General features: G+C 45.8%; 633 protein-coding genes, 33 tRNA genes, 3 rRNA genes, 2 other RNA genes, 3 pseudogenes and 1 riboswitch (1 of these 675 running past the window's edge). Of the genes and pseudogenes, 376 read left to right on the forward strand and 298 right to left on the reverse strand.

The genetic code is table 11. From position 1 onward, the window contains the following. The 4 genes from glgX to J8N69_RS13695 all read right to left on the reverse strand — a co-directional run. Positions 1 to 1645, reverse strand: the 5' portion of a protein-coding gene (gene glgX / locus J8N69_RS13680; RefSeq protein ID WP_168823245.1) for a glycogen debranching protein GlgX. Its footprint begins 395 nt before the window's first position; the window shows 1645 of its 2040 coding nt (coding positions 1–1645); it begins with the start codon at positions 1643 to 1645; its stop codon lies beyond the left edge, outside the window. Between the two features lie 52 nt (positions 1646 to 1697). Then, the gene (glgB, locus tag J8N69_RS13685) at positions 1698 to 3893 is read right to left on the reverse strand and encodes a 1,4-alpha-glucan branching protein GlgB (RefSeq protein ID WP_168823247.1); all 2196 of its coding nucleotides are present in this window, start codon (positions 3891 to 3893) and stop codon (positions 1698 to 1700) included. Between the two features lie 24 nt (positions 3894 to 3917). Beyond that, a complete protein-coding gene (locus tag J8N69_RS13690) occupies positions 3918 to 7076 on the reverse strand; it encodes a glycoside hydrolase family 15 protein (protein ID WP_168823249.1) in 3159 nt (1052 codons plus the stop codon). A 226-nt stretch (positions 7077 to 7302) separates the two neighbouring features. Continuing rightward, positions 7303 to 8919 carry a methyl-accepting chemotaxis protein gene (locus J8N69_RS13695; protein ID WP_168823251.1) on the reverse strand — a complete coding sequence of 539 codons (1617 nt, stop codon included), beginning with the start codon at positions 8917 to 8919 and terminating at the stop codon, positions 7303 to 7305. A 233-nt stretch (positions 8920 to 9152) separates the two neighbouring features. Between J8N69_RS13695 and J8N69_RS13700 the strand changes: the two genes are divergently transcribed. Continuing rightward, positions 9153 to 9512, forward strand: coding sequence for a YqaA family protein (locus J8N69_RS13700; RefSeq protein WP_227803899.1), 360 nt, complete (start codon positions 9153 to 9155; stop codon positions 9510 to 9512). A gap of 32 nt (positions 9513 to 9544) precedes the next feature. Continuing rightward, a complete protein-coding gene (locus tag J8N69_RS13705) occupies positions 9545 to 10246 on the forward strand; it encodes an SPOR domain-containing protein (protein WP_168823255.1) in 702 nt (233 codons plus the stop codon). 114 nt (positions 10247 to 10360) lie between these two features. Here the strand turns inward: J8N69_RS13705 and J8N69_RS13710 are convergent, their stop codons facing one another. Then, on the reverse strand, positions 10361 to 11713 hold the full coding sequence (locus J8N69_RS13710; protein WP_168823257.1) for a DUF945 family protein: 1353 nt from the start codon (positions 11711 to 11713) through the stop codon (positions 10361 to 10363). Between the two features lie 164 nt (positions 11714 to 11877). On the opposite strand from J8N69_RS13710, the gene J8N69_RS13715 reads away from it, so the two are divergent. Then, positions 11878 to 12558 carry a hypothetical protein gene (locus J8N69_RS13715; protein ID WP_168823259.1) on the forward strand — a complete coding sequence of 227 codons (681 nt, stop codon included), beginning with the start codon at positions 11878 to 11880 and terminating at the stop codon, positions 12556 to 12558. Between the two features lie 20 nt (positions 12559 to 12578). On the opposite strand, the gene J8N69_RS13720 is transcribed toward J8N69_RS13715, so the two are convergent. The 6 genes from J8N69_RS13720 to argC form a co-directional block, all read right to left on the reverse strand. Beyond that, the gene (locus tag J8N69_RS13720) at positions 12579 to 13376 is read right to left on the reverse strand and encodes a transglutaminase domain-containing protein (RefSeq protein WP_168823261.1); all 798 of its coding nucleotides are present in this window, start codon (positions 13374 to 13376) and stop codon (positions 12579 to 12581) included. A 177-nt stretch (positions 13377 to 13553) separates the two neighbouring features. Next, complete coding sequence (locus J8N69_RS13725) at positions 13554 to 15158, reverse strand: NAD(P)/FAD-dependent oxidoreductase (RefSeq protein WP_168823263.1); 1605 nt, start codon at positions 15156 to 15158, stop codon at positions 13554 to 13556. Positions 15159 to 15315: 157 nt separating this feature from the next. Next, positions 15316 to 16770, reverse strand: coding sequence for an SLC13 family permease (locus tag J8N69_RS13730; RefSeq protein ID WP_227803900.1), 1455 nt, complete (start codon positions 16768 to 16770; stop codon positions 15316 to 15318). Between the two features lie 201 nt (positions 16771 to 16971). Continuing rightward, a complete protein-coding gene (locus tag J8N69_RS13735) occupies positions 16972 to 17598 on the reverse strand; it encodes a DUF4276 family protein (RefSeq protein WP_211084881.1) in 627 nt (208 codons plus the stop codon). Beyond that, positions 17595 to 18758 (reverse strand): AAA family ATPase, encoded by a 1164-nt coding sequence (locus J8N69_RS13740; RefSeq protein ID WP_168823265.1) that lies wholly within the window; start codon positions 18756 to 18758, stop codon positions 17595 to 17597. The genes J8N69_RS13735 and J8N69_RS13740 overlap by 4 nt, the downstream gene beginning before the upstream one ends. Positions 18759 to 18808: 50 nt before the next feature. Beyond that, on the reverse strand, positions 18809 to 19747 hold the full coding sequence (gene argC / locus J8N69_RS13745; protein ID WP_168823267.1) for an N-acetyl-gamma-glutamyl-phosphate reductase: 939 nt from the start codon (positions 19745 to 19747) through the stop codon (positions 18809 to 18811). A gap of 283 nt (positions 19748 to 20030) precedes the next feature. Here argC and J8N69_RS13750 point away from each other — a divergent pair, with 283 nt between their 5' ends. Then, entirely contained in the window at positions 20031 to 20399 is a 369-nt protein-coding gene (locus J8N69_RS13750; protein ID WP_168823269.1) for a Fis family transcriptional regulator, read from the forward strand. Between the two features lie 39 nt (positions 20400 to 20438). On the opposite strand, the gene hemG is transcribed toward J8N69_RS13750, so the two are convergent. The 3 genes from hemG to aguA form a co-directional block, all read right to left on the reverse strand. Further along, complete coding sequence (gene hemG / locus J8N69_RS13755; RefSeq protein WP_168823271.1) at positions 20439 to 20984, reverse strand: menaquinone-dependent protoporphyrinogen IX dehydrogenase; 546 nt, start codon at positions 20982 to 20984, stop codon at positions 20439 to 20441. A 223-nt stretch (positions 20985 to 21207) separates the two neighbouring features. Further along, positions 21208 to 22185, reverse strand: a complete 978-nt coding sequence (gene rsgA / locus J8N69_RS13760; RefSeq protein ID WP_168823273.1) for a GTPase RsgA — start codon at positions 22183 to 22185, stop codon at positions 21208 to 21210. A 287-nt stretch (positions 22186 to 22472) separates the two neighbouring features. Then, entirely contained in the window at positions 22473 to 23570 is a 1098-nt protein-coding gene (gene aguA, locus J8N69_RS13765; RefSeq protein ID WP_168823275.1) for an agmatine deiminase, read from the reverse strand. A 462-nt stretch (positions 23571 to 24032) separates the two neighbouring features. Between aguA and J8N69_RS13770 the strand changes: the two genes are divergently transcribed. Then, entirely contained in the window at positions 24033 to 24338 is a 306-nt protein-coding gene (locus tag J8N69_RS13770; protein WP_168823277.1) for a hypothetical protein, read from the forward strand. A gap of 141 nt (positions 24339 to 24479) precedes the next feature. Here the strand turns inward: J8N69_RS13770 and J8N69_RS13775 are convergent, their stop codons facing one another. Further along, a complete protein-coding gene (locus J8N69_RS13775) occupies positions 24480 to 25829 on the reverse strand; it encodes a sigma-54 interaction domain-containing protein (protein ID WP_168823279.1) in 1350 nt (449 codons plus the stop codon). Positions 25830 to 25983: 154 nt separating this feature from the next. On the opposite strand from J8N69_RS13775, the gene J8N69_RS13780 reads away from it, so the two are divergent. After that, positions 25984 to 26454, forward strand: coding sequence for a hypothetical protein (locus J8N69_RS13780; protein WP_168823281.1), 471 nt, complete (start codon positions 25984 to 25986; stop codon positions 26452 to 26454). Positions 26455 to 26526: 72 nt separating this feature from the next. Here the strand turns inward: J8N69_RS13780 and J8N69_RS13785 are convergent, their stop codons facing one another. Then, positions 26527 to 27186: a hypothetical protein gene (locus tag J8N69_RS13785; RefSeq protein ID WP_168823282.1), complete on the reverse strand. Its 660-nt coding sequence runs from the start codon at positions 27184 to 27186 to the stop codon at positions 26527 to 26529. Between the two features lie 275 nt (positions 27187 to 27461). Continuing rightward, positions 27462 to 28238: a phosphoribosylformimino-5-aminoimidazole carboxamide ribotide isomerase gene (gene hisA / locus J8N69_RS13790; RefSeq protein ID WP_168823285.1), complete on the reverse strand. Its 777-nt coding sequence runs from the start codon at positions 28236 to 28238 to the stop codon at positions 27462 to 27464. A 188-nt stretch (positions 28239 to 28426) separates the two neighbouring features. Between hisA and arfB the strand changes: the two genes are divergently transcribed. The 6 genes from arfB to J8N69_RS13820 all read left to right on the forward strand — a co-directional run bounded on the left by arfB (position 28427) and on the right by J8N69_RS13820 (position 35341). Continuing rightward, positions 28427 to 28843, forward strand: coding sequence for an alternative ribosome rescue aminoacyl-tRNA hydrolase ArfB (gene arfB / locus J8N69_RS13795; protein ID WP_168823287.1), 417 nt, complete (start codon positions 28427 to 28429; stop codon positions 28841 to 28843). Positions 28844 to 29070: 227 nt separating this feature from the next. Further along, positions 29071 to 30645, forward strand: coding sequence for a cytochrome ubiquinol oxidase subunit I (locus J8N69_RS13800; protein ID WP_168823289.1), 1575 nt, complete (start codon positions 29071 to 29073; stop codon positions 30643 to 30645). 1 nt (position 30646) lies between these two features. Further along, a complete protein-coding gene (cydB, locus tag J8N69_RS13805) occupies positions 30647 to 31783 on the forward strand; it encodes a cytochrome d ubiquinol oxidase subunit II (RefSeq protein ID WP_168823291.1) in 1137 nt (378 codons plus the stop codon). A gap of 51 nt (positions 31784 to 31834) precedes the next feature. Continuing rightward, positions 31835 to 31945 (forward strand): cytochrome bd-I oxidase subunit CydX, encoded by a 111-nt coding sequence (cydX, locus tag J8N69_RS13810; protein WP_168823293.1) that lies wholly within the window; start codon positions 31835 to 31837, stop codon positions 31943 to 31945. 5 nt (positions 31946 to 31950) lie between these two features. Then, positions 31951 to 33714, forward strand: a complete 1764-nt coding sequence (gene cydD / locus J8N69_RS13815) for a thiol reductant ABC exporter subunit CydD (protein WP_168823295.1) — start codon at positions 31951 to 31953, stop codon at positions 33712 to 33714. After that, positions 33686 to 35341 carry an amino acid ABC transporter ATP-binding/permease protein gene (locus J8N69_RS13820; protein WP_168823297.1) on the forward strand — a complete coding sequence of 552 codons (1656 nt, stop codon included), beginning with the start codon at positions 33686 to 33688 and terminating at the stop codon, positions 35339 to 35341. Before cydD ends, J8N69_RS13820 begins: the two co-directional genes overlap by 29 nt. 62 nt (positions 35342 to 35403) lie before the next feature. On the opposite strand, the gene J8N69_RS13825 is transcribed toward J8N69_RS13820, so the two are convergent. Continuing rightward, complete coding sequence (locus J8N69_RS13825) at positions 35404 to 35841, reverse strand: DUF3010 family protein (RefSeq protein ID WP_168823299.1); 438 nt, start codon at positions 35839 to 35841, stop codon at positions 35404 to 35406. Positions 35842 to 36176: 335 nt separating this feature from the next. Between J8N69_RS13825 and J8N69_RS13830 the strand changes: the two genes are divergently transcribed. The 13 genes from J8N69_RS13830 to rlmM all read left to right on the forward strand — a co-directional run bounded on the left by J8N69_RS13830 (position 36177) and on the right by rlmM (position 49558). After that, positions 36177 to 37415: a pyridoxal-phosphate-dependent aminotransferase family protein gene (locus tag J8N69_RS13830; RefSeq protein ID WP_168823301.1), complete on the forward strand. Its 1239-nt coding sequence runs from the start codon at positions 36177 to 36179 to the stop codon at positions 37413 to 37415. A gap of 323 nt (positions 37416 to 37738) precedes the next feature. Next, a complete protein-coding gene (locus tag J8N69_RS13835) occupies positions 37739 to 38731 on the forward strand; it encodes a Bug family tripartite tricarboxylate transporter substrate binding protein (RefSeq protein WP_168823498.1) in 993 nt (330 codons plus the stop codon). Between the two features lie 100 nt (positions 38732 to 38831). Next, on the forward strand, positions 38832 to 39272 hold the full coding sequence (locus J8N69_RS13840; RefSeq protein ID WP_168823304.1) for a tripartite tricarboxylate transporter TctB family protein: 441 nt from the start codon (positions 38832 to 38834) through the stop codon (positions 39270 to 39272). Between the two features lies 1 nt (position 39273). Next, complete coding sequence (locus J8N69_RS13845) at positions 39274 to 40794, forward strand: tripartite tricarboxylate transporter permease (protein WP_168823306.1); 1521 nt, start codon at positions 39274 to 39276, stop codon at positions 40792 to 40794. A gap of 193 nt (positions 40795 to 40987) precedes the next feature. Continuing rightward, complete coding sequence (locus J8N69_RS13850; protein ID WP_168823308.1) at positions 40988 to 41668, forward strand: response regulator transcription factor; 681 nt, start codon at positions 40988 to 40990, stop codon at positions 41666 to 41668. After that, a complete protein-coding gene (locus J8N69_RS13855) occupies positions 41634 to 43106 on the forward strand; it encodes a sensor histidine kinase (RefSeq protein WP_168823310.1) in 1473 nt (490 codons plus the stop codon). The genes J8N69_RS13850 and J8N69_RS13855 overlap by 35 nt, the downstream gene beginning before the upstream one ends. After that, complete coding sequence (locus J8N69_RS13860; RefSeq protein ID WP_168823312.1) at positions 43103 to 44167, forward strand: ABC transporter substrate-binding protein; 1065 nt, start codon at positions 43103 to 43105, stop codon at positions 44165 to 44167. The genes J8N69_RS13855 and J8N69_RS13860 overlap by 4 nt, the downstream gene beginning before the upstream one ends. Positions 44168 to 44385: 218 nt before the next feature. Then, positions 44386 to 45009 carry a methylamine utilization protein gene (locus J8N69_RS13865; protein WP_168823314.1) on the forward strand — a complete coding sequence of 208 codons (624 nt, stop codon included), beginning with the start codon at positions 44386 to 44388 and terminating at the stop codon, positions 45007 to 45009. A 36-nt stretch (positions 45010 to 45045) separates the two neighbouring features. Further along, positions 45046 to 45930 (forward strand): DUF3034 family protein, encoded by an 885-nt coding sequence (locus J8N69_RS13870; protein ID WP_168823316.1) that lies wholly within the window; start codon positions 45046 to 45048, stop codon positions 45928 to 45930. After that, entirely contained in the window at positions 45924 to 46355 is a 432-nt protein-coding gene (locus J8N69_RS13875; protein WP_168823318.1) for a group I truncated hemoglobin, read from the forward strand. The genes J8N69_RS13870 and J8N69_RS13875 overlap by 7 nt, the downstream gene beginning before the upstream one ends. Before the next feature lie 229 nt (positions 46356 to 46584). Next, entirely contained in the window at positions 46585 to 47682 is a 1098-nt protein-coding gene (locus J8N69_RS13880; protein ID WP_168823320.1) for a GGDEF domain-containing protein, read from the forward strand. 33 nt (positions 47683 to 47715) lie between these two features. After that, positions 47716 to 48459: a TIGR01621 family pseudouridine synthase gene (locus J8N69_RS13885; protein ID WP_227803901.1), complete on the forward strand. Its 744-nt coding sequence runs from the start codon at positions 47716 to 47718 to the stop codon at positions 48457 to 48459. 46 nt (positions 48460 to 48505) lie between these two features. Continuing rightward, on the forward strand, positions 48506 to 49558 hold the full coding sequence (rlmM, locus tag J8N69_RS13890) for a 23S rRNA (cytidine(2498)-2'-O)-methyltransferase RlmM (protein ID WP_168823322.1): 1053 nt from the start codon (positions 48506 to 48508) through the stop codon (positions 49556 to 49558). Positions 49559 to 49695: 137 nt separating this feature from the next. Here rlmM and J8N69_RS13895 read toward each other — a convergent pair whose 3' ends face one another. Then, complete coding sequence (locus J8N69_RS13895) at positions 49696 to 51363, reverse strand: L,D-transpeptidase family protein (protein WP_168823324.1); 1668 nt, start codon at positions 51361 to 51363, stop codon at positions 49696 to 49698. Beyond that, entirely contained in the window at positions 51363 to 51647 is a 285-nt protein-coding gene (locus tag J8N69_RS13900; protein WP_168823326.1) for a YkgJ family cysteine cluster protein, read from the reverse strand. The genes J8N69_RS13895 and J8N69_RS13900 overlap by 1 nt, the downstream gene beginning before the upstream one ends. 136 nt (positions 51648 to 51783) lie before the next feature. Between J8N69_RS13900 and J8N69_RS13905 the strand changes: the two genes are divergently transcribed. Further along, positions 51784 to 53022, forward strand: a complete 1239-nt coding sequence (locus J8N69_RS13905) for a GGDEF domain-containing response regulator (RefSeq protein WP_227803902.1) — start codon at positions 51784 to 51786, stop codon at positions 53020 to 53022. A gap of 146 nt (positions 53023 to 53168) precedes the next feature. On the opposite strand, the gene gatB is transcribed toward J8N69_RS13905, so the two are convergent. From gatB to gatC, 3 genes are read right to left on the reverse strand one after another with little or no spacing between them, the layout of a single operon-like run. Beyond that, positions 53169 to 54614, reverse strand: a complete 1446-nt coding sequence (gene gatB, locus J8N69_RS13910) for an Asp-tRNA(Asn)/Glu-tRNA(Gln) amidotransferase subunit GatB (protein WP_168823327.1) — start codon at positions 54612 to 54614, stop codon at positions 53169 to 53171. A gap of 2 nt (positions 54615 to 54616) precedes the next feature. Then, entirely contained in the window at positions 54617 to 56077 is a 1461-nt protein-coding gene (gatA, locus tag J8N69_RS13915; protein WP_168823329.1) for an Asp-tRNA(Asn)/Glu-tRNA(Gln) amidotransferase subunit GatA, read from the reverse strand. Between the two features lie 11 nt (positions 56078 to 56088). After that, positions 56089 to 56376 (reverse strand): Asp-tRNA(Asn)/Glu-tRNA(Gln) amidotransferase subunit GatC, encoded by a 288-nt coding sequence (gene gatC / locus J8N69_RS13920; protein ID WP_168823331.1) that lies wholly within the window; start codon positions 56374 to 56376, stop codon positions 56089 to 56091. Between the two features lie 280 nt (positions 56377 to 56656). Between gatC and J8N69_RS13925 the strand changes: the two genes are divergently transcribed. From J8N69_RS13925 to J8N69_RS13955, 7 genes are all read left to right on the forward strand, one after another. Further along, on the forward strand, positions 56657 to 57700 hold the full coding sequence (locus J8N69_RS13925; protein ID WP_168823333.1) for a rod shape-determining protein: 1044 nt from the start codon (positions 56657 to 56659) through the stop codon (positions 57698 to 57700). A 46-nt stretch (positions 57701 to 57746) separates the two neighbouring features. Beyond that, entirely contained in the window at positions 57747 to 58553 is an 807-nt protein-coding gene (gene mreC, locus J8N69_RS13930; protein ID WP_227803903.1) for a rod shape-determining protein MreC, read from the forward strand. Then, positions 58550 to 59023 carry a rod shape-determining protein MreD gene (gene mreD, locus J8N69_RS13935; RefSeq protein ID WP_168823335.1) on the forward strand — a complete coding sequence of 158 codons (474 nt, stop codon included), beginning with the start codon at positions 58550 to 58552 and terminating at the stop codon, positions 59021 to 59023. Before mreC ends, mreD begins: the two co-directional genes overlap by 4 nt. A gap of 24 nt (positions 59024 to 59047) precedes the next feature. Then, positions 59048 to 59656: a Maf family protein gene (locus tag J8N69_RS13940; RefSeq protein ID WP_168823337.1), complete on the forward strand. Its 609-nt coding sequence runs from the start codon at positions 59048 to 59050 to the stop codon at positions 59654 to 59656. Beyond that, on the forward strand, positions 59649 to 61103 hold the full coding sequence (gene rng / locus J8N69_RS13945; RefSeq protein ID WP_168823338.1) for a ribonuclease G: 1455 nt from the start codon (positions 59649 to 59651) through the stop codon (positions 61101 to 61103). Before J8N69_RS13940 ends, rng begins: the two co-directional genes overlap by 8 nt. A 91-nt stretch (positions 61104 to 61194) precedes the next feature. Continuing rightward, complete coding sequence (locus tag J8N69_RS13950) at positions 61195 to 65019, forward strand: YhdP family protein (protein ID WP_227803904.1); 3825 nt, start codon at positions 61195 to 61197, stop codon at positions 65017 to 65019. Further along, positions 65016 to 65852 carry a carbon-nitrogen hydrolase family protein gene (locus J8N69_RS13955; protein ID WP_227803905.1) on the forward strand — a complete coding sequence of 279 codons (837 nt, stop codon included), beginning with the start codon at positions 65016 to 65018 and terminating at the stop codon, positions 65850 to 65852. Before J8N69_RS13950 ends, J8N69_RS13955 begins: the two co-directional genes overlap by 4 nt. 149 nt (positions 65853 to 66001) lie before the next feature. Here the strand turns inward: J8N69_RS13955 and yjgA are convergent, their stop codons facing one another. The 9 genes from yjgA to J8N69_RS14000 form a co-directional block, all read right to left on the reverse strand. Continuing rightward, positions 66002 to 66538: a ribosome biogenesis factor YjgA gene (gene yjgA / locus J8N69_RS13960; protein ID WP_168823340.1), complete on the reverse strand. Its 537-nt coding sequence runs from the start codon at positions 66536 to 66538 to the stop codon at positions 66002 to 66004. Between the two features lie 6 nt (positions 66539 to 66544). Next, positions 66545 to 67897: a magnesium transporter gene (gene mgtE / locus J8N69_RS13965; RefSeq protein ID WP_168823342.1), complete on the reverse strand. Its 1353-nt coding sequence runs from the start codon at positions 67895 to 67897 to the stop codon at positions 66545 to 66547. Positions 67898 to 67901: 4 nt separating this feature from the next. Further along, on the reverse strand, positions 67902 to 68171 hold the full coding sequence (locus J8N69_RS13970; protein ID WP_168823344.1) for an HPr family phosphocarrier protein: 270 nt from the start codon (positions 68169 to 68171) through the stop codon (positions 67902 to 67904). 9 nt (positions 68172 to 68180) lie between these two features. Further along, positions 68181 to 68630 (reverse strand): PTS IIA-like nitrogen regulatory protein PtsN, encoded by a 450-nt coding sequence (gene ptsN / locus J8N69_RS13975; RefSeq protein ID WP_168823345.1) that lies wholly within the window; start codon positions 68628 to 68630, stop codon positions 68181 to 68183. A gap of 17 nt (positions 68631 to 68647) precedes the next feature. After that, a complete protein-coding gene (locus tag J8N69_RS13980) occupies positions 68648 to 70138 on the reverse strand; it encodes an RNA polymerase factor sigma-54 (protein WP_168823346.1) in 1491 nt (496 codons plus the stop codon). Between the two features lie 75 nt (positions 70139 to 70213). Continuing rightward, the gene (gene lptB / locus J8N69_RS13985; RefSeq protein WP_168823347.1) at positions 70214 to 70939 is read right to left on the reverse strand and encodes an LPS export ABC transporter ATP-binding protein; all 726 of its coding nucleotides are present in this window, start codon (positions 70937 to 70939) and stop codon (positions 70214 to 70216) included. Further along, positions 70940 to 71449 (reverse strand): lipopolysaccharide transport periplasmic protein LptA, encoded by a 510-nt coding sequence (gene lptA, locus J8N69_RS13990; protein WP_168823348.1) that lies wholly within the window; start codon positions 71447 to 71449, stop codon positions 70940 to 70942. After that, positions 71433 to 71972: an LPS export ABC transporter periplasmic protein LptC gene (gene lptC / locus J8N69_RS13995; protein ID WP_229426379.1), complete on the reverse strand. Its 540-nt coding sequence runs from the start codon at positions 71970 to 71972 to the stop codon at positions 71433 to 71435. Before lptC ends, lptA begins: the two co-directional genes overlap by 17 nt. A gap of 38 nt (positions 71973 to 72010) precedes the next feature. Beyond that, a complete protein-coding gene (locus J8N69_RS14000; RefSeq protein ID WP_168823350.1) occupies positions 72011 to 72973 on the reverse strand; it encodes a calcium/sodium antiporter in 963 nt (320 codons plus the stop codon). Positions 72974 to 73113: 140 nt separating this feature from the next. Between J8N69_RS14000 and J8N69_RS14005 the strand changes: the two genes are divergently transcribed. The 9 genes from J8N69_RS14005 (at position 73114) to J8N69_RS14045 (ending at position 80101) form a co-directional block, all read left to right on the forward strand. Continuing rightward, entirely contained in the window at positions 73114 to 73971 is an 858-nt protein-coding gene (locus J8N69_RS14005) for an ABC transporter ATP-binding protein (RefSeq protein ID WP_168823351.1), read from the forward strand. Beyond that, positions 73968 to 74750, forward strand: coding sequence for a lipid asymmetry maintenance ABC transporter permease subunit MlaE (mlaE, locus tag J8N69_RS14010; RefSeq protein WP_168823353.1), 783 nt, complete (start codon positions 73968 to 73970; stop codon positions 74748 to 74750). The genes J8N69_RS14005 and mlaE overlap by 4 nt, the downstream gene beginning before the upstream one ends. Position 74751: 1 nt before the next feature. Further along, on the forward strand, positions 74752 to 75216 hold the full coding sequence (mlaD, locus tag J8N69_RS14015; RefSeq protein ID WP_168823355.1) for an outer membrane lipid asymmetry maintenance protein MlaD: 465 nt from the start codon (positions 74752 to 74754) through the stop codon (positions 75214 to 75216). Between the two features lie 3 nt (positions 75217 to 75219). After that, entirely contained in the window at positions 75220 to 75855 is a 636-nt protein-coding gene (locus J8N69_RS14020) for an MlaC/ttg2D family ABC transporter substrate-binding protein (protein ID WP_168823357.1), read from the forward strand. Between the two features lie 213 nt (positions 75856 to 76068). Beyond that, positions 76069 to 76305, forward strand: a complete 237-nt coding sequence (locus J8N69_RS14025) for a BolA family protein (RefSeq protein WP_168823359.1) — start codon at positions 76069 to 76071, stop codon at positions 76303 to 76305. 25 nt (positions 76306 to 76330) lie between these two features. Continuing rightward, on the forward strand, positions 76331 to 77593 hold the full coding sequence (gene murA, locus J8N69_RS14030; RefSeq protein ID WP_168823361.1) for a UDP-N-acetylglucosamine 1-carboxyvinyltransferase: 1263 nt from the start codon (positions 76331 to 76333) through the stop codon (positions 77591 to 77593). 1 nt (position 77594) lies between these two features. Then, positions 77595 to 78239 carry an ATP phosphoribosyltransferase gene (gene hisG, locus J8N69_RS14035; protein WP_168823364.1) on the forward strand — a complete coding sequence of 215 codons (645 nt, stop codon included), beginning with the start codon at positions 77595 to 77597 and terminating at the stop codon, positions 78237 to 78239. Next, complete coding sequence (hisD, locus tag J8N69_RS14040; RefSeq protein WP_168823366.1) at positions 78240 to 79550, forward strand: histidinol dehydrogenase; 1311 nt, start codon at positions 78240 to 78242, stop codon at positions 79548 to 79550. Continuing rightward, the gene (locus J8N69_RS14045) at positions 79550 to 80101 is read left to right on the forward strand and encodes an SRPBCC family protein (protein WP_168823367.1); all 552 of its coding nucleotides are present in this window, start codon (positions 79550 to 79552) and stop codon (positions 80099 to 80101) included. The genes hisD and J8N69_RS14045 overlap by 1 nt, the downstream gene beginning before the upstream one ends. A gap of 13 nt (positions 80102 to 80114) precedes the next feature. Here J8N69_RS14045 and J8N69_RS14050 read toward each other — a convergent pair whose 3' ends face one another. Continuing rightward, positions 80115 to 81167, reverse strand: a complete 1053-nt coding sequence (locus J8N69_RS14050) for a S1C family serine protease (protein WP_168823369.1) — start codon at positions 81165 to 81167, stop codon at positions 80115 to 80117. A 19-nt stretch (positions 81168 to 81186) separates the two neighbouring features. Between J8N69_RS14050 and J8N69_RS14055 the strand changes: the two genes are divergently transcribed. Then, the gene (locus J8N69_RS14055) at positions 81187 to 81948 is read left to right on the forward strand and encodes a Nif3-like dinuclear metal center hexameric protein (RefSeq protein WP_168823371.1); all 762 of its coding nucleotides are present in this window, start codon (positions 81187 to 81189) and stop codon (positions 81946 to 81948) included. Between the two features lie 95 nt (positions 81949 to 82043). Here the strand turns inward: J8N69_RS14055 and J8N69_RS14060 are convergent, their stop codons facing one another. Further along, positions 82044 to 82499 carry a ZapG family protein gene (locus J8N69_RS14060; RefSeq protein WP_168823373.1) on the reverse strand — a complete coding sequence of 152 codons (456 nt, stop codon included), beginning with the start codon at positions 82497 to 82499 and terminating at the stop codon, positions 82044 to 82046. 128 nt (positions 82500 to 82627) lie between these two features. Here J8N69_RS14060 and zapE point away from each other — a divergent pair, with 128 nt between their 5' ends. From zapE to J8N69_RS14085, 5 genes are all read left to right on the forward strand, one after another. After that, positions 82628 to 83728, forward strand: a complete 1101-nt coding sequence (zapE, locus tag J8N69_RS14065) for a cell division protein ZapE (protein ID WP_168823375.1) — start codon at positions 82628 to 82630, stop codon at positions 83726 to 83728. Between the two features lie 150 nt (positions 83729 to 83878). Then, positions 83879 to 84307 (forward strand): 50S ribosomal protein L13, encoded by a 429-nt coding sequence (gene rplM, locus J8N69_RS14070; protein ID WP_168823377.1) that lies wholly within the window; start codon positions 83879 to 83881, stop codon positions 84305 to 84307. A gap of 14 nt (positions 84308 to 84321) precedes the next feature. Continuing rightward, complete coding sequence (gene rpsI, locus J8N69_RS14075) at positions 84322 to 84714, forward strand: 30S ribosomal protein S9 (protein WP_168823379.1); 393 nt, start codon at positions 84322 to 84324, stop codon at positions 84712 to 84714. 210 nt (positions 84715 to 84924) lie between these two features. After that, positions 84925 to 85557: a glutathione S-transferase N-terminal domain-containing protein gene (locus tag J8N69_RS14080; RefSeq protein WP_168823380.1), complete on the forward strand. Its 633-nt coding sequence runs from the start codon at positions 84925 to 84927 to the stop codon at positions 85555 to 85557. 103 nt (positions 85558 to 85660) lie between these two features. Next, entirely contained in the window at positions 85661 to 86041 is a 381-nt protein-coding gene (locus J8N69_RS14085) for a ClpXP protease specificity-enhancing factor (protein ID WP_168823382.1), read from the forward strand. Between the two features lie 13 nt (positions 86042 to 86054). Here J8N69_RS14085 and J8N69_RS14090 read toward each other — a convergent pair whose 3' ends face one another. Genes J8N69_RS14090 through J8N69_RS14100 form a run of 3 tightly spaced genes read right to left on the reverse strand, consistent with a single transcriptional unit; the run spans position 86055 to position 88742 of the window. Then, positions 86055 to 86648 (reverse strand): SIS domain-containing protein, encoded by a 594-nt coding sequence (locus J8N69_RS14090; RefSeq protein WP_168823384.1) that lies wholly within the window; start codon positions 86646 to 86648, stop codon positions 86055 to 86057. A 5-nt stretch (positions 86649 to 86653) separates the two neighbouring features. After that, the gene (locus tag J8N69_RS14095) at positions 86654 to 87037 is read right to left on the reverse strand and encodes a YraN family protein (protein WP_168823386.1); all 384 of its coding nucleotides are present in this window, start codon (positions 87035 to 87037) and stop codon (positions 86654 to 86656) included. Beyond that, entirely contained in the window at positions 86988 to 88742 is a 1755-nt protein-coding gene (locus J8N69_RS14100) for a penicillin-binding protein activator (protein ID WP_227803907.1), read from the reverse strand. Before J8N69_RS14100 ends, J8N69_RS14095 begins: the two co-directional genes overlap by 50 nt. A gap of 122 nt (positions 88743 to 88864) precedes the next feature. Between J8N69_RS14100 and rsmI the strand changes: the two genes are divergently transcribed. The 6 genes from rsmI to thiH all read left to right on the forward strand — a co-directional run bounded on the left by rsmI (position 88865) and on the right by thiH (position 95840). Further along, positions 88865 to 89725 (forward strand): 16S rRNA (cytidine(1402)-2'-O)-methyltransferase, encoded by an 861-nt coding sequence (gene rsmI / locus J8N69_RS14105; protein WP_168823391.1) that lies wholly within the window; start codon positions 88865 to 88867, stop codon positions 89723 to 89725. 77 nt (positions 89726 to 89802) lie between these two features. Beyond that, a riboswitch (TPP riboswitch) is annotated at positions 89803 to 89907 on the forward strand. A 180-nt stretch (positions 89908 to 90087) separates the two neighbouring features. Next, the gene (gene thiC, locus J8N69_RS14110) at positions 90088 to 92151 is read left to right on the forward strand and encodes a phosphomethylpyrimidine synthase ThiC (protein ID WP_168823393.1); all 2064 of its coding nucleotides are present in this window, start codon (positions 90088 to 90090) and stop codon (positions 92149 to 92151) included. 15 nt (positions 92152 to 92166) lie between these two features. Then, entirely contained in the window at positions 92167 to 93693 is a 1527-nt protein-coding gene (thiE, locus tag J8N69_RS14115; RefSeq protein WP_168823395.1) for a thiamine phosphate synthase, read from the forward strand. Further along, on the forward strand, positions 93690 to 93887 hold the full coding sequence (thiS, locus tag J8N69_RS14120) for a sulfur carrier protein ThiS (protein WP_168823397.1): 198 nt from the start codon (positions 93690 to 93692) through the stop codon (positions 93885 to 93887). The genes thiE and thiS overlap by 4 nt, the downstream gene beginning before the upstream one ends. A gap of 1 nt (position 93888) precedes the next feature. Then, the gene (locus J8N69_RS14125; protein ID WP_168823399.1) at positions 93889 to 94665 is read left to right on the forward strand and encodes a thiazole synthase; all 777 of its coding nucleotides are present in this window, start codon (positions 93889 to 93891) and stop codon (positions 94663 to 94665) included. Further along, positions 94662 to 95840: a 2-iminoacetate synthase ThiH gene (gene thiH, locus J8N69_RS14130; protein ID WP_168823400.1), complete on the forward strand. Its 1179-nt coding sequence runs from the start codon at positions 94662 to 94664 to the stop codon at positions 95838 to 95840. The genes J8N69_RS14125 and thiH overlap by 4 nt, the downstream gene beginning before the upstream one ends. 104 nt (positions 95841 to 95944) lie before the next feature. Here the strand turns inward: thiH and J8N69_RS14135 are convergent, their stop codons facing one another. After that, positions 95945 to 97867 (reverse strand): FAD-binding monooxygenase, encoded by a 1923-nt coding sequence (locus J8N69_RS14135; RefSeq protein ID WP_168823402.1) that lies wholly within the window; start codon positions 97865 to 97867, stop codon positions 95945 to 95947. A gap of 121 nt (positions 97868 to 97988) precedes the next feature. On the opposite strand from J8N69_RS14135, the gene J8N69_RS14140 reads away from it, so the two are divergent. The 7 genes from J8N69_RS14140 (at position 97989) to J8N69_RS14170 (ending at position 105722) form a co-directional block, all read left to right on the forward strand. Continuing rightward, positions 97989 to 98912, forward strand: coding sequence for a LysR family transcriptional regulator (locus J8N69_RS14140; protein ID WP_168823404.1), 924 nt, complete (start codon positions 97989 to 97991; stop codon positions 98910 to 98912). A gap of 156 nt (positions 98913 to 99068) precedes the next feature. Then, positions 99069 to 100121, forward strand: coding sequence for a LacI family DNA-binding transcriptional regulator (locus tag J8N69_RS14145; RefSeq protein ID WP_168823406.1), 1053 nt, complete (start codon positions 99069 to 99071; stop codon positions 100119 to 100121). Positions 100122 to 100236: 115 nt separating this feature from the next. Further along, positions 100237 to 101511, forward strand: a complete 1275-nt coding sequence (locus J8N69_RS14150) for a sugar ABC transporter substrate-binding protein (protein WP_168823407.1) — start codon at positions 100237 to 100239, stop codon at positions 101509 to 101511. 163 nt (positions 101512 to 101674) lie between these two features. Continuing rightward, positions 101675 to 102757, forward strand: a complete 1083-nt coding sequence (locus tag J8N69_RS14155; RefSeq protein WP_168823409.1) for a carbohydrate ABC transporter permease — start codon at positions 101675 to 101677, stop codon at positions 102755 to 102757. Next, entirely contained in the window at positions 102758 to 103636 is an 879-nt protein-coding gene (locus J8N69_RS14160) for a carbohydrate ABC transporter permease (protein WP_168823411.1), read from the forward strand. A 17-nt stretch (positions 103637 to 103653) separates the two neighbouring features. Beyond that, complete coding sequence (locus J8N69_RS14165) at positions 103654 to 104646, forward strand: glycoside hydrolase family protein (protein WP_168823413.1); 993 nt, start codon at positions 103654 to 103656, stop codon at positions 104644 to 104646. After that, complete coding sequence (locus tag J8N69_RS14170) at positions 104646 to 105722, forward strand: ABC transporter ATP-binding protein (RefSeq protein WP_168823415.1); 1077 nt, start codon at positions 104646 to 104648, stop codon at positions 105720 to 105722. The genes J8N69_RS14165 and J8N69_RS14170 overlap by 1 nt, the downstream gene beginning before the upstream one ends. Before the next feature lie 101 nt (positions 105723 to 105823). Here the strand turns inward: J8N69_RS14170 and J8N69_RS14175 are convergent, their stop codons facing one another. From J8N69_RS14175 to J8N69_RS14190, 4 genes are all read right to left on the reverse strand, one after another. Continuing rightward, positions 105824 to 106930 (reverse strand): ABC transporter ATP-binding protein, encoded by a 1107-nt coding sequence (locus tag J8N69_RS14175; protein ID WP_168823417.1) that lies wholly within the window; start codon positions 106928 to 106930, stop codon positions 105824 to 105826. Between the two features lie 32 nt (positions 106931 to 106962). Further along, positions 106963 to 107790, reverse strand: coding sequence for a carbohydrate ABC transporter permease (locus J8N69_RS14180; RefSeq protein WP_168823419.1), 828 nt, complete (start codon positions 107788 to 107790; stop codon positions 106963 to 106965). 11 nt (positions 107791 to 107801) lie between these two features. Beyond that, entirely contained in the window at positions 107802 to 108764 is a 963-nt protein-coding gene (locus J8N69_RS14185; RefSeq protein WP_168823421.1) for a carbohydrate ABC transporter permease, read from the reverse strand. Between the two features lie 70 nt (positions 108765 to 108834). Beyond that, a complete protein-coding gene (locus J8N69_RS14190; RefSeq protein ID WP_168823423.1) occupies positions 108835 to 110130 on the reverse strand; it encodes an ABC transporter substrate-binding protein in 1296 nt (431 codons plus the stop codon). Positions 110131 to 110757: 627 nt separating this feature from the next. Between J8N69_RS14190 and J8N69_RS14195 the strand changes: the two genes are divergently transcribed. Next, positions 110758 to 113124, forward strand: coding sequence for a glycoside hydrolase family 3 N-terminal domain-containing protein (locus J8N69_RS14195; protein WP_168823425.1), 2367 nt, complete (start codon positions 110758 to 110760; stop codon positions 113122 to 113124). An 86-nt stretch (positions 113125 to 113210) separates the two neighbouring features. Here J8N69_RS14195 and J8N69_RS14200 read toward each other — a convergent pair whose 3' ends face one another. After that, positions 113211 to 113783, reverse strand: coding sequence for a helix-turn-helix domain-containing protein (locus tag J8N69_RS14200; RefSeq protein ID WP_168823427.1), 573 nt, complete (start codon positions 113781 to 113783; stop codon positions 113211 to 113213). A gap of 12 nt (positions 113784 to 113795) precedes the next feature. Next, the gene (locus tag J8N69_RS14205; RefSeq protein ID WP_168823429.1) at positions 113796 to 114050 is read right to left on the reverse strand and encodes a hypothetical protein; all 255 of its coding nucleotides are present in this window, start codon (positions 114048 to 114050) and stop codon (positions 113796 to 113798) included. Between the two features lie 302 nt (positions 114051 to 114352). Between J8N69_RS14205 and J8N69_RS14210 the strand changes: the two genes are divergently transcribed. The 7 genes from J8N69_RS14210 to dld all read left to right on the forward strand — a co-directional run bounded on the left by J8N69_RS14210 (position 114353) and on the right by dld (position 123506). Further along, positions 114353 to 115606, forward strand: coding sequence for a sarcosine oxidase subunit beta family protein (locus J8N69_RS14210; protein WP_168823430.1), 1254 nt, complete (start codon positions 114353 to 114355; stop codon positions 115604 to 115606). 33 nt (positions 115607 to 115639) lie between these two features. After that, entirely contained in the window at positions 115640 to 115933 is a 294-nt protein-coding gene (locus J8N69_RS14215) for a sarcosine oxidase subunit delta (RefSeq protein WP_168823432.1), read from the forward strand. A gap of 12 nt (positions 115934 to 115945) precedes the next feature. Beyond that, positions 115946 to 118978 carry a sarcosine oxidase subunit alpha gene (locus J8N69_RS14220; RefSeq protein WP_168823434.1) on the forward strand — a complete coding sequence of 1011 codons (3033 nt, stop codon included), beginning with the start codon at positions 115946 to 115948 and terminating at the stop codon, positions 118976 to 118978. Next, positions 118971 to 119639 (forward strand): sarcosine oxidase subunit gamma, encoded by a 669-nt coding sequence (locus tag J8N69_RS14225; protein WP_168823436.1) that lies wholly within the window; start codon positions 118971 to 118973, stop codon positions 119637 to 119639. The genes J8N69_RS14220 and J8N69_RS14225 overlap by 8 nt, the downstream gene beginning before the upstream one ends. Positions 119640 to 119741: 102 nt before the next feature. Further along, entirely contained in the window at positions 119742 to 120608 is an 867-nt protein-coding gene (gene purU / locus J8N69_RS14230; protein ID WP_168823438.1) for a formyltetrahydrofolate deformylase, read from the forward strand. 177 nt (positions 120609 to 120785) lie between these two features. Beyond that, on the forward strand, positions 120786 to 121634 hold the full coding sequence (locus J8N69_RS14235) for an alpha/beta hydrolase (protein WP_168823510.1): 849 nt from the start codon (positions 120786 to 120788) through the stop codon (positions 121632 to 121634). 132 nt (positions 121635 to 121766) lie between these two features. Then, positions 121767 to 123506, forward strand: a complete 1740-nt coding sequence (dld, locus tag J8N69_RS14240; protein WP_168823512.1) for a D-lactate dehydrogenase — start codon at positions 121767 to 121769, stop codon at positions 123504 to 123506. 68 nt (positions 123507 to 123574) lie between these two features. Here dld and J8N69_RS14245 read toward each other — a convergent pair whose 3' ends face one another. Together J8N69_RS14245 and J8N69_RS14250 are read right to left on the reverse strand one after the other, a co-directional pair. Beyond that, positions 123575 to 123889 (reverse strand): XRE family transcriptional regulator, encoded by a 315-nt coding sequence (locus tag J8N69_RS14245; RefSeq protein ID WP_168823440.1) that lies wholly within the window; start codon positions 123887 to 123889, stop codon positions 123575 to 123577. Between the two features lie 11 nt (positions 123890 to 123900). Then, positions 123901 to 124269, reverse strand: a complete 369-nt coding sequence (locus J8N69_RS14250) for a type II toxin-antitoxin system RelE/ParE family toxin (protein ID WP_168823442.1) — start codon at positions 124267 to 124269, stop codon at positions 123901 to 123903. A 230-nt stretch (positions 124270 to 124499) separates the two neighbouring features. On the opposite strand from J8N69_RS14250, the gene J8N69_RS14255 reads away from it, so the two are divergent. The 4 genes from J8N69_RS14255 to J8N69_RS14270 all read left to right on the forward strand — a co-directional run bounded on the left by J8N69_RS14255 (position 124500) and on the right by J8N69_RS14270 (position 128025). Then, positions 124500 to 125996, forward strand: a complete 1497-nt coding sequence (locus J8N69_RS14255) for a carboxypeptidase M32 (protein ID WP_168823444.1) — start codon at positions 124500 to 124502, stop codon at positions 125994 to 125996. Between the two features lie 655 nt (positions 125997 to 126651). Further along, positions 126652 to 126999, forward strand: a complete 348-nt coding sequence (locus tag J8N69_RS17140) for a DUF3024 domain-containing protein (RefSeq protein ID WP_168823445.1) — start codon at positions 126652 to 126654, stop codon at positions 126997 to 126999. A 137-nt stretch (positions 127000 to 127136) separates the two neighbouring features. Beyond that, positions 127137 to 127751, forward strand: a complete 615-nt coding sequence (locus tag J8N69_RS14265; RefSeq protein ID WP_168823447.1) for an FMN-binding negative transcriptional regulator — start codon at positions 127137 to 127139, stop codon at positions 127749 to 127751. Positions 127752 to 127884: 133 nt separating this feature from the next. Then, positions 127885 to 128025: a hypothetical protein gene (locus tag J8N69_RS14270; protein WP_168823449.1), complete on the forward strand. Its 141-nt coding sequence runs from the start codon at positions 127885 to 127887 to the stop codon at positions 128023 to 128025. Positions 128026 to 128131: 106 nt separating this feature from the next. On the opposite strand, the gene J8N69_RS14275 is transcribed toward J8N69_RS14270, so the two are convergent. After that, positions 128132 to 128986 carry a M48 family metallopeptidase gene (locus J8N69_RS14275; RefSeq protein ID WP_456298955.1) on the reverse strand — a complete coding sequence of 285 codons (855 nt, stop codon included), beginning with the start codon at positions 128984 to 128986 and terminating at the stop codon, positions 128132 to 128134. A gap of 221 nt (positions 128987 to 129207) precedes the next feature. Between J8N69_RS14275 and J8N69_RS14280 the strand changes: the two genes are divergently transcribed. The 8 genes from J8N69_RS14280 to J8N69_RS14315 all read left to right on the forward strand — a co-directional run bounded on the left by J8N69_RS14280 (position 129208) and on the right by J8N69_RS14315 (position 138553). Then, positions 129208 to 130185, forward strand: coding sequence for a dipeptidase (locus tag J8N69_RS14280; protein WP_168823451.1), 978 nt, complete (start codon positions 129208 to 129210; stop codon positions 130183 to 130185). A gap of 2 nt (positions 130186 to 130187) precedes the next feature. After that, positions 130188 to 130733 carry a DUF5943 domain-containing protein gene (locus tag J8N69_RS14285; protein WP_168823453.1) on the forward strand — a complete coding sequence of 182 codons (546 nt, stop codon included), beginning with the start codon at positions 130188 to 130190 and terminating at the stop codon, positions 130731 to 130733. A gap of 99 nt (positions 130734 to 130832) precedes the next feature. Next, a complete protein-coding gene (gene dgcA / locus J8N69_RS14290) occupies positions 130833 to 132899 on the forward strand; it encodes a dimethylglycine demethylation protein DgcA (protein ID WP_168823455.1) in 2067 nt (688 codons plus the stop codon). Positions 132900 to 132917: 18 nt separating this feature from the next. Further along, positions 132918 to 134918, forward strand: coding sequence for a (Fe-S)-binding protein (locus J8N69_RS14295; RefSeq protein WP_211084883.1), 2001 nt, complete (start codon positions 132918 to 132920; stop codon positions 134916 to 134918). After that, positions 134918 to 136213, forward strand: coding sequence for an electron transfer flavoprotein subunit alpha (etfA, locus tag J8N69_RS14300; protein ID WP_168823457.1), 1296 nt, complete (start codon positions 134918 to 134920; stop codon positions 136211 to 136213). The genes J8N69_RS14295 and etfA overlap by 1 nt, the downstream gene beginning before the upstream one ends. Further along, complete coding sequence (etfB, locus tag J8N69_RS14305) at positions 136203 to 136985, forward strand: electron transfer flavoprotein subunit beta (protein WP_168823459.1); 783 nt, start codon at positions 136203 to 136205, stop codon at positions 136983 to 136985. Before etfA ends, etfB begins: the two co-directional genes overlap by 11 nt. A gap of 83 nt (positions 136986 to 137068) precedes the next feature. Beyond that, the gene (locus tag J8N69_RS14310; protein WP_168823461.1) at positions 137069 to 137299 is read left to right on the forward strand and encodes a hypothetical protein; all 231 of its coding nucleotides are present in this window, start codon (positions 137069 to 137071) and stop codon (positions 137297 to 137299) included. Positions 137300 to 137470: 171 nt separating this feature from the next. Then, on the forward strand, positions 137471 to 138553 hold the full coding sequence (locus tag J8N69_RS14315; RefSeq protein ID WP_168823463.1) for an ABC transporter substrate-binding protein: 1083 nt from the start codon (positions 137471 to 137473) through the stop codon (positions 138551 to 138553). Between the two features lie 434 nt (positions 138554 to 138987). On the opposite strand, the gene J8N69_RS14320 is transcribed toward J8N69_RS14315, so the two are convergent. The 7 genes from J8N69_RS14320 to J8N69_RS14350 form a co-directional block, all read right to left on the reverse strand. Beyond that, entirely contained in the window at positions 138988 to 139968 is a 981-nt protein-coding gene (locus tag J8N69_RS14320) for an aldose epimerase family protein (RefSeq protein ID WP_168823465.1), read from the reverse strand. Between the two features lie 59 nt (positions 139969 to 140027). Beyond that, the gene (locus J8N69_RS14325) at positions 140028 to 141335 is read right to left on the reverse strand and encodes an extracellular solute-binding protein (protein WP_168823467.1); all 1308 of its coding nucleotides are present in this window, start codon (positions 141333 to 141335) and stop codon (positions 140028 to 140030) included. 49 nt (positions 141336 to 141384) lie between these two features. Next, positions 141385 to 142230, reverse strand: coding sequence for a carbohydrate ABC transporter permease (locus J8N69_RS14330; RefSeq protein WP_168823469.1), 846 nt, complete (start codon positions 142228 to 142230; stop codon positions 141385 to 141387). Then, a complete protein-coding gene (locus J8N69_RS14335; protein ID WP_168823471.1) occupies positions 142227 to 143108 on the reverse strand; it encodes a carbohydrate ABC transporter permease in 882 nt (293 codons plus the stop codon). Before J8N69_RS14335 ends, J8N69_RS14330 begins: the two co-directional genes overlap by 4 nt. Position 143109: 1 nt before the next feature. Next, positions 143110 to 144210, reverse strand: a complete 1101-nt coding sequence (locus J8N69_RS14340) for an ABC transporter ATP-binding protein (RefSeq protein ID WP_168823473.1) — start codon at positions 144208 to 144210, stop codon at positions 143110 to 143112. A gap of 44 nt (positions 144211 to 144254) precedes the next feature. Then, the gene (arfA, locus tag J8N69_RS14345; protein ID WP_168823475.1) at positions 144255 to 145763 is read right to left on the reverse strand and encodes an arabinosylfuranosidase ArfA; all 1509 of its coding nucleotides are present in this window, start codon (positions 145761 to 145763) and stop codon (positions 144255 to 144257) included. A gap of 289 nt (positions 145764 to 146052) precedes the next feature. Next, the gene (locus J8N69_RS14350) at positions 146053 to 146973 is read right to left on the reverse strand and encodes an ArsR/SmtB family transcription factor (protein ID WP_168823477.1); all 921 of its coding nucleotides are present in this window, start codon (positions 146971 to 146973) and stop codon (positions 146053 to 146055) included. A 304-nt stretch (positions 146974 to 147277) separates the two neighbouring features. On the opposite strand from J8N69_RS14350, the gene xdhA reads away from it, so the two are divergent. The 4 genes from xdhA to J8N69_RS14370 all read left to right on the forward strand — a co-directional run bounded on the left by xdhA (position 147278) and on the right by J8N69_RS14370 (position 153953). Next, positions 147278 to 148759 carry a xanthine dehydrogenase small subunit gene (xdhA, locus tag J8N69_RS14355; protein WP_168823479.1) on the forward strand — a complete coding sequence of 494 codons (1482 nt, stop codon included), beginning with the start codon at positions 147278 to 147280 and terminating at the stop codon, positions 148757 to 148759. Next, the gene (gene xdhB, locus J8N69_RS14360) at positions 148752 to 151097 is read left to right on the forward strand and encodes a xanthine dehydrogenase molybdopterin binding subunit (RefSeq protein ID WP_168823482.1); all 2346 of its coding nucleotides are present in this window, start codon (positions 148752 to 148754) and stop codon (positions 151095 to 151097) included. The genes xdhA and xdhB overlap by 8 nt, the downstream gene beginning before the upstream one ends. After that, the gene (gene xdhC, locus J8N69_RS14365) at positions 151094 to 151972 is read left to right on the forward strand and encodes a xanthine dehydrogenase accessory protein XdhC (protein WP_168823484.1); all 879 of its coding nucleotides are present in this window, start codon (positions 151094 to 151096) and stop codon (positions 151970 to 151972) included. Before xdhB ends, xdhC begins: the two co-directional genes overlap by 4 nt. Positions 151973 to 153134: 1162 nt before the next feature. Next, positions 153135 to 153953 carry an abortive infection family protein gene (locus J8N69_RS14370; protein ID WP_168826180.1) on the forward strand — a complete coding sequence of 273 codons (819 nt, stop codon included), beginning with the start codon at positions 153135 to 153137 and terminating at the stop codon, positions 153951 to 153953. Between the two features lie 157 nt (positions 153954 to 154110). Here the strand turns inward: J8N69_RS14370 and J8N69_RS14375 are convergent, their stop codons facing one another. Continuing rightward, entirely contained in the window at positions 154111 to 154353 is a 243-nt protein-coding gene (locus J8N69_RS14375; RefSeq protein ID WP_168826182.1) for a DUF1127 domain-containing protein, read from the reverse strand. Positions 154354 to 154487: 134 nt separating this feature from the next. Here J8N69_RS14375 and J8N69_RS14380 point away from each other — a divergent pair, with 134 nt between their 5' ends. Beyond that, entirely contained in the window at positions 154488 to 155441 is a 954-nt protein-coding gene (locus tag J8N69_RS14380; RefSeq protein ID WP_168826184.1) for a LysR substrate-binding domain-containing protein, read from the forward strand. A 75-nt stretch (positions 155442 to 155516) separates the two neighbouring features. Beyond that, positions 155517 to 156854 carry a CDP-diacylglycerol--serine O-phosphatidyltransferase gene (gene pssA / locus J8N69_RS14385; protein ID WP_211085105.1) on the forward strand — a complete coding sequence of 446 codons (1338 nt, stop codon included), beginning with the start codon at positions 155517 to 155519 and terminating at the stop codon, positions 156852 to 156854. 93 nt (positions 156855 to 156947) lie between these two features. On the opposite strand, the gene J8N69_RS14390 is transcribed toward pssA, so the two are convergent. Further along, a complete protein-coding gene (locus J8N69_RS14390) occupies positions 156948 to 158225 on the reverse strand; it encodes an aromatic ring-hydroxylating oxygenase subunit alpha (RefSeq protein WP_168826186.1) in 1278 nt (425 codons plus the stop codon). 318 nt (positions 158226 to 158543) lie between these two features. On the opposite strand from J8N69_RS14390, the gene J8N69_RS14395 reads away from it, so the two are divergent. Both J8N69_RS14395 and gbdR read left to right on the forward strand, forming a co-directional pair. Then, positions 158544 to 159671 (forward strand): hybrid-cluster NAD(P)-dependent oxidoreductase, encoded by a 1128-nt coding sequence (locus tag J8N69_RS14395; RefSeq protein ID WP_211085107.1) that lies wholly within the window; start codon positions 158544 to 158546, stop codon positions 159669 to 159671. A 294-nt stretch (positions 159672 to 159965) separates the two neighbouring features. Next, complete coding sequence (gene gbdR / locus J8N69_RS14400; RefSeq protein WP_168826189.1) at positions 159966 to 161072, forward strand: choline metabolism transcriptional regulator GbdR; 1107 nt, start codon at positions 159966 to 159968, stop codon at positions 161070 to 161072. Positions 161073 to 161144: 72 nt separating this feature from the next. Here the strand turns inward: gbdR and J8N69_RS14405 are convergent, their stop codons facing one another. After that, a complete protein-coding gene (locus tag J8N69_RS14405; protein ID WP_168826191.1) occupies positions 161145 to 162578 on the reverse strand; it encodes an ArnT family glycosyltransferase in 1434 nt (477 codons plus the stop codon). Further along, positions 162578 to 163603, reverse strand: a complete 1026-nt coding sequence (locus J8N69_RS14410) for a glycosyltransferase family 2 protein (RefSeq protein WP_168826193.1) — start codon at positions 163601 to 163603, stop codon at positions 162578 to 162580. Before J8N69_RS14410 ends, J8N69_RS14405 begins: the two co-directional genes overlap by 1 nt. A gap of 152 nt (positions 163604 to 163755) precedes the next feature. On the opposite strand from J8N69_RS14410, the gene J8N69_RS14415 reads away from it, so the two are divergent. From J8N69_RS14415 to J8N69_RS14425, 3 genes are all read left to right on the forward strand, one after another. Continuing rightward, positions 163756 to 164436 (forward strand): response regulator transcription factor, encoded by a 681-nt coding sequence (locus tag J8N69_RS14415; RefSeq protein WP_168826195.1) that lies wholly within the window; start codon positions 163756 to 163758, stop codon positions 164434 to 164436. Beyond that, the gene (locus tag J8N69_RS14420) at positions 164433 to 165698 is read left to right on the forward strand and encodes a sensor histidine kinase (protein ID WP_168826197.1); all 1266 of its coding nucleotides are present in this window, start codon (positions 164433 to 164435) and stop codon (positions 165696 to 165698) included. The genes J8N69_RS14415 and J8N69_RS14420 overlap by 4 nt, the downstream gene beginning before the upstream one ends. Positions 165699 to 165852: 154 nt before the next feature. Continuing rightward, entirely contained in the window at positions 165853 to 166857 is a 1005-nt protein-coding gene (locus J8N69_RS14425) for a pirin family protein (protein WP_168826199.1), read from the forward strand. 28 nt (positions 166858 to 166885) lie between these two features. On the opposite strand, the gene J8N69_RS14430 is transcribed toward J8N69_RS14425, so the two are convergent. Next, entirely contained in the window at positions 166886 to 167320 is a 435-nt protein-coding gene (locus J8N69_RS14430) for a GtrA family protein (RefSeq protein WP_168826201.1), read from the reverse strand. 87 nt (positions 167321 to 167407) lie between these two features. On the opposite strand from J8N69_RS14430, the gene J8N69_RS14435 reads away from it, so the two are divergent. From J8N69_RS14435 to J8N69_RS14450, 4 genes are all read left to right on the forward strand, one after another. After that, on the forward strand, positions 167408 to 167923 hold the full coding sequence (locus J8N69_RS14435; RefSeq protein ID WP_168826203.1) for an NADPH-dependent FMN reductase: 516 nt from the start codon (positions 167408 to 167410) through the stop codon (positions 167921 to 167923). Between the two features lie 10 nt (positions 167924 to 167933). Continuing rightward, positions 167934 to 168131, forward strand: a complete 198-nt coding sequence (locus J8N69_RS14440) for a 2-hydroxymuconate tautomerase family protein (protein ID WP_168826205.1) — start codon at positions 167934 to 167936, stop codon at positions 168129 to 168131. A 115-nt stretch (positions 168132 to 168246) separates the two neighbouring features. Continuing rightward, positions 168247 to 169134: an EamA family transporter gene (locus tag J8N69_RS14445; RefSeq protein WP_168826207.1), complete on the forward strand. Its 888-nt coding sequence runs from the start codon at positions 168247 to 168249 to the stop codon at positions 169132 to 169134. A gap of 7 nt (positions 169135 to 169141) precedes the next feature. After that, the gene (locus J8N69_RS14450; RefSeq protein ID WP_168826209.1) at positions 169142 to 169495 is read left to right on the forward strand and encodes a VOC family protein; all 354 of its coding nucleotides are present in this window, start codon (positions 169142 to 169144) and stop codon (positions 169493 to 169495) included. Positions 169496 to 169821: 326 nt separating this feature from the next. On the opposite strand, the gene J8N69_RS14455 is transcribed toward J8N69_RS14450, so the two are convergent. Beyond that, positions 169822 to 170853: an asparaginase gene (locus J8N69_RS14455; RefSeq protein ID WP_168826211.1), complete on the reverse strand. Its 1032-nt coding sequence runs from the start codon at positions 170851 to 170853 to the stop codon at positions 169822 to 169824. Next, positions 170850 to 172253, reverse strand: coding sequence for an aspartate ammonia-lyase (locus tag J8N69_RS14460; RefSeq protein ID WP_168826213.1), 1404 nt, complete (start codon positions 172251 to 172253; stop codon positions 170850 to 170852). The genes J8N69_RS14455 and J8N69_RS14460 overlap by 4 nt, the downstream gene beginning before the upstream one ends. Before the next feature lie 228 nt (positions 172254 to 172481). Between J8N69_RS14460 and J8N69_RS14465 the strand changes: the two genes are divergently transcribed. Continuing rightward, entirely contained in the window at positions 172482 to 173297 is an 816-nt protein-coding gene (locus J8N69_RS14465; RefSeq protein WP_168826215.1) for a helix-turn-helix domain-containing protein, read from the forward strand. A gap of 8 nt (positions 173298 to 173305) precedes the next feature. On the opposite strand, the gene J8N69_RS14470 is transcribed toward J8N69_RS14465, so the two are convergent. Next, the gene (locus J8N69_RS14470) at positions 173306 to 173503 is read right to left on the reverse strand and encodes a DUF2986 domain-containing protein (RefSeq protein WP_168826217.1); all 198 of its coding nucleotides are present in this window, start codon (positions 173501 to 173503) and stop codon (positions 173306 to 173308) included. Positions 173504 to 173611: 108 nt separating this feature from the next. Then, positions 173612 to 173696: transfer RNA gene (locus J8N69_RS14475), tRNA-Leu, on the reverse strand. 157 nt (positions 173697 to 173853) lie between these two features. Here J8N69_RS14475 and queA point away from each other — a divergent pair. From queA to J8N69_RS14505, 6 genes are all read left to right on the forward strand, one after another. Further along, a complete protein-coding gene (queA, locus tag J8N69_RS14480) occupies positions 173854 to 174915 on the forward strand; it encodes a tRNA preQ1(34) S-adenosylmethionine ribosyltransferase-isomerase QueA (RefSeq protein WP_168826219.1) in 1062 nt (353 codons plus the stop codon). Between the two features lie 32 nt (positions 174916 to 174947). Beyond that, positions 174948 to 176066, forward strand: a complete 1119-nt coding sequence (tgt, locus tag J8N69_RS14485; protein WP_211085113.1) for a tRNA guanosine(34) transglycosylase Tgt — start codon at positions 174948 to 174950, stop codon at positions 176064 to 176066. Between the two features lie 70 nt (positions 176067 to 176136). Further along, the gene (yajC, locus tag J8N69_RS14490; protein ID WP_168826223.1) at positions 176137 to 176463 is read left to right on the forward strand and encodes a preprotein translocase subunit YajC; all 327 of its coding nucleotides are present in this window, start codon (positions 176137 to 176139) and stop codon (positions 176461 to 176463) included. Positions 176464 to 176603: 140 nt separating this feature from the next. After that, on the forward strand, positions 176604 to 178454 hold the full coding sequence (gene secD, locus J8N69_RS14495) for a protein translocase subunit SecD (RefSeq protein WP_168826225.1): 1851 nt from the start codon (positions 176604 to 176606) through the stop codon (positions 178452 to 178454). Between the two features lie 9 nt (positions 178455 to 178463). Continuing rightward, complete coding sequence (gene secF / locus J8N69_RS14500) at positions 178464 to 179378, forward strand: protein translocase subunit SecF (protein WP_168826227.1); 915 nt, start codon at positions 178464 to 178466, stop codon at positions 179376 to 179378. A gap of 127 nt (positions 179379 to 179505) precedes the next feature. Continuing rightward, on the forward strand, positions 179506 to 180495 hold the full coding sequence (locus tag J8N69_RS14505) for a serine hydrolase domain-containing protein (RefSeq protein WP_227803908.1): 990 nt from the start codon (positions 179506 to 179508) through the stop codon (positions 180493 to 180495). 72 nt (positions 180496 to 180567) lie between these two features. Here the strand turns inward: J8N69_RS14505 and asd (J8N69_RS14510) are convergent, their stop codons facing one another. Both asd (J8N69_RS14510) and J8N69_RS14515 read right to left on the reverse strand, forming a co-directional pair. Beyond that, positions 180568 to 181428: an archaetidylserine decarboxylase gene (gene asd, locus J8N69_RS14510; RefSeq protein ID WP_168826231.1), complete on the reverse strand. Its 861-nt coding sequence runs from the start codon at positions 181426 to 181428 to the stop codon at positions 180568 to 180570. 25 nt (positions 181429 to 181453) lie between these two features. After that, positions 181454 to 182971: an HDOD domain-containing protein gene (locus tag J8N69_RS14515; protein ID WP_227803909.1), complete on the reverse strand. Its 1518-nt coding sequence runs from the start codon at positions 182969 to 182971 to the stop codon at positions 181454 to 181456. A 173-nt stretch (positions 182972 to 183144) separates the two neighbouring features. Here J8N69_RS14515 and motA point away from each other — a divergent pair, with 173 nt between their 5' ends. Next, the gene (motA, locus tag J8N69_RS14520; RefSeq protein ID WP_168826234.1) at positions 183145 to 183999 is read left to right on the forward strand and encodes a flagellar motor stator protein MotA; all 855 of its coding nucleotides are present in this window, start codon (positions 183145 to 183147) and stop codon (positions 183997 to 183999) included. A gap of 33 nt (positions 184000 to 184032) precedes the next feature. After that, complete coding sequence (locus J8N69_RS14525; RefSeq protein ID WP_168826236.1) at positions 184033 to 184941, forward strand: flagellar motor protein MotB; 909 nt, start codon at positions 184033 to 184035, stop codon at positions 184939 to 184941. Here J8N69_RS14525 and rsgA (J8N69_RS14530) read toward each other — a convergent pair. Beyond that, positions 184938 to 185972, reverse strand: coding sequence for a small ribosomal subunit biogenesis GTPase RsgA (gene rsgA / locus J8N69_RS14530; protein ID WP_168826238.1), 1035 nt, complete (start codon positions 185970 to 185972; stop codon positions 184938 to 184940). The two genes, J8N69_RS14525 and rsgA (J8N69_RS14530), sit on opposite strands and share 4 nt — an antisense overlap. A 74-nt stretch (positions 185973 to 186046) precedes the next feature. Between rsgA (J8N69_RS14530) and orn the strand changes: the two genes are divergently transcribed. Then, positions 186047 to 186604, forward strand: coding sequence for an oligoribonuclease (gene orn, locus J8N69_RS14535; protein ID WP_168826240.1), 558 nt, complete (start codon positions 186047 to 186049; stop codon positions 186602 to 186604). Between the two features lie 65 nt (positions 186605 to 186669). Here the strand turns inward: orn and J8N69_RS14540 are convergent, their stop codons facing one another. Continuing rightward, on the reverse strand, positions 186670 to 187419 hold the full coding sequence (locus tag J8N69_RS14540) for a sulfite exporter TauE/SafE family protein (RefSeq protein ID WP_168826242.1): 750 nt from the start codon (positions 187417 to 187419) through the stop codon (positions 186670 to 186672). A gap of 166 nt (positions 187420 to 187585) precedes the next feature. Between J8N69_RS14540 and tsaE the strand changes: the two genes are divergently transcribed. The 33 genes from tsaE (at position 187586) to mutT (ending at position 224141) form a co-directional block, all read left to right on the forward strand. Then, a complete protein-coding gene (gene tsaE, locus J8N69_RS14545; RefSeq protein WP_168826244.1) occupies positions 187586 to 188056 on the forward strand; it encodes a tRNA (adenosine(37)-N6)-threonylcarbamoyltransferase complex ATPase subunit type 1 TsaE in 471 nt (156 codons plus the stop codon). A gap of 86 nt (positions 188057 to 188142) precedes the next feature. Then, the gene (locus tag J8N69_RS14550; protein ID WP_168826246.1) at positions 188143 to 189471 is read left to right on the forward strand and encodes an N-acetylmuramoyl-L-alanine amidase; all 1329 of its coding nucleotides are present in this window, start codon (positions 188143 to 188145) and stop codon (positions 189469 to 189471) included. 89 nt (positions 189472 to 189560) lie between these two features. Beyond that, positions 189561 to 191486, forward strand: a complete 1926-nt coding sequence (gene mutL / locus J8N69_RS14555; protein ID WP_168826248.1) for a DNA mismatch repair endonuclease MutL — start codon at positions 189561 to 189563, stop codon at positions 191484 to 191486. A 1-nt stretch (position 191487) separates the two neighbouring features. Continuing rightward, positions 191488 to 192420 (forward strand): tRNA (adenosine(37)-N6)-dimethylallyltransferase MiaA, encoded by a 933-nt coding sequence (miaA, locus tag J8N69_RS14560; RefSeq protein ID WP_168826250.1) that lies wholly within the window; start codon positions 191488 to 191490, stop codon positions 192418 to 192420. Positions 192421 to 192509: 89 nt separating this feature from the next. After that, positions 192510 to 192755: an RNA chaperone Hfq gene (hfq, locus tag J8N69_RS14565; protein WP_111607252.1), complete on the forward strand. Its 246-nt coding sequence runs from the start codon at positions 192510 to 192512 to the stop codon at positions 192753 to 192755. A 35-nt stretch (positions 192756 to 192790) separates the two neighbouring features. After that, positions 192791 to 194080: a ribosome rescue GTPase HflX gene (gene hflX / locus J8N69_RS14570; protein ID WP_168826251.1), complete on the forward strand. Its 1290-nt coding sequence runs from the start codon at positions 192791 to 192793 to the stop codon at positions 194078 to 194080. 40 nt (positions 194081 to 194120) lie between these two features. Beyond that, the gene (gene hflK / locus J8N69_RS14575) at positions 194121 to 195365 is read left to right on the forward strand and encodes an FtsH protease activity modulator HflK (protein WP_168826253.1); all 1245 of its coding nucleotides are present in this window, start codon (positions 194121 to 194123) and stop codon (positions 195363 to 195365) included. Continuing rightward, complete coding sequence (hflC, locus tag J8N69_RS14580) at positions 195365 to 196246, forward strand: protease modulator HflC (protein ID WP_168826255.1); 882 nt, start codon at positions 195365 to 195367, stop codon at positions 196244 to 196246. Before hflK ends, hflC begins: the two co-directional genes overlap by 1 nt. Positions 196247 to 196361: 115 nt before the next feature. Beyond that, positions 196362 to 196559 (forward strand): DUF2065 domain-containing protein, encoded by a 198-nt coding sequence (locus tag J8N69_RS14585; RefSeq protein ID WP_168826257.1) that lies wholly within the window; start codon positions 196362 to 196364, stop codon positions 196557 to 196559. Positions 196560 to 196571: 12 nt separating this feature from the next. After that, on the forward strand, positions 196572 to 197750 hold the full coding sequence (locus J8N69_RS14590; protein WP_168826259.1) for an ATP phosphoribosyltransferase regulatory subunit: 1179 nt from the start codon (positions 196572 to 196574) through the stop codon (positions 197748 to 197750). A gap of 38 nt (positions 197751 to 197788) precedes the next feature. Further along, a complete protein-coding gene (locus tag J8N69_RS14595; RefSeq protein WP_168826324.1) occupies positions 197789 to 199087 on the forward strand; it encodes an adenylosuccinate synthase in 1299 nt (432 codons plus the stop codon). Between the two features lie 216 nt (positions 199088 to 199303). Beyond that, a complete protein-coding gene (locus tag J8N69_RS14600) occupies positions 199304 to 200002 on the forward strand; it encodes a response regulator transcription factor (protein WP_168826261.1) in 699 nt (232 codons plus the stop codon). Between the two features lie 6 nt (positions 200003 to 200008). Then, positions 200009 to 201316 carry a HAMP domain-containing sensor histidine kinase gene (locus J8N69_RS14605; RefSeq protein ID WP_168826263.1) on the forward strand — a complete coding sequence of 436 codons (1308 nt, stop codon included), beginning with the start codon at positions 200009 to 200011 and terminating at the stop codon, positions 201314 to 201316. An 85-nt stretch (positions 201317 to 201401) separates the two neighbouring features. Next, positions 201402 to 201750: RNase P RNA component class A (gene rnpB, locus J8N69_RS14610), an RNA gene on the forward strand. A 275-nt stretch (positions 201751 to 202025) separates the two neighbouring features. Beyond that, entirely contained in the window at positions 202026 to 202481 is a 456-nt protein-coding gene (mraZ, locus tag J8N69_RS14615; RefSeq protein ID WP_168826326.1) for a division/cell wall cluster transcriptional repressor MraZ, read from the forward strand. Next, complete coding sequence (rsmH, locus tag J8N69_RS14620; protein WP_168826265.1) at positions 202478 to 203416, forward strand: 16S rRNA (cytosine(1402)-N(4))-methyltransferase RsmH; 939 nt, start codon at positions 202478 to 202480, stop codon at positions 203414 to 203416. Before mraZ ends, rsmH begins: the two co-directional genes overlap by 4 nt. Beyond that, the gene (gene ftsL, locus J8N69_RS14625; RefSeq protein WP_168826268.1) at positions 203409 to 203687 is read left to right on the forward strand and encodes a cell division protein FtsL; all 279 of its coding nucleotides are present in this window, start codon (positions 203409 to 203411) and stop codon (positions 203685 to 203687) included. Before rsmH ends, ftsL begins: the two co-directional genes overlap by 8 nt. Then, positions 203684 to 205447, forward strand: a complete 1764-nt coding sequence (locus J8N69_RS14630) for a peptidoglycan D,D-transpeptidase FtsI family protein (protein WP_168826270.1) — start codon at positions 203684 to 203686, stop codon at positions 205445 to 205447. The genes ftsL and J8N69_RS14630 overlap by 4 nt, the downstream gene beginning before the upstream one ends. Then, positions 205448 to 206914, forward strand: a complete 1467-nt coding sequence (locus J8N69_RS14635; RefSeq protein ID WP_168826272.1) for a UDP-N-acetylmuramoyl-L-alanyl-D-glutamate--2,6-diaminopimelate ligase — start codon at positions 205448 to 205450, stop codon at positions 206912 to 206914. After that, a complete protein-coding gene (locus J8N69_RS14640) occupies positions 206904 to 208250 on the forward strand; it encodes a UDP-N-acetylmuramoyl-tripeptide--D-alanyl-D-alanine ligase (RefSeq protein WP_168826274.1) in 1347 nt (448 codons plus the stop codon). The genes J8N69_RS14635 and J8N69_RS14640 overlap by 11 nt, the downstream gene beginning before the upstream one ends. A gap of 14 nt (positions 208251 to 208264) precedes the next feature. Then, positions 208265 to 209347: a phospho-N-acetylmuramoyl-pentapeptide-transferase gene (gene mraY / locus J8N69_RS14645; protein ID WP_168826276.1), complete on the forward strand. Its 1083-nt coding sequence runs from the start codon at positions 208265 to 208267 to the stop codon at positions 209345 to 209347. 9 nt (positions 209348 to 209356) lie between these two features. Further along, entirely contained in the window at positions 209357 to 210706 is a 1350-nt protein-coding gene (gene murD / locus J8N69_RS14650) for a UDP-N-acetylmuramoyl-L-alanine--D-glutamate ligase (RefSeq protein WP_168826278.1), read from the forward strand. Next, complete coding sequence (gene ftsW / locus J8N69_RS14655; protein WP_168826280.1) at positions 210703 to 211878, forward strand: putative lipid II flippase FtsW; 1176 nt, start codon at positions 210703 to 210705, stop codon at positions 211876 to 211878. The genes murD and ftsW overlap by 4 nt, the downstream gene beginning before the upstream one ends. Next, positions 211875 to 212948 carry an undecaprenyldiphospho-muramoylpentapeptide beta-N-acetylglucosaminyltransferase gene (murG, locus tag J8N69_RS14660; RefSeq protein WP_168826282.1) on the forward strand — a complete coding sequence of 358 codons (1074 nt, stop codon included), beginning with the start codon at positions 211875 to 211877 and terminating at the stop codon, positions 212946 to 212948. The genes ftsW and murG overlap by 4 nt, the downstream gene beginning before the upstream one ends. Further along, a complete protein-coding gene (gene murC / locus J8N69_RS14665) occupies positions 212945 to 214366 on the forward strand; it encodes a UDP-N-acetylmuramate--L-alanine ligase (protein WP_168826284.1) in 1422 nt (473 codons plus the stop codon). Before murG ends, murC begins: the two co-directional genes overlap by 4 nt. A gap of 1 nt (position 214367) precedes the next feature. Then, on the forward strand, positions 214368 to 215321 hold the full coding sequence (locus tag J8N69_RS14670) for a D-alanine--D-alanine ligase (protein WP_168826286.1): 954 nt from the start codon (positions 214368 to 214370) through the stop codon (positions 215319 to 215321). A gap of 3 nt (positions 215322 to 215324) precedes the next feature. Then, positions 215325 to 216005, forward strand: a complete 681-nt coding sequence (locus J8N69_RS14675) for a cell division protein FtsQ/DivIB (protein WP_168826288.1) — start codon at positions 215325 to 215327, stop codon at positions 216003 to 216005. 101 nt (positions 216006 to 216106) lie between these two features. Beyond that, entirely contained in the window at positions 216107 to 217378 is a 1272-nt protein-coding gene (gene ftsA, locus J8N69_RS14680) for a cell division protein FtsA (RefSeq protein ID WP_168826290.1), read from the forward strand. Positions 217379 to 217420: 42 nt separating this feature from the next. After that, positions 217421 to 218650, forward strand: a complete 1230-nt coding sequence (gene ftsZ, locus J8N69_RS14685) for a cell division protein FtsZ (RefSeq protein ID WP_168826292.1) — start codon at positions 217421 to 217423, stop codon at positions 218648 to 218650. A 105-nt stretch (positions 218651 to 218755) separates the two neighbouring features. After that, positions 218756 to 219673: a UDP-3-O-acyl-N-acetylglucosamine deacetylase gene (gene lpxC / locus J8N69_RS14690; RefSeq protein WP_168826293.1), complete on the forward strand. Its 918-nt coding sequence runs from the start codon at positions 218756 to 218758 to the stop codon at positions 219671 to 219673. 143 nt (positions 219674 to 219816) lie between these two features. After that, positions 219817 to 222519 (forward strand): preprotein translocase subunit SecA, encoded by a 2703-nt coding sequence (gene secA, locus J8N69_RS14695; RefSeq protein WP_168826294.1) that lies wholly within the window; start codon positions 219817 to 219819, stop codon positions 222517 to 222519. Positions 222520 to 222534: 15 nt separating this feature from the next. Then, complete coding sequence (gene argJ, locus J8N69_RS14700) at positions 222535 to 223755, forward strand: bifunctional glutamate N-acetyltransferase/amino-acid acetyltransferase ArgJ (protein WP_168826295.1); 1221 nt, start codon at positions 222535 to 222537, stop codon at positions 223753 to 223755. A gap of 11 nt (positions 223756 to 223766) precedes the next feature. Beyond that, on the forward strand, positions 223767 to 224141 hold the full coding sequence (gene mutT / locus J8N69_RS14705) for an 8-oxo-dGTP diphosphatase MutT (protein ID WP_229426381.1): 375 nt from the start codon (positions 223767 to 223769) through the stop codon (positions 224139 to 224141). 84 nt (positions 224142 to 224225) lie between these two features. Here the strand turns inward: mutT and J8N69_RS14710 are convergent, their stop codons facing one another. Beyond that, positions 224226 to 225023, reverse strand: coding sequence for a response regulator (locus tag J8N69_RS14710; protein WP_168826298.1), 798 nt, complete (start codon positions 225021 to 225023; stop codon positions 224226 to 224228). A gap of 132 nt (positions 225024 to 225155) precedes the next feature. Between J8N69_RS14710 and ppiC the strand changes: the two genes are divergently transcribed. The 4 genes from ppiC to J8N69_RS14730 are packed head-to-tail and all read left to right on the forward strand — an operon-like array spanning position 225156 to position 227885. After that, on the forward strand, positions 225156 to 225434 hold the full coding sequence (gene ppiC / locus J8N69_RS14715; protein WP_168826300.1) for a peptidylprolyl isomerase PpiC: 279 nt from the start codon (positions 225156 to 225158) through the stop codon (positions 225432 to 225434). A 25-nt stretch (positions 225435 to 225459) separates the two neighbouring features. Beyond that, positions 225460 to 225891 carry a TIGR01244 family sulfur transferase gene (locus tag J8N69_RS14720; protein WP_168826302.1) on the forward strand — a complete coding sequence of 144 codons (432 nt, stop codon included), beginning with the start codon at positions 225460 to 225462 and terminating at the stop codon, positions 225889 to 225891. Further along, positions 225884 to 226495 carry a helix-turn-helix domain-containing protein gene (locus J8N69_RS14725; protein WP_168826304.1) on the forward strand — a complete coding sequence of 204 codons (612 nt, stop codon included), beginning with the start codon at positions 225884 to 225886 and terminating at the stop codon, positions 226493 to 226495. The genes J8N69_RS14720 and J8N69_RS14725 overlap by 8 nt, the downstream gene beginning before the upstream one ends. Before the next feature lie 43 nt (positions 226496 to 226538). Beyond that, positions 226539 to 227885 (forward strand): class II 3-deoxy-7-phosphoheptulonate synthase, encoded by a 1347-nt coding sequence (locus J8N69_RS14730; protein WP_168826329.1) that lies wholly within the window; start codon positions 226539 to 226541, stop codon positions 227883 to 227885. A 69-nt stretch (positions 227886 to 227954) separates the two neighbouring features. On the opposite strand, the gene J8N69_RS14735 is transcribed toward J8N69_RS14730, so the two are convergent. Next, a complete protein-coding gene (locus J8N69_RS14735) occupies positions 227955 to 228656 on the reverse strand; it encodes a GIY-YIG nuclease family protein (RefSeq protein WP_168826306.1) in 702 nt (233 codons plus the stop codon). A gap of 94 nt (positions 228657 to 228750) precedes the next feature. Next, the gene (locus J8N69_RS14740) at positions 228751 to 229377 is read right to left on the reverse strand and encodes an O-methyltransferase (RefSeq protein ID WP_168826308.1); all 627 of its coding nucleotides are present in this window, start codon (positions 229375 to 229377) and stop codon (positions 228751 to 228753) included. 250 nt (positions 229378 to 229627) lie between these two features. Between J8N69_RS14740 and thrS the strand changes: the two genes are divergently transcribed. From thrS to J8N69_RS14850, 22 genes are all read left to right on the forward strand, one after another. Next, positions 229628 to 231565 (forward strand): threonine--tRNA ligase, encoded by a 1938-nt coding sequence (gene thrS / locus J8N69_RS14745; protein ID WP_168826310.1) that lies wholly within the window; start codon positions 229628 to 229630, stop codon positions 231563 to 231565. Between the two features lie 8 nt (positions 231566 to 231573). Beyond that, positions 231574 to 232107 (forward strand): translation initiation factor IF-3, encoded by a 534-nt coding sequence (gene infC, locus J8N69_RS14750; protein WP_168826312.1) that lies wholly within the window; start codon positions 231574 to 231576, stop codon positions 232105 to 232107. 93 nt (positions 232108 to 232200) lie between these two features. Continuing rightward, positions 232201 to 232395, forward strand: a complete 195-nt coding sequence (rpmI, locus tag J8N69_RS14755; protein ID WP_012070284.1) for a 50S ribosomal protein L35 — start codon at positions 232201 to 232203, stop codon at positions 232393 to 232395. Between the two features lie 47 nt (positions 232396 to 232442). After that, complete coding sequence (gene rplT, locus J8N69_RS14760; RefSeq protein WP_112139413.1) at positions 232443 to 232799, forward strand: 50S ribosomal protein L20; 357 nt, start codon at positions 232443 to 232445, stop codon at positions 232797 to 232799. 129 nt (positions 232800 to 232928) lie between these two features. Beyond that, positions 232929 to 233924, forward strand: a complete 996-nt coding sequence (gene pheS / locus J8N69_RS14765) for a phenylalanine--tRNA ligase subunit alpha (protein WP_168826314.1) — start codon at positions 232929 to 232931, stop codon at positions 233922 to 233924. 22 nt (positions 233925 to 233946) lie between these two features. After that, the gene (pheT, locus tag J8N69_RS14770) at positions 233947 to 236331 is read left to right on the forward strand and encodes a phenylalanine--tRNA ligase subunit beta (RefSeq protein ID WP_168826316.1); all 2385 of its coding nucleotides are present in this window, start codon (positions 233947 to 233949) and stop codon (positions 236329 to 236331) included. Between the two features lie 4 nt (positions 236332 to 236335). Further along, positions 236336 to 236632 (forward strand): integration host factor subunit alpha, encoded by a 297-nt coding sequence (locus J8N69_RS14775; RefSeq protein ID WP_123094463.1) that lies wholly within the window; start codon positions 236336 to 236338, stop codon positions 236630 to 236632. 334 nt (positions 236633 to 236966) lie between these two features. Continuing rightward, a tRNA-Pro gene (locus J8N69_RS14780) sits at positions 236967 to 237043 on the forward strand. 14 nt (positions 237044 to 237057) lie between these two features. Further along, positions 237058 to 237133: transfer RNA gene (locus tag J8N69_RS14785), tRNA-Thr, on the forward strand. Positions 237134 to 237196: 63 nt separating this feature from the next. Continuing rightward, positions 237197 to 237272, forward strand: a tRNA-Thr gene (locus tag J8N69_RS14790). 40 nt (positions 237273 to 237312) lie between these two features. Further along, a tRNA-Thr gene (locus J8N69_RS14795) sits at positions 237313 to 237388 on the forward strand. A gap of 43 nt (positions 237389 to 237431) precedes the next feature. Continuing rightward, positions 237432 to 237507 (forward strand) — tRNA-Thr (locus J8N69_RS14800). A 42-nt stretch (positions 237508 to 237549) separates the two neighbouring features. Next, positions 237550 to 237625, forward strand: a tRNA-Val gene (locus tag J8N69_RS14805). Positions 237626 to 237676: 51 nt separating this feature from the next. Further along, positions 237677 to 237753, forward strand: a tRNA-Asp gene (locus J8N69_RS14810). Between the two features lie 48 nt (positions 237754 to 237801). Further along, positions 237802 to 237877: transfer RNA gene (locus J8N69_RS14815), tRNA-Val, on the forward strand. 50 nt (positions 237878 to 237927) lie between these two features. After that, positions 237928 to 238004, forward strand: a tRNA-Asp gene (locus J8N69_RS14820). Positions 238005 to 238052: 48 nt separating this feature from the next. After that, positions 238053 to 238128: transfer RNA gene (locus J8N69_RS14825), tRNA-Val, on the forward strand. Between the two features lie 51 nt (positions 238129 to 238179). Next, positions 238180 to 238256 (forward strand) — tRNA-Asp (locus tag J8N69_RS14830). A gap of 50 nt (positions 238257 to 238306) precedes the next feature. Next, a tRNA-Asp gene (locus J8N69_RS14835) sits at positions 238307 to 238383 on the forward strand. A gap of 144 nt (positions 238384 to 238527) precedes the next feature. Then, positions 238528 to 238603: transfer RNA gene (locus tag J8N69_RS14840), tRNA-Val, on the forward strand. 32 nt (positions 238604 to 238635) lie between these two features. Continuing rightward, positions 238636 to 238712, forward strand: a tRNA-Asp gene (locus J8N69_RS14845). A 427-nt stretch (positions 238713 to 239139) separates the two neighbouring features. Continuing rightward, positions 239140 to 240468: an OmpP1/FadL family transporter gene (locus tag J8N69_RS14850; RefSeq protein WP_168827661.1), complete on the forward strand. Its 1329-nt coding sequence runs from the start codon at positions 239140 to 239142 to the stop codon at positions 240466 to 240468. A 454-nt stretch (positions 240469 to 240922) separates the two neighbouring features. On the opposite strand, the gene J8N69_RS14855 is transcribed toward J8N69_RS14850, so the two are convergent. The 8 genes from J8N69_RS14855 to J8N69_RS14890 form a co-directional block, all read right to left on the reverse strand. After that, positions 240923 to 241948 (reverse strand): IS110 family RNA-guided transposase, encoded by a 1026-nt coding sequence (locus tag J8N69_RS14855; RefSeq protein ID WP_168827663.1) that lies wholly within the window; start codon positions 241946 to 241948, stop codon positions 240923 to 240925. A 217-nt stretch (positions 241949 to 242165) separates the two neighbouring features. After that, positions 242166 to 243152: an IS110 family RNA-guided transposase gene (locus tag J8N69_RS14860; protein WP_168827684.1), complete on the reverse strand. Its 987-nt coding sequence runs from the start codon at positions 243150 to 243152 to the stop codon at positions 242166 to 242168. A gap of 359 nt (positions 243153 to 243511) precedes the next feature. Next, a complete protein-coding gene (locus tag J8N69_RS14865) occupies positions 243512 to 245731 on the reverse strand; it encodes a phosphodiesterase (RefSeq protein ID WP_227803910.1) in 2220 nt (739 codons plus the stop codon). A 139-nt stretch (positions 245732 to 245870) separates the two neighbouring features. Then, positions 245871 to 246977 carry a DUF1513 domain-containing protein gene (locus J8N69_RS14870; protein ID WP_168827102.1) on the reverse strand — a complete coding sequence of 369 codons (1107 nt, stop codon included), beginning with the start codon at positions 246975 to 246977 and terminating at the stop codon, positions 245871 to 245873. Positions 246978 to 246979: 2 nt separating this feature from the next. Then, on the reverse strand, positions 246980 to 248038 hold the full coding sequence (locus J8N69_RS14875) for an imelysin family protein (RefSeq protein ID WP_168827104.1): 1059 nt from the start codon (positions 248036 to 248038) through the stop codon (positions 246980 to 246982). After that, a complete protein-coding gene (locus tag J8N69_RS14880) occupies positions 248038 to 249417 on the reverse strand; it encodes a di-heme oxidoreductase family protein (RefSeq protein WP_168827105.1) in 1380 nt (459 codons plus the stop codon). Before J8N69_RS14880 ends, J8N69_RS14875 begins: the two co-directional genes overlap by 1 nt. A 135-nt stretch (positions 249418 to 249552) precedes the next feature. After that, positions 249553 to 250845, reverse strand: a complete 1293-nt coding sequence (locus J8N69_RS14885) for an imelysin family protein (protein ID WP_168827107.1) — start codon at positions 250843 to 250845, stop codon at positions 249553 to 249555. Positions 250846 to 251092: 247 nt separating this feature from the next. Then, the gene (locus tag J8N69_RS14890) at positions 251093 to 251677 is read right to left on the reverse strand and encodes a hypothetical protein (protein ID WP_168827109.1); all 585 of its coding nucleotides are present in this window, start codon (positions 251675 to 251677) and stop codon (positions 251093 to 251095) included. 314 nt (positions 251678 to 251991) lie between these two features. On the opposite strand from J8N69_RS14890, the gene J8N69_RS14895 reads away from it, so the two are divergent. The 10 genes from J8N69_RS14895 (at position 251992) to J8N69_RS14940 (ending at position 261820) form a co-directional block, all read left to right on the forward strand. Further along, positions 251992 to 253200, forward strand: a complete 1209-nt coding sequence (locus J8N69_RS14895; protein ID WP_168827111.1) for a BaiN/RdsA family NAD(P)/FAD-dependent oxidoreductase — start codon at positions 251992 to 251994, stop codon at positions 253198 to 253200. A gap of 443 nt (positions 253201 to 253643) precedes the next feature. After that, positions 253644 to 254603 carry a 2-dehydro-3-deoxygalactonokinase gene (locus J8N69_RS14900; protein ID WP_168827112.1) on the forward strand — a complete coding sequence of 320 codons (960 nt, stop codon included), beginning with the start codon at positions 253644 to 253646 and terminating at the stop codon, positions 254601 to 254603. Positions 254604 to 254607: 4 nt separating this feature from the next. Next, the gene (locus tag J8N69_RS14905) at positions 254608 to 255243 is read left to right on the forward strand and encodes a 2-dehydro-3-deoxy-6-phosphogalactonate aldolase (protein WP_168827114.1); all 636 of its coding nucleotides are present in this window, start codon (positions 254608 to 254610) and stop codon (positions 255241 to 255243) included. A gap of 40 nt (positions 255244 to 255283) precedes the next feature. Beyond that, positions 255284 to 256162, forward strand: coding sequence for an SMP-30/gluconolactonase/LRE family protein (locus J8N69_RS14910; RefSeq protein WP_168827116.1), 879 nt, complete (start codon positions 255284 to 255286; stop codon positions 256160 to 256162). A 3-nt stretch (positions 256163 to 256165) separates the two neighbouring features. Next, complete coding sequence (locus J8N69_RS14915) at positions 256166 to 256264, forward strand: beta-galactosidase (protein ID WP_168827118.1); 99 nt, start codon at positions 256166 to 256168, stop codon at positions 256262 to 256264. A gap of 261 nt (positions 256265 to 256525) precedes the next feature. Continuing rightward, positions 256526 to 258073, forward strand: a complete 1548-nt coding sequence (locus J8N69_RS14920) for an ABC transporter substrate-binding protein (RefSeq protein WP_227804041.1) — start codon at positions 256526 to 256528, stop codon at positions 258071 to 258073. Beyond that, a complete protein-coding gene (locus J8N69_RS14925; protein WP_168827120.1) occupies positions 258070 to 259005 on the forward strand; it encodes an ABC transporter permease in 936 nt (311 codons plus the stop codon). Before J8N69_RS14920 ends, J8N69_RS14925 begins: the two co-directional genes overlap by 4 nt. An 8-nt stretch (positions 259006 to 259013) precedes the next feature. Further along, positions 259014 to 259790 (forward strand): ABC transporter permease, encoded by a 777-nt coding sequence (locus J8N69_RS14930; RefSeq protein ID WP_227803911.1) that lies wholly within the window; start codon positions 259014 to 259016, stop codon positions 259788 to 259790. Further along, positions 259787 to 261175, forward strand: a complete 1389-nt coding sequence (locus tag J8N69_RS14935; protein WP_168827124.1) for an ABC transporter ATP-binding protein — start codon at positions 259787 to 259789, stop codon at positions 261173 to 261175. The genes J8N69_RS14930 and J8N69_RS14935 overlap by 4 nt, the downstream gene beginning before the upstream one ends. A 393-nt stretch (positions 261176 to 261568) precedes the next feature. Beyond that, positions 261569 to 261820: a hypothetical protein gene (locus J8N69_RS14940; protein WP_168827126.1), complete on the forward strand. Its 252-nt coding sequence runs from the start codon at positions 261569 to 261571 to the stop codon at positions 261818 to 261820. A gap of 93 nt (positions 261821 to 261913) precedes the next feature. Here the strand turns inward: J8N69_RS14940 and leuA are convergent, their stop codons facing one another. Next, complete coding sequence (gene leuA / locus J8N69_RS14945; protein WP_168827128.1) at positions 261914 to 263602, reverse strand: 2-isopropylmalate synthase; 1689 nt, start codon at positions 263600 to 263602, stop codon at positions 261914 to 261916. Between the two features lie 194 nt (positions 263603 to 263796). Here leuA and J8N69_RS14950 point away from each other — a divergent pair, with 194 nt between their 5' ends. Together J8N69_RS14950 and ribA are read left to right on the forward strand one after the other, a co-directional pair. Then, positions 263797 to 264270, forward strand: a complete 474-nt coding sequence (locus J8N69_RS14950) for an Lrp/AsnC family transcriptional regulator (RefSeq protein WP_168827130.1) — start codon at positions 263797 to 263799, stop codon at positions 264268 to 264270. Between the two features lie 117 nt (positions 264271 to 264387). Next, on the forward strand, positions 264388 to 265002 hold the full coding sequence (gene ribA / locus J8N69_RS14955; RefSeq protein WP_168827132.1) for a GTP cyclohydrolase II: 615 nt from the start codon (positions 264388 to 264390) through the stop codon (positions 265000 to 265002). A 96-nt stretch (positions 265003 to 265098) separates the two neighbouring features. On the opposite strand, the gene J8N69_RS14960 is transcribed toward ribA, so the two are convergent. After that, entirely contained in the window at positions 265099 to 265482 is a 384-nt protein-coding gene (locus tag J8N69_RS14960) for a helix-turn-helix domain-containing protein (RefSeq protein ID WP_168827134.1), read from the reverse strand. 138 nt (positions 265483 to 265620) lie between these two features. On the opposite strand from J8N69_RS14960, the pseudogene J8N69_RS14965 reads away from it, so the two are divergent. Further along, a pseudogene (locus J8N69_RS14965) lies at positions 265621 to 266565 on the forward strand (acyltransferase family protein); the annotation flags it as partial. A gap of 225 nt (positions 266566 to 266790) precedes the next feature. Beyond that, on the forward strand, positions 266791 to 267570 hold the full coding sequence (locus tag J8N69_RS14970; RefSeq protein WP_227804042.1) for an SGNH hydrolase domain-containing protein: 780 nt from the start codon (positions 266791 to 266793) through the stop codon (positions 267568 to 267570). A gap of 92 nt (positions 267571 to 267662) precedes the next feature. On the opposite strand, the gene J8N69_RS14975 is transcribed toward J8N69_RS14970, so the two are convergent. Beyond that, positions 267663 to 268868, reverse strand: a complete 1206-nt coding sequence (locus J8N69_RS14975) for a DEAD/DEAH box helicase (protein ID WP_168827136.1) — start codon at positions 268866 to 268868, stop codon at positions 267663 to 267665. Between the two features lie 230 nt (positions 268869 to 269098). Between J8N69_RS14975 and J8N69_RS14980 the strand changes: the two genes are divergently transcribed. Next, entirely contained in the window at positions 269099 to 269659 is a 561-nt protein-coding gene (locus J8N69_RS14980; RefSeq protein ID WP_168827138.1) for a DUF1415 domain-containing protein, read from the forward strand. Positions 269660 to 269738: 79 nt separating this feature from the next. Then, complete coding sequence (locus tag J8N69_RS14985) at positions 269739 to 270572, forward strand: CvfB family protein (protein ID WP_168827140.1); 834 nt, start codon at positions 269739 to 269741, stop codon at positions 270570 to 270572. Between the two features lie 26 nt (positions 270573 to 270598). Here the strand turns inward: J8N69_RS14985 and J8N69_RS14990 are convergent, their stop codons facing one another. Beyond that, a complete protein-coding gene (locus J8N69_RS14990) occupies positions 270599 to 271546 on the reverse strand; it encodes a ketopantoate reductase family protein (RefSeq protein ID WP_168827142.1) in 948 nt (315 codons plus the stop codon). Positions 271547 to 271629: 83 nt separating this feature from the next. Here J8N69_RS14990 and J8N69_RS14995 point away from each other — a divergent pair, with 83 nt between their 5' ends. Then, positions 271630 to 272115 carry a YajQ family cyclic di-GMP-binding protein gene (locus tag J8N69_RS14995; protein WP_168827144.1) on the forward strand — a complete coding sequence of 162 codons (486 nt, stop codon included), beginning with the start codon at positions 271630 to 271632 and terminating at the stop codon, positions 272113 to 272115. Positions 272116 to 272194: 79 nt separating this feature from the next. Here the strand turns inward: J8N69_RS14995 and J8N69_RS15000 are convergent, their stop codons facing one another. Next, complete coding sequence (locus J8N69_RS15000; RefSeq protein WP_211085183.1) at positions 272195 to 272515, reverse strand: MGMT family protein; 321 nt, start codon at positions 272513 to 272515, stop codon at positions 272195 to 272197. 86 nt (positions 272516 to 272601) lie between these two features. On the opposite strand from J8N69_RS15000, the gene J8N69_RS15005 reads away from it, so the two are divergent. The 15 genes from J8N69_RS15005 to J8N69_RS15075 all read left to right on the forward strand — a co-directional run bounded on the left by J8N69_RS15005 (position 272602) and on the right by J8N69_RS15075 (position 288735). Beyond that, entirely contained in the window at positions 272602 to 273072 is a 471-nt protein-coding gene (locus J8N69_RS15005) for an FxsA family protein (RefSeq protein ID WP_168827146.1), read from the forward strand. A gap of 206 nt (positions 273073 to 273278) precedes the next feature. Then, positions 273279 to 273569: a co-chaperone GroES gene (locus tag J8N69_RS15010; protein WP_024022707.1), complete on the forward strand. Its 291-nt coding sequence runs from the start codon at positions 273279 to 273281 to the stop codon at positions 273567 to 273569. A gap of 58 nt (positions 273570 to 273627) precedes the next feature. Then, positions 273628 to 275271 carry a chaperonin GroEL gene (groL, locus tag J8N69_RS15015; protein ID WP_168827148.1) on the forward strand — a complete coding sequence of 548 codons (1644 nt, stop codon included), beginning with the start codon at positions 273628 to 273630 and terminating at the stop codon, positions 275269 to 275271. A gap of 250 nt (positions 275272 to 275521) precedes the next feature. Beyond that, positions 275522 to 277741 (forward strand): FimV/HubP family polar landmark protein, encoded by a 2220-nt coding sequence (locus tag J8N69_RS15020; RefSeq protein ID WP_168827150.1) that lies wholly within the window; start codon positions 275522 to 275524, stop codon positions 277739 to 277741. Next, the gene (gene truA, locus J8N69_RS15025) at positions 277734 to 278558 is read left to right on the forward strand and encodes a tRNA pseudouridine(38-40) synthase TruA (protein ID WP_168827151.1); all 825 of its coding nucleotides are present in this window, start codon (positions 277734 to 277736) and stop codon (positions 278556 to 278558) included. Before J8N69_RS15020 ends, truA begins: the two co-directional genes overlap by 8 nt. Continuing rightward, the gene (locus J8N69_RS15030; RefSeq protein ID WP_168827153.1) at positions 278542 to 279159 is read left to right on the forward strand and encodes a phosphoribosylanthranilate isomerase; all 618 of its coding nucleotides are present in this window, start codon (positions 278542 to 278544) and stop codon (positions 279157 to 279159) included. Before truA ends, J8N69_RS15030 begins: the two co-directional genes overlap by 17 nt. Continuing rightward, on the forward strand, positions 279152 to 280363 hold the full coding sequence (gene trpB / locus J8N69_RS15035) for a tryptophan synthase subunit beta (protein WP_168827155.1): 1212 nt from the start codon (positions 279152 to 279154) through the stop codon (positions 280361 to 280363). Before J8N69_RS15030 ends, trpB begins: the two co-directional genes overlap by 8 nt. Continuing rightward, positions 280360 to 281166, forward strand: coding sequence for a tryptophan synthase subunit alpha (gene trpA / locus J8N69_RS15040; RefSeq protein ID WP_168827157.1), 807 nt, complete (start codon positions 280360 to 280362; stop codon positions 281164 to 281166). Before trpB ends, trpA begins: the two co-directional genes overlap by 4 nt. A 30-nt stretch (positions 281167 to 281196) precedes the next feature. After that, entirely contained in the window at positions 281197 to 282063 is an 867-nt protein-coding gene (gene accD / locus J8N69_RS15045; protein ID WP_168827159.1) for an acetyl-CoA carboxylase, carboxyltransferase subunit beta, read from the forward strand. A 4-nt stretch (positions 282064 to 282067) separates the two neighbouring features. Next, positions 282068 to 283324: a bifunctional tetrahydrofolate synthase/dihydrofolate synthase gene (gene folC / locus J8N69_RS15050; RefSeq protein ID WP_168827161.1), complete on the forward strand. Its 1257-nt coding sequence runs from the start codon at positions 282068 to 282070 to the stop codon at positions 283322 to 283324. Between the two features lie 3 nt (positions 283325 to 283327). Further along, on the forward strand, positions 283328 to 283927 hold the full coding sequence (locus tag J8N69_RS15055) for an SPOR domain-containing protein (protein WP_227803912.1): 600 nt from the start codon (positions 283328 to 283330) through the stop codon (positions 283925 to 283927). A gap of 75 nt (positions 283928 to 284002) precedes the next feature. After that, positions 284003 to 284536, forward strand: coding sequence for a CvpA family protein (locus tag J8N69_RS15060; protein ID WP_168827163.1), 534 nt, complete (start codon positions 284003 to 284005; stop codon positions 284534 to 284536). 73 nt (positions 284537 to 284609) lie between these two features. Then, the gene (gene purF, locus J8N69_RS15065) at positions 284610 to 286118 is read left to right on the forward strand and encodes an amidophosphoribosyltransferase (protein ID WP_168827164.1); all 1509 of its coding nucleotides are present in this window, start codon (positions 284610 to 284612) and stop codon (positions 286116 to 286118) included. Between the two features lie 130 nt (positions 286119 to 286248). Further along, positions 286249 to 287424, forward strand: coding sequence for an O-succinylhomoserine sulfhydrylase (locus tag J8N69_RS15070; RefSeq protein ID WP_168827165.1), 1176 nt, complete (start codon positions 286249 to 286251; stop codon positions 287422 to 287424). 324 nt (positions 287425 to 287748) lie between these two features. After that, positions 287749 to 288735 (forward strand): IS110 family RNA-guided transposase, encoded by a 987-nt coding sequence (locus J8N69_RS15075; RefSeq protein WP_168827684.1) that lies wholly within the window; start codon positions 287749 to 287751, stop codon positions 288733 to 288735. A 456-nt stretch (positions 288736 to 289191) separates the two neighbouring features. On the opposite strand, the gene J8N69_RS15080 is transcribed toward J8N69_RS15075, so the two are convergent. Together J8N69_RS15080 and J8N69_RS15085 are read right to left on the reverse strand one after the other, a co-directional pair. Next, positions 289192 to 292389 carry an efflux RND transporter permease subunit gene (locus J8N69_RS15080; RefSeq protein ID WP_227803913.1) on the reverse strand — a complete coding sequence of 1066 codons (3198 nt, stop codon included), beginning with the start codon at positions 292387 to 292389 and terminating at the stop codon, positions 289192 to 289194. Positions 292390 to 292404: 15 nt separating this feature from the next. Further along, on the reverse strand, positions 292405 to 293499 hold the full coding sequence (locus J8N69_RS15085) for an efflux RND transporter periplasmic adaptor subunit (RefSeq protein ID WP_168826572.1): 1095 nt from the start codon (positions 293497 to 293499) through the stop codon (positions 292405 to 292407). Between the two features lie 250 nt (positions 293500 to 293749). Between J8N69_RS15085 and J8N69_RS15090 the strand changes: the two genes are divergently transcribed. From J8N69_RS15090 to J8N69_RS15105, 4 genes are read left to right on the forward strand one after another with little or no spacing between them, the layout of a single operon-like run. Further along, positions 293750 to 295681, forward strand: coding sequence for an ATP-binding cassette domain-containing protein (locus tag J8N69_RS15090; protein WP_168826570.1), 1932 nt, complete (start codon positions 293750 to 293752; stop codon positions 295679 to 295681). Between the two features lie 21 nt (positions 295682 to 295702). After that, positions 295703 to 296311 carry a DUF2760 domain-containing protein gene (locus J8N69_RS15095; RefSeq protein ID WP_168826568.1) on the forward strand — a complete coding sequence of 203 codons (609 nt, stop codon included), beginning with the start codon at positions 295703 to 295705 and terminating at the stop codon, positions 296309 to 296311. A 4-nt stretch (positions 296312 to 296315) separates the two neighbouring features. Beyond that, complete coding sequence (locus J8N69_RS15100; protein ID WP_168826567.1) at positions 296316 to 298106, forward strand: Hsp70 family protein; 1791 nt, start codon at positions 296316 to 296318, stop codon at positions 298104 to 298106. Positions 298107 to 298109: 3 nt separating this feature from the next. Next, positions 298110 to 300854, forward strand: a complete 2745-nt coding sequence (locus J8N69_RS15105; protein ID WP_168826566.1) for a hsp70 family protein — start codon at positions 298110 to 298112, stop codon at positions 300852 to 300854. A 7-nt stretch (positions 300855 to 300861) separates the two neighbouring features. On the opposite strand, the gene J8N69_RS15110 is transcribed toward J8N69_RS15105, so the two are convergent. The 9 genes from J8N69_RS15110 to J8N69_RS15150 all read right to left on the reverse strand — a co-directional run bounded on the left by J8N69_RS15110 (position 300862) and on the right by J8N69_RS15150 (position 310433). Continuing rightward, positions 300862 to 302046: a murein transglycosylase domain-containing protein gene (locus tag J8N69_RS15110; RefSeq protein WP_168826565.1), complete on the reverse strand. Its 1185-nt coding sequence runs from the start codon at positions 302044 to 302046 to the stop codon at positions 300862 to 300864. Positions 302047 to 302070: 24 nt separating this feature from the next. Beyond that, complete coding sequence (locus J8N69_RS15115; RefSeq protein WP_168826564.1) at positions 302071 to 304257, reverse strand: OsmC domain/YcaO domain-containing protein; 2187 nt, start codon at positions 304255 to 304257, stop codon at positions 302071 to 302073. Positions 304258 to 304384: 127 nt separating this feature from the next. After that, the gene (locus tag J8N69_RS15120) at positions 304385 to 305218 is read right to left on the reverse strand and encodes an ABC transporter ATP-binding protein (protein ID WP_168826563.1); all 834 of its coding nucleotides are present in this window, start codon (positions 305216 to 305218) and stop codon (positions 304385 to 304387) included. Next, a complete protein-coding gene (locus J8N69_RS15125) occupies positions 305215 to 306282 on the reverse strand; it encodes a FecCD family ABC transporter permease (protein ID WP_227803914.1) in 1068 nt (355 codons plus the stop codon). Before J8N69_RS15125 ends, J8N69_RS15120 begins: the two co-directional genes overlap by 4 nt. Positions 306283 to 306299: 17 nt before the next feature. Beyond that, complete coding sequence (locus tag J8N69_RS15130; protein WP_168826561.1) at positions 306300 to 307319, reverse strand: FecCD family ABC transporter permease; 1020 nt, start codon at positions 307317 to 307319, stop codon at positions 306300 to 306302. A gap of 5 nt (positions 307320 to 307324) precedes the next feature. After that, positions 307325 to 308281 (reverse strand): ABC transporter substrate-binding protein, encoded by a 957-nt coding sequence (locus J8N69_RS15135; RefSeq protein WP_168826559.1) that lies wholly within the window; start codon positions 308279 to 308281, stop codon positions 307325 to 307327. Positions 308282 to 308579: 298 nt separating this feature from the next. Next, positions 308580 to 309449 carry a lipase family protein gene (locus J8N69_RS15140; RefSeq protein WP_168826558.1) on the reverse strand — a complete coding sequence of 290 codons (870 nt, stop codon included), beginning with the start codon at positions 309447 to 309449 and terminating at the stop codon, positions 308580 to 308582. A gap of 110 nt (positions 309450 to 309559) precedes the next feature. After that, on the reverse strand, positions 309560 to 309925 hold the full coding sequence (locus tag J8N69_RS15145; protein WP_168826555.1) for a methionine-R-sulfoxide reductase: 366 nt from the start codon (positions 309923 to 309925) through the stop codon (positions 309560 to 309562). Positions 309926 to 310031: 106 nt separating this feature from the next. Beyond that, positions 310032 to 310433, reverse strand: a complete 402-nt coding sequence (locus J8N69_RS15150; RefSeq protein WP_168826553.1) for a GFA family protein — start codon at positions 310431 to 310433, stop codon at positions 310032 to 310034. Positions 310434 to 310720: 287 nt separating this feature from the next. Here J8N69_RS15150 and J8N69_RS15155 point away from each other — a divergent pair, with 287 nt between their 5' ends. After that, entirely contained in the window at positions 310721 to 311431 is a 711-nt protein-coding gene (locus J8N69_RS15155; protein WP_168826552.1) for a dienelactone hydrolase family protein, read from the forward strand. Between the two features lie 12 nt (positions 311432 to 311443). On the opposite strand, the gene J8N69_RS15160 is transcribed toward J8N69_RS15155, so the two are convergent. The 3 genes from J8N69_RS15160 to J8N69_RS15170 all read right to left on the reverse strand — a co-directional run bounded on the left by J8N69_RS15160 (position 311444) and on the right by J8N69_RS15170 (position 313041). Further along, on the reverse strand, positions 311444 to 312070 hold the full coding sequence (locus J8N69_RS15160; protein ID WP_168826550.1) for an OmpA family protein: 627 nt from the start codon (positions 312068 to 312070) through the stop codon (positions 311444 to 311446). A 123-nt stretch (positions 312071 to 312193) separates the two neighbouring features. Then, positions 312194 to 312616, reverse strand: a complete 423-nt coding sequence (locus J8N69_RS15165) for a VOC family protein (RefSeq protein ID WP_168826548.1) — start codon at positions 312614 to 312616, stop codon at positions 312194 to 312196. A gap of 107 nt (positions 312617 to 312723) precedes the next feature. Further along, complete coding sequence (locus tag J8N69_RS15170) at positions 312724 to 313041, reverse strand: hypothetical protein (protein ID WP_168826546.1); 318 nt, start codon at positions 313039 to 313041, stop codon at positions 312724 to 312726. 86 nt (positions 313042 to 313127) lie between these two features. Here J8N69_RS15170 and J8N69_RS15175 point away from each other — a divergent pair, with 86 nt between their 5' ends. Beyond that, the gene (locus tag J8N69_RS15175) at positions 313128 to 314156 is read left to right on the forward strand and encodes a nucleoid-associated protein (RefSeq protein ID WP_168826544.1); all 1029 of its coding nucleotides are present in this window, start codon (positions 313128 to 313130) and stop codon (positions 314154 to 314156) included. A gap of 32 nt (positions 314157 to 314188) precedes the next feature. Here the strand turns inward: J8N69_RS15175 and J8N69_RS15180 are convergent, their stop codons facing one another. Together J8N69_RS15180 and J8N69_RS15185 are read right to left on the reverse strand one after the other, a co-directional pair. Further along, positions 314189 to 314833: an HAD family hydrolase gene (locus J8N69_RS15180; RefSeq protein ID WP_168826542.1), complete on the reverse strand. Its 645-nt coding sequence runs from the start codon at positions 314831 to 314833 to the stop codon at positions 314189 to 314191. A 181-nt stretch (positions 314834 to 315014) separates the two neighbouring features. Beyond that, positions 315015 to 315206: a hypothetical protein gene (locus tag J8N69_RS15185; RefSeq protein WP_168826540.1), complete on the reverse strand. Its 192-nt coding sequence runs from the start codon at positions 315204 to 315206 to the stop codon at positions 315015 to 315017. 165 nt (positions 315207 to 315371) lie between these two features. Between J8N69_RS15185 and J8N69_RS15190 the strand changes: the two genes are divergently transcribed. After that, positions 315372 to 315854, forward strand: coding sequence for a DUF2947 family protein (locus J8N69_RS15190; protein WP_168826538.1), 483 nt, complete (start codon positions 315372 to 315374; stop codon positions 315852 to 315854). Between the two features lie 58 nt (positions 315855 to 315912). Here J8N69_RS15190 and J8N69_RS15195 read toward each other — a convergent pair whose 3' ends face one another. Beyond that, the gene (locus tag J8N69_RS15195; protein ID WP_168826536.1) at positions 315913 to 316638 is read right to left on the reverse strand and encodes a tRNA-uridine aminocarboxypropyltransferase; all 726 of its coding nucleotides are present in this window, start codon (positions 316636 to 316638) and stop codon (positions 315913 to 315915) included. A 296-nt stretch (positions 316639 to 316934) separates the two neighbouring features. Here J8N69_RS15195 and J8N69_RS15200 point away from each other — a divergent pair, with 296 nt between their 5' ends. Together J8N69_RS15200 and J8N69_RS15205 are read left to right on the forward strand one after the other, a co-directional pair. After that, the gene (locus J8N69_RS15200; protein ID WP_168826534.1) at positions 316935 to 317702 is read left to right on the forward strand and encodes a DUF1499 domain-containing protein; all 768 of its coding nucleotides are present in this window, start codon (positions 316935 to 316937) and stop codon (positions 317700 to 317702) included. Between the two features lie 68 nt (positions 317703 to 317770). After that, positions 317771 to 318358, forward strand: a complete 588-nt coding sequence (locus J8N69_RS15205) for a TetR/AcrR family transcriptional regulator (protein ID WP_168826532.1) — start codon at positions 317771 to 317773, stop codon at positions 318356 to 318358. A gap of 7 nt (positions 318359 to 318365) precedes the next feature. Here J8N69_RS15205 and J8N69_RS15210 read toward each other — a convergent pair whose 3' ends face one another. Next, positions 318366 to 320123 carry a DEAD/DEAH box helicase gene (locus tag J8N69_RS15210; RefSeq protein WP_168826530.1) on the reverse strand — a complete coding sequence of 586 codons (1758 nt, stop codon included), beginning with the start codon at positions 320121 to 320123 and terminating at the stop codon, positions 318366 to 318368. Between the two features lie 117 nt (positions 320124 to 320240). On the opposite strand from J8N69_RS15210, the gene J8N69_RS15215 reads away from it, so the two are divergent. From J8N69_RS15215 to J8N69_RS15260, 10 genes are all read left to right on the forward strand, one after another. Beyond that, positions 320241 to 320933: a 2OG-Fe(II) oxygenase gene (locus J8N69_RS15215; RefSeq protein ID WP_168826528.1), complete on the forward strand. Its 693-nt coding sequence runs from the start codon at positions 320241 to 320243 to the stop codon at positions 320931 to 320933. A 90-nt stretch (positions 320934 to 321023) separates the two neighbouring features. After that, entirely contained in the window at positions 321024 to 322028 is a 1005-nt protein-coding gene (gene trhO / locus J8N69_RS15220) for an oxygen-dependent tRNA uridine(34) hydroxylase TrhO (RefSeq protein ID WP_168826526.1), read from the forward strand. Between the two features lie 177 nt (positions 322029 to 322205). Next, on the forward strand, positions 322206 to 324461 hold the full coding sequence (dnaX, locus tag J8N69_RS15225; protein WP_168826524.1) for a DNA polymerase III subunit gamma/tau: 2256 nt from the start codon (positions 322206 to 322208) through the stop codon (positions 324459 to 324461). Positions 324462 to 324477: 16 nt separating this feature from the next. Then, entirely contained in the window at positions 324478 to 324804 is a 327-nt protein-coding gene (locus J8N69_RS15230; RefSeq protein ID WP_168826522.1) for a YbaB/EbfC family nucleoid-associated protein, read from the forward strand. 9 nt (positions 324805 to 324813) lie between these two features. After that, entirely contained in the window at positions 324814 to 325407 is a 594-nt protein-coding gene (gene recR, locus J8N69_RS15235) for a recombination mediator RecR (RefSeq protein WP_168826520.1), read from the forward strand. A 1-nt stretch (position 325408) separates the two neighbouring features. Further along, positions 325409 to 326551, forward strand: a complete 1143-nt coding sequence (rnd, locus tag J8N69_RS15240) for a ribonuclease D (protein WP_168826518.1) — start codon at positions 325409 to 325411, stop codon at positions 326549 to 326551. A gap of 58 nt (positions 326552 to 326609) precedes the next feature. Further along, positions 326610 to 326906, forward strand: a complete 297-nt coding sequence (locus tag J8N69_RS15245) for a YcgL domain-containing protein (protein WP_168826516.1) — start codon at positions 326610 to 326612, stop codon at positions 326904 to 326906. 17 nt (positions 326907 to 326923) lie between these two features. Then, positions 326924 to 327403 (forward strand): YcgN family cysteine cluster protein, encoded by a 480-nt coding sequence (locus J8N69_RS15250; RefSeq protein WP_168826514.1) that lies wholly within the window; start codon positions 326924 to 326926, stop codon positions 327401 to 327403. 50 nt (positions 327404 to 327453) lie between these two features. After that, entirely contained in the window at positions 327454 to 329328 is a 1875-nt protein-coding gene (locus J8N69_RS15255; RefSeq protein ID WP_168826512.1) for a vWA domain-containing protein, read from the forward strand. Further along, positions 329321 to 330121 carry a class II glutamine amidotransferase gene (locus tag J8N69_RS15260; RefSeq protein ID WP_168826510.1) on the forward strand — a complete coding sequence of 267 codons (801 nt, stop codon included), beginning with the start codon at positions 329321 to 329323 and terminating at the stop codon, positions 330119 to 330121. The genes J8N69_RS15255 and J8N69_RS15260 overlap by 8 nt, the downstream gene beginning before the upstream one ends. A gap of 601 nt (positions 330122 to 330722) precedes the next feature. Here the strand turns inward: J8N69_RS15260 and J8N69_RS15265 are convergent. Both J8N69_RS15265 and J8N69_RS15270 read right to left on the reverse strand, forming a co-directional pair. Next, positions 330723 to 331025, reverse strand: a complete 303-nt coding sequence (locus J8N69_RS15265) for a Txe/YoeB family addiction module toxin (RefSeq protein ID WP_332461492.1) — start codon at positions 331023 to 331025, stop codon at positions 330723 to 330725. Further along, positions 330976 to 331248 (reverse strand): type II toxin-antitoxin system Phd/YefM family antitoxin, encoded by a 273-nt coding sequence (locus J8N69_RS15270; RefSeq protein WP_168826576.1) that lies wholly within the window; start codon positions 331246 to 331248, stop codon positions 330976 to 330978. Before J8N69_RS15270 ends, J8N69_RS15265 begins: the two co-directional genes overlap by 50 nt. A gap of 259 nt (positions 331249 to 331507) precedes the next feature. Between J8N69_RS15270 and J8N69_RS15275 the strand changes: the two genes are divergently transcribed. Next, the gene (locus tag J8N69_RS15275) at positions 331508 to 331924 is read left to right on the forward strand and encodes a UPF0158 family protein (protein ID WP_168826506.1); all 417 of its coding nucleotides are present in this window, start codon (positions 331508 to 331510) and stop codon (positions 331922 to 331924) included. A gap of 134 nt (positions 331925 to 332058) precedes the next feature. Continuing rightward, positions 332059 to 332307, forward strand: coding sequence for a hypothetical protein (locus J8N69_RS15280; protein WP_168826504.1), 249 nt, complete (start codon positions 332059 to 332061; stop codon positions 332305 to 332307). A 179-nt stretch (positions 332308 to 332486) separates the two neighbouring features. Here J8N69_RS15280 and cysK read toward each other — a convergent pair whose 3' ends face one another. Continuing rightward, entirely contained in the window at positions 332487 to 333452 is a 966-nt protein-coding gene (cysK, locus tag J8N69_RS15285) for a cysteine synthase A (RefSeq protein ID WP_168826502.1), read from the reverse strand. Between the two features lie 244 nt (positions 333453 to 333696). On the opposite strand from cysK, the gene hrpA reads away from it, so the two are divergent. The 4 genes from hrpA to J8N69_RS15305 all read left to right on the forward strand — a co-directional run bounded on the left by hrpA (position 333697) and on the right by J8N69_RS15305 (position 341940). After that, entirely contained in the window at positions 333697 to 337572 is a 3876-nt protein-coding gene (hrpA, locus tag J8N69_RS15290) for an ATP-dependent RNA helicase HrpA (protein WP_211085129.1), read from the forward strand. Between the two features lie 63 nt (positions 337573 to 337635). Next, positions 337636 to 338505, forward strand: coding sequence for an MlaA family lipoprotein (locus J8N69_RS15295; protein WP_168826500.1), 870 nt, complete (start codon positions 337636 to 337638; stop codon positions 338503 to 338505). A 47-nt stretch (positions 338506 to 338552) separates the two neighbouring features. Continuing rightward, on the forward strand, positions 338553 to 339623 hold the full coding sequence (locus tag J8N69_RS15300) for a polyamine ABC transporter substrate-binding protein (RefSeq protein WP_168826498.1): 1071 nt from the start codon (positions 338553 to 338555) through the stop codon (positions 339621 to 339623). Further along, entirely contained in the window at positions 339610 to 341940 is a 2331-nt protein-coding gene (locus tag J8N69_RS15305; RefSeq protein ID WP_168826497.1) for a putative bifunctional diguanylate cyclase/phosphodiesterase, read from the forward strand. The genes J8N69_RS15300 and J8N69_RS15305 overlap by 14 nt, the downstream gene beginning before the upstream one ends. A gap of 27 nt (positions 341941 to 341967) precedes the next feature. On the opposite strand, the gene J8N69_RS15310 is transcribed toward J8N69_RS15305, so the two are convergent. The 4 genes from J8N69_RS15310 to dusA all read right to left on the reverse strand — a co-directional run bounded on the left by J8N69_RS15310 (position 341968) and on the right by dusA (position 345897). Beyond that, on the reverse strand, positions 341968 to 343083 hold the full coding sequence (locus J8N69_RS15310) for a PQQ-dependent sugar dehydrogenase (protein WP_168826495.1): 1116 nt from the start codon (positions 343081 to 343083) through the stop codon (positions 341968 to 341970). A 237-nt stretch (positions 343084 to 343320) separates the two neighbouring features. Beyond that, the gene (locus J8N69_RS15315; RefSeq protein ID WP_168826493.1) at positions 343321 to 343842 is read right to left on the reverse strand and encodes a sugar O-acetyltransferase; all 522 of its coding nucleotides are present in this window, start codon (positions 343840 to 343842) and stop codon (positions 343321 to 343323) included. A gap of 73 nt (positions 343843 to 343915) precedes the next feature. After that, positions 343916 to 344866, reverse strand: coding sequence for a transaldolase (tal, locus tag J8N69_RS15320; RefSeq protein ID WP_168826491.1), 951 nt, complete (start codon positions 344864 to 344866; stop codon positions 343916 to 343918). 5 nt (positions 344867 to 344871) lie between these two features. Then, entirely contained in the window at positions 344872 to 345897 is a 1026-nt protein-coding gene (gene dusA, locus J8N69_RS15325) for a tRNA dihydrouridine(20/20a) synthase DusA (protein WP_168826489.1), read from the reverse strand. A gap of 178 nt (positions 345898 to 346075) precedes the next feature. Between dusA and J8N69_RS17070 the strand changes: the two are divergent. Beyond that, positions 346076 to 346129, forward strand: a pseudogene (locus J8N69_RS17070) (hypothetical protein); the annotation flags it as partial. 128 nt (positions 346130 to 346257) lie between these two features. Further along, positions 346258 to 346827: a contractile injection system protein, VgrG/Pvc8 family gene (locus tag J8N69_RS15335; protein WP_227803915.1), complete on the forward strand. Its 570-nt coding sequence runs from the start codon at positions 346258 to 346260 to the stop codon at positions 346825 to 346827. Between the two features lie 266 nt (positions 346828 to 347093). Here the strand turns inward: J8N69_RS15335 and J8N69_RS17145 are convergent, their stop codons facing one another. Both J8N69_RS17145 and J8N69_RS15340 read right to left on the reverse strand, forming a co-directional pair. Continuing rightward, the gene (locus J8N69_RS17145; RefSeq protein ID WP_261599308.1) at positions 347094 to 347222 is read right to left on the reverse strand and encodes a hypothetical protein; all 129 of its coding nucleotides are present in this window, start codon (positions 347220 to 347222) and stop codon (positions 347094 to 347096) included. Beyond that, positions 347203 to 348246, reverse strand: a complete 1044-nt coding sequence (locus tag J8N69_RS15340) for an SIR2 family protein (RefSeq protein WP_168826487.1) — start codon at positions 348244 to 348246, stop codon at positions 347203 to 347205. Before J8N69_RS15340 ends, J8N69_RS17145 begins: the two co-directional genes overlap by 20 nt. Positions 348247 to 348538: 292 nt before the next feature. On the opposite strand from J8N69_RS15340, the gene J8N69_RS17225 reads away from it, so the two are divergent. Continuing rightward, positions 348539 to 348781, forward strand: coding sequence for a competence protein CoiA family protein (locus tag J8N69_RS17225; protein ID WP_456298956.1), 243 nt, complete (start codon positions 348539 to 348541; stop codon positions 348779 to 348781). Here the strand turns inward: J8N69_RS17225 and J8N69_RS15345 are convergent. Next, positions 348729 to 349052 carry a hypothetical protein gene (locus J8N69_RS15345; protein ID WP_168826485.1) on the reverse strand — a complete coding sequence of 108 codons (324 nt, stop codon included), beginning with the start codon at positions 349050 to 349052 and terminating at the stop codon, positions 348729 to 348731. The genes J8N69_RS17225 and J8N69_RS15345 overlap by 53 nt on opposite strands. Before the next feature lie 210 nt (positions 349053 to 349262). Between J8N69_RS15345 and J8N69_RS15350 the strand changes: the two genes are divergently transcribed. Next, positions 349263 to 349985, forward strand: coding sequence for a spermidine synthase (locus J8N69_RS15350; protein WP_168826483.1), 723 nt, complete (start codon positions 349263 to 349265; stop codon positions 349983 to 349985). Here the strand turns inward: J8N69_RS15350 and J8N69_RS15355 are convergent. Together J8N69_RS15355 and J8N69_RS15360 are read right to left on the reverse strand one after the other, a co-directional pair. Beyond that, on the reverse strand, positions 349982 to 350989 hold the full coding sequence (locus tag J8N69_RS15355; RefSeq protein ID WP_168826481.1) for an adenosine deaminase: 1008 nt from the start codon (positions 350987 to 350989) through the stop codon (positions 349982 to 349984). The two genes, J8N69_RS15350 and J8N69_RS15355, sit on opposite strands and share 4 nt — an antisense overlap. Positions 350990 to 351207: 218 nt before the next feature. Beyond that, on the reverse strand, positions 351208 to 352680 hold the full coding sequence (locus tag J8N69_RS15360; protein WP_168826479.1) for a RimK family protein: 1473 nt from the start codon (positions 352678 to 352680) through the stop codon (positions 351208 to 351210). A gap of 302 nt (positions 352681 to 352982) precedes the next feature. Here J8N69_RS15360 and J8N69_RS15365 point away from each other — a divergent pair, with 302 nt between their 5' ends. The 4 genes from J8N69_RS15365 to J8N69_RS15380 all read left to right on the forward strand — a co-directional run bounded on the left by J8N69_RS15365 (position 352983) and on the right by J8N69_RS15380 (position 356887). Beyond that, positions 352983 to 354149, forward strand: a complete 1167-nt coding sequence (locus tag J8N69_RS15365) for a GNAT family N-acetyltransferase/peptidase C39 family protein (RefSeq protein ID WP_168826477.1) — start codon at positions 352983 to 352985, stop codon at positions 354147 to 354149. 174 nt (positions 354150 to 354323) lie between these two features. Then, the gene (locus J8N69_RS15370) at positions 354324 to 355397 is read left to right on the forward strand and encodes a threonine aldolase family protein (RefSeq protein ID WP_168826475.1); all 1074 of its coding nucleotides are present in this window, start codon (positions 354324 to 354326) and stop codon (positions 355395 to 355397) included. Positions 355398 to 355484: 87 nt separating this feature from the next. Further along, positions 355485 to 356423: a slipin family protein gene (locus tag J8N69_RS15375; RefSeq protein WP_168826473.1), complete on the forward strand. Its 939-nt coding sequence runs from the start codon at positions 355485 to 355487 to the stop codon at positions 356421 to 356423. Positions 356424 to 356425: 2 nt separating this feature from the next. After that, positions 356426 to 356887, forward strand: coding sequence for an NfeD family protein (locus J8N69_RS15380; protein ID WP_111606113.1), 462 nt, complete (start codon positions 356426 to 356428; stop codon positions 356885 to 356887). 90 nt (positions 356888 to 356977) lie between these two features. Here J8N69_RS15380 and J8N69_RS15385 read toward each other — a convergent pair whose 3' ends face one another. Beyond that, positions 356978 to 357832, reverse strand: a complete 855-nt coding sequence (locus tag J8N69_RS15385; RefSeq protein ID WP_229426384.1) for a universal stress protein — start codon at positions 357830 to 357832, stop codon at positions 356978 to 356980. A 261-nt stretch (positions 357833 to 358093) separates the two neighbouring features. On the opposite strand from J8N69_RS15385, the gene J8N69_RS17075 reads away from it, so the two are divergent. Continuing rightward, complete coding sequence (locus tag J8N69_RS17075; protein WP_269751530.1) at positions 358094 to 365515, forward strand: retention module-containing protein; 7422 nt, start codon at positions 358094 to 358096, stop codon at positions 365513 to 365515. 124 nt (positions 365516 to 365639) lie between these two features. Here the strand turns inward: J8N69_RS17075 and msrA are convergent, their stop codons facing one another. Beyond that, on the reverse strand, positions 365640 to 366299 hold the full coding sequence (msrA, locus tag J8N69_RS15400; RefSeq protein WP_168827646.1) for a peptide-methionine (S)-S-oxide reductase MsrA: 660 nt from the start codon (positions 366297 to 366299) through the stop codon (positions 365640 to 365642). Between the two features lie 279 nt (positions 366300 to 366578). On the opposite strand from msrA, the gene J8N69_RS15405 reads away from it, so the two are divergent. The 12 genes from J8N69_RS15405 (at position 366579) to J8N69_RS15460 (ending at position 378662) form a co-directional block, all read left to right on the forward strand. After that, positions 366579 to 366655 (forward strand) — tRNA-Met (locus J8N69_RS15405). Between the two features lie 157 nt (positions 366656 to 366812). Beyond that, positions 366813 to 366889 (forward strand) — tRNA-Met (locus J8N69_RS15410). Positions 366890 to 366956: 67 nt separating this feature from the next. Continuing rightward, a tRNA-Met gene (locus tag J8N69_RS15415) sits at positions 366957 to 367033 on the forward strand. A gap of 190 nt (positions 367034 to 367223) precedes the next feature. Further along, a tRNA-Met gene (locus tag J8N69_RS15420) sits at positions 367224 to 367300 on the forward strand. Between the two features lie 645 nt (positions 367301 to 367945). Continuing rightward, positions 367946 to 368827 (forward strand): 2Fe-2S iron-sulfur cluster-binding protein, encoded by an 882-nt coding sequence (locus J8N69_RS15425; protein ID WP_168827520.1) that lies wholly within the window; start codon positions 367946 to 367948, stop codon positions 368825 to 368827. A 59-nt stretch (positions 368828 to 368886) separates the two neighbouring features. Beyond that, positions 368887 to 370185 carry an exonuclease subunit SbcD gene (gene sbcD / locus J8N69_RS15430; RefSeq protein WP_168827518.1) on the forward strand — a complete coding sequence of 433 codons (1299 nt, stop codon included), beginning with the start codon at positions 368887 to 368889 and terminating at the stop codon, positions 370183 to 370185. After that, positions 370182 to 373925, forward strand: a complete 3744-nt coding sequence (locus J8N69_RS15435) for an AAA family ATPase (RefSeq protein ID WP_168827516.1) — start codon at positions 370182 to 370184, stop codon at positions 373923 to 373925. The genes sbcD and J8N69_RS15435 overlap by 4 nt, the downstream gene beginning before the upstream one ends. Positions 373926 to 374241: 316 nt before the next feature. After that, positions 374242 to 374967, forward strand: coding sequence for a septum site-determining protein MinC (gene minC / locus J8N69_RS15440; RefSeq protein WP_168827514.1), 726 nt, complete (start codon positions 374242 to 374244; stop codon positions 374965 to 374967). Between the two features lie 61 nt (positions 374968 to 375028). Beyond that, entirely contained in the window at positions 375029 to 375838 is an 810-nt protein-coding gene (minD, locus tag J8N69_RS15445; protein ID WP_168827512.1) for a septum site-determining protein MinD, read from the forward strand. A gap of 1 nt (position 375839) precedes the next feature. After that, a complete protein-coding gene (gene minE / locus J8N69_RS15450; protein WP_168827510.1) occupies positions 375840 to 376097 on the forward strand; it encodes a cell division topological specificity factor MinE in 258 nt (85 codons plus the stop codon). 160 nt (positions 376098 to 376257) lie between these two features. After that, complete coding sequence (locus J8N69_RS15455) at positions 376258 to 377445, forward strand: cytochrome-c peroxidase (protein ID WP_211085214.1); 1188 nt, start codon at positions 376258 to 376260, stop codon at positions 377443 to 377445. Between the two features lie 164 nt (positions 377446 to 377609). Next, positions 377610 to 378662, forward strand: coding sequence for an aldo/keto reductase (locus J8N69_RS15460; RefSeq protein ID WP_168827508.1), 1053 nt, complete (start codon positions 377610 to 377612; stop codon positions 378660 to 378662). 152 nt (positions 378663 to 378814) lie between these two features. On the opposite strand, the gene fusA is transcribed toward J8N69_RS15460, so the two are convergent. From fusA to J8N69_RS15480, 4 genes are all read right to left on the reverse strand, one after another. Continuing rightward, positions 378815 to 380905, reverse strand: coding sequence for an elongation factor G (gene fusA, locus J8N69_RS15465; protein WP_168827507.1), 2091 nt, complete (start codon positions 380903 to 380905; stop codon positions 378815 to 378817). A 368-nt stretch (positions 380906 to 381273) separates the two neighbouring features. Further along, on the reverse strand, positions 381274 to 381942 hold the full coding sequence (locus J8N69_RS15470) for a TIGR04211 family SH3 domain-containing protein (protein ID WP_168827505.1): 669 nt from the start codon (positions 381940 to 381942) through the stop codon (positions 381274 to 381276). Positions 381943 to 382065: 123 nt separating this feature from the next. After that, positions 382066 to 382542 (reverse strand): DUF934 domain-containing protein, encoded by a 477-nt coding sequence (locus J8N69_RS15475; protein ID WP_168827503.1) that lies wholly within the window; start codon positions 382540 to 382542, stop codon positions 382066 to 382068. After that, on the reverse strand, positions 382526 to 384187 hold the full coding sequence (locus J8N69_RS15480) for a nitrite/sulfite reductase (protein ID WP_168827501.1): 1662 nt from the start codon (positions 384185 to 384187) through the stop codon (positions 382526 to 382528). The genes J8N69_RS15475 and J8N69_RS15480 overlap by 17 nt, the downstream gene beginning before the upstream one ends. A gap of 249 nt (positions 384188 to 384436) precedes the next feature. On the opposite strand from J8N69_RS15480, the gene nfuA reads away from it, so the two are divergent. Further along, positions 384437 to 385018: a Fe-S biogenesis protein NfuA gene (gene nfuA, locus J8N69_RS15485; protein WP_168827499.1), complete on the forward strand. Its 582-nt coding sequence runs from the start codon at positions 384437 to 384439 to the stop codon at positions 385016 to 385018. A 102-nt stretch (positions 385019 to 385120) separates the two neighbouring features. Here nfuA and J8N69_RS15490 read toward each other — a convergent pair whose 3' ends face one another. Further along, entirely contained in the window at positions 385121 to 386197 is a 1077-nt protein-coding gene (locus tag J8N69_RS15490; protein WP_168827497.1) for a 3-deoxy-7-phosphoheptulonate synthase, read from the reverse strand. 96 nt (positions 386198 to 386293) lie between these two features. Continuing rightward, positions 386294 to 387055, reverse strand: coding sequence for a sulfite exporter TauE/SafE family protein (locus tag J8N69_RS15495; RefSeq protein WP_168827495.1), 762 nt, complete (start codon positions 387053 to 387055; stop codon positions 386294 to 386296). A 108-nt stretch (positions 387056 to 387163) separates the two neighbouring features. Between J8N69_RS15495 and cysB the strand changes: the two genes are divergently transcribed. Continuing rightward, a complete protein-coding gene (cysB, locus tag J8N69_RS15500) occupies positions 387164 to 388138 on the forward strand; it encodes an HTH-type transcriptional regulator CysB (RefSeq protein WP_168827493.1) in 975 nt (324 codons plus the stop codon). A gap of 138 nt (positions 388139 to 388276) precedes the next feature. Here cysB and wrbA read toward each other — a convergent pair whose 3' ends face one another. The 4 genes from wrbA to J8N69_RS15520 all read right to left on the reverse strand — a co-directional run bounded on the left by wrbA (position 388277) and on the right by J8N69_RS15520 (position 391968). Further along, positions 388277 to 388879: an NAD(P)H:quinone oxidoreductase gene (gene wrbA, locus J8N69_RS15505; protein ID WP_168827484.1), complete on the reverse strand. Its 603-nt coding sequence runs from the start codon at positions 388877 to 388879 to the stop codon at positions 388277 to 388279. A 13-nt stretch (positions 388880 to 388892) separates the two neighbouring features. After that, a complete protein-coding gene (gene arsC, locus J8N69_RS15510) occupies positions 388893 to 389237 on the reverse strand; it encodes an arsenate reductase (glutaredoxin) (protein WP_168827482.1) in 345 nt (114 codons plus the stop codon). Positions 389238 to 389317: 80 nt separating this feature from the next. Next, a complete protein-coding gene (locus tag J8N69_RS15515) occupies positions 389318 to 391042 on the reverse strand; it encodes a proline--tRNA ligase (RefSeq protein ID WP_168827480.1) in 1725 nt (574 codons plus the stop codon). A 56-nt stretch (positions 391043 to 391098) separates the two neighbouring features. Further along, positions 391099 to 391968, reverse strand: coding sequence for an SMP-30/gluconolactonase/LRE family protein (locus J8N69_RS15520; RefSeq protein ID WP_168827479.1), 870 nt, complete (start codon positions 391966 to 391968; stop codon positions 391099 to 391101). A gap of 85 nt (positions 391969 to 392053) precedes the next feature. Between J8N69_RS15520 and J8N69_RS15525 the strand changes: the two genes are divergently transcribed. The 6 genes from J8N69_RS15525 to rrf all read left to right on the forward strand — a co-directional run bounded on the left by J8N69_RS15525 (position 392054) and on the right by rrf (position 401453). Beyond that, positions 392054 to 392497, forward strand: coding sequence for an HIT domain-containing protein (locus J8N69_RS15525; protein WP_168827477.1), 444 nt, complete (start codon positions 392054 to 392056; stop codon positions 392495 to 392497). 77 nt (positions 392498 to 392574) lie between these two features. Beyond that, a complete protein-coding gene (locus J8N69_RS15530) occupies positions 392575 to 394311 on the forward strand; it encodes a DUF2786 domain-containing protein (RefSeq protein WP_168827475.1) in 1737 nt (578 codons plus the stop codon). 163 nt (positions 394312 to 394474) lie between these two features. Beyond that, positions 394475 to 395992 carry a fumarate hydratase gene (locus tag J8N69_RS15535; protein ID WP_168827473.1) on the forward strand — a complete coding sequence of 506 codons (1518 nt, stop codon included), beginning with the start codon at positions 394475 to 394477 and terminating at the stop codon, positions 395990 to 395992. Positions 395993 to 396351: 359 nt separating this feature from the next. Then, positions 396352 to 397889: ribosomal RNA gene (locus J8N69_RS15540) — 16S ribosomal RNA — on the forward strand. Between the two features lie 344 nt (positions 397890 to 398233). Next, positions 398234 to 401132, forward strand: a 23S ribosomal RNA gene (locus tag J8N69_RS15545). 206 nt (positions 401133 to 401338) lie between these two features. Continuing rightward, positions 401339 to 401453, forward strand: a 5S ribosomal RNA gene (gene rrf, locus J8N69_RS15550). The 16S, 23S and 5S rRNA genes sit together here, the layout of an rRNA operon. Positions 401454 to 402122: 669 nt before the next feature. On the opposite strand, the gene J8N69_RS15555 is transcribed toward rrf, so the two are convergent. The 6 genes from J8N69_RS15555 to xthA form a co-directional block, all read right to left on the reverse strand. Further along, positions 402123 to 402902, reverse strand: coding sequence for a UDP-2,3-diacylglucosamine diphosphatase (locus J8N69_RS15555; RefSeq protein ID WP_168826988.1), 780 nt, complete (start codon positions 402900 to 402902; stop codon positions 402123 to 402125). Further along, a complete protein-coding gene (locus tag J8N69_RS15560) occupies positions 402902 to 403405 on the reverse strand; it encodes a peptidylprolyl isomerase (RefSeq protein ID WP_168826986.1) in 504 nt (167 codons plus the stop codon). Before J8N69_RS15560 ends, J8N69_RS15555 begins: the two co-directional genes overlap by 1 nt. A gap of 40 nt (positions 403406 to 403445) precedes the next feature. Further along, on the reverse strand, positions 403446 to 404096 hold the full coding sequence (gene queE / locus J8N69_RS15565; protein WP_168826984.1) for a 7-carboxy-7-deazaguanine synthase: 651 nt from the start codon (positions 404094 to 404096) through the stop codon (positions 403446 to 403448). A 153-nt stretch (positions 404097 to 404249) separates the two neighbouring features. Beyond that, on the reverse strand, positions 404250 to 404909 hold the full coding sequence (gene queC, locus J8N69_RS15570) for a 7-cyano-7-deazaguanine synthase QueC (protein ID WP_168826982.1): 660 nt from the start codon (positions 404907 to 404909) through the stop codon (positions 404250 to 404252). A 115-nt stretch (positions 404910 to 405024) separates the two neighbouring features. Next, a complete protein-coding gene (locus tag J8N69_RS15575) occupies positions 405025 to 405342 on the reverse strand; it encodes an ArsR/SmtB family transcription factor (RefSeq protein WP_227803916.1) in 318 nt (105 codons plus the stop codon). A 167-nt stretch (positions 405343 to 405509) separates the two neighbouring features. Continuing rightward, positions 405510 to 406325, reverse strand: a complete 816-nt coding sequence (xthA, locus tag J8N69_RS15580; protein ID WP_168826974.1) for an exodeoxyribonuclease III — start codon at positions 406323 to 406325, stop codon at positions 405510 to 405512. A gap of 220 nt (positions 406326 to 406545) precedes the next feature. Between xthA and gorA the strand changes: the two genes are divergently transcribed. The 9 genes from gorA (at position 406546) to J8N69_RS15625 (ending at position 415575) form a co-directional block, all read left to right on the forward strand. Continuing rightward, positions 406546 to 407922 (forward strand): glutathione-disulfide reductase, encoded by a 1377-nt coding sequence (gene gorA, locus J8N69_RS15585; protein ID WP_168826972.1) that lies wholly within the window; start codon positions 406546 to 406548, stop codon positions 407920 to 407922. Positions 407923 to 408097: 175 nt separating this feature from the next. Beyond that, positions 408098 to 409573, forward strand: a complete 1476-nt coding sequence (locus tag J8N69_RS15590; RefSeq protein ID WP_168826970.1) for an aminoacyl-histidine dipeptidase — start codon at positions 408098 to 408100, stop codon at positions 409571 to 409573. 234 nt (positions 409574 to 409807) lie between these two features. Further along, positions 409808 to 410656, forward strand: a complete 849-nt coding sequence (gene ehuB, locus J8N69_RS15595; RefSeq protein ID WP_168826968.1) for an ectoine/hydroxyectoine ABC transporter substrate-binding protein EhuB — start codon at positions 409808 to 409810, stop codon at positions 410654 to 410656. Between the two features lie 17 nt (positions 410657 to 410673). Continuing rightward, positions 410674 to 411336 (forward strand): ectoine/hydroxyectoine ABC transporter permease subunit EhuC, encoded by a 663-nt coding sequence (gene ehuC / locus J8N69_RS15600; protein ID WP_168826966.1) that lies wholly within the window; start codon positions 410674 to 410676, stop codon positions 411334 to 411336. Further along, positions 411333 to 412010, forward strand: coding sequence for an ectoine/hydroxyectoine ABC transporter permease subunit EhuD (gene ehuD / locus J8N69_RS15605; RefSeq protein ID WP_211085167.1), 678 nt, complete (start codon positions 411333 to 411335; stop codon positions 412008 to 412010). Before ehuC ends, ehuD begins: the two co-directional genes overlap by 4 nt. Then, the gene (gene ehuA / locus J8N69_RS15610; RefSeq protein WP_211085165.1) at positions 412007 to 412780 is read left to right on the forward strand and encodes an ectoine/hydroxyectoine ABC transporter ATP-binding protein EhuA; all 774 of its coding nucleotides are present in this window, start codon (positions 412007 to 412009) and stop codon (positions 412778 to 412780) included. Before ehuD ends, ehuA begins: the two co-directional genes overlap by 4 nt. 117 nt (positions 412781 to 412897) lie before the next feature. Next, entirely contained in the window at positions 412898 to 413611 is a 714-nt protein-coding gene (locus tag J8N69_RS15615; RefSeq protein WP_168826964.1) for a ZIP family metal transporter, read from the forward strand. 158 nt (positions 413612 to 413769) lie between these two features. Continuing rightward, complete coding sequence (locus J8N69_RS15620) at positions 413770 to 414942, forward strand: benzoate/H(+) symporter BenE family transporter (protein WP_168826962.1); 1173 nt, start codon at positions 413770 to 413772, stop codon at positions 414940 to 414942. Between the two features lie 12 nt (positions 414943 to 414954). Next, positions 414955 to 415575: a GntR family transcriptional regulator gene (locus J8N69_RS15625; protein ID WP_168826960.1), complete on the forward strand. Its 621-nt coding sequence runs from the start codon at positions 414955 to 414957 to the stop codon at positions 415573 to 415575. Between the two features lie 66 nt (positions 415576 to 415641). Here J8N69_RS15625 and J8N69_RS15630 read toward each other — a convergent pair whose 3' ends face one another. From J8N69_RS15630 to nadC, 13 genes and pseudogenes are all read right to left on the reverse strand, one after another. Continuing rightward, on the reverse strand, positions 415642 to 416337 hold the full coding sequence (locus J8N69_RS15630) for a sensor histidine kinase (protein ID WP_168826958.1): 696 nt from the start codon (positions 416335 to 416337) through the stop codon (positions 415642 to 415644). A gap of 1 nt (position 416338) precedes the next feature. Next, positions 416339 to 417550 (reverse strand): response regulator, encoded by a 1212-nt coding sequence (locus J8N69_RS15635; RefSeq protein ID WP_168826956.1) that lies wholly within the window; start codon positions 417548 to 417550, stop codon positions 416339 to 416341. A 26-nt stretch (positions 417551 to 417576) separates the two neighbouring features. Continuing rightward, the gene (locus tag J8N69_RS15640; protein ID WP_168826954.1) at positions 417577 to 417801 is read right to left on the reverse strand and encodes a DNA gyrase inhibitor YacG; all 225 of its coding nucleotides are present in this window, start codon (positions 417799 to 417801) and stop codon (positions 417577 to 417579) included. 46 nt (positions 417802 to 417847) lie between these two features. After that, entirely contained in the window at positions 417848 to 418456 is a 609-nt protein-coding gene (coaE, locus tag J8N69_RS15645; RefSeq protein ID WP_168826952.1) for a dephospho-CoA kinase, read from the reverse strand. 3 nt (positions 418457 to 418459) lie between these two features. Beyond that, positions 418460 to 418855, reverse strand: coding sequence for a prepilin peptidase (locus tag J8N69_RS17085; RefSeq protein WP_229426386.1), 396 nt, complete (start codon positions 418853 to 418855; stop codon positions 418460 to 418462). A 54-nt stretch (positions 418856 to 418909) separates the two neighbouring features. After that, positions 418910 to 419248: pseudogene (locus J8N69_RS17210) on the reverse strand (prepilin peptidase); the annotation flags it as partial. Further along, on the reverse strand, positions 419245 to 420312 hold the full coding sequence (locus tag J8N69_RS15655; RefSeq protein WP_168826948.1) for a type II secretion system F family protein: 1068 nt from the start codon (positions 420310 to 420312) through the stop codon (positions 419245 to 419247). The gene J8N69_RS15655 and the pseudogene J8N69_RS17210, both read right to left, overlap by 4 nt. Next, positions 420299 to 421249 carry a GspE/PulE family protein gene (locus J8N69_RS15660; protein ID WP_168826946.1) on the reverse strand — a complete coding sequence of 317 codons (951 nt, stop codon included), beginning with the start codon at positions 421247 to 421249 and terminating at the stop codon, positions 420299 to 420301. Before J8N69_RS15660 ends, J8N69_RS15655 begins: the two co-directional genes overlap by 14 nt. Continuing rightward, the gene (locus J8N69_RS15665; RefSeq protein ID WP_168826944.1) at positions 421246 to 421707 is read right to left on the reverse strand and encodes a pilin; all 462 of its coding nucleotides are present in this window, start codon (positions 421705 to 421707) and stop codon (positions 421246 to 421248) included. The genes J8N69_RS15660 and J8N69_RS15665 overlap by 4 nt, the downstream gene beginning before the upstream one ends. Positions 421708 to 421775: 68 nt before the next feature. Then, positions 421776 to 422153 (reverse strand): hypothetical protein, encoded by a 378-nt coding sequence (locus tag J8N69_RS15670; RefSeq protein ID WP_168826942.1) that lies wholly within the window; start codon positions 422151 to 422153, stop codon positions 421776 to 421778. A 93-nt stretch (positions 422154 to 422246) separates the two neighbouring features. Continuing rightward, complete coding sequence (gene pta / locus J8N69_RS15675) at positions 422247 to 424346, reverse strand: phosphate acetyltransferase (RefSeq protein WP_168826940.1); 2100 nt, start codon at positions 424344 to 424346, stop codon at positions 422247 to 422249. Between the two features lie 46 nt (positions 424347 to 424392). Then, positions 424393 to 425583 (reverse strand): acetate/propionate family kinase, encoded by a 1191-nt coding sequence (locus tag J8N69_RS15680; protein ID WP_168826938.1) that lies wholly within the window; start codon positions 425581 to 425583, stop codon positions 424393 to 424395. Further along, positions 425580 to 426434: a carboxylating nicotinate-nucleotide diphosphorylase gene (gene nadC / locus J8N69_RS15685; protein ID WP_168826936.1), complete on the reverse strand. Its 855-nt coding sequence runs from the start codon at positions 426432 to 426434 to the stop codon at positions 425580 to 425582. The genes J8N69_RS15680 and nadC overlap by 4 nt, the downstream gene beginning before the upstream one ends. Positions 426435 to 427353: 919 nt before the next feature. On the opposite strand from nadC, the gene aceE reads away from it, so the two are divergent. Both aceE and aceF read left to right on the forward strand, forming a co-directional pair. After that, positions 427354 to 430020 (forward strand): pyruvate dehydrogenase (acetyl-transferring), homodimeric type, encoded by a 2667-nt coding sequence (gene aceE, locus J8N69_RS15690; RefSeq protein ID WP_168826934.1) that lies wholly within the window; start codon positions 427354 to 427356, stop codon positions 430018 to 430020. A gap of 96 nt (positions 430021 to 430116) precedes the next feature. Beyond that, positions 430117 to 432027: a dihydrolipoyllysine-residue acetyltransferase gene (gene aceF / locus J8N69_RS15695; protein WP_168826932.1), complete on the forward strand. Its 1911-nt coding sequence runs from the start codon at positions 430117 to 430119 to the stop codon at positions 432025 to 432027. A 137-nt stretch (positions 432028 to 432164) separates the two neighbouring features. On the opposite strand, the gene J8N69_RS15700 is transcribed toward aceF, so the two are convergent. Next, positions 432165 to 433817, reverse strand: a complete 1653-nt coding sequence (locus J8N69_RS15700) for a SulP family inorganic anion transporter (RefSeq protein WP_168826930.1) — start codon at positions 433815 to 433817, stop codon at positions 432165 to 432167. Between the two features lie 123 nt (positions 433818 to 433940). Next, entirely contained in the window at positions 433941 to 437087 is a 3147-nt protein-coding gene (gene rne / locus J8N69_RS15705) for a ribonuclease E (protein WP_168826928.1), read from the reverse strand. A 473-nt stretch (positions 437088 to 437560) separates the two neighbouring features. Here rne and rluC point away from each other — a divergent pair, with 473 nt between their 5' ends. After that, on the forward strand, positions 437561 to 438532 hold the full coding sequence (gene rluC, locus J8N69_RS15710; RefSeq protein WP_168826927.1) for a 23S rRNA pseudouridine(955/2504/2580) synthase RluC: 972 nt from the start codon (positions 437561 to 437563) through the stop codon (positions 438530 to 438532). A gap of 198 nt (positions 438533 to 438730) precedes the next feature. Here rluC and gcvP read toward each other — a convergent pair whose 3' ends face one another. The 3 genes from gcvP to glyA all read right to left on the reverse strand — a co-directional run bounded on the left by gcvP (position 438731) and on the right by glyA (position 443390). Beyond that, positions 438731 to 441595, reverse strand: a complete 2865-nt coding sequence (gcvP, locus tag J8N69_RS15715) for an aminomethyl-transferring glycine dehydrogenase (protein ID WP_168826925.1) — start codon at positions 441593 to 441595, stop codon at positions 438731 to 438733. Between the two features lie 77 nt (positions 441596 to 441672). Beyond that, the gene (gene gcvH / locus J8N69_RS15720; RefSeq protein ID WP_168826923.1) at positions 441673 to 442056 is read right to left on the reverse strand and encodes a glycine cleavage system protein GcvH; all 384 of its coding nucleotides are present in this window, start codon (positions 442054 to 442056) and stop codon (positions 441673 to 441675) included. A 56-nt stretch (positions 442057 to 442112) separates the two neighbouring features. Continuing rightward, entirely contained in the window at positions 442113 to 443390 is a 1278-nt protein-coding gene (gene glyA, locus J8N69_RS15725; protein WP_168826921.1) for a serine hydroxymethyltransferase, read from the reverse strand. Between the two features lie 371 nt (positions 443391 to 443761). On the opposite strand from glyA, the gene gcvT reads away from it, so the two are divergent. From gcvT to J8N69_RS15745, 4 genes are all read left to right on the forward strand, one after another. After that, a complete protein-coding gene (gene gcvT / locus J8N69_RS15730; protein ID WP_168826919.1) occupies positions 443762 to 444862 on the forward strand; it encodes a glycine cleavage system aminomethyltransferase GcvT in 1101 nt (366 codons plus the stop codon). Positions 444863 to 445011: 149 nt separating this feature from the next. Beyond that, positions 445012 to 445551 (forward strand): elongation factor P hydroxylase, encoded by a 540-nt coding sequence (locus J8N69_RS15735; protein WP_168826917.1) that lies wholly within the window; start codon positions 445012 to 445014, stop codon positions 445549 to 445551. Further along, positions 445532 to 446665, forward strand: coding sequence for a 4-phosphoerythronate dehydrogenase (locus J8N69_RS15740; protein WP_168826915.1), 1134 nt, complete (start codon positions 445532 to 445534; stop codon positions 446663 to 446665). Before J8N69_RS15735 ends, J8N69_RS15740 begins: the two co-directional genes overlap by 20 nt. Before the next feature lie 22 nt (positions 446666 to 446687). Next, entirely contained in the window at positions 446688 to 447410 is a 723-nt protein-coding gene (locus J8N69_RS15745) for a flagellar brake protein (protein WP_168826913.1), read from the forward strand. Between the two features lie 65 nt (positions 447411 to 447475). Here the strand turns inward: J8N69_RS15745 and htpX are convergent, their stop codons facing one another. The 3 genes from htpX to J8N69_RS15760 form a co-directional block, all read right to left on the reverse strand. Then, complete coding sequence (htpX, locus tag J8N69_RS15750; RefSeq protein WP_168826911.1) at positions 447476 to 448357, reverse strand: protease HtpX; 882 nt, start codon at positions 448355 to 448357, stop codon at positions 447476 to 447478. Between the two features lie 77 nt (positions 448358 to 448434). Further along, on the reverse strand, positions 448435 to 449652 hold the full coding sequence (locus J8N69_RS15755; protein WP_269751531.1) for a pyridoxal phosphate-dependent aminotransferase: 1218 nt from the start codon (positions 449650 to 449652) through the stop codon (positions 448435 to 448437). 168 nt (positions 449653 to 449820) lie between these two features. Further along, positions 449821 to 450390 (reverse strand): YajG family lipoprotein, encoded by a 570-nt coding sequence (locus J8N69_RS15760; RefSeq protein ID WP_168826907.1) that lies wholly within the window; start codon positions 450388 to 450390, stop codon positions 449821 to 449823. A 131-nt stretch (positions 450391 to 450521) separates the two neighbouring features. On the opposite strand from J8N69_RS15760, the gene J8N69_RS15765 reads away from it, so the two are divergent. From J8N69_RS15765 to J8N69_RS15905, 29 genes are all read left to right on the forward strand, one after another. Then, positions 450522 to 450597 (forward strand) — tRNA-Glu (locus J8N69_RS15765). A gap of 62 nt (positions 450598 to 450659) precedes the next feature. Then, positions 450660 to 450734: transfer RNA gene (locus tag J8N69_RS15770), tRNA-Gly, on the forward strand. 58 nt (positions 450735 to 450792) lie between these two features. After that, positions 450793 to 450868, forward strand: a tRNA-Glu gene (locus J8N69_RS15775). A 52-nt stretch (positions 450869 to 450920) separates the two neighbouring features. Next, positions 450921 to 450995 (forward strand) — tRNA-Gly (locus J8N69_RS15780). Between the two features lie 58 nt (positions 450996 to 451053). Continuing rightward, a tRNA-Glu gene (locus J8N69_RS15785) sits at positions 451054 to 451129 on the forward strand. Positions 451130 to 451181: 52 nt separating this feature from the next. Beyond that, positions 451182 to 451256: transfer RNA gene (locus tag J8N69_RS15790), tRNA-Gly, on the forward strand. Between the two features lie 57 nt (positions 451257 to 451313). Then, positions 451314 to 451389 (forward strand) — tRNA-Glu (locus tag J8N69_RS15795). Positions 451390 to 451441: 52 nt separating this feature from the next. Next, positions 451442 to 451516: transfer RNA gene (locus J8N69_RS15800), tRNA-Gly, on the forward strand. 58 nt (positions 451517 to 451574) lie between these two features. Next, a tRNA-Glu gene (locus tag J8N69_RS15805) sits at positions 451575 to 451650 on the forward strand. A gap of 28 nt (positions 451651 to 451678) precedes the next feature. Next, a tRNA-Gly gene (locus tag J8N69_RS15810) sits at positions 451679 to 451753 on the forward strand. 27 nt (positions 451754 to 451780) lie between these two features. Next, positions 451781 to 451856, forward strand: a tRNA-Glu gene (locus tag J8N69_RS15815). A gap of 48 nt (positions 451857 to 451904) precedes the next feature. Next, the gene (gene pabC / locus J8N69_RS15820; RefSeq protein ID WP_168822405.1) at positions 451905 to 452732 is read left to right on the forward strand and encodes an aminodeoxychorismate lyase; all 828 of its coding nucleotides are present in this window, start codon (positions 451905 to 451907) and stop codon (positions 452730 to 452732) included. Continuing rightward, entirely contained in the window at positions 452719 to 453750 is a 1032-nt protein-coding gene (gene mltG / locus J8N69_RS15825; protein WP_168822404.1) for an endolytic transglycosylase MltG, read from the forward strand. The genes pabC and mltG overlap by 14 nt, the downstream gene beginning before the upstream one ends. A 12-nt stretch (positions 453751 to 453762) precedes the next feature. Beyond that, positions 453763 to 454401, forward strand: coding sequence for a dTMP kinase (gene tmk / locus J8N69_RS15830; RefSeq protein WP_168822403.1), 639 nt, complete (start codon positions 453763 to 453765; stop codon positions 454399 to 454401). Continuing rightward, positions 454402 to 455340 carry a DNA polymerase III subunit delta' gene (gene holB / locus J8N69_RS15835; RefSeq protein WP_168822402.1) on the forward strand — a complete coding sequence of 313 codons (939 nt, stop codon included), beginning with the start codon at positions 454402 to 454404 and terminating at the stop codon, positions 455338 to 455340. 7 nt (positions 455341 to 455347) lie between these two features. After that, positions 455348 to 456157, forward strand: a complete 810-nt coding sequence (locus J8N69_RS15840; RefSeq protein WP_168822401.1) for a TatD family hydrolase — start codon at positions 455348 to 455350, stop codon at positions 456155 to 456157. Positions 456158 to 456295: 138 nt separating this feature from the next. Then, on the forward strand, positions 456296 to 458764 hold the full coding sequence (locus tag J8N69_RS15845) for a Lon protease family protein (RefSeq protein ID WP_168822400.1): 2469 nt from the start codon (positions 456296 to 456298) through the stop codon (positions 458762 to 458764). 808 nt (positions 458765 to 459572) lie between these two features. Continuing rightward, positions 459573 to 460004 carry a cytochrome b562 gene (locus J8N69_RS15850; RefSeq protein WP_168822399.1) on the forward strand — a complete coding sequence of 144 codons (432 nt, stop codon included), beginning with the start codon at positions 459573 to 459575 and terminating at the stop codon, positions 460002 to 460004. Positions 460005 to 460065: 61 nt separating this feature from the next. Beyond that, on the forward strand, positions 460066 to 460419 hold the full coding sequence (locus J8N69_RS15855) for a hypothetical protein (RefSeq protein ID WP_168822398.1): 354 nt from the start codon (positions 460066 to 460068) through the stop codon (positions 460417 to 460419). 139 nt (positions 460420 to 460558) lie between these two features. Next, on the forward strand, positions 460559 to 461620 hold the full coding sequence (locus J8N69_RS15860; RefSeq protein ID WP_168822397.1) for an AraC family transcriptional regulator: 1062 nt from the start codon (positions 460559 to 460561) through the stop codon (positions 461618 to 461620). Positions 461621 to 461768: 148 nt separating this feature from the next. Next, positions 461769 to 463538, forward strand: a complete 1770-nt coding sequence (locus J8N69_RS15865; RefSeq protein WP_168822396.1) for an acyl-CoA dehydrogenase — start codon at positions 461769 to 461771, stop codon at positions 463536 to 463538. Between the two features lie 29 nt (positions 463539 to 463567). Next, on the forward strand, positions 463568 to 465217 hold the full coding sequence (locus J8N69_RS15870; protein WP_168822395.1) for an electron transfer flavoprotein-ubiquinone oxidoreductase: 1650 nt from the start codon (positions 463568 to 463570) through the stop codon (positions 465215 to 465217). 141 nt (positions 465218 to 465358) lie between these two features. Continuing rightward, positions 465359 to 465808 carry a YaiI/YqxD family protein gene (locus J8N69_RS15875; protein ID WP_168822394.1) on the forward strand — a complete coding sequence of 150 codons (450 nt, stop codon included), beginning with the start codon at positions 465359 to 465361 and terminating at the stop codon, positions 465806 to 465808. A gap of 76 nt (positions 465809 to 465884) precedes the next feature. Then, a complete protein-coding gene (locus J8N69_RS15880; RefSeq protein ID WP_168822393.1) occupies positions 465885 to 467174 on the forward strand; it encodes an NAD(P)/FAD-dependent oxidoreductase in 1290 nt (429 codons plus the stop codon). Positions 467175 to 467361: 187 nt separating this feature from the next. Continuing rightward, positions 467362 to 467781, forward strand: coding sequence for a MerR family transcriptional regulator (locus tag J8N69_RS15885; RefSeq protein ID WP_168822392.1), 420 nt, complete (start codon positions 467362 to 467364; stop codon positions 467779 to 467781). Between the two features lie 13 nt (positions 467782 to 467794). Continuing rightward, positions 467795 to 470395, forward strand: coding sequence for a heavy metal translocating P-type ATPase (locus J8N69_RS15890; RefSeq protein ID WP_168822391.1), 2601 nt, complete (start codon positions 467795 to 467797; stop codon positions 470393 to 470395). Between the two features lie 246 nt (positions 470396 to 470641). Then, positions 470642 to 471805 (forward strand): MFS transporter, encoded by a 1164-nt coding sequence (locus J8N69_RS15895; protein WP_168822390.1) that lies wholly within the window; start codon positions 470642 to 470644, stop codon positions 471803 to 471805. Positions 471806 to 472146: 341 nt separating this feature from the next. Further along, positions 472147 to 473637 (forward strand): SulP family inorganic anion transporter, encoded by a 1491-nt coding sequence (locus J8N69_RS15900; protein WP_168822389.1) that lies wholly within the window; start codon positions 472147 to 472149, stop codon positions 473635 to 473637. A 10-nt stretch (positions 473638 to 473647) separates the two neighbouring features. Beyond that, positions 473648 to 474499 carry a universal stress protein gene (locus tag J8N69_RS15905; RefSeq protein WP_168822388.1) on the forward strand — a complete coding sequence of 284 codons (852 nt, stop codon included), beginning with the start codon at positions 473648 to 473650 and terminating at the stop codon, positions 474497 to 474499. Positions 474500 to 474608: 109 nt separating this feature from the next. On the opposite strand, the gene J8N69_RS15910 is transcribed toward J8N69_RS15905, so the two are convergent. After that, positions 474609 to 474941: a TraR/DksA family transcriptional regulator gene (locus tag J8N69_RS15910; protein ID WP_168822387.1), complete on the reverse strand. Its 333-nt coding sequence runs from the start codon at positions 474939 to 474941 to the stop codon at positions 474609 to 474611. 95 nt (positions 474942 to 475036) lie between these two features. Between J8N69_RS15910 and J8N69_RS15915 the strand changes: the two genes are divergently transcribed. Beyond that, positions 475037 to 476248, forward strand: coding sequence for an MFS transporter (locus tag J8N69_RS15915; protein ID WP_168822386.1), 1212 nt, complete (start codon positions 475037 to 475039; stop codon positions 476246 to 476248). Between the two features lie 196 nt (positions 476249 to 476444). On the opposite strand, the gene yjjG is transcribed toward J8N69_RS15915, so the two are convergent. The 7 genes from yjjG to J8N69_RS15950 form a co-directional block, all read right to left on the reverse strand. Continuing rightward, entirely contained in the window at positions 476445 to 477125 is a 681-nt protein-coding gene (gene yjjG / locus J8N69_RS15920; protein ID WP_168822385.1) for a pyrimidine 5'-nucleotidase, read from the reverse strand. A 37-nt stretch (positions 477126 to 477162) separates the two neighbouring features. Next, positions 477163 to 477726 carry an inosine/xanthosine triphosphatase gene (yjjX, locus tag J8N69_RS15925; protein ID WP_168822384.1) on the reverse strand — a complete coding sequence of 188 codons (564 nt, stop codon included), beginning with the start codon at positions 477724 to 477726 and terminating at the stop codon, positions 477163 to 477165. 97 nt (positions 477727 to 477823) lie between these two features. Further along, on the reverse strand, positions 477824 to 478921 hold the full coding sequence (gene aroC, locus J8N69_RS15930) for a chorismate synthase (RefSeq protein ID WP_168822383.1): 1098 nt from the start codon (positions 478919 to 478921) through the stop codon (positions 477824 to 477826). A gap of 3 nt (positions 478922 to 478924) precedes the next feature. Continuing rightward, the gene (gene prmB, locus J8N69_RS15935) at positions 478925 to 479839 is read right to left on the reverse strand and encodes a 50S ribosomal protein L3 N(5)-glutamine methyltransferase (protein ID WP_168822382.1); all 915 of its coding nucleotides are present in this window, start codon (positions 479837 to 479839) and stop codon (positions 478925 to 478927) included. Between the two features lie 53 nt (positions 479840 to 479892). Then, positions 479893 to 480693 (reverse strand): hypothetical protein, encoded by an 801-nt coding sequence (locus tag J8N69_RS15940; protein WP_168822381.1) that lies wholly within the window; start codon positions 480691 to 480693, stop codon positions 479893 to 479895. A 265-nt stretch (positions 480694 to 480958) separates the two neighbouring features. Further along, complete coding sequence (gene sppA, locus J8N69_RS15945; RefSeq protein ID WP_168822380.1) at positions 480959 to 482002, reverse strand: signal peptide peptidase SppA; 1044 nt, start codon at positions 482000 to 482002, stop codon at positions 480959 to 480961. A 3-nt stretch (positions 482003 to 482005) separates the two neighbouring features. Further along, positions 482006 to 482650 carry an HAD-IA family hydrolase gene (locus J8N69_RS15950; RefSeq protein WP_168822379.1) on the reverse strand — a complete coding sequence of 215 codons (645 nt, stop codon included), beginning with the start codon at positions 482648 to 482650 and terminating at the stop codon, positions 482006 to 482008. A gap of 67 nt (positions 482651 to 482717) precedes the next feature. Between J8N69_RS15950 and J8N69_RS15955 the strand changes: the two genes are divergently transcribed. The 3 genes from J8N69_RS15955 (at position 482718) to J8N69_RS15965 (ending at position 484271) form a co-directional block, all read left to right on the forward strand. Then, on the forward strand, positions 482718 to 483134 hold the full coding sequence (locus J8N69_RS15955) for a MaoC family dehydratase (RefSeq protein WP_168822378.1): 417 nt from the start codon (positions 482718 to 482720) through the stop codon (positions 483132 to 483134). A 191-nt stretch (positions 483135 to 483325) separates the two neighbouring features. Continuing rightward, positions 483326 to 483634 carry a hypothetical protein gene (locus J8N69_RS15960; protein WP_168822377.1) on the forward strand — a complete coding sequence of 103 codons (309 nt, stop codon included), beginning with the start codon at positions 483326 to 483328 and terminating at the stop codon, positions 483632 to 483634. A 43-nt stretch (positions 483635 to 483677) separates the two neighbouring features. Next, positions 483678 to 484271 carry a CBS domain-containing protein gene (locus J8N69_RS15965; protein WP_168822376.1) on the forward strand — a complete coding sequence of 198 codons (594 nt, stop codon included), beginning with the start codon at positions 483678 to 483680 and terminating at the stop codon, positions 484269 to 484271. Between the two features lie 68 nt (positions 484272 to 484339). Here the strand turns inward: J8N69_RS15965 and tusA are convergent, their stop codons facing one another. Both tusA and J8N69_RS15975 read right to left on the reverse strand, forming a co-directional pair. Next, positions 484340 to 484573 carry a sulfurtransferase TusA gene (tusA, locus tag J8N69_RS15970; protein WP_168822375.1) on the reverse strand — a complete coding sequence of 78 codons (234 nt, stop codon included), beginning with the start codon at positions 484571 to 484573 and terminating at the stop codon, positions 484340 to 484342. Beyond that, positions 484570 to 485172, reverse strand: coding sequence for an alpha/beta family hydrolase (locus tag J8N69_RS15975; RefSeq protein WP_168822374.1), 603 nt, complete (start codon positions 485170 to 485172; stop codon positions 484570 to 484572). The genes tusA and J8N69_RS15975 overlap by 4 nt, the downstream gene beginning before the upstream one ends. Positions 485173 to 485384: 212 nt before the next feature. Between J8N69_RS15975 and hemN the strand changes: the two genes are divergently transcribed. From hemN to J8N69_RS15990, 3 genes are read left to right on the forward strand one after another with little or no spacing between them, the layout of a single operon-like run. Further along, positions 485385 to 486755 (forward strand): oxygen-independent coproporphyrinogen III oxidase, encoded by a 1371-nt coding sequence (gene hemN, locus J8N69_RS15980; protein WP_168822373.1) that lies wholly within the window; start codon positions 485385 to 485387, stop codon positions 486753 to 486755. Positions 486756 to 486776: 21 nt separating this feature from the next. Further along, complete coding sequence (gene fnr / locus J8N69_RS15985) at positions 486777 to 487538, forward strand: fumarate/nitrate reduction transcriptional regulator Fnr (protein ID WP_168822372.1); 762 nt, start codon at positions 486777 to 486779, stop codon at positions 487536 to 487538. A gap of 24 nt (positions 487539 to 487562) precedes the next feature. Next, a complete protein-coding gene (locus tag J8N69_RS15990; RefSeq protein WP_168822371.1) occupies positions 487563 to 488105 on the forward strand; it encodes an adenine phosphoribosyltransferase in 543 nt (180 codons plus the stop codon). Between the two features lie 73 nt (positions 488106 to 488178). Here J8N69_RS15990 and J8N69_RS15995 read toward each other — a convergent pair whose 3' ends face one another. The 4 genes from J8N69_RS15995 to J8N69_RS16010 form a co-directional block, all read right to left on the reverse strand. After that, positions 488179 to 488745 (reverse strand): YfaZ family outer membrane protein, encoded by a 567-nt coding sequence (locus tag J8N69_RS15995; protein WP_168822370.1) that lies wholly within the window; start codon positions 488743 to 488745, stop codon positions 488179 to 488181. A 10-nt stretch (positions 488746 to 488755) separates the two neighbouring features. Next, a complete protein-coding gene (gene ttcA, locus J8N69_RS16000) occupies positions 488756 to 489595 on the reverse strand; it encodes a tRNA 2-thiocytidine(32) synthetase TtcA (RefSeq protein ID WP_168822369.1) in 840 nt (279 codons plus the stop codon). Between the two features lie 129 nt (positions 489596 to 489724). Continuing rightward, the gene (locus J8N69_RS16005) at positions 489725 to 490243 is read right to left on the reverse strand and encodes a SprT family zinc-dependent metalloprotease (protein ID WP_168822368.1); all 519 of its coding nucleotides are present in this window, start codon (positions 490241 to 490243) and stop codon (positions 489725 to 489727) included. Further along, positions 490234 to 492000: a RecQ family ATP-dependent DNA helicase gene (locus J8N69_RS16010; RefSeq protein ID WP_168822367.1), complete on the reverse strand. Its 1767-nt coding sequence runs from the start codon at positions 491998 to 492000 to the stop codon at positions 490234 to 490236. Before J8N69_RS16010 ends, J8N69_RS16005 begins: the two co-directional genes overlap by 10 nt. A 96-nt stretch (positions 492001 to 492096) precedes the next feature. Here J8N69_RS16010 and J8N69_RS16015 point away from each other — a divergent pair, with 96 nt between their 5' ends. Further along, entirely contained in the window at positions 492097 to 492738 is a 642-nt protein-coding gene (locus J8N69_RS16015) for a UPF0149 family protein (protein ID WP_168822366.1), read from the forward strand. A gap of 23 nt (positions 492739 to 492761) precedes the next feature. On the opposite strand, the gene J8N69_RS16020 is transcribed toward J8N69_RS16015, so the two are convergent. From J8N69_RS16020 to J8N69_RS16050, 7 genes are read right to left on the reverse strand one after another with little or no spacing between them, the layout of a single operon-like run. After that, positions 492762 to 493913 carry a fused response regulator/phosphatase gene (locus J8N69_RS16020; RefSeq protein ID WP_168822365.1) on the reverse strand — a complete coding sequence of 384 codons (1152 nt, stop codon included), beginning with the start codon at positions 493911 to 493913 and terminating at the stop codon, positions 492762 to 492764. 11 nt (positions 493914 to 493924) lie between these two features. Then, the gene (locus tag J8N69_RS16025) at positions 493925 to 494227 is read right to left on the reverse strand and encodes an STAS domain-containing protein (protein ID WP_168822364.1); all 303 of its coding nucleotides are present in this window, start codon (positions 494225 to 494227) and stop codon (positions 493925 to 493927) included. Between the two features lie 29 nt (positions 494228 to 494256). Continuing rightward, positions 494257 to 494562 (reverse strand): BolA family protein, encoded by a 306-nt coding sequence (locus J8N69_RS16030; RefSeq protein WP_168822363.1) that lies wholly within the window; start codon positions 494560 to 494562, stop codon positions 494257 to 494259. A gap of 11 nt (positions 494563 to 494573) precedes the next feature. After that, entirely contained in the window at positions 494574 to 497990 is a 3417-nt protein-coding gene (locus J8N69_RS16035) for an SbcC/MukB-like Walker B domain-containing protein (RefSeq protein ID WP_168822362.1), read from the reverse strand. 9 nt (positions 497991 to 497999) lie between these two features. Next, the gene (locus J8N69_RS16040; protein WP_168822361.1) at positions 498000 to 498671 is read right to left on the reverse strand and encodes a DUF4194 domain-containing protein; all 672 of its coding nucleotides are present in this window, start codon (positions 498669 to 498671) and stop codon (positions 498000 to 498002) included. Further along, positions 498665 to 500062, reverse strand: coding sequence for a Wadjet anti-phage system protein JetA family protein (locus J8N69_RS16045; protein ID WP_168822360.1), 1398 nt, complete (start codon positions 500060 to 500062; stop codon positions 498665 to 498667). The genes J8N69_RS16040 and J8N69_RS16045 overlap by 7 nt, the downstream gene beginning before the upstream one ends. 39 nt (positions 500063 to 500101) lie before the next feature. Next, positions 500102 to 500509 (reverse strand): sirohydrochlorin chelatase, encoded by a 408-nt coding sequence (locus J8N69_RS16050; RefSeq protein WP_168822359.1) that lies wholly within the window; start codon positions 500507 to 500509, stop codon positions 500102 to 500104. 167 nt (positions 500510 to 500676) lie between these two features. On the opposite strand from J8N69_RS16050, the gene J8N69_RS16055 reads away from it, so the two are divergent. Further along, positions 500677 to 501567 carry a TIGR01777 family oxidoreductase gene (locus tag J8N69_RS16055; protein ID WP_168822358.1) on the forward strand — a complete coding sequence of 297 codons (891 nt, stop codon included), beginning with the start codon at positions 500677 to 500679 and terminating at the stop codon, positions 501565 to 501567. Positions 501568 to 501579: 12 nt separating this feature from the next. On the opposite strand, the gene J8N69_RS16060 is transcribed toward J8N69_RS16055, so the two are convergent. From J8N69_RS16060 to J8N69_RS16085, 6 genes are all read right to left on the reverse strand, one after another. Next, positions 501580 to 502101: a DNA topoisomerase family protein gene (locus J8N69_RS16060; RefSeq protein WP_168822357.1), complete on the reverse strand. Its 522-nt coding sequence runs from the start codon at positions 502099 to 502101 to the stop codon at positions 501580 to 501582. Positions 502102 to 502118: 17 nt separating this feature from the next. Then, entirely contained in the window at positions 502119 to 502487 is a 369-nt protein-coding gene (locus J8N69_RS16065) for a hypothetical protein (protein WP_211084810.1), read from the reverse strand. Next, entirely contained in the window at positions 502484 to 503224 is a 741-nt protein-coding gene (locus J8N69_RS16070; protein ID WP_168822356.1) for an HAD family hydrolase, read from the reverse strand. Before J8N69_RS16070 ends, J8N69_RS16065 begins: the two co-directional genes overlap by 4 nt. A gap of 1 nt (position 503225) precedes the next feature. Next, positions 503226 to 504218, reverse strand: coding sequence for a ferrochelatase (gene hemH / locus J8N69_RS16075; RefSeq protein ID WP_168822355.1), 993 nt, complete (start codon positions 504216 to 504218; stop codon positions 503226 to 503228). A 120-nt stretch (positions 504219 to 504338) separates the two neighbouring features. Continuing rightward, on the reverse strand, positions 504339 to 505121 hold the full coding sequence (locus J8N69_RS16080; RefSeq protein ID WP_168822354.1) for a sulfite exporter TauE/SafE family protein: 783 nt from the start codon (positions 505119 to 505121) through the stop codon (positions 504339 to 504341). A 132-nt stretch (positions 505122 to 505253) separates the two neighbouring features. Further along, positions 505254 to 506189 carry a chemotaxis protein CheV gene (locus tag J8N69_RS16085; protein ID WP_168822353.1) on the reverse strand — a complete coding sequence of 312 codons (936 nt, stop codon included), beginning with the start codon at positions 506187 to 506189 and terminating at the stop codon, positions 505254 to 505256. Between the two features lie 114 nt (positions 506190 to 506303). On the opposite strand from J8N69_RS16085, the gene J8N69_RS16090 reads away from it, so the two are divergent. Together J8N69_RS16090 and J8N69_RS16095 are read left to right on the forward strand one after the other, a co-directional pair. Further along, positions 506304 to 507488, forward strand: coding sequence for an EAL and HDOD domain-containing protein (locus tag J8N69_RS16090; RefSeq protein WP_168822352.1), 1185 nt, complete (start codon positions 506304 to 506306; stop codon positions 507486 to 507488). Continuing rightward, positions 507485 to 508261: a TatD family hydrolase gene (locus tag J8N69_RS16095; protein ID WP_168822351.1), complete on the forward strand. Its 777-nt coding sequence runs from the start codon at positions 507485 to 507487 to the stop codon at positions 508259 to 508261. Before J8N69_RS16090 ends, J8N69_RS16095 begins: the two co-directional genes overlap by 4 nt. A gap of 30 nt (positions 508262 to 508291) precedes the next feature. On the opposite strand, the gene J8N69_RS16100 is transcribed toward J8N69_RS16095, so the two are convergent. The 3 genes from J8N69_RS16100 to J8N69_RS16110 are packed head-to-tail and all read right to left on the reverse strand — an operon-like array spanning position 508292 to position 513837. After that, positions 508292 to 510658 carry a DNA polymerase II gene (locus tag J8N69_RS16100; protein WP_168822350.1) on the reverse strand — a complete coding sequence of 789 codons (2367 nt, stop codon included), beginning with the start codon at positions 510656 to 510658 and terminating at the stop codon, positions 508292 to 508294. Positions 510659 to 510697: 39 nt separating this feature from the next. After that, on the reverse strand, positions 510698 to 513157 hold the full coding sequence (locus tag J8N69_RS16105; RefSeq protein WP_168822349.1) for an ABC transporter permease: 2460 nt from the start codon (positions 513155 to 513157) through the stop codon (positions 510698 to 510700). Continuing rightward, complete coding sequence (locus J8N69_RS16110) at positions 513154 to 513837, reverse strand: ABC transporter ATP-binding protein (RefSeq protein WP_168822348.1); 684 nt, start codon at positions 513835 to 513837, stop codon at positions 513154 to 513156. Before J8N69_RS16110 ends, J8N69_RS16105 begins: the two co-directional genes overlap by 4 nt. A 25-nt stretch (positions 513838 to 513862) precedes the next feature. On the opposite strand from J8N69_RS16110, the gene J8N69_RS16115 reads away from it, so the two are divergent. Genes J8N69_RS16115 through J8N69_RS16125 form a run of 3 tightly spaced genes read left to right on the forward strand, consistent with a single transcriptional unit; the run spans position 513863 to position 516173 of the window. Beyond that, entirely contained in the window at positions 513863 to 514492 is a 630-nt protein-coding gene (locus J8N69_RS16115) for an arylesterase (RefSeq protein WP_168822347.1), read from the forward strand. Positions 514493 to 514512: 20 nt separating this feature from the next. Further along, entirely contained in the window at positions 514513 to 515451 is a 939-nt protein-coding gene (locus J8N69_RS16120; RefSeq protein WP_168822346.1) for a D-2-hydroxyacid dehydrogenase, read from the forward strand. Beyond that, entirely contained in the window at positions 515448 to 516173 is a 726-nt protein-coding gene (locus J8N69_RS16125) for a pseudouridine synthase (RefSeq protein ID WP_168822345.1), read from the forward strand. Before J8N69_RS16120 ends, J8N69_RS16125 begins: the two co-directional genes overlap by 4 nt. Here the strand turns inward: J8N69_RS16125 and J8N69_RS16130 are convergent. Next, complete coding sequence (locus J8N69_RS16130) at positions 516145 to 516687, reverse strand: GNAT family N-acetyltransferase (protein ID WP_168822344.1); 543 nt, start codon at positions 516685 to 516687, stop codon at positions 516145 to 516147. The two genes, J8N69_RS16125 and J8N69_RS16130, sit on opposite strands and share 29 nt — an antisense overlap. Before the next feature lie 137 nt (positions 516688 to 516824). Here J8N69_RS16130 and yciH point away from each other — a divergent pair, with 137 nt between their 5' ends. The 4 genes from yciH to J8N69_RS16150 all read left to right on the forward strand — a co-directional run bounded on the left by yciH (position 516825) and on the right by J8N69_RS16150 (position 520711). Then, positions 516825 to 517169 (forward strand): stress response translation initiation inhibitor YciH, encoded by a 345-nt coding sequence (gene yciH / locus J8N69_RS16135; RefSeq protein ID WP_168822343.1) that lies wholly within the window; start codon positions 516825 to 516827, stop codon positions 517167 to 517169. A 174-nt stretch (positions 517170 to 517343) separates the two neighbouring features. Further along, the gene (locus J8N69_RS16140) at positions 517344 to 518375 is read left to right on the forward strand and encodes a GGDEF domain-containing protein (protein WP_168822342.1); all 1032 of its coding nucleotides are present in this window, start codon (positions 517344 to 517346) and stop codon (positions 518373 to 518375) included. Positions 518376 to 518401: 26 nt separating this feature from the next. After that, positions 518402 to 518800 (forward strand): acyl-CoA thioesterase, encoded by a 399-nt coding sequence (locus tag J8N69_RS16145; protein ID WP_168822341.1) that lies wholly within the window; start codon positions 518402 to 518404, stop codon positions 518798 to 518800. Positions 518801 to 518812: 12 nt separating this feature from the next. Then, a complete protein-coding gene (locus tag J8N69_RS16150; protein WP_168822340.1) occupies positions 518813 to 520711 on the forward strand; it encodes an alkaline phosphatase D family protein in 1899 nt (632 codons plus the stop codon). 399 nt (positions 520712 to 521110) lie between these two features. On the opposite strand, the gene J8N69_RS16155 is transcribed toward J8N69_RS16150, so the two are convergent. Both J8N69_RS16155 and J8N69_RS16160 read right to left on the reverse strand, forming a co-directional pair. Then, positions 521111 to 521198, reverse strand: a tRNA-Ser gene (locus J8N69_RS16155). 93 nt (positions 521199 to 521291) lie between these two features. Beyond that, entirely contained in the window at positions 521292 to 521861 is a 570-nt protein-coding gene (locus tag J8N69_RS16160) for a nitroreductase family protein (protein WP_332461493.1), read from the reverse strand. Between the two features lie 100 nt (positions 521862 to 521961). Between J8N69_RS16160 and J8N69_RS16165 the strand changes: the two genes are divergently transcribed. Beyond that, positions 521962 to 523467, forward strand: a complete 1506-nt coding sequence (locus J8N69_RS16165; protein ID WP_168822339.1) for a coiled-coil domain-containing protein — start codon at positions 521962 to 521964, stop codon at positions 523465 to 523467. Positions 523468 to 523545: 78 nt separating this feature from the next. Here the strand turns inward: J8N69_RS16165 and nadA are convergent, their stop codons facing one another. The 14 genes from nadA to J8N69_RS16235 all read right to left on the reverse strand — a co-directional run bounded on the left by nadA (position 523546) and on the right by J8N69_RS16235 (position 534374). Then, on the reverse strand, positions 523546 to 524592 hold the full coding sequence (gene nadA, locus J8N69_RS16170) for a quinolinate synthase NadA (protein WP_168822338.1): 1047 nt from the start codon (positions 524590 to 524592) through the stop codon (positions 523546 to 523548). 43 nt (positions 524593 to 524635) lie between these two features. Further along, positions 524636 to 524711 (reverse strand) — tRNA-Lys (locus J8N69_RS16175). 28 nt (positions 524712 to 524739) lie between these two features. Beyond that, positions 524740 to 524815 (reverse strand) — tRNA-Lys (locus J8N69_RS16180). A gap of 41 nt (positions 524816 to 524856) precedes the next feature. Continuing rightward, a complete protein-coding gene (gene ybgF, locus J8N69_RS16185) occupies positions 524857 to 525633 on the reverse strand; it encodes a tol-pal system protein YbgF (protein WP_168822337.1) in 777 nt (258 codons plus the stop codon). Continuing rightward, on the reverse strand, positions 525630 to 526214 hold the full coding sequence (pal, locus tag J8N69_RS16190; protein WP_168822336.1) for a peptidoglycan-associated lipoprotein Pal: 585 nt from the start codon (positions 526212 to 526214) through the stop codon (positions 525630 to 525632). Before pal ends, ybgF begins: the two co-directional genes overlap by 4 nt. Before the next feature lie 19 nt (positions 526215 to 526233). After that, positions 526234 to 527532 carry a Tol-Pal system beta propeller repeat protein TolB gene (gene tolB, locus J8N69_RS16195; protein ID WP_211084808.1) on the reverse strand — a complete coding sequence of 433 codons (1299 nt, stop codon included), beginning with the start codon at positions 527530 to 527532 and terminating at the stop codon, positions 526234 to 526236. Beyond that, positions 527532 to 528473, reverse strand: coding sequence for a cell envelope integrity protein TolA (gene tolA, locus J8N69_RS16200; protein WP_168822335.1), 942 nt, complete (start codon positions 528471 to 528473; stop codon positions 527532 to 527534). Before tolA ends, tolB begins: the two co-directional genes overlap by 1 nt. Next, on the reverse strand, positions 528474 to 528902 hold the full coding sequence (gene tolR, locus J8N69_RS16205) for a protein TolR (RefSeq protein WP_168822334.1): 429 nt from the start codon (positions 528900 to 528902) through the stop codon (positions 528474 to 528476). Beyond that, positions 528902 to 529582, reverse strand: a complete 681-nt coding sequence (tolQ, locus tag J8N69_RS16210; protein ID WP_168822333.1) for a protein TolQ — start codon at positions 529580 to 529582, stop codon at positions 528902 to 528904. The genes tolR and tolQ overlap by 1 nt, the downstream gene beginning before the upstream one ends. A 9-nt stretch (positions 529583 to 529591) precedes the next feature. Beyond that, entirely contained in the window at positions 529592 to 530605 is a 1014-nt protein-coding gene (ruvB, locus tag J8N69_RS16215; RefSeq protein WP_168822332.1) for a Holliday junction branch migration DNA helicase RuvB, read from the reverse strand. Positions 530606 to 530608: 3 nt separating this feature from the next. Further along, on the reverse strand, positions 530609 to 531211 hold the full coding sequence (ruvA, locus tag J8N69_RS16220) for a Holliday junction branch migration protein RuvA (protein WP_168822331.1): 603 nt from the start codon (positions 531209 to 531211) through the stop codon (positions 530609 to 530611). Then, positions 531208 to 531765, reverse strand: coding sequence for a crossover junction endodeoxyribonuclease RuvC (gene ruvC, locus J8N69_RS16225; protein WP_168822330.1), 558 nt, complete (start codon positions 531763 to 531765; stop codon positions 531208 to 531210). Before ruvC ends, ruvA begins: the two co-directional genes overlap by 4 nt. A gap of 159 nt (positions 531766 to 531924) precedes the next feature. Continuing rightward, entirely contained in the window at positions 531925 to 533697 is a 1773-nt protein-coding gene (gene aspS / locus J8N69_RS16230; RefSeq protein WP_168822329.1) for an aspartate--tRNA ligase, read from the reverse strand. 185 nt (positions 533698 to 533882) lie between these two features. After that, positions 533883 to 534374, reverse strand: a complete 492-nt coding sequence (locus J8N69_RS16235; RefSeq protein WP_168822328.1) for a GreA/GreB family elongation factor — start codon at positions 534372 to 534374, stop codon at positions 533883 to 533885. A gap of 176 nt (positions 534375 to 534550) precedes the next feature. Between J8N69_RS16235 and J8N69_RS16240 the strand changes: the two genes are divergently transcribed. Then, positions 534551 to 535744 carry an SIP domain-containing protein gene (locus J8N69_RS16240; RefSeq protein ID WP_168822327.1) on the forward strand — a complete coding sequence of 398 codons (1194 nt, stop codon included), beginning with the start codon at positions 534551 to 534553 and terminating at the stop codon, positions 535742 to 535744. 84 nt (positions 535745 to 535828) lie between these two features. Here the strand turns inward: J8N69_RS16240 and cysN are convergent, their stop codons facing one another. The 3 genes from cysN to J8N69_RS16255 all read right to left on the reverse strand — a co-directional run bounded on the left by cysN (position 535829) and on the right by J8N69_RS16255 (position 539538). Further along, on the reverse strand, positions 535829 to 537442 hold the full coding sequence (gene cysN / locus J8N69_RS16245; RefSeq protein ID WP_168822326.1) for a sulfate adenylyltransferase subunit CysN: 1614 nt from the start codon (positions 537440 to 537442) through the stop codon (positions 535829 to 535831). 18 nt (positions 537443 to 537460) lie between these two features. Beyond that, positions 537461 to 538366, reverse strand: a complete 906-nt coding sequence (gene cysD / locus J8N69_RS16250) for a sulfate adenylyltransferase subunit CysD (protein WP_168822325.1) — start codon at positions 538364 to 538366, stop codon at positions 537461 to 537463. 278 nt (positions 538367 to 538644) lie between these two features. Next, positions 538645 to 539538 carry a coiled-coil domain-containing protein gene (locus J8N69_RS16255; RefSeq protein ID WP_168822324.1) on the reverse strand — a complete coding sequence of 298 codons (894 nt, stop codon included), beginning with the start codon at positions 539536 to 539538 and terminating at the stop codon, positions 538645 to 538647. Positions 539539 to 539696: 158 nt separating this feature from the next. On the opposite strand from J8N69_RS16255, the gene J8N69_RS16260 reads away from it, so the two are divergent. Continuing rightward, a complete protein-coding gene (locus J8N69_RS16260; protein WP_168822323.1) occupies positions 539697 to 540281 on the forward strand; it encodes a Fe-Mn family superoxide dismutase in 585 nt (194 codons plus the stop codon). A 108-nt stretch (positions 540282 to 540389) separates the two neighbouring features. On the opposite strand, the gene J8N69_RS16265 is transcribed toward J8N69_RS16260, so the two are convergent. Next, positions 540390 to 540836 (reverse strand): tellurite resistance TerB family protein, encoded by a 447-nt coding sequence (locus J8N69_RS16265; RefSeq protein WP_168822322.1) that lies wholly within the window; start codon positions 540834 to 540836, stop codon positions 540390 to 540392. Next, positions 540821 to 541306, reverse strand: a complete 486-nt coding sequence (locus tag J8N69_RS16270; protein WP_168822321.1) for a DUF6942 family protein — start codon at positions 541304 to 541306, stop codon at positions 540821 to 540823. The genes J8N69_RS16265 and J8N69_RS16270 overlap by 16 nt, the downstream gene beginning before the upstream one ends. A 231-nt stretch (positions 541307 to 541537) precedes the next feature. Between J8N69_RS16270 and J8N69_RS16275 the strand changes: the two genes are divergently transcribed. The 4 genes from J8N69_RS16275 (at position 541538) to J8N69_RS16290 (ending at position 544790) form a co-directional block, all read left to right on the forward strand. Further along, positions 541538 to 541936, forward strand: coding sequence for a YeeE/YedE family protein (locus J8N69_RS16275; protein ID WP_168822320.1), 399 nt, complete (start codon positions 541538 to 541540; stop codon positions 541934 to 541936). Between the two features lie 11 nt (positions 541937 to 541947). Continuing rightward, positions 541948 to 542367 (forward strand): DUF6691 family protein, encoded by a 420-nt coding sequence (locus J8N69_RS16280; RefSeq protein ID WP_168822319.1) that lies wholly within the window; start codon positions 541948 to 541950, stop codon positions 542365 to 542367. Between the two features lie 265 nt (positions 542368 to 542632). Further along, complete coding sequence (locus J8N69_RS16285) at positions 542633 to 543799, forward strand: type III PLP-dependent enzyme (RefSeq protein WP_168822318.1); 1167 nt, start codon at positions 542633 to 542635, stop codon at positions 543797 to 543799. A 154-nt stretch (positions 543800 to 543953) separates the two neighbouring features. Continuing rightward, positions 543954 to 544790: an MOSC domain-containing protein gene (locus J8N69_RS16290; RefSeq protein ID WP_227803917.1), complete on the forward strand. Its 837-nt coding sequence runs from the start codon at positions 543954 to 543956 to the stop codon at positions 544788 to 544790. A 92-nt stretch (positions 544791 to 544882) separates the two neighbouring features. Here J8N69_RS16290 and J8N69_RS16295 read toward each other — a convergent pair whose 3' ends face one another. Further along, a complete protein-coding gene (locus J8N69_RS16295; RefSeq protein ID WP_168822316.1) occupies positions 544883 to 546469 on the reverse strand; it encodes an ABC-F family ATPase in 1587 nt (528 codons plus the stop codon). Positions 546470 to 546791: 322 nt separating this feature from the next. On the opposite strand from J8N69_RS16295, the gene J8N69_RS16300 reads away from it, so the two are divergent. Continuing rightward, positions 546792 to 547286: a cyclic nucleotide-binding domain-containing protein gene (locus tag J8N69_RS16300; protein ID WP_168822315.1), complete on the forward strand. Its 495-nt coding sequence runs from the start codon at positions 546792 to 546794 to the stop codon at positions 547284 to 547286. An 83-nt stretch (positions 547287 to 547369) separates the two neighbouring features. On the opposite strand, the gene J8N69_RS16305 is transcribed toward J8N69_RS16300, so the two are convergent. The 10 genes from J8N69_RS16305 to J8N69_RS16350 all read right to left on the reverse strand — a co-directional run bounded on the left by J8N69_RS16305 (position 547370) and on the right by J8N69_RS16350 (position 560939). Further along, positions 547370 to 547726 (reverse strand): RidA family protein, encoded by a 357-nt coding sequence (locus J8N69_RS16305; RefSeq protein ID WP_168822314.1) that lies wholly within the window; start codon positions 547724 to 547726, stop codon positions 547370 to 547372. A gap of 63 nt (positions 547727 to 547789) precedes the next feature. Beyond that, a complete protein-coding gene (cobO, locus tag J8N69_RS16310) occupies positions 547790 to 548398 on the reverse strand; it encodes a cob(I)yrinic acid a,c-diamide adenosyltransferase (RefSeq protein WP_168822313.1) in 609 nt (202 codons plus the stop codon). An 87-nt stretch (positions 548399 to 548485) separates the two neighbouring features. Further along, a complete protein-coding gene (metH, locus tag J8N69_RS16315; protein ID WP_168822312.1) occupies positions 548486 to 552220 on the reverse strand; it encodes a methionine synthase in 3735 nt (1244 codons plus the stop codon). 171 nt (positions 552221 to 552391) lie between these two features. Beyond that, the gene (locus J8N69_RS16320) at positions 552392 to 553993 is read right to left on the reverse strand and encodes a coiled-coil domain-containing protein (protein ID WP_168822311.1); all 1602 of its coding nucleotides are present in this window, start codon (positions 553991 to 553993) and stop codon (positions 552392 to 552394) included. A gap of 200 nt (positions 553994 to 554193) precedes the next feature. After that, the gene (gene pepN, locus J8N69_RS16325) at positions 554194 to 556857 is read right to left on the reverse strand and encodes an aminopeptidase N (RefSeq protein WP_168822310.1); all 2664 of its coding nucleotides are present in this window, start codon (positions 556855 to 556857) and stop codon (positions 554194 to 554196) included. A gap of 10 nt (positions 556858 to 556867) precedes the next feature. Further along, a complete protein-coding gene (locus J8N69_RS16330) occupies positions 556868 to 557692 on the reverse strand; it encodes a DUF2797 domain-containing protein (RefSeq protein WP_168822309.1) in 825 nt (274 codons plus the stop codon). Next, positions 557692 to 557973 (reverse strand): YeaC family protein, encoded by a 282-nt coding sequence (locus J8N69_RS16335; protein WP_168822308.1) that lies wholly within the window; start codon positions 557971 to 557973, stop codon positions 557692 to 557694. The genes J8N69_RS16330 and J8N69_RS16335 overlap by 1 nt, the downstream gene beginning before the upstream one ends. A 63-nt stretch (positions 557974 to 558036) precedes the next feature. Beyond that, positions 558037 to 558906 carry a rhomboid family intramembrane serine protease gene (locus tag J8N69_RS16340; protein WP_168822307.1) on the reverse strand — a complete coding sequence of 290 codons (870 nt, stop codon included), beginning with the start codon at positions 558904 to 558906 and terminating at the stop codon, positions 558037 to 558039. Positions 558907 to 558967: 61 nt separating this feature from the next. Continuing rightward, positions 558968 to 559849 carry an NAD(+) kinase gene (locus J8N69_RS16345; RefSeq protein ID WP_168822306.1) on the reverse strand — a complete coding sequence of 294 codons (882 nt, stop codon included), beginning with the start codon at positions 559847 to 559849 and terminating at the stop codon, positions 558968 to 558970. 130 nt (positions 559850 to 559979) lie between these two features. Then, positions 559980 to 560939, reverse strand: coding sequence for a 1-aminocyclopropane-1-carboxylate deaminase/D-cysteine desulfhydrase (locus J8N69_RS16350; RefSeq protein ID WP_168822305.1), 960 nt, complete (start codon positions 560937 to 560939; stop codon positions 559980 to 559982). A 150-nt stretch (positions 560940 to 561089) separates the two neighbouring features. On the opposite strand from J8N69_RS16350, the gene ydiJ reads away from it, so the two are divergent. Both ydiJ and J8N69_RS16360 read left to right on the forward strand, forming a co-directional pair. Beyond that, positions 561090 to 564179, forward strand: coding sequence for a D-2-hydroxyglutarate dehydrogenase YdiJ (ydiJ, locus tag J8N69_RS16355; protein ID WP_168822304.1), 3090 nt, complete (start codon positions 561090 to 561092; stop codon positions 564177 to 564179). Positions 564180 to 564261: 82 nt separating this feature from the next. Continuing rightward, positions 564262 to 565002 carry a spermidine synthase gene (locus tag J8N69_RS16360; protein ID WP_168822303.1) on the forward strand — a complete coding sequence of 247 codons (741 nt, stop codon included), beginning with the start codon at positions 564262 to 564264 and terminating at the stop codon, positions 565000 to 565002. Positions 565003 to 565034: 32 nt separating this feature from the next. Here J8N69_RS16360 and J8N69_RS16365 read toward each other — a convergent pair whose 3' ends face one another. Continuing rightward, the gene (locus J8N69_RS16365; protein WP_227803918.1) at positions 565035 to 565364 is read right to left on the reverse strand and encodes a hypothetical protein; all 330 of its coding nucleotides are present in this window, start codon (positions 565362 to 565364) and stop codon (positions 565035 to 565037) included. Positions 565365 to 565460: 96 nt separating this feature from the next. Next, positions 565461 to 566072, reverse strand: coding sequence for a tRNA-(ms[2]io[6]A)-hydroxylase (gene miaE, locus J8N69_RS16370; RefSeq protein WP_168822301.1), 612 nt, complete (start codon positions 566070 to 566072; stop codon positions 565461 to 565463). A gap of 88 nt (positions 566073 to 566160) precedes the next feature. Here miaE and J8N69_RS16375 point away from each other — a divergent pair, with 88 nt between their 5' ends. Both J8N69_RS16375 and J8N69_RS16380 read left to right on the forward strand, forming a co-directional pair. Further along, positions 566161 to 567915: a formylglycine-generating enzyme family protein gene (locus J8N69_RS16375; RefSeq protein WP_168822300.1), complete on the forward strand. Its 1755-nt coding sequence runs from the start codon at positions 566161 to 566163 to the stop codon at positions 567913 to 567915. 164 nt (positions 567916 to 568079) lie between these two features. Then, positions 568080 to 570881 (forward strand): bifunctional aconitate hydratase 2/2-methylisocitrate dehydratase, encoded by a 2802-nt coding sequence (locus tag J8N69_RS16380; protein WP_168822299.1) that lies wholly within the window; start codon positions 568080 to 568082, stop codon positions 570879 to 570881. A 168-nt stretch (positions 570882 to 571049) separates the two neighbouring features. Here the strand turns inward: J8N69_RS16380 and hpf are convergent, their stop codons facing one another. The 5 genes from hpf to leuC form a co-directional block, all read right to left on the reverse strand. Further along, positions 571050 to 571445: a ribosome hibernation-promoting factor, HPF/YfiA family gene (hpf, locus tag J8N69_RS16385; RefSeq protein WP_168822298.1), complete on the reverse strand. Its 396-nt coding sequence runs from the start codon at positions 571443 to 571445 to the stop codon at positions 571050 to 571052. 687 nt (positions 571446 to 572132) lie between these two features. Continuing rightward, complete coding sequence (gene asd / locus J8N69_RS16390; RefSeq protein ID WP_168822297.1) at positions 572133 to 573251, reverse strand: aspartate-semialdehyde dehydrogenase; 1119 nt, start codon at positions 573249 to 573251, stop codon at positions 572133 to 572135. Positions 573252 to 573329: 78 nt separating this feature from the next. Beyond that, on the reverse strand, positions 573330 to 574409 hold the full coding sequence (leuB, locus tag J8N69_RS16395) for a 3-isopropylmalate dehydrogenase (protein WP_168822296.1): 1080 nt from the start codon (positions 574407 to 574409) through the stop codon (positions 573330 to 573332). 29 nt (positions 574410 to 574438) lie between these two features. Further along, positions 574439 to 575089 carry a 3-isopropylmalate dehydratase small subunit gene (gene leuD, locus J8N69_RS16400; protein WP_168822295.1) on the reverse strand — a complete coding sequence of 217 codons (651 nt, stop codon included), beginning with the start codon at positions 575087 to 575089 and terminating at the stop codon, positions 574439 to 574441. A 34-nt stretch (positions 575090 to 575123) separates the two neighbouring features. After that, a complete protein-coding gene (gene leuC / locus J8N69_RS16405; protein ID WP_168822294.1) occupies positions 575124 to 576551 on the reverse strand; it encodes a 3-isopropylmalate dehydratase large subunit in 1428 nt (475 codons plus the stop codon). Between the two features lie 93 nt (positions 576552 to 576644). Here leuC and J8N69_RS16410 point away from each other — a divergent pair, with 93 nt between their 5' ends. Beyond that, positions 576645 to 577523 (forward strand): LysR family transcriptional regulator, encoded by an 879-nt coding sequence (locus tag J8N69_RS16410; RefSeq protein WP_211084803.1) that lies wholly within the window; start codon positions 576645 to 576647, stop codon positions 577521 to 577523. Positions 577524 to 577531: 8 nt separating this feature from the next. On the opposite strand, the gene J8N69_RS16415 is transcribed toward J8N69_RS16410, so the two are convergent. Beyond that, positions 577532 to 578683: an MFS transporter gene (locus tag J8N69_RS16415; RefSeq protein ID WP_168822293.1), complete on the reverse strand. Its 1152-nt coding sequence runs from the start codon at positions 578681 to 578683 to the stop codon at positions 577532 to 577534. A 191-nt stretch (positions 578684 to 578874) separates the two neighbouring features. Between J8N69_RS16415 and J8N69_RS16420 the strand changes: the two genes are divergently transcribed. Beyond that, positions 578875 to 580497, forward strand: a complete 1623-nt coding sequence (locus J8N69_RS16420; protein WP_168822292.1) for an alpha-glucosidase — start codon at positions 578875 to 578877, stop codon at positions 580495 to 580497. A gap of 97 nt (positions 580498 to 580594) precedes the next feature. Here J8N69_RS16420 and J8N69_RS16425 read toward each other — a convergent pair whose 3' ends face one another. Together J8N69_RS16425 and J8N69_RS16430 are read right to left on the reverse strand one after the other, a co-directional pair. Next, positions 580595 to 581659, reverse strand: a complete 1065-nt coding sequence (locus tag J8N69_RS16425) for an AI-2E family transporter (protein WP_168822291.1) — start codon at positions 581657 to 581659, stop codon at positions 580595 to 580597. A 12-nt stretch (positions 581660 to 581671) separates the two neighbouring features. Further along, entirely contained in the window at positions 581672 to 581917 is a 246-nt protein-coding gene (locus tag J8N69_RS16430) for a sulfurtransferase TusA family protein (protein ID WP_168822290.1), read from the reverse strand. Positions 581918 to 581952: 35 nt separating this feature from the next. On the opposite strand from J8N69_RS16430, the gene J8N69_RS16435 reads away from it, so the two are divergent. After that, a complete protein-coding gene (locus J8N69_RS16435; RefSeq protein WP_168822289.1) occupies positions 581953 to 583368 on the forward strand; it encodes a M48 family metalloprotease in 1416 nt (471 codons plus the stop codon). 54 nt (positions 583369 to 583422) lie between these two features. Here the strand turns inward: J8N69_RS16435 and J8N69_RS16440 are convergent, their stop codons facing one another. Then, entirely contained in the window at positions 583423 to 583701 is a 279-nt protein-coding gene (locus J8N69_RS16440) for a hypothetical protein (protein WP_168822288.1), read from the reverse strand. A gap of 349 nt (positions 583702 to 584050) precedes the next feature. Here J8N69_RS16440 and J8N69_RS16445 point away from each other — a divergent pair, with 349 nt between their 5' ends. Beyond that, a complete protein-coding gene (locus J8N69_RS16445) occupies positions 584051 to 585298 on the forward strand; it encodes a tyrosine-type recombinase/integrase (protein ID WP_168822287.1) in 1248 nt (415 codons plus the stop codon). Positions 585299 to 585351: 53 nt separating this feature from the next. On the opposite strand, the gene J8N69_RS16450 is transcribed toward J8N69_RS16445, so the two are convergent. Genes J8N69_RS16450 through moaC form a run of 3 tightly spaced genes read right to left on the reverse strand, consistent with a single transcriptional unit; the run spans position 585352 to position 586525 of the window. Beyond that, on the reverse strand, positions 585352 to 585795 hold the full coding sequence (locus tag J8N69_RS16450) for a molybdenum cofactor biosynthesis protein MoaE (RefSeq protein WP_168822286.1): 444 nt from the start codon (positions 585793 to 585795) through the stop codon (positions 585352 to 585354). Continuing rightward, positions 585796 to 586050 (reverse strand): MoaD/ThiS family protein, encoded by a 255-nt coding sequence (locus J8N69_RS16455; RefSeq protein WP_168822285.1) that lies wholly within the window; start codon positions 586048 to 586050, stop codon positions 585796 to 585798. Continuing rightward, positions 586043 to 586525 carry a cyclic pyranopterin monophosphate synthase MoaC gene (gene moaC, locus J8N69_RS16460; RefSeq protein ID WP_168822284.1) on the reverse strand — a complete coding sequence of 161 codons (483 nt, stop codon included), beginning with the start codon at positions 586523 to 586525 and terminating at the stop codon, positions 586043 to 586045. The genes J8N69_RS16455 and moaC overlap by 8 nt, the downstream gene beginning before the upstream one ends. Positions 586526 to 586640: 115 nt before the next feature. Between moaC and J8N69_RS16465 the strand changes: the two genes are divergently transcribed. From J8N69_RS16465 to trmJ, 3 genes are read left to right on the forward strand one after another with little or no spacing between them, the layout of a single operon-like run. Continuing rightward, positions 586641 to 589157: an EAL domain-containing protein gene (locus tag J8N69_RS16465; RefSeq protein WP_168822283.1), complete on the forward strand. Its 2517-nt coding sequence runs from the start codon at positions 586641 to 586643 to the stop codon at positions 589155 to 589157. Between the two features lie 54 nt (positions 589158 to 589211). Further along, a complete protein-coding gene (locus J8N69_RS16470) occupies positions 589212 to 590519 on the forward strand; it encodes a J domain-containing protein (protein WP_168822282.1) in 1308 nt (435 codons plus the stop codon). 53 nt (positions 590520 to 590572) lie between these two features. Further along, positions 590573 to 591355 carry a tRNA (cytosine(32)/uridine(32)-2'-O)-methyltransferase TrmJ gene (gene trmJ / locus J8N69_RS16475; protein ID WP_168822281.1) on the forward strand — a complete coding sequence of 261 codons (783 nt, stop codon included), beginning with the start codon at positions 590573 to 590575 and terminating at the stop codon, positions 591353 to 591355. Between the two features lie 85 nt (positions 591356 to 591440). On the opposite strand, the gene efpL is transcribed toward trmJ, so the two are convergent. Beyond that, positions 591441 to 592013 carry an elongation factor P-like protein EfpL gene (gene efpL / locus J8N69_RS16480; protein ID WP_168822280.1) on the reverse strand — a complete coding sequence of 191 codons (573 nt, stop codon included), beginning with the start codon at positions 592011 to 592013 and terminating at the stop codon, positions 591441 to 591443. 160 nt (positions 592014 to 592173) lie between these two features. Continuing rightward, positions 592174 to 593328, reverse strand: a complete 1155-nt coding sequence (locus J8N69_RS16485) for a M14 family metallopeptidase (protein WP_168822279.1) — start codon at positions 593326 to 593328, stop codon at positions 592174 to 592176. 37 nt (positions 593329 to 593365) lie between these two features. On the opposite strand from J8N69_RS16485, the gene J8N69_RS16490 reads away from it, so the two are divergent. After that, on the forward strand, positions 593366 to 593881 hold the full coding sequence (locus tag J8N69_RS16490; protein WP_168822278.1) for a hypothetical protein: 516 nt from the start codon (positions 593366 to 593368) through the stop codon (positions 593879 to 593881). Positions 593882 to 593946: 65 nt separating this feature from the next. On the opposite strand, the gene J8N69_RS16495 is transcribed toward J8N69_RS16490, so the two are convergent. The 3 genes from J8N69_RS16495 to J8N69_RS16505 form a co-directional block, all read right to left on the reverse strand. Then, entirely contained in the window at positions 593947 to 594558 is a 612-nt protein-coding gene (locus J8N69_RS16495) for a MarC family protein (protein ID WP_168822277.1), read from the reverse strand. Between the two features lie 73 nt (positions 594559 to 594631). Then, entirely contained in the window at positions 594632 to 596275 is a 1644-nt protein-coding gene (pgm, locus tag J8N69_RS16500; RefSeq protein ID WP_168822276.1) for a phosphoglucomutase (alpha-D-glucose-1,6-bisphosphate-dependent), read from the reverse strand. A 116-nt stretch (positions 596276 to 596391) separates the two neighbouring features. Next, complete coding sequence (locus tag J8N69_RS16505; protein WP_168822275.1) at positions 596392 to 597516, reverse strand: beta-ketoacyl-ACP synthase III; 1125 nt, start codon at positions 597514 to 597516, stop codon at positions 596392 to 596394. 314 nt (positions 597517 to 597830) lie between these two features. Between J8N69_RS16505 and J8N69_RS16510 the strand changes: the two genes are divergently transcribed. Then, positions 597831 to 598979 carry a patatin-like phospholipase family protein gene (locus tag J8N69_RS16510; protein WP_168822274.1) on the forward strand — a complete coding sequence of 383 codons (1149 nt, stop codon included), beginning with the start codon at positions 597831 to 597833 and terminating at the stop codon, positions 598977 to 598979. Here the strand turns inward: J8N69_RS16510 and murI are convergent. From murI to J8N69_RS16545, 7 genes are read right to left on the reverse strand one after another with little or no spacing between them, the layout of a single operon-like run. Next, the gene (murI, locus tag J8N69_RS16515) at positions 598976 to 599785 is read right to left on the reverse strand and encodes a glutamate racemase (protein ID WP_168822273.1); all 810 of its coding nucleotides are present in this window, start codon (positions 599783 to 599785) and stop codon (positions 598976 to 598978) included. The genes J8N69_RS16510 and murI overlap by 4 nt on opposite strands. After that, positions 599782 to 600876, reverse strand: coding sequence for a UDP-N-acetylmuramate dehydrogenase (murB, locus tag J8N69_RS16520; protein ID WP_168822272.1), 1095 nt, complete (start codon positions 600874 to 600876; stop codon positions 599782 to 599784). Before murB ends, murI begins: the two co-directional genes overlap by 4 nt. A 60-nt stretch (positions 600877 to 600936) precedes the next feature. Continuing rightward, the gene (locus J8N69_RS16525) at positions 600937 to 601134 is read right to left on the reverse strand and encodes a Trm112 family protein (RefSeq protein WP_168822271.1); all 198 of its coding nucleotides are present in this window, start codon (positions 601132 to 601134) and stop codon (positions 600937 to 600939) included. A 1-nt stretch (position 601135) separates the two neighbouring features. After that, positions 601136 to 602164 (reverse strand): tetraacyldisaccharide 4'-kinase, encoded by a 1029-nt coding sequence (gene lpxK / locus J8N69_RS16530; protein ID WP_168822270.1) that lies wholly within the window; start codon positions 602162 to 602164, stop codon positions 601136 to 601138. Then, a complete protein-coding gene (locus tag J8N69_RS16535) occupies positions 602161 to 602583 on the reverse strand; it encodes an ExbD/TolR family protein (protein ID WP_168822269.1) in 423 nt (140 codons plus the stop codon). The genes lpxK and J8N69_RS16535 overlap by 4 nt, the downstream gene beginning before the upstream one ends. Further along, the gene (locus J8N69_RS16540) at positions 602580 to 603206 is read right to left on the reverse strand and encodes a MotA/TolQ/ExbB proton channel family protein (RefSeq protein ID WP_168822268.1); all 627 of its coding nucleotides are present in this window, start codon (positions 603204 to 603206) and stop codon (positions 602580 to 602582) included. The genes J8N69_RS16535 and J8N69_RS16540 overlap by 4 nt, the downstream gene beginning before the upstream one ends. A gap of 13 nt (positions 603207 to 603219) precedes the next feature. Continuing rightward, positions 603220 to 605130, reverse strand: a complete 1911-nt coding sequence (locus tag J8N69_RS16545; RefSeq protein WP_168822267.1) for a ComEC/Rec2 family competence protein — start codon at positions 605128 to 605130, stop codon at positions 603220 to 603222. Positions 605131 to 605174: 44 nt separating this feature from the next. Between J8N69_RS16545 and J8N69_RS16550 the strand changes: the two genes are divergently transcribed. Beyond that, entirely contained in the window at positions 605175 to 605687 is a 513-nt protein-coding gene (locus tag J8N69_RS16550; protein WP_168822266.1) for a DUF2062 domain-containing protein, read from the forward strand. 74 nt (positions 605688 to 605761) lie between these two features. On the opposite strand, the gene J8N69_RS16555 is transcribed toward J8N69_RS16550, so the two are convergent. The 5 genes from J8N69_RS16555 to dapA form a co-directional block, all read right to left on the reverse strand. After that, complete coding sequence (locus tag J8N69_RS16555) at positions 605762 to 606448, reverse strand: ABC transporter ATP-binding protein (RefSeq protein WP_168822265.1); 687 nt, start codon at positions 606446 to 606448, stop codon at positions 605762 to 605764. Next, entirely contained in the window at positions 606441 to 607685 is a 1245-nt protein-coding gene (locus tag J8N69_RS16560) for a lipoprotein-releasing ABC transporter permease subunit (RefSeq protein ID WP_168822264.1), read from the reverse strand. The genes J8N69_RS16555 and J8N69_RS16560 overlap by 8 nt, the downstream gene beginning before the upstream one ends. An 80-nt stretch (positions 607686 to 607765) precedes the next feature. After that, positions 607766 to 608482 (reverse strand): phosphoribosylaminoimidazolesuccinocarboxamide synthase, encoded by a 717-nt coding sequence (gene purC / locus J8N69_RS16565; protein ID WP_168822263.1) that lies wholly within the window; start codon positions 608480 to 608482, stop codon positions 607766 to 607768. Positions 608483 to 608520: 38 nt separating this feature from the next. Beyond that, a complete protein-coding gene (locus J8N69_RS16570) occupies positions 608521 to 609594 on the reverse strand; it encodes a hypothetical protein (RefSeq protein WP_168822262.1) in 1074 nt (357 codons plus the stop codon). Next, positions 609591 to 610472, reverse strand: a complete 882-nt coding sequence (gene dapA / locus J8N69_RS16575) for a 4-hydroxy-tetrahydrodipicolinate synthase (RefSeq protein WP_168822261.1) — start codon at positions 610470 to 610472, stop codon at positions 609591 to 609593. Before dapA ends, J8N69_RS16570 begins: the two co-directional genes overlap by 4 nt. A 175-nt stretch (positions 610473 to 610647) precedes the next feature. Here dapA and bcp point away from each other — a divergent pair, with 175 nt between their 5' ends. Continuing rightward, on the forward strand, positions 610648 to 611097 hold the full coding sequence (bcp, locus tag J8N69_RS16580) for a thioredoxin-dependent thiol peroxidase (protein WP_168822260.1): 450 nt from the start codon (positions 610648 to 610650) through the stop codon (positions 611095 to 611097). A 170-nt stretch (positions 611098 to 611267) separates the two neighbouring features. Here the strand turns inward: bcp and J8N69_RS16585 are convergent, their stop codons facing one another. Further along, a complete protein-coding gene (locus J8N69_RS16585) occupies positions 611268 to 612248 on the reverse strand; it encodes an aldo/keto reductase (protein WP_168822259.1) in 981 nt (326 codons plus the stop codon). 107 nt (positions 612249 to 612355) lie between these two features. Between J8N69_RS16585 and J8N69_RS16590 the strand changes: the two genes are divergently transcribed. Next, the gene (locus J8N69_RS16590) at positions 612356 to 613261 is read left to right on the forward strand and encodes a LysR family transcriptional regulator (RefSeq protein WP_168822258.1); all 906 of its coding nucleotides are present in this window, start codon (positions 612356 to 612358) and stop codon (positions 613259 to 613261) included. Between the two features lie 25 nt (positions 613262 to 613286). Further along, entirely contained in the window at positions 613287 to 614171 is an 885-nt protein-coding gene (locus J8N69_RS16595; RefSeq protein ID WP_168822257.1) for an AEC family transporter, read from the forward strand. Positions 614172 to 614193: 22 nt separating this feature from the next. On the opposite strand, the gene J8N69_RS16600 is transcribed toward J8N69_RS16595, so the two are convergent. Continuing rightward, a complete protein-coding gene (locus J8N69_RS16600; protein WP_168822256.1) occupies positions 614194 to 615087 on the reverse strand; it encodes a choline sulfate utilization transcriptional regulator in 894 nt (297 codons plus the stop codon). A 130-nt stretch (positions 615088 to 615217) separates the two neighbouring features. Here J8N69_RS16600 and betC point away from each other — a divergent pair, with 130 nt between their 5' ends. Next, positions 615218 to 616741, forward strand: coding sequence for a choline-sulfatase (gene betC, locus J8N69_RS16605; RefSeq protein ID WP_168822255.1), 1524 nt, complete (start codon positions 615218 to 615220; stop codon positions 616739 to 616741). A gap of 44 nt (positions 616742 to 616785) precedes the next feature. Beyond that, the gene (choX, locus tag J8N69_RS16610) at positions 616786 to 617730 is read left to right on the forward strand and encodes a choline ABC transporter substrate-binding protein (protein ID WP_168822254.1); all 945 of its coding nucleotides are present in this window, start codon (positions 616786 to 616788) and stop codon (positions 617728 to 617730) included. Positions 617731 to 617791: 61 nt separating this feature from the next. Here the strand turns inward: choX and queF are convergent, their stop codons facing one another. Genes queF through J8N69_RS16625 form a run of 3 tightly spaced genes read right to left on the reverse strand, consistent with a single transcriptional unit; the run spans position 617792 to position 620309 of the window. After that, on the reverse strand, positions 617792 to 618607 hold the full coding sequence (queF, locus tag J8N69_RS16615; RefSeq protein WP_168822253.1) for an NADPH-dependent 7-cyano-7-deazaguanine reductase QueF: 816 nt from the start codon (positions 618605 to 618607) through the stop codon (positions 617792 to 617794). 9 nt (positions 618608 to 618616) lie between these two features. Beyond that, on the reverse strand, positions 618617 to 619390 hold the full coding sequence (locus J8N69_RS16620) for an ABC transporter permease (protein ID WP_168822252.1): 774 nt from the start codon (positions 619388 to 619390) through the stop codon (positions 618617 to 618619). 4 nt (positions 619391 to 619394) lie between these two features. After that, complete coding sequence (locus J8N69_RS16625; RefSeq protein ID WP_168822251.1) at positions 619395 to 620309, reverse strand: ABC transporter ATP-binding protein; 915 nt, start codon at positions 620307 to 620309, stop codon at positions 619395 to 619397. 59 nt (positions 620310 to 620368) lie between these two features. Between J8N69_RS16625 and J8N69_RS16630 the strand changes: the two genes are divergently transcribed. Further along, positions 620369 to 620776 (forward strand): PA2817 family protein, encoded by a 408-nt coding sequence (locus J8N69_RS16630; protein ID WP_168822250.1) that lies wholly within the window; start codon positions 620369 to 620371, stop codon positions 620774 to 620776. Between the two features lie 50 nt (positions 620777 to 620826). On the opposite strand, the gene fabF is transcribed toward J8N69_RS16630, so the two are convergent. The 7 genes from fabF to J8N69_RS16665 all read right to left on the reverse strand — a co-directional run bounded on the left by fabF (position 620827) and on the right by J8N69_RS16665 (position 625959). Continuing rightward, positions 620827 to 622068, reverse strand: coding sequence for a beta-ketoacyl-ACP synthase II (gene fabF / locus J8N69_RS16635; RefSeq protein ID WP_168822249.1), 1242 nt, complete (start codon positions 622066 to 622068; stop codon positions 620827 to 620829). Positions 622069 to 622172: 104 nt separating this feature from the next. Continuing rightward, a complete protein-coding gene (gene acpP, locus J8N69_RS16640) occupies positions 622173 to 622406 on the reverse strand; it encodes an acyl carrier protein (RefSeq protein ID WP_012069834.1) in 234 nt (77 codons plus the stop codon). A gap of 132 nt (positions 622407 to 622538) precedes the next feature. Further along, complete coding sequence (gene fabG, locus J8N69_RS16645) at positions 622539 to 623273, reverse strand: 3-oxoacyl-ACP reductase FabG (protein ID WP_168822248.1); 735 nt, start codon at positions 623271 to 623273, stop codon at positions 622539 to 622541. Between the two features lie 54 nt (positions 623274 to 623327). Continuing rightward, entirely contained in the window at positions 623328 to 624251 is a 924-nt protein-coding gene (gene fabD / locus J8N69_RS16650; protein ID WP_168822247.1) for an ACP S-malonyltransferase, read from the reverse strand. Between the two features lie 12 nt (positions 624252 to 624263). After that, positions 624264 to 625208, reverse strand: a complete 945-nt coding sequence (locus J8N69_RS16655) for a fatty acid synthesis protein (RefSeq protein WP_168822246.1) — start codon at positions 625206 to 625208, stop codon at positions 624264 to 624266. Between the two features lie 11 nt (positions 625209 to 625219). Beyond that, positions 625220 to 625399 carry a 50S ribosomal protein L32 gene (gene rpmF / locus J8N69_RS16660; RefSeq protein ID WP_072839128.1) on the reverse strand — a complete coding sequence of 60 codons (180 nt, stop codon included), beginning with the start codon at positions 625397 to 625399 and terminating at the stop codon, positions 625220 to 625222. A 17-nt stretch (positions 625400 to 625416) separates the two neighbouring features. After that, positions 625417 to 625959, reverse strand: coding sequence for a YceD family protein (locus tag J8N69_RS16665; RefSeq protein ID WP_227803919.1), 543 nt, complete (start codon positions 625957 to 625959; stop codon positions 625417 to 625419). Between the two features lie 127 nt (positions 625960 to 626086). Here J8N69_RS16665 and J8N69_RS16670 point away from each other — a divergent pair, with 127 nt between their 5' ends. Then, positions 626087 to 626716, forward strand: a complete 630-nt coding sequence (locus tag J8N69_RS16670) for a Maf family protein (protein WP_168822245.1) — start codon at positions 626087 to 626089, stop codon at positions 626714 to 626716. Here the strand turns inward: J8N69_RS16670 and J8N69_RS16675 are convergent. The 9 genes from J8N69_RS16675 to dinG all read right to left on the reverse strand — a co-directional run bounded on the left by J8N69_RS16675 (position 626713) and on the right by dinG (position 636395). Further along, a complete protein-coding gene (locus J8N69_RS16675; RefSeq protein ID WP_168822244.1) occupies positions 626713 to 627633 on the reverse strand; it encodes a patatin-like phospholipase family protein in 921 nt (306 codons plus the stop codon). The genes J8N69_RS16670 and J8N69_RS16675 overlap by 4 nt on opposite strands. A 9-nt stretch (positions 627634 to 627642) precedes the next feature. Beyond that, positions 627643 to 628440: a DUF4892 domain-containing protein gene (locus J8N69_RS16680; RefSeq protein ID WP_168822243.1), complete on the reverse strand. Its 798-nt coding sequence runs from the start codon at positions 628438 to 628440 to the stop codon at positions 627643 to 627645. A 42-nt stretch (positions 628441 to 628482) separates the two neighbouring features. Further along, positions 628483 to 629346, reverse strand: coding sequence for an alpha/beta hydrolase (locus tag J8N69_RS16685; RefSeq protein ID WP_168822242.1), 864 nt, complete (start codon positions 629344 to 629346; stop codon positions 628483 to 628485). Between the two features lie 40 nt (positions 629347 to 629386). Beyond that, the gene (sixA, locus tag J8N69_RS16690; RefSeq protein WP_168822241.1) at positions 629387 to 629866 is read right to left on the reverse strand and encodes a phosphohistidine phosphatase SixA; all 480 of its coding nucleotides are present in this window, start codon (positions 629864 to 629866) and stop codon (positions 629387 to 629389) included. Next, on the reverse strand, positions 629853 to 630137 hold the full coding sequence (locus tag J8N69_RS16695; RefSeq protein ID WP_168822240.1) for a DUF4389 domain-containing protein: 285 nt from the start codon (positions 630135 to 630137) through the stop codon (positions 629853 to 629855). Before J8N69_RS16695 ends, sixA begins: the two co-directional genes overlap by 14 nt. Next, on the reverse strand, positions 630130 to 631158 hold the full coding sequence (locus J8N69_RS16700; RefSeq protein ID WP_168822239.1) for an NAD(P)H-dependent glycerol-3-phosphate dehydrogenase: 1029 nt from the start codon (positions 631156 to 631158) through the stop codon (positions 630130 to 630132). Before J8N69_RS16700 ends, J8N69_RS16695 begins: the two co-directional genes overlap by 8 nt. A gap of 51 nt (positions 631159 to 631209) precedes the next feature. Beyond that, the gene (locus J8N69_RS16705; protein ID WP_168822238.1) at positions 631210 to 632631 is read right to left on the reverse strand and encodes a protein adenylyltransferase SelO; all 1422 of its coding nucleotides are present in this window, start codon (positions 632629 to 632631) and stop codon (positions 631210 to 631212) included. A gap of 164 nt (positions 632632 to 632795) precedes the next feature. Continuing rightward, positions 632796 to 634163, reverse strand: a complete 1368-nt coding sequence (locus tag J8N69_RS16710; RefSeq protein WP_168822237.1) for a DEAD/DEAH box helicase — start codon at positions 634161 to 634163, stop codon at positions 632796 to 632798. Positions 634164 to 634274: 111 nt separating this feature from the next. Then, the gene (gene dinG, locus J8N69_RS16715; RefSeq protein ID WP_168822236.1) at positions 634275 to 636395 is read right to left on the reverse strand and encodes an ATP-dependent DNA helicase DinG; all 2121 of its coding nucleotides are present in this window, start codon (positions 636393 to 636395) and stop codon (positions 634275 to 634277) included. A gap of 69 nt (positions 636396 to 636464) precedes the next feature. Between dinG and lexA the strand changes: the two genes are divergently transcribed. Next, positions 636465 to 637088, forward strand: a complete 624-nt coding sequence (lexA, locus tag J8N69_RS16720) for a transcriptional repressor LexA (RefSeq protein ID WP_168822235.1) — start codon at positions 636465 to 636467, stop codon at positions 637086 to 637088. Between the two features lie 129 nt (positions 637089 to 637217). Here lexA and J8N69_RS16725 read toward each other — a convergent pair whose 3' ends face one another. From J8N69_RS16725 to topA, 3 genes are read right to left on the reverse strand one after another with little or no spacing between them, the layout of a single operon-like run. Beyond that, the gene (locus tag J8N69_RS16725) at positions 637218 to 637484 is read right to left on the reverse strand and encodes a hypothetical protein (protein WP_168822234.1); all 267 of its coding nucleotides are present in this window, start codon (positions 637482 to 637484) and stop codon (positions 637218 to 637220) included. Positions 637485 to 637486: 2 nt separating this feature from the next. Then, a complete protein-coding gene (locus tag J8N69_RS16730) occupies positions 637487 to 637957 on the reverse strand; it encodes a DUF6586 family protein (RefSeq protein ID WP_168822233.1) in 471 nt (156 codons plus the stop codon). Next, on the reverse strand, positions 637954 to 640581 hold the full coding sequence (gene topA / locus J8N69_RS16735; protein ID WP_168822232.1) for a type I DNA topoisomerase: 2628 nt from the start codon (positions 640579 to 640581) through the stop codon (positions 637954 to 637956). Before topA ends, J8N69_RS16730 begins: the two co-directional genes overlap by 4 nt. 189 nt (positions 640582 to 640770) lie before the next feature. Here topA and J8N69_RS16740 point away from each other — a divergent pair, with 189 nt between their 5' ends. Continuing rightward, the gene (locus J8N69_RS16740) at positions 640771 to 641529 is read left to right on the forward strand and encodes a DNA topoisomerase I (RefSeq protein WP_168822231.1); all 759 of its coding nucleotides are present in this window, start codon (positions 640771 to 640773) and stop codon (positions 641527 to 641529) included. Positions 641530 to 641536: 7 nt separating this feature from the next. On the opposite strand, the gene J8N69_RS16745 is transcribed toward J8N69_RS16740, so the two are convergent. Further along, positions 641537 to 642028 (reverse strand): hypothetical protein, encoded by a 492-nt coding sequence (locus tag J8N69_RS16745; RefSeq protein ID WP_168822230.1) that lies wholly within the window; start codon positions 642026 to 642028, stop codon positions 641537 to 641539. Between the two features lie 63 nt (positions 642029 to 642091). On the opposite strand from J8N69_RS16745, the gene J8N69_RS16750 reads away from it, so the two are divergent. After that, complete coding sequence (locus J8N69_RS16750) at positions 642092 to 642532, forward strand: universal stress protein (RefSeq protein WP_168822229.1); 441 nt, start codon at positions 642092 to 642094, stop codon at positions 642530 to 642532. Positions 642533 to 642608: 76 nt separating this feature from the next. Here J8N69_RS16750 and cysS read toward each other — a convergent pair whose 3' ends face one another. The 3 genes from cysS to J8N69_RS16765 form a co-directional block, all read right to left on the reverse strand. Next, positions 642609 to 643991 (reverse strand): cysteine--tRNA ligase, encoded by a 1383-nt coding sequence (gene cysS, locus J8N69_RS16755; RefSeq protein ID WP_168822228.1) that lies wholly within the window; start codon positions 643989 to 643991, stop codon positions 642609 to 642611. Positions 643992 to 643995: 4 nt separating this feature from the next. Then, positions 643996 to 645669 carry a glutamine--tRNA ligase/YqeY domain fusion protein gene (locus J8N69_RS16760; protein ID WP_168822227.1) on the reverse strand — a complete coding sequence of 558 codons (1674 nt, stop codon included), beginning with the start codon at positions 645667 to 645669 and terminating at the stop codon, positions 643996 to 643998. A 376-nt stretch (positions 645670 to 646045) separates the two neighbouring features. After that, entirely contained in the window at positions 646046 to 646948 is a 903-nt protein-coding gene (locus J8N69_RS16765) for a LysR family transcriptional regulator (RefSeq protein WP_168822226.1), read from the reverse strand. A 119-nt stretch (positions 646949 to 647067) separates the two neighbouring features. Between J8N69_RS16765 and J8N69_RS16770 the strand changes: the two genes are divergently transcribed. The 4 genes from J8N69_RS16770 (at position 647068) to J8N69_RS16785 (ending at position 653044) form a co-directional block, all read left to right on the forward strand. Next, on the forward strand, positions 647068 to 648129 hold the full coding sequence (locus J8N69_RS16770) for a 4-oxalomesaconate tautomerase (RefSeq protein WP_168822225.1): 1062 nt from the start codon (positions 647068 to 647070) through the stop codon (positions 648127 to 648129). Positions 648130 to 648190: 61 nt separating this feature from the next. Then, the gene (locus J8N69_RS16775) at positions 648191 to 649276 is read left to right on the forward strand and encodes a Bug family tripartite tricarboxylate transporter substrate binding protein (protein ID WP_168822224.1); all 1086 of its coding nucleotides are present in this window, start codon (positions 648191 to 648193) and stop codon (positions 649274 to 649276) included. A gap of 23 nt (positions 649277 to 649299) precedes the next feature. Next, complete coding sequence (locus J8N69_RS16780; protein WP_168822223.1) at positions 649300 to 651264, forward strand: tripartite tricarboxylate transporter permease; 1965 nt, start codon at positions 649300 to 649302, stop codon at positions 651262 to 651264. A 265-nt stretch (positions 651265 to 651529) separates the two neighbouring features. After that, positions 651530 to 653044, forward strand: coding sequence for an alanine/glycine:cation symporter family protein (locus J8N69_RS16785; protein WP_168822222.1), 1515 nt, complete (start codon positions 651530 to 651532; stop codon positions 653042 to 653044). 107 nt (positions 653045 to 653151) lie between these two features. On the opposite strand, the gene J8N69_RS16790 is transcribed toward J8N69_RS16785, so the two are convergent. The 3 genes from J8N69_RS16790 to J8N69_RS16800 form a co-directional block, all read right to left on the reverse strand. Further along, positions 653152 to 653499, reverse strand: a complete 348-nt coding sequence (locus J8N69_RS16790) for a DsrE family protein (protein WP_168822221.1) — start codon at positions 653497 to 653499, stop codon at positions 653152 to 653154. A 139-nt stretch (positions 653500 to 653638) separates the two neighbouring features. Next, positions 653639 to 655774, reverse strand: a complete 2136-nt coding sequence (locus J8N69_RS16795; RefSeq protein ID WP_168822220.1) for a TonB-dependent siderophore receptor — start codon at positions 655772 to 655774, stop codon at positions 653639 to 653641. Between the two features lie 68 nt (positions 655775 to 655842). Continuing rightward, a complete protein-coding gene (locus tag J8N69_RS16800) occupies positions 655843 to 657423 on the reverse strand; it encodes an L-lactate permease (protein ID WP_168822219.1) in 1581 nt (526 codons plus the stop codon). 201 nt (positions 657424 to 657624) lie between these two features. Between J8N69_RS16800 and J8N69_RS16805 the strand changes: the two genes are divergently transcribed. Beyond that, positions 657625 to 658386, forward strand: a complete 762-nt coding sequence (locus J8N69_RS16805) for an EAL domain-containing protein (protein ID WP_168822218.1) — start codon at positions 657625 to 657627, stop codon at positions 658384 to 658386. A gap of 167 nt (positions 658387 to 658553) precedes the next feature. On the opposite strand, the gene gdhA is transcribed toward J8N69_RS16805, so the two are convergent. The 6 genes from gdhA to J8N69_RS16835 form a co-directional block, all read right to left on the reverse strand. Next, positions 658554 to 659906 carry an NADP-specific glutamate dehydrogenase gene (gene gdhA / locus J8N69_RS16810; protein WP_168822217.1) on the reverse strand — a complete coding sequence of 451 codons (1353 nt, stop codon included), beginning with the start codon at positions 659904 to 659906 and terminating at the stop codon, positions 658554 to 658556. A 654-nt stretch (positions 659907 to 660560) separates the two neighbouring features. Beyond that, on the reverse strand, positions 660561 to 661469 hold the full coding sequence (locus J8N69_RS16815; protein WP_168822216.1) for an NAD-dependent epimerase/dehydratase family protein: 909 nt from the start codon (positions 661467 to 661469) through the stop codon (positions 660561 to 660563). Between the two features lie 10 nt (positions 661470 to 661479). Then, the gene (locus tag J8N69_RS16820) at positions 661480 to 662193 is read right to left on the reverse strand and encodes a pseudouridine synthase (protein ID WP_168822215.1); all 714 of its coding nucleotides are present in this window, start codon (positions 662191 to 662193) and stop codon (positions 661480 to 661482) included. Positions 662194 to 662205: 12 nt separating this feature from the next. Beyond that, positions 662206 to 662901: a VC0807 family protein gene (locus J8N69_RS16825; protein WP_168822214.1), complete on the reverse strand. Its 696-nt coding sequence runs from the start codon at positions 662899 to 662901 to the stop codon at positions 662206 to 662208. 196 nt (positions 662902 to 663097) lie between these two features. Further along, entirely contained in the window at positions 663098 to 663991 is an 894-nt protein-coding gene (locus J8N69_RS16830; RefSeq protein WP_168822213.1) for a ZIP family metal transporter, read from the reverse strand. Beyond that, positions 663988 to 664596 carry a superoxide dismutase gene (locus J8N69_RS16835; protein ID WP_168822212.1) on the reverse strand — a complete coding sequence of 203 codons (609 nt, stop codon included), beginning with the start codon at positions 664594 to 664596 and terminating at the stop codon, positions 663988 to 663990. The genes J8N69_RS16830 and J8N69_RS16835 overlap by 4 nt, the downstream gene beginning before the upstream one ends. A gap of 270 nt (positions 664597 to 664866) precedes the next feature. Between J8N69_RS16835 and J8N69_RS16840 the strand changes: the two genes are divergently transcribed. The 3 genes from J8N69_RS16840 (at position 664867) to J8N69_RS16850 (ending at position 667903) form a co-directional block, all read left to right on the forward strand. After that, on the forward strand, positions 664867 to 666417 hold the full coding sequence (locus tag J8N69_RS16840; RefSeq protein ID WP_168822211.1) for a sensor domain-containing diguanylate cyclase: 1551 nt from the start codon (positions 664867 to 664869) through the stop codon (positions 666415 to 666417). A 158-nt stretch (positions 666418 to 666575) separates the two neighbouring features. After that, a complete protein-coding gene (locus J8N69_RS16845; RefSeq protein ID WP_168822210.1) occupies positions 666576 to 667526 on the forward strand; it encodes a M23 family metallopeptidase in 951 nt (316 codons plus the stop codon). Then, positions 667430 to 667903 (forward strand): bactofilin family protein, encoded by a 474-nt coding sequence (locus J8N69_RS16850; RefSeq protein WP_168822209.1) that lies wholly within the window; start codon positions 667430 to 667432, stop codon positions 667901 to 667903. Before J8N69_RS16845 ends, J8N69_RS16850 begins: the two co-directional genes overlap by 97 nt. Positions 667904 to 667921: 18 nt before the next feature. Here J8N69_RS16850 and rho read toward each other — a convergent pair whose 3' ends face one another. Both rho and J8N69_RS16860 read right to left on the reverse strand, forming a co-directional pair. After that, positions 667922 to 668878, reverse strand: coding sequence for a transcription termination factor Rho (gene rho, locus J8N69_RS16855; protein ID WP_168822208.1), 957 nt, complete (start codon positions 668876 to 668878; stop codon positions 667922 to 667924). Between the two features lie 37 nt (positions 668879 to 668915). Continuing rightward, a complete protein-coding gene (locus J8N69_RS16860) occupies positions 668916 to 670427 on the reverse strand; it encodes an FAD-dependent oxidoreductase (protein ID WP_227803920.1) in 1512 nt (503 codons plus the stop codon). Between the two features lie 242 nt (positions 670428 to 670669). On the opposite strand from J8N69_RS16860, the gene J8N69_RS16865 reads away from it, so the two are divergent. Beyond that, entirely contained in the window at positions 670670 to 671866 is a 1197-nt protein-coding gene (locus J8N69_RS16865; protein WP_168822423.1) for a DEAD/DEAH box helicase, read from the forward strand. A 198-nt stretch (positions 671867 to 672064) separates the two neighbouring features. On the opposite strand, the gene J8N69_RS16870 is transcribed toward J8N69_RS16865, so the two are convergent. Together J8N69_RS16870 and J8N69_RS16875 are read right to left on the reverse strand one after the other, a co-directional pair. Further along, positions 672065 to 672316, reverse strand: coding sequence for a DUF2442 domain-containing protein (locus J8N69_RS16870; protein ID WP_168822207.1), 252 nt, complete (start codon positions 672314 to 672316; stop codon positions 672065 to 672067). A gap of 3 nt (positions 672317 to 672319) precedes the next feature. Continuing rightward, positions 672320 to 672577: a DUF4160 domain-containing protein gene (locus J8N69_RS16875; protein WP_168822206.1), complete on the reverse strand. Its 258-nt coding sequence runs from the start codon at positions 672575 to 672577 to the stop codon at positions 672320 to 672322. Between the two features lie 199 nt (positions 672578 to 672776). Between J8N69_RS16875 and xylA the strand changes: the two genes are divergently transcribed. Next, the gene (xylA, locus tag J8N69_RS16880) at positions 672777 to 674096 is read left to right on the forward strand and encodes a xylose isomerase (RefSeq protein WP_168822205.1); all 1320 of its coding nucleotides are present in this window, start codon (positions 672777 to 672779) and stop codon (positions 674094 to 674096) included. A gap of 118 nt (positions 674097 to 674214) precedes the next feature. On the opposite strand, the gene J8N69_RS16885 is transcribed toward xylA, so the two are convergent. The 6 genes from J8N69_RS16885 to xylF all read right to left on the reverse strand — a co-directional run bounded on the left by J8N69_RS16885 (position 674215) and on the right by xylF (position 681604). After that, on the reverse strand, positions 674215 to 674655 hold the full coding sequence (locus tag J8N69_RS16885) for an RbsD/FucU family protein (protein WP_168822204.1): 441 nt from the start codon (positions 674653 to 674655) through the stop codon (positions 674215 to 674217). A 95-nt stretch (positions 674656 to 674750) separates the two neighbouring features. After that, positions 674751 to 675935 (reverse strand): XylR family transcriptional regulator, encoded by a 1185-nt coding sequence (locus tag J8N69_RS16890; RefSeq protein ID WP_168822203.1) that lies wholly within the window; start codon positions 675933 to 675935, stop codon positions 674751 to 674753. A 183-nt stretch (positions 675936 to 676118) separates the two neighbouring features. Further along, positions 676119 to 677567 (reverse strand): xylulokinase, encoded by a 1449-nt coding sequence (xylB, locus tag J8N69_RS16895; RefSeq protein WP_168822202.1) that lies wholly within the window; start codon positions 677565 to 677567, stop codon positions 676119 to 676121. Positions 677568 to 677826: 259 nt separating this feature from the next. Continuing rightward, entirely contained in the window at positions 677827 to 678957 is a 1131-nt protein-coding gene (locus J8N69_RS16900; protein WP_168822201.1) for a sugar ABC transporter permease, read from the reverse strand. Beyond that, a complete protein-coding gene (locus tag J8N69_RS16905; protein ID WP_168822200.1) occupies positions 678950 to 680479 on the reverse strand; it encodes a xylose ABC transporter ATP-binding protein in 1530 nt (509 codons plus the stop codon). Before J8N69_RS16905 ends, J8N69_RS16900 begins: the two co-directional genes overlap by 8 nt. 123 nt (positions 680480 to 680602) lie before the next feature. Next, the gene (gene xylF, locus J8N69_RS16910; protein ID WP_168822199.1) at positions 680603 to 681604 is read right to left on the reverse strand and encodes a D-xylose ABC transporter substrate-binding protein; all 1002 of its coding nucleotides are present in this window, start codon (positions 681602 to 681604) and stop codon (positions 680603 to 680605) included. Between the two features lie 471 nt (positions 681605 to 682075). Between xylF and J8N69_RS16915 the strand changes: the two genes are divergently transcribed. The 7 genes from J8N69_RS16915 (at position 682076) to J8N69_RS16945 (ending at position 690603) form a co-directional block, all read left to right on the forward strand. Further along, positions 682076 to 683131: a sugar phosphate isomerase/epimerase family protein gene (locus tag J8N69_RS16915; RefSeq protein WP_168822198.1), complete on the forward strand. Its 1056-nt coding sequence runs from the start codon at positions 682076 to 682078 to the stop codon at positions 683129 to 683131. An 11-nt stretch (positions 683132 to 683142) separates the two neighbouring features. Further along, the gene (locus J8N69_RS16920) at positions 683143 to 684339 is read left to right on the forward strand and encodes a Gfo/Idh/MocA family protein (RefSeq protein WP_168822197.1); all 1197 of its coding nucleotides are present in this window, start codon (positions 683143 to 683145) and stop codon (positions 684337 to 684339) included. Beyond that, entirely contained in the window at positions 684305 to 685834 is a 1530-nt protein-coding gene (locus J8N69_RS16925) for a sugar ABC transporter ATP-binding protein (protein WP_227803921.1), read from the forward strand. Before J8N69_RS16920 ends, J8N69_RS16925 begins: the two co-directional genes overlap by 35 nt. 105 nt (positions 685835 to 685939) lie before the next feature. Beyond that, entirely contained in the window at positions 685940 to 686914 is a 975-nt protein-coding gene (locus J8N69_RS16930) for an ABC transporter permease (protein WP_168822196.1), read from the forward strand. A 104-nt stretch (positions 686915 to 687018) separates the two neighbouring features. Then, positions 687019 to 687987, forward strand: coding sequence for a substrate-binding domain-containing protein (locus tag J8N69_RS16935; RefSeq protein ID WP_168822195.1), 969 nt, complete (start codon positions 687019 to 687021; stop codon positions 687985 to 687987). A 191-nt stretch (positions 687988 to 688178) separates the two neighbouring features. Beyond that, positions 688179 to 689207, forward strand: coding sequence for a LacI family DNA-binding transcriptional regulator (locus J8N69_RS16940; RefSeq protein ID WP_168822194.1), 1029 nt, complete (start codon positions 688179 to 688181; stop codon positions 689205 to 689207). A 109-nt stretch (positions 689208 to 689316) separates the two neighbouring features. Further along, positions 689317 to 690603: a hypothetical protein gene (locus J8N69_RS16945; RefSeq protein ID WP_168822193.1), complete on the forward strand. Its 1287-nt coding sequence runs from the start codon at positions 689317 to 689319 to the stop codon at positions 690601 to 690603. A 78-nt stretch (positions 690604 to 690681) separates the two neighbouring features. On the opposite strand, the gene J8N69_RS16950 is transcribed toward J8N69_RS16945, so the two are convergent. Continuing rightward, the gene (locus tag J8N69_RS16950) at positions 690682 to 691569 is read right to left on the reverse strand and encodes a helix-turn-helix domain-containing protein (protein ID WP_168822192.1); all 888 of its coding nucleotides are present in this window, start codon (positions 691567 to 691569) and stop codon (positions 690682 to 690684) included. 161 nt (positions 691570 to 691730) lie between these two features. Here J8N69_RS16950 and J8N69_RS16955 point away from each other — a divergent pair, with 161 nt between their 5' ends. From J8N69_RS16955 to J8N69_RS17215, 6 genes are all read left to right on the forward strand, one after another. After that, entirely contained in the window at positions 691731 to 693194 is a 1464-nt protein-coding gene (locus J8N69_RS16955; protein WP_211084802.1) for an aldehyde dehydrogenase family protein, read from the forward strand. A gap of 49 nt (positions 693195 to 693243) precedes the next feature. Next, the gene (locus J8N69_RS16960) at positions 693244 to 694689 is read left to right on the forward strand and encodes an aldehyde dehydrogenase (RefSeq protein WP_168822191.1); all 1446 of its coding nucleotides are present in this window, start codon (positions 693244 to 693246) and stop codon (positions 694687 to 694689) included. A 241-nt stretch (positions 694690 to 694930) separates the two neighbouring features. Next, the gene (locus tag J8N69_RS16965; protein WP_168822190.1) at positions 694931 to 695461 is read left to right on the forward strand and encodes a helix-turn-helix domain-containing protein; all 531 of its coding nucleotides are present in this window, start codon (positions 694931 to 694933) and stop codon (positions 695459 to 695461) included. After that, positions 695458 to 696180 carry an AzlC family ABC transporter permease gene (locus J8N69_RS16970; protein WP_168822189.1) on the forward strand — a complete coding sequence of 241 codons (723 nt, stop codon included), beginning with the start codon at positions 695458 to 695460 and terminating at the stop codon, positions 696178 to 696180. The genes J8N69_RS16965 and J8N69_RS16970 overlap by 4 nt, the downstream gene beginning before the upstream one ends. Position 696181: 1 nt before the next feature. Next, complete coding sequence (locus J8N69_RS16975) at positions 696182 to 696517, forward strand: AzlD domain-containing protein (protein WP_168822188.1); 336 nt, start codon at positions 696182 to 696184, stop codon at positions 696515 to 696517. A 121-nt stretch (positions 696518 to 696638) separates the two neighbouring features. Further along, the gene (locus tag J8N69_RS17215) at positions 696639 to 696746 is read left to right on the forward strand and encodes a helix-turn-helix transcriptional regulator (RefSeq protein ID WP_168822420.1); all 108 of its coding nucleotides are present in this window, start codon (positions 696639 to 696641) and stop codon (positions 696744 to 696746) included. 51 nt (positions 696747 to 696797) lie between these two features. On the opposite strand, the gene J8N69_RS16985 is transcribed toward J8N69_RS17215, so the two are convergent. Next, positions 696798 to 697229 (reverse strand): Lrp/AsnC family transcriptional regulator, encoded by a 432-nt coding sequence (locus J8N69_RS16985; RefSeq protein ID WP_168822187.1) that lies wholly within the window; start codon positions 697227 to 697229, stop codon positions 696798 to 696800. Positions 697230 to 697477: 248 nt separating this feature from the next. Here J8N69_RS16985 and ctlX point away from each other — a divergent pair, with 248 nt between their 5' ends. Continuing rightward, positions 697478 to 698395 (forward strand): citrulline utilization hydrolase CtlX, encoded by a 918-nt coding sequence (ctlX, locus tag J8N69_RS16990; protein WP_168822186.1) that lies wholly within the window; start codon positions 697478 to 697480, stop codon positions 698393 to 698395. Positions 698396 to 698591: 196 nt separating this feature from the next. On the opposite strand, the gene ffs is transcribed toward ctlX, so the two are convergent. Then, an RNA gene (ffs, locus tag J8N69_RS16995) (signal recognition particle sRNA small type) lies at positions 698592 to 698688 on the reverse strand. A gap of 214 nt (positions 698689 to 698902) precedes the next feature. Between ffs and J8N69_RS17000 the strand changes: the two genes are divergently transcribed. The 5 genes from J8N69_RS17000 to J8N69_RS17020 all read left to right on the forward strand — a co-directional run bounded on the left by J8N69_RS17000 (position 698903) and on the right by J8N69_RS17020 (position 703948). Further along, positions 698903 to 699793, forward strand: coding sequence for a 6-carboxytetrahydropterin synthase (locus J8N69_RS17000; RefSeq protein WP_168822185.1), 891 nt, complete (start codon positions 698903 to 698905; stop codon positions 699791 to 699793). After that, the gene (gene hisI / locus J8N69_RS17005) at positions 699790 to 700203 is read left to right on the forward strand and encodes a phosphoribosyl-AMP cyclohydrolase (RefSeq protein ID WP_168822184.1); all 414 of its coding nucleotides are present in this window, start codon (positions 699790 to 699792) and stop codon (positions 700201 to 700203) included. Before J8N69_RS17000 ends, hisI begins: the two co-directional genes overlap by 4 nt. A gap of 316 nt (positions 700204 to 700519) precedes the next feature. After that, positions 700520 to 702187, forward strand: coding sequence for a methyl-accepting chemotaxis protein (locus J8N69_RS17010; RefSeq protein WP_168822183.1), 1668 nt, complete (start codon positions 700520 to 700522; stop codon positions 702185 to 702187). 83 nt (positions 702188 to 702270) lie between these two features. Beyond that, on the forward strand, positions 702271 to 703056 hold the full coding sequence (locus tag J8N69_RS17015) for a class II glutamine amidotransferase (RefSeq protein WP_168822182.1): 786 nt from the start codon (positions 702271 to 702273) through the stop codon (positions 703054 to 703056). A gap of 133 nt (positions 703057 to 703189) precedes the next feature. Then, positions 703190 to 703948, forward strand: a complete 759-nt coding sequence (locus J8N69_RS17020) for an SDR family NAD(P)-dependent oxidoreductase (protein ID WP_168822181.1) — start codon at positions 703190 to 703192, stop codon at positions 703946 to 703948. Between the two features lie 109 nt (positions 703949 to 704057). Here the strand turns inward: J8N69_RS17020 and J8N69_RS17025 are convergent, their stop codons facing one another. Continuing rightward, positions 704058 to 706379, reverse strand: coding sequence for an ATP-dependent helicase (locus J8N69_RS17025; protein WP_211084801.1), 2322 nt, complete (start codon positions 706377 to 706379; stop codon positions 704058 to 704060). A 25-nt stretch (positions 706380 to 706404) separates the two neighbouring features. Continuing rightward, positions 706405 to 707547 (reverse strand): succinylglutamate desuccinylase/aspartoacylase family protein, encoded by a 1143-nt coding sequence (locus J8N69_RS17030; RefSeq protein WP_168822180.1) that lies wholly within the window; start codon positions 707545 to 707547, stop codon positions 706405 to 706407. A gap of 243 nt (positions 707548 to 707790) precedes the next feature. Here J8N69_RS17030 and J8N69_RS17035 point away from each other — a divergent pair, with 243 nt between their 5' ends. After that, positions 707791 to 709002, forward strand: a complete 1212-nt coding sequence (locus tag J8N69_RS17035) for an ABC transporter substrate-binding protein (protein ID WP_168822179.1) — start codon at positions 707791 to 707793, stop codon at positions 709000 to 709002. Positions 709003 to 709022 lie beyond the last annotated feature (20 nt).

Below are 709022 nucleotides of genomic sequence, written 5' to 3' on the forward strand. Positions count from 1 at the left end.
CGGCGCTTCTGTGTTGCCAGTTTTGCCAAGTGATGTCATTGTCTTGGCAATAGGCGTTGTTGTTGCCTTGCTGGGTATGAGAAAGCTCGTCACCGCCCAAAATATGTGGGGTTCCTTGGCTTAATAATAGCGTCGCCAGAAAGCAAAGCTGCTGATTGAGTCGCTGAGCCTGAATCGCCTTGTCGTCGGTTTCTCCTTCTACACCAAAGTTTTGGCTGATATTGTCACCATGACCATCGCGGTTATCTTCCATGTTGGCGAGGTTATGGCGTTGGTGATACGACACCAAATCTTTCATTGTGTAGCCGTCGTGATAAGTAATGTAATTGACGGAGTGTAGGGCGCTTTTCTGGCCTTTGTGAAAGTAATCTCTCGATCCCAGAAGCCGTGTCGCGAATTCAGGCACTAGACCTTTGTCGCCGCGCCAAAAACGCCGCACAGTGTCACGGTATTGGTCATTGCACTCTAGAAAACCTGGCGGAAATTGACCCACCTGATAACCGTTCGGACCTATGTCCCAAGGTTCCATCACTAGGCAGGTTTCGCTTAAAACAGGGTCTTGAAGAATGGCTTGTAACAAGGGCGCTTTAGGGTTGAAGTCGTGATCGGTTCGACCCAGATCGACGCCTAAGTCAAAGCGAAACCCATCGACGCCCATCACCTCTACCCAATAACGCATGCTGTCGCAAATAAGGCGGATGCTGACCGGGTTGTACGTGTCGACACAATTGCCGCAGCCAGTGTAATTTAAATATTGTCCCTCTTGATGCCGATAATATTGTGCATTGTCTAGGCCGCGATAACACACGCTGGAGTGGTCGATTTCACTTTCTGCAGTGTGGTTATACACCACGTCGAGAATGACTTCGAATCCCGCTTCCCTAAGCCCGTCTATCATCTGCTGGAACTCGACAAGCGCATCTTGTTTTGCGTAGGAGGGCTCTGGTGCAAAGAAACTGATCGGGTTGTAACCCCAATAATTGGTCAGCTCTAATTGCTGTAAATGCCGTTCGGTCATAAAGCTAAAGCAAGGCATTAGCTGAATGGTGGTGATATTAAGGCGTTTTAAATGCTCTATGCCGACAGCAGAAATAACGCCAAGATAGGTGCCTTTTAAGTCCTCGTCGATGGGCAAGTTTTGGCTAAAGCCTTTGACATGTAGCTCATATAAAGCACGGCTAGAGGGCGCTACTTTTATTCTGGTTGGGCGGTTAGGGTTGGCTTTCACGCTGCGCACAATGGACTTTGGCACGCAATAGGCCGAGTCGGCTGGGTGAGGTTGACCTTCTTTGGTGATCGCCGCTTGGTCTTCATGCCAGACGAGTTTCGCGCTGAGATCCTTGGCATAGGGATCAATCAGTAACTTGTTTTCGTTATACAACCATTGTTGTTCTGGTTTGCATTCGCCCTTCGCCCGTAAACCGTAATGTTGACCTTCTTTGAGGCCAAGTACTTCCATGTACCAAATGCCTCTGCGTTTATTGATAAAAGGCAGAGGCGCTTGTTCATTTCCGTTCTGATCAAACAAACATAAATACAGCTGGCTGGCGTCTTTAGCGACAACGGCGAAATTTACGCCATTATCGGTCACCGTGGCGCCCAGAGGGAAAGGGGAGCCATTGGCGGTTTGCTGCACTTGATTCATTAATACCTCTAAATATGGTTAGTGTTGCTGTATTTTGTATTGATGTTCGAGTCTAAGGTTCGCCTAACCATTTTAATAACACACCAGCCAGTGGTGGTATTTGTAGCTCGATACTTTGCTCTCTACCATGACTTACAACGGCTTGAGTATTGTATTGCTTGGCCTTGGTATAGCCGCTGCCAGTGTAGCTCGTCTCATCCGTGTCCATAATGACATGATAGCGACCTGCTTTTGGCACACCAATATGGTAGTTAGCATGGGGTGTTGGCGTAAAATTGATCACCGCGACAGTGTGTTCGTCACTGTCTTTGGCTTTACGTGCAAAGGCTAAAATGCTGTTAGCGTTGTCGTCGTAACTAATCCATTCGAAGCCCAGATGGGAATGATCAAAGTGTAAGCTTGACTCGTTTTGATAGAGATGATTTAGGTCTTTTGACAGTGTCTGTTGGGCCTTGTGATAATCGGTTTCCAATAGGTGCCAATCTAAGGAGCGCTCGTGACTCCATTCTTGACCCTGTGCAAATTCATTGCCCATAAAGTTGAGCTTTTTGCCCGGGTGGAAATACATGTAAGCGGAAAACGCCCGCAAATTGGCGAATTTTTGCCACGCATCGCCCGGCATTTTGGTGATCATGGAGCCTTTGCCATGGACCACTTCATCGTGAGAAATCGGCAGTACAAATTGTTCGTCAAAGGCATAAACCATGCTGAAACTGAGTTCGCCCTGATGATGCTGGCGGTAAATAGGGTCTTTTTTTATGTAATCAAGCGAGTCGTTCATCCAGCCCATATTCCATTTAAAACCAAATCCTAAACCGTTCATGTAAGTCGGTTTAGACACACCAGGGAACGCCGTGGACTCTTCTGCCACGGTGAAGCAACGAGGATGATTCAAATACACGGTTTCGTTTAAACGGCGCAAGAAATCAATCGCTTCGTAATTATGATTGCCGCCGTCTTTGTTGGGAATCCATTCGCCGTCTTCACGGGAATAATCCAGATACAGCATCGAGGCCACGGCATCAACACGTAATCCATCAATATGGAATTCTTCTAACCAATAAACTGCGTTACTGATTAAGTAATTCACCACATGCTCTTTGCCAAAATCGTAGATCACGGAATTCCATTCGGGATGCCAGCCTTTTTTAGGATCGGGGTACTCGTATTGCTTGGAGCCATCAAAGTTCGCCAAACCATGGCTGTCGGCTGGGAAATGCGCAGGAACCCAATCCATAATCACGCCAATGTTGGCTTGATGGAGCGCATCGACAAGGGTTTTGAATTCTTCTGGCGTGCCAAATCGTGAGGTTACTGCATATAAACCGACGGGCTGATAGCCCCAAGAGCCATCAAATGGGTATTCGGTAACGGGCAATAATTCAACGTGGGTGTAGCCCATTTCTACTGCATAGGGAACCAGCTGGTCTTTGATTTCCAGATACGTGAGCGGCTGATTATCGGCCTTACGACGCCATGAACCTAGGTGAAGCTCATAAATGCTCATGGGTTGTTCGTAGAGATCTTCGAGCGGGCGCTTAACCCAAGCATCGTCTTGCCACTGGTGCTTGTTATCAAAGCAGGTCACGCTGGCAAATGAGGGGAATTGTTCAATGCGTTGTGCGTAAGGGTCGCTGCGATGGGGCAGAATTTCCCCGGCGTTGGAGCGAATTTCGAATTTATAACGAGCGCCATGGTTGACGTCTGGAACGAACAGGCGCCAGATGCCATCGCCATTACTCGACATGGGATGGGTGCGGCCATCCCATGCATTGAAATCACCCACTACAGAAACAGAACGCGCGGCGGGCGCATACACCGCAAAGCGTGTGCCTTGGATGGAAAGCGAGTCATTTACCTTTGCCTTGGCTCGAATGGCGCCTTGGCTTTTGTATAAGTTAGCTTGGTGATGATCTGGGTCGACAAAAGTGGTATTGGGAAATTGATAAGGATCGACCAATGTGTGGGTGTTGTTGTCTTGGTAAGTAATCTCAAGACGATAATGAAAGCGTGGCTTGTCTTTTGCGAAGTGTGCATAAAACAAACCTTTATGAGGGGTTGGGCTCATATCCGCCAGTACGTCATCTGCATCGATTGCCAGTACTCGCACGGCGCTGGCGCCTGGCTGCCAAACGACTAAAGATAAACCATCTTTAGTGGCGGATTCTTGTAGACCTAGGCAACCAAATGGATCGGAACAGCAGGTGTTCAGAACATCGTTAATGAGGGCGTTTTTTATTAAATCCATTCACTTCTCCAATAAGAGTGAGAGTTAACTCAATGAGTGTTTGTGCTGATGGCTGTGCAACTTGCTGACGGCCCAGCGCAAAGATTGATTTACTTTATTGGGCGTTCTTTGTGCAAACTCATCTAAGGCTATATTCGCCCAGTCGTCTTCTGGATGTTCTGCTTGGTGTTGTTTAGCATGGTCTAATGCGGCTTGAGACACAAGTACTGGCAAATTGATTTCTTGATCAAATTTGCAATTTTTGTGCTGCTGGCAAAATTGTATAAAAGCGTATAAACCTTCAAAAATAAGGCTTTTATACCAACTCGGGTGGATGTCTGAGGTTAAGCTTTCGATCAACAAAGCGAAGGTGTCTTCGCCGGGCGTCATCGAGCTCAGTGCACGTTTGCAGTCCAGTGCGGTATTACTTTGTAAGTCACCAAATACAATGGTGTTTGCATGGCTTAGGCTTTCCCAGAGTTGCAATAGCATGGATTCTGGTAGCTTGGTGATCATACCCTGCTCAGTGCGCCAGTCGAACCAGTCAACATCTTTTATCTTACTGTCTGCGTCTGTGGTGTGGTGATAGCGCATATTGCTAGCAACGTGGGCAAACTCATCGTGTTTTTGCTGTAATACTTGTTTGAACGCTTCGTAAAGTTGGCTTGGGGATACCTTTGACAAGGTATCGAAGATAGGCGCGCTTTCTTCCGGGTCAAATTGGCGAGCACACAACAAGGCTAGGCTGTGAATGCGAATGGTGCGAACCCCAGCAAAGAATTCAGGGTGCACCTTGATGAGCGTGCCTGCAATGGCGATCAGCTCATGGCTGATAACCAAACCAATAGGGGACGATGACACGCTTTTTAGCGTATCTAGAATGACTTCTTGATGCAGCGGCGCATTAATATCGACTTCGGTTTCGGGTGTTTCTCCGATGACCAGTAAACGCTGACGCACTGTAATGTCGGCAATATAGGTGGCAAGGTCGGTGGATGGTTTGAGTAGCAAGGAATACAACTGGCGGGCACAACGCCAATTTTCAGACAATAATGTCTGCAAGTACACACTATTAAGTACCTTATACGCGGTGGTCGCTGGTGTGACGTTAGGCACGGTGTTCATTAAGGCTCGACGTGCGCCTAGTTCCACTAAGTAGGCAATGGCATCGCTTAGGGTGGGTTTTTGATTCAATAAACTGAGCAAGGTTTCTGTATCGGTTTCTTGTATTGATTCGGTGATCGAGTCAGCCATTGAACCCGCTTTCGAATCGGTATGGTTGTGGTGTTTGCTAGACAAGGGCCAAGGCGCATCATGAACCGGCAGTTTGGCGCCAAGTTGCGAGTAATGAGGCGTGGTTATCATAATGGCGCGTCGATTGCCTGATTTGAAGGCATTTTTTGCGGACTGAGGCACCACTCTGAATTCTTCCAGCTCGCGTTTTTGTAATAAGCGAATGAACTCAAATAATTCACCGCTGCCTTCCATTTCCGTAATGGCTTCATCAATAAGCAGAGTAAACACCGCATTGGTTTGATAATACCAATGTTCTGCGATGGTTTTTAATTCATTGCGAATGTGTGCCTGGAATAGCGCTGGATCGATTTTACGATAGTCTTTGCTCTCATTCTGAATCCAGGATAAACATAAGTAGCTTTCGTTATTAATACTAAAGGCTTGAGAGGTTGCCAAACTATTAAGCGCTCGGTTAGGACGCCCCGTTAAGCCCAAGGCGTCAGAAGCCCCGAGGTGCTGGTAGGTTTCGACCAGTTGCTCAGCGCTGATGGCTTTTAATGGGGCAATGTCTTCAAGCGTTTGGCATAAGCAGCCTGCTTGAGAGAGCCGTTGCATCACCTTGTCGTTTTGCGCCAAGATAACCATAGATGTGGTGACTTTATTGGGACGGTGTTGACTACGGTGCAGGCCAAGTGGGTCAAGATCATCGGTTTTAATCAGTTCTTCGTCGAGCATCTTGCCAACCAAATAAAGACTTTGTGCCCATACTAGAGGAAGGTTGTCATTGGGAAGACGCTTTTGGGATCCGGGGTTTTCTTTTTCCGCTAGAATACTTTCCTGAGGGACATAATACAGCTCAGGCAGCAGCATTTGACCGTCTTTTTCGACCATTAGAGACTCTAATTTGTGTCGATAAAAGTTGGCGCTTTCCCAGTCACGGGCAAATAAACGGTCAATATAAAGATAAGTGAAAAACAATGGCCATTCTGATTCTATGTGCTCAAAATTAATTAATTCATCGTATTCATAGTAGATTCGAGTTTGGTCCTCTAACTCGGACTGATGGCCGTCGAGCAAAAAGCGTTTGCAGCCATATTCGCCGCCGAGCTTATTGATGATTTCTTGGCGGGTGCGCCGTGTTAGCTTCTCATCGTTGACGGCAAATGCGGGAAAGCCAATGATGCTTAAAATAGCACTATCGACTTCTTTTGAACGTGACTCTTTGGGCAATAAAGATTGCAAGACTGAGCCGGCTCTAGCCACGGCATCGGCAAACGAATGCACGACCGCCCATTCTGGCCCGTCCTCGCCAAATAGGTTAAGTCCATCCATGGCTTCCATGGCGGCTTTTGCCATGCCAACGGAACTTGCATTGATTTCTGCTCGGCCATTATTGACCTTATTACCGCGTTCCCAAATGCCGTAATCCGGTGTGCGATAAGTACGAGAGATATAATAGATAAGGTTCTGGATGAAATTGAATTCATCGCGGGAAAAGATCAGCTTGCTGCCGGCTTTGGTCATTTGCGCCATCATCAGCAAATAGAAACTGGTGGCGTCTATTTGTAAGTGTCCCCACGCATCGTCAGCGACGGCTTCTAGGCCCGTTTTGGTGTCGTATTTTGCGTGCAGGGCGTCTTTCGGGTCTAGGCTGTGTTTGAAGGCTTCCACTTTGTGGGATTGTCGCATCATGGCAAAAAGTAGGCCACGCATCATTTTTATGCAGGAAAACTCCAGTTCATTGGCGCGCTTATGTGGGTTTGACGCGCGTTTATAGGCTAGGTACAACGCCCACACGGCTTGAATGCTGTACACATTATCGCGTACCCAGGCGTCGGTATAATTGCCATGGTTGTTAATGCTTGTGCTGGCTGGAAAAAGCCCAGTAACGGGGTGTTGACGAGATAAAATAACCGCTTGGATGTGTTGGTAAAGAGAATCTAGCTTATCCTGAGTGTCAGATGCCATGTTTGATCCTTTGTGTTCGGGATGTGTTTTTTACGTTTCACGATGGGCGTGAATTAAGTGTAAAACTACTATACCCAAACATAATGGGACTCACCAAGAAGTTAAAGCGGTTAGGGTTCTTCTTTTCCACTTAATTTTTAAAATCCCATCGCCACGCACAAAATAGGAGCATGCGTTGTGGTTTAGAGACAGGATAAAGCCGTCTTGGGGGCGAAATAAGGTCGTTTTAGGTGCTGAATTGATGTACCCGCTGGCGTAGTTGACTGGCGCAGTCTTGTAAGTTGTTGACTGAGGTTTGGATGTCGGTGGAGTTATGCTTGGTTGCTTCGCAGATGTTGGCAATGCTGGCTAAGGTTTGATGCACGGTTTGAGAGGATTCGTATTGGTGGTCTGCTGCTTGGCTAATAGCGCTGTTTAATTTAGAAATAGACAAAACGCCATTGGCGATTTTAGTAAACGCTTGGCCTGCTTGTGAGGTTTGCTCGGCCCCTTGGTTGGCGGTATTTCTGGCGGATTCCATCACCTCCACCGCGACCAGTGTTTGTTGCGTCAATTGGTCAATTAGCCCTCCAATTTCTGTGGCGGCGAGTTGCGAGCGTTGGGCTAGGTGGCGAACTTCGTCTGCCACCACGGCAAATCCTCGTCCTTGTTCACCCGCGCGAGCGGCTTCAATGGCGGCATTGAGTGCCAGTAGATTGGTTTGGTCGGCGACTTCTGCAATGATGCCTAAGCGTTCATTAATATGACTGACGTCTTTGCGCAATGTTTGGATTTGTTGCGCTGCGCCGCCGACTTCAATAGAAAGCTGCTGAATGTCTTGATTGGCTTTGTTCATCACGCCCAGACCTTGCTTGGAATGCTGGCCAAGCTCTTGGGTGGTGGTATTGGCTTGTTCGGCAATGGTAAGCGTGTCTTCCACCGAGGTCATCACGTCGTGCATGAGTTCAGTGGCCTTGCTGGTATTGGATAATTGTTCGGCGACGCCTTGGGCGGTTTTGTGGGTGGATTGATTGGTCTGGCTCACAATGTTGTCTAGGGTTTCGCTGGAGTGGCTAACATTGCGAACAATGGATTGGAAATCGTTCATCATGTCGTTAAAAGCGCGTGCCATTTCGCCCATTTCATCGCCGCCGGTAAATTCAACCCGTTGTGTTAAATCCCCTGAATGCTGAACCGATGTCATGGTTTGGCATAATGAGGTCACTCGACTGGTGACCAAATGGATAATATAGAGCGCGGTGCCGCCAACGAATAAGGTCAGTACTCCGACGAGAATAACGTACTCTATTAACGCCTGTAGAAAGAAGTCGATAACGGCATCCATTGAGGCGGTGGCGATAATAGTGATAGTCCAAGGCGCGAAATCCGAGGCACTGGCGATCATGCGATGGGTCGTGCCTGTTATGTCTGAGTAGTCAAATTCAAGCGCTTGATAGGGGGCGGTTGTGTGCTTGTTTTTAGCGTCTTTTAACGCCTTTATTAAGGCGGTTGGGGTCCGAGATTCTTGGGACAGGGAAGGGGCGTTGAGCAAGGTGTATTTATTGCTATCGACTATCCACAGGCGTTGTTGATCGCCATAATGGAGTTCAGATAAGCGTTGAATCGCATGCTGTTTGGCTTGCTCACTAGTAAGCTCCCCTGTATTTTGTTGTTGATAGATGGGAGATAAGGTCGCGTTTACTATGTCCAGTATGTCTTGGGTGCGGTCTTTTCTTGCGTCCATATGGCTATTGAATAAGGAGCTTAGCGAGACAAGAATAAGCGCTGCCGTTCCCATCGACATTAAGCCGATGATTGCCCACAATTTATAACGGATTTTTATATCATTAATACGCGCCAGCATGTCGTCTCCATGTCAAAGGCAATGCAACGTTTCAAAGGTGACACCATGTAGATTAAGGCTAAATGTTTTCTCATGGGTTGCCCAGCGCAAAAGCTTGCGCTAGATCATGGTTTTGGTAACTTCATCTTCTCTTGCTGATAAAATATGGGTGGTAGTGTCGTTTGGGGTATGTGGTTGTTTTCTTTACATCGTTTTTGGCCGCGACGGTTCTCCCCTTAGGGTCGGAGGGGGTATTGCTTTATTATGCCAGTGATACGGCAAATTCGTGGTTGCTTTTGTGGGGATTGGCCAGCGTAGGAAATACCTTAGGGGCGTTGACTAATTGGCTACTGGGTGGTTTTTTGTTGCGTTATGAAAGCCATAAATGGTTTCCTGTCAGTGCGGATCATCGTCAAAAAGCGGAGCGTGTGTTTAATCGTTATGGGGTGTGGAGTTTATTACTGACCTGGTTGCCTGTTGTGGGTGATGGTATTGCGTTAGTATCTGGGGTCTTACGAACGTCGATTTGGTACTTTTTGCCCTTGGTGTTCATTGGCAAAGCCGCGCGTTATGCTCTGGTTTTATGGGGGCATTATTGGTTATTTGTGAATTGAAAAATACTATTTTTTGAATGGAGAAGGAAGTAATGGGAATATCCAAAAAACTGATTATTGTGATGGCAGCGTTGTCATTGGGCGCTTGTTCTTCTATGAGCGAAAAAAACACCTTTATGACCTATGACGACTTGCAAGAGAAAGTGCGTATTCATGAAGAGCAGTGGCAAGCCATCCAGCCAAAATTAGACAGAATTGATGCATTAGAGGCGGAAGTCGCTACCTTAAAAGGCGACCAGCCCGTAAGTTCGGCGTCAGAAGCTGAAAGCGCTGAGACGATGGGGATGGATGAAGGGATTGCGGCAGCCGATGTCGCGCCAGTTGTTACTCCTGTCCCGTTATTGATAGAGAGTGATGAGGCGAATCTTACGGCCGCTGAAATGACGACACAGCCAGCAATGACTGGGTCTGCAATGACAGAGTCAGCGCCAGAGAGCGAGCCGGTGGTAAAAGCACCACCGCAAAGCAAATTTGGGGTGCAAGTCGCGTCTTACGGCAATCGTGATGAAGCGATTCGCGGTTGGCAAGTGTTAGAAAAGGCCCATCCAACGTCTTTTCAAGGGTTGCAACCGTTAGTGAATCAAAAAGAAGTGAATGGCCGAACCATGTATCAATTAAAAGTAGGCCCTTTTATTGATAAGTCCTTCAGCTCAGATTTTTGTAAAATGCTCAAGGAAAAGGGCAAAGACTGTTTGTTGACTCAATATAATGGCGAGACGTTCGTTCGTCGTTGAGTACGTCAGCAAGTCAGTCTCAGAGATAAGCAATAGACCGCAATAAAAAAGCGTACTTTGATGGCATTCAAAGTACGCTTTTTGCGTTTTTGGGCGGCGTTTTTAGCCTTGGGTTTACATCAAGGGAAACGTCATGTTGTTAATGCTACCTTGGCCATTTTGTATATTGATGACCGTATTGTAACGGCCATTGTCTAATCTGATCAGCCCTTGTTGAAGCAGGTTGTTGATAATGATTCGAGCTTGCTGTTTTATTTCTGGTGCGTTTCGTGGTGCGCGCATTTGATAAGCGATAAACCGTTCGGCGACGCTTGTTAGTAAGACCTCATCGACTTCAATGTTTGCTGTCACCAGTGTGTGGTACAGCCAAAACTCCGCCATGGCAAGTTCCTCAACTGAGGCGTCGCCAATATCGCCTAAGGTGCTTGTTAGACTTGCTTCAAAGCGCCCTTCAGGAAAAGTGCCACTCAAATCGGTGATGTTAAATTCGGGTTTTGCTGCCAGCAATGTGTCGATATTATCTTGCAAAAACACAAACAAGGATTGGTAGGCCGCATGCGCCGCATTGTGGTTCGTTAATGCCTGATCAGAGAAGGCTTTATACTCAAGAAAGAAGGCATTACTGAGCTTATTTAGTTCGGTCACTAACATAAGATCGTTGGCTTTCATGTCTCCAGATAGAAACTCTTTTAGTAAATACGCTATTTCGATGCGGCCCAATTGTGTTGTTGGGTCTAAATTAGACGACATTTTTATAGCTAAACCAGACAGCATGGTATTGGTGTCGATACTGAGTTTATTGAGGCTTAAATTTGTTGTGCTGTCATAAAAGCCTCCTTTTGTTATGTCCTTTAATCCTGAGTCTATCTTCATTTCTAAGGCAAAGTCTTCTGCGTTAATAGACGTATAATCGCCCATTATCTCCATTTTCTTTAATGCCCCTTGGTAGGTGAAGCTGTCGGATGTTAGCGCGCCTGTGCCAGTGTAACCACTGAATTGAAAGGTATTATCCAGATTGCTTAGCATGGGAACCGTGTCCGCGAGTTTAATATTTCCGCTGATACCACCCAGCACAGAAAGCAAGTACAGTGGCTGGTCTTCATCCCAGTTAAACAGGGTGCGTTGCTGGCTGCCTTCGAGTCGAATATCCGTTTCATAGGCGCCCAATAGACCTTGGCCAGACAGTAGTAGAGGCCCATAATGAGTGTCTATCGTGAGTTCAATTTGCACCTTGTCTTCGGATAGGGAGGCATCTATCTGAGCCATATCCAAAGACAGTATCACCTTGTTCTCAGAGCCGAACCAAGCGAAATCTGTCGAGATGATTTGGGCCGAGTAGCCTGGTGTTTTATCGATAATATCAATCAGTTCAACGACTTTTTCTTGATGCTTTGGGGCAATAAATTTGGGCAGAAGTAAGCAAGCAGAAACAAGTATGAAAGCAAATAGAATAAGCGCTTTTTTCACTGGAATTTCCTTTTCGGGATTTTTTTGTTAAATGAGTGTTTATTGGGTAGATTAAGCCGCGTGAATGGTACAGATTAATAGCGGATAAATAAAGAATGGCACACGGCGTCTAATCGCCATTCTCTTTTTTGCAATTACAATAGGTTATAAAAGGGTATCAGCAGATGATTTTTGAAGAATACGAAAATACCATTAAAGCATTTCACCATGAGGCGTCATTATCGTTAACCGAGACTTTTGACGCTGTGTGTGAGGCTCAAGACAGGTTAATCGCCGGGATGGTTGAGCAGGGTGCGACTGTTGCGGGGTGGAAAATTGTCGATAAAGACGGCGTGATTATTCTTTCTCCCATTTTTGATTTTCAACTGTTTGGCAATGCGGGTGAAACGGTTCCCTCGTCCGCTATTCGTGGCACTGAGCTAGAAGTGTGCTTTCAGTTATTTGTACCCAGTGACCAAGAGGAAGTGAATAAACGGGTCGACGAATGGCTTCCTTTTGCCGCGGTCGAATTGATTCGTCCGGCAATCCACCTGACCAATCACTCAGCGTGTGATTTTTATTTTAACTACGGTGTTTTTGTCTCTCAAAAGCCTGTCGCTGGCGCGTTGATTTTCGAGGGTGGCAAGCAAGGCTATAGATTCTCTGCTGAGTTGGATGCGCTTATGGCGGTGAAAAAAGACATAGTGAAGCAGGGTGTTCTTCAGTGTATTGATCGCGGTTACGCGAATAAAGATTACTTTTTCATCACGGGAACATTAAATGGCTTGGTGCCTGCAATTGAGTCTTTAGGCGAAAACCGCGTCATCAATCAAGGTGAAACCGTCATTCAATTTGACCTAGCGTGAGTGGCTAAAATCTAGACACATCATCGCGTTGGCCCTTGGGTTTCTTGGACTTTAACCTCAAGATTGAGCAGTTCTACGGGTGGGCCAAATTGGGTGTAGATCGCCACATCAGCGGCATCTCGCCCAAAGGCAATCGCCACACGACCGCCTTGTAAATTGGCTTGTGTCGGGTCAAATGTATACCAACGATTGCCCACATAGGCTTCAAACCAAGCGTGTAAATCCATTGGCTCTAAGCCTTCAAGATAACCAACCACCATGCGCGCCGGTATGGCAAGGGCTCGACAACAAGCAATGCCCAAATGCGCCATATCTCGACAAACGCCTCGACCTAATGTGTTTAACTCTGACGCGCTTATGTTCTGTTCGCCTTGTCCCGGTGTGTACTGAATATGTTGACGAATATAATCGACAATGGCACTGCATTGGTCATAGCCAGGCGTTAAACCGGACACAATGGAGGACGCCATGTCGGTAAAATGGTCTGAGTCGCAATAGCGGCTTGGGTGCAAAAAAGGCAGCGTGTCGTCTGGTAATTGTTGAATGTCTACGAAGGGCGCGCCCGGTGCTGAATCCGAGGCATCGGCGGTTTCGATAACAACGGAAATACGAATAGAAAAACGTCCAACGGGAGCCACTAAACGCTGACATAAGTTACCGAACGAATCGGTAAATTCTACGGCTGGCACACTGGGTGACAGCACATACTCTTCCCGTGCGATCCATTGTTGCATGCCGCTACGAGGTCGCAGCATGAGTAAAAAAGGCGACGGTGTTTCAATATTAAACTCAAGAGTACTGGATGCTTCTAGCCACATAAAATCACTCCCGAATTGACGATGGATTAGCTTACGGTGGCTGCTATTAAGTGCAATCAGCCACCAGCAAGAGGTTAGGCTAATTGAGTTTGAAAGTAAAAGGGCCGCTGAGGCAGTGGCCCTATTTGAAGCATTTTTTTGAGGTGTTTATACTGGTGACTAAGGTTAGCTAAGAGGCTATTTCGTATTGATGCTTAACGCCATGGCTTCGGCAATTTTGATGCCGTCGATGGCCGCTGACATGATGCCACCCGCGTAACCTGCACCTTCACCCGCTGGATACAAGCCTTTGGTATTGATGCTTTCGAGGCTTTCTTTATCACGTGTGATGTTGATTGGCGCCGAGGTGCGTGTTTCGACTCCCGTTAATAAGGCGTCGTCGAAGGCAAAGCCTTTGATTTTCTTATTAAAGGCAGGAATGGCCTCGCGGATCGCTTCGATACAAAAATCGGGTAAGGCATCCGCTAGGTTGGTGAGTTTAATGCCGGGTTTGAAAGACGGCTCCACCGTGCCGAGCTTTGCTGGTGTTTCGTTTCTTAAAAACGCCCCAACGGTTTGCGCCGGTGCATCGTAGTTGCTGCCACCCAATTCATAAGCCAAGCTTTCTAATTTGCGTTGAAACTCAATGCCCGCCAGTGGCCCACCGGGATAATCGGTAGGATCGATCCCCACCACAATGGCGCTGTTGGCATTACGCTCGTTACGAGAATATTGGCTCATACCATTGGTGACCACACGATGTTCTTCCGATGTAGCGGCCACCACGGTGCCGCCTGGGCACATGCAGAAGCTGTAAACGGAACGGCCATTTTTACAATGGTGAACCAGCTTATAATCCGCTGCGCCAAGAATCTCGTTGCCCGCGTTCGGGCCAAAGCGCGCTTTATCGATGGCAGATTGCTCGTGCTCAATGCGAAAGCCCACCGAGAAAGGCTTGGCTTCAATATAAACGCCTTTGCCATGCAGCATTTCAAAGGTGTCACGGGCACTGTGACCAATGGCGAAGGCAATGTGTTTGGAATGCAGTTGCTCGCCATCGGCAAGGGTAACGCCGGTGACTTGACCGTCTTCAATATGCAAATCATCGACGCGGCAGCTGAAACGAATCTCGCCGCCTAGCTCAATTATTTGCGCGCGCATTTTTTCGACCATGGCCACCAGTTTGAAAGTACCGATATGCGGCTTGCTGACGTAAAGAATTTCGTCTGGCGCGCCAGCGGCAACAAATTCATTAAGCACTTTTCGACTGTATTGCTTTGGGTCTTTTACTTGGCTGTAAAGTTTACCGTCAGAGAAGGTTCCCGCGCCGCCTTCGCCAAATTGTACGTTGGATTCGGTATTAAGGACTTTCTTACGCCAAAAGCCAAAGGTATCTTTGGTACGTTCGCGCACCTCTTTTCCGCGTTCAAGCACAATGGGCTTATAACCCATTTGTGCCAATACCAAGGCGGCTAATAAACCGCAAGGACCAAAACCAATCACGATAGGACGTTCAGTCAAGGTTACCGGTGCTTGGGCAACGGGGTGGTAGTGTAAGTCCGGTGTGACCTTAATTTGTTGATGATCGGCAAACTGGCTTAATAGCGCGTCGTTACAAGTGGTTTCGACATCTAGGGTGTAGATGAGAACAATATTGGTTTTCTTGCGTGCATCGTAACCGCGACGAAACAGGTTAAAGCGAACAAGTTGCTCAGCGCTAATGTCAAGCAAGGATAAAATCGCATTTTCTAGTGCGCTGGCGTCGTGATCAAGAGGAAGCTGGATATTGGAAAGTCGTATCATAGGAATCAATAGTTAGAATGCTGGGTCAATGGCTAATGGCCGAGATTATACGGTATCTTGGTGACAAAAGCTGTTATCAAATCGAGTCCGATGGACATCTATCTTTATGCCCAAGAGCCGCGATGGATGCCGTCGCTTTCACTGTCTTATCGTCATGTTAAAACATACCGAGCATATACCACCAAAGAAAATTCAGCGGCAGTAACACCACACTGGTGAGCACAAAAGTGGCCAGACAAACCTTGGTGACCGCGCTAATGGACAGATTACCCAGCGCAATGGCCGTGATCAGTGGCGGCGCTTGATAGGGCAATAAAACGTTCGAAAAAGCCAACACTTGCGTCATCAGTACCGCATGGTTGGATAGGCCTGTTATGTTAGCTAAATGCTCCGCCATTGGCGTCATGATGGCAGGAACGCCAGCCAAGTTGGTGACCACCGCCATACAGGTGGAAATAAAGGTCAGCAAACTTAAATTCAGCAAAGGGGCGTTGGCTGAAAACGGAATAGTATCGGTTAAATAATTAACCAATATGTTTCCCAAGCCAGAATAAGCAATGATGGCGCTTAAGCCAATAATGCCTGCTGAAAAGAGCAGAGTGCCGTATTGAATGTCTTTGTCGATGCTGTTTTTTCCGGTTAACCCCAGACTGGGCAATAAACACACTAGAGCCGCAATGAGCCCCACCCAGCCGGCCGAAATATGATGCAGCGAGTCTGTAAACCAAAACGCAAAACACACACACAGCACGATCAGCAAACGCGTTTCAATCTTAGTCATCGCGGATTTTTCAATCGTTGCTTGTATCGCTTGATTCGGCGCTTTGTCTGGGAAAAGCCATAAAATGACAGCAATGGTCATGGCTAATTTCCCCAATCCCAAAACAGGGAAGTGCAACAGCAGATATTCACCATAAGAAAAGGGCGCGTTGTACAGTGCTTCGGTCATACCGGATAACAGCATGTTAGGGGCGTTTGCGGGCAGGATGGAAAAAGCGGGTAAAAAGGTACCAAATGACGCCGCCAATAACATGCCCTTTCGACCATTTGAGTCGTGCTCATAACCAAAGTGATCGGCAAGAGAGACGATAATCGGAATGATGAGCACAATACGACTGACGCCAGAAGGAATTAAAAACGCCAAGCCCATTCCAAACAACGCGATCTTGATAATCGTGCCTTGATAACTGTTGCCTAGAATCAGCATCAGCAAGCGGGTGGCACGAGTATTGATGCCAGTGTGGTTAATCGCGGCACCAAACACCATGCCACTGAACAGTAGCCAAAATGTCGACGACTGGAACCCCGCAAATATCACTTGGGTGGGCGCCAACTGTGTGGCCGTTGCAAACGCAAACAAGCCCAACGCTGGCCAATAAGCCGGCACCAGAGACGTAGCCCAAAAGGCAATACAAATGAACAACAGCCCAGCCACCAAGGATTGGGGGAGCGTTAAAAACTGATAAGACACAGCGCCAATGGCAAAGGTGATTATCAGAATCAAATACAGCGGCCAGTTGGACTTGCTAGTGGTTGGTTTGGCGGTTGGTGCTTGCTGGCTTGTATTTCCGACCACAGACGATGTTTGAGGTGAGTTACTTTGATTCTTCATAAAAATTCCAATAGACAGTCAGATCACAGCATACTTAGTATGATCTTCGTCAGTGATCGCCCTTAACATGTCGTCGTTTATTTTCTTACGACCATATAAATATTCAAAGCTCCATCGTCTGCCAAGTTTAGTCATATTGGGCGTAATGGGGAGCGAAGAAATGGGTCCTTTATTTTGTTTTCTCTGTTCTTAGCTAAAGGGCTAACATTTCATCGCTTTCTTTAATTCTGTAATAAAGCGATCAGCCCAAGGAGAAGCAGCAATGACGAGATTGGGGTTGATTTCTGCCAGTAGTTTAAATGAGTGGTTACCCTTCCCATATTCGCTTTTTTTGCTTTTTAACGTCGATTTTTTGAGCATACTGTATGCCTCCGTTTTAGGCACTGACTCAATGGCTCGATCAACAGCGGGTAAAGATGCCAGGTGAAACCCTTGGCCGAAAAATTTTTCCAAGGTAACCCTATCGGCTAAAAACCAGTTTTCCATGCATTCCACCATAAAGTGGCATTGAACATCGGTCGCACCTGCGGGTTTATCCCATTCATCTCCTTGTCGCTGCTTTAAGTGTTCCCAAGGCGTCCATTTACTTGAATCTTTATCTTTCTGGTGGGCTGCTATTATCGCTGCTTCACTGTCCACCAACAGCATGGCAGGGTTGCCACTCTTAATTTCTGTACAAAAACTGTCGTATGCATCATTACGACTGCCGCAAGCAACAATACGAGGGCGCTTGCTAACACCCGCTGCCGTAACAAACTGGGTGAAGCCTTTACGACATTCGGTATTAAGTTGGTTACTGTTACCTCCACCTTCTACAAATAATTTCACCAGCGAGTCCCTCCAATGTCACCTCTTGTCCAAAGTTGGCCTAAACGGTATTTTTCTAACCAAGGCTTAAGACTCTCTGCATTCAAACGTGTTAAATGACTGCCCGACTCATTTTTTTCAGCAACTAAAACTGATTCGGGTTGATCTGTCATTGCATCAACTAATATGTCTGAGTGTGTGGTGACAATAAGCTGTGTCCGCTCTGAGGCTTCTTTTAGTAGCTCTGCAACGGTAGGAATGACATCTGGATGCAGGCCCAACTCTGGTTCTTCGATACAAATCAATGGCGGTGGATTTGGGTGACAGAGAATGGCCAGCAGACATAAATAACGCAGAGTGCCATCGGAGAGGCGCGTTGCCGGAATTGAGAGTGGCCCTTCATGTAAAAAAACCTGAACGGTTCCACCTTCCATTTGAATGTAATAATCATCTACGCCTTCATATAAAGATTGAAGCGCATTAATAATACGTTTTTTAGCCATGGGGTCACGGCCAATTTGGTTGAGTACCAAGCCAAGGTTTCTGCAATCTGGTTCTAAATAATCATTTCGCATATCCGCTTTTTGCGGCATACGTGGTGGTGTATAGCGGCCAAAGCTCCATTCACGGTAAAGGCGAATTTTTGAGAATACATCGCCCAAATAGCTCACTTCAGGATACTGGTCAGGGTCTTTACGCTGAGCAAGAATAGACGCTGAAATATCAATATCTTCATGCTTTAATGTTCGGTTTTTGCCTTTTACGTTCAGAACACCATGACCATTTTCATATTTATACAAAATATAAGGTTTATGGTGACCACTTCTCGGTTCTTCGCTTTCAATCCTTTCATCAATGATTTCAAACCGTTGCGAAACCTCTGTAAAGCTTAATAGATACCTAAGGGCTGATTGCCCTTTAGGGTGTTCAAACACGGCATTAATAGTGGCTATCGGCGGTGGCGTAATGCCTTTCCATAACCAATCACGGATACCGCCACCATCACGAATCGGTGTCAGTAGGTCTTTAGGCGCAGAGCGAATTAACTCGATAGCTTCAATTAAGTTTGACTTACCAGAACCATTTGCTCCTATCACTATATTAAGTGGCTTGAGTTCAACCATAGTTGACTCATCGCCATAACTTAAAAAGTTCGTTAGTTGTATGGACTTTAGTAACATTAACTTTTCTCCAATAGGAGTTTTCATATGGTGCTAAGACCACGGCTTTATTAGCGTAGATTTACTGCAATGTCTTCGTCAAAACCCAGCATGATGTTGAGGTTTTGTACGGCTGCACCAGAGGCGCCTTTGCCGAGGTTGTCGAGTTTTGCAACCAGTATGCCTGATTTATTGCCCGGTTCGCTGAGAACGGATAACTCTATTTGGTTGGTGTCTTCTAGGCCGTGTGGCGTTAAGAAGGGGGTGGCGTTATCGACGATCACATTAAAACCATTGACGGTGACAAAGGTGTCGTTGGCATACACTTCGGCCAGTTTAGCTTGTAGCTGTTCCATGGTGACATCGCCGTTTAGTTGAATGGGTAAGAAACTCAACATGCCTTGGCGGAAGTTACCTACGCTTGGTACAAAAATAGGGGTCTTGTCTAAGTCTGACCATTTTTTCATTTCGGCTAGGTGTTTGTGGTTGAACGCTAAGCCATAAGCACCAAAGATAGGCGTGTCGTCAGCGCTTTCGAAGCGATCAATGAGCGCGTTGCCGCCACCGCTGTAACCCGAGACCGCATTGATTGAATAGTCATAAGAGGCAGACAATAAGCCCGCTTCAATCAAGGGTTTTAAGAGTAAGATCACCCCCGTTGGGTAACAGCCAGGATTAGAAACAAACTGGGCATTTTTGATTTTATCGCGCTGCGTGACATCGAGTTCAGGCAAGCCATAAACCCAACCTTCGGCGACACGGTGAACCGAGCTGGCGTCCAAAATACGGCAGCCTTCTTGTTTCGCCAATAGAACGCTGTCTTTTGCGGCATCATCTGGTAGACAAAGCACGGTTACGTCCGCTTCTTTCATCAGGCGGCGCTTTTCTTCCACATCGCGCTTTTTAGCTGGATCAATACTAATTATTTCAATGTGTGGGTGATTCACTAGGCGATCTTTTACTTGCAGACCTGTGGTGCCTGTTTCGCCATCAATAAATACTTTTTTCACAGCGGGGTTCCTTAATAGGTGTCTTAAATCAAAGCAAAAGCAGTGTGTCTTGAGACGTTTCCTGCTTTTATCACATGTTTGGGGGCGGTTTTATCGTTAGTAAATAGTGTAATCCATCGGGAAGCGACTGAATAGTTGATAGAAACGCTTAATCTTCAAAATAGTATTTTTATCCAAGTTATGTGCTTGAGTTGGGTACGTATCTTGAGTCTGGTGGTCTGTGTTGGTTGTGACTTCTCAACAGGTTACACTTCCGTCTTGTTTAATTTAGCGATGAATCTATATGAAAAAATCCGATAAAAAAATAGAAAATGCCCTTCGAGAGGCTCTGACTAAGGTGTGTGAAACAGCACTGGCGTCTGTTAATGGGTTTGTTTGGTTAACGCATTTAGTGGATTACAATGCGTTTCCTAATTCACTCAAGATCGTTTGTGTTTTTGACACCGACGAGGCCTTGTCTAACGCTATTGACGCTAAGCAAAATGATTATTTATATGAGCTTATCAAGTGCGAATTAAATGTCGTTAACATCAAGCTTGATAAGCTTCGCCAGTCGGTGAGTTTTGATACTGAAGAAGCCTGCGAGCGTTCCCATGCGGGTAAATGGCATGAACGACTCGCGAGGCGACAAAGCAAAGTGATGCTGCATTAAACAGGGCCGTTTACGATATGTAAGACAAGAGGCTGCCGGTTAATTATCGTTGTCTAACGCCATATCACAGACCGCTTGAGCGAAGCGATTAACGCTCTGCCAGTCGGTAAACTCCACATTAGTGCTTGGGTCGGTGGGGCCTTTGGTCATCCACATGATAAAACGAATCATGTTCCGGTCGATCAAGCCGTATTGCGGATAATTTAATTTTCCAGCAAACACGCCTTGTAAACTGGGTTGCCAATCGAGTTGCGCTAAGAATTTAATAATGTATGGATTAGTATCCGGTTGACATTTTTCAGGCTTGCGAGCAACGAGGTTCACCGTATAAAACGCGCTGGGTTTGTTTTCAAGCAGTGCTTTATGGTGGGTAATAAAGTCGGCGACGACTTTTTGGTGTTTGCCATAGCGAATACTGGCGCCAATGACGACTTTGTCATGATTGGCAAGAGTCTCTGCGGTGGCGTCTTCTACCGCAACAAGGGTGACGTTGTGGCCTTGAGTTTCGATGAAAGCTTGCATTGTTAGGCTGATCTTTTTTGTGTGACCGTCTGTGGTGGAGTAAATCAATAAAGTATTAGACATGGTGATTCAGAAAAGCTGCCTCGGTTGGTTTGACTGGTAAAAATGAATAGCGAGGGGGTGTTATAAACACTCAAGCGCTGGCTGTAAAGAGCACGGTCTTTTATTGAGTGGTTTTTTATTGCATGGTTTTTTATCGAATGACAGTCGGATGAGTGGCAATAAAAAAGCGGCGCATAATGAATGGCCGCTTTCTGTTTTGCAAATCGTTAGATCGCTCTTAATATTACTCGGCAGAGCTGTGTTTGCGCGCGCGTATGTCTGATTGTGCGCTACGATAGAACTTTTCCTGTGGTTTCGATCTGGTTACTTGATCATTATCACTGTCTTCGTTACGCAGTAACATAAAGTCAGCCACACGTTGAGTATCTAAGCGGTTGGCTTTAACCGCGCCTTTAATGGCGCAACCTGGTTCACCTTGGTGGTGGCAATCACTGAAACGGCAGTCTTTTTCCAATGCAATAATGTCGGCAAAGTTAGCAATAGCACTGCTGTCGAACTGTGCAATCTGTCGCTCGCGCATGCTTTTTGTGTCGAGCAAGATAGCACCAGAGGGCATGATTTTTAAGGCGCCAGACTCACCAATGTTTTTAGGGGTTGTGCCTTCTTCAGCGGTTTGCATTAGCGTGTTGATTAAAGCGGACTTACCTGAGCCGACTGCGCCAAGCAAGGCAATGGTTTTGCCTTTTTTAAGGAAGGGCGATAAGCAGCGTAAGCTATTAGCATCCAAGGCGTTCACGGTTTCAACTATCAGCAAGGGATCCAGTTTTTCCACTAGAGCGCGTTTTTCAGCGGCGTCGTCACTTAAGTCTGCTTTTGTGAGTACAACAACGGCGTTGGCTTGGGCGTCATGGGTCATCTCTAAATAGCGTTTGATCAGCGCCAAATTGAAATCTTGATTGAGCGCACAGATTAAAAACACCGTGTCGATATTGGACGCACTGTTTTCAAATATCGAGCTGGGTTCTAAAAGGCGCAAAAAGTGGTGTTCGGTGTCTGTTACCACCCAATCACCTACCGTCATGGTGGGCGTCTCTGAATTGCTTTCTAAAGTAAACAATCCGAACTCACTAGCAAGCTCATATTGACTGCCTTTTTGAGCGCAGATACGAGCAATACGGTTAGACTCTAAATCATCCAATGATAACTGTTGTTGAAAGTAAGCCTGCCAGCCTAACTCCAATAAAGTGAACGTGGAATCCATTAATATTACCCCAAGCGAAATACGCCATCGTAAATAAGAAGCAACATGCTTCAATTGGTACAACCGAACATAAATATATTTTATGTTCTAGCCAGAAAATACACTCACACCAATGTGTTATCACTCATTTATACAAGGTGCTCAGTAACGAGATTAGCACAGTGTGAGTGCTCTACAAACAGAAATATCATGGTCATAAAGACGGCCTATTTTTGATGTTTTTAAAGGCAAATTGCAACACAATATTTGTTACTAAACGATAACGGAATTCAATCATTTGAATGCCTTTAAATGGCATGTTTTTTCGGTACTTGCTGAGTAATGCAATGAATGTTTCCGCCACCGAGTAATATGTTTCTCGCAGGCACACCAATAACCTGATGATTCGGAAACGCGCCTTGTAGAATCTGTTTCGCTTGCTCGTCGGTGTTGTCGTCAAGTAATGGAAACACGATGCCTTCATTACAGATTAAAAAATTGGCGTAAGAGGCGGCAAGGCGTTCGCCCACTTGGCGATTCATATAAGGGCTTTCAGTTAGGTTTTTGGCTTCGTCTGCTGAGACAAAAAGCGGCCCCGGCAGTGGCAGTTTGATGATCTCCAGTGTTCGTCCCTTTGCATCGGTGGTTTGGCTTAATACGCGCAACGCATCTTGGCTAATGGCATATTGCGGGTCGTTTGGGTCGTTGCAATCGGTTAGGGCGACCACACCGGGGCGAATCACGTGCAGGATATTGTCGATATGACCGTTGGTTTCGTCGTTGAATAATCCGTTTTTTAGCCAGATGATTTTTTCGACGTTCAAATAGACTTTTAATAAATCTTCAATGTCTGCCTTGCTTAAATCTGGGTTCCGGCTTGGATGAAGCAAACACTCCTCTGTTGTATACAGGGTGCCTTCGCCATCCACATGAATAGAGCCGCCTTCTAAAATCAAGGGCGCTTCATAAACATAATCGCCTGTGATGGCGGCCATTTTTTCTGCCACGGCATTGTCTTGTTGCCAAGCATCGTATAAGCCGTCTAATTCGCCTCCCCATGCGTTAAACTGCCAGCTATTGGCTCGGCGTTCGCCCTGATCGTTCACCACATAAGTGGCGCCTATGTCGCGCATCCAGCAATCGTCAGAAGGGATTTCAATTAACCGTATGTGATCGGGTAGAGCAGAGCGTGCTTGTTGGTAATGAGCCGCACCAACAATAAAGGTGACTGGCGTGAACTTAGCAATGGCGGACGCCACGGCAACAAACTCTGGTTGAGCGTATTTGCCTTTTTCGCGCCAGTTGTCTTCGCGGGTGGGCCAAGCCATCCAAACTTGCTCTTGCGGCTCGTGTTCTGCTGGCATGCGAAAGCCGTCTAGTATAGGGGAGGTATACAGTGCGCTCATAAGTGATCCTTAATCATGCTTTGTTTCAGGCAAGGGCGTTGTGCCAATTCAATGAGAGATACGCAAATCTAATGAGAGATACGCAAATCTAATGAGAGATGCGCCAATTCTATGGGAGATGCGCAAACATTCAAGCGGATTTTTGTCTATTTCGCGCTGTCTGAACCACATTGTTTGCGTCTTTACCCTTCCTAGACGGAAATTGTTACCGAGGGGATTTGTAAAAACTACGTGTTGGCGATGGGAGGTACAAAGAGATGTTGCTTTGGTTTTTTGGAAAGTTATTAAATATCAATGGTTTAGTGTGTTTTTATAAAGTTGGCACAACCTTCGCAATAGTCTAATGGAAATCAACGATTAAGCGCAGAAAGTATTTGCTTAGCTTGTTGAGTTGATCATTTGGGAGCGGCCGCTAGGGCCAATTTCTCCCGATATTTTAAACACTAAATGGAGGTTACCATTATGAATATTAAACGCACTCTACTCAATACCGCTTTGGTTCTTGTTACGGCCGCGACACTAGCGGCATGTGGTCAAGATGCTGAAGATAATAAAGTAGAAGATGCTATGTCCAATACGGGTGATGCAATAGAGCAAACCATGGATGATGCGGGTGATACTTTAAATAATGCAGGTAACGCGGTAGAAGACGCCATGACCGACACGGGTAACGCCGTTGAAGACACCATGACCGACACAGGTAATGCGGTTGAAGATGCGTGTGAAGACGCGAAAGAAGGTATGAACGCCAAAGACACTGATTGCTAAGCTGAAGAGAAAAAAGGCCGAATAGATCGGCCTTTTTTCTGGCATTTTGCTTTGAGTAACGGATGTTAGGCAACGAAAATGGAATGACGAGCAATAGATAGTAACCCAACAAATCGCAAGCAAATTGACTGAACACAAGTGCTATAAAAAATCCATCTGTTCATATTTTTCGAGCTTGTTGTAAAGGGTTTTGATGCTAATGCCCAGCTGATTCGCCGTATCGGTTTTATTACCATCGTTCTTTTTTAGAGTTTTGAGTATGGCGATTTTTTCTATGTCGTCTAGACGCATTCCTGTCGGTACGCCACGGCTTGCGTCGTTTTTCGTCTGATCATTGACATCATCGGTGATAAGGTGTTCTGGATGAATGACATTGTCAGCAAGAATATAGGCGCGTTCAATGGCGTGTTTGAGTTCCCTCACATTGCCGGGCCAAGAGTAACGGCCAATTTTTTCTAGGCTTGGTGTAGAAAGCTGTTTACGTTGGCCATCTTGAGTATTGCGGTAAGCCAAAAAGTGTTGCGCAAGGCCACAGGTGTCACCGTCGCGGTCTCTGAGTCTTGGCGCCATAATGGGGAATTGTGCCAAACGAAAATACAGGTCTTCACGAAAAATTTCGTCACGAATCGCCTCTTTCAACGCACGATTGGTGGCCGCAATAATTCGTACGTTGGCCATTTTTACGTGTTGAGCGCCAACCGGTTTGTATTCACCGCTTTCGAGTACTCTTAATAGTTTAACTTGTTGCTCGTAGGGCATTTCGGTGACTTCGTCTAAAAATAGCGTGCCACCTTCGGCTTGTTCGAAGACGCCTTGATGATCTTTGTGGGCTCCGGTAAAAGCGCCTTTGACGTGACCAAATAATTCGCTGTCGATGAGTTCTGGGCTTAGGGCGCCGCAGTTGATCGCCACAAACGGACCTTCTGCTCGTTGGCTAAAAACGTGCAAGGTGTTAGCGATCAACTCTTTGCCTGTGCCGCTTTCGCCAATGATAAACGCGTTGGCGTTGGTGGTAGCGACTTTACGAATGGTGCGATAAAGCGAGTGCATGGCCGTAGACGAGCCAACTAACAAGCCAAATTGATCCAGATAGCTGGTTTGTGTGCTGATGCTTTCGTGAGAAGGGTTGAGTTCGCAAAAGACTTCTTCTAATGAAGATTGAATCAGCTTGATATTAAAGGGCGCACGATAGTGAAAACCAGCGCCTTTACGCATCAGGCAATCCAGTATCGGATCCGGTGTTCCTTGGCTAAAAAATAAAAATTCTGTTTTATAAAGGACAGGGCTATTAATCAGGGCTTTTAACGCGCTGTCATGCAAGGAGTTGACTTCAATCAGAGCGACATCACATTGGGCGCTGGTGAGCTGCTCTAGCCAGCTTTCACCCTGATGGCTAAGGTTAAGCTCGTATTGTCGAACGCTTTGTAGTGACAGTAGATTTGAAGCTAATAATGGGTCTTGAACATGCATAAACAGCTTTGGTGAAGACATTATTATTTTCCCTAATTTGATCATGGATTTTATAGCGTCATGGAATCATAGGGTGATAAGTCTGTCCTAGTCTTTTGCGGTAACTTTGCATTAAACACGGTCTTAATTATCCTTATTTGCACAAAGTTCACCCTTTTTTGAAAGGAAGCAGAACATGCTTGATGATTGTTTTTTCGCCAAAGAGCCACACCAAAATACGGACTCGCGTATTTTGTGTGATCTATTATCCATGTGCTTTGATGGTTTTTTTGCCAATGCCGCATTATGCCGTCGTGTTGGTAACACCCTGGATCAGCATGTTTTTAAAAAAGTGTCGTCTTTATATTGTCGCTTGGCTGAACAGTTGTTGCTTAACGTCGGGGCTTTGCCTGAAGACACCGGTACCATGAACCCCGAACCGGGTTATGTTGCCAAAGCGTATTTGTCGGCGCTGAACGCACCAGAAAAACACCTGCCCAATCGGGTGATGTTGGTGAATTGCCAAGTGGTAAAACGATTAGGGAAAATGGCTTGTAGATTAAGGGATCGACGACTTGCCTATACCCTAATAGACGATATAACCTGCCTTCAGGTGCTGTTGGACAAGGTGCGGCACAAAAGAGCGGCGGCTAAGCTTGAAGGATAACGACCTTGAGGAATGCGACGACGGACCTAAAAGCCGTGCTAAGCGTTTGTACCTTTAGGCCGCTGGCGATCTTTATTCTTCGATAATTCGGTAGTCTAGCTTACCAACAACAGTGCCTTGCTTGCTGTGTGTTGGAACCTCAAAGCTTGCGCTGTTTTTTGCTTTATTGGGATTGATCACGCTGATTACTTGGTCATTGATAATAAGCTGGTACTTTTCCGAAAAGGTAATCTGTAAGTCTTCTGATAGCGGGCTTTCAAACAGAAGATTGTCTTTTAAGCGAATGACTCGGCTTTCCCCTCTAATCCATTGGCCAACAAGAGGTTGTGCCTTAAAGGTGCTTTTGTCGCCATTGACTGTCGCTTCTGACAAAAAGATACGAATCAAATCGCCTTTTAAAGGGGATTTCTGTCTATTGTCTACGCGCGCATTTAAGACCGCAATCTCGGTATTTGTTTTGCTGATGTAATGGCGCAGCTGCTGGTTTTGGTTATGGATTTCGGTCTCTGTTAAGGCGTCTGTCGTAGCGACTAGGTTAGGGCGATCTTGTGCGCTTCCTGTACGGCTTTGTATTTCTTCATAATGGCTTTTAGCGCGCTGGATTTGCTCATCTAATTGCGCTTTGGCTTCGATCAAAGTGGTTTTCTTTGTTGAATTAGTGGCGTCGTCCTGATGTGTTTTAGGTGTGATTTCCTCTGTTTGTGGGAAATGTAATTCTTGTGATGTTGGCATCGAGCATGCGCTGAGAAAAAGCGTTGCAAGTAAAAGGCCTGTGCGAAATGTAGGCATTGAATCATCCTAAGATAAGGGCAAAAAATAAGTAGCGCAAGTATGCGTCATGGGAGGAGGGATGTCGAGTCGAAGTGACACCGTCCGCTTATGCTTGAGGCTTTAGTGTGGTGACTTTTGCCCATGATAAAGGGGGTGTTAATGTGATCTAAAATTCCCTTTATCATGGGCTATGAGGCATCTGTTCTATCAGGTAGACGGCAATTAAACGGTAATGATTAAACGGCAATGCGATTATTTTGAGACTGGTTCCATAAAATGCATTCGTCTAATGTCACACCTTTGCCGCCAAAAATATCCAAGGCGCTGCCGATGGTTAAATCGACTTTTCCATTGGATAATTCATGCACGCGCTTTAAGTCTGCTAGGGAGCGCGCGCCTCCAGCGTAAGTCACAGCAACAGGGCAGCCTTGACCGAGAAGCGTGACTAAGTCTTCATCGATGCCCGCTTGCAAACCTTCCACGTCCGCCGCGTGAATAAGAAATTCGTCGCAGTGGTTGGCCAGTTCGATTAAATTTTCTTGATTGACTTGTGTCGAGGTAATGGTTTGCCAGCGATCTGTGGCAATGTACCAGCCGTCTTTTGTACGGCGACAACTCAAATCCAGTACCAATCGATCGGTGCCTGTTTCACGCTTGATCTTATCTAAGCGATCCCATGAAAACTCGCCGTTTTCAAACAAATAAGAGGTGACAATAACATGAGACGCCCCAGCGGCTAGATAGCTTGCTGCATTGCTGTCTTTAACGCCGCCGCCAAATTGTAAACCATTAGGATAAGCGCGAAGGGCGCTTAACGCCTCTTCTTGGTTGCCTTTACCTAACGCAATAACGTGTCCGCCAGTGAGGCCATGTTCACGATACATATTGGCATAATGTTCGGCGTTGTGTTCACTGATAAAATTCTCTGTGGCGCCTTTGTCATTGAGGCTTCCACCTACAATTTGCTTAACCTTGCCTTGGTGCAGATCGATACAAGGACGGAACTGGGTCACAAAAAACTCCTACTATTAGTTTGAATAAAAAAGCATTTGAATAAAAAAGCATTTGAATAAAAAAGCGTTCGAATAAAAAAGCGATTGTAACTGAAAACCTGCCTATAAACGATGTGCCAAAGCATATACTTACTAAGCCTGTTATAATCCCTGTCCATTTAAATAGAGAGACATATAACGCAATTATTATGCTGCAAATTACCCTCGCCGTAGCGATCCCAGACCACGAAATTGAATTAACCGCCATTCGAGCGCAAGGCGCAGGCGGACAGAATGTCAATAAGGTCTCTTCTGCTATTCACCTTAGGTTCAATGTCGCCAGTTCTTCTTTGCCGGAATTTTACAAAGAACGTTTGCTGGCGTTAAGTGACTCTCGCCTGACCAAAGACGGCGATATTGTGATTAAAGCACAGCAGCATCGCACTCAAGAACTGAATCGAGAAGACGCGCTGGCGCGTTTAAAAGCGCTCATACTCGAAGCAGTTCGTGTGCAAAAAGCCCGACGACCCACCAAGCCATCACGTTCCTCGCAGAGAAAGCGCGTCGATCAAAAAAAGCAAAAAGGCCAAATTAAAAGTTTAAGACGCGGTAATTGGGACTCGTAAAAAGACAACGGCTCTTACTTATACTTTTTCTTTCTTTCATTTTTTGCCCTTCACTCTCTTTATCTTGATCTAACGCAATGTTTTAAATCGGAACTGCACTCATAATCCTGACTTATAGTAAGCCCCAAAAGGTTTGGGACTTCGGTGGGCGTTAGATAATAAGAACACGGCAATAAGACGTGTCTGCAATCGCCTTTTTTTCAATCAAATGAATGGGTTGAAGTCATATGATTAACGAAGCTGTAGTGGATTTATCGCGCTTTCAGTTTGCTTTCACGATTATGTATCATTATTTATTTGTCCCTTTAACACTGGGGTTGGCTTTTTTACTGGCGATCATGGAGTCCGTCTATGTGATTACAGGTAAGCAAGTTTACAAAGATATGGTGAAATTCTGGGGCAAATTGTTTGGGATTAACTTTGCCTTAGGGGTGACGACCGGTTTGACGATGGAGTTCCAGTTCGGGACGAACTGGTCTTACTATTCTCACTATGTGGGGGATATTTTCGGGGCACCTTTGGCCATTGAAGGTTTGATGGCTTTCTTCCTTGAATCGACCTTGGTGGGTTTGTTCTTCTTTGGTTGGGATCGCCTGAGTAAAGTGAAGCATTTAATGGTGACTTGGGGCGTGGCGCTAGGCTCTAACCTCTCTGCGCTGTGGATCTTGATTGCCAACGGTTGGATGCAAAACCCAGTAGGGTCTGAGTTCAATTATGAAACCATGCGCATGGAGCTGGTGGATTTTGGCGCGTTGATTTTGAACCCAGTAGCACAAGTGAAATTTGTCCACACCGTGTCTGCAGGTTATGTCACGGGGGCGATTTTCGTTCTGGTTATTTCTAGTTACTACCTGCTTAAAGGTCGTGACCTTGCTTTTGCGCGTCGTTCTTTTGCTATCGCTTCAGCGTTTGGCTTGGCGTCTATTTTAAGTGTGATTGTCTTAGGTGATGAGTCTGGTTATGAATTAGGCGAAGTGCAAAAAGTGAAATTGGCGGCGGTTGAAGCAGAGTGGGAAACTCAGGAAGCGCCTGCAGATTTCACCTTGATTGGCTTTCCGAACCAAGCACTTGAAGAGACGGAGTTCGCGCTGAAAATCCCTGGACTGATGGGCATTATCGCGACACGCTCGTTAGACGAGGAAGTGATGGGGATCAAAGACCTGAAAGAGCATAACCGTCAGCGCATTATCAACGGTATCTATGCGAATCAGCTACTTGCACAACTTCGTGATGGATCGACAGACCCTTTAGTGAAAGAAAACTTTGAGAAAGTCAAAGGCGATCTTGGCTATGGTTTGCTGGTCACAGCCTTCAATGAGGACATCAATAAAGTGACCTCAGAGGAAATTGACATGGCGGTCGATTACTCTATTCCTCAAGTGGCGCCCTTGTTCTTTGCCTTTCGTATCATGGTTGCCTGTGGCTTTATTATGCTGTTTCTGTTTGCGGCGGCTTTCTATCAAAATGCGCGCCGTCGCATTGGTCAGAACCGCTGGTTCTTAAAGCTGATTATGTTAAGCCTACCTTTGCCGTGGATTGCGAATGAAACGGGTTGGTTTGTTGCTGAATATGGCCGCCAGCCATGGGCGATTGGTGAAATCCTCCCGGTTCATGTGGCGGTTTCTAACTTAACAGCGACAGAAATTTGGATAACGATCGCAGGTTTTGCCGTGTTGTATACCGCTTTCTTGATCGCCGAGATGTATTTAATGATTCGTTTTGCTAAGCAGGGGCCTTCCAGTTTGCACACAGGTCGCTATGCACTTGAACAAGAAACGTCTCAGCTAAAGCAGGGGGTGTAAGATGGATTACGAATTATTAAAAGTCATTTGGTGGGTGTTGATCGGTGTTTTGCTGATTGGTTTCTCTGTGACAGATGGTTTCGATATGGGCGTGGGAAGCTTGTTAAAAGTGATTGGCGGCACAGATTCTGAGCGCCGTATCATGATTAACTCGATTGCGCCCCATTGGGATGGCAACCAAGTGTGGTTTATCACCGCAGGCGGTGCGTTATTTGCCGCTTGGCCTGTGGTGTACGCGACGTCTTTCTCTGGTTTCTATTTTGCGATGATGTTGGTATTGGCGGCGTTATTCTTCCGTCCAATCGGTTTCGATTATCGCTCTAAGCTAGAAAATTCGACATGGCGTACGAGTTGGGACTGGGGCATCGTGTTTGGCTCTGCGGTACCGCCGATTATTTTCGGTGTGGCTTTTGGCAACTTGTTGCAAGGGGTGCCGTTTGAGTTTGACCAATATTTACGTGTGACTTATACCGGTTCTTTCTTTGGCTTATTGAACCCCTTTGCGATTCTTTGTGGCTTGGTCAGCTTAATGATGCTGATGACACAAGGCGGCGCTTGGTTGCAGATGAAAACAGACGGCAACTTGCACCGTAAAGCCTGTATAGCCACAACAGTAACAGGCACTTTGGCGGCGGTTTTCTTTATTATCGCAGGCATCTGGTTAGCATACGGCATTGATGGTTATGTGCTTACCAGCGTCATTGACGGTAATAAAGTCATGACACCATTGATGAAAACAGCGGAAGTACAAGCCGGAGCTTGGTTAGCCAACTACGATAAAGTTCCTGCGCTTATGTTAGCGCCGATTATGGGCATTGCGGGCATGTTGGTGGCCGCGTTGGCCGGTGTGATGAAAAAAGGTGCCTTGGCGTTCTTGAGTTCATCGCTTGGTATTACGGGGATTATTGTCACTGCGGGTGGATCGATGTTCCCCTTCTTGATGCCATCTTCAAGCTACCCAAGCATGAGTTTGACCATGTGGGATGCCACATCAAGTGAAAACACCATGATGATTATGTTTGTGGTCGCTTGCATCTTTGTACCGGTTGTTCTGGCTTACACTTTGTGGAGTTACTTGGTGATGTTTGGTCGTGTGACGAAGAAACACATTGAAGAAAACGAACACTCGCTTTATTAGTCATTAATTACCAAAGATGGGGCCATTGAGCCTCATCTTGTAGGAGACGTTATGTGGTATTTTGCTTGGATATTAGGGGTTTTATTGGCCTGCTCATTCGGTATTATTAATGCGGTATGGCTAGAATTTAAGGGCTATGAAGGCGAAGAGGAGCAGAAGTAATCGTGATGGCGGGAGTGAAGGCAGCACAGAAGACTCGTCAGCCTAGTCGAATCAAAACACCAGAAGTGGCCTTTCTAGGCCAATTAGCCCGACAGCAATCGGCAAAGTATCGACTCGCGCAAGGTTTTGCTGTGTTGTTCGCGGTGTCTTTGGTGTTGCAGGCTTGGGCGCTGGCAAAGGTGTTTTCAGACATGGCGCTGTCGCAGTCTTTTTCCTTGTCTTTTTTAGTGATTGCTTTGTCTGCTGTGTTGTTACGGGCGTTGGCGAATTTTGGCCGAGAGCGGATTTGTACCAGCGCAAGTCGTGACATTCGTTACGGCTTGCGCCGCAAACTGGTGTCGCATCTGACCGAGCTTGGGCCCGCGCGTTTAAGAATCGAAGAAGACGCCGCGCTTTCTACGCGGGTTTATGAGCAAGTCGATGCGTTAGACGACTTCTTTAGTCGCTATAAACCGCAAGTGTTTATGGTGATGTTAATCCCTTGCGTGATTTTACTCTCTGTCGTCTCCATTTCTTGGATCGCATTTTTCGTTTTTATGATGACGGCACCGTTAGTGATTGTGTTTATGGTCTTTGTCGGTCACAAAGCCGCACAAGCCAATCGTCGTCAGTTTAGTGTTCTCGCCATGCTGTCGAATCAGTTTATGGATTTGAGTCAGGGATTGGCCGAATTAAAACGCCTCAATCGTACTGATCAAGCCAGAGAGCGCTTGTCTGATAGCGCCAGTGCTTATCAGAAAACCACCATGGGCGTGTTGGTATTGGCGTTTTTATCCACCGCTACTCTTGAGCTTTTTGCGTCATTGTCGATTGCTATGGTGGCGCTGTATTTAGGCTTGGGGTTGTTGGAAATATTGCCCTGGCAAGTTGGCTCTTCCCCTGTGACCTTGACGCAGGCCATGTTTCTTTTGCTGCTGGCTCCTGAGTTTTATCTGCCACTGCGCCAGCTTGGCAATGACTACCACGCCAAGCAAAAAGCCGAAGCCGCGGCGACCGATTTATTAGAAATTCTTGATACGCCCGTGCATGGCGCTTCTTCACCAGAAGAGAGGGGTTCTGCTGCTGAATCGAATAATGCTGCAATGGTTAATCAACTCAGGTCTATCCGCTTTCAGCATCTAAGCTGGCGTGATACTGGCCGTTACCGATTTGCTCCCATTAGTGCAACGATTAAACAAGGTGAGCGAATTTGGTTGAGCGGCGAATCTGGGGTGGGTAAATCCAGTGTATTGCATTTGTTATTGGGCTTTGAAGAGGATTATCAAGGCGAGTTTTGGGTTAATGACAAGCCGTTTGCTGAGGTGGATTTGGCCGATTGGCGTGCCAAGTTAGCTTGGTTGCCGCAGACGCCTGAGTGGGTCAATGGCAGTATTCGTCGCAATCTACTGCTGGGGATTGAGACGCCAACCGAAGCAACCTTGCGGACAGCGTTAATCGAAAGTCAGTGCGATGAATTTATTGATGTTTTGCCGGCAGGGTTGGACACCAAACTCACCGAACTGGGGGCTGGGCTTTCTGGTGGGCAAATGCAGCGTCTTTCTATTGCTAGAGCCTTATTGTCAAAGGCCGATCTTTGGTTGCTAGACGAGCCTTGTTCTGGGTTGGATAAAGACACCGCACAAGCGGTGCTGGCGACGTTAAAGCGTGCCTCAAAAGGCAAAACCCTATTGATCGTCAGTCATGATACTCACCCAATACTTTGGGTCGACAAACATTGGGTTTTAACCAAAGGAGGTCTGCATGAGCAACCGGTCCAAGCTATCGCTTAAACGCCTTTTACTGGCCAGCCCTTGGGGATTTAGTCTTCCGGTGGTGATGGGGGTTGCGGCCAGTTTAGCCGGTGTGGCGTTACTGGGAATTTCGGGGTGGTTCATCTCGGCAACAGGCTTGGCCACCGCCATGGGCGTTGGCATTGTGTTTAACTATTTAACCCCTGGTGCCATTATTCGTTTTATGGCGATTCTTCGTACGGCGGGGCGTTATGGTGAGCAGGTGAGTGCCCACAATCATTTGTTGGGATTGCTGCGTCTCTTACGTCTTTGGGTATGGGATCAGCGTGTTGCCAACGACTCGGCCAATTTGTACGCACAAAGCCGAGGTGATTTATTACAGCGTTTAGTCAGTGACCTTGATCAAATTATTCGTTGGCCCTTGGTGGTCTTTTTACCTTGGGTATACGCGTTATTGGCCTATGTTGCCGTCGCTATTTTGGCGTATGTTATTTCCCCCATATTGCTTTGGCCATTGGTGATTTCCGGCACTTTACAGGTTGTCATCGTGCCGTATGTGTGTGGGCATTTTGCTCGCCATGCGGTGCACGTTGGACAGATTTTAGGGGTTCATCGCCGCAGCCGTTTTGTGAGTTTGTTTTCAGCCTTAATTACCTTGACCATTCGTGGTCATTGGCAAGATTACGCACAACGCCTTGATGAACTGGATGAACGCCAACGCAGAACAGAAATTCGTATTCAACAGGCGGTGAGTCTCGGTCGTTTGCTGTCTTATGGCGTCACTATTGTCCTACTTGCCAGCAGCTTTTATTTGCTCAGTGACTTCAACGAAGACACTAAGCGTTGGGCGTTGATAGACGGCGTGCAAGGCACTTGGGTCGTCGGTTTTGTCTTATCAATATTGGCCGTCAATGAACTGGTGTTGCCACTGGTGCAATCCTTCGTCGCGCAAGGTCAATCTCAGGTTGGCCTACGTCGCTTGAACCAACTGCAGCAAAACGCCCAAGCGCAAGCAGACAGCAAAATAGACCGCATTCATTACATGGCATTCAAGCATTGGCGCGGTTTTTATGCGCCCAGCGGCATGGGTAGTAACGCCATTGATTTTAGTGTGAAGACAGGTGAATCCATCTGGCTTCGTGGTGCCAGCGGCGTTGGGAAATCGACCTTGTTGGCCGCTATGGCGGGCGATTGTTTATCATCGGGTGAGGCGCTGATTAATCATCAATCATGTGATCTATATGGCAATCAGTGTTATCAATCGCAGCTAGGCTACTTGCCACAAACCCCCTATATTTTCCAGCAAAGCATCGCCGCAAACCTGTTACTTGGCGATCCTGCGGCAACCGACGAACAACTCTGGGCTGTCCTTGACGCCGTCGCCTTGGCCGATTGGGCAAAAAGCCTCCCCAGTGGACTGGAAACCTTGCTCAGCGCTCAAGGGCGCAACCTCTCTGGCGGACAACGAAAACGCCTCGCGTTGGCGCGTCTTCTTTTAAGGCAGACGCCGGTTTTACTATTAGACGAACCCTTTGATGGACTCGACAAAGCCACTATCGAAAGGATTTGTTACTCACTAGAAAACCACTACAAGCCCGATATTTTAATGCTCGTTAGTCATGTTGGTAGCCGCCTTGGCGACAACGCAAGAGTCATCGAGCTTTAGACCTTATTGCCTTCCCTTTGCTTTATAGGGAAGGCGTCATCTTGGCAATAGGCTGTTGATGTTTAGGCTTCTGTAATGTGCTCAGAAAGTGCGGCATAAGCAACGGTGAAGGCGCCTTCTTGGAACGCGCGTAAGCCGGTTGCTTTAAATGGAATGGGCATTGGGTTGTGTTGCAGAATGTCTTTGGTTTTGGCGCCACTAAACAAATCGACCTGAACGTTATCAATCAATTGGATCGCGGCTTCGATCTTGAAGCCCACTGAGGCGCCAGCGAATTTGCCTTTGGTGGGGCGTTCACGAATAACGGCTCTTTTGACTTTGTAATCTTCAAAGAGTTTTTTCAGCATAAACTGAAATTTGCGTAGGCTTTCGCTGTCGTTTGGGTTGTTTAAAGTGTGTCGAGTTTGGCGACAATCGGCGATTTGAAACAGTCCGTCTTGTTTGGACAGTAGGCAAAGAATCACTTCGCTGCTTTTTATTTCGATACCACAAGTAATCATAACGGGATCCTGAATAGGGAATTTCGCGCATTATCGCACAGTTCATTGAGATCTTGCAGAGTAAAAAATACTGCTTGCTGAAATGGAAACACGTCAGATCTAAGGCGAAATTGAAGGCTTGTGGTTTATTACACTCTTTTCAGTTTACGACCTCTTATTATTCAAAGGGATATTGTACTATTGCGAGATATTATTTTGCTAAAACGTATTTTTCGATATTTTCTACTGTGAAAGCGTGAAAATACGCTTTTTGCCGTAGAAATGTTTTTTTTCAACTTTGACCGTTTTTTTAATTCTAACCGTTTTTTAATTTTAACTAATAAGGGCTGCATAAAATGACCGCTTCCTCGCCAATGGGTATTCCTCGTCCCCAGGTGAAATCGTTAGATGACATTCTTCCACATGAACCTTTGTTAATGATGGGCGCAGGCCCTGTGCCTATTCCTGAGCGTGTCGCCAAGGCCAATTCGGTGGTGATTAATCACCTTGGCAGTGTGATGGCGCAGGTGATTGGGCAGGTAAAAGCCATGGCGCGTTATGTGTTTCAAACGGAATCTAAATGGGTGCTTGGTGTAGCGGGACCGGCTTCTGCCGCGATGGAGATGGCGGTGGCGAATTTATTGCAACCGGGCGAGCGTGTTTTATGTATCAACAATGGTTTTTTTAGTCATCGTATGGCGGAAATGGCGACGCGAATGGGGGCCGATGTGCATGAGCTGCATGTTGGCGTTCATGAAGCAGCGGACCCAGAGCGCGTTCGCAAGGCCATTGAGGAAACGCGACCAAAAGTGTTAACGCTGGTGCAAGGTGAAACCTCGAATACGGTGTTTAATCACACGCTAGAGGAGATCACCCGAATTGCCAAGTCTTATGGGTGTTTGGTGGTGGTGGATGCCGTTTGTACGCTCAGTACCATGCCGCTGAAAATGGATGCGTGGCAGGTGGATGTGGTGATTACAGGGGGGCAAAAGGGCTTATCATCTATCCCCGGTGTGTCATTGTTGGTGTTTTCTGACGAGGCGTGGGCGGCGGTGAAGAGTCGTACCAAGCCAACGGTTCAGTGGTGCTTTGATGCGCAATTGGCAGAGAATTTTTGGCACAACGATGGCTACCATTATACGGCGCCAGTGTCTGGTATTATGGCTTTGCATGAAGCCTTAAAGTTGGTATGCGATGAGACATTAGAACAGCGTTTTTCTCGTCATTTGCGCTGCTCTAAAGCGTTGCAGGCGGGGGTTGAAGGGATGGGATTAGAGTTGTTTATTCCGCCAGCGTCACGTTTAAACTCTGTGGTTGGTATCAATATTCCAGAAGGGCTGACGGCGCAGAAGATTTGTCGTCATATTTCCGAAATGTATCGAGTGGAAATTGCCGGTTCGTTTGGCCAGCCAATTGTGCGCATTGGCCAAATGGGTGAGCAGTGCCGCGAGCACAACTTGTTCCGTACTTTGCATGCGTTGGGCAGCACGATGCGTGATTTGGGGGTGAAAGTAGACCAACCAAACGGTATGGCGGAAATGGAAAGCTATTTACAGCGTGTGTCGCGTAATGCTGATCAGATTCAGGTGGCTTAATTTGGCGGCTTAAAACAAAGCGCTGCTGTTTCGCGTCAGACTCGGTGCCCTTAATGGCTTTTTAGCGGTTGAGGGCATTTTTTTGACTGGTTGGTTCGCACTTTGTTGTTGGCAATGTGCTTTGTTGTTGGATGTACTTTGTTGTTGGATGTTCTTTAAATTGTCGAAAGTGCGCTTTATTTGCATGATTTTGGTAAAAACTTACTTTCTGACAGGGTGGTGACAGGTTTGACAGGTAATGTCTGTTGATCGAGTTTTCTAGAATCTGCATTTTAGGAGCTTGAATGGCTAACAACAAAAAAAACAACAAGCAGGAGATAACCATGCTTAATACCCTTTCTTTGAAGTCTATTCTTATTTCTGGCGCTATCGCATTGACTGTTGCAGGTCAGGCACATGCCTATGAACCCGCTCGTAGTGCTGAATGTATTGCGCCAGCAAACCCTGGTGGTGGCTGGGATTTTACGTGTCGTAGTGTGGGTAGAGTCTTGGTTGATCAAGGATACTTCAAAGGTAATGTTCAGACGGTAAACATGACGGGCGCTGGCGGCGGTGTGGCTTTTGCTCATACTATCAGCAAACGCGACACAGATAATAATCTGATTGTGGCTGCAAGTACGGCAACCACTACTCGTCTTGCCCAAGGCCAATTCCCAGGTATGAATTCCGAGCAGGTAAAATGGATCGGAACATTGGGTGCGGATTACGGCATCATTGCCGTAGGCAAAGATTCACAATACACCTCACTTAACCAATTGTTGAACGCGCTGAAAAAAGACCCAGGCGCGGTTAAATTTGCAGGCGGTAGTGCTTCTGGTGGCTGGGATCATTTAAAAGTATTGATGACAGCGCAAAAAGCCAATGTCACTAATTTACCGAAAGTTCGTTACCTTGCTTTTAGCGGTGGTTCTGAAGCCTTGGTTCAAGTGGTTGGCGGACACGTTGATGCCTTTACGGGTGATATTTCTGAAGTAAAAGGCTTCATGGATTCCGGTGATTTACGTGTTCTAGCGGTGCTTTCTGAAGAGCGTCTACCGGCTCCATTCGATGCGATTCCAACGGCGATGGAACAGGGCATTGACTCTGTTGCACCAAACTGGCGTGGATTTTATATGCCTGGAAACTCGAGTGCAGAGTCTTATGATTGGTGGGTAAAAACCATGGATGAGCTTTACACAACAAAAGAGTGGGAAGACATTATGGTTAAAAATGGTGTGATGCCGTTCCATAAGTCTGGTGAAGACTTTACTCAGTTTGTTAACAACCAAATTCTAGACATTCAAGTTTTATCTAAAGACATCGGTTTGATTAAATAATTTTGAACCGCTATTTGGAGGGGGTATTTGTTTTGACACCGTGGCCCCTCCTGTTTTTACTGATTCCTCCCCTTTTGATTAATTAACATGGAGCAGAGACATGCGTATTAACGATCGTGTGTTTGGCATGCTGATGCTGATTCTTGCCGTTGCCTACGGCTGGGAAGCGACGCAATTCCCCATTCCTTTTGGTGGACACGAAAGTGTCGGACCTGAAACCTTTCCTATTATGCTATCCATCATTTTAGGCATTAGCTCAATCTATATGATTGTTCGTCCTGATCCAGATGAGAAATGGGCGCCATCTGCTATGTTGATTGAACTTAGTATTGTGGTGCTTGCCATGCTTGCTTTTGCATGGGCGATTGAACCGGTTGGTTTTATGCCTGCTGCGGCGCTTGTGGTGAGTTTTTTAAGTTGGCGTATGGGAGCAAGTATTGCTAAGAGTCTTATCACGGGTGTGACAAGTTCTGTGGTTATCTTCTTCCTTTTCAATAATGTGCTAGAACTAGCACTGCCTCTAGGTCTATTGGAGTTTTAATATGGATACTATGAGCTTATTAATGCAAGGCTTTGCGGTCGCATTAACGCCAGAAAGTATTATGTTTGCGGTGATCGGTGCCATATTAGGTACGCTTATCGGCGCTTTACCCGGTCTTGGCCCCGCTAATGGTGTGGCTATTTTGATCCCGTTGGCATTCAGTTTAGGTTTGTCACCGACGTCTTCTCTTATTTTGTTAACCTCTGTTTATGCGGGTGCCATGTACGGCGGTCGTATTTCGTCTATCTTGTTGAATATTCCGGGTGACGAACCTGCGATGATGACTTGTTTAGATGGTTATCCGATGGCGGTAAAAGGCAAAGCGGCAGAGGCCTTGGCTATTTCTGCGATTGCGTCTTTTATTGGTAGTTTTATTGCGACGATTGGTCTGGTTATTCTCGCGCCCATTTTAGCCAAGTTTGCCTTGAGATTTGGGCCTTCTGAATACTTTGCTTTGTTCGCCTTGGCGTTTGCGACCTTGGGCGGTATCACAGGTAAAAACCAATTTAAGACGTTAATGGCGGCGGCGATTGGTTTGATGATTGCGTCTGTCGGGATTGATATTTCAACGGGCGTACAACGGTTTACGTTTGGCACCTTAGAGCTATTTGAAGGCGTCGATTTTATTATTGCGATTGTGGGCTTGTTTGCCATCAGTGAGTTGTTGTTTTTCTTGGAACGTCACGCGGGTGATGGTCTAAAACAAATCGCGGTTAACAAGTTAAAATTAAGCGCAAAAGACATTATTCAAGTATTACCGGCTTCTTTTCGCGGTGCGGTATTGGGTTTCGTTGCGGGTGTGTTACCCGGTGCAGGGGCGTCCTTAGGCAGCTTTGTTAGTTATACACTAGAGAAGCGTTTTTCTGACAAAGGCGAGTTTGGTAAAGGTGATCCACGCGGTGTCGCGGCGCCAGAAGCAGGCAATAATGGGGCGGCATCGGGCGCCCTTGTGCCTATGCTTACCTTGGGTGTACCTGGAAGTGGCACGACAGCGGTATTGTTGGCGATGTTAGTATCGTTAAATATTTCACCGGGCCCTATGTTATTCCAACAAAACGCGGATCTGGTTTGGGGTGTTATCGCGGCGATGTTTGTGGGTAACTTCGTGTTGCTATTGTTAAACATTCCGATGGTGGGGATTTTCGTTAAGCTATTGAGTATTCCACCTAAGTACTTGATGCCAATCGTTACCTTGATTGCGTCTGTGGGTATTTATTCGGTGAGCCATAGTGCGCTAGATTTGTATTTCATGGTGGGTTTCGGGGTATTGGGTTATATTTTCCGTAAAATCGATATTCCATTAGTGCCGATCATTCTGGGTATGTTGCTTGGGCCTGAAATGGAGAAAAGTCTTCGTCATGCCTTGGTGCTTTCAGATGGTGATTGGACGGTACTGTTTAATAGCGGCTTGAGTATTGGTCTTTGGACTGTGGCGATGTTGGGTTTGATTTTGCCCATGATCATTGGTCCTATGGTTCGTGCTAAAATGGCAAGAGCAAAAATCTCTGAAAAAGACGATTAGATCGACCAAAGATTGGCTGCTATTGTTCCTTGTAAGTGGTTACTATTCAGTGATTGCTGTTTAAGTGGCGACAATATAAGCAATAATTGTATAAATAGTTGATGTGAAATTCGAACAGTTTAGGCTGTTCGAATTTTTTGTTTTTGTCATAAGGGCTCCACAAAAAATAATAACAGTATATGGCTGGCGTTTTATGCGAATTTTAGTAGTAGAAGATACTCAGGTGTTAGGGCAAGCAATCTGTGAACGCTTAACCAGTTTAGGGCATGGCGTAGATTTAATGGGCGATGGCAAAAAAGCCGATGAATTGCTTCGATATCAATCGGTTGATTTGATCTTGCTTGACTTAAATTTGCCCGGTTTATCCGGCTTGCAATTATTGCAAAAACTGCGGCAACGGGATGACGATACGCCGGTGCTCATTTTAACCGCGCGGGATCAGATCGAAGACCGTATTCGGCTTTTAGACGCAGGCGCAGATGATTACCTTACTAAGCCCTTTGATTTTGGTGAGTTAGAAGCGCGTTGCCGGGCGTTATTACGCCGTAAGCAAGGCTATGCGGCCAATGTCACAGAACACGGCAATATTGTGGTAAATAGAGACAGTCGTCAGGTCTTTATTGAAGGTGAACTTACCGCTATTACCAACCGGGAGTTTCGCTTGCTGGAAATTTTCCTTGGGCATTTGGGTCGAGTCTTAAGCAAAGACGAAATCACCGACCATTTATTTAATTTCAATGAAACTCCTGGCCCTAATGCGATTGAACTGTATGTCGGTCGTTTGCGGAAAAAAACCGCCAAGGGAGATTTGGTGATTAGTACGTTAAGGGGGATCGGCTATGTGGCAGAAATCGCCCGACCATCACAGTCTTAGCGAAGAAGAGAATAGAGCGCTAAAAAAGGCCCCTTCGTTACGCTTTCGGTTTATTTTGGCTGGGGTGTTGGTGATTGGCATTATTGCTGGCTTGGCGATCAATTTGATTTTTGATTACAGTCAAAAGCTCGCCGATTTGTCTTATGATCGTTTGTTACGCAGTGCTTTGCTGCAAATGGATGAAAATGTCAGTTTAATCCGTAACGAAGCGAGCATTGATATTCCGTGGTCCGCTTTTGCGACGCTCGCCCAAGCACAGGAAGACCGCGTATTTTATAAGGTTGAAAGTGTCAAACAAGGTTTTATTACGGGCTACCAAGATCTTGGTACGCCGACAGGGCCTTCTGTTTTAGATGAAATTCAATTTTATGATCAAGAATACTCTGGTGAAATGGTGCGTTTTGCTTGGATTGAACGCTATCTGACCGACCCAGAAACCGCCGATACGGTTCGAATTGTACTGGGGCAAACTCGACTTTCACGAGAAGAAATGAGCACGGCAATCACCCAGCGTGCCGTTGAAGTGGTGGTGTTTATTGCTTTGGTGGCCATCGCCTTGATTGCGATTGGCAGTCATCTTGTATTGCGACCTTTGCATAGAATTGAGTGGGCATTAGAAGAGCGGGTGATGGGGGATCTGACGCCGTTGGACATCAACACGCCAAAAGAAACCCATCACCTCAAGGTGGCGATTAACCATTTTATGGCTCGCCTTCAGACCAACTTAGAGCAACTGGAAAATTATACGGCTGATGCCGCGCATCAACTACGCACGCCATTAGCAAGCCTGCGAGCGTTAGCAGAAAATGCTCGTGATAATATTTCTACTGCAGGTACCTCCCCCCACGCGCAATATCAGGCATTGGAAAACATTGTAAAACAATGTGATGCTTTGAGTCAGACGGTTACTTTGTTACTCAATCAAGCGGTTGTTTCTCATCGCTTGCAGACGCATCGTTTAGAGCCCATAAATCTACTGGAACCCATCAGAGCATCTTGTCGCGCCCAAGCGGTGACGGCGTTACATCAAGGCGTGCAGCTGTCACTTGATTGCGGTTTAACCACGGCGTGTATTTTGGGGGATGGTTTTGCGATTCAGCAAATGATGCAAAACCTCATTGAAAACGCCGTGCGTTATAGTGCAGTAGGGGCGAATAATGCCACGGAAGTGATAGTACAAGTGAGAGCGTTTGAGCACTTTTATCGCGTCGAGGTAATTGATTACGGTGGCGGTATTCCTGATGTGGAAAAAGAGCGCGTATTCGAGCGATTTTATCGAGGCCGTTATGATATTGCCGGCAGTGGCGTGGGGCTAGCGATGGTGAAAGACATTGTTGATCACCATGGGGCAAAAATTGAGATCTTAGACACGCATCCCAAAGGCACCACCTTCCAAGTGGATTTTAGAAAATTTAGCGTTGATGGAGACACAGTATGAAGCCATTTTTACTGTTTATGCTGCTGGTATCCAGCTTCGGTGTCAGCAGGTTATGGGCCGCAGAACCAGTGTGGTTTGGTGATGCGCAGGCGCCTCGAGTTCTGGTGATCAATTCGGCGATGGACTTGTCTTCATTAGAGCCAATGCTCAAGGCTTTTGTGGCATTGCACCCAGATATTAGGGTGTCTTATCGAGACGTTAATACGCTGGAATTGTATTATGTGACGATAGAAGAACAAAAAAATCCCATTTCGAGTCTGGTGATTAGCAGCGCTATGGATTTGCACTTAAAGTTAGTCAATGACGGTTACGCGCAAACCTACCATTCAACCTTAACGGATCAATTGCCAGACAACTTTACTTGGCGAAACCAATTGTTTGCTTTTTCGGTCGAGCCCATTGTGATGTTGGTGAATAAGGCGGCTTTTCCTGGTGACTTACCCGATGATCGCCAATCTTTATTGCAAACCATTCGGCAGAATGAAAAAGCCATGACGAAGCGGATTGGAACTTACGATATACGCGAAAGTGGCGTAGGGTATTTATTGGCGAGTCAGGATGCCCGTCAAGCGGATGTGACGTGGGGGCGTTTGCTGGAGGCTTTTGGCAGTCATGATGTGCAAACTTATTGTTGTACGCACGATATTATTGACGACGTTGCTTCGGGAAAACTGGTATTGGGTTATAACTTGCTGGGGTCTTATGCGTCACAAAGAGTGCGCGATGACGATAGGTTAAAAATGATTTTGCCTAAGGATTATACCTTGATGCTGATGCGGGTGGCGCTGATCCCTAAAGGGGCGCCAAATGTCGAGGATGCAGGGATGTTTTTGGATTTTTTACTGTCAGATAATGCGCAAAAAATGATGCAAACTCAGGGCTTGTTGTTTCCAATGCGGCCTGATCCGAATCGGCCCAATGACCCTTATGTGGTGAATGCGCCGGGGCCGACAGGCGTGATTGAGTTGGACCAGCATTTACTGGTTGGTCGAGATTATGCCAAGCAAAAGCGTTTTATTTCGAACTGGGAAATGGCGCTTGAAATCAGCTCGAAAGATTAAGCCAACTGTCGTTTTAAGCGTCGCTATCATGGTTATCGTTTGAGTGTGGTTTGGACATTATTGTGGTGATGGTACGTCCTGTTACAGAAAACAGGATGATCTGCTAAGGTTTTTAATGTATGAAGTACAATGACAATACAGTGCACGGCTGAGCCGGTTCGGTTTTTTATTGATCACTCATTTGCTTTGTTAAAAGGCGTTGACCAAAAGGAAAGACAATGCGTTATTTAATGGCTCTGATGTTACTTTGTTTCGCCTCAAGTAGTTGGGCCGAGATGATATTAACTATTGTAGATCAAGACGATTTGCCTGTTGTCGGTGCGGTTGTTTCTTTGCCTGGCCACGTTGTGAGTACGCCAACTAAGGTAGCGGTAATGGATCAGATTGATGAGTCCTTTGTTCCTCGTGTGCTTGTGGTGCAAAAAGGTCAATTTGTGAGTTTTCCAAACAGTGATGATATTCGGCATCATGTTTACAGTTTTTCAGAACCAAAAAGGTTTGAGATTAAACTGTATAAGGGTTCTGATATGCCGCCGGTGTTATTTGATAAGCCTGGCCTTGTCGCATTGGGTTGTAATATCCACGATGACATGATTGGTTATATTGTGGTGGCGGATAACAGCTTGACGCTAAAAACCGATGCAAATGGTCAAGTGCGTTTGCCTGCAAAACCAGGTGATAGCGCATTATTATGGAGCGAAAGGACACTTGATGGGGTGGGAGCGACGCAGAAAATCAGCCTTACCTATGATCAAACGGTCAAGTTAGACCTTTTGCCACCTATTGAGTCGATGGATCACAGTACACACACCGGGTTTGGTAAGAAAAAGTGGTCACAATAAGAATAATGGACACTCTAGATACAAGGTTGCGATGTGATGAATAATCATCTGATTTTGAAAGCCATCAAACAAATAGGCGCGGTCAGTGCTGTGTTATGGATTGCTCCTGTTATGGCTGGAGAGGGAAAGTTACTGGCTACTGCTGGCTTGTCTCAAATAGAAGGCAGTGGCGGCGGTGGTTTGGTGCCATGGGCGACACTGGCCGGCTACGATAGCCAAGACGAAACCGCCGCGTCGTTTTTCGTCTCAGATGTTAATGTCAGCGATTATCGTCTTACATCGATTGGCGTAGCGACCAGCTTTTATGACCGAGTCGAGCTGAGTTACGCGCAACAGACATTTGTCTTACCTGCGTCTTTGATTACAGGACGTAGTCTAGAGTCAGAAGATATTAAGCAAGATGTCGTCGGCGTAAAAGTTCGCTTATATGGCGATGCTGTTTACTCTACCTATCCTCAAGTCAGTGTCGGTTTACAGCATAAGCAATTAGACAGCGATACGGTTGCTTCCGTTCTGGGAGCCAAAGACGACAGCGGAACGGACTTTTATATTGCTGCGACCAAGGTGCATTTAGGTGCGGTGGCTGGCTATAATTTGGTTTGGAATGCGACCGCTCGTGCGACCAAAGCCAATGAAATGGGCTTGCTCGGTTACGGTGGGCCAGACAACGACAGTTATCAACTGATGCTGGAAGGCAGCGTTGGCTTGCTGCTATCGCCGAACTGGGTGGTGGGCATGGAGTATCGTCAGAAACCAAGTAATCTGTCCAGCGTAGCAGAAGACGATTGGACGGACTTTTTTGTCAGCTATCTGCCTAATAAAAACGTTAGCATGACCGCCGCTTATGTGGATTTAGGGACAATCGCCACGCAGAAAGACCAAAAAGGCATTTATTTATCCATGACGGGGTACTTATGGTAAACCTAGTAAAAGCATCCTTGCTTGCGTTTAGTGTATTCTTAGTGGCTTGTGCCGCGCCAAGCAAAGCGCCACAAAGCTTATATGACGAGATGGGGGGGAAGCCAACCGCCGAAGCCATTACGGATCACTTTATTAATGAAATCAGTTTCAATGAAACGATTTATCGCTATTTTGAAAAAACTAATATCACTCGATTCCGTGAAAAATTCATTGAGCATATTTGTGTGACGACGGGCGGCCCTTGTGCTTATACCGGAGACACTATGCTAAGAGTGCATCAAGGCCAAAACATCAATGAGGCTGACTTTAACCTGACGGTTGATTTATTGGTTAACGCCATGAAAAAAGCCGGTTTGACCTATCCGCAGCAAAACCGAATGCTGAAAATGTTAGCGCCTATGCGTGGCGATATAGTGTATAAATGACACCAAGAGACAGTGAAAACGTCGCGTGACATTCAGTAAAATAGCATTGGATACTAGCGGGCGTTATTTTTCAGTTACTGTGGCTTAGCCGTGTGAATTTATAGGAAAAGCAAGTCATATTCTGTAGAATGCGACCTTTCAGCTCTGAACCATCGAAGCTTATTTTCTGATTATAATAGTGTGATTATAACAGTGCGATTACAACCGCTTGATTATCATTAGGGATGCAGTGTTTTCTTTAACAAAAAAAACCATAGAAAAGCTTCTCAATATTGGCTTTGAAGATGAGTATGACAACGACGTTAACCAGAAGCATGTGGTGAATTTTTCTTACCTGATGTTTTGCGTTAGCGGCTTGTTGCTGCTGATTGTGTTTTTTTCCCGCAATATGCCTTACGTTGTGTTCATTTGCCTTGTTGGTTTATGGGTTGGCGTTATAGGCCTACGCTATAGCTATCGCGGTTATTTTTTACGAGCTCAATTGCTCATGCCGATTGCAAAAATCAGTCAGGTTGCCATTCTAAGTTTATTTTACTTTGGCGCGGAGAGTGGTTTTCATTTGCTGTTTTTAAACGTCATTGCCTATGCTTTTATTGTGTTTCGAGCGGATCAGCGCTTTATCCAATATTGGATTGTGATTGTTTCCATTGTGTTATTTTTGGTGTGTGAGTTTCTGAGTCCCAAAGGGCTTTATTTGACGTCATTTGATCAAAATCTTGTCTTGGTCTGCGTTTTTCTTTTTACGGCTTTTTACTTTGCGGTGGTGATTCGCTTGGTGATGAATCGACTGAAAGCGGTCAATCATCATTTGCGGCAGTTGGCAGAGAGAGATGAGCTCACCGGTCTTTCAAACCGAAGAAAAGTGTTGGCGGATGCGGTTAATATTTTTGCTGACTCTGTGATCAATCAAGAATCGTGTGTTTTTGCTATTGTCGATTTGGACCATTTTAAGAAGATCAATGATACTTTTGGTCATGAAGCGGGTGATTTGGTTTTGACAAAAGTGGCAACCATGATGGCGTCCGTTATTCGTACTGAAGATGAAATCGGACGCTATGGCGGTGAAGAGTTTATTGTGATTATGCCTAACACCAATCTGAAAGAAGCGGAAGCAACGATGGAAAGAATGCGTGAGTCAGTGGAAAATATGCTCATAGAGACAGAGCATGGCATTGTGATTCCCGTTACGGTCAGTATTGGTTTGGCCCCTATAGCGCCCAGTGTTTCCCGGTATGAAGAGATACTCGCTCAGGCTGATAAGGGCTTGTATATCGCCAAACGCAGCGGTCGAAATCGTATTTCGGTGCAGTCGATTTATCAAGATTAAACTATATTTCCGCTCTTAGTGTTGACATATGAGTTGTCCACTTTCTCTGTGGATAAGCTTGTTGGCTACTCCATTTTCTCTTTATTTATTCGTGATGAGGCTCGTTTGCTCAAAGTATTGTTTCGTAGTGATGATTATTGGGTGATTGATAAACCGGCAGGCATGAGTTTTCATGCGGAATCTGAGACGCTAGGGGTGATGCAGTCTTTGGCTGTTGCTTATCCAGATCAGCGGTTTTTTCCTGTGCATCGCTTGGATAAAATGACATCTGGGTTATTAATCGTGGCTTGTCGTTCGGATGTTGCTGCGGTGTTCGGCAAAATGTTTGAACGGCATGAGCTGGAGAAGCGTTATTTAGCTCTTTCGTTAAAGAAGCCTAAGAAAAAACAAGGCACGGTGATAGGGGGGATGGTACCCAGCCGAAGGGGGCAGTGGAAGCTTACTAAAGAAAATGAAAACGTCGCGATTACGCAATTTTTTTCACTTTCATTTCAAACACATAGGTTGTTTTTTGTTCGTCCTCTGACGGGGAAAACACATCAAATTCGTGTGGCATTAAAGAGTGTTGGATCGCCAATTTTGGGAGATCTTAGATACGCAGGAGAGGCGGCTGACAGGGGGTATTTGCACGCTTATACTCTGCAATTTGACTGGTATGGGGAAGTACGGCGTTATGTTTGCCTGCCAAGGTCTGGGGCGTTTTTTTCGGCTGAATTAATGGATTTTGTGACGACTCAACTTGATGAGTCTTTATTGAAGTGGCCTTCTAGAAAGTAATAAGTAGAACTCAACGGGTATTGTCCCTGATTGAGAAGGAATATGAATGAAAAATGTTTTAGTTTACTGTCGTCAAGGCTTTGAAAAAGATTGTGCGGCGGAACTGTCTGAAGTGGCGGCTAGCAAAGGATTTTATGGTTATGCCAAGGTGGTTTCCGATGCGGGTTACATTGTGTATAACTTTGATCAGGCGGATGCGGGTGAGGCGCTGATTCAGCAGTTGGATTTTAATCGGCTTATTTTTGCTCGTCAGATTATTGCGGTAAATGGGGTGATCGAATTAGAACAGGGTGGTCGTGTTGAGTCTTTGCTTGAGGCGGCACGTGAGTTGCCATTAGCCGAAGAAATATGGATTGAAACCGCGGACACGAATGAAGCAAAAGCCTTATCGAATTTGATCAAGAAGCTTGAAAAGCCGTTGCGTGAAGGTTGGAAAAAATCGGGTGTATTGCGCAATAAAGCGGTTGAGGTTCGTCATCATGTCTTTATGTTGGATGGTGAGTCGGCTTACCTTGGGGTGTCCTATGCCAGTTGTCGCAGTGATTTCCCTATGGGGATTCGCCGTTTACGCTTTCCGGCCGCCGGTCCGAGCCGTTCTACTTTAAAATTGGAAGAAGCGTTTTTACAGTTTGTGCCAGAGCGTACTCGTGAGGCCGATTTGACCGAAGGTATGACGGCGGTGGATTTGGGCGCGGCACCGGGTGGCTGGACGTATCAGTTTGTCAAAAAAGGCATTCATGTTATTGCCATTGATAATGGTCCGATGCAAAAGGAATTGATGTCGACGGGCTTGGTGCAACATGAAAAGGCCGATGGTTTTAAATATGAGCCACCTTATACGGTTGATTGGTTGGTGTGCGACATGGTTGAGCGACCAATAAAGGTAGCGGAATTAATGGCCAAGTGGCTGGCAAGCGGTTGGACAAGACGGGCGATTTTTAACTTAAAACTGCCAATGAAAAAACGCTACCAAGAAGTGACTTTGTGTTTACAAACGATTGAGGCGTTATTGAAAAAATCGGGTGTGAGCTATCATTATCAAGTGAAACATCTTTACCATGATCGTGAAGAAGTGACTGTTTGTATTATGGTTCGATAATCACCACAGACCTTCTTTTAAGGTGTGCCGCGCACCGCTTCTATTGTTGGTCCATTCCTATTGCTTTCATCTCCCTCTACATGAGGTAGGGGAGATGAAACCTTCCAATATCTGTTAATTTCAATTTTAAATGACGATTAAATAGACTCTCTAGCATTAAACGCTGAGTAGCCCATGGCTTCTTCCATGAGTGGATCTCGCTGGTAAATATCATCACGGAATTCCAACATGCCATTGGCGTTTGGCACCACGGTGAAATAGACCAAGTAAACCGGAATGTAGGTCGGTAGGGAAATCACGCTATTGCTGGCGGTTTTGAGTGTCTTGTTCATTTCATTAAACTGTTTGTAGCCTTTGGTGATTTCCTTGGCAAACTCGTTGGGGTTTTCGAGGCGAACACAGCCGGAGCTGAACGCTCTGTTGGTTTCTCTAAATAGGTGCTTGGCTGGGGTGTCATGTAAGTAAATTTCATTTTTATTTGGGAACATGAACTTGTATTGGCCGAGTGCGTTGCCTTCATCGGGTTCTTGTTCAAAGCGAAAAGCCAGTTTGTCTTCGCTGATGGCTTTCCAATTGATTTTAGTCGAATCCAGTTCTTTTGCGCCAATGCTCCAGCTTGAGTAGAGTTTGTAGCCATGTTTGACCAGATAATTTGGGTCGGCTTGCAGTTTTGGCAATAGATTTTCTCTGGCAATACGATGAGGAACGCGCCAAGTTGGGTTGGTGACCATATAGGTCATTAAACCTTTGAAGACAGGCGTTTTTCGCTCGGGTTTGCCAATGACGACCTTCATTGAGGTGAGCTCACCGTTTAAATTCATTTCCATCGTGTAGTTGGTGAGATCCACCCAAATGCGGTTCGCTTCGAGTTCGCTTGGTAGCCAGCGCCATCTTTCTAAATTGTAGGCAATTTGTTTTGCGCGGGTTTCGAGTGGAACGTTGAGCATTTCAATGGTTTTTGATCCTGCTGCGCCATCGGCTGAGAGGTGATGGCGTTGTTGAAAACGCATTAGAGCGTCTTTTAGGCGTAGATCAAATTGTTCTTCGTTGACCTTGCGAGTCGAAAATCGTATGTCACCCAATTGAACGAGTCGGGCCCGCAGTTGAGCAACCCGAGGGCCTTCGTCACCAGCAGACAGGGGGACTCCAGCGTTGACAAAAATGTCTTTTTCTTTTCTTGCGAGGTCTTGATAGTACACCAGCCATTTCTGCAGAATCTGATACTGCGGGCTACGAGGCGCGAGCAGTGGAAGAGAATTAACCATGTCGGTGGCTGAGTCTATGTAGAGCAAGTCTCTCCAGTTGTTGTTTGGGGCGTCTAGTTGCCAGTTTGGGTCGATTAATTGAGGCTCGTAACGGCCATTGCTAAGATCATGAGCGTAGCTGGTTAAGGCGATCGTAGTGATGACATCCATCTCGGCTAACTGTTGAGGGGTTGGCTGTTTTAGCGCCAAGTATTCTTTAATAATGTCGGTGTGATAGTGGATTGGGTTAAGGCCGTGAGTGTAGGATTGCTCAAGTATGTCGAGTAGTTTGTAAATTGACATATTGATTTTTTTATCTTTTATCCACATTGGCTCGTAGCCGCGCGCTTGGTAGGCTTCTAGCACCGTGTTGTTGGGCAGGGCTTGACCGGCAACGGGAGTGAAAGCGTTCAGCGTTAAGGCGACTTGCTGTTTCACACTGTTTTCTATTTGTGATTCGCTAGGGGGATCAATAACAAATGCTTGGTTTGATGTGGATGAGCAGGCGCTGAGTAATAGGCTTATGATAAATAAGGGTAAAAATTGTTTCGTGATGATCATTAGGCAGTCCTTGTTATGACGAGGAGGTGTTTGGGGTTAGTGTCGTCTTCCATGTAAGATAAAAGTGCGATGGCTTCTTCTCTATTATGGCCGCAAGTGTATTCTTCTGCACGAAAGTCGGCGCACACTTTCGGTCTTGACGGGTCTTCAAAAAGCGCGCATCGGTAATCACTTAGTAGCTGTATGCATACTTCTCCTGCGGCTTTGCCGTTTGGCATACCCGGAATGGGAGAGCTGATAGAGGGCGCTGTGCAGCATGCGCCACAGCCTGATCGGCATTGCATAGGATGGCCTTGTGATTTTATAAAATAACATTTACAGAGGGTATTTTAGAGTATCGAAATGACGGGTCATAGAGGATAATTAAAAAATGTACTCAAAAAAGTGAGTTATATTACTTTTTCAAATAGGATTATGCCGATGATGGAAGAACGAAAAATATTAGTAGTGGAAGACAGTCCTGTTGTGTTGAAGGTGCTTCATCATTTGTTGTCCCAAAACCCTATTTTTGTTCCTGTACTTTGTGCTTGTTATGAAGACGCCGAAAAAAAGTTAAAAGAGGCTGGTAACACGCATTTTGCCGCTATTGTGGATCTGAATTTGCCTGATGCCGAAAACGGCGAAATCGTCGATCTTATTCTGTCTTATCAGATCCCCTGTGTCGTGTTGACGGGCAATTTTGATGACAGGTTGCGCCTCAGTTTATTGAATAAAGGCGTGTTGGATTACATCACCAAGGACAGTCGTTATTCATTCAATCACGCGATTAAAGTAGTGGAGCGGTTAAGTAAAAATCAGGGGCTGAAAGTTCTCGTTGCTGAAGACTCGGTGGTGAGTCGGCAGTTTATCAAGTTACTGCTTGAGCAGTATTGTTTTACTGTCATCGAGGCTGAAAATGGCCAGGAGGCGCTGGCGAAACTAGAAGCGGACACGGATATTAGAATGCTGATCGCCGATTATAATATGCCGCTGGTGAATGGGTATGATCTAGTGCGTATGCTTAGATACAATGCCCGCTTTCAGGATTTGGTGATTCTTGGTTTGTCTGCGGAAGGTGACAGCGCGTTATCGGCGAAATTTATCAAGGCGGGGGCAAACGACTTTTTGAAAAAGCCTTTCCATCATGAGGAGTTTCATTGTCGTGTTGTGCACAGTCTTGAGGCTCAAGAGATGCTGGAGACAATACGTGATTTGGCCAATATTGATCCGCTTACTAAGTTAAAAAATAGACGTTGTTTGTTTAGTGAGGGTGAGACTTTTTTCCGCCACGCTAAAGGGAACGCTGCCTTGGCGATGTTAGATCTGGATAACTTCAAGCAAATAAATGATACCTATGGCCACATTGTTGGCGATAGTTTATTAGAAGCGTTAGGGCAAGTCATTCGTGATGCGTTTCCCGGGATGTTGGCTTATCGTTTTGGTGGTGAGGAGTTTTGCGTGCTAGCAGAAGTCAGCGGTCCTCATATGCTTGAGGTGGTCAATGACTTTCTCGACGGCCTGCGGCGAAAAGAGTTTACAGAGGCAAAAATCGCACTCACTTGCAGTGTTGGTTTGTGTAGCCAATCCGCTGATTCTCTTGAGGCCAGTATTCGGGAGGCAGATCGAAACTTGTATGAAGCAAAACGTCTGGGCCGGGATCGCGTGGTGGCTGATTTTTAGGTGGCTGGCTTCTAGTCTGTTGTTTAGGCAAAGGAGCCTGCTAAAAAGAGTCTGTAGAAGATAAAAAAACACCGCCTTATTATTAAAATAAGGCGGTGTTTTTTGTTGCTGTTATTAGCGTCATTACGGCTTTCAAAGCGTGATTACTAGCCTTTAAGCATCTTGCTAAGGATTGGGTTAACCAAGCTTGGGTTGGCTTTGCCTTGTGATGCTTTCATCACTTGGCCGACGAAGAAGCCGATCATTTTCTTTTGCTTGTCTTCGTCTGCGGCGCGGTATTGTTCAACCTGAGCCGCATTGGCGTCCAAAATAGTTTGGATCATGGCTTCAATGGCACCGGTATCCGTCACTTGTTTCAGGCCTTTTGCTTTGATGATGTCGTCCGCTGAACCTTCGCCATCCCACATGGCTTGCAACACATCTTTTGCGGTTTTGCCATTAATGGTGCTGTCCTTGATTCGCACCAAGAGTTCGCCAAATGCTTGGGCATTAACGGGCGCGTTTTCAATGTCTTGCTGTTCTTGGTTCAGCAGCTTGCTGAGTTCACCCATGACCCAGTTTGCGGTCAGTTTGGCATCGGCCACGGCGGTATTGGCGGTTTCAAAGTAGTTCGCCATCGCGCGTGAAGACGACAGTACGTTAGCGTCGTATTCGCTGAGCAGGTATTCGCTTTGGAAGCGCGCTGCTTTTTGACTTGGTAGCTCGGGTAAGGTGGCTCTGATGCCATCAACGTACTCTTGTGTTAAGACAATGGGGAGTAGGTCAGGGCAAGGGAAGTAGCGATAGTCGTTGGCGTCTTCTTTGGAACGCATGCTGCGGGTTTCGTTTTTCTCTGGATCGTACAGACGTGTTTCCTGAATGATGCGACCGCCGTCTTCTAAAATGTCCGCTTGGCGCTCGATCTCAGTGTAAATGGCTTTTTCGATAAAACGGAACGAGTTGACGTTTTTGATTTCTGTGCGAGTGCCGTATTCTTTTTGACCTTTTGGGCGCAGGGACAAGTTGATGTCGCAACGCATTGAGCCTTCTGCCATGTTGCCATCGCAAATGCCAAGATAAGTCACAATGGAGTGAATCATTTTAACGTAGGCTACGGCTTCTTTGGCGGAGCGAATATCGGGCTCAGAGACGATTTCTAACAACGGCGTGCTGGAGCGGTTTAAGTCGATCCCCGTCATGCCTTGGAAATCTTCATGTAAAGACTTGCCTGCGTCTTCTTCAAGGTGGGCGCGAGTGATACCAACACGAGACGTTGTGCCGTCTTCTAGCATGACATCTAGGTAGCCTTTGCCCACAATCGGATGATCCATTTGGCTGGTTTGGTAGCCTTTTGGCAGATCTGGATAAAAGTAGTTTTTACGTGCAAAAACCGACGTCATGCCAATGTCAGCGTTGATGGCGTGACCAAACATAACCGCCATGCGCAAGGCTTCTTTGTTAAAAACCGGTAATGCGCCTGGCATACCTAAGTCGACAAGCGTGGTTTGGGTGTTTGGTTCTGCGCCAAAGCCTACGGCGGCGCCAGAAAACAATTTTGATTTGGTAGAGAGCTGAGTATGAATCTCAAGGCCAATAACGACTTCCCAGTTCATGCTTATGCTCCTTTTGCCATAGTGGGGATTTGTAAATGCCAATCCGAGTGTTGTTGATACTGATGCGCAACGTTTAAGAGCTTGGCTTCGGCAAAATAGTTGCCCATGATTTGCAGGCCAACGGGCATGCCATCGACAAAACCGGCAGGTACTGACATGGCAGGAATGCCGGCAAGGTTAACTGACAATGTATAAATATCTTCTAAGTACATGGCAACGGGGTCGCTGGTTTTGCTACCAAGGCCAAAGGCGGTGGTCGGTGCAACCGGGCCCATGATGACATCCACTTCGGCAAGGGCTTTAACAAAGTCCTCTTTAATGAGACGACGAATTTTTTGTGCTTTTAAATAATAGGCGTCGTAGTAGCCTTCTGACAGTGCGTAAGTGCCGACCATGATGCGTTTCTGTACTTCTGTGCCAAAACCTTCGGCGCGTGAGCGCATATACATATCCAGCAAATCTTTTGGGTCGTCACAGCGATGGCCAAAACGCACGCCATCGAAGCGAGACAGGTTTGAAGAAGCTTCAGACGGCGCAATGACATAATAAGACGGAATGCTAAGTTGTAGGTTTGGCAGTGAAATCTCTTTCACGCTAGCGCCTAGTTTTTCGAACTCTTTGACCGCCGCCATAATAACGTCGGCCACTTTTGAATCTAGGCCGTCACCGAAATATTCTTTTGGGAGGCCAATTTTTAAGCCTGTCAGCGGTGCATTGATATTGGCTAAATAGTCATCGACTGGTTGCTCGGCTGAGGTGGAATCTTTGTCGTCAAATCCTGCCATGGCTTGCATTAGGTGTGCGCAATCTTCCGCACTTTTGGCCATTGGGCCGCCTTGGTCAAGGCTGGATGCATAGGCGATCATACCGAAGCGAGAAACGCGACCGTAGGTTGGTTTAAGGCCGGTGATGCCGCAGAAGGAGGCTGGCTGGCGAATCGAGCCGCCAGTGTCGGTGCCTGTTGCGGCAACGACAAGTCCTGCAGACACAGCAGCGGCAGAGCCACCAGAAGATCCGCCTGGCACCTTGTCTAAATTCCATGGGTTTTTTACCGCGCCATAAAAGCTGTTTTCATTAGAAGAGCCCATGGCGAACTCGTCCATATTGGTTTTACCCAGCATGATGGCACCCGCTTGTTGGATGCGCTGGGTGACGGTGGACTCGTAAGGCGGAATGAAGTTATTCAGCATCTTGGAGCCGCATGTCGTTAACGTGCCTTCTGTGCAGAACAGGTCTTTATGAGCAACCGGAATCCCCGTCAGGCTGGAGCCTTTTCCGTTTTGTAATAGCGCATCGGCTGCGGCCGCTTGTTCTAGGGCTCGTTGTTCATTGACGGTGATAAAGCTGTTTAATTGTGGGTCAAGTTTGGCTATGCGCGCTAAAAAATGGCGGGTTAGCTCAACACTAGAAAGGTCTTTGTTGCGCAGTTTTTGCGCTAATGTCGAGATACTTTGTTCGAACATGCTTGTCTCTCTTAATCGATCACTTTTGGTACAAGGAAAAGGCCGGCTTCGGTCAGCGGTGCGTTCGCTAGGAAGGCGTCGCGACGATTTTCCTCGGTGACTATGTCTTCTCTTAATCTTTGTGTCATTTCCAGCGGATTTGAGAGAGGCTCTACGCCATCGGTATTCACAGATTGCATTTGTTCAACAAGCGATAAAATACTAGAAAGTGAGTGTTGATATTGGTCGGCGCCTTCCTCAGTGAGAGCGAGACGAGCCAAGTGTGCAATTTTTTGCACGTCTTGTTTGTCTATGGACATGTTTCACCTGATTTATTTGGTTGTTGATTTTGTTTGACGGTTGATTTTGTTTGTATTCTTGACAGCTATAAATGGCTTTTATTGTATCCCTTAGTGGTGAGGCTATAAAGCTAACAAGGTGAAAAACCACGCTTATTTTCCCGGAATTAATTTTTTTTGGGTAAACAACGTCATACAGGGGAACTTTTTTAACATTTACGCGGAATCAACTTGCCCAATGGGCTGGTGATTGTTACATTTTGACGCTGATTCGTATTGTATTATCAGGATGTTAGAATTCATGTTTAAGAAAGTCCGGGGAATGTTTTCAAGCGATTTATCTATTGACTTAGGGACGGCAAACACCCTCATTTACGTCCGTGACCGCGGAATCGTGCTTGATGAGCCGTCGGTGGTCGCTATCCGTCATAATGGAAATCAAAAAACAGTGGCGTCTGTTGGTAGAGACGCTAAACGCATGTTAGGGCGAACGCCGGGTAATATTACCGCTATTCGTCCAATGAAAGACGGTGTGATTGCTGACTTTCATGTGACCGAAAAAATGCTGCAATACTTTATCTCAAAAGTTCATGAGAACAGCTGGTTGAAGCCAAGCCCGCGCGTTTTGGTCTGTGTTCCTTGCAAATCGACTCAAGTTGAACGACGCGCTATTAAAGAATCGGCACTGGGGGCTGGCGCTCGCGAAGTGTACATCATTGAAGAACCCATGGCGGCCGCAATTGGTGCAGGTCTTCCTGTTGCCGAAGCGTCTGGCTCAATGGTCATTGATATCGGTGGTGGTACTACTGAGATTGCTATCATTTCGTTGAATGGCATAGTGACATCTGAGTCGATTCGAGTGGGCGGTGACCGTTTTGATGAAGCTATTACGACGTATGTTCGTCGTCAATACGGCAGTTTGATTGGTGATGCCACGGCTGAGCGCATTAAAACTGAAATTGGTATGGCTTATCACACCGGCGAAGAGTTGCAAATTGATGTGCGTGGTCGCAACTTGGCGGAGGGGATTCCTCGCTCGTTTACACTGACTAGCACTGAAATTTTAGAAGCATTACAAGAACCGTTAGCGCAAATTGTTCAGGCTATTAAAGGTGTGCTTGAGCAATCACCACCAGAATTAGCCGCGGATATTGGTGAAACGGGCTTGGTGTTAACCGGTGGTGGTGCGTTATTGCGTGAAATCGATCGTTTAATCAGCGAAGAAACGGGCTTGCCAGTGATTATTGCTGACGACCCATTAACCTGTGTTGCTCGTGGCGGCGGCATGGCTTTAGAGTTGATGGACAAACATGCTTCTGAACTATTTACGGCAGATAATGAGTAAGCGTTAGGAGCCTCCTATTAACAACTCGCTTTTCTTTGGTGGCCGAGTGTCTAGTGCGCGTTTTGTTGTGCTGGTCATCTTGTCCATGATGATGATCGTTGCTGATATTCGTTTTGGCGCTTTTTCACAAGTAAGGCCTTATTTGTCGTTATTTGTGACGCCAATACAAGTGGTTGTAAACACCCCTCAGAAAATGCTGAATTGGGCTGGTGAACATCTTGCCAGTCGTGAAGACTTGGTAAAAGAAAATCAATCTCTACAGGCGGAGATTTTAATACTTCGTAGCCGTCAGCAAAGACTCGACTCCTTACACGCCGAAAACGTGCGTTTAAGAGAGTTATTGGATGCTTCCCAGCGCGTAGATGAAAAAATCGTTATGGCTGAGGTGATTGGTTTTGACCAAAATGCTTACAGCCATCGATTGATGATAGATAAAGGGTTTTCATCTGGAGCTTATGTCGGTCAACCTGTTTTAGACGCTACGGGTGTATTGGGTCAAGTTGTCGAGACGGCCGCTTACAGTAGTCGAGTGTTATTGATTGCAGACGCCAGTCATTTTGTGCCTGTACAGCTTGCTAGAACGGGTTTTAGGAGCATTCTTCGCGGCACTGGCGATTTAACTCGGATGGAGTTAGTCAGTGTGCCCCGATCGGTAGATATCAAAAAAGGCGATGTGCTAACGACGTCGGGTTTAGATGAGCGCTTTCCGAGTGGTTACCCCGTCGGGATTGTGCGAAGTGTGAAGTATACCCAAGGCAAGGCTTATGCTGATGTAGCGGTAGTGCCGCTGGCTCAGTTAGGGCGTAGTCGACATGTTATGCTAATTGAAAAGTCTAAGGTGAGGGAAGAGTGAAGCCTATTGTTGTTTTTTCCATTACATTATTGACGGCGTTGATGCTAGAAGCGGTACCTTTTCCTGAGCCATTGGTTTGGTTTCGTCCGGAATGGGCGTTGTTGATTATTTTGTATTGGGTTATTGCGTTACCCTTTCGTGTGGGTGTTGGCTTAGCTTGGTTCTTAGGCTTGATGGTTGATCTATTGCAGGGCGGCATTATAGGTCAGCATTCTTTAACCTATGTCATTATTGCTTATACCTGTGCTGTGTTTTACAAGCGTATACGTATGTATCATCGCTGGCAGCAAGGCTTTTTTGTTTGCTTATTGGTTAGTATTAATCAATTAGTGGATTTTTGGATTGATCATTATCTTGGCTACGCTAAACCGACGTTAATGATTTTTATGCCTGCCATTATTACGGGGCTGTTGTGGCCTTGGTCTTTTATTATTTTACGCAGTGTGCGCCGTATGTACGCGATTCGTTAGGCAACTTTAAATTAGGAAGAGCGTATGCTTGTTTTGGCGTCGGCCTCACCAAGAAGGAAAGAGCTGCTGAGCCTTTTGGTGAAAGAGTTTTTGGTGTTACCTGCTGATATTGATGAAACGCCCTATGAGAATGAGGGTGCCAAGGACTACGTTATTCGAATGGCTGTTGAAAAAGCCAAAGCGGCCACCTTGATTTATCAAGGTCAAGGCCATCAAGATGTCTCTGCTGTGTTTATGGCGTCTGATACCAGTGTCGTGGTTGATGGTCACATTTTAGGCAAGCCTTCCTCTTTAGATGAATCAAAGTCGATGCTTAGACAGTTGTCTGGGCGTTCGCATCAAGTACTTACCTCCCTTTGTGTGTGCAATCAAGCTTACGATCATATAGCGACCCAGTGTGTGATCAGTGAGGTGCATTTCCGATCGCTTTCTGATGTTGAGATTACGCAGTATTGGAAAACCGGCGAACCTCAAGATAAAGCCGGTTCTTATGCGATTCAGGGGGTTGGTTCGGTGTTTGTTGAATCCCTTGTCGGGTCTTATTCGGCCGTTGTCGGTTTGCCTATGTTCGAGAGTGCGCAATTGCTCGCACAGTTTGGAATCCACCCTCTAGAGGAAAAATCTTATGAGTGAAGATGTACTCATTAATGTCACTCCTATGGAGATTAGGGTTGCCCTGGTTGAAAATGGTGTTCTGCAAGAAGTGTATATTGAGCGTTCGAGTCGGAAAGGCATCGTCGGCAATATTTATCAAGGTAAGGTTGTGCGAGTGCTTCCGGGTATGCAGGCTGCTTTTGTGGACATTGGCTTGGAAAGAGCGGCGTTTATTCATGTGTCGGAAGTGGTCGGTCGTGACGCGGTGAATCCGAGTGACCAAATCGGTGATTATTTACGCGAAGGTCAATCATTAGTGGTTCAAGTAACAAAGGATCCGATTAGTACAAAAGGCGCACGTCTGACCACGCACTTATCCATACCTTCCCGATATTTGGTGTACATGCCGGATCAAGCTCATGTTGGCGTTAGTCAACGAATTGAAGATGAAACGGAGCGTGAGCGTCTTAAATTGCTGGTGTCTGAGGCATTAACCGATGCGGATGAAAACAGCGGCTATATTTTGCGCACGGCCGCGGAGCGGGCAGGCGAAGACGAAATATTATCCGATATAAAATTTTTAAAGCGTTTATGGCAATCTGTAAAAGGGCGCATGCAAAACGCCAAAGCGCCTTCTATTATTTATGAAGATCTTCCGTTGCACTTACGCACCATGCGAGATTTGGTGGGATTAACGACAGAAAAAATTCGCATAGACTCGAAAGAAAACTTTGCTAAGTTGCGTGCATTTGCGGAAGATTTCATTCCCGAATTAAGAGAGCGTATTGAGTATTACCCTGGTGAACGCCCCATTTTTGATTTATACAGTGTTGAAGATGAAATTCAGAAGGCGCTAGATCGAAAGGTTCAACTTAAGTCGGGTGGTTACCTGTTGGTCGAGCAGACGGAATCTATGACCACGGTTGATGTAAACACGGGGGCTTTTGTTGGTAGCCGAAACTTAGAAGAAACCATTTATAAAACAAATTTAGAAGCCGCAACCGCAATAGGCCGTCAGCTTAGATTGAGAAATTTAGGTGGGATTATTATTATCGATTTTATCGACATGGAAGACGAGGAACATAAGCGTCAAGTATTAAGAATGCTTGAGAAAATATTAGACATAGACCACGCGAAAACCAAAATCACCGGAGTGTCGGAGTTAGGTTTGGTTGAAATGACTCGAAAAAGAACGCGTGAAAGCCTAGGGCAGACACTCTGTGAGCCTTGTCGTTCTTGTCGCGGTAGTGGTTTGGTGAAGACCCCTGAGACGGTCTGCTATGAAGTGTTCCGAGAAATTTTAAGGGCAGATCGTGCCTATAACTCGCAAACTTATACCGTTTTAGCTGCGAGCTCTGTGGTTGAACGCTTTTTGGATGAGGAAAGCGCTGCGGTTGCAGAGTTGGAGGCTTTTATCGGTAAAGCCATTCACTTCCAAGTGGATTCTGTTTACACGCAAGATCAATACGATGTTGTGCTTCGTTAAACTGTCGGGTTGAACAGATGATGTGCTGGGTTAAACCAGTGATGTGCTTGGTTAAACCAAGGTTGTTCTTTGCTAAACCTACGAAGGTCTGATGATGAGTTGGCTGATTCGAAAACTGCTGTTGGTGTTGTTTTGGGGAAGTGTTGCTTTTGCGGCATTGCTCGCCCTTTTCGCGCTAGGCGTTGGCCAATTACTGCCTTATTTGGATCATTATCGTCCTCAAATTGAAAATAATTTAGAACAAATTACTGGCTATCCCGTTACCCTGGAGCGAATTGATGGTCATTTGGAGGGGATTGATCCAACGGTCTCGATTAGTGGCTTTGATTTGCAGGTTAATGGTTTACCTGCCATATCCATTAGTGAAACGAGAGTGCGCCTTGATACGGTAAAATCCATTCTAAGTTTACGCCCTCAATTTACCTATATTCGCTTTGTGCGTCCCACGCTTGTTGTACAGGAAAAAAATGACCAGTGGCGGCTGAATGGAGAGACTCAGCAGGAAGAGGTTAAAAGTGAAATCGGGGCTGAACGTGTACTGGACTATCTTTCTGCCCAACAAAATTTTTCTGCATTTGATGCGACCATTAAGCTGGATAGTGAACAATATGGTCAGCATGTGGTTCGCGCGCCCCATGTTTTTTTATTCCAGAAGTCGCTTGAGTCTTTGTTAACTTCCACGTTTTATTTAGATAGCGGCAAGTCACCTTTTCAAGTGCAGGCGCGTATCGATGAAACTCGTGCTCTGCTTGGGAATTATCGAATAAAAGCGTCGATTCGAGCTCCTATGACGCCATTGCCTCTCGATCATTTTTTGTCAGCCAAAGATGATGCCTTGTCCTCTGTTGCTGTGGGTGGGGATATCTGGTTGGATATTCTGGTGGGTAAAGAAGTCGAGGTTCGGACTGAGTCTACCCGATTGAACGCTCAATTTACCGATGGGCAGTCGTACGATGTCTCTTCTTCACTCAAGCTTCGCTATTCGCAAGAAAAACCAAGACTACAAGTGGATGTGCGCAATGTGGAAATCAAAGATGGCGCTGGTCGACAGTATCCTAAGACCAATCTGGCGCTGAGTTGGTCGTCAGCCACAGGGCGTTCTAATCTTAGTTTTGATCAAATAGACCTTTCATTGGCGCATCAGGTTGGTGCCTATTTTTTGCCTAAAGAGTCGGATGTTTTTAACCTACTAGACGGTCTTGCTCCCACTGGAATGGCGAAAAATGGCTCGGTGCGTTTATGGAGAGAAGAGCAAGCCCTGTCGTTTCAGTTGCTCAGTAATATTCAATCCGCTTCTGTTAATGGCTATAACGGCATTCCACAGGCAAATAATGTCAATGCGGTATTAAATTTGTCAGATGAAGAGGGCTATATCGATTTTCGTGGCACGGGCAGTACAATAAAATTCGACACTATTTACGACACCGTTTGGGACACTGAGTCTTTGTCTGGTTATGTGGCTTGGCAGCGCCAGCAAGAGGCCTTTTTGGTGAGCGGGCGTGATTTATCGGTTAGGCGTAATGGGGCTGATATTTCTGGTGGTTTTCGCCTTGAGATACGAAATGAGGCGGCGGACTGGCTTTCTTTGGATTTAAATGGTCGCCATATTCCCATTGCGGATCGACTGGCGTATCTTCCGCCCAAAGCGCTAAACAGTAATGTCACCTCTTGGATTGATGACGCTTTTGCAAACACAGGACAGATAGATAATCTAGATGTGTTGGTGCAAAGTGAATTGTCTGAAGGCGCAACACCGCATGTTAGGGTAAAGATGCAAGTTCATGATGCGGACGTTACCTTTGATAAAAATTGGCCGACTGCCAAGCGGGTGAATGGTAACTTTGAGTTGGATGAAACGGGGGTGTCTGTCTTTGTGGCGTCTGCGTCATTGGCAGACTTATCGGTCGCTGATATTACCGTCAGTGTTCCCATTCAGAATGGATCAGCAGAGTGGCTGAATTTGGCCGGAGTGGTCGAGGATGACGCGGCGGCTATTTTGGCGATGCTTCAGTCGACACCGCTTGCTGACAATGTGTTGCAGCCGTTTGCAGAATGGCAATTGGATGGACAAGTAAAAGGTCGTTTTGACGTAGGCGTTCCTTTTTCAGGTGATGAACACGCTGTTGTGTCGTTGGGGTTGATGTTTCAAGACAACGATTTATTAATACCAGAGATTGATCTTGCCTCTTATGTGTCGCATGGGCAGCTAAATTACAGCTCGAGTAAGGGTATTACCAACTCGGAATTTGCTATACAAGCTTTGGGTGGGGAATCTCATCTTGTGCTTTCGTCTGTGGATGCGGCGTCTGGAGAGCTTGCTATCGTCGGCGACTTGAGTGGTGACGTTGGCATGAATGAGCTGGTCGCGTGGCGAAAACTGCCAGCAGCAATGGGTCGTCGTGTATCGGGTAAAACGTCGTATTCTGGCAAATTATTCATTAATCAGTCGCAAAATGGGCAGGTTGATTTGACCATCACGAGTGATCTTGCTGGGGTGACGGTTGATTTGCCTGAGCCGGTTGGTAAAGACGACAAGATGACTCGCTCGCTACGAGTTAAGGTGATGCAGCACGAACAGGATCTTGTGGTTGATGTGGGCTATGCCGATTTCGTTAAATCGCGCTTTTTGCTGCAGTCTGGGGTGTTTGTCGGTGGCGAGGTGATGGTCAACGGCGGGGCTGATAAAGCAATGGGTGAGGCGATACCAAAAGGGTTGGTGGTAACGGGCGACTTTGAGCGCTTCTACTTTGAGGCGTGGCAGCCAATACTGGCGGATTTTTCTGCACAACCGCAGACGCCTGTTGGTGATAATGCTGCGCTGGTGTTACCTAATTGGTTGAGTCGAGTAGACTTTATTGTCGATGAAGTGGTGGTTAACCCAAATAACACTTGGCATAACTTTAAGGTGGCTTACAACGCTTCAGCTCAGAAAATGCTGTTGGTGAATGCTGACGAAGTTAATTTTTCGTTTGCTGATGTAAATGGCGTGCCTAATTTACATTTTGGTTTTTTGAGTTGGAATACGGCTCCGACGGAAGTGTCTGACATCGGCAAAAAGACCGAGCCGCCAGTGTCAGCACGGCAAATTCCTACTATGGTATTGTCTGTTGATCAGCTGTATTTAAATCAGAAGCCCTACGGTGATTGGCAATTAACGCTGTCGCAAGAGGGGGATAGTTTACGCATTGACCCGATTACGTCGCGATTAAGCACGGGGCATTTTAATGGCCATCTTCTTTGGCAAGATAAAGGCGAGCAATCGAGCGTTGCATTGGTGTTGTCTACCAAGGGGGCCGATCTTGCTGAGCTGACGAAAAAGTTTTCGAATGAGGCTTTTGTTACCTCTAAGCGGTTTAACGTAGAGGTTGCGCTTAATTGGCAAGGGCATCCTTTTTACTTTGATCGAGAGTCGGTCACTGGACAGATTAATTTTCTCGCCGAGAATGGCAATTTTAGTCAGGTGGATGAGTTACCAGCGTTTATGAAGATGTTGGGGATTTTTAACATTGGCGCATTAAATAGACGGTTGTTATTAGATTTTTCTGATGTGTATGAGCCAGGGCTTACCTATGATGAATTTAGAGGCGCGCTTTCGTTAGATGGGGGGATTTTAACAACAACGTCTCCCGTTACTATTACTTCCCCTACGGCAGAAATGGTGCTTGCTGGGAAAGCGGATATAGTGAACGAGACATTGGACGAAACGCTAACGGCAACGTTTCCGTTGACTGGGGCGTTGCCACTCGCTGGTTTGTTGTGGGGAACGCCTCAAATCGCAGGCTTATTATTCATTACAGATAAGCTGATAGGTGATCAGCTCTCTAAAGTAACCAGTGTGCAGTATCAAATAAAGGGATCTTTTGATCAGCCCGTTATGACCCCAGTCCGTTATAGGCCATTAGAGAGGAAGAAATGATGCAGACTTTATGTATTGCTGCAGTTCAATTAACCAGCACTGGTAATTGGCAGGATAATCTAAATGAGGTGAAGGAGCTTGTCGCCTCAGCGGTAGCAGAAGGTGCACGTTTGGTTGTGTTACCCGAAAACGTTTTTTTGTTTGATGGTAAAAGAATGCGATCATTCGCTGAGTCGGATGAGCAAGACGTGTTGCTTAATGAGATCGCTGAATTGGCGCGGCAACACTCAATTTATTTAGTGATTGGCTCGCACCCCTCTATTTTGAATGCGACTGGTGATCTTGTTGCGGGCGGTCGAGTTCGGCAAACCTGTTGGGCGGTCGGGCCCGATGGTCTATTTTTTGAGCGTTACGATAAAATCCATCTGTTTGATGTCGACGTCAATGACAAGGCGATGGCTTATCGAGAGTCTGAGGTGATCGAGCCTGGCGATCTGACGCCAAAAGTGATTGATGTAGATGGTTTTAAAGTCGGCTTGAGTATTTGCTACGATGTCCGTTTCCCCGAACTTTATCGAGAATTGAGCCGACGCGGAGCTGACCTTTTATTGGTGCCTGCGGCTTTTACCTATATGACGGGGAAGAAACACTGGGATATTCTTTTGGCTGCACGAGCTATTGAAAATCAATGCTACGTATTAGGTGTGAATCAGTGTGGTTGGCATAATGCCACTAGGCAGACTTATGGGCACAGTGGATTGTATTCTCCTACTGGGGAACGACTGCTGGGGTTGCAGGAAGTGCCGGGTTATTTTGTTTTTAAGATGACTAAGCAAGCGTTGTTGGATTGTCGCCAAAAAATGCCGTGTCTTGCTCATCGCCGATTGTCGTGAGGTGATTTTTCATCTCTCCAGTCTAAGCTGAGTTACCCAGAATTAGGCGGGCGCTAAACGCTGTACCAATAAAGTGAGCTGACTTGATGTTCACTTTATTGGTCGCTTTTATTGAGTGTGATCTTGGTACTTAAAGTGTGTTACAGGCGTTATTCTTTTAAACCAAGGCGTTTTTCTTCGGCTTCGCGTAAGAAGCGAAACAGCTTTTTGCGATTGGTGGTGTTGCCTTCCTGTGAGACTTCTTTTTGCGAGAGTCGAATCAGTTGTCTTAGCAGTTGAATGTCTTCCACTTCTGGGTGGTCGTTCAAATACTGTGATAAGACTTCTTTGCTGTTCTCGCCAATCAGTGCGTCACGTTTAATTTCAAGTTGATGAAAAAGCTTGTTATAGGCAGCTGACGTACTATCAAATAAAGCAACGCGTTGTGCGATGGCTTCATGATCCTCGGTGCGCATTACTTTGCCTATGTATTGTAGGTGTCTTCTCATTGCCTCGTGCTGTTTTATACGTCCTGATTCTACAAATGCTTCGCGTAGTGTGTCGGACATTTCCACCTTTTTAAGCTGGTTTTTGCTCAGCCCTAAGAGTTTTTTACCAAGATCCTGCAAAGCTTCCATTTCGCGCTTGATCTGGGTTTTACTTTTAGGAATGTCGTCATCATTGTCGTATTGATCAAAATCTGTCATGGGAACCTATATTAGAAAAATAGTAGCGAGACCTAGGAAGGAGAGAAACCCAACAACGTCGGTCACGGTAGTCAAAATTACGCTGCCTGCAAGGGCAGGGTCGATGCCAATTTTTTTCAGTAGAATTGGCAGCAGTGTACCAGTGGCTGCTGCGAATAGCAGATTTATTATGGTGGCGCCAGCTATGATATAGGCAATCTTTATGTTGTCAAACCAAAGTGCCGTTAGAGCCGCAATAACACTTGCCCACAATAGCCCGTTGATCAAGCCGACCACCAGTTCTCGGTTGAGTAGCCAGCGTGCATTGGTTGAGCCTATCTGGTTTAACGCGATCCCCCGAATCACCAATGTTAGCACTTGTGATCCGGCTATGCCGCCCATACTGGCCACAATTGGCATGAGTATGGCTAATGCCACCACTTGATCTAGGGTGTTTTGAAATAATCCAATAACATAAGATGCAATAAAGGCTGTGATCAGGTTAATTCCAAGCCATACCGCGCGTCGTCTGGTGGTTTGCATGATAGGAGAAAAGGTGTCTTCATCATCGTCAAGACCCGCCATGCTGAGCATGGAGTGCTCAGCCTCATCACGAATGACATCGACCACATCGTCTATGGTAATGCGTCCCAAGAGCTTTTTTGTGGTGCCATCAATCACAGGAGCGGAGACTAAATCCATGTTTTCAAACAGATGAGCAACATCGCTGGCGGACGTTTCGGCGGTAATGACAGTGAATTCTGTTTCCATGATGTCGCGTATGGTCGCGTTTGTATCAGACACCAGAAGCTTAGTCAGTGGGAGTATGCCCAAAAGGCGATCTGAACGACTGACGACCAGTAAGTTGTCCGTCATGTCTGGTAATGAGGTGTGCCTGCGCAAATATCGAAAAGCAATATCGACGGTGATGTTTGGCCGTATTGTAATCGTGTCGGTATTCATTAAGCCGCCAGCGGAATCTTCCGAGTAGCTTAATAAGGCTTCGACTCTTGCCCTGTCTTGACCTGACATCGAGGCAAGTACTTCTTTTACGACTTTTTCCGGTAAATGCTGGAGTAAATCGGCGAGGTCGTCACTTTCAAAATGTTCGGATACCGCGATAAGTCGCTCAGTATCCATATTTTTTAGGAATTGAATGCCAATATCTTCGCTGAGATATTGCAGTACTTCGCCTTCATTTTTTGCGTCAATCAGTTCCCATAGAAGCTTACGTTCTTTTGGTGGGGACGATTCTAGTAGTCGGGCAACGTCTTGTGCGGGCAGAGCGCCATTTAATAGATAGCGAATCTGCATAGTGGCACCGGACTCAAGGGATTCGGTGACTGTTTGCAGATGTGATAAAATGCTTTGCTCTGACATAGGGTTATTCGTCTTCACCAAAGCGGTTATTGATGAGATCTATAATGGCTTTGATTGCTTCGTTTTCATCATCGCCATTGGTCTTGATGCGAATTTCAGTGCCTTTTCCCGCTGCCAGCATCATCATCGCCATAATGCTTTTACCGTCAACATTACGGCCTTCTTTTTCGATGGTAATGTCACAAGAAAATTGGCTGGTGGTTTCGACCAGCTTGCCGGCTGCGCGGGCGTGTAGGCCCAGTTTATTGATAATGGTGATCGACTCTTCCTGCATACGCTTTTCCTATATTAAGGATTCAAAAATATCGAATAATTCTTGGTTGCTTTGGGCGCTGCGTAGCTTTTCTAATGCTTCCGCTGACTGCGCCAATTCGGCAATTTGCGCTAGGCTGGCAAGATGTTGATCGCATTCATTAGGTGGCACAATTAAAGCAAAAATAAGGTCAACGGCGCGTTTGTCAATTGAGTCAAAGTCAATTGGGCTTTGCAGCGACATCACTACGATGGCGGTATGGTTGGCGGACTCTAGGCGGCAGTGTGGAATGGCGATGCCATTGCCTATGCCGGTGCTGCCCAGTTTTTCTCGACCGAGTAGTGCATCATAAATCTCTTCATTGTTGCAATGCAGTCGATTGGCGGCGGTTTCGGCAATACTTTCTAGAACACGTTTTTTACTAACGATTTCTTGTTTTGCGAGAACAAGATCTGCTTTTAATAATGTTTTCAAGGACATGATAAAATGCTTTCCGTTTAGACCAGTCGTTTTCGTTCATTGGAAGGAGGGATGTTCATCGCCTCACGATATTTGGCGACAGTTCGTCTAGCGACCTGTATGCCTTGATCGGCCAAAATAGCCGCTAATTTATTATCACTTAAAGGTTTTTTTGCTGGCTCTTCAGCCACTAGTTTCTTAATCATAGCCCGTATCGCAGTAGAAGAACACTCTCCTCCAGAGGCGGTATTAACATGACTAGAAAAAAAGTATTTGAGCTCAAAAATGCCTTTTGGCGTATGCATGTATTTTTGTGTCGTCACGCGAGAAATAGTTGACTCGTGCATGCCGACTTCTTCGGCGACATCATGCAACACCATGGGTTTCATGGCTTCTTCGCCTAATTCGAAAAATTCAATTTGTCGATTAACAATACAGCTGGCCACTTTTAATAGGGTTTCATTACGGCTTTGTAAGCTTTTCATGAACCATTTGGCTTCTTGGAGTGATGTTTTTATGTAGCTTGCGTCTTCCGCTGTTGCGACCGTACTGACCATGGCTGAATAGGTTTCATTTATTTTAACCGGAGGCAATGCTTCGTTATTGAGCTCTACTTGCCAGACTCCTTGGTGTTTTTTCACTGAAACGTCAGGAATAACATAGTCGGTGTCATCGACATCAATCAGTGAGCCAGGGCGAGGGTTCAATTGTTGTATTAAGCTGACAACTTCTTTTAGTGCTTCCTCTTTTAGTTTGGTTTTACGGCTAAGTTGAACAAAGTCACGATTGCCTAACAGTGGCAGATAATGATTGATCAGGTTGTGGGTGCTTTTATAGAGCGGGTGGGTTCGAAAAGCTTCTAATTGAACCAGTAAGCAATCGCGCAGGTCGATTGAGCAAACACCCACAGGGTCAAAGCGCTGTAACCTGTGTTGGACGGCAATGACTTCTTCTATATCCAAATCTTCTAGCTCAGTACCCAACGATTCCCAAATGTCATCGGGGGAGATGCTTAAGTAGCCATCGGGCTGAACGCATTCAATGATGGCGTAGGCTATTTCTATGTCTCTGTCTGACATATGGGTGAGATTGAGTTGCCAGATTAAATGATCTTGAATGCTTTCGGCGGGCGCGTTGCGGCTTTCAAAGTCGCTTTCCCCTTCATAGCTATTGTTGTGATCACTGACCGCGGCGGAGCTTTGATAGGTGTCGTCCCAGTTACTGTCAATCGATAGTTCTTCTGGGATGTTTTCTGTCCATTCAGATTCTACCCCGGCTTCTTCGTTGCTGTTTTCGCCAGAAGCGTTGTCGGCCAAAGGGTCGGTGGCACTTTTTGATTCAATGCTGGCAGGGATATCTGTGTGGAGCGGCTCATCGTCATCTAGCTCAAGGAGTGGGTTAGACTCAAGGAACTCGTGAATTTCTTGCTTTAAATCCAACGTAGAAAGTTGCAGCAAACGAATCGCTTGTTGCAACTGAGGGGTCATAGTCAGCTGTTGACCCAGCTTTAACTGTAAAGACTGCTTCATAGAGCAACTCTTTTTATTTGAGTGAATTGGAACGAGTTGTGCATACTACTCCCTTTCTACAGCAATGATAAGGGGTTACAGGCGGAAGTCGTCGCCTAAATAGACCTTTTTTACTTGCTCGTTGTTAATGACCTCGTTGGCGTTGCCAGAGGCTATGATATAACCGTTGCCAACAATATAAGCTTTATCGCATATGTCTAGTGTTTCTCTGACATTGTGATCGGTTATTAAGACGCCGATGCCGCTTTCTTGGAGGTGTTTGATAATGAGTTTTATGTCTCCAACGGAGATGGGATCGACCCCGGCGAAGGGTTCGTCAAGTAAGATGAATTTGGGGTTCATCGCAACGGCACGGGCGATTTCTACACGACGTCTTTCTCCACCCGACAGTGCCATGCCCAGATTGCTACGAATGTGAGTGATGTGAAACTCTTCCAGTAGTTCTTCAAGTCGCTCTTTTTGTTGGCTTTTTTTGAGCTCTTTGCGTGTCTCTAGTATGGCGGTAATATTATCTTCAACCGACATTTTACGAAAAATAGACGCCTCTTGCGGAAGGTAGCCAATGCCTTTTTGAGCTCGAGTGTGCATGGCATCTTTTGTAATGTCGTGACCATCAATAAAAATGCCGCCCGCGTCATTAGCAACCATGCCAACTATCATATAAAAGCATGTTGTTTTTCCGGCGCCATTTGGCCCAAGCAGGCCAACCGCTTGGCCTGATTCAACGGCGATGGACACGTCTTTGACAACGGCTCTCTTTTTGTAGCTCTTCGCGAGGTTTATTGCTTCTAATAACGCCATTTACTGATTTGCCTCAGGTGCTTCTGGTTGTAGTGTCATGAAGACCCTTCCTGAGCCCTGCTTTTCTGCGCTAAAAGTGCCGTCGTTGATCATGTATAGAATGTAGTCGGCAGAAATAGAGTTTTGCATGCGGCTTAAATAACCGTCGCCGATGATTTCAAGCTTCGATTCACTGGTTGAATAGTGAAGGTTATTGCCTTTACTAATAACAATGTTGCCGTTCCAGTCGATTTGTTGACTGAACTTGGCCGGTTCGCCGCTTGCTTCTAGCTGATTAAATCGTCGAGTTTTTGGGTCCGTTGATACTTTCAGGTATTGGGCTTGGATTTCAATGGAGCCTTGTTTAACAAGAACGTTGCCCTGGTAAATGGCTTCCCCAGTGTTTTGATTAAAAGACGCTTCATTTGCCTGAATTTCGAGCGGCTTGTCCATGTCATCAGGAAGTGCATAAGCGTGTTGGCCGACACAAAATGACGTGAGTAACACACTGAAGTTAATAAATTGTTTCATATTTTCCTCGTACAGATCCTGTCATAACGACGTCTTCTGAATTGACATAGGTGGTAATCGTCTCTGCCGTTGTTTCCCCTTGAGTGGAGATTAATTTGGCGTTTCCTTGACTGGTTAATGACTGATTGGCATCTTGATAATGGATGCTGTCCGCCGTGAGTTTTATGTCGTCAGACTGTAGATGTTTTTTAGTCGCGTTAGCATTATCTGTTAATAAAATATCGTTACTGCCATCGCTGATGGCGCCTTTTTCGGCTTGTGCGTTCCAGCTTCCAGAGGGCGAAAAGTGCTCGACTGTCGGATATTCTAACAGTGTTCTGGATTTTGCTGTGTAATGTAGTGTTTGCTCTGCATTCATGGTTTCAACCATTACGCCTTCCGCGTTGAACTCTCTTACCTGAACCTTGGTAATAAAGTAGTCTGGCGAACTGCTTAATGACTCAGTTCCAACAAGGTTTTGCTTTGGTGCTATGCCATACCAAAGCGAAAAAGCCAGAGCGCCTAAGCTGAGCGATATGATCAATAGGCTCCTAACTGGGGCGGATCTGACTAGCTTAAACATTATACCGAACCACTGGTGCTAACGATGAACAAATACACCACATAAGAGGCAATTAGGGGAAGACCTACCCAGCGAGGAATGCTTTTTCTTGTGGTTTTTTGGAAAATAAAAATCGCGGCGGCAAGAGCAACCGTTAGACCCAGAACCCAAGGGAAATCTCTGCTAAATATGCCAGCATCAATAAGGCCAGGCGCGATCAGCGCGGGCAGAGGCAGTACGGTGGCTAAGTTGAAAATATTGGAGCCGATAATGTTACCAATGGCAATATCATGATGGCCTTTTCTGACACTGCTTACGGAGGCGGCGAGCTCTGGTAGGCTGGTCCCAACGGCGACGATGGTGAGTCCGATGACCAGCTCGCTTACGCCAAGGGCGGTGGCTATGCCTATTGCGCCCCACACTAATAGTTTAGAGCTCCCAATTAAGACCACCAATCCAATCAAGGCTATAAAGAGAGATTTGCCGACGGGGGCGCCATCGTCTTCTGGTAGCTCGCCTTCGAGTTCGCTTTTAAGGTCTTTATTGCCTTTTAATAGGATGGTTAGAATGACGACAAAAGCGGCTAATAAAATAATACCATCCCATATGCCAAGGGCTTGGTCATAAAGTAATGCCCCTGTTAGCAGTGTGATGGCCAACACCAGAGGGACTTCTTTTTTAGCCAGGCCGGTAGCGATGGGGATCGAAGAAAATAAAAGGGTGATACCAAAGACCAGTGCAATATTGGCGATGTTCGAACCAAGCACATTACCAACGGCAATTTCTGGGGCGTTATCTAGGGCGGCAATGGCGGACACCACCATTTCTGGCGCAGACGTGCCAAAGGCGACGAGCGTGATGCCTATAACCATGGGATTGACATTGAGTTTTTCTGCAACTAAAGCAGAGTGTTCGATGAATTTGTCAGAACTCATAATCAGTAAAACGAGCCCTGCGATGAGAGCGACAGAAAATAGCAACATGGTATTGAAATTACTCGTAAATGTTAGGAGCTACCATTTAATGAGGTTTGGCGATCAAATTCAAGACTTGATCTAATAAACAAAGTGTATTTGGCTGTGTCGTGATTTTATTTATAGGGGGGCGGTGTTAGTATCGGTCGATGTTTGATAGGGACAAAAAAGGTGTTTCAGTGATAGATGCTTATATAAAGGTCAATAATCTGAGTTTTTTCAGAGGAGACCGTGCTATTTACGAGGATGTTTCACTCACCATACCTAGAGGGAAAGTGACGGCGGTTATGGGGCCTAGTGGTACAGGTAAGACAACCTTGTTACGCCTGATTGCGGCACAGTTAGCGCCAGACACGGGGACGGTTTTCGTGGATGGGCAAGATGTCCATAAACTGTCACGATCTGAGCTGTATAAGGTGCGTAAAAAAATGGGCATGCTTTTTCAGAGCGGTGCTTTATTTAGTGATATGTCCGTTGCTGAGAATATTGCTTTTCCAATGGAAGAGCATACCAAGCTTAATGCCAAAGACATTGCGCGTATTGTCTCTGAAAAATTGCACAGCGTGGGGTTGCGAGGTGCGGCTAAGTTAATGCCGGCCGAGTTGTCCGGCGGTATGGCAAGGCGAGTGGCCTTAGCGCGAGCGGTTGCATTGGATCCTGAGTTGGTTATGTATGACGAGCCTTTTACGGGTCAAGATCCTATTTCCAAAGGCGTATTGGTTAAGTTAATACGCCAGCTCAATGATACGGCTAAAATCACTTCTGTCTTGGTGTCTCATGATGTGGAAGAGTCGCTTTCGATTGCGGACCATGTCTGTATTTTGGCCGGTGGACGTGTCATTGCAGAGGGTTCTGCAGAGGAAATTCGTGCGTCTGACAATCCTGAAGTTAGGCAGTTTTTAAATGGCGAACCAGATGGGCCTGTGCCTTTTCATTATCCCGAGGATGACGCCAATGGATGTGTTGAACTGACCGTGGGCGCGAATAAAAATGGAGCAGTACAATGAAAGCAATCGCTTCTTTAGGTGCGTGGCTGTTTGATTGGTTAGAAGCCGTAGGCCGCGCTGGCATTTTTCTGGTGCAAAGTGTGTGTCGAGTGCCAGTGCGGTTTGGCGAATCGATGAATCTATTGGTTAAGCAGTTGTATTCTGTCGGTGTATTGTCCTTGGTTATTGTGCTGGTGTCAGGTGCCTTTATTGGTATGGTGTTGTCGTTGCAAGGCTACAGCATTCTGGCGAAATTCGGTTCAGAAGAAGCGGTCGGGCAATTGCTCGCGCTGTCTTTATTGCGAGAGCTTTCCCCTGTGGTTACCGCGCTTTTATTTGCGGGCCGAGCGGGCTCTTCGCTGACCGCTGAAATTGGTTTGATGAAAGCAACAGAGCAATTATCTAGTTATGAAATGATGGGGGTCGATCCGCTAAGGCGAGTCATTGCGCCTCGTTTTATTGCCGGAGTGATTTGTTTGCCCTTGCTGAGCTTGATTTTTTCGGCTTCCGGTATCTTAGGTGGGCAATTGGTTTCTGTTGGTTGGCTGGGGGTTTATGATGGGGCGTTTTGGTCGTCTATGCAACAGTCTGTTCAGTTTGATACGGATATTATGAATGGCGTGATTAAGGCGGTATGTTTTTCCGTTGTCGTAACCTGGATAGCTGTATATCAAGGTTATGAATGTGTTCCGACGTCAGAAGGTATTGGGAAAGCGACGACTCGCACTGTGGTGTTGGGTTCATTGGCAATTTTGGCGTTAGATTTTGTATTGACCGCTGCTATGTTTGGAGATTTTTAGGATGAGAAGTAAGCGCACAGAATTATGGGTCGGGTGTTTTATGGTGCTGGGGGTTGCCGCGCTGGTTTATTTGGCAGTACAGGTGAGCGGTCTTGCTTTTTCCAGTAAAAAAGACACGTATCAAGTCGTGGCTAGGTTTGATGATATTGCTGGTTTAACCAGTCGCGCCAAGGTGTCGATTGCAGGCGTTACGGTGGGAAGCGTAGAGTCGATTACCTTTGATAAGGAATTGTACATGGCGTTAGTGACCATGAATATTCATTCAGATGTTGATAATATTCCAACGGATAGTTCTATCGCGGTGCTGACGAGTGGCTTGTTGGGTGAAAAATATTTGGGTCTCTCTATTGGGGCGGATGATGAAGTGTTAACCAATGGCAGCGAAATGTATGATACTCAATCCGCTCTTGTTTTAGAGACCTTAATTAGCCAGTTTTTATTCAATGCGGGCGATTCGGAGAAATAATGCATGTCTAATATTTTAACAAGTATGGTGGTGTTTTGTGCTTTGCTTGGGTCGGGTTTGACTTGGTCTAATGTTGACTCTGATAGCAGAGGCAATGGCGCTAGAGACGCTGTTGTTGATGTTGTGGAGGCTTTTCGCAAGGATATTGTGGCGGATAAAGAGGTGCTGGCGACCAATTCGGCGCTACTCGAAGAGCGGGTTAATAACATACTGGCAGACGTCGTAGACTTTGATGATTTTTCCAAAAAAGTCATGGGCAAATACTATCGAAGAGCATCGCCTGAGCAGCGTATGCGTTTTGCCAGCGTAACAAAAGATACCTTGTTGAAAACCTATGGTGCATCACTATTAGAGCTGGACGCAGATCGCATTAATGTTTTGCCGCTAGGGCCTCAAGGCCGGGGTCGTGAAACGAAAGTGGATGTAGACTTTCAAATGCAAGCCGGTGGCATGTTGAATATTAGCTTCTACATGGAGCAGTCTAAGGCCGAGCGCTGGATGTTGAGTAATGTAGTGATTAATAATATTAATTTCGGCCTCACCTTCCGTAAACAATTTGCGGTCATGATGGAGCAGAATAGAAATGACATAGATGACGCCATTTCTGCTTGGCAGGACTCCTTGGCTAGAAAGTCTTAACTGATTAGACGCATTATTATGCATAACGTTAAAATCCGAATTCATTCATTGAGTTCGGATTTTTGCATTTTTTAAGCTTGATATTGTCAGACTAGATTAAATTATTCAAAACAAGTGGTTTTTTATTCGGACTTAGGCTCAGAGGTGTTAAGTAGTTGGCTTTACTGAGGTAGAATAAGGGTAATTAAACCTATTTTATCTATTGGAGCGACCGTGAACGCAGGTGAAGTAAAAGCACTTTTAGAATCCTCTATCCCAAACTGTGACGTGACGGCAGAGGGTGAAGGTTGTAATTTTCAGGTAGTTGTCGTGACAAGCGAATTTGAAGGTCTGTCGACGGTAAAAAGACAGCAGCTTGTGTACTCGCATCTTCAAGAGGCCATTTCAAATGGCACTATTCATGCGGTAACCATGAAAACCTACACGCCAGACCAAATAAGCAAGCTATAAAAGCGATTAATAAGAGATTAAAAATATGGATAAGCTTTTGATTACCGGTGGTACTCGGCTTAATGGCGTTGTTCGTGCTTCTGGTGCGAAAAACGCTGCGTTGCCTATTTTAGCGGCAACCTTGTTAACCAAAGAATTGATTACGATTAAAAACCTACCTCATTTACACGACATCACGACCATGCTTGAGCTGCTTGGCTCGATGGGGTGTGGCGTGGTGGTTGATGAGAAAATGAGCGTGCAGTTAGATGTGTCGACGTTGAATAACTGTGAAGCACCTTATGATTTAGTGAAAACCATGCGGGCGTCTATCCTAGTGCTTGGGCCGCTCGTCAGTCATTTTGGTCGAGCGGTTGTGTCTCTGCCGGGTGGCTGCGCTATTGGTAGTCGCCCAGTGGATCTGCATTTGCGCGGACTAGAAGCGATGGGAGCAACAATTTCCGTCGAAAGTGGTGACATTGTCGCGAGCGTAGAGGGTCGCCTTAAGGGTGCCCGTATTTTCTTTGATAAAGTGACGGTGACAGGAACAGAAAACCTGTTGATGGCGGCCACTTTAGCGGACGGGCAAACTGTTTTAGAAAACGCCGCGCGTGAACCTGAAGTCGTTGATTTAGCGGAATGCTTGATTTCAATGGGCGCTAAGATCAAGGGTCATGGCACAGATACGATTGTGATTGACGGTGTTGAATCTTTGCATGGTACTACTTATCCCGTTATGCCAGACCGTATTGAAACGGGGACTTTTCTGGTTGCTGCTGCGATTACCGGTGGCAAGGTAAAGGTCATCGACACCAATGTGAAATCGCTTGAGGCCGTGCTTGCTAAGCTAGAAGAAGCCGGAGCAAAAGTAACCTGTGGTGATGATTGGATTGAAGTGGATATGGAAGGGCGTCGTCCAGAAGCGGTCAATATTAGTACCGCTCCTTATCCTGCTTTTCCAACGGATATGCAAGCGCAATTTGTGGCGCTGAATTCGATTGCGAATGGTGTCGGCCGAGTGATCGAAAATATCTTTGAAAATCGTTTTATGCACGTCGATGAGATGCTTCGCATGGGCGCTGATATTGAGGTAGCAGGCAATACGGCGATCGTTCGAGGTTGTGAGCGCCTGAAAGGTGCGCCAGTGATGGCGACGGATTTAAGAGCCTCAGCCAGTTTGGTATTGTCCGCTCTTGTGGCTGAGGGCGATACAAAAATTGATCGCATCTATCATATTGACCGTGGGTACGAGTGTATCGAAGAAAAGTTTGGGTCATTGGGTGCGAAAATTTCACGGGTTTTAAATTAATATGAGTAGAACATTAACGATTGCGCTGTCGAAAGGGCGCATTCTTGGTGAAACCTTGCCGCTTTTAGAAAAAGCGAACATTGTTCCGGTCGAAGATATTAGCAAAAGTCGTAAGTTGATCTTTGATACCAACCATGAGCATATCAAGTTGGTTATTTTGCGTGCCACGGATGTGCCAACCTATGTTGATCATGGGGTGGCGGATTTTGGTGTGGCGGGTAAAGATGTATTGATGGAAGCGTCCACCAAAAATCTATATGAACTGCTGGATCTTAAAATTGCTAAGTGTCGCCTAATGACGGCCGGTGTGGTTGATCAGCCTTTGCCAAAGCGACGCCTAAAAGTGGCCTCTAAGTTTGTTAAAACCGCTAAAGCGTATTTTGCCGAGCAAGGTATTCAGGCGGATGTGATTAAGCTGTATGGCGCGATGGAATTGGCACCCATTATGGGGCTGGCGGATTTGATTGTGGATATCGTTGATACGGGCAATACGCTGAAGGCGAATGGTCTTGAGGCTCGGGAGTTAATCGCGCCAATCAGTACGCGCTTAGTGGTTAATAAAGCCGCTTATAAAACCAAGTACGCTGAAATTGAGCCTATCCTAGCAATGATACGACGTGCAGTTGACGATAACGAGGGTAAATAATTGAACCTTAATATTCGAGAGTTTTCTTCTAGCTCTGATGATTTCCGTGCTGAGCTGGAATCTCTACTGGCATGGGATTCGGTGTCCGATGCCACGGTGCAAAAAACAGTAGCAGATATTGTTGAGCAGGTTCGCCTTAAAGGCGATGATGCGGTGATTGAGTTCACAAATCGCTTTGATCGTCGTCACGTTGTCGCATCGTCTGAGCTTGAAATCTCACGTGAAGCGTTGGCGCGTGCAAAAAGTCGAGTCAGTGCTGAGTTAGTGGCGAGTCTGGAAGCAGCAGCGAAACGTGTTCATGATTACCATGAGCGTCAAAAGCAGCCGTCTTGGCAGTATCAAGAAGATAACGGAACCGTGCTGGGGCAAAAAGTCACCCCTTTAGATCGTGTTGGCGTTTATGTGCCGGGCGGTAAAGCGGCATATCCTTCTTCGGTATTAATGAATGTCATGCCAGCAAAAGTGGCGGGCGTTGGCGAGATCATCATGGTGGTTCCTACACCTGACGGTTTGGTTAACGACATTGTTTTAGCGGCGGCTTATATTGCGGGTGTGGATCGTGTATTCACTATCGGTGGTGCGCAAGCGGTTGCGGCGTTGGCTTATGGCACAGCGACTATTCCAAAGGTCGATAAAATTGTCGGTCCAGGCAATATTTATGTCGCCACCGCCAAAAAAATGGTATTCGGCGTGGTTGGTATCGATATGATTGCTGGGCCATCTGAAATACTGGTTGTTTGCGATGGGAAAACCGATCCAGACTGGATCGCCATGGATTTATTTTCTCAAGCCGAACATGATGAAGACGCTCAATCTATTTTGATCTCTCCTGATTTGGCTTTTCTCAACAAGGTAAAAGTTTCTATGGAGCAGCTAATAGAAACTCAGAGCCGTAAAGATATCATCAAGGCGTCTCTAGAGGGTCGTGGTGCTTTTATTCATGTTAAAGATATGGATGAAGCCATGGATATCGCCAATATTGTGGCGGCTGAGCACCTTGAATTGTCGATTGATGAGCCTGAAAAATGGGTTGAAAAAATTCGTCATGCCGGTGCTATTTTTATGGGACGCCATACGCCAGAAGCGTTGGGTGACTATTGTGCTGGGCCGAACCATGTTTTGCCCACTTCTGGTACCGCAAGATTTTCCTCTCCTTTGGGTGTGTATGATTTTCAAAAGCGTAGCTCGTTGATTTATTGTTCGCCTGAAGGTGCCAGTGAGTTGGCGAAAATTGCCTCTCCCTTGGCGCGTGGTGAATCGCTTGAAGCGCACGCTATGTCGGCTGAATATCGTATTTTAAAGGATGCTTAATGGTGAGTAATTCGTCTCATCCTGCGGCCCTTTATACGTTGCGCAAAGTCACGCGGGTTTTGGCTCTGCTTATCTTGTTGTTGGTAGTGGTGGGTTTTTTCTTGCCGACCACGTATCAAGTTGAGCGTCAAATTGTTATTAACACGCCTCGAAATGTGGTCTTGGAAAAAATGTTTCAAGGGGATTTCTTGTCGCGCTGGCTTTTTGTTCAAAACGGTCAGGTGGATCTTTTTGATGGTCTATTAAAGGCTGGAGATTCGGTGGGTTTGTCCTATGATGATGCGAGCAAGCGCGGCGAGTTGATGCTGGTTAATGTGTCGAGCGACAGGGTTCGTTTCGATGTCCGTCCTAAAGAAGGGGTTAACTTGGTTCAAAACACCATCAGGTTGCAATCGGTTGGGCAAACGACGCATGTGCAGTGGACGATAGCGGGGGATTTGAGCGCGGGTCTGTTAAGTCCTTATTTAGCGGTGTTTGCGAATAGCATTGCGGGTCATAACTTTGAAAAAAGCCTACAACAGCTGAAGACGCTTCTAGAAACTAATCACTAAAATGCTTTAGAGATTAATAACTAAGGCGCTGCATGGTGGGTTGTTTTTCTAAGGTGATATTCGCTTGATAGGATTGCTGTCCGCGAATCCCGAAAACAGATATGTTTGTGCCAGGTTTTTGCGAGGCGATAAGATGACGTATTTGAAACGGATCTTCGCTGGGGCGATTGTTTATTTCTAATATGATGTCACCCACTTCTATGCCTGCTTTTTCGGCCGGGCTTTCTTTGGTTATATCGCTCACCAGTAAGCCATGATTTGATGGCAGTGATAGGTTGTCAGCCAGTGATTGGGTGATTTTTTGTGCTTCCATTCCTAGATAGCCACGAACCACCTCTCCTTGTTTGATGATGTCTGACATAACCTCTAAGGCATCATCGATCGGGGTTGCAAAACCAATGCCTTGGGAGCCGCCAGAGCTTGAATAAATGGCTGAACTAATGCCGATAAGCTCGCCTTTTAAGTTGACCAGTGCGCCGCCTGAATTGCCTGGGTTGATCGCAGCATCAGTTTGTAAAAAATTCTCGTAGGTATTGAGCCCTATGCTATTTCTTCCTTTTGCGCTAATAATACCAGCGGTGACGGTTTGGCCAATGCCAAACGGATTTCCTATTGCCAGTATGCGATCGCCAACGGCAACGTGGCTGCTTTTGCCCACTTTAATGTTAGGAATGTCAGGCAGGGCTATTTTTAGGACGGCGAGATCGGTTGAAGGGTCTGAGCCGACGAGGGTGGCTTCGATTCGTCTTTCATCATTTAGGGCGACGACAATGCTTTGTGCGTTCTGAATTACATGATGATTGGTAAGAATAAAACCATCGGGTGTGACGATGACCCCCGAGCCTAAATTAATGTTGTGTTTTATGGTGCTGTGCCCGTCTAGGTTTTTATGTTGGTTGGTTTGTGTGTAAATATTGACGACTGACGGTGTGGCAATTTGCACCGGGGTTGCGTAGCTAGAGTAGGCAACTTTTTTGCGTTCTTTTATCAGTAGTACGGCTAGCCCTATGCAGATGCCGACAAGAATGGCGATAATGATAGGGGTTGAATTGTATTTTTGCTTCATAAGTTTATAAGGAGTTGTTTTGCTACGCAGTGAATTTGAATTATTACTTAATCAGACGCTAAGCCCGAATCGCTTCAGGGATTATGCGCCCAATGGTTTACAGGTGGAAGGGAAAAAAAATATTCACCGTGTGGTGACGGGGGTAACGGCGAGTCAGGCACTGATAGAGGCGGCTATTGAGTATAAAGCGGATGCGATTTTTGTTCATCATGGCTATTTTTGGAAAAATGAAGACCCACGCATTGTTGGTATGAAATATCGACGTCTTGCGGCTTTAATTAAAAATGATATCAATTTGTATGCTTATCACTTGCCGTTGGATGCACACCCCGTGCTTGGTAATAATGCCGGTTTGGCCGATGCGATTGGTTTGTCAAATCGGCTCGCTTTACAGGCCGGGGTGCCGATGGAAGAGTCTATTGGCATAGTGGGGGAGTTGAGTACATCGGTATCAGCAGATGACTTTGCGGCCATGGTTCAGCGTGCGGTTGGACGAAGTGTGCTGTTTGAATGTGTTGATGATAGGCCTGTTCGCCGTGTGGCGCTTTGTACCGGGGGAGCTCAAGGCTATATTGAACAGGCCGTTGAAGCGGGGGCGGATGTGTTTATCACCGGCGAGGTTTCCGAACAGACCATTCATATTGCCAGAGAGCAGGGGATTCATTTTATCGCGGCAGGTCATCATGCAACGGAGCGCTTTGGGGCCAGATCAATGGCAACATTTTTATCGCAAGAGTGTGGTTTGGAAGCGGTGTTTATCGATATTGACAATCCAGCCTAGCGTGCGTGCTGTTGAGGCGTAAAAAAAATGGGCTTTTAAAAGCCCATTTTTCAGATGATATGTTTTTAGGTGGTGGGTTTTAAAATAATGCTTTTTTAAATAGTGCGTTTAGGTTCTAGGTCGGCGCTTCTGTCGTCGAGGCCGAAAGCGTCACTGAGCATACCTGGCTCTTTGCCATTTTTTAAGGCGTAGTCTCTTGGTGGCTCCATCATGCTGGACGTGTCGACTGTCTCGGCATTATTGATAGAGGCGCTGTTTTCTATTTTTACGTTGCTTAACTGGCTGGCATTATTTGCCAAGCTGTTTCTTAATTCAGCTAAGCGCTTTTCGACGGACGATAGGTGTTCGTTGCTGTCTGTAAAGAAGTTGTCAATAATGACTTGTTTGTTGTCTAGCTCCTGTTGTAATGACTTCATGGTGATGATGTTTGAGTTTGAGCTGGTGTGTTTGCTGCTATTTTTTGCGCTAATGCTTTTGAAAGCAAGTGTGGCAATGCAGCCGACAATAATACCTGTAATAAAAATAATAATGTTGAATTCTTCTAAGTTCATGACCTTCTCCAAAAAACAGATAATCCATTATAGCGAAACCCCCCCTACGATAACAGCTTGATAGGTGTTGTTTAAGATGCAATTTGTTAGAATGAGCACAATTCATTTAATCCAACGAAAGAGCAGCGATGACACCCATTACAAGGTATAAGCAAGATTTAACAAGGGCAGACTTTAATTATGACCCCGCTCAAGAGGAAGCGGTAGAGGCTTTACAAGATTTGTTTGATAGATTGGTGGCAAACCAGTCCGATAAATCTACCGATGGCTTCTTTGGGCGATTATTGAAAAAGAAGGCGCCCGTAGTCGAACAGGGCCTTTATTTCTGGGGTGGTGTGGGCCGAGGCAAAACCTATTTAATGGATACGTTTTTTGACTGTTTGCCGACGGAAAAGAAGATGCGTTTGCATTTTCATCGCTTTATGCAGATGGTGCATCAAGAGCTGCGTAAGCTGAACGATGTGAAAAACCCATTGGAAATTGTGGGTAAGCAAATTTCATCGAAAGCTCAGGTGTTGTGTTTTGATGAATTTTTTGTGACAGACATCACGGATGCGATGATTTTGGCTGGCTTGCTTGAGGTGTTGTTTAAAAATGGCACAACCTTGGTGGCCACCTCGAATATAGAACCTGATGGCTTGTATAAAAATGGCTTGCAGCGCGCGCGCTTTTTGCCCGCTATCGATCTGGTGAAACAGCACACCAGAATCATGAATGTGGATGGTGGCATAGATTATCGATTGCGCACCTTGAAGCAAGCGAAGCTGTATCATTTTCCATTGAGCGAAGCGGCTGATAGCGCATTAAATGATCGTTTTATGAGGTTGATTTCCGATGCCTCTCATATTGTAGAGGGTGGGGCGGTGGAAATAGAAGGTCGTGATATTCCATTGTTGCGCAGTTGCGAAGGGCTTGCTTGGTTTGATATCAAGGCGCTGTGTGATGGCCCAAGAAGCCAAATTGATTATATTGAAATAGCGCGCCTTTACAGCACGGTGATTATTTCCAACTTGCCGCAGATGGATGCCTCGCGTGACGATTTAGCAAGGCGCTTTATTAATCTTGTGGATGAGTTCTATGACCGTCATGTGAAGGTGATTTTTTCGGCAGAAGTGGCGATCCCTGAGATCTACAAAGGCACAAGGTTGACGTTTGAATATGACCGCACCGTGAGCCGATTATTGGAAATGCAATCAGAGGAATATTTGTCTTTAGAGCACCGTCCTTGATGGTGTTTTGACTTTCATATTGTGTTGGGTTGGTATATACTTCGCTCGCCTTTTTAAAGGTAAGTGTACGTTGATCAAATATTACTGTATTTGGCCAACCAATAATAATAGGTATAGCGTGTTAAACACGCGTATTGAAAGGGTTTTTTGATGAAAACTTTTACAGCTAAACCTGCTGAAGTTCGCCGCGACTGGTTCGTGGTTGATGCTGAAGGCAAAACTCTAGGCCGCTTGGCTACTGAAATTGCTCGCCGTCTACGTGGCAAGCATAAAGCGGAATACACTCCTCATGTTGACACTGGTGATTACATCGTTGTTATCAATGCTGAGAAAATTCACGTTACTGGTAACAAAGCTGCTGCGAAACAATACTACCGCCACACTGGTTACCCAGGCGGCTTGCGTTCTATGAATTTCGAGACGTTGATTGATCACGCTCCTCAGCGCGTTATTGAGATCGCCGTAAAAGGTATGTTGCCAAAAGGTCCTTTGGGCCGCGCAATGCACAAGAAAATGAAAGTGTACGCTGGTACTGAGCATCCACATACTGCTCAACAGCCTCAAGCCCTTAACATTTAATACGGAAGATCATTATGTCAGCTACTCAATACTACGGTACAGGTCGTCGTAAAACGTCTACCGCTCGTGTGTTCCTTAAAGCGGGTTCTGGTAACCTAGTTATCAACAAGCGCACGCTTTCTCAGTACTTCGGTCGCGAAACAGCTCAGATGGTTGTTCGTCAGCCTCTTGAACTTGTTGGTGCTACTGAAAAATTTGACGTTTACATCACCGTTAAAGGTGGTGGTATCTCTGGTCAAGCTGGTGCGATCCGTCACGGTATCACACGCGCTTTGATGCAATACGATGAGACTCTACGTCGTACTCTACGTTCTGCAGGATTCGTTACTCGCGACTCTCGTGAAGTTGAACGTAAGAAAGTTGGTCTACGCAAAGCACGTCGTCGTCCTCAGTTCTCTAAGCGTTAATTTTCGCTTTGGAATTATTATTAAAACGCTTGGCGTATTCGCCAAGCGTTTTTTTTGTTTTAAATAAAGTTTATTATTTAATGTGCGATAAAGCGGTTTTTCGAAGAAAAACTATTTTCAAATCGTGTTAGAATCCGTGTAGACAATAATTTGTAGTTTGTCTCCTTTGCACAAAAGGGGATTTTGATGTTTTCAATATAGGGGTTAGACATGGGTGTTATTGCAAAGCGCTCCTCAATGACGTTCTTCTCTGATGGAGAAGATCATTACAGCCATCGAGTTCGTATTGTATTGGCTGAGAAAGCCGTCACAGTGGACATCATAGATGTAGACCCGTTTAACAAGCCAGACGAGCTGGCTGATGTTAATCCGTACAACGAATTGCCCGCTTTAGTCGATCGCGATTTGGTGCTTTACGAGCCAAATGTCATGATGGAATACTTGGATGAGCGTTTTCCTCATCCGCCATTATTGCCTGTGTACCCTGTTGCTCGTGCGGAGAGCCGTTTGTTCATGTATCGCATTCAGCGTGATTGGGCCAAACTGGTTGATTTAATCCTTTCCAGTAAAGACAAAGAAGCGGTTGCTCAAGCGCAGAAAGAACTGCGTGAAGGTCTGCTGAATGTGTCTCCGATTTTCGAAGAAAAGCCTTACTTCATGAGTGATGAATTCACTATTGTAGATTGCTGCTTGGCTCCGATCTTGTGGCGTTTACCTGCATTGGGCGTAGAAATTCCTAAAGAGCAGGCCGGAGCGCTTTATAAGTATATGGATCTTGTTTTTGCTCGTGAGTCTTTCCAAGAGAGTCTTTCTGAAGCAGAGCAAGAAATGCGTTTAGACTAAGGCGAAATCATTTATTAGGATTTTGTTAGAGAACAAAAAGGAGCTTATGGCTCCTTTTTTTATAGCGTATTAATGAAATTGTATTAATTAAATAGGAGATGAGATGTTACCGAAGCGGTCTTACTTATTAAATGCAGCGTATTCTTGGGTGGCAGATAACGATATGACGCCTTATCTTTTAGTGGATGCTGAGCAAAAAGATGTGATGATACCAACCGAGTTTGTTAAGGATGGGCGGATCGTGTTGAATATTGGTATGTCTGCGGTGCGTCATTTGATAATGGATAAAGAAGCAGTTTCTTTTGAGGCGCGTTTTAGCGGTAAACCAATGCAGGTTTACGTGCCAATGCGAGCCGCACTTGCCTTATACGCCAAAGAAAATGGTGATGGGTTTGTGTTTCCAGACGAGGAGTTTTCTGACGAGCCACCAACACCTACAACACCTGAGCCGAAAAAAGGCTTTCAGCTGAAGGTGGTTAAGTAGTTTTTTATCGCTTCTAGTCTTCGTAGCCAAACAGTTGGCGTTCCAGTAAATCAATCAGTGTATGGATGACCGTGAGTTGGCACTCATGCACTCTTGCTGTGCCGAGTAAATTGATTTTTATTTCGGTGTCATCTTGTGATGTTAACGACGAAACATTTTTGGCTTCTGGGCTCGTTAAGGCAACAATGCTCATTTTTCGCTCGTGGGCGGCTTGAATGGCTTGAATGATGGGGGATGTGTTTCCCCTGTTGGCGATGACGAATAAAATATCGCCAGGATTGCCTAAAGCGGTTATTTGCTTTGAAAAAACATCATGGTAGCTGTCATTATGGGTGATCGAGAGTAAGCTCGAGCCGTCTCCGCTTAGATTGATGGCGGGAAGGCCAGGGCGCTCTCGGTCCATTCTGTCTAGCATTAGCGTGCTAAAGTACTGCGACAAGTGTGAGCCTGTGCTGTTGCCGATACAGATAACCTTTCCACCCGATGTAATGCTTGAGAAAATGACTCTAGCAGCATGTTCTATATAAGGCGGTAAGCTTTCTAGTGCTTGTTGCTGCGCTTCAAAGCTTTGTGCGAATTGCGTATAAATTGCTTCTTGAAAGTCCATAGTGATTAAAATACTGCTTTAAGCCAAGTTAAATGTTGGGTGTCGATTTTTGTGTCAAACAATACGGCATCGAAGCGACAAGCGCAGCCAAGTAGATTGTTCTTTTGTAACCATAATGCTGCGCTATTACGTACTTTTTTTAGCTTTGATTTTCCTAGGCTTTCGGCTGCGCTGCCGTGTGCATGGCTGGCGCGAAAGCGAACTTCTACAAATACGTAGGTGTTCTTATCTAAAAAAATAAGGTCAATTTCCCCGAGGCGACAGAAAAAATTCCGCTCGACAAACTTGAGTCCCTGCTTGAGTAAAAAATTCTCTGCGGCGAGTTCTGCTTTTTCGCCGTTATTTTTCGCTGTCTTCCGCTGACTGAAAAAATTGATTATTGGTTGCATGCACTAAACTTCCTTTTCGGTAGGTCATAATTTCAGGTCTTTTATGAAAAATGCCATTTTCATCCATGGTAATAATGCCCGTATTGGCTGAAATCTTGGTGCTGGGGAGTAACGTAAAAAGCGGATGTTTATTTGCTAAGAGATAAGCGTCTGCTCCTAATGCCTGCAAGCGTTGCAAAATATTCGAGCTTTGGATTTTGGTTAATGCATTGTCTATTTTGCTGGTAGGGATAAGTGCCGGCGCTTCGGTAAAGAGTATGCGCTCTATGTCTTCGTCCTTGGTGGATCTATCAGGGGCGCTGTCGTTTAGTGTGCTGCTGGCAAGCATAGGAATTTGGTCGGCAAAATAAAAGTCCAGTAGCGGTCTGATTTGTTTGGCATCGTCTAATTTTCCAATGTAATAGACATAATCGAGATCCTTGCGTGATCGAGCAATGCTGTCTACTTTTTCTCCGCTCCATTGTTCAACCAGTCTTTTTCGGGCGTAGCTTTCGTTGATTAGTAATAGACTTTGAACGGCATTTTGTCTGCCTAATGGCGTGTTGGCGTAAGCTTGATTGGAGGTAATGGTAACGTTTGCTTTTTCTGCTGCCGCACGAAACTCATCGCTTTGTTTTAGCGCCCATGTGTCCTGGATGCTTAATATAGCGGCTTTTGTTGCGCCTTCTTGTTTGGCAAAGGTAATGAGCTCTTGAATATCGTCTTCAGCGGTGAGCGAAAAATGATAAAGGTTTTTGGGGTGTTGATTAATGTCCAGCTGATTCAGCGCGATCACAGGATAGGGTAAATCTAGGCGGCTAATTTGCGCGACATTGTTTTTTTGCAATGGCCCAATAATAACATCAGGCTGCTTCTCATTGGCGGCGGCAAGCGCATCATTAATGTTTGAGTAGTGGCTTACATTGATGATATGAACGCTGGCTTTTGCTTCTTTCTGATTATAATAAGAGGCAAAAAAACCATCGACAATCGCTTGAGACGCTCGGGCGAGCTGGCCTGTCATCGGCAGCATTAGCACGATCCGTTGCGGCGCCATCTCTTTCACAGAGGTCATTACCTGAAAGTCTAAAGGGGGCGATAACGCGGCAGGGTGATCGGGGTTATCGACTCGCCAGCGCTCAAACACGGTGAGCTGTTGTTCCGTTGACAGTGCTTGGTTTCTTAAAATATCACTTACCGCCAGCCAGCCGTTTAGCAACGGCTTTTGTTTAATATAGAGTTCGCTTATTTCTTGCTGGGTTAAATTCTGCACGGCTAACCAAAGTTTGGCCTGATTGTCTTCTCCTTCGCCAAGGGGGAGATTGTAAGTAAGGTCCATACGTAGGTTGACGGCGGCTAACCAGTTGCCAAAGTATTCAAGAATCGTCGCGTGAGTGTCTTGTAGGCGATTTTGATTGTCTGGATGGCGTGCTGCTGGCAGTTGACCAGCTTGGTTTAAATAGCGCAACGCGTTTGTTGCGTTGTCTAAATTAGCGGCCGACAAAGCGGCTAATAAATAAGCGTCTAACTGAATCGAAGACGGTGTGCCTAGAAGCGTATTTTCCACGATATCAAGTGTGTTTTGATAGTCGCCTTGTTCATAGGACGCCTTGGCGGCGGTGTAAGCGTTGGCCTGCTCTGTTGAGACATCAGAGGTTTTGTTAGGACTGTAAATACTAGGCGGTAGGGTGCGCTCTTGTGATGCACCCGTATTGGAAGTTGGCACTCTGTTTTGAGTTAAATTTACAGAACTGCAAGCGCTTAGCAGAAAAGCGCATAGGGTTAATGATATGATGCGGTAATTAAGTAGGCTCATAAGCTTATAAAATGACAAATAAAAGAGGCAACATGGTATCACATAGTTCTGACGATGCGAGAGGGTCACTGTACATAGTTGCGACCCCAATAGGTAATCTAGACGATTTTAGTAAAAGAGCCGAGCAAACTTTACGTGACGTAGACTATATCGCCGCTGAAGACACCCGACACACCCGACGTTTGCTTAATCATTTTGCGATCGAAGCGAAACTGTTTTCGATTCATGACCACAACGAAAAAGACAAAGCCGATTACGTTGCTAGCTTGTTGGATGAAGGCAAAAATGTCGCTCTGGTGTCCGATGCTGGAACACCGCTTATTTCAGATCCTGGTTATCATGTGGTGCATGCCTTGCGTGAAAAAGGCCATAAAGTCGTACCGATTCCTGGCGCTTGTGCCTTAATTTCGGCCTTGTGTGCGTCAGGTTTACCGACGGATCAATTCTTTTTTGCGGGATTTGTACCGGCGAAATCCAAAGGCCGTTGTGACTTATTTGAAGCTTGGAAGCAGCAGGCGGGCACCGTGGTGTTTTATGAATCGACACACCGGGTTTACGATTCGATTGCCGATGTGCAAAAAGTCTATGGTGACGATGCTCAGCTGGTATTGGCTCGCGAAGTCACCAAAACCTTTGAGACTTTTTTATCGGGAACCGCGTCTGAGATTCTTGCCAAATTCGACGCCGATGCAAACCAATTGCGCGGTGAATTTGTGGTAATGCTGAGTTTTACGCAAGAAAGCGGTAACGAAGCAGAGTTGGAAGCAAAACGCATTTTGACCATATTATTGGAAGATTTACCTGTTAAGCAAGCCGCGGCTATGGCGGCCAAATTAACCGGCGAAAAGAAAAACTACCTTTATAAAATGGCACTGGACATGCAAAGCGAATAGATTTTCGTCACTTCTTGCTGGCAAACACCCATAGAAAATGTGGGTGTTTACATTCCGATAAGACTGAGTATACTCAGCGCTACTTGTCGGAGTGCCATTTGGCTGAGATCGCATCATTAAGTGCGGGATCCGCAGAACCTGATCGGGCTAACACCCGCGTAGGAAACAAGAAAGTCTCTATTTTTCTTTTCTGCATCGAATGAACTCCTGATTTTTATGGAATCGATGCGGTCATATTCTCTCAGTATCCTTTCCCAATAAAATTCAGGGTTCACGTTTTGCAATAACGCACATAGTGCGTTTGCCTGCGAAGCAGCACCCCAGACAAGCTATTCTCCATTTTAATAATAAGGGAAGCGCTTATGTCTACTAGCAATGAGTTACACCAAGAACCAATTAGCCAAGCCAAGAAACAGTCTAGCAAACAGTCCCGTGAAGCATCACGCCAAGCGGCGAAATCTTTTATCGAGTCACTACAAGCCAGACCTTTCCCCGTGTCTGAACGTATTTATTTAACCGGCTCAGACGATTCAATTCGCGTTCCTATGCGCAAGATTAACCTGACGGACACACCGATTGGTTCTGATCCAGATAATCTAACCTTTGAGCCAAACGAGGCCATTTACATTTATGATTGCTCTGGCCCTTATGCGGACCCAGAAGAAAATATCGATGTTTATCGCGGCTTAGCGCCCATGCGCCAGTCTTGGATTGAAAAGCGCGACGACACAGAAGTGCTGCCAAGCGTGTCATCTGAATTTGCCCAATCACGCCTAGAAAATTCGTCGCTGGATGAACTGCGTTTTAACGCCTTGCCTAAAGTACGCAAAGCCCGTCAAGGCAAGTGTGTCACGCAAATGCATTACGCGCGCCAAGGCATCATTACGCCAGAGATGGAATACATCGCCCTGCGTGAAAATCAGAATATCGATGCGATCAAGAGCGAACTGTTATTGAAACAGCACCCTGGGCAAAGCTTTGGGGCTAACTTGCAAACACGTATTACGCCAGAGTTTGTCCGTGACGAAGTGGCACGAGGTCGCGCCATTATTCCTAACAACATCAATCACCCTGAATCCGAGCCAATGATCATTGGTCGTAACTTCTTAGTGAAAGTAAACGCCAATATCGGTAACTCGGCAGTGACGTCTTCTATTGAAGAAGAAGTCGAAAAACTGGTGTGGTCGACTCGTTGGGGTGCGGATACGGTAATGGATTTATCGACCGGTAAAAACATTCACGAAACCCGCGAATGGATTTTGCGTAACTCGCCAGTACCAATCGGCACAGTACCGATTTATCAAGCCTTAGAAAAAGTCGATGGTGTGGCGGAAGATCTTAACTGGGAAGTATTTCGCGATACCTTGATCGAGCAAGCGGAACAAGGCGTGGATTATTTCACCATTCACGCGGGTGTCTTGCTGCGCTATGTGCCCATGACGGCGAAACGCCTGACGGGCATTGTGTCTCGCGGTGGTTCCATCATGGCGAAATGGTGTTTGGCGCACCACAAAGAAAGTTTCTTGTACCAACGTTTCCGTGAGATTTGTGAGTTGTGTGCGGAATACGATGTGGCCTTGTCACTGGGGGATGGCTTGCGTCCGGGTTCGATTATGGACGCCAATGACGAAGCGCAAATGTCGGAGCTGCGTACCTTGGGCGAATTGACAAAAGTGGCTTGGGAATACGATGTACAAGTGATGATTGAAGGTCCAGGTCATGTGCCAATGCAACTGATCGAAGAGAACATGACTGAGCAGTTGAAGCATTGTCATGAGGCGCCGTTTTACACCTTGGGGCCATTAACCCAAGACATTGCCCCGGGTTACGATCACATTACTTCTGGTATTGGTGCAGCGCAAATTGGTTGGTACGGTTGTGCCATGTTGTGCTACGTAACGCCCAAAGAACACCTTGGCTTGCCCAATAAAGAAGACGTTAAGCAGGGATTAATTACTTATAAAATCGCGGCCCATGCGGCGGACTTAGCCAAAGGTCATCCTGGGGCGCAAATCCGTGACAATGCTTTGTCTAAAGCGCGCTTTGAATTCCGTTGGGAAGATCAATTTAACCTGTCATTAGACCCTGAAACCGCGCGTGCTTACCACGATGAAACCCTGCCGCAAGCGTCTGGCAAAGTGGCGCATTTCTGTTCCATGTGTGGGCCGAAATTCTGCTCGATGAAAATTACCCAAGAAGTGCGTGACTATGCAAAAGGGCTAGAAAGTGCTAAAGGGTTAGAAGACGCCCAAGCCATAGATATGAGTGCGTTAGAGCCGGACGCAGTTGATGTCAGTGAAGCCGAAACGGGCATGCAAAAAATGTCTGAGCAATTCCGTGAGCTAGGCAGTGATGTCTACTTAACCACAGATAAGTTAACCACAGATAAGTTGACTACAGATAAACCAAAAGAAAAGTCGCTGTAGGCGAAGGGGGGATTTATGTCGATAAAACCTCCTGTGGTCTGGTGCGTGGGTGGGTCGGATTCGTCCGCCCACGCTGGACTCCAAGCGGATTTGCGCACGGGGCAGGATTTACGCTGTCACGTGCAAACCATTGTGACTTGCATCACCGCGCAAAACTCTCAAGAAGTGCGATCTGTGGAGCCGGTTTCGCTGGCTATGTTCAATGCGCAATGGCAAACCTTGCTCGACGACGTACCGCCGGATGCGATTAAGGTGAGCTTGTTGCCCTCCATCGAGATCGTCAAAGCTTGCTCGACTTGGTTGCAGCGGATAAAAGCGGATTTTCCCAATGTGTTGGTGGTGTTTGACCCGGTGATGGCGGCGAGCAGTGAATCAGGTAACCGCTTACAGCAAGATTCAGTCGGGGCTGCTTTATTGGAATGCTTGCTGCCTTATGTGGATGTGATCACACCCAACTTGCTGGAATTTGAGGCGTTGACAGGCTTGTCTGGGCAACAGCCAATTGTTGATGTTCAAGGCCAATTGGCGGCGTATTTGTCTTCATCAAGGTGTGCTTGGTTGCTTAAAGGCGGGCATTCTGACGCCAAGCAAGCAACAGATTGGCTGGTGGATCATGACGCCATCGTGGGTTTCTCCAATGAAAAACTCACCGTGCATAATACTCGTGGCACGGGCTGTACCTTGTCGACGGCGTTGGCGAGTTTTATTGCCCATGGTTATGATCTTTTGGATGCCATGACCATGGCAAAAGCCTACATCACCGGGGCATTAAAAACCGGTGTGCAAATTGGTGTTGGCGCTGGGCCGTTGGGACGCCCAGGTTGGCCGTTGCAAATTGAAAATCTACCGACGATTGTTTCACCAAGCAAGACGCCAATTAACATAAAGGCATCGACGACCTTGCCTTTTGCCTCAATGAATCGAGAGAAAATGGGTTTGTATCCCGTAGTGGATTCCATTGCTTGGCTGGAATTGGTACTCAAGCAAGGGGTGAAAATCGCTCAGCTTAGAATCAAAGACCCTGACGATGTCGATCTAGAAAGTAACATCCAACAAGCGATTACCTTAGGCAAAGAGTACGACGCTCACGTTTTTATCAACGACTATTGGCAACAAGCGATTGCCTTGGGTGCCTATGGCGTGCATCTCGGTCAGGAAGATTTGGATGTGGCAGATTTAGCGCAAATCCAAGCGGCTGGCTTGCGGCTTGGTATCAGTACTCATGGCTACTATGAAATTGCGCGGGCGCAATCTATCCAACCAAGTTACATCGCTTTGGGCCATATCTTCCCCACGCAAACCAAAGACATGCCCTCTCAGCCGCAAGGTTTGACTCGTCTTGCCCATTACGCGGCCTTATTAAAGGACGTGTTTCCGACTGTGGCGATTGGTGGCATTAGTGCGGAGCGCTTGCCCGCCGTTACGCAAACAGGAGTAAACGGTGTGGCGGTGGTGACGGCGATTACCAAAGCGGCTGAACCAGCGTTAGCAACTCGATCCTTGATGATGGCCTTTGAAGAAAGTGTACGAGGTGAGCGATGAAGATTGTGTTAAACGATGCACCTTATGAATTTGTTGGAGAAACGCTTCGAGACTTGCTAGTTCACCTAAATAAGAGCGAGCAAGGCATCGCCATTGCGCTGAATCAGCAAGTGGTGCCGAAGCGTGTGTGGCACAGTACTGAGCTCAATGAGCTGAGTCAGGTGTTTATTTTTGAATCCATTGCGGGGGGCTAACATGTCGTCTTTATTGATTGCCGGACACGAATTTCGTTCTAGATTGTTTACCGGCACGGGGAAATACGCCAGTGCCGACGCCATGATGGATTCTTTAAGCGCCAGCGAAAGCGAGCTGGTGACGTTATCCTTGCGTCGGATGGATTTAAAAAACCAAACCGACAATATTCTTCAGCCCTTGCAGCGACAGGGTATAAAGCTCTTGCCCAATACGTCTGGCGCTCGCACCGCGAAAGAGGCGGTGTTTGCCGCGGAGCTTGCCAGAGAAGCATTGGAGACCAACTGGGTAAAGTTGGAAATTCACCCAGATCCGCGTTACTTGATGCCAGATGGCATGGAAACCTTATTGGCCGCCGAAGAGTTGATTAAAAAAGGCTTTGTGGTGATGCCTTATGTGCATGCCGACCCTGTGCTGTGTAAACGTTTGGAAGAAGTAGGTTGCCAATGCGTGATGCCGCTGGGGTCGCCGATTGGTTCTAATATGGGGTTGGCGAGTCGTCCGTTTTTGGAAATCATCATCGAGCAAAGTCGGGTGCCAGTGATTGTCGATGCGGGCATTGGTGCGCCGTCCGATGCGGCGCTGGCATTAGAAATGGGCGCCGATGCGGTATTGGTCAACACCGCCATGGCGGTTGCTAAGCAACCGGCGCAAATGGGCAAAGCCTTTCGTCTTGCCGTGGAGGCCGGGCGCATGGCCTATGAAGCTGGTTTGGGCGAAAAGCGCGTACAAGCGAATGCCACCAGCCCATTGACGGAATTTCTTGGGGCCTTGTCATGATGGACAATGCCAGTCAAAAAGTTCGTCTGTTAGAGCAAGCACCAGCAGTAGAAGGCCAGTTTAGCCAGTTTGTGGAAAACACCGATTGGCACGCGATGACGCAATCTCATCAAGTGAAAACAGAGCAAGATGTGTTGCGGGCCTTGAGCAAAAACAAACTCGAGGTAGAGGATTTCGCGGCGTTGATTTCACCTGCCGCTGAGCCGTATTTACTGGAAATGGTGGCGAAAAGCGAGCAGCTGACCTTGCAGCGCTTTGGCAATACGGTGAGTTTGTTTGCACCCTTGTACTTATCCAACACCTGCGCGAATGAATGCACTTATTGTGGTTTTTCCATGAGCAATGCCATTAAGCGCCTTACGCTGGATGAACCTCAGGTAGGAAAAGAAGTCGCGGCGATTAAAGGCAAGGGCTTTGATCATATCCTCTTGGTAACGGGGGAAACCAACAAGGTTTCCATGCCGTATTTTGAACGTATGATTCCTCTTATCAAACCGCATTTCAGTCAGCTCTCCATGGAAGTGCAGCCATTAGACACCGACGAATATAAGCAGTTGCAAACTATCGGTCTGGATGGCGTTTTGGTTTACCAAGAAACCTATCGTCGCAAGACTTACCTTGAGCATCATTTGCGTGGTAATAAGTCCAATTTTAATTATCGTCTTGATGCGCCGGATCGTATTGGTCAGGCGGGGATTCATAAAATTGGCTTAGGTGTGTTACTTGGTTTGGAAGACTGGCGCACGGATTCAATCATGATGGCGCATCATTTACGGCACTTGCAAAAGCGTTATTGGCGCAGTCGGTTTAGTGTGGCGTTTCCGCGCATTCGTCCCTGTGAAGGTGGCATAGTCCCCAAGTCGGTGATTTCGGATCGGCAATTGGTTCAGCTTATTGCCGCGTGGCGTTTGTTTGATCGGGATTTAGAGATGAGCTTGTCTACTCGTGAATCAGCAAAATTTCGTCACCACGCGGTGCGTATGGGCTTTACAACCATGAGTGCAGAATCCAAAACTCAACCCGGTGGTTATGCGGATGATGCGCAAGCAGCGCTTGAGCAATTTGAGATCAGTGATGAGCGACCTGTCGCCGACATTATGGCGATGATCCGTGAACAGGGTCGTGAAGTGGTTTGGAAAGATTGGGACCCGGCGCTGTCGTCGGTTAATGAGTAAATCGCTATCTTTGCCGTTATCTTAGTGTTGACCGCGTTTGATGGAAAAAAAGCCCCTGCTGGGGCTTTTTGGTGTTTGTCTTAATGTTGATTTTAGTACTGGTTTTAGTGCTCAAGTGGCTCTATAAGTACTTTTTCAAAGAAGTCAGACACGCCTTGGTAATCACTGAGCGGTAATATTTCGGCGACGTATTGGTCTGGTCGAACAATAATAATGCAGCCGTGGGTTTTGTCTATTCCACGTCGGTCATAAAAGTTCGTCGCGTCTTCTGCTATAGCGCTGTAAACCTTTTCGTAATCTATTAAGCCGTAACGTCCTTTTTTAGGCTGCAGCAATGGGTGCAGCGTGGCCACTTCAACGTCCCGATGTGGCGCTTGAAAGACCGCTTGAACATTAATAATGCTATCGATATCGGCGTTGTTTGGGGTAAAACGCTGAATCGGCGATGCGGGATCCGTTTGCAAAAATTGACATAAGGCTTTTACTTTACAGTGCTCTCCCATAAAAGCCTCGCTGCCTGAAAAGGCGAGTAGGTGCCAGCGCCCGTCGGCTTTCATGGTGTGGCCAAGGTGCAGCGGTTTTGCGTCCGCGTGGCGTGTTACCTTGGCTGAATGAAAGCGCATGCCTATGGTTTGTCCGCTGGCTAAGGGTTGGTGCTGGCCAGATGACGCTAATGTCGATACAGGATAATGAATGGCGGTGCCCGCGGTAAAACGCCCAAATTGAGTAAAGTATCTTTGGAACTCTGCTGGGTCTACGCCATCTGGGTGCTCAGCGGACTTGGGTTTGGCGCTAAACATTTTGGAAAATTCACGATCAAAATCGATAAGCTGCTGTGCTACCAGTTGTCTTTCATAGGAGTAGGTTTGCAGCAATGCCTTGTCCGCTCTGCCGCTGAGTACGTGAGCCAGTTTCCAGCCTAAGTTCCAGGTGTCATTCACGGATGTGTTTAAACCTTGTCCAGCTTTGGGGCTGTGGGTGTGGCAGGCATCACCCGCGAGAAAAACATGAGGGCTTTGGTCGTCATTGGCATCGTCAAACGCGGTGGTAAGGCGTTGGCCGATTTCATAGACACTCCACCAAGCGATTTCTTTGACATCAAATTGGTAAGGTTTCATGATGCGATTAGCGGCGGCAATGAGGTAGTCGGTAGTGATTGACTGTTTGCTGAGTCGTTCATTGTTGCTGAGTTTATCTAGCTCAATGTACAGACGAACCATGTAGCCACCTTCGCGCGGAATGATCAGCATACTGCCTTCATTAGAAGAATGAATCGCTGATTTCAGACGAATATCAGGGAAGTCGGTCACTACCAATACGTCCATTACGCCCCAGGCTTGATTGATTGAGTCGCCGATTAACTCTCGGCCAATCGATTTTCGTACCGTGCTACGCGCGCCGTCACAGCCCACCACGTATTTTGCTTTGACGGTTTCAATCACCCCAAGGTGCTGAGAGTCTAAGCGCTCAAAGGTGAGTGTCACGGGATGTGTGTCATCACTATGGTCGACTTCTAGACTGAGCAATTGGCGTGAATAATGAGGCTCTAACTTGCTCACAGAGTGACGCATAACGTCTAAAAATGCATCATGGACCCGCGCTTGATTAATGATCACATGTGGCATTTCAGACAAGTCATCTTCGACATCTTGTACCTTGCTGCTGCGTGAAATGTGATTAGGGGTGGCGGCATCAGGCTTCCAAAAGGCGGTTTCGTTGACCCAATACGCTTCTTGTTTTATTTGCTCAGAAAAATCATAGGCTTCGAACACTTCCATGGTTCGGCAGGCAATGCCGTCGGCTTGCCCAACCAGTAAACGATCGTCTTTTTGCTCCACAATGCAGGTGGAAATGTTGGCAAATTTCGACAATTGTGCCGCAAGATTAAGGCCTGCTGGGCCGCAGCCAACGATCATCACATCGACTTCAGATGGTAGCGGCTGCTTTTTAGGGGGAGAAATAATACGCTCGACAGGGCGGCTGATTTTTGGGTCGCCTGGGAGAAAACCATCTTGATGAAATTGCATGGGAGTATCCTTTTATTGTTATGGATTTACTGTTTGAATGTAGTTGATAGAAAAGACTGTAAACAATTTAAGATATAAGTAAAAATAGATTTTTATCTCCAGACTAATAAAAAGTGAATACATGAACCCTAATCTATTAAAACAATTGGCCATTGTGGTGAAGCAAGGCTCGTTGACTCGAGCTTGTGAGCAGCTCTATATCACGCAACCGACCTTGACGAGAAGCATTAAGCAGTTAGAGCTAAAGGTGCGAGCGCCGGTCTTAATTCGCACCCGATACGGTGTTGAACCAACGGAGATAGGCGCAAGATTAGCTCAAATTGGCGAGCGCATTTTGGCTGAAACAGAGCAGGGGGAAGAAATCATCCGGCAATTTCATAGCGGATATCGTAATCAATTTGTGATTGGGATTGACCCGCTGTGGGAGTTTGCAACAGTGGAAACGATGAGCGCGTACTTTCGGCAAGAAACACGCTATGTTTTTCACTTTAGAACGGGATCCGCGGCCTCTCAGATTGAATTATTGCAAAAAGGGGAGTTGGATTTTTTATTGGCTCCGGCTCACCTTTCGGTGAAGCAAGGGGCCTTGGAGCGACAGCTTTTGTTTCGTGATCGCTCGGGAATTTTTGTGGGTAAAAAATCCACCTTGCGTGGCACCAAAGGGGTGGTGTCGCCGCTTGTTTTAGAACGCCAGCCATGGATTGTTGCGGGTGCCAATGCGGGCTTTCTCGATCGGCCTTCTGAATTGATCGGCCTCAAAGCGGCCAGCATGGCGTTTACTGGCAGCATTCTTTCTGTGTTACATCTATTGAAAACCTCAGACGTCGCGGTTCGTTTACCGGCTCGTTTAGCCCTAATGACCAATGCGATAGAAATGGATCAGATGATTCATGTAGATGACATACAAGGCCCCAGAAGAGACATCGCCTTGTGGTCAAAAATAGACGCTCTTGAGCGACCAGAGTATGCAAAAATACACCAGCTTATTAGTGAATTCATGCAAACGCTTGACGGGACAGTTCCCACCTTTGGACTGGACTTATAGACACTGTCTTTGAAAATAGACACTGTATTGGCAACACCACCCTTGCCTGCATGACAAAAAATTCCTGACATATGAAACCTATATAGCAAGATTACGCTTGACTTTTTTTAACCAAATATTAATATGACATCGATGTCATTTATAAGTTGAAATGAAATGTCTACGATTTACGATGTTGCTGAAGTTGCTAATGTGTCGCCTAAGACGGTTTCTAGGGTGCTCAATAATGATGCGCCGGTTGGCAAGGCAACACGTTTAAAAGTGCAGGCAGCGATTGATAAGTTAGGCTATGTGCCCAGTACCGCGGCAAGAGCCATGCGTTCTAACAAGTCGGGTTTGATTGGTGTGATAACGGGGGCAATCTCCCATAACGCCGCAGCGGGCCCAACGGGGTTACCTGATTTGTTTATTGTGCAAGGCATTCAAACGGTTATTCAAGCATCGAGCAAAACATTGCTGATTGCGGATACCGGTGATGATAGCCAGCGAGTAGAGCATTTAATTCGTACCTTTCAAGAGCATCGAGTGGAAGGCATTATTTACGTTGCCGATCACCATCAGCAAGTGAGCTTGCCAGCACATAGCACAGATATGGCGATTGTATTAGCGAACTGTTTTGATGGTCAGCAAACCCCCGCCGTCGTACCAGACGATGAGTGGGGGCAATACCATTTGGTCAAGCAGATTCTCTTGGCAGGTCATCGACGCGTTGCTTATTTAGGCCTAGATAAAAGTATGGTGGCCACCGATTTGCGCACAAAAGGTTATTGTAATGCTTTAAAAGAGGCGGGTATCGAGGTTGATGACGCGTTAATTATGTGTGCAGACACGCTTGAACAGGTGGATAACAAAGCGTTACTAGAGCGCGCTGTTGATCATTTATTAGCACTGGACCAGCCGCCTTCCGTGATTTGTTGTGGTAACGATAAAATGGCCTTGAAGCTTTATGGGATATTGCGTTCTCGTGGTATCCGCATTCCAGAAGACTTATCTGTGGCGGGTTATGATAATTATTTGGCGATTACAGAGAGCCTATACCCATCATTAACCACGGTGGATTTGGCGTATCGTGAAATTGGCATGGAAGCGGCAACACTGCTGCTCAAGCAGATTGATGCGAAGCAATATCGATCACAAGCAACGCCCAGTTATGTTGCCAGTCCTGTTGTCTGGCGTCATTCGGTGGTGCCTCATAATAGTAGTGAGTGATTCAGAATTAATAGTTTAAAGATTTGTTTAGTTTAAAAAGGCGCTAGCGTCTTTTTAATTTGACCAGAAATGACATCGATGTCATTTCATCTAAACCCCCTTGGAGACGTTAACGATGAAAACAAAAATAATGAAAAACGTACTGTTGGTTTCGACTATTCCTTTATTGAGTATGGGCGCAATAAATGGCTTGGCGGCAACCGATTTATCGTTGTGGTATCACGGTGCGGGCAATCCAGTAGAAGCCAAAATCATTGATAGCATGGTAGACGATTTTAATAAAAGTCAATCTGAGTGGAAGGTGACTTTGCAAGGCTTTCCACAAGAGTCTTATAACGATTCTGTTATTGCCGCCGCTCTGGCTGGCAATTTGCCCGATATTCTGGATGTGGACGGCCCTGTTATGCCTAATTGGGCTTGGGCCGGTTATTTACAACCTTTAAATATCGACAGCGCTTCGATTGAAGACTTTTTGCCCGGTACAAAAGGCTACTGGGATGGTCAGCTTTATTCATTAGGGCTGTGGGATGCGGGTGTCGCCATGATCTCTCGCAAATCGACCCTAGTGGAAGCCAACATTCGCATTCCAACCTTGGCGCAGCCTTGGACCTTAAACGAGTTTAATGCGGCGCTTGAGACCTTAAAGCAAACAGGCCAATACGATTATCCATTTGACCCCGGTTTGGCGTGGAAAGGGGAATGGTTTCCTTATGCTTTTAGTCCTTTCTTACAAAGTTTTGGTGGTGACATTATTGACCGTGATACCTATCAAACCGCCGAAGGGGTGTTAAATGGCGATGCGGCCATTGCGTTTGGCGAATGGTGGCAAATGCTCTTCCAACAAGGCTACAGCCCAGGCAATTCACAAGATACGGCCGACCGTGAAACGGGGCTAATCGATGGTAAGTATGCGATTCAATGGAACGGCAACTGGATCGCTTTAAATATGTTAAAGGCGTTTGGTGACGATGTGTTGTTTTTGCCCGCGCCTGATTTCGGTCATGGACCAAAAATGGGGGCGTCCAGTTGGCAGTTTGGGGTTTCTTCGAGCACGTCACATCCTCAAGGCGCGGCGGACTTTATTCAGTTTGCCTCACAAGATCGTTATTTGACGGCTTTTTCGGATGCGATTGGTTTAATTCCGCCGACTAAGGCAGCGGCCGACGCCAGTCAGTATTATCAAGAAGGCTCGCCTATGGCCACTTTCTTTGAATTATCGGCACAACAAGCGGTACTTCGCCCTGTGACACCGGGTTATGTGGTGGCCGCTAAAGTGTTTGAGAAAGCCTTAGCCGATATTGCCGATGGCGCCGATGTCATCGACACGCTGGATAACGCTGCGGATGAAATCAATAACGATATTCGCCGTAATCTAGGTTACGGCCATTAAGCCTATAAGCCTCAGTGACTTAAGCCTCAAGTGACTTAAGCCTCAAGTGACTTAAGCCTCAAGTGACTGGTCTCAGGCAAGATGAAATGGCTTCTGGAGAGTGTGGCGAATGAGCGCTCTTCAGAAGCCATGATGGACTAACCGCCCTAAAGGCAATTCAACTATGCAAAAAAATGCTTCAACTCTTACCCAACACAACCGTAGCGGCTGGCTGTTTGCACTGCCGGGCTTTGGTTTGATGATGCTGTTTATTGTCGTGCCCTTTGTGTTCGCTATTGTGTTTTCCATGACAAACCAACGTTTGATTTCGCCTAACCCGACGCAATTTGTCGGTTTAGAAAATTATCAACAATTGTTGAGCGTTAACATACTCGTACTCGAACCCGTGATCACTGCGACAGGTGAACGAAAACAAGATGCTGACGGCAATCTGAGCTATCCACGGATACGCACTTATACTCGAAATAATCCAGATTATGCGCATTTGCAAGGCATGAAAGAGTGGTTTACGTGGCAATGGCAAGATAAAAAAGTCGCTATTTTGGCGAGTGATCCCGTGTTTATGAAAGCCGTGGTGAATACCTTTTTGTTCGTCTTGGTGGTGGCGCCATTGCAAGGGGCATTAGCCTTGGCGCTCGCCTTGTTAATTAATCAGCGGCTAAAAGGCATCAATGTTTATCGGGCCATTTATTTTATGCCGGTGGTGGTGTCCATCGTCGTGGTGTCGATTCTTTGGCGCTTTATTTACGACGGCCAAAATGGCTTGCTCAATAATTTATTGCACACCGTGTCATTGGGTCATCTTGCGCCGGTGGATTGGCTTGGCAACCCAGATACCGCGCTTGGTTCCATCATGGCCATGTCCATTTGGCAGGCGATCGGCTTTCACATGGTGATCTGGTTATCGGGTTTACAAACCATTTCTCCGACCTTGTACGAGGCGGCCAAAATCGAAGGTGCCTCTAGCTGGCAAACCTTCCGTTATGTGACGTGGCCCGGCCTTAAAAATACCGCTGTTTTGGTGTTGATCGTGATCACTATGCAGGCGTTTGCTTTGTTTGCGCAGATTGATGTGATGACCAGTGGCGGGCCGTTGGATAGCACTCAAACCATTGTATTCCAAGCGGTTGAACGAGGTTATGGCAAGCAAGACATTTCCGGGGGATCGGCTATTTCTGTGGTGTTGTTTGTCATGGTATTGAGCATTTCCTTGCTACAGCGTTATTTCACACGGGAGAAAAAATAGATGTCTCATAATACAACAGACCATCATCGACTTCGCTTGGTAGTGCGTTACACCGTGCTGTCATTAATCGCTTTAATCTTTATTTTTCCACTGATTTTTATGCTGGTGTCTTCGCTCAAGCCGGATCACCAGCTCTTGGCGGATACCGCGTCTTTGCGGGCTTTTTTACCGGTTGGCGAGATCAGCTTAGCGAATTATTACGGCGCTTTTGAGCGGGCTCCTATCCTCCTCTTTATGATGAACTCGCTTTTGGTCACGGCGGTGACTGTGGTGCTGAGTTTGTTTTTTTGCTCCCTGGCGGGGTTTTCCTTTGTCTATCTAAATTGGCGCGGAAAAGGCGTGGTGTTTTCTATCATCTTGGCGACCTTGATTGTGCCTTTTGAGACCATTGCTATTCCCATGCTGCTCATGGTGTCTAAATTGCCTTGGATTGGCTTAGACGGCCTGACCTGGGGATGGTTGAATAGTTATCGGGTACAGGTGGTTCCTTTTATCGCCGATGGTTTAACCATTTTCTTGTTTACTCAGTACTTTAAAGATCTTCCGCGGGAGCTGATTGAAGCGGCTCGTGTTGAGGGGAGTAGCTGGTGGCAGGTGTATTGGCGCATTGTCATGCCACTGTCTGGACCGATTATTGCCACCGCCGCGATTCTGAAGTTTCTCGTCATGTACAACCAGTACTTGTGGCCCATTATGGTCACCCAGCAAGAACAATATCGGCCTGTGTTGGTCGGCTTACAGTATTTTTTCCAGCTCAATACCGCATGGGGAGAGGTGATGGCGTACTTAACGCTGATCACTTTGCCAGTGCTAGCTTTCTATTTGGTATTACAGCGAGCTTTTATCGCCTCTATTGCCTCAACCGGCGTCAAGGGTTAATTTTTAGGAGTTATATAATGACAATCGCATTAAAAGATCAGTGGATTTGGGACAGTTGGTATTTTCGTGATGGCGACACATGGCATGGCTATTTTTTAAAAGCCGATAAGGCATTGATTGATCCAGAGCGACGCCATTTAAATGTTAGTCAAGGCCACGCGACGTCAACAGACCTAGTGCATTGGCAACATCAAGGCACCTGTTTTGCCCCTGCGCCATCGCCTGCTTGGGACGATTCGACCACATGGACTGGAAATGTCGTGTGTGATGAATCGGGTTTGTATCATTTATTTTACACTGGCACCTGTTTAGCAGAAGGCAGCCTTTATCAGCGTGTTGGTCATGCTACCAGCACAGATTTACACCACTGGGAACGGGTGGGCGATGGCTTATGTTTGGATTTAGTGGGCGAGAACGCCGCTCACTACGAAGATCAGCATCAAAAGGGCTTTTGGCATGATAGAGCCATGCGCGATCCTTGGGTAATGAAAGACCCCAATGGCGATGGCTGGCTGATGTTTTTTACCGCCAGAGCACCGGGCGTCGATGAAGCCAACGCGGGTGGCGCAATTGGTTTTGCCACCTCAGATAACTTATACGATTGGGCCTTGCAGCCTCCTGTGTTTGTCGGCAGCTTTGGTCAATTAGAAGTGCCACAAGTCTTTGCGATTGGTGAACGTTGGTACTGTTTGTTTTGTACCTCTAGCCAACATTGGAGCGAGGCTTATACCGCCAGTCAAGCAGGCAAGTTAGTCACCGGCAACCATTATCTTGTCGCCGACAGTCCAACGGGCCCTTGGCAAGTTGCGCCCGGCACCTTTCTTGATGGCGACAACCCTTGCCATCGTTATGCGGCAAGAATCCTCGAAACCGAACAAGGCCATTGCATCATTGGTTTTCATGATCAAGACCAACAGGGCTTTGTGGGCGAAATTCTCGACCCTGTGGCGATAGAGGTCGATGCGGCGGGTTTATTAATCGTCAAAGACAATAAAAAGGATAATGACTAATGGCCGATGTGACATTAAAAGCGCTGGTAAAGCGCTACGACAAAACTGACATTATCAAGGGCGTGGACATCGATATCAAAGACGGCGAGTTCACGGTATTTGTTGGGCCATCGGGTTGTGGTAAATCCACCTTGCTGCGCATGATCGCAGGCCTTGAAGACATTACCGATGGCACGCTTTCGATTGATGGCAAGGTCGTTAATCATCTGCAACCCAAAGACCGCAGCATTGCGATGGTTTTTCAATCTTATGCTATTTTCCCTCACATGACGGTGCGGGAAAATATGGCCTTTGGATTGACCATTGCGGGCATTTCAAAGCAAGAAAAAGATCAGCAAGTTAATGATGCTGCGAAGGTTTTACAAATGGAGCACCTTTTAGAGCGCCGTCCGAGTCAGCTTTCGGGAGGGCAGCGTCAGCGTGTTGCCATTGGGCGCGCCATTGTGCGCAACCCGAAGGTGTTTTTATTCGATGAACCCTTGTCTAATTTGGATGCGGCACTGCGTATGGACATGCGCATGGAAATAGCCAAACTGCATAAAAAACTCGGTGCAACCATGATCTACGTGACCCATGATCAGGTAGAAGCCATGACCTTAGCGGACAAAATTGTCGTCTTAAAAGAAGGGGAAGTGCAGCAAATAGGCACGCCAATGGAGCTGTTTCATCACCCTGCAAACCGCTTTGTGGCGGGCTTTCTTGGCTCCCCATCGATGAACTTCATCGACGCTGACGTTCTGGCAATAGAAGATAACACTATGACAGTAGGGTCTGCGGTACTTGATCCTGTGGTATTACCCCGAGTTGAGCAAGTAGTGCGTGTCGGGCAAAAGGTTGAACTGGGCATTCGTCCGCAATACTTGCAACCGCAACAGGGTGATGTAAAAGGCTGCCTGCATGGCAATGTGTCACTGACAGAACGTCTTGGCACTGAAACCGTACTGGATGTCAGCCTAGCCGATGGCAAAAAAGTCATTGCTGCCATCGGTCAGGATCAAGTCTTTCCGCTAGGCGAAGCCATTAGCTTGTCTTTTGAGCCAGAACGGGCGCATGTTTTTGTGAGCAACGAGTCTTAGCGGCTTTTAACGCTTGAACGGGTTTGAGCAAGCTCTCGATCTGAGAGCTTGCTCATTTATTTATCGATCTGCCCTTCATTAATCCGTTATACATTAATCCGTTATTCAGTCACGACTTTCGGTTTGTAGATGGACAGCCCAGATTGGTCGCTGAACAGGTGCAGGCGCGATTCATCAATGTAGAAATGGGTCAATTCACCTTCGTTAACCATGTGGCTAGACGATGCTTCAACCGTAATCTGGTTGTCTCCTAGTCGGCTGGTAAGTTGTATGGTTGATCCCAATAGTTCTAGGTTTTCGACCTTGCCTTTTATGACGAGTGGGTTGGTGAGTAAGTCTGGTGTGATGTGAATGTCGCAAGGGCGAATGCCGAGGGTGGCTTTTGTACCGCTTTGCTGGCCATCAATATCACCGAGTAAATGGAGTTTTTGTCCGGCGATATCGACATGCCAGCCTTCTTCTTTGGTTAATTCCACCGGGATAAAGTTCATCGCTGGGCTGCCAATAAAGCCCGCGACAAACTTATTCGCTGGAGAGTGGTAAATCTCTCTTGGTGTGCCGACTTGCTCTACGTTGCCATCACGTAATATGACGATACGATCAGCCAGTGTCATGGCTTCGACTTGGTCGTGGGTCACGTAGATGGTGGTTTTTTTCATTTTTTTATGCAGCGTTTTGATCTCGGTTCGCATTGAATTACGCAGTTTGGCATCGAGGTTGGAGAGCGGTTCGTCGAATAAAAATACCTCGGGCGTTCGTACCATGGCACGCCCCATGGCGACACGCTGACGCTGCCCACCAGAAAGCGCCTTTGGCTTGCGATCCAGCAAAGGGGTTAGTTGCAGCATATCGGCAACCGGGCGCACTTTTTCCTCTATTTGCTCCTTTTTTAATCCTGCGAGTTTCAACGCAAACGCAATGTTTTGGTAAACCGTCATGTGCGGATAAAGCGCGTAGCTTTGAAACACCATCGCGATATCGCGTTCGATTGGCTCGAGCTCGTTTACTACTTTGTTATTAATGAGAATTTCGCCACCAGAAATGTCTTCTAGGCCAGCGAGCATGCGCAAAGTCGTCGATTTACCGCACCCAGAGGGACCTAAAAACACAATGAACTCACCGTCATTGATGGTTAAATTGAAGTCTTTAACCGTGTGTACATTACCAGGATAGACTTTTTCAATATGTTTAAATTCAACAGACGCCACGGGATTCTTCCTTATTATTCTATTTAGTTGGGTTAGCCTTTTACGGCACCGCCAGTTAAGCCTTCAACAATGTATTTTTGCGCAAACAAGAAAAATACGATGGCCGGGGTGATGGTAACGGTGACATAGGCAAGGATGCGGTTCCATTCGATGCCGTATTCGCCGCGATATTGCATGATGCCCAGCGTCCAGGGGTACTGTTGCTCGGTGTTCAGTACCAGCAAGGGCAGTAAGTAGTTGTTCCAGCTGGCGACCAAGACAAAGACACCGACGGTGGCGAGTATGGGCGTGGAGAGCGGCAGAATGACATGCCAGTAAAACTTGATGTAGCTGCAACCATCAACACGAGCGGCATCAAAGAGCTCAGAAGGCAGCTGCTCAAAAAACGTTCTAAATAACAAAATGCTAAAGCCTAAGCCAAAGGCCACTTGTGGAATGACAACGCCAGACAGACTATCCAGTAAGCCGAGGTCTCGAATCTTCAAGAACAGCGGTAAAATCGCGGCCGCAGCGGGGAACATCATGCCAATCAAGAAGTAGTTGTAGAGGTATTTATAACCCGCAAACTTAATATGCGAGAAAGTAAACGCGGTCATGGTGCCGATGATCAAAGTAAGCAATACCGAGAAAAACGCAATAATCAGTGAGTTCTTCATCAGCTGCCAAATAGAGCCATCGGCAAACACTTGTGCGTAATATTCAAATTCCCACACCTCTGGCAAACCAAATGGGTTGGTGCGTAATTCTCCTAGGCTTTTAAAGCCACCCAGCACAGTGGCAAACATCGGCACTAGCACAAAACCAGCGACCAGCATGAGGAAGATATATTTTCCCCAAGGTATTTTTCGCATTGCAAACATAGGGTGCTCCTTTATTTTTTATCTTTCATCATGGTGCTTTGGTAAGTGAAGGCGAAGATCACACAGCAAATAAACAACACCACACCCACGGCACTACCAAAACCGACATTCATTCTGGTAATACCAAAGGTATAGAGGTAGGAAACCAATGTGTGAGTACTGTTAGAAGGACCACCACCGGTAAGCGGCATGATTAAATCAAAGGTTTGTAGCGCCCCTAAGATACTGAAAAAGATGGATATGGTGATTCCCGATATAATCAGTGGGATTTTTACATACCAAATAGCTTGAAAGCGGCTGGCGCCATCGAGCTTGCTGGCTTCGATCAGGTCTTTAGGCACGCCTTGCAGTGCGGCAATGTAAATCATCATATGAAAGCCAAAATACTTCCAAACAAGCACCACAAGAATGGCCACAAAGGCCCAATTATTATCGGCTAATATGTACCAAGAGTCGGTATTCAAGGCTTCCGTAAAGCTCGACATCACACCGTAATCGCCATCAAACACAAAGCGCCAAATAAGGCCTGCCGCCACTTCTGCCAAGATATAAGGCAAAAAGAAAATTAAGCGGAATAGGCTATTGGTCCAGCTTTTTTTATAAATAGACAGGGCAATGATCAGCGCTAAGGGCAACTGAATAACAATTGAAATGAGAATGATCTTCAGCGTGTTCCATACCGCGGTATCGAAAGCGCTGTGTTTAAACAGACGAGTATAGTTACCAAATTCTACCCATTTCGTCGGTTCACCATAGCCATTCCAGCGGAATAGGCTGTAGTAACCCGCTTCGCCAATCGGCAAAATAACAAAAATAGTAAACAGCAATAGAGCGGGGGGTAAAAATAACACTAACGTCAGTAAACGGTTGCCGTGATTATTTTTTTTAAACCAACGTGAGACGCTTTGGTTTGACGCCGCGCTTTGGTTTGAAGCAACCTTGACGCGCTTCTCAGGGGTGACGTTATTACTCATAGTAAGCCTCGTGAAGAGTAGAACAGCCAACTTGGGTTGGCTGTATTGGTCGATTCAAGCTTATTCAGCGTTACTCAAATTCCCACGCTTCTTGTACTTGTTCGGCCGCTTCTTGAGGGGACAACGCACCGCCGAGAATACCCGCCGACACATCGTTGACAACACTGCCTACATTGGCACCAAAGGCTTGATCATAAAACAATTGATGCCAAGAAGAATTGGCGATGTTTTGCGCAATACGCTTTTTAAAGGGGTTCTCAATGGCCACATCGGCGCCTTTCACCACAGGAATAATCATGTTGATGCTGGCTAAGTGTTTCTGCATCTCGATATTAGAAAAGTACTTTAACCATTGAACGGCTTCGGGGCTTGCTTCAGAGGTGAGAACCCAGCCAGCAATGCCACCCAGCGTATCAGTTGCCTTGCCTTTGCCATCTTTTAGAACCGGGAAGTTCATCCAACCTAGGTTGTCATCACCAACGCCTTTGCCACTGATGGATTGCTGCGCTTGGAATAAATAGTTCCAATCCCCCATGAGCTGCATGGCGGATTTACCATCACCAAAGTTACCCGATGAATCACCAAATGACGCCGCTAAATGACCCGATTGAAACGGTTTTAAATCGACCAAACGTTTTAGCTCTTCACCCGCTTTAATAAAGTCTTCGCCTGCAAATGCCGGTTCTTTTTTATCAATAGCGTCTTGAATACCTTGTTGGCCCGCTTGGCGCATGGTGAGTAACGCCCAATAAAATTGCACTGGCCACTTATCACCGCCCGCGGTGGTGATGGGAGTAATCCCCGCCGCTTGGAGTTTTTTGATGGCGCCTAAGAAGTCATCCCAAGTGACCACTTGATCGGCATCGACGCCCGCTTGTTGGAATAAGCTTTTGTTGTACCAAAAGCCCACTTGGCTCACCATGTAGGGAAGGCCGTATTGCTTTCCTTGGTAATTAAACGCATTAAAGCTGACGTCTGAAAATTTGGATTTAACGTCTTCCATCTCTTTGCTGACATCTTTCAGTAATCCCGCATCCACGCGAGTTTGAAAATTGCCGCCGCCCCAGCTGTAGAAAATATCCGGACGTTGCTCCGATTGAAGAAGCGTCGGTAACTTTTGCTTGAAGGCCTCGTTTTCTAAATATTCCAATTTGATGGTCTGGCCTGGATTGGCTTTTTCGTAGTCATGTGCCACTTGTTCCCAAACAGAGACAACCTTCGGATCGGCTTCAAGATGAAGCATACGAATCGTGGTGTCCGCCCAAGTGAACGACGTGGTTAATGACGCTGCAATGGCCATGGGGTAAACGACTTTTTTCCAGTTTCTTTCAAGCTTATGAAGCGTTTTGGTATTTTGGTAACGCATAAAGAACGTCCTTTTTTATTATTAATGTGATCGTACTTTTACTCTTTTAAAACGAAATATCCCGATGGTTATGTTTAAATAACCATGCTTCTTTAAACTTAATAAATTAAACTATTAAGTCGTTAAGATAGTATTAAGTGATTTGTCCGCGACAATCGCTTAATACTGAATTTTACTGGCTCGATCATTGCCGCATATCCCAATTTGCTCAATTATGAAATTTGATAATCAAGTTCACTTATTTGTTGATTGAGCGGGGTGCTTCATGGAGAGTGGTATTTTATGGTGAGCGTTATTTTTTTAAGGTTATGATTTAAAATAGTATTTTTTGTTTATGACGGTGCTCTAAGCAATTGTGATAAAAGTGGTTAGACGTTTTTGAAGACAAAACGGTGAAAAGGTGATTGGCTTTTTGTGTGTGAAATAACATAGCTGGAATGCAATATTACATAATTTTAATTTCATGCCCCATGTGGGAAAAAAGGTTTCATTCATCTAACGATTGAATGCTTTCTATAGTGCAATATTTAACAAAAAGAAAGCATCAGTGCTGGGTTGGTAAAGAATAGCGATATGATGATTAATATAAATAGATTTCATGTTTGGCTTATTTAAGGTGTTTGTTATATGGCAGTTTATAAAAACTCAAGTTTTACAGTGCCGCAACGGGTAGACGATTTACTGACGCGGATGACGCTGGACGAAAAAATTGCCCAGCTTGGGGCGCAATGGTTGATTTTGGCGCCGAATGGCGATCATCAAGACCGCGATTTTGAGATGGGAGCCCAAGGCGAGCGCAAGCCCATTGAGGCGCGTTTAAAGCATGGTTTGGGGCAAATCAGTCGCCCGCTCGGCACGCAAGTGATTAGCCCAAATGATGGCGTAAAAGCCTTAAACCAACTGCAAAAATACCTTGTCGAAGAAACACGCTTAGGCATTCCCGCCATGTCACACGAAGAATGTTTAGTGGGGTTAATGGCAAAAGATTCGACACTGTTTCCTTCTTCTCTTAACTATGGCCACACTTGGAATCCGTCATTAATTCACCAAGTTGCCCAAGTGATTGGCGAGCAGACTCGTCGTGTTGGGGCGCATCATGGCTTGGCGCCAGTACTGGACGTGTCTCGTGATGTTCGCTGGGGAAGAACGGAAGAAACGCTCGGCGAAGACCCTTATCATGTTGGTGTGTTAGCAACAGAATTTGTCAAAGGCTTACAAGGCGAAAAGCGCGATCTGCTGGCGACGTTAAAGCATTATGTCGGCCATTCTTTTAGTGAAGGTGCGCGCAATCATGCGCCCGTACACCTAGGTTTCAAAGAGTTAAACGACACCTTTATGTTGCCTTTTGAAATGGCGGTAAAACTCGGTAAGGCGGGTTCTTTGATGCCGGCCTATCACGATATTGATAATGAAGCTTGCCATGCTTCGCATCATTTATTAACCGAGGTGCTGCGTAATCAATGGGGCTTTGATGGCTTGATTGTGGCGGATTATGGCGGAGTAGAGTTATTGGCGAGCCATCATGGCATTGCTGCAGATAACGCCCATGCGGCGGCATTGGCGTTCAATGCGGGGCTGGATATAGAGTTGCCCGATGACGCTTGTTCTAGTCACTTAACCTCAGCATTGCAAAGAGGGTTGATTGATGAGCAAAAAATCGATGAAATTGTCACTCGTATCTTAACTGTAAAATTTGAAATGGGCTTGTTTGAAAACCCCTATTGCGATGAATCTCCGATCGACCTTCACAGTGATAAAGCCACCGAGCTTGCCTATCAAGTCGCGTTGCAATCGGTGGTGATGTTAGAAAACAACGCGGGCTTGCCTTTAAAAGCACAACAAAAAATCGCCGTTATCGGTCCGACAGCGGATGATCAATTGGCCTTGCTTGGCGGTTATAGTTTCCCCGTACACCTTATTTTGAGCAGCGTGGATGACAGCAGCAAGGTGTGTCCGACCATTTTAGAAGCGTTGCAAAACGAGTTCGAACAAGTCACTTACAGCAAAGGCTGCGATATTTTAACGCAGCGCCATGCCAATGCGCCGGTGTTTCCTGGCGATGTGGATTTGGCAATGAAGCAAACCATGACGTCGCCAGTGTCTCAAGATATCAGCCAAATCAAATCCGCGATTGAAACGGTCGAACAAGCCGATGTGGCGATTGTGTGTGTCGGTGACCTTGCTGGTTTATTCCAAACAGGAACCGTGGGCGAAGGGTCGGATACCGACAGTTTGGATTTGCCAGGCGTTCAACAGCAGTTAATTGATCAAGCGATTGCGACAGGTAAACCTGTGATTATTTTGGTGACGGGTGGCAGACCATACAACTTAAATGGCGCAGAAGAAAAAGCCGCTGCGGTGTTATTTGGCTGGGCTCCGGGTCAAGAAGGCGCAAGAGCCATTGCAGACATTATTGCTGGCAAGCAATCGCCATCAGGGCGATTAACACTATCGATTCCTAAAAATGCGGGCGCTGTGCCGTATTTTTATAACCATAAACTGAAAAGCGGTGGCACGCCCATTGCCTATCATTTTGGTTCGAAATATAACTTTGGTTATGGCCTGACATATACGGACTTTGCCTATCAAAACATGCAGATCGAAGACAAGCAGGTGTCGATTGAAGACGGCGTGATTCGCGTCTCCGTTGAACTTGAAAACATCGGTAATCGCTCGGGTTGTGAAGTCGTACAGCTTTATGTGAAAGATAAGCTGTGTTCCTTGGTACGGCCGATTCGTGAATTAAAAGGCTTCCAACGGGTCGAGCTGCCTGCCGGTGCGTCAACCAAGGTCGTGTTTGAATTGCCTGTCGATATGCTGAATTTCACCAATTCTGCTCATCAACGAATAGTCGAAGCGGGCGAGTTCGATATTATGATTGGTAAATCCGCCACCGATATTCTGTTCACACAAACGGTCGATGTGGTGGGAGACAATAGAGTGTTGCCGCAATACTGGAACATGCTTTGTCACTCTTACCACAAACCGCGTTAATTGCTCTGTGAAAAACGATGTGAGATGGATTGAAACGTTCATCTCACATCTCGGTTAACTTCCCATATCCCACTCTAATCTGGCCATTATCTCGGTATGGCCATTGGTTCTGCTCCCTTAGTTTTTGATGGTAGGAATAGTTTAGTAATCTGACTGGGCATGATGCCTTGAAGATCATTTATTTCCCGCGCTAAATTGATTTTTCGTGATGCTTCAGCGATTTCAATTAACGAGTCATTGATATGTGAGTGGCTTGTATGCGCTGCACTCCATGCTAAGACGTTCGCCAAATGCCAGATTTGTGTGGAGCCAGAATGGACCGGCGTAGGGAAGGTCATAATGTGCTTATTCACCATTTTTTGTACGGCTTGGCGACTCACTTTTAGAATTCCAGCAATATCAGAGACTCCAACTAGATCTGGGTTAGATTCAATCAATGTCGCATTGGGGATGGCGGATAAAACGTTTTCTATGGCTGATGTCATCGCATTGATCGCGCTATCGGATTGACGAGTAAAATCCAACGCAATTCTCCCTGAAACTCCCACACCAATAAGAGCATCATCGCAACCCGCTTCCATTAGAGCATCAATATAAAGCTGTGGATCGGTATTTCTAGTCGGTAACGCAAAGGTTAATGTGAACTCGTATTCTTTCATGATCTAACTCTCTTAATTGTTTCTCTGAAAAATGCAGTTATCGACAACTCTTCTAATCTGCTTGGCGTGATTGGCACTACTCTTAGGTGTGCTCCAAATACTCATTGAGCAAAATTCACCACATCGACAATCTTGGCTGTTATTCGGGCAGCGGAGTATTCCCCAAGCGTGTGCGCTAGATCCCGATGGCTTAATCGTCCAGCCTTTGCTTTCTGCAAAGTGAATGGCATCTTCAATCTCTTTTTTGGCGTGCTTTTTTCTATTCATTTAGCATCCTTGCTTTTTGAAAGTGTAGTTTGCAATACTATTAGTTGTCAAGTGACAACCTGTGGGGCTAGGTTTGATATTGTAGGATCATGCTACTGACTAATTTTAGTGTACGGTTTTCTTTCTCAATTTTCATCATTCACTGTCCTATTCAAAGCCGCCAGCTCGGCTGTCGTAATTTGTCATTCACTGGACGCTTCCAAGCATTAGGCTGGAAATTATTGTCTTTATTATCAGTCGCAACAGGTGGTTAATGCGCTTTTGTTTATCACGTTTATTTGTCTATGTAAGGAGCTGATCTGATGCAGCATTATTCAGGCTTTGGGTTGTTAAAGCACAGTTTTAGCCATCACGAAAATTGGCAGCGGGTGTGGCGTAATCCGACCCCGAAAAAGAAATACGATGTGATCATCGTCGGCGGCGGTGGTCATGGTTTGGCGACAGCGTATTACTTGGCAAAAGAGTTTGGTGTGACCAATGTCGCGGTGATTGAAAAAGGCTTTTTAGGAGGCGGTAACACGGCGCGAAATACCACCATTGTGCGTTCTAATTACTTGTGGGATGAAGCGGCGCATTTGTACGAGCACGCGATGAAGCTGTGGGAAGGTTTGTCACAGGATTTGAACTACAACGTGATGTTTTCGCAACGTGGCTGTTTGAACCTAGGTCATACCTTGCAAGACATGCGCGATATCCAACGCCGTGTAAACGCCAACCGTTTAAATGGCATTGATGGCGAAGTATTGGATGCACAACAAGTACAAGAAATTGTCCCTGTGTTGGATTGTTCTGATCGGGCGCGTTATCCGGTGCTGGGTGCGTCTTGGCAGCCTCGCGCGGGGGTGGCGCGTCATGATGCGGTGGCGTGGGGCTTTGCCCGTGGCGCCGATTCTCATGGGGTGGATTTGATCCAGCAAACCGAAGTAGAAGATTTAATCATTGAAGACGGCACTGTCGTTGGCGTGCGTACCGCCCGTTATGGCGAAATACGCGCTGACCGCGTGGGTTGTGTGGTGGCGGGTAATTCCAGTGTGTTGGCGAAAATGGCCGGTTTTGAACTGCCGTTAGAATCCCATCCTTTGCAAGCCTTGGTGTCTGAACCGATCAAGCCGATTTTGGATACCGTGGTGATGTCGAACCAAGTCCATGGTTACGCGTCGCAATCGGACAAAGGCGATTTGGTGATTGGAGCCGGTATTGACGGTTACAACGGCTACGGTCAGCGGGGTTCTTATTCCACTATCGAGCATACGATTCAAGCGATTGTTGAAATGTTCCCGGTGTTTAGTCGAGTACGCATGAACCGTCAGTGGGGCGGTATCGTCGATACGTGTCCAGATGCTTGTCCGATTATTAGTGAAACGCCGGTGAAGAATTTGTTTTTCAACTGTGGTTGGGGAACGGGTGGGTTTAAAGCGACACCGGGCTCGGGTCATGTATTTGCGGCGTCGTTGGCGAAGGGCGAAATGCACCCATTAGCGAAACCTTTTTCTATGTTTCGCTTTCATAATGGCGCGCTGGTGGATGAACACGGCGCGGCTGGCGTAGCACATTAAGCGGGCGAAGACCGAATAAAGGAGAGAAGTATCATGTTTCATATTTATTGCCCGTATTGTTGTGAATACCGCGAGGAAGAAGAGTTTCACGCGGCAGGACAGTCGCATATTGCGCGACCGTTAGACCCTGATGCTTGCACCGATAAAGAATGGGGCGAGTTTATGTATTTTCGCGCTAACCCACGGGGTATACACCATGAGCTTTGGGTTCATGCGGCGGGTTGTCGTCAGTATTTTAACATTACGCGTGACACTCAAACTTACGAAATCAAAGAAGTCTACAAGGTTGGCGAACAGCCAACTGTCGTGGCCAACAACGCCAAATAGAGGAGCGATACCATGACACAAGATTTGAGTAAGCAGTCTAATCGTCTCTCAGATGGCGGCCGTATTGATCGTTCGAAACCGCTGACCTTTACCTACAATGGCAAGCAATACAAGGGCTTCGAAGGCGACACCTTGGCGTCTGCTTTGTTGGCCAATGGCGTAGACATTGTTGGCCGTAGTTTTAAATACAGTCGTCCACGGGGCATTGTCGCCGCGGGTGCGGAAGAGCCAAACGCCATCATGCAAATTGGCTCGACTGAGGCGACGCAAATTCCTAACGTGCGTGCCACGCAGCAATCGCTTTACCATGGCTTGGTGGCGACCAGCACCAATGGCTGGCCAAACGTTGATATGGACTTAATGAGCTGGGTGGGCAAAGTCGGTGGGAAAGTCATGCCGCCGGGGTTTTACTACAAAACCTTTATGTACCCAAAATCCATGTGGGAAACCTACGAGTCTTATATTCGTAAAGCCGCTGGTTTGGGGCGCGCACCAAAAGAAAACGACCCCGACATCTACGACAAGATGAACCAACATTGCGACCTATTGATCGTTGGCGCAGGCCCAGCCGGTTTAATGGCGGCATTAACCGCCGCACGGGCTGGTGCGCGGGTGATTATCGCTGACGAGCAAAACGAATTTGGCGGCAGCTTGCTAAGCAGTACCGAAACACTGAATGGCAAGCCAGCAGCCGAATGGATCGCTAGCGTGGTGCAAGAATTAGCAGGCTTTGACGATGTCTTGATGCTGCCAAACTCGCAAGTAAACGGCTATCACGATCATAACTTCTTAACCATTCAACAACATTGTACTGATCAATTTGCGGATCGCGCGCCCAATGGTCAAATCGCTCAGCGTTTGCATCGCGTGCGGGCCAAATGGGTGGTCTTGGCAACGGGCGCCCATGAACGTCCTTTGGTATACGGTAATAACGATCTACCGGGTTGTATGGTCGCCAATGCCGTATCGACTTATATCAATCGTTATGGCGTGGCGCCGGGTAAAAACCTGGTGTTGATGACATCGAACGATAACGCTTATCGTACCGCGCTGGACTGGCACGATGCAGGGCGTAACGTGGTCGCGATTGTCGATTCTCGTAAGCATCCACAAGGTACTTTTGTGGAAGCAGCGCGAGACCGAGGTATTAGCATTCTTGTTGGTTCTGGTGTGATTGAAGCGCACGGCAACAAACGTGTTACTGGCGTTTCCATTGCGCCTTTAAATGAAGCGGGCGATGCGGTGGTGGGCTCTATTGTTAAAATGGCCGCTGACACGGTGGCAACGTCTGGCGGTTGGAGTCCGGTGATTCATTTGTCTTGTCACACTGGCGCTCGTCCTGTTTGGAACGACGACATTCTTGGTTTTACTCCGGGTGCGACCTATCAGAAACAGCTTACCGCGGGCGCAATCAATGGCGCGTTTACCACAGCGAAAGCCTTGTCTGAAGGTGCGAATGCCGCCTCTGATGTCTTGGCGCATTTGGGTTTAGCAAAGCCGGATGTGGCTTTGCCAGAAGCCGACATGATCGAAGAGGGCAAAGCCATGGCTTTGTTCCACATTCCACACACCAAGCCCACGTCAAAAGCGCCTAAGCAGTTTGTCGATTATCAAAACGACGTCACCGCCGCCGGCATTGAGTTGGCGTGTCGTGAAGGTTTTGAATCGATTGAACACGTTAAGCGCTATACCGCAATGGGCTTTGGTACTGATCAAGGTAAGCTGGGCAACATCAATGGTATGGCGATTGCAGCAAAAATGCTCAAGCAAACGATACCGCAAACTGGCACTACCATTTTCCGCCCGAACTATACACCGGTGACGTTTGGTGCGATTGCTGGACGCGATTGTGGCGCCTTGTTTGACCCAGAACGCTACACAGCAATGCACGCTTGGCATGTGGAACGCGGCGCAAAATTTGAAGATGTCGGTCAATGGAAACGCGCTTGGTATTACCCGCAAGGTAACGAGACCATGCAACAAGCCTTGAACCGTGAGTGTTTAGCTACTCGTGAATCAGTCGGGATTTTGGATGCGTCTACTTTGGGCAAAATCGATATACAAGGCAAAGACGCACGAGAGTTCTTGGGTCGCGTCTACAGCAACGCATGGGCGAAATTGGCCGTCGGTAAATGCCGCTACGGCTTAATGTGCGGGGAAGACGGCATGGTGTTCGACGATGGCGTGACTTCTTGTTTAGCAGAAAACCATTTCTTGATGACTACTACGTCAGGCGGCGCGGCGCGCGTATTGTCTTGGCTAGAGATTTATCACCAAACAGAATGGCCTGAGCTGGACGTGTATTTCACCAGTGTTACGGATCATTGGTCCACCATGACGATTTCGGGTCCGAATAGCCGTAAGTTGTTGGAAACACTGACTGACTGTGACGTTTCGAAAGAAAACATGGCCTTTATGGATTGGAAACCTATGACGGTGGCTGGCGTGCCAGCTCGGGTGTTCCGTATTTCTTTCACTGGCGAATTATCGTTCGAGATCAACGTTCAAGCCAATTACGGCATGCACGTTTGGAAGGCTTTATTCGAGCAGGGAAAAGCATTTAATCTAACGCCCTACGGCACGGAAACCATGCACATTTTGCGGGCGGAAAAAGGCTTTATTATCGCTGGCCAAGAGACGGATGGGTCTGTGCATCCGTTTGATTTAGGCATGTCTTGGGCGGTGTCGATGCAGAAACCCTTTAGCTTTATTGGTAAGCGAGGCATGCAACGGGAAGACTGTGTTCGAGCGGATCGTAAACAGCTGGTGGGTTTAAAAACCCTTGATCCAACAGTGGTTTTGCCAGAAGGCGCACAAGGCGTATTGGACCCGAAAGCACCGATTCCCATGCCGATGGTGGGTCATGTAACGTCCAGTTATTGGAGTGCGAATTTGAAGCGCTCTGTGGCCATGGGGTTTGTGAAAGGCGGCTTAGATAAAATGGGCGAAAAAGTCTTTTATCCATTGGCGGATGGTCGTGTTATTGAAGCGGAAATTTGCAGCCCAGTATTTTTAGATCCAAAAGGGGAGCGTCAACATGTCTGATCTCACAGTAGAAACAATGGAAGAAAAGTTGGTCACAAATCAATGCCCAACTGGCGCGATAGTTGGTGAAAGCCCTTTACACCATGCCGATCTTGCCAGTGTTGCCGAGCATGGCCCGCAAGAAGGCGGCGTGTACTTTCATGAACGCAAGCTGATGGGATTATTAACCTTGCGCTGTTTGCCATCGGCAGAGCAACTATCCCTTATTGAGTCTTTATTGGGTGTGGCGTTGCCAATGCAACCGTTGACGTCCGTCACGACGGAGGATTCACCAATAGGTAAGGTGTCTGTGCGCTGGGTAGGGCCTGATGAGTGGCTCATTATTGTCGACGGTGACAACGCGTTTGCATTAGAAAGTCGTTTTCACGAAACGCTGACAGGGCATTTTTCATTAGTCAATGTCAGCGGTGGAAACACCATTTTTGATGTGTCTGGCAGCCATGTGGTGGACATGCTGAAAAAGTCGACGCCAGTGGATTTGTACCCAAGTGAATTTCCCGTCGGCAAAGTCGTGTCGACGGTATTTGCCAAAAGCGGCGCGATGATTTGCCGAGTGGCGGAAGATCAATTTGAGTTAGTGGTGCGACGCAGTTTTGCCGATTATCTCTGGTTATGGATTCAAGACGCCAGTCGAGAATATGGTCTGGTGGTAAGAGCCTAGTTTTTCTCATTCATTTGTATTATTTCACGGCTTTGATTGGTTACTTTTAGTGGCCAATCTTTTTCGTGACGTAAAAAGCTAAAGACAATAAGAGACTATTTTATGAAATCAAACACCGCGCCTTGGATTTTTACCGCGAGCTGCCCAAGCATTATAGGAACGGTCGATGTCGTGACTCGATACATGGCGCAAGCCGGTAACTATATTGATGAAATCCACTCTTTCGATGACCGAGAATCGGGTCGTTTTTTTATTCGCATAGAGTTTTTACCACAGCATGCTGATTTTAGTGGGGAAGTGTTCAAAGCCGAATTTGCAGAACGCGCGGCAGAGTTTGACATGGACTGGTCGCTCACCGCACCAAACCATAAACAGAAAGTGGCCATCATGGTGTCGAAGTACGACCATTGTTTAAATGACCTGCTGTATCGTTTTCGCACCGGTCAGCTAAACATCGATGTCACAGTGATTATTTCTAACCATCCAGATTTAGAAGACCTCGCCAAATGGCACGGTATTCCGTATTACCACTTGCCGATTACCGCTGAGACGAAATTAGAACAAGAAGCGCAAGTGCGAGCGTTAATCGAACAATACGATACCGAATTGGTCGTGTTAGCACGTTACATGCAAGTGCTTTCGCCGGGCATGTGTGAATACCTTGATGGCCGCGCTATTAATATTCATCACTCTTTATTGCCTGGCTTTAAAGGCGCTCGACCTTATCACCAAGCATGGGAAAAAGGCGTGAAAATGGTCGGCGCAACGGCGCACTATGTCAACAACGACCTCGACGAAGGCCCGATTATTTCCCAAGGCATTCAAGTGGTTAACCACGCTCAATACGCGGAAGACCTAATCGCCAAAGGCCAAGACATCGAACGTGTTACCTTGTTCAACGCGGTAAAATGCCACGTGGAAAAACGCGTCTTCTTGAACGGCAAACGCACCGTGGTGTTTGGTGGCTAATCTGCTTATTTAAAAGTGGGTTGGTAAAAGCAAAAAGCCGTTCGGGGGAGCGGCTTTTTGCTTTTTTATCTTGTCAAAACGTATTCTGATAGCTTTGTTTTGATCTATCTATGATCTTGCTGCGTATAACTTCTTGATGGTTTTTTTTCTTAGGCACTCAAGGGGCCGGTTTTGACAATGAAAAAAGTGTGTGTGGCGCTGAGCTCTTTATTGCTGGTTGCCTGTACGAAAGTTGGGTTAGGTGTCGCTAATTTACCCCATACTTTTAGTGATACCAAAACGACCAAAGACATTGCCTATGGCTCTGAATCTTGGCAAAAACTGGACATTTATGTTCCGCCTCACGCTGCTGATGAATCTCTTCCTGTTATTGTCTTTTTCTATGGGGGAAGCTGGAAAGATGGCTCAAAAGATATGTATCCCTTTGTGGGAGAAGCGTTTGCGAAAAAAGGCTACATCACGGTGATTGCCGATTACAGCAAATATCCGCAGGTGAAATTTCCGCGCTTTGTTGAAGATGGTACCAAGGCGGTTGCCTGGACCTATCGACACATTGCAGATTACCAAGGTGACCCTGAGCGATTGTTTGTTGCTGGTCACTCGGCGGGTGCACACATCGGTGCCATGATTACGGCGGACAAACAGTATTTGCAAGCCGAAGGCTTAACGCCTTCTGTTATAAACGCCTTTGCGGGTTTATCGGGCCCGTATGATTTTGTACCTTACGAAGAAGATTATAGGGACATGTTTGGCCCGCCAGAAAATTACCCCAACATGCAGGTAACCACCTTTATCGATGGCAAAGAGCCGCCAATGCTGCTGCTTTGGGGCGCTGACGATACCATTGTGGGTAAAAGCAATATGGATAAACTCATCGCAAAAATTCACGCCGAGCAGGGCAGCGTTGAAAGCAAAATTTACGAAGGGGTTGGTCACGCCGCTATGGTCGCTGGCTTGGTTTGGTTTTTGAAAAGCAAAGCGCCGATTGTTGAGGACGTTGACGATTTCTTTCAGCGTCATCGTTAATTTGCATAAGCATTCCTTATGAAGATGATTGCCAATTCTGTGGTTAGAGTGTTTTTTACGAGGCGTTAAGTTTAGTATACTCGGCTCTTTCCCCCGACACGTTGCGAAGTACCCTTTATGACGGAAACCACTATGACGGAAACCAGTTTCAGCTTAGATTTGGCCGCTGAGTTAAAGGCCATTGTAGGAAATCAATACACCTTAACCGATGAAGATAAGACAAAGCCTTATAGTCAGGGTTTTCGTCTTGGTGGTGGCAAGGCGTATGCTGTTGTGCGTCCTGGCAGTTTGGTTGAAATCTGGAAATGTCTGCAAGCCTGTGTAAAAGCCGATGTGATTGTTATTATGCAAGCGGCCAACACAGGTTTAACCGGTGGTTCAACGCCCAATGGCGCGGATTATGATCGTCCTATCGTGATCATCAGCACCATGCGCATCGACGATATTCAGCTTATTGACCAAGGCAAACAAATCGTCGGCTTTGCGGGCAGCACCTTATTTGGCTTAGAAGACACGCTGAAACCTTACGGACGCGAACCCCATTCGGTTATTGGCTCTTCTTGCATCGGCGCGTCTATTGTGGGCGGTGTTTGTAACAACTCTGGCGGCGCCTTAGTGCAACGTGGCCCGGCTTACACCGAAATGTCGTTGTTTGCTCAAGTGACCCACGATGGCGAACTGCAACTGGTCAACAACTTAGGCATTGAGTTGGGCAGCGATCCAGAAGATATTCTCAACAACTTGCAGAACAAGACTTATCAAGAAAAAGACATTCAGTTCCCCGAAAAACGCGGCTCTGACAACGAATACCATGAGCGTATCCGAGATGTCGACGCCGATACGCCGTCACGTTTCAATAACGATCCACGTCGTTTGTACGAAGCATCCGGTTGTGCGGGTAAGCTGGCGGTATTTGCGGTGCGCATTGATACCTTTCCTATTCCTGAAAAGTACCAAGTTTTCTACATCGGCACCAACGATCCAGCGGTGATGGAACAAATGCGCCGCGATATGTTGTCGACCTTTAAAAACTTGCCAGTGTCGGGCGAATACATGCACAGCAGCAGTTATGACATCAGTAAAAAATACGGCAAAGACAGTTATTTGGTGATCGATAAGCTTGGCACCAAATACATTCCAAAAATGTTTGCCCTCAAACGTACAGTTGACCGTTGGGCTGGCAAAGTTAACTTTATGCCGAATAAGTTTTCCGACCGTATCATGCAATATGCGAGTCAGCTCTTCCCTAACCACTTGCCAAAACGCATGGAAGATTTTCGTGAAAAATACGAGCATCATTGGATAGTGGAAACCAGCAACGACGGTGTCGCGGAAGCGCAAACCTATTTAGACAACTTCTTCAAAAATAACGAAGGGGACTTCTTTGCCTGTACTAAACGCGAAGCCGACCAAGCCATCTTGCATCGTTTCGTCACTGGTGGTGCCTTGACGCGTTATCACATTATGAATGGCAAAGACTTGGGTTCCATCATGACCATTGACGTAGCGTTCCCGCGTAATGAGCGCGATTGGTTTGAAGTACTACCACAAGACATCGAAGATAAAGTCGCCGTTAAAATGTACTACGGACACTTCTTCTGCCACGTCATGCATCAAAACTACATCATGAAAAAAGGCGCCGACGCCAAAGCGGTGAAGAAACAAATTCTTTCCAGCTACGACGCCCGTGGCGCAGAATACCCAGCTGAGCACAACGTCGGCCATGAATACATGGCGAAACCCGCATTGCGCGAGTTCTATCAAAAAACTGACCCAACCAACAGCTTCAACTCCGGCATCGGCGGCACCAGTAAATTGAAAAACTGGCAAGCGCTGAACGACGAACACAAAGGCTGTGGTTGTCATAAATAAGCTTTAGAACAACAGAGAATGCAAAAAGCCGAGACTTTTCTGTTAAAGGTGTCTCGGCTTTTAGGTGCTTATTTAACGGCCGCGAATTGAGAAATTTCTATGTCTTGCCCGTCAGGGAATTTTGCGTGTATTTCTAGCTTGCCTCCCAGAGCTTCAATGTATTGATTTAATGTACTAATAAGTGCATCTGGACGATTTTCAATTTGAGAAATATTTGGCTGTGCAATCTTCATAAATCCTGCTAAATCTGCCTGATTGATACCTCTTTTTTTTCTGACTTCTGCAAGAGTCATTTCAGCAATAATGCCAACAGCTTTAGCTCTAGCCGCTGCTTGAACCTCTGGTTTAATTTTCTTTCGTAATTCGTTTATCGACTTAGCCATAACGAAACCTCCTAGCTTGTCTTGTTTGAATCACTGTTTTTCAAGTAATTCAAGAATTCTTTTTCTGCCAACGGAATATATTTATCATAAAATGTTTTATTTCTTTTCCCATTTTTGCGGCCACCACATAACAAGATGACTTTCCTTTTTGGGTCAAAAGCATAAAAGACACGATAAGGTTTTCCTGCATGCTGAATTCTCAACTCTTTAAGGTTTTTTACCTTGTCTGTTCCTTTTAGTGAATCAGCATATGGCCTAGCTAATAGAGGACCTTTGATTTCTAATACATCAACCATTGAAAGCACGTCTTCTTGCTCTTTGTCCGTCAAGCCAAGAAACCATTGCTCGTACTCGTCAGTTATTAATATCTCCCAAATCATAAGCTATCCTTGCAGTCTTTCTGATTAAAAAATACGCTTTAACGTATATACTGTCAAGAGTATATTTAAATGCACTAACCTCATCATGCCGACTTGTAAATTTAATGATGAGATAGGTTGTTGTTAAGAAAGGGATGATTTTTTGTCTATTCCCATTTATATCAATGTAATAAGATGACTGAAATGGATACCGTTCTGGTTAACCAAAACCGCATAGGATGAAAACTGCAATGTCTCACTACGACAAGTTAACGTCACATTACCAAACACTCAGTCACTTTAACCACGCTCAAGCCATGCTTGGCTGGGATGCGGCGGCGAACATGCCATCTGGCGGTAGCGAAGCGCGCTCAAACGCCATGGCTGAGTTATCGGTTCATATCCACCGTTTATCAACGCAACCCCAGCTAGAAGACTGGTTTGGTAACGCCGAGCAAGAAGCCTTCAATACAGAACAAATAGCCACTGAGCAACAAGCTAGCTTGCGTGAAATGAAACGCCAATGGCAGCAAGCCACCGTGGTGCCAGAAGACTTGGTGCAAGCGCAATCCATCGCGGGTTCCAAATGCGAACATGCGTGGCGTTCACAACGCCAAGAAAACGACTGGACAGGTTTTGAGAAGAACTGGAAAGAAGTGGTTGCTTTATCCCGTGAAGAAGCCAAAATCCGTGGTGCAGCACTTGGTCTTACGCCTTATGATGCCATGCTCGACAAATACGAACCGGGCACTACAACCGCATCGCTTAATACCTTGTTTACCGACGTGAAAACCTGGCTGCCAGAACTGATTGAAACAGTACTGGAAAAGCAAAAATCGGAATCCATCATTTTACCGTCTGGTACCTTCTCCACTGCCACCCAAAAAGCCCTTGGCTTAGAAGTGATGAAACTGCTGAAATTCGACTTTGACCGTGGCCGTTTAGACCAAAGTGTGCACCCATTTTGTGGTGGCGTGCCAACCGACGTGCGCATCACCACTCGCTACGACGAGCAAGACTTTGTACAAGCCCTAATGGGCATCGTTCACGAAACAGGCCACGCGCGCTACGAACAAGGCTTGCCAACAGCCTTTGCCGGATTACCTGTCGGCGAAGCACGCTCAATGGGCATTCATGAATCACAGTCGTTGTTTTTTGAAATGCAGATTGGTCGTAGCAAGGCGTTTATATCACACTTATCACGACTCTCAGCCGACGCCTTTAGCGCACACAACGACCCCGTGTTTGCCCAAGACAACCTCTACAAAATTTACACCCAAGTGGAAAAAGGCTTTATTCGCGTCGACGCCGACGAATTAACCTACCCAGCACACGTGATTATGCGTTATGAAATCGAACGCGACCTCATCAACGGCGTAATAGAACACACCGACGTACCCGCACTGTGGGATGAAAAAATGAAAGCCGCTCTTGGCATCTCCACCAAAGACAACGTCAAAAACGGCTGCATGCAAGACATCCATTGGACAGATGGCGCATTTGGCTACTTTCCAAGCTACACACTCGGCGCCATGTACGCCGCCCAATACAAAGCCACCATGACACAAAACATCGACTTTGACAGCGTGATTCAAAGCGGCGACCTAAGCCCCATCTTCCAATGGCTAAGCGACAACATCTGGTCACAAGCCTCGCTCCACACCACAGATGAACTGGTAAAACGCGCCACCGGTGAAACCCTCAACGCCGCGCACTTTAGAAAACACCTAGAAGGGCGGTACTTGTAGTCGAACTGTTCCCTCCCTTTTCTTCAAGGGGAGGGTTAGGGAGGGGTTCTAAAATCTAAAGGGTCGAACCCCTTTTTGTCCTACAAACCCGTTGCAGGCATAAACACTTCTTCAAAAAGGGTTTTGACCCTGACTTCCTTTCTTCAAGGGGAAGACGGAAGATGGGGTTCTGAGCCTCCAGCCTCTACAAACATAACCCAACCCGTAGGGCACGATAAGCGAAGCGTAATCTGCCACTGACTGTAGGTCGCGGCTTTAGCCCGACAAGAAGTACAAACAGCAAATCAACGAAGACAGTGAAAAGGTAGCTGAATCAGGTTGCCATTGACAATGGCAGTTAGCGTTAGCACACGGTGAGATCAGAGTATAAAAACAGATCAGGTCATAAGGTCTGAGGGAATCGCTTGCCTCGCGGGTCAAATCGCGCTACAAAAGAGCAAATGAAGAATCAATATAGCGGCGATCAAAGACGATCTGAAGCGGCATAGTCCAAACAGGCTTTGATATCTAGCGAGTTATATAACAGGGAAGTCCTACCATGAAAAAAGCAAATCCCCTATATAGACAACGCAGCCGTTCAACAGTGGGTTATAGCCGCAGCTACGCTGCCGTATAACCCTTAATTATTATGTGGGGCCCACAATCGAGTCTGTACATGACTATAAGTGAATTTGAAATAAAGCGCTGCAAGAAAGAACTCGAGAAGTTTCTAGAGGAAAATCGACCCCCGGCTCATGTTCGGGCGCAAGTTGACCTGGGTTATCGCATCACGGGCCAAAGCGTAGAAATATTCGAAGTCAGGCCAGGATTTCGAGACCCTAGCAAAAAGACAGAAATATCAGTGGCTAAAACCACATACATTAAGTCCCAGAAAGTCTGGAAGGTGTACTGGATGCGCCAAGACCTGAAGTGGCATAGCTATCGGCCAGCACCTCAAGTGAGACATCTTGAAGAATTCCTTACACTGGTGAAAGAGGATGCAAACGCATGCTTTTTCGGCTAGAAAAGCCACATAACAATCACATTAAGTTCGCTCACTTCGTTCGCCCGACGCTCGTACCTCGCGCGGCTTATGTGGGGCGTTAGGGCTCAGTGTGAGTGATTTTTCATCTGACCCTAAATTTCTAAATTTAGAGAATCATGTATATACCTAAGAATTTTGAAGTAAAAGATCCATCAGTAATCAGCGAGCTAATCGCTGAAAACGGGTTCGGAACGCTAATTAGTGCTGATCTTACTGCAACACACTTGCCTCTTATTTACGAACCGAATGTTGCAGGGCTTGGTTTTCTATTTGGTCACTTTGCTAAATCAAATTCGCATTGGCAAATTGCTGAAAACCAGAGGGTGCTCGTCATTTTTCAAGGGCCACATGCCTATATTTCACCAAGTTGGTATGTAACTAAACCAGCGGTACCAACTTGGAATTATTCAGCCGTTCATTGTTATGGTTATCTCACTATCCTTGATGACAATGAAAATCAGCAGGCTATGGCTGACCTGATTGTTAAATATGAGCCTGAGCTGTTAGATAATTCTGAAATTATGCCAGCTGATTATCAGTTAAAACTTCGTAACGGTGTTGTCGGTTTTAAAATTGCTATTGACGAGATTCAAGCGAAGGAAAAGTTGGGGCAACATCGTAAACCAGAGGATCAAAAGGGCGTATTTACAGGTTTGCAAAAATCTAAGGATTTAAGCGCTGTCAGTTTGTGCGCTTACATGGAAAAGCGTAATGTTGGTACAGGCCGTTAACACATTTCGTCATTCGGGGCCTGCGGCCCCAGCGACGGACACAACTCAGTCACTGCTAAGAAATGTTATCTTCTATCCACTTCCTGAGCTAAAATACCGACCCTATTCGTACTTTACTACATGAGATTTATAAATGACCGCATTTGATAAAAAAGTGGAAGAGCTGATCGCTAAACATCCTAATCTAACCAAAGATGAAGCCATCAAAATTGTCACTGAGAAAAATAACCGTAAGAAACAGAAGCGAAATGCAAGATCAAATAAAGATAGTTAGGGTCAGATGAAAATAGGGTATTTTATACGCGTTTCCACGCGAGAGCGTGGGAACGAGAGAGCCGCGTGTTGATGTTAAGTCATACGCGGCTTTATATTGTTTTAATCTAGTAGCATTTTGCTTGTTTGTTTTGTGTGGCCAGCGGTTCATAAATGGCGAGGTTTTTGGGTAAATTGGCCTGTAAATCTTTAATACGAGTCGCGTTGGCTGGGTGAGTTGACAGCAGTTCTGGTGTTTTACTGTCTCCGCCTGCGCTCATGTTGCGCCATAGCTGAACACTTTCTCGCGGATCAAAGCCTGCTTTTGCCATGTATTCTAAGCCCAGTAAATCGGCTTCTGACTCATGAGCGCGGCTGAAAGGTAGGATAATACCGACTTGCGCGCCAATGCCTAATGCTTGGAAAATCGCGACTTTCTCTGGTGATTCCTCACCGCCTAGTTGATAACCCAATGCCAGCGCTTGGCTCGTTGCAAGCTGAGTTGATACACGTTCATTGCCGTGTCTGGCGATGACATGGGCCAGCTCATGACCGACGACGGCGGCTAGCTGAGATTGGTTTTCAGCGACTTTTAAAAGGCCCGTATAAACGCCGACTTTATAACCAGGTAAGGCAAAGGCGTTGACTTGTTCATCGTCGAATAACACCACTTCCCAAGCTTGGTTACGGTATTTATCGGGCAGCACTGCGATCAGTGTGTCGGCCACGCATTGTACTTGTTCACGCAGTTTGGTGTCGGATGACGAGGGTATTTCCTTCTTCATTTCTGTAAAAGACTGAACGCCCATTTCATTCATCTGGCTATCAGGCAACACCGCAAACTGCTTACGACCCGTCGGCGAAGCGCTACAACCCACCATTACAACCAACGCTGCAGCCAGCGCCGCCTTATAAGAAACCTTCATCAACACCATGGTAAAACCGCCTTGAAAAACTGCATGAACGCTTGGAATAGCCGCCATTATAGAGAAGGGCTTTCGTTAGAAGCAAATGAAGTTGGCGCTTTGACTGATAACCCCTCGGCGTTTGAATGAAACCCGTATAGATAACCCAAAGGCGGTTAGTCGCTTTTAGTCTACCTAGAGTCGTTTCCAGCCACCTTCCACTGGTAGCGAAAAATTACACTGAGTTCATTGATAGTCACTCCTTTAAAAAGCCCATATTTAATAGGTAAGGAAAAACAATGAACGCAGCAGAGCTACACGACAAGTCCATTATTATTGACGGTTTGATTTGTGCGAAGTGGAATCGCGAGTTATTTGAAGACATGGCGAAGGGCAAGTTGACGGCGGCGAATTGCACTGTGTCGTTTTGGGAAAACTTCGAAGGCACGGTTCGTAATGTGGTTGAGATGAATCAGCTGATCGACGCCAACAGTGATTTATTGACCAAGGTGTACACCACGAAAGACATTCAGCGCGCCAAAGCCGAAGGCAAAACCGGCGTGATGATGGGCTTTCAAAATGCCCATGCGTTTGAAGATCAAATTGGTTATGTGCAGATTTTTAAAGACCTAGGCGTGGGCATTGTGCAGATGTGCTACAACACGCAAAACTTAGTGGGCACGGGCTGTTATGAACGCGACGGTGGTTTGTCGGGTTACGGTCGTGAAATCGTGGCGGAGATGAATCGTGTCGGCATGTTGTGTGATTTGTCTCACGTTGGCCCTAATACCGCGAAAGAAGTCATCATCGAATCGAAAAAGCCAGTGGCGTATTCCCATTGTTTGCCAGCGGGTTTAAAAGAACACCCACGCAACCGCACCGACGAAGAGCTTAAATTCATTGCCGACAACGGCGGTTTTGTTGGTGTCACCATGTTCGCACCTTTCTTAAAAGCTGGTATTAACGCCACCATTGACGATTACGTGGAAGCCATTCAATACATTTACAACATAGTCGGGGAAGACGCGATTGGCATCGGCACCGACTTTACCCAAGGTCACGGTTACGATTTCTTCGAATACCTCACTCATGACAAAGGTTATGCCCGCCGTTTGACGCGCTTTGGCGAGATTATCAATCCGCTGGGTATGCGTACGGTTGGCGATTTCCCGAATTTGACCGAAGCCTTGTTGAAACACGGTTTTAGCGAGCGTCAGGTGGTGAAAATTATGGGTGAGAATTGGGTCTCATTGTTAAAAAATGTTTGGGGAGAATAATCATGACAACACATGCGCCAGAAATGCCCATCCAAGTAGACGGTGAAACCGGTGTTTGGACGACGGATGCGTTGCCAATGCTGTATGTGCCGCGTCACTTTTTTGTCAATAACCACATGGGCATTGAAGACGAAATTGGCGCCGAACGTTACGCCGAGATTTTATACAAAGCGGGTTATAAGTCGGCCTATTTTTGGTGTGAACAAGAGTCCGAATGCCATGGCATTTATGGCGAGGAGATTTGGCACCATTATTTGAAGCGCTTATCACAGCGCGGTTGGGGCTTTTTTATTACCGAAGCGCTCGACATAGAAAAAGGCACGGCAAAAGTACGTTTAGAAAACTCGGCTTTTGTTTATCACTACGAAAAGATCCACGGTAAAAAAGTCAATCGCAAGGTGGATTACATGTTTACCGGCTGGTTTGCTGGGGCGCTGGATCAGATCCTTGAAAGCAAAGGCTTGGCGACTCGTACCAAGGCGATTCAAACACAGAGCGCCGCGGAAGCTGGTTTTGACGTAGGTTATTTTGACGTGACGCCTCTGTAATTCATGTCGTAAAGCATATTAAGTATATGGCCATCGCGGGCAGGTGGTGGCCACTATTATCCGAAAAGTTATCAGTCGTTTTCCATAAGGCAGGATGTTATGTCCCAGTATGATGCGTTGTTCGAGCCATTAAACATTAATAAATTAACCATCCGCAATCGTATTGTCAGTACGGCTCATGCTGAGGTGTATGCCACTGATGGCGGCATGACAACAGATCGTTATGTGAAATATTACGAAGAAAAAGCCAAGGGCGGTTGTGGCTTGTGTATTTGCGGTGGCTCCAGTGTGGTGTCTATCGATAGTCCGCAAAGCTGGTGGAGTTCGGTGAATTTATCGACCGATCGTATTATTCCGCATTTTCAAAATCTGGCCGATGCGGTACATAAGCACGGCGGTAAAATCATGATCCAAATTACGCACATGGGGCGTCGTTCTCGCTGGGATGGTGAAAACTGGCCAAGCCTGATGTCGCCTTCTGGCATTCGTGAGCCGGTTCATCGTGCGACTTGTAAAACCATCGAAGTGGAAGAAATGTGGCGCATTATTGGGGATTTCGCCCAAGCAGCGCGTCGTGCCAAAGAAGGCGGCTTGGATGGCGTGGAATTGTCGGCGGTTCACCAACATATGATCGACCAGTTCTGGTCGCCACGGGTCAACAAACGTACTGATGAATGGGGCGGTACTTTTGAAGGTCGCATGAAGTTTGGTATGGAAGTACTAAAAGCCGTGCGGGCCGAAGTGGGGCCAGATTTTGTGGTGGGCATGCGTATTACCGGCGATGAATTTCATCCGGATGGCTTGGGCCACGAGGAAATGAAAAAGATTGCTCAGTATTATGATGCTACTGACATGGTGGATTATTTTGGCGTCGTGGGTTCTGGCTGCGACACGCATAACACCTTGGCGAACGTGATTCCGAATATGAGCTATCCGCCAGAGCCGTTCCTTTATTTGGCGGCGGGTATTAAAGACGTGGTGAAAGTGCCTGTTATTCATGCGCAAAACATCAAAGACCCAAATCAAGCGAAGCGTATTATCGAAGCCGGTTATGTGGATTTTGTCGGCATGACGCGCGCGCACATTGCCGATCCGCATTTTATCGCCAAGATCAAAATGGATCAGGTGGATCAAATTCGCCAATGCGTTGGCGCGAACTATTGTATCGACCGTCAGTATCAAGGCTTGGATGTTTTATGTATTCAAAACGCGGCAACCTCGCGGGAATACATGGGTTTGCCGCATATTGTTGAAAAAACCACGGGCGTCATTCGCAATGTGGTGGTGGTTGGCGGTGGCCCCGGTGGCTTAGAAGCCGCGCGTGTTGCCGCCGAGCGTGGTCATAAAGTGACCTTAATTGATAAAGCCGAAGAACTTGGCGGGCAATTAGTGTTTGCCGCCAAAGCGCCTCAGCGTGATCAAATTGCTGGCATTACCCGTTGGTTGGTGATGGAGATCGAGCGCTTGGGCGTAGAGGTGCGTTTGGGCACCGCCGCCAGCGAAGAGCTGATTCAGGAATTGAATCCAGATGTGTGCATTTTAGCGACTGGAGGTCGTCCTTTCTTGGAGCAAAATCCAGAGTGGGGCGCGGCAGAAGGCTTGGTGGTGTCTACATGGGATATTCTCAGTGGCAAGGTCGAACCGGGTAAAAACGTCTTGGTTTACGATACGATTTGCGAATTTTCCGGTATGTCAGCGGCGGATTATTTGGCGTCCAAAGGCTCGCTAGTGGAGTTGGTAACTGACGATATCAAACCGGGCGTCGGCATCGGCGGTACGACTTTCCCGACTTATTACCGTTCTTTGTATGAAAAAGAAGTCATCATGACCTCGGACATGTTGCTCGATAAGGTCTATCGCGAAGGTGACAAGTTGGTGGCGGTACTGGAGAACGAGTACACAGCGCAAAAAGAAGAGCGCGTGATAGACCAAGTGGTGATTGAAAATGGTACGCGTCCCAATGAAGAATTGTATTACGCGTTAAAACCCAGCTCGCGCAATAAAGGTCAGATTGATAACGAAGCCTTGTTTGATATTCAGCCTCAGCCTGTTCTTCACGATCAGCAGAGCGAAGGCATGATCTTGTGGCGTTTGGGGGATTGTGTGTCGCAGCGTAATGTTCATGCGGCTATGTATGATGCTTTGCGCCTCTGTAAAGACCTCTAAGCCAATAAGGGGTTTAAGATGATTCTTAATTGGTTACTTCCAACCTTGATTGGTGTTTTGCTGGTGCTTGCGGGCATTGGTGCCGTTCGTCGTATGAATTTGTGGCGCGCGGGGCAGGCTGACAAAGTTGATTTGCTGGCGGGTTTGCTGGCGATGCCGAAACGCTATCTGCACGACCTTCACCATGTGGTTGAGCGGGACAAGTACATGTCTCGCACCCACGTGGCGACGGGCGGCGGTTTTGTATTGGCCATGGTGCTGGTGGTGTGGGTGCACTTGTTTGGCATCGACAGCAAGATTCTGGCTTGGGCGCTATTAGCAGCCTTGGTAATGATGTTTTGTGGTGCTTTATTCGTTTATAAACGCCGTATAAATCCGCCGTCTCGCCTTTCGAAAGGGCCGTGGATGCGCTTGCCAAAAAGCCTGCTGACGTTTTCTGTCACCTTTTTTGTACTGACTTTACCGGCAGCAGGATTACCTATTGTTGGAAAGTTTCCTAGCGGAACGGGTGGTTGGCTGCTTACGCTTGTATTGTCTGTTCTGATATTAATGAGCCTAGGCGAAATGCTGTTTGGTATGACCTGGGGCGGGCCGATGAAACACGCCTTTGCGGGGGCCTTGCATTTGGCTTTTCATCGTCGTCCAGAGCGTTTTGGTGGTGGGCGTTCTACGGGCTTAAAAGCGGCGATATTAGGTGAAACGTCGCACGGTGTGGCGAAGCCAACGGATTTCAAATGGAATCAATTATTAGGCTTTGACGCCTGTGTGCAATGCGGTCGTTGCGAAGCGGTGTGCCCTGCGTTTGCGGCAGGTCAGCCATTGAACCCTAAAAAACTGATTCAAGACATGGTGGTGGGTTTTGCCGGTGGCACAGACGAGAAGTACGCGGGCAGCCCGTATCCTGATGGTTCGGGCGGTGTTCAAGAGGTTGGCAAGGCGAAAGGCGGCCCTAATCAAATTATCACCGAGGGTTTGATTAACCCCGATACGCTTTGGTCTTGTACCACCTGTCGAGCGTGTGTGGAAGAATGCCCGATGATGATCGAGCACGTAGATGCCATTGTCGATATGCGTCGTTTTTTAACCTTAGAAAAAGGCGAAACACCCAATAAGGGCGCGCAAGTCCTCGAAAACATTATTGCCACGGATAACCCTAATGGTTATGCGCCAGCAAGTCGTACTCACTGGGCGGCGGATCAAAATTTGCCGCTGATGAAAGACGTAAAGCAAGCGGATGTGTTGTTTTGGGTGTCTGACGGCGCCTTTGATATGCGCAGTCAGCGAATTTTGCGTGCCTTTGTAAAGCTAATGAAAGCGGCCAATGTGGATGTGGCGATTCTCGGCGATGAAGAGTTAGACAGCGGCGATGTGGCAAGACGTTTAGGCGACGATGCGACTTTCCAGAGCTTGGCAAAGCGTAACTTGGCGACCCTGTCGAAGTATCGTTTTAATAAAATAGTCACCACCGATCCGCATGCCTTTCATTGTTTGAAGAATGAATACGGCGATTTTGGTGGAGATGCCTTGCTTTCTATTTCTGGGGAAAGTGTCGAGGTGTTGCATCATACGACCTTTTTGAATCGCTTGGTAAAAGACGGCCGTTTGCCATTGGATACTTTTAAAGGCGGCAAGGTGACTTATCACGATCCTTGTTATTTGGGACGTTACAACGGCGAATACGAAGCGCCGCGTGAACTATTGGCGAGTTTGGGTATTGACGTAGCGGAAATGGAACGCTCTGGTTATCGCTCGCGTTGTTGTGGCGGTGGCGGTGGCGCGCCAATTACCGACATTCCCGGTGAACGTCGCATTGCCGATATGCGCATGGAAGATGTTATCAGTACGGGGGCGGACATGGTGGCCGTGGGTTGTCAGCAATGTACGGCGATGTTGGAAGGCGTGGTAGAGCCTCGACCTGTGGTGAAAGACATCGCTGAAATCTTAGCGGGTCAGTTAATTGATAGGCCGTTGGTTGATAGTCAGTTGGCTGATAGTCAGTTGATTGGGGAGGTACGCTGATGAGTGATTTATCATCAAACGATCGCTCAGCAGACAACTTGCAGCGACGAGACCCGAGAGCCGAGAGGATTGCCCGCAATCGACTGCACCCTTTGTACGACAGTGTGATTTCTGCAGGGCAAGGCGAAGTGCGTGGGCCGTCGGGTTTGCTGCGTAAGAATCCACATGTCATTGGTTTTATGGGTCCAAATGGCATTAAGCGTATTGATCGCGCCAATTTGTCTTCGACAGGACTCAATAGTAAAAAACGTACTGGCGAAGCGAAAGAAACCTTGCGGCCATTGCATCGTATCGATAAGCCTGATTTTTACATCATGGTGGTGGCCGATATGGTGGGCGGTCGATTAACAGGTCACGATAAAGATATTCTTGGTTTGGCGCATCAGCTTGTCGCCAAGCGTAATGGTGCCGTGGCTCTGGTGTGTTTGGGGGAAAGCAAGGAAACACAGTTTGATCTGGCGGGTGTGGATCGTCTGATTCACCTTGATGGTGAAGAGTACGAAGGCTTTGCACCCGAGGCAAAATTAGCCGCCCTTGAACAGATTGAGGCACAGTATCAGCCAGAACATTGGCTCTTTCCAGACAGTGTAAACGGGGGGGCGGATCTCGCTTCTCGTTTGGCCGCACGACTGGGTGAGCGGCCAGCAGCACAAGCTTGGCAAGTGAATGGTGCGCAAACGGTGTGTCGCGGCGCCTCGGCCAGTGTGGATATGGTGCGTGAAACGCCGCGTATTTTGATGTTACTAGAAGAGTGTGCGGAGGCGATTGAAGATACTCGGCATCAGGTTTTGCCATTAGATTTATCGTCCGCATCGATTCCCCAAACCGATTATCGCTTGATCGATAAAGGGCAGATTGCGGTGGATTCCAACGCGGTGCCTTTGGCGGAAGCCGAATTTATTTTATCGGCGGGCAATGGCATTCATAACTGGGATCAATTCCACGCGGCGGCTGACGCGCTTGGTGCGACGGAAGGGGCGAGTCGTGTCGCGGTGGACGATGGCTTTATGCCGCGTTCGCGTCAAGTGGGCGCATCGGGGACTTGGGTAACGGCGCGGGTGTATTTGGCCGTGGGCATTTCCGGTGCCATTCAACACATGCAAGGGATTGGACAGTGTGACAAGGTGGTGGCGATTAATACTGACGCCGGTTGTGACATGGTGAAGCGCGCTGATTTGGCGGTGATAGCGGACAGTGAAGCAATATTGGCCGAGCTGACTAGACTGGCTCTGCAGCATTCCTTATCTAAAAGCCGTTCATCTAAAGATCAAGAGGAGAAAAGCGATGCAGCCTAATATCAATGTGGTTTCTTTGGTCTCGGTTGGCCGTCATCCTCAATCGGGCCGTTCTCGTCGAGCGGAGCAAGATGGCCGCGCGGTTGAATTAGGCTTGAAACTGACTGGAAAAGCATTAACCGTGGTGCATGCTGGCAACGCACAAGAGCCTGTACTTCGACAATACGCTGGCATGGGCTTGTCGTCGTTGACAGTGTTAGCTCAAGAAGACGGTGGTGATGCTTTACCCGTATTGGCGACTTTTTTGCAAGAAAATCAAATCAGTGTTGTATTAACAGGAGTGCGGGCAGAGAGTGGTGAATCTTCTGGCATGTTACCGTATTTATTGGCGGAGCAGCTTGGTTGGCCCTTGGTGCCTCGGGTGGCCGATATTGTCAGCATTAAAGACGACAGTGCGGAGGTGCTTTTGGCCTTACCTCGTGGCCAGCGCAGGGCGGTTATCGTCAAGCTGCCGTTTATTGCCAGTGTTGATAACGCGGCACAAGAAGCACGTCAAAGCGCATTTGGGCCAGGATCGCGAGCGGAATTTAATATTGTTAATGTGGACAGCGTGATGGATGACGCGGCGAATCAATGGCAAATCAGTGCTGCCAAACCTCGCCCTAAGCGTTTAAAAGTGGTGAAAGCAAAAACGGCTGCAGACCGAATGAAAGCGGCGACAGCAAAACCAGTTGGCGGCGGTGGCAAGGTGATGAAGAACGAAACCACAGCCGAAAAAGCGCAAGCTATTTTTGATCTGTTGCTAGAAGAAAAAGTGATGAAGAAAAAGTGATTCGCTAAATGGCTGTTTAGGTATAAGCTTGTTCGTCCTTTGATTGTTGATTAAACGATGCGTTTGTTTATTAGGTATGAAATATGATGATTGTAGATTTGGTCGATGAAGTCGATTTTAAAGAAAAACTCATCGCACTTGGGGCGCCTGTTACTCAAGAGCAAAGCTTGACCGAAGTACAGGCCGCGGTTTTGTCGTGGTTACAGGCCTATCCAGAACAAACTCCTTTTGTAAAAGACCTTTGCATTGAAATGCAAAAAGACAATACGACAGTATTGCCAGAAATATCAGTGGTGATGGCGGCTTTCGGTTAAAAAAGCTTTTATCGTGTCCAGTTTTTGGGCGGTCGCTCAACACACCAGCATTTATTGCTGTTCCATTGCCCCAGCGTTTAAACGCCTACCTTAAAATCATTTTCAAAAACTATTTCTAAAGTAAAGTGATAACGATTATCATACTCCCAAATTTATTGATGGGGTATCTGTATGGTTAAGTCGTTTGTAGTACTTGTGTTCACCTTTTGTGCCAGTTTAGTGTGGGCTGATCAGGTAACGGTTAAAGATGTGCTTGGACGCGATGTTACGTTTAATGCGCCCGCTCAACGTGTCATTGTTGGATTTTACCCTGAAGATTATATGGCTATCGGCACGGAAGCCGCTTACGACAAGGTGGTTGGTGTGTCTCGATACATTTGGGAAGCGCGTTCTGCGAACTGGGAAATGTACGTTAAGCACCGTCCTTCCTTACAAGATATTCCCGCAATCGGTCGAGTGGACACACAAACGTTTTCGGTTGAAAAAGTCGTTAGCTTGAACCCCGATGTTCTGGTGTTGGCTGACTGGCAATATAAAGGTTTGGGTACGGATATCGAACGGCTTGAAAGCGCCGGTATAAAAGTGATCGTGGTGGATTACAATGCGCAAACCTTAGAGCGCCACATAAAGAGCACAGAGTTAATTGGTGTGATCACGGGGCAAGAAAAACGCGCCGCGGCTATTGCTGCTGACTACAAAAACACCGTTGAAATGGTCAATAAACGCCTTGCGGATGCGAACCTGCCTGCGCCAAAGGTTTATACTGAATTTGGTGCCTCTGGTGTTCAAGAGCTGGGTTTTACCTTCGGTAAAAATATGTGGGGTGCGATTTCTACCATGGCGGGTGGCGATAATATTTCCGCGCCGTTTGTTGAATGGTGGGGGAAGTTAAACCCTGAGCAGGTTATTGCTTCCAATCCAGATGTGATCGTTATTACCGGTTATGAAACCGGTAAAGGCACGGATTCTATGCTGATGGGGCAGGGCGTTGATGACACTGAAGCCCGTAAACGCTTGGAAGGTTATAAAAATCGCCTAGGTTGGTCTACCATTTCTGCAGTGCAAAATAATCGTTTATACGGTGCTTATCATGGCGCTTGTCGAACTATTTTAGACGCGGCAATGATTGAGTTTTACGCAAAAGCCATGTACCCAGAGGTGTTTTCAGATCTAGATCCTGAGCAGGCGTATTTGGACTTTTATAAAAAGTATCTACCCGCCACGCCGGAAGGGATTTTCACCTTAGCGTTGTAAGATTTGTTTTAATCTCTTAGGGTAAATTTCCCGCAGCTTGCTGCGTAAATAGCTAAAATCCAGCTTTGTTATTCCCGCGAAGGAGGTTGTCGTTAAAGGCTGTCAGCGAAGATTGGGTAAGTTTTGTAGGCCTGATGAGGGAGGTACGACCGTAATCAGGCGTGTAACGTTATTTAGCCTGCAAATGGTTGATTTATATTGGTTTTTGTAGGTCGGCCTTTAGGCCGTCAAAAACCCGATAACACCAAACCAAAAACCTTGACGCGCTAAAGCACGACCTACAAAATCGATGGAATTCGTTTAGCGACAGCCTCGAAGGCGGGAATGACGGGGAGTTCGAAAATGATGTATGAACAACGTTTAGCATTGTTCGAATGACACGCTGATACCTCGCCCCTTGGGGCGGGGTTATTCATTTATTGAAACATCAATTCTTAATGAAATACATAACGGGTGATCTGTTGGTAACGGTTGTCTGGTGACAGTAACGTCGGCGGAAAATGGGATTGGTGAACGGCGTCTGGCCAGTGTTGTGCTTCTAGCGCGAGGCCTGCGTAGGCGGATAGCGCGCCTTGGTTGATATTGGATGCTGCACTGAGTTGAATATGGCGACCATCGTACACTTGCAGTCCCGGTTCCGTGGTTTGGTAATCAAGAGAAAGCCCAGTGATGGGGGCTTTGAGTGTTGCCACGGTTTGTAGTGGACGATTGGCAAGAGAAAGACAAAAGTTGGTGTCGAGCCCAGGATAATCGTCGCGGCCAATGGGGCGAAGTTGATTAAAATCAAATGCGCTACCTTCCGTTGGCGTGACTTCACCAGTGGGAATAAGTTCGTCATCGACCGGTAAATAATGGTCGGCTTTGACGCAAAGTTGGTGGTCTAAAATAGAGCCTTCACCGTCAAGGTTAACATAGCTGTGACCGGCAAAATTACAAAGGGTGAGCTTGTCCGTCGTGGCGGTAATTTCCATTTCTAAGCTGCTATCGACCAGTCGATAAAAAACATTGACCACCATGTTGCCAGGATAGCCCATTTCACCGTCAGCGAGCTTGGTTTGCAGCTGCACCATGTCATCGGTTTGTTCGATGACAGACCAGATTTTACTCCCCGTGCCAGCAGGGCCGCCGTGCAAATGATGAGGTTCCGGTAAGGTGTGTGGCAATTGGTACGTTTTGCCATCAATCACCGCATGGCCTTTAGCAGTGCGATTGGCTACCCGCCCGACAACAGCACCGAAGTACTTTGCATCACCAAGATAATCCGCCAGATTCGATGACCCCAACACAAGCGAATGCGCATAGCCTTTTAAATGGACCGATTGAATACTGGCACCCAAGGTTAAAATAGAGACCTTGAGTTGTGGATTGGTCAGCAAAATACGCTGAACGTGGTGCAAATCTGGCGCTAGATTCATGATAAAAACGCTCTCTTATTAAAATAAATGGGGGCCTAAGCCCCCAGAGTATAAACAGATCAAATATTTTCTAACAAGTCGTTAATGCGATATTGCGCTGTTTCGAGAGCCTCGTCTATTGATTTATTGCCGTTGACGGCGGAACCTAGCTCTTCACCAAGAATATCTTGAATGGCGAATTGGCGTAATACTTCACCGGGTAAGGCTTGTCCTGTTTGGGCAATTTCGGCGATATCACTGCGGTGTGGTAAGGATGTGAATGCGTCGCTGGCAATGACTTTTTTAACCGTTGGCAAATGGCCTGTTCTCGCCCATTGGTAGTTGTTGTCGTAGAAAAATTTAAACAGCTTGCCAATGGCGGCCATTTTTTCGTTACTACGATCCCCACGAGGAACAACCCAACCGTGCCCGTCGGCGTAGGTGGCGTTTTTTTGTGGGAAAAATTGTGGTGAAGGGAAAACACGATAGCCATCAGATAAAACGTTATTCGCTTCTTTAGACTGAGCATCGTAAGAGCCGATTAGCCACGTGCCATTGACCGCAATGCCACCATCGCCATTGGCAAAAGCGGATACGGCTGCTGGGTAATCTAAGTCTTTGGCGCTAAATCCTTTACTGGTAATGTCTTTCATTAGGGTAAGCGCGGCTTTGGCGTCTTCACCACTTAAATCAATATGACTGGGGTCATCAAAGAATTTGCTGTCTTGTTGCATCATGAGCGTATAAAAAAAGCGTGCATAGGTTGACGTTTCATTGGCTAATACTTGAATCAAGTAAGGCTTTCCTGTGGCTTCTTGAAACTGTTTGCCTTGTGCAAAAAATTCATCACGGCTAGTTGGTAGCAGAGGTCTGCCGTCAGCTTGCATCAAGCCGGCTTGTTTCATTAGGTTGTTGTTCACATGAAAGAGCATGGTCCAGTTATCGAACGGCAAAGCGTATATTTTGTCTTCTTTGGTAACGCTAGAAATCGCCGCATCGGTGAAGTCCGTTGTCTTGATACCTTGGTCTTTTAATAGCTTATCAAGCGGCACTAACAGGCCACGTGACTGATAATCTGACATGGCTGAGTAATGTATAGAGACGACATCTGGAGCGGATCGAGACGCCAGTTGAGCGTTAAGTTGATCGTATCCTGGCCATTCTACCGTGGTGACTTTGACGTCGATGTCTGGATTATCCGCTTCGAATTTATTCACTAAGGTGGTGATGATGCCGCATTCGCCCACGGCGGCAGATACGTCGGTCATTTTGCCGTATTCTGCATCGCAAGCACCAAAGAAGCGTTGTAGCTCAATGGTAGTTGCATGCGCTAGTGATGAGAGTGTCAGCAGACTGACGGCGGTTGTTCCGAGAAGTAATCTTTTCATTATTTTTTCTCCTAGGTTGTTATTGTTTGCATTTTTTCCGTAGCGAACCTTACTTCACGGCACCTCCTGATACCGCGGTGACTATATGGCGTTGAAAAAAGATATAAACGATCACCACGGGTAACGAGGCAAAGACGGCTTGAGCGCCTAAAAAGCCTAAGCCTTCTGATTGTGCAAAGTTTGTTTGCGACGAGGCTATGCCTATGGTGAGTGTGTACATGTCGGATTTTGTAGCAGAAATTAGCGGCCACCAGTAATCATTCCAAGCTTGTAAGAAGGTAAAAATACCCAAGGTCGCCTGCGCGGGGAGCGTCAGCGGTAACAATACTTTCCAAAAAATACGAAAGGTAGAGGCATTGTCGAGCATGGCCGCTTCGTCGATTTCTTTGGGAATCGCCCGAAAGAACTGTGTCATCAGAAACACCCCAAAGGCTGAGGATAAGTTAGGTAATATCAAGCCGATGTGGGTGTTATGCAGGTCAAACCAGTTAAACATTTGATGACGGGCAATTATGACCGCTTGTTCGGGGACGGCTAAACCAAATAACACTATGATGAACAGGGTTTTACGGAAGGGGAATTCCAGTCTTGCAAAGGCGTAACCTGCTAAAGAAGACAGCAGTAAGACGCCAACAGTCTGCCCAATCGCTACTATCATAGAGTTCATAAACCAACTGAAGACACTGGAGGACTTTAAAATGTTGGCGTAGTTCACCAAGGTATAAGGCATGGAAAACACCGCCTCTGTTCCTCGGAGCAGTTCAGCGTTGTCTTTCAGCGATAAGCCAATAATCCACGCCACGGGCGTCATCATAATGACACCCAGTACAGCCGCAATCCAAAACAGCCGACGATTCGACGTCAGATGTTCAGGCGAATAATTGAGTGCTTTCATGCGTCTACCTCTTCTTTACGAGTGCTGATCCAATACTGCAGCATGGCCGCGCACAGAATAATTAAGAACAGAACTTGTGATGCTGCCGCGCCCATACCAATGTCCCAGCGTAAGAAACCGACTTCATAGATGTACATTACAATCGGACGTGACGACCCAGCAGGGCCACCGTTGGTCATCAATTGTGCCTGACCAAATAACTGGAACTGCATCACGACCTGAATAACCGCAACCAGCATAATAGTGGACTTAATGGACGGCAGAGTGATGCGCGTGAGCACTCGCCAGCGGGAGGCGTTGTCGAGCGCGGCGGCTTCATAAAGATCTTTTGGAATCTGTTGTAAGGCCGCCAAAAAAAGCATCATCGGCAAACCAATGCACCACCACACGGTTGCCACACCAACCGAAAAAAGCGCCCAGCCTTTGGTGGATAGAAAACCGATGGGTTGCCAGCCAAAGAATTCAAAAATCAGCGCAATTAAACCATCACTGGGAATAAAAACGATGCGCCAAATCAGTGTGACTATGGTCACGGACAAGATGGAAGAGGCAAAAAACAAACCTCGTAAAAAAGACGAGCCTTTGGTGGTTTTATTCAGGGCTAACGCTAGAAATAACCCTAGAACAACCAAAGTAGGAACGGATACACCGACAAAAATCACGGTGTTTTTTACCGCTTGTCCAAAAACTGGGTCGCTTAGTACGCGGGCGTAGTTTTTTAAGCCAATGAAACGTTCGCCACCGAATAGGTCAACCTTGTTAAGCGATAACCAAATGCCCCAAGCAAGTGGAAATACTAATAAGGTTACAAAAACGCTCAGATACGGAACGACAAACAGGCCATTCGTCCAACGAGAACGACGATAACTTTCTGCCATTTTACACCTCCATTTGACTGTGATGAGCAAGACCATCAGCGTCAAAAATGTGCGCCGCATGAGACGAAATAGACACACGCACCGTATCGCCTGCTTTTACCTTCGAGCGTCCTGAATCCTCGGCGATCAGCTCTGTACCATCCACTAAGGTGCCGTATAGCAAGGTACGATCACCGAGACGTTCAATGACTTTTATCGTCAAATCCAGGCCGTTTTCTTGTGCCGAAACAACCCTAGTGTCTTCCGCACGAATACCGATTACTGCGTCTTTGGCATTAAATTCTTGAGGAAGTGTAATCGCAGTGACCACCTTACCAGCCCCACTGACTTCTACGGTTACGCCACCCGCTGTGTTTTCAATCTGGTTGATTGGCAGCATAGACATGGGCGGCGAACCCACAAATTCGGCGACAAAACGACTCACAGGATGTTGGTAAATTTCCATTGGCGTGCCGATCTGCTCGATCTTTTGGTTGTGCATGATGACAATGCGATCCGCAAGCGTCATGGCTTCTACTTGGTCGTGAGTGACAAAAACCATGGTTGAGCCAAGGCGCTGGTGGAGTTGCGCTAATTCAAGGCGGGTTCTGCCGCGTAACGCGGCGTCTAAATTAGACAAGGGCTCATCAAAGAGAAAGGCTTTGGGTTCTTTGACAATGGCACGACCAATGGCAACACGCTGACGTTGGCCGCCAGATAGTCGTCCTGGCTTGCGGTCTAATAGATGGTCGATTTCGAGAATTTTCGCCGCATCATTGACGCGACGGTCAATTTCCTCTTGTGCGACTTTCACGTTTTCGAGGCCAAATGCCATATTTTGGCGAGTGGTCATGTGAGGGTAGAGCGCATAGGATTGAAACACCATAGCCACGCCACGCTGGCCTGGCGGTAGGGTATCAATGCGTTGATCACCAATTTCAATGACGCCTTCCGTAATAGATTCCAACCCCGCTATCATGCGCAATAAGGTGGATTTACCGCAGCCGGAAGGGCCAAGGAAAACAACGAATTCACCGTCTTCAATATGTAAATTAATGTCGTCTAATACAGTAACGCTGTCATATCGCTTTGTTATATTTTTTATAGAGATAGATGCAGACATGGTTTCCTCTCTCAGCCAATGTTAAACAGAAGATCTTGGGGGTATTACGCCCCAAGTCGAATCATGCGATAGCTCATTGGAGCAATGCTTGCCGTTAGTCGTTGCTGTTTAACTGCTGCGCCTTGGCCATCCTGTGGGGCAATTTGTTCTGCATCTGGGCCATTTTTTGCGTCAAGTGCATGACCTGCCATGACTTTATCCATAATGATTTTCTGATGTGTAAATCCTTGCAGAGATAGATCCAATTCAATGTTTTCGTCTGGATGACGGTTCACAATAAAGAAAGTGAGCGCGCCGTCTTTATCAGATTCCACCGCAGAAATGTCTAAGTAAGACACGTCCTGAGCAAAATCTGTGCTGTAGCTTTCGCACTGCACGGCGAGGTTTAGTGCGGTGCCGCGGCCATATTGAGATGCATACAAATAGGGATAATAAGTCGATTGACGCCACGCGGGGCCGTCTTTTACCGTCATGATAGGTGCAATCACGTTGACTAATTGTGCTAAACAGCCAATTTTGACCACGTCGCTGTGGCGAATGAAGGTGTTTAGAATACAGCCCACTTGCAGCGTGTCGGCAAAGTCGTAAATGTCTTCTAACAAAGCGGGAGCGTGTGGCCAGCCGTCATTGCCGCCAAGGATTTTTTTGTCTTGCTCGTTGGAGTGATACCAGACGTTCCATTCATCAAAGGAAATATACACATCGTGCGTAGAGCGTTTTTTTGCTTTAGTGGCTTTAATCACCGCCGCAATGGTGTCGATGTAGTTATCCAGTAAGCTGGCTTTGGCTAAATAGTTGGCGGTGTTTTTCTCGTGATTATCGAAATACATGTGCAGTGAAATATAATCGACCGTGTCGTAGGTGTAATCCAATACCGTACTTTCCCATTCTGGATAGGTGGCCATTTTAGGTGAAGAAGAACCACACACAACCAGCTCGATATTCTTGTCGAAAGCGCGCATGGCTTTGGCGGTTTCAAAGGCGACACGGCCATATTCTGCGGCGGTTTTCTGGCCAATTTGCCAAGGACCATCCATTTCATTGCCAAGGCACCAAAGCTTAACATCCCAAGGTTCTTCGCGGCCGTTTTGTTTACGAAGGTCAGACCAGTAAGAGCCTCCAGGATGATTCACGTATTCTAGAAAAGCGCGCGCTTCATCTAACCCCCGTGAGCCAAGATTTACCGCTAACATCATTTCAGTACCCGCTTGTTCTGCCCATTCGGCGAATTCATGAATGCCGATTTCATTGCTTTCTGAGGTGTGCCAAGCAAGGTCGAGACGAGTTGGACGGTCTTCTTTTGGACCAATGCCATCTTCCCAGTTGTAGGCAGATACGAAGTTGCCACCAGGATAACGCGTCACAGGCACATCGATGTCTTTAATCAATTCTATTACATCTTGGCGAAAGCCATGTTTGTCTGCGGTTGAATGGCCAGGTTCGTAGATACCGCTATAAACAGCGCGACCTAAGTGCTCAATGAAAGAGCCATAAAGGCGAGGGTCTATTTTCGCAATGACATAGTCTTTGTGTGCAGTTACGTTAGCGCGCATGCTTACTCCTTTCTTATTTTTGTAGGATATTCAGATTTATTAAGTATCTGGTTTTTTGTTTATTATCTGATTAGTGGATATTAAAAGCATGTTTGACCTAAGGTCAATCAATAAGACGTGTATTTTTTGTGCAATTAAATACCAAAATTGGTATGTCTGAGTGGAGGGTATAACGAAAAAAGAATGAGGTAAGTATTTGAACGGTTACTAAGGTAATGAAATGTATAGATTTTTTGAAGTTTGATTTATTAGGGCAGGCTTATGAATATCTACATCAGAAAATAAGATGTTAAGATTGAAGGCGTAATATAATGTCTTGGTCATAATTACCAAAGTGCTTGCCAAAAATATTAATTCCGCCGGGATGCTCGGCGTCGTCAGGGACGGAAATTCGTACGCGAATAGACCTGTGATCGTCTAATGCAAGGTCTTGTAAAGACACATCGGAAACGCGAATACCATCGACGTATGTACCGTCGTTAGTGACGCGAAAGCTTTTTAAATGGCCATACTGACTGCCAGCAAGCTTCCACCAATCCGGTGTGTACTTTCCTCGGTGATCACCATAATCGCCGGGAGCCGTCCAAATAGCAGCGGTTTTACCATTGATGGAAATATGAATATCAGAGGGCCAGTTATCAGACGTGCCAGGCACTTCTGAGGACAGCTCCATCACCAGTTCTAGCTCTTTCACTGTCTTGCCTGCAATACGAGCGTTGTTGGGGAATTGGTACTCTACATAGCCTCTGGTAAACCATAATAAGCTCGCGCGCATACGATCCGGCGACAAGTAAGTATCAGGGCTGTCTAAATACCCCACAATGCCGGATTCAGAGCACAGGCCGCAAGGCGCCATAACATCAAACTCAGAATACAAGCCAACAGGCATGGCCACTTCGATGACGTTATTTTGATTTTGTTTGGTATTACTGAAAGACAAGACGATTTCTTCGTGTACCGCACGGCAAATTTTTTGGCTGCCTTTGCGACCTTTCTGGCTTTCTGTGGTAATTAAACCGGCACTTTCGAGGGAATTGAGATGACTGGAAGTAGAGGACTGTGGCAGTTCAAGTAGGTCAGCAATGTCATTGACATTCATTGGCCCTTTTTCATGCAGCAAGGACAGAATAGCCAATCGAGCAGGCGCCGCTAGGCTTTTTAAAACATCGGCGCCATCCCCAGGGGTCAGCAATAAGAACTTTTTACTCATCGTCATCTCCAGTTGAAGGAGCCTTTATATCGAGATTTATGATTCTTATCAAGTTATAAATGTTTTTTTGTAAACGGCCTCTTGTTGCCTTGCCAATCGCTAATACTTGTCTCATAGAGTGTTTGGGCGCAAGTCTATAATGTCGGTTTGCTACTTAAAAGAGGTTTTTTTTAAAGTGCTAGGGTGCTTGTTTAGCCTGTAATATTAGTTTTTAATAAAAATATTGTACGATCGGTCAGTTTTTGTGTTTTAACGACTCGTTTCAACTACCATCATAGCAACCATTTTAAATAAGGAGAGCGCTTTGCAATTAATACTAAACGATGAGCTCATCGACGATAACAGGCTCCCTAGCGACTTTACAGCGTTGCGTTACCTAAGAGAAAAGCGCGGATTGATGGGAACAAAAGAAGGCTGTGCGTCTGGCGATTGTGGTGCATGTACGCTGCTTGTTGGTGCACTAGAAGAGGGTGAGTTGCGATACTCGACACTCAATTCGTGCATCACGCCGATTCAATCCTTGGCCGGTAAGCATGTTGTTTCCGTGGAATATTTGTCCAAGGTGGGGGAATTGCACCCCGCCCAGCAAGCCATGGTGGAATCTCATGGTTCTCAGTGTGGCTTTTGCACACCGGGTTTTGTGTTGTCTTTGGCTGGGCTTTATGAGAACAAACAGAGCAACGAGCAGCCCATCGACCGCGAAGCGGTTTGTGATGCGATCTCGGGTAATTTATGTCGTTGCACTGGCTATCGTCCCATCATCGATGCAGGCCTTTCCATGCAGGAGACCCCTTTTATCGAGCTAATGAGTAAGAACGACAGCATCAAAACTCAGCTTGAAAGCTTGCAGCAAGAACCGAGCGACAGCAGTAATTATTTACAACCTAAAGATTTAGAGCAACTTGCTCATGCGCTCAAATCCCATCCAGACGCGGTTTTAATCGCAGGCGGTACGGATTTGATGCTGGAAAATACTCAGCGTTATCGTGATTTTAATACCTTGATCGATGTGTCGAATGTGGTTGAATTGAAGCACTTACAGATTGGTGAAGCGGCTTTAACCATTGGCGCGTCTGTCACCTACAGTGAATTGGAAGATTTCAGCAAGACCCTGTATCCGCAGGTGAATGCTTTGTTAGGCCGAATCGCCTCTCGGCAAATTCGCAACCGTGGCACCATTGGCGGCAACGTGGCGAATGCCTCCCCAATTGCTGATTTACCGCCGTTATTATTGGCGTTTGATGCCGATATTCAATTGCTGAAAAACGACGGCAGCACAAGAACCGTCAACATCGCAGACTTTTACCAAGGCTACAAACAGACTCAATTGGCAGACGATGAGTTGATCGCCTCGTTTGAGTTGTCTCTTGATAAATTGGCGCAATTTCAGCGTTTTTATAAAGTCTCGAAACGCATGGAAGACGATATTTCCAGTGTCATGCTAGCGGTTCGATTTGAAGAGAAAGAGGGCGTATTAACGGATGTACGCTTGGCGTTTGGTGGCATGGCGGCCACGCCGATTCGTGGATTAAAAGCCGAAGCCGCGCTAATGGGCAAACTTATCAATGACGAACAGGCATTAAACCAAGCTATTGAGGCATTGCGCAGTGAATTAACGCCACTAAGTGATATGCGCGCCAGTGCGAACTATCGCTTAGACATGGCCTGTAGTCTGATTCGCAAAGCCTGGCTGGAATTAAATGGCACTCAAGTGGTGACTTTCTCTGGGCATGCGGTTAGCGAGGCTATTTTATCGACTGGCATGGAGGCAAGCACTCATGCGTAAACTTCCACAAGATTTTACACTCGATACAAAAGCCTTTAAGAACGGCCTTTTGCCCGTTCATGAATCGGCGATTAAACACGTAACAGGTCAAGCCGTTTACATTGACGATATGCCGGAATGGCCGAACGAACTGCATGTGGCAACGGGGCTTTCTACCGAAGCGCATGCGGACATTGTCTCTATCAATTTGGATAAAGTTCGTGCCTACCCAGGTGTGGTCGATGTGATTGTACAGGCAGACATTCCGGGAGAAGTGGACGTGTCGCCTGTGCTAAGTGGCGACTTATTATTGGCTGGCGATTTTGTGCACTTTATTGGGCAAGCGATTTTTGCGGTGGCAGCCACCAGTTTGCGCGCAGCGAAACAAGCTGCAGCTTTAGCGGAGATTGTCTATAAACCTCGCGAAGCCACCTTGCATCCTCGTCAATCATTGGAGCGCCAAGAGTTTGTCTTGCCAACGCACACCATCAGTTGTGGCGATGCCAAAAGCGCATTGGAAACCGCGCCGAACAAGCTTAAATCAGACCTGTACGTCAAAGGCCAAGAGCACTTTTATTTGGAAGGGCAGATCAGTGTCGCCGTGCCTAATGAAGATGGTGGTGTGCAAGTATTTGCCTCGTCTCAGCATCCTGCCGAAGTGCAAAAACTGGTGGCGCGCGTACTGGGCTTGCCCGTGGCGCAAGTGTTGGTGGAAGTACGACGCATGGGCGGCGGCTTTGGTGGTAAAGAATCGCAAGCGGCCGTGCTAGGTTGCATGGCGGCGGTGCTTGCGGTGCGTAATCGTTGTCCGGTGAAATATCGCATGCCACGCCAAGATGACATGGTGCAAACGGGCAAACGCCATGACTTCTGGAACAGCTACGAAGTCGGCTTTTCTGATGCAGGGGAAATCCTCGCTGCAGAATACGACATGGTGGGGAAATGTGGTTGTACGGCGGATTTGTCGGATGGCGTGGTGGATCGCGCTATGTTTCACGCCGACAACGCTTACTTCTTACCCAATGCTCGCATTAGCGGTTACCGAGGTAAAACTCACACCGTATCGAACACCGCGTTCCGTGGCTTTGGTGGGCCAAAAGGCGTGATTTTAGCGGAAAACGTCATTGAAGAAATCGCCTGCGCCGTGGGCAAAGATGCTTTAGATATTCGTAAACTGAACTGTTATCAAGGTGAGAAAAACACTACACCCTACGGGCAAAAAATCGAAGACGATGTCTTACTGACCTTGATTGAAGAATTGGAAACAAGCTCGGATTATCGCGCTCGTCGAGAGGCGATTAACGCCTTCAACAAGCAAAATCCTTTCTTGAAAAAAGGCCTAGCGCTGACACCCGTAAAATTCGGTATTTCCTTTACCTCGAAACACTTAAACCAAGGTGGCGCCTTGCTGCACATCTACACCGATGGCAGCGTGCATGTAAGTCACGGCGGAACGGAAATGGGGCAGGGGCTTTATACCAAGGTAGCGCAAATTGTCGCCAAAGCCTTTGGTATCGATTACCAGCGTGTCAATGTCGGCTCGACGCGTACCGATAAAGTGCCCAATGCATCGCCAACGGCTGCGTCTGCAGGAACAGATTTGAATGGTATGGCAGCCTTGGATGCGGCGCTGACGATCAAAGGCCGCTTGCAAGAATTTGCCATGGTGCATTTCGGTATCAGTGCCGATGACTTTGCCATTGCAGACGATCAAGTCAAACTGGGCAGCGAAATCATGGGCTTTCCTGAGTTCATCAAGCTGGCGTACATGAACCGTGTGTCTTTATCGTCTACGGGCTTTTATAAAACACCCAAAATCGGTTACGACCGCAAAGCCGCCAAGGGCCGACCTTTCTTGTACTTTGCCAATGGCGCAGCCGTGGCGGAAGTGATTGTCGATACCTTCACTGGCGAATACAAGGTCACGCAGGTGGATATCTTGCACGACGTGGGCGACTCCATTAACGCGGACATCGACATCGGGCAGATCGAAGGCGCGTTTGTGCAAGGCATGGGCTGGCTCACCTCGGAAGAATTAAGCTGGGATGACAAAGGCCGCATCACCACCAACAGTCCTGCCAATTACAAGATTCCCACCTCGGCGGATATTCCAGAAAAGTTCAACGTAAAATTGTTTGATCGACCCAACAGCGAAGAATCGGTTTATCGTTCAAAAGCCGTGGGCGAACCGCCATTAATGCTGGGGATTTCCGTTTGGTGTGCCTTAAAAGACGCCTGCGCTTCCGTGGCAGATCATAGGTTTTCGCCACCATTGGCCGTGCCAGCGACACCTGAAGCGGTGTTTTACGCCATGCAAGCGGCGCAAAATCATAAAGCAGGTAAGGAAGCCAGCTTATGATGTCTTCCATGAGTTGGGTGCATGCTTTACAAGAAGTGGAAAAAGCAGGCCAAGCGTGGGTGATCGCCACCGTGATTGGCACTCAAGGCTCTGCGCCTCGGGAATCTTCCAGCAAGATGATTATTACCGAGCAACACAGCTTCGACACCATAGGCGGCGGACAGCTGGAATACGCGGTCTGCCAAAAAGCCCGCGCCATGTTGCAAGATGCGGCATCGCCTTCTCATCTGTTGGAAAACTTCCCCCTAGCCGCCAAAACCAACCAATGTTGCGGCGGTACAGTCAGTGTGTTGTTAGAGTATTTCCCCGAACCCGCCAGCAAAATTACCATTTTCGGTATGGGACACGTGGCGACCACCTTGGTGAATGTATTGGGCAATATGCAGACGAAAATCTCATGGATCGACAGCCGTGAAAACCTCGCTCAAGATCATAACCTTAAAGGCTTACCAAGCAACGTCACGCCGTTTCTTTATGAATCTATGTTGGAGCACATTGACCACATGAGTCACAACGAAATCGCCTTGGTGATGACCCACGACCACGCCTTGGACTACCAACTGGTAGAAGCCTTATTGGACCGAAAAGACTGCCGATTCATCGGCTTAATCGGCTCGAAAACCAAAGCCCTGCGCTTCAAAAAACGCCTCGTCAGCGCCTCCTTCAGCCAAGCCGAAATCGACTCAGTCCATTGCCCCGTGGGACTAAACGAAATCACCGGCAAAAAGCCCTTCGACATCGCCATCTCCATCGCCGGACAAATCATCCAAATCACCCAAACCAAAACACCAACAAAAAAACGCAGCGGACTGACTTGGAAAGAAATCAACAACGCCCTCAATGATGAGAAAAAAGTTCAGCGATTTAGTTCTTAGGCTGAAATTACTGCTTCTTTTGTAGGTCGCGGCTTTAGCCCGACAACGTAATTATTCCCTCCCCTTATGTCTTCCAAGGGGAGGGCTAGGGAGGGGTTATTACTTTGGCTCTTCAGGGCTTTGACCCTGACTTCTGCTGAGACGAGAGCAAAGCAAACACCATCACTCGACGTTACTGTTTTAGATTGCCGTTTGACCTCACTTTGGCGTTTGCCTTGCTCCGCATCAACCCTATAAGTTATTGATTTAATATTCTTTTGTAGGTCGTGGCTTTAGCCCGACAACGTAATTATTCCCTCCCCTTATGTCTTCCAAGGGGAGGGCTAGGGAGGGGTTATTACTTTGGCTTTTCAGGGCTTTGACCCTGACCTCCGCTGGAGACACGAGCAAACCAAGCACCACCGCTTGACGTTACTGTTTTAGATTGCCGTTTGACCTCGCTTTGGCGTTTGACTTGCTCCGCATCAACCCTATAAATTATTGATTTAATATTCTTTTGTAGGTCGTGGCTTTAGCCCGACAACGTAATTATTCCCTCCCCTTATGTCTTCCAAGGGGAGGGCTAGGGAGGGGTTATTACTTTGGCTTTTCAGGGCTTTGACCCTGACCTCCGCTGGAGACACGAGCAAACCAAGCACCACCGCTCGACACTGTCGTTTGATCTTGCTCTTGGTGTTGCTTTGCTTCCTGCAGGTCATCACCTCCACTCCTAGGGCACGATAAGCGGAGCGGTTTTTTATATATTGTAAAAGTGCCACGAAAGCGAAGCTTTCTTTTTGTTTATCTTGGCGATGTATCTGAGAATAAAGTGACAGAACGGCTTCTCATCTTGCAGCCATGGGATAATGGAAGTTAGCGTTAGCACACGGTGGTATCAGTGTGTAAAGCGGATCAGGTCATAAGGTCTTAGGTAATCGCTTGCCTCTTTGGTTAAATCGCGCTACAAAAGAGCAAGCAAAGAATCAACATAGCGGCGATCAAAGACCATCTAAAGCGGCATAGCCCAAACAGACGTTGGTATTGAGCGAGTTATATAACAGGGAAGTCCTACCATGAAAAAAGCAAATTCCCTATATAGACAACGCAGCCGTTCAACAGTGGGTTATAGCCGCAGCTACGCTGCCGTATAACCCTTAATTGTTAGGCTCATGGAGGTCTGAGATTGAGCGGTAATATTCCAAATTCAGTAGTAGGCGCTGTTGCTTCGGTAATCGCAGGTCATTACTACAGCCATTCAAAGCTCGAGACACTATTCATGGAAAGTGGCGCTCCCGGTGATGTGCCAGAAGGGAATTGTGAAAGAAAGTGCAGTGAGTGGCTAAAGCGCTGCAATGAAGATCCAGACGTTGATGCCCTTGAGGTCTTGGGAAGAATTATTCAGAACTACATGGATCAGACTCCCCCGGTTTCATTTTTTGATGATTCTCCTTCAAGAATCGAAGACGGCCAAAAGCGGATCAAGGCGGCTCTGGCCCAAAATCAGCTTTCTTACCGCCTTAATGGCTATATTACTCAGTCCGGGTCAACTCCAATTTCCAAAACGTTAGAGGACTATTTAAAATCTGGTAACTTTTCATCTATTGAAAAAGAGTTTGAGAGGGCTGTAGAGCATATTCAAACTGACCCGCACGCATCAGTCACTGCTGCCTGTTCTATTATTGAGTCGGCTCTTAAGTTTTACATAGAGCATTTCAATCTGGTGGCACCAAATAAATTGAACGTCATGCCATTGTGGGCGGTGGTACAGCCGCACCTAAGCTTGAACGCTGATGTCACTTTGGCAGCAGATCAGCACAAAGTTCTGAAAGGTATTTCATCAATCATTGATGGTGTTGGGGCCTTTAGGTCACACATAGGCTCTGCTCATGGTCGCGGCTCCAGCCCACCAAGTATTGTGGTTGCAGAGGCACGGCTTGTTGTTAATGTTGCACATACCTTGGTGGTCTTCATTATGGAGGTGCTGCATGCCAAAAAAGCCTAACAATCGCAGGCACGGCGACGGCTTTTTCGTTGCGGCTGCGCCTCCACTACAAAGCCGCGCGTGCTGCGGGCGTCAGAAGACAACTCTGTATAAAGAAATCACAATCCTGCAACAAGGGCACCCGCACCAAGCGCCCTTGCTCCAATCCTAATCACATTCACTTCCACAGCGGTTTGTTCACTTCGTGATCCACATCCGCAGCGGTGAGGCCGATGTCTTTCAGTTGCGCTTCGTTTAGTTGGCTGAGTCGGTTTCGAGTGCGCCAGTTGTGGGCGATTTTCTTGATAATCGCTTGCCATGGCTTTTCTTTTAGATTCTCTAATGTGGCTTGGCAGCAGTGGCTTATGTCTAGTTGGCTGTTTTTGAGTATGTTCATTTCTTCTGACGCGTGATTTCTCATGATGCTTCTCCCTTACCTCTGTTGAATAGTTTGTTTGTCTGCTTTAGATAAATAATCGGCGATTCATTGCTCTGCGACAAACGAGAAAAAGTGTTTTATAGTTAAGAAAATCTTACTTATAAAAGGGACTGATAATGTCTTCTAGTCGAGCTTTACCGCCGCTTAAATCCTTGCAGGCGTTTCGTTATGCGGCGCAGACCTTGAGTTTTAAGAAGGCGGCGGAGTCGCTTTTTGTCACGCAGGCGGCGGTGAGTCAGCAGATCAAAACTTTGGAGCAGGCGTTGAGTGTTGAGTTGTTTGAACGACACACTCGCCAAGTGGTGCTGACGTCGGAAGGGCAGTATTTATTTGACTACGTTGAGAAGGCGTTTGGTTTATTAGAGGAAGGTGTAAAAGGCATTACGCAAGATCCAAATTCCAATACCTTGGTGATCAGTTCGGTGCCGTCGTTTTCGAGTCGTTGGTTGGTGTCGCGTTTGGGAGGGTTTCAATCTCAGGAGCCGGAGATTAACCTTCGCCTCAGTCCGAGTATTGATTTATCGACCTTTGCCGACAGTGATTTGGATTTGTGTATTCGGCTAGGCCGAGGTGAATATGCTGGGCTGACTTCAAAGTTGTTATTCAGGGAACACTTGGTGTTGGTTTGCCATCCTTCGATGATTAATATGGATGAGCCGATTAAGGCGCAGTTACTCAATATTCCTATTATTACCGATACTGGGCCGGATGTTCGGCACGTATGGCCTGTGTTACAGCGGTTTTTGGATCTTTACGATATGCCGATGAAGTCGCATTTGCATGTGGCGGATTCGACTTCTTTGGTGGAGGCGCTGTTGTCTCGCCAAGGGTTGGCGATGATGCGTTATGGTTTGGTGTATGAGCAGATTGAGAAGGGTCAGCTTATTTGCCCGTTGCCTATTTATATGAAGTCCCAGTATGACTTTTATCTTGTCGCGCCCGCTCCGCATTTTAAATACCAAAAGGTGGTGGCGTTCAAACGCTGGATTGAACAGGAAGTGAAGGCGATTGATTTGTCGTGGCAGGCGTATTTAAAGGCGCAGCCTGAGATGGAAGAGGTGAGAGTTTAGATTATTTTTTAGGAAAAAAGCGGCGAGTTTGTTACAGTCTGTCGTTAGTCAAAAATAAGGTAGCACTTCTGTATTATGCCCATTAGAAATTTATTCGGTTCATTGCCTACTTTTGCAGTTGAACCTGACCAATTCCATGTTCTGCAATCTGCCCTTAGTTTTCGAGAATATTTGTTAGAAGCGATTCGTCATGCGACGTCGAGGATTTATCTTGTTGCGCTTTATCTTGAAAATGATGAAGCGGGTAGGGAGGTTTTAACGGCGGCTTATGAAGCCAAGCAGCGTCGTCCTGAGTTAGATATTGTTATCTGTGTGGATTGGCATCGTGCACAGCGCGGGCTGATTGGTGCGGAAAAAGCAGCCGGTAATGCGGCCATGTATCAGGCGTTTGCGGAACAATATGAACATGCGATTCCCGTTTATGGGGTGCCGGTTCGTAATCGTGAAGTGTTTGGTGTGTTGCATTTAAAAGGCTTTATTATCGACGATACGGTGATTTACAGCGGTGCGAGTTTAAACAACGTGTATCTGCATTTTCAGGATCGTTATCGATTTGATCGCTACCATGTTATTCAGAATCTAGCCTTGGCAGACAGCATGGTGGGGTTTATTCGCAATGAGATGATTTGTCACCCTGGGGTGAATAATCTTGCTCTGGCGGAATTGCCGTCGACGAAAGCGCTAAAGCCGGCGATACGACAGCTTAGGCTTTCGCTGGGTAAGGCGTCTTATGGTGGCGAAAAGCAAGTTGTCAGTGATCAGCAGGTGGCGGTGACGCCTTTGGTGGGGGTGGGGAAACGTTTTAATGCGCTGAACCAAAAAATCACCGAGTTGTTAGCCGATGCGAAGCAAGAGATCGTGCTTTGTACGCCGTATTTTAACCTTCCTAAAGTGGTGTTAAGAGAGGTTAAGCGGGCTATTAAACGCGGTGTGAAGGTGCATGTGATAGTGGGTGATAAAACCGCCAACGATTTTTACATCGCGCCGGATCAGCCTTTTAAAGCCATTGGTGGTTTGCCGTATTTGTACGAAATGAATTTGCGCAAGTTTGCTCGCGCTAATGAAAGCCATATTGAATCGGGCGGTTTGTCGATTCATTTATGGCAGCATGACCATAATAGCTATCACTTAAAAGGGCTTTGGGTTGATCGTCGGGCGATGTTGCTAACGGGTAATAATGTTAACCCAAGGGCATGGGCGTTGGATTTGGAAAACGGTTTGCTGATTGACGACCCAAAGCAGCATTTGTTGACGAAATTCATGGCTGAGTTTGACAATATTCATCAGCATACTCAACGAATTGCCTCTTATAGTCAGCTTGAAAGCATTCATGATTATCCAGATAAGATCCAGCGGTTGTTGAAGAAAGTGATTCGAACGCGAGCAGATCGATTGCTTAAGCGGATTTTGTAGTCGGGTTTTTAGTCGGTGTTAAACCCAAAAAGCGAATCAAACGATTCGCTTTTTGGGTTTCTAGGGGCTGGAAAACTATTCAAATAGTTGGAATTATTTGGCTTTTAGATTTTTTTGCACGGTTGCTGAATACCAATCCAAAAAGTTGATGACGCCGAACTCGTAGGTTTCTGAGTAAGGGCCTGGTTGATAGCCAATGGAGTTGATGCCGAGCTGGTTGCGCTCGCCCAGTACTTTGTCTTGTTCGTTGGTGGCATCCCACACTTTGCGTAGGTTTTCTATGTCGTAATCAACGCCTTCTACGGCGTCTTTGTGGACGAACCATTTGGTGGTGACGATGCTTTCTTGCGCTGAAATAGGCAGCACGCGGAAGACGATGAAGTGGTCGGATTGCATGTGGTTCCATGAGTTTGGCAAGTGCAATATGCGCATTGAGCCCAGTTCGCGGTTTTGAATACGACCTAATGGTTTATTACAGGCGGCTGAGCCGTCTATGGTCATGACCTTGGTGCCTTTTTTGAGCGGCATGCGCACGATGCGGTTGCGCTGTACGTCACCAAAGCTTTTGAGTTTGTGCGGAATGCCTTCTTCGTCCCATTGAGCGGCTTGGGCGTTGTAGTGGTCGTGAAAATCTTGTGGTGCGCGTGGGTCTTCGGTGTCGTCCCACTCTAATAAGGAGTTAAGCAGTTCCGGATGATTGCCCGCGCAGTGGTAGCATTCACGGTTGTTTTCCAGTACCAGTTTCCAGTTGGCGCGTTCGTACATGGTAGATTCGACGGCGAGCTTGGTGTTTTCTACGTCGTAGGGTTCCATGTATTCGTCGAGTGTCGCTAGGAAGTCATCAAACTCGTCGTCGGGTGCGGTTTTGCCTAAGCAAATAAAGATGAAGCCGCCTGCGGTTTTGCAATGGGTCGCTTTTAGGCCATGTTGCTTCATGTCAAAGTCTTTGTTCATTTCTGTGCCAGCAAACAATAAGTTGCCTTTTAGGTCGTACGTCCATTGATGATAAGGGCAAACGAGATTGGCGACCTTGCCTCGGTGTTCGGTGCAAATAATGGAACCACGGTGTCTGCAGGTGTTGTGAAAGGCGCTTACTTTGCCTTCGCCATCACGCACGATTAACACGGGGTTTTGTCCAATTTCGACGGTGAAGTAGTCGCCTTTTTTCGGGATTTCACTGGTCATTCCCACAAACAGCCATTCTTTTTGAAAGACTTCTTCCATGTCGATGCGGAACATGTGTGGGTCGTTGTAAAGCGAGGCGTCGAGTGAATAGTTGCTAGGACGCTTTGCTAGTGTGTCCGTCATGGCCATTTTGGCTTCATCAATAGAAGTATGGCGTACATTTAGTAGGTCGTGTTGTTGATTCATCTTTCTGGGCCTTACATGACAAAAAGAGTGGTGGGCTGTTTGACAGTCTAGTGTATTTACGAGGCTATAATCGCTTAATCAAGCCCGAAAGAAATGACCATTCGCGACATTGGGTGATACCTAAATCGACGCCTAATCTCTTGTGCTGTAAGGGATTGACTGCCCTGAGCAACTAATTGTCGCGGAGAGTTAATTTGCATTGACCGACTGCATCCAAAATGGCGGAAAAGGTGTCACTCGACTTTAGGTACTTTTGCTGCAGGCACTTTGTTTAGGTGCTTTATTTTAGGTGCTCGACTTCAATTAAGAGATTTTAATATGACCAACTCTTCGACAAAAATGGTGAATGCAGATTATTTAGCGCCGGTGAATACTCAGACGTGGGTGAATGGGCGTCACAATGTTCGTTGTGTGAAGGTGATTCATGAAACATGGGACGTGAAAACGTTTTGCTTTATGGCGCAGCAACCGGTCATGTTCTTTTTTAAGCCGGGGCAATTTGTCACCCTAGAGTTGGAGATCGAAGGTAAGCAGGTGATGCGCTCTTACACTATTTCGAGTTCGCCCTCTGTGCCTTATAGCTTTTCGATTACGGTGAAACGTGTGCCCGGTGGCGAAGTCTCAAATTGGTTGCATGACACCATGTCGGTAGGGTCTGAGTTGGCGGTGCATGGCCCTGTTGGTCAGTTCAATTGCATTGATTTTCCGGCTGAAAAGGTGCTGCTGTTGTCAGGTGGTGTTGGTGTGACGCCGGTGATGTCGATGGCGCGTTGGTGGTTTGATACCAATGCGGATGTAGACATTACTTTTATCCATAGCGCACGTTCGCCTCGGGATGTGATTTATTCCCGTGAATTGGATCACATGGCGGCGCGTTTGGACAATTTTGGCTTGTATTTGATCGTTGAGAAGATGGAAAACGGTTTGCCATGGCAAGGTTATCGAGGCTATTTGGATGCGTCTAAGCTTGATATGATTTCACCGGATTTTATGGAACGTGAGATTTATTGTTGCGGCCCTGCGCCTTATATGAAAGCGGTTCGTGCGCTGCTTCAAGAGCGTGGCTTTGATATGTCTCGTTATCATGAAGAGTCATTTGGGGCGACGCCTGCTGGCGTGGTGGAAGATGCCATCGAGCAAGCCGAGGTCGCGCAGGCGGAAGCCGAAGCCGTGAACCATGCTGATTTATTGCGTGTTGAATTTTTGGGGAGTGGCAAAAGCATTCAAGTAATAGCGGGGGAAACCTTGCATAACGCGGCGGCAAGGCTTGACCTGATGATACCCAAAGCCTGTGGTATGGGGATTTGTGGTACCTGTAAAGTGCTGGTAAAAGCAGGGAAAACACAGATGGATCATAATGGTGGGATTACGGATGAGGATGTTGAAGCGGGCTATGTTTTGTCTTGCTGTACGGTTCCTCAGTCTGATGTTGTTGTCGAATATTGATTTTTATTAAATAAGCGTTCAATAAAAGTGCAATACTGGTCTATATTAGTGCATAGAGTTGAATGGTGCATAGCGTTGGATTTTTATGGGGTGATCGCGTTGAGTGTGTGGGGGAATTTGTTTCTGTTATCCCTCACTTATCGTGTGTTACCGTGTGAATAGACAAGGTGAGCAATGATTTTGTATTTCCTTAAAAATAAAAAAGTGCTTATGACGGTTATTTAGTAAGGCCATCGGGATATATGGTCTGGATTTTGCCTAGTAATAAAAAAGCACACGTATGAGGACATTAATATGGCAGATAACTTAACCCCAGCTTTTGATGCAAGAAGCACAACGAGAGTCGGCTTTTTATTGCTCGATCATTTTACGATGATCGCGCTGGCTTCTTCTATCGAGCCATTGCGCATGGCCAATCAGTTGTCCGCAGAGGAACTGTACAGTTGGAGTTTGATCTCTGAAAATGGTCAGTCTGTGACAGCCAGTGATGGCTTGAGTTTAACACCTGATATGTCGATCGAAGGCAGCGCCGAGTTTGATCTGATCATTGTGGCGGGCGGTGTCGATATTACCCGTACTTTCACCGCTAAGCAGGTTTCTTGGTTAACCAAGCAATCGCGCAAAGGGGTTCAACTAGGCGGGATTTGCACAGGCGCTTATGTGTTGGCTTACGCGGGTCTCTTAAACGGTTATCAATGCAGCGTGCATTGGGAGTGTTTAACCGCACTGCAAGAAGCTTTTCCCAAAGTGAACTGCAATAACAAGCTATTCTCCATCGATAAAAACCGCCTCACTTCTTCTGGTGGCAGCGCGCCTATGGACATGTTTTTAAACATGATGACTAGGCAACACGGCCCCAAATTATCCAATGCTATTTCTGATATGTTTATTTGTGATCGTATTCGCAGTGAATCGGATCAGCAGCGTATGCCGATGCGCCAATTTAACAGTGCTGGCGTTTGTACGCCTAAGCTGGTGGATGTTATTGAGCTGATGGAAAACAACTTAGAAGAACCGATTGAACTAGACGAATTAGCGTCTTTTGTGGATGTGTCACGTCGCCAAATTGAACGTATGTTTCACCGTCATTTAGATTGTTCGCCATCGCGTTTTTATTTGCGCTTGCGCCTTGAACGCGCGCGTAAACTATTAAAGCAGTCGAACATGTCGATTGTGGAAATTTCCATGGCCTGTGGTTTTATTTCGACACCACATTTTAGTCGCTGCTATCGCAAGCACATTGGTGTCTCGCCTCGTGACGAACGCAAAATCGCTTGGAAAGGCGAGGTGCCTGAATTGCTTAACGAGTCAAAAGACGACGCTATTATGTACATTGCCCACGCTCAAGATGCGTTAAGCCAATCGTACACTGAACCCAGCTATGGGTCGGTTGCTGTGTAGGTTTTTGGCTTAGTGGTCGTTTTAGAATTGAAAAAGGAGCCGTCCGAAAGGCTCCTTTTTTATGGATAATGCCTAGGGATGATGGCTTTGACAATACAGAAGGCTTTCTTTTTTCGTTGTGTTTCTTTCTTCGCATGACCAGTTTGCATACACAGTCTGGTCTCTATTTGATTGCACGATGAAGAACGCCTTGTGCTGTGATGGCAACCAAGAACCTAGCTCCATTGAGCGTTGTTTGGCTTTGCCAGATGAATAATACTGGGCCGAGAAAGGACGTTTATGCAGGTAGAATAAATCGCTCTGTGTGGCTTCTGGCTGTTGCTTCCAAACGGCGAGAATTTTGTCTTCAGAACGTTTTGCTACCCAATCAAAATGCAAGGCGCTGATGAGTACGACCAGTAGCAATGGCGTTATAAAGCCGACCTTGTAGAACCCATTTGGCAGTGGTTTTTGCTTATGCATATGAACGACTAATAGTGCGGTCGCTGGCAGGGCTGGCATGACGTAACTGGCTAAAATATTGCCTGAAAAACTGAACAGCATCATCGGGGATAACATCCACATCAATAAGAAGCTGCCAAAACCATCGGGGCTTTCTTCTACGTCTTTGGCGTCTTTTAGGGATCGAATCCCTTGCCAAATAAGCACTGGGCTCCAAGGTAGCATGGAAACGAATGCGTACACCCAAATCGTACCGCGTGTTCTTTCGTGTGCGCTGCCATACAGATCGCCTTGCCAGCCGCTGACGATGAAACGTTTAATGTGCTCGCCAATGATGAAGTAGTCTAAAAACCCCGGTGTTTTGTATTCTGCGATAATGTACCAAGGCACGCTGATGAGTAAAAAAAGCAGGGTGCCAGCGCCCCAAGGTAATGTCCGCCATAGTTTTTTCCAACGAGCGTTGGGAAAGAGCCAAACGGTTAAGCTAATGCCAATCAAGACCAGTGCCAATGGGCCTTTTGATAACATGCCCAAGGCTAAGCCCACGAAAAACAAATAACCCCAGACCTTGCCTCTGTTGTTCCATGCTTGCCAGAAGCTGACCATGCTTAGGGCGATCGAAAAAGTCAGAGCGGTATCCGTCATGACCGCACCACTTAAGACGATAAATGAGACGGTCGAGGCCAAGATACTCGCACTAAAAATGCCCATGGCGGTGGATTGAAAATGGTCTTTGGCGAGCTTATAGACTAAACCAATAACCCCTAAGCCAACGATGAGGTGCGGTACACGTGCGGCGAATTCATTAATGCCAAATAGGCTGAAGCCAAGGCTGCTGAGCCAAGTGAAAATGGGTGGCTTTCCCCAAAAGGGCACATTGTAGTCAAACATCGGCGTGATCCAGTTGCCTGTTTCAAACATGATGCGTGCCATTTCTGCGTAGCGAGCTTCGGTGGTGTCCATTAATGGATAAAGAGAGAGCGATATAAAGCGCAATGCTAAGGTGCTGATCAGCAAGGTGAGCCATAATTTGGCAGAAGGTAAGGCTAAAGTTAGTTTTTGCATTATTCAGCGTCCACTGAGTGAAGGGTTGGTTTGCTTAACGCGTTTTCCATGAGCACGTACAAAGGGCGCTGTTTGGATTCAATAAATAATCGACCAACGTACTCGCCGAGGACGCCAATCGACAAAAGTTGAATACCGCCTAAGAATAAGATGATCAGCATGGTCGATGGATAACCCGCCACAGGGTCACCCCAGAAGAGGGTTTTGGTGAAAATGACCAGCGCCATGATAAAGGCAATGGCTGATGTCGTCAGGCCTGCCATGGTCGCCCAGCGTAAGGGTTTGGTGCTGAACGAGGTAATGCCTTCCAAGGCAAGGTGAATCAGTTTCGGGTAGTTCCATTTGGTATCGCCCGCTAAGCGAGGGTCACGGTCAAAGGTGAGTATTTTGCGCGTAAAGCCAGGCCACGCCAGCAAGCCTTTCATAAAGCGCGTTCTTTCTGGCAGGGTATTAATAACGGCGACGACTTTTTGATCCATGAGACGAAAATCACCGACGTTTTCGGTAATCGGATGATCGCTGATTTTTGACATAAAGCGATAGAAGCAATGGGCTGTGGTGCGCTTTATCCAGCTTTCACCATGACGTTCACGGCGCTGCATTTCAACCACTTGGGCGCCATCTTGCCAAGCTTGTACCATTGCGGGAATGTATTCTGGTGGGTCTTGTAAGTCTGCATCCAATAAAATAACGCAGCGACCTTCGGCCACTTTCATGCCTGCGCTCATGGCGGCTTCTTTGCCAAAATTACGGCTGAGGCGCAAGCTGCGAACTTGGTGCACAGGGTGCTTTAATTGACTGACCAACGCCCAGCTGTTGTCTGTGCTGCCGTCATCAACATAGACGATTTCACAATGCTGACGGAGCGTTGCGAGTGCATCACAGACTCTTTGGTGGCAAACCGCCAAGACATCGGCTTCATTTAGGAAGGGAATAATCACCGATACTAGAGGCTGAGCGTTTGCAGTGGGCTCTTTTGCTGCGCGTTTAGTGCTTGCGTATTGTCTATATTGAATGGCTTTCATGGCTTTCTCTTCTCAGGAAAAGGGTTATGAGGCCATCCTAATCACAGTGGTGTCGCAAAAAGATGATTCACTTTTTTTTCATGCTTTTAGGTGACAATGGGTCTTTATTAGCCCACTCTTTTTTACGGCGCTTTTTGATTGTTGAGATGACGATGAAATTACTGTTAGTGGAAGACCATAAAGACATTGCTGGTGTGATATTTGATTACTTTGAAATCAAAAATGACATCTTGGATTATGCGAGTAATGGCTTGCAAGGCTATGAGTTAGCAAAAGCAGAGCATTATGATGCGATCATTTTGGATGTGATGTTGCCAAAAATGGATGGCTTAAGCGTTTGTAAATCCTTGCGGGAAGCGGGTATCGATACGCCAATTTTAATGCTGACGGCGCGTGATACTAAGGACGATATCTTGTCTGGTTTTGCGCATTTCGCTGATGATTACCTAGTCAAACCGTTTGATTTGGAGATTCTTGACTCTCGCCTGCAGGCATTGGTTAGAAGGCGAAAAGGCAGTGTGGCGAATCGGACGCTAACCTATGGTCATTTATCCTTGGATATGAATACACGTGTTTTGCAACGTGAAGGCAGCCGCTATTCTTTAAACCCTTCGCAGTACACGATTTTGAAATGTCTGCTGCAAAAAGCGCCTGATGTGGTATCAAAAGAAGACGTTTGTGATGCCTTGTGGGGAGATGAAGAGCCAGACAGTAAAGTCTTACGCAGCCATATCTATCAATTACGTAGCCTGATAGATCGACCATTTGAGCACGCTTATTTAAGAACCGTGTCTAAAGTCGGTTATCGTCTTGTGGCGGAAGGTGACGAATGAAACCTATTAAAACCGCTAAGCAGTTAACTTTTACGTATTTCTCTATTGTGGCATTTGCGATTATCGTTTTTCATTTTTCGATGTTTACGTCAATGATTGAAAACGTTGAAATTATTTATGCTGAAAATCGCATGTTAAAAGACAAGGGCACCGCGGTGGCGTTATTAAACGGCACGCAGCTCACTCATGTTTCTGTTCCGCCTTTTTCTGAAGTCTATGTGGGGAAAGAAAATTTACCCGCTTGGGTCGTGCTTAATTCAAGTATGACAGACGATAAGCCTTATGAATTAGATGACGAGTCCGACACGCCATTGGAAATATTTTCAATGCGCTCTAAGGTGAGGCTAAATGGTGAGGTAAAAGACCTTTACGTGATTCATTACGATGAAATTTATGAAATATCCGAAGAGCAAATGTTTGAAACGCAAAGTACGCAGCTGGCGTTGTCTTTGTTGTTATTGATTATTAGTTTGTGGGTGGTGATGCGAATTTCGGGCCGTTTAACTCAGCCTCTTGCGCAACTGTCAAAAAGTCTTGGAGAACGACGCTCGAATAACTTGTCCGCTATTACATTGCCGCAAGGCGCTGCCACAAGAGAAATACATCAATTAGTTGAGCGACTTAACGATTATCAAGATCAGATTCGTGACTTGATTGAGCGGGAACGAGCCTTTAATCGTTATGCGAGTCATGAGCTGCGCACGCCTCTTATGGTGATGAAAGGCGCTACCACACTACTGGGTAAATCGGATTCAAAAGTGTTTTTAGAGCGTCAACGAGTGCGTATGGTGCAGGCGTGCCAAGAGATGGAAGATTATATTACCACGCTGTTGTCTCTGACCCGAGAGGAAGATCTCGACGCCATGGCGTGCCGTGTTGTGCCATCGAGTGAATATGAGAGCATTCGTCAAACGCACTTGGGGTATATCATGGGGAAAAAGGTCGTTGTTAATATTATTGAAGACGGTCAAATTATCACCAAATTACCCATTCCAACCTTGCATATCTTAGTGGGAAATCTGTTAAAAAATGCCATGGCTTGCACCGAAGACGGCCATGTGAATATTCTAGTCACAGACAATGAGCTTGCTGTGGTTGACACGGGTTGCGGGTTAAGTGGTCAGCCGGGTGGGGAAAGTTACGGTTTAGGCTTGATGATAGTGCGTGATATTTGTGCCAAGTATCATTGCACCTTTTCACTCGAAGACAATAAGGCGTCAATAGGCTGCACTGCGACAGTGGTTTTCCCAAGCGCCTTTTAATGGCATCAAAGTAGGTGAGGGCTTTGAACGTAAAGTTATTTAATAAATTGATAAGTTGAAACCAATATCAGCATAAAACAATCGACTTTATAGATGTTATCATTTGTCTATTGGTCACACTCTTTCTTGATGCTTTATTTTATGGAGAAACACAATGAGCTCATCTATTTTAAAACGTATACCGCTGCAAATGTTTTGGCCGACCTTTGATCCTTTCTTATTTTGTGCCTTTCATAACGACACCTACCCTAAGGCAAACGCTTCTATGGGGCCGGATGCGCCGTTGAATAATCGTCCTTTGGGGCAAGATTTTGGCGGCATCGATGGCTGGCGTATGTATCACGGTAAAACGGTTCCTGGCTTTCCGGCGCATCCACATCGTGGTTTTGAGACGGTGACGGTTGTGAATAAGGGCTTTGTTGATCATGCCGATTCCATGGGCGCGGCGGGTCGTTATGGGGAAGGGGATACCCAATGGATGACGGCGGGGGAAGGGGTTCAGCATTCCGAAATGTTCCCTTTGTTGAATGAAGATGGTGTTAACCCATTAGAGCTGTTTCAAATTTGGCTGAATTTGCCCAGTAAGAATAAAATGGTGCCACCGCATTTCACCATGCTTTGGAACGAAGACACGCCTGTGGTGAAAGTGCCAGACAGTCAGGGTGTAGAAACGCAAGTGAAAGTGGTGGCGGGGACTTATCAAAAAGTTGATCCTTCGCCTTGCCCACCGAATTCATGGGCGGCCGATAGTAAAAATGACGTGGCTATTTGGTTGATTGATTTACCCGAAAATGGTGAATGGACATTGCCTGCGGCGGCCGCTAATTTGAGCCGTACCTTGTACTTTTTTGAAGGTGACAAGGTCATGTTAGACGAGGCGAGTGGGTCGATTAATGAGGCTTTTGTGCTGAAAAGTGATTCGCCTTTGGTGTTGCGGAATCAAGGTAAAAATGCCCGATTCTTATTATTGCAAGGTCGTCCAATTGGCGAGCATGTTGAACAACATGGGCCGTTTGTGATGAATACTCGCGCTGAGTTACAGCAAGCGTTCCAAGATTATCAGCGTACACAATTTGGTGGTTGGCCTTGGTCGCGCCATGATCAAGTGCATGATAAATCGAAAGGGCGCTTTGCTGAGCATGGTACGGAAGAAGCCTAAGTCAGCGGTGTGGATAAAACCTAATGACTTAACGTTTGGCGGGTGAAAAGACCCAAAAGCGTGAGAACGCATAATTGAGCATCATGCCAATGAATACACCGGGCACCATGGCGAGATAAGGCCATAAAAGCGCCAGTGTCGAATCGGCTATTGTTGGTGGCTGAGACATCAGTATTAGATAGCAGCCCCAATTAGGCACAAAGGCAATAACAGAGCCGCCGAGAAATTGCAGCCATTGCAATGCGGCGGCTTTTTTGTCTTTGTCGTCTTGTTTGCTATCTGTAAAGGTCATGGTGCGGTTCCACCACCAATTGGAGCTGGCGGCGACCCAGAATGCTATGGCGCGCGCCAGTAGATGAGGAAGCCAAATCGAAAGCAGCAACATGCTGATCAAGTCGACCAAAAAGCCAACACCGCCAACGATGCCAAAGCGTACAAAAGTATGTTTAAAAATGGAGTTCATGGTGGCATTCTAAGCAGGGAAACATCAAAAAAAGATGAAACGAATTTCAATCGTCATTTTTCTATTAATGAAATACAAGGATCGAAGATGAAAATACTTGCATTTGGTGCTAGTTCAAGCCGTCAGTCAATTAACAAGGCCTTGGCGGGTTACGCCGCTAATCTGGTTGAAGGTGCACAAGTCACGCTGTTAGACCTTAATGATTTCGACATGCCCTTGTTTAGCGAAGATGTTGAAAAGCACTCAGGTGTTCCTGCTCAAGCACAGGCATTTGTGGATGCCATTGCGCAGTCAGATGCGATTGTTGCCTCGTTTGCAGAGCACAACGGTTCTTATTCTGCGGCGTATAAAAATGTCTTTGATTGGGCGTCTCGTATCGAAAAAGCCGTGTATCAAGATAAGCCTATTGTGCTGCTGTCTACCTCGCCAGGGCCTGGTGGCGCGAGCAGTGTGTTGGCGCAAACCGTCAACAGTATGCCTTTCTTCAAGGGGAATGTAGTGGGAAGCTTGAGCGTGCCGAGTTTCTATGACGTGATGAAAGACGGCCAAATTGTCGACGAATCGGTGAAACAGTCGCTAGCAGCGCTGATTGCAAAATTATAAGGAGACGACTATGCCCTATGTCAATATACGCATTACCGATGAAGGTGTGACCAAAGAGCAAAAACAGGCGCTGATTAAAGGCGCGACAGATTTGCTGGTTGATGTGTTAGGTAAAAATCCAGCCACTACTGTGGTGGTGATTGATGAAGTGAACACCGATAATTGGGGGATTGCCGGCGAGCAAGTAACGGAGTTGAGAAAGAAATAAAAACCGAGTTGAAAGATTCCCTATAGGAATCCAAAAGATAAGTTTTATTCCTTTTACAAATACCTCTCTTAACCGCATGCTAGCGCTTTCTTTAAAACCTAGGGAAGCGTAACGCATGTGGATCTTTATTACCCTGTTTGCCGCAGGGTGTCAGTCGGTTCGAACCGCTTATCAAAATACGTTAGCCCAGCAAACGGGGTTCTTGCATGCCACTATGTCGCGCTCTTTGTATGGTTTGCCGTTGGTCAGTGTGTACCTTGTGGTGTGCTGGCAGGTTTTTGGCTGGGTGTCGGTCGAGAAAACGTGGGTGTTTATTGTGGCGGCGACTATTTGTGCTATCGCGCAGATTATGGCGACCTATTTTATGTTGCGAGTCTTTCAATCTGGCAGTTTTGCGTTAGGAACCTTGCTGGCAAAAACCGAAGCAGTGTTGGCGGCGTTAATTGGCTTACCTTTGTTGCATTATACTTTGACGGTCGGCTCGTGGTTGGGCATTGCGTTTGGTGTGCTGGGGGCCATTGTAATGAGCATTCAATGGAAAAATATTAAACAGGCTCATAAAGATGTTTCTTTGCTCTTGGGCTTGGCAAGCGGTTTGTGTTTTGCGATTACATCGGTTACCGCGTCGATGGCAAGTCATGCGCTGTCTGGTTCTATCATTACCAGCGCGGGTGTCACGCTTTGGTATGTTTTAGCCTTGCAGTCGGTTATTTTGTGTACTATTCAGATTTATAAAAGCAAAGATATATTGGCACCCTTTAGGCAGGAGTTTGCGCTCAGTTGTAAAGTCGGTGTGCTAAGCTCTTTAGGCTCAATCGGTTGGTTTACGGGCTTTGCTTTGGTCAATCCAGCTTTGGTCAAAACGCTAGGACAGATTGAAATTCTTGGCACGCTGTATTATTCAAAAGTGCGCTTCGCGGAAAAAATAACCAAGCAGCAGTGGATCGGTGGCGTGATGATTGTGATCAGCGTTGTGTTAGTGGTGACATCGACGATTAAGTGAGGACAGTATGGAATCCAATAAGATCAATTATGTTGAATTGCCGGCGCGGGATTTGGCCTTAAATAAAGCGTTTTTTAGCCAAGTATTTGGCTGGGGATTTAAAGATTATGGCGCTGAATATAGCGCGTTTGACAATGCCGGATTAGACGGTGGTTTTTTTCAGGCAAACTTTTGTTCAAGGCCGCAAAACGGCGCTGCGCTGATTATTTTATACAGTAATGAACTTGAAGTGGTGTTTGAAAAAGTACAAGCGGCTGGTGGCACAATCGAGCAAGTCATTTTCGATTTCCCCGGTGGTCGTCGTTTTCATTTCCTCGACCCGTGCGGCAATGAATGGGCAGTGTGGAGTGAGCCAGCTTAACTTTCTAGTTAGCCAATAAAAATAGCCGACGTGACTATTACGGTAAACATAACGGTGAATTCACGTCGGCTATTTTTTTACCTTACTCTGTTAGAGGGTGTCGCAAAACATCTTGTAGGTCGCGATTTACCCTTAAAAAAAGTAGGCCGACAAAAAACGCATTACGACAAATCACGTCTTGTCGGGCTAAAGTCACGATCTACAAAACCCTATGTAAATCAAACAATTGTAGGCTAAATGACGTTACACGCCTGATTACGGTCGTACCTCATCAGGCCTACAAAATGTATCCAACCTTCGCTGACTACCTTTAGCGACCCCCTCTGTTATTGAAGCGTAAATTCACCATAATAATTGGTATTCCACTTTTCTAGAATGCCATAATAACTTTCCCCTAAAGCAAGCAGCCAATGGAGTTTGCAGAAGGCGGCTTCAAGGGTCATGTCTCTGCCACTTAAAACATTCATTGACGATAAGATAGAACCCGTCGCATAGGCGCCTTGGGATACGCCACCGTGGAGGCATTGGGTCAAATTAACGATGTTTTTCTTGCGCAACATGGCTTCGGTTAAAAAGGCTAAAAACGCTGGGTTTTGATCCGGCACATTGCCAGCCCCATAGGTTAACAGCACGATGGCTTTGCAGTTATCGTCGTCTAATAAGCTTTGATAGATTGCAACGGGCTGACTAGGGTGTAGGGTAATCACACCCACGGCGCCTTCTTTAAAGCTGATAATGTTGTTTTCAAGTGATGTGTCTGGATTGTCAGCTTCGCTTTGAATCATGCGGTTTGGGTAAAGCTGCATGCCTATGGCAAGCTCCCCTAACAAATCATCATTGGGTGTATGGAAGGCTTTAAACCGGCCACTGCTAATCTTTTGGATGCGATTGCCGCGCATGAGCTTGCCATCAAAAACAAGGCTGACATCCGCAATTCTATGGAAAACCGCCAATGACAACGCCGCTTGCAGATTTGACGTGGCATCACTGCGACTCATGCCTAATGGAATTTGTGAGCCGGTTAGAATGATATTTTTTGCGCACGCACCGAGCATAAAAGACAAAGCGGAAGCGGTATACGCCATGGTGTCTGTGCCATGCAGAATGACAAAGCCATCATAATCTTGCCAATGGGTCGCCAGAATAGACACCAGTTTCGTCCAATGTTTTGGCGTAATATTGGCGCTATCAATCAGCGGCGAAATTTCCAGCACTTCAAAAGAGGGCAATGTTGTGGTGCTCATTCCCAACGCCATTTCTATGCGTTCTTGTAAGCCAGAAGCAGGGGCTAAGCCCTGTTCGGTTTGAACCATGCCGATGGTGCCGCCTGTGTATAAAACGAGTACTTGTGCGCTCATATGACCACCTTGCTAGGAGACAGCATGGATTGTGGGCTTAACAAAATATTGACCTGTTCTTCGGTGAGTAGTTTTTCTTCAATCACCAAAGCCTTCACGGTATTGCCAGTGTGCAGGGCAGTGTTGGCAATGCGAGAGGCGTTGGCGTAACCGATATGTGGAACCAGCGCAGTAATAATGCCGATGCTGTTTTCAACGTGACCCGCGCACACGGCTTCATTGGCGGTGATGCCACGTATGCAGCGCGTTTCCAGCATTTGGCAGGCTTCTTTGAGCATTTTTAACGAATTTAATACGTTATAAATGATCATGGGCTCCATGGCGTTCAACTGCAATTGACCCGCTTCAGCGGCCAATGTTACCGCAAGATCTGAGGCAATGACTTGATAGGCAGTTTGGTTCATCGCTTCTGGAATCACTGGGTTTACCTTGCCCGGCATAATGGAGGAGCCGGGTTGCATCGCTGGTAAATTGATTTCACCTAAACCTGTGCGAGGCCCGCTTGATAGCAAGCGCAAGTCGTTGCTCATCTTGCTCAGCTTAATCGCAAGGCGTTTCAAAATACCGGAGAAAAAGACAAACGCACCCATGTCGGACGTGGCTTCAACTAGGTTGCTGGCAGGTACCAGTGGTTTTGTTGATATAGTCGCTAATTTTTCTACCACCCGTTTGGCGTAACCTTCTGGGGTGTTAATGCCTGTGCCAATTGCGGTACCGCCAAGGTTAACTTCACACAGTAAAGCGCACGCTTCACTGATGCGATCAATGTCTTCGCCAAGGGTAACGGCAAAGGCATCAAACTCTTGGCCCAGTGTCATGGGAACGGCGTCTTGAAGTTGGGTGCGGCCCATTTTTACAATGTGCGCGAATTCACGGGCTTTGGCTTCTAAGGCTTCTTTTAGTGATGCCAGGCTGGGGACAAAGTTATCGGCGGCAAACTGAATGCTCAAACATGCCGCTGTTGGGTAAGCGTCGTTAGTGGATTGCGAGCGGTTTACGTCGTCGTTTGGGTGTAGGTATTTGTACTCGCCTTTTTCATGGCCTAATTTCATTAACGCAATGTTGGCAATGACTTCGTTGGCGTTCATGTTGGTGGAAGTGCCAGCACCGCCTTGAATCACATCGACAATGAATTGATCGTGATATTGACCTTGGATCAAATCTTGGCAGGCATAGACAATGGCATCGGCTTTTTCGGTCGATAATAATGTCATTTCTTGGTTGGTGCGAGCGGCGGCCGCTTTTACCATTGCCAAGGCTTTGATTAATTCAGGAAAGTGTGAAATCGGAACGCCAGTAATGGAAAAGTTCTGAGCCGCACGCAATGTTTGTATACCGTACAATGCGTCAGCGGGAACGTCCATATTGCCAAGTAAATCGTATTCAGAGCGAGTATTCATGATGTTCTTCCTTAGGCCATGGTGAAACGGGCTTACGAGTGGTTGTTATTATTTGACTAAGGATCTTATTAAACGCCAAAAATACGGGAAAAAAGAGTTCGTAAGAAGATGCTTTAATAGACTAGTTGATGCTTTTTAAGCGTCAACTAGCATCATTTTGTGGTGTTTTTCGATGTGAGAATTGATTACACTGGCGTTTGGCTTATGGGTATAAAAAAGAGGCGGGGAATGGGAAAAAACGTTGCGGTTAACTTGCGGTTATTGTGCAGTTACTACAAATCCGTGGCAGAAGTATGCCGCCGATTAAACATCAACCGAGCGCAATTCAATCGTTATCTTAATGGAACGACACTGCCGAGCAGTAGCACGCAACGCCGTATTGGCGAGTTTTTTGGTGTCGAGCCAGAAGAAATGTCGTTGCCGCATGCGCAATTTGTTAAGTTGGTGCAGGCGCGTCCCATTCGTCAGAGCGAGGAAGTGAAAAGCCTGACGCCTGAGCAGCAGCACTTCAATCAGTTGAATCAATCGGGCCAGCAAGGCTTGGCAAAATACGGCGGGTATTACTTTGAGTATTATCTTTCCATGGCGTGCCCTGGGCAGATTTTACGCACCTTGGTACATATCGAATCCCAAGGCGACAAAACCTATTATCAGCGCACGGAGCGGCTGAATCCACGTAACGCAAAAAAGTCTTTTCATGGGGTTTACAATGGCATAGTGCAGCTGTTGTCGGATCGATTGTTTTTGATTGATTATGAACGTCAGACGCACGTAGAAATGACGCAGACCATTCTTTATCCTTCCTTTCAAAACCGTGTTGAACGATTAACGGGCTTGCGCCTTGGTGTCTCGGGAAGCGGTGAAAGAGCGCCTTGCTGTGCGCGGGTGGTGTATGAATATTTAGGTTCGAATATCAATAAGAAACGCGCGGTTGCTCAGTGCGGCTTGTATGATATCGACAGTGAACAGCTAGATGAGGGTATTTGCCAGTCAATCAAAAATGATATGAAAGAAGGTGACTGGCACTTTCGAGCAAGATTTTAAGCGTCTTTTTAAGCGTTTTCTGTTGCGCTTGTTTGAGTCGCTTCTGTCTCAATATCCGTGTTTGGATTGGCCGCTGCTTCCGCTTCCATTTTCGCGCGCTCTGCTTTGGAAATGTATTTAGGCTTGGCTTTTTTAGGGTTCACTTTCAAGTTGGCTTGCTTCATACGCTTGTCGTATATGTCTTTGATTTTTTTGCGGCGATTCATGATTAATCTTGTTCCTAGTCGTCTTGTTGATTGCCCAAGAATGGCATTTAAGGAACATGGCATTCAAAGTACAAAAAAAGCCCTGATCAACGATCAGGGCTTTAATGTTGGTACCAGTAGGCGGACTCGAACCGCCACACCCGAAGGCAACGGATTTTGAATCCGTCGTGTCTACCAATTCCACCACACTGGCCTTGAAAAAGGTGAGGCGTATTCTAGGGTATTTATAGAATAAGTCAACGGATGAAAAGGTTATTTTTTATCTTTTTAATATCTAGTGGCTTAGAAGTACCTTTTTGAGTCGTTTTTCGCTAGAATGCCGGGTCGTTTTTCTAGGTAGTTTTCTTTCCATGCTTGTTTCTGATTATCACTTTGATTTACCTGATTCATTGATTGCCAATTATCCTATGCCTGATAGAACCGCCAGTCGCTTGCTGCATCTTGATGGGCCGAGCGGTGAGGTGATTCATCGTCAATTTCCTGACCTGTTGGACTTGGTTCAATCCGGTGATTTGATGGTGTTTAACAACACTCGCGTGATTCCTGCGCGCGTGTTTGGGCAAAAAGAATCCGGCGGCAAAGTGGAGATATTGGTTGAGCGAGTCATTAATAGCAATGAAGCGCTGGCGCATATTCGGGCCAGTAAATCGCCTAAAGAAAACAGTAAGCTGATTTTGGGGCAAGACAAAGGTGAGCTGATTGAAGCGACTATGATAGGTCGTTCCGGTGCCTTGTTTCACCTAGTGTTTAATGAGTCAGTGTTGGACGTGCTATCCCGTGTTGGGCATATGCCGTTGCCGCCTTATATTGAGCGTCCTGATGAAGACAGTGATCAGGAGCGTTATCAGACGGTTTATAATCAGAAGCCTGGCGCGGTGGCAGCACCGACCGCTGGTTTGCATTTTGATGAAGTCTTGCTGGAAAAACTCAAGGCAAAAGGCGTTGATATCGCTTTTGTCACGCTGCACGTTGGTGCGGGAACCTTTCAACCAATGAAGGTTGAGAATGTTAAAGACCATATTATGCACGCGGAATACGTGGAAGTTGACCCTGATGTGGTTGAGCAGGTTAAAGCAGCCAAGGCGCGTGGCGGTCGAGTGATTGCGGTTGGCACGACCAGTGTGCGCAGTCTTGAATCGGCAAGCCAAAATGGCGAAATCGCGCCGATGCAAGGCGACACCAGTATTTTTATTTATCCCGGTTATGAATTTAAAACCGTGGATGCTTTGGTGACGAATTTTCATTTGCCAGAGTCGACGCTTATTATGTTGATCAGTGCTTTTGCGGGTTACGACCATGTGATGGCGGCGTACAAAAAAGCCGTTGAGCAACAATACCGATTTTTTAGTTATGGTGATGCCATGTTTATTACACGAAATGCGCAGGCTAAAGGCCCGCAAGGTGAGGAATAAGACGTATGTCTGATAAGCGTCCAGAATGTTTTATGGATTTTGAACTTCACACGACGTCAGGAAAGGCGCGTCGTGCGACCTTGACGTTTCCCCGTGGAAAGGTAGAAACGCCGGCGTTTATGCCAGTGGGTACTTACGGTACGGTGAAGGGCATGTTGACCAAAGATATCGAAGAGATTGGTGCCGATATTATTTTGGGAAATACCTTTCATCTTTGGCTGCGTCCGGGAACAGAGGTGGTGAAAGCCCATGGGGATTTGCATGATTTCACCCAGTGGAAGAAACCAATTTTAACGGATTCAGGCGGCTTCCAAGTGTTTTCGCTTGGGGAAATGCGCAAGATTACCGAAGAAGGGGTGAGTTTTCGTTCACCTATTAATGGCTCGAAAGTGTTTTTAAGCCCTGAAATATCGATGCAAGTTCAGCGTGATCTTGGCTCTGATATTGTGATGATCTTCGATGAGTGTACGCCGTATCCAGCGACCCCAGAAGTAGCGGCAAAGTCCATGCGCATGAGTTTGCGTTGGGCGCAGCGTTCAAAGGATGAGCACGGTGATAGCCCATCTGCGTTGTTTGGTATCATCCAAGGCAGTATGTACGAAAACTTGCGTGACGAGTCGTTAGAAGGGTTGGTGGATATCGGTTTTGATGGCTATGCGATTGGCGGGTTGTCAGTGGGTGAGCCGAAAGACGAAATGATGAAGGTGTTAGACCACACTACGCCAAAAATGCCGGAAGATAAGCCGCGTTATTTGATGGGCGTGGGTAAGCCCGAAGATTTGGTCGAAGGCGTTCGTCGTGGCGTTGATATGTTTGATTGTGTCATGCCAACGCGTAATGCTCGTAACGGCCATTTGTTTACATCGGATGGTGTGGTGCGCATTCGTAATGCTCAATATCGTCACGATGTGGGCCCATTGGACAAAGAATGTGATTGTTACACTTGTAAAAACTTTTCGCGGTCTTATTTACATCATTTGGATAAGTGTCAAGAAATGGTCGGGGCGCAATTAAACACCATTCATAACTTGCGATATTACCAAACGCTCATGGCGGGATTGCGTCAGGCGCTCGATGAAGGTAGATTTGACGCCTTTGTTGATGAGTTTTATGCAAAGCGTGGCTTAGAAACGCCAGCTTTGAGTAAATAATAAACAAAATACGCGTTTTTTCATGTAGAGAAGGCGCAACAGTTTCATAAACCATTGGAGAGTTAACACCATGATCGCATTGATCTCACCAGCTTATGCCGAAGGCGGCGCAGCAGCAGATAGCGGTATTTTTAACCTAGTATTGCTTGCTGGCTTCGTTGTCATTTTTTACTTCCTTATGTGGCGCCCACAAGCGAAACGTGCAAAAGAGCATAAAAACTTGATTGCATCGTTGGCGAAAGGCACTGAAGTAGTCACTGGCGGTGGTGTTTTAGGCAAAGTGTCTAAAGTAGATGACAATTATGTGGTACTTGAAGTGTCTGAAGGCATTGAAATGAAATTTCAAAAATCTTCTGTTGCTGCGGTATTACCTAAAGGAACGTTAAAGTCAATTTAACCTTCTTGGAAAAGCGCCTTTTGGTTTTAATTCATGGGCGCTTTTCTTCTTCTTTATCGGTTTATTAATGCGTTGGTTTATTAATGCATTAGTTTATTAATACATCGATCTATTCAATTTTTAGGTGTAAAGGATTTTTCATGCTTAACAAGTACCCCTTGTGGAAGTATTTGCTAATTCTTCTTGTTTTGGCTTTGGGGCTACTTTATGCCTTCCCAAACCTTTATCCGGATGATCCAGCACTACAACTGTCTACCCAAAAAGCCACTGCTATTGTAGATGAGCAGTCATTGCAGAAAGTGAAGAATGCGCTTTCAGAAGCCAATATAGATTTAAAACAAGCAGAGTTAACCTCTGCTGGCGGTACCTTGCGCTTTAATAGTGGTGAGGACCAACTTGCTGCTAAGCCTATTGTGGCGGCAGCTCTGGGTGATGATTATGTGACGGCGCTTAATTTGGTTCCTACGACACCCGAATGGTTGTCTTCTTTGGGGGCTGGGCCGGCGAAGTTGGGTCTTGATTTACGTGGCGGTGTGCACTTTTTGTTAGAAGTCGATACACCGGCGGCCTTGAAGCAAAAGCTTGAGGTGACATCTAGTGAGATGAAGGCGGCATTGCGTAGCGATCGGATACGTTATCGCAGCGTTGATATTGCGGATGGTGTGCTTTCTATTCGTTTTTTGCAGTCGTCTGATTTAGCGCTAGCAGAAACCTTGCTAGAAGACGATTTTTCTGAATATCGCTATGCGACGCGTCAAGAAGAGGGTGACTTCTTTTTAGATGTCAGCTTCACCGAGGCGTCTAAAAAAGAAATTGAAGTCTATGCCTTGCAGCAAAACTTAACCACGTTGCGAAATCGGGTGAATGAGTTGGGTGTGGCGGAGCCTTTGGTTCAGCGTCAAGGCAGTAATCGTATTGTGGTGGAGTTGCCAGGCGTGCAAGACACGGCGGCGGCAAAACGTATTATCGGTGCCACAGCGAACTTAGAATTTCATCTAGAAGCGGGTTTGGACGACAATGGTGCAGACATAGAAACGCTGACTTTTCGTGATGGCAGTGGCCGTACCGCGCGTTTAGAGCGTGACATTATTATTACTGGCGACAGTGTTTCTGATGCGAGTTCTTCTTTTGATGAAAATGGTCGTCCACAAGTAAACATTAGTTTAGACGGCAAGGGCGGCAAGCAGATGAGCAAAGTGACTCGTTCTGCGGTCGGTCGAAACATGGGGGTGGTGTTTATCGAGCATAAGTCTCGTAGTCGCTTTGTTGAAAAAGACGGAAAACTAGAAGAAGTTCGTAGAAGTTACAGCGAAAAAGGCATTATTTCGTTGGCAACCATTCAAACAACACTAGGCAATTCATTTCGTATCACAGGGTTAGACAGTCCGCGTGAATCTTCTGAGTTGGCCTTGTTGCTGCGTGCAGGTGCGTTGGCCGCGCCAATTTACTTTGTTGAAGAACGTACTATTGGGCCTAGTTTAGGGGCGGAAAATATTAAGCTAGGCGTTAGTTCTGCGCAAATTGGCTTGCTGGTTGTGATGTTGTTCATGCTGGTTTACTACAAGGTATTTGGTATTTTTGCCAACGTTTCATTGGCGTTGAATATCATTCTTTTGATGGCGTGTATGTCTATGCTTGGGGCGACTCTGACGTTGCCGGGTATTGCTGGGATTGTGTTGACCATGGGGATGGCGGTGGACGCCAACGTGTTGATTTTCTCAAGGATTAGAGAAGAATTGGCCAGTGGTATGTCAAGTCAGCAGGCCATACATTCTGGCTTCAACCGCGCATTTACGACTATTTTTGATGCCAATATCACGACCTTGTTAGTGGCGGTGATTTTATTTGCCGTAGGCACAGGCCCTGTTAAAGGTTTCGCAGTGACCTTGTCATTGGGGATTCTTACGTCGATGTTTACGGCTATTATTGTTACCCGTGCGCAGGTTAACCTGGTGTATGGCGGTCGTAAAAACAAGAAACTGTATATTTAGGAGAGCGCCATGAAAGTGACAACTATTCCATTTATGGCACTGCGTAAAATCGTAGCTGCTTTTTCGATTGCGCTGATTCTTATTTCGCTCGGTGCCTTGGCGACAAAAGGCTTGCAGTTTGGCCTAGACTTTACAGGCGGTACTTTAATCGAGGTGGCTTATAAAGAAGCGCCAAAGTTAGAGGATGTTCGTGAGTTGCTGGGTGAAAATGGCTACTCTGATGTGGTTGTGCAGAACTTTGGTTCGACAACGGATGTGGTGGTGCGTATGGCAAATGCTTATACGCCAACCTTGGGTGATGAGGTGCTATCAACACTTCAAAATCAAGGCTCAAATGAGATAACGCTCCAGCGCTCGGAGTTTGTGGGCGCTCAGGTGGGTGATGAGTTACGCGAACAGGGTGGTTTGGGCATGTTGCTTGCCTTGGCTATCGTGATGATTTACGTGGCGGTGCGTTTTCAGTTTAAATTCTCTGTGGCGTCGGTAGTGGCTTTGGTTCATGACGTTATTATTACGTTGGGCTTCTTTTCTCTTTTTGAGGTGGAGTTTGATCTGACGGTGCTGGCGGCGCTGTTGGCAGTAGTAGGTTATTCTATTAATGATACGATCGTGGTATTTGATCGTATTCGTGAAAACTTTCGTATCATGCGCGATACCACGCCTTATGATTTGGTGAATGAATCCATTAATCAGACATTGGGCCGTACCTTGATTACGTCGATGACGACCTTGTTTACGCTGATTGTTTTGTTTTTTGCCGGTGGCGAAGCCATTCATAATTTCTCCATGGCCTTGCTAGTGGGGATTATTATCGGGACCTACTCTTCCATCTTCGTGGCAGCCAATTTGTTGCTGGCGATGGATGTGAAGCGAGAGGATTTGATTCCAGCGCCAAAAGAAGAGTTAGAAGACGATTTGCCATAGCGTATTTTGTGCTCGTTGTTTATGAAAAAAGCCTGCAAAATTGCAGGCTTTTTTATGTCATTTTGTGAAGAACTTTTTTATGGTTAGGGGGTTTTATTTGTCAGTGATTGAGGGGGGATTATCTAGGATGCGTTTTTTATTACCGAGTGTGTTGTTTTGCTTAGCTAGTGCTCAGGTTAGTGGGTTTGATTTGAGCGCTATGGATAAAACGGCCCAAGATTTTCCTAATATTGAAACCGTGCAAATGGCGCATAAAGGCGAGGTTATTTGGTCGAAAGCCTATAACAAGGCAAATATTCGTGCCGTTGCCAATATTAAGTCGGCGTCAAAGTCTGTGATGTCTGCCATCGTTGGGATGGCGATTGAGCGTGGCGTTGTGGAAGGTGTGGATCAGCCTATAGCGCCTTTGTTTATTGATCAGCTGCCCAATGATCCTGACCCCCGTTTAAGTCAAATTACCATCGGCCATTTGTTGTCTATGCAGGCAGGGCTAGAGCGGGCATCAGGTCGCAATTATGGCCGTTGGGTAGTCAGTGATAATTGGGTGAAAACCGTGCTTGCTTGGCCATTTGTTGATGCGGTGGGAGGCGATATGCAGTATTCCACGGGCAATACGCATTTGCTGTCCGCTATTATTATGGCGCAAAGTGGTGAGCATACTTATCGTCTGGCGAATAAATGGTTTCAAGGTTCTGGTGTGAAGATTGAAAGTTGGGAAACCGATCCGCAAGGCATTCCCATGGGGGGGAATCAAGTGGGCATGACGCCAGCGTCATTATTGGCCTTTGGGGAACTTTATCGTCGCGGCGGTGTGACTGCGTCGGGTAAGCGCTTGTTATCTGAAAAATGGATTGAGGAAAGCTGGACGCCAAGAACGCAGTCTCGTTTTCATCAAGGGGAATACGGCTATGGCTGGTTTATTCAGTCTTTCGCTGGTGTAAAAGGCTATTATGGTTGGGGGTATGGCGGACAAATGATTTACGTATTACCAGAGCTGGATTTAACGATTGCGATCACCTCTCAAGAACATCTTCCTTCCGGGCGCACGGGCTATCGAGATTTACTGCATGACATGGTGAGTAGGGATGTTGTGCCTGTGATTAAGTCAGCTGGATGATTTGTGTAATAAAAGCCTGCCTTTTTCGAGCAGGCTTTTATTGAGGCTCTGTTGTCCCGTCCTGAAATAGGTTTATTCTTGGGTCACTTTGCCAAAAGGCATGCCCATCTTCGTTGGGCTTTCTGCCTGTAGTGATGCTTCCCAGTTAACGGCGTTCTTGCCAAATAAGACAATGGCGGTTGAACCTAGTTTGAATCGGCCCATTTCTTCGCCTTTGTTAATTTCAATCTTGCTGAGCTCGCTGTAGTCCCAAGTGACGACATTTTTGTTGAACGGCGTGACTTGTCCTGCCCAGACGGTTTCTATGCTGGCGACAATCATGGCGCCTACCAGTATCACGGCCATTGGGCCTGCTTCTGTGTCAAATAAGCAAACGGTGCGTTCATTGCGCGCAAAAACATTGGGGATTTGCTCTGCGGTGACTTTGTTGACAGAAAATAGCTTGCCTGGGATGTGGATCATTTTGGTTAATTTGCCAGTCAGTGGCATGTGCACGCGATGATAATCTTTAGGCGATAAATAAACGGTTGCGAAAGTGCCGCCTAAAAATTGATTGGATAGAGCCGCATCGCCACCCAGTAGGCTGGTCAGGCTGTAATGGTGGCCTTTGGCTTGAAATAATGTGCCGTGTTCAATGTGACCAAGTTGACTGATAGCGCCATCGGCTGGGCAGGCAATACTCTTGTCTTCGTCACAGATGGGGCGTAGTTCAGGGCGAATGGCGCGGGTGAAAAAATCATTAAAATTGCGATAGGACAAGGGGTTGCTGTTTACCGCTTCGGACATGTCGACTTGGTATTTTTTGACAAATTGACCGATAAACGTGTTTTTCACCCAGCTGTTTTCGCATTCTGCTATTCGGCCGATGGCACGGGATAGGGTTTTTTGTGGTGTGATGTGTTGTGCAAAGGCAAAAATTTGATCTTTCGTCACGGTGTTTGTCCTGATGTTGATGAATTTATACTGGCGTGTGGCTGATTAAAGACACGATGTGTTTAAGGTTTTTGTAATCTTGTTCATTAAATTCTGTGCGCGATTCTAGCCAAAATAGGGACATTTCGTTGTCTGCGGTTGGGGTCGACGCCAACATGAGGTGGCTGTTTGTCTCAATAATTTGGCCTGAGGTATGAGGTAATTCTGCTCGTAGTTTGTCTAACTTTGAACCGAATAAGTGTGTTGCCGATTTCGTTGTAGACAGTTTTTTAAATACCTCAGAAGGGGCGTTCCATTGAATGTTTCGGATGGTTTCACTTTGATAGCCGGATTGGAACAGGGGTGTTGTGGTGGCGTTTGAATTTGAATGTTTAAAAATAATGCTGTGTTGCGCATTTGGGATGGCCTGCTTGATGGTCTTTAGTGCAAGGCTGGCTTTTTGTTTTGTGTCTGTGTCCGTTGCCTTTTCTAAGGCTTTTTTTAGGGTTGTGATCGGCGAAATGGCGACTTTTGTGGTCTGATCCATTTTGCTTTCACTGTATAGATTAGGGTCAAGCAGCTGCTGTGCAAGAGGGGCTCTTCCGCCTGTGTTGTATAGTGTGGCGGCTTCGGCGCTGGCTAAGTGGGCAGACTGTATGATTTCGCCTAGGTGCCGATGTATGGCCGTTGAGACAACTCGGTAGAAAAAAGGCAGGTTCTTTGCGTTCCATCCCATTAGATTGGCTTGGTGTGCGACCTTGTTTGCACAGTAAGAAAAAATAAGAGGGTTGTTCGTTAATATGTTGAGTCGTTTGTCTTCGGTAAAGCCCGGTAGCTCATCGGGATGATGCGCTAAATGCGCCAAAGACTGCAGCTCTTTGTGGTTGGGTACGTGTTTGGTCAAAAATGAGTCGATGATTTTATTCGGCGTGTTCCAAGCATGACAAAGGTGGACGGTGAGTTCATCAATTCGACATCCTAAGGTGCTGATTTCTGCTTGGCTGGCTTGTTCCCCCTGTTTTATTTTTTGATTGAGCGTGGTCATGGTGGGGTAAGCGTAGAACCACAATAACCATCTGGCGGCATCACGAAATAGCGTGACCCAAAAAATATCGTCTTCGTGGCTTGAGAGTTTCTTGATGGTCCAGTGCCTCGCGATGGCGGCGGCTTCATAGCTGGTCTGTAGTTCGCTCAAAAAGGCAATGAGGTGCGCTGATTTTTTTTTGCTGATTTCGTAAGGAATGAATTGTGGTAAGAGTTTTTCTAGACCTTTCATGCCAACGATGGCGGCGGCATGGAAGGGGGTTTTTATTTCGTTGTTTTTATTCGGCACAATTCTATTGGCTTCGTTTAATATGGCGAAAGCAAGTAGAGGGTCCGATGCGATGTTGGCTTGTATGCCATCCAGCGTGTCTTCTGTTCGTTTGATTTGAGTTTTTAGCCGCGCCAAATTAACCGCTCTGACGGGGAATCTTTTGTTTTTTAAAAAATGTAGCCACTCGTTTAGGCCAGAAGGTGTTGTGTCGTTCCCAAAAGGTGTTGTGTCGTTCATAGCAGATGACATTTATAGCTCGGTTGGTTGTGAGTGTTTTGGCCTATTAGCGTTTTTGGTTAACAAGTCAGGCGACAAATTAAAGTGACTGTTTGCCTTTCTCTATGTGCTCTTATGTTTTGATCTCGTCAATCATACTGTATATTGAGATCAGAGCATACTTTGTCAGTATTAAGGAAGAAAATATGTTTGCGTTCGCGGGCGTGCTAGTGGTTATTGTGAGTGTGGTGTTTGGTTACTTGGCATCACATGGAAAAATGTTGGCGCTATGGCAGCCGTTTGAAGTGGTGATTATCTGTGGTTCTGCGTTAGGTGCTTTTATGGTTGCGAATCCATTTGTGCTGCAGAAAAAAGTATTTAGCATGTTGCCGCAAGTGTTTTCAGGTAGTCGTCATAATAAGCGCTTTTACACTCAGTTGCTGGGGTTGATGTACTGCCTTTTTCATAAAAGTCGCCAAAATGGCTTTTTGTCGATTGAAGAAGACATTGAATCGCCTTTTACAAGTGAGTTATTTAATCGTTTTCCTGATGTGATTCGAGATCATGAGGTGATCAATTTTTTGACCGATAATTATCGGATTTTTACATTGACCGGTTTGCCTGCTTACGAAATGGAGGCAATTATGGACAATGAAATCGAGCAAATCCAAGAGGAACTTGTCGCTCCAAGCCATGCTTTGAATCGAGTCGCTGAGGCGTTGCCGGGGTTTGGTATCGTGGCGGCGGTATTGGGGATTGTTATTACCATGGGGTCTATCGGTGGCCCTTTGGAAGAGATAGGGACACACGTAGCGGCGGCGTTAGTGGGGACTTTTTTGGGTATCTTCTTTGGTTATGGTTTTGTTGGGCCGGCGGCTTCTCACTTGGAAAGTTTAGGGACTCATGAGCTGAAAGCTTATTTGTGTGTTAAGGCTTGTTTGAATTCCATTGTTTCTGGCTATGCTCCTCCTGTTGCGGTGGAAACGGGGCGCAAATTATTGCCGCCTGATATGCGGCCGAGTTTTATTGAGTTGTCGAATGATCTTAGGCAGTACCGTTGATATTCGATTAATTCGAGTGAAGGAGAGTATGGGATGGCGTTAGGCTCGAATGGGGTGGTGATTCGCCGCGTTAAGAAAGTCAAAAAAGCAGGTGGGCACAGTGGTGCGTGGAAAATTGCGTTGGCTGATTTTGCCTTAGCAATGATGGCGCTTTTTTTGGTTTTGTGGTTGTTGAGTGTGGCCTCTCCAGAAGAGTTGGCAAGCATCGAGGGGTATTTTCAAGATCCGACAGGAAAATCCACCGCAGGTTATAGTGCGAACCCGATTGATTTGGGTGGAAGTCCTGCAAAGAGCACAGAGAAAAAGTTGGACTTGCAGTTGCCTGAAGTTGGCAGTACCGATGTAATGTCTCGCGACACCCGATCAGGCAATGGTTCGGAATCAGCGGACTCTAATAGTCTAAATGATGTGCTGCGTGACGAAATGGAAAGAATGAATATAGTGGTTTCTGAGGTCGCTAATTTGCGCATTGAAATTACGCCATTGGGGGTTCGAATTACATTATTGGATGACCCTAATAAGCCTATGTTTGAGCGTGGCAGTGCTCGAATGATGCCGGATATTGAAAATACCTTACTGAGTATGGCGCCCATTTTTAATAAGGTGACAAACCCCATCGTGATCACAGGGCATACGGATTCTTCGAGTTTTAGCGGTGCGGGGCGTCTTGATAATTGGGACTTATCCGCTATGCGGGCGAACGCGGCGCGTCATATGTTGGCAGAAGGCGGAGTGGAAGATAAGCGTATTGCACAGGTGATTGGTTTGTCAGATACCATTCCCTATAATCGCTCTAATACTGATGCGGCTGAAAATCGGCGCATTAGCATTACGTTATTGACGGACGATGCCTATAAAAAATTGCTGGATCAGAATCGTCGTAATTTTGGTAATCCTGCCCAGCAATCTGATATAAAACTCACGCCTGCGACGCTTTTTTAAAAAGCGTGGTTGTCTCGAATAGATTGTTTAATCCGTAAGAAGCTTTGAAAGCGGTGTTCGGTGATGTCACCTTTTTTCAATGCTTCTAGGATGGCGCATCCGGGCTCTTTTTCATGGGCGCAGTCGCGGAATCGGCAGTAGCCAACATGTGGCCTGAATTCAATAAAGCCATTCAGTAATTCTTCTTCCGAAATATGCCACAGACCAAATTCGCGTATACCGGGAGAGTCGATGAGGTCTCCGCCTTTTGGCATATGGAAAAGTCGCGCGGTGGTGGTGGTGTGTACGCCTTTTTTGCGCTTCTGAGATAGCTCGCCAATGCTAATGTCGATGCCTGGTAATAAGGTGCCGATAAGGGACGATTTCCCGACACCGGATTGGCCAACAAACACACTGGTTTTGTCTTGTAAAAAATCGTAGAGGACTTCCATTCCGGCTTGTTGCTTAATAGATGTTCTGATGATTTTGTAATTCAAATCTTCATAGGTTTTTAGAAGGCTGTCTAAGCCTGCTTGGTTGCTGCTATCAATCAAGTCGCATTTATTCAGCAAAATGACTGGCGGAATGCCAACCGTTTCGGCCGCGACTAAATAGCGATCGATTAAATTAGCGTGGGCGACTGGCTCGGCGGCGATGACAACGACGATGTGGTCTATATTGGCAGCAACGGGTTTTAGTCTGCCGTGCATGTCTGGCCGCGACAGTGAGGTGTGTCGTGGTGTGGTGGCAACGACCACACCGCCTTCATTTTGTTTGGGGCGCCAAACGACTTTGTCTCCAGTAACGAGCTGACCTAGGTTTGCTCGTAAGTTGCAGCGTGTGGAAATACCAATAAAAGGCGCCTGCGTGCCTTCAACTTCAACTTGGGTGCCGAAGTGAGAAATGATAATGCCTTCTGTTTCGGGGCCGAGGTCTGAAGACTGGAGGAGTTCTTCGGCAATATCGCCGCGTTTTTGGGTGCGTTCTACACGCTCTTGTTGAATTCTTTCGATTCGCCAAGTTTGTTGTTTGGTAAGTTTTCGCTTCGACATTGGATTCGTCTGGTCATAAAGTAAGGCGCATAGAGTATAATGCTTGGCAATGATAATAAAGGACTTGGATGGTTATGAGCTTAAATGAAGAAAATTTAGTGTGGATTGATCTTGAAATGACAGGGTTAGACCCAGATCAGGACACCATTATTGAAATTGCGACGGTTGTCACGGACAAGCACTTGAATGTGCTGGCAAAAGGGCCGAACCTTGTTATTCATCAAGAAAAAGCCGTGATGGATGCGATGGATGAGTGGTGTACGCAGCATCATGGTGATTCAGGTTTGACCGCTCGGGTGTTGTCTTCGGACATTAGTATGGCGCAAGCGGAAGACGAAACGATTAAGTTTCTGGCGCAATATGTACCAGCAGGTAAATCGCCTATTTGTGGTAACAGTGTTGGCCAAGATCGTCGTTTTTTATACCGTTACATGCCGAATCTGGAAGTGTTTTTCCATTACCGTTATTTGGATGTTAGTACGGTGAAAGAGTTGGCTAGACGGTGGAAGCCAGAAGCGTTGGAGGGGTTTCATAAAACCGGCGCTCACTTGGCCTTGGATGATATTTTAGAGTCTATTGGCGAATTAAAACATTACCGCCGGACTATGTTTGGTCTGGATGATAAAGAATAAATGATGTTGCGATGATTTTGGGGCAAGCCTTATTAAAACGTTAAGGCTTGTTTTTTTATTTGTTGCTAGTTTAGTGCTGAAATGCCATCCCAGATAAGTTTGACCCCGGTGAGAAAGAGAAAGCTGTACATGGCTTTGAAAAACACTGTGGTGGATATTTTGTAATGTAGCCAAGCACCGAGTTGAACGCCTAAAAAAGCCACGGGTATAAAGCTGAGTGAGAGCAGTATATTTGAGGTGTTAAATTGCCCAAGCATGCCGTATGGAATGAGCTTAACGTAGTTGATTGCAGTGAATATAACGGCTGCGGTTGCGACGTATTGGGTTTTATCAAGATTGGCTCGGAGTAAATATACGCTCATTGGCGGTCCACCCGCATGAGCAATAAAGCTGGTGAAGCCGCCAAGGCCGCACCAAAACTTGCCTGCAATGGCGCTAAGTGGCTCGAGTGGCGTGACTCGATTTTTTCTTGGCCAAGCGTTGAGTGTAAAGCCCACAGCAATAACGCCTACCATTATTTTTAGCCAATCGGTCGAAAACCACGATGCCGTCAATCCGCCAATAATAACGCCTATGATAGCGGCTGGAATGCACTTGATAAGCTGCTCTGTGTTCCACTTCTTCCAGAATTTTTGCACGGTAAAAATGTCCATCATGCATAAAATAGGCAGCATAATAGCGGCCGCTACGGTGGGGGACGTTTGCAGAGAGATAAGTGGTACCGCAATGATACCAAAGGCTCCAGAAAAACCACCTTTAGAGATGCCGGTGATAAAAACGGCAATGGCAATGAGGGAGATAAGTAACCAATCCATAGAAGTCCTTGGTAGGTGTTTGCGGTTGATGAGATACAGTGTTGGCTAATTATGAGTGAATACGGCTTGTTTCAAAAGGCTTCTGTATTAGAATTGTCATTATAAGGCTGGCTGACTCGTTAAGCCGTATTTTGGTGGAAAGGAATGGTGGAAAGGAATAGTGGCAATGCGAATAGAAAAAGAAGTGTACGGTGAAGAGGCGATGGAGCGGTTAGGAGGGTCTATTGCTTTGGTTTTAAAAAACGGTGGAGTGGTCTATTTAGAGGGTGACTTAGGGATGGGTAAAACCACCTTGGTAAGAGGGGTATTACGAGGCTTGGGGTATCAAGGGCCCGTAAAAAGTCCAACCTATACTCTTGTTGAGCCGTATGAATTAAGTGGTTTAGAGGTCAATCATTTTGACCTGTATCGAGTGGCCGATGCCGAAGAGCTTGAGTATATGGGGATTCGCGATTACTTTACAGAAGGCAGCTTGTGTTTGATTGAATGGGCAGATATGGGGCGTGGCGTGCTTCCTGAGGCGGATTGGGTTATTTCTCTCGGTCTGATTCGGCAAGGTCGTCATGTTTCTTTAGAGGCGCAAACAGAAAAAGGCTATGCCGCTTTTCATGCTTTGCAAAAGGTTATTACTTCTTGATGTATAGATGTCTTTACTATAAGTAAGATTGAGATCCATTTAATCAGCGGTTATAGTGTGACAGATATACTAGCTAGCTGTCTGATATGCATACTAAATTTCAAATTTGTGTTTTTGTTTTTATTAATTTAATCCTGTCTATTACATGTTCAAGTGTGGTGGCGGCAGAGGTTCGAGATATTCGCGTTGCTCAACAAGAGGGGGTGACGCGTTTGGTATTTGAGCTGTCTGAAGCCTCAGAGCATCGTATTTTTTCTCTTTCCAATCCAGAACGAATTGTTTTGGATGTTAGTAATGTCGCTTTAACTCCGTCTGTCGTTAATGGTTTGTCTGCGCTATCGTCTGATGTGTTGATGCGAATTCGTTATGCGAAGCGAGATGATGGTGTCCGCTTTGTGCTTGATCTCGCGCAATCGGCTAAGGCCAAAAGTACGGTGTTGGCGGCTAATGCGACTTATGGTCCTCGTATATTGGTTGAACTTGAGTATGGCGCTCGAAAGCCTGCCACCATTGTTAAAAGCTTAGCGAATTTGTCAAAAGAGAAGCGCGATATTGTGATTGCCATTGATCCTGGGCATGGCGGTAAAGACCCAGGAGCATTGGGGCAGTACAAGGTCCGAGAAAAAGATATTGTTTTGTCGATTGGTAAAGAGTTGGCGAGTCGAATCAATGCGGTGGATGGGTTTAAAGCGGTATTGACACGATCGACCGATACTTACCTTCAGCTGCGTGACCGCTCTCGTGTGGCACGTGAGGCGAATGCGGATTTAATGATTTCAGTTCATGCAGACGCTTTTACTCAACCGAGTGCGCGCGGTGCGTCGGTTTGGGCGCTCTCTTTGAGCGGTAAGACTTCTGAGATGGGGCGGTGGTTGGCTCAACAGGAAAATTCGGCTGATCTGGTCGGCGGTATTTCATTGGATGATAAAGATCAGCTGTTGGCGGAAGTGCTGTTGGATATGTCGATGAACTCGACTATTCAGATGAGTTTAAACGTTGGGAATAGCGTGTTGGGTGAAATGAGAGGCGTGGCTGTGTTGCATAAAGATACGGTGCAGCAGGCGGGTTTTGTGGTGTTGAAATCACCTGATATTCCTTCTATTTTGGTTGAAACTGGGTTTGTTTCTAATAAAACCGAGGCGAAGAATTTATCTAGTAGAGCGTACCGGGTCAAGCTGGCAACATCGATTGCTAAGGGTGTGGTTGATTATTTTACCAAGAATGCCCCTGATGGTACCTTGGTGGCTTGGAAGCAAAAAAAGCATTCTGACTATATTTACACGGTAGATAAAGGCGATACTTTGTCGGAGATTGCGCGTCGCAATCAAGTTCCTCTGCCGACCTTGCGTCAAGCTAATAATTTGAATAACGATGTTATTCGGATAGGTCAGAAGCTCGTTATACCAGCTGGGTAAATTTTTTAAGTTCTTAGGTTCTTATTGTTGTTGTTTTTTAGGCCCTTATTGTTAGTAATAAGGGTTGTTTTCATACATAAAGGTCGCTCATGCAAAGAATTAGTCTTTTATCTCCGCGTTTAGCGAACCAAATTGCGGCGGGAGAGGTGGTCGAACGGCCTGCTTCCGTAGTGAAGGAGTTACTCGAAAATAGCCTAGATGCTGGATCGTCGCAGCTTGATATTGATGTCGAGCAGGGCGGCGTAAGACGTATAAAAATACGCGATAATGGCACGGGGATTATGAAAGACGATTTGTCTTTGGCCTTGAGTCGTCATGCGACCAGTAAAATTATTACGTTGGATGATTTGGAGGCGGTTCGTACGCTTGGTTTCCGAGGCGAGGCGTTAGCCAGTATCAGCTCGGTGTCTCGGATGCATCTTACCTCTCAGGCTGAAAATGAAGTGGAAGCTTGGCGTGTTGAGGCGGAGGGAAAAGACATGGCGACGGCGATTCGCCCTGCTTCACATCCACAAGGCACGACGATTGAAGTGCGTGATTTATTCTTCAATACCCCTGCTCGGCGCAAGTTTTTGCGCACAGAGAAAACCGAATTTGCGCATCTAGAAGAAGTGGTGAAAAGGCTGGCGTTAAGTCGTTATGAGACAGGTTTTCGCTTAAGTCATAATGGCAAGCAGGTTTATGATTTGCGTCCTGTCACTGATCAGCTGCATGCTGAGCATAGGTTGGCGACCTTACTGGGTAAAAAATTCATTGAAAACTCGTTGACATTAGATGTTGAAGCGGCGGGGTTGCGTCTGTGGGGGTGGATTGGTTTGCCGACCTTTTCACGGTCTCAGGCAGATCTGCAGTATTTCTTTGTGAATGGTCGCGTGGTGAAAGACAAATTAGTCGCTCATGCGGTGCGTCAGGCTTATCGCGATGTTTTGTATAATGGCCGTCATCCTACCTTTGTTTTGTATCTAGAATTAGACCCTTCAACAGTTGATGTCAATGTTCATCCTACCAAGCATGAAGTGCGCTTTCGTGATGGTCGCTTGGTGCATGATTTCTTGTTTAGCCGAATTCACAAAGCGATTGCGGATGTGCGGCCTGAATCTGATGCGGCGCCTACGGGGATACAGGATTCTGTTAGCAGTGAGCCTGCGCTATATGGTGCGAGCATTACTGAGCAATCCGCTTTACCCTTGTCTAATCGACCCAGCGCTACGTCAATGGATTGGATGCGGTCAGCGTCAAACTCATTGGGTGCTTCCGAGGTGCGAGGGCAGCTTGACGGTATGAGTCGCCTTTCGGGTTATGCTCAAGAATATGTGTCTACCACTGAAACAGTTGACCCTGAAACAGGTGAAGTGCGAGAAGTGTCTTCTCCTAGTAGCTTGGGGCAGGGTGTCAATCCGTTGGTGAGGTCTGAAGGGGATTATCAAGCCGTGCCGCCGTTGGGTTTTGCGGTGGCGCAATTACATGGTGTGTATATTCTTTCTGAGAGTGAGCAAGGGCTGATTTTGGTGGATATGCACGCGGCTCATGAGCGAATTGTTTATGAGCGTATGAAAACGGCTTTTTATCAAAAAAACATTGCCTCTCAGCCCCTGTTGGTGCCGATTAATATTGCTGTGTCACAGAGTGAGGCAGACCTTGTTGAAGAAAATGGGTCGGTGTTTGAGTCGTTTGGCTTTCGTGTAGAAAGAACGGGGTTAGAAAGTGTGATGGTGCGTGAGGTGCCAGTAATATTGATCCGAGGCGATGTAGAGAGCCTGGTGCGTGATGTGATTAGTGATTTGTCCGCGAACGGTGTGTCGGATTTAATGGCGTCTCGGGCGAATGAGCTGATGGCGTCTATGGCGTGCCATGGTGCTGTGCGGGCGAATCGTAAACTGACGATTGCGGAAATGAATAGTCTGCTTCGGGATATGGAAGTAACGGAGCGCAGTGGTCAATGCAATCATGGTCGACCGACTTGGGCGCATTTAACTATGTCTGATTTGGATAAACTCTTTTTGAGGGGGCGTTAATATGGCAAAGCCACATGTTGTTTGTTTGATGGGGCCGACGGCCTCGGGGAAAACCGGGTTGGCCGTCGAATTGGCTCAGCATCATGATTTTGAGATTATTAGCGTCGATTCTGCTTTAGTGTACAAAGGGATGGACATTGGTACGGCAAAGCCCGATGCGGATTTGTTGTCTAAAGCGCCCCATCGACTGATTGATATTATAGACCCGCTTGAGTCTTATTCGGCGGCTGATTTTGTGACAGACGCGGTTGAGCAGGCGCAAGAGATTTTGTCGAAAGGCAAGACGCCGCTTTTGGTGGGGGGCACCATGATGTATTTTAATGCCCTGCAAAAAGGGTTGGCAGAAATGCCCACTGCCAATGCTGAATTGCGCGCTATTATAGAAGGTGAGGCCGCGCTGAAAGGTTGGCCTGCATTGCATGAAGAATTGCAAAAAATTGACCCTGAAGCCGCTTTGCGTATCCATCCTAATGATCCGCAGCGCCTGCAGAGGGCGCTTGAGGTGTTTCGTTTGACGGGGCGGTCTATGACCCAGCTTTGGGCTGAGCAAGAGCCCGTTTCTTTGCCATTTGAGATGATCAATATGGCGGTCATGCCGAAAGAGCGAAGTGTTTTGCATGAGCGTATTGAGCAGCGTTTTTATGAGATGATGGAGCAGGGCTTTTTGGCTGAGGTTGAGGGGCTTTATCGGCGTGGAGATTTGTCTATTGATATGCCTTCAATGCGTTGTGTTGGTTATCGACAGTTGTGGCAGTATTTAGAGGGTGATGATTTGCTAGATGATGCTATCTTTAAGGGGGTGGTGGCGTCTCGTCAGTTGGCTAAAAGGCAGTTAACTTGGCTACGAGGTTGGGAAGATTTAATGATTTTTGATAGTTTGTCAAAAGATCTTGTGCCTGAGGCCTTGAATTACATCGAAAGCAAGATTATATAGGGGAAATCGGTAATAAATTGGTGTAGTATCTACGATATTGTTTTATCAATATTTAATTTAATTTTTTGCGCTTACTTAAGGAGATTCCAATGTCAAAAGGGCAATCATTACAAGACCCTTATCTAAATATTCTACGTAAAGAAAGAGTGCCAGTGTCTATCTTTCTTGTAAATGGAATTAAGCTTCAAGGTCAAATCGAATCATTCGATCAGTTTGTGATTCTATTGAAAAATACCGTTAGTCAAATGGTTTATAAACATGCCATTTCGACGGTAGTGCCTTCTCGTACTATCCGCGTCCCGTCTCCTGATCAGCCGGAAGATGCTGCTGAATAGTTTGTCTTTAATCGGGCAAGCAGAGGAATACCATATTGTTTTTTGAACGTCCAGATAGTGGTGAAATAGCTGTATTGGTCCATATAGATTTTAATGATCAAAAAGAATCTTATGGACCTGAAGAGTTTGTTGAACTTGCTATTTCGGCTGGTGCAGACCCTGTTGCTGTTGTTTCGGGGTCTCGTCAGCGTCCTGATGCTAGGTACTTTATTGGTACTGGTAAGTTAGCCGAAATAAAAGATATTGTGGATCGAGAAGAGGCGCAAGTTGTGCTTTTTGATCATGCTTTGTCCCCTTCCCAAGAGCGCAATCTAGAAAGTGTTTTGCAGTGCCGGGTGCTTGATCGCACCGGGCTCATACTTGATATTTTTGCTCAGCGTGCGCGTACCCATGAGGGTAAGTTGCAGGTAGAGTTAGCGCAATTACAACATATGTCGACCCGTCTTATTCGAGGCTGGACACACCTAGAGCGCCAAAAAGGCGGTATAGGGATGCGTGGCCCCGGTGAAACTCAGCTTGAGACTGACCGTCGATTGCTTAGAGAGCGTATCAAGGCTATTCAAAAAAGGTTGGCAAAAGTAGGTTCTCAGCGTGATCAGAATCGTCGGTCTCGTGATCGATCTTCTGTACCAACCGTTTCTTTGGTTGGTTATACCAACGCGGGTAAGTCAACCTTGTTTAATCGTGCTACTGGTGCCGATGTTTATGCTGCGGATCAGTTGTTTGCGACACTGGATCCGACGTTGAGACGTTTGGATATAGAACAGATTGGCTCTATTGTGTTGGCGGATACTGTTGGCTTTATTCGTCAATTGCCTCATCGATTGATTAAAGCGTTTCAGGCGACCTTAAAAGAGTCTTCGGAAGCGGATTTGTTATTGCATGTGGTGGATGCGGCCGATGTATCTCGTGATGAGAATATGGCTCATGTCGATTCTGTGCTAGAAGAAATTGGTGCGAATGAAGTGCCAATGCTGATTGTGTTTAATAAAATTGATGCCTTGCCAACGGCAGAGCCCCGAATCGATAGAGATGCTAACGGGAACCCTTTTCGAGTTTGGTTGTCTGCTCGTGATGGTCAGGGCATTGATTTACTTAAACAGGCGATAGCTGAGCTATTGGCGGAAGATGTTTTTAGTGAAACGCTTTATTTGCCCAGTAAGTATGGGCGCTTAAGGGCGATGCTGTTTGAGCATGGAGCGGTGAGGTCGGAGCGCTTTGATGAAACCGGTCAATTTGTGCTTGATGTAAAACTGCCAAAAAAAGATTATTTACAGATTCTGGCTCGTGCTGGTATGTCTGAAGATCAGATAGAAATCACCTGAGCTGTACAGTGTTATCATTAAAATAAAGTGGAGATGTAGTATGGCCTGGAATGAACCGGGTAATAACGACAATGACCCATGGAATCCAGATAAAAACCGTAATAATGGTGCTGGGCGTCCGGACGAAGGTCGTGAGAAAGACGCCGATAAAGATCCTTGGGGTCGCAAGCCTGGAGGCAAAGAGCAAGGTCCTCCGGATTTGGATGAGGCTTTTCGTAAATTGATGGATATGTTGGGCGTTAAAAAGTCCCGCAAATCTGGTGGTCCCAATGGTGGTGACTCGGGTATGTCTAACAAATTTGGTGGTGGCATAATTGCCATTATTTTGTTGGCTTTGCTTGCTTTGTGGGCAGCGACCGGGGTTTATCAGGTTGATCAGCAAGAGCGAGGTGTTGTGCTTCGTTTGGGTAAGTATCATTCTACTGTGATGCCTGGGTTGCATTGGAATCCTCCCATGATCGACACCGTTAGCAAGGTGAATGTCACTAAAGTACGTTCTCATGATCATAAAGCGCTGATGCTGACAGTTGATGACGCTATCGTCGAGGTTGGTATTTCTGTGCAGTATTCTGTTCAGGATCCAAAAGACTTTTTGATTAATGTTCGTAGCCCAGAGGACTCTCTGGCGCAAATTACAGAAAGTGCACTTCGCCATGTGGTGGGCAGTTCTGAAATGGATCAGATTTTAACTCAGGGTCGTGAATTGTTGGCGGCTGAAGTTAAGGCACGGATTCAGGATTACAGTACAGCTTATGGTACTGGCGTATTGATTTCGAAAGTCAACGTAGAAAATACTCAGGCTCCTTCTCAGGTGCAAGAGGCGTTTGATGACGTTATTAAAGCGAAAGAGGATGAGTTGCGTGTACGTAATGAAGCCGAATCTTATGCTAATGGTGTTATTCCTGAGGCTCGAGGTCGAGCGCAACGTATTCGTGAGGAAGCTGAAGCTTACCGTTCTGAAATTGTTGCTCGAGCAAGTGGTCAGGCCGATCGTTTTGATCGTTTGTATCGTGAGTATACTAAAGCGCCAGACGTGACACGTCGTCGTTTGTATATTGAAACGATGGAGACGGTTTATAAAGATGTGAATAAAGTGGTTGTTGACACCGAGGGTGGAAATAACATGATGTATTTGCCTTTAGATCAGCTTATGAAACAGCGTGCGGAATCGTCTAGCGCGATTGGTTCTGCTGGTTCGGGAAATATTGGGGCGTTAACTGATCAGGTTCTTGATGAGATACGTAAGCGCCAAAGTGCAACGATCCGTAGAGAGGGCAGAAACTAATGAAAGGCTTTTCTTTTTCCATTTTATTTGTTGTTCTTCTCGGTGTGCTGATTGCTTCTCAAACGCTTTTCGTTGTTAAAGAAACAGAGCGAGCGTTAGTGTTGAAATTTGGTGAAATTGTTCAAGAGGATGTGCAGCCTGGTATTCACTTTAAGCTGCCAATCATGAATGATGTCAAAAAGTTTGATGCGCGAATCTTAACAATGGACTCTCAACCTCAGCGTTACCTAACGTTAGAGAAGAAAGCTGTTATTGTTGATTCTTATGTCAAATGGAAGATTGATTCTGTTGCTAAGTTCTATCAAGCAACGTCTGGTGATGAGTTTGTTGCTAACCGAGTTTTGTCTTCCCGTGTTGATACCGGGTTGCGGAACAAATTTGGTGAGCGAACGATGCACGAAGTGGTTTCTGGTCAGCGAGATCAGTTAATGACGGAGTTGCGTGATGATCTGAACCAGGTCGCTCAGAATGAATTGGGTATTTCCATTGTTGATATTCGTGTTAAACGCATTGATTTGCCGTCTGATGTGAGTGAATCTGTTTATCAACGGATGAGAACAGAGCGTGAACGTGAAGCTCGTGAGCACAGATCGAAAGGTTTGGAGCTGGCAGAGGGGATACGTGCTGATGCCGATCGTCAGAAAGTGGTTCTTGAAGCGGAAGCGCAACGCGATGCTGAGATGATTCGCGGTGATGGTGATGCTAAAGCAGCGGCTATATACTCGAATGTGTATACGCAGGACCCTGAGTTTTACGAGTTTTATCGTAGTCTTCAAGCGTACCGTGAAAGCTTTAATGGCAATAATGATCTGTTTGTCCTTGAGCCAGACAGTGAATTCTTTAAGTATTTGAATAGCTCTGTTCGTGGCGGTACTAAATAGGGTGAATATTCGTCAATAATCGTACGTGAAGCCTATTTGTTAAAATGGGAAACATGATACTATTACACAAACCGGGCCAAGCCCGGTTTTTTAATGGTCAAAATAAAGAGAATCTATGCAGGAATTGTTGCAGTCGCTGCTGGTTGGCGTCAGCCTTTTATTGATCGCCGAGGGTTTTTTGCCGTTTCTGGCTCCAGCTGTTTGGAGAGAGGTGATGGTAAAAGCTATCGCGAGCTCAGATTTGAATTTGCGTATTCTGGGGGCGGTTAGTATGTTTCTTGGATTAATGCTTCTTTTGCTGACACGAAGCTAAGAGGATAATTTAATGACATTAGCAGATCGTTGGTTGCTTCCCGAGGGTGTTGATGAGGCGTTGCCTGAGCAGGCCGCTAAAATTGAACACCTCAGAAGAACTCTGCTTAATCTCCATGAAAGTTGGGGATATCAATTAGTAATACCTCCTCTTTTAGAGTATTTGGATTCCCTCCTTACTGGTGCTGGTTCAGACCTAGAAATTGAAACCTTTAAAGTGATTGACCAATTATCCGGTCGGCTTTTAGGGATACGTGCGGATTTTACTTCTCAAGTTGCTCGTATTGATGCGCATTGCCTTAAAGATGAAGGGGTTCAGCGCCTGAGCTATTGTGGTAGTGTTTTGCGAACCATGCCGGCAGGTTTGGATGGTACTCGTAGCCCGATTCAATTAGGGGCAGAAATTTATGGGCATGGCGGCGTAGAGAGTGATGTTGAGGTTTTATCTTTAATGTTACAAACCTTATCTGTCGCTGGTTTGTCTAATCTTGTTCTTGATTTAGGGCATGTTGATGTGGTGAGTGGCGTTCTCGCGGCTTGCGACCTTAGTGCGGATCAGGAAAACAAATTGGTTGAATTGTATAAAGCCAAAGATTTGCCTGAGCTTGACCGATATGTTGAAGGGCTTGATGGCTTACGTGCCGATCAGCGGCGGTGGCTAGTTGGTTTACCGCGCCTGTGTGGCGGTAAAGAAGTGTTGGGTCATGCGACAGATTTGCTTGGTGGCGTAAATGAGTCTATCCAAGAGGCCATTGTTTTGTTGAAGGCGATCGGTGAGTCGATTAGTCAGCGTTTTCCTGATGTCGGTTTGCATTTTGATCTGAGTGATTTGGTTTCGTATAGCTATCATACCGGCGTTGTTTTTGCTGCTTATGTGCCAGGTCATGGTAATGCGATTGCTCGCGGTGGACGTTATAACAACATTGGGCAAGTGTTTGGTCGGTCTCGTCCAGCTTCAGGTTTTAGTACCGACGTGAAGGCTTTGGTTGCTTTGACTGATGTTGTGGTCAGTAAACCAAAAACAGTGCTGTCGCCAGTGTGTTCAAGTGATGGGCTTTGGCAGAAAGTGAATTCCCTGCGTGCTGAGGGGTATCGAGTGGTAGAGGTTTTGGATGACGTCTGCACTAGTGATGCGGATTTTCAGCTGAAATTTGTTGATGAAGTTTGGCAGTTGTTGCCACTTCAAAACTAGACTTTTCTTTAAGAACTATCTAAATGAGACCTGAAATTATGGGTAAAAATGTTGTTATTCTAGGCACTCAATGGGGTGATGAAGGTAAGGGTAAGGTTGTTGATTTACTTACCGAAGATGTTGCTGCTGTGGTGCGCTTTCAAGGTGGCCATAACGCGGGCCATACCTTGGTTATTGATGGTAAGAAAACGGTTCTACATTTGATTCCTTCTGGTGTTTTGCGTGAAGGCGTTCAGTGCATCATAGGCAATGGTGTTGTTTTGTCCCCTGCGGCTTTGAAAAAGGAAGTGCTTGAGCTTCTTGAGCAAGGCGTGCCAGCAGTTGAGCGTTTGAAGATTAGTGCCGCATGCCCTCTTATCCTGCCTTATCATATTGCCATTGATCAGGCTCGTGAACTTGCTAGAGGCGAGAAGAAGATAGGCACAACCGGTCGTGGTATTGGGCCTGCTTATGAAGACAAGGTGGCGCGTCGTGCTATCCGTGTGGGTGATTTGTTAGACTCTGAGCGCTTTGCGACCAAGCTTAAAGAAGTGCTCGATTACTATAATTTCATTTTGACGAATTACCATAAAGTCGATCCTATTTCGTTTGATGAGGTGTACGCAGAAGGTTTGGAAATGGCCGAATTTTTGCGTCCTATGGTGGCTGACACCATTACCTTGTTGCATGATCTGCGTAAAGCGGGTGCAAACATTATGTTTGAGGGTGCTCAAGGGTCATTGTTGGATGTGGATCATGGTACGTATCCTTACGTCACGTCTTCGAATACGACGGCGGGTGGTGCACCGGCGGGTACGGGCTTTGGTCCTTTGTACTTGGATTATGTGCTAGGTATCACAAAAGCTTATACAACTCGTGTTGGGTCTGGTCCATTCCCGACAGAATTGTTTGATGATGATGGTGAGCGATTAGGTCGTCGAGGTCATGAGTTTGGCGCGACAACTGGCCGTTCGCGTCGTTGTGGTTGGTTTGATGCGGTGGCTTTGCGTCATGCGGTGCAAATTAACTCTGTTTCAGGAATATGTTTGACTAAGCTTGATGTGCTGGATGGCTCTTCAGTGATTAAGGTTTGTGTCTCTTATATGGATGCAGAGGGTAACCCTGTTGCGGGTTCTTTGGTGGACAGTGAGGGTTACGAGCAAGCTAGACCGGTATATGTTGAGTTGCCAGGCTGGACTGAGTCGACAGTCGGGGCGCCAGATTTTGACGCGCTGCCGAAAAATGCTCAAGACTATGTTCGTTTCTTGGAAGAGCAAGTCGGTGTGCCTGTTGATATTATTTCTACTGGCCCAGATCGCAATGAAACAATTGTATTGCGAGACCCGTTCAAGCAGTAAGCAAGTGATTGCTAAATGAGTTGTAAAAGCCGCTTCGAGCGGCTTTTTCGTTTTTTAAGGTCGCTATTAAGGTCGCTAAGTTCATCATATTAGTATTCTTTGTAAATAGAGTGAAAAGAGGGGAAGGCGTTTGTAGGGCGCTGGGGTAATATTTACAATTGAATTTATGGCAATGCCATTATTTGCTAAATAATGGAAAAATGAGAGGAGATATTTATGGTTAAGTTGTTGCTTGCTGATGATGATGCTCGTTTATCGGATCTAATAAAGGAGTATTTTGATGGTGAAGGTTATGAGGTAGCGCACGCTTGGAATGGGCGTGAGGCATTGGAGCTTATGGCGGCAGATATGCCAGATATTATTATTCTTGATGTGATGATGCCTGAGTTAGATGGCTTTGAAACCTTAAAACAGATTCGTAATAAAAGCGCGGTGCCGGTTATTATGTTGACGGCGAAAGGGGATGATATTGATCGTATCCTTGGCTTGGAGATGGGGGCGGATGATTATTTATCTAAACCATTTAATCCGCGAGAGTTGTTGGCGAGAATTAAAGCGATCTTGCGTCGCGCGAGCCAAGAGCGAGAGGATGACCCAACGGCGGACATAGAGCTTTCTGGTGTGTTGCTGCGTCGCAAAGATCGTACTGTCTATTTGGAAGGTGAGTTGGTTGAGCTGACAACGTCTGAATATACCTTGTTAGAGTGCATGCTGATGGCGCCGGGGCAGGTGTTAACCAAGCAAGAGCTTTCTGAAAAGGCTCTGGGTCGTAAACTGACGATGTATGATCGTAGTCTGGATATGCATATCAGTAATTTGCGCAAAAAAATTGGCAACTTAGAGAATGGCGATCCTCGTATTAAAACCGTGCGTGGTGTTGGCTATATTTTTGTTGCGAATGAGCAGGGCGTTTAACGTTATATGAAGAATACTTTTCTGCGTGTGTTTTTGGTGGTTCTGCTGTCCAATATTGTGGTGGTGAGTATTGGCTTAGGGACGGTCCAGCTAATTCAAAAGCGTAACCAAGTGTCCGCAGACCTATTGGGTGATGTTGGTGTGCAGTTGGTTGCAGGTTACGAAAAGTTTGGCATCGTTTCTTTGCAAGAAGAAACTGAAAAAGCAGAAAAGCGTTTATCGGGTACGATTTATTTGTACCAAGAGAATGGTCGGCCCTTGCTCAAGCCCTTACCGCGCAATTTCAGAGAGCAGAATACGCCTAGTGTTACGAGTCGGCCTGCGGCGGATTTTTTGCACAGTCAATTTATTCAAGTGATTGGAGGGAATAATGTTCAGTATTTGCTGATATTTAAACCCAATCCTGAGATGAATTCCCTTGCTCCTGAGGCGGTTGTTGGTTTTTCATTGCTGGGTTTGCTGGTTTCCAGTGGAGTGTTGGCTTATTGGTTGTTGGGGCCTTTGCTTAAGCTGCAGCGTGTGGCGCGTTCTTTTGGTCAGGGCGACATGACGGCGCGGGTGGAAAATAAGCTGGCTCGACGAAGTGATGCGGTTGGTAAGTTGGCTCGTGAGTTTAATGAAATGGCGGTTCGGATAGAAACTTTGCTGTCTTCTAAAGAGCGACTCATGCGAGACGTGTCTCATGAGTTAAGGACGCCCTTGGCAAGGATTGAAGTGGCATTGACTATCGCGGAAGATAAATATGCAATGGAGGCTCAAAAGGGCTACTTGTATCGTATACGCACTGAGTTGCATGAGCTTGATGAATTGATTGGGCAGGTGTTAACCCTGAGTCGATTAGAGGCGGCTTCGCTTATAAAAGAAGAAATGGACCTTCAGGAGTGGTTAAGTGAGATTGTCGCGGATGTGAGTTTTGAGAGTCAGCTTAAGGGTATTTCGGTGACTAAAATTGGTCGTGTTCCGAAAACCATTTTGGGTGATCCTCTTCAGTTGCGCCATGCTATCGAGAATGTACTGCGCAATGCTTGTTTTTATGCGGGATGTGGCGGTGTGATAGAGGTTGAGACGCAAGAAAAAGCCGGCACGGCTTTTATCTATGTGCGAGATAATGGCCCGGGTGTTTCAGGTGATAAGTTAGAGAAAATATTCCATGCTTTTTATCGCTCTTCTGAGGCGAGAGAGGCAAATAGTGGCGGTTTTGGTGTTGGACTTACTATTTCTCAGCGTATCATTCGTGCGCATAAAGGACAGATAACCGCGCGAAACCGTGAGGAAGGTGGTTTGGAGGTTTGTTTTCAGCTGCCTGTCGTTTGATTTTTGTTTTTCAGTGGTTGGCAAAAGTGACGCCTTTTCAAAAAGCGCTTGTTATTGTCTCTATAGGTAAGTAATATGCGCCTCGCAAGTTGGCTAGGCAGTCGCCGCTCAATTTATTGGGGGGAGGAAAGTCCGGGCTTCGCAGGGTAAAGTGCCAGGTAACGCCTGGGGGGCGTGAGCCTACGGAAAGTGCAGCAGAAAATACACCGCCTAAGCAGTTTACTGCCGGTAAGGTTGAAATGGTGCGGTAAGAGCGCACCGCGCGACTGGTAACAGTTCGTGGCTAGGTAAACCCCACTTGAAGCAAGACCAAATAGGAACTCTTTGGCGTGACCCGCGCTGAGTTCGGGTAGGTTGCTAGAGACGTGCAGTGATGTACGTATTAGATGAATGACTGTCCACGACAGAACCCGGCTTATCGGCCAACTTGCTTTTTATCTCCCCTTCTATCGTTTATTTCCTTATCTTAATGGCTGATCTAGAGCGCTGAGCTTTCGCGTCCTGTTCTGTTGATGCTTCTTATTTATCCCTTTGTTTTTATAGGGTGTTTTGTCTTGTTGTTGATATCTTTCGATTAAAAGCCGCATTTTGAATGCGGCTTTTTTTATGTTTATTTTTGTATCTTTTCATCTTTACGCAATATTTTTTTACTATTTTAGATAAAAGGTGTTAAATTGTGGGATAAAGTGTCGATAAGTGGGATATGGCAATGTTTCGTGGGATTCATCAGGTTAGCGTGGATGTAAAGGGGCGTATGTCGCTCCCAGCACGCTTGCGCGATGATCTTGCTCAATACGACGATGATGGCGTAGTGGTGACCATAGACCCTGTTTCTCGATGCTTGCTGCTTTATCCACTGTCTGAATGGGAATTGATTCAGCAAAAATTAGATAAACTGCCGACTTTTCAACCCCAAGCTAGGCGTTTACAGCGTTTGTTGGTTGGCCATGCGACGGATTTGGAAGTGGATAAAGCCGGTCGAATTTTATTACCTGCGCCGCTGCGTGAATTTGCGCGCTTAGATAAGAAGTTAACGATTCTTGGGCAAGGCAAAAAATTAGAAATTTGGAGCCAAGAGGAGTGGGAAGCGCAGCGCGAAGACTATTTGTCCCAAGATGCGCTTGAGGACTTACAAACAGAAACCATGATGGATATTTCTTTATGACCAAAACGATGGCAGAACACATAAGCGTAATGCTCAATGAGTCCGTCGATATGTTAGTAACCGACACTAATGGCTTTTACATTGATGGTACTTTTGGCCGTGGTGGGCATACTCGTTTGGTTTTGGATCGGTTGGAAAAAGGCCGTTTACTAGGATTTGATAAAGACCCCGTTGCAATTGGTTACGGCAAGACGTTAGAGCAAGAAGATTCGAGGTTTTCGATTGTTCAGGACAGTTTTGCCGCCATGGCTGAACACATCAATACCGTATTTGGTGTCGACAGAGTCGATGGCGTGATGATGGATTTGGGCGTGTCATCCCCTCAAATTGATGATGCAGAGCGCGGCTTTAGCTTTATGAATGACGGTCCGCTTGATATGCGGATGAATCCTGATAAAGGCATCAGTGCTGCCCAATGGATTGCGTCTGTTCGTGAAAAAGACATGGCAGATGTCATGTATCAATATGGTGAAGAGCGGTTTTCTCGTCGCATTGCGAAGGCTATTTGTGAATATCGCTCGCATACGCCAATTTTGACCACGCTTCAACTTGCAAAAATCATTACTGAGGCGAACCCCGCTTGGGAAAAAGGTAAAAACCCCGCTACACGAGCATTTCAGGGTATCCGGATTTATATCAATAATGAGCTAGGGGACTTGGAAGTGGGTCTTGACGCTGCTGCGCAAGCTCTCAAAGTAGGTGGTCGCTTAGTGGTTATCAGCTTCCACTCGCTGGAAGATCGAATTGTAAAACGCTTTATGAAATTAAAGGCGAAAGGTCCTGAATTGCCGAGACATTTGCCTATTCAAAACGCCCATCTTGATATCAAGTTTAAAACAGTGGGCAAAGCGATTAAGCCGTCTCAATCCGAAGTAAGTGAGAATGTACGATCACGCAGTGCGGTATTGCGGGTTTTGGAGCGGGTTAGTGATTAAGTCGCGCTTTCTGCCGCTGATATTTTTGGTTGGCATTTTGCTGTTAACCATAGTGTCGGTGGCGGTGGTGATTCAGGTTTATGACTTTAGGAAAAGCTTTTCTTACCTGCAGGCACTAAAGCAGGATGAAGTGGATTATGAGGTGAAGTGGGGGCAGTTGCTGCTTGAGCAAAGTGCACTTACCCAGCCGAGTCGCTTGGAGCAGGCGGCTATTAAAAATTTAAATATGCATGCACCGTCTCAGGATGAATTGATAATAGTGAAACCATGAATATTGAAAATAGTGTTCACATACCAGGAAAATGGCGCTTTAGATTTGTATACGGCATTGCCTTATTGCTGTTCCTTGTTGCGGGCGGACGACTCTTCTATTTGACGGTGGTTGATAAGGCCTTTTTGCAAAATCAAGGCGAGATTCGAGCCGTCAGAACCGAAGTTATTCCAGCGACACGAGGCATGATTCTAGACCGTCGAGGCGAACCTTTGGCGGTTAGTACGCCGACTTGGACCATTATTGCCAACCCTAAAGCATTGTGGAAACTCTCCAGTGATCCTTTGTTGGGTATTGGCCCTGAAGTCGAGATTGCACGCCTTGCTAGCGTGATGGGCGTGGGACGAACTTGGTTGCAAGAGCGCTTCGAAGCCAACAAAAATCGCTCTTTCATGTATTTAAGGCGTCAAATACCACCTCATGAAGCCGATGCTATTATGGCCGCGAATGTGGTTGGTGTGAGTAAAACCAAAGAATATAAACGCTTTTACCCTGCTGGCGAAGTCGCTTCTCATGTGGTTGGTTTTACCAATATAGATGACAAAGGCCAAGAGGGGATTGAGCTTGCTTATGATAAAGCTTTGGTAGGGCAGCCTGGCCGCAGAAGTTATGTGAAAGATCTTTCTGGCAATATTATCCGCGGCATTGGTGTCGAAGAGACTGAGCGTGTGGGTGAAAATATTGAGTTAAGTATTGACCTCAGGTTGCAGTATCTAGCGTATCGAGAGCTAAAAGCGGCGGTTACCGAGCATCGTGCGACATCGGCTTCTGCGGTGATTTTGGATGTGAAAACGGGGGAGATTTTAGCGATGGTGAATCAGCCATCTTACAACCCTAATGATCGCTCTCAACTAGATTATGAACAATTGCGCAATCGTGCGGTGATTGATTTATTTGAACCTGGTTCAACAATGAAGCCCTTTACGATTTCAGCTGCGCTCATGTCAGGGCAGTATTCCACCGAGGCAAGGATTAATACGGCGCCTGGGTATTTGCGCTTTGGGCGTTTTACGATACGTGATGCCGCTAATTACGGTGTGATAGATTTTGAAAAACTGTTGATTAAATCAAGTAACGTTGGTGCTTCTAAGGTTGCGCTATCATTGCCTCAGGATGCAATTTGGAATATGGATTATGAACTGGGGATTGGTTCTCCCGTTGGTATTGGTTTTCCAGGCGAAGCTTCCGGCGTCTTGCCTTCTCATCCTAAATGGCACCCATCAGAAATTGCGACTTTGTCGTACGGGTATGGTTTGTCTGTGTCTACTCTGCAGCTCGCTCAAGCCTATATGGCGTTAGCGAATGGCGGTTACCGAGTTCCTGTTACTATTTTTAAGCAAGATGTTGCCGCAGAAGGGAAGCAAGTTATTCCGCATAAAATTGCAAAAGATGTGGTGAAAATGATGGAAGGTGTGGTGCAGCGTGGTTCGGGTAAAGCGGCACAAATTCCAGGTTATCGGGTAGCGGGAAAAACCGGTACAGTACATAAAGTCGGTGCAAAAGGGTATGAATACGATCAGTACATTGCGTTATTCGCTGGCGTTGCACCAGCATCTAACCCTAGATTGGCGATGGTGGTGATGATCAACGACCCTAAAGGTCGAGAGTATTATGGCGGTGAAGTGGCTGCGCCTGTTTTTTCTCGAGTGATGGAGGGGGCGTTAACCACATTGAATATTTACCCTGATTTACCAGAAGGGCTCAGAGAAGTGCGCTTACAGCCTAAAAAAGCGCCTTATCAAGTGGTGCAAGGTGGTTAAATGAGTCAACTGTCGCACATTCAACTCCTTAATTTAGCGGGATATCCTTCAAAAGATATCCCGCATTCTGCTGTTTATAGCCATCTCGAAACAGACAGTCGAGCGGTGGACGGCGAGAGTGTTTTTTTTGCTTTGCCTGGAGTGGCTTCAAACGGCTGGGATTATTTGGATGATGTGGTTGCATTGGGCTGTAACGTGGCCGTTGTTCCTGCGGGACTGAACTTGCAACATGATGGCATTGAGCTTATTTCGGTGGCTGATCCTGCTAAGCTGTTAGTGGCCTGTTTGCATGGTTTCTTTGGGCATATGCCAGCGCAAATTGTCGCGGTGACTGGCACTAATGGAAAATCTTCTATTTGTTTTTATATTGCTCAGCTGGCAAAGCACATGGGCTTAAACAGTGGTCTGGTCGGGACTTTTGGTGTTGGGCCTTTAGATGATTTAGTGGATGCGAAGCAAACAACGCCAGATCTTTTGTCACTGCATCTTACCTTGATGGATATGGCACAAAAGGGCGTTGATCTAGTGGCTTTTGAGGCGTCTTCTCATGCACTTGACCAAGGTCGTATTGAAGGGGTGCCTTTTCAAACGGCGGTGTTTTCTAACCTTTCCCGAGATCATCTTGATTACCATGGCGATATGAACGCCTATGCGTTGGCAAAACAACGTCTATTTGCTTTTCCTTCTGTGTCGCATTCAATATTTTGTTTGGATGATGATTACGCTGATTTTATGGCGAAAGGGACGGTCGGTTCGAGTTGCCATTACTATAGTGAGCAAAATTCACAAGCCGATTTCTATGTGAAGGATTTGTCTCTGGCGTCTAGTGGATGCCGATTTGTTTTGTGTCATCCCGAAGGTGAGCATTCGGTGTTTTTGCCTTTGTTGGGGCGTTTCAATATACAAAACGCCTTGGCTGCCTTGGCGAGTCTTTGGCACAGTGTGGGCGATAAGAATAAATTAATGGCTGGGTTGCCAGTCTTACATGGTGCACCTGGCCGAATGGATAAGGTTCAATTGTCAAATGCGCCTCTTGTGGTGGTGGATTATGCTCACACGCCCGATGCGTTAGCGGTGGCGTTGCAGGCATTGAAAGCGCATTCGAGTGGTCGGCTGATTTGTGTGTTTGGGTGTGGCGGCGATAGAGATAGGGGTAAACGCCCCTTGATGATGGCGGCGGCACTGCAAAACGCTGATCGTGTTTGGTTGACGTCTGATAATCCTCGTACCGAATCGATCGAGCAAATATTTGCCGATACTCTGGCGCAAACGGGCGATGATGAAGCCTTTCACTTCGAGTCTGATCGTCGAGCCGCTATTCAGCAAGCGATTATGTCCGCTGGCCTCCATGATGTCGTTCTTATTGCGGGCAAAGGGCACGAGTCTTATCAGGATATTCAAGGTGTTAAGCATCATTTTGATGATAAAGAAGAGGCACGGAAGGTGCTAGAAGCTTATGTTAATTAATCTTACTCTTTCCGCTATTGCACAAGCTTGTGATGGCGAGCTTATCGGTCAGGACTGTGTAGTAAGTGCTGTGGTGACCGATACGAGAAAAATCTCCTTAGGCTGTATGTTTGTTGCTTTGAAGGGTGAACGCTTCGATGGGCATGACTATATAGAGCAAGCGATTCAAAACGGGGCCGCCGCGGTTGTTTCTGACCGATCGATTGAGGTCGATCATTATGTCAAGGTGGCTGATACCACATTAGCCTATGGCGCGATTGCTCGTTTGGTCCGAGATGCTTTTAAAGGATCTGTTGTCTGTATTACGGGCAGCAATGGTAAAACAACCGTAAAGGATTGGCTCGCTCAGTCCCTTTTCGAGAAAAATGTGTTAAAAACACGCGCCAATTTGAACAATCAGGTAGGGGTGCCGCAAACCTTGCTTGAATTGGACGTAAATCATGATATTGCGGTGATTGAAGCGGGGACCAGTTTTTCAGGTGAAATCCCGTTGTTGGCAAAGATAGCCTTCCCTGATGTCGTCATATTAACGAATGCCAGCGGCAGTCATTTTGAAGGTTTGGGAAGTCTTGAAGGCATTGCGAAAGAAAAAGGGGCATTGGTTTCTGGGGCTGCACCCAATGCAAACGTGATTCTTAATGCAGACGATACCTTTTTTGATTACTGGTGTGGTCTGGCGGGAAAGCGAACGCTGTGCTCTTTTGGCTTTACCGAACTGGCTGATCTTTATGCTTCGGATCTTGAATTAGGCGCTGAATCCAGTAAGGCGGTATTTCATTATCGAGGCGTGGCGTTACCGGTTTTTATTGCCGGGGCGGGGCGGCACCAAATTGCGAATGGCATGGCGGTGGTTTTGGCCATGTTAGTGATCGGGATTGATTTTAAACAGGCGGTCGATGCATTGGCTACCCCTGTAAAAGTGGCGGGCAGGCTGGAACGGCTTACGACAAAAAGTGGCGCGTTATTAATTAATGATTGTTACAATGCCAGCCCATCTTCGGTGAAGGCCGCGATTGATGTGCTTGTTATGCAACCTGCAGATGAATCTTGGTTGATCTTGGGGGCGTTGGGGGAATTAGGCGCTCAACAAGACGAAATACATCATGACTTAGGCGTCTACGCTAAAGACAAGGGTGTCTCGTGTCTGATTTGTGTTGGTGCTGTTGCGGGCATTGCTGGTATGGCTTTTCGAAATAAAGGCGGCAATGCCATATTGTGTCATACACATGAAGAAGCGGCGGCGATAGTACGTCCGCTAGGAAAAAATCACGCCATTTTAGTCAAGGGGTCTCGCTCGGCTAAAATGGAAAATGTTATAGATGCATTAACTAATTAGGATAATCCTGACCAATGTTACTCCTGCTAACTGCATATTTAAGTAAGTATTATACTTTTTTCACGGTGTTCAATTATTTGTCTCTCCGCGCCATTTTGGGCGTTCTTACCGCATTGGCTATCTCGTTATTGATAGGCAACAAGGTGATCACCTTGTTGCAGCGTTTACAGATCGGTCAAGCGGTTCGTAGTGATGGCCCGCAGACGCATTTAGCAAAAGCAGGCACGCCAACCATGGGTGGTGCGCTGATTATTTTTTCGATTACCGTTAGTACCTTACTATGGGGCGATTTGCGCAACGAGTATGTTTGGCTTGTGCTATTGGTTATGTTGGCGTTTGGTGTCGTCGGTTGGGTCGATGATTACCGAAAAGTGGTTGAGAAAAACTCACGGGGATTACCGAGTCGCTGGAAGTATTTTTGGCAAAGTGTGTTTGGTTTGGCAGCGGCATTTTATTTGTATTACACCGCCAGTACGCCAGCGGAAACGGCGTTGATTGTGCCTTTGTTTAAAGAGGTTGCGATTCCTTTGGGGGTGTTTTTTATCGTGCTGACTTATTTTGTCATTGTCGGTACGAGTAATGCGGTGAATTTGACCGATGGCTTGGACGGTTTGGCTATTTTGCCGACCGTGTTGGTGGGTGGTGCGTTGGGTGTGTTTGCTTATTTAACGGGTAATGTTCGTTTTGCCGATTATTTGCTTATCCCTTACGTACATGGCTCCGGCGAGTTGCTGGTGTTTTGTGCCGCATTGGCTGGGGCGGGGTTGGGCTTTTTATGGTTTAACACTTATCCAGCGCAAATATTCATGGGCGATGTGGGTTCTCTGGCGTTGGGCGCGGCACTCGGCACCATTGCGGTTATTGTTCGCCAAGAATTAGTTTTGTTTATCATGGGCGGCGTTTTTGTGATGGAAACGGTGTCGGTTATTTTACAAGTTGCGTCCTATAAGTTAACCAAGCGCAGAATTTTTAGAATGGCACCGATTCACCATCATTTTGAGTTAAAGGGGTGGGCCGAGCCGAAAGTGATTGTGCGTTTTTGGATTATTACGGTTTGTCTTGTCTTAGTGGGTTTTGCCACCTTAAAAGTACGTTAGGAGTTTTGCATGTCGTTGATCGGGTCAGATCGGGTAAGAGCCGTTGTCGGCTTGGGTGCGACAGGCTTGTCTTGCGTGCGTTTTTTGGCGAGCAAGGGGATTGAGTTTTATGTGGTGGATTCTCGTGAGAACCCACCCGGTTTAGAGCAGGCGAAAGCGTTTTGCTCTGCAGAGCGAATTTTCACGGGCAGTTTGGATGTGCTTGAAACGCTGGGGGTGACGGAGTTATTTGTGAGTCCTGGTATTGCTCTGCGCACTCCTGTGTTAGCTCGTTTAGCGGAGCGTGGTGTCGCCATGCGCGGCGACATTGATTTATTTTGCGATTATGTTGATGCACCTTTTGTTGCCATTACCGGCTCCAATGCGAAAAGCACGGTCACAACCTTAGTGGCTTTGTTGCTTCAGGCTAGCGGGAAAAATGCCAAAGCGGGTGGTAATCTGGGTTTGCCGGCGTTGGATCTTCTTGCTCCTGATACCGATTTTTATGTGCTTGAGGTGTCTAGTTTTCAGCTTGAAACCACTCATGCACTGCAGGCCGACTTGGCTTGTCTGCTTAACGTTTCTGAAGACCATATGGATCGCTACCAAGATTTATATGAGTATCAACGAGTCAAACAAAAAGTCTATCGAGGCTGTAAAGCGGCGGTCTGTAATAAGCAAGATATTTTAACGGCGCCTTTGTTGTCTGAAGGTGTTCCAGTTCGAGCTTTTACCACTAAGAGTCCCGATCTAAAAGAATATGGCATGCTTAAAGAGGGCGATGGCGCTTGGTTGTGTCATGGCGTGAAACGGCTTTATCACACGTCTCAAATAGCCTTAAAAGGCTCGCACAATCACGCCAATGTGTTGGCCGCTTTGGCGATGCTTGAGTTGCTTGGTGTGGAGGTGATGTCTGATGCCGTTGGAGAGGTATTGAAAACTTTTGGTGGTTTGCCTCATCGCTGTGAAACGGTTCGAACGCATCATGGTGTGACTTATATTAATGATTCAAAGGGAACTAATGTGGGTGCCACGTTGGCTGCGCTTCAGGGGCTTGGCTCGGTTGCCAATAAAAACATCCTGCTGATTGCTGGCGGTGAAGGAAAAGGCGCTGATTTTCAAGCGCTTGCTAAGCCCGTTAAGGATTTTGTGCGCCTTGTTTATTTATTTGGTAAGGATGCAGATCGCATTGCTGAGATTTTGCCGTCAGACACGGAAGTAAAGCGTTTTGAAACCTTGGATCAGATCGTGTTGAGCGTTGCTCAGGACAGTAGAGAAGGTGAAACGGTATTGTTTTCGCCGGCTTGTGCCAGTTTAGATATGTATAAAAACTACGAAGTTCGCGGTGAGCATTTTGCTCGCTTGGTTGCTGGATTATGACATGGCTAAAAATATTTGACCGCGTGTCTCTGCGTGAGTTTGCTCAGGTTGACGTGATTTTTCTTGCTGCTGTGGTTTCTATTTTGGCGTTGGGTATGGTGATGGTGTCGAGCGCATCCATTTCTATATCGGAAGGCATTCATGGCCACCCTTATTTTTTTATGAGGCGGCAAGCTTTGTATCTCGCGTTAGGGTTGATCTCTGGTTGGTTTTTGCTGTCTTTGCCAACCAGTCAGTTGCAGCAATGGGGCATCATCATGATGGGGTTGTCATTGATTTTGCTTATTCTTGTGCTGGTGCCCGGTATTGGGAAAAGCGTTAACGGCAGCCGTCGCTGGATCAATTTAGTGGTGTTTAACCTGCAGGCTTCAGAAGTAGCAAAAGTCTGTATGGTGGTGTATGTCTCTGGCTATTTAGTGCGCAGGGCGGATCGGGTCAGAGAGAGCTGGGTGGGTTTCGTTTTGCCACTTTGCTTATGCAGTATCTTTTTGTTGTTTTTGCTTTTCGAACCGGATTTCGGTGCCTCTGTTGTGTTGCTGGGTACTGTGATGGTGTTGCTTTTTTTGGGTGGCGCACCCTTGTATCAGTTTCTATTGCTAATGATTGCTGCGGTTTCTATGTTAGGGGTCGTGGCGATTTCGGAGAGTTATCGATTAAAACGCCTTATGAACTTTATTGACCCTTGGGCAGATCCTTTTAATGAGGGTTATCAGCTTAGTCAGGCTTTAATTGCGTATGGGCGAGGTGAGTGGTTTGGCTTGGGATTGGGAAATAGTGTACAAAAATTATCCTATTTACCTGAGGCGCACACGGATTTTGTGTTTTCTATTTGGGTCGAAGAAACCGGTATGTTCGGTGGTTTGCTGTTGATTTGTCTGTTTGCCTTAATGGTAGGGAGAGCCTTTAAAATAGGCCATAAAGCTATGGCGCTTGCTCGCCCATTCGCGGCTTACATGTGTTTTGGTTTTGCCATCTTAATTTTGGCTCAAGTGATTATCAATATAGGCGTTAATACCGGCTTTTTGCCGACCAAGGGGCTGACGCTGCCCTTGATTAGCTATGGCGGCAGTAGCCTGATTATTACCTTGGCTAGTCTGTTTGTGATTGCCCGTGTTGATATTGAAAATCGTCGTGCTGAAAACCATGTTGGCGTGAAAGAGGGTGGCAAATGAACGAGCCTAAAACGGTTGTTATCATGGCAGGCGGAACGGGTGGGCATATTTATCCTGCCTTGGCTTGTGCCCAGAGCTTTAAGGATAAGGGGCTGGATGTGCAGTGGCTTGGTTCTCGAGGTGGGATGGAGGAAACGCTTGTCCCTAAGCACGACATTGCGTTGCATTCTTTGTCTATTAAAGGAGTGAGAGGTAAAGGCGTGCTTGGCTTGTTGGCGGCACCCTTTAGAATTTTGCACGCGGTTGGTCAGGCGCTTGCTGTGCTGCAAAAAGTGAAGCCCAGTGTTGTTTTAGGCATGGGCGGTTTTGTGGCCGGTCCGGGTGGCGTGGCGGCTCGGTTGTTGGGTATTCCTTTGGTGATACACGAACAAAATGCGATTGCAGGAACGACCAATAAATTGCTTTCCAAATTCGCCAGTATTAGGCTGCAGGCTTTTGATGGCGCCTTGGTTAGTGGGGTGAGTGTTGGCAATCCCATCCGCAGTGATATTCTTCAGCAACGAGTGCGTGAATCAAGAAATAGTGCGGCGCGGCCGTTGCGTTTATTGGTTGTGGGTGGAAGTCTTGGTGCGCAAGCGATCAATAACCTTGTTCCTCAAGTTTTGCTCAACTGGCCTTTTACACAACGTTTGGATGTTTGGCATCAAACGGGCATAAGAAACTTTGATGCGGTGTCCGAGTTATATAAGTCCGCTGGGGTTGACGCTCGGGTTGAGGCTTATCTGGATAATATGGATCAGGCTTATTATTGGGCTGATGTTGTTTTGTGTCGTGCTGGAGCCATGACGGTAAGTGAACTGGCGGTTGCTGGCTTGCCTTCTATTTTAGTGCCTTATCCTCACGCCATTGATGACCATCAAACGGCGAATGCCCGTTATTTAGAAAAATCTGGGGCGGCTTATGTGTTGCCTCAATCGCAGTTAAGTTGCGACAAAATTATTGCTTTGCTTGCTGATTTAATGAAAGACGAAGCGGCATTATTAAAAATGGGAGAGCAGGCCAAATTGGTCGCTCACCCAAATGCGACACAAGACGTTGTCGCACACTGTTTAAGGTTAATGAAATCATGATTGATAATAAAGCTCAGTACGATATTCCGACCATGCGTCGCATCCAAAATATTCATTTTATTGGTATTGGCGGTGTCGGCATGTGCGGTATTGCTGAAGTGTTGCACAACCAAGGTTATCAGGTGTCTGGTTCAGATCTTAAGTCGTCATCGACGACAGAGCGCTTAGAAGAATTGGGTATTAAAATCTATCTTGGGCATTTAGAAGAAAACGTTTATGACGCTCATGTGATTGTGGTGTCTACCGCGATAAACGAACAAAACCCAGAAATTATTTGGGGTAAAGAGAATCGCATTCCGATTGTTCGACGAGCAGAAATGTTGGCGGAGTTGATGCGTTACCGACATGGTATTGCGGTTGCTGGTACTCATGGCAAAACGACAACGACCAGCTTGATGGCGTCTATATTGGCGGCGACAGGTGAAGCGCCAACGTTTGTCATTGGTGGACGTTTAACCAGCGCAGGTGCCAATGCGCAGCTGGGCAGCAGCGCTTATTTGGTTGCTGAGGCGGATGAAAGTGATGCGTCTTTTTTACATCTGCAACCACAGACTGTGATTGTCACCAATATTGATGCGGATCATATGGATACTTATGATGGCGATTTTGAGAAGGTAAAACATACTTTTGTGGAGTTTGTGCACAACTTGCCTTTTTACGGTTTGGCGGTGATGTGTGTTGATGATGAAAACGTTCGAGAAATTTTGCCCTTGTTGAGTCGCCCTATTTTGACTTATGGCATAGATCAAGAAGCGGATTTTTACGCGACAGAGATAGTGCAAACGGGTCGTTATTGTGAGTTTTTAGCGCACCGTCCAGAAGGCGAACCATTGAAAATTCGTTTGCCGATGCCGGGCCGTCATAATGTGCTTAATGCGCTTGCAACTATCGCGGTGGCAACCGATTTAGGGGTTGATGCGACGGCTATTCAAGCGGGTTTAATGGGGTTTGAAGGCGTGGGGCGTCGTTTCCAAGAGCAAAAGCCTTTGGTACTTCCTAATGGCTCGAACGTCATGTTTGTTGATGACTATGGGCATCACCCCAGTGAAGTTCTGGCTACCGTTAAAGCCATTCGTGCTGGTTGGCCTGAGAAGCGATTGGTGATGGTTTATCAGCCACATCGCTATACTCGAACTCGTGACCTTTATGAAGATTTTGTGCGGGTTTTGTCTCAAGTCGATGTGTTGTTGTTGTTGGATGTCTACTCAGCAGGCGAGACACCAATTAATGGCGCAGATAGTCGCTCTTTGTGTGGCAGTATTCGTCAGCGCGGTAATGTGGATCCTATTCATGTTGGTAGTGAGGCGGACTTGCGCTCTATTTTGAGCAATGTTTTACGCGAAGGGGATTTGTTTATTACGCAAGGGGCGGGGGATATTGCTGCCGTGTCTAAAAATTTATCGTTGAGCGGGATTTGATATGACCAATACATTAAAAGAGTCTGTCATCGCGGTGATTTATGGTGGCCGCTCCGCAGAGCGTGAGGTGTCATTACAGAGTGGTCCTTTGGTGGCGCAGGGGCTTCGCTCTAAAGGCTATCAGGTTGTTGAGCTTGATCTTTATGGCCCTGAGGCGAAGTTGGATCCTATTGTTCAGCTGCAATCTATAGCCTTTGATTTTGCTTTTATTGCTCTGCATGGCGGTGAAGGTGAAGACGGCCGAGTTCAGGCTTTGTTGGAGATGTTTAATAAGCCTTACACTGGCAGTTCACCTTTAGCGTGTGGTTTGGCAATGGATAAGGTGCTAACCAAACGCTTTTGGCATGGTATTGGAATTCCAACGCCAGCGTATTTGTCGTTTGTTGGTCAGGCTGATGCCGATATTATTGAAGATAAAATGTTGTACCCGATGATTGTAAAGCCGTCGAGAGAAGGGTCGACGATTGGCATTAATAAGGCGGCTAACCGGGCCGAACTTGATGAAGCGCTTGCACAAGCCCTTGAATATGACTCTGATATTTTGGTTGAAGCGTTTGTTAATGGTCCGGAATTTACGGTGACTATTATCGATGATGTGGCTTTTCCTGCGATTGGTCTAAAGCCAGCGCCAGAGCATAAATTGTATGACTATGAGGCAAAGTATATAGCGGATGATACTCAATATTTGCTGCCGTGCGGCCTGAATGAAGACGATGAAAATGAGCTGCAGATGTTGGCGTTGGATGCGTATCGGTCATTAGGTTGTTCTGGTTGGGGGCGTGTCGATATTATGCGCGATCAAGAAGGTGTTTTTTGGGTGTTAGAGGTGAATACGGCGCCGGGGATGACATCGCACAGTTTGGTGCCTATGGCGGCCAAGTATGTTGGGATTGATTATGCCTCGCTGGTTGAGAATATTGCGCAAAATGCTTGGAAAAAAGTTGGGCGTGATTGATTTATGAGAATAGCGGCGCTAATAGGGGCAATTTTATTGATACTGGTTGCCGCTTTTCAGGGGAATGATTCTCCCGATACTTGGTTTGCTATTGAGAAAATTACAATTAAAGGTGATTTGAAATACGTGACCCAGGATGAGTTGCAGTCTGACTTCTCGTCGCTACTCGGGCGCAGTCTTTTGAGTGTGCCTTTGCCGGAGGCTTTGGAGATTGTTTTGTCATCGGAATGGGTGATAAGTGCAGAGATTCGTAAAGTTTGGCCAAACACTTTGCAGATACTTGTTTCTGAACACACACCTCTCGCATACTGGGGGGATGGGCAATTAATTTCCACCTCGTCAGAGGTGATTGCCCCCAAAAATGTCCCTGATTTGCCGCTTACGCATTTGTATGGTCCTGAAGACTCAAGTGGCGTAGTGCTTGAGCAGTTTGGTTTGATGAGTCAGGTGCTTGCTTCAACCTCTTTACGGGTCGCTTCTTTGACTCTTGAGCCAAGAGGAGCCTGGAGCGTGGTTTTTGCCAATGGAATCATGGTAAAGCTGGGAAGAGAGGATGTCTTAGAGAGGTTGCAGCGGTTTATAGCGGTGTATAAAAGCGATTTATCGGGTAGAATAGATCAAATTGTATCAATAGATGCTCGTTACCCTCATGGGGTGGCGGTGGGTTGGAAACAAAATAAATGATATTGGCCTAATTGTTGCTTTTTTAATCAGCATCTAGTTGTTGCTTTTTAATCAGTAAATGGTAGGTCGTCATAACACGTACGTAATGCCGGGAAGGTGAAATGATAGTCGGTTTGGATGTAGGCACATCGAAAGTTATCTGTTTGGTCGGAGAAGTTCTGGCCGATGGTAGTTTGGAAATTGTCGGTATTGGCTCTCATAGTTCAAAGGGCATGAAGCGTGGTGTCGTTATCAATATTGAGTCTACGGTGCAGTCTATTCAGCGAGCGGTTGAAGAAGCTGAACTGATGGCGGGTTGTAATATACATTCAGTGTATGTGAGCGTTGCTGGTAGTCATATACGCAGTCTAAATTCCCATGGCATTGTTGCTGTAAAAGATGGCGAAGTGCAGAAAGAAGACATAGATCGCGTGATTGATGCGGCACAAGCTGTGCCTATTTCTTCCGATCAGCGAGTGCTGCACATATTGCCTCAGGAATACCATATTGACTCTCAAGAAGGGATAAAAGATCCGCTGGGGATGTCTGGGGTTCGTCTTGAGGCTAATGTGCATTTGATTACTGGCGCTGTGAATGCGGTAATGAACGTCGAGAAGTGTATTAAACGCTGCGGTTTGGGCGTTGATGGCGTTATCTTGTCGCAACTCGCATCAAGTGAATCTTCACTGAGTGAGGATGAAAAAGATTTAGGTGTGTGTTTGATCGATATTGGCGCGGGAACGTCTGATATCGCCGTATGGCTAGATGGCGCACTGCATCATACTGCTGTGGTGCCTGTGGCGGGAGATCAAGTCACCAATGATATTTCAATGGCATTGCGTACGCCGACGCAACACGCAGAAGAAATTAAAGTAAAATATGCCTGTGCTATGTCTTCTATGGCATCGGCTGAGCAAGTTTTACAAGTGCCTAGTGTTGGTGATCGTCAACCGAGATCCATTACTCGTCATGCGTTGACGGAGGTTGTTGAGGCCCGATATGAAGAAATTTACAAATTAATTTTGGATGAATTAAGGCGTAGTGGTTACGCGGAGCGGATCCCTGCAGGCATTGTAATTACTGGGGGGACCTCGCTTATGGAAGGGGCGGCTGAGTTGGCAGAAAAGGTATTTCAGATGCCGGTTCGATTATCTTTTCCAGATAGTACTAAAGGAATGTCTGACATTGTCGATAACCCTATATATTCAACGAGTGTTGGATTATTGGCTTATGGGGGGAAAGAGGCGGAAGTCCCTGAAACCTCAAAACGGATAATGTCTAAGGCGCAAACTAAACGAGAAGCATCGGTTTTAGCAGCTAAAGAAACTGGGTCATCTTTCAGTACAGCGAAGGCGTGGCAGAAATTTAAACACTGGTTTCAAAATTATATTTAGTCGTTGAAATTGATTGTGAATTTATTGAGGAGCAATAAGCCCATGAATGTCTTTGATTTAGCCGAAGATAATTTATCCGATAACGCTGTTATTAAAGTGATTGGCGTTGGTGGCGGTGGCGGTAACGCTGTACGTCATATGCTTGAAAATCGATTGGAGGGTGTTGAGTTTATTTGCGCTAACACTGACTCTAAAGCATTAATAGGGTTCGAGACGGGTATTTCTTTACAGCTCGGTTCCACTATTACGAAAGGGCTGGGTGCGGGAGCAAACCCTGAAGTAGGTCGAGACTCAGCTCTAGAAGACCAAGAAAAAATCACTCAGTTACTAACGGGTGCGGATATGGTCTTTATTACGGCTGGCATGGGCGGCGGCACCGGAACGGGCGCTGCACCTGTGATTGCCAAAGTGGCTCGTGAGTTAGGTATCTTGACGGTAGCGGTAGTGACTAAGCCTTTCCCATTTGAGGGACGACGTCGTGCTAAAGTGGCGGAAGAAGGTGTTAAAGAACTGCGTGAAAATGTCGATTCCTTAATTACGGTACCTAATGAGCGCCTTTTGCCGGTATTGGGCAAAAATATTTCACTGCTGAAGGCGTTTGGTGAAGCAAACAATGTTTTGTTTAACGCGGTTCAGGGTATTACCGATTTGATTATGCGTCCTGGTTTAATCAACGTCGACTTTGCAGATGTAAGAACCGTTATGTCTGAAATGGGTATGGCGATGATGGGAACGGGTTCTGCATCTGGTGATGATAGAGCGAGAGTGGCTGCAGAAGCGGCGATACATAATCCATTATTAGAAGATATTAACCTTAGAGGCGCACGAGGCGTGCTGGTAAACATCACGGCAAACGAAGAAGTGGGTTTGTCCGAATTTACTGAGGTTGGTAGCATTATTGAAGAATACGCATCGGAAGATGCTACTGTCGTGATTGGTTGTGCAATTGATCCCAGTGTTGGTGATGAAATGCGAGTCACGGTGGTTGCGACTGGTTTAGAGGGTCGATCTGCAGCGGAAATGAAGTCTGCTGTTGGTGAGTCTGTTGTTTCTCAATCAGTTGCGGCAAAGGTTGATTTGGCTGAAAGTAGTGAGCCCTTGGCAATAGTCGCCCAACAGCCTGTATCAAAGCCTTCTCCAGAAGTGAAGGTGGAAACGGTAGAAAAAAGCTTGGATGAAAAAGTTGAGACCACTGGGTCGGCTTCAATGTCAGGCGGAGATAAGCTATCGTATTTGGACATTCCTGCATTTTTACGTCGACAAGCGGATTAGTTTAAGCAAAACGACGCAATATAAGAATGTTGGATTGTATAAAAAACGTCTTATTGGTATTATTTTGTAAAGAATAGTAACCAGTCATAAAATTGTAGGAATATAATGGTACGCCAACACACACTAAAAAACATTATTCGAGCGACGGGAGTGGGTTTGCACTCCGGCGAGAAGGTGTATTTAACACTTAAGCCAGCGCCTGTGAATACAGGTATTGTATTTGTTCGTACAGACTTGGATCCAGTTGTAGAGATTCATGGTGATGCGCGAGCGGTTGGCTCAACAAATTTTGCAACGGCTTTATGTCAAGGTGATGTGAAGGTCAGTACCGTAGAGCATTTGTTGTCCGCAATGGCGGGTTTGGGTGTTGATAACGCTTATGTAGAAGTGAGTGCTAGTGAAATTCCGCTTATGGATGGAAGTGCTAGTCCTTTTGTTTTTCTTCTGCAGTCTGCCGGTTTAGAAGCCCAAAACGCGCCTAAAAAATTCATTCGAGTGAAAAAACCGATTCGAGTAGATGAAGATGACAAGTTCGCTTCTCTTGAGCCTCACTCCGGTTTTCGTTTGTCCTTTACCATCGACTTTCAGCATCCCGCTATCGGCGAAGATGTTCAAAGTACATCATTTGATTTCTCAACGACGACCTTTGTTAAAGAGATTAGTCGTGCAAGAACATTTGGTTTTATGAAGGATCTTGAATACTTTAAAAACAATAACCTTGCTCGTGGTGCGAACATGGAAAATGCCATCGTTCTCGATGACTACCGTGTTCTAAACGATGAAGGTTTACGCTACCGTGATGAGTTAGTTCGTCATAAAGTGCTGGATGCCATTGGAGATTTATATCTTCTTGGTCATAGTCTGATTGGTGAGTATAAAGCTTATAAATCTGGGCATGCACTTAATAACAAATTGCTGTTGGCGCTGCTTGAGCATCAGGATGCTTGGGAATATGTTGTTTTCGAAGATGAAGCGCAAACGAATCCAATTTCTTACGTTGAGCCTGTTTTTGCGGGTGCTTAGTAGGTGATCGGTTTCTGATCGAATTGTAAAAAACCAGGCCATGTGCCTGGTTTTTTTGTATTTAGGTCCTTGATATTTCATGTTTTGTCACACATTACCATGATAGACTGTCTTTATTACTAATTGGCTACGATGAGTTCAAGATGTTAGGAACTGTAATTAAAAAAATTGTCGGCACAAAGAATGACCGAGAAGTTAAGCGATATAAAAAAATCGTTACACAGATAAATCAACTTGAAGAATCCTTCCACAAATTATCGGATGATGAGTTGTCTGGGAAGACTTGTGAATTTCGCGAACGTCTTGATAAAGGCGAATCCCTTGACGCTATTTTACCGGAAGCTTTTGCGGTAGTTCGTGAAGGCAGTCGTCGCGTGATGGGTATGCGCCATTTTGATGTTCAGCTCATTGGTGGCATGGTACTAAACGAAGGTAGAATCGCAGAAATGCGTACTGGTGAAGGTAAAACGCTAGTCGCAACGCTGGCTGTATACCTCAATGCACTGTCTTCAAAAGGGGTGCACGTTGTTACGGTGAATGATTATCTCGCCAAACGTGATGCCAACTGGATGCGTCCTCTGTATGAATTTTTAGACATGAGTGTCGGGGTGGTTTTTTCTGGTCAGGATCGTGATGAGAAGAAAGCCGCTTATTTATGCGATATTACGTATGGTACCAATAACGAGTTTGGTTTCGATTACCTTCGCGACAACATGGTTTTTCGCTTAGAAGATCGAGTGCAGCGCGATTTGAATTTCTCCGTTGTAGATGAAGTTGACTCTATTTTAATTGATGAGGCCAGAACACCACTGATTATTTCTGGTGCGGTTGAAGACAGTTCAGAGCAATACCGGAAAATCAACTTATTAGCCCCTTTGTTGACGAAACAAGAGGAGAGCGAAGAGGGTGAGCCATCTGGACATTATATTTTTGATGAGTCGCAACGTAGTATTGAGTTGACGGAAGAAGGTCATTCTTTTGTTGAAAATTGGTTGGTAGAGCAAGGTATGCTAGGCGAAGGTGAAAGCCTTTATGCAGCGGCCAATCTTTCGTTACTGCACCATGTTCATGCCTGTTTAAAAGCGCACGTTATTTTCAAAAAGAACGTCGATTACGTTATTCAAGATGACCAGATCGTTATTGTTGACGAGCATACAGGTCGTACCATGGTTGGGCGTCGTTGGTCTGAAGGCATTCATCAAGCGGTTGAAGCGAAGGAGGGGGTAACGATTCAAGCAGAAAGTCAAACGCTTGCCTCTACAACTTTCCAGAATTATTTTCGTTTGTATGAAAAGCTATCAGGTATGACAGGTACGGCTGATACAGAGGCATTTGAGTTTCAGCAAATTTACGGTCTCTCCGTTATTGTTATTCCTACAAACCGTCAGGTTCAGCGTAAAGACTTCAATGATTTGATTTATATGTCTACTGAAGACAAATTTGAAGCCATTGTGTTGGATATTGAAGAGATCGTTAATCAAGGTCGTCCTGTGTTGGTTGGTACGGCGTCAATTGAGTACTCTGAGCTGCTTTCTGAATATCTGCTTAAAAAGGGTATAAAACACAATGTGTTGAATGCCAAGCAGCATGAGCGCGAAGCTGAAATTGTTGCTGATGCTGGTCGCCCTGGCGCGGTAACGATTGCGACTAATATGGCGGGTCGCGGTACTGATATTGTATTGGGTGGTAACTTGCAGGTTGAGTTGGCTCAGTTAGGTGAGAATGCCAGTCAAGAGAGTATTGACGCATTGAAATCAGACTGGACGACGCGTAACGAATCGGTTTTGGCGGCCGGTGGTTTGCATATTATAGGCACCGAGCGACATGAGTCTCGTCGTATCGATAACCAGTTGCGCGGCCGTGCCGGTCGTCAAGGGGACGTAGGTTCTTCACGCTTCTATTTATCGCTAGAAGATAATCTCATGCGCATTTTTATGTCTGATCGCATCAAAAAAATGATGTTGGCACTTGGCATGGAAAAAGGTGAGGCTATCGAGCACAAAATGGTGTCAAATGCGATTGAAAAAGCTCAACGTAAAGTTGAGGGGCGTAACTTTGATATTCGTAAGCAGTTACTGGAATACGATGATGTCGCAAACGATCAGCGACAAGTTATTTATCAACAGCGCTTTGATATGATGATTTCGGACGATTTGTCTGACGCAATTGTGGCAATGCGAGGAGATGTTGTCAAAGACCTGATCGATGAGTTTATTCCACCTCAAAGTATTTATGATATGTGGGATCTTGCCGGTCTTGAAGAAAAAATTCGTAACGAATTTGGTTTGAGTCTTCCTATTGTTCAGTGGGTGGAAGACGATAAAAAGCTTTATGAAGAGCCGCTGCGTCAGAAAATACTAGACAGCTTCTTGGAAGATTATAAAGCGAAAGAAGAAGTGGCTGGTGCGCAGCCTTTCCGGTCGTTTGAAAAGCAGGTTCTTTTGCAGGTGCTGGATACGCTATGGAAGGAACACCTTCAAACCATGGATATGCTTAGACAAGGGATTCACTTGCGTGGCTATGCACAGAAAAACCCTAAACAGGAATACAAGCGTGAAGCGTTTGAATTGTTTCAAGGCTTGTTGGAACAAATCAAATTTGAAGTTATTCAAATCATTACACGTGTAAAAGTGCAGTCTGCTGAAGAGGCTGAAAAGATAGAAGCTGCTCGTAAAAAGCAGGAAGAGAAAACGACAATGAATATGATTCATGACTCTTTGGATGCTTTATCTGACACTTCTGCAGAGGCTGACAGCTCTCAAGAGTTCCCTAAAGTGGGTCGAAATGAGCCTTGTCCATGTGGTTCAGGTAAAAAATACAAACAATGTCACGGTCGCCTTATTTAATTGGAGAAAGTTTAAATGGCAGTAGGGTTAGATGATTTTCCTCTTATCCCCGAAATAAAGGGGATTCGAATTGGTGTTGCTGAGGCGGGTATAAAAAGACCTAACAAAAAAGATGTGGTGATTTTTGAGTTGTGTGAGGGCGCTTCTGTTGCCGGGGTTTTTACTCAAAATGCTTTTTGTGCTGCCCCTGTTCGAATTTGTCAGCGACATTTAGGGTTAGAAGGCAGTCGTTATCTGCTGATTAATACGGGTAATGCAAATGCTGGTACAGGAAAATCGGGTTTGGCTACAGCACTAAAAACGTGTGACGCCTTGGCGGCTCAGGTTGGTGTGAATGTTGAATCTATCTTGCCCTTTTCAACGGGTGTCATTGGTGAACCTCTGCCTGCTGATAAAATTATCGCGGCGATTCCTGCGGCGCTTGCTAATTTGTCGCCTGATAATTGGCATTCTGCTGGTGTAGGGATTATGACAACCGACACTCTGCCAAAAGGCTCTGTTCGGACGTTTGACTTTGATGGTCGTACTTATACGATCGCAGGGATTTCGAAGGGTGCTGGTATGATTCGCCCGAATATGGCAACCATGCTGGGCTATATCGGCAGCGACATTGCGATGGATGTGAACCTTCTTCAAATTATATTGAAGAGTGTGGTGAATAAAAGTTTTAACCGCATTACAGTGGATAGCGATACTTCGACCAATGATTCTTGTATTGCTGTGGTAACGGGGATGGCTGGAAATACCAAGGTAACTTCTATCGAAGAGCCATTGGCTCAGGCTTTTATAGCGGCGTTTACCGAGGTTATGCAAGAGTTGGCGCATGCGATTGTCCGTGACGGAGAAGGCGCGACTAAGTTTGTGACCGTCGAAGTGGCGGGCGCAGCGAAGCAAAGTGATGCCACTAAAACGGCGTTTGAAATTGCGCATTCTCCCTTGGTTAAGACGGCTTTGTTTGCTTCTGACCCAAATTGGGGGCGTATTTTGGCTGTTGTTGGTCGTGCGGGTGTAGAGAATTTAGACGTTGATTGTGTTCAGTTGCATATTAATGGCTTTGAAATTGCTCGTGACGGTGGTCGTTCTCCAGATTATCGTGAAGAGCATGGCAAGCAAGCAATGGCGCCGGAAGAGATTCACATTATCGTTGATTTGGGAATGGGTGACGCCTCTGATGTTGTTTGGACAACAGACTTTTCTCATGAATATGTGACTATTAACGCTGAGTATCGTACCTAATGTTGGTGAGGGTGGCTGCGGGTATTATTTTACGTGGTGATGCGGTTTTTATTGCACTAAGAAAGTCGGATCAGCATCAAGGTGGTTTGTGGGAGTTTCCTGGTGGTAAGTGTGAGCCTCTCGAGTCTGTCGAGGTTGCTTTGGCCAGGGAATTAAAAGAAGAGTGCGGTATCGCCATAACCGAGTACTCTTTATTTAAAATAATTGCTCACGACTACGGCGATAAGCAGGTTGAGCTGTATTTTTATAGAGTCGTCGGATTTGATGGTGACCCCTTAGGAAAAGAGGGACAGGAAGTTCGCTGGGTTACTGTTGAGGATTTGATGTCGTATGATTTTCCAGCGGCTAACAAGGTAATTGTTGAAGCGCTAATTGCCCAAGCTTAATGGGTTGTTGCTCAAGTCTAGCCGGTTATTGTTTGGTTAGTTTAAAAAAGAGCTTCGCTGAACGCTGAAGCTCTTTTTTTGTTTTTAATTTAGTATTTTGGCAAGCAGTGTTCTTACTACGCTAGGCTCAAAGGGCTTTCCGCAAATGGCGTCAACGCCTTCTTGGGCGATGTTTGATAATTGGCTGTCTTCCGAATTTGAGCTCACCATGAGGATGGGGATATGTGCTAATGCGGGGTCAAGACGAACGGCTTCTGTGAGCTCCCTCCCGTCCATTTCTGGCATATTGTAGTCTGTGACGATTAGGTCAAATTCCATTTCATTAAGCAGTGTAATGGCTTGCTTGCCATTTTCTGCGAATTCTATCTCTCCTATTCCCATGGTATTGAGCGTTTTACTGATGTGTTTGCGGGCCATTAGGCTGTCATCGGTTACTAGGACGCGTAGGGTTTTGGGATCAAACATCTCTAAGTTGATCTCTTCCTCCACAATTAGGTCGAGGGTGGCGTGAATGGCGCGTTTAAGATCTTTTTGACTAAAGGGCTTAGGCAGTATGGCAAGGACACCAGATTGCCTTAGGTGTTCTAAGTGTTCTTTGTTGCGCTCACTGGAAATTAACATAAAACACTGGTTCTCAGTGGACTCATTGTTTCTGATGTTATCAATTAGATCGTTTGCACTGCCGTCAGGAAGGTACATGGAGGAAATGACGAGGTCTGGTGGGAAGGCAGAGATGACGGCGACGGCTTCTTGTATGTTATTGGCGTATTCGATTTGTTTTATACCGGCTTCTTCCAGCGCTTTGGTAATGATCTTCTTTTGGGTGTCTGAGGGTTCCACAAGAAGAAAAGAAAGGTCGCTGATTGCTGCATAAGTACTCATATGATGAAGCCGCCTAATATATTGATGTTGATACCACTTTTGCTAAGACTATTTTATGGTTTGCTGGTTAATTCAATTATACTAAATAGGTTAACATGTTTTATCTAGTGAATTTGATTGATAGGGGGTTTGATGTCAACGGCAAGTGCGTGTCATATTTTGGTGAAAACAAAAGCGGAAGCGGAGTCTTTGAAGGAAAAATTGGATAAGGGCGCTGATTTTTATAAATTGGCTAAGCAGTTTTCTAGCTGCCCATCAGGAAAAAAAGGGGGTGACCTTGGTGAGTTTCATAAAGGTGATATGGTGCCCGCATTTGATAAAGTGGTTTTTGGTGGTCCCTTATTAAAAGTGCAGGGCCCTATTAAAACGCAATTTGGTTTTCATCTTATCAAAGTGTTATACCGTTCTTGAATTGATACCAAAGGGGGGAGTTTCTATGAGTAGTCCTGTTCAGCTTGATGTGTTTTATTTTGTTGCGCCTCAGCTTGTTAAGGCCGATCTTGCTTACCTTAAGGCGCAAGGGTTTGAGAGAATCATTAATAATCGTCCTGAAGCCGAGTCAGAAGATCAGCCTACTGGGGAAAGTCTTCGTATTGAGGCGGAAGCGTTAGGGCTTGAATATGTCAGTAACCCGATTGATCTATCTAAATTGTCTCAAGATGATGTTGATCTGCAAGGAAGGTTTCTAGAATCTGCTAAAAAAACCTTGGCTTTTTGCCGAACGGGTACGCGCTCTTCGGTGTTGTGGGTGTTGTTAGAGCAGGGTAAAGGGGGTGACTATAGTGAGTTGGTAGCGCAAGTTTCGGGGAAAGGTTTTGATCTTTCACGTTGCGCCCCTGCTATGGCACCTTTGGTAAATTATGGTTAGTCGTCCGTCATTAGAAACAGCTACTGCGTCTGAGCCTGATAGCTTTGTTGAGCCTCTGGAGCTTGGTAAGCGAGTAAAAGAGATTCGTCTTGCAAAGGGGTGGACACTTGAAGAGGTGGGGAAAAGGACAGGTATTGCTCGTTCAACCTTATCCAAAATTGAAAACGATCAAGTTTCCCCCAGTTTTGCTATTGTCCAGAAGCTAATAAAAGGCTTAGAAATGGACTTGCCGCAACTCTTTGTTGAGGCGAGCGATTACTCAATTGCGGGCAGGCGAGACATTACTCGCAAAGGTAAAGGTGAGCCTCATCCGACAGCAACCTATGAGCATGAGTTGTTGAATTACTCCATTTCTCGTAAAAAAATGGTGCCTTTTAAAACCACGGTGCGGGCAAGGTCTTTTGCTGAATTTAAAGAGTGGGTTCGCCACGATGGAGAAGAATTTTTGCTGGTCTTAGGCGGTAAAGTTAATTTTTTCTCTGAGCTCTATGAGCCAATTGAATTAAAAGAAGGTGACAGCGTGTATTATGATGCCACTATGGGCCATGCCGTTGTGTCAACTTCCGTCAGAGATGCCGAAATACTCTGGGTAGTTGCCCGTTGATAAACATTAGAAAATGATTTGTAGAAGAAGGTTGTAGAGCGTGATGAAACAGTGGGAATTAACAAGTTGGAGAGAAAAGACGGCATTGCAGCAGCCGGTTTATCCTAATGCTGAGCATCTGGCTCAAGTTGAAAGTACATTGGGGAAAATGCCTCCGCTTGTTTTTGCAGGCGAAGCTCGTCAGTTAAAAAAAGCCTTGGCGCAGGTGGCTAATGGGCAGTCGTTTTTATTACAAGGTGGGGATTGTGCAGAAAGTTTTGCAGAGTTTCATGCCAATAATATTCGCGATACCTTTAAGGTTATGCTGCAGATGGCGGTGGTATTGACCTACGCAGGCAAATGCCCTGTGGTAAAGGTGGGTCGTATGGCGGGGCAATTTGCTAAGCCAAGATCCGCTGGCTCAGAAGTGATTAATGGGGTGGAATTGCCAAGTTATCGTGGCGACATTATTAATGGTATTGATTTTACTGAGCAGGCTAGGATCCCGGATCCTGAGCGTTTGGTGCAGGTGTACAATCAAAGCGCGTCTACAATGAACCTGCTGCGAGCTTTTGCTCAAGGTGGTTTTGCGGATTTACATCAAGTGCATCAATGGAACTTGGATTTTTTAAGTGCTAGCCCGGCCGGAAGTCGCTACCAAGGTGTTGCTGATAAAATTGACGATGCTTTGCAGTTTATGGAGGCGTGCGGTATTGGTCCTGGTTTGGCCCAACTAAAAGAAACCGATTTTTATACTTCTCATGAGGCCTTGTTGTTGCCCTATGAACAAGCTTTAACTCGTAAAGATAGTTTGACGGGTGAATGGTATGACTGTTCAGCGCACATGTTGTGGATTGGGGATCGTACTCGCCAATTAGACGGCGCTCACGTAGAGTTTTTGCGTGGTGTGCAAAACCCGATCGGAGTGAAAGCGGGCCCTACCATGGATCCTGAAGACCTTTTGCGACTGTGTGATGTGTTGAACCCACATAACGAAGCGGGTCGTTTGAATATTATTGTGCGCATGGGGGCGGACAAAGTTGAAGAGGGCATGCCTAAGCTAATCCAAGCCATTCAGCGTGAAGGTAAGCAGGTTGTTTGGAGTAGTGATCCGATGCATGGTAATACCGTCAAAGCGTCTACGGGTTATAAAACTCGTCGGGTTGATGATGTGCTAAGAGAAGTTCAGCAGTTCTTTCAAGTGCATAATGCCGAGGGGAGTTATGCTGGCGGTGTGCATTTTGAAATGACCGGTCAGAATGTTACCGAATGCGTCGGTGGCGCTTTTGAGGTGACCGAGGCGGATTTGGCGGATCGATACCATACACATTGTGATCCGCGTTTAAATGCTGATCAATCATTAGAGTTGGCTTTTATGATTTCCGAGACGCTTAAAAAAGCCAGATCTTAGATATTTTAAGTTAACAAAAAAAGCCCATTTTGATCGAATCAAAATGGGCTTTTTATTGGTCAATAAAACTTAGCTTTTACGACGACGAAAGGTGGACGTGGCAGATTTCGACGTTACGTCTATCTTTGCCATAATTAACGCCATTTCTTCGGCTTCCGCTTGCTGTTGTGACTTGAGCTTTTCTTCACGCTCTTTTTTCGATACCTTTTCCGCTTCGTTTAGCATCTTCTGGATGCTTGCTTTGCTTTTGGTTCGAGTGGGCGCTTTTTTCTTTTCCGGTGTGCCTGTGGCCGCTGGAGTACCTAGTCGGTCTTCACCGATGAGTTCTCCAAAGAAGGATTTGGCTGTAGGGGCTTCTTCAAGTGTTTTTTTTGGAAGCTCTACGGTCTTTTTCGCCACAGTTTTTCTGGTTTTCTTTGGTTGCTCTGTCGTTGATACGCCATTGGCGTCAAACAGTGCTTTTTTGCCAAAGGTTGGATTGGCGGCTTTTTCGGCAGTCTGTGCGATTTTATAGCCGCGTAAACTTTCACCGTTATAGATAGAAATATAGTCTGTTTCTAGTTCGTATAACTCTTGTTTATCGCTGGTTTCAAATAGCTCTTCAACGGTAAACGCGGCAATGCCATTCTCCCTAATGTCATTGTATAGAGGGAAATCAAGGCCTTCATTTGCAGCTTCAACATATTGTTCGAATCGTTGAAATCCACTATTGAATGATGTGCCAATGTAGTGCTTCCCGGAGATGTTATTTGTGATTTTAAAAACGACCAAAATCGTTGCCTCTTACGTAATATCTTTTTAGTAGCACATAAACCCCAATCGCCTAAGGTGACCCAAAGGCGATTGGGGTTTATAAGAAATAGGATTAGTGTTTTACGACGATGTTAAGACCGTCACGAACATTCAAGTGAACATTCTCAACTCGTTCGTCTTGCGCAATTAAGCGGTTAACTTGGTTGACAGCCATGTCGCTGTTTTCTTTCGGGTCTAGAACTCTTCCTTGCCATAAGGAGTTATCGATGATGATAAGACCGCCTGATTTTACAAGTGGGATAACCGCTTCATAATAATTCAGGTAGTTACGCTTATCGGCATCAATAAAGACAAAGTCAAATTCCCCTTCAAGGGATTCGATCGTATCTAAGGCAGGGCCAAAAATCGCTTGGATTTTCTTACCGTGCTCGCTACGATCAAAAAAAGACTGAGCGAATTCAATCGCTTTTGGGTTGGTTTCACAGCAAATAAGCTTACCGTCGCTTGGCATGCCTTCCGCAATTGAAAGGGCCGAGTAGCCAGTAAACATACCGATCTCAAGCGCACGTTTAGGTTGCGCAATTTTTGCCAGCAGCTTCAAGGTGCGGCCAATGGTTTTTCCTGATAACTTATTGGGATAACCCATGTCAGAATAGGTTTTTTCAACCAGTTCAATCAATAGGTCAGGTTCTGCTTGAGTGGTCTCAATGCAGTAGTCGTCAAGATTTGAGAGATCCATAGGGCCTTTTAATAAGCTTGTGACTGGTTAAGTCGGTGTGAAACGGATGCCAATTTTACTCCCCATTCTGAGAATGTCTATGGCTTAAACAGATAAAAAGAGCTTGATTTTTGTGGATGGCCGCTGTGTAGCGCTAAATACCAATATTTAAATTAGATTCGCATGAATAATCGAAAAATGATAATTTATGCGCTGAAATTTACATGTGCTCTTTGGTATGGAGCACCACTGACTCCGATAGGGGAATAAAATGCCTTTAATTACCTTGCCAGACGGCAGCCAACGTTCTTTTTCAAATCCTGTTACTGTCATGCAAGTGGCTGAAGATATAGGTCCTGGCCTTGCGAAAGCCACGGTGGCGGGCCGCATCGATGGTCGACTTGTTGATGCTTGCGAACTGATTTCTGATGACGCTAAATTGAGCATCATTACAGGGAAAGACTCTGAAGGTGTGGAAATCATTCGCCACTCGTTTGCGCATCTTGTTGGTCATGCTGTTAAGCAATTGTATCCAACCGCAGAAATGGCCATCGGGCCGGTTATTGACGAGGGGTTCTATTATGATATTGCTTATGAACGCCCATTTACGCCAGACGATTTGGCGGCCATTGAAAAGCGCATCGGTGAACTGGTTAAAATAGATTACGATGTGGTTAAAAAAATGACGCCAGTAGCGGATGCTCGCCAGCAGTTTGTTGAGCGTGGCGAACGCTATAAAGTTGCCTTGATTGATGATATGGATGAGTCTGTAACAGAGGTGGGGTTATATCATCACGAAGAATACATGGATATGTGTCGTGGCCCTCATGTGCCTAATACTCGTGTGTTGCGTCATTTTAAACTGATGAAACTGGCTGGTGCCTACTGGCGTGGTGATTCAAATAATGAAATGCTGCAGCGTATTTATGGCACGGCGTGGAATGACAAAAAAGAATTGAAAGCGTATTTGACGCGTATTGAAGAAGCGGAAAAACGTGACCACAGAAAACTAGGAAAAAAACTTGACCTTTTTCACCTTCAAGAAGAAGCGCCAGGTATGGTGTTTTGGCACCCTAAAGGATGGCGATTGTATCAAGCGGTTGAGCAGTATATGCGTCAGAAACAGCTTGATAACAACTATCAGGAAGTCAAAACACCACAAATCGTTGATCGTGTGCTGTGGGAAAAGTCTGGGCACTGGGGTAAGTATCATGAGAACATGTTTACGACCCATTCAGAAAACCGAGATTACGCCGTAAAACCAATGAATTGCCCTTGTCATATTCAGGTTTATAATCAAGGCCTGAAGAGCTATCGTGATTTGCCGTTTCGCATGGCGGAATTCGGCTCTTGTCATCGCAACGAGCCTTCTGGTGCTTTGCATGGTATTATGCGCGTGCGTAATTTTGTACAAGACGATGGCCACATATTTGTAACTGAGGGGCAAATTCAGCAAGAAGTGTCTGAGTTTATCGCTTTGTTGCATGAAGTTTATGCAGACTTTGGCTTCGATAATATTATTTATCGTTTATCTACTCGTCCTGAACAGCGTGTGGGATCTGATGAAGTGTGGGATAAGGCTGAAAAGTCTTTGTCTGATGCTTTGGATTCGGCTGGTTTGGATTGGGAAGAGTTGCCGGGAGAAGGGGCCTTTTATGGACCTAAAGTTGAGTTTTCTCTGAAAGACGCCATTGGCCGTGTATGGCAATGTGGTACTATTCAGGTTGATTTCTCGATGCCGACACGTTTGGGTGCACAGTATGTATCGGAAGATGGCTCACGCCAAACTCCTGTTATGCTGCACCGTGCAATAGTTGGCTCGCTTGAACGTTTTATTGGTATATTGATCGAAGAAACAGAAGGTGCTTTTCCGGTCTGGCTTGCGCCTGAGCAAGTTGTTATCATGAACATTACAGATCGCCAAGCAGATTATTGTGCTGATTTGGCAAAAACATTGAATTCAAATGGCTTTAGAGCAAAACTTGACTTGAGAAACGAGAAGATCGGGTTTAAAATCCGCGAGCATACTCTTCAACGAGTGCCGTACATGATCGTCGTTGGTGATAAAGAGGTCGAGCAGCAACAGGTTGCCGTTCGTACCCGCACCGGTGAAGATCTTGGAGTGATGAGTATTTCCGAATTTGAAGGTTTGCTTCAAAAAGAAGTTGCTCGCCGTAGCCGTAAACAAGAAATGGAGATAGTACTATAAAAGGTAATATGAATCGTGGGCGTACCGCTAGTAAGCAGCGTCCTCTAATCAACGAGAACATTCGAGCTACCGAAGTGCGTTTGATCGCTGCTGATGGTGAACAAGTTGGCGTTGTCTCTCTTGAAGAGGCTCTAAAGGCAGCTCAAGAAGCTACTTTAGACTTAGTGCAAATTGCTGATTCAGATCCGATTGTTTGCAAAATCATGGACTACGGCAAGCATATCTTTGAGGCCAAAAAAGCGAAAGCGGCTCAAAAGAAAAATGCGAAGCAGATCCAAGTTAAAGAAATGAAATTCCGTCCAGGGACGGAGGAAGGGGATTATCAGGTAAAACTCCGCAACCTGATACGTTTCCTTGAAGGCGGGGATAAGGCCAAAGTATCGTTACGATACCGCGGTCGTGAAATGGCCCATCAGGAGCTTGGTATGCAGCTTATGAATCGAGTCGCTCAAGACTTAGAGGATTATGGTGTAGTAGAGCAAGCTGCGAAAATGGAAGGTCGTCAATTGACTATGGTGCTAGGCCCCAAAAAGAAGAAGTAATTTTAAATAACGTAGCATTAAGGGCTTCGGCTCTTAATGTCTAAATTATTAAGAAATTACACTAACATTAACGAATGCGAGAGTGGTTTTATCATGTCCAAAATTAAGTCACACAGTGGCGCAGCTAAGCGCTTCAAACGTACCGCGAATGGTTTTAAGCATAAGCAGTCTCATACTAGTCACATTTTGACTAAGAAATCGACTAAGCGTAAGCGTCATCTTCGTTCTATGAACCAGATTGCGCAAAGCGACAAAGCGTTAATTGTACGCATGTTGCCATACATCTAAGTCTCGATTTTTTTAGTTCATTAATTTATTAGTATAAGGTTTATATTATGCCTCGCGTAAAACGTGGTGTTCAGGCTCGTCGCCGTCACAAGAAGATTTTAAAGCAAGCTAAAGGTTACTACGGTGCACGTAGCCGTGTATTTCGTGTAGCAAAACAAGCGGTTATCAAAGCTGGTCAGTATCAGTACCGTGACCGTCGTCAGCGTAAACGTCAATTCCGCGCTTTGTGGATTGCTCGTATTAACGCTGCTGCACGTATCAATGGTCTATCTTACAGCCGTTTCATCGCTGGCTTGAAACAAGCTGCGATTGAAATCGACCGTAAAGTATTGGCTGATTTAGCTGTGTATGAGAAAGAAGTTTTTGCTGCAATCGTTGAAAAAGCGAAAGCAAGCTTGGCTTAATTTCTGACGTAGCCTTAGGGTGGTTCGATCTTGATGGATTCTGTCTTAATAGAACGAATGACTCAATGCAGTCTTTGATAGGGGAAGAGCCAATGGTTCTTCCCCTATTTTATTTTTTGGAGTGTGTAAATGGAAAACCTAAAGCAGATTCTTGCTGATGCGTTAAGCGCAGTGGCTGCGTCTGAGAGTGAGTCCGCACTAGATGATGTACGTGTGCATTATTTGGGGAAGAAGGGCGCTCTAACGGCTTTGTTGAAACAGCTTGGTAATGTTTCTGCAGAGGACCGACCAAAATTTGGCCAGATGGTTAACGAAGCAAAAGACCAAGTGCAGGATAACATAACAGAACGTAAGGCCTACCTTGCTGAAGCGGCGTTAAGTGCCAAATTGGCGACCGAAAGTATTGATATTTCGTTGTCTGGTAAGGGGCAAGACGTGGGTGGATTGCACCCAGTAACGCGTACCATGGAGCGTATTGAGACCTTTTTTCGTGGCATTGGCTTTGATGTGGCTGCAGGGCCAGAAATCGAAGACGATTATCACAACTTTGAAGCCTTGAATATTCCAGCGCATCACCCTGCGCGAGCGATGCAAGATACCTTCTATTTTAACCCAACGACCGTGCTAAGAACCCATACATCTCCTGTTCAAGTGCGCACAATGGAAACGACTCAGCCTCCTATTCGGATTATTTGTCCTGGTCGTGTGTATCGTTGTGACTCGGATCAAACACACACGCCTATGTTCCATCAGGTAGAAGGTTTGCTGATTGACGAAAATATTTCTTTCGCCGATCTGAAGGGTATTTTACAGCAATTTCTGAATGTCTTTTTTGAGGATGATTTGAAGGTGCGTTTTCGCCCCAGTTATTTCCCATTTACCGAGCCTTCTATCGAAGTGGATATCATGCGAACTAACAGCAAAGGTGAAGAGTCTTGGTTGGAAGTGTTAGGTTGCGGCATGGTGCACCCAGAAGTATTGGAAATGTCGGGTATTGATTCAGAAAAATACACAGGTTTTGCCTTTGGTATGGGAGTAGAGCGTTTCGCGATGCTGCGTTACAAAGTAGATGACCTGCGTATGTTTTTTGAAAACGATTTGCGCTTCCTTAAGCAGTTCAAGTAACCCGTCGACCTAGGATGTTTTTATGAAAATTAGTGAGAATTGGCTAAGAGAGTGGGTCAATCCAGACATCAGTAGCGATGATTTGGTGGCTCAGATAACCCTAGCTGGCCTTGAAGTAGATGAGGTCTTGCCTGTTGCCTCTGATTTTTCGGGTGTGGTGGTGGGTGACATTATAAGTGCAGAACCTCATCCAAACGCTGACAAGCTGCAGGTTTGCCAAGTGTCTGATGGTTCTGAGGTTTTTCAAGTGGTCTGTGGTGCGCCCAATGCGCGTCCTGGTATCAAGATTCCTTTTGCTAAAATTGGCGCTGTGTTGGGTGCGGATTTTAAAATCAAGAAGGCGAAACTGCGTCAGGTCGAATCTTTCGGCATGTTGTGCTCTGCGTCTGAATTGGGTTTGAGTGATGATCACGACGGTATTATGGAGTTGCCTGTTGTTGCTAAAGCCGGTGAAGACTTTCGGGCTTTTTTAGGGCTTGATGATCAAATCATTGATGTGGATTTAACGCCTAACCGTAGTGACTGTTTAAGTATTGCTGGCTTGGCGCGTGAAGTTGGCGTTTTAAATAAGACTGACGTGACGCCGGTTAAGGTGACGCCTGCGGATGTTACGATTGATGACGCTTTTCCTGTTCGCGTTGATGCGAAGCAAGCTTGTCCTCGTTATCTTGGGCGAGTGATTCGTGGTGTCAATATAAAAGCGCAATCTCCCTTGTGGATGGTTGAGAAGCTTCGTCGCAGTGGCATTCGTTCTATTGATCCAGTTGTCGATATCACCAACTATGTGATGCTTGAGTTGGGTCAGCCAATGCATGCGTTTGACTTGGCCAACCTATCAGGTTCTGTTGTTGTTCGTATGGCGAATGAGGGTGAAAAAATTGTCTTGTTAGATGGGCAGGAAATTTCACTTCGTGAAGACACTATGGTCATTGCAGACGAAAAAGCACCACTGGCTATTGCGGGTGTGATGGGCGGTGAAGGGTCTGGTGTTAACGCTGAAACTCAAGATATCTTTCTTGAAAGTGCATTTTTTGCGCCGCTTGCATTAGCCGGTAAAGCGCGCTCATATGGCTTGCATACCGACTCGTCTCATCGTTTTGAGCGTGGTGTAGATGCCACGCTACAAGAGCGAGCCATTGAAAGAGCGACCGCGCTGGTTGTAGAAATAGCGGGCGGTCAAGTTGGTCCTATTACGCATGCGGTTAATGAGGCTTCTTTGCCTGAAGCGGCAGTGGTAACTCTGCGCCGTAAAAAGCTCGATCAGTATTTGGCCATGTCTATCGATAAAGACTTGGTGACGGATATTTTAACGCGTCTTGGTTTGCAGATGGTTGAAATCACTGACGAGGCTTGGACGACAAAAGCGCCATCGCATCGGTTTGATATTGCGATAGAAGCAGACTTGATTGAAGAAGTGGCGCGTATCTATGGTTATGACAACCTTCCTTCGTCTATGCCTCAAGCCGCGGTGAATTTCACGCCTTTATCTGAGACAAAAGCCCAGATCCAAGTATTGCGTTCTATCTTGGTCTCACAGGGGTATCAGGAAGCGGTGACTTACAGCTTTATAGATCCTAACTTGAGTAAACAATTTCTATCGAAAATTGAGCCCATTCCATTGGCGAACCCTATTTCAGCCGATATGGGGGTAATGCGTCCAAGTTTGGTGCCGGGATTGGTTAAAGCGTATCTTTATAATCAAAATCGTCAGCAGTCACGTGTGCGTTTGTTTGAAACGGGCCGTCGCTTCATTGGCTCAGTTGATGCGTTGGCAGATTTAGATCAGCAACAGCAAGTGGCTGGCCTTATAGCGGGGACTCGTCATCCTGAAGCTTGGTATCACGGTAGCGAGAAGGTCGATTTTTATGATCTAAAGGCGCACGTTGAAGCCTTGTTTGCTTTGAATGATGGCGGTAAACCAACTTATGAGCGTTCTGAGTGTGAGTTTTTGCATCCTGGGCGCTCAGCAGACCTCTTTTTAGAGGGGCAGTTTGTTGGGTTGATGGGGGAGTTGCATCCGCAACTGTCAAAGGCGTTAGGCGTGAATCAACCTATCTATGTATTTGATATTGCATTGAGTGCGGTGTTGAATGCGACCTTGCCTGAATATGAGGTGGTGTCTCGCTTCCCAGAGGTGCGTCGTGACCTGGCGTTACTGGTTGACCGCTCTGTGCCAGTAAGTGCCTTGGAGAAAGTTATTTCTGCAACGGCTGGTGAGGCGCTTAAAAATGTCTTGGTTTTTGATGTTTATCAGGGCCAAGGCATTGATGACACGAAAAAAAGTGTCGCTTTGGGCTTGACGTGGCAGCATCCTTCACACACTCTTAGTGATGAAGAAGTGAACAACTCTGTCGAGCAAACTGTTGCAGCTTTGTCTGAGCAGTTAGGAGCCGTTGTAAGGGGGTAGATTTATGGGATCGTTGACAAAAGCGGACCTTGCTGAAAACTTAGTTGACTCGATTGGTCTAAGCAAAAAAGACGCAAAAGATCTTGTTGAAGGTTTTTTTGATGTCGTGCGTCATTCGTTGATAGAGAGACAGCAAGTTAAGTTGTCGGGCTTTGGTAATTTTGAAGTGCGCGAAAAGAGTCAGCGCCCTGGTCGAAACCCTAAAACGGGAGAGGAAATCCCTATTACGGCGCGAACGGTTGTTACTTTTCGACCTGGGCAAAAGCTTAAGTCAAAAGTAGAAGACTATATGCAAGAATAGCGTTATTGCTATCTGTTTAAAAAGCCACCTTTTGAGGTGGCTTTTTTATTGCTAAAGGGAAACAGTAGTTCATATACTCCATGGCGTAGGCGAGTGCTCGCTTTGTGAGTGGTGTTGATGGTGGCTGTCTTGCTGTCATTTTTCGTATCGCCGTCAATAACCACCGCATAAAATAGAATACTATTTAGATCAATGTTTAAGTGATGGATCGATGGAATTCTAGCTGTCTGATTAAATTTAAAAAAACTTAATAAAAGTCTTCCCTTTTCAATTCGTTATAGTAATATACGCACCCGCTGACAGCGACAGAGTTTAACTTTTTTGCTGTTGGTTTCGGGGCGTAGCGCAGCCTGGTAGCGCACTAGCATGGGGTGTTAGTGGTCGCAGGTTCAAATCCTGCCGTCCCGACCAAAATTTGAAGATTTGCCGCTATAGCTCAGTTGGTAGAGCATCTGACTTGTAATCAGAGGGTCCCGAGTTCGACTCTTGGTGGCGGCACCAGATTTGGTCAAAGTCTTGATCTTTTAAAGATCAAGATCAAAAAAAGATTTTGCTTTTATAAAGGCCGCTATAGCTCAGTTGGTAGAGCACCTGACTTGTAATCAGGGGGTCCCGAGTTCGACTCTTGGTGGCGGCACCACTTCTTAGGGAGTGAGTGAAGGTAAACTGCGTTATGTAAGGCCGCTATAGCTCAGTTGGTAGAGCACCTGACTTGTAATCAGGGGGTCCCGAGTTCGACTCTTGGTGGCGGCACCATTACTTCCTTTGGGTTGTAATGTAAAATTTGATTTAGCGTTTAGCCGCTATAGCTCAGCTGGTAGAGCACCTGACTTGTAATCAGGGGGTCCCGAGTTCGACTCTTGGTGGCGGCACCACTTACTTAATAAAGTAAGATTGGAGAATGTTAAGCAAGCATTGGGTGTGTAGCTCAGTTGGGAGAGCGTCGCCCTTACAAGGCGAATGTCGGGGGTTCGAACCCCTCCACACCCACCATCTTACCGATGTAAAAGGTACGTCTGCTGGGACGAAAAATACACTTGTGTTGGAGTGGTAGTTCAGTTGGTTAGAATACCTGCCTGTCACGCAGGGGGTCGCGGGTTCGAGTCCCGTCCATTCCGCCATTTACTTTTGATAGAGTAAATAGGTTAAAGAAATACCATCATTGCGATGGGTGTGTAGCTCAGTTGGGAGAGCGTCGCCCTTACAAGGCGAATGTCGGGGGTTCGAACCCCTCCACACCCACCATCTTACCGATGTAAAAGGTGCGTCTGCTGGGACGAAAAATACACCGTGTTGGAGTGGTAGTTCAGTTGGTTAGAATACCTGCCTGTCACGCAGGGGGTCGCGGGTTCGAGTCCCGTCCATTCCGCCATTTACTTTTGATAGAGTAAATAGGTTAAAGAAATACCATCATTGCGATGGGTGTGTAGCTCAGTTGGGAGAGCGTCGCCCTTACAAGGCGAATGTCGGGGGTTCGAACCCCTCCACACCCACCATCTTACCGATGTAAAAGGTACGTCTGCTGGGACGAAAAATACACTTGTGTTGGAGTGGTAGTTCAGTTGGTTAGAATACCTGCCTGTCACGCAGGGGGTCGCGGGTTCGAGTCCCGTCCATTCCGCCATCTTACCGATGTAAAAGGTACGTCTGCTGAGACGAAAAATACACAGTGTTGGAGTGGTAGTTCAGTTGGTTAGAATACCTGCCTGTCACGCAGGGGGTCGCGGGTTCGAGTCCCGTCCATTCCGCCATTTACTTTTGATAGAGTAAATAGGCTAAAGAAATACCCATCATTACGATGGGTGTGTAGCTCAGTTGGAGAACTTAGTTCTTACAAGGTGCTAGATGCCGAGGGTTAGAAAACATCCTCATTGTTAAGATGTGAAAGCGTTATTGGGTGTGTAGCTCAGTTGGGAGAGCGTCGCCCTTACAAGGCGAATGTCGGGGGTTCGAACCCCTCCACACCCACCACTGATAGAAAGTGGTTAAAAATCTATGAAAACGGAGTGGTAGTTCAGTTGGTTAGAATACCTGCCTGTCACGCAGGGGGTCGCGGGTTCGAGTCCCGTCCATTCCGCCATTTACTTACTGATTAAAAGTAAGCATCAAGTAGTAATAGCCTCAATTATATAGATTATTCATTTCTTAATTTTCACCTATCTGCAAAGCGTATTTCGAGTACCTAGTGCTTCGGCATCCTGTTGCTTCATGTCTCCAAACTTTCCATTGATTATCTAGTTATTTATTTTTTAACGCCTCCTTGTTCTCTGCCGTTTTGCCTTTTGCTCATTCTACCTAATCTTCTGCTAGTTTTTATTGCTAGTTGCGCCTCATCGTGCGTGCTTTGCTGACTATTTTTATTTTTTGGTACGCTATTTTGTTAATAGGGTATTGCGCAAGAAATACTTACTGGTAATATCAGATCATGTGCTTCTATACTTGAAGCGTATAAGTGACTTAATGATCAACAATAAAATTTCCAATAAAAATAACAATGGAGCTTATTTATGACTACCTCAAAATTTTTGTTTAGAGCAAGCTTGGTTGCCGCCTCTGTGGCGGCAGCGTCTACTGCCTATTCGGCGGGTTTTGCTTTAAATGATCACAGTGCTACCGCTTCTGGTAAAGCCTTAGGCGGTGTTGCCGCTTCGAATGAGGATATCTCTGCCAGCTTCTGGAACCCCGCACTGTTTGTTAACGCCAAAGAAACCACTGTCTATGTGTCGGGTGCTTACGTCATGCCAAGTATGGACGTGACAGTAAATTCTGCTAAGGATGCTACTCCAACTAGTCCATCTGTACTTGGTGGACCTAAGGATTTAACTGCTGATGGGGCAACGCAAGATTCCGTTGATAATACCTTGGTGCCAGCTTTTTATTTTGCAAAACCGCTTTCTGATAAAACAGTAGCAGGCATTTCTTTGAATGTGCCGTTCGGTTTGTCTGGTGACTATGGGCAAGATTGGGCTGGTCGCTTTCACGCCACAGAAACGGCAATTCAGGATATAGCACTGAGCTTTGCGTTGGCGCATCGCGTCAATAATTGGGCATCGGTCGGTGCGAGTGTGCAAATTCATAAAGCAGAAGTTGTATTGGAGTCGGCTGTTGGTACAACTACAACTTTAGCTGGAGGAGAAGGGATTGGCCGTATAGAGGCAGATGATACCAGTTACGGTTATAGTTTGGGTGTGGCGCTAGAGCCAAGAAAAGGCACTCGTTTGGGTTTGGGTTATCGCAGTGAAGTAGATTTTGATTTTAAAGGTGATGTGAAGTATACAGATGTGTCTGCAGGGTTAGCTGGTGCTGCTAATCTAGTTAATGCCGATGTCAGTGATTCAATTACATTTCCATCAGTAATTACCTTGAGTCTTGAGCAAGATCTAACACCTAAGTTGATGCTAGGTTTGACCGCTATTCGTACCGGCTGGGGAGCTATGGATGGTATCAATATTGATTTTGATAGTGAGCAAGACAATTCAGAACTTACTTTTGGTTTTGAAGATCAGTGGATGTATTCTGCTGGTTTGACGTATGCACATTCTGATAAGTTGACGCTAAGAACAGGCGTGGCCATGGATAATTCGCCAGTAACCGATAAATATCGTTCAGCTCGTACCCCAGATGGCGACCGTAAATGGATTTCTGTTGGCGGAACTTACGACTTTAACGACATGACGTCGGCGACTTTTGCTTTCACACATGTAATGATCGAGGATGTGTCTGTTAATCGTAATTTCACGGCTAGTGGTCAAGAAGACGCTTCTCGTGGCACGTTAGATGCTGATTATAAGTCATCAGCTAATGTCGTTTCAGTTGCGATGAACATGGCATTCTAAATTATTTCTGATTATTAAGCTGTAAAAAAGCCGACGTTCAATCAATTGAACGTCGGCTTTTTTGTGTCTGAAATACTTCTAATGCACCATGCGCAGTTCTTTGGCTTTAGTTGTAGGTCATATATGGACTCCTCTGGGGATGCAACGATAGCATCCCTATTTTTTAATAAAGAATCATGCGTACTCCACTTGTTTATTAACAATACTTATCAACGGTCATAACAAACTTGCGTTAGCTTTCGTATATTCGGTCTTATTATGGAGAGCTACTCCAGACCTTAACGGCTTTATTCGCCGTGTAAACCAAACGCCTTATCGGAATTATGGCTTCAAGAGCCGCTGACCTACTCAGGTTTCATTTGGTTTGCTTGCTAGCTGTTCATTCCGTTCAATCTATATTGCTAACTGCCTAGGTTGGTACTTTCTCTATTTACTGGCTTATTGAACATCATCGTTACTGTGCGACAGGTTGACGATATTCAAGCCCACTTTTCAGCATGGCTGTCGCCATTCTGACCAGTTTGTTGGCGACGGCCACTATGGTTTTATTAAACCCTTTCGTGCTGAGTAGTTGCCTTATCCAACAACTCAAGCCGTCTGTTTTTTCTTTAACATGAATGACCAAAGATCGGGCCCCGTTAATAATGAGCGTACGCAGATACGTATCGCCTCGCTTGGTAATCCCGCCGATGGTGACCTTACCGCCACTGCCACTGTGCGCGGGTACAAGGCCTATGCTGGCACTGGCATCTCGGCCACGTCTGAAGCACTCAGCCGAACCGAACTTAGCATACATCATGCTGGCTCCGAGCCAAGCGACACCGGGCAGTTGAACAAGCCGTTGGCAGGCGTCAATCTGTTTCGCTATCGTTTTAATCTCATCGGTCACTTCTGCCATCAGCATGATCACATGTCTAAGTTGCTCTAACAGTCTAAATATTATCCTGCGTGCAACGACGGTCATTTCATTTTCAGCATCTTCAAGCGTAATAGGCACTTGCTTAAGGAGCTTACTGATTCCTACCGCAAAGTTAACCCCATATTCACGGCCAAAACCGCGAAGGCGATTGGCAATTTGGTTTCGTTCTTTCTTATAGCCTTCGCGGAATTTATGTAATGTAGCAATATCTTGCTGCTCTAATGTACGGATCTGAACGCAGTGTAACTGCTGGCTTCTACTCGCCTCATAAATACTCATGGCATCATTTTTATCATTCTTATTACCCACTCGGTATTTTGCGGCAATATGAGGAGGAATTAGGCCCACTTTATGGCCTGATGCCGTGAAGTGTCTAGCCCAATGATGTGCTGAACCACACGCTTCCATATAGATCGCTGCATCAGGGTACTGGGCAATGATGAGACACATCTTCTTCGCTGTGACTTCTTTATTTAACTTGGCTTTACCAGCTTGGTTGAAGACAGCAACTTGGAAAACTTCTTTCGCTAAATCGATACAAATTGTCGTATTATTATTCATGGTATGGCTCCTTTGGTTTGGTCGCCCCCCAATTTACCGAAATTCAGCTGAATTGGGGAGGAGTCCATACCATTGGATTAGCCGAGGAACGAGGCGTGATCTAACGTTTATGAAGCAATCTGTTACACGCCTGATTACGGTCGTACCTCCCTCATCAGGCCTACAAAACCTATCCAACTGTAGATACCATCTCTCCTAACCAGCCTCAAGTTTTTATTTAACTAACTTGAGGCTGATATTCTGCTTGATTCTTAACAACACCAAAACATATTTGTGACAACTTTCTCATCGCTGCACCTAGCGCCTGCATTTTTGTTTTGCCTTGTGCTAGTAATCTCGTTTTTTGAGCTTTTATATCAGGATTATGTTGTCCTGCCGCGACTGCAGCCATATACAATTTCGCTCTGATATAACCAGGTCCTTCCTTACTCAAGGATGTTTTTCCTGCCCGTTTGCCAGATTCGTTGTGCTTGGGGATCAGGCCTAAATAAGAAGCTAATTGTTTCGCGCTCTTAAACCGCTTACACGCCAGTAAGCAAACCATTATTCGGGATGTTACTTCACCAACACCGTTTATACTTTCAAGTAATTGGCGGTTCTTTTTTAATTGAGGGTGCCTGTCAATATGCTCATCAATTTCATTCTTGAGTTTATCAATTTCAGCCTTTAATACCGCTATCATATCTTTGAGTGATTGAGCGACTCGAGCTGATGCGTCTGAAAACTCTGCTGCTTCATAACGGTTTTCTTCACGCTGCAAATCTTTTTCTAACGCTTCAAGTCTACGCACCATTGCCTTTAACTCTCTTGCTTCTACAGGCTCTGGCTGCCAACTTGAAAGTGAATATTGTTGGTCATGACCATAGCGAGCGAGCATTGTGGCGTCTGATTTATCAGTCTTATGAACTAGCCCTAATGAGTTTGCATATTGTTTTGCTTTTCCTGGATTTACATGTAAAAGAGTAAATCCTTGTTCATATAAAAAATACATTAAAGGTTCGCTATAAATGCCAGTAGGCTCTGTCGTAATAACAATATTCTGAGCTTCTAACCCCGTATTCTTTACTAACCAATTAACTAATTCTTGATAGCCTTGTGTTGTGTTCTTTAATACCTTAGTTTTTAGCTTATTTTTGACCACATCGCGTAGAAAGCTAACATCTAACTTTTCTTTACCTATATCAATGCCAATAAAAGCTTTCATCTCTATCTACTCCCCTTGTACATGCAGCATCACCCTTACTTGGGGTGCTAGGATACCATTCAGTTTAATGGAGGTTAGGAAATCAGGGCTCAATCTACAAAATAGCATCTTTGTGCTCAGGTCGCGCACGAGCTCACCGATTTCCCGATGTGATAAGTGTTAGCTAAACACTCATCAAGAAGAGATACAAGGTCGCGCCTTCAGGCCGACAAAAACCTGATCACACCAAACCAAACCCCTTGACGCGCTAAAGCACGATAAGATCAACGGAATTCGTTTAGCGACAACCTCTTTCGCAAGAATGACGACGCTGGATTTTAGTTATTTACCCAGCACAGCGGGGAATTTACCCTAGGAGATTAATACACCATGCGCAGTTCTTTGGCCTTGGCGTTGTCTTTCGAAGTCCAGTCGGACAAAGGTGAAGGTTTGGCGAAATAGTAGCCTTGTAGCGTATGACAGCCCAGTGCAGCGAGTAAATTTGCTTGCTCTTTGGTTTCGATGCCTTCGGCAATAACGGTCATGCCGAGTGAGTCAGCCAATTGTATAGTGGATTTTACAATGTCTACATGACGCTGGTCACCTGGCAGAGGAGAAACAAAGCGGCGATCGATTTTAAGAATATTGGCAGGAATATCGACCAGTTGCCCCAGCGAAGCCTGTCCAGTACCGAAGTCGTCAATGGCGATGGAATAGCCATATTGTGACAAGCTTCTTAAGCGTTTGTGAATGAGTGGGTGAGTCATGACTGGACTGGTTTCTGTTATTTCCAGTTCTAGCATGCTGCCTAGCCAAGGATTGTCTGCAATCAGCGTCATGAGTAGAGCAAAGAAGGCATCGTTCATCAGCTCTTGTCCTGCCAGATTGAATGCGATGGGAGTACGAATGTGCTCTTCGTGCCATTCACTCAGTGTATCAACCAGCTCCCGAACCAAGTTCTCAGCAAGCAGTGGCAGTAGGCCTAATGTTTCAGCAATTTTAATAAAAGTGGTAGGCGGGACAAATTTGCCCTCATTTTGCCATCGAGCGAGGGCCTCGAACGAGCAAATCTGCCCGTTTGGTTTTACTTGAGGTTGTAGCCAAATACTGATTTGCTTGTTTTTGATCGCTGTGCTGAGTTTAAGCCCCAGTTTGTGCTCTTCTATCAGCTTGTTCTCAAGATGGTGATTGTAATAGGAAAAGCGGTCTGTGTTGGTGGCGTATTCTAATGCCATTTCGCAGTGTTCTAGCAGTTCTTCGGCTGTTTTTCCGTCTGTATGGTAGTAGGCAACGCCTACTTGATAGTCCATATTTAATCGCTTGCCATCAACACTAATTTGGCTGGGTAATACAGAATGAATCAGCGTAGACAGGTTTTTTTGAATCAGATAAGCCTGACTTAAAGGGACAAAGCAAGCAAACTTAACGCCGCGTAACCGACCTACAATGGCTTGGTTCGACAATTTGGCTTGCAGAGTCTTAGCAAAGTTGAGGATGACTTTGTTGGCGTTGTCCTTGCCGTACTGTTTGTTAAGCAGTTTAAACTGGCTAATGCGAATAATAAACATAGCGCCAGTGAGATGATTATCCTGTGCGGTAATTTTCTCGTTTACCTGACGACAAAAATGCCTATGGTTAGGAAGCAAGGTGAGTAGGTCAAAGTGAGCTAGGCGGCTATTAGTTTGCTGACTGGTTTCCAGCTCCTGCTGTATGGCTTTTAGTTGTGTGGTGTTTTGTAGGTGTAAGACGTAATGGCCGTGCTGGGTTAATGATGCGCGACGCACACTGATGTGGACGTTTTCTTGATTCTTTAGCGTGCATTCTGCGGTGTTGGACTGCCAGAAAAGCTTTCCTCCACCTTCTAGGGGCGATAGCCAATCAATCATTCTTGTTTCTGAAAACGGGTATTTTTCGTCCCCAAGAAGATTGCGAGCCAGTTGATTGGCTTTAAGAATGCCACCCCGTTGGTCGCATAATAATGTAGGGGTTCCGGTATGCTCAAAAAACTCTTCGTATAAGGCGTAATTATCATTTAGCTTTTTATAAAGTTGTTGCATGTGCGCTGTGTTGTTTTCCAGCGTCTTGATAATGCGAGATACCGCGAGCGGTAAGCCAATATTGAGGGTAACAAAGGTGAGTAGTTGAAAGTAAAACGATGGGGTGATGTCCATCTGATCGCGGTATAAGTTATCACTTGTTATTAAGTAAAAGGGGTACAAATTAACCAGCATGGCGGCTAGCGACGCTTTAAAATTGAATAATAAGCGAGTAATAAGCGGCAATGAATACAGAGAAATAAGAGCGTATTTTTCGGCATGGAATTCGTTACTCAGCACTAACAGCAAAAAACTGGTGGTGATCAGTGTCAGCAGAAATAAAACCGCTGTTGTCTGTGGGTGTTTATTGCATAAATAAAGCAAGCCTATAAGAAGGCAAAGGTAGGCTGTGTTGATACTTAAAAAAGCCAATCCGCTGGGAGAAAAGAAATAATGGATTTCGGATACGGCAAAAATACACAGTGTGAGCGCGAGTAAAATTCTCAGGGCGCTTTGTTGAAAGGCTTTTTCATCTCCTCTGGCCACAAGATCAGAGTCAGTCAAAAAAAATTTTTTAAGAAAAACAATAAACATTAATTAACTTCATAATGCGAAAAAATAAGCCGTACCTATTTACAGCTCGGGATAACAGTACCTAAAAAGCATTAATTTGACTACGCCCGTTTTTAACTTTACATAAAAATTAGAGATTAATTTGTCTTAAATGGTTATCCCACTGAATACGTGCGTGTTTTTTAACCACCTTTGTGTGGTTTTTAATCGGGTTGCTTTTCAATTGAACGCCGGTTCCGCTGGTTAATAAAAATTCATAGGGGCGATCCGTTGCAACCAAGCCACAAACATCGCGGCAATTTTCGACTCCCAAGAAGGTTTTGGAATGTGCATGCCAATAGGCGACTAGGCCGCCTCTTGGGGTGCTAATGGCAAGCACATCGCCTGTTTTGTCAAAGCAGACACTGCCACAATATTGTTTAAAGCGCACTCTAATGTCTTCCGGTATAGGCAGGTATTCCAATGTTGGCTGATCAACACGGGATAGGGCAACCAGTGGCACTTGATCCCAGATATCTCCCTGATACTGAAAGCCTAAAGCAACGATGCCTTGCGGATTCACGTCAAGGTGGCGAATGCTGAGCTGGTGTAGTGCATTATTATGAGAGACCTGATTAAGCACCTGACCGTCTTTTAGAGAAAGGTAGGTTACGTTAGGTTGCATTGTATCGAGGTTTAAAACGTTTCTGTCTTCGTCTGGGTGGGTCATCATTCCGCCATTGGCAATGACGAGTACCTGTTCATTTAAAAAAACAGACTCGTGGGGACCAATGCCATTACTGCTAAAAGACTGCACAATATTGCCTGTTGGCCAGTCGCGTATAAAAATTTTCCCCGCGCCGGTTGGGTAGTGACTTTCTTGGGTGATAAGGCGTTTGCCGTCTTCAGTAAAAAGGGCGTGGCCATAAAAATGATGGTCTTTGCTTGGCTTAATACGTTTTATTTTTTGATTGCTTGAGACGTCAAAGAAATCCATAAAAAAGCCAGGTCTTCTGCTAACAATACCGACAATGCTTTGGTTGGGATGAACCACCGGCGCGTGGGCGCGGTTAGTCAGTGGCGCCGTCCAAATAATGTCGCCTTGATCGTCAAAAAGAGCAAAAAAGTGAGCTTGTTTGCTAAGCGAATAGGCTGAGGCGTACAGTATTTGGCCTGTTTTCTGTTGGCTAAGCGCGCCCCAAGATGGCGCTGTGATAAGTGCGCCACTTAACGTTAAAAAAGACCGTCTAGATAGCATGGTTAGTCTCCATCTCTGCTGTTAAAGCCAATTTTAAAGCCCAGTTGAGTGACAAGACTAGACAAGGTGGATTGGCTGTTGGAGAGGGATTTTACGAGTGGTTGCGCAAGTATGACGCGTTCGTCTTGAGCGTACGGGCCATGGAAGAAGTCGCTTGGTAGTTGTAGCGCTAATTTAATATTTTGTATTAGCTGTTGCTCTAATTGTTCCGCAAGGTCGGCATTGTTTTGTTTAGCAATATCAAATAAAGACGGCGAACCTGCGTGGTAAATTTCTCGATAGGACTGTAAGTTTCTTTGTATGGCGTTAAGCGACAAATCGCTGCGATAGAATTCGGCAAGCTTGAGACTTTCTTGGCCATTATAACCAATCGGGGTTTCAATTTTGGCGTCTTTCACCGCTGACATATGTTCAATCCATTGTTGTAAAAATTGCTCTAAAGCCACTTTTTCAGGATCAAACCCTACGCCTTCTTCTTCAAATACCCAATCTTGCACTGTGCTTTCTTGCCATTGTTTTAAGACGTTGGCTGCACTTTGAGCATGATGTGTGGTGACTTTTTCAAGTAAATGGCAATGGCTTGCCGATTGCGTTGGGCTAAAATCCGGGTGATAAAGTAGGCTTTCGATGGCGGTTAGGCCTCTGACGGCGATGCTAGCGGAGGCCCAAAACTGAGGGGCATCTAGCAAGGATGGCTCGCCTTGTGCCAGCGCTCTCAATTGACGTTGAGTAACGCCTTTTTTATCCGGCCAGTACTCAAACGCGTAATAACGCATAAAATAGGTAACCGGGCCAAAATTAAGCCACTGTATTTGCTGCCAATCTAATGCATTGGTTTTAAAGGCGTTTTGTGCGGCGACCAATGTTTGTTGTGACGGTGCAGAGCAAAGCGCGGAGCTGCGTTCTTCCAACGATTGCGATGACGCGGAATAGGCTTGATAGCGTTGCGTGACAACCTCTGAGGCAATGCTGTTTAAAGGGGCTTCCCATTGGCCGGCCGAGACGAATAAAGGGCTTGCTGCACTAATGGCGAAGGCTATTAATCTGGGGAAATAGGTCATTAAAGAGACTCCAAAAAGTAGATGAGTTTGTTGCGTTGTTGTTTGTTGAGTTTTTTATAATAGGCTTGGCTCGGTTTGGCTTCGCCACCGTGCCATAGAATGGCTTCTTCGATGGTCCGAGCTCGGCCATCGTGTAAAAAACCTACTCTGCCAGAGACTTTCTCCGATAAGCCAATTCCCCATAATGGGGCGGTACGCCATTCTCTTGGGCTTGCAGACGCACTAGGAAATCCACTGGCGAGCTCTGGCCCCATATCGTGTAACAGCATGTCGGTAAAAGGGTAAAAAGTACGATTGTTTAATACCGTAAAATTTGAATCATTGCCTGTTTGCATTTTGGGCGTATGGCAACGGGCACAGCCGCCTTCATCAAAAAAGCGTTTACCCGCTAAAAAGTGGTTGTGGGTCAAATTACGCATGGCGGGCGGGGATGATAATAAGACAAAAAGGTCGACTAGCCTCGCTTGCTGTTGATCGACTTCCAAATGGTCTAAATGGGCGCTGTTACCATTCGGGCTTGCTAGGCAGTCGCGTTGTAACAGACTGCAATCCCCTGATGGCGCAGGGTTCAAGGGCGTTGATAACCCCAAGTCGGTATTAAATGCCGACTGATTTTGCGCACGAATATTGGCCACGGAGGCTTTGTAGCCAAAACGGCCAATGACTTTTTGTTTGTCTTGGTAAATCCAATTGACTCGACCACTAATGCCATCGTTATTTCTATCATCTGGATCGGCATTGGCCATAATACTTGTATTAGTAATATTGTCTAAAAGACCCATGCCAACCAGAGCGGGTGATACCAACATGGTAAACCCCGTGTCGTCATCAAAGTCTCCGTAATTCAACTTTGTCCAATGCAAATTGGGCTTTCTTAATTTGACCTCGGTGCCATCGGCTAATGTTTCTAGGTGCGTACTGTATGAAAGGCGGTAATCGCCCTCAGGCAAAATGCCCGGCGAACTTTGCCCTTGAAACTGATGCCCATAAATTTTATCGCCAATATTGGGATAAATAAAATGGCTAGCGCGATGTGCGTTTTTATCTTGTTTACCAAGACGAACCATAAAAGACGGCACGGATGCCCCCTTTATATTCGCCTCGGGTGCATGACCTCGGCCATTATTTACGTGACAACTATTGCAAGAACGAGCATTAAACAGTGGCCCTAAGCCATCACTGGCGGTGGTTGAAGAAGGGGATGGCACCCAAAATTTCTGAAAAATACCTTCACCGATATAAAAGTCAAGTTTGTCTTTGGTATCAATGCCTACCAGTGGCGTTGAATAATCATTGGCCATCGCAAGGTGCTGAAAACAAAAAAAGCCAGCAAAGGCGCTAGCGATTATAAAACGATTTTTTTTTACGTTTACTGTCATAAATAGACAAATACCATTCATTTACCATGCGAGACCTTGGCAAAATATTGCTGCAAGGTCTCGCATGGTGGGCTCTTGACTCCCTGTTTTGTCGGTGGCGTCATTCCTCTTGTGAATAGACGATTTATTTGCCGATTAAAAGACCGCGCTTGGATTGTCCAAGCTGTCGGAGCCTTCAAGCGCAATGCCTTGAAGATTCAAAAGGTGAATAATGTCTTCTGTAGTACGGGTTTCATTGACTAATGAATCAACGAAGTTTTGCACCAATTGATTGCCTTTGGTGTTGTTCATGGCAATTAAAACATCAAAGGTTTGGCCTTGTTTTGCCGCGTCGACCATGGCTTGGGCGGCGGCTTCTGTGGCATTCAATTTCTGCTTCATCTGCGTATCTAACTGTGGATTTTGTTTCGCCACGAGATGAGACAAAGACGCGCCTTTTACCCAGCTGCCATCTACCCGTTGATATTCACCTAGGTACGCATTTTTGATGCCTTTAGCATCATAATAATGAGACCAGTGTGTGTTATCAGAGAAACAGTCGTGTTCTTCCTCTGGGTCGTGAAGCATCAAGCCAAGCTTGGTTCTTTCACCCCCTAATTCACCGTACGCCAAACTTCCCATACCGGTAAGAATAGTAGAAAGGCCTTGTTCTGGTGTTTGTTCTAATAAAGCGATACGAGCAGCGCCGCCTTGCTTCCAGTTGTTTGCCATTTCTTCTAGGTCAGAAATCAGTAAATCGGTTGCAGCGACTAGATAATCACCACGACGGTCACAGTTGCCATTGGTGCAATTGTTGAGGTCGAAATCGCTAGCAGGGCGCTCGCCAGCGCCAGGGTTAGTACCGTTTAGGTCTTGCCCCCATAGTAAAAACTCGATGGCGTGGTAGCCACTTGCGACATTGGCTTCAACACCATCGGCTTCTTGCAGTTTTTCAGCGATAAGTTCAGGCGTAATATGGCTGGTGTTGACCGTTTCGCCGCCAATAATCAGTTTTTTTGAGGCTATTACGTTGGCGGTATAAAGCGCGTTTAAATCCGACTCTGAACCATAGCTATCCATGGCAACATAATCGATTAAACCTTCATCCAGTGGCCAAGCGTTTACCTTTCCTTCCCAATCATCAACGATGGCATTACCAAAACGGTATACTTCGCTTTGTTGATACGGAACGCGAGCCGCAATCCAAGCAGTTTTAGCTGCGGCTAGATTGGCTTCGGTTGGTGTTTCGAGAAAAATGGCAATAGCTGAGCGCAGTGTTTGAGCCGTTGCTAATGAATCGCCATAGACTGCTTCGGCAATGTCTGCATAATGCACCACAACTGAATTTTCTGTCACCGCGGTTGTCGTGTTTTTTACGTTGTCAGTACTGCAGGCCGTTAGCATTGCACCAGCAAGACACACTGCGATGGGGGTTAATAATCGTTTCATTTTGGACGCTCCACTATTGTTATGTGGCAACATAGTATTAGAAATGAAAATGATTATCAAAGGTATATTTTACAGGTTATTGACAGTAACGCTAACCACCCTCTAGACAGTAACGCTAGCCGCTCTCTAATTTATGGCCTTGCTGATTGTTGCTGTGCTGATTGTTACACTGATTAACGGCTAGATTCATCATTGCTAGATTAATAACGATTAGGCCAACAGCGATTAGATCACAGCGGTTAGGCTGCTAGTGGCTACATTGGTAATGAAATCTGCTGCTGGCGGTATCTTGAAGACTGTACTCGCAGGCGGTATTTCTTAATAAGCTGCGCCCTTCCCAAGAGACGCTCATACTGATGGGTGATTTGTTTTTATAGCTAGGAATAAAGCGGTAAGCCGCGACAACTTCTATCGAGCTGTTTGCGCCTAACTGAATAGACTGCCCGACCAAACGCTGGCGTGTTTCTGTGTTGTACAGCGTGTAATCTGTCGTGTATTCCTGATCGCCATTTTCATGCGAAAAATTTAACCAAATTTTACGATAGGTTTGTGGTTCGGCTGTTGGGTTGTTGAAGCGTAGTTTTGTATAGATAACTTGAGAGCGAGACAGGCTAGCTTGAGCATTTTGGCTGACTTTTAGATAGGAGGAATCCGTGTCCTGCCATGGCATATTGGTACCAAAGGAAGCATCGACAATTTGAATGTCCTCTTTGGCAAAGAAGGCCTCTGCGTACTGAATGAGATCTTTTGCTGGCGCGTATAAAGCCAAGGCAATCACACCTAGAAATGCAAACTTATGAATATTGTGAGTAGGGCTTATTAGCTTAAACATATCCACATCCTTTAAAGTATCTTTACTGTTTATTTGTACAGTACTGTATAAATAAACAGTCTTTTTGTACAGGCTATTTTTTAAAAAAGTTTGCATTTGGGAAAAAAATTTAAGCACTGATCTGTTTAAGGCTTTTTCGAAGATTTATAAAATAATGTTTGATTTTATCTAGTTGACTGAATTAAAAGGGAATATATGTGATTCCCACAGCCTTCTTAACGGTTTCTGTGGACAAGATTTGCCAAGTTCTTTTTTGCTTTTATTTGATACGAAATCGACCTGATTCGATGGCAATAAACAGATCAGACATTATAATGCAGCCACTAATAGGTGATGAGGTGGTTGTGGATAAAGTGGATGTGATCGTAATTGGCGCTGGTGCTTCTGGTTTGATGTGTGCGGCAACGGCGGCCTATCGAGGGAAAAAAGTGCTGCTATTGGATCATGCCAATAAAGCAGGCAAGAAAATTTTGATGTCTGGCGGCGGTCGTTGCAACTTTACTAACATGGACGCTGCCCCTAAACACTTTCTATCAGATAACCCGTATTTTTGTATTTCTGCGTTAAATCGATTTTCCCCTCAGGACTTTGTTGATCTAGTGGATCGTCACGGTTTGGAGTATGTCGAGAAAACCCCAGGACAGTTATTTTGCGAGCATTCGGCCAAGGATATTTTGGCGATTTTATTGACCGAACTAGACTGGTCTGGCGCAGAACTAAAACTCAATACGAAAGTCCACGATATTGAGTTCCAAGACAAACAGACAGTGCTTAAAACTAGTCAAGGGGAGTTTGCGTGTGAGTCTCTTGTGGTTGCTACGGGGGGCTTGTCGATTCCCACCATGGGAGCCACCGGGTTGGGTTATGACATCGCCAAGCAAGTTGGGCACAGCCTCTTGCCGACTCGTGCGAGCTTGGTGCCGATTACCGTACAGCCTGATCGAAAAGGGCAGCTGGCGGCGCTATCAGGTATAGCGTGTGACGTTAGTGCGACGGCCAATGGCGTCACGTTTCAAGAACCAATGCTGTTTACTCATCGCGGCGTGAGTGGCCCGGCGATTCTGCAAATAACGAACTTTTGGCAGCCTGGCGAGGCGCTAAGCATTAACATTTCCCCGACATTATCATTAAAAGACTTATTCGATATTCGTCAAAATACACCGAAAAAAAGCTACGAAGGCATTTTATCAGCCCTATTGCCAAAACGTTTGGTTGAGCTTATTAAAGTGGATTTTCCTTGGTTAACAGAACGCAGTGCGCAAACATCCAATGAACAGGTTGAATGCCTATTTCAGTATCTAGCGAACTTCGATATCTCGCCTAATGGCACCGAAGGTTACCGCACGGCTGAAGTGACACTGGGTGGTGTCAATACCAACGAAGTGTCATCGAAAACCTTTGAATCACAAAAACAAACCGGCCTGTACTTTATCGGTGAAGTGCTTGATGTCACCGGTTGGCTTGGCGGTTACAACTTCCAGTGGGCTTGGGCAAGCGGATATTGTGCAGGCCTACATGTTTAAGGCCGGTGCGAATAAATCTACATGCTGAGGCAAGAGAATTTATTCGCACCTTCCTTAAGTACTTACGATGCGTTGTTAGTTGTATTCATCCTCTCATCTCATCGGTACGGGGCGATTGACCATTGCTTCACCGGCCTGATTGGCCATATATCAACTACTACAACATTCCGCTTCGTCTAACATATTCATATATGGTGAACTAACAACGGCCGCGACAAATTCATCAGCAGCATTGTAATGATGCGCTGAACTCCGTCCTTATAAAATACCCCAAATTGAGAGTTGAAAAAAATGGAACTTTGTTCCATCATTGTGTCTTCTTTGACGAAACAGGCGTGTTTGATGGCAAATGCTAGTCATTTATTGGGCGAGCGGGAATCCATGAATGCTTTCGTTAGACGCAATCGAAGCATAAAAAATTATTATATGTCGGAGCAAGAATCATGATTGATAACCCCGCGAGCTTTATTGCCGTTGATTGGGGAACCACCAATTTACGTGCTTTTTTGATGAATCAGGAGGGTCAAATTCAAGCGCAGCGTGACAGTGATCAAGGCATGTTAACGCTCGGTTCGGCTGAATTTGAAAGCGTCTTATCGGATTTATTGGGAGATTGGTTAACCCCAGATTTGCCTATTTATATGGCTGGCATGGTAGGCAGTCGAGGCGGGTGGCAAGAAGTGCCTTATTTGCCTTGTCCTATTCACTTAGACGATTTGTCTGAACACCTTTTTTGGATGACCACAAAATTACCAAACAAGGTGGCGATTGTGCCGGGGTTACAAGGTACTGGGGTGGCTGGGCTGCTGGATGTGATGCGTGGTGAAGAAACGCAATTACTCGGTGCGCTTGATTGGTTAGAAGAGCAAGGCCGAGCGGATGAATCGCCAGTATTTTGCTTGCCGGGCACTCATTGCAAATGGGTACAAGTCAAACGTGGCGAAGTGACGCAGTTTTCCACTTCTATTACAGGGGAGTTATTTGCGCGTTTGAATGACGAATCCAGTTTGGTAAAGGGCTTGCCTAAATCGGCTCAGCTTAACGAAGAAGCGTTTAATAAAGGTGTTTTAGCGAGCCAGCAAACGGGTGGTATTTTGCATCATTTATTTAGCGCTCGTAGCCGCTTTGTGTGTGGCGAGTTGGCGGCCGATGAAGTGCGAGACTATTTGTCTGGTGTGGTGATCGGTCATGATGTGAATGATATTTTATCCACATTGACGATACCAACAAGCCCGGTTCTGATTATTGGTAGCCAAGCGTTAAGTGCTCGGTATGCGTTGGCCCTGTCTTCGAGAAACCTTGCCGGTGAATTCTTGGCCGCCAATGAAGCCAGTATTCGTGGTTTAAAACGCTTGGCGAATCGTCAGGCTAGGTCGGAACATCATCCGGCAATAGGAGCGTAATAATATGAAACATTCTTTTGATGCCTTTATGCAGGAATTCCCCATGGTTGCCATTCTTCGCGGCGTCAAGCCAGATGAAGTGGTTGAGCATGCTCAAGTATTGATTGAGACGGGTTTTCGATTGATCGAAGTGCCGCTTAATTCACCGGATGCCTTTACCAGTATACGTACTCTGCAAGACAAATTTGGTGAACAAGTCTTGATTGGCGCGGGCACGGTGTTGACCATGGCGCAATTGACCGAGTTGGTCGCCACTGGCGCAAAATTAATGGTGTGTCCACATACCGACGTAGAGTTGATTAAAGCGGCAAAAGTAGCGGGTTTGTATGCCATGCCAGGCTTCTTTACCGCGAGTGAAGCCTTTGCAGCATTACATGCCGGTGCGGATGCGGTAAAACTGTTTCCTGCGGAGGCCTTGCCAACCATTAATGTAGTCAAAGCCTTGGGCGCGGTGATTCCAGCGGAGACCTGGTTGTGTCCCGTTGGAGGCGTGACGCCAGATAATGTGGCAGATTACTTAAACGTCGGTGCTCGTGGTTTTGGTTTGGGATCGGCCCTGTACAAAAAAGGCCAATCGGTTGAGACAACGAAAGCCAATGCTGAAGCCTTTATGGCGGCTTGGAAGACTTATCAGAAATAGCGTTCTTTAAGCAGACAAGACAAGTGGGAGAATAAAAATAATGAAACAAATCAGCATCCAACGCCATCAGTTGGCGGAAGGGCCTTTTTGGAGTCAATCCGAGCAAGCTTTGTACTGGGTGGATATTCCGGCCTGCCAAGTGTGGCGCTGGCATCAAGCGTCCAATGACTATCAGCATTGGACTTTGCCGAAAAAAGTCTCCGCCGTATTCACCACACAAAGCGATCGTTTATTGGTGGCGTTGGCGGATTCCGTTGCTTATTTAGATAAAACAACCGGTGAGCTAGAACACTTGTGCGATTTGGATAGCGATATTACGGGTAATCGTAGTAACGATGCAAAATGCGATCCTAATGGCGATCTTTGGGTTGGCACAATGGACGATGCAGAAGAGCAAGCATCAGGTCGTTTATGGAAGGTGACGCCAGCAGGTAAAAAAACCTTAATGCTAGAAAATGTAGGCATTGCCAATACCTTGGCGTGGGACGAACCCCGTGGTCGCTTTTATTTTGGCGATTCCATGACGCGCAAAGTGCACGCTTTTCCGTATCCAGAATTTTATGACGTGCGTAACCAAAAGGCATTTTTTGAAGTAAAGCAAGGCATCGGCGCCGATGGCTCTTGTATCGATTCGGAGGGCTGCCTTTGGAATGCTAACTGGGATGGGGCTCGTGTTGTGCGTTACAACCCAGAAGGTGAAGTGTTGCACACCATTGAACTGCCTTTCGCTAAGCCAACCAGCTGCGTGTTTGGTGGGCCTGATGGTAATACATTATTTATCACTTCCGCCAGCGTGGCGACCAGTGAAGATGAATTAACAGCAAACCCTTTGTCTGGGCATGTGATTGCCATCGATTTGAAAGCCGCATTGGGTCTGGACGTCACGGGTGAGCCAAGTCAGCCTTTTGCAGGAGCATAGAATATGAAACTAGGTGTGTATTATTACCCAGAGCATTGGCCAAAAAGTCGTTGGCAAGAAGATGCTCAACATATGCGACGTATTGGTATTTTCATGGATTGAAGGAGCTCTTGGAATACCGGCAAGTATATTCCCAAATCACCAGATGACTTTTTTAATAAAGTCATTTAAGCCAGTTCAAGTGATGTTGAGCTGGCTTTTTTATGCTTTCAATTCTGTGTCTTAGAATGAAAGCATTTTTATAACAATGAGTTAAAAGGTGTGGTGATTAATGAAAGTTATTCTCAAATGATTGCTAGTTTGTTTTAATATGTTATATCATAACGTTTTATTTTTGTTGTGGATAATACGGATATGATGGTGGTGCCTGCTTTGAAACGAATATTCTCATGTGTGTTGGCCGTTGGTGCCTTATTTGGTGTGACGGTGTCGGCTCAGCCTACGCAGTCTAATACGGTGTCGATCAGTGCTGCGTTTGAATTTACCAGTTTAGATCCGTCTAAAAATGGTTTTGTGTATAGTCGCATGCAGGTTTTGGAAACGCTGTTGGATGCAAATGAAAGTGGTTTGTTAATGCCGGCTTTAGCGGATCGCTGGGACGTGAGTGACGACGCAAAAACTTGGTCTTTTCATTTGCGTGATGGGGTGCGATTTCATGATGGGCGTTTGATGGACGCCGATTCGGTGGTGAACAGTCTTGCGATTGCGCAGGTGAAACATGGTGCGTTGCGTAATGCGCCCATTGAAAGTATTCGAGCGTTAGACAAGAGCACGGTAGTGATTCGCTTGTCACGTCCTTACACTCTGTTAGGGGCGGTGTTGGCGAATTATGCCAATGGTATTTTGTCCCCCGACGCCTATGGTAAAGACGGCGAGGTGTTGGCTTTGTCTGCGACTGGGCCGTATCAACTTTATCAATTTGCGCCACCTCATAAACTTGTGGTCGAAAAATTTGAGGGTTATTGGGGCAAAAAAGCCAGTATTCCTTATGCGAGCTATTTGACTGGGCATCGTGCTGAAAGCCGTGTATTACAAGCTCGAAGCGGTCAAGTCGATATTGTGTTTGGTTTAGATCCTGCCAGTTTACCTTCTTTAAAGCGTCTGCCTAATCTAGCGCTGTATTCCAATGCGATTCCTCGCACCATTGTTTTGAAGCTGAACAGCGGCCATCGATTTTTAAACGATGTGCGAGCTCGACAAGCCTTGAGTTTGGCAATCAATAGGCAAGGCATTGCAAAAGGTATTTTGCGCGTTCCAGGTTCAGAAACAGAGCAATTGTTGCCTGCTTCCATGTCGAATTGGCATTTGAACAATGTCACCAATGAAACAGAAGCGACCGCTGGCACGGCAGAATCTTTGTTGGCCTCGTTAGGGTGGAAGAAAAATGCCAAAGGCATATTGGAAAAAGAAGGCGAGGAATTTCATTTAACGATGATGACTTATGCCGATAGACCAGAGCTGACAACCGTGGCGACGGCCATTCAGGCGCAATGGCAAGCCATTGGTGTTAGCACCAAGGTTGAAGTGACAAATTCCAGTGCGATTCCAATGGGTCATCAGGATGGCTCTTTAGAAGTGGCTTTGATCTCACGAAATTACGGTTTTATTGCCGATCCACTGGGTGTGATGTTGTCGGATTTTGGTGTGCATGGCGGTGGCGATTGGGGGGCAATGAATTGGAATAATAAGGCCATAACAGCTGATTTGACGGTGCTAGAGGAAACCTCAAACCCGGTGAAATACAAGGCAACAGCACAGCGTAGTGCGCAGATTATTTTTGCTGAGCGGCCAATGATTCCTGTTTCCTTCTATGTTCAGCAAACGTCGGTGAATAAGCGTGTAAAAGGCTTCCGCTTTGATCCTTTTGAACGCAGTTACTTCCTCAATGAAATGGAGTTTGTCAAACCATGAAGGCCATGCTGTTAAAACGCGCACTGCAATTGGTGACCGTGGTTTGGGGCGTTGGCACCCTGACTTTTATTCTGATGCGCTCTTTGCCAGGAGACATGGCGTATCGCATTGCGGCGAGTCGTTATGGTCAAGACAATGTGAATGCGCAAGCGGCGGCTTTGGTGCGCGAAGAATTGAATTTAGATCAAGGTGCATTCGCGGCCTATTGGCAGTGGTTAGTGGATCTGCTGCAGTTTAAATTAGGCCATTCTTTAGTCAGTGGTTTGCCGGTGGCGGACGCGATCCAGCACATGTTGGGGCACTCTGTATTGTTGGCCTTGGCAGGCTTGCTGGTGTCGGTGTTGATTGCTGTGCCTTTGGGTTTACTCAGTGCGTGGCGGGGCAACCCACTTGATTCGGTGTTGATGGGGTTGTCAAGCCTGATACGGGCCATGCCTGTGTTTGTGTTGGGCGTGTTATTCATCTTGCTGTTTGCGCTGCATTGGAATTGGTTTCCTGTCGCAGGCTTTGGCACCCCCGCGCATTTGGTGTTGCCAGCGTTGACGCTTGCCCTGAGTTTGGCGGCGGTCTCTAATCGAGTGGTAAGAGACTCGGCTAAACAGGTGTTTCGCGCGGCTTTTTATCAGTTTTCTAGGGTCAAAGGTCTGTCTGCTTGGCAGACGTTTAGGCGCCATGGTGCGCGCAATATTGCGGTGCCTGTGGTGGCGTTTTTTGGTATTCAGCTAGTCAGTATGATTGAAGGGATTGTGATGATTGAGTCGTTGTTTTCTTGGCCGGGGATTGGTCATGGTTTGGCTCACGCGATTTTTGCTCGTGATATTCCTGTTATTCAGGGAGCGGCATTGGTGATGGGGGTTTTGTTTGTTGCCTTGAATACCTTGGTGGACATGCTGTGTTTATGGATTGACCCAAGAGGAGTAAGAGAAGCATGAGGCTAACAATGACAACAACACAATGGGCTGGCTTATGTGTGTTAGCGGCTTTATTGGTGTTTGCTTTTTCGGGTATGGCTTTCTCACCTTACAGTTTGTCTGAACAAGATTTAAACGCGGTCTTAGATCCGCCTTCTATGGCGCATTGGCTGGGCACGGATCACTTTGGTCGCAGTGTGTTGACGCGTATGGCGCATGCGGTCGGCTTGTCTTTTGCCTTGGGAATGTTGTGTGTGGTGACGTCTTCTTTGTTGGGAACGGCGTTAGGGGTTTGGGCGGTGTGGGGCGGTAAAAAGGTCGATCATACACTGGGTGTGGTGGTGAATATTTTGCTCGCCTTGCCAGGGTTAGTGGTGGTGCTTTTGTTTGCTGCTATTGTGCCTGGGTCATTTTGGATCTTGTATATTGCGATTTCCCTAGTGCAATGGGTGGAATATTTTCGTGTGGTACGAGCGGTTACGCAAAATGTGATTCAAAGCCCTGCAAGACAATCTTCTCAGATGATGGGGTTTGGGCGTTGGTATCAGTTTAAGCGGCATATTTGGCCGGCTATTTTACCTTCTGTTTTCACCTTGGCCGCTTTCGGTGGCGCGAATGCGATTTTAACCATGGCGTCGCTGGGGTTTGTGTATGTGGGCATTCAGCCGCCTTTGGCGGAGTTAGGGTTAATGACCGTTGAGTTGTTTCCTTTTTACAGTGATGCGCCTTGGTTGCTGGCTCAGCCTCTGGTGATGATCGCCTTGATGGTGTTTGGATTTCATTTATTGGCAGGGAAACGAGTATGAGTGTATTGCTGAAATTAACCGAGGTAGCGGTTTATGTGGGTGACACTTGTTTGCTGGAGCCGATTTCATTAGAGCTAAAACAAGCTCAACCGCTGACCATTTTAGGGCAAACGGGCTCGGGTAAAAGCCTGCTGGCGCAAGCCATTATGGGGTTATTGCCTGAGACGTTAACGCTTCAGGGCAAGATTGAAGTATTTGGTAAGGTGTTGTCGCTTAAAGAGCGTCAGGCCTTGTGGGGGCGTGAATTGGTAATGTTGCCTCAGGAGCCTTGGCATGCGCTGGATCCTCTGATGAAGGGCGTCGATCAGGTCGCTGAAGTCTATCAATATGTACAAGGTCAGTCTCCCCATGACGCCTTGTCTCTTGCTGAGCAAGATTTGCAGCAGGTTGGCTTAGCTGATAGCGCTCAGAAGCGACCCGGTCAGTTATCGGGCGGCATGGCGCAGCGTCTCGCCATTTCGGCCGCGACGGCAGGTGGTGCCCATGTGATTTTGGCGGATGAGCCGACAAAGGGGCTGGATGTTTCTCGCCGCGACGGTATTGTGCGGTTGCTGCAATCTCGGTCAACACTGGGCAGTTTGCTGACCATTACCCATGATGTTGCCATTGCTCGCCAGTTGGGCGGTAAGCTGATGGTGATGAAGAAAGGGCGGTTGATAGAAGAGGGGGAGGCCGATCAAATCTTGGATTTCCCTCAAGACCCTTATACTCAGGAGCTGATTGCAGCCGAGCCAAAGTCTTGGCCGCATGTTGCTCTGTCTGCTGTCGATAAGGCCGCCGAAACCGTGCTAATGACAGAAAACCTAGCTATTGAGCGAGGTGGACGAAGCCTGTTTACAGGTCTGTCTTTTTCAATCAAAAAAGGCGAAGTGGTTGGTGTGGTCGGCGACAGTGGCTGTGGCAAGTCTTCGCTGGGTGACGCCTTGCTGAATCTGTTGCCTGTGTCCGCTGGTAAGGTCATTCGGTTCGACGATACGGCTAAACCACATCAATGGCTAAAGTTGTATCAAGACCCGCCATCGGCTTTTACGCCAAGTGTGTCATTAGGCACCTTACTAAGGGATTTGACGCGCTTGCATAACATAGCCCAAGCGCGGATTGCCCCTTTGATGGCGAGATTGAATTTGCCGGAAGAGATTCTTCAACGTAGCTGTTTGGCGGTTTCTGGTGGGGAATTGCAGCGTTTTGCTATTTTGCGAGCCTTGCTTTTAGACCCTGTGTTCTTGTTTGCGGATGAGCCGACTTCGCGTTTGGACCCTATTACCGCCAAAGACGTGACAAACTTGTTAGTCGAATTGGCGAGAGAAACGGGCTGTGCTGTGCTTTTGGTAAGCCATGACCCAGATCTGGTAAGCAAAACCTGCGATCAAGTCATCACGCTTTAGCTCAGTCACCGTGCACATCCTGCAATGGGTTGATTTATATTGGTTTTTGTCGGCCTTTAGGCCGTCAAAAGCCCGATAACACCAAAACCCTTGACGCGCTAAAGCACGACAAAATCGACGGAATTCGTTTAACGACACCCTGCTTCTAGGCTGTCGTTAAACGTCAGATCACGCCTCGTTCCTCGGCTAATCTGATCTACAACTTAATGTTAATGATGGTTTAATGCTAATGGTGATTAATGGTGATTAATGGTGCAAATAAGTAAAAGCATCGGAGAAATCCGGCTTTGTGTTTAACTTTTGTATCGCCTGTGGTCTAATTTTTTCAGATGCTTCTTTTATTAGAATTTTTTACTAGGACTTCTTAATTAGGACTTTTATTAGGGTAATGTTATGTCACTAAAAAGCTCGTTTTGTGTCACTTTTGTTGGTGCCGCTGCCATTTTGGCTTCCAGTCACACGTTAGCATACGATGATTATTGTACGCCGAAGTTAAATAAATATTTGAGCAATGTGCAAAAAACCGTTGATTCCAAATATGTTTCACAACGACAAAAAGACGTTGCGCAAAAGGTTTTAGATAGAGTGAAGTCCAGCCGAGATGAGACGGGCGATTGTGTGCTTGTCGACAAATTGCTGCCGTAATGACGCGTTATTGAAACCGACAAAAAGAAGGCAAAAAAAACCGAAAACCACCATGATTTTCGGTTTTTTTTCGTCTGCTGGAAGGTAAGGGTATTACGCGACAGCAGCGTCTTTATTTTCCGCAATTTTCTGGTTTACCGTGGCCAATAAAGCCTGAATAGAAGCGGAGACGATGTCGTTGTCAATCGCAACACCGTTGTAACGATCGCCATCTATATTGGCTTGAACATAGGCAATGGCTTGAGAATCGCTACCCACCGTCAAGGCATGTTCTTGATACTGAATGATGTCCACACGCATATTGAAGTGTTTGCCTAGCGCTTCACTGAAAGCGGACAAAGCACCGTTGCCATGGCCCGTTATTTTAGTGTTTGAGCTATGGCTAATCAGTTCCGCGTGAACGGTATCAACATCGTCTTTGGCAAGGTCGTATTTGCCCAATTTATAAGGCGTATTGCCTGTCATAAAGCTTGCTTCGAACAAGTTTTTCATGGATTCAGCATCCACCACGCCACCGTCCTTTTCAGCAAACTGCTGGACGATTGGGCTGAATTCGACTTGTAGCCAACGCGGCAACGCCAAGCCATATTCTTGCTCAAGGGTATAAGCCACACCGCCTTTACCGGATTGACTGTTGACGCGAATGACTTCCTGATAGCTGCGACCCACATCACGAGGGTCAATAGGCAAGTAGGCCACGTCCCAAGGTTTGTCGTCGGTTTGGTTCGCCAAGCACTTTTTAATGGCGTCTTGATGAGAGCCAGAGAAAGCGGTAAACACCAATTCGCCTGCGTATGGGTGACGCGGGTGAACTTGTAGCAAGGTGCAAGCTTGAACCACGCTTATGATGCGGTCCATGTCGCCTAACGCTAACTCTGGATCAATGCCTTGGCTGTAGATGTTCATCGCCATAGTGACGATGTCCATGTTGCCGGTGCGCTCGCCGTTGCCTAGCAAGGTGCCTTCGATACGGTCTGCACCCGCCATAACGCCCAATTCTGCCGCGGCGACACCACAACCTCGGTCGTTGTGAGTGTGCAAACTGACGATCATGCTGTCGCGCTGTTTAACGTGGCGACAGAAGTATTCAATCTGATCTGCGTAACAGTTAGGTGTAGAAACCTCGACCGTTGCAGGCAAATTGATGATGATTTTGTTGTCTGGCGTCGGTTGCCAAATATCGGCAACAGCATCCACGACTTCAACCGCGTAGTCGATTTCTGTGCCGGTAAAGCTTTCTGGAGAATACTGGAAGACCCATTCGGTTTCTGGGTGCTGTTCAGCGTGCTCTTTTACGCATTTTGCGCCGTTCACTGCGATTTGCTTAATGCCTTCTTTGTCCATGCGGAACACTTGCTCGCGCTGAGTGGTCGAGGTTGAGTTGTAAACATGGACAATGGCTTTTTTGGCGCCTTTTAACGATTCATAAGTGCGAGCAATCAATTCTGGGCGAGCTTGTGTCAGTACTTGAATGTAGACATCGTCTGGCACTTGGTTTTCTTCGATCAACCAACGCACAAAGTCGAAGTCCAATTGAGAGGCCGCAGGGAAGCCCACTTCAATTTCTTTAAAACCCACATCAACCAGTAGGGCGAAAAATTGTTTCTTTTGTTCCACCGTCATTGGTTCTACTAAGGCTTGGTTGCCATCGCGCAGATCAACACTAGACCAAATCGGCGCTTTAGTGATGGTGTTGTCAGGCCAAGTGCGGTTTTCAATAGCGACAGGCTTGAATGGCGTATATTTTTTATGATTAAACAGGGAGTGGTCAAAAGAGGTCATGATCTTTCCTTTCTTCGTCTATTAGAGCGGGTAAGCTCTGGTTGTTATCTTATTCACTTGGTTTAGTGACTCTTTATGTGGTTATCATAACGAATTTTATTGAGTAAAAGATTGCGTTTTTTACTGGAAATTGCAAGTGAAATGGCATTATATTGCGCAATGAGTGTTAATATTAGCAATATGAGGCGGTTATAATGGGGTTTGATAAGATTGATTTGAGAATCTTGCGAGAATTACAGCAAGATTCTAGCTTAACCAACCAAGAATTAGCAGATCGCGTTGGGCTTTCGGCATCGCCCTGTTTGCGACGTGTTAAAGCGTTAGAAGAAAGTGGCATAATAGACCGCAGCGTTACCTTGTTGAATCAAAATAAACTGGGGTTAAAACTGACGGCGTTTATCCAAATTAGTATGGATCGCCATACGCCAGACCGCTTTGAAGTGTTTGAGTCTTTGCTGGAGTCGTATCCAGAAGTGAAGTCTTGTAACTTGGTCACAGGGCAATCTGCGGATTACTTATTAGAAGTGGTGGTGGAAGACATGGATAAATATCAGGAGTTTCTGCTTGGGCGGTTGACGCGGATTCCTGGTGTGACGGGGGTTCATTCTAGTTTTTTATTGCGCAGAATTATCAATCGGACGGCTTTGCCTTTGGATCATTTGATTTAGGCTTATTTCCTTATTTAGCGTTGATATTTTAGCTTTTGACCAGATTAATGAGTGTTATACTATTACAAAAGTTTCACTGGGTAGTTAACGTAAAAAATCCCTAATAGAGAAGATGTGATGAGCGATTTGACAATTAAGCGTCGAGTGATGATCCCCGTGAGGGCGGGCGACGTGATGGCCGAATTTATTTCCTTTAATGGCGATGATTCTGGCAAAGAACATATCGGGATATTTTTTGAAGGCAAGCAAAAACAAGCCACTGAATATGTGCCGCTGGTGCGTCTGCATTCCGAGTGTTTGACGGGGGATGTGTTTGGCTCGGGTCGTTGTGACTGTGGTGAGCAGCTGGATGAAGCGATTGACCGCATCAATGAAGAAGGCGGTTACATTCTGTATTTGCGCCAAGAGGGCCGAGGTATTGGCTTGTATGCCAAGTTAGAGGCTTATGCTCTGCAAGATCAGGGCTATGATACCTACCAAGCGAACGAAATGTTACACCTGCCAGACGATGGGCGTGATTTTGGTGTCGCAGCAAAAATGCTACAAGCCCTTGGCGTTACAAAAGTACGTCTGCTAACCAACAACCCAGATAAAGCACAACAACTGGCCGATAACGGAATTGATGTCGCCGAATTGGTGCCCACCAAAGTGCACGTCAATCAGCATAACCGTCAGTATTTAGAAACCAAAGCCAAGCGAAAATTTCATACACTGAAATTTGACCCAATCTAGCGATCGGTTTGCTTGCTCGCCATGCGCAGATGCGTTTAACGAGCACAATAAAAAGGCGCCTAATCAGCGCCTTTGTTGTTTGTGTGATTGGATATTTTAGGGCTTAGCAAGCGCTGCAATAATTTCCCCCACCATTTTTCTTTTCTCTGGTGGAAGTGACATGAATATTTCAATTGACTGTCTTTCCGCCGGTGTCATTTTAATATCCCAGCGTTTGTGCTGTTGCCGTACTGATCCTGATAACTTCTCCCCAAACCTTAGCCAGTGCGGATCAACATCCAGCCATTCGGCAATGATCTGCAAACGGTCTTGTGTTGGAATGGCTTCGCCATTAAGCCAACGTCGTACTGCTTGGACAGATATAGGGTTTCCCCAGTAACGTTGATTGAACTCTCGTTCAAGTACGACTGGTCTAGTCTTGTATCCAGCGTTAAGCATGGACTCTTGTAAACGTTTACTAAAACTATTGGCTTCGCTCATGTAACAAGAAGTTAAATGAAAAAAACAACAAGATTGGAAATTGTGTGGTTAAAAAAAGTAACATGTAGTTACTTTTTTGGTTAAACTTGCGGTTCATTTTTAAGGACCGAATTTAGCATGAAAGCTTTTTCCCCTCTGATGCCCTATCGACAGGATATTAACGGCTTGCGAGCCTGGTCGGTGATAGCGGTTTTGCTTTTCCATTTTAACGTGCTGGGTTTTCATGCTGGCTTTATTGGTGTGGATGTATTTTTTGTCATTTCTGGCTTTTTGATGACCTCGATTGTGGTTAAAGGGTTGGAGAAAGGTGATTTTTCAATTTGGACATTTTACCTTGCCCGTATAAGGCGCATTGTGCCTGCTCTTATGGTGTTGATTTTGGTGCTCTTGGCGTTGGGCTGGTTTTGGTTGCCTACTGTGGATTATCAGACGCTGGGTGCGCAGTCGGCTTATGCATTAAGCTTTTTGTCGAACATTCATTACTAGCGCTCGGCAGGCTACTTTGATGCTGGGGCGCATGAAAAGTGGTTATTGCACACTTGGTCTTTAGGGGTTGAGTTTCAGTTTTATGTGTTATTTCCTCTTTTTGTGATGCTGTTGTGGAAGCTAAAGGCTAATGCGAAAGTGGTTGTTTGGGGATTAGGCGCGGCGTTTTTGGCCTCTTTACTACTGAGTGTCGTGGCGAGTAGCTGGAAACCTGTTGCGGCTTTTTACCTGTTACCGACCCGTGGTTGGGAATTGGCAGCGGGCGGTTTGGTGTTTTTAGTGAGTCGCAATAGCGCTTATTTTTTACGCTTTTCAAAGCTGTTACTTTGGCTTGGTTCTGCATTATTGATTGTTTCTATGTTTTTGATCGACAGTGACTTTTCTTGGCCTTCGGGCTGGGCTTTGTTGCCAGTGCTTGGTGCATCGTGTTTGCTTTTGGCGCAATCAAACTCCGTTCTTTTGCATAACCCTTTAACACAATGGTTGGGCGATCGGTCTTACTCCTTGTACTTGTGGCATTGGCCCTTGGTGGTCGCTTTATATTTTGCAGGGCTACAACAAGAATGGCTCTGGGTGACAGGCGCCTTTTCGCTGAGTTTGCTGGTGGGGCATTTGTCCTATTTATTTGTAGAGACACCAACACGGATTTATTTGTCGTCGTCGAGTTTTATTAAGCAAGTGATTGTTCTGGCGTTGGTTGGATTGGTTATTGGGCTAATGGCTGTTAGTGTCCGATTGTTTAGCTTTGTAAATAGATTGCCAGCAGCGGTGGAAATTATTGCAGGAGAAAGTACGAATAGAAACCCAAGGCAAGATCAATGTATGGGCGTTAGTGATAAAGAGAATCGTCCAGTGGATTGTTTTTTTAATGATTTGGACCTTGCTGTGATCTCTATTGGCGATAGTCATAACAGTGCAACATTTACAGCATTAGGTGTTGCCGCTGAAAAATCAAATTTAAATGCAATGCACTGGGCTAAAGGTTCGTGTCCATTACTTAAAGGAGCAAAATATCAAAATCGTGAGCCGGGATGTCATGAGTTTAATGAAAAGATTTTTGCAAGATTGAATGGTTCATTTGAAAATATACCAGTAGTTTTGACGAGTCGGCTAACTCGAGCGCTTGTTGGTGGTAATGAAGAGGGTGTAAATGCTCAAGGCAGGCCACAAATATATTTTACTAAGGAAGTCAGTAATGGATTTAGTCCTGCTTTTCAGGCCGAGTTCAGAAAATCATTAATCGAAACTAGCTGTTTACTTGTAAAAAAAAGGCCTGTTTACCTAGTTCGTCCCATACCAGAAATAGCTATTAATGTGCCAGCAACTCTTGCAAGAAACATGCTTTTTGGGCGTGGTGACGATGACATTAAAATCACGTTAGCAGACTATCATCAGCGTAATAAATTGGTCTGGGATGCGCAGGATCAAGCGGCTCAGCAGTGCGGTGTGAAAATTCTCGATCCGTTGCCTTATCTGTGCGATGACGAGTATTGCTATGGGTCGCGTGATGGTCGTCCGTTGTATTATGACGATGACCATTTAAGTGAGTACGGTAATAAGTTTTTGGTACCAATGTTTGAACAGGTGTTTAAAGACCAATAGCACAGGGTATTGATTAATAATTGATGTAGAGTGAAAACAATAAAGGCGCCTAATCAGCGCCTTTGTTGTTTGTGTGGTTTACGACGCCAGCGCTATTTTTTGCTTGGCGCGGGTTTTTTCTTTTTCTTCTTGCTGCTGGGTGAGCGTGCTTTGGTTTTGGCTTCCAGTCCTTCGATACGGCCAAATTTAATGTTGGCTTGCATGAAGCGTTGAATTTTTTCGATCATGGGGAGGTCGTTAATATCGATTAACGAGATGCAGTCGCCCGGTGCGCCTTCTCGTGAGGCACGTCCAGCGCGGTGAATGTATGAGTCTGCTTTGCGCGGTAGGCGAAGGTTAATCACGGTGTTAATTTCTGGAAGGTCTATACCACGGGATGCAACGTCTGTTGCGACCAGGACTTGCAAGCGGCCACGTTTCATTTGTTTCATGTGTTCACTGCGGTCGCCTTGTTTCATTTCGCCATGCAAGCCGTCGCACATTAAGCCCATGTTACGAACGCGCTGTACCCAAACATCGACGTGCTCACGGTTGGACACGAAGAGCACGGCTTGTTGAACGCGTTCTTGTGTTAGTAGGTGTTTTAGTACCGCTTCTTTGTGTTCTTCGCTGTCTACTCGGTAAGCGATTTGACGAATTTGGCTGGGTACGGTACGAGATGATTCTCCGAGGCGAATTTGTTGTGTTTCGCTATTCAGTAGGGCGCTGGCAAAACGGCCCATTTTTTCGCCTTCTAAGGTGGCGGAAAACATCAAGGTTTGGTGTTCTTGGGGTAATTCTTTGGCAATGCGGTTAATGGCGCTAACAAAGCCCATGTCTAGCATGCGGTCGGCTTCGTCGATAACAAAGTAAGATACGTCGGTTAAATCTAGCCAGCGTTTATCATCGAGTTCAACCAATCGGCCTGGAGTCGCCACTAGAATGTCGCAGGGCTCGCTAAGTTGCTGTTGCTGCATACCATAAGGCGTGCCACCAATAATAAGGTGTGATTGAATGCGAGTGTGTTGTGTGAGCTGTTCTACCACATTAAAAATCTGGCGTGCTAGTTCTCGGCTTGGGGCCAATATCAAGACTTTAGGCGCGGTTGTGGACTGTTCGTCACGGTCAATAATGTGTTGGATGGCTGGCGCACAAAAGGCGATGGTTTTTCCTGTGCCTGTTGGGGCGGTTGCCAGTAGGTCTGAGCCGTCTAGGGCAATCGGAATCGCTTGTTCTTGGATCTCTGTTGGGGTTTCAAAACCAAGATCGCTAATGGCTTTTTCTATGGTGAAATCCAAATCTAATTCAGCAAATGACATGTAAACTCTCTGTAGCGGGATACGTGGTACGGCCATTTTTGAATGTCATAAAATAACTCTGAATGTCATAACGAATATGGACGTGTAACCACTATAATGGACTGTATTCCTGCTATGATACCTTGTTTTTTGAGCTTTCGAAATCGAAACCTCAAAAGCCGATGGGATAAGTTAGACGCTTGGTGTGCTTTGCTCTAAAATACCAAAAAATATTGATAAGAAGACACCTTATGCTGCTATCAGATGAATTGGTCACCGCTCAAACAATGGCCTGGGTAAACGAGTTTATTGTGGCGCTTAATGTTTGCCCTTTTGCTAAGCGCGAAGTAGAACGAGACAGTGTGCGTTGTGTGGTGCTGAGATCAAAAAAAATTGATGTGGCGCTTGAGGAGTTGATGGCGGAAGTTCAGTGGTTAGATGAACAGCCAGACACGGAGACGACCTTGTTGATTTTTCCAACCTTGTTTAAAGATTTTCATCACTATTTAGACTTTGTAGAAACCGCGGAAAACCTGATGTTTGATCAAGGTTGTGAAGGGGTGTATCAGTTAGCGACGTTTCACCCTGATTATTGTTTTTCAGGCGCCGAAGCGGACGATGTCTCTAATTACACCAACCGTTCGCCTTATCCGATGCTGCATCTTTTACGAGAGGCCAGTGTCGATAAGGCCATCGAGTTTTATGGTGATACCGCTGAGATACCGAATCAAAATATTGAAAAAATGGAAACGCTTGGGAAGTCTAAGTTAGACGCTATGTTTGCTACTTGCATGAAGGCAAAAAACGACTGACTTGAGATTTAAAAATATCTGTATTGCGCTTATGAATGAAGTGCGTATAGTGCGAAAAAAACTGCTTGCCGGAGAACTCATGGCTACACAAATTGGGCGCTTAAATACATTAAGAGTCGTTAAAGAAAAAGATTTCGGTGTGTATTTAGACGCCGATCAATTGGGTGAGATTTTACTGCCTAAGCGTTATGTGCCAAAAGGCGTGACGGTAGGCGATGAGGTAGAAGTCTTTGTTTACTTGGATTCAGACGATAAATTAATTTCTACTACGGAATTTCCTAAGGCTCAAGTTGGGGAGTTTGCGGCGTTAACCTCGATAGCGGTCAATCAGGTTGGGGCGTTTTTTGACTGGGGGTTGCCAAAAGATTTGTTGGTGCCTTTTAGTCAGCAGAAAAACCGTGTGGAGGAAGGCGAAACTCATTTGCTTTTTATCTACTTGGATAATATTACCAATCGTATCGTGGCGACCACTAAAGTAGACGCTTTGCTTAATCGTGAAGAAGCACCTTATCGAGTGGGCGATAAAGTCTCTATTATCATTGGTGACAAAACCAATATTGGTTTTAAATGTGTCATAGATAATCGCTTTTGGGGGGTGTTGTTTTTCGAAGATGCTTTTAGACAGCTTCGTAAAGGTGAAAAGACGATTGGCTTTATTAAGCAGATGCGCGAAGACGGTAAGATCGATTTAAGCTTACAAGAAGTCGGTTACAAGAAAGTGCGCAATATACTAGACGATATTTTAGAGTATTTGGATGCTCATGGTGGCGAGTCGCCATTGACCGACAAAGCCTCGCCAGAAGCCATTTATGCTGTGTTTAAAGTCAGTAAAGCCACCTATAAGAAGGCTTTGGGCGCGCTTTATAAAGAGAAAAAGATTCTGCTCACTAAAGAAAAGATTTCTAAAATTTAGCTTTTATTAGTGGATGGGAAGAGCTGCTAAGGAAGACTTAGCAGCTTTTTTTTGACCTCTTCACGCTGTTCTGCAAAGGCAACACCTTCATAAAGCAAACGCTGTACCGGTAGCTCGATAGGGCTGTTATCAAGCAAAAAACCAGAAATAAAACTGTTTTCCGTTTGGCGTTGTAAGCGTATGTCTTCGTGCATGGAAGACCGGTTTAGTCGCGTCAGTTGAGCAATCGTATTGACTCTGTTTTTTAGATTGTCTGATGTTAGGTGCTGGCTTTCTGGGGCGTAACTGAATTGCGGGTGAGTGAATACGCTGGCTAATTCGCTCAAGGTGGCGTTAATTAAGGGTTTGAATTCTTCGTTTAAAATATCGCCGTTATGGATATTAAAAATGGCGGTGATGGGGTTAATAACCGCGTTTACCGCCAATTTTTCTATCATTCGCTGTCGAATGTTGATCACTGTCATGCTTTCAATAGGAAACACTTTAGCGGGTGTTGAAGGTCGCCATTCGCCGAAGTAACTGTCGCCTAAGCCGGTATGTTTAATGTGGTTTACTTCTACTTTTAATACGCCTTCGCTGGTGGTGCCGGCCCAGAGTGTTTGCGTGTCTAATAAAATGCTCTGGAGCGCTTCTTGGGCGCCTATGCCGTTGCATAAGCAGGCAACGTCTGCCTCAGGTGTGATGTTAGCGGCGACTTGGGCAAAGGCGTTTTTTAGGTCAAAAGATTTTGTACAGATTAAGACCTTGTCATATTGTTCTGTTAATTCTTCTGCCTTGAGGCTGTTGATCTTATGCTTTGATATTGAAACCTGCTGTTGACCGGTTTCATCGGTAAGAGACTCTAAGGTGATTTTTTTGCCGGGGCTTTCAGAGCGGTACACTAGATGGACTTTATGGCCGAGCTTTTCTAGCTTACAAGCCCAAAATAGACCGATAGCGCCAGCGCCGATGATTAACCAAGGCGAATTCTTCATAATAGGTTTCCATTAGGTGTTTTATTTCAATCCCTGTTATTATCGCGCCAAAATACATTATTGGAAATGCTAAGGAGCAGAAAATGCCATCATTTGACGTAGTATCTGAGCTAAATTGGCACGAAGTCAGCAATGCTGTGGACCAAGCTAACAGAGAAATTACCACGCGTTATGACTTTAAGGGCGTAAAAGCACATTACGAAATTAAAGATAAAACCAGTGTAGTGATGGAAGCGGAGGCTGAGCCTCAACTTCGTCAGATGTCTGATATTCTAAACCAAAAATTGGTCGGACGTGGAATTGATTTGAAAAGTTTGGAAAAAGAGGATGTTGTGAAAGGCAATATGCGCGCTTCTCAAGCCGTCAAAATGAAAGAAGGCCTTGAGACAGATGAAGCGAAAAAGATTGTGAAAATGATCAAAGAAAGCAAAATCAAAGTGCAAGCGCAAATCCAAGGGGATCAGCTTCGCGTCACGGGTAAAAAACGTGATGAGTTGCAGCAGGTTATGGCGCTTTTGCGCAGTGCTGATTTGGCGCAACCTGTGCAGTTCACAAACTTTAGAGATTAATCTCTTAGGTAAATACCCCGCAGCTTGCTGCGTAAATAATGACACACTGACATCTCGCCCTTTGGGGCGGGTTGTTTATTTATTTTCTCGTAGATTTCTCATTGACGGTGAGTTTGTTCCCGACAATGACCCAGCCTTCTTGTTTCAGTCGAGCTTTCTGTCTTAGATAGGCATCTGTATTTTCGGCGAAACTGATTCGGCGTTGTGAATTGACTACTCGGTGCCAAGGCAGCTTGGTGTCTTTGGGGAGGTTTTTCATCAGCTGGCCAATTTGTCGAGCATAGCCTGGAAATCCTGCTTGTTTTGCTAATTCGCCATAGGCGATGCATTCTCCTTGCGGAAGCGCATCTAAAATAAGAAATACTTGGGATTTAAAGTGTGTCATTGCTTGATTAGTCAATATTTTGCCTACAGCTTGATTAGTGAATATTTTGCCCATAGATAGTCGTATAAGTTGAATTCCAGTTTAAAACAGAGAAGGTGATCATGAGATTTGCTCTTTTACTATTTATTTTAGTGCCTATTGTTGAAATGACTGTCTTGATACAAGTTGGCAGTAAAATAGGCAGCTTGGCAACCGTCGGTTTGGTCTTCCTGACCGCTATTGTAGGGGTTGCTTTGATCCGTAAGCAAGGCTTAGCAACATCGTTAAAAGCGCAAGAGAAAATGGGTCGCGGTGAGTTGCCCGCTGCCGAAGTGGCTGAAGGGGTGATGCTGATGTTTGCTGGTCTATGTCTACTTATTCCTGGTTTTGTCACCGACGCGATGGGCGCTTTGTTATTGGTTCCGCCACTTAGAAAACTCTTTGCTGCGGGGCTGGTGGTTAAGTTTGTCAGCTCAATGATGGCGCGTGGCTCACAGTGGCGAGGCGGCCCTCGTCGCCCATCGGATCGAGAGGGCGATATTATTGAAGGTGAGTTTGTTGATGATGACAAGGATTTGATAGACAAAAAATGAGATCTTTGCCCAACCACTTTAGTGAAAGCGCGAAAAAGAGTGAAAGAGTGAAAGAAAAGTGAGCGAAAGCGCAAAAAAAAACACTGGCTGGGTTGAAAAACGAATTACTAGCCGTATATAAAAGTCGATAGAGATTCTCGTTTATAAAACGAGAAAAAGTCCTGCCAGGGGCGTCCTGGTATTGTTTTAATTGGAGAAAATGATTGATGAATATTCGTCCTTTGCACGATCGTGTCGTTGTTCGCCGTAAAGAAGAAGAGACAACAACCGCATCTGGTATCGTACTGCCTGGATCTGCTACAGAAAAGCCTACTCAAGGCGAGGTTTTGGCTGTGGGCACTGGTCGTATTCAATCTAATGGCGATGTACAAGCATTGGCTGTTAGCGTTGGTGACACTGTGTTGTTTGGTCAATACTCTGGTCAGACAGTGAAAATCAATGGTGAAGAACTGCTTATCATGAAAGAAGACGAGATCTATGGCGTGGTTGAAGCCTAATCCGTTTTGTAGTTCGTATTCTATTTGTAACATTTAAAACAGTTTAAGGTATAAAAAGATGTCAGCTAAAGAAGTAAAATTTGGAGACAGCGCACGTCAGCAAATGCTTAGAGGTGTGAATGTTCTTGCAGACGCAGTAAAAGTTACTTTGGGGCCAAAAGGCCGTAACGTTGTTATAGAAAAATCATATGGTTCACCGCTTGTGACCAAAGATGGTGTAACCGTTGCCAAAGAAATCGAATTGGAGAACAAATTCGAGAACATGGGCGCGCAAATGGTAAAAGAAGTAGCGTCTCAGGCAAATGATGTGGCTGGTGACGGTACAACAACAGCGACTGTATTGGCGCAAGCGCTGGTAACAGAAGGCTTGAAGTCGGTTGCTGCAGGTCGCAACCCAATGGATCTTAAACGTGGTATCGACAAAGCCGCGGCGGCGGTTGTTAAAGAGCTTGCGTTGCTGTCTACACCTTGTACTGATACTCGTGCCATTGAGCAGGTTGGTACTATTTCTGCCAATTCAGATACGTCTGTCGGTAGAATTATTGCAGAAGCAATGGAGCGTGTTGGTAAAGAAGGTGTGATTACGGTTGAAGAAGGTTCTGGTTTTGATGATGAACTAGCGGTCGTTGAAGGTATGCAGTTCGATCGCGGTTACCTATCGCCTTACTTCATCAACAATCAAGAAACCATGAGTGCAGAACTTGAAAACCCATTTATTCTATTGGTTGACAAGAAAATCACTAACATTCGTGAATTGCTTCCGGTATTGGAAGGTGTTGCTAAAGCATCGCGTCCTTTGTTGATTATTGCAGAAGATGTGGAAGGCGAAGCCTTGGCAACTTTGGTTGTCAACAGTATGCGTGGAATCGTTAAAGTGGCCGCTGCAAAAGCGCCTGGTTTTGGTGATCGCCGTAAAGCGATGCTTGAAGATATTGCCGTTCTTTCTGGTGCAACGGTTATTTCTGAAGAAGTGGGTTTGAGTTTAGAAACGGCGACACTTGAGCAACTTGGTACGGCGAAACGCGTTACCTTGACGAAAGAAAGTACGACGATTGTCGACGGTGCGGGTATTGCCGCTAATATTACCAGCCGTGTTGAGCAAATTCGTGCAGAAATCGCTAACTCTTCTTCTGACTACGATAAAGAGAAGCTTCAAGAGCGTGTGGCTAAATTGGCTGGCGGTGTTGCTGTCATCAAGATTGGTGCCGCGACAGAAGTGGCAATGAAAGAGAAAAAAGCACGTGTAGACGATGCGCTTCACGCGACTCGTGCTGCAGTTGAAGAAGGTGTGGTTGCGGGTGGTGGTGTTGCTCTCGTTCGCGCACTGACTAAAGTGATCGATCTTGTTGGTGATAACGAAGACCAAAACGTCGGTATTGCTTTGGCATTACGTGCGATGGAAGCGCCAATGCGCCAAATCGTTACCAACGCAGGAGACGAAGCGTCTGTTGTTGTTGATAAAGTAAAACAAGGCGAAGGGAACTACGGCTACAACGCAGCGACTGGAGAATACGGCGACATGTTGGAAATGGGTATCCTAGATCCAGCAAAAGTAACGCGTTCTGCACTGCAAGCAGCTGCCTCTGTAGCGGGTCTTATGATCACGACGGAAGCAATGATTGCTGAAGCGCCAAAAGAAGACGCTGGCATGCCTGATATGGGTGGCATGGGCGGAATGGGTGGTATGGGCGGCATGATGTAATCCAACCCTAACCCATTGATATAAAAGAAAACCTCGCTATTTTGCGGGGTTTTTTTTGTACTGTTTATTGGTCAGTAAAAGCGTTCTCAGCAATTCTTGCCGTATCGGGTGGGGCATCTCTCGTTTGGTTTTTCGACTCTCACTGGTGTTAAGTGCAAACCATTGATTCTAAAGCTATTGATAAATGGTCATCGGTGTAAGATACTTGTGCGGATATTTATGTCCATTATTTGTCAATAAAGGGAAGCTTATGCTCAGAAAAACCCTCATCAGTATTGCTGTGTCAAGTGCACTGTATGTGTCCAGCAGTTACGCATTAGAGCTGGGCGAGTTAACCTCTCAATCAAATTTGGATGAACCGTATCGCGGTAGCATTGAGTTGTCCGATGTTGGTTCATTAACCGATAACGATATTTTGATACGCTTGGGCAGTGAGAGTGAGTTTAGGCAGGCCGGTTTTGCCCCGACTCGAGTGCTGTCTCAGTTGAAATTTGACATTGCACGTAATAATGGCAATTTGATTGTCGCGGTGTCATCAGAACAACCGTTGCGGGTGGATGAGCTGCGCTTTGTTTTGGCGGCGCGTTGGCCCAGTGGTCAGGTTGTGCGAGAGTATCAAACGCCGTTAAATCAATCTGCGTTGGTCAATAAGTCTCAAGCCGATGTGGTGCAGACGGCGCCTGTGTCTCGAACCTCCAGCGAAGCGGGTCGCGTTTTTCGTCAAGCGACTGTGGCCGCTGAAAAAATGCCTTCTAATGGGCGGCTGAATGTGTCCAAGGGAAATACGCTTTGGTCGATCGCCGGTCAGAATAACCCCACCAATCAATTGACCATTTATCAGACGATGATGGCCATTCAGGCTCTTAATAAAGACGCTTTCTATTCCGATAACATCAACCTTTTGAAAGAAGGAGCGGTGCTGCGTTTGCCGACGCAGGAGCAAATAGCGCTCTTTAACCAGTCTATAGCAAAAGAAGAATTTCAGCGTCAGCATGATGCTTGGGTCGCGCTAAAAGGTAATGCGGGGCGTTCAGCTGTTTCTCAGGCGCAAATGAACACTCAAGCGAAGGCAAAAGGCGCGGCAGCAAACGCAGAGTCAGGTAGCGATAAGCTTACGCTGGCCTCAGGTCAAAGTATGCTTCCAGAAAATGCCGCAGGCTCGAATACGGGCGACGGTAAGGGGGGCGTAGACGCGTTGCAAAATGAATTATCGGCTACCCAAGAAACATTGGACAAAGAGCAACGGGAAAAGGCCGAGTTGTCCAGTCAGCTAGGTGATTTGAGTGAGCAGTTAGCGACGCTTGAGCAGTTGATTAGTTTGAAAGATAAACAGTTGGCCGATTTGCAACAGCAGTTTGCTAGCGCTCAGCAGGCACTGCAAGAGCAAAAAAATACCGTTGATCAGCTATTAGAAGCCGACCAAATACGTCGGGAAAAAGAGTTGGCCGAAGCGGATTCCTTGGTTAATAAGATTTTTGGTAACCCCATCGTCGTTTCCATTGGGGCGGTTGTTTTGCTGTTACTGGGTTTTTTAATTGGTTTGGTGATGCGCCGAGCTGGAAAAAAACAAGAGGAGCAAGATTCGCTAAAAAAGAATGAGTTCGACCTCTCTTCTGCGGCGGTTGTCGCCCCTGTGGCCGCTGTAGCGGCTGCAGATTATTTGGTTGAAGATGAGGTCGACGAAAAAACAGACGTGGATGAGGAAGACCCTTTCGCCTTTGATTTTGGCGGATCAGATGACGACTTTGACTCTTTTGATGCCGAGATAGCGTCAGCCGATTTGGTGGATCCTGATATCGAAGAAGATATCGATTTTCTGGAAGAGCAAGAAGACGTACTAGAAAGCGCTACAGATGAAAGTGCTGCTGATGAAGATGTGACAGACGATGACTCGATAGAGGACATATTTGCCTCGTTTGGTGAGACCGATGATTTAGCAGAGAGTGCGGATGATTTAGTCAATGATCTAGAAACAGGCGCTGAAGGCGACGATATACCGACGATGGGGCCTGAGTCCATGGCGCCTAACGATTCCGCTGAAAAAGACGTCGAAGACATGACGGTAGAAAGCGAAGAGGAATCCTTTGTTTCTAGTTTGCTCAATGATGTCGAGCAGGATGATGTCGATGAAGCGTCTATTTTTAGTGGAACACCGGATGAGTCTTTGGCCAATGCGATTGAAGAAACATTGGCTGAAGCGCAAGACGAATCAGATGAAATGGATGTCCCCGCCTTTGGTGAAACGGAAGCTGCAGAGGACGAAGAAGTCAGTGATGATGAAGAAGAATTTGACTTCTTTGATGCCAGTGGTGACGAAGTTGCTACCAAGTTGGATTTGGCAAGAGCTTATATGGATATGGGCGATGAAGAAGGTGCACGGGTTATTCTGGACGATGTCATCGATTCAGGAAACGAAAAGCAAATCGCTGAAGCGCAGAATATGATGGAGCGAATGTTCCCAAGTGACTAAAAAAGTAGTACTCGTTGTTGAATATAATGGCTCTGAATATAAGGGCTGGCAGGCACAAAAGTTTGGTATTCCAAGTGTTCAGGAGCGTTTAGAAAAAGCATTATCAGTGATCGCAAACCACCCTGTCAGGGTGGTTTGTGCAGGTCGAACAGATTCCGGGGTGCATGCTAGCGCTCAAGTGGTTCACTTCGAGACAGAGGTTGAGCGTAATGAGCGAGCTTGGACCATCGGTGTTAATACTTACCTTCCAAGCGATATAACCGTGGTGGCTGCGCGTTATGTAGCGGAAGACTTCCATGCGCGTTTTAGTGCCATGAGTCGCCGTTATCGCTACGTGATTTATACCTCTGATTTTTGTCCAGCGATATTGGCTAAAGGGGTAACTTGGACTTATAAAACACTTGATGTAAGCGCGATGAAAGACGCCGCCAAGGTGTTTTTAGGGACTCATGATTTTTCTTCTTTTCGCGCGATTGGTTGCCAAGCCAATACTCCTATACGAACGATTTTACATTTTGATGTACAGCAGCTGGGGCAATATATTGTCTTAGATGTTAGGGCGAATGCCTTTTTACATCATATGATTCGCAATTTTGCTGGGGTGCTGATATCAATTGGCGCGGGTGAAAAGCCCGTAGCGTGGGCAAAACAAACCTTAGAGGCAAAAGATCGTACTAAGGGCGGGATAACCGCGCCGCCGACAGGCTTGTATTTTGTGGACGCCCAATACCCTGATGTGTTTAATGTGCCTAAACGACCTTTAGGTCCTCATTTTTTACCTTATGTAGACGAGCCTCTTTATGCGCTGCCGAGTTAAAATTTGCGGAATAACCAATCTAGACGATGCGTTGATGGCGTGTCGTCATGGTGCTGATGCATTGGGGTTTGTTTTTTACGCAAAAAGCCCAAGGTATATCACACCGGAAAGGGCGAATGCTATCGTGTCTCAGTTACCTCCGTTTGTTACTCCTGTTGCTTTGTTTGTCGACGCGGATGCGTCTCTGGTGGATGCTGTCATCAATGGCAGCGCCCGTTGGTCGATTCAATTTCACGGCAATGAGTCTGAGTCTGAATGCCTTTCTTATCAGCGTCCTTATATGAAGGCGTTGAGAATACAGCAAGGGGATAATGTTGCGGCCTTGGTAGATCAATACCCCAGTGCCAGCGCTATGTTATTAGACGCCTATAAAGCGGGCGTTCCTGGTGGTACGGGTGAGGTGTTTGATTGGTCTGTGATTCCAGCGCTGCTGTCTAAGCCTATCGTATTAGCGGGAGGTTTGACGCCTTACAACGTTCAACAGGCGGTGCAACAAGTTAGGCCTTATGCTGTTGATGTCAGTGGGGGTGTCGAGTTGTCTAAAGGTATTAAAAGCGAGCTTAAGGTTCGAGAATTTATTAGTGGAGCAAAATGTGAATAGCACAGATATCAATCTAGAGTTACCCGATTCTCATGGTCGTTTTGGTCCCTATGGCGGCATATTTGTTTCTGAAACACTCATGTCGGCTTTGGAAGACTTGGCTGAAATGTATGAGCGCTTGTCCAAAGACAGTGAGTTTCAGGCGGCGTTTGATTATGACTTGGCGCACTATGTTGGCCGTCCATCGCCTTTATATTTTGCCGAGCGATTAACCAAAAAAGCCGGTGGTGCGAAGATTTATTTAAAGCGTGAAGACTTAAACCACACCGGTGCTCATAAAATCAACAATACGATTGGCCAGGCTTTGCTTGCCAAGCATATGGGTAAGCCAAATATTATTGCTGAAACCGGAGCGGGCCAACATGGTGTTGCATCGGCAACCGTGGCGGCGCGTTTGGGCCTGAAATGTAAAGTGTTTATGGGGGCGGAAGATATTCGTCGCCAATCACTGAATGTTTACCGCATGAAGTTGCTTGGCGCGGAAGTGGTTTCGGTGGAATCAGGCACTAAAACATTGAAAGATGCCCTTAATGAAGCCATGCGCTATTGGGTAGGGAACGTAGACGATACTTTTTATATTATCGGTACGGCGGCGGGCCCTCATCCTTATCCTAAGTTAGTGCGAGATTTTCAGTCAGTGATTGGTCGTGAGACGAAAGCGCAGTGTTTGGCGCAAGAAGGTCGCTTACCGGATGCCTTGGTGGCTTGTGTGGGTGGCGGATCCAATGCCATTGGCATGTTCCATCCGTTTATTAAAGACGAAGGTGTTGCTATGTATGGCGTCGAAGCGGGCGGTGATGGCATTGAAACGGGTCGTCATGCGGCGCCGTTAAATGCTGGTCGTCCAGGTGTCTTACACGGTAATCGTACTTATGTTATGGCGGACGATGATGGTCAGATTATGGGGACTCACTCTATTTCGGCCGGTTTGGATTACCCAGGGGTTGGCCCGGAGCACGCTTGGCTAAAAGATATTGGTCGCGCTCACTATGTGGCTATTAATGACGATGAAGCGATGGAAGGTTTTCGTGATCTAACGCGCTTGGAAGGCATAATGCCAGCGCTTGAATCCAGTCATGCCGTCGCTTACGGTATGAAATTAGCGGCCACTATGGCAAAAGATAAGATTGTCGTGATCAATCTTTCTGGTCGTGGTGATAAAGATATTCTTACCGTTGCAGAATTAGATGGGATCGAAGTATGAGTCGCATTAAACAATGTTTTAAAAATTTAGAAAAATCTGGTAAAAAGGCGCTCATTCCGTATATTACCGCAGGCGATCCTAGCCCTGATTATACTGTGACCTTGATGAATGCCTTGGTTAAGGCTGGAGCGGATGTTATTGAAATTGGCATGCCTTTTTCAGACCCAATGGCCGATGGCCCTGTCATTCAGTTGGCTTGTGAGCGGAGTTTGGCGGCGGGCACCAGTGTCAAAAAAGTACTGCAAATCATCACAGAATTTAGGCAGGGCGATAAAGAGACCCCCGTTGTTTTAATGGGCTATTTGAACCCCATCGAGTTTTTTGGTTATCAGGCTTTTTCAGATGCGGCAAAAGAAGCGGGTGTCGATGGTATTTTATTAGTCGATCTGACTCCAGAAGAAGCGGTAGATGTAGTAGAATGCTTCCGAGAGAACGAAATCGACCTTATTTATTTGCTGTCACCGACGACGACACCTGATCGCGCGAAGAAAATTTGTGATCTAGCGTCAGGCTATGTGTACTACGTTTCTGTAAAAGGAGTAACGGGGTCGGCGGAGCTGGATGTTGATAGCGTTAAGAAACATGTGGATTCATTACGCGCGATTACTACCTTACCTATTGGTGTTGGTTTTGGTATACGTGATGCAAAAACGGCCGCTGCGGTTAGTCAGTGCGCGGATGGGGTGATTGTTGGTAGTGTGTTGGTAAATGCCATCGCTGCAAATAAAGATCATCAAAAAGAATATATAGCGGACGCTTTGAGCGCTATTTTGTTACCGATGCGTAATGAAATGGACGCTTAGCGTCAGCCAACGAGAAATATGGAGAACAACATGAGTAGCTGGTTAGATAAATTTGTCCCTTCGATTGTGCGCAGTGAATCAAAGCGGAGTGCAGGCTCTGTGCCTGAAGGTCTTTGGAAAAAGTGTCCAAAATGTGAGAATGTTTTATACCGTCCAGAGCTAGAAAAAAACCTCGATGTTTGTCCTAAGTGTCAGCATCATCTTCGTGTTGGTGCGCGTCGTCGTTTGGATATTTTCTTGGATAAAGAAGGTCGTCATGAAATCGGCGCCCATCTTGAGCCTGAAGATAAATTAAAATTCAAAGATTCAAAACGTTATAAAGACCGTTTGGCTGATGCACAAAAAGCCACCGGTGAAAAAGATGCGTTAGTGGCAATGCAAGGCGCTTTGAATGGTTTGCCCGTAGTGGTGGTGGCGTTTGAATTTAGCTTCTTGGGTGGTTCCATGGGGGCTATTGTTGGTGAGCGTTTTATTCAAGCGGTTAATGTGTGTTTGGAAAAACGCATTCCGCTGGTGTGTTTTTCTGCCAGTGGTGGCGCGCGCATGCAAGAAGCGCTTATCTCCCTAATGCAGATGGCGAAAACCAGTGCAGGTTTGGAGCGCATGAAGCAAGAAGGCATTCCTTATATTTCGGTAATGACGGATCCGGTTTTCGGCGGCGTATCGGCTTCTTTGGCCATGCTGGGCGACTTGAATGTGGCTGAGCCAAACGCGTTGATCGGTTTTGCTGGGCCGCGTGTTATTGAGCAAACCGTGCGTGAAAAACTGCCTGAAGGTTTCCAGCGTAGCGAATTTTTGCTGGATAAGGGCGCGTTAGATATGATTATCAAGCGTGATGAAATACGCGCTCGTTTGCACAATATTCTATCTTTGCTTACTGCCAATAAGGTTGCTTAATTAAATGACGCATACGTCATTAGCGAGTTGGCTCTCATACATTGAGAGTCAACACCCCTCTGAAATAGCGCTGGGCTTAGACAGAGGGAATAAAGTATTCGCTAGACTGAATTTGTCTAGACCGAAAAAACAAGTCATCACGGTGGCTGGCACCAATGGCAAGGGTTCTACTTGTGCCATGTTGACCCAGTACCTCTGTTCTCAGCATCATTCTGTTGGTACTTATACCTCTCCGCATTTTCTTGATTTTAATGAGCGTATTGCGGTCAATAACGCGCCTTGTGACGATGGGCTTATCTGTCGTGCCTTTGAAGCGATTGAAGCAGCCCGAGAAGACATTCCGTTAACCTATTTTGAATTCAGCACCTTGGCGGCTTTGTGGGTTTTTGATCAGTCTGAGCTGGATTATTGGGTGCTTGAAGTCGGGTTGGGCGGACGTTTAGATTCGGTTAACATGGTCGATACTGACGTGGCGGTCGTCACCTCTATTGCCTTGGACCATATGGATTGGCTAGGCGATAACATTGATGTGATTGCGCGGGAAAAAACGGGTATAGCCAGACGCGATAAACTGCTGATTAGCGGTGTGGTTAATCCACCCAATGGCATTGCAACCACGGCGGGTGAGATTGGTGCACAGTTGCGTCAAAAAGGCGTTGATTTTAGTTTTCAGCGCGAGAGCGATACTTGGTCATGGTCTGGTAATGGCATTCAATATGAAAACTTACCGATTCCTTCTTTGCCTTTGCAAAATGCCGCAACGGTCGTTGCTGTACTGGTTTACATGGGGCTCGCCCCTACTTCGGCTGACTTAATCACGCTGTTTAGTACGGCCCAGTTAACGGGGCGTTTCCAACAGGTTGCTTCTTCTCCTGAGGTATACATTGATGTGGCTCACAATCCGGAAGCCGCCATTGAGTTGGCTCAGCGCATAGGGTATTTACCCCGTCGTCCTATTGCGGTTTGTGGCATGTTAAAAGACAAGGACATTGCCAGTGTGATGGCGAGTCTTGCGGATCGTTTTTCAGCTTGGTTTTGTTGCGACTTGAAAGGCGCACGAGGGGCTCAAGCGGTTGAGCTCATGAAACATATTTCACAAGCCTCGTCCGATTCTGGTTTGCAAATGCAGGCTTTTCCTTCTGTTCGCGATGCGCTCAATGAGGCGTTATCTAAGGCAAAAGCAGAGCAGCGTGCGGTGATAGTGTTTGGCTCCTTCGTTACTGTTTCCGATTATTTGGCGCTGGGCCAATCAAAAGAGTAATTTATGATAGATAGAACCCTAACCTACCGATTAATTGGTGCTGGCATCATGGTGTTGTCCGCCGCGATTATTTTACCGTTAATTTTGGATGGCGAGCGTCCTGCGGAGCTGGATGTTCAAGTTCACGTCACGTCACCCCCAGCCTTTCCTACGGTGGACATTGCTACTGTACAGCCAGTCGACAGCTTGCCTGTTGAGCCTTACCTGAGTGAAGGGGCATCGGCCGACAATATTCAACTGATTCCTGTTCCATCCTCTGCCACAGAGGTTGAGCGCCTTGATCAAGCGACATCTGACGTAACTGCGCAGGTTGAGAAAGCGGCGCCAGTTGAGAAAGCGGCGGTCGTTGAAAAAACGGCCCCAGTTGTTGTCGCCGATCGTTGGACATTGCAGATTGCGACATTCAAGAGTAAAGACAATGCACATCGTTTGGTCGAGAAACTCAAAGCGGCCAATTACGCGGCTTATAGCGTGACGACTAACTCACTGTATAAGGTGTATGCTGGCCCTGAACTTAAACGAGAAGCCTCAGAAAAAATGCGCGAAGAGATTAAAAAGAAATTTAGCTTAACGGGAATTGTTATAAAATATTCAGTGAATTAACCGGTGGTTTGTGTTCTCAGTATTTGGAAAGTGTTGGTCATCTGTTAAACTGCGCAGCGATTTTTAGAGGTATTCATGGAGCAAGTAAGTTCAATGTCGACTATTGATTGGTTGATCATTGCTGTGGTGATTCTTTCGACTCTGTTGAGTTTGAAAAGAGGCTTTGTGAAAGAGGTTTTATCTTTATTGACTTGGGTCGTTGCCTTTGTCGTGGCGGTAAAGTTCTCTGAGCAAATGCAAGCTCTGTTAGTTGAGCAGGTTCAAAACGACCAAATTCGCTACATCGTGGCGTTTATTTCGTTATTTGTCGCGTCGTTAGTGGTGGGTGCCTTAGTCAGTTTTTTGCTGGGCTCTTTGATTCAAGTAACCGGTTTATCAAGTACTGACAGAGTACTTGGCATGTTATTTGGCTTTGCTCGGGGGAGTCTGATTGTGGTGGCGTTCGTGGCTTTGTTAAGCTTGAGCCCTGCGATAGAAGAAACTGAATTTTGGAAAACGTCCCAGTTGATTCCTCAATTGGGACAGTTGAACGACTGGACGCGTGAGATGTTAGGCAAGAGCTCGGATCTGATGGATTCGACTCTCATTGACCGCGTTCTTGGTAATTAGCTGTCTAATTTGATGGCCAAATAGAAAAACTTTGCGGTGTTTGCCGCAATTCCCCAACACGAGGATCTAGAACATGTGTGGTATCGTTGGTGTCGTAGGCACGTCTGTGGTTAACCAAGCTATTTTTGATGCGTTAACCCTTCTTCAGCATCGTGGGCAAGATGCTGCGGGCATGGTTACTAGCCATAATGGACGATTATGCTTGCGCAAAGACAATGGTCCGGTGAGTGAGGTTTTTCGCACTCGCCATATGAAAAAACTGCACGGCAATATAGGTATTGGCCACGTCCGCTATCCGACGGCGGGCACATCTAGCTCAGCGGAAGCACAACCTTTCTATGTTAACTCTCCCTATGGTATTTCGCTTGCGCACAATGGTAATTTAACCAATACGGCTAAGCTTAAACAGGAAGTGTTTGAGTCGGATTTACGCCATATCAACACGACGTCAGATTCTGAAGTCTTGGTAAACGTATTGGCTCATGAGCTGCATGAAGAAGGCAAGTTGGTACCAACCCCTGAAGATATTTTCAATGCCCTAGAACGCGTTTATAAGCGTATTGAAGGCGGCTACGCGGTGGTCACCTTGATCACCGGGTATGGCATTTTAGCTTTTCGCGACCCTGATGGCATTCGCCCATTGATCTACGGTTCTCGACAAACGGATACGGGTGTTGAGCACATGGTGGCGTCTGAAAGTGTGGCGCTTGATGCGGCTGGCTTTAAGGTTGAGCGTGATATTCAACCTGGTGAGGCAATCTTTTTTGACTTAAACCATAACGTTCACGTGCGCCAGTGCACACCGAAAAAAGTGGCTCGTCCATGTTTGTTTGAATACGTGTATTTTGCGCGTCCAGATACCGTAATCGACAGTATTTCTGTCTACAAAGCTCGTATTAATATGGGTGAGCGTCTGGCGGCTAAAATTCAGCGTGAATGGCAAGATCATGATATTGATGTGGTGATTCCTATTCCCGATACCAGCCGTACCGCCGCCTTGCAAATTGCTCAGGCGTTGAATATTCCGTTCCGTGAGGGATTGGTAAAAAACCGTTACATTGGCCGTACTTTTATCATGCCAGGGCAAGCGGTGCGTAAGAAATCGGTGCGTCAGAAATTGAACCCAGTGCCTTTTGAGTTTAAAGACAAAACGGTGTTACTAGTGGATGATTCCATTGTTCGCGGTACAACGAGTAAAGAAATCATTGAGATGGCAAGAGAAGCGGGCGCGAAGAAGGTATACATTGCGTCTGCGGCGCCTGAAGTGCGTTATCCGAATGTGTATGGTATTGATATGCCGGCGGCACACGAGCTTATTGCGCACAATCGTAGTGTCGATGAGATTTGCGAGTTGATTGGCGCGGATAAATTGATTTTTCAAGATCTACAAGATTTAATTGACGCTTGTATCGATGAAAAACATTCGGATGTTCGAGAGTTTGATACGTCTGTGTTTGATGCAAAATACATTACAGGTAACATTGATGCGGCTTATTTAGCCAATATCGAAGGCGCGCGTAATGATTTAAATAAAGCGGCGCTTGAAGACATGGAAAGCAACGATATGATGCATCCAATGTGATCTCAGTCCGTATGCAGTGACAGATAAAGCTAAGCCAGGTCACGCCTGGCTTAGTTATTTTTTTGGGTAGTTTTTTTGGATAAATGACTTTTTGATAGATGACTTTTAAAGAGTGGCTTGGAGTGAAGTAATGGCTGATTATAAAGACGCAACGAATGCGATTCGTGCTGGTATTCGTCAAACACAAGAGCAAGAAAACAGCGAAGCCATTTTTATGACCTCGAGTTTTGCCTATAGCAGTGCAGAAGAAGCCGCAGGCAAATTTTCTGGTGAAGAAGAGGGTAATGTCTATTCCCGTTTTACCAATCCAACGGTAGCGCTGTTTGAGAAACGTTTAGCGACCCTAGAAAAAGGCGAAGCGGCGATTGCGACCAGTTCTGGTATGGCCGCCTTGATGACCTTGGCTTATAGCTTATTGAGCGCCGGTGATCGTGTTGTTTGCTCACGCAATATCTTTGGTTCGACGGTTAAGTTTTTTAACGCCTACACCACAAAATTTGGTGTGGAAGTGCTGTATGTGGATGCCACCGATTACGCCGCATGGGAAGACGCGATTAACGACAATACGCGTTTTTGTTATTTCGAGACGCCATCCAATCCGCTTTATGAAGTCGTTGATGTTGCAAGAGTGGCGGCCTTGGCGCATGCCAAAGGTGCCTTGTTGTGTGTCGATACGGTCTTGGCCACGCCGGCGTTGCAGAACCCTTTAACGCAAGGGGCTGATATTGTGATGCAGTCTGCTACCAAGTTTATTGACGGGCAAGGTCGCTGTTTAGGCGGCGCGTTAATTGCCAGTCAAGAGATCGTCGATGTGTTTACCGCCTTTATGCGCAGTGCGGGCCCATGCATGAGCCCATTCAACGCTTGGGTGTTGCTAAACGGTCTTGAGACCCTGTCTTTGCGGATGACAGCGCATTCCGCTAATGCGATGAAATTAGCTGAGTATTTAGAAGCGCACCCTAAAGTGCAGGCCGTAAACTACGGCGGCTTGCCAAGTCACAAATATCATGAATTGGCTAAGCAACAGCAAAAAGACTTTGGCGGTTTATTATCGTTTGAGGTGGAGGGTGGTCGTAAAGCGGCTTGGGCAGTCATTAACGCCACGAAATTGATGTCGATTACAGGTAACCTAGGAGATACCAAAACCTTAGTGACGCACCCAGCGACCACGACGCATGGCCGTTTAACCGATGAAGAAAAAGCCAAAGCGGGTATTACCGAAGGCTTGATTCGCGTGTCTGTTGGCTTAGAAGACATCGATGATATTATTGCCGATGTTGAAGCTGCGCTGGCGCAATTATCCTAATCTGTGATTGATATTTTATGACGTTATTTAGCCTGCAATTGATTGATCTATATTGTTTTTTTGTAGGTCGTGGCTTTAGCCCGACAAGGCGTAATTTGTCGTGGTGAGTTTTTTGTCGGCATAAATGCGCGACCTTGTATCTCTTCTTGATGAGTGTTTAGCTAACACTTATCACATCGGGAAATCGGTGAGCTCGTGCGCGACCTGAGCACAAAGATGCTATTTTGTAGATTGAGCCCTGATTTCCTAACCTCCATTAAACTGAATGGTATCCTAGCACCCCAAGTAAGGGTGATGCTGCATGTACAAGGGGAGTAGATAGAGATGAAAGCTTTTATTGGCATTGATATAGGTAAAGAAAAGTTAGATGTTAGCTTTCTACGCGATGTGGTCAAAAATAAGCTAAAAACTAAGGTATTAAAGAACACAACACAAGGCTATCAAGAATTAGTTAATTGGTTAGTAAAGAATACGGGGTTAGAAGCTCAGAATATTGTTATTACGACAGAGCCTACTGGCATTTATAGCGAACCTTTAATGTATTTTTTATATGAACAAGGATTTACTCTTTTACATGTAAATCCAGGAAAAGCAAAACAATATGCAAACTCATTAGGGCTAGTTCATAAGACTGATAAATCAGACGCCACAATGCTCGCTCGCTATGGTCATGACCAACAATATTCACTTTCAAGTTGGCAGCCAGAGCCTGTAGAAGCAAGAGAGTTAAAGGCAATGGTGCGTAGACTTGAAGCGTTAGAAAAAGATTTGCAGCGTGAAGAAAACCGTTATGAAGCAGCAGAGTTTTCAGACGCATCAGCTCGAGTCGCTCAATCACTCAAAGATATGATAGCGGTATTAAAGGCTGAAATTGATAAACTCAAGAATGAAATTGATGAGCATATTGACAGGCACCCTCAATTAAAAAAGAACCGCCAATTACTTGAAAGTATAAACGGTGTTGGTGAAGTAACATCCCGAATAATGGTTTGCTTACTGGCGTGTAAGCGGTTTAAGAGCGCGAAACAATTAGCTTCTTATTTAGGCCTGATCCCCAAGCACAACGAATCTGGCAAACGGGCAGGAAAAACATCCTTGAGTAAGGAAGGACCTGGTTATATCAGAGCGAAATTGTATATGGCTGCAGTCGCGGCAGGACAACATAATCCTGATATAAAAGCTCAAAAAACGAGATTACTAGCACAAGGCAAAACAAAAATGCAGGCGCTAGGTGCAGCGATGAGAAAGTTGTCACAAATATGTTTTGGTGTTGTTAAGAATCAAGCAGAATATCAGCCTCAAGTTAGTTAAATAAAAACTTGAGGCTGGTTAGGAGAGATGGTATCTACATGGTTCTTTGTCGTACTTTAGCTTTGTAGGCCTGATGAGGGGAGGTACGACCGTAATCAGGCGTATGACGTTATTTAGCCTGCAATTGATTGATCTATATTGTTTTTTTTGTAGGTCGTGGCTTTAGCCCGACAAGGCGTAATTTGTCGTGGTGAGTTTTTTGTCGGCATAAATGCGTGACCTACATGGTTTTATGTAGGTCGTACTTTAGTTTTGTAGGCCTGATGAGGGGAGGTACGACCGTAATCAGGCGTATGACTTTATTTAGCCTGCAATTGATTGATCTATATTGTTTTTTTTGTAGGTCGTGGCTTTAGCCCGACAAGGCGTAATTTGTCGTGGTGAGTTTTTTGTCGGCATAAATGCGCGACCTACATGGTTTTATGTAGGTCGTGGCTTTAGCGCGTCAAGGCCGACCTACAGGTGATTGGGTTTGGTGTGATCAGCTTTTTCAGTTTCGTTTTGATGGTGCTCATCTTCATGCTGGAAGGTTGCCGTTTGTAACGCTTCTAGCTGTTGTTTTTCCTTGCGACGCGCGCCCAATACCAATAAACAAGGCGTTAAAATAAGGGTGAGCGGTGTGGCAAAGGTTAAGCCGCCAGCAATTGCTGTGGAAAGCTGTGTCCACCATTGAGCGGAAGGCGCGCCAATGCTGAACGATTGATGCACTAGATCAATGTTTAGCTGAAACACCATAGGCACCAAGCCGAGAATGGTGGTAATAGTAGTCAATATAACGGGTCTTAAACGCTGGACGCCAGTACGAATAGCGGCTTCGCGCACCATTAAGCCTTGTTTTCGTAAGCCATTAAAAGTGTCGATTAAGACGATGTTGTTATTGACGACAATGCCCGCCAACGCAATAACGCCAACCCCACTCATGACCACGCCAAAGGGTTGTCCTTTTGCCATGAGTCCAATCAGTACGCCCATAGTCGAAAAGATCACCGCACTTAAAATCAGCAAGCACTGGAAAAAATTATTGAATTGGGTGACAAGGATGATCGCCATAATAAAGAAAGCAACACCAAACGCCTTGAGCAGGAAGCTCATCGATTTTTGCTGCTCTTCGGTGTTGCCACGAAATTCGTAGCGGACGGATTTGTCTATGCCAGCCGCATCCAGTTTGGTTTTAATCGCCTTGATCACTTCATCGACAACAAGACCATCTTTTACGTCAGCCTCAATGGCGATGGTTTTCTTGCCGTCGGTTCGATTGATCACGCCTTGTTTGGGGGCTGCATAGCGCTGAATAAAATTGCTCGCTGGGATGCTGCCTTGATTGGTGGGAATTTGCAGTTGGTCAAGTTGCTCCAAGCGGCGTTGATTCACGGGATAACGCAAGACGATGTCTATTTTGTCATCCGCCCCTGCTGGCAAAAAGTCGCTCAAGGTAATGCCTGTGGTGACCAGCTTGACCACATTGCCCAGACTATTGACGTCGACGCCGTAACGACTGGCCTCTGCACGATTGATATCAAGGCGCCATTCAATACCGGGCAAGGACCTATCATCGCTGACGGTGACGATTTCTTCTCTTGTTAATAGTTGCTTGCTGATCTCATCGGCGGCGAGATTGAGTGCTTCACTATAATTGGAGCTTAATTGCAGTTGAATATCGGCACCCGATTGTGGGCCGCCTTGCTCTTTTTCAGCACTGACTTCGATGCCGGGAATCTGCTTAGTTCTTTCCCTAATACGATCCAAAATAACACTGGCGGATTCACGTTTATACCAATCGATAAACTCCATGCTGATGGCGCCTATGCTGTCTGGCGCGGCATTGTTACCCGGTGTAGAGTAAGAGGTTGCGACAACGCTTTTTAATTCAGGCGTGCCAAGGATTTGCAGTTCAACTTGTCTGACCAGCGCGTCTTTTTCATCAAGCGATAAATCGCCTCTGGCGCGTATGTCCAAATTGGCCGACTCCGGCTCAATATTAGGAAAGAACTCCACCCCTTTGCCAAAATGGCCATAGCTAACAAAAACGCTGATCAGCAAGGCAATGGTAAACAGCAACACCCACACAGGGTATTCCACTAACCGAGTCAGCATTCTGCCGTAGGCACCCGTTAGCCCGGTCAGCTCTCTTAGGTCCCCCGTTTCGGTCACCCGTAGCGCGTGCATAGTTTTTTCCGTGTAGGCGCCTTTTTTGCCAATAATCGAACCTATGGTTGGTATGATGATTAAGGCCATAACGAGAGAAGAAGCGAGTGTCGCAATGATGGTGATTGGCATAAAACGCATAAATTCACCAACAATATCAGGCCAGAATAACAAGGGCATGAAAACCGCCAAAGTGGTGGCTGTGGAAGCGGTAATCGGCCACGCCATGCGTTTTGCGGCTTCGCTGTAGGCTTGTCTTTTAGAGGCGCCTTCGGCGAGTTTACGATCCGCGTATTCAGTGACCACAATCGCGCCGTCCACCAGCATGCCGACACTGAGAATTAAGGCGAAGAGTACCACCATGTTGATGGTGTAGCCTTGCAAATCAAGAATGAGAATGCCCGCTAAAAACGCCCCCGGAATGGCCAGGCCAACCAGTAGCGCACTGCGGATACCAAGCGCCCAAACGATGACAATCATCACCAGCAAGGTGGCGGCTAAAACATTGTTAAACAGGTCATTAAGGGAGGTTTCTATGTCCGTGGATTTATCGCCCGTTAGATTGTATTCAACGCCGCTGGGCCATTGTTGGCTCTCGCTTTCGACAACCGTTTTGACGGCCGCAATGGTGTTAATAATATTGGCGCCTACACGTTTCGATACTGCCAACGTAATGCTGCGCTTGCCTTCTACACGAGCATAACTGGTGGCGTCTTCAAAGGTTAATTCACCCGTGGCAATGTCGCCCAATAAGACGACTTGATCGCCATCGGCTTTGATGGGCAAGTTCATAATGTCTTCTTTGGTTTTCAGTAAGCCGGGGACTTTTAGTGAGAAGCGACCAGCGCCTGTGTCTAGGTTGCCAGCGGCGACCAAGCGGTTATTGCCAGAGACAAAATTCGCCACATCGGCCAGAGAAAGGTTGTAAGACTCAAGTTGCTCTGGGCGGATAATAATCTGTGCTTGTTGTTCTCTGTCACCACTGATGTTGGCTTCTAAAACGCCGTCAACGGCTTCAATCGCATCTTGCAGATTTTTTGCGGTACGGCTTAAGGTGGCAAAATCTACGTTACCTGATAAATTGACCCGTAGTACAGGGAAAGTAGATAGGTTTATTTCCGTGACTGTCGGTTCGTCGGCGTCGTCTGGCAATTCACTTTTGGCTCTGTCTACCTTGTCTTTGGTGTCGCTGATGGCTTGATCAATGTCCACCCCAGACAAAAACTCCAGCATAATAGAAGCATGACCTTCTGATGCGGTGGATTTAAGTTCTTTAAGTCCTTCTAATCCCTTCAGTTCTTTTTCTAGCGGATGCACCAACAAACTGTCAGCGTCTTCAGGCGAAATGCCTTCCAAGCTAACCGACACATACGCCATGGGAATGGTAATGTCTGGGTCATTTTCTTTGGCGATTTCAATATAAGACACGGTTCCCAGCAGAAGTATGAGAACAAAGAGCATCATGACGGTACGAGAGCGAGCTAAGGCGGCTTCAATCAATGCTTGCATATTCTGGCCTCCTTCTTAGTGTTGATAATGTGCGTCAACTTTATCGCCGACAGACACAAAACCCTGTCCAACGGTAATAATGTTGACATTATTGGGAAGGCCGCGCACCCAGACCTGATCGCGCTCTGATTTGACAATGTCAACGGGCGTCATCACAACCCTGTTGTCTAGGTCGATGGTTTTAATGGCGGTTCTGCCAGCATCATCTAGGGTGAGTAATGCGGCGGAAAACGCATGAGCTTTTTGCTCCTCTAAAATGAAATCGACGGCGGCCGTTAAGCCTGCTGGAATTTTATTGCCGGGATTATCCACTTGCATTTCAACCGTAATGGTGCGGCTAGATTCGTTTGCAGTGGCGCTGATATAAGACACAAAACCCTCTGCTTCATCGCCGGATTCAAGGCGAATATTACCCTGAGTGCCCAGTTTGATCTGTTGGATTTTATTTTGTGGAATGTTCACGCTGACTTTGATGGGGTTGATTGACACCAAGGTACCTAAAGTCGCACCAACGGCTAATACTTGTCCTTCTTGAACCGCTAAGCTGTTTAATATGCCAGAGAAAGGGGCGGTAATGTTGGCGTTTTCTAAATCCACTAATAAAGCGCTTTGTGTCGCTCGCGCCGAGGCAAGATCGGTTTGTGCTTGGGCTAGATTTACTTTGGAGGATAAATTTTGCAGATTGAGTTTTTGGATGCCATCGAGTTCAAGCTGTTTCTGCTTGACCAACAAGTCCGCCTGCTCTATTTGCGCTTGCAAGGTACGAGTGTCTATTTGGGCAATGGTACGGCCTTTTTTAACAAATTGACCTTTTTCTATGGGCAGCTGAGTAATGCGCCCCTGATAACTGTTAATCAGCGCTAAGGTTTCGTCGGCAAGGGTTTTGCCGCTTAATGGCAAATGCATTTCAATGGATTGGGCGATTAGGGTTTTGGCTTGAACAGGATAGGCCAGTGCGCTTTCTGCTGTTGGTGATGAAACCGTGTTTTCTTGCGCTGTTGTCTTTGTTGGACTGACTGTGATGCCATTGCCTCCAACGACCATCCAGCTGATGGCCAAGGCTGCCACCACCACCGCGGTGATTGGCCCGACTTTGCTTTTTAAATTCATTAAAATCTCCCTGAAAAAATGATTATTATTATGTTTTTTGAGAAATATACCGCGACTGTCGAGTCTTGTATATTCCCCAAAATAGCGCTCAAAGCAGTACGACGAAAAAGTATCAATATCGACACTAAAAAAGCGCACCTTTTTAAAGGCTGGTTTTTCTTTTTCTGATTTCAGTTCGGGTATTTGCTGAACCTTCGCTTAGAAGGATGATACTATACCGCCACAATTTTTTTACTTTATATGGGTAGATATGAGTCTATTGTCGTTAGAACAGATCAGTGTTGCTTTTGGGCATAATCCGCTGCTGTCAAAAATCAGTTTTTCAGCCGAAGCTGGAGAGCGTGTTGCTATTATCGGTCGTAATGGTGCAGGTAAATCTACGCTATTAAAAGTCATTTCGGGCGAGCAAGTTGCCGATGAAGGCGTGGTTCGTCTTGAAGGTGGTATGACCATTGGACAGCTACCGCAAGAATTGCCCGATGCGAATGAAAAAACCGTTCGTGAAGTGGTCAGTGAAGGCGCGGGGCAAGCGCATTCTTTAATGACGCGCTACTTCACGTTGCTAGAAGATTTCGAAAATGACCACGCCAATGAATTAAGTGATATTCAAACGGAGTTGGATCGAATTCAAGGTTGGGATTTAGAGCAACGTGTGAATCACATGATTCAGCGTTTGGCTTTACCGGCCGACAAGCTAATGTCTGAATTGTCTGGTGGTTGGCGTCGTCGCGTTATTTTGGCGCAGGCGTTGATCTCTAACCCAGATGTTTTGCTATTAGACGAGCCGACTAACCATTTGGACGTGCCGACCATTGAATGGATGGAGCAACAGCTTCAACAATTCCGTGGTTTGATCTTGTTTATTACCCATGACCGTCGCTTCCTCGAAAAACTCGCCAATCGCATTATTGAGCTGGATCGCGGCAATTTGATTTCTTTTAGCGGCAATATTACCGCTTTTCTTGCCTTTAAAGAAAAAATGCTCGAAGAAGAAGAGCGTGCCAATGCCTTATTCGATAAGCGTTTGGCGGAAGAAGAAGTCTGGATTCGTCAAGGGATTAAAGCGCGCCGTACCCGTAACGAGGGCCGAGTTCGTGCCTTAAAAGCGTTACGTGAAGAACGCTCTGAGCGTATTAATCGTCAAGGCAATGCCAAAATGGCGATTGAGACCAAAGACAAGTCTGGCAAGCTGGTGGCAGAGTTCACCCAAGTGGGGCATTCTTTTGAAGACAAAGTCATTCTTCAACCCATGGATTTTGTGGTCAATCGCGGAGATCGTATCGGTCTGATTGGTCCAAACGGTTGTGGTAAGAGTACCTTCTTGAAAATCCTATTAGGCGACCTTGAACCAACATCAGGCATCGTTCGTCAAGGTACTAAGCTTAATGTGGCGTATTTTGATCAGTTGCGTGAGCAGCTTGACCCAGAACAAACCGTGGCCGAAAACGTTGGCGAAGGCAAAGACGTTATTGAAATCAACGGTCAAAATAAACACGTGATTGGTTATTTGGGTGATTTCCTTTTTCCACCTGAGCGTGCTCGTACACCGGTAAAAGCCTTGTCTGGTGGTGAACGTAACCGTGTCTTGTTGGCGAAATTGTTTACTCGTCCGGCCAACCTGTTAATCATGGATGAGCCAACCAACGATTTGGATGTAGAAACATTAGAGCTGCTCGAAGAGCTACTAATGAACTACGACGGCACCTTGTTATTGGTCAGCCATGACCGTGCTTTCCTTGATAACGTGGTCACCAGTGTGATTGCTTTTGAAGGCGAAGGCCGCGTAAAAGAATACGTGGGTGGTTACCAAGATTGGATTCGTCAAGGTGGCAAATTCCCAACGGAATCTACCTCGCAAACCGACGATGCGCCAAGCAAAAAGGAAAAAGCCAAAGCCGACGCCAAAAAAGCCGAAGAGGCAAAGCAGAAATCTTCTGTGCAAGCTAAGCCGAAAGCCAAGCTAAGTTATAAAATCCAGCGCGAATTTGACGATATGCCAACGACTCTTGCTAAGTTAGAGTCCGAAATCGCTGCTTTGCATGTGACGACAAGCGCGCCAGATTTTTATACCGGTGATGCCGATAAGGTGCAAAAAACCTTGGCAAAGCTAGCGCACAAAGAAGAAGAGCTTGAAACCACCATGGAGCGTTGGTTAGAGCTTGAAACGATGCAAAACGGATAAACTGTGCAAAACGGGTAAAGTATGACAAACAAAATAACACCAGTTTCATTTGTACCGCGCTTGTTTGGCGCGTTTGGGCAGTTTTTTAAATACATGGCGAGCGGCGATTACGCTGCTCGCTGTCAAGCTGCAGCCCAAGGCGAGCAATTCGCTTTTGAAGTGGAACCAAAAATCATTACAGAAGAGGTGGAAGTGATTCGTGAAATCGAAGTCGCTGCGCCTGTTTTGGACACGGTTAACGCTGACGGCGCACATCAATTATTGCAACTGCTGCAACAGGAAGCGCGTTTTATCGACTTTATCCAAGAAAGCATTGATGATTACAGTGATGCGGATGTGGGTGCTGCCTCTCGCCAAATTCACGCGGGTTGCGCGAAAGTATTGCAGCAACATTTTACTATTGATGTGGTGTCTCTCGACGTAGTGAACACCGCAGCGGAAAATAGCCGTGTGGAAGTGCCATCTGGCTACGATGCAAAGCAGATCAAGCTGGAAGGCCGTGTAAAAGGCGATGGTCCATACGCTGGCACGCTTATTCATCCCGGTTGGAAAGTGACCGAAACGCGCTTGCCAAAAGTTACTAATACGGAAAGCCTACATATTTTAGCGCCAGCTGAAGTCGAGGTATAAACCCATGAGTCAATATTTTATTGGTATCGACCTAGGTACCACCCATTCGGCTGTCTATTATTCGCTGTCCAGTCAGGCGAAATCTGAGGCGAAATCTGACGCGGATCAGTTTGGGCGTCTTCAGCAATTGGCGATTCCGCAGTTTATCGCCGCCGGTCAAGTGGATGCTCGTCCTTTGTTGCCTTCGTTTGTCTACTTTCCTCATAAAACCGAATTTTTAGAAAGCGACTTGCTGTTGCCTTGGGGTAAAGCCTCTTCCATTGTAGGCCAGTTGGCGCGTGAATTGGGCGCGAAATCCTCAGGTCGATTGGTGCAAAGTGCCAAGAGCTGGTTGTGTCATGCTCGCGTCAGTGCTGATGAAGCGGTTTTGCCAGTAGACGTACTGGAAGAGGTGGAAAAAGTCTCTCCAGCACAGGTAACGGAAACCTTGTTGGCCTATTTAGTCAATGCGTGGGCCAATCAATTTCCGCAGGCGCCGATTGCTGAACAAACGGTTGTCATCACGGTGCCAGCGTCTTTTGACCCTGCGGCTCGTGCGATTACCGAGCAAGCGGCAGAAAAAGTCGGTCTGCGTGCGCGTTTGATCGAAGAGCCATTAGCGGCGTTCTACGCTTGGTTAAGTGATCAACAAAACTGGACCGACAGTCTAGCCGTTAACGACCATATTTTGGTTGTTGATGTGGGCGGTGGTACGACGGATTTGTCATTAATCCAAGCGGTTGAGCAAGAGGGCGCTCTTGGCCTAGAACGCGTGGCAGTAGGGCGTCATATCTTACTTGGCGGCGACAATATGGATTTGACGTTGACCTATCATTTAGCGGCTCAATTGGCGCAAAACGGTACCAACCTTGAGCCTTGGCAAATTAGCGGTTTAACCCAAGCTTGTCGTGACGCAAAAGAGCGTTTGTTATCGAACGCAGATTTAGAGGAAGTAAGTGTTGTCGTTCCCAGTCGCGGTCGTAGTTTGTTTAACAACAGCATTAAGGCGGCGTTAACGCAAAACGACGTTCAACAGCTTTTGATTGATGGCTTCTTTCCACAAGTGGCGTTAGGTGAGCAAGCTCAGAAAAATGCACGCAGTGGCTTTAGTGCGATTAATTTGGATTACGAAGGTGATCCAGCGATTACGCGTCATATTAGTGAATTTTTGTCTCAGCACAAGGTGACGCCAAGCAAGGTTTTGCTAAACGGTGGCGTGTTTAACGCCAGTGTGATTCGCAGCATACTAGAAGCGCGGCTGGCCGCAATGCTGTCTGAGTCGTTAAGCGGCAGAGAGTTAACCATGTTGACGCCGTCCCATTTAGATCATGCGGTTGCCAAAGGCGCGACGTATTATGCTCAAGTACAAGCGGAAGGCGGCGTCAAAGTTAAAAGTGGTTTGGCCGCCAACTATTACATCGGCGTTGCCAGTCCAATGCCAGCCATTCCTGGCATGGCGCCGCCCGTGGACGCTATTTGTGTTGCGCCATTTGGATTGGAAGAAGGTTCAGAAGAGCAGATGCTGCCGAACGAGTTTTCGCTGCTGGTAGGGGAAAGTGTCACTTTTCGTTTTTTTCAATCCAAAAACAGCGAAGCGCACTCTGTCGGCAAAGTAATTGCGTCTTTTTCGATTGCTCAGCTTAACGAATTGAATCCTTTGTCGGTGCGTTTAGACGCAGGTCATTATCAGGCTGGCGACATGGTGCGAGTGTATTTAACGGCTCGTGTTACCGAATTGGGATTATTGCTATTGCAAGCGCACGATACTCAATCTGAGCTAAGTTGGACCATTGAGTTTCAAGTCAGGGAGTCTTAAAACATGGTGCAAGCCACTTTTCGTTCCGCTTATCGGGTTGGGATCGATTTAGGGACGACCAATTGTGTTGTCTCTTATTTCTCGTTACCAAAGGGCTCATCAAGAGACAGTTCAACCTCGAATGTGCCTACACTGTTACCCATTTCTCAGGTGATGGCTGATGGCTCGGTGCAAGAGTTTACCTATTTGCCGAGTGCGATTTATGTCTTAGCGGCGGATGAAATCGGTAAAATTGATCCGGTTTTGCCTTGGCGTCATCATGACAAAGAGCGCGTGGTTGGCGTGGGGGCTTTGGCTCTGGGTCAACGCCGAGCGGGGCAATTAGTGCAAAGCGCGAAAAGTTGGTTGAGTCATCGTCAAGTAGATCGTCGTGCGGCGATCCTGCCTTGGGCGAGCGAGTTTTCTAAGAAACTCAGCCCGCTTGAGGCGAGTAAGGTCCTTTTATTACACATCAAGCAGAACTGGAATCATCGTTTTCCAGATGCGCCGTTAGAGTCTCAAGCCATTGCGTTGACCTTACCTGCTTCTTTTGATGAGGAAGCGCGAGCGCTAACCTTGGAGGCGGCCAAACTGGCTGGTTTAGAGGATTTATATCTGTTGGAAGAGCCGCAAGCGGCTTGTTACCACTATATTAGTGATGATGAAAAGCTCGCCGCGTTAGCCGATAAAAAAATGCTCTTAGTGGTCGATATTGGCGGCGGCACCAGTGATTTTAGTTTGGTGGCTATTCACCCAGCATCTGCAAAAACGACAAGCCTGTCTCTTAAACGTGTCGCCGTCGGCGAGCACTTATTGTTAGGCGGCGATAACCTGGATCAAGCCTTGGCGTTCCAGTTGGATCCTAAACAAATTTCGGCGTTATCGGCCACACGCTTAGCGGCTTTGGTTCAACAAACCCGTCAAGCCAAAGAAACCTTGTTGGCTGAAAACGCAGCAGAATCCTTGAGCATTACCGTGCTGGGCGGCGGCAGTCGCCTCATTGGCGGCTCGCAAAAGTTTGATGTCTCCAGAGAAACCTTATTAGAGCAAATTCGCAGTGGTTTTTTCCCTCTGGTTAATCGCGATGACAAGGTGCAAAAAAGTGATTACGCCATGCACACCTTGGGTTTGCCTTATGAATCCGACCCTGCTTTTACGCGCCATTTGGCGGCGTTTTTACAGCAACATAAAGCTGTCATTGAAGCGGCAACCGGCACGGCTATGCCAGATGCGGTGTTGTTTAATGGCGGCTTGTTTAACAGTCCTGTTTTAAAAGCGCGTTTATTAGAGCAGCTCAATGCTTGGTCTTCTGAGCCGATTCTTGCTTGCTCTGCAGACGAACCTAATGATGCGGTTGCCAAAGGCGCCGTGATGTATTTAAACGCCTTAGCTGGCGACAGTACGCGCATTGAAAGTGGCGTGGCACACAGCTTGTATTTAAAAGTTGGCGAGGATCAATTTGTCGGCATCTTGCCAAAGGACACCTTAAAAGGCGAAGTCGTTCGCTTAGAGCAAGAATTTTTTGTCACTTTAGGTCAGCAAGTGCAGTTTCCCTTATATCGCTCTGACGACCATATTGATGGTGTGGCGGGTAAAATGCGTGGCGCGGAGGGTTTGCATTACATTTCTACCTTGATGACAGAGTTGGACGGCGCCATCGATTCGCCAGAAACCGCAGTGACCTTGTCGGTGCAAATGACCGAAGTCGGCGTGTTGCAAGTATTGTTAAACGCCCATAATCAGCGGGATCAATGGCGTTTGGATTTCTCTACCCAGCCAAATTCTGAAATGATGGGCGCTGAGAAAAATAAGGATGGCGTAGGTTTACTGCATGCCAATATGGGACAAGCGGAAGAGCATTTAACTCGGTGTTTTTCCAGCGCAGGGCAGAAGCAAAGCCCGGATTTGGTCAAGTCTCTTAAACAAGATTTGGATCAATTATTAGGCAATCGAGACGATTGGAACCTTGCCACATCGCGTCGCTTGGTGGATAAACTGTTAAGTGTAAAATCCGGTCGAAGCAAAAGCGCCCAGCATGAGCGCCAATGGTTGCAACTGATGGGCTATTGTTTGCGTCCGGGCTTTGGCGCCGCCGATGATTTGGCCCGTGTTCAGCAAGTGATTAACGCAACCAAAGCCGGTACTCAGTTCGATACGGCACCGGTTTGGGGGCAATATTGGACCCTGTATCGCCGCATTGCTGGCGGTTTATCAGTGGATCAACAAACGCATTTGTTCAAGCAGTTTAGCCAATACTATTCGCCAACCGGGCAAAGGTCGCGCGATAAGATGAAAGCCCTGACAACCAAGTCCAGTGACGATTTAATTCGTTTAGTCGGGGCGTTGGAAAACGTGTCGAACGAAAATAAAGTTACCACCATTGATTGGTTGTTAAAGCGCCTGCAAAAGACCTCTGAACCAGACACGGCTTGGTGGACAATAGGGCGAATTGCCTCTCGTCATCTCTTGTCGGGTAAACAAGAGCAAAGAATTTCAGAAGACGCATTGTTGCCGATTTTAGAGATGGTTTTAAAAGAAGATTGGAAAAAACGTAAACAGGCAGGCTTAGCCGCGGTGTTGATGAGCCAAGTCAGCGTCGGCGAAGCCGATAAACTTAGCGCCTTGCGCAAAAAAATAGCGAATAAACTCAAAAAAGACAAATGCCCAGCGCAATGGCTTGAGCGTTTAGAAAGCCAGATTGAGATCAACAGCGACGAGCTCAATGCCTTGGTGGGCGAGAGTTTACCGATTGGGTTACGGTTGTCATAATAAAATATTACTCATAGCTCTTTTTCGCCTTGGTGACTTTTTCTAGGTAGTTTCGTGACTCCATTTTGGGGTGGTCGTAGCGGAGTTTTTTATACACATTGCTGGTGGAGGTTTGGTTTATTTTGTTCATCGCTCGTGTTCGATCGCTGTCGAATGTTTTTAATACGTTGCCGGTGCCGCCGTTGTAAGCAGAGATCATGGAGTATTCTTGGCTGAGTTTATCGGTGACTTTGACCAGGTAGCGATTCTGTAAAATATATAAATAAGCACTGCCAATATCGATATTGCGTTCAGGCGAAAAAAGGATTTCTTTGGTCGGTTCGCCTGACTGCTTCTTCACCAAGTTATAGACGTCTCTACCTGCGGTGGCAGGGACAACTTGCATTAAGCCATAAGCGTTCGCTGGGCTGACGGCGTAAGGGTTAAAAGAGCTTTCTGTTTCAATAATGCCGTAAATGAGGGCTGGCGATAAGTTATAGCGCTTCGCGGCGGCGATGACATATTGGCTGTATTTTTCTTGGCGCAGGTGCTCGTGCTGTGCAACAAGGTTGAATTCCACCGCGTAAACGGTTTTGCCATTCGAGCTGGATTTTTTCAGCTGATTGCTGACAAGGTAATTTGAGTAACGCTCGGCTCGCCAGCGATATTGCACGAGTTTTCCATCGTGATCCATGACTTGCGGATACAAGAAAGGCACGCCTTCTGTATCTGGTGCGTCACTGGAGAAAATATCGGTTTTGGTGGGGTCTGCGGTCGTGAGTAGCGTGGTCGCCACGGCCTTTTTCAAGGTGTCCAGCGGCGAGTTGGTGGTTAGGGTTTCGACACGCACTGTGCCTTTTTCAAAGTCGACAATGGTTCTTGCTTGGTAGTCGTTGGTGTATTTGACGTACTTTTTCTTATCGGGCAGTTCGCTGTTGCTTTTGCCCCATTTTTTATTCACTTTTTGGTCAAGTTCTGCATACAGGGCTTGAATGGCTTTAATGTCGGCATTGACTAAGTCTCTGGTGACTTTGGCCTGTTTGGCGATGGCTTTTACATCGTCAATATCGTCGGCTGCTTTTATTTGTTTTGATAGTTGCTTCACCGAATCTGCAGAGTCGAAGGATAACGACAAGGATTCGCAGCCACTTAATGTGAGTAATATAAGGCCAATTGGTACAAAGGCGGATTGGCGAACAATAGTCTTTAACATTAAGTGGCGTTCCAATAGATTCAATCAGTTAGCGGTGTTGGCTTGACGAGCTTGATGAAGTTTTTTGTAGCTTTCAATCAAGCGTAAATGCGGTTCGATGCCTTCAAGCTGCATGCTGGTTTTCGTTAGGCCATAAAAACGCACTTCGCCAGTCACGGAACCAATAACGTTTTCCATCACTTCTTTACCGAACATGCGGCTAAAGTGATGGACAAAGTCGTCTAACGCTAACTCCTCGTCTAGCGTGACTTCTAGCACCGCACTCATGGCTTGGTAGAAGAGACCACGCTTTACGCTGTTGTCGTTAAACTGAAGGTATTCGCCGACGAGTTCTAAGGCTTCTTCGTGTTCACCCAGGGCTAAATAAATCAGGATTTTAAGTTCCATGATGGTCAGCTGACCCCATACGGTATTTTCATCAAACACAATGCCGATTAACGTGGGGATGTCGGTGTAGTTATCCAGTTGGCTGTCTTCAAGGCGGCTGACCAGTTTAGCAAGTTGTTTATCACTCAATGAGTGCAAGTTTAAGATGTCTTCGCGATAATCCAGCGCCTTGTTGGTGTTGTCCCAGACTAGGTCTTCCACTGGATAGACCTCAGAATAATCGGGCACCAAAATACGACAGGCTGACGCGCCTAGGTCGCTAAGTTCGGCCACATACACTTCTTTGCCTAGGTCTTCTAAAATGCCAAATAAGGCGTTGGCCTCTGCTTCGTTGCTGCCAGAAAAATCCCATTCGCAGAAGTCGTAGTCGTGCTTGCTGCTAAAGAAGCGCCAAGAAATTACCCCGGTTGAGTCAATAAAATGCTCAACGGCGTTTTCGGGTTCGGTCACTGCCATGCTGTTAAAGGTCGGTTTTGGTACATCGTTTAGCCCTTCAAAGCTACGGCCTTGCATGAGCTCGGTTAAGCTGCGCTCTAACGCCACTTCAAAACTTGGATGGGCACCAAAAGAAGCAAACACACCGCCGGTTTTTGGGTTCATTAGGGTGACGTTCATCACCGGGAATTGACCGCCGAGCGAGGCGTCTTTTACCACAATGGGAAAGCCTTGCTCTTCCAAGGCGTTAATGCCCGCGAGTATGCTGGGGTATTTTTCCAATACGACCATGGGCACATCGGGTAGGACTATTTCGTCTTCGATGATTTGACGCTTAACGGCACGTTCTAAAATTTCCGACAAGCACTGTACTTGTGCTTCTTGTTGGTTGTTGCCCGCGCTCATGCCGTTGCTTAAAAACAAGTTTTCGATCAGGTTCGACGGGAAGTAGACGGTTTCGCCATCGGATCGACGGGTGTAGGGAATGGCGCAAATACCGCGTTTTTTATTGCCTGAGTTGGTGTCAATCAGGTGTGAGCCGCGCAGCTCGTCGTCTGGGTTATAAATGTCTAGACAGTAATCATCCAAGATGCCTTCTGGCAGGGCGTCGTCTTTGCTGAGTGCAAACCACTTTTCATTAGGGTAATGGACAAATTCGCTGTTGGCGATGTCAGTACCAAAGAATTGGTCGTTATAGAAAAAATTGTTGTTTAAACGCTCGATAAATTCACCAAGGGCAGAACACAGAGCGCTCTCTTTAGAGGCGCCTTTGCCGTTGGTAAAACACATGGGCGAGGCGGCATCACGGATGTGCAGAGACCACACATTCGGCACGATATTACGCCATGACGAGATTTCTATTTTCATACCGAGATCGGCTAGCATGGCCGTCATATTGGCGATGGTTTGCTCAAGCGGTAAGTCTTTGCCAAGAATCACCGTATTCGATGAAGCGTCTGGCTGGCCCATCAGCATGGCATTGGCGTCAGCGTCTAGATTATCAACACTGTCAATTTTAAATTCTGGCCCAGTCTGCACCACTTTTTTAACCGTACAACGATCAATCGAGCGCAAAATGCCTTGGCGGTCTTTGTCGGAAATATCGTCTGGTAATTCTACTTGAATTTGGAAAATCTGGTTGTAGCGATCTTCTGGGTCGACAATATTGTTCTGTGACAAGCGGATGTTGTCGGTCGAGATGTCACGTGCTTTGCAATATACCTTGACGAAATAGGCGGCACACAATGCGGACGAGGCAAGGAAATAATCAAAGGGACTTGGGGCTGAGCCATCACCCTTGTAGCGGATTGGTTGATCGGCGGTGACGGTAAAATCATCAAACTTGGCTTCAAGTCTCAGATTGTCGAGAAAGTTAACTTTGATTTCCATTAAATAGGGTGTCCGTAAAATAGGCGAGTCGTGTAACGCTCATTAGCCAGAAGTTTTGCGCTGGCTAATGAGTTATAGGGGGGAATTATCGGTGATAAGGGGGGGCAGAGTAAAATTAAATAATGGATTAATTTCTAATACGTTTCATATTGATCAGAATAGGGCTGCCTGTCATGGGATCGGGGATAAGATCGCAGTCGACACCGTACAGTTCTCGTACCAATTCTTTTGTCATGACTTCTTTGGGGCTGCCTTGGATAATAATTTCGCCTTTTTTCATCGCAATAATGTGATCTGAGTAACGGCAAGCGCTGGGTAAGTCGTGAACCACCATGGCAAGGGTTTTGCCTTGTCTGGAGAGGTTTTGAATCAACTCAAACACTTCAATTTGGTGGCCTAAATCCAGTGCGGAGGTTGGCTCGTCAAGTAAAAGCAAAGGCGTTTCTTGCGCTATCGACATGGCGATCCAGGCGCGTTGACGCTGACCTCCTGATAAAGTGTCGAGTAGCCGATCTTTTAGCCCTTCTAGGTCTGCCGCGTTTAGGGCGTAGTTAATAGCTTGTTGGTCGTCCATTGCCCATTGTCTTAATAGGCTTTGGTGCGGGTGGCGGCCAAAGCGAATTAATTCTTCGATGGTAATGCCATCAGGCGCTAAGGTGTCTTGTGGTAGCAGCGCCAAGCGTTTGGCGACTTCTTTGGAGGGCAGTGAATGGATGTCTTTACCATCGAGCAATACCACGCCAGAGCTGGGTGAATGTACGCGAGACAAGCCGTTTAATAGTGTCGATTTCCCACAACCGTTTGGCCCAACAATCGCGGTTACCTTGCCCTCGGGTAAGGCAACATCAAGGCCTTCGATAATGCTTATCTTGCCGTGCTTTAAGGTGAGATTGTCGGCACCAAGGCGAGACTGAAAATGGCGCTGAGAAGGGGATTGATGCTGAGAGGCTGTCGCCGTCATAAAGAAGTCCTTGAAGTACGTCGAACCAGTATCCAGATTAAATAGGGGCCGCCAACGACGGCCGTTACTATCCCCACAGGGAGCTCAATAGGAGACAAAATCGTGCGGCCTAAAAGGTCCGCTAGAATCATCACTAAAGCGCCCGTAAGCGCGGAACTTACCAATGGAATACCTCGATAACGCGCAAATACACGGGCTATTTCTGGCCCTACTAGCGCGACTAAGCCAACTGGCCCAGCCACCGCAACAGCAAGCCCGGTTAATGTAATGCAGAGCACCAGCGCGATAATTCGAATGTGTTTTATATTGGCACCCAGTCCGGTGATGACTTGGTCCGAAAAAGGCATTAACGCAAATTGCGTCGAAAATACTACACAAGCGATTAAGCAAATGGCCGTTCCGACGCCAAGGATATTCACCATCAAAGCGTCACGGGCGCTTAAACTGCCGACTGTCCAAGGGTAAGCGCTGTTCGCAACATCAATACTGACTTGGCTCAACAGCAATTGTGTCACCGCCCCCGCTATGGCACCAATGCCGATGCCCGCCACAATAAAGCGATAACCTCGTGTACCACTGCCGCCAGCTAAGCCAAATGCTAACGCGGTCGCTGTGGCGGCACCCGCTAACGCCATAACAGAAGGTGCCAATGAAATGCCTGTGCCAACGATCGAAGAAACCGCAAATGCCATCGCGGCGTTATCTATGCCGATAATGCCCGGTGTGGCAAGGCGATTTCGAGCCATGGTTTGCATTAAACAACCGGCTAAACTAAACGCCGCGCCGGTGAATAAAGCGGCCAATAAACGCGGTAAGCGCAAGTCCTGCACAATAAATTGATGCATTGGATTGCCTTGCCCTAATAGCGCGGCGATGACGTCTTTCGGCCAGATGGGCATGCTTCCTATGCCTAACGTAGTGATACCGGCGAGAAGCAGGGCGAGCAATAGCCAAGCGTTGCGAACGAGTGCTTGTTTTTCTATTAATACTTCCACATACGGCCCAATAGAAAGTATCCGGTAACCGTTTGGCGCGATGTCACTGTTGGCTGAATTGTGGGGCATAAAAAGACGGTGATTTATCATAATGTGGGCATTCTACGAGAGCGGACAATCAGTAAAAGAACAGGCGCCCCGACTATGGCTGTGAGGACACCAAGGGGCATTTCAGCGGGTTGAGCAACGAGGCGAGAGACAATATCCGCGGTAATCACAATGATTGGCCCTAGTGGTAAACAGAGCCATAAAGTACGACGAATATCAGCTCCAACCAAAGCGCGTGCCGCAAAAGGCACGACTAAGCCAATAAAGGCGACAGGGCCTGCAATGGCGGTGGCACCGCCAACTAAAAGCGCAACCGCGAGAATAACCACCGCGCGGATTTTCCTTGGCTTGTGACCGAGGCCTATCGCCACTCGTTCACCAAGCGCCAGTGAGGCAAGTGGCTTGGCCGTGTAGAGAATACACAGGATGGCAATCAGCATGGATGGCAATACAGAGTAAAGGACGTTGCTGTCTCTGCCTGCCACACTGCCGGTGACCCAGAAACGAATTTCATCAGCGGCTCTTTGGTCAAACAGCAAAATTAAAGACGTCATTGCCAGTAACAAACTAGACAATGCAGCCCCCGCTAGCACTAAGCGAATGGGGTCGTTGTGTTGGCCTTGCATGCGCGCCACGCCGAGCACGCATAAGCAGCCAAGCAGCGCGCCAAATTGGGCAATACCAACCGTGAGTGTGGCGGTACTGGCACCAAGCACTAGCGCCATGGCCACGGCGAAGGAGCTGCCCGCGCTGACGCCAAGTAAGCCAGGTTCGGCTAATGGGTTACGGGCCACCGATTGCATTAACGCGCCAGCAATGCCTAACGTTAAGCCCACAAATAAACCCACTAGGGTTCGAGTGGCACGTAAGTGGAACACGGTGAACTGCGCGTCAGCGGAACCATTTCCGAGCAATGTTTGCAAAGAAGCCTGCACTGAAAGGCCACCAGCACCAAACAATAAGCTTAACAAGCAGCAAAGTGCCAGCGCGGCAAGCGCTGACATGAAAACATGGGATAATGGGCGTTGTGCCGGTGCTAAGTGAAACCAATTTATCATCGAGGTTACTGGATCTGGTGATCAATAATGGCTTCAATATCATCTAATATGGCATGGGCAGCAAGAGGTCCGGAGGCACTGGTCCATAGTTGACCGTTGACGGTAAAAACATGGTCTTGTTTGACGACATTCAAACGGGAAAACGACGGTGAGCTTTTCGCCGCCTCAAGCGCATCTTTGCCTTCGGTGTTTAAGGTTGCCAGAAATAACCAGTCGCTGTCGACTTTCGATAAATTTTCTAAGCTTAGAGGGCTACTGTGTGGGCGGCCTGCTTTGATCACGCCGGCGTCATTAACCGCAAAGCCTGTCGCAGTGAGTATGCCGGTTGCGAAGATAGTGGAGGACATAACAATGGGGCCTTGTGGCATCCAGCGCGCTAACGTAGCGGAACGTTCGGTTGCTGGAATTTTTGCCGTTACACGTGTTTTTAAGGCGCTTTCTCGCTCTTTCAACGCTTCTAGAAGGTCGTCCATTTGAGCGCTTTTGTTTAGGGCTTGTGCATAGGTGCGAGCAATAGTGATCCAGGCGTCTGCTGTCATACCTGGGGTGACAGGGACTATAGTCGGCGCGATTTTAGACAAAATATCATACTGTGCCTTAGGCAATGAAGACGACGCCAATATCAGTTCAGGACGATGAGACGCGATGGCCTCTAGATTGCTTTGTCGTGATGTACCGACAATATTGACACCCGCAGCGCGTTGTTGGATATATTCGGCAACAGAATCACCACCGCGAGTCGCGACAGCGCCCAATGGAATAACGTCCAATGCAATGGCACTGTCCAATGCGTCTTCGGATAAAGCCACCACACGTTTCACATCATCATTGACTTGGACGTTGCCATACTGGGTGGCAATCGTTAATTCGCCGGCGAACGCACTCGCTGCAAACACACTTACCGACGAAGTCACACAAATACCGAGCAATGCTTTTTGAAAAGAGGGACGACTAAACAACATAACAAATTCCTTTAAATGGACTATCGACAGCACATACTTCGCGTATTATTTGAAATAAAACATCGCGTTGATTGGGGGGTGCTTACTAGGGGAATAAACTTCGATAATGATAACGCTTCTTATTATTCTTTTTAACGGGTTGTGTGTAATAAAATGCAACAAAAAGTGCAACGTGATGTTTTATGATGTGAGTTGTGAGTTGTGAGTTGTGAGTTGTGAGTTGTGAGTTGTGAGTTGTGAGTTGTGAGTTGTGAGTTGTGAGTTGTGAGTTGTGAGTTGTGAGTTGAGGCTAAAAACGTCAGTCAAATGAAAAACCAAATAGATTGATGTCTGTTTTGTAGTCTACTTCTACTGATGAGCTTTGTAGCGCGTTAATTGTGTTGAGGTAGGTGGTCATTTGATGTGCTATGAGATTTTTTTCGTTAGGGATTGAGGTGGTAAACTTTGTGGCTCTTAGCATGCTTTTTAGGCCATTAGTTCGAGCAAATTCTTTGTTATCCATCAAGATGATTTCTTCGCCCATATGCCAGTAAATATCCAAGTCTCGAATTTGCATTGGGCTGATGGGTGGTACGAGAGGAACAATGTCCTGTGCGGTGACGATTCTGGTTAGCGGTAAGTCAGTAAACTTTTTTGCCCCAGTAACGTTGGTGACTTTAGGCTGACCAAAGGTCACCACCTGGCTAATCTGGTAGCCATCTTGTTGCATGTATAGGGCAAGAATAACGGCAATGGCACCGCCTAGGCTGTGTCCCGTTATTTGAACGGTTTGTTGTTTGCTTAAAAAGGGTTTGATATCGGCATATACCGCTTTGGCGCCAGAGGCAAAGCCTTGATGTAGCTTAATATCAAGTTGAGCATCGGGTTTTAGTTCAAGATCCAAATCTAACATGGCGTTTTCTAAATTGGCGGTGCCGCGAATTGCAATGGTCTGCTGTGAAGGGGTTTGACTTAAAAAATAGCTGACTTGAGAGGCGGGGATAATGGATTGATGTAGCAGTGTTTCGCCTTGTTCCTTTAAGCGTTGTTGGAGTGTGTTGGGCGCTAGGTAAGTGTCGTCTGATAATTTGGCTTGGTGTTTTATTGTGGCAAAATCGGGTGCGGCAAACACGGATGGGAATGAAAGCAAGAACAGGCAGAGTACTAAAATAAGCTTAGAGTTTGGCATGAGTTGGGGGCCGTCAATACAGTTGTGGCTTGAGGTATGGGCAGTTTAAACCCTAGTGCAGGTGCGCCATTGACTGGGCGTGCCTGCCTGTTGGTGCTTTTACAAGAGTGTTATTCTTGGCGGATAAATTTCATCGATATGGCGTTTACACAATGGCGAATATTGTTTTCGGTGAGTCTTTCGCCTTCAAACACATGGCCTAGGTGGCCGTTGCAGTTGGCGCAAACAATTTCGATTCGACGGCCATCGGCGTCGGGCACACGGGTGACTGAATTAGGGATTTCATCGTCGAAGCTTGGCCAGCCACAATGGGAAATGAACTTGTGTTCAGAGGTATAAAGCGGGGCGTCACACTGACGACAAACGTATAAACCGCCTTCCATTGTGTCTGTGTATTCGCCTGTAAAAGGGCGTTCTGTGCCTTTATCAAGGATCACTCTGGCTTCTTCAGGGGTTAGCTTATTATAGGTGTTCATAGGCTTCATTCTCTTACTGACCACTGTCTGGGATATGAGGGCATTATGACATGCCTTACTGGATTATATTAAGACAATAAAATGCATGCATTGTGAGTGTTCTAATTTACGTCACAGGGCGTTCTTCATATTGCGGTATGTCATCACAGATTTCGTGCCATTCTGCTTTTGAGCCAACAAAAATATGTGAAGAAGGTTTGCCTTCTATCTTGGCGTCAAGTGTGCCAATTCTGAGGCGCAATAATTCAGGCATATGCGGGCGTCGGCTGTAGAGAGGTGAGGCGCATCGTTTGCAAAAAACACGAAATACCCCTGGGGAGGATTCGTATTCAGCGAGTAGTTCTTCGCCTTTTAGCAGGGCAAAAGCGGTGCTTGGAATCGCAGCGTTCGCGGCGAAAGCAGAGCCATTGGCCTTACGGCAGTTTTGACAGTGGCATTGCATAATGTCGCCGAGTTCACTGCGTATCTCGTATTGAATGCCGTTGCATAGACAGCTTCCGGATAACATAGTTTTCTCCTTTTGATACCTTTTTAATCAGTAGGCGGGGGAATACCGGTGTTTTATTTGATTTTCTCCGCCGCTTGTCCAAAACACTGTAGTGGTATTTTGTGGTTTCATCAACGATTGAGAGTGGAGAATAATGGCAGAAAATGTGATTTTCAATGCAATAATGCGGTATAAATATAGAAGGTCTAGTCTGTTGTACAAGTGCTTTTTATCAATGTTGCTTGTTTGTTTTTAATCGTACTTGCAGCGCAGGCTATAGGGTGTATGAAAATAGTTAGGAGCAACCAGTGAGTCAAACATTTGAATCAATATTTAAAGATAACATTCAGCGTATGCATTATCAGGTTGATGGATTGAACGCGGATAAGAGCCATCTTCAAGTTGTCATTTGGCCAACTTTTTCGGGCTTGAGCCAATTTGAAAAAGACATTGCGGATTACATTGCGTCATTGGGGTTCTCCGTGACCGCTCTGGATTTGTATGGCGTGGAGCATAATCCGGTCGACATGGATGAGAAGCGTGCCAAAATGGGCGCCTTGCTGGCAGAGGCTGAATCTCTGCATGCACTGCAATATGAGCTCACACAATCTGCCTGCGATGCGATTCAAGGAAAGATGATTATTCACGTTGGGTTTTGTTTAGGGGGACGTTTGGCTTTAGAGGCCGGCTTGCATTTTTCGCAGAGTGTGGGAGTGGCGAGCTTTCATGGATTGATGAGTTTTTTTCGTGCTCAATCGGCAGAAAAAGCCAATACAAAAAGCAAAATCCTAGTTTTAAATGGTCATCAAGACCCTTTGGTTACAGAGTCAGATGCTCAAGATGCAAAGCGTTATTGGGCGAGTTTGGGGATGGATTTTCAGTTTGTTGATTTCGGTAATGCGGTGCATTCTTTCATGCTGCCAAGCGCTGATAATCCAGATCATGGCAGTCAGTATCATCCGTTAGTTGCGCAACGAGCTTATGGATATTTAGCCAACTTTTTAGAAGAGTTTGTCTGAAATGGTGATGGGTTATTGATTAAACGCGGTGTTATTTAAACTTTGGTCAACACTGTAGATAGTCCAGCGCTCATTGGCGAATTGTTGTTTGGCAAAAACTTCTGCCACGACGCGACGATTTTGCTTTCTGCCCGCTTCGGTGTCATTGCTGGCAACAGGGCGTGTTTCACCATAGCCGACTCCTTTTACTCGATCTGAGTGGATTCTAAAGCTATCAATTAAGACGTTGGCAATGGCTGAGGCGCGTTGTTGAGATAAGTCTCGATTTAGCTCAGCGCCACCTTGGCTATCCGTATGCCCTTCAATGACAACGTTGCTGGTGGGGTTGTCTTGCAAAAATTTGGCGAGTGCTTTCAGCTCTGTAAAAAAACGCGGCTTGATATCGGCTTTGCCTGAGTCAAAAAGTACGTTTAACTCAACGGATAACAATTTTGTTGTTTGGTTGGGGCAGCCGTCATTGTCGATGGCGGCGCCTTTTGGGGTGTCAGGACAAAGGTCGCGTGCGTCAATAACACCGTCTCGATCAGCATCTGCCAGACGTGCCTGAATATTTGCTGCATACAAGCTTTCTGCAACCGCAAAATGGCTAAATATGGCCAGCGAAATAGCTAGGCTGCTGAATCTGATGAAAGTCTTCATGACGTTATTAAATCCTCTTTAATGTCCGATAATCCATTTAGCTTAAGAAAAACCGACGCACGCGACTAGGGCTTTTTTGTAGCTTTGTATGAGCAGTTAAAAAAAATTGTAAATTTATGTAACTTACCAGCTGCCAACGTTTTCCATAGAAGCCCAAGGTTCAGCAGCGTCAAGAGAACCATCTTTTTGCAGAAGCTCGATTGAAATACCATTAGGGTCTTTAATGAACGCCATATGGCCATCACGAGGTGGACGCAATATGGTAACGCCTAGGGATTGCAGCTTTTCGCATACTTGATAGATGTTCTCGACTTGAAAAGCGAGGTGGCCGAATTGGTCGCCGCCAGTGTAGGTGCGATCACTCCAGTTGTGAGTTAACTCTACTTCGGGGGCGCCTTGTTCCTCGGCGTAGTAAATGAGCGAGAACTGGCCTTTTTCACTGTCCATACGGCGTGTTTGAATAAGCCCTAGGCCTTCAGTATAAAAAGTATGACTTTCTTCTGGTTTATCTGTTCTTATCATGGCGTGTAAATATCGAATGGACATGACAACTCCTTAATTTGATTAAATTTAGTGGCTATTATTGCAGTATCGATTGGTTAATTCAAAGCGATGAGCAGAAGACTTTTCGTAATGGGAACGGGTGCGCCTTCTTATTCTTCCCAAACCCAGCGTAAAGGGTCGCCAAAGTCATCGTAGATGATTTTTTTCTTAGGGCGTTTTTTGACGGGGCTTGTTGGTGGCGATTTGCTGTGTTTTCGTTGTTGAATCGCCGCAACAACGTGATTTAATGGCGTGCGATCTTGTTTCGGCTCGTTAAAGCCTAGGTGGCTCGTGTTATACTTGCCATCAACTAAACCAGATTCACCCATGTCGACTTGCTGGATCGTTCCGTTTTTCTTGATAAATTGATCTACCAGAGATTCAAGTTCTTTTCGTGTGTCTCTCTTTGTGGTTTTTGGTTTTATCATAGTGTTTTGGTTTGGGAAGATCCTATTAGAAATCGATGGGTTAAAAAATGATCGTAATCATCCATATTAAACGTAAGAGGTAGCTGGTGTCTATTAGCAACTTAATTGTGCATGAGATTCAAAAACAGGAAGGCGAGCGTAAAGCGATATTGATTGCGCGCCCAAATGAGAACCCTGTTGATGGACAGGCGGAAGCGCTGTCCGCTCAGGTAACGAATCTATTTAATCGTTCTGGTATGAATACCGGACGTTTTGTTAACCCTCAAGGAAGTGAGGAGGGCGCGCAATTACCCGCTTTACTGTTTAAGCATTTTAAAAGCGATACTTTTGTGGATTTTGCGGGGTTCAGCAAAGACTGCGCGGCGGAGTACCTAAAGTATTTAGAGCCGGTTGAGGAAGCGGAAGGTGGCTTGTTGTGGTTTAACCATTACGAATTACACGACACGCACTTTTTATACATAGTGATGTTGAAGCGCAAAAAAGGCATTGGCCTTGGTGCAGATCTAAGTTTGTCACAAATTGAACAAATTGAGATGGAAAAGCTGCACATGTCACTGCGTATTAATTTGACAGCGTGGCAAGCGGGTGATGAAGGTCGTTATATTTCGTTCCGTTTTGGTCGCGCGCCTAAATTTGAGAGTGAATATTTCACCCAGTTTATCGGCTGTGATGAGCCTAAAGTAGCGGCCAAAGAAACCCGCAAGCTGGTGGATTTGACCTCGGCGTTTTGTCAGTCAGAGGGAATGCCCTCCAAACAAGCGAATGAATTTAAAAAAGTGGTGTCTGAGCATTGCCAAGCGAAAGCGCAAGATCGAGAGCCATTGGCGATCAAGGACATTGCGTCTCAGGTGGAGTCTCGATTCTCTATTGAACAGGCGAATAAGTTTTTAGAAATCGCCGATTCTGATAGCTTTAAGATGGAAAAAGAAATTTTTGTCGAGAAAGCGGCGCTGAAAAAGTTGACGCGTTTGTCTGGTAGCTCGCGCGCCTTGACGATCAGTTTTGACAGTGAATTGTTGGGCGAATCTGTGGCGTTTGATGCAGACTCTGGCACGCTGACGATTAAAGACTTGCCGAAGAGTCTGCTGAAACAATTACAATCAATGTCGAATTAACACACTAACCTTAATATTAAGGTATGGCTTGCTTATAGACCCAGCAAGCCTTCTAGTTGTTTCATGGTTTTAAAGCATTCCGTTGCACCAGCAGCGGTTTGCATTTTTTCATCAAGTGTTTCGCTAAAGGCGAGCACTCTCATTCCTGCGGCTCTGCCTGCGGTGATGCCTGCCACAGAATCTTCAATTACTAAGCAATCTTCTGGTTCAACATTGAGTGCTTTGGCGGCTTTTAAGTAAAGGTCTGGTGCGGGTTTGCCGTGTTCCACATCTTCAACGCAAAAGCGTGTTGAGAATCGCTCTGTCAGCTGAATTTTATCCAGTTTGAAATTCATTTCTTGGCGTCGAGCATTGGTCGCCATGGCAATGGGGGCGGTGATTTTGCTGAGTAAATCGCGTACACCTGTAATCGGCTCTAGGTCTGCTTCGATAATGCGGTGAAAGCGTTGTCTATAGTCTTCATCAAAGTTGGTGGGGAGTGGTTTGCCGAGCAGTTTTTCAGCGTTGAGCAGGTTTTCTTTATTGGTGAATCCAGTAAATTTTGCGTGTAATGTCTCGTCATCGAGTTCGAGGCCGCATTCGCTTAACATGGTTTTTAAAATGGTATTGGATATGTTTTCTGTGTCGACAATAACGCCATCGCAATCAAAGATTATTGCTTTGTAAGAATAAGTCATAGGTAAAATGTGTTTCGTTGTGAATGAAAATGGATCATAACGAATTTGAAGGGGGTTAAGGAAGGGAGGGAGGTTTTATTATTTTTTCTCCCCTTAAAAAAGACTAACTGTTTACGCTATACTCGCACCCAATGATAATGGGTTTTGTTCTTTCAGCACTGAACAATAATAGAGACCTGTTTTAGTGGCTAGTTTGACCCAGTTGCTGAGGACGAGCGCTGGCTTTTTTGATTGCTTTAGCGGCATTCTTGAAAAAAGTAACAACGGCTTGGATACGACGAGCGCGTCTTTGACGGCGGGCGTGGTCTTCGATGCTAGTGTCTGCGTAGCCCCATTTTGCTAGTAATGCTTCGTATTGTTGTTGAGAGTCCATGGTATTCTCCTGCTTGGTTAATTAAAAATGTTGTTTTATTACAACAATACTAATACTAGAGAAGCTTGACCGATTGAACAAACGATCCTTTTTCACTTATTGGGTGAGTTTTTTTCATCCTTTTAGTATGTTGCGTATTATTTGATTTTTTTAAAGGAAAGCGCCTTGTACCAATCGTTAGAACAGTTTTCAAAGAGTTGGATTTTTAAGCGTCATGACCCAAAAGTTGAGCCGGAAGACTTGCAGCAAATTCGTTTGTTAAGTGAGCCGCGTGCAGGGCAGATTTGGCATGATTATATTAGTGATGAGCAAGTGCATCCAGATCACTTTACAGATCGTGATTGGCTAAAGAAAGCCAGTTCGCAAGCGCCAGACGGTAAGCTTCAATGGGAAAAAGCCTGGGACAGCGAACAGGCGCCGTTGCCAGATGAACTCTTGGCACATTTCTCTGCTTGGGGCGATGACACGACGGTATTTTTTTGCTGCCATAATGAGCTGGTGTTTGAGCTTACTTGGGGGGTGTTTAAGCGCACTTGGAAAGCGTTTTTATTCTTAGACAATGGGCCTATCTTAGTCGGTAAAAAGAAAAAGCAGGCGGCGCAGTTTCATACCAATGGCTGGGCGAATTTGTTGTTTAGAGTCTCTTGATGGGCGAAGTGATTACGCTGTATTGTTTTTGTTAGCTTTTTGTTTTGGTAATTCTCTTTCACAAAGGCTCATTTTCGACTGATTGCGTGGCGCCTCGTTTGCGACTGATTAAACAGCGCTTATTAAAGGTTTGGTAATAGTTAAGTAATCGCTGGCTGTGTTTTTGATGGCCCAGTGTGTCGAGCAACATGGCGGTGACTTCCGCTGTGGCAAATTGCATGGTATGGCCGGAGTGTCTAACCAGAAATGAGCGTTGTGCTTCGCTGTTTATTTCAAAATGAGGAATGTCTTTCAACCACTCGCTTTGGTGAAACATTTTACTGGCTTGCTTCCAGGTGCCATCCAGAATGATAAAGCAGTGTTTTTCATCATGACTGGTGGTTTGTGTCAGGTCTATTCTGATTGGCCTGTTTTGCGCCTGTGCCGTTGTTGTGTTGGGAAAAAGCAAGGTACAGCGCCCTTGACGACTTTTTAGATGATTAAGCAGCGCTAAAGACGGAGTCGTTCTACTCCATAAGTAGGCTTGTGTGTCGTTAGGAAATAAGTCGGCGATGAGTCTTCCACTGTTAGTCGGTTTGTGTATTTCGTCGCGATGAAATAGCAAAATGAACTCGATAGGAGAGTGCAGGCTTTCTCTGAGATGGCAAAAGCAGGCGAATTCTGCCATTAAGCAATGTGGACAGCGAATGACGTTAGCCCCTCTGGCGTTGAATGGCCGCATTGAGTCTGCTCGACATTGCGCTCGCAATGTATCAACAGTGTGTTTTTGTGGGGCGTTTTTCATCGGTGTGGACTTCCTCAGCGGTGGCGCTGTCATGATCATTTTCTTGGGTGGATTATCGTTTTTTTCTTGGCAAAGTCTAGGTGGCCACTGTTTTTTTAGGCTTGTGATAAGAAATAAAATGTCTCTAAACGGTTAAAAATATTCGCTATTATGGCCGTCTTTTGGATTTTCTTGAAAAAACCTTACAGAAAATATGCAAATACAAAGGAATGCGCTAAAACCCCCTTTTTGCTCCTGTTCGTTGTCATCAAGTCAGGATAAGGTGTCAGATATTATTTTTGCGCTATGAGTTGTCTATGAGTCGTTATATCTCTCCGGTACTGTACATTTTATTGATGTTGGTTGGGTGTATGGCGTTTGTTTCTATCGCCGGTGTTCGAGTGGGTGTGTTTGAACCATTGACGCGGTTTTCGATGTTGCGGGACAGTGTTCTTGCGTCATTGGTGCTGTCTTTGTTTGCCGTGCTGTCGTTGGGCATTTGTCGAAAAGAGAGAAATATCGCGAGCCAGCGATTCTTTGTTTTAGTGTTGATTGTGTCTTTGCTCTACAGCGTCATGTGGATTGCATTTTATTTACAGCGTTCAGGTCTGCCTGATATTAATGATGTCACTACGGATATGGAGACACCTCCGACCTTCCTAAATATCAATTTCATTCGAAAAACCAACGAAAACGATCTCAATTACAATCGAGAATGGGCTGCGATTCAGAAAAAATATTATCCCAATGTACAACCTGTTTTTTCCTCTAAGGACAAGGCGGCAGTGTATGCGCTTGTTGAGCGTTTGGTGGAAGAGCGTGATTGGGACGTAGTGGCTAAGTATTCGGATGCCGGTATGATTGAAGCAACAGCACGAACGCCTATTTTGGGCTTTCGTGACGATATCGTTATTCGCCTTACCGAGATCGATGGGGATCAGCGTATTCGGGTCGATATGCGTTCATGCTCCAGAGTGGGGCAAGGGGATTACGGCGTTAATGCGGAGCGTATCGAGTCTTTTATGGGGGATTTGTCTGAATCCTTGTCTCGTCCTGCTGTCCCTCACATCAATTTTTCTCGCTAAATTTCTTCTCGTTTTCGACCATTAGACAGGCTAAACTCTTTCAGTATCTTTCTTGGGAGAATAGTAAGGTGAGCCTTCGTCAACAACAAAAAGCCAACACGCGATCGAAAATCAAAGCCATTGCCAAGCAAGCGTTTTTAACGCAAGGCATTGAAGCAACCAGTACGCGTTATTTAAGCGATCAAGCGGGCATTGCGGTTGGCACCTTGTTTGTTCACTTTCCCGATAAACTTTCTCTTGTTAAAGATATCTTTTTTGATGAAATGGACCTAGCGCTACGGGCGGCGGTTATCGCTCAAAAAGCCAGCGCCTCTCCGATCGATTACTTGTTGCAAATGGCACAAGTGTTGTTTGATTTTTACGATCAATATGCGGAGTTTACGCGCCAAGTGTTGTTTGACAGCTTGGCGAAAGGCGGTTTTCATACCAATCAAATGATGGTGATCTCGGAAGGCATCGTTAAGCGCTTCAAGCAGATTGGGGTGGATGAAAAGACCGCCAATATTTTTGCAGAAAACATGATCGCTAATTATTGGTTTGTGTTATTAAGCGCGGTGCCAAAAGGTGTTCTGGGGCAAGACGCGATTGAGCATTTACAACGGATGAATTTGCCGTTTGAAATGTCTTATCGAAACGCGCTAAAAAAGACAAGCTAATGCGGCGCTAGCCAAGCTCATTGGCTTTTCGATAAGGGCCTTGGTAATCGAATAACCTTTCTGTGACTTGCCAGTGTTGTTTTTGTTTTTTGGCAATGACGAAATCGGGCGTTGGCAGGTAAGGTAAAAAACGCTCCACTTCTTCAAGCGTATCAAATGCAATGGCTTGGCTGCCGTTTGCTATTCTGCGTGCAAACAAGTCGTTAAATACCTGTCGTGATTTTTTATACTGAAAACGAAAGGTTTCTGACAAGGTTAGGCCATCTTCATCGTGATAAGTGATTTTCAAGCTTTTGTCTTTCGTATTTATTTCCGGTGTCATGCCAGAACAGCGCAATACTTTGTTGTCTTTTAAGTTAAGCGCGCTTCTTAATAAATCGTCTGGATCAATCAGTTTCTCTGCACAATGCTGGCATTGGCGTGCGGCGATGTCGTTTTCTTCGTTGCAATGAGGGCAGCGTTTAAAGCGAAAACGGTAGCGGCATTGCTCTTCTGTATTTTCTGTTTCTATCAGGCCATGACAACGGCGCCCAAAGTGCTCAAGGACGTTGCCTTCGGCGTCTTTTCGTCCCCAAAAAATATTGGCAAAATCGCAGACTGGGCAATGTATTTGCACGGCGACGGCGTCTTGAGCGGGGCGCTTTTCACCGATTTCAGGTTGGAAAATATTGTAGCCGTTGTTGGTGTAATCCAAGATGAGACAGTCTTTTTTGCCTGGGCTTAAGCGCAAACCTCGACCGACAATTTGTTGAAATAAACTGATCGATTGCGTAGGGCGTAAAATGGCGATCACATCGACGTGTGGGGCGTCAAAGCCGGTGGTTAATACGGACACATTAACAAGGTATTTAATGTCTTTGGCTTTAAACGCCGCGATTAGGGAATCCCGTTGCCTGAGTTTGGTCTTGCCGGTAACGAGAGCGGTTTTATCCGCCGGTAGGTAGCTGGCGATTTCCTTGGCGTGGTCGATGGTGGCGGCAAAAATCATCACCCCTTGGCGGTCTTCGCTGAGCTGTAATATTTGCTCGGTCACGGCTTGAGTGACTCTTGGGTGTTTGTGTATTAATTCGTTTAAAGCAATGTCATCGGTATTTTGTTCGCCGTCCAAACTTTCCGTTAATAGGCTGAAGTCATAATGGGCGATGGCGGCATCGTAATGGATTGGCGGGGTTAAATAACCGTTTTTCACCATGTGTTGCAGTGGCAGTTCAAAGATACATTTTTTAAAAAAGCCATCTGGACAATCACGAGTGTAACCATGGTAATGGTTTTGGTAAATCCAGCCGCTGCCAAGGCGATAAGGCGTGGCGGTCAAACCAAGGATTTTTACGGTTGGGTTGAGTGCGCGAAAATGCTCAATGGTTTTGTTGTATTGGCCGCTGTCTTCCATGCCAACGCGGTGGCACTCGTCGATGATGATCAAGCTGACAGGCTCGTTAAAATCAGCAAGGTTCGCGCAGATAGATTGAATGCTGGCAAAGGTGGTTTTTTCTGTGCTGTTTTTTTGCTTTAAGCCCGCTGAAAAAATACCCGCAGAAGCCCCCGTTGCCAGAAACTTAGCGTGGTTTTGTTCGACCAATTCTTTGACATGGGCCAAGCAAATAACACGACCTTTTGCCAATCGACTGAGTTCTGCGATGACTAGGCTTTTTCCCGCCCCAGTGGGAAGTACAACGACAGCAGGGGTATTATGGTTGCGAAAGTGTTCCAAACACGCGTTAACGGCTTGAGTTTGATAGTCGCGTAATTGGAATGTTTGGCTCATGGTTGTTTCAATCTATGTGGTGAAATCTTGATGTCTTGTGTACAGGGCTACAGTATCATAGTGGCTTTCGTAATTTTGCCTTTTTACTAGGGGTTTTTATAAGTGACGACGCTATTTATGTCCACTGAAGTCTTGCCAGCTAAAGGCCTTTATGTCGAAAATTCTATGCCTGCTTTTAGTCGAGAAGAGCCTTTTGCTAATTTATTAATGGATTTGCAGACTAAGGGCTGGAGTGTTCAGGATGATTTCTTTTCAGTTGAGTTTACTCAAGCCTTGATGGACGAGGCTGAAAGCATACAAAGCGCCTTTATGTTGCAGGCGGGTGTGGGGCGAAAGCAAGACCATCAAATCGTCTTGGACGCTCGTCGGGATTATATTCAGTGGATCGATCCAGACCAACCCATTCGTAAAGATTTTTTGAAAATGATGGCCGATTTGCGCGTGGCGTTGAATCGTCGACTGTTTCTTGGGTTGTTTGATTATGAAGCGCATTTTGCACGCTATGAAGAGGGCGCGTTTTACGAAAAACACATCGATGCTTTTAAAGGTGAAAGTAATCGTATTTTGTCTACTGTCTTGTATTTAAACGACGATTGGAAAGAGGGAGAGGGCGGCGAGTTGGTTATTTACGATGAGCATGATCCGACGGTCGAAGTGGGGCGTTTTTTTCCGAAAAAAGGCCGATTGGCGGTGTTTCTTAGTGAATGCTTTTATCATGAAGTGATTGTGGCGAAGCGGACGCGGCACAGTATCGCAGGCTGGTTTCGAGTCAATAACACCACTGGAGCAACGCTTGATCCAGATCAATAGTCTCTCTTCATTTTTATGGCTAGAGTCTCTATAATACGCGCCTTGTTTAATTGCTCTGGTTTTACGTTCCAGACCGCATAGGAGAAATGTATGTCTAAAGTGGTTGTTTGTGCCCTTTATAAATTTGTTGCCTTACCTCATTTTGAGTCCCTTCGTGAACCCCTACAAAAAACCTTAGAAGATAACGCTATTCGCGGCACGCTGTTGCTGGCGAGCGAAGGTATTAACGGCACGGTGGCGGGCTCTCGTGACGGCATCGATGCCATGCTGGCTTGGTTAGATCAGCAGCCCGGTTTGGATAAGATTGTCACTAAAGAGTCTTATGACGAAGACATGCCTTTTTACCGCACAAAAGTAAAATTGAAAAAAGAAATTGTCACCATGGGGGTCGAAGGCATTGACCCTAAACGCGTGGTGGGCACTTATGTTAAGCCACAAGACTGGAATGCGCTGATTTCTGACCCTGATGTGGTATTGGTGGATACGCGTAACGATTATGAAGTGCAAATTGGTACCTTTAAAAACGCCGTCAATCCAAAAACAGAAACCTTCCGTGAGTTTCCTGCCTATGTGAAAGAAAACATGGATCCGGCTAAGCACAAAAAAGTCGCCATGTTCTGTACCGGTGGAATTCGTTGCGAAAAATCCACGGCTTACATGTTAGAGCAAGGTTTTGAAGAGGTGTATCACCTTGAAGGCGGCATTTTGAAGTACTTGGAAGACGTGCCGAAAGAAGAAACCTTATGGGAAGGTGAGTGTTTTGTTTTCGACAATCGTGTGTCAGTAAATCACGATTTGCAAAAAGGCGAATACGACCAATGTCACGCCTGTCGTATGCCGATTACGGAAGAAGAAAAACAAAGCGAGCATTATATTCAAGGCGTCAGTTGTGTGCATTGTGTTGACAAATTCACCGATGAGCAGCGTCAGCGTTTTATCGAGCGCGAGCGCCAGGTGCAGCTTGCCCGTTCCCGCGGTGAAGAACACATTGGGGCGCAAGTACTGGACGCGGTAGAAAAACACCGTTTAGAAAAAGCCTTGGAAAAAGAGCGTCAACGCAATGTGCGTGATGCCAAGGTGAGTGAGTCTCTTTAAGAATTTCGCCCGGCTTAGTCGGGCGAATTCTCTTCTAAATCCAAGCTATTGATCTTTATAGTGAAGTTTTTGGGTTATTTGTTTCTATTACCTGTCATCCTCTGTACTAAGAGTGGTTTCGAAATTGTTCGGACTGCCGTACAATAAAAAATCGCTTTTTATTAGCCAGTATCCATCATGAGTTATCAAGTTTTAGCACGTAAATGGCGTCCGCAGACGTTCCTTGAAATGGCCGGGCAGGATCATGTCCTGCAAGCCTTGGTGAATGCGCTACGTCAACAGCGTTTGCATCACGCCTATTTGTTTACCGGAACTCGTGGGGTGGGTAAAACCACCATTGCGCGGATTTTTGCGAAATGCTTAAACTGTGAAACCAATGGCATTTCGCCTGAGCCGTGCGGAACCTGTGATAGTTGCCGAGAAATCGCCGAAGGTCGCTTTGTGGATTTGATCGAAGTGGATGCGGCGTCTCGCACCAAGGTAGAAGATACCCGTGAACTGTTAGAAAACGTGCAATACGCGCCAACCCGAGGGCGCTTTAAAGTCTATCTGATAGATGAAGTGCACATGCTCTCGACGCATTCCTTTAATGCCTTGTTAAAAACCCTTGAAGAGCCGCCAGCACACGTCAAATTTTTGCTGGCCACCACCGATCCGCAAAAGCTTCCGGTGACGGTGTTGTCCCGTTGTTTGCAGTTTAATCTTAAAAATATGTCACCGCAGCGCGTGGTCGATTATTTGCAAACCGTGCTGACCACCGAGCAAGTTAACTATGATCAGCCAGCCCTTTGGCAAATTGGCCAAGCGGCAAATGGCAGTATGCGTGATGCCTTGAGTCTAACCGACCAAGCGATCGCTTTTGGTAATGGGACGATTTCGGAATCTGGTGTCACCGCCATGTTGGGCTTGGTAAATCAGGCGCAAGTATTGGATTTACTAGAAAGTGTGGCGGCTAAAAATGCCGCACAAGTGCTGACTCGAATAGAGCAGCTTGCGGATTATCAGCCAGATTTTACCGCGATTTGCGGTAGCTTATTAGACGTTTTACACCGTGTCGCCATAGAGCAACAAGTGCCCGGTGCATTAATGGATCAGCTTGGGGATTTGGCGCGTATTCAAAACATGGCGGCCAATGTGAGTTCTGAAGAGATACAAATTATGTATCAGAGCTTATTGATTGGTCGTCGTGACTTGCATTTGGCGCATTCTGCCCGGGCCGGTTTTGAAATGCTGATGCTAAGGTTGATTGCCTTTCGCCCTGCGCCGCCAATGGTCGTCAACCATAGCGCGCCGCCAGTGGCGTCGGCTGAGTCGGTTAATCTAACGGCAGAAGCCGATTATCCGCCGCCGATGGCAGAAAAAAAAACATCAATTACTGAGCCAGACGTTGCCGCAATTGAACCCGTAGAGCAGGTGGTTGAAAAAGAGCCTGCGCAACCAATCACAGCGGCAGAGCATCCGCCTTGGGAAGACGCGCCACAGCCTTTAGTCGTTGATAATTTGGCCGTTGAAGAGACGGTTGTCGAAGATACGGCGGTTGAAAATGTGGCGGTTGAGAGCGAAAGCATCCTCCATGAAAGGGGGCAAAACGGTGCTGATAAAGAGATCGAGTCTGTCAGTGCTGACGATTCTGAGCATCTTGATACAGCGGAAATAGACCAGAGTGAGCCGACCGAATCCGCTTCTACGCTGGCCGCTGAAGCTAAGCCAGACAATCAAGCTAAGCCAGACAATGAAAGCCAGTCAGAACATAAGCCTTTTGTTGTTGAGGAAGGCCCATTCGTTGAAGGTCGCTTAGATGAAAGTGACGACGATGAAGACGAAGAAGAAGCGGAAGAGCGCGCCATTGCGGATGTGATCGATCCCTTTAACCCCGCCGCAGACTTAGTCGACGCATTAGGCGCAGAACCCATTGATTCAAGTGGTGCCGAAGAAACGGCAAGCAGTGATGATAAAGCAACCACAGGGCGTTTATCAAAAGTGCCGGATACCATCGCTCAACCCGCATTAGCGATGCCCTTGCCTGAGTTAGATCATTACAATCAGTTGACGATGCAGCTTTGGTGGCTGGTGGCGCCGCGTTTGCCTTTGACAGGATTGGTGCAAAATATTTTAATGAACTCCAGCTTGATAGACGCCAGTGAACAAGGTATTCGTTTAGAAGTGCCTTTAGAATATGGGCACATGTTGAACCAAGTACGTTATGAACAAATACAAGGCGCCTTGAGCGACTTTTTCGCCATGACGGTGCCGTTGATTATCGACACAGTGGAAGACACCAGTGGTGTGACCGCAGAAGAATTTGCCGCCAGCAAGCGAGCTGAAGCCTTGCAGGTGGCCATTGAACATTTGAATTCACATCCAGTTGTGCAAGCTTTATCGGCAACGATGGGTGCACAATTGGTTTACGATACCGTTAAGGTTAAAGCTTAATTTGGAGAGCAAGGTTATGTTTAAAGGTGGTATGGGTAACATGATGCGCCAAGCGCAACAGATGCAAGAAAACATGCAGAAAGCGCAAGAAGAAATCGCCAATATGGAAGTAGAAGGACAAGCGGGCGCGGGTCTGGTTAAAATCATCATGACAGGTCGTCATGATGTGAAACGGGTTTCTATCGATGATTCTTTGTTTGCAGATGACAAAGAAATGCTAGAAGACTTGATTGCCGCGGCCGTTAACGATGCGGTACGCAATATAGAAGTGACGCAAAAAGAGAAAATGGCCTCGGCAACGGCCGGCATGTCTTTGCCACCTGGTTTTAAGATGCCTTTCTAGGAGCGAGCTTTGTTTAGTCCCTTAATAAAAGAGTTGATTGAATCTTTGCGTTGTTTGCCGGGAGTTGGGCCAAGATCGGCGCAAAAGATGGCGTTGTATTTATTGGAACGTGATCATCAAGGGGCGGATAGACTGGCCAATGCATTGCGTGAAGCGCTCGACAAAGTCGGGCGTTGTTCGAGTTGTCGTACTTTGACAGAAGAATCAGAATGCGGCATTTGCAAAGACCCCGAGCGCGATGCAAAGCGTTTGTGTATTGTTGAAACACCGGCGGATGTGGTGGCGATTGAGTCGGCTGGGACTTTTACCGGGCGCTACTTTGTTCTGTTGGGGCATTTGTCACCGATTGATGGCATTGGCCCAGAAGAGTTAGGTTTAGATCGTTTAGAAGCCTTGGTTCAGCATAATGACGTGGAAGAAGCCATTATTGCCACGAACTCGACGGTAGAAGGTGAAGCGACTTGTCATTATATCGCTGAAAAATTAAAAACATTGAACATCAATGTCAGTCGTATTGCCCATGGTGTGCCTATGGGTGGTGAACTGGAGTACGTTGATGGAAACACTCTGGCGTTAGCGCTAGAGGGACGGAAGAAACTCTAGTATGAATGATCAAGATGATGCGCTGAATATTGTGTGGGTAGCGGACAACGAATCGCTGGCGAGTTGGTGTGATTACTGGGCGCAATTGCCGGTGATTGCGGTTGACACTGAATTTATACGTCGCTCTACCTATTTTCCGATTACGGGCTTGCTTCAAGTGAGTGAAGGCGACAAAGCTGTGCTCATTGATCCATTAACGATTGATGAGTGGCAACCGCTTCGTGACTTAATTGTCAATCCATCGGTGATGAAGGTATTCCACGCTTGTTCCGAAGATATGGACGTTTTTGAGCGTTTGTTGGGCGTGTTGCCAACGCCATTTTATGACACGCAAATTGGTGAGGCGTACGCCAGTGCACAATGGTCTTTAAGTTATGTGAAGCTGATTCATGAGTATTTGCAGATTGAAGTGGCAAAAGACGAAACCCGTTCGGACTGGATTCAGCGCCCGTTAACCGATGCGCAGAAACGTTATGCGGCGCTAGACGTGGTGTATTTGGCAAAAGTCTACCCGATGCAAATTGCCCGTTTAGAAGCCAAAAACATGCTCGAATGGGTAATCGAAGACTGCGAGTCATTGAAGTGGCAATATCGGATGAATGCCGATCCAGAACAAAACTGGAATGCGGTCAAAACGGCTTGGCGTTTGTCTCCTGCGGGGTTAACGCTATTGCGCCTGCTGTTTATTTGGCGTGATGAGCAAGCTAAAAAAGAAGACGTTCCAAAAGGGCAGATTTTAAAAGATCGTACCTTATGGTCATTGGGTAAAATTCTACCGACTCACCATAAAGCGATTTCTGAGGCGGAAGAAATAACCGGCCGTCAGCACCGTTTGTATGGGGAAGTGATCTTGCAAAAGGTTGCCTTGGTTAATGAATTGTCAGCGGATGAATATCAGCTGCCTTTGGAGATTCCTTTGCCGTCTAAGGCGGGAGAATTAACCAAAGCGGTTAAGGCCTTTGTTCGAGAGCGCGCCGAAGCCTTGAGTATTGCCCCAGAAGCCATGATGAAGCGAAAACTGCTAGACCCTTTAGTGCGTCATTTATTTGATGGCACTGAGATAGATTGGCAGAACCCAGCGTTAACTGGCTGGCGCCGTGATGAAATAGTTGATCCGGTGTTGGAGACATTTAAAAAGCCCTAATCTAAAAAGCCTTCGTTTAACAGGCTTTAACATGGCGCTACGTCGTCAAGAGAAAACTATGAAACAGCAGCATTTAATCGTACAAGTGTTCCGTTCAGCTAAGCATGATGGTATGTACTTGTATGTGGAAAAAAGTATTGGTCTTAAAAAAGTGCCAGAAGAACTGATGACACGCTTTGGTAAAGGCATTAGTGCCATGACCATGTTATTGACCAACGAGAGCAAGTTAGCCCGCGCGACACCTGAAAAGGTCGCAAGTGAGATTCGGGAAAAAGGCTTTTATTTACAACTGCCGCCAGCAAAGGAAGAGTACTTGTTGGATCTGTATAAAACACCGACACAAGCGGTTTATTAACGACTTGGATTAACAGAATGATTGCTAAGCGTTACGAACCTTTTTGGAAAACCACCGCATTGGAGCAGATGTCGCCTGTTGAGTGGGAGTCTATTTGCGATGGTTGTGGGAAATGTTGCCTGCAAAAGTTGCAAGACGATGAAACGGACGCCATTTATTATACCAACCTTTCTTGTCAGCAGCTTAATATTACCAGTTGTCAGTGCAAGGTATACGAGACTCGCCACGCCAAAGTCGCCAGTTGTATTACCTTAACGCCAGACCAAATTGAAGCGTTTCAATGGTTGCCCGATACCTGCAGTTATCGTGTTTTGCATGAAACCAAAGACTTGCCTGATTGGCACCCTTTGGTGGTTGGAAGCGATAAGGAAATGCTGCGCCAAGGTTTAACGGTTCGACATTATGCCGTCGATGAGCGTAATGTTGACGAAGATGAATGGGAAACCCATATTATTAAGTGGGTGCATGGAATGCCGGAGCCGTATGATTTAACGTAAAACGGGTCGCTAATTTCAACAAAGTAAAGTGGTTCAAGGAGTTCGCAGACGTGAAGTGGTTGAAAGTAAATACTGTGTTGTTAGTGGCTGTTTTGTCCTTTTGGGCATCGTTTAGTCAAGCGGATACTCAATTTCGTGTCATTGTGGATGCCTCTGGCAGTATGCTGATCAGCGATCCTGATAAGCTGACGTCTGAGGCGCTGCGCCTTATTTCAAGCCTAGCGCCGGAAAAGAAAGCCTCTTTAGGGATTTGGTTGTTTGGTGAAAAACCGCGCGTACTCTTACCAGAAGACATCATTAATAAAGCCAATAAAGCCAAGCTCGCCAGTTATGTCGATAGCTATGTCACTCAAGATGTCGGAACCGATTTAGAAGCCATTATTAGGTTGTTATTAGAAACACCCGACTCAGGCGATTTGTCGCCTGAGGTGACGCGTCATTGGATTTTGGTGACGGATGGTATGGTGGATATCAGCCTAGACGACGCAGTGAATAAAGCCTCTCGTGATCGCATCCTGAATGAACTGACTGAAAAGCTCGAAGCGCGAGGCATCCATCTTCATAGTATTTCGATGACAGGCTACACAGACAAGGCCTTATTGGAATCACTCTCTCTAAGAACCAACGCGATTTATACCGAGGTAGCGCTACCAGAAGACCTTTTAGATGCCTTTGAACGCATCTTCACACAGGCCTCACCATCGGATGAATTACCGTTTGATGGCAATCGTTTTTTGGTCGATGACAGCATTGAAGAACTCACTTTGCTCGTATTTCATGAAAACAACAGTACACAGCCGATTATTTTGCAGCCCAATGACATCACATTGCCTTTGGTAAATAAGCAAAATGTCTCTGTATCGGTTTCTGATCATTATACCTTAGTCACAGTGCTGGACCCTGCGGCAGGAGAGTGGCAGGTGAATAATGTGGACATAGCGCGGAGCAGCGTGAGGGTGATGACGGATCTCAGCGCCCAGGCCACGAGCATTGCGCCGGTTATTTTCGAAAACGAAGCCTTTTCCTCTGCCGTCGGCTTGTTTCAAAGCGATAGCATTATTAAAGATGATGCAGTATTGACGTTGGTGGACGTAACGCAAACGTTAAGACGCTTGAGTGGCGAGACAGAAGAAGCGGTTTTTACGCAGGAGATGAGGCGCACCAGCGGTCAATTTGAACAGCAGATAGAAGGGATTATCGAACCGGGCAATTATGAATTAGTCAGCGTGGTTGACGGGCAAACTTTTTCTCGACAACTGAGTCAATATTTTACCGTGCATCCAGCGATTGAATTTTCCGGAAGTCACCCTGGTGACAATCTGGTCTCCTTCGTCGCCAAGCCAGTCAACTTAAAACTGAATGTGTTGCGTTCTAATATCAAGCTGGAATTTTCCTACAACAATGGCACGACGAAAACCGAAGAGATGCCATTAATAGGGCAAGGGCACTGGGAAAAAATCCTACCGGTCTCGCCCAACGAAAGAATGAAAGTCCGAGCGCAACTGATGGCGATGACACAAGCTGGGTTGCGCTTTGATTACTGGACACCTTACTGGCACGTTTATCGAGAAGGCGACAACCCACCTGTGGTTGGTCAAGGGGAGCAAATGTTTGCAGACACCTTGTTGGCGCCAGTAGCATCTTCTAACGATAGTGTGCAAGCAATGTCGGTTGCACCGAGCATTTCAGTTGTCGACGACGCTCAAGACAGCCCGGATGTTTTAGCGGAAGCGAATGGGGCAGACGCGGATGAGTCGAAGGTCGATAAGACTGAGAATGAAGCAGACAAACTGTCAGCACAAGAATGGACTCTCTATGTAATATTAAATGTAGGGGCTATTTTTATTATCGGTGCGGGTGTATTGCTGTATCGCCGCATGAAAAAAAACAAATCAATAGAGAGAGATGATCTAGACGATGTGTGAGTTATTAGGCATGAGCGCCAATGTGCCAACGGATATATGCTTTAGTTTTTCGGGTTTGCGTGCCCGTGGCGGACGCACTGGTCCTCATAAAGACGGCTGGGGCATGGCCATGTACCGTGATGGTGACGTATGGGCGATTCATGACCCAAGGCCAAGCGCCGATTCGGATATGGCCGAAGTCATCAGCAACACCTCATTAAAGTGCGACATCGTGATCAGCCATATTCGACAAGCAAACGTCGGAGCCGTGTGTCTGTTAAATACCCATCCCTTTAGTCGACTACTGTGGGGTAAAACCTGGACCTACGCTCATAATGGACAATTAGACGCGGCGGATTCGTTACCTATTTCCTTTCACCACCCGTTAGGCAGTACCGACTCTGAACGGGCTTTTTGTTGGATCATCGAGCAGCTACAGGCGCGCTTCGGTGAGCATGAGCCAGCACTGAATGAACTGTCTTCCAAACTGGCCGAACTGGCCTTGCAATTAAAATCCATGGGCGTATTCAACATGATGCTCTCTGACGGTGTGCGCTTATACTGTTTTTGCACCACCAAACTACACTGGATTACCCGCCGTGCCCCTTTCAAAAAAGCCACCTTGTCTGATGAAGACGTGATAGTCGACTTCAAAGAAGTCACCACAGACAAAGACGTCGTCACCGTCATCGCCACCCAACCACTCACCCACGACGAAACTTGGCAACAAATGACAGAAGGCGAACTGTGCGTGTTTGAAGGTGGCGAAGTGGTCAGCCAGATTAAAGTGAGCAACTTAACAGCAGCCCTATAATTTATCGGCAAGGCTTCAACGCTGACATCCAAGCAAATAGCGTTAGTCTTCGAAACTTGTCGAACACACCTCACCCGTAGGCCTGCATGAGGGAGTACGACCGTAATCAGGCGTGTGACGTTATTTAGCCTGTAATTGATTGATTTATATTATTTTTTTGTAGGTCGTGGCTTTAGCCCGACAAGGCGTAATTTGTCGTGCTTTAGTTTTGTAGGCCTGATGAGGGGAGGTACGACCGTAATCAGGCGTATGACGTTATTTAGCCTGTAATTGATTGATTTATATTGTTTTTTTGTAGGTCGTGGCTTTAGCCCGACAAGGCGTAATTTGTCGTGCTTTAGTTTTGTAGGCATAAATGCACGACATGATTATCGTTTGACCTCGCTTATGGGGTTTAACGAGTTATGGCTGCTAGAGACATATTTTCACATTCGTAGGGCACGATAAGCGCAGCGACTCTCAATTTTTTTAAAATACCGTAGAAAACGTAGTTTTCATTGTTTTGTCGATAGAGCAATAAATCAGTGAAGGATAAGGCTTGTCGATTGAGTGAGTGAAGTCGACGTAAAAAAGAGGATAGAACAAAGTAAAGATGACGTATTCAGGGCTGATCGTAGTGACCGCCAATAGCGAATATATAAATAGACCTTTCGTCGAACCGATATATTAAACGATCTTTCTGTGATATCCGCTTAGACCATAGGCCAGAGAGGTTGTGCTTTAGTGGTTCAGGTTTCCCCAGACCGGAAGAAGGGTCGTCAGATCGCAGCATTTCCTTAAGTAATTTGCACAAGGCCCTGTGTAATCGTTTGTCCTTTTCGCGCACAGCCTCATACGCCTCCCAGGTGTTGCCTTCAAATACCAGTGATCTCATCCATCTGCTCGTCAGTCGGTTGATAGCCATTGCCACGGGTGTGTGTTTCAAGAGAAGCGGCAATTTGCAGCATGAGGTTCTTGCTTTGCAGAACGTGAAGCGTTTCCTGTTCTTGCTCCCAGTCGTCGGCGCTCATCACCACGAAAGCCTCTCCGGCTCTTCGGGTTACCTTGAGCGGCTCATGTCTGTTAATCACTTGCTCTACAACGCTCTTCAGATTATCTCTGAATTTGTTTACACTGATCGTATCCATAACGGCACCTTGATGTACGGGGTTTCCGTACAAGTATACGTGAAGAGCCATAACAGAGCCAAGTACGGCGACCGCTTTTTCGTTGCGGTTTTGACTTCTCTACAAAGTCGTCCGTGTTGGTGGCGTTAATTATGCTGCCGGTATCGTGTTTACTTGATTGAACTATGGTGAAGTGAAAAATGAATAAATCAGTGCTTTATCAATTTTTTGGGGCCTAAGTTTTGTGGATTATTACTATATTGTGTGCCGAGGTGGAATGATGACAGTAACATTAGATGACATAGAATTGGCGATTGAGTTTGCTTCCTCTGGTTGCGGAGACTGTGAAGCTTATCTTGATACCCAAAGTGGTACTATTTATTACATTGCTGATGCGGTTGAAGAGCCAATACCAGATGATTTGCATGACAGCGATCAGTATTTGCAAATTCCGGAGAAACGCGAATTTGATCTAGGTAGGTCGCTGGCCATTCGTTTTACATCAGAGAAGATTCCAGAACACCTTGATACTGTCTATGAGATGTTTCGTCGGCAAGGCGCGTATTCGCGCTTAAAAGATTTTTTAGACTCGTTAGGGTTATTAGATGCTTGGCATGCCTACGAATCGTTAGCGTTAAGGGAAGCGACAATAGATTGGTGTAAGGCTAACAATATCCAGTTTAGCAGCGGCACGTAGCAAATAAATGGCGACTAGCAATAGGGCCGCCATCACATCTTAATAGCTGTAATTAAGTAAAGTGCCAATCAAACACGTGGCATTTGCCGTCAGTGTGAAATGAAAACGATTATTGAAATAACAGAGTAGAAAAAATGATTAATGATAACGATGTAATTGATACTTTAGACGAGCTTGAGACATTTTTGCGTTTGGTTGAGGCGGGCGGTTTGGGTCTTAACAATGTGTCTGGTGTGGCCTTGGCGACAAATAATGCCAATGGTCGTCCGTTTGTGGCGGTGTTGGATGACAATCAGCAATTGTTGCTAGGTCGTTGGGTGACCGTTGACGTGTTTGAAAATGGCAAAGACATGGTGCGTTACGGTATGAAAAAGTCGCATTAATTACCCCTCCCTAGCCCTCCCCTTGGAAGACATAAGGGGAGGGGACTTAGTTTAGAGCTCCCGCCTTGGAAGAGATAAGGGGACTTAGTTTAGAGCTCCCCTTGGAAGAGACAAGGGGAGGGAAGCTGTTTGCTCTTCCCCTTACTAAGGGGGGCCGGGAGAGGGTTATCAATGGTAATTTACTGAACCAGTTCGTTGTCGGTGAATTCACCTTCGAACAAGACAGTAGACAAGTAGCGTTCGCCAGAGTCTGGCAATATCACGACGATTTTCTTGTCTTTAAACTCTGCAAGCTGGCTCAAACGTTCTGCCGCAACCACGGCGGCACCACACGAAATACCACACAAGATGCCTTCTTCGCGCATTAGGCGTTTCGCCATGGCGATGGCGTCTTCATTGGTGACTTGTTCAACGCGATCCACTATAGAAAGGTCTAGGTTTTTGGGTATAAAGCCCGCGCCAATGCCTTGGATTTTATGTGGCGTTGGAGTGGGTGTTTCGCCATTCAAGGTTTGCGTAATAACCGGCGAGTTGGTTGGCTCAACGGCCACACTGATAATGGCTTTACCTTGAGTGTTTTTAATATAACGGCTTACGCCTGTAATGGTGCCACCAGTGCCGACGCCCGAGACGAGCACATCGATTTCGCCATTGGTGTCTTGCCAAATTTCTGGGCCGGTGGTTTTTTCATGAATTTCTGGGTTTGCTGGGTTGTCGAATTGTTGCAGCAAGACGACGTTCTCGTCTTGGGCAATTTCTTCGGCTTTGGCAATCGCGCCTTTCATGCCTTTTGCGGGTTCCGTTAGCACGATAGTCGCGCCAAGGGCTTTCATCACTTGGCGACGTTCTACACTCATGCTGGATGGCATAGTAATGGTAATCGGATAACCACGAGAAGCGGCCACGAAACACAAGGCAATACCCGTGTTACCGCTGGAGGCTTCGACAATGGATTTGCCCTTGGTCAGAATGCCTTTCTTTTCGGCATCCCACACCATGTTGGCGCCGATGCGGCATTTTACTGAAAAAGCGGGATTACGAGATTCGAGCTTGGCCCAAATATTACCATTGCCGATACGGTTCAAACGTACGAGTGGCGTATTGCCAATGGTAAGAGAGTTATCTTCGAACACTTGATGAGACATACCATTTCCTTTTTGATTGGTCTGATGAAGGTGGCAGCAGCGTATTAGATACATTGCTAATCTTGTTCACTATAACCCTTACCTTGGGATTGATGTTAGAATTTACAACCATATCGATAGAGGTTTTCGTACCACGACTTAGCTTTGTTTAAAGCACAGTGCCAAGACCGCTAATACAAAACGGCGCGTTATTTACTGCCACAATTCTTTCTGCGCCAAGTAAAAGGATACAAGTTTACCTATCATGCCGACAAATGCCGTAATGACGCGCGATCGTCATCTAATTGATCAAAAACAAGCACAGCTTACTAAGCGTCAAAAGGATGGTTTGCCTTTTGATAAGATGCAATCTGAATTGAACGCTTTGATTGAAAAGTCTGAGACCTTGTACCAAGCTCGTTTGTCTCGTCTGCCTAACATTACCTACGATGAGAGCTTGCCGGTTGCCGCTCGTGCTGACGAAATCATCAAGGCGATCCAAGACAACCAAGTCATTATTATCGCCGGTGAAACCGGATCGGGTAAAACCACTCAGTTGCCTAAGATGTGTTTGCAGGCAGGTCGTGGTATTGCGGGTCTGATCGGTCATACGCAACCTAGACGAATTGCCGCTCGCAGTGTGGCGGAACGTATCAGTGATGAGCTACAGGTTAACCTAGGTGAGCAAGTGGGTTTTCAGGTGCGTTTTAGCGACGAGAGCAACGCAGAAACCCTCATCAAACTGATGACCGATGGTATTTTGTTGGCGGAAATCCAACAAGATAAACGCCTTTATAAATACGACACTATTATTATCGATGAAGCCCATGAGCGCAGTCTTAACATTGATTTTCTGCTGGGCTATTTAAAACAAGTCTTGGCCGCGCGCCCTGACCTAAAAGTCATCGTCACCTCGGCGACCATTGATGTAGAACGTTTTTCCGAGCATTTTGAAAACGCGCCTATTATTGAAGTATCAGGTCGGACTTATCCGGTTGAAGTACGTTATCAGCCACTGATGAGCAAGTCTGACTCGGAAGAATTAGATGAAGACCAAAGCATGGAGCAAGGCGTGTTAGACGCGGTTGAGCTGTTGATCGCCGAAGAGCGTCAGTCTGGTTATCGTGGCGCGGGTGACATTCTGGTGTTCCTGCCGGGAGAGCGAGAAATCCGCGAAACCGCCGAAATTCTGCGTCGCGCTGAGCTGCGCAATACCGAAGTCTTGCCCTTGTATGCTCGATTGAGTGCCAGCGAGCAACAACGCATTTTCAAATCCCACTCTGGTCGTCGTATTGTGTTGTCCACCAACGTAGCGGAAACCTCGTTGACTGTGCCAGGGATCCGTTATGTGATTGACCCTGGTTTAGCACGCATTAGTCGCTACAGTGTGCGTTCTAAAGTCCAACAATTGCCGATTGAAAAGATCAGCCAAGCTAGTGCCAACCAAAGGGCAGGGCGATGTGGTCGTGTGGCGGATGGTATTTGTATTCGCTTGTATGACGAAGACGATTTTAATAATCGCGCTGAATTTACCGATCCAGAAATTTTCCGTACCAACTTGGCGTCGGTTATTTTGCAGATGGCGAATCTGAAACTGGGCGCTGTGGAAAAATTTCCTTTCGTGGAAATGCCAGATAAACGCATGATCAACGACGGTTATCGGGCGTTAACCGAGCTGGGTGCTTTGGACAAAGAGCGACTGACGCCGATTGGTCGTCAGCTGGCGAGGTTGCCTATCGATCCGAAATTAGGCCGCATTCTTATTGCCGCCGAGCAGCACAGTGTGCTTAAAGAAGTGGCGATCATTGTTAGCGCCTTGTCGATTCCCGATCCTCGCGAACGCCCACAAGATAAGAAAACCCAGTCCGACCAAGCCCACGCGGTCGATAAAGACGAAGATTCTGATTTTGCCGTGTTTTTGAATTTGTGGGAGCGTTTTGAAGAACAACGCCAAGCCTTATCGCAAAATCAATTACGCCAATATTGCCGTAAGCAATTTTTGAACTTTATGCGCCTGCGTGAATGGCGAGACATTCACCGCCAAATTATGATTGCCTGTAAGCAGCTTGGCTTTAAAGAAGTTCACCATGAAGAGCGCCATTATGAAGCGATTCACCGTGCTTTGTTGGCGGGTATGTTTACGCAAGTGGCCAATAAAATGGAAGACAGCAAAGAAATGCTGGGTTGTCGTTCGCGCAAATTGGCGATCTTCCCCGGCTCCATGTTGTTCAAAAAACCACCGCAATGGATCATGGCGGCAGAATTAGTCGAAACCACTAAATTGTATGCGCGAGTCACGGCTCGCATCGATCCGGCTTGGATAGAAGAATACGCTGCGCCCTTTGTGAAGCGCCAATACTTTGATCCGCATTTTGAGCGCAACCAAGGCCGCATCATGGCCCATGAACAAGTGTCGCTTTATGGCTTGGTTATCGTGGCGAAACGCAGTATTGATTACGGTCATGTGAACCCTGAAGAAGCGCGTGAAATCTTTATTCGCTCTGGGCTGGTGGAAGGCGAGTTGCGTACTAAGCAGGCCTTTTTCCGTAAGAACAAAGCCTTGATGGAGTCGTTAGAAACTCAAGAAGCCAAGTTACGAAAACGCGATATCTTAGTCGACGACGAAACCGTGTTTGCTTTTTACAACACCCGTTTGCCTGAGCATGTGCGCAATCTAAAAAGCTTAGAGCATTTTGTCAAAACCGCGCCTGATGCTCTGCTAATGACGCGTGAGGATTTGATTAATCAAGATGTCAGTGTCGACGATCATGCTTTCCCTGATTCCTTTGGTTTAAATGGCGTGGCCTTGCCGATTGATTATAAGTTTGACCCCGGCCAAGAAGCAGATGGTGCGACGCTTAAAGTGCCAGTTGGTTTATTGCGTCAGTTGAGCTTAGAGGATCTGGGCTGGGCCGTGCCCGGTTTTATCAAGGAGCGTTGCGAAGCCTTGCTGCGCGCTTTGCCCAAAGTATTACGTCGCCGCTTTGTGCCGATTCCGCAGTTTGTTGATCGCGTATACCCAAATTTGTCAAAAGACAAAGGGGATTTGCTGGAACAATTGAGTTTGCAGATTAAGCGCGAAACCTTGATCGATATTCCACTTAATGAATGGAACGCGGACAAACTCGATTCGCATTTGACGTTGAATTTAGAAGTAGTGGATGAGCGCGGCAAAGTACTTGGTGTGGGTAAAAACCTCGCGCAACTGCAAACGCAATTTAGCGACCTTGTAGAAGAAAGTTTTGCCAAGTTTGGTACTAAGCAGCATGAACAAGAAGGCTTAACGGCTTGGCCAGAGCAGGGCATTCCTGAGCGCCAAGAAATCAAACAAGCGGGCATCAAGGTCACGGCGTTTCCTGCGTTAGTCGCGCAAGGCGATCATGTGTCATTGAAGATGTTTGATGATCAAAATACCGCGCTGGAAACCCATCGCAAAGGCGTGATTACTTTGCTCAAGCTAACCTTGAGCAAAGAAGTGCGTTACTTGCAGAAAAATTTGCCGCACTTAAAAGAATCCATGTTGATTTTTTCGCCCTTGGGCCAGAAAGAAGCCTTGTTGGAAGATTTACTGAATGCCGTGCTAGATAAAGTTTTCTTAGATGGTCGGCCTTTGCCCCGCACCAAAGCGGAATTCGAGCATTGTGTGTTGAATCACAAACCACAATTGGTCAGCGTGGCGAACGACATGGCAGGCCAGTTGTATCGTGTGCTGTCCTCTTATCAAGCTGTGGCGAAGAGAATGAAAGGCAGCATTCCATTGCCTTGGACTCGTATTTACGGTGATATTAAAGTCCAACTGGAACAGCTGATCTATCCCGGCTTTATTGGTAACACGCCGTTGTTTTGGCTGGGACAATTGCCGCGTTATTTTAAAGGCATAGAAGTGCGCTTAGAGCGTTTTCAAAACCATTTGAACAAAGAAAACGCAGCAGTGTCTGAATTGGAAGGTCTTTGGCAGACCTATATTAGGCAGAAAAAAGCCCATGACGAAAAAGCCCTGTATGATCCAGAGTTGATCAAATATCGCTGGATGTTAGAAGAATATCGAATTTCATTGTTTGCTCAATCCGTTGGCACCTTAGAGCCAATTTCGGATAAACGTTTGGCCAAACAATGGCAAGAAGTTAAAAAATTGGTTTGATTGATAGATAAGATTTTTTTAGTTAGACGCCGTGCGAAGTCTTACACGTTAAGGATAGTGAAAATGTTTAAAGTAATAGGTACTTTACTTTTTGGCTCTATGTTATTGCTTGTGCAATCTTGTGCTCAGGTGCCAGTAGAAACCAAAGAAGATCCATGGGAAGGTTTTAACCGCTCTATGTTTACCTTTAATGATGCTGTTGATGGCGCTGTATTAAAGCCAGTCGCAGAGGGGTATAAGGCGGTGACGCCGAATCCTGTACAGAGAGGTGTGAGTAATTTTTTCTCTAACCTTGGCGAACTTGGCAACATCAGCAATAATTTGCTGCAAGGCAAATGGGATGAAACCGCGTCGTCGACCTTTCGTTTCCTTATCAACAGTACTGCGGGTTGGTTCGGTATTTTTGACGTGGCCAGTGAACTGGGGTTAAAGCGCTACAAAGAAGATTTTGGTCAAACTTTAGGGTATTGGGGAATCTCCTCTGGCCCTTACCTTGTGTTGCCTTTTTTGGGGCCTTCTACGGTACGCGATACGTCCGGTTTTGTGGTTGAATATTCGTATTTAGAAGACACGGAGATATTGAACCTTAATAGTGATGAAAAATTAGGCGTGCTAGGGTTGGATATTGTCGAAACTCGCGCTCGTTTGCTCAGTGCAGAATCGATGATAATCGGTGATCGATACAGCTTTATTCGAGATGTGTATTTACAGAGTCGCACGCACGATGTACACGGCAGAACCCCGCCTCAGCAAAACCAAGTGCAAGAGGATACCGCGTTGGATGGCAGCTGGGAGGAGGATGATAGCTGGGGAAGCGATAGCGTAAGTGATGACAGCTGGGAAAATGACAGTTGGGAAAACGATAGCTGGGCAGAAGATGAATACGGCGATGAGGCGGTGAACAGTGTGCCATTAGAAAGCCAATCCGAGTGATCTGATATAGCATGACAATAAGATGGTTTTTGTTGCAGAGATAAACAATGAAAAACAAGCTGTTTAGTGTAGAAGAAAGGGTTTTACCTTGTGTGCTTTACATTTTATTACCGCTTATGTCGTGCAATGTTTACAGCTCGGCAACCTTGAATGTTTTGAACTGGGATGATTACCTTTCCGCCGATGTTATTCGTGATTGGGAAGAGAAGACAGGTTCCAAGATTCGCCTTATCACCTACGATGATGAAGATATTAGAGATACATTATTAACGCATACGACAGAGCATCAAATTGATCTGGCGGTTGTGGATGCTCGCTCGGTAAAGAAATTAGCCAGTCTCGGTTATTTAGAACACCTTAACGACTCTTATCGAACTGGCGATGTGGATTCCCATTGGTCAGAGTGGTGTGGCGGTCATGCCATTCCGTATCTTTGGGGGACATTTGGTATTGCCTATCGCGTTGATAAAGTGGCAGGCCCTGTGCTTTCTTGGGCTGATTTCTTTTCTTCCCGATCTGATTTGGTGGGGCATATCGGTATGACCAATGATTATACTTCACTGATTGCCCCCGCTTTATTAACCTTGCAGTTACCCATAGATACAAATAAAGCAGAGCACCTTAAACAGGCATATGAATTATTGAAGGCGCAAACTCGTGATGTATTAACCTATGAATATGCGCCTTCTTATCTACTGACGTCAAAAAATAGCGATGAGCTTTATGCGGCCGCTGTGTATAGCGGCGACCAATATACGATGGACGAGGCGTTAAACAAGTCGGTTTGGCGCTATGTTTTACCGAAGGATGGCTCATTTGTTTGGTTAGATTGTTGGGTTGTTCCTGCTCGTGCTGAAAAGAAATCGTTAGCGCAGTCTTTTTTGACGTTTATAGGTGAGTCTAGGGTCGCTGCGATGAACTCAGAAGAGGTTGGCGTTGCAACGGTTGATAACATAGCCTACCGTTTACAGAGTAAGGCATTTAGAGAAAATGAGTTGATCTACCCCACAGAAATGGATCTAAAAGATCGGTTGTCTTTTGATCTTTTATCCGATTTTGACATTCGACAGCGGATTCGAATACAAGAGGCGATTGAGGTTATTCATGAGTCTAAATAAACGACTGGCTCTTTTGCTGCTTCCCATCATTATCATTGGATATGGGTGCGCGACATTTTTGATTTATTATTATCAGAAGAGCCATATTGTTGAGTTAGAACAGGCGAAATTAGATCAACGCATGTTTCAGTTACAGGCGGTGTTTAAGGAAGAGGCGGCTACCGCAGATCATCTCATGGCGCTTTTTTTAGAAGGGCATTATTTGTCCGACTTTTTACTGCATGCGCCGTCGACTTATCGCGATACGGCGCTTAGTCAGAGTGTGAGTTCGCTGATTTCTCAAACTCGGCTGAATAAGTCGAGTCGTATCGCCTTTTCTTTGTTCAGTGGCAATGGAAGTCCTTTGTTTTACTACGAGCGAAGTGCGGATCCATTTGCAACAATTAGTGATGAACAATATGCCGTGTCTAGGCAAATGTTAGACAGCCATACCATTTCGGACTGGGTGTTTTTTCATCAAGCATTGCCTAGTCAGGTGGTGAGTGCTCGTTTGCTCGATAGAGTGGGGTTGCTCCCTTTCAAGGGGCGAGACATTGATGACAGCATACAGTTATCATTTTCAGTGCAATTAGACGCATTTTCGTCTCATTTATCGGATCTGGCGACCGCTTACAAAACCGCACCGGTGTGGACCGAACGCCATACTAGGCCAGAAGCCATTCTTACGCATACGGTGGCGTTGTCTTCGACTCAATACTTAACGATTACGCCTGATCAGGCGGCTTTGAATGCCTCTATGTTTGGCTTCCTAATAAAGTTGATGTTTATCGCCGCTGTTTTAGCGGTATTCACCTATTGGCTGCTTATTTTTCTTATTTCTCGCTTCATTACCGCTCCTATTAGTCAATTGGATAAAGAGCTCACACAGGTGATGCATTATCAAAAAGAGAATATATCGCCTTCTTTGAGCAATAGTGAAATGGGGCGTTTAAGTAACAAGTTTTATGAATTATTTGAGCAGTTGCAAAATAATTTGAAGAAAACCCATGAAATGGCCATTACGGATACTTTGACTTCGTTACCCAATCGTTTTCGCTTTTATGAATACGCTAAACATGTCTTGTTAACAGCTGAGCAGAGTAAAGAGTATGTGTCTTTAGTCTATATTGACATCGACAATTTCAAATTTGTAAATGACAAGCTGGGTCATGAAGCAGGGGATAATTTGTTGTGTTTTCTTGCTGAAGACTTGCATCGTCTGCTGCTACCCATTCAGCAGCAGTATGGTGGTTGCATGGTATCTCGTTTATCTGGGGATGAGTTTGCCATTGTTTTGACACATCATTTACCGGAAGAGGTCGATCAGCTTGCACAGTCTATTGTTGAGTTGTTTGAGGGGGGCTATGAGTCTGACGACTATTATTTTCCGGTTTCTGCAAGTATGGGCATTGCTTCTTACCCAGTGGACGGCCATTCTCTCAAAGCCTTGATTGCCAATGCGGATATGGCGATGTATCACGCAAAACGGTCAGGTAAGAATCGTTATAAACATTACTCTGCGAGTATTGCTGCGGAGGCTCGCCGTAAGAAAAGCATAGAAGATCAGTTGAAAACGCTGGATTGTGAAAAAGAGTTTTCGCTCGTTTATATGCCCTATACCTGTGCAAATGACCAAGTAAAAGGTTTCGAAGTCTTAATACGTTGGCACTCTTCTGAACTGGGACATGTGCACCCCGAAGAATTTATTCCGATCGCAGAGCAAACGGGAACCTATGCCAAGATAGATCATTGGGTGTTTGAAACGGCGTTTAAAAGCCTTCCTCAAGTGCGGGCTATTTTTGGGGAAGCGTGTCTTTTGTCGATTAATATTTCAGCGGCTGAGTTAGGCCACCATGTTGTATTGGAGCGTTTGATTGAGCTAAAGGCGCTGTATGGCATCGACGATAGCAGTATTGAATTAGAATTAACCGAAACATTTGGCTATGTGCAAACGGATTCTGTATTTGACGTATTGAACGGTTTGCAAGAGGCGGGTTTTAATATTGCCATCGATGACTTTGGCGTAGGCTACACGCCTTTATTACATATGATTGATTATCCTGTTAATAAAGTGAAACTGGATAAAGTGCTAACCGCAAGAGTCACAGACTCTGACTATGCCAAGCTATTACCACCTTTAATTCAGTTATGTCATTTACAGGCTATTGCGGTTACTGCAGAAGGGATAGAAAATGAGCATCAATTAGCTTCTTTAAAAGCGGCTGGCTGTGACTTTTTTCAGGGTTATTGGTTGTCTAAACCGATGCCTTTCGATGAGTTAGCGCGCTGGCATGAGGGCTATCAATCTAGACAAATCAATCTAGACAAGCCGATCTAGACAAACTCAATAATAAACCACGTATTGTTACTCTGTAATAGGGTGGTTTTCCAAGGTGATTTTCAGCAGTTTTCCGGAGTCCGTCCCGATATACAAAATCCCGTTTGAATCCTGAGCAATAGAGCGAAGACGCTCATCGAGATTTTCAAGATAGCGGCTTTCTGTGGTGTCGCCATTGGCTTCAATTTTCACCCGATTTAAGTGTCTTAATGCCAACGCCGTTGAAAGAAAATCCCCATTCCAATTGGAAAACAACATGCCTTTGTAGCGTAATAAACTGCTCGGAGCGATAGAGGGAATAAAGACTTTTATCGGATTATCAATGCCGTCTTTTTTTGTCCCTTCGCCGACACTGATCGGTCCCCAATATTCTTTGCCGTAGGAAACAATTGGCCAGCCGTAATTGGCGCCCGGTCGAATAAGGTTGATCTCATCGCCGCCTCTTGGGCCGTGCTCATTTGACCAAAGTGTGCTTGTGTCAGTGTCGTAAAATAACCCTTGAGGGTTACGGTGTCCGTAGCTCCATATTTCATTGCGAATATTGGCGTGTGTCACGAAAGGGTTATCGCTGGGCACGCTGCCATCTAAATTTAAGCGAATGATACTGCCCGCATGATTCTCAAGGTTTTGAGCGTTCTCACGAACGCCACGGTCACCAATGGAAAAGAATACATGCCCTTTGTCATCAAACGCGATGCGACCGCCATAATGTTTAGTGTCAGACGTTGCTGAATCGGTTACCAATAAATCTTGCCACTGAGTAACGCCGCCGTTGATTAATTTTGCTCTGGCTAATGTGGTTTTTGAGCCTTCATCTGCTGGCTTGGAGTAAGTAAAGTACACCCAATTTTGCTCGTCGAATGTAGGGGATTTGGCGACATCGAGTAAGCCGCCTTGGCCTCGATTGTCAACCTCAGGCAAACCACTTAATACCTGTTGTTTACCTGTGGCTAAATTCACCTTGAAAGCGGTGCCTTTTTTAATCGTGACTATGGCTTCTTGGTCATTTAGCAGAGTGATACCCCATGGCGTACCATCAAATTGAGTCACTTTCTCGACATTGAGTGAATCGTCATCGAGCGTTTTTGAGGCATTGGCATCTAGCGCAAATAGACTGGCTAAAAATAGAATCCACGTTTTCATAAGATGACCTCTTCTCGCTAATTTGTCTGCAGTATATAGAAAGTAGACGCAAGAAGAGGGTTTTGGAAGGCATTTCCTTCACAATTGTCGATTGCTTACCTAGTTGAATGAAGTGTTCAGATCCGCATCAATTAAGGCTTTTATAGGGGACTGGGATCATGGCGCCAATAATTTCAGCTAAAGTGAACATTAGCTAAAATAAACATCAACCAAAGTAAGTATCGACCAAAGTAAGTATCAACCAAAGTAGCGTTCATTTTCTGCAATATGTCGAGTCACCACCGTATTCGCCGCGATAATGGCATGGTCGCCAACCTCAATGCCGGGCAGGATTTTAGCACCGCCGCCAATCCAGACATTATTGCCAATGCTAATCGGGCGGGCAAAGCATTCACCAGAAGCGCGTAACACGGCATCTCTTGGGTGATCGACCGTATAAAGATGCACACCGGGGCCGATTAAAACATCATCGCCGATATGGATTTTGGCGCTGTCTAAGAAAACACAGTTAAAATTGATAAAAACGCGCTCGCCCAAATGAATTTGCGAACCATAGTCACACTGAAAGCCCGGTTCAATCACTACACTGCCAAATTCAGCAAACAACCGTGTCACATGGCGAAGATTGCCCTTGCTTGGATGAGCGTTGAATTTTGCGCAAGCAAGGCGAGCGGCCTCTCGGCGTAGGCGTAAATCTAGATCGATAGCGTTAAAGGCGTCGCCACGGACCATTTTTTCAAATTCGGTTGTTTCAGTCATTATTCTTACTGCTTATGAGAAATAAAAAACGCGACCTAAGCCGCGTTTTTCAGAGAACTTACTAACGTCTATTTTATAGCATAGACGCTAAAGTGACTTCTAGTTTGCGCTGATCGGCAGCAAAGTTACGAATGCCTTCAGACAATTTTTCTGTTGCCATGGCGTCTTCGTTCATCGCCCAACGGAATGCCGCTTCTGTCACAGCAGCAGGAGTCGGTTTCACGTCTGTGGTTGGTATCAATTTACGCTCAAGTTTGCCTTCGTCTTTTTTCAATTCTTCCAGCAGGTTAGGGCTGATTGTCAAACGGTCACAACCCGCAAGTTGCTCGATTTCACCGATGTTACGGAAGCTCGCGCCCATCACAACGGTTTTGTAACCGTGTTGTTTGTAGTAGTTGTAGATTTCCGTTACAGACACTACGCCTGGATCGGTTTCTGCCGTGTATTCTTGTCCAGTGGATTTTTTGTACCAATCAAGGATACGACCTACGAATGGAGAAATCAGGTAAACACCCGCTTCTGCACAGGCTTGTGCTTGTGCGAAAGAGAAAAGCAAGGTCAGGTTGCAGTTGATGCCTTCTTTTTCTAGCTCTTCTGCCGCCTTGATGCCTTCCCAAGTAGACGCGGCTTTAATCAACACGCGGTCACGAGGCACGCCGGCTTCTTCATAAAGTGCGATCAGTTTACGTGCTTTGGCGAGCGTGGCTTCTTTATCAAAAGACAAACGCGCATCCACTTCCGTAGAAATACGGCCTGGAACGTATTTTAGAATTTCTGTACCCACGATAACCGCCAGCTTGTCGCCAGCGTCTAGGATTTGCTGTTCTTTGTCGTTGCTTTGTGTTTTTGCCCAAGCAACGGCTTGATCAAGGAAAGGGGCGTATTCTGGGATTTGTGCGGCTTTTAGCATCAAAGATGGGTTAGTGGTCGCATCTTGCGGTAAAAAATCTTTGATCGCCGTAATATCACCGGTGTCGGCCACAATGGTCGTGAACTCTTTTAACTGAGATAACTTATTGCTCATTGTTTTTATCCTTTGTGTTGATGATGTTTGACCAATTCAATGGCCTCTAATAATACCTTTATCTGTGCGTCGGCTTTATGACCGTTTTCAGAAAGGTAGCGACGGAACTGTTTGCCGCCGGCTTCGCCCTGAAAAATACCCAAAATATGTCGGGTTAGGTGCATTAAGCGTTCGCCTTCTTGCAGCTTGCGTTCAACATAAGGAACGAAAGCTTCTAGTGCTTCGTAGCGATCATGCACCAAGGCCTGACCGCCAAATAATAGTTCGTCGACTTGGCTCAATATCCAAGGATTATGATAAGCCTCGCGGCCAATCATCACGCCATCGACGTGCGCCAAGTGTTCTTGGCATTCTGCTAGTGTTTTTATGCCACCGTTTATAATGATTTCAAGGTCTGGAAAATCCTGCTTCAACTGATGCACATAATGGTATTTCAACGGCGGCACTTCACGATTTTCTTTTGGGCTTAGACCGGCCAAAATCGCATTGCGAGCATGGACAATAAAGGTCGTTACGCCGGTCGTCGCTATATCGCCGACAAAATCTCGTACCACGCTGTAATCTTCTTGGTCATCTAAACCAATGCGGTGTTTGATCGTCACCGGAATAGTGCAGTTATCTTGCATGGCGCGCATGGCCTCTTTCACCTTATCAGGGTGAGCCATCAAACAAGCGCCGATTAAACTGTTTTGCACTCTATCGCTTGGGCAACCAACGTTAAGGTTAACCTCATCAAAGCCTGCTTGCTCCGCCATTTTTGCGCATTTACCCAAGGCAACCGCGTCAGATCCACCTAATTGCAAGGCAATAGGGTGCTCGCAACCATCATATCGTAAGAATCTTTCAGGATGATTGCCCTGCAGCAACGCACCCGTCGTCACCATCTCGGTATAAAGCAGCGTATTCTTGGTCAACGTTCTCGTAAACACGCGGTAATCGGACGTAGTCCAATCCATCATCGGGGCGATGGAAAATCGACGATCAAGCTTAACGCTTGAATTTACTGGGGCAGCCCCATTATCTAATGACATTTTTCAGGTATCGAATAAGTTCAAAAAAGCGCCGCAACATAAAGGAATGACTCCCCGCGACAGATGCACAACATTATGTCATAAAATTACAAGATATCTAAGAGACAAGTGACGCTAGTTTTAAACTAACAATTTTTAGCTGGCTGAAGACAAAGATGAACAAGACAAGACTCGCCCTATGTATCGCATCACCCGCGACGGCTTTGTCTTCTTGGCCATGGGCTTCACCGGCGCAAAAGCCGCCCAGTTCAAAGAAGCCTACATCAACGCGTTTAACCAGTTGGAAAAGCACCAAAATGGAAAAACAGCTCAACGAGCAAAAACAACTTCCCGCGACCACCGACAGCCCCGCCCTTTCAAGTGGAAGACACCACCGGCTTTAAAGAGCGCCGCACACGCACCTTTGAAAACACTACACTGGCCGCCTTGTTTCGGGAGATCGTTACCGCTCACGGATTCAGCCCACGAGTGGCCAAAGAGTTTGAACACAGCCAGATCGACCACCTAGACCAAATAGACGAGACCGACAGCGCCTTTTTAGCCCGACTGGCAAGAGAACGGGACGCCATCGCCAAACCCGTCAACGACCTGTACGTGCTCGCCAAACGTGGCCAAGTAAAAACCATCACAGGGCAAGCCATCCCGCCCGTTGTCGTCGGACTGCCTGCACAAAACGCCCCAAGCAACCAACACCGCTTTACCAACTGCCAAATGGACAACCCAAGCCGCAGCCGCTTCAACGGCGTGAAAGCCAACTGGACAGACAACAACACAGGCCAAGAAGCCACCATAGAAGTAGGCGAAGCCCCGTACAAGAAACTACGCCAAAGCTACGAAAACCCAACCGACGCCACCCAAGCCAGCCAAAGCGAACTCACCAAACTAAAACGCCAAGGCGCCAGCGTCACCCTAGACACACTTGTTCTCTAGGTATGGGCAACCCAAACCTCGTCGCCGAAGGACTCCTCACCCTCAACGACACCTTCCCACCCGAAATGAAAGGCAGCTGGTCCATCGACAAAGTCACCGCACGAGGCGATGGGAAAGCAGGGTACAGGTGTTCGGTTGTGGCGAGTGAAACGGTTTGATTTAAATACGGTGAAAAATGAAAGTGGCCGGGAACGGGGCTTTAAGTGCAGGAAAGGGAAATTATAGGCATTAAAAAAGCCACCATTTGGCAGCTTTAATGAAATCGATTATTTTGCGGAAAGAGGCGTTTTGGGTTTCAATGTGCCTTCTTTTACTGCTTTGGCGTATGCCTCTCCTAAGCGCTTAAGGTTTTTTGCCTTTAATGCAGAAACCTGTTCAATGCGTTTTGATGACATAGTATATCTCCTCGTTGAGATTAATTTCTAACCAGTGGCCGTACTCTAACGTATTACAATATTGTTTAGCAAGCTTATTGTAGAAGCGTACTAGGCGTGAGTGCGCTGCTGATGCAGTATAAAACTCGCCACCATATTGATTCTTATGAATATTTATTAATGAGCATAACGTATGTCCTAAAATATTCAAATTTAGTAAAGATAATGGAGGTCCTACAGGTGCCTTGAATTGGGTTTCTAAACCACCCTCAATGTTCGGTTCATAGTCAAACTTAACTTCAAATGAGGAGTGAGTCAGTTGATGGCCTATATAGGTTTGTATGTCTTCTAAAAGATCCATTTCATTGTAAAAGTTGATGGAAGGTGAAAAATACACAACATAATTAAGGCCATTGATGTTTATGCCATAGGTGTCAACCTTGTATGTTCCGAGGTCTAGTTCTTGAAACACCAGTGGGAGTTTAGATGCCACTTCGATACTTTTTAACGTATCTTCCACGTTTCCGATCACCTGATTACAGAACAGATTACTATTATGCTCAATGTTGTAATTGATTACCTGACCGCCAGCTTGAAGCACATTGGCCTCAAGTATTCCGATAGGGTAGCCGTTATCACTTACGCCAAGAATGACTAGTATGTCGTCTTTGTACCACACCAAATTATCAAGAACACTGGCTTCTGAAAACCGACTGTTCGCCACCGTAACTGGATCATCGACACAGCCATAAATATGAGTGGCTGAACCATTTGCCTTTTCAATGAGTGAATCTACATTGAGAGTGAAATGCTGGAATTCAACATTCACTGCACGGCAGAATTCTTCAAGTTTTTTGCACTCATTATGGGCATTGTTAGGCGTCGCGCTCTCAAAAATATGTTTATGACTCTGGAGTATCTGTAATGCTTTGTCTTCTGAGGCACTAAAAAAGTCTTTAAACTCTTCTGACATCGTTCTTTCTTGATACGTTGGAATTCCAGATCCTGCGGATAGCCCCGCGCCAGACAGTAAGACTAATTTCATGTTGCCTCAGTGGTAAAATACAGATACAGCCTAGTGCCATATCATCCTTGATTAACGTTATTAAGGATTCTAACGTAACAACCCCACTAAGGTCACTTTTAATACACTTATTCGTTCAGAAGGATCGCAACTAGTCCATCGACAAAGTCACCGCACGAGGCGACAGCAAAGCAGGGTATAGGTGTGTTGTGGTGGCAGTGAAGTGGTTTGATGTTTGTAAATAAAAAATTTGCTTAGTGTGGGGGCATGCTGGCATTATTTTTAGAAATAGGATTAGTTGATAGGTAATGTTATGAGGCTGGGTAACTTATTACCATTCGGGCAAGACATTAAAAGTGGCGAGTTTGTTGATGTTGGTAATGTTCCAAATGGCGATAAATGTGGTTGTATCTGCCCTTCATGCAAAACCTTATTGACAGCTAGGCAGGGTGAAAAAAACGAATGGCATTTCTCTCACAAAGTTAGGAAATCCCATAATTCCACTAAGGTTCCTTGTGACTTCTCTTTTTACGTATCAGTAAGAATGCTGATTTAAGGGCGCTTACATCTATTGAACCAATGGCACTGGCCCAAATCATTTGCTTCTGTACGTCGTTGGGTTGCCAGTCATTTGCTTTTAGCTCTTCTATCACACCTAAATTGATGTACAACCGATTAGCGGCATAAGACCGCTCAAGCCAAAGGCGTTGAGCTATCTTATAACACTGAAGACGTTCTTCTTTTGTGAGCTGAGGTGAGCATTGCTTCCAAGTTTCTATTTCATCAATTTGAGAAAGCGTAACAGCGATGCTGGTGACTTTATTCATGGCTCCTCGCTAGTTTGTAATACTGCTTTTAATTCATCTTGAAACTCTTCTAAGCGCTCCACAACGACGTGCTGACTGGCTTCTGGTATCGCTGAGATATCAGCAAGAGAAATGCATACTAGATTGGTGAGAAGCTTATGTCGGTGTTTAAGTCTCGTGTGGGTGCGTTTTTGTCCGTATGATAAAGGCCACATTTTGACGAGTTTTATTATGACTTTTGTATTTGAAGAAATCGATTATCAAGAAACACCGCGTGGTGCGATTAGTCTGCGTAAGCGTTCGGAGCCACGTTTAAATCATAAAGTGCTTTACGAAGTAAAAATGAACGATGAGTTTTTGATGTCGAGCTTATTTGTTGAGGCTGAGGTTGAGTTGTCTAAGCAGGGGCTTGCCAAGTTTTCGGGTCAAGATATAGACGTTGTGGTGGGCGGGTTAGGTTTGGGGTATACGGCTAGAGCAGCGTTGGATTTTGTGAATGTTAAGTCGCTTTGTGTTGTGGATGTGATGGCACCGGTTATTCGCTGGCATGAGCAAGGGTTGGTTCCGTTGGGTGAAGGTTTAACCAATGACCCTAGGTGTCGCTATGTGTTGGGTGATTTTTTCGAATTTGCCACCGCGGCCAATACGAATTTTGATGGTACAGAAGGCAACAGCAAGGTGCATGCGGTATTGCTGGACATTGATCACACTCCAAGTTATTGGCTTAATCCAGAAAATAGCCGCTTTTATACGGCGGAAAGTCTAAACGCGATGAAGGCTAAAATTCATCGCGGAGGGGTGTTTGGTTTATGGTCTGACGAAGCCCCTGACGATGTTTTTGTTAGTGTATTAGAAAGTGTGTTTTCAAAAGTGGAAACGCACATGGTGTATTTTGATAACCCTTATACAGGTAAAAAATCCTCGAACTCTCTGTATATTTCTCATGTAGATTAAGCGAAAAGCGTTTGCAAATGCGTTAGGTGTTGCGCCTTTTTAGATTCTGCCATCCAGCTGCCATTGATGCCATTTTTGGCGAGCTGGAACAGTTCTGCTTTGTTAATGCCTGTGCCATGGATTAAGGCGGCGTAGTTGTCGTTCATGTAGCCGCCAAAATACGCGGGGTCATCGGAATTGACCGTCGCGTTCAGGCCAAGTGTTAGCATGTTTTTAATGGGATGGTCTTGCATATCACTCACGACACAAAGCTTTAAATTAGACAGTGGGCAAACGGTTAAGGTTAAGCCGCGTTGTTTGATTTCGTCGATAAGCTTGCCGTCTTCTAAAGCGCGATTGCCATGGTCAATTCTGTCGACGCCGATTTGCTCAATGGCTTGCCAAACGTAGTCTGGCGGGCCTTCTTCTCCGGCATGAGCCGTTACTTTTAATCCCAGTTTTTTGCAGGCTTCAAAGACGCGCAGAAATTTTTCCGGTGGGTGTCCTGCTTCTGAACTGTCTAGGCCAACACCGTCAATCCAAGCCAAATAAGGTTTGGCCAATTCTAGGGTTTCGAAGGCACTTTCTTCACTTAAATGTCTCAGGAAAGACATGATAAGTTTGGAGGTCATGCCCCACTTTGTTTCGGCGTCTTGCAGGGCGTTATAAATGCCTTGGATTTGTACATCAAAGCGAACCCCGCGCGATAAATGACCTTGCGGGTCAAAGAATATCTCCACATGAACAACATTTTCACTGTGGACTTTTTCTAAATACGCCATGGTGAGGTCATAAAAGTCCACTTCATGAAGCAATACCGACATGCCTTGATAATAAAGGTCTAAAAAATCTTGAAGATTGGTGAATTGATAGGCGGCTTTTAAGGCCTCTACTGTGCTGTATTTCAGCTCAACCTGATTGCGTTGTGCGATGGCAAACATCTGTTCTGGCTCAAAGGTGCCTTCAATGTGTAAGTGAAGTTCTGTTTTGGGCATTTTCTTTGCTAGTTCGATCAGCGTTTCCATAGTTTTACCTGTTGTTGCTTTGCCTTGAATTCTTAAATATAGCGATAAAAGCGAAGATGAAAAAGAATGGCTGGCAGTGGTTAAGAATCGTTGTTTGAAAAAACGGCGAAATATACAGCCAGCAGGGCCGACTGTATAGAATAATTTCGCGCTTCTTTTTTAAAAAAACTAAGGGGCGAGTTGATTAAGTTGAGTCACCTAGATTGAATTGCCTAGGTTTAATTGTCACTGCGTTTCATCTGCATGCGTCGCAAAAATTCCGACATGATGTGCATGTAGAGTTCGTCGCCGAGGTATTTGTCTTCTACGCCGCGGTCGATACTTGGGTTGTCGTTGACTTCAATCACGTAGCCACGGCCGTTAATTTCTTTTACGTCGACACCGTATAAACCATCGCCAATAGGTTTGGTCGCGGCGATGGCCGCTTGTAGAACGCGGCGCGGCACTTCAAAGGTTGGTAAGGTGTCAAAACCACCGCTTTCGCTGGCACTGTCGCTGTGTTGGTAGATTTGCCAATGGTTTTTGACCATGTAATAGCGACACGCAAAAATCGGTTTGTTGTTTAATATACCGATACGCCAGTCGAACTCGGTATAGAGATACTCTTGTACCAATAGCAAAGAGGATTTCTTAAATAGCGTGCCTAAGCTGGCGGTTAAGGCCTCGCGGTTTTCGGCTTTAATTACGCCTTTGGAGAAAGCGCCATCAGGAATTTTTACCACCATTGGATAGCTGATAACCGCTTCTAGTGCGCTTTCAACGTCTTTTTCACCCTTGTGTACAATGCGCGTTTTTGGGCACGGCACTTTATGAGTGTTGAACAAATCCGCCAAATACACCTTGTTGGTACAGCGCATGATGGATTGCGGATCGTCCATGACGACTAAGCCTAGGCCTTCGGCTTTTTTGGCGAAACGGTAGGTGTGGTGGTCGATGTTGGTGGTTTCACGAATAAACAAGCCGTCGTATTCAGGCAGGCGCATGATGTCTTTTGGGCCGATTAAGTCCACTTGAATGCCTAGCTGTTTACCGGCTTGGATAAACTTCTTGATGGCTTGCTCGTCACTGGGTGGCATAACTTCTTCTGGATTGACCAAAATCGCCATGTCGAATTTTGCGGCACGTTGAATGCGGCTTTTGCTCCAGACCTTGTTACTGAATGCTTCTAAGGATTCGGCGAATAATGTTTCTTCTGCGTCGCTTAATTTGCTTTGCGAGGTGGAAAAAAGTGCCGTGACTTGCCATTCTTTGCGGAATTTCAAGGTGACTTCGAGTACGGGGCTGGGGAAGCTTTCAAATAATTTGCGTGCGAATTCCTTCATTTCTGGATGAATTGTTTTGCCGAAGACACAGTGGAATTTCATCTCCATCGGTGCGTCTGGCTTGGCGAGTTTTTTGGCCAACAATGGCAACCACTGAGATATTTCTAGTTCATAAAGGTCTTTTTTGCTTAGGTCGTTGAGCACGCGCACGGACGGCATAACGTGGTGGCCACGGCTTTCCGCCAACAGCGAGCAGTAGTACCCATCGGACAGATATTTGCTGCTTTTACAAAGGTTGATGATGCGAGTTCGGCCTTGGCTTTTAGTGGTGGCCAAGTTTAAGTATTGAGTGAATGTGATAACGCGGTCGCTGGGTAAAAAAGCGGACCAATCTTTGGCCTGATCAACAACAATGTACGTCTGTGACATTGGCTTTATTTTTCCTTATAAAATAGTGTGTTGGCGTAGTTCTAAACGGCCTATAAATAGGTGTTTGGGGTTTTTAATCAGCATGAATTTATGTGGATAGTGCGCTTAATTTTATGTTTTAACAATAGACTAAAATGGGAAAATAAAAAGTTTTTATGATGAAAAAATAGGCTATCTTTTAGATAGGTTTCGCCCTAGAATGCGCGAAAATCTTCATCGTTAAATAGCGTTGGTTTAACCTTTATTAGGGGGATGCAGCGGTTAACGATCCTAGCGACTTTTTGCCCTTCTGAGGCGATGTAATGATCATGAGTTCGGTTCCCCATTCTTTCCCAAATAGCGAGATACGTTTAGCCACTCTAGACGACCTGAAGGCGTTACTTGTTTTGGAAGACAAGGCGTTTACGGGTGACCGTCTGAGTCGTCGTAGCTTTCGTCATGCGATTACGAGCTCTGGTTCGGCGTTGTTTGTGGCGAAACAGCTTGTGGCGAAACAGGAAGAGGGCGAGTTGCTGGGGTATGCCTTGTTGCATCTTCGTCAAGGAACGCGCTTGGCGCGTTTGTATTCGCTTGCGGTGTCGCCTGAAGCGCGCGGGCTGGGCATTGGTCAGTTGCTGATTCAAGCTTGTGAGAAAAAAGCCCTTAAAAAAGGCAAGATGCTGTTGCGTTTGGAAGTCAGTGATGTGAATCACAATGCCATCGCCTTGTACCAAAAAATGGGTTACAAGGAATTTGGTCATTACGATGCCTATTACGAAGACCAAACCGATGCGATTCGTATGCAAAAACGTTTGCGCCATGCGGGTGATGAGCAAACTACTAGGGCAATGCCTTGGTTGGCGCAAGGCACGCCTTTTACGTGTGGGCCAGCGTCGTTGCAAATGGTGCTGTCGGTTTTGCATCCTGAATATCAAGCGACGCCTGATGACGAATTAGAGATTTGGCGTGAAGCGACGACGATTTTTATGACCTCTGGTCATGGTGGTTGTCATCCGATGGGGCTGGCTTTGGCGGCGAAAAAGCGTGGTTTATCAGCCGATGTGTGGTTAAGCGAAGCAGGTCCTTTGTTTGTTGACAGCGTGCGTAACGAGTTGAAGAAAAATGTTATTACTCGTGTGCATGAAAGTTTTGTTAAACAATGCGAAGGGTCGGACGTGCCTTTGCATTATAGTGCGATGCCATTGGCGCAATTGATTGAGGCATTCGATGCGGGTGCCTTGGCGATTATCTTGATCAGTACTTTTCGGATGGACGGTAAAAAGTCTCCCCATTGGGTGGTGATGTCCGGCTACGATGAGCATTGCATTCTCGTGCATGATCCTGATTTGGACGATGATAAGAAATTACCGGACGATCCACCAAGTCCGTTGGATTGTCAGTTTGTGCCAATTGCGCGTGATGAATTCGAGAAAATGTCACGCTTTGGGCAGAGTCGTTTGCAAGCCACCGTGGTGTTGAAAACGCCATAAGTTAAGCTTTCTCCTATTTATTCTCTATCAGCAAGGTTTTGTATCTTCCTCTCCTAGTGAGGAAGGTACGGCTTTGCTTTTTCCCTTTTTGCACAAAAATCCAAGCACATGCTTTTAAAGGCTGTCATGATGATGCTCATTGATCTGAAATAATGTGATTTAAGGAGTGGTTCAATGAAGGTTGCCTTTACCAGTGACAATATTGCCGGTGCGTCAGAGGCTGTTTTTAACGCCATGATGGAAGCAGCGCAAGGCGATGCTATGCCGTATGGAAATGATGACGGGACGGCGCAAGTCACGCAAATGTTGTCACAGCTGTTCGAATGTGATGTGGATGTGTTTTTGGTGTCCACGGGGACGGCGGCAAATGTATTGAGCATCAGTGCGTTAACGCCGCCTTGGGGCAGCGTGTTGTGCCATACAGAAAGCCATTTGTTAAACGACGAATGCACCGCGCCAGAGTTTTATACCAGTGGCGCGCGCTTTGTCGGTATCGGTGGCGCCAACGCTAAGATGGATCCTGTTCAGCTGAAGAAATTGGTCAAGCAAAAAATGGGTGATGTGCACTCTTGCCAGCCATCGGTTATTAGTTTGTCACAAGTCACGGAAGTGGGCAGCGTGTATTCGTTAGCAGAAATGCGAGCCATCACCGATGTGGCGAAAGCGGCTGGCCTGCCGGTTCATATGGACGGGGCGCGGTTTGCTAATGCTTTACTTGCCTTGGGTTGCTCGCCTGCTGAAATGACCTGGAAAGCGGGCGTGGACATTGTCTCTTTTGGTGCGACGAAAAATGGTGTGATGGCGGCCGAAGCCATCGTGGTGTTTAAACAGTCTTTGGAAGAGAAAGGCATTTCCAGCGAGAAAGTGTCGAAAGAGTTGGGCTACCGTCGTAAACGCGGTGGGCATTTGCATTCGAAGATGCGCTTGTTGTCGTCGCAGATGGTGGCGTATTTGACCGATGATTTATGGCGTACCAATGCGACCCATGCCAATGCCATGATGGCATTGTTGCAAGCAGGGTTGAAAACCGTTCCAGGAGTGATAATCAATACACCTGCTCAGGCGAACATGCTGTTTTGTACCTTGCCATTACCCATGATTGATCACTTACAAGCGGAAGGTTTTGGCTTTTACGGTGGGCGTTGGGAGGAAGGCGTGATTCGATTAGTGACCTCTTTTAGAACGCCAAAAGAAGGTGTGGAGGCGTTTATTGAGTCGGCGCGTGGTTTTTCTAATGATGGTTTTTAGATCGGTAACAGCTATATTGTATTCATTAGCGTTTAGACACAGAGATGGGCGCCACTTTTAATTTTTAATAATAAAGGACATAAGACGATGGAAGAGATACTGAGTTACCTATTAAGTGTGCAAACCCTTGTGCTCGTGCTGGCGGTCTTTTTGTTAAAAAGCTCGATTAAGTTTGTGCCGCAGAATCAGGCGTATGTAGTTGAGCGTTTTGGCAAGTATCAATCGACTAAAGAGGCGGGGTTAAACTTCATCCTTCCTTTTATTGATCGTATTTCAGCCGATCGTACTTTAAAAGAGCAGGCTGTAGACGTGCCGGAACAAAGCGCTATCACGAAAGATAATATTTCTTTGCGTGTGGATGGGGTGTTGTATTTCCGTGTTTTAGACCCTTACAAAGCGACTTATGGTGTAGAGAATTATGTTTTTGCCGTGACTCAGTTGGCGCAAACGACCATGCGTTCTGAGTTGGGTAAAATGGAACTCGATAAAACCTTTGAAGAGCGCGATGTACTGAACACCAATATTGTGGCGTCGATCAATGACGCGGCGGGCCCTTGGGGTATCCAAGTGTTGCGTTACGAAATTAAAGACATTGTGCCACCTCAATCTGTGATGGAAGCGATGGAAGCGCAAATGAAAGCAGAGCGTGTTAAGCGTGCGCAGATTTTGGAATCGGAAGGGGATCGTCAGGCGGCGATTAACCGTGCCGAAGGTCAAAAAGCGTCTGTGGTTTTGGCGGCAGAAGCGGATAAAGAAGAGCAAGTGTTACGCGCAGAAGGTGAGGCGAAAGCCATTGTTGCCGTCGCTTCAGCTCAGGCTGAGGCATTGCGTCAAGTTGGTGAAGCGGCCAATACAGAAGCCGGTCAAAAAGCCATACAATTAGATTTGGCAACCAAAGCCATTGAGGCGAAGCACGCCATTGCGAAGGAATCGTCCGTGGTCTTGTTGCCGGATGGCGCGACAGAAGCATCGGCTGTGGTTGCTCAAGCGATGACGATTATTCAGAAAATGTCGAAAGGGAGCTAGTTATGGATATCATTGCCAATAATCTGGCCCAAAGCTTGTTTATTGTTGGTTTGATTCTATTGGTCATTGAAGTGACAGTATTAGGTTTTTCTACCTTTGTCTTCTTCTTTGTGGGCTTAGCGGCCATGGCTACAGGCGCTTTGGTTTATGTTGGGGTATTGCCTAATAGTGTGTTGAGCGCTTCTTTTAGTACGGGCGTGATGACTATCTTGGCCGCCTTAGTATTGTGGAAACCACTGAAACGTATGCAATCTAAAGTAAGTACTAAAAAAACCAAAAGCGAATTTACGGACCATCAGTTCTTTTTAAAAGAATCGGTATCGCCAACGCAGTCGCCTAAATATCACTATTCTGGTGTGGAATGGTCTTTGGTTAGTGAGGAACCCATTGAAGCTGGAACGAAAGTCGAAGTGACTGAGGCCGAAGTGGGTAAATTGCATATCAAAGCGATGGATTTGCAATAAGGGTTTTTGTTTTTCTAAAAAAGCGTCAAGTGAATATCATCTCACTTGGCGCTTTTTTTTGTCATATGGCTTTCGCCCAATAACGATGAATTAACGAAGGATGAGCAAGGGAATATCACTTTCAATAATCATTTTACTGGTATTGCTGCCTACGAAAAACTGCCGTAGTTTCGAGTGGCCGTAAGCCCCCATTGCCATTAACTCTATCTGATGTTCTTCTTTGTATTGGGTCAATGTCGGGTAGATTTTGCCTGGGTTAATAGAAGCGATTACCTCAAAGCCTTCTTCTTCAAGAATTTGCTGTGCTTCATCTAATTTATAGCGTCTTTCTAGTGTCGCTTCTCCTACCATGACCAAATGACAGGGTAATCCAATTAATAGTGGGCTTTGTGCAATACGTGTGATGGCATTATCGGCGGCTTCTCGACCATCGTAAGCAATCATAAAATTACGAGGGGTTTTGAATTTTCCGACGTTAATAAGAATCGGACGATGTGATGTTCGAGCGACTCGTTCTATGTGTGAACCAATGGTGTGGGCATCCATGGTGTGGTTGCTGCCATGACGTCCAACCACAATAAGACGTGTTTCGTCTTCTAAATGCAGTAAATTGTCGACTAGGTCTCCATGACGTTGGAGCAACGCGATTTGCTTGGCACCTGCGCTTTGCGCGAAGTCTTTGGCGTTTTCGAGCACCAGTTTGCCATGTTCAAACGCAAGTTTTGCACGTTTTTCATCAAGTGCAACCAGTTCATCGAGCAGATGCTCTCGGCTACCAAGGCCAATAGAGCCAGATAGATCCTCATCGGTTTTGATGGCTTCTTTTTCTAAAGAATGCAGCAATATCAACGCAGATCCCATTTTTTTGGCTGCCCAAACAGAGGCTGTGGTGACGTGCTCAGATAAAGAGGATCCATCAATACAAGCAATTATGTTTGTCATCATTATGCTCCTTGTTTTTGTTTTAAAGCCTATTTTTGGGGCTTTATAAGCATCATTAAAAAGAATAGTTCATAGACAGTGTTTTTACCGCTTAAAAATAGGATTAAAGCTGGGTCGTCTTGCATGAAATGAATAAAAAATACCCTGACTGTACCAAGGTACAATAGCGGCCTTGTTATTAATCTCCTATCTTGTGGGTAATCATAAAATTATTGCGTCTTTTTTTAAGACTCTTTTAAAGACTTCTTTTCTAGGGAAAATACCATGAGCGACAGTCAAGTTTCATTTGCAACACTAGGTAACGCGATCGGCTTTATTACAAAATTAAGCGGATCGGTTACTGTTCAATCGATTGATGGGCAAGAGCGAGTGGTTAAAATCGGGGATCCGATTTTCTTTGGAGAGACGGTTCTCACCGGAGCTGACGGCAGTGCGACTATTGCGTTTATTGACGGTACTGAGATTGTCATTGGTAGTGATGCTGTGGTTGAAATTACCGATGAAGTTTACAACAGTGGTGATAACGCTGACCTTGTTGCAGACTCTTCTGCCGATGTCGATGCCTTGCAAGAAGCGATTTTAGCGGGTGACGACCCGACGCTTATCCAGGATGCACCAGCGGCAGGTGAAGCGCAAGGCTTCGAACAACAACGTGTTGATGTTGACATTGATCGAAATGACAACAGCGCACTGCCTACTTTTGGTAATGATACTTCTAGTGTACTTCCAAGATACGGCTATGACACAGACAATGGTAGTGGCGGACAAACTGGCCAAAACCAATATTCAGTTCCTTCTAGTTCAGATAGAGCATCCTCTGAGACAACCTCAACAACCGCATCTCCTGTTGCAGCCGTTGCTGGTACTGTGACAATTAATTCAATCACTTCCGACGACATGATTAATGCGACCGAAGCAACCAGTACCATTACCGTGTCTGGTACGGCGGTTGGCGGTGATATTTCCCAAGGTGATCAGGTTGTATTAGTGATTAATGGAACAACTTACACAACGACTGTCGGTGCTACTGGTACTTGGTCGATTGGTGTTGCAGGCTCCGATCTTGCTGCGGATACCGAATTTGATGTAGTGGTAACTTCTAGCAATAGCTCTGGCGACACAGTTGAGAGCATTGGTACTTCGACGCATACCGTAGATCAAAGCGCTTTACTTGTTAATATTGATATCGATCCTATTACCGAAGACAGTACGATTAACGCTGCCGAAAGTAATGCTACGGTGACCATCACAGGTACTGTAACTGGAGATGAATTCAACACTGGTGTTGTCACAGTAGTCATTAACGGCGTTACTTATGAAACCCAGGTAGGTAGTGATGGTGTTTGGTCTGTTGATGTGGCGGGTTCAGATCTAACCGCGGACTCCGACCGTATAGTGGAGGCAAGTGTTGTTGTTTCGAATAACATTGGTCAACAAGGGACAACAGATACCACTGAGAGCTACTTGGTCAAAACAGGCTCAAGAGCCAGTATCAGTGTCAATAGTATCACCTCAGATGACGTTATTAATGCTGAAGAAAGTGAAGGCAACGTTACGGTTTCTGGTCGAGTGGGTTTTGATGCGTCCGCTGGTGATGTTGTTTCAATGACCATCAACGGTACGCTATATACAGCAGTTGTGTTAGCGAATAAAACATGGAGCGTAGATGTTTTAGGTTCCGATCTTGCTCAAGATACGTCTTTTCAAGCCAGTGTGACAGGCCAAGATAGCGCGGGTAACTCTTTTAGCGCAACAACAACGTCAACTCATACGGTCGATACGTCTGCGGATGCGGGCACGGTGACAGTGAATGCGATTACGTCTGATGACGTGATCAACGCGACAGAAGCGGCAGGCACCGTGGCGGTGACAGGTACGGCGACAGGTGGCGACATCGCAGAAGGCGATAGCGTGACCTTGGTGATCAACGGCACGACTTACACAACGACAGTCGGTGCAGACAATACTTGGTCTGTGGACGTAGCAGGTTCTGATCTTGCCGCGGATACGGCGTTCGATGCGGTGGTGACGTCTTCTGATGAAGCGGGCAACACAGTCGAAAGTACAGGTTCTTCAACTCATACGGTCGATACGTCTGCGGATGCGGGCACGGTGACAGTGAATGCGATTACGTCTGATGACGTGATCAACGCGACAGAAGCGGCAGGCACCGTGGCGGTGACAGGTACGGCGACAGGTGGCGACATCGCAGAAGGCGATAGCGTGACCTTGGTGATCAACGGCACGACTTACACAACGACAGTCGGTGCAGACAATACTTGGTCTGTGGACGTAGCAGGTTCTGATCTTGCCGCGGATACGGCGTTCGATGCGGTGGTGACGTCTTCTGATGAAGCGGGCAACACAGTCGAAAGTACAGGTTCTTCAACTCATACGGTCGACCTTGCCGCTAATGCTAATATTGATATTGACAGAATTACTTCTGATAGTGTGATTAATAGCAGTGAATCCGCAGATGGTGTGATGGTGAGTATCACGGGATGGGTCGGCGGGGATGCTAAGCCTGGTGATACGGTTACTATTACTTTGGATGGCGAGGTGATTGGATCCGGTATTGTTTCAAATGAGCAAAATGCCTCAGGTAAGTATACATACTCTGTTGATGTTTTAGGGTCCGACCTTGCTAGTACAACGTTGGCTAATCCATTTGTGACGGCTACCGTGACAGGTACTGATGGGGCTGGTAATCCGTTTTCTGCAAACAGTACAGAGATCTTTAAAGTCGATACATTTGCTGATGTTGATGTGTTTTTAGCTGAAAACAACAATGATGGTGTAGTTAATTTTGATGAGGCTGGTAATTTAACTGTTGGTGGTTGGCTAGAAGTTGGAGGAAATGTCACCTCTATCACCGTTACTGACAGTGAAGGTCAAATGGTTATCCTAACTGGTAATATTGTGGTTTCTGAGGATGGCAGTGGTTGGGCATATTTCGAAACTAATATTGATGTCTCAACACTTGCTGATGGTGAGTTAAGTGTAGTCGTCAATGTAACAGATGTTTATGGTAACGAAGGGGTTTCTAGCCCTCAGTCGATTGTTAAGGATACAGTGGCTGATGCCGGTGCGGTGACCGTGAATGCGATCACTTCTGACGATGTGATCAACGCGGAAGAAAGTGATCAAACCATCACTGTTTCTGGTATGGCCGTTGGTGGTGATATTTCCGTTGGTGATGTGGTCAAGATGACGATCAATGGTAGAGAATACTCCACAACAGTTGCTACTGGTGGTGTTTGGGCTCTTGCTGTTGCAGGCAGTGATTTAGCGGCTGATACCGAGTTTGAGGTTGTTGTGACGTCTTCTGATGCGGCTGGTAATACCGTTGAGAGTAAAACAACGTCTACCCATATCGTCGATACTTCTGCGCCAGATTCACTTGTCATCTCGCTTAACACTGATAGTGGTAGTTCAGCGAATGACAATTTGACTAATGATGGCAGCTACACGATTACTGGTATTGAAAGTGGCGCTACGCTTGAATATTTTGTTGATGGAGAATGGATCACTACAGCACCAACCACATCGGAAGGTGTGAACACAGTTACTGTTCGCCAAGTTGATTCTGCAGGAAATACGTCTGAAAGTAGTACGTTAGAGTTTACTCTTGATACGGTTGCTGAGGTGGCTGGTGAAACAGTGTCTATGAATGAAGATTCTGCTGAGCCGATAGTCATTAATATTCTCGCAAATGATGAAAGTGGTGCCGTATTGGTTCCTGGCAGTGTCTCTTTTGACTCTGAAAAAGGGACAGTCACTGTCAATGAAGATGGCACACTACTCTTTACACCGGCTGCGGATTTCAGCGGTGAGGTTGAGATTGCATATCAAGTTATAGATGAAGCTGGTAATACGGCTTCAGCGGCGGCAACCGTCAACGTCACGCCAGTCACTGATGTACCAACAGTTCAGTTGACGTTGGAGCCGACAACAACAACGACTCTTTATAGCGTAGATTTGTCTAACGTGCTCGATGGAATAGAAGATCCTGTTGGCAATCCAGCCGGTTTCACCGTGACGGCTTATAACAGCGAGAATGATGTCGTTGCTATTTCCATTAAGGATTCTGGTACGCCTACTGGTTTTGGAGTGACAGGTCAGGCTGGGAATGGCGCAGATTCAGAAATTGGTAAGCAAGAGAAGTTAGTCGTCGAGCTTGATAAACCCGCTTCATCCGCAACATTCGAACTTGCTTGGTTGAATAGTCATAATGAGACGGCTGTTTATACTGTTAAGTATAGTGATGGAACATCGGCGACTTTTACCATTGATGGTAATAGTGACGAAGGCGGTTATGATCGAATTGGTGATCCTGTCACTGTGAACGCGCCAGAGGGTAAATCCATATTGGCAATCGAGTTTTCTACACCGACAACTGGGGATCGTGTTGCGACGAGTGATTACTTGCTTCATAGCGTTTCTTACGAGTCGGCTGTAACAAATTACACGGTAGATATCACCGCTGCTCCGACTGATACAGACCATTCTGAAAACATTACGGAGTTAACAGTGACTACGCCAGAAGGAACGTCTTTGTCTGGCGCTGAAAAGCTCGGGACTGAAAATGGAGTAACAACTTGGAAAATCTCGCTAAACAGTGGCGGTTTTACAAATAATGTAGCGATTGATCCTGAGACTGGTGTTGTTACGGTTAAAGGTTTAGTACTGTCAGTGCCTGACGACTTTGATGGTGAGTTGTCAGTAACTGCGACGGCTACAGCCGTAGATCCAGGTGCTGCTGGCGTTTCCGGTAGTGCAACTTGGGAAAATTCTGCTCCTGAACTAGCGTTTGCGGATGGTTCTGATTCTGTGGTCATTTCCGAAGAAGATTTGCTTGATAGCGATTCTGCAGCAGCGAATGGTGCCTCAGTGACTGGGACATTTAGTATAAGTGATGCAGAAGGCCAGAATTTGGCGTTATCACTTGTTGCTCCAGCTGAGGTCATGACATCTGGTGGTGTAACCTTGGTTTGGACAACCGACAGCAGTGGCAATTTGGTCGCCAAAGCGGGTGAAATTGAAATTATTCGTGTGGCGCTTACAGACACAGATGGTCAGCATGGTTATGTGGTTACTTTAAGTGGTCCTGTGGATCATGCTGATGCAACGACGGAGGATACAACGAGTATTAACTTTGGTATCGCGGTAGATGATGGTCTTGTGACAACGACTGAAAATGTGTCGGTGACGATTGAAGATGATTCGCCAGATGCAGTGACAACAATGGCTGAACTAACTATTAGTAATGTTGTTCCCGAAAGTAACTTCGCTGTAGGTGGTATTTCAATCGATTTTGATGATGCTAAATTCACATCAAATAAGGGTGATAAAGGTACTTTAGATGGTGATATGGACGGTGATGATGATGCTGTTTATTGGGGCTATGATAAACACAATAATGGCTCTTATTATTTTACAACGGAATCAAGTTCTTTGGTTGATGTTGAAATAGATTCATCATTTGTTGTAGGGCAGTTTATTCACAGAAATGAATCTATTTCTGGTGATTATGGAGCACTTAAAAATGTCACTATGTCGATTAGTTTTAACATAACGATTGCAGGAGAAATTCAAGCTATTACCCTTGATGTTCCTATGGTTCATAATGAGATGTCGAATAACAATTCATCCAATGATACCGTAACTATTACACAGGTAAGTCAGAAAGTTGAAGTGAACGGTGTGACTTATAAAGTGACATTGGATGGTTTCCGAGTAGGAGATAATGGTGAGATAACTCAGCATATTTCTACTCCAGAAAAAAATACTGGTACTTATTCAATCGTTGCGAGTGTTGAAGTCGATAATGTCAACGATGTTGATTCAAATGTTCTTAATGGTAGTGTTGAATTTGATGCAGGTGCAGATGGTTTGGATCATGTAGTTACACAAAATGTGACTGATCAGAATAATGGCAATACATTTGTGTTGAACAGTGATGGAACTTACACCTTCAGTGCCGGTGAGGATTTTATTGCTTCAATTCCTGCAGGTGAGTCAACAGTTGTTAGTTATGACTATGTTACGGTCGATAAAGATGGTGACTCAACAATCAATACTTTATCTATTACCGTGCAAAGTGCTGATTCTAAAGACGCCGTCACAACCATTTCTGGTTTGAGTGGAAGCTTTTATAATTATGATGATTCTGCTGGTAACTTAGGGACGATTGCATTAGCTGAAAGTGTTATTGCGAACCAAAGCGCGAATGCAAACTTCATTAGTACAGAAGTTAATTATACACGAGATAATGGAGATCTTGGTAAGGGGGATAACTTAGAATCTTGGCTAGGTGATGATGGGACTTCTATAGAATATGTTAATAAGCAAAGTACGGAAGATTCTGTTGTTAAATTAACTGGTTTTGTGTCACTAGCTGTTGGCTCTTATAGTATTAAGGTCACTGCAGATGATGGTTATCAAATCAAGATAAATGGTAATGTTGTTGCCAGTATTGATAGTAATCAAAGTGTTGATACCGATATTTTTACCTTCTCTGTTACAGACTCTGGAAAGCAATCGATTGAGATTGTTTATTGGGATCAAGGTGGTGACTATCAGTTAAGTGTTTTCCTCACTGAATCAAACTCTGATAATTATCAAGTTTTGGGTGGAGATACCTATCCAACATCGTTTACTGCTATAGATGCTAATGTGCCTGATACATCTGAAGACATTACTTCTAATAACTGGTCTTCTGAGGATAAGTTAAATGAAGCTCATACTGATGATTTAAATCAGTACGGTAAAGTTGACGGTAGACAAAATAATTTTGATACAAGTCAATATGATTTATGGAAACCTAATACTATAGAAGGGAATGATGATAACAATACAATTTTCAGTGGTTCTGATAATGATGTTGTTTATGGAAATGGTGGAAATGATCTGATTTATGGAGAGTCTGGCAACGATACCTTATATGGTGGTGATGGAAATGATCACATTTTAGGTGGCTCTCAGGACGATATACTATACGGCGAGGCTGGAGATGATTGGCTTCAAAGTGATTCAGGTTCGAATAAAATGTATGGCGGATCAGGAAATGACAAACTTCAAGGAGGAGGGAACGAAGATGAGCTTTATGGTGAAGAAGGAAACGATTTGCTCTACGGCAACGCTAGCAACGATAAATTGTTTGGCGGGTCGGGTAATGACTACCTAGACGGCGGTGAGAATGACGACCTTCTTGATGGTGGAGATGGTGATGATGTTCTGTATGGACAAGGTGGTGCCGATAATCTTTCAGGTGGAGCAGGTAATGATTACCTAAGTGGTGGTGCTGGTAACGATACTCTTTCTGGTGGCGCTGGTAATGATTACCTAAGTGGTGGAGCTGGACAAGACTCATTGACGGGGGGAGAGGGAGCGGATACGTTTGTAATTGATTTTGCTGATTCTGCTGTAGATAGTTTGACAGACTTCAATGCTGCTACAGATGTGCTTGATATATCTGATTTACTTGATGTTCCTGATGGAACTGATGACGTCTCTACTTATCTGAATGAGCACCTTTCTATTACATCAAGCTCTGTTGGTGTAGTTGAAAATGAGTATTATACGAAGACGGTTGCCACGTTTGGAAATGATTCAGATGTTGCTTCTAGTGGTACAGTAACTGTCATCTATAACGACCAAGAGTACAATATCAATATTGATGGTTAATCTTGCTCTGATATAGCCCACTAAAAAGGCCGAATCGTTATACGATTCGGCCTTTTCGTTTCTATAAAATTCTTGTTTCTAAAGCATATTAAGCACAGCGCGTGATTATTCCGGGCTACTTAAATTATACGCTTAAGCCAATAGGGCAGCTCACGCCTGTGCCTGCGAGGCCACAATACCCATTCGGGTTTTTGTGTAGGTACTGCTGGTGATATTCTTCAGCAAAGTAGTAGGTGTCGAGAGGTTCGATTTCTGTAGTGATCATGCCGTGGCCTGCGCCGAGTAGTTCTTTTTGAAATGCCGCTTTGCTGGCTTCCACAATCGGCATGTCTTTATCGTTGGTGGTGTAGATAACAGAACGGTATTGGCTGCCGATATCATTGCCTTGGCGCATACCTTGGGTAGGGTCATGGTTTTCCCAGAAAACTTTAAGGATGCCTTCTAATGAAATAATAGAGGGGTTAAATACAACCTGTACGACTTCGCTGTGTCCTGTTTGTCCTGAGCAAACTTCTTCATAGGTTGGGTTGGGGGTGTAGCCGCCCGCGTAGCCAACAGAAGTGACGATAACACCGGGCGTATTCCATAACTTACGCTCGGCCCCCCAAAAACATCCCATGCCTAGGATAATCTCAGATTCATTAGGGTTTTTAGTGCGGACAAACGGTTCATTGTTGACAGCGTGTATCCCAGAGATTTTAAGAGGAGCACTTCTACCAGGAAGAGCATCGGCTTTAGCGGGGATTGTTGACTTTTTGAGAATGGTTTCAATATTACTGGGCATTTATATCTCCTAACCGTATGGTCGAAAATGAATGGCTATCTTTTACCCTGTGGTAGCGGAGGATACAAGCTACCAAGAGTTTATATCTAACGTAGAGCCAAGTTATCTAGGAGTAGATAATGAGGGAGAAGTGCTTGATTTCAACTATTCGTAGATAGTTTTCTAACTAGGCTTGACTCTTACATTAATCTACCTATAATACGCACCTCGTTAGCAAGGGTTGAGCGAATTAGCTTAACCAACATGCAGTATGAATGCGTGTTGTTAACGAAGATTAGTCGCGGGATGGAGCAGTCTGGTAGCTCGTCGGGCTCATAACCCGAAGGTCGTAGGTTCGAATCCTGCTCCCGCAACCATTATTAAAAAGGTCGTAAGTTTCTTCTTTTATTAAGAAAAATACTCACGAAACCATTTTAAAATGACAGGTCGTAGGTCCACTTTTAAATCCAGTAAAGTGCTCCCACAATCAACTAATCAAATGAAGTTGTTAGTGATTAAATAAAACAAATTTGTCGCGGGATGGAGCAGTCTGGTAGCTCGTCGGGCTCATAACCCGAAGGTCGTAGGTTCGAATCCTGCTCCCGCAACCATATACATTAATTTTTCACATAATTTCTTCAGCACTAAAAGATAAACTGTATCAAAAGTTTAGCATGGCGCGGGATGGAGCAGTCTGGTAGCTCGTCGGGCTCATAACCCGAAGGTCGTAGGTTCGAATCCTGCTCCCGCAACCATTTTAAAATGACAGGTCGTAGGTTCACTTTTAAATCCAGTAAAGTGCTCCCACAAACAATCTAAAAAAGTTGTAGGTTCACTGTTTAATTAAGAAAAGTGCTCCCACAACGAACTAGAATCAGTCTAGTTTGGTCACAAGATTTTATCTTAATATCATTAGAAGTCTATTTTCTAAATAGTCTTAGTTGTCGCGGGATGGAGCAGTCTGGTAGCTCGTCGGGCTCATAACCCGAAGGTCGTAGGTTCGAATCCTGCTCCCGCAACCAATCTAAAAAAGTCGTAGGTTCACTGTTTAATTAAGAAAAGTGCTCCCGCAACCAATCTAAAAAAGTCGTAGGTTCACTGTTTAATTAAGAAAAGTGCTCCCGCAACTAATCTAAAAAAGTCGTAGGTTCACTGTTTAATTAAGAAAAGTGCTCCCGCAACTAATCTAAAAAAGTCGTAGGTTCACTGTTTAATTAAGAAAAGTGCTCCCGCAACCAATCTAAAAAAGTCGTAGGTTCACTGTTTAATTAAGAAAAGTGCTCCCGCAACTAATCTAAAAAAGTCGTAGGTTCACTGTTTAATTAAGAAAAGTGCTCCCGCAATCATTTCAAGATAATCCATTTCAAAATAATCCATTTCAAAATTCGTAAGCTCACTCTTTAGTTAAGAAAAGCTCTTCGCGATTTTTTGTTCAAAAGCCTTGTGCAAACCAGCTAAACAGTCAGTCACGTCATTTGTTTAAGTCACTTTTTAATTCTGTTACTAAATTTTTTATCGTTCGTCATGATAGGCAAGCATCAATAATTCACTTTATTGCCTTTGTAGAGCCGACGCCTTGGTCGTTTCTCTTTGTAAAGGCGTTTTAAGAAAGAGAAAGGGTGAGGTGTTAGAGTATGTCATAATGGCGAGATTAAAGTTGAGGTTGAATGATGGTTTCACAGGCGCTGACGATAGTATTGGATGACGAGCTTTTCGAGGCGAGTGTGGGTGATAACTTGTTGGCGTTGTTGCTTTCTCAAGGGGCGGATGTTCGTTATGGTTGTCGCGCTGGTGCCTGCGGGGCGTGTCGTCTTTATGATGCAAGCAATGGTGAATCGATTCTTTCCTGTCAAACCACGGTGTCTTCGACGATGTCGTTAACTCGGCAAACATTCGCTGAGTCTTCTACTTTTTCCTTGTTAAGTCGTGTTTCCCTTGATGATGTTTCTATTGAGCTTACTTTGTTGGGGCCGAGTGATGAATTCTTTGGCGATCGCGTTTTTGTTTCCTTACCGTCTAAAGAATTACCTAAGGAATTACCTAAAGAAACATCTGCTGAGCAAGCTCATTTTTACGAGTGTATGGCGTTAAATTCTGCTGGCACGCCTTTGAAGGTGGTGCTACTAAAAGAATATCTTTCAGCTGAAGATTGGCAGCGAGCCTTGGTGCTTTCGTCTAATGATACATTGGCTGTGCAGTTGTCGACAGGCATAAGAAAAGGGCGTTTGTTGTTTGAGATGGATATTGTCGATGCGCCCGTTGTGGTTATTTCATCGCCTGACAATGCGGTGTTTGAATCTTATTGGCGTGAGGCGTTGTTGGATTATACGTCTAGGTTTTTAGGGCATTTTGCCTTGTCTTCGAATCACGAGTTAACGCGCAGTTTGACGGATGATGCGCTTGTTGCTTTTCTTCAAGCGGCGCTGGCGGGTTCTGAGCGTGTGGCTTTGCAACTTATTTATCATGGCCAAAGCGTGTCTGCGAAAGATTGGGCGATCTTGCTGCGTGCTTTAAGGATAAATCCGACTCAATTGCATTTTGTTCGCTAGTTTGACCTTTATTTGGCTTTCATTTTTATGCTTATTTTTATATTTAACGGATTCTATTAATGAAAATTCTACACACCTCGGACTGGCATCTTGGCCAGCATTTTATGGGCAAATCCCGCCGCGATGAGCATAAGGCGTTTATTGATTGGTTGTTGGCGCTGGTAGATAAAGCGTCCATCGATGCGGTGATTATTGCTGGCGATGTGTTCGATACCGGCTCGCCACCAAGTTACGCGCGTGAAATGTATCATCAATTGGTGTTGGATATGAAAGCGCGCCAATGTCAGTTGGTGATTGTGGCGGGCAATCATGATTCGGTCAGTATGCTAAATGAATCCAAGAGCTTGTTAACCTATCTTGATACCCAGGTGTCGAGCCAAGCGAATCTTGAAGACATTGAGTCCCATGTTATTCCACTGAAAAACAAGCAAGGTGATATTGCTGCTTGGGTGTGTGCTGTGCCGTATTTGCGGCCAAAAGATGTGATGCAAAGTATCGCTGGGCAATCGGAACAAGAGAAAAAACTCAGCTTGTTGCAGCGGATTGGCGATTTTTACCAGCAAGTGTATGACGCCGCTGGTGAGAAAAACCAAGCACTGAAAACGCCAGTGCCGATTATTGGCACTGGGCATTTGACTGCCGTGGGTGGGCAAGTGAGCGAGTCGGTTCGTGATTTGTATGTGGGCACCTTAGAAGCCTTACCCACCTCGGTGTTTCCGGCGTTTGATTATCTTGCCCTTGGGCATATTCATCGCGCCCAGCCGATCAATAAAAGCGGTCGATTCCGTTACAGTGGTTCGCCAATTCCATTGAGCTTTGATGAGTTGGGTCGGGATAAAACCGTGGTGATAGTGGATACCGATCTGTTAGGCGAAGACGCTTTTGTGGCGGATTTGTTTGCTGAACCAGCGGATCCTGTGCAATTGGTGACCATTCCTAATTTTCAGCCCATGGCGAGTTTGAAAGGCAATTTAAAAGAGGTCATTAACCAAATTTCAACCTTGCCATTAACAGAGGATAAAACCCTCTGGTTGGAAGTGACGGTGATGGCCGATGACTATTTGAGCGATGTGCATAAGCGTTTGTTAGAGGTGATTGATAACAAGCCAATCGAATTACTAAGAGTGATGCGACGCAGCGCGCAAGAGAAGAAGAGCGAAGGCTTTGAGGCGCGCAAAACCTTGTCAGAATTAACCGTTGGCGATGTGTTTGAGCAAAGTCTTAAAACGAATTTAGAGCTGGAGGAAGACGAGTCGAAGACGCTGACCGATTTGTTCAACGCGTGCTTGGTGGAGTTGGAAGAGCATCAACAAGGCCATTGCCAAGATGACGAGTCGACTCAGGAGGAGCAATCATGAAGATTTGCAAGCTGCGTCTAAAGAATTTGAACTCCCTGAAAGGCGAATGGGAAATAGATTTTACCAAAGCGCCCTTTGACGACGCGGGTGTGTTCGCCATTGTTGGGCCAACGGGGGCGGGCAAATCGACCTTGTTAGACGCGATTTGTTTGGCGCTTTACCATGAAACGCCGCGTCTCAAAGTTTCCCCCAGTCAGAATGATGTGATGACGCGTCATACCGCTGAATGCCTGGCGGAAGTCGAGTTTGAAATTAAGGGCAAAGGCTATCGTGCTTTTTGGGGACAACGACGCGCCCGAGGCCAAAGCGATGGCAAGTTACAACCCATGACCTGTGAGTTGTGTGAACGCGATGGCACCATTATTACCACTAAGATTAACGAAAAAATCGACAAGATAGCCGACATCACGGGGTTAGATTTTTCGCGTTTTACCAAGTCTATGTTGCTTGCCCAAGGCGGTTTTTCGGCCTTTTTGAATGCCTCAGCTAATGATCGCGCAGAACTTCTCGAAGAGCTAACGGGCACAGAAATTTATGGTGATGTGTCGAAATGGGTGTTTGATAAACATAAGCAAGAAAAGCAGGCGATTGCGGCGCTCGAAAGTGTCAATGAGCAGACTCAATTACTAACAGACGACGCTTTTGCTGAATTAAAGCAAACCGAGTTGAGTTTTGCTGCCAATGAAAAATCCAATGCGCAGGCGCTCAAACAGCAGCAAACCTTACTTGAATGGCGACGTACTGAGCAACAGCTGCAAGTGCAAGTGGCTCAATACCAGCAACAAGTAGACGAAGCGAGTCAGGCGCTCGCGGATTTTGCGCCGCAACAGCAAGGATTGGAGCAAGCGCTAAAGGCGCAAGGTCTGCAAGCGGATTATGACAAGCAGCAAGGTTTGAAAGCTCGCTTGGATCAAAATCAGGCGGATATTACGCAATATACCAAGACGCAAGAAACACGGCTCAAGCAAAGTCAGGCGTTGACGGCATCGGTTGAACAGGCGAAAGAGACACTCACCAATGCTCGTGCTGAATTGGAAGCCTTGAATAACAAGATCAACAATGAAATCCAGCCTATTTTGTCGCGCCAAGAGAGTGTCAAAGCCCAGCATCAAGATGTTTCCGCTCGATTAAAACAAGCCGTTGAAAAAGTTGACGATCAGCAGTCACAACTAAACGCCATGACTGAGAAGCGGGCTAGTGTTGATAAAGCATGTGACGAAAGTAAAGCCATTTTGGGCCGCTGGACCGCGCCGGAAAAAATCGAAAATCAATTGGCCAGCTGGCAACATCAAGCGCAAAGCATGGCGATCAATGTGCAAGCCATTGCCGAGCTTGAGCGTCAAATTGTATCGAATACAAAAGAGTATGATGTTGCTCGCGCTTCATACTCAGCAAATCAAGCTAAGTTAGAGCAAGGTCAATTGCGCCTGTCTGAACGACAACAAACCTTGCAGAACACCCTAGATGCCTTTATGGCGTTGTCGTCGCAAAGTGAATACACGGATTGGCAGAAAACTTATCATTACACTGAGCGAGCTCAATATAATGCACAGGCCCTTTGGAAGCAGTATCAACAGTATCAAGCGCTGCAAACTCAATTGGTCGATTTAGACACGAATCTGAATGCGACGACAAGCCACATTCAACAGCAGAAAAGTCAGTTAGAGCAACAAAGGCAGGCTTACAAAGATAAGCTTCGACATCAGAAGTCGGTTGAAAAGCTTGCTGAGGCAGAGCGTCATATCGTCGCGTTAACACAGTTGCGTGATGAGCTGGGCGAACATGATGCTTGCCCTTTGTGTGGTGCATCGGAGCACTCGCTTGCCAATGCCTTGTATCAAGCGGAGTCAGGTAGCCAGGAAGAATTCGTTCGTTTAGGCAAAGAATTGGACGGCCTCAAGGGACAAGGAATACAGCTGGTGGCGGACTTAGAATCCATGCAGCGAGAATTCACCTCTGGGCAAACTCGACGCGAGCAATTAACGGATAGCTTGCACACGACAGAGCGGGAGTTAAAAGAATGGCTGGTGTCATTAACTCACTATGTGGATCGTCAAAATACTCGCTTTGATCTGCTTGATAAGGAGCAGGTGTTGGCTCTGGTTCAGCGTGTTGATCAAGATTGGCAGGCGTTGCAAGAGACCGCGCCTAAGCTTGACGCGCTTCAGCAATCGCGTTTGACCCTAGAGACAGAGTTACTGAGTGTGCATGCTCAGCAGCAAGTCACCCAACAACAAGTGGCGAAGGATGAGTCACAGTGTCAGTTATTGTGGCAAGCTTTAGAAGCGTATCAACAGAGCTTAGTTAGCAGGAAGGGCGAGCAAGAGCAAAGCGCTGGCCAGTTACGTATTGATATGCAGCAAGTGGGTGTTCCTGAAGGCTACTTTGATGTGTCATTGGCAGACGCTTTGGCGCAGTTGCAAGAGGCGATGACGCAATGGCGCGATAGCAAGGCGGGCTACGACGCACTATTGCAGCAAGGGGAGCAGCTGAGTTACGAGTCGAAAAGCTTAGCAAATTCGTTAAAGGAGAGTCATCAATTAGGTGATGATATTCATAGGAAAGCCACAGAGCTTGACGCTGAATTAGCCAGTATTGCTGAGCAGCTGTATGAACGGTTAGGCGATAAAAGTATTGGTGAGCTTCGCCAAGCAGCGCAATCACTGGCTGATCATGCTCAACAGAGGCTAGAAAAAGTAGAAGCTGAACGACAGCAGGTGGCTCAGGCGCTGGCGTCTAGTAAGGCGACATTGGAGGCGCTCGATAAATCTTACCTTGGGCTATCGAAAGAACATGAAGTTGCTTTGTCCGATTGGCAGCAACGTCTGGCTGAAAAGGGTTTTGACAGTGAAGCGGTTTGGTTGCAGGCGACTTTATCCACAGAGGAAATAAGTCAGCGACAAGCCGCGTTGAAGCAACTTGAGGAAGCGGTGTCCCGCTTACAGACGTTACTGAATCAAGCGAATGAATCCTTATTGAAGCACAATCAAAACAAGTCCGAGTTTTTAGCGCTTGGAGATTCGGCGTTTGACGGTTCTGCTTCTGAAAGCGCTTCTCTTGAAGCGCTGGAAGAAAAATACGCTGAGCTTGATGCTGAGCGCCAAGCACTGCACCGTCAATGGGGGGTGGTAACTCAGCAGATTCAAGAAGAGGCACAACGTAGAGAGCGGGTAGCTAAATCGAAGGACGCGTTGGAAGCGCGCCGCGAGGCATTTGTGCATCTTGAGCGGTTGAATCATTTGATTGGTTCTGCCGATGGCGCGAAATTCCGCCGCTTTGCGCAAAGTCTGACGTTGGATCATTTGGTGTATTTGGCGAATCAGCATTTGGGTATCTTGCATCGTCGCTATCAGTTGATGCGCAACGAAGATGCTTTGTCCTTGCTGGTGGTGGATACTTGGCAAGCTGATGCATCACGTGACACGAAAACCTTGTCGGGTGGGGAGTCTTTCTTGGTGAGTTTGGCGTTGGCGCTGGCTTTGTCTGATTTGGTGTCCCATAAAACCAGTATCGATTCGTTGTTCTTAGATGAAGGTTTCGGTACCTTGGACAGTGAAACGCTAGAGTCGGCGTTAGATGCTTTGGATAACCTGCATTCCTCTGGCAAAACCATTGGCATTATTAGTCATATCAGTGCGCTAAAAGAACGAATTCCCGTGCAGATTAAACTGACCAAACAAAGTGGTTTAGGGGTGAGTCGTTTAGCGGCGGAATTTGCCGTTCACCCAGCTGATAATTGAGAGCGTTAGGTGTTTTTCATTGAGCGCTTTTGGTGCAGAAGTTGTCCCCAGATTAATGGGAACAAGTATGTAAGTAAGTTGTAAAATATTAATTAAATCAAACGGTTAATCTTTCGTTCATTATTGGGCATTTTGCGTTATTCTTAGCGCTATAAGAGAGCAGACGCTCGTTAAAATGAGTGTAAAGAGTGTGTTGTCGTGACTTTCTTTAATCGTTCAGCTTGATAGAATAGATTTTTAAATGCTGGTGATGAAAGTTTGGCGCGGCTTTTTAAGATTTAGAGCCATTTATGTTATTTAAAAAAGGACAGTTTGCATGACAGACTCAGGCTTCCGGCTTAAAGGAAGTGTCGTTACAACGGTTTTGCTAGAGATTCAGACGTTTTCATTAGATGATATTGTGTTTCATTTAAAGGAAAAGATTGATCAGGTTCCGCATTTTTTTAATCAAGCGCCGATTATTATTGATATTTCAAAAATGAAGCGTGGTATTACGCTTGACGAATTTGAAGTGCTGATTCAGTCCGTCAGTGCGCTTGGTCTTGGGGTGATTGGTTGGCGTTGTGACCCAGAAGCTTTGCCGGTATGGCGTGCTTCGGTCACGATTCCGCTTTTGCCTGCTAGCAAAGCAAGAGCAATCAATATGTCGCCAGCGGTAAAAGAAGACACAAGTCCAGATGTGGTGGTGAAAACCGTAGTTGAAGAGCGTTTGGTGCCTCAAGCAACTAAGGTGATTACTAAGCCGATTCGGTCCGGGCAGCAAGTTTATGCTGAAGGGGATTTGATTATTTTGAATCAAGTGAGCGCTGGGGCAGAAGTGCTAGCCGATGGCAATATTCATGTTTATGGCGCGTTGCGAGGCCGTGCATTGGCGGGTGTCAAAGGTGATGTTGAGGCGAGAATTTTTTGCAAAAGCATGGAGGCTGAATTGGTTTCTATTGCGGGTAACTTTATGTTGAGTGATGCGCTGCAAAATATCGTTTGGAAAGACAGCGCGCAAGTGTTATTAGTTGACGATAGCTTAGAAATCGTACCGCTTTAAAATTTATTATTCATTTAATTTGTGAGATAAATTCCATGTGAGTTTATCGGGGGATAGGGCATTGGCAAAAATTATAGTAGTCACCTCAGGCAAGGGTGGTGTCGGAAAGACGACATCCAGTGCTGCTATTGGGACGGGTATTGCAATAAAAGGGCACAAAACGGTTATTATCGATTTCGATGTAGGCTTACGTAATCTAGACTTGATTATGGGATGTGAGCGTCGAGTGGTTTATGACTTTGTGAATGTGATCAACAAAGAGGCAACGTTATCCCAAGCGTTGATTAAAGATAAGCGCACAAAAAATTTGTTTATTTTGCCTGCGTCTCAAACTCGAGATAAAGATGCTCTTACTACTGAGGGTGTGAAAGAAGTCCTTGATGAATTGGCTAAGGATTTTGAATACATTATTTGTGACTCCCCAGCTGGCATCGAAAAGGGTGCTCAGATGGCGCTGTATTTTGCCGATGCGGCGATCGTTGTGACCAACCCGGAAGTGTCTTCTGTGCGTGATTCGGATCGTATTTTGGGTATTTTGCAAAGTAAGTCTAAACGAGCGGAAGAGGGTAAAGAGCCAATAGAAGAGTATCTTTTATTGACGCGTTATCATCCTGGGCGTGTTGCATTGGGTGAAATGTTAAGTGTGTCGGATGTTGAAGACATTTTGGCGATTCCGTTACTTGGTGTTATTCCTGAATCGGAAGCGGTATTAAAGGCGTCGAATCAAGGGACGCCAGTTATTTTGGATACTGAATCAGAGGCGGGTCTTGCCTACATGGATGCGGTGGATCGTTTGATGGGCGAAGAGCGTCCGTTGCGCTTCTTAGAGGTCCAGAAAAAAGGTTTCATTAAACGTTTGTTAGGGGGTTAGAGTGGGAATTTTTGACTATTTTAAAAGCAAAAGTACGCCTAGCTCCGCGTCCGTTGCTAAGGATAGGCTGCAGATTATTGTGGCTCATGAGCGTAGTAAGCGCCATCAGCCTGATTATCTGCCACAAATGCAGCAAGAAATTATTGATGTGATTCGTAAATACGTCAATATTGGTAATGAAGATGTGCAGATACAGCTTGAAAATACGGATGATTGTTCGGTATTAGAGCTGAATGTGACTTTGCCTGAGCAGAATTAGTTTTTCGTTATAGCCTGCCACGAGACAGCACCCAATAAGATCTTGATCCTATTGGGTGCTTTTTTATACAAAAATAATTAAGAATGATTGTCATTGTTTTACTGATATTTGGCATCGGTGTATTATCCACAACATTCTTTTTTTATTTGAGCTAAATTTAATGCTGCGTTTTTTTCTTGGGGTGATGGCGGTTGCTGCGTTTCTTTCGGCTTGTAGTGAGCCTAAGCAAGTCGTTGTTCATTCAGCTGAAGCAAACAAACCCTCGGTGGATCTCCCTGTTCCTTTAACAGACCCTAAAGCCTTACTTGGCTCGCAATTATTTTTTGATATGAATTTATCGAAACAGCGCAATCAGTCCTGTGGAACCTGTCATGATATTTCCCAAGCTTTTGTTGATAAGAGAACGGATGCTTTGTCTGGTGCGGTGTCGCTAGGCAGTGATGGCCATTCAATGGGCAGCCGCAATACTCCCACAGCGGGTTATGCGGCCTTTTCTCCGGTCTTTCATCAGATGGCAAACGGTGAATATCGTGGTGGCCAATTTTTAGATGGTCGTGCTTCTGGGTTGGCGCAACAAGCTGAAGGGCCTTTTTTAAACCCGTTAGAAATGGCATTGCCCGATGGTGCGGCTGTGATTGAACGGGTAAAAGAAAACGCACGTTATCTTAATTTATTTAATACGCTTTATGGTCAAGACGCTTTGGATGACGCAGAAAAAGGCTATGCCGCCATTACTGATGCGATTGCTATGTTTGAAAAAACGGCTCTGTTTATGCCGTTTGATTCGAAATATGACCGAGCACTACGAGGCGAAGAAACACTGACGCCGGAAGAAGAGCTTGGCAAAACGTTATTTTTTTCGCAGCAGTTTACTAACTGTAATGCCTGTCATCAGTTGAATACCTCACCGCTTAATCGCCAAGAAACCTTTAGCAATTACGAATATCGCAATATCGGTGTGCCAGCTAACCCTGATTTGATGGCACATAATGGTCATAAAAGGGATGTTGGCTTGTTGGATAATCCGACCATTGATGATCCTCTGCAGGCGGGCAAATTCAAAGTCCCGTCGTTGCGTAATGTGGCGGTGACAGGGCCTTATATGCACAATGGCGTTTTTAAAGATCTTCGTACCGTGGTGCTTTTTTATGATAAGTATAATAACCCTACACGCAGTGTTAATCCTGAAACGGATCAGCCGTGGGCAGAGCCTGAGGTGGCGGAGAATATTGATTGGGTGAATTTGCAAAAAGGCCCAGCTTTACCGGATCAAAGAGTAGATGCCATTGTTGCCTTTTTGAAAACGCTGACGGATAAGCGCTATGAGGCATTGCTTAATGCTCGGTAGCTCTTTTAATCCATAATGAAAAAGCACGACGTGTTGCTAATAGGGTAACTCCTTATTGTTTTCATTGATAAAACTGGCGGTCACGCGCAAATTTTATTAAATTGGTGGTTTGGTTTATTTTTCCGCACCCTGTATGTGCTACTTGAATTTGAAGGATTGAGAGAATGAAATATGTTCCACTTGGCCGAACTGGCCTAGATGTTTCGCGCGTATGCTTGGGCACCATGACTTGGGGGACGCAAAACAACCAAGCGGATGCCGATGCACAAATTGAATATGCTTTAGCGAATGGTGTGAATTTTATAGACACCGCTGAAATGTATTCAATTCCACCTAATGCTGAATCCTATGGTAAAACAGAAACCATTATTGGTGATTGGCTTGCACGCAACCCATCCCGTCGTAAAGAGTTTGTACTTGCGACTAAGATTGCAGGCCCGGGCCTCAAATACGTTCGTAATGGCAGTAATATCTCAGGTAAAACAGTGATTGAAGCGGTCGATGCTTCTCTAGCGCGTTTGCAGACAGAGTATATTGACCTTTACCAACTGCATTGGCCAAATCGTACCACGCCGCATTTTGCCAAGCACTTTCCTGGTGTTATCAGCTTTACTGATGTTGATCGTGATGAGCAGTCCGCTCAAATGTTAGATATTTTGCAAGGTTTAGAGACTTGTATTAAAGCCGGTAAGATTCGTCATTTTGGTTTGTCAGATGATACCACTTGGGGGATTAATGAGTTTATTCGTTTGAGTGATCAGCATGGTTTGCCCCGTGTGGCGTCTATCCAAAATGAATTTAGTTTATTGCACACAAAAGACTGGCCTTATTTGGTTGAAAATTGTGTTCATGACGATGTGGCTTACCTTCCTTGGTCACCGCTGGCGGCTGGGGCGTTAACCGGTAAATATCTTGGTGGTGCTCGCCCTGCAGGAAGTCGTTGGACTTATTCGCAGCGTAACGGCATTTTTCGTGATACTCCTCTGGTTGATAAGGCGGTAACGGCTTATATGGAAGTGGCTAAGCAGCATGGTTTTACCCCAGCGCAGTTGGCATTGGCGTGGTGTGATCAAGTGGATGGTGTGAGTTCAACCATTATTGGCGCGACCTCTCTGGATCAGCTAAAAGAGGATATGGCGGCGTTTGATATGACGCTGTCTGAAGAGGCTTTAAAGGATATTATGGCGGTCTTTAAAGAGTACCCTGTGCCATTTTAATCCATAAGCTGGTGGTATTATTATTTAAAAAAAGCGCTTCGGCGCTTTTTTTGTGCCGCGTTGCTTGGCTAAACAATAGAGCTTTATTTTTGGCAATAAAAAACCCGATGCAAACGCATCGGGTTTTTTTAGAAACAGAACTTAGTTAGAACTTAGTTCTTTTCTCTTTCTTTTTTCTCTTTAACCGCTGCGATAACCGTTTCCGCTACGTTAGAAGGACATGGTAGGTAGTGAGAGAACTCCATAGAGAACTGACCACGACCAGATGTCATTGTACGTAGTGTACTGATGTAACCAAACATTTCAGAAAGAGGAACGTCTGCTTTAATGCGAACGCCAGTTAAACCTTTCTCTTGGTCTTTGATCATGCCGCGACGACGGTTTAAGTCACCGATAACGTCACCAACGTGGTCATCTGGAGTGAACACGTCAACTTTCATGATCGGCTCGATCAATTGTGGACCGGCTTTTGGAATTGACTGACGGAAAGCGCCTTTTGCAGCGATTTCGAAGGCAATTGCAGAAGAGTCAACTGCGTGGAATCCACCATCGAACAATTCAACTTCAACGTCTAGTACTGGGAAGCCAGCTAGAACGCCCTGAGTCATCATAGACTTGAAGCCTTTTTCTACTGCAGGGAAGAATTCTTTTGGTACGTTACCGCCCACAACAGAAGAAGTAAATTTGAAGCCAGAACCCACTTCAGCAGGTTTGATACGGTAATCGATTTTACCGAACTGACCAGAACCACCAGACTGTTTCTTGTGAGTATAGGTATCTTCAATGGCCTTAGTGATGGTTTCACGGTAGGCAACCTGTGGTTGGCCTACGATAAGATCTACACCGTAAGTACGTTTCAAGATATCTACTTTGATGTCTAGGTGAAGCTCACCCATACCACGAAGAATGGTTTCACCAGAATCGATGTCTGTCTCAACGCGGAAAGTTGGATCTTCTGCCACCATTTTACCAATCGCAACACCCATTTTCTCGTTACCACCTTTGTCTTTCGGTGTAACAGAAATAGAGATTACAGGCTCAGGGAAAACCATCGCCTCAAGTGTGCAAGGGTGTTTTGGATCACAAAGAGTATGACCTGTCTGTACGTTTTTCATACCAACAATTGCAATGATGTCGCCCGCTTGTGCCGTGCTGATTTCATTACGATCGTTTGCATGCATTTCAACCATGCGGCCCACACGTTCCGTTTTGCCCGTGAAGCTGTTAAGGATAGTGTCGCCTTTGTTCAATACGCCAGAGTAGATACGTACGAAAGTAAGGGCGCCGAAACGGTCATCCATGATTTTAAATGCAAGGGCTTTAAGAGGCTCTTTAGCGTCTACGATTGCCTTCTCACCCGTTGGATTGCCTTCTTCATCTGTAAGATCTTGAGGGTCTACTTCAGTTGGGCTTGGTAGGTAATCAACAACAGCGTCAAGAAGAAGCTGCATGCCTTTGTTTTTAAAAGCAGAGCCACAGTAAGTTGGGAAGAATGCAAGGTCGCGCGTACCTTTACGGATGCAGCGTTTCAGGTCTTCAATAGAAGGCTCTTCGCCATCCATGTAAGCCATCATGACATCGTCATCTTGCTCTACAGACGTTTCAATTAGTTTTTCGCGGTATTCTTCAACAATTTCTTCCATATCCGCTGGAACATCTTCGATACTGTAGTTTTCTGGCAAGCCAGAATCATCCCAGATGTAAGCTTTGCGAGTTAGTAGGTCTACAACGCCACTAAACTCATCTTCAGTACCAATTGGAAGCACCATGATAAGTGGTGTCGCACCTAGTACTTTTTGTACTTGCTCGGCTACACGGTAGAAGTTAGCACCTAGACGGTCTAATTTGTTGACGAAAATTAAACGTGCAACTTCAGAGTCGTTGGCATAACGCCAGTTAGTTTCTGATTGTGGTTCTACGCCGCCAGAACCACAGAATACGCCAACGCCGCCATCAAGAACTTTTAGTGAACGGTATACTTCTACTGTGAAGTCAACGTGTCCAGGTGTGTCGATAACGTTAAAGCGGTGATCTTTCCAGAAACAACTAACAGCCGCAGACTGGATGGTAATACCACGTTCAGCTTCTTGTTCCATGAAGTCAGTAGTTGATTCACCTTCGTGAGTTTCACCTAGTTTATGGATTCTGCCGGTTAGTTTAAGAATACGTTCTGTGGTGGTGGTTTTGCCCGCGTCAACGTGAGCAAAAATACCGATGTTTCTGTATTTTGATAAGTCAGCCATTACATTACTCTAATAAGTTAGGACGAAATTTGCGCGTTAGTATACAAGACTTTTTACATGGGTAGCCAAGTATTTCGCGCTATTCTATTATATTTTATGTGTTTAAAGGAAGGGGCAAGATAAAAGCATTTCATAAATGTCGTCTGAACCCTTTGATAGCGGCAACAATATTGAATTCGTGATCGATTCGAGAGGGAAAAGAGTTTGTTTTGCAAAAAACGATTAAGAACAATGGGTGATAGAAGGGTGTCTATATTGCGCCGGTGAATAAGAGATCATGGCGACAAGGATAACGGTGCTTATAAATACTAGGCGCTAAGAGAGTACTTATAAGTATCGTTATCCTTGACTCTATAGGTGGTTCTTGATTAAGACCAGGACCCCGCGCTGTTTTTTCTGCGACGCAGCATGGGTAATAATAGCCCTAGCAATAAACCGCCAAAGATTGTGGCAGCACCGAGCATAAACCATTTTTGTTCAGTGCTGTTTTGCAATTTTTCAGACCGTGCAACGGCGGCGTCAGCTTGTTGTTTCAGGCTCGCTAGCTGGTAGCTTACATCGTCATTTTGAGAAACGATGGCTTGTGCTTTTTGAGTCAAGTTGACTGCGTCTTGAAGTTGTTGTTTTAAAGACTCGTTTTCATCTTGTAAGCTAGTGTTTGTACGATTTAATGTCTGGATCTTTTGTTGGCTAACGTTGAGGGTGTTGGCTATTTCATCTCTGCTTTCTATGCTTCGGTTAAGGCGAGTTTGTAAGTTGTCTAGTTGATCTCTTGTCACCATGTCTTCACTGAGGAAATAATCGGCTACCCAGCCTTCGTTCCCGCTAGGCGTTTTGACTTTTGTGTAGCCTTCGCTTTGCTCTAGAACATCTAATGGCGTTCCGCTTTTTAGGCCTCGCTCCACCGCTCTGGTGTTGTTGTCCAGACCTTCTCTGATCGCAACAAACTGGATATCGGACACGTACACTGTCGCTGATTGCACAGTGGTAGAAAGTAGTAATCCAGCAATGAGGCTGGTAAGGCATTTTTTAGACACGTTAAGTTCCTTTAACAATCAATCACTTTATCTGTTTAATACGATAATCATGAGATGAGCATTACGCAATAGAAAAGGCCATCGTAATGGCCTTTTATCGTGATTTTATTGAAAATGTTTTGTCTAGCGGCGCAAGAATAGCGGTCTTGGGTCGGCAACATCGCCTTGGTAGGTGATTGAAAAGGGCTTGTGTAAGAGAAGTGCTTTTTCAAGATCGACTGTGTCACTGAACTGAAAGCTATTAAACCCAACTCGCAAAAGGTAGCCTAATTGGTCAGGGATAAAATGTCCAAGTGCTCTTATCTCACCTTTGTAGCCAAGTCTTTCACGCAATAGGCGAGCATAACTAAAGCCTCTTCCGTCGGTGAATGCCGGAAAATGAACGCCGATAATGTCAAATTGATTAACATCAATGTCTTCTAGAAACTCAATGCCATCCCCTGCTTCTAGCCAAATACCTGCGATATTGCCAATAGTGTCCTTTTCTGACAGCCATTTTTGTGCCGCCACTATGCTATTTGGCGAGACCTCTTGTTCAGCGTCTTGTAACCATTGGTAGGTGTTTTCAATGATTTCACCGTTTTTAATTAGCTTTGGCATAAGCGGCCTCTTTGAATGGGGTGATGCCAACGCGGCGATAGGTGTCGATAAAGCGTTCTTCTTCAGAACGTTTTTCAACGTAAACATTCATTAGCTTTTGAATAACGTTGCTGATTTCTTCTTGAGCAAATGAAGGTCCAAGAATTTTACCAATGCTGGCGTCATGGCCAGAAGCGCCGCCGATTGAGATTTGGTAGAACTCTTCGCCTTTTTTGTCCACACCTAGAATGCCAATATTGCCAACATGGTGATGACCACAGGCGTTCATGCAGCCTGAGATGTTTAAGTCAATGTTGCCAAGGTCGTAAAGATAATCAAGGTCGCTAAAAGTGTCTTGGATTTGTGCCGCAATGGGGATGGATTTTGCGTTTGCCAACGCACAGAAGTCGCCACCTGGGCAGCAAATCATGTCTGTTAGTAAGCCAAGGGTAGGGGTGGCAAAGCCTGCTTCTTTTGCGGCATCCCATAGTTCAACAAGTTGTTCTTGACGAACATCTGCTAACACTAAGTTTTGTTCGTGACTGACGCGCAATTCACCGAAGCTGAACTTATCGGCAAGATCGGCGGCTTTTTGCATTTGTTCTGCTGTCGCATCGCCAGGTGCTTGCCCTGCTTTTTTAAGGGTTAGAGTGACGATACGGTAGCCGGCTTTTTTATGTGTGAAAGTGTTGCGCTCATACCAGCGAGCAAAGCCAGCGCTGTCGGTCAGTTTGCTTGTCAGGCTGCTTGGTTGATCGGTTAGTGTTTCGTAGGCTGGTTCAGAGAAGAAGCTAGCAAGACGGTCGAATTCACTCATAGGAACGGTGCTTTCTTTACCGCGAAGATGTGTCCACTCAGCCTCTACACGATTGCGGAACTCTTCAATGCCAAGTGCTTTAACCAATATTTTAATGCGAGCTTTGTATTTGTTGTCGCGACGTCCTTGTTGGTTATAAACGCGAATGATGGCGTCTAGATACGTCAATAAGTCCGCTCGCGGAATGAATTCGCTGATGGTAACCCCCACCATTGGGGTACGGCCTAGACCACCACCAACGATGACTTTAAAACCGATTTCACCGGCGGCGTTTTTCTTTATGTGCAAGCCAATATCATGCACTTGTGTTGCGGCACGATCTGCGGATTCTGTGGCGTTTACCGCAATCTTGAATTTGCGCGGTAAAAAGGCGAACTCAGGGTGGAAGGTTGACCACTGACGAATCAATTCACAGTAAGGGCGTGGGTCAACGATTTCGTCTGAAATAACACCGGCGTATTGGTCTGTTGTGGTGTTACGAATACAGTTGCCGCTGGTTTGTACTGCGTGCATTTGTACTTCAGCCAGCTCGGCCAGAATGTCTGGCACGTCTTCGATTTTTGGCCAGTTCAATTGTAGGTTCTGACGAGTACTAAAGTGCCCGTAAGATCTATCATAGCGACAGCTAATATCCGCTAGTTTGCGTAATTGAGCGCTCGATAGCATGCCGTATGGAATAGCAATACGCAACATAGGGGCGTAGCGCTGTACATAAAGGCCGTTTTGCAGGCGCAATGGTAGAAACTCTTGCTCGCTCAATTCTTGATTTAAATAGCGGCGTGTTTGGTCGCGGAATTGTGCTACACGCTCTTCAACAAGCTGTTGGTCAATGACGTCGTATTGATACATAGTGAAATGAACCGTGGTTGATAAATGTTAGTTAAGCTATGGTAGCAAATATCCTTTATTCTAAAAATGAATATTTATCTATATCTTTAGGGGTTTTCCTAATAAGGCTTATTCGGAATCTCTTGGTCGAGACAGTGGCTAAACAGAAAAAGGAAAAATACCCTACTTTTTTACTTGGTCTTTGGCTTTGTTCCTGATCTCCTGTAATATAGCTTTCATTGATCGTTAGTAGATTTTGAAAGGGTTATTATGAATATTACAATTACCGATGGTGCCCAAGAATATCTTTCTTCCTTGCTAGAAAAACAAGGGGTAGAAGGGATTGCGGTACGCATTTTTATTCAGCAACCGGGTACGCCTTATGCTGAAACTTGTCTTGCTTATTGCCGTCCAGACGAAGTGAATGAGACAGATGAAATCTTGAATTTGCCAAAACTGAAAGTGTATATTGAAAAAATGTCGGTGAATTTTTTAGACGAAGCCTATGTTGATTACGCGACGGAAAAAATGGGTGGTCAATTAACGATTAAAGCGCCTAATGCCAAAATGCCGAAAGTCACGGCAGACAGCCCAATTGAAGATCAAATTAATTACGTGCTTTATTCTGACATCAACCCAGGTTTGGCGGCTCATGGTGGCGAAGTGAGTTTGCTTGAAGTGATTGATGGCCAAATTGCGGTGTTGAAATTTGGTGGCGGTTGCCAAGGCTGTAGCGCAGTGGATCTAACCCTTAAAGAAGGGGTTGAAAAAACCTTGATTGAGAAGGTTCCAGGGCTTACTGCGGTGAAAGACTCGACCGATCATACGGTGACGGACAACGCGTTTATGTAAGTTGACCTTACATGGGTATCCAATAAAAAGGGAGTGGCTGTATGGCGACTCCCTTTTTTTTGTTTTGATGGATTAATGCGATAAAACGCTAGCTAATCAATCTTATCCGCGTTGACGTTTTGGCAGGACGTCACGTAAGGCATTTGCCATATCGGTGAGTGTTTTTTCTGTTGTTTCCCAGTCAATGCAAGCGTCTGTAATAGAAACGCCATATGCTAAGTCGCTCAGGTTGGCCGGTACTTTTTGGTTGCCCCAGCCGATGTTGCTCTCGATCATCAATCCCATAATGGATAGGTTACCCGCCAGAATTTGTTGCGTTGAGTCTTCTGCAACCGTGACTTGGCGCTCAGGTTTTTTGTTTGAGTTCTCGTGAGAGCAGTCAACCATGATGTTGTGCTTTAAGTTGCCTGCCGTTAAGGCTTGTTCACTTAATGCGATGTTTTGCGCATCATAATTGGGTAGGCCGTTGCCGCCACGTAGAACAAGGTGACCGTAGGCGTTGCCTTTGGTGTTTACGATGCTGACTTCGCCGCTTTCATTGATGCCTAAAAAAGAGTGCGGATGAGAAACCGACTGCATCGCGTTAACGGCAACGGTTAGGCCGCCATCGGTGCCGTTTTTAAAGCCTACAGGGCCTGATAAGCCGGATGCCATTTCACGGTGGGTTTGTGATTCTGTTGTGCGGGCGCCGATAGCTGACCAGCTGATAAGGTCTTGAATATACTGAGGTGAAATAGGGTCTAAGGCCTCGGTGGCAAGAGGGAGGCCGAGTTCGGCTAAATCGATCAGTAGCTTGCGACCAATGCGAATACCTTTGTCTATATCAAAAGTACCATCTAGGTTAGGGTCATTAATTAGACCTTTCCAGCCGACCGTTGTGCGTGGCTTTTCAAAGTAAGCACGCATAATAACGTAGAGCGTGTCGTCCAGTTTTTCAGCAAGGGCTTTTAAGCGTACGGCATAATCTAATGCCGCTTGTGGGTCATGAATGGAGCATGGCCCAATGACGATAGCCAGACGGTGGTCTTTACCGTCCATAATGTTTTTTATAATGTCGCGGGATGTCGCGACATGGCTGCTCACGCTTTCACTGACAGGCAGTGCTTGTTTTAATTGGCTCGGTGTTACCAAGGAGGTAAAAGAGGCAATATTTAAGTCTTCAAGACGTTTGTTACTCATTGCGGGGTTTCCTGCTTTTTTGCTTTTAGTTATAGCGTTTAACAATATCGTGTTTTTCCCTTTGAATGAACCGCTTAGTGATCATTTTTTGTTTTTTTAAAAGAAAAGATATTTTACGCCAAAAGAGAAAAGGGCGGTGGCGAGAACGGGTTGTAAGACATGGTTGGGAACATGGCTGGCAATACGGGTACCGATATAAATGGTCGGGATAGAGCCGATTAAAAGGGCCGCGAGCAATGTGTAGTCAACATTGCCTAAAAAAAGATGCCCTGTGCCTGCGACTAAGGTCAGCGGTACGGCGTGCGCTAAATCAGTCCCTACTATATTTTTAGCCCGCATGACGGGAAATAGTATCATCATGATGGCGGTTCCTAATGCACCCGCGCCCACAGAGGTCAGTGTGACGAGCACGCCTAAGATGAATCCGCAGACAAAGATGATTTTGGTACTTTGATCGACGGATATGTTGACGTTCAGCACATGGGTTAGTTTGGCTCTGAACACTATGACGACGGCAGTGAGCACAAGCATGATGCCTAATGTGCTGGTTAAAACTTCTTGGTAGTGGTCGGGTTTTTCAAATCTTGAGAGTGCCCATACAGTAATAAGTGAAGCGGGAATGCTGCCGGCCGCCATAGCGAAAACGATTTTCCAGTTTACATTGCCGCGTTTAGCGTGCATCACGACGCCTGTACTTTTTGCTAGACCAGCGTACATAAGGTCTGTGCCGATGGCGATGTGCGGCGGGAAGCCAAACATTAATAGCAAGGGCGTCATGAGTGAGCCACCACCGACACCAGTGATGCCGACAGCCAGTCCAACCGCAGCACCCGCAAAAATGTACCAAAGAAAATCCATTAGAAAACCATAGTGAAGTGAATTAAGCTGGCAACATTAGAGGTTTTTTACTATTCTATAAAGTAATATTTTATTATGTTTTTAACTCTTTTTCGAATAAGGCAGACGATGAAGTTACAGCAGCTTAGGTATATATGGGAAGTGGCGCGTCATGACTTGAATGTTTCGGCGACGGCGCAAAGCTTGTACACGTCACAGCCTGGCGTTAGTAAGCAGATTCGTCTTTTGGAAGACGAGTTGGGCGTTGAGGTATTTGCGAGAAGTGGCAAACATTTGACGCACGTGACGCCTGCGGGTGAAAAAATCATTGCTTTGGCGGGTGAAGTGCTGAGTCAGACGCAAAACATCAAACGCGTGGCGAAAGAGTTTAGCGATGAGCGCAAAGGCTCTCTGGACATTGCTACGACTCACACTCAAGCGCGATATGCTTTGCCTAAGGTGATTAATCAGTTTATCGAAGGGTATCCAGACGTTACTTTACACATGCATCAAGGAACGCCAATGCAGATTGCCGAAATGGCGAACGATGGGGTGGTGGATTTTGCCATTGCGACAGAGGCGCTGGAACTGTTTGGTAATTTGGTTATGTTGCCTTGTTATACGTGGAACCGTTCGGTGGTTGTGCCCAAAGATCACCCGCTGGCAAAAGTGAATAAGCTGACGTTGCAGGCGTTGGCTGAATATCCTATCGTTACTTATGTCTTTGGGTTTACGGGCCGATCACAGCTTGATCAGGCATTTCAAGAAGCCGAGCTGAAGCCTAATGTGGTGTTTACCGCGGCAGATTCTGATGTGATCAAAACCTATGTTCGTTTAGGGCTTGGTGTCGGTATCGTTGCCTCAATGGCGCACGATGAGTTGCAAGATGTGGATTTGGTTGCTCTAGATGCATCGCATCTATTTGCAGATAGTTGTACCAAAATAGGGATTCGTAGTAATACCTTTATTCGTGGGTATATGTACAAATTTATTGAGTCTTTCGCGCCTCATCTAACAAAAGATGTTGTGATGGCTGCCATGGAGGCGGGCAATAGACAAGATGTGGAACTGTTGTTTAAAGGTATTGAGCTTCCTAGGCACTGATCGCCATTGCGACCATAATCGCTAGGCATTAGTGATTATTGCTATGTCACAAAAAAGCCGCATCTATTTATAGGTTGCGGCTTTTTATATGATGTTGAAAGTGCGATGTAAAAATGTGATGCGATAAAGACAAAAAACTTATTTTTGTAGTTTTATCGCCATTTCTGCAATGCGTTTGCCTTGTGCTTCGCAGAGTGCTTTTTCGTCATTGGTCAATGTCGTTTCATGGGTGCTGTTTGCTAGGTGGCTGGCGCCATAAGGCGTTCCACCTGCCGTTGTGCTAATCAATTCTTTGTTTTTGTAAGGCAGGCCAAGCCAAATCATACCGTGATGCAGTAAGGGCGTCATCATGCTATGAATGCATTGCTCTTGTCCGCCATGCAGGGTGCTTGCGCTGGTGAAGCCGCAAGCGGGTTTGTCAATCAGTTGTCCGGTTAACCACAGTGTCGAGGTTTGATCAATGAAATGCTTCAGCGGGGCGGCCATGCTGCCAAAATACGATGGTGAGCCGATGGCAAGGCCTGCGCAGTGTGCCAGCTCTTCTAGCGTGCAATACGGTGCGCCATCATCGGGTAGTGCGGGAGACGCCACTTTTGTCGTGTCTGAAACCTCTGGCACTTGGCGCACCTTTGCTTCCATGCCATTGGTCTTGTTGATGCCGCGAGCAATGTATTTTGCCATTTCCGAGACGGAGCCGTGGCGGCTGTAAAACAAGACCAATACGTAGGGTGACGGAGTCATTATGTTTTCCTATTTACTTAAAAAGCGTCAAAACGTCTTCTGGCGGGCGGCCAATTTTTGCTTTGTCATTGTGTATGACAATAGGTCGCTCTATTAGGGCTGGCGTCTTGTGCATGGCTTGCAGGCGTTCTTCGTCTGTAGAGTCTTTGTTTAAGCCAAGTTCTTTGTAAGCCGCTTCTTTGGTGCGCATGAGTTCGAGCGGGGTAATGTCTAATTGAGCGAGCAAGGTTTTGATTTCATCTATGCTGGGTGTGTCTTGCAAGTACAGCCTGATTTCTGGCTGAAGGTTGTTTTCTTCTAAAAGTTGTAGGGTTTGGCGAGATTTTGAGCAGCGGGGGTTGTGGTAAATAGTGGTCATTCTGGCTCCTATTTATGGTGTGCTTGCTTTTAAATAGTGACCAGCTAATTCGCGAGCTGGTCACTTAGGTCTTAATAAGGTTATTTTTTGCTTAAAATAAAATCGATCGCGTCAGCAATAGCGATGTCTTCGTTTTCGCCGGCTTTACGATATTTATATTCTAAAGTGCCTTTCTCTAAACCTTTGTCGCCCACTACTAAACGATGCGGAATACCTAGGAGTTCGCAATCGGCAAATTTAACGCCAGGGCGTTCTTTGCGATCGTCCAAAAGAACATCTAAGCCTTTCGCTTTGAGTTCTACGTATAGGCGATCACATTCGTCGCGTACGGCTGCGGATTTGTCATAGTTCATTGCCACAATGGCAATATCGAACGGCGCGATGCTTTCTGGCCATAAAATGCCTTTTTCATCGAAATTTTGTTCGATAGCCGCTGCAACGATACGAGAAACGCCAATGCCGTAACAGCCCATGTGCATCACTTGCGCTTTGCCGTTTTCATCTAGAACAGTCGCTTTTAGGGCTTCTGCGTATTGTTGACCAAGTTGAAAAATATGACCGACTTCGATACCGCGTTTAATGACGATAGTGCCTTGCCCATCTGGTGAAGGGTCGCCTTCAACAACGTTACGAATATCAGCGATTTCAAATTCAGCGCAATCGCGTTCCCAGTTTAAGCCGGTAAAATGGTAGTCGTCTTTGTTTGCGCCAGCACAGAAATCTGACATGACTGCCGCGGTGCGGTCTGCAATAACGCGAATGCCTTTCTCCACTAAACCTTTCGGTCCGATAGAGCCTGGAGCGCAGCCTGTTTTGGTAATGATGTCTGCTTCGTCTGCGAACTCAAAAGGCGTGACTATTCCAGCGAGCTTTTCTACTTTAATGTCGTTGATGTTGTGGTCGCCACGTAGCACAAGAGCGGCAATCGTTGGTTGACCGTTGTCATCAACGGCTTTTACGAGCATGGTTTTTACTGTGCTGGTGACGTCTAACTTCAAAAATTCAGCGACTTTTTGAATCGTTTTGCAGTCAGGCGTGAATACTTCTGTGATGTCTTGTGTTGGCGCATCGGCTTTTTCTTTTAGGCAAACCGCTTCGGCTAGCTCGATGTTTGCCGCAAAGTCAGATGAATCGCTAAATGCAATGTCATCTTCGCCAGAATCGGCTAACACATGAAATTCGTGTGAGTAGGCGCCACCAATGCTGCCCGTGTCCGCGCGTACTGGGCGATAGTCCAAGCCGATACGGTCAAACACATTGCAGTAAGCTTGATGCATGACGTCATAGGTTTGTTGCAATGACTCTGCGCCAACGTGAAATGAATAGGCGTCTTTCATGCAAAATTCGCGGGAACGCATGACGCCAAAGCGAGGGCGAACTTCATCACGGAATTTAGTTTGAATCTGAAAAAAGTTCATTGGAAGCTGTTTGTAGCTCGTCAATTCGTTACGCGCAAGCTCTGTGATGACTTCTTCATGAGTTGGACCAAGGCAATAATCGCGACCATGGCGATCTTGCAAGCGAAGCAGTTCAGGGCCATATTTCTGCCAGCGTCCAGTTTCTTGCCATAGTTCTGCGGGTTGAACGCCCGGCATCATCACTTCAAGAGAGCCTGCTTTTTCCATTTCGTCGCGGACAATACTTTCGACTTTACGGAAAACTTTTAGGCCCGTTGGTAGCCAAGTGTATAGACCTTTTGATATTTGACGAATCATACCAGCACGAATCATTAGCTGGTGGCTAGTGACAACGGCGTCAGTAGGAGCGTCACGTAGGGTAGAAAATAAATAGTTGCTTGCGCGCATAATAGTGTCTGTGTCTTGAAGGTTAAGTTGTAAAAAAATTGTATTAAACGGTTATTTTAGCCAGCAAAGCGAGGTTCAGTTTGACCTCTTACGTTTGTTTTAAGTGCAAAAATTCCGCCGGCTTGTGGGAATTGCTTCAGTTCTTCTGCTGTTTGCGCGCCACGGCACGTGCTGACGAATAGCGTTTTCATTTCTGGCCCACCAAAAGCGACCATGGTCGGGTAGGTTGCTGGAACGGGATGCTCTTCTAAAATCTTACCTTGAGGGCTGATTTTGACGACGCGCTGACCTTGGTAGAGTGCGGACCAGTAATTGCCTTCACTATCTACTGCGGCACCGTCAGGGCGCCCGTTGCCACGAGGAAACTCAATGAAGACGCGCTTATTGGTCGCCATGCCCGTTTCTAAGTTGTAGTCAAACTGATATACCACATGGTTTGGGGTATCGGAATAATACATGATCTTATTATCGGGCGAAAATGCTAAGCCATTTGAGGTCCAGGCTGCTTGGTCAATAAGTGTTTCTTGGCCTTGGCTGAATTGATGTAGGGCACCATTAAAAGCATCTTTCGGCGAGTACATGGTGCCCGCTAGGAAGCGACCTTTTGCGTCACAGCGGCCGTCGTTAAAACGTGTGGTTTTTTGATCATAGGTCGCAAGCCAATAAGGCTTTAAGTCGGCAGTGAAGCCATCAAACGTGTACACTCCAGAGCGAAATGCTGCAATAAAGCCGCCATGTTCGTCTAGAGAGAAACAGCCGATTTCTTCGTCAAATTCTCGACGGGTTAGGTCGTTTGATTTTGTGTCGTAGGCATATAATATGAAAGAGTCTATGTCGACAAAATAGAGCGTTTGAGTTCGTTCGTCCCAACGAGGACATTCGGCTAATGTTGCTTGTGCATTCACGGCACACTGCATATCAGTCATGCGGGCTCCAAGTCTCTGAGAGTTTTTAAAAATAGGGTGCTATAGTGCTTATGAAAGGCTTTTTTGTAAATAGGGAGAGGTAAAGATGTTTGAGTTAAATCCTGTGTTAGGTCGTGATTCTATTCTTGTTGGGCACTTTTCTTTGTGCCAGCTTCGTCTTATAAATGACGCGCAATTTCCTTGGTTCATACTGGTGCCGCAACGTAATGATGTGGCTGAAATTTATCAATTGGTCGATGAAGATCGACAGCAGTTGATGGCAGAAAGTTGCCTATTGGCGGAAACGCTGCATGACGCTTTTTCCGCTACTAAGCTAAATGTTGCCGCTATTGGAAATCAAGTACCGCAATTGCATGTTCATCATATTGTTCGCTATAAAACAGATTTGTGCTGGCCAAGCCCTGTTTGGGGGAAACTGGCGGCGGTACCTTATACAAAAGAAAACTTGGCTGAAATTTTGCAGAAGATTCAGGCATTATTAAATGATGACTTAACGCTACCGAGCGATGGGGCAGAGCTCTATTACTAGAAAGACGAATTATTAATAGATGTTTTTATCTGCAGTTTGTATTGAGTGAAATTAAGCTAATTTGAGGCGTGTGTTTTATGAGCATAAGCAAAAGGAAAAAAGCCATACAGAAAGTTGTTAAGTTGCTAAATTTGGCGACTTCTAACAATTCTAGTGAGTCTGTTGTGGCTTTGCGTCATGCTGAATCCTTGATTAGGCAGTATCAAGTGGCTCAAAGAGAGCTGCCTATTTTGCAATTGTGCGATCGCTCAATGCTCTATCGTGTTAGTTGGGGGGCGGCGGCTCCTCGATATGTTAAAGAGTCGGTGGTTAAGTCGTCGTCTGAGGGTTCTGTCTACCAGCGCCGTTTTAGTGAAAAAGAGAGCGACCCAAGTCGAGCGTATGAATCCGCTCGCACCATTCTTGATGATATGGATTTTACAGGCTTTCAGGAAGTTGATGTATCACCGGATGGGGCAACTTCAGCAAATAGTGACGCGGGCTTTGTTCGTAACGATAAAGCTGAGGGTGTTGGTGCCACGGGGCTAAATGAAAAGCCCAGTTCTTGTTCTAAATTAAACCGTGCCTATGCTGATGAAGAGGTTGTGGTGTCAAAAAATGTATTGGACGATGCCGATGAGATGTCTGCTGCTCTGTGTGATAAAGGTTCGCCTTTAAGCTATGGGAGGGGAGAACAAATCCAAGCAATGGATAAAGATAAAAGTGGAGCAACCAGTTACACATCCACTGACAATGTTATTAATGCGGCTAAAGCCTTCCGGCCAGAGCGAGCAGGATTTACTGAAACGTTGAGAACACAATATGCGACGAGTGATCCGGCTGTGCCGTTTTCTGAGGATGCCTATTGGTCAAAAGTCTATGAGAAACTTGCAGATTTTGATGAGGCGAAGGTTCAAACAGATATTGAGGCATTAGACGCTCAGCTTTTATTGGCGCAAGAAACATTACAGGCTAAGAAAAGTTGTCGTCATAAGCATGAGCGGGAAGAGGTTCAAGAGCGTGCTGAGCGGGCTCGAATTGAGCAAAGCTTTGAAGAAGCCATCGAAAGGGCGTTTCAGGCGCGGGCGCGATCTTATGAGGCTTGGGAAGCGAGTTGTACTAAAATTCGCATGGCTCGCTTAAGAGAAGAGCAAGAGGCCGTGCAAAAATACGATACGGTAAGCCATGCTTTGGAAAAAAACAAAGAGTCTTATCAGCAGCATTTACAACGTAAAGAGGATTATCGGGCTGCTAAAATTATGCATGACTTGCGCAGGCATCTGGTGTTGGCGGTTTCTGTTGGTGAGGAGTCTGCAGCTTCTTATGAAAAAGTGATCGATATCATGCAGGTTAATGGTCTTTCGCTTAAAGACTTAGAATTTTCTGATATTAAAAACAAGAGTTTGTTTATTCGTTTGCTAGAGCGTGAATCCGCTCTGATTGCGGATGTGCATGAAAGAGAGTTGCACACAGAAGAGATGTTGGATAAATTTTTAATTTCAAGTCTGGCTAAAAAAGAGCCTCGTACATCGGAAAATCCAATTCAGCATATACAGCGTTTATTGATTGCGGCCAGTGAAGGCGGGCAATTTGAAACGCAGAAAAATCTTGAACAAGTTATTTATTTAATGGATTCAAATGATATTGGTGTGCAAGATATTGGTTACGGATTTATAAAAAAATATTCGGTTTTTATTCGCTTGATCAATTGGGAGGCGGAGCGAATTACCTCCTTGCCGGAGCGTGAAAAGTTCACGGCTCAAATTTTAGAAGAATATATTCAGCATTCCGTGCAGAAGCCAAAGTCTGATAGAGAGCAAAAAGTGAATCGCTGAGCCGCTTTAGCGCAGACTGAGAATTTTTCCCCGATATACCCCTCATTCATTTCATTGATGAGGGGTATATTTCTCTAAAACACACCTTAACGCTTTCTTTGCGTGCCTGCATCTTTTACCATTTCGTTTTCGATTTAATCGTAATACTCAGCAGGAGAGAAGCATGAGCATTATTAAAGAAGATGATCTGATTGATAGCGTGGCAGACGCCTTGCAGTTTATCTCTTATTACCACCCTCTGGATTTCGTAAAAGCCGTGCATGAAGCCTACGAACGAGAAGAAAGTAAAGCTGCGAAAGACTCGATGGCGCAGATTCTTATTAATTCTCGTATGTGTGCTGAAGGTAAGCGTCCAATTTGTCAGGACACGGGGATTGTTACTGTCTTTGTTAAGATAGGCATGAATGTACAGTGGGAAAGCACGAGAAGTGTTACGGATATGATTAACGAAGGTGTGCGTCGTGCTTATCTCCATCCAGATAACGTATTGCGTGCTTCTATTCTTGCTGATCCTGCTGGTGCTCGCAAAAACACCAAAGACAACACGCCTGCCGTAATTCATATGGAAGTTGTGCCGGGTGATACGGTTGAGGTTCATGTTGCGGCTAAAGGCGGTGGCTCTGAAAATAAATCCAAATTGGCTATGCTTAATCCTTCCGATGACATCGTTGAATGGGTTAAAAAGACTGTGCCAACCATGGGTGCAGGCTGGTGTCCGCCGGGAATGCTTGGTATCGGTATCGGTGGTACAGCCGAGAAAGCCATGGTGATGGCGAAAGAATCCTTGATGGAGCCAATCGATATTCATGAATTGAAAGCTCGTGGCCCACAAACGCGTGTTGAAGAGCTTCGTTTGGCTATTTTTGATGCAGTGAACAATTTAGGTATTGGTGCTCAAGGTTTGGGTGGCTTAACCACGGTTCTTGATGTGAAAATCATGGATTACCCAACGCATGCCGCTTCGTTACCTGTTGCGATGATTCCCAACTGTGCCGCGACTCGTCATGCGCACTTTGTACTTGATGGTTCCGGTCCTGCAGATTTAGTTCCGCCTTCGTTAGATGATTGGCCTAAAGTTACTTGGGAGGTGGGCGAGAGTGTTCGTCGAGTGGATTTGAATACCATTACGCCAGAGCAGGTAAAAGAGTGGCAACCGGGCGAAACTGTTTTGTTGAATGGTAAAATGTTGACAGGGCGTGATGCTGCTCATAAGAAAATGGTTGAGATGATCGCTAATGGTGAAGAACTCCCTGTGGATCTTAAAGGGCGTTTTATTTACTACGTAGGTCCTGTTGACCCAGTTAGAGATGAAGCGGTGGGGCCTGCTGGCCCAACTACCGCAACTCGAATGGACAAGTTTACAAGAACGATTCTTGATAAAACCGGCTTGCTTGGCATGATTGGTAAATCTGAACGCGGCCCTGTTGCCATTGAAGCTATCAAAGAATTCGGTGCTGTTTATCTTATGGCGGTGGGTGGTGCGGCTTATTTGGTTTCTAAGGCAATCAAAAAAGCGGATGTCGTTGCTTTCCCTGAATTGGGGATGGAGGCTATCTATGAATTTGATGTTGTCGATATGCCTGTAACGGTTGCGGTTGATACAGCCGGTACCTCTGTGCACATTACCGGGCCTGCTGAATGGAAGGCTAGAATTGAAGCGCAAGCGCTTGAGATAAAGTAATCGCCTTTGATTGTTTTACATTGAGTGATTAAAAAATCACTGCATTTTAAAGGTGCAGTGATTTTTTTGCTTAAAAACAGTTGCACACAAAAAAATAGTCTGTATTATACACGACCTCAGCCACACAGCATGTGTGGTAACGCTCTTTAAAATAGATAATCAGATAATTTGTGTGGGCGCTCGCTGGAGGCTTCAGAAGATCATCGCAGACCGGTTTTACCGAGATGTAGTTGATCAAAAAAATTGAAGTCTTACGAGTGTTTATACAGTAATTCGCTTTATGTTGGCTTGTTGTTTTTCGAAGCAGTGAGTCGATTAAGTTATAGTTAGTGTAATAGATTTGAGTAAGCAAGCTTTTTTAACTGAAGAGTTTGATCATGGCTCAGATTGAACGCTGGCGGCAGGCTTAACACATGCAAGTCGAGCGGTAACAGGGGAGCTTGCTCCTGCTGACGAGCGGCGGACGGGTGAGTAACGCGTAGGAATCTGCCTAGTAGAGGGGGACAACATGTGGAAACGCATGCTAATACCGCATACACCCTGAGGGGGAAAGGAGGGGATCACTTGTGACCTTCCGCTATTAGATGAGCCTGCGTAAGATTAGCTAGTTGGTAGGGTAAAGGCCTACCAAGGCGACGATCTTTAACTGGTCTGAGAGGATGGCCAGTCACACTGGGACTGAGACACGGCCCAGACTCCTACGGGAGGCAGCAGTGGGGAATATTGGACAATGGGCGCAAGCCTGATCCAGCCATGCCGCGTGTGTGAAGAAGGCCTTAGGGTTGTAAAGCACTTTCAGGGGTGAGGAAGGGCGTTTGGCTAATATCCAAATGTTTTGACGTTAGCCCCAGAAGAAGCACCGGCTAACTCTGTGCCAGCAGCCGCGGTAATACAGAGGGTGCAAGCGTTAATCGGAATTACTGGGCGTAAAGCGCGCGTAGGTGGTTTGTTAAGTCGGATGTGAAATCCCAGGGCTCAACCTTGGAATGGCACCCGATACTGGCTAGCTAGAGTATGGTAGAGGGGTGTGGAATTTCCTGTGTAGCGGTGAAATGCGTAGATATAGGAAGGAACATCAGTGGCGAAGGCGACACCCTGGACTAATACTGACACTGAGGTGCGAAAGCGTGGGGAGCAAACAGGATTAGATACCCTGGTAGTCCACGCCGTAAACGATGTCTACTAGCCGTTGGGTTGTAATGACTTAGTGGCGCAGCTAACGCAATAAGTAGACCGCCTGGGGAGTACGGCCGCAAGGTTAAAACTCAAATGAATTGACGGGGGCCCGCACAAGCGGTGGAGCATGTGGTTTAATTCGACGCAACGCGAAGAACCTTACCTACTCTTGACATCCACAGAACATTTGAGAGATCAGATGGTGCCTTCGGGAACTGTGAGACAGGTGCTGCATGGCTGTCGTCAGCTCGTGTTGTGAAATGTTGGGTTAAGTCCCGTAACGAGCGCAACCCTTATCCTTATTTGCCAGCACTTCGGGTGGGAACTTTAAGGAGACTGCCGGTGACAAACCGGAGGAAGGTGGGGACGACGTCAAGTCATCATGGCCCTTACGAGTAGGGCTACACACGTGCTACAATGGCGTATACAGAGGGCAGCGAGCTAGCGATAGTGAGCGAATCCCAGAAAGTACGTCGTAGTCCGGATTGGAGTCTGCAACTCGACTCCATGAAGTCGGAATCGCTAGTAATCGTGAATCAGAATGTCACGGTGAATACGTTCCCGGGCCTTGTACACACCGCCCGTCACACCATGGGAGTTGATTGCTCCAGAAGTAGGTAGTCTAACCGCAAGGGGGACGCTTACCACGGAGTGGTCAATGACTGGGGTGAAGTCGTAACAAGGTAGCCCTAGGGGAACCTGGGGCTGGATCACCTCCTTAAACGATAGAAGGCTCTGGTGAGCGTTCACACAAATTATCTGATACCTATCTTAAAAGCATTAGCACAAAGTATTAAGCAAGACGCTAAGCATCTTACATTTAATTGTATTGGATGATTTTTAGTCTCTGACTTAGTGCTTTGCACTAAACTTGCTCTTTAACAATTCGAATTTTGAAATAACGATAAATCAAGTGTTAAACCGGTGGAAGTTCACTTGCTCTTATTCTTTAAGGATAACAGCTTAGTGACTTCTATTATCGTAAATCCAGAGAGGTACAAAAGCTCTTTGGTATGTGATCTGATGTTAGTGAATGCTTCGGCATGAGACTACTTTGGGTTATATGGTCAAGTGACCAAGCGTGCACGGTGGATGCCTTGGCAGTCAGAGGCGATGAAGGACGTGGTAATCTGCGAAAAGGTTCGGGGAGTCGATAAACAGGCTGTGATCCGAACATGTCCGAATGGGGAAACCCACTCTACTTGTAGAGTATCCCACAGTGAATACATAGCTGTGAGGAGGCGAACCCGGGGAACTGAAACATCTAAGTACCCGGAGGAAAAGAAATCAACCGAGATTCCCTAAGTAGCGGCGAGCGAAAGGGGATTAGCCCTTAAGTGATTTTGGTGTTAGTAGAAGGCTCTGGAAAGTGCCGCGATAGAGGGTGATAGCCCCGTATACGAAAACACCTTAATGATGAAAACGAGTAGGACGGGACACGTGTTATCCTGTCTGAATATGGGGGGACCATCCTCCAAGGCTAAATACTCCTGACTGACCGATAGTGAACCAGTACCGTGAGGGAAAGGCGAAAAGAACCCCTGTGAGGGGAGTGAAATAGATCCTGAAACCGTGTACGTACAAGCAGTGGGAGCGGACTTGTTCCGTGACTGCGTACCTTTTGTATAATGGGTCAACGACTTATTTTCAGTAGCAAGGTTAAGCGATTAGTGGAGCCGTAGGGAAACCGAGTCTTAATAGGGCGTTTAGTTGCTGGGAATAGACCCGAAACCGGGCGATCTATCCATGAGCAGGTTGAAGGTTGAGTAACATCAACTGGAGGACCGAACCCACATCCGTTGAAAAGGCTGGGGATGACTTGTGGATAGGAGTGAAAGGCTAATCAAGCTCGGAGATAGCTGGTTCTCCTCGAAAGCTATTTAGGTAGCGCCTCGTATCTCACCATTGGGGGTAGAGCACTGTTTGGGCTAGGGGGTCATCCCGACTTACCAACCCCATGCAAACTCCGAATACCAATGAGTGCAATTACGGGAGACACACGGCGGGTGCTAACGTCCGTCGTGGAAAGGGAAACAACCCAGACCGTCAGCTAAGGTCCCCAAGTGCCAGTTAAGTGGGAAACGATGTGGGAAGGCTTAGACAGCTAGGAGGTTGGCTTAGAAGCAGCCATCCTTTAAAGAAAGCGTAATAGCTCACTAGTCGAGTCGGCCTGCGCGGAAGATATAACGGGGCTCAAACTGGCCACCGAAGCTACGGATGCTTAGTTTACTAGGCATGGTAGAGGAGCGTTCTGTAAGCCGTTGAAGGTCAAGCTGTAAGGCAGGCTGGAGGTATCAGAAGTGCGAATGTTGACATGAGTAACGATAAGGGGAGTGAAAAACTCCCCCGCCGGAAGACCAAGGTTTCCTGTCCCATGTTAATCAGGGCAGGGTGAGTCGGCCCCTAAGGCGAGGCAGAAATGCGTAGTCGATGGAAAACAGGTTAATATTCCTGTACCGATGTATATTGCGATGGAGAGACGGAGAAGGCTAGGCCAGCACAGCGATGGTTGTCTGTGTTTAAGGCGGTAGGCAAGTGACTTAGGCAAATCCGGGTCACTCTTTAAGAGAGGATGTCGAGAACTGATGACGAGCCCTCTTTTGGGCGAAGTGGTTGATGCCATGCTTCCAGGAAAAACTTCTAAGCGTCAGATATACATTGACCGTACCCCAAACCGACACAGGTGGTCAGGTAGAGAATACCAAGGCGCTTGAGAGAACTCGGGTGAAGGAACTAGGCAAAATGGTACCGTAACTTCGGGAGAAGGTACGCCGGCCAGTGTGAAGGGCTTGCCCCGTAAGCACCAGTCGGTCGAAGATACCAGGTGGCTGCGACTGTTTATTAAAAACACAGCACTCTGCAAACACGAAAGTGGACGTATAGGGTGTGACGCCTGCCCGGTGCTTGAAGGTTAATTGATGGGGTTAGCGCAAGCGAAGCTCTTGATCGAAGCCCAAGTAAACGGCGGCCGTAACTATAACGGTCCTAAGGTAGCGAAATTCCTTGTCGGGTAAGTTCCGACCTGCACGAATGGCGTAACGATGGCCACACTGTCTCCACCCGAGACTCAGTGAAATTGAAATCGCAGTGAAGATGCTGTGTATCCGCGGCTAGACGGAAAGACCCCGTGAACCTTTACTATAGCTTCACAGTGAACTTTGAACCTACTTGTGTAGGATAGGTGGGAGGCTTTGAAGCGGTGACGCCAGTTACCGTGGAGCCACTCTTGAAATACCACCCTGGTATGTTTGAGGTTCTAACTCAGGTCCGTTATCCGGATCGAGGACACTGTGTGGTGGGTAGTTTGACTGGGGCGGTCTCCTCCCAAAGAGTAACGGAGGAGCACGAAGGTGTGCTCAGCATGGTCGGAAATCATGCATAGAGTGTAAAGGCAAAAGCACGCTTAACTGCGAGACAGACACGTCGAGCAGGTACGAAAGTAGGTCTTAGTGATCCGGTGGTTCTGTATGGAAGGGCCATCGCTCAACGGATAAAAGGTACTCCGGGGATAACAGGCTGATACCGCCCAAGAGTTCACATCGACGGCGGTGTTTGGCACCTCGATGTCGGCTCATCACATCCTGGGGCTGAAGCCGGTCCCAAGGGTATGGCTGTTCGCCATTTAAAGTGGTACGCGAGCTGGGTTTAGAACGTCGTGAGACAGTTCGGTCCCTATCTGCCGTGGACGTTTGAGATTTGAGAGGAGCTGCTCCTAGTACGAGAGGACCGGAGTGGACGAACCTCTGGTGTTCCGGTTGTCACGCCAGTGGCATTGCCGGGTAGCTATGTTCGGACGGGATAACCGCTGAAAGCATCTAAGCGGGAAGCCTCCCTTAAGATAAGATCTCACTGGGACATAAGTCCCCTAAAGAGCCGTTCGAGACTAGGACGTTGATAGGTTGGGTGTGTAAGTGCTGTGAGGCATTGAGCTAACCAATACTAATTGCTCGTGAGGCTTGACCATATAACACCAAAGTGGTTTTGCTGACTCGACGAAAGTCGAACAGTAAACACATAGAGACACAGATTACGATAACGCATCAGTCATGATGAGCATCGGTTTAATACTTGATTATTGTTATTTCAAAACAGAATTGTTAAAGATCCAAGCACGTCTTCGCGTGTTTTGGTGAGACGAAAAGTCCAGCCAGAACGAACGCAACAGAATTGCTTGACGATCATAGAGGCGTTGAACCACCTGATCCCATCCCGAACTCAGAAGTGAAAAGCGCCATCGCCGATGGTAGTGTGGGAGATCCCATGTGAGAGTAGGTCGTCGTCAAGCTTTACATTAAGAAAGCCCTGATAGGTTATCCTGTCAGGGCTTTTTTTCGTCTGTAGAAAAATCAGAAACACACTCGCCTTGATGTTCCATTCGCTTGCGCCTGTTTCGCGGGCTCAACGCGTCAGCGCGAATCCAACACCAAGACGAGCTTTTGCGCAGGTTGGATAGGTTTTGTAGGCCTGATGAGGGAGGCACGACCGTTATCAGGCGTGTGACGTTATTTAGCCTGTAATAGGTTGATTTATATTGTTTTTTTGTAGGTCGTGGCTTTAGCCCGACAAGGCGTAATTTGTCGAGGTGAGTTTTTGTCGGCATGTTATTTTTTAAGAATAAATCGCGACCTACAAGATCGGCGGAAGTCGTTTAGCGACACCCTTGAAGGCGGAAATCCAACACCAAGACTAGTAACTCACATCATTTCCGAGAAGGTTGGATGCGTTTTGTAGGCCTGATGAGGGAGGGACGACCGTTATCAGGTGTTAGCCTATAGTAGGTTGATTATATTGTTTTTTTGTAGGTCGTGGCTTTAGCCCGACAAGGCATAATTTGTCGAGGTGAGTTTTTTTGTCGGCATGTTATTTTTTCAGGATGAATCGCGACCTACAAGATCGGCGGAAGTCGTTTAGTTTAGCGACAATTTCGAAGGCGGAAATCCATTAGGACAGATTACTATGGTAATAAGTCTTCTTGGTGGATATTTTCGAATCCATCGAATCCGTGTTGCAAGAAATTCGCTACGGACGCTTTGTATTGAGTGTAAGTGTAACCTTCAATACTAGCGAGCCAAATGAAGTCATCCCAGTCACCTAATACAAAGCGCTGATAGTGCTCATCTTTATGAACATTAGGCCGGTGGGTGTGTCCATGTATCACGGTGTTGCAGTGATGTTGGGCTAAGGAGTCGGTAACGGCTGAGGTTGTGACGTCCATGATAGCTGTGGACTTTGTTGATGCCATCGACTTACTATCATTACGCAGTTGCGCTGCCAAGGCGATACGTTGTTGCAATGGCATGGCGAGAATATGTTCTTGCCATGCAGGAGAGCGCACGGTTTTTCTGAAGGCTTGATACTCGGTGTCTTCTAAACAGTATTCATCGCCGTGGGTCAAGAGTATTGGGCCCGCGTCGAGAGACAATAGGGTTTGCTCTTGAATAAGTGTGGCCCCAACACGCTTGATCCAAGCTTTGCCGATTAGGAAGTCTCGGTTGCCATGTAAAAAATATAGGCCGATTCCCGATTGAGACAATGCCGCCAAGGCCTCTTCTATTTGAGTGTTCCAATCTGCCTGATAATCATCTCCGATCCACGCTTCATAAAAATCCCCCAGAATATAGAGTTCGGCTTTTTCATCACGGGCAATAAGCGCTTTGCTCAGTTGGACAAATGCCCGGATAAGATCCGGGCGTTTGTCATTTAAATGCAAGTCTGAAATGAAATAACGGATCATTAGCCTTCGCTTTTTACTAGTTCAGCACTTTCAATGATAACGTCTTCAGCAGGAACGTCTTGATGTCCTGATTTCATGGTGGTTTTCACTTCTTTGATTTTGTTCACAACGTCCATACCGGCCGTCACTTTAGCAAATACTGCGTAGCCCCAACCGTCTGGCGTTTTGCTGCGGTGGTTTAGGAAGCTGTTGTCTGCCACGTTAATGAAGAACTGTGCTGAAGCAGAATGTGGGTCCATGGTGCGAGCCATCGCCAGTGTGCCAATTTCGTTTTTAAGGCCATTGTCAGCTTCGTTTTCGATGGCTGTACGAGATTCTTTTTGTGTCATGCCAGGCTCAAAACCACCACCTTGAACCATGAAACCATTAATGACACGGTGGAAAATAACGCCATCATAAAAACCAGATGTGACATAGTCTTCGAAGTTTTTCGCTGATTTTGGCGCTTTTTCGTAATCTAGTTCAACGTGAATGTCGCCGTAGTTTGTGTGTAGAATGATCATTTAAGATTCCTTGTTTAGTTAATTGCTAAGTTGAGTTTATCTAATCAATGTTGAGCATTTTATGTGTTTGTAAGCTAAGACGCCACCGCGGATTCGATAAACAATAGTGTAAAGTGACTTGCTGGGTGTCAATGAGTGGAATTTGATCTGCTGTCAAATGACTTTGATCCATAGGTTGCAAGTAAAAATGCGTGAAATCCAATGATTCAAACAGACCCGGTGAGAGATGCGATTGCGGATACACCAATTTTAGTTCGTCGCCTTTGTTGACGACTAAAGGCTTAGCGGTTTTAGGGCTAACACATACCCAGTCAATCCCGTTTGGTAATGCTATGGTGCCATTGGTTTCAATGGCAATGGTGTAGCCATGATGTTTCATTTCGGCGATGAGCTCATCGTCAAGTTGCAGTGCGGGTTCGCCGCCGGTAAAAACAACGTATTTATGCCCTTGGCCTGCTGGCCAAAGCGTATCGATATGGGTGCGTAATTGTGTGGCGGTGTTAAATTTTCCGCCATGTTGGCCATCGGTACCGATAAAGTCAGTATCACAGAACTGGCATTCGGATTTTGCCCGTGTTTTTTCCAGACCAGACCATAAGTTGCAGCCGGTAAAACGACAAAATAGTGCAGGGCGTCCAGCATGAGCGCCTTCACCTTGTAATGAATAAAAGGCTTCTTTAATCGAGTACATTGGGTTACACCTGTTACATCTCGAAAAACAGTCGAGGTAAGAGTTATAACTTTAGTTGGAAATTTAGCGAGTAGATTGGTGATTTGTGGAACAAAAGCAATCTAGAACGAAAACAACACTAAAATTAAATGAGTTATTTGTCTAATACGCGTATTAGACTTCGTATTGTAATGGGTCTGTTTTGCCTTGCTCGGCAAAGGCCTCTAAGCGTTCATGGCAAGCGCCACATTTACCGCAAGATTGTGCGCGACCATTGTAACATGTCCATGTATTGGCGTAGTTGAGATTCATCGTCAAGCCAGCGTTTAAAATCTCGCCTTTGGATGAATGCAAAAAAGGCGTGACGATTTCTACCGCTTGATAGTTAGCAATTTTTGATACGGCGTTCATGGCTTCGACAAATTCTGGCCGGCAATCTGGGTAAATGTGATGATCTCCAGAATGGGCGCCGTAATACACTTTGCCAGCTTCTAAAGAGACAGCATAGGCAATTGCCATAGAAAGCAAGACCATATTGCGGTTTGGGACAACGGTGGATTTCATGTTGTCTCCTTCATAGTGACCTTCTGGAATCTCGGTGTCGCCAGTGAGCGAGGAATTGGCCATTAAGCTGTTAATGGCGGTAATATCGACAATCTTATGAGAAATTCCCAAATCACGACAGACTTGTGCGGCGACGTCTAATTCCTTGTGGTGTTTTTGCCCGTAGTTAAAAGACAAGGCATACACATCGAGTCCATTTTGAATGGCTGTATTTAAAACGGTAAAGGAATCCATTCCGCCTGAATATACTACGACCGCTTTTTCTGGCATCTTGCTTTCCTCGTTTCGTTCTTGCTATTAATGATCAGTAATAGGCAAGGTTATTAAAATGCGGAGTATAGCAGATGGCTTCAAGAGGGATAGAAAGTTTTTTGGGCGTTGCACACTAGGATTCGCGGGCACAAAATAAGCCGTGTAACGTATGAATAAGCTCTTTTACTCTGACGTCTCCAAGGCTGTAATAAATGGTTTGTGATTCTCTTCGCGTGCTGACTAAGCCGTCTTTCCTTAAAATGGCCAGATGTTGTGAGAGGGCCGATTGGCTCAAAGGAAGTTTGTCATTAAGAGCGGTAACGGACAATTCTTGCTCCACTAGATAGCATAAAATCATGAGGCGATTTTCATTACTAAGCGCTTTTAGAAATGCCGCGGCTTGTGATGACTGTTGCAACATGTTGTCCATTGTGGCTTGTTTATTTTTCATCGGTTTATCTCGTGCTCACCTATGTTATGGGCCCACTTTACTAGCGGGAAAAAGAAAACCATCCACATTGTCTGTGGATAAATCTGGGGGTAGATGTGATTAATAGCAACGCTTATCAATCAGGCGAGAGGCTGGTCATTTCTCATACAGCTTCTCGCCTGATGGCCTTACTTTTCGAGTGCAAACGTTGTCCAAATTGGGGCGTGATCTGAAGGCTTTTCAATCCCGCGTAAATCATAATCCACATCAGAGTCTTTTAAATAAGGCGTTAGTCCATTCGAGGCCATAATAACATCAATTCTCAAACCACGTTTGGGCGTGTCGTCAAAGCCTTTTGAGCGATAGTCAAACCAACTAAAACGATCGTTTTTTGTTGGGTTAAGTTGGCGATAAGTATCCGTTAACCCCCAACTTGCTAGTGTCGTAAACCATTCTCTTTCTTCTGGTAAAAAACTGCACTTCCCAGACTTAAGCCAGCGCTTTGCATTTGGCTCGCCAATGCCGATGTCTAAATCGGTTGGGGAAATATTAATATCGCCCATGACAATGATTTTTTCATCAGGAGAGTGAACGGCAAGGTATTGCATTAAGTCTGCATAAAATTTGCGCTTGGCTGGGAACTTGGTTTCATGATCACGGCTTTCGCCTTGAGGGAAATAACCATTAAGTACTTTGACTGGGCCTTGTGGCGTATCAAATGTGGCAATGATCATGCGACGCTGAGCATCTTCTTCATCTCCAGGAAAGCCGTATTCCACCTTAGTGGCAGCTTGCTTGCTAAAAATCGCCACGCCATAGTGAGACTTTTGTCCGTAATAATAAGCATGATAGCCAATAGATTCAGGAATCTCGTGAGGAAAGGCGTCGTCGTGAACCTTAATTTCTTGCAAGCCAATGACGTCTGGTGCATGTTTTTCAACTAATGCTTCTATTTGATGTGGTCGAGCACGTAAACCATTGATATTAAAAGAGACAAATTTCACGAGAATTCCTTGTTTGACGAATTTGCTTAATGATACCTAGATGTTGCAAGTCCATAAAGTAGTTAATGTTGGATTGGTTTGTGGTATTGATGTCGGCTTTTCCCTTATAAGGGCGGTAGTGCTTTTTTGATGACGATCATAACGGGATTTTTTTAACATCTCTTCATCGCCCTGTTACACTCTGCACATTGTTTTAATGAACTAACATTGGAGACTAATAATGTCTTATCAGTATGATTTATTTGTGATTGGCGCCGGTTCAGGTGGCGTTCGTGCTAGCCGTGTTGCGGCATCTAAAGGCTATAAAGTCGCCGTTGCTGAAGGCAGTGCGCTAGGTGGAACCTGCGTAAATATTGGTTGTGTGCCGAAAAAGTTATTTGTGTATGGTGCAGAATATGGTCATGGCTTTGATGAAGCGGCCGGTTTTGGTTGGTCTCATCAAGGTGTTGAGTTTAATTGGTCCGTGTTACGAGATAATAAAACCAAGGAAATTCAACGCTTAAACGGCATCTACGGCAATCTGCTTGGTAATGCCGGGGTAGAGGTTATTTCTGGTTATGCGAGCTTTGTGGATGCGCATACCGTGATGGTGGATGGCAAAACCTTCACCGCAGAACGTATTTTGATTGCTGTGGGCGCTAAGCCTTTTATTCCTGAGTTTCAAGGCAGTGATTTAGTCGTTAGCTCGAATGAGATGTTCTTCTTAGAAGAACTGCCTAAAAAAGCCCTGGTAGTTGGTGGCGGCTATATTGCCGTGGAGTTTGCGGGTATTTTGAATGGCTTAGGGGTTGAAACAAGTCTTGCTTATCGTGGCGATCAATTGCTGCGTGGTTTCGATCAAGATGTCCGCGATTTCGCCAGCGAAGAATATAAAAAGTCTGGCATTGATGTGCGTTTGAATACAGACGTTGAACGCATTGAATTGGTTGATGCTGGTCACCCTAAAGGCGCTCGAAGCGTGTATTTTAAAGACGGTCATTCAGAAGAGTTCGGTTTGATTCTCTACGCAACGGGTCGCGTACCGAATGTCGCTTCGCTGGAGCTTGAAAAAGCGGGTGTTGAAACGGGCAAAAATGGCGCAGTGATCATTGATCGCAACTTCACCACCTCAGCAAAAAGTGTTTTTGCGCTCGGTGATGTGACAGATCGTATTCAATTAACCCCAGTGGCGATAAAAGAAGCCATGGCGCTGATTGCCTACTGGTTTGAAGGCAAAGAAGTGGACTTTGATTATGACAATATTCCAACCGCTGTTTTTAGCCAACCCGCCATTGGCACCGTGGGTTTAAGCGAACAAGAAGCGGAAAAGCGGGGTCTAGACTTTCGCGTCTATCAAACAGACTTCCGTCCGATGAAACATACATTGAGTGGCAGCACATCGCGCTCCTTGATGAAGCTATTGGTGAATAACGCGGACGATAAAGTGATTGGCGCTCACATGGTGGGCGATTACTCTGGTGAGATTATCCAAGGCTTAGGCATTGCAATAAAAGCAGGCGCAACCAAAGCGGATTTCGATGACACAGTAGGGGTTCACCCAACCAGCGCCGAAGAATTTGTTACCTTCTCAGCAGGGGCCTTAAAAGCTCGAAAATAATTTAAGGTTTTCCGCTTCAGGCGGATGGCTGATTTTTGTTAAAAAGGCGCTTACGAGCGCCTTTTTAATGCGTTTTCTCTATCAGCGTAGTCTTAATTTCGATTGCCACTATTTAATGTCTTCTTTACTGTTGCTAACACTTGCAATAAGCACTTAATACAATAAAGAGACAGACATGAACGAAGTACTAACGAGGTTACAACCCACTGCGATTTGGCGCCATTTCCAAACACTGTGTAATACACCGCGCCCGTCCTACCATGAAGCCGCATTAAGAGAGCATCTGATTCAATGGGCGACCGAGTTAGGTCATCAGGCTTATGTTGACCCTGCGGGCAATCTGTTAATTCGCAAAGCCGCCAGTAAAGGCATGGAAGACAGGGAAACCGTGGTTCTGCAAGGTCATTTAGACATGGTAGCGCAAAAGAACGTCGGCATTGACCATGACTTCACCAAGGATCCAATCGTCACGCAAGTGATCGATGGTTGGGTGCATGCCACCGGAACAACGCTCGGAGCTGATAATGGCATTGGCGTTGCCGCCGCCATGGCGGTATTGGAGTCGACTGATTTAGCCCATGGTCCCATTGAAGCTTTATTTACCATTGAAGAAGAAACCAGTTTACGGGGGGCTTTGCAGCTTGAAGAAGGCATTTTAAAAGGCAAGATTCTACTGAATTTGGACTCTGAAGACCGTGGCGATGTTTACATTGGTTGCGCGGGTGGTATGGACATCAATATTAAAAAACACTATTCGGCAACAGCTGCGGACGGTAATAAGAAGGCCTTTAAGATTACCGTATCGGGCTTGCGTGGCGGGCATTCTGGCTTGGACATCCATAAAGGTCGTGCCAGTGCAAACGTTTTGATCGTTCGTTTGTTAAACCTATTAAAAAAACGCTGTGATTTTGGCTTAAGCTCGTTCAGTGGCGGCACATTGCGTAACGCTATTTCACGAGATGCCATCGCCACTATTAACGTCAATGACAAAGACCAAGCCAAACTGTTTGCTTTTGTTGCCGAGTTCGAAAAAACCACACAAGCGGAGTTTTCCGCGACAGAAGAAAATCTGAAAGTGACGTTAGGCGCGACGGAATTGGATTCTGAATTGGCAGCCAGCGACAAAGACGCCTTACTAAACGCCATGTATTGCGCGCCTCATGGCGTTCATCGCATGAGTGCGGATTTGGACGGTGTGACTGAAACCTCCTGTAACTTTGGCGTGATTAATCTTCGCAACTCGATAGACGGTAAAAAAGTATTTGATGCTTGCTTGTTGGTACGTTCTCTTGTTGATTCCGCCGTCGAGCATCTTGCTTATGTGGCGAAAGCTGCGTTTTCATTGATTCAAGCTGAGGTGACATTAGAAAACGGCTACCCAGGCTGGCGTCCCGATCCGAAGGCTGGCTTGCTTAAGCACTTCTTAACGGTTCACACCGATGTGATGGGTCACGACGCCAATGTGAAAGTTATTCATGCCGGCCTAGAATGCGGCATCATAGGGGCAAAATACCCCGGTATGGAAATGGTGTCTTTTGGCCCGAATATCCGTGGCGCGCATTCACCAACGGAACGCATGGAAATTGATTCTGTGGCAGACTTCTGGCGCTTACTGATCGCCTTGTTAGAATCAGCGCCAAAGGCGAAATAACACTAAACTCTCCCCCCCTAAAAAATACCAGATAACCTGGTATTTTTTGCGTTGTTGCTGCTCCGCTATTATCTGCGTTTTATTGTCTTCTTATCTTAATTAATCATTTTATTTCAAGTTGTTATTGTAAGTGATGTAATGGTTACATATCTAAATTGTTCTTGAACATTTGTTGAATTTTATTTAGGGTTAAAGGGAGTTTTGTCAATTTTCATAGCAAAAATGAGGTTTATTATGAATAAAGTATTTGGTAGATATATTATATCTCTAATTAGTTTTTCGATGGCGCTTTTTTCCGTGGCGGCATCAGCAAACACATTGGACAAAATAAAAGACGAAGGTACCGTGACGATTGGGGTAGCGAATGAAGTGCCCTATGGCTACACCACAGCAGATGGAGAGCCAGCTGGTGAAGCGCCAAGTATTGCGGTTCATATTTTAAATGAGCTGGGTGTTGATGACGTAAACGTTGTGGTAACCGAGTTCGGTTCTTTGATTCCTGGTTTACGAGCTGGGCGTTTTGATGTTATTGCTGCGGGTATGTACATCACTCCAAAGCGTTGTGAGCAAATCCTGTTTTCTAATCCAACATACAGTATTGGTGAAGGCTTCTTGGTGAAAAATGGCAACCCAGAAGGGCTAAATGGTTATGGTGATATTAAAAACAAATCCGTGAAATTGGGCGTGATGTCGGGTGCGGTAGAATACGGTTATGCGCGTGATTTCGGTATTGATATGAGCAAAGTAGTGACGTTACCGGATTACCCATCTGGTGTTGCTGCGCTTAAGTCTGGCCGTATCGATGCGCTTGCTGGTACGAGCTTAACTATGGCTTCTTTAGGGCAAAAAGACGATCGTGTTGAGTTGGCTCAGCCTTTTGAAGACTTGATGATCAAAGGCGAGGCGATTAAGGGCTATGGTGGCTTTGGTTTCCGCCCTGCCGATACCGCTCTACGTGATGCGTTTAATGAAGAGATTGGAAGCTTTGTTGATACCAAAGATCATATTGCCATGATCGAGCCTTATGGCTTTGGTAAACACACTTCGCCAGGTGGTATGACAGCGAAAGAATTGTGCCAATAACACTGGGGAAATAACTCATGGAATTAGGAGAAATTGTCTCCGTATTGCTCCAGGGAGCCATGGTCACCATTAAAATTGTGGCCATGGCGTTGCCTCTTGCAGCGTTAATGGCGTTTAGCTTTGGCTTGATTCGCCTTTATGCACCAGCGCCTTTTAAGCAAATAGCCATTGTTTATATTGAGTTTTTTCGCGGCACTTCCGCGTTAATTCAGTTGTATTGGATATATTTTGTATTGCCATTTTTTGGTATTTCTATCGATGCGATGACTGCCGCCGTGGTGGCCTTGGGTTTGAATATTGGTTCTTACGGTACAGAAGTTGTGCGCGGGGCAATTCAAGCGGTGCCAAAAGGACAGTATGAAGCGTCGATTGCTCTTAACTTCACTCCTTCACAGCGTTTGTGGCGCATTATGATGCCGCAAGCACTGGTGAATATGATTCCCCCTTTTGGAAACCTGACGATTGAGTTGGTGAAGGCAACGTCATTAGTATCTTTGATTACCATTGGTGATTTGACCTTTAGGGCGAAGTCTCTAGCGGATACCACATTACAAGTAGGTGAGATATTCGGTGTTGTCTTGCTGTTTTACTTTGTAATCGCTCAATGTTTGGTGTTTTTCATAAGACGCTTAGAAAAACACCTTGGCAAAGGCTTAGGTCGTGGAGGTATTGATTCATGATTGGGTTTGAATGGGATTGGGCATTTACGTGGGAAGTGCTTCCGATGATTTTGTCTGCCGCGAAAGTGACATTGCTGGCGACATTGTTGGGGAGTATTTTTGCTATTTTTATGGGCCTCGTATTCGCTTTGCTTCGTCGTAGCAAAAACCGGCCATTGCGTATCGGTGTGTACTGGATCGTCGAATTTATTCGAAGTACCCCCTTGCTAGTACAGATTTTCTTTTTGTATTACGTGATGCCTGAGTTTGGTATTAGTTTGTCGCCTCTCGCAACAGGGGTATTTGCACTCGGCCTTCACTATGGCGCGTATTTATCAGAAGTGTTCCGTAGCGGTATCGATGGTATTGAAAAGGGACAGTGGGAAGCGGCGAGAGCGCTGAATTTATCGCTTATTGATACCTACAAAGACATTGTTTTGCCTCAAGCCATCCGTCCTATGATTCCCGCAACAGGGAATTATATTATTGCGATGTTTAAAGAGACGCCTCAGCTTTCGGCGATTACGCTCTTGGAAATGTTACAAATCGCTAAGATCATTGGCTCAGAAAATTTCCGCTATCTAGAACCGTTTACTTTAGTGGGGATTCTGTATCTCGTGTTTAGTATTGTCGCCGCCTACGGTATTCATCAGGTTGAAAAACGTTTTCCAAAAGAAGGATTTAGTTTGAAATGAGTGCGCCAATTATTGAGTTTAAGAATGTTAAAAAGTGCTTTGGTGAGACCGTCATCTTTAGCGACTTTAATTTCACAGTAGAAGAGAATGAAATTGTTTCTATCATCGGGCCAAGTGGCTCTGGTAAAAGTACGTTATTGCGTATTTTGATGACGTTAGAAGGCATTGATGGTGGCTACATTAATGTGGCAGGGGAGTCGCTTTGGCACATGCCTTGGCAGGGACAATATGTGCCAGCTAACAATAAGCACCTGCATAAAATGCGTCATCATCTTGGTATGGTTTTCCAGCATTTCAACTTGTTCCCACATATGACAGTGAAGCGTAATATCACTGAAGCACCCATGCGGGTTAAAGGTATTGCTCGTAAAGAAGCGGAAGAATTTGCTGAGAAATTATTAAAACTGGTTGGTTTGGCGGATAAAGCGGATAGTTATCCGAATGATTTGTCTGGCGGTCAGAAACAGCGAGTAGGCATTGCGCGTGCTTTAGCGATGAAGCCTTCTATTTTGCTGTTGGATGAAATTACCTCGGCACTTGATCCTGAATTGGTTGACGAAGTATTGGATGTCATTCGCAATCTCGTGAAAGAAGAAAGCTTTACCATGTTATTGGTGACGCATGAAATGTATTTTGCGCGTGAAATTAGTGATCGAGTTTGTTTTTTCGATAACGGCGCCATCGTGGAGGAAGGGAAGCCAGAGGTTATTTTTACTCAACCAAAAGAAGAACGAACAAAAGCCTTTCTAAATGCTTATCTTGGTCAATAGTCGCTTAGACTTAAAAAATATACGAATAAGGCGTCGATAAGACGCCTTTTTTCTGGGCGTGACAAAATGCTTACTCTGCACCGATAATGGCCCAGTATTAAATGGAGTATTAGAAAGATGTCGCCCTTGTATAGTGTTATTGTGTTGACCTTGTTTGCGGGATTGGCCATGCCAGTGGGTGCGTTGATCGCGCACTTTGAGAAAATTAGGCCCATTTGGTTAGAGAATGAACTAATGCATGGTGTCACCGCTTTTGGCGCTGGTGCATTGCTGTCAGCGATTGCTTTGGTGCTGGTGCCTGAAGGCATAGTGCATTTTTCTACTTGGTCTGCCGCTGTGCTGTTTTTGTCGGGTGGGATAGCGTTCATGTGGCTGGATATTTACCTATCCAAAAACCAAACCTCTGTGAGTCAGCTGGTGGCGATGCTGTCTGATTTTATTCCTGAATCCTTGGCCTTGGGCGCGGCATTTGCTTTGGGTAGCGTTGATGCTGTGTTGCTCGCAATGTTGATTGCCATGCAAAACTTACCGGAAGGGTTTAATGCTTTTCGAGAATTGAAAGCCTCTTCTCCTTATCATCCATGGAAAATCATTTTGTGGTTTTTAATATTGGCATTATGCGGCCCGGTGTCGGGTGTTGTGGCGTATCTTTGGTTGTCTGAATGGCCCTCTGTCGTGTCGGGAGTGATGTTGTTTGCTTCGGGGGGGATTTTATACGCGGTCTTTCAGGATATTGCTCCTCGCGTTGCTTTGGAAAAACATTGGGCGCCACCAATGGGGGCCGTAATGGGATTCTCGCTGGGATTGATTGGCTACATGCTGACCCAGTAGTAAATACTGAGCGTTTTTTTATGATTTAAAGGGCTCTGATGATTAGAGGGCTCTTATAATCGGAGGGTTCTATAGCTATCTCGTGAAAAATGTATACAAAAATATATTTATTTGAAATATAGTTAGCACTCTTTTACCTTTTTCAAGGAAGTAGAGTGGTGCTTAGAATTTTAAATGATATGAGTTTAAGTGCGCTGGTGGCAGGTTTTGTGGCCGTGCTCATTGGTTTTGCCAGTTCCGTTGCCATTGTATTCCAAGCGGCACAAGCCGCTGGTGCTGATTCTAATACGATAGTGTCTTGGATTATGGCGCTGGGTTTTGGGATGGGGGCGACCTGTTTTTTCCTTTCTCTGTGGTATCGATCACCTGTTATTACTGCTTGGTCGACGCCTGGTGCGGCATTGCTAGCAACCAGCTTGGGAACCATTAGTTATGCTGAGGCGATTGGTGTTTTTGTTTTCGCTGGCCTACTGACACTGCTTACTGGTGCCTCTGGTCTCTTTGATAAAGTCATGCGTTTAGTTCCTTTGCCGCTTGCTTGCGCTATGTTGGCTGGTGTGTTGTTTCAGTTCGGCCTCGCTATTTTTGATTCTATGATGAGTGATGTTTTCCTTGTCGGGGTGATGTCGCTGACGTATTTGGTCTGTAAGCGTTTTGTGCCGCGTTATTCTGTGCTATTTGTTTTGGTGGTGGGGGTGGCAATTGTACTAGTGCGGTCTGATGAATCTCTCATGTTGGACATTCCTTTTGACGTAGGGGGATTTGTTTGGGTTTGGCCTGAATGGAATCTTAGCGCTTTGATTGGCATTGGTGTGCCCTTGTATATTGTGACAATGACGTCACAGAATATCCCTGGTGTCGCGGTAATGCGCAGTAGTGGCTATCAAACACCAGTGTCGCCTTTGATTAGCTGGACCGGTTTTACTTCTATTATCTTGGCGCCTTTGGGTGGTTTTGCTTTTAACTTGGCAGCTATTACGGCGGCGATTTGCTCCGGTGAAGAGTGCCATAAAGACCCTAAGCGGCGCTATATTGCAGGGCTTGCAGCGGGTATTTTTTATGGCTTGGCTGGAGTGGCTGGGGCGTCGGTTGTGGCCTTATTTTCGATTTTTCCAGCGACCATGATTGCGGCCTTGGCGGGTATCGCATTGTTAGGAACCATAGGGATAAACTTAAAAAATGCCATGGTAGATGACTCAAATCGCGAGGCGGCTTTGGTGACATTTTTAGTCACGGTATCAGGAGTGTCATTTGGTGGTATCGCGTCTGCTTTTTGGGGGCTTTTATTTGGTGTTATTTGTCTTTTGCTCTCTAATATTAAACTGAAATAAGCAGGCCAGTTGATGGATATTAGTCAAAGCATAAAAGAAGATATAGTAAAGAGTCTGTTACCACGGGGTGTTCCGCTGCGGCAAACCACTCTTTCTGTTCGTTATGGTGTCAGCCGAATCCCCATTAGGGATGCGTTGCGGTCGTTAAAAGCAGAAGGGTGGCTGGTTTCTCACGGTAAAGTTGGTGTGATGATTCCGGACTTAGATTGGAAAGAGGCGGAAGACCTTTGCCTTATGCGAGCTGAGTTGGAATGTTTGTTGTTCGGTATGGCGTTTAGCCGTATTCAAGCAGACGATATCATCGAAGCAAGGCGTATTTTGTCTGAACTCGACCAAGAAAACGTAGCCTTGATCCATCGAGGAGAACTTAATTGGCGTTTTCATCAGGCTTTGTATCGGGCGGCTGATCGACCAACCCTGCAGCGAGTTGTGGAAGGGCTAAATAAACAGGCTGTGCGCTACTTAGGGTTTCAGTATGGCCCTTTAGGGTATCGGACGGAAAGTCAGAATCAGCATGAGGCGCTGCTGTTACTGATTGAAAAGAAAGATAAATGCGCGGCCCTTGTGTTATTGAGACAACACATTGAAGAGGCCGGGGCATTATTGGCCGACTATTTGAAAGCGAATGCCTGATAGTGAGGTTGAGTCTTTGTTCAATGCTTTAAACAATAATCCAGTAAATATTTTAATGGCTAGGTGTTAACTGTTTTCATGGGTAGATTGGGGTAGGTAAATGCTAAGGCATGCGCCACCTAGTAACACGGAAGTGCCTTTTTCGATGAAACCTTGTGTGTTATTGGCATTGTGAGCAATGGCTGATAACTCAGCAAAATACAGTCCTAAGCCGGTGTTGCCTTCAAGAAACTCTTCGGGCTGGTCATCTGTAAGCTTGAAGCCGTCGCCATCATCTTCTATTGCAATAACAAGGAGTGGAATTCCTTGTTGTGTGTTGATTTTTTTTGCGCTAATTATAATCTTCGATTTTGCAAAGCGTAGTGCATTATAAACCGCTGTGCTCACCACGGCCGTCATGAGGCGTTCGTCAAATGTGCCCATTAGATTGGGCTCGCAAGCGTATGTTAGTTCTAGGCTTTTTGCATTGGCTGACGGTAATAAAGCAAAGACTTGATCATCTAGAAATTCATCAAGTAAAAAAGTATCGACATGTAGGTCGTAACCATCTGATGCGAGCTTATAGAGATAAAGGTATTCGACCCATTCATCATTCAGTTTTTTTAGGGACTCTTCAATAAGAACAATCTTTTTTTGGTTGGCGTGATCTTGACTGCCAATGGCATCTTTGAGGCCTTGCAGTTGATATAATAGGGTGCCTACCTGATTTTTGCTTTCATGTATTGCGCTGGCCAGAATGGTGCTGATGTTTATTTTGTTCATTCTAGCCTCCAAAAGCTTTTGCATAAGTGGCATTTTGCTCTCTAGTTGGCGCCGTAGAGTGGCCAGATTTGGCTTCACTGAGCCATGCCTGAAATACTTGCTTAGCGGTTGATGTGTCGCTATCCGCTAAATAAACGTCTATTTCGTAGCTGTAGGTTTTGGCTTTGTTATTTTGGTCTTCAAAAAAGGATTGGTGTACTTTTTTAAGGGTGCTGTCAAAATTGTCTTTTTGACGCGTCAACAGAGCGCCGCTGTCTGAGATTCTAGCAAGCGATTCTAAATGTTTAAGATACACTTCTGCTGTGTTGTAACAAGAATATTTTGCCAAGAACACTGCGCGTCGGTAGGCCATTTCTGCGGTGATGTAATCCTTCAATGATAGGCTGATATCACCCAGTTGTATTTGTCGTAGAATATTTTTGGGCGATTTGCCAATGGCTTCAATTAAGGTGGCTTGCGCGTCTTGTGTTTTTCCCTGAGTAACTTGTATTTTTGCAAGCCAGTCGTATGCACTCACAAAAAAACGATTGTCTAGCATCAGTTGGCGAAAATTTTGTTCTGCTTTTTCTAGCTCACCCATTAAAAAATAAGATTTGGCTTTACCAAACAACGCCCAAGGCATTTTTCGACTTTTGAGCGTTTTATTAAAAAGTGAGAGTGCTTTTTGGTATTGTTGGGTTTCTAGAAGGCTTTCGCCGATGATCCTTTCACATTTACCAGTAAGGGACGGATGTTTTTTCATGATTTTTTTTGCAGCAGAGATGGCGTCTTCATAGTTATTGGCATCAAGTGCAATATTGACGTCGTACAATTTTTCCTTTGTTTCCAATAATTTACTGAGTCGTCGTTGCAAGACTGCTTGTGAAAAAGGCTTTGTGATGTAGCCATCTGGCTGATACTCAATCGCCCCCATAACCATTTCAATCGATGTTTCAGCGGTTACCATCAAATAGGTTGCGGTATTGGGAATCAGTTTAGCGTGCCTTATTTCTTCTAACAGCTGTTGCCCATCTTTGCCATTGCCAAGGTTGTAATCAGACAAAATGACATCAAAGGACTTATTTTTCAGAAGCTCAATGGCGGTTTCGGCTTTCATGGCAATGTCGATAGAGGTAAAACCAAAATCCGTTAGCATTTTTCGCTGCATGATTCGTGCCTCTGCCATATCTTCTATGAGTAGGGCTTTTTTCTGTGAAAAGTCTTGTTGTGCCATAGATTATTACATTCCATGTCTAGCCATTATAAAAAGGATTTATTAGGGTCAATGATGAGGTCTTCTGAAAAGATTTCTTCCTCTTCTGAGGTCTGCTGGGGAATAGAATAGGATTCGCTCGCCCATGCTCCCAAGTCAATCAATTTGCATCTAGGACTACAAAAAGGTCGGTCTATATTCTCTGTAGACCACGGGGTTTTTGTGTGGCAAGTGGGGCAGGCAACCAAGGTTGCAGCGTTATTATTTTGCATGATAATGGCTCTAAAATGATAGTGGCTCTAAAAAATGATAGTGGCTCTAAAGTGATAGTGTCTCTAATATTTTTTGGTGCAATTTAAAGACTTTAGCATTCATTTCGTCAATATTACCAGAATTTTCCAAGACGAGCTGGGCCCTCTTAATACGCTCCTTGTTGCTCAACTGTGTCGCGATGATTTTTTGAGCGCTTTCTTGAGTAATATGATCTCTATTCATGACCCTATTAAGCTGTGTACTAGTCGGAACATCAATGGCAACGACCAGTTGGCATAGTGTCTCTTGCTTCGTTTCGAATAACAATGGATGAACAAGTAGGCCATATTTTGAAGTGATGGCGTTGAGTTGCGTTTTGATGGCTGCTCTGATCGCTGGGTGCGTCAACGCTTCTAGCCAAACTCTTTCCTTGGGGTCGTTAAAGATAATGTCACGAAGTGCTCGCCGGTTTAATGTGCCGTCTTGCAATAGTATGTCGTTACCATGGCGCTGGTGGATTTTTCTTAGGCAGTCAGTGCCTGGTTCAACGACAAGTCTAGCAACATCGTCAGCATCCACGCTTTGAATGCCTATGTCATTAAAGCACTTCGCAATGGTACTTTTGCCTGAGCCGATGCCACCAGCAATGCCAATTATAGGAGGAAGGTCTGTCATAGTTTACCAATAAAACATCATTATACTGGAAAAAATTAAGCAAGGGCCAAAGGCAATGTACCTAGAAAACCCTTTATTTAGGGCAATAGTGTATAAGATTCCGAGACTACTTGCACCGAGTAGTAGTGTTGGAATGCATTCTATTCCTAACCAGGCTCCAAGCCCTGCAAGAAGTTTTGCGTCGCCTAATCCTATGCCTTCTTTGCCTCTTATTTTTTGGTAAACAATAGCAACAATGAAGATAAGGCTGTAGCCAACTATCATGCCTAACACACTGCTTTCTAGGGTGTTTTTGTCCAAACTTAACAGCAGTCCACAAAGGACAATAATGCCATTGCACTCATCTGGAATTAAATGATGGGTAACGTCGATAGCGGCGGCTGTGAGTAAGCTGCTCATCAGTAATGTTAGTAAGGTGAGAGTGTAAATGTCTTCAGTCAGCCATAATAATGGAAAGCAACAGACTAAATGTAGGGCCTCAATGGCAGGATAACGATAGGATATGTTCTGTGTGCAATAGCGACATCTCCCCCGCAGTAGGGCAAAGCTCAGGATGGGCAGTAAGTCCTGCCAAGCTAGTCGATGATTGCACTGCAAACAGTGAGAACAAGAGGCTTTCAGGTGATTTGGGAGTGTCTTATTGAATGGCAGAGACAGTAGCTTGTGTGCCTCTTTTTCCCAAAAATACATCTGTTTTTCCGGCCACCGAACACTAAACGCAGCGGCGTAACTGCCTAGGCTTATCACGATTAAGGCATATAAAAGACACTCGTACATTGTTACCAGCATCATGAAATATCCAGTAAAGGGGCGTACAAAGAAACGAGTGCCGAAGCCACAAAGCCACCAGCAATGAAAAGGCAACAAGCCGGTAGTAGTTTTTCTAGTAGAGAGAGATTTTTTTGCCAGCGCTTTTCGTGTGCCTGAGCCGCCAGACTAAGTGCTCTTGAGATGTCTCCGTCTTGCTCCGCCGAATGAAGTGCAATAGCCGATTCATGTGGAAACCATCGAGGAGGAAAGCTTTTTGCGTAGCTACGCCCAAGCCGCAAGGTGTAATAGACAGTATAAATTTCGTGTTTGATGGGGTCGTGTCTAAAATATTCGGGCATATTTTTTAAAGCATGTTGTAACGTCAGGCCGCTTTTTCTGGTTGTGTTCAGCAAAGAAAATAACTTAGTGAGACGAAAGTTATGGCTGTATTTTTCTAACCAATGACAAGCATAGCCTCGGTACAAGCTGTGAATGATGATCAGTTGAATGCTGCTGCACAGCAGATATATCGCAGATAAGCTAATTATGTTGTCCCAGAAGTCTAAATCCGTTGATTTTGATTGGAATAGTTTGTTTGTTAGGGAAATGATTAACGCTATTTGAATGATGCTGAAAGGATAGGCTATGGCTTTTAGTAATCGTTGCGACCAATTAAGCAAGGCATCGAGTTGGAGTATGGCGATTTCTAAGCTTTTTTCAGCGCTTTCTCTGGTGCCATGGGCGTTAAGTAATTGGCAGTAAGGTGCGGCAGATGGCGTGCTTAGCTTGATTAAAATGTCGTTAAAAGCAGTGCCGTTTTCTAACTCTCCTAGCATGGCTTTGCAGAGAGTGGCGATGTTGGAGTGTGTTGAGGATTGAGCTAGATGCGCCACTGTTTGATTCAACTGTAAGCCCGACTGTAATGCGCTTTGCACCTCTGTATAAAACGTATGCAAGGCTTTGTAGTCCATCTTACGAGGACGCCAATCTACAATGGTAAATTGCCAGTATCCATTTTGAACATAGTGAAACAAGAGGGTATTTTCGGACGTGCTGTGGCGATGGTCGACTTTTCCATTTTTGTGCAGCACTTTATACCAAGGCATCTTTTTCTTCCTTATGCTGATGGGGAAAGGCTTTCCAAAGTGCCGGAGACGCAATGAGTGTTTCGTAGTCTTTTGGCAGTGTTTCTTGCCATGTAGGGACTAGACCATTAAAAATGGGTTGTTGAGACGAAATTTTGTACTGCATCGATTGGTGTATGATGAGCTTTAAGGAGCTGGCAAGAGAAAAAAAGTCTACTTGCCAGCCGTGGCAACGATGAATGGCGTCAAGCGCAGAATTGGTGTGCAATGTAGCAAGGACGAGATGCCCCGTCAGCGCAGCATTGACGGCCAAGTTGGCCGTAACCGAATCACGTACTTCTCCCACCATAATGACATCGGGGTCTTGTCGTAAAAATGACTTTAAAAGGCTAGCCGAATCCAGCCCAATGGCGTGATTGGGTTCACATTGAAACAACCCCTGAATTTCATATTCAACGGGATCTTCAATGGTGAAGACGGTTTTTTTGCCTGTGTTTAAGACATCGAGACAGGAATAAAGCGTGGTGCTTTTTCCGGCGCCGGTGGCACCGCACACTAGGATTAGGCCGCTATTTTCATTGAGTATTGAGCCAAGGGCGTTTAGTAGGGCGGGCTGAATGCCGATATTATGCAGCGCTAAGCGACTTTTTTCTGGTAATAGCCGCAGGGCAATTTTTTCGCCTTTAACAGTGGTGATGATGCTGACCCGAATAAAGGTACTTCGGTGCTTTTCTTCAAATAAAAATTGCCCTTCTTGTGTCCTTCGGGTTTCCGATAAATCCAAGTTTGAGCGCATTTTGATGCGGTTGATTAAGTTATTTCCTTGGGGTAAATCGGCGACTTTGCTCAGCACGCCATAACAGCGTTGATACACTTTGATGGCTGAACTTGAGTGCTCAATGTGAATGTCTGTCGCCCCATGACTAACGGCGGAAGCGATGATTTCTTCTAATGTCATGCTCCTGTGTCCCCTGTATTCGCTAGGCTTTCGCACTGTTGCGGAAGTACGTTGGCTTCTAGGTCTGAGGTGCAATGCCAGTTTCTATTTGCGTCGCGAGAATATTTTAAGTACTGACCTTCGGTGATGCCGGTATTGTCATTCAGCGTGATTTGAATATTGCCCACCTCTTTATCTTGATCCTCTACTGTAATGGATTTAACGAGCGATGCTGGGTCGAGAGAGTGTTTTATTAGGTTGAACTCCGCTGTGCTAGGAAAGGAACCGTGCAACAGAATAAACTCTTCAACTAATGATTGATGTTGGGTGGCGAGGTTTTGCGCTTCTATAAGCTTAGCTTTGGTTATTTGGCGGGTAAATGTAGGGGCAGATAAACTGGCTAAAATGGAAATGATCGCAATAACGACCATGAGCTCTAGTAATGTGAAGCCGCGTTGGGTATGACGAAAAAGTAACATTCTTCACTCCTTGAAGATTTTAGTGGTTGGCATCCTGCCGAAACACTCAGAATATGAGTTTTTATAGACTAAACGATTTGATCAAGAAAGTCTCCTGTCGGTATTTTTTCTTGATAGATTGCCGTTTTACTGTCTTTATTGGCGATATGAGGAAAAGGTTCTGCGTCGTCGTCTTCAATAAATTCTTCTTCCAATTCAAGTAGAGCGTCCTCGCGGCGACTTACTTCATCGTCTTCGACTTTTTTTCGGTTTCTCTGTGACAATGCCTGACCTTGTTCGGATAGGGTAACAACAAGATCACTGGATGCTTTCGCGTTACGGGCATTAAGGGCCGCTATGTTTGTGTCTTCGTCCGATCGCAAATCAAAGGTCGTGTAGCCAGGGGTGACTGTGCCCGTTTGTGTATGGCTTGAAAGTGCAATGACGTGTGGAAGACTGCCAGACATAATGAATACCCAATAAATGACATCAATAAATACTAATAGGCATTTGATGGTATGTCCAATGCAGATAACCCTTTCTGCATTGGACAATGATTTTTAATGTTGGCTAATTTTTCCTGCTTGAATCGCGGTAATTGCAATGGTGTAAACAATGTCGTCAACCAAGGCGCCACGAGACAAATCGTTAACCGGTTTGCGAATGCCTTGTAACATAGGCCCAATACTCACTACATCCGCACTTCTTTGTACTGCTTTGTAGGTGGTATTACCGGTGTTTAAGTCAGGGAAAATAAACACGGTGGCTTTGCCTGCCACTTTGCTGTTCGGCGCTTTTTGTTTTGCGACTTTTTCCATAATAGCGGCGTCGTATTGCAGCGGCCCGTCAATTAATAGGTCTGGTCGAAGTTTTTGTGCAATCGCTGTGGCTTCTCTGACTTTGTCGACGTCATTACCGGTGCCCGATCCACCTGTGCTGTAGCTGATCATGGCAACTTTTGGGGTGATGCCAAAGGCGGCCGCTGAGTCGGCACTTTGAATGGCGATTTCAGCCAGTTGTTCAGCGCTTGGGTCTGGATTAATAGCGCAGTCACCGTAAACCAGTACTTGGTCTGGTAGGCACATGAAAAAGACTGACGAGACTAGGCTGGCGTTTGGTGATGTTTTGATGATCTGAAGGGCAGGGCGAATAGTATTTGCCGTGGTGTGGACTGCGCCGGACACTAGGCCATCGACATCACCAACCTGCAGCATCATGGTGCCTAATACAACGTTATCTTCAAGTTGCTCACGGGCAACAATGTCTGTCAGTCCGCGGGATTTTCTTAATTCGACCATGGGAGCCACATAACGCTCACGAATGCTACTCGGGTCGAGTATTTCCACGCCATGGCTTAATTCGATGCCATTGTTTTGCGCAATGCGCAGAATCTCGGTTTCGTTGCCTAATAACGTACAACGAGCTATGCCGCGCTCGGCGCAAATAGACGCCGCTTGAATGGTACGAATCTCTTCACCTTCTGGAAGAATGATGCGCTTATTAAGTGAGCGTGCAAGTTCGATCAAGCGGAAACGGAAAGCAGGGGGCGAGAGCTTTCTTTCTTCTTGGTTCATGGCAAAAGAGTTGATCCAGTCGTGATCGATGCATCGGGCGATGTGCTCTTTTACCATCAGCACTCGTTCTTTATCGTCCAGTGGAATTTCTTGGTTGAACGATTGCATGTTGATGACGGTTTCCCAGCTATTGGATTCAACTGAAAGCACTGGCAAGCCTTTTGCCATGGCTTTGCCGCAGAGTGCCATCAATGACTCGCTTGGCTGATAGCCACCGGTTAACACCAATGCCGCGATCTTGATGTCGTTTAATGCCGCAATGGCGGTGGCCATGATGACGTCGGTGCGGTCTCCAGGAGTGAAAACCAAGACGCCCGGACGGAGCGCTTCAAGCATGTTTTCAACGCCGCGGGCGCACAACGTATAAGATTGCACGCGACGAGATTCGATTTCTCCCGCATTGATAATACGAGCGCCTAAGAAGTCTGCGACGTCTTTGACACGCGGGTAAGTCAGTTCATCTGCTTTTGGGATTTGCCCTAGCAGACTGAAATTGCGTTTAAATATCCCTCGTTGTGCGAATAGATCACCGTATGATTTGACGCCCAATGATCCCGGTGTAGTTTTATTCAATATACAGCCGATGACATCATTGGCTTTAATGCCGCCATAAGACCCAGCGGCAATTTCAACATGGTGCTCTAATTCATTGACACGCATGTCGTTAGGGGCGGTCACCAATACCAATCCAGCGTCAAGCGTTCGAGCGATGGCTTTATTAAGTCTTGTCGCATAGGGATGCCCTGCAATTTGAGCTAGACCTTCTACAATCACGGTCGAATCAGGCTCGACGCTTGCTTGAAAGCGTCCGACAATCTCTTCCATCAGCTCATCAATGTTGTCGTTATAAAGGTAGCGTTCTGCTTCATGAAGTGGAATCGGCTCGGCAGGCGTCAGTGTCGAACCTTGCGCAACCATAGCGGTCGATTTATCCGGCCCTTTATCGCCTGGCTGAGGTTGAGCAATAGGTTTGAAAAAGCTGGCTTTTAAACCTTGCTGTTCGAGTGCGCGAACAAGGCCAACTGAGACGGATGTTAAGCCCACGCCTGGGCCAGTAGGAACGGTCATTAATACATTTATTGACATTTCGGATGAATCCTAAATAAGTCCATTATGGGGTGCAACGTCTCAATCAATGCTGAATTAAACGAATCGTATCCAATGCAATCATGAATTCTTCGTTAGTCGGAATGATCCAAACATCTGTTTTACTGTCTGTTGAGCTAATGTTAGCGATTTCACCACGCGGCGCATTGTCATTGAGAGTTGAGTCTATACGAATATTAAATGCTTTCAAATAATGGCAAATAGTGCGACGTACATAGTGTGAATTTTCGCCAATGCCACCAGTAAACACTAAATGATCAATACTGTCTAAGGTGATGGCGACACTGACTAGATGTTTGGCCGTGCGAGCTGCGAACATATCGAGCGCGAGTTTGGCTTTTTGATCGCCAGAGTCCATCGCCTCTTCTAAAGTTCTGCAATCATTGGAGCGTTCTGATACTCCTAGTAGTCCGCTTTTTTTGTACAGTATCTCAAGGGCTTCGTCAGCGGAAATATTTTCAGCTTGGCTAATGAACGACAACAAACTTGGGTCTAGGCTACCAGAGCGCGTTCCCATCATTAGGCCTTCTAATGGGGTAATCCCCATGCTGGTGTCCGAGGATTGACCATGATGAATGGCGCAGGTGCTGGCGCCGTTACCCAGATGCGCGACAAGAACGCCTTGCTGATCGCTGCCTTTTGCCACTTGAGCTAATTTTTGGCTGATATAACGAAAACTGGTGCCATGAAACCCATATTTACGAAAATGGTGCTCGCGATAAAAATGCATCGGGATAGGGTATAGGTACTGTTCTGGTGTCAGTGTTTGATGAAATGCGGTGTCGAAAACCGCCACCTGAGGCAGTCCCGAGAAAAGCTCAAACGCGATCTCAATGCCCTTGGTATGGGCAGGGTTATGCAGCGGTGCAAACTGAGCGCAGTCTTTTATGCCATCAATGACGTCCTGATTAATTAAGACCGATTGACTAAATGTTTCGCCGCCGTGAACGACCCGGTGACCAATGCCCACTAATGTGCTTTCAATGGCAGGGTGTTCATTAAGCCACTGTTTGATATGAGTGACGGCATTTTTATGGCTACTATCTTTTAAAGGGATTTGGCTTTTTTGGCCATCATATTTAAAGGTGATACTGCTTTCGTCTGAGCCTAATCTGTCCGCGATACCTTCAACTAATGTATCTTGTCCGGCGTTAGCTAGAATGGCAAATTTTAACGAAGAACTGCCACAATTGATGACTAAAATACTCTCTTTCATAATGTTTCCTGAGAGACACGCAAAGATAGGTCTATTGCTTGAATGTGTTTTGTTAACGCACCAATGGAGACAAAATCTACGCCCGTTGCTGCGACCTTTAGTAGTCGCTCTTTGTCCATGTTTCCTGACGCTTCGAATTTGACCTGACCTTTAAAGTCAGCAACAGCGGTTGCCATGTCTTCATAGGAAAAATTGTCTAGCATGATGATATCGGCACCAGCTTGTACTGCCATGGCGACTTCTTCAAGGTTTTCGGTTTCGACTTCGATGGTCTTACCCGGCGCAATTGTTTGCGCCATGTTCACCGCATTGGCGATGGAGCCTGCTGCCATAATATGATTTTCTTTTATTAAAAAGGCATCGTATAGCCCCATGCGATGATTTTGTCCGCCTCCCACCGTGACCGCATATTTTTGAGCTTGACGCAGACCTGGAAGCGTTTTACGCGTGTCTAAAATGGTTAACTGTGTGTCTTTCACTATCTGACTGTACTGGCGAGTGACCGTGGCGGTATAAGACAATGTTTGCAGAAAGTTGAGCGCCGTTCGCTCTCCGGTTAAAATCGTTCTTGCATGACCTTTTAGTGTTAAAAAAGGGCGATTGGCTTCGAGTAAATCCCCTTCATTGTTGTGCCACTCAAGGCTGACGCGCCCCCCTAAGTGGGCAAAAACTTCCTTAACCCAAGCTTGGCCACACAACACCGCTTGTTCACGGCTAATCACCGTTGCGGTGATTTCTTGGTCATCAGGAATAAGTTTTGCTGTTATATCACCTGCACCCACATCTTCTTGTAATGCGAACGCGACTTGCAATCGAATGTGCTCGGTTAATAGAGCGTCCAAAGGGGCCATGTACTATCCTATTTGTCACTGAATTAAATCGCTATTGTAGCCTTATATTGTAGGTGCGTCAGTGCTGTTTTCTGGGATTTGTTGATCTGCATAGTGTTTTATTACTAAGTTTTTCGGCCTTGCGCGTTTTTTATATCGATTTGATAGGCTGCTTGCAAGGCGTGATAGAGGCAAGGAATGCTAGGCGCGCGGAGCCAAGCAAGTTGCTCATGTTGGTGGGTGTGGTCGCTTATTCAGGGTGTTTGCTGTATTTCTCGTGAAAGAAATGTGGAATTCATGCTATTTATACAGCTCATACGTTTGGTGAATCTTGATCACTGTTTCTTGTGTTTTCGCGGTGTTTTATGGTTTTTTTGTCAGTTTTTAGATAGGATTCAAGGCTTGTAAGCGATTTAAACGCTTCTGCTGCCCTTCAATCTTGAGGGAGGTGGCTAGGCGATCCTTTCATTAGGTGTTAATCTTACGCCCGAATTGGATACCTTGGTGCTGAGTAAACACTCAGTACAAGGTAAATTTTTTGTAAGACATCGACGTTTGATGCGCTACAAAATGATATTTTTATGTATTCATAAATACACGTTTTTGATTTTTTATGTGCACCTAGTAAAGCTAATTGCATGTAGAAATTTAATGTTGGGTTTGATGAACCAAACCCAAATTGGAAGCGAACCGACTAGATACTTTAGTGGTCGATGCAATGGAAATAAAATTAAAACAATAATGATGACCATTGGAACGGATAAAAACGACACTTTAAACGCAATAAGTAGGGTGTCGTCTTTATCCTAAATCGGCTGGAATTTAGGGTGGCTATTCATCTAAATTTCGAAGGTTCGTTTAAGTAGCCTCCAAGGCTTAAATACACATAATGCCCTTGGTAGGTTAAGTATCTGTTCTAATAGCGGGAGTTATTAACACGATGACTGAGCAGCATATTCTCGAAGACATCGATCCAACTGAAACCAAAGAGTGGGTCGATGCGCTTGAGTCTGTCCTTCGCGAAGAAGGTCCTGATCGCGCGCAATACATTTTAAATCGTTTGACGAATGAAGCTTCAAAAGCGGGTACGTCAATGCCGTCGTCTATCACGACACCATACCGGAACACAATTGCACCTGAGAATCAGAAGCCATTGCCCGGTGACGTATTTATGGAACGTCGTATACGTTCTATTATTCGTTGGAACGCATTGGCTATGGTAATGAAGGCGAACCGTGTTGATTCAACACTTGGTGGCCACATTACAAGTTTTTCTTCTGCCGCAACGCTTTACGATATCGGTTTTAACCACTTTTTCCGCGGAACGAGTGAAAAACAAGAAGCAGATATGGTCTTTTTCCAAGGCCATATTTCTCCTGGTATTTATGCGCGTTCATACATTGAAGGGCGCTTGACAGACGAGCAGCTTGATAACTTCCGTCGCGAAGTCGATGGCAAAGGTATCTCTTCTTACCCACACCCTTGGTTAATGCCAGATTACTGGCAGTTCCCTACCGTATCAATGGGCTTGGGGCCTTTACAGGCTATCTACCAAGCACACGTTATGAAGTACCAGCACAGCCGCGGTCTGATTGATCAAGGTGACCGTAAAGTATGGGCTTTCCTAGGCGATGGTGAGTGTGACGAACCAGAATCTTTAGGCGCTATCGCTTTAGCGGGACGTGAAAACCTAGATAACTTGATTTTTGTGATTAACTGTAACCTGCAGCGCCTTGATGGTCCTGTGCGTGGTAACAGCAAAATCGTTCAAGAACTTGAAGGTGTCTTCCGTGGTGCCGGCTGGAATGTTGTCAAATGTCTATGGGGTCGTCATTGGGATCCTCTATTCGAAAAAGACGACAAAGGTTTGCTTATTAAGCGTATGAATGAAGTTTGCGATGGTGAACTTCAAAACTACAAAGCAAATGGCGGCGCTTACACGCGTGAACACTTCTTTGGCAAATATCCTGAGTTGCTAGAGATGGTGAAAGACATGACGGATGATGAGATCATGAATCTTAACCGTGGTGGTCATGATCCCTATAAAGTCTATGCAGCTTACGCTGAAGCAACGTCTCACAAAGGTCAGCCGACCGTTATCTTGGCGCAAACCGTTAAAGGTTACGGCATGTTTAAAGCGGCTGAAGCGCAAAATACCGCGCACCAAACGAAGAAGCTGGATGAAGAGTCTTTGGCTCAATTCCGCGACAAGTTTGGTATTCCAATCAGTGATGAAGAGCTAAAAGATTTACCTTACTACCGTCCAGCGGAAGACAGCCCAGAAATGCAATATTTGCGCTCTCGTCGTAAAGAATTGCATGGTGACTTCCCAGTGCGTCGTCGTGATTGTGAAGCGCTTGAAGTGCCTTCTTTGGAAGCCTTTAAAGCTCAAATCGCGGGAACAAACGGTCGTGAGATTTCGACTACTATGGCATTCGTGCGTGCATTGAATGTGATGGTAAAAGACAAAAAAATCGGCGAACGTGTTGTGCCGATTGTGGCCGATGAAGCGCGTACCTTTGGTATGGAAGGCATGTTCCGTCAGCTTGGTATTTATTCTGCTCAAGGTCAGCGTTATACACCGCATGACCACACTCAGATTATGTACTATAAAGAATCTGCAGATGGTCAAATTTTGCAAGAAGGCATTAACGAGCCAGGTGCATTTTCTGCATGGTTGGCGTTAGCGACTTCTTACAGCAACAGCAATTTGCCAATGATTCCTGTGTATATCTACTACTCTATGTTTGGTTTCCAACGTATTGGTGACTTAGCTTGGGCGGCGGGTGATTCTCAGGCACGTGGCTTCTTAATTGGTGCTACGGCTGGCCGTACAACGTTGAATGGCGAAGGTTTGCAGCACGAAGATGGGCATTCCCATATTCTTGCAGGGACGATTCCGAACTGTGTGTCTTATGATCCGACTTACTCTTATGAAGTCGCTGTTATTGTGCAAGATGGCTTGCGCCGTATGTATCAGGACAAGGAAAGTGTTTTCTATTACTTGACGGTAATGAATGAAAACTACACACATGAAGATATGCCTGAAGGTGTTGAAGACGGCATTATTAAAGGCATGTATAAGCTTAAATCTCACGCTAAGAAAGCCAATAAGAAACAAGTTCAATTGCTTGGTTCTGGCGTTATTTTGCGTGAAGTGGAAGCGGCTGCAGAGATCCTATTTAATGATTTCGGTGTTAACTCTGATGTATGGAGTGTCACGTCTTTCAACGAGCTACGCCGTGAAGGTCTTGATGTAAGTCGTTGGAATATGCTTCACCCTGAAGCAGAAGCTCGCCTATCTCATGTTGAATCTTGCTTGAATGGCAATGGCCCTGTAATTGCGTCTACCGATCATATTAAATTGTTCGCAGATCAAATTCGTCCATTCGTAAAAGGTACTTATAACGTACTTGGTACAGATGGTTTTGGCCGCAGTGATACTCGTGCTCAATTGCGTCACTTCTTCGAAGTGAATCGCTACTGGGTGGTAGTTTCTGCCTTGAATGCACTGGCAAAAGACGGTGTGATTGATGCATCTGTAGTTAGTGGGGCGATTGCTAAGTTTGGTTTAGATCCTGAGAAGCCAAACCCTGTTACTTGCTAATTACCTGACAAGCTAGGTATCTGGCTTAGCGTATATTGCTACCTAAGCCAGATAAGTTTTTAAGTTTGATGCGTCTATAAGACAAAGGAGATTTCTGTGAGTACTGAAATCATTCGAGTACCGGATATTGGTGGTGCGACTGATGTCGAAATTATCGAGATCAGTATTGCGGTTGGTGACACTATCGAAGTGGACCAATCTATTATTGTTTTAGAAACAGATAAAGCTTCCATGGATGTGCCATCTTCTATGGCTGGTACAGTAAAAAGCATTTCTGTGAAAGAAGGCGATAAGGTTTCTGAAGGGGACGAGCTTCTGATTATTGAAGTTGAGGGTGCAGTAGCATCTGCTCCTGAAGCGCCAGTAGCGGCTTCAGCACCGGAAAAATCGGCCGAGCCGACTTCTGCTCCATCTTCTTCCAGTGAAGAAAAAGTTTCAGTGCCTGATATTGGTGGTGCGACTGACGTAGAAGTGATTGAGATTTGTGTTGCTGAAGGCGATATGGTTGAAGAGGGCGACTCTATTATCGTTCTTGAGACTGATAAAGCTTCTATGGATATCCCTTCGCCATTTACCGGCAAGATCGGTAAAATTTCGATCAAAGTCGGTGATACGGTTTCCGAAGGTGCCGCTATTCTTGTGGTGACAACTGAATCATCTTCAACAGCTTCTGCTGCTTCGGAAGAAAAAGCGGAAGCACCAAAATCATCTGCTCCTGCAGCAGCCCCCGTTTCTGGTGGTGTTGAGTCTGTAAAGGTGCCTGATATTGGTGGTGCTGAAGGTGTAGAAGTGATCGAGGTTGCTGTCGCGGCGGGCGATAAAGTTAAAGAGGGCGATTCGATTATCGTGCTTGAAACTGATAAAGCTTCCATGGAAATCCCGGCGCCAAAATCAGGAACCGTTAAATCGGTTTCTATTAAGGTTGGTGACAAGGTTTCTGAAGGTCATCTTGTTCTTGAGCTTGAAGTGGAAGGTAGTTCTGACGCAGCGCCGGTTGCTGAAAAAGCGGCTCCTGCTCCTGCAGAAGCGCCTAAAGCGAATGCAGCGAAAACCGCTCCTGCGGCAGATCAATCGGCTGTATTGTCTGAACCTTCGAAGAAAGTTCATGCCGGCCCAGCTGTGCGTATGCTTGCTCGTGAGCTAGGTGTTGACTTGTCTCTTGTTCGTCCTACTGGCCCTCGTGGTCGTATTACGAAAGAAGATTTGCATGCTTATGTGAAAGCAGCGGTACAAAAAGCCGTGTCGGCTCCAGCGGGTGTTGCTACGGGTTCTGGTTTGCCAACTGTGCCTGATCAAGACTTTAGCAAATTCGGCGATGTCGACCTTGTTAAGATGAGTAAAATTCAGCGCATGACGGCGCAGAACATGGTTCGCAACGCGCTTGTTGTGCCTCAAGTGACTCAGTTTGATAAAGCCGATATTTCTGACCTTGAAGCATTCCGTAAGGGCTTGAAAGGTGAAATGGAGAAACAAGGTGTGAAATTGACACCTCTTCCATTCCTGATTAAAGCAGTAGCACAAGCTATGGTGGCGAATCCAAGCTTCAATGTGTCGCTAATGGCCGATGGCGAAAGCTACGTTCAGAAGCATTATGTGCACATTGGTATTGCGGTAGATTCTCCTGCAGGCTTAGTGGTTCCTGTTTTGCGTGATGCAGACAAAAAATCTGTTATTCAGATCGCAAAAGAAGCCAGTGAGTTGATTAAAAAGGCACTTGATAAGCAGCTTAAACCAGCTGATATGCAAGGTGGTTGTTTTACTATTTCTAGTTTGGGTGCGATTGGCGGGACTGGCTTTACGCCTATCGTTAACTGTCCTGAAGTGGGTATTCTTGGTGTTTCTAAAGCAGACATTGAGCCACGCTGGAATGGTAAAGAATTTGAGCCTCGTACCATGTTGCCATTGTGCTTATCTTACGATCATAGAGCGGTCAATGGTGGTGATGCGGGTCGTTTCATGACCTTCTTGAACGCCTTGCTAAGTGATGTGCGTCGCTTGTCTCTTTAATGAGATATTTTGATCAATCGCTAATGTGATCAAAAGTGAAGTAAATAAAAAAGCCGCTTACTGACGTAAGCGGCTTTTTTTTTAGCCATTATTCAAATGGCACACAGGCACCTCGCCCCTTGGGCGGGGGGATTCATTTATGTGTTTGTTAGGCTATTAACGGCCTGTATTAACGCCGACTTGCGGGAGTCACAAAATGCACTGTGTGGTAATCGATTCAATACACCTAGCTTTTCAAGTCGCTCTGTAGTTTGTCCATTTGGACTAAAGATATAAACCGCACAATTCGCTTCTATTGCGTCTTTAATGGCGTTTTCTAATGCTAGGCCAATAGTAAGGTCCATCATAGGAACGGCGCTCAAATCTAACACGACGGCTTTGTAGTTATGTATGCGGTTATGGTGTTTGGCGATGGCTTTACTGACACCGAAAATCATTGGGCCGGATAAATAGAACAGCAATACCTTTCCATCGGCTTGATCGAGCAATGCTTTTTCTTCTTCCGACAGTGGAATGTCGTCATCCGCATCACTGATGGCTTTTACATTGCCAGACTGTAGGCGGCTGAGTTTTTCAATGGTTATGATATTGGCAATAAAAACACCGATGCCTACCGCCACCATGAGATCAACAAAAACGGTTAACGCCATAACGCCATACATGATGATGGTTGGCGACAGGGCGACTTTGTGGGCGCGTTTTAAAAAACTCCAATCAAGAATGTTGATCCCCACGTACAACGCAATACCGGCTAAAACAGCCATTGGGATTGGACTTATTAGCTCGGATGCCCCAAGCACCACTAACAGCAGAATTAAGGCTCTAGTGACGCCAGCAAGGGGCGATTTGCCACCAGACTGTATATTGACGACGGTTCCCATCGTGGCGCCCGCGCCAGGTAAGCCACCAAGTAACCCTGAGAAAAAATTGGCGGTGCCTTGGCCTATGAGTTCACGGTTCGAATCATGTTCTTTACGGGTTAGGCTGTCGGCGATCACAGCGGTTAATAGTGTGTCTATACAGCCTAAGGTGCCTAATACTAGCCCATTAATAATCATTTCGATAAACACGGATCGCTCAAAGTGAGGCCAGTGAATAGACGGTAGACCGGATGGAATGACGCCAATGCGGCGCACATCTGAGTCGCTAAACACTATAATGGAAACAAGCGTGATGGCGACTAAGGCGACGAGCTGAGGTGGGACGTATCGGCGCCAAGATTTCGGCAGATAAAACAGCACACCTAACGTGAGCAGGCCAAGAAATAGTTCAGAAAACTTTAGGTTAACAATAAGGTTGGGCAATGCGCTTAATGTTCCTATGACACCGCCTGATGGTGAGCTATGCCCTAAAAAAGGGGCGATTTGTAAAATAATTAAGATAATGCCGATGCCAGACATAAAGCCTGAAATCACGCTGTATGGCATGAGCGTAATGTACTTACCTAACTTTAAGTAGCCTAATGTGATTTGAAATAGACCCGCAATCATCACCACAGTAAACGCCATGGCGACACCGCCTTCAGGGCTGCTGGCCATCATGCTGGTAAGAACCGCTGTCATGATGACCGTCATTGGGCCCGTTGGTTCGGAAATAAGGCTAGTAGAGCCACCAAATATTGCGGCAAATAAGCCGACGAGTATAGCACCCCAAAGTCCTGCTTCTGCGCCAGCTCCTGATGCTACGCCGAAGGCAAGCGCCAGAGGCAGTGAAACGATGGCCGTGGTGGCCCCGCCAAATAAATCGCCTACAAGAGTCCAGTCTTTAAAGCGAGAAAAGTCAATGATCATGGTTTTTTACCTGTCCGTTATTTATATTCTGATCAATCCGTTGAAATAATCCATCGTGTTCTGTTCGTAAAAGAGCCCGCAAAGGCGGGCTCTTGGTATTATCAGGCAGAAGACGTTGCCGCTTTATTGTGCGTTAACTTCTGATGTTGTTTCTGGGTCTTTCTCTTCTTTTCGCGCAATTCTTGGGTCGTTCTTAACGCGACCTGCGGATTCGCGGCGGCGAGAAGTGGCCGTATTGCGTTTTTCTTCTTGCTCTAAGCGTAGCTTTTCTTGTTGAGCCAAAATAGCAGCAGGCAATTCTACTGGCGCTTTAGCCTCAATGTTTGTTTGTTTAGCGGCAGGTTTGCCACGTCCACGACGAGGTGTTCTAGTTGAGCGGCCAGTGTCTTCTGGCGCTTCTCCACTGTTCTCCTCGGCAGTCGTTTCTGCTGTTTCAGCCTTTGTTTCTTCTGCTTCTGTTACTGCTTCCGCTTGGACTTCTGTTGCAGTCGTTGCAGCTTCAGGTGTCTCTGTTGCTACAGCGGCTTCGATTTTTGGCTGTTCCGCTTCAGGTGTCTCTGTTGCTACTGCTTCAGATTTGGGCTGCTCAGCTTTAGACGTCTCTGTTGTTGCTTCAGTCTTGGGAGTCTCTTCTTGCTCAATTTTTCGCATTTGAGCTTTTACCGACATCTTAGGCTTAGCGGGTTTTACTTCAGGTGTTTCGTCTTTAGCGGCTTCTTCTATTGTTGCTTGTGTATCAGTTGATGGTACTTTTTCAGCCTCAACAGCCTCAACAGCCTCAACAGCCTCAACAGCCTCAACAGCCTCAGGTTCATCTTTTGCGGATGTCTCTGGTGCTTCTACCTGTGTCTCAATTTTGGTTTCTGCAGGTTCAGCGTCTACCGTTGGTGACTTTGTTTCTTCGGCTTGTGTTGCAACCGCATCTACTGATTGAGTTTCAGCGCTGTCAGTTTCAGTGCTTTCTTCCTGTGTGTTGATTTCGTCTTTTTGTGGACGGCGCGAACGACGTGAACGACGCGAACGGCGTTGAGGCTCGTCACCATTCTCAATACTTTCCGCTTCAGCATGTTGAGCGGCTTCTACCAAAGCAGCATCTTCTTGCTCTTGTAGTTTGGTTGCTTCTAATGCTTCTTCTTTTAGTTTGCCATTGCGACGACGATTGTCATTGCGGTCGCGTTTGCGCTCAGTTACTTCAGGCACTTCTTTTTGTGCTTGAGGCTGACGTGGAGCGGCTTTTACGGCAGCTTCTTGTTTCTCTGCTCTTGGCTCTTGCGTCTCTGATTTATTGCCACGGTTGTTATTGCGGCGGTTGTTATTGCCGGTGACTTTGGTGGTCGCTTCTGCTTGCTCACGACGAGATTGGCGAGTAGAGCGATTTTTTTCTGCAGTGCTGGCGCTATCGTCACGGTCTGAATTTTGGTGCTTAACCGTTCGTTTATTTCTATTGGTGCGATTGTTAGTGGGTTTGCTTGAGCTAGCGCTAGAGTCACTACGTTCTGTTTGCTGTGACGAATTTGAGTTAGCTTTGCTTGCTGTTTTTTGTTTTGGCTTGCTATCCGCTTCGCCAAATAAAGCGGTCATGATGCGCTTTAGCAAACTAGGTTTGCTTGGTGCGCTGTTGACAGCTTTAGACGCTGCTGCAGGTGCGGCGTTGTGTTCAGGTGCTGGCGCTTTGGGTGCAATGCTGGTGACCGCAGCTTGTGCACGAACATTTTCACTGGCTTTGCGAGGCTCATAAGGAGGCTGCTCTGGCGTTTCGACCAGTGTGTAGCTGTTTTCATTCTGTGACACGACTGTGCTGTCATCACGAATGCGTTCAACCTCAAAGTGCGGTGTTTCCATATGTGGATTTGGCACAAGAATGATATGAACGTTGTTACGTTTTTCAATTTTTGCAATGTTGGTGCGTTTCTCGTTTAGCAAGAAAGTCGCAACAGACACGGGTAAAACTGCGCGAATTTGAGCGGTACGCTCTTTAGAGCATTCTTCTTCGATTAGGCGAAGTACAGAAAGCGCTAGAGACTCTACGTCACGAATAAACCCTTGGCCGTTACAGCGAGGGCAGACAATGCCACTGGTTTCACCAAGAGAAGGGCGCAAACGTTGGCGTGACATTTCTAATAAGCCGAAACGAGAAATACGACCCAATTGAACGCGAGCACGATCCGCCTCTAGGGCGTCTTTCATGCGGTTTTCAACTTCTTTTTGGTTGCGCACTGGTGTCATGTCGATGAAGTCGATCACCACTAAGCCACCAATATCACGAAGGCGCAATTGGCGAGCAATTTCGTCGGCGGCTTCTAGGTTGGTTTGCAATGCGGTTTCTTCGATGTCGCCGCCTTTGGTCGCGCGGGCTGAGTTGATATCGATAGAAACCAAGGCTTCCGTCGGGTCGATAACAATAGAACCACCAGAAGGCAGACGAACTTCACGCTGGAAAGCGGTTTCGATCTGAGTTTCGATCTGGAAGCGATTAAACAGAGGCGTTGAATCCGTATACATCTTGATGCGCGACTTGAAGTGCGGCATCACTTGCATGACAAAGTTAATGGCATCTTGATAAGCATTTTTTTCATCGATCAGTACTTCGCCGATGTCTTCGCGTAAATAGTCGCGAATCGCGCGGATAACGATGTTGCTTTCTTGATAGATTAAAAAAGGCGCAGGTTTCTCAGACGCGGCTTTGGTAATTGAAGACCATAAAGTGTCTAGGTAATCCAAATCCCACTGAAGCTCTTCGGTAGAGCGACCAACGCCAGCCGTACGCACAATAAGTCCGCCATTGTCTGGGGTGTTAAGGCCGGACATGGCTTCTTTAAGGTGTGATCTGTCATCACCGTCGATGCGACGTGAAATGCCACCAGCACGAGGGTTGTTTGGCATCAAAACCAAATAACGTCCTGCTAAGCTGACAAAAGTGGTGAGTGCGGCGCCTTTGTTGCCGCGCTCTTCTTTGTCTACTTGAACAATCACTTCTTGGCCTTCGCTTAACACATCTTTGATGTTAATTCGGCCTTCGTGATTTGATTTTTTGGAAAAATAGGTTTTAGAAATTTCTTTTAACGGCAAGAAACCATGGCGATCTGCGCCGAAATCAACAAACGCCGCTTCTAAACTCGGCTCAATGCGAGTGATGCGACCTTTATAAATGTTTGATTTCTTCTGTTCGCGTGAACCGGATTCGATGTCTAGATCATATAGACGTTGTCCGTCTACTAGGGCGACGCGCAACTCTTCTTGTTGAGTTGCATTTATTAGCATTCTAATCATTGTATGTGTGAACTCTGTTGGCTGATACGAAAGAGTCACTGCAGTGATAGGGTAACCATTAACAAATTTGACTCAGTATTAGAGTAGGTTATTTGGTGTCTTGTCTGGCGAGAGGAGTACGCGATTCGTTTATATAGATTAAACGCTTTGTGCTGTCGCTGCCGTGATCAATACCAAATAGTCTCTTTAACTGGTCTCGTTTTCTTGCCTTTTCATAGAACGACGCGAACGCGCGGTCGAGCAATTTAATGAGAGTTCCTGCCACTGAAGCGGATTTTTCCGAATCATGCGGTTTATTATTTAAGATTAACTGTTACAGAGGTAAGATAGGGGGCCAAAGTGTCGCTTCGGCAATTTTCATTCAATTTTGCATCTTATCTTCGAGGTGTTTTGTTACCTCTTACCCTTTGCGAGGTGTGAATATAACAGTAAAAACTAAGTGCTTCAATTATAAAGGAAACCAATCTTAACTTATGTCGGACTCAGATCTTAATTCAGCAGAGCGTCCCGCGGTTCGTTACGTCACTATTGACGACAATAATACGGGTCAGCGAATCGATAATTTTTTGGTTACTTTTCTCAAGGGTGTTCCAAAAGGCAAGATTTACAACTTGCTTAGGAAGGGTGAAATCCGTGTCAATAAGAAGCGCACCAAGCCAGATTATCGTTTGCAAAATGACGATATTGTGCGTATTGCGCCGATTGTCATTGCGCCAGAGTCGGACAAGCCAACCTTGTCAGATCGTTTAAAAAGTGACATCGAATCACGTATTGTCTATGAGGACAAAGGGTTAATCGTTATCAATAAGCCTTCTGGCTTAGCGGTTCATGGTGGCAGTGGCTTGAGTTTTGGCCTGGTGGAAGTTGTGCGTCAAATGCGACCGCTAGAAAAATTTATTGAGTTGGTTCATCGACTGGATCGGGATACTTCAGGTCTTATCATGGTGGCTAAAAAGCGCGCGGTATTAAAAGAGCTGCATACGGCATTGCGTGAAAAAGAAGGCGTGCAAAAAACCTATCTGGCTTTGGTTTACGGCAGCTGGCCAAAGCGAAAACTACAGGTAAATGCGCCTTTATTGAAAAATGAGCTGCAATCTGGAGAGCGGGTTGTAAGGGTGCATACTGACGGCAAAGAAAGTTTGACTCGATTTAAGTTGGCTCGACAGTTTGAAGGTTATAGTTTGGTTGAGTGTGAACCTGTGACGGGGCGAACGCATCAAATTCGCGTTCACGCCCAGTATGCGGGTTACCCGATTGTTGGTGATGAGAAATATTCGCCTGCTGAATCGTTAAAAGAAACCAAAGCGCTCGGCTTTAAGCGTTTGTGCCTGCATGCGACGCGATTGGATATTATGCTAAACGGTGAGCGCATGTTGTTTGAGGCGCCGCTTGATAAGGAGTGGCAAACATTGATGAATGAAAAATTGACGGGTGTTTTTTCCTAGACTAGATGCCATGGCAATGACAATAAGATAAATTTAGCAATTTATTTATCTTATTGTCATTTGCTTACTTCCCATAACCAACTTCTCATGGCGACATCTCGTAACCGATTTTTCAAGCGTACTTGGCGCAATAAAAAAGGCGAATCATTGCGGATTCGCCTTTTTTTGTTTCTTGGTGCTTGTTAGCTGTTTAGAAGATTAATCTTCGTAGCTGTCTATTGGTGGGCATTCGCAGAACAAGTTGCGGTCACCGTAGACGTTGTCAATACGGCCAACCGGTGGCCAGTATTTACGCGCCTTGATCCAGTTAAGTGGGTAAGCCGCTTCTTTACGTGAGTAAGCGTGCGCCCATTCCGCATCGAGAAGGCTGTCGGCGGTATGCGGTGCATTGACCAACGGGTTGTCTTCTAGAGGCCATTCACCCGCTTGGACTTTGCTGATTTCTTTGCGGATCTGAATCATGGAATCGCAGAAGCGATCTAGTTCTTCCAAGTTTTCAGATTCCGTTGGTTCTATCATTAAGGTGCCAGCAACCGGGAAAGACATGGTGGGTGCATGGAAACCGAAGTCCATCAAGCGCTTAGCGATATCTTCTTCGCTGATGCCAGATTCTGCTTTTAGCGGACGAATATCAATAATACATTCGTGCGCCACCGTGCCGTTTTTGCCCGTGTAAAGAATGGGGTAATGCTCACCTAGACGTTTAGCAATGTAGTTGGCATTCAAAATGGCGTTAAAAGTCGCATCGCGCAAGCCTTTGTCGCCCATCATCTTGATGTACATCCAAGTAATCACCAGAATGCTGGCGCTGCCGTATGGCGCGGCGGACACGGCGCCGTGCTGGTCAGCCATTCCCATAACCGGTGTAACCGCATGGCCTGGTAGGAAAGGCGCAAGGTGTGATTTAACCCCAATAGGACCCATACCAGGGCCGCCGCCGCCATGTGGAATGCAGAATGTCTTGTGCAGGTTAAGGTGGGAAACGTCCCCGCCAAAGGTGCCTGGAGGCGCAACGCCCACTAGGGCGTTTAAGTTGGCGCCATCGATGTACACTTGGCCGCCGAATTTATGAACAATGTCACATACTTCGCGAATGTGTTCTTCAAATACACCGTGAGTCGATGGGTATGTCGCCATGATGCAGCTTAGTTGCGCGGCGTGTTTCTCGGCTTTTTCCGCAAGATCCACCAAGTCAATGTTGCCGTTTTCGTCGCATTTTACAATGACTACTTTCATGCCTGCCAAAGCGGCAGACGCTGGGTTGGTGCCATGAGCAGAACTTGGGATCAAGCACACGTCGCGCTGGTGATCGCCGCGAGACTTGTGGTATTTGTCGATCGCAATAAGACCCGCGTATTCACCTTGAGCACCCGAGTTCGGTTGCAAAGAAACCGTGTCGTAGCCCGTTGCTTTGGACAGCATCTCGATTAGCTCTTGCAACAAGGCATGGTAGCCAGTCACTTGATTGTCTGGCGCAAACGGGTGAATGCGACCGAATTCGGCCCAAGTCACCGGAATCATTTCAGACGCCGCGTTTAGCTTCATGGTGCAAGAACCAAGCGGGATCATGCTTTGATTTAGGGCGATGTCTTTCACTTCCAATTGGTGCATATAGCGCATCAATTCGGTTTCGCTGTGGTGACTGTTGAATACTGGGTGAGTCAAAATAGCATCTTGACGCAATAGAGCGGCATCAAAACCATAAGCGCTTTCAGTATTGGTGATGTCGTCTAGTGACAGGGTTGCACCGAAGCATGCGGCCAAGTCGATAACGTCATTGGGTGTGATGGTTTCGTTTAGCGCAATAGAGACTTGGCTTGCAGACACTTTGCAGAAGTTCATTAACTTCGCCGCGCCTTTTGCCATGATGCTGTCAGTTTGCTCGCCAGTATTGACGATAACGGTATCAAAGTAGCTCTCGTTGGTTGTAAAGCCTTGTTGCTGAATCGCTTGCGCAAAGCAATTTGTCAATGCTGCCACGCGGTTGGCGATTTTCTTCAAGCCAGCAGGGCCGTGATAAACCGCGTAGAAGCCTGCCATCATGGCCAGTAGGGCTTGAGCGGTACAAATATTGGACGTCGCTTTTTCACGACGAATGTGTTGCTCACGCGTTTGCATGGCCATGCGCAGTGCGGACTTACCGTGACTGTCTTTTGATACGCCAATTACACGGCCTGGCATGGAGCGTTTGAAAGCGTCTTTGGTGGCTAGGAAGGCGGCGTGAGGCCCGCCAAAGCCCATTGGCACACCAAAACGTTGTGCAGAACCGAAGACAATGTCTGCGCCCATATCGCCAGGGGATTTTAGTAATACAAGAGACAGTAGATCAACCGCAATACTGACAAGCGCGTCTTGTGCGTGTGCTTGCGCTATGACGGGCGCTAAATCAGTGACGGTGCCGTCGATGCCTGGGTATTGGAAGATGGCACCAAACACATCGTGCTGTGCAAAGTTGGCGATATCGTCAACAATTACGTCGATTTCAAGTAGCTCGGCACGGGTTTTTACCACGTCTATGGTTTGCGGTAGGCAATGGCTTGCGACAAACAGTTTGTCGCTTTTTTTGCGGTTTGAGCGCTTCATTAGCGTCATGGCTTCGGCCGCGGCCGTTGCTTCGTCTAGCAAAGAGGCGTTAGAGATTTCCATGCCAGTCAGGTCGATGATGACTTGTTGGAAGTTTAATAGTGCTTCCAAGCGACCTTGAGATATTTCAGGTTGGTAAGGTGTGTACGCTGTGTACCAGCCTGGGTTTTCTAATAAATTGCGCAAAATAGGCGATGGCACATGTGTGTCGTGGTAACCCATGCCGATAAAAGAGCGCGCCACTTTGTTTTGGTTGGCGATGGCTTTTAGCTGCACAAGTGCGTCGCTTTCGCTAACAGGGTCAGCTGAAAGGTCTAGATTTGCTTGACGAATGGCTTCAGGAACGGTTTTTTCAATCAGTTCTGGAAGGCTGTTTATGCCGATTGTTGCTAGCATTTTGGCTTGCTCTGATTCGTCAGGGCCAATGTGGCGAGCAATAAATTCATCGTTGTTTAACAAATCGCGAATGCACGAGGTCATGGTTTAATCACCTATTAAGATAAAGTCTGGGGGATTAGGCTCTCAATACAGAAGAGAGGGAGAGCCTAGGGTTGAGACTATTCGATAGTGGCTGAATAGCCCGCAGCATCGAGTAGATCGTCAAGATCAGCGCTGTTGCTTAGTTTGATTTTTGCAATCCAGGCGCCTTCGAATGGCTCGTCATTGATCAGTTCTGGCGTGTCATTTAGCGCGTCGTTTACTTCAATCACTTCACCGCTGACTGGCGCATAAATATCAGACGCCGCTTTTACTGACTCTACTAGCGAAAATTGTTCTTTCGCAGTGATTTCAGCGCCGACGTCTGGTAGTTCAACGTAAACAACGTCGCCTAGCAGGTCTTGTGCGTGGTCAGTAATGCCTACGGTAACTGTGCCGTCACCGTTGTCTAATACCCACTCATGAGAGCTGGCGTATTTTAGATTTTCTGGAATAGTACTCATAGTGTTTATGCCTCTTTAAAAAATACCCAAGGAAGTTTGTCCTTGGGTATGTGATTTTAGCGGTAGAGTGGGAAGCGTTTGCAAAGCTCTTTTACTTCTGCAAGTACGCGAGCTTCAACCTCAGGGTTGCCTTCTGGCATTGTCACTAAGCCATCAAGCACGTCACTGATAAGATGCCCCACTTTTTCGAACTCTTCAATACCAAAGCCGCGCGATGTTGCTGCCGGTGTGCCGATACGAATGCCCGATGTGATCATGGGTTTTTCAGTGTCAAACGGAATGCCGTTTTTGTTACAGGTGATGCCAGCGCGTTCTAGTGCTTTATCAACTACGTTACCTTTTAAGCCTTTAGGGCGAAGGTCAACCAACATTAGGTGGTTGTCTGTTCCACCCGTCACGATGTCGCAACCACGTTCGATCATCACTGCAGCCAAGGCTTTAGCGTTGGCAACAACTTGATCGATGTAAACTTTGAATTCAGGCTTAAGGGCTTCACCGAAGGCAACCGCTTTACCTGCAATAACATGCATTAGTGGGCCGCCTTGGTAACCTGGGAATACCGCAGAGTTGATTTTCTTGCCAAGATCAAGATCATTGGTAAGAATCATGCCGCCACGAGGTCCACGTAATGTTTTGTGCGTTGTGGTGGTGACAACGTGGGCATATGGAAGCGGTGATGGATGAGCGCCTGTGGCAACAAGGCCCGCAATGTGTGCCATGTCAACAAATAGGTAAGCGCCAACTTTGTCAGCGATTTCGCGGAAGCGTTTAAAGTCGATAACACGAGGAATAGCAGAACCACCCGCGATGATCATTTTTGGTTTGCATTCTAGCGCTTGGGCTTCGATTGCATCGTAATCGATCAAAAGTGTCTCAGGGTTAACTTGATATTGAACCGCATTGAACCATTTGCCAGACTGAGCTGGTGGCGCACCGTGAGTCAAATGGCCGCCGGCATCCAAAGACATGCCTAGAATAGTGTCGCCAGGTTGAAGTAGGGCTAACATCACCGCGCCATTTGCCTGAGCGCCAGAGTGAGGCTGAACGTTGGCAAATTCACAGCTAAACAGTTGTTTAGCACGATCGATAGCCAATTGCTCTGTCACATCAACTGCTTCACAGCCGCCGTAGTAACGACGATTCGGGTAACCTTCGGCGTATTTATTGGTTAGCACAGAACCTTGTGCCTCTAAAACCGCCTTCGACGTAATGTTTTCAGATGCGATCAATTCAATGCCGGTTTCTTGACGCTCTTGTTCTTCAACAATAGTGGCAAAAAGCTCTGGATCTCGCTCCGCTAGGGTTTGGCTGAAAAAGGCTTCGGTGTTGGCCATGGGGTAATTCCTCTTAAATAAACATGTATGCCTAAAAGACAATGAGTCGTGCGTATAATAACACTAAGGCAGTCTAAGATGATGAAAAAAGATCATCTTTCTAAGAACGTCAGTCATTGTTCGGTTTACGTCAATTTTGCTTATCATAATCAAAAAGTTTCCAATTGGAAACAGTAAAAGACAGTCAATTTGAAAGTTTGTTTACTCTGAGTTTTGACCTGTTGTTTAGTTTTTTCAATGGAGTATATTGGGATTTATTGTAAATATTCCTCAATAAATGTCGCTTAGTACTTGTCAAAACAAGCTCGTTTTAGATACTCTGTTTCCAATTGGAAACAAATACTATCACAATTTTAATTGAGGTTTTCGTTATGAAACGTACTGCTTTGTGTGATCTACATATCGCTTCTGGCGCTAGAATGGTTGAATTTGCTGGCTATGAAATGCCAGTTCAATATCCGTTAGGCGTGATGAAAGAGCATTTATGGGTGCGTGAAAACGTGGGCTTGTTTGATGTATCGCATATGGGTCAAGTGATGCTGCGAGGTGAAAATGTAAAAACCTCCCTTGAAGCTGTCCTACCTGTTGATGTACTTGGCTTGGCAGAAGGTATGCAGCGTTATGGTATGTTCACCACGGAAAAAGGCGGTATCAGCGATGACCTGATGTTTGCCAATTGGGGTGATGACGTTTTTATGGTGGTTAATGCTGGCTGCAAAGAGCAAGACATTGCTTATTTAAAAGCCTCGCTGGTTGATTGCGAGGTGGATGTTGTTGACGACAGAGCGTTGTTGGCGATTCAAGGGCCAAAAGCGCGTGACGTTTTTGCTCGTATGGTGCCAGATGTGGCGACGATGAAGTTTATGCAAAGTCTTAAGTTTCAGTGGCAAGGTGTTGAGCTTTGGGTAAGCTGCTCTGGCTACACAGGGGAAGATGGCTATGAGGTGTCGGTACCCAATAGTCACGCTGAAGCGTTTGCCAATGCCTTACTGGCGTTTGATGAAGTAGAGTGGATTGGTCTTGGCGCGCGTGACTCTTTGCGCCTTGAGGCGGGTTTGTGTTTGTACGGTCATGACATTGATACCAACACAACACCGGTTGAGGCCTCAATTAATTGGGCCATTCAAAAAGTACGCCGCTTGGATGGAGAGCGTGCTGGTGGCTTCCCAGGTGCCGACATTATATTGCCGCAATTCACTGCTAAGCCAGCCAGAAAGCGTGTGGGTTTCTTAGTAGATGGACGTGCGCCTGTTCGTGAAGGTGTGGAAATTGTTGATGCTGCTGGTGATGTGAAAGGTAGTGTGACAAGTGGTGGCTTTTCGCCGACCCTTGCTAAGCCTATCGTGATGGCCTATGTATCGACTCAAGCGCTTGATGCGGATGAGCCGTTGTTTGCCAATGTTCGTGGCAAAAAAATCCCGCTAGCGCAATCTTCGATGCCTTTTGTTCCTTCTCGCTATTATCGCGGCTAATTGTAGAGATTAATGGTCGCAGGTAATTGTCTCGACTAAAAAAGCTGGGATGAATGATTGCCCAATAAAATGCGTTGCGTGAAGTTCTGTCTTGGCGTGGCGCATTTTTGTTTCTTATGTGATAATTCTTCATTTTTTGGAGTCTACGGTTGGCAAGTGCAACGCAACTTGTGGCAGCTTTTAATGCCTGTTTCTTCTCAAGTTTTAATGTCCGCCTCATTGGCGGTGCAGATGAGCCTCTTTATTTACCGGCTAAACCTAATGGTTCGGCGACGGTATTTTTTCGGCTTGATTACCCTTCTAGTGCGCTGCACGAGGTGAGTCATTGGTGTATCGCTGGTGATGAAAGGCGATTATTAGAAGATTATGGTTATTGGTATGAATCAGACTCTCGCGATTTGCAAACTCAGCAAGCGTTTGAGCAAGTGGAAGTAAAGCCGCAGGCGGTCGAGTGTATTTTGCATTGGGCGGCCGGATTGCCCTTTCGTGTCAGTGTGGATAATTTGTCTATGGCGGATTATGACGCAGCGCATTTTGAACGAGCAGTGATGTATCAAGTGGGTCACTATGTTGACTCTGGTTTACCTGAAAGAGCGAAGATCTTTTCTACCTATTTATTGGCACAACGCCACCCCGATTTACTATTTAATGAGTTTTTAAAGCGACAGTATGAAAATTATTGCAGATGAGAATATGCCCAATGCGCGAGCCTTGTTTTCGCATTTGGGTGACGTTGAGTTAGTAAATGGTCGCACATTAACTCATGAGCAGGTTAAAGATGCTGATATATTATTGGTGCGTTCGGTTACTAAAGTGACACAAGATCTGCTTCACGGCAGTTCAGTTCGTTTTGTTGGTAGCGCCACGATAGGCGTCGATCATATCGATTTAGATTACCTTGCCAAAGTCGGTATCGCCTTCAGCAGTGCGCCAGGGTGCAATGCCGATGCGGTAGCGGATTATGTTTTTAGCGGCTTGAGTCATCTGTATATGACAAAAAAATTTCGCTGGCTAAACAAAAAAATTGGTGTCATTGGTTATGGCAATGTGGGTAAAGCGGTGTATCAGCGTTTTGCTGGCATGGGATGTAATGTGTGCGTTTATGATCCTTTGAAAGAAGAGGGTAGCGGCGCGGCTAATTTTGTTGCTTTAGAAGAAATACTGACGTGTGAAGTGATTTCTCTGCATGCGCCTTTAACAACGTCTGGCGATTATCCAACAAAAGGTATGTTGGGAGCGAAAGAGTTGAGTCAATTGGTGCCCGGTGTTGCCATTATTTCGGCGGGGCGCGGTGGCGTTATTGATGAAGACGCTTTGATTGAGCGACATAAAGCGTTGCATGGTGATATTCATCTGGTGTTGGATGTTTGGGATGGCGAGCCTTTGATCAACCAGGCGCTGGTTTCTATTGTGGATATTGCCACCCCCCATATTGCGGGCTACAGCAAGCAGGGGCGCGAAAAGGGCTCATGGATGGTGTATTTGGCACTGTGCGAATATTTAAAGCAGGATTTCCCTGCGGTAAGTCAGCGCGATGCCATTAGTGCCGGATGGTTTTCGTCTCTTGATGTGGGGGCTCAACTTCCTCAAGAAGAAATACTGGCTCGTTGTATTCAAGCCATCTATGATGTAGCAAGGGACGATGTTCGGTTACGCTATAAGTACCGCGAAAATAGAGAGCATAATGTGTTTGATTGGTTGCGTAAGCATTATGTTGAAAGAGACGAATTCCACACTTGCTTAATAGAAGGCGCTGATGATGCATCCCGTTTATTGGGTGCGGTTGGCTTTTCAGTAAAATAAAGATGAAGCGTAAGGTTAGTGCATGGCTGGAGTAATGCAGGTCGATCTGGGGGATCTTGATGTTCCAATGGGGACAAGCGTTCAATTGGAATTTATTTCCCCTCCTGGGCGTCATATGGTCAAAGTTCTGGGCAATATCCCTGGCAGGTCTTTGATGCTATCGACCCCTAAATTGAATGGTAAAAACATATTGGTCAGAGAAGGGCAGGTCGTCAATGTGCGGCTTATGCTGAGTACTCATGTTTGTGCGTTTTCTAGCAAGGTGGCAAAAAGCTACTTAGAGCCTGCCGCCCATATTCATATCGCCTATCCTAGCTATGTTGAAACTTCTGAAGTTCGTCAGGCGGTTAGGGTTGAGACGCGGCTTATTAGCAATCTCGAGCCAGATGATTCGGCGGTATCAATAGGCGCCTCTTCTTCGGCCATCATCATTGATTTAAGTTTGGGTGGGGCTAAGCTGATATCGAAAGAGGATTTTGCTTCGGTCAATCAAACCATGCGTTTGGTGTGTAACGTGAAGATTGGCCCTTATAGTCATATTCTTAAGTTAAATTGCGAGATTCGCTCGCAAGAAATTCAAATGCTTGAGCAGGTTCAGGCAAGCTTAGTAGATAATGATTTCTTGGCCAAAATGGGGGTCGAGTACTTTTATGTCTACGGCATTCGATTTATTGATGTGGCGAAGGAAGCGGGCATTCCGCTGATGGCGTATATTCTGGAAACACAACACAATAAAGTGAAGTAGTGGAAACGTTTTAGAATCAAAAAATGCCAGCATTTGCTGGCATTTTTTGTGATGGGCGGGCGTTATTACAGTGCTTGCAACGCTTTAATTCTATCGCCAATAGGTGGGTGGCTTGAGAAAAGCTGACCAAAGGTGGGCGTTTTTCCACGACGAATACCAAAAGCAAGCATGGAGTCAGGCATGTGGCTTTCTTCATGCTCTTGCTGTAATCGTGCTAATGCTGCAATCATGGCGCCTTTGCCTGCCAGCCTCGCTCCAGCTTCATCGGCTCTGAATTCTCGGTAACGAGAGAACCACATGACGATCATCGAGGCGAGAACACCAAAAAGAATTTCAAAAACAAAGGTTACGATGTAGTAACTAAAGCCGACAGAGCCTTGGTTGTTTTCTCCTCTACGTAGAAACTGGTCAACAGCATAGGCGGCAATACGCGCAAAGAACATGACAAAGGTGTTAACAATGCCTTGTACAAGCGACAATGTAACCATGTCGCCGTTTGCGACGTGACCAATTTCATGGCCAAGCACCGCTTTAATTTCATCGGGCGAAAAACGCTCTAGCATGCCACTTGAGACCGCGACTAAGGCGTCGTTTTTGTTCCATCCGGTCGCAAAAGCATTGGCGTCATGGGCTGGAAAAATAGCCACTTCTGGCATTTTAATGCCTGCTTTTTGTGAGAGTTCTTTTACCGTATCAAGCAGCCACACTTCTTTGTGGTTGCGAGGTTGTTTGATTACAACGGCACCAGACCCTCGTTTTGCCATGAACTTGGAGAGAAATAGCGAGATGAAGCTGCCTACGAAACCGAAGACAGCGCAAAAAATCAATAAAGAAGTGAAGTCTAGGCCGTTGCTGGTCATATAACCGTTTACGCCTAAAAGACTTAAAACAACCCCCGCTACCACCATGACAGCTAGGTTTGTCAGCAAAAACAGAATAATACGCATGGACTATGCTCCTCAGGAAAATGTTAAGGAGCATAGTAGGGCTTTATTGGATTATTTCAAGCAGAAATAGCGTCCTGCTAACGCTTCCTTAATCGGCCTAAAAATGCGGCAAAACGGTCCATTGCCGGAATAAGCTCTTCAACGTGGGGGAGGAAAACAAACCGCACATGGTCTGGGGTTGGCCAGTTAAAGCCTGTGCCTTGAACAATAAGCACTTTTTCTTCGCGCAAAAACTGCAGAACAAGATCCATATCATTTTTAATCTGGTACATTTTTGGATCGAGCCGAGGAAATAGATACAGCGCCCCCTCTGGTTTATGGCAATGCACACCGGGAATGGCGTCAAGCGCTTCCCATGCAACCTTGCGCTGCTCATATAAACGCCCACCAGAAGCAATAAGTTCGTTAATGCTCTGATAGCCTCCTAATGCTGTTTGTACGGCGTGTTGAGCTGGCACGTTGGCACACAGGCGCATGGAGCTGAGTATGTCCAAGCCTTCTATGTAATCGCTGATGCCGCTTCGATCACCAGTAATAACCATCCAACCAGAACGAAAGCCTGCGGTGCGATAGACCTTAGATAACCCGCCAAAAGTGATGCAGGGGGCGCGGCCTTCTGTCAGTGTTGCGGTTGGTATGTGCTGAGCCTCGTCATAGAGAATTTTGTCGTATATTTCGTCTGAGAAGATCAGCAAGTTGTGTTCTTCTGCTAGATTGATAATGGATTCAAGGATGCCTTTTTCATAAACCGCCCCCGTTGGGTTGTTGGGGTTTATGATGACGATGGCTTTGGTTTTATTAGAGATCTTCGACTTGATGTCATTAATGTCAGGCTGCCAGCCAGCCCCCTCATCACACAAGTAGTGTCGAACGTAACCACCGGCTAAAGTCGCTGCTGCGGTCCAAAGCGGGTAATCGGGGGCAGGGATGAGGATTTCGTCGCCATCATTTAATAACCCTTGCATCGCCATCACAATCAGCTCGCTTACGCCGTTGCCCATCCAGACATGGTTAACGTCTGCAGACTTGATGCCCATCGCTTGGTATTTTTGCATGACGGCTTTGCGCGCGGAAAACAACCCTTTTGATTCGCTGTAGCCTTGCGATATGGGGAGGTTGCGGATCACGTCAACGAGTATCTCGTCAGGCGCTTCAAAACCAAATGGGGCAGGGTTGCCGATGTTAAGTTTAAGAATGCGCTGGCCTTCTTCCTCCATGCGCACGGCTTCTTTTAGAACGGGGCCACGAATTTCATAACATATATTGGCAAGTTTGTTTGATTTGCGAATTTGCACCACTTAATCCTTACTGACGCTGGCGAAAGATACTCACTTTACACCGAACTTGTGAGCATTCAAGATGACGCGGGTAAAAATCTAAGTGATTAAGCAAAAAAAACGGTGGTGAGAAGCCGCCTTCTTGGTAAAACAAGAAAGCGGCTTTTTATGGCTACTTCTTTATGGCTATTTTAATAAGGTGATAACGTTCTGATCATTCAATAAGCGGTTGACGGTTTGGCTGGCGAGGGCGTTCATGTCATCTTCAATGGCTTTTTGATAAGGCATGGTGCCATATTCTGTTACTTTTTCAGAACCGTAGTTGGCTTTATAGGTTTGCCCTTTAGCGGCTAGGGTTGCTTTTAGTTCAAATTCTAACGTGGCCACCGTTTTTAATGTTTCAACTTTTGTTGTGTAGCTCATCTTAGTGATTTCAATTTTTAGGTCAGCGGCTGGCATGACGCCTTGGTCTGGTGTGAAGCCCATTGCTCTCAAGCCATTTAAAATACTATTTTTCACGCTTTGTTTGATGTCGTTCGTGGTGAAAATGTCAGCGCGTTCATTAAGGCCTGTTTTGATTGAGCCTACGTTGTTAGTAAGTTTCGTGCTGGTGGAGACATTAATCACTCGTTCATTGCTTAGGTTGGCGCGCTCTATATCTGCCTCTGGTGTGAGACTTATATAGTGCGTAGTAGAGCAGCCTGTTAATAGCAGTGCCGAAAGGGATAAGGTTAAAAACAGTTGTTTATTTAGCATGATAGCTCCGATCAGATTGATTTCTAAAGCGACTTTTTGTGTAAGTGACTTAAATTAATAAAAAAAACTGTTGATTTTATGGTTGGTAACAGTAATATACGCACCCGCTCACACAGCAAGATTGTAACCTTGTCCCATTCGTCTAGAGGCCTAGGACACCGCCCTTTCACGGCGGTAACAGGGGTTCGAACCCCCTATGGGACGCCATCTTTTCATTAAGATTGGCTGTATAGTTTACCTAAAATTTGGGTTGAGTGAGAAGTTTTTTTGCGGGAATAGCTCAGTGGTAGAGCACAACCTTGCCAAGGTTGGGGTCGCGAGTTCGAGCCTCGTTTCCCGCTCCATTATCTCTGTTAGCGATAGCAGGATGATTTGTTTACAGTTTTGTCAAAACTGAATTGTGTCCCATTCGTCTAGAGGCCTAGGACACCGCCCTTTCACGGCGGTAACAGGGGTTCGAACCCCCTATGGGACGCCATGTTTATGGTTGTTTTGCTCTATTTAATATAAGAGAGCAGGGCAACAGTAATGCGGGAATAGCTCAGTGGTAGAGCACAACCTTGCCAAGGTTGGGGTCGCGAGTTCGAGCCTCGTTTCCCGCTCCATCATTTCTGTTAGCGATAGCAGGATGATTTGTTTACAGTTTTGTCAAAACTGAATTGTGTCCCATTCGTCTAGAGGCCTAGGACACCGCCCTTTCACGGCGGTAACAGGGGTTCGAACCCCCTATGGGACGCCATGTTTATGGTTGTTTTGCTCTATTTAATATAAGAGAGCAGGGCAACAGTAATGCGGGAATAGCTCAGTGGTAGAGCACAACCTTGCCAAGGTTGGGGTCGCGAGTTCGAGCCTCGTTTCCCGCTCCATCATTTCTGTTAGCGATAGCAGGATGGTTTGTTTACAGTTTTGTCAAAACTGAATGTGTCCCATTCGTCTAGAGGCCTAGGACACCGCCCTTTCACGGCGGTAACAGGGGTTCGAACCCCCTATGGGACGCCATGTTTATGGTTGTTTTGCTCTTTTTAATATAAGAGAGCAGGGCAACAGTAATGCGGGAATAGCTCAGTGGTAGAGCACAACCTTGCCAAGGTTGGGGTCGCGAGTTCGAGCCTCGTTTCCCGCTCCATCATTTCTGTTAGCGATAGCAGGATGGTTTGTTTACAGTTTTGTCAAAACTGAATTGTGTCCCATTCGTCTAGAGGCCTAGGACACCGCCCTTTCACGGCGGTAACAGGGGTTCGAACCCCCTATGGGACGCCATCTCTTTAGAGAGCAGGGCAACAGTAATGCGGGAATAGCTCAGTGGTAGAGCACAACCTTGCCAAGGTTGGGGTCGCGAGTTCGAGCCTCGTTTCCCGCTCCATGTTTTTTATACGTGTTTTTTCTATATGTCCCATTCGTCTAGAGGCCTAGGACACCGCCCTTTCACGGCGGTAACAGGGGTTCGAACCCCCTATGGGACGCCATCCTTTTTTACGCTATCATAGCTAACCTTATTTTTTGAGTTTTTAGCCATGACTTGTTTTGTCAATTACAGATTAGAATCCTCTATTTCGGTTACTGATCGTGGTTTGGCTTACGGTGATGGTGTATTTGAAACCATTCTTGCTATTCCTCATCAACTTATACAGATTGAAGACCATCTCGCGCGGCTTTATCGTGGCTTATCTAAGCTTGGTATGCCTTTTTCATTTGAGCAAAAACAAACTTTAGCCGACTTTTTGTCTTGTCAGATTTTGCCTCTCATTAGCGAAGAGTCAGTCGTGAAGCTTGTCGTTAGTCGCGGTGAAGGTGGCAGAGGCTATTTAGCGCCTAAGCACTGTAACCATTCGATTATTATCGGTATCCTACCCGCTCCGGATTATCAGCCTCATCGACAAAAAGGCGTCTCGCTTGGGGTGTCACCTGTGCCTATTAACAGTAATCGCTTTATCGCAGGCATTAAGCATTTGAACCGATTGGAAAATGTGATCGCAAAAGGCTTTTTGACGGCATCTGAGTTTGAAGCGGTGATGTTAAACGAGAAGCAAGAATTGATTGAGTGTATTCAGAGTAATGTATTTTGGTTTCGACGAGGTTTTTTGTATACGCCTTCTCTGGAAAAGTCTGGTGTGCAAGGAACTTATCGCAAAGCCATTATAGAAAAACAGCAAGAATACTCGATTCAAGTAGGGCACTTTGTCTTGGCGGATCTAATGCAGGCTGATGAAGTATTTATCGCCAATAGCTTAATGGGAATAGTGCCTGTTAATCAGGTGGCTGGGCAATCGTTTCCAATCGGCGTTTATACTCGTAAATTACAATTTCTAATGCAAGCTAAGGATATGCATGGCGTACATTAAGTGGTTATACCGCGTTACTTTTTTATGTGTCACTCTGATGGCCGTTTTGGCGGGTTATCTTTATTACTCTATTACCTCGCCGATTCCCTTGAATAGCATGGAAGTGTTTGAGGTTCGTACGGGGGACACCTCCCATAGCCTGGGCGCTGAGTTGAACAAAAAAGGCTGGATTGAGTACCCATTTCTGACGCGCGTCGTGGCAAGGCTACACCCTGAGTGGGTTCCCAAAGTAGGAAAATACAGCGTACAGCCAGAGATGAATTTATTGGATGTCATGGCGTTGTTTGATTCCGGGCAATCCATTTTTTACGCCATTACTTTGCTAGAAGGCAAAACCACGCAAGATTTCCTCTCCGCCATGGCGGCGCGGGGGAACATCACCATGACACTAACCGGTTTGTCGAATGAAGACATTGCTCAACAGCTAGGGCTTGATGTCTCACATCCTGAAGGGCAGTTTTTTGCCAATACCTATCGTTATCATGACGGCGATACCGATGCCAGTATACTGAAGCATGCTCATGGATTAATGGCTCAAACCTTAGCCAGCTTATGGGAAAACAAAGCCCCTAATTTGCCTTATAAATCGCCTTATGACGCGCTGATTATGGCGTCTATTATCGAAAAAGAAACCGGTGTTCCCGAAGAGCGCCCACTGATTGCACGAGTCTTTATTAGCCGATTAGAAAAGGGCATGCGTTTGCAAACGGATCCAACCGTCATCTATGGCCTTGGTGATGGGTTCAAAGGCAACTTGACCCGTAAAGGCTTGCAGGATTTATCGCCCTATAACACTTATCGGGTTGCGGGCTTGCCACCAACGCCGATTGCTAATGTGGGTCGTGAGGCAATGGCAGCGGCGTTGAACCCCGGAGAAACGAAAGCCTTGTACTTTGTTGCCAAAGGGGATGGAAGTCATGCGTTTTCCAATAGCTTAAAAGAGCATAATCGGGCCGTAAGAGAATATCAGTTTAAGCGTCGAGCAGATTATCGGTCGACGCCAGAAGCAACGAAATAGAGGAGCGTGTGCATGAGAGGTAAATTTATTTCGTTGGAAGGCGGGGAAGGCAGTGGTAAAACAACCGCGATTGCCTTTATACGTGAGTGGTTAGAGGCTCACAATATTCCCTATCTTATGACTCGTGAGCCCGGCGGCACACCGCTGGCGGAAGAAATTCGTCAACTGATTTTGAACCCACGCGAAGAAGCGGTGAATGATGTTACCGAGTTATTATTGGTGTTTGCCGCTCGGGCTCAACACATAGCGTCAAAAATCCAACCGGCCTTGGAAAAAGGCACTTGGGTGATCAGTGACCGCTTTTTGGATTCCAGCTACGTTTATCAAGGCAAGGCACGCGGCGGTGATATGGCCATGTTGGATCAATTATCGGCTTGGGTTGTCGGTGCGAATAAACCGGATGCGACCTTTGTTTTGGATGTGCCAGTGGAATTGGGTCAAGAGCGTGTTGTACAAAGACAACATCAAGACCGCTTGGATAAAGAGTCGTTGGCGTTTCATCAAAAAGTGCGTGATGGTTTTCTTGAGCGCGCGGGTATGGAGCCAAATCGAATAAAGGTAATTGACGCCAGTTTGTCATTGGATTTGGTTCAACAGCAGATCGAAAAGCAGCTAATGCAATTAAATAACGCTTGGTCTGGTGACGGCTAGATGACAAATCTTGCTCACTGGCTGCAGCCTTGTTTACGTCAAGTTCAGGTGTTGAAACAAACCAATCGCCTTTCCCATGCTTTGTTGATCACAGGTGCCGATGGTGTTGGTCAAGAAGAGCTGGCTCGTGAAATCGTAAAAGACTTGATGTGTGAAGTGGATCAAGCCGCGGCCTGTGGCCATTGCCACTCTTGCCAATTGATGCAAGCCGATACTCACCCTGATTTTCGTGTTTTAGACGGTCAGGCGTCGACCATTAAAGTGGATCAGATTCGTTTATTGGTGCGCCAAATCAGCCAAAAGCCTCAAGTAGGGCAAAATAAAGTTGTCTTAATGACTCATGCGCAAGCGATGAATATAAACGCGGCCAATGCGGTGTTAAAAGCGCTTGAAGAACCCGCAGCGCGCACCTATTTTATTTTAACCAGCTCCCAGTCGACCAGCCTTTTACCGACCATTCGTAGTCGTTGTTTGTTGGTAAACGTACCAACACCGAGTCTGCCTGACGTAAAGCAATGGCTGATGCAGCAACCCGATGGGCAAGCGTTAAGCTCTCTGTTCTGGCTGACGACTCAGCCCTTTCGTTTATTGTCGATTCAACAGCAAGGTAAGGTGTCGTTGTATGCCGAATTGCCAAACCAGCTGACGACTATGTTGCAAGGTTCCGTGCCAGTAAGTGAGGTATTGAAGGGGCTAGAGAGTAATAATATCGAAGATTACTGCAATGGTTTCGCGGCAATTCTGCACCAATGTATTTGTCATTCGGCCGGTGCGCCGCTTGATGAGGCGCTTCAAGATATTTATAGTGCGCTAATGGCTCGGCTGGGCATTCAAACATTAATGCTGCGCTATCAGTCTTTGCAAAAGTTGAAGTCAGACCTTAAAAAAACCAATTTAAACCCCATCATGCAACTCACACACGAATTGAATCAGTGGTAAACCAACTATGTTAATTGACACTCATTGCCATCTCGATATGCTGGATTTAACGCCTTACAATCAGGATCTAAATGCCGCTATTGATGCGGCGTATCACCAAGGTGTGAGGCAAATGCTGAGCATCTCTGTGGATCTTAATAAAATGGACACTGTTTTAGGGTTTACCAAGCGAAATGGGGTGTATGCCAGTTGTGGCGTTCATCCTTTGCAAAGTGATGGCTTGATTACGGATGATCTTGTATTGCGCCAGTATGCGAAACACCCTAAGGTCATCGCCATTGGTGAAACTGGGTTGGATTACTTTTATGAAGCCTCAGAGCAAGCCCATGAGGCTCAAAAAGTCAGCTTTATGCATCATCTTCAAACCGCTGGAGAGCTTGGCTTACCGGTTATAGTTCACACTCGTAATGCCAAAGAAGACACCTTATCGCTGATAAAACAATATGGTAACTCGGATGCAGCGGGCGTATTGCATTGCTTCACCGAAGATTATGAAATGGCAAAAGCCGCATTAGATGAAAACTATTTGATCTCTATTTCTGGCATTGTCACCTTTAAAACCGCCACTGATTTGAAAGAAACCGTGCGCAAGTTACCATTGGACGCCTTGATCATCGAAACGGACTCTCCTTATCTAGCGCCTGTGCCTTATCGCGGTAAGAAAAATGAGCCTAAGTACGTGTCTGAGGTTGCGCAATACGTGGCTGATTTAAAAGGCATTCGCTACGAAGCGCTATTAGAGGCCACCGCCGCGAATTTCCATCGTGTTTTTGCTAAGGCAAATCCGCAGCATCAGTTGCTACTTGGAACAGAATAGTTAAGTGGTTATAGGCGAAGAGCGACGAGAGTGTTAGTCTCAACGCATTGTATTTATTTAAAATATTTGAAAGAAGAGCCTTCTTCTTTCGCAGGCTTACGGTTTTAAAAAGCTTGCTAAACAAAAGGAAATCCATTGATGTCCAATATGGTTACCCCTCTGCCGTACCACGCGTTATCGGCCAAAGTGCCTGCTGATCACCTAACGTTCAAAACGCTGCATGATATCGAGCCTCTTAGCGGTATTTTGGGCCAAGAGCGTGCCGTTGAAGCGATTCAATTTGGCGTCGCAATGCAGCGTCCAGGTTACAATATTTTTACCATGGGCGACTCTGGTACAGGGCGTTCTTCTTATGTCATGAGCTACCTGAAAAGCGAAGCGAAACGTCGCCCAGCCCCGAATGAATGGGCCTACATTAATAATTTTACCGAAAGCCACCGCCCTAAAGCGATTGAGTTTGCCCCTGGTCAAGCGTCTGAGTTTGAAAAAGAAATCCGCACACTGATTGATGGCTTAATGACTACTTTTCCGGCGGCGTTTGAAAATCCGTCTTATCAGCAGCAAAAATCGGTGATTGATCGCGCTTTTAATGATCAATATGAAACCGCCATTAATAAAGTTGAGCGCGTATCCGGGAAAATTGGCGTGGCCATGTTCCGTGACGCGTCCTCGGTTAGCTTTGCGCCAATGAAAGACGGAAAGGCGTTGGAAGAAAATGAATTCGCCGCGTTAACCGATGATGAACGTGATGCTTTTCAGGAAGGCGTGTCAACGCTAGAAGGGCTGTTAAACGAAGAATTATTAGGTTTACCACAATGGAAACGCGCCACCTATGAACTGATTCGTCAGCTGAATTTGGATACGGTAAAAGAAGCCCTAGATCCGTTGATGTCGGGCCTATTTGAAAAATATCAGCACAATGCGGATATCACCGCGTTTCTGACTGCGCTTAGAGAAGACCTAGATAAAACCATTATTGATCAAATGGCGGATGATAAAGCGTCGGAAAACCGTGATGAAATAGGGCGTCGACAGTTTTATGAAGAACTGTATTTACCCAATATTGCCATTACACATCAGCCAAATGATGGTCAGCCCGTTATTTATGAGTCGCACCCGACTTACCGTAATTTGTTTGGTCAGGTCGAGCACAGCAGTGATCAAGGCATGCTGGTAACGAACTATCGTTTAATCCGCTCTGGCAGTTTGCATGCAGCTAATGGCGGTTATTTGATTTTGGACGCTGAAAAGCTGCTAACCGATCATTATTTGTGGGAAGCCTTAAAGCGGGCCTTGAAAAGTAAAACCATCAAAATTGAACACCCTTATGCCGACATGGGCTTAATGAACACCATGACGCTGTCGCCACAGGACTTGCCGTTACAGGTAAAAGTCGTGCTGATAGGGGCTCGTGATATTTATTACTTATTGCAAGATGCCGACCCAGATTTTCAAGAAATGTTTCGCGTGTTAGTGGACTTTGACGACACATTAAAACGCTCAAAAGAATCTGAACTGTCCTTTGCGCGCCTGATGAAAGACCGAGTTGATAAAGAAGAATACGCAAATGTGACGCGTGATGGCGTGGCAGCGTTGATCGAATACAGCAGTCGTTTAGCGGAACACCAGCGTGAAATGGCAGCCAAAATCGGTGATGTGTTTGAACTATTGGGTGAAGCGGATTTTGTTCGCCAGATGGCCAAAGACAGCGATATTAATGCGGATCATATCGCGCGCGCATTAAAAGCCAAAAAACACCGTACCGGCAGAGTCAGCGAAAAAATCATCGAAGAGATTATTGAAGGCACGGTTTTATTGGAAAGTGATGGTTATGCGGTGGGCAAAATCAATGGTTTAACCGTCATGCAAATAGGCGATAGCAGCTTTGGGGCGCCAGCGCGAATTTCTACTACTGTCTACCCTGGTGGCAAGGGCATTATCGATATAGAGCGCGAGTCAAACCTTGGCCAAAACATTCACTCTAAAGGTGTGTTGATTCTGTCAGGGTATCTAGGTAATAAATACGCTCAACACTTTCCGTTGGATATTTCAGCTTCGATCGCAATGGAGCAAAGCTATGGTTATGTGGACGGAGACAGCGCTTCGACAGCAGAGCTTTGTTGTTTGCTTTCTGCTTTGATTCAAGTGCCCTTGCGTCAAGACCTCGCCATTACTGGTTCGTTAAACCAATACGGTGAAGTGCAAGCGATTGGGGGAGTGAATGAGAAAATTGAAGGTTTCTTTAGTGTTTGTCATGCCCGTGGCTTAACGGGGAAGCAAGGCGTCATCATCCCCAAATCCAACACGATCAATTTAATGTTAAACGATGACATTGTTGAAGCAGTCAAAGCCGGAATGTTTCATATTTATGCCATTTCCACGGCGGATGAAGCCTTGCATTTGCTAACGCAGATTGAGCCTGGCGTGGTCAATGATGAGGGCGATTACCCAGAAGGCACTATCTCAGCACGGGTAATTGAGCGCTTAGAGGCAATATCTAAGCTGGGTGAAGAAGAGGATGAGGAAGAAGACGATTCAGAGGAAGAAGAGTCTGAAAACAGCAAAAAAGCAGAGAAAGTAAAAAAGCCTGAAAAAGCGAAAAAATAACGAACCAACTAAGAGGTTAGGGAAGGTTCGAACAAGTCCTCTTGCCTCAGCATGTGGATAAAAGCCTGTTATTCGAGGCGAGTACCGAATGTGAATAGTGGTTCTATTGTCGAGGTGCTCAACAAAGAATACAGGCTTTTAGACCATGCCCTCGGCAATTGCTCCTGCATTGCCCTAATTACCTACATCCATGTAGGTATACGGGTCTTTCAGAGAAAGCGCCACATGTCGTTGCGGCTCTTTGAAAGGTACCTACATTCCTTCAGAGTCGCGCCTTATTTGACGGTTTCTCTGAAAGACTGAGGCTTAGTAGACTTATTCGCACCTTCCCTAGTGCTTGCCATTGGTTCTCTTTATTATCTCAGCGTCACACTGAGAGTTCACTAGAGAATACACGGTATAATAGAGGTCGTCTGCTTTGACATAAACATAGCTGGCGACCTCTTTGCGTTTACTGGGCAAATGTTTTTTTAAGATCATCGCTGCTTTAAATGTTTTTCCATTCACATAGTCTTGTGCGCTTTCGTCGGCGGCGATTTTTGCGTCAAAGTCACTGCATTCTGCGACGCTAAATTGACTAAGGCTGCCACAAAGTAAAATGAAACAATAGTGTCGTAAAATGATAGGGCTTACCTCTTCTTTGTTGTTGGTGAATGTTTTGTTTTTCGCTATTGGTCGAATGTTTTGTTTTTCGCTATTGGTCGAATGTACTCAATAAAACATTACAATTTATAGGGTGTTTTTTTAGCATAGCGTGTTACTTTTAAAGACATAATCTTTTTGTTGCTAATATTAAAGGTATTTTATTATGAATAAAGGTTTTATTGCTGCCGCTATTTTATCCTTGTCTTGCTCATCCGCCGTGTTTGCCAATCAATCCTGTGATGAAAGCCCATTGCGCGGTTACATGGGCAATATTGCTAATGAAATGCGTTCTATGTCAACGGATATAAAGTCAGGCGATCATGACGCGGCGGCGCAACGAGTGGAGACGCTGATTACTTATTTTGAAAAAGCACAGGGCGAAACACCTTATAAGTTTAAAGTAGAAAACCTGCAGGGAGAGTCACTAGCCGTGCAGCAGGCCAAGTATGAAAAAGTGGTTGATGATACCATTGCCGTATTAGAAAACTTAGAGGGTGCATTGCAGTCAGGAAGTTCCTCCGACGTAAGAAAGTGGCTGGGAGAAATTGGCGTGCAAAGAAACATAGGTCATGGCGCTTTTAGAGTAAATTGCTAACACTGCTAGATGACCTAGCGTAAATTCACTGCTACAATGCGCGCGATAAAGAGAGGATATTATGGCTCGTGTTAAAAAATCGCGCAGTATGCGTGGAAAACTTGGTAAAACTGGCTCAAAAGAGATGATGAAAGAGCAAAATAAAGCTCGTAAAGCTTCATCAACTCGCCGCTTTGTGACAAAGAAAGCCAAGGAACGCAAAGAACAAGCGCACAAAAAACTAGAAAGATTAGGCGAACTTCCAGCAAAAGAAGCTGGCGCGGCGCCGGTTCGTCCACGTCGTTTTGTTTTCGTTAAACCTGTTGATGAAAAAGCAGAGCAAGCGGAAGCAATGGAAAAACCTGATGGCATCGATACGGATAGTGAAGATTTGTCATTAGATGAATTATTGTCTGCCTTTACTGAGCAAAAGTAAGCGAGCAAAAGTAAAGACGGAAAAATAAGCAAATAAATGTAAAATAAAAAAGGCTGCAGATGCGGCCTTTTTTTATGTTAAAAAAGTACCGTAAAATAAAAATATTAACCAAGTTCATTTGTTAGATAGGGTGGTAAGAGTGAAAGCTTCTGTTCCAATGTCGAGTGTTCGCTATCTTTTAAAAGCGGTTGAAGATCAAGGGTTGGATCGCCAAGCGGTATTAGCCAGCCTAGAGATCACGCAAGATGAGATAGAACAAAACGATCCCTTCCCAGCGTATCGATATGGAATGCTCTATCAGAAAATCATGTGGCTTATGCAAGATGAGTCTTTTGGTATGTTAAGTGGCGGGAAAGTCCCCAATGGCACTTTTAGGATGATGTGTCTTTGTATTATTCATGCTAGAAGTCTGACACATGCCTTGTATCGATGCAGTGATTTTTATGAAATTTGCCGAGGGCCAACGGTAAAGCCAGTATTAATTAAAAAAGGTCGGTTTGCCATGGTCACTTTTGCCCCGCTGGATTCATCGCTGGAAAATATTGATAGCTTGGTGGTTCGAGAATCAAAAGAACAGTTAAGAACCACGCTTTCCATGTGGCATCATTTTATTTGTTGGTTGATTGGTCGTCGGTTAAATTTAAAAGCGGCGTATTTTACCAGCGAACGCCCAGACGATGTTGAATACTACAAAACACTGTTTCAATCGGAAGTAAAATTCAACCAGCATGCCAATGCTTTGGTGTTTCCTGCCAGCTATCTTGATATGCCGATTGTGCAAACAGAAGACAGTTTAAGAGGTTTTTTAAAAACCGCGCCTTATCAGTTGTTGGTGATGGTTGAAAATGATAATAGTCTAAAATCTCAAGTTATGGCCATGCTGGGTAAAGATTTCTCTCGGGAAATGCCAAGCGCCGAAGAAGTCGCCAGTGCGCTTAATATGAGTGTATCCACCTTGCGGCGACGCCTAAATGACGAAAAAACCTCTTATCAGCACATTAAAGACGATTGCCGTAAAGAGGCCGCCATTACTTATATGAACGCGCCCCAGCTCAGCATCAATGATATTGCCGCATTAATGGGCTTTGACGAACCCAGTGCGTTTTTTCGCTCGTTTAAAAAGTGGACTGGGATGACGCCAGGAGCCTATCGAAAAAGTGAGGAATACTTAAAATTCGGCAAAGCCATGAAACGCCTATAAATAGGGCGTTTGTGTTCGTCTTTTACATTGCTTGATTGTATTTGTCAGAAATATAGGTCTGAATTGTTATTGAGATATTTGCCATCTTTTACCATTCTGACTAGATAGATTTCTAGATCCGCTCGGATAATTAACCGGAGAATAAAAAATGAGCGAATACCAATACCCAATCAATGATATTTTATTCAGCTTACTGTCTGTTGCTCGAATAGAGCGTTTAACGCCACATTTAGACGAGGCAGTCGATAACGATTTGTTAGAAGCCATTCTGGGTGAAGCAGGCAAGTTAGCGGAGCAGGTTATCGCGCCGATTAACGCCAGTGGCGACCAAGAGGGTTCGCGCGTTGAACAAGGCGAGGTCATTGAGGCGAAAGGATTTAAAGCCGCTTTTAAAGCGTATGCTGATGGCGGTTGGATTAGCCTTTCTGGCGACCCAGAATACGGCGGACAAGGCCTTCCTTCTTATATAGCGACGGCGGTGAATGAAGGCGTTCAAGCGGCAAACCTATCTTTTTCTTTGTGTCCTTTGTTGAGTCTAGGGGCAATCGAAGCCATTAGCTTGCATGCGAGTGATGAACTAAAAAACCGTTATTTGCCAAAAATGCTAGCGGGCGAATGGGCTGGTACGATGAACTTAACCGAGCCTGCCGCCGGTTCCGATCTTGCGGCGATCGCCTGTAAAGCCATACCAGATGGCGATGCTTTCCGCATTAAAGGACAAAAAATATTCATTACTTGGGGCGATCACCAAATGAGTGACAACATCATTCATTTGGTGTTGGCACGTCTGCCAGAGGCACCTGAGGGTGTAAAAGGCATTTCGTTGTTCATTGTGCCAAAGTTCATCTTAGATGCGCAGGGCGAGCCTGCTGAACGCAATGATGTTCATGTGGTTTCTGTAGAACATAAAATGGGCATTCACGCTTCTCCGACCTGTGTGATGAGCTTTGGCGATAAAGACGGTGCGGTTGGTTATCTCGTCGGTAAAGAAAACGACGGCATAAAAGCCATGTTTACCATGATGAACAATGCAAGGCAGGGCGTTGGCTTGCAAGGCTTAGCCATTTCTGAACGAGCCTATCAGCAAGCATTGGATTATGCGAAAGAACGCAAGCAAGGCATGAATGCCGAGCGGACAGAGCGCGTCGCCATTATTGAGCATCCTGATGTGCTGCGCATGTTGATGATGATGAAATCCCAAATCGACGCTATGCGCTCACTTGTATATGTTGCCGCAGTTGAAAATGATTTGTCGCATTTTGCAACGGGAGAAGTACAGCAGCAGGCGATCACGAGAACGGCTTTGTACACACCAATTGTTAAAGGTTGGATCACTGAGCAAGCTCAAGAAGTCACCTCGTTGGCCATTCAGATCCATGGTGGAATGGGATTTATTGAAGAAACAGGCGTGGCTCAACATGCTCGTGATGCACGCATTCTACCGATTTACGAGGGGACGAATGGCATACAAGCCATCGATTTAATTGGCCGTAAACTGCACTCTGATAAAGGTGCCGGGATGCTGTCTTTGCTCGCCGACATTGAAGCCGAATTAGCACAATGGCAAACACCAGACATGGCACCTTATGCGGAAAAAGTAGCAGAGGTACTTGAACAGGCCAAAGTCGCCACTCAGTTGTGTCTAGACGCGATGCGAAAAGACTCTGTTTTAGGTACGGGCTTAGCCTATCCTTACATGATGCTAATGGGCTATTTGGTTGGGGCTTGGTTACAGATGAGAGCCTTGCACGCCGTTCAAAGCGATAACAAGCTTGATGCAACGCAAAAAGCGTCTTGGCGACATTCGGTCTTATTTTACTGTGACCATGTTTTGCCGCGTGCTTTTGGTTATGCTCGCGAAATTAAGTTTGGACAAACAACTGTTGACAACCTAAACAAAAATGCTTTCAATCGATAAAAACAAAAGTACCCTGATAGGGAGGCAATATGACCGATAGAGAAGTAATGGAATTTGATGTGGTGATTGTTGGTGGTGGCCCAGCTGGCTTATCCGCAGCATGTCGCATCATGCAACAAGCCAAAGCGGCAGAAAAAGAGATCAGTGTCTGTTTGGTCGAAAAAGGCTCTGAAATAGGCGCTCATATTTTATCGGGCGCCGTGGTTGACCAAAAAGCCTTGGCAGAGTTGTTTCCTGATTGGCAAGCCTTGGGCGCACCATTACATACCAAAGTTAATCAAGATGAACTGCATTGGTTAAGCTCAGACAGTGCTTCTAAGCAATTAAGTCACTGGATGGTTCCGAAAACGCTGCATAACGACGGCAATTATATTATTAGTCTAGGTAACCTTTGTCGCTGGCTGGCGGAGCAAGCGGAAGCCTTAGGCGTGGAAGTATTCCCGAGCTTTTCTGCGGCCCATCTAGCGTATGACGACGATGGCAAGGTTGAAGGTATCGTGACGGGGGACATGGGGCGAGCCGAAGATGGTTCTGAGAAAGATGGCTTTATGCCGGGCATGTTACTGAAAGCGAAATACACGATTTTTGCAGAAGGTTGTCGGGGGCATCTAGGTAAAGAGCTAATGGCACGCTTTGAACTGGATAAAAACAAAGCTCCTCAACACTACGGCCTTGGTATTAAAGAGCTGTGGGATGTACCAGAATCGCAAAGCAAACCTGGCACGGTTATTCATACTGCGGGGTGGCCATTAAGCGATGAAGCCGGCGGTGGTGGCTTTTTATACCACTTAGAAAATAACCAGGTGGTGGTTGGCTTAATTGTCGATTTGAATTATAAAAACCCCTACTTGAGTCCTTATGAGGAATTTCAAAAATACAAACATCACCCCATTATTGCTGAGCACTTAAAGGGCGCCAAACGGGTGTCTTATGGGGCTCGCGCCATCGCAAAAGGCGGCTGGGCCTCTTTGCCTAAAATGAGCTTTCCGGGAGGCTTGGTGATTGGTTGTGATGCCGGTACGCTTAATCCTGCGAAAATTAAAGGCACGCACACAGCGATGAAAAGTGGCATGTTGGCGGCTGAGAGTATTTTTGAAGCGCTGCAATCAGCAACACCTGCCGCGGAGTTACAGGCATTTAATGACCTGTTAACAGATTCTTGGTTAGGAAAAGAGCTACAGCAAGCGCGTAACTTTGTCCCTGTGATGCACAAACTTGGTACATTCTGGGGCGGTGCTTATAACTGGTTGGATCAAAACTTTTTTGCTGGCGGTTTGCCCTTTACCTTTAATGATATGACGCCAGATTATGCTTGTATGGAACTTGCTGAAAAACATGTGGCACCTGAGTATAAGAAGCCAGATGGACTATTAAGCTTTGACAAGTTGTCTTCGGTATTTTTATCCAATACCAATCATGAAGAAAACCAACCCTGTCATTTGCAACTGAAAGACGCGGCGGTTCCGATTAATAGCAATTTGCCAAAGTACAGTGAGCCTGCTCAGCGATATTGTCCGGCTGGCGTGTATGAAGTAGTTGAGTCGAATAACGAATCCATTTTTCAGATCAACTCGCAAAACTGCATTCATTGTAAAACCTGCGACATTAAAGACCCAGCACAGAACATTACTTGGGTAACCCCTGAAGGAGCAGGCGGACCAAACTACCCTAATATGTAACTTGTTAAGCTCTAGGGGATGTAAGTGTGAGCTAAACCTTATACAACAAACGGATTGCTTATGCGCTCCGTTTGTTGTTATTCACTACTGGATTTCACTCTCTGGCTGTTTAATAATGGTGCCCTACAAAAGGGGAACACTATGCGCCTTTGGGTCGATGCCGACGCCTGTCCAAATGTAATCAAAACCATTCTTTTTCGTGCTGCAGAACGGGTGCAAATCCCCTGTATTCTTGTTGCTAATCAGGCGATTGCTATTCCTCCATCTAAATGGATTGAACGACGCGTGGTCAGTTCAGGCTTTGATGTTGCCGATAATTATATTGTTGAAAATATCGATACTCAGGATCTAGTGGTTACCGCGGATATTCCATTGGCGTCCGAAGTGATTGAAAAAGGCGCCTTGGCGATCAATCCGCGCGGCGAACTTTATACAAAAGAAAATATTAAACAGCGTCTAGGTATGCGAGACTTCATGGAGCAAATGCGTTCTTCTGGTATCCAAACGGGCGGCCCAGCGAGCTTTAATCAGCAAGATAGAATGGCTTTTGCCAATACGTTAGATAAGTTGCTGGCGCAAAAAATCAAGTAAAGGTTCTCAGTCGAGGAATCTGGAAAGGGTTTATTGAACATTTTCCAGATTATTCAATGTTTATAGGGGATTTTATATGAAAAAAATCGTGGTAGTTGGTGGTGGTGCCGGCGGCTTAGAGCTGGTTACCAAGTTGGGTCATGCCTTTGGCAAAAAGCGCCAAGCAGAGATTGTACTTATCGATAGAAGTCAGACTCACATTTGGAAGCCTCTGTTACACGAAGTGGCGACAGGCTCTTTGGATATTAATAACGATGGGGTGAACTACAGAGCCCATGCCGCCAAGCATCATTATCAGTTTCAATTAGGTACGTTAATGGGCGTGGATCCTGAAGCAAAAACGCTTACATTGGATTCGCTGTCTGATGATATGGGGCACATTGTCTTGCCTAAACGCAGTATTTCTTATGATATTCTCGTCATGGCTGTTGGCAGTGTGAGTAACGATTTTGGTACGCCTGGCGTATTAGAACACTGTTACTTTCTAGATTCCCATAAACAAGCGGAACGTTTCCAACAGGCGCTTTTGAATCAGTTCTTGCGTGTTCATCAGGAAGGAGCGGATGCTAAATTGAAGCTAGCCATTGTTGGCGGTGGCGCAACCGGTGTTGAATTGTCGGCTGAACTCTTTCATGTCGCTGATATGCTTAAAGCTTATGGCATGCCGGAAATGTCTGGAAAGCGAGTTAATATTCAGCTAATTGAAGCGGGGCCACGGATTTTAGCCGCATTGCCTGATCGTATAGCCGTGTTAGCAACCAAAGAACTGATTCGTTTGGGGGTCACCGTCAGCCAAAATACGCGAGTCGTGCGCGCCTACGATGGGGGCTTTCAGACCGCAGATGAAAGTAATATTGAAGCCGATCTGATGATTTGGGCAGCGGGGGTGAAAGCGCCGGATTTTGTTGCTGAGATAGACGGTTTTGAAACCACTCGAAGCAATCAAATTTTGGTAAAAGGCACCTTGCAAACTACCGCTTTTGAAAGCATTTATGTGATTGGTGATTGTTGCGCTTGCAAACAAGCCGATGGCTCATTTGTTCCGCCACGGGCCCAGTCAGCACACCAAATGGCGGCATTGGTCTTTGATAATATCAAGGCGTCCTTTTTGAGTGAGCCGTTGAAAGAATACACGTATAAAGATTATGGCTCTTTGGTGAACTTGAGCCGTTATAGCACGGTAGGTAACTTGATGGGGAATTTGATGGGCGGTTCTATGTTCATCGAAGGGCGCATTGCGCGCTTTGTGTACGTATCCTTGTATCGTCTGCATCTGATTGCGATTCATGGTTGGTTTAAAGCCACGGTGATTATGGCGGCGCAGAAAATTGGTAAGGTCGTTAAGCCTAAACTGAAGCTGCATTAAGGCATTGCTTGTGCAGAGCCTGGGCTGCGATTAAACATCATGATTAACCTATAAACCGAGACATAATGATCTCGGTTTTTTTTATTTTAGAGTTTCGTTAGAAACGCTTGACCTATGTGCTACCTATAGGTTTTACACTCTAGTTGTTTCGTTACTTTCTTCAGCATTTTCTGTAATAGGAGTTTCTATGCGAGTCAATGAGCTAGCGAAAAAAGCCCATGTCACGGCTGAGACGGTGCGTCATTACACTAGGTTAGGGCTGATCCATGCGGCTCGAGACCCAAATAATGGCTATCAGCTCTACGACAAGCTGGCCTTGCAGCGATTAACCTTTATTCGTCAAGCAAGCGAGTTGGGCTTTAGTTTAAAGCAAATAGAAGAAATTTTTCAGCAATCGGACAGTGGTGATTCACCTTGCCCCATGGTACGAGATTTACTGCAAAAAAAAGTGCCTGAAACCAAGTTAAAAATAGCTCAACTAGAAGCCCATCTCCTCAAAATGGAAGAGGCATTGGCCACTTGGGAGGAAATGCCAGATGGCACGCCTAATGGTCATTCGATTTGCTGTTTGATTGAAGAATGGGAAGAACAAGCCACGGATAAATGAGTAGGTGAACAGTATGAAAGCAGAGCATTCAACAATAGATAAAAATGCAGACAACCATTCCGGCAAAGAAACACCAGCGGTGGAATTAGCGCTTAAAGTGACGGGTATGTCATGCCAAGGCTGTGTGTCAAACGTTAGGAAGTTGATTCAACAAAGCGCCCCAGAAGCAATTGTAACCGGTGTTCCAAAAGAAAATACACTGCTGGTAACTTCTGATCTTTCTTTGGCTTCGATAGAAGCAATAGTGGAAGAGGCGGGTTACCAGTCTTTTGGGTTGCTGGATAATAGTGAGCACGCTCAATCAGGTGCGGATCATTATGCAAATGAGACTTTATCCGATCCTGATAGCCGCGTAGAGCCATCAGAGGTGGAGGTTAATTATCAACTGTCGATTACGGGTATGACCTGCGCGGGCTGTGTTAACTCCGTGCAAAAAGCATTAGTCAATGCTGACAAAGTCATGTCTGCGGAGGTGAATTTTGCCAACCATACCGCACAAGTGACAACATTGGGCTCATTGAATGTGCTGATCAAAGCGGTGGCCGATGCGGGTTATCAGGCTAGCCTGATTGTTGATACTGAAAAAAACGACAGCGAGCGCGAAAAAAGAGAGTTAAAGGAGTATCACTATAAACGCCAATCCGCTGCCTTGGGGTTGGCGCTGGGAGTGCCCTTAATGCTCTATGGGATATTAGGCGGAAGCATGGCTGTGAGCACGCTCACTGATAGGCTTATCTGGCTATTTATCGGGATTGTCACCCTATGGATCATGGTGCGTGCGGGGAAGCATTATTTCCGTGGTGCTTGGAAAGCCTTCACGTCGCATCAAGCTAATATGGACATGTTAATTGCGTTAGGAACGGGGTGTGCTTGGTTCTATTCTATGTTGGTGGTGATCGTGCCGAGTTGGCTGCCAGAAAACACGCACCATTTGTATTTTGAAGCGTCGGTGATGATTATCGGTCTGATTAACCTTGGGCAAGCATTGGAGCTGCGTGCGCGGCGTAAAACCAGTCAAGCATTGCATCGTTTATTAGACTTGCGACCTAAAATGGCAACCCGGATTGAAAATAGTGTGGAGTCACGTGTTCCGGTTGCGGACATTAAGCTAGGGGACGTGTTGCGCGTTCGTTCAGGGGACAGTGTCCCGGTCGATGGCGAAGTGCTAGAAGGGTTATCAACCGTGAATGAATCGATGTTGACTGGGGAGGCCGTGCCGATTGAAAAGCACCAAGGGAGTCTGCTATCCGCCGGAACGGTTAACGGTCAGGGGAGTTTATTGTTCAAGGCGACTCGAATTGGTTCCGACACCTTACTTGCGCAAATTATTACCATGGTGAGTAAAGCCCAAGGGTCCAAACCGCCGATCAGTGTTTTGGCCGATAAAGTGTCTTCTGTGTTTGTACCGAGTGTCATCATCGTTGCTATTTTGTCGGCATTGGCGTGGTTTAATTTTGGCGGGGAGGCGGTTTTCTCATACATGTTGGTGACCAGTATTTCTGTGTTAATTATTGCTTGCCCTTGTGCACTAGGATTGGCGACGCCCATTTCAACCATGATCGGGATTGGTAAGGCGGCAGAATACGGCGGTTTGATCCGTAATGGCGATGCGCTACAGCGAGCAAGCGAGTTGACCGTGGTGGTGTTGGATAAAACGGGCACCATTACGGAAGGCAAACCAAAAGTCGTCAATCAAACAGTAACTGAGCATGCTCAAGAAGGCTTCGTTGCGCAACTGGTCTCGGTGCTTGAGGCGCGAGCGAATCATCCTTTGGCTGACGCATTACTAGAATACTGCCAGGCGGATGTGGAAGAAAAAGACGCTCTAAAGCTGGAAGGGTTCGAGTCACTGGTTGGCTTAGGAGTAAAAGGCCATGTTAATGGAAAGGAATATTACCTTGGCAATGAACGCTTAATGAAAGAAAAGGGCATTCATTTCAAGGTAGGCAATACTGACAATCAGCACTCTGCCGCAACGCGTGTTTATCTATCCGATGAAAAGGTATTGTTGGCGGTTTTTTATATTGAAGATCCGATTAAAAAGGGCATGAAAGCCGCGATCGCCAGCTTTAAAAAGCAAGGCCTGAAGGTCGTTATGCTCACGGGGGACAACCCAGAAACCGCCGCATCGGTCGCAAGTGAGGTGGGTATTGAAGACTATCATGCGCAGCTAATGCCGGATGATAAGCTGAACTGGGTTAAGAAGCTTCAAGCCCAAGGCGAGGTGGTGGGCATGATTGGTGACGGTATTAATGACGCGCCCGCTTTGGCGCAAGCTGATGTTGGTTTTGCCATGGGGGCGGGAACCGATGTTGCCATGGAAAGCGCTGACATCACACTCATCAACAATGACTTAAAAGGCGTTGCGGATGTGATCCAAATCAGTAAAGCCACCTTGAGGAACATCAAACAAAATTTATGGGGGGCGTTTGCCTACAACACCTTAGGGATTCCGGTTGCAGCGGGTATTTTGTTTCCCTTTACTGGGTGGTTATTGAGTCCGGTGATTGCCGGCGCGGCCATGTCTTTATCGTCGGTTACCGTGGTCACCAATGCCAATCGGCTCCGATTGTTCCGTGTTTCACGTGATGCTAAACAAGAAGTGGAGAATTAAAATGAGCACGCTCATAAATTTATTAGGTATCGTCTTGATTGCTTTTGTCGTCTATTGGTTTTGGTGGCCTAAACCAAGGGCCAAAAAAACCACTAAAACCGATGGTTTGTGAAAAATAGTAATCAAGGGTTCAAAGCAATTAAGGCGTGTTTATTATAAAATGCGCCTTTATTGAAATAAGCCAAGAGAGCACCTCTTGGCTTATTTTGTTTCTTGCTCATGAATCAACGTCATTGGAGTCGTCATATGCTTGCTGCATATCAATGGGGCATTTTTGCCATTGCACTGGGTACGTTTGGAATAGGTACCACAGAATTTATGCCCATGGGGTTATTACCGGTTATTGCGGATGGGGTGAACGCGTCGATTCCAGCAGCGGGGTTACTTATTAGTGCTTATGCGGTTGGGGTGATGATTGGTGCGCCGCTAATCACCTTATATTTGACTAAGTACAGCCATAAAACCTCTTTGCTCGCTTTGATGGTGGTATTCGTTGTAGGTAACTTGCTTTCTGCTATTTCGGTCAATTACGAAACCTTCTTATTATCACGTATTATTACCAGTCTTTCCCATGGGGCTTTTTTTGGTATCGGTGCGGTCGTGGCGATGAACCTAGCGCCATATCATAAAAAAGGCTCGGCGGTGGCCTCTATCTTTTTAGGCTTAACCATTGCCAATATCGTGGGCGTACCGATTACCACTTGGTTAGGGCAAACCTTCGATTGGCGGCTTTCCTTCGCGGTAACGGCGGTGTTAGGTGTGGTGGCGATTTTTGGCATTAGTCGCAGCTTGCCGGCCATGGCACCAGCGCAAAAACCTGACGTTAAAACGGAACTAAAAGCCATCATGCAGCCTGCAGCCTTGCGCGCTTTTGCCACCACTGTGTTGTGCGCAGGTTCGATGTTTACGCTTTATACCTATATTGCGCCCGTGATGCAGACCTTGGCTCAGGCCACAGATAATGTTATTGCGACCATGCTGATGCTGATTGGTATCGGCTTTACATTGGGTAATTATATTAGTGGTAAGGTCACCGACAAATCACCAGATTTAGCCTTGTTTGTCTTTCTGGGTTTGCAGGTGCTGGTGTTGTTGATGTTTCGTTTTACCGCGACAACCACGCTTGGCGCTGGATTGACCATATTATTATGGGGGACGGTGATTTTTGGCAGCGGTCCGCCTTTGCAAATGCAGGTAATGAAAATCGCTGATCAAGCGCCAGGATTGGCTTCGTCTATTAATATTGGGGCTTTTAATCTGGGCAATGCCCTAGGAGCGGCATTAGGCGGCTTGGTGATTAGCGTTGGTTTTGGGTTTGCCTGGATTCCGGGCGCGGCAGCAGTATTGTCCTTTTTAGCACTAATAATGGTGTGGATTAATCGCTATAAATTAAACCCTAGAAAAGTGTAGGGTTAATGAAAAGCATTCATTGAGCTGTCTTGACCACAGTTCAATGGTGCTTTCGCCATGGGTGCGTTGGTTGACTAATGTCAGTTTTTTGTTAAGATAGCGGCCTTTAACAACCCTCAAAGGGAAAATGTTTTGCGTCTTACGCCACCTTAAGTTCTCTCATCTTTTCGTCACACCTCTGTGAGACGATACCTCTATACTGCCACTGGATAGTCAGCTGGTCGTAGGCATTTTTGTGCCAAATCGTATTTTAATTTTTACTCTTTAATGTTTCTAACTGGAAGACACTGATGCTTCGCAGCGGGTGCGACTGTGTTGGTGCGCTTATAAAAAGGTAACCTATGCTCGAAAAAATGAAAATGGAATGGTTCTCTAACATTCGTGGGGATATATTGGCTGGTATTGTGGTGGCGTTGGCGTTGATCCCAGAAGCCATCGCTTTCTCTATTATTGCTGGCGTCGACCCAAAAGTGGGCTTGTACGCTTCTTTTTGTATCGCGGTGGTGATCGCGTTTGTGGGTGGTCGACCAGGTATGATCTCGGCCGCTACTGGCGCAATGGCCTTGTTGATGGTTACCTTGGTAAAAGATCATGGTTTAGAGTACTTACTGGCGGCGACCTTGCTAACCGGTGTGATCCAGATTATTGCGGGCTACATTAAGCTAGGCAGCTTGATGCGGTTTGTCTCGCGGTCTGTGGTGACAGGGTTTGTGAACGCCTTGGCGATCCTGATATTTATGGCACAGTTGCCAGAATTGACCAATGTCACTTGGCATGTTTACGCCATGACGGCGGCTGGCTTGGGTATTATCTACCTTTTCCCTTATGTACCTGTGATTGGTAAAGCTTTGCCTTCGCCTTTGGTGTGTATTGTGGTGCTTACAGCTTTTGCGATGACGATGGGGATTGATATTCGTACCGTTGGCGATATGGGCGAATTACCCGATACGCTGCCTATCTTTTTATGGCCTGACGTACCGTTGAATCTAGACACCTTGCTGATTATTTTGCCTTATTCTATTGGTTTGGCGATAGTGGGTTTGCTAGAGTCGATGATGACAGCGACCATTGTTGATGATTTGACCGATACCAAGAGTGACCGTAACCGCGAATGTAAAGGCCAAGGAATTGCGAATATAGGATCTGGTTTACTGGGTGGTATGGCGGGTTGCGCCATGATAGGCCAGTCCATCATTAATGTGAAATCAGGCGGTCGTGGTCGTTTATCCACTTTTGCTGCTGGTGCGTTTCTTTTGGTTATGGTGGTGTTTTTAGGCGAATGGCTAAAACAGATTCCAATGGCGGCATTGGTAGCGGTTATGATCATGGTGTCGATTGGTACCTTTTCTTGGAGTTCGATCAAGGATCTTAAAAAACACCCGCTATCAACCAATATCGTGATGATTGCTACCGTGGTTATTGTCGTAGCGACGCATAACTTGGCGATTGGTGTGTTTGTTGGGGTTCTATTGGCAACCTTGTTTTTTGCAAATAAAATTGGTCGCTTTATGGTGGTTAAATCTGAGCAGGGTGATGATGAATCCGTTCGTACTTACCGTGTGGTTGGTCAGGTGTTTTTCGCTTCATCAGAAGCCTTTGTTGCGTCTTTTGATTTTAAAGAAGCCGTTGATAAAGTGGTCATCGATTTAACCAGTGCGCATTTTTGGGATATTACTTCGGTCTCTTCATTAGACAAAGTGGTCATCAAGTTCCGCCGTGAAGGTGCAGAGGTTGAGTTAGTGGGTATGAACGCCGCGACGGAAACCGTGGTGGATAAATTTGCCGTACACAATGATCCAAAAGAAGTCGAAAAACTCATGGGCGGACACTAAGGAGATCAAGATGGAAAAAATAATAGCCTGTATCGATGGTTCAGTATTAGCCAATGATGTATGCCATGCTGGCGTTTGGGTGTCTAAGACACTCAATAAGCCACTAATGTTTTTGCATACTATTGAGAAACAACAGCAACATGGTGCAGATGATCTAACGGGCGCGATTGGCTTAGGCGCACGTTCTGCGTTGCTGGCCGAAATGGCGTCATTGGATGAGCAGCGCGGTAAAGTGGCATTGCAATTGGGCAAGGACATGCTTGAGCATGTAACTCAATTAGCCAAGGATCAGGGCTGTGACAAGGTCGAGCAAAAGCAGCGCCACGGTGACTTTGTAGAAGCATTGATCGAGTTAGAAGAGGAAGCTCGTCTAATCGTTGTTGGTCGTTCGGGAGAAGGGCACCAACAAGATTTTAAGGCGCTTGGTTCGCATATTGAACACCTTATTCGCCAAGTACACACGCCAGTATTGATTGCCAGCAAAGACTTTACTGTACCGACCAACTTTATGTTGGCCTATGATGGTCGTGCAACGGCAGACAAAGCGGTAGAGCGTATTATTTCTGGTGGTTTATTGCATGGCATGACTTGCCATCTAGTGACCATTAAAAATAATGAATCGGATATAGAAGAAAGGTTTGAAAAGACCGCTCAGCGTTTACGCGATCAAGGGTTTGATGTGAAGGCGGAGTTTATTGAAGGCGAGATTTTCGCATCATTAGCCGAATATCAAGTTCAGAATAAGATAGAGTTGATGGTGATGGGGGCGTTTGGCCACTCAAAAATACGCCAGCTTTTCTTGGGCAGTAACACACTGCGCATGATTGAAAGCAGCCAAGTGCCATTGGTTGTCTTGAGATAAAGGCTGTCTTGAGATAAAAGTAATTTTAAGATAATTTATTATCTTGAGTTAAGCAATTTGCCTCTAAAGAACAAGCTTAGCGACAGCTAACTTGCTTCTTTAGAGGTTTTTATTGATCTACACACTCTATACAGCGAGTATAGGTTGGGTCTAACTCTAAGCGTTTTAATGGGATAGACTGATCGCAAATAAAGCAATTTCCATAGGTTTCTGTTGCAATCCGTTTTAGCGCGCTTTCAATAGCAAGCAGTTTTGCGGTATTGCGCCTTTTGGCTTCCATCGCCATTTGCTGACCTTGTAATGCATCCATTCGAGACAGTCGACCTACGCGGCTTTGGTCTAGTTCGACCGTATCGTCGAGATGCGTGTCTGCACGTGAGAGCAATTCTGCTTTCATTGTTTCTAATGTATTTTTAAAGTGCTGGTAGTGTATTTGGTCCATAGCCTGTACCTCATAAACTTTTACCTTATAAAGAAAGCATTGTCTGAGGTAACGCTGCGAGTGTCAATTTTGAACAATTTACGAGAATACAGTTTGTGACTAATTATCTGTCTTTTATCCGTCTGCAATGGCCCTTAATCACCTTTGGTTTTTTGTCTGTTTTTTGGGGAAATATTGGCCAATCTTTTTTTCTTAGTTGGTTTGGTGCGGATATTCAACGAGAGTTGAGTATTTCGGCGGCGCAATATGGTTTGTATTACGCGGTTGGCACTTTGGCAAGCAGTGCCGTTATTATGATTATTGGTGGTATGGTGGACAAATATCCCCCCCGTCTGCTGATTGTTATTTTAGCTGTTTTCTTGGCGTTGGCTTGTGTGCTGATGGCGCAATTGAGCTCGGTATTAATGCTCTGTGTAACGCTGTTTTTATTGCGTTTATGTGGCCAAGGCTTGTTGCCGCACACTGCGCAAACCATCATGATTCGATCCTTTGAAAAGCAACGAGGCAAGGCCATCAGCCTAGCTTCCAGTGGCGTGGCGGTAGGAGAGGCCATCTTACCCAGCATCATCATCGCATTAATCGCTTGGCTTGGCTGGCGCCACAGCTGGTATGTGTTTGCCGCCAGTGTGTTAGTGCTGTACTTGCCATTAGGCTATTGGCTGCTGGTAAAAAGCGCATTGCAAAAAGCCCCCGTGCGCAAGGCTAAAAAGGAGGAGGCGGGCGATGCCTCTGGCCGTCGAGATGTATTAAAAGATTGGCGCTTTTGGCTGATTTTACCGACTTCCTTGGCAGCGCCTTTTTTAGTCACTGGGGTGTTTATCCAACAAAACTTTTTGCTAGAGCAAAAAATGTGGTCATCGGCTTTACTGGCCAGTGGGTTTATCGCTTACGGCGTGAGTCATTGGTTTAGCGCCATGGTCGCAGGGAGTTTGGTGGATAAATTCAGTGCTAAATCCTTATTACTGTATTTGCCTATGCCGTTATTGGCGGCCTTGATCATATTGGTAATCTTTGACGGCGCTTGGTCGGTGTTTGTCTTTATGACGTTATTTGGCACAGGCATTGGCGCATTAAATACCGTGATTAACGCGGCGTGGGCAGAAATCTACGGCACCAAAGCCATTGGCTCAATACGCGCCATGATGACCTCATTAATGATTTTCGCCACCGCAGCGTCGCCATTATTATTTGGTCTGATGATAGAGCAAGGATGGAATGACACCCAGTTATTTGGATTGCTGGCATGGGGGATGTTATTAGTGAGCATCTTAAACGTACCAGCGTATTTGTCGTTTAAAAAACGTTAAGCGTTAAACTGGTTGATGCTTAGGTTGCAGCCGTTAAATAACCTGAGCATCAGCGCGATCTAACAAAGGTTTTAAACCATGATGAATGTCGAATTCAAAGTCTGTCTATTTCCCCTCACTATTTCCGATAAATGTTATTATCGGAAATAGTGGAAAAGACGCTCCGGACGGCGTTTACTGCCTTGTTATGCTTGTTTTATCCGTATTTAAATCGGTTCAGCAATTCATTAAGTGAACTGACTTGGTATGTGGGTCGAATCTCTTCTGGGTGTGTTTTGTTGTGATGGTTGAGCCAGCAAGTGTCAAAACCAAAGTGGTTGCCGCCTAGTATGTCTGATTCCAACGTATCGCCCACCATTAGTACGTGATTTTTATCTGGTGAGCCCATGAGTTCTAAGGTGTATTCGAAGATCTTTGGGTGTGGCTTGGCAACGCCAACCCGTTCAGATATTACCACGGGGGAAAAATATGGCAGGAATCCTGTGCGTTCTAAACGGATTTTTTGTAACTGGGCAAAGCCATTGGTAATGATGCCCATCTTGATATTGTTTGCATGCAAATACGCCACGAGCTCTTCGGCGCCTGGCAATGTTTTGCAGATTTCCGCCATGGAGTCTAAAAACTGTCTGTTCAGCTCTTTGGTGCTGATGGCCAGTTTGTCGCTCCATAATTGGAAGCGTCGTGTTTGCAGTTGTTCTGCACTGATTTGGCCGTTTTGATAGTCTACCCAAAGTGGCTTGTTTAGTGCTTGGTATTGATCAAAATCAGTTTGTTCAAATTTTACGCCATGCTTGGCGAACATGTGTTTTAGACCGGCGAAGTTGTCGAAATGGAAAAGTGTTTCGTCGGCGTCAAATAGAACCCATTGGTATTTCATTATTCTGTCTGCATCGGTTAAAAGATAAAGATAAAGTTTAAAGATAGCGCTCTGGGTGCAAGGCAGGCGCTAACGCCAATATTAAGGCTTGGGTACAGACGCTTTCTCTTGTCGCTGCGTGGTTGGTGAATAAACCAATGGCGCCGCCTTTTTGGCGGATATTATCGGTATTAAACCATTCGTCCATGACCAGCCCCAATTCTTCACCGGCTTGTAAACGTTTATAAAGCGTATTGGGTAAAGGTAAATTGGCTGATCGACCTGTCATCAAGTTCCCTTCACTGTCTACTATCGCCACGTAGGCAAAAGTGGCTGCGCCCTCCTCGAATTTATCGACACCACCTTCCATGGCAACAAAAAAATTCTTCTCTTTGTCTGTGCTGCTTTTAAAGCAATAACGAGCACGGTTTTGTGCGCCAAGGCGAGTTTCTGCTTCTGTCATGGGTTGATCGGCAACACCTGACGGCGCGTGCTTTTCTTCACAATGAATGATGTGATTGGGAAAGACTTGCGAAAATGCTTGTCTGGTCGCATTCATTTTGACGGGATTGGTTGAGCCAACACAAACTCGGATGACGGTTGCGTCTTGTTTTATGGTCATATAATCCATCTCACGGTATGGCCTTAAATGAATAAAAAAGCCGCTTTTATCACTCTACAGCGACAAATAGCGGCTTTTTAAATTCTAAAGTAGTGCGTTACGCTTGGCCTTTAATAATCGGTGTCGGACAAACCACATCGGCATTTTGTGCTCTGTGTCTCAATAAATGGTCCATGATCGTCAGAGCCAACATGGCTTCGGCAATCGGCGTCGCGCGAATACCCACACAAGGATCATGACGACCTTTGGTGATCACTTCGATTGGATTACCGGCACGGTCAATGCTTTTGCCTGGAATGGTAATGCTCGAGGTGGGTTTTAACGCCATGTGAACCACAATATCTTGACCAGAAGAAATGCCACCAAGTACGCCGCCAGCGTGATTGCTTAAAAAGCCTTCAGGTGTCATTTCGTCTCGGTGTTGGCTGCCTTTTTGTTCTACCACATCAAAGCCGTCGCCAATTTCCACGCCTTTTACCGCGTTAATGCTCATCATGGCTTTGGCAATGTCGGCATCTAGACGATCAAAAACCGGTTCGCCTAAACCTGGCATGAGGTTCTTCGCTATCACGGTGATTTTCGCACCAATGGAATCGCCTTCACGACGCAACGCTGTCATGTATTCTTCAAGCTGTGGAATCGCATCGGGGTCTGGGCTAAAAAAACTGTTTTCGTAAACTTGGCTTAGGTCTTTGACTGCCAATTTGATTGGACCCAGTTGCGACAAGAAGCCTTGAATTTCAATACCAAATTGTTGCTTTAGGTATTTTTTCGCAATGGCACCAGCCGCCACTCGCATCGCTGTTTCACGCGCTGATGAACGACCGCCACCACGATAATCACGGAAGCCGTATTTTTGATCATAGGTGTAGTCAGCATGAGCCGGGCGGAAAGTCTCGGCAATATTGCCGTAATCCTTTGATCGTTGATCGGTGTTTTCGATCATTAAACCAATTGGCGTGCCTGTGGTTTTGCCTTCAAAGACACCCGATAAAATTTTGACTTCATCGGCTTCACGGCGTTGTGTGGTGTGTTTCGAGGTACCGGGTTTGCGCAGATCTAGATCACGCTGTAAATCCGCTTCGCAAATCTCGATGCCTGGTGGGCAACCATCAACAATGGCGCCAAGCGCAAGGCCGTGACTTTCACCAAAGGTGGTGACTTTAAAAAGTGTTCCAAATGTATTACCAGACATAGGCTATTTCTGCTCTTGTAATAGTTCGCTAAGTTGATCTTTGGTTAGGATAAAAACACCATTACCACCCTGCTCTAATTCTACCCACATAAAAGGAATGTTAGGATAAGCGGCTTGTAAGGCGATTTCGGTGTTTCCTACTTCGTAGACTAATATACCGTCATCTTGCAGATAATGCGCGACTTGGGCTAAAAATTCGTGGGTAAAATTAAGGCCATCTTCCCCTGACGTTAGCGCCAGTTCTGGTTCATTATGAAATTCTGCTGGCGCGCTTTCAAAGTCGTCGGCATCCACATAAGGTGGGTTGCAAATAATCAGGTCGTATTGTTTGCCCGCTAAACCTTTAAACATATCCGAATGAATGGCGTGAACTCGGTCTTCGACTTGATGGCGCACAATGTTTTCATTGGCAACCAATAACGCGGCTTCGCTAATATCGGAAATATCCACTTCTGCGTCTTCAAAGACTAAGGCGGCCGCAATGCCTAAACAGCCAGAACCTGTGCACATATCCAAGATGTTTAATGGGTCGTTTTTAAGCCAAGGCGCAAATTCACTTTCTAACAAAGCAATAATCGGCGAACGTGGAATTAACGTGTCTTTGGTGACTTTGAATGGCAATCCCATAAACCAGGCTTCGCCTAAAAGATACGGCAAAGGCTCACGTTTAGTGATGCGCGTTTGTACTAGTTTAAGAATGTGTTTCTTCTCGTTGTAGGTCAGCGCGCAATCTAGCATATCACGATCAAAATCGAGCGGAAGCTTTAATGCCCCCATCACCAGATGAACGGCTTCATCCCAAGGGTTGTCTGTGCCATGACCGTAAAATAAGTCGGCTTGTTGAAAGCGACTAAAGGCCCAACGAATAAAGTCTTTGATGGTGGATAAATCACGAACGGCAGATTGTTTGTTGCTCATCTTCTCTTCTTAATTATGAATGCGCGGATATAGCGAATGACGCATTATAACGGTTATTGTTTCGAGCCTCTATCTTTGCGTTGCATGGTTTTCGCTGAGTTGTTTACTGATTTGTTTACTGATTTGTTTAGTGAGTTGGTTAGTGTATCCAGCTTTTGAGTCATTTCTTGCCATTTTATCGCGTCATTTTCCATTTTTTCGCTTTGGTTTTCTTCTAGTGCGGCGGCAAGTTTGGCATTTTCTTCTAATACCTTAGCCAATTGGTTGTCTTGTTTGGCGAGATCCACTTCTTTTTGGGCAAGGTTGATTCTGAGCTCCGTGTTTGCTTTTTGCTCTTGTTTGATCTGACTGGTCAGTACGGCGTTTTGCGCCATCACCTCTTGGTACCTTTGTTCAGAAAAGGTCCATTTTTGTTTAAGTGTTTCGGCTTCGTCACTTATTTTCTTGCGCTCTGACGTTAGAGTGTCATGGGCCGCTTGTAATTCGATTAACGCAGAAGATAAAGAGAGATAACCGCTTTGCGTCGCCTCTTGTTTGCGATGTTGGTGTTGTTCGATTTCGGTCGATTTTTCATCTAATAATTGCCCAAGTTGCTGAGTCACTTCTCTGGAAAAGCGCTTAAACACCGGCTGCAGCAGGTCGCTTAGTTCGCTTAATTCATGTTGTTGCTGTTCTTTGTAGCTCTCTTCCCACTGGGTGATGGCGTTCAAAAAAGTGGTGTTTGAGCAATGTCGTCCGTCTTTTTGTCGAAAGTACTCAGCCAAGCGAGGTATGTTTGGGAAGCTGTTTTTTTCAATCAACTCCCAGCAGGCTTGATGGATTTCTTCTCTTGCAATGTTTGCTTTACGAGCCATTTTTAAGGGTCCTACTGGTCAATTGAAGCCTATTTAATAAATAATGAATTTATATTATCAAATATATCTTATTGATGAAACAAGCTGGTCTCTATATTGTCTCTATCTAGCGCGACTATTGAGTTAGTGCGTGAGAGAGTCAGGTTTTATGTACTATTTATTGGATTTGCTTATTGGATTTATTTTAGACAATAAAAAAGCTCCCGTAGGAGCTTAGTGAAAAAAAGCGATAGAAAGCGGTTGGCTATCGATTATTGGCTCTTGATTATTGGATATGGGTGGTATTGATGACTTTTGTTGCCATTTCAACCCCAAACTCTTTAGCCAGCTCTTTCCATGAGTCTTGTTTAGGCTCATAGAAGATAGGCTCAGCATCGGGAAAACGCGTATCGAGAATGGTGTTAACACTGGACAGCCCATCGATTAAGCCTATTTCCACGGCTTGTGATCCGGTAAATACCATGCCTGAAAAAACATCATCGGTAATAATAAGTCGATCGCCACGACCTTCTTTTACGGCGTGGATAAACTGCTGATGGGTTTCATCTAACACGGCTTGCCATTTGGTTTTAGCTTCTTCGGTCATTGGGGCGAATGGGTCAAGAAAGGCTTTGTTGCGGCCCGCGGTGAAAGTCCGTCGTTCTACGCCGATCTTTTCTAATAAATGGCTGGCATCAAAGCTGGATGAAATAACCCCGATCGAACCGACCAAACTTGCCTTATCGGCATAAATTTCATTCGCGGCCGAAGCAATATAGTAGCCACCGGAAGCCGCCATGTCTTCGACCACAACAAGCACTGGGATATCAGGATGACTCTGCTCTTTGGCGCGAATAGCATCGTAAATAATGCCCGAATGAACAGGGCTTCCGCCTGGGCTGTTCATTTCAATAATCACCCCCTTTAATTGAGTGTTTTGGTAGGCCGCATTAAGCAATCGCACAAATTCAGACGACTCAATATCGTTATCGGCACCGATGACACCGCGCATAGGGATCATAGCAACCACATCGCCTTCTAAACTAACGTCTTGAAAGTTGGATTTTGCAAACCAACCGACAATGACGGTCAAGAAAATCACCAAGGTGGTAAAGCGAAAGAATATTCTCCAGCGTCTAGCGCGACGTTTTTCAATCAAGTTTTCGCTAAGGGTTTTTTCCAGCAAAGACCAGATTGCTTTATTCGGATCGACATTGTCTTCTGTACTAGAGTCTTTGTTAGCCATTTTGTTAGCCACTTCTTTTTCATCTTGTGTGCTTTCCGCTTCATTAAGTGACTGTTTGCGATCGTCTTCTTCTGTCCAGCTCATTTTCTATAACCCTAGAATGGTTGATAATTGATTGAAATGATTGATTAGCGCGTGTGGCTGACACGCTCTAAGGCGATCTTCATGGTGTGCGCCATAAGTAACACCAATACTTTTCATTCCCGCATTGGTTGCCATGTTTAAATCGTATTCGGTATCACCAATCATCATCGCGTGCTCAGGTAAAATGTCCAGCTCGGCCAGTATTTGCTCTAGCATCAACGGGTGTGGTTTAGACAAGCTTTCGTCAGCACAGCGAGTGGTTGAAAAATAGGACGATGTATTGGTTAACGCCATGATTCGGTCTAACCCTCTGCGGCTTTTACCTGTGGCGACTGCCATGGTTATGTTAGCGGCTTGAAGCTTATTTAACATCTCAATGACACTGGGGTAAGCCTGTGGCGGTGTTTGATCTGAGGCGACATAAATGCGTTTGTAGTGCTCAACGATGACGTTTTGGTCTTTGGTAGACAGCTCCGGCCAAACCACATCAATCGCTTTATCGAGGGATAACCCAATGATATTTTTTATGTCGTCTTTTGTTCTCGATGGTGCATTTGACAAATGAGCGGCTTGCAGCATGCTGTGACATATCGTGTCGATGGAATCGAATAAGGTACCATCCCAATCAAAAATTACTAACTTAACCATAGATACCTCTTAAGAATAATCCGGCGAAAGTGTACCATAACCGAAAATGACAAAATAAGGATTGGTAATGACGACTGGCTATACATTAGAGCAACTTTCCATCGATCAAAGTGTTGAATACCGTAAAGTGGTTACGGAAGCAGATGTGCATGCGTTTGCCGCTGTAACAGGCGACACAAACCCTGTCCATTTGGATGCTGAGTACGCGGCAACCACGTCTTTTGGGCAGCCTATTGCTCACGGCATGCTGACAGCTGGCTTTATCTCTGCGGCTATTGGGACCCAGTTACCTGGGCCTGGCTGCATTTATCTAGAGCAAACACTGAAGTTTCGCGCTCCCGTTTTTATTGGGCAAGAAGTAGTGACGACAGTAACGGTTACGGACATTAATGAACGCCGTCGCCGCGCAACATTAAAAACAGTGTGTGAATGTGACGGAAAAGTGGTGGTAACCGGTGAAGCCACTATTATGTTACCCGCCTAAAGCGACATGCTCTCAATAACCCCTAAAAAGGTGCGCGCCCTCTTTCTCTATGACTTCGCGCCTTTTTTGGTCACAAATTGCCTGATCGTGTAAAAAACACTATTTTGTTAAAAAAGACTGGGATTTATAGAATGGCAGGCTTATATTTAATAAGTACAAATTACTAAGTGTAAAATACTTTAGGTGCCTAGGTGAAAATTCAATTACTCATGATCATTGCTCTGATTGCATCGTCTTTACTGACGATTTCTCAGCGCGCTAATGCTCAAGAAGTAACGAAATTTCGCTGGTTAGAACCTACCGTAGATCAAAGATACTGCGAAGTCGCTGTCCCAGATCAAGACAAGAGTTCAGACAGCAGTAATCACATTGGCCCTCATGCGTTTTTATTATCCCCCGCTAAACTGTTTGTCCCCTCTTTAAATGATTATCAACGCCAGCCACAAAATAAGGTTGTTGGTAACGCAAACCCAAGAGCACCACCGTTTTCGCTGATATAACCACCCTCTGTTCTATTTATTTTATTTTTATTGGGGTTCTATTATGAAAACACTTACTTATGTTTCTACAAAAGATGTTACCGATCTTACTTGGCCGATTACTACCGCGAATGTAAATCTTTATTCTCCTGCTTTGTCTGTTTTTACTGATTTTCAGAAAGCCGGCCCTAGGGTGATTGAATCCAGCACTCGCGCTGATGAATTGGTCTTGCTGATGAAAAAAGAGCATGTTCGCATGAAAGTCGTGGTCGATGCGGAGAATCATTTTATTGGTGTCGTTAGCCTTGAAGATTTGTCCGAAGATGTGTTTATTAAGCAGGTTGCAAACGGTTTCCAGCGCTCAGAGTTAATGGTGGCTGACTTGATGAGAGCAAAAGAAGCACTGCTTGCCTTGTCTTACACATCGCTTAAAAACTCAGACATTGAATCCTTGCTTTTTAGTCAGCGAAACAACCAGTTTCAGCACTTATTAGTGATTGATGAAGACACAAAGGCAATACGTGGATTAATTTCATCAAACGACGTCGCTCGTCAACTGAGATTGGATATCGATGTCGGCTTTTCGAACTTTGAGCAGATCTACCACAGCGCAATTCTTGGACAAAAGGATCAAGCCAAAAAGCTGAAAGTAGCGTGATTCTCTCAAATTTTTCTTAACTAAACCCCCTGGCTCTTAACTATTTTAAGGGCTGGGGATTTTTTTGGTTATGAGTCTTTCTTTTCTATCCAGTACGTATAAATATCCCCTTCTTGCTGTTGATCTAGCAATTTATGCCCCAGAAACTGGCAAAATTTTGGGATGTCTCGCGTTGTTGATGGGTCTGTCGCGACGACTTTTAAAACTTCTTTTGCCGTGAGTTTTCGCATTTCTACATGCAGCATCATTACAGGTTCAGGGCAAAGTAAGCCCTTGGCATCAAGCTGTGCTTGGTGATTCATGGTATTTCTCTTCGTTGTATGTTGTTGACTAGCCAGTGTTGGGTGGCAATGGCCACCTCATTAATGGTATCTGCTAGGTTCTTATTATATTTTTTTAATACCTTAAAGTCATGATCCGCCCCATCGACCCAGATTATATCAATGTTTTCTGGCAGCGTTTGCTGATTAACCCAGTCTTGGTTTCCTAATGAATCTCTTGTTCCTTGAATAATCAAACAAGGAACTTGTAGATCAGCAAGAAAAGACAATCTGTTTTTCTCCGGCTTACCCGCAGGGTAAAAAGGAAATCCAAAACAAACAATCGCTTTTACCATAGGTAAATGAGATAGCTGTGTCGCCACTCTTCCTCCCATTGATTTTCCGGCCACAATACAGGCTTCTTCATGTTCAACATAATGGCGATATTCTGGAATAAGCGTATCGAACTTCGGTGGTGGTCGTTTTTTTGCTGAGCGCTCTTGTTCTTGCATATAGGAAAACGTAACAGGGATCACCGCCTGCTGCCTTTGCCGTGAAATGGCCGCCGCAAGTTGCGTCAAAAAATCATTGTTATGGCCAGCGCCAGCGCCGTGAGCTAGGTAAAAAGCAAGAGAGGTCATTATTAGCGATACGATGTTAAAAAGATGACACTATTAAAGCAGATTCGCTCAGACGTTAGAACCTGATCAGGGCGCTTTTCCATCAACCTTGGCGTGATGAACCCCAATCAAAGGGGTTATTTGATCTCAGTGTGATATCCCTTGATCTGGATCAGAAAGTGCCGATCCTCTAGGGGGTAAACTGCTATTAGAAATTTTAATAGGAAGACATCATGATCTGGGATTCTGAACTGATTAGTAAGTACGATTTATCAGGGCCACGTTACACCTCCTACCCAACGGCGCCGCAATTTGATTCGACTATCAGTAAAATTGCTTTGGTTGATAAAATGCTGATGCCCTCCAAATCACCGCTCAGCTTGTATTTCCACATCCCATTTTGCGCTCATCTTTGCTATTACTGTGCATGCAACAAAATAGTGACTAAACAGTATGGCAAAGGCGCCGAATACGTTGAGTTATTAGGCGAAGAAATGAGATTGCGCAGTTTGATGTTAGATCATACAAGGAAGGTGACACAGCTGCACTTTGGTGGTGGCACTCCAACTTTTCTTACCGAGGATTTGATCGAAAGCCTGTTTGGCACGATTAAGCAGTATTTTAATCTCGTTAATGATGGGAGCCAAGACTACAGCATTGAAATTGATCCTAGGGAAATCAGCCATTCTAAACTGGCTTTGTTGACCGCAATGGGAATAAATAGAATTAGCATCGGCATTCAAGACTTTGATGCTGGCGTGCAGAAAGCGATACACCGAATTCAGCCCATTAATCTTGTTGCCGATCTTGTGTCTTATGCGCGAGAACTGAATATAAATTCGATTAATTTTGATTTGATTTACGGCCTACCGAACCAATCTCTGGGCGGTTTTCGAAGTACCTTAGAGAAGGTGGTTGAATTATCACCTGAGCGCATTTCACTGTTTAATTACGCACATCTGCCAGAACGTTTTCGAGCCCAAAAACGCATCCTTGAGACAAGTTTGCCAACCTCTAGTTTGAAGCTTGATTTGCTGAAAATGAGCATTGAATATTTAGTCAATGCAGGCTATCAATACATTGGCATGGATCATTTTGCCAAACCCAATGACAGCCTGTTTCAAGCCCAAAAAAATGGTCAATTACAACGCAATTTCCAAGGCTACACCACACATGCGGATACCGACTTAGTTGCTTTTGGCGTGTCGGCAATCAGTAATTTAAACGGGGTTTATATCCAAAATCACACGGATTTACCTTTGTTCAGACGCTGTATTGAAAAAGGCCAACTTGCCATTGCAAAGGGGTATATTAGCAACATTGATGATAAGATTCGCCATCAAGTGATTATGACACTTATCTCTCAGTTTGAGCTAAATACTGCCATTATCGAGCACTCATACGGGATTCGATTCTTTGATTATTTCTCACAGGAAGTAGACAATCTAATGCCGATGATCGAAGATGGTATACTAGAAATTCATAATGATGGACTGCAGGTCAGTATTAAAGTGACAGAGCGTGGTAGATTACTCATTCGTTGTGTTTGTATGGTTTTCGATAAGTATCTAAATGGCGCCATAGAATATTCAAAAGTTATATAGATCAAGATCAGGGAGATTTACATGTCAATGACACACGCACACTCACGATTTAACAGTACACTCACCTCGCAATGTCAAAGTTGTAGCTTGAGCGCCCTCTGTCTTCCCATTGCCTTAGCGGATGAAGACATCAATAAGTTAGATCAAATTATTGAGCGAAAAAAACCGCTGAAAAAAGGCGAGTTTTTATTCCGCCAAGGAGACGTATTTGATTCTGTCTTTGCGGTTCGTTCTGGCACGTTAAAAACGTTTAATATTACCTCGTACGGAGAAGAGCAAATAACCGGTTTCTATTGCCCAAGTGAATTGGTGGGGCTCAGCGGTATTGACTCTAATGCCTACCCGGTATCAGCAAAAGCGCTAGAAACAACCACAGTATGTGAAATCCCTTTTAGCCGATTAGAAGAATTATCAGCCCAAATTCCTTCTATGCGACATCAGCTGTTTAAAGTGATGAGCCGGAAAATATCCGATGATCAGCAAATGATGGTGTTGCTGGGGAAAAAGAACGCCGATGAGAAAGTGGCGTCTTTTTTACTTAACCTCTCTAATCGCTTTAAAAGACGAGGCTACTCAGCCAGTGCTTTTCGGCTTTCAATGTCACGCGGTGAAATGGGCAACTACCTAGGCCTAGCGGTTGAAACGGTAAGCCGAGTGATTACTCGTTTTCAAAAAAATGAACTGATCCACGTAGATGGTAAGGAAATTGAAATAATCGATTTCCCTGAAATACAAAAACTCGTTGGGGTTGCGAATGATTGTGGTAAAATCACGCCTATTTGATTGATAAATTAAGGCGATACCAACATGCTGTACGACGATTTTTACGTTAAGTCACTGATTCAAACGATAGAAGACTGGCCAAAACAAGGCATTAGCTTTCGAGACATTACGCCTATTTTCAGTGATCCTAAAGGTATGAGAATGGTAGTTGATGCGTATGTGCATCGCTATATTGCTAGTGATATTACACACATCGCCTGCATCGATGCGCGTGGTTTTTTAATTGCAGCGGTGCTGGCCTATGAGCTGCAAAAGCCTCTTATCTTGGTGCGTAAAAAAGGCAAACTTCCTGGTAAAACCATTTCACAAAAATACGCTTTAGAGTACGGCGAAGCAGAACTAGAAATTCAAGAAGGCGCCGTTAAGCAAGGCGACGAAGTGCTATTATTTGATGATTTGATTGCAACGGGTGGCACTCTCTTTGCCGCCATAAAACTGTTGACTAAGCAAGGAGCAAACATCAAAGAAGTGGCCGCCATTATTGACCTTCCTGATCTTGGTGGTAGCCAAAAACTAAGGGATAGCGACGTGCCTGTCTTTAGTCTTTGCGCCTATGACGGTGATTGATTAGTATCAGTGAAGAAAACTAAAAAAGGTGGCCTGAGCCACCTTTTTTGTTGATCAAAACGATAGTCTTGCTTTAAAAATCGACCGTCGCACCGACAGAAAGACCTTTATCAATTTCTTTACGGCTATTGTCGTCATAAACTGTCACTGTTCTACCATAACGAACAAACGCACGCGCATTGCGCATTGTCATGTACTCAAGACGAATATCATAGGTATACATGTGGTCTAAGTTTGATATCGCCAATACTTCCGGGGAATAGTATGCAGAACCATAAATACTAAGGCGATTGGCTTGTTGTAGGGTGTATCGGTACCAACCACCTAAAGCAAGAGCAACAGATAAGTCGTCATTATCATTGTCTAAATCGGCATCGATAGCGTACAAACGAATCCCAAGGCCAACTTGCAGCGGTCCGCTAGTGTCTGAGTCTTCAACGGTAACGCCAATATGTGCGGTTGACGTATTGGCCTCATCATTATGTGTAATGCCACTGTTAATGCCGAACGACCCCATGTTTAAATTAATATCACCTTGCACCGTATTATTGGTTAAGCTAACGCCAGCAGTGGACGCGTTGACGATAGAAGACCCTAGAATGCCGGCGGTTAATAGTAGTGCTTTATGTGTCAGGTTCATGTCTATTTTCCTATAATGAAATTATATTTAGTCGGTCAAAGGCGGCAGGCGACTGCTTCAACCCTTTAAAATCAAATAGTGTTGCGTCTGCCAAATGAGATGGCACTACGTTTCGAATAGCAGAGAACATGGTTTCTGTTCTGCCAGGGAATTCTTTTTCCCATTTATGTAGCATGTCTTTGACAACTTGTCTTTGTAGGTTTTCTTGCGAACCACAAAGGTTACAAGGAATAATGGGGTATTCTTTCATCAAAGCAAACTCTTCAATGTCTGATTCTTTGCAATACGCCAAAGGCCGAATAACCACATGCTTACCATCATCGCTCAACAGTTTTGGTGGCATAGATTTTAACTTTCCGCCAAAAAACATGTTTAAAAATAACGTTTCAAGAATGTCATCTCGGTGATGGCCAAGGGCAATTTTGGTTGCGCCAATTTCCTCAGCAAAGCCATACAGAGAGCCACGGCGTAAACGAGAGCATAAACCACAGGTGGTTTTCCCTTCAGGTACGATCTCTTTTACTATGCTGTAGGTATCGCGCTCTAAAATATGAAAGTCTACACCGAGTTCTTCTAAATAAGCCGGCAAAATATGCTCAGGAAAACCTGGCTGCTTCTGATCTAGATTAACGGCAACGATGCTAAATTGAATCGGTGCACTGGCTTGTAGATTAAGCAAAATCTCAAGCATGGTATAAGAGTCTTTCCCACCCGATAAACAGACCATTACTTTATCGCCATCTTCAATCATATTGAAGTCAGCAATGGCTTGGCCTGTTAATCTACGAAGGCGTTTTTGGAGCTTGTTGAGCTCTAATTTTTCTTTAGGTCGAGTCGATAAATCCATCATAAATACGCTATAAACAAAACGCGCTTATAGTACTATAAGGATAAAAGTATCGCATCAAAAATGGATGATTTAAGCGTAATCCGTACGGAAAATTACTATTTTTGTGCTTTTTTAGCCTTTAATTGAACATTAAGGCGTCATGAATTGTAAGCTCGAGCGACACTTTTTACAGACATACTCAGTCCCCCGCTGTGCTCTGGTGTGGCGCTGTTTGGTAAATTGATGTTTTTGGCAAGCACAGCGGTACTCATAATTGTGTTTTTGTGGCGGCACATCAAAAGTATGCGTCCTGCTTGGCCTAATGCCATAGACCCTGAACATCACAGCCTGCCACTCTTTGCCATGCGGTTTAACCGAATTGCCATAGATTTGGAAAACAATGATGTGCGCGACTTCATGGGGAACGACCGTGCTAAGAAATTCCACAGAGTCTTGCAAATACATAAAGTAGTTAAAGCGGAGTTCGTTTTTTTGTAGGTGTGCGGTGCCAGCGGCTCGTCCTCTTTGCTTAAAGTTACAGGATGAGCGCTTAAATCTAGTGCCGAAAAAAGTGTCCGCTTGGCTAAAGCACTGATTGACTTGATCGACAATAATACTGAGCGGATCGGCTTCATCATTCAATGCCGTTTCACTTGACGTTAAGAGCATGCAGTACTGACCTCTTTTAAATCAACCTCGTGAATAAGCTTCATTAAGGGATCGGCAAAGTCAGCTAAGCCTTCTTTTGACAGCCCAGTCAAGCGGCTTAATGACGCGAGGGAGCGGGGCTTATGCAAACAAATCAGCCTAAGCTGAGCATCCGTTAAGCTTGCTTTTCCGTAAGCATATTTCCAAGCCAACACCTTATGCCAATGCACACTATTAAGTGTCAATTGATCTTCTTGCAGCGCGGGGTAATAGTGCTCACTGGGAATAATAACCTGTGCTTTGCCCTGTAAAACCGCTCGAGATTGCTCATTAATGTGCAGCGTAAAAACACTTGCGGTTCCTACACTAATGTATTCATAGGCGATTAAATGCCGAATGAGCGATTTCCACTGGGCTTCATTTAATTCTTTGCCTTTACCAAATAAAGGCGATGATTCCGCCTTTATTGCACTAACAGCTTTGTTTTTCTTACCTAGCAAAATAGCAACGAGCACTGAAAAAGCTTGAAGACCCTTGGTATGATAAATCAGTGATAAGAGTTTTTGACTGGCCGTTGTTACATTCTGCTCTGACGAAGTGGTAAGGCAGCGATCACAATGATTGCAAGCCGCAAGCGTTTCGCCAAAATGCGCCAACAAATTCTGACGACGGCAGCCTCTTCCTTCTAAAATACGGAATAGACTACCGAGGCGCTGACCGTCTTGCTCGACAGCGGAAGCTTGTAGAGCAATAAGCTGCTGTGCTTGAAGCATGTCTTGTAAACCATACAGCAATAGAGATTTGGCGGGACGCCCATCTCGCCCTGCTCTGCCGACCTCTTGAAAATAGGCTTCCGGGCTATTCGGTAAATCTAAATGAACCACAAATCGAACATGAGGAATATCGATTCCCATCCCATAAGCCGTGGTTGCCACCATAATAGCGCCATATTGCTGGGTAAAAATGGTATGGTTTTTTTGCTTGTCCGCGTCACTCATCGCGGCGTGGTAACTCAAGCTAGGCAATCCCAAGGCTGATAACCAAGCCGCTAATTGTTCTGTTTTCTTCCTTGAACGACAGTAGATAATGCCCGTTTCGCCTGGCACTTCATGATGCAAAAAATACAAAATTTGCTGTTTAGATTTTCTTTTTTGTGCAATATGCAGCTTAATGTTGGCACGATCAAAGCTGCTTTTCATTACCAAGCAATGGGTAAGTCGTAACGACTCCTGAATGGTTGTCGTCGTTGTTTGATCAACGGTTCCGGTGAGCGCAATAATAGGCACGCCGGGGAAAGAGGTTTTAAGCTGACCAAGCTGACTGTATTCGGGCCGGAAAAAGCCGCCCCATTGAGAAATACAATGCGCTTCGTCGATCGCAAATAGCGAAATGTCGACACTGTGAAGAAAGCCGATAACAGACGGCTGAACCAGTTTTTCGGGAGATAGGTACAGCAGATCAATGCGCTGATGTCGCAATGCCCAGATGAGATCATCTTGTTCGCCTGGGTTTAACGTAGAATTGAGAAACCTCGCGTGAATGCCTTTAGCGTTTAATGCTGTCACTTGCTGAGTCATCAGTGACAGTAATGGACTGACAATTACCGCAACGCCACGTCGCATCAGTCCTGCCGCCTGATACACCAGAGATTTCCCGCCACCGGTCGGCGCCGCAAGCAAAACGTCTCGACCAGAGCACAAGGCATCGATTGCCTCTTCTTGCAATGGACGATAATGGGAATAACCTAAACGTGAAAGTGTTTGTTTCTTAAGATTCATTTGCTAATTATCTCTTAACACTGTGCTTTCTGCATCGATTTTTCACCTTAATTTCGCTAAAATCGATACCTTAATTCGTATTAGGGAAACATTTGCATGGCACACCAACCTCTTGATGATCTTGAGTTAGAGACGTTAGAAAGTTTTTTGGAGTCAGACCAAGTTCATGAAGAATGTCAGAACTTTGTGATGGCACATGGTTTTTTGACGGCATTGTCTATTTGTCCTGTTCCGACCTCTGAAGAAACCTGGTTACCGGTTATTTTTGAAGACACACCAAAGTTTAACGATGAAAAACAAGAGAAACAAATACGTCAGTATCTCTCTCGTCTTTTGGTCGACATTCAACAAGAGCTAGAGTCGGAAGATGGCTTCATGGTGCCCTGTGAACTTGAAATGGGGAGCTCAGCAGAAGAGTTGAGTGAGTTACAAGAATGGGCCAGCGGGTTTATGGAAGGTGTGTTCATGACCGAACATCACTGGTTTGAAGCTGAGAAGGAAGACGTGGTTGCCGAGCTTTTATTGCCTATCATGGTCGCGTCTGATCTGTTTGACGATGAAGAAGTTACTGAGATTAGAGCCAGTGAGAAGCTAACGAATTCATGCATTGCGCAAATACCAGAAGTGGTCACAGACTTATTTTTAGTGTTGCGAACAGAGCCGGAAAAGCGTCCATTTCCCAAGCCGCAGGTAAAAAACCAAGGTAACAAAAATAAGAAAAAAGGCGGTAAGAAGTAATAGCCCATACAACCAGTTTGCTGTTATGGCAAGCTGGTGTTTCTTAAGGCGACCAGCGTGATATCGTCTAACTGTTCAGATTCTCCCCTGTATTCTGCCAAGCTCTTTTCGGTGATTTGTTGCGCTACCGTAAGATTTTTTTCGGCATAAGCGTGCGCAATCAGCTTTCTAGTTTCCTCGCCTCCTAACATTTTATGATGGCTATTTTTGAGTTCCAAAACGCCGTCAGAAATAATAATCAATGTGTCACCTGTATTTAACGAATCAGTTTGTAAATCAGACTCAAACTCTGCTGCACTAAGCACACCCAGTGGCATATGAGTGGATCGTAAAAAATCAACCTGGCCACAAGCCCGACGAATATACGCATTGGGCATGCCACCGCCCCAGTATGTCATATCACCATGGTTAGAAAGTAAGAGAAGGTAACCGGCACAAAACATGTAATCGGGCAAAATGCTGAAAAGCACCCTATTGATTTGTGCTGCAAGTTCGTTGACCGCTATTAGGTCATCAACCGCATCAAAAAACACCTGAGTAACGGGCAAGGCACCAATCGACGCCGGCAGGCCATGTCCAGTAAAGTCGCCAACAAAAACCAGGCGCGCGCCATCCGAACGGGTTTTTACCAGCGCTAAGTCACCGTTAAAGCTGGCGGCTGACAGTCGCGTAATGGCCACGTTGGCTGAGTTTTTTTCACATCGAGTTTGAATATGATCAAGCACATGGTGGGCCATTTCATGCTCTCGTTCTATCATTGCTTGATAATAGGTAAGCGCTTTATTCTTGCGATACATCTCTTGCATTAACGCCACATGACTCATGTGTGTTTTGAGTCGAATATTGAAGAGAACTTCATTAAATGGCTTTGGAAGGAAATCGTCGGCGCCGGCTTTAAAGCATTTATCCATCACCGATTCGGTGGTATGAGAAGCAAGAAAAATCATTGGCACAAAACGTTGAGCTGACAAGGACTTGAGTTTTTTCACCAAATCAATGCCACTTCCACCTTTAATCAGAACATCCAAGGTGACAATGTCTGGAGCGTACTCCACGAAAGCTAAAATGGCTTCCTCGTAACTGGCGACACTGATAACGCTGACGTTTTCTTTTTCTGCACATAACGAGATAATTTCGCGATATACGAGCTCACTGTCTACGCATAATAGCTTCATTCATCTGACCTTTATTGAATGTCAAAGCGTTTATCAAAACGAGAAATCAATAGAATATTCTTGATAAATGAATTGGCGCCTTGCAATTCGATTGGACTGTCTCGTGGTATGGCATTTCTCATGCTTAACAGCATGCCAAGCGCAGCGCTGTCCAAGTACTCAATCATACTCATATCGACGGTATAGCGCCCATAGTGCTTTGGAAGCTCGACATAAGCGGCCCGAAAATCATTAAATAACGAGAAATCAAAGCTCCCAACGATCTTGATAGTGACCTTGTTTTCAGTGTCATTAATATTAACGGAAATGCTCATCTATTTAACCGAGTGGGGGGAGATTCCCCCTACTCGCCTCCATGACATTGCGGTGATGACGGCGCCATTGCTTGTCGCTCATGCCATTCTTTCAGCGTATACAAGTGCATGGCAAGCGCATGAATTTGCGTCATCTCAGTCTGTAATACAGCATAAATAAGCTGATGGCGCTGGACTAGGCGCTTACCGTCGAACACATCACTGACCAGAACCAGCTTGAAGTGAGACTCGCTGCCCTCAGGGACATTGTGTTTATGACTCTCGTTTTCAAGCGTCATAAACGCGACGTCTATTTTATCATTGATGCTTTTCTCAATGTGTGACTGTATGCTCATACTTTCCTCTACTAGGCTGGCGTTAATGCGTGTTCATACTGCCCGTTAATCAATGTCTGTCCCTTTTCCTTTGGATAAGCCACGTCGATTGATACCGCACCACCCTCACGCCATACACTGATAATAGTATCCATATTGGCGGCCATAACCGCCCGTTTGTCATCGGGCGCTGCGGCAATAACCTGCAGACCAATGTCTTTCATAAAGCCCATACAGGTCGATGTTTTTACCATGTCTATCTTATTAAACGCTTCATCAAACATCGCCAACGAAAAGCCGCCGACAATGTCCCCATCCATGGTTTCGTGTAAGCGATAGGTTGTTGAAAGCGCGGCTGCAATGGCCAAATAAAATGGAATTTGATGCTCGCCGCCAGAACCTGTTTGGATACGCTGACTCAAGGTGGTTTTTTTGTTGCCTTCGGCGTCCAAAATATCCACTTCGAAGTTATAGAATTTTCGATAGTCAGCTAAGTCTTGCTGTTTTTCTTCGTCTGATATCAGCTCTTGAATCGCGGTTATGGCACGAATATGTTCGGGATCGTCGCTTAAATGTGGGTCAAATAACCCGCCGACATTTGCTTGGTCTTGGGCGCTAAAACGCTCTACCAAGTCTAAAATATCTTTCATGTCGCCATTAGGGTAATAACGGAATTGATAAATTTCTTGGTTAAATGGGCGGCGTTTGAGACTGTGATTAAGCTCACGAATAATATGCGCCACTTGATCTAAGGAGTCCTTTAACTTAGAAACATAGTCGGAACGGAAGGTTTCTTCCGCTTCTTTACGAGCCAATTCGGCACGCTTGGCGTATTTTGCTAATTCAGTTTCACTCAAAATGTTGATTTGATAGGAAACATAATGCTCGAACTCTTCGAATTTAGATTCTAAATAATCCAGTTGAACGTCATTGTCTAAATTAGCTTGGTGATATTTACCATAATGATCCGCGACTTCTTTACGTACCTTTTGGTCAAAACTACGCGCTTTCTCGCTGGCTTTGTCGGCACGGCTAATGGCTTCTTTATAAATTGCGGCGCCATTTACCATGCTATTTTCCAGCAATGAATAACGCTCACTGGCAAATTCTGCATCGTATTTTGGATTAGAGGTTAAACGATTTCGTTCTTCATCGAGCGCAGCCAATGCAGAGCTAAGTTGGCTTTTCTGCGTATTTAACGCCCCAAACTGCTCTGCAATCTGCTGGCGTTCACGGTCTAGTTTCTTGCGTTCCAGTTCCACATTGGCAATGCGCGATTTAAGCTCTTCAATGCGTTCTTGAAGCTCAGTGTCGTCGTGCTTTTGCAGTTGCATAATGTCCGCTTCGACCGACTCAAGCTCCTGCGCCAAACGCGTCACTGTGTGACTCGCGCTGCCAATACTTTCTGCATCAAACTGGTTGTTAGCGATAACCCGCCCCAGCAAGGAATCGGCTTGCTCAAGGCGCTGATCCGCTTTAAGGAAGTTCATCAGTTCGCCGCTAAGACTCGCCAATTGCTTCTCGCGCGATTCACGCATGCCTTCGGTATTGATCCCCACCATCATATGCGGCACAAAACGGATGGTCGAAATCGTCCCTGCCAGTTTTAACATGCCATCTGCCGTCATGGCGCTGTCTTCACGCAGCAACTCACGTTCTGTGTCTACTGGCTTAATGCCGCCCAAACGACGGTTTAAATAGGCTTGAGCATGGTCATTATTGCAACGGATAAAACGCAAAGCCGAGTTATTATCACCACGGTTCAACCAAAGTCGAGTTTGCGTGGTATCAACAACGCGACAGCCCATTAATTGGCGACGGTGGGCGCGGAATATGCGAATAGACTCTTCAGCGTCTTCGGGCTCTACAATTAAAGCTTCACGCTGAGCGCCAAGGTAACCTTCAATCGCATCTTGCCATTTACGGTCAGTGACTTCCGCTAAATGACTTAAGGGTGTCGCGGTAATATTGGCGTCTTTTAGCAGTGCAATAAGGCGTTTGGTGTTCTGAGAAAGCGGGCTAACCCCCCCTTTGAGCGAAGAAACGTCTGACTCTAGCTGCTTACATTCGTCTTTCAGGTTCAGGATGGTGCGGTTTAGCTCAGAACGTTGCGCAAAAACTTGGGTCTTTTCCTTATCCAACAGGTCATTCAGGGCGATGAGTTTTTGCGTCAACGGTTTCAGGTTGCCTTCAACACGCCCTTCTTCGGTAATTAAACCATTGAAAGCGGCAAATTCTTTCACCAAGGCCACGGTTTCTTTCGACAACAAATCCTCAAAAGAATTAAGCGCCGATAGCAGTAACGTCAGTTGGCGTACTTGCAAAATAGCTTTTTGATCTTGTTGCCCTTGTAGCGTCAATAATTTTTTATTTTGCTCAAGTTGCTGCAGCTTTAGACCGACATCCGAATGTTCGTATTGCTGCTCAAAACGCAGCAATTGCCCTTGTAATTGCTTTAATAAGCTACCTTGGGTGGCCAGCTCTTCTTCAATTTCTTCTTCGCGCTCTTTTTGCAGTTCGTATTGATCTTGGATATCGTCTTGTTTGCTACCCAACTCGTCAAAACGCGCTTCCGTGGCGATCCATTGATAATTGATCGCACTTTGTTCCTGCTGATGCTTTTTCTCGCAATCTAGTTGAATAAGTTTGAGGTCATCAATGCGTTTTGATACTTCAAGGGTTTTGGCTTCCAAATGGCGATATTCATGTAAGGATTTTTGGTAAGCTCCCACTTGAAGCGGCGCTTCCGCTAAAACAAAATCTTGCACAAAGCGTGTTGGCGAAGCAATTGGCACGAATTTCAAGGCGTTTTTGAAGTTTTTCAAAAAGCTGTCAAGGGTGATTAATTGATCTGCACTGGGGCTTAATTCTTCAAGATAGCGATTGATGTATTGGGTCGCTGAGGCACTGCCCGATTTAATATAGGGGTCCAGACAGACCTTCTTCATGGCTTCGCGTACTTCAATCCAAGGTTTGGCTTGGTAGCTCTTGCCTTCCATTGCGTCGATAAAATCTGACTTTTTAGCACCAAAATGCGGTAGCACAAAACGCCCAAGCACATCTTCTTCTGGCGACGCTAACGATGCGCTCAATGCCAAACCGACGGTGGACTCATTGCCAGTGATGCTGTCTTCAAACACCAAGGCGAGATAACTGGTGGCGTCTTGTCTTGGTTGTGTGCCAAAGGCTTTGGCATTCGCTTGGCCTGAGTCTATCATCCCCAAAATGTAAGAGCGTATGCTGCGGCCACTGGCTTTGCCATCATTGGCGCTGGCGTTATAATTTAGATGGCGCTTACTGGCACCGGTTAACACGGTTTGAATCGCATCAAGCAATGACGACTTACCAGAACCCGTTGGCCCGACAATGGCGGTATTACCACGAATATTAATTTCTTCCGCACCCAGTAGGTACCAATTTACTAATACGATTCGATTTAGCTTTTTCATATTTTGGTCCTAGTCCTGAGTGGTTTCTGGCATTTTTTCTGTTTCTATTGACGCGTTTGACTCTACTAGCGCGTTTGACTCGGCGATATCGTCTTCATCCGGGTCCGTGCCATTAAAAGACTCAAGCTGTCTCAAGTAGGCTTCTGTCACAATTAGCCTGACCACAGGGGTGATGTTAATCATCTGGTTTTTACTGTCTTCTTCGTAAGACTTACCACGAATGACGATGCCGTGGCGGCTAAACAAGGCCAAAATATCTTTAAAACGGGTTTCGTTAGGGATTTCCCGTTTAACCAGCTGTACAAATCTATCCAAAATCGCGTGTGTATTGGTTGCAACAAAGCCGTTATCTACTTCGAAGTTTTCTATTTTTTCTTCATAAATCTGACGCAGCACCAATAAAAACAGAGTTTCATCGGTTTTTAAGCGCACAAACGCTTCTTTTTGCACCGGCAAGACGCCAGCAAGGCGTTCATTTTCGTTTATATAGAGTTTCATGCCGAGCGCGTCGAATAGGTTGTCAAAGTAATCCTGATAAGACTCTAACAACAAATAATGCTTCCGCTGGCCATGTTTGTAGGCGCTAGCGAATTGGTTTGCCATCACGAAGTTTGCTGTCTGTTGGAATTCTTGAGCGTCTTTTCCAGACTCTTCAATGACCTTTTTTAATTCTCTCAGCATGACGCTTTGCTCCTACGCACGACATTAAACTCTCGACATTCAACAAAATCGTGCACATCCAGATATTGATTGGTGAAGTGTATTTCAAATAAATCTTCTATTTTCTTGGCGCTTACACCCAGAGAACCGACATAACGCAAATGGTCAAAACAGACAAAATCTTCGACCGATTCAATGGTGAAGTCCAAGATATGTTTGCTACTTTCCGATGCCATCTGTTTTTCTAGATAACTTTGTATCTTGGGAATGGTAACTTGTCGGGCTTCATGGAAGCGACGCTGTTGGTCGCGTATCCTGATGGCGTCGGCTGATACTTCTGCTGGCGTCATCACTCGAGGCGGTGGTGGTTCTCGTCGTTTACTCGGTTGGGCAGCGGAAGCCACACCAACAAAACGAGCCCCAATGACTTGCTTTAAAACCGGTAAGGTTTCGTATTTAGCAATATCGCTAATGATACCAGCGACTTTATTGGCCATACCTGGACGCGAGCTATCCATATAACGAGCGGTATCCGCCGCACGTTTTTCTAATCGATAGCGGTATTCGTCAATCCGCTCTAAGCGTTGCTCTATGTTACTAAAGGTGAGAATAATATCGCGGCAATCTTTTTCAACCATGGCTTGCGCTTCCGCCATGCTAATCAGCTGCTGATCCACGTAGCACTGAGCCACTTGCCTCATGGTTTCTGGCGTGCCCAAAAACTCCTGGGTGAGCTCTAAAATTTGGCGGCGAAAGCGAAAAGGGTTATTGCTGGTTTTGATGGTTTTGTAATCGGCAATCAATATGCCCTCTACAAACAAATCAAAAAATCCCGCCACAATGGCTTTTGGATCTCGACTGGCAAAAAGCTCACGCTGCAAACTACGAATACCCAGCAAAATCTGATTCAAATGCGCCGAAAAATCTCTGGAAGCCTCCGCAGACTGACGCAAGGTCACGCCACGCTCTTTGGGGTGTTTGGCGACGGCTTCTAAGTTGCTAAGAATGCTTAATACGGTCGCACCATAGTTACGCTTACCATGTCGACTGATTTCAACCAACGAACGCAGCAACATGGAAATTTGCGGCGTCATAAGCACACTGACGCGATACAGTTCTTGCTCTTCCACTAACCAGCCAGTATTGACCAAACGATGGTAAATACGCAGGGCGTAATCGTGAATGGTCTTGGGGGAATCAAAGGACTCTTTTTGCTCATCGTGCCAAGCAAGCGTGTCTAGCTTATGCAGCGTGTCTTCGATTGATTCGATGATGGTTGATTTGTCTTTTATCGGGTCTTCTGCGTGATCGTAAAAAACCTCCGCCAGATCATTGAGGACGGCTTCAATCAGTGCTCTATTAGAGCCGCTTAATGCCTGAAATATTTCATCGGGTAAGTGTCTAAATAGCATTCAGCCCGCTCCATGAATAAACCAAAAACAATTGCATTGTTAAACCTTACCTAAATGATTGGCTATCACGGCCTGCATGGCCTGTTTGATCCGCTCATCATCACCGATGGGCGGCAGCAATTTAATGTCTAAGCCATCGGTTTGTAATGCGGCTATTTGTTCTGGTACATCTTGTCTTAGATGACGACCAACGGCTAAAAAAAGCGGTAACACACCAATCTGACGGACCTCTTTTCCCAGCGTGGCGATAACGTCTTCAAGAGAAGGTGAAGTCAGTTCCATATACGCCAAACTGACGTTGCCTTCACCATAGGTTTGGCTCACTTGATGATAGAGTGATTCGAAAGGCTGTTTCCAAAGAGGGTCTGGGCTTCCATGGGCAAGAAGAATGATGTGATCGTATTCTTTGCGTAGCATTTTGATACCTAATGTTTCTCGATTCCCCATTTTAGCCATCCTATACTAGAAAAAGAAGGTGCAGAGTAAAAAACCTTAAAATCTTCTCAGCAAAGTAAGCAAAAAGCAGGCTATCACGTTTATTTTAGAAGTGATTGATCTTATTTCTTTTTTGGCTCGTAACACGACAAACGATTGCAACACATAAGGCAGATAGTATGAAGATTCTAATATCAGGGGCAACGGGATTCATTGGTCGTTTTTTGCTCGACGCGCTGTTACCAAAAGATCACCAGATTTATGCTTTGGTAAGGTCGATTCCCGACCGTCGGCTAGGCCCTGACATCATTCAATTAACCTGCTCGACCTTAAATGCGTTAGATGAACAAATCGATGTGTTTATTAATTTGGCGGGGGAAAATATTGCCAGTCGCCCTTGGACAGAAAAACGTAAAAAAGCCTTATTCGATAGCCGGGTATTATTAACAAACACCATTCACAAGGCGTTCAGATATCCGCCAAAATGCGTTATATCCATGTCTGCGGTTGGCTTTTATGGTGTCGCCAGAGAGGATATTTTTAACGAAGAAACACCACCAAAATCGGGCTTCTCCCATGAACTTTGCGCCGCCTGGGAAGAGGCAGCAATGGCGTTTAGCCGCGCTGAAACCCGCGTTACTGTGTTGCGTTTAGGCGTGGTGCTTGGTGTTGGCGGTGCCTTAGAAAAAATGCGCCTGCCCTTTTTGTGTGGACTTGGAGGCCCCATTGCCGATGGAAAGCAGTGGTTTCCATGGGTGCATATTGATGATGTTATCAAGGCGATTATGCTTGCCATGACAGATCAAGCTTATGCGGGTGCATACAATCTGGTGGCTCCCGAGCAAATACAGCAAAAACACTTTGCTAAATGCTTCGCGGCTGCATTAAAACGCCCTGCTCTTTTGACGACGCCAAAGTGGGCGCTGGCGTTGATTTTTGGTGAAATGGCGAGCCTGTTAACCCAAGGGGCCAGAGTGATTCCGCAACGCCTAGAAGAGCAAGGCTTCAAATTTACCTTTAAGCAAATAGACAAGGCTTTGCTGGACATTGAAAAGCGCCACTCTATATAAATGGAAGGTAAATTAAGCGGAGGGGCGTTTTTTCTTTAGAACGGGTAAACCTTTGTCGTCGTTTAACGTATTTGTACACTTAGGGTAGGTAATGCAGCCCCAAAAATAGCTATTTTTACTTTTTTTCCTAACCAAGTAATGACCGCACACACGACAAGGGTATTTCTTAGTACTCGAAGGAACGCCGTTGTCGTCCTCTACTGTTACTTTGCATTCTGGATAAGTAGAACAGCCCCAAAAAGTATTATCTTTGAAGGTTTTTTTTCTTAAAGGAGATTGGCAGGCGGGACAAAGATAACGCTTTGCTCTAACAGGCTTGCCATTTTCATGGTTCGCCGTGTAGTTGCAGATAGGATAAGATTCACAACCCCAAAAATCACCATTGGCGCCCGTTTTTAACACCAGTAAATGATCGCATTTTGGGCAACGGTAGCGCACTTTGGCTGATTTGATATGGGCATCAGCCTGCTCCAAGAACTCTTGTTCCCAGTGACTAGCGGGCAACCCTGGTACTTTACTGTCTTTATCCTGCACACGCGTTACTCGTCATTTTACTTTTTATCTTTATAGCAAAGCGCACTGTCTTCTTTGCAATCTTCTTGCCCTGCTAGGTTTCGGATTTTTGAGGCGCCTTTTTTCGCACTGTCTGCGGTTGCGGCGCCAGCCTCTTTCATTTTATCCCAAACAATAGCGCTGGTTTCTTTGGTGTTTTCCGATGCTTTTCGACCAAATTCAGCGGCTTTCTTACCCACTTCTGAGGCTTTTTCAGACGTGCTGTTTGCTATTTCAATGGTAGTCGCCTTGGTTTTTCCCCATAGCTCCACAGCGCCGCCTTTGGCTTTATTTAGGGCACTGTCGTCGGCTTGAGCCAAGGTTGATATTAAAACAAGGGAAGCAATTATCGCTTTTAAATAATTCATAATATGGCCTTATGGTTGTCAAAAGAAGGTTGTTGTAACCAGTCGAGCAGCTGCTCGATATCACGAAGTGAGGCAAGCTGTGGATAGCGCAATAACGTATAATCGGTTACTTGTTCGTGCTCCCATGTACTGTGATAGGGAATATGAAGCGCTTGAGCGCCAATATCTAATACGGGCAAAATATCCGATTTTAGCGAGTTCCCTACCATCAGGAAATTTTCCACAAAGATCGCATGACGCTGCAATATTTGTTGATAAGCGTCTGCTGTCTTATTGCTGACAATCTCAATCGTATCAAATTGGTCTGCAATCCCCGAGCGCGCTAATTTGCTTTCCTGATCAAGCAGATCGCCTTTGGTAATTACCAACAAACGATATTCTCCTTGCAGCGCAGACAATACCTTAGCAACGTTGGGTAAAAGCTCTACAGGCGACGATAGCATACATTTTGCCAGCTGCATGATTTCATGTATTTCACTGCCTGTTATCCTACCTTCTGTCAATTCAATGGCGGTTTCTATCATCGACAGCGTGAAACCTTTAATGCCATAACCAAAGTGCTGTAAGTTTTCGATTTGCACTTCCGCTAAATGGGAGCGTACATAGTTTTCATCATGGTAAGGTAAAAGCAGGTTGATAAACTCATCCTGCGCATGGATAAAAATATCTTCATTTCGCCAAAGAGTGTCATCTGCGTCAAAGGCTATAGTCTGAATGTTTGCCGCGCTAATCGTCATGCTATTTCCACTGTTTGGTATTTTGTTCAATTAAATCAACATAAAGTGCGATCTGATCTGCTGAGTCGTTCAAGGCAGGAATGTAGTCAAACGCCACGCCGCCATTGTGTTTAAATTCATCACCAAGCTCTAGTGTGACTTCCTCAAGAGTTTCAATGCAATCAATGGAAAAGGCAGGACTGATAACATTGATTTTTTTGACGCCCATCGATGGCAAAGCCCTTAGTGTGACATCGGCGTAAGGTTTTAACCATTCCTCGCGACCAAATCTTGATTGATAAACATGCGTCCATTCATGATCGCCCAGCTCAAGCTCTTCAGCCACCAGCCGACTGGTTGTCTCACAGCGTCGGGCATAAGGGTCACCATTAGTGACATAACGTTTGGGGATGCCATGATAAGAAAGTACAAGGTGGCGACGCTCTCCTTGCTTATCCCATTGGGCGCGAACAGAATTGGCAAGCGCCTTAATGTACATGGGGTGATCGGCATAATCGTGTAATAGCTGCAGTGATGGCCAATGAGGACAGTTTTTTAATGCACGCATTAATCTATCATAAGCGGCGGCCGTCGTGGTCGCGGAAAACTGCGGATACATAGGTAACACAAGGATATTTTTAACCCCTTGATCTCTTAGTTTTTGAGCGGCACTTTCAACACTTGGATTTCCGTAGGTCATGGCCAGTGCAACCGGAACGTTATGGCCTGTTTTTTCGCTCAACTCAGCTTGCAGTTTATCGCGTAAACGTTGACTAAAAACCAGCAAAGGTGAGCCCTCCTCCATCCACACTTGTTGATAGATCTTAGCCACTTTAGGAGGGCGTAGGGCCAAGATAACTAAATTAAGAATGGGTTTCCAAATCAATGGATTAAGGTCAACAACACGAGCATCAGACAAAAACTCTCGAAGATAACGGCGAACATCTGGCGTTTTAGGTGCATCAGGCGTGCCTAGATTCATTATCAATACGCCATAGTGACTCGTGTTTTTCATGGGATACCTTTTGGTTTGAATGATTGACTCATTATAGGCAATTAAAATGGGGACAATTATGAAAATAGCAAGCTAATTCAGCCGAGCTTCTATGCCATGTTAACGTAAAGTAAGGCGCGCCTATGGAATCCACAAACGCAACAAAGACAGTACCGCATAGACCACAAAACTGATGGATAAAACGCGTTTGTCTAGTGCATTGCCTCGCTGACGGCAAAGCCAATAAAAAAACAAATGACTAGCAGCCAAAATACACGCCGAAGGCAAATGCACGGCACCCGCAAAGCCACCCAACCCCATGTTATCGACGTTTTTTGCAGGATAAATAAACCCCACCATAGCGGCGATCGAAGCAAACACCACTAAACCATCTACGGTGCCTTGCCTCTGCCCTGCTTTTGTCTTGTTGAGTGTGCAAAGGCCTTTTGCCAGCACGCTCCCACAATTGGCAGACAACAGCGATAACGTACCGACAAGCAAACCAACGGGTAAGTGAGCTAGCTTAGGGATAGCAATCGCCCGACGGCTTTCTATTTTTGCCTGAAACAGAATATGAATCACCGCGACCGCTGCGATGAAAGAAAAGGCCAGATTAAAAACCACCATGTTTATCAGCGACAAGAGTTGGGCGCCAATGACGCCTCCCATCGCGATACCTGGGGCAAAGTTAATTAAACTCTGCGAATCCACTTCCCCTTGCTGCATTGCTTTAACCCAAGTGTAAAGGTGTGCTGGAATAAACGCGACAATACAGGTTGCAACCGCTGGGAGCATTAATGCTTGAAAAGAGAGATCGAACACCGGAAGAAAGAAATAGAGAGCCGGTATCGCAATTAACGCTGGCGCGACATAAATCATCGATGAAATAGCCCCTGTCGCAGCGCCCATAAAAATTAACAACAAGATCCATTCAATCGTTAGCATAAAAAAGGGTATTAGACTCCTGAATAGCCAAATAAGGTTAAAAAACACGCTTAAAAAAAGCAGACATGGGTCTGCTTTTTACCGAAATCTTATAATAAGCCTATCCGTAAATTATTCTCGTTCAACCACACTGCGAATTCTGTCTTGAATCAGAGTCGCTAATTTATCAGGCTGAAACTTTGACAAAAAATCATCGCAGCCCACTTTTTGCACCATGGCTTTATTGAAACTGCCACTGAGTGAAGTGTGTAAAACAATATGAAGGTCTTTTAGTCTAGGGTCTTCACGTACTTCACGGGTCAAACGATAACCGTCCATCTCTGGCATTTCTGCATCGGTAATCATCATGAGTAGTTTTTCGGGTACTATTTCACCGTCATCGGCCCATTTTTTTAGTTTTTCAAGGCCGCGCTTACCATCAGTGGCCTCATGAACGGTAATGCCCATGAAGTCTAATGTTGATCGACACTGTGCTAAACCAACAGAAGAGTCGTCGACCACTAAGACCTCCATCCCTTTGGCAAGCTCCAGTAAGCCCTTGTCTATTACCTCGTCACTGACTGTGCTGTCATAAGGCGAAATTTCAGCTAAGACTTTCTCAACGTCAATTATTTCAACGATTCGGTCGTTCACTCGTGTGATGGCGGTCAAATAGTGTTGGCGCCCTGCGCCATCTGGTGGGGGTAAGATTTCGTTCCAATTCATATTGATGATTCGGTCTACCTCACCCACCATAAAGCCTTGGACGCTATTATTGTATTCCGTCACGATCAAATTGCACGGCTGAGAACGATCAATCGGCCTCATGCCAATCGATTCGGACAAGTCTATAACCGGAACGGTTCTTCCTCTAAAGTGAGTGACACCAGCAACAGAGGGATGCCTGTGCGGCATAAGGTTCAGTTTTGGCAGCATGACTACCTCCTGAACCTTAAACACGTTGATTGCAAACATTTGCATACCACCAAGACGGAACATCAATAGCTCCAAGCGATTCTCACCCACCAACTTGGTTCTTTGGTCTACCGCGTCTAACATGCTTGCCATACGTTACTCCAAACATTTTAAAATTAAGGCATTAATCCATTATAACCATGATATTGTATTCGGCTAAATGTTACAGTATTTTTTTTGAGCCGACTCTTCTTCTAAGGATAATGAATGGAGAATAATGATGTACTTTTTTGCCGCAAAGCGATCGTCAACCGTTTATCAAAGGTTATAGCTTACTACATAATGCACCCAAGCAATGCGATACAAGAACATGATATGGCGTTTTTAAGCGCCTTGTTTGTTGATGTAAACCTTGACGAGATAACGCAGCAAAAAACGCTATTCATTCAAAGTAATTTAGAGGAAATGAGCGCCCTACCGCCACACCCCAAAAGCCCAGTGGTGATCTTCATCAGCGCGGCTAGCTTTACCGAAGCACACCTCGATCTACTTTCTGAACTGCGCCTTCAGGGTTATCAATTGGGTATTATAAACCCGACCTTAGACTCCCTTTCAGTGACGGTAATGAGTAATTTTTCTTATGCTGTATTTGACCTAAATTGCTTGCACATTAGTGACATTACTACCTGGAGTAACACAGAGTTATTGCGCCATAAAAAAGTATGGGTAAATAACATAGAAAACGCGGAACAGTTTCGTCAACTAGAAGAAAGCATTCCAGAAGGGGTTTTCAGCGGCAACTTTATTGGTAAAGTCACCCCGATTAAAGGCAAACGCATTTTAGCGTATAAGGCCATCTTAATTGATTTGCTGGTGGCGCTGAATCAGCATAAATCGTCCCCTCGCGAATTAGCAGACTGTATAGAACGGGATCCGACATTAACCTATCGCATCATTAAGCTGACTCACAGTGTTTTATACCGCAGTCAATTCAACGTCACTAATGCACAACGCGCTGTCGAAATAATAGGCATACGAGACCTCATAAAGTGGGTTGGCGTGGTGATGTTAGGAAGTGTTTTAGGCAAGCCAAACTGTCTTTTTTCGATGGCGGTTTCAAGAGCTTTCTTTTGCCAAAACCTTTCCACCGCTTTATTTCCTAAACTAGAAGGTGCGTTTTTAGTGGGCTTGTTTTCTTATCTACCCAGTTTTTTTGATGAAGAGCTGCCCGTTTTGTTAAAAGACTTACCGCTTGACACTAATATCAAGTCGGCTTTATTAGAGTACAAAGGGAGTTTGGGAGGGATTTTAAAAATAGTCGAAGCATACGAAGCTGGGCGCTGGGAAAGAATCCCCTTTGACAAGCTTGCCCATAAGGGGATATCAAAGCAATCGATTAAAGCGCTATACATTGAAAGCTTAAAAAACGCTCGCGGAATGGAGGGAATATGATAGATATTGGCGTCAATATTAACCATAGTATCTTCCTTGACGATCTTGATAACACGCTCTTTGAAATGCAAAAAGCGGGTGTTAACGGCATGGTTTGCATTGCATCCGACTTCAATGAAAGTCAGAAAATTCAAGCATTGAGCCAAACCCACTCGAGCATATGGAACACCTTGGGCTGCCATCCACACCAAGCCAAAACATGGAGTGCGAAAAGTAAGGCTGATTTCTCCACGCTGATTCAAGCCGCTAGACCCGTTGCCATTGGCGAAACAGGGTTGGATTTTAATCGCAACTATTCAACGCCTGATGAACAATTTTACGCCTTTAATGAACAAATAGAATTGGCACTTGAGCACCAACTGCCCTTGTATCTTCACGAACGTGATGCTCATAACGAGATGATCGCCATCCTTAAACAGCATCCAGAATTGGCGCAACAATCCGTTATTCATTGCTTTACGGGGAGCCGAGCGGAACTGGATAATTATTTGACCTTAGGGCTGTACATTGGCATTACAGGCTGGGTCTGTGACGAACGCCGAGGCGCGGATTTACAAGCTTCTATCCCGCATATTCCATTGAATAGATTACTGCTAGAAACCGATGCGCCCTACCTTCTACCCAGAAATATTCGACCGCGTCCAAAGAAAAATCATCCCAAATATTTGCCTTGGGTGGCTCAAGAAGTCGCTAGGCTAAAAGGCATTTCGGTGGATGAATTGGCAAAAACAAGCATCAAAAATACCGAAAACCTGTTTGGCGTTCGCGTTTAAAGCCAGCAAGCAAATGCCCCTAAACAACCACTAAAGCAAAGAGATTTGTTGTGACAATAAGCTCGCCATGCTGGTTTTGAAAAATGGCAGGATACTATCAGCAATCGGTTCAATCTGCTTTTCGATATAATGCTCGTAATCTAAATCCATCAGATCCTGCGGGCTTTCGTAAGGCACCACGCCAGAACGCTGATAAACATAGTACACCCGCTTTCGCCCTTTATTGTATTCCAGCGGCAACCCTTGCTCTGCTCTCTTTTTATCAATCATAGCCGCCGCTCTAACGTGAGGCGGTTTGTTTTTCGTGTAGGTCGATAAGGGACGGCTCAATTGTTTGCTGTAAATCAATTGCTCGTCAAATTCGCCGGATCTAAGTTTTGCGATGGTGTGCTGAATATAAGCGATGGGGTTTTCGTCGTTGAACATTTTTTCAAACAGCGTGCGCTGAAACTGCCGTGCCAATGGCGTCCAATCGGTTCGTGCGGCTTCTAAACCTTTAAAAACAAGCTCGCCTTTGGATTTCCCTGCATAGCGCTTTTTACTGCCTTCTTCTTGGCCGCGTATGGTGGGCATAAAAAAACGCTCGTAAACGCGTTCGAATTCAAGCTCCAAATGCGAATCCAGCTGAGCGTATTCCTCACACCATGCGGACAAACAGACGTTAATTTCATCGCGCAAACGCTCGCCTTGTTTTTGAGGGTCTTCTTGCTCCTTATTCAATATGACAAAAAGGGAATCGGTATCGCCATATATCACCTTAGCGCCACGCTCCTCCATCCATGTCTGGGTTCGCCTCAACAATTCATGACCGCGCATGGTGATGGAGCTGGCCAGTTCGGCGTGATAAAAGCGACAAACATTTGACCCCAGCACACCATAAAATGAATTCATAATGATTTTTATGGCATAACTTAAAATGCTGTTGCCTGTTTTTTTCGCCTCCTCCCTTGCATGAGCAAGCTCACTGACCAATTCGGGTAAAATCGCGTGTTGGCGATGGAAATGTGCGCCCAAATAACCGGACACAAGAGGTGATGATTGAGCATTGGCGGAATCTGACGTGTGTTGCGCGGCTTGCTCTAGTGAATGCTGCGCAACAATGCGTGCCAAAGGGTCCACATAAAAGGTGCGAATAATGCTGGGATACAAGCTTTTAAAATCAAACACTAAGACATTTTTGTAAAGCCCAGGAATGGATGACATGACAAAACCGCCGGGACTGGCGACAAAATCATCATCATGCCACGCTGGCGCAACCCAGCCTGCTGAGTGCAATCGAGGTAAATACAGATTCTCAAAAGCCGCCACAGAACCGCCCGTCTGCTCGAAAGGAATGCCCGTTAAATCAACACGGGTCTGTTGCAGCTCAATCAATTTTAATTTTTCAAAAATACGCAAAACCAGATCACAGTCTTGTAAGTTGTAAGCAACAAAGGCGTCTAGATCTTCCTTATGGAGTCGCTCTATTTCTTGCCAGCGCTCACTGCCATGCAGCAACTTACCATCGTCTAGGATTTCATTACTGACATGGTTCAGACTATAGGACTCAAAGTGATAACCGCCGACCTTCAACAGGGTAATGCCGTCTAGCGCCACTCTTCCGGGGATGCTGGCAAAATATTTTCCCTGATTATCCGAGGAACGAATATTCCAGTTTTCACCATTCACCCCAAAGGCAGGGCGAATCCCCAATACCTGACAACGCTGATCAATAAATTGCAGATCAAAACCGATCAGGTTCCAGCCAATGAACATGTCAGGGGAATGCTTTTTGACATAGCGAATAAACGCCAGCAGCAAACTTTTTTCGTCAGAAAATGGCTGAATAACCGCTGAAGAGGACGCTTGTTCGGTTACCACAAACGCAACGCGCTGATCCGCGGCGGTAATGCCGATAGACAGCAAGGTGTTGGTCGACACGGATGTCTCGATATCCAGTGACCAAACTGTCCAATTTGGTTGCCAATCACTGGCAATCACACGGGCTTGACGGAATGTTTGACCGCCTGCATCTGGAATGCCAATAAAACGCACGGCGCCACGAATATGACGCTCCATCAAATAACGATTATGGGCCTTAATGTCTTCTTCAAATACCGCATAGCCATTTTGCTTGACCAAGCTTACCATCTGCTGATGGAGCACAAGACTGCGACTTTGCACCAACACAACCGCCGCATGTTCAAAAGATTGATAATGTGATTCAACACACTGAACGCCAGCCACGTCCTGTGGCAGGCTAGTAAGCGGAGCATCGGTAAAAAACACACTTAGCTGTCTATCCGGAAGAACCTTTACTGTTCCTTCTGGTGTTTTTATAAAAAGGCTCATTTCAATGTGGCCGCCAACATCCCGTGTATGACGACTGACAATGTAGCCCGTTTTTTCTACAAACATGCAAACAGCCCAGTTATGAAAAGTACAAAAGTTTGTCTATTATAAGCCACGCAATAAAAGCATGGGCGGCACTTTTAACACAGTCCTGCTGGCAAATATACCAATGGTTGAGATGACGCAGATCCCAATAACTGGTCCTAATAGCCACAACAATGGGTGAATACTGGCTTGTGAGTTAAACACAAATACTTGTAAACCCAGCAAGCAAGCCTCAGCCCCCAGAGCGGCAATGAGGCCTGCAAATAAGCCAAGTGCGCCGAACTCCACCAGCAAAGCCTGGCGAACTAAGGCGCTTTTTGCGCCTAGTACCCGCAGTAACGCCCCTTCTTCCAATCTTTCCTCCAATGTCGAACGCACACTAGCAAGCAGAACCAAGGCGCCCGCACTCAGAATACAGAACAACACCAATTGGATGGCTTTAGATAACTGGCCGATGATGGTCTGAATCTGTTTTAAAATATCGCCAACATTAAGAATTGATACTGTAGGAAATTGCGCCATTTCTTTGTAAAACGGTTGCGCAGACGTTTCGCCAATAAACAAGCTGCTGACAAAATTAGCCGGGTAATCTTGCAGCGCACTTTTTGGTAGCATCAGGTAAAAGTTAGGCTGCATCGAGCCCCAATCTACCGTACGTATCGAGGTGATGGGCAAGGTAATCAGATTGCCACCTATGTTGATGGTGAGTTCATCACCCAATGTCAGCTTGGCTTCTTTCGCCGCTTCTTGTTCAACAGAAAGCCCATCAGCAGAGAAATCCCCAGCCACCAATTCATTGCCTTTTCCGATGGAATCCGACCAAGTAAGGTTCAGCTCGCGCTCGTATAACTCTGGCTCACCTCGTTCTTCTGGATAGAGCGCCTGAATAGACTCACCATTGGCTTCGATGACTCGACCACGAACCATAGGATACCAATCAGACCTTGGCACCTTGAGTGTGTCTGTGGCGTGATTAATTTGCTCAATTTGGTCAGCCTGAACATTAAATAAATAATGATTCGGCGCATCTTCTGGCAGCTGTTGTTGCCAATCAGCAATTAGGTTCGATTTGACACCCACCAGTATCAGGGTAAGCATAATGATGAGAGTAAACACCAACAGCTGAAACAAGTTGGGAATCAAACGTCGATACAAAGAGGCCAAGCCAATCTGCCAGCCACTGGTGGCGCCCGATGTTAAAGAGCGGCCTAATTTAAACGCAACCCAGCCGATGCCCGCGACTAACAGTGCAATAGCCGATATGGCCACGGTCATGATGCTAGGCAGCAAAAAGCCATTGGTGTAGACGCACATTAGCCCGTACATACCCATAAAGCCGACCAAATAAATGAAGAAGGTATTTAGCTCAATTTTGGCATTTGGCTGCAATACAGACAAAGGTGAAATCTTAATCAAATGGGACATCAGCGGCAGACAAAATACCAACATGGAAATCGCCCCCGTTGCCGCACCTAACCATAAACGACTAATCGATGGTTCTGGTAAGGCGGTCGACATCAGCCCCGACAGAATAGAGGCAATCAGTTCCTGTATGACCCATCCTATACCTAAACCAATCAGTGCACCGGCTAAAAACAGTGTGAAAAGTTGCTGAAAAAATACTTTACCCAACAACTTAGGGGTGGCCCCAAGGGTTTTTAAGATAGCGACCTGCATTAAATGGCGTTTTACAAACCGAGCTGAAGCAAGGGCCATGGCGACACCAGACATAACTACAGCTAAGGTTCCGGCTAATAACAAAAAGGATTCTGCACGACCAATCGTATCGCCAATACGTTCACCGCGTTGTGTTGGTGTCTGCCAGCGTTGGCCTTCGTTCAACTGTGGCGTTATCCAATCTTCATACTCACTAAGAGCCGAGCGTTCACCCGCCAACAGCAAGGCATAGCGCACACGACTACCAGGGATAATCACCTTTGTTGCTGCCAGATCCGCCATGTTCATTACTGCACGAGGCGAAATAGCAAAAGCCGACGTGCTAGAACCAGGATCACGCACCAAATATTTCGTCACCGTAAAGGACGCGTCTCCGACTTCAACTTGATTGCCAATCTTGATATTGAGCAAGCTGGCAAGACGTGACGACACCCAAATTTCACCGGGTTGTGGCGAGGTGTTTGACGCTTGTCCCGTACCGAACAAGGTATCGTCAACAAGATAAGCGCCTTTTAGAGGATAACCTTCGGTAACCGCACTCAATTGGGAGAGCTGCAAGGCATCGCCGGCAAACATCATGGTGGTAAAAGAAGTACGCTCTGCATGCTGTAGCGATAGCTCATCCGCCTTTGCCTTCCATTGATTTGGAATGTCATCGTCTGATCGAACCAATCGATCGGCGGCCAATAAATTGGCGGATTCTTGTTCGAAAGACAGCTGGAGACGGTCAATAAACAAACCAATGGAGGTGACGGTACTCACCGAGATCACCAGCGCGAGTAAAAGCGTGAGCAAATCCCCACTGCGCAGGTCTCTTAACATTAAACGAAACGTAAAACTCATAGGGATTTTTCCGTTAACTGGCCTGCAGACATGACAAGTTGGCGATCACACATTTTGGCGAGCTCATTGTCGTGCGTCACCATCACCAGGGTTGTGCCTTGCGACTGGTTAAGATCAAACAACAGCTTAATAATCAGCTTGCCATTCTCTTCATCCAGGTTTCCTGTCGGCTCATCAGCAAAGAGTATTTTAGGGTTGGAGGCAAAGGCACGAGCAATGGCTACACGCTGTTGCTCGCCACCAGAAAGCTGGTTCGGATAATGGGTTAAGCGATGTGATAAACCGACTTTTTCTAATAGCGCTTCGGCTTTTTTGCGAGCCTCCTTATCGCCCTTTAATTCGGCTGGCAACATGACATTTTCTATCGCTTGAAGGCTTGGGAGAAGATGAAAAGATTGAAAAATAAAACCGACATATTGACCACGGATGAGCGCCCTTTGCTCTTCAGATTGACCGGAAAACTCATGATCGTAAAGAAAAACTTCACCAGAAGTGTTAACATCCAATCCAGCCAACAAACCCAATAAGGTAGACTTGCCCGAACCGGATGACCCCACGATGGCAACAGACTCACTTTCTTTAATTTCCATATTAATTCCTTTCAATATGGTTAAATCCCCTGTATTTGACGTCACAGTGTGAGTTAAATTAGATACTTTGATCGCGGTGTTTCTAGCCATGGTGACTCACTCTAAAAGGTTTCATATGTTTTTTAAAAGGCAATTAAGACAACTGTTCACAATAAGCGTGTTGCTGTTTATCAGTTCCTTTGCGTCGGCTTCTACTTTGCTGATTATGGGCGACAGCCTTAGTGCGGCTTATAACTTACGACAACAAGATGGTTGGGTTAGTTTACTCGAAAAGCAACTTTCTCAATCTCATCCAGAAATAAAGGTGGTTAATGCCAGTGTCAGTGGCGAGACAACCCAAGGTGGCTTGTCTCGTTTTGACGCTTTATTAACGACGCACAACCCCAATTGGGTCGTGTTAGAACTGGGTGCTAATGATGCTTTACGTGGCTACCCGCTCAATCAGACCACATTAAATCTAGAAAAAATGATTGAGCAAGCTCATCAATCGAATGCCACTGTCTTGTTAGTGGGCAATCAAATCCCACAAAACTACGGCAAACGCTATACGCAAATGTTCTTTAATTTGTACAAGGATATTGCAGACAAGTACGATGTTGCCTATCTGCCGTTTATGCTTGAAAATGTCGCATTAAACAAAGATTTAATGCAAAGTGACGGCCTGCACCCTAATAAGGCAGGCCAACCCATTGTACTGCAGAACATCCTGCCACATTTACAACCATTATTAGACAGCACTAAATAGATAAAAATAAGGAAAAACAGATGAAAGCGGTGTTTCTAGACAGAGGTTCATTTCCAAAGTACATCAAAGTCACCTTACCCGCCTCAATTAATGACTTTGTTGAATATGAAAACACCTCCCCCGATGAGGTTGCAGAACGCATACAAGACGCCAATATTGTACTGACCAACAAGGTGGTGTTAAATGCTGATGCACTTAATCAAGCCCCTCATCTAGGTTTGGTACAAGTTATGGCAACAGGGATGAATAATGTCGATTTAGAGGCCTGTGCAAAACATAATATCAGCGTACAAAATGTCGCAGGCTACTCCAATATTAGCGTTCCGGAACATACTTTTGCGATGTTATTGGCGCTCAGAAGAAACTTAGCCTCCTACTTAGAAGACGTTAAAGCGGGGAAATGGGCGGATTCTCAGTATTTTTGCTTTCTTGATTACCCGATTAAAGACTTGTCCGGTTCGACCATGGCGATTATTGGTGGTGGCACCTTGGGCAAAAAAGTCGCGGCCATTGCCCTCGCTTTTGGCATGACGGTGGTGTTTGCTGAGCGCAAAGGCGCTCAATCTATTAGAAATGGCTATATCGACTTTGAAGAAGCATTAACGCTGGCCGATGTTATTAGCATTAACTGCCCATTGACGCCGGACACAAAAAATTTGATCAGCGATGCCGAATTTTCCTTAATGAAACCAAGCAGCTTGTTATTGAATATTAGCCGAGGCGGCATTGTGGACGAACCGGCGTTAGTGCGTGCTTTCGATAGCAATCGCATTGCTGGCGCAGCGTTTGATGTGGCGTCTCAGGAACCTATGCCGCTTGATCATCCGCTTCAAGCACTCACCCAGCGCCGCAACTTTTTACTCACGCCCCATATTGCTTGGGGAAGTAACGAAGCCATGCAAACCTTAGTGAATATGGCAATGGACAAAATAACGGCTTTTATAGACAAACCTGAATGACGTTAGATATTTTATTTCAAGATGAACACTTGGTTGTGGTGAATAAACCGGCAGGTCTGCTGGTTCACCGCACTCATTTAGCCAAAGATGAAGAAGACGCGGTTGTTCAAAGACTGAGAGATCAAACCGGTAAATGGGTGTTTCCTGTACATCGGCTTGACCGAGGAACCTCTGGTGTATTGGTGATGGCATTCTCGCCACAAGTAGCAAGGTTGCTGGCGGCGCAGTTTTCGTCATCCAAGACAGATAAAATTTACCACTGCTTAGTCAGAGGCTTTTGTGACGAAATGGGGGTTATTGACTACCCCTTGGCAAAACTCAATGAACAAAAAGGCCGCTCGCGCTTTAAAATAGAAGGCACTGAAAGAGACGCTGAAACCCATTTCACTCGATTAGCCCAATATCAGTTCCCAATCCCTGTCAGTCGCTACGACAGCATGCGTTTAAGTTGGCTCGAAGTGAAGCCAAAGCAAGGGCGTAAGCATCAGATACGTCGGCATTTCAAGCATCAACACAATCCGCTTGTCGGAGATTCTTGTTATGGATGTCGTCATATTAATAAGGTGGTGAAAGAAATTTGGCCAGACGACTTTCGATTGATGCTGCATGCTTCCAGCCTTCAGTTTGTTCACCCTATTACTCACCAAACCATGACGCTAAAAGCGCAATTAAGCGATAAAATCGTTAACGTTCTTAGCAGACTGGCGCATTATCAGGTTTAAGAGGGCTATCCACTGACCAGCGAAACCCCCAACCGTCATGGATGCCCGAGGGCAATTTTATCGCGTTGCGCTGGATTTCAAAAAGCTCAAAGCCACAGGCCAAAAGCACTTTTATTGACGCTTTATTATGATCAGCGACTTGCGCATACACTTCTTTTATTCCATAGCTTGCCCAAACTAGCAGTAAATACTTCAGTGCTTGGCGTGCAATGCCCTGATTCAAATAATGCTGATCTACTCGGTAGGAGACTTCTAACGTTCGGTTTTTCACATCGAGGATTTGGCCACTAAAACGCCCCACCACCACATCAGGCGGTTGATACAGTAAGTATTGCAACGAGCGCGTTTTTCTTTTCAGCAAATAGCTGAAATGTGTCTTATCGTCCTGAGTATATAAAGCCTGACTGGGCAAAAATAGCGCGAACCATGCTCGATTGCGCCGTTCAAAGCACAAGACACTTTCAATATCCACTTCTCTCGCGGGTCTTATTTTAACTAGGTTGTTTCTATTCATTACGCATTTCACTCAAACGATACACCATCAGTATAGCGGAGTTGCCACAGAGGCGCTGAAAACGGTTTTTTTTCTGAAATAGCAGACAACAAGATGATAAAATATGCGTTTTAAGCGACCACTCAAGGTGATCTTTCATGAAAAATCGAAATCTAGTCTACTCAACCGATCAAGGTCGTTTATGTCCTGATTGTGAGCACCCCACATCAGACTGCCAGTGCCAAAAAGAGCAAGTAATAGGCAATGGCAAGGTGTTAATTGCATTAGAAACAAAAGGCCGTAAAGGCAAAGGCGTCACTGTGATTAATGGGCTTCCTATCACTGAAGAAGCGCTAAAAGCACTAGGGAAAAAGCTTAAAACCCAATGTGGTACAGGCGGTGCCGTCAAAGACGGGCAAATTGAAATTCAAGGAGATCAACGACAAAAAATAAAGGAGCTGCTTGAGAAGGAAGGCTATTCTAGTAAATTTACTGGCGGCTAATGGCTATTGTTTACAATTAGCCTTAGTATGTTGCTGTTTTTCAGTTTATTTTCAAGAATACGAAAACGCAATCTCTCTTTATGGGATTGAAGCCAATAATGCCACAGAGCGTTTAGACTCTTTTGGAAGTACATATATTGCCAGCTATGATATGGGACGCCATAGAGGCAAACAATGGCAGCAGAGGTTCCGATGTTTCAATACAATACAGAGCAAGCCAACAAACTAATGAAATCCGCCATTCCCTTGATGGCAAAGCTTGATATTCCTCCAACGCCATACAATTACGGCATCTGGTATGAGTATGTATCCAATAGAACGCCTAAGCTGAATCAAGTTGTTGATCAGGCGTTGAGGCGCTTTGGAAGCCTACCAGCCTTCGTTTCAAAAGAAGTTTTTAACGAGTTTCTGCTTCCTGAAGAATTTCAACACGCACACCAGCGTGATGAAAGTTTTAAACACTTAACTCAGCATTTAGAGACAGAAACAAGCAGTGTTTCAAGTGAAATTGCTCAATTCAACAACACTATCCTGCTTACCAAAAAAGCATTAAAGCATTACAGCAATGACACAGATCAACTTGCCCGGTTGGCTATGTTACTAGAGCAAGGGGCGTTTAAAGCCAACCAAGCGATTGACGGCTATAGCCGCACACTTGCCAATACCCAAGAAGAGCTAGCGGCACTTCGTTCAGAACTATTAGACGCCAAGAAAAATACCGAACTGGACGTCATGACGCTACTGGCGAACGAGAAAGGCTTTGAACGGTCATTGTTTTCGCTTGCTCCTGCTGCCGAAGATGACCTTAGCTTATTGCTTGTTGATATTGATCACCTTGGGGCGATCAATCAAGACTACGGCATCAAGGTGGGTACATCGCTTATTCGCTATATTGCTAAACTCTTACTTAACAACCTGCCAGAAAATAGCTTTATTGCACGGCTCAATGGCGGGCAATTTGCCATCTTACTTAGTGAGACTGAGCTGAGTATTGCCGCTCAGTTTGCTGAGACGTTAAGACACCAAGTCTCTATTCAAAAAATACGTTACAAAAACACCAAAGTATTATTACGCCAAGTGACTGTGTCTATCGGGGTTGCCACCTTAGTTGGGGACGAAAGCCCAAAGGAGCTGGTTGAGCGCGCCCGCCACTATTTGCTTTACGCAAAAAGAACGGGGAAAAACAACATCGCCCATCATGAATAACGCATTGAAGCCTAAAGGAAATAACAATGGATGAGAAACAGCCGATTTTTTTTGACGTTCGTGACTATGAATGTGATATGCAAGGAATTGTTAATAATGCGGTGTATCAAAATTACTTAGAGCACGCTAGGCATCAATTTATACAAGATCGTGGATTGAATTTCGCCGAAATCACCAAACAGGGAATTCACCTGGTTTTAATCAAAGCTGAGCTTGAATACAAACGCTCACTCTCTAGTGGTGATACTTTTTATATTCACACTCGCACAGAAAGAGAATCGAAGTTAAAGCTGGCCTTTTATCAGCGCATTTATCGGGCGCAAGATGATCAACTGGTGCTCAATGCCAAAATGACGGTTACCTCGACCACCACAGAAGGTCGCCCTATTGTTTTTGAGCAAGCCGATCTCTTACTGGCGAATTAAATAAGGAACAATATGCAGGTACTTGCTGGTCCCATATTACGTAGAATGACACCGCAACGCCTGACGTTTTGGCTGATGACAACAGAACCCGCCAGCGTCTCTTTGTTATTAAAGCAAGACACACAAACGCTATTAAACCTTTCAGAAGCGCAAATAACCGATTGCCAGACACAATTGAAAGCAGGCGAACATTTATACTTGCAACTACTGGACATCACACTTGAGCACGCCCTGCCAATGCAGCAGGTCATTCATTATGATCTACGCCTTAATGGCTTAGACTGGACCCACTGGGCGAATGATTTAGTCTACCCTGACCACACCTTGCCATTTTTTATTTTGCAACCTCAGGTTAATCGCTTATTGCATGGCTCTTGTCGCAAGCCACATCACCCCAGTAAAGATGGGTTACTGAGAGTGGACGATTTACTCAAAGAAACACCTCCGGCTGAATGGCCTAGCTTACTCATGATGAGCGGCGACCAAATTTACGCTGACGATGTTGCCGCGCCCATGTTATGGGCCATTCATCAGTTAATTCCTCACCTCGATATGCCGGACGAAAAATTGCCGTGCGTTGAAATAGAGAGCACGAAACAACTGCACCAAGAATCTTCTTATTACTATGCAAGAGAAACGCTGTTACCTGAAAATGACGTAAACCAAAGCATGCTGAAACAAGTGTTTGGCGGTGTACGTAAACCAATATTCACCACAGATACCGCCCATAACCACCTTATTTCTTTGGCAGAAATGCTGGCCATGTATGCCCTTGTTTGGTCCCCAAAAGGCTGGGAGATGTTACTTGATGAAAACGGCTGGTCTATCCCGTCTGGCTTAAGTGATGAGCAAAAAACAGATTTTTTAAAGCGACAAACCATACTGCAAAGTTTTGTAGAAGGCTTGCCTAAAGTGCGCCGAGCCCTCGCCCACCTTCCCGTGGCGATGATTTTTGACGACCATGACATTACCGATGACTGGAACCTTACCGCAGCATGGGAGGAAAAAGCCTATAATCATCCATTTTCATCTCGCATTATTGGCAATGCGCTACTCGCTTATACGCTGTGCCAAGGATGGGGAAATTGCCCTGAACGATTTAGTGATCAACTCATAAACGATGTGCAAAGCGTGCTAAACACACCAGGAGAATCTGAGCATGATGACTTATTACAGTCGCTGTTTCGTTTTTCAAACTGGAGCTACACTTGGAAAACAACCCCTCCTCTTGTTGTGTTGGATATTCGAACTCAACGCTGGCGCTCTGAAAAATCGTCAGAAAACCCTTCAGGCTTAATGGACTGGGAGGCATTAACAGACCTTCAGCAACAACTTAAAGGTCTAGACGCCGTTGTTTTAGTATCACCATCACCTATCTTTGGCGTAAAAATCATTGAAACCATCCAGCGGCTCTTTACTTGGTTTGGAAAACCGCTCATGGTCGATGCGGAAAACTGGATGGCTCACCCAGGTTCTGCTCATACACTAATGAATATGTTTCGCCATCAAAAGACCCCAAAGCATTTTGTCATTCTCTCTGGTGACGTGCATTATTCTTTTGTCTATAGCATTCAGCTACGTGGCACCCAACGAGGGCCTGATGTCTGGCAAATAACAAGCAGTGGCATTAAAAATGAATTTCCTAAGCGGCTACTGGATGTCTTTGACCGTGCGAACCGCTGGCTTTATTCACCTAGATCACCCTTAAACTGGTTTACCAGACGACGTAGCATGAAAGTCATTCCGCATAAACCGGAAACCGCCGATCACGGCGAACGATTGCTCAACGCATCAGGTGTTAGCTTGGTGACACTGAATGATGATGGGTCGCCGTATTCGGTTATGCAAATGTGCTCGGATGGCAGAGACATTACATTCATCTTCTCAGAAGAAGACGCCACATGGGAATAAATGGCGGGCGTCTTTTTGTACAAAGTTTCTAACGCAGCTCAATCCCTCACCACCCACAAACCATTTTTCTTAGGGCCTTTGTACTCTAAGCGCCCTTCTTGCTTTAATTTCGCCACGGTCCGTTCTGCTGCTCTTAGTGACTTACATCTGCCAATGTCAGCTCCGAGCTTACCGCTAATACCGCTATAATTTGGTCTGGTGTTTTTACCGACATTTTTACCGTCATTTTTCCTTCTGACTGAATGGCTTCTGTGAGCGATTCGTTAATCGCTGATTTTCATTGCAAAAATAGAAGCAAAAAAAACCAGCTAGACGCTAGTCTAACTGGTTTTTTATTGATGTACTTTTTTATGTACAATTTCTAGAATCGCTCTGAAAGCGTTGATTCTAGAGGAATAATGGCGGTGAGCAAGAGATTCGAACTCTTGATGCCTTTCGACATACACGCTTTCCAGGCGTGCTCCTTCGGCCACTCGGACAGCTCACCTAAACTTTTCTTACGCAGTGCGTAATTTGTGCGCGTATATTAATTATGAAGTTGGTAGATTGCAACCAATTTTATGAAAATAAACCTTAAAAATTAATCTCTTACCCACTTTAAATAAGGTTCTAATACCACCTCTGGAATGAAGGTCGATTTTTCTTTAGGGGTACCTGTGTAAATAAGCCCGATTATTTGGTCGCTCGCTTCTAATGACAAAAGATCTTTTGTCTTTTGAGTGAAGCAAGCAGGCCCACTTCGCCACATAGCGCCATAGCCAAGCGCATTAAGTCCAAGTAACACCTGCTGAGCCGCTGCAGACGCCGCCATGACTTGTTCAATATCAGGCACTTTAGGGTGTTTCTGCAGGTGCGCATAAACCAATAAAACCGCTGGCGCTCGATAGGCTTTTTTAATAAAGGCCTCTTCTTTGCTTGCTGGGAGCGAGTCTACTTCCGATAAAGCATGGTGCCAGTAAATTTGCCCCAATCTTGCACGCCCCTCCCCTTCATAAATACGAAATCGCCACGGCTTTAAGTTACCATGGTCGGCGGCCCTGCTTGCTGCGCTCAAGATAGCCTCCCATTCAGTGGAGGTTGGTGCGGGTGCGCTTAAAGCAGGTTGCGATATACGATTACGCATAAATGTTATAAAGTCATTGTTCATCATGTCTTTTATTCCATTACTATATAATAGGGATACACAGTCGAACTATCCCTCATAAATAGGGATGGACACGTCTACTAATCTAAGGGTTTGGGAGGGATTTATGCCAAAATGGCTAATCTGGACACTGCTTGAGCTAACGACCTTTCTAGCTATCGTGAACATTCTTTTTATGTGGTCATCTTACTTGCTTAAAAAGAAAATTCAAATCAAACAAGTGGAAGCCGATGGCGGGCAAACTCCATCAGAACATGCAGACGAGCCTACGAAATCCTACAAACAATTAGCGAGTTTTTTGAGCAAGCAGATCAGTTATGCTTCTAATGCCATTCGCCCCCAAGACAAAGATAGCCATGAAGTTAATACGCTTAAAATATGGGGGACGATACTAAAAGCGGAAAGAGCCATCTTATTAAATCAAGTGAGTGAAAGACCCAAAACCATTCTTGGTCGCTTTTTATCAGACCTACTTTATGCACTCTCAGCAAACAAACTGCAAAATACAGACCCAGATACACTAGCAAAAAACCTAAAAGAGACTGAGGCTGAATTTTTTCAGACGGCAGAACTCTTAATCACCAAGGAATCATTGGCAAAGAATCAATTTTTATTAAATGAAGACTTAAGAAAAAATATCAATCGAGCGTCTAAGCGAGCGATACAATTAGATAGTAAAAAAAGAGAATTGCAGCGTTTACAAGCAGAGCTTCGTGACTTAAAGGCCAAAGTCAAAAACCTAGAAACAAAACAAATCACCAATAAAGACGGATTTAACCACTATCTAGTAACAGCCCCTAAAAATAAAATACTCGACAAAAGCACTCAACATGCATCATTCAAACAAATATCCAGTTTGAACAGCTTATCGAATCGGCAAAAAATGGTTATTGAGCAACTCAGAATTGAGGTGAAAAAGGCCAGTGATAACCCTCCCCGTCAATCTATCGACATTAAGAAAACGGCGGTTTCAAAGCTGGAAAGAATGTCAGAAGAATTCCAAACTATTATCAAACAACTTGAAGGCGAGCTAGAAACATCAGAGCTATCGATTGAGTCGCTAAAACAAGATATTGACGCCAAAAATACAAAATTAGCCGCATTAGAGCAGCAACTTGTAAACAGCAACGAAACCGCAAAAGAAAATTTAGAAACATTAAGTGCCAATAAAAAAGAAACGCTCACATCTCTACGTAATACGTTAAACACCGCTCTCGAAGGCAGCACCACAGACAATTTAATTCAGCAAGATGAAGACGCCAAAACACTAGAGCACCTACTTCACGAGTCAGAAACCTGTGTCGCGCTACTGCTACAGGAACTAGATACCGCCAAGGCGGCCAACCTACAACTTAGCGACAAAACAGGCACCACCCTAGGTGAACGCGGCAATACCGCACCCGCTCTATTGGGGCTATTAGTAAAAGAGAGAGAGAAAAATAGAAAGCTGGCACAAGCAACGACAGAATTAAAAAAGAAAGTATCTGATATGCCGCAGGCTAAAGACCAACAAGAGGCAAGAGCCTCATACAACAAAAAAAGTCTCGAGTATGACCGTTTGCAGATGGCCCTATCAGACCTGGAAATGAAATATTTGAGTACTCTAAATTAAACAGCCAAGACCTTTATAGCGCATGGTAATTGACAGCAATCAACTCGCCACCCATTACCACAACAAAGGCCTCAGGCATTATTTAAGTTGAAAATTAAGCATTTTCTGTAATGGTATTAATGCTTTGACTCTGGTTTCTTCAGGGATATGAATTTCTCCTGAATTATCTCTGAGAGCGTTACGCAGCATTTCTAAACTATTTAAAGCCATCCAAGGGCAATGAGCACAACTGCGACAATTGGCACCAGATCCGGCGGTAGGCGCTTCTATGAAGCGTTTATTTGGAGAGGCTTGTTTCATTTTATAGAAAATGCCTCTATCAGTCGCTACGATAAAGGTGTCATTGTGCATGGTTTTTGAAGCATTGAGTAATTGAGAGGTAGAACCAACAACATCTGCGACGTCAACCACGGCCTCAGGCGATTCGGGATGAACTAGTACAGCAGCATCAGGATAGATCGCTTTTATGTCTACAATCCCTTTCGCTTTAAATTCCTCATGCACGATACAAGCGCCATCCCAAAGGATCATGTCCGCGCCAGTTTCCCTTTGAATATAGCCCCCTAAATGCTGATCTGGCGCCCAAATAATCTTCTCCCCTTGCTCAACCAGATGCTCAACAACCTCTAATGCAATGCTAGAAGTCACGACCCAGTCAGCACGAGCCTTTACCGCTGCAGAGGTGTTTGCATAAACCACCACCTTGCGGTCAGGGTGTTGATCACAAAACGCTGAAAATTCTTCAATGGGACAACCAATATCCAAAGAGCAGGTTGCTTCCAAGGTTGGCATGAGAACAGTTTTTTCTGGGCTTAGAATTTTTGCGGTTTCACCCATGAATTTAACACCGGCAACAACCAAAGTCTTAGCGTCATGATTTGCACCAAAGCGCGCCATCTCTAAGGAGTCAGCAATGATACCGCCAGTTTCTTCCGCCAACTCTTGAATCGCATCTTCTGTGTAATAATGCGCAACCAATACCGCATTCTTTTGCTTGAGCAAAGACTTGATCTCGGCACGAATTTGATCATCGTCAATCGATTTTATTTCAAGGCTTTTTTCGGCTTCAGACAAATACTTTTGAACCGTATCTCGAAGGGCGGCTTTGTTGAAAAGTTCTGACATGTAATTACCCCTTCAGAAACTGGGAGCGAAATGACGGTTTTTTTGGTGGGTCGTACTGGATTCGAACCAGTGACCAATTGATTAAAAGTCAACTGCTCTACCAACTGAGCTAACGACCCAAAAAAATTTCAAAAGGAATAAACGCGTTGGTGGGTCGTACTGGATTCGAACCAGTGACCAATTGATTAAAAGTCAACTGCTCTACCAACTGAGCTAACGACCCAACGGGTTGCGTATAATACAGAGCCCGCTGAGAAATGCAAGTTATTTAATTTTACTTAAATATCCCGCTGCAAGCTGAGCGGCTTTACTATTAGGAAAGCGTTTTATGACATCTTGTAGATACGATCTCGCTTTTTCTGTATCTCCAGCTTGGTCACTGACGGTTCCTAGCTTATACAAAGCATCTTGTTCTTTATTGTGTCCAGGGAATTTTTGCGTGACCGTAGAAAACGCTTCTATGGCTTCTTGCGACTTGCCTTGAACCAACTTAATTTCACCTAGCCAATAAAAGCCATTACCCGTTAACGTATTGCTTGGGTACTCTTTCACAAACGCAGAGAATGCCATTTCGGCATCATCAAACTTTCTTTGTCGAATGAGATCGTAAGCATTGTTATAGGCTTGCTGGGACTGGACTGTTGGAGGTTGTAAATTCACCGGAGCAAATGGGATAGGCGCGCTCATTGGCGCATCAACCGCATTTCTGGGGGAGGTTTTCTGTTCTGATTGAGCCGAAGGTGATGGCTGATTAAATTCGTTTGCCGCAGAAGCAGACATCAGCAAAGAAATACGCTTATCAAGATCAATATAGCGATTTCTTTGACTTTCTTTCATCAGTTTTAGCTCATGACCTTGCTCTTCCAGCAACCCCCTAAGCTGTTGAACTTCTTGTTGTAAGGTTTCTACTTGAAAAAGCAAATCAGCCGCTGCGCCTGTCGACAGACCGCCGCTAACTTGTTGAATTTCAGCCATTGCAAAAGGCGCTGTGAAACACAGCGCCAATGCAAAAGAACGAACTTTTACGTTTTTATTGATCATTTTTCGTAACGTACTTCAACTCGACGATTTAATTGCCAAGCATTGCTGTCATGACTAAATGCCACTGGCACTTCTTCACCAAAGCTCACCGTTTCAACTTGAGAAGCGGCAACGCCTTGAATCGTCAAATAACGGCTAATTGCTTTTGCACGGCGCTCGCCTAGAGCCATATTGTACTCACGAGTACCACGCTCATCTGCGTGTCCCTCTAATACGATACGAGCATCTGGGTTTGACACTAAAAATTCCGCATGTTTCGCTAACGCTTCACGAGATTCTGGACGCACAATTGATTTATCAAAATCAAAGTAGAATACCGTTTGAACGCCAGCTAATGGGTCCATGTTTGCATTTTGAGTTGTCGCAGCATCATCTTCCACAATGACGCTTGTCATTGCACCCTCTTCACCCGCACCATATGCTTGATCAGAGCTGCCAGAAGTCTCTTCTGCTTGCTCAGTTGAATTGGCATCTTCAGCAACAGTTGAAGAATCAGTATCGGTCGCTGTTGTACTACAACCCGCGATCCAAGCTGCAGACAACCCAATTACAGCAAACTTACCTAGTTTGTTTACACTCATTATTCACTCCTCAATGTCTTTATTTGAAATACGGAGACCAAGATGGTTCCCGTACATCACCGTCCGCCGATGGTAGCCTATATTTAACCAGGCCATCAACAGATACTACGGCTAAGATACCCCTTCCTTGATAGGTTGTGGCATATATCACCATGCTACCATTTGGCGCAATGCTTGGCGATTCGTCTAAGTAAGTCTCTGTGAGAGTCTGCACGCGGCCAGTATTCATATCCTGTAATGCGATATGATAGTTGCCATCGTTCTTTTGAACAGTAACAAGGTAACGCCCATCTGGGGTCATTCTTGCCCGGGTATTTAATTCCCCTTCAAAAGTCACTCTCTCTACACGCTTACTATCTACATCGAGTCGATATATTTGCGGATTTCCGCCTCGATCAGATGTAAATACAATCCCTTTGCCATCAGGCTCCCAGCTTGGCTCGGTGTCAATGGCGTAATGGTTAGTCATTCTTTCTAATTTCTGTGTCGCTATGTCTAAGGAGTATATTTCCGGATTATTATCCTTTGACAAGACCAAGGCTAATTTTTTTCCATCAGGAGACCAAGCCGGCGCGCCATTAAGGCCTCGAAACTGTGCGATTTGCTGCCTTTGCCCTGTTGCCAGCTCCTGAATAAAGATATTGGGGCGACGATTCCTGAACATAACATAAGCAATCTTACGCCCGTCACTGCTCCATGAAGGGGACAAAATAGGCTCTTTAGACTCGACTACCACCTGAGGACGATGCCCATCAGCATCCGCCACTTGCAGTTTAAACAAGGGGCTTTTTCTATCTCCCTCAGCCGTGACATAAAGTATTCTAGTACTAAACGCGCCTTTAGTGCCCGTCAATAATTCGTAAATCTTATCGCTAATATAATGCGCTGCATCTCTAAAATTTCTGGCATTTACATCAATAGAGCTGTGTTTTTGCACGGACTTTTGACTTAACACATTAAGCAACTCAAAGCCTATTCGATATTGACCATTACTGAGTTTTTGCACCGCTCCGACGACGACATAATCACTTTTCAGCAGACGCCAATCGCGATAAAAAACATCTTTCTCCGTCGAGGGCATGCTTAACATATTCGCCCTAGGAATAGGTTGAAATAGACCGCTTCGAGCCAAATCGTCTTCTACTATTTGGGCGATGTCTTCTGGTAACGCTTCGACGCCTTTATAACCAAAAGGTACAACCGCAATAGGCAAAAGCTGATCGGCACCACTGGTTATTTCAATGACCAATTGCGCTCTAGCGGACGCTGTAAATATTAAGCAAGTGATCAGCACACTCAACCATTTTTTAAACATCATTAGTTTCTCAAATCCTGAGGGTTAAAAATTAAATCTACCTGACGGAAATTGCGTTCAAATATATAAGAATCCACTTTTGCCAACTCTTCTATTCGCCTTACCTTATAAACGGCATCAACCGCCCTTTGATCAAACAAAGCATCACCACTACTTTTGGTAATTTGAGCATTCATCACCTCGCCGTTTGGCAAGAAATGAATACGTAACTCAGATCTCATTCCATTGCGAGCACTCGGGGGACGATTCCAGTTAGCGGTTACTCTATCATTGATCAAACCACTAATAGACTGAACCATCTGGGCTTCCTCTACCGCTCGTTGCTGAGCCTCTTCTGCCGCAGCACGAGCCGCAGCTTCCTCTGCTTTTTGCTGCTCGGCAAGCCTTGCGGCTTCCTCTTGGCGTTTACGCTCCTGCTCCGCTAAGCGGTCAGCTTCTGCTTTACGAGCCAGCTCCTCTTGCTTTTTCTCTTGCGCTTTTTTGTCGGCGAGACGTTTTTGCTCAGCTTCTTTAGCGACACGCTTTTTCTCTACTTCTTGAGCCGCCCGCTTTTGCTCGGCGGCATCTGCGAGACGCTTTTGTTCATTGGCTTGCTTTTGCGCTTCTGCTTGTTCTTTGGCTTGCTGAGCTTGAGCCAGCTGCTTTCGCTTCTCTTCTAAGGCTTTTCTTTCAGCTTGTTTTTTACGGCTCTGCTCGGCTTCTTTTCTTTTCTGCTCCGCTATGGCGGCTTGCTGTTTTGCGGCTCTTTCTGCCGATTCTCGCTGACCTATTATGGTTTGCGACACATCGACCACTGCCGCATTAACAATCATTGGCCTTTTGGGCTCTACGGGCTTATTGTCCGTAAAATTGACAGCCACCATTCCACCGACTATCACAACCGCATGCAGACCTATCGCTAAAAGCGAAGGGATACTGTAATTGTCACTGCGCAACCATTTCATTTAATTATTATCCGGTTCTGTAACCAAACCAACATTTGGCACCCCTGCACCTTGCAAGGCAACCATTAAACCAATGACATCCCCATAAGGAACATTTTTGTCGCCTCTAACCAGAACCGGCATTCTAGGGTTTTGATTTAGTATTTTTCTAACTCTATCCTGTAATTCCGTTAACGCAATGGCTTCTTGTTTCCCGCCAACATCTAAATAGAACTGTCCAGCGGCATCGACTGAAGCAATCATCGCATCGTTTTCGTTATCTTGTATCGGCGCAGCATTAGCGTTGGGAAGCTCTACATCCACCCCTTGCGTTAACATCGGCGCAGTGATCATAAAAATAACCAACAGCACCAGCATGACATCAATATATGGCACAACGTTTATTTCAGCCATTGGACGACGTTTATTTCTTCTTCTTGAGCGAGCCACTATACAGCGCCTCCCTCTCGAACATGTACCTTACGATGTAAGATACTGGTGAATTCATCAGCAAAATTTTCGTAACTAGAACTAAGCGATTCCACCGATGATGAAAATCGATTATAAGCAATAACCGCTGGAATGGCCGCAGCCAAGCCAATGGCCGTTGCGATTAATGCCTCTGCAATACCCGGAGCAACCGCCGCCAATGTAGCCTGCTGAACTTCAGCAAGCCCAATAAAGGAGTGCATAATCCCCCAAACCGTACCAAACAAGCCGATATAAGGACTGGTTGAGCCAACGGTTGCCAAAAACGACAAATGTTGATCTAACTTTTCTTCTTCTCGATAAAGTGCGACACGCATCGCTCGCTGAACCCCTTCCATTACCGCATCAGGGTCCACATTGTGATTTTGTCTTAATCGAGTAAATTCTTTTATTCCAGAAGTGAAAATCGTTTCCATCCCACCGCTTTTTCTACCTTCTTGCGTAAGCTTTCGATAAAGCTGGCTTAGATCAATACCGGACCAAAACTGCTCTTCAAAGGTAGAGCGAATTTTTCTTGCTTCTTTTAATACCCGAATTCGTTGAAATATTACAATCCATGAAAATACGGAAGCGGCTAGCAATATCAACATAACAAGTTGAACCACAAGACTAGCACTGGCGATAAGACCCCAAATTGACATTATTAACCTCTATTTAAAATCTGAAGGTAGTTGATAATTAAAATGTTCATAAGCACGCTTCGTGACCTGACGACCTCTTGGCGTTCTAATAATAAAACCTTGCTGAATCAAAAACGGCTCGATGACGTCTTCTATTGTATCTTTATCTTCCCCCAGCGCGGCAGAAACACTGTCTAACCCGACCGGTCGCCCGTCAAATTTTTCTATCATAGTCAACAACATACGCCTATCAAGATGGTCAAAACCTTCGGTATCTACACTTAACATATCTAGCGCACGTTGAGCAACCTTTTGTCCAATATGTTGCTCGCCACTAACTTGCGCAACATCCCTTACTCGACGCAATAATCGGTTGGCTATCCTGGGCGTTCCTCGTGACCTCCTGGCGACTTCAAAACAACCTGAATGATCAAGCTCCATGCCCATTTTTCCTGCAGATCTGGCAACAATGGTGGTCAATGACTCAACATCATAAAACTCTAACCGCTGCACGATCCCAAATCGATCGCGCAAAGGAGACGTTAACAAGCCTGCCCGCGTCGTTGCTCCGACAAGCGTAAAGGGAGGGAGTTCAATTTTAATTGATCTTGCCGCCGGTCCTTCGCCTATCATTATATCCAGCTGATAGTCTTCCATGGCTGGATATAATACTTCTTCAATAGCAGGGCTTAATCTATGTATTTCATCAATAAATAGAATATCACCTTCGTTTAAATTGGTTAGAAGGGCCGCTAAATCTCCCGCCCTTTCCAATACAGGCCCAGATGTTGTTCTTACCTCAGCCCCCATTTCATTGCCGATAATGTGGGCAAGGGTTGTTTTTCCTAAACCGGGGGGGCCAAATATCAAGGTATGATCAAGCGGCTCACTGCGCTGCCTTGCCGCTTCAATAAAAATCTCCATCTGCTCTCGCACAACGGGTTGACCAATATATTCAGCAAGTGCTTGCGGCCGTATTGCTCGATCCACTTGTCGATCATTGCCTTTAATTTCGGAAGAAATAATACGATCGTGTTCAATCATGCTTTATTGCCTCAGCATTCCTTTTAGCGCCGCTTTAATTACATCTTCGCTACTGGCAGCATCCACAGGAACCCCCGCAATCGCCTTAGCCGCTTCTTGAGGTTTATAGCCAAGTGAAATAAGCGCAGCCTCCGCCTCTTGCCTAGGGTCAGCCTGAACTTGACGCAATACGGTTGGCGTCGAAAACAAATCATTTTTCGCGGCTTGGCCAAGCTTGTCACGCAATTCAATAATCAGCCGCTCGGCGGTTTTTTTGCCGACGCCAGGAATGCGCGTAAGAGCCGATACATCAGACTCCTGAACGTTGTTGATTAATTCCTGTGACGACATGCTGGACAAAATAGCCAACGCCATTTTGGGGCCGATACCGTTTACCTTGATAAGAATACGGAACAGCGCACGCTCGCTCTTATCAATAAAACCATAAAGAGTGTGGGAATCTTCTTTGACTAACAAATGCGTATAAAGCGTTACTTGTCCGCCAACTTGAGGTAGGTCATAAATGGTGGTCATAGAGGCGCTGACTTCATACCCTATGCCGCCTACATCAACCAATAATTCTGGTGGTGTTTTTTCAACCAAAGTGCCGACAACTCGTCCGATCACATTGTTTTCCTTACATCTTGTTCTGTCCAGCGCTTAGAGGAGCGCCCCGCCCGTTTACCAATGCCATACTCTAAGCCGCCAGACGTGCGCGTATTAGCATGACACAAGGCGATCGCCAAGGCATCCGCAGCGTCTGCCTGAGGTTTAGAGGATAAATTAAGTAAAAGCTGCACCATCATTTGAACCTGTATTTTATCTGCGTTGCCGTTTCCGACGACAGATTGCTTGACCCGTCGAGCCGCATATTCATGCACCACCAATTCCTTCAGTGAAGCAGCAACAATAGCCGCCCCTCTAGCCTGCCCAAGCTTTAACGCTGAGTTGGCATTTTTTGCTAAAAATACTTCTTCAATGGCAAATTCATCAGGCTGGTATTCTTCTAATAAAGCAGAAACATGATTAAAAATATGCTTAAGCCGTACAGACAACGCCTCATCTGGCAGACGGATACAGCCACTATTAACGTACGTCGCTTTGCCATTTATCGCATCAACAATAGCAAAGCCCGTCACTCGAGAGCCTGGATCAATCGCTAAAATTCTGGTCGTGACCATAATTTTCTGTGCCTTGTATAGTTACTGTATATTTCAACAGCCCTTTACAAAGTATGCAATGCCAAAATACAAAAAAGACCGCTAATAAGCGGCCTTTTACGTTTTTCTTGCAATCCTTTAACATAACTTACTGTTTTAAAGTAAGTTTAATGGCAAAAGTTAAGACTCAACAACAGGCTTTCTGATGCGAATGTTTAATTCTTTCAATTGCTTCTCACTTACTTCACCTGGCGCTTGCGTTAATAGGCAAGTCGCACTTTGTGTTTTAGGGAAAGCAATCACGTCACGAATAGAGCTAGAGCCCGTCATTAACATTACCAAGCGATCTAAACCAAACGCCAAGCCGCCATGTGGTGGCGCACCAAATTTCAAGGCGTCTAACAAGAAACCGAATTTCTCTTCTTGCTCTTCTTTGCTGATATTCAGTAATTCAAAGACAGTTTCTTGCATAGAAGACTGGTGAATACGAATAGAACCACCGCCCAATTCAGTGCCATTCAGCACCATGTCATAAGCCTGAGAAAGCGCCATTAATGGGCTGGCTTTTAGATCTTCAGGCGAGCATGAAGGCGCTGTAAATGGATGGTGAATAGCCGTAATACCGCCATCACTTGTTTCTTCAAACATGGGGAAGTCAACAACCCACAGTGGCGCCCACTTGCAAGTATAAAGGTCTAAGTCTTCACCCAGTTTACAACGCAGTGCACCCAATGCTTCGTTAACTACTTTTGCAGAATCGGCACCGAAGAAAATCAAGTCACCGTCCTCTGCTTCAAGGCGCTCAAGCAAAGCAGCGCGAACCTCAACTGGCAAGAACTTAACAATAGGAGACTGCAAGCCTTCTTCAAGGTTAGATTTATCGTTTACCTTGATGTAAGCCAAACCTTTCGCGCCATAGATGGAAACAAATTTAGTGTAATCATCAATCTGCTTACGAGTTAGCGCATTCCCACCCGGTACTTTAAGGGCAGCAACACGCCCCTTTGAATCCGTCGCTGGACCAGAGAATACTTTGAAATCCACATTTGCCATCAAGTCAGACACGCTAACTATGGTCAATGGGATACGCAGATCGGGCTTATCGCTACCGTAAGTTTCCATCGCTTCCGAATATGGCATGCGCGGGAAAGTACCCAAGTCAACGTTCATTAGCTCTTTGAACAAGCTAACAATCATATCTTCCGTCATCGCCATGATCTCTTTTTCACTCATGAACGAGGTTTCAATGTCCACTTGAGTGAACTCCGGCTGACGATCGGCGCGCAAATCTTCATCACGAAAGCATTTGGCAATTTGGTAATAACGATCAAAGCCAGACACCATCAACAATTGTTTGAAAAGCTGCGGTGACTGCGGCAAAGCAAAAAAGCTACCTTGTTGAGTACGGCTTGGCACCAAGTAGTCGCGGGCGCCTTCTGGTGTTGCACGAGTCAAAATGGGGGTTTCGATGTCCAGAAATCCGTTGCCATCTAAATAGCGGCGCAATACAGAGGTTACTTTCGAACGGAAACGCATTTTTTGTTGAATTTCAGGGCGACGCAAATCGATGAAACGATTTTTCAAGCGAACGTCTTCACCAACGGACTGGTGCTCATCAAGCTGAAATGGTGGTGTTTTGGCAGCATTAAGGATTTCAAGCGCCGTTCCTAACACTTCAATTTCACCAGTGTTCATATTAGGGTTGACGGTGCCTTCAGGACGAGCACGTACTAGACCTTTTAGCTTAACCACAAACTCGTTACGCACACTGTCAGCCAATGCAAAGCTTTCGGCACGATCTGGGTCGAAAACAACTTGCGTGATTCCTTCGCGGTCACGAATGTCTAAGAAAATAACGCCACCGTGGTCACGACGACGATGAACCCAACCGCATAGGGTAATTTCTTGTGAAATGTTAGAAGCATTTAACTCGCCGCAATAATGGCTGCGCATAATTTCTTTCCTATTACTGTCTCAGTAAGAGAGTGATCTTGGAGTGTTTTCTATCTAACTAGCAATGATTTGCTGAATTTTGAACGTCAGACAAAAGAACTGAATATTTTAAGGCAAAGCATTATATGCGAAGCGAGTCTGACTCTCTAGGGTCTGAACCAAATTTGTCCATTACAATAGGCGCTTTAGCCTATCATGGTTATTTCATACGCTATTTGCTTGCCGTTTTGCAGCAGTTCAATCTCATCGCCAAGCGTTTTGCCAAGCAAGGACTTTCCAACGGGGCTTGATGAGGTCACGAGATAAACCACTTTTTCGTCTATTTCAACCGCAAGGCCACCGGCGCAGGGCGACATAAAGAAATGCTTTTCCGTGCTGACGGGTGATGCGAACTGCAGCAGCGTCACCATACACCACAAGTCGATAGCGTCCTCCTCAGAAAACAAGGCGGGTGGGTTTTTATTAAAAACCTGCCAGTCTTTCTCACATTCTAATACGCGTTGCGATTGCCCATGCGCCAAATAAGAGGCTTCCAAGCCAAACGTATCGTACTTATTTTCTGCGATACTTTCTTCATTCGTAGCCGCTTCATGAGCTTGTTTTGCCGCCCATGTTGCTGTCTCAAAGCGACACAATAACGCAGATGTAATCGCCTCATGCACCTCTTGCTTATTCATGCTCTAGAGCCACTCAGTTTAAAGGGGAATATTGTAGCGCTTCACCACCATAAAAAAAGCCTCTCTTAGTCGTAATTGTTTCTTAACGAGCAATCAACCCCTTATCAGTTGACTTTATCAACTGAATGGCGATATATTGATAACCATTCTCATAAATAAACAGCGAAAACGAAACAATGAAAGAAAGCATGGGTGAATCACTGCATAAATTAATGCACAGCTATAGAGGTAAAATGCGTGAAGCCGCGGCACAAGCAGGCCTATCCATTCCCGTTAGCCATATACGGTCTCTCAAATGCATTAAAAACATAAAAAACTGCAGCGCCAGAGACATTGCCGAACGGCTTTCTCTTGATAAATCCCAAGTCACCAGAGTGTTAAAAGAACTGAATTGTGCCAATTACGTGAAAAAAATTCGCAGCCCAGACAATCATCGCAGCCAGCTATTAAGCCTGACGAAAACGGGCGATGAGTTACTCGAAAGCCTGATGATATTGGATCAAGCGGCCATCAAAAGCATGACCCAAAACTTATCAGAGCAGCAAATAGAAAACTTCATCCACATTGCGCAAACCATGACCAACAACCTCCATCCATCGCCGTCACCTAACGAGATTAAGGATCCTTTAATGAGCAGACCACAACCAAGAGAACTCACTGTTATTAGAAAGTCGTCTATAACGACCAACATGTTACGAGTCACGCTAGGTGGCGAGAACATACACACCATTCCTGAAAACCAAACCGGCGGCTATGTAAAACTCATTTTTGCAAGAGAAGAGCAAAAACCATTAATTCGTACTTATACCATTCGACATCAGCGCGCAGACGAAATAGACATTGATTTTGTTTTACACGAGGATGGTGGTCCAGCGTCATCCTGGGCAAAGCAAGCCCAACCCAATGACACCATTCTTGTCGGCGGACCCGGACCCAAAAAAACCATTGAAGAGTCAAGTGATTGGAAAATACTCATTGGAGACATGACCGCTTTGCCCGCCATTAGCGTGAATCTAGAAGAGCTTTCGCAAGACGCAAAAGGTTACGCTCTACTGGAGGTGATGTCAGAAGACGACATCCAGCCATTAAAACACCCTGCTGGCATTGAGCTGAAATGGATTGTTAACCCTCATTCTGGTGAAAACAGCAACGTATTACTGGATCAAATCCAATCACTAGCATGGCCTCAAGGTAGCGTGTCAGTTTGGGCAGCGTGTGAGTTTAGCGGTATGAGAGCGTTGCGGTCTTTTTTTAAAAACAACACAAACGTAGAAAAAGAAAATCTTTATATTTCCAGTTATTGGAAGCTAGGCAGTAATGAAGATCAACACAAAGAAGTGAAACGCATAGACACGGAAGAAGCGCTTTAATGTCTGATATTGAATGTCTGATATCGATAGGCCAGCCACTTAAGCTGGCCTATCGATTGAGCGCCTATTATAAGACCCTATTCACTAGAGTCGAACACGCTCAACAATCAAATCAACCACTTCATCAAGCGAAGATTCAATCACTTCAGAGTCCGCTATAGAAGCATCAGCCACCAAAAAGACAACACCAGTTTGACGAATTAAATCCGCCTCTGCCGCTGTTGCATTGGCTTTCACCAAGGCTACAACACCTTGACGCAGCAAAGCACGCTCCAATAGATCCGCGCTTGAAAGCGTACCCAGTGTCAAAGCGATAACCGCAGGTTTTTGACCAAGACGAGCCGCGCGTTCTTCTGCACTAACCTGTAGATCTTGTTCAATCTCTGCAACCGCCTCTTCCACCATGCCAGCACCAACTGTCACGTTGGTGAGGCGGTCAATAATTACCAGCGCCCCTGTAAAACGGCTGTCCGTGTATTCATCAAACACCACAGGCGCATCAAACTGAAGCACAGCGTCAGCAATACCATTGAGTTCTAGCGCATCAATGTCACTGACCTCTAGCGTATTAACATCAACACGATGATTAAAGTGATGCACTTTACCGGGAACGGTTTGCGTTCCTATTTTAAAGTCATACAACTTACCAGGCACAAGTGACTGATCCGCCATCCAGACAATAGACGATCGCAGTGTCGTCCCCATAAGCGGCTCTTGGCCAACATGGGACAACATATCACCACGACTGATATCGATTTCGTCTTCAAGCGTAATGGTCACGGCCTGCCCTGCTTTCGCCGTGTCTAGATCACCATCAAAGGTAACAATCTTTTCCACGGTCGAGATTTTTCCAGAGGGCAAAGCAACCACTTTATCGCCTAGCTTAACCGCACCGGCGGCGATGGTTCCAGAGAAACCACGAAAATCCAAATTAGGACGATTAACGTACTGAACAGGAAAGCGGAAAGCATCACGCTTAACGTCACGATTAATTTGTACGGTTTCCAAAATAGACATCAGTGGACCACCTTGATACCAAGGCGTGCTCTCTGACGCATTGACCACGTTGTCGCCGCGTAACGCCGACATAGGCACAAAATGAATGTCTTCTGGTTTACGGTCACCTAGCTGATCAACAAACTTTAGATAGTCATTTTTAATCTGCTGGAATGTTTCTTCAGAAAACGCCACCAAATCCATTTTATTGATCGCCACGACGACATGCTTAATACCCAACAATGAAGCAATATAGCTATGACGACGTGTTTGAGTTTGTACGCCGTAACGGGCATCGATCAAAATAATGGCTAAGTCACAAGTGGATGCGCCAGTCGCCATATTGCGTGTGTATTGCTCATGCCCAGGGGTATCAGCAATGATAAACTTACGTTTTTCCGTTGAGAAATAACGATAAGCCACATCGATCGTAATACCCTGTTCGCGCTCGGCCTGTAAGCCATCAACCAATAAGGCTAGGTCGATTTCTTCGCCTTGCGTGCCAGACTTTTTACTGTCGCGCTTAACCGCGTCCAGATGATCTTCATAAATTAATTTTGAGTCATGAAGTAAGCGCCCGATTAATGTACTTTTGCCATCATCGACGTTACCGCAAGTAAGAAGACGCAGTAGGTCTTTTTCTTCGTGTTGTTTCAGATAACCAAGTATGTCTTGGCTGATCAATTCTGATTGGTGAGACATTCTTTCTTTACTCCAAACTTAGAAATAGCCTTGTTTCTTCTTCTCTTCCATTGACCCTGATGAGTCATGGTCAATCATTCGCCCTTGACGCTCGGAGCTTCTTGTCAGCAACATTTCCTGAATAATTTCAGGCAAAGAAGCCGCTTCAGACTCAACCGCACCGGTTAATGGATAGCAGCCTAGCGTCCGAAAACGAACCGACTTCATTTCAGGCACTTCACCGTCTAATGGCATACGTTCATCATCAACCATGATCAAAGTGCCATCGCGCTCTACCACTGGGCGCTTTGCAGAAAAATACAAAGGAACAATCGGAATACTTTCTAAATAAATGTATTGCCAAATATCCAGCTCAGTCCAGTTAGATAAAGGAAAAACACGGATGCTCTCGCCTTTATTCACTTTACCGTTATAAATATTCCACAATTCAGGGCGTTGATTTTTGGGGTCCCAGCGATGTTGTTTGTCTCGGAAAGAATAAACACGCTCTTTGGCACGAGATTTTTCTTCGTCACGGCGCGCACCACCAAAAGCGGCATCAAAGCCGTATTTGTCTAAAGCTTGCTTTAGCGCTTGCGTCTTCATCACATCGGTATGCTTGGAGCTGCCGTGGGTAAACGGACCAACACCCTGCTCTATACCTTCTTGATTCTGATGAACGATTAATTCCAAGCCAAGCTTAGCAACCATTTCATCACGGAAAGTAATCATTTCTTTAAACTTCCAGCCAGTATCCACATGCATTAGTGGAAACGGTGGTTTGCCAGGGTAAAACGCCTTCATGGCAAGATGCAGCATCACTGCAGAATCTTTACCAATCGAATACAGCATTACTGGGTTATCAAATTCAGCCGCAACCTCACGTATAATATGAATACTTTCGGCTTCTAGCTGTTTTAAGTGAGTAAGTCTTGCCTCTGTCATAATCTCTCATCTCTGTTGTCAGGCTTCAGCATTTGTTCAACTATAACATGCCTTTAGGTTATAAAAACTAGGCTATCTAGACTTTAGTAGAATATGCATATTAAAAAAGCTTTAATAGGAAAGCCTCTTTAGAAAAATAAACCACACCTTAAAAGAGCCCACCGACACTATTTCAAGTACACAAAAACCATTTCAAGCACACAAATTATTTCGAGCACAAAAAAAAGCCGATAAAATCGACCTTTTTTGTGTTTGGATATTATGCTCGGTATATCGCGCTATTGGGCGTTTAGTTGCTGCTCAAGCATAAGCTGATTTATTTGCTTGCGCAGACGAATAATTTCACTGTTAACCTGAACTCTAAAGGCATCACTTGAATCAATCGCATTTTGGTGTCTATCAAGCGTTTGCTGAATGTCAGTGCCAGCGGTAGCGTCTTCAGCCTGTTTTTCGATGGCCGTTACTTTTTCTTCAAGAGTCGCCAAACTCTGCAAAACCTGATCAAGGCTTAATGTCTGAGCCTCATTTTGGCCCACTTGCGCAGCAATCAGTTTTGCTTGCTGATCTTGTTTAGTAGCAAGATCTTGCACTGTACTATCAATCGCTGAAACAGACGGTATCAATTTATTGTAACCGGCCTCTATATCGCTAAAGGCCTCTGACTGTATAGCGACGAGCTTGGACTGAGTTGACAAGGTTTCGCGCAACACAGAAAGCTTTTTCTGCACATCCTCGACGTTGGCCGCATTACTGGCAATGGCTTTTCTATTAGTATCGTATGCAACACCCCAGAGTTTACGAATTTCACTGTCGTGGCTCTTCAATATCTCTTCTAGGGTTTCGCCCTGCTCATTGGCAGAGACATCGGCTGCAAGCAATTGGTGATCTAGATTCTCTATTTCGCTTTTAGCGCCATAGAGTTCATTTCGTAACTGCCTATTTTGTTGCCACAGCCAATAACCAGCTCCCACTGAAGCCATCAAAATGAGCAATAATAAAAGGTAAACGCCGAGTAAATTGGCTTTTTTATGCACAACAGCTGGCGCATGAGCGGGTCTTACTGAAGAAGGGACAGGACGTCCCTTGGTGACCGTGGCGCTGTGTCTTCTTTCACTGACCTCATCTTGATCTAGGGTCAAGCTTGGGATCTCAACATCATCGTCTTTTCGCATGGATATCTTATATAGCCGCTATTAATAGAAATTATGAAAATTCAACTTAGAGCCTACCTAAATAATATTATCTTAAGCGGTTCAATGCTACTATATAAGCACCATTAACTGCTTGATAACAAGCATTTTTCGTTAATAAAAAGCAAGGAGAATAGAAAATGTCTTTTGAATTACCCGCTCTTCCTTATGCTAAAGACGCACTTGAGCCTCATATGTCTGTTGAGACGCTTGAGTATCATTACGGCAAGCATCACAACACTTATGTTGTTAAGTTAAACGGCCTAGTTCCTGGTTCTGAGTACGAAAACAAAACCCTTGAAGAGATCATTGTATCGGCTCCTGCTGGCCCAGTATTTAATAACGCTGCGCAAATTTGGAACCATACTTTCTTCTGGAACAGCCTAAGCCCTAATGGCGGCGGCGAGCCAACAGGCGCGTTAGCAGAGGCGATCAATGCAAAATGGGGCTCATTCGCAGAGTTCCAAGCGGCATTTGATGACAAAGCAGTGAACAACTTCGGTTCTAGCTGGACTTGGTTGGTCAAAAACGCTGATGGCTCTTTAGACATCGTCAATACAAGCAATGCAGCAACACCGATGACAAATGGCCAAACCGCTATTATCACGGTCGATCTGTGGGAACATGCTTACTACATCGATTACCGCAATGTTCGTCCTGACTACCTTAAAGGTTTTTGGGCGCTGGCTAACTGGGAATTCGCTACAGCGAACTTCGCAGCCTAAGCCTGCCATACGACAGTAATCCTTAGACCAGTCAGTCAAAAAACGCGGCATTTGCCGCGTTTTTTTATAGCTGATCAATTTTTATAGCTGATCGTTAGTACGCTTCTTTTATGACTCAGCCCGCATTTCTTTTTGCACAAACAATTTAGCCTGAATAAATTCCGAGTGCGGCATAAACAATAATTCACTGATTCTTCGAATACGATGGTCTTCATGAGCATCAAGATCGCCATCCGCTAAAGCGACACGCCATAAGCCTTTTAGTAGCAACATTTTTTGCTCTAATGTTGCCGTCTCATTGATAACCTTGGTGAACTGATACAGGTCATTCGCCTGCTCTACGCCAGAACGAGCCTCGGCGAAAAGAGTATCTATGTCATCACCCAGCTCACTGACCTCGCGCAACAAGCGTTTTACTTGTTGCTCTTCTTTCTCATCGACTTGATGATCGGCCAACATCACCTCCATCATTAATGCCGCCACGGCTTTTTGATAGGAAATTTGCGTACCCTGCTCCACAGGAACACTGAAAAGGCTTTTTAGCGCTTTAAACATGATTTCTCCAAGATACATTCACGTAGTGATTCAATTAGAATATTAGGAAACTGTCGATAATCTAAATACGGACACCAAATATATGGCCAACAGACACTGGCAAAATGCGCGTTCCCACTGCCTAGCTTTACCGCCGAATCAGGGATAGGCAGTCGGTCGAAAAACGTTTTACCGACAATAAAAAGCGGACCGTCATAACCCTGAAGCGAATCCAGTGAAAACGTTATGCCTATTCTGTTCAGTAAGTCATTGTCACGAAACACCTTCCAATTAGCATAATTTGGCGTCGTCAGCTTTGCCATAATGGTGAGTATTTTACGCCAATGATTGCCATTTAATTCAATTAAAAGGGCGATATCAGGCTGCCTCAAAAAAGAAGCGTCACACCCATCTGGCAATATGGGCTCATTGGGCAATAGAAACACATATTGAGCCTCACCCACTGGCGCGCCCAACCACAACTCCTTCATCTAAGCCCCTTCTTTTTCATACTGTCTGACAAGCAAAATAGCCATTTTTACTGCCTTTTTGACAATGGCTATTTTAAGCATACCGTGAGGACGTTTTAATATCAGCTGCTTAATCAGTAATAACCGTGCAATCAACGAAACGCAACCAAGCAAAAGAAACTCGCAAAAATACATTAGACTTTTCTTATTAATATAAATTAGAATTGCCTTATATAAAACGAGGAAGCCATTATGGACACTATTTTTAATCCCTTGGTGGGCGGGCTGCTAATCGGTCTAACCACTACTGTTTATCTGCTAAGCACAGGCAAGGTCATTGGTATAAGCGGTATTTTAGCGCAGCTTTTATTTAGCAAAGCCCGTTTATTGCCCTTGTTATTCATTGCTGGATTGATTATTGGCGGTAGCGCCTATGGGGTGTTAACCGAACAAACAGTAGCAATGCCAGAAACAAGAAGCCCTTTGCTGTTAATTCTTTCAGGGCTATTAGTGGGTTATGGCACAAGACTGGGCAGCGGCTGCACCAGCGGTCATGGCGTCTGCGGAATAGCTCGCCTATCGCCACGCTCTATTGTCGCGACACTTATTTTTATGACTACCGCCATCATAACGGTTGCTTTTTTGCATTAGGAGAGTCACTCATGAACGCTGTTATCACACTTATCTCTGGCCTACTTTTCGGCCTCGGCTTAGCCTTTTCAGAAATGACCAACCCCGCCGTTGTCATCGGCTTTTTGGATATTTTTGGTGAGTGGAACCCTTCACTTATTATTGTTATGGCAAGCGCTATTGCTGTCGGCATGCTTGGCTACTTTATCAAGAGTAAGCAGACAAAACCGCTGTTAGCCGGCAAATGGCAAATCCCCACACTTAGACATATTGATTCGAAGTTAGTCCTAGGTTCGGCCATTTTTGGCATTGGATGGGGAATCAGCGGCTACTGCCCTGGGCCTGGATTAACCGCGTTGGTCAATAATCCAAGCGAAGGCTTTTATTTCGTCATTGCCTTATTAATAGGCAGTGGAGGGCATTATTTACAAACCCGATTCACACAAAAGTAACGAAACAATGCCCAAATAAAAAGGAGACTTTTGCTGTCTCTTTTTTTTAGTCTAAAATATGAAAAAATACTTGACCCAACGCGCCTTGAGCCTTAAATTTCGCCCGCGTCATTGCTGAACATAATCCGCACCGCTTCAACTGCTGCGCTAGTCGCTTAAGGCCTTACCGCCGGATAAGTAACAGCCATAAGTAGGACGGGAGAAGGTAAAGGCGTTTACTTATTTAATCGGTTTATGTTTTGCATCATTAAGGAGCCTTTAGCCCATGACTATTGACGTCAATTCTTTCTACACACCTGAGCGTTTTGCCCGTTTTAAAGCGTTTGCAGAAACCAAAGACACCCCTTTTGTGGTGATCGATACCGACATCATCGATGAAGCCTATACAGAATTAACCAAAGGTTTCCCTGTTGCGGATATTTTTTACGCTATTAAAGCCAATCCCGCACCAGAAATTTTGACGCTACTTCGCGACCGTGGCTCAAACTTTGATGTGGCATCACGTTATGAATTAGACAAATTATTTGCCATCGGGGGCATTTCACCTGACCAAGTAAGTTATGGCAATACCATTAAGAAAGCCAAAGACGTACGCTATTTTTATGAAAAAGGCGTACGCATGTTTGCCACCGATTCTGAAGCAGACTTGCGCAATATCGCCAAAGCGGCACCAGGCTCACGTATCTATGTTCGCATCTTAACCGAAGGCACCGTCACTGCAGATTGGCCGCTTTCGCGTAAATTCGGCTGCCGTCCAGATATGGCCATGGATCTACTTGTGCTTGCAAAAGAGCTGGGACTGATTCCTTACGGCATATCATTCCACGTTGGTTCTCAGCAGCGCGATATCGGCGCCTGGGATGCGGCCATTGCCAGTGTTAAAGTGATTTTCGAACGCCTTAAAGAAGAAGATGGCATTGTATTGGAAATGATCAATATGGGGGGCGGATTTCCAGCCAACTATATTGCTCGTACCAATGACCTTGCCACTTACGCGGAAGAGATCACACGTTTCTTAGAAGAAGATTTTGGTACTGATTTGCCACGTATTATTTTAGAACCTGGCCGCTCTTTAATCTCTAATGCTGGCGTACTGGTAAGTGAAGTAGTGTTGATTTCGCGCAAATCGCACACTGCGCTTAATCGCTGGGTATTCACTGACGTGGGTAAATTCTCAGGCCTAATTGAAACCCTAGACGAATCAATTAAGTACCCTATTCATGTCGACAAAGGTGGCGAACTAGAAGAAGTGATCATCGCGGGGCCAACCTGTGACAGCGCCGATATTATGTACGAAAACTACAAATACGGCTTGCCACTGAATTTAGCCATTGGCGACCGCATGTACTGGCTTTCAACGGGGGCTTATACAACCACTTACAGCGCCGTAGAATTTAACGGCTTCCCACCGTTGGCGTCTTACTACTTGTAATCAACAAACTGACAGCAACACTCAAGCCTCAGAAGGTCAAATTTCTGAGGCTTTTTTATTGGAATGACCGACGCTCTAAGTAATAATAATATTTCTCTAAGTAACAATGTCTCTAAAGAAAAATCATGCCTCATGTAAGAAAGGAAGTTGCAACGTGTATACCCTCAGCGAACTGGCCATCTACCCTATAAAATCCATCCAAGGTATTCCTTTGCAACGTAGTCAGGTTGGCTATGCTGGCCTGACTGATGACCGACGGTACATGCTAGTGAAGCCCGATGGCCTCTTTATCACCGGCAGAGAACATCCTAAATTAACGCTCGTCACCGCCAAATCTATTGGCAAGAGCCAGTGGCAGCTCGCTCACCCCAGCATGTCAAATAATCTTATTCTCGATACGGCGCAGTTTAATGAAGATCATCAAGACGTCGTGGTTTGGGAAAGTACGGTTAAGGGACAGAGAACGCATCAAGAAGCCGATGTCTGGTTTAGTCATCTGCTAGGCGAACCCGTTCAGCTTGTTTATTTTAGCGATGAATCTGAACGCTACACAAGTCGTCGACCAGACACGCCCATCACCTTTGCCGATGGCTATCCCTATTTACTCACCACCCACGCATCACTTGCAGAACTGAATCGAACCTGTCCGCAAGTCATTCAGATGGCACAGTTTCGTCCTAATCTCGTTATTCAGGGCAATCAAGCATTTGCAGAAGACAGCTGGAAACGCATTCGCATCGGTAATGTGGAATTTGAAAATGTTAAGCCTTGTGTGCGCTGTATTTTTACGACACTACACCCACAAACAGCGGAACGAATCCCCAAAGGCGAACCGTTAAAAACCTTAGGGAAATTTCGTCTTCTTGATAATAAAGGCATTACTTTCGGGGTCAATTTAATCGCCCTAAATACGGGCATCATAAATATTGGTGATGACGTTGAGGTGCTCGAATACCAGCAAGCTGATGCCTATGTTGATAGGCGTAAATAGTGCTATTAAGTCCGTTTAATTAAAAAAGGAAGACCTGCTACCGTCTTCCTTTTTTTTATTGCTATTTCTGGGACAAAAGCCCTTGGTCTACATTAAGCTTCTTGCTTCGCTAGATACTCGTCATAGGTACCATGGAAATCAACAATGCCAGCGCTGGTCACTTCAACAATGCGAGTCGCCAAAGAAGACACGAATTCACGGTCATGACTGACAAAAATCAAAGTGCCAGGATAGTTTTCAAGCGCCAAGTTTAACGACTCAATGGATTCCATATCCATGTGGTTAGTTGGCTCATCCATCACCAGAACGTTAGGCTTTTGCAGCATTAACTTACCAAACAGCATGCGACCTTGTTCACCACCAGACAACACTTTAACCGATTTCTTAATGTCATTTTGAGAGAACAACAAACGCCCCAAGGTGCCACGAATAATTTGCTCATCGTCACCTTCTTGCCCCCATTGCGACATCCATTCAATCAAATCTACATCTTGCTCAAATTCATGGTGATGGTCTTGAGCATAATAGCCAATATTGGCATTTTCCGACCACTTCACATGGCCTTTAGTTAATTCAGTGTCACCAACCAGACATTTCAGCAAGGTGGTTTTACCGATACCATTTGGCCCGATAACCGCGATACGCTCACCGACTTCCACCATCATATTCAGACCACTGAACAATGGCTCATCATAAGACTTTGCAACATTTTCAATTTGTACCGCCATGCGATGCAATTTCTTTTCTTGCTCGAAACGAATAAAAGGGTTTTGGCGACTAGAAGGTTTAACTTCTTCAAGCTGGATTTTATCAATTTGCTTCGCGCGCGACGTCGCTTGTTTGGATTTCGATGCGTTGGCAGAAAAACGACTGACGAACGATTTTAGTTCGTTGATTTGCGCTTTTTTCTTCGCGTTATCGGACAGTAGACGTTCACGGGCTTGCGTCGCCGCGGTCATGTACTCATCATAATTACCAGAGAACAAACGCAACTCACCGTAATCCAAATCCGCCATATTGGTACACACAGAGTTTAGAAAGTGACGGTCATGGGAAATAATAATCATGGTGCAATTACGTTCTACCAAGACGCCTTCTAACCAACGGATGGTGTTGATATCCAAGTTGTTGGTCGGCTCATCCAATAGCAAAATTTCCGGATCAGAAAACAACGCTTGTGCCAATAACACTCGAAGCTTCAAGCCTGGAGCCACTTCGCTCATCAAACCATAATGCTGCTCTGTTGGAATGCCGACACCTAGTAACAATTCCCCCGCACGGGCATCAGAGGTATAACCATCCATTTCAGCAAATTCAGCCTCCAAATCACCCGCCCGCAAACCGTCGGCTTCTGTCATTTCTGGATTGGCATAAATCGCATCTTTTTCAGACTTAATCGCCCAAAGCTCAGTGTGCCCCATAATCACGGTATCAATAACGGAATATTCTTCGAAGGCAAACTGATCCTGCTTTAATTTACCAAGGCGTTCATTCGGATCTTTAGAAACGTTACCTGAACTGGGCTCTAAATCGCCACCCAGAATTTTCATGAAAGTGGACTTACCACAGCCATTGGCACCGATTAGACCATAACGTTTGCCTTCTCCAAATTTTACAGAGACGTTTTCAAAAAGAGGTTTTGCACCAAATTGCATGGTGATATTAGCCGTCGTTAACAAAGTATTCTTCCGTTTATCATGAGGTAAATTGTTGTGCTCTCAACGAGGGAAATCGTTAGAGCAAAGATGATGTGGCGCATTATCGCACAGATTGGGCTGACTCTTTAAGGAAGAAAACACCTATTTTAAAAGAGAAAGCGCCGATTCCATAAAAAAGCAGGAACTTACTGTTACATAGACGCTCATAAGTATTAATAAGGAATACAAAATAGCGCTATTATTTTTAACCAAATGCACCTAAAACGATAATTAATGGCCAGACTGTTTAGAAATACGCGACATGGCCGATGACATAAAAGAACCCATAGCGACGGAGATAAAAATGAAAACCGTCATAGCAAAAGAGTCAACCTACGATATATCGCCAGAGCACTTAAAAACAGGCTCTATCTTTGGCGCGCTATCTAATATTTCTATCCAATATTTACTGGATCAGGGTGTTTTACACAAGGTCAACAAAGGCGATGAGATTTTTTCTTATGGCAGTAAAGGCAACAGTTTCCACGCCGTACTGCATGGCAAACTGGATTTCTACAAACAGCATGGCGAAAAGAAAATACGCACCCGAACCATTAGCTTTGGCGAGGCGATTGGCTTTGTCTCTATGATTGCACTGCATGAACGTGTCGGTAGTCTGTCTGCGTTGGAGGATTCTTTATTACTGGAAATATCCTGCCAATTATTTAGTGATTTTCACGACCAATATCCGTTTGATTTTGGTATTTTGTTAATGAATTTATCAAGAGACATGGCAAGAACTATTCGCGTCTTAAGCAATGCATTAGTTGAGAACGATGTGACAATAAAAAGAAACTAGCAAAAAAAGCAAGCTGGCGGCAATGACAATTCATTCAAACAATGGAGAGTCCATTCAAACAACACCAGCCAGCTGCTTGCTAATTATTGGATAACAGCGGCAACAACTGAAACTTCGACAAGTAACTCAGGTCTGGCAAGTCTTGCCTCAACACAAGCACGCGCTGGCGCATGCCCTTCTGGTATCCAAGCATCCCAAACAGCATTCATAGCCGCAAAGTCTTTCATATCACGAATGTATACCGTCGCCGACAAAATATAGGATTTATCCGACCCTGCTTGCTCCAACAAGACATCCACCTTGTCTAACATGGTACGAGTCTGCTCGCTTATGTCGGTATTTGCATCTGCACCAACTTGGCCACAAAGATAAACCGTTTCATTATGCTTAACGATACGACTCATACGTTGATTTACTTCCATGCGCTCAATGGTTGCCATAAAGACCTCTGTTGGTTTAAAAAATCGCTATAAAAAACGCCTCTAATATAAAACAAGGCCGACCTAAAACTCCAGCCCTTTTTGCGCTTTAATGCCTCGCTTAAAGGCATGTTTTACTTCTTTTATCTCACTCACTGTATCGGCTAACTCAATCAACGCATCAGAAGCGCCTCGCCCCGTTACGACGAGATGCTGACTTTCTGGCCGCGCCATCAAGGCTTGCAGCACATCATCCTCAAGCAAATACTCGTAATGCAATAAATAGGTCAATTCATCGAGCACCACCAAATCGATACTGGCATCTGACAACATAGCCGCGGCTTTTTCCCACGCCTGCTCTGATGACGCGATGTCCGATTCGCGGTTTTGTGTTTCCCACGTAAAGCCTGCTGGCATAATTTCCCATTGCACGTTTTTCTGTTGCTTAAAGAAATCAATCTCGCCGGTGTTCCACTCACCTTTTAAAAACTGCACCACGCCCACCTTCATGCCATGGCCCAGCGCCCGTGCCACCATCCCCAATGCCGAGCTGGATTTGCCTTTACCATTCCCCGTCAGCAATACAAAGGTGCCCTTGTCTTCTTGCGCTTTCGCAATGCGTTTGTCCACATGAGACTTGATCGCTTGCATGCGCTTTTTGTGTTGTGCTGGATCTTTTATGGTTTTTGACATGTCAATACCCTTTAAAATAAAAAACCTAATCGGCACTTATTCCCCGCACCGATTAGGTTTACTTGAACAAAAGCACGACAAAGAGAATTAAATGCGGTCGTCTTCTGGATCATAACCCAAGTTAGGTGCTAACCAACGCTCGGCGTCGTCCTTGCTCATACCTTTACGTTCAGCGTAATCGTCTACTTGATCTGGGCCTATTTTCCCCACACCAAAATAGGTGGCGTCTGGATGGGCAAAATACCAACCACTCACCGCCGCTGTTGGTAGCATGGCAAAGCTTTCGGTAATCTCCATATCAATCTTTTCTTTCACATCCAACAAGGTCCAAAGCTTGGCTTTTTCGGTGTGATCAGGGCAAGCCGGATAACCTGGTGCTGGGCGAATACCTTGGTATTTTTCTTTAATCAATTGTTCATTGGTTAATTCTTCGTCGTGCGCATAGCCCCAGAATTCCTTACGCACTTTTTCGTGCAAATACTCCGCCGTCGCTTCGGCTAAGCGATCCGCAATCGCCTTGATCATGATGGAATTATAATCGTCATAGTCGGCTTCATATTTTGCCACCAAAGGATCAATGCCAAAGCCTGCCGCACAGGCAAATGCGCCGATATAGTCCGCCACACCACTGTCTTTTGGTGCAATAAAATCGGCAAGACTATGATTGTACTTACCCGGCGCGGTTAATTCGTTCTGAATTCTAAGGAAAGACAAGCGTTCAATCACCTGGCTACGAGAGTCATCCGCATAGATTTCAATATCATCATGATTCACTTGGTTTGCTGGAAACAAGCCAACCACAGCCCGCGCTTGCAAGCATTTTGTTGCAATAACCTCATCCAACATGGCCAAGGCATCGTGGTAAACACGTGTCGCCTCAACCCCGACCACGTCATCAGTAAGAATACGCGGGTAAGCGCCGGCCAGTTCCCATGTTTGGAAAAATGGCGTCCAGTCGATGTAGTCTTTGACCTTGTTAAAGTCGATATCCTGTTCCGTTAGCACCGTGATGCCCAGTTTTTTAGGCTGAACCACGTTACCATCAAACGCCATTGGACCTTTGTTTTGGCGCGCTTTGTCCAAAGACACTCGACGCCCCGCTTTTACGCGGTCTTTGTAGCGAATACGCGTTTTTTCATAATCGGCTTTGATTTCATCAACAAACTTCTGGTAGCGCACCTTGTCTTTACTCAACAAGGCGCTCGCCACTCCCACACTGCGAGACGCATTGGTGACATGCACTACTTGGTTGCGTTTGTAGTTTTGTTCAATTTTGACCGCAGTATGTGCCTTCGATGTGGTCGCACCACCAATCATTACCGGCAAATCAAAGCCTTGGCGCTCCATTTCTTTCGCCACATGCACCATTTCATCCAATGATGGTGTGATCAAACCAGATAGGCCAATCATGTCGGCGCCGACTTCTTTTGCTGTACGTAAAATCTTTTCGGCGGGCACCATGACGCCAAGGTCAACCACTTCGAAGTTGTTGCACTGCAGCACCACACCGACAATGTTTTTGCCAATATCGTGTACATCGCCTTTTACGGTCGCCATCACTATCTTGCCATTACTAGAAGAAGCCGTATCCATGTTAAGGCGTTTTTCTTCCTCAATATAAGGCATCAAATAGGCAACGGCTTTTTTCATCACGCGGGCGGATTTCACCACTTGAGGTAAGAACATCTTACCGGCGCCAAATAAGTCACCGACTATGCTCATGCCATCCATTAATGGCCCTTCAATCACTTCCAGCGGTCGAGCATAAGCATGACGCGCCTCTTCGGTATCGTCCTCAATAAATTCCGTAATGCCCTTAACCAATGCGTGACTAAGGCGCTCAGACACAGGCAGGCCACGCCATTCTTGCGTTTCTTTTTCGGCCACTTCGCCCGTCCCAGCAAACTCACCAGCTATCGCCAATAAGTTATCGGTTGCATCTGGCGTGCGGTTCAGCACCGCGTCTTCTACCGCATTACGCAGTTTTGTTGGGATGTCTTCATACAAGGCGAGCTGCCCAGCGTTAACAATCCCCATTGTCATGCCTTGCTTGATCGCATGATATAAGAACACCGCATGGATCGCTTCACGTACAGGATTGTTACCACGGAACGAGAAAGAGACGTTAGAAACCCCACCCGAAATTTTGGCATAAGGCAATTCGCGCGTAATGTCGCCTGTGGCTTCGATAAAGTCCAAGGCGTAGCGGTTGTGTTCTTCAATCCCTGTGGCGATGGCAAAAATGTTCGGGTCAAAAATAATGTCTTCTGGCGGAAAGCCAACTTCATCAACCAAAATATGATAAGAACGGCGGCAAATTTCAACTTTGCGCGCACGAGTATCCGCCTGACCCACTTCGTCAAACGCCATCACGATGACCGCAGCGCCGTATTTCATCAATTTACGGGCTTGCTCACGGAATTTGTCTTCGCCCTCTTTCATGCTGATGGAGTTAACAACGCCTTTGCCTTGAATCCATTTTAAACCGGCTTCTAATATTTCCCATTTAGAAGAATCGAGCATGATAGGCACACGAGAAATATCCGGCTCAGACGCGATCAGCTTGAGGAATCGTTCCATCGCCGCTTGCGAGTCCAACATGCCTTCATCCATGTTGATGTCAATGATTTGCGCACCGTTTTCAACTTGCTGACGCGCTACATCTAGTGCAGTGTCGAAGTCACCTTCTTTAATCAGACGCTTGAACATCGCGGAACCGGTAACATTGGTTCTTTCGCCAACGTTAACAAACAGATTATTGCCATCAATGTTAAATGGCTCAAGTCCAGACAAACGACAGGCTTTCTCGATTGTAGGAATAACCCGTGGCGTTGCATCGGCGAACGCTTTCGCGAAAGTGGCTATGTGCTCTGGCGCGGTACCGCAACAACCACCGATAATATTCAAAAAGCCAGCCTCCACCCAACCCTGGATCTCTTCTAACATTTCTTGTGGCGATTCGTCGTATTCGCCAAAGGCATTAGGTAAACCAGCATTCGGGTGAGCCGAAACATGGGTGTCAGCAATGCGCGACAGCTCTTCCACATATTGACGCAATTCTTTTGGCCCAAGGGCACAGTTCAAACCAACCGAAATCGGCTTAGCATGAGAGATGGAATTCCAAAAGGCTTCCGTCGTCTGGCCAGACAAAGTACGACCAGAGGCATCCGTAATGGTGCCCGAAATCATAATGGGGTAACGAACGCCGTTTTTCTCAAAATAGTCCAATACCGCGTAAATAGCGGCTTTTGCGTTCAAGGTATCAAAAATAGTTTCGATTAATAGAATATCGACCCCGCCCTTGATTAAACCATCAACTGCCGTGGTATAAGCAGAAACTAGCTCGTCAAAGTGGACGTTACGAAAACCTGGATCGTTAACATCAGGGGAAATCGTACAAGTACGGCTGGTTGGGCCAACCGCGCCGGCAACAAAACGTGGCTTATTGGGGTTTTGCTTAGTAAATTCATCGGCGGCTTCACGCGCCAAGCGAGCGGATTCAAAGTTTAACTCATAGCTAAGGTCTTCCATGTGGTAATCAAGCATGGAAATATAATTAGCATTAAAGGTGTTGGTTTCGATGATATCTGCCCCAGCGGCAAGATAGCTGGAGTATATGTCTTTAATGATCTTTGGCTGAGTCAAAGAAAGAAGGTCATTGTTGCCTTTTAAGTCACTGTTCCAATCAGCAAAACGTTCGCCACGATAATCCTGTTCTTCTAATTTATACCCTTGAATCATGGTGCCCATAGCACCATCCAGAATTAATACATTTTCAGCTAGTCGTTTCTCAATAATAGAATACGAATCGGACTTTACCACGCTCACCACCTCAAAAAAGAATATGCGAGCCTACTATACCGAAAAGCGCGGCTTTTCGCGTTGAAAAATAGTAATGAGGAGTTGAATGATTCGAGGGTGGAAATAGTCGCGCGCTAATCCTTTGCAATTAGCACGCTGCCTATCAAGTTATCAAATAGATGAACCGAGCCATCAAATGTTGTTTTTAGCTTTATTGACTCGCCCTATCAAGAAACCGCCCAGTAATCCTAATAGGATAGCGACGCCCCAATAACCGTATTTTTCAAGCCAATTTGTATTCACTAAAGAGAGCGTTTCTTCTCCTCGGTGAATTTGTCTTTGTATTATCTGATCTTGTACATTGACTTGCTGACTAACAAATAAATTCAATTGCGCTTCTGGTCGTTCATTTAAGCCAGACACACGCCAGCGCCATTGTAGTCGACCATCCTCAGCAACCACGCTCACGACAGGATCGCTCATCATTTGAATAGCGCTATCGGTGACCAATTCTGCCAAGTAAGTTTGCCCTGACGACGCCGGTTGCACGGTGGCCGAGACAAGAATTTCAAAGGTATTATGCAGTGCCATTTCATTCGGTAATTGCCACTGTACATTTTGCAACCTTGCACTGAATTGAGACTCCAATGACGCCATGACAGCGGCCATAGAAATACTGTTATTTTCTTTTGCCTCAAGCGCCTGCTGTGTGTTGCTTAGCTTCGCAGAAAGCGTATTCAACTCAGTTTGACTGGAGTTTAATCGCGTTTGGGCGATACTCAACTGCTCAGATAAAAGCAGGTTATTCTGCTGAGCTTGAGCCAGCTTAGTGTCTAGCGCTTGCCAACGAGATTCGTAATTGGCAGTTTCATCCAATGCTGCTTCTAATTTTAAAATATCATTACGATATTCATCAATGAGATATTTTTGGTTCTCTACTTGTTCCTGAAGGCTCGCAATGTCCATGCGCATGCTGCTATTTTCAGTGTCATAATCTGCTGCACCGACGTCAAAAGAAGCCTCTTGCGACTCAGTGTCAGTAACGGTCTGCGGTTCAGATATTGGCGACTCATGAGTCGATAGGTCGCTTTCTTGAGCCACCTTTTCACCACTCAAATGGCGTATTCTATCCCACAACACTTGGTGCTGAGCTCTTGCTTCAGACAATGCACCACCTAACATCAAGTTTTCTTTTTTTAACGCGGCCAGACGCCTTTGATTACGTTGATTGTCGGATTCAAGGTTGGCGTATTTCTGCTGCAGTCGGGTATTTTCTCTTAGTAAGCTAAAATAGCGCTGCTGAAAATTGTCTTCCGCGGTTGGCGCTTGCTCTAAACGGCTCACTTGCTGCGTGAGAGACGTGTTTTCATTTTCCAGTTGATTGATACGGCGATTAAGCAAATCATTATCAAGCTTCAGGGCCGCATAGCGTGACTCCAAGGCTTGGCGTAGATTTTTTTGCTCTTCTAAGGCGGCGAGTGTTTCCGCATTGGTGGCGTTTTTTTGCAATTCAGCGATTGTTGCGTCTTTTTCATCTAGTGACTGATTTAACGTCAATAAGCGCTGTTGATTATCCGCTAACTGCTGCTTGAGAGAATCAATCTGGGACAACTTAGCCTGCAACGTTTCATTCAACTCTGTGTCTTTGTTAGTCGCTGATCCTTGTTGCTGAGGCTCGATTGAAGTGGCTTCTGATCCAATAACGCTATCGGTCTGTTGACGAGAAGACGTACTGCAAGCCGATATCATCAGCCCTAAAGTAATAGGAATCAAAATCGTCGTACGTGCTTTCATTTTTCGCTCCTTAAATAAACTCAAGGTCGACAATAAGTTACCTCTCTTATGCCAGATTTACGTATAAAATGCAAAGAACCAGTAAAGATTATCAAGCCATGTTAAGTAAAGCATAAAAAGCCCCCAAGGAAAAACACCAAGGGGGCGATTGTTAGATCAACGAAAGAAGATTAGGTCAAGACAAAAACGAACCAAACCTATTACGCCAAACTTTTAGAAACCACTTCATAAACGTCTTTAGACAAATCCTCTGCCAAAATGCGCTCCAGTTCTGCTTTCATTTTTGCACTTAATTCCGGCTGTAGTTTTTTCCAGCGAGTTAATGGCGTACAGAGTCTAGACGCAATTTGTGGATTACGTTTGTTTAGCAAAATGATTTGATCAGCCAAGAATTGATAGCCACTGCCGTCGGCTTTATGAAAGCCCGACACACTCTGCCCAAAGCCACCCAGCACAGACCGTACCTTATTAGGATTTTTCAGATCGAAAGCAGGATGCTCCATCAAAGTTTTTACCGTTGCCAATGCATTGTCGTTCTCTTGGCTCGCGCTTAACATCAGCCATTTGTTCACGACTAATGGCTCAGACTGCCATTGTTCATAGAAGGCCGCTAACAATTCAGCCGCCTTAGAATGCTGTGTATTGACCGCAATCGAGTTCACAGAAATAGAGTTCACATAAATAGAAAGCGCAGCAAACTGATCCGTCATATTGTCTGCGGATTCGAATTGCGTTATCACCGTTTGCTGAGCAAGCTCACTGCCTGACTCTAGCCAATAAGATAAGGCCATGTTCTTCAATGAACGATGCGCAATGTCTTGCGCCGTTGCCTGATAAGCGCCTTGGATTTTATGCTCATGGTAAACCCGCTCAAAGTCCGTCGACAATGCACCGGCTAGCTGAGTTTTTAAATATTGGCGTGCTTGTTTGATCGCGGCAGGGTAAATAGGATTGGCCAATTCAGACAAGTAGGCTTGGCTTGGCAAAGCAAGAATCAAGGCAACCATGGCAGGGTCTAAACTGGCGTCGTTTAATAAGGTTTTGTAGCCATGAATTAATTGCGAGTCGATGGATAAATCGTCCCCTTTAATCGCTTGGTCAATCAAGCTTGTTAATTCATTGACTGCCAATTGCTGTGCAGCACTCCAACGATTAAATCCATCAGAATCCGCTGACATCAATAACAATAAATCGGCAGCAGAATAATCATAACGTAATTTCACTGGCGCGGAAAAACCACGTAACAAAGAAGGCACTGGACGAGACGTTAAACCGGTAAACTCAAACACCTGTTCGCTGTCCGTTAAATGCAAAACATGATCGTCTGCAGCAATACCATTAACGGTTGCAGACAAAGCCGCGCCCTGCTCATCAAGCAAGCCGACACGCACTGGAATATGCAGCGGTAACTTAGTCGGTTGCGCTGGCGTGGCAGCGGTGTCTTGTTTCATCGTTAAACGGTAGGTTCCAGATTCTTCATCAAAAGCATCGGTGACGATGACGACCGGTGTGCCCGCTTGGGAATACCAGCGCTTAAATTGAGACAAATCCACCCCAGAGGCGTCTTGCATGGCCGCTAAAAAGTCGTCACAAGTGACAGCCTGTCCATCATGGCGGTCAAAGTACAAATCCGAACCAGCGCGGAATTTCTCGGCGCCTAACAGCGTATGAATCATGCGGACAATTTCCGCGCCTTTTTCATACACGGTTAAGGTGTAAAAATTGGATATCTCAATAAATGAAGAAGGACGCACAGGGTGCGCCATTGGGCCAGCATCTTCTGCGAATTGAGCCGTTTTTAGGAAGGACACATCTTCCACACGTTTCACCGTTGCAGAATGCATGTCAGCCGAAAAAGTCTGATCGCGAAATACAGTGAAGCCTTCTTTTAAGCTCAGCTGAAACCAGTCACGACAGGTGACACGGTTACCGGACCAGTTATGGAAATATTCATGGGCAACAATGGCTTCTACGCGTAAATAGGTATCATCTGTGGTGGTTTCTGGGCTAGCCAACAAGCATGACGAGTTGAAAATATTCAGCCCCTTGTTTTCCATCGCGCCCATATTGAAATCATCCACGGCAACGATCATAAAAACATCCAGATCGTATTCGCGCCCGTAAGCCTCTTCATCCCAACGCATGGAGCGTTTCAGCGCTTCCATCGCGTAATCGACTTTATCGATATTGTGCGACTCGGTGAAAATTTGCAGTGTAATATCGCGCTGACTTTGTGTGGTAAACACATCGTTTTTCACCGCCAAGTCACCGGCAACCAAGGCAAAAAGATAGGCCGGTTTTGGGAATGGGTCGTGCCACACTACAAGCGTTTTGCCTTCATCGGTTTTGCCCCGCTCTACTTCGTTGCCGTTCGATAACATAACCGGATAACGAGATTCATCGGCGATGATGGTGGTAGTAAACACCGACATCACATCGGGACGATCTAAATAATAGGTAATGTGGCGAAAGCCTTCCGCTTCGCACTGAGTACAAAACATCGAAGATGAACGGTATAAACCTTCAAGACGCGTATTATTTTGCGGCTCAATCAAGGTTTCACACGTTAGAATAAATTCATCCGCGGTCGCCGTGATAATCAGTTTGTCTTCACTGATGCGATACTCTTCTGCTGGTAAGGGGTAATCGTCCATGGCGACACCGATCAGTTTCACGTCTTCGCCGCCATCCAGAATCAATGGCGCTGTTGATTTTCCAAAGGCAGGATTACGACGCATATGCAGGCGCGAAGTCACAATCGTTGTCGCTTCATCCAAATCAAAAGTGAGCTCTGTTTTATCAATCAGAAAAGGAGGAACTTTATAATCTTTTAAATAAATCGCGGAAGGTTGGCTCTCTTTCATGTGCTCTCTCCTAAAAGTTCAATGTCGCTTGATAACCTGTGTATTTACGAATGTTGATCACACCTGTATCTAGTATCCAATATTGGCCTTTTATGCCCATCAAGGTACCTTCAATAAGTGGTGTTTTTTCTGCGTTAAGGCTGGTGATTTTGGTTGGGTATTCTAAAACAGGATAAATAAACTCGTGCGTTTCATTTTCATCGGATAAATCAGTGATGGACTGCAAGCCAAACTCATGTTGTAACGAGTCCAAACCTTCATACAATTGGTCAATCAAACGCTCTTGCTCATGCTCAAGGTCCATCTCAATAGAAGCCCCCTTGAGCATATTGCGCCAATTGGTTTTATCCGCCACTTGGGTTTTAAATAAAGTTTCGACTAAACCAGACATCCGGCGGTTTTGTACTCGAAACAACGGTCGGGCCTGTGTCGCCCCCTGATCGATCCATCGTGTCGGCAGTTGGTCGCCGCGAGTAATGCCCACTTTCAACGCCGACGAATTGGCCAAATAGACATAATGGCTTTGCATGCAATACTGCTCAGCCCATTCGGGTTCACGACAAGTCCCTAAGTGAAAATGGCATTTTTCTGGGCTCATAATGCAAGTGTCACAGGCCGCTAGCTTGCGAAAGCAATTGAAACAAAAACCTTGGCTAAAGGATTTTTTGGTTACCTTGCCACAATTAACGCAATGAATGACGCCATCAAGATGCAAAGACACTTTTTGGCCTAACAAATCGTTAACCGTCACGCGCTCATGACCAAGGTTAAGATGATAATAGACTTTACCGTCGCGAACTTCCGTCGACATTTTTTTGAGATTGCCCTGTAACATCAAACTTGACCCTCAGGACCGTCACCAACCCACTTAATCGTATCTTGCTCTTCGGTAGATTCTTTTTTGCCCAAACTTTTATGCCCAGCGGTATCAATATAACCGACTCGATCTTTTTCTTCTTTGTTGCTGTAATCGTAGGTAATCACGGCTTGTAGACACAGCTCTGTTTGCTCTGGTGTCAATCGCACGCCATTAGGCCATTTGCCAAGCTCTACCGCTTGCTTCAACTTGACATATACTTCCGGTGACATATTGTCGATCATTTCTTTAAAATTCATTTATCTTATCTCCCTGCGTTTAAACAGGCTGTTATGATTAAAATATAAGGCGGCATTGTAGATTTAACTCTGTCGATGTTTGGTCGCAAGCCAGTAAACAACACCCAGCACTAAGCCTGACAGCAAACCAATGCTGTGGGCCGTGTTTGCTATGCTGCCTAGACCTAGCATTTCTGGGAACGGCGTATAGCCTATGGCTAACCAGACCGTAAAAAAGACCATTAATGGTTTACTGATAATAGTGGGCCAACGTTTGCTCAAAATCGGCAATAGCCAAGCAAAGCCGATTAGGCCGTATACCACACCGGATAAACCACCAAACAAGGGATAAGCACTTATTTGATACTGCAAAACATTGCTCAGCACGGCAATAATGACAACGCCGATGCTCCACCACATTGAGCCCAAAAGACCTTCAAGCTTTCTACCGATATCCCACACCCATAAGGTATTAAAGATAAGGTGAAGCACACTAAAGTGCAGTAAGGCGGGCGTGAAAAAACGCCAATATTCACCTTTAGAAAAGACCTCTGCCAAATCATAAAAATAAATATGGCCGTTTCTTATATCAAACGGACTAATGGCAAAATAACCCACGGTTTTGATGTCGGCACCAAGCTGAGTAATCAGCGCGACCAACAACGTGAGCAACAAAAGTAGGCTGGTGACAGGCGCTATTTTGAGCTGAGAAAAGAGCTTATTTCGAGACGACACCCCAGTAACGGCAGCAGGTTGAGCTTGCTGCAGTAAAGCAGGGTCATCTTGCCAAATGCTGATCAATTGCTCGGCCGCTGGCAACTGACCTGGATCTAAGACCCACAACTCAGCACTCCCCTGCTTGGCGATAATTTGGTGCGCCACCTTGTGCCGCCATAATGCTTCGCTTAACCCTTTAGGGTCTTCTGTTTCTTTGAACTGATAAACAAAATACATAAGACTCTAAAGAAAATTCCTCTGCCAAATAATAAGAAAATGTCGGCCACAACACGGCAAATCAAGGGCGATAACTGGTCTGCCATCCTAATTTATCGCGACAGACATTATAAAAATCATGATTTTTGGGATGAATAAGTCGAATATTGCCCGCCTTTTTGGTGATATAAATTTCATCACCCGGCGCCGCCGTAATATTCAGCTGACCATCACAACTAACACTCGGGTAAGTCAGGTTGGACTCACTAACCACAATACGAATGCGCGCATTCGCATCAATCACAATCGGACGATTACTTAAGGTATGCGGATGCATAGGAACCAAAACCAACGCATCTAACTTAGGCAGCATAATGGGCCCACCAGCCGACAAGGCATAAGCCGTTGATCCGGTCGGTGTGGCCACGATCAGACCATCGGATTTTTGGTTCATCACAAACTGATCGTCGATAAACAAGTCAAAACGTATCATTCGAGCGGATTTACCAGGATGAAGTACCAGATCATTCAGCGCGATGCCTTCACCGCTGGGGCGATTTTGGCGCTTAATTTTCGCCTCTATCATGAAGCGCTTTTCTTCGTGATATTCACCTCGAAAAATCGGATCCAATTCTTCTTGCAGATTGTGAGGCGAGATATCCGTTAAGAAACCCAAGGTGCCTCGGTTGATCCCCAATACCGGAATGTCATAATTGCATATCGCTCTGGCGGCGCCTAAAAAGCTACCATCCCCCCCCACAACCATCACCATATCGCAATGATCACCCAGCTCTTTTAAAGGCGCTGACGCCACTTTTACGCCGGGCATCATGGTCGCCAACTGATCTTCAAGTACTGGCGCGATGCTTTTTTCTTGCAGGTATTCCATCAGTTTCTTAACCGTGTCAAGAACCTGTGGTTTATCTAACCGAGCTATAATACCAACACGTCTAAAAAGACTCATGTGTCATTCTCTTCCCGTCTGTCGATGTAAACAAAGCAACCCATCGTATTGTTATAGCGGTTTTTTTATTGTTCAGCGTGGGTTTTATTGACGCCACTTTAACATGAAGAAGCCAACTCTCGCCATCTCGTTAAGAACGCACAAATGGATTACTGTCTGATGAATAACCTCGCCAACCTTGTAAACCGCCAGTATGAATAAATAAGGTACGCCGATACGGCCATGCGCCCGCTTGCATCGCCTTAAAAATAGCGAGCATACTTTTGCAAGTGTAAACTGGGTCTAGCGTTTGATTTGGGTTCGCCTCGGCAAATTCTCGTAAAAATGTCATAAGCGCCGAACTGTGTTTCGCATAGCCACCTTCATGGCAATCCGCATGAAAAAATAACTTTTTATCGAGCCTTGTTGACGTTTTATCGGCAGCGTCCCTAGGGCGTGGCTTGGCCGTTAATGTATTCGCCATCTCTAAAATCAAGGCTCTTTGGCTCGGCTCACCTTTTAACGCGCTGAAAACATGCAAATCGGGAGTATGTTGATAAGACAATAAACCCGCCGCGGTGGTACCCGTACCAGACGACACCACCCAAGCATCGTATTTGTCATCCATACGGCTTATGTCTTTCGCCCAATCCTGACAGCCCAAGGCGCCAAGCTCCCCGCCTCCCCCTTCGGGAATCCAGTAGACATTAGCGTAGCGCTCATTTATTTCATTCACTATTTGTGAACCCATGCCAAGTCGATAGTCCGACCGCGAGGCTGGCCACAATTCCACCCCATCCTTCACCATATCTTTTAATGTGGGTGTCAGCATGGGGTGTAATTCACCTCGAACCACCGCCACCGCGTTAAAAGGCAAGCAGTTGAGCGTCTTGCCAAAGGCATGAAGATGATTTGAAAACGGCCCACCAAAGGTCGCAATCACGGAGGCATTCTGCTGTTCGGCGACGTTAAGATGATGCTGCAGCTTATGCCATTTATTACCCGGCGCATTCGCATGTTCAAGATCACCACGATAAATGTCTAACTCATATTGAGCACCGGACGATTGCTGGCAAGCTGGTGGTAAGATGATTGGCTGAATAAAAGACACAATTAAACCCAATGACAGAAAAAGTAGATACCTTGCATAATAACATGAGTTTTTAGCGTCTTATCACACACTTTTTTCCACGCATAAAAATCGCTCTAGTGGACATTTCTTTGTTAAAATCGGCGCACTCATCATTTGTGGAGATGAAATATGATTCCAACGCTTCCTGAAGTCTCGCCCATTCAGGCCAAATACCTTTCGTTTATCGAGCGCCTGAAAGCGTCAGGATTCTCAGGAGACAGTCATCCGGATTATGCCAACCGTGTGGTGCTGTCAACCGACAACTCTATTTATCAAGTGTTACCGCAAGGGGTCATTTACCCAAAGAATGCGCAAGATATTCAGCTATTGGTGCGGTTATCTAATCAAGCAGAATTTAACGACATCGTATTAAGCCCACGTGGCGGCGGCACTGGCACCAACGGCCAATCACTTACCGATGGCTTGGTGGTAGATTTGTCCAAGCACATGAATCGCATTTTGGAAATCAACCAAGAGGAAGGTTGGGCTCGTGTAGAAGCCGGTGTGGTCAAAGATCAGCTTAATAAAGCCATCGAGCCCCACGGTTTGTTCTTTGCGCCGGAACTGTCTACCAGTAACCGAGCAACGATTGGCGGCATGATCAATACCGACGCCAGCGGCCAAGGTTCGGTAATGTACGGCAAAACCCGCGATCATCTGCTGTCACTCAAGACCGTGTTGTTAGATGGTTTTTTACTAGAATCTTCTCCTATCGATGATGAAACGCTTGCTAGCATACAAAGCGGTAGCGATTATTCCGCGCATGCTCACCGTGTTGTCGATAGCATTCAAAAGAACAAAACCCAAGCAATCAAAGACACCTTCCCAGAACTTAACCGTTGCTTGACCGGATACGATTTAGCGCACATTCGTAGCGAAGATGGTCGATTCAATATGAACTCGATACTCTGTGGATCAGAGGGAACATTAGGTTTTATTGTTGAAGCCAAAGTAAACCTTTTGACCATTCCGACGTATGCGGCTCTCGTCAATATTCGTTATGACAGCTTTGAAGGCTCGTTACGCCATGCCCAAGAATTATTAGCCGCTAAACCCACCTCTATTGAAACCGTCGATTCCAAAGTACTGGGGCTCGCTAAAGGCGACATCATCTGGAATTCTGTTGCCGAGTTTTTCCCCGAAAAAGCCGGAGAAAACATTCAAGGGATCAACCTAGTCGAATACACCGGCTTTGATGAACAAGAAGTCGCCGATAAAATTAAAATCCTCACCGACAAATTAGACACTTTAGTAAAGAAAAACGGCAGCAGTGCTTTGGGCTACACCATCGCCATGGGACACGACAAGGTCAATACATTGTGGGCCATGCGCAAAAAATCCGTTGGCTTGTTGGGCAATGCCAAAGGCGAAAAACGCCCTATTCCCTTCGTTGAAGACACCGCCGTACCGCCAGAAAACTTGGCGGACTATATTATGGAGTTTCGTGCGGTTTTAGACAGTTATCATCTGCAATATGGCATGTTTGGTCACGTTGACGCAGGCGTCTTACATGTACGTCCAGCGCTTGATCTGAAAGACGAATCCCAAGAGCCAATGATCCGTGAAATTACTGACAAGGTGGTTGCACTGACGCAAAAATACCATGGTCTGTTATGGGGCGAACATGGCAAAGGGGTACGTTCTGAATACGCCCCCGCATTTTTTGGTGAACTCTACCCTAGCATTCAACAAATAAAAGGCGCTTTCGACCCCAGAAACCAATTGAATCCGGGTAAAATCGCCACGCCGTTTGAACTCGGTGCGGATTTATTAAAAATCGATGCGGTGCCATTGCGTGGTCAATTTGATCGCCAGATTCCAATTCAGAACCGTGATCAGTTTCAAGCAGGCCTGTATTGCAACGGCAACGGTGCCTGCTACAACTTCGACCCAAATGATGCCATGTGTCCTTCTTGGAAAGGCACGCGAGATCGCCGTCATTCGCCAAAAGGCCGAGCTTCTTTAATGCGCGAATGGCTGCGTGACATGAGTCAGCAAGGTGTCGATACGGTTCAAGCGAGCAAAGACGCCAAAGACAGTCACTTTCTATTTAGCTTTTTGCCCAAACTGAAAAACACCTTGGCGAAACGTCGTGGTGACTATGATTTTTCACACGAGGTTCACGATTCCATGATGGGCTGTTTAGCCTGTAAATCTTGCGTGGGTCAATGCCCCATCAAAGTCGATGTACCAGAGTTCAGAGCAAAATTTTTAGAACTTTACTACAGCCGCTATTTGCGACCAGCCAAAGATTATCTTATTGGCTCGTTAGAATTTATGCTGCCAACCTTGGCAATATTTCCGCAGCCTTATAATTGGTTAGTCAGCCGCCGTTGGCTGAATCACTTTAGCAGCAAATACCTTGGCTTAGCGGATAACCCAAAACTGAGCACGCTCAACCTTAAAAAAGAAATGTCTCGTCGTGGTATCCGCTTGGCCACGCCATTGGCAATTGAAGCCTTAAGCCCAAAAGACAGAGCCCGCGCCGTTATTGTCGTGCAAGATGCTTTTACCAGTTATTTTGAAACCGAGCTGGTGCTAGATACCATGGAAATGCTGAGCCGTCTTGGTTTTCAAGCTTATCTCGCGCCTTACATGCCGAACGGCAAACCCTTGCATGTACATGGTTTCATGAAAGCCTTTAACAAAACGGCGCGTAAAAATCTCGACATGCTACAAAGTTTGGCTTTCTATGGTTTGCCTTTTATTGGTATTGATCCTTCTATGACACTGACGTATCGGGCGGAATACACCAAGGAATTCAGCAACAGTCGGCAAATCCCTAACATCCAATTAATGCAAGAATGGCTAATGAAAAAAAGCGAACACCTGATTAAACAGCCATTAATGTGCGACCACTCAACGTACCATTTGATGACGCATTGTACCGAAAAAACCAATGCGGCTGCGTCTATTCAGGATTGGCAAAAAATCTACAGCATTTTAGGTCTTGAACTAAAGGTCGAAAACGTCGGTTGTTGTGGTATGGCGGGCACTTATGGTCATGAGACTGCCAATAAAGCAACTTCTCAAACAATTTATGATTTGTCTTGGAAAGAAAAAGTGGCCGCCCCAGGTTTACTCGGAAAATTAGTTGCTACCGGCTATTCTTGTCGTAGCCAAGTAAAACGCTTTGATCATGTGGCGATTCCCCACCCAGCACAAGCTATCTTGAAGCACCTAAGGGAAGCAACGGCGGCGGTTAACAAGCAACGTTAACCCTAAACATTTTAACTCTAAAAACTTTGACCCTAAAAAGGCTCGGACTGTCGAGCCTTTTCTATTATTTTGAAGGAAACCCATGAGTCACCAAAACCTACTACATGACAGCGCCGATGAATTGGGCCCTATTCGCGTTTTTGATGATGGCCAATATCGCATCTTGTCGTTTGCTGAGGGTGACGAGCAAAGCCGAATTCGGCTATCAACACCGCATATTTTGCAACACGAATACACCCAAGCCATGATGTTGCCTCTGCTGTTTTGCGAACCGAAACGCGTGTGTATTTTAGGGCTTGGCGGTGGCACCTTGCTTCACGCGCTTCACCATACCGTGCCTGCCATTCATATTACGGCGGTGGAATTACGTCAAGAAGTGATGGACGCCGCGGAAATGTATTTCAAGCTCCCCAAAGGCAAACGCATCACTTTGGACGTCGCCAATGCCATCGACTACATAGCAGCAGGTTTGCCTAAAAAAGTCGATATTCTAATGACAGACCTTTACAACACTGAAGGAATGGACCGATCTGTTCTGCAAGCAAGCTTTATTGAACACTGCGCGAACAACATCAAAGAAGAGGGTTGGTTAGCACTCAACTGCTGGGTTGATCATAAAAACAATCAAGCCCTAATAGACATCATCAAACAACACTTTAATGATGTCCGAGCATTAGATACTGGCAGTGGCAACTGGGTGATCATCGCAGGCAAACGCATGAACCATGACAATGCCAAAGAGCTAAAAGCTTCAGCACAAAAGCTCAGCGATAAAATGGGGTTTCAATTGACTAAATGGCTGCTACGTTGCAAGTCTCTTTGAGCCATCTTGCATGTGTCACAGCACAGCTCGCTTTATGGTCTTTGATTTCTCTTAGACAGTAGCTCTCTTACCCACACTGTTTCTTCTGCATTGCGGGAACGATTAAATTCAATATTGCGGTTGTGCAGCATGGCAACCGCACGGAAAAAGGCGTTATTGACAATCACCGGACTGAGTTGAACACCATAAGACTGCCACCAATGCTGCTGCACTTTTGTCGTTAACAGCTGATACAAAAAATCGAGCTCTAGAGAGCCCTTGTACATCACATCAAGATCCACTACGGGGTCCACTTTTGCAATTTCTAAGGCTAGCCAATAAGTAACATCTGGAAGTGTTTCACTTTTATGCATCCCCATCATTATTCTCCAGAATAGCAAGTTTATACAATGAGTGTAGCAGTCCGATTAAAAGTCTCCATGTTGAATATCAAATGCTTTGTGGCATTTTGTAATGTATTACGCGCTCGCTGGTGGTCCACTGTGCACTCGAAATTCAACATCCGGTTCAATAATTAGCTGGCGTTCTAATTCACCAAAAAAAGCCACTCGCTCATCAATCGATTCATTCGCGTACTCTTGTGCAAGCTCTAGGTAATCTTCAAAATGACGTGCTTCTGATTTAAGCAATGAAATATAGAATTTAGACAGCTCTTCGTCTAAATGCGGTGCTAAGATAGCAAAGCGTTCGCAAGAGCGCGCCTCAACAAATGCACCAATAATTAGGGTGTCAACAAGGCGCGCGGGCTCATGAGTCCGAATATGTTTACGCATTCCGTCAGCATAGCGTGAGGCGGTTAAATGCTCATAAGCTATGCCACGTTTTCGCATCAACTTGTGCACTTGTTCGAAGTGCAGCAACTCTTCACGCGCTAAACGAGACATTTTATGCAGCAAGTTATCGCGATCAACATAGCGATACATTAAGCTCATGGCGGTTGAGGCCGCTTTTTTTTCACAATGAGCATGATCATTTAATAGCAAGGTTTGATTCTCAATCGCCCAATTCACCCATGCTTCAGGAGATTGGCACGGAAGAAATTCAACAAGCTCAGGATACGCAGATAACATTACTCTACCTTTTTGTGTTAAAAAACGTGATTATACGCATTATTAACCACTTAGGCAGCAACGTCTTGATTTGGATATCAAATTCGTAATGAATGATTTTTATGACCCTAAAAAATTAAAGATTGGCCAACATGTTGGTGTCGAACTAGACCCTTATGTTTTGAACTATCCCATGGATGGTGACAAAACCACATGGGTAGTCGACCAAGGTGGACGCCCTTTCGTGCTGCGTTTTTTCCAGTCGAACAAGGGCAAGGTGGAAGACTTTCTACAAAATGCGAGAAAGTACGCAAGCGTCAAACACCCCGCCATCACGCCCAACTATCCGCCGTTTTATTCTAACTTATGGGTATTTTCATGCTCGGCGGTGTGTGGTGGCGAGAACCTTTATAGCTTTTTAGGCAAATACCCTGATGGCGCACCGCTGAATGTTGTCATTAGCCTGTTTGACAATATTGCCAAAGCATTGGATCAAGTTCATCGTAACGGCTTGTTACATGGGCACTTAGATTTAAGTGCCATTCATGTCGTCAATGGCTTGGGCTTGATGACGGGGTTTGGCGCACATAACTGGATGAGCCGAATTGATGACAGCGTCATGGACGCTCGCCTGCTTCCGCCGGAGTATTTAAAGAAAGAGCAAAAGCGCACAACATCATCGGACCGTTTCGCCTTTATGAAACTGCTAATGGCGGCCTTGTTGGGTGAATCCATTTTAGACAAAGACTTCAGTACAAGCTTACCAGACAGTCACCCCAACTTAAGCGACGCCACATGGAATCGGTTACTAAAATGGAGTCGTGAAAGCGAGCGCTATAGGCCAAAATCCTTAACCGAAGTCATTCGAATGCTTCGTGCGAACCTCTACAAGCCAGAAGTCAGCGACCGTTCGACAACCAAGCGAGCGATTAAACGCTACGTTCGTAATACACCTCGAAAAACGGTTGCTATTGGCGCCGTACTGATCACGGGATTAGTGGCCGCAGCGATATTATGGCCTGAGAGCAAAACTGAACAAAACCTCGTCACGCCACTGCCTGCTATTCCAGAAGCAAAGCCACCAACGTCATTCGAAGCGCTACCACAAACATTAGAGGAGCCTCTTCTATCCGGTGGCACTGCGCCCAAGATAGAAAAAATTCCGCCAGCAACCTTTATGATGGGCGATCAAAATAGAATGGGAGACGACAACGAAAAGCCCGTTCATGAAGTGGATATCCCTAAAGGCTTCTATATTAGCAAATACGAAGTCACCTTTGATCAATATGACAAGTTTGCCAAAGCCACTGGACGAGAATTACCGCCTGATAATGATTGGGGCCGAGGACAGCGCCCCGTCATCAATGTCAGCTGGTACGATGCCAAAGCCTATGCCGTCTGGCTATCCGATCAAACACAAGAAGAATATCGCCTGCCGACCGAAATAGAATGGGAATATTCTGCCCGCGCCGATTCAAACACCGCTTTCTGGTACGGTAATACCGTTAAGCCGGGCTACAGTGTTTGTGACAGCTGCGGCAGTCAATGGGACGGTGTTTCTACTGCGCCTGTTGGCAGCCAAGCCAGTAATCCACTAGGCTTGTTTGACATGCACGGAAACGTCGCTGAATGGGTGGAAGATTGTTATCACGACTCCTACGAGGGCGCGCCGAGTAAAAATCAAGTCTGGCTTGCTAACCAATGTGACAACAGAGTATTGCGCGGTGGGTCTTGGTTTGACATCCCTCGAGTGGGTAGAAGCGCCACACGTTATCGAGCGGAACCCAATCTCCAAGCCAGCAATTGGGGCTTTAGAGTGGTGCGGATTATTCAGCAAGCTGATGATTTAGCTAAATCAGAATAATTCCGCTAAATGTCACCTATTCGAAATTGTTATGGTGCATCATCACTTCTTGAGGCTTTTTTTCTGTAACATGAGATGTACTAAATAGAATGAAATGCAGCAACCTGGTTTCAGGTTCTCTTTTAACGCACGGTATTATTATCATAAATTATTCAGAGGTGAGAATGAGCCTATATACAGAGTACTTACAAGAAATCGAAAATCGAAAAGGTCAAGGACTGCATCCTAAGCCCATTGATAGCGATGCGTTATTATCAGAAATCATTGCTCAAATTAAAGATACTAACCACGAACACCACAAAGACTCCCTTAACTTTTTTATCTATAACACCATCCCTGGCACAACCAGCGCGGCGGTCGTAAAAGCTAAATATCTAAAAGAAATCATTCTTGGCGAATCAGCTGTTGCTGAAATCCCTCCCGCTTTTGCCTTTGAACTACTGTCTCATATGAAAGGCGGCCCTTCTATTAAAGTGCTTCTTGATCTGGCTTTGTCTGATGATACGTCAGTCGCAGCGCCTGCAGCAGAAGTACTTAAGACTCAAGTATTCTTGTATGAAGCGGACATGGAGCGCCTTGAATCAGCTTATAAAGCGGGCAACACCATCGCTAAAGATATCCTACAGAGCTACGCGGCAGCGGATTTCTTCACCAAGCTGCCTGACATTGCCGAAACCGTTGATGTGGTCACCTACATCGCGGCAGAAGGTGATATTTCTACCGATCTACTTTCTCCAGGCAATCAAGCTCACTCTCGTTCAGATCGAGAGTTGCACGGCAAGTGCATGATTTCTCCAGAAGCACAAGCTGAAATCCAAGCGCTTCAAAAGCAGTATCCTGGCAAAAAAGTCATGTTGATCGCTGAAAAAGGCACCATGGGCGTAGGTTCTTCACGCATGTCTGGCGTTAACAACGTGGCACTTTGGGCCGGCGAGCAAGCAAGCCCTTATATTCCATTTGTGAACTTTGCTCCTATTGTGGCAGGCACAAACGGCATTTCCCCTATTTTTATGACGACAGTGGGTGTGACAGGCGGTATTGGTCTAGACCTTAAAAACTGGGTTAAGAAATTAGATGCCAATGGCAAACCCGTTCTTGATGCTAATGGCGACACTACCCTTGAACAAGCCTACTCAGTAGAAACTGGCACAGTGTTAACTATCAACACTAAGGAAAAGAAACTCTACAGCGGCGACAAAGTATTGGTTGATGTTGCTTCCGCTTTCACACCTCAACAAGTTGAGTTTATGAAAGCCGGTAGTTCATACGCGGTTGTCTTCGGGAAAAAACTACAAACATTTGCCGCTGAAACACTTGGTATCCCAACGCCAACAGTCTACGCCCCAGCACAAGAAATATCTAACGATGACCAAGGCCTTACAGCGGTTGAAAAAATCTTCAACAAAAACGCAGTGGGCGTAAAATCTAAAAAAGCCTTGCACGCTGGCTCTGATGTTCGCGTCAAAGTAAACATCGTCGGCTCGCAGGACACCACGGGCTTGATGACGGCTCAAGAACTGGAATCTATGGCTGCGACGGTCATTTCTCCAAGTGTTGATGGCGCTTACCAATCGGGTTGTCACACCGCGTCTGTTTGGGACTCAAAAGCACAAGCCAACATTCCAAAATTGATGTCTTTCATGAATAAGTTTGGATTAATCACAGGTCGTGATCCCAAAGGCGTTTACCCTCCAATGACAGACGTTATTCATAAAGTATTAAATGACATTACGGTTGATGACACAGCGATTATCATCGGCGGTGACTCACATACACGTATGTCTAAAGGCGTTGCTTTTGGTGCCGACTCAGGAACCGTCGCGTTAGCATTAGCAACAGGCGAAGCGACTATGCCAATTCCGGAGTCCGTCAAAGTAACCTTTAAAGGTAAAATGAAAAGCTACATGGATTTCCGTGATGTGGTACACGCTACGCAAGCTCAAATGCTTAAACAGTTTGGCGGCGAAAACGTATTCCAAGGTCGTATTATTGAAGTTCATATCGGCACCTTGCTAGCGGACCAAGCCTTCACCTTTACGGACTGGACAGCAGAGATGAAAGCCAAAGCTTCCATCTGTATTTCTCAAGACAACACCTTGATTCAATCTCTTGAGTTAGCTAAAAAGCGTATTCAGATCATGATTGATAAAGGCATGGAGAATGAAGCACAAACTCTGCACGGTCTAATCGAATTAGCTGACAAACGCATCGCTGGCATCCAGTCAGGCACGCAGCCTGCCCTAGTGCCAGACAACAATGCTAAGTACTATGCTGATGTTGTTGTTGATCTTGACGAAATCATTGAGCCAATGATTGCCGATCCAGATGTGAACAATGATGATGTGTCTAAGCGTTACACTCATGATGTCATTCGCCAAGTTTCTTTCTATAAAGATAAGCCTGTCGATCTAGGTTTTGTTGGGTCTTGCATGGTCCACAAAGGAGACATGCAAATCATCGCTCAAATGTTGCGCAATATTGAAAAACAAAATGGCAGCGTATCGTTCAAAGTGCCACTCGTTGTTGCGCCACCAACCTATAACATTGTTGATGAATTAAAAGCTGAGGGTGACTGGGACATTCTGAAGAAATATGCAGGTTTCGAATTTGACGATGCTAAACCAAAAGGTGAAGCACGTACTAAATACGAAAACATCATGTACTTGGAACGCCCAGGATGTAACTTGTGCATGGGTAACCAAGAGAAAGCAGAGCCAGGCGATACAGTTATTGCCACCTCTACTCGCTTGTTCCAAGGTCGTGTTGTAGCAGACTCTACCGAGAAGAAAGGTGAATCTTTGCTTGGTTCAACGCCAATCGTTGTACTTTCTACTATATTGGGTCGTTTCCCAACATTAGAGGAATACAAAGCAGCGGTAGCGGGCATTACCTTGACGGACTTCGCTCCACCACTCGATCCAATGACAATGGCGCCAGTAGAGTTTATTCCTGTTAGTAACGTCTAACGTAAAAAGCGTCTAACTCAAAACGCAGATTAAAAAATTGCAAAAAAGCCTACAGAGTTATCTGTAGGCTTTTTTTGTTGTCTTTTTTATCGTCTTTTATATTTTTAACACTGGCATTAAAAAGCCCCGCTATGCGAGGCTTATGCTAAAAGGGTTAGAAGGCTCTAGTTACTGAATAACTTCTCGCTCCACAAGTTCGTCAAATTCGGCTTGTAACTGACGTTCAATCGGACTTTCTACATCCTTAGCGTTAATATGGTGCTGTCTGCCAGCATGTTTGGCTTTGTGTTTAATTAGCTGCTTTTCTAACTTACCAACTAACATGTCGAGGGCTGGTTTAAGTTGTTTTTCCGTTTGAACCATTGCAAAAAGGTCATGACCAGGAATATGCACACTGGCTTCTACTATTAACTCATGAGTCCCATGCTTCTCTGTATTTAAGGTCACATTAATAGTGGTTATCTGATTATTGATACGAGCCAAGTGATCCATTTTTTCTTTTACGACTTCTTGAACTTCTTCACCAGATTGGACGTGGTGACCGCTAATATTCAATGTATACATAGAGAGTTTCCTTCTGTTTTAGTCAGGTTTTTATTAACTTAGATCTTGCTCCTCCTTTGTTGCCCCTTAGTTATAATCTAGGGATGATATGACCTAATTTCAATAGCTATAATGTAAATACTTGCTCAAAATCATGAATAAAACAAAGTGTTTCCGAATGCGCTCGCAACACCGCCTTTAAACACTTTATTTATCAATATCATAACGCTAAAAATCTAGCAAACATTTCAGTCTAACTTTCCGCCAACCGGCTATTTTTATTGCACCTATGAACCACAAAACACGCTAAATACATCAAAAAATGCAGCCTACTCTTTTTAACTCATTTTTTAACTCATTTTTTAACTCATTTTTTAACTCATTTTTTAACTCACTAGCCATTTTGCACCTGAGGGCCGGTACAGTCGATACACTCTGGCAAAACACAGCATAGAACAAGCCTCGCCTCCATGAGGTTACCGTCAACACCAAACCCGAAACCACCGAGCCCATACCAAAACTTAGTAGAATTCCCATCAAATGCAACCATGCTTCGAGCATAGAGCTCAGCAGAACAGCGCGTATTTCTGCGATGGATAACATCACCAAATACGCGAGCAAGCTAGCCTACAAAAAAAGCGCCAATCTCAACAGACTGGCGCTTTTCGGAAGATGTTTTTGCGGTCACCCACTAAACACTAAAATAGTTTAGTCATTCAGTAGAATGCGTAGCATGCGACGCAATGGCTCTGCGGCACCCCACAACAATTGGTCACCAACAGAAAAAGCACTGATGTACTCAGGCCCCATATTCAACTTACGAATACGACCTACTGGGATACCAAGCGTGCCAGTGGCTGCAGTAGGCGTTAGACGCTGCATTGTTGCTTCTTTATCATTCGGCACAACATCAACCCACTGGTTGTGCTCAGCAAGCAAACCTTCGATATCCGCCACTGGGATGTCTTTATTCAGCTTGATGGTGTATGCCTGACTATGGCAACGCATTGCACCGATACGAACACATAAGCCATCAACTGGAATTGGGTTGCCGTCGATACCTAGGATCTTGTTCGCTTCTGCTTGTGCTTTCCACTCTTCACGGCTCTGACCGTTATCAAGCTGGCTATCGATATAAGGAATCAAAGAACCCGCTAACGGCACACCAAACTGGTCTGTTGGAAGCGAACCAGAACGCATTGTTTCTGCGACCTTACGATCGATCTCAAGAATCGCACTGGCTGGATCAGCAAGCTCACTAGCAACCGAACCTTGCAGCATGCCCATTTGATTGATGAGTTCGCGCATATGACGTGCGCCGCCGCCAGAAGCGGCTTGGTATGTCATCGACGTCATCCATTCAATATGACCTTTCTCAAACAACCCACCCAGCGCCAACAGCATCAAGCTAACCGTACAATTACCGCCAACAAAGGTTTTTACACCATTGCTCAAACCTTGCTTAATAACGTTTGAGTTAACCGGATCAAGCACGATAATGGCGTCTTTTTCCATACGCAAAGAAGACGCCGCATCAATCCAGTAACCTTTCCAACCAGCATTACGCAACTGAGGGTAAATAGCCTTGGTATAATCCCCGCCTTGGCAGGTAATAATAATATCCATCTTTTTCAATGCTTCAATGTCGTTCGCATCTTGAAGTAATGGAATATCTTTACCAATTTCTGGACCTTTCTGCCCCGTTTGAGACGTCGTGAAAAACACTGGATCAATATGATCAAAGTCTTTTTCTTCCATCATTCGTTGCATCAACACGGAACCGACCATTCCGCGCCATCCGACTAAACCTACAGTGTGTTTTGACATGGTTAACGTTACCTTTTTTTGTGGGGCCGCTCATACCAAGAGCAGTATCCCTAATGAATACTTAATATCGTTATGATATTAAGCTTTAAGTGCGGCTAGAACCGCATCGCCCATGGCTTGCGTACTAACCGTTTCGCACCCTTTTGATGCTATATCGGCGGTTCTTAACCCAAGATCCAGCACCTGGCTGACAGCCGCTTCAATCGCATCCGCCGCCTCTTTAGCGTCTAAAGAATAACGCAACATCATAGCAACAGACAAAATAGTTGCCAATGGGTTGGCGATTCCTTTGCCCGCAATGTCTGGCGCAGAACCGTGGCATGGCTCATACATACCGCGACCTTCCGCATTAAGTGATGCAGAAGGTAACATACCAATAGAACCTGTCAACATAGCCGCTGCATCGGATAGGATATCACCAAACATATTGCCAGTAACCATGACATCAAACTGTTTTGGGGCACGAACCAACTGCATTGCCGCATTATCGACCAGCATATGAGTCAATTCGACGTCAGGGTACTCTTTCGCCACTTCTTCCATGACGTCTTTCCACAGTACGGTTACTTCCAATACGTTGGACTTATCAATTGAGCAGACGCGCTTGCCACGTTGACGGGCGGCTTCAAAAGCAGATCGACCAATACGACGAATTTCTGATTCATTATAAACGTAAGTGTTAAAACCTTCACGTTCACCGTTTTCTAAGATCCGAATACCACGCGGTTGACCAAAGTAAATGCCGCCGGTTAATTCACGAACAATCAAAATATCCAAGCCCGCCACGATTTCTGGCTTCAAGCTAGAGGCATCCGCCAACTGCGGATACAAAATCGCCGGACGAAGGTTCGAAAACAACTCAAGGTTAGAACGCAAGCCAAGTAAGCCTTTTTCAGGGCGAACCGACATATCTAGCTTATCCCACTTAGGGCCGCCCACTGCTCCCAACAAAATCGCATCGGCCGCTTTCGCTTTCGCCAGTGTGGTTTCTGGCAATGGCGAACCCGTTTCATCGTAAGCAGAACCACCAACCAAGGCGCTTTCATGCTGAATATTTAATGAAAACTGCTCATTCACCGCATCCAACACGCGAACCGCTTGTGCAACGATTTCTGGACCAATACCGTCACCCGGCAATACCAATACATTTTTAGTCATTTTAAACCCTTAAAAGCTATGTCTTTTATTTATTGACCGCGTGGCAAAAAAAGCCACGGCGCGTCCTTCATACGTTTTTCTTCATAGCGATGAATCGCCAAATCTTGCTGCAATGTTAAACCAATATCATCCAAACCATTCAACAAACAATGTTTGCGAAAATTGTCGACATTGAATTCGAATTGAGCGCCAGATGGTGACGTCACCGTTAGGTTCTCAAGATCAATCGTTATTTGAGCACCTTCACGTAATGCCACTTCAGCGAATAATTGATCCACTTCTTCAGCCTGCAAAACGATTGGCAACAAGCCATTTTTAAAACAGTTATTGTAAAAAATATCCGCAAAACTGGGCGCAATAATGCAACGAAAACCGTAATCATCCAACGCCCAAGGCGCGTGTTCACGGCTAGAGCCACAACCAAAGTTTTGACGCGCCAAAAGTACGCTCGCGCCTTTGTAGCGATCTTGATTCAATACAAAGTCTTTGCGTATTGGGCGACCATCGCACTCTTGATCAGGCTGACCTTCGTCTTCATAACGCAGTTCATCGAATAAATTTTTACCAAAGCCAGTGCGCTTGATCGATTTCAAGAACTGCTTTGGAATAATCATGTCAGTATCAACGTTTGCCAAATCCAAAGGAGCGGCTAAACCTGTGTGTTTAGTAAAAGGACGCATAATGTCTCCTCAATAACTCTTCTAGAGAGCTCTCCTAGTGTTTAACAAACTCGTTCACATCAACAAAGTGACCCGCAATCGCCGCAGCCGCTGCCATCGCAGGGCTGACCAAATGCGTACGACCACCAAAGCCTTGGCGACCTTCAAAGTTACGATTCGAGGTGGATGCACAATGTTCGCCAGCACCCAATTTGTCAGCATTCATCGCCAAGCACATAGAACAACCCGGCTCGCGCCACTCTAAACCTGCGGCTTCAAAGATTTCATGTAAGCCTTCTTTTTCCGCTTGGGCTTTCACCAAACCAGAGCCTGGCACTACAATCGCTTGCTTCAAAGTCGACGCCACTTTACGACCTTTCACCACTTGCGCGGCAATGCGCAAATCTTCAATACGAGAATTGGTACAAGAGCCAATAAAGACACGATCAAGCGTCACATCAGCCAACATGGTTTTGCCTTCTAAGCCCATGTATTTCCAAGCACGGGCATAACCTTCTTTTTTCACCGGATCTTTTTGATCTTCAGGACGCGGAATCGGCTGATCAATGGCGATCACCATTTCTGGCGAGGTTCCCCAAGTAACCTGCGGCTTAATGTCTTCCGCTTTTAACACAACCACTTCGTCAAATTGCGCGTCTTTATCAGAAACCAAGTCTTTCCATGCTTCCACTGCCATGTCCCAATGCTCGCCTTTTGGCGCATAGGGACGGCCTTTCACGTACTCAATCGTGGTATCGTCCACAGCGATCAAGCCAACACGAGCGCCCGCTTCTATCGCCATGTTGCAGACCGTCATCCGGCCTTCCATAGACAAAGACTGGATGCCAGTGCCACCAAACTCAATCGCAAATCCCGTACCACCAGCGGTACCAATGGCACCAATAATCGCCAACACCACGTCTTTCGCAGATACCCACGGTGACAATTCACCATCAACCCGTACCAGCATGTTGCGACTTTTCTTTTGCACAAGGCACTGGGTCGCTAAGACATGTTCCACTTCAGAGGTGCCAATGCCATGCGCCAAGGCGCCAAATGCACCGTGTGTAGAAGTATGAGAATCGCCACACACCACCGTCATACCGGGAAGCGTCGCGCCTTGCTCTGGCCCAACAACGTGCACGATACCTTGGCGAATGTCTTTCATATTGAATTCAGTAATACCAAATTCGTTACAGTTGTCGTCCAGCGTCATGACTTGGATTTTAGAAACGGGGTCTTCAATACCATCCACACCGGAAATACGCTCTTGCTTTGTCGTTGGTACGTTATGATCTGGCGTCGCCAAGCTTGACGACACACGCCAAGGCTTGCGCCCAGCCAATCTAAGCCCTTCAAATGCTTGCGGTGATGTCACTTCATGAAGCAACTGTAAATCGATATAAATCAACGCACTGCCGTCATCTCGTTGTTGCACAAGGTGGCTATCCCACAACTTGTCATACAGGGTTTTAGCTGACATAAATTCTCTCCTCAGAAATCTATTGCGCTATCCTAAAACTTTGGCTTAAATTACTCAAATTCATATTTTTCATGTTTTGGATAATTTTTTGGAATGATAGACATTGCCGAACTGCTGACTTTTATAAAAGTCGCCGAAACCCGCTCTTTTTCAGAAGCGGGCGCACAACTTTTTGTGACTCAACCTGCGGTTAGCAAACGCGTTGCTGCGCTCGAAAGCAGCCTAGGTGTTCGGCTGTTTGACCGTATTGGACGCCAAGTGCAATTAACCGAAGCGGGTATTCGTCTATTGCCCAAAGCACGAAAAATGGCCGAAGACCTGCAAGACATAAAACGCAGCATGACCTTACAGATGCAGGATGTCAGTGGGGAGTTACGCATTTCCACCGGCCATCATATTGGCTTACACCGTTTGCCTAAGTTTTTAAAACGCTTCCAAGAGGACTTCCCCTGCGCACACTTAGAAATTGAATTTTCTCAATCCGAAGAAGCCTATCAAGATGTTTTAAAAGGCCGTGCAGAACTGGGGATTATTACATTATCTAATAAAGAGAACCCACTTATAGAGTCGCTGCCAATTTGGTCTGACCCACTTGCCTGTGTGGTCAGTAAAGACCACCCCTTGGCAGGTTCGAAAAATCTAAGCTTAATTGAACTCGCGCAACATGCTTGCGTACTCCCCAACAAAAACACCTTTACTAGACAAATTGCTGAGCAAGTTTTTGGCAAACAAGGGTTAAAACCACAAGTACGCATGAACACCAACAACCTAGAAACACTGGCAATGCTGGTTAACATTGGCTGGGGCTGGTCGTTGCTGCCTTCGACCTTAGTGGATGAAAAACTGGTCGTACTGAATTTGCCGGATTTGAACGTAGAAAGAAAACTGGGGGTTATTCATCACAAACAAAGAACACTCAGTCGAGCCGCCATCGCTTTTATTGAACTGCTAAAAAGCGACAGCACAGACTGAAAGATTGACTAACGGCGCTGACTCAGTAAAAGCATCGTCAGCGCCAACGAGCTAACCAAAGCCGCCAGAGTGAACACCCATGCGCCACCAATCCATTCCCATAAATAGCCAGCAATCACCATTCCCAAACCGCCCCCTAATCCTATGGCAAAAGCACTGTACATGGCTTGCCCTTGGCCGGCGAAACGCTCAGGGAAAAGACGTCGAATCTGTTCAATAGAGACCATATGAAACAAGGCAAAGGTAATACTATGAAGCAGCTGCGTAAATATAAGCACCCAAACCACAGAAGCGAACCAGCCCACCAACAGCCAACGCACCATGCCACAAATAAAGCAGAGGGTGATAATGTGCACCACATCAAAGCGCTTAATAGCGTTACCAAAGAATAAAAATAACACTATCTCGATAATCACCCCTAAAGCCATCAAAAGCCCAATGTGTTCTCCGCTGTACCCTAAATTTGATAAGTGCACCGCAAAAAACACATTAAAAGGCGCATGAGACATAAAGGCCAAAAATGCCAGTCCGAAAAACAACATGGATTCCGGGGTTCGAACTAAATTGAAAAAAGACGTTGTCGCCTTCTGAGTGTTTACCTCATACGCCTGCTCTTTAAGAAAAAAAGACGTCACGACCGCAAGCGCCAAAAACACCCCCATGGTCGGAATAACGATGCCAATGCCAAACTGACCAATTAAAAAACCGGCCCCTGTCACCGCAAACACGTAGCCAATCGAGCCACCCACTCTTAAACGCGTATAAGGCACATCTAAATGACGAATACTTCTCACCGCCAACGAGTCTGTCATCGGAATCAAGGCGGAATAAAATAGCGCCATGGTACAAGTCAGCAACCATAAGGTTTCAAATTGATTGTTCCAGTTGAAGGGAATGACGGCGATAAAACAACCCAATATGCCTATTTGCAGGATGCGTTTCGGCAGCCCTACCTTGGCAGTTAACCAGCCCCAAAAATGCGGAATTAAAATACCTGACAAGGTAAAGGTAGACATCAATCTACCAATTTCTGATGCCGTTAAGCCAATCGATTTATAATACAACGAAATGTAAGGCATCATCACGCCAACAAGAGCACAGAAAAAAAAGTAAAAAAAGAATAAAGGCCAAGCCACAGGGCGAGCATTTTCAGAAAACATTACGGCTCCAAAGGTAGGGGGCAGTGTCTACGAGGATAAATAAGGCAACAAAAATCATGCATTAATCATAATCATTGAGTATGCTGGAAATAGGCTAAAAAAGCACGACAGATCATGAAGCCAACGCCTTATAAATATAACGCATGCTGTTAGCGCTTGACTCAACAAACCTATTTATAGCGAGAAAGATCATGACTGAGAAACAAGAATGGTGGCGTGGTGCCGTAATTTATCAAGTCTACCCTCGTAGTTTTTTCGACTCCAACAATGACGGCATTGGCGACCTCCCCGGCGTTACCGCCAAAATGGACTATATTGCCTCGCTTGGCGTTGACGCTATCTGGTTATCGCCTTTTTTTACCTCTCCGATGAAGGACTTTGGCTACGACGTCAGTGATTATTGTGGCGTCGACCCTATCTTCGGCAATCTCACGGACTTCGACGAACTTATTCAATCGGCACATCATCATGGTTTAAAAGTCATGATAGATCAGGTGTTAAATCACAGTTCAGACCAACATCCTTGGTTTATCGAATCTCGCCAAAGTCATGACAACCCAAAAGCGGATTGGTACATCTGGGCAGACGCCAACCCAGACGGCACGGTTCCTAACAATTGGCTGTCTGTTTTTGGCGGCCCAGCTTGGCACTGGGACAGTCGTCGCCGACAATATTACCTACACAACTTTTTAGACAGCCAACCCGATTTGAATTTCCACAACCCTGATGTGGTCGACGCCTTGTTGGAAACCGTTGAGTTTTGGCTAAAACGCGGCGTAGATGGCTTTCGTTTGGATACGGCTAACTATTATTACCACGATAGTGAACTGCGAAATAATCCGCCTAAAAAGGAAATCGTCGAAGGCAGCATTGGCGTTCGGCTCGACAATCCATACGCCTATCAACTGCATCTGTATGACAAGTCCAGACCTGAAAACATTGGCTTTTTACAACGCTTACGCAGCTTACTAGATAAATACCCGAACACCACAACCGTGGGGGAAGTAGGCTGTGACTTCGCATTAAACACCATGGCCGCGTATACCCAGGGCAACGATAAACTACACATGTGCTACTCATTCGACCTGCTTACCCACGATTCGTCTATGACACACATCCGTCACACCATGGAAACCATAGAGGCGGGATTAGGTGATGGCTGGCCATGCTGGTCGATTGGTAATCATGATGTGGAACGCGTTGCCACACGCTGGGGGAAAAATCACGATGCCTTGGCAAAAAGCAAAGTCTATATGACCATGCTGCTCTCATTACGCGGCAGCGTATGCTTGTATCAAGGCGAAGAACTGGGTTTGCCGGAAGCGGAGCTGGATTTTGACCAGCTAGTTGACCCTTTTGGCATTACCTTTTGGCCCGAATTCAAAGGCCGAGACGGTTGCAGAACGCCGATTCCTTGGAAAAATGAAGCGTTAGGTGGCTTTACAAAATCCACTCGACCTTGGTTGCCCGTCGCCAAAGAACAGAGCCATCTAGCGGTCAGCGAGCAAGAGGGAAACCGGCACTCTGTCCTACATGCTTACCGTGATTTTTTACACGTTAGACGTAGTCACCCAGCATTGCGCTTTGGTGACATTACCTTTCTCTATAATGACCAAACGACATTGACATTTTTACGCCGTTATCAAAGCCGCACGCTCTATGTCGCGCTTAACACTTCGAACCAGGATAAAATTTTACCGGTTGAACATTCTCTCTCCGCGCTCACCCTGCCTGAGGCTGTCAAAAGCGGCTACCTAGACGGCAACACCGTCATTCTTCCGCCGTTCAGTGTTTTGATTGCCCATGTTCTCTAACGGATTTATGTCTGTAATACAGGTATCTGCAACAGACGACATTTGCAGCACACCACGCACCCAAGTGTCATCTTGGGCGCGTGGTTCGGTTGTTTTTTTAACGCGGATGTAAGAGCTCTTGATCAGGCCAAGCACTAATAATCGCCTTCACTAAGGTTGCAAGAGGAATGGCGAAAAATATTCCCCAAAAACCCCAAATACCACCAAAAAACAACACAGCGATGATAATGGCTAACGGGTGCAAATTTACCGCTTCTGAAAATAATAATGGCACCAAAACATTACCGTCTAATGCTTGAATAATTAAATACGCAACCACCACGTAAATAAACGCGTTTTGAGTGCCGAATTGATAAAATGCCACCAACACCACGGGGACCGTCACCGCAGCCGCCCCAATATAAGGTATCAATACTGAAAGCCCAACCAACAATGCGAGCAACTCTGCGTACCTTAATCCGAAGGCGAGAAAAACAAGATACGTCACCCCCCCGACAACCAACATTTCAATAAACTTGCCTCGAATGTAGTTGGCTATTTGATCATTCATTTCATGGGCGATATTCCGCATCATTCGTCTTTCTTTTGGTAACCATGACGTCAAGTAATCCAAGATTTTCTCTTGATCCTTGAGCAGAAAAAACATGACTAATGGCACTAAGACCAAGTAGATAATTAATGAAAACAAAGACGGTATACTGGACAAAGAGAAAGACACCAACCACTGTCCCAGATTGGTCGACTCATTCGCCAATGAATTAATCACCTCCGCAATGGCAGCTTGACTCACCAGCTCGCTATGCCCCTCGGTAAACTGTTCTATCTCATGACGAATCTCGACAAACATTCTAGGCGCATCTTGCACAAGCCGCACGGCTTGGTGCCAAACAATGGGTATCATCACCCCAATAAACACACTGCACGCGGTTAAAAACGTAAAAAAAACAATGAAAACAGCCGGAACATGCCCTAAGCCCAGTTGCTGTAATCTATCAACCAAGCCTTGAAGCAAAAATGCCAACACAATAGCGATTAATATCGGCGCTAAAATTCCGCCCCAGAATGCAAAAACACACAGTGTCGCAACCAACAACAACAAAAACACAACGACTTCTTCATTCGAAAAATATCGCTTAATCAGTGTATCGACAATTTTAAACATAACGAATCCGTTTTAATTTTTTTGAATTACAAAGCGATAAATACGCTCTTCTTCACTCAAAGACAACAAAGAAAAACCAACCAGAGCCACATATTGCGGGATGTCCCTTAATGAACCGGAATCACCACTAATCACACACAAACACTCCCCTGCTTGCATCTTACTGAGTGCCATTTTGGCTTTTAGTAACGGCATAGGGCAACGATCTTCTCTTACATCCAAGATTACGTCATACTGATTGCTTACATCGACCATCATTTTTCACTTTATCTAATAACCACACTTGCCACATTATGAGACTATTTTCAAACGTTACAACAGGATTCGCTATCTTAGCCGTTGTTTTTGCCAGTATTTTTGCCAATTCGGCATGGGCAGAAATCCCAGATTTAGAAGCTAACAAAGATGAAAGAGCACTGTCCAATCCCTCATACATATTAGGTCAATACTGGTTTAGAAAGCTCAATGGCAGCCGGGCATTAATCGACTTTCCACCATCCTACGATTACGTAAAAGACACGCTGTCTCAAATTCTCCCACAAACGGACCTTTATAATAAAACCGTCGAGATGACATTTCTGAACAGTTCGCAGAGCAATGCCTTCGTCATTCCCGGCAGCCACCTTTTTATCTATTCCGATATCATGGAAATAATTAACAGTGAAGACATGCTGCTGGGTCTATTGTCTCACGAGGTTGCCCATTTAGACTTAAGGCACTACGAACGACAGTCTAAATACGCTGGAGAAGAGCTAAGCAAAACCCTCGTTATGTTAGGAGCCGGTATCGCTGCAGCACTTGCGGGCGCAGGCGGCGACGCGACCACGGCTCTTTGGCTCGGTGGCATAGCCAATCAAGCGGAAAACACCCTAACCTACAGCCGTAACCAAGAACAAGAAGCCGATCGACGCGGGCGTCAATATCTGCTTGACGCAGGGCTCGACCCAGATGGCATGACAAAATTATTTCAGGCGTTGTTTAAACAAGCGTTAGGCAGACCCAAGCTAGAGTTTTTATCAACTCACCCTTCTCCTAACACACGCCTTTCAGACGCTTTTAGCACCGCACCTAAGCAAACAATACTATGGCGCCAACAGGCCAGTGATTTTGAATTTTTTCGGGCGACCTTGCTAGCGTATAGAGCAGGACTAGAAGACAACCCCTACACCTATCTGGATCAAAATATCTATCACCATAATGCCAAGCTTTTCGCAAAGGGGCTGCTTTCTTATTTAATTCAATCACCAGATCGAGCACTCGGCTTTTTAGAGCAATTAGACAAGCGCAACTCATTTACAGACTATCTTCAGGCCCTTAGCTACGCCGCAGCCAATGAAAAAGAAAAAGGCATAGCGGTTATCAAACGTCGACTTGAGCTTGATCCAAACAATATTCTTTTTGCTATGCTAGACAGCCAATTAAGTCAGTCAAAACCCATTGAGACAACATCAAACTACCTTTATGAACAACGTTTAATTTGGCGCGCCAACATCCAATACTTTCAGTCTATTGGAAATAAAGCCATGGCGTTGCATTATCGAGCATTGTTAGACTTTAGTCAGGGGAAAGATAAAACGGCCCAATATTTAATAAAGCGCTCTGAAAATGACGCAAAAGATAATGAAAAAGACATTATAAAAAGCACATCTGATTATTTTAAAATGATCAGATCAGCGGAAAAACGAGAAGACCTAGAAGAAGAAAGCTAAAAAAAAGCCAGACATATTGTCTGGATTTTTTAGGTATTTATAAAACAATCTATATTATTCAGCAGACTGCGCACGTAATGCATCAAATTGAGATTGCAAGTCAGCGTGCTTCGCTTGATAAATAGCCGTTTTTTGATTGTAAGTATAAGCACCTTTTAAATTAACTGTAGAATCTACCTTCGCGCCCATATTTTCTAATGTAGCCGACAGAGCAAGAACGCTGCCTCTCGCGCTTTGTAAGCGATCAGCGGCATTTTCATCGGCGGCAAAAGCACTGGTGGCGATAACAGATGCAGTGAAGAAGGTAATTGCTGTTTTTGAGAAAGTGTTCATTTTCATTCCTTATCAATATAGTTTCAATGGTTGCCATTACTAAGTAATGTTTCGATAAGATAATAATAAACCTTTATTAAAATTAAAAAAGAGCAAGGGCGTCGCTTCCACCGTTATTCCAAATACGAACCAATAAACGTCAGATTGGATAAAAATCACATAAAAATACAACTAGGCATTCTAAATAAGGTAACAAACCAAGCAAATAAGGAAGCATTAAACAAACTGGCATCTTACCGCATACCTGCATTGCTTTTTCTGATGGTTTAAGTCGATAGGTTCAAATAAAACGATAGGGATAGATCGGAAAATTTGTTAATATAGATCATCTGTTTGGATATATAAGATTATGACGCCGCTTGCTTTAATTGATAACTTAGAACACTTGCCGAATCCGTTCACTCAATTCGAGGGGATCGCTGCTCACCTTAAACAAAATACCCCCCAGCTCAACGACCCAGAGTATCGCCGTGACCTTCAGCTTGCCCTGTGCTTTATTTACAGCTACAACGGCTCCCAAGCGACCTTTAATTCTTATCGTCGAGAAGTAGAACGACTGCTGCTGTGGTCGTGGCATATCGCCAACTGCCCAACCACCACATTGCGCCGTGATCAGATTGAAGAATTCATCCATTTTTGTATCTCGCCACCAGAAAGCTGGATAGGCACAAAAAATGTCGCTCGCTTTAAATTGCACATGGGACAAAGAACCGCGAACAAAGAGTGGCGACCCTTTGTCGCCCATGTCAGTAAATTGGAATTCAAAAATGGCGATGTGCCAAAGACAAAACTGCATTCATTATCCCAATCAGCGATCCGGGCGACGTTTTCAATTTTATCGTCTTATTATGGCTTTCTTATGCAAGAGGACGCAGCGCAGCAGAATCCCGTCGCCTTAATTCGACAAAAAAGTAAATTCGTTAAAAAAGAAGTGACACGCAAACAAGTGCGACGAATTTCTAATCTGCAATGGGATTATGTGATTGAAACCGCAGAAATGCTGGCCGAAGAAGACCCAGCGACTCACGAACGCACTCTTTTTATCATGAATGCGTTGCTTGGTATGTATTTGCGAATTTCTGAACTCGTCGCCGATGAACGCTCCGCGCCGGTGATGGGCGATTTTATCAAAGACGCCGACGGTCATTGGTGGTTCAAAGTGCTTTCAAAAGGCAATAAAGAACGTCTTGTCGCCGTATCAGATGACATGCTCAATGCGCTCATTCGATATCGCCGTTTTCGAGATTTGCCAACATTGCCAACCATTGCGGAAAATACGCCGCTGGTGCCCAAAAACCGCGGCCAAGGAGCCATGACCAGCTCACGGCAAGTGCGCAACATAGTGCAATTATGTTTTGATCAAGCCTATGAACGTATGTGCGAAGATGGCATGAGAGCAGATGCCGATGATTTACGTGTCGCAACCGTGCATTGGTTGCGCCATACCGGCATATCCGAAGACGTAAAAACCAGACCCAAGGAACACGTAAGAGAAGACGCGGGGCATGCCAGCATGGCGACCACAGATAAGTACATTGATACCGAATATCGAGAACGCCACGCCAGCGGCCGAAAGAAAACCCTTCGACCGCATTAAATATCAGTGTTAAAAATAAGCAGCACTTCTCTATATTTAGCGTTGTGCTATTTTTACCAGCGCTCTAAGCTTTTTTCGTCATTAGTATTGGCTTCTACCCAATGGCTTTCTGAGCCCTGAGACTCTTTTTTCCAAAACGCCGCTCGGCTTTTTAAATAATCCATAATAAAGTCACAGGCTTGAAAAGCGTCGGCACGATGCGCAGCGCTGACGCCAACAAAGACGATCTGATCGTCCACCGACAAACGACCAACACGGTGCACAACGCAAACATCCAACAAGGGCCAACGAGCATTGGCCTCATCGACAATAGTCTGCAGGTTGCGTTCTGTCATGCCAGGATAATGTTCAAGCTCAAAGTGACACGCGCCGTTAGGCAAATCCGAAAACTGCCGCACTAAACCGACAAACATCGCCACAGCGCCCGTTTCATTGGCTTTTAATAGACCCTTGTATAAAGCATCCACCTGAAAATCGTCTTCCTGTACAAGAATCATTTAACCTCCCGTAACCGGTGGAAAAAAAGCCACTTCATTAACGCTTTCTGGCACTAGGTCTGTGTCCCGTGCGAATTCAAAATCGATAGAGGATTGAATGCCTTTCTCAAGCAGCGCCTGCCCGTGAGCCAATTCGTTGGCTAATTGCTGTTTTAATTCGCCAATAGTCACCGGTAAGACCACTTCGACCCTGCATTCACCTTGACCAATACGCTCTTTGAGTGAGGCAAAAAACACCACTTTTACGCTAGGCATCCCCTTTACTCCAGTCGCCACTTTTACCACCTTTCTTTGCTAACAAAGACACATGTTGAATCACGATACCTTTATCCACCGCTTTGCACATATCATAAAGAGTTAATGCCGCAATACTAGCACCGGTTAGCGCCTCCATTTCAACCCCCGTTTTGCCAGACAGAGAACAAGTGCACAACACCTCTAGCTCACGATCACTGATGACATTAATGTCCACCGTCACCTTGGTTAGCATTAAAGGGTGACACAAAGGGATTAAATCAGAAGTCTTTTTAGCCGCCTGAATACCCGCGATGCGAGCCGTCGCCAGCACATCTCCTTTTGGTAGCCCTCCTTCGATGACCTTGGTTAACGTCGTTGGCTGCATCAATAAAATGGCCTGAGCCGTCGCGGTACGCTTGGTAATGTTTTTGTCTGAAACATCGACCATGTGAGCATGGCCTTGATGGTCTAGGTGGGTCAGTTTATCGCTCATAAAAATCCTAAACAGTGTACATATTAAAAATGTCGCCTATATTTTAAGAAAGGCACCAGGATTGCAAGTTAAGTCTTTTTAAATGTCGTCAAAAAAGCATCATGGACTCTTAGGAATGACCCCAAAATTCGTTGTATCTTCCTTTATCACCCTAGCCTTATTGTTATGGCAGCCAGCCGTATTGGGTCTAACACTCACAACGCCAATCCCTACTTTTAAAGAAATACACCCTCTTTCTGCAGAACAAGCCTTGCTGAATGCAGAAAAATTCACGCAACAAGCCTATTCAGAATCGCAAGGTTTTTCAGCGCAGACTTATTGGCATAAATTAACTTTCGCAGAATCCGCACTGGAGCAAGAAAACAACTTTCACCTCAAATTAAATTATTACGTTATTGAGCACCTCGATTTTTACCTGTTTCATGGCGATCAACTCATTAACCATTGGAAGCGAGGCGCGCTCGATGACTGGCATACCGACACAGAATATTACGATGGCATCTGGATTCCGCTTCAATTATCGAGTCATCAAAATACGACGTTACTGATACGCAAACAGGGCAACAGCCCTCTTCTAACGCCTTTCGAGTTACTAAATGCAAAAGACACCCTAGAAAAAAAGCAATACCAGCCGATTTTTTGGAGTGTCATTATCAGCAGCCTACTCATTTTGCTTACCCACAACGTCTTTGTTTTTGCCCTTCTCAGGCAACCCGGCTTTCTATATTACCTTGCACTCAACATTGTGATTCTTATCGCTTTGTCGGCTATCACAGGGTTTAATCGCTGGATCTTTCCGGAATCCGTTAGCCAATGGGTTATAAGGCAACTATTCCTCGTTTTCGGTATTGGCGCGTGGATCCTCTTTCGTTTCAGTGTGCATTTTTTAAAGGAAATTCACATCCCCGCCCCACAGTCAATTATTCGTCGATACGGTGATTGGATTTTTGTTATTTTCTTGATTTCAACACAGCTACTCTCCGTCAAGACGTCGGCCTTAGGGTTCGCCTTAATTGAAGTGTTTATGTTTATAATTTGTACTTATTGGGGTGTAAAAGCGTACGCCAAAGGCTTTCTTGCGGTCCGCTTCTATTTGTTTTCATGGTTCTTTTTAATAGTCGGCAGCATCCTAAACACCCTTATTTTTTGGAAGGTTTTGCCTATAAACCCCATTACCGAATCGATTTTCCCCGTGGCTTGTCTATTGCAACTGCTCAGTTTTTCATTTGCCTTTGCTGATAAAGCCAAGCAAATAGAAACCAATCGCCAACAGCAAGCCCTGATTGATCAGCCAACAGGCTTACCTAACAGAACCTATTATTTTGACCAACTGCCTATTCATTTAGCGAATCTCAATCACTCATACAATCAGCCGCACAATGATCCTGAACTGGCACTTATCATCATAGACATCACCAATCATCGAGCATTAAGCCAAGCGTTTGGTCCCGCAAAAGCAGACACTGCCATGGTTGAAATCATCGAACATATCCATCAAAAAACAGCCGAGATGAACGGCCTTTTATCTTTTCCTTTGCCAAACAAAACCCTCAAAAAAATCATCCGTATCAGCACGCAAAACATTCTCTTGATTAGCACAACGCCAGCCTTGATAAAAACACAAATTCAATTCATCCAACACACATTAGACTATTCTACGCTGGTGAATAATATTCACTTTAGACACCAATATAAAATTGGCAGCGCCCTCTATCCATCACAAGGAGCCAATCTAGACAAGCTCTACCAAAATGCGCTTATCGCAAAAAACTCGGTGACTTACTCATCAGGCAATTGGCTCCCTTTTACTGATAACTTAAAAAACAACCATGCCCATCAGCTGCATTTAATTACGCAGCTCACCAATGATATTCAACAGGAAGCACTGTATTTCGATATTCAACCTCAAGTCGATTTACTCACCCGCCAAATCATCGGTGGGGAAGTTTTGGTGCGCTGGAATAACGATAAATTAGGGCAAGTTTCACCTGCTGAATTCATACCGCTAGCAGAGCAAACCGGGCTTATTTATAAACTCACAGACCTGTTACTGGAAAAAGTATTCCAATGGGCACATCAACACCCCCATGCCCTATTGAACAAACGCTTATCCATCAACATCTCAGCGCTTGACCTATTACAAGAGGATTTTGCTCATCGCGTCTCACTCTTAATTCAGCGCCACCGTTTATCGCCCCAAACCTTCACCATAGAAATCACCGAAACCAGTGTTTTTCAAAATAATGCCATCGTACATGACAACGTAAAGCAGCTTCATCAAGCCGGCTTCAAACTCGCTATCGATGATTTTGGTGTCGGTTATAGTTCCATGCAGAACCTTGTCGCCTTACAAACTGACGAACTAAAAATAGACCAATTCTTTATTATGAGCTTACTCGAGGATGCACAAAGCCAGATCTTATGCCGCAATATGATAGACCTGAGTAAGGCGCTTAATATTATCAGTGTCGCTGAAGGCATTGAATCAGAAGGCATACTGCAGTTATTGCAGGACTGGCATTGCCAAGTTGGTCAGGGTTATCACCTCTATCGCCCTATGTCACCCGCTGACTACCTGGCGCTGTTGAATAAAAAAGTTCCACCTTTGTCCACGCCAACAAATCGTGCATAATGCATAACACGTAAATTCATCCACTTGCACCGTGCGGTTAGTAAGCCAAATTACATGAGCCTAATAGACGATTATCAACTGCTGGAAATCTCCACCACCGCCAGCGAGCAGGAAGCAAAGACCGCATTTAGACGTTTGGCTAGGCGCTATCACCCTGACAAGAACCCAGACAAAGACACAACCGAGCTTTTTCAGCGCCTGCAAGCGGCGTATGAAAATGTCACCAATGCGATTCGCCAAGGGGCACAAGTCAACGATTGGAAGCCCTTTACCTTCACCAAAGAAAATACGCAAAGCTCGGCCGCTAAAAACCGTTACACGCATTTTTCGAGCGCCACCGATAAAGAACAAGAAGCCTTTATAAAAGAGCGACAACGCGCCTACGAAGCAATGAAACGCAACAACGCTCATCACGATAAAGTGCGTGATGACGCCATCAAAGCGGCGCGCAACACACTCAATGAAAAACGCGTCAAAGCCTTGTATGAAGAAGCCTTTAAAGCCTCAAAAGACTTCAACGCTCACGGCTATAGCGACACAGATGATACCGGCAGAAAAGAAAAACATACCGACATACCGCCCTATCAATCCTTTATGGATGACGAGGGCGACTACACGCAACCCACGCGCCCATACCACAGCGAAGCCGTTAGCCAACCCATTAGACTAAACGCCGCAAAGGCCGCGTTTCGAGCGGCGACCTATATCGCATTTTTTGCCGCCGGCATTTACAGCACACTTTATTGGCAATCCTCACAGCAAGAAACGGCCGAGTCTAAAACCGCCACTTACATCACTGGTTTATATCCGCAGTTCCGCGTTGGAATAAATTACACCTTGGCCGATACTCCGCTTTATGCTGAGCCCGATGTCTCCAGCGCTATCTTGCAAACCATCCCAACACAATCTGACCTGCAAAGTATAAAACTACAAGGTAACTGGTTGACGGTTCGCTATAACGGCATAAACGGCTGGGTGCAGGCCAAAAATATCGGTTTTGGCAGTGTTGAGCAAGCACGTCAAACGGGCTGCTTTGGCCAGCCAGGAATCGCCCCCCAGCATGGTAAATTAATTGGCCAAGCCGATGGCAACAGTCGGCTGCGTATACTCAATCAACTCCCAGAACACAGTATGCTCACTTTCGAATCTTATGACGGCAAAGCGCCTTTCTCTATTTATCTTTATAGAAAGCAAGCTTACGCCGCCAATTACATTCCAAGAGGCAGCTACCGATTGGTGTTGGAGACAGGATCCCTGTATCATCACGCCTGTAATCAATTCCTCTTTAACGACACAACCAAAGTCATCTTAGACAAGGTCGATTTCGCCAGCACAGAGCAAACACTCACGCTAACGCCATAATCAAACCGCTGAACAAAACTAAGTGACAACTAACCCTGAGTACTTCACCAACCATGCTAAGTAATATCCGAATCGTATTGATCAACACCTTTCACCCTGGCAACGTCGGTGCCATTGCCCGAGCCATGAAAAATATGGGCTTAACCAAGCTTTATTTGGTTGATCCAAATGACTATCCATCGGAAGAAGCGACCAGCCGAGCAGCCGGCGCTGTTGATCTACTTGAAAATGCCACCATAGTGACCACGCTCGAAGAAGCCATCGCAGACTGTAGCCTTGTGATTGGCACCAGCGCGCGCCATCGCACCTTTCAACTGCCGATCATGAATGCCAGAGAATGCGCCGAAAGCGTCATCCCAGAAGCGGTTGATCATAACGTGGCGATTGTTTTTGGCCGTGAGACCACAGGCTTATTAAACGACGAAATAGCCCAATGCCACCGCCAAGTGTATATCGACGCCAACGATGAATACCCCGTGCTCAATATTTCACAAGCCGTGCAAATCGTTGCTTATGAGATTTGGATGGCCAATCAGAACAAAGAAAACTATCAAAAAGAAACGCCAGAGTACCCACACAAAAAAGACATGGATCTTTTTTATGCGCATTTAGAAGAAACCCTTTATGGCATTAACTTCATCATCCGCAGCCATCCTGGTAAAGTCTTAGATAAGTTACATCGTTTCTTTAATCGCTCACGTCCAGAGAAACAAGAATTAGGCATTTTACGCGGCGTACTGGCCGCAGTACAAAGGGAAGCGGGGCTGACAGAAGCCAACAATCACCCAGAGAAAAAAGCCAAAGACATATTAAAAGAAGCGGCTAAAAAAGATTAATCCGTCGCCTCTGCCAAATGGCAACGTTAAAAAAAATGCAGCCAATTGGCTGCATTTTTTATACGACTCAATCGACGAGAAACGATTACTTCTCAGCGCGGCCCGCAAACTTACGTTCTTCTACATTGACCTTGATACGATCACCCGTAGAAATGTGCTCAGGCACTTGAATCACCGCGCCAGTAGACAATTTAGCTGGCTTGTTACGCGACGTTGCAGAAGCGCCCTTGATTGAAGGGTCGGTTTCAACGACCTCTAACTCAACGTTGGTCGGTAATTCGATAATGACAGGCACGTCGTTAACCAACACCACTTGAATGCCGACTGTGTCTTCATTAACAAACAGAATCTCTTCTTCAATAGCGCTCTTATTCAAACTGTATGGCGTGTAGTCTTCGCTGTCCATGAAAACATACTCCTCACCATCGGAATAAGAGAACATCGCTTGACGGCGAACGAGATCAGCAAGATCAATCATGTCCGAATCTTTAAAGGTTTCATCCAATTTACGCCCTGTCACCACATCATACATACGCATGCGATACAAACTTCCACCGGCACGACCTTGAGGAACCGACCGTTCGATATCTTTCACAATATAGGTTTTGTTGTCGTAGCTAATCGCGATATTCTTTTTGATCTCACTTGCCTTAGGCATTTTTCTTCGTCCTAATATTACGTTCTATAAAAATAAACAGGGGCATTAAATTCAGTGCAATTTTGACTGCCAGATGCTAATCCAGTTTAAGAAAGTTCGCCAGATAATAAAGCATAATTTAGCCGACAAATAACGGAAAATAACCTAAAACAGGTCAGAATCAATCGTCCGCTCTCATGTGAGAACTCATAATCACCTGATAAATAGGGTACAACACATCGGCCCCCAAAATTTTAGCGCGCTCTGGCGACCAGCCAACGATTTCGTCTGGCAAGTTTTTGTTGTCTTTGAACGGCATTTCTAAGGTGAAAGACAAACACTGATAGGTTTCCCCTACCCATTTGGTGGCGACGGTTAAATTCGCCTCACCAAACTGAGATGGCGTGTAGCCGATTTCAGTCTGAAAGTCTGGGCTGACAGCGAGAAACATGTCTTTAAACAAAGACTCCATTGCTTCCATACGCGCATCAAACGATGGCACACCTTGGCAACCATCTACAAAGTTCGCCGGAAGTGTCTCATCGCCATGAATATCCAAGAATAAATCCACACCCGTTTCAGCCATTTTCTTTTGCACCGCTAACACTTCGGGACTGAATTCTGCGGTTGGGTTTTTCCATTCGCGGTTCAAATTCACACCTTTGCTGTTGACCCGCAAATTCCCCTGCACAGACCCATCTGGGTTCATGTTTGGCACCACATAAAAACGGCATTGCTTCAGCAACGAACGCGCGACCGGGTGGGATTCATCAAACAAACGCTCAAGCAAACCTTCCACAAACCATTCAGCCATGGTCTCACCAGGATGTTGGCGAGCGATGATCCAAATATTTTTCGCAAGCCCTTGGGTTTTACTAATTTCCAATAAGGTAATATCACGACCTTCAGCGGTTTCGCCCAAGTGATCCGTAATACAATCGTCATGACTGGCCGCCCAAGCGATCATGTCTAAATGACGTTCATAACTGTAAGGCGCAAAATACGCGTAATACACACTGTCTTGCTCGGGCTGGTGAGTAATCACCAATTTACCGTCGACATATTCAGTTGGCACGCGGAACCAATACTCACGGTCATAAGACGCTACGGCTTGATAATCTACCCAACCATCTGGGTACGCCGCGTCGCTGGCGTTTTCGAATTGAATGACACATTGCTCACCCATTCCGCCTTGTAAACGAAAATAAAACCACTGTAAAAATTTAGAGTTTGTATCATTAGGGATCTTTACTCTAATATTGTCCGGCTCCGAGGCGTCAATAACGGAGATGTTACCGCCATCAAACGCACTACTGATCTTGATTCGGCTGGTCATTTACTCTTCCTTAACAATCAAACATTGGTTCTAAATTATGGCAAGTTTACCTATATTCATCACGGCTGTCGCCAACTCTTCCGACGAGCCAGCGTTTCCGCTGCTTTTCACTTGGTCGACTCACGAAGCACAAATCAAAGAAGTGCTGGTGATTCCCGACGACGAATGGCTCGAAGAACACCGTATCGAACCCAACGCTCTTGACCTTGATGAGCAACAACTCTACGAATTTGGCTTCGAAGCCAGCGACATATTAGCAGAATGGATCAATGAATTTGATACTGATGTGATTTACGCGCTGGAGCCTGAATTGTTGAGTCTATTAGTCGAAGCCACGTACGATATAAAAGGCTTAGAGCCAAGCTTTGAAGTGCAAAGCATCCACTCTTGGTTTGAAGAGCGCGATGTCAACCTAGACGAGGCTGTCGCAGAACAAGGCCAAACAACGCCTTTACACCTGCTTCCCCCCGATGAACTCATCATTCAGCTACTACAGATCGCCGTCGAACAGGGTCTAATCGATCAGAACGATATTCCAGCAATAGAACAATAAACGCACCCAACGAGCCTCTTAATTCGCGCTTAAAAATCAAGAGGCTCTGGGTGAAATTTGCTCCGCTACAGGCTCGCCGCCATGTGCGTTACCAGCCCCCGAATCCCATTCACCAACATCTGTACCGACATCATTAACAACAGCATTCCCATCAAACGCTCCAATGCGGCCAAGCCTTTTTCTTTCAACAGTCGATTCAATAACGGTGCCATTGCCAGAATCACCACAGAAATCCCCCATGCGGCAAAGATCGCAATCAATAAGCTATCTCGACCGTCAGGGTAACTTTTCACCATCACCAGCAGAGTGGCCAAAGTAGAAGGCCCCGCCAACATAGGAATAGAAATGGGCACAATAAAAGGCTCCATGACAGGGCCTTTATCCTTCGTCAAAGGGGAAGGGAAAATCATTTTCAAAGCAATCACAAACAGCACCACGCCACCGGCAATGGAAATAGATTCCGTTTCCAAATGCAGTAACTGTAAAAACTCAGCGCCAAAAAACAAAAAGCACACCAAGATCAGTAAGCCAATTAGACCATCACGCACCACGATCTGGTATTGACGTTTTTGCGGCACGCCCTTCATCACAGACAACAAAATTGGAATATTACCAAATGGATCAATAACGAACAAAAACAGCAAGGTGGCCGATAAAATCGAAAATTCTGTACTCATAATAACTCTTCATTACCTTCATTGAAGACAGGTTAACGCTGCCGTAGCTTACTAAAACGACATGAGTAGAGGCTTAATTCCCTAACACACTGTCGACTAGCGCTTTCGCTTCGCTTTCCAATTTCGCCAGATGCGCTTCTGACACAAAACTTTCTAGATAAATTTTATAAACATTCTCCGTACCCGATGGCCTCGCTGCAAACCAGCCATTATCAGTAGAGACTTTTAAACCGCCAATGGCGGCGCCGTTACCTGGCGCATGGGTCAATATCGACGTAATAGGCTCATCCGCTAGCGTTTTTTGCGTGACGTTTTTGACATCTAACGCACCGAGTAAGGCTTTTTGCGCCGACGTCGCCACCACATCGATGCGCTTGTAAAAAGGTCGACCAAACTTGCTGACCTGCTCTTCATAAAGCATTTGTGGGTCTTTGCCTGTCACCGCCAATATTTCGGCCGCCAGCAAAGCCATAATGAAACCATCTTTGTCAGTGGTCCAAACACGGCCATTTTTGCGTAAAAACGCCGCGCCTGCGCTTTCTTCGCCACCAAATGCCATGGTGCCATTAAACATGCCTTCCACATACCATTTAAAACCGACAGGGACTTCACAAAGCTGACGACCCAGCCCATTCACGACACGATCTATCATGCCACTGGAGACCAATGTTTTACCAAATTGAATGTCTTGCGACCATTGCGGTCTATGCTGTGACAAATACTCTATCGCCACGGCCAGATAAGCATTCGGGTTCATTAACCCAAACTGAGCACAGACAATGCCGTGTCGGTCGTAATCAGGGTCATTACCAACCGCAATGTCAAATTCGTCTTTGAGTTTTAGCAAACCCTGCATGGAATACGGCGAAGAACAGTCCATGCGGATACGGCCATCTTTATCAAGCGGCACAAACCGAAACGTCGGGTCGACTTCTTTATTGACAACACTAATGTCCAAGCCATATTTTTTCGCAATAGGCTCCCAGTAATGTATGCCTGAACCGCCCATAGGATCGACGCCAATGCGGATTTTTGCATCGGCAATGGCTTTCATATCAATGACATTTTCAAGATCATCAACATAATGATTAATATAATCAAAAGGCTCTATTAAACCACTGGCTTGCACTTCGTCTAACCCAAGACGTTTAACGCCTTGTAGATTGTTTTCTAATAACGCATTCGCTCTTTTCGCCACCCAGTCAGTAATGTCTTTATCTGCTGGGCCGCCTTTGCTTGAATTGTATTTAATACCGCCATCTTCGGGCGGGTTATGCGAAGGGGTAATGACAATGCCATCACTAATATCAGATTCCGCTTTATTGTGCGTTAACACCGCATGGGAAATAACAGGCGTTGGCGTATAACCGCCATTCAATTGAGTACGAACCCGCACCCCATTTGCAGTGAGCACGCTCAACGTAGTCTGAAAAGCCGCCTCAGACAAGGCATGCGTGTCTTTGCCTAAGTACAGCGGCCCTGAAATATTCTGCGTCTGGCGATATTCCGCAATGGCTTGCGCAATGGCAAGAATATGGTCTTCATTAAAACTGCTTAACAAGGCGCTACCACGATGCCCTGAGGTTCCAAAACTCACACGTTCATCGGCATGAGTTGCTGCACGGGGCTTTTTGACATAATACGCCGTCATGAGCTCAGGAAGATTAACCAGTGAATCATAAGCAGCAAGCTGCCCTGCTTGAGGATGAATAGCCATATTAAACATACCTTATTAAGTCTTTGAAACCGATGCAATTAGTCTCCCTCATAATCACATCTGTTTCAATGACTTAACGAGGCAACTTATTCAAGCAACATAAAAGAATTAAGCTGTTAACGTTTACGAAGTATCAGGCTCCCAATGGAGTAACCCGCACCAAACGAGCAAATCACCCCAATATCCCCTGCCAGCAAGTCCTCATGGTATTTGGCAAAAGCGATAATAGAACCCGCCGACGCGGTATTAGCGTATTCATCCAGTACCACCGGTGCCTCGTCAAGTGTGGCGTCACGGCCTAGCAGCCGTTTGCTAATCAATAAATTCATATTGATGTTAGCCTGATGCAACCACCAGCGTTTTAACTCCGCCATTTGAATACCCTGACTCTGCAAATGACTCTCAATATGCTCGGCCGCCATGGGGCAAACCTCTTTGAATACCTTACGACCATTTTGGTGAAACAACTTATCGGCTGAATACGGGTCTTCATCTGTTGCACGAGTGGTATAACCAAAATTAGAACGAATATTGTTCGAATAAGCCGTGATGCATTTACTGCTTAACACCTCAAAAGAATGGGCTGACTGGCAGGTGTCACTGCTTTCCACCACCACAGCCGTTGCCACATCACCAAAGATAAAATGCGAGTCTCTGTCCATGTAGTTAACCTGAGGCGACGTCAGTTCTGGGTTGATCACCAACACCCCTTTTGCGGTGCCCGCTTTCACCGCGTCAACCGCTCGCTGCAAACCAAAAGTAGCAGCAGAACACGCCACCAACATATCAAAGCCAAACCCCTCGATGCCTAATGCCGCTTGTACTTCAATGGCGATTGCAGGATAAGAGCGCTGTGTATAAGCACAAGAAACAATCACCATATCGATGTCACTGGCTTTTTTATTGGCGGCTTCTAGTGCTTTATGCGCCGCGGCAATGGCCATTTCAGCTTGATGAGAGACTTGTTCGTCGTTTCGAACTTCCAGTAGCGGACGCATACGATTAATGTCTAACGCGCCCTCTTTGGCATAAATATAGCGACTTTTGATACCAGAGGCTTTTTCAATAAAGGCCGCACTGGAAAGCGGCTTTGCCTCTTGCTCACCTTTTTCAATAGATTGAGCGTGCTCAATATTATATTGCTCAGCCCAAGCATTATAGCTGTCTACCAACTCTTCATTACTAATGGAATACGCGGGAGTCCAAAGACCCACCCCGCTAATGACGACAGAAGATTTCATTGGAATGATCCTTTTTCTTATTATTTAACATTTAATATTTAACCTGTTGTTCAACATTTAACGTACTGCTCAAGATTTGAAAACTATCGATGAATTGTGGAACAGATTGCTCGGACAGTCCACCGTTAGTCATAGCGAAGCCCACCTGTTATGCAAAATACTGATATCAACAGGTGATATGATTGACCGAATTGAGCATAATTCACAGCAGTGTATGATTGTTTTAATCGATCTGTGTGGTTGTTTTAATAGAAGAAATGCGTTTTTATGAGAGACATGGAATGCTTGAATAAAACCAGACTAAGCGAGTTCTTATGACCAATAATAATGCCTTAATTTTATCTGGCGGTGGCGCACGTGCGGCCTATCAAGTTGGCGTATTATCCGCCATGGGAAAAATACTCCCGAAACACACCGCGCTGCCATTTTCAATTTTGTGTGGCACCTCTGCTGGCGCACTAAATGCCACCATGTTAGCGTCTCATGCTGGCGACTTTTCCAAAGCCGTATCGACCTTAGCGTTTGTATGGCGCCATCTAACACCCGATCAAATTTACACAGTGGGTCGTTGGCCTGTCGCCACCTCTTTAACCAAAACCTTACTGTCTCTTTTTCACCTCCATAATAGCGAAACCTCAATGGCGCTAATGGACAACACACCATTAAAAGAGCTACTAACCAATCACTTAGACTTTTCTCAAATCAACACGGCCATTGCAAACAAGCAACTCAAAGCACTGGCCATCACGGCGATGAGTTACAGCACAGGGGAATCAACAACCTTTTTCCAAGGTACACCTGGGCTAGCATCCTGGAAAGGCAACCGACGCAAAGGTGTGGAAGCAATCTTGGGGGTAGATCACTTATTAGCATCCAGTGCCATTCCGACCATTTTTCCAGCCCATAAAATTCAAAACCACTATTATGGCGATGGTGCTATCCGTCAGAAGTCAGCCATTTATCCAGCCCTCAAACTAGGGGCAGACAAACTATTCATTATTGGTGTCAGCGGAAACCGCAGCGCGAAAAAGTGGGCAGCGACGGTTGAAGAGGAAGTCGAATCTAGCGCCCCGAGTATGGCGCAAATTCTTGGGCAGTTATTAAACAGTGCTTTTATCGATAATCTGGAAGATGATATTTACCAATTAGAGATCATGAATAGCCTTATTCGTGATTTACCCAAGGAAAAACAAGCCCAGCATCAAAATCTTCCCACGGAGACATTGATCATTTCCCCGTCAGAAGAGCTTAATGGCATCGCTCATCATTACATTAAAACCTTACCTAAAAACGTCCGTATTTTATTAAAAGCAGCGGGAGGGTCGACCTCGGAAAGAATCAGTTCCGCGGCGAGCTATTTGCTTTTTACGCCGCAATACTGTCGGGCTTTAATGGATTTGGGGCATCAAGATGCCATGTGGGAAAAGGATAGAATCATCGCTTTTTTTGACAACAACCTTTAAATAGAAACGTGTCGTAGGTCTAAAATATCTTCTCTCGCTTCCACCCATGAAACGAGTCTGTGCATGTTTTTAGACGCCAAAGAGCTGCACAATGTTATCGTCCCTTCAACTTGAGACAGGGGATTTTGTAGCAAGCACATTGCTTCTGGATAAGTGGCTTCTAAACGGCGAATTAACTGAGCGGTTACCCCTGCACTGGGTTCGACAATGTCACACTCACTTCCCAGTGCTTGCTCAAACAAATGCTTCACCAAAGGATAATGAGTACAAGCCAACACCAAGGTATCGATCTGTTGCGCGCGCATTGCTTGACTCAATTGTTGAATGGTCTCGGTCACTTTTGCTTGCGAATCAGGCCAAGCGTCGATGTCAAATGCTAAGGTTGCGCTGGACATAATAGACACCTCACTATCGGATTTCCACAGTGCAATTAATTGCTTTAAGCGTGGGCTTTGTGCCGTCACAGGCGTCGCTAACACAGCGACTTTGCGCTGTTTACTGAGTCTAAAGGCGGGTTTTACGGCAGGCTCTACCCCGATAACAGGCAATAAGGTACTGGCGCGGAGAGCATCAATGGCCGCCACCGTTGCGGTATTACAAGCCACCACAATCGCCGAGACCTTTTCCGTTTCGAAAAAGCGCCCTATCTTTACCAATCTATCTTGCAATTGCGCCACACTTTTACTGCCATAAGGCGCGAAAGCATCATCGGCTAGATACAGCAAATCCAGATAAGGTTGTTTTTGGTGTATGGCATTGAGGATGGTTAAACCGCCAGCGCCTGAGTCCATTACCCCTACTTTCAACCCTGCGTCTCCATATTGGGCACATCAGCCTGAACCGGCGAGGGTAATTGAACTGGCTCACGCTCCAACTCAACGCCATAAAGCGTTGCGACAGAGTGTTTTATTTTTGCTTCCAGTTCCAGCAAGGCATCTGCGCTTTGTGTTGAATAATTCACCAGCACTAACGCCTGCTTTTCATAGACTCCAACACCTTGATATTGTTTCCCTTTCCAACCGGCTTGATCGATCAGCCAGCCAGCGGCTAACTTAATCCCTTTTTCAAAGGGAAAAGACACTAAGGAAGGAAAGCGCGCTTTCAGTTGCGCATGTTGCGCGTGACTAATAATTGGGTTTTTGAAAAAACTGCCCGCGTTCGCCAACTCACTAGGATCTGGCAGCTTCTCCCGTCGCACTTCACACACGGTATCAAAGACCGCTTTAAGGCTTGGCTCACCTTTAACCCGCTCCGATAAACCACCGTAGGTTAATAAAAGCGCGGCTTGCTTTTTAAGTGATAATTCCACCGCCGTAATGAATAAAGTGTCTTTCCATTTACCTTTAAAATAGCTGTCTCGATAAGCTAAACCACAATCCTGAGCATTGACCCAATAGACATCACCAGACAGCGCATTAATCACTTGAACCCGAACTAAAACGTCTTTTATTTCCACACCGTAAGCGCCGATATTTTGCACAGGGGCGGCTCCCACCGTGCCGGGAATTAGCGCTAAGTTTTCAATACCAAACCAGCCTTGTGTGACCGTAAAGGCCACTAACTGATGCCAGTTTTCCCCTGCAGCAACGGTTAGACCGACCAAATTGCCACCTTGCTCTCTGACGTTTATGCCCGTTAAACGGTTGATAATCACCAACCCCGACACATCCGCAGCAATAAGCAAATTACTGCCGCCGCCAATCATAGTCACTGGCTGTTTAAACTCTTTGGCCCATGCCAATAACGCCTTTAACGACGCGATACTGTCTGCGACCGCAAAGTATTCGGCACGGTAAGCAAAACGAAACGTGTTATAAGCCGCTAAAGAAATGTTTCTCTGAATCGCGTCTTCGACGCTTTGGGCTAAATAGTCTGTGGTATTAAATCGCATTATCATGGGCTAGCTTAATTTTCTCTTTCTGACACATTTTAAACAGCGTCAGCTGCTTTTGCGCTTTCACTTTGACGAGCCTGACTCTAGGCGCTCATCTGCCGTCAAAGTACGGGCTTCTGTTTCTAATAATACCGGGATACCATCACGGATCGGATACGCCATACCACCCACTTTACTGATCAACTCGCTCCCGTCTTTGCTCAAGGTAAGCGTGGCTTTGGTCACTGGGCAAACAAGGATATCTAATAAGGTTTTATTCATGCTAATGATCCACTTTTATAAGGTTTAATTTTTCTAGAAAAGCGTGCTGAAAACACTCTGGCAATTGCAAAGACACCGGTAAGTACCAAATATTTTCATTCACTACGCTAAGAGATTGACATTTTACCGCGTCTTTTTCCGTCATGATAATGGCCCTGTCAGCAGGTATGTCATTCTTGTCAAACGCATGGTGATCGGCAAACCATTGATGAGTCGTATGCTTTTTTTGCAAGCCGAGTTGCTCTAAGGTGTCAATGAAACGTTCAGGGTTACCAATGCCAGCCATAATATGCCATTTTGTATGAGAGACAAATGCTTGCTGGCAATCTAAACGCCTTGCACCATCCAAAGACATCAACCTGCTTGGAATAAGCGGCGCCAAGGTAATTGGCAACGACAGTTTTTCAAGGGCGTCTGTCATTTCATGGGACACACTCACCACAAAATCAACTTCTTTGAGTCGCTCAACCGGCTCTCTCAATGGCCCGACTGGCAACAATTGACCATTTCCCACACCGCGTTTGGCATCCAACATGGCGACTTCAATATCTCTATTGAGTTGATAATGCTGCATACCATCATCACTGATGACCACATCCACATCGGTGGTCGCCAGAAGATATTTAACCGCCTCATCTCTTTTTGAAAACACTACCATTGGGCAAGCCGCTCGGCGCACCAACATGACGGGTTCATCCCCCACCGCCAAGGTTGAGCTTTCTGGATAAACTGGGGTTGGCACGGTTATTTTTGCACCATGTCCTCGTGAAACAATACCGGGGCGATAACCGTGCGCTTTTAAGAGTTGGCACAGGGCTACTACCATGGGCGACTTCCCCGTCCCTCCAACGCTAATGTTCCCCACTACCACAACGGGAACAGGAGCGCGGTAGGATTTTTTCGACTGTTCTAAAAAAGCGCGCCTTTTGTTGAGCACCAATCGTCTAATGAGAGGCTGCAGAGGCCGAAAGACATTTGTCCAACCACAACGGCCATACCAAGAACGTGTAAACAACGACTCAACACTCACTGAATAGGCTCTTTCTGTGCGGTGTGAGCAAGCTTGCTGATACCCAGCGAGGCAGCGGCGTCATAAACTCTAAGCACCATATCATAAGAAGATTTAGCGTCTGCGGTGATAATTAAAGGACGCGTATAATCCCCTTCCGTAACTTCTTTTAAGCCTTGCACCAGAGTGCTGACTTTTTCGTTAATCAACGTTTGGCCATTAATCACATATTGACCATCGGCGGTAATAATCAATTCAACGTTTTTTGTACGGTCAGAACTAGGAGCATTAGAGGTTGCCGTTGGTAAATCTATGGTGAGCTCTGTGCTTTGATTAAATGTGGTACTGACCATAAAGAAAATCAGCAGCAAAAAGACCACGTCGATCAAAGGCGTTAAATTAATCTGCACGTCATCTATTTTTTGACGTCGAAATTTCACTGGGCAGCTCCTGTTTTATCTCGATCACCATGTAAGGAGTCAATCAATTTGGTGGACTGCTGCTCCATCGTCACGACTAACTCATCGATACGACGACTAAAAAAACGATGGAAAATTAAAGCCGGAATGGCCACGCCCAATCCAGCTGCCGTGGTTAACAAGGCTTCTGATATACCGCCAGCCAATAACGCCGTATTACCCGCCCCACTTTCCATCAACACGGAAAAGACTTTAATCATTCCAACCACAGTACCCAACAAGCCTAGCAAGGGTGAGATTGCTGCGATCGTACCAAGAGTATTCATAAAACGTTCTAGTTCATGAATCACATGACTGGCCGCTTCTTGGACACTTTCTTTCATTGAGTTACGGCCATGTTTAGAGTTCAGAAGACCCGCCGCAAAAATAGACGCCAAGCCGGTTTTGGCTTGCATAGAACGAATATATTCGAGGCTCATTCTATCGTCTCGTAATCGTGTCATCACCTCAGACAACAGCCCTTTTGGTGCCACATTTTTTTTGCGCAAGGTCCAAAACCGCTCAAGAATAATCGCCAATGTTAGAATCGAACAAGCCATTAATGGCCACATGAAAAAACCACCCGTCTGAATAAAAGCTAACACGTTGCTCTCCAAATTAAATTTGACTGTAATTTAACACACTCTCTAACTTTTCTACACGCTTGCAAGTGTCAGATTTTAAGAGAAAAAACGAATATACGCAGGAAGAGTGACGCAATGAAATTTGGCCATTTGAAAAATAAAAAAACAAGGATTCACCCTCCGCAACCACCAGCCAATTTATTTGTAAGGCATGCAAAACAGCCAACACACTTGGTGGCTCTTTTTTTTGCAGAATCACCCAATCAATATCCGCCTGCAGAAGCGTAGCAGCGGTCAATGCTGAGCTTAAACGGGGCGACAAAATATAACGCCCCTCGTCTTTCACCTTCAAATAAGACTGAATCATCAGCCGGTCCATTTGATTATCCGCCCAGCCATTTAATAATAAAATCTCCCCCTGTTTTTTTAACACCAGCGTCCGATTAATATTTTCCAGTGAGATATCCGCTTTGGAAGGGCCAAACAATATGGAATAAAACAACACACACCAGATGCACAAGGCCCCCATCATGCCTCGCTTTAACGGACTCTGGTACACCCAATAGCACACCAGAAACAGCATGAGAAAACGCGGTACAGGCGAAGAAAACACATCAAAATGCAGCAAAGGCGCAGAAAAAACCAACCATTCCAATGCTCGCATCACATAAACGAGTAAGCCTTCCAGCATCCCATAGCCAAGCGTCGAACCAAACACGAGTGTCTCTAAGCAAGCCAGTAAAACCCATGGAAACCAAATAAAAGCCGCCAAGGGAATCAGCACAATGTTAACCAAGATAGCGCTACTGGAAATAGCCTCTTGCCAGCCAAGAATCAACACCATGGATGCGGTACTCAACATGACTTGCACCATAACCAAACGAGACCAAGCGGTTGAAATCTGGCAAAAGCCAATTAGCAAATACACCATGCTAAACGAAAGCCAGAGCCCAGGACTTAATAACGTTCTAGGAGAAAACAGTAAAACCAACCAGAGCGCAAAAGTGATAATACGGTAAGGAGACACCTTCAACGCCATCATTCGAGCACACAAGTAGACACTTAACATGATCGACGCCCTAACCACGGGTTCTCCCCAATTCGTAATATAGGCATACCCAAGTAGCAGAGGAATAACAATAATCACATCATAATGCCAACGGCTCACCCCCGAGAGCAGTATTGCCCTCGGGCTCAACCACCAAATAAGGCGGCTAATAACACTGCCTATGGCAAACATAAAACCCGTGTGCAAACCAGAAACCACAAAAAGGTGCGCCAAGCCTAAGGTACGAACCACCCAAGTATCTCGCTCAGTCCACAAATCATCGCTGCCCAATAAAAGCGCTTTAGAGAATCGCCAATGATCAAACCCAGAAAAAGCATGATCCAAATAGGCAAACAGCTGATTTCTCAGCGGCATCACGGCAGAGTGCAACTGAGACTCATCGGCATCGGCAAAACGTATCCCTAACTGTGCCCGCTGATGCTTGACATAGAGATTTCTCTGCCACCAAGGGCCCTCTTTATCGGCTGGTACAAGACTAACAACCTCGCCTTCTACCCAGCGCCCTTGTTTAGTCAAAAGCGAGCTTAAGATGAAGTCATCCAACGTGTGGCGAACACCATCAGAAGAAAAGAACTGGACGCTGACATAGTTTTTTCTAAACGGCACCGAGCTTAGCGATGACTCAGCAACCACCAGCTGCCGAGCGTCAAAATCAACCGACACCGAGTCACCAATCTGCACACTAAGTGGTGGGCTTTCTGGAAATTCATGATAGAGAATGGAAATAAAGGATAGAAGTGTCAAAAGCAATGCGATTAAACGCTTTGTACGCATTAGATAGAGACACACTAGAATGATGTGCGTAGAATACAGCCAGAAATAGTGGCTCGGCACCAATATGGCGCCCATCAATACGGATAAACTACTTAGTAACATAAGACCTCCTTGTCTTAAATTGCTAAATTATTTTTCACCTAACTATGCCAAAAAATTATCTAAAAAAAATCATACCTAACTCAGAAAAGCTGAGACAAAGTAAAGCGCTAGGTCTATTAGGGTCTCAAATTTATGAGGCTAATTTATGGCACCTCAACCGCAAATCTGTCGCTCGGGCATTTTTTAATGGCTTGTTTTGGGCCTTTATTCCCATGCCTTTTCAGATGCTCGCCTCGGCCTTACTCGCTATTCCCTTACGCGCCAACATCCCATTGTCGATTGCATTAGTGTGGATCACAAACCCCCTCACTATGCCTTTTGTATTTTATTGCAACTACAAAGTAGGCACCTTAATACTGGGTGCTCAAGACAAAAAAGACTTCCAACTTTCTGTCGAATGGATCTGGGATAAATTGGAGCACATTTGGCTGCCGCTCTATGTTGGCTCATTCATCTCTGGTCTCGTCGTTGGTGCTATCAGCTATGTCCTTATTACCATCTTATGGCGACTGCATGTGATTAAACGCTGGAAAGAACGCACCCTTCGCAATAAATAACACCTCAAAGCATTTAAAAAATGCCGACAAAAAGCCAAAAATATCCGTGAATCTAGCCTTTAATCTTTTACCGCTTACTTTAGCCTATGCAAGGCACCCTGCGATAAGCGATGAGCAGAATCCATCCATCCCAGCATTTTTTCATCATGCGTCACCACCAGAAAAGCCATATTGTAAGTCACTTTTAACTCGTTAATCAGGTTCTGAATTTCTAACGACGTGGCTTCATCTAAGTTTCCTGTTGGTTCATCCATCAACACGCAAGCCGGACGATTCGCCAGTGCGCGGGCAATCGCCACACGCTGCCGTTCTCCGCCAGAGAGTTGTGAAGGCTTATGATCTAGCCGATCTTTTAACCCCACCTGTGCCAACAATGTTTCTCCGCGCTGCTTTGCTTCCTGCTTATTCATGCCCGCAATCCACATCGGCATGAGCACGTTTTCTAAGGCGCTAAATTCCGCTAATAAATGGTGAAACTGATACACAAAGCCCATTTCTTTATTGCGCATTTTAGCGCGTTTTGCATCACTAATACTGGACCAAGAAACCTGCGCCAACTTAACATCGCCAGTCGTGGCCAAATCCAACCCCGCCAACAAATTCAGCAAGGTGGTTTTACCAGATCCAGAAGCCCCAACAATAGCGCAAGCCTCGCCTTTGTTTAGTGTTAAATCAATAGAGTGAAATACCTCAATAACCTGCTTACCGTCTTGGTATTGTTTAGACAGCGAATGACACTCTAGAACGATATTATTACTCATAACGTAATGCCTCTGCTGGCTCTACTTTGGAAGCTCGCCAAGCGGGGTAAATCGTCGCGGCAACCGTCATAATAAAGGCTGATATGACAATAAGCCTCACATCAGACCATTCTAGCTGTGATGGCAAATAATTAATAAAGTACACATCCGCATTCAAAAACTGAACATTTAATAATGTCTGCATGGCGGCAATAAGATCGCTCACGTTCAGCGCTAAGGCCACCCCTGAGACGACACCAATCAAGGTGCCCAGCATACCAATAAACACGCCTTGAACAATAAACACCCACATCACTTGAGCCGAGGTTAAGCCCATGGTTCGAAGAATCGCAATATCATTACGCTTATCCGTTACCACCATGACCAAGGTCGAGACAATATTAAAAGCCGCCACCGCAACAATAAGTAAAAGCAACAAACCTATCATGGTTTTTTCCATCTGAATGGCTTGAAACAAATTTCCGTGAGTACGAGTCCAATCACTCACCCGATTTTGACCTGGCACTTCACGGGCGATATCCCAAATACGAGTCGGGGCAACAAACAGATCATCAAACGAAATTCTCAAGGCTTCAGCATCGTCGCCTTTATAGCGCTTGAGTTTGGCCGCGTCTTTTATATTGATATAAGCCAAGCTACTGTCTAATTCAGCTCCCACCTCAAAGGTACCCACGACAGTGAAACGCTTCAGTACTGGCGCAACACCGGCAATAGAGACATTGGCCTTAGGTAAAATGGCCGTGACTTTATCGCCAATCTCCACCCGCAGCATTTTGGCGAGCTGCGCCCCTAAAACGATACCAAAACGCGTTTCATTGAGCGCATTAAGTGAACCTGAAGCCATGTTGTCATCAATAATAGAAACCTTTTTTTCCATCTCTGGATTGATGCCATTCAAGATAGCACCATGAACGCTTTGACCCGATTGAAACATGACCTGCGCTTGAATATGAGGAGCAACCCCAACCACGTTGGGCATTTTTTCAACCAATTTGGCGGTACCACGCCAATCGTCTAAAACAGGCGAGCCCCATAAAGTAGCGTGAGGCACCATACCTAAAATTCGTTGTCGTAACTCCCTATCAAAGCCGTTCATCACAGATAACACCGTGATAAGCACCATTACGCCAAGCGCAAGGCCAGCAATAGATGAAAAGCTAATAAAAGAAATAAAATGATTGGAGCGTTTTGCCCGAGCGTAACGCAGGCCAATGGCGACAGGGAGGAAATTAATCAATGTGTGTCCTTGAATGGCAAGCTTGCGTGGCAACAATGGAGGAGCAAGCCCCTCCATTATGAACTAAATCATTCGTCCACTTAGGCGTCGAAATCAATGCCTATACGACGACCAACATCCTCGTAAGCTTCGATTACCCCACCTAAACCTTGACGAAAACGGTCTTTGTCTAATTTCTCTTTGGTGTTGGCGTCCCATAAACGGCAGCCGTCAGGTGAAAACTCGTCACCTAATAAAACCTCACCTTTATATAGACCAAATTCTAATTTGTAATCCACCAAAATCATGCCGCCTTCGGCAAAAATCGCTTTTAATACATCATTCACCTTGAAGGTAAGCGCTTTTGCTTTCTCTAAATCTGCCGTTTTGGCCCAACCAAATGATTCCACATGTGACTCATTTATCATTGGATCCCCTAGGGCATCATTTTTTAAGAATAACTCAAAGGTCGGCGGAGTAAGGGTAATTCCCTCTTCCACACCTAGACGACGGCACAAACTACCTGCCGCAACATTACGGACAACACATTCGATAGGCATCATATCAAGACACTTAACCAGCGACTCGGTATCGCTTAAAAGCGTCTCAAAATGGGTTGGAATACCCGCTTCTTGCAATTTTGTCATGATGAAGGCGTTGAACTTGTTATTCACCATGCCTTTACGCTCAAGCTGTTCTATTCTTTTGCCGTCAAATGCCGAGGTGTCATCACGAAACACTAGAACCATCTTGTCAGGATCATCTGTACGAAATACAGATTTTGCCTTACCTGCATACAGCTCTTGTCGTTTTTCCATTGGAGGGTCTCCGGTTTGTCTTTGTGAGGGGTTAATCTTTAATTTACAAAACGCTGTGCCAAATGAAACGACACCACTTCAGGCAATGCCATTGATGACACATCAATCACCAAGAAATCACCTGCTTTTTGATGAGTGATTTGGTAAGCGTATTCTCGCTCTTCCCAACCGACATCATCAAGGTTTCGACGACGCGTATTGAACAGTTTCATTTCGCTACCCTTGCCACTAGGGACCATGAAGTCAATCACATCGCCAATACGTGCAACCTCTTCCGGCGGCACAGGTGCCAGCATGTTTTCCACTTCTGGCATCAAATACATGCCCGCCATGTTCAATTTAGTTTCAATATCTGCTGGCGAGACGTTTTTGCCTAAGTAAATAGCATACAAACCTTGATGATCAACCCAAACAGGGAGCGGCGATGTGTCGTCACGATTTGAAAGGTAAGCCGACGATTGATTCAATTGACGCCCCATTGCGCCCCATAAGCGTACCGCCACCGAATAAGCATCGTCATTTTGAACAGGGCTCATCCAGCGACTGGGTTCTACATCCTGCTGTTCGTCACGAAACTGAACGCTTACCCGTGTTTTGTCACCGGATTCACTAAAGCGGAATGAAAAAACCGTTTGTGCTGGATGCAAGCGGGTGATATCGCTCCACAAAGACGCCCACCAACCTTGCGGATGAAAGTCAAAAGCAATGGAGATAATTTGATTGTCGGTTTGCGATGCAATGGATGTACCCGCACCATGAAGCGCCGTCAGAAAATCCGCAACGATGCGCTTTGCTTGTTGCTGATCTGCTGGCACTAAGAATTCAATGGCATCGTCTTGCTCGGTCACACCCACATTAACCATTGGGTAAAACACAAACGGGGCTCTTGGTGTCGTAAAAGAATCAGAGGGTTCTAAATTACCGATTTTATCTTCATTAGGAATAACCAGTAGATCTTTTGACTGTTTAGACCCTGCTGGTGTTTCCAGTGTCGATGTCACCGGCTTTTCATTCTGATAATCATTGGAATGGTCTGTCAAAAACAGACTACAACCGGATAAACCTAAGGCGATTGACGTCGCGCCAACAAACTGTAAAGCAAACTTATTCATACTAATAAAATTCCAGCTTCTATCATTGCCTGTCGAACGGCAGAATGGTGATGTTCAGAAAGAGGGGTTAATGGTAACCGAATACCATCATCACACAAGCCCAATTGACTACACGCCCATTTAACAGGAATAGGATTGGACTCTAAAAATAAATTTTTATGCAAAGACGAAATAGTGGTATCAATCGCATGGGCTTGATCTGCCTGACCAGCCAATGCGAATTCTGCCGCTTGAGCGACCGCTTTTGGGGCAACATTCGCGGTCACTGAAATATTGCCCTTGCCACCTAGCAACATCAATGACACCGCCGTTGGATCGTCTCCTGAGTACACTGCAAAGTGCTCTGGCAACGCCTTAATCAGCGCGTCACCACGCTCTAAATCCCCTGTAGCATCTTTAATACCAACTATGTTTTTGATGGCGGATAGACGAACCACGGTGTCATTTTGCATATCACAAGCCGTTCTTCCGGGGACATTATACAGAATTTGAGGAATATCAACGGCGTCAGCAATGGCTTTAAAATGTTGGAACAAACCTTCTTGAGTCGGTTTGTTGTAATAAGGCGTCACCAATAAACAGGCATCGGCACCCGCGTCTTTTGCTCGACGAGTCAGATCAATCGCTTCATGCGTTGCATTCGCCCCCGTTCCTGCAATCACAGGAATACGCCCATTCACGGTACGGACCACTTGACGAATCACATTGGCGTGCTCTTCTGGGGTCAAGGTCGACGATTCACCGGTTGTACCGACAGCAACAATGCCATGGGTTCCTTCATTGATATGAAACTCGACTAGATCATCTAATTTTTTAGTGTCTACAGCGCCATCTGCTGACATCGGTGTGATAAGCGCAACTAAACTACCTGTGATCATTTCGAGTCTCCGATAAAAATATTAAGCGGCGCCTATAGTAACGTCCAGACTCACCTTTAACAATAATTGCGGCGCGTAAAGCCGGAGTAAATTAGCAAGAAAAGACATCTGAGGGGATTTTTTGTTTCACCCTTGCTAAGCTACGGTTTATAAACGCACAAACAGAGGACACCTTATGACAATTGAAATTGGGCAACCCGCCCCAGACTTTAGCGCCAAAGACCAAAACGGCGACACCATCACTCTCAGTCAATTCAAAGGCAAAAAAGTCGTTTTGTATTTTTACCCTCGGGACTCAACACCAGGTTGCACAGCACAGGCTTGCGATTTGCGTGATAACTATCAAGCCCTACTTGATCAAGGTTTCGTCATTCTTGGCATCAGCACAGATACAGAGAAAAAACATCAAAACTTCATCGCGAAATACAATCTGCCGTTTCCCTTGATTGCCGATACTGAAAAAACAGTTCATGAGCTATACGGCACTTGGCAACTTAAAAAATTCATGGGACGAGAGTCTATGGGGACAGTGAGAACGACGTTTATCATCGATCAAAATGGCATGATAGAGGACATTATCAGCAAGGTGAAAACCAAAGCCCACGCCGAACAAATATTAAAATAAATACCCTTAATCAATACAGCAAGACGGTTAAACTAAAAAATGGCGCGATAAAATCGCGCCATTTTTTCAGAGGTTTAGTGCGTTCAGAGACTTAGTGCATTCAGAGGTTTAATGAATCAGAAACTTAGTGACTCAAAGGCTCAGTTACTAAGAGATTGAGCCTCTCAAAATCAGATACCACCGCGAATATGACCTCTCACTTCTGCACGGTAAAAATCGGTCAACAAGGCATGCAACTCGCTGCTTAGCGGCGGCAAAGCCGATGCCGCGGCATTGCGTGTCACCTGAGATGAGCGGCTGGCGCCAGCAATAATACTCGAAACCTGTGGCTGATCTAAAATCCAACGCAGCGACACATCTAGTATATTTTGGCCTTCAGGCAATTTTGCCTTTAATGCTTCTACTAATGCCACGCCTTTTTCAAACGGAATTCCGTTAAACGTCTCTCCCACATGAAACGCCGCGCCATCTTTATTGTAAGAGCGATGATCATGCTCATCAAAGCGATGATCAAGAGACATTTTCCCAGACAGTAAACCGCTTGCTAATGGTAAACGTACAATAATGCCGACGTTGTTTTTTTCGGCTAATGGCAAGAGGGATTCAACCGCGTCTTGACGAAAAACATTGAATAAAATCTGCAAGCTGGCCAATTCAGGGTGAGCACAACAAAACGTCGCTTCGTCTAGCATTTCTACACTGGCACCAAAGTGCTGGACAACGCCTTCTTTTTTAAGGTCTTCCATCCAAGCCAGTATATCCCCTGAAAACAGCACATCGCGAGGCACACAGTGCAGCTGTGCAAGATCAATCGTCTCGACGCCGAGTCGTTTAGCGGAGGCCTGCAAACTCTTCTTCACCGCCGCCTTGCTGTAACCATTAGGATAGAGCGCTGCATCACGCCCGACCTTAGTCGCGATAATAGGCGATTTGCTTAAAGTGTTACGCCATTGGCCTATTCTCTGTTCGCTTAAACCACCACCATAAACGTCCGCCGTATCAAAAAAATGAATACCTTCGTCAACGGCCGTTTGCAATATAGTAGTCGCTTCCTTATCTTCCACAGGACCAAAATCATTCCCTAATTGCCAGCATCCTAAGCCGACTTCCGACACCTCAAAGCCTGTTTTTCCTAATGTTCTTGTTTTCATAAACACTCCTATGCACGAATTAATGATGAATGGCGCTACTATACGAGCCTTTTTACTGTTTATAATTATCAATATATTAAAATCATTGTTTAATAAGGCTTAACAATATGAGTGCTAATTTCCCGCAAGGCCTACGAGAGTTTTTAACCGTTGTTGAATCACAAAGCTTTTCCAAGGCCGCTGAGCAACTGAATATTTCTCGAGCCAGAGTGTCGCAAATCATTAGCCGCCTAGAAAAAGACATGGGCGTACAGTTGCTGTATCGCTCTACCCGATCACTTTCTCTGTCTCCCGCTGGAGAAACTTTTTATCAGCTTTCACGTCAGGGAGTAGACCAACTAGAACATGCCGTATTATCCGCCCAAAACGCTCACGCCAGTATTGGAGGCCAAATCAGAATCAATGCCGTGGGTGGTTTATTTGGTGAAGAAATACTCGCGCCGCTCTTGCTGAGATTTATGCGTGACAACCCAAAGATAGAAATAGAGCTCAGCTTTTCCAGTACAAGAGAAGATTTAATTGAATCGCAGTATGACCTTGTTGTCAGAATGGGTTCGCTTACTAATTCCAACCTGATTGGCCGCAGACTCACCCGCTATGCCAACTATCTTGTCGCGAGTCCTGCTTATGTTGAGACCATGCCTAAGCTCAACAGCCCGAAAGATTTGCTGGACCATACTTTAATCAATGGCTCGGTAAAAAGATGGTCATTCACACACCTTAACAGCAAAGAAAAATACGAGCTTCCGGTGCAAGGAAAGCTTAAATGTTCAAATGGGCATGTCGTAAAACAGGCGACACTCGAAGGCCTAGGTATCTCTAGACAGCCAGCGTATTATGTTGAGCAAGATATTCAATCAGGACGACTGATACAGCCATTACCAGACTGGCAACTCCCCCACTCCGACGTCAGTTTACTCTATCCAAAATCAAGAAATATCAGCCTCAGAGTAAAAGCCTTGGTGCACTACCTGGTGGAAGCCTTTAGTATTGACGCTAACAAAAACGCATAACACGAAGGCGCCCTTAAGGATTTCTATGCTATTGGCTTTGGCTGGCTCACTCACTCCCGTTGTATTGATCATTTTTTTAGGCTTTTTTCTTGGTAAAAAAACACACTATTTAGAAAGCCCATCGCTTAGCGCTCTGGTGTCCAATGTAGGCTTACCCGCCCTGCTACTGCACTCGGTTTTGTCTATGCAAATGCAAATTTTTAGCATGCTAAAAATTATTGCTGCCACCGTGCTGGTATTAGCGCTAGTCGCCTTACTTTCCTACTTATTTCTCAGAGCCCTTAAACTGTCGCCACAATTTTACTTGCCCCCTTTGGTCAATCCAAATACGGGGAATCTGGGCATTCCTGTTGCCTACGCTTTATTTGGAATAGAAGGCATGGCGATTGCGGTGGTCATTTCATCCATCGTGCAGATCAGCCATTTCACCTTGGGTGTTGGCTTTATGTCAGGCACTTACCACCCAAAACAATTACTCAAAAGTGGCGCCATTATTACGCTGCTTGTGGGTGGCGTTTTCCTCAGCTTGGATGTCAGTCTCCCCGTGCCCTTAATGAGCACACTGAACATGATCAGCCAAATCACACTGCCCATTATGTTAATGCTACTAGGCAAATCGATTAGCAACCTAACCATAAAAGAACGCCACAAAATTGGCAGAGCCGCGCTATTGTCTCTGTTTCGCCCTATTATCGGGGCGTTGAGCGCCTGCACAGTCGTGTATTTTTTTCCGCTGACCCCGTTAGAAGGCGCGGTACTGATAGTGCTAAGCGCCATGCCCGTTGCCGTCATCAGCTACATGTTGGCCACCACTTTTAAAGGACCTGTGGACGAAATCGCATTGATGATTTTATTTTCTCTTCCCCTATCGCTTTGCACGATTGGGGTTCTCTGGTGGCTGTATTTATAAAAAAGCATTCATATAAAAACGATTAAGACTTAAGCCAATCAATAAACGCGGAAACGGGTGCCGTGGGTGCCCGTTTTTTCGACACCACAATATAGTAGCCATTATCAGATTGCACCGCGAAATCTGACAGCGCGACCAGCACGCCGCTTTGAATAAAGTCATCCAATAGTGGTGACCAGCCAAGCCCCACCCCTTGACCAGAAATCGCAGCCTGGGCCAACAAAGTATAATTATCAAACTCCATCACAGATTCAGAGGGTTGCCATTGGGCACCCTGCTGCTGAAACAGCAATTCCCAATCCATCCATTTTTGCCCCATATCAGCATTTAACTTTAACAATGGCGCTTTTATCAAATCCGTTAGATTGGTAAAGCCAGAAAATTCATCCAATAGCTTTGGACTGCATACCGGATAAACCTGCTCAGGTAATAATTTTTCCGTCAAATAGCCTTGATATTGCCCTTCGCCAAATAAAATCGCCACGTCCGCTTCAATTGATACCAAATCCACTTCAGATTGAGAAGTTTGAATGCGGATATCAATGTCTTTATGTAGACGACGAAATTCTGGCAAGCGAGGCATGAGCCAAAAAGCGGCAAAAGCAAAATCCGTTGCGACAGTAATACGTTGGGACGTTGGTTTTTGTTTTATCTTTTGCATCACATTACGCAAGTCTTGCAAACTCGACTGTGTCGTTTTTAGTAAAATATGCCCCGCATCCGTCAATACCACACCACGATAAATTCGCTCAAATAATGGTGCGCCAAGTGAAACCTCTAATGTCCGTATTTGCTGACTTACCGCCGGTTGTGTCGTGCCTAATTCGCGCGCGGCAGCAGTAAAGCTCAACAGCCTTGCGGCGGCCTCAAAAACGACAAGTGATTGCAATGGTGGCAACTCTGAGTTTATTAACATAAGTTAAACTTATCCAATACATAAGATTTTAGTCAGTTTACAGCATCTTTTTCATGGCGCAATGTAAGCAAAGCAGGGTTATTGCCACTCAATAAATCCTAACTTCAATGTTTATCCATTAGAGAAAATCATGTCAAACAAACAACCTAACATTCTTTTTATTATGGCCGATCAAATCGCAGCCTCTGCTTTGCCCATCTATGGGCACCCTGTTGTAAAAACCCCCAACCTGAGCAAACTCGCTGAAAGTGGCGTAGTCTTTGACTCGGCGTATTGCAACAGTCCGCTCTGTGCGCCCTCTAGATATGTACTAATGACAGGTCAGCTTCCTAGTAAAATTGGCGCTTATGACAACGCCGCTGACCTAGCGGCGGACATTCCAACCTTTGCCCATTACTTGCGAGCACAAAACTACAAAACCGCACTCTCCGGTAAAATGCACTTTTGTGGCCCGGATCAACTGCATGGATTCGAAGAGCGCCTCACTACCGATATTTACCCTGCTGATTATGGCTGGTTTCCCAATTGGGATGACCTTAAAACGCGCCCTACCTGGTATCATAATATGTCGTCTGTTACTCAAGCAGGCCCCTGTATACGCAGCAATCAACTGGATTTTGACGACGAAGTCGTTTTCCACGCCCAGCGTTATCTATACGACTATGTACGACGCGAGCAGGATCGTCCATTTTGCCTTACCGTTTCCATGTCACACCCACACGACCCTTACGCAATACCGCAAGAATATTGGGACAGATACCAAGAGGATGAAATAGATCCCCCTAAAATCACCATTAATAAAGAAGACCAAGACCCACACTCAGCACGATTACAAGAAGTTTATGCTTATCACGATCAAGCACTAAGTGAGCAACAAGTTCGCAACGCTCGACGCGCTTACTACGGCGCCATTAGCTACGTAGACGACAAAATCGGCATGTTATTAAAAACACTAGAAGAAACAGGCCTAGCCGATAATACCATTATTGTTTTTTCCGGCGATCATGGCGATATGCTCGGCGAACGCAACCTTTGGTATAAAATGTCGTTTTTTGAAGGGTCAGCTCGCGTCCCTATGATCGTTCACGCACCCCAACATTTTTCAGCTAAGCGCGTCAAAGAATCGGTTTCCACCATGGATCTATTACCCACTTTCCTTGAAATGGCGACGAACACCACAGACCATCATTATGCCATGCCCATACAAGGCAGAAGCCTAATGCCACATATTGAAGGCAACGCTGGCGGGCACGACGAAGTAATCGGTGAGTATTTTGGTGAGGGCGCCATTGCCCCACTTTTAATGATACGCAGAGCACAATATAAATACGTCTATTGCGCAATCGATCCAGAGCAGTTATTTGACCTAGAAAATGACCCAGATGAGCTAATTAATCTAGCGACAAACCCAGATTATGCTGACCTATGCAAGGCTTTCAAACAGGAAGCGTTGGAGCGCTGGGATTCTGATGCAATGACCCAAGACGTTCTAATCAGCCAACGCCGACGTCGTTTAATTGTCAAAGCCATGAACAAAGGAAAAAAACTCGCATGGGATCACCAACCTATCTTCGATAGCAGCGAAATGTACATGAGAAACCACATTGACCTAGACGATTTGGAAAGCCGATCTCGATTCCCTAAAATCGTATAACCAACAATACGCAAACAAAGACCAACACTTATAGGAGCACGCAAATGACAGTATTTCCTTTTAATCAGAAAGGGCTCAAAGCCTTGGGGGTTACAAGCTTACTACTTAGTAGTAGCTTAGGGCTCGCTGCTGAACCAGAGCAATGTCAAAAAGTGACTTTTAGCGACCCGGGCTGGACGGATATTGGTGCCACCAATGGCATAGCAACAACCCTTTTAAACGCAATGGGATACGATACACAAGTCTATCTTCTAAGCGTCCCTGTCGGTTTTGAAAGCTTAAAAAATGGCGAAATAGATGCCTTTATGGGCAACTGGATGCCGGCTCAATCGGCTTTTATTGATAAATACAAAGACAATATTGAGATCGTTCGCACCAACTTAGAAGGCGTAAAATTCACCTTGGCTGTTCCAACCTATGTGTTTGACGCAGGCGTAAAAGATTTTTCCGACTTACAAAAATTTAGCAAAGACTTTCGTCAGCGCATATATGGCATTGACGCAGGCGCGCCCGCCAACCAGAAACTACAAGATATGATAGACAGCAATGATTTTGGTCTAAAAGAGTGGAACCTTGTTGAGTCAGGCGAACAAGCTATGCTATCGCAAGTATCAAGAACCGTAAAACGAGACAACTTCATTGTTTTTCTCGCTTGGGAACCTCACCCAATGAACGTAAACTTTGATTTAAAATACTTAACCGGTGGCGACGAATATTTCGGACCCAACTATGGCGGAGCAACCATCAGAACCTTGACCCGTAAAGACTATACAAATGAGTGTCCTAACGTTGGCAAGCTGCTCAGCAACCTTAAATTTAGCCTAACAATGGAAAACGAAATCATCGGCTCAAGTGAAAAGCCCGAACAAGCCGCAGAAAATTGGATCAAGGCTCACCCAGGCGTGCTAGACAACTGGCTCCAAGGGGTGACAACCTATAATGGAGAACCCGCATTGTCCGTGGTAAAAGGTCAACTTGGCCTCATGTAAACAAAATATTGAGCACAAAAAAACCGCATTCAACATGCGGTTTTTGTTTTTTTTGATCACACTACTGGCGTGTAAGACGATTATTCCCTAGCACCAGCGGGACTGAAGAACGGTAAGGGTTGATGTCCAATCCTCCGCGCCTTACATAACGCGCATAAACCGTTAAGCTTTCTGGCTGACACTGACGCATGATGTCGATAAAAATACGCTCAACACATTGCTCATGAAAATCCGTATGCTCACGAAAAGAAATAACATACTTTAATAAGCTGTCATGGTGAATTTTAGGGCCTTTGTACTCAATAAAAACCGCCCCCCAATCAGGTTGATTGGTAACAGGGCAATTGGATTTTAACAGGTGGCTCACCACACGCTCTTCGACAACCCCAACCGTCTTGTCCGTTGCCAACAACCCCGCGTTAGGATGGTATTCCGACACATCCACATCCAATTCATCAATGCAGTAGTCTGGGGTCAAGACGACCAGCGACGCCATCGAATCAACATCCCGAATCATCACCGTCACAGCAGCACCCGCCGCGTTAGAAAGATCCTTCTCAAGGATGGCTTGCACTGCTTCCATAGAGTCATAACGCATTTGATTCAATGAATTTAAATACAATTTAAACGATTTAGATTCAATAATATTAGGCGAATCACAGGGTAAACGAATCTCCGCCAAAGCAACAACTGGCTTTCCTTTCGCATTTAACCAAGACAACTCATACGCATTCCAAACATCTTCACCATAAAAGGGTAAGCGTTCGGACTCAATGCCCATTTCGGTCCATTTATCCACTCTTGCAATGGGGTAAAGCAACCCTGAATCGTACTCAGAAACATACTCTGTTTGCTGACCTAAGGGTAAAAAACCCATATCACTTCCTCAACTTCTAATACCTTTGCCCTGATTGAGCAAACGCAGACCAAAACCAAATAACACCACAATAAACACACAAACAATTACCAGCGCCCAATACACATTGATATCAGACACACCCAAAATACCGTAGCGAAACGCATTAACCATATAAAGAACAGGGTTTAAAAGCGAAACAGACTGCCAGAAGTCGGGTAATAAATCGATAGAATAAAACACCCCACCAAGATACGTTAGAGGCGTTAAAATGAATGTAGGGACAATAGAGACATCATCAAAGCTTCGAGCGTAAATGGCATTAACAAATCCCCCCAGCGAAAACATCACCGCCGTCAAACACACCACCAACACAGTCAAAAACAAGCTCTCCAGCGCTAAGTGCGTAAAAAACAACGACAGCACAGTAACAATCAAACCCACACACAAGCCTCGTGCCACACCGCCTAGTGTGTAACCCAGCAGAATCACCCAATTGGGTGTCGGCGATACCAGTAACTCTTGTACGCTGTGCTGAAACTTGGCCGAGAAAAAAGACGATGATACATTCGAATAGGCGTTGGTAATAATAGACATCATGATTAAACCAGGCACAATATATTGCATATAGCTAAAGCCCCCCATTTCGCCAATTCGGTCACCAATCAAGTTACCAAATATAGCGAAATACAAGGTCATCGTAATGGCTGGTGGCAACAATGTTTGCGGCCAAATACGAGTAAAGCGACGAATTTCCCTGACTAAAATAGTATAAAACGCGACCCAAATTTCCGAATTTTTCATCTGCTTAGCCTTTAATTAATTTAACGAAGAGCTCTTCAAGTCGATTGGACTTATTACGCATACTGACCACATTGATAGCAATAGAATCTAGCGCCTTAAAAATCGCATTAATAGACTGCCCTTTAATGACCTCCACCTCTACCGTAGTAGCGTCTTTACTTACCGCAACACTAAAGCCCGGCAAAGACCAATCATCAGGCAATCGGGTATCCAGATCTAAAATAAAGGTTTCCTGATTCAGTGTTTTCAACAAGGCTTTAACGCTGGTATTTTCGACAATTTCCCCAGCGTTGATAATGGCAATGTTACGACATAGCTGTTCCGCTTCTTCTAAATAATGCGTCGTCAAAATAATCGTTGTACCTTGCTCATTTAACTTTTTGATGAACTCCCACATAGAACGACGCAGTTCAATGTCTACCCCAGCGGTTGGCTCGTCTAAAATAAGCACTTCTGGCTCATGAATTAAGGCTCTTGCGATCATCAAACGACGCTTCATACCGCCAGACAACATTCGAGATTGATCATTCCGTTTATCCCAAAGATCCAATTGCTTTAGGTATTTTTCCGCGCGCTCTTCGGCCACAGAACGACCGATGCCGTAAAACCCCGCTTGCGTTACCACCACGTTAAACACGGTTTCGAACACATTAAAGTTAAACTCTTGCGGCACCACCCCTAAATATTGTTTGGCTTTGGCAAAATCTTTATCAATGTCCGTACCAAAAATAGACACCCGGCCCGATGTTTTATTCACCAACGAGCATAAAATGCCGATAGTGGTCGACTTACCGGCGCCATTAGGCCCCAGCAATGCAAAAAAATCGCCTTTTTCAACATTTAAATTGATCCCTTTTAGCGCTTCAAATCCACCATCATAGCGTTTTTTAAGGTCACTAATTTCGATTGCATATGTCATAATTGAAACTCTCGTACGGCATGGCCGACTAATAATTATTTACTTGAATAGGGTTTTACGTGGAATCACGCACACAATACATACTTGATGCTTTTTCTGATCTGCGCCAGCGAATTGCAGAACATGCACCATTCAACCAGCCAGACTTAGCAGAAGAAGAACTGGATTTTTTAACAAAATGGGATGAGCTGACGAGCAATATCCAGAAAAATACCCATGACTATACTTTTGATGCCCAAGAAATATTATCGCGCTTCATTCGTTGCTATGCGAACCTAGTTCCTTTAATAAAACGAGAACTGCTGTGGTTCGTCGGGGGAGAGTGCTTACACTTTTTAGGTGACGAAGAAATCGCCCTTTACCAACAGCTAGAAGATCGTTTGTATGAACTAGATAGCCGCAACGAAACGTACGATATAACAAAAGAAATCAGCACGCTACGCGGCATATCAACACAAATTCATTAATCATGAGCAAAACACAACAAGTGGGCGGCACTGAGTCCGCCCACTTGCCTTTAAGGCATTTTCTTAAAAACAAGTGTTCCGTTCGTCCCGCCAAACCCAAAAGAGTTATTCAGCACAACCTCTATTTTACGCTTTTGCGGCGTACCCGGAATATAGTTTAAATCACAGCCTTCGCCTTGCTCTTCTAGGTTTATCGTCGGTGGCGCCACTTGATCTCGAATCGCCAAGATCGAAAAAATGGACTCAACCGCACCAGAAGCCCCCAATAAATGCCCTATCATCGACTTAGTTGAACTGATTGCCACGTCAGAGGCATCGTCTCCCATCAGAGACTTCACTGCTTGCGTTTCGGCCAAATCGCCAGCAGGCGTCGACGTACCATGAGCATTTATATAATCAATGTCTAAAGGGGTCAGCTTGGCATCCTTTAGAGCGGCACGCATGGCAGACGCCGCGCCTTCGCCATCTTCCGGTGGAGCCGTCATGTGGTGCGCATCATCACTCATACCAAACCCCACAAGCTCAGCGTATATTTTCGCACCTCGAGCCACTGCGTGCTCATATTCTTCCAGCACCAAAATACCCGCACCATCGCCCATCACAAAACCATCGCGGTCTTTATCCCAAGGGCGACTGGCTGTTTTATAATCATCATTACGAGTAGACAAGGCCCGAGCCGCCCCAAAACCACCAATACCCAGTGGCGTAATGGCCATCTCAGCACCGCCAGCAATCATCACATCGGCATCACCGTAGGCAATCATTCGGCCCGCCATGCCAATATTATGCGTCCCTGTTGTACAGGCGGTGACAATGGAAATATTAGGGCCTTTAAAGCCAAAACGAATGGCAACATGACCAGAAATCATATTAATAATCGCGCCTGGTACAAAAAAAGGAGAAATACGTTTTGGACCGGATTCATTCAATAGCTCTAGGTTTTTTTCAATCATTGGCAAACCGCCAATACCAGAACCAATCGCACAACCAACGCGATTTAAATCGGCAGTCTCTGCATTTAAATTTGCATCCTCTAACGCCTGCACGGCCGCGGCGATACCATATTGAATGAAAAGATCCATTTTGCGGGCCTCTTTCACGCTCATATATTGAGTCGCATCAAAGCCATTTACCTGTGCCGCAAAACGAGTGGAAAACTGGCTAGCATCAAAAGAGGTGATCTCCGAAACACCGCTCTTACCTTCCAGTATGTTATCCCACGTATCTTTCACATTATTGCCAAGGGGTGTCACCATTCCCATACCTGTGACTACAACCCGACGACGAGACATAAGATTCCTCCAGTCATTCACCCTTAACCATCATGGGCTATTAATAAGAAAAGCCGCTGTAACGAATACAAGCGGCTTTTCGGGAAACTCATTTCACCAATGTATTACAAGTTAGCGTTTATGTAATCGTTCGCTGCTTGTACAGTAGTGATTTTCTCTGCTTCTTCATCAGGAATTTCAGTATCAAATTCCTCTTCAAGAGCCATTACTAGCTCAACAGTATCTAGGGAATCGGCACCTAGGTCATCAACAAAAGATGCTGAAGCAACAACATCTTCTTCTTTAACGCCTAGTTGTTCACAAACGATTTTTTTAACGCGTTCTTCAATGCTACTCATTAGAAGTTCCTACTCTACTCATTAACAGCTCAGTGTGAGCATATTATAAAAATTCGATCACCTAAAAGGCGTGATTCTCGACATGAACCGGAGACGTATTTTCGTTGAATTAAACATAAAATTCAACTCAAATTACGACATATACATACCGCCATTGACATGTAATGTCTCACCGGTGATGTAAGCGGCGCCATTTGACGCCAAAAACGCGACAGCTGCCGCAATTTCTTCGGGTTGACCAAGACGTGATGAAGGCACTTTTTCGACCAATTTAGCCTTATGCTCTTCAGGCAACACCTTAGTCATATCTGTTTCGATAAACCCTGGGGCAACACAGTTGACCGTAATTCCACGAGACGCAATCTCTGCCGCCAAAGAACGACTAAATCCTTCTAGACCGGCTTTTGCCGCGGAATAATTGGTTTGTCCACCATTCCCCATAGAGCCAACGACTGAACTAATGCTAATAACACGACCGAATTTTGCTTTGGTCATGCCACGTAAGCAAGCTTTTGTGACACGAAAGACCGAGGTAAGGTTAGTATTAATCACCTGACCCCATTCATCTTCCTTCATGCGCATCATAAGGTTATCACGAGTAATACCGGCATTATTAACCAAAATAGTTGGCGCACCAAATTCCGCTGTAATTTCCTTCACAACAGCATCAACGGATTCGCTTGATGATACATCCAGCACCCAGCCTTTGCCATTCGTCCCTAAATATTCACCGATACTTTGCGCACCCGACTCACTGGTCGCTGTACCGATAACCGTTGCGCCCTGCTCAACCAAAGCAACAGCAATTGCTTTGCCTATACCGCGAGTAGCGCCCGTTACCAGTGCGATTTTTCCTTCAAGACTCATGCTTGTCTCCAACAATGTATTTTGAACCGTTTATTTCGAACCTATAATAAAACTTTATACAGATAAAGCCGCTTCAAACCCAACCAAATCACCTAAAGAAGCCGTTTCCAAGCCTTTAACGATTCGCTTATTAAGACCGCTTAATACCTTGCCCGGACCACATTCTACCGTAGACGTTACACCAAGCTCAGCAAGCAACACAACAGATTGCGTCCACAACACTGGCTCACTTAACTGGGCAACTAGGTTCGCCTTAATGACAGAAGGATCCGAAACCGCTTGAGCCGTCACGTTCTGCACCAAAGTACAAGTGGGCGAATGAAACGCAATCGTCTCAAGTTTTTCAGCCAGCTTCGCACCGGCAGGAATCATCAGCTCACAATGAGACGGAACGCTCACTGGCAGAGGCAAAGCCCGCTTGGCACCCGCTTCTTTTGCGTTTGCCATGGCCGCTTCTACTGCCGCAACGTGACCTGCGATAACAACCTGACCTGGCGAATTAAAGTTAACCGCACTCACAATACCTGGCGCCGCGTCACACGCAGCAACCACTTTATCATCATCAAGACCGATAATTGCCGCCATCGCCCCCTCACCCGCAGGAACCGCTTGCTGCATATATTCGCCACGCAACTTAACCAGTTCAACCGCATCCGTAAAGGCAATCACGCCAGCACACACCAAGGCAGAATATTCACCAAGACTGTGACCTGTAACATACGCTGGCTGTTCACCGCCCTGCTGCTCCCAGAGACGCCACAAAGCAACACTGGCCGTCAACAAGGCCGGTTGCGTTTTGTCGGTTTGACTCAGCTTGTCCGCATCATTTTGCACAAGACGCCATAAATCATAACCAAGAACCTCGGACGCTTCTGCGAACGTTTGCTCTATTATGTCGTGCTTTTCGGCCAAATCCGCCAACATTCCCAACTGCTGAGAACCCTGACCTGGAAAAACAAAAGCTAATTTACTGCTCATTTACTCTCCTGACTATAAAGCTTCATTACAAAGTCGCGCTTCTATTGCAGAATACAAATCTGCCCGCGCAATATCAATTCCATACTCAATTGCACCAATCATAGCAGACAAATCTGAACAACCATGACCTTTTACCAAATTGCCACGCACGCCAACTAGGCAAGCGCCATGCCTGCGTTCAGTTTGGTAAAACGTCTCAAACAAAGATGATGCGCCGTCCACGGCTTTAAATTTACTCATCATAAAAGACAGCAGCCCTTCTGATGCTTTTAACACCGCATTGCCGACCATGCCATCACACACAATGACGTTTTTATCGCCATCGAATAATTCCGTTCCTTCGGCATAACCACAATACTCAGGCCATTTTTTACTGGCCAAAAGTCGATCCGTCTCTCGAATAACGGCACTGCCTTTCGAGCTTTCGACACCTACATTTAACAACCCAACCCTGGGTGGTTCAACACTCAGCGCCTCAATATAGGCCGCACCCAGTTCTGCAAAACCCACCAACATTGACGGCGGACAATGTACATTCGCCCCTAAATCCACCAAACAACGCAACGGGTTAGAGTAAAGCTCTCTAATCAATGCCGGATAAAGCTTAGGCCGTAACACCCCTAAAATATGGCGCGCCAATGCAACCATAGCCCCCGTATTCCCCAAGGTAACAACCACATCCGATGACCGCTGAGCCAATGCATTTAAAGACTGATAAAGCGTGCTGTTACGACGGCGAAATAAAGACAAAACAATCTCTTCATCTCCATTAATGACATCAGAGCAAGTAATCAGAGATAAACGTTCATGAGGCGCAGGAAGTTCCAAACCGGAATGAGGAGAGTAATAAAGGGTGATGATGACATCTTGATGGCGAGAAAGAATCTCCACTGCACCGTCAAATGCAATGCGGGGACCTAAGTCCCCGCCCATAGCGTCTAAAGCTACCCTGATCATGGGTATCTTAGTTACTCACCTTTAGGGGTGATAACTTGACGACCACGGTAAAAACCATCTGCAGAAATGTGGTGACGACGGTGAAGTTCACCAGTCGTCTTTTCTACAGAAAGAGTTGGACCAGTCAAAGCATCGTGTGAACGACGCTGGCCGCGACGTGAACGAGTAACTTTACTTTTTTGTACTGCCATTTTTGGAGCTCCTAACTTTACTTGGCCTTTAATTGGGCCAATATACTAAATGGATTCGGTTTTTCGTCATCCGGTGCGTCATCGGTAGACGAGGCATACTTTACAGCTGTTGGGTTGCAACCACTTTCTTCGTGATAGGCGACAATTGGTAAGGCAAGTATAATTTCTTGCTCGACCATATCTGCCAGAATTACTTCACCATCGGTCATGACAACAGGATCGTAATCGGCCGGTAGATTTTTTGCATGGTCTTCGTCATAAACGAATCCCAGCGACAAATCTAACGCCAAATCATGTGCAACAGCCCCCATACAACGCTGACAAACAACTTGTACTTGAGCGGTTAATGATCCGGTAGCAATATAACGCCTATCCTCATCAACTCTAAAGTCTAGATGAATAAAAGCATTACCCTCATCAGAGGCTAAGATAGCACAAAGCTCCTTAAATTGATTAAGGGGCACGTACCCTTCGAACGCCGACTCATGGCTGGCGTATTTTCGAGGGTCAAAATATTTAGGTAATGTATCATTCAACATGGCGGGGAATAATATTGCCAAGGGCTCTTATTGTCAAAGTCTAAGTGCGGTTAAACGGGTTTTTTTCACTCTTTTAAAGCATTTCAGTGTAAAAAAAGTAAAATCCCCTGACATTCCATTTTAATTTTCGAAAAGTGACCCAAAAACAATGCAAACACAGCTTATCTTAGGTTCTTCGTCTCCTTATCGAAAAGCGCTATTAGAGCGCCTGAGAATCCCCTTCGAATGCCATTCACCCGACATTGACGAAAGCCCGCTCGCTCAAGAATCCGCTGCAGACTTAGTAAAACGCCTCTCCATCGCCAAAGCCTTCGCCGTTCACCACGAGCGCCTATCAAATAAAAAATCGACTGATGCCATCATTATTGCATCCGACCAAGTCGCCGTTTTAGGCACCAAAATCTTAGGCAAACCGCTCACCGAAAACAACGCCATCAAACAGCTTTCTGAGTTCAGCGGTAAAAAAGTGAGTTTTTTAACTGGCCTCTGTGTGTTCAACCAACAAGATCAAACCTATCAATATCGATTAAATGAATACCACGTGTATTTTAGAACACTAACCGAGCCAGAAATCATCCATTACGTGACCCTAGAGCAGCCTCTCGACTGCGCAGGAAGCTTTAAATGCGAAGGTCTGGGCGTATGCCTGTTTGACAAAATGGAAGGCAGCGACCCAAACAGCTTAATCGGGCTGCCGCTTATTTCGTTATGTCACTTACTGAGAGAGCTAAACATTAACCCTATCAGCACAAAGATCGACAACCCAACACTAAACTAATAGCCCTTGGGAAAAGAGAAATAACTTGAAGATGGGGACTCCAAACCATCGAGCGCTTTCAGCGCAACATCGTAACCAAAATCAATCAGCTCCTTCGCTCGCCAGAACTCGTAAAAGCCAGAAATATCTTTCGGCATCGAAATCAATAAATCTGGTGGGTAGCCAGCCAGCTTGTACTGAGTAAGAGACTCCTGCATGGTTTCAAACATCATGTTAATGGTTTGTAAACGCCCCCAGCTTTCTGGCGAGTATTTAGGTTTTTCTTCTGCATCGTCTTTTTCTTTAGCAAAGAAACCTTTTGTATTTAACCACCAAGCAGGCGCACTAGGACGTTCACCTGAAACATTTTCTAACACGCCTTCTGCTGGACCATTTAGATCCACTGCAATAATGTAATCCGCCCCCGCTGGCACAGAAGGAATAATAGGCAAAGGGTTCAAAACACCGCCATCAACGTACATCCGACCATTTAATGACACGGGCGACACAATAGAAGGGATCGCAGAAGAAGCACGCATCGCGCTAATCAAGTCGCCACGCTGAAACCAGAACTCTTTCTGATTCAACAGATCCACCGCAACGGAGGTATAATCAATAGGCAAAGACTCAATAGCAGGTTCCCCTATCATGCCTTGGATCTTCTCGAAAAAACGATCGCCTTTAATATAGCCGCCATTCAACAAGGACATGTCCAATAAGCGAATCACGCTCAGGCGATCAAGCGATTCTGCCCACTCACGATACTCTGGCAGCTTGCCTGCGGCAAAAACGCCACCGACAATGGCACCAATAGAACAACCAGAAATACTAATAATATCATAACCACGCTCTTCAACAGCCTGAATCACGCCAATATGCGCATGACCGCGCGCCGCGCCGCTGCCCAAGATAAGAGCCACTGTTTTTTTTGTATTCACCGCGACCACCTAAGGACGAACATAAACAAAGGAAATACGCCCAACACCTAGCGACTCACGACCAAGGTCTGCCAAGTTTATAAAGCGCACTCTATCCTTAAGCTGATCGCCCAAGCCGGCAGAAATCGTTGAAATAAGTTGATCCCCAGCTTCTATTGCGTTCAAGGCGTTCGTTTGCCGACTGGTAACAAAGCCAATGACTTTTTGTCCCGGTGACAAATCATTTATAAAGCGACGTATTCGAGGGGTATCCTGCGCATCCATCTGAGCAGTAATATTTGCTTCGCTCCCTCTGGCTTCTGCTGATTTCACTTCATCCATACGCACCATAACATCGCCTGCACCACGGCGATTGATGTAAAGAATTCGATAGACATCCTGATCGTTTTTCACCACCAATAAGTATTGATTCTGATCTGCGCCATACAAAAGATAATCGCCAAAGAAGTTATTCGCCCACGCATTACTACTGCCGCAACTACGGCTATCGCATTGAAATAAAACGCGATAGCCATTATTCAGTATTCGCGTCTCATAATGAGAATAGACATCAGGCAAAAGCGCATTACGATCAATTTTGTAAAGCGTACTGATGTAATCCCCCTGAATGCGCACAACCGATTCAGGCTCCCAACCTCGACCTGCTCGCTGAATTTTGCTCAGAGGCACATCAACACCTTGATCCGCCTGAGAGCGACTTTTAACAAGCTGTGCATCTCGATAAGGTTCAATGCTCAACACACTAGCGAAAGACAAGCTGCTTAACAAACAGAGCGAGCAAAGTAATAGTACACGACGCTTTACCATACGATTTTCCTATAATCCCACCCAAATAAGCGGATGACACAATTAGTTTTGATCAATAAATTGCTGGATTTCAGCAGCAACAAGGGCACAACTATCAGGCTCAAGATGAAAATGATGATTACCGTCTAGCCATTTAAGTTTTATCCAAGGAAACTGCGCTGCCCGCTTATCGACCAGCAAACGATTGTCCTGATAGATACCGTTATTCGCCACCAAAGCCAGCGTTGGGCACTTAATTTCTTGAATAAAAGCCTCAACACCCTCTTCATCCATTCGAAAAGGTGAGGGAAAAGTCAATTTGCCGTCATGGCGCCAAACCCAACCACCTTCATCATTTTGCCTAGCACCTCGATCTACTAATATTGTAGACGCCAACCGTGATAACGAGGTAAAACCCTCCATTCTTGCCAACACCATCGCCTCTTTGGTGGGGTAACGGGTGTCTTTCCCTAAACGGTACTTAAGCATTTTATTGACTGAACGCTGTAAATTCACAACGCGTTCGCTTGGCGAGGCACTCAACGGCCCCATATTATCCAACACAATCAAACCGCGAACTTTATCGGGCGCAATGGCCGCCACAAGCATCGCAACCGCGCCCCCCATACTGTGACCAATCAGCCAAACACTTTGCTTGGATTGATTCAAAATAGACACCACATCCAACACATGGTCCCATAGGTGATAAAAACTTCCTGCGGGGCGATGAATGGACAAACCATGACCCGCAAAATCAATCGCGGTATGCGAAAAATTCGCTAAATGCGGCGATAAATTAGAAAAACTCTCGGCGTTGTCTAACCAGCCATGTAATGACAAAATCTTTAATGCTGATGCGTTCTTTGGTAACCACTGCAATCCCGCTATTTCTGTATGCGGCAACTGATAGACAATTTCATTTCCCATAATAACGTTTCTTTATCCATGCTGGTTTCAATTCAGTGACCTATAAAGGGGATAAATGCCATCTAAACTGGCAACAAGCCCCAGCAATAAAATCCCCTTCCACTGCCGCTAACGTCGCAGTGGTCATGGCAAAATTTACCGGCAGGGGTTCATCCACTAAAAAATCAATAAATTGATGGGCAAAAGGCTGATGAGTCACCAATAAAATTGACTCATAAGGCTGCTCACTTAACCAAAGAGCCACCTCCATCTCGCGACCATTTGGCGTAATCAAAGAGCATTCTTTCACTTCAACAGACACATCAAGGTCCGCTAGAAAAACTTTCGCCGTCTGCTGAGCACGAATATAAGGACTCACCATCACCACATCGAACCTTTCCGACTTGGCCTTAAATGCCTGAGCAACCACCTTCACCTCGGCCACACCCAATTCGGTTAGCTCTCGACGTTCATCTTGATCATAGCCATAAGGCTGAGCATTGCCATGACGTAAGACATAAAGACGTTTACGCTTCTTCATCCACACTCACCTGAGGCCAAGGCTGAAACGGAAAGGGTTTTTCTTCGGTTTTATAGGCTAAAAAGGCAAAGATTTGACCAATAAAAGCCGTCACGCCTTGCAGCCAATTAGACAAGGTAACAGGCTCATGCTTTGAACCGAGCTTCACTAAACTTACCAAAACGAGCAAAAAACCAAACACAGTCACGGCAATGTTTAATACCACCCAATACAGCAGCATAAAAATCACGCGAAACCAAAATCCTTGATCCGCATACCCTGGTTTAGACATTATTATTCTCCTCATTTGTCGCAAATTCGACATCCCATTTTTGCTCACCCGTCATCATTGAACCAATCAACGATTCCAGCGTGGCGTTTTCAAACAATAATTTAGACAAACCTTCAGCAAGCGGCATATACAAACCATGCTTATGAGCCTCATCCACCACCATTTTCAAGGTATTCACACCTTCAGCCACCTCGCCAATGCCCCCCACTGCATCTTCTAGATTCTCCCCGGAACCAATGGCAAACCCCACGCGATAATTGCGACTCAAAGGCGAAGTGCAAGTCGCAATTAAGTCTCCCATCCCAGCAAGCCCTAAAAACGTCATTGGGTTTGCACCAAAGTGCACCGCAAATCGGCTCATTTCTGCCAAGCTACGGGTCAATATCATTGCCATCGTGTTTTCACCCACCTTTAAGGCTTTGGCAAGACCGCATACAATTGCATAAATATTTTTTAACGCACCCGCCAGCTCAACCCCAGCGCTGTCTTTGTTTTCATAGACACGAAAAGTGGGCGACTTTAACAGCTCAATTACCCGCCGACGCACTTGGTCGTCCACACTGGCGATAACCGATCCAGTCATTTGACCTGCGGCAATCTCTTTGGCCAAATTAGGGCCACTCAGCACCCCTATTTTTTGCGTAATAGGGTTTCGACGCAAAATATCACTCATAAGTTCAAAACGATTTGGATTAAATCCCTTAGTGGTGCTGATTAATATTTTATCCGCCGTCAACCAAGGCTCAATTCGCTGCACTACCTGCTCAAACGACTTCGAGGGAATCGAAACAAACACTGTATCGCTGTCGCGTATTGCCTGCTCTAAATTACTCGTCGCTAATAATTCTCGATGCAATGGCGCATTGGGCAAATAGCGACTATTTAATCCCGTCAAGTTGATCTCTTCAACCTGCTCCTCATTGCGCATCCACTGGCTCACTTGATGCCCATTTTTGGCCATAATATTGGCCAAAGCGGTGCCAAAACTGCCACCCCCTAATACACATACCGAATGCTTCATAACGTCTACTTCTCTTCCAAAAATCGCCTAATAAAATCCACATAAATCCCATTAAGACGAACAACTAACTTCTAATGACTTACCCCATTCAGGTGCCCTTTGCGCAAGCAAGTCTGACTCTGGATGCTCATCAAAAGGATGAGTGAGCACATTTAATAAACGACGAAACGGCAAGTAATCTCCTCGCTCTGCGGCTAAAATCGCATCATGAGCCAAATAATTCCGTAATATAAATTTCGGATTCACTGCCAACATAGCAGCACTGATTTGAGACCATGCTAATTCATTTTCAATTCGCACCCGCTCGTAGCGCTCAAGCCAAGTAGACAGCGCCTCTCGATCCACCACTTCATCAAGCAAAAGCGCAAAGTCACCCTGTTCAAAATGACTCAATAAACGAAAAAATACGCTGTAATCCATTTTTTCGGTCGCCAATAGAGTCAGCAACGACGGCAACAATTCATCCACCTGTTGCACCGAATTCAAGCCCATTTTTTTCATCATCAAGGCGTCATAATGAGTTTGCAACTCTGGCTCGTAACATTGCAAAATAGCAATCAGCTGATCTCTTTCAAGGTGTTTCGAAAAACACCGCATTAAGCAATTCAAATTCCACAAGCCAACCCCTGGCTGCCGAGAAAACGCATAGCGACCCTCATGATCTGAATGGTTGCAAACCCAATTTGGCTCATAGTCTTCCATAAAGCCATAGGGCCCATAATCGATCGTTTCACCGCTAAAAGAAAAATTATCTGTATTCATCACGCCATGCTGAAAACCGACCGACTGCCATTTGGCAATCATTCGAGCCGTACGCTTTACCACTTCCATCAGCATGCTTTCTAGTGGTGATTCTGTGTGCAAACAATCTGGGTAATAATGCTCTAGACAATAATCGATAAGCTGATCAAGCTCTGCCTGTTTGCCCTGATAAAAAAAGTACTCAAAGTGACCAAATCGAATATGCCCTTGCGCCGTCCGTAATAACATAGCGCCCGCTTCAGGCGTTTCTCGATACACCGCCTCACGGCTATCGTAAAGCGCCAGTGCGCGAGAAGAAGGCACCGACAAAGCATGCATTGCTTCACTGGCTAAATATTCTCGAATACAAGAGCGTAACACCGCACGACCATCGCCACGGCGTGAGTACGGCGTTGGGCCAGCGCCCTTCATATGCAAATCATACAATAAGCCATCTTGACCACGAACCTCGCCCAACAACACACCGCGACCATCACCCAACTGAGCAGAAAAACCACCAAATTGATGACCTGCATAAACCATACTCAGGCTAGAAGGCACAAGGTCTTCACCGCTTAATAGGCGTTTTGTTGGAGGGGATTTAATATCGATAGACAGAAAAGTCGCGAGCGATGGGTTAAATTCAACCAAGCGCTGCTGATGAAGTGGCTGGATCTGAGTTTTCGAAGAAAACTCAGATCCCAAGTTTGCAAAGTAGTGTTGTAAATTCATCTTGTCTCACTAAAAGTAAGCGAGACCTTTATGAGATGTCACAAAGGCAGCCAAGGCAACAAAATAAGAAAGCCGAACTTATAACGTATAAATGAGCACTCTTACTCTATGTTCAACACCATATTGGCCAGCCTAGTCGTCACATAAAGGTCTCTAAGCGATGTTTATCGAGACGTATCAACCATATATTCACAGCGAATACTTTCGCCGACGACTCGTTCAATTTCTGGGATCATAAAGGCATCGTCTTCGCTGGCGAAACTGACTGATTTACCCATTTCGCCGCCACGACCCGTACGACCAATGCGATGCACATAATCCTCAGGGTCTTCTGGTAATGAATAATTGACAACTAACTCTACATTATCGACGTGAATACCACGCCCTGCCACATCGGTTGCAACCAACACTTGAATAATGCCTTCTTTAAAATTATTCAAGGTTTTCACTCGCTTATCTTGCGCCACTTCACCCGACAAAATTGCACAATTAATATTCGCCTTACGCAAACGCTCATACAAATCACGCGTTTCATCACGGCGGTTAGCAAAAATAATTGTGCGTTGACCACCATTTTCATTAATCAACTGTTTTAATACCGGCCATTTCTGATCGGCTTCAACGGTATAAATCACCTGATCAATGTTCTGATTGGTCGCTTCTTTTGGCACCACAGACACTTCTTTAGGGCAATAGGTCCACTGCTGTGCAAGCGCTTGAATATCTTTTGGGAAAGTCGCGCTAAACAACATGGTTTGTCTTAGTTCTTTGTGCGGCGTCATGCGGATAATACTTTTCACATCCGGAATAAACCCCATTGACAGCATGCGATCGGCCTCATCCAGCACCAAACACTCTACTTTACCCAATTGCACCTTGCGACTGCGAGCAAAGTCCAACAAACGCCCTGGTGTTGCCACCAAAATATCCACATTTTCGGTTTCTAAAGCGATTTTTTGTTTTTCATAACTTAAACCACCGACCAAAGTAACCACATTCAAATGGCAGTTTGAAGTAAGCTTAATCGCTTCATCAGCAATCTGTATTGCCAATTCACGAGTCGGGGCGATAATCAAACCACGCGCAAAATTGTTCGCGCGCTTTTCTTCAAGAGGGTAATCCAGAAAATCACTGATCATCGCGATCAAAAAAGCCGCGGTTTTTCCCGTGCCCGTCTGTGCTTGTCCAATAATGTCATAACCAAGCAAGGTCATCGGCAAGGTTTCAGCTTGAATTTCACTACAGTATTCAAATCCCATTTCAGCAATGGACTTGATCACTCGATCAGGAAGGTTTAAATCATGAAAACGCAACTTACCTTCTACTTCAGCAACCGGAAAATCGTCTATAGACCAAATTTTAGCGTTTGTATTCCCAGCAGGCTTTGTCTCATTGCTATCATTGCTGGTTGGCGTATCCGCTTGGGCACTTACTGGGCTGTCATCATTATTTCTTGGGCGCTTATTAGGGCGACGAGTACGCTTAGGTTTTGCGGTGGTTTCTGCTTGTGCTTCTTGAGTTTGGTTTTCCATATTGGAATCTATACGCTTCTATTGTGTTATAAGGTTAATAATCTTCGCAAGAGTGTACCTAATTGATCAGGTTTTATCACCTCTTGCTTCTAGTTTGTTAAACGAACTTTATCAGTATCGGTAAGGCGGCAAGCTGCTAATTAGCTGCGGACCATAGCGCTTGGTTCGTAAACGCTTATCCAATATATGAATCTCGCCAGAATCTTGCTCACTTCTGAGCAATCGCCCTGTTGCCTGCACTAAACGCAAAGAGGCGTCTGGTATGGTGATTTCCATAAAAGGGTTACCGCCACGTTTTTGTATCCATTCCGCCAGGGTTGCCTCAACGGGATCATCTGGCACAGCAAAAGGAATTTTGGCAATGTACACGCAGGTCAAATACTCTCCCGGCAAATCAACCCCCTCTGCGAAGCTAGCAAGCCCCAGCAACAAGCTGCCTTTACCCTCATCAATACGTGCTTTATGTGAATCCAAAATCACCCGCTTAGATTGCTCTCCTTGCATCAGCAAAATTTCCTGCAACCCAGCAGATAAAGATTGCGCCACCTCTTCCATTTGGCGACGTGAAGAAAACAACACCAAGCTGCCTTTTGCCGCCTTCACGTTTTTATCTAAATAGGCAACAATCTCAGCGGTGTGCTGTTCCACCCGACCGGGCTCATGCTGCATATTTGGCACCACCAAAAGACCATTTTTTTGAAAATCAAATGGGCTCATGACACGTAAATATTCACTCTCTCTCGGCACACCAGAACGCATATTAAAACGATGAAACTGATTCAAAGCGGTTAAAGTGGCCGACGTAACGACCGCCCCAAAACATTTGTCCCACAGCTGTTGCTTTAATGTATTGGCGGCCAAGATAGGAGAACCGCCTAGCTCGATATCTTGCTCCATTCCTTGGCCAGATAACACCAACCAACGGGCATTAGGCGGAAAATTTTGGTCATCAACCGCAGAATACAAGCGCCACAACCCTATACATTGCTCTAAACGACCAAGAATAACCCCCAAAATAGGCTGCCAGATTTCGGCGGTTTCAGGCGTGACACCCATGCCTTCATTTTGCTTGGTCTTTTTGCATTCATCTTGGATATTTTCAATACTGTTAAACAACTTTTGATAGGACGTTTGCAAGCTGTAAGCTAATTGGCGCAATTCATCAGGAATCTGACCAAATACAAAACGATGTTGGTTATTGTCTTGATCCAGCCCTAAACCTTGAATATAAGGAGCCAAACCTTGTTGAGCATATTGAATAAAATTCACAACACTCTGTATTTGCTGCGGGATTTTTAACAATAAATTCCCCGTCAAACTCACCTCACTCGTCAACTCTTGCTTAAGGTTGACTAAGTTTTTTTCCAGCTGACGAAGCCAAGTGATGCTTTGCTGCAAACGCACTTCATGTCGAAAGTGGCCAATCGCCTTGTCAGGCAGGTGATGGCCTTCATCAAACACATAAATAGTGTCTTTTGGTGGCGTCAAAATAGCGCCACCGCCTAATGACAAGTCTGCCAACACCAAGTCGTGGTTGGCCACAATGACATCGGCGACTTCTATCTCTGCCCGCGCTTTAAAGAACGGACAAGCTGAATAATTCGCACAATTACGATTGGTGCATTGCTGATGATCCGTGGTTAAGCGCCGCCAGTCTTGGTCACGGACGATGCCAGCCCAATTGTCTTTGTCGCCATCCCAGTCGCCTTTTTGCAAGGCGGCATCCATCTCTTGGTAAAGCACGGTATTAACATCGTCTGAATGGAGGTGCTGCTCAAAAAGGCCCGCAAACATGTCATCCATGGCTTGCTCTTCAGAATTCAAAAAACCCTCAAGATTATTCAAACACAGGTAACGCCCTCGCCCTTTAGCAAGCGTGTACTTAAAAACCAGATCGGTATGCTCAAGCAGGTCTGGCAACTCTTTGTGCAGAATCTGCTCTTGCAAAGCAACGGTTGCAGTAGAAATGATTAATTTCAAGCCTCGCGCTTTCGCAATGGGAATGGCAGCAAGACAATACGACAAGGTTTTGCCCGTGCCGGTACCGGCTTCAATCACGGCAACGTGTTTTTCATCCAGTCGCTCACCTTCTGAGCCTTGTTTAATATTTCCCAAGGTGCGTGCAATCGCACCAATCATCTGGCGCTGCCCAGCCCTTGGTTTATGGGACTTCGCCTCCAAAGAGGCTCGGTATGCAAGTTGAATTTGTGTTTTTAGTTCGTCTGAAAGCATTTATATCATTGAGTATCGTTAAGAATGCTGTATATAATAACAGTTACTGTATAAACAACCAGATGCCCTATGATTAAATTGACCAAAAGACAATCTGACGTACTAGAAACCATTCGCGAATTTATCAGTGAAACTGGTTTTCCACCTACGAGAGCAGAAATAGCCCGTCGACTAGGATTTAAATCCCCTAATGCGGCCGAAGAACATCTCAAAGCCTTGTGTAAAAAAGGCGCAATAGAGATGCTGTCTGGCGCCTCACGAGGAATACGCTTAGTTGACCGTGCATCCAATGATGAAGCCAAAGAAGACCTTGGCCTACCTGTCATCGGCAAAGTGGCAGCAGGGTACCCTATTTTGGCGCAAGAGAACATTGCTTCTCACGTGAACATACCCGCCAATATGTTTTCTCCTCAAGCCGACTACTTTCTGTCCGTATCAGGCACCAGCATGAAAGACATTGGCATTATGGAGGGGGATTTGCTGGCCGTACACAAAACCACTGAGGTTCGTAATGGGCAAATTGTTGTCGCCCGCATTGGCGATGAAGTAACGGTTAAACGCTTCGAACAGAATGGCCATATTGTCCGCCTTATTCCAGCAAATGAAGCATTCAACGACATCATCGTCGACCTTGAAAGCGAAGATTTTGCCATTGAAGGCTTATCCGTTGGGGTTATTCGACAAGGTCTTTGAGTTCTATGTTTTTGAGCTCGATCATCAAGACAAACGTCAAAACCAACAAGCAAAATCACCAATAAAAAAGCGAAGCCTAAGCGTCGCTTTTTTATTGGTCATTAATTCCACGCCACAAAACCCACAAAATTAATGCAAGATTTTAGGACGAAACTCTTCTTCATCAAGATACTCTGAGTCTTCATCAAAAAACGAATCGTCTGAGTAAACAAAATCAACCCCGGCATGGAACATGCATTTTGCTAATTCAAAATAGCGATCTTTTAAATAAGATCGGGTATCATTTGGAATCTGCAATATTGCCAACGGAACGGTTTCCTCACCATTTTCACTGGCTGGACGCAGCACAATATCGCCGTTATCCAGCTCAACAATCTCTAGGTAGGACTCTTTCATATTCAATACTCTGATGACTCTTCTCTAAAACGTAATACCAATTCGATCAGTTTCGCCAAATACAAACTCACCGATGCGCCAGCATCACTGCCACGACCAATCAGGTTATCGCCTTGAACGACTGATGAGGCGGAAGCTCGACATTCAAACTGCACCAAATAAGCCTGATTCAACTGAAAACACCAAGAATCAGAGCGCGAAAGCAAGTCCGCCAATTCGGTTAATACTGGAATCATTATCTGTTTTTTTTCAGCTTCAAGCAGCAAGTTAGCGACATCCAGAGAGCCAGACAGCGAATAAGCCGTCGACACTTCTTTCAACAAGCCATTTAACGCACTTCTTAATTGAAAAATAGCCGAACTTTCCAGCCCAACGTTTAACCATGCCTCGCCACTCTCTTGACTCTGCTGAATAAAACGCCTTGCCGTATCCAGCTTTTGATTGGTCAAACTCGCCAAGGTGACGCCGCTCATTTTTTCTTACCCTCTTCGATCACCCACTTAGAACCAACATAAAACGCCTTCCAGCCCGTTGGTTTGCCTTCTTCTTCCGTCATGACATACTGCTCTTTTGTCTTACGGCTGTAGCGAATAATAGCGGGGCGCCCTTCAGCATCTTTCCTGGGCGCTTTCGCAAAAAAGTGATACTTAGGATCGATTTGATCCATATAAGGCAATAACTCTTCCACCAAGGGCGCACGAGTTTCCCGTTTACGCGGGAATTGACTGGCCGCCAAGAACAAACCAGTGGCACCATCTCGAAGCACATAGTGGTCTTCTACTTTTTGACACGCCAGATCAGGCATAGGCACAGGATCCATTTTTGGCGGCGCGGCTTCACCACTTTTCAGCAGTTTACGGGTGTTTTTACAGTCATCGCTGGTACAACCGAAATACTTACCAAAACGACCTGTTTTGAGCTGCATTTCAGAGCCACACTTATCACATTCAAGCGTCGGACCGTCGTAGCCTTTAATCTTAAACGCACCCGCTTCCACTTCGTAACCAGAGCAAGCCGGATTATTACCACAAACATGCAGTTTGCGGTGCTCATCCATCAAGTAGCTGTCCATAGCCGAGCCACAGATTTTACAGCGATGCTTATTGATGAGCGCTTTAGATTCGCCCTCTTCATCGTCTACCGCAACCACTTCATCGCCACGAACAAGGTTAATCGTTGCTTTACAACGCTCTTTCGGTGGCAGCACATAACCAGAACAAGACATAAAGACGCCCGTACTGGCGGTACGAATCTGCATCGGACGAGAACAGGTTGGACACTCAATGTCTGTCGGTGTGGGCTCATTTAGCATCATGCCGCCATCTGGCGACTCGGCTTTCGCAAGCACGGAGCTGAAATCTTTATAAAACGCATTCAGCGTTTTAATCCAGTCTTTATGGCCTTCCGCAATATCGTCCAATTGCTCTTCCATTTGCGCTGTAAAACTGAAATTCATTAAAGAATTAAAGCTATCAACCAAGCGCTCAGTCACAATATCGCCCATTTTTTCAGCGTAAAAGCGACGATTCTCAACGCGCACATAACCACGATCTTGAATCGTAGAAATGATAGAAGCGTATGTCGACGGACGACCAATGCCGCGCTTCTCAAGTTCTTTAACCAAGCTTGCTTCGCTAAAACGCGCCACAGGTTTGGTGAAATGCTGCTCAGGCAACAACTCTTTAAGATCCAGATATTCTCCTTGCCCTACATCTGGCAAGATATTGTCTTCGCCTTTTTTCGCTACTGTCTGCATGGCGCGAGTGTAACCATCAAAACGCAAAATACGCCCCTTGGCCTTAAACTCATAATCGCCACTGGTCACGGTAATCGTTGTAGAGGTATAGAGCGCCGGAGTCATTTGACACGCCATGAATTGACTACGAATCAAGTCATATAAGCGGTGAGCGTCTTTTTCCATGCCTTGCAAGTCATCCACACGAATACTCACATCCGAAGGTCGGATGGCTTCGTGAGCTTCTTGAGCGCCTTCTTTACTGGTATAGCGAATCGGTTCTTCTGGTATATACGCTTCACCAAAGTTAGAAAGAATATAACCTCTCAACGTTTCTACTGCATCGACACTCAAATTGGTCGAGTCAGTACGCATATACGTTATATAACCACCTTCATATAAACGCTGCGCCAGCATCATGGTTTTCTTAACGCCATAACCCAAACGCGTACTGGCCGCTTGCTGCAGCGTAGAGGTAATAAAAGGCGCCGATGGTTTACTGCTTGTCGGCTTGTCTTCTCGGCTATCAACCAGATATTTGGCACCGGCTAAACGAGCAAGATGCTCGTCAGATTGCGCTTTATTGACAGGACGATATTCTTTGTCTTGATATTTTGCGGCTTCGAACTTGATCACCTCTTTCGATGGCGTCGCCAACATGGCATCCAGTTCCCAGAACTCATCTGGCACAAAAGCACGAATTTCTTTTTCGCGTTCAACGATCAGACGCACCGCAACCGACTGAACTCGACCGGCAGAAAGCCCTCTCGCCACTTTTGACCAAAGCAAAGGCGACACCATAAAGCCAACCACACGATCCAGAAAGCGTCGCGCTTGTTGCGCGTTCACCCGATTCATGTCTAGTTCAGAGGGTGTTTCAAAAGCGGCTTTAATGGCTTTTTTGGTGATTTCGTTAAATACAACGCGTTTATAGCGACTGTCGTCACCCCCAATAGCCTCTCGCAAGTGCCAAGCAATCGCCTCTCCCTCTCTATCCAAATCGGTTGCGAGATAGATGGTGTCAGCGTTTTTGGCTAGCCGCTTCAATTCATCGACGACTTTTTCTTTGCCTGGCAAAATTTCATAGCGTGCTTTCCAGTTACTTTCTGGATCCACACCCATTCTAGAAATTAACTGCTGCCGAGATTTACTACTTTTGTGCTTAAGTTTTTCTTCCGGACTCATTTTACGCGTCAAAGCAGCCTGCTTTGCTCGCTCTTGAGGCGTAGAGGTGGCAGTAGTACCTGTTGGCAAGTCTCGGATGTGTCCTACACTCGATTTGACAACAAAGTCATTGCCTAGGTATTTATTGATGGTTTTCGCCTTTGCTGGCGACTCCACGATAACCAGTGATTTTCCCATTGAACTGTGTAAGCCTTTTATAAAGTAGGTCTGCAAATCCACATTGCACGAAGTTTGATCTCTAGGGGCGCTGATATTAAGCAAACACCTTTTATATGACAAGCGATCCCTGTATTGTTTCACACATTAAATCTTGCGGAACTTAGTATTTCTTATTTAACATACTGAATTCAGCGCTTAAGGACAATCATGGCTACCCTTCAAATATTAACAATTGCATTTTTAATCATCATTGTGCTCTTGTCTGTGGTCATTGGATCACGTGCACACCAAAAAGAAAAAGAAATGACCGAACGCCGTGTTAAACAACTGCAACTGTCCAATCGAGCGGATCGCGTCGAACAGCACATTCGCGGCCTCAAAGACATTAATACGGACCCTATTGCCACTGACGTTCTCTACGACTTCTATCTAGACACACTTCGCGAACTTCTACAATACACAGACGATCCGGAAAAAATCGAAATCCGTATCGCCACCGCAGAAGAAGCAAGAGACAGCGACCCTATTGTATTCAACCCTGAGCCGGAGGCTTTAAGCTTTCAAGAGAAAAGCAATTATAAAGAACGCCTAACAAAACTGGCCAAAATGCTACTGTATCTTCGCCGCAAAGGCAGAATTAGCCATTCTCACTATCAGGCGTGTTATGACTATTTACGCTGGCTAAACCTATGGGTTCAATTAAATCGCCAAATGGTCCAAGCCAATAAAAACTTTTCGAGTGGTGATATGCGCGTCGCTCAAACACTCTATGGCGTCATACTGTCTCATCTTAAATCAGACTCAATAGAACGCCCTGAAAAAAACACCTTAAACACCTTTGTTACCGGTAGAATAAAAGACATTCTATCGCCTAAAATTGCCGCGATGAAGAACAGCGAAAATCCTGAAGAAGCGCTTAGCGAACTACTTCATGACATAGAATCCTCGAAACAAACAGAACCCTAGGCAAACATCACGAAAGCCCTGTCACTCGAATCTCAGCCAACGCAAAAACCAACCTAGACAGCGCCTCCAGCGCCTCTTCATCCGCGGTCTCATGCCAATACAAAAACACGCCCGTTTGGGTGATTTGCACGGCAACAATTAAGCTACCGTATTGTTCCAGTACGGGTTTACACGACTCAGGAAGTGTAAAAAATGCACCAGACCACCAGCCTTCTAACACCGCATGATATTTCCACACCTCATAAGGCAATAACCATATTTTCTTTGGCAAAGACACGACAGGCTTAGGGTAATAATGAGCATAAGCAACGACTTTTTGCTTATTGATTGATTTATCCCACTTGTCAGGCAGATCAATTGATGTAAGCTGCACAGCAAGACCTAATTTTCGAGCATGCATACGTAATGCCATGCGCTGACGTTCTTGCCTAGGCGGCATCACCCATAAGGCCGACCCCATTAAAGACAGTGTAATAAAAATAACAATAAGAGCAGTCATATTTCCATGTCTCTCTAGTTTTCAACTAAAATAAGTTAATCAAGCCAATATTGGAGGTGTTCTATGATGTATAACAGAATTCTACTCGCTGTTGACCTAACCGATGAAAGTATCAAGGTTGCCAATAAAGCCGTCGCGTTGTGCAAAGCAACCGGCGCGGAACTTACCATACTTCACGTCATTGAGTCACTAAACTATGCCTATGGTGGCGATGTCCCTATTGACATCACCGACATACAGGCGCAACTACAGGAAACCGCCAAAGAGAGGATTTCCATACTAGAAGCTCAACTGGATGTCCCCGTTCAAGAGAGCTGCATCACACAAGGTGGAATTGAAAGCGAAATACATCGTATTGCCGAAGAAAAAAGAGTGGATCTTATTGTCGTGGGAAGCCATGGCCGTCACGGCCTTGCTCTGCTATTAGGCTCCACCGCCAATGGCGTACTGCACGGCGCTCCATGCGATGTACTGGCCGTTAAAGTAGTGAAAGACAAAGACTAAAGTTTCATTTCAGGACAGCCATAAAAAAGGCGATGTAATCATCGCCTTTTTAGTATTTTCCAGTCCGTTCATTCGCTTAACGTCTGGTCCAAGTCGTTCCTTCTCGGCTGTCAAGAAGTTCAATACCTTGAGCGGCTAGCTCATCACGAATTTCATCACTGCGAGCAAAGTTTTTGTCTTTGCGCGCTTGTGTTCTTTCGTCGATCAAAGCCTGTATTGCCGCTTCATCCAACCCTTCAGACAGCGTACTGTTTTGCATGAAATATTCTGGATCTTGATACAATAAGCCAAGTAAATCCGCCAAAGAACATAGCTCAGCCGCTAGCGCTGATGCTTTAGTAAGATCGTCTGTTTTCGCTTTATTTAACTCACGCACCAACTCAAACAGCACAGAAACCGCCAGCGCCGTATTGAAGTCGTCTTTCATTGCCTCTTCGAATCGCTCAGTGAAGCCAGTCGGCTCAAATGACTCAGCAATGGCTTGCTGACGCAACGCCGTGTAAAGACGCTCTAGCGCGACTTTGGCGTCCTGCAAACTCTGATCCGAATAATCAATCGCACTGCGATATTGGCTAGACACCATTAAGTAGCGAATGACCTCAGGATTAAACTTCGCCAATACATCACGCACCGTAAAAAAATTACCTAATGACTTAGACATTTTTTCATTGTTGACGCGAACCGCACCACAATGCATCCAATAGTTCACATAGTCTTTGCCTGTCGCCGCTTCTGACTGAGCAATCTCATTTTCATGATGTGGAAATTTAAGATCTGGCCCACCACCATGAATATCGAAATGACTACCAAGGCAATTAGTCGACATGGCGGAACATTCAATATGCCAACCAGGACGACCATCCCCCCAAGGAGAAGGCCAAGACACCTCACCCGCTTTTGCCTGCTTCCACAACACAAAATCCGCTGGATGCTCTTTGGCCACTTCAACATCAATACGCGCGCCAGCCAACATATCTTCAAGCTTACGATTATTTAATTTACCGTAATCTTTAAATTTCGTGGCTCGATAATACACATCACCAGAACTGCCTTGGTAAGCAAAGCCCTTATCGATAAGCACTTGCACCATATCGATAATTTCTTGCATAAACTCAGTGGCTTTAGGTTCACGATCCGGCATTTTATTACCAAGACGTAGCTCATCTTCACGCTGTGCAGCGATCATACGCTCGGTCAAAGACTGAGTTGATTCGTTATTTTCTTCTGCACGTTTGATAATTTTATCGTCAACATCGGTAATGTTGCGCACATAATGCAGCTCGTAACCTAGGTGACGAATAAAACGCGAAATCACATCAAAAGAAATCATCGCACGAGCATGACCAATGTGGCAGTAGTCGTATACCGTGTTACCACAGACGTACATGCCCACTTTGCCTTCCACAATGGGCTTGAAAATTTCTTTCTTACCACTAAGGGTATTGTAAATCTTCAACATGCGCTTAATTTCCTTTTGCTTCGATTTTCGCCCAAGAATCACGTAACGTCACCGTACGGTTAAACACCATACCGTCTTCTTTCAGATCGCGACAAAAGTAACCTTCGCGCTCAAACTGGAAACCTTGGCCTTTTTCAGACACCAGTAAAGACGGCTCCACTTTGGCGTTGGTCAATACCGTCAAAGACTCTGAGTTGATAAAATCTAAGAAGGTTTTGTCTTCATAGTTCGCGTCTGGCGCTTCATTAACGAACAAACGATCATAAAGATTCACCGTGGCGTCCACCGCATGTTTTGCACTTACCCAATGAATAACACCTTTTGGCTTATAATCTTCAGGGTTCACGCCAAGGGTGTTTTCATCGTAGCGACAAAGCAGCTCGACCACGTCACCCGCTGCGTTTTTAATCGCTTGATCACAAGTAATTACGTATCCGCCACGTAGGCGAACCGCGCCATCCAGCGTCAAGCGCTTCCACTTACGCGGTGGTACTTCAGCAAAATCCGCCGCATCGATATACAAGTCTTTGCTAAACGGCACCTCGCGAGTACCCGCTGCTTCGTTTTTCGGATGATTACCCACATTGAAGATTTCTTCTTTGTCTGCTGGGTAATTGGTCAAAGTCACCTTAATAGGGTTAAGCACCACCATGGCACGATTCGCGCTCGCGTCCAAATCTTCGCGAATAGCATGCTCTAGCATACCCACATCGACCACACTATCGGACTTGGTCACACCAATACGGTCACAGAAGTTACGGATAGACAAAGAGGTATAACCACGACGACGCAAGCCAGAAATAGTTGGCATACGCGGATCATCCCAACCATGGACGTGTTTTTCATCCACTAACTGTTTTAGCTTACGTTTACTGGTCACGGTGTAATTCAAGTTCAAACGTGCGAATTCAATTTGCTGCGGATGCGCCGTGTTTAATGTCTCTAACACCCAATCGTACAATGGACGGTGATCTTGAAATTCCAGCGTACAAACAGAATGAGTAATATCTTCCAACGCATCAGACAAGCAATGCGTGAAGTCATACATTGGGTAAACACACCACTTGTCACCTGTTTGATGGTGATGCACATGGCGCACACGATAAATAATCGGATCGCGCATGTTAATGTTTGGGCTGGCCATATCTATCTTGGCACGCAACACCACTTCGCCGTCTTTGTACTTAGCGTTTTTCATGTCCATGAAAATAGCCATGTTTTCTTCAACGCTACGATCACGATATGGGCTGTTTTTGCCTGGCTCTTTCAAGGTGCCGCGGTATTCGCGCATTTGCTCGGCATTGAGTTCACAAGCATACGCCTTGCCTGCCTGAATAAGCTGAACGGCAAAGTCGAATAACTGATCAAAATAGTCAGAGGCAAACTTAGGTTTATCTTTCCACTGAAAACCAAGCCACTCCACATCACGCTTGATAGATTCAATGTATTCAACGCTTTCTTTCTCAGGGTTAGTGTCATCGAAACGTAGATTACATTGACCATTGTAACGCTGTGCCAAGCCAAAATTCAGGCAGATGGATTTAGCATGACCAATGTGTAAATAGCCATTTGGCTCAGGTGGAAAGCGTGTAAGAACCTTACCGCCATGCTTGCCTGATTCGTTATCTTTATCAATGATTTGGGTAATGAAATTACCTGGTTTAGACGTTTCTGACATGTTTGATGTAAGTCCCGATAAGTGTTGGTCTAACAGTATTGTTACTTTGAGGTCTTTGCACGGCAACAGCGTTTGCCACTACTCTATTAAAGACGCCACTTTGACCTGCAAGTATATAGTATTTAGGTTTCTATGGGATATTGGAGGGAAACTCTTTTCATGGTTTTTCAACTCTTTACTGAGAAAAAACGCTTTAGCCGCCAATAGAAACAATATCAAACAGCCTAGTATCACTGCCTCTTGTGACATACAGCACCCTTTGTATCCCTACTTTAGAGACTCATCATGGCCAATCTCCTTTATAACGAAAAAAATACGACATGTTAAGAGCGAAACAATAGCGCTACAAACGTCAAGTATCGTACCTGGCGTTTTGTCAAGATGGACGAACCGACCAGCGTTCTAAAAGAATGTTAATAAACAAATCAGCAGCAGGAGAAACCGATGTTGAACTGCGTTTTACAAGACCAATCGAGCGGTCAATCTTCTGCCCTTTGAGCGGTCTAGAAGTGAGCACAGATGCACTACTTAGTGGCATCGCTAGTTTAGGAACAATCGATATCCCCAACCCCATTTCCACCAAACCCAATGATGTTGAGAGATGCTGCACTTCGTAAAAACTGTTTAACTGCACCTGATCTCTTGCTAAAGATTTGTCTAACAAAATTCGGTTACCGCTGGCACGCCCAACACTAATAAGTTTATAGGGCTCCATATCAGTCCAAGACACTTCCTCCAATTCACATAACGGATGATCTTTGCGTAAACACACCACAAACGGATCGTCTAAAAGCGGAGTAAAGGACACCTCTGGATGCTGAGCAATGGCCATATTTATACCAAAATCCGCATCTCCACGAATAACTGACTCCAAACCATGATTGGCACTTTCATCTAAAATCTGAATCCGTATACCCGGATAACGCTCGTTAAATACATTAATAACACTCGGCAAAAAATAAAAAGCAGCGGTAGGAATACAAGCAATAGTGACTTTCCCTTTCTGCTGGGAAGCCATGTCCTTTATCCCTAAAACCGATAATTCAAACTCTTCTACCATGCGTCGAGCTTTTGGTAAAAACTCTCGCCCTACCGAAGTTAGCCAAGTTTTTCGAGTCGTTCGTTCAAATAATTGAGCCCCCAAAATAGCCTCTAACTTTTGCATTCGCCGACTCAAAGCGGGCTGGGATAAAAAGGTCAGTTCCGCAGCGTCATGGAAATTCCCAGTCTCCGCAATGCGTATAAAAATAACCAAATCTTTAAATTCTATCTGATGCATTGCCACCTCCTATTGATGCGCCTAACACATCAATTATGGACTATCTTTGCATTTGATGCACGAATATAGAGTGTGAGACTTTAGCTACAAGCTATTACAACAACAAAGGTTTAATAAGAATGTCACAAACCATATCTTGCATCATAATGCGCGGCGGCACCTCTAGAGGTCCCTACCTGCAAATATCCGACCTTCCTCAGGATCGGAATGCCTGCGCAGATGTTTTGTTAAAAATCATGGGGTCAGGTCATGAGCTCCAGCTTGATGGCCTTGGTGGAGGAAATAGCCTAACAAGTAAAGTCGCCATGGTTGGTGCTTCTACTCACCCCGATGCGGATGTTGACTACCTATTTGCCCAAGTTGGCATACTCGATAGAATCGTTGATTTTGCCCCAAACTGCGGAAACATGCTTGCTGGTGTTGCGCCTTACGCCATAGAAACTGGCTTATTTCCTGCTAGTGAAGGAACAACGACAGTACGTATTCATAATCTCAACACCGGAAAGATTATTCATTCAACAGTACAAACCCCTCAAGGCAAAGTAGAATATACCGGCAATACTATTATTAGCGGTACGAACTCACCCGGCGCCCCAATTCAGTTAACATTTTTGAATGTAGAAGGCGCAAAAACAGGTAAGTTATTACCCACAGGGAGTGCTTTGAACATTATCGATTCTGTAGAAGTTACTTGTATTGATGCGGCAACACCGGTTGTTTTAATTCAAGCAAGTGATCTTGGAAAAACCGGTTACGAAACACCAGCAGAACTAGATAGTGACATAGAATTCATGACCCGTTTAGAGGTTATTCGCCTTCAGGCAGGTGAGCTAATGGGAATGGGCGATGTTTCAAACTCAGTGATACCTAAGCCTATTTTACTTTCTCCAGCTCGTTTTGATGGAACCATCAATGCTCGCTACTTTGTCCCACATAAATGCCATAAATCATTAGCCGTTACAGGAAGTATCGCTATTGTCACCGCGTGTTGCCTTCCAGGAACCGTAGCAACAAAGCTCATTGGTAATAAAGACTCCGAGTCCTATTTCACCCTTGAACACCCTTCAGGAAAAATAGAGCTCAGTGCTCAGCGCAAGGAAGACAATTTATCCGCATTGAATAGCGTCTCGGTAATTCGTACTGCCAGAAAAATACTGTCCGGTACGGTTTATCTAAATTAACTCTCAATACAAAAAATAACGTCCGTATTGAATACCCATAAAAACAAGAAAGGAAAAAAACATGAAAAAACTTTCTAAGCTCTTAGGCGTTTCCATCTTATCTTTTGGCTGCCTATTATCTGCTATACCAGCACAAGCACAAGAGACAGAGCTGCCCTCTACTATTAACTGGGCCATCCCATTTGGCGTTGGCGGCGGCACAGATGTATGGGCTCGCTTTGTCGCTCCGCATTTGACAAAAAACTTACCAGGCAACCCAACAGTGGTGATAAAAAACCAACCTGGTGGTGGTTCAATTACAGGGACCAACCTGTTTTTTCAACGTGCAAAAAGCAATGGTGAAGATATCCTAGGGACCTCTGCATCAACATTGTACCCATTTATGCTAGGCGATAAGCGTGTTCGCTATAACTTTGATAAATGGATCCCACTAATGGCCAGCCCAACCGGCGGTGTTGTCTACGTGCAGCCAAACCTTGGTGTCACGTCTGCTGATGACATAACTAAATTGGATGGTGTGACCTTACCTTTTGGCTCTCAAAGCCCAACAGGATTGGAGTTGCCCGTATTTCTTGCTTTTGAAATGCTAGAACTTGATATCAAACCTGTTTTCGGGATGAAAAGCCGTGGCGCTGGTCGTCTTGCTTTCGAACGTGGTGAAGCCAAAATTGACTTTCAAACGTCTTCGGCGTATTTGAGTTCGGTCGTCGACCTTGTTGACAATCAAAAAGCCGTACCGCTATTTTCATTAGGCATTCTTAATAATCAGGGCAAAATCGTGAGAGACCCTGCGTTTGCAGATCTTCCCACTTTTGAAGAAGTCTATGTCAAAAAATTTGGTAAAGAGCCTTCAGGAATGGAGTACACAGCTTATAAAAAATTCTTAGCTGCTGGCTTTGCTTTCCAAAAAGTTATTTTTATTCCAGCAGACACACCAAACGATATCATTAATGCCTACCAAAGCGCCGTAAGAACGATGCTAAAAGATCCTACTTTTATCAAGGATTCTGAAGTACAAGTAGGGCCATACGAAAACATTGTAGGGATTGACGCAGCTCAATACTTGAGTGAAGCGATTGCTGTTTCCCCTGAGTTATATGCTTGGATTTCTTCTTGGCTAAAATCAAAATTTGATTACACGCTGTAATTTTGTAGCAGGAGTTATTGTTAATGATTGAGTTCCTCAGCGCCCTAGATCAAATACTATCGATCACCCACCTCACTTACCTAATAGCAGGTGTACTGGTTGGCCTAGTCGTCGGTATCATTCCCGGACTAGGCGGCATCGCCGGCATGTCTTTACTCTTACCCTTTTTGTATGGAATGGAACCTTCCGTTGGTCTTGGGATGTTGATGGGACTTGTTGCTGTCATCCCTACAGGCGATACATTTACCTCGGTTTTAATGGGCATCCCAGGATCAAGCTCATCGCAAGCCACTGTCATGGATGGTTTTCCTTTAGCTAAAAAAGGCCAAGCTGCACGCGCACTATCCGCTGCTTTCTTATCATCCATGATAGGCGGTGTAGTTGGTGCTGTCGTATTGAGTGTCTTTATACTCGTCGCTCGTCCTGTTGTTTTAGCATTTTCCTCCGCAGAGCTTTTTATGCTCACACTGTTAGGGTTAAGCGTTGTTGCTGCTCTTTCTGGTGGCAATGTATACAAAGGATTAGCAGCGTGTGGCTTTGGCCTTTTAGTCGGAGCCATTGGCGGAGCGCCCGCAACAGGAGAGTTTCGCTTTACGCTAGACATTGATTACCTTTACGATGGCATTCCACTCGTTGTGGTTGGTTTAGGTATTTTTGCTTTACCTGAAATAATCAGTCTATTAGTAAAAAACAGTGCTATCGCCTCTTCACCAAATAAGCTTGGTCATGGTTTAAAACAAGGGTTTAAAGATGTATTCCAAAACCTTCCACTCGTTGGTAAATCGTCCATATTTGGCAGTTTAATTGGAGCCATTCCTGGACTTGGTGGCTCTGTGGTCGATTGGATGACATATAGCTTTGCCATCAATTCTAGTAAAGACTCATCCCAATTTGGAAAAGGTGATATTCGTGGTGTCATCGCGCCTGAATCTGCCAATAACGCCTGCGCATCAGGAAGTATGATTCCGACCATTTTATTCGGTGTTCCAGGCTCAGGTGCGGCGGCAGTTTTTCTAGGCGGTATGCTATTGCTTGGTATTCAACCCGGCGTGTCAATGATATCAACTCACCTTGACCTGACGTACACGATTATTTGGTCGCTTGCTCTTGCCAACATTCTCGGCGCAATATTCTGTATTTGCTTTACACGCCCAATATCACTGCTGACCTACATAAAATTTTCAATACTGACGCCAATCATCTTAACCTTAATACTTTTTGCCGCCTATCAGGCAACACGTAGCCTAGGTGACTTTATTCTACTAGGCGTTGTGGCCACGCTTGGCATCATGATGAAAGGTGCCAATTGGCCTAGACCCGCATTTTTAATTGGTTTTGTCTTGTCTTCAGGAGCCGAAAACTACTTTTTCCAAAGTATTCAATTTTATGGCTACGATTGGTTTTTGCGTCCGGGTGTTATCACTATTGCCGCACTCATCATTGTTGGTTTTGTGCTACCTCCCATTCTGAAGAGAAGAAAACAGAAAATGAAGCCAGAACAACTCGCACAAGACAAAGAGCAAAACAGTATGACCAAGACTGTCTCTTGGACAGATTGGGGAATCATCGCTGTTATGGGAGGCTCTGCTACCTATGCTCTTATTAATATCTGGGATGCCTCGACGTTAACAAAGGCCTTCCCCATCATAGCCATTACAATTGTCTTGTTTTCTATTGTCATGATTGTCAGCAAATACATTAGAGAGAAACACACTAAGGTGTCATCAGATCTCGCCATGAATCTGGTATACATAGTAGGCTTCTTTTTCATTGCATATGGCTATTATTTGTTTGGCTTTATTTCAACGACATTTGTGTTTTCTCTCTTATTTTTGAGATTTCTAGCAAAAGCGTCTTATGTAAAGTCGACGACCATCGCTATTGGCTTGGTCATTTTCTTAGTCACCATGGGTAGAGTGATGAATGTAGACTTTCCCGAAGGTCTTTTTGACCCTTACCTTTTAAGTGCAATAAAAACCGTTATCTAGCCACGTCTGTTCTTACCTAAGCGTTTTAACGTTGAATCCCGTTACTCATTTATTGTAGCGGGATTTTTTTTCATTACTCGTTACTTACAAATGGATCTCATTGTTTTTTCATGCTAAATTCGCCCAACTATGGTGCACTTTGTACGCAATATACAAAGCGCATAATTGTATATTTGGCATAATAATTGCTTTATATCTAGTGACACCCTAGTTAATCATAACAACAAAATAGAGCTCACAGAGCTCATCTTATCGAGGACTATTTATGCAAGCATTCATTGATTTCTTAAACGGAGTCATTTGGAGCCCTGCCCTAATTTATCTATGCTTAGGCGCTGGCTTGTTTTATTCAATATTGACACGTTTTGCCCAAGTTCGTCATTTCAAAGAAATGTGTTCAATTCTATTAAATTCCAGCGATTCAGACAAAGGCATTTCTTCTTTCCAAGCGCTTGCGGTGTCTCTATCTGGCCGCGTTGGCACAGGTAATATCGCCGGTGTTGCGGCCGCCATTGGTTTTGGTGGCCCAGGGGCGGTATTTTGGATGTGGGTGGTGGCTTTCTTAGGCGCCAGTACAGCTTATGCAGAGTCCACATTAGGCCAGATCTACAAGGTTAATGAAAACGGTCAATATCGTGGTGGCCCTGCTTACTACTTTGAGCGCTGCCTAGGCTGGCGTTGGTTAGGCATCTTATTTGCGTTGTCCTCTATCCTTGCCTGCGGTGTTTTCTTACCGGGTATTCAAGCCAACTCCGTTGGTAATGCGGTAACACAAATCTTTGGCGAAGGCGTGATTGTTTCTAGCTCATTCGGTGAAGTAGGCTCGACCAAACTGGTTGCGCTAGCGGTTATCCTAATGGTGCTAGCATTCATCATTTTCGGTGGTATCAAACGTATCGCTAACTTCACTCAAATCATCGTGCCATTCATGGCGCTTGGTTACATTGTGATGGCATTGATCATTGTCTTCCTAAACCTAGACAAAGTACCTGGCATTTTTGGCTTAATCTTCTCTGATGCCTTTACGGCTCAAGCGGGCTTTGGTGCAGCAATTGGTTGGGGTGTAAAACGTGGTGTTTACTCTAACGAAGCGGGTCAAGGTACAGGGCCTCATGCTGCTGCTGCGGCTGAAGTTCAACACCCTGCTCAACAGGGCCTAGTGCAAGCTTTCTCTGTTTACGTGGATACGCTATTCATTTGTACGGCTACGGCTTTGATGATCTTGATCACACAGCAATACAACGTACAAGGCTCATTGCCTGATGGCCAATTCATCGTACAAAACGTTGATCCTTCTACCATCATTGCGTCGCCTGCCTTTACTCAAATGGCATTGGCAAGCGTATTCGGTAATTCAGGTCCGGTGTTTGTGGGTATCGCGTTGTTCTTCTTCGCCTTCACCACTATTTTGGCGTATTACTACATTGCTGAAACCAACGTGGCTTACCTACGTCGTGCATTGAACATCAACATATCATTGACTTTCGTTAAGCTGCTGATCATGTTCATGGTGGCATACGGCACCGTTAACACTGCGGGTTACATCTGGAACCTAGGTGACGTTGGTGTGGGTCTAATGGCTTGGCTAAACATCCTTGGTATTCTGACCATTTTCTTTATGGCCAAACCGACGATGAAAGCGTTGCGCGACTATGAAGAGCAAAAAGCCGCTGGCGTAAAAGAGTACACATTTAACCCGAAAGCCCTTGGTATCAAAGGCGCAGACTTCTGGGAAAAACGTTACGACGAACAACAAGCTGAAAAAGCAGCCGACAAATAGTCATAACGCTTGAAAGGAAAAATATAGATATAAAAAGGGTCAGCTGCTTACAGCTGACCCTTTTACCTTCTACACCACCTAACGTCTTCTGTACTATGCAAACATCACTAAGGCTTGATATAAGCAAAGCCATCCGCTTGCTTCTCAATTAAGGTCAGCACGCCAACAGGCACCACTTTCACATACTCAGGCAAAGAATCAACCGCCATGCCTGAGCCATTAAGTGAGTTCTGACACACGGCAAACACAACTTTTTTGCCAGCTAGCGCCTCAATCCCATCGATATGGTTTAACAGGGCATTGCCATCAAAAGCCAATACTGCCTTGGCGTTCGTTAAGACCATAATATGCGATGACGCTAGATCTACCGCCTTCACAAGATTCCGTACATTCGCTAAAAGCAACGGCCATTTATCCACTTCATCGATATGAAACACCACTTTTACAGATTGCATTACACCCTCCATTAAAATCACTGTCCGATTAATTAAACGCTAGCGTAAAGCAAATATAGAAAACAAAACAGCCGGATAAAATTAATTTTATCCGGCTGTTTTTAAAAGCGACGTCGATAGAATGATTTAAAATTATGACTTAAAATTGATAGTTAAAAGACCCAACAATGGTGCGCCCAGAGCCAAAGAAACAATCACCACGCGCGAGGCAAGTTGCATAGTAAGGCTTGTTTTCTACATTACTAACATGCAAAGAAGCTTCCCAGTTATCGCGCCCATAAGCCAGCATCGCATCGAGTAAAGTAACGTATGGCGTTTTCACTTTATCCGCCCCACCCCAACTTGAGCCAACATAACGCAAGCCAACACCAGCGCGAAGACCTTCGACGCCCAACAATTCAGCAAGTTCGTGTTGGCTCCAAAGCGAAGCATTGTGCTCTGGAATACTAGCGATGCGCTTTCCTTCATTGGCTCCTTTCAGCACTTCAGTATCACTATAGGCATAATTAGCAATCAATCCCCAATGATTACTAAGCGCAGCTTTTGCCTCTAGCTCGACGCCTCGCGTACGGGTTTTACCCGCTTGAATAGAATTGCTCGCATTATTAGGGTCTGTCATTTTACGATTTTTTTCATGCAGATTATAAATCGTCGCGGTATATAGGCTGTCCGATCCGATTGGTTGATACTTAACCCCGACTTCTGTTTGCTCACCGCGAATAGGCTTAAAAGAATCCCCATAGAAATTCACTCCCATTACCGGCGTAAAGGATTCAGAGTAACTAATAAAAGGATTGACCCCCGAGTCCATCTGATACATCACGCCAACACGTTTAGTAAAAGCATAATCTCTATCGGTATCACTGCCTTCTGTCCGGTTAGTAGATGAATCATAACGACCGCCCAGCAAGGCTATCCAATGATCACCCATATCAACCTGATCTTGAAGATAAACCCCCGTTTGCATCAGCGTATTGATCTTTATATCGCTATAGTCACTTGCTGTAATCGGGGTGTAATTACCATAAACAGGCTCATACACGTTAATATCCCCAATGTCTTGCAAATAGGCCGTTTTACCACCACTTTCAGCATGCTGATAGTCGAGTCCTACCAACACATTATGATTGATCTTACCAACCGAAAAATTAGCTTGCGCGCGATTGTCTGCCGTTAACGCATTTAAATAACTGTGCTTAGAGTAAGCAACACGAGCTATGTCACCATTCGCTTTCAGGCTTGGTGTAAATATCGGATAGATGGTTTGGTATACGACGTCACTTTCTGAATAACGTAAATTCTGACTTAGCTGCCAAGTATCGTTAATACGATGGCGGAGCAACGAGGTGATTGCTGTTTCATCTGCATCATACTTGTCAAAGTCGGGCTCAGAAATAAAAGTATTACTGGCTATTGTCGGCAAACCATAAGGCGCATCATATAAAGTCCCATAAAGCGGTAAGAACTGAGAAGATGTACCGCTGTGGTCTTCTTGTCGCAACATAGAAACCATCCATTCGGTATCTTTTGATGGACGCCACGTAATTGAAGGCATTATTAACCGTCTGTCATCATCCACATGATCTACTTGAGTGTCACTGTCACGCCCTAAAAGTACAATACGGTAAAGCAGGCTTCCCTCTTCATTTAATTTGCCCGTGGAATCGAGGGAAACTTGTTTGCGGTTATGGTTACCGAGTTGTAACTCAACCTCATTTGATGGGGTTTCTTGGGGCCTTTTAGAAACCAAATTGACAACACCGCCGACCGATCCCTGCCCATAAAGAACGGAGGCTGGACCACGAATGACATCGATACTTTCTAAGGTATAAGACTCAGTACGAGGGGTAGAATAAAAGCCAAAAGATTTTTGTAGACCGTCCAAGAAAATAACCGGATCTGAACCACGAATTGAAGTAGCGTCTCCTCGACTATCAAAGCCATAGCGCTCAGCCCCCACACCAGCGGAATAACGTAACGCCTCACGAACACCGATTGCACCTTGATCGTCCATTTGATCTCGAGTAACCACAGAAACCGACTGCGGAGTTTCGGTGATAGCGATATTTGTTTTTGTTGCACTAACACTACTTTTAGCAACATACCCTTCAACCTTCTCGCCTTCCTTTGGCAATTTTTCATCAACCACTTCTATCGTACCAAGTACTTCTTCCGCATACCCAGATGCTGAATAAACAGGTACAAGCAAGACGCAAGACGAAACCAGAACATTAGTCGTTCTTAAAACAGCTCTTTTGCTTTTGAGCAGAGACATTCAATCACCCTTATCATTATATAATAAACCATCAAATGATAACGAGATTGATTATCAACATCAATATATTAATGCAGCCACACCAGCGAAAACAACGCCGCCACCAACGCATAAGCCAACATCGGGATAATGGTTCGCTTGATAATAAAGCCTTCTTTGTTGCTTACGCCCAAAATCGTCGATACCGCAATAATGTTATTAATACACACCATGTTTCCCATCGCTGCGCCTGCCGACTGCAGCGCCAAAACCAAGGTAATAGGCAAGCCTACTTTTTCAGCAATGCCTAGCTGAATCCCACCAAAGGTTAAATTCGATACAGTTGCCGAGCCAGAAAAGAACGACCCAAGCGCGCCAAGCAGCGCCGCCGCGTAACCCCAACTATCACCCAACCATCCAGCAAAAGCTTGAGCCAACAACAGCATAGGCGCTTGACTGCCGCCTTGCATCATCAAGTTCACCATGACCAACGCCCCCATCAAAGACACCATAGGCAAAAGCAAACGCTGCCCTGTGTCTCGTAACGAAGCCATAACCAATGTCCGTGACATACCAAATAAAGGCACACACACCAATACCACCAGCAGAAACGGAATCACGGCGGGAACATACAGACTTTTATATTGCCAACTCACTCCCGTCCCCAAGATATTATTAAGGCTTAGCACTAAGGCTTTGCTTATTTCAAACTCCGCCGCACCCAATTGCCATCCCCACAATGGCGACATGGTATTGAGCACCTCCTTTATTCCCCACTGTGGCACACGCGTGACAATCAAAATAACAATCAATAAAGCAAAGGGTACAAAAACCTTCACCACACTACGGGTTTTCATCACTCTGTCAGGCAATTCAACTTCTGTAGACACAGATAAGCCGATGCGTTTTTTCGCTAACCACACATTTAATGCCAACCCAATCGCACCACCGATGAGTGCCGGAAATTCATAGTTCCATTGCGCAAACAACATATAAGGCAGCGTACAAGAAAGCACGCTCAGCAAAATAAAACCGGCATTGTGTCGAATTTCCTGCCATCCAAGCAAAAATCTCAACGCAATAAAAGGAATCACCAAGGCCGCGATACTGTTCAATAAAGCCGTTTGCCTAGCGATCTCCATAAGCTGTGTCTCGGACAATGATAAGCCCGACAAACCAAACCAAATGGGCGTCCCGACCGCCCCAAAAGACACAGGCACAGAGTTCATCACTAATGCAAAAATCGCCACAGGAATAGCAGGAAAGCCTAAACCGACTAAAATAGGCGCCGCAATCGCCGCTGGCGTACCAAAACCTGATGCGCCTTCAATCATAAAGGCAAACGCCCAACCAATGATCATCAACTGAGCCACTTTGTTACGGCTGATGCTTTTTAGCCACTGGCTCAACACGGCTTCAGCACCAGAAAAATGCAACACCCGGTTCAACAAAATAGCGCCAGCCACAATCGAAATCGGCGTCAGCACAGACAAGATACCCGCCACCACATTCGCCATTAACAACACAAGGTCCGCTTCAAACAAAAGCCACTGAATCAAGGCAATTAACAGCGCCGTGACGGGCAAGGCAATATGAGAGGGTATCGCATTACGCTTTGTCATTGCCCACATTAATAATAAAATTGGCAACCCTGCTATCACTGTATTCACTCTTATTTCACCACTTTAAAAATACATAATATTAGTCAATACGCCATGCAAGACTGGAAAATAAAGCCCAAAAGCTCTATTGTCTAAAACTATAAAGCCACGGTTTGACTGGCAAAGTCACAGCATTGGAAAGTAACCTAACTCGTATGGGTAGGCTTATTTTTTGTCATATTACAGCAAGAAGAAAAGAGAATAGATGACATGAAACAAAAAGACTTTCGAAAACTAGGTTGCACAGAATGCTCAACTGGCTGTGACTTAGGTTTTGACTTCACCATGGCATTTCAGCCAATCATTAACAGCCAAACTAAAACCGTCTTCGCTCAAGAAGCCCTCGTTCGAGGCTTAAACCAAGAAGGCGCTTTTCACGTTTTCCAAAACGTCAACGACACGAACCGCTATCGTTTTGACCAAAGCTGCCGCGTCAAAGCAATCAAATTAGCGGCCAAACTGAATATTCACCAGCACAGCTTTCTCAGTATCAATTTTTTACCGAATGCCGTATATAAGCCTGAACTCTGCATCCGAACCACGCTAAACGCGGCCGAAGAATACCATTTTCCCAAAGAAAAAATCATTTTCGAATTCACCGAAAACGAACAAATCACCGACAGCAGCCACTTAGAATCCATCATCCAGCACTATCAGCAACAAGGCTTTCTTACTGCAACGGATGATTTCGGCTCTGGGTTTAATGGTCTAAATCAACTTGCGGACCTAAAAACCGACATTACCAAAATCGACATGGCATTGATCAAAAACATCGATCAAGACAAAAAGCGCCAAATCATTGTACGTAATTTAGTAAACTTATTTAACGAACTTAACATGCTCGTGGTCGTGGAAGGTGTCGAAACAAAAGCTGAATACCATACATTACAAGAAATGGGGCTTCATCTGTTTCAAGGTTACTACTTCGCTCGCCCAAGTTTTGAATCCCTTGCCGAGATCAACTGGGATTAACCCAAAGCAATAAAAAGGGGACTACCGCCACGCCAGCCAACATCCCTGTCTGGCGTGGCGGTAGTCCCCATCACTAAGCTAACGACAAACCTAATTGCCCCCTCCAAAAAAATACATCAACGACCTCTCAATAAAAGCCGTTTCTTTAGGTTGGGACGATAGCAAAGCTATACAACACCCTGCTCAATCATGGCTTCTGCGACGCGTCTAAAGCCCGCGATATTCGCACCTAATACAAGGTTACCAGGTTGACCAAACTCTATAGCAGTATCATTCGCTGCATTGAAAATATTTTTCATGATCACTTTCAGCTTGTCATCCACCTGCTCAAACGTCCAGTTTTGCATGCTCGCATTTTGTGCCATTTCTAACTGGCTAGTAGCAACCCCACCAGCATTAGCGGCCTTGCCTGGACCATACGCGATGTTCGCCTCAATAAAGGCATCCACCGCCGCTTGAGTAGATGGCATGTTCGCGCCTTCACTCACAACGACACAACCATTGGCCAACAATGCCTGAGCGTCTTCTAACGTCAGTTCATTCTGTGTAGCACAAGGAAAAGCGGCATCCGCTTTAAAGCGCCATACAGCATGACCGTCCGCTGGATAATCCGACTTTGGAATGTATTGAGCATCACTATGCTTTTGTAAATACTCAACCAAGCTGACGCCACGCACTTCTTTTAATTCTTTTAACAAATCAAGATCGATGCCTGCCTGATGATAAATCGTGCCACGTGAATCCGAACAACTAACCGGTATCGCACCAAGCTGATAAAGCTTTTCAATCGTATAAATAGCAACATTACCTGCCCCTGAAATTAGGCACTTTTTACCTTCCAACAAGCCGCCACGAGCCTCTAGCATATACTGAGCAAAATACACTGCGCCGTAACCTGTTGCTTCCTTACGAACTAAAGAACCACCCCAAAGCAAACTTTTCCCGGTCAGCACGCCTTCATAACGGCCAGTCAAACGTTTGTATTGTCCAAACATATAGCCAATTTCTCGTGCGCCAACGCCGATATCACCCGCAGGAACATCCGTGGTTGGGCCAATATGTCGATATAATTCGGTCATAAATGATTGGCAAAAACGCATAATCTCGCCATCGGAACGGCCTTTAGGATCGAAGTTAGCGCCGCCTTTACCGCCACCAATAGGCAACCCTGTTAACGCATTTTTAAAGATTTGTTCGAAGCCTAAAAATTTAATGATGCTGGCATTAACACTAGGATGAAAACGTAAGCCGCCTTTATAGGGGCCAAGTGCAGAGTTAAATTCAACACGGTAACCTTTATTGACTTGAATATTACCCTTGTCATCTACCCAAGGCACACGAAACATAATTTGACGTTCAGGCTCAACGATACGTTGTATTATCGCTTGTTTTTGATAGCGATCATTGCCTTCTAACACGGGTCCAAGTGAGTCCAGCACCTCTTCTACCGCTTGGTAAAATTCAGATTGAGCAGGACTGGTACGTTTCAAGTCAGAAATGGTTTGATGAACATAAGTCATAGAATATTGATTCCTAGTTAGTAGTCAAAATATTGTTTCCATTTTATTAATCATCAGATAATAACGGCATGGGTACTTTCTAAGTGTTTTAATCACACTGCTTCACTGAGTGATGTTGTGACGACACTCGTTATATAAGGAAAAAAGTGGGGACAACTCATGCTCTTGATGCTTAATTGAGCGGGTTCATCATCGTCGTTAGCAAATTTAACAACCAAGACAAATAACCTATCGCTCCAAATTGGTGCCGTAGATTATATGGAAAATACTTAAAATCGTAATATTGACCTGTTAGTTTTGCTGAAAAACAGTCAATGCTGCTAGATTTTTGAAGTGTTATGCATGGAATAAACCAGAGAATTTATAGAAAACAGACGAATTATCTTATCAAAACAATGGATTTTTCGTGCATTATTGCGGGTCGGTACAATTTACCGCTCTTGACTATGTCAATTATAATGCGGAAAAACAATCCATTAAATACTTATAAATCATATATATAAACAAAAATAGCACAAATGCACCATCTATAAACAATGGATCGCACCAAAAAGAACCAAAAAAAACACTCCAAAAAAAACACCAAAAAAAAACACCAAAAAAAAAGCGCCTAAGATAAGACGCCATTTTTCGTTAGCAAATTAATGACAAACATCACTCACTTGGCGCTTCAACATATTTACGCCAGTTATGTTGCTCTTTAAATCCTAGCACTTCGCGGATTTTACGGTTCGAAAACAAGGCCTCGTGCTCGCCCATTTCACGAGTCATTGGCACATTAGGATAAAAGCGCTCGGCTAATTGTTGGGTAGGAATAATCGCGCCATTGTGATCATTACCAGCGTTAAAGAGTTGGAAACCTAAACCGTCTTTTTGCAAGCATAAGTCAACAATTTGCCCCAGATCACGGGCGTCAATGTAACAAAAGGCATTTCTGCGACGCACTTCAGGGTTTTCGAAATAGTTCGGAAACAGCTCCGCGTATTCATGTGGCTCTATCACATTACCAATGCGCAGGGCGTAAATATCAATGCCTGAACGACGTTGGAAACTGCGCGCGGTTTTTTCGTTCACCACCTTAGATAATCCGTAGCTGTCCATAGGATCAACATCGTAATCCTCTTCTAACGGCAAGCAATGCGGATTGGTTTGACCATCTGAAAAACAGATACCGTACGTGGTCTCAGACGAGGCAATAATCACCTTTTTAATGCCAAGCTTCACCGCAGCCTCAATAACGTTGTAGGTTCCTAGGGTATTCGCTCGAAAGGTTTCATTATCTGGGTTGATCAAGATTCTTGGTACGGCGGCAAAATGCACCACGGCATCAAATGTTGGCACCCCAGTACCAGGCTCTAATTCATCAAAACCGGCATAGGAACTCATGGCGTTAAACATTTGGCCGGAATCGGTAATATCGGCAATAAGATTATCGACGCGCGGGTGATCCAAAGGCACCAAGTCAACATTAAGCACTCGATGACCTTGGTCTAGAAGATACGCAACCGCATGTCTTCCCGCTTTTCCTGATCCACCTGTGAACAATATACGCTTCGCTGTCATCGCTTTGACCTCAATTAATTGACTTAGTAATGAAAGACTCTACCTCATTCTTTGACAAAAAACGCCATTGCCCAACGTCAACATCAAGGCAAATATCGCCGATTTGCTCTCGATGCAAGCTCACCACTTTATTACCAACGGCGGCAAACATGCGTTTTACTTGATGAAATTTGCCTTCCGTGATGGTTAAAAGCACTTCTTTCGGAGCAATAATGTTTAATTTGGCGGGTCGTGTTAACCGCTTCTCACCTTGAAGCGGTAAGCCACGTTCAAATTGCATGACTAAATCATTGGCTGATTCTGGGGGGATGTCTCGAGACAACCGAACACGATACACTTTAGCGCAATCATGGCGCGGCTGTGTAATATAAAAGGACCAGCGCCCGTCATCAGTGATCAACACCAAACCTGTCGTATCGGCATCCAAGCGACCAGCAATGTGCAGCTCTGAAACGCTATCCACAGGCAAATAGTTGAACAAGGATGGGTAGACTTCATCGATATTAGAACAGACCGTCGACGCGGGTTTATTCATCAAAATATAACGAAAATCGCGCGCCTTCAGCTTACTACCACTCAACAGCACCGTATTGTTTTCATGCACCTGAGTCGCTTCATTGGTCACAAGCTTGCCATTAACACTCACCTCCCCAGCCAAAATACATTGGATCGCTTGGTGTTTACATAACTCGGTGCTTTTACAAATAAACTTATCTAGGCGCATGATGACCTTACTTTATTTCTTCACCATTAAATCTTCTAACTTCAAGCCCGTAGCTTTGTGAATGCTGCGCCACAAGTAATAAAAGATCGCCATCATCATCACCATAGAGGGAATGGCAATCATCGGATAACTATACAATGTCATCTGACCCAGCTCTTCATTGAAAGCGGCCGTGCCTGCTGGACTGGTCACAATCCATTTAGCGAGTATGTAATTCATCGTGGCGGAAAAGGCAAAAGACCCGGCAACAAAATAGGTGGCCTTCATTAGCTTATCTTCAAAAGCCGCAACGCTGTTGTTCTCTTCTAACTTCTTTTGGATAACCTCTACATCCATAATAGCCGCGTTAAACAACAAGGCTCTCACCAAAGGATAAGGCGTAAAAGTAGATACCAGCACAGCAAGTCCTATCACAGCAGGAATAGCCGCTTCTTTGATCGCCAACCATTTATTATCAAGTTCAAACAGACCAATACTGCCTGTCAGCAAAACACTCACCAAGCCCAATAACGCAATGAAATTAAATTTTCTGTATTTGACTAGCTCAAAAAGCCCCCAACCAAGTGGAAAAGCAAGCGCAAGAATAAGGCCGCCACTCACGCCTAATTTATCTTCACCGCTTAGCTTCATCAAAATAAAAGACGGTAAAATAACACTAACAATAAGATCGACCATTGGGCGAGGTTTGTGTGCAGGAGTACTATTCATACGTTTATCGTTCCAAGTTAAATTCGAATACCAACAATCAGATTTCTACACGAAGTGGCAAGCCTAATAGTGAATCAGGACTGATAGCCATTATACAGAAAAAAGGACGCGTTATGCGCCTACAGAAATCAGAAAAGTCAGACCTCAAAAACGTCGCTTTCAACCATCACTGTTTGGCGGCGCGATGATGACGCTATTACCCCAATGCCGTGTCAAGCAACATCATCAAAACGAACCCTAACATCAGGCCTTTCGTTGCCGCAAGCTCATGTCCCTGACGATGGGACTCTGGGATCATTTCATGGCTGATCACAAACAACATAGCCCCAGCAGCCAGTGCCAAGCCCCAAGGTAACAGCAGACTAGACTCTCCCAACAGCGCTGCGCCAATCACCGCCATAACAGGCTCCGTTAATCCGGATAGAACCGCAATCGTCACCGCCAGTATTCGACCATACCCCACCGCTAACAGAGCCATGGCCACCACCAGACCTTCAGGAATATCTTGTATTGAAATCCCTGTCGCCAAGGCCGTTGCCGCCAAAATATCACCACTGGCGAAAGACGCCCCGATGGCCAAGCCTTCTGGAATATTGTGCAAAGCAATAGCGAACACAAACAACCAGCTACGTCGCAAAGTTTGACCATGCAAACGATCTTCGTCTTTAATAAAATGCTCATGTGGCACCAGACGCTCTAACAACAACATAAAAGCACCGCCCAGCAAAATAGCCAATCCTACACTGCCAGAGCCATACCAAGCCGTCGCACCACTATCCGTTAGCAACGCCAAAGCCGGAATAATCAACGAAAACATGCAAGCCGCCAGCATCACCCCCGCCCCAAACCCTAGCATCACATCATGCAATTTTTGCGATAAATGATGTAGAAATAAGGCGGGCAATGCGCCTGCGGCCGTTGCCGCCGCCGCGATAGCACCAGCATAGAAGGCATAGCGCACATGAGAGTGCTGTTGAAGCAGCAAAACAAACTGCTCCAGCGCGGTATAAGCCCCCAATAATAAAATCGTGCTTCCTATTAGCTTACGAACACCAAACCGCGGCAGCCATGGCAACAAAAATAACTTCATGCTGACTCCTGATACCACAAAGCCACTTGCGGCCAATTAACAACATTAAAAAAAGCCGCCACATAGTCTGGGCGCTTATTCTGATACTGCAAATAATAGGCATGCTCCCACACATCTAACCCTAATATGGGCGTTAATCCATCCATTAACGGACTGTCTTGATTGGCGCTACTAGTAACCTGCAACTCGCCTTGTGAATCTTTCACCAACCAAGCCCAGCCACTGCCAAATCGACTCAGCGCGGCCTGAATAAAGCGCTGCTTAAACGCGTCAAAACTGCCAAAACTTTGCTGAATGGCTTCCGCCAATGGCCCTTTGGGTTCGCCACCGCCCTCTGGTGACATGACCAACCAAAACAGACTATGATTCGCATGACCACCGCCATGGTTACGCACCGCCCCCTGCAAGTTTTCTGGCAATGTCTTAATATCAAGCAATAAACGCTCAACAGGCCAATTCGTATAAGCGCTCCCCTCTAAAGCCGCATTTAGACCATTTACATACGTCTGGTGATGTCGACTATGATGGATTTCCATGGTTAACGCATCGATATGCGGCGCTAACGCTGTGTAGGCATAGGGTAAAGTAGGCAAGGTAAAAGTCACAAAGTACTCCAAAAAATCAAATAGTAAGAATAACCATTATCATTTCGATTTATAGCAAAAACAAGCCCTATCTTGTCTCTTCTCTCTATCAGACTGATAGAGAAACAAACTAGGTTAACAATGGGTTAACAATTCACTACGTAATAACAAAGTTTCTCACTGCTTGTTTACATTAGAATTTGTTAACATACAGGCGTTTTTTATATCGCCCAAAACCTTAAGCTCTCCTATCTACTGGCAGGAAGTGATGCTCTGTACAGGAGAGTTGAGTTGTTTCGTTTAAATCTACAAAAACTCTTTTTATTACTAACGGTATTAGCCGTCTTATTCACTTTTGCCAATAGCTATTACACCACCTACCAAGTTCAAAAACAGCGACTAATAGACTCGACGCTAGAAGCCAACCGAGTGTATGCAGCCAAACTGGCAGAAACCACCAATAATTCCTTAGAAAGCTCACAAAAACAATTAGCGTATAGCGCGGCGGTGTTGGCCAAAGACTTTACCAACGAAGCACTATTGAACGAAGAAGTAAAAAGGCTCTTCCAGCAGTCTAATTATTTTAACTCTGTCTCCATTGTGAACTCCAAAGCCATTGTCGCCGCTATATTCCCTCTCACTATTCCGGTGAAAGGGAATACTTTGTCAGATGGCGCACGCCAATCCTTCAACACTCGCAAACCTCTAGTTACCGACCCATTTATTGCTCCTACTGGTCGATATTTGGCCAGCGTTTCACACCCTATTTACCACGAAAACGGTGATTACCTCGGCTACATTGCCGGTACCATTTACTTGAATCAAGACAATATGTTTTTTAAATTACTCGGACAACATCCTTACAACGATGGGTCGTATTTATACGTTGTAAGCCGACAACGAGAAATTATTTATCATCACGATCAACACCGTATTGGTCAACACATTGAAAATAACCCGGTACTAAATGCTGCTGTAGACGGCCAATGGGGCAGTAGCATAGTCGTTAACTCATTAGGCATTCCAATGATCGCAGGCTATGCCCATATTGAGCGAGCAGGATGGGGGATCGTAGCGCAGCGCCCTTTTGAAAATTCCATGGCGGAACTCGACATACAACTTATGGAAGTTGTCCTCAGAAGCTTGCCCATATTGCTTTTAACCCTGCTGTTAATTTGGCTCGCCAGCCGTTACATCACTAAACCGCTACAAGCCTTGGCAGACCACGCTAAAGATATGGACAAAAGTGATGCTGAACATAACATCAATCAAATTAAAGCATGGTACTTTGAAGCATTCGAATTAAAACAAGCAACGTTACGGGGACTAAGCACATTAAATAGCAAAATCTATCAGCTCAATGAAGACAGCTATACCGACCCACTAACCCAACTTTACAACCGTAGAGGCTTAGAAAGCGTGTTAAGCCAATGGGAAGAGCAAAAACTCAGCTTCGCTATTATTGCGCTGGACATTGACCATTTTAAATTAGTAAACGATACATTTGGACACGATGTGGGCGATGAGGTTCTACAGAACTTATCGGCCATTATACGTCGCAGCTCAAACACCAAAGCCATATTGTGTCGTAACGGGGGAGAAGAATTTCTCATTTTATTACCCGCCACATCGCCCCACCTAGCGTATCGACACGCAGAGAAAGTGCGCATAGAAATAGCAGCATTTAATATGCCCACTGCAGGAAAAATCACCGTATCCTTAGGCATCTCGTTTTGGGATGCCGACAGTGACAACAGCATAAAAACAGCCCTCAAAACAGCGGACACCGCTCTCTATCAAGCCAAGCGCCAAGGCCGAAACTGCAGCGTTATTGCTGAATAATAAAAGCACCATTGACCTTAAACCGCTTTTACATAAACCTACCGTCAGCGTATAAACACAAAATGACGCTAGGCGAGAGTATACAAAAGTATACAAAAGTAGATACTATGGGTAATGGACTTAAAGAAGACGATGATTCGGGTAAATAAACAATTACAATGAAAGACAATATAACGGTATCCGTTTCTTCAATTCATGGGACAAAGCACTTTAGTTTTGGTAAAAAAACACGCCATACGGCTAAATTTATTAGCTATACGATTTTTATTGTTATTTTGCTCACCGCAGGCATCATTTATTACTTAGTGAACGATGCGGAATCATCAAAACTTAAATTGCTTGAGCTAGAAAATAAGTCTTCCTCATTAACCAAAGAATTAACCTCGCTTACCGCCTTAAAAATAAGTCTAGAGCAAGATTTATCAGAACGTGAAGAGCGCATGCTCGTGGTTGCCGACCGGCTGGACGACCTGGAAAAAGTATTGGGCATGGGCGACCAAAACAATGTCGAACTTAAATCTCGGCTAGACACCGCCACCATGAACTCTTCCATGCGGGTGGCCATGTTAACGCAAATACCGAGCGGCGCTCCGGTAAAAAACGCCCGAACCTCTTCTAGCTATGGCGAGCGACAACACCCAGTCCTTGGTATAAAAAAGTTCCATCGAGGACAAGACTTTGCGGTGAACACAGGAACCCCCATCTACGCGCCAGCTGATGGCACAGTAGAAGTGATACGACCAAGCAACAAAGGTTCAGGCAATTTTTTGCGTTTATTACACGGATACGGCTTCTCCAGCTCGTACTCTCATTTAAACAAATTCGCCGTTAGTCGTGGGGACTTTGTAAAAAAGGGTGATTTGATCGCCTATTCAGGTAACAGCGGCCTCACGTCAGGACCGCATTTGCACTATGAAATCAGGTTTATAGGACGAGCATTAGACCCCAAGCCATTTCTGGATTGGCATGTCGACAACTTTGATACAATTTTCGCAAGAGTGGGAGGAATACAGTGGGAATCTTTAGTGGGCAAAATAGAAACAAGAGTCAGTCAACAACTACAACTCTCATCGCAGCAGGCTGTTCAATTAACGGGCACCTTAAAGTAGAGAATTACCTACAAATTGATGGCCATGTTGAAGGTCAAATAGAAGTAGCCAATCAACTAAAAATCAGTGAATCTGGCAACGTACTAGGCGAAATCATTACCGAACGCCTCATCGTTAATGGCAGCTTTGAAGGCACTTGCCATGCAAATCATGTTGATATTTTGAGCAATGGACGAGTCAGCGGCATAGTTTACAGCGACAATCTGAGCATTGAGCCTGGTGGGAAATTCACTGGGGTGACTCATCCTTCTGAAAAAATGGCTTCAAAACCTGAGATAAAGGCACCTGAAATAAAGGCACCTGAAATAAAGACAAAAGAAACTCAACACTTAGATAAAAAAGTCGCCTTAATTAGTAATGACCCGCCTTTAACCTAAGGCGGTCAGATAATCAGCCTAACTAGGAACGAAATGCTTCAACAACTCGGCATTGGTTGGGTATGTTTCCAACAATTCCACCAGCTTACTCGCCCCATCTATCGGTTGAAGATGAGTTAGAGACCGTCGCAGGGCTCGCACCTTTTCGAGGTCTTTGCTATCAATCAGCAACTCCTCACGGCGCGTACTGCTTTTCGCAATATCAATAGCGGGAAAAATCCGATGGCTCGCCACCTCCCGTGACAATACAATTTCCATATTGCCCGTGCCTTTAAACTCTTCGAAAATAACCTGATCCATACGACTGCCGGTATCAACCAAAATCGTCGCAAGAATCGTCAATGACCCACCGTTCTCAATCTTTCTTGCCGCGCCAAACAACTTACGGGGAATTTCCAGCGCCCGAGTATCAAGCCCACCCGACATGGTGCGACCACTGCTTTTGCGGTCCGCGTTGTGAACTCGTGAAAGCCGAGTCAGCGAGTCAATCACAATCATCACATCATGCCCTTCCCCCGCTTGTGCCCGAGCTTTATCAAGCAACTCATCCGCCACACGAACGTGTTGAGCATAACTTTCATCAGAAGACGAGGCATGCACCTCAGCCGCCACACCACGTTTAAAATCCGTCACTTCTTCGGGTCGCTCGTCAATCAGCAAGGCATACAGCTTGATGTCTGGATACGCATCACCCACCGCCTGACAAATGTGCTTCAACAGCGTCGTTTTGCCGGAGCCTGGCGGCGCCACAATCAAACCTCGTTGCCCCATACCAATGGGCGTAATCAAATCCATCGCTCGCATAGACAACTGCGCAGAACGAGTCGCCAAACGAATACAAGGTGAAGGGTGAATAGCGACGCCATTGAGAAAGCGCTTTTGTGGATCACTCTCAAACACATCCTCGGCCACCTCTTCAGCAGGGTTCATGTCAGAAGATCGCTTTCCTTTCAAACTCAATATTTTTCTCGTCATAGTATCGATTTACAGCCTTAGTAATTAAATGATTTCTCTACTCAACGTCATCGGACGAATTGTTTTTGTTTAGGTTCCGCCCTCTTGGCTCGTCGCCCACATAAAGCACAATATCAGAATGCAAAAACTCGGCGGCGGCGGCGGAATCTTTCACCTTCACCGCACTGCGTTCTAACATTTCCGCTTCAAAAGCGTTTAATACAGCCTGTCTCACCCCGACTTCCCGCCATTCAGAAGCAGAACGGCACCCTATCGCAATATTGCGAGCCAAGGCCAACGCATCCAACAAGGCTTGATTCGCCCCCTGACCTTTAAACGGACTCATCGGATGAGCCGCATCGCCGATCAGGGTCACCTTTTCAGCTTGCGCCAACCAGTCAGGCTCAAGCAATGCACGGTCGTACACGGGATAGCCCGACACCAACGACAACGGCGTAGCCGCTAAAATCTGCGGAATGGGGGAATGCCATTGAGTTCTTCGACAAGCTTCGTCTTTAAGGGCTTGCGCGCCCTGCTCGTTCAACGCCTTAGCGTCGCTTTCTGACATGGGGAAGCTCAACTGCCACATCACCGAATCGGCCGCATAAGGCATAACATAAATACGCTCATTGCCATTAGCCGTCTGAAATACCGTCGCCGAATCCAACAAATCGCTTTCAATACCCTCAAGATCCGCCAACGCACAAATCCCCAGAATCACGATGCAACCTAGGTAACACAATGGCGTCGTTTCTTCTGTGATCAACAAGCGACGTACCACACTGCGAATACCATCGGCGCCCACCACAAGGTCCGCTTTGGCGTGCTTTATCTCACCATTCACCTGAAAACGTAAATCGACGCCTGCTTCAGCGTCGTTAAAATCAACCAGCTGATGCCCCCATTGCAGCGCATTTTCACCGCCTAACTGATCAAGCAAAGCCAAACGCAACGACTGACGCGCAATATGAACATTGGTTCGCTTCGGCGCCGTTTTCGTACCAGAGTGCACCCACTTTCTCATTCCCCATTCACCGACAACCTTGCCCTCCGGGGTATGAACCAAATGTCGGGTCGAAATCACGCCTTCTTTTAAAGAGAAAACCCCCAAGCCTTCAATCGCCTTACTCGCCTGCTGCAAGGTCAATCCATAGCCCTGAGACCGAACATCAAAGCCACTGTCTCGCTCATAAAGCGTAAAAGGAATACCACGATGCAAACACGCCACCGCCAACGCCACACCACCAATGCCGCCACCAATAATAGCGACATGAGGGTAATTTTCGGTATCCGCGACAGGAAACTGATCCGCAGGCAACAACCCCGAACCAGAGCATTTCAAACACAGTTCAAGGTGCCCTTTAGGACGAATAGGCGCGGGTCCTTCTCCTTGCATTTGCTCAAATTCATTTAATTCCTTCAAGTAAAGCAAGCGTACTTTTTTACGCAACCTTCGACTGCGTTTCCCGCGCCCCTGACAATAGGAACACGCAACCCAACAACCCTCTTTAGCGTCCAATTTATTCACATCTTCTCTATTAGAACCAAGGTCTTTTACCGTATTAGCCACCAGCAAAGACCTTAAATTGATTTTGACTGACGCAAATAATAGCCGATACCCACCGAGCTTCCACCCCCTTTTTTACATTCAGCTCAAATTACACCAGCATTTACCTCGCCATCGGCTTCATCAGGGGCAATCACATGAATAAGCAAAGCGAATGGCAAGATTCCAACAACGACCAGCGACTTTTACGCTATACTACCGCCTCTTTTCTTTCGATACCTTACGACACTCTGTCAGAGCCTCTTATGCCATTTGCAAAACTAGGATTATCCCGTCCTCTTGTTCAAGCCATTACCGAACTGGGTTACAAAACCCCAACGCCCATCCAGAAACAAGCAATCCCGGTCATTCTTTCGGGTAAAGACTTAATTGCCACGGCGCAAACCGGAACAGGTAAAACCGCGGCTTTTGTACTGCCACTGCTAGAACGATTCAGTAAAGCTGGCACTTTACGCGGCAAACGCATACGCGTGCTGATTCTTGTACCGACTCGTGAGTTAGCCGTACAGGTCGAAGCCAGTGTTGCCCAATATTCCAAACATCTGAACCTAAGTTCGATGGCGATATATGGCGGTGTAGACACAGAAGCTCAAAAAGAGCGCTTAATTGAAGGCATTGATATTCTGGTTGCCACACCGGGCAGATTACTCGATTTAGCGCATCAGCGTGCCCTGCATTTTGATGAACTCAAAGTCATGGTACTAGACGAAGCCGACAGAATGGTCGACATGGGGTTTGTCGGCGATATCAATAAAATCATCGAGCGTCTACCAGAAAACCGTCAGAACTTATTGTTCTCGGCCACCATGACCGACGACGTCCGCGCCCTTGCCTATGATTTTTCAGACAGCAAAATGACCGACCTAGCGGCTGAAATCTCTATTTCTCCCAATGTTCGTGCGGCTGCCAATATCAAGCAATGGTTAATCACCGTTGATAAAGACACGAAATCTGCCCTATTGAGCCATTTGATTAATGAACAAAAATGGGATCAGGCGCTTATCTTCATCGAGAAAAAACACGGCGCCGCCAAGCTTGTCGACCAACTTGCAAAGCGCGGCATCAAAGCAGACTCCATTCACGGAGATAGAAGCCAAGCCATGCGTGAAAAGATTTTGGCACAATTTAAATCCGGCGAGTTAAAATACCTAGTCGCAACCGGCGTCGCCGCCCGTGGTCTGGACATTGGCGAATTGAGTCGCGTCGTCAATTACGACTTACCCTTTAAGCCAGAAGAATACATCCACCGCATTGGCCGAACTGGCCGCGCGGGCGCATCGGGTGAGGCTATTTCGTTCGTTGCCATGGGGGATTTTAAAAACCTATGCGCCATCGAAAGCCGCTTAAAACACATCATCGATCGCAAAGAGATAGCAGGCTTTCCAGTGAGAAAAACCGTACCAATTTCAATATTGAACTACGTGCGCAAAAGCAATCGTTAAAAATACGCGCCTAACTCGCATCATTGGATAACCCCTTTCAAGGCGGGCAATCAACGAACCAGTTGTGTGAAGGGATAACACCCAGCTCACCGAAAAGGTTTTAGATACTGGCTTTTTTGCCTCTTTTTACAAAAAAGTGATAGCAAAAAAACTGTCAGGTACTGCCGTTTGTTAGGGGTATTTATTCGGAATTCGTATTTAGCACAACTGACTCTGCTTGCTCTGCAATGCCTTTAAAAACTCAGGTGCTAAATCCGCGCCGTTCGGCCAAACAACCGTCTCTAGTTCTGGATCGACAGAGACATTCTGGAACTCAGCTAAATCTTTAAGTGGTTCAAACATCGAGCCCTTCAGTTCATTGGTTAAATCCACTTCTCCCGCTGTTCCATCGTCAAAAACAACCCACAGTTTATAACCTGATAAATATTTTGCGGACTTAATATGCAACATCGTTTACTCCAATGGGGCAATGTTATTTAAAGGTTCACCCGCTTTCGCACGAGACCAATTATCTTCTAATTCTGATCGGTGTATTTCAATCCATTCTTGAACAAAAACAGATACACGTTTTGGCAAATTTCCTTCAAAAATGCTTCCATCAAATGCGAATAACACTTCATATCTTGAATACTTCGCATGGAAGTGTGGTGGATTATGATCATTAAAATACATAGCGATCAAGATACCGTAAAAACGACTAATAACTGGCATTCCTTTGCCCTCCATAATGATTGTTACCTAATCTTATTACACCCCTCCCAAGCAGGGCAAAGCTATTGACCCAGAAGCCATCAAAAAATCTCCCCCAACAAATTCAATAACGCGCTCAGAAAATTTCGTAATTGAAGCAATCGCTCAAAAAAACAATGATTCATAGGGATAAAAAATAACAACCGTCAGGAGTTCTAAGATGAACGAATTTTTCAAAACCGTGCCTTTGGTCAAATACGAAGGGGCGAATTCAAGCAACCCTTTTGCTTTCAAACATTACGATGCAAACAAAATGCTAATGGGTAAAACCATGGCAGAGCATTTACGCGTAGCGGTGTGTTATTGGCACTCGTTCTGCTGGCAAGGCAGTGACGTATTCGGTGCAAATACGTTTGAACGCCCTTGGTACAAGCCTTCCAACGAAATGGAAGCCGCCAAGCTGAAAGCCGACGCTGCTTTTGAGTTTTTCACGAAACTGGGCGTTCCCTATTACAGTTTTCACGATGTGGATGTCAGCCCAGAAGGTCGCTCGCTCAAGGAATACATTAATAACTTTGCGCAAATGGTCGACGTTTTGCAAGCCAAGCAAGAAGCCACGGGCATCAAGTTATTGTGGGGAACGGCCAACGCGTTTTCCAACCCAAGATACATGTCTGGCGCCGCGTCCAATCCTAACCCTGAAATTTTCGCTTACGCAGCCACTCAGGTGTTTCATGCGATGAATGCGACCAAAGCATTAGGCGGCCAAAACTATGTTCTATGGGGTGGCCGTGAAGGCTATGAAACCTTATTGAATACCGATCTAAAACGCGAACGCGCCCAGCTGGGTCGTTTCATGCAAATGGTGGTCGAGCACAAATACAAAATCGGTTTTAAAGGCACATTATTGATCGAGCCAAAGCCTGCAGAACCGACTAAACATCAATACGATTACGATACCGCGACTGTGTATGGCTTCTTAAAAGAGTTTGGTCTTGAGAAAGAGATCAAGGTCAACATCGAAGCCAACCACGCGACCTTGGCGGGTCACAGCTTCCACCATGAAATCGCCACAGCGTGTTCATTGGGTATTCTTGGTTCTGTCGACGCCAACCAAGGCGACGCGCAACTCGGCTGGGACACAGACCAATTCCCCACCAGTGTCGAAGAATACACACTTGTCACTTATGAGATTCTAAAATCAGGTGGTTTCACAACTGGCGGCTACATGTTTGATACCAAGCTACGTCGTCAATCCATGGATCTGGAAGATTTATTCCACGGTCATATTGGCGCGATGGACACCTTGGCGTTGTCATTAGAGCGCGCGGTGAAAATGATCGAAGATGAAAAACTCGCAAACCTTGTTGATCAACGCTATGCAAAATGGAACGACACCTTAGGTGCGGACATTTTGGCGGGCAAGCATACACTGCAAGACCTTGCGGAATACGCCGAGAAGAACAGCATAGACCCTAAACCCGTTTCTGGTCGCCAAGAGATGCTGGAAAACATGGTGAATGGTTATATTTTCAAGTAAGTTTTCAAGTAAGCCTTTAAATAAGTTTATTTGAAAAAGTTAAGTGACTTAAAACAAAAAATACAGGCTAGCGAAAGCTAACCTGTATTTTTTTTATTACTGAATTCTACAAGCGTTATTAAGAAAAGATCACGCCTTTTTTCAATAAAAAGCAGCCGTACCCTCTTGCTTCACCGGTCACAACCACCGCGAACGCTTGTTTCGCCGCTTCATAAAAAGCAAAGCGTTCTAACGAACCCATTTCCGCATGGTCACTGTCAACAGCACTCAATGTCGCCGCAAACTCCTGCTGCACTTCTGGCATCACAGCTTCGCCTTCGCCAACCACTTGCATGCGCGTGACAGGGTGATCGACAAAAGTATCCAACGGCAATACCGATAAAATCGCCGCCGCCGCTTGAATCACATTCACGCCATCTAAACGAATCACCGGTTTTCCAGCCGCAACAGACGCCGCAGGAAAGTTACGATCAACCAGAACAATGTCATCACCGTGGCCCATAGTGCGCAGCACCTTGAGTAATTCACCATTTAGCAAAGGATCTATATTTTTAAGCATGTTTTATTCCTAGCGACTAGCACAATAATATTCAAACACAGCACAACGCTCAGTAAAGTAAAATTTTTCTAGCCATTTCAAAAATAGCTTTACTGCTAGTTATTTTCTTTCCCCAGCCGCGACGACACTCGGTATTCCCCCGGCGTCATGCCTAGGTTTTTGCGGGATACCGTGTACATGTATTGCACGGAAGGATAGCCACAGGTTCGGGCGATTTCATCAAACGGTAAGTCGGTCGAGGTGATCAATTCACAAGCGCGATAAAACTTGGTCATGTGCAGTTGTTCGTGCATTGAGCAGCCAATTTCGTCGATAAAGCGGGTTTCTAGGTTGGTTCTTGAAATACCAATGTAATCGACCACTTGCGCAACTTTCACGCCACGACAAGCATTATGACGAATAAAATGCATGGCTTGGATTACATAAGGGTCGTGTAAGGCACGATAATCAGACGATTGTCGTTCGGTAATGCCAATGGGGTCGACCACCACTAGCGAGTTTTCAACGGGATAGCCAAGCAAGGTGCGATGCAACATTTTTGCCGCTTCATAGCCCATTTGCTTGCTGCCCTGTTCTACAGAAGACAAGGCGGTGCGATTTAAGTATCTCGCCATGCTTTCGTTATCGATGCCCACAATGGCCACTTGCTCTGGCACCAAGATATTCAAATGATCGCAAACTTGTAATAAATGCCGCGCACGGGAATCGGTAACAGCAATAATGCCAATGGGTTTGGGCAGATTATTTAGCCAGGTTTCTAACGCATACTGAGCGGTTTCCCAGATTTCTGCCGAGGTACAAAAACCTTGATGCACATGAGGTTCAAAGCCATCTGAACGAACTTGCTCGACAAACGCATGCTCGCGTTCACTGGCCCAACGGCTGTAATCGGTACTCGGCACGCTGTAAAAAGCAAACTGCGGCAGACCTTTGCGCTTCAAATGCTGATAGGCACAACGCACCAACGCGGCGTTGTCTGTCGCCACATAAGGCAAACGTGGGTAATCGCTTTTATGATGATAAGAACCACCAACCGCCACGGTGGGAATGTCAGTGTTTTTTAGAATGTCTTCCACTTCGGGGTTATCAAAATCGGCAATGATGCCGTCCCCTTTCCAGTGTTTTAACGCATCAAGGCGAGAACGAAAATCGTCTTCGAAATACACGTCCCAGTCACACTGTGCGGCTTGTAAATATTCACCAATGCCTTCAATGACTTGTCGGTCGTAAACCTTATTAGCATTGAATACTAGGTTGAGTCGATAGCGTTTTTCAAACATACAAAAGCGTCTCTGATTTTTATTATTGCTGGCCAGATCATACCCTTGGAAGGCGCATTAGTTCTAGAGAATGATAAAAATCAGAATCGGAATAACAGAAAACGTAAATGAATCCCCCCGCCCCAAGAGGCGAGGTCATTCATTACGATTTTAGTTATTTACCGGGAAAGTTACCCTAAAAGATTAAAGTCCTTTTAACCTTTGGTATAACGCCTGAAAGCGCTCACGTTTTTCAGCGTATTGAGCCGCATTAGTCTGATTTGGTAAATACTGCTTAATTAACGCAGGTTTGCTACAAATAGTCTTTAGCGCGGCTTGACCTTGATCACCTATGGCTGCCAATCGGGCCGCACCCAAGGCTGGCCCCACGTCGCCCCCTGCTCGGTAATCCATCGGTACATTAAAGACATCTGCCAACACCTGTAACCAATACGCACTTTTCGCGCCACCGCCAATCACATCAATACTGTCACTGATATTTTGCGCGGAACGCACAGCGTCTAGGCCATCCAACAAGGCAAAAGTCACCCCTTCAAGCACTGCTTGAACCAGATCCGCCGCCGTAGTCTCATGAGTCATGCCCCAAAAAACACCTTTTGCATTAGGGTCATTATGTGGTGTTCTCTCTCCGCTTAGGTAAGGCAAAAAGATAAGACTACTATCATGACCCATGCGATTTTCCGCCGCCAATAACGCCGCTTCCACGCTGCTAAACTGTGCTAATTTCGTTACCCAATCAATACAACTCGCGGCACTCAACATCACTGACATGGTGTGCCAAGTATTGGGGATCGCATGACCAAAACTGTGCAACGCCGCGGCGGGATTGGCAGTAAAGCCATCGCTTACCGCAAAAATCACCCCAGACGTGCCAAGTGACAACATGCTTTGTTCAGGAGAAATAATCCCCATGCCCACCGCACCCGCCGCGTTATCACCTCCCCCTGCGACAACAGGAACAATCGGCATAGACCAGCGTTTTGCTACAGCGCCGTCAATCACACCAGTGACTTCTGACCCTTCGAATACGCGGGGCATTTGCGCAACCGTTAGCCCTGTGGCACTCAACATGGTGTCACTCCAAGCACGCTGCTCCATGTTTAACCAAAGCGTACCAGAAGCATCAGACACATCCGTGGCAAACTCGCCTGTCATGCGAAAGCGTAGATAATCTTTCGGCAACAGCACCTTGTCTATTTGACCAAAGATCTCTGGCTCGTGCTGTTTCACCCAAAGCAACTTAGGCGCGGTAAACCCCGGCATGACCAAATTGCCGGTAATTGCCTGCACTTCTGGGCAGCGTCTTTGCAATAACAAACATTCTTCGTGGGAACGACCGTCATTCCACAAAATGGCCGGCCTTAGCACCGCGCCTTTTTTATCTAATAAGGTGGCGCCGTGCATTTGCCCCGATAATCCAATGGCTTTTACCGCTTGCAAACTGTGTTCTGCGGCGAGCTGCAACATAGCCAAATCCGTGGCTTGCCACCAATCTTCAGGGTTTTGCTCAGACCAAAGGTCAAACGGTCGAGACACCGACAGTGGCGACGAACAACTGGCTATTACTTGACCATCTCCTGCCATTAAAATCACTTTGACACCAGAGGTGCCGAGGTCGATTCCTATATACATAAAAATATCCTTCATCTTGTTAATCGTCATCCTCGCGAATGAGGGTGTCACTAAACAACTTCTGTCGATCTTGTAAGTCGTGCTTTAGCGCGTCAAGGATTTTGGTTTGGTGTTATCGGCCTTTTGACGGCCTAAAGGCCGACCTACAAAAACCAATATAAATCAACCAATTGTAGGGTGAATAGCGTCACACGCCTGATCACGGTCGTACCTTCCTCATCAGGCCTACAAAACCTATCCAACCTTCGTTCGCTACCTTTTACTGCGCCTTTTTGGTTTTCACATCCAGCCAAACCGCGAGCAATAAAATCATGCCTTTAACAATCAATTGCCAAAAGGTCGGCACATCCAACATGCTCATGCCATTGTCTAAACTCGCCATAATCAAAGCCCCCATGATGGCGCCAAATACCGCTCCCACACCACCGGCCAAGCTCGCGCCGCCAATCACACAGGCGGCAATGGCATCTAACTCCGCCATGTTGCCCGCCGCAGGAGTACCGGCACCGAGTCGAGACGTAAGAATCAACGCGGCCACCGCGACCATCATGCCATTGAAGCCAAACACCAACATTTTGGTACGTTCAACGTTCACCCCAGACATACGAGTGGCTTCAATGTTGCCACCGATCGCATAAATACGGCGACCAAAAGCCGTGCGCTTCGCCACATAACTTGCCACCAGAATCAAGCCGCCCAAAATTAAGATAGGGGTTGGAATACCCCGATAACTTTCCAAAACAAACAACAAACCCAACAAGACAGACACCACAACCAAAGCCTTGGCGTATTCAAACTTTGCCGCTTGGTTTTCGACTCCATGTTGCTTTCTGGCTTTGCGTCGAGCGTAAACTTTTGCCACCAAACCAAGGCACAGCAAGCCCACCACACTCATCCCCCAACCAGAAGGAATGTAGCTTTGCCCAATAACCGCCAGCGAACTAGACGTAGGCGCCACCGTTGCGCCGTCTGTTAAACCCACCAATATGCCACGAAACGCCAACATACCGGCCAAGGTGACAATGAAAGATGGCACCCGTTGATACGCTACCCACCAACCATTAAATAAGCCGAGCGCCAAGCCCGCGATGACCGTCACTAATACGGTCAATAAAATCGGAAAGTTAAACCAAACATCCAAAATCGCCGCAACCCCGCCCAACAAGCCCATCATCGAGCCTACGGAGAGATCAATCTCAGCGCTGATAATGACAAACACCATGCCGATAGCGAGGACACCCACAATGGCCGTTTGGCGAATCAAGTTCGAGATATTCCGTGGTGAAATAAACGCGCCATCCGTCGCAATGGAAAAGAAGACGATAATCAGCAGTATCGCCGCCAACATCGCAAACAGTTTTAATTGACTGGTTTTTAGGGTTTTAAACATTTTCTACACCTTCTTTTATCGCGCAATTCATAATCATTTCTTGGGTCAAACCTTGATGGTCAAACTGCCCTTTCAGACGCCCTTCGTGCATCACCAAGACTCGGTCACTGATGCCAATCACTTCGGATAATTCAGACGACACCATGATGATGGACATGCCTTGTTTCACGAGGGCAAACATCAGCTTATATATTTCATATTTCGCGCCCACGTCGATGCCACGAGTTGGCTCGTCTAAGATCAAAATTTTGGGATGGGTTAACAGGCATTTGGCAATAATGGCTTTTTGCTGGTTGCCACCACTCAAGTTCTTAATCGACAAATCCGCAGACGCTGTTTTGACTTTTAACTGCGCAATATAGTCGTCTATGTCATTGCTTTCTTTGTCTTCATTAACCGCACCAAACCAAGAAGAATACTGGTCTAATACCGACAAAGTGATGTTCCGACCGACGCTCATAATCGGCACAATACCATGACGTTTTCGATCTTCTGGCACCATGGCAATACCCGCTTCTAGCGCGGCACGCTGAGAACGAATAGAGACAATTTGGCCTTCTAACTCGACCTCTGCCTCATATTGACCCTCATAAGAGCCATAAAGACATTGCATCAGTTCCGTGCGACCAGAGCCAATCAAACCCGCAATACCCAGAATTTCGCCATGACGCAATTCAAAACTTACGTCTTCGACTTGTGAACGAGTCGCCCCTGATTGTTTGGCGATGGCATGTTTGACGCGTAAAATCACATCACCAATATCGTGCTCTTCTCGTGGGAACAGCTCATCCAGATCTCGCCCAACCATCATGCTAATAATGTCATTTTGCGTCAGTTGCGCCGCAGACTTGGTATCGATATGATCGCCATCTCGAATCACCGTGACCCAATCAGACAGGGCCAATACTTCGTCCAATTTGTGGGAAATATAAACGCAGGCGATGCCTTGTTGTTTCAATTCGCTGACGATCTTCAACAAGATGTCGATTTCAGTATTGGTTAACGATGACGTTGGCTCGTCCAGAATTAACAGCTTGACGTTTTTATTCAGCGCCTTGGCGATTTCGACCAATTGCTGCTGCCCAACACCCAGCTCACGCACGGGCGTACCGGGTAATACATCCAACTTTACACGAGCCAATAACTCAGTAGTACGACGATACATTTCCTCGTCATTAAGTCGCGCAAAAGACCCCAGCTCATTGCCAAGAAAAATATTTTCCTGCACCGACAACTCTTTCACCAGCGCCAATTCCTGATGGATAATCACAATGCCCAGTGTTTCGGTATCACGAATCGACGACGCCTTGACCAAATTGCCCTCAAAGAAGATTTCCCCTTCGTAAGAACCATAAGGCCAAACACCGCTCAGCACCTTCATTAAAGTGGATTTACCAGAACCATTTTCACCGCAGATGGACAAGGCTTCACCGCGATCAAGCTGAATGCTCACACCATTCAATGCACGAACACCCGAAAAGCTTTTCACTATTCCACGCATGTCCAATAATGGTTGCCTCATGTTTACACCTCATTTTCATCTCTAATAAGAAGAGACCTTTTTCAGATCGCCTTCTTGTATCGCTTACTTGCCTATGGGCAGAAAAACAAATGGCGCTCGATTGAGCGCCATAGATCAAGAATATTAAGGGTTGTAAACATCGCTACGAGAGTGGAAACCATCGGCAATAACGGTTGAATCTAGGTTGGTTTTGGTGACAGCAATCGGCGCCAGCAATACCGCATCAACGTCTTTCTTATCGTTATTCACTTTTCCGTTGGCGTTTATTTTTTCACCACGGGCTAGCTTCACCGCCATTTCAGCACTGGTTTTCGCCAGCTTAGAAATAGGCTTATACACCGTCATGGTTTGTGTGCCAGCAACAATACGACGCACAGCGGCTAAATCCGCGTCTTGGCCGGATATTACCACTTTGCCACTCAAACCTTGTGCGGCAAGCGCTTGGATCGCACCGCCAGCGGTTGAATCGTTAGACGCTACCACCGCATCGATTTTATTAGCATTGGCCGTCAAGCCATTTTCCATGATGTTCAACGCGGCTTCAGCAGACCAACCCATGGCCCATTGATCGCCCACTATGTTGATTTTTTTCGCATCAATAACCGGTTGCAGTACATTCATTTGGCCTTGACGGAACATCTTCGCGTTGTTATCCGTTGGCGAACCGCCCATCAAAAAATAATTGCCCGTCGGTTTTAAACCAAGCAAAGCTTCGGCCTGCATTTCACCCACGCGAATATTGTCGAAAGACACGTACAAATCGATATCAGCAAACTTAATCAAACGGTCATAAGCCAACACTTTAATGCCTTCGGCTTTGGCTTCAGCCAAGACATTGCCTAGCACTTCGCCGTTTTCTGGCACGATAACCAACACATCGACACCACGGGAAATCATGTTTTCAATTTGAGAGATCTGAGTGGTGACATCACCGTTTGCGGACTGGGTATACACTTCAGCTCCCATCGCTTCGGCCGCTTGTGTGAATAAATCACGGTCTTTCTGCCAGCGCTCTAAACGCAAGTCAGACATCAACAAACCGATTTTTTCACCTGCCGCCAATGCAGGAAGAGATGTTGCTGCACAGAGAGTGGCCAGCAGGCTCATAGAAACAATTTTTTTCATCTTTTCATTCCTTCGTTATTTTTATTGAGTGAACGGTCTCCAAAAGGAGTAAGACGAATGTAAATTGATCGATAGATAAGGGGTATTATCTTTTTTTGTTTGTGTGTGGCGTTTTTTCTAAAAAATCCACCTCGATAAAAGCCGTCCCAATAGCCCCAAAGCCGCCAATATCGCCAACATCCATCCGTATTCGATAGGCTCTATTTCACTAGCGTCCACTAAGAATATTGGCATTATGAAGACCAAATATGTAATGCATTTCATTGTATTTTGGCACTATGATGAATAAAAATTTATGCTAAATATCGTTTTGATAGGTTTACTTGGTGAATAATATCACTATACTCAGGCTAAATTTGACGTAAAGACTTTGCAAATAATCCTGTAAAAGTCTTTTTTTATGAAATAAAATGTAATCGATTACAAACAAAAAACACCACTCAAATAAAAATAAATATGGGGGTTATTATTATGCAAGCTTTACAAGGTCCAGCACTGTTTCTTGCTCAATTCGCAGGTGATGATGCGCCTTTTAATACCTTTGAAAACATTATTGAATGGGCCGCAAGCATTGGTTTTAAAGGCGTTCAAATTCCGACATGGGATAAACGCTTATTTGACCTAGATCGAGCGGCAAGTGATCTAGAATATTGCCGATATCTTCAAGATACGCTTGCGAAACACGGCATGGTTGTAACTGAGTTATCGACTCACTTGCAAGGTCAATTGGTCGCCGTTCACCCCGCTTACGACGATATGTTTGATGGCTTTGCGCCAGATCACGTCAAAGGCAACCCTGAGGCTCGCCAACAATGGGCAGTCGACCAACTACTAAAATCTGCACAAGCGTCGAAAAATTTAGGACTCACCAATCACGCCACTTTTTCAGGTGCCCTACTCTGGCCTTACCTTTACCCTTGGCCACAACGTCCAGCCGGTTTGGTCGAAGCCGGCTTTGAAGAATTAGCCAATCGCTGGATGCCAATACTCGATGAGTTTGACCGCTGCGGCGTCAATGTTTGCTATGAAATTCACCCCGGTGAAGATCTACATGATGGCGTCACCTTCGACTTATTTTTAGCGACTACCAACCACCACCCTCGGGCTAACATTTTGTTTGACCCTTCGCATTTCGTTTTACAACAACTCGACTATTTACAGTTCATCGATATCTATCATGACCGCATCAAGATGTTTCATGTAAAAGACGCCGAATTTAATTCCACTGGCCGACAAGGTGTTTATGGTGGTTATCAGAATTGGATTGATCGTGCTGGCCGCTTTCGCTCTTTGGGTGATGGGCAAGTGGATTTCAAAGGCATTTTTTCAAAGCTTACCCAATATGATTTTGCTGGTTGGGCGGTGATTGAATGGGAATGCTGCATGAAACACCCAGAAGCTGGCGCCGAAGAAGGCGTTAAATTTGTTAATGACCACTTAATACGAGTCACCGAACGCGCCTTTGATGACTTCGCCAGTAGCGGCATTGATCACAAAACCAATCGTCGAATTCTTGGCTTGAAGTAGAGGGAACAAACATGACACATAAACGCATTCGTATCGGCATGGTCGGCGGCGGTGATGGGGCTTTTATCGGTGCCGTACATCGCATTGCCACTCGTATTGACGATGGCTTTGAATTGGTTGCTGGGGCGTTATCTTCTGATCCCGACAGAGCGCTGGCTTCTTCTCGCCGCCTTGGGATCCAAGAAGCACGCTCATACACGTCGTTCTATGCTATGGCTGAACAAGAAAAACGCCGCGAAGACGGTATTCAAGCGGTGATCATTGTGACACCAAACCACATGCATTACCCCGTAGCAAAAGCCTTTTTGGAACACGGCATCCACGTCATTTGCGATAAACCCGTCACGAAAGACTTAAAAGAAGCGCTGGAGCTGAAAGCCTTAGTCGAAAAGTCCGGGGCTTTTTTCGCACTCACGCACAATTACACAGGCTATCCGCTCGTTAGGCACGCCAAACATTTAGTCGATAACAACACGTTAGGAAAGCTGCGCGTGATTCAAGTGGAATACGCTCAAGATTGGTTAACCGAGCGGGCAGAAAGCACTGAGAATAAACAGGCTCAATGGCGTACTGATCCAGAGAAATCCGGCATGGCGGGTTGCTTAGGAGACATTGGCACTCACGCTTTTAATTTGGCCTGTTTTATTTCTGGTCAAAAAGTTCAGCAGGTTTCCGCCGATTTAACCGCGTTTGTCAGTGGTCGTCGTTTGGATGACAACGTGCACACTATGCTGCGTTTTGATGGTGGGGCAAAAGGCATGCTCTGGTCGAGTCAAGTAGCGCCTGGCAATGAAAATGGGCTTAAAATTCGACTTTATGGTGAAAAAGCAGGCATCGAATGGTGTCAAGAATCGCCTAATGAGTTGTGGCTTTCAATATTTGGTCAACCTACCCAAAAAATTACTCGCGCTGGACACGGCGCAGGCGAAGAAGCCAATCGTCTTTCGCGGGTGCCCGCAGGTCATCCCGAAGGGTATTTAGAGGGCTTCGCCAATCTTTATGTCGACATTGCAGCCGCGATTCACGCCATTGAATCTGGCGCCAGTGTCGACTCGGTACAAGGTTTTATTCCCAGCATTGACGACGGTGTTGAAGGCATGAGGTTCATTACCGCAGTGCTAGCATCATCAACAAATAATAGCGCATGGCAGCCCCTTGACGACATGGAGTCAAATGGCCAATCAGCACGAGGCAAAGCCAATGATTGAACCCATTATGCAAATACGCAGCATCGTAAAAGAATTCTCTGGTGTGCGCGTGTTACACAAAATCACTTTGGATATTTTTGCTGGCGAAGTACTGGGGGTATTAGGAGAAAATGGCGCAGGCAAGTCGACGCTTCTCAAAATCATCAGCGGCATTTACACCAAGACCTCAGGCAGCATTAAAATTGATGGCAATGAAGTATTGATCCGATCGACTGCCGATGCAAAACGTTTGGGCATCGTGATGATTCCACAAGAATTTAACCTGATCAGCAGCCTAAATGTCTTTGAAAACATCTTTCTTGGCAATGAAATGAAAAAAGGCTATTTGCTCAATAAATCCGCCATGCGAGACAGAGCGAACACGCTATTAAAAGAACTAGAAACCGATTTAAGTCCAGATGCGTTGATTGAGCATCTCAGTGTCGCGCAGAAACAAATGGTCGAAATTGCCAAAGCGCTGGTCAATGAATCACGTATTCTCATCATGGACGAGCCTACAACCGTCTTGACCGATCATGAAGTGGACATCTTCTTTTCGTTAGTAGAAAAGCTCAAACAGCGTGGTGTGACCATTATTTTTATTTCACACAAACTCAAAGAAGTGAAACTGCTTTGCGATCGTTTGGCCATTCTACGCGACGGCCACTTGGTGAGTGTAGACGATGTGACCGAGATCAACGAAGAAGATATGGCGCGCAAAATGGTGGGACGTGAACTAAACCAAATCTACCCTCAACGTAGCCAACATAGCGATGACGTCGTGCTTAAAGTGAGTAATTTATCCATCAAAGGAGTGCTCAAAAACATCAACTTCGATTTGAAAAAAGGCGAAGTGCTAGGGTTTGCAGGACTGATTGGTGCCGGTCGAACGGAAACCGCTGAAGCCGTGATGGGATTACGTAAAAAAGACTCAGGCGAGGTCGAAATAAACGGTCGCAAAGTTGTCATTCGCTCGATTGCTGATGCGGTGTCTAACAACCTTGCTTACTTGTCTGAAGATAGACAGGGCAAGGGATTGATCATGAACTTTGATATTCCCAAAAACATCACGCTTATTTCATTGGCCTCTTATGTCAGAGGGCTTCTAGTTCAGCATACAAAAGAAAAAAACGTCGCCAGAGAGTATGTCAAACGCTTTGATATAAAAGCCGCCTCCCTGAACTCAAACTTAGCCAATCTAAGTGGTGGAAATCAGCAAAAAGTATACTTATCAAAATGGATGGATACCCAACCTAGCATTCTCATTCTGGATGAACCCACTCGTGGCATTGACGTTAATACCAAAAAAGAAATCTACCATTTCATTCACTCTCTGACAGAGCAAGGTGTCTCCATCATTGTCATCTCTTCTGAGCTCGAAGAAGTCATGGGCTTGTCTCATCGCGTTATGGTAATGCGATCAGGACAGATTATGGGTGAGCTCACCGGAGATGACATTACCGAAAAAGAAATTATGTATTACGCCGCGGGCTTAAAAACCATGGCTCAGGCATAAATCGACGAATCATTAGCTTGTTAACACAATCACTTAAACAGTATCTGCGCTTTTTTTTAGACAAGCTCAAATACTCAAAAAAATAAGAATACACGAGGATTTATTATGGCCATGTCCCAATTATCGCCAATGATTACCCGCCTAAAACGGCTTGATATAGCAACTTACGCTCCCTTTATTGCTTTACTGCTGTTGGTATTATTTTCTTCCATTGCGAGTGAACATTTTTTAGTGCCTCGTAATATTACCAACGTGTTAAGACAAGTTTCCTATACCGGCATCATTGCACTAGGTATGACCTTTGTGATTATCGCTGGCGGCATTGATTTGTCGGTTGGCTCTATGGTCGCCCTAGTAGGCGTATTGTCCATCATGATCATTAATGGCGCTGGCGACGGTTGGTGGGCTGTGGCCATGGCGGTGTCATCCGCCATTGCATTAGGCGGTGTATTTGGCGCGATAAACGGGCTGGTGATTACACGCGGCAAGGTCGCTTCTTTTATCGCGACACTTGCCACCATGTCAATATTTCGCTCCATGACACTCTATATCAGTGATGCGGGTGAAATGGTGTCTGACAATCAGCATTTTTCCGATATTGGCGGCGGCTATTTATGGGCCATTCCCTATCCTGTTTGGGTCTTTCTGCTGCTGGCTGTCGCCTACCATATAGTGCTTAAACACAGCGCTTTTGGACGCCATGTTTGTGCCGTTGGTTCCAATGCCAAAGTAGCGTCTTATTCCGCTATCAAAGTTCGCTGGGTGTATTTTCTTACCTTCCTCATTGCGGGTTTGTCTGTTGGCATCTCGGCGGTCTTGCTGGCATCACGATTAAACTCTGTCAGTCCAGGTGACGCGGGACTGTTTTATGAACTAGACGCCATTGCCGCTGTGGTGATTGGTGGCACCGCCCTATCCGGCGGCAAAGGCACTATTTGGGGCACTGTCATCGGCGCCATTATTCTAGGCATTATTAACAACATGATGAACCTGATGGGCATTTCACCTTACCTACAAGGCATGGTGAAAGGGCTGGTTATTTTAACCGCGGTCTTAGTCCAGTTTAAAGGGGATCGCTAACGACTTCGTTTTTCTTATTATGCAGACCATAAAAAGAAAGACAAAAATCCGAGCAACACGCGTGTTTTGCTCGCTATTAAACCCATGTAAAACGGAGAATATCCATGAAATATAAAAATAATATCATGAGAGTCATTGCAATATTTGCCACGCTGTTTGCTTTTGTTAGTTCAAGCTACGCGGCAACGTTCAAAGTCGGTGTGAGTGTGCCATCGGCTGATCATGGCTGGACAGCTGGCCTTCTTTGGTGGGCAAATAAAGCGGTTTCGGACTTTGAAGAACAAGAAAAAGACATCGAGTTTTTTGTGGTGGCGTCTAGCTCAGGTTCAAAGCAAGTAGGCGACGTAGAGGATCTGATGATAAAGGGTATTGATGCTTTAGTGATTTTGCCACATAACCCAGCAACACTTCAAAAAGTCATCGAAGAGGCCTATGCCGATGGTATTTATACCGTTGTGGTAGACCGTGAACTGGCACATCCAGCACAAAACGTCTTTATTGCTGGAGACAATGACGGACTTGGCCGTGTTGGCGCGCAATGGTTAGCCAAAGAAATGTCAGGAAAAGGCGATATTGTTGTCATTGAAGGCCTGCAGATTCCTATCAATAAACAACGCGTTGATGCGTTTAATGATGTCATGAGCAATTACCCAAATATCAAAATTCTTGATTCTCAACCAGGTGATTGGTCTACTCAAAAAGCCCTAGCGGTGATGGAAAACTTCTTACAAAAGCACCCTAAAATAGACGCTGTATGGTGCCAAGACGACGACATGCTAAAAGGTGTTTTAAAAGCAATCGAAGAATCTGGACGCACTGATATTAAAACCGTTTTAGGTGGCGCCGGCTCTAAAGACATTATCGAATTGATTCAATCCGGTAACAAAATGGTTCGTGCTACCGTTACCTATAGCCCGTCAATGATTGCATCAGGCATCGCGCTTGCTGTTCACGGAGTGAAACAAGGGAATATCGGTTACTTATATCATCAGCCTTCTCGTGTAATTTTAGGGGCGGATTTGATCACCGCTGAAAACGCCGCAGACCACTATTTTGAAGACGCGGCGTTCTAATGAGTATTGTCATTTAAAGTCACTAGGTCTTTCCTAGTGACTTTACCTTTTCTAGCACCCACTTCTGTTGGAGTAGTCGCTGCGCACAGAGAAGGGTTTTGATATAATAACGTGCTTAATAAACTCACCATAAAAGGCCACCTATTTGAACGCCGTAACGCTTTCTTTTTTACTGCTATTGAACAACCTATATGGCCACAGTTAAAGACGTAGCAAGGCTTGCTGGCGTTTCCACCGCCACGGTTTCTAGGGCATTAGCCAATCCAGAAGTGGTGTCGCCGGTTACCCGCCGCAAAGTCGAAAAAGCCGCCGCTGAGGTGGGTTATTCCCCTAATGGCCTTGCTCGCAGCCTGCGTAAAAGTGAATCGAAGACCATAGTCGTTGTGCTTCCCAACATAGACAGCACCTTCTTTTCTGATGTGGTTCACGGTATCGAAGCGCTTGCCCACAAGCATGGCTATAAACTCTTAATTGGTGATGCTGGCAACGAATCTTCAAGGCTAGGCAGTTATTTTGAGCTGTTCGAAAGCAAACAAGTGGACGGCGTATTATCGCTTTCTTCTGACGTGCCTGAGTCAATGATTATTAACAGCGCCGGTGAGATTAAACTACCGATCGTCATAGCGGGAGAGTATTTTTCCGATATTCCCGTGCCAACGGTTCACATCGACAATCACTACAGCGCTAAAAAAGGCGTTGAATATTTAATTATGATGGGACATTACAAAATAGCCTGTATTACAGGTAAAAGAAGTAACCCCATCTACAATGCTCGCGTGAACGGCCATACGGAAACAATGAAAAAATGGAAAATCCCGGTGACAGAAGATCGCATTCTAGAATGCGACCTTTCATACATTGCAGGCTACAACCTTGGTAAACAACTATTATCGCTAGACAACAAACCGTCCGCTATTGTTTGTCACAGTGACGAGGCGGCAATTGGCGTACTGAAAATCGCCCGAGAAATGAACATTCCAGTCCCGAGTGAATTATCCGTCATTGGTTTTGACAATCTTGCTCTCAGCGAGTATTGCGTCCCCGAATTAACCACCATCCATCAACCACGCCAGCTTATTGGCGAGACGTCGATGAAATTATTGCTCGAGATATTAGCAGGTAAAAAACCCAACCCAGAAATGACCTTACCCACACAGCTCATCGTACGGGAAAGCGCCTGCCCGCCGCCGGTTGATCAACGCTTACAAGTCGACTTATAAAAGACCTTCTCTTTAAAGGTGCTTGCTGATTTCCGGTGAATGCCTCACTATTTATAAGCCGCGTTTAGCAAAGAATGAATGCCCCATCACGTAAGGACGCCAAACCACGATGACGCCACTCAAAAAACACACTGGACTTAAAAAATACACGGGGTGGCTGGTGCTGGGCACCTTGCTTTTTTATTTACTGTCGGTCACTCAACTCATTTCTGTGTTACTCCCAACCATACTGGCTTGGCTTGCCAATATCGCCATGTGGCATACCTTAGCACCCAGCGCGAAGCGACAAGTCACTTGGCTAATGGCGATAGGCGTCGCGGCATTATTGTTTGCTGGATCAAAAGGTACCTGGATGACTTGGCAGCAGGTTTGTGCGGTTAACTTGCCCATGCTGGCGATGTTTGTCGCGGTTTCTTTCTTAGATCTAACCAGCTCGACCGACGAAAAACGCCCGCTACCAAAAGGTTTAAGCGCGATATTCAATACCGCTATCGGCGTGCAGGTGTTAGGCGCGGTGATTAATCTTTCGGTGATTATGGTGTTTGCGGATCGCATGAAGGGCGCCATTAAATTAACGCCTGTGCAGCAGTTTATTCTAACTCGTAACTTTTCGGCCGCCGCTTGGTGGTCGCCCTTCTTTGTCGCCACCGGCGTGGCACTGATTTACGCACCAGGCATGCAATGGCAAAAAACACTGCTTCCCGGTTTGGCAATGGGCTTGGTCGCCATCATTTTTTCGAGCATTGAAGCCTACCGCCGCACCAAAGGCGACTTTCGTGGTTACCCCATTCGCCGAGAAAGCTTATTCATCCCCATGTTCTTGGCGTTGTCCGTGATACTTTTCCACTACATTTGGCCGGACATCAGTATATTGGTGTTGATTTGTATTCTGGCCCCCAGCGCCACCCTTTTGCTGATGCGCACGCCGTCAAGAAAAAGCAGTTTGGCGCATTTCGTCAATCACAAGCTGCCTCAAATCGGCAGTCAATTTGCGCTGTTTTTAGCCGCTGGCATTTTCTCGAATGGCATTAGCGCGATTATCTTGAGCTACCCAGAATTTTTTAATTTGGAGCATTTCACTTTTAGCCCGTGGCTGTTTTCTTTCACCCTTGCGGTGATGATTGCCGCGGGTGTTATCGGGATACACCCTGTGGTCAGCGTCGCTATCGCCAGCCCCATGTTACTGCCATTAAACCCAGACCCAACCCAACTAGGCTTTTTATTTTTGAGTGCTTGGGCCATTTCGGCAGGCAGCAGTGGCTTAACGGGATTGGGCTTGCTGATGACCAGCCGCTATCAAATCCCCACCAAAACCATTGTCTCCAACAGTCTTTTTTACGCTGTTTTTATGTGGTTGCTTTGCTCTGTGGTTAACGGCGTGTTTCTGTCGAGCTGACGGTTTTTGTGCTGTACTGACAAAGGAGCCGGCGTTTTAACAGAGCCTGCGTTTTCTCTTTGTCTTTAAGGCCAGTTTTTAAGGCCAGTCTGAAAAATCTTGCCTACCAGACTGGGGTTTCTGAAGGTCTTTTTCCACGTAATGCCGCTTAAATTGACGAGGCGATAGCCCTGTTTCTTTTTTAAAAAAATGACTAAATTGACTGGCGTCGTTATACCCCAAACTGTTCGCAATGGCTTGTATGGAATCCGACGACTTTTGCAGCCTTGACGTTGCTTCAATCAACACTCGATTATTAATAAGCTGCAACGGGGATTTGCTCAGATTACGTTGGCAAATAGCATGCAAGCGATCATAAGTCATGATGAGCGCTTGGCAATAATACGCCACCGTTCTTCTCTGCTTGTATTCAACTTCTACCAATTGTCGAAATTGCTGCAACACCAACTCATCAGGTGAATGCATTGACCGAATAGAGTCAATATGGCTGAGCCGATAAATCCCGATCAGTAACATGCGGATAATAGAACAAATTACGCTTCTCGAACGTTTTTTCGTTTCTGAAATTTCGGTATTTAACAGCCTTAAAAGCGGTAAAAATTCGTCATCTATGTCTTTTCTCGCACTGTGCGCAATAGTGAATTGACGCATCAGTCGATCCAACTTTGTACTGTCTACATCGGAGCCGGTCACCAGAGACACCAAATCGTCATGATAACCTAACAGCCAAACCTGACTACCGGGTGGAACCAGTACTTTGGCTTGTTTTTTGTGTGGAATACAAAAAATAGACGATTCCTGCACCTGGTGACTCTCCTCCATCAATACGGACACCTCACCACGCTGCACTATGCCCAATAAATTAAACGCGGCAAAGTTATCGTTTCCCGTACTAAATATGCGCGGCTGCAACCCCGGCTGAACCGACTCGAACCGCACCATTGAGCCAATAATATTGGTCAACATGAGCTTACTCCTGCCATTACCTTGCTAAATTAAACGCACAATGAACCAGAAATAAACAAGAATAAGACAGAAATTGACATTTTTATAGTAAAAATACCTGTTAGTCTCTTATACATTACTCATCGACCTAAAAATTTAATAATAACGGCAAGGGTGAAAAATTGAGCATTGAGTGTGAAAAGTTAGACCTGAGCATCATTCCTGAAGTGAATTTATTCATCAATGGACGCTCTACTCCAGCCGCCGCAGGAGGCTATTTTGAGCGCCTAGACCCTAGTACGGATCTGGTCGCTTCTCGTGCCGCCTGTGGCCGACGCGAAGATGCTGAACACATGGCCTCTGTCGCCGCCGCCAATTTTTCTAGCTGGTCATCCATCGACGCTAGCGAACGTGCAAAAATCCTGCGGCGCGCAAAAGACATCCTGCCAAAATACCGAGATCGCTTTGCTCAGCTGATGTTAAGCGAAATTGGCGCGCTCAACGAATGGGTCGATTTCAATATTAAAATCGCGGCGGACGCCATTGAAGCGGCGGTCGAATTAGCACTCAGATACGCCCAAAACCCTGACATTAATACCGCGCAAAAATCTTATACTGTGCGCCAACCCGTGGGCGTTTGCCTTGCTATTGCACCATGGAATGCGCCCATCGTTTTAGCCATGCGCGCGGTCGTGTTTCCCTTGGCATTTGGCAACTGTGTCATTTTAAAAGCCTCCGAATTATCCCCTGCAACACACTCACTGATTGCCGATGTGCTGCACGACGCGGGGGTACCCAATGGCGTACTGGGCGTCATGACCAACGCGCCAGAACATTCAGAAGAAGTCATTAGCAGCCTGATCGCCCACCCATCGGTGCGACGAGTAAATTTTACGGGCTCAACACGCATCGGAAGAATCATTGCTGGCATTGCCGCCCAGCACCTAAAGCGCTGCCTGTTAGAACTGGGCGGAAAATCGCCTTTTATTGTTTTAAAAGACGCCAATCTTCAACTAGCGGCACAAGCCGCTGTTTATGGCGCATTTTTAAATCAAGGCCAAATTTGCATGGCGACGGATCGAATCATTGTTGAACAACCCATTGCCGAAGCATTCATTGGTATTCTTAAAGGCATGGTCGACAATTTGATTGCCGCTGACCCGCGTCGCGATGGCGTCAAACTGGGCCCTGTCGCCAGCCCTTCCATCGCCTCTCGCTTATCCGCTCTGATTGAAGACGCGTTAGACAAAGGTGCCACACTGGTCACTGGCGCGACGCGCCGAGGCCAATTTATTGATGCCACCTTATTGGATAACATCACCCCAATGATGCGCATCTACTCCGAAGAATGCTTTGGCCCAATCGCTGGCATTTATCGCGTAGGGTCAGCCGAAGAAGCGATTACGGTCGCCAACAATTGTGAATACGGTTTGGCTGCCGCCATTTTCACGCAAGATTTAACATTGGCTAAAGACATGGCAAACCGCCTCGATTCAGGGGTCTGTCATATCAATTCAGCTACCGTAAAAGACGACCCCGCCATGCCTTTTGGCGGCCTTAAATCCAGTGGCTATGGTCGTTTCGGCGGCGATGCCTGTGTTGATGAATTTACCGAAGTGCGTTGGATTACACTTGAAAACCCTTGAAAAACCCTTGGAAAATAAAATATAGACTAATAATAAGAGGACAATCACTATGACCGTTTTACTAAGCATTGGCGGACACGATCAAAACGCCAGCAACCACAAAAACTACTCTCGTATAGACCCCGTCACTGGAGAAGTGGCATCCGTATCGGCTGCGGCCACGCTAGACGATGTGACGTCCGCTGCCAAGGCGGCCCAAAGTGCGTTTCCGGCTTGGGCACAAACAGGCCCTACTGAGCGCCGTAATTTATTGAACAAAGCCGCCGATATCATGGAAGCCAAGCAAGAGGATTTCATCGCAGCAATGATTGCTGAAACCGGTGCGACGGGCCCTTGGGCCGGTTTTAACGTCATGCTAGCCGCTGGACACATTCGAGAAGCTGCCGCTTTGACGACGCAAATTGCGGGAGAAGTGATCCCGTCAAACAAACCTGGCACCTTGGCCATGTCGATCAACAAGCCTAAAGGCGTCTGTCTCGCTATCGCCCCTTGGAATGCGCCGATTATTTTAGGCGCTCGTGCGATTGCAACACCGCTTGCTTGTGGCAATACCGTGATCCTAAAAAGCTCCGAGTTCTGCCCATTAACTCATCGCTTGATCATTGATTGTTTCCTTGAGGCTGGCTTTCCAGCCGGTGTGGTCAATCTTATTTCCAATGACCCAAGTGATGCGCCAGACATCGTAAAAGCCTTAATTGAAGCCCCCGAAGTTCGTCATGTGAACTTCACGGGATCAAGCCCTGTCGGTCGTATCATAGGGCGCATCGCCGGTGAAAATTTAAAACCCGCTTTACTCGAGTTGGGTGGTAAAGCACCGCTCGTGATCTTGTCTGATGCTGACATTGATGGCGCCGTCAACGCCGCGATCTTTGGGGCGTTCATGAACCAAGGGCAAATTTGCATGTCCACCGAACGCGTGATTGTCGATGCCAGCATTGCCGATGAATTTGTTGAGAAAATGGTCGCCAAAGCGTCTACGCTGCCTTGGGGAAATCCTCGTGATGCTGTCGTTTTAGGCGCATTAGTCAACCCACAAGTGTCAGAAAAAATGCACGATCTGATCAAGGACGCCGTCAGCAAAGGCGCAACATTAGCCTGTGGTGGTGACAGTAATGGCGCGCTCTTTTCAGCGACGCTATTAGATGGCGTGACCAGCGATATGCGCATTTACAAGGAAGAAAGCTTTGGCCCAGTAAAGTCGATTATTCGTGTTAATGGTGATGAAGAAGCCATTCGCGTTGCCAATGACAGTGAATATGGCTTGTCTGCCGCGGTATTTTCGCAAGACATTAACCGCGCCCTCACCTGTGCCAATGCCATAAAAAGCGGTATCTGCCATATTAATGGACCAACCCTAGCCGATGAGCCGCACATGCCCTTTGGTGGTGTTGGCGATTCTGGTTATGGACGCTTCGGAGGCAAAGCCGGCATCGCCGAGTTTACTGACTTACGTTGGATCACCATAGAAGATCCAAACCAACACTATCCGTTTTAATTCTCTCTGTTTTAATACGAGCTGTTTTAGTGCTATCCATTTTGGCCCTAAAACAGCAGAGTCGCTTTAACAGCACGCCTACGGTACAAAACTGAAAAAATGAAAAGCCATCAGATTCACTCTGATGGCTTTTTTTGTCCTATCCAGCATAAAAATGACTGTACAAATCTAACATTTAGTTGTTCTATATATGGAACGTTCTTTAAATAGAACACTTTTATGGAACACGTTAAGACCCAATATGAACAAACTGATTCTCAATACTTTGGGGCGTAATCTGCAAAACTTACGCTTGGCAAAAGGCTTGTCGCTTTCGCAACTTGCTCAAAATGCAGGCATTGCCAAATCCAACTTGTCTCGAATTGAACAAGGCGACGGCAACCCAACACTGGAAACTATTTGGCGCCTTGCTATGCAGTTGAAAGTGCCTTTTGGGGATCTAGTGGCCAGCATTCAATCTCCGCTTGGCGAAAACGGTGTGCAAGTAAAACTGATTGACCAAGGCAATGATAATCCACGAGTCGATGTCTATTGGATGTCTTGCGCGCCCCACACAATCAAACGATCAGACGCGCATTTTACTGGCACCACAGAATCCATCACACTAATCAGCGGAGCCATACAAGCCGGTGAAAATGACAATCTACACGATTTAGCCCTAGGCGCTTCTTTAACGTTTTCAGCCGACAAACCCCACAGCTATCGAACTGGAGACTTGTGGGCGACGTTAATCATGATCATCACTTACCCAAAACAGGAGACGCCAACATGAGCACAGCCGTTCAACCTCTCACTCGCACCGCTTGGGTACAAGGAGTAAAAGACGCCACCCCACTGTTAGGTGGCTATATTCCCGTTGCCATCTCATTTGGTTTGATTTCAATTCAATCGGGATTCAGCGTATTAGAGACCATTTTAATTTCCATCTTTATCTATGCTGGGGCGTCCCAGTTTCTATTTGTCGCCATGGTCGCGTCTGGTGCGCCACTATGGCTGGTCGTGGTAATGACGCTATTAATCAATGCGCGTCATTTGGTGTATGGCCCGAACTTAGCGCCATATCTTAATAAAGACCGCAGATGGATCGCTCTTATGCACGGTTTAACCGACCAAATTTTTGCGCTTGCCCACGTTCGCCTGCCTCAACTTCCGAACGAAGCCCGTATAGGATGGTATACAGGCGCAGCGATATTGGCATGGTTCAGTTGGATTGGCGGCACGGCGCTGGGCGCCATCGCAGGTGGAGAGTTAACCCAACGCTGGCCGATGATCAACGACATTTTGCCATTCGCCTTACCCGCGCTTTTTTTGGTGCTCATTATTCCCAAATGCAACAACCCTTTATGGGCCCTCACCATTGGGGCATCAACACTCATTGCGTTGATATTAAAAGTATTAGGTTATCCGAATGTCGCCATTCCGTTAGCGGCGTTTTGTGGCGCCATAGTGTTCTACGCTTTAAAAAATCAACCCTCTATCAAAGGTCAATGAGATGGATTATTCAATGTGGATCGCATTATTCAGTATTGCCGTGGGCACCTATTTGATCCGCCTTCTGCCGTATCTTTGGATGAAACAAAAACTCACCAAGAGCCAACGAGAAGATTCTATCGCCACCATGCCAACTTGGTTGACCGTGCTCGGCCCCACCATGATCGCCGCCATGTTTGGCACCTCACTGGTTCCCGCCAACCTAGACACCTTGTCTTGGATTGCCACCCTAATAGGCACACTCACAACATTTTTAGTATGGACTCAAACACGATCCATGGGCTGGCCAATACTGTGTGGCGTGATCGCATTCGGCATAATAAAATTGTGTTTTTAAACGAACAACCTATCAAACTGATAGGGACTGGGGTCAATAATAGGTTCAGCATTTGACATCAAGTCTGCTGTCAATTGCCTAACAGCCATTAACATAACTCTTCAAGGTCACCGCAAAATCGATTAGTAATGACCTTGGGCTGTCAGAGTCGACCATCATTACCTACAAGAAAAGAGCCTTTAAAAAGCTGAATATCTGTCAGAAAACCGAATTAGTCCGGTTTATTTGAGCCGTTTTATGACCAAGCCTGTCACCCGATAGATTCGCTAAAGTGAGGAGATTACAAACTGGACAGAAGCACACTGGTTTCACTGTTTATTATTCCACTCACTTCACGTACCTGACGAAGTACGCCATCAAACTCATTCAAATTTGCAGTATGAATTTCCGCCACCAGATCCCAGGCGCCATTCGTTGTGTGTAGCTTTACCAATTCCGGTATTCCTTGCAATTTTTTTATGACTTGAGAGGTCGATTGCCCAGTAACCTCAATCATCATCATGGCTTTAACCGTTTCTCTTTCTAGCTCTTCGTGAACACGAATAGTAAAGCCAAGAATGGCCCCACTTGAAACGAGCCTATCCAGACGATTCTGCACTGTCGCCCTAGAGACTTTGAGACAAGTGGCAAGGTAAGAGATTGTCGCACGCCCATCTCGCCTTAATTCGGAAATTAGCGCACTGTCTAATGAATCGTAGATATAAGGTTTCATATTCTCAACTGCCCAGTGATCAAATTGCTAACTTTAGCTTATCAAAGTGACAAAAAATACAAACAAAGTTATGCTTTAATGACATTTTAACTATCAACCCACCTCTTTATGATATTTCGCACCGTTCAATAACTGAGCTCAGGAGTGGAATATGCCCAATTTTATTGTCTCACCTAAACAAAACGCGGCAAAAAACGAAATACCAGTGCACCCATCTGTCGCAGATTCAGCGGCTAGAGGAGCTTAGCATGGCGTCAACCATTGCCTTACAACAAGCACCTAATACCGTGGTGATGGTACGTCCACACCATTTTAAATCTAACCCTCAAACCATGGCTGACAACAAATTTCAAACATTGGCGAATAACGATAATGCAAAATATAACGCATACAACGAAGTAACGGCAGCGGTAAACACCCTTCGCAGCCACGGAGTGTGCGTGCAATTATTTGAAGACTTGTTGGGAAATACGCCAGACTCGGTTTTCCCCAACAATTGGTTTACGACTCATCATAATGGCATGCTGATTAAATACCCCATGCTCGCCGAAAATCGTCGCTTAGAGTATCGCCAAGATATTATTGACGCGATAAGCGACCGTTACTCGGTGACAGAACACGTTGACCTACGACACTATGCAGAACAAGAGCTTTTTTTAGAAGGCACAGGCTCTATCGTATTTGATCACCCCAATCGTCTTGCTTATGCCTGTCAATCTAGGCGTACTGATACCCGCCTACTGCAACGGGTCTGTCAATATTTGCACTATCAACCGGTAGTATTTGACGCTTTCGATAACGCGGGCGTTCCCGTGTACCACACCAATGTTTTAATGTGTGTGGGGACAAGGTTTGTCATGATAAGTATGGACATGGTTGCCGAAGCCGATCGTGACCGGCTGCTTCAATATTTCAACCTTAATCGACAACAGCTTATTTGGCTGACAGAAAAGCAGATCCAACGTTTTTGCGGAAACGCTATTGAACTACAAGGGACAGAAGGGGCTTTATTAGCGCTATCTCAAACCGCTTACAATGCGCTGACCCAACAACAAAAGCTCAAGTTGGAAAAATTTGTAAAATTGGTACCTTTGTCTATTCCTACCATCGAATCAGCAGGTGGATCCGTTCGCTGTATGATTGCAGGCGTTCATTACCCGGAGTAAATATTTAGTCCTTGAATTCAGGGCTAAGACAACCTAACAAGCGAATATTTAAAGCATAAAATGAGCTATTTATAATGACGATAACGTAGGGCACGTCAATGATTATCAAAGCGTTAATTGGCAAAAAACACCAAAATTCGATTGAGAAAATAATTTGGAAAGAAATCTAAGGTTTTCGGGGGAATTAAGGTGGCATCTCTACCAGCCGCACCTCGGCACACAAGTCCACCGCTGTGGCTGCTTCCTTCCGGACCTGACCAGATTAACGGTTTATCGTTGCGAGGGGACCAGCAGAGACACCATAAAGGAGGCTTGTTGACCTTGGGGCGCAATTATACGCAGCCAAATCGAAATATCAACCGCCTTTCTTATGTATTTTCAAATACTTAAATCTTTTTGAACCTGCACTGCTCCAGTCTACTCTTTTTGCCGTTTGCGATATCAATCTATAACGGCTCTTCTATTTACGGTAAGATACGCCCCATTCAGAATCATAGGAGTGGTGAGTTGAAGCTATTTGTAAAAAACCTAACCCACGTGGATTTTTCCTATTTTGATGCCGAGCGTGGTTTGTTGGGTGAAAGCTGGCAGACGGACATCGTGCTGACGGGGAAATTAAACGATGAAAGCATGATTTGTGATTTCAGTATTGTCAAAAAACAAATCAAGAAATGGCTTGATGACAACATTGATCACATGCTGGCGATTCCTGCTGAGCACAGCGGCTCCACACTCACGCCATTAGAAAATGATCGTGTTTCTTTTCATTTCGACCATAGCCACGTAAGCAGTAGAGCGGCGGCGGCCGACAAGCGCGTATTTCAATGCGATGCGCCGACGCAAGCTATTTGCGTGTTGCCAATGGTAAAAATCACACCAGAAGCGGTCGCGAAATGGGTTGAGTCACAGATTCTCAATTTGCTTCCGGCGGAGCTAGAAGCCGTCAGTGTGCATTTTTCGCCCGAGGTAATCACTGGCGCGCAATATCAATACAGCCATGGTCTAAAAAAGCACGCGGGCAATTGCCAGCGCATCGCTCACGGTCATCGCTCTACCATTGAAATTTATGCCGATGGCGCACGTAATGCAGCAATGGAACACAATTGGGCCAAGCGCTGGCAAGACATTTATCTAGGTACACAAGAAGACCTACAGAGTGAAACAACCGAAAATGGGGTGAACTATCACTGTTTCAGCTATACCAGCCAGCAAGGTTTGTTTGAGCTAAAAATAGCCAGCGACCAAGTTTATATGCTGGATTGTGATACCACAGTCGAGTCCCTTTCTGCTCATATTGCTGAAGTGTTGGTGGCAGAAAACCCGGGGACACACATCGAAGCTCACGGTTTTGAAGGCATAGGCAAAGGCGCAATTTCAGAGAAAAAGGCAGTAAAATGAGCTTAAAAGCATACGAAAACCTCGCCAAAGGCGAAACGCTATCCCTAGACACGGTATTGGCGAACCTGAAAACCGACGAGCACGGCTTGGTTGCCGCCATCGCACAGCAGCACGACACCGGCGAAGTATTAATGTTGGCGTACATGAATGAAAAATCGATTCGTGAAACCCTAGAAACGGGCCAAGTCTGTTATTGGTCACGCTCTCGTCAAACCTACTGGCGCAAAGGCGAAAGCTCAGGCCATCGCCAAACCCTAGTCTCCATGTCATTTGACTGTGACGGTGACGCGATTCTACTTCAAGTGAATCAACAAGGCCCTGCTTGCCATACTAATCGACGCGACTGCTTCTTCTTTACCGTTGATGGAAATAGCGTGGTTATTCGCTCTGCGCCACTAGAAAATCAATAGTCCGCTAAAAAACGCACAATAATGAGGCATTTTGGTAAAATACCACTATGCTTCTCCCCTCTTTTCGCGTTACCTTACTCCCTATTCAGTTTTTCTTGCACATTTCAACACAAATGAAGCAAGCCATTCTGAAGCCTAAATTACAGCGTTTATGACACGCTCTCAAAGTAAGTGATTATTTAGCCACACTTTACAAGCATAAAGTCCAGGTTAGACAAGCATGTCTGCGTTTTTACGCCATTGTGCAAACCCTGATTGGCATAAGTATTGCTGCACAAGAGAGCTCGATCAACACGATTAACTCATTGGATTAAATATGTTAAGTCTGTCCGTACGCACCAAAATACTCTCCCTCATTGCCCTATTTTCATTGGCTATTGTTGGCATTAGCGTCAGCTCTGCCTTATCCAGTAAATCGGTTTCGGCCGAATTACAAAATCTTTCCTCACAAAGTTTACAGTTAATCAAAAATCTAGAAAAAAGCCGCCAGCTTTTATTGCAACAATCCGTTGAGTTTGAGCGTGGCTTTTTCCAAGTATCGATTGCTAAATCCATTGGCGGTTATGGCACAGAGCAAATTGCTGAATCAGCAACCAAGTTCAAAACCTACACGGGTGAACTGCTCGATAGCATAGAGAATGTTAAAAGCATTCTTGCCACCATGCCAGTCAATGAAGGCTTAAATGATTTGCTCGCACAAATCCAAGCACTGGAAGAACAGCAAGCTATTTTTCTTGCCGCCAGCACCGAAACCTACAGCTGGTGGGTGAAACTAAACACCATGAAAGCCAACAAATCTCGCCGTGCCGCCGACGACAGCCTGATTATGGTCAACACTCAAATGGAAGACATTATTACCGCCATCAACCACTATAATAATGCCGTTGCCGACAGCCAGAGTAATAAATTAGATCAAACGATTTACGCCAGCGCGGCACTCGCCGCCGTACTGATTGTGGCTGGCGTTGTGATCAGCATCATTATTGTAAACGGCATTTGCAGGCCTTTAATTAAAGCGGTTCGACGCGCAGAAGACATTGCCGCTGGCGAATTGGTGGAGTCGAATGTTCCCAGCACACGCAACGATGAAATAGGCCTACTCGAAACAGCAATGGACAAATTAGTCATACAACTGCGCAGTATTTTGCACGATGTGGCCGAGTCCAGCACCATGTTGACCCATGCCGCCAACGACCTTAATCGCATTACCGATGAGTCGTCCGAAATGGTAGACCGTCAACAAGAAGAAACACACTTTATCTCTCAGGCAATACAGGAAATTCAAGCCACCGCGGTGCATGTTTCCGAATCCACCACCGATGCAAGCCAAGCGGCACACAGTGCTGAAATGGCCGCCAATGAAGGCTCTATCATTGTCGCCAAGACCATCCAAAGTATAGAAGAGTTGGCGGCAGAAATTTCCACCTCAGCCACCACCATTAATGAATTGCAAGCCAATACCAAAGAGATCAGCAGCATTCTTAATGTCATTCTAGGCATCGCCGAACAAACCAACTTATTGGCATTAAACGCCGCCATTGAAGCCGCCCGTGCCGGTGAACAAGGCCGAGGCTTTGCCGTGGTTGCCGATGAAGTCCGCCATTTGGCACTGAACACTCAAAACGCCACTCAACAGATAGAAAAAATGATTATACTGCTGCAAAACGGCACCGCATCGGCCGTAACCGCCATGACGTCCAGCCACCAGCGCTCTACCGACGCAGTAAATCAAGTCAAACACGAAGAAGAGTCTCTTCGAAATATCAACCAATCTGTGTCTAAGATCCGCGATATGAATGACCGAATCTCCGCCACAGCAGAAGAGCAAGCGTCCGTAACGGCAGAAGTGAACCGCAATGTTGCCAACATCACAGACATCTCCTCACAAACAACCAAATCCATCCACTCAATCAGTCACTCAGCCGAAAAACTGGCGTCATTAGCGACACAATTATCCGCTAAAATCAGCTATTTCAAAGTATAGATCTACTGGAAAAGAGAGGATTAGATTACCATGAGTGGAGCAACCTAGTTGCTCCACTCTGCTTTCATTGCTAGGAGAAAATCATGTGTCGTTGGATGGCCTATCAAGGTGACCCCGTTTACCTTGAGTCATTACTTTTTGAGCAAGAACACTCCTTAATTCATCAAAGTCTCAGCGCCCGAAAATCGGAAGTGACCGTCAACGCCGATGGTTTTGGCTTAGGTTGGTACGATGAACGTGAAGAGCCCGGTCTTTATCATGAAGTCCTGCCTGCTTGGAGTGACAGCAACTTAAAAAGTCTGGCGAAACATATAAAGAGCGGCTTATTTTTTGCTCACGTTCGCGCCTCTACAGGTACCGCAACCAACCGTTCGAACTGCCACCCATTCAGTTACAAAAACTGGCTGTTCATGCACAACGGCCAGATTGGCGGCTATGAATTTTTGCGCTGGCAGCTGGATCGTTTGATTCCCGAACATCTTTATAACCATCGCCATGGCGCGACAGACTCGGAAGTGATTTTCTTATTGATGATTGCGAACGGTTTAGAGAAAAATCCAGAGTCGGCAATTGAAATAACCCTAGCGCAAATTCTCGACATGATGAAACAGAAGAATATAAAAGACCCGTTGCGTTTCACCGCTGTTTTGTCTAACGGAGAAGACATCATTGCCGTACGCTTCTCCAGTGATAACCATGCGCCCAGCTTATATTGCAAAAAGTTTGAACAGCACATTGTGATTGGTTCTGAGCCGCTTGATCATTGTGGAGACAGCTGGACACAAGTGCCTGCTGGCCACATAGCTCATATTAAAAACAACGCCTATCAAATCAAAGCACTTCCTGAATTACTTAAAATGACCGCCTAACGGTCACTTTTAACACTGTCTCAGCTTTTATTTTTCCGAGTAAAATCCGCATTTCACTTGATGTCGATCAAGTGCTTTCTTAGAACAGCTGCTAGGCTGATGAAGGGTTTTACACCATCATAAGGAGCTGAAAATGATCAACTATCAACTAAATAATAAAAAGGCCATGGTGACAGGCGGCGCATCTGGGATTGGTTTAGCTTGTGCTGAATTAATGGCTTTTTCTGGTGCAGATATTGCTCTTTGGGATTTACACGACGAAGCGTTGGAAAAAGCCAAGCAATCACTCAGCAAATACGCCGTAAAATGCATCACGATTAAAGTCGATGTCGGTAACCCTGAGGCCGTCAAAGCAGCTATGGATGAAACCGTTAAACAGCTTGGCGGTTTAGACATTGCCGTTAACAACGCCGGTATTGGCGGGCCCTCTTGCAAATCCGGTGACTACACCACGGCAGATTGGCTTAACGTGATTAATGTGAACCTCAATGGTGTTTTTTACTGTCAACGCGAAGCCATAGCGGCAATGCGTAAAAATGCTTCTGGCAGTATTGTTAATATGGCGTCGATTCTTGGTCAGGTAGCATTCGAAGGCTCACCCGCCTATGTCAGTGCAAAGCATGGTGTCGTTGGTATGTCCAAAACCGCTGCGATTGAGCACGCTGAAGAAGGCATTCGCATTAACTCAGTAGGACCCGGTTTCATTCATACACCTTTGGTGGATGATCATTTAAGCGCTGATGTGCTGGCCATACTCGCCGAAAAACACGCCATGAAACGACTCGGCAAACCAGAAGAAGTCGCTCATCTTGTTGCTTGGTTAGCCAGCGATGCAGCGTCTTTCGTGACGGCGTCTTATTACCCGGTCGACGGGGGTTATCTCGCTTATTAGTTAAACATCATTCGGTTTATGCCTCACGGCTGGCGGTGCATTTCACTCGTTAGCGAGCCGTGGGGCCGTTTGGATCAAGCAATCAATCGTATGCTCATTGAAGTGATCTTTAGGCCCTAGAAGACAGTTTAATAAGTTGTGTGTGCTTGGGATTAAAGCGTTTTAGACCCACTTCGCCAAAATCCACAAAAATCATTTGTTTGGCGTCTCGCTCTTGCCGTACGACGACACCCTGACCAAACTGATCATGGCGAACTTTGTCGCCGGGTTGTAAGAGGCTTTTGCCTTCCACTCGATGACGAAAGGTCAAAGACGGGGAAGGATCGACCGCGTTCAAATAACGCTGAAACACCAACGCTTTTTCGGTATCAATTGGCGTGCCTACATTGTTCTCATACCAGGCTTCGCAAATCCGGCTCACCGCATAGGGCTGAGCTTCAAACACAAAGCGCGACAAAGACAAGCTTTTCAATGCCGCTCGGGGAATATCCCCCTGCTTCATACGCTTATGTTCGTCGGCACTGGGTGTTTCTAACAGCACGAGTTTTTGTTTCGCGCGGGTAATCGCCACATAAAATAAACGCCGCTCAGACGCCAAATCGCTGGCGGCTTGCTTATCAATGGCGCTCAAATCCTCGTCATAATAAGGAAAGCGCCCTTCTTGTAAACCAGACAATAGCACCTGATCGAATTCCAAACCTTTCGACTTATGGATCGTCATCAGATGCACGCCGTGAACATCGTCCGTTTGCTTTTCATTCAAGCTCGCGAGTTGTTCTAGAATCGACTTTGCATCACCACCAACGCCACGCACATAAGCCATAAAGGCATCGCAAGTAGCGATTTTCTCTTGGGTCTGAATGTCTTTGCTGCTGGTACTTTCAAAGTAGCGATAAATGCCCAACTTCTCTAAAGTATGCGCCAAGCCTTGCGCCGGATCGGTGCGATACTGTTTATGACAAGAATCGGCTAAACTGCGCAACCAGTCAGCACGCTCATAGAGTTTTTTGGCGCGCCAACCGTCGGAGGCATCGGCCACAGATTCGATAATTTGCGGCAACAAATGCGGCGCTTGTTTGGCTTGTTGAATCAAGGTTTTGCGCTGCGCCATAGAAGCGCCAAGGCTCGGAACCGTCAGCAAGTATTCAATATCGTCAGCATGAAAAAAGCTATTTGGCGTTTCCAAACCACCCGCAATCACTGCAAGATACGCCATCAACATGCGAATCTGGCGATTTTCCAACAGTGGCGAATCGCCATGCAATTGATACGGCACACCTTTGTGCATCAAGGCCAATTGCACCGGCACCATATCACTGTACAAACGCACCAACACGGCTGTATCGCTTAACGCTCGCCCTTCATCGACCCAGGCTTTCAGCTCGCCTAACAAAGCCTTGCCGGTCTTCGGCGCGCGCGCAAAAGACACTCGTGTACGCTCGCCAGCGCCAATCACCAAGGCATCAGGGTCATTTTCACTGATCACGCTCGACGCCATTAATCCCACCGCATGACCAAAGCGAAAACTGGTGCTTAATGGATAAGTCGCCACATTGGCAAATTCTTGGTCAAACTGGCTCGCCATAATATCTGGACTGGCGCCGCGCCATTCGTAAATACATTGCTGCACATCGCCCACTATCATCCACTGACAAGGCGCTGGATACAGCAATTTTAGCAACTCATATTGGCACGGGTTGATGTCTTGAAATTCGTCAATTAACAGATAGCGGAAATCAGGCACCAAGCCACGTATTCTCTCGCGTTCAGGTTCGTCTAATTGACTGATTAATTGATAAGGGTCGCTGAGCAAATCCGCGAAAAAACGCACATTATTACGCTTACGTAATTTCTCTAATTCGTCATACAGGGCGGGGAAAAATTTGCGCTCGTTAGACCAACCCAAAGCTTCAAAAACAATCTGCGCTGATTGGTCAGATGCTTTGACCTGATCGACAAATAACAACACGTCTTCCAACCAATCTTTCTCGTCCAATAGGGCGATTTTCTCGCCACTTCGAACCAGACGCTGCAAGGCCTCACGCAACATCTTCACCAAGCTAAAATCATCGGTGACCAGCTTAGACGCAGACAACCAACCTTGCTGCTCTAAACGTCGACAAAACTTCATACCGAACGCATGGAAAGTCATCACACTAGGGGAACGAAAATGCCCAGCCGTCATCAGTCGCTTGCTCAAACGCTCGGAGAACTCTTCCTGGGCGCTTTTATTGAACATAAACACGCCAATCTGAGATGGATCCACACCCTGAGCCAATAAATGCTCAATACGAGAAATTAAGGTGGTGGTTTTACCCGCCCCCGCCACCGCGATGACTTTCGCGGGCGTCGTAAGGTCATGATGCACAACACGCGTTTGCTCATCGGTTAACGAGGTGATTACCTCAGTATTGGGCTGTACTTGTATCAAAATAATCTTGCCTAGTATTTAATTGCTAATCTTCAAACAGCTTGCCGATTTCACGAAACGCGAGATGTTCTTTACCCGCGATCTTAGCGATGGATTCGCCACACACTACCAAACGTCGCTGCACTCGGGCGAAAAACACGCCATTGGTACGTGCAATAAGAGGATAACTAGAAGTTTCCACATCATCGTCCATCAAGTTCACTACTTCACCAATCACCTCGCCCGCTTCCACGGCTTCGCCAATGGCTTTGTGATAACAGACAATGCCAGCGCACGGCGCTTTGACTAGATCCATCGCATCCAGCGGATAATATTCAACTTCACTGCCATCAATAACGGGCGCTTTGCCCGTTATCACTTCTCGCAGCACCAGATAGTCGAATAAGGCTTGCGCATCGTGCTCGGCAAACGCATTGGAAATATCATTTTCGCCGCGTAATTCTACCGTTAAAGAGCGGCTTCCCCAAGGAATCAAATGGGCGTAATGAGCTTTTAAATCACGCCATACGCTAACGTTGGTTTCATCAAACGAAGCCGCGCCCGTTTCCAATTCAGACAAAGCGACTTTCGCCCCTAACAGCGCCAATAATGGCTTAAAATGCTCTTCAAATTCTTGCGCCACATAGGCGTGCATACAGGCCTCACCAGAACAATGCAGGTCAATCACTTCATCCGCATCCATCGACAAAGCCAACAGGGTTTTCTTCATGCCTTGCAGCTCTGTGGTTTCAGGTAATAGACACAATTCTTCATGAATCGCTTGGCGAACCAGATCGATATTACGTTCAATATCTCCCGTCACATCGCCCTTGATGCGCTTTTCTACTTTCGCGCCCAACTGTGGCCAGTTACGGTTAAAATTGCCGCCGCCGTCAGAAAACGCAAAACGCCCAGGAATATAACCATGAAAATTTTGTGCTAGACCAATCGGGTTCGCCACGGGAACAATGACAATCTCACCTTGAATTAGTCCAGCGTCGTCGGCTTTTTTCAATTTTCTCAGCAAGGTGTTAAGCACCAAAAATCCCGGCCATTCATCAGCGTGCAAGCCGGCCTGAAAATACACTTTTGGACGTGCGCCCGCTTCGCCAAAATGATGGGCTTTTAAAATACGCTGGGTGCCCGGTGTCGCGCTCGGCAGTACATGAGAGTAAATTTGATAAGACATAACACCTCGCATAATCCAATAAACAGCCGTAAAAACACTCGCCCAATTTTTGCCAGCTCATGGTACGCTAAAACGCATTTTTAATAAAAACCAATTCCTTAAATAAAAGACTGTAAGAAATTTCTAATAATGTACGTCTAAAAATAACCCCACCCTAGCCCTCCCCTTGAAAAGACAATAAGGGGAGGGAAAATTGCACTAAGCTCTTCCCCCGATAAGGGGAAGACTAACAGGAGAAAAGGAATGAAAAAATCGTTAATCGCGGCGTCTATTGCTGCCACGTTCGCGCTGACTAGCTTAACCACGCTGGCCCATGAACATCAAAGCTGGCAAGACACCTTGAATCAGGCCAAGGGTCAAACCGTGTATTTCAACGCTTGGGGTGGTGCCGACAACATTAACGATTACATTCAATGGGCAGCAGACCGCATCAAAGAAGACTACGATGTGACCCTAAAACAGGTGAAACTGACCGACACGTCCGACGCAGTAAACCGTGTCTTGGCCGAAAAAGCCGCTGGCAAAAACACCAATGGTTCAATCGACCTTATCTGGTTGAATGGCGAAAACTTCCGCGCCATGAAAGACAATAACCTTTTATTTGGTCCATTTAGCCAGTCGCTACCAAACTACATGACTTACGTGGACGAGAATGCTCGCCAAAGCTTAACCCAAGACTTCGGCACGCCTGTCGATGGTATGGAATCCCCTTGGGGTATGGCGCAAGTCATCTTTATGCATGACACCGCCACCTTGAGCAGCCCCCCTAAATCCATCGCCGAATTACTCACTTACGCCAAAGCACACCCAGGACGAATCACTTACCCTGAGCCACCGCAGTTCCTTGGTTCAACCTTTTTGAAACAAGCCTTATACGAATTAACCCCTCATCGTAAAGCCCTGTCACAACCCGCAGACAGTGTGGATTTCGACAAGGTCACCGCGCCTTTGTGGGCTTACTTAGATCAACTGCACCCAGTCACGTGGCGCAGTGGTCAGACGTTTCCCTCCAGTTCAGAAGAAATGATGCGCTTGCTCGATGACCAAGAAATCGATGTCGCCTTGAGCTTCGATATTTCCGCCGCTTCTGTACAAATCGACAAAGGTAACTTGCCAGACACAGTACGCTCTTACGTCTTCACACACGGCACCATTGGCAATACGCATTTTTTAGCTATTCCCTATAACAGCGGCGCGACAGCGGGTGCGCAAGTCGTCGCGAACTTTATGTTGTCACCCGAGGCGCAAATCAAAAAACAAACGCCAACCATTTGGGGCGATTTAAGCGTTTTATCCTACGCAAAATTACCCGCCGCTGAGCAAGCTAAATTCGACGCCTTGCCACGCGGCATCGCCACCTTGAGTATTGAAGAGCTGGGTCAAACCTTACCAGAACCACACAGTAGCTGGGTGGGAGCGTTAGAGTCTGAGTGGCGTAAGCGTTACGCACAATAATTAGCTAAATAAGAAGCAAG

Origin of the sequence: Marinomonas profundi, from assembly GCF_020694005.1 — a bacterium.
GTDB classification, from domain to species: domain Bacteria; phylum Pseudomonadota; class Gammaproteobacteria; order Pseudomonadales; family Marinomonadaceae; genus Marinomonas; species Marinomonas profundi.

What these genes read in the sequence shown, in the direction of transcription:
- J8N69_RS15490 (WP_168827497.1), bottom strand. Translation starts at nt 386,197, where the DNA reads ATGAGTAACAAACGTCTTGAAGACTTAAATATTGCCTCTTTTACCTCC.
- J8N69_RS14020 (WP_168823357.1), top strand. Translation starts at nt 75,220, where the DNA reads ATGTCTAATATTTTAACAAGTATGGTGGTGTTTTGTGCTTTGCTTGGG.
- J8N69_RS15665 (WP_168826944.1), bottom strand. Translation starts at nt 421,707, where the DNA reads ATGTTACTTTTTCGTCATACCCAACGCGGCTTCACATTACTAGAGCTC.
- J8N69_RS13895 (WP_168823324.1), bottom strand. Translation starts at nt 51,363, where the DNA reads ATGATCATCACGAAACAATTTTTACCCTTATTTATCATAAGCCTATTA.
- sppA (WP_168822380.1), bottom strand. Translation starts at nt 482,002, where the DNA reads ATGAGCTGGACAGAAGAAGACGATCGCAAACAGTCACTTAATGAAGCG.
- J8N69_RS15855 (WP_168822398.1), top strand. Translation starts at nt 460,066, where the DNA reads ATGGCTCGTGTTAAAAAATCGCGCAGTATGCGTGGAAAACTTGGTAAA.
- J8N69_RS15660 (WP_168826946.1), bottom strand. Translation starts at nt 421,249, where the DNA reads ATGACATTAGAAGAAATCATCGCTTCCGCCGTTAGTCATGGGGCGACA.
- J8N69_RS17140 (WP_168823445.1), top strand. Translation starts at nt 126,652, where the DNA reads ATGACTATAAGTGAATTTGAAATAAAGCGCTGCAAGAAAGAACTCGAG.
- cysN (WP_168822326.1), bottom strand. Translation starts at nt 537,442, where the DNA reads ATGTCTCACCAATCAGAATTGATCAGCCAAGACATACTTGGTTATCTG.
- J8N69_RS16960 (WP_168822191.1), top strand. Translation starts at nt 693,244, where the DNA reads ATGACCGTTTTACTAAGCATTGGCGGACACGATCAAAACGCCAGCAAC.
- J8N69_RS14440 (WP_168826205.1), top strand. Translation starts at nt 167,934, where the DNA reads ATGCCCTATGTCAATATACGCATTACCGATGAAGGTGTGACCAAAGAG.
- J8N69_RS14505 (WP_227803908.1), top strand. Translation starts at nt 179,506, where the DNA reads ATGCGTTTTTTATTACCGAGTGTGTTGTTTTGCTTAGCTAGTGCTCAG.
- ydiJ (WP_168822304.1), top strand. Translation starts at nt 561,090, where the DNA reads ATGATTCCAACGCTTCCTGAAGTCTCGCCCATTCAGGCCAAATACCTT.
- J8N69_RS16870 (WP_168822207.1), bottom strand. Translation starts at nt 672,316, where the DNA reads ATGTTGCATATTAAGTCCGCAAAATATTTATCAGGTTATAAACTGTGG.
- ehuA (WP_211085165.1), top strand. Translation starts at nt 412,007, where the DNA reads ATGAGTGCGCCAATTATTGAGTTTAAGAATGTTAAAAAGTGCTTTGGT.
- mlaE (WP_168823353.1), top strand. Translation starts at nt 73,968, where the DNA reads ATGAAAGCAATCGCTTCTTTAGGTGCGTGGCTGTTTGATTGGTTAGAA.
- hflK (WP_168826253.1), top strand. Translation starts at nt 194,121, where the DNA reads ATGGCCTGGAATGAACCGGGTAATAACGACAATGACCCATGGAATCCA.
- J8N69_RS16485 (WP_168822279.1), bottom strand. Translation starts at nt 593,328, where the DNA reads ATGACCAGCCGAATCAAGATCAGTAGTGCGTTTGATGGCGGTAACATC.
- J8N69_RS16275 (WP_168822320.1), top strand. Translation starts at nt 541,538, where the DNA reads ATGGACACTATTTTTAATCCCTTGGTGGGCGGGCTGCTAATCGGTCTA.
- J8N69_RS13870 (WP_168823316.1), top strand. Translation starts at nt 45,046, where the DNA reads ATGAATAATCATCTGATTTTGAAAGCCATCAAACAAATAGGCGCGGTC.
- J8N69_RS16490 (WP_168822278.1), top strand. Translation starts at nt 593,366, where the DNA reads ATGGCAAGTTTACCTATATTCATCACGGCTGTCGCCAACTCTTCCGAC.
- J8N69_RS16790 (WP_168822221.1), bottom strand. Translation starts at nt 653,499, where the DNA reads ATGCAATCTGTAAAAGTGGTGTTTCATATCGATGAAGTGGATAAATGG.
- J8N69_RS16865 (WP_168822423.1), top strand. Translation starts at nt 670,670, where the DNA reads ATGCCATTTGCAAAACTAGGATTATCCCGTCCTCTTGTTCAAGCCATT.
- J8N69_RS14925 (WP_168827120.1), top strand. Translation starts at nt 258,070, where the DNA reads ATGAAGGCCATGCTGTTAAAACGCGCACTGCAATTGGTGACCGTGGTT.
- J8N69_RS14420 (WP_168826197.1), top strand. Translation starts at nt 164,433, where the DNA reads ATGAAACCTATTAAAACCGCTAAGCAGTTAACTTTTACGTATTTCTCT.
- J8N69_RS15670 (WP_168826942.1), bottom strand. Translation starts at nt 422,153, where the DNA reads ATGTCTGGCAGTCTTCCACACGTCATTGCACTTTCAAGCCATACACAA.
- J8N69_RS16145 (WP_168822341.1), top strand. Translation starts at nt 518,402, where the DNA reads ATGGATGAGAAACAGCCGATTTTTTTTGACGTTCGTGACTATGAATGT.
- J8N69_RS16685 (WP_168822242.1), bottom strand. Translation starts at nt 629,346, where the DNA reads ATGGGAAATGAAATTGTCTATCAGTTGCCGCATACAGAAATAGCGGGA.
- J8N69_RS13690 (WP_168823249.1), bottom strand. Translation starts at nt 7,076, where the DNA reads ATGGCATCTGACACTCAGGATAAGCTAGATTCTCTTTACCAACACATC.
- J8N69_RS13750 (WP_168823269.1), top strand. Translation starts at nt 20,031, where the DNA reads ATGAAAAAATCCGATAAAAAAATAGAAAATGCCCTTCGAGAGGCTCTG.
- J8N69_RS16935 (WP_168822195.1), top strand. Translation starts at nt 687,019, where the DNA reads ATGAAATATAAAAATAATATCATGAGAGTCATTGCAATATTTGCCACG.
- J8N69_RS14940 (WP_168827126.1), top strand. Translation starts at nt 261,569, where the DNA reads ATGTCACTAAAAAGCTCGTTTTGTGTCACTTTTGTTGGTGCCGCTGCC.
- J8N69_RS14000 (WP_168823350.1), bottom strand. Translation starts at nt 72,973, where the DNA reads ATGTTGCTATTTTCTGTCGCTCTCATCGCAGGGCTCGTTTTACTGATT.
- rpmI (WP_012070284.1), top strand. Translation starts at nt 232,201, where the DNA reads ATGTCCAAAATTAAGTCACACAGTGGCGCAGCTAAGCGCTTCAAACGT.
- pabC (WP_168822405.1), top strand. Translation starts at nt 451,905, where the DNA reads ATGACTTGTTTTGTCAATTACAGATTAGAATCCTCTATTTCGGTTACT.
- J8N69_RS15480 (WP_168827501.1), bottom strand. Translation starts at nt 384,187, where the DNA reads ATGTATCAATACGACGTCATTGACCAACAGCTTGTTGAAGAGCGTGTA.
- ehuD (WP_211085167.1), top strand. Translation starts at nt 411,333, where the DNA reads ATGATTGGGTTTGAATGGGATTGGGCATTTACGTGGGAAGTGCTTCCG.
- fnr (WP_168822372.1), top strand. Translation starts at nt 486,777, where the DNA reads ATGTCAATGACACACGCACACTCACGATTTAACAGTACACTCACCTCG.
- J8N69_RS14295 (WP_211084883.1), top strand. Translation starts at nt 132,918, where the DNA reads ATGATTCTTAATTGGTTACTTCCAACCTTGATTGGTGTTTTGCTGGTG.
- J8N69_RS16465 (WP_168822283.1), top strand. Translation starts at nt 586,641, where the DNA reads ATGACCCCAAAATTCGTTGTATCTTCCTTTATCACCCTAGCCTTATTG.
- J8N69_RS16345 (WP_168822306.1), bottom strand. Translation starts at nt 559,849, where the DNA reads ATGAGTCTTTTTAGACGTGTTGGTATTATAGCTCGGTTAGATAAACCA.
- rsmI (WP_168823391.1), top strand. Translation starts at nt 88,865, where the DNA reads ATGGTATCACATAGTTCTGACGATGCGAGAGGGTCACTGTACATAGTT.
- secD (WP_168826225.1), top strand. Translation starts at nt 176,604, where the DNA reads ATGCTTAACAAGTACCCCTTGTGGAAGTATTTGCTAATTCTTCTTGTT.
- topA (WP_168822232.1), bottom strand. Translation starts at nt 640,581, where the DNA reads ATGGGAAAATCACTGGTTATCGTGGAGTCGCCAGCAAAGGCGAAAACC.
- J8N69_RS16590 (WP_168822258.1), top strand. Translation starts at nt 612,356, where the DNA reads ATGAGTGCTAATTTCCCGCAAGGCCTACGAGAGTTTTTAACCGTTGTT.
- J8N69_RS14270 (WP_168823449.1), top strand. Translation starts at nt 127,885, where the DNA reads ATGACCGCATTTGATAAAAAAGTGGAAGAGCTGATCGCTAAACATCCT.
- J8N69_RS16890 (WP_168822203.1), bottom strand. Translation starts at nt 675,935, where the DNA reads ATGTTTGAAAAACGCTATCGACTCAACCTAGTATTCAATGCTAATAAG.
- J8N69_RS14325 (WP_168823467.1), bottom strand. Translation starts at nt 141,335, where the DNA reads ATGAAAAGATTACTTCTCGGAACAACCGCCGTCAGTCTGCTGACACTC.
- J8N69_RS16455 (WP_168822285.1), bottom strand. Translation starts at nt 586,050, where the DNA reads ATGCCTAGCGTAAAAGTGGTGTTTTTTGCCTCACTCAAAGAGCGTATT.
- J8N69_RS16680 (WP_168822243.1), bottom strand. Translation starts at nt 628,440, where the DNA reads ATGGTAAAGCGTCGTGTACTATTACTTTGCTCGCTCTGTTTGTTAAGC.
- J8N69_RS16925 (WP_227803921.1), top strand. Translation starts at nt 684,305, where the DNA reads ATGGCCAATCAGCACGAGGCAAAGCCAATGATTGAACCCATTATGCAA.
- J8N69_RS14900 (WP_168827112.1), top strand. Translation starts at nt 253,644, where the DNA reads ATGATTGATAACCCCGCGAGCTTTATTGCCGTTGATTGGGGAACCACC.
- cysK (WP_168826502.1), bottom strand. Translation starts at nt 333,452, where the DNA reads ATGTCTCATCAAGTGTTCGAAGATAACTCTCTTACCATTGGCAATACG.
- coaE (WP_168826952.1), bottom strand. Translation starts at nt 418,456, where the DNA reads ATGACAGACCTTCCTCCTATAATTGGCATTGCTGGTGGCATCGGCTCA.
- J8N69_RS16930 (WP_168822196.1), top strand. Translation starts at nt 685,940, where the DNA reads ATGGCCATGTCCCAATTATCGCCAATGATTACCCGCCTAAAACGGCTT.
- hisG (WP_168823364.1), top strand. Translation starts at nt 77,595, where the DNA reads ATGAGTAGAACATTAACGATTGCGCTGTCGAAAGGGCGCATTCTTGGT.
- J8N69_RS16625 (WP_168822251.1), bottom strand. Translation starts at nt 620,309, where the DNA reads ATGACATATGCAATCGAAATTAGTGACCTTAAAAAACGCTATGATGGT.
- arsC (WP_168827482.1), bottom strand. Translation starts at nt 389,237, where the DNA reads ATGACCACTATTTACCACAACCCCCGCTGCTCAAAATCTCGCCAAACC.
- hflC (WP_168826255.1), top strand. Translation starts at nt 195,365, where the DNA reads ATGAAAGGCTTTTCTTTTTCCATTTTATTTGTTGTTCTTCTCGGTGTG.
- J8N69_RS14460 (WP_168826213.1), bottom strand. Translation starts at nt 172,253, where the DNA reads ATGAATACTCGCTCTGAATACGATTTACTTGGCAATATGGACGTTCCC.
- queA (WP_168826219.1), top strand. Translation starts at nt 173,854, where the DNA reads ATGCTTGTTTCTGATTATCACTTTGATTTACCTGATTCATTGATTGCC.
- J8N69_RS16595 (WP_168822257.1), top strand. Translation starts at nt 613,287, where the DNA reads ATGCTATTGGCTTTGGCTGGCTCACTCACTCCCGTTGTATTGATCATT.
- cysS (WP_168822228.1), bottom strand. Translation starts at nt 643,991, where the DNA reads ATGTTGAAGATTTACAATACCCTTAGTGGTAAGAAAGAAATTTTCAAG.
- ttcA (WP_168822369.1), bottom strand. Translation starts at nt 489,595, where the DNA reads ATGATGGATTTATCGACTCGACCTAAAGAAAAATTAGAGCTCAACAAG.
- betC (WP_168822255.1), top strand. Translation starts at nt 615,218, where the DNA reads ATGTCAAACAAACAACCTAACATTCTTTTTATTATGGCCGATCAAATC.
- htpX (WP_168826911.1), bottom strand. Translation starts at nt 448,357, where the DNA reads ATGCGTATTATTCTGTTTTTGCTGACAAACCTAGCTGTCATGGTGGTA.
- J8N69_RS16270 (WP_168822321.1), bottom strand. Translation starts at nt 541,306, where the DNA reads ATGAAGGAGTTGTGGTTGGGCGCGCCAGTGGGTGAGGCTCAATATGTG.
- ruvB (WP_168822332.1), bottom strand. Translation starts at nt 530,605, where the DNA reads ATGATTGAACACGATCGTATTATTTCTTCCGAAATTAAAGGCAATGAT.
- J8N69_RS14330 (WP_168823469.1), bottom strand. Translation starts at nt 142,230, where the DNA reads ATGAAAGCACTCAATTATTCGCCTGAACATCTGACGTCGAATCGTCGG.
- J8N69_RS15425 (WP_168827520.1), top strand. Translation starts at nt 367,946, where the DNA reads ATGATGGTTTCACAGGCGCTGACGATAGTATTGGATGACGAGCTTTTC.
- J8N69_RS16695 (WP_168822240.1), bottom strand. Translation starts at nt 630,137, where the DNA reads ATGTCTAAACCAGGGTATGCGGATCAAGGATTTTGGTTTCGCGTGATT.
- J8N69_RS16875 (WP_168822206.1), bottom strand. Translation starts at nt 672,577, where the DNA reads ATGCCAGTTATTAGTCGTTTTTACGGTATCTTGATCGCTATGTATTTT.
- J8N69_RS15975 (WP_168822374.1), bottom strand. Translation starts at nt 485,172, where the DNA reads ATGACCTCTCTTGCTTTTTACCTAGCTCACGGCGCTGGCGCTGGCCAT.
- J8N69_RS16915 (WP_168822198.1), top strand. Translation starts at nt 682,076, where the DNA reads ATGCAAGCTTTACAAGGTCCAGCACTGTTTCTTGCTCAATTCGCAGGT.
- J8N69_RS15525 (WP_168827477.1), top strand. Translation starts at nt 392,054, where the DNA reads ATGTTTGAGTTAAATCCTGTGTTAGGTCGTGATTCTATTCTTGTTGGG.
- J8N69_RS15625 (WP_168826960.1), top strand. Translation starts at nt 414,955, where the DNA reads ATGGATATTAGTCAAAGCATAAAAGAAGATATAGTAAAGAGTCTGTTA.
- J8N69_RS15080 (WP_227803913.1), bottom strand. Translation starts at nt 292,389, where the DNA reads ATGCAAGCATTGATTGAAGCCGCCTTAGCTCGCTCTCGTACCGTCATG.
- J8N69_RS17035 (WP_168822179.1), top strand. Translation starts at nt 707,791, where the DNA reads ATGAAAAAATCGTTAATCGCGGCGTCTATTGCTGCCACGTTCGCGCTG.
- J8N69_RS15745 (WP_168826913.1), top strand. Translation starts at nt 446,688, where the DNA reads ATGGCTGGAGTAATGCAGGTCGATCTGGGGGATCTTGATGTTCCAATG.
- J8N69_RS14165 (WP_168823413.1), top strand. Translation starts at nt 103,654, where the DNA reads ATGACAATCGCATTAAAAGATCAGTGGATTTGGGACAGTTGGTATTTT.
- tolB (WP_211084808.1), bottom strand. Translation starts at nt 527,532, where the DNA reads ATGATGTTTAAAAAATGGTTGAGTGTGCTGATCACTTGCTTAATATTT.
- J8N69_RS14215 (WP_168823432.1), top strand. Translation starts at nt 115,640, where the DNA reads ATGTTTCATATTTATTGCCCGTATTGTTGTGAATACCGCGAGGAAGAA.
- J8N69_RS16750 (WP_168822229.1), top strand. Translation starts at nt 642,092, where the DNA reads ATGATGTATAACAGAATTCTACTCGCTGTTGACCTAACCGATGAAAGT.
- J8N69_RS16420 (WP_168822292.1), top strand. Translation starts at nt 578,875, where the DNA reads ATGACTGAGAAACAAGAATGGTGGCGTGGTGCCGTAATTTATCAAGTC.
- ftsW (WP_168826280.1), top strand. Translation starts at nt 210,703, where the DNA reads ATGACATGGCTAAAAATATTTGACCGCGTGTCTCTGCGTGAGTTTGCT.
- cobO (WP_168822313.1), bottom strand. Translation starts at nt 548,398, where the DNA reads ATGTCAAAAACCATAAAAGATCCAGCACAACACAAAAAGCGCATGCAA.
- J8N69_RS13830 (WP_168823301.1), top strand. Translation starts at nt 36,177, where the DNA reads ATGACCGCTTCCTCGCCAATGGGTATTCCTCGTCCCCAGGTGAAATCG.
- J8N69_RS13875 (WP_168823318.1), top strand. Translation starts at nt 45,924, where the DNA reads ATGGTAAACCTAGTAAAAGCATCCTTGCTTGCGTTTAGTGTATTCTTA.
- J8N69_RS16705 (WP_168822238.1), bottom strand. Translation starts at nt 632,631, where the DNA reads ATGAATTTACAACACTACTTTGCAAACTTGGGATCTGAGTTTTCTTCG.
- rluC (WP_168826927.1), top strand. Translation starts at nt 437,561, where the DNA reads ATGTCGGACTCAGATCTTAATTCAGCAGAGCGTCCCGCGGTTCGTTAC.
- J8N69_RS15700 (WP_168826930.1), bottom strand. Translation starts at nt 433,817, where the DNA reads ATGATCATTGACTTTTCTCGCTTTAAAGACTGGACTCTTGTAGGCGAT.
- gatA (WP_168823329.1), bottom strand. Translation starts at nt 56,077, where the DNA reads ATGTTCGAACAAAGTATCTCGACATTAGCGCAAAAACTGCGCAACAAA.
- J8N69_RS14185 (WP_168823421.1), bottom strand. Translation starts at nt 108,764, where the DNA reads ATGAGTAATAACGTCACCCCTGAGAAGCGCGTCAAGGTTGCTTCAAAC.
- J8N69_RS14970 (WP_227804042.1), top strand. Translation starts at nt 266,791, where the DNA reads ATGGGCGTTAGTGATAAAGAGAATCGTCCAGTGGATTGTTTTTTTAAT.
- J8N69_RS15215 (WP_168826528.1), top strand. Translation starts at nt 320,241, where the DNA reads ATGTCCACTGAAGTCTTGCCAGCTAAAGGCCTTTATGTCGAAAATTCT.
- J8N69_RS16425 (WP_168822291.1), bottom strand. Translation starts at nt 581,659, where the DNA reads ATGTTTAAAATTGTCGATACACTGATTAAGCGATATTTTTCGAATGAA.
- J8N69_RS15900 (WP_168822389.1), top strand. Translation starts at nt 472,147, where the DNA reads ATGCTCGAAAAAATGAAAATGGAATGGTTCTCTAACATTCGTGGGGAT.
- J8N69_RS16045 (WP_168822360.1), bottom strand. Translation starts at nt 500,062, where the DNA reads ATGCTATTTAGACACTTACCCGATGAAATATTTCAGGCATTAAGCGGC.
- J8N69_RS16510 (WP_168822274.1), top strand. Translation starts at nt 597,831, where the DNA reads ATGACCAATAATAATGCCTTAATTTTATCTGGCGGTGGCGCACGTGCG.
- J8N69_RS14050 (WP_168823369.1), bottom strand. Translation starts at nt 81,167, where the DNA reads ATGAAGCAAAAATACAATTCAACCCCTATCATTATCGCCATTCTTGTC.
- J8N69_RS14730 (WP_168826329.1), top strand. Translation starts at nt 226,539, where the DNA reads ATGAAACAGTGGGAATTAACAAGTTGGAGAGAAAAGACGGCATTGCAG.
- J8N69_RS14140 (WP_168823404.1), top strand. Translation starts at nt 97,989, where the DNA reads ATGAACCCTAATCTATTAAAACAATTGGCCATTGTGGTGAAGCAAGGC.
- J8N69_RS16775 (WP_168822224.1), top strand. Translation starts at nt 648,191, where the DNA reads ATGAAAAAACTTTCTAAGCTCTTAGGCGTTTCCATCTTATCTTTTGGC.
- J8N69_RS14465 (WP_168826215.1), top strand. Translation starts at nt 172,482, where the DNA reads ATGGGAAAAAACGTTGCGGTTAACTTGCGGTTATTGTGCAGTTACTAC.
- lpxC (WP_168826293.1), top strand. Translation starts at nt 218,756, where the DNA reads ATGGTACGCCAACACACACTAAAAAACATTATTCGAGCGACGGGAGTG.
- J8N69_RS13720 (WP_168823261.1), bottom strand. Translation starts at nt 13,376, where the DNA reads ATGTGGCTAGAAGCATCCAGTACTCTTGAGTTTAATATTGAAACACCG.
- J8N69_RS15100 (WP_168826567.1), top strand. Translation starts at nt 296,316, where the DNA reads ATGAGTCAATATTTTATTGGTATCGACCTAGGTACCACCCATTCGGCT.
- J8N69_RS14855 (WP_168827663.1), bottom strand. Translation starts at nt 241,948, where the DNA reads ATGAATAATAATACGACAATTTGTATCGATTTAGCGAAAGAAGTTTTC.
- J8N69_RS13860 (WP_168823312.1), top strand. Translation starts at nt 43,103, where the DNA reads ATGAAGCCATTTTTACTGTTTATGCTGCTGGTATCCAGCTTCGGTGTC.
- J8N69_RS14860 (WP_168827684.1), bottom strand. Translation starts at nt 243,152, where the DNA reads ATGAAAGCTTTTATTGGCATTGATATAGGTAAAGAAAAGTTAGATGTT.
- J8N69_RS16730 (WP_168822233.1), bottom strand. Translation starts at nt 637,957, where the DNA reads ATGAGCGGCGTCACCTTGGCGAGTTTGACCAATCAAAAGCTGGATACG.
- J8N69_RS15740 (WP_168826915.1), top strand. Translation starts at nt 445,532, where the DNA reads ATGAAAATTATTGCAGATGAGAATATGCCCAATGCGCGAGCCTTGTTT.
- J8N69_RS16285 (WP_168822318.1), top strand. Translation starts at nt 542,633, where the DNA reads ATGACTATTGACGTCAATTCTTTCTACACACCTGAGCGTTTTGCCCGT.
- gdhA (WP_168822217.1), bottom strand. Translation starts at nt 659,906, where the DNA reads ATGACTTATGTTCATCAAACCATTTCTGACTTGAAACGTACCAGTCCT.
- J8N69_RS15280 (WP_168826504.1), top strand. Translation starts at nt 332,059, where the DNA reads ATGATTAATGATAACGATGTAATTGATACTTTAGACGAGCTTGAGACA.
- J8N69_RS16765 (WP_168822226.1), bottom strand. Translation starts at nt 646,948, where the DNA reads ATGCATCAGATAGAATTTAAAGATTTGGTTATTTTTATACGCATTGCG.
- fabF (WP_168822249.1), bottom strand. Translation starts at nt 622,068, where the DNA reads ATGTCTCGTCGTCGGGTTGTAGTCACAGGTATGGGAATGGTGACACCC.
- J8N69_RS17020 (WP_168822181.1), top strand. Translation starts at nt 703,190, where the DNA reads ATGATCAACTATCAACTAAATAATAAAAAGGCCATGGTGACAGGCGGC.
- trmJ (WP_168822281.1), top strand. Translation starts at nt 590,573, where the DNA reads ATGCTAAGTAATATCCGAATCGTATTGATCAACACCTTTCACCCTGGC.
- J8N69_RS16815 (WP_168822216.1), bottom strand. Translation starts at nt 661,469, where the DNA reads ATGACAGCGAAGCGTATATTGTTCACAGGTGGATCAGGAAAAGCGGGA.
- rplM (WP_168823377.1), top strand. Translation starts at nt 83,879, where the DNA reads ATGAAAACTTTTACAGCTAAACCTGCTGAAGTTCGCCGCGACTGGTTC.
- J8N69_RS14265 (WP_168823447.1), top strand. Translation starts at nt 127,137, where the DNA reads ATGTATATACCTAAGAATTTTGAAGTAAAAGATCCATCAGTAATCAGC.
- J8N69_RS15385 (WP_229426384.1), bottom strand. Translation starts at nt 357,832, where the DNA reads ATGATGACAAACATAATTGCTTGTATTGATGGATCCTCTTTATCTGAG.
- J8N69_RS17085 (WP_229426386.1), bottom strand. Translation starts at nt 418,855, where the DNA reads ATGAGCAGCTTACTCACAGCCGCCGCTATCGACGTTACCCATCATTTA.
- J8N69_RS14280 (WP_168823451.1), top strand. Translation starts at nt 129,208, where the DNA reads ATGAACGCAGCAGAGCTACACGACAAGTCCATTATTATTGACGGTTTG.
- J8N69_RS15010 (WP_024022707.1), top strand. Translation starts at nt 273,279, where the DNA reads ATGAATATTCGTCCTTTGCACGATCGTGTCGTTGTTCGCCGTAAAGAA.
- J8N69_RS14725 (WP_168826304.1), top strand. Translation starts at nt 225,884, where the DNA reads ATGGTTAGTCGTCCGTCATTAGAAACAGCTACTGCGTCTGAGCCTGAT.
- J8N69_RS14980 (WP_168827138.1), top strand. Translation starts at nt 269,099, where the DNA reads ATGCTGCTATCAGATGAATTGGTCACCGCTCAAACAATGGCCTGGGTA.
- J8N69_RS15095 (WP_168826568.1), top strand. Translation starts at nt 295,703, where the DNA reads ATGACAAACAAAATAACACCAGTTTCATTTGTACCGCGCTTGTTTGGC.
- J8N69_RS16240 (WP_168822327.1), top strand. Translation starts at nt 534,551, where the DNA reads ATGAAAGAAAGCATGGGTGAATCACTGCATAAATTAATGCACAGCTAT.
- sbcD (WP_168827518.1), top strand. Translation starts at nt 368,887, where the DNA reads ATGAAAATTCTACACACCTCGGACTGGCATCTTGGCCAGCATTTTATG.
- arfB (WP_168823287.1), top strand. Translation starts at nt 28,427, where the DNA reads ATGCTGCAAATTACCCTCGCCGTAGCGATCCCAGACCACGAAATTGAA.
- J8N69_RS16780 (WP_168822223.1), top strand. Translation starts at nt 649,300, where the DNA reads ATGATTGAGTTCCTCAGCGCCCTAGATCAAATACTATCGATCACCCAC.
- J8N69_RS14145 (WP_168823406.1), top strand. Translation starts at nt 99,069, where the DNA reads ATGTCTACGATTTACGATGTTGCTGAAGTTGCTAATGTGTCGCCTAAG.
- tolA (WP_168822335.1), bottom strand. Translation starts at nt 528,473, where the DNA reads ATGAAATGGTTGCGCAGTGACAATTACAGTATCCCTTCGCTTTTAGCG.
- tolQ (WP_168822333.1), bottom strand. Translation starts at nt 529,582, where the DNA reads ATGTCAATTTGGGGTCTTATCGCCAGTGCTAGTCTTGTGGTTCAACTT.
- J8N69_RS15005 (WP_168827146.1), top strand. Translation starts at nt 272,602, where the DNA reads ATGAGATTTGCTCTTTTACTATTTATTTTAGTGCCTATTGTTGAAATG.
- ehuB (WP_168826968.1), top strand. Translation starts at nt 409,808, where the DNA reads ATGAATAAAGTATTTGGTAGATATATTATATCTCTAATTAGTTTTTCG.
- leuA (WP_168827128.1), bottom strand. Translation starts at nt 263,602, where the DNA reads ATGACCTCTTTTGACCACTCCCTGTTTAATCATAAAAAATATACGCCA.
- aceE (WP_168826934.1), top strand. Translation starts at nt 427,354, where the DNA reads ATGACTGAGCAGCATATTCTCGAAGACATCGATCCAACTGAAACCAAA.
- pgm (WP_168822276.1), bottom strand. Translation starts at nt 596,275, where the DNA reads ATGGCTATTCATCCTCAAGCAGGGCAGCTTGCTGCTTATGATTCACTG.
- J8N69_RS15905 (WP_168822388.1), top strand. Translation starts at nt 473,648, where the DNA reads ATGGAAAAAATAATAGCCTGTATCGATGGTTCAGTATTAGCCAATGAT.
- J8N69_RS15060 (WP_168827163.1), top strand. Translation starts at nt 284,003, where the DNA reads ATGGAGCAAGTAAGTTCAATGTCGACTATTGATTGGTTGATCATTGCT.
- J8N69_RS16845 (WP_168822210.1), top strand. Translation starts at nt 666,576, where the DNA reads ATGAAAGACAATATAACGGTATCCGTTTCTTCAATTCATGGGACAAAG.
- xylB (WP_168822202.1), bottom strand. Translation starts at nt 677,567, where the DNA reads ATGTATATAGGAATCGACCTCGGCACCTCTGGTGTCAAAGTGATTTTA.
- J8N69_RS13770 (WP_168823277.1), top strand. Translation starts at nt 24,033, where the DNA reads ATGAATATTAAACGCACTCTACTCAATACCGCTTTGGTTCTTGTTACG.
- purF (WP_168827164.1), top strand. Translation starts at nt 284,610, where the DNA reads ATGTGTGGTATCGTTGGTGTCGTAGGCACGTCTGTGGTTAACCAAGCT.
- J8N69_RS14905 (WP_168827114.1), top strand. Translation starts at nt 254,608, where the DNA reads ATGAAACATTCTTTTGATGCCTTTATGCAGGAATTCCCCATGGTTGCC.
- J8N69_RS16085 (WP_168822353.1), bottom strand. Translation starts at nt 506,189, where the DNA reads ATGGCAAGCATGTTAGACGCGGTAGACCAAAGAACCAAGTTGGTGGGT.
- J8N69_RS16470 (WP_168822282.1), top strand. Translation starts at nt 589,212, where the DNA reads ATGAGCCTAATAGACGATTATCAACTGCTGGAAATCTCCACCACCGCC.
- J8N69_RS15760 (WP_168826907.1), bottom strand. Translation starts at nt 450,390, where the DNA reads ATGCTAAATAAACAACTGTTTTTAACCTTATCCCTTTCGGCACTGCTA.
- J8N69_RS15495 (WP_168827495.1), bottom strand. Translation starts at nt 387,055, where the DNA reads ATGGATTTTCTTTGGTACATTTTTGCGGGTGCTGCGGTTGGACTGGCT.
- ftsA (WP_168826290.1), top strand. Translation starts at nt 216,107, where the DNA reads ATGATAGTCGGTTTGGATGTAGGCACATCGAAAGTTATCTGTTTGGTC.
- trhO (WP_168826526.1), top strand. Translation starts at nt 321,024, where the DNA reads ATGTCTAAAGTGGTTGTTTGTGCCCTTTATAAATTTGTTGCCTTACCT.
- J8N69_RS14205 (WP_168823429.1), bottom strand. Translation starts at nt 114,050, where the DNA reads ATGAATAGAAAAAAGCACGCCAAAAAAGAGATTGAAGATGCCATTCAC.
- J8N69_RS14085 (WP_168823382.1), top strand. Translation starts at nt 85,661, where the DNA reads ATGTTACCGAAGCGGTCTTACTTATTAAATGCAGCGTATTCTTGGGTG.
- wrbA (WP_168827484.1), bottom strand. Translation starts at nt 388,879, where the DNA reads ATGACTCCGTCACCCTACGTATTGGTCTTGTTTTACAGCCGCCACGGC.
- J8N69_RS13725 (WP_168823263.1), bottom strand. Translation starts at nt 15,158, where the DNA reads ATGATACGACTTTCCAATATCCAGCTTCCTCTTGATCACGACGCCAGC.
- J8N69_RS13695 (WP_168823251.1), bottom strand. Translation starts at nt 8,919, where the DNA reads ATGCTGGCGCGTATTAATGATATAAAAATCCGTTATAAATTGTGGGCA.
- J8N69_RS14540 (WP_168826242.1), bottom strand. Translation starts at nt 187,419, where the DNA reads ATGGATTGGTTACTTATCTCCCTCATTGCCATTGCCGTTTTTATCACC.
- gorA (WP_168826972.1), top strand. Translation starts at nt 406,546, where the DNA reads ATGTCTTATCAGTATGATTTATTTGTGATTGGCGCCGGTTCAGGTGGC.
- J8N69_RS15030 (WP_168827153.1), top strand. Translation starts at nt 278,542, where the DNA reads ATGCGCTGCCGAGTTAAAATTTGCGGAATAACCAATCTAGACGATGCG.
- J8N69_RS15265 (WP_332461492.1), bottom strand. Translation starts at nt 331,025, where the DNA reads ATGGCTATCAACCGACTGACGAGCAGATGGATGAGATCACTGGTATTT.
- hpf (WP_168822298.1), bottom strand. Translation starts at nt 571,445, where the DNA reads ATGTATACATTGAATATTAGCGGTCACCACGTCCAATCTGGTGAAGAA.
- dusA (WP_168826489.1), bottom strand. Translation starts at nt 345,897, where the DNA reads ATGTCATTAGATAATGGGGCTGCCCCAGTAAATTCAAGCGTTAAGCTT.
- J8N69_RS14320 (WP_168823465.1), bottom strand. Translation starts at nt 139,968, where the DNA reads ATGAATCTAGCGCCAGATTTGCACCACGTTCAGCGTATTTTGCTGACC.
- J8N69_RS16040 (WP_168822361.1), bottom strand. Translation starts at nt 498,671, where the DNA reads ATGCTGAGAGAATTAAAAAAGGTCATTGAAGAGTCTGGAAAAGACGCT.
- moaC (WP_168822284.1), bottom strand. Translation starts at nt 586,525, where the DNA reads ATGAGCGATAAACTGACCCACCTAGACCATCAAGGCCATGCTCACATG.
- J8N69_RS15130 (WP_168826561.1), bottom strand. Translation starts at nt 307,319, where the DNA reads ATGATAAATTGGTTTCACTTAGCACCGGCACAACGCCCATTATCCCAT.
- J8N69_RS17015 (WP_168822182.1), top strand. Translation starts at nt 702,271, where the DNA reads ATGTGTCGTTGGATGGCCTATCAAGGTGACCCCGTTTACCTTGAGTCA.
- thiC (WP_168823393.1), top strand. Translation starts at nt 90,088, where the DNA reads ATGTCTACTAGCAATGAGTTACACCAAGAACCAATTAGCCAAGCCAAG.
- J8N69_RS15070 (WP_168827165.1), top strand. Translation starts at nt 286,249, where the DNA reads ATGGCTGATTATAAAGACGCAACGAATGCGATTCGTGCTGGTATTCGT.
- motA (WP_168826234.1), top strand. Translation starts at nt 183,145, where the DNA reads ATGTTTGCGTTCGCGGGCGTGCTAGTGGTTATTGTGAGTGTGGTGTTT.
- J8N69_RS15555 (WP_168826988.1), bottom strand. Translation starts at nt 402,902, where the DNA reads ATGATCCGTTATTTCATTTCAGACTTGCATTTAAATGACAAACGCCCG.
- hemH (WP_168822355.1), bottom strand. Translation starts at nt 504,218, where the DNA reads ATGAAAAACACGAGTCACTATGGCGTATTGATAATGAATCTAGGCACG.
- J8N69_RS14150 (WP_168823407.1), top strand. Translation starts at nt 100,237, where the DNA reads ATGAAAACAAAAATAATGAAAAACGTACTGTTGGTTTCGACTATTCCT.
- J8N69_RS14605 (WP_168826263.1), top strand. Translation starts at nt 200,009, where the DNA reads ATGAAGAATACTTTTCTGCGTGTGTTTTTGGTGGTTCTGCTGTCCAAT.
- J8N69_RS14975 (WP_168827136.1), bottom strand. Translation starts at nt 268,868, where the DNA reads ATGTCATTTGCTGAATTAGATTTGGATTTCACCATAGAAAAAGCCATT.
- xdhB (WP_168823482.1), top strand. Translation starts at nt 148,752, where the DNA reads ATGCGTAAACTTCCACAAGATTTTACACTCGATACAAAAGCCTTTAAG.
- rplT (WP_112139413.1), top strand. Translation starts at nt 232,443, where the DNA reads ATGCCTCGCGTAAAACGTGGTGTTCAGGCTCGTCGCCGTCACAAGAAG.
- J8N69_RS14710 (WP_168826298.1), bottom strand. Translation starts at nt 225,023, where the DNA reads ATGAGTACTTATGCAGCAATCAGCGACCTTTCTTTTCTTCTTGTGGAA.
- J8N69_RS14850 (WP_168827661.1), top strand. Translation starts at nt 239,140, where the DNA reads ATGACTACCTCAAAATTTTTGTTTAGAGCAAGCTTGGTTGCCGCCTCT.
- J8N69_RS13955 (WP_227803905.1), top strand. Translation starts at nt 65,016, where the DNA reads ATGATGCAGACTTTATGTATTGCTGCAGTTCAATTAACCAGCACTGGT.
- J8N69_RS16725 (WP_168822234.1), bottom strand. Translation starts at nt 637,484, where the DNA reads ATGAAAGAGTCCTACCTAGAGATTGTTGAGCTGGATAACGGCGATATT.
- hisI (WP_168822184.1), top strand. Translation starts at nt 699,790, where the DNA reads ATGAGCTTAAAAGCATACGAAAACCTCGCCAAAGGCGAAACGCTATCC.
- J8N69_RS14125 (WP_168823399.1), top strand. Translation starts at nt 93,889, where the DNA reads ATGTCGTCTTTATTGATTGCCGGACACGAATTTCGTTCTAGATTGTTT.
- arfA (WP_168823475.1), bottom strand. Translation starts at nt 145,763, where the DNA reads ATGCGCGCTAACGTAACTGCACACAAAGACTATGTCATTGCGAAAATA.
- holB (WP_168822402.1), top strand. Translation starts at nt 454,402, where the DNA reads ATGACAAATCTTGCTCACTGGCTGCAGCCTTGTTTACGTCAAGTTCAG.
- J8N69_RS16785 (WP_168822222.1), top strand. Translation starts at nt 651,530, where the DNA reads ATGCAAGCATTCATTGATTTCTTAAACGGAGTCATTTGGAGCCCTGCC.
- J8N69_RS14275 (WP_456298955.1), bottom strand. Translation starts at nt 128,986, where the DNA reads ATGGCGGCTATTCCAAGCGTTCATGCAGTTTTTCAAGGCGGTTTTACC.
- J8N69_RS15125 (WP_227803914.1), bottom strand. Translation starts at nt 306,282, where the DNA reads ATGCCCCACAATTCAGCCAACAGTGACATCGCGCCAAACGGTTACCGG.
- sixA (WP_168822241.1), bottom strand. Translation starts at nt 629,866, where the DNA reads ATGAAGAAGCGTAAACGTCTTTATGTCTTACGTCATGGCAATGCTCAG.
- J8N69_RS16945 (WP_168822193.1), top strand. Translation starts at nt 689,317, where the DNA reads ATGACGCCACTCAAAAAACACACTGGACTTAAAAAATACACGGGGTGG.
- J8N69_RS16415 (WP_168822293.1), bottom strand. Translation starts at nt 578,683, where the DNA reads ATGTTTTCTGAAAATGCTCGCCCTGTGGCTTGGCCTTTATTCTTTTTT.
- J8N69_RS14990 (WP_168827142.1), bottom strand. Translation starts at nt 271,546, where the DNA reads ATGAAGAATTCGCCTTGGTTAATCATCGGCGCTGGCGCTATCGGTCTA.
- dinG (WP_168822236.1), bottom strand. Translation starts at nt 636,395, where the DNA reads ATGCTTTCAGACGAACTAAAAACACAAATTCAACTTGCATACCGAGCC.
- tsaE (WP_168826244.1), top strand. Translation starts at nt 187,586, where the DNA reads ATGCGAATAGAAAAAGAAGTGTACGGTGAAGAGGCGATGGAGCGGTTA.
- mltG (WP_168822404.1), top strand. Translation starts at nt 452,719, where the DNA reads ATGGCGTACATTAAGTGGTTATACCGCGTTACTTTTTTATGTGTCACT.
- J8N69_RS13780 (WP_168823281.1), top strand. Translation starts at nt 25,984, where the DNA reads ATGCTTGATGATTGTTTTTTCGCCAAAGAGCCACACCAAAATACGGAC.
- pepN (WP_168822310.1), bottom strand. Translation starts at nt 556,857, where the DNA reads ATGAAAGAGAGCCAACCTTCCGCGATTTATTTAAAAGATTATAAAGTT.
- J8N69_RS15940 (WP_168822381.1), bottom strand. Translation starts at nt 480,693, where the DNA reads ATGGCTCGTAAAGCAAACATTGCAAGAGAAGAAATCCATCAAGCCTGC.
- J8N69_RS16450 (WP_168822286.1), bottom strand. Translation starts at nt 585,795, where the DNA reads ATGATTCTTGTACAGGAAGACGATTTTCAGGTGGATGCTTTATACAAG.
- J8N69_RS15200 (WP_168826534.1), top strand. Translation starts at nt 316,935, where the DNA reads ATGAGTCGTTATATCTCTCCGGTACTGTACATTTTATTGATGTTGGTT.
- J8N69_RS16965 (WP_168822190.1), top strand. Translation starts at nt 694,931, where the DNA reads ATGAACAAACTGATTCTCAATACTTTGGGGCGTAATCTGCAAAACTTA.
- hfq (WP_111607252.1), top strand. Translation starts at nt 192,510, where the DNA reads ATGTCAAAAGGGCAATCATTACAAGACCCTTATCTAAATATTCTACGT.
- J8N69_RS14080 (WP_168823380.1), top strand. Translation starts at nt 84,925, where the DNA reads ATGGGTGTTATTGCAAAGCGCTCCTCAATGACGTTCTTCTCTGATGGA.
- etfA (WP_168823457.1), top strand. Translation starts at nt 134,918, where the DNA reads ATGAGTGATTTATCATCAAACGATCGCTCAGCAGACAACTTGCAGCGA.
- leuD (WP_168822295.1), bottom strand. Translation starts at nt 575,089, where the DNA reads ATGCGTCCTTTTACTAAACACACAGGTTTAGCCGCTCCTTTGGATTTG.
- J8N69_RS16820 (WP_168822215.1), bottom strand. Translation starts at nt 662,193, where the DNA reads ATGCGCCTAGATAAGTTTATTTGTAAAAGCACCGAGTTATGTAAACAC.
- J8N69_RS15090 (WP_168826570.1), top strand. Translation starts at nt 293,750, where the DNA reads ATGAGTCTATTGTCGTTAGAACAGATCAGTGTTGCTTTTGGGCATAAT.
- J8N69_RS16015 (WP_168822366.1), top strand. Translation starts at nt 492,097, where the DNA reads ATGGCACACCAACCTCTTGATGATCTTGAGTTAGAGACGTTAGAAAGT.
- J8N69_RS16570 (WP_168822262.1), bottom strand. Translation starts at nt 609,594, where the DNA reads ATGAATAAGTTTGCTTTACAGTTTGTTGGCGCGACGTCAATCGCCTTA.
- argJ (WP_168826295.1), top strand. Translation starts at nt 222,535, where the DNA reads ATGGCAGTAGGGTTAGATGATTTTCCTCTTATCCCCGAAATAAAGGGG.
- J8N69_RS14235 (WP_168823510.1), top strand. Translation starts at nt 120,786, where the DNA reads ATGAAAAAAGTGTGTGTGGCGCTGAGCTCTTTATTGCTGGTTGCCTGT.
- J8N69_RS14380 (WP_168826184.1), top strand. Translation starts at nt 154,488, where the DNA reads ATGTCTTCTAGTCGAGCTTTACCGCCGCTTAAATCCTTGCAGGCGTTT.
- J8N69_RS16600 (WP_168822256.1), bottom strand. Translation starts at nt 615,087, where the DNA reads ATGTTAATAAACTCAGAGTTGCCACCATTGCAATCACTTGTCGTTTTT.
- J8N69_RS14470 (WP_168826217.1), bottom strand. Translation starts at nt 173,503, where the DNA reads ATGAATCGCCGCAAAAAAATCAAAGACATATACGACAAGCGTATGAAG.
- J8N69_RS14415 (WP_168826195.1), top strand. Translation starts at nt 163,756, where the DNA reads ATGAAATTACTGTTAGTGGAAGACCATAAAGACATTGCTGGTGTGATA.
- dapA (WP_168822261.1), bottom strand. Translation starts at nt 610,472, where the DNA reads ATGATCACAGGTAGTTTAGTTGCGCTTATCACACCGATGTCAGCAGAT.
- J8N69_RS15460 (WP_168827508.1), top strand. Translation starts at nt 377,610, where the DNA reads ATGAAATATGTTCCACTTGGCCGAACTGGCCTAGATGTTTCGCGCGTA.
- ribA (WP_168827132.1), top strand. Translation starts at nt 264,388, where the DNA reads ATGAGCGATTTGACAATTAAGCGTCGAGTGATGATCCCCGTGAGGGCG.
- J8N69_RS14210 (WP_168823430.1), top strand. Translation starts at nt 114,353, where the DNA reads ATGCAGCATTATTCAGGCTTTGGGTTGTTAAAGCACAGTTTTAGCCAT.
- J8N69_RS15105 (WP_168826566.1), top strand. Translation starts at nt 298,110, where the DNA reads ATGGTGCAAGCCACTTTTCGTTCCGCTTATCGGGTTGGGATCGATTTA.
- J8N69_RS16255 (WP_168822324.1), bottom strand. Translation starts at nt 539,538, where the DNA reads ATGCGAAAAGACGATGATGTTGAGATCCCAAGCTTGACCCTAGATCAA.
- J8N69_RS15990 (WP_168822371.1), top strand. Translation starts at nt 487,563, where the DNA reads ATGCTGTACGACGATTTTTACGTTAAGTCACTGATTCAAACGATAGAA.
- J8N69_RS14960 (WP_168827134.1), bottom strand. Translation starts at nt 265,482, where the DNA reads ATGAGCGAAGCCAATAGTTTTAGTAAACGTTTACAAGAGTCCATGCTT.
- J8N69_RS14880 (WP_168827105.1), bottom strand. Translation starts at nt 249,417, where the DNA reads ATGACAGTAAACGTAAAAAAAAATCGTTTTATAATCGCTAGCGCCTTT.
- hrpA (WP_211085129.1), top strand. Translation starts at nt 333,697, where the DNA reads ATGCCGACAAATGCCGTAATGACGCGCGATCGTCATCTAATTGATCAA.
- rpmF (WP_072839128.1), bottom strand. Translation starts at nt 625,399, where the DNA reads ATGGCAGTACAAAAAAGTAAAGTTACTCGTTCACGTCGCGGCCAGCGT.
- J8N69_RS14950 (WP_168827130.1), top strand. Translation starts at nt 263,797, where the DNA reads ATGGGGTTTGATAAGATTGATTTGAGAATCTTGCGAGAATTACAGCAA.
- J8N69_RS16770 (WP_168822225.1), top strand. Translation starts at nt 647,068, where the DNA reads ATGTCACAAACCATATCTTGCATCATAATGCGCGGCGGCACCTCTAGA.
- J8N69_RS13950 (WP_227803904.1), top strand. Translation starts at nt 61,195, where the DNA reads ATGATGAGTTGGCTGATTCGAAAACTGCTGTTGGTGTTGTTTTGGGGA.
- J8N69_RS14775 (WP_123094463.1), top strand. Translation starts at nt 236,336, where the DNA reads ATGGGATCGTTGACAAAAGCGGACCTTGCTGAAAACTTAGTTGACTCG.
- J8N69_RS15880 (WP_168822393.1), top strand. Translation starts at nt 465,885, where the DNA reads ATGAAAAAAATCGTGGTAGTTGGTGGTGGTGCCGGCGGCTTAGAGCTG.
- J8N69_RS16265 (WP_168822322.1), bottom strand. Translation starts at nt 540,836, where the DNA reads ATGTTTAAAGCGCTAAAAAGCCTTTTCAGTGTTCCTGTGGAGCAGGGT.
- J8N69_RS16050 (WP_168822359.1), bottom strand. Translation starts at nt 500,509, where the DNA reads ATGGGGAATCGAGAAACATTAGGTATCAAAATGCTACGCAAAGAATAC.
- J8N69_RS16330 (WP_168822309.1), bottom strand. Translation starts at nt 557,692, where the DNA reads ATGTTACAGGGCAATCTCAAAAAAATGTCGACGGAAGTTCGCGACGGT.
- J8N69_RS14635 (WP_168826272.1), top strand. Translation starts at nt 205,448, where the DNA reads ATGAGTCAACTGTCGCACATTCAACTCCTTAATTTAGCGGGATATCCT.
- J8N69_RS16095 (WP_168822351.1), top strand. Translation starts at nt 507,485, where the DNA reads ATGATAGATATTGGCGTCAATATTAACCATAGTATCTTCCTTGACGAT.
- J8N69_RS15560 (WP_168826986.1), bottom strand. Translation starts at nt 403,405, where the DNA reads ATGATCATTCTACACACAAACTACGGCGACATTCACGTTGAACTAGAT.
- J8N69_RS16160 (WP_332461493.1), bottom strand. Translation starts at nt 521,861, where the DNA reads ATGATGAACAATGACTTTATAACATTTATGCGTAATCGTATATCGCAA.
- prmB (WP_168822382.1), bottom strand. Translation starts at nt 479,839, where the DNA reads ATGAGCAACAAACAATCTGCCGTTCGTGATTTATCCACCATCAAAGAC.
- lexA (WP_168822235.1), top strand. Translation starts at nt 636,465, where the DNA reads ATGATTAAATTGACCAAAAGACAATCTGACGTACTAGAAACCATTCGC.
- J8N69_RS16825 (WP_168822214.1), bottom strand. Translation starts at nt 662,901, where the DNA reads ATGAATAGTACTCCTGCACACAAACCTCGCCCAATGGTCGATCTTATT.
- glgB (WP_168823247.1), bottom strand. Translation starts at nt 3,893, where the DNA reads ATGGATTTAATAAAAAACGCCCTCATTAACGATGTTCTGAACACCTGC.
- J8N69_RS14595 (WP_168826324.1), top strand. Translation starts at nt 197,789, where the DNA reads ATGGGTAAAAATGTTGTTATTCTAGGCACTCAATGGGGTGATGAAGGT.
- J8N69_RS15085 (WP_168826572.1), bottom strand. Translation starts at nt 293,499, where the DNA reads ATGAATTTAAAAAGCAAAGTCGGGCCAATCACCGCGGTGGTGGTGGCA.
- J8N69_RS13855 (WP_168823310.1), top strand. Translation starts at nt 41,634, where the DNA reads ATGTGGCAGAAATCGCCCGACCATCACAGTCTTAGCGAAGAAGAGAAT.
- cysB (WP_168827493.1), top strand. Translation starts at nt 387,164, where the DNA reads ATGAAGTTACAGCAGCTTAGGTATATATGGGAAGTGGCGCGTCATGAC.
- J8N69_RS16585 (WP_168822259.1), bottom strand. Translation starts at nt 612,248, where the DNA reads ATGAAAACAAGAACATTAGGAAAAACAGGCTTTGAGGTGTCGGAAGTC.
- zapE (WP_168823375.1), top strand. Translation starts at nt 82,628, where the DNA reads ATGACACCCATTACAAGGTATAAGCAAGATTTAACAAGGGCAGACTTT.
- J8N69_RS14915 (WP_168827118.1), top strand. Translation starts at nt 256,166, where the DNA reads ATGAAACTAGGTGTGTATTATTACCCAGAGCATTGGCCAAAAAGTCGT.
- ehuC (WP_168826966.1), top strand. Translation starts at nt 410,674, where the DNA reads ATGGAATTAGGAGAAATTGTCTCCGTATTGCTCCAGGGAGCCATGGTC.
- J8N69_RS13980 (WP_168823346.1), bottom strand. Translation starts at nt 70,138, where the DNA reads ATGAAGCAGTCTTTACAGTTAAAGCTGGGTCAACAGCTGACTATGACC.
- J8N69_RS15635 (WP_168826956.1), bottom strand. Translation starts at nt 417,550, where the DNA reads ATGGCACAACAAGACTTTTCACAGAAAAAAGCCCTACTCATAGAAGAT.
- J8N69_RS15995 (WP_168822370.1), bottom strand. Translation starts at nt 488,745, where the DNA reads ATGAACCTGACACATAAAGCACTACTATTAACCGCCGGCATTCTAGGG.
- J8N69_RS15630 (WP_168826958.1), bottom strand. Translation starts at nt 416,337, where the DNA reads ATGAACAAAATAAACATCAGCACCATTCTGGCCAGCGCAATACATGAA.
- J8N69_RS16305 (WP_168822314.1), bottom strand. Translation starts at nt 547,726, where the DNA reads ATGGCAACCATTGAGCGCATGGAAGTAAATCAACGTATGAGTCGTATC.
- ctlX (WP_168822186.1), top strand. Translation starts at nt 697,478, where the DNA reads ATGGCGTCAACCATTGCCTTACAACAAGCACCTAATACCGTGGTGATG.
- J8N69_RS16065 (WP_211084810.1), bottom strand. Translation starts at nt 502,487, where the DNA reads ATGAATTATTTAAAAGCGATAATTGCTTCCCTTGTTTTAATATCAACC.
- gatC (WP_168823331.1), bottom strand. Translation starts at nt 56,376, where the DNA reads ATGTCCATAGACAAACAAGACGTGCAAAAAATTGCACACTTGGCTCGT.
- ftsZ (WP_168826292.1), top strand. Translation starts at nt 217,421, where the DNA reads ATGAATGTCTTTGATTTAGCCGAAGATAATTTATCCGATAACGCTGTT.
- J8N69_RS16130 (WP_168822344.1), bottom strand. Translation starts at nt 516,687, where the DNA reads ATGAATAGAAACAACCTAGTTAAAATAAGACCCGCGAGAGAAGTGGAT.
- J8N69_RS14060 (WP_168823373.1), bottom strand. Translation starts at nt 82,499, where the DNA reads ATGAACTTAGAAGAATTCAACATTATTATTTTTATTACAGGTATTATT.
- J8N69_RS15680 (WP_168826938.1), bottom strand. Translation starts at nt 425,583, where the DNA reads ATGAAAGAGAGTATTTTAGTCATCAATTGTGGCAGTTCTTCGTTAAAA.
- J8N69_RS16260 (WP_168822323.1), top strand. Translation starts at nt 539,697, where the DNA reads ATGTCTTTTGAATTACCCGCTCTTCCTTATGCTAAAGACGCACTTGAG.
- cydX (WP_168823293.1), top strand. Translation starts at nt 31,835, where the DNA reads ATGTGGTATTTTGCTTGGATATTAGGGGTTTTATTGGCCTGCTCATTC.
- J8N69_RS13845 (WP_168823306.1), top strand. Translation starts at nt 39,274, where the DNA reads ATGGATACTATGAGCTTATTAATGCAAGGCTTTGCGGTCGCATTAACG.
- J8N69_RS15310 (WP_168826495.1), bottom strand. Translation starts at nt 343,083, where the DNA reads ATGAAAACGTGGATTCTATTTTTAGCCAGTCTATTTGCGCTAGATGCC.
- J8N69_RS16110 (WP_168822348.1), bottom strand. Translation starts at nt 513,837, where the DNA reads ATGGCTAGAAACACCGCGATCAAAGTATCTAATTTAACTCACACTGTG.
- thiS (WP_168823397.1), top strand. Translation starts at nt 93,690, where the DNA reads ATGAAGATTGTGTTAAACGATGCACCTTATGAATTTGTTGGAGAAACG.
- J8N69_RS16335 (WP_168822308.1), bottom strand. Translation starts at nt 557,973, where the DNA reads ATGAATTTTAAAGAAATGATCGACAATATGTCACCGGAAGTATATGTC.
- J8N69_RS16700 (WP_168822239.1), bottom strand. Translation starts at nt 631,158, where the DNA reads ATGAAGCATTCGGTATGTGTATTAGGGGGTGGCAGTTTTGGCACCGCT.
- J8N69_RS15360 (WP_168826479.1), bottom strand. Translation starts at nt 352,680, where the DNA reads ATGTCACAGACGTACATTGTTGTTGATCAGGCCAAAGATTGGTCCGCT.
- J8N69_RS15260 (WP_168826510.1), top strand. Translation starts at nt 329,321, where the DNA reads ATGTGTGAGTTATTAGGCATGAGCGCCAATGTGCCAACGGATATATGC.
- J8N69_RS14095 (WP_168823386.1), bottom strand. Translation starts at nt 87,037, where the DNA reads ATGCAACCAATAATCAATTTTTTCAGTCAGCGGAAGACAGCGAAAAAT.
- J8N69_RS13835 (WP_168823498.1), top strand. Translation starts at nt 37,739, where the DNA reads ATGCTTAATACCCTTTCTTTGAAGTCTATTCTTATTTCTGGCGCTATC.
- J8N69_RS15340 (WP_168826487.1), bottom strand. Translation starts at nt 348,246, where the DNA reads ATGAAATTAGTCTTACTGTCTGGCGCGGGGCTATCCGCAGGATCTGGA.
- J8N69_RS14590 (WP_168826259.1), top strand. Translation starts at nt 196,572, where the DNA reads ATGACATTAGCAGATCGTTGGTTGCTTCCCGAGGGTGTTGATGAGGCG.
- J8N69_RS14390 (WP_168826186.1), bottom strand. Translation starts at nt 158,225, where the DNA reads ATGAATCAACAACACGACCTACTAAATGTACGCCATACTTCTATTGAT.
- J8N69_RS16365 (WP_227803918.1), bottom strand. Translation starts at nt 565,364, where the DNA reads ATGATGGGGATGCATAAAAGTGAAACACTTCCAGATGTTACTTATTGG.
- J8N69_RS14720 (WP_168826302.1), top strand. Translation starts at nt 225,460, where the DNA reads ATGAGTAGTCCTGTTCAGCTTGATGTGTTTTATTTTGTTGCGCCTCAG.
- xdhC (WP_168823484.1), top strand. Translation starts at nt 151,094, where the DNA reads ATGATGTCTTCCATGAGTTGGGTGCATGCTTTACAAGAAGTGGAAAAA.
- J8N69_RS15840 (WP_168822401.1), top strand. Translation starts at nt 455,348, where the DNA reads ATGTTAATTGACACTCATTGCCATCTCGATATGCTGGATTTAACGCCT.
- J8N69_RS14375 (WP_168826182.1), bottom strand. Translation starts at nt 154,353, where the DNA reads ATGAGAAATCACGCGTCAGAAGAAATGAACATACTCAAAAACAGCCAA.
- rsgA (WP_168823273.1), bottom strand. Translation starts at nt 22,185, where the DNA reads ATGGATTCCACGTTCACTTTATTGGAGTTAGGCTGGCAGGCTTACTTT.
- gcvP (WP_168826925.1), bottom strand. Translation starts at nt 441,595, where the DNA reads ATGACCTCGTGCATTCGCGATTTGTTAAACAACGATGAATTTATTGCT.
- J8N69_RS13840 (WP_168823304.1), top strand. Translation starts at nt 38,832, where the DNA reads ATGCGTATTAACGATCGTGTGTTTGGCATGCTGATGCTGATTCTTGCC.
- J8N69_RS13940 (WP_168823337.1), top strand. Translation starts at nt 59,048, where the DNA reads ATGCTTGTTTTGGCGTCGGCCTCACCAAGAAGGAAAGAGCTGCTGAGC.
- J8N69_RS14455 (WP_168826211.1), bottom strand. Translation starts at nt 170,853, where the DNA reads ATGAGCGCACAAGTACTCGTTTTATACACAGGCGGCACCATCGGCATG.
- yjjX (WP_168822384.1), bottom strand. Translation starts at nt 477,726, where the DNA reads ATGACCATAAAACAAGACGCAACCGTCATCCGAGTTTGTGTTGGCTCA.
- J8N69_RS15315 (WP_168826493.1), bottom strand. Translation starts at nt 343,842, where the DNA reads ATGACTGAAACAACCGAATTTGAAAAAATGGTCCGTGGCGACGCCTTT.
- ppiC (WP_168826300.1), top strand. Translation starts at nt 225,156, where the DNA reads ATGTCAACGGCAAGTGCGTGTCATATTTTGGTGAAAACAAAAGCGGAA.
- mraY (WP_168826276.1), top strand. Translation starts at nt 208,265, where the DNA reads ATGTTACTCCTGCTAACTGCATATTTAAGTAAGTATTATACTTTTTTC.
- J8N69_RS16375 (WP_168822300.1), top strand. Translation starts at nt 566,161, where the DNA reads ATGAATGATTTTTATGACCCTAAAAAATTAAAGATTGGCCAACATGTT.
- J8N69_RS14445 (WP_168826207.1), top strand. Translation starts at nt 168,247, where the DNA reads ATGTGGATCTTTATTACCCTGTTTGCCGCAGGGTGTCAGTCGGTTCGA.
- yajC (WP_168826223.1), top strand. Translation starts at nt 176,137, where the DNA reads ATGATCGCATTGATCTCACCAGCTTATGCCGAAGGCGGCGCAGCAGCA.
- murA (WP_168823361.1), top strand. Translation starts at nt 76,331, where the DNA reads ATGGATAAGCTTTTGATTACCGGTGGTACTCGGCTTAATGGCGTTGTT.
- J8N69_RS17145 (WP_261599308.1), bottom strand. Translation starts at nt 347,222, where the DNA reads ATGTCATCAAAACGCATTGAACAGGTTTCTGCATTAAAGGCAAAAAAC.
- J8N69_RS14180 (WP_168823419.1), bottom strand. Translation starts at nt 107,790, where the DNA reads ATGTTTGCAATGCGAAAAATACCTTGGGGAAAATATATCTTCCTCATG.
- cydB (WP_168823291.1), top strand. Translation starts at nt 30,647, where the DNA reads ATGGATTACGAATTATTAAAAGTCATTTGGTGGGTGTTGATCGGTGTT.
- pheS (WP_168826314.1), top strand. Translation starts at nt 232,929, where the DNA reads ATGGAAAACCTAAAGCAGATTCTTGCTGATGCGTTAAGCGCAGTGGCT.
- nadC (WP_168826936.1), bottom strand. Translation starts at nt 426,434, where the DNA reads ATGGCCCCTTTGGACGCTCTATTAACCGAGCACATTCGATTGCAAGTC.
- J8N69_RS16805 (WP_168822218.1), top strand. Translation starts at nt 657,625, where the DNA reads ATGAAACAAAAAGACTTTCGAAAACTAGGTTGCACAGAATGCTCAACT.
- rng (WP_168823338.1), top strand. Translation starts at nt 59,649, where the DNA reads ATGAGTGAAGATGTACTCATTAATGTCACTCCTATGGAGATTAGGGTT.
- J8N69_RS14225 (WP_168823436.1), top strand. Translation starts at nt 118,971, where the DNA reads ATGTCTGATCTCACAGTAGAAACAATGGAAGAAAAGTTGGTCACAAAT.
- J8N69_RS16140 (WP_168822342.1), top strand. Translation starts at nt 517,344, where the DNA reads ATGGCAGCAGAGGTTCCGATGTTTCAATACAATACAGAGCAAGCCAAC.
- J8N69_RS16105 (WP_168822349.1), bottom strand. Translation starts at nt 513,157, where the DNA reads ATGAGTTTTACGTTTCGTTTAATGTTAAGAGACCTGCGCAGTGGGGAT.
- hemG (WP_168823271.1), bottom strand. Translation starts at nt 20,984, where the DNA reads ATGTCTAATACTTTATTGATTTACTCCACCACAGACGGTCACACAAAA.
- J8N69_RS15185 (WP_168826540.1), bottom strand. Translation starts at nt 315,206, where the DNA reads ATGGACTCTCAACAACAATACGAAGCATTACTAGCAAAATGGGGCTAC.
- J8N69_RS15160 (WP_168826550.1), bottom strand. Translation starts at nt 312,070, where the DNA reads ATGAAGACTTTCATCAGATTCAGCAGCCTAGCTATTTCGCTGGCCATA.
- J8N69_RS15575 (WP_227803916.1), bottom strand. Translation starts at nt 405,342, where the DNA reads ATGAAAAATAAACAAGCCACAATGGACAACATGTTGCAACAGTCATCA.
- J8N69_RS16950 (WP_168822192.1), bottom strand. Translation starts at nt 691,569, where the DNA reads ATGTTGACCAATATTATTGGCTCAATGGTGCGGTTCGAGTCGGTTCAG.
- minC (WP_168827514.1), top strand. Translation starts at nt 374,242, where the DNA reads ATGACAGACTCAGGCTTCCGGCTTAAAGGAAGTGTCGTTACAACGGTT.
- secF (WP_168826227.1), top strand. Translation starts at nt 178,464, where the DNA reads ATGAAAGTGACAACTATTCCATTTATGGCACTGCGTAAAATCGTAGCT.
- J8N69_RS14675 (WP_168826288.1), top strand. Translation starts at nt 215,325, where the DNA reads ATGAGAATAGCGGCGCTAATAGGGGCAATTTTATTGATACTGGTTGCC.
- J8N69_RS13825 (WP_168823299.1), bottom strand. Translation starts at nt 35,841, where the DNA reads ATGATTACTTGTGGTATCGAAATAAAAAGCAGCGAAGTGATTCTTTGC.
- J8N69_RS16090 (WP_168822352.1), top strand. Translation starts at nt 506,304, where the DNA reads ATGGAGAATAATGATGTACTTTTTTGCCGCAAAGCGATCGTCAACCGT.
- pta (WP_168826940.1), bottom strand. Translation starts at nt 424,346, where the DNA reads ATGTCAATAAATGTATTAATGACCGTTCCTACTGGCCCAGGCGTGGGC.
- J8N69_RS16495 (WP_168822277.1), bottom strand. Translation starts at nt 594,558, where the DNA reads ATGAGTACAGAATTTTCGATTTTATCGGCCACCTTGCTGTTTTTGTTC.
- J8N69_RS16970 (WP_168822189.1), top strand. Translation starts at nt 695,458, where the DNA reads ATGAGCACAGCCGTTCAACCTCTCACTCGCACCGCTTGGGTACAAGGA.
- mraZ (WP_168826326.1), top strand. Translation starts at nt 202,026, where the DNA reads ATGTTTCGTGGGATTCATCAGGTTAGCGTGGATGTAAAGGGGCGTATG.
- J8N69_RS15180 (WP_168826542.1), bottom strand. Translation starts at nt 314,833, where the DNA reads ATGACTTATTCTTACAAAGCAATAATCTTTGATTGCGATGGCGTTATT.
- J8N69_RS16885 (WP_168822204.1), bottom strand. Translation starts at nt 674,655, where the DNA reads ATGCTTAAAAATATAGATCCTTTGCTAAATGGTGAATTACTCAAGGTG.
- J8N69_RS14450 (WP_168826209.1), top strand. Translation starts at nt 169,142, where the DNA reads ATGGAATCCAATAAGATCAATTATGTTGAATTGCCGGCGCGGGATTTG.
- rlmM (WP_168823322.1), top strand. Translation starts at nt 48,506, where the DNA reads ATGAAAAATGTTTTAGTTTACTGTCGTCAAGGCTTTGAAAAAGATTGT.
- J8N69_RS14515 (WP_227803909.1), bottom strand. Translation starts at nt 182,971, where the DNA reads ATGTCATCTGCTATGAACGACACAACACCTTTTGGGAACGACACAACA.
- J8N69_RS15435 (WP_168827516.1), top strand. Translation starts at nt 370,182, where the DNA reads ATGAAGATTTGCAAGCTGCGTCTAAAGAATTTGAACTCCCTGAAAGGC.
- murB (WP_168822272.1), bottom strand. Translation starts at nt 600,876, where the DNA reads ATGATAATGCGATTTAATACCACAGACTATTTAGCCCAAAGCGTCGAA.
- J8N69_RS14045 (WP_168823367.1), top strand. Translation starts at nt 79,550, where the DNA reads ATGGTGAGTAATTCGTCTCATCCTGCGGCCCTTTATACGTTGCGCAAA.
- J8N69_RS14425 (WP_168826199.1), top strand. Translation starts at nt 165,853, where the DNA reads ATGAGCTCATCTATTTTAAAACGTATACCGCTGCAAATGTTTTGGCCG.
- J8N69_RS14250 (WP_168823442.1), bottom strand. Translation starts at nt 124,269, where the DNA reads ATGATTTGGGAGATATTAATAACTGACGAGTACGAGCAATGGTTTCTT.
- ruvC (WP_168822330.1), bottom strand. Translation starts at nt 531,765, where the DNA reads ATGGTCACGACCAGAATTTTAGCGATTGATCCAGGCTCTCGAGTGACG.
- J8N69_RS15520 (WP_168827479.1), bottom strand. Translation starts at nt 391,968, where the DNA reads ATGACTGATATGCAGTGTGCCGTGAATGCACAAGCAACATTAGCCGAA.
- J8N69_RS15110 (WP_168826565.1), bottom strand. Translation starts at nt 302,046, where the DNA reads ATGTTAAAGACTATTGTTCGCCAATCCGCCTTTGTACCAATTGGCCTT.
- J8N69_RS13705 (WP_168823255.1), top strand. Translation starts at nt 9,545, where the DNA reads ATGGGAATATCCAAAAAACTGATTATTGTGATGGCAGCGTTGTCATTG.
- J8N69_RS15870 (WP_168822395.1), top strand. Translation starts at nt 463,568, where the DNA reads ATGACCGATAGAGAAGTAATGGAATTTGATGTGGTGATTGTTGGTGGT.
- mgtE (WP_168823342.1), bottom strand. Translation starts at nt 67,897, where the DNA reads ATGTCAGAGCAAAGCATTTTATCACATCTGCAAACAGTCACCGAATCC.
- J8N69_RS14220 (WP_168823434.1), top strand. Translation starts at nt 115,946, where the DNA reads ATGACACAAGATTTGAGTAAGCAGTCTAATCGTCTCTCAGATGGCGGC.
- J8N69_RS13730 (WP_227803900.1), bottom strand. Translation starts at nt 16,770, where the DNA reads ATGAAGAATCAAAGTAACTCACCTCAAACATCGTCTGTGGTCGGAAAT.
- J8N69_RS16525 (WP_168822271.1), bottom strand. Translation starts at nt 601,134, where the DNA reads ATGAATAAAACCTTATTAGATATCCTTGTTTGCCCAGTGACCAAAGCC.
- J8N69_RS15640 (WP_168826954.1), bottom strand. Translation starts at nt 417,801, where the DNA reads ATGCAAAATAATAACGCTGCAACCTTGGTTGCCTGCCCCACTTGCCAC.
- J8N69_RS15150 (WP_168826553.1), bottom strand. Translation starts at nt 310,433, where the DNA reads ATGTTATCCGGAAGCTGTCTATGCAACGGCATTCAATACGAGATACGC.
- J8N69_RS16280 (WP_168822319.1), top strand. Translation starts at nt 541,948, where the DNA reads ATGAACGCTGTTATCACACTTATCTCTGGCCTACTTTTCGGCCTCGGC.
- mlaD (WP_168823355.1), top strand. Translation starts at nt 74,752, where the DNA reads ATGAGAAGTAAGCGCACAGAATTATGGGTCGGGTGTTTTATGGTGCTG.
- J8N69_RS16380 (WP_168822299.1), top strand. Translation starts at nt 568,080, where the DNA reads ATGAGCCTATATACAGAGTACTTACAAGAAATCGAAAATCGAAAAGGT.
- J8N69_RS14640 (WP_168826274.1), top strand. Translation starts at nt 206,904, where the DNA reads ATGTTAATTAATCTTACTCTTTCCGCTATTGCACAAGCTTGTGATGGC.
- J8N69_RS14870 (WP_168827102.1), bottom strand. Translation starts at nt 246,977, where the DNA reads ATGCTATCTAGACGGTCTTTTTTAACGTTAAGTGGCGCACTTATCACA.
- J8N69_RS15270 (WP_168826576.1), bottom strand. Translation starts at nt 331,248, where the DNA reads ATGGATACGATCAGTGTAAACAAATTCAGAGATAATCTGAAGAGCGTT.
- J8N69_RS16670 (WP_168822245.1), top strand. Translation starts at nt 626,087, where the DNA reads ATGCAAACACAGCTTATCTTAGGTTCTTCGTCTCCTTATCGAAAAGCG.
- msrA (WP_168827646.1), bottom strand. Translation starts at nt 366,299, where the DNA reads ATGCCCAGTAATATTGAAACCATTCTCAAAAAGTCAACAATCCCCGCT.
- J8N69_RS14875 (WP_168827104.1), bottom strand. Translation starts at nt 248,038, where the DNA reads ATGACCTATTTCCCCAGATTAATAGCCTTCGCCATTAGTGCAGCAAGC.
- rpsI (WP_168823379.1), top strand. Translation starts at nt 84,322, where the DNA reads ATGTCAGCTACTCAATACTACGGTACAGGTCGTCGTAAAACGTCTACC.
- thrS (WP_168826310.1), top strand. Translation starts at nt 229,628, where the DNA reads ATGCCTTTAATTACCTTGCCAGACGGCAGCCAACGTTCTTTTTCAAAT.
- J8N69_RS16100 (WP_168822350.1), bottom strand. Translation starts at nt 510,658, where the DNA reads ATGTTTGTAGAAAAAACGGGCTACATTGTCAGTCGTCATACACGGGAT.
- J8N69_RS15455 (WP_211085214.1), top strand. Translation starts at nt 376,258, where the DNA reads ATGCTGCGTTTTTTTCTTGGGGTGATGGCGGTTGCTGCGTTTCTTTCG.
- J8N69_RS15375 (WP_168826473.1), top strand. Translation starts at nt 355,485, where the DNA reads ATGGAAGAGATACTGAGTTACCTATTAAGTGTGCAAACCCTTGTGCTC.
- J8N69_RS16745 (WP_168822230.1), bottom strand. Translation starts at nt 642,028, where the DNA reads ATGACTGCTCTTATTGTTATTTTTATTACACTGTCTTTAATGGGGTCG.
- J8N69_RS16005 (WP_168822368.1), bottom strand. Translation starts at nt 490,243, where the DNA reads ATGCTCTTAACGTCAAGTGAAACGGCATTGAATGATGAAGCCGATCCG.
- J8N69_RS15140 (WP_168826558.1), bottom strand. Translation starts at nt 309,449, where the DNA reads ATGCCAAACTCTAAGCTTATTTTAGTACTCTGCCTGTTCTTGCTTTCA.
- choX (WP_168822254.1), top strand. Translation starts at nt 616,786, where the DNA reads ATGACAGTATTTCCTTTTAATCAGAAAGGGCTCAAAGCCTTGGGGGTT.
- rsmH (WP_168826265.1), top strand. Translation starts at nt 202,478, where the DNA reads ATGACCAAAACGATGGCAGAACACATAAGCGTAATGCTCAATGAGTCC.
- gcvT (WP_168826919.1), top strand. Translation starts at nt 443,762, where the DNA reads ATGAAACGTACTGCTTTGTGTGATCTACATATCGCTTCTGGCGCTAGA.
- dnaX (WP_168826524.1), top strand. Translation starts at nt 322,206, where the DNA reads ATGAGTTATCAAGTTTTAGCACGTAAATGGCGTCCGCAGACGTTCCTT.
- J8N69_RS14190 (WP_168823423.1), bottom strand. Translation starts at nt 110,130, where the DNA reads ATGCGTTACCAAAATACCAAAACGCTTCATAAGCTTGAAAGAAACTGG.
- J8N69_RS15250 (WP_168826514.1), top strand. Translation starts at nt 326,924, where the DNA reads ATGATTGCTAAGCGTTACGAACCTTTTTGGAAAACCACCGCATTGGAG.
- purC (WP_168822263.1), bottom strand. Translation starts at nt 608,482, where the DNA reads ATGGAAAAACGACAAGAGCTGTATGCAGGTAAGGCAAAATCTGTATTT.
- ptsN (WP_168823345.1), bottom strand. Translation starts at nt 68,630, where the DNA reads ATGTCCTTGAAAACATTATTAAAAGCAGATCTTGTTCTCGCAAAACAA.
- J8N69_RS13970 (WP_168823344.1), bottom strand. Translation starts at nt 68,171, where the DNA reads ATGCAGGAAGAGTCGATCACCATTATCAATAAACTGGGCCTACACGCC.
- J8N69_RS14890 (WP_168827109.1), bottom strand. Translation starts at nt 251,677, where the DNA reads ATGTTTAAGCTAATAAGCCCTACTCACAATATTCATAAGTTTGCATTT.
- J8N69_RS14200 (WP_168823427.1), bottom strand. Translation starts at nt 113,783, where the DNA reads ATGAAAGAATACGAGTTCACATTAACCTTTGCGTTACCGACTAGAAAT.
- etfB (WP_168823459.1), top strand. Translation starts at nt 136,203, where the DNA reads ATGCAGCCTAATATCAATGTGGTTTCTTTGGTCTCGGTTGGCCGTCAT.
- J8N69_RS15955 (WP_168822378.1), top strand. Translation starts at nt 482,718, where the DNA reads ATGACGACTGGCTATACATTAGAGCAACTTTCCATCGATCAAAGTGTT.
- acpP (WP_012069834.1), bottom strand. Translation starts at nt 622,406, where the DNA reads ATGAGTAGCATTGAAGAACGCGTTAAAAAAATCGTTTGTGAACAACTA.
- J8N69_RS15120 (WP_168826563.1), bottom strand. Translation starts at nt 305,218, where the DNA reads ATGACGGCGACAGCCTCTCAGCATCAATCCCCTTCTCAGCGCCATTTT.
- efpL (WP_168822280.1), bottom strand. Translation starts at nt 592,013, where the DNA reads ATGCCTAAGGCAAGTGAGATCAAAAAGAATATCGCGATTAGCTACGAC.
- miaE (WP_168822301.1), bottom strand. Translation starts at nt 566,072, where the DNA reads ATGTTATCTGCGTATCCTGAGCTTGTTGAATTTCTTCCGTGCCAATCT.
- J8N69_RS15365 (WP_168826477.1), top strand. Translation starts at nt 352,983, where the DNA reads ATGATCATGAGTTCGGTTCCCCATTCTTTCCCAAATAGCGAGATACGT.
- J8N69_RS14005 (WP_168823351.1), top strand. Translation starts at nt 73,114, where the DNA reads ATGTTTGATAGGGACAAAAAAGGTGTTTCAGTGATAGATGCTTATATA.
- J8N69_RS15300 (WP_168826498.1), top strand. Translation starts at nt 338,553, where the DNA reads ATGAAAAACAAGCTGTTTAGTGTAGAAGAAAGGGTTTTACCTTGTGTG.
- rho (WP_168822208.1), bottom strand. Translation starts at nt 668,878, where the DNA reads ATGACGAGAAAAATATTGAGTTTGAAAGGAAAGCGATCTTCTGACATG.
- J8N69_RS16360 (WP_168822303.1), top strand. Translation starts at nt 564,262, where the DNA reads ATGAGTCACCAAAACCTACTACATGACAGCGCCGATGAATTGGGCCCT.
- cydD (WP_168823295.1), top strand. Translation starts at nt 31,951, where the DNA reads ATGGCGGGAGTGAAGGCAGCACAGAAGACTCGTCAGCCTAGTCGAATC.
- orn (WP_168826240.1), top strand. Translation starts at nt 186,047, where the DNA reads ATGAGCTTAAATGAAGAAAATTTAGTGTGGATTGATCTTGAAATGACA.
- J8N69_RS16030 (WP_168822363.1), bottom strand. Translation starts at nt 494,562, where the DNA reads ATGAGCATACAGTCACACATTGAGAAAAGCATCAATGATAAAATAGAC.
- J8N69_RS15910 (WP_168822387.1), bottom strand. Translation starts at nt 474,941, where the DNA reads ATGGACCAAATACACTACCAGCACTTTAAAAATACATTAGAAACAATG.
- aguA (WP_168823275.1), bottom strand. Translation starts at nt 23,570, where the DNA reads ATGAGCGCACTGTATACCTCCCCTATACTAGACGGCTTTCGCATGCCA.
- J8N69_RS15850 (WP_168822399.1), top strand. Translation starts at nt 459,573, where the DNA reads ATGAATAAAGGTTTTATTGCTGCCGCTATTTTATCCTTGTCTTGCTCA.
- thiE (WP_168823395.1), top strand. Translation starts at nt 92,167, where the DNA reads ATGTCGATAAAACCTCCTGTGGTCTGGTGCGTGGGTGGGTCGGATTCG.
- J8N69_RS14670 (WP_168826286.1), top strand. Translation starts at nt 214,368, where the DNA reads ATGACCAATACATTAAAAGAGTCTGTCATCGCGGTGATTTATGGTGGC.
- J8N69_RS16710 (WP_168822237.1), bottom strand. Translation starts at nt 634,163, where the DNA reads ATGGAAAACCAAACTCAAGAAGCACAAGCAGAAACCACCGCAAAACCT.
- J8N69_RS13775 (WP_168823279.1), bottom strand. Translation starts at nt 25,829, where the DNA reads ATGTCTTCACCAAAGCTGTTTATGCATGTTCAAGACCCATTATTAGCT.
- J8N69_RS14285 (WP_168823453.1), top strand. Translation starts at nt 130,188, where the DNA reads ATGACAACACATGCGCCAGAAATGCCCATCCAAGTAGACGGTGAAACC.
- J8N69_RS14435 (WP_168826203.1), top strand. Translation starts at nt 167,408, where the DNA reads ATGAAAATACTTGCATTTGGTGCTAGTTCAAGCCGTCAGTCAATTAAC.
- lptB (WP_168823347.1), bottom strand. Translation starts at nt 70,939, where the DNA reads ATGGCGTTATTAGAAGCAATAAACCTCGCGAAGAGCTACAAAAAGAGA.
- J8N69_RS14550 (WP_168826246.1), top strand. Translation starts at nt 188,143, where the DNA reads ATGCATACTAAATTTCAAATTTGTGTTTTTGTTTTTATTAATTTAATC.
- fusA (WP_168827507.1), bottom strand. Translation starts at nt 380,905, where the DNA reads ATGGCTGACTTATCAAAATACAGAAACATCGGTATTTTTGCTCACGTT.
- J8N69_RS16940 (WP_168822194.1), top strand. Translation starts at nt 688,179, where the DNA reads ATGGCCACAGTTAAAGACGTAGCAAGGCTTGCTGGCGTTTCCACCGCC.
- J8N69_RS16430 (WP_168822290.1), bottom strand. Translation starts at nt 581,917, where the DNA reads ATGATGGTCGATGTAAGCAATCAGTATGACGTAATCTTGGATGTAAGA.
- tmk (WP_168822403.1), top strand. Translation starts at nt 453,763, where the DNA reads ATGAGAGGTAAATTTATTTCGTTGGAAGGCGGGGAAGGCAGTGGTAAA.
- J8N69_RS14430 (WP_168826201.1), bottom strand. Translation starts at nt 167,320, where the DNA reads ATGAACTCCATTTTTAAACATACTTTTGTACGCTTTGGCATCGTTGGC.
- J8N69_RS15590 (WP_168826970.1), top strand. Translation starts at nt 408,098, where the DNA reads ATGAACGAAGTACTAACGAGGTTACAACCCACTGCGATTTGGCGCCAT.
- J8N69_RS13820 (WP_168823297.1), top strand. Translation starts at nt 33,686, where the DNA reads ATGAGCAACCGGTCCAAGCTATCGCTTAAACGCCTTTTACTGGCCAGC.
- queE (WP_168826984.1), bottom strand. Translation starts at nt 404,096, where the DNA reads ATGTACTCGATTAAAGAAGCCTTTTATTCATTACAAGGTGAAGGCGCT.
- pssA (WP_211085105.1), top strand. Translation starts at nt 155,517, where the DNA reads ATGCCCATTAGAAATTTATTCGGTTCATTGCCTACTTTTGCAGTTGAA.
- J8N69_RS15210 (WP_168826530.1), bottom strand. Translation starts at nt 320,123, where the DNA reads ATGAGCCAAACATTCCAATTACGCGACTATCAAACTCAAGCCGTTAAC.
- J8N69_RS15295 (WP_168826500.1), top strand. Translation starts at nt 337,636, where the DNA reads ATGTTTAAAGTAATAGGTACTTTACTTTTTGGCTCTATGTTATTGCTT.
- infC (WP_168826312.1), top strand. Translation starts at nt 231,574, where the DNA reads ATGAATCGTGGGCGTACCGCTAGTAAGCAGCGTCCTCTAATCAACGAG.
- J8N69_RS16235 (WP_168822328.1), bottom strand. Translation starts at nt 534,374, where the DNA reads ATGAATAAGCAAGAGGTGCATGAGGCGATTACATCTGCGTTATTGTGT.
- J8N69_RS16010 (WP_168822367.1), bottom strand. Translation starts at nt 492,000, where the DNA reads ATGAATCTTAAGAAACAAACACTTTCACGTTTAGGTTATTCCCATTAT.
- J8N69_RS15020 (WP_168827150.1), top strand. Translation starts at nt 275,522, where the DNA reads ATGCTCAGAAAAACCCTCATCAGTATTGCTGTGTCAAGTGCACTGTAT.
- J8N69_RS15355 (WP_168826481.1), bottom strand. Translation starts at nt 350,989, where the DNA reads ATGGAAACGCTGATCGAACTAGCAAAGAAAATGCCCAAAACAGAACTT.
- miaA (WP_168826250.1), top strand. Translation starts at nt 191,488, where the DNA reads ATGGCAAAGCCACATGTTGTTTGTTTGATGGGGCCGACGGCCTCGGGG.
- J8N69_RS15165 (WP_168826548.1), bottom strand. Translation starts at nt 312,616, where the DNA reads ATGTCCATTCGATATTTACACGCCATGATAAGAACAGATAAACCAGAA.
- J8N69_RS13800 (WP_168823289.1), top strand. Translation starts at nt 29,071, where the DNA reads ATGATTAACGAAGCTGTAGTGGATTTATCGCGCTTTCAGTTTGCTTTC.
- J8N69_RS16655 (WP_168822246.1), bottom strand. Translation starts at nt 625,208, where the DNA reads ATGATCAGGGTAGCTTTAGACGCTATGGGCGGGGACTTAGGTCCCCGC.
- J8N69_RS14245 (WP_168823440.1), bottom strand. Translation starts at nt 123,889, where the DNA reads ATGGCTAAGTCGATAAACGAATTACGAAAGAAAATTAAACCAGAGGTT.
- J8N69_RS15865 (WP_168822396.1), top strand. Translation starts at nt 461,769, where the DNA reads ATGAGCGAATACCAATACCCAATCAATGATATTTTATTCAGCTTACTG.
- J8N69_RS16760 (WP_168822227.1), bottom strand. Translation starts at nt 645,669, where the DNA reads ATGTCAGAAACGTCTAAACCAGGTAATTTCATTACCCAAATCATTGAT.
- leuC (WP_168822294.1), bottom strand. Translation starts at nt 576,551, where the DNA reads ATGTCAGCTAAAACCCTGTATGACAAGTTGTGGGATAGCCACCTTGTG.
- J8N69_RS14255 (WP_168823444.1), top strand. Translation starts at nt 124,500, where the DNA reads ATGTCTCACTACGACAAGTTAACGTCACATTACCAAACACTCAGTCAC.
- J8N69_RS14155 (WP_168823409.1), top strand. Translation starts at nt 101,675, where the DNA reads ATGCAAAAAAATGCTTCAACTCTTACCCAACACAACCGTAGCGGCTGG.
- nfuA (WP_168827499.1), top strand. Translation starts at nt 384,437, where the DNA reads ATGAATATTACAATTACCGATGGTGCCCAAGAATATCTTTCTTCCTTG.
- J8N69_RS15230 (WP_168826522.1), top strand. Translation starts at nt 324,478, where the DNA reads ATGTTTAAAGGTGGTATGGGTAACATGATGCGCCAAGCGCAACAGATG.
- J8N69_RS13785 (WP_168823282.1), bottom strand. Translation starts at nt 27,186, where the DNA reads ATGCCAACATCACAAGAATTACATTTCCCACAAACAGAGGAAATCACA.
- J8N69_RS14340 (WP_168823473.1), bottom strand. Translation starts at nt 144,210, where the DNA reads ATGTCTGCATCTATCTCTATAAAAAATATAACAAAGCGATATGACAGC.
- J8N69_RS15075 (WP_168827684.1), top strand. Translation starts at nt 287,749, where the DNA reads ATGAAAGCTTTTATTGGCATTGATATAGGTAAAGAAAAGTTAGATGTT.
- J8N69_RS17225 (WP_456298956.1), top strand. Translation starts at nt 348,539, where the DNA reads ATGAGGCTGGGTAACTTATTACCATTCGGGCAAGACATTAAAAGTGGC.
- purU (WP_168823438.1), top strand. Translation starts at nt 119,742, where the DNA reads ATGAAATCAAACACCGCGCCTTGGATTTTTACCGCGAGCTGCCCAAGC.
- J8N69_RS17010 (WP_168822183.1), top strand. Translation starts at nt 700,520, where the DNA reads ATGTTAAGTCTGTCCGTACGCACCAAAATACTCTCCCTCATTGCCCTA.
- cysD (WP_168822325.1), bottom strand. Translation starts at nt 538,366, where the DNA reads ATGACAGAGGCAAGACTTACTCACTTAAAACAGCTAGAAGCCGAAAGT.
- J8N69_RS14910 (WP_168827116.1), top strand. Translation starts at nt 255,284, where the DNA reads ATGAAACAAATCAGCATCCAACGCCATCAGTTGGCGGAAGGGCCTTTT.
- J8N69_RS16440 (WP_168822288.1), bottom strand. Translation starts at nt 583,701, where the DNA reads ATGAACACTTTCTCAAAAACAGCAATTACCTTCTTCACTGCATCTGTT.
- J8N69_RS13900 (WP_168823326.1), bottom strand. Translation starts at nt 51,647, where the DNA reads ATGCAATGCCGATCAGGCTGTGGCGCATGCTGCACAGCGCCCTCTATC.
- J8N69_RS16830 (WP_168822213.1), bottom strand. Translation starts at nt 663,991, where the DNA reads ATGAAGTTATTTTTGTTGCCATGGCTGCCGCGGTTTGGTGTTCGTAAG.
- J8N69_RS14525 (WP_168826236.1), top strand. Translation starts at nt 184,033, where the DNA reads ATGGCGTTAGGCTCGAATGGGGTGGTGATTCGCCGCGTTAAGAAAGTC.
- J8N69_RS14170 (WP_168823415.1), top strand. Translation starts at nt 104,646, where the DNA reads ATGGCCGATGTGACATTAAAAGCGCTGGTAAAGCGCTACGACAAAACT.
- rne (WP_168826928.1), bottom strand. Translation starts at nt 437,087, where the DNA reads ATGATTAGAATGCTAATAAATGCAACTCAACAAGAAGAGTTGCGCGTC.
- murG (WP_168826282.1), top strand. Translation starts at nt 211,875, where the DNA reads ATGAACGAGCCTAAAACGGTTGTTATCATGGCAGGCGGAACGGGTGGG.
- J8N69_RS13905 (WP_227803902.1), top strand. Translation starts at nt 51,784, where the DNA reads ATGATGGAAGAACGAAAAATATTAGTAGTGGAAGACAGTCCTGTTGTG.
- aroC (WP_168822383.1), bottom strand. Translation starts at nt 478,921, where the DNA reads ATGTCTGGTAATACATTTGGAACACTTTTTAAAGTCACCACCTTTGGT.
- gatB (WP_168823327.1), bottom strand. Translation starts at nt 54,614, where the DNA reads ATGAACTGGGAAGTCGTTATTGGCCTTGAGATTCATACTCAGCTCTCT.
- J8N69_RS16025 (WP_168822364.1), bottom strand. Translation starts at nt 494,227, where the DNA reads ATGAGCATTTCCGTTAATATTAATGACACTGAAAACAAGGTCACTATC.
- J8N69_RS15895 (WP_168822390.1), top strand. Translation starts at nt 470,642, where the DNA reads ATGCTTGCTGCATATCAATGGGGCATTTTTGCCATTGCACTGGGTACG.
- J8N69_RS16975 (WP_168822188.1), top strand. Translation starts at nt 696,182, where the DNA reads ATGGATTATTCAATGTGGATCGCATTATTCAGTATTGCCGTGGGCACC.
- bcp (WP_168822260.1), top strand. Translation starts at nt 610,648, where the DNA reads ATGACAATTGAAATTGGGCAACCCGCCCCAGACTTTAGCGCCAAAGAC.
- J8N69_RS16035 (WP_168822362.1), bottom strand. Translation starts at nt 497,990, where the DNA reads ATGAAAAAGCTAAATCGAATCGTATTAGTAAATTGGTACCTACTGGGT.
- J8N69_RS14350 (WP_168823477.1), bottom strand. Translation starts at nt 146,973, where the DNA reads ATGAGTAAAAAGTTCTTATTGCTGACCCCTGGGGATGGCGCCGATGTT.
- J8N69_RS16150 (WP_168822340.1), top strand. Translation starts at nt 518,813, where the DNA reads ATGCAGGTACTTGCTGGTCCCATATTACGTAGAATGACACCGCAACGC.
- J8N69_RS14195 (WP_168823425.1), top strand. Translation starts at nt 110,758, where the DNA reads ATGGCAGTTTATAAAAACTCAAGTTTTACAGTGCCGCAACGGGTAGAC.
- J8N69_RS13715 (WP_168823259.1), top strand. Translation starts at nt 11,878, where the DNA reads ATGATTTTTGAAGAATACGAAAATACCATTAAAGCATTTCACCATGAG.
- xylF (WP_168822199.1), bottom strand. Translation starts at nt 681,604, where the DNA reads ATGAAAAAAATTGTTTCTATGAGCCTGCTGGCCACTCTCTGTGCAGCA.
- mutL (WP_168826248.1), top strand. Translation starts at nt 189,561, where the DNA reads ATGCAAAGAATTAGTCTTTTATCTCCGCGTTTAGCGAACCAAATTGCG.
- J8N69_RS14160 (WP_168823411.1), top strand. Translation starts at nt 102,758, where the DNA reads ATGTCTCATAATACAACAGACCATCATCGACTTCGCTTGGTAGTGCGT.
- aspS (WP_168822329.1), bottom strand. Translation starts at nt 533,697, where the DNA reads ATGCGCAGCCATTATTGCGGCGAGTTAAATGCTTCTAACATTTCACAA.
- tusA (WP_168822375.1), bottom strand. Translation starts at nt 484,573, where the DNA reads ATGAATCACCAAGCACAGCTTGATGCCAAGGGCTTACTTTGCCCTGAA.
- J8N69_RS14985 (WP_168827140.1), top strand. Translation starts at nt 269,739, where the DNA reads ATGGCTACACAAATTGGGCGCTTAAATACATTAAGAGTCGTTAAAGAA.
- J8N69_RS14600 (WP_168826261.1), top strand. Translation starts at nt 199,304, where the DNA reads ATGGTTAAGTTGTTGCTTGCTGATGATGATGCTCGTTTATCGGATCTA.
- J8N69_RS16070 (WP_168822356.1), bottom strand. Translation starts at nt 503,224, where the DNA reads ATGACGATTAGCGCGGCAAACATTCAGACTATAGCCTTTGACGCAGAT.
- J8N69_RS16795 (WP_168822220.1), bottom strand. Translation starts at nt 655,774, where the DNA reads ATGTCTCTGCTCAAAAGCAAAAGAGCTGTTTTAAGAACGACTAATGTT.
- hemN (WP_168822373.1), top strand. Translation starts at nt 485,385, where the DNA reads ATGATCTGGGATTCTGAACTGATTAGTAAGTACGATTTATCAGGGCCA.
- asd (WP_168822297.1), bottom strand. Translation starts at nt 573,251, where the DNA reads ATGTCAAAACACACTGTAGGTTTAGTCGGATGGCGCGGAATGGTCGGT.
- J8N69_RS16300 (WP_168822315.1), top strand. Translation starts at nt 546,792, where the DNA reads ATGAAAACCGTCATAGCAAAAGAGTCAACCTACGATATATCGCCAGAG.
- J8N69_RS15305 (WP_168826497.1), top strand. Translation starts at nt 339,610, where the DNA reads ATGAGTCTAAATAAACGACTGGCTCTTTTGCTGCTTCCCATCATTATC.
- yjjG (WP_168822385.1), bottom strand. Translation starts at nt 477,125, where the DNA reads ATGAAATACCAATGGGTTCTATTTGACGCCGACGAAACACTTTTCCAT.
- yciH (WP_168822343.1), top strand. Translation starts at nt 516,825, where the DNA reads ATGAAAAATCGAAATCTAGTCTACTCAACCGATCAAGGTCGTTTATGT.
- J8N69_RS16620 (WP_168822252.1), bottom strand. Translation starts at nt 619,390, where the DNA reads ATGAAAAATTCGGAAATTTGGGTCGCGTTTTATACTATTTTAGTCAGG.
- J8N69_RS15380 (WP_111606113.1), top strand. Translation starts at nt 356,426, where the DNA reads ATGGATATCATTGCCAATAATCTGGCCCAAAGCTTGTTTATTGTTGGT.
- J8N69_RS14930 (WP_227803911.1), top strand. Translation starts at nt 259,014, where the DNA reads ATGACAACAACACAATGGGCTGGCTTATGTGTGTTAGCGGCTTTATTG.
- J8N69_RS16900 (WP_168822201.1), bottom strand. Translation starts at nt 678,957, where the DNA reads ATGTTTAAAACCCTAAAAACCAGTCAATTAAAACTGTTTGCGATGTTG.
- J8N69_RS16165 (WP_168822339.1), top strand. Translation starts at nt 521,962, where the DNA reads ATGCCAAAATGGCTAATCTGGACACTGCTTGAGCTAACGACCTTTCTA.
- queF (WP_168822253.1), bottom strand. Translation starts at nt 618,607, where the DNA reads ATGGGTTTTTTACCCTTAGGTCAGCAAACAGAGTATGTTTCTGAGTAC.
- yjgA (WP_168823340.1), bottom strand. Translation starts at nt 66,538, where the DNA reads ATGACAGATTTTGATCAATACGACAATGATGACGACATTCCTAAAAGT.
- J8N69_RS15615 (WP_168826964.1), top strand. Translation starts at nt 412,898, where the DNA reads ATGTCGCCCTTGTATAGTGTTATTGTGTTGACCTTGTTTGCGGGATTG.
- leuB (WP_168822296.1), bottom strand. Translation starts at nt 574,409, where the DNA reads ATGACTAAAAATGTATTGGTATTGCCGGGTGACGGTATTGGTCCAGAA.
- J8N69_RS16445 (WP_168822287.1), top strand. Translation starts at nt 584,051, where the DNA reads ATGACGCCGCTTGCTTTAATTGATAACTTAGAACACTTGCCGAATCCG.
- J8N69_RS16115 (WP_168822347.1), top strand. Translation starts at nt 513,863, where the DNA reads ATGTTTTTTAAAAGGCAATTAAGACAACTGTTCACAATAAGCGTGTTG.
- J8N69_RS15475 (WP_168827503.1), bottom strand. Translation starts at nt 382,542, where the DNA reads ATGCCAAAGCTAATTAAAAACGGTGAAATCATTGAAAACACCTACCAA.
- J8N69_RS16410 (WP_211084803.1), top strand. Translation starts at nt 576,645, where the DNA reads ATGATAGACATTGCCGAACTGCTGACTTTTATAAAAGTCGCCGAAACC.
- J8N69_RS13865 (WP_168823314.1), top strand. Translation starts at nt 44,386, where the DNA reads ATGCGTTATTTAATGGCTCTGATGTTACTTTGTTTCGCCTCAAGTAGT.
- J8N69_RS15145 (WP_168826555.1), bottom strand. Translation starts at nt 309,925, where the DNA reads ATGAACACCTATAATAAGCTAACCCCTGAAGAAGCCAGAGTGATCCTT.
- J8N69_RS16055 (WP_168822358.1), top strand. Translation starts at nt 500,677, where the DNA reads ATGAAGATTCTAATATCAGGGGCAACGGGATTCATTGGTCGTTTTTTG.
- dgcA (WP_168823455.1), top strand. Translation starts at nt 130,833, where the DNA reads ATGTCCCAGTATGATGCGTTGTTCGAGCCATTAAACATTAATAAATTA.
- queC (WP_168826982.1), bottom strand. Translation starts at nt 404,909, where the DNA reads ATGCCAGAAAAAGCGGTCGTAGTATATTCAGGCGGAATGGATTCCTTT.
- J8N69_RS14315 (WP_168823463.1), top strand. Translation starts at nt 137,471, where the DNA reads ATGGTTAAGTCGTTTGTAGTACTTGTGTTCACCTTTTGTGCCAGTTTA.
- J8N69_RS17075 (WP_269751530.1), top strand. Translation starts at nt 358,094, where the DNA reads ATGAGCGACAGTCAAGTTTCATTTGCAACACTAGGTAACGCGATCGGC.
- J8N69_RS16545 (WP_168822267.1), bottom strand. Translation starts at nt 605,130, where the DNA reads ATGTTACTAAGTAGTTTATCCGTATTGATGGGCGCCATATTGGTGCCG.
- secA (WP_168826294.1), top strand. Translation starts at nt 219,817, where the DNA reads ATGTTAGGAACTGTAATTAAAAAAATTGTCGGCACAAAGAATGACCGA.
- J8N69_RS15370 (WP_168826475.1), top strand. Translation starts at nt 354,324, where the DNA reads ATGAAGGTTGCCTTTACCAGTGACAATATTGCCGGTGCGTCAGAGGCT.
- J8N69_RS14935 (WP_168827124.1), top strand. Translation starts at nt 259,787, where the DNA reads ATGAGTGTATTGCTGAAATTAACCGAGGTAGCGGTTTATGTGGGTGAC.
- J8N69_RS14995 (WP_168827144.1), top strand. Translation starts at nt 271,630, where the DNA reads ATGCCATCATTTGACGTAGTATCTGAGCTAAATTGGCACGAAGTCAGC.
- J8N69_RS14895 (WP_168827111.1), top strand. Translation starts at nt 251,992, where the DNA reads ATGCAGCCACTAATAGGTGATGAGGTGGTTGTGGATAAAGTGGATGTG.
- J8N69_RS15350 (WP_168826483.1), top strand. Translation starts at nt 349,263, where the DNA reads ATGACTTTTGTATTTGAAGAAATCGATTATCAAGAAACACCGCGTGGT.
- murC (WP_168826284.1), top strand. Translation starts at nt 212,945, where the DNA reads ATGATTGATAATAAAGCTCAGTACGATATTCCGACCATGCGTCGCATC.
- J8N69_RS15345 (WP_168826485.1), bottom strand. Translation starts at nt 349,052, where the DNA reads ATGAATAAAGTCACCAGCATCGCTGTTACGCTTTCTCAAATTGATGAA.
- J8N69_RS15275 (WP_168826506.1), top strand. Translation starts at nt 331,508, where the DNA reads ATGACAGTAACATTAGATGACATAGAATTGGCGATTGAGTTTGCTTCC.
- J8N69_RS16505 (WP_168822275.1), bottom strand. Translation starts at nt 597,516, where the DNA reads ATGAAATCTTCTGTCGTCATTAGCGGGGTGGGTCTTTGGACTCCCGCG.
- pheT (WP_168826316.1), top strand. Translation starts at nt 233,947, where the DNA reads ATGAAAATTAGTGAGAATTGGCTAAGAGAGTGGGTCAATCCAGACATC.
- J8N69_RS15535 (WP_168827473.1), top strand. Translation starts at nt 394,475, where the DNA reads ATGAGCATTATTAAAGAAGATGATCTGATTGATAGCGTGGCAGACGCC.
- J8N69_RS14585 (WP_168826257.1), top strand. Translation starts at nt 196,362, where the DNA reads ATGCAGGAATTGTTGCAGTCGCTGCTGGTTGGCGTCAGCCTTTTATTG.
- J8N69_RS16120 (WP_168822346.1), top strand. Translation starts at nt 514,513, where the DNA reads ATGAAAGCGGTGTTTCTAGACAGAGGTTCATTTCCAAAGTACATCAAA.
- glyA (WP_168826921.1), bottom strand. Translation starts at nt 443,390, where the DNA reads ATGGCCAACACCGAAGCCTTTTTCAGCCAAACCCTAGCGGAGCGAGAT.
- J8N69_RS15890 (WP_168822391.1), top strand. Translation starts at nt 467,795, where the DNA reads ATGAAAGCAGAGCATTCAACAATAGATAAAAATGCAGACAACCATTCC.
- J8N69_RS15845 (WP_168822400.1), top strand. Translation starts at nt 456,296, where the DNA reads ATGTCCAATATGGTTACCCCTCTGCCGTACCACGCGTTATCGGCCAAA.
- J8N69_RS16435 (WP_168822289.1), top strand. Translation starts at nt 581,953, where the DNA reads ATGAGACTATTTTCAAACGTTACAACAGGATTCGCTATCTTAGCCGTT.
- J8N69_RS15195 (WP_168826536.1), bottom strand. Translation starts at nt 316,638, where the DNA reads ATGAAAAACGCCCCACAAAAACACACTGTTGATACATTGCGAGCGCAA.
- J8N69_RS16340 (WP_168822307.1), bottom strand. Translation starts at nt 558,906, where the DNA reads ATGTATTTTGTTTATCAGTTCAAAGAAACAGAAGACCCTAAAGGGTTA.
- rnd (WP_168826518.1), top strand. Translation starts at nt 325,409, where the DNA reads ATGAATGATCAAGATGATGCGCTGAATATTGTGTGGGTAGCGGACAAC.
- J8N69_RS16985 (WP_168822187.1), bottom strand. Translation starts at nt 697,229, where the DNA reads ATGAAACCTTATATCTACGATTCATTAGACAGTGCGCTAATTTCCGAA.
- J8N69_RS16550 (WP_168822266.1), top strand. Translation starts at nt 605,175, where the DNA reads ATGCCAAAAAATTATCTAAAAAAAATCATACCTAACTCAGAAAAGCTG.
- gbdR (WP_168826189.1), top strand. Translation starts at nt 159,966, where the DNA reads ATGGCAGATAACTTAACCCCAGCTTTTGATGCAAGAAGCACAACGAGA.
- J8N69_RS15965 (WP_168822376.1), top strand. Translation starts at nt 483,678, where the DNA reads ATGAAAACACTTACTTATGTTTCTACAAAAGATGTTACCGATCTTACT.
- xylA (WP_168822205.1), top strand. Translation starts at nt 672,777, where the DNA reads ATGAACGAATTTTTCAAAACCGTGCCTTTGGTCAAATACGAAGGGGCG.
- fabD (WP_168822247.1), bottom strand. Translation starts at nt 624,251, where the DNA reads ATGAGCAGTAAATTAGCTTTTGTTTTTCCAGGTCAGGGTTCTCAGCAG.
- groL (WP_168827148.1), top strand. Translation starts at nt 273,628, where the DNA reads ATGTCAGCTAAAGAAGTAAAATTTGGAGACAGCGCACGTCAGCAAATG.
- J8N69_RS15170 (WP_168826546.1), bottom strand. Translation starts at nt 313,041, where the DNA reads ATGATAAAACCAAAAACCACAAAGAGAGACACACGAAAAGAACTTGAA.
- J8N69_RS13850 (WP_168823308.1), top strand. Translation starts at nt 40,988, where the DNA reads ATGCGAATTTTAGTAGTAGAAGATACTCAGGTGTTAGGGCAAGCAATC.
- lptA (WP_168823348.1), bottom strand. Translation starts at nt 71,449, where the DNA reads ATGAAACAATTTATTAACTTCAGTGTGTTACTCACGTCATTTTGTGTC.
- J8N69_RS16905 (WP_168822200.1), bottom strand. Translation starts at nt 680,479, where the DNA reads ATGAGGCAACCATTATTGGACATGCGTGGAATAGTGAAAAGCTTTTCG.
- murD (WP_168826278.1), top strand. Translation starts at nt 209,357, where the DNA reads ATGTCGTTGATCGGGTCAGATCGGGTAAGAGCCGTTGTCGGCTTGGGT.
- J8N69_RS16020 (WP_168822365.1), bottom strand. Translation starts at nt 493,913, where the DNA reads ATGAAGCTATTATGCGTAGACAGTGAGCTCGTATATCGCGAAATTATC.
- J8N69_RS15245 (WP_168826516.1), top strand. Translation starts at nt 326,610, where the DNA reads ATGAAACAGCAGCATTTAATCGTACAAGTGTTCCGTTCAGCTAAGCAT.
- dld (WP_168823512.1), top strand. Translation starts at nt 121,767, where the DNA reads ATGACGGAAACCAGTTTCAGCTTAGATTTGGCCGCTGAGTTAAAGGCC.
- rsgA (WP_168826238.1), bottom strand. Translation starts at nt 185,972, where the DNA reads ATGTCGAAGCGAAAACTTACCAAACAACAAACTTGGCGAATCGAAAGA.
- J8N69_RS15875 (WP_168822394.1), top strand. Translation starts at nt 465,359, where the DNA reads ATGCGCCTTTGGGTCGATGCCGACGCCTGTCCAAATGTAATCAAAACC.
- J8N69_RS14135 (WP_168823402.1), bottom strand. Translation starts at nt 97,867, where the DNA reads ATGCAATTTCATCAAGATGGTTTTCTCCCAGGCGACCCAAAAATCAGC.
- J8N69_RS14090 (WP_168823384.1), bottom strand. Translation starts at nt 86,648, where the DNA reads ATGGACTTTCAAGAAGCAATTTATACGCAATTCGCACAAAGCTTTGAA.
- accD (WP_168827159.1), top strand. Translation starts at nt 281,197, where the DNA reads ATGAGTAGCTGGTTAGATAAATTTGTCCCTTCGATTGTGCGCAGTGAA.
- J8N69_RS15515 (WP_168827480.1), bottom strand. Translation starts at nt 391,042, where the DNA reads ATGCGCGCAAGCAACTATTTATTTTCTACCCTACGTGACGCTCCTACT.
- J8N69_RS13925 (WP_168823333.1), top strand. Translation starts at nt 56,657, where the DNA reads ATGTTTAAGAAAGTCCGGGGAATGTTTTCAAGCGATTTATCTATTGAC.
- J8N69_RS16555 (WP_168822265.1), bottom strand. Translation starts at nt 606,448, where the DNA reads ATGAGTAATAATATCGTTCTAGAGTGTCATTCGCTGTCTAAACAATAC.
- J8N69_RS16920 (WP_168822197.1), top strand. Translation starts at nt 683,143, where the DNA reads ATGACACATAAACGCATTCGTATCGGCATGGTCGGCGGCGGTGATGGG.
- J8N69_RS14885 (WP_168827107.1), bottom strand. Translation starts at nt 250,845, where the DNA reads ATGAAACGATTATTAACCCCCATCGCAGTGTGTCTTGCTGGTGCAATG.
- folC (WP_168827161.1), top strand. Translation starts at nt 282,068, where the DNA reads ATGACGCATACGTCATTAGCGAGTTGGCTCTCATACATTGAGAGTCAA.
- J8N69_RS16320 (WP_168822311.1), bottom strand. Translation starts at nt 553,993, where the DNA reads ATGAAAGCACGTACGACGATTTTGATTCCTATTACTTTAGGGCTGATG.
- J8N69_RS14630 (WP_168826270.1), top strand. Translation starts at nt 203,684, where the DNA reads ATGAATATTGAAAATAGTGTTCACATACCAGGAAAATGGCGCTTTAGA.
- ybgF (WP_168822337.1), bottom strand. Translation starts at nt 525,633, where the DNA reads ATGATCAATAAAAACGTAAAAGTTCGTTCTTTTGCATTGGCGCTGTGT.
- J8N69_RS14410 (WP_168826193.1), bottom strand. Translation starts at nt 163,603, where the DNA reads ATGAAAGCCATTCAATATAGACAATACGCAAGCACTAAACGCGCAGCA.
- gcvH (WP_168826923.1), bottom strand. Translation starts at nt 442,056, where the DNA reads ATGAGTACTATTCCAGAAAATCTAAAATACGCCAGCTCTCATGAGTGG.
- J8N69_RS13740 (WP_168823265.1), bottom strand. Translation starts at nt 18,758, where the DNA reads ATGTTACTAAAGTCCATACAACTAACGAACTTTTTAAGTTATGGCGAT.
- J8N69_RS15655 (WP_168826948.1), bottom strand. Translation starts at nt 420,312, where the DNA reads ATGCCTTGGTATAAAGTGCTGCACAAAAATGGAAAAGTCGACCATCGC.
- fabG (WP_168822248.1), bottom strand. Translation starts at nt 623,273, where the DNA reads ATGAGTCTTGAAGGAAAAATCGCACTGGTAACGGGCGCTACTCGCGGT.
- J8N69_RS14405 (WP_168826191.1), bottom strand. Translation starts at nt 162,578, where the DNA reads ATGCAAAAACTAACTTTAGCCTTACCTTCTGCCAAATTATGGCTCACC.
- J8N69_RS16740 (WP_168822231.1), top strand. Translation starts at nt 640,771, where the DNA reads ATGGCTACCCTTCAAATATTAACAATTGCATTTTTAATCATCATTGTG.
- J8N69_RS14335 (WP_168823471.1), bottom strand. Translation starts at nt 143,108, where the DNA reads ATGGCAGAAAGTTATCGTCGTTCTCGTTGGACGAATGGCCTGTTTGTC.
- pal (WP_168822336.1), bottom strand. Translation starts at nt 526,214, where the DNA reads ATGAGTGTAAACAAACTAGGTAAGTTTGCTGTAATTGGGTTGTCTGCA.
- thiH (WP_168823400.1), top strand. Translation starts at nt 94,662, where the DNA reads ATGATGGACAATGCCAGTCAAAAAGTTCGTCTGTTAGAGCAAGCACCA.
- J8N69_RS15885 (WP_168822392.1), top strand. Translation starts at nt 467,362, where the DNA reads ATGCGAGTCAATGAGCTAGCGAAAAAAGCCCATGTCACGGCTGAGACG.
- J8N69_RS14310 (WP_168823461.1), top strand. Translation starts at nt 137,069, where the DNA reads ATGATGATTGTAGATTTGGTCGATGAAGTCGATTTTAAAGAAAAACTC.
- tal (WP_168826491.1), bottom strand. Translation starts at nt 344,866, where the DNA reads ATGAGCAATAAGTTATCTCAGTTAAAAGAGTTCACGACCATTGTGGCC.
- tgt (WP_211085113.1), top strand. Translation starts at nt 174,948, where the DNA reads ATGGATTTTGAACTTCACACGACGTCAGGAAAGGCGCGTCGTGCGACC.
- J8N69_RS14740 (WP_168826308.1), bottom strand. Translation starts at nt 229,377, where the DNA reads ATGGATCTCTCAAATCTTGACGACTACTGCATTGAGACCACTCAAGCA.
- J8N69_RS15530 (WP_168827475.1), top strand. Translation starts at nt 392,575, where the DNA reads ATGAGCATAAGCAAAAGGAAAAAAGCCATACAGAAAGTTGTTAAGTTG.
- J8N69_RS14395 (WP_211085107.1), top strand. Translation starts at nt 158,544, where the DNA reads ATGACCAACTCTTCGACAAAAATGGTGAATGCAGATTATTTAGCGCCG.
- J8N69_RS15115 (WP_168826564.1), bottom strand. Translation starts at nt 304,257, where the DNA reads ATGGAAATCAAAGTTAACTTTCTCGACAATCTGAGACTTGAAGCCAAG.
- J8N69_RS15055 (WP_227803912.1), top strand. Translation starts at nt 283,328, where the DNA reads ATGATAGATAGAACCCTAACCTACCGATTAATTGGTGCTGGCATCATG.
- trpA (WP_168827157.1), top strand. Translation starts at nt 280,360, where the DNA reads ATGAGTCGCATTAAACAATGTTTTAAAAATTTAGAAAAATCTGGTAAA.
- J8N69_RS15135 (WP_168826559.1), bottom strand. Translation starts at nt 308,281, where the DNA reads ATGTTGTTTAGTCGTCCCTCTTTTCAAAAAGCATTGCTCGGTATTTGT.
- J8N69_RS16125 (WP_168822345.1), top strand. Translation starts at nt 515,448, where the DNA reads ATGACGTTAGATATTTTATTTCAAGATGAACACTTGGTTGTGGTGAAT.
- J8N69_RS15950 (WP_168822379.1), bottom strand. Translation starts at nt 482,650, where the DNA reads ATGGTTAAGTTAGTAATTTTTGATTGGGATGGTACCTTATTCGATTCC.
- nadA (WP_168822338.1), bottom strand. Translation starts at nt 524,592, where the DNA reads ATGTCAGAACTTTTCAACAAAGCCGCCCTTCGAGATACGGTTCAAAAG.
- J8N69_RS17030 (WP_168822180.1), bottom strand. Translation starts at nt 707,547, where the DNA reads ATGTCTTATCAAATTTACTCTCATGTACTGCCGAGCGCGACACCGGGC.